Consider the following 922,746-nt stretch of genomic DNA (forward strand, 5'->3'; position numbering starts at 1 on the left):
AGAGGCAGGAAAGGCTTAGCGAATGTACAAGGTATATTTCTGCCCTTCCGTCTGTCTTCAGCCGGAGGGGCTTTTTATATCTCGAAAGGAATGATCAGATGTCTGCAACTGTCGTGATGGATGAACAGATGATGAAAAGGGCACTTACCAGAATCGCCCATGAAATCATCGAGCGGAATAAAGGCGTTGAAGATTGTGTGCTCGTAGGCATTAAAACCAGGGGCATTCATTTAGCAGAACGTCTGAAGGAAAGAATCGAGTCGATCGAACAGGTAAGCGTACCAGTCGGTGAGCTGGACATTACAATGTATCGTGATGACCTTGAAAAAAAGCACACTTCCGGAGAACCGGTTGTACACAGTAAAAATATTTCTTTAGAAATCAATAATAAAAAAGTGATTGTAATTGATGATGTGCTTTACACAGGAAGAACAGTCAGAGCTGCGATGGATGCCATTATGGACAGTGGCAGACCCACTCAGATCCAGCTTGCTGTGCTGATCGACCGGGGCCATAGAGAGCTTCCGATCAGAGCTGACTTTGTAGGGAAAAATATCCCGACATCAAGCACTGAAAAAATCAGCGTTGAGCTAAACGAGACAGATCAAAATGAACAGGTAACAATACACAAATAAATCCTTTAATGCAGTCCCGAGAGGCTGGCAAAGGAGACGACTTGGGATATGTATATCCTCATGAACCTCTTTGCCATGCTTTATGGGCACAGAGGTTTTTTTTTGAGGAGGAAATGTCGATGACAAACATACAAACAGCAAAACCGCTTCTTGATGTAGAGGAAAAACCAAAATTAAATCAATGGCTTACGCTCAGCCTGCAGCACCTATTTGCCATGTTCGGAGCAACAGTTCTTGTGCCGATGCTAGTAGGCTTAAGCCCGGGTACAGCACTTTTATCAAGCGGGCTGGGAACAATTGCTTATCTGATCATCACAAAAGGTCAAATCCCTGCATATCTTGGATCATCATTCGCTTTCATCGCCCCGATTATCGCCGCTACTGAAATAGGTGGCCCACAGGCAGCCATGCTCGGCGCATTTTTTGCGGGACTAGCTTACGGTGCAGTTGCAATGCTGATCTATAAATTCGGAGTGAACTGGTTAATGAGAATACTCCCGCCTGTTGTGGTAGGGCCGGTCATTATCGTCATCGGACTCAGCCTGGCAGGTACGGCTGTCAACATGGCAATGTATGAAAATCCATTGGCAGATCCGACTGAATTTGTCTACAGTGGAACTCATATCACAGTTGCCCTGATTACACTCGCAATTACAGTCATTGCTTCCATCTACTTTAAAGGGTTCTTCGGACTGATCCCGGTCCTTGTAGGAATCACGGGCGGTTATATTGCAGCAATGTTTGCAGGACTTGTTAATTTCCAGCAGGTGATTGATGCACCATGGTTTGCTGTACCGGAACTTTATATGCCATTTGTAGATTATACGCCAAGCTTCTCATGGACAGCTATTGCTATCATGGTTCCAGTGGCAATTGTTACACTTTCAGAGCACACGGGTCATCAGATGGTGGTTAGTAAAGTAGTAGGGAGAAATTTCTTGGAAAAACCGGGATTACACAGGTCGCTGCTTGGTGATGGTGTTGCCACAGTGATCGCATCAATGATCGGTGGACCGCCTAACACCACTTACGGTGAAAATATTGGTGTGCTAGCAATCACGAGAATCTTCAGCGTGTTTGTTATCGGAGGCGCAGCAGTCCTTGCAATTTTCTTCGGATTTGTCGGTAAAGTATCAGCGCTGATCAGCTCGATTCCGACACCAGTAATGGGCGGAGTATCCATCCTGCTGTTTGGCATCATTGCTTCAAGCGGACTCAGAATGCTGATTGAAGCAAAAGTAGACTTTTCTTACAAACGTAACCTGATCATTGCTTCAGTCATCATGATCATTGGCGTTGGAGGAGCATACGTTCAATTTACAGAGTCCTTTGTACTTCCGGGTATGGCGCTTGCAGCGATTATCGGTATTGGACTGAACCTGATTTTACCAGGACGCAAACCGGAAGAAGAATCACTATTTAATGAAAATAAAGCCGCATAATAATCCTTTTAAATGAAGTCCAGAGAGGCTTTCAAAAGGGTTTCTGACAGCATCAGTCTGTCTAAAACCGCTTTTTGAGCCTCTACTCAAAAAGCGGTTTTTTTAATAAGAATAGTATCAGGATATGGATGTAGAACAATTTTAATGAATAACGCAGCTGTTCCTTAGAGGACCGGACGGAGACTCCCGCCCCAGCAAGGGACAGCGGTTATAAATCAAATTAACAAGGAGGTTCAACCATGCATTTTCTTACACTTGATGAACTGACAGTTGATGATATTTATGAGGTGCTTCACCAGGCAGAAGCATTGACGAATCATAAGCCGCTCCCTAGGCCGGATCTGTATGCCGTTAATCTGTTTTTTGAAAACAGTACAAGAACAAAGTGCAGCTTTGAAATGGCACAGAGAAAGCTTGGCATGAATGTCCTTTCATTTGAGGCGGGCACGGCTTCAATCAGTAAGGGTGAATCACTGTATGACACAGTTAAAACGCTTGAAGCAATCGGTGTGGATGTTGCGGTGATCCGGCACAGTGAGGAAAGATACTTTGATGCATTGAAAGATAAAGTGTCAATTTCCCTTATTAATGGCGGCGATGGAATGGGCCATCATCCATCCCAGTGCATGCTTGACCTTCTTACAATCTATCAGGAGTTTGGCGATTTCAAAGGTCTGAATGTCACGATTGCGGGTGATATCAGACATAGCAGAGTGGCACGCTCAAACACATACGCACTGAAAAGGCTCGGTGCTAACGTGAGCTTTTCAGGCCCGGCAGCCTGGCGTGACCCTGATTTGGAAGATATCTCATTTATTGAAATGGATCAGGCAGTCAAAGAAAGTGATGTCCTGATGCTATTGCGCGTACAGCATGAAAGGCATGCATTCGGAGAAAACTTTACAAAGCTGGAATATCACAATCAATATGGACTGACTTTAGAAAGAGAGAAAAAGATGAAAAAAAACAGCATTATCATGCATCCTGCTCCAGTCAACAGAGGAGTGGAAATAGCGGATGAGCTGGTTGAATGTGAAAGGTCCCGCATTTTTAAACAGATGAAAAATGGTGTGATCACGAGAATGGCTATGCTTCAGTATGTACTGGCGAAAAGAGAGGAGACAAAACATGAACTTATTAATTAAAGGTGCAAAAGTATATGGATACGGTAATGCGGATGTCAGAATCTCAGAAGGCAGCATTCAGTCAATTGGTGATTTATCACCTTTACATAATGAGGAGGTCATTGAGGCTGCAGGAAAGACGCTTTCCCCAGGGTTTGTGGATGTTCACATCCATTTAAGAGAACCGGGAGGGGAACATAAAGAAACCATCAAAACAGGTACAGCGGCTGCAGCACGTGGAGGGTATACGCTGGTGTGTGCGATGCCAAACACGAGACCCGTACCGGATGACGTTGAAACACTTAAAAGTATACAAAATAAAATAACGGATGATGCGCTGGTACCCGTTTTACCTTACGCATCCATTACAAAAAACCTCGCTGGTAAAGAGATCAATGACTTAGAAGCACTTGCAGCACAAGGTGCTTTTGCATTCACAGATGACGGTGTAGGTATTCAAAGTGCTGATCAGATGCTTCAGGTAATGAAAAGAGCTGCTAAATTAGGTAAAGCAGTCGTTGCCCACTGTGAAGATAACAGTCTGATCCATGGCGGGTGTATGCATGAAGGACAACGATCAAGTGAACTTGGACTGCCGGGTATTCCGTCAGTGTGCGAATCTGTTCAGATCGCGCGTGATGTCCTGCTCGCTCAAGCAGCTGACTGCCACTACCACGTGTGCCATGTGTCAACGAAAGAATCCGTCAGAGTGATACGTGACGCTAAAAAGGCAGGTATTAAAGTAACAGCTGAAGTCACACCACACCACTTGTTACTAAATGAAGAAGCGATACCGGGTGATGATGCGAACTTTAAAATGAATCCTCCACTCCGGTCAAAAGAAGATCAGCAGGCACTGATCGATGGACTTGAAGATGGAACGATCGATTTTATTGCGACAGATCATGCGCCTCATGCGAAAGAGGAAAAAGATGAAGGGATGCTGAGAGCGCCTTTTGGTATAACAGGACTTGAAACGGCATTTCAGCTGCTGAATACAGCATTTGTAGAAACCGGACGCTGGACAATTGAACAGCTGATTGAATGGATGGCAGTAAAGCCGGCGGCAGTGTTCGGATTGGACGGGGGAAAACTGACAGAACAAGCGGTTGCGGATCTTGTATTACTTGATCTCACTGAGAAAAATAACATCAGCGCTGAAGACTTCTTTTCAAAAGGAAAAAACACACCATTTAACAGTCAGCAGGTAAGCGGAAAAGTAGTACTGACAATCAGTAAAGGGAAAATTGTATTTCAGGAGGAGATCGTATGACAAACAAACTGCTAATTTTAGAAGATGGTTCAGTATTTAAAGGTGAAGGCTTCGGCTGGATGGGGGATGCTGAGGGAGAAGTTGTATTCAACACAGGAATGACGGGCTATCAGGAAATTCTCTCAGATCCATCTTATTGTGCGCAGATGGTTGTTCTGACTTATCCACTGATTGGGAATTATGGCATTAACAGAGATGATTTCGAATCAATTCATCCCTATATTAAAGCATTGATCGTTCGTGAAGCTTGCGATCTGCCATCGAACTTCAGAAGCGAAGCGAGCATTGATGACCTGCTGAAAGAAAAGAAAATCCCGGGACTTTCAGGCATTGATACAAGAAGACTGACAAAGCTGATCAGAAGCTACGGAACAATGAAAGGAAGAATCTGTGCTGATACGGCTGATATCGCTCAGGTGGTAGCTGAACTGAAATCATCCGAACTTGCTACAGACCAGGTGAGCCGCGTATCAACAAAATCATCTTATCCGAGTCCAGGCCGGGGCAAGCGTGTTGTGGTAGTAGATTACGGGATGAAACACGGCATTTTAAGAGAATTAAACCGCAGGCAGTGTGACGTGATTGTCGTTCCATATCATACTTCAGCGAAAGAAATTCTTAGGCTCCACCCGGATGGGGTTGTTCTTTCAAATGGGCCTGGTGATCCAAAGTCAGTACCAGAATCAGTACAGGCAGTTAAAGAGCTTGTCGGTGCTGTGCCGGTCTTTGGTATCTGTCTCGGCCATCAGCTGCTCGCACTTGCAGGGGGTGCAGATACATTTAAGTTGAAATTCGGCCACCGCGGATCGAATCATCCTGTAAAAGAACTTGAATCAGGGAAAGTAGCCATCACAGCGCAGAACCACGGCTATGCAGTTGATGAAAACTCACTGCTCACAACAGATTTTATCGTGACACATAAAGCATTAAATGACGGAACAGTTGAAGGAATTGCACACAGGGAACATGCAGCATTTTCTGTACAGTATCACCCTGAAGCTTCACCGGGTCCTGAGGATGCGAATGAATTATTTGACCGTTTTATTCAACTGATGGAAGAGGAGGAAATTCAATATGCCTAAGCGTACAGATATTAAAACCATTTTAGTGATCGGGTCCGGTCCAATTATCATTGGACAGGCAGCTGAATTTGATTATGCAGGCACACAGGCCTGTCTTGCTCTGAAAGAAGAAGGCTATCGCGTCGTACTGGTTAATTCAAACCCTGCAACGATTATGACTGACACTGAAATTGCAGATAAAGTGTATATGGAGCCTCTGACAGTTGAATTCATCAGCAGAATCATCAGAATGGAAAGACCTGATGCCCTTCTGCCGACACTTGGCGGACAGACTGCGCTGAACCTGGCAGTTGAACTGTCGGAAAGCGGTATTCTTGATGAGTGTAACGTTGAAATTCTTGGAACCAAGTTAGATGCCATTCAGCAGGCGGAAGACAGAGACCTTTTCAGAAAGCTGATGAATGAACTGAATGAACCGGTACCGGATAGTGAAATTATTCATAATCTTGATGAAGCATTTACTTTCGTTCAGGAAATTGGCTACCCGGTGATCGTCCGCCCTGCTTTTACACTTGGCGGCACGGGCGGAGGGATCTGTCATAACGAAGAAGAACTGATTGAAGTTGTCACATCAGGCCTGAAATACAGCCCTGTTACACAGTGTCTGCTTGAGAAGAGCATCGCCGGATTCAAGGAAATTGAATATGAAGTAATGCGCGACAAAGATGATCACGCCATTGTGGTTTGTAACATGGAAAATATTGATCCGGTCGGCATTCATACAGGAGATTCAATCGTAGTTGCGCCTTCACAGACATTGAGCGACAGAGAATATCAGATGCTTAGAAACTGTTCTCTTAAAATCATTCGCGCACTTGGTATTGAGGGAGGCTGTAACGTTCAGCTGGCACTGGATCCTGACAGTTTTCAATACTATATTATAGAAGTAAATCCGCGTGTCAGCAGATCATCAGCGCTTGCGTCAAAAGCAACAGGTTATCCGATTGCAAAGCTTGCAGCTAAAATTGCAACAGGCCTGACGCTTGATGAAATGATTAACCCGGTGACAGGTACATCTTATGCCTGCTTTGAGCCTGCACTTGACTATGTTGTGACAAAGATTCCGAGATGGCCATTTGATAAGTTTGAATCAGCGAAACGTAATCTTGGCACACAGATGAAAGCAACAGGTGAGGTCATGGCGATCGGGCGCACACTTGAAGAATCGCTGTTAAAAGCAGTGCGATCACTTGAGAACAATGTATATCATTTAGAGATTGAACAAAATGATGCCGAATGGGTAGAGCGCCGTATCAGAAAAGCAGGTGATGAGCGTCTGTTTTATATCGGTGAAGCACTGAGAATGGGTGTATCAATAGAAGAGATCCATGAATGGAGTAAGATTGATCACTTCTTCTTAAATAAGATGAATAACATCGTCCAGTATGAAAAAACACTGCTTGGAAATCAATCATATGAGAGTTTATATAAAGCTAAAAGAATGGGATTCAGTGATAAAACAATCGCTAAACTGTGGAACGTGACAGAAGAGGACGTTTATAACAGAAGAAAATCAGAAGGCCTAATGCCTGTATATAAAATGGTGGATACGTGTGCTGCTGAATTTGAATCAGAAACACCTTACTTTTACGGAACATATGAAGATGAAAATGAGTCGATCGTAAGCAACCGTAAAAAAGTTGTTGTGCTAGGATCAGGACCGATCAGAATCGGTCAGGGTGTCGAGTTCGATTATGCAACGGTTCATTCAGTATGGGCCATTAAAGAAGCAGGTTACGAAGCAATTGTGATCAATAGTAATCCTGAAACAGTTTCTACAGACTTCTCAATCTCAGACAAGCTCTACTTTGAACCGCTCACACTTGAAGATGTCATGCATGTGATTGACCTTGAAAAACCTGAGGGCGTGGTTGTTCAATTTGGTGGTCAGACCGCAATCAACTTAGCAGATGGTCTTGCTAAAAGAGGCGTGAAGATTCTTGGGACATCACTTGAAGATGTTGACCGCGCAGAAAACAGGGATGAATTCGAAAAAGCATTAAAAAACCTTGGTATACCACAGCCTGAAGGAAAAACGGCTGTATCAGAGGAGCAGGCAGTAACTATTGCAGGTGATATCGGATACCCGGTATTAGTGAGGCCTTCATACGTACTGGGCGGACGCGCAATGGAGATCGTATATCATGAAGCAGAGCTTCGTCAGTATATGAATACAGCAGTGAAAGCGAGTCCTGAACATCCCGTATTGATCGACCGTTATCTGACTGGTAAAGAAATTGAAGTGGATGCAATCAGTGATGGTGAAACTGTGTGTATCCCTGGCATTATGGAACATATTGAACGTGCAGGGGTTCACTCTGGAGACTCAATTGCTGTGTATCCACCTCAGTCACTCACACCTGAGCAGATCGCAATGCTTGAAGACTACACTATCCGACTGGCAAAAGGGTTAAATATTAAAGGGTTAATCAATATCCAATACGTCATCTCAAAAGGTGAAATTTTTGTTCTTGAGGTAAACCCAAGGTCAAGCCGGACTGTACCATTTATGAGTAAAATCACAGGCATTCCAATGGCGAACATGGCAATGAAAGCAATTCTTGGGGAAAAAATCAGCTCCTTTGGATTCGATACAGGTCTTGCACCGCAAAAAGAAGGTGTCTATGTTAAAGTTCCGGTCTTCTCTTTTGCAAAACTGAAGCGTGTAGATATCACACTCGGACCTGAGATGAAATCCACTGGAGAAGTCATCGGTAAAGATGAGACGTTAGAGAAGGCTCTATATAAAGGCCTCACTGCAGCCGGTATGAATATTAAGCATCACGGCTCTGTTCTGTTAACTGTAGCAGATAAAGACAAAGAAGCAGGTACGATGCTTGCTGAGAGATTCCACCGTCTTGGCTATCATATTCTTGCAACTGAAGGGACTGCGCAGACATTTAAAGAAGCGGGCATTCCTGCAGAACCAATCAACAAAATCGGTGAACAGGGCAAAACGCTGATCGATGGTATTCAGTCAGGTGAAATACAGCTGGTTGTCAACACGCTTACAAAAGGCAAGCAGCCTGCAAGAGACGGCTTCAGAATCCGCCGTGAATCAGTAGAAAATGGCGTGCCGTGTCTGACATCACTTGATACTGCAGAAGCCATGCTGCGCGTACTTGAGTCAATGAACTTTACGATGGCACCTATGAGCCCGATTAAAAAGGCGGCATTCGTATGATCAGAGTCGAAAAAATGAAGATTGAAAAACAGACTGAGATCGCTAAAAACATCTATGAGCTGAAGCTGAAAGGTGAACTGGTCAATGAAATTGCGATGCCGGGACAATTTGTCCATATTAAAGTCAATACAGCGAATGATCCTTTATTAAGAAGACCAATCAGTATCTCTTCTTATGACAAACGCGAACAGACTATGACACTGATCTACAGAGCGTCAGGACTTGGGACCAGAGAATTGACAAATCAGACAGATGAAATTGATGTGATGGGACCGCTAGGAAGCGGATTCCCGGTTGAAAGCGCAGAAGGCAAAACAGCAATATTGATCGGAGGCGGGATTGGTGTCCCGCCTCTCTACGAATGTTCCAAGCAATTAAAAGCTAAAGGATTCAATGTGATTCACGTGCTCGGGTTTGAAACAAAAGAAACTGTATTCTATGAGTCTGCGTTTAAAGAACTCGGTCCGGTATATATCACAACTGCTGACGGCACATATGGAACCAAAGGATTTGTGACGGAGGCCATCAACTCATTTAACCTGCAGGCGGATCTATTTTTCGCTTGCGGCCCTGTACCCATGCTTGGTGCAGTTGAACAGCAGTTTGAACACACGCCTGGCTTTATTTCCATGGAGCAGCGAATGGGCTGCGGAATCGGTGCATGTCTTGCGTGTGTATGTCAGGTGAATGGCCCGGAAGCATACAAGAAAGTATGTACAGATGGACCAGTCTTCAGAAAGGGGGAGTTAGTGTATGGATAAGCTTAGCATCAGTCTTCCGGGGCTTGACTTGAAAAATCCAATTATGCCAGCGTCCGGCTGCTTCGGTTTCGGCAGGGAGTACAGTCAATTTTATGACTTAAGCCTGCTCGGGTCCATCATGGTAAAAGCGACAACGCTGGAGCAGAGAATGGGTAACCCGGTTCCGCGTGTGGCAGAAACATCATCAGGCATGTTAAATGCAATCGGTCTGCAAAATCCCGGTCTGGAAAAAGTGATCAGTACTGAACTCACCTGGCTGGAACAGTTTGACCTGCCGGTGATTGCAAATGTCGCGGGATCAATGACTGAAGACTATGTGGCGGTAGCTGAAAAGATTTCACAGTCAAAAAACGTAAAAGCGATAGAACTGAATATCTCATGTCCGAATGTAAAAGAAGGCGGAATTGCATTTGGTATAGACCCTCAAACGGCAAGAGAGCTGACTGAAAAAGTGAAAGCTGTCTCTGCAGTCCCGGTGTATGTAAAACTCTCACCTAATGTTGCAAATATCACAGAGATGGCACTTGCTGTTGAAAATGGCGGAGCAGATGGGCTGACTATGATTAATACACTCGTAGGTATGCGCCTTGATCATAAAACGGGTAAGCCGGTTATTGCGAATAAAACCGGAGGACTTTCAGGACCTGCGATAAAACCGGTTGCCCTCCGAATGGTTTATGAAGTGAGTCAGGTTTCATCTCTGCCTATTATTGCGATGGGGGGCATCAGTTCTGCCTGGGATGTCATTGATTTTATATCAGCTGGCGCAAGCGCTGCTGCAGTTGGAACGGCAAACTTCGTCAACCCGTTTGTCTGTAAAGAAATCATTGAAGAACTGCCGGAGATTTTAAATGAACTTGGAGCAGCACATATACATGATCTGAAAGGGAGGGCCTGGAAAATTGGAGAAACTGCCAATCATCGCGCTTGATTTCACCGGTACAGAAGCTATCCATTTTCTGAAGCAATTTGATGAACAGCTTTTTGTCAAAGTGGGTATGGAGCTGTTTTATGAAAGTGGACCATCAATTATTAAAGAAATCAAAGGAATGGGACATAAAATTTTTCTTGATCTGAAACTGCACGATATCCCCACAACCGTCCAAAAAGCAATGAAGCAGCTTGCAGTACTTGATGTAGACCTTGTAAATGTTCATGCAGCAGGCGGCCTTCAGATGATGAAGGCTGCAGTAAATGGACTGAATGAGGGATCAAATGGCAAACGCCCTGATATCATAGCAGTCACCCAGCTCACCTCCACTTCGGAAATTCAGATGCAAAAAGAACAGCAAATACAGGGAGAACTCATTCAATCAGTTCAGCATTACGCAGATCTTGCTAAAGAGGCGGGGCTTGACGGTGTTGTATGTGCAGCAACGGATTGTGCGCATTTGATCAGTCATCTGGGAACGGATTTTAAATATATAACACCAGGTATCCGTCCAAAAGGAACTGCTGCAAATGACCAGATCCGGACAGCTACACCAGCAGAAGCTGCAAAGCTTGGCGCTTATTCTATCGTAGTAGGCAGAGCCATCACAGGAAGTAAAGATCCGGTTGCAAGTTACCATCAAATTAAAAAGGAATGGAGCGGGACTGATGAATAAAAAAATGGCAGCATATCTACTGGAAATAAAAGCAGTTGAATTAAATCCGGAAAATCCATTTACCTGGGCGTCCGGCATCAAATCTCCCATATACTGTGACAACCGCTTAATCATGTCATATCCTGAAATCAGATCATTTGCTGCAGACCAGCTGACAGAGCTGATTAAAACAAACTTTCCTGAAGCAGACATCATTGCAGGAACTGCAACAGCCGGCATCCCTCATGCTGCATGGGTAAGTGAAAGATTGGATCTGCCGATGAATTACGTGCGCTCTTCAGCCAAAAAGCACGGTAAAACGAACCAGATCGAAGGTAAAGTTACTCCGGGTAAAAAAGCAGTTGTAATAGAAGATTTAATCTCAACAGGCGGAAGCAGTATCGAAGCAGTCAAAGTACTTGAGGAACAGGGGATTGAAGTATTAGGGGTTGCCGCACTATTTACATACGGCTTCAAAAAAGCAGAACAGCATTTCAAAGAAGCAGGCGTCCCATACCACACCCTTACAAACTTTGACACACTGATCGAAATAGCTGTGGAGATGAACGTCATCAGCAAAGATCAGTTAACTGCGCTGGCAAGATGGAAGAGTGAGTTTTAATAAGAAGTGAAATTAATTGTTGTTTTGAAAGAAGGATTTAGCAGTAAATAAAATGAGCTGAATCTTGTAGTGTGGGACGGATACTCCCGCCCCAGGAAGGGACAGGTGAGACCGTTCATGTGCAGCATGGAGGGGCTCACCGCCCGTGGGCAGGAAAGCGCAGTCCCACACGGAAAGATTCAGCGGTTATAAAAACTCTTACTTTTTTAAACGTCTGATCAATTCATCATCAGGCGTTACATACACTGTCTCCTGCTGTTCATAAATCACATAGCCGGGCTTGGATCCGCTCGGCTTTTTCACATGGCGGATTTTAGTAAAATCAACGGGCACTGAACCTGAAGCCCTCGCCTTACTGAAATATGCTGCAATTTTAGCTGCTTCTAAAATCGTTTCCTCATCAGGCTCCTTATCCCGTATAACAACATGAGAACCGGGAATGTCCTTCGTATGAAGCCAGATCTCATCTTTACCGGCTGCCTTATTTGTCAGATAGTCATTCTGCTTATTATTTTTCCCGACTAGAATGAGTGTACCGTTACTTGCAACGTACTCCTCTAAAACCGGCTTTTTCGGTTTTGATTTTTTCTTCTTCTGCTTTTTTGCTTTCATGTAACCTTCTTCAGCAAGTTCTTCCCTGATCTCCTCAAGGTCTGAAGGTGAGGCGGAATCAAGCTGCTGCATCAGCTGGTCAAAGTACAGAATTTCTTTTTCCGCAATGTTGATCTGCTGTTTGACAACATCCACTGCATTTTTTGCTTTCTGGTATTTAGTAAAATACCATTGTGCATTCTCAGATGGCGTTTTTCGGGGATCAAGTTTAATCGTAACTGATGGAGAGTCCTCTTCATAATAGTTAAGGACATCCACTTCAGACATCCCGCGTTCAACTGCGTAGATATTAGCAGTCAGCAGCTCACCACTCAGCTGATATTTTCCTGCTTCAGCTGCCTGATCAAGTGTTTTATTCAGTTTTTTTATTTTTAATACATTTTTATCTTTTTCATTTTTAATAAAACGTTCCAGATCATGCCCCTGCTGTCTGACGCGATCCCGCTCAGCTTTTCCGAAGTAATACCGGTCTAACAGCTGGCTGATCGAAGGGTAGGATTCAATTTGCGCATTTTTAAGCTGCTGCAGCGGATATAAATAAAAGTAATCTTTATTTTCTGCCTGCATAAATGAAGCTTCATAATCATGAGACTCCATCCGATTCAGGAGCTCACTGAAAGCCTCATACACACGTTTTTTTTCAGGTAATCCGGCGCGTTCGATCACTTCTTTCGCAAATAAGGGAGAGAAGCCGGCGAAATGCTGTACAAGCTGTTTATCAAGTTTCCCGCTGTTCCAGTCCATTGTACGCAAAAAGACTTCTTCATTCACTTCAAATGGGTCCAATTTGTTCTGTTCAGGCGGCCATTCGAAGTCTGCACCCGGAAGAATTGTTCTTGCACGGTTCACAGAAGGATTCAAATGTTTGATACTATCTAAAATCATACTGCGCTCTTTATCTACTAATATAATATTCGAGTGCCTGCCCATGATTTCTACAATTAACTGCTTATATGAAACGTCACCGATCTCATTTCGACCCTTCACTTCAAATACGATAATCCGTTCCATATCTTTTTGAGTGATGGATTCAATGATCGCACCTTCTAAATGCTTACGGAGAAGCATACAGAACATAGGTGGTTCTGAAGGGTTGTCATACTGCTCTTCAGTCAACTGGATTCTGGAGTAGGAAGGGTGGGCTGAGAGAAGCAGTTTGTGATTTTTACCCTGTGCACGGATGACCATGATCAACTCATTCTGATAGGGCTGATGGATCCTGCTGATCCGGCCGCCATCTAATTGATCAGTTAATTCTTTTGTGATGGCTCTGGTGAATAATCCATCGAATGACATACAAATCCCTCTTTCTGTCTTTCTTTATCTTCTGTCCCATCTTACCATCTTTTTGACCGGTCTGTATGCTATAATGAAGTACATTGAAAGAGATAAGCAGGTGATTTGCGAGATGACAAAAAGTATGACCGGATTTGGAAGAGGAACAGCAAGGCAGGACCTTCTGGCTGTAACGGTAGAGATCAAATCAGTTAATCACCGTTTTCATGAGTGTTCAGTCAAGATGCCAAGAATGTATGCCGAAACTGAAGACAAAATAAAAAAAATCATCTCTTCATACATAAAACGTGGTAAAGTTGACGTTTATATATCAGTAGAAAATGAAAAGCCGAACAGTCACAAACTGCTTGTTGACTGGGAGCTGCTTGATGCTTACGCACAATTTGTAAAAGATGCTTCTGACAGATACGGCATAGATGAGGATCTGCGCGTCAGAGATCTGTTAAAGCAGACAGATGCATTTACAGCGGTTGAAATTAAAGAGGAATATTCTGCAGATGATGTCATTTTATCCGCATTAAAAGAAGCATGCAGAAAGCTTTCAGATATGCGGACAAATGAAGGGAAAGAGCTTGAAAACGAGCTGCTTTATCAAGTACAATCATTAAAGCAAAATGTCGAGTATGCAATGGAGATATCTCCTGAAGTTTCAAAGAAATACAAAGATCGTCTTGAAAAAACGATTAGGGAACATACAAGCGGCATTGATGAAAGCAGACTGTTAACAGAGGTTGCGATATTTGCTGAAAAGGCAGACGTAACAGAAGAGTTCACACGTCTGCTCAGCCATATCAAGCAATTTGAGAATGCACTCAAAAAAAATGAGCCGATCGGCAGAAGACTGGATTTTCTCACACAGGAGATGCACCGCGAAGTAAATACGGTCGGATCAAAAGCTGGTGATGAGCGGGTAGCTGCAGCGGTCATTGATATGAAATCTATTCTCGAGAAAATCCGGGAACAGGTTCAAAATATTGAGTGAAATTGATTAAGGGGTGTCGGGGATGTCAATAAAGTTAATAAACATCGGATTTGGGAATATTGTGTCTGCTAACCGGATTATCACAATTATCAGTCCTGAATCTGCTCCTGTAAAAAGACTTGTACAGGATGCGCGGGAAAGAGGGACGCTGATCGATGCAACATACGGTCGCAGAACCAGAGCGGTTATGATCATGGATAGTGATCACGTGATACTTGTTGCGGTGCAGCCGGAAACTGTGGCATCCCGATTTACAGATAAAGATGATAGTCAGGAAGAAGGGTAAAAATGATAGAAAAAGGTGTACTGATTGTTCTGTCCGGACCATCAGGAGTAGGTAAAGGTACAGTTAGAAAAGAGTTGTTTTCAGCAGAAAATACAGCATATGAATATTCTGTTTCAATGACTACACGGCTTCCACGTGAAGGAGAAGTGGATGGGAAAGACTACTTCTTTAAAACGAGAGAAGAGTTTGAAGCGTTAATCGAACGAGATAAACTGCTTGAATATGCAGAATATGTTGGTAATTATTACGGAACACCGGTTGATTATGTGAGAGAAACACTTGATAATGGTAAGGATGTGTTTCTTGAAATAGAAGTAGAAGGTGCAAAACAGGTTAGAGAAAAGTTCCCTGAAGGACTTTTCATTTTCCTTGCACCACCTAGTCTTTCAGAGCTTGAAACACGACTGGTTACACGCGGAACTGAAAGCGATGATGTGATCAAAACCCGTGTGGAAGCAGCAAGAAGAGAATTGTCCATGATGAATCTGTATGACTACGTTGTTGAAAATGACCACGTAGAACATGCATGTGAGCGGATCAATGCGATCGTTATGGCAGAACACCTTAAAAGAGAGCGGGTAGAAGCCCGCTATAAAAAAATGCTGGAGGTAGAATAATATGTTATATCCATCATCTGATGCGTTAAGAAAGAATATCGACTCAAAATATTCACTTGTGAGTGTGGCTGCAAAGCGCGCCCGCAACATGCAGGAAAAAGGTGATAAAGGTTCACTTGACTCTTATTACTCAGTAAAATTCGTTGGTCAGGCACTGGAAGAAATTGCAGCCGGACAGCTTGTGATGAAGAAGCCTCAGGAAGGCATCCTTTACGAAGACGAAAAATAATATGAACAGAAAAAACAGCCGCTGCCGGTTGTTTTTTCTTTTTTGTCTACTGATAAATGTGAGTGAAATATTTACATGTCAGAGATTGAAGCCTAAGGAGGCGGCTCCACCGGGGAGGGACCGGCAGCCGGGAACCTGCAAAGCGAAACATTGGGAGAACCTGTAGAATTGGAACCCAAACGCTTCAAGTGGAAAGCAACGTGTGAAGCGGAAATCTCAGTCAAAGTACAAAACTAAACTTTATTAAAGATTCATGCATGTTGAGTGAAAAATGTTGGTTTTTCGTTCATAATGGGAGTATCTATTTAATGGGGAGATGGCTGCATTGGCGAATAAAAATATACTCCTTTGTGTATCAGGGGGAATTGCAGTATATAAAGCTGTCGCTTTGACAAGTAAATTAAGTCAGGCAGGCTTCAATGTAAAAGTAATCATGACAGAAAGCGCGATGGAATTTGTTACACCACTTACATTCCAGGCGATGTCTAGAAACGACGTGTACTACGATACATTTGATGAAAAGGATTCATCTAAAATTGCACATATTGATCTTGCAGACTGGGCGGATCTGGTCGTCATTGCACCTGCAACGGCAAACGTACTTGGTAAGCTTGCAAATGGGATTGCAGATGACATGATCACAACAACATTACTTGCCACCACTGCACCTGTATGGGCTGCGCCTGCAATGAATGTTCATATGTACAGTCATCCTGCTGTATTAAAGAATATCGATACACTGCATGAACGTGGTGTGCGTTTCATTGAACCTTCTGAAGGATTTTTGGCATGCGGATATGTCGGAAAAGGCCGCCTTGAGGAGCCTGAGAAAATTACTGAAATCATTGCACTATATTTTAATAAAAAACAGTCTCAGCCGCTAAAAGGTAAGAGATTGTTAATCACGGCGGGACCAACAAGAGAAAAAATTGATCCTGTCCGCTTCTTTACAAATCACTCTAGCGGGAAGATGGGCTATGCCATCGCTAAAGTGGCTGCTTTAGCAGGAGCGGAAGTGACACTGGTCTCAGGACCAGTGTCAATTGCTCCTCCATCAGGCGTGACAACCATTAACGTGGAAACAGCCGAAGAAATGTATAATCAGGTAATTAGACATTTTGATCAGGCAGATATTGTGATCAAAAGTGCAGCGGTGGCAGACTACCGCCCTGCTGAGACCAGTGATCAGAAGATGAAAAAGAAAGATGGCACGCTGACAATGGAATTTGAAAGAACAAAAGACATCTTAAAAACACTAGGTGAGCAGAAAAAGCACCAGATTCTGATCGGCTTTGCAGCTGAAACCGAGCTGCTTGAGACTTATGCGAAGCGAAAACTTGAAACGAAGAACGCAGATATCATTGTAGGGAATAACATTCTCACTGAAGGTGCAGGGTTCGGTAAAGATACAAATGCAGTGACCTTTTTCAGAAAAGATGGCACTGTGACTGAACTGCCGCTGCAGACAAAAGATCAGGTGGCAGAAGCGCTGTTAAATGAACTTGAAGAGTTGTTGAAGGAAAGATCTGTATGATCGCTTCAGTCATTGTGGATGTTCCTGCAAAACAGATTGACAGGACTTTTGATTACACAGTTCCAGAGCGCCTGCAGGCAGTCGTTCAAAGAGGAATCAGAGTCGTTGTGCCTTTTGGACCAAGAAAGATTCAGGGTTTTATCCTGGCAATTAAAGATGAATCATCAGTTAAAAAACTGAAACCGATTGAAGAGGTCGTAGATATAGAACCAGTCCTGAATGAAGAATTAATGTCTTTATCTGAGTGGCTGACTGAACAGACGCTCTGCTACAGGATCTCAGCATTGCAGGTCATGCTTCCGGCTGCAATGAAAGCAAAGTACAATAAATTTTTTCATTTGCTTAAAAGTGATATTCCGGATCATATCAGGAGCCTGTTTGAAAAAGAATCACCACTTTCGTGGAAAACAGCTGATGAGCACCACGCGCTTAAAGATCTGCAGGAACTGATCAAGCAGCGCAAGGTCGAAATGAAGTACGTAGTGAAACAATCCGGCAATGTAAAGAAAAAAAGGTTTGTTGAATTGAACGGACAGTATAAAAGAGATGACATTCCTTCAAATGCCAAAAAGCAGAAAGTGATTATGGAACACCTTGAACAGAATGAAGGTAAAATGTCTGTTGCAGAACTCAAAGTTGCTGCAAATACGACCAGCGCAGTGATCAAAACGATGATCGACAAGGGATATTTAATAGAAAGTTTCAGCGAGCAATATAGAGATCCTTTTGCTGAGAGAACATTTGAAAAGACAGAACACTTTACGCTGACAGCTGATCAAAAAACAGCCATTACACCAATCCTTGAAAAGGTAAATCGGTATGAGCATCAGACCTTTCTATTACACGGTGTTACAGGAAGCGGAAAAACGGAGATTTATCTTCAGACAATTGATCAGGTCCTGAAGCAAAACAGACAGGCCATCATGCTTGTTCCTGAAATCTCGCTCACACCGCAAATGGTCCAGCGCTTTAAAGGCCGCTTTGGGGATCAGGTGGCTGTGATGCACAGCGGGTTATCTGCCGGTGAGAAATATGATGAGTGGAGAAGAATTCACAGAGGTGAAGTGAATGTTGTGGTTGGCGCACGTTCTGCTATCTTCGCCCCGTTTAAAAAACTCGGTGTGATCATTATTGATGAGGAGCACGAGACGAGTTATAAACAGGAGGACTCTCCAAGGTATCATGCCAGGGACGTTGCTATTGAAAGAAGTAAAAGGCATGGATGTCCTGTTATTCTTGGGAGTGCGACACCTTCACTTGAGAGCTTTGCACGAGCAAAGAAAGGGAACTATCAGCTGCTTGAGCTTGAGTATAGAATGAACCAGCAGGATTTACCTGAAGTAAAAGTGATCGATATGCGTGAAGAACTGCGTGATGGGAACAGATCAATGTTTTCAAGGGATCTATTAGTAGAGATTGAAAAGCGTATTGAGAGAAAAGAACAAATCGTTCTCTTTTTGAACAGAAGGGGTTACTCATCCTTTATCATGTGCAGAGATTGCGGAACAGTGATGCAGTGTCCGCATTGTGAAGTTTCGCTAACGTACCACAGATCTAAAGAGAGTATGAAATGTCATTATTGCGGTCATGAAGAATATGTGCCAAATACGTGCCCTGAATGCGAAAGTGAGCATATCAGATATTTCGGAACCGGTACGCAAAAAGTAGAAGAAGAGCTGTTCAAACTGATGCCGCATGTCAGAACGATCCGCATGGACGTTGATACAACTTCGAAAAAAGGTTCGCATGAAAGACTGCTAAATGCGTTTGGACGCGGGGAGGCGGATATTTTACTTGGTACACAGATGATCGCAAAAGGTCTGGACTTCCCAAATATTACGCTTGTCGGTGTACTCAGTGCCGATACTATGCTTCATCTGCCGGACTTCAGAGCCTCGGAAAAAACGTTTCAGCTTTTAACGCAGGTAAGCGGCAGAGCCGGGAGACATGAAAAACCTGGTGAAGTGATTATTCAGACTTATACGCCTGAGCACTTTTCGATTGAACTGGCAAGAAGCCAGAATTATGAATGGTTTTATCAAAAGGAAATGATGATGCGTAAAACTGCTCAGTACCCGCCTTTTTACTATATTTCACTGATCACACTCAGCCATGAAAATGTCAATAAAGCGGCCGGCGTATGCAATGAAATTGCTGATATACTAAAAGCCAGACTGTCTGACCAGTCCATTATACTTGGTCCGGTTGCATCCCCAATTGCAAGGATTCAGGATAAATACAGGTATCAGTGTATCATTAAATATAAGCATGAGCCTGAGCTTAAGAACCTGCTCAAAAAAATACTCGATCAATACAGCGATACAGGTAAAGATGCTGTATCCATCAATATTGACGTTCAACCATATATTATGATGTAAAACGGAGGAAATCATGAAGAAACTTGAAATTTTGACTCACCCTAATGAAAGACTTGAACAAACCTGCAGTAAAGTAACAACGTTCGACAAGCACTTACATGATACATTGGACGAGCTTTTTGATCTGATGATGGAACAAGACGGTATTGGTATTGCTGCACCACAGGCAGGGATACTGAAAAGAGTTGCCATAGTCTACCTTGACGATGAAACAGGTGTCATTGAGATGATCAACCCTGAAATCAAATATATATCCGGTGAAGACACGGATGTGGAAGGATGTCTGAGCTTTCCCGGAATTTTTGGCGAAGTCACAAGAACGGATCAGATCGTTTTATCAGCACAGGACCGTAACGGAAAGACTTTTGTCATGGAAGCTGACGGATATCTTTCAAGAGCGATACAGCATGAAGCTGACCATTTAGACGGGGTATTGTTCACTTCAAAAGTATCCCGCTATGTAACAGAAGAAGAACTTAAAGCAATGGAGGAGGAAGCGGAATGACTTCAGTAATTTTTATGGGTACACCGGACTTTTCAGTTCCCGTCCTGCAAAGAGTCATTGCTGACGGCTATGAAGTAAAAGCGGTTGTTACTCAGCCGGACAGACCCGTTGGCAGAAAAAAAGTGCTGACACCTCCTCCTGTTAAAAGAGAAGCATTGAATCATAATCTGAGAGTCATTCAGCCGGAAAAACTTTCAGGATCTCCTGAGCTCAAAGAAATCATTAACCTTGAAGCTGATTTGATCATTACTGCGGCTTTTGGACAACTGCTTCCTAAAGAGTTGCTTGATGCACCAAAGCTTGGCTGTATTAATGTGCATGCATCACTGCTTCCGGAACTGAGGGGTGGTGCACCGATTCACCATGCGATTATCAGAGGCTATGACAAATCAGGCATTACCATTATGTATATGGCTGAAAAACTCGATGCAGGTGATATCATCAGTCAGAGGGAAGTAGCGATCACAGATGAAGATCATGTAGGTACACTGCACGATAAATTAAGTGAAGCAGGTGCAAATCTGCTTTCTGACACATTGCCCCTTCTAATTGACGGTAAATCAGAGCGCGCTGAACAGGATCACGAAAAGGCTACTTATGCCTGGAATATAAAAAGAGAAGAAGAAAAAATTGACTGGAACCGTCCCGGCAGAGAAGTATTCAACCAGATAAGAGGACTCTATCCGTGGCCGACAGCTTATACGGTCTTCAGAGATAAGCCGGTGAAAATCCAGCAGGTAAAGCTTACAAAAGGCAGCGGAACGCCAGGAGAAGTTATTCAGATTTCTGATGAGGGGATCGTATTTGCGACGGCTGATGCTGACGCTGTACTTGTAACTGAGCTGCAGCCTTCTGGTAAAAAGAAAATGTCTGCATCAGATTTTCTGAGAGGATCTGCTATACAGATTGGAGAGAAGGCGCAATATGAGTAAATTTTCATTAAGGGAAGCTGCACTTCATATTCTGGATCAGATTGATAAGAATCAGTCATACAGTAACCTTCTGCTGAATCATGCCATTAAGAAATTTGATATCAGTAAAAAAGATACAGGGCTGCTGACTGAGATCACTTATGGCACAATCCAGCGTAAAATGACGCTGGATTATTACCTTGAACCTTTTTTGAAGAAAAAGGTCGAAGGCTGGGTGCGGAACCTATTAAGGCTTAGCCTTTATCAGATGCTGTACCTGGACCGCGTACCTGAACGTGCGGCAATCCATGAAGCGGTGGAAATTGCTAAGAAAAAAGGTCATAAAGGTATCTCGGGTATGGTGAACGGCGTACTGCGTTCAATCCAGCGTGAAGGTGTCAGATCAACTGAAGACATACAGAACCCAATTCAGAAAATCTCAATTGAAACAAGTCACCCGGAGTGGCTGGTAAACAGATGGGCAGCGCACTTTGGACTTGAAAAAACAAAGGCAATGTGTGAAAGAAATCTGATTGCACCTGTTCAGACAGCAAGAGTCAATACAAGCAGAATCAGCCGTGAAGAAGCGCTAAAACTGCTTGAGGAAGAAGGGGTAGAAGCATCTGAAAGCCCGATTGTGCCATCAGGTATACGTGTCAAAAAAGGCAATATTGCACATACTTCAGCATATAAAGAAGGTTTTATTACTGTTCAGGATGAAAGCTCAATGCTTGTGGCATATGCGCTGGCCCCTGTACCTGGTGAAACAATTCTCGATATGTGTGCGGCACCGGGAGGAAAAACCACACATATTGCCGAATGTTTAAACAATGAAGGTGAAGTCTATGCCCTTGACCTTCATGAGCACAAAATTAAACTGATTAAAGAAAATGCAGATCGTCTGAAGCTAGAGAACGTCAGAGGCGAAGCGCTTGATGGACGAAAGCTGAAAGAACGCTTCCCTGAAACTTCATTTGACAGAATCCTTGTTGACGCCCCTTGCAGCGGCTTTGGAGTACTGCGAAGAAAGCCTGATATCAAATATGCAAAAAGAGAGCAGGACCTCGAGTCACTTTCAAGAATTCAACAGGAACTGCTAGACTCAGCTGTTCAAAGCCTTAAAAAAGGTGGCGTGCTTGTATACAGCACATGCACCGTAGATAAGGAAGAAAATGAAGGAACCGTGAAACAATTTCTGGCGGACCATGCTGACATGACATTGGTTGCACCGGATCAACTTCCTGAGAAGATTGCAGTGCTGGCAGAAAATAATCTGCTGCAGATTTTCCCGCAGGATTTTGATGGAGATGGATTCTTTATTGCAGTTTTCAAGAAAAACACGTAATTCAGATCATGAACGAGGTGGATAGATGGAAGCCGTTTTTAAAAGCGATCGTGGGAAAATACGAAAGCTGAATGAAGATGCAGGTGGCATTTTTAGAAACCATTATGCCGTTCTGGCTGTTGTAGCAGATGGCATGGGGGGCCACCGTGCAGGCGATGTAGCAAGTGAAATGACAGTAAAGCTTGTTGAAAGGAAATGGCAGGAACTGAGCATCGAACTTAGAGCCGGAGCTGCTGAAGACTGGCTCCGGCAAACAGTTGAAGAAGTGAATACTGAGCTTTATCAGTATGCTGAAAAAAATCCTGAGTGCGCTGGTATGGGAACTACACTTGTAGCGGCAATATGCACACATGATTTTGTTTCAATTGCACATATTGGTGACAGCAGAGGATACGTGATTGATCAGTCACGCGTTATTCAGATGACTGAAGATGATTCTTTCGTAAATGCACTTGTTCAATCAGGGGAAATCTCAAAAGAAGATGCAGAGCAGCATCCGAAAAAGAACCTTCTGTTAAAAGCTTTAGGGACAAAAGGTAAGGCAGACCCATCGATTAAAACGATTATTCCGGAGCATGGGACACTCCTCCTTTTATGCTCAGACGGGCTTTCCAATAAAGTATCAGAAGATGAGATTGCTGCAGCTGCAGCGCAAAAACTGCCACTTGATGAAATGGCCGCAAACCTGATTCGGCTTGCAAATGATCATGGTGGTGAAGATAATATTACCCTTGCAGCCGTGAAGGTTTTATTGCCTGATGAAGGCGGTGAAGCCTTATGATCGATAAAAGATTAAGCGGCCGGTACAAGGTTCTGAAATCAATCGGAAGCGGTGGTATGGCGAACGTTTATCTTGCGAGGGATATGATCCTTGATAGAGATGTTGCCGTAAAGGTGCTTCGAATGGATTATGTCAGCGAAGCCAATATGCTGAAGCGGTTTCAGCGGGAAGCTCAATCTGCAACCAGTCTGACGCATCCGAACATTGTCAGCATGTATGATGTCGGAGATGAAGGCGACTATTATTTTCTGGTGATGGAATACGTAGAAGGTATGACATTAAAGCAGTACATTCAGGAGCATTCACCACTCGATCTGGGTGATGCAATCAATATTATGCTTCAGCTTACATCAGCGATCGCTCATGCGCATCATAATGGAATTATTCACAGAGATATTAAACCGCAAAACATCCTGATTGATCAGGAAGGCAACATTAAAATAACAGACTTTGGTATTGCGATGGCATTAAGTGCGACTGCCATTACGCAGACTAATTCCGTGATGGGGACCGTTCATTATCTTTCGCCCGAGCAGGCAAGAGGAGGGACCGCCTCAAAGAAATCGGATATTTATTCTCTTGGAATCGTCATGTATGAACTGATTACAGGCACGCTTCCTTATGAAGGTGAATCACCAATCTCGATCGCTTTAAAGCATTTACAGAGTGATTTACCAAGACCGTCTGAAGTCATTGAAGATCTGCCGCAGAGTCTTGAAAATGTCATTTTAAAGGCTGCTGCAAAGGATCCTCATTACCGTTACGCAAGTGCCGATGAGATGACAGAAGATTTGAAAACAGTGTTGAACCCTGAGCGTGCTTCAGAACCATTGTTTGCGCCTGCTCCTGATCTCGAGGCAACAAAAGCAATTCCAATCATCAAGGACCGGATGAATGTCATGCCGTCAGAAGATACAAAAGTGCATGAGCCTGAAAAGAAAGAAGAAAAACCGATAAAAAAGAAAAAAAAGAAGTGGCCGTGGATCCTTGCACTTGTATTGGTTCTGCTTTTAAGCGGGGGCGTTATGGCTGCGATGGGCATGTTTGGGCCTACCCAGGTTCAGGTCCCGGATGTAGTCGGTGAGAACATAGAAGATGCTGAAGATATCATTACAGAAGCCGGGCTGACTGTTGGAGATATCGTCTATGAACCGAATGAACAGGTTGAAGAGGATATCGTGCTCAGAAGTTCACCGAAAGCGACCAGATCAATAGATGAGGGTGAACCTGTCAATCTTGTGGTCAGCAGTGGAAAAGAAACAATTGAAGTGGATGGGTATGTCGGGAGAAACTTTAATAACACAGAAGAGCTGATTCGTGAAGCAGGTTTCAGTGAGATCGACCTTACTGAACAATATAATGATTCAGCGGAAGGAACCATACTTGAACAGGACCCTCGCGAAGGCGAAGAAGTTGTGCCAGGCGATACAGTCATGAGACTTGTCATCAGCCAGGGGCCAGAACAGTCTGAGGTACCTGACCTGACAGGATACACTGCTGAAGAAATTGCTGCGTATGAACAGGAAACAGGGATCACGATTTCAATTACCAGAGAAGAATACTCAAATGATTACGCTGCAGGTACCGTTATTTCACAAAACCCTGAAGCAGGTACATTGGTGGAGGTAGGCGGTAATATTAATGTCGTAACATCCCTTGGCGTACCGCCTGTACCGGTTAATAACGTAGTCATTCCTGTGACCATTGAATACCTGCAGGAGGAAGAAGCGCCTGAAGAAGGAGAAGACCCTCCTGAATTACCTGAGCAGGTGATTACGATCTATATTGATGATAAAAATAATTCAATTGATGAGCCTGTTGAAGAATTTACGATTACTGAAGATATAGAACGTAATATCAGGCTGACCATTGAAGAAGGCAACAGCGGTTCATACAGAATCGAAAGAGATGGTGAAGTTTACTTAGAAGATACAATCTCTTATCAGGAAAATGAATAGAGGAGCGTGTGTATGCCCGAAGGAAAAATTATGAAAGCCCTGAGTGGTTTTTATTATGTAAAAGATCAGGATGCAGTTATCCAGTGCAGAGGACGTGGAATATTCCGTAAGAATAAAATTACACCTCTGGTAGGGGATTACGTAGAGTACCAGGCTGAAAACGCCAAGGAAGGTTATATTCTTGATATCCAATCGAGAAAAAATGAGCTGGTGCGTCCTCCGATCGCGAATGTCGATCAGGCAGTACTCGTCTTTTCAGCGCTTGAACCGGATTTCAGTACATCTTTACTGGACAGGTTTCTCGTTCTCGTTGAAAGTCACCATATCAAACCTGTTATCTGCATCTCCAAAATTGATCTCCTGAATGAAGAGCAGGAACTAAACATACGGCAATATGCTGATGATTACAGAAAGATCGGCTATGAGGTTATCTTGACTTCAGCTAAATGGGAAGAGAGTATGACTCTATTAAAGCCGGTTTTAGATGATACTGTTACCGTGTTTGCCGGTCAGTCAGGTGTTGGAAAATCATCGATTCTAAATGCGCTCAGGCCAGACCTTGAACTGAAAACTGATGCAATATCAAGCTCACTTGGCAGAGGGAAGCATACAACGCGTCACGTTGAATTAATTGCAATTGGTGAAGGTTTTGTAGCCGATACACCGGGTTTCAGTGCACTGGAATTTTCAGCGCTTGAACTTGAAGAACTGTCAGACTGCTTTCCTGAAATGGCAGCAGCTTCTGAGCAGTGTAAATTCAGAGGATGCCTCCATATGAATGAGCCTAAATGTGCGGTCAAATCAGCAGTCGAAACCGGTGATATAAAACGCTATCGTTATGATCATTATCAGCAGTTTTATGAAGAAATAAAATCCAGAAAGCCGAGGTATTAAATCTATGGTTAAAATTGCACCATCTATTTTATCAGCAGACTTTTCGAAGCTTGGCGATGAAGTGCGTGAAGTTGAAAAAGGAGGCGCTGATTATATTCATATCGATGTAATGGATGGCATGTTCGTACCAAACATTACAATGGGGGCACTGGTTGTAGAAGCAATCCGTCCTGTTACGTCTCTTACACTTGACGTTCATTTAATGATTGAACAGCCGGAACGGTATGTAGAATCATTTGCAAAAGCCGGTGCTGATATTATTTCTGTACATGTGGAGGCAACAAAACACCTTCACAGAACAATTCAGTTAATTAAAGCATCCGGTGTAAAAGCAGGCATCGTGCTTAATCCGCATACCCCTGTTGAAGCAGTTAAGCATTGTCTGAGTGAAGCTGATCTTGTACTTGTGATGACAGTTAACCCGGGATTTGGCGGTCAGACTTTCATTAAAGAAACAGTTAACAAAATAAAAGAGCTGAAAGAACTGAGAACAAATGAGCGCCACAGCTTTGAAATAGAAGTTGATGGTGGAGTGACAGATGAAACAATTGCTCTTTGTACGAATGCAGGTGCAGATGTCGCAGTGGCAGGTTCATTTGTTTATGGAAAACAGGATCGAGAAGCTGCGATTGAATCATTAAAAAAGGCAGCAAATTAGTAATAAACGTACAGGGATGATTGCATTTTCCTGTACGTTTATTATTTATCATTAAGTTTATTATATTTTTATTATGTCAACTAGATAGGGTGATGAAATGATTCATTTAGTAGGCGGAGGTCCAATCGATGAGAAATGGTTTGATAAGCTTGATAAAACTGGTCAATGGATTGGAGTGGACCGCGGCGCTGCTTTTTTACTTAAAAAAGGACTGGCCGTTTCACGCGCTTTTGGTGATTTTGATTCAGTTACAGTATCTGAATTAGAATTAATTAAGCAAAATATTGATCACATTCATGAAGAAACCCCTGAAAAAGATATGACAGACATGGAAATTGCATTAAACTGGGCTCTAAACCAGAATCAGTCTATAAAAATGATCGGTGTTACCGGTGGAAGACAGGATCATTTTTTTGGAAATATTCAACTGCTATTATCAGAATCAGCTTTAAACCACAGCTGTACAATTTCAATAGAAGATGCAAATAACATCATGACATGTCATTTGCCAAGCAGTTTTTCTGTTCCGAAAAATGAGCAGTATCCTTACCTTTCGTTTATTCCTTTCACAAGACATGTAAAAGGGCTGACGCTTTCAGGAGTTAAATATCCTCTTTCGGAGCACCAGATTACATATGGGATGACACTTACCCTCAGCAATGAAATTATTGATGGCTATGCTTCTATTTCGTTTGAAGACGGCATATTAATGATGATAAGAAGCAGAGATTAGCAGGGAGGGAGTCACATGCGCTTCTATTCAATCAAACTGCCGAGAATGCTCGGAGGAATGGTAAGAGGGGTATTAAGCCTTTTCAGAAGGAGAACAGCGTAGTATATAGATCAAAAAGACCTTAAGATCATCACGATCTTAAGGTCTTTTTACTTTAATCATTTATTACACGCGTTCTACTTTGCCTGATTTCAGAGCACGAGCAGAAACCCAAACACGCTTAGGCTTACCATCAACAAGAATACGTACTTTTTGAAGGTTAGCGCCCCATGTACGCTTGTTAGCGTTCATTGCGTGGGAACGAGCGTTACCAGAACGTGTTTTACGACCTGTTACAACACATTGTTTTGCCATTCTATTCCCCTCCTAACAAATGAAGCTGAAAACATCGTTTCAATCTTTCACTTAGTCAATCACACTTTATTTAATTTATCACAAGGATTTATATTATGCAATAAAAATAATTACTTCTATCAAGTTTTTTTGCTTTACACTGACAGGAATGCGATAAATACTGTTTATCTTTCATTCGCAGCTGTAGTATAGTAAAATATCTGTAGCCAAAACAGTATTCAAAGGGGGAGCACTACATGTCGATTGAATTAACTACCAAATATGGTCAGATCGATATTTCCAATGACGTCATTGCAATGGTTGCCGGTGGAGCAGCGATCGAATGTTACGGGATCGTCGGGATGGCATCGAAGCATCAGATCCGTGATGGGCTCACCGATATCCTAAGACGTGAAAATTTTACCCGTGGCGTTATTGTACGTCAGGATGGCGATAAAGTAACGATAGATATGTATATAATCGTGGGATACGGTACGAAAATTTCAGAAGTAGCTCACAACGTTCAGTCATCAGTGAAATATACACTTGATAAAACTGTTGGGCTTTCAGTTGAAGCAGTCAATATTTTTGTTCAGGGAGTCAGGGTGACGAACCTGTGATAGGAGGAAAGTTTTGTGATTAGAAAAGAGATAGACGGCAATGTATTTGCCGGAATGGTACTTCAGGGGGCAGCGTGTCTCTCGAATAATGCAGATACTGTAGATGCACTGAACGTGTTTCCTGTGCCGGATGGAGATACGGGCACGAACATGAACCTTTCAATGACTTCAGGTTCCAAGGAAGTAAAAAACAATACAGGAGATCATGTAGGGAAAGTTTCTATCGCATTATCAAAAGGCCTGCTGATGGGAGCCCGCGGGAACTCGGGTGTTATTCTATCCCAGCTATTCAGAGGATTTGGAAAGTCTATTGAGTCAAAAGCAGTCTTAACTGCAAAAGATTTTGCTGAAGCACTTGATGCAGGTGTTGCTTCAGCATACAAAGCTGTTATGAAACCAGTTGAAGGAACAATTTTGACAGTTGCAAAAGATGCTGCCAAAAAAGCAGTTGAAGCAGCTGAGACTGAAGAGGACATCACAAAGCTGATGGAGTTAACCCTTAAAGAAGCTAGGGCTTCACTTAAAAGAACACCGGATCTGCTTCCTGTTTTAAAAGAGGTTGGCGTTGTTGATAGCGGCGGTCAGGGACTTGTTCATGTGTACGAGGGTTTCCTTGCAGAATTGAAAGGTGAAAAGATTTCAGATGCCCCTGTAGCGCCATCAATGGACGAGCTTGTAAATGCAGAGCACCATGTCGGCGTTCAGGGCTTCATGAATACAGAAGATATCGAATTTGGATACTGTACGGAATTTATGGTGAAGTTCGAAGAGAAAAAATTAGCTGATCATCCATATGATGAGATGAAGTTTCGTGAAGATTTAAGTGAACTCGGTGACTCGCTGCTTGTCATTTCTGATGATGAGGTCGCTAAGGTACATATACACACTGAAGAGCCCGGGAAAGCACTTTCGCAGGGGCAGTTGTATGGAAGCCTCATCAAGATGAAAATTGAGAACATGCGTGAACAGCATACGGAAATCGTAGGGAAAGAACACCGTGCTGCTGCTAAGCAAACCAGGCCGGCAGAAAAACAGCCTTTTGCAATTATTACAGTAGCAATGGGTGAAGGTGTGTCAGAGCTCTTCAAAAGTATCGGTGCAACAGGTGTGATCGAAGGCGGTCAGACAATGAATCCGAGTACAGAGGATATTGTAAGAGCGATTGAAGAATCATATGCTGAACGCGTGATAATCCTCCCTAATAACAAAAACATTATTATGGCTGCTGAGCAGGCAGCTGAGGTTGTTGAGATGGAAGCGGTCGTTATACCGACAAAAACTGTGCCACAGGGAATGGCATCCATTTTAGCATTTAATCCTTCAGCAGAGCTTAGTGAAAACGCTGAAACTATGACTGAAGCACTTCAGCATGTTAAAACCGGTCAGGTAACATTTGCGGTTCGTGATACTTCTATTGACGGAATTGCAATCAAAAAAGATGACCATATGGGAATTGCTGAAAGTAAGATTGTTACTTCCGGAAGCAGCCGATTTGAAACAGTTAAAAAACTTCTAGAGCACATGATTGACGAAGAGTCTGAAATCGTGACTGTGCTTTACGGTGAAGATTCACCTGAAAAGGAAGTTTCAGAAATTGAAGCATTTATCGAAGCAAACTATCCGGACGTAGAAGTAGAAATTCATAACGGCAAACAACCGCTTTATTCATATATTCTGTCAGTCGAATAAGAACATTGAAAAATATAGCGAAACAAGAGAAAATAGAAGGGCGGTGCCCTTCTATTTTTTTGAAGTGCCGAAATAGTCTCTATGAAAGAGGGAACTAAAATGAAATACAAAAGTGTATTTGATATTATCGGTCCGGTTATGATCGGACCTTCATCTTCTCATACTGCGGGAGCAGCAAGAATCGGGAAAATGGCAAGAGAGCTTTTTGGCAGAGAACCTGAATGGGCAAACATTTCATTTTACGGATCATTTGCTAAAACATATAAAGGCCACGGTACAGATGTAGCGATAATTGGCGGCATTATGGATTTTGAAACGGATGATGAGCGGATTATTGAAGCTAAAAAAATTGCCAGAGAGAAAGGTATGCGTGTTAAGATCCGTGAAGAGGAAGCGCTGACAGACCATCCGAATACAGCGAGAATCAAGCTTGGTGATCAAGATGGCGAGATGGAACTTGTAGGCATTTCAATCGGGGGCGGAAAGATTGAGATTATAGAATTAAACGGATTCGAACTTAGTCTGACAGGCCACCACCCGGCAATCCTGGTCGTCCACGAAGACAAATTTGGTGCTGTAGCAGCAGTTTCTACTGTCTTAGCCAAACATAAAATGAACATAGGAAAGATGGATGTATCAAGGCAGGAAGTCGGTAAAATGGCTTTAATGACGATTGAGGTGGATCAGCATATAGAAGATGCATTGCTTGATGAATTAAAAGCACTGCCTGAAGTGTCACAAGTCACAAAAATAACTGATTAATAAAGTGATAGCGCTTACAATACAGGAGGGTTAACATGTTTAGAAATGTTGCAGAGCTGGTAGAAATGGCTGAGACACATAACAAAAAAATCTCGGATATTATGATTGAACAGGAAATGGAAGTACGTAATAAAACGCGTGAAGAAGTTTTCGATACAATGGATCGTAACCTGACTGTTATGGAAGAAGCAGTCGAACGCGGACTTAAAGGGGTTAAATCACATTCAGGTTTAACCGGCGGCGATGCGGTGCTGATACAGAATTATATTGCATCCGGTAAATCTCTTTCAGGAGAACTGCTTCTTGATGCAGTGAGTAAAGCGGTTGCTACAAATGAAGTGAATGCGGCGATGGGTACAATCTGTGCAACGCCGACTGCCGGATCTGCGGGAGTGGTGCCGGGGACGCTTTTTGCGGTGCAAAATAAATTGAATCCGACACGGGAAGAAAAGCTTAGATTTCTATTCACTTCAGGCGCGTTTGGTTTTGTTGTCGCGAATAATGCATCGATTTCAGGAGCAGCTGGCGGCTGTCAGGCAGAAGTTGGATCTGCAGCGGGTATGGCTGCAGCAGCGATCACTGAAATGGCTGGTGGAACCCCTGCGCAGTCCGCAGAAGCAATGGCGATCACGCTTAAAAATATGCTGGGGCTTGTATGTGACCCTGTTGCAGGACTCGTAGAGGTGCCATGCGTAAAAAGAAATGCAATGGGCGCTGCTAATGCGATGGTAGCTGCAGATATGGCACTTGCCGGCGTAACGAGCAGAATCCCGTGTGATGAAGTCATTGATGCGATGTATAAAATCGGCCAGACAATGCCGGTAGCCTTACGTGAAACAGCTCAGGGCGGATTGGCAGCAACACCTACCGGCCGGGAGCTGGAGGCGAAAATCTTTGGATTCTCTCTTGACAAAAAATCCTGATCATCCACTGTTGAAATCAGTTTCTGTCCTTCAGGGAGTAGGGGAAGAAACAGCTTCACAGCTTGGGGATATGGGTATTCATACAGTCTCTGATCTGATTAACTATCTGCCTTACAGATACGATGATTTCAGATTGAAGGACTTATCAGAAGCCGCTCACGAGGAGCGTGTAACCGTTGATGGCAGTGTTCATAGTGAACCTGCCCTTCAATTTTATGGGCGTAAAAAGTCACGGCTTACGTTCCGGTTATTAACAGGTCCCCATAGTGTAAAGGTGACTTTTTTTAATCAGCCGTATCTGAAAAAGAAGATCAGTCTGCATGATAAAGTAACAATTACAGGGAAATGGGACAGACAGCGTCAGCTGATAACAGCTCAGACTTATAAGTTTGGAGAAGGTGCTCAAGAGGAATTGTTTGCCCCTGTTTACCCTTTAAAAGGCAGTGTAACGAATAAGACACTTCGAAAGTTTATTAAACAGGCGCTCGAGCTCTATAGTGACTATCTTTCAGAAACGCTGCCACAGGCGTTAATGATGAAGTACAAATTGCTTGATCGCAAAGAAGCACTTCAGGCGATGCACTTCCCATCATCACCTGAGAGTATGAAGCAGGCCAGAAGAAGGTTTGTTTATGAAGAATTCTTGTATTTTCAGCTTAAGATGCAGGGCTTAAGAAAAATTGAAAGAGAACAGTCAGAAGGCGTACATTTTAAATATGACCCTGAGAAATTGAGGGAATTCACAGATCAGCTTCCATTCCCTTTAACGAACGCTCAAAAAAGAGTGCTGAAGGAGATTTTTGCAGACCTGTCTTCACCATTTAGAATGAATCGTCTCCTGCAGGGAGATGTTGGGTCCGGCAAAACCGTTGTTGCGGCAATCGCATTATATGCAGTTATCACAGCAAATTATCAGGGAGCGCTGATGGTTCCAACAGAAATTCTTGCTGAACAGCACGCTGAGTCATTATCAGCTTTATTTGCACACACTGACGTGAATGTAGCACTGCTCACAAGTTCAGTTAAAGGTAAAAGAAGAAAGCTTTTATTGGAGCAGTTGAAGCAGGGAGAAATTGATCTGCTCGTCGGAACACATGCACTTATTCAGGATGAAGTTGACTTCGAAAACCTCGGGCTCGTTATCACTGATGAGCAGCACCGCTTTGGCGTACAGCAAAGACGGGTACTGCGTGAAAAGGGTGAAAGTCCTGACGTGTTATTTATGACAGCCACCCCCATACCGAGAACGCTTGCTATTACCGTGTTCGGTGAAATGGACGTCTCAATCATTGATGAAATGCCCGCCGGACGAAAGCCGATTGAAACATACTGGGTCAAAGATAATATGATGAACCGGATCTTAAGCTTTATCGAAAAAGAGCTTGAACACGGCAGACAGGCTTATGTGATCTGTCCGCTAATTGAAGAATCCGACAAGCTTGACGTTCAAAATGCAATTGATGTGCACGCTCAGCTTGCCCAGTACTATGCAGGGAGATATGAAGCAGGTTTGATGCACGGCAGACTTCACCCAGAAGAAAAAGATACAATTATGAAGCAATTCGCTGAAAACAAGACGCATATACTTGTTTCTACAACGGTTGTAGAAGTCGGTGTGAACGTACCGAACGCTTCGGTCATGCTGATCTATGATGCAGAACGTTTCGGGCTGTCACAATTGCATCAGCTCAGAGGCCGAGTCGGGCGGGGCAGCGATCAGTCTTACTGTATCCTGATGGCGGACCCTAAAAATGAAGTCGGTAAAGAGCGCATGAAAATCATGACAGAAACAAACGACGGCTTTGTTCTCAGTGAAAAAGACCTTGAACTAAGGGGGCCAGGTGACTTCTTTGGCCGCAAACAAAGCGGAATGCCTGAATTCAGAGTAGCTGACATGGTGCATGATTACAGAGCACTCGAAACCGCAAGAGACGATGCACATCAGCTCATAGAAAGTGATGCATTCTGGCATAATGAAGAATACGAATCATTAAGAAGCTACCTTCAGGCAGAAGGCGTCATCAGCGGCGGGAAGCTGGATTGATTTATTATAGTTAGAGGTCTCGATGAAAAAAGACGATATTGTAAAAGTTTTTATAACGGGCATTAAAAATTTAAGATGAAGCCCAAATGAAGCGCAGTGAATTGTTTGAAGAACCTGAGACGAATTTGTCACAGGTTCTTTTTTAAAAATTGTATAAAACGCCGTCTCTCCAATATCCTTTGCAAAAAGGACTATTTATTTATATACTACTATTAGTACCAAGTGTTAGTATCGGACGGTGAGGAAATGAAGAGGACGAAAAAAGAACGTCAAACAGAGCTGACGGACAAAATTCTTGAAAATCCATTTGTAACAGATGACGAACTTGCAAGATTTTTTAATGTCAGTGTTCAGACAATCCGGCTTGACCGGATGGAGCTATCCATACCGGAGCTGAGAGAGCGTATTAAACATGTGGCTGAACAGACATTTGAGGATGAAGTAAGATCTCTTCCGATCGATGAAGTGATTGGGGAAATAATAGACGTGGAGCTAGATGATCACGCCATTTCGATTCTGGATGTTCAAGATGAGCATGTTTTCCAGCGGAACAATATCGCAAGGGGGCATCACTTATTTGCTCAGGCAAACTCGCTGGCTGTTGCGCTGATCAATGACGATCTTGCACTGACTGCTAAAGCGACAATTGAGTTTTGTAAACCTGTACGATCAGGAGAACGTGTTGTGTCAAAAGCGAGAGCTGTGAAAAATGATGGACGCAGGACGATCGTAGAAGTGAAATCATCAGTTGGGAAAGAAATTGTATTTAAAGGTGAATTTGAGATGTACCGTTCATCTGTTGAAAAGGAGGAAGATTAAATTGATTATTGCTGTAGACGCAATGGGTGGCGATCATGCACCGGGAGAAATTGTTAAAGGTGCAATAAAAGCTGCTGCTGAAAACCCTTCTTTGACAATTAAACTTTACGGAGATGAAAAAAAGATTCAACCACTGCTTAATCATGAAAAAAATATTGAAGTAATACATACAGACGAGGTTATTCTCTCAACTGATGAACCTGTCAGAGCAGTCAGAAGAAAAAAGAACGCTTCGATGGTGCTCATGGCTCAGGCTGTAAAGGACCAGGAGGCTGATGCATGCGTATCTGCAGGGAATACAGGTGCGCTGATGGCTGCAGGCCTTTTTGTAGTGGGGCGTATTAAGGGAATTGACAGACCTGCACTTTCTCCGACCCTCCCAACAATCGATGGACAGGGTTTTGTCATGCTTGACCTAGGTGCAAATGCAGACGCAAAGCCTGAACATATCCTGCAGTACGCTGTAATGGGCAGTATTTACGCGGAACAGGTGAGAGGAATTAAAAATCCGACAGTAGGTCTGCTGAATATCGGTACAGAAAAAGGTAAAGGAAATGATCTTACAAAGCAGGCATACACATTACTGGAACAATCAGGCTTAAATTTTGTCGGCAACGTTGAATCACGTGATTTGCTGAACGGTGTCAGTGATGTGGTCGTAACAGATGGCTTTACTGGGAATATGGTCTTGAAAACGATTGAAGGAACAGCGCAGGCTCTTTTTGGCATGCTAAAAGATACGTTCACTTCTTCAGTCAAAACAAAGCTTGCGGCGGGTCTTGTGAAAAGTGATCTGAGAGCGCTTAAGGGTAAGCTTGATTATACAGAGTACGGCGGTGCGGGGTTATTCGGTCTGAATGCGCCTGTTATTAAGGCGCACGGATCATCAAATGCGACTGCAGTATACAATGCGATCAAACAGGCGCATACAATGGCTGAAAATGATGTCAGTGGTAAAATATCAGCTTCACTAAATCGATAAAGAGAGGTTTTTTCAGATGGCTAAAATAGCAGTATTATTTCCGGGTCAGGGTGCCCAGTCAGTTGGAATGGGGCAGGAAATTGCGCAAAAATATGATTCGGCAAAAAAGGTTTTTACTGAATCCTCAAAAATTCTCGGGGAAGATTTTGTCACACTGATGCAGGAAGGACCGCAGGAAGAGCTGACAAAAACAATAAATGCACAGCCAGCACTACTTACTGCAAGTATTGCGATATTAAGTGTGTTAAAAGAAAAGGGTATTCATATGGATTACGTTGCAGGACACAGTCTAGGTGAATATTCGGCCCTCGTAGCTGCAGAATCATTAACTTTTACAGATGCACTGAAAACGGTTAGAAAACGAGGGGAACTGATGGAGGAGGCAGTGCCAAACGGCGAAGGTGCGATGGCGGCTGTTCTTGGAATGGACCGAGACGCGCTGAAGAGCGTGACTGATGAGGTAACTGAAGCCGGACACTCCGTTCAGCTGGCTAACCTGAACTGTCCTGGTCAGATCGTCATTTCAGGTACAGCTAAAGGTGTTGAAGATGCCGCAGCACTTGCAAAAGAACGAGGTGCAAAAAGATGTCTTCCTCTAAATGTAAGTGGTCCTTTCCATTCATCACTAATGAAGCCTGCAGCAGATAAATTCGAAAGCGAATTGAAAAACATTTCAATCTCTGATGCTTCAGTACCAGTTATCGCAAATGTAACGGCTGACGCAGTATTTGCAGCTGAGAAGATTGAAAAGCTGCTGGTAACACAGCTTTATTCTCCTGTTTTATGGGAAGATACGATTGAAAAGCTGATTGATCTTGGAGTAGATACATTTATTGAAGCCGGTCCCGGAAAAGTATTATCCGGTCTTGTAAAGAAAATCAACCGCAGAGCTAACGTGTATCCTGTATACGATCAGGACACACTTGAAAAAGCAATGCTTGAGCTTGGAGGACAATAACATGAAATTAGAAGGCAAAACTGCTATCGTTACAGGTGCGTCACGTGGTATTGGCCGCTCGATCGCAATTGAGCTGGCTAAAAACGGCGCAAATGTAGTCGTTAACTACAGCGGAAATGAAGAGAAAGCGAAAGAAACAGCTAAAGAAGTGGAAGCTTCTGGTGCGAAGGCGCTTGTATTCAGAGCGGATGTGTCGAATGCAGATGATGTTCAGGCTATGCTGAAAGAAACGATCAGTACATTTGGTGGTATAGATATTCTTGTAAATAACGCAGGCATTACAAAAGACAACCTGCTGATGAGAATGAAAGAAAATGACTGGGATCAGGTAATGGATATCAATCTGAAAAGCGTCTTCCTGACAACGAAGGCAGTTGCCCGTCCAATGATGAAACAGCGTAAGGGCAAAATTATTAATGTTTCTTCGATCGTTGGCGTAATGGGTAATGCAGGACAGGCAAATTACGTTGCTTCTAAAGCAGGCGTAATCGGTCTGACAAAAACATCTGCCAAAGAGCTTGCGCCGAGAGGGATCAATGTGAACGCAGTTGCACCTGGATTTATCGAGACAGATATGACAGGGGAATTAGGTGAAGATGTACAAACTTCAATGAAGCAGATGATTCCGTTAGAACGTTTTGGACAGCCTGAAGATATCGCAAAAGCCGTTGTCTTTTTAGCGTCGGATGACGCTGATTACATTACAGGTCAGACGATTCATATTGATGGTGGAATGGTGATGTAAAAAGCCTGTTTTAATCAGCGCTGTTTTACACTATAATACTTGAAGGGAGGTGAACGAACATGGCAGAAGTATTAGACCGCGTAACGAAAATCATCGTTGACCGTTTAGGTGTAGATGAATCTGAAGTTAAGCTTGAAGCTTCTTTCAAGGAAGACCTTGGTGCTGATTCACTTGATGTAGTAGAATTAGTAATGGAGCTTGAAGATGAATTTGATATGGAAATTTCTGATGAAGATGCAGAAAAGATTGGTACAGTTGGAGATGCAGTGAGTTACATAGAAAGTAAAATGTAATCAGCCGGCACGAACCATTCTACACGCTTGGCATGATAACTTCATGCCAAGCTTTTGTATTTAAAAAAACAAAGTGGAATGTTTTACGGACAAGACTGCTGTTTTATAAAAAGAAGAACCGAAAATGATAATGAATGGCAAGGTGAAGTCGGAGTGGGTAAATATAAAAAAGAGCAATACTCAAAGGGATTAGAACAAAAATTTAAAGAGTTTCAGGAAAAACATCAAATTCAGTTTCAAAATCAAAAGTTAATCATGACGGCATTTACTCATTCATCTTATGTGAATGAACATCGTAAAAAGCCTTATGAAGATAACGAAAGACTTGAATTCCTGGGTGACGCTGTTCTTGAATTATCAGTATCTCATTACCTGTTTAATAAATTTCCTTCTATGAGTGAAGGTGAGATGACAAAATTACGGGCAGCCATCGTATGCGAACCTTCATTGGTCATTTTTGCGAACGAAATGGACTTTGGTAATATAATTCTACTTGGTAAAGGTGAAGAACAAACCGGAGGCAGAATGCGCCCCGCATTGCTAGCAGACGTATTTGAAGCATTTATTGGTGCGTTATATCTTGATCAGGGAATGGAGCCTGTCAGGCAGATCCTTGAAAAAGTTGTCTTCCCAAAAGTAGATACCGGTGCTTTTTCGCATGTGATGGATTATAAGAGTCAGCTTCAGGAGTTTATTCAAAGGAATCACTCAGGTACACTCCAGTATGAGATTTTAAAGGAAAAAGGTCCTGCTCATAACCGTGAGTTTGTTTCAAGAGTCATGCTCGGTGATGAGGAGCTTGGTACGGGCACGGGACGTTCCAAAAAAGAGGCAGAGCAGCATGCTGCTGAGCAGGCGCTTGTCTACTTAAAAAAGTCAGGAAGCCGGGAGAATAAATAATGTATGTAAAACAGCTTGAAGTGCTCGGCTTTAAATCATTTGCCGAGAAAGTGCAAATTGACTTTGTTCCAGGTGTTACAGCGGTTGTCGGGCCCAACGGAAGCGGGAAAAGTAACATTACTGAAGCAATCAGATGGGTACTGGGTGAACAGTCTGCAAAATCTCTGCGGGGCGGAAAGATGGAAGATGTCATTTTCTCCGGCAGTGACTCAAGAAAGCAGCTGAATTTTGCTGAAGTATCACTGGTGCTTGATAACACAGATGGCGCACTGCCGCTTGATTATGCGGAAGTCAGCGTAACGCGCCGCGTCTTCCGCTCGGGGGACAGTGAATATCTTTTAAACGGTGTCGCATGCCGTTTGAAAGATATAACGGAATTGTTTATTGATTCAGGACTCGGAAAAGAAGCCTTTTCAATTATTGGACAGGGCAGGGTTGACCAGATCCTGAACAGTAAACCTGAAGAGAGACGAGTCATATTAGAAGAAGCTGCAGGTGTTTTAAAATATAAAGGCCGCAGAAAAAAAGCAGATCAGCGCCTTGATGAAACGCAGGACAATTTATACCGCGTGCAGGATATACTCCATGAATTAAGCGCGCAGGTTGAGCCGCTGAAACAGCAGGCTTCTTTGGCGCGGGAATATCTGGAGTACAAAGATGACCTGAAAAAGACAGAATCAGGACTTCTCGCATTTGAAGCGGAAGAGATGACTGCTGAATGGGAGTCTAAGAAGTCTGAACTTGAAAGAGTGAAGGACCACGAAGAAAAACTCAGGTTCCAGCTTGATCAGGATGATGAGGCACTTAATGTAAAGCAAAAAGAGCGCTCTGTCTGTGAAAAAAATATTGAAGAGCTGCAATCAGAACTGCTCACAGTGACTAAAGAGGCTGAACAGCTTCAGGGACGGCGTCAGGTATTAATTGAGAGACAGAAGAATGCTGATCAGAATGAGGATCAGCTGAAACAGAAAGTCAGTGATTTAGATCATGATCTAGTAAAATTGACTGAGAAAATCAGTCAGAAGGGTCAAGTCGCTGAAGCTGTGAAAGAAGATATCTTACTCATTAAAAATCAGATTGCTGAGACTGAGCAGGTTCTTGGAACTTCTGTTGATCAGATTGAACAGCAGCTAGAAAAAGCGAAGAACGATTATTTCGAAACGCTGAATCAAAAAACCACTGTACAAAATGAGTTGAACTATCTGAAGCAGCAGCGTGACCAGGAGCATAAAAGAGCTGAGAAGCTGACTGGTACAAATGCCAGATACATTGAAGAGCGTGAAAAATGGAATGTAAAGCACCAGGAACTTCATACGTCAGCTGCTGAAATTACTGCTGAGCTTAATGTGACTGCTGAGGCATATAAAACTGCGGTTAAAGAAAGAGACGGGATCCGGGCAGAACTTTCTGATCTGGAGAATAAACTTTATAAAGCCTACCAGTTCGTCAGTGAAGCAAAGTCCAGAAAATCAATGCTTGAGTCAATGGAAGAAGAATTTTCAGGGTTTTATCAGGGCGTAAAAGAAGTACTGAAAAACCGTGGGGATAAGCTAAACGGAATTGAAGGTGCTGTAGCTGAACTGATTGATGTACGTAAAGAGTATGAAACTGCAGTCGAAACAGCGCTCGGTGCATCTATGCAAAGTATTGTGACAGGAAATGAAGCTGACGCCAGACAAGCCATTCAGTTTTTAAAGCAAAGCCGTGCAGGACGTGCTACCTTCCTCCCAATGTCAGTCATTAAGTCAAGAACTTTACCGGACTCACTTCTTTCAAGAGCGGGAGAACATGAAGATTTCATCAGTGCTGCATCTGAACTCGTTCAATTTGACAGTCAGTACAGACAGGTGATTGAAAATCTTCTCGGATCGGTTGTAGTTGTGAAGTCGTTAAAAGGAGCGAACGAGCTCGCGAAAATTTTACAATACAGATACCGTATTGTGACGCTTGATGGAGATATCGTGAATCCGGGAGGTTCCATGAGCGGGGGATCACAGGCGAAAAAGTCTTCTTCTATCTTTTCCAGAAAAAATGAACTTGATCAACTCAGCAGCCAGATCCCGACCTATGAAGAAACAGCAGTAAAGCTTGAGCAAAAGGTTCAAAGTCTGAAAAATCAGGCTGCTGAATTTGAGCGGGAGATGGATATGCATAGAGCAAAAGGTGAGCAGCTCAGGGTGAAGGAAGCTGAGCTGAAAGCTGACCTTCGTGAAGTGGAAACGGCGATCAGGCAGGCTGACGAGCAATTGAAGCTGTACGATCTGGAAATGGCTGAGTTCACTCATTCAAAAGGGTCATTTGAAGATAAGGCAATCAGTCTTCAGGACCAGGCGTTAAAAGCTGAAAAACAGCTGTCCGAATTGGACTTGATGATAAAAAATCTCGCGCTGCAAAAAGAAACGCAGCAATCTTCAAGAGATGAAATGGTAGAGGTCAAATCAGGTCTTCAGGCCAAGCTTGCTGTAGCAGAAGAAAAAGCTTCTCAAATCAGACGGGAGTTAAAGGAATCTGAACAATTAAAAGTTGAGCTCAGGGAAAAACATGACCTGGCTGTTGAAGACCTCAGGTGGCTAACCGAAGAGATGTCATCAGGAGAGGGTCAGGCAGATCAGCTGGATAGTCAGATTCAGCTGAAACAAAATGAAAGTATCCGTCTGTCCAAAGATCTCAGTGAAATGAAACTTCAGCGTGAATCACTTGAGGATGCCCTGCAGCAATTAACGGCCTCGTATAAAGAGTCAAGCAGGATTCATCACGGACTTCTGGAGCAGATCAATGAGTTGAAGCTGACAGTAGGTAAGTTATCATCTGATATAGACTACAGACTGAATAAGCTGCAGGAAGAGTATGAACTGTCATTTCAGGCTGCAAAAGAAGAGTATCCTCTTCAGATGGATCCGGCAGATGCAAGATCAAAAGTAAAATTGATCAAATTGTCAATATCAGAGCTGGGTCATGTTAATATTGGCGCGATTGAAGAATATGACCGTGTATCTGAAAGGTATGAATTTCTCCTTGATCAGCAAAATGACCTGCAGGAAGCGAAAGATAATCTGCTTTCAGTGATCAAGGAGATGGATGCTGAAATGTCGCGAAGATTCAGTGAAACCTTCTATCAGGTAAAAGATCATTTCTCAAGTGTGTTTCAGAAGCTGTTTGGCGGCGGGCATGCTGAGCTGAAGTTAACAAATCCTGATGATATGCTTACAACAGGAATTGATATTGTTGCTCAGCCTCCTGGTAAAAAGCTTCAAAACCTGAGTCTCTTATCAGGTGGAGAGCGCGCGTTAACTGCAATTGCGCTATTATTCTCAATTCTTCATGTCAGACCTGTTCCTTTTTGTATTCTTGATGAAGTGGAAGCTGCACTCGATGAAGCAAATGTCCAGCGTTTCAGTGATTATCTTCATCAATTCAGTGAGCAGTCACAGTTTATTGTGATTACTCACCGTAAGGGAACGATGGAAGGCGCTGATGTACTTTATGGCGTTACAATGCAGGAGTCGGGTGTATCAAAACTTGTTTCTGTTAAGCTTGAAGAACAAATAAAACTGAATTAAAGGGGACTTGGTATGAGTTTTTTTAAGAAATTAAAAGAAAAATTTACAACGCAGGATACTGCGACAGATAAATATAAAGACGGGCTTTCAAAGACGCGTAACACTTTCACATCACGACTGAATGACCTGGTAGCCAGCTACAGAACGGTTGATGAGGATTTTTTTGAAGAGCTCGAAGAAATTATGATTCAGGCTGATGTCGGCTTTGATACTGTGATGGAGCTTGTTGAAGAGTTAAAAATGGAAGTGAAACGCCAGAACATTAAAGACACTGAGGGAATCCGCAGTGTCATCTCACAAAAACTTGTTGAGATTTATAATAACGGAGAAGAGCCGGATGAGCTGCTGAATATGCAGGAGGACGAGCTGACTGTTATTTTATTTGTCGGTGTAAATGGTGTTGGAAAAACGACAACGATCGGTAAGCTTGCACATCAGTTTAAGTCTGAGGATAAGAAAGTTGTACTTGCTGCCGGAGATACCTTCCGTGCAGGTGCGATTGAGCAGCTTGAAGTCTGGGGCGAGCGTGTTGGAGTCGATGTCATCAAGCACAGCGAAGGATCTGATCCCGCTGCAGTCATGTATGATGCAGTTCATTCAGCACGTGCAAAGAAGGCAGATGTATTGATCTGTGATACAGCTGGCCGACTGCAAAACAAAGTAAATCTGATGAAAGAGCTTGAAAAGGTTAAGCGTGTCATTGAGCGGGAGATTCCAGGGGCACCACACGAGGTTCTTCTGGCACTTGATGCAACAACAGGGCAGAATGCGATGACTCAGGCAAAGATCTTTAAAGAAGCGACAAATGTATCCGGTATTGTTTTAACAAAGCTTGATGGAACAGCTAAGGGCGGGATTGTTCTTGCGATTAAGAAGGAACTGGGCATCCCAGTGAAATTTGTGGGTCTTGGAGAAAAGATGGATGATCTTCAGCCATTCAATGCTGAAAAATATGTTTATGGACTTTTTTCAGATCTGGTTGATAAAGAAGAATTGATTGATGAAGAGGTAGAGTAAGAGCCTTACGGGTTGACACAATTCAGCTAAATCTGTATGATTTCTGTGTAAAGGCTTTTCACTTAACAAAGGGGGATATGTGATGCTCGAAAAAACAACGAGAGTGAACTTTCTCTATGATTTTTATCAGATGTTGTTGACGCCTAAACAGCGGAGCTACATGTCTCTATATTATCTCGATGATTACTCACTCGGTGAAATTGCTGAAGAGTATGATGTCAGCCGCCAGGCGGTATATGACAATATCAGAAGAACTGAAGCAATGCTTGAAGAGTATGAATCCAAACTATTGTTATTTCAAAAGTTCCAGGAGCGCACTAAAGTAATAGGAGAGCTTAAGACGGCATCGGGTCACCAGCCGGAACTTCTTGCTATTATTAAATCGCTCGAGGAATTGGAATAGGAGGCTTTGCATTTATGGCATTTGAAGGATTAGCAGAACGTCTGCAGGGTTCCATCCAGAAGATCCGCGGAAAAGGCAAGGTTAGCGAAGCTGATGTAAAGGAAATGATGCGTGAGGTGCGTCTTGCGCTTTTAGAGGCCGACGTTAACTTTAAAGTAGTAAAAAGCTTTGTAAAACAGGTTAGCGAGCGTGCTGTCGGTCAGGAAGTTATGCAGAGTCTGACACCCGGTCAGCAGGTTATAAAGGTTGTTAAAGAAGAACTTACTGAACTGATGGGCGGGGAACAAAGTCAGATCGCAGTGGCTAAAAAGCCGCCAACCGTTATTATGATGGTTGGTTTGCAGGGTGCCGGTAAAACGACAACTGCAGGTAAGCTCGCAAGTCTGCTGCGTAAAAAGCATAATCGTAAGCCGCTTTTAGTCGCCGCGGATATTTATCGTCCGGCTGCAATTAAACAGCTTGAAACAATCGGAAAGCAGCTGAGTCTGCCTGTCTTCTCTATGGGGGACCAGGTAAGTCCTGTTGAGATTGCAAAGGCTGGTATTGAAAAAGCGAAAGAAGAACACCATGATTATGTGCTGATCGATACAGCAGGACGTCTGCATGTGGACGAAGAGCTGATGGATGAACTGAAGCAGATCAAAGAGCTCTCAACGCCTGATGAAATCTTCCTGGTTGTCGACTCAATGACTGGTCAGGATGCTGTAACAGTCGCACAAAACTTTGATGACGCATTAGGTGTCACAGGGGTCGTGCTAACAAAGCTTGATGGCGATACACGAGGCGGGGCGGCACTATCAATCCGTTCAGTCACAGGTAAGCCGATTAAATTTGCCGGCATGGGTGAAAAAATGGATGCACTTGAACCGTTTCATCCTGAAAGAATGGCATCAAGAATTCTAGGTATGGGAGATATGTTATCCCTGATCGAAAAAGCTCAGACGAATGTAGATGAAGATAAAGCAAAAGAAATGGAGCAAAAGCTTCGTACAGCTTCATTTACACTTGATGATTTCCTTGAACAGCTCGGTCAGGTGAAACAAATGGGTCCACTCGATGAATTACTGAAAATGATTCCTGGTGCCAATAAAATGAAGGGGCTTGATAACATCGATGTAGATGGTAAACAGCTCAGTCATGTTGAGGCAATTATTCAGTCGATGACGGCTAAAGAAAAAGAACAGCCTGAAATTATTAATGCCAGCAGAAGAAAAAGAATTGCACGGGGAAGCGGCAGACCGATCCAGGAAATAAACCGTCTGCTGAAGCAATTTGAAGAAATGAAAAAAATGATGAAGCAGATGACAAATGCTCAGGGTAAAGGTAAAAAACGCGGTGGATTCAACTTCCCGTTTATGCAATAACAGCATTTTTTAAGAAAAAATTAGTGTGTTAAGAAAAAAGACTTTACAAAGGCATAATCACTTGGTAATATACTATCTTGTGTGAAACTATTCGGAGGTGCAATAACATGGCAGTAAAAATTCGTTTAAAGCGTATGGGAGCTAACAAGTCTCCTTTCTATCGTATTGTAGTAGCAGATTCTCGTTCACCACGTGATGGACGTTTCATCGAAACAGTAGGAACTTACAACCCGGTTGCAAACCCTGCTGTTGTAGATATCAATGAAGAAGCAGTCCTTAAGTGGATGGGCAATGGCGCAAAGCCATCTGATACAGTACGTAACCTTCTTTCAAACGAAGGTATTATGGAGAAATTCCATAACTCAAAGAGCGGTAAATAAGAATCGTGAAAGAGCTTATCGAAACGATTGTCAAGCCTCTCGTTGATCACCCTGAAGCTGTAAGTATCGAAACGCAGGAAACTGACAGAACGATCACTTTTAAGCTCTCCGTCCACCAGGACGATATGGGTAAAGTCATTGGCAAACAAGGCAGAGTTGCGAAAGCTATACGAACTGTTTCTTTTGCAGGCGAAAGCCAGCAGAAGAAAAAGACCGTAATTGAAATAGTTGATAAGTAAAAGGGAGGCCAATGTCCTCCCTTTTGCTGTATCATGAAATTAAAAAGGGGTGCAGATCATGCAAGTAACTCAAAAGGTCGTTGTGAAAGAAATTATGACGAATTCTTCTAAGAAACGTCTGAAGGATTCTCTTACACAAAAATCTGAGCGTGCGCAAAAAGAAGTTGAACAGCTGATCTTTCAGCAGAAGAAGCTGGAAAAACAGTTTGAACAATCTTCAGATGCTGTAAAAAACCGGATTAATCAGGAAATCAACAAAAGAAAACAATTAATGGCCCAGACAGAAGCTCAGCAGAAAACAATTGATGAGATGCCTATGGGTACTGAATATACATTAAGAGAAACTGACATGCTTGTTGAGCTGGACCAGGGAAGCATCTGGCACCCGGATCAGAAGCCTGTTATCGTGCTGGAAGACGGTATGGTCAAAGAGATCCGTCAGGGGTGGTAAAAATGGAATGGTTTGACGTGGGAAAGATCGTAAACACCCATGGTATTAAAGGGGAAGTCAGAGTGATCTCAAGCACAGATTTCCCTGAACAAAGATATCAAAAAGGCAGCATTCTTTATCTTTTTCAATCAGGCAAAGAACCGATTAAATTAACTGTTTCCGGTTATAGAAGACACAAGAACTTTGACCTGCTGATGTTTGAAGGCTATGACAACGTAAACCTTGTAGAAGCTTTCAGAGACGCTCAGCTCAAGGTTTCAGCTGATCAGCAGAATGAGCTGGATGAGGATGAGTTCTACTACCATGAAATCATCGGCTGCGAGGTCTTTTTGGAAGAAGGAGAACATATCGGGCGTATTACTGAGATTCTTTCGCCAGGTGCAAATGATGTCTGGGTAATCAAGCCTGGAAGTGGAAAAGACGTACTGATACCGTATATTGAATCCGTTGTAAAAGAAGTAAATGTAAGAGATAAAAAAGTCATTATTCATGCGATGGAAGGTTTGCTGTAATGAAAATTGATATTCTATCATTATTCCCAGCAATGTTTGATGGGGTTTTTGGAGAGTCAATCTTAAAAAAAGCAGCTGAAAAAGGGGCGGTAGAGTACACCGTCACAGATTTCCGTCAGTTCTCAAATAACAAGCATAACTCAGTTGATGATTACCCTTATGGCGGCGGTGCAGGTATGGTACTTAAGGCAGAGCCGATTTTCCGGGCTGTTCAGCATCTGACTGAAAAAACAGCTTCACCACCGAGGGTCATCCTCATGTGTCCGCAGGGGGAACGATATACTCAGAAAAAAGCTGAAGAGCTTTCAAAGGAAGAGCATCTGATATTCATTTGTGGACATTATGAAGGTTATGATGAGCGGATCAGAGAGCACCTCGTAACGGATGAGATTTCTATTGGAGACTTTGTTCTGACAGGTGGAGAGCTTGGTGCAATGGTTGTGACTGACAGTGTTGTAAGGCTGCTTCCTGAAGTACTGGGCAATGATGAGTCGGCAGTAAAGGATTCTTTTTCAAGTGGTCTGCTAGAACATCCCCATTATACAAGGCCTGCAGATTATGAAGGAATGAAAGTTCCTGAGGTTCTCTTGTCAGGTAATCATGCTAAAATTGAAAACTGGAGAATGAAAGAATCTCTCCGCAGAACTTATATAAGGCGACCTGATTTGCTGGATGAAATTGAAATCAGTGATCAGCAGCTTAAATGGCTGAAAGAATTTAAAAATAACATTGAATAGCGTGTTTCTATGTGGTATTATAGTTTTTGTGCTTAGTTCACATAAGTGGATAAGCCTTGAACACAATGTTCCGCTGCAAATGAAGCAAGAGCATTTGTTGGAAGGAGTTGAAAATGATGCATAACCTGATTCAGGAAATTACTAAAGAACAGCTTCGTTCTGATCTTCCTACATTCAAGCCTGGTGATACTGTAAAAGTACACGTTAAGGTTGTTGAGGGAACTCGCGAACGTGTTCAGGTGTTTGAAGGTGTTGTAATTAAGCGCCGCGGTGGTGGTGTAAGTGAAACTTTCACAGTTCGTAAGATTTCTTACGGCGTTGGAGTTGAGCGTACATTCCCTGTAAACACACCTAAAATTGCGAAACTTGAAGTTGTGCGTCGCGGTAAAGTTCGTCGTGCGAAACTTTACTACCTGCGTAACCTACGCGGTAAAGCGGCTAGAATTAAAGAAATTCGCTAATTGTAAAAAAAGAGCCTGCGGGCTCTTTTTTTATGTTCAGATGTCTGAATAGGCGGGGCTCTTCTATGTTACAATATGTTCATCTGAGCCGGATTGGGGGCATTGGGATGGAGATTAGAAATGAATGGTGGGAATGGGCAAAAACGCTTCTTGCAGCGGTCGTTATTGCAGGTGCAGTACGTTTGTTTTTCTTTTCACCGGTTGTCGTTGACGGCAGTTCAATGGTGCCGACACTGCAGGATGGGGACCGTATGATCGTCAATAAATTTCAATACAAAGTAACCACCCCTGACCGATTTGATATTGTTGTTTTTCATGTTTCTGATAAAGAAGATTATATAAAAAGAGTCATCGGTCTTCCGGGAGAATCGGTAGCTTTTACGGATGACCAGCTATACATAGATGGTGAACCGGTTGATGAAGAATTCCGGGGAATTGATACCTTTACAGAGGATTTTAATCTGTATGATCTGACAGGCTATGAACAGGTTCCTGAAGGACATCTGTTTGTGATGGGTGATAATCGACAGTTCAGTAAGGATAGCCGTCATATAGGCCCTGTCCCGATTGAAGAGGTAGTTGGAGAGACACCTCTGATCTATTGGCCGTTCGAAGATATAAAACTGTTTAATAAGGAGTGATAAGATGAGTATCCAATGGTTTCCGGGGCATATGGCGAAAGCAAGGAGACAGGTTACAGAAAAACTGAAGCTTGTAGACATTGTATTTGAACTTGTAGATGCAAGGATTCCTCTTTCGTCAAGAAACCCGATGATTGAAGAAATTATCGGACAAAAGCCGAGACTGATTTTAATTAATAAGTCAGATATGGCAGATCCGAATAAAACAAAAGAATGGATTCGGTATTTTGAAAATAAAGGGGTACGTGCTGTAGCAATCAACTCAGACAAGGGTTCAGGTCTGCAGCAGATCCAAAAAGAGACGATGAACATTTTAAGTGAAAAATGGGATCGGATGAGGTCGCGGGGTATCAGACCAAGAGCTGTAAGAGCCATGATTGTAGGTATTCCGAACGTAGGGAAATCTACACTCATTAACCGTCTGGCAAAGAAAAATATTGCCCAGACCGGTAACCGTCCCGGTGTGACAAAAGCCCAGCAGTGGATCAAAGCAGGTAAAGAAATGGAACTGCTTGATACACCTGGTATTCTTTGGCCAAAGTTTGAAGATCCTGAAGTAGGTTTCAGGCTGGCGCTTACAGGAGCGATTAAAGATAATATCTTAAACCTCCAGGATATTGCATTGTATGCATTGCGTTTCCTTGAAACGTATTATCCTGAGCGTTTGAAAGAAAGATACGGTATGGACGAAATTCCGCAGGACCCTGCAGCCCTTTTTGATCATATTGGGCGTAAACGCGGCTGTCTGATGGCAGGCGGGGTGATTGATTATGATAAAACAGCTGATCTGATTGTAAGAGATGTCAGAAACGTGCAATTCGGGCCTCTTACATTTGATCTTGAACATTTAGAAGAATAACAATTAGACTTCCGCTTAAGTGGAAGTCTTTAATTTTCTTAAATTTTACCGATATAAAGGACAGGTGAACGTATGCTAACGATTAATCAGATTAAAGAAATCCTTTCAGGTTCACCGGATGGAAATCTTGTGAATCAGCTAAAAGCGGATAAACGAAAAGGTGTGCAGAAGCTTCTTCAGGCCTATGATAAAAAAGCAAAAAGAGATAAGAAATTGTCTGACCAGTTTTATGACATGCAGTCTTTCGAAAGAGCTGCAGTAACAAGAGGATACCGGTTTATTGCAGGTACTGATGAAGCCGGCAGAGGGCCGCTTGCAGGTCCTGTCGTGGCAGCTGCGGTTATTCTGCCTGAAGGGTTTTACCTGCCGGGACTGAATGATTCCAAAAAATTGAGTGAACAGAAAAGAGAAAGCTTCTTTGAAAAAATAATGAATGCTGCAGATGTAGGTGTAGGCATCATTGAGGCAGAGGAAATTGACAGGATTAATATATTAAATGCATCCAAAAAAGCAATGATACATGCAATCCGGCAATTAAACAGGGAGCCTGATTACGTGCTCGCAGATGCGGTCACACTTGATATACAAATTTCTCAGGAATCGATTATTAAAGGTGATGCAAAAAGTGTCAGTATTGCAGCTGCTTCAGTCATTGCAAAGGTAACCCGCGACAGACTGATGAAGCAGGCCGGGGGAAAATATCCAGGCTACGGGCTTGAGAAAAACGCCGGATACGGAACGAAAGAACATATAGAAGCCATTAAAGCACTTGGTGTAACGAGTGAACACAGGCTGTCATTTGAACCTGTGAAATCAATGATTCAGCCATAACTGGAGGTGGTAAGGGTGTCATCATACATATCAGGACAGCATCGCCCGGCAGGCTCATCACAGCCCGACCGTCAGCTCACACTGAAAGCAGGCCAGATGCTTCATGGAAAAGTGATAAAAAATCTGGGGAATCAGCAGATGGAACTGCAGATTGGCGGGAGGACCCTTACAGCCATCGTTGCCGGTGGATTAACAGAAGGTGAATCAAGATGGTTTCAGGTAGAAAGCACAGGGCACCCACCGGTCATCAAGCCCGTTAAAAGTGACGGATCAGGTAAGCCTGATGTACAGCAGCTTTTGCAAACCATGGGACTGAGCGGAAATCGGGAAATGAGAGAGTTACTTACTTCTATGATCCGTCAGCAGCAGCCTGTTTCAGCTGAGAAATTAACTGCAGCAGCAGCTCTGCTAAGCGGAGCTGCTGATAAAAATGAAGGGCTGTCTGTGGTCAAATGGATGATTTCAAAAGATCTGCCGCTGAAAGAAGCACTTTTTCAGCCTATTCTTTCTGCGAATAAGAGCATGTCAGATCCACTATCCGGGCTGTTAAATCAGCTGCAAAGTCAGTTAAATGCAGCAGGAGAAGTTCCGCTCAAACAAATGATGCAGTCTTTGCAGGATCCTTACACGAAAGTCACGCAGGATCAAGCCGTTCAGCGACTATTTGAAAAACTGACTTCTGGTACGCCTGCCGAAAAGAATCAGGCACTCGAAGCACTTAAAACGATGCAGCTGCTACCGAAAGAAGCAACTTTGTCGAACTGGACTCAGGGAATGAACGCAGTAAATGCAGTTAAAGGAATTGAAAATCTGATCAAATCACTCGGAACGCTGCCTCAAAATCAGGGTGTACAGACTCAGATCCTTGAACTGCAGCAATCCTTAAAATCCATCCAGCAGCCGGGCGGCTTACAGCAGGCTGCTGAAACTGTAATAAGAGGACAGCAAATGCTTCTGCAGGTAAAACCCCAGTCTCAGCTGAACAGCCTGCAGACATTGCAAATCCCATCACCTAACACGATGCAGCCGCAATTTTTTATTCAGACGTTAAATGAAGTGCAGCAAATGACCGGTCAGAAGAACAGTCCGACATCACTGCAGCTGATCCTAAAGGAAATTATTAACAAAATAGGAGCTGACTACGAGGCGCGAATATTGAATACGGCCAGTCCCGTTGCTCAAGCCCAGACCATTAAAGCCCAGCTTGTATCACTGATTGAAACAACAGGTCTGAATCCTCAGACAAGGGACACAGCTGAACAGCTCTTGAACCGGCTGAATGGCTTGCAGCTTTTATCAGCAGACAATGGACCCCAGCAGCAATTACTCTTGCAATTTCCTCTTCAGCTTGGAACAGATCAGGCAGACGTTATGATGAAGATGAATGGAAGAAAGAAAAGTGATGGCACGATTGATCCTGATCACGTAAGAGTATTATTTTATATTACGCTTTCATCATTAAATGAAAGTATTATAGATATGAACGTACAAAACCGTATCGTCTCACTTGATATATATAATGAAAATAATCAGCTGGATCAGCTGGCAAAGCCTTTTGTCCCTGCTTTACAAACTGCACTTGAACAGGCTGGCTATAGCTTTTCAGCGGTTAAATTTCACAGCACGAAAGAAGTAGACCCTCCGATACTCAATCCTGCAGAGGATGCGCTGTCATCTGCTTATCATAAGGTGGATTTTAAAATATGAAACAGCATAAAAGGCTTGAAGCAGTAGCATTGACTTATAAATCAGAGACTGAACACGCACCGGTTGTCTCAGCAAAAGGAAAAGGGAAGATAGCAGAATCGATTATTGAAAAAGCAAATGCGCATAATGTACCGATTCAGCAGGATGAATCTCTTTTAGAACTTCTTAGTCAACTGGAATTAAACGAAACGATTCCGGATGAATTGTATCAGGCTGTAGCGGAAGTGTTTGCATTTTTATACAGGGTTGATCAGCATAAAAAATAAGAGTATTCAGACAATGATCGTTTTTTCACAATATCGCCTTAAATAGTAGACAGCACCACTTTCATTCTATACAATGAAAGCGCAGTCTATTTTCAAAAGAGTTTGATAGGAGGATGGAACATGAATATCCATGAGTATCAGGGAAAAGAACTCCTTAGAAAATATGGAGTAAGTGTACCCCGCGGTTATGTGGCTTTCACGCCAAAAGAAGCTGTAGAAGCAGCAAAAGAACTCGGATCAGCAGTAACAGTTGTTAAAGCGCAGATCCATGCGGGTGGCCGCGGTAAAGCGGGCGGTGTAAAAATTGCAAAAAGTCTTGATGAAGTCCGTACATATGCAAAAGAATTACTTGGAAAAACACTTGTGACACATCAAACGGGCCCGGAAGGTAAGGAGATTAAGCGCTTACTTATCGAAGAGGGCTGTGACATCAAAAAAGAATATTACATCGGGCTTGTACTGGACCGTGCAACTTCACGTATTACTTTGATGGCATCTGAAGAAGGCGGAACAGAAATTGAAGAGGTTGCAGAAGCAACTCCTGAAAAGATATTCCGTGAAACAATTGATCCGGTTGTCGGTCTGACAGCATTCCAGGCCCGCCGAATTGCATTTAACATTAACATTCCTAAAGAAATGGTAAATAAAGCTGTACGCTTTATGCTTGGACTTTACAAAATGTTTGTTGAAAAAGATTGTTCAATTGCTGAGATCAACCCGCTTGTTACGACTGGAGACGGTAATGTAATGGCGCTTGATGCGAAATTGAACTTTGATGCAAATGCATTGTACCGCCAGAAAGATGTAATGGAATTCCGTGACCTTGATGAAGAGGATCAAAAGGAAATCGAAGCATCTAAATATGACCTGAGCTATATTTCACTTGATGGAAATATCGGCTGTATGGTTAATGGTGCCGGTCTTGCGATGGCGACAATGGATATTATCAAACATTACGGCGGAGATCCCGCTAACTTCCTTGATGTTGGGGGCGGCGCGACAGCTGAAAAAGTAACGGAAGCATTCAAAATCATTCTTTCAGATGAAAATGTAAAAGGAATTTTCGTTAACATTTTCGGTGGAATTATGAAGTGCGATATCATTGCTGAAGGTGTTGTGGAAGCTGCGAAACAGGTTGGTCTGAAAGTACCGCTTGTCGTTCGCCTTGAAGGAACAAACGTAGAACTTGGTAAGAAAATTCTAAATGAGTCAGATCTTGATATCGTGGCAGCCGGCACAATGGCTGACGGTGCTCAAAAGATCGTCGAACTTGTAGGCTGAGAAAGGCAGGGAGCATAAATGAGTGTTTTTATTGATAAGAATACAAAAGTATTAGTTCAGGGAATCACAGGCTCTACGGCCCTATTCCATACGAAGCAGATGCTTGAATACGGTACACAGATCGTAGCCGGGGTTACACCTGGTAAGGGTGGTACTGAAGCTGAAGGCGTTCCTGTATTTAATACTGTTGAAGAAGCAGTTAAAGCAACTGGAGCAAACGTATCAGTTATTTACGTACCGGCGCCGTTTGCTGCTGATGCAATTCTTGAATGTGTAGATGCAGATCTTGATATGGCAATCTGTATTACTGAGCACATTCCAGTTATTGATATGGTAAAGGTTAAGCGTTACATGGAAGGCAAAAAGACGCGTTTAGTTGGCCCTAACTGCCCTGGTGTCATTACGCCTGATGAGTGTAAAATCGGGATCATGCCAGGATATATCCATACAAAAGGACATGTCGGCGTTGTATCACGTTCAGGTACACTGACTTATGAGGCGGTGCACCAGCTTTCTCAGGAAGGTGTTGGCCAGTCGACTGCGGTTGGTATCGGTGGAGATCCGGTTAACGGCACAAACTTCATTGATGCACTTGAAGCGTTCAATAACGACCCGGATACTGAAGCTGTCATCATGATTGGTGAAATCGGTGGTACTGCTGAAGAAGAAGCTGCAGAATGGGTTAAAGCTAACATGACAAAACCTGTTGTCGGTTTCATTGGGGGAGCTACTGCACCACCAGGAAAACGTATGGGTCATGCCGGTGCGATCATCTCAGGTGGTAAAGGTACTGCTGAAGAGAAGATCCGCGTTATGAACGAGTGTGGAATCGCTGTAGCAGAAACACCATCTGTAATGGGTGAAACACTGATTAAAGTGCTTAAAGAAAAAGGTTTATACGATAAGTGTAAAACTCATTAATAAAAATATGGGGCTGTCTGTATACAGGCAGCTCTTTTTCTCATTTAAAATAGAAGGAGATAAAAGATGACAGATAAACCGTTAACCCATAAACTGCTTTATTTACACTATATGAACGTTTTAACGAATAAACAGCTTCTACTATGGATTCAATCAGACCCTGGTCTTGAAAGGCCTCTCGGTAGCCCTCCGCCAGCAGTTAAACTCTCAACTCATCAAACTCACAAGCTGAACTCATATGCTGCTTCAGCTACATTAAAAGAAATTACTTCCCACATGAAAGCCTCGCAAACCTCTTTTATCACTATCTACGATGAACTTTACCCATCACAATTACTCGAAATATATGATCCGCCAGCTGTTCTTTATACCAAGGGGAAATCTGAATACCTACATGATACTCACCAGCTTGCTGTTATCGGTTCAAGAAAAGCTGACCATTATACTAAAACCGTTCTGCAGTCTATGATTCCCGACCTGATAGAGGCAGGTATAGGAATTATCAGTGGAATGGCGCGCGGTGCAGACGGGTTGGCGCATGAACTCGCTCTTCATGGCAGAACGATCGGTGTGACAGGGAGCGGCTTTCAGCATCATTATCCTTCATCTAATCACCGGCTGTACAGACAGATGGAAAACTCGCAGCTTCTCTTGTCAGAGTATCCCCCTTATGTAAAACCCCAAAAGCATCATTTCCCTATGCGAAACAGAATTATTGCAGGTTGTTCGAAAGGACTTTTAATTACCCAGGCAGAAGCGAAAAGTGGAACAATGATTACAGTCGACAGAGCACTCGAAGAAGGTAGAGATGTATTTGCTGTACCAGGCCCTGTAGGTCACCGGCTCAGTGAGGGTACTAATACCCTGATTGCTCAGGGTGCTAAATGTACAGTATGTGCGAGTGATATATTGAATGAGTGGAATCTGACAAAAACGTGATGTTTCTGATCATGGCAAAAAGGTGAAAATTCTTTTCAGGAAACGTGAAAATCATATCCTGCTGGGTAACATGTGAAAATAAAAAAGTTGCATTTTAAAAAAATATGGTTTACATTGTGTCTCAGACCGTAAAATGCACATAAGAAGAGATTTTTTCAATTTTTAAAGCTGAAACCGTTAACAAAACGAGTGCAGCGCGCATTTCAGCAAATTAGCTTTAAAACCTTTTTCACACAAATTTTACTTTATGAATAAGCAGTCGTATGAAGTTAAATTGATTTATAAAGTAATTGACAAATGGAAAAACTTACACATATAGTTACGCATAAGAAGGTTAAGTAGACCTCCAGGGAGGATTAAGAATGGCAGATTTTTTAGTAATTGTTGAATCACCCGCCAAAGCAAAAACAATTGAGCGGTATTTAGGAAAAAAATATAAAGTAAAAGCATCTATGGGACATGTAAGAGACCTCCCGAAAAGCCAAATGGGTGTAGATGTTGAGAAAGAATTTGAACCGAAATATATTACGATCAGAGGTAAAGGCCCTGTTTTAAAAGAGCTGAAAACCGCAGCTAAAAAAGCAAAACGCGTATTTCTCGCAGCTGACCCCGACAGAGAAGGGGAGGCGATTGCATGGCATTTAGCGCACAGTCTCGACCTTGACCTGGATTCGGAATGCCGCGTTGTATTTAATGAAATTACCAAAGATGCGATCAAAGAATCCTTTAAGCATCCTCGTAAGATTGATATGGACAGAGTAGACGCACAGCAGGCAAGAAGAATACTGGACCGTCTGGTAGGCTACAACATCAGCCCGATTTTATGGAAAAAAGTTAAAAAAGGTCTGAGTGCCGGCCGTGTTCAATCCGTTGCAGTACGCCTTATTATTGATCGCGAAAATGAAATCAAAAACTTTCAGCCTGAAGAATACTGGACGATTGATGGACAATTCAAAAAAGGCAGTAAAGATTTCCAGGCTTCATTCTACGGATTGAATGGTAAAAAGAAAAAGCTCGAAAATGAAGAGGATGTAAAAGAAGTATTAAATCAGATGAAGGGTAAAAAGTTTGAAGTTCAAAATATAACTAAAAAAGAACGGAAACGTAATCCTGCTCCATCATTCATTACTTCATCCCTGCAGCAGGAAGCTGCCAGAAAACTGAATTTCAGAGCCCGCAAAACAATGATGCTTGCTCAGCAGCTTTATGAAGGAATCGACCTTGGTAAAAAAGAAGGTACGGTTGGTTTGATTACGTATATGAGAACAGACTCAACGCGCGTATCTGATGTAGCGAAAACTGAAGCAGCTGGTGTGATTGAAGAGCAGTATGGGAAGGAATTCCTGACATCTGAAAAACCAAAAGCTCCGAAAAAAAATAAGGCGCAGGATGCACACGAAGCAATCCGTCCAACAAGTGCACTTAGAACACCACTTTCAGTTAAACAGTATTTGAGTAGAGATCAGTACAGACTGTACAAATTAATTTGGGAAAGATTTGTAGCAAGCCTCATGGCGCCTGCAGTTATGGATACGATGAGTGTGGATCTGATGAATGGTGATGTTCAGTTCAGAGCAAGCGGTTCAAAAGTAAAGTTTGCAGGGTTTATGAAAGTTTACATTGAAGGCAGCGATGATAGCTCTGATGATAAAGAAAACTATTTACCTGACCTGAAAGAAGGCGAAATCGTTTCCTCGGATGAAATCGAACCAAAACAGCACTTTACACAGCCGCCTCCGAGATATACAGAGGCAAGGCTGGTTAAAACGCTTGAAGAGCTTGGCATAGGGAGACCTTCCACATACGCGCCAACACTAGATACAATCCAGAAAAGAGGTTATGTATCATTAGATAACAAACGATTTGTGCCGACTGAGCTTGGTGAAATCGTACTCGAACTGATCGTAGAGTTCTTCCCTGAAATCATTGATGTAGAATTTACAGCAAAAATGGAGAAAGAACTTGATGATGTAGAAGAAGGTCAGATACAATGGGTAAAGATTATTGATGAGTTCTATAAAGACTTTGAAGGACACCTTGAAAAAGCCGAACAGGAAATGGAAAAGGTTGAGATCAAAGATGAATATGCCGGTGAGGATTGTGAAGAGTGCGGAAATGCAATGGTCATTAAAATGGGAAGATACGGCCGTTTTATGGCGTGCAGCAATTTCCCGGACTGCAGAAACACAAAGCCGATCGTAAAAGAAATCGGCGTTAAGTGCCCAACCTGTAAAGAAGGTAATGTCATCGAGCGAAAAAGTAAGAAAAACCGTATATTCTACGGATGTGACCGTTATCCTGAATGTGAGTACCTCTCATGGGATAAACCAGTCGACAGACAATGCCCGAAATGTGATACAACACTAATTGAAAAGAAACTTAAAAAGGGCAATCAGATTCAATGTCCGAATTGTGACTATAAAGAAGAACAGCAGGTATAAAAAGGTCCTGGCGGTTTATCCGCCAGGCTCTTTCTTGTGATTTTCAGAATGGAGGAAATAAAATGACACAAAGCGTTAATGTAATTGGAGCTGGACTTGCCGGCAGTGAAGCTGCCTGGCAGATTGCTGAAAGAGGGATACCGGTTAACCTTTATGAAATGAGGCCGGTCAGACAGACACCGGCCCACCATACGGATAAATTTGCTGAGCTTGTATGCAGTAACTCTCTTCGTGCCAACAGCTTGACTAATGCAGTAGGTGTATTAAAAGAAGAGATGCGTACACTAGATTCAGTTATCATCTCTGCAGCAGATGCAAGCTCAGTCCCCGCAGGTGGTGCACTGGCTGTTGACCGTCATGAATTTGCAGGATACGTAACAGAAAAAGTGAAAAATCACCCAAATGTAACAGTATATTCGGAAGAGATCACTGAGATTCCGGAAGGCCCTACGATTATTGCAACAGGTCCACTAACGACTGAAGGGCTGGCTGAAAGCATTAAAAAACTGACAGGTGAAGAATATCTTTATTTCTACGATGCTGCTGCACCGATTTTAGAAAAAGACAGCATTGATATGGATAAAGTGTATCTGAAATCCCGTTATGATAAAGGGGAAGCGGCTTACCTGAATTGCCCAATGACTGAAGAGGAATTCAATCGTTTTTATGATGCTCTTATTGAAGCTGAAGTCGTTCCGCTGAAAGAATTTGAAAAAGAAATTTACTTTGAAGGCTGTATGCCGGTTGAAGTAATGGCTGCGCGTGGAAGAAAAACGCTTCTCTTCGGTCCAATGAAGCCAGTGGGATTGGATGATCCTAAAACAGGAAAGCGCCCTTATGCCGTCGTTCAATTAAGACAGGATGACGCGGCAGGTACGCTCTATAATATTGTAGGATTTCAGACTCACCTGAAGTGGGGGCCGCAAAAAGAAGTTGTCAGAATGATTCCCGGTCTTGAAAACGCTGAGATTGTCAGATATGGTGTCATGCACCGGAATACATTTATCAATTCACCTAGCGTGCTTAAATCAACTTATCAGCTGAAAGCTAGAGAGGATCTATTCTTTGCCGGACAAATGACTGGTGTTGAAGGTTACGTTGAATCAGCTGCGAGCGGTTTAGTTGCCGGTATTAACGCCGCACGTCTTGTAAAGGGTGAAGAGCCATTGTTATTCCCTGCAGAAACTGCAATGGGAAGTATGGCTCGTTATATTACGCAGGCAGACACAAAAAATTTCCAGCCGATGAATGCTAATTTTGGTTTATTCCCAGACCTTGGAGAAAGAATCAAAAATAAGAAGGAACGTGCTGAGAAACACGCTGAACGCGCAATCGGAACAATTCAGAACTTTGTGAAAAAAGTGTAATATTAATTGCAAAAGCCTCTAAATCATGATAAGATTTAGAGGCTTTTGTGAGGTGAAAAAATGATTCAATATTCTGATGAAGCAAAACATTCTTTTATTCAATTTTTACAAACTGAGAAGAATTACTCTTCATTAACTGTGGAACATTATATACATGATCTGGATCATTTTTTTGAATTCCTGAACCGGGAAGGTGTGGGACATCTTAATGAAACGGATGATCTGCTCGCAAGGGGTTACCTTGTCAGTCTTCATGAGCAATCTTATGCGCGTGCATCTGTATCGCGAAAGATTTCGAGCCTGAAATCTTTTTTCAGCTATTTAAATAGAGAGAACCCGGAATTTATTAATCCTATGTCTTATGTGATCCATCCGAAAAAAGAAGGCAGGCTGCCTCATTTTTTTTATGAGAATGAAATGGAGCAGCTTTTTTTAGCGTGCAATGGAGATCAACCGTTGTCGAAAAGGAATAAAGCTTTGCTTGAATTACTGTATGGCACTGGTATTCGTGTGTCAGAATGTACAGGTATTCAATTGAAGGATCTCGATCTTTCAATCGGTACCGTACTGATAAAAGGTAAAGGCAGTAAAGAAAGATATGTTCCTTTTGGTCATTTTGCTGAAAAAGCACTGCGGGATTACATTGATCATGCAAGGAATGAGCTTATCAAAGATCAGCACAACTTTTTGTTTGTAAATCATAGAGGGAGTCCGCTTACGCCAAGAGGGGTCCGGCATATTTTAACTAAACTTGTGGAGCAGACTGCCTTAACACATTCTATTCATCCGCATATGCTCAGGCACACATTTGCTACACATATGTTAAACAGCGGAGCGGATCTAAGAACTGTACAGGAGCTGCTTGGACATGCGCATTTATCATCAACACAATTATATACGCATGTCACAAAAGAACATTTAAAAAATACTTATCAATCATTTCATCCAAGAGCCTAAATAAGAGAGAAGGGTGTTTATGGAACAATTTCACGCAACAACGATCTTTGCGATTAAACATAAAGATGGTGCAGCAATGGCTGGTGACGGTCAAGTGACAGTTGGAAATGCAGTAATTATGAAGAATACTGCGAGAAAGGTAAGGAAAATTTTCAATGGTCAGGTAGTTGCCGGGTTCGCCGGTTCAGTGGCAGATGCATTTACATTGTTTGAAATGTTTGAAGGAAAACTTCAGGAATATAACGGTAACCTGCAAAGAGCAGCAGTTGAAGTAGCTAAGCAGTGGAGAAGTGATAAAGTACTCAGGAGGCTTGAGGCCTTATTGATTGTAATGAATAAAGATGGTTTGCTGCTGATTTCAGGAACAGGTGAAGTAATCGAACCTGATGATGGGATTCTTGCAATCGGATCAGGCGGTAACTATGCACTTTCAGCAGGCAGAGCACTTAAACAGCATGCCGGAGATCATATGACAGCACGGGAAATTGCGAGTGCTTCACTCCAGACAGCAGCTGACATTTGTGTATACACGAATCATAATATCATTGTGGAAGAGCTTTAAGGAGGCGGTCAAATGAGACAGTCAACAGAGTTAACACCAAAGCAGATTGTTGAGAAGCTTGACCAGTATATCGTAGGTCAGCGTGAGGCGAAAAGAGCGGTTGCTGTAGCACTCAGAAACCGCTATAGAAGAAACCTGCTTGATGACTCAATGAGAAATGAAGTCATCCCTAAAAACATTCTGATGATGGGTCCTACAGGTGTAGGTAAAACTGAGATTGCAAGAAGAATTGCAAAGCTTGTCGGCGCACCTTTCATTAAAGTCGAAGCAACAAAGTTTACAGAGGTCGGTTATGTTGGACGGGACGTTGAATCCATGGTGCGTGACCTGATGGAAACTGCAGTCAGAATCGTTAAAGAAGAAAAGATGGAATCAGTTCAGGCTAAAGCGGAAGAAAATGCAAATAAAAGGCTTGTGAAGCTGATTGTTCCTTCTGCTAAGAAGACTCAGAACTTTAAAAATCCATTTGAAATGATGTTTGGAGGAAGTGAGCAGAACCAGGATACTCAGCCTGATGCTCAGGAGGATGAGTCCTCTCTCAAAGAAAAGCGTAAAGAAATTGCCCGTAAGCTCGAGGCGGGAGAGCTTGAGGACCGCATTGTGACAGTTGAAGTGGATGAGAATCAGTCATCTTCAATGTATGACATGCTTCAGGGGTCCGGTATGGAACAGATGGGTATGAACTTTCAGGATGCCCTAAGCAACATGATGCCTAAAAAAAAGAAAAAGCGTAAGCTGTCAGTAAAAGATGCCCGGAATGTACTCACTCATGATGAAGCACAGAAGCTCATTGATATGGATGAAGTAGCCCAGGAAGCCCTTTACCGCGCAGAGCAGACAGGGATTATTTTTATAGATGAAATTGATAAGATCGCATCAAAATCTTCAGGCTCCAGTTCTCAGGATGTTTCAAGAGAAGGAGTTCAGCGTGATATCCTGCCGATCGTTGAAGGTTCCACTGTCAATACGAAGTACGGACCAGTTAAAACAGATCACGTGTTATTTGTAGCAGCTGGTGCTTTTCATACTGCGAAGCCATCAGATTTAATTCCTGAGCTTCAGGGACGATTCCCGATCCGTGTAGAATTACAAAAGCTTGCAGTTGAAGATTTCGTAAGAATTCTAGTTGAACCGGATCATGCACTGCTAAAGCAATATACAGCATTGATGGCAACTGAAGGAATTGAAGTTGACTTCACTGAGAATGCTGTAAGAAGGCTTGCAGAGATTGCTTACCAGGTAAATCAGGAAACTGATAATATTGGTGCGAGAAGACTTCATACAATCATGGAAAAGCTGCTCGAGGATTTATCCTTTGAGGCTTCTGACATTGCGCAGGGCACAATTTCAATCACGCCTGCATATGTCGATGAAAAGCTCGGTAAAATTGCCGGTAACAGAGATTTAAGCGAGTTCATTTTATAAATGTTTTGAGATTTTTGATTCAGGGAAAGATGATAAGAAAAAATAGATAATCGCAGGAGGAATTCAGGATATGAATTTACTAGGAAAAACAAGAGAAATTAACTCAATGCTGCAACAATCGGCCGGTAAGCCGGTAAACTTTAAAGAAATGGCAGAAACATTGAGCAGTGTCATTGAAGCAAACGTATTTATCTTAAGCAGAAAAGGTAAACTGTTAGGGTTTGCTGTTAATCAGCAGATTGAAAATGAGCGTATGAAACAAATGCTTGAGGATCGTCAATTCCCTGAGCAGTATACAAAAAATCTATTCAATGTTACTGAAACATCACCAAACCTTGATATCGAAAGCGAGTACACAGCTTTTCCTGTTGAAAATAAAGACCTATTTGCTAAAGGACTTACAACGATCGTGCCGATTATTGGTGGTGGAGACCGTCTTGGTACATTAATTCTTGCCCGAGTTGAGCAGACATTTGAAGATGATGACCTGATTCTTGGAGAATACGGTGCAACAGTTGTAGGTATGGAAATTCTTCGTGAGAAAGCGGATGAAATCGAAGAGGAAGCAAGAAGTAAAGCAGTCGTTCAGATGGCGATCAGCTCACTTTCCTACAGCGAACTTGAAGCGATTGAACATATCTTCGAAGAGCTTGACGGTAAAGAAGGCTTACTTGTAGCCTCTAAGATTGCAGACCGAGTGGGCATTACACGTTCGGTTATCGTAAACGCACTCAGAAAGCTTGAAAGCGCCGGAGTAATTGAATCACGTTCACTTGGGATGAAGGGTACTTATATTAAAGTACTGAACGATAAGTTCCTGTTAGAACTTGAAAACCTGAAAAAATAGCAATTAATGAGCCGGTGTAAAAACCGGCTTTTTTAATTGTTTTCAGCTTTAGGGCATATTTTGTTACTTTTTGTCACATAATATAAAATTTACATGATTTTTACGCAGATACGTTAGATAAGTTTACATTTATATGACGAAAAAAGACAGCGAATTCCGCTGTCTTTTTTTGTTGAATTATAAACCGATAAAAAGTGTCTGAATTGTGAACAAATGAATATTTGTTCATTTGCGGGAACTGGATGATGATGGATGTAACGTTTCAGAAAAGTGACGACAAAAAGCGCTTTGTAATAGTCATTCCATTATTTGTAGAGATATTTTATAAAATATGTGTTATTAACAATAAACTGATATAAAAGTATCAATTTTATAAAATATATCTTTAGACCCATAAAACTTTACTCGGAAAGTATAGACTATAAATGGTCCTACCATTAAAATGATGTATAAGTGATTTTTTATATCGGCTTATTTTAGTATATTTAGTCGATATATAAGGAAATGGGGTGTTTTGATGAATTTATTTTCAGGCACAATTACTTCCCTTGAAAGAGGACTTGATTATTCAGCAGTTAAGCAAAAAGTCATTGCAAATAATGTAGCCAACGTGGATACACCAGGTTATAAGTCTAAAGATGTGAGCTTTAAAGGAATGTTACAAGATGAAATAAAATTGTCATCAACTAGCTCTGACTCCAGACATTTCGACCTTTCTTCTGAGGGCGAAGGTGCTCCTGCTATTACCCGACGACCGTATAGTATAAGGGGAAATGGAAATGGTGTTGACATGGATAAGGAAATGGCGGATCTTGCGACGAACCAAATTTACTATAACTCTCTTATTGCAAGAATCAGCGGGAAGTTTGGTTCTCTTAATAGTGTGATTAAAGGAGGAGGACAGTAATGACAATGTTCCACTCTATGAATACGACTGCCTCAGCATTAACTACACAACGTCTGCGAATGGATGTTATTTCGTCTAATATGGCGAATATTGACACAACAAGGGCAACGTTAGAAAACGGCGAATGGCAGCCTTATAAAAGAAAATCAGTGGTTTTGAAACCTCAGGGTGAAAACTTTTCATCTTTTTTGAACACAGCGATGAATAAACCTTCAAGCGCAGGTCAGGGAGTAACGGTTTCGCGCATAATTGAAGACAATGATACGCCTGGCGAACTGCTCTATGACCCTGAACATCCGGATGCAAATGCTGAAGGATATGTAGAGATGCCAAATGTTGACCCGCTAAGGGAGATGGTGGATCTTATGTCTGCCACAAGGTCCTATGAAGGTAACGTGACAGTTTTTAATGCAAATAAATCAATGATGATGCAGGCCCTGCAAATTGGGCGATCTTAATATCCGAAGGGAAGATAGCTAAGTGGCCATACAACAAATTAATACGGCAGGCTTAAATCTTTTAAGTCCGTCAACTCAACAACATTCAAATAAAATTTCACCATATAATGCACAGCAGAATTTCGCAGCGATGTTGAAAGACTCTATTAATGAAGTAAACGCTGCCCAAATTGACAGTGACAAAATGACAACCCGTATGATCAATGGTGAAAACGTAGAACTTCATGACGTGATGATCGCTTCCCAGAAGGCATCTGTGTCCCTAAACCTGACAATGGAAATGAGAAATAAAGCTGTCGAAGCTTATCAGGAAATTATGAGGATGCCTGTATAACAACATTTTTAAATGTGAGACCGGAGGATTGTCATGAACGAAAGATTTAATCAGATGTTTACCAGCGTAAAGACATTCGCCGGCAGAAGATCTAAAAAACAGTGGGGTTTAATTGGCGGCATCGGGGTGTTAGCTCTATTTCTAATTTTACTTATAACTTTTTTTTCAACCAGACAGACAATGGTGCCGTTATACAGCAATTTAACGCCTTCAGAAACAGGAATGATTAAAGAAACACTTGATGGCAGAGGGATACCTTCTGAAATCACAGAAGGTGGAACTGCGATCCTGGTGCCTGATATGCAGGCTGAAACTTTAATGGTGGAGCTTGCTGCTGAAGGGATTCCTAACACTGGTAATATTGATTACTCGTTTTTTAGTGAAAATGCCGGTTTTGGTATGACCGATAATGAATTTAAAGTCATGCATGTAGATGCGATGCAAACGGAGATCGCGACATTACTACAAGGGATCGATGGGGTTCAGGACGCCAGAGTGATGATCACGATTCCAGAGCAGGGCGTATTCTTAAACGATAATCCAGAACAGTCTTCAGCATCTGTCGTGCTGAACACAAAACCGGGTTATCAATTTGATGAGGGACAGGTGCAATCACTTTATCACCTTGTTTCAAAAAGTGTCCCTGATCTTCCTACTGAGAATATCGTCATTATGAATCAGTTCTTTGAGTACTTTGATATGCAAGATCAGAATTCTTCTCTTGCGGGAGTGAATCTGACAGACCAGATGGCCCTTAAACAGACGGTTGAAAGAGATCTGCAGCGTCAGGTTCAAATGCTTCTTGGCACACTGGTAGGACAGGAGAAAGTCGTTGTCAGTGTGACGACAGATATTGATTTTGATCAGGAAAACCGTGAAGTGAATGAAGTGACTCCTGTTGATGAAGAAAATATGGAAGGGATTGAAGTCAGCGCCAGAAGAATTACAGAAACGTTCGAAGGTACTGATGAAGCGGGAGGCGTGCCTGAAGGCCAGGACCCTGCTGATAACCTTACAGGGTTTGTAGAAGGTGCAAATGGATCAGGTGATTATGAACGTGAAGAAGAAACGGTTAATTATGAAGTAAATCGGATCAGAAGAGAGATTGTTGAGAGTCCCTACCGGATCCGCGATATTGGGTTCCAGGTAATGGTTGAACCACCTGACCCTGATAATCCTGCTTCACTGCCGGCTCAAAGTATTGCTGACATAGAAAATATGCTCGAAACCATTATTAGTACCTCAATTGATGCCGATGTTGCAGCTGAAATGACACCTGAAGAAATCGCGGATAAAGTGGTTGTTTCTGCACAGGTATTTAATGGTAGAACTGACTTTGAAGAGGCTCAAGCAACACCTGCTATTCCACTTTGGGGGTATATCGTTGGAGGTATATTATTACTTGTCATTATTGGTTTAGTATTCTTCATTGTCCGCTCACGCAAAAAAGTTGAAGAGGAAGAAGAATTCTTTATTGAAACTGAAGAACCAATAGATGTACCTGATGTTAATAATGAAAAAGAAACAGAAAGTACCCTTAAGAGGAAGCAGCTTGAAAAAATGGCGAAAGAAAAACCGGAAGAATTCGCGAAGCTTCTAAGGTCCTGGATTGCTGATGAATAGGAGTGTTATAGGTGGCTAGAAGAGAAAAAGAATTAAGCGGGAAGCAAAAGGCAGCAATATTGCTCATCTCACTTGGACCTGATGTAGCATCTTCTGTTTATAAGCATTTGGATGAGGAAGAGATCGAGCGTCTGACACTTGAAATATCAGGTGTGAAAAAAGTTGAATCTGAAGTGAAAGAAGAGATTCTTGAGGAATTTCATCATATTGCACTTGCTCAAGACTACATTTCACAGGGCGGTATCGGTTACGCGAAATCTGTCCTTGAGAAAGCTTTAGGAGCTGAGCAGGCAAGCGCGGTCATTAACAGGCTGACATCTTCACTCCAGGTGAGACCTTTTGACTTTGCAAAGCGTGCTGATCCGATGCAGATTTTTAACTTTATTCAAAATGAACACCCGCAGACAATTGCATTGATACTTTCATATTTGAATCCCCAGCAGGCTGGCCAGATTTTATCGAGCCTCCCGCAGGATGTACAGGCTGATATTGCGAAGAGAATCGCTGTCATGGACAGTACCAGCCCTGAAGTAATTAGTGAAATTGAATCGGTACTTGAACGAAAACTTTCAAGTACTGTACAGCAGGATCATACAGAAACCGGCGGAATTGAATCTGTAGTTGAAGTGTTAAATGGTGTAGACAGGGCGACTGAAAAGACAATACTGGATTCACTCGAAATACAGGATCCGGAACTTGCTGAAGAGATTAAAAAGAGAATGTTTGTATTTGAAGATATTGTCACACTTGATAACCGCTCAATACAACGTGTAATCAGAGATTGTGAAAACGAAGACCTGCTCCTTTCAATGAAAGTCTCAGCTGATGATGTGAAAAATGTATTGTTTAAAAATATGTCACAGCGTATGGCTGAAAACTTTAAAGAGGAAATGGAATATATGGGTCCTGTCAGATTGCGTGATGTAGAAGAGGCACAAAGCAGAATTGTGGCTGTGATCCGAAGACTCGAAGAAGCAGGAGAAATTATTGTGGCGCGTGGCGGAGGAGATGATGTAATTGTCTAGGGTGATTAAATCAGGCTTTGTAGGTCATACTGAATCCGCCGGCAAATCCATTCCATTCAGACAAATCACACATGGTGCAGATCATTCAGATAACAGTCTGTCCTGGACTGTTGAACAGGCAAGAAGAGAATCTAACAAGCTTGTCCTTGATGCGAATGAGCAGGCACAAAAGCTGCTCGAGGATGCACAGCGTGAGACTGAACAGCTGCTCTTACAAATTGATGATAAGAAAAGTCAATGGCTGAGCGAAAAAGAAGAGCTGCAAAAACAGGCATATGAGGAAGCTTTTGCCCAAGGGTATGAAGAAGGGCGTAACAAAGGCTATCAGGACGTCTCGCATCTGGTTACAGAAGCTCAGGAGATCGTTGCTGCTTCAAAAGCAACACTGCAGGCGCATATTGAGGAAAATGAAATGGTCATTCTTGATCTTGCAATGAAGTCAGCAGAGAAAATCATGTCACAGCAGCTTGAAAATTCGCCTGAAAAATATCTTCCTATCGTAAAGAAGGGGATAAAAGAAGCCAGAGAGATGAAGGAAGTTAAAATCTATATAGCTGTACAGCAATTTACTCTTCTGCAAAGTGAAAGAGAAGAGCTCCTTGCGATCTTTCCTACAGATGTCAGACTTTATATTTATCCTGAAGAGGAATTAGAGCCTTACAAATGCTTTATTGAAACGGCTAATGGAAGAATCGATATCAGCATTGACACACAGTTAACAGAATTAAAAGCGGGTCTTGCTGAAATCCTGAGGAGTTCAACATGAAGGCAGCAGAATTAATTCAGCATATCCAATCAATTAAGACAGTTCGTCACTACGGGAAAGTAAAAAGAGTGATCGGTCTGATGATTGAATCTCAGGGTCCGGAGAGCTCGATTGGAGAAGTATGTTACATACATGTACATTCCAGTTCAAGAAAACGAACGGTTCAGATTAAAGCTGAGGTAGTCGGTTTTAAGGATGAGATGGTTGTGTTAATGCCGTTTACACATGTACAGGATATTGCACCAGGCAGTATTGTCGAAGCCAGCGGTTCACCTCTTGAAATTCGTGTGGGTGAAGCACTCATCGGAAAAATCGTGGATCCGCTTGGACATCCGATTGATGACAGCGTTCTTCCGGCAGGTATGAAGCATGTCACTACTGAACAGGAGCCACCTAACCCTTTAACAAGGCCGCCCATCAATGAAGTGATGGAGGTTGGCGTTAAGGCAATTGATGGAATGCTCACAGTCGGTAAAGGACAGCGTATCGGTATTTTTGCCGGAAGCGGTGTCGGAAAGAGTACACTGCTTGGCATGATCGCGAGGAACACTGAAGCCGATTTAAACATCATAGCTCTGATTGGTGAACGGGGACGGGAAGTCCGGGAGTTTATCGAACGTGACCTGGGACCTGAAGGGGTTAAAAAAAGCATTATTATCGCGGCTACCTCTGACCAGCCTGCTCTTATGAGAATCAAGGGTGCACTGACTGCTACAGCTATCGCAGAATATTTCAGAGACCGCGGTTTAAACGTCATGCTTATGATGGATTCAGTCACTCGTGTTGCAATGGCACAGCGTGAGATTGGTCTGGCTGTAGGTGAACCCCCCGCCACTAAAGGATATACACCGTCAGTATTCGGGTTATTACCAAAGCTTCTTGAACGCACAGGAACAAATGAAAATGGAAGTATTACCGCATTTTATACCGTTTTAGTAGATGGTGATGATATGAATGAACCGATTGCTGATACTGTGAGGGGAATTCTTGACGGACACATTGTTTTAGATCGCTCTATAGCAAATAAAGGACATTATCCAGCCATAAACGTGTTAAAAAGTGTCAGCCGTCTGATGAACCACCTGGTTGATAAAGGACACTTGAGGGCTGCCGAAAAAATGAGAGAAATGATGAGTACATATGATCAGGCAGAGGATCTGATCAATATAGGTGCTTATAAAAAAGGATCATCAAAAGAAATTGATCAGGCGATTCAATATCAGCCGATGATCAAACAGTTTTTAAAGCAGTCCACTGATATGAAAGTGCCTTTAGCTGAAAGTGCAAGACAGCTGGTTCAGTTATCTGAAAAGGGTGAGGGATAATAAATGACTTATCAATATCGATTTGACCGTGTGCTGACAGTAAGAGAGCGGGAACAAAAAGAAGCGGAAGACCGTTACAGGGATTCTGTCGATTCTTTTGAAAAAATGGCTCAGAAATTATATGAGCTATTAAAAAAGAAAGAACTGATGGAGGATTCCCAGGCGAATCAGATGGAAACCGGTATTCCGGTACAGCTGCTCCGCCACGGTCAGCAGTTTTTAACCAATATTGAGAAAAGCATATCTTATCAGCAGAAGCTGGTAATGGACGCCAGAACTAATATGCAGCGTCACGAGCATCGGCTGATGGAACGTAATATCGAAGTCAGGAAATATGAAAAAATACGTGAACATGATAAAAAGCGGTATGTTGCAGAGCAGGAACAGGCTGACAGAGAGCAGATGAATGAGTTGTCAATTGCGCAGTTTATGAACCGCAGAAACAGGTGATACAGATGAAACAAAAACAGCAAAAGCAATCAATCCGGACCGAGGCTGAAGAAGAAAAGTCTCCGGGGAAATTACAGGTGTTTTTCCTCCTGATTTTTGTACCGGTGCTCTTTTTGATTTTTATTGTGCTGATTGTAACAACCATTCTTGATATCAATGTGATCGAAAAAGCTGAGGAAATCGGCATTGATGTTCCATTCCTGGGTGAAGAAGCAGAACCGGAAAACGTACCTGTGAACCCTGAAGATCGGATTGTCAGCCTGCAGGCTCAGATTGAAGAAAGAGATGTATACATTAGTCAGATGGAACAGGAAATGACCAGCCTTGAAGACGAGAATGACCTGTTAATAGAAGAGCAGGAAGCATTACAGGCTGATATAGAGAGGTTGCAAACTGAGCAGGATGCTGTAGGAAGAGAATTTGCTGAAATCGTTTCCGTTTATGAGGACATGAAAGGGAAAGAAGCAGCACCGATCATCATGGATCTGAATGATGAGGATGCGATTCGTCTACTCTCAAATCTTTCAGCTGAAATGGTGGCAGAGATCTTTTCTGCAATGCCTCCTGCAGATGCAGCTCGTTATACTGAGCTTATCTCCACACGTTCACAATAAAATATAGCATTTGAAAGGAGGTGAAAAAGAATTGATCGGACACATTACAATGCAGATCACGCAGCACTCGCAACAGCTGGGTAGTGTGAAGGAAGGTATGACCGGCCCGAATGAGTTATTTGGTGCGATGCTTTTAAATGCAGGTAGAGAATCCATTCAAACTGAGGAAGCAGTGCTTTCTGAATTAGAAATTTTATTTGAAAAGCTTATGTTGGCAGTTGAATCTGAAGACATGACTTCATTCTTAAAAGCTGCTGGTGAATCAGACCCGGCAATTAAGCAAATGTTTATGCTGTTTGATGAAACAGAAATTAAAGGTCTGACGATGCCTGAACTTTTACTTGCCGCTGGTGTGAATGAAGAGCTTGTTGAAAAAGCACTAAATGAGGAAATAACTGTGCCTGAAGTGTTGTTAAGAGAGGTTTTAAAGCTAGAAGAAGAACTGCCTGAAAATAAGGAGTTCGCGCTACTTAATCTTGCTGTATTACAGCAGACCATTATGCATCAGGATGCTAAAATTGACCATCACCATTCCAAGCAGCTTACAGTGCATGAAGACCTTGCAAAATTGATCTTACTCACAAAAGGTCTATCCCTAATAGATCAAAAAAACTCACTGGGTCCGGAAAAGAATAATCAGATGCAAAAAATGTCTGAGGTGATGGAAGCCATTCAAACGGTATTTAAAAATACCATGCAGGAACTGAATGTCCCCAAACAACATGATGGGCTGAAGCAGACAGTATCGCCTGAGATCCTGAAAAACGATCATGGAATGTTGAATTTACACACCATGCAGCTTCAATCAGGTCCAATGAAATGGTCGTTAGCCCAGCCATTAAGACAGCCTGACACAGCAAATCAGCTAATGGAACAGTTTAAGCAGGTTATGCAAAAAGCAGGCTTTGGAAAAGTAAATGGAACCGAAAAACTGATGATCCGTCTTCAACCGGAACATCTGGGAACATTGAAGATTGAGCTTCTTCAAAAAGATGGGATGATGACAGCAAGAATTATCGCATCATCAGCGGTCGCCAAAGAAATGATTGACTCTCAGTTAAATCAATTACGACAGTCATTTACAGCACAAAATCTACAGGTGGAAAAAATAGAAATTGTTCATTCAGAAACTGCTGAAAACAGACTGAATAAAGATAGTGATAATCAGCAGCATCAGGGACAGGATCGACAAGAACATGAGCAGGAAGACGATGAACAGGTTTCATTTCACGACATATTCCTGAATATTGAGGTGTAAAAATTGAACCCAACAAGTATCAATGAAAGTTTATATTTATCTTCACTCGATAAGAAAAAGCTTGAACCAAAAGACCAGGCAATGGGAAAAGATCAATTTTTAAAACTGCTGATTGCCCAGCTGCAAAATCAGGATCCAACACAGCCTATGGAAGATAAAGAATTCATCTCACAGATGGCTAACTTCTCAAGCCTTGAGCAAATGACCAATATGGCTAATTCATTTGAAAAATTTGCGACGATGCAGGAGCAGACATCACTCATTCAATATAACGAGTTTGTCGGTAAAGAAGTGAAGTGGGATAAGATGGAAATGATTGATGGTGAACAGATCGCAACTGACGGTAAGGGAGTTGTTGAAACTGTTAAGTTTAAAGGCGGTTCTGTTGAATTCACATTAGAAGATGGAACAACGCTGACACCTGGTAATATTTCAGAGGTAAATAAAGGTGAACTGCAGGATTCCCTTCAACAGGCGAGTATGATGATTGGAAAGAAAGTCAGCTGGATGAAGGATGACGAAGAACTTGAAAGCACAGTCGTTTCTGTATCAAGAAAAGATGGCGCAATCTGGCTGCATACAGCAGATAAACAAAAGATTAAAGCCGACGAGCTGTTGACAATTACACAGTAAAGGAATTGAAAGAGATGGAGCATATCCGATTTAACCCGATTCACACACCACCGGCTGCTCCAGTAAAGAAACAGACGAAGCAAACCGGTTTTGCTGACAAACTTCAGCAGGTGCTCGGAGAAGAGTTGAAGTTCAGCAGACATGCGAATGAAAGACTCTCATCAAGAAATATCAATATTACTCCTGACCAGTGGCAAAGAGTGTCAGATAAAGTGAATGAAGCTGATAGTAAAGGTGTAAAAGATTCGCTTGTCCTGCTCGATCAGGCAGCGTTGATTGTCAGCATTCAAAACCGAACAGTTGTAACTGCCATGGACAAAAAAGACTTAAATGACCAGATATTCACAGGTATAGATGGAACGATTATTTTAGAATAGGTGGACCTGAAAAAGGAGCCTAAGAGCCAGCTGACCGACAGAAGCGGCTCACGAAAGGGGAAAACATAATGATTCGTTCAATGTATTCAGGTATTGCAGGACTTAAAAACTTTCAGACAAAGCTTGATGTAATTGGTAATAACATCGCAAACGTTAACACATTCGGCTTCAAAAAAGGCCGTGTAACATTTCAGGAGGCAATGAACCAGACAATCCAGGGCGCTTCTGCAGCACAGGAAGGACGCGGAGGAAGAAACGCACTTCAGGTCGGACTTGGATCTGTGACTGCAACCATTGACAGCGTACAGACGCAAGCTTCACTTCAGACAACAGGACGCTCACTTGACCTTGCGATTAATGGAGATGGATTCTTTGTTGTATCAGCGCCTGGCGGACAGGACCTTTACACACGTGGAGGAAACTTCTACCTGGATGAGAGCGGGCTGCTTGTAACTGGTGAAGGATACAGAGTTCAGCAGTTTGAAAATGGCGTGCAGCAGGATATCGTTGTGAACAGCAGCGGAGTAATCCCGGCGCAGAGTACAGATGAAATTGCGCTCTCAGGAAACCTTGCTTCAAACGTTGTGGTCAGTGATGCTAATCCTTTTGTAAGAACACAGCAGATGAAAGTTGTGGATAATGAGGGGACTCAGCATACGATTGAAGTGAAAATGGAGAAGACAGTAGGAAATGATGATTGGGATATCACATTTACAAATCATGCACTTGAAGATATCGACGGTGTTAATAAATTTGTAAACAGTACTTTATCTTTTGGTGCAGATGGTGAGCCTACATTAACACCTGCAGGGCTTAACCTCCCTGTTAGCCTTAATGGAGCAGGTACCGGATACAATCAATTTAACTTTGGAAACCTTAACTTAGACGGTCTTACAAACAACCCTGGAGAAGTCTCAGCACAAATGGCTTCTAACGGTAACCTCGAAGGTACACTCGAAAGCTTCAGTGTATCAGCAGGCGGTGAGATTAATGCAGTATACTCAAACGGCCAGGTCCGCGAAATGGCAACATTATCAGTTGCAAGATTCAATAACCCATCCGGTCTTGTAAAGGTAGGAAATAATGTATTCCAGGAATCGGTTAACTCAGGCGTTGCAAATATCGGTACTACAGCTGATTCAGGCGGTACAATTTCTTCTGGTACGCTTGAAATGTCCAACGTTGATCTGTCAGAAGAATTCACTGAAATGATCACAGCACAGCGTGGATTCCAGGCGAATACGCGAATTATTACAACATCTGATCAAATTTTAGAAGAGCTAGTTAATCTGAAGCGATAATCCGGTGAGGGGGTGACGGCGTCTTCAGACAGATGAAGGCGCCGGCTTTTATGATCCAATTGAAGAGATTGAATGGAAAAGAGTTTATGATTAACGCAATTTATATAGAAACAGTAGAAGCGTTTCCTGATACGACTATTACACTGACAAATGGAAAAAAATATATAGTGAAAGATTCCATGAGTGATGTGAGATGGAAAATTACTGACTTTTATCGTGCGATCCATGTGTTGAACATGACGCATCTGAAGGAGGAAACAGATGAAGAGTAAAAATAAATTACTGGTCACGATGCTCGTCATTCTCGTATCCATTACGCTTGTCGGTGTGATCGTGCTGGTTGTATCTGATCAGCTTGCTGAAGGCGGGGAAAAAGAAGAAGAAGAAGTTAGGCTTTCTGCCGCAGAAATTGTCGAGGCAACGGTTGAAGTGCCGGAAGTAACCACAAACATTGGAAGTAATAATTTTGCCAGAGTCTCTATGTCCATCCAAACGGACAGCAAAGAAGCTGCAGAGGAGTTAACACAGCTTGAGTTTCAGGTGAAAGACATCCTGATAGATGAGTTGCTTGAAATGGATAAATCAGATCTTGAAGGAAGTGCGGGGAAAGACGCACTTGAAGAGATTGTTGCAAACCGGGTGAATGATTTACTTCAGGAAGGTGAAGTCATTCAGGTATATACGACATCAATTGTTGTTCAATAATGAAAGAAGCAGATGGACGGAGGTGAACTTAAGTGGCTGGAGATATTCTCTCGCAAAATGAAATTGATGCACTATTATCAGCCATATCAACTGGTGAAATGTCAGCGGAAGAGATTAAAAAGGAAGAGCAGGAAAAGAAGGTTAAAGTTTATGACTTCAAAAGGGCGCTCAGGTTTTCAAAGGATCAGATCAGAAGTATTTCAAGAATCCATGAGAACTTTGCCAGACTGCTCACGACATTTTTCTCTGCCCAGCTCCGGACATATGTTCAAATAAATGTAGCATCTGTAGATCAGATTCCGTATGAGGAATTTATACGATCTGTTCCTAAAATGACGATTTTGAATGTTTATGAGGTTCCGCCGCTTGATGGGAAAATACTGATGGAGATTAATCCGAATGTAGCTTATGCAATGATGGACAGAGTCCTCGGAGGCCATGGCTCAAGCGTCAGTAAGATTGATAACTTAACAGAAATTGAAACAAAAATTATGTCTACGCTTTTTGAACGGGCATTTGATAATTTGCGTGAAGCATGGGGTAACGTTGCTGATATTGATCCGATATTGACTGATTTTGAGGTGAATCCGCAGTTTCTCCAGGTGATTTCACCTAACGAAACGGTTGTGGTGATCTCACTCAATACGGTAGTCGGAGAGACAACAGGGATGATCAATATCTGTCTTCCTCACGTAGTGCTTGAACCGATTATGCCGAACCTTTCAATCAAGCACTGGATGCAGTCTCAGAAAAAAGAATTGAAGCCGGAAGAACAGCTTCAGCTTGAAAAGAGAGTAAAAAAAGCTGATTTGCAAATTTCAGCTGAGCTGGGTTCTTCTATGCTTGCGATCGAGGAATTTTTAATGCTTGAAGTCGGTGACGTGCTTGAATTAAATCACCGCTACGACGAACCGGTTGTGCTGAAGATTGGTGATATACCGAAATTTATTGCACAGCCTGGACAGCTGGGTAAAAAAATCGGCGTTCAGATTATTGAAGATGTGAAAGGAGGAGAGGACGATGATGAGTGATGACATGCTCTCCCAGGATGAAATTGATGCTTTGTTAAAGGGTACTGCAGATGAAGAACCTGAAGAAAAGAAACCGGAGCCGTCCGAAGAGCTGGATGAGGTGGCAATCGACGCTTTAGGTGAGATTGGAAATATTTCATTTGGCAGTTCGGCTACTGCACTGTCAACATTGCTAAATCAAAAGGTGGATATTACAACACCTACAGTTAAATTAGTTAAGACAAAAGAAATATCTAACTCATTCCCTCACCCTTCAGTAGCGATTAATGTGAATTATACTGAAGGCTTGAAAGGGAATAATCTGCTTGTGATTAAGCAGTCTGACGCTGCAGTCATTGCAGATCTGATGCTTGGAGGAGACGGAACGAATCCTTCTGGTGATCTGGGTGAAATACAGTTGAGCGCTGTTCAGGAAGCAATGAATCAGATGATGGGTTCGGCATCTACCTCAATGTCTACAATCTTTGGGGTGAAGGTGGATATTTCACCTCCGACTATTGATTTAATGGATTTGGAAAGTGAAGATGGAATGGGTAATCTGCCAGAGGAAGATGAAGTCATTCAGAGCTCATTTAACTTAAAAATTGGCTCACTGATTGATTCAGATATTATGCAACTGATCCCACTTGAATTTGGCAAGTCGCTTGTCAATCAGTTAATGGGTGGAGCACATGTGGAAGCGTACAGTGAAACTGCAGCAGCTGCACCGGTAGCTGAAAGACCAGCACCTGTTGAAGAAAGAGAAGTGCAGCCGGAGGTTGAGACTGCACCTCAGTACACTGAAGATGTTCAATCACAAGGTGTTCAGCTGAACAGAGAACGTGCAGTTGCTAAAGCAGTAGACGTTCAGTCAGCCCAGTTTTCACAATTTGAAAGCCCTGGCCTGAGTGCGGGAGAATCGAGGAATCTTAACCTGCTCCTTGATATTCCACTGCAGGTCACAGTGGAACTTGGCAGAACAAAACGGTCTGTTCAGGAGATTCTGGAATTGACTTCAGGGTCAATTATTGAACTTGATAAGCTTGCTGGTGAACCGGTTGATATATTGGTGAATAACCGCCTGATTGCAAAAGGTGAAGTTGTAGTAATCGAAGAAAACTTCGGAGTAAGACTGACAGATATCATCAGTAAGTCGGACCGATTAAATAAATTACGCTAATAATAGCTGGGGGTTTTTGAACATGGCGAAGAAAATACTAATTGTTGACGATGCTGCATTTATGCGCATGATGATTAAGGATATCTTAACGAAAAACGGCTTTGAGGTTGTAGGAGAAGCTGCAGACGGTGCTCAGGCAGTAGAAAAATATAAAGAAACATCACCTGACCTTGTAACAATGGATATTACAATGCCCGAGATGGATGGGATTACTGCTTTAAAAGAGATCAAGAAAATTGATGGCTCTGCGAAAATTATTATGTGCTCAGCGATGGGTCAGCAGGCAATGGTAATCGATGCGATTCAGGCTGGCGCTAAAGACTTTATCGTCAAGCCATTTCAGGCTGACCGCGTAATTGAGGCAATCTCTAAAGCGATAGGTTGATGGGTATGATTTATAAGTTGTTCTTTGTTCTCTTTCTTTTGACATCTGTCACAGAGGGAGAACAGGTTTTGTTTGCGAGTCCCGGTAATGTTTCTGACTGTATGGGAGATAATCCTTCAGAAGAATGTTCAGAGCAGAACGTACCTGCGATTAGTGATTCAGGTGAGCCATCAGGCATTAACTTCTGGACATTTGTCAGATTGGTTGGTGCGCTGGCATTTGTCATCATCCTTTTATATGCACTATTAAAATTTGTAAATAGTAAAACGAAAAACTTTCAGCAAAGCAGGCTGATCAAAAATATGGGCGGAACCACTCTTGGGGGAAACCGTTCTGTACAAATTGTGAAGATTGCAGACAGCTATTATATTCTGGGGGTTGGTGAAGATGTCAACTTGATTAAAGAGATTCACACACCGGAAGAAATGGAAGAACTTGAAGAGTATTTTGATCAAAATGAAAGCATTCAGCAGAGTCCTGTATCAGGCTGGCTTGAAAAGCTGAAAGAACGTAAAGCTGCAAACGTGCAACAGGAAGGTCAGTCATTCAGCAATCTTTTTAAGGACCAGCTGAAAGAGCATCAGGCACAGCGTATTAAAATGTTCGAAAAAGCAAAAGGCAAGGAGCGTAATAAAGATGGATGAGTTCATACAGTTTTTTAATGACAGTCCTCCGGATGATGTAGCAACCTCAGTCAGGCTACTGCTGCTGTTAACGGTACTGTCACTTGCACCGGGAATCTTAATCCTGATGACTTCATTTACGCGAATTGTCATTGTCTTGTCATTTGTAAGAACTTCACTAGCAACGCAGCAGATGCCCCCTAATCAGGTCATCGTTGGTTTAGCATTATTTTTAACATTTTTTATTATGGCCCCTGTACTCAGTGAAGTGAATGAGAGAGCGTTAACCCCGCTATTTAATGAGGAAATAGATTTAGAAACGGCGTATGAAGAAGCTTCTGTGCCATTTAAAGAATTTATGAGTCAGCATACAAGACAAAAAGATCTTGAATTGTTTTTAAGCTATACGGAAGCGGAGCGGCCTGAATCAATTCAGGATATTCCTTTAACCGTAATGGTTCCTGCTTTTGCTTTAAGTGAAATCAAGACAGCTTTTCAAATGGGATTCATGGTATTCATCCCGTTTCTGGTAATCGACATGGTTGTAGCTTCTGTACTGATGTCTATGGGTATGATGATGCTTCCACCGGTTATGATCTCGTTACCGTTTAAAATCCTGCTGTTTATTTTAGTAGACGGCTGGTATCTCGTCATGCAGTCTCTGCTGCAGAGCTTTTAGGTGGGTGAATTGAAATGAATGGAGAAATGGTCATTGCCATAGCAGAACGCGGCGTCTGGATCACACTGATTATCAGTCTGCCATTAATGCTGGTGGCATTAATCGTTGGTTTACTGGTCAGTATTTTTCAGGCAACAACGCAGATTCAGGAACAGACACTTGCTTTTATTCCGAAAATCATTGCTGTCATGGTTGCACTGATCTTTTTTGGACCATGGATGCTGACTCAGCTAGTCAGCTATGCATCGGATATTTTTACTAATCTTACAAGGTATATCGGTTAGTTATGGAGGAATTGTACCCCAGACTGACAATTTTATTGCTGATTATCGTCAGGATCTCAGCATTCTTTGTGACAATGCCCTTGTTTTCTCACAGAACGATTCCTGCCACGCACAGGATCGGCATTGCAATCATGCTGTCCTGGATGATGTATTATACGCTTGATGCTGAACCTTTTGAGATCAATGGTGAGTATATCTTATTAATTATTAAAGAAGCAGCTGTAGGCTTATTTCTTGGACTTATTGCTTATATTATTCTATCTGCTATTCAGATCGGTGGTAACTTTATAGATTTCCAGATGGGTTTTGCAATGGCAAATGTCATTGACCCTCAGACAGGTGCACAGAGTCCGCTGATCGGTCAGTATCTTTACACACTTGCGATCCTGCTGCTGCTTGCGACGAATGGTCACCATTTAATTTTAGATGGTATCTTCTTCAGCTATCAATATATACCGCTTGATCAGGTTACGCTCGGATTTGGAGATCCCATGACTGCTGAATTAATTGTTAAAGCTTTTGCTGCTACTTTTGTCATCGCTTTCCAGATGGCAGCGCCAGTTGTGGCAGTGTTATTTCTGGTTGATGTCGCACTTGGAATTGTTGCAAGAACATCACCGCAGTTCAATATTTTTGTCATCGGATTTCCGATCAAGATCACTGTCGCTTTTATCGTATTAATCGTTCTGATGGGTGTGACATTTCAGGTGATTCAAAGACTTTTTGATTTAATATTTGTTGTAATGCGGGATTTAATGATCACGCTTGGGGGCGGTTAAATGAAGCTGAGATTAGACCTTCAGTATTTTGCCGGTGAGAAAACTGAGAAAGCAACTCCTAAAAAAAGGCTTGATTCACGTAAAAAAGGTGAAGTTGCAAAAAGTCAGGATATCAATACGGCATTTATCCTTTTCAGTGTGTTTCTATTTTTATTTTTTGCAGGCGGCTGGTTCGAAGAAAGAATGCTAAATCTTGTCGCTGTTCCATTAATGGATTATATTAAGCGCCCTGTCACATCTGATACTTTGATCCTTGTATACGGTGAAATGCTTACACAGGTTGCCTGGATTGTGCTACCGATCATGGCAGTTGCTGCGCTTGGAGGAATTGTCGGGAATTATCTGCAGATTGGTTTTTTAATCTCAGCTGATCCACTGAAGCCGAAGCTCTCAAAACTTGATCCAATTAAAGGGTTAAAGAGAATTTTTTCTGCCAGAGCGCTTGTTGAACTGGCAAAATCAGTGCTGAAAATTTCACTGGTTGGAATGACGACGTTCCTGGTTTTATGGTTCAGCATTGAAGACGTTTTGGAACTATCATTATTACCTGTAACATCCACTCTGCAGGTGGCAGGAAGCCTCACTGTTCAGATGGGTTTATTTGCTTCAGGACTGCTGATTATTCTAGCGGTACTTGATTATCTTTACCAGAAATATGATTTTGAAAAAAACATCCGGATGTCAAAGCAGGATCTTAAAGATGAATATAAGAACACGGAAGGTGATCCGCTGATCAAATCAAAAATTAAACAGCGGCAAAGGGAAATGGCAATGAAGCGGATGATGTCTGAAGTACCTGATGCAGATGTTGTCATTACCAACCCTACTCACTATGCCATCGTTCTCAAATATAAAGATGGGGAATTTGATGCGCCGGTTGTGGTTGCTAAAGGCGTTGACTTTCTGGCACAGAAGATTAAAACGATTGCTAAAGAAAATGATGTAATCGCTGTAGAAAACAGGCCATTAGCCCGGGCATTATATGACCAGGCAGAGATCGGTGACCCGATACCTGAAGAATTTTTTAAAGCGGTTGCTGAAATTCTTGCCTACGTATACAGAATAAAAAACAAAGTGTGACGCTTGAAAGGGGACCAGCATGAAAGGAAAAGATTTAGCCATACTCGCCAGTGTAATCCTGATTATCGCCATGTTGGTTATCCCACTTCCATCATGGATGCTGAGTGTATTAATTATTATTAACATCACACTCGGACTAATCGTGTTACTGACATCAATGAATATGAAAGAACCGCTGGAATTTGCTATTTTCCCATCGTTAATTCTGCTGTTAACCTTATTCAGGCTTGGTCTGAACATCTCAACAACAAGAGCTATTTTAAGCAGAGGTGAAGCCGGGGGCGTTGTTGAAACGTTCGGTACGTTCGTTACCGGAGGCAATATTCTAGTCGGAATAGTTGTCTTTATCATATTAATTATCATTCAATTTATTGTTATTACAAAAGGTGCAGAAAGAGTATCTGAAGTAGCTGCGCGCTTCACACTTGATGCGATGCCGGGTAAGCAGATGAGTATTGATGCTGATTTGAATGCAGGTATGATCTCTGAAGTGGAAGCGAGAGAACGACGTGAAAAAGTAGGCAGAGAAGCAGACTTTTATGGTGCGATGGATGGAGCGACTAAATTTGTAAAAGGTGACGCGATTGCCGGTATCATTATTGTTTTAATTAACTTAACGTTTGGTATGATTATCGGAATCGTACAAATGGGTATGTCACTTGGTGATTCAGCTAATCAATTCTCACTATTAACAGTTGGTGATGGAATTGTGTCACAAATTCCTGCTCTTTTAATTTCAACAGCTACTGGAATCGTTGTAACGAGAGCCGCCTCAGATGGCAATCTTGGACAGGATATTACGTCTCAGCTGTTTTCATTTGGACCGATTATGTACGTGGCAGGAACTACAATTGCCTTGCTTGGATTTTTCACACCGATTAATAATCTGCTGACATTGCCGATTGCATTGATTCTGGTGATAGGCGGGTACACCCTGTCTAAAGCGAAAAAACTTGAAACAGAAGAGTTTACTGATACAGAAGAGGATACTGCAACGGATGAAATGAAAAGTCCGGAAAGTGTTGTTAGTCTGTTAAATGTCGATCAGATTGAATTTGAATTTGGTTATGGTCTGATTCCACTTGCTGATGCGAATCAGGGTGGAGATCTGCTTGATAGAATCGTCATGATCAGAAGACAGCTGGCACTTGAGCTTGGATTAGTTATCCCTGTTGTAAGAATCCGTGACAATATTCAGCTTCAGCCAAATGAATACCGTCTGAAAATTAAAGGGAATGAGGTAGCAAAAGGTGAACTGCTTCTTGATCATTACCTGGCGATGAGTCCAGGCGATGATGACTCAATTGATGGAATCGATACAATTGAACCTTCTTTTGGACTGCCTGCGAAATGGATTGATGAATCCGTAAAGGATCAGGCGGAAATGCTCGGATATACAGTTGTCGATCCGCCTTCAGTCGTTTCTACTCATATAACTGAAATGATAAAAGGGCACGCACACGAATTACTTGGTCGACAGGAGACAAAACAGCTCATCGATCACCTCCAGGAATCATATCCAATTCTTGTGGAAGAAGTGACACCTTCACCACTCAGTGTGGGAGATGTCCAAAAGGTATTATCAAAACTGCTGCGTGAAAATGTATCAATCCGTAACCTTCCGATCATTTTTGAGACACTTGCAGATTATGCACGGATGACTTCAGATACTGATGTCCTTGCAGAATACGTAAGACAGTCTCTTGCAAAGCAGATTACAAGTCAATTTGCTGAGCCTGGTGACATACTGAGAGTGATTACACTGTCAGGAAGAGTTGAGAAGATGACAGCAGATAATGTACAGCAGACAGAGCACGGGAATTATTTATCGCTTGACCCTAATGATTCCCAGCGTATTTTAGAAGCAATGGCACAGCAAATTGAACAGCTTTCCATGACTGAGCAGACACCGATTGTATTATGCTCTCCTGCAGTAAGAATGTATATCCGACAATTAACAGAAAGATATTTCCCGCAAATACCGATTTTATCATATAACGAATTAGAAGCTAATGTGGAAGTTCAAAGTGTTGGGGTGGTGAATGTAGATTGAAAATGAAAAAAATTACGGCACCTACAATGCCAGAGGCGATGAAAAAAGTGCGTAAAGAGCTGGGTAATGATGCTGTCATAATGAATTCAAAAGTCATTTACACCGGCGGGTTTCTTGGTTTATTTAAAACAAAGCAAATCGAAGTAGTAGCGGGTATTGATTCAGCGGAGCCGCCATCTGAACAACTGACAGCGGCTGCGCTGGACAAGCCTGACATTAAAGCACCGGAAGAGAAAAATAATCATAAACTCGAGCATGAAATCAGAGAATTGAAGCAAATGGTTCATGAACTTTCAGCCAGACAAACCAGCTACATGGATTTCCCCTCACCAATCCGAATAATGCTGAAGAACCTTCAGGAACAGGATTTTAAAGAAAGCTGGATCCTGGAAACAGGCAGGATGCTGCATCAAAAGTGGGAGAATCAATCTGATGATTCAGAAATACTGAACTGGACAAAAGAGCATATACATACTTCTTTACAGCCGCTGGCTCACGGAGGTATTGACGCTTCAAAGAAATATATCTGTTTTATCGGACCAACCGGTGTTGGTAAAACAACAACACTTGCAAAAGTAGCAGCAAAGCTCGTAATGGAAGACAAGAAAAAAATCGGTTTTATTACTTCTGACACATACAGAATCGGTGCTATCGAGCAGCTGAAAACATACGCCGAGCTTCTAAATGTACCTGTAGAAGTTATTTACAACGATAAAGATTTTCAGACTGCAGCTGATAAATTCATTGATTATGACCACATCTTGATCGATACAGCAGGAAGAAATTACCGGGAGCTTCAATATGTTGAAGACTTAATGAATACGATTGACTTTCAATCGGATATGCAGACATTTCTTGTATTATCCATGACTTCAAAGTTTAAAGAAATGAAGGCCATTTATGACAGATTTAGTGATATGAAGTTGAATGGGCTGATTTTTACGAAGTGCGATGAGAGTATAACAGTTGGTCCTGCATTTCATATGATGATTGAGAGTCAAACAGGTATTGCCTATTTCACCAACGGCCAGGCGGTTCCGGAGGATATCAGAGAAGGTTCATTGAAAGAAATAAATGAAATGATGATCAGAGGTGTGAAAAGCTAATGGACCAGGCTGAAACATTGAGGCAGAAAATGCTCCATATGAATAAACCACTGGCAAAAGCGATTGCTGTAGTAAGCGGAAAAGGTGGCGTCGGAAAGTCCAACTTTTCGATCAATTTTGCTTCAGAACTTGCGGCAAAAGGTAAAAGGGTATTGCTGATGGACATGGATATCGGCATGGGCAATGTTCATATTCTCCTTGGTGCATCTTCTGATCAAAATATACTGCATTACCTTGAGGGGGATGGATCGATAGAAGATGTCATTGTCGAAATTGAAGGAGGTTTTTCATATATTTCAGGAGGCTCAGGGTTGAATAAAATGGTTGAGTGGAAAGACCTTGAAATTACCAGGCTTATGGATGGATTCAACTTGCTCCAGCAAGACTATGATTATCTGATTTTTGATATGGGAGCTGGCGCATCAGAAAATGGGCTCGAGCTCATTATGGCAGCTGATGAAGTCATCGTCATTACAACAGGTGAGCCCACTTCAATTATGGATGCTTATTCAATGATGAAATTTATTCATATGAAGGATCACGAGAAATCCTTCGCTTTGCTTTGTAATCGAGTGATGAATCCGGAAGAAGGAAAAGTCGCGTTAAGCAGACTATCTTCTGCTATGAATAAGTTTTTAAATAAAGATGTGCGTATTCTCGGAAGTCTTCCTGAAGATCCTTATGTAAGAAGGTCTGTCATCAGCCAGACCCCGTTTACAAAGCTGTATCCGGACTCGCCGGCATCTAAGACATTAAAAAATATGGTACATGCATATGTAGCGCATAACAATGAAGAAATTCACTCAGTGAACCCCCGCTTTACAGAGCGGCTGTCTGCATTTTTCCGAAGAAAGTGAGGAGAGGTCATGCATCGTAAAATAATTAAGGTGCTGGTAGTAGATGATTCTGCTTTTATGAGGAAGCTGATTCAGGAGTTTTTATCAGAAGATGAAAAAATTGCTGTTATCGGTACTGCCCGTAACGGCAAGGATGCATTAGCGAAAATACGTTTGTTAAAGCCGGATGTCATTACAATGGATGTGGAAATGCCAATCATGACCGGTCTTGAGGCGCTCAAATTAATTATGGAAGAAGATCCACTGCCAGTTATTATGTTATCCAGTACGACAAGAGAGGGCGCTGAAAATGCTCTTTTAGCCATGGATTACGGGGCAGTGGATTTTATCGCTAAACCATCCGGGACTATCTCACTAGATTTACATTTAATTAAAGAAGAACTGATTGAAAAAGTATTGAATGCAGCAGAAGCTACTCTCCACCCTCAGAAATTTCAACCTGCTAAAGAAAAACAAATTGATATTAGTAAAAAAGAACCTTTCTTAACCGATAGTAGATATGACAAGTCTAATCAGACGATCGTATTAATCGGCACATCAACCGGCGGTCCGCGTGCATTGCAAAAAGTACTTTCGGGCCTTCCGGGTAACCTGAAGGCGCCTGTATTGATCGTTCAGCATATGCCACCCGGTTTTACAAAATCATTGGCTCAGAGGCTGGATCAGTTATCAGAGCTGAGTGTGAAAGAAGCTGAAGAAGGTGATGTCTGCTTAAATGGTCACGCATATGTAGCGCCTGGAGATTATCATTTAAACATCATTCAGGGAGCTAAGCTGACATTATCTTTGAGTAAAGAGCCTCCTGTCAGTGGACACAGACCATCTGTTGATTTTATGTTCGGATCTGCTTCAGAATTAAAAGATGTGAAAAAAATTGCGGTCATTATGACTGGAATGGGTGCTGATGGGTCTAAAGGTCTGGTACAATTAGTTCATAACGGACAGACAGTATCCATTGCAGAGTCTAAAGATACATGTGTGGTTTACGGAATGCCAAAGGCTGCTACTGCGACAGGTCTCGTTACATATACAGCGCCACTACATGAGATTGCGAATAGAATTGTTAAATTAGCAGAAGGGTGAGTTCAATATGGAGATGAACCAATACTTAGAAGTTTTCATAGAAGAAAGTAAAGACCACTTACAAAATTGTAATACACAAATGCTTGAACTTGAAAAAAACCCGTCAGATCTAAGCATTGTAAATGAAATTTTCAGATCAGCACATACACTAAAAGGGATGTCTGCAACGATGGGTTATGAAGATTTAGCGAGCCTGACCCACCATATGGAAAATGTACTTGATGATATCAGGAATGAAAAATTAAGTGTATCGACCTCAGTCATGGATGCTCTATTCTCAGCAGTGGACGACCTTGAAGAAATGATTGCTTCAATCGCCTCAGGTGGCGATGGCAAGAAAGATGTAAGCCGGTCAGTATCGCTTCTTGAAGAGATTTTATCAGGTGAACCATTAAAACCTGCTTCAAAAGAAAGTCAGTCAAGTGTTCAATATGATGAGTTTGAGAGAACGGTCATTCTTCAGTCATTAGAACAGGGTTATCATGCCCTTGAGCTGACAGTCAGTCTGAGAGAGGACTGTCTTTTAAAGGCTGCGAGAGTATTTATGGTCTTTGAAGTACTTGAGAAATCAGCAGAAGTCATCAAATCATCTCCGACAGTTGATCAGCTTGAAGAAGAAAACTTTGATCAGCAATTCTGCGTGACAATTGCTACGAAAGAAAATGCGGATTTTATTGAAAAAAGTGTAATGAAAGTTTCAGAGGTGGAATCAGCTGTTGCCAAAGAGATTACACTTGATCATGATGAAATGCCTTTATCTGACAAAGCTGCAGAAGAAGCAGCAGTTACGTTAGAAACAGCCGCAGAAGCACCCGAAGAGCAAAAAGAAAACCAGAAAGCTGTATCTAATAAAACAATACGTGTAAATATTGACAGACTGGATGTGTTGATGAATCTTTTCGAAGAGCTGGTCATTGACAGAGGACGTCTCGAACAGATTTCAAAAGAGCTGAATCACGGAGAACTCAATGAAACGGTTGAACGGATGTCCCGTATTTCAGGGGATCTGCAATCTATTATTTTAACAATGAGAATGGTTCCTGTAGAGACGGTTTTTAACCGTTTCCCGAGAATGATCCGTCAGCTTGCAAGGGATCTGAATAAACAAATTAACCTTGAAATCAGCGGACAGAATACTGAACTTGATCGTACAGTGATCGATGAAATTGGCGACCCGCTTGTACACCTTCTTAGAAATGCGATTGATCATGGCGTTGAATCCCCATCTGTGAGAAAAGAAAAAGGTAAGTCTGAGACGGGGACCATTCAGCTGAGAGCTTATCACAGTGGAAATCATGTTTTCATTGAGATTGAAGATGACGGGGCAGGTATCAGTAAAGATAAGGTTTTGTCTAAAGCTTTATCTAAAGGGATTGTGACGCAGGAAGAGTCAAAAACGATGACTGATTCTCAAATCTATGAGCTGATCATGGCATCCGGTTTCTCTACAGCCGAAACAATTTCAGATATATCCGGAAGAGGTGTAGGACTCGATGTAGTGAAAACGACCATTGAATCTCTCGGAGGTTCAATTACCATACAGTCTGCAGCTGGTCAGGGCTCGATGTTCTCAGTACAGCTTCCACTGACGCTGTCCATTATTTCAGTCATGCTCGTAGAAGTAGAAGCTGAAAAATTCGCCATCCCTTTATCTTCAATTATCGAAACTGCTATTGTGAAAAATGATGATATTCTTCATGCACACAACCAGCGAGTTATTGATTTCAGAGGGAAAGTTGTACCTCTTGTCTTTCTAAATGAAGTTTTTGAAGTGGAAAAAGGAAGTGAAGACGATATTCACTCAGTTATTATCGTCCGTAAAGGTGAAAAAATGGCAGGTCTGGTTGTTGATTCATTTATTGGTCAGCAGGAAGTTGTCTTAAAATCGCTTGGTGACTACCTTGGTGACGTGTTTGCCATTTCAGGTGCGACAATTCTTGGAGACGGTCAAGTGGCGCTTATTGTAGATTGCAATGCACTGATTCAATAATGAATAACTGTGAATCTTTATCTTAAAGTAGTAAGGAGTGCAACGATATGTCAAATCAGGAACACGATTTAAAGGTAATTGTATTTCAGCTGGTTAATAAAGAGTATGCAGTGCCAGTACAAAATGTCCAGTCCATTGAGAAGGTAATGCATATTACCAGAGTGCCGGGGGTGCCAGCTTATGTAAGAGGTGTCATTAATCTTCGTGGTGTCGTCACACCGATCATAGATCTGAGAAAACGCTTTTCGCTTGAAGAATCTGTTGAAAGCGAACACACAAGAATTATCATCATTACGATTAACGGCCTTGATGTCGGATTGATTGTAGATTCGGCCAATGACGTGCTGGATCTGTCTAAAGATTCAATTGAGCCGCAGCCTCAGGTAGTAGGCAGCATTGAAACTGATTTTATCAGTGGGGTAGCTAAAATCGACCGAAGATTATTAATTCTGCTTCAGCTCGAAAAAGTACTGGAGAATGCTGCATGAGCTATGACGAGGAAATAACTGACTACCAGCTTGATATTTTAAAAGAGATAGGCAATATTGGGGCAGGTAACGCTGCTACTGCTCTTTCCTCTCTACTGGGTAACAAGGTTGATATGGCTGTACCTCATGTGAAAGTAGTATCCTTTGATGAAATGATGGATATCGCTGGAGGACCTGAAAATGTTGTTGTCAGTGTATTTCTAAGGATTGAAGGAGAAATGACAGGGAGTATGTTTTTTATCCTTTCAATCAATCAGGCAGAAAGTTTTATCAGAACGCTGACTAAAGATCCTGAATTTAACTTTGAAAATATAAGTGAATCTGAAATAGGCCTGTCGGCTCTTCAGGAAATGGGTAATATTTTATCAGGATCCTATTTATCTTCGTTATCAGATTTTACCCATTTAAATCTATACCCTACCGTACCGGCAATTGCTATTGATATGGCAGGGGCAATCATCAGCTTTGGACTGGTCGAACTGTCCCAGGCGGGAGATAAAGTAATTGTTATTGATACAGAACTGAAGGATGAAGGTAAACGTCGGGAAAACGGGCAGTTTTTTCTTCTTCCGGATCCTGAGTCTTTTAAAGTACTGTTTCGATCTTTAGGAGTAGATTGATGTGATAAAAACAGGAAATACTATTAAAGTAGGTATTGCTGATGCGAATATTGTATCCGGACAGGATACGATCAGAACATCAGGTCTTGGTTCCTGTGTAGGGGTTGTTCTGTACGATGAGCGTAGTAAAATAGCCGGACTCGTCCATATTATGCTGCCGGACTCTGCACTGGCAAGATCCGGGGAAATTAATCCTGCAAAATTTGCCGACACAGGGATACCCTATTTAATCAGTCTGTTAAAAAGTCCGCCCTACAGGTTAAAGGCTAAGATCGCCGGCGGAGCGCAAATGTTCCAGTTCGCCGGTCAGAAAGACACCATGAGAATCGGACCGCGTAATGTGGAAGCTGTCAAAAAGGTGTTGAGCAGCTATCAGATTAAAGTGATAAGTGAAGATACCGGAGGAAGCAGCGGAAGGACGATTGAATTTGATCCCTCCAGCAGTTTACTGTCCATCAGAACAGTAAACATCGGTGAAAAAGTAATTTAATCTATTTATTTTATAACTAAGCATTATGTGAGAGGTCTAAATATCAGTTTTAAGAGCCCTGGATATCAGCGGCTCTTTTTTAATTGCAAAACACAAAAGCCCCTCCTTTTGATATAATAGGAAATATATATAATCAGTCTAAAAGTTCATGCAATCTTTTAGTTGACACAGAGCTGACAAGAAAGGAGGCACCATGCCATGGATGAATCAAAAGATCAGGAAAAATACTACTGGCAGATGTGGACTGCCTCCAGAGATTCTCATGCAGGGGACATGCTCGTGCAGCGGTATATGCCGCTTGTACAATACCATGTCCATAGAATCAGTGCCGGATTGCCAAAGAATGTCTCGCGTGATGATATTAAAAGTCTGGGATTAATGGGACTGCTCGATGCTTTGCAGAAGTTTGACCCTGAAAGGGATTTGAAATTTGATACATATGCTTCTTTCAGAGTACGCGGCGCCATTATTGATGGACTGAGAAAAGAAGATTGGATGCCCCGGTCAGCCAGGGAAAAAGCCAAAAAAGTCGATGCTGCTATAGAAGAACTTGAACAAAAGTCCCTGAGACACGTGGAAGCACATGAAGTAGCAGACGCTTTGGAGATGCCGGTTGAGGAAGTGTACCAGATTACACAGGAACATTTATTTGCAAATGTTCTTTCAATGGATGACCAGGCAAATGATCACGACAATGATGATGGTGCGGCTTTTACACTGAGAGATCATCGCGCAAAAATGCCTGAGGATCAACTCGTTAAAGATGAGCTTTATCAGGACCTAGCATCAGTTATTTCCCAGCTGAACGAGAAAGAGCAGCTAGTGCTCAGTCTGTTTTACTCAGAAGAATTAACGCTCACTGAAATTGGAGAGGTTATGAGTTTATCAACCTCCCGTATTTCCCAGATTCATTCAAAATGTCTGTTTAAGCTTCGTAAACTGCTGGCCTCAGAATATAGCCAGACTTAAAGGAGAAGATCAGATGAGCCTGAAACTTGTAGAATTGCAGGTAGCGATCCCTAAAACAGTCGATGCAGGAAAGATGGCAGATCAACTTCAGCAGCAAAATGCAATTAATCAGAGTCAAATGGCGGCACTTGCAGAAAAAGAGCGTCTGAAAAAACTCGAATCAGTCAACCGTTTTGGAGAAAGTGAGAAGGCAAATAACAAACGTCAAAGGGAACATGGTAAAAATTCTGAAAAAAATAACGCTGATGAGGTTCAGTCATCTTTAGCCGGGGAGAAACACCCTTTTAAAGGTAGAAGAGTGGATTATTCAGGTTAATAAGGAGTCAACATGATATTATTTTTACTTATCTTATCCATCATTTTTAATATTGCTGCCTTTTTATCGATCTACCTGTTGTTCCTCAGACAGAACAGATTGATCAGCAAAGAAGTCCAGCATGAAAAAACACTGAATGAAATTGAACAGACATTTACCGGCTACCTGCTTGAAATGAAAGAAGAAAATGAACAGTTTTTAAATCAGTTCGAAAAAATAAGTAAATCTAAACCGGCAGAAGAGATGTCCGGAAAACCATCACAGGAGCCTGTTGTATCATTAAATACTGCCAGAAACCTTGCTTCAGCAGCCTATAAAAAACCTCAGAAGTCCAGACGGCAGTCTGACAATGACCAGGCTAAAAGCATGATTGACCAGGGCTATTCAATTGAAGAGGTTGCTAAAGAGCTCAAAAAAGGGAAAACTGAAGTCGAACTGATGCTGAAGTTTAATCAATCATAAACCGCTTAAAAGAGTCATCAATAACTACTTGATGACTTTTTTTTTATATGGTATAGTAGTTAACGGTGTTAATACACACGCTTCGTGATTGGGCGGATGGTGCTGCTTACAAGATAAGCAGTTTCCGACCTGTAAATGACCGGAGCGGAGGAGAATAACCACAAGGAGGAAATAACACTATGTCAGTAATTTCAATGAAACAATTGCTAGAAGCAGGTGTTCACTTCGGCCACCAGACACGCCGCTGGAACCCAAAAATGAAGAAGTATATTTTCACGGAGCGTAACGGAATCTACATCATTGACCTTCAAAAGACGGTTAAAAAAGTAGAAGAAGCTTACAAGTTCGTGAAAGAAGTTGCAGCTGACGGAGGAGAAGTTCTTTTCGTTGGTACTAAAAAGCAGGCTCAGGAGTCTGTGAAAGACGAAGCAGAACGTGCAGGTATGCACTTCATCAACCAGCGCTGGTTAGGTGGAACGCTAACAAACTTTGACACAATCCAGCTTCGCATCAACCGTCTTAAGAAAATCGAAAAGATGGAAGAAGACGGTACATTTGAAGTGCTTCCAAAGAAAGAAGTAGTTCAACTAAGAAAAGAATATGAGCGTCTTGTTAAATTCCTAGGCGGAATCAGAGACATGAAGAAGCTTCCGGATGCTTTATTCATCATCGATCCTCGTAAAGAGCGTATCGCTGTTGCTGAAGCAATCAAGCTGAATATTCCAATCGTAGGAATCGTTGACACAAACTGTGATCCTGACGAAATCGACTACGTAATCCCTGCAAATGATGACGCAATCCGCGCCGTTAAACTTCTGACTTCAAAAATGGCTGACGCTATTCTTGAATCTAAGCAGGTTGAAGAAGAGGAAGAAGAAGCAGTAGCTGCTGAGTAATAATTTTAAAAGGTGATAAGCGGGAAAATCCCTTATCACCTTTTTTAAAGGATAAAAATGAAATTTTAACAGATATGAGGAGGAATTTTCATGGCTATTACAGCTCAAATGGTTAAAGAACTTCGTGAAAAAACTGGTGCAGGTATGATGGACTGCAAAAAAGCACTTCAGGAAACAAATGGAGATATGGATCAGGCAATTGACTTCCTTCGTGAAAAAGGGATTGCTAAAGCAGCTAAAAAAGCTGACCGTATCGCAGCTGAAGGTCTTACATTCATCAAGAGCAATGGAAATGACGCAGTCATTCTTGAGCTTAACTCAGAAACTGACTTCGTTGCGAAAAACGAAGGTTTCCAAAACCTTGGTAATGAATTAGCAGATCATCTTCTTGCAACAAAGCCTGAGTCTGTTGATGCAGCACTTGAAACAGAAATGAGCAACGGCCAGAAAGTAGGAGACTACATTACGGGTAACGTTGGTAAGATCGGTGAAAAGATCAGCCTTCGCCGTTTTGCTGTCCGCACAAAAGAAGATAACGCTGCATTTGGCGAATACCTTCACATGGGCGGAAGAATCGGTGTTCTTTCAGTAGTTGAAGGTACAACTGAGGAGCAGGTAGCAAAAGATGTAGCAATGCACGCTGCTGCACTTAACCCTAAGTTCATCTCTCGTGACCAGGTTTCTCAGGAAGAAGCTGACAGAGAGCGTGAAATTCTTACAAAACAGGCATTAGAAGAAGGAAAGCCTGAAAATATCGTTGCTAAAATGGTAGAAGGACGCCTGAACAAATACTTTGAGGAAATCTGCATTGTTGATCAGCCATTCGTAAAGAATCCTGATCAAAAAGTAAAAGAATTCCTTGCTTCTAACAGCGCCCAGCTGACTGACTTCGTTCGTTATGAAGTTGGAGAAGGTATTGAAAAGCGCCAGGACAACTTTGCTGATGAAGTAATGAGCCAGGTGAAAAAATAATCGTTGATTAAAACGACTAGCGGGGACACTTTGTGTTCCCTCTTTTTTGGAAAAAATGAACCATACGGGAGGACTCTATGAGTAAATCAAGGTACAATCGAGTGGTATTGAAACTAAGTGGTGAAGCACTTGCAGGAGAAGCAGGATTTGGCATTCATCCTCCGATTATAAAATCAGTAGCTGAACAGATTAAAGAACTTTCTGACCTTGGTGTTGAAGTAGCTGTTGTTGTAGGCGGCGGTAACATCTGGCGCGGAAAGATTGGCAGCGAAATGGGAATGGACCGGGCTTCTGCTGATTACATGGGCATGCTTGCAACAGTAATGAATTCCCTTGCACTGCAGGACAGTCTTGAAAATGCCGGGGTACAAACCCGCGTGCAGACTTCAATTGAAATGCGTCAGGTTGCGGAACCTTATATCAGAAGAAAAGCCATTCGACATCTTGAAAAGAAGCGCGTTGTCATTTTTGCAGCAGGAACAGGGAATCCTTACTTCTCTACAGATACAACTGCTGCACTGAGAGCTGCTGAAATTGAAGCTGAAGTCATTTTAATGGCTAAAAACAATGTGGATGGCGTTTATTCTGCAGATCCTAAAATTGATACGGATGCAGTAAAATATGATGAACTGTCATTTTTAGACGTACTAAAAGATGGTTTGGCTGTAATGGATTCAACAGCTTCATCCTTATGTATGGACAATGATATCCCGCTCATAGTATTCTCAATTATGGAGAATGGAAATATTAAACGTGCCGCTCTTGGTGAACCAATCGGTACAGTTGTCAGGGGGAAAAAATAATGGCTCAACAGACAATGAACGAAACAAAAGACAAAATGTCTAAAGCAATTCAATCTTTCTCACGTGATCTTGCAAGCATTAGAGCAGGTCGTGCGAGCGCTTCTTTACTTGATAAAATTCAGGTGGAGTACTATGGTGCGCCGACACCGCTTAACCAGGTAGCATCAATTTCTGTACCGGAAGCAAGACTGCTCCAGATCACACCTTATGATAAGACTGCGCTTGGAGATATTGAAAAAGCGATTCAGAAATCAGATCTTGGATTAAATCCTTCTAATGATGGTTCGCTGATCCGTATCACAATCCCGGCACTTACTGAAGAGCGCCGCCGTGATCTTGCAAAGCAGGTGAAAAAAGAAGCTGAAGAAGCGAAGGTAGGTATTCGTAACATCCGCCGTGATGCAAACGACGACCTGAAAAAGCAGGAAAAATCAGGAGACATCACTGAAGATGATCTGCGAGGCTACAGCGATGATGTTCAGAAGATGACTGACGAGCATATTGCAAAGATTGATGAGCTGGCAAAAGCTAAAGAACAGGAAATCCTTGAGGTTTAATCACATCTTATTAGAAAACCCTCTACAGTGTAGGGGGTTTTCTTTGTTAATACCCCTTTTCAAAACAAGGCAACATTTTCAAGTATATATTTGATATGATAGGACTAGCATAAAATATGCAATTACCTGATGGGGGAAGTACAATGCTCGAAAAAATGAAAAGATGGACATCCCTTAAAGAACCGGAGTCCTTTTCACAACGAATTAATGATTGTAAAAACTATAAAATACCTGATCATATTGCCATCATTATGGATGGTAATGGCCGATGGGCAAATAAAAGAGCGTTGCCGCGGGTTGCAGGACATCATGAAGGGATGAAAACTGTAAAGCCGATTACCAGACTTGCTAATGACCTGGGTGTAAAAGCACTGACACTTTACGCATTTTCAACTGAAAACTGGGTCAGACCAAAAATGGAAGTTGAGTTTCTTATGAAGCTGCCAGAAGAGTTTCTTGGTACATTTCTGCCCGAATTGATTGAAGAAAACGTACAAGTACAAATGATGGGGGACAGAGAACAGGTCCCTGCACATACGCTCCGAGCCGTCGATCAGGCAATAGCAAAAACGGCACATAACGACGGACTAGTTTTAAACTTTGCTTTAAATTATGGCAGTAGAAATGAAATTATTCAGGCAGTTAAAGACTTCGCGACAGATGTGAAAACCGGGAAAGCAGATCCGGAGTCATTAACAGATGATCTGTTCAGCTCTTATCTGATGACGCCTCATCTTGGTGACCCTGACCTGCTGATCAGAACAAGCGGTGAGATCAGATTAAGTAACTTTATGCTGTGGCAGCTCGCTTATACTGAGTTCTGGTTTACAGATGTGTTATGGCCTGATTTTAAGGAAGAACATTTAATTGAAGCAATTGAAGGCTTTCAAAAGCGTTCGAGAAGATATGGCGGTTTAAAAAGCGAGGATCTGACATGAAACAACGAATTATAACAGGTGTGCTCGCAGCAGCACTATTTATACCGGTTGTCCTGGTGGGAGGATTACTGTTTGTAATCGGGACTTATTTTATTGCAACAGTCGCATTATATGAAGTGCTCAGAATGCGCTCCATCCAGTTCCGTTCCATTCCTGGTGCGATCTCAATGATTACACTCTGGATATTTCTTCTGCCAAATGAATATTATGAATTGCTTAATCAGCTGAATTATACAAAAATAGAAACTGCACTATTATCGGTATTATTGCTACTTGTTTATACGGTTTTGAAAAAGAACCGTTTCACATTTGATGACGCAGCATTTGCTGTATTTGCAATGCTGTATGTAGGGATTGGTTTTTTCTATTTTATCGAAACTAGAGATGCAGATATTTTATGGGTTGTCTATGCTTTAATTATTATCTGGACGACTGATTCCGGTGCATATTTCATCGGAAAATCAATGGGGAAAAGAAAACTGTGGCCTGATATCAGTCCTAATAAGACAGTTGAAGGATTTATTGGCGGAATTGTAAGTGCTCTGGTTGCAGTTGTTATTTTTTATTTTATTGCACCTCTGGATGCAATGCTATGGTATCTGCTCCCGGCAACGGTTGTACTTTCAGCCTTCGGGCAGATTGGAGACCTGGTTGAATCTGCACTGAAGAGACATTACGGTGTGAAGGATTCAGGTAATATCCTTCCTGGACATGGCGGATTATTAGACCGTTTTGACAGTCTGCTATTTGTATTACCGCTTATGCACATTCTACAATTAATCTGATAAAGGAGCTAAGGGATTTATGAAAAAGATTTCATTACTGGGAGCTTCGGGATCAATTGGACTCCAAACGCTTGATGTATTACGTGCCCATAAGGATTCATTTGAACTTGTCGCTTTTTCAGTGGGGCGCAATATTAATCAGGCCAGAAAAATTATTGAAGAATTCAATCCATCTCTTGTATCTGTTCAATCAAAAGAGGATGCAGACATTCTGACAGGAGAATACATAGGGAAAACGTCGATCATGCATGGCGCTGAAGGACTGATTGAAACAGCGATTCATCCTGAAGCGGACCTGCTTGTAAATGCGGTGCTTGGAAGTGTGGGGCTTGAGCCGACATTACAGGCGATTCATGCAGGTAAAACCATCGCAATTGCCAATAAAGAAACGCTCGTCACTGCCGGACACCTTGTAATGGAGGCGGCTCATAATCATAACGTCACCATCCTGCCTGTCGATAGTGAACATTCAGCTATTTTCCAGGCACTTCAGGGAGAAAACCAAAAAAATATCGAAAGATTAATTATTACAGCTTCAGGCGGCAGCTTCAGAGATCTGTCCCGCTCAGAGCTTGAAGGAGTAACAGTAAAAGATGCGCTTAACCATCCGAACTGGTCAATGGGCGCAAAAATTACGATTGATTCAGCCAGTATGATGAATAAAGGTCTCGAGGTAATCGAGGCGAAGTGGCTATTTGATTTACCATACGACAAAATAGATGTACTTCAGCACAGGGAGAGTATCATACATTCTATGGTAGAGTTTCATGACAGTTCAGTGATGGCCCAACTCGGCACACCTGACATGAGAGTCCCGATTCAGTATGCGCTAAGTTACCCGGATCGATTTGTCCATAAAACTGACCGCAGACTGCGACTTGAGGAGATAGGAAAGCTACATTTTGAAAAGATGGACCTTGAACGCTTCAGGTGTCTCGATTTTGCTTATCAGGCAGGACGGACAGGCGGTACGATGCCAACTGTTTTAAATGCAGCAAATGAGGCAGCAGTTGCATTGTTTTTAAAAGAGAAAATCAGCTTCCTTGATATTGAACACGTAATAGAACAAGCGATGTCATCTCATCATCCGGTACCGAATCCTGATCTTGAAACCATTACATCAGTTGATCAGGAAACACGTTCAAAAATTCTTGCGGAATTTAAACGCTGATTGTACACCCGTCATTTTGGAACGTGCTACAATAGGTTAAAGTCTGTGCATTCAGACACAACTATGTTAAAGGTGGTATGACGATGAACTCAGTCATCGCATTTATAGTCATTTTCGGTGCGCTCGTATTTTTTCATGAGCTGGGACACTTTGTCTTTGCTAAAAGAGCGGGTATCCTATGCCGTGAGTTTGCAATCGGAATGGGTCCGAAAGTGCTTGCTTTCAAGAAAAATGAAACACAGTATACCCTTCGCCTGCTGCCGATTGGCGGATACGTCAGGATGGCCGGAGAAGATGCTGAACTGATGGAATTAAAGCCGGGCTTCAGAGCCGGTTTAATATTGGGTCAGGATGAAAAGGTTGAAAAGGTCGTACTGAATAATAAAGACCGTTACCCTGATCTTCGTGTCATCGAAGTAGCTGAAGCAGAACTTGAAAAAGAACTGTATATTAAAGGCTACGAAGAAGGTGAAGAGACACTGCAGCGATTCGATCTTTCTGAAAAAGCTGTTTTTATTGAGGACGGCGTGGAAACGCAGCTTGCTCCGTGGAACAGACAGTTTAATTCAAAAAAGCTGCACCAGCGCTTTTTAACGATCTTTGCAGGCCCTGCCATGAATTTCGTACTTGCATTTATTGTTTTATCAATCATCGGGATGTCTGCAGGAATTCCTGTTGATCGCGCAGTGCTTGGAGATCTTGTGCCCGGTGACCCTGCTGATGAGGCAGGACTTGAAAAAGGTGATGAGGTTACCTCAATTTCAGGAGAAGAAATTTCTACCTGGGCAGATCTGACAGGCATTGTGAGTCAATCACCTGGTGAAGAAATCACAATTGATGTTCAAAGAGGAGAAGAATCTCTTTCATTTAATGTAACACCTGAAGAGAGAACATTTGAACAGGGTGATCAAACCATTTCACAGGGCATTATCGGCGTTTATAACCCCAGAATAGAATCTCCAAGTATTTTCCAAAGTGTCCAATATGGTGCGGAACAGACTTATTTCTGGACAGTGACAATTTTTGATTTATTGGGAGATTTAATTACAGGCCAGTTTTCAATTGATGCATTAGCTGGGCCGGTTGGTATATATAAGAGCACTGAAGAAGTTGCAAAAGCAGGGATTTATCAGCTGATGCAGTGGGGTGCAATTTTAAGTATAAACCTTGGTATTATGAACCTTCTGCCACTTCCGGCATTAGATGGCGGCAGACTGCTGTTCTTCGGTTTTGAAGCTTTGCGTGGAAAACCGATCGACAGGCAAAAGGAAGGTATGGTTCATTTTGTAGGATTCGCATTATTAATGCTGCTCATGATCGTTGTTACCTGGAACGACATCCAGCGATATTTCTTATAAGCAGAGAGAAAATAGAGGTGCTATAGATGAAACAGAGTCAAACGCTAATTCCAACATTAAAAGAAACCCCTTCAGAAGCTGATGTAAAAAGTCATCAGCTTCTGCTAAGAGCGGGATATATCAGACAAAATGCAAGCGGCATTTATTCATTTCTGCCACTTGGCCTGAAAGTGCTTCAGAAAGTAGAAAAAATTATACGTGAAGAAATGAATGCTGCAGGTGGAGTGGAAATGCTGATGCCTGCACTTCAGCCTGCCGAACTTTGGGAAGAATCAGGGAGATGGTTCACTTACGGGCCTGAATTGATGAGAATGAAGGACCGTCACGAGCGTGAATTCGCTCTTGGTGCAACACATGAAGAAATGATTACAAGTCTGCTTCGCGATGAAGTAAAGTCTTATAAGCGCCTGCCGCTGACAGTTTATCAGATTCAGACAAAATACCGGGATGAGAAGCGTCCGAGATTTGGCTTACTCAGAGGCCGTGAATTCTTAATGAAGGATGCTTATTCATTTCATGCCTCCACTGAAAGTCTTGATGAAGCTTATGACAGACTTTTCGAAGCTTATCAGAACATCTTCCGCAGATGCGGTTTAAATTTCCGGGCTGTACTGGCTGATTCAGGTGCAATTGGCGGGAAAGACAATCATGAATTTATGGTTCTTTCTGAGATCGGTGAAGACACAATTGCATATTCTGATTCATCTGATTATGCTGCGAACCTTGAAATGGCAGCAGTAAATAAGCAGTATGACAAGAAAAACCACAGTGGAAAAGAAAAAGAAGAAGTATCTACTCCGGATCAGAAATCAATTGACGCTGTAGCGGATTTCCTGGGTGCAGATAAAGAAGATACAGTTAAGTCAATGCTGTTCATTGTAGACGAAAAGCCGGTGCTTGTATTAGTGCGCGGAGATCATGAAGTGAATGATGTGAAAGTAAAAAATGCAGTGAATGGCCGTGTGGCTGAACTGGCAACTGAAGAAGAGACCGTTCAGTATACTGGTGTGAAGCCGGGTTCTGTCGGACCTGTTGGACTTTCAGAAGAAGTGACGATTATCGCAGACAATGCAGTAGAGGCAATGGGAGATATGATCGCCGGAGCTAATGAGGAGGGTGTTCACTTCAAGCACCTTCAGGCCGGAAGAGATTTCGAAGTATCCCAGTACGCAGATATCCGGGTTGTTGTTGAGGGAGACCCTTCACCGGATGGAAATGGAACGATTCAATTTGCACGCGGGATTGAAGTTGGTCACGTATTTAAGCTTGGTACTGTATACAGTGAGCCGATGAATGCAAATATTCTGGATGAAAACGGACGCTCCAATCCTATGATTATGGGTTGCTACGGCATTGGTGTGTCACGTACACTTGCAGCAATGGCTGAGCAGTTTAATGATGAAAATGGATTGATCTGGCCAACAAATATTGCTCCATATGATATTCATCTGCTCGCTGTAAATATGAAAGATGAAACGCAGGCTCAGACAGCAGAAGAACTGTACAAACTGTTAACTGATTATCGTTATGAAGTTTTACTTGATGATAGAAAAGAGCGCGCAGGTGTTAAGTTTGCAGATTCAGACTTAATGGGACTGCCAGTCAGAATCACGGTTGGTAAACGCGCATCAGAAGGCATTGTTGAAGTTAAAATCAGAAAAAATGGCGAATCTTATGAAGTTCAAAAAGAAGAATTAACTGACAAACTCCAGGAGATTTTTCGCCAGGCTAACGCTTAACCATTTAAAAACCTGAGGCTGGTGCTTGCACCAGCCTTTGCTGTCTGAATAAGGAGGAACTATGAGCACAGATTTGTCAAAAAGAGAAAAGTTCCGGCTGTTATTGACTCAATTGAATATGACTGGAGATTTGTATGCTGATCATTTTGAGGAAGCAGAAATTGAAAGGCTTGCAGTCCATAAAAAAGAAAAAAAGTGGCACTTTGTTTTCAATCTGAGATCGGTTGTTCCCTGTCAGATTATGAAGGAATTTACTGCAAGGCTTAATCAGTCATTTCAGCATATCGCACAGGTTTCTTTTTCTATAAAACTCGCGGATGCAGATATATCAGCAGATACAGTGCTTGATTACTGGGAAACATGTCTTGAGGAGCTACAGGGAATAGCCCCGCCATTACTTAAGCTGTTATCTGTCCAAAAGCCTGAGGTTAATGGAAATAAGATTACTATTAAAGTCTCAAATGAAACTGAAGGCATGCAGATCAAAAATAAATATACTGAAGTTCTGAACAGTGCATTTGAAAAATGGGGTTTTGGTCCATTTGTTCTTCATACAGAAGTATCAACGGAAGGTTCAAATGAAGAATACGAAGCTTTTGTTGAATCCAAGAAAAAAGAAGAGGAAGAATGGGCAAAACAGGCACTTGTTGAAATGCAAAAGCTTGAAGATCAGAAAAATGCAGCTGATACACATACAGGGCCTGTAGCAATCGGTTACTCTATTAAACCGGATGAGCCAGTAGCAATTAAAACGATTCAGGAAGAAGAGCGGAAAATTGCGATTCAGGGTCTTGTATTTGATGCTGAAGTGAAAGAACTAAGAAGCGGAAGATCACTATTGACATTCAAAGTGACTGACTATACTGATTCAATTCTTGTGAAAATGTTTTCGCGTGACAAAGAAGATGCGGCGGTTATGCAGCAGCTTAAAAAAGGTATGTGGGTCAGAGCTAAGGGATCAATACAAAATGATACATTTGTAAGAGACCTTGTGATGATTGCGCAGGATGTAATGGAAATACAGCCATTACTCAGACAGGATACATCTGATGAAAAGCGCGTGGAGCTTCATCTGCATACACCAATGAGCCAGATGGATGCTGTATCATCTGTTTCTTCATTGGTATCGCAGGCAAAAAAATGGGGACATAAAGCCGTGGCAATTACTGATCACGCAGTCGCTCAATCCTATCCGGAAGCACATGCGGCAGGAGCCAAAAATGATATTAAAATCTTATACGGATTAGAAGCAAATCTTGTGGATGATGGTGTGCCTATTGCCTACAATACTGCTGACAGAGAGCTTGAAACGGAATCATACATTGTCTTTGACGTTGAAACGACCGGCTTATCAGCTGTTTACGATAAAATCATCGAGCTTGCTGCAGTGAAGGTCAAAGAAGGGGAGATCATCGATCGCTTTGAGCGTTTCGCGAACCCTCATCACCCGCTTTCAGCAACAACAATTAACCTGACAGGCATCACTGATGATATGGTCAGGGATGCACCTGAAATAGAAGATGTGCTGGCGGATTTTAAAGAGTGGTGTGGAAACGATACCCTCGTTGCGCACAACGCATCCTTCGATATGGGCTTTTTAAATGTGGGTTATAAGCGTGCAGGCATGGATAAAGCTGCAAACCCTGTCATAGATACGCTTGAACTTGCGAGATTTCTGCATCCTGAATTTAAAAACCACCGTTTAAATACGCTGGCGAAGAAATTTGATGTTGAACTGACACAGCATCACCGGGCAATTTTTGATGCTGAGGCTACCGGATATATACTTGCAAGGCTGCTGAAAGAAGCGAAGGAAAAAGGAATTACTAACCATAATCAACTGAATGATTATATGGGTGAAGGTGATGCGTTTAAACGGGCGAGACCAAATCATATAACAATTCTTGCTCAGACTCAGGCCGGGCTGAAAAACCTGTTTAAGCTTGTATCTATTTCTCACCTTGAGTACTTTTACCGGGTGCCGCGTATTCCAAGATCACTGCTCAATAAACACCGCGAAGGTCTTTTAATCGGGTCAGCATGTGATAAGGGTGAGATCTTTGAAGGAATGATGCAAAAATCCCCTGAAGAAGTTGAAGAGCTTGCGGACTTTTATGATTATATCGAAGTTCAGCCGCCTGCTGCTTATCAGCATTTAATAGATTTAGAGTTAGTAAAAGATGAAGATAACCTGAAAGAGATTATTACAAAAGTTGTAGACTTTGCAGACAAAATGAATATTCCGCCTGTTGCAACAGGCAATGTTCACTATGTAAATGAAGAAGATAAAATTTATCGTGAGATCCTCATTGCCTCTCAGGGTGGTGCTAATCCCTTAAACAGACACAAGCTGCCGGATGTGCATTTTAGAACAACAAACGAAATGCTCGATGCATTTTCATTTATTGGTAAAGAAAAGGCGAAAGAGATCGTGATTGAAAATACGAATAAAATCGCTGATATGATTGAAGATGTGACGCCAATCAAAGATGAACTATATACACCTAAAATTGATGGTGCCGATGAAGAAATGCGTGAAATGAGTTACGGGATGGCAAGAAGCATATATGGTGATGAGCTTCCTGAGATTGTAGAAGCACGACTCGAAAAAGAACTGAAGAGTATTATCGGGCACGGCTTTGCGGTTATCTACCTCATCTCACATAAGCTTGTAAAAAAATCACTAATTGATGGCTATCTGGTGGGATCACGTGGTTCTGTAGGTTCATCCTTTGTTGCGACTATGACAGAAATTACGGAGGTTAATCCGTTGCCGCCGCATTATGTGTGCCCAAACTGTAAGCAGTCCGAGTTCTTTAATGACGGGTCAGTCGGTTCAGGGTTTGACCTTGATGATAGGGATTGTCCACAATGTGAGGTTCCATACATTAAAGATGGTCAGGATATTCCGTTTGAAACCTTCCTTGGATTTAAGGGGGATAAAGTACCGGATATCGATTTGAACTTCAGTGGTGAATATCAGCCGGTTGCACATAACTACACAAAAGAATTGTTCGGTGAAGACTATGTGTATCGTGCAGGAACAATTGGTACGGTAGCAGATAAAACAGCCTTTGGCTATGTTAAAGGGTATGCAGGTGATCATAATCTGCACTTTAGAGGTGCAGAGATTGAAAGACTCGCAGGCGGATGTACAGGAGTGAAGCGTACAACCGGACAGCACCCGGGTGGTATCATTGTAGTTCCTGATTATATGGATATTTATGATTTCACGCCGATCCAGTTCCCGGCTAATGCAAGCGAGTCTGAATGGAAAACAACGCATTTTGATTTCCATTCCATACATGATAACCTGCTTAAGCTTGATATACTCGGGCACGATGATCCGACTGTAATCAGAATGCTTCAGGATTTATCCGGTATAGACCCTAAAACGATTCCGACAGATGACCCTGAAGTGATGAAAATTTTCAGCGGAACAGAATCTCTCGGAGTCACTCAGGAGCAGATCATGTGTAAAACCGGAACACTTGGAATACCGGAGTTTGGAACCAGATTCGTCAGACAAATGCTTGAAGATACTAAACCGACAACATTTTCTGAATTGGTTCAGATATCTGGTCTGTCCCATGGAACAGATGTATGGCTTGGTAACGCACAGGAGCTGATTCATAACGGTATTTGTGAGTTGTCAGATGTAATCGGATGCCGTGATGATATTATGGTTTATCTGATCTATCAGGGGCTTGAGCCTTCACTTGCATTTAAAATTATGGAGTTTGTCCGTAAAGGGAAAGGTCTCTCACCTGAATGGGAAGACGAAATGAAAAATAATGGTGTGCCAGACTGGTATATTGACTCATGTAAAAAGATCAAATATATGTTCCCGAAAGCACACGCTGCAGCTTACGTTCTCATGGCTGTCAGAATCGCTTATTTCAAAGTTCATCATCCGATTCTCTACTATGCTGCATACTTTACAGTTCGTGCAGAAGACTTTGACCTTGAAGCAATGGCTGCCGGCTCCCAGGCAATTAAAGCTAAGATTGAAGGCATTAATGCGAAAGGGCTCGATGCAGCACCGAAGGAGAAAAGTTTACTGACAGTACTTGAACTTTGTCTTGAAATGGTGGAAAGAGGTTATACTTTTAAGCAGGTGGACCTTTATAAGTCGGATGCTAAAGAGTTTAAGATTGAAGGAGACTCTCTAATACCGCCATTTAACGCAATTCCGGGGCTTGGTACAAATGCAGCAATCAATATCGTTGAAGCCAGAAAGAATGGAGAATTTCTTTCTAAAGAAGACCTTCAGAAGCGGGGGAAGGTTTCAAAGACAATTATTGAGTATCTTGATTCACAGGGATGTCTTGCCGGACTGCCTGATCAGAACCAGCTATCCCTGTTTTAGGCGATTTGCACGGGTTCGCAATATATGGTATTATATTCACGGAAATGTTTTAGATAACTCTGACGTCAAAAGAGTGGGTGCCGCCCGCTCTTTTGTGTTGTTTCAGGCATTTTTCAGAGAATGATGGAGGAAACAGATGAGTAAAATTACAGAACTAACTGAAGAACTTGTAAACCCAATTCTAGATGATATGAATCTTGAACTAGTAGATGTGGAGTTTGTGAAGGAAGGATCTAATTGGTTTCTTCGCGTGTTTATTGATAAAGATGCCGGCGTTGATATTGAAGAGTGCGGAATTGTCAGTGAACGTCTGAGCGAAAAACTTGATGAGCTTGATCCAATTCAGCAGAACTATTTTCTTGAAGTCTCGTCTCCAGGTGCTGAGCGCCCTCTGAAAAAGGAAAAAGACTTTCACAATGCAATTGGCAAACAGGTATATGTAAAGACATATGAGCCAATCGATGGCATGAAAGAAATAGAAGGCGTACTGGACAAGTATGATGGGGAAACACTGAATATAACGGTTACCATCAAAACGAGAAAAAAAGAAATGGCAATTCCAAAAGAAAAAGTAGCGAAAGCAAGGTTAGCTGTTACATTCTAACCGGTGAAAGGAGAGAAAAGAATGAGTACTGAATTACTCGATGCGCTCACATACCTTGAAAAGGAAAAGGGTATTGACCGTGATGTTCTGATTGATGCGATTGAAGCAGCACTTGTCTCTGCTTATAAGCGCAACTTCAACCAGGCACAAAATGTACGAGTGGATTTGAATCTTGATACCGGATCAATGCGTGTATTTGCCAGAAAAGAAGTTGTTGATGAAGTTTTTGATTCACGTCTTGAGATTTCAATTGCAGATGCCCAGGAAATCGATCCGGCTTATGAAGTGGGCGATATTGTTGAACTTGAAGTAACGCCCCGCGACTTTGGCCGTATTGCAGCTCAAACTGCAAAGCAGGTCGTTACTCAGCGTGTAAGAGAAGCTGAAAGAGGCATTATTTATACTGAATTTGTTGATCGTGAAGATGACATTATGACTGGGATTGTCCAGCGTCAGGATCACCGTTTTATATACGTCGCTCTAGGTAAAATCGAAGCACTGCTTCCTTTAAATGAGCAAATGCCCAATGAATCTTATAAGCCGCACGACCGAATCAAGGTCTATATTACAAAGGTTGAAAGAACAACAAAAGGTCCACAGATTTTTGTTTCACGAACGCATCCTGGACTGCTGAAGCGTTTGTTTGAAATCGAAGTACCTGAAATCTTTGATGGCACTGTAGAAATTAAATCAGTGTCCCGTGAAGCTGGCGACCGCTCTAAAATTTCAGTTCACTCTGATAATGAAGAGGTGGATGCAGTTGGTGCTTGTGTTGGTGCCAAGGGTGGTCGTGTGCAGGCAATTGTAAATGAACTGAAGGGTGAAAAAATTGACATCGTTGAGTGGTCAGAAGATCCTACTGTATTTGTTGCAAATGCTCTCAGCCCATCAAAAGTTGTTGATGTGCAGGTGAACGAAGAGGACAAAGCAACAACTGTAGTCGTACCGGATTACCAGCTGTCACTGGCGATTGGTAAGCGCGGGCAGAATGCAAGACTTGCTGCAAAGCTTACCGGCTGGAAAATCGATATCAAGAGTGAAACGGATGCACGTGACATGGGTATATTCCCACGTGATGATCAGCCGCTTTTCTCAGATGAAGATATGGAAAATTCATTCTCATATCCTGAAGATGACATCGAGTAAAGGAGTTTAATCCAGTGACGAAAAAACGCAAAATACCTTTACGCAAATGTGTTGCAACACATGAAATGAAAGAAAAGAAAGATATGATCCGTATCGTCCGTTCCAAAGAGGGTGTTGTTTCTATTGATCCTACTGGAAAGAAATCAGGACGTGGTGCATATCTATCTAAAGATAAAGATGCAATATTGAAAGCAAAAAAGAAAAATGTATTAGCAAGCCACTTAGAAGCTGAAGTACCGGAAACACTGTATGATGAGCTTCTTGAATATGTGGAAGCAGGGCGCAAATGAAACAGCCGAAATGGATGTCATTATTGGGTCTTGCGACTCGGGCAGGAAAAGTTATATCAGGCGAAGAATTAGTCGTAAAAGAGATCAGAAACAGTAAAGCAAAATTAGTTTTACTGTCAGAGGATGCTTCAGCCAACACGAGGAAAAAAGTGACGGACAAAGCATCATATTATCAGGTTCCGGTCAGAACGGTAAAAGACCGGTATATACTTGGACAATTGATCGGCAAGGACGCAAGAGTTACAGTTGCTGTCCTTGACAAAGGATTCGCTGATAAACTGATCTCACTGCTCGACGAATCTTAACGGGGGTGAACGAATGAGTAAGGTACGTGTATATGAATACGCAAAAAAGCAAAATGTCACCAGTAAAGAAGTAATTGATAAATTAAAAACGTTTAATATTGAAGTGAAGAACCACATGGCAACACTAGAAGGTGATGCTGTAACTAAGCTCGATAAAGCTTACACAAAAGGGCAGGATCAATCAGCCAAACCTCAAGCACAGAATAAGCCACAAAATCAAAACCGCGGCGGCGGTCAGCAAAATCGTGGTGGCCAGGGTGGCGGACCACAAAACCGCGGCAAAGGCGGTCAGGGTGCTCAAGGCGGCCAGGGCGGCAAAGGACGCGGCGGTCAGCAGCGCCCGGGAATAAACAGAGGCGGTAAAAATAACCGCAATCAAAAAAACAAGCAGCCGTTTACACCTACTCCAATGAAGCAAAGAGAGCTTCCGGAAAAAATTACGTTTACAGAATCTCTGACAGTAGCAGAGCTTGCTAAAAAGCTGCACAGAGAGCCATCTGAAGTGGTTAAAAAGCTGTTTATGGTCGGCGTAATGGCGACAGTTAACCAGGAACTTGATAAAGATGCTATTGAGTTGATCTGTGAAGATTATGGTGTTCAAGTTGAGGAAGAAATCCTTGTGGATTCAACTGACCTTGAAACATATTTCGATGAAGAATCAGACGAGGACAAGCTTGTTGAACGTCCATCAGTTGTGACAATCATGGGGCACGTTGACCATGGTAAAACAACGCTGCTTGATTCAATCCGGAAAACAAAGGTAACAGAAGGTGAAGCAGGCGGTATCACTCAGCATATCGGTGCTTACCAGATTGATCATGAAGATAAAAAAATTACATTCCTTGATACACCTGGACACGCAGCTTTCACTACAATGCGTGCACGTGGTGCGAAAGTAACTGATATTACAATCCTAGTTGTGGCAGCAGATGACGGTGTAATGCCTCAGACAGTAGAAGCAATTAATCATGCTAAAGCTGCTGAAGTTCCAATTATTATTGCAGTGAATAAAATGGACAAACCTTCAGCTAATCCTGACCGTGTGATGCAGGAGCTTACTGAACATGCCCTTGTACCTGAAGCATGGGGCGGAGACACGATTTTTGTTCCAGTATCAGCGCTCACTGGTGAAGGCATTGATAATCTGCTTGAAATGATTGGTCTTGTATCTGAAGTTGAAGAACTAAAAGCAGACCCTACGCGCCGTGCGATGGGAACTGTAATTGAAGCCGAGCTTGATAAGGGCCGTGGCTCAGTGGCTACGCTTCTTGTTCAGGATGGTACACTGCGAGTAGGTGACCCGATTGTTGTAGGTACAACTTTTGGCCGTGTTCGTGCAATGGTAAATGACGTTGGCCGCCGTGTGAAAGAAGCTGGTCCGTCAACGCCTGTAGAAATTACAGGGCTGAACGATGTGCCGCTTGCAGGTGACCGTTTCGTTGTCTTTGAAGATGAAAAAACGGCACGTTCAATTGGTGAGACACGTGCTCAGCAGGCACTTCAGGCTCAGCGTGGTGAAAAGACCCGCGTATCGCTTGATAACCTGTTTGAACAAATGAAGCAGGGTGAAATGAAAGACCTGAATGTAATTGTTAAAGGTGATGTTCAGGGTTCTGTAGAAGCTGTGGCTGCTTCTCTTCTTAAAATTGAAGTTGAAGGTGTAAACGTAAAAATCATTCACACTGCAGTAGGTGCAATTACTGAATCTGACATTACACTTGCTGCTGCATCTAATGCAATTGTAATCGGATTTAACGTACGCCCTGATGCAAATGCAAAACGTGCAGCAGATGCAGAACAGGTTGATGTGAGACTTCATAGAATTATCTATAAGGTAATTGAAGAAATTGAATCAGCAATGACTGGACTTCTTGATCCTGAATTCGAAGAAAAAGTGATTGGTCAGGCAGAAGTACGTCAGACGTTTAAAGTATCTAAAGTCGGAACAATTGCGGGAAGCTATGTAACGGAAGGCAAGATTACACGCGATAGCGGTGTAAGATTAATCCGTGATGGTATTGTTGTATTTGAAGGCGAACTTGATACGTTAAAGCGTTATAAAGATGATGCCAAGGAAGTGGCAAAAGGCTACGAATGTGGTATTACTTTAAAGAACTATAATGATGTTAGAGAAGGGGACATTTTTGAAGCGTTTGTAATGGAAGAAATCAAACGCAAATGATTGTCCGTGCTGAATGTGAATTTCACTTACCTCTTTCACACTCATTAAAAGATAAGAGATCTGTGTTAAAACGGGTCCTTACAAGGGTAAAGCAAAAGTATAATGTTTCCGCTGCTGAGACAGACTATCAGGATAAGTGGCAGCGTACCGTCATTGAACTCGTTTCTGCTGCTGCGGATTATGGAGCAGCAGAAACTGAAATCAAACGGGCAATCTCGCTGATGGAGTCATTTCCTGAATGGGAACCTGTAGCTGCCGAGATAGAAAGACTTTAACGGAAACAAATCTTCTTGATAAGAGGTGGCATATTATGTCATTGCGCTCAAACAGAGTCGGAGAACAAATGAAAAAAGAGCTTGGCGATATCATCGGCCGGAAGATTAAAGATCCAAGAATCGGTTTTGTTACAGTAACGGATGTTGATGTAACAGGTGATCTTCAGCAGGCGACTGTGTATATCACAGTCCTTGGAGATGAAGAACAGCGTGAAAATACACTTCGAGGCCTCGCTAAAGCAAAAGGATTTATCCGTTCTGAAATCGGACAGAGAATCAGGCTGAGAAAAACACCTGAGCTGTTATTTGAATTTGATGAATCAATTGAAACGGGTAACCGTATTGAATCATTAATTCGGGACTTAAAGGAACGTGAATAAAACGGAGGCAGGCAGAATTTATTCTGCCTGTTTTTTTAGGTTTATTGCTATGAATAAGTCAGTTTAATGTATCTTTACAGCTGATGATTTAAGCGGATATCATCAGTCATCTTTCAAAAAAGCCAAATATTTAAACCGGACAGGAGTTATGAAAATGAACGGTATACTACCACTCTGGAAAGAACCGGGGATGACCTCCCACGATTGTGTATTTAAAGTCAGAAAAATACTGAAAACAAAAAAGGTTGGGCATACCGGTACATTAGATCCTGATGTTGATGGTGTACTGCCGATCTGTATTGGAAGAGCCACAAAAATTGCTGAGTACATAACAGAAGCAGGGAAATCATATAAAGCGCGGTTTGTTATAGGAGAATCCACCGAAACAGAAGACGCGTCAGGGCAGATCGTTGAGAAAAAAGATGTTGAAGAGCCTTTTACAATAGAGCAGCTGCTTGAGAAGGCAGAAAAACTTACTGGCAGCATCGAACAGACTCCACCCATGTATTCAGCAGTAAAAGTGGACGGTAAAAGACTTTATGAATACGCAAGAGAAGGTAAAACTGTTGAACGTCCATCACGTGTAGTAAAGATCCATCATATTGAGATAGATGAATCCTCTTTAAATTATGATGAAGAAAGTCATACTTTCACATTTGAAGCAGATATTGCATGTGGGAAAGGGACCTATATTCGAACGCTTGCTGTTATGTTTGCTGCAGAACTCGGGTTTCCCGGTCATATGGCAAGTCTGACACGAACATCATCTGCCCGTTTCACAGCAGAAGATTGTATCACACTTGAAGAACTCTCAGCTCTTGAGGATTTTCAGTCTGTGTTAAGACCTCTTGAACTCGGTTTATCCGGATTGAAGAACATCACAGTTAGTGATACAGTTGCTAGTAAAGTGAAGCATGGTGCTGTAATGCCGGTACCTTCCGACTGGACAGGAGAAATTGGAGAGCCGGTCGCTGTATATTATGAACAGAACGTTTTGGCTATTTATCACCTACATCCGGAAAAAGCTGGAATGATAAAGCCAGTTAAAGTGATTTGGACAGGATGAGAAAGGATTTGTCATGAAAGTATATACGCTTCGTCACCCGCATGAATTGAATCAGAAAGATTTTCCTCCGCTTTCTATTGCACTTGGTTTTTTTGACGGTGTACACTTGGGCCATCAAAAAGTGATCGGTGCTGCACTCGATTATGCCAGAGAGAACGAGATTAAAAGTGCAGTGATGACTTTTGATCCTCATCCCTCCGTTGTACTGAGTGCGAAGAAAAGCAATGTGCAATATTTATCAACGCTTGAACAAAAAATTAAAAAGATCGAAGCATTAGGCATAGATTATGTTCTAGTTGTGCGGTTCACTTCAGCGTTTGCATCTTTGGAACCACAGGAATTTGTTGACCAATATTTAATCGGGCTGAATGCCGTGCATATCACAGCAGGCTTTGATTATTCATACGGAAAATTCGGACGGGGTAAAATGGAAACACTTCCATTTCATGCGCGCGGTAAGTTTACATCGACTACAGTTGAAAAACAGACAGACGATAATGAAAAAATCAGTTCTACAAGAATCCGTGAACTCTTATCTGCTGGTGACACTAAAAAAGCTGCAGCATTACTCGGCTCGCGTTACGAGACAGAAGGGCTGGTTGTTCATGGTGAGAAAAGAGGCCGCAAAATCGGATTTCCAACAGCAAATATCGAAATGCTGAACGGTTTATTAATTCCATCACCTGGCGTGTATGCCGTGAAATTAAAGGTGAATAATACATGGCATGATGGAATTTGTAACGTCGGTTATAAACCAACGTTTAACGATCCTGATCATGCACAGCTGAGCGTAGAAGTGCATCTTTTTGAATTCGATGAAAGCATATACGGGGAGAATGTACTCGTTCAGTGGCTTGACCGAATCAGAAGTGAAAAGAGATTTAACGGTGTAAATGAGCTGATTGCCCAAATTGAAAAGGATAAACAAAAGGCGATTGATATCCATCAAAGATAGGCCTGGGTGTTAGCAACTCCAGGTTGCAACAGCATTTAGCTTATGATAGTATATTCATGTACGAATGAACCTTTGCTTGGCATCGCGGTTTCTCCGCCGTCTGCTCGGTGACAGGGGATTTTAATAAAAATAATAGGAGGCTATTTACTATGGCTATTACTCAAGAACGCAAGAACGAAATTATTCAGGAATTCCGTACACACGAAGGAGATACAGGATCTGTAGAAGTACAGGTTGCGATTCTTACTGAAGATATCAACAACCTGAACCAGCACCTTCGTACTCATAAGAAAGACCACCACTCACGTCGCGGACTATTCAAAATGGTAGGACGTCGCCGTAACCTGTTATCATACCTTCGTAATAACGACGTAGCTCGTTACCGCGAACTGATTAACAAGCTTGGTCTTCGTCGATAAGAATGCAATGATGAAAAGCGGGCCTCGTCCCGCTTTTTTATTAGGATAAAAATGATACATTTTGTACATAGTGAAAAGAACAGTAAATTGATTTACTATGTTTAATACAGAAAGGGGTTTTTAGATGGACCAGAACAAACAGGTTTTTACAACCAACTGGGCAGGAAGAGAGCTTACAGTTGAGGTTGGCCAGCTTGCAAAGCAGGCGAGCGGAGCTGCTCTTATCAGATATGGTGATACAGTTGTCCTAAGTACAGCTACAGGTTCTAAAGAGCCTAAGCCGCTCGACTTTTTCCCGCTGACGGTTAACTATGAAGAGAGAATGTATTCAGTAGGTAAAATCCCTGGTGGATTTATTAAACGTGAAGGCCGTCCGAGTGAGCGTGCTGTTTTAACTAGCCGTCTGATTGACCGACCGATTCGTCCATTGTTTCCTGATGGTTTCCGTAATGATGTACAGATCATGAGTATGGTCATGAGTGTAGACCAGGACTGTTCATCAGAAATGGCAGCTATGCTTGGATCTTCACTTTCACTTTCAGTATCTGATATTCCATTCGGTGGACCGATTGCCGGAGTTATGGTTGGTTTAATTGACGGGGAATTTATTATTAATCCTACAATTGAGCAGCAGAATAAGAGTGAAATGGAATTAATTGTTGCAGGAACAAAAGATGCAATTAACATGGTTGAAGCAGGAGCTTTTGAAGTGTCTGAAGAAAAGATGCTTGAAGCGATTATGTTCGGCCATGAAGAGATCAAGAAACTTGTTGCATTCCAGGAAGAAATTGTTGCTGCATGCGGTAAAGAAAAAAGAGAAATCGTTTTAGCAGAGTTGAATACTGATGTTGTCAGCAGAATGCAGGAAATGGTTGGAGAAAAACTTATTTCAGCTGTTCAGACACATGAAAAGCACGCTCGTGATGAAGCAATTTCAACAGTGAAAAAAGAAGTGCTCGCTGTTCTTGAAGAAGAAGAGGCAGACGAGGACTATAAAAAAGATGCGAAAAAAGCACTTGATCAGATGGTCAAAGCAGAAGTTCGCCGACAGATCACTCAGGACAAGCTTCGTCCGGATGGCCGTAAACCAGATGAAATCAGACCGCTTTCTTCAGAAGTTGGCACACTTCCAAGAACACACGGTTCAGGTCTGTTTACACGTGGACAAACGCAGGCTTTAAGCATTGCAACACTTGGACCTCTTGGTGATGTTCAGATTATTGATGGACTTGGTCTTGAAGAGTCTAAGCGTTTCATGCATCATTATAATTTCCCGTTATTCAGCGTCGGGGAAACAGGACCGATCCGTGGACCGGGCCGTCGTGAAATCGGTCACGGTGCACTTGGAGAGCGTGCGCTTGAAAAAGTGCTTCCTGATGAAAAAGACTTCCCTTACACAATCCGTCTGGTATCAGAAGTACTTGAATCAAACGGATCTACATCTCAGGCAAGTATCTGTGCAAGTACGCTTGCAATGATGGATGCCGGGGTTCCATTAAAAGCGCCAGTAGCTGGTATTGCTATGGGTCTTGTGAAATCAGGGGAAGATTATACCATCCTGACAGATATTCAGGGTATGGAAGATTTCCTTGGCGACATGGATTTTAAAGTAGCAGGTACAGCTAAGGGTGTAACAGCACTTCAAATGGATATTAAGATTGAAGGTCTGACAAAAGAAATTCTTGAAGAGGCACTGATGCAGGCGAAGGAAGGCAGAATGCATATTCTTGATTCGATGCTTTCGACAATCAGTGAACCGAGAAAAGAACTTTCTGAATACGCACCTAAGATCATCCAGCTGAAAATTAATCCGGATAAGATCCGTGACGTAATCGGGCCAAGCGGCAAAACGATTAATAAAATCATTGAAGAAACCGGCGTTAAAATTGATATCGAGCAGGATGGTACAGTTTTCATTGCGTCAGCTGATTCTGAAATGAATGCGAAAGCGAAGCAGATTATCGAAGATATGGTTAGAGAAGCAAAAGTTGGCCAGAATTATCTCGGTAAGGTAAAGCGGATTGAAAAATTCGGTGCTTTTGTTGAAATCTTTAACGGAAAAGATGGTCTTGTGCATATTTCTGAACTTCAGGAAGAGCGTACAAATAAAGTGGAGGATGTCCTTTCACTTGGAGATCAGATTGAAGTAAAGGTGACAGAGATTGATAATCAGGGACGCGTTAACTTATCGCGTAAAGCAGTTATCAAAGAGCAGAAGGAAAAAGAGGAACAAAAATAGAGTTAAAAACCGGCTGAATAGCCGGTTTTTCTATGTAATAAACCTTTCCTTAAGACATTGAAAAGCTTTTTTAGATGAAAAAATCCATCAACCATAGTAAAATGTTTCATTAAGTGCAATAAGTTTAGGAGATGTTTTAAATGATTACACGTCACACTTGCAATAATGGTTTACGAATTGTCTATGAATACATTCCTTCAGTCAGATCGGCTGCAGTTGGCATCTGGATTGGAACAGGCTCAAGGGATGAAGATCAGGATAATAATGGGATCTCTCATTTCATTGAACATATGCTGTTTAAAGGAACAAAAGAACGTTCAGCACGAAGAATTGCAGAGGAATTTGACAGAATCGGCGGACATGTAAACGCATTTACGTCAAAAGAGTATACCTGCTATTACGCAAAAGTACTTGATAATCATGCGAAACATGCGTTAGAAGTGCTTGCTGATATGTTCTTTCATTCAGTGTATGACCCTGAAGAGCTAGAAAAAGAAAAAAATGTAGTGCTTGAAGAAATTAAAATGTATGAAGACACACCTGATGATATTGTTCATGACCTATTGGGAGAAGCTGTTTATGGCAATCATTCTCTCGGCTATCCGATCCTTGGTACCGAATCAACTTTAAAATCTTTTACAAGTAATGATTTGAAAAAATATGTTTTTGAGATGTATCGTCCTGAGGATGTAGTTGTTTCAGTGGCCGGTAATATTAGTGAAGAATTCATCAAAGAAGTTGAAGATTTGTTTGGGAATTATACTGCTTCTAAGAAAGAAAAAAGAAGTGATGAGTTACCTGAATTTAATTATACTCACCTTTCAAAAAGGAAAGAAACTGAACAGGCGCATCTCTGTCTCGGCTATGACGGACTTCCGATTGGTCATGAAGATACTTATAGTCTGATCGTCATGAATAATGTGTTAGGCGGCAGTATGTCTTCAAGACTGTTTCAGGATGTAAGAGAGGATAAGGGACTTGCTTACTCAGTATTTTCATATCATTTAGCTCACCGTGACAGCGGTTTATTAACAATTTATGCGGGAACGGGTGCTGACCAGTTGGATGCGCTGTATGAAACCATTCAGTCAACAACAGCAAAATTAAAAGCCAGTGGCTTAACAGATGATGAGCTGCATTCCTCAAAAGAGCAATTAAAAGGAAATTTGGTGCTGGGTCTTGAAAGTACGAATGCAAGAATGAGCAGAAATGGTAAAAATGAATTAATGCTCAAAAGACACAGGTCAATGGATGAAATGATCAAAAAAATTGATCAGGTATCACAAAACTCCGTAAAAAGGGTGGCTGATCAGATACTTGGAGGCAGATTTGCTTCTTCAGTTATCTCACCCCAGGGGGAAAAGGTATCAATTTAATCATGGTTAAAAGGATGAGACCTCAGCGTCTCATCCTTTTATTTATATATTTTTTTCTTTCATCATATAGTTAACGATCACATGATTTAGCTTAGAGGAGGAAAAATAATGAGAATGAGTGAATTGTACAGAAAAGAAATGATTGATATAGACCAGGCTGAGAGAATGGGCATTCTTGGTAATGCGGATATTGAGTTTAACGATGAAACAGGTGAAATTATCAACATATTAGTACCAGCCGGTAAAATCAGTCCCTTTAAAAGCGCTAAAGAGGAATATGCGATTTCCTGGAAAAGTGTTCATGCAGTAGGAAAAGAACTGATCCTGATTAAGGGTAAACGGTCACAATCAGAACTGCAGTTACATAGTATACCGGAGAATAAAGAAGAATGAAGTGAGTGAATGCTGAGTGAAAAACGAAGAATTGAGGGGTAGAAAAACCGCTGTAATCGGTGGGGATGCAAGGCAGCTTGTAATCGCTGAAGCATTATGTAAAAAAGGAGCAGAAGTTTTTCTCTGCGGCTTTGATCAGCTCAATCTTTCTGAGCCTGGCTATCGAAAGACATCCTTGGATCAGATTCCTTTAGAAGAACTTGACGCACTGATTTTTCCGGTAAGCGGAATAGGGGTTAATGGGGATATAAAATCTTCATTCAGTGCCAGTAATCTTTATATACATGAACAATTATTAAATCGAATACCGGAAAAATGCTTATTATTCACAGGAATTGAGACATCGTGGTCGACAGCCAGTAAAAGAAACTTCGTGTATTTGTTTGAAGAAGATGAGATTGCAATTTTAAATTCAATCCCGACAGTTGAGGGAATCCTGTGGCTGATCATACAGCATACGGAGTATACAATTCACGGCGCTCAGATCGTCATTACAGGATGTGGAAGAGTCGGACTGACAGCAGCCAGGGTACTTCATGCGCTTGGTGCAAAAGTGACAGCCTTGTCAGAAGTGAAAGCTGAAGTTGCACGAATGAATGAAATAGGTGTAAAAACAAAAGCTCTGAAAGAGTTACAAACCTGTCTGAATCATGCAAATATCTGGATTAATACAATCCCATCAGTAGAAATCATTAATCAGCAAACTTTAGCAGCTTGCAATCCAAATATGTTTATCTTGGAACTTGCATCCCATCCGCCGCCAGCCCAAAAAGAATCAGCCCGGGAGAAAAATATTAACTACCTTGAAGCACCGAGTCTCCCGGGTCTTGTGGCACCAAAAACTGCAGGTGAAATTCTGGCGATGTCCATTCTTGATCAGATCATTGAAAAAGGGGAATAAACAGATGCTAAAAGGAAAGAGAATTGGCTTTGGATTTACGGGTTCTCATTGTACCTATCACTTGGCATTACCTGAATTAATCAGACTGAAAGAGCTTGGAGCGGAGATCATACCGGTTGTAAGTTATACAATGCAAACGACGAATACCCGATTTGGTGAGGGTGAAGAATGGGTCGAAAAAATTGAAAAGGCAGCAGGACAGCAATGTATCAGATCGATAGCAGATGCAGAACCGCTGGGGCCTGTAAAGCCGCTCGACTGCATGGTAATTGCACCTTTAACAGGAAATTCTCTCGCTAAGCTTGCGAACGCATTAACCGATTCACCGGTTCTAATGGCTGCAAAAGCAACGATGAGAAACCATAAACCGGTTGTAATTGCCATCTCGACAAATGACGGGCTGGGATTGAACGGAATAAACCTGATGAAGCTGATGGGAGCAAAAAACATCTATTTTGCACCGTTCAGTCAGGATGATCCTTTTAATAAACCGAACTCTTTAGTAGCCCATATGGACGAAATTCCGGAGACGGTCATACAGGCTTTGAAAGGAAAACAGCATCAACCTGTCATAACATTAAGCTCTTTAAGTAAAAGAGATTGAGAAAATCAAAGAATAAATGATACAATGTGTTGTATGAATACACATTAGTGCTTTACCTGTCTAACGCATTGCAGGGGAAGAGTGGAAGGGAGTTTTTTATATGAAGGGTACAGGATATAACGTAGCAGTAGTAGGTGCAACAGGAGCAGTCGGAACTCAAATGCTCTCAATGCTTGAGCAGAGAGATTTTCCAGTCGGAACAATTAAACTCCTTTCATCGGCACGGTCAGCGGGTCAGACAATACAATTTAATGGTGCGCCAGTCACAGTAGAAGAGGCAACTCCCGACAGCTTTGAGGGAATTGATATTGCATTGTTTTCAGCAGGAGGCAGTATTTCAAAAGAACTCGCGCCTGAGGCAGCAAAGCGCGGTGCGATCGTAATAGATAATACAAGTGCATTCAGAATGGATCCGGATGTACCTCTGGTCGTTCCTGAAGTAAATGAATTAGACCTGCAGCAGCATAAAGGAATCATTGCGAATCCAAACTGCTCAACAATTCAGATGGTCGCAGCTTTGGAGCCGATCAGAAAAGAACTTGGTCTGTCAAAAGTAATTGTTTCCACTTATCAGGCTGTGTCAGGAGCCGGCGTACAGGCAATTGATGAGATGAAAGCACAATCCCAGGCTATCCTTAACGGAGAAGAACCTGAAGCGAACGTTTTGCCTGTTAAAGGAGATAAAAAGCACTATCAGATTGCCTTTAATGCAGTGCCGCAGATTGATGTATTTGATACGAATGGCTATACGTTCGAAGAAATGAAAATGATTAATGAGACTAAGAAGATTATGCATATGCCTGAACTTAAAGTATCAGCGACATGTGTAAGGTTGCCTGTGGAAACAGGTCATGCAGAGTCTGTCTATATCGAAGTTTCTGAAAAAGGGAAAAATACTGCTGATATTCACAGAATTCTTTCCGGGGCACCGGGCGTGACCCTTCAGGATAATCCTGACCAGCAGGAATACCCGATGCCAAGCACGGCTGCGGGAAAAACAGATGTGTTTGTAGGCAGAGTCAGAAAAGATCCGGATGAAGATCATGGATTCCATATGTGGATCGTGTCAGATAACCTATTAAAAGGAGCTGCGTGGAACTCAGTACAAATCGCAGAAAGCCTGATTAAACTAAAACTTGTATAATACGCACTCAAAGAGAGGAGTGTAACATTGCCAATTTCAGTATTGAAATTCGGTGGAACTTCGTTATCTGAGGCATTTAAAAGAGATGCGGCAGTAAGGAATGTAAAACGTGAACTGGATCAACAACATCAGGTGATTGCAGTCGTTTCAGCGATGGGCAGACTGGGAGACCCTTATGCCACTGATACATTGCTATCACTAACGGATTCCGAATGTCTTCCTGCCCATCAGCAATCTCTTTTACTTTCATGCGGAGAGCTTATTTCAGCTGCTGTATTTTCGTCTGCTCTTCACAGGGAAGGGATAAAGAGTGAGATCCTGACGGGGAAGCAGGCGGGTATTAAAACAGACAAAACGTATAATGCCGACATTTGTTCAGTAGATACCGGTGTGCTGTTAGAGACTCTAAAGCATGCTGAAGTAATCATTGTGCCCGGCTTTCAGGGAGAAGATGATAAGGGTAGAATTTCTACTCTTGGCAGAGGTGGAAGTGATACATCAGCGTGTGCGATCGCTGCAAGTTTAAAAGCATCTTCATGTAAGCTCTACACAGATGTAGCGGGGATTATGAGTGGGGATCCTCGAATTGTCGATCATGCATCAGTCGTCAAGCGGCTCCATTATGACGAGGCCTTCCATGTTGCACATCAGGGTGCAAAGATTATTCACCCTAAAGCAGTCGAGTGGGCTAGAAAAGGAAATGTTCCGGTCTGGACAGGAGATTTATCCGGTGATGGTGGAACGTGGATCCGATCAGAAGCTCATTCTGAATCCATCCATTCTGTCACGGCGGTAGAAGAACTTGTACAGATATCCGTTCAGGCTCAGGATTGTGATTATATATTCAGAATACTGGCTGAAAAAGGGATCAGTATTGATCTGATCTCCATTCAGCCGGTCGAAGTGAAATTTACAATTCAATACGAAGATTTTCAGGATTTAAACAATACTTTAAAACAGCATCAGGTCTATTTTAAATTCAGAGAGAATGTGTCAAAAATTGCGCTAATTGGCAGCAGTATTGCTGGACGTCCTGGAGTTGCATCAGCAATTGTCACACTGCTCACAGAAAATAAAATCAGCATATGGCAGACAGCTGACAGCCATATGACTTTTTGGATACTGCTCGACAGTGACAAATCAGTCATCGCCCAGCAGCTGCTGCACCAATACTTTATTAATCATGAACTAGTAACTATACAGGAGTGAAGAAGATGAACTTTGGCAGAGTTTCCACTGCAATGGCGACTCCTTTTAATCAGGATAATCGCATTGATTACAGCAGACTGGAAAATCTTATCAATCACTTAATCGAAAACGGCACCGATTCACTTGTCGTAGCAGGTACAACTGGAGAATCACCAACACTATCGTCAGAAGAGAAAGTGGAACTTTTTAAAGAGACAGTAAAAATTACAAATGGCAGAGTACCGGTGGTAGCAGGAACGGGAACAAATAATACTGAATCGAGTATCAGTCTTTCCCTTGCTGCAAAAGAAGCTGGGGTGGATGCTATTATGCTGGTTGCTCCATATTACAGCAAGCCGAGTCAGGCCGGTCTGAAGAAACACTTTACGACAATTGCAGAGCAGGTTGGTCTGCCTGTAATGATTTATAATATCCCTGGTCGTTCAGCTGTCAATATTGAACCGAAAACAATCATTGAACTGTCTGAAGTGCCCAACATTGTTGCTGTGAAGGAAGCAAGTGGAAGTCTGGATCAGATGACTGAAATCATTGCGGGTACAGATGAACAATTTCTCATATACAGCGGTGATGACGGTTTAACATTACCACTTCTTTCAATTGGTGGAGCAGGTGTTGTATCTGTCACTTCACACGTTGCGGGAAATGAAATGCAAACCATGATCAGCTGCTTCCAAAACGGAGAGCTTTCAAAAGCTGCGTCTATTCATCAGCTGCTTTTACCACTTACAAGAGCGCTGTTTGCACAGCCAAGTCCATCACCGGTGAAGTCAGCTCTGAATCACCAGGGAGTATTGTGCGGAGGTGTCAGACTTCCATTAGTTGAACTGGATCAGGATGAAGAGAGCAGTCTGTTAGAGGCTGTCAGTCATTTTCGATCAGAAATGTCCCGTATTTCATAAAGATCAGCAGAAGGTCTTTTTCCAATCCGGAAAAAGACCTTTCTGATTTCCGCCCCTGGCGGTTCACAAATACATGTACAGTTTTCCAATCTTACAGTATAATGAACACAGCTGTTTTAAAAGGTCGGATAACATTTTTGTAGGAGGAAATTAGTTTGTCTAAAGATAAAAACGAAAAAGTAAAAATCATTCCTCTCGGCGGCGTAGGCGAGATAGGAAAAAACATGTACGTCATTGAAGTGGACGAAGATTTATTTATTATTGATTCCGGATTAATGTTTCCTGAAGATGAAATGTTTGGAATTGATATTGTCATCCCGGATTTTCAATATATTGAAGCAAATAAAGAGCGAGTGAAAGCGATCTTTCTGACTCACGGTCATGACGATTCAATTGGTTCACTGCCTTATTTACTTGAAAAAGTAAAGGTGCCAGTATATGGCTCAAAGCTGACTGTGGCACTTGCTAAAGCGCTGCTAAAAGAATATGGATTTAAAGAACGTGTAAAATTCTATACAGTGCATGAGAAAAGCAATATGAAATTTGATTCTGTGAATGTCACATTCTTCAACACAACTCACAGCATCCCGGATTCACTCGGCATTGCGATTCACACATCTGAAGGTGCAATTGTACATACTGGTGAATTTAAATTTGATCAGGCTTCTAAGGGTGGTTATGCATCCAATATTGGAAAAATGGCTAAACTTGGTGATAAAGGTGTCTTTGCGTTGCTGTCGGATAGTACTGAAGCAGAAAAGCCGGGACACACTACATCTGAAGCTGTCATTGAGAAGCACGTTTCTAACAGCATTAATCAGGCAAGCGGAAGAGTGATTGTCACATGTTATGCATCAAACCTGATCCGTATTCAGCAGATTTTTGATGCTGCTCAAGCTTCAGGCAGAAAAGTCGCTGTTATTGGAGAGGCTGCTGAACGTGTAGTCAATGTTGCCTCAAGACTTGAACATTTAACGTATGATGAAGATACACGCATTAAGCCCAACGAAATTGATCAATACCGTAATGATGAAATTGTTATTATTTTATCAGGTACACATGATGAGCCTTTTAAAGTAATGGAGAGTATGGCTAATCAGACACATCCGATTGTTAACATTCAGCAGGGTGATACCGTATTAATTACGTTTACACCGTCACCTGGTATGGAAGTATATCTGTACCGGTCTGTAAATGAAATGACGAAAGCAGGGGCAAACGTCCTTACATCAAGCAAAAATGTCCATGTTTCCGGACATGGCAGTCAGGAAGACCTGAAAATGATGATGAACCTGATGAAACCTAAATACTTTATTCCAATTCAGGGAGAATACCGTCATTTAATTACGCATGGCCGTCTTGCTGAGGAAATGGGTATACCACGCACTAACATTTTCATTGCCGACAAAGGTGATATTGTTGAATATCAGGCAGGTAAAATGAAAATGAGCGGCAGAGTTCAGACAGGTAATGTTCTGATTGATGGTAAAGGTGTAGGGGATGTCGGTAATATTGTTCTGCGCGACAGAAGGTTACTGTCCCAGGATGGAGTGCTGCTGGTTGTCGTTACATTAAACCGCAGGACAAAGACAATTGCTGCAGGTCCTGAAGTGATTTCAAGAGGCTTTGTTTATGTAAGAGAATCAGAAAAGCTGATGGAAGAGTCAGTTACTGCAGTACGCAATATTGTGGAGAAAAACGTTGAAAACCGTACATTTGACTGGTCTGGTATTAAACAGGAGATCAGGGACTCACTTAATCATCTCCTCTACACACGTACAAAGCGTCGTCCGATGATTTTACCAATCATCATGGAGGTATAAATTCAGCAGAGACTGAATGTTGTAATCAAAAACAGACAGAATTTTTCTGTCTGTTTTTTTCAGCCCGAAAAGGAGGTTGTTCACATGGCTGAAGCCAAAAGAAAGCCAATAAAAAGAAAAACGCAAGCACGCAAAAAAACTAAAAGATCACGTAAGAACACACCACTTACATATGAGTTAACAGGGATTGTGATGATTGCACTGGCACTGATTGCTGCTTTTCAGCTTGGGGCAGCCGGCCGTATACTAACTCTGGTTTTTACTTATTTAATTGGTAACTTTCAGCTTCTGTTTCCGATTATGATCATTTTACTTTCTGTCTACGCTATTCTTTACAGAGGTCTACCATCACTTAAAGGCTCCAGGATGATTGGAACGCTGTTGGTATTAATCAGTTTGTTTCTTTTAAGTCATGTATTATTATTTGATCAGCTTGTGCGCGATCAACTGATTACGAGCAGCAGTGTACTGGTTCAGACACATACGATTCTTACAGATGAGTTTACAGAAAACGCCGGGGCGGGCATGATAGGTGCACTTATTTATGCCATATTTGACTTGCTGTTTGGTTCAACCGGTTCAAAGGTTGCTTCAGCCACACTGATGATTATTGGTCTCATTATGTTGTCAGGTAAATCAATTGGGGAAACCGGGAGAAGTATAATAGGTTGGTTTAGCGAAAAACTGAAGGAGTTAATTTCCCTGTTTACTGATTGGTTAACTGAAAAGCGCCAGACTAAAAAAGCGAAAAGAAAGCAGACTCAGATTACTAGACGATCTGCATCAAAACAAAAAGCTGCACCAGAAGAAATACCAGAAGCGCCTGATGAAGAACCGGAGGGCTTTGAGCCGCTGATCTCCAGTTTCGCTGAAAAAACAGTCCCTGTGCATGAAGATCATTCAGCAGAAATATCAGCTGACGAAAAAACGAAGACGGAAGAAGCTATTCAGGATCCTGCACTTGAAGAGTTTACATCATCTCCAGGCGTAGAAGAAGTCGAAAATAAAGAATATAAAGTACCATCGCTTGAACTGCTGGCAGTACCTCCGCAAGCAGATCAGAGTAGTGAATATAAGGCGATTCAAAAGAATGCATCCAAGCTTGAGAAAACTTTTCAAAGCTTCGGGGTCAGAGCTAAAGTTACTCAGGTTCACCTGGGACCGGCTGTCACAAAATACGAAGTACATCCGGATGTTGGCGTGAAAGTCAGTAAAATTGTGAATCTGAATGATGACCTCGCTTTGGCACTTGCAGCAAAGGATATCCGAATAGAAGCGCCAATTCCGGGTAAATCTGCAATCGGGATTGAAGTACCGAATACAGAGGTTGCAATGGTCTCACTCAGAGAAGTGCTTGAATCAAATAAAAACAAGCGTGATGAAGCGAAGCTGCTGATTGGACTTGGAAGAGATATTACCGGTGAAGCTGTAGCAGCTGAGCTGAATAAAATGCCGCACATGCTTGTAGCGGGTGCAACAGGTAGCGGTAAATCCGTTTGTATTAATGGCATTATCGTTTCTATTCTGATGCGTGCTAAACCGCATGAAGTAAAATTGATGATGATCGACCCTAAAATGGTTGAACTAAACGTTTATAATGGGATCCCTCATTTGCTGGCGCCGGTAGTTACAGACGCTAGAAAAGCATCCCAGGCACTTAAAAAAGTAGTCAGTGAAATGGAAAGAAGATATGATCTTTTTTCACACACGGGTACTAGAAATATAGAAGGCTACAATGAATATGTGAGAAAGCATAATGAGAATAATGAAGAAAAGCAGCCTCAGCTTCCATTTATCGTTGTTATTGTAGATGAGCTTGCGGATCTGATGATGGTTGCATCCAATGACGTAGAGGATTCTATCACAAGACTTGCCCAGATGGCACGAGCAGCAGGCATCCATTTAATTATTGCAACGCAGAGACCGTCTGTTGATGTCATTACAGGCGTCATTAAAGCGAATATTCCTTCAAGAATTGCATTTGCTGTTTCTTCCCAGATTGATTCGAGAACAATACTTGATACCGGTGGTGCTGAAAAGCTGCTCGGCAGGGGGGACATGCTGTTTATGCCGGTCGGTGCAAATAAGCCTGTTCGTGTGCAGGGGGCATTCCTGAGTGATGAGGAAGTTGAGAAAGTAGTAAATGCAGTCATTGAGCAGCAAAAAGCACAATATCAGGAAGAAATGATTCCTGATGAAGTGGATGAATCAAAGCCTGAAGAGTCTGATGATGAATTATACGGAGATGCGGTAGATCTGGTGACTGATATGCAGACTGCTTCAGTTTCAATGCTTCAGAGAAGATTCAGAATTGGTTACACACGTGCAGCAAGATTAATTGATGCAATGGAAGAACAGGGAATTGTAGGTCCATATGAAGGCAGTAAGCCGAGGACAGTATTAAAAGGTAAAATCGAAGATGAATAGATTAAATAGCGGGACATTGGTGTCCCGCTATTTTTTGAAAGAAAGCTATCTTAATAATTAATGTTGTTACCGCAAAGCTGGTGATTGGAGAGAAAGGAGGCGTCTCCTGCGAAAAAACGATCGATAGTGGCAGTGCATTCCTGACCCGGAGGTTGCAGTTTTTGCCTGTCCCGAGCGTTCGTCCCCGGGAAGCGTCCTGCTGAGCAGAAATCAACAGCCCTCTTTCATAAAAACCTAGCAGCTAAATTTACTGAATAATCAATTTAACGATTGATATGAAAAAAAATCAGACCTTTGATGTCAGACCTATATACAAAGAATAGATGAATAAGTTATACTATTGTTACCGCTTTCAAAAATACTATAACGTTATAAAGAAATATTTATTTTCCTTTAATTTACAATTTTAAGGGTTTCATTTCACTTATCTTTATATTATTGTAACAAATGTAATTATTATGTAACTAAATAGAAAGAATTTTTGTGAAAACCACACAATTGTATTCCTTTTAGAAAAGAAAAGTGTTATAGTATTTTCGATTAGTAGGAATGAAATACATCAGATGTCTGATGTCAAAAGAGTTGGTGGTGTCTTTATATGACTATTAAATCAGATAATCGGCATCTGTATCTTCAGGTAATTGACCGACTGAAGAAAGATATCGACAAAGGCGTTTATAAAGAAAAGGAACGCCTGCCTTCAGAGTTTGAACTTTCAAGGCAGCTGGGTATCAGCAGGGCTACATTGAGAGAAGCGTTGAGAATTCTCGAAGAAGAAAACAGAATTGTCAGGCGACACGGTGTAGGAACGTTTGTTAATGCAAAACCATTATTTTCGTCAGGAATTGAACAGTTATACAGCGTAACTGATATGATTCGCATGGCAGGTATGGAGCCTGGGACAGTATTTTTAAGTTCCTCTGTTCATCAGCCGACTGATGAAGATATAAACCGATTTAACTGTACACCTGATGATGATATGACGATCATAGAGCGTGTCAGAACAGCAAACGGTGATCCGGTGGTCTATTGTGTTGATAAAATCCCGTCAGATTTGATGCCTACTTCATTTACACATCAGGACCGGTCGATTTTCTCACTGCTGGAGGAAAATGGGGGTATGTACATATCTTATGCTGTGACCCACATTGAACCTGCCGGCTATCATGAGAAGGTATCTCCAATCCTCGGATGTGAACCTGAAACTGCTTTACTCGTTTTAAAGCAGCTTCATTATGATGATAAGGATCAGCCTATTTTGTATTCTCTGAATTATTTTAAAGCTGATCGATTCAGTTTTCATGTTGTACGTAAGCGTGTTTAATGCATTTATGCATTCCTACTAATACACGAAAAAATTTAGGGGGTAACAAAATGAAAAAGCGTAAGTACGGAGTAGCACTTTCAATGATCCTTGCAGCAGGTACTGTCCTTGCAGCATGTGGAAGCGATGAAGCTGACACAGGTACTGATGAAGGTAATGGCGGCGGAGAAGGCACTGAAGAAACTAGTGACTTTAAAGTAGCAATGGTAACAGATACTGGTGGTGTTGATGATAAGTCATTTAACCAGTCAGCGTGGGAAGGTCTTCAGCAGTTCGGTGCTGATAACGGTCTTGAAGAAGGTACAGACGGTTTCACTTACTTCCAGTCAAATAATGATGCAGATTATGTGACAAACATGAACACTGCAGTACGTAATGATTTCAACCTTGTTTTCGGTGTTGGTTTCCTTTTAAATCAGGCACTAACTGAGGTTGCAAGCCAAAACACTGATACAAACTTTGCTCTAATTGATGATGTATCTGAAGGCGAAAATGTAGCTTCAATTACTTTTAAAGAGCATGAAGGTTCATTCCTTGTTGGTGTGGCAGCAGGTCTTGCTACTGAATCTGATCAGATCGGTTTCGTTGGCGGAGTTGAATCTGACCTGATTAACAAATTCGCAGCAGGTTTCCAGGCTGGTGTTGAAGCAGTTAACCCTGATGCAGATGTTCAAATTGAATTCGCTGGTGACTTCAATGATGCAGCGCGCGGTCAGCAGATTGCAGCATCAATGTACGGATCAGGCGTTGACGTTATTTATCACGCAGCAGGCGGAACAGGTAATGGTGTATTCACAGAAGCTAAAAACCTTAAGCAGCAGGACCCTGATCGTCAGGTTTGGGTAATCGGAGTTGACCGTGACCAGTGGGAAGAAGGTCAGGTTGGAGAAGACAATGTAACACTTACTTCAATGGTTAAGCGTGTTGATGTTGCTGTTCAGGATATTTCAACTCGTGCTATGGAAGGCGACTTCCCAGGCGGAGAAGTAATTGAATACGGTATCCAGGAAGAAGGTATTGCAATCGCTGAGAGCCAGGACAACCTTTCACAGGAAATCCTTGATGAGATTGCTAACTACCAGCAGCAAATCGTTGATGGAGAAATCGAAGTACCATCTACACTTGAGTAATAACAAATGCATAGGGAATGGAGGGGCTGCTACAGTCCTGAAATTCCCTTTTTTTTTGCAAGAATGTTAACTGAATAAGGGAAAAATTCTTCCTTCTTCATTTAGCATTTTTCTGAAAAGGTCTGGTAAAAGAAGTCAGACCTCATTCAACCTACCACCGTACGATAAATAAAGGAGTGATAACGGATGGATTATGTAATAGAAATGCTCGACATCCGAAAAGAGTTTCCGGGAATTGTAGCGAATGACAATATTACACTTCAATTAAAGAAGGGTGAAATTCATGCGCTGCTCGGGGAAAACGGAGCAGGAAAATCTACATTAATGAATGTTCTTTTCGGACTGTATCAGCCTGAAAAGGGAGAAATAAAAGTACGTGGGGAAAAAGTAAATATAACGAGTCCAAACGTTGCAAATGAACTGGGAATTGGAATGGTACACCAGCACTTTATGCTTGTGGACACTTTCACTGTGACAGAAAACATTGTTTTAGGCCTTGAACCTAAAAAAGGTTTGAATATTGATATGAAAAAGGCTGAGCGTGAAGTTCAGGAGATTTCCGACCGCTATGGCTTGAAGGTTGATCCTAAAGCAAAAATTGCTGATATCTCAGTCGGGATGCAGCAACGCGTTGAAATTCTGAAAACCCTATACCGTGGTGCTGAAATACTGATATTTGATGAGCCAACCGCAGTACTGACGCCTCAGGAAATTAAAGAATTAATACAGATTTTCAGAACATTGATTGCAGAAGGCAAATCAATCATCCTGATTACTCATAAGCTGAAGGAAATTATTGAGGTGTGTGATCGCGTAACCGTTATCCGTAAAGGAGTAGGGATTGATACGCTCGATGTTGAAGGTGCTACACCAACACAGCTTGCCAGTCTGATGGTAGGACGCGAAGTTACTTTTAAAACAGATAAAACAGAAGCAAATCCTAAGCATAATGTACTTGAAATTTCAAAACTGAATGTGAAGGATTCACGCGGAGTAAATGCAGTAAAAGACCTTGATCTGAATGTCAGAGCAGGAGAAATTGTTGGAATTGCCGGCGTTGATGGTAATGGACAATCTGAACTCATCGAAGCAATTACGGGGCTCAGAAAGATTACTTCAGGGAAAATTAAGCTGAATGATAAAGACCTGTCTTCTTATAAAACAAGAAAAATCACGGAAGCAGGTGTTGGACATATTCCGCAGGACAGACATAAACACGGTCTCGTGCTTGACTTCCCGATCGGGGACAATATGGTGCTGCAGACTTACTACCACAAACCATATTCAAAATACAGTCTCCTAAATAATAAAGAGATTAATAAACAGGCTAAAAAACTGATTCAGGAGTTTGATGTGCGTACGCCGTCAGAAACAACGCCTGCACGTGCGCTTTCTGGAGGTAACCAGCAAAAAGCAATTATCGGGCGTGAAGTTGACCGCGATCCTGATCTTCTCATTGCTGCACAGCCTACGCGGGGACTTGATGTAGGGGCAATTGAATTTATTCATAAGCGTTTGATTGAACAGCGTGATAACGGCAAGGCAGTTCTGCTTATTTCATTTGAACTCGAAGAAATTATTAATGTCAGTGACCGGATTGCAGTGATTTATGATGGGAACATCATAGAAATCGTTGATCCTAAAACAACTACAGAGCAGGAGCTGGGATTACTCATGGCAGGCTCTAAGAAAAAGGCAGGTGAAACAGAGAATGTTTAATCAATTCAGCAGATGGCAGAAGATCCTGATTCCTGTTATCTCAGTCATTCTCGGTTTACTGGTTGGAGCCATTGTTATGCTGGTTTCAGGCTATAATCCGATTGAGGGATATTCCGCATTAATAGCGGGCTCACTGGGTGAAGGATTTTACATCGGTGAAACAATCAGACAGATTACACCATATATTTTTGCAGGACTAGCAGTAGCTTTTGCTTTCCGTACAGGGTTATTCAATATCGGTGTTGAAGGTCAGCTCTTAGTCGGTTGGGTAGCATCAGTTTGGGTAGGTCTTGCATTTGACCTCCCGAAGATCATCCACCTGCCAATGGCGATTTTAGCCGGGGCTGTAGCGGGGGCGCTTTGGGCGTTTGTGCCAGGGCTTTTAAAGGCAAAGCTTCGTGTACATGAAGTAATTGTTACCATTATGATGAACTATATTGCGCTTCATTTATGTAACTATCTTATCCGGTATGTGATTTCTGATCAGCAGAATACAACGGACCGCGTACCAGAGTCAGCGTCATTAAAATCACCATTCTTTGAAACACTGACTGAATTTTCAACGATGCACTATGGTATTTTCCTGGCACTAGCAGCAGCAATTATCTACTTTGTCGTGCTTGAGAAAACCACTACTGGTTTTGAGCTTCGTTCAGTAGGGTTTAACCAGCATGCTTCTGAGTATGCCGGAATGAACGTTAATCGTAATATCATTTTATCAATGGTGATCTCAGGAGCTTTTGCCGGGCTTGGCGGAGCGATGGAGGGACTTGGAACATTTGGATATGGATTTATCCATGGCGCTTTCTCAGGCGTAGGATTTGACGGGATCGCAGTTGCCCTTTTAGGTGGTAACGTTGCGATTGGTGTTATTTTAGCAGCAGCTCTATTTGGAATTCTGAAGCAGGGTGCATTAATTATGCCGCTTCAGTCAGGCGTTCCAACCGAGTTAGTTGAAATTGTTATTGCCATTATTATTTTCTTTGTTGCATCCAGCTACATTATCGCGTACCTGCTGCAGCGTCTCAAAAAGGGGGCAAAATAAATGGATGTTTTATCAGCATTTGAAATTTTAGTTAAATCCATGCTATTTGCATCAGCCCCGCTAATTTTCACAGCAATAGGCGGTGTCTTCTCCGAGCGGTCTGGTGTTGTTAATATTGGTCTGGAAGGTTTAATGGTAATCGGTGCATTTGCAGCAGTTGTGTTCAATATTACATTTGCTTCAGCACTTGGAGGCTGGACACCATGGATGGCTCTTGTTGTGGCAATGGTGATCGGTGGACTCTTTTCACTGCTTCACGCGGTTGCATCAATCTCATTCCGTGCAGATCAGGTTGTCAGTGGTGTTGCCATCAACTTCCTTGCTCTCGGTCTTGGTGTGTATCTAATCAAAGACTGGTACGGAGCTGGACAAACACCAAAAATTCCTGAGCCTTTATACTATGAAAGAATTCCATTATTGTTTGATATTCCAGTCATTGGCCCAATTTTCTTTAATAACTATGTGACCTCTTACCTTGCAATCATTTTTGCAATCGGTGCATGGTTTGTGTTATTCAAAACACCGTTTGGTCTGCGCCTGCGTTCAGTAGGTGAACATCCGATGGCTGCTGATACAATGGGGATCAATGTTTACAGAATGCGTTACATCGCCGTTTTCCTTTCCGGGATATTCGGAGGTCTTGGTGGTGGTGTGTACGCACAGACAATTACTCAGGATTTCAGCGCAGGTACTATTACAGGGCAGGGCTTTATCGCACTTGCTGCTGTTATCTTCGGTAAGTGGCATCCGCTTGGTGCGATGGGGGCAGCGATGTTCTTCGGTCTTGCACAATCACTTGCAATTATCGGTTCAAGCTTCCCGCTGCTTGCAGACGTGCCGAACTGGATTTTACTATCAGCACCATACATTCTGACGATTCTTGCTCTAGCAGGATTTATCGGACGTGCTGATGCACCAAAATCGATTGGTAAACCTTATATTAAGGGAAGCCGCTAACATGTTTAAACCGTCTGATTCTCAGTCAGGCGGTTTTTTTATAGCTGCAAATGCTTGTTGTACAAGTATCAAGAAATGTATAGTGAAGTATGAGAATATAAATACTATAAAGCAATTACGAATCCGGGAGGAACCTGTATGCATTTAGATGAACATAAAATTCAACAGAACGGCCTGAACATAAGAGTGATTAAAACAGAAAAATTCAAAACAAATCAGTTTGTATTTAAATTTAAGTCTCTTTTATCCAAAGATAATGTAACAGCAAGAGCTCTATTACCTTATGTCCTCCAAAGCAGTACAGCAAAGTGGCCGACGACTGCATTATTCAGAAGTCACCTTGATGACCTTTACGGTGCCAGTGCATCAGTCGATGTGAATAAAAAGGGTGAATACCACATTTTGACTTTTGCAGTTGACGTACCTAATGAAAAGTATCTTCAGGATAAAACACCACTTACAGAGAAAGCGATGGAAGTTTTATATGAAATGATTTTTAAACCGCTGCTTGAAAATGGCGCATTCAGTGAAAAGGTGACAGAGGCTGAAAAACGAACACTGAAGCAGAAGCTGAAGGCTGTGAAAGACGATAAAATGCGTTATGCATCCCAGAGGCTTGTAGAAGAAATGTGTGGTGATGAAGCATATGCGCTGCACCCGAATGGAATTGAATCTGAACTTGAGAGTGTAACACCACAAAATCTTTTAGAAACATATCAGCAAATGCTCCAAAAAGATGAAGTGGATTTATATGTTGTTGGAGATGTTGAGGTTGATCAGATTGAAACGCTTTGCAGAGAAAAGTTTGCATTGAATAAGCGAGAAAACGTTTATGCAGATCACCAGAAAGTTCACATTGATCAATCGAAAAAAGTTGTTGAAAAACAGCAGATCAAGCAAGGAAAATTAAATATCGGATACAGATCGCAGACTGTGTATGGCGATGCAGATTACCTTCCGATGGCAGTAATGAATGGAATTCTGGGCGGTTTCCCGCATTCGAAATTATTCATTAATGTCCGTGAAAAAGAAAGCCTGGCATACTATGCAGCAAGCCGACTTGAAAGTCATAAAGGGCTGATTGTCATCATGTCAGGTGTCGATCCGGGTAAAATTGATAAAGCTGAAGAAATTATCGAACAGCAGCTTGAAGCAATTAAAAAAGGTGATATTTCTGAGCAGGAACTCAGTCAGACAAAAGCTGTTATGACAAACCAGATGCTAGAAACGCTTGATTCTCCGAGAGGGATTGTGGAAGTGTTGTATCAGGGGGAGACAGCAGGCATTCCTGTTCATATTAATGAGTGGTTCAAAGGAATAGAAGGAGTTACAAAAGAGCATGTGGTCAATGCGGCTAATAAACTCGTGAAAGATACGACATATGTATTAACTGCTAAGGAGGTGGCTGAAAGTGCGTAAAAAGGAATTTTCTCAGCTTAATGAAGAATTATATTTGGAAACAATGGATAACGGCTTACAAGTATGTATTTTACCTAAAAAGGATTTTAATAAAACTTTTGCTACTTTCACAACAAAATACGGCTCTATAGATAATCAATTTATTCCGCTTGGTGAAGAAAGCTTTGTCCGTGTTCCGGACGGAGTTGCACATTTTCTAGAGCATAAAATGTTTGAAAAGGAAGAAGGAGACGTATTCCAGAAATTCAGTATGAATGGAGCTTCTGCTAATGCATTTACCTCTTTCACCCGGACAGCTTATTTATTCTCAAGTACTTCTCACTTTGAGAAAAATCTTGATGTCCTGATTGACTTTGTTCAGTCTCCTTATTTTACTGAGGAAACCGTTGAAAAGGAAAAAGGCATTATTGGTCAGGAAATTACGATGTACGATGACAACGCAGATTGGCGTCTTTATTTTGGTGCAATTGAAAACATGTTCAAGCACCATCCGGTAAAGGTCGATATTGCAGGGACAATAGATTCTATTTCTTCAATTACAAAAGACCACCTTTATCAGTGTTATCATACTTTCTATCATCCATCTAATATGATGTTATTTATTGTCGGCTCAGTAGACCCGGAAGAAGTAATGAACTTCATCAGGGAGAATCAGGAGAAAAAGCATTTTGATTCTAAAGAGGCGATTGACCGTAAGTTCGAAGAAGAGCCTGACGAGGTCAATAGAGCCCACCACGAGCTTCATATGGACGTTCAGGTGGCAAAGTGTATGGTAGGGATAAAATCCAATGAGAAAGAAATCAGCGGAATGCAGCTGATGAAAAAAGAGCTGTCGATCAATACAGCGCTTGATGTATTGTTCGGAAAAACATCTGATCATTATACTGCTCTTTACGAAGAAGGGCTGATTGATGACCATTTTTCCTATGATTTTACGCAGGAAAGTAACTTTGGCTTTGCCTTAGTCGGCAGTAACTCTGCAAACCCTGAGAAACTGTCAGAGCGGATCAAAAACATTCTGCTCGAAGAAGTACATTCTCCTTCTATCACAGAAGAGCAGCTGCAATCAGTGAAGAAGAAAAATATCGGTGGATTCTTAAGGTCATTAAATTCACCGGAATTTATTGCGAATCAGTTCACAAGATATGCTTTTAATGATATGGACCTTTTTGAAGCAGTACCGGTTCTTGAAACATTAACGTTAGAAGATGTGCATGAAGCATTCTCTGATCTTGTAAAAGAAGACAGGATCACCAGCTTTTATATCCTGCCGAAAGTAAATGGGTAAAATTGCTTTAGTGCTTGGCAGCAGTGGCGGTATCGGTTTAGAGATTTGTAAAAAACTCTTACAGACAAATCATACTGTTCTTGCTCAATATAATTCCAATGAGAATGCGATCAATGACTTATCACAGTTTGCCCGTCAGGAGGATCAACTGATCCCGCTTAAACTGGATCTGACTGATGGGCCAGCTGTTGATCAGGTCACAACAAACCTTTTGCAGCCGGACATAATTATTCATGCCGGCGGTCAACATTTCGAAGGGTTATTTGAAGATACCCCTGATCATGTGATTGAAAGTATGTGGAATGTCCACTTGTATCAGCCTGCGAGAATGATCCGGAGGCTGATCCCGGGGATGCGCCATAAAGATGGTTCCTCCATAGTGTTTGTCAGTTCTGTATGGGGAGAAACCGGTGCTGCATATGAAGTGATGTATTCTGCTGTAAAAGGTGCTCAAATCTCTTTTGTTAAAGCGCTTGGCAAAGAGCTTGCACCAAATGGCATACGTGTAAATGCGGTAGCGCCCGGTGCAGTCACTACAACGATGACGGCACATTATGATGATGAAGTTAAGCGGCATCTAGAAGAAGAGATCCCGGCCGGCCGGTTCGCGCGTCCCGATGAAATAGCGGATGCAGTCATGTTCCTGACCGGAAAACAATCCACTTACATCAATGGCCACGTACTGTCAGTTAATGGTGGATGGTATAGCTGAATCGCATAATTTCATCTCCCGTGACCATACTATTGATGAGACCTACACGGTTCATGAATAAAGGAGGAGAATAATATGTCGATTCTGGATAACTGGCAACAGTGGAAAGATTTTCTCGGAGATAAAGTCATTGCAGCCCAGAAGCAGGGAATGGATAAAGAAAAAATGTCAGAAGTAGCTTTTCAGATTGGAGACTACCTGGCGAAGAACGTTGACCCTAAAAACGAACAGGAACGGGTCTTAGCAGACTTGTGGAGAGCCGCAGATGAGAATGAACAGCATGTACTTGCTAACCTTATGATCCGTCTGTCAGGCGGTTCTGTCAGTCATTAATGTCGAAGTTGCCTTCTCAATCAGATGAGGAGGCAATTTTCTACTTATTTCGATGCAATTTCTGTTTTTCCTTTTCTAATCCATTCAAATGATTTATTATTAACCTTATAGATAGGAAAGTTTTTATATTAAGGAGCTGACACCATGGAGAAGAAGGAATGGTATCTCGAATATGAAATTCAAAAAAACCGTCCCGGTCTGCTTGGTGACATTTCATCTTTGCTTGGTATGCTTTCAATTAATATTGTAACGATAAATGGTGTTGACGAAGGTCGGAGAGGCATGCTTTTGCTTGCCAGAAGTGATGAGCAGATTGTCAGACTTGAACTGATTTTGCGTACTATGGATACCATTCAGATGACAAAGCTGAGAGAACCTAAGCTTCGCGACAGGATGGCGGTCCGCCATGGCCGGTATATTCAAAGAGATGCAGACGATAAAAAAACATTCAGATTTATAAGAGACGAGCTTGGTCTTCTTGTTGATTTTATGGCGGAGCTGTATAAACAGGATGGTCATAAGCTGATTGGCATACGTGGATTACCGCGTGTCGGGAAAACAGAATCAATCGTGGCAGCGAGCGTCTGTGCGAATAAAAAATGGCTGTTTATGTCTTCAACGTTATTAAAACAGACAGTCCGTGATAAATTAATTCCGGATGAATATAATGAAAACAATTTATTTATTATAGATGGCGTCGTTTCAACACAGCGTGCCTCAGATAAGCATTGGCAGCTTGTACGGGAAATTATGAGAATGCCATCCATCAAAGTCATTGAGCATCCGGACATTTTTGTAGAAAATTCCGAATACTCGATTGATGATTTTGATTATATTATTGAGCTTCGACACGACCCGGATGAAGAAATTACATATGAATTAATGCATAAAAACGCAATGTTCAGTGGATCGGATTTTGGGGAATTTGACTTTTAAGTATTGGCAGGTGTAAACATTGACAGAACTAGGCAGCCGCCTGAAAGAAGCCAGAGAAGCCAAGGGCTACTCACTTGAAGAGCTTCAGGGATTAACTAAAATTCAAAAAAGGTATCTCCAGGGAATTGAAGAGGGAGATTATTCAATGATGCCCGGTGCATTTTATATTCGGGCATTTATTAAGCAATATGCTGAAGCGGTGGATTTGAATGTAGAGGAATTGTTTGAAACTTATTCTTCAGATATTCCTAAAAACCAGGATGATCATATTCCATCACAGCTTTCGAGAGTAAAAACGAGGGGAAGTAAGAATACATCTACAGCATTCAGGTTTATTCCAACAGCAGTTATGGCTGTATTCGTAGTCGGAATCGTTGCGCTGGCGTATATTCTGGTTCAGTCATTTATGTCAGCTGACAGTGATGAACCACAGGGGGATGAAGAGGTTCAGCAGGAGGAATCTGTGTCGCTTGATCAATCAGATGATACTGAACAAGCGGCTGAAGAGGAAGAGGTTGAGGATTCTGCTGAAGAACCTGCCGAAGAGGAGCCTGCAGATAATGAAGAGGAGCAGTCAGAGCCTCAGGAAGATGAATTAGCGATTGAAAATACAGGAACTGAAGGCGATACAACGAACTATCAGATTACGTCGTCTGAAGAGCTCACTGTAACGATCAATTCTGAATCTACCTGGGTTGGCATTACAGATCAGTCAGGTAATCAGCTCATTGATCAGATGCTGTCAGGCAGTGAGGAACTCACATTTGACGCATCAGAGCTTGAATGGTTCCGGATCCGTGTTGGAAGTGCGCCTGGTACAACTGTTTCTATAAATGGTGAGCAGGTGGATTTTGGTGCTTCAGATATCATTACTCAAAATATGATTTTTGAAGTGCGAAACCCATCATAAATTTTAAAAATAGTCATCATGCGTGATGACTATTTTTTTGATTAGGGTTTACATAGATGTGTGGTAAGGCTATTAATTAATAATGGTGAAAAATATTAGATTTAAAGGAGCAATTATATGAATGTACCTAATAAGATTACGATTTCGAGAATTTTTCTGATCCCTTTATTTATGCTAATCATGCTTGTTGATTTCGGATGGGGTGAGATGACACTTTTAGGAGCTGAGATGCCGGTCGCTCATTTTGTTGCCGCACTGATCTTTATCTTTGCCGCAACAACTGACTGGGTTGATGGGTATTATGCGAGAAAATATAACCAGGTAACAAACCTTGGGAAGTTTCTTGATCCACTGGCAGATAAACTGCTCGTATCAGCTGCACTGATAATTTTAGTAGAGCTGCAAATGGCACCGTCATGGATTGTGATTATCATCATTTCAAGAGAGTTCGCAATTACCGGGCTCAGACTGGTCCTCGCCGGGTCTGGTGAAGTGCATGCTGCCGCTATGCTTGGGAAAATTAAAATGTGGATGCAGATTGTAGCCATTTCAGCACTGCTGCTTCATAATATATTCTTTGCTATGTTTAACATTCCTTTTGACATCATAGCTCTATACATTGCAGCATTTTTTACTGTGTGGTCAGGTGTAGATTACTTTATCAAAAACTGGGGTGCTTTCAAAGATTCCAAATAAGGAGATGTTCGTATGAATGCAGAAATTATTGCGGTAGGATCGGAATTACTGCTTGGTCAGATTGCAAATACCAACGCTCAGTTTATTTCAGCGAGACTTGCTGAATCGGGAATCAATGTATATCATCACAGCGTAGTGGGAGATAATGAAGATCGGCTTTTACAAACACTCTCAAATGCTGATAAGAGATCAGATTTGATTATAGTTACAGGTGGTCTCGGACCTACTAAAGACGATTTGACAAAAGAAGCTGCAGCCAGACATCTTGGCTGCAGTCTTTCGTATGATCAGGAATCCTTAAAGGCAATTGAACAGTATTTTATACAGACGGGAAGTATCATGACTGAGAATAATAAAAAACAGGCGCTTGTTCTGGAAGACAGTACTGTGTTTTTTAATTTTCATGGTATGGCTCCGGGTATGCTGAAATCACTTAACGGCAAGAGTTATCTTTTACTTCCTGGTCCTCCGCGGGAAATGAAACCAATGCTTGTTGATCAGGTCTTGCCTTACCTGAGGGATCAGAAAACTGAAAACAGCTCGCTACACTCCAGGGTTATGCGTTTCTTTGGTATTGGTGAGGCGGATCTGGAATCGCGGATTGAAGACATTCTCAGTGAACAGACTAATCCGACCATTGCACCGCTGGCTGAAGAGGGGGAAGTGACACTCAGAATTACCGCAAGAAGCAGTGATTTGAAGGAAGCTGAATCACTTGTGAATCAAATGGTGACGGTCATTGAAGACAGGGTGGGCGATTATTGCTATGGTTATGATCAAAACAACCTTCTTCAAAAAATGACGTTACTTCTTGATCAGAAGAATCTAACCATTGCCTCTGCTGAGAGTCTGACAGGCGGGCTTTTTTCTTCAGAAATTTCTTCAATCCCTGGAGCCAGCAGTTATCTTTCAGGCGGCATAACGGCATACTCCAATCATGTAAAACAGAGTGTTCTTGGAGTGCCCGGGGATCTGCTTGATCAGTATGGTGCAGTGAGCCGTGAATGTGCAGAAAGCATGGCGGATCAGGTCCGTAAGAAATTTGCGAGTGATATTGGAATCAGTTTTACCGGTGTTGCAGGGCCGGGTGATGATAACGGGATTCCCGAGGGAACAGTCTGGATAGGTGTATCTCTCAAAAACGGGATGATCTCCTCCTTTATATTAACACTTAAGGGTGATCGTAACTTTAAAAGAATCAGAACGGTTAAGCACGGAATATATGCGTTGATTCAGCTCCTTGAAAAGAATGCGGGGCCATTTATCAAGAAGGGATTATAAACTGCACTATTCTATAAACGTATTTTAAAAAGTCATTTCATCTTAAGAATTAGCGTTTTTTTAATTCTATATTGCTTAAAATGACCTTTTTAAAAAATACGAATAAATGTTCGGTTTTTGCTTGTTATCTGATCTGGAAAAGAGTATAGTAGAGTTAGGTTATGAGACGTCACTAAGACGTCTATATCAAAGGAGGAATTAATGTGAGTGATCGTCAGGCAGCGCTGGATATGGCGCTTAAACAAATAGAAAAACAGTTCGGAAAAGGTTCAATTATGAAGCTTGGAGAACAGACTGACAGAAGAGTAAATACAGTATCGAGCGGGTCTGTCTCATTAGATGCAGCACTTGGGGTAGGTGGATATCCGAGAGGCCGTGTAATCGAGATCTATGGCCCTGAAAGCTCAGGTAAAACAACTGTAGCGCTTCATGCAATTGCTGAGGTCCAGGCAAATGGCGGCCAGGCTGCTTTTATCGATGCTGAGCACGCACTTGATCCTGTATATGCTCAAAAGCTGGGTGTTAATATAGATGAACTTCTTTTATCACAGCCGGACACAGGAGAACAGGCACTCGAAATTGCAGAGGCTCTTGTGCGGAGTGGAGCGGTTGAAATTGTCATCATTGACTCAGTAGCAGCCCTTGTACCGAAAGCGGAAATCGAGGGTGAAATGGGTGATTCACACGTTGGTCTTCAGGCGCGTTTGATGTCACAGGCGCTTAGAAAACTATCAGGTGCAATCAGTAAGTCTAACACAATCGCAATCTTTATTAACCAGATTCGTGAAAAAGTTGGTGTTATGTTCGGAAGCCCGGAAACAACGCCAGGTGGTCGCGCACTGAAGTTCTATTCTTCGGTCCGTCTTGATGTGCGCCGTGCTGAAACGCTTAAGCAGGGTAACGATATGGTCGGAAACAAAACGCGTATTAAGGTCGTTAAAAATAAAGTGGCACCGCCATTCCGTATTGCAGAAGTTGATATCATGTATGGTGAAGGAATCTCTAAAGAAGGAGAGATCATTGACCTTGGTGCTGAAGCGGATATCGTTCAAAAGAGCGGATCATGGTATTCCTATGAAGGAGAGCGTCTTGGACAGGGACGTGAAAATGCAAAGCAGTTTCTAAAAGAGAATACTGACCTCCGTCAGCAGATTCTCCTGAAGATCCGTGAGCATCACGGTATGGATCAGCCGCATGCTGTGCCAGAAAGTGAAAAGGAAAAAGCAGAGGAATTTGATCTGCTAGAAGATAAGTAATATGACTTTTAAGAGGCAGGAAATGGATTCCTGTCTCTTTTTTTATTGAAATGTTATGAGGTAGATTATTCTAGGTTACTTGACAATGAAATTTTGCAGACTTAAAATTAAGATTGTATATTTTTCAATTTTTCTAATTGATAAGTAAATGTCATGAAGTCTTCCGGAAGCATTCGGAAGATCCTGAAAAGACAAAGTATGAAGAGATTAAGCAAGAGGAGGTGAATACGATGGGAGCACTCGAAATCACCTTCATTTTGGTTGGCATTATCGTAGGTGTGTTTGTTGGTTATTTGATACACAAATTCATGATGGACGCGAAAGTCGGCGGTGCGAAAGGTACTGTTGAACAAATCCTGACAAACGGGAAGCGTGAAGCAGAAGCACTGAAGAAAGAAGCGCTGCTAGAAGCGAAAGATGAAAATCATAAGCTTCGTTCAGAAATTGAAGCAGAACTCCGTGAACGCAGAAATGAACTGCAAAAGCAGGAAAACCGCCTGATGCAGCGGGAAGAAAACCTGGATCGCAAAGATGACTCGCTGAATAAGCGGGAATCAATGCAGGAACGAAAAGATCAATCACTGCATGAAAGACAACAACATATTGAAGAGATGGAAAGCAAAGTGGAGGAGATGGTTCAAAAGCAAGAGCTCGAACTTGAACGTGTATCTGGACTGACGCGGGAAGAAGCGAAAGCAATTATACTTGATCAGGTAGAGAAAGAACTGTCACAGGACATTGCAATTATGGTGAAAGAACAGGAAAACCGTGCAAAAGAAGAATCAGAGAAGAAAGCAAGAGAATTGTTATCTCTGGCAATTCAAAGGTGTGCGGCTGACCATGTGGCTGAAACCACTGTTTCTGTCGTAAACTTGCCGAATGATGAAATGAAAGGGCGCATCATCGGAAGAGAAGGACGAAATATCAGAACGTTAGAAACGCTGACAGGAATCGATCTGATTATTGATGATACACCTGAAGCGGTAATCCTCTCAGGGTTTGACCCGATCAGACGAGAAACAGCAAGAATTGCGCTTGAAAAACTCGTACAGGATGGGCGCATTCACCCTGCAAGAATTGAGGAAATGGTTGATAAAGCACGTCGTGAAGTAGACGAGCATATTCGTGAAATCGGTGAACAGACAACATTTGATGTTGGTGTACACGGACTTCATCCGGATCTCATCAAAATCCTTGGCAGGCTGAAATACCGTACAAGCTACGGACAAAATGTACTCAAGCATTCTACAGAGGTTGCTTACCTCTCAGGTCTGCTTGCAGCTGAGCTTGGTGAAGACGTTGCGCTTGCCAGAAGAGCAGGGCTGCTTCATGATATCGGGAAAGCAATTGACCATGAAGTGGAAGGCAGTCACGTTGAAATTGGCGTGGAGCTTGCAACCAAGTATAAAGAACACCCTGTAGTCATTAACAGTATTGCTTCCCACCACGGTGATTATGAAGCAACATCAGTCATCGCGGTACTGGTTGCAGCAGCTGATGCACTTTCTGCAGCAAGACCAGGTGCTAGAAGTGAAACGCTTGAAAACTACATCAGAAGACTTGAACGTCTTGAGGAAATTTCTGAAGGATATGAAGGCGTAGAGAAATCATTTGCTATTCAGGCGGGCAGAGAAATTCGAATTATGGTTCGTCCTGAGCAGATTGATGATCTTACCGCTCACAGACTCGCACGCGATATACGTAAGCAGATCGAAGAAGAGTTGAATTATCCGGGTCACATTAAAGTAACAGTGATCAGAGAAACCCGAGCAGTAGAATACGCAAAATAATCAAAGCGATGTGCCTTGGCACATCGCTTTTAAATTGAACAAAACATACTCAATCAGCCACAGGTAAAGTTGAAACAGTGGTATTTTCATGCTAAAGTTTGAACAAAGTACATAATTAGAAAGAGGAATATGATGAAAATACTTTTTATTGGAGACGTTGTAGGCTCTCCTGGAAGAGAAATGATAGATGAGTACCTTCCGAAATTAAAAGAAAGACATGAACCGGATATTGTTATAGTAAATGGAGAAAACGCTGCATCCGGAAGAGGGATTACACAGAAAATATATGAACAGTTGCTCCAGGCTGGTGCCGATATGATTACACTCGGGAATCACACGTGGGATAATAAAGATCTATTTAATTTTATCGATAAAGCTGATCAGTTAGTAAGACCACTGAATTATCCAAAAGGAACACCTGGAAAGGGCATCCGATTTTTTCAGGCCGGCAGTGCGGAAGTCGCGATAGTTAATGCGCTTGGCAGAACATTTATGAACCCGGTAGACGATCCTTTTCCGGCAGTCAGACAGGCGGTCACGGAAGCAAAGAGACAGACACCATTTGTCTTTGTTGATTTTCATGCAGAGGCTACGAGTGAAAAGCAGGCTATGAGCTGGTACCTGGATGGTAAAGCTTCAGCTGTAGTGGGAACTCACACCCATGTGCAGACTGCTGATAACAGAATTCTTCCTGAGGGAACGGCTTATTTGTCAGATGTTGGGATGACCGGTCCTTATGATGCCATTTTAGGTATGGAAAAAGAAGCAGTATTAAAACGGTTCGTTACAGGCTTACCTTCAAGGTTTGAAGTACCTAAGACGGGCAGAGCGATTTTAAGCGGCTGTCTGATTAAACTGGATCGTAAATCAGGTAGTGCCTTGTCTATAGATCGTATCTTAATTAATGAAGATCATCCCTTTTAAAGACTGTAATATTGCTTCCTCCTGCATAACTTCACGCTAAAAGGAATATAGTGAATGGACACTAGCACATGTTAGCGGTTGAAGAAGGGGGATCTGCAGTTGAATGTATTAAAAGTATCGTCAAAATCTAATCCAAATTCAGTAGCAGGCGCATTAGCAGGTGTATTAAGAGAAAAAGGGTTTGTGGAAGTGCAGGCAATTGGCGCAGGCGCACTTAACCAGGCAGTAAAAGCAGTTGCGATTTCAAGGGGATTTGTTGCACCATCAGGAATAGATCTGATTTGTATTCCTGCATTTACAGATATTCAGATTGAAGGAGAAGAAAGAACTGCTATTAAGCTGATTATTGAACCAAGGTAAGATAAGGCCGTTGCGGAAGCAGCGGCCTTTGTTTTTTATAAACAATAATATTATTATGTTAACTTATTATTTGATCAAAGGGTTGAATTTCACTGGTTTACCTTTAAAAAGATGTGTCACATTAGTAAACGTGATAAAATGAACAATGATGAATTTATACATATTGCGCAGTTGAAGGAGAGGTTAGAATGAAACAGCAGCTTTCCTGGAAAGTGGGCGGTCAGCAGGGAGAAGGGATCGAAAGCACCGGCGAAATCTTTTCCATGGCAATGAACCGTCTGGGTTATTTTTTATATGGCTATAGGCATTTTTCTTCAAGAATAAAAGGCGGACATACAAACAATAAAATCAGAGTGAGCACAACACGCATAAGAGCGGTAGAAGACCGTTTAGATATTTTAGTTGCATTTGATCAGGAAACAATTGATGTGAATTATCATGAAATGGGTGCAGACGGTATTATCATTGCTGATGCGAAATTTAAACCTGCAAACCCGGAGGACTGTCAGGCAGAACTGATTATTGTACCCTTTACTGAAATTGCTTCTGAACTAGGCACCTCTTTAATGAAAAACATGGTTGCAATTGGTGCAACATGTGCCATTATGGATCTTCCGACTGAGGTTTTCACAAAAGTACTCCAGGAGACATTCAGCCGCAAAGGTGAAGTCGTTGTTCAAAAAAATATGGAAGCGATCGAAGCAGGTTTTAAAGCAGCTTCAGACCTGCTTGCCGATAAAAAAGGTTCGCATCAGCTTGCTGAAGCAGACGGTATTCAGAGAATGTTTATGATCGGCAATGATGCAATTGCACTCGGCGCAATTTCAGCCGGTGTCAGATTTATGGCAGCATATCCGATTACTCCGGCTTCTGAGATTATGGAATACTTAATCAAAAAACTCCCTGCACTCGGTGGTGCTGTCATTCAAACGGAGGATGAAATTGCTGCAGCTACAATGGCAATTGGGTCAAACTATGCTGGTGTACGTGCTTTTACAGCATCAGCGGGTCCGGGACTGTCTCTCATGATGGAATCAATCGGACTCTCCGGCATGACTGAGCAGCCGCTTGTCATAGTGGATACTCAGCGAGGGGGACCATCAACCGGATTGCCAACGAAGCAGGAACAGTCGGATCTGATGCAGATGATATATGGCACTCATGGAGATATCCCCAAAATAGTTTTAGCACCGAGTACAGCTGAAGAAGCGTTTTATGACACGATTGATGCTTTTAATCTTGCTGAAACTTATCAGTGTCCGGTTATTGTACTGTCAGATTTGCAGCTTTCACTTGGGAAGCAGTCTGTAGATCCTTTAGACTATTCAAAAGTTTCAGTTGGCAGAGGGAAGCTCGTGACAGATGAATCAGAGCTTGAGGAACTTGAGCCGAAGCAGTATTTTAAGAGGTATGAAGTAACTGAAGACGGGGTTTCCAAACGCGTTCTGCCCGGGATGAAAAACGGTATACACCATGTAACCGGAGTTGAACATGATGAGACTGGAAAACCTTCTGAATCCTCATTGAATCGTCAAATGCAGATGGATAAACGTATGAGAAAGCTGGATCATGTATCGCTTTACAAAGCGGTTGATATAGATAATGCAAAGCATGGTGAATCAGATGTCTTGCTTATTGGATTTAATTCAACACGCGGCGCATTGGAAGAAGCGCAGGAAAGACTTGAAGCCCAGGGATTAAAGGTTAATCATGCGCATATCAGATTACTTCACCCTTTCCCTGCTGATAAGCTTGCACCATTGATGGAAAGTACGAAAAAAGTTGTAGTAGCTGAACATAACGCAACGGGGCAGCTGGCATCATTAATTAAAATGAATGTTGGAATGGCTTCAAAGATTCATAGTCTGAAAAAGTACGACGGGACTCCGTTTTTACCATCGGAGGTTGAGTTGCTGACAAAGGAGCTGATTTAATTGGTTACATTTAAAGATTTCAGAAATAATGTAAAACCTAACTGGTGTCCGGGATGTGGAGACTTTTCAGTACAGGCTGCGATCCAGCGTGCCTCAGCTAATATTGGCTTAACGCCTGAAAGTCTTGCAGTCGTATCAGGGATTGGTTGTTCCGGCAGAATCTCAGGATATATTAATTCCTACGGCTTTCACAGTATCCACGGCCGTGCGCTACCCCTCGCGCAAGGTGTGAAAATGGCTAACAGAGATCTGACAGTCATCGCATCAGGAGGAGATGGAGACGGATTTGCAATTGGTCTTGGTCATACTATTCATGCAATCAGAAGAAATATTGATATGACTTATATCGTGATGGATAACCAGATCTATGGATTAACAAAAGGGCAAACTTCTCCAAGGTCTTCAGCAGGATTTAAAACGAAATCAACGCCCAAGGGTGCGATTGAGCCATCTATTAATCCTATGGAAATGGCTTTGACCTCCGGTGCTACTTTTGTAGCCCAGGGCTTCTCGTCAGATTTAAAAGAACTGACAAGCCTGATTGAACAGGGGTTAAGTCACAAAGGATTTTCTCTTATTAATGTATTCAGCCCTTGTGTAACATACAACAAAGTGAACACTTATGACTGGTTTAAAGAAAACCTGGTCAAGCTTTCAGAGATTGAAGGGTATGATGCCTACAGTAAAGAAGCTGCCATGCAGACATTGATGAAGCATGATGGGCTAGTTACAGGATTGATATATCAGGACACAGAACAGCCTTCTTACCAGGAGCTGATTGACGGTTATGATGAGAAACCTCTTAGCAATCAGAATCTGCAACTGGAAGAAGATTACTTTAATAAACTAGTAAAAGAATTTATGTAATAATTAAGGCGCACGTGAATCAAGCGTGTGCTTTTCTGCTGAGTTGTATAATTGAGTCAATTTATCGACATCATCGTTAGTTATGTTGTCAGTATGTAAATTAACATTTATACTTGTATAACATGGGGTTTTTTAACTCTGTTAATGAATTTGACAGTAAGAAAGGGGACATCAGGATGAATGAAGAGCAGCGCATTGCAAGCCAGGATGCCACTCAGACATCTCAGGGACAGAAGAAAGAAAAAGACTATAGTCAATACTTTCAGACTGTTTACAGCCCGCCATCATTAAAAGATGCTAAAAGACGCGGTAAAGAAGATGTAAATTACCATGAAGATTTTAAAATAGATCAGACATTAGAGGGTTTGGGTAAGGGGCGTAAATTCTATATCCGCACTTATGGCTGTCAGATGAATGAGCACGACACAGAAGTGATGGCTGGAATCTTCCTGCAGCTTGGGTATGAGCCGACAGATACGACCGAAGATGCTGATGTGATTTTATTAAATACATGCGCAATCCGTGAAAATGCTGAAAATAAAGTATTTGGTGAGATCGGTCACCTTAAGCCATTAAAGCTTGAAAAACCCGATTTACTAATTGGTGTGTGTGGATGTATGTCTCAGGAAGAATCAGTTGTTAACAAAATTCTTAAAACACATCCTCATATTGATATGATCTTTGGTACACATAACATTCACAGGCTTCCAAACATTCTGAACGAAGCCTATATGAGTAAGGAAATGGTCGTTGAAGTATGGTCAAAAGAAGGAGACGTCATTGAAAATCTCCCTAAAGTGAGAAAGGGTGCAATCAAAGGCTGGGTTAACATTATGTACGGCTGTGATAAATTCTGTACATATTGTATTGTCCCTTATACAAGAGGTAAGGAACGCAGCAGACGTCCTGAAGATATTATCAGGGAAGTCAGACACCTTGCCGCACAGGGCTATCAGGAGATCACACTTCTTGGACAGAATGTAAATGCTTATGGTAAGGATTTAAAGGATACGGACTTTGGACTCGGTCAATTAATGGATGAGCTGCGAAAAATCGATATACCAAGAATCCGCTTTACCACAAGTCATCCAAGAGACTTCGATGATTATTTAATTGAGGTACTTGCTAAGGGTGGGAATCTTGTTGAGCATATACATCTGCCTGTACAGCATGGTTCTTCTGATGTACTTAAGCTCATGGCCAGGAAGTATACGAGAGAGCAGTTTCTGACGCTTGTCGGTAAAATTAGAAAAACAATACCAAACGCAGTACTGACAACTGATATTATTGTAGGTTTTCCGAATGAAACTGAAGAACAATTTGAAGAAACGCTTACATTATATAAAGAAGTAGGATTTGAGACAGCATTCACTTATATCTATTCTCCGCGGGATGGTACTCCGGCAGCAAAAATGCAGGATAATGTACCGATGGAGGTTAAAAAAGAGCGTTTGCAGCGTCTGAATAACCTTGTGAATGAAATGTCACTTGCAGCAATGAAAAAACTTGAAGGTCAGACGATGGAAGTGTTAGTGGAAGGCGAAAGCCGTAAGAATGCTGAAGTTTTGTCAGGCTATACAAGAACGAGCAAACTCGTAAACTTTAAAGGACCAAAGAACATTGTCGGAAAAAGAGTGATGGTCAAAATTACTGATGCTAGAACCTGGAGCCTGAATGGTGAATTGGTTGAAGCGGAAGAACCAGCAGGAGTGAATGGATAATGGAAAAGAGATATACGAAAAAAGAAATAATTGCACGTGCAAAAGAACTCGCACAGATGATTACTGAAACAGAAGAAGTGGACTTTTTTAAACGAGCTGAGGCGCAGATTCAGGAAAATCAAAAAATCAGAGAAAAAATTGCCAGCCTGAGAAGTCTTCAGAAGCAGGCAGTTAATTTCCAGCATTATGGTAAACATGAAGCGCTGAAAATGATTGAAGCCAAAATCGAAAAAGTAGAAAATGAAATTGATGAAATTCCAATTGTTCAGGAATTTAAGCAGTCACAGACTGAAGTGAATGATCTTCTTCAAATGGTCGCCAACACGGTTTCTAACACTGTAACTGATGAAATTATCCGTCAGACTGGCGGAGATATTATGAAGGGTGAAACCGGTGCACAGGTTAATAATGCACCAGGCGGCAGCTGCTCATAATGAATCGAAAAAGGATCCGGAATAAAAACCGGATCCTTTTTTTGATTCATATTGTTCTGAAAATTGACAATGCTCGTAATATTTGATAAAAATAACATACAGCTCAATTTCAGAGCTTAATATATTCAGTAAAAATGAAAGCGATTACATAAAGGGGGATAGGGATAAATTCAGTACGATTATTACAAACAATAGGGGGCAAAGTGATGACTTACTCAAATCCAAATACTGATGGATCTCTAGTGAATTTTAAAGATAAATATGATAACTACATAGGGGGAGAATGGGTAGCGCCTGCAAAAGGGCAATATTTTGATAATCCTTCTCCGGTAGATGGCAAGGTGTTTTGCCAGATTGCACGCTCTACAGAAGAAGATGTTGAAAAAGCACTAGATGCAGCACATGCAGCAAAGGATGCATGGGGGAAAACTTCTGTAACGGAAAGATCAATCATATTAAATAAGATTGCTGACCGTATGGAGCAAAATCATGAAATGCTTGCAGTAGCTGAAACATGGGAGAATGGTAAGGCGGTCCGTGAAACACTTAATGCAGATCTGCCGCTTGCGATTGATCATTTCAGATATTTCGCTGGCGTCATCCGGGCACAGGAGGGAACGCTTGGTGAGATTGACCATGATACAGTAGCTTATCACTTCCATGAGCCGCTCGGGGTTGTGGGACAGATTATCCCATGGAACTTCCCGCTGTTAATGGCTGTATGGAAGCTTGCGCCTGCGCTCGCTGCGGGTAACTGTATTGTTTTAAAACCGGCAGAACAAACGCCTTCGTCAATTTTGGTATTAATGGAGCTGGTTGGTGATCTTCTGCCAAAGGGTGTGTTAAATATTGTGAATGGTTTCGGCCTTGAAGCAGGTAAGCCGCTTGCGTCAAGTAAGCGTATTGCAAAAGTCGCATTTACAGGTGAAACAACCACCGGCCGAATGATCATGGAATATGCATCCCAAAATCTGATTCCGGTTACTTTAGAGCTTGGTGGTAAATCACCAAATATTTTCTTTAAAGATATTATGGATCAGGATGATGAATTTGTGGACAAGGCAGTTGAAGGTCTGTTGATGTTTGCGCTTAATCAAGGTGAAGTATGTACTTGTCCTTCAAGAGCACTTATTCATGAAGACATCTATGAAGAATTCATGGCACGTGTAGTGAAGAGGGTAAAAGAGATTAATACAGGCAATCCGCTGGACCCTAATACAATGATGGGTGCACAGGCATCAACTGAGCAGATGGAAAAAATTCAATCATACCTTCAGATCGGTAAAGAAGAAGGAGCGGAGCTTGTAACTGGTGGAGATATTAATAAAAAAGAGGGTGAATTTGCTGAAGGTTACTATATTCAGCCTACCATCTTTAAAGGAACAAATGATATGAGAATCTTCCAGGAAGAGATTTTTGGACCGGTTCTTTCTGTTACTACATTTAAAACAGATGAAGAAGCAATGGAAATCGCAAATGATACACTATATGGACTTGGTGCAGGTATCTGGACAAGAAATGTAAATACTGCATACCGATTCGGAAGAGGTATTCAGGCTGGTCGTGTATGGACAAACTGCTACCACCAATATCCTGCACACGCAGCATTTGGAGGTTATAAAATGTCAGGTATCGGACGTGAAAATCATAAGATGATGCTTAATCATTATCAGCAGACTAAAAACATGCTGGTCAGCTACAGCCCTAAGAAATTAGGATTCTTTTAAAAAACAGATGGCTCCGGTATTTAACCGGAGCTGTTTTATTTTGCAGAGGTATTTGAATACGTGAACAGTCCGAATGGTTTAAAGGGTTTAATTAAGGGTAAAATTCTGTAAATCGCACTGCTGAGGAGGATCATTATGGAACATCATTTACAAGCATATTTTAAAAATGAAAGCGATGCAGAAACTGCATTAGCTAAACTGCAGAGGTGTCCGATCAGAGATGCAAGGATTGATTCAATCCCTGATACTGACAGCAATCCATTTCTGCTTCCTGCATTGAGCTTTACTTCAAACTCGACTCCAAATACAGGTATTATTACAGATCGTGATGTGATCAGCCGTGCTGACTCATCAGATACGTTTCATTATTTGCTTGAGTTTTATGTTAAGGAAGAAGATAGAAAAGAAGCTGTATCAATTTTAAGCAAGACTGATGCACACCTTGATAAAGAAGCATATGAAAAAATAAATCATAATTAAGTAAAGCTCTAATAATAACAACGTTATTATTAGAGCTTTACTGTGTAATTAAGCATGATTTCAGGTTTTTGGTTTGCATCATTATATTCCTGTTCATTAATTTTTGCGAAAATGTAATCAGAGGTCACTTCTGCCAGCCTGCTGGTTGAGTATCCGAATAAAGAAACAGGGGAGTCGGCATCAACGTCTTCAGCGTAAGCGATCAGTGAACTGTCTTCAGGGATATTGAGGCCTAAACTTTTACTGATCAGCAGTGTAAGCTCTGCCAGGTTGCGGCTGGAGCACATAATCGCATCCGGCATCGTCTGATCAAGCGTCGATTTTATAATAGTAAAGAATCGTTCGAGGTCCCCTGTGCTGACATAAGTATGTTTAACCGCATCAAAGCGGGTTTCTTTTTTTAGCGCTTCATTCATCCAGTTTTCATCATACTCACTTACTGTCAGGATTGATCTGTGACCGGAGTGGGTCAGAAGAGATGCTGCTTTTAAAGCTGCATCTTTTTTTAATGTTTGCTGAGTAATCGCTGGCGTATCAGAAGATTCAATATAGGGATTATATGTGAAATCGGCATTAGGAAAATTGAATTCATTTTGATCAATAACAATTACACATGCAGCTTTTAAGCGTGAGAACATCTCCTTTGCATCCTGAAAACCAGCAGCAGACAAAGCAGGTAAAAACCCGCGGCGTTTCAATTGTTTGCTTAATTCGTGTACGGTAGCTGCGTAACCTGGAGTCGCCATAGCAGGGCAGAAGATGCCAACCGCATTGGACTTCCCGGTTGCGAGAATTTTAGCAGAAGTATCAATTTCATAACCCATTTCTTTCGCAAGCGCTAAAATCCGCTGTTTAGTCGGCTCTTTTACTAATGGACTGTCATTCAGCGCTTTAGAAACGGTGGAAAAACTGACGTTTGCCTCTTTGGCTATATCCTTGATCGTAACAGACATTGTATCACCCCTATAAATAATAACGTTATTATTATATTTAGTATAAATAACAAATTTAATAATGACAATAAATAAATGCCAACTATAAAATAACAACGTTATTATTTTAACTAAACCAGGTTATTTGCACATGTTTTAAATATGGTGCATAAGATAAGGGAGAAATGAAAGGAGGCCGCTTTAATGACGGAATACCGTGAGATTATTACGAAGTCAGTGGTAGCAAAGGGACGAAAGTACGTTAAGTCTAAACATACTGTTCAGCCACCACATAAACCGTCAAGCATACTCGGCTGCTGGATTATCAATCATAAATACGCTGCAAAAAAGTCCGGTCACAAAATTGAGGTAAACGGTTCTTATGAGTTAAATGTATGGTACTCTCACCATCACAACACGAAGACATCTGTGATCATTGAAAATGTTTCCTACAAAGATGAAATTACTCTCAGGTACCGGGATAAGGATGCAAGAAATGATCACGAAGTCATTGCGAGAGTGCTGCAGCAGCCAAATTGCATTGAGGCCGAAATTTCTGATAAGGGTCAGCATATCGTTGTCCATGCGGAGAGAGAAATTGCTGCTGAATGTGTGGGTGAAACAAAAGTATGTGTAGCTTTTACAAATGAGCACCCCGGTGATGACGACTGGGAAGATTATGATTTAGATGAAGAGCTTGAACATATTAATCAGAATGTATTTGATCATGAGTAAACACTGTCCTAGGACAGTGTTTTTTATTGTGCAGACAAGTAATCGGTTAAGTGATTGATGACCATTTATGCTATACTTTTCACATATATAATGTAGATGAACGGGGAGAATTGTTTTGACGAAATATACACCTATGATGCAGCAATACCTAAGAATAAAAGCTGAAGTACCAGATGCATTTCTGTTTTTCAGGCTCGGAGATTTTTATGAAATGTTTTTTGATGATGCACTTAAGGCATCTAAGGAACTTGAGATTACGCTTACAGCGCGTGGTGGTAATAAGGAAGATAAAATTCCGATGTGCGGAGTACCATATCATTCTGCAGCTTCATACATAGAGAAACTGGTCGACAGGGGATTTAAAGTGGCACTTTGCGAACAGACTGAGGATCCGAAACAGGCAAAGGGCGTTGTCAGAAGAGAAATCGTACAGATGATCACCCCTGGTACGGCAGTTAGTGCTGTTAATGAACGGGAAAACCACTTTCTGGGTTCAGCAGTTCAGCTATCCGGTGAGCGCTATAGTATTGCTTACCTAGACCTGTCAACTGGGGAATCAAAAGCATCTGTTGTTGATAATGAAGAACTGCTTCTGCAGGAAATTACAATGATTAAAGCAAAAGAATTGATTCTGCCGGCTTCTGTTAGTGATGAGCTGATCAGTAAATTTAAGGATAGAGGCATTACTGCAATATCAAAAGTAGAGCAGGGGCAGCTGTCATTTGATGAATCATTACTTTCCCTGCTTGAGGACGATGAAGTAAAAGAGGGGATCAGTCTGCTTTTGCACTACACAACTGATACCCAGAAGAGGTCACTTGATCATTTGCAGAAAACTGAACACTACGAAGTGAGTGCATATTTACAAATTGACCCCAACTCAAAAAGAAATCTTGAGCTCACTGAAAATAACCGCAGCGGCTCGAAAAAAGGGTCTCTCGTCTGGCTGCTTGATGAAACGGTGACTGCAATGGGCAGCAGACAGTTAAAATCATGGGTTGAACGACCGTTAATCAATCAATCGCTGATTAATGAGCGACTTAACCTTGTTGAAAGTTTAAAAAATCATTTCTTTGAACGTGAATCACTAAGAGAGCTTTTACAAAATGTTTATGATCTTGAACGGCTTGCTGGTCGGGTTGCATTTGGTTCGATCAGCCCAAGGGATCTTGTGCAATTAAAAAGATCACTGCAGCAGGTGCCATTTATCAAAGAACAACTGAAAGAAATTCCTGATAAAAGCTTAATAAAAAGAGCTGAGGCGATGGATGCCTGTGCTGATGTAGCAGATTTGCTTGACCTCTCGATTGATGAGCAGGCGCCGATTACAATTAAGGATGGTAACTTTATTAAAGACGGTTATTCACCTGAGCTTGACCAGTACAAAGATGCAAGCCGTAACGGTAAAAAGTGGATTGCTGAACTTGAACAAAAAGAAAGATCAATGACAGGAATTAAATCGCTTAAAATCGGATACAATCGCATTTTTGGCTATTATATTGAAATCACAAAAGCAAACCTTTCTTCGTTAAATGATGAGCGATATGAAAGACGCCAGACGCTTGCAAACGCAGAGCGCTATATTACACCGGAACTAAAAGAAAAAGAGACGCTAATATTAGAAGCACAGGAAAAATCAATTGAACTTGAAAATGAGATTTTTCAGGTTGTCAGAGAACAGGTGAAAAAAGAAATTCCCCGTATTCAGCAGCTTGCAAAAGAAATCAGTGAAATTGATGTCCTGCAATCATTCGCATATATCAGTGAAAAAAGACATTATGTAAAACCTGTGTTTTCAGAACATCAGCAATTAAATATTCAAGAAGGCAGACACCCGGTCATTGAAAAGGTAATGAATATGAATGAGTATGTGCCTAATTCTTGTGAAATGGATAACAGCCGTTCAATGCTTTTAATTACCGGTCCGAATATGTCAGGTAAGAGTACGTATATGCGACAGGTTGCATTAATTTCTGTTATGGCACAAATGGGCTGCTTTGTTCCTGCAGATCATGCGGAGCTTCCAGTGTTTGATAGGATTTTTACAAGAATTGGTGCAGCTGATGACCTTGTAAGTGGTCAGAGTACTTTCATGGTGGAAATGCTTGAGGCAAAACATGCGCTCGAGCATGCAACTGAAAACAGTTTAATCCTGTTTGATGAAATCGGCCGCGGAACGTCCACATATGACGGGATGTCACTTGCTCAGGCAATCATTGAGTATGTTCATGATTCCATACAGGCAAAAACTTTATTTTCAACCCATTATCATGAACTGGTTGAACTATCTTCAAAGTTGAAACGTTTGAAAAATATACATGTAGCAGCTGCTGAACAGGATGGGAAGGTCGTATTTCTTCATAAGGTGAAAGAAGGTCCGGCTGATAAAAGTTATGGTATTCATGTAGCTGAACTTGCAGAGTTACCGCCTTCACTTATTAGCCGGGCGAATGAACTGCTGTCTTTTTTTGAAGCGGAAAAAGAATCGAGCGAATCAAAGCAGCAGATGACGCTGTTTGATCTGCCTGAAAAAACAAACCAGTCTGAAAGTAAAGTTTTAAAAGAGATTCAAAAAATCAATGTACTTGAAATGACACCGATGGAAGCGATGAATGAACTATATAAACTGCAGAAAAAAGCAGGTAAATTACTATCTAAATCTTAATGCGGGGAGGGGATCGTCATGGGACATATTCAGCAGCTGGATGAATTTTTATCAAATAAAATTGCTGCAGGAGAAGTGGTGGAGCGGCCCGCCTCAGTTGTTAAAGAACTGATGGAGAATGCCATTGATGCCCATTCTACAATTATAGAGATTGATATCGTTGAAGCGGGGCTCTCAAGCATCAGAATCAAAGATAATGGTGACGGTATATTAGAAGAAGACCTGCTTACCGCTTTTTCAAGACACGCTACAAGTAAAATAAAAAATGAACATGACTTATTCAGGATTAAAACGCTCGGTTTCAGAGGAGAAGCGCTGCCGAGTATCGCGTCAGTTTCGAAAGTTGAAATCACTTCTTCTACAGGTGAGCAAGGTACGAAAGCTATCATTCACGGTGGGAAATTGATCAGTCAGTCTGCAGCTTCAGCGAGAAAAGGAACTGATATCAGGGTGGAAGAACTTTTTTACAATACACCTGCAAGGCTTAAATATATGAAGACAATCAATACGGAACTTGGAAATATTACAGATATTGTGAACAGGCTCGCGCTCTCTCACCCTGAAATATCAATCAGGCTGATTCACAACGGCAGAACCCTGCTACATACTAACGGGCAGGGTGATATCAGACAGGTACTCTCTGAAATTTATGGTATGCAGACCGTGAAGAAGATGGTACCTTTTGAAGGAGAATCGCTTGATTTTAATATTTCAGGCTGGGCAGCACTGCCTGAAGTCACACGGGCATCAAAGAGTTACGTTTCCGTTCTGGTAAATGGCCGTTACATTAAAAATTACGGGATTACACAGGCCGTTCTTGAAGGGTACCGTACGATGCTTCCGATCGGCAGGTTTCCTGTTATTCTTTTATCGATTGAAATGGATCCGATCCTTGTGGATGTAAATGTTCATCCATCCAAACAGGAGGTCAGGTTCAGTAAAGAAAAAGAATTGCAGCACGTGATTTCAGAAACAATCAGAAGGACTTTCAGAAAAGAAACGCTGATTCCAAGCGGTGTAACTGAAAAGAAAGAGCCGAAAAAGTACAGTGAGCAAACCTCTTTTCAGTGGGGCACGGCAAATGAACAGCCTGCACATCCTGAACGCACGATTCCAAAAGAACCGCAGCAGATAGAAGAATCACCTCCTGAAAAGGAAGAGGTGACTGCTGGAGCTGTTGAATCGGAAGTAAATAAATTGGACGTACAGGACCAGCCTGAAGCGGAAGATCGTTATCGTGTGCGTAAGAGAATGCCTGAACTTTCAGTGATTGGACAGGCTCACGGTACCTATATTATCTGTCAGAGTGAAGCAGGGTTATATATGATTGATCAGCATGCTGCCCAGGAAAGAATTAAATATGAGTATTTTAGAGAAAAGCTTGCGCGTGATACAGGTGACATTCAGGATCTGCTCGTGCCTATGACATTTGATTTCTCCAGTGATCAATTTATAAAAATAAAAGATAACATTCATTTGCTTGAGAAATCAGGTGTTAATGCTGAAGAGTTTGGACACAACAGCTTGATTATAAGGTCACATCCGGTCTGGTTTCCTGAAGGTGAAGAGAGTGAAATCATTGAAGAAATGGTTGAGCAGCTATTGAAAGATAAAACCATTGACCGCTATAAGCTGAGAGAAGAAGTAGCTATTCTTATGAGCTGTAAAAAATCAATTAAAGCTAATCATTATCTGAAAAAAGAGGATATGCAATCCCTGATCAGTCAACTATCTGAATGTGTCGATCCGTTTACATGTCCTCATGGAAGACCGGTCGTTATACACTTTTCAACTTTTGAGATGGAGAAAATGTTTAAAAGAGTAATGTAAACAAAAGAGAAGGTGACATATGGAATTTGATAACCAGAAAATTCTGCCTGCAGTTCATTCAATGAAGGATTTTGATAAAATGCTTAAATATTCATTTGAATACGGTGTATTTTTAGATCTTCACATAGGCATGGTGAAAAGCGTATTTGATTATGCGAACAGTAAAAACAGGAAAATGTTTCTTCATATGGATTTGATTCAGGGGCTTGCAAACGACGAATATGCCTGTGAATACATTTGTCAGACAGTAAAGCCGTATGGCATTATCTCAACTAGAAAAAATGTTGTTAAAAGAGCCCGTGAATTAAATGTAAAAGCAATACAGCGGACTTTTGTCATTGATTCAAATGCATATAAAAGAAGTGTGGAACTGATCAGGCAGTCGGATCCGGATTACATTGAACTGCTGCCTGGTGTAGTTCCGAAGGTGATTGAGAGAATAAAGACTGAAACCGGTAAACCGATCATTGCGGGGGGACTAATCGATGATCCGGAAGAGGTAAATGCTGCACTAACTGCCGGTGCAAGTGCAATCTCAACTTCATCAAAAGAACTTTGGACATATTTCGGGAAATAGTTTGACAGCGTTTTCAGAAGCTGATAACATAGTTTTCAAGTTAATAACACGTGAAGAGACCAAGAGACTCACAGATCCTAATACCTAACAAAGGGAGGAATCTGTGAGCCTTTTTCTTTTCACAAAAGAGGGGGATTAGAAATGAATGAATACATCGCAGAATTGATTGGAACAGCCATTCTAATCTTATTTGGAGGAGGCGTTGTAGCAAACGTCAGTCTGAAGAAATCACTCGCTGAAGGAGCGGGCTGGGTAGCGATTGCGTTTGGCTGGGGTCTTGGTGTGGCCATGGGCGTATATGCGGTAGGGCAGTTTAGTGGTGCGCATCTAAATCCAGCGGTAACACTAGGTCTGGCATTTAATGCAGATTTTGAATGGGTGAAAGTGCCGGGTTATATATTAGCGCAGGTTGCAGGTGCATTTATTGGAGCGACACTTGTCTGGCTTCATTTCCTGCCACACTGGAAAGTGACGGAAGATCAGGGGACCAAGCTTGGCGTTTTTTCTACAGGTCCTGCAATTCCGCACAATTTCTCCAATTTACTAAGTGAAATCATCGGTACATTTATTCTTGTAGTCGGTATCTTATTTATTGGAGCGAATGATTTCACGGAAGGATTAAATCCTTTCATTGTTGGTATGCTGATTGTAGCCATAGGGTTTTCACTAGGCGGAACAACGGGATATGCAATCAACCCTGCCCGTGACCTTGGGCCGAGAATTGCACATTTTGTTTTACCGATCAGTGGGAAGGGTAATTCTAACTGGGGGTACAGTTGGATCCCAATCCTTGGACCGGTTCTTGGCGGTTCATTCGGCGGCTTATTTTACCGTTATATTTTTTCGGGAGAATTTCATATTATGTTCTTTATCGTTGCAGCGGTAACGTTATTATGTCTGCTGGCTGCGTACTTAGTTGACAAAAAACAAACTTCATTAATCCAATAATCTATCAGGGAGGAATTTCAAATGGAAAAATTTATTTTATCACTGGATCAGGGGACGACTAGTTCAAGAGCCATCCTGTTTAATAAAAAAGGGGAAATCGTTAAACTTGCACAAAAGGAGTTTGAGCAGATTTTTCCTAAACCGGGATGGGTTGAACATAATGCCAACGAAATCTGGGGTTCAATTCTGTCAGTTATTGCTTCAGTACTATCTGAAGCTGAAGTAAAGCCTGATCAGATTGAAGGAATCGGTATTACAAATCAGCGTGAGACGGCCGTTGTCTGGGATAAACATACGGGCATACCGGTTTATAACGCAATTGTATGGCAGTCGAGACAGACTGCTGATATCTGTAATGAGCTGAAAGATAAAGGTTTAAATGATACATTCAGAGACAAAACCGGTCTATTAATAGACGCTTACTTCTCCGGAACAAAAGTAAAATGGATTTTAGATAACGTTGACGGAGCAAGGGAGAAAGCTGAAAAAGGAGATCTGCTTTTCGGTACAATTGATACATGGCTGATCTGGAAATTATCAGGTGGTGAAGCGCATGTAACAGATTATTCGAATGCTTCAAGAACACTGATGTACAACATATACGATTTGAAATGGGATCACGAGCTGTTAGAGCATTTAACGGTACCTGAATCGATGCTTCCGGAAGTTAAAGCTTCTTCAGAGGTTTACGCGAAAACAGCGCCTCATCACTTTTTTGGAAAGCAGATTCCGATTGCCGGTGCTGCAGGGGATCAGCAGGCCGCACTATTCGGTCAGGCGTGCTACAAAAAAGGAATGGCTAAAAATACGTATGGTACCGGCTGCTTTATGCTGATGAATACAGGAGAAAAATCTGTAAAATCTGATAGTGGCCTGTTAACCACTCTGGCATGGGGAATTGATGGGAAAGTTGAATACGCGCTTGAAGGCAGTATATTTGTTGCCGGCAGCGCAATTCAGTGGCTCCGTGACGGCATGCGTATGTTAAAGACTGCTTCTGCTAGTGAAGACTATGCCAAGAGGGTTGATTCGACTGATGGTGTATATGTAGTACCGGCGTTTGTTGGGCTTGGAACCCCTTACTGGGACAGCGATGTCAGAGGAGCTGTATTTGGCCTGACACGTGGTACTTCAAAAGAGCACTTTGTCCGTGCGGTATTGGAGAGTCTTGCCTATCAGACAAAAGATGTGCTGGATGCAATGGAGAAGGACTCTGGAATCGAATTGAAAAAACTCCGTGTTGACGGAGGAGCAGTTCAGAATGATTTTCTTATGCAATTTCAGAGCGACCTTTTAAATGTTCCTGTGGAACGTCCGGTCGTCAGTGAAACAACAGCACTTGGTGCAGCTTATCTTGCAGGACTTGCTGTTGGCTTCTGGCAAAGCAAAGATGAAATAGCAGAGATGTGGAAAACTGATAAAGAATTCGATCCTGTTATGGATACAGAAAACAGTGATCAGCTTTACAGCGGATGGCAAAAAGCAGTGAAAGCAGCTCAGGCTTTTAAGTAAACCTCATATATGGTATTATAGAGTCAAGTTAATAAACGGGGTAGAGAGCAGAGAGGCCTGGATTCATTATGAGTTTTTTCATATATGGATTCGGCCTCTCTTTTTCTACTTTTTACAAAAAATCTCATTTTCAAATGGTTACAGATTAAAGGAGGATATTTATGAATTTTTCAAGTGCGAACAGATCAGAAAAGCTTAAAAAAATGTCAGAGGAAGTCTATGACTTAGTTATTATTGGCGGCGGTATCACAGGTGCGGGGATCGCGCTTGACGCAGTAACACGCGGTATGAAAGTAGCTGTTATTGAAATGCAGGATTTCGCCGGTGGAACATCAAGCCGATCAACAAAGCTTGTGCATGGCGGCCTGCGCTATCTGAAACAGTTTGAAGTAAAGCTTGTGGCAGAAGTTGGTAAAGAGAGAGCGATCGTATTTGAAAATGCGCCGCATGTAACATCTCCTGAGTGGATGATGCTTCCGATTCATAAAGGCGGTACATTTGGTAAGTTCTCAACGTCTGTTGGGCTTCGTGTATATGATTATCTTGCAGGTGTTAAAAAGCAGGAGCGCAGAAAAATGCTGAGTGCTTCTGAAGCGACAGAAAAAGAGCCGTTAGTCAAACAGGATGGACTGAAGGGTGCAGGGTACTACGTTGAATACCGGACAGATGATGCCAGACTCACGCTTGAGATCATTAAAAAAGCGGTAGAAAACGGCGCAGATTTTATCAACTATGTAAAAGCTGAAAGATTCACTTATGATAAAAAGAAAGTGTCAGGAGTAGAAGTAAAAGACCAGATCAATGGTGATACGCAAACAATACTTGGCAGAAAAGTTATCAATGCTGCAGGACCTTGGGTGGATAAAGTCAGAAATAAAGATTATTCAACCAATGATAAAGAGCTGCAACTGACAAAAGGTGTACATCTAGTACTTGATCAATCTGTCTTCCCTTTAAATCAGGCACTCTACTTCGATACGCCGGATGGCAGAATGATGTTCGCGATTCCGCGTGATGGAAAAGCTTATATTGGAACAACAGATACTTTCTATGGAACTGACAAAGATACAGCCAATCCTAAAATGACAGCTGAAGACCAGCGCTACATTCTGGATTCAATCAACTATATGTTTCCTGGCGTTGATGTCACTGAAGATCAAGTGGAGTCCAGCTGGGCAGGTGTTCGCCCGCTGATTTTTGAAAAAGGAAAAGACCCTTCTGAAATCTCCAGAAAAGACGAAGTGTGGGAGCATGACAGTGGACTCATCACTATTGCTGGAGGAAAGCTGACCGGATACCGCAAAATGGCAGAGCATGTTGTAGACCTTTCAGCGGAGCGACTTAAAAAAGAAGCGAAAAAATCTTTCTCAAAGTGCAAAACAGTTCATCTTCCACTGTCGGGTGCTGACTTTGGCGGTTCAAAAAATTACCAGCATTTTGTTGAATCCAAAGCAAAAGAAGCTGTACAATATGGTTTAACTGAACAGGAAGGGAAAAGAATTGCGGCATTTTATGGATCAAATGCAGACAAGTTGTTTACACTTGCGCATGCTGCTAAGGGTATGCAGCTCGAATCACCGATGACGCCTGCTTTATATGCTGAAGTGGTATATGCAATTCAGGAAGAAATGACAGTGAAACCTGTAGACTTTTTCATCCGAAGAACAGGCCGGTTATTCTTTGATATTCATGCAGTTCACGCTCAGAAGGAAGCTGTGTTAAAATTAATGCAAAACCTGCTTGGGTGGGATGAAGCAACTTATCAGTCATATCAGATTGAGCTTGAAAATGAGCTGCACGATGCAGTTGAACCGGTAAAATAAATTTCTTTGGGGTGGTTAAATGAAAGAGTCATTTTTCACCAGAACATCAGACGGTCAGGATCTCCATACAGTGATATGGAGATCCGGCCAGCCTCATATAAAAGGATCAATTCAGCTCTGTCATGGAATGGCAGAGCATATTGGTCGTTATGAAAATTTAGCTAAGCATTTAAATCAAGCTGGTTATCACGTATTCGGACATGACTGCAGGGGCCATGGGCTGACAGCTGAAAACAAAGGACCATTTGGTGATTACGGCATAGAAGCAGACTTCAACAGGCTGGCAAAAGATGTAATTCAAATAAAAAAACGCTGCCTGATCAGCGGGAAGATTTATCTTCTTGGTCACAGCATGGGCTCTTTTATTTCCAGAAGAGTCATTCAGACTTACTCGTCAGCGTATGATGGCGTTATTTTATCAGGTTCCAATGGTCCGCTTGGTGGAATTGGTCTACCTGCAACTGTACTTGCTTCAGTGTTGAGTATGTTTCAGCCGACAGAAAAAGCAACATTATTAAACCGTTTGTCATTTGGCAGTTATAATCAGTCATTTCCTGATTCAAAAACTCCTTTTGACTGGCTTTCCTCAGATGAAAACGAAGTTCAAAAGTATATTGATGACCCAATGTGCGGATTTGTAATGACAAACAGATTTTACAAAGTACTATTTAATGGAATTAGAATGATTTATAATAAAACGGAAATTGCACAGATTCGTAAAGATCTTCCGATGCTTTTTGTGAGCGGAGAAGATGATCCTGTCGGTGATTTTGGTAAAGGTGTTTTTAAATCAGCTCAAATCTATACAAACTCCGGCATTGAATCAGTGGAAGTTCATATGTATGAAAATGGACGGCATGAAATGCTGAATGAACTTAATTCAGAAGAGGTAATCAGTGATATTTTGAATTGGATTGGAAAAGTAGAGGGATTAAATGAGAAATAAAGTTATTGTTATTGCAGGACCTACAGCAGTAGGTAAAACTGAACTCAGCATCAGGCTTTCGAAAGCAATAAATGGTGAAGTAATTAATGGGGATGCTATGCAGGTATACAAAGGACTTGATATCGGAACAGCTAAAATCAAACCTGAAGAAATGCAGGGAGTACCCCACCATCTGTTTGATATTATTCGACCTGATCGGTCTTTTTCAGCTGCTGAGTATCAGCGCGCTGTCAGAGAAAAAATTCATGAGGTACACACCCGTGGTGCCATACCGGTATTAACCGGAGGGACAGGGTTGTATATTCAGTCGGTATTATATGATTACAACTTCTCTGACAAAGGAAAAGATGATGCAATCAGGTTACAACTGGAGAAAGCGCATCTGGAGGGAGTTGATCTACATAAGAAGCTGACGGAGCGGGATTCCCTAACCGCATCAGCAATTCATCCGAATAATGTAAGACGTGTCATAAGAGCACTTGAAATAATTGAATCAACCGGCATGACACCAGCAGATTTAAAAGCATCTCAAACTCCTGAACCGCTTTACCACCATGAATTAATTGGTCTTGATATGGATAGGGACCTTTTATATCAAAGAATCAATAAGAGAGTAGACATGATGATTGAAGAAGGGCTTATCGACGAAGTAAGAGGGCTCTATGAAAGTGGTATTCGTGATGTAACATCAGTCCAGGCGATCGGTTATAAGGAACTGTACGCTTATTTTGAAGGGGAAATTACTTATGAAGTCGCACTGGATCGGATCAAACAGAATTCCAGACGGTACGCTAAAAGACAACTAACCTGGTTTCGCAACAAAATGGACTTCAAGTGGTTTAACATGTCAGAAAACAGAGAAAAAAAGATTAAGGAAATAATTGATTTTTTGCAGGAATTTGGTCGTTAAAGGCGAACAAGTTAAAGACAGTCAATTTTAGGAGGCGCTCAGATGAAACAAGCTGTTAATATTCAGGATCAGGTATTAAATCAATTAAGAAAAGAAAGTACGTTTGTAACGGTCTTCCTGCTAAATGGATTTCAAATCCGTGGGCAGATTAAAGCGTTTGACAGTTTTACAGTCATGCTGGAATCAGAAGGGAAGCAGCAATTAGTATATAAGCATGCCATTTCAACATTTGTTCCTTCTAAAAATGTTGTCATTCAAACAGAAGCCTAATAAAAAGTGCGCCTAAAAGGCGTGCTTTTTTCATTTATCATGTACTTTTTAAAATTTCATATAATGAGTTATGAAATTTTCCGAGGGGTGAATCATGAACGGGCAGGTTAAATTCATTATCAGCCAGAAACATTCATCTCAACAGATTGAAAGTCAGGAATGGCAAAAAATTGAGAGTGCCTTTAAACATTTTGTTGGCCTGGATCATATCAAAGAGACGTTGAAAACAATAGCCGCCTGGGCTGTCATAAATGAGAAGCGAGAAGAATTTGGCTTGAAAATAGAACGGCATTCACACCACATGCTATTTTACGGAAATCCGGGCACCGGAAAAACAACGGCTGCAAGAATCATGGCGGAACTGCTTAAGGAATTGAATATACTTGAAAAAGGTCATCTTGTTGAAGCTGAGCGAGCGGATCTGGTGGGAGAATATATCGGACATACTGCAGTAAGAACGAGGGAACTTCTTAAAAAAGCTGAGGGAGGTATTCTCTTTATCGATGAAGCTTATTCACTGTCGCGAGGGGGAGAAAAGGATTTTGGAAGAGAAGCGATTGATACGTTAGTTAAGCATATGGAAGACAAAAGTGGAAGTTTCGTATGTATCCTTGCTGGATATAAAAGGGAAATGAACAGCTTTTTAGGCATGAATACCGGTTTGAAAAGCCGGTTTGCACATATTCTTTATTTTCCTGATTACGCATTGAAGGATCTGAATAAAATTGCACTTAACATGTTCTATATGAAAGATTATTCTATATCAAAACCAGCAGCCAACATGCTGTTACGGAATATGAGGGAAATGGAGGATGTCTCGGGAAATGGCCGTTTTGTCCGAAATCTTGTTGAGTTTATTATCAGGTCTCAGGCCGTTCGTCTTTTGAAATATGATGGGTTGACCAGAAAAGATTGTATGGACATTACTGAAGAAGATGTGATGAAAGGAATTGAAGTATATAAAAAAGAAAAGCAGAATCATTAGGCTGATTCTGCTTAAGAGTGTGCTGTATGAATTGATTTAAAAGGTAATCTCCATTTATAAATATATGATAAAATACGAAGCGCTGTTGTTATGATGAATAAAAGGTATAGCTGCCAAGGCTCAGATGCGATGCCCAGTCCGACCGCAAAACCTGCTAAAATAGCCCACGCAGCATAAATTTCAGATCTAAGTACGAGCGGCTTTCTGCCTGCGAGCAAATCACGGATTATACCGCCGCCACTTCCTGTCAGCACTGCTGCGACAATGACTGCGCTTAAGGGGTGATTCATTTCTACGGCATAAATCGCACCCTGGATAGCAAAAGCTGCAAGACCCATTGCATCGAAAATGTTACCCCACCGTTTCCAGTGTTTCAGTAAATTATGCGGAAACAGAAATACCGCAGTGATTGACAGAAGTGCAACCTGAAAAAACATGCCCTGTTCCCATAAAGCCGAGACAGGCACGCCGATTAACAAATTTCTGATTGCACCGCCGCCGAAGGCTGTGACAATTCCGAGTATATAAACGCCTAAAATGTCGTATTCTTCTTCCATTGCGATAATCGCGCCGGATATTGCAAAAGCGATGGTGCCAATCATACTTAATACTTCCCAGGTCAACGATTATCCTCCTGCCTTCCGCTTGAATTGAACCAAAGTTGATTGTATCATGAATCGAACGCAATTCAATCTTAAGAATCCATATTTTTATCAATGTACTGATAACGGGATAAAGGGGTGTGTTTTTGAATGAAAATGGAAAGAGCAATTTTAGTCGGGGTTAATACTGACAGAACAGATCAGGACTTTAGTGAATCAATGAATGAATTACATGCTTTAACCGAAACAGCGGGTGCTGAACCGGTGCTGGACTTAGTTCAAAACATGGAAAAAGTTCATCCTGCAACTTATATTGGTAAAGGAAAACTGGAGGAACTTACAAATGCCTCAGAAGAATATGAACCGGAACTGATTATTTTTAATAGTGAATTATCTCCGAGTCAAAACAGAAATTTATCTGAGGTACTTGATGCAAGAGTTATCGACAGAACACAGCTGATTCTTGATATCTTCGCGCAGAGGGCGCGGTCTAAAGAGGGTAAGCTGCAGGTGCAGCTCGCCCAGCTTGAATATATGCTGCCTAGACTTGGTGGACAGGGTGTTGAACTGTCAAGGCTCGGAGGGGGAATCGGTACAAGAGGTCCTGGGGAAACAAAGTTGGAAACTGATCGTAGACATATTAGAAGAGAGATTAGGGAGATCAAAAAGAAGCTTGATCAGGTTGTCAGACACCGTTCGATTTATAGAGATAGAAGAAAGCAGAATCAGGCATTTCAAATTGCGTTGATCGGTTATACTAACGCTGGGAAATCCACGATTTTTAACTTACTGACTCATGCAGATTCAGTTGAAGAAAATCAACTTTTCGCTACACTCGATCCTCTTTCAAGAAAATGTATACTGCCCAGTGGCTTCGAAACGATTATGACAGACACTGTGGGGTTTATTAAGGACCTGCCGACATCGTTGATCGCCTCATTCAGGTCTACGCTTGAAGAAGTAAAAGAAGCTGATTTTCTGCTGCACGTTGTAGATGCGTCTCATCCTAATCACGCGGGTCATGAAAAAACTGTAAAAAAGCTTCTAAATGAACTTGAAATGGACCAGATTCCAAGGATGACCGTATATAATAAAGAAGACCTGCTCAGCAGCGATTTTGTAGCTGACCGGAGCGACCCTTTCGTACTAATAAGTGCGGCAAAAAAAGAAAGTAAAAAAGTACTGACTGAAATTGAAAAAGAGGCTAAACAAATACTAAAGCCATATACAATGACGATTTCTTCAGATGATGGAAAAGTTTTAGCACAGCTGAAGAAAGAAAGTATGCTGTTAAAATTATCATTTGTTGAAGAAGAAGAACATTACCTTGCTGAAGGTTATATCAGTAAAGATCACCCGTTAGCAAGTAAAATATAGTTCAGGAGCGTTTACATGATTGGTCAATATTACACAGAAGAAATATTTGCATTAAGTAATAAAATTGAAGAAAAAATTGCCTGGCGCCATAAAGAAATCGAAAAAATTGCTGAATTTAATCAACTGAAGGTGCTTCAGGCTTTTAAGAATAAGAAAATAAGTGACAGTCATTTTCACCCTAGCACAGGTTATGGATATGATGATCATGGTCGTGACGCGCTAGAAGCTGTCTATGCTGACACTTTTAAAGCTGATGCAGCACTAGTAAGGCCACAGATTATTTCAGGGACCCACGCAATTAATATTGCACTGTTTGGTATTTTAAGACCCGGAGACGAACTGCATTATATTACCGGGAAACCTTATGATACGTTAGAAGAGATTATCGGTCTGAGAGGGTCTGATAACGGTTCTTTAAAAGACTTCGGTATTCATTATCAGCAGACAGATCTGAAAAATGGGAAGATTGATATTGAAAGCGTACTTTCAAATATGAAAGAAAATACTAAAGTAATTGGTATTCAGCGCTCAAAAGGATATGCGATGAGGCCATCCTGTACAATTGATGACATTAAAAATGCAGTACAGTCAATTAAAGAATATTTTCCGGATGTCATTGTATTTGTGGACAATTGCTATGGGGAATTTGTGGAATCAGAGGAGCCGATTGAAGCTGGAGCTGATTTAATTGCCGGTTCATTAATAAAAAATCCTGGTGGAGGTCTTGCGAAAACAGGTGGCTATCTTGCCGGAAAACAGCAACTGATTGATCTTTGTGCGTACCGTATGACATCTCCGGGGATTGGTGCAGAAGCAGGCGCTAGTCTGAATGCGTTACAGGAAATGTATCAGGGCTTTTTCCTTGCTCCTCATGTAGTCAGTCAGGCGCTAAAGGGAGCGGTATACACATCTGCCCTGTTAGAAGAATCAGGGATGATTACTACACCCGCCTGGGACGAGTTTAGAACGGACCTTATCCAAGCTGTTGAATTTCAGGACAGAGAAAAAATGATCGCTTTCTGTCAGGGAGTTCAGGAGTTTTCGCCTGTAAATGCTCACTTTACTCCTTATCCTGATTACATGCCGGGCTATGAGGATGATGTGATTATGGCAGCAGGAACTTTTGTTCAGGGATCGAGTATAGAATTATCAGCCGATGGACCCCTCAGACCTCCTTATGCAGCGTATATTCAGGGCGGGCTTACTTATGAGCATATTAAATTAGCGATAAGTGCTGCGCTGCAAAAAATGAAATCCATATAATTTATGCTTACAAATATACGGTAGAAAAAGCTGAGGCAGAAAATTGTCTCAGCTTTTTTGAATGAAAGTTGAATAAAAATTATTTATTTTTAACATTTATGCATAAATCCCATGAAATAAGGGAACAAAAAAATAGTCAGGTAAATATCATGTAATAAAACCTAACATGCAGTTGACAGAAAATTTAACATGTTATATAGTTAGATTGTCGACAGGCAAGAAAGGGGTTATATGATGGGCAGTGATATTAGACGGAGCATGCCGCTTTTTCCTATTGGGACAGTCATGCAGCTGGCCGATTTAACCGCCCGTCAGATTCGCTACTATGAAGAGCATGGATTAGTAACTCCGGCAAGAACGGAAGGGAACCGCCGTCTCTTTTCATTGAACGATATTGATAAACTGCTTGAAATCAAGGATTTACTAGAGCAGGGAGTCAATATGGCTGGAATTAAGCGGATCCTGGGGGATGGCACAGAAGCCGAATCAGATCGACCTGCTAAAAAGCCGGACTTATCAGAGAGTGATTTAAGAAAACTGTTAAAACAGGAAATGATGGGTAATGGCAAGTACAGCAAAAACAGTTTGAGAGCGGGAGATCTTTCAAGATTCTTTCGTTAAAAAATTACATAAAAACAGGAGGAATTACAAATGAGTACGTATTCAAGAGAAGACATTATGAAAATGGCTAAGGAGCAAAACGTAAACTTTATCAGACTTCAATTTACTGATATCCTTGGTACAATCAAAAACGTTGAGATTCCTGTAAGTCAATTAGAGAAAGCATTAGATAATAAAATGATGTTTGATGGTTCATCAATCGAAGGTTTTGTTCGTATTGAAGAGTCAGATATGTATTTATTCCCGGATCTTGATACTTGGGTAGTATTCCCATGGACAGCTGGAGACGGTAAAGTAGCACGCTTGATCTGTGATATTTATAATCCGGATGGAACACCGTTCGATGGTGATCCGCGTAATAACTTAAAGCGTGTATTAACTGAAATGGAAGAGCTTGGATTTACTGATTTTAACCTTGGGCCAGAGCCGGAGTTCTTTCTGTTCAAGCTTGATGTTAATGGAGAGCCAACACTTGAGTTAAATGACAAAGGCGGATATTTTGACCTTGCTCCTACCGACCTTGGGGAAAACTGCCGACGTGATATTGTAATTGAACTTGAAAAAATGGGCTTTGAAATTGAAGCGTCTCACCACGAAGTAGCACCTGGTCAGCATGAAATTGATTTTAAGTATGCTGATGCAGTATCTGCTTGTGATGATATCCAGACGTTTAAACTTGTTGTTAAAACGATTGCAAGAAAACACGGATTACATGCAACCTTTATGCCTAAACCATTATTTGGTGTTAACGGCTCAGGAATGCACTTCAACATGTCTTTATTTACAGAAGGCAAAAACTCATTCTTTGATGAAAATGCTGATAAGCAGCTGAGTGAAACAATGAAGCAGTTCATGGCTGGTATTCTTAAGCACGCTTCAGGGTTTACAGCAGTTACGAACCCTACTGTTAACTCATACAAGCGCCTTGTGCCAGGTTATGAAGCACCTTGTTATATCGCATGGTCTGCAAGAAATCGTAGTCCGTTAGTGAGAATTCCTGCTTCCCGCGGAATGAGTACACGTGTCGAAGTACGTTCAGTTGACCCTTCTGCTAACCCGTATCTTGCTATGGCAGTTATGCTTAAAGCAGGTCTTGATGGGATCAAAAACGGTCTGACTCCACCTGAATCTATTGACAGAAACATTTATGTAATGGATAAAGAAGAGCGTGAAGCAGCAGGTATTAAAGATCTGCCTGGTACACTATTTGCAGCACTTGAAGAGCTTAAGAAGGATCAGGTCATTATCGATGGACTTGGCGACCATATCTTTGAGCACTTCGTTGAAGCAAAAGAAATCGAATGGGATATGTTCCGCACACAGGTTCACCCATGGGAGAGAGAACAGTATTTAGAAATGTATTAATCATTCAGAAACCGGAAGCTGTTCAGCTTCCGGTTTTTTTATGTATAAGGACACTTTTTAAAAAAAATGGGTATATCAAATAGAGGGGGGGATTTTCATGGCAGACACATATAGAGGTTTTAAATCAAAAGAAGGATATAAGAAATATTCGAACGCACAAGATAAAGTAATGGAATTATGGGATATCCCTTATGAAGAAAACACTATTGACACCTCATTTGGAGATGTATCAGTCTTAACTTGTGGTGACCAGGATAAAGAACCGATTATATTTTTTCATGCTTTTGGTTTTAGTTCAGCTGAATGGTATGCAGTAGCCAACAACCTTATAGGCGATTACAGATTATATTTTGTTAATGTACTCGGAGAATTTAATCATAGCAACACGAAAGAACATCTAAATGAACGTGAAGATTACAGTACATGGATTACTGAGCTGTTTGATGCCTTAAATCTTGCAAGTGTTACAATCGTAGGGCATTCAAACGGCGGGTGGCATGCACTGAATTATGCCATTCTAAAACCTGATCGTGTTAAATCACTGATTGTTTTGTCGCCTGCTGCTTCAATCAAAAGAATGAACTTATCTTTCTATTCAAGACTTATGCTGACTAATCTGATTCCCCGGGAGTCAGTGATTGTTAATCATTTTTGCAGGTGGCTGACTGTGAGAAGGCGAGACGAACATGAAAAGCTTTTTAAGCTTTACTATATTGGTCAAAAATATGTCAGCTGGGAATATGTCATGACACCGCCGAAAATGTTTAAAAAAGAAGAACTTGCATCGCTGATGATGCCAGTAAATATTGCAGTCGGCCGCGAAGAAGTGATATATGATCCTTTTAAACTGCTGGAAAAAGCAGAGGATAAGATCAGAACCTGTAAAACTCATATGTTTGAAAGCGGCGGGCATATGCTACCTATAGAATGTCCAGAGGAAGTTGCAATTTATATAAAGAAAGTGTTATCAAACCGGTAATATATCTGGGGAAAATTAAAAAAGCTGAACGCTTTGACGATTATGTCAAAGCGTTCAGCTTTTTTAATGAACCTGTCTGTATACCCCTACAACTTTTCCGAGTATGGATACATTATTAAGAATAATTGGTGCCATAGAGGAATTTTCCGGCTGTAGTCTGACAAAGTCTTTTTCTTTAAAGAAACGTTTAACAGTTGCTTCATCTTCATCAGTCATTGCAACAACAATATCACCATTGTTAGCAGTGTTTTGTTGTTTAACAATTACAAGATCCCCGTCTAAAATTCCTGCTTCAATCATAGAATCTCCCATGATCTCCAACATGAACACGGCGTCATCTGAAGATGCAAGCCTTTCAGGAAGAGGAAAATATTCTTCTACATTTTCAATTGCAGTAATAGGTGAGCCTGCTGTTACTTTACCAACGAGTGGTACATTGACTACGCGTTGAGTTGGAATTTTTTCCTCTTCTAGAGAAATAACTTCAATTGCTCTTGGTTTTGTAGGATCTCTTCTGATTAATCCTTTACTCTCAAGTCTTGCAAGATGTCCGTGCACCGTAGAGCTTGAAGCTAAACCAACAGCAAGTCCGATTTCACGGACGGAAGGCGGATAACCTTTATCCTGAACTTCACGTTTTATAAAGTTTAATATATCAAGCTGGCGTTTTGATAATTTCTTCATATTGCAGCACCTCTTTTCAGTTAAAAACTTTTCTAAATTATAGCATATGGTTTTTAAAAATACAAACATAAGTTCGATTTTTATGTTGACCAAAACAAATGTTCGTATTATACTCGAATTAACAAAAGCGAACACATATTCGATGGAGGCGATCAATAATGACTGCATTGTGGAGAAAATATTCATTTGTTATTCTATTCGTGGTGACTGCACTTTTTTTCAGCTTATTTCTTGTTTTTACTAATACAGCTAATAGTGATGCAACGTATGCAGAAATTACAGTGCAAAAAGGGGACACGCTTTGGGCGTATGCTGAAGAATACGCCAGCCATACTTCTATGACGCCTGAGGGGTTTATAGAATGGGTAACCGAACATAACGGGCTGTCCTCACATCTGATCGTGGCAGGAGAACAGCTGGAGCTCCCTGTACCCGAGGAGGCGTTTAAATTCAGTGATGACGCGATTCACCTGGCATCTGATCGGAAATAAGGAGTGATCGTGTTGAAAGTAATTATTTACTGCAGAGTCAGTACTGAAAAAGAAACTCAGGAAACTTCACTTTCCCGGCAGGAAGATGAATTGAAAATTCTTGCTGATAAAATGAACTATCAGGTCGTTTCGATTATCAGTAAAAAAGAAAGTGGATATGACCTGGATCGTGAAGGTGTTTTTGAACTGCTTGATCATGTACGTTTATATGAAGCAGAAGGTCTTTTGATTCAGGATGAAACCCGGATAGGACGCGGAAATGCAAAGATCGCATTGTTACACACGCTCCAAAAAGAAGGAATAAAGATATATACAATCGCTCATGATGGTGAATTGCAGCTGTCTGAATCAGATTCAATGATCCTGCAGATTGTCAGTATGGTTGAGGAGCATCAGAGAAAACTTCATAACCTGAAGATAAAAAGAGGGATGAAGCGGGCAGTTGAAAAGGGGTTCAAACCTCACAAGAATCTGAAAAATCGCGGGAATAAAGAAGGAAGAGAAAAGATAGAAATCCCTGTAGATGAAATTGTAAGACTGCGCGGTAACGGTCTAACATTCCAGGAGATTTCATCTGTTTTACGCGGGCTGGGTCATCCGGTTTCCAAAGCGACTGTTCATAGAAGGTATACTGAATATATGGATTCAGAAGCGAAGTAAACATATTACTTGTCAAACTTTCCCCTTTCTTTTAACATACATAGAAGCTTACCTGAAAGAAAGGGTGAAAGACATGTTATCTAATGAGAAAATTAAAAGAATTAATGAACTGTCAAAAAAATCAAAAGAAGATACGCTAACAAAGATTGAAGCTGAGGAACAAAGGGCTTTGAGACAGGAATATTTACAGGCATTCAGAGGTTCAATGAAACAGACCATTGAAAATGTGACTGTTGTTGACCCGGAAGGTAAAGATGTAACGCCACAAAAGCTCAAGGATGCAAAAAGCAGGAATAAAATGAACTAATTATCTCCCTATATAGCCCACGGATCTAGAGAATTATGATTAAAAGAAGAGATGTTTGTACATCTCTTCTTTTTTTTTGTACAATAAGACGTATCACGTGAGTTTAGAGAGGATGTAGATGATGTTTAACAAGACAGACGACTTAGCAATTAACACAATCAGAACTTTATCAATTGATGCAATTGATAAAGCGAACTCCGGTCATCCGGGACTGCCAATGGGGGCTGCTCCATTTGCATATACCCTATGGACTCAATTTATGAATCACAACCCGAAAAATCCAGACTGGTTTGACCGTGATCGTTTTGTACTTTCAGCAGGACACGGCTCTATGCTTCTTTACAGCCTGCTGCATCTTTCCGGATATGATTTATCACTTGATGAAATTAAGAACTTCAGACAATGGGGATCTAAAACGCCAGGTCACCCTGAATACAAACATACGAAAGGCGTAGAGGCAACTACTGGACCGCTTGGACAGGGAATTGGTATGGCTGTAGGAATGGCAATGGCTGAAAAGCATTTAAGTGCCAAGTACAACCGTGAAAACCATAATGTAGTTGACCATTATACTTATACATTATGTGGTGATGGTGACCTGATGGAAGGTGTTTCTTCTGAAGCGGCTTCTCTTGCAGGACATCTTCAGCTTGATAAATTGATCGTTCTTTATGATTCAAACGATATCTCCCTTGACGGCGATCTTGACCGCTCGTTTTCGGAGAGTGTTAAAAAGAGATTTGAATCATATAACTGGCAGTATATCCGCGTAGAAGATGGTAATGATGTAGCTGAAGTTGCAGATGCAATTAAAGAAGCCAAAGCTGATACAAGCCGTCCTACGATGATTGAAATTAAAACTGTGATCGGTTTCGGTTCACCTAACAGAGCTGGTACTTCAAAAGCACACGGTGCTCCACTAGGTACAGACGAAGCGACACTTGCTAAAGAAGCTTACCAATGGGAAGCAGAAGAGGCATTTTATGTGCCAGATGAAGTCTATAAGCGTTTTGAAGAGCTTGTTGTTCAAAATGGCAGTGAGAAAGAGAAAGATTGGAATGAAAAGTTTCAAAGCTACAAATCTGCTTATCCTGAATTAGCGCAGGAGCTTGAAGATGCGATTAACGGAAAACTGGCTGACAATTGGGATCAGGATCTTCCTGTATATGAGGAAGGTAAATCACTTGCAAGCCGTGCATCTTCAGGAGAGGTATTAAATGCGATCTCTAAAACTGTGCCAACATTGTTCGGAGGTTCAGCAGACCTTGCTGGATCTAATAACACGATGATGAAAGATGAAGCTGACTTTACTCCGGAAACGCCAGATGGCAGAAATATCTGGTTTGGTGTACGCGAATTCGCAATGGGCACTGCTTTAAACGGTATGGCGCTTCATGGGGGACTACGTGTGTATGGTGGTACATTCTTCGTGTTTAGTGACTATGTCAGACCTGCCATCAGATTATCTGCATTAATGGGTGTACCGGTTACTTATGTGTTTACGCACGATAGTATTGCAGTCGGTGAAGATGGTCCGACACACGAGCCTGTTGAGCAATTACCATCACTTAGAGCAATGCCTGGATTGTCAGTAGTCCGACCAGCTGATGGCAATGAAGTTGCTGCTGCATGGAAGCTGTCAATGGAAGCAACGGATCACCCTACAACGCTTGTATTAACACGTCAGGGTCTTCCGACGTTGCCTGGTACTGCTAAGAGCGCTTATGAAGGTGTTAAAAAAGGTGCATATGTAGTTTCTCCATCCGGCAAGGATGAAGCAGATGTTCTTCTGCTGGCAAGTGGATCTGAAGTGGGTCTTGCTTATGAAGCTCAACAATCACTTCGTGAGAAAAATATTGATGCTGCAGTGGTTTCTATGCCATCCTGGGACCGTTTCGAAAAGCAGTCAGCTGATTATAAGCAGTCTGTTCTGCCGAAAAACGTGAAAAAGCGTTTTGCACTAGAGATGGCTTCACCGCTTGGCTGGGAACGTTATACTGGTGACGAAGGAGACGTACTAGGTATCGATACATTTGGTGCTTCGGCTCCAGGTGGAAAAGTACTGGAAGAGTACGGATTTTCAGTTGAAAACGTTGTAAGAAGAGTGGAAGCTCTGTTACAATCTTAAACAGGTTTTTAAAGCCGGTGAGCATGAAAACTGCTCACCGGCTTTATTTGTGAAAAGTACCTTTAGCTGTTAAAATAAATTTAATATAACTACTCGAATTCTGTAATAAATGATTGTATAATGCGCAGTGTTCTTGTACACTTTTATATGAAAGTAACAAATAGGAGGCAATATGAAATGGAATTATGGCTTGCAATTGTATTAATTGTTGTTGCTTTGCTGGCCGGAGTCGCACTTGGATTCTTCATCGCGCGTAAATATATGATGACTTATCTTAAAAAGAACCCGCCAATCAATGAGCAAATGCTTCGCATGATGATGATGCAGATGGGTATGAAACCGTCGCAGAAAAAAATCAATCAGATGATGAGTGCTATGAATAAGCAACAGGGTAAATAATAAATTAACAGGTACTTCTATCCAATAGAGGTACCTTTTATTATGATCCAAACAAAACCTGCGACATCATTTAGCAGCATCCAAAGGAAATAAAAGAGACCTCCGGCTGACGGAAGTCTCTTTTATTTTGTCTGCACTTCTAGCGCAGCGGGACTGTAAGTGTGTGTTTTCTCAAATTCATTAAGCAAATCGTCAAGCTCCTGTGAGTAACGGACAGCTGAAGGGGATGATAATCCTTCTTGTGCAGCAGTACGTATTAATACCTGACGCTTGTTTTCAATTGCTTCAAGTAGCTTCTTTTGTTGATCCCCCATTCAAAGTCTACCCTTTCATCAGGATCCTCTGTAGCAGGAACCTATACATTATTTGTCATTCAATTAACTTAGGATCTAGTATACAGAAAAAAGGGGAAATTGAAAAGAAATTAATCCCTAATTCCATTATTTTTACAAGCTGATTTGTGACAAAACTATAACGTCTTTAAAATAGTTTTGTACATATTATATTCGGGACAATGAGAACTGGCAGTATATTTGCTAAAATGAAGCTAGCGAATATGGATCGGAGTGTTTTTATGGAGGATTTAAATATCTTATGGGCGTTTGGGGCAGGATTTTTAAGCTTTATATCGCCCTGTGTGTTACCGCTTTATCCGGCATTTTTATCATACATTACTGGAATGTCAGTTGACGATTTGTCTAAGGGTAAAGGGATGAGACAGAAATCCAGTCTTCTGCATACATTATTCTTCCTGCTTGGGTTTCTGCTTGTTTTTATAGGTTTGGCTTTTACTTCAACATGGATCTCTGATGTGTTTATTCAATACCAGGACTCCATCAGACAGGTCGGTGCAATTTTAATTGTGGTGTTCGGTTTGGTCATTATTGGCGTATTTTCTCCGGAGTTTTTGATGAAAGAAAGAAGGCTGAGTTTTAAATCCCGTCCTTCAGGCTACTTCGGCTCACTTTTAATCGGTTTAGCTTTTGCAGCCGGCTGGACACCATGTATGGGCCCGATCTTAGGTGCAGTTTTCACACTGTCAGCATCCAATCCGGGATCAGGCTTCCCATATATGATGTCATACTTCTTTGGCTTTGCGCTACCGTTTTTTATTCTTTCATTTTTCTTAGGTAAGACCAGCTGGATCAAAAAGAAAAGTGTAGCAATCATGAAAACAGGTGGATGGGTTATGATTGGAATGGGGATTATCTTATTTTTTGACGGTCTGACCTGGATTATTGAGCTGATGCTGCCGATTTTTGGAGATTTTACTGGTTTTTGATCGTGCTATAAGAACAACAGTAAAGACTGAGGCTCATGTCTCAGTCTTTTGTTTTGCCTAAAAATGAAAATTCATTAAGCAAATAAAGTTTTAAGAAATGAAAAGGACTATTGAAGGTATTTCCATTTAGTTGTATAGTTAATATTAACTATATATGTAAGGGTGATTTTAATGACAAAAGTTCTTGTTGTTGACGACGCTAAGTTTATGAGAATGACGTTAAAAAATGTATTGGAAAGCTCTTCATTTCAGGTAATTGGCGAGGCTGAAAACGGCGAAGAAGCGTTGGAAAAGTACAAATCCCTTAACCCGGATCTTGTAACAATGGATATCACAATGCCAGTGTTGGATGGCATATCAGCAGCTAAAGAAATTTTAAGAGAAGACCCTAAGGCAAATATTATCATGTGTTCAGCAATGGGACAGCAAAAAATGGTGATTGAAGCGATTGAAGCAGGGGCGAAGGATTTTATCGTTAAGCCTTTTGACGGTACCCGCGTAGTCGAATCATTGAATAGGGTGATCAATAAATAATGTTCATAGCGCCTTTTACAAACTGAGAAATCTCTATTATACTTAATTGAGGTTTTACATACGTAAGAAATTAAGGATGGGTGCTAATGCTTGTTTATCTTTCAACAATTGCCGCTGTCATCATGGGAACGGCAGTATTTATAATCAGGTTAAAGGCTGCTAAGAAGCCTGTAACAGCAAAGAAAATCTTTTTGCCTCCGGTCTTTATGAGTACCGGCGCTTTAATGTTTATTTTTCCATACTTCCGGGTCACGCCTTTAGAGGCACTCGAAGCGCTTGTTGTGGGGGCTTTATTTTCCATTGTTCTCATAAAAACTTCTAAGTTTGAGCAAAAGCATGATGGTATTTATCTAAAAACCTCTAAAGCATTTCCATTTATCCTGATTGGTCTGCTTGTAATCAGAATTATCATGAAGCTGGCATTAAGTACGACAATTGAACTCGGTACGTTAAGCGGAATGTTCTGGATTTTAGCTTTTGGTATGATCGTACCTTGGAGAAGTGCAATGTTAATACAATATAAAAAGATAGAAAAAGGGACTCACCCTCAGCCGGCTCAAATGGCCTAAGTGAACATAAAAAAACATCACAATCATTGTGATGTTTTTTTATAAGGCAAATAGATCTTCATATTCAGTGATGTCTATATTCAGTTCATTTAATTTTTTTCTTAAAAACTTATGATCCCTTTTTGGAGTCGCTACAATATAACCTCTTACAATCAAATCCAGCGTTATTTTATCAGCTTTTTCTTTCACTGCAAGCTTGCCTATATTGCCTGCGATTTTTTGCTTGGCGACATCACGGAATAATTCCGGGACAGGGCTGACAAGCTCATTTAAGAGGGCTTTTTCTTCGGTACCCCATAAATGAATTGTCTGATTAACATAATGTTCTTCCCAATCCAAGTCTGATTTTCCATCTTCTTTAGGCATTCTTTTAAGAAATTTCCTGAACATAAAGAATCCGCCGATGCCAAACAAAGAGACAAGTACTACGACCCAGAAAAGTATAAACCATAAAAACCAGCCTTCAAGCACATTCGTCACTCCGTTCACTTAATCTATGATTATTATAAAGGAGTTTATAGATGGCTTCAAGAACTGGTTCAAAAAGACATGTATGAAGTTTGTCATCTGTGTGAATAAGGAAGGTGGCAGGAATCATTTTACCTGTCGATAGCCAAGAGAGAGTAGCTGGTGTAGGTTTTCACGGCGGACTTCATAAATATTTTCGTTGTCAGCAGTAACGCGGATATAGTCTTCTGATTCCAAATCATGATGTTCAACGTATTCTGATTCGATTTTTCTCATACTGGTCCCTCCTTTCGGTTGTATATACAATAATATCTGAAAATTCGAATTAATAAATCAGTCAAAAGTATGAATTTTTATACGTTTTTGGTATTGCATAAACAGGACATGCTTTACAAACGCGTGTTCTGATATAATTTAACCAATATGCTTTAAAGGGGAATAAAATGATGAAATTTTTACATACAGCGGATTGGCACCTTGGTAAGCTTGTCCATGGTGTTTATATGACAGAAGATCAAGCTGATATACTTAATCAATTTATAAAGTTGGCGGAACAGGAAGAGCCTGATGCGATTATCATTGCTGGTGATCTATATGACCGGTCAGTACCGCCTGCTGAAGCCGTTAATCTATTAAATGAAACTTTATACAAATTGAATGTTGAAATGAAAATTCCGATTGTGGCAATTTCGGGGAATCATGATAGTGCAGATCGTATCGCCTTTGGCTCAGCCTGGTATAAGCATTCAAACCTTCATGTTACTGGAAAGTGGCACCCGGAATTAACAGGAGTTGAAATTAAAGGCGTCAGATTTCATTCTGTACCTTATGCTGAACCCTCCGTCATTAAAGAAATCTTTCAGGATGATTCAATTACGAACCACCACGATGCAATGAGACGGATCGTGTCATCAATCTCAACAAAAAGTGATTTTGGTCAAAAACCTGAAGTAATTGTTGGCCATTCGTTTGTAACCGGAGGAACAACGACTGACTCTGAACGTACACTTACTGTTGGTGGAGCAGGAACCGTTGGAAAAGAGTTATTTGATCCATTTACCTATACTGCTCTTGGGCATTTGCATAGTCCGCATGCAATAAAAGATGAAAAAGTTCATTATTCAGGGTCACTGTTAAAGTATTCATTTTCAGAAGCAAATCATAAGAAAATGGTGAAATGTGTAACGATTGAAAATAACAGCGCGTCAGTAAAAGAGATTCTGCTGAAGCCAAAAAAAGACCTGGTGATTTTACGCGGATCTATGGATCAATTGATGGATCAGAACTTTTATGAGAATAAAGAAGATTATATTAAAGCAGTGCTTACTGACGAGGGCGCACTGATCGACCCGATTAACAGACTTAGATCTATCTATCCAAATGTACTTCACCTTGAAAGAGAAACGTCAGAACGGGATAAAAAAATGGAACGTCAAGTGCGTAAGAAATATGAAAACCTCTCAGATACTCAACTTTTTAAAAGATTTTTTGAGTACGTAACTGAAGCTGAATGGACAGAAGAAATTGAGAGAGAAATAGAGAATAATATGAATGTCAGCCTTAAAGGAAGTGATCAGTCATGAGACCAAAAAAATTAATTATGCATGCGTTCGGTCCTTATGCCAAAACCGAGGCAATTGACTTTGAAGAACTCGGCTCAAGAACGATGTTCGTTATTTCAGGTAAAACAGGTGCAGGAAAAACAACAATTTTTGATGCGATCTCATTTGCTCTATACGGAAAAACAAGTGGTGAAGAGCGGTCTGGCCAGGATTTAAGGAGTGACTTTGCAGAAGAAGCTAATCTGACAAGCGTTGATTTTACTTTCTCCTTAAAAAATAAAACTTTTCGTATTTTCCGGTCGCCGATCCAGACACGAAAAAAAACCAGAGGAGAAGGGTTTACAACTGTCAGTGCCAAGGCTGAGATCTATGAACAAATTGATGGTGAAGACAAACTGCTCGGTGCAACGTTGAGTGAATCTGATGACCAGATAAATAAGCTGCTGCAACTGGATTTTCATCAATTTAAACAAATTCTGATGATACCTCAGGGAGAATTTAGACAGCTGCTTACATCTGACAGTACTGATAAAGAAAAAATTCTCCAAAAATTATTTCACACTGAATCATACCGGTACTTCCAGGAATATTTAAAGGGAAGATCCAAAGTATTAAAAGATGAAGCGACAGGGTACCTCAAAGATCGGGAAAGATACTATCAGGCAATTGACCCTCTTGATCATCATGAATTAACAGAAGCGCTGAGTCAGGATCTGAAAAATGAACAACAAATACTATCACTAGCTAAAAACTTAGTAGCAACTCAGAGTGAGAAATTCAATAAACTAAAGAAATATATTATTAACCAAAAAGAAAGTTATAAAGAGATTTTAAAGAAAATAGAAAATGCCCGCTATATAGAACAGGCTTTTAACGAATTGCACAAAACGAATGAGGATTTAACCAACTTAAAAAAGAAACAGCAGGAGATATTTTTCCTGAAAGATCAATTACAAATTTCAAAAGAAGCTGAAGTGATCTGGCCTTTATATCAAGAGGTGCAAACAAAGGAAAAAGAAAGTGATAAAAGAAAAGACTATAAAGCCGGTACTGAACGTCAATTAGCAGCAGCCCATCAACTATATGATCAGTCAAAGCAGGAACTGGAAGAACTCAAAAAACAAAAAGAAGAGGTCAGGTCAGACGAAAATAAACATAACGAATTAAATGGACTAAGAGAAAAGCTAGAAAAATACTTAAAGAAGTCTGAACAATTGAATCATTACGCTGAGTCAGGAAAATTAGAGAAAAATAAACTGGATCTCCTGAAAGAGCAGCTTAGTGAAAATGAAAAAATAAAAGCCAACCTATCTGCTGCCATTCAAAATAGATATGATCAGCAGACAAGATCTGCAGACTTAAAAGTTGAGTTAAATCAGCTGAATGATTTTATAAAATTATTTAAAGAAATTGAACAGAAAAACGCTATTAAACAACAATTGACAGCTGAATTAAATGAAAATAAGAAAAATCTTGATGAAATCAGTCAACTTCTAACAAAAGAGCAGTCTCTTTTAGAGCATGCATTAAAAGAACAGTCGGTTCAGCAGGCTTTTGACTTATCCCGTGAGTTAAAAGAGGGAGAAGCTTGTCCTGTGTGCGGGTCAACTCATCATCCCAGCCCGGCGTTACGAGAAGGTAAAAATATCGAAACTGAAGGCTTCAAACGAAATATTCAATCATATCAATCAGAGATAATAAGAACTGAATCAGCAATAGAGTACGTTAGTCAAAGAATAGAAGAAATAACCGGTGAAATAAAAAATCTGGATCATACCAAAAAGACATCAGTCTACTATAAAGAAATGAGCAGCCTGAATGACTATGAGACTGTTTTAAAGAAATTGCAGCAGGAAAACCAATTGCTAATGAATCAATTAAAAACAAACAACCCTGCACTTGAAATGAAGCAAAATGACCAGCGGATCAATGAACTGAATCAGCAAATCAAAGAGCTTGAACACATTGTTCAGCAAAAACGTGATGAATACATCTCGATTCGCAGTTTAGTTAATCAGTTGGCAGAAGAGATTCCTGAGAGTTATATGAATAAAGATGACCTGCTTCATGAAATAAAAAATCTTGAGAAAAAAATTCAAGATCACCATCAGCTATTTGAACAGGTCGAAGCCAGATTTCTGCACACCGACAAAGAAGTCAACCGTTTATCAGACAGGTTAAAACAGGCTGATAAAGAAGTAAAAAATACGGAAAATTCGCTGGAGGATGCTAGGACCAGTTTCCAGGAAAATTTAGCAAACTCTCCTTTTGAAGATACAGATAAATTGGCTCAGGCAAAGCTAAATGAGGCAGAAAGAACAGAATTAGAACAGAAAATTTCATCATACGAAAAAAAAATATACGCTTTAAAAGAATATGCCGATAAGCTGGAAAAAGATTTAAAACATTTATCTAAACCTGATATCAAAAAATTAGAGGAAGAGCAAGAATTTGCTGAATCAGAGTTATTGCAGTCAGAAGAGCAACATTCAGTGCTCGCAGCTTATATTAAACATCACGAACAGATTCTTAGAAGTCTGGATGAAAATATTGCTGCTTCAGATGAAGTTGAAAAGCGGTATCTGCTAACAGGTCATCTGTCAGAAATTGCTAATGGGCAAAACGAGTTGAAACTTACGTTTGAAAGATTTGTTTTGGCTTATTATCTTGAGGATATATTACTTGTGGCAAATGACAGACTGCTTAAAATGACTTCCGGCAGATATGAGCTGCATAGAAAAGAAGATCGTTCAAAAGGGAATAAGCAGGGTGGGCTGGAGTTATTGGTAATGGATCATTATACAGGACAGCAGCGGCATGTAAAAACGCTCTCTGGTGGAGAAGCCTTTAAGGCATCTCTTGCACTGGCTTTAGGGCTTGCTGATGTCGTTCAATCTTATGCAGGCGGTGTATCTCTCGAGACAATGTTTATTGATGAAGGGTTTGGAACACTGGATCCTGAATCGCTGGATCAGGCAATCGAGTCTTTAATGGATATTCAATCCAGCGGCAGACTCGTGGGCGTGATTTCACATGTGCCTGAATTAAAAGAACGTATTGATGCAAGGCTTGAAGTTTTCTCAACCAAGGGTGGCAGCTCAACTAGATTTATATTTGAAACGCTTTAAGTGTAACAATTTCTTCAACATAACAGCTCTCACTATGTTGTAGAGGTTTCCCCATTTATGTACGATTAGTTGCAGATACGTAACCAGATGAAGGAGCTTTTTATGAACAAAAAATTTATGACTGCGGGATTAACCTCAGTAATACTGATGTCTGCATGCTCGGGCGGATTTGAAGGTAATATGGAAAGAGATTTAAAAGCTTTTAATTTTATTAATCAACTCAGTGAGCAGGTGTCGAGTGAAGATTTGCAGGGTACTCCGGTTGTGGCCAACTTTATTTTTACAAACTGTGATACAGTCTGTCCACCGATGACGTATAATATGACTGGATTACAGAAAGCCATAGAAGGTGAAGGGGTAGAAAATTATCATATGGTTTCATTCAGTGTCGATCCTGAGAAAGATACCCCTGAGGCATTACAGGAATTCATGGCGCGATATGACTTAAATGAAGATAAATGGGATTTCTTAACAGGTTATGAGTTTGATGGAATCAGTTCACTAGCTCTTGAATCTTTTCAAGGTCTTGTTGTAGATGACCCGGATTCAAACCAGATGAGTCACCCTACAAGTATTTATCTGATTAGTCCGGAAGGCACCGTAGTCAAAAGCTATGATGGATATGAGTCAGTGCCGGAAGATGAAATTATTGCTGACCTGAAAGCACTTGGAGACAGCTGATTCGGAGGAAAAAAGTGAAAAAGAAGTGGTATAAGAAAAAAAGATGGTATTTACTGGCGTTTGCATTCATTTACATTTGCATGATGATTTATCATCAATATAAACCACTTCCTGAGGGAATTGCATACAGAAGTGAAATAAGAAAAGCTGAAAATGTGACATTTTATCGTGATCTGACAACTACTGCTGATGGTGAAAGAACACTCGATCATCAGATTTTTTCCAGAGTGTATGAAATGATTGAAGAAGCAGAAGATTTTATTGTAATTGATATGTTCATGATGGATGGCAGAGTCAGTGAAAACAAAGGATACCCGGATCTGAGTGGAGAATTAATGGACCGCCTGATCCGGAAGAAACAAATGCACAATGATCTGCCGATTATTTTTATTACCGACCCTTTTAACACCGGCTACGGATCATATGATGGAGCATGGCTTGAGCCAATGAAAGACGCAGGTATTGATGTTGTGATGACGAATCTTGAACCATTGAGGGACCCGACACCGCTTTATTCTTCAGCATGGCGAATGGGACCTATGTATTTAGGTCAAAGCGGGACCGGATGGATAATGAATCCATTTGTTGATGGAGGACCCAAAATGACTGTCAGGTCATATCTTGCTTTAGCGAATGTAAAAGCGAACCATCGTAAAGCAGTGATTACTGAGCAGAATGCTATGGTACTGTCAGCAAATGCACATAATGAATCAGGCTTTCACAATAATGTAGCTTATGAAGTGTCGGGGTCTATTATTGGCGACATGTTAAAGGCTGAAGAGGCTGTTGCTAAAATGTCCGGATATCAAGAAGATTTTCCAGTTTTTGATTCTGAGAATATAGCTTCTGAAAATGGTTTAAATGTCACTTATACGACAGAAGGAGAAACCTTGTCACAGGTACTGAACGCCATTGATGAAGCGGAATCCGGAGATGAGATTTGGCTGGCAATGTTTTATCTTTCTGAACCAAATATTGTAGATGCTTTGACTGATGCAGCAAATAAAGGTGTAAATGTATCAATGATTCTTGATCCGAATGAAACAGCATTCGGTAATAAAAAGACAGGTTTACCAAACAGGCCGGTTATCAATGAGATAAATGAAAATACAGAAGAGTCTATCAACGTACGCTGGTACAATGTTAATATAGAGCAATATCACCCTAAAATGATGTTTGTTAAAACATCTGATAAGGGGATCATTGTTTCAGGCTCTGCAAATTTTACAATGAGAAATATGAAAAATTATAACCTCGAAAACAATTTAACGATTACTGGCCCTCACTCTGAAGAAGTAATGATTGATACAGAGGAGTATTTTAACCAGTTGTGGAATAATGAGGGAGCTGAGTATACAGTACCTCTTGAAAATTTTCAGGATACACTTTCTTTTTGGCAACGAGGTATTTACTGGATTCAAAAAACGTTAAAGCTGACTACTTATTAATTAAGGAGGACCCGTTTGAATCATAAGCAATGGACTTTATTAATTATTATGTCAACGATGCTGATTTTAAGTGCTGTAACAATCATCATGCTTTTACTATCAGACACTAATATAACTGAATCTGAGCCGCCTCCAATCGAACAAAAAATAATGGAATTTGAAGACTCCGGGAATTCAGACCCTGAAGGTGGTTATTTACCTGAAAATAACCCTGAAGATCAAGGTAACAGGGAGAGCAGTACTCCTGCTGATTCAAGCGGTACAGTCAATGAATGGTTCGAACAAGAGCATGAGATTCAGGCTGAACAAGAAAAAAATTTAGATGATCATATTGATAAAGGCAGGACTCAGGAAAAAAGCGATGTGAATTCTGAAATACAAATGCCTGAGGATCCTGAGGAACCAGAAATACAATTTGAAGATCAAAATTAGATAATTTATCCTAAATTACCTATTCTTTATAAGTGTTTGTTTTTTTAACCGGTTATCCCTTGTAAGCCTCCATGACAGTATGATACGATCATGAACGTGTTTTTAATTTCAGGTTAAGGGTATAGAAATGTAGTCCCTAATGACCAGAAGGCTATTTTACCATTTTTTGTATAGTCAAGTAAGACGGACACAATAAATTTAATGGAAGGAGAGCAAAATGAAAAAAATATCAAGTGTTTTTTGGATTACATTAGCAATCGTACTTGCAGCAGTTATTTATTCGATCGCTGCACCAACCAGCTTTGAAGAAGGTACAGCAAGTCTTCAGGCATTCATTTCCTCTACTTTTGGCTGGTATTACTTAATTATTGTTACTGGCATGGTTATCTTTTGTGCTGTGCTCGCTATAACACCTATTGGACAAATCAGACTTGGAAAGCCTGATGAACGTCCGGAATATTCTACCAGCACATGGTTTGCAATGCTGTTTAGTGCCGGTATGGGTATCGGTCTTGTATTCTGGGGGGCAGCGGAGCCGATGCTTCACTTTGCAAGTAACCCACCGCTCGCTGAAGCAGGAAGTGATCAGGCTTTAAAAGATTCAATGCAATATACATTCTTTCACTGGGGGCTTCATGCCTGGGCGATTTACGCAGTAGTTGCACTTGCCCTCGCATACTTTAAATTCCGTAAAGACGAACCTGGACTAATCTCTGCAACGCTTATCCCGCTATTTGGAGAAAGAATGCGTGGGGGATGGGGTACTGTAGTTGATGTACTTGCAGTATTTGCAACTGTGGTTGGTGTTGCGACAACACTAGGTTTTGGCGCAATTCAGATCAATGGTGGTCTTTCTTACTTAACAGGGATTGGAATTAATTTTACAACTCAGGTGATTATTATCGCAGTTGTAACAGTATTGTTTTTACTTTCAGCTTGGACAGGAATCAGCAAAGGGATCAGATATTTATCAAATACAAATATGATACTTGCTGTTATTTTAATGGTTGTCATGCTTGTGATTGGACCTACAATGCTGATTCTGAATCTCTTTACAAATTCTCTGGGTGCTTATGCACAGAATTTACTTGAAATGAGCTTTAGAATTGCACCACTTGATGAAGGCAACCGTGACTGGATAAATGCCTGGACAATCTTTTACTGGGCATGGTGGATCTCTTGGTCACCATTCGTTGGTATCTTTATTGCCCGCGTTTCACGTGGACGAACAATCAGAGAATTTATGGCAGGCGTGCTTTTACTGCCGTCTTTAGTCAGCTTTTTCTGGTTTGCAGTATTCGGATCAAGTTCAATCAATGTACAGCAGGAAGGCAATGTTGATCTGACAAGCCTGCTTACAGAAGAAGTGCTTTTCGCTGTATTCAATGAATATCAGCTTGGTGCCATTTTATCTGTAATTGCCATTCTGCTGATCAGTACTTTCTTTATTACATCGGCCGACTCAGCAACATTTGTTTTGGGGATGCAGACAACATACGGCTCTTTAACACCTCCAAACACTGTCAAGCTTACTTGGGGTCTCGCACAGTCAACAGTAGCAGTGATTCTGCTATCTGCAAATGGTCTGCAGGCGTTACAAAACGCACTGATTGTCGCAGCGTTTCCATTCTCCTTTATCATGATACTAATGATGATTTCGACATATAAAGCACTTAACCAGGAGCGTAAAGATCTTGGATTGATGCTTATACCTAAAAAACGGACAGGCAAAGAAAAGTCTGAACAAGATAAGAACTGGACAAGTAAATATTAAAGGTTAGTTATTTCAATTAAATCACGCTGTATATCAGATCAATCTGATATACAGCGTGATTTTTTGTTGAAATTAGGCACATCTATAAACCAATTGTCTAAATACAGAGATGCATGGTAAAATAGTTAAGTTAACTTAACTTAACTAAAAAGGAGGAATTTGATGAGAACGCTCGATTCTTATGTCAGAGAGCTTCATGAAACATTTGATGAAACAAGCAGACTATTAACTGATGATCTACATACACTCAGTCAATTTAATTTGACCCCCCAGCAGGAGAGTTATCTGATGTTTTGCGTGAAGTTTGCACCCTTGACCGCAAAGGAGCTTGTAAAAGAGTTCCAGGTGTCAAAAAGCGCAATTAGTCAGGTCATCTCCAGGCTTGAAAAAGACCGTTTTATTGAAAGGGAGCAAAACCCGGAAAATAAAAGAGAAACGCTCATTTATCTGGGGCCAAAAGGGAGGATGTTTGCGAGAAGGATAAAAGATTTCAATGAAAAGGTAAGAGAAGAATACTACACACACCTTTCAATACAGGAAATCGAATCAGTTATCACTTCTTTAAAAAAATTAAATACAGTCATTCTGGACAAACAGACTGAAAGTCAAAAAGAGCAACAGCTCTAACTTCTGTTCACTTTACGTTTATTCCGTTACAATATAAAGGTAAGTGAATACGAGAGAAAAAAGAGGGGCATTTAGTGGCTAAAAAACAAAAGAGAAAGCTTAGAAAACGCGGGATAGCAGCATTATTGCTGACCTTTATCTCAGTGCTGACATTTTCCGCGCTATTTGTTGTATTTAGTGATGATGGTTTTAGAGGTAAGACGCTTGATGTGTTAGAGCAGAATGGGGCACCAGTGGAACTTGAAATTCCCGAAGAGTTCATATCTGTTTATAAAAGTGCAGCTGAAGAATATAATATAGACTGGCAATTGCTGGCAGCTCATCACCGTGTGGAAACACGATTTTCCACAATGGACACTCTTGTCTCACCGGTTGGAGCAGAAGGTCACATGCAGTTTATGCCTTGTACGTTTATAGGCTGGGCTCATCCAAGCTGTGAGGGTCTTGGTGAAGGTGATATACCTGAAGAGGAATTAAAGGATCCTTCAGCGATTGAAGAGTTTGGCGGTTATGGTATTGATGCCAATGATGATGGAATAGCAGATCCGTATGATATTGAAGATGCAGTATATAGTGCAGCGAACTATCTATCTCAAAACGGTGCAGCTGATGGAGATCTTGAGAGAGCAATCTTTCTTTATAACCGAAGTGATCAATATGTAGAAGATGTACTTGGATTTTATCATGACTATATTGAAAAACATCCGTAAAGCGGTGAATAAATGCTAAGAATAGTGATCTTGCTTATAACAATCATACTAACTGGCTGCAACGGCAGCGGATTAACTGGAGATGTAACTTATGTTGTTGATGGGGACACGCTGGACGTGAAACTGGACGACGGATCAGTAGAAAGAGTTCGTCTTCTTTTAATTGATACTCCAGAGACAAAGCATCCAACGATCGGAGTGGAACCATTTGGACCTGAAGCATCGGAATTCACTTTGCAGCTTGAAGGAGAAACTGTAGAGCTTGAGCTTGATGCAGCGGAAAGAGATCGATATGGCAGATTGCTTGCTTACGTCTGGCATGAGGGGGAGATGTTTAATGAAAAGCTCCTTGAAGAGGGTCTCGCGCGCGTTGCAGTATACCCGCCTAACACAAGATATGTAGATGAATTCAGAGAGATAGAAGATGAAGCAAAAACTAATGAAATCGGTATTTGGTCAAAAGAAAATTATCAAACTGCCGAGAAGAATAATGAGCCACTGGAAGGATGTACAATTAAAGGTAATATCAATTCAAGGGGAGATAAAATATATCATACAGAAGGCTCCTCTTTCTATGATCAAACAATCCCTGAAGAGTGGTTCTGTTCTGAAATAGAAGCTCAAGAGGCAGGGTTCAGAGCACCTAAATAGGAGGCATATCAAATGAATGCTGATGAATTTAAAAGGTTTGATGCTACCGGAATAGCTGGCTTAATTAAATCTAAGGATATCACTTCGAGAGAAGCTGTTGAAGCTTCATTGAACATCATTAACAGAGAAAACCCTCTCATAAATGCAGTGACTCACCTGAGAATAGAAAAAGCACTAAAGGAAGCAGAACATATAAATCCTGATGCGCCATTTGGTGGCGTACCTATTTTACTAAAGGATATGTCACAAAATGTGCAGGGTTCTCCAGCAACTGCGGGAGCCAGATTACTTAAAAATAATCTGGCAGAGAAAAACAGTTACTTTGTAGATAAACTGATAAAGGCAGGATTTATTGTACTTGGTCACACGAATGCACCGGAGTTCGGATTGAAAAATATTACTGAACCAAAGCTTCACGGTGCTTCAAAAAATCCGCTTAACTATAACCACTCACCGGGAGGATCAAGCGGCGGGGCAGCTTCTGCTATTGGAAGCGGGATGGTCCCTGCAGCAGGTGCAAGTGATGGAGGCGGGTCCATCCGGATCCCTGCATCATTTTCAGGATTAATTGGCTTGAAACCAACAAGAGGGCGGATGCCTGTTGGTCCTGGCACCGGCAGACAGTGGCAGGGAGCGGCCATCGATTTTTTCCTGACAAAGTCTTTACGTGATACAGCAGGCCTGCTGGATGCGATGCAGACTTATCAGGAAGAAGCAGCTTTTCATACCCCGTTATATACGGAAGAGTACAAGTCTTCTATAAATGAAAAGATGAATTTTAAAATTGCTTATTCAATCGATTCACCAGTTGGTACACCTGTAAGTAGCGGAGCACAGCAGGCAGTGTTAAACACCGTTGAAACACTAAGAGCATCAGGTTATATATGCGAAGAGGTAACCCCATCTATAGATGGTAAAGAACTAATGAGGCAGTATTACATGATGAATGGCGGAGAAATGGCAGCCTTGATACAACAATTAGAAAAATCTCTTAATAGAAAGCTGACAGTTAATGATGTTGAAATTGAAACATGGGCATTGTATCAGGCGGGGTTGAAATGTTCAGCCGGTGATTTCAGTAAAAGTCTGTCTGCATGGGATCAGGCGTCAGCGGTCATGCATGATTTTCACAGGGATTATGACTTGTATATCACACCTGCTGCTGCCCATACCGCACCTCTTATTGGGCAGTTGGACCATTCCGGTACAATGCAAAAGGCACTGGAGCAGATTGATACACTCTCAGCGTGTAAACAGCAGCAACTCATCTATGACATGTTTGAGCCCAGCTTAACGTTAACCCCTTACACACAGCTTGCGAATTTGACCGGTCAGCCTGCAATCAGCCTGCCTTTATTTACTGCTGAAAATCAAATGCCGATCGGCGTTCAAATTATGGCGCCAAAAGGAAAAGAACACTGGCTGTTAAGTATCAGCAATGTTTTATTGGATGCAAATTAATATTATGTTGAAAAAGCACTACATAAAACAAAATTGTTAATTCACCATGTTAAAATCCTTTAAGGTTGATTTTATTAGGGAGTTATTAATCGAAAATCGCTTTTTTGATAAGTTCTGCTTATCAAATAACATAACTTTATTGATATTTACTTATGAAGTTAATTGTATTAAGATTGAATTGTGCGAAAAAAGTTACATAACGTCGCTTTACAAAATATTGAGGGGGAAAAAAGATGGCTAATCAGGATATTTTCCAATCGAAAAAATCTTTTGAGCTAGAAGGTAAACGCTATCATTACTACGAGCTGAAAACGCTTGAAGAAAAGGGCTTTACAAACATTTCTAAATTGCCATACTCGATTCGTGTTCTGCTCGAATCTGTATTACGTCAATATGACGGAAGAGTGATTAAAGAAGATCACATTAAAAACCTTGCAAACTGGGGTTCTGAAGAAGTAAAGGATTCAGAAGTGCCATTTAAGCCTTCTCGTGTTATTCTTCAGGACTTTACAGGTGTACCGGCAGTTGTTGACCTTGCTTCATTACGTGATGCAATGTCTAAAATGGGCGGATCACCTGACAAAATCAATCCTGAAATCCCGGTTGACCTTGTTATTGACCATTCAGTACAGGTAGATAAGTACGGAACACCGGATGCACTTCAGGTCAATATGGACCTTGAATTCGAACGTAATGCAGAGCGTTACCAGTTCCTTTCATGGGCTCAAAAAGCATTTGACAATTATCGTGCAGTTCCACCTGCTACAGGTATCGTACACCAGGTAAACCTGGAGTATCTTGCGAACGTTGTTCATGCAATTGAGAATGCTGAAGGCGAAACAATTGCTTTCCCTGACACGCTTGTGGGAACTGATTCTCATACAACAATGATCAATGGTATTGGTGTATTAGGCTGGGGTGTTGGTGGTATTGAAGCTGAAGCAGGTATGCTTGGACAGCCTTCATATTTCCCGATTCCTGAAGTAATCGGTGTACGCCTTAAGAACCAGCTGCCTCAGGGGGCAACTGCAACTGACCTAGCACTGAAGGTAACACAGGTACTCCGTCAAAAGGGCGTAGTAGGCAAGTTTGTTGAATTCTTCGGTGACGGTGTTGCGAATCTGCCACTTGCAGACCGTGCAACAATCGCAAACATGGCACCTGAATATGGTGCTACATGCGGATTTTTCCCTGTAGATGAAGAATCACTTAACTACATGCGCTTAACTGGCCGTGAAGACAGCGACATTGCAGTAGTAAAAGAATATTTGCAGCGTAATGATATGTTCTTTACAACTGATAAGGAAGATCCAACATATACGGATGTTGTTGAGCTTGACCTGTCAGTCGTTGAGCCGAACCTTTCAGGACCAAAACGTCCTCAGGATCTGATCCCGTTATCAGCAATGCAAAAAGAATTCCATAAAGCACTTACTGCAAAAGAAGGTGTTCAGGGATTCGGACTTGAAAAACAGGAAATCGATAAGGAAGCAGTTGTTGAATTCAGTAATGGTGATGTAGCACCTATGAAGACTGGTGCAATTGCAATTGCTGCGATTACAAGCTGTACAAATACGTCTAACCCTTACGTAATGCTTGGTGCCGGCTTAGTAGCTCAAAAAGCAGTAGAGCTTGGAATGGAAGTACCAAAGTACGTAAAAACATCACTTGCACCAGGTTCAAAAGTTGTTTCAGGTTATCTTCGTGATGCTAATCTGCTTGATCCACTTGCAAATCTGGGCTTTGACCTGGTTGGTTATGGCTGTACAACGTGTATTGGTAACTCAGGCCCGCTTCTTCCTGAAATTGAAAAAACGATTTCAGAAAGTGACCTGCTTGTATCATCAGTGCTATCTGGAAACCGTAACTTTGAAGGACGTATCCATCCATTAGTACGTGCAAACTACCTGGCATCTCCACCATTGGTTGTTGCTTATGCACTTGCAGGTACTGTGGACATTGATCTTCAAAACGACCCGATCGGTAAAGGGAAAGATGGACAGGATATCTTCCTTAAAGACATCTGGCCGACTACAGAAGAAGTCAATGAAATCGTTAAATCAACTGTAACGCCTGAACTTTTCCGTGAAGAGTATGAGCGCGTATTTGACAACAACGAAAGATGGAATGAAATTGAAACAAATGATGATGCACTTTATGCATTTTCAAATGATTCAACATACATTCAGAACCCGCCATTCTTTGAAGGACTTACAGAACACCCATCTGCGATCGAAACGCTTAGCGGAATGCGTGTTGTAGGTAAGTTTGGAGATTCTGTTACAACTGACCATATTTCTCCGGCTGGTGCGATTGGTAAAGATACACCTGCAGGAAAATACCTGCGTGAAAACGGTGTTGAGATCCGTGATTTCAACTCATATGGTTCCCGCCGTGGTAACCATGAAGTAATGATGCGTGGTACATTTGCAAATATCCGTATCCGTAACCAGATTGCTCCTGGTACTGAAGGTGGATATACAACTTACTGGCCAACTGGTGATGTGATGGCAATTTATGATGCTTGTATGAAGTATCAGGAAAACAATACAGGTCTGGTTGTACTTGCAGGTAAAGATTACGGAATGGGCTCTTCACGTGACTGGGCTGCAAAAGGAACTAACCTTTTAGGCATTAAGACAGTCATTGCAGAAAGCTATGAGCGTATTCACCGTTCAAACCTTGTATTCATGGGTGTACTGCCGCTTCAATTCAAAAAAGGCGACAGTGCAGAAACGTTAGGATTAACAGGTAAGGAAACAATCGCTGTAAACATTACAGATGATGTGAAGCCTCGTGATATCCTGACAGTTACAGCAACTGATGAAGACGGGAAAGTAACTGAATTTGAAGTGCTTGCACGTTTCGATTCAGATGTAGAAGTAGACTACTACCGTCACGGCGGGATTTTAAGAATGGTTCTGCGTGATAAATTAACTGTATAATTGATTAAATCCGGCAGTTTGATGACTGCCGGATTTTTTGTGTTTAATAATTGAAAAATTCTAACTATTTTAGTTTAAAGTGTCTTCATCTGTGACATACTGTAATAGGAGGTGTTAAGAGAATGAGAGTGAAAGGTAAATCTTTTCAGGAATTGCTGGCAGAGAATCGATCTGACATCAAAAAAGATCCTGTGAAAATGGATCGCATTGAAGAGCGTCTGGAAAAACGATGGGCTACTTGGAGTGAAAAAAACTAATCAGATCGCATTCTGTCCCGACGGATAGGGTGCTTTTATTTTTTTTATTAAAGATTTCAGATATAATGAGGCTACATTGTAATGAAATGAGGGTTTTTCATGCTCACAGCTAAGAAAGAGATTGAAGTACGCTATGCTGAAACGGATCAAATGGGTGTTGTTTATCATGCGAATTATTTAGTATGGATGGAGATCGGGCGGACATCATTAATTGAGACGATGGGATTCAAATATTCTGATATGGAAGACGAAGGGATTCTGGCCCCTGTAATGGATATCAATATATCCTATAAAAGCCCTGCGAAGTATGGAGATAAGGTAACAATACATACATGGATGGAACACTATGACGGCTTAAGAACTCATTATGGATATGAAATTTTGCTGAATGACGGCACATTGGCAGCTTCAGGGCTTTCAAAGCATGTATGTGTAAAAAAAGATAATTTCAGACCCGTGTCAGTTAAAAAATTTTTTCCGGCATGGCATGAGGCCTGTGAACAAAACAAAAAGCAGCTCGATATGCAGGAGAGTAAGCGTTAATGGCATTTGGGATAAAGAGGGCTGAACTCGTAAAGTGGAAGCAGGATATTGATAACGGTAAAATTGCTTTTTTAACCCATTTTTGGGTCGATGACCGCTTCAGTCAGATGAAAACTGTCACAAAGGTTGGAGCACTTAGCATTGACCAGCTTTATAAGTGGGGCAGTCAATATGGACTAAAAAAAGAGTGGATTCATATCAGGGAAGACGGATACTCACACTATGATTTAATCGGGCATACACAGCTCGAAATCCTAGAAGCAGAAGGATTAACAGAGCATATTAAACGTTTTCGATTAAATTAAAAAAACCGCATTTCTGCGGTTTAAGCTTTTTTATACTCATATTCAGGACCTTCAAGTTTTGTATCATATGCTACATGAAGGTCATGTCCATCAAAATACCAGACGTCACTTTCTTCTACAAAGAAGTGTATGCCTGACATTTCAGTTTCTGCTGCAGGTTCGATAGGTTCATCTTTGGAAACCCCTAAAGAAAACCCATCCTGTACAGCACTGGAACCTCCATATTTAGCAAAGAACCTTACGTGGGAGCCCTTTTCAATTTGCATTTCGCTTTTAAACCATTCAAGTGCGTCATCAGACAAAGTAATATTCAATTGAAAAACTCCTTTCATGAATACAGCTGAATGCTGCTTAATTAATCTACATTATAAAGTAAGTTATATATTGTGACAAAGAAAGGGTGTTACAGATGGAAAAAAATCTGTTTTGGATCATTGGAGCATTTATTTTTGGAGGGCTGGCGATTCAGGTATTCATTCAGCTTGAGCCAGATTATTACGTTGAAGCACTTCTATCAATTTTAGTTGGTGCTATTATTTATTTTGGACTCGTTGTAGTAAGCAAGAAAAATCGTCGTTCATTTCTGACCGCTACCGGCATTTTAGCTGCTGCAGCGATTGTGATGATATTTGTTTCTCCATATTTAGCGCATTAAAAAACCGTGCTGTCACCTGACAGCACGGTTTTTTACATCCACTTAATCTTTGGCTCGGTTTTGTTTTTTATTCTTGTGATATTATCTTTATGTCTCACTACAATAAAAATTGCCATTACACCGACTATAATCGTTAAAAACAGATCACTTGTAAAGAACAGGCAATAGATAATACCAAATGCGGCTGCTGCCATAGAGGAAAGTGATACATATTTAGACAGCTTTAAGGCAATAAGGAATGCAAGTACAACCAGCACAAAAAGAATCGGTTCATATCCGAGTACCACTCCGGCAGAAGTGGCTACGGCCTTCCCGCCCTTAAAGCCGGCAAACACAGGGAAAATGTGACCAATAACTGCCACTACACCAGCAACAAGCATCAGTTCAGGCTGACCAAATAGAACAGGTGTCAGCGTAGCTGCTGTTCCTTTTAAAATATCAATCATCGTCACAACGATGCCTGCTTTTTTCCCGAGTGTCCTGAAGGTATTTGTAGCGCCAAGGTTTCCGCTGCCGAAATTTCTGATATCTTTTTTATAAAACGCTTTACCCACCCAGAGTCCTGACGGTATTGAACCGAGAATATAGGCGATAATAAAAATGATTGCAAATTCCATTTTTAATCTCCTTAAAAAATGTATAATGAATATTCTTATCTTATCATGAAAATTGACTTAAAAAATAAGTTTTTCATCACGCCTAAAAAACTTTAGTGTAATAAAAATGTCGAATTATACAAAAATGAAGTTTATGAGGATTGTACTAGGGGAAATAATTGAAAGATATAGGGAAGGGGTAGATCTATGATCAAGTTTAATAATGTTTCCAAAACCTTTGACGACGGGACGGAAGCAATCAAAGACATGAACTTACATATAAAAGAGGGGCAGCTTGTCGCACTGATCGGTCCCAGTGGCTGCGGTAAAACAACAACCATGAAAATGATCAATCGTCTGATCAGTATCACATCGGGAACAATCGAAATTGATGGTAAAGACACAAGTAACATTAAAGAAGTAGAGCTGAGAAGAAATATCGGTTATGTTATACAGCGAATCGGTCTTTTTCCGCATATGACGATTGAAGAGAATGTTGGACTGATCCCTAAGCTCAAAGGTAAAAAGAAAGCTGAATATGAAAACAGAGTGGATGAACTGCTGAATCTTGTAGGATTAAATCCGGAAATTTATAAAAAGCGATATCCGCTTGAATTGAGCGGTGGACAGCAGCAGCGTGTAGGTGTTGTGCGTGCCCTTGCAGGGGAACCTCCGATCATCTTAATGGATGAACCTTTCAGTGCACTTGATCCCATCAGCCGAGAACAGTTGCAGGATGAACTTAAACAGCTCCAGACAACGATCAAGAAAACCATCGTTTTTGTTACACATGACATGGATGAAGCATTGAAAGTAGCTGATGAAATTGTTGTGATGAAAGACGGTGTGATTCAGCAGATCGCAGCACCAAATGACCTCCTTAAAAATCCTGCTAATGACTTTGTCCGATCATTTATAGGGGAAGAACGGATCCAGACCTATCTGAATGATCACTCCAGACAGAGTATTAAGCCATTTATACACACCATGAATGATCGTCCACAAAGCGAACATGTTTTAGAGAGTTCCTCAACAATTAAAGAAGCAGTCAGGTATTTTGTGAAGTACAAGGTTGATACAGCTGCAGTTCAGGAAAATGGTCAGGTAATCGGCGTGCTAAAAAAGGATCGTCTTTTAACAGCTTTAGCTGGAATCGATGAAGAGGAGGCGATCGGATGAATATATTTCAATCTTTTATAGATACTGTTACATCCCGTCAGGACCTGATCGTTGAAGCTACGCTTGAGCATCTTTACTTATCTTTTACTGCTATTTTTATTGCCATTCTTATCAGTCTGCCACTCGGTATTTTCATTTCACGAAATCAAAAAGTGGCAGAGTTTTATATTGGTGTTACTGCCGTTTTTCAAACGATCCCAAGTCTTGCTTTATTCGGATTTCTAGTACCGGTTATGGGTATTGGATTTGAAACAGCTCTGATTGCGCTGATTATATACGCGTTGCTGCCGATTTTAAGAAATACATATACAGGGATCACCGGGGTCGATCAGGCAGTAATTGAAGCAGGGCGCGGAATGGGTATGACGAACAGCCAGATATTATTTAAAATTGAACTGCCATTATCCCTGCCTTTTTTAATGGCCGGAATCAGAACAGCAACTGTTTTAACAGTAGGAGTTGCCACACTGGCTACATTCGTAGGAGCCGGAGGGCTTGGTGACGTAATTTGGAGAGGCCTGCAGTCTTATAATAATAATCTCGTTTTGGCAGGCGCTATACCGGTGGCACTCTTAGCACTGATGTTTGACTTTATATTAAAAATGCTAGAAAAGAAAACAACACCAAAAGGGTTAAAATCATAATGAGGAGTGATCGAATGAAACATTCAAAAAAAATTGCAGGCGCATCGTTAATTGCTTTATCAGGAATCATTGCAGGATGTGGAAGTGACAGTGGCTCCGGGGGTGCCAGTGATCCAATTATCGTAGCAGGAAAACCTTGGACAGAACAATACATTCTCCCGCATATCCTTGAGCTTTACATTGAAGCGAATTCAGACTATGATGTAGAACTTGAGGAAGGGCTTGGAGAGGTATCTATCCTTACGCCGTCACTTGAAAATGGGGATATTGATATGTATGTTGAGTACACAGGGACTGGACTTGAGGCTGTTTTAAATGAAAAAGCTGATCAGGGTGAATCCAGCGATTCTGTTCTGGAACGTGTAAGAGAAGGATATGAAGAGCGTTTCGAAGTAACATGGCTAGAGCCGCTTGGTTTTGAAAATGGTTATACAATGGCGTACAGAAGCGGGGAAGATTTAGAAGCTTCAACATACAGCGAACTTGCAGAAGTGAGCAGTGATCTCGTCTTTGGTGCACCTCACTCATTTTATGAGCGGGAAGCAGATGGGTATGACGCGCTTGTAGAAGCTTATGGATTTGAATTTACATCAGCTGAAAGCTTTGATGCGAGTATTATGTATGATGCTGTCAGAACAGGTGAAGTTGATGTGATTCCAGCCTTTACTACAGACGGACGAATAGAAAGATTTGAACTTGCAACAACTGAAGATGATCAGGGCTTCTTCCCTAAATATGACGCAGTGCCGCTTGTCCGTCAGGAAATTCTGGACAATTACCCTGAACTTGAAGAAGTGATGAGCGGTCTTGCAGGCCAGATCTCAGAAGAAGAGATGCAGGAAATGAATGCGAAAGTTGATATCGACGGAGAAGATTACAGAGCTGTCGCAGAGGAATTTTTGCTGGGTAAAGGACTTATTGAAGAATAAGGAGATGTGTTAAATGCAAAATCCTGAACGTAATGAAATCAGATCAATTTTACAGGACGCTAAAACAATTGCGGTTGTCGGCTTAAGTGATAATCCTGCCAGGACTTCACACAGTGTTTCTAAAGCGATGCAGGATGCCGGATATAAAATTATTCCGGTGAACCCGATGATTGATGAAGCTTTAGGTGAAAAATCTTTAAAAAGTCTGAAAGACATTCCTGATCACGTGGATATAGTAAATGTATTCAGGCGGTCAGAATTTTTAAAAGACCTTGCAGCGGATTATCTTGAAACCACTGCACCTGTTTTCTGGACACAGCTTGACGTGGTGGATAAAGAAGTATTTAATCAGTTAACTTCAGAAGGCAGAAAAGTCATTATGGACCGCTGCATTAAAGTCGAACACAGTATTACACAGCCATAAAAATTGAGCACTGCAATCTGCAGTGCTTTTTTATTGTTTTAATTTCAGTAAAATAAAAAATATTACGGGTTGACACAAGTATTTTATCTAATTGCATTTGAAATGCCTGATAAAATAAGTATAGAATATGATGGGTACAGCATTTATATGCTATAATGAAGAAAAACGAACACCTGTTTGTATAGCTGGAAGGGGAATTTTGAGTGACTAAAAAATCAATGATGGAATATAACGATGATGCAATCCAGGTGCTTGAAGGTCTGGAAGCCGTCCGAAAAAGGCCTGGTATGTATATAGGCTCTACTGATGCAAGAGGATTACATCACCTTGTTTATGAAATCGTAGATAATTCCGTGGATGAAGCACTTGGTGGCTACGGAAATCGTATAGATGTAAAAATTCATAAGGATGACAGTATATCTGTCAGGGATTATGGAAGAGGTATGCCTACAGGAATGCACCGCTCTGGAAAGCCAACCCCGGAAGTCATTTTTACAGTTCTTCATGCGGGAGGAAAATTCGGTCAGGGCGGATATAAAACAAGTGGTGGTCTGCACGGTGTTGGTGCATCTGTTGTGAATGCACTATCTGAATGGCTCGAAGTAACAATTTACCGGGATGGCTCTGTTTTTAAACAGCGTTTTGAAAATGGAGGCAAACCGGTAACGACACTTGAGAAAAAAGGATCAACGAAAGAATCAGGCACACTGATACACTTTAAGCCGGACCCGACAATTTTCAACACAACACATTATAATTATGAAACGCTCAGTGAAAGACTCCGTGAAAGTGCGTTTCTTTTAAAGGGCTTTACAATTGAAATAGCTGATCTCAGAGCGGATCAAAAAGAACTGTTTAAGTTCGATACTGGTATTCAGGCCTTTGTTTCTTACTTGAATGAAGAAAAGGATACATTACACCCTGTCGTTTCATTTGAAGGCGTACAGAGTGAGATTGAAGTTGAATTCGCGTTTCAGTTTAATGACGGATTTTCTGAGACGATTTTATCCTTTGTTAATAATGTCAGAACAAAAGATGGCGGTACTCATGAAGCAGGTGCCAAAACTGCAGTAACACGGGTATTTAATGAGTACGCCAGAAAAGTAAGTCTTCTGAAAGATAAGGATAAAAACCTTGAGGGTAGTGATATTAGAGAAGGGTTTGCAAGTATCATTTCAATCAGGGTTCCTGAACAGATCCTGCAGTTCGAGGGTCAGACAAAAGGTAAATTGGGTACTTCCGAGGCACGATCTGCGGTTGATGCAGTTGTAGCAGGTAAACTGCTGTATTTCCTTGAAGAAAATCCTGATATCAGCTCTATGCTGATTAAAAAGGCGATCAGGGCTCAACAGGCTAGAGAAGCTGCGAGAAAAGCAAGAGAAGACGCCAGAAATGGTAAAAAGAGAAAAAGGTCAGATACAATACTTTCAGGTAAACTGACGCCCGCGCAGTCTAAAAATGCGGCGAAAAATGAATTATACCTGGTGGAGGGTGACTCAGCCGGTGGTTCTGCTAAGCAGGGACGTGACCGGAAATTTCAGGCAGTACTTCCGCTGCGGGGTAAAGTCATTAATACTGAAAAGGCTAAATTAGCTGATATATTTAAGAATGAAGAAATTAATACAATTATTCATGCGATCGGTGCAGGAGTTGGACCGGATTTTAATCTCGATGATGTTCAATACGATAAAGTAGTTATTATGACCGACGCTGATACGGATGGAGCACATATTCAGGTACTGTTACTGACATTCTTTTACCGCTATATGAAGCCGCTTGTAGAAGCCGGTAAAGTGTATATTGCATTACCGCCGCTTTATAAAGTCAGTAAGGGCGCAGGGAAAAAAGAAGTCATTGAATACGCCTGGACAGACGATGAATTAGGCAAAGTCCAAAAGAAAGTCGGCAAAGGCTATATGCTGCAGCGCTATAAAGGTCTTGGTGAGATGAATGCCTCACAGCTTTGGGAAACAACAATGGATCCTTCAACCAGAACTTTAATCCGTGTCAGAATTGATGATGGTGCCAGAGCTGAAAGACGCATCACCACATTGATGGGAGACAAGGTTGAACCAAGAAGAAAATGGATCGAGACACACGTAGCCTTCGGGTTGGAAGATAACGAAAATATTCTCGAAAATGAACAGATCATGACATCAGAGGAGGAATAATGAAATGACAGCAACAGAACGTTTTCAGGATCTTCCTCTAGAAGAAGTTTTAGGGGACAGATTCGGCCGATACAGTAAATATATTATTCAGGAAAGAGCACTGCCGGATGCACGGGACGGACTGAAACCTGTACAGCGCAGAATTTTGTATGCCATGCATATGGAAGGCAACACTCATTTAAAAGGCTTCAGGAAATCCGCTAAAACGGTGGGTAATGTAATCGGTAATTATCACCCGCACGGCGACTCTTCTGTGTATGAAGCAATGGTCAGAATGAGCCAAAGCTGGAAAGTGCGTAACCGGCTAGTTGAAATGCATGGGAATAACGGGAGTATCGATGGAGATCCTGCTGCAGCCATGCGTTACACTGAGGCGAGACTTTCTGCCATTTCAGGAGAACTGCTAAGGGATATTGAATCTGAAACCGTGGATCATATCCCTAACTTTGATGATACTTCAGAAGAGCCGGTTGTTCTTCCTGCACGTTACCCTAATTTACTCGTCAATGGTTCAACCGGAATCTCTGCAGGATATGCCACTGAAATTCCGCCGCATCATATTGGTGAAGTCATTGATGCAGCAGTAATGAAGATTGAGAAACCTGATGTAACGGTAGAAGATCTTATGACAGTGATTAAAGGTCCTGATTTTCCTACAGGTGGAATTATTCAGGGTGTAGAAGGAATTGAGAATGCTTACCGTACAGGTAAAGGAAAAATTGTCATCCGGGGTAAAGTGGATGTGGAAGACATCCGTGGTGCAAAACAACAGCTTGTGATCACTGAAATACCTTACGAAGTAAATAAATCTGTACTCGTAAAGAAAATGGATGAATACCGTGCAGATAAAAAAGTTGAAGGGATCGCGGAAGTCCGAGATGAGACTGACCGAACAGGGCTTAGAATTGTCGTTGAACTAAAAAAAGAAGCAGATGCAAACGGCGTGCTGAATTTCCTGTATAAAAACACTGATCTTCAGGTACATTACAATTTTAATATGGTGGCAATTCATAAAAAGCGGCCAATGCTGATGGGACTTAATGATTTACTGGAAGCCTATATTGATCATCAGAAAGAAGTTGTAACAAGAAGAACTAAATATGATTATGATAAAGCAATTAAACGAAAGCATATCGTTGAAGGCTTAATTAAAGCATTATCAATACTGGATGAGGTTATTGAAACAATCCGTGCTTCTAAAGACAAAAAAGATGCGAAAAATAATCTGGAGCAGCAATTTGAATTCACTGAAGCACAGGCAGAAGCAATTGTTTCGCTTCAATTATACCGTTTGACGAATACAGATGTGACTGCCCTGCAAAAAGAGGCTGCTGAGCTTGACGCTAAGGTCACACAGCTTGAGGCGATCTTAACAAGTGACACAAAACTTCTTTCAGTGATCAAAAAAGAATTGAAAGCAATTAAAAAGCAATATGAAAACAGTAGACTTTCAGTAATTGAGCGTGAGATTGAAGAAATCAAAATTAATATGGAAGTACTTGTAGCAAGTGAAGACGTCTATGTATCTGTGACTAAAGACGGCTATATCAAACGTACCTCCCAAAGGTCTTATGCTGCCTCAAACGGAAATGACCTTGCCATGAAAGACACCGACAGATTGCTAACACTGCAGCATATTAATACAACTGATTCGCTTCTGCTCTTTACAAACAAGGGTAATTACATTCATTTCCCTGTTCATATGCTGCCTGAGATCAGGTGGAAGGACCTTGGCCAGCATTTCTCATCAATCGTTTCGGCTGACAGGGATGAAGAAATCATTCACGCAGAAGGAGTCAGAAGTTTTGAGCATGATTCACTCATTTTTGTAACAAAAAATGGTATGGTCAAAAAATCGGAGTTAAGTCTTTATCAAGCACAGCGTACTGCACGGGCTCTTGTCGCTTTAAATGTTAAAAAAGGTGATGAAGTCATTGAAGTACACAGAACTGACGGCACTAAGACGTTAATGCTTGCTACACACTTCGGATACGGTCTCAGGTTTTCAGAAGAAGAGGTTAGTATTGTTGGTCAGCGGGCAGCTGGTGTAAAAGGAATAAACCTCAAAGATGGGGATTTTGTTGTTTCAGCGATGATTGCTGAAGATAATGATAGTCTGATCGCTGTCACACACAGAGGTGCTGTTAAAAAAATGGCAGTATCTGAGTTTGAAAAAGGATCAAGGGCTAAACGTGGTCTGATCATGCTGAGGGAACTAAAGAAAAATCCACACCGCCTTGTGAAGCTTTTCAAATCAGGGCCTGGTGATCACTTTACACTTGAAACAAATAATGGTCACCGTACCGTGATTCAGTCTAAACAGCTTCGAAATAATGATCGTTATTCGAATGGATCCTTTATTATTGATGAAAATGAAAAAGGAAATGTCACTCAGGCCTGGAGAAATATGATAGCTGAAGAGGTTTAAAAAAACCACTCTCCGGGGAATGGAAGGAGGTGCCGCTTTCTTCCATTTTCCAATAAAACTAAAAAAGGGGGATTTGTTTTGATTACGTTACAATTTGTATCATTTATTAATGATGCAGCCACAACAATAAACGGATTTTTGTGGGATTACATATTAATTGTTGTGTTAATTGGCTGCGGTTTATATTTTACAATCAGAGGTCGTTTCCTTCAGTTCACTTCATTTGGAGATATGCTTAAGCTTTTAACTGAAAAAACAACGATTTCCTCTAAAGGCCGAAGAGGGATTTCTTCCTTTAAGGCTTTTACGATTTCAACTGCATCACGTGTTGGGACAGGTAACCTTGCAGGTGTGGCTACAGCAATTGCGTTAGGGGGACCGGGAGCGGTCTTCTGGATGTGGGTTATTGCACTTGTCGGTTCTGCTACAGCATTTGTGGAGTCAACCCTTGCGCAGGTGTATAAAGTTGATGACGATAAGGACGGGTTCCGCGGGGGACCGGCTTATTATATGGAAAAAGGATTGAATGCAAGATGGCTTGGCATTATTTTTGCTATTATTATTTCAATTACATTCGGTCTAGTTTTTAACTCAGTTCAATCCAATACAATTTCTCTTGCTCTCGAAGGCTCATTTGGATGGGATCGTCAAATTGTCGGAATGGTGCTTGTTGTATTAACAGCAATTGTAATCTTTGGTGGAGTTAAGCGAATTGCAGCTGTTACAAGTATTGTTGTACCGATTATGGCCATTTTGTACCTCCTGCTTGCTTTGTTCGTGTTATTTACAAACCTTGACCTTGTTTTCCCAATGTTCCAGATTATTTTCAGTAACGCGTTTGGTTTTACTGAAGTCGTATCAGGAGGTATTGGTGCAGCAATTTTAAACGGGGTTAAAAGAGGACTCTTCTCAAATGAAGCCGGTATGGGTAGTGCACCGAACGCGGCAGCAACTGCCGGTGTAACACATCCGGCTAAACAGGGACTTATTCAGGCACTGGGTGTATTTGTAGATACAATCATTATTTGTACAGCCACAGCCCTTATTATCATTATGTCTAATGAGTACCTAAATGGCAGTGACGGCATTCAGCTGACTCAGGATGCATTGACATATCATGTGGGAGAGTGGGCTGCTGCCTTTATTAGTGTAGCGATCTTCCTGTTTGCTTTCAGTTCAATTGTTGGTAACTACTACTATGGTGAAACGAATATAGAATTTATAAAAAATAATATGCTTTATGTAAACATCTACAGGTTTATTGTTGTCGGAATGGTGTATTTTGGAGCGGTTCAGGAGTTTGGCGTTGTATGGAACCTGGCAGACGTATCAATGGGTACTATGGCGCTGATTAACCTGATTGCCATTTCACTGATGGCACCACTCGCATTCAAAGTGCTTCAGGATTATAAGCGTCAGAAAAAGCAGGGAATCGATCCTGTGTTCTACACGAGCAATATCCCGAACCTTAAAAATACGGATTGCTGGGATGAAGGACCTGAAAAAGAATAATAAAAAGCGTGCCTGCGGGCACGCTTTTTTAGTTGCTGCACTTGCAATTTTATTTGTGATTCTTTATCGTAAACTCATCAGCAAGTGCTTCATTCACTGATTTTTCGATTGAAATAAGATCTTCTTTATTGACTACTGTATCGAGATGACTCCAGTCGACAAACCGGACAAAATACTTTTTACGGATTCTGGACAAGTGCACAACTGAATGTGGAAATTCTTTAAAATAAGCTCTTACTCTTCCACGACCTGCATAACTCCATCTGATCAGATTCATTTTTATCACCAAAAACAGTTTATCACGAACAAGTGTACGAATAAAGATAAAGTTAAGGAGAAGATGATATGAGTGAATTATTTTTTGTATATGGAACATTAAGAAAACACGGGAGCAGGGATTCAATCCTTGATCAGGAGAAGCTTATTGCTTCTCAGGCATGGGTTAACGGCAAACTTTATCTAGCAGACCATCTGGACCCGATACTAAAGACTGACGAAAATGATAGAGCTTATGGTGAGCTATATGAGGTGTCTGCTGATCGAAGTGAGGAATTAAAGGAAATGCTGTCTTTAAACGGAAAACTTGCAAGGGTCACATTATATACAGATCACCTTGGTGAGCAGGAGGCATTTACTCAAACATCAAGCCCTGGAGCTGAGTTAGTTGAACATATAAGATTTAATGACTGGTTGATTCATATGGAAATGGATCGTCCTATTCAATATTATTTCGCCTATGGGTCCTGTATGGATGATGAGCGCTTTAAACTTGCAAAAGTGGATCATCTCTTTTTAAATAAAATCGGTGGCGGGACACTGGACCGTATGGAAATGAATTATTCGTTAAGTGTACATGATGGTGGAAGGGCGAATATTGTAGAAACAGGCGGCCGTGGAGAAGGTGTGCTTTATAAGGTAAATCAAAAAGGCGTAGAATACCTGTTTGAACGTGAAGGTGTTGATAGCGGGATGTATAGACCAGCTATGGTGGATGTAACAGTAGATGGTATTCATTACACCAAATGTATCACTTTTATTGTGATTGATCCGAAAGAGGAATTGGCACCTCCAGTTCATTACGCTACTGAAATTATCAGAGGATCCCGTGGTGTCGTGAGTGATGAATATCACCAGAAGCTTGTTAAAGACCTGATGGATAAATTCAATTTGGAAGTTAAATTTGATTAAATGAAATTATTGCCCTGACAGATCATCCTGTCAGGGCTTTTTTGATTATTTAAATAGGATATAAGTTTTTACTCGAACATAAATATCCCGATATATTGTGATCTGATACGCTGAGAAGCCGTAATACGGAATCAGGTGAAATCTCACCCCTTTGATAGCGCTTTCACTCCACTTAACTGTCTCTAACTCATTACTTTCAGTTTTTCCCTTGCGTGTGTATCCCTACGTGTTACGATAATACTCGTGATTAAAACAGCGAACAAAAAAGCGAACAATACATTTGAAAATAGCAATGAAAACAAAGGAGATGGGCAATATGGCTAATGATTTAAGAGTTGCATTTATTGGAGCAGGAAATATGGCAGAGGCAATGATTTCAGGGATTGTAAAAACTGGAACGCTTGAGCCCCGTCAAGTCACTGTGACAAACAGAAGCAATGCTGACAGATTACTTGAACTTCATAATGAATATGGCATACAGGGAATCATGAGAGATAAATTACAGCTGTCTTCTTATGATGTCATCTTCCTGGCTATGAAACCGAAAGATGCTGAAACCTCATTATTATCAATTAAAGATCATATCAGACCGGATCAGGTGGTTATGAGCGTATTAGCAGGTATTTCTACAGAGTTTATGGAAGAACATCTGAATGAAGGTCAACAGGTAATCCGCGTTATGCCTAACACGTCTAGTATGCTGAGAGAATCCGCTACAGCGATCTCACCAGGACAGAACGTAACTATGAAGAACGTAAAGCTTGCTAAAAGCCTTCTTTCTTCCATTGGAGAGGTATACGTGATTGAAGAAAATCAAATGGATCTATTCACCGGGATCGCCGGAAGCGGACCTGCATACTTCTATTATCTGATGGAGCATATTGAAAAAACTGCTCAGGAAAATGGAATGGACGTTCAGCAGGCACGTGAAATTGGCGCACAGACAATTCTTGGTGCTGCAAAAATGATGATTGAACGAGAAGAAACACCTACTGAACTGAGACAAAATGTAACATCGCCAAACGGTACAACAGCTGCAGGACTTGACGCACTGAATGAAAATGGTGGCGGAACAGCGATTAAAGCAGCAATCGAAGGCGCAATGAACAGATCGAAAGAAATTACTGAGCAAATGGCTAAAGTAACAGTACAGTAAATATAGATATAAAACTTTAAATCAGGAGTGATAGCATGACATCGGATAATCAAAAAAGAGTCGTAATTAAAATTGGAAGCAGTTCTTTAACAAGTTCATCAGGAGATATCAGCCGGAGAAAGATTCAGCGTATTACAGATCAGGTAGCAGAGTTAAAGGATGACGGACATGAAGTCGTATTAGTATCTTCTGGAGCAGTTGCTGCAGGGTATAGAACACTGGGCTTTGTCAATCGTCCATCATCACTGCCGGAAAAACAGGCAGCAGCAGCTATTGGTCAGGGGCGTTTAATTGAAACTTACTCTGAATTATTTACTTCTCATGGATATGCTGCTTCTCAGATTCTGATTACACGCAGCGATTTCTCCGATGAAACACGCTATAACAATGTAAGGAATACAATTAATGTTCTACTCGAACGCGGAATTGTCCCAATCGTTAATGAAAATGACACAGTAACAACAGACCGCTTAAGATTTGGTGATAACGATACATTATCTGCAAAAGTAGCGGGTCTCGTTGACTCTGATCAGTTAGTCATTCTATCAGATATCGATGGACTTTATAATGATGATCCTAGAAAGAATCCTGATGCTGAATTGCTGAAAGAGGTAACTGAGATCACACCGCAGATAGAGGATATGGCCGGAGAACCTGGTTCTGCAGTCGGTACTGGCGGTATGAGATCTAAAATTGATGCATTCAAAATTTCAATGGCATCAGGTATCCCATCATTCTTAGGAAAAGCCGGTGTGAAAAATATTATAGTCGAAGCTGTAAATGAAACTGCGCGAGGCACTTACTTTGATATTGAGAAAATCGATTTGAACCTTGACCGTAAACGCCAATGGATCGCATTTAACTCCGGTCCTGAAGGAGAGATTCTGATTGATCAGAATGCGAAGAATGTGATCGTAAACGATAAAGGTAACTTGCAGCCAAGTCATATTTATCAGATTAACGGCTACTTTAAAAAAGGCAGTGTCGTACGTATTCTTGACACTGACAACAATAAACTGGGTCTTGGAGTAGTGAATTATTCTTCTAAAGACCTTGAAGAGTTCCAGTTAAATCAGCAGGATCAGCATGACGAGGTCGCTATGAACAGTGATTCTTTTGTATGTGAACTTGATATAGCAATCCCGCTTGGCGTCTAATGAACAAGTAAAATGAAAGATCATTTGACAAAAAACCAAAATCTCACAAGGAGTGGTTTGATGACTACAATGACAAAAGTAAACGTAAAAGAGCAGGCAAAATTAGCACAGAAAGCTTCAAAGGAACTTGGACTGCTATCAACAGAAGTTAAAAATAAAGCATTAATGACTATTGCTGATCATTTAGAGGAAAATACAGCACTTATTCTTGAAGCAAATGAAATAGATCTTTCAAATGGACGTGAAGCCGGATATGATGCAGCCTATATGGATCGTCTTGCACTGGATATTGATCGTGTAAAGGACTTTGCAGACGGACTGCGCCAGGTAGCCGGGCTTGAAGATCCTTCAGGAGAAGTGACTGATGAGTGGACGCTTGATAATGGACTTAACGTTCAGACAATTCGAGTACCGCTTGGCGTGATTGGTATGATCTATGAAGCACGTCCTAATGTAACAGCAGACGCAACAGGTCTTGCACTCAAGTCAGGTAATGCGATTGTACTAAAAGGCGGATCTTCTGCGATTAACTCAAACAGACAGATCGTCAGTGTAATGAAAAAAGCACTTGAAGAAACAGAAATTTCTTCAGACGCAGTTCAGTTTATTGACAGTACAGACCGTCAGGCGACTGAAGAATTATTTACAATGAAAGATCATATTGATGTATTAATACCACGTGGCGGAGGTAAATTGATCTCTGCTGTTGTCAATAACGCAACTGTACCGGTTCTGGAAACAGGAGTAGGGAACTGCCACATCTATATCGATAAAGATGCAGATGCCAAAAAAGCATTCGCCATTCTTGTAAATGCAAAAACAGATCGTCCTGCAGTATGTAATGCAGCAGAGACTGTTATTGTTCATGAAGCATTCCTGAATGCGCATAAAGATGAATTAATCCAGACATTAAAAGAAAATCAGATTAGTGTATACGGTGACGATGCAGCATGTGACGTAGTACCAGGTGCACAAAAAGCTGAAGAAGATCATTGGGCTAATGAATTTTTGAGCCTTGATATCGCAATGAAGGTAGTATCTGATGTTGATGAAGCAATTACTCATATCGATAATTATGGAACAAAGCATTCAGAAGCAATCGTGACTCAAAATGAAGAAACTGCAAAACGGTTTAAAGGTATGGTAGATGCAGCAGCTATTTACCAGAATGCTTCAACTCGCTTTACTGATGGCAGTGCGTTAGGTTTTGGTGCTGAAATCGGTATTTCAACACAGAAACTGCATGCTCGTGGACCAATGGGGCTGCCTGCACTGACTACAATTAAATATGTAATGACTGGAGACGGTCAGATCCGATAAAAAAAAGCAGCCATATGGCTGCTTTTTTTATGATTCAGGCTGTTCTTCAGGTGGTGTCTGACCACCGGACAGTCTAAATTTCAGATCAAAGAATTTCTTAGTCAGCTTTGGAAGAGGACCATCAAACAGTTTTTCTCTCCAGAACATATCTGCAGCTTTTTGAACTGCACCAGCTTTTACAGGGTAAGTATAAACCATTCTGGATAAAGTACCGATCTTCATTTTATTTTTCTTGGCATAAACCGCTAGCTGCATCCATTCGCCTGCATCTGCACCCGCAGCGTGAGCACCGAGTATATAGCCTTTTTTATCAGTAATAAATTTCACGAAGCCTCTCGTTTCATGAGCTGTTATAAAACGGTCCACTTCATTGAGATGAGCTCTGAAAACTTTGAAATCAACCTTTTTCTCTTCCGCTTCCTGTTCAGTCATACCCAGGTGAAATACTTCTGGTACAGTGAATGTAACCCATGGTGTATTGCTATGGTCAAGAGAGTTACGAAGACCAAACAATACATTAGATACAATTGTTTTTGCCTCTTCACCTGCAGCGTGAGTAAAAGGCAGTGTATTGACTGTATCACCAACTGCAAATATATGAGGTCTGGAGGTTCTGAAGGTTGAATCTGTGTGAATAAATCCTTTTACTTTTTCAACACCGGCTTGTTCAAGCTTCAAGGAGTCAATTGCGGGCTTTCTGCCGGCAGCAACTAAGATTACGTCAAATTCTTCAGTTGTCTGCTGACCTTTTTGCTCGACTGTTAATGTAGATTTTTCATTTTCATAAGCTGCCTTAACAACTTTCGCGTTTAATCTGATATTTAATTCCTTACTGATCTCATTTTCCATAAATCGAGTAATATCACGGTCTTCTTTAGAGAAAAGCTGATTCGCACCTTCAAAGACTGTCACATCAGATCCAAGTCTTGAAAAAGCCTGTGCCATCTCAAGTCCAACTGTTCCGCCACCAATTACGCCCAGTTTAGCGGGAAGGGAAGGGAGGTCGAAAATGGATTCATTCGTCACATAAGGAATTGTTTCAATCCCGTCAATTGGTGGGATAACCGGCTTGGAACCTGTAGCAATCACAACTTTTTCAGCATAGATTGAAGTGCCGTCAGCAACTTTTATGATGTGATCTGATTCAAATGAAGCTTCACCAAAATATACGTCTGCTCCGAGATCAGTGAATCTGTCAGTGCTGTCATGAGACTGAATGGTGTTTCTTGCTTCGTTAATTCTTTCTTTAACTTTTTCAAAGCTCATTTCACCATTAATCGTTAACCCAAGAAATTCTGCAGCTTTATGCATATCATGTGACATGTTTGCTGTCTTAATCAGTGCTTTGGATGGAACACAGCCAAAGTGAAGACAATCACCTCCGAGTGAATCCCTTTTTTCTATTAATGCAACTTTTGCGCCAAGCGATGCCATGCCTGAAGCGGCTGTCATGCCAGCTGAACCTCCGCCGATAATTACTACCTGATAACGTTCCATTAAATCTCCTCCATATATAATTCACGAATCGTTTCCATCCGTTTTTTATTTACACCAAAATCTGAGTGTCCAACGCGTGATGCTGATCTGTAATGGATGACCTGTTCCTCATCTGAAAATAGAAAGTCGATGTCATCTTTAAATTTAAAGAAAGAAGAAGTCTCAATTGCATAAATCATCGATTCATTTTCATTTTTAATGACAACTTTATCCCTGGATTCCAATATGGACTTTAGCCGCTTTTTTGACTCTTCTTTAGACCCTCTGTAAGGAAGGGGATCAAGCTTCTTTTTCGGATCATCCGTCTGTGTGGATACATTGTTAGGTTTGTCTTCAAGCGGCAGCAGTTTGCCATTTTTTAAACGGTCATTTAAATTCATTGTGGTCACTCCTTCAAAAATTGGGTTCTCCCAGAAAGAAATATCCTCTCTGGTGTACGATAGGCAGATCATATAATGAAAAGGCTGCACCTGTCAGCTGCTTCGGGATAAAAAAGTGAAGAGTTTCTTTTTTACCTTCACTGGTTATCGTAAATGAATAAGTCAGATCCCCGATAAAGCCTCGTTTAGGTACATGCTCTATTTCCACAACATAGTGGGGCTTTAACTCACCAAGCTCTCTTGTTTCTTCAGCTGAGACTGGGTGGTGATAGGCTTTAATGTGCCCCGAAACTGTATAAGTAAGCTGATCAATTACAGTATCAGACTGGTTTATAAAGCATACGCTGTAATGATAGCCTTCAAATTCGTTAGGCCTTGTATCAAGTACAGCCAAAAACCATGGTTGATCGATCATATTTGCTCCTCCTATACTCGTTACTATCTAACCTGCTATACCCTATTGAGAATAAACAAAAACAGCACATAAAGATATGTGCTGTTTTTGTCATGATAAATATTCATAATACGTGACAAAAATTGCTGCCAGTGAAAAAGCGGTGTATGCAATACTCGTGCCTTCGATCAGTCTTGGATAGAGGATAGTTTTCCTCTCTCCATACTGTACGGTGGTCAGAGAAGATTCAACAGGCTGGCGATTCGCTTTCGCATAGTTACTTGGGGAAGTAAAAAAGCGTATTGCGACAACACTTGCAATACCTGCGAAAAATGACACTTCAATAAATCCGGCATTTAAGATCAGCATTAACAGCACATTTAATAAAATAATTGCAAATGCTGTACCTGCTAAATTTAATAATTTTATCAACACTTTCACTCCTAGAAGAATCTATTATCAGTTTCTCACAATTTGAGGGTCCCTTCCACAGAAAAATAGTAGAAGATTTCATTTGTAAGCGTTTGCTTTCTGAATTTGTGAAAAACTTCTTATGAATGGGTTGTCACGCTGTATTCACAGGGCTATAATTGTCCGTATATCAAAAACATATGTATGCTCAAAAAGAACAAAGTAGTGAAAGCAGGTGCGTATGATGGAAAAGCAAATAAATGTAGGAATGTTAGGGTTTGGAACAGTCGGCAGTGGTGTGGCAACCATTATCAGGGAAAATGAAAAACAGCTTTCCCAAAAACTTGGTGCCAATGTAAAAATAAAAAAGATCGCTGTGAGAAATATTGAAAAAGCCCGCAGTGCAGATATTAATGGCAGTGAACTAACAACTGATATAAATGAAGTAATTCAGGATGATTCCATTCAGGTGATCGTCGAAGTCATGGGCGGAATTGACGAAGCCCACCAGGCAATTGAAAAAGCACTTAAAGCAAGTAAAGCAGTCATAACTGCCAATAAAGACTTAATGGCTTTACACGGTCATACGTTACTAAAGCTTGCTGAAGAACACCAGGCGGATCTTTACTACGAGGCAAGTGTAGCGGGTGGTATCCCGATTATCAGAACGCTTGAAGACGGGTTGGCATCCGACCGGATTTCAACGATTATGGGGATTGTGAACGGAACGACAAACTATATACTTACGAAAATGAAAGAAGAAGGCTGGAGCTATGAGTACGCATTAAAAGAAGCTCAGGCATTAGGCTTTGCTGAAAGTGATCCGACATCTGATGTTGAAGGACTCGATGCAGCCAGAAAAATGGCGATTCTAGCAACACTAGCTTTTTCAATGGAAGTTTATCTCGATGATGTGGAAGTAACGGGCATGACAAAGATCACAGCTGAAGATATGGCGCTCGCTGAACAGTTTGGTTACAGTGTTAAAATGCTCGGCTTTGCTGAAAAGGATGAGGATGGGGTAGATGTTGCTGTCGAACCTGTGTTCTTGAAGTCTTCACATCCGCTTGCAGCTGTAAGAAACGAATATAATGCAGTTTATGTGTATGGCGATGCAGTAGGTGAGACAATGTTTTACGGTCCTGGAGCGGGTTCAATGCCTACAGCAACTTCAGTAGTATCAGACGTCATCGCAGCTTGCAGAAACCTGCTGCTGGGTGTTGCAGGAGCAAGACACATCGATTATGTGAACGATCGTCAAATCAAGAAAGAAGATCAGCAGCATGCCCAGTTTTTCCACAGACTGCTTGTGAAGGATAAGATCGGCGTATTTTCTGCGTTGACTGATATCTATGGAAAATATGAAGCAAGCTTAAGCTCTATTATTCAGCGCCCTGGTGATAAGGAAGGAGAAGCTGAAGTCATCCTAATCACTCACCCAGTATCGAGAAAAAATCACCATAAAATCATTGAGGACTTAAATCATTCTGAAGTTGTAAAATCAATCATTAGTCAGTATAGAGTCGAAGGGGGCAGCCGCTAATGCGATGGAAGGGTTTAGTCGAACAGTATAAAGAATGGCTCCCGGTTACAGAAGAGACGCCTTTACTCAGTTTAAATGAAGGCAATACACCCTTGATTCATTTAGAAAATCTTTCTGAGGAATGGGGCATATCCCTTTACGTTAAAACTGAAGGCGCTAATCCAACAGGTTCATTTAAAGACCGGGGAATGGTCATGGCTGTAGCAAAAGCAAAGGAAGAAGGAAGTAAAGCCATTATCTGCGCGTCTACAGGTAATACGTCAGCTGCAGCAGCAGCTTATGGAGCAAGAGCAGGCTTACGTACAATTGTCGTGATCCCCGAAGGTAAAATCGCGTTGGGTAAGCTTGCGCAGGCCAGGATGTACGGTGCAGAGATCATTTCAATTGAAGGTAATTTTGATGAGGCATTAAACCTGGTTAGAAAAATCAGTGAGGAAGAGGATATTACACTCGTGAACTCTGTAAATCCCTATCGTCTCGAAGGACAGAAAACAGCTGCACTTGAAGTGATTGATCAGCTTGGACAGGCACCTGATATTCTCGCTCTGCCGGTAGGAAATGCAGGGAATATTTCAGCTTACTGGAAAGGTTTTACTGAATATCATCAAAAGCATGGTGGAAAATTACCTAAGCTGCTTGGGGCTCAAGCCTCTGGAGCAGCACCGATCGTACATGGCAGAGTATTTGATCAGCCTGAAACAGTAGCTACAGCAATCCGTATTGGTCACCCGGCAAGCTGGGACCTTGCGCTCAATGCACTGAAGGAATCAAACGGTCACATCCTCGAAGTAACTGATGAGGAGATCCTTGAAGCTTATCAGCTGATTGCAAAGCGTGAAGGCGTATTTGCAGAGCCTGCTTCATGTGCACCGATTGCAGCAATTAAAAAACGCCTCGCTGCAGGTGAAATTGAAAAAGGTTCAACTGTCACTGCTGTATTAACAGGTAACGGGTTAAAGGATCCTGAAACAGCCATTAACGTTTCTGTTCTTGAGCCACTTATTATTAAGGCAGATATTGAAGCATTGAGAAGTGAATTAAAGGGGGAGGTGAAGCTGTGAGTTTCTCTCCTTTTACAGTAAAAACGCCTGCGTCCACAGCTAACCTTGGACCAGGCTTTGATTCAATCGGACTTGCACTCCCAATCTTTCAGACGATTTTTGTAGAGTCTGCTGAGTTATTAAACGTATCATATACTCAAAATGATTTTCAGCATTTACCGACAGATGAATCCAACCTGATCTTAAATACAATCGTGAAGATTGCAAGAGATGCTGGTAAGGAGTGTCCCGGTGCTTCGTTAACTGTCAGTTCGGATATCCCTTTATCCAAAGGTCTAGGCAGCAGTGCAGCGGCTATCGCGGCGGGCATTGTCATTGCAGACCGGCTGATGAACCTGCAATTAAGCACTGAGGAGCAGATTAAGGCAGCTTCAGCTATTGAAGGGCATCCTGATAACGTTTCAGCTTCTCTAGCGGGCGGCTTGACTGTTTCAAGATATGATGAAGAACTTACGAGTGTGTCACTACCTGCTGAAGGGTTCTCAGTTATTATCCTGGCGCCGGAGTCAGAACTTGAGACCAAGGAATCAAGAGGAGTGCTGCCAGATAAACTTGCTCATGCGGACGCTGTGCTGGCCAGTGCGGCAGCTAATGTCATGGTGGCTTCACTGATTACTGGTGATTTTAAAAAGGCTGGAAAGGTCATGATGAAGGATACTTTTCATGAGCCGTATAGAAAAGATTTTTTCCCGCAGCTTGAGGAGATCAAGAGGCAAGCATGTGAGTCTGGTGCTTTTGCTGTAACAATAAGCGGGGCAGGCCCGTGTATCTCTATTTTTGCTGAAGATGCAAAAGTATCATTTGTTTATGACCAGTTGAAAAATAAGTATACAGGTTACCAGTCAATAAAATTAAAACCTGTAAATCAGGGTACGTTATGTATAGAGCATCATTTAAACCGTCTGTCCGTCTGACAGGCGGTTTAATTTGTGTTTGCGGTTGGAGTGAATTGGATAATACATGTACTAGAGGTCAAAAACGTTTTTAAGGAGTGGGAAAAATGGAGTTTTCTAACGTGCAGAAAAATGGACAGCCCGGACAACATCAGGACAAGCAACCCGGAGAGTTGACAGCGATGAACCCTGAACCAATCCATGATGATAAAAGTTATAAAGGGAGCGGGAAGCTAAAAGGTAAGACCGCTCTCATTACAGGAGGCGACAGCGGAATTGGCAAGGCTGCAGCAATTGCTTATGCTAAAGAGGGAGCAAACCTTTCAATTGTTTATCTTGATGAACATGATGATGCCAAAAAGACGAAAGAAGAGGTACAGGCTTACGGGGCAAAGTGCCTGATTTTAAGTGGAGATGTTGGCAACGAAGAATTTTGCAAGCTTGCTGTCTCCAGTACTGTTAAAGAATTCGGCGGTCTTGATATTTTAGTCAATAATGCAGCTGAACAGCACCCGCAGGCATCAATTGAAGATATCACTGCCGTTCAGTTGGAAAAAACATTTAAAACGAATATTTTCTCGATGTTTCACCTTGTTAAAGCGTCCCTAAAGCACTTAAAAGAAGGAAGTGCGATCATTAATACAAGTTCAGTTACTGCTTATGCAGGAAATGAACAGTTAATCGATTACTCTTCAACAAAAGGAGCAATCACGAGTTTTACCAGGTCACTTGCTAAATCACTTACAGCTAAAAAAATAAGAGTGAATGCTGTTGCACCGGGGCCAATCTGGACGCCGTTAATACCTGCTACTTTTGACAGCGATCAGGTAGCTGAATTCGGAGCAGAAAACCCGCAGGAAAGACCTGGGCAACCTGCAGAGCTTGCACCAGCCTATGTGATGCTGGCTTCAAATGACAGTTCTTATATGACTGGGCAAACGATCCATATTAATGGTGGCACATTTGTATCAAATTAATCCATATAAAAATGAACAAATCCCCGGGCTGTAAAAGCCCGGGGATTTTTGAATATTAATATTCTTCGTCTACGAACTGCCAGCCATCTTCCCGATACTCAGATATCTCCTGAACTTCATCTTCACGCAATCCAGTGGAAAGCAGCTGTTCTGTTGGTACATCTGTTGCTTCCTCCGGCTGATAGTCCCTTAACAGTTCATCTCGGTTTCGCTTCATTGCTGAGCCACCTCCATGAAAAATGTAATTGGCAATTGGCTAGAGGAATTCTACACTTATAGTTTATCATATCTGAACAATTTCATACATCCGTCATTTTTCAGTGTCTAAAAGTCCTTCTGAAGAGGAATCAGATTGAGTCTGGCGCTTTTTCTTTTCATTTTTCTGATCAATCTTTTGATCCTCAACCGGTACCGGATCAGTATGCATCTCATCTTCATGACGATCCAGGATATTTTTTTTATCACTTTTAATACGGTCAGGTTGATCATGCTTTTTTTCGTTACCCATATTATCCCTCCTAACAGTTCTTACTATACCATTCCCTTGTTTTTACCATATGAATCATACTTAGTAGCAACTCCGAGTCAAATAAAAATGTTTTAAAAAAAGAGATAAAGGAAATAAGGATAATATGAATGAAAGAGGAGGGCTTTATAATGGGATTAAAGAGATTAGCAATATTAGGACTTGGTGCAGCTGGTGCTGCGTATTTTAAGAAAAAAGAAAACAGAGATAAGGCAAAGGTAGCTTTCGAAGATTCGAAAGCTAAGGTTAGCCAGATGGTTGATGATGCGAAAAAATCGTATGACAACTACAAAACTGGTGAGAAGACCACTGATTACTCACATGAAGATGACAAAATGATGTCAGAAGGTGCTCAGACATCTGTTCAATATTATAATGAGCTACAGGAAGACCAGGAGGGGAAACCACCCCGTCCGGGCACGCCGGAATAATGAATTGATCAAACAGCCGTATTTTCGGCTGTTTTTTCTTTTGCTTCAGTTCAAGCAAAAGATTTTAAAATAGTGTATAATAGTAAATGTATAATGATATACTGTAAGATAAAACATTACAAGATCCCTTTTTATCTCAAGCAGATAAAACCTGATTTTGTAACTTAAGGGGGACAATCAGTGATGTTTCAAAGAAAACCAACTGAAGAAATTCAAAAGGAACAGACAGACGTTTGGGAATGCTCAGCTGATGGATGTAATGTCTGGATGCGAGATAACTTCTCTGTAAAAGGACAGGAAAATCAGCAGTGTCCGATCTGTGGAAGCGATATGGTTAAAGGCAGCAGAAATATTGAAGTCGTACCTAACCCTCAAAATTTCTAAACATAATAGCCGCAGGCTCGCTTGCGGCTTCTAAGAGGTACGGACATGTGTTATAATAACAGGAAATGAATAGGTAAAGAGGTTCGCGACCATCCCTCTATAAAAAACTAGGCCAAAATGCAGGAAATACCTGCTTTTTTTAGTGAACTCGTGAACACTCTTACTTCTTTCATGGAGCTTATCATGAATAGGAGAGGAGCTTTTTTTATGGATAAAAATAAAGCAATTGTTGTGTTTAGCGGTGGTCAGGATAGCACAACATGTTTATTCTGGGCACTTGAAAAATTTGATTCCGTCGAAGCAGTAACATTTGCTTACGGACAAAGACATGCTTCTGAAATTGCGGCTGCTAAAGAGATTGCTAACGATTTAGGCGTCAAACATCATGTACTTGATATGAGTCTGCTGAATCAGCTGGCACCATCAGCACTAACCAGAGATGAAGAAATTACTGAAAATGAAGGGGAGCTTCCGTCTACGTTTGTTCCGGGGCGTAATTTGATGTTTTTATCATTTGCGTCAGTACTCGCTCATCAGGTAGATGCAAAGCATATCGTTACAGGTGTTTGCGAAACTGATTTCAGTGGCTATCCCGATTGTCGTGATGCGTTTGTTAAATCATTAAATGTGTCAGTCAATTTATCAATGGATAAAGATTTCGTTTTTCAAACACCATTGATGTGGCTTGATAAAAAAGAAACCTGGGAACTTGCAGATCAGCTTAACCGGTTTGATTATGTAAGAAATCAGACCATTACCTGCTATAACGGCGTTAAAGGTGATGGCTGTGGTGAATGCCCCTCTTGTAAATTACGCCTGAGAGGTATGAATGAATATCTGGCTGAGAAGGAGGAACTCAAATGATGCAGCAAATCTATCCCGCTCCAATGCATTCGTATTCATATGAGTTAAATAAAGACTTCCACTTCTCAGCTGCACACGCTATTCCTTCAGATGATGCTGGTAAGTGCCGCTTTGTACATGGTCATACGTATTATGTAAATATTACAGTAGCAGGTGATGACCTGGACCATTCAGGATTTCTGATAAACTTCAAAAAAATTAAACAGCTTGTACATGACCGTTTTGATCATACGCTGTTAAATGATGATCAGCTCTTTTCTGAAGATGACTCAGACCGTTTTCCTACAACAGAAGTTGTTGCAAGATCGATTTGGGAGATCATTGAAAGTCATTTGAAGGAGACTGAGAATAGCCCGACATGTTTGCAGGTATTTCTTCGTGAAACACCTACAAGCTATGTGCTTTACCGTCCGAAGAAAGAAGGGAACTTTTAAATGGAAAAAACAAAAAAGAAATTTCCTGTTCTTGAAATATTCGGACCGACTGTCCAGGGTGAAGGAATGGTAATTGGTCAAAAAACCATGTTTGTAAGAACAGCAGGTTGTGATTATAGCTGCTCATGGTGTGACTCTGCGTTCACCTGGGATGGCAGTGCAAAAGACGAAATTAAACGAATGACTGCAGAAGAGATTTATGATGAGCTCAAAGAAACTGGCAGGGATTTATTTAATCATGTGACGATTTCAGGGGGGAATCCCGCTTTACTTAAAAATCTCTCTGAACTTGTAGACCTGTTACATGAAAATGACATACAGGTAGCACTCGAGACACAGGGCAGCATCTGGCAGGACTGGTTCTTAAATATAGATGACCTCACATTATCTCCAAAGCCGCTAAGCTCTAAAATGAAACCAAATATGGGGATTCTTGATGATATTATTGCCAAACTGCGTGAGGGCAGCATTGATTATTCTTTAAAAGTGGTTATTTTTGATGAGGTGGATCTTGCGTTTGCTGAAGATCTTCACCAGCGTTTCCCTGGTGTGCCATTTTATCTTCAGGTAGGAAATGACCAGGTTCATGAAGAAAAAGATGAGCAATTGATACCAAATCTGATTTCCCGCTATGAGTGGCTGATTGATCAGGTGATGGAAAACAGCAGGCTGAACCAGGTCCGTGTACTGCCTCAACTTCACACATATGTGTGGGGTAACAAAAGAGGGGTGTAGACAGCCTTGGTGACAGGAATAACATTATGCTTAATATGTAGTCTTGTTTATATCTATCAGATGAAGAAAGATCATATTAACCGTAACGTGATTATTTTATTCTTCGCACTTGCCGGGATTATTGCCGGTGCGTGGTTTATATTTGATGCCATTATCATTGGTATGACATAAAAAAGTGAAGGCCTCATTTTACAGGCCTTCACTTTTTTACTTTTCCCAGTGCTCGTCAATAAATTCATCTCTGCCTGACTGCTCACGATCTTTCTTATAAGCTTCAGGATCTTTTTTGTAAAAATCCTGATGGTAGTCTTCAGCAGGATAAAATACTGAAGCCGGTTCAACAGGTGTTAGTACAGGTTTTTTGAAGCGTCCTGAATCTGCGAGTACCTGTTTTGACTGCTCTGCTTTATTTTTTTGCTCTTCATTATGATAAAAAATGGTTGCCCGGTATGAAGGACCCCGGTCCTGGAATTGCCCTTCGTCATCTGTTGGGTCTACCTGTTGCCAATAGATCTCCAATAGCTGTTCATAAGGAAATACTTGAGGATCAAATGTGATTTCAACAGCCTCACGGTGACCTGATTCTCCTGATTTCACATCTTCATAAGTTGGATCCTCAACGTGTCCACCGGTGTAGCCGGAGACAACCTTTTCAATCCCATCAAACTGATCAAACGGCTTAACCATACACCAAAAACAGCCGCCTGCGAATGTCGCTTTTTCAAACTTCATCTTAAAACCTCCAATGCTGAATAATTTATTCTATCATCTCATTCTCAAATTTTCCCGGATAAAGGTTTGATTTTTATAAAAAGAGGGTTTAAAGTGTAACGAATAGATGATTAAAAGCGTCTATATGAATATCACAAATCTATTAAGTGTGAATTCACTTAGGAGGAACTATGGAAACAAGAGTAAAAAGAAGAAAAAAGAAATTGAGAAAAGGCAGAACGTTTTTTACGTTATTCATTCTACTGATCATGGTGACTGCAGGGTATGCAGGCAGTCAATACTGGATAGGCTATCAATCTACTAAAGGTTCCGCACCTGACCTCGGACAGGGAGAAACGTTTCAGCGCTCAAATCCTGAAAACGGTAAAAGAAATGTATTGCTGATTGGTGTCGACAGCAGAGGTGAAGAGAAGTCAAGATCAGATACGATGATGATTGCTCAATGGGACGATGAGTCTGACACTGTTAAGCTTGTCTCACTAATGAGAGATATTTACGTTGAGATTCCGGAATACGGTCCATATAAATTAAATACAGCTTTTTATCTGGATGGTCCGGAACTGCTTAGAAAAACGATTGATCATAATTTTGATATTCCGATTCATGATTACATGATTGTCGATTTCAAAGCGTTTGAGACAGCTGTTGATACGATTGCGCCAGACGGGGTAGATATCAATGTTGAAAAAGCAATGTCTGAAAAAATTGGCGTGTCACTCGAAGCAGGACAACAAAAATTAAACGGACAGGAACTGCTCGGTTATGCGAGATTCAGAGCCGACAGTGAAGGTGATTTTGGCCGTGTAGATAGACAACAGCAGGTGATCGAGGCATTAATTGATCACACAGTCAGTGTATCTTCAATTGCACGTGCGCCAAAAACCATCGGTGCCGTACAGCCTTATCTGCAGACAAGCTTATCTGAATCCGCAAAGCTGAGTATGTTTTCAAGTGTATTATTCAGTGGGGGCGGAGAGGTTGAAAGGCTGACTGTTCCGATAGAAGGGTCTTATACGACACCTAGATATGAAGGTGCAGGTTCTGTTCTTGAACTGGACTGGGCAGCAAACCAGGCAGCAATAAAAGAATTTCTTGAATAATAAATAATAAAAACGCAGCGCTTAAATCTCAGCGCTGCGTTTTTATCTATAATTTTTTCCTGCCTGTTATCAGGTTGTAGATGATTAAGATGACTGCAATAATTATTAATACATGAATAATGCCACCTGCGATATCTAATAATAGTCCAACTAGCCATACTACAATTAAAATAACAATAACCCACCATAAAATTCTCATCATATGCTGTCACCCCTTTCCAAATAAATTTGATCACAATCATTATTTACCCTAACAACTGCTTGTTAACCCAAAACATGAAAATTTTATTAGAATATGCCCTTTTGTGGATGTTCGATCATATGTTCGCTATAATAGTCTTATCTACATATAGTAAAGGATGAAGCAATATGAAAGGTGCGTCTCATGCACTGGCAGGTACAGCAATTGGTTTAAGTACCGCTGTATATTATAATTTAGAGCCTGCAGCAACCGGACTAGTCATGCTGCTTGGTTCAACTGCAGCACTTGCTCCGGATCTTGATACAAACGGCAGACTGTCTAACAGGATCTCATTGCACAGAAAATGGCTGTGGTATACATTATCAGCATTTGGTGTATTAATCGGTATATACAGCCTGGTTTCTTTAAGTGGATTATTTAAAGCCGTAGGAATCATTGCAGCAGTTACAATGATTATAGCTCCGCGATTTCTGATCAAACAGCGATTTATGGTCATGTTAACAGGGCTTGCCATCATCGGGATCGGATGGTTTTATACAGAATACTGGTTGATTTACTTTGGTGTTTTTACAACAATCAGTTCATTTTTACCGCATAGGGGACTGACACACTCAGTACTGGGGCTGGTAATCTTTACTTATATTGCTTACAGCCTTGAGCTCAGATTAAGTATTGAAGGCATCACAGCTGTATGTTTCTTTGCGTATCTGAGTCATCTTGTACTGGATATGAAAGCTCTTCCTTTTAATAAGAAAGGTGTAAAATGGTTTTTGCCGTTTTACACTAGGGAGTTTTAAGGTTTTATAAATGTGGAAAGCAGTGGTAAACTACAAACATGAGAAAAATCGTTTCATGTTCGCCAGTCGGGGGTATGAAAATAACTACTCGCATGTTTAAAGGAGTTTGATTATGACATTATCACACGAAAAAAGAATTCAACTGCATGAATTTAACAATTTAACCAAGTCGCTGAGTTTTAATATGTATGATGTGTGCTACACAAAGTCGAAGCAGGAGAGAGAGGCTTATATTGCTTATATTGACGAGCAGTATAATGCTGACAGACTCACAAAGATTTTGACGCATGTAGCTGATATTATAGGTGCCCATGTCCTGAATGTAGCAAAACAGGATTATGTGCCACAGGGTGCAAGTGTAACCATTCTGGTTTCTGAAGGTCCGATTGTAGAAGTACCTACTGAAAACTATGAGGAATCGCCAGGGCCGCTGCCGTCAACCGCAGCACTGCACCTCGATAAAAGTCATATCACAGTGCATACGTATCCTGAATATCATCCTCATGAAGGAATCAGTACATTTAGAGCAGATATCGATGTATCAACGTGCGGTGAAATTTCTCCACTAAAAGCATTGAACTATCTGATTCATTCGTTTGATACAGATATCATGACAATGGATTACAGAGTGCGTGGATTTACACGTGATGTAGACGGTCATAAGTTATTTATTGACCATGATATTAATTCAATTCAAAACTTTATACCAAAAGAGATTAAAAAAGATTACGACATGATTGATGTAAATGTGTATCCGGAGAATATTTTTCATACAAAATGCAAGCTTAAGGATTTTGATTTAAATAATTATTTGTTCGGTTATAGAAAAGATTCACTGACTGGTGATGAAGCAACAGAAATTACAGATAAGCTTAAAATTGAAATGGATGAGATCTTTTATGGAAAGAATATGCGTGCACATCCAAGAGATCCGTCTAGAAATGAATAACCCGTGATTTGCGGGTTATTTTTTTATGGGAAGGGATGTTAAAATAAGCAGTCAATATTTTTATTTTCTAGTTTACATAATATATATTATAGGAAGTTGAATAAAAATCATATATATTGTCTCATATCATAAGTTTACTATTAATAGTGAGACGAAACAGAAAAAATAAAAAGTGCAACGGCACTTTTTATTTTGTTTCTTCGTGGAATTTGGCGATTTTATACCTTCTGATTGCGATAAAAACATTTACAGCGCTGATCAGTATTAAAAACACGCCAAGCGCAGCATCATTATCAAGAAATCTTCTTATGCTCCAGACGCCAAAAAACACAGCAAATATAAGATTTAACGCAATCATTGCTGGCTGTACTCTCATCAAGCGCATCCACTCCTTTATTTTACAGTAAGCGCAGATAACCCTTTTTCAGAAATTAGCTGGTGGTACTTTTCTTCCAATTGGATCAATACTTCAATTGCATTATCTTCAGTGGCTTTACCAGATCTTATCTCTATTTCAAGTTCATTTCTTGCAAGTACTGCTGCAATCTGATCTTCAAGGATCGCATTTTCATAATTTCTCAGGTGATTGGATTCTTCAGACTCCATTATAAGTGACGGCATAAAAACCTGATTATTTTCTTCAATCAAGTCTTCGCTATCAAATTCTTTATAAAGTGCGTACAGCTTCTGTTCCATATCAATAAAAGCCTGGTCATGGTCTACAGTTTCCTTCATGGAGTGTTTTACCATATCTGACAGATAAACCGCTCTCATCAGCTCCCGGTATTCCTGCTTTGACAGATCAATTTTCATTTGAATCCCCGCCAAGCTGTACTAAATGAGTTTCACCATTTTCCTGGACGATTTTCTTTTCCTTATACAATCTTCCGAGTGCACGCTTAAATGATGCTTTACTCATATTAAAGATCATCTTAATTTCTTCAGGGTTACTTTTATCGCCAAATGGCATGCTGCCGCCGCGGCTTAAAAGGTAATTAAAGATCACTTCAGAATCCTCATCCATTTTATCCTGTTTTCGCGGAAGTAATGATCCGTTTAGTGTACCATCGTCCTTCACGCCAATGATACGCACCGTAACATCCTGACCGAGACGTGGTTCACTTTTGCGCTCACTTTCGTGGATAAAACAACGGTAGCCTTCTTCAGTTAATACAAACGTACCAACCCTCAGCAATCTGTATGGTCGTCCTTTTAACTCTTTGTTATGAACATCGTCATCTGCACGCTCTGAAAGCACCTGGACGACTTCCTCAGTAGCAAGCCTGCCGAACATCTGTCCTGCAAGGTCTGTTCGGAGTGTGATGTATAAATAATCGCCTGCTTCCGGCCATACATGTTCTACTGCAGGCAAGTCTTCCGGTACAACCGTTACTTCTCTTGAAATACCAATATCCAGCGCCGCTCCATCACGGTCATTTACTTTAATGACTCTTGCCCATCCGTAAACCCCTTTTCTGATTTCCGGGATGATCGTAGATGCTGTCAGTCTGCCTCTTCTATCAGGATACACAAAAAACTCTCTTGTATCTCCTTCATTAATTTCCTCATGAATTTCTGAGTCGTTAATCGGAATTTCTTCATCGCCTCTCAATAAATAAAAACCAAATGACGTCTTACTCCCGACTGTCAGTTTCTGAACGGTACCGCCAATAGATGTTTGTTCACTCATTTTATATGCCTCCTGAAATCTTAAATAACTGATTAACTGTAACACAAAATGTGATGCTATTACAGGTAAGTATAGCGTTCTTGTTTTATTTTTAACAGGAAGAATAAAAAAACACCGGCAATTTTACCGGTGTCACTTAAAAACTGTATTCAGGATATTCTGGATAATCCGCTTTTGTTCTTCAAATAACGGCAGAAACTGTTTTTTCATGACTTCAAAAGCATCTTTCCCCTTATCGGTTAGCGTATACCAGTAAACCTTCTGCCTTTTACGTTCATGGGATTTGTAATCTTCTTTACGGTGAAGCAGGCCTTCTTCAGTCATATCATGAAGCGCATCAAGTAACGTGCTTGGTGCCGGCTCCCAGTTACCGCCTATTTTTCTGAATTCACCCTTAAAATGCTCACTGATCATACCTGAGTGCCTGATGGAGAGCAAATGAAGTATGTAAAACTTGGTGAATTGTGAAGCACTCATATTTAATGCAAATTTTTTTGGATTATGCTTACTCATCTAAGTAATCCTCCCTTTTAACGATAAAAGTGCTGTTTTGACACGTGGCGATCATATGTTTGCTTTTATTATACAACAAAAGCCTGCGAGTTTGCAGGCTTTTCCAGTCTTTATAGTGCGTTATACCATTGTTTAGCGTCATTAACTTCTTCTTCAATTAGTTGGTGCCCTCTGTTATACCATTTAACTGTTATATCTGCACCTGCGTTTGTTAACAATTCGTTTAGATCCGTTGTTTCACTTGCAGGACAGATCGGATCATTTTCACCCGCTCCAATAAAGACCTTTGTACCTGAGAGTTCAGGTAATTCATGGTCTCTTAAAGGAACCATCGGATGATGCAGGATCGCTGCTTTTAGTGAGTCATGATAATGAAATAGCAGACTTCCTGCGATGTTGGCTCCATTGGAATATCCGATTGCAATTACGTTAGTGCGGTCAAACTGATATTTATGAGCAGCGTCATCCAGGAATTCATTCAGTTCCTGTGTCCGGAATTTTAGATCTTCTATATCAAATACACCTTCTCCCAGGCGTTTAAAGAATCTCGGCATACCATTTTCACTCACGTTGCCTCGTACACTTAATACGCTTGCTTCCGGATCAATCATATCAGCGATCGGGAGCAGATCCTGTTCTGTTCCTCCTGTTCCGTGCAAAAGTAATAAAACAGGTTTACCTTCCTTACCTTCATGATAAATATGATGCATCATTGACCTCCGCCTTTCACAATATGTCTTATCGTTCATTCTATCTCAGTTGAAAAGATTATTTCAAATATAAGACTCTCGATTTAAAAGTATATTCTTTTGCATTTCAATGAACTATAAGAAGTGATATAATGTATTGATATGTTTTTTTGGAGGGATTATTAAATGATACAAGTATCAGATGTCAGTCTTCGCTTTGGAGACCGCAAGCTGTTTGAAGATGTAAATATTAAATTCAACCCGGGTAACTGTTATGGTTTAATCGGAGCAAACGGTGCAGGTAAATCTACTTTCCTGAAGATTCTGTCCGGAGAAATAGAAGCGCAGACCGGTAACGTCTCAATGGGACCGAATGAGCGTCTGGCTATTTTGAAACAGAATCACTTTGAATTTGAAGAAGAAGAAGTGATTAATGTCGTATTAATGGGCCACACCCGTTTATACGAAGTGATGCAGGAGAAAAATGCAATCTACATGAAAGAAGACTTCTCTGATGAAGATGGCATTAAAGCTGCTGAACTCGAAGGTGAATTTGGTGAGATGAACGGTTGGGAAGCTGAATCAGATGCTGCGATCCTGCTTCAGGGACTGGGCATCAGCGAAGATCATTTCAACAAGAAGATGGCTGAACTGACTGGATCTGAAAAAGTGAAAGTCCTGCTTGCACAGGCACTTTTTGGTAAGCCGGATGTTCTTTTACTGGATGAGCCGACAAACGGCCTTGATATTCATGCGATTCAATGGCTCGAAGACTTCCTGATTAATTTTGAGAATACAGTGGTTGTTGTATCCCATGACCGTCACTTCCTGAATACAGTATGTACACACATTGCTGACCTTGATTTCAGCAAGATTCAGATCTACATGGGTAACTATGATTTCTGGTATGAGTCAAGCCAGCTTGCTCAAAGACTTGTGTCTGACCAGAATCGTAAGAAAGAAGAAAAAATTAAAGAGCTTCAGGCATTCGTTGCTCGTTTCAGCGCCAATGCTTCTAAGTCAAAACAGGCAACTTCACGTAAGAAGCTTCTTGATAAAATCACACTCGATGACATTAAGCCGTCTTCCCGTAAATATCCTTTCGTTCAATTTGAAATGGAGCGTGAAATTGGTAATGATGTGCTTCAGGTGAAAGATCTGTCTAAAACGATTGACGGCGTAAAAGTGCTTGATAATATCAGCTTTACGATGAATAAAGACGATAAAATTGCACTTGCCGGAACTGATGAAATCGCTAAAACGACACTTATGCGTATTCTGATGGGAGAAGTTGAGCCGGATAGCGGAAGCTTTAAATGGGGTGTAACGACTTCTCAGTCATACTTCCCGCACGATAACTCTTCATACTTTGAAGGTCAGGAATCAGATCTTGTGGACTGGCTGAGACAATACAGCCCTGAAGATGAGAGTGAAACGTTTCTTCGTGGCTTCCTTGGCAGAATGCTGTTCTCCGGGGAAGAAGTAAGAAAGAAGCCTTCTGTATTATCAGGAGGAGAAAAAGTGCGTTGTATGCTATCACGTATGATGCTCAAAAAGGCAAACGTACTATTACTTGATGAGCCGACTAATCACCTTGATCTGGAGTCAATCACAGCCCTTAATAATGGTTTGATTAACTACAAAGGTGCGATGATCTTTACGTCTCATGACCATCAGTTTGTTCAGACGATTGCAAATCGTATTATTGATATCACAGATGGACAAATTACTGATAAACAGCTTAGTTATGATGAGTTTCTTGAGTGGAATAAAGAACGCGTATCTTCATAATAAAAATCCTGCCGGATAACCGGCAGGATTTTTTTACTTCTGGAACTTTTTCAGTAATCCAGGCAATGTGCCTTTCTTTAATACTTTATCAGAAAGCGCAGCAATTTTATAAATCACTTCAAGTCCATCCTCATCACCTGCCCAGTGGTCCCTGATGATAGCTGGAGACAGGTTGTTTACGACAGTCTGTAATACAAATGAAGCGACGACCAGATCATCTATGTATCCTCCAGGTCCGACAATCCCTTCTGGTATTAGATCAAAAGGTAAAATAAAATAACTGATCGCACCTGCAACCATTGCTTTATCCTTTCCGGATACTCTTTTGTCTCTTACGACCTGAATCAACAAATAAAAAATATCAGGTGCAAACAGCAGGTATTTAGCGTACTTATGATTTCTACCTGTTTTGTTTTTCAGAAAGTGATCAATTTTGTTCCTCAAACGGAAATAAAAGTTTTCCTGTTCCTCGCGTGAGTGCTGTTCCATTGCTGCTTCCTCCCCATTAATAGCTTCCCGGATACTATGTATACCGGCATTGCCTTAATCATAAGGCAGCCGGCCTGTAAATTACCACCAATAAGGTTTTGTATGCTGATTTTCTTTTATTTTTTCATTCCGTTCAGCTTTTTTCTTCTGAAATTCCCAGAATGCATCAAACGGGTGCGGCTTTGAGGACTTAACCGGTTCTTTTTCTTTCATCTTAACCCCTCCTTATAACTACAATATGCGATAGGTGCACAGGGGTATAGGTCATACATATGTAATAGATGTTTTTAAACGAAAAAAACCGCTCTCTGTTAAGAGAACGGTTTTATATCAACAATTACAGTTTTACAACGTTAGCTGCTTGTGGTCCGCGGTTACCTTCAACCACTTCGAATTCTACCTGCTGGCCTTCGTCAAGAGACTTGAAGCCTTCGCCTGTGATAGCTGAGAAGTGTACGAATACGTCGTTTTCTCCTTCAACTTCGATAAATCCGAAACCTTTTTCTGCGTTAAACCATTTTACTGTACCAGTTTTCATAATGAAAAACCTCCAAAAATAAATTGACAATATGCAAACTTACCGAAATAGAAAAATTCACATATTACAAAAAGTACCGTGCTTTCCGATCACTCTTTGTAATATGTGAATCATGTCATGCAGGTATCATTGCTTATTGACTTGTTACTCTTATTATACAGCGTTTAGAGAGAATGTCAAATTAATTAATCAATTTTTGTTAAATTTATTTGATGTGCAACTGGTGCCTCTCTGCAAGTTCAGGTGGTGCCATCTTTACTGCAAGCTGCAGCATCAATGTAGTAAAGGCAATATCATCAGTAATGCCCACTAAAAACAGGTAGTCCGGAATCATATCAGCAGGCATTACTGCATATGTAATGATCAGTCCTGCTGTGAACAGTTTTTTTAACGGGTGCACAGAAGATGAGCTAAAAAAATCCTTAATAAACGGAAATGACCTCCTGAAATGAAAAACAAATTGTACTCTTTTTAGAAATTTCATTAATCCTATCCTTCTCTTGTATATTTTGTTAGCATAATACACCCTCGTAGGTTATGATAATGTCATTATACATACAGATGGAGGGAAAAGTATTGAGTGAATTAGCAAAGTCAAAATGGTTTCGTTTTGGTTTTGGCTTGATTACCATTTTAATTATTATTTATTTACTATCATTAGTAGAATTTATTTTTACCCCAATCGTAATTATTGTAACGACTCTTTTTGCGCCAATTGCGATTGCAGGTGTACTGTACTATTTATTAAGGCCGATTGTCAATTTTGCTGCAAAATACTTACCCCGGGGCATTTCAATTTTATTGATCTATCTTGCGGGTATCGGGTTAATTGTCGGATTGTTCTTTTTGATCGGACCTCCACTTTCAGGACAGTTCAACTCCCTGGTGGATAATATTCCTTCCATCTTTAACGAACTGTCAGCAATGGCGATGAACCTTGTCCAGTCCGACTGGTTTAAAAATCTCCAGGAACAGCAGGATTTTTCTATCCAGGATGTTACTGACCGCGTAGCAAGCACGCTACAAGGCTCTCTGGATTCAATTGGATCCAACCTGATGTCGATCATTGGTGTCATTACGAATATTGCAATTGTACTTGTTACGATTCCGTTTGTTCTTTTCTATATGTTAAAGGACGGCCAGAAGCTTCCGGAACAATTTCTGCGCTTTACACCGGAAGAATTTCGTCCTGAAGGAAGAAAAGTACTGCAGGATATGGATATTGCACTGAGTTCTTACATACAGGGGCAATTGATCGTCAGCTTTTGTGTAGGTGTGCTGCTTTACATCGGTTACCTGATTATTGGACTTGAATACACAATCGTCCTTGCATTGGTTGCCATGTTAACGAATGTAATTCCGTTTGTTGGTCCTTTTATCGGAACGATTCCTGCAGTGATCGTAGGATTTATCGAATCACCTCTTACAGCGTTATTAGTCATTGCTGTAGTGATTGCCGCGCAACAGATTGAAAGTAACCTGATCTCACCTCAGGTAATGGGTAAAAAACTCCAGGTCCACCCGCTAACGATTATTTTCCTGCTACTGGTAGCGGGAAGCTTCGGCGGACTTTTAGGATTAATTATGGCTGTACCAACATATGCTGTAGGTAAAGCAATTGTCGTAAATGCATACAGATTTATCACAATCAGAAAACGTTATGACGATCAGCGAATTAAGAAGAGTAAAATGGTATAAAAAAAGAGGCCTTTATCAGGCCTCTTTTTATATTGCGAATATAGTGTCAAAAAACTGCTTTTCTGTATCGCTCATTTTTTCTTTAATATATGGCTCATGCTGTAAAAAAAGAATATATCCGTGAAAGACTTGTAGATCCTCATCACAGTCGTCACAAAAGAAATACTCATCTTTATTCCAGAATGCAGCCTGAGTGCCCCTTTTTACACGTACATGCTCGTACTTAACGAGGTTTTCTTGCATCTTTTCTCTGTAATAGTCAAACGCTTCTTGCTTTGAGTCAAATGTCCATTCGTTTACGATGTCAGACTCCCAGCCTTCGAGAAACCACCAGGGTTCTGCATCACTCTTTAATTGTACGATCCTCCACAAAAGCAGCACCGCCTTTCTTTCTTGTGCTACCCCAAGTGTACTGAACCTTGAAAAGAAATGAAACGTATCTGCTCACTGTTTACACGTTGACCGCCTGTATATCCGCCGGCTGTGAATTTTCCTGCTCAATCAGCGGATCAATAATTCTTAGCACTAATGGATATTGTTCAGCATTCTGATTCAGCTTATAAAGAATTCTCTTACCGTGTCTTTGCTCTGTGATGAGCTTTGCAGTTTTAAGTTTTTTTATGTGCTGGCTGACAAGAGGCTGGCTAATACCAAACAATTGTACAAACTCAGACACCGTCCACTCTTCTTTTGCCATTTTCTTCGCCATTATTAACCTTGTACGATCCCCGAATAAGCGATAAATATCAGCTAACTCGTGTGAGTAATCAACTTCTTGACTCATAATCTGCCCCTCGCTTCCAAAAAAATAAACCAAATGACTCATATTATAGTACCTTCGTATTACATTATACCCGGATTAAATTAAAAAAACTACTCTTCTTGGAATTTATTTCGTTTTAAATAGTCTTTAAGTCTATCTGAAAATTCATCAATTGCATTGCTTGCTTCCTTTTCCTGAATGATAGACAATATAAATAAGCATATTTGAAACTTGTAGCAGGGTATGACCGTATAAGATACTATAAGTTCTAATAAGGAGAAGATGGATATGAAACAAATATTAAATTTTCTGACCCGTCTTGGCGTTGCGCTGCCGATTGCCAGTATAACCTGGATCACCGCTATTTTTTTGATAAATGTGCCATTTTGGCCTTCACTTGCAGCAGGTATCATCGGAGGCGTTATTCCATTTTATTCAATCAAATGGTTTCAAAAGCGCTCTCTTTTAAAATCGTATGGATTAACAAAAAGAGAATACGAATACATTCAGTCAAATTTAAAAGAAGCACAGAAAAAAATATCCCGCCTTCAGGGAAAGCAGTTTCAAATCCGCTCTATCTCTGCAATGAGACAGCTGAATGATATGATCAAGTTCTCAAGAAGAATTTTTACGATAGTTAAAAAAGACCCTAAACGATTTTATACTTCAGAGCGATTCTTTTTTTATCATTTAGACAGCGCGGTTGAATTAACAGAGAAATATACGATGCTTGTCACACAGCCGGTAAAAAATAAAGAAGTGCTTGTCTCACTCGAAGATACGAGGCAGACACTCCATGAATTAAACCGCTCCCTTGAAGAGGATTTAATGAAAGTACTGTCGAATGATCTGGATACATTACGAATTGAATTGGACATGGCGAAAAATACAATAGAGCATAAATAGCAGGAGGTTGTATTAATGGAAGAAAAACAACAGATAAAAGTAGGAGAAAGATCATCCAAGCTTGATGATCTGCTGGCAAACCCTTTTGGCGAGAATGAAATTACAGCCGCAGATACTCAATCAGGACAACCTGCTCCTAAAAGGTTAGCAGATGTTTTGTCTGAAGAAGACCGTAAACAGGCGGAAACGCTTTCCAGACAGATAGATCCTGCAGATCATCAGTCTATTTTACAGTACGGTACGGCTGCACAATCCAAGCTGTCCAACTTCTCTCATGCAATGCTTGATCACGTTCAGAGAAAAGACGTTGGTCCGATCGGTGACATTTTAAAAGAATTAATGAACAGACTTGAACAAATTGATCCTGATGAGCTTTCTGACCAAAAGAAAAATGTAATCTCAAAACTATTCAGCCGGGTTAATCGCTCAGTCAATGAAATTCTGTCCAAATACCAAAAGGTTGGCGCACAGGTGGACAGAATCAGTGTAAGGCTCGATCACTCAAAAAAGTCACTTCTTGATGATATCCAAATGCTTGACCAGCTTTATAATGAAAATAAAGAGTATTTTCAGGCGCTCAATATTTATATTGCAGCAGCTGAACTAAAGCGTGAAGATCTTGAACAGAATGTGATCCCTGCACTCCGTACAAAAGCTGAAAAAAGCAGTGATCAAATGGCTTATCAGGAAGTAAACGATATGATGCAATTTTTAGACAGACTGGATAAACGAATTCATGACTTGCAATTAAGCAGACAAATTACAATACAAAGCGCACCACAGATCAGGTTAATTCAAAATATTAACCAGGCACTTGCTGAGAAAATTCAGGCTTCCATTCTGACAGCTATTCCGCTTTGGAAAAATCAGATTGCGATTGCGCTCACTCTTTTCAGACAGCAACGAGCAGTAGAAGCTCAAAAGCAGGTTACTAAAACAACAAATGAATTATTACTGAAAAATTCTGAGATGCTAAAAACAAACAGTATTGAAACTGCCAAAGAAAATGAAAGAGGCATTGTTGATATTGAAACACTGAAAACAACGCAGTCCAACCTTGTTACGACATTGGAAGAAACGCTCCGTATTCAGGAAGAAGGCCGCGTGAAACGCAGACAGGCTGAAGGGGAAATTCAGGCAATGGAAGCTGAATTGAAACAGCAGCTGTTACAACTGAAAAATAATCGTTCATAACAAAAAACCGCTGTGTATCAGTTATACACAGCGGTTTTAAATTTTCTTCAGCCAGTCTGATGTTTTTCTTTTAGCATTTTTCCATTGATTCATGTTTACCTTTTCGTTGTGCCGGCTGTATTCTTCGAGCCGGGCTAAATTGCTTGAATTCATGTTCGCTCATCTCCTCTTTTTTTGATACTTTTATTGTAGTCAAAAAAAGAAGTTCAGAAACGAATACGCAGCATGATTTTAACTCCGTCCAGGGGATGGAATCTTATATGCTCTTATAAAGAAGTCTCTTCAATAAAGGAAACAATACATCAGGCAGTTCATCTATATTTTGTACAAATAAGCTGAAACGTCCATATATATTCTGAATGACTTCCTTCTGGCTCTCTGGAATTTCAGAGGTTGATAAAAACACGTTCATCACTTCAATCCCCCGTTTTCTGGCTGCCAGCACTGCATCATGTGTATCTACAATGCCATTTTGCTCGTAGTCCGCTGCAGCCGGTTCCCCATCTGAGAACACGAGGAGAAATTTCTGTTTTTCTGTTCTTTTCTCAAGCCGTTCTGTCATGTGTCTAATGGCATATCCGTCACGGTTATCTTCTTCCGGTTCAAGCTGCATAATGGCAGCTCCGTCCTGATAAATACTGTCATTAAAAGAGATAACGGTCTTAAAATGATTAGGCTGCCCTTTTTGCCCAGCTTTCTGAGCATTTTCCCAAAATCCTGTAATCTCATGTGGTACCTGCACTGACTTCAGTGCCTCGTGGAATAAAACAAGCCCTTTTTTTGTTTCATCCATCTTATCAAACATGGATGCAGAACAATCGAGCAATAATTCAAATGCTGCATCTATTTTTGGAGACTCTTCATCTTTTTTATAGAACACCCTCGGTTTTTCATCTGTGAAATAAGGCATCAGGTTTTTGCTGAGCCGCCCTTTTACCAGATGTGTACGGGGGCTGGTCTTTTTATGATCGAGCGTCTTTTCAATTACTTTTTTAAGTTTCTTCTGGTAGAGTGAAATCTCTTTTTTGTACTGTTGATAAAGTGTTTTCTCATGATCTTTTACCGGCTCAGGTAATTCAAATACAGGAAAAGCATATTCATTTTCTTTTCCGTACTTTGCACCTCCTGTATCTGCATCTTCTGATTTTCGATCCACATCATTTTGATCAAAATCCTGACGTCTGGATTGTTTGGAACTGCCCTGTACACTAGCAAGTGCCTGTTCCTGATCATCACCTTCTCTTGCCGCTTCAGTGTCAATAGATGTTTTGGTACCGGCTTCTAAGTCAAATTGCAGGAACGATTCCCCTTTTTCCTCAGATTCTCTGTGCCATGCTTTAAATTCTTCATCTTCAACCTCTTCATCACCACTGGGTTTTTCTTTTTCTGTATCATCATTAATTAATTCATCTTTTCGTTTTAAATCGTCAAAGGTTAAGCCGTCTGCCCATTGCTGAATCGTTTTTTCAGGAAGGTGAAAGTATTCATTCAGCATATCCTTTTTCAAGAGCTCATCTACTACTTCACATAAGCTTGTACAAATCTTTACAGAATCTGCTGTTGATTTTGTTTCATGCACTTTCTCAATCTGTTGCGTAATAAACGGTTTAGCACGATTCAGGTCTGTTTGTATATATGGCCACCCATCGATCGGAGACTCAGCAAAAACCAGCAAATAGATCAGGTTGAAAAAAGCATCAGTCGTCATTCCTTTCACCTGATGAACATTTAACTGTGACTCGAAATATTTGGCATAGACTGAGCGTCTTGTAGCAAAAGCATTTTTAGTACCCGGTCTTTTTCTTTTTGTGATTTCTTCTAATCTGGCATCTTCGATCAGCATAAAGAGCTGTTTTGCAAAAGATGGATGTTCAAGCGTATGGGTATATTTTAAAAACTTCTGTATTACTTTCGGGTCTGAATGCTTATAAGCACCTTCTGCCCTCAAAAAGATATCTGTAATCAGTCCGTGCCATTCTTCAGTTTCTGAGCGGTGATCCCAAAAGTGGCTGACAAACACGGTATGACCTGCGACATCAATATAATTCATCGGACTGTACTCAACATTCATCTCTTTTTCACGTGTGAGTGTTTTTGCCAGGTCAATTAACTGCATCAGGCGAAATGAATTGACCTGCTCATCGTTGAATTGAATAAACCGCTGCATCTGCTCACCTCATTCAAAGATTGTGTCAGCGATATTTCTAACTGCTGATTTTTCTCTTTCATCCTCAAGCTTGTCAATAATTCCACGTTGGATTGCCCTTTTAGGCGGCATATAGATGGAAAGATCACACGTATCGAGAAGTGCTCTAATTGAAGCCGCTTCTTCAGAAACCTGGCCGTTTTGAACCTGGGTAAATAAGTCAGCGGAAAGTTCAACAAACTGATCGATCAAGCGTTCATCCTCTAACTCGCTCTGGTCCACTAAAACAGATTTTAATGTTTCGCCTTTTATGTAAGGCACATCTACAACGATAAATCTGTTTTTTAAAGCTTCATTTAATGGTACTGTCCCGATATATCCTTCATTAATTGCAGCAACCACTTTGAATCCTTCAGCTGCAGTAATGACCTCATTGGTAAAGGGATTTGTGATCGTCCGGCGGTAGTCAAGTACTCCATTAAGTATAGGAAGTGTTTCAGGCTTTGCCATATTAATTTCATCAATATATAAAATATGACCTTTCTTCATCGCCTGTATAACCGGTCCTTCAACAAATGTAATAGTAGATTTCCCATTGATCTGTTCGATGGTTTTAAAGCCAAGCATCGCCTCAGTATCAAGGTCTACAGAGCAGTTAATACTGTACATTGGCTGATTAAATGTGTGACTGACACTTTCTGCGAGCTTGGTCTTACCGGAGCCCGTTGGCCCCTTGAGTAAAATGTTTTTTCTGAGTGATAATCCGATTAAAACATCGTGAAAGACTGATGGGTCCTCAGCAGTATATCCACCGGATCCGATTCTGCCATTTGAATCTATATCCCCTTTTGAACTGTTTTTTACTAAATCTCTAATTTTTTCAGGTAGTTTATCTACATTCATTTCAATCATCCTTTACTTGTACGTCAATGTCTCATTGTACCGTTCTTTTATGAAATTGATCAACTCATGAGGTTAGACAGCGCGTCTGAATATGGGTAAAATAGTGTTTGGAGTGAAAGGAGTTATACATAAATGAATCAAATGAAAACTCGGCTTACCTTTATAGCTGAGCACCGTCTTTTTAACGCGGTGATTATCGGATTAATTTTAATAAATGCAGTACTGATTGGACTTGAGACCTACCCCTCATTATATAACAGCTATAGTGAATTCTTTATAGGTGCCGACAGGATACTTCTATGGCTGTTCACAATTGAGATCATCATCAGGCTTATTGCAGCTACCTCAATTAAACAATTCTTTAAAGAACCCTGGAATGTATTTGATTTTATTATTGTGTTAAGTGGTCATTTGATTACAGGTGGACACTATGTGACCGTTTTGCGTATTTTAAGAGTATTACGTGTGCTGAGAACGATATCTGTGATTCCATCACTTAGAAAAATGGTAAATGCACTGCTAATGACTATTCCTTCAATGGGAACGATCCTGCTGTTACTGGGTATATTCTTTTATATTTATGGTGTAATCGGTACAATGCTATATGCCTCAATTGCACCTGAGTATTTCGGAAGTCTTCACAGTTCACTTTTAACACTGTTTCAGGTTGTCACACTTGAGTCATGGGCAAGTGGCGTGATGAGGCCGATACTTGAAGATGATCCGACTTCCTGGTGGTATTTTGTTACATTTGTATTGATCGGGACGTTTGTTATTTTTAATCTCTTTGTAGGGGTTGTTGTAAATAACGTTGAAGAGGCTGACAAAGAAAACAGACCTTCACCTGAGGAAGTGAAATTAGCTCAGGTCCAAAAAGAGCTGGAAGAAATCAAAGCACTGCTAAAAACCAAAAAAGAGTAGGGGCATTTAGCCCTTACTCTTTTTCGTATATATACAATCCTCTATCTAGCTTTCTTACTTCAGGAAACTTACGCTGAATTGTATTCATAAAGGTTGTTATATTAGCAACTTTAAAGCCGGTTTCTTTCTCAACAAAAGATTGTATATCTGTACCTTTTACCGGTTCAAGCTTTTGCCTAAGAACATTAAGAGCTGCAGCATGCATCTTTTTGGATTTACCTACATTAACCGGTTTAGGAGCAGCTTTTGACATCTCCTGGTCAGAGGATTCATCCAGCTCTCTCAGCCTCTGCATAATTTTATCACGTTCGTTTCTGAATTCCTGGAGGATCCTGATCTCTGAATCTGCCAGTTGTTCAAGTCTTATTTTTAACGCTGTTCTTTCATCGAACATGTGTCAGATCCCCTTAAGCCTCTTCAAAGTAGTCTTTGTAAAATCCGCCTACTTTTCCAGTGTTATCAACAATAAAAATAAATTCTTCAGTTTCATTTTTTACATCATATGTCTTTCCGACTGTCAGTACGTTGTTGACAACATATTTCGCAGCGTTATCATGCACACATTTTACCTGTTTAATTGTTTCCCGCTTTTCCCAGTCTAAGTGAATCATGGATCAAACCCCTTTCATTATTGTCTACGGTTAGTATATCGTTAAATCAGAGGATTGTTAAGAACTTCTGTTTACATGACTGAAGCGCTCATTGGTATCGACCTGTCCGAATATTTTAGTGACAGGATATCTCTCCCCTGCAAGCCAGTCCTTGAAATTGATGATCAGCGGTACTGCATTCTCACCTGCGCCAAATATCGCTTTCATATGAACTGGATCATAAACGACTGTATGAATTGTTCCTGACCAGCTGCCGTAATTCTTTTTAAAGATCCCGTGTGATGGATCATTAAACCGGTAAAAGGCTTCAAGCGGATTGTCAGTTGTATTGGACTGTTCATATATGTTTTGGAGCCTCGTTTTTGACTCTGTCAGCTGATAACGGTTTTCCTGTAATTTTTCGTCGGTCTCAAAATGATTTGTGCACGCATAATCATTTGTCTGTTCTCTAACCGCCACTCCAAGTGCTGATGCCTCCACAATCGCCCGGTCTCCATCAGCATCGTACAGCGTATAGTTAAAAGCATGTCTATGTGGAATGTCTTTTAGCATACGGACAGCTTCTGCAGTTGTAGCACAACTATCGAGTAAAAACCTAGCAATCACAGAGCAGGTAAATCCTTCTCCCGGATTTTTACGGTTTACAAAATGAAAGCCTACACATAAACCTTTTTCATTCATGCCATCAATCCGTCCAATCATTCTGCCGGCAACCCCAATTGAAGCATAGCCGCTTTCAGGCTGCCAGATCATCAGTCTTCCTTCATATGTCTTAGGATGGTAATCGTAATTTCTTGCAAAAAATCCACTTTTCATTAGTACAGAACAGCCGGATTTTACCCAGTCCTGCTGCCATCCGGAATACTCATGTACTACATCTTCGAACGTCCAGTCGAGCTTGCTGCTCAACCCTTTCAATTCATCCCATAATCCCGGCGCAAGGGACTTAATATGCTGTTCTGCTTTTTGAAAATTTATCTGGTAGGATTTTTTAGATTTTTCTCTTCTTTTCATGTGAGTCTGATAAAGAGGGGTATCGCGGAACAAACTTCCTGCTGTCTGTCCAAGCTGATAGTAAGAACCTTTCCCCTTAATTACATCTATATGAAACTTCTGCATTTGAGATCATATCCTTTCAGATCTATTATGTAGGAGGAGCAGGAGTCTTTCCAGTTTGGATACACGAATATAACAATTAGATAACATCTCGGGGTAGTGGTTGAAGAGTCATGGGCAACATCGTATAATGACGTTAATGGAAAGTTTAGAATATTCCATTAACACAATCACTAAGGAGGTTCTATCCATTGAAAATCTTAAGTAATGAACAGTTGCTTTCTGCGTACAGGGATGCTGAGAAACATGGAGAACACGATACACAAGTGATTTTAAAGAAAGAAATTCAAAAAAGAGGTATACATGCCGGCAGACATCGTAAATAATTCAAAAAGAACACGCATCGAACGTTGCGTGTTCTTTTTTTGATGTAATTTAAAATGAAAAAAACGGCCGGTCCCATTTAATGAATGGAACCGGCCGTTTAATATTAGCCTTCGAGTAACAGATCTTCCGGATTCTCGAGAAGCTCTTTTACCATCTTGAGGAATCCAACTGCTTCTTTACCATCGATAATACGGTGGTCATAAGACATCGCAATGTACATCATCGGACGGTTTTCGCTTCTTTCAGCATCAATCGCTACAGGACGAAGCTGGATTGTATGCATACCCAGGATTCCAACCTGCGGGCCATTCAGGATCGGCGTAGAAAGCAATGAACCAAATACACCGCCATTCGTGATTGTGAATGAACCTCCCTGAAGGTCACTAAGCTGCAGCTTTTTATTCTTAGCTTTTTCGGCAAGATGAACAATCTCCTGCTCGATCTCAGCAAAGTTTTTACGGTCACAGTCTCTTACGATTGGTACAACAAGTCCATCGTCAGTAGAAACTGCTACACCTACATCATAGTAATGCTTCAGGATTACTTCATCCCCATCAATTTCAGCATTTACATATGGATACTTCTTAAGTGCTGCGACAACAGCCTTTGCAAAGAATGACATAAAGCCAAGGCGTACATCATGTGTTTCATGGAACTTATCCTTTTTACGCTTTCTAAGGTCCATCACATTCGTCATATCAATTTCATTAAATGTTGTCAGCATTGCTGCAGTCTGCTGTACTTCAACTAGGCGGTTAGCGATTGTCTGACGGCGGCGGGACATTTTTTCTCTTGTAACCGGTTTGCCGTCATCCTTTTTCGCTGCAGGTTTCTCCTGCTTCTTAGGAGCTGCTTCCTGTTTCTTCTCCTGTCGAGATGATCCATGTGCTTCTACATCCTGTTTTCTCACACGGCCCATTGGGTCCTGTGTTGAAATTGAAGAGAGGTCAATGCCTTTTTCTCTAGCAAGCTTCCGTGCAGCTGGTGATGCAATTGTACGCTCTTTCTTCTCTGTAGACTCCTGTTTGTCAGAAGACTGATCTGAAGTTTTTTCTTCAGATTTTTCATCTTCTTTCGCTTCTTCAGGCTCATCTGATGTTTTTTCTTCTGTCTGCTCATCAGAAGAACTACTGCCTCCGCCTTCACCGGCTTCAACAATCGCAATAACCTGACCAACTTCTACTGTATCGCCTTCCTCAGCTTTCAGCTCTTTGATCACGCCTGCTTCCTCTGAGATGACTTCAACATTTACTTTATCTGTTTCAAGTTCTACGATATATTCGCCTTTTTCTACTTCGTCACCAGGCTGTTTTAGCCATTGAGCAATGGTACCTTCTGTAATTGATTCTGCTAATTCTGGAACTTTAATTTCTGCCACTGTGTCTTCCTCCTCTATTCTTACCCTTTAACTACTGAATTTTCTAAAATACGCTGCTGTTCTTTTTTGTGTACTGTCGGGTCGCCCTCAGCCGGACTGCTTCGACGGCGTCTGCCAATATAAGATACTTCAGATCCCTCTGGTGAAAGCTTTTTGAGGCGTGGTTCTACAAAAGTCCATGCACCCATATTCTTCGGCTCTTCCTGTACCCAGACAATTTCTTTTAAGTTCTTATAACGGCCGAACACTTCTTTTAGCTGCTCCATTGGGAATGGATAGAGTTCTTCGACACGAATCAAATGTAACCAGTCGTTATTTTCTTCTTTTTCAGCTCTTTCAATCAGGTCAATACCAACTTTACCTGATGAGAGAACAATTCTTTCAACAGCATCCTCATTTTTTCCGAGTGAAGGGTGTTCAAGAATCGGTGAGAATCCGCCTTCTGCCAGTTCATCTACGCTGCGTGATACAACTGGATGTCTAAGCAGACTCTTTGGCGTCATAATGACAAGCGGACGAACTTCCTCTTTCTTCAAAATTGCTGCCTGCCTTCTTAAGATGTGGAAGTACTGCGCCGAACTCGTCAGGTTCGCTACTGTCCAGTTATTCTCAGCTGCAAGTGTCAGGAATCTTTCCATTCTGCCTGATGAATGCTCCGGCCCCTGGCCTTCATATCCATGTGGAAGCAGCATGACAAGCCCTGATTTCTGTCCCCATTTTGCACGGCTTGATGAAACAAACTGATCAAACATCACCTGTGCCATATTAGCAAAGTCTCCGTATTGCGCTTCCCATAATACAAGTGTTTCTTTTGAGAATACGTTATAACCATATTCGAATCCGACGACAGCCGCTTCAGTCAGTGGGCTGTTATAAACGCAGAATGAAGCGTTTGCGTCAGAAATATGATGTAGTGGTGTGTATTCTTCACCTGACTTCTCATCATGCAGCACAAGGTGTCTATGCGCGAATGTTCCACGCTGTGAATCCTGTCCGCTTAGACGGATTGGAGTTCCATCCTGGATAATACTGCCGAATGCCAATGTTTCAGCATGTGCCCAGTCTACCTTTCCATCCTTTTCGAAAGGATCATTTCTTCTCTGAAGAATCTTTTCAAGCTTTTTAAAAACATTAAAGCTCTCAGGGAAGTTCAATAAATCCTCATTCAGCTTTTTCAATCTGCCATAGTCCACTGATGTGGAGATGTCATACAACATAGACTGAACGTCTTCAGGCGGATTCATATCAGTATCCGGATCTTTTTCAGATTTAGGAACTGTGTCATAAGCTTTTTGAAGCTTAGACGTGTTTTCTTCAATCAGCTGATCAGCTTCACTATCAGAAAGCGTCTCGTTTGAAATCAGCTTGTCCTGATAAAGTTTACGCACATTATCATGCTTTTTAATATAGTTATATAAATCAGGATTCGTTACCATAGGCTCATCCATTTCGTTATGACCAAAACGTCTGTAACCAATAAGGTCAATCACAAAATCTTTGCCGAATTCCGCTCTGTATTCGCTTGCCATAATAGCAGCTGCGAGACACGCCTCAGGATCATCTGCATTGACGTGCAGAATCGGCACTTCAAATCCTTTAGCTGTGTCTGAAGCATATTTAGTTGAGCGTGAATCAAATGATTCAGTTGTAAATCCAATCATATTGTTTGCAATAATATGAATCGATCCGCCTGTATGATAGCCTCTCAGCTGACTCATATTTAATGTCTCGGCAACCACTCCCTGACCCGGGAATGCTGCATCACCATGAATCATGATTGCTAATGATGACGCTTTCTCAAGTTCAGGAATACCCGCGCTGGTTCTTGTTTCCTGAGCAGCTCTTGTGTAGCCCGCTACAATCGGACTGACTACTTCAAGGTGACTCGGATTGTTTGCAAGTGTTACACGCGTTTTTGCTTTGTCCTTACTGACATTACGGTCAGCGCCGAGGTGATATTTCACATCTCCTGTCCAGCCATATGTAATACCGGTTGAACCCTCTGAAGGAATCAGGTCTTTACTTGGCGCATGCTGGAATTCAGCGAAAATCATTTCATAAGGCTTTTCAAGTACGTGCGCCAGAACATTCAGGCGTCCACGGTGAGCCATTCCGATATTAATGGAAGATGCACCCTTTTCAACTGTTGATTGAATGATTTCATCAAGCAGAGGAACCATGGTGTCAAGACCTTCGATTGAAAAACGTTTTTGTCCGACAAATGTTTTATGGACAAAATTTTCAAAACCTTCAACCTGTACCAGGCGCTTTAAAATGCTCTTTTTCTTTTCATCTTCAATTTTAGCATCGAGTGAACCCGATTCAATGTAGTTCTTCAGCCATTTCTTTTCTTTTCTGTCATGGACATGTGAATATTCAAACGCGATTGTTTTCGTGTACATCTTTCGCAAATATTCAATGGCCTCATATCCATTTGTTACTTCATCAGTCGAATTTTCAATCAGAACATCAACTGGAATTTTTTCCAAATCTTCTTTTGTCAGATTGTAAGTTTCCAGTTCGATTCTTTCAGTGTCTTTTTCTTTGTCATGAAGCGGATTAATATCAGCTGCAAGGTGTCCGTACGAGCGAATACCTTCAGCCAGCTGAACTGCAGCAATGACTTTGCTGTAGTCAGTCCCTTCAATCGCTACTTCTGTTTGCTTTGACCTCTCTTTGTACGGAGAGCCATTCTCTTTGAAAAATTGCTGTAACTCTTCATCAACAAGTGATGGATCTTCCCGATAAAGATCGTACATCTCCATCATATAGCCCAGGTTAGGACCGGAAAAAGTTAACGATGATGGATCCTGTTGCTCCGACTGTTTTCTCATTTTGAAAACCTCCAACGTATTGGACAAATCACCTTAAATATCGTAAGGGAATTTGCTATGTAAATATAGTAATAATAGAGATCTAAAACGCTTACAGAGCCATTTTATCACTGTAAAGGAACGAGATAAAGCGTTTCGATCGATTTTTTCAAAATTTTATAAGATAAAATAATGAATATAAATTCAATATCGAACCGCTTTCATCTCTATTCCGCTGATTTTAAATTGATGGTGATCACCGTGTGACCCGGCTGACTTTGTATATGAATCTTTGCACCATATAAGTTAAGCAGCCTTTTGGCAATGGATAAGCCAAGCCCGTTTCCACCCATTTCCCTGCTTCTGGACTTTTCAATCCGGTAGAAACGGTCAAAAATCAACGGAATATTTTCCTCAGGGATTCCTTCTCCAAAATCCTCCACCTTAACTTCATAGGTGGCTTCTTTATTTTTTCCTGATATCATCACTTTTTGATCATCCGGTGAATATTTAACTGCATTTTCTATAAAAATAATCAGAATTTGTTCAAGGTGATCTGCCGCTATTTGCGCAGAACCTTCTTCAGCTTTAATTTCCAGATAACGTTTGCTGTATACGGATTGCATTTTCTGACCGGTATTCAGCAGAATCTTTTTGCAATCTGCAGGGTGAACATCTTCTATATGCATGTCACGGTCAGCTCTCGATAACATTAGCAGATCTGACACAAGTTTTTTCATCCTGTTAATTTCCTGCAGGGAGATAGCAAGAGATTCTTCTAGCACTTCAGGATCTTTTTTGCCCCACCGCTTGATCAGGTTCAGATGACCTTCCATAATCTGAAGAGGTGTTCTCATCTCATGAGATGCATCTTCTGTAAACTGCTTCTGTTTTGCGAAGTTTTTCTCAAGTTCAGTCATCAGGTCATTAAAAATTTCAATTAATCCTCCTACCTCGTCCTGATGGTCAGGCTCGGGAAGCTGATGCTGAAAGCCCTCCTGCTGTGTCTTTTTCATCGTTTTTCCTAGCTGGATCACCGGCTTAATAAATGTGCCTGATAAGACATAAGCAGCATAGGAGCTGAATATCAATGCAGCGATCAACAGGATCAGCGAAAGGAAGATCATATAATTCAGCTGAGCCGTGTAAGCGTTCAACGGATGGATAATTTCAACAAAACCGTTGAAACCGTTTGAATTAACCGGTGTGCGTCCAACAAGAACGGATGTGCCGTTCACCCGGGTTCTTTCAATTTCAGTTTCTTCAACCCTTTTGAACGGGATAGATAAATTACTTTGACTTCGTTGGATCTGATAGATTTCATAACCATCCTCATTATAAAAATGAATGATCTGTCCTCTTTCATATACCTGTTCTGCAAGTTCTCTTCCTTCGTTTATATCATTAATGGTGACAAGCGGGTTACGGTTTTCATAGAAATCTTCAAGGTCAGTTAATACGTCAGTAAGTGTGTTTCTTTCTTCCTGCATCATCCATTGGCTCATTGCAACGATCAAAATAATGCTGAATGCCGTAAAAGCTAAAAAAATTGTAGCAGAAGCAGACAGCATCCACTTCCATCTGATTGATAATGCATTCCATTTGTTTTTCAACTGATTCATGACCTGATCACATACCCTGTTCCGCGAACGGTTTCAATATAATCTGATGGATTGTCGGGATCAATTTTATTCCGTAAATGCCTGATATAAACGTCAACAACGTTCGTCTCAGCATCAGCATCATACCCCCATACTTTTTCAATTATACGGTCCCGTGTGAGCACAATATCTTTGTTCTCAAGGAGCATTCTTAATAAATCAAATTCTTTTTTCGTAAAGAGAATTTCTGCTCCATTTTTCTCTACCTTATAGGATTTAGTTTTTAGGGTGATGTCTTTATGTGTTAGTGTATCCTGTGCATCATGACCTGCTCTTCTCATCAGTGCACGCATTCTTGCAAGCAGCTCTTCAATCGCAAAAGGTTTTACAATATAATCATCTGCTCCGCTATCAAGACCTGATACGCGGTCCATTACACCATCTTTAGCAGTAATCATAATAATTGGTAAATCCTTAGACTGGCGAATTCTTCTGCATATTTCCATACCGCTGAGGGATGGGAGCATTAAATCAAGTAAAATCAGATTAAAAGGTTCACTCAATGCTCTGTTCAGTCCATCTCTGCCGTCAAATTCAGTTACTACTTCATATCCCTCATATTTCAATTCAAGCTCAATAAATCTCGCAAGGTTTTTCTCATCTTCTATGACCAATATTCGATTTTCCATATGGCAGCCACCTTTGAGGAGTAGATATATTTTATTCTATAACAAAAACCGGTTTCCTCACAGGAAACCGGTTTTTTCACTATTTCACAGCTGCATGAATCAGATGCTCTATTTCAGTCTGCTGTTTTTTATATTGAAGATCAACAATTTTGCTGCCTACAATCACGCCATCCCCGTAAGATGACACTTCCTTTACCTGTTCAGGTGTTGAAATACCAAAGCCTGCAAGGACGGGCACTGAACTATAGGTTTTTAATCTGCTGATAAAGTTTTCAAGCTTATCACTGATATTTGCGCGCTCGCCAGTGATCCCTGTTACAGAGACTGCATATAAGAAGCCCTCGGATGCTTCAGCAAGTCTTTTAATTCTTTCTTCAGGACTCGTTAGTGTCACCAACTGGATCAGTGCGAGATCCGTTTTAGATATAAAGGGCTGGATCAGTGCGTTTTGCTCATAAGGCAGATCTGGTATAATCAGCCCTGAAACGCCTGCGTTCTCAATATCCTGAAATACACCAGATAATCCATACTTGTATAAAGGGTTAATATAGGTCATCAGTACAATTGGGACCGTTAATATTTCTTTTATCGCTGAGAGCGCATCAAGAATTTTTGATAATGAAGCCCCGTTTTTTAATGCCCGCTTCCCCGCCTCCTGAATCACCGGACCATCAGCTGCCGGATCTGAGAAAGGAATACCAAGTTCAATCACTGTAGCACCACTTTCCTGTAGAAAGAGCAGCTGATCTTTTAGTTCTTCAACTGAAGGATCTCCAGCCATAATATAAGGAACAAATGCTTTAGCTCCCTGACCGTTTACTTCTTCAATTGCCTTTTTGATTGCTAATTTCCCCATTACTTCTCATCCTCCAGCGCTGCTTTAACTGTATTCACATCTTTATCTCCCCGTCCTGACAGACAGATTACAATCACCTCTTCAGGACTTCCCTTTTCAGCTATTTTTACTGCCTCTGCTACAGCATGCGCACTTTCTAATGCAGGGATAATCCCTTCAGTTTTTGACAGCAGCTGAAGTGCATCCAGCGCTTCTTTATCTGTAATGGACTGATACTGCACTCTTTTTATTTCGTGGAGATAGCTGTGCTCAGGACCTACTCCAGGGTAATCAAGGCCTGCTGATATCGAGTGTGCTTCCTGAATCTGACCATCTTCATTTTGAAGCAGATACATAAGAGAACCATGCAGAATGCCGACTTCTCCGGCAGTGAGTGTTGCTGCGTGTTTATTTGTATGGATGCCGGATCCGGCTGCTTCCACGCCAGTCAGCTTCACATCTTTTTCATTGATAAACGGATAGAACATACCGATCGCGTTACTGCCTCCGCCAATACAGGCAATGATTTCGTCCGGAAGACGCCCTTCTTTTTCAAGAATTTGTTTTTTCGTTTCATGCCCAATTACACTCTGGAAGTCACGTACCATCTCAGGGAAAGGATGTGGTCCGAGTACTGATCCGATAATGTAATGCGTATCCTCTACATTTGCGACCCAGTATCTCATTGCCTCATTCACTGCATCCTTCAGTGTACCGCTGCCCTGTGAAACTGATTCAACTCTGGCTCCAAGAAGCTCCATTCTAAAAACATTTAATTCCTGTCTTCTGATATCTTCTTCTCCCATAAAAATAACGCAGTCCAGGTTGAGTAGTGCACATACTGTCGCAGTTGCTACACCATGCTGGCCCGCTCCGGTTTCTGCAACAATTTTCCGTTTGCCCATCTTTACAGCGAGCAGCGCTTGGCCGATCGTATTATTAATTTTGTGCGCACCTGTATGGTTCAGGTCCTCTCTCTTTAGATAGATCTTTGAACCGCCTACTTTTCTGGTCAGGTTTTCAGCATAATAAAGTGGTGTTTCACGCCCTACGTAGTCACTGAGGTAATGATTTAGCTCACGCTGAAATTCAGGATCTTCCTTTGTTTCTTTGTATGCTTTTTCAAGGTCGATAACAGATTGCATCAGTGTTTCAGGAACAAAACGTCCACCGAATTGACCAAACTGTCCGTTAAGATCCGGTTGTGTATATAAAGTCATATTAACAGCTCCCTTTTGCTTGTTTAATAAAAGCAGTGATTTTTTCATGATCTTTTTGACTATCTGTTTCTACTCCGGATGATACATCTACACCAAGCGGAGCGGTTTCGGTGATTGCCGTGCGTACATTTTCAGAAGTTAATCCTCCTGCAAGTATCACTTTCTGTCCGCTGTCTTTGAGGATGGACCAGTCAAATGTGTGTCCGCTCCCGCCACGGTAATCCGCTCCTGGAGCATCTGCCAGGATATGTGCGACATCAAACTGATTCATCCTATCAATATCAGATTCATCTGATACACTAAAAGCCTTAATCACAGGCTTTGGCATCATGCTGCAAAATTCTGGGGACTCATCACCGTGAAGTTGAATCATATCCAGCTTTACAGCAGCAACTGCTTCCATTACTTCTTCAACTGAAGGATTTACAAACACGCCAACCTTCTTCACGGAATCCGGCACTGCGGCACTAATTTCTGCTGCATGACTGTATGTGATCCGTCTGCTGCTGTCTGCAAATACAAAGCCGATATAGTCAGCTCCGCTATCAACCGCTGCCTTTACATCTTCCTGATTCATTAATCCGCAGATTTTAACGAGCATGTGAATCACTCTTTAACGGAACTTGTAACGATCTTAATAACTGACCGGTATCTGCAGCCTTCATCAGAGATTCACCTACGAGTACTGCTGAAGCACCTGTGCTGGCAGCAGTTTTAGCATCATCTGATGTGAAAATGCCACTTTCACTCACAAAAGGTAATCCTCTGGACGTAATGATTTTGCCGAGTTCCTCACTAACTTTGAGATCGACTTCAAATGTTTTCAGGTTACGGTTATTCACACCGATGATGTCCGCCTTTGCTAAAAGTGCACGCTGAAGCTCCTCTTCATTGTGCACTTCTGTCAATACAGAAAGGTTTAGCTTTTTTGCATGAAGGTTCAGCTCATGAAGCTGTTTATCTGACAGGGCAGCGACAATCAGCAGAATAATAGATGCACCCGAATTCGCGGCTCTGTCAATTTGTTTTATATCTATCATAAAATCTTTACATAATACAGGAATATTTACTGCTTCAGCTACTGCTTTAAGATCATCAAAAGATCCCTGGAAAAATGATTCGTCTGTCAGAACTGAAATCGCTGAAGCACCATTTTCTTCATAAAGCTTTGCCTGCTTAACCGGATCCATATCAGGATTTATTATCCCTTTCGAAGGAGAAGCTCTTTTAATTTCGGCAATCACATTCATATGCTTACTTTTTTGAATATTAAATGGCAGCGGCTTAATACGATCCGTCGCATATTCAGCTTTATAATGAACTAATTCTTCCTTTTTCTTATCAATGATTTTATCAAGAATTGTCACTCAGACCACCGCTTTCTTCTTACTGAAATCAATCAGCTGGTTCAGTTTATTTAAGGCCGATTTTGAATCAATACTTTCTTCAGCTTTCGCTATACCTTCTTGAATAGATGAAACCTGACCCGCAGCAAACAATGCAATTCCTGCATTGAGGATAACCGTCTGACGGTATACTGAGTTTTCCCCTGAAAGAACAGAAAGAAGGATTTTTGCATTTTGTTTTGAATCTCCGCCTTTAATCTTTTCATTCGGAACGACTGATAAACCTAGCTCTTCAGGATGAAAGGTAAATTCCGTAATCCGGTCATCTTCAAGTAGTGCAAGATAATTAGTACCTGCTAATGATGCTTCGTCCATGTGACCGGCACCATTCAGTACAACGCCTCTTTTTCTCCCAGTCTTCTTCATTGCCAGTGCCATTGTATGAATCATGTCCCGCCGATAAATGCCAATAAGCTGGGATGAAAGATTCACCGGATTGGTCAGCGGTCCTATCAGATTAAAAATGGTTGGAACACCAAGAGCTTTTCTGGCCTTCATCACATTTTTGATCCCACTGTGAACGTGAGGTGCAAATAGAAATGTAATCTGATGCTTCTCAAGCATTTCTTTCATTTCATTTTTATTAAAGTCCAGCCTTACTCCGAGATGCTCAAGCACATCCGCACTTCCGGTTTTACTTGAGATGCTTCTATTCCCGTGCTTTGCAACCGGTATCCCTGCTCCAGCAATCACAAATGCGGCACAGGTGCTGATATTAAAGCTCTGGGAACCATCCCCGCCAGTTCCACAATTATCAATGACATTTTCTGCAGTTGTTTCATAAGTCCCTGCAATTTCTTTTACAGCAGTAACCAGTCCGCTGATCTCATCAGATGTTTCACCTTTTTCTTTAAGTGACAAAAGAAAACGCTGGATGTCTTCCTGCGGTGTCTTTAGATCAAACATTTCTCTTCCTGCTTCTGTCATTTCACTTTCTGTTAAGTGAATGCTCTGCTCAACTAGCTCAATATACTTTCTCATCTAGACTCTCTCCTTCGCTGTTATAAACTCAGTACATAACTTTAGCAGCTCTTTACCTTCATCGGTGCCGATTGATTCGGGATGAAACTGAAGTCCGAGTACAGGGTGAGATTCATGAAGCACTGCCATAATTTCATTGTCATCAGCTGAATAAGCAATCGGCTCCAGACAATCCGGCAGATTTTCCTGATCGATCACAAGCGAATGGTATCTCATCACCTTTTTACTGCCTTCTCCAAAAATATCCGGTCTTGTTTGTTTAATCACTGATTCTTTGGCGTGCATAATATTTTTTGCTCTGATGACTTTTCCGCCATATGCAGCACCAATTGCCTGGTGACCGAGGCAGATACCGATCATCGGTATCGATGCCCCGAGTTCCTGAATCGTTTCAATACATTTCCCTGCCTGATCCGGATGTCCGGGACCGGGTGAAAGTACAATCAAATCAGGCTCAAGCTTTCTCAACTCATCTATTGTAAATACGTCATTTCTGATGACTTTCACTTCATCGTATTCACTCAAATACTGATAGAGGTTATAGGTAAATGAATCATAGTTGTCAATTAACAAGATCATCGTCCCACCTCCAGCAGCGATTTTGCTTTATTTAATGTTTCTTCATATTCACTCTCAGGTACTGAATCGTATACAATTCCTGCACCAGCCTGTACGTGTGCCACCTGATCTTTGATGACCATTGTCCGGATCGCAAGGGCAAAATCAAGTGCCCCATTAAATCCGGCATATCCGACGGCACCGGCATACACGCCTCGTTTTACAGGTTCAAATTGATTAATCAGCTGCATCGCCCTGATTTTCGGGGCACCTGATACTGTTCCAGCCGGTAATGCAGCAATGAGTGCGTCAAGTCCGTCTATTTCAGGCTTTAAAATGCCTTTTACTTCTGAAACGATATGCATTACATGCTGATATCTTTCAATGACCATGAATTTAGATAAGGAAATCGATCCGGTTTCGCATACTCTTCCAAGATCGTTTCTGCCGAGGTCCACAAGCATTTTATGCTCTGCACATTCTTTTTCATCATTTAATAACTCCTCAGCAAGCTGCTGATCGTGAAGGTCTGTTTTACCTCTTTTTCGTGTCCCGGCGATTGGGTTTGTCGTTACTTCTTTGCCGTCGACCTTAATCAGACTCTCAGGTGAAGCGCCAAGAACGATATAATCTTCAAAGTCAATATAGAACATGTAGGGTGAAGGATTATCTTTTCTCAGGTTCCGGTAGAAAGAAAACGGTGATCCGCTGAATGGTGCACTTAAACGCTGAGACAGTACCACCTGAAAGATATCTCCTGAGCGGATATACTTCTTCGCTTCTTCTACATGTTTTTCATATTCTGCTTTTTCCATATTTGATTTGTAGTGCAATACTTCAGTTTTTTCAGGCTGTACAGCTACACCGCTGAAGTCAAAGATCTGACTGATCAGCCTGTCTATTTGATGTTCAAGCTCTGTATCTGATTTTTTCTCTTCAGGATCAAAAGTAAAAACCGTAACTTCATGCCTTTTATGGTCATAGCTGATAATCGTACTGTAAAACATTAAATGGGTATCAGGCATCTGAAGTTTATCATCTGGCGTTGTGCCGATGTTTTCATAAGACGCTGCTTCATCATATCCGATATATCCGATTGCGCCGCCGGCTACCGGACTTTGATCAGTTTCTATCTGATAATGTTCAAGTATTTTTTTCAGTTTAGCGATTGGTTTTTCCGGGTCTGTATTTACATAATCCAATGCTGAAGATATGACCGCTTCGCCCCGGATTCCTTTTAATTCAGCAAAAGGATCTGCTGCAATAAATGAATACCTGCCTGACTCCTCATGCTTCAGGGAACTTTCGAGCAGGCATTTCTTATTTCCGCTGATACTTTGAAAAATTGAAATTGGTGTCAGTGCATCCCCGACAACTGTTCTGACTGCATAGCTCTTCTCTTCTGGACTCATCTCTCTCACCTCATTAAAATTAAAAAACTCCGCACAGGAATATCCTGTACGGAGGACGGTTTGAACCGCGGTGCCACCTCTGTTGAAGCAAATGCTTCCACTCGACATGCTGTAACGTGCATGAATCGATTTCACTCACAGGTCCATTCTGTCAGCGCTACAGTCCTGCTTTCACCAGCCGCAGGCTCTCTAAACTGTGCTTACTGCATACTCTTCCTGATCATCGTTTTTAGATATAAAAAAGCTTCCTGTCCTGTAAAAAAGGACGGGAAGCCCGTGGTACCACCTTCATTGATTTCGTTAAGAAACCCACTCGTTGCGGGACATATCGTCTCCGCCGTCATATATCGTTGACGAATCGCCTGTACCTACTTCATTCAGACAGGTGCTCAGGAGTCCATTCATACTTATGCTTTACTGGTTCTCACCAACCACCAGCTCTCTTGAAAAGATATAAGCACTACTACTCTCCGTCATTGCGTTAAATTAATATTGTAAATGATCATAAAACGGATTCGAATAAAAGTCAACACTTTAAGCTTAATTATTACACAATTCTGATTCTATCAGTTTTGTCTGAGTTGTAATTCAGGCTGTACATGTCGTAGATACTCTTTTGATGCTTCTGCCATTTTATTATATGCTTCATCTTCGTTAGTACTGAAACTTTTCAAGATAGCAGCAACACCATCTTCTGCAAGTGATAATTCCATTTTGTGTGTGAAAGTCGCATTACCAATCAGATCTATATGATCATATTCTCCATTTTCACCGTGAACCACGCACTTTACCCGGCCACCGTCATTAAAAATATTGATCGGTTCGAAAGGCTGCCATTTCCCTGCAAGGACCTGAACCAGGCTCGATGATGACATCGCAGTTCCACACGCATTTGTAAAGCCTACTCCACGTTCGAACGTCCTTACAAAAAACTCACCTTCAGCAAGCTCCACAACATAACTGACGTTTACTCCGTCAGAAAACCATGGATTATCACTGTTAAAAGCAGTGGCCAGTTTTTCCTGGCTGTCTGAATTGATCAGCTCTGGTGTCACATTCGTTATGATATGCGGATTAGGTACAGCAAGTGCAGTGAACAGAATGTCTTTTTCCCATTCAGGTACCGGTCTTAAAATTAATTCCTTTTTATTTTCGAGCTTTAAAGGAAGTGTTGGCAAATCAAATAATACCGGAGAAATTTCTACAGAATATGTTGGAATATCGCCGTACAATTCATCAACCTGCTCTACTTTTAAAACGGCTTTCATTGTTTCCACCTGAAAAGATGCTAACTGATCTCTTTCGGCAATATATCTGGCTGCGCATCTGAGCCCATTCCCACACATCGAAGCTTCTGAACCATCAGAATTAAACACTCTCATTTTCGCCTGTGCTTTATGGCTATCTGAAATGAATAAAACCCCGTCTGTCTGTGTTTCAACACAGAGCTTTACAGTCCATGCAGCTCTTGTCTGATCAGAGGGTGTAAATTGGATATCTTTTTCATCTATTATGATAAAATTATTTTTAGAACCATGTGACTGAATTGCTGGAATCATGCGGTACAGCTCCTTATCATAAACATTGTTTTTAAATACAATGCCACAAATTATGAAAAGGTGCAATTAAACAGGAGGAATTTCATGAATCAGGATGATGTAAAATTCCGCTTTCATGTGATTGAAGTAAAAGAAATAGAAGGCGGTTACAGGATAGCAGTAGATGTAGAAGTTAAATGGCTAAAAGAGTCTGTCTTTAAGGGACCTGTTCATGTGGATATGAACCCGATCGGTATTTTCCCCTCACCTGCAGATATTGCATCAGCTTCCCCGTACAAAGGTGTCAGGGGAAAGCTCGGTGCTGAGATCAAACGCTATATAAGGATTCAGAGGAAATTTATTCCTGAACTCGTCAATTAAAAACAGGGACCCGTAAAATGCGGATCCCTGTTTTTTAATATCTTTAAATTCCCGGAAGAAAATGCAAAATAAAATAAACCAGGAATAGAATTGAAATAATGAGTAATGGTGCAGTAACTTCTTTCGATTTTCCAGTAACAAACTTTAATAACGGATAGAGGATAAATCCGATCGCGATCCCATCGGCGATACTGTATGTGAATGGAATCATCACAATCAGCATGATAGCTGGAATTGACTCTGTGAAATCTTCCATATTCATATGCCTCATCTGCTGAATCATTAAAATACCGATGATTATTAAAATCGGCGCAATCGCATGATCAGGTATATAGCTCATAAACGGAATAAATGCTGCTGATGCGATAAATAATACACCAACAGTAAGTGATGTCAGGCCGGTTCGTCCGCCTGCTGCCATTGAGGCAGTTGATTCAACTGTTGAGACAGTTGGGCTTGAACCGAGTATGCCGGAACTGAATGCAGACAGTGCATTCGCTTTCAGTGCACCTGGATATTTTTCAGGCCTTTTAATAAAGCTTGTATGACCATGGACAAGACCAATGTTTTCAAATACAAGAACCATTGTCATTGAAAAAACAGCGATCCAGAATGGGATCTGAAGCCAGCTGTCAAAAGAAAGTTGGAACCACACGACTGACTCTGATGACAATTCTGAGCTACCTGCACTATCAGGTGTAATCCCCATGATGAATGCCAGTCCGGTACCAAATAGTATTGTCCATAAAAAGTGACCGGGTACATTTTTTATAAACAGAACCAACGCTACTAGTAATGTAATAATCGTAGCCAGTGCCTGAGGTTCATTAAAATGACCAATCGCAAGGATTGAATTTTCTCCCTGAATGACGAGTGACCCTTTTTCAAGACCGATCAGCAATAAAAAGAATCCAAGACCAACCGTTATAGCATCCTTCAGCGACTGAGGTATGGCCTCACTCAGCACACCTGACAGTTTCGTAAATGCAACAATTACAAATAATAAACCTGAAAAAGTCACGATTGTTAACGCTTCCTGCCATGTGAAACCCATTGACTGAACCAATGTATAGGTGAACATTGCGTTAATCCCCATACCCGGAACCAGAATAATCGGTGCCTTTCCTATGAATGCCATTAGAATACAGCCTAATGCACTCACAGCAATTGTCGCAATCACTGCACCTTCAAATGGCATACCGGATTCTGATAAAATCAGTGCATTGACTGCCACAATATACACGATAGTAAAAAATCCGATGAAGCCAGCGGTCACTTCTTTTTTAACTGAAGTGCCATGTTGTTCTAACTCAAAAAATCCTCCTGATTTCATTATATAGCCTGCCTTTGCAAGCGCCCTCTCCCTACCCGCTCAAACCGTCAGACGGCGAGCCACAAGAGTTTATTATACGATGTAAAGATGTTGCTGTCATCCTTTTCACATAAAAAACCGGCTATCAGCATGATAACCGGTAAAAATTCTTATACATCCATTCTTTTAAACAGACTAGCCATTTCGATTGCAGCAGTAGCAGCCTCCCAGCCTTTGTTTCCTGCTTTCGTTCCGGCCCGCTCAATCGCCTGTTCAATAGTATCAGTTGTAAGTACACCGAAAATAACCGGCATACCTTCATCAAGCGCTACCTTTGCTACACCCTTTGAGACTTCATTACTCACATATTCAAAGTGAGGTGTAGCGCCTCTGATGACCGTGCCAAGTGTAATGACAGCATCATATTTTCCTGACTTTGCGAGTCGCTGTGTCACGACCGGGATTTCGAATACACCAGGTACCCATGCAACGGATACGTCAGCTTCTTCTACACCATGTCTTTTAAGCGCATCCTCTGCCCCGCTTAATAACTTACCTGTAATAAATTCATTAAACCTGCTTACTACGATTGCTACTTTTAATCCTGATCCTGATAAATGACCTTCATAGACTTTTTTCATTGAAAATTCCTCCTATAGATTCAGCATGTGTCCCAATTTGGATTTTTTTGTTTCAAGATACTTTGCGTTTTGTTCTTTTGTTGGCATCTGAATGGCAACACGATCAGTTACCTCCAGCCCATAGCCTCTGACTCCAGCAATTTTTCTTGGGTTATTTGTTAATAATCTCATTTTTGTTACGCCAAGATCTTTTAAGATCTGAGCACCAATTCCATAATCTCTCAGGTCGGCTGCAAATCCGAGTTTGTGATTCGCTTCAACAGTATCGAGTCCTTCTTCCTGCAGTTTATAAGCCTTCAGTTTATTAACGAGACCGATCCCCCGGCCTTCCTGGCGCATATAAAGCAGAATACCGTTCCCTTCACGCTCGATCTGTGACAGCGCTGCATACAGTTGAGGACCGCAATCGCAGCGGTTAGAACCGAATACATCCCCTGTCAGACATTCTGAATGAACCCTTACCAGCACTGGTTCTCCTGCTTTAATATCACCTTTAACTAATGCAACATGCTCCTGACCTGTCAGAATCTCAGTATAAGCAACTGCCTGAAATTCACCAAATTCAGTTGGCATAAAAGTTTCAACTTCACGTTTTACCAGCTTCTCTTTATTTCTTCTGAAGGCGATTAAATCTTCAATTGTAATCAGCTTCAGGTCAAACTTTTTTGCGATTTGTTGTAATTCAGGTACCCGCGCCATTGTGCCATCCTCATTAATGATTTCACAAATGACACCTGACGGCTTAGAGCCGCTTAAAATGGCCAGATCTACAGCTGCTTCAGTATGGCCGGCTCTTTTCAGCACGCCACCCTTTTTGGCAACGAGTGGAAAAATATGCCCCGGCCGCTTAAATTCGGCCGCTTTCGCCTCATCATCAATCAATGCTCTGACCGTTAATGCTCTCTCCGGCGCACTGATGCCGGTTGTCGTATTTTTGTGATCAACACTGACTGTAAAAGCTGTGCCGTGCGAGTCGGTATTTGTGTCAGTCATAGGTTTCAGCTGAAGTTCTTCGGCACGTTCTTCAGTAATCGGGGTGCAGACCAGTCCGCGCCCTTCCGTAATCATAAAGTTAATCATTTCAGGTGTTGCTTTTTCTGACAATCCGATAAAATCGCCTTCGTTTTCACGGTCTTCATCATCAACTACTATGACCGGCTTACCGTTTCTAAGATCTTCTAAAGCTTCTTCGATTGTATTGAACATATCATCATGCCTCCTGTGTCTTTACATAAACCCATTCTCTCTCAGATAAGATTCATCTATTCCGGTTGATTGTGGGTGCATTAAATTCTGAACATACTTTGCGATCATGTCACATTCTATATTTACTTTACTGCCAGGCGTTTTTGAGGCGATGATTGTGTCGTCAGCTGTCTGCGGAATTAATGAGATCATAAACGCATTTTTTTTAACATCAAATACGGTTAACGAAGTTCCATCTACTGCAACTGAACCCTTCATCATAAAATATTTGATTAGCTCATCAGGTACCTGAATATAAATATATATCGCATTTTCTTCTCTTTTCATCGATTGAATAACGCCTGTACCGTCTACGTGTCCACTGACAAAGTGACCCCCAAACCTTCCACCGGCCGCCATTGCACGTTCAAGGTTCACCTTCGATCCTTTTTTTAATTCATGCAGCGTTGTTGACTTCATCGTCTCAGGCATTACATCCACTGAAAATTGATGCTCTGAGAGGTCTGTGACAGTCAGACATACGCCATTAATAGAAATACTGTCGCCGATTTTAGCATCATCCAGAATTTTATGGCACTCAATTGTCAGGATCATAGAGTTTTTGCCTTTTTGCAGGTTGTGAACCATTCCAACCTCTTCAATTAAACCGGTAAACATTTATTCATCTCCTTTTGGAATAGCAGTGATCTTAAGGTCAGTTCCAACCATCTCAGTGTGTTCGATCTTCATGTTGAATGCTTCATTCATGTGCTCAATACCAGTACCACCGATCACTCCTTTAGCATTCTGACCAGTAATCATTTTTGGTGCTATATAAGTGATGAATCTGTTAACTGTTTGCGAGTGTATAAACGATGCGTGGATTTCACTTCCGCCTTCAACATAAACAGAATGAATTCCCAGTTCGAAAAGGTAGGTTAATACTGACTCGATCTGAATGGGATCTTGTTCTAATCTGTAAACAGATACATTTTTAAGTTGATTTAAATCAAATTCTTTATTCCGGTCTGCATTACCCCCGCATATCACATGAACCGCGGATTCCCCGTCATGCAAAAGTTTTGAGTGAATTGGAATTGAGAGCTGAGTATCAAGAACAACTCTGTACGGCGATACCCCGCCTTCCGGAAGCCTGACGGTTAATGATGGATCATCATACTTAACTGTATTTACTCCCACCAGAATAGCATCATGCAGATGTCTGTCTCGATGAACATCTTCTCTTGCTTCCGGTCCGGTCACCCATTTACTGTGACCGGCATTAGTCGCTGTTTTTCCATCAAGGGACATCGCTGTTTTCAGGGTGACAAAAGGCTTTTTATGCTTCATTGCATAAAAGAAATATTCATTCAACGCATCAGTTTCTGTCTGGCAGACACCGGTCACTACTTCTATTCCGGCATCGATTAATTTTTGGATCCCGCGGCCTGATACTTTTGGATTCGGATCTGTACTGCCGATCACGACTTTCCTGATCTTCTTTTCAATGATCAGATTCGCGCATGGTGGTGTTCTGCCATAATGTGAACATGGCTCAAGCGTTACATAGATTGTAGCGTCTTCTGCCAGATGTCCAGCCATCTGCAGTGCAAGAACCTCTGCATGTGCCTCACCCGGCTTAAAGTGAGCGCCAATTCCAACCACTCTTCCATCTTTGACGACTACACTTCCAACTGCAGGATTTGGAGAAGTCTGTCCCTGCGCAGCCTCAGCGAGACTAATTGCTGTTTTCATCCATTTTTCATACAAATGCACCATCTCCCGGTAACGTCCATACGTATATTGTGGGATAAATACAAAAAACTCCCGCACTTGACGGGAGTTTGATCATGACGAAATAAGCGTTCAACACATGTGTTGAAACGCAATTCCTTTCTCCCATCCAGACTATAACTGTCGGCTTTGGAATTTCACCAAATCCACCGGTAACACCGGGTCACGGACTAAGAGCAGATGCTCATCACCGCCGGTAGGGAATTTCACCCTGCCCCGAAAGGTACGTTATTTTATTGTCTTACTATTATGTCGGATATCTCTTATATTTGTAAAGGAAACAGTACTCAATTTAGTATTCTTTCTGAAAATTCTTTTCTCTTTAAATTGGTTAAAGTAAAATTAAGTTATAAATCGATTACTCAGGAGGGCTGTCACATGAAGATTTTACTTAAGGATGCGGTTGTTTACCCAATTACTTCTTCAATGATTCAGTATGGTGATGTTTTAATTGAGAACGGCATAATAAAAGAAGTTAATGACACAATATCAGGACATCCGGATGCAAGAGTGATAGATTGTCAGGGACAGCATTTAACACCGGGTCTGATTGATGTCCATACCCATTTAGGTCTCTATGATGAAGGTACCGGATGGGCAGGAAATGATGCCAATGAATCAATTGAGCCAATGACCCCTCATATTCGTGCAATCGATGGCGTTTATCCGCTCGATGAAGGATTTTTAAATGCACGTTCACATGGGGTTACAACAGTGAATATACTGCCAGGGAGTGCAAATGTCATTGGTGGTATTACTGCGATTATTAAAACGAATGGAAAAACAGTTCAATCCATGATTGTTAACCCGGAATCCGGCCTGAAAATGGCGCTCGGAGAGAATCCGAAACGGATGCATTCAAACGGCTCTAATGATTCGATCACACGCATGGGAATTATGGGGATGCTAAGAGAGCAGCTCTACCTGGCAAAAAACTTTGACGGCACAAATGACCTCAGGTTGAGCGCACTTCAAAAAGCTTTGAGCAGGGAAATCCCGGTTAGAATTCACGCTCACCGCGCAGATGATATTGTTACTGCAATCAGGCTTGCTGAGGAATTTAATCTGGACCTGAGGATCGAACATTGTACTGAAGGACATCTGATCACAGAAGAAGTGAAACGCTCAGGAGCGAAAGTATGTGTAGGTCCTACTTTCACCAGAAAATCAAAAGTGGAACTCAGAAACAAATCATGGAAAACGTATCAGGTACTCCATGATGCAGGAATTGAAGTATCAATTACAACAGACCACCCCTACACTCCTATTCAATACTTAAATGTTTGTGCAGCGATCGCAGTACGCGAGGGATTATCCATCCAGGCTGCACTTGAAGCCATTACCATTAATCCTGCAAAAAATCTTGGAATTGGTGATAGAATCGGCAGTATTGAGTCTGGAAAAGAAGCTGATCTGGTCCTCTGGAGTGAGCATCCACTGCATTTTATGTCTTCACCAGTATTCACGATGATCAAAGGAGATTTTGTCTATCAGGATCAGAAAAAATAATTTTTAAATAAGGCAAAAAAACTATTCTCAAATGCACAATTTTTTTGTATGATTTAGATGCAAATATGTAGAAGAAACTGAATAAGTTTACGATACAAAGATGCCATAAGACTGTCATTTGAGTCTGTTATGGAGGGAAGGCAAATGGTGCGCCACCAGCTGATCAGCTGGTTCTAGTGGGTTCGATTCCCACCCCGAAATTTTTTATGAACGCAATGAAAAATTTCGAGGGTGGTGTTCTACAGGTCCTGTCAGGATACTGCCCTTTTATGGAGGGCAAAAACCATGATAAAAAAACGTGACGTACACGAAAGCCAGGCGCTGTTTGAGTTAATGACGCATCCCGACGTATACCCTTATGTCAGACAAAAAGCATCTTCTTCTGATGAATTACTGTTTATGATCAAACAGATGATAGAAGCGGAAGACCGTGGTGAGGTTATTTCAAGAACGATTATAGATGAATGGGGAAATCCCGCAGGTACGATCAGTTTATTTGATGTGCAAAATAATAGCGGTTTTCTCGGCACCTGGCTTGGAAAGCCTTATCACGGTCTCGGATACAACCAGGCTGCTAAAGAAGCTTTTTTCAATGAATTATTCTACGAGCTTGGCATTGAAAATGTATACCTCAGAATCAGAAAAACAAATCTCAGATCACAAAAAGCAGCAGAAAAACTGCCTTATGTTGTATCGGCGAATGAAACGAATAAAGCACTATATGAAGAGATTAATAGAGAAGAAAATCTGTTTAATCTTTATGTGATCTCTAAAGATTTATATACATTCGTTCATATGCGTACGCAGAATGAAACTGAAAACGCACTTGAAGCATAAAATCACCGGACACTGGTCCGGTGATTTTTTTATGCTCTATTCAGTGCTGTAATCATATCTTCTTCATCATTTAATATCTCCACTGCTTTGTTGTTCAGGTTATCGTGTTCAAGCGCTAAAACAAGTACTGCTGCAACATCAGCCCTCGTAATTTCCCCCGAACGGTCAGTTAGAATCTCTGCAGCTCTGATCTTTCCTGTTTCTTTGTGGTCTGTCAGCAGTCCGGGTCGAATGATTGAATAGTTTAAACCGCTTTTTTCAAGATGCTTATCTGCACTATGTTTCGCATCATAATACGCCTTCATGCCATCACTGATCTCCATCGACGTCAGATCACCTGCACCGATTGCACTGAGCATCACAAATTTTTTAATTCCTTTTTTTACGGAGAGATCAATCGCTTTGATTGCTCCTTCTTCGTCTACAGCTTTCGTTTTATCGTCACCTGTATGACCTCCGGAGCCTGCTGCGAATATTACCGCATCAACTTCATTAAATGCCTCTTCAAAATCACCTTCAAGGTCACCAAGCACCGGAAGGCCGCCCAGCTTTTCAATTTCTTCAAACTGCGATTCTTTTCTGACCATCCCTCTTGCATAATATTTATTTCTTTTAGCAAGCTTATCGATTGTAAGTTTTCCTGTTGTTCCGGCCGCCCCGATTACTAATACGTCCATATATTAAAACCTCCCTATGATTCAATGTTTTTCTTTTCCCTATCTGATCAGGGGTAAACGGATTTAGCATTCAAAAAAAACAGCGGACTAATGTCCGCTGTTTTTTGATAGCTGCTTAATTTCCTGTGCCATTTGACTGATCGTGTATGAAGGAGGTGCTTCATCCATCTTTTCAATCATTGTCCACTGCTGATCCCTTAACTGTCTGACAGCAGTGAGCAGCGTTTCAGTTGTTAATTCTTCTTCCTCAAGCTTTAGTGCAAAGCCCTGCTGAACAAAAGAATTAGCGTTTAATATCTGGTCTCCTCTGCTTGCTTCTCTTGAAAGAGGGATTAGAATCATCGGCTTTTTTAATGCCAGAAATTCAAAAATGGAATTCGATCCTGCTCTTGAAATAATTAAGTCTGATGCTGCGATCAGATCCGGTAATTCACCGGAAACAAATTCGTACTGAATATAATCGGGGTTCTGATTTTCAACGACATTTCCTTTACCACACAAATGAATAATAGAATAGTGCTCTGTTAATTCAGGAAGTGCATTTCTCACAGTTGAATTAATCCCCTTGGCACCAAGACTGCCGCCCATGATTAAAATGACAGGCTTAGTCTGGTCCAACCCTGCAAATGTCATGCCTTTTTCTCTTGATCCGTTGAAAAGCTCCTCACGGATAATTGCACCTGCGCAGGTGGATTTTTCTGCAGGGACATATTGCAGCGTTTCTCTGAAAGTCGTATAAATCTTCGTCGCAAAAGGCATTGCTAATTTATTTGCAAGGCCGGGTGTTACATCAGATTCATGGATGGCCACTGGTACTCCAGCCATTTTTGCAGCCAGTAAAACCGGTACAGATACAAATCCGCCTTTAGAAAAAATGACATCAGGCTTTATTTTTTTGATTTTCATTAAAGCCTCTACGGTACCAGCGAGAACACGGAAAGGATCTGTGAAGTTTTTCATTGAGAAATACCTTCTTAACTTTCCGCTTGAAATACCGTGGTATGGAACATCAGGAAATTTTTCTGTGATAATGTCTTTTTCAATTCCATCTCTCGAACCAATATAAGAGACATGCCATTTATTTTTCACAAATTCAGGAATGAGTGCAGTGTTCACTGAAACGTGACCTGCCGAACCTCCGCCTGTAAATAATATTTTCTTCATGTGATACTCCAATCTAAAAATTCATTACCCGTCTATTATACCTGAATCAATTCAAACGAAAAGAGCCGTTTTCCTTTATAATTGAATCTGCTACATTCAACCCACTCATCACGACCATTGGAGATCCGCCTCCAGGATGTGTGGAACCCCCTGTATAATAAAGATTATGAATAAATCTGCTCTTATTACCCGGCCTTAGAAATGCATCCTTCATTGAGTTTGAAGAAATTCCGTAAATCGACCCTTTATAAGCTTTAAACAAATGTTTTAAAGAGTCAGGCGTAAATACCTTTTCGTATTCAAGCTGTTCACTGATCGGAATCCCTTTTTCCTCCAGTTTACGGTAGATCTTCTCTTTATATGATTGAACATCGGGTATTTCTGCTGCAGGCGCGTTCACAAGTATAAACAGATTGCTGCCTTTTGTTATGCTCCTGTCTGTATAAGCACTGTGGCTGATATAGATTGTCGGATCATTTGGCATTTTTTTATGTTTAAAAATATCTTCAAACTCCTGATCGTAATGTTCAGGAAAATATACCTGATGATGATGGATATCCGGCTGAAATTCTTTCAGTCCTGCTAAAATGACAAAAGCTGAAATGGAGGGCTCATACAGATCAAGCTTCCGGTCTGTCAGGCCTGGACGATCAGACTCTTTTATCAGATTTTTTGTTGATGTTACAAAATCTCCATTTATAATGATCTGATCGAATTGAAAAGTACGTCCGCTTTCAGTCACTAAAGCCTGTGCATATTTCTGCTCAACTGTCAGTTCCCGGACTGTTTCGTTAAAAACGATTTTTCCGCCAAGTTTTAAAAATACGTCTTCAAAAGCTTCTGCAATTTTTGTATTTCCACCCTTAACAGTAAATACACCCGAAACCATTTCAAGATAGCCAATCATCGCAAAAGTGGCAGGACTCTGATAAGGAGAGGAACCTATATAAGTCGCATATCGATTAAAAACTTTTTGGATATTTGGATTCGAGAAATATTTCTGGTTGAATTTATACAGTTTCTCAAACGGTCTGACACGCATAAAAGCCTTTGCCATGGCAGGATCAAGAAAATTGCGCAGTGATGTAATGGCTTTTGGGAAAAATGCTTTTTCAGAAATGCTGTACAGCCGTTCAATTTCTTTCAGGTAATCCCAGTATAAAGAAGCAGCCTCAGGGTCAATTTCATTAAGCTGTTTAATCATTTCATCCGGATGGACTGATTGAGTAAAAACTGTACCATCTGAAAAAATATTTTTAGTATGACGTTCGAGCCGGATAAACGACAGGTAGTCATTTAAATCGAACCCCGTTTCCCTTAAAACATTTTCAAAAACCCACGGCATTGTAATCGTATTTGGTCCAAAGTCAAAGTGATACCCACCTGATTTTACCGGCATCATTTTCCCGCCGGCATGGCCGTTTTTTTCTATGATTGTAACCTGATACCCGCTTGACTGGAGCCTAATGGCTGCAGAAAGTCCGCCAAGACCGGCTCCGACGATACATATCTCCTTCATTGGTAGATCCTTCCCTTCCATTTATACCCGCTGCCGTTCAATCCTTTTATTGCAGCAGCACACAGCAATATAACTAAAGCAATTGCAGAGAATGGTATCAGTAAAAAATGAAGCTTCGACTGACCGGTGGCAGCATCAATTAAAAATGTTTGTAGAAAAATAATGAAGAGTGGAACAGTCAGCAGCCATTCACCGTTGAATACACCTATAAAAAATAGAGGAAGCGGAATAAAATAAAAGCTGATATAAAATAATGCGACAAGAAACGCTGCAGGTACAGATCTTCCAATCCCTGTAAAGATGTTTTTTGTGAAGCCTTCCCATACTTCCGCATTTGTCTCATACATGTCACATGTGACTGATTTCGTTACATTGCTCAAAATGCACCTGAAGCCATTTTTCTTTAAAGTTCTCGTTATATGTATGTCCTCTACCAGCGAATGCCTGACTGCATAATGCCCACCTGATGCTACATAAGCATTTTTATCAAATAACATAAATGCGCCATGAGCGGCTGTAAAAGCAGGTTTCGTTGTATGATTTGCAATGATATTTGGCAAATGAAAAAACACAAAAAAATGCTGAAGCGGTACAAGTAACTTCGCAAGAAATGTTTTTGCCGGAAATTGAGGGAAACCGGTAATTAAACCCGCCTGATTTTTCTTCATCAAATAAAGTGCTTTTGAAATGGCATCCGGCTCAAGTCTGACGTCCGCATCTATAAAACAATAGAAATCTCCTGTCGCCTGTCTGCTCAGCTGATGACAGGCAAATACTTTTCCCACCCAATGTTTTGGAAGTTTCTCTCCCTGAATGACTCTGATCTTACCCTTATATGTATCAAGAATATCTTCAGTCCGATCCTCAGAGTGATCATTTAAAACGATAATTTCTTTATAATGGTGAGTAGTGTTTAAAACAGATTCAATGACGCCTGCAACATTTGATTCTTCATTTCTCATTGGAATCAGTATGGAGACCTTTGAAGACTCATCATCTGATTGATCTTTCAGGCGTGGCATTGTGATTATATTCAGGATTGTGAGCAGCAAAAATACCATGAGAACAACTATATATATAACCACGCTTCAATCCCCTTTACGATCATTTTTCTTTACTTTCTCTTTAATACTTCAAGCCATTCACTGGATGTCTTAAAACCATTAACGAATCCCTTATAGCGATGTAGATCCTCATTTATAATATCTGCTTTCACCTGATTGAGAGACTTCTCAAGTGACTGCAGAAAAAAATCACTCATATCATTTCTATGCATATTATTCATTTCTTCAATTGTGATGGACTTTCCGATCGAGATAAAAAGTTCAGGACGCTGGTCATGACGGAAAGTATAATAAGCAGTAACAGGAATAATATCGACATCTTTATTTTTTTCTGCCAGATATGCAGGACCGTTCATAAACGATAACGGGCGTTTTTCGAGATGCTCTTCTTTTCCCTGAGGAAAAATCCAGATTGATTTCTTCTCTTTTAATTTCTCATCAGCAAATTTGAGACTTTTGATCAGAGATTTCGGTGAAGCCGGATCTACAGGGAATGCCCCGATCTTAGAGAAAAATGAGAATTTCTCAATCCCATCTTTACTCATCATGGCATAAGCATCTTCCTTTAGTAAATATCTGTTTAAATAAAAAACAATTAAACCATCCCACCAGCTCGAATGGTTCATAATATATAATTTTGCTCTATCTGATGGTTCATGTTCACTTTTTACATATACTTTATAAAAATGCTTTTTTAATTGCCAGGTCAAGTATTTACCGAGGACAAATTCTGTTCTTGATGATTTTGTATTCATTTAATCCTCCTCTTTAATAGCAGGTAAATCAGATAAGTGATTAAAAGACCAGATCCTGTAACCAGGATTGCAAAATACAACTGATAAGCGAATGCTGTAATGACAAACATAATAATCATTAAGATATAGAGCCAATTAATCCGCTTAGTCCACGTCTTTTCAGTTGGCGCAACTGCCATGAAGTACACAATAAACTGAATAATAAATGATACATAAAACCACGCGATGAAGTTTTGTGTAGGAATGTCATAGTAAGGTCCGGTATCATCCCATACCCAATACTGTTTAGCCTGATAAGCAACCGGGTCGATAATAAGATCCATACACACCGCCAGAAGTGAAGTAATAAACGCAAAACCCAAACCTTTGAGAATGCTTTTAGGTTTATTCAAAAATCGGGTCATTAAACTAAGTGAAGTGAAAATGACCATTACCCAGGCAAATCCGATTGTCAGGGGAACACCAAATACCTGTATCCCAAAATCCTGTTCATAGTGATAAGCGCCAAAGATGATCCCATATTCAACACCTAATGACTCAGCCCACATCGTAAAGGCCATAATTAGTATACTAATTGCTAACCCTCTTATATTTCCAAGCACTTTCATCCCGTAGTAAATTGCAAGAATTCCTGATAAATATAAAAATACTGCATTGGCCCATTCTAAGAATGGAGGCAGCAAATCAAATGCCACCAAAATGACGCCAATTCCATACCATACTAAAAAAACTTTCCACACGACATTCATCCAATCACCTTCCAGACCTATATAATAGTTTGTTATGTTATAATGCTCTGAGGTTTAAAAACTAGTCACTTCATGTGTAACAGAAAGCGAGCCGGATTTTAATGGAGCAAACATTTACTCTGAAACAAAAGCTGAAACAGTTTTCAATTATTTTAATACCGATTTTAGTTACTCAACTCGGCTTATTTGCAATGAATTTCTTTGATACAATTATGTCCGGACAGTATTCAACCGCAGACCTTGCAGGTGTCGCAATCGGTTCATCGCTATGGATGCCGGTCTTTACAGGTCTATCCGGTATTTTACTTGCAGTAACACCGATTGTTGCACAGCTCATCGGCGGTAAAAAAGAAATGTATGTAAAAAACACAGTGATTCAGGGTATTTATCTGGCTGTGATTATGGCTGTTATTATACTGATCGCAGGTTTTATTGTTGTAAATCCGATTCTGTCTGCGATGAACATTGATAGCGAAGTAAGGAGAGTTGCAGGTCTATATCTTGCCGCACTTGCTGCAGGTATCATCCCGCTTTTTGTCTATAATGTTTTGCGCTCCTTTATTGATGCACTGGGATTTACCAGAGTAACGATGTATGTAACGTTAATGTCATTACCGCTGAATGTTGTATTTAACTATATTCTGATATTTGGAAAGCTAGGTTTACCTGCACTGGGTGGGGTTGGTGCAGGAGTTGCTTCTGCGATTACATACTGGCTGATCTGTCTCATTTCGATCGCCATTGTACATCGTAATCGTCCTTTCAGTGAGTATAATGTTTTTCGTATTAAAGCAAAAGCAGATTTCACTAAATGGAAAGAGATTTTGTTAATCGGAATTCCAATCGGTTTCTCTATCTTCTTTGAGACGAGTATATTCTCTGCTGTTACATTATTTATGAGTGTATATACCACTGAAGTAATTGCTGCTCACCAGGCAGCCATTAATTTCTCTTCATTTTTATATATGATCCCTCTCAGTATATCAATGGCACTTACAATTGTCGTTGGATTTGAAGCAGGTGCAGGCAGAATGAAAGATGCCAGAACTTACAGTTATATGGGTGTATCCATTGCGGTTTTAATTGCTGCTACAGGTGGCATACTGACATTTTTATTCAGAGATGCAGTTGCAGGTATCTATGTGACTGATCAGGAAGTCATTAGTCTTGCGGCACAATTCCTGATATTTGCAGTACTATTCCAGTTATCAGATGCCATACAGGCCCCGGTACAAGGGGTATTAAGAGGTTACAAGGATGTAAATATCACACTGATTATGACCATGATCTCATACTGGGTGATCGGATTACCGGTTGGATATCTCCTTGCTAACTATACCGACTGGGCTTATTTTGGTTACTGGATTGGTCTGATCGCTGGACTTACAGCAGGCGCGATCACATTGACGATACGCATGATTATTATACAGCGTCATAAAATGAATGCAGCTCCCGGAATTTAACCGGGAGCTTTTATTTTCTGTAAATTTTACCTAAAACATCTTTTCCACCAGTAACTGGAATAATGGCACCTGTGATAAATCCGGAATCTTCATGAACTAAAAATGAAAGCACTCTGGCAATATCTTCACCGCTACCCGGTCTACCTACAGGGTTTTCATGATCATCAGAACCTGTTGCATCATCAATACCAAGTTCTTTCCAATCTCCTTCAATATCACCTGGACAAATCATATTTGCAGTAATTCCGTTTTCAGCTTCTTCCATCGCAATTGTTTTGGTCAAGGAAGCCAGTCCGCTTTTTGCAGAAGCAAAAGCTGAACGATAGAGCCATCCCGGGGCACTGTCAACTCGGTCATAACCAAACATAATCAATCTGCCCCACGCCTGGTCACGCATCATAGGAATAATATTTTTTGATAAATAAAATACCGCATTTAAATTACCATTGATCATCTGATCCCATTCTTCATAAGAATAATCCGTCATTTTTTTTCTTTCGGCAATATATGGACCTGCATTATGAACCAGAATATCTATTTTATCAATTTTGTGATCTTTAATTTGTTTTACTAAAGACAAACTGCCTTCCTTCGATGCAATATCGGCTTTAAGCGCAATGCATGGCTTCTTACTCAGCCGACTGAGCTCAGATGCCAAATGAATTGCATGTTCATCATTTGACCTGTAATTAATGATAAGCCGGTAACCAAGAGAGGCAAGATAGCCTGCTGTAAACTTTCCAATTCCTTTGGAACCGCCCGTTATTAACACTGTTTTATCCATTGACTTCAACTCCATACAAGATTCTTACTATCATTGTATGGATAAACGTTTAATGAAAGCAAATATTAACACGTTTAATCAATAATACCTGTACTTGACAAAGTCATTTCCACATCAACCTGAACCGGTATTTTGGCAAATTTATTATGCCACTCCTTTTCATCCCACTCTTCAGGCATTAAAGCAGCAGTCATTCTGCCGATTCCTAATATATCTGACTGATTTTCCTGAATTATTTTAAAAAAGTCTTCAGTATCTTCTTTAAGAGTCTGCTCCCACCATTTTTCAATTGAAGATAACTTTTCTATTCCAATCAAATGATCTGGACCATATTCAGTTACAGCCCCTGTCAATTTTATCTCAACTGATAAACCGAATGGCTCTTTAGTAAATTCAAGCTTTGTTTTAGTGTCTCTAAATTCCAATGTCATAAAGTTCGAAACTTCAGGGTCCTTGCCCTCTGTATATTCTTTTGTCATGCGAACAATTCTGTTTGTTTTATTTCTAAGTATATTGAATATCGTACTCTGATCATGATCGAGAAATACACCTGTATACTTATCTTTACTGAAAAGTGAAGTCCCCATTGCTTCTGTTCTTTGTAATTCTTCCTGATACATCACCATTGGTAAAAACAAATCGATACCCGGGTCAAGAAGAATTGTGCAGGCTTGCTGCAAAGTCATTTTCGGTATAACGTTAATGATTTCTGAACTTTCAAGAAGACCGGCATAGTATTCTGATTTGTTTTTTTGAGAGTCTACGGGCTTATTTAGCAACTCGTTAGCAGACGTATTTGTCATGGCGATCCTGGCATTCAGGTGATGTTTTGGATCACGGTAAACCACATCTATATATGGATAAATTGCATCCTTTGCTAACTCGCTACCGATAATCACAACCTGTAATTTTGAAAAGTCTATATGCTCTGCAACTATTGTATCTAAATGATACCTGCTATCCCTCACTGTAGCCTGATTAGTGGTTATAATGTTTACATGCTCAGTTACTTCATCTACAGGTGGTGCAACTGAGGTAGTCTGTTCCGATCCATCTTCTAAAACATCATAGCCGACAGTATACACAAGCTGGACATCTTTAAGTAAATTCTGATCCCAGCATCCTGAAAGAAGCAAAATACATACTATCAGCAGAATATATTTATTCAATAATCTCCCACCTTTCTTCTCAATAAACTGATCAGAAGAGTCAGAACCGGAATAATGACTGCAAAAATAAACAGCATGAAAAATACCTGGTCTTGAAGCATTCTTATTTCGGATTTTGTATCTAAAGAAAACGATATAATAAAAACGATAAATGTAATCGCCATAACTGAGTATTTATGTGTACTGAGATGGAATAGCGTCTGAATCCCTATACCTGCAACAAATAAATAATTAATACAAACAGCTGTTGAAATAACAATCCAAAATGTTAAAAATACAATATCTATTCTGTCTATCACCATAAAACTTAAAGCCTTCATTATATATAAAACAGGATACGGTACAATTTTAATTTCATCGATATAAAAAAACACCTGGACAGAAACAATGAGAAATATATAAAACAAGGTGACTAACCCAGTGCCAAGCATTCCTTTTTTTAAACCTCTTAATTTATCTTCCTTTAAATAATGAGATATAAATACGAGCATTTCAAATCCTGATAAAGCTGCAATTGCTGGTACAACTCCCTGGATGATTGCGTTCACCCCTGAAGAACCAACCGGCAATAAATAAAAAAACTGAGGAGCTGCATAGACAAACAGCACAACAATAAAAAGTACAGGTATTACAAATGTAATCAACATAGAAAATCTTGCAATCAGTGCAATTTTTTCTATAGCTAAATACAGAGATGGAATAAGAAGCATTAATATAATGACCCAAGTTGGTGTATATATATTTAGCCAATCTGAAATTAATTGCTGGTAGGAAGCAGTCACTACAGTCAAAATGAATACAACATATAAAACTGTTAATAAAAGCAGTAACTTTCCAAAGAATCTTCCGAAAACGAGTGCTAAAAATTCAAAATATGAATAAGATCCGGATCTTACAGAAAGCCAGATATAGATCATAATGATCAATTGTACAATCACACCACCCAAAATCATTGAAATCCAGGCATCCTGTCCTGCCTTAGATGCAATTGTGGTGGGCATGGATAAAGCAGAGATTCCCATTTGAGTCTGTAATGTAAAAAAGCATAATTGCCATCCGGTTAATTTATCTTTTTGCATATTTCCACCACCGGTTTTTCCCAAATCTTTTTCGATTTAAAGGCTTAGCATCCGCAGAACGTGTATTCAATTTAGGTGCAGGAAGTCTAATCAAGGTGTCTTTTATTCCCGACATATGAAACGGCGCAATTGGAGATAGATAAGGCGACGTAAGTGATTCAAGCTTTATTAAATGCACTGTTAAAATAACCAGTCCGGCAGCTACACCTAAAAAACCGAATAATGAAGCAAGGATCATAAAAGGAAATCTTAAAATTCTGACTGTTGTATTCATTTCTACAGAAGGAACCACAAAAGATGAAATAGCAGTAAGAGCAACTACGATTACCATCAAGTTAGAAATAAAGCCTGCATTTACTACAGCATCTCCAATCACAAGTCCTCCCACAATACCAATTGTCTGGCCGATCGGATTCGGAAGCCTGACACCCGCTTCCCGAATCAGCTCGATCGTAAGCTCAAGTATCAATGCTTCAAAAAGAGGTGGATACGGAATATTTTCAACTGCTCTTTTAGCTGGTAAAGTGAGATCTTCAGGAATAATTTCAAAATGGTAACTGATAGTCGCTATATAGATCGCGGGAAGCAGTAATGCAATCAAAAAACTGGCAATCCTTATTAATCGATAAAAGGTTCCTACTAAAAATCTTCCATTGTAGTCATCCGGAGATTGATAAAACGTAAAAAAATTTACAGGACCAATTAATGCCGTTGGAGATCCATCCATCATAAACGCAATTCTGCCTTCCATTAAATTAGCTACAACACGTTCAGGTTTCTCAGTATTTAAAAATTGCGGAAAGGGTGAGTAGTTACTGTCTTCAATAAACTCTTCGATAAGCCCGACGCTGAACGCGAGGTCAACATCTACTGCATTGATTCTCATTATATATTCTTCAACCAGCATAGGATCTGCAAGATCATTCACATAGATTAAAGCCGTTTTTCTATGAGAGTGGGAACCCAATGAAAAATATTTAATAATCAGATGAGAACTCTTTAATCGACTTCTAATTAAATTTAAGTTCACTATCAGCGTTTCATTAAAACCAGTGTGGGAACCTCTGACAATTTGCTCATTTTTAGGTTCCTGTATAGACCTTTGAAAAACTTTTAAAGACTTAATGCTTGTGATTGTCCACATACCTGAATGATTAGTGACCATTACTGTATCACCATTAATCAGTAGTTCAACCATGTCACTAAAAGAAATATCTGATGGCTGATTTTTAACATCGATTGTGTCTGGAAATTCTTCAGTTTGCCAGAACATTTCACTGATCCATTCAAGTAAATTACTTTGCTTATTGGTGTCTACAAGAGATTCATAATAAAGTACTATGGTTTTTTTATCCAGGTAGTCTAAAATTATCGTTGTCAAATCATCAGTGTTACCTGAATTAAATTCCATCTGTTCAATCAACTCATCAAATGTTTTGCACTGTTTAATGTAATTTAGCACCTTAAATCCTTTTTGCTCTTTTTTCATATAGACACATCCTTAGCAATAGTATGGCTGTGAAAAAAGAAAATAAACAAAAAACCCTCTAAAATAGAGAGTTTTTTGTTTATTAAAGGTCACTTATTATTTACCAATAAACATTTGAGTCCAGTAATTTCCGTTTTCCACATACCCAACACCAATATGCGTGTATGAAGTGCTCAGGATATTCTGGCGGTGCCCTTCACTATTCATCCAGGCATTTACAACCTGCTCCGGCGTCTGTTGTCCCATTGCAATATTCTCACCTGCTGAACGGTAATCAACACCATAAGATTTCATCATGTCAAATGGTGATCCGTATGTCGGACTTGTATGAGAAAAATATTGATTTCTTGCCATATCCGCAGACTTTTCTTCAGCTACTGCTGAGAGCTCAGAATCAGCCTGTAATGCAGGTAACCCATATTTGCTTCTTTCCTGATTAGTTAATTCTATGACCTGAGCTTCAAAGCTTCCGAGTTCATCAGTTGAAGTTTCATTCTGTGGTGTTTGGTCTTCAGTTTCAATTTGCGGTTCAGGAGTTTCTTCTGCTGGTTCTGCCGGGGCTTCAGCTTGTTCTTCAGGCGCCTCAGCCTCTTCTAGCGGCTTCTCAGCTTGAGTATTAGTTTCAGGTGCAGGGGCTGCTGGTTGTTCGGCAGCAGGCTCTTGCTCCACCGGGGCTGCAGTTTCTGTTTCAGACGCTTTCTCTGCATTAACCGGAGCTGCTTCTTTCCACGTGATTTTTTCAGAAGTCTCATAATGTACCTTTATATCATACTTCTCAAGAATATGTTGAATGTAATTTTGATAGAAATCTCTATCCCAATGCGCACTTGCTGTACCTGATGGCGCTAACAATGCGATCGCTAATGCTGAAGATGCAATTACTTTTCCTAACATGTAAATCCCTCCAAATATGTTTTGTCTTTCGACAAACTCATATTAACACTCATTTTAATGTAATAATGAAGGGAGAATTTGGAGAGATCCAATGATAGGAACATTCTTCTAAAATATAATTTTACGTTTATTATTTTCGTACTTTCTTTGTGAATATATATAGGGTTTCTAAAATCTTGTCTGTATAGTATACATTACCATTTATACTAGCAATCTTCTTACCGCGGTAAACATTACAAATAACTAACGATTGACAACTTTTACTTTCCTGTCATTTTTAACGTTTATGACAACTATTTTTCATTTATTAAAGTTTTGTTTGTATAGGAAGTTTACATAATCAATCATAATCTTTTGCTGTTTGAAATCCAGCTTTGACTGTCTAATCATCTGTAAAGTGATTTGCAGTTTTGTTTCTGGTGATCTTCTCAGCCTCGGATGTGTATTCTCATCAGCCAGTTCACTTAAAATAGACTGTTCCATCTGTTCAAATGAGTCATATGATCTGTTATTCCATAATGAAGAATACAGTTTTAAGATCAAATGATGATCAGTCATTTCTCAAGCTCCATAAGATCATTCTTCACTTGTTCTTCATCTAAATTCTCACCAATAATAACAAGATTAGGTGTCATTTTCATATCATGCTCAAAAAATAAAGGCATCCCATAAGAATATTGAAACAATGCAGGATACTTTTCATCCTGGAATGGAATAAACCCTTTCATCCGGTAGATAGAAGATGATTGTTCTCTTAGCCAGGTGTCAAATGCCCCTCTTTCAATCTCATGATTAAATGTATGGACGATCACATTTAGTTGAAGTTCATTATCTAGTCGCACCTTTGATGACCCATCATAATCTTTCAGACTGATGTCCTCAAGATTTTTAAAATTAATTTTTGCTTGTTCAGTCAGATAGATCTTTGAAGATGTCAGTGATTGGATCTCATTTAAAATAACAGGGATTTTACCTTCAGAAACAAGGTCGGTTTTATTAAGGAGGACAATACTCGCAAATTTAATTTGTTCCCTCATGAGCTGAAGCGCCTGTACTGACAGTTCATCTCTCTTTTCCCACTGAAGTGCATCCACAGTAGTGACGATCCCTTTAAAATTGAATTGTTCTGCAAAAAGTGGTGATAAGACAGAATCCACTACTTCTACAGGATGCGCTACGCCTGTTGTCTCGATAATTAACGTATCAAACCCTCCGTCAATTAACAGCTGTTGAAGCTGACTTTCGAGTTTATCCTGAATCGTACAGCATATACATCCATCGAGTAATTCAGCTAACGGAATATCCTGATCTACTTCTTCAGAATCAATTGAAACTATTCCTGCTTCGTTCATTAATACTGCAGGCATTCGCCCCTGCTTCTTTTCAAAAAGGATCAGATTTTTTAATAATGTTGTCTTTCCGCTTCCAAGAAATCCTGATAATAGATATACTTGTTTTTTGTTATTCATCGTATCATCCTTTCAAAAAACCCGGCCTTGAAATTGGCCGGGTTTAGACATGTTACTTAAGAAGCTTCTTCAGCTTCGATATTTGCTTCCTCAATTAAATAATCAATTGCACGATTTACCTGAGGATCATCTTCTTCAAGCTGTTCTCTCAGACTGAGCATAATTGATGAAGCCGTTTCAGGGTCAATGATACCTGTGATTTCAAGGTCATTTTCTTCCTGATAGGATTCAACTGCAGTCACAGTATCTTCATCAAATAAACCATCGATGTTTCCTGGATTTAAACCAAGTGCATTCAACATTTGTTCAGCAATTCTCACATCTTCTGACAGCATTGATTCTTCGAGATCTGAATCAATATTCAAGTAAGGTAAAGTTGCATATTCAGGCATATCCACCTCAGTTGTAGGTGCGACACCTTCTTCATGAACCCAATTATCATTAGGTGTCAGCCATCTGGCAGTTGTAATTTTCATATTAGATGAATCACTGAAGTCCTCAGCTGTCTGAACAGTTCCTTTACCGAAAGTGTTTTTTCCGAATAAAGGAATTTCTGCAGTCTCGTTAACCGCAGCTGCAACGATTTCAGATGCACTCGCGCTTCCTTCATCGATAATAACAGCAGTTGGAACCTCGACTTTATCACCTTCCTGGGCAGCGATTACTTGTTTATCCCCATTGCTTTCCTCAATTTGAACAATCGTTTCACCGGCTGGTACAAACAGATTTGAGATTGAGATTGCCTGAGGCAACAGGCCACCAGGATTTTGTCTCAGATCGAGCACAAGTGCTTCCATCCCTTGTGATTCAAGATCCTGAAGCGCTTCAGTCAACTCGTCAAAAGTTGTCTCAGAAAAACTGGTAAGTTGCACTGTGGCTACATTCTGATCGTTGATATCATAATAGACAGTTTCTAAAGGAATATCGTCTCTGGTAATTGTAACTTCAAGCGTATCCTGAGCACCAGGGCGCTGAATCGTTAATGTAACATCAGTTCCTTTTTCTCCTCTGATCAGCATGACTGCTTCAGAGGCGCTCATCCCCTGGATATTTTCACCGTCTACAGCTAGAATCTGATCATTTGGCAAAATTCCTGCTCTTTCAGCCGGTGAGCCTTTAATAGGAGAAACGACTGTAATCAAATCATTCATTGACTGAATCTCAGCTCCAATTCCCTGGAAGCTGGAAGTTATATTTTCATTAAACTGTGCAGTTTCTTCCTGATTCATGTAATCAGAATATGGATCACCAAGCGAATCCACCATTCCGTTAATTGCACCATTGATCAGGTCTTCTTCTTCGTATTCAAGAAAGTAATTTTCCTGGATCGTATCGTACGCTTCGTAAAGTTTGTTAAATTCGGTCCGCTCCTGAACCCCTACTGTAACCGCCTTTTCATCGCCGAACGATAAAGCAAAAATTGAAATTCCGGCAGTTGCTAATACAGTAAAGAATAAAAGCATCACGAAATGAAATTTTTTAATATTGACGTAGTTTGATAAAGTTTCTTTGGCCTCTTCCTTTGTTACGTCTTGATGCTCGTTATCCATTTTTTCACCACTTTCTACTCTTACGCATATGACAATCTATTTTATCTTAACAGCTTTAGGTATATAGGAAAAGCAAAATCTGATCATTCATCAATATGTCGAAATTCAGCAGTGATAAGCAGCTGTAATCAAAAATAAAACCGGCTGCAAAATTGCAGCCGGTAAAATGTTATTCTGCGATTGCAGCATCAAGTGCAACAACAATCATGTCGTTGAAGGTAACCTGACGCTCTTCAGAAGAAGTTGCTTCGCCAGTAAGGATATGGTCACTTACAGTTAAAACTGAAAGTGCTCTTCTGCCATGTTTAGCAGCTAATGTATAAAGTGCAGATGTCTCCATCTCAACAGCCAGAATACCGTATTGAGCCCACTTTTCATGTTCAGCATTATCATCATAGAAAATGTCAGCTGTAAATACGTTGCCTACCTGAAGATTAAGGCCTTTTTCAAGACCAGCATCGTATGCATTCTTCAGAAGACCAAAGTCAGCTGCAGGTGCATAATCAACACCTTTAAAAGTTCTCTGGTTCATGTTGTTATCAGTAGAAGCAGTCATCGCCAGGATCACGTCACGTACTTTAACATCCTTTTGAATCGCTCCACAAGTTCCAACACGGATCAGATTTTTAACACCATACTCTTCAATTAATTCATTCGCATAAATTGAAATTGATGGTACACCCATTCCAGTACCCTGTACTGAAATTCTCTGGCCTTTATATGTACCAGTGTAACCGAACATATTTCTAACTTCGTTATAGCACGTTACATCCTCTAAGAATGTTTCTGCGATATATTTTGCACGCAATGGATCTCCTGGTAGAAGAACCGTTTCAGCGATATCACCTTTTTTTGCACCAATATGAATACTCATCATATTTCCTCCCTTACCTTTATGAAGCCTTATTGTAGCTCTTTTCTTTTAAAATTTCAACTGATATATAGATTCGGAGTTGCTACTAAGTTTCTTGCTAGTTGATAACGGTTTCATACTCTTCCCAGAGCTCGTCAAAAACAACTGCCAGCGAAAAATACCGTTCAGTCGTTTCAATATACTGGCTGATTTCATTGTAATTTTTAGACCTCCTGGGAAAATCACCATCTTCATATATTTTATTGGCCAATTTTTCTTTATTGTCTCGCGGCACTGGTTCTCTATACTTTAATACGAAATGATAAAACGTCTTCAATGTGCTCCCCCCTGTAAATTAAAAATCGATCAGGATCCTGTCATCGCTTTTATTACCTTATTCAATTTAGCATAAAAAAAACTGTTCCCCAAGTTTCAGGGAACAGCCGTCATTATTTAGATGATACATCCATAACTGTATCTTGTCCTGCCTGGACAGATGATCCCGATTTCTTTTCAATACCGGCAAGATCATCACCATTTGTAATAATAATAGGTGTAATGATGCTTTTAGCTTCAGTTCTCACAAGTTCAAGGTCGAAAGTTACAAGTGGATCTCCAACGCTGACTTTAGAACCTTCGGAAACGTGTGCTTCAAAACCGTTTCCTTCCATTGATACTGTTTCAAGTCCAATATGGATCAGAACTTCAGCCCCGTTTTTTGCTTTTAGCCCGATCGCGTGTTTAGTTGGAAATACCTGAACAACCTCACCGTCAATAGGAGATACTACTTTTCCTTCAGTCGGTTCAATTGCAACACCGTCCCCCATCATTTTTTGTGAGAATACCGGATCCGGCACTTCTTCAAGCGTTAACAGATTACCCGTTAATGGAGATTTAATTTCAACATTTTTTGGTGCTTCTTCTTTTTTACCAAATAATTTTTTTAACATCTAATCACGCTCCTCTTGTATATATAGACTTAAATCCATCCCTTTAAACTTTCGCACAATGCAGTTTATCAGATTGTTCATCTATTCACAAGTATTATTCACTGAATAGCTTTTTATATTCCCCGTACCCCTCTTTTTCCAATTCTTCTTTCAGTACGAAACGCATCGCAGCTGAGTTAATACAGTATCTTAAGCCATCAGGTCCCGGTCCATCATCGAACACATGACCTAAGTGGGAATCTGCCTCATTAGATCTCACTTCAGTTCTAATCATGAAATGGCTTGTATCCTTTTTTTCAATAATTTCTTCCTGATCAATCGGTTTTGTAAAGCTTGGCCATCCGCACCCAGCGTCATATTTATCTTTCGAGCTGAATAATGGTTTTCCTGAAATGATATCCACGTAAATACCATCGCCAAACTCATCCCAGTATTCATTTTTAAATGGTGGTTCAGTACCGTTTTTTTGAGTGACTTCATACTGCATCTTATTCAATTCAGTTACATTCTTTTTCATCGTCTCAGCCTTTCTGTGTTTTGTTCAACCATTCTTTTTCTACCGGACCCTGTATAATATGCCTGATAATGTGTAGGGTTCTTTTGATAATAATTTTGATGGCCTTCTTCAGCAGGGTAAAATACAGATGCATCGATAATGTCAGTTACAATTGGCTGGCTGAACTTACCACTTTCATCAAGTGCTTTTTTCGATGCTTCAGCAAGCGTTCTCTGTTTTTGATTATGAACATAAATCCCTGTTTTGTATGATTCTCCACGGTCAAAAAACTGTCCGCCCGGATCGGTTGGATCGATTTGTATCCAGAAGAGTTCAAGCAGTTTTTCATATGTGAACAATTCAGGATCAAACACAATCTGAACTGCTTCACGGTGTCCTGTTGTCTCACTGCATACTTCTTGATATGTCGGATTTTCCGTATGTCCTCCTGTGTAACCAGAAATAACTGACTTAATCCCCGGCTCCTGATCAAATGGTTTTACCATACACCAAAAGCACCCACCTGCGAAAGTTGCTTTTTCATAATTAGACAATTTACTTCACTCCTATTATTGTGGGACGTAAATTGAAAATGAAATTTCGTCCTCTTCCAGATTAAATTGATTGGTCTTAACTCCAAGCCCCTGTGCAACATCAATTTCAGTAACCTGCACAACAATCTGCTGATTTTGAGGTTCCATGACAACCCATTCCGGAAACTCATATGAATCATCTATAAATTTCAATACGCTAGATACAGGCAGATCAATTGCACCAAGCGATAAGCTTTCCTGTGTGAGTAATAAATTTCCGTTTTCAAGTGCATTGGCCTCAAATGACATTTGAAAATCGATATTAGTGCTGAAGATTGGTATTTCCCCATTCAGCTTTACCCGATCGTCAAACAGCACTGAGTAGTCGATAGAACCCCCGAGTTCTTCCTCAATAAATCTGTTTGTTACAATCGTCAGATCCTCCCGATTAGTGATCACTTCAAATTCCGCTCTGGAATCAGGAGGTGATCCGGGTGATGCATTTGCCTGTTCACCATCAACAGGACGCAATAATAAATAACCAATGATCGCTGTACAAATTAAAATGACCGATAACAATGTAAAAAACATAACTTTCCATAAATTCTTCATTTTATTCATCTCCCTGACTGCCGACATCTAATACTTCTGCCACACCTGATTCAATTCTTTCAGCAATTAAAGAATAACCTTCATCATTTGGATGGAAATAGTCAGTATGCAGTAAATTCTGATCAGGATGTCTGAACAGGTCTGCGATATCGACATATGAAGTGTTATCATAATCGCTTATGATACTTTCACCGCTGGCATTCCATGTATCAACAATCATTTTCATCTCTTTTACATCTGCTGAAAACATAAAGAAAGGATTATAAATTCCCATGAGCACAACTGAAATATCAGGGTTAATCGTTCTGATTTCTGATAAAATATCAGTCAAATTTTCCGCATAGTTCAGTCTCGCTCCTTCAAAGCTTTCAAAGGTTAAAGATGGAAATGTGCTTCTGACAACCTTCATTACATCATTGCCACCAATTGTTATGATTGCGATGTCAGAAGAAGCAATAGTGTTCTTTATGTCGGATTCTTCATTAATTCGTTTCAACAATTGATCCGAACGATTACCTCTTTTGCCAAAATTCAGAATCTCTACCTCACCGATTCCGCTTCTCTCTTCAAGCCTTTCTTCAAGTAGCGGAACATATCCGCCAAGGTCTTTACTATCTCCAACCCCCTGTGTCAGAGAGTCTCCTAACGAAACGATTTTAAGCGGCTCCGGGAAAAACCCTTCTTCAGGCAAATTTTTTTCCGGAAGCTCAACCTCTCTCAGCTGCTGTTCAGACGATACGTCCGTACAGGCTGAAAGCATTAAGATCATGACCATCAATAGTATTAGTCCTGTTTTAGTCTTAAACATATATGATATCCACCTGCCTAACTCCTCTATTCACATTATAACACCTGGAAATTAGGTTCAAACAATTCGATGCCTGCTTAATCTGTAAAAAAACTGTGTCCATCTAGCAGACACAGTTTTTAAAGAAGGATTATTAAATTTTAATGATAAAAGTTACAATTATTCATAATAAAACATAAATCCAATTGCACCTTTACCCGTATGAGTAGAAATAACCGGCGTAGTTTCACTTAAAAAAACATCTTCACTGATTTTACTGATTACTTTCTCAGCCAGCGGCATACCATCAGCATGCACTACGCTTACTTCTTTTACTTTCCTGCCTTTGGTTTCCTGCTCGTACTGTGATACGAGATATTTTGCAACCTGCGTGTAATTTCTGGCTTTGGAAACCGGCGTGTATTCACCACCTGCTAAAGAAGCAATTGGTTTAATATTCAGCAGCGACCCGAGAAATGCTCTGCCCTTACCAATTCTGCCACCCTTAACGAGATTTTCAAGCGTATCTACAACTACATAAAGCGACGACCGTTCTTTAACATCTTTGATTATTTTCACGATCTCTTCGGAAGTTTTTCCGTTTTCAGCTGCCTGAGCGGCCTCCAGCACCTGATAAGTTAGAGCACGGGATATAAAACCGGAATCAATTACTGTCACTTTAGTATCTGTTATTTCTGCAGCACTCTCAGCAGATCTTACAGTTCCGCTCATCTTACCCGTCATATGAATCGATATAACTTCTGCCCCATCCTTACCGAGCTCATCATATACTTCTTTAAATGCTCCAGCAGAAGGCTGGGAACTTTTAGGCAAATCTTTAGATGAAGCCATTTTTTTCATAAATTCTGATGGAGAAATTTCAACCCTGTCCAGATAGGATTCACCATCGATAACAAGTGTTAATGGTACAACGGTAATTCCATACTTTTTAATTTCATCATTTGTTAAATCTGAAGTTGAGTCAGTCACAATTTTAATCATTAAACTACCCCTCATCCAATAGGTTATTATTTTATATTATACTAATGATCCCCTGAATCTCCTAATACTTCAGTATATTTTTTAAAATAAGTGACAGATGTCATATTAAGCTGATATGACAGCTTTTAAAACGCTTTTTTAATGTAATAATCTTAATTGAAGGTTTCAGGTGGCTCTTTAGTCATTGCCTGAATAATATGATAGCAGTACAATAACAGAAACAGATTACAGAGGTGATATTCAGCTTGGACACTTTTGACTTTAAAGATCAGAAAGAAGAATTCTGGAATGCGATTACACACGGTGCTGGATTTTTACTATCCATACCGGCACTGGTCATGATTATTCTGGCCGCAGTTGAAAAGGGAACAGCCTGGCATGTCGTCAGCTTTACGATTTTTGGCTCGACAATGCTGATACTTTATTTATGCTCAACTTTACTTCACAGTGTAAAGACTGAAAAATTGAAGCGTTTCTTTGCAATACTTGACCACTCAGCGATCTATCTATTAATTGCAGGTACTTATACTCCTTTTGTACTCGTAACAATCAGAGATCCTCTGGGGTGGACGATTTTCGGTCTTGTTTGGGGACTTGCAGTAGCAGGTATCGTTTTTAAGTGTTACTTTGTCGATAGGTATCAGATTATTTCTACACTATTTTACGTGTTAATGGGCTGGCTGATCATCATAGCAGCTGTGCCATTATATAACGAACTGTCAGCAGCAGGCTTTGGTTTATTACTCACAGGCGGATTATTTTATTCTGTTGGCGCGATCTTCTATGTCTGGAGAAAGCTGCCGTATAACCACGCAATCTGGCATTTATTTGTGATTGCAGGAAGTGCTTTTATGTATTTCACAGTATATTTTTATGCCTGAAAAAGAACCTTCAGAAAAACTGAAGGTTCTTTTTTTATATCCTGTCATAGACCAGATATTCAAAATCATATGGGTTCTTGTCATTCTTCTCACCTTTTACTCGGGAACTAAGCTTCCAGTCCTCTTCTGAATAAGCCGGAAAGTGAGTGTCCCCGTCAAATTCTTCATGAATTAATGTAATATACAATCGGTCTGCTTTCTCAAGTGCCATCTTGTATATTTCACCGCCGCCAATCACAAATCCTTCTCCGGATTCATTTAGAAGCTTTAGCCCTTCTTCAAGATCACTTACAGTAATGGCACCTTCATGCTGCCAATCCTGATCTCTCGTAAGTACAATATTCTTTCTATTTTTAAGCGGGCCATTCATGGATTCAAAAGTCTTTCGGCCCATCAGAATGCTGTGACCTGAAGTGACTTTCTGAAAATACTTCAGATCGTCAGGTAAATGCCATGGCATGTCGCCATTTTTCCCGATTACTCTGTTCAGATCATGTGCACTAATCATTGATATCATACTTTCTCCTCCTATACTGCTACCGGCGCTTTAATGGCAGGATGCGGCTCATAGTTTTCAATCGTAATATCTGAAGGTTCAAGGTCAAAAACAGATTTTTGACCACTAATTCGAAGTGCGGGCAGAGATTTGAATTCTCTTTTCAGTTGAGTATTAACCTGTTCAGTATGATTAGAATAAATATGAGCGTCACCAATCGTGTGGATAAATTCACCGACTTGCAGTCCACATTCATTGGCGATCAGGTGAGTAAGCAGAGCATAACTTGCAATGTTGAATGGAATGCCTAAAAACAGGTCTCCACTTCTCTGGTAAAGCTGGCAGGAAAGTTTCCCATCAGCAACATAAAATTGAAACAGCGTGTGACAGGGAGGAAGAGCCATTGATGGAACATCTTCAGGATTCCATGCACTGACAATGTGTCTTCTTGAATCGGGATTAGTCTTAATCGATTCAATCACTTCTTTCAGCTGATCAATGGTTCCTCCGCTAGACTTCGACCACTCCCTCCACTGTTTTCCATACACAGCGCCCAGGTCACCGAACTTTTCCGCGAATTGATCATCTGATAAAATCTTTTGCTGAAAATGCTGGATCTGTTTTTGATATTCAATGTTAAAGTCTTCGTCACTTAAAGATTTCAAACCAAAATCGCTCATATCAGGTCCTGTGTAATCATCTGATTCAACCCAGTTTTTAAATGCCCATTCATCCCATATATGATTATTATGTTCAAGCAGATAACGGATATTTGTGTCACCTTTTATAAACCATAATAACTCACTCACGATTAGTTTGAAGGGCACTCTTTTAGTCGTTACCAGAGGAAAACCTTCTTCAAGATCAAATCTCATCTGATGACCGAAGGAGCTGATCGTCCCTGTACCTGTTCTATCACCTTTACTGATTCCATGGTTCAGAACTTGTTCTAATAGATCGTGATACTGTTTCATTAAGCAGCGCTCCTTTATGGTTTATGTAAATAAAAAGCTGGCGGGCGCCAGCTTTTTATTATTCAGCAAATTGTAAGTATACAAAGTAAGCAAGCATTAATAGAAACCCGATACTGATCATAATTTCTTCCAACACATTTACCCCCTATTCAAGGAACAATATTTAAAAAACTAGCGCTTTTCTTTTCGTATTCTAGTATAATTGATTTAACAAAATGAGTCCATTCCAGATTTTAATTATTTGAATTCTTATTGAAGGGAATAATAAGTTATGCCTAACTGGTTAAAAAAATCATTTGTTGTATTAGTCTCGATCCTGACATTCGGAATGATATCACCACAGGATTTATTAGCCTGGAATAATCAAAAGTCTGACGATCATGAAGTCATACCGGATCACATAGAAGTTTCGGCTCTGCCTGCTCTAAGCAGGGAACAATCTGCTGAGCAATTAATATCACAGGCCAGAGAAATTACAGCTTCCAAGCTCGGTGACAGAATTCTGCCGAGAATTGAGTCTGATTTTGAATCCGAAGTATTACCTAAAATTGAGGAAATCATTCACGATCTTCTTGATACATACTCTGAAGAAGAATTGCATGATATCGCGATTTCACCTATCCTTGGAAAAGGTGATGGCGAAAGAATATTTCATATCATGGATACTAAATCCAATGATGAGATTCTATATTTTCATGTAAGAAAAGACCGCCCGCCACTTGAAGGCTACAGCTTTAATTTTCACTATCATACTGCTGAAGACGGCTTTGAAACACATCATGAATTAGCAGAAGTTTACTGGGGTAAAGATACACCCGCAAAATTCGGATCAGAACAAATTCACTAAAAAACCAGTCTATCTAGACTGGTTTTTCTAATGATATGACACCATAATGCTGCTTTGTAGATGGTCTGATAATTTGTTCGAATCCAAGTTGACTAAATCTTTTTGACCGGAAATGATCTTTCAAGATGATTCTTTTACGCGCAACTCTTTTTGCTTCCCTGACCGCTTCTAAAAGATAATCATCCTGATACTCCGCAATATGTTTCAGTCCTGCAATCCCTTCAGACTTGATCGTTTCAGAAAACATTGGATCGAAATAAATCACATCATATTCATCTGCTCCACATTTCTTAAGAAAATCAAACGCATCAGAATAGATGAGATTAATTTTTCTCATTGCATCTGTTATCGCGGCATGATTGTGCTGAAAGCTTTTCAGTCCCTCAGCGGTGATAAATGCGACTTCTTTACTCCGTTCAACTGCGGTTACTGTCTGAGTGCAATACCAGGATGCGACCAGTGCATCGGAAGCGATACCTGCAGTGCAATCCAGCAAACGATCCGAAGGCAAAAGACCCGCTGCTGATATGAGCGGGTCCTGCTCTCCTTTAATCAGTCTTTTAATTCTAAAGGATGCAGAATTCGGATGATAAAAGAAAGGTTCATCTGAATCGCTGGAATAAAGCTCAAACCTGTTTTCACCTGCCACCAGAACATCAGAATGAGATTGTTCAATTAAATGTCTGATAGACTTTTTATTTCTCTCTACAGATATTGCTTCGGGAAAATGCGCTTTTGCCTTATTTAGATTCATTAAAGCATTTTTTCCGGGCCTGCCGGAAGTTGTAATGATCACGACCGTCAGCAGTATTGATCCATCGCATTTTTTAAGTTAGTCACAATATCTTCTACGTCATGGTCCTCAATTTCTTCTCTCGGGATAAAGTGAGCCACTTCATTATCCTTTAATAATACAATGGATGGTGAAGACGGTTCAAAATCAGGAAAATGAGCACGCATTTTCGCAGTTGCTTCTTTATCCTGACCTGCAAACACCGTCACAAGGTGGTCAGGTTCTTTATCATGAGTAATTAAAGCCTGTGTTACTGCAGGCCTTGCAAGTCCTGCTGCACACCCACATACTGAATTAATAACGATGAGTGAAGTACCTTTAGACTCTTCAAGAAAAGATTCGACCTCTTCAGCTGTTCTCAGCTCTTGAAAACCAGCCTGTGTAAGTTCCTGTCTCATTGGCTTTACCAATTGTCTCATATACTCTTCATATGCCATTGACATAATATTATTCCTCCATTCTCTGTTTTCTTGCTTCAGTCATCTGTTTCCACACTGACCCTTTGGCTTCCTGACCCTCAGCAATTCTTTCTATTGCCATTTTAATTTGAAGTTTAACTTCAAACTCAGGATCCTCTTCAGCAGCTCTTAAGGCACCTAATGACCTTTCAGTACCTGCTTCATATAAGAACATTGCTGCTCTCCAGCGAACAAGTTTATTTTTATCTGATAGTGCATGAATCATTTCTTCTTCTGCAGACGGAAACCCGAGATCTGAGAGGCAGTCCCCCGCTGTACGTCTGACTGAAGCGTTTTTGTCGCGAAGTCCTTTATATAATGATGGCAGCACATCTTCATCTTCAATCATGCCGAGATAAACAACTGCAAGCCTTCTGACCGAGACTTTTTCATCTTCTAATGCAACGTTCAGCATTGGAATGTCATCAACTTCAGGTTCCGGGATTTGTTCAAGCAACTGATATCTTTCCTGCCATGTGTCACAGGCTTTTAGCATTTCTACAGTTACTTTTTTCAGTTCTCTGCTTTGTATAGGCGTATCTCCAGCTTCTTTAGCCGCTTCAACAATTGCCTGAACTCTGCTTGAAGGATAAGAAGCCAGGATTTCATCTGTTACTTCCTGAGCTATTTTATCCAGATCACCATATCTGATCCCGAAATCTTTCCACTTTCTCTGAAGAACAACGTTATCACCTTCAAGCTGAGCTTCGCTCATCGCTCCCGCAAAGTAATCAGGTAATCCGAATCTTTTTTCTTCTTCACCATTTAACAGCTTGATCTGCAATGGTATTCCTTTAAATTGAAGCACTTGAACATTTACTTCACCGTAGTGTTCGTCTGTTTTTTCTTCCTGTTGTCCAGTCTCGTTTTCTTCACCGAATACAGACCTCACTTCAGGCAGGACAGCTTCCCAATCCGCTTTGGGATGTCTCTCCACAGCAAGAAAATCTGCTACATGATAGATTCCTTTTACGCCGTCGATCTGTAAAAGCTGTTTAATTTTATCCGGTGCTTTATCTGCATCATCTTTTTTATAGTTATTACTCTTTCCGCCTGCTAAAGCCTCATCTACAATTACTTTCATTGTATTAGGACTAGGCGTTGGTTCTATAGAAAGTATTTTCACTTTTACCCCTCCGATTATTCCCAAATCTAGTTGCATTGTATCATAATTGAATTTTCTGTTGAAGAAATGGGCTTACTCTGCGTATTCAGATAAATAACTCCAGCGCTCAATCAGCTGTTCAAGCCTGTTATTCAATTCCTTCAGCACTTCGTTTATTTCTTCAGCTCTCATATAATCACTGCCAGTTTGAACTAATTCTTCCTCGAGTTCATTGATCTTATTTTCAACATCTTCAATATCTGCAGTGATCGTTTCCCATTCTAATTTTTCCTTGTATGATAACCTTGTTTTTTCTTTCTCATCTGGCTGTTTGTGTTCTTTAACAACCGGCTGATCCTCCACACCGTTTTTATGTTCAATTTCCTTTTCAAGGTAGACTGAATAATCATCCAGGGTAATTTCAGGTGTAGTGGAATGATTCAGGATAATTAATTTGTCAGCTACTTTATCTAAAAAGTAACGGTCGTGAGATACAGTAATCACTACACCACTGAAATCTTCGAGAAAGTTTTCAAGTACAGTGAGTGTCTGTGTATCGAGATCATTGGTAGGTTCATCGAGCATTAATACATTTGGCTGTTTCATTAAAAGCTTTAGTAAATACAGTCTCCGTTTTTCACCACCGGAAAGTTTATAAATAGGTGTACCATGAACTTCAGGTGGAAATAGAAACTGTTCAAGCATTTGTGACGCTGAAACAGTGCCGTCACGGGTTTCAACTACTTCAGCAGCTTCTCTTATATATTCAATCATTCGCAACTTTTGATCCATCTCTTCAATTTCCTGAGAAAAGTAAGCAATTTTAACTGTTTGACCTATTTCAACACTACCACTGTCAGGCTCTATTTTACCTGCAATGATATTCATTAATGTAGATTTACCACTTCCATTCGAACCGGCTATTCCTATTCTGTCTCCGGGGATAATTAGCAGATTGAAGTCAGTAAATAATTCTCGTTCATATTTTTTTGACGCATTTTTTAATTCAACTACCTGCTTCCCAAGCCTGCTGCCTAATGCACCAATACTCAGCTCCTGGTCCTGACTTTTATCAAGTGATTTCTCAAGACTGTCAAACCGCTGAATTCTTGCTTTTTGCTTAGTCGTACGAGCTTTTGCACCTCTTCGCATCCAGGCAAGTTCATTTTTATATAAATTACCTTTTTTCTTTTCTGCAGATGCTTCCAGATCTTCCCTTTCAGCTTTTGCTTCGATAAACTGCTGGTAATTTCCTTTATATTTAAAAGCTCTTCCTTTATCAATTTCAAGCATCGCATTTGACACCTGGTCAATAAAATATCTGTCGTGCGATACAAATAGTAATGAGCCTTTATATTTCTGCAGGTACTGGCCAAGCCATAGAATTGCCTCATAATCCAGATGGTTCGTAGGTTCATCAAGTAATAAAAGATCAGGTTCTTCCAAAAGAACTTGAGCGAGGGCAACTCTTTTTTTCTGTCCGCCTGAGAGCTCAGAAATCTTTTTCTCTGTATCATTTATTCCAAGCTTAGATAGAATCGATTTGGCTTTTGACGCTGCGTCCCATGCGTCTGCTTCATCCATTTTTTGTTGAATCACAAGCATCCTTGATTGGACCTCTTCTGAATCAGCATTTTCTTCATAATCCATCATTACCTGCTGATACTCTGTCATAAGCTTTGTGACTTTTGCATCACTCTCAAAAATGGTTTCCATAACAGTAAATTCACTCTTCAGTTCCGGCTCCTGTTCCAGGAGTTTCACTGTATAATGTTTAGGTTTATCAACTTCACCAGTATCTGGATATTCAAGACCAGCAATCAGTTTCATTAATGTAGACTTCCCTGTTCCATTCACGCCAATCAGACCAATTCTGTCAGAGTCAGTAATTGTGAAAGATAAATCTTTAAAGAGCGTTTTTTCACCGTATGATTTATATATATTTAATAGCTTACACTGCTTCATTTTTTACCATTCCATTCATTCAAAAATTGATCTTTAAACAATGTTAAAAAGCGATCTCTCTCAACTGCGATTTTATAGGCAGTTTTTGTATGCATCTGATCCTTAAGCTGTAATAATTTATCGTCAAAGTGTGAAATTATTGTCGATTCATCTCTTTTTTGACTGTGCAATTTAATTTCATTGGCCCCTCCATATGTAAATGCTCTCGCTATGCCTATTGCACCAATTGCATCGAGTCTGTCGGCATCTGAAACAATTTTGCTCTCGATCGTCCCTTGATATATATGCCTGTTTCTGAAACTTATAGATTTAATTTCATTAAAAAGCCAACTCTGTTCAGCTTTATCCAAACCTAGTTCACTGATAATATTCTGCAAAAAAGATTCAGCACCCTGCCTGGATTTATGGAGTTTATCATCGCCGGCATCGTGTAAGAGGCTGAGCAATTCAATGAAATGAAGGTTTGCTATCCCTTCTATATGGGCTATCTTTAATGCAAGATTTCTCACCCTGATAATATGATCCCATCCGTGACCGGAATGATCATTTACATGAAAGCTTTTCACTGCCGACTCTGCATTCTTTATTTGCTCCCTGGAAATCAGCATTACTTCTTTTTACCTTCAAGAAAATCCAGCGTTTCAATTACGAAATAGACCATATCCTCTATATCTCTAAGCATATCCTCTGTAATTGTTCTTTCAAAACGGACAACTGCTTCACAATAACTCTCATTTCTTGTAGAGGAGATCTTTCTAATGTCATAGCACCTGTTTTCCCCCCATTGCTCTGAAAGAATTGATAGTTCTTCATCGGCCCATTCAGTTCCGTACTTTCTAAAGACAATTGAAATAGCTGCTCCTGCTTCGTTTTCCTGATTGTCAGGCAGCAATTCTGCAGTCAATTTTTTCAGGTCAGCATACAGGTTCATATCTGCTTCAACTGATTTTTCCCGCACATGAAAAGTAAGTGTAAAACTGCGGCAGAGTGTAGCAATATCTATTTGGTCAGATCTTGTTGTAATTTTTATTGTTCCATCAATATCTCTGTCATAGACAGTACCCTCAAGAACTGTTTTTAAGTTGTCAAAAGCAGTTGGATCAAACATATTATCCCCACATTCTTTTTTCGTTATCATATCAGGCTTTACACGCTATTTGCACTTAAAAAGCAAAAGCATCCATTTAAAGGATGCTTCGCTTTTTAAGGATTAGATTAAAATAATCCAATTCCTTTGCCATCGTCTGTTACGTCCATATTTTTTGCAGCGGGGTTTTTAGGTAGACCTGGCATTGTCATGACATCACCGGTTATTGCAACCAGAAAACCTGCTCCAAGCTTTGGTACAATTTCCCTGATCGTTACTTTAAAACCTTCAGGCCGACCAAATTGAGACGGATCATCAGATAACGAATATTGAGTTTTAGCCATACATATCGGTAAGGCTCCCCATCCATAAGATTCAAACTGTTGAATTTGAGCTTCAGCTTTTTTAGAAAAAACCGCTTCGGACCCTCCGTAAACCTTTGTCACAATCGTATTAATCTTTTCCTTAATCGGCAAATCAAGATTGTAGAGGTAAGAAAACTTCCCAGGGTTTTCTATCGCTTCAATGACTTTTGCAGCAAGATCTATACCGCCGGCTCCACCCTTTTCCCAGACCTCAGTTAGTGAAAAAGGTACCTGCTCACTTTTGCAGAAGTCTTCAAGTATACTGATCTCCGCCGCACTGTCGGTATGGAATTTATTAATTGCGACCACAGCCGGCAGTCCGAACTGCTGAATGGTTTCAATATGTTTTTTCAGGTTTGTTAGACCTGCTTTCAAGGCTTGTGTGTCTTCATGTATTAATTCTTTTTTAGATTTCCCTCCATGCATTTTAAGCGCTCTTACTGTAGCTACAATAACGACTGCATCAGGGTGTTTTTCAGTTGTTCTTGTTTTAATATTTAAAAACTTTTCAGCACCTAGGTCAGCACCAAACCCTGATTCTGTCACTACATAATCCGCAAGCTTTAAAGCAGTTTTAGTAGCAAGAACTGAATTACAACCATGAGCGATGTTAGCAAACGGTCCTCCATGAATAAGTGCAGGTGTCTGTTCAAGTGTCTGTACAAGATTTGGTTTGAGGGCATCTCTGAGAAGGAGTGTTAATGCCCCCTGGACATCAAGGTCAGCTACCGTGACAGGTTCTCCTTGATATGTATAGGCGATAACGATGTTGGATAAACGATTCTTAAGATCCTGTAAATCAGAAGATAGACATAATACAGCCATGATTTCTGATGCAACTGTAATATCAAAGCCATCTTCTCTCGGGACACCTCTTGCGGGTCCACCGAGGCCAATAACTATTTGTCTCAGTGCACGGTCATTCATATCCATTACACGTTTCCATATAATTTTTCTTGAATCTATTTGAAGTTCATTCCCCTGATGTATATGATTATCTATAAATGCTGCCAACGCATTGTTCGCAGTCGTTATGGCATGTATATCACCTGTAAAGTGAAGGTTGATATCCTCCATTGGAAGTACCTGAGCATATCCTCCGCCCGTAGCACCGCCTTTTACACCCATTACCGGCCCAAGAGACGGTTCTCTTAAAGCAACCATTGAATTTTTGCCTGATGCTTTCAATGCATCAGCAAGTCCAACTGTAACTGTGGATTTCCCCTCACCGGCTGGTGTTGGGTTAATGGATGTAACCAGAATCAGTTTTCCATCTTGTGCAGTCTTTAAGCGGTTTATTGTTTCAAATTTTACCTTGGCTTTATGTTGTCCATACATTTCAATGTCTTCAACAGTCAGTCCGGCCCCGGCAGCAATTTCAATAATTGGCGCCATTGAAGCAGCCTGTGCAATTTCAATATCAGAAGGTACAGTTTTATTAGTCGTCATAACAAGCCTCCGCAACATGTAGTGGTTTAATTATAACATGTGACAACTATATATAAACATACAAAAACCGCCTTGAAGGCGGTTTATTGGTCTTCTTTTTCCTGTAATTTCCTAAGCTTTTCTACTAATTCAGGCTCATTTTCGAATAATTGAACTAAATCACCGATCCGATCTATTGAATTCCAGCTTAGGTGATGTTCGATCCCTTCGACATCATTATAAATGTTCTCGTCTTTAACCCCAATAACAGTCAAAAACTGTTCTAATAGTTCATGCCTGAAGACAAGTCTTTTACCAATTTTATTACCCTTTTTTGTTAAAACCAGCCCTCTGTATTTTTCATAGATCAGGTATTCATCCTTATCCAGTTTTTGTACCATTTTCGTTACTGAGGATGGATGAACTGACAGTGCTTCAGCAATATCTGAAACTCTCGCATACCCTTTTTGATCTATCAGTAAGTATATTTGTTCTATATAATCCTCCATGCTGGGCGTTGGCACGCGGGGACCCCTCCTCCGGAAACCATGATTTGACTACTTGTAAAGTGTACTATAACGGTCTTTATGAAACAACTGTCGTGAGAAAAGGGGGAAATTGAAATTAAAAACCCGGTAAATTTTTTTGAAAATTCTCTCTAGTTATTGACGCATTTTTTAATGATGTGTATAGTAAACATATCATTTATCGGCGAAATGCTGAGAATGGAAATCTCTTTAGGGAAATAGCAGGGAGGAAATCAGATGCATAATGGCAAAGTAAAATGGTTCAATAACGAAAAAGGCTACGGATTTTTGGAAGTAGAAGGTGGCGATGATGTATTTGTGCATTTTACGGCCGTGCAGGGTGATGGCTACAAATCCCTAGAGGAAGGTCAGGAAGTTTCATTTGAAATTATAGAAGGTAATCGTGGGCCCCAGGCCGCGAATGTTGTTAAGAAAGAATAATTAAGCCGGCGTCTTCGCCGGCTTTTTTTATGGACATTTGATATTCACGTTAATAAACGGCCAATTTCTTTAATTTTCAGACCAATTGAACACTCAGAGATACAGAATTTATGAGCGTGCAATTTCCCTTTTTCTGCTCTCAGTTGTTTTTTTATCGGGCACCCTTTGCAATAAGTGCTCATCAAATCATCTACAGCTGAAATTGCGGTTTGTTTTTCCATTTTATTCATCCTTATCATTCCTGTTCAAGCTTTTGATGTCAGTTTGATCCATTGCCTGCTGTGCTAATTTGTGAGCAGGTTTATTTTGAGTTCTTCCGATATGAAGGTACTCTGCTGCCATTTTACGATTGTTTAATAACAAATCAATTCTGTCTGCCCATTTTGATAACTCCTTGTCATAACATGGCCACTCTCCTGACATTTGATTCGTTACTGTCAGTGCGTCACCGTAGCACCTGATGACCTGCTGAAACCCGTCAGCAATCTCCAAGGCATGCTCTAAGGCATAATATAACGCTGCATATTCCGCCTCATTATTTGATTGTATCTGACTTATGATTTTGTTCCTTTTTTCAATAAATGATTTTCCGTCCCGAAGATACTCTATCGTCCATCCAAGGCCTGAAGTTGTGCCCGCTTTAGAATAGGCTGCATCGAAGTGTACAGAAATATCTTTTGCAGCACCTGATGTTTTCACCATCAGTTTTTTAAATTCTTTAATATTCCATTGCTGACCGAGATCATCATGAATAGAAATCATGGCAAACCTTCCTGTCCTTTCAAAATCTGCAATAAATGACAGGGCATGAAGGTCATCAATCCAATCACTTTGGAAAGCAATGCGCTTGCCTGAAGGGTGCTCGTATTGAGCAGCAAAGTAAATTTTCAAATTTAATCCCTCCTTCATTCATACTATTGTACATTTGATTTGTTCACGTATGCAACTGCTGATACACTTCTGTTAGAGGTGATATGAATGATTGAACTTTTTATAGATGGCGCAAGCGCCGGCAATCCCGGAGTAAGCGGAGCAGGTATTTTTGTAAAAAACGGAAAAGACAGTCTTCAATACTCTATTGAATTAGATGAAATGACAAATCATGAAGCAGAATATGAGGCACTTCTAATTGGGCTCGAGAAATGTCTTCCATATAAAGATCATATTGTCTCATGTAAAACTGATTCACAGGCAGTTTTTGCGGCAGTTGAAAAAAGATATATTAAAAATCAGAAATACGCACATTATCTTCCGAAAATCATTTCACTGCTGGATCAATTTGATCTTTTTTTCATAAAATGGATACCCGGTAAAGATAATGCAGTTGCCGATAAACTCGCCAGACAGGCAATCTATTCACAAAAAAAGAAGAGCTGATTGGCTCTTCTTTAAAGTGGCATACCTTTAAGTTTTAAATGCATGGTCATTTCATTTTTATTTTTCCATTCTTTACCTGACAATTCTTCTAAAACAGACATATAGAAACTGGAATCAAAACGTTTTTGGCATTTTAAAGTAGCCTCAATCGCCATCTTAATCAGCTGATCATCTGCACCGGTAAATTTTTTTCCAAAGTATATAAACCCGATTGCCTCATCATCAAGCTTAAAGCCTCTTGCAAGCAGATCTGCCACAAAATCATCTAGTGATTTGTTCATTTCATCCCCTGCTCCATAAACCTTCTGACAGATCTTAAACCAAATTCATCAGCCACGTCCATCGCATGGTCGGGCAGACCACTCCAGTCCTTGATAACCGGCGTTTCAAGTGGAACATCACAATAAATTTCTGCAAGCTTTCGTGATAGATGAAGCATTTCCTGATCCTGAGTGATTTTGTTTCTTTGGCCCGGGGTTAGCTTTTCCATGTTCTGCAGGATCCCATCTATTGAACCAAACTCTTTAATTAATTTGAATGCAGTCTTTTCTCCGATTCCTTTTACACCAGGGTAGCCGTCACTTGTATCACCCATTAATCCTTTAACATCTATAAACTGTTGAGGGGTAATGTCATATTCCCGGATAAATCTGTCCAGGTTGTATGTTTCATATGTGCCGAAACCTTTTTTAACAAGCCACACATCCACATTAGGTCTCAGCAGCTGAAGCAGATCTTTATCTCCACTTACGATGCTGATTTTACTATCCGTTTCTTTTGTTGCGATCGTGCCAATACAGTCATCTGCTTCATATCCCTTAACACCCACATTGTGAAAACTTAATTTCTCAGAAATTTCTTTAACGAGATCAAATTGCGGAATTAATTCTTCCGGCGGTGCATTGCGGTTTGCTTTGTATAAAGAAAACTCTTCATTACGAAATGTTTCTTTCCCCATATCCCAGCAGATGGCTACATGTGTAGGTTGTATTAATTCTGCAGCTGTCACAGTATGTTTAATAAATCCCTGTATCCCATTCGTTGGCAGGCCATTTTGGTTGTACATAAATTGATTTGATATTGCAGTTGCAAAGAATGATCTGAATAAAAGAGCCATTCCGTCTATTAAAAGTACGTGTTTCATTTTGTTCTCCTTTTTATTAAACCTTAGTCATCGTTGTTTAATGATTTTCATCTTTCTTTCTGATATGGGTTGCATCCCCAAGTTCAATGTCATGATGGTCGTAAGACACCCAATCACTGTAACTGCCAGGATACAGCTTGACATTAGTAAAACCTGCCAGTTTTAGTGCAATATAGTTGGGACAGGCTGTGACCCCGCTGCCGCAATAGACGATCAACGGCTGTTTTTTATCCCATTCAGAAAACCTCTTCGACTGTTCCTCAGCATTGAGCAGTCTTCCTTCTTTAAAGCTGTTCACCCATTCATTGTTAATAGCTCCAGGAATGTGACCCGGGACACGGTCAATCGGTTCATGATCACCAATATATCTCGAATAATCCCGTGAATCAACCAGACATGCACTCTGATTTCCTGAAACCACATTTTCAACCTCTGCGCTCTCAGCTATAATATCGTCCTTTACATAAAGATTAAACTTTGTACCCTGGGTTTCAGGCACAACTTCGGTTATAGGATACTGCTTTTCTGACCATTCACTATAACCACCGTTCAGTAAGTACACCTCTTCATGTCCGGCATAGTGCAGCAGCCACCAGGCTCTCGCAGCCATCGCACCTTCCCCTCCATCATAAACAACAACAGGAATATGATTTGCTACACCTGATTGCTCCATTTTCCGCCTGAAAACATCTATATCCGGAAGTGGATGTCTGCCCCCATGATCTTGAACTTCTCCTGATAAATCGCGATTAAGATGCAGGTAATGCGCACCTGGAATATGCGCATGCTGATATTTCTCCTGTCCGGCATCCGGATTTTTTAAATCGAATCTGCAATCCAGAATTGTCACCGGGTTATTTAATTCTATCTGTTCAAGTAACCATTCTGCTGATACTGATGCGTGCATACTTATCCCCGCCTTTTTTTCATTAGGTCGATCACATGTTGTTTTGGTGTCCAGCAATTGAACTGATAATGAGGTTTAGTTTCGTAACCTAACCTTTTACAATTATAGCTCATAACCCCTTCATTTCTCTCTGCTTTAAAGTAAATACAGGTAGCACATACATGATACTCACTCCCCATCTGATGTTAACCTTTTGAGCGCAGTCTCGAGTTTTAAAGCATATGCCTCAGAATATAGGTTCTCTACTGCCCCGTCAATTTGTGCTGAAAGATCAGACTGCCAGCTGCTGTATAATACGCTTTCAATTCTAGACATTTCTCTATCGATCCACTCATTTATCTGACTGCTCACTTCTTCTGTCTCTATCAGAGCTCTATCCTTTAACTTATCTTCAAGTGCATGCATCATAAATTTCTTTTCATTTTTTTCAAAGAAAGATTTACTGTTTTTAAACATAGATTTTTCCTGACTGAAATCAGATTCTTTCACCTGGTCAAAAATATGATTAAATGTTAATAATTCACCTGTTTCAACAGCCGCTTCCGGTTTGACGCCTTCAGGAAACAGTAGTTTAATCTGATCCCAAATGCGGTTCATTTCAGATTTATAAAGTTTCAATATCATCTGTTCAACTCTGTAGTTAACTACTTTAAATTCCTGCGAGAGATCAAAAGCCACCATGTTAATACACTCTGATAATGCCTCCGAGAGTGCTATTTTATTAGACTTGCCATTAAAGCCTGCAGGATTGAAAGATTCCTTGAAGAAATCTGAAAATCTGTAAAAAACGCGCTGATTAACATAATGGAGTAGTTCTTTTAATTCCTGTTCAGTTTGTGCTCTTGCACTTTCTTTGAATGAAGAATTGAAATAGTTGTTAAGACTTTCTGACAGCACTGTAAGATCAGATTTTCTCTGTGCTTTTTCTTTTTCATCCGACCTCATTTGCTTTAAAAGAACCTGCATTCTCTGCAGTGTCTGTTCATAATATTCAGCTGTGTTATTTTTAACAATTGAATCAAGCTCCTGGTCAATAAATGATGAAAATTCATTCTGAAACTGCTCCAGACCGGAATTCTCCTCATTTTTTAATGCCTGCAGACTTGATACACCAAAGATTTTTGGTTCTGTAACACCAAAAGCTTGAAGCTGCTTATTCACATACTGAATGACATCCTTTTTTTCTTCTTCGCTTTCAGCAAGGTCTACTGCGTTGACGATAAAAAACATTTTATCATGCTCAAAGCTATCTTTAACTCTTCCCATCTGTATCAGAAACTCACGATCAGCTCTTGCAAAAGCATGATTATAGTAAGTAACGAATAAAATTGCATCTGAATTCCTTATATAGTCAAAAGAAACATCAGTATGTCTTGCATTTACTGAATCGGCTCCAGGGGTATCAACTAATGTAATGCCTTTATCAGATACTGTTGAAGATGTATACAAATCAATCGCTTCTACAAAACATGACTGGTGTTCATTAGATACAAAGCCTTGAAATTCTTTATACTCTACCTCTCTTTTCTGACCAAGCATGCTTTTATATTCGTTCCATCCCTTCAGAAATGCACGAATAAAACTCTTTTTGGATTCTGACAAGACGGAATCTTTTTCTATCACATCAGGTAAACTCTCTGCCATTTCTTCAAGTGTTTTTATTTTGTTTAATTTTGAGGCTTCTTTCAGGTCTTCAAATAGTTCATGTGACTGTTTAAAGTGAACAATAACAGTTTTGTCAGGATGCTGCTGATCAGGCGGAAATATTTTGTTAATCGATGCAGTAGTGGGATTTGGAGAAACCGGAAGTACCTTATCGCCAAGCATCGCATTTGCAAAGCTTGATTTGCCGGCACTGAACGCCCCGAATAACGCAACTGTATATTGCTTGTCTTTCAACCGGTCCGCCTGCTCAAAAAGCATTCGGGATTGTTGCTCAAAGCCTTCGATGCTACTCGTTTCAGTAGCAAGCTGCAGTGTCTTTTGCAGCAGCACCTCTTCGTCGATATCGGTGGATGGAACTGATTTGGAAATAGCCTGTTCATGTTCTGGCATTTCACCATCAGAAACCATCTGATCGAGGCTTGACAACTTAACAATTGTTTTATCAAGATTCCAGTTAAGTGCCCATTCATTCTTTAAAGATTGATTGGCTTTCATATGATCCAGTGAGGCGATCATACTTTCTAATTCTTCAATTTGCTTCAATATATTTACCTTTTTTGATATTTCCTTGTGGTCCGCTGATTTTCTTATTGTAAATTCTTCTATCTGATCATCAAGCGTCTCAAGAATCTCATCTTTGATAAACAGCATTTGAGATTTGATTTCACTTCTGCAGTTTTCAGCCACTGCCTCACAATAATTAAGTAACGCTTCGCCTGTATACCCGGCACCTGATTTAATATTTTTCTCAGCTATGATCACCGGTTCTTCAATTGAAATATTTTCTATCTTTTCAGACCAGCCATTGCGTGATATGCCTGCATGCTCGAGAAACTGATACATAATTGATTTCGCATGCCAGATTAGCTGTTCATCAATGACTAATTTTAAACTCCGGTTAAACTCGGCTTCTCTTGATTCTTTTTCCTGTTTCGTTTTTTTCCCTGAAAATAGACCGCCTGTTTTAAAATTAGGCTGTCTGGATTCAAGATATTTCCCAGCAATAATTCTCACATCTGAAGGCATGAGGTAACTCGATTTAAGCATTTTATTCATTTCCTGATCAAAATTGCCTGACCAGTCTTCAAATGAATGTATCGTTCCCTCAAGCTCTTTAGCCTGTTCATAGATCTTTTCTTTATTGTTTAAATCTTCATCAGTCACAATCGTGGAATACGCTTCAATAATTTCCGCCTTTTCTTCTTCCAGGAAGCTTAACAATTCTGATTTCAAGACATTTAAAGAGCTCTCCACAGATTCAATTAAAAGTGAGTACCTATTTTGCGTCATTTTAGAGATTTCATTTTTAAGCTCTCTGCTTTGGTTCTTTAAGTGATCAGGTCGTTTAAGTGACGTATAGAAAAACTTTTCCGGCATTGCACCCCATTCAAAAAATGCTCTTTCAACAGCGTTTTTATAGGTATTGAATGAAAGCTCTTCTTCTCTATGTTTATCCACCTGATTAATTACAGCATAGATTTTCCGGTTATGCTGTGACATATTTTTTATGTATTCAAAGTTCATTTCTGACTGCACATGATTATAATCCATGACATAAAACAACAGATCGGCAAGGTGTACTGCAGATTCAGTTGATCTTTTATGCGCATCATCCACGGAATCAATCCCCGGCGTGTCAAGCAATGTTACGCCATCAGGCAGATTAGTCGAGTTTTTCCAAAGATCAATTCTTTTTACCGTTAGACCCTCTTTACCTAAATAGATAATAGACCTTTCATCGAGTGGGGGTTCCAATTCATATATTGTCTGATCAGCAGCAGTGACCCTCACTGGTTTTTCTGCGCCTGTATGTAAAGCAATCAGGTTAGCACTGGTTGGAATCGGGCTTGATGGAAGTAAGCTCTCTCCGGCAAGGTGGTTGATCATTGCAGATTTCCCTGCAGAGAAATGTCCACAAAAGGCTATTACAATTTGTTCCCGGTAAAGCTTCTCTGCCAGATTTTTTGATTTTTCAGCTCTTTCCGTATCTCCATATTCAAGTGCTTTTATATGAAATGCGATACAATCATTAATTAATTCTTCTTTCCGGATATCAAAATCCGCTTTATTCACATAGACCATTCCTTTTTGTTCGATTATATCTATTATTGTAACGAAAAAAAGATTTTATCGTTTAAAATTTAGGCATTTTTAAAAAAGAAATTCACAATCGCCTTCAATAAGCACAAAGTAATGGTATAATAGAATCATTATTCAGGCTGGAGGTTATCATGAATACTTCTAAAGTAATATCAAATCTTTTAAATGGGATGGTCCACTCTATTAGCAACGTCGTGCCGGTGTCTATTCAACATAGCCGTCCTTCTGTACTAACTGTTCCTTATCAGCAGGATCAGATCGCAGTTTTGATTGGAATGACAGGAGAACTAAAAGGAAATATCCTGATAGATGGAGATAAACAGCAATTCAGCAGCCTTGGTGAATCTATGTATGGAATGTACCTTGAAGATGATATGCTGATTTCATTTATCGGTGAAATTGGCAATATGATAGCTGGTAACCTCACAACTTATATTTCATCTGAAGGAGTAGAGATGGATATTACACCCCCTTCAGTTATGACTGGTGAGACGACTTTGCATAACTTTAAACAGGCCATTCATTTACCTTTTGAAGCAGCGGGAATAGGTCATTTTTCAATTCTTGTTTCTATACAGCAGTAAAAAACAGAATTCTGCCTGCAGAATTCTGTTTTTTTATCATTTTCAATTCATTAAAACCCGTTGATGGTCATACCACCGTCCACAAAGAGCGTTTGACCAGTTACATAGCTTCCGGCCTCCGATGATAAGAATAATGCCGGACCAATCAGCTCTTCTACCTGTCCTACCCTTTTAAGCGGCGTTACTGCAAGAATTTCATTTAAATAATTCTCGTCTTCAAGCAAGTGTTTTGTAAGTGGCGTTTCAAAATACCAGGGGCCGATTGAATTCACCCTTACCCCTTCATCTCCCCACTCATAAGCAAGAACTTTTGTCATCTGGATCATAGCGGCTTTTGAAGCTGCATATACGACGCCCGTTTTAAGCGCGACATGCCCTGCTACTGAAGACACTGATAAGATGCTGCCGCCACTTTCCTGCTGCTGCATTCTAGCACCGACTGCCTGTGACATCATAAATGCTGATTTCACATTTGTGTCCATGATTCTAATCCATTCGTCCTCTGTTACATCATTTGCTTTAGACCGAATATTCATCCCAGCATTATTTACAAGAATATCGATCACCTGATAATCATTGAATATCATTTCAACCGTTTTTCTCAATTCAATCGTGTCAGTTACATCCACAGGATAGACAGACGCTTTTCCTCCAAGTGCTTCAATTTCACTTTTCACCTGTTCAAGCTCCGCTTTTGTCCGGGAACATAAAATCACTTCTGCCCCTGCTTGTGAAAATCCGATTGCAAGTGCCCGTCCAATGCCTCTTCCGGCGCCAGTGATAATGGCTTTTTTACCTTCTACTCTGAATGAAGGAAGAATCATGCTTTCACTCCTTACTTTGCAGGCTCAAGATCATATAGTGCTGCATATTTATCCTGGAGATACTTAATCAGATAGTCTGCGTTAAGTCCTTCACCGGTTGCTTCATGTAAAATCTCAAGCGGCTTCTTTGTTTTACCAAAGCGATGTACTTTTTCAGTCATCCAGTTTTTAATCGGTGCAATATCACCGGTTGCAATACACTGATCAAATTCAGGAATATCTTTCAGCATTGCATTTTTAAACTGGGCTGCATACATATACCCAAGTGCATAAGATGGGAAATAACCGAATGCTCCCCCGGACCAGTGAACGTCCTGCAGGATCCCCTCTGCATCATTTGATGGTACTACCCCTAAATACTCTTTATATTTACTGTTCCAGACCTCAGGCAGTTCATTCACTTCATACTCACCATTAAACAGACCTTTTTCTATTTCATATCTGATCATAATGTGTAGAGCATAAGTCAGTTCATCTGCATCCACTCTGATCAGTGATGGCTTTGACTCATTGATACCTGATAGAAACTCTCCCACTGAAACATCATTGAACTGTTCAGGTGAATACTCTTTTAAAGATGGCAGGTGACGCTTCCAGAATTCAGGGTGTCTACCTACGAAGTTTTCCATGAATAATGACTGTGATTCATGAATCCCCATTGACGTTCCTCCGCTGAGAGGGGTTCCCGTTAGTTCCGGATCAATATTCTGCTCATATAATGCATGTCCACATTCATGGATTGTTCCGAAAATTGCTCCCCGGAAATCATTTTCATCATAACGAGTTGTAATCCGCACATCACCAGTGTTCAGACCTGTCGCAAATGGATGTACTGTCTCATCAAGTCTTCCTGCATCAAAGTCGTAACCCAGCTCTTTCAACACATGAATACTGAATTCCCGCTGTGCCGATTTTGGAAAATGTTTATAGATAAAAGATGTTTCCGGTTTAACAGCAGATTGCTCAATCCCTTTTACAAGCGGAACAATTGCTTCACGGACTTTACCAAACACTTCATCCAGCACCTCAACTGTCACTCCAGGCTCAAACATATCCAGCAACGTGTTATAAGGGTTACCTTCATAGCCCCAATACCCAACAAATCGTCTAGTGGTCTCAACAAGCTCCTTCAGGTACGGTTCAAACATCGCGAAATCTGATTGTTCACGTGCTTCTTCCCAGACACTTTCAGCTTTTGATTTTAATACAACGTACTTCTTAAACTCGTCTTCTGGAATTTTGCGGTTACGGTCAAATTCTTTCTCACATTCCTCGACCATTTTAACTGTCAGCTCATCCAGCTCACTTTTATGTTTATTCAGTTCTTTTATGTAGTCTGCCATCTGGTCAGAGGTAGACAGATTAAATACTTCTGATGACAATATACCAATTACTTCAGAGCGCTGTTCGATTGCTTTTTTCGGTGCTCCAGTACGTAAATCCCAAAAAATCAGTCCCAATGCCTCCTGATGGGCTGAAATTTTATTCAGGTGGCTGATAAAATCTGTTTTTACTGTTTCTAAAGTCAACTTAATCCCTCCAGTCAATTTCAATACTTATCTTATCATACTTTTCTGAAAAAATAATGAATTTGCTTCGGAACTTGAAATAAATAGCGAGGAGCCCGGGACTGTGTCCCGGGCTCCTAAAGGTAATAAAGAGGGATACCCCCCTTAGCATATAAGTCTTATCTAATAATCTCCGGTTCAACAGGAAGGATTTTTTTAATCGCCGGAATCCACTTTTCTTCCTCTTTTGAAAGGAAGATGGTAATTTTTCCTTTATCAGATGAAGAACGGATCAGCCTGCCTGCTCCCTGCTGTAATCTTAAGAGCATATATGGGAGATCCACTTCGTTTACCGGATCTTCCGAATGATTACGTTTTGCTTCGAACACCGGATCATCAGGCGGGAATGGAAGAGAATCAATGATGACCTGATTCAGACTTAACCCTGGGACATCAAGACCTTCCCATAAATTGATTGAAGCGAGTACTGAAGAAGTATCTTCCTGGAATTTTTCAACCAGTGTACTGATTTCTTCATCACCTTCAAATAAACACTGCTTGTCATCTATCAGGTTAGTAAACCTGAATAAATCCTGATCATCATGATTATTAAATAAAATCAGTGATCCGCCATCATTGTGATTGACGATGTCAGAAATAGCGGTCGCACGATCTGTCTCACCTAGCACTCTCACCTGTATACTCATGACTTCATCGTATTCGTAAGGTGATTCTACTGTGAATGATGAGTAGTCATCAATTCCGAGACTTGATGCTAAATATGAAAAGTCCTGATCAACAGAAAGGGTTGCTGATGAGAAAATGAAAGGCAGTTTTTTTGAGAAGACTTCTTCTCTTAAAATTTCTTCGACCATCCTTGGCATAATGACAAGTCTTTCATCATCAAAATTTTCTTCAAGCCAGATAATTGCATTGTCATCTTCAACAAGTAATTTTAATGAAAAAAGCACCGTTTCAAGATATTCTTCTGAAATTTTCAGATCATATTCATCTATTACGTACATTTCAGATTCAAATACCAGTTCCTCGAGCAGTTCATCTATCGATTTTTTCAGTTTGGCAGAAGCTTGAATCAATTCATCAGACTTTTTAATTTTCATTCTCTCTGAACTATGATCAGCACTGCTTGAAATTAATGCAAACCAGTCATCATGCAACTCAAGTATTGAGTCAATCAGATATAAAGTCTTTTCTCTTATATCATTACCTGAGAGTTTTGAAAGAACTTTTTCCATCGACTGCAGTGACGTTTTATATGTCAGTGCTTTTTGAGCAGCATATTCGAGCAGATGTCCTTCATCAAAAATAACAGAGCTTGCTTCAGGAAGCAACGGAAGCTGACCTTCTCTTACTCTGGCATCCTTTGTCCAGATATGCTCCATATAAAAGTCATGTGAGCAGACAATCAGATCACCGGCCTGCCTGTAATATTCACGATGAAGCGTCTGACCGCAGCGATGTCTCACATCACAGCTCAGACAATCCTGTAGAGAATCATAATTTACAGCCTGCCACTGTTCATCATCTAAATATGGATACTCTTTTCTATCACCATAAGGATAAAAGGATGACATTGATCCTGCTCCATAGACAAACTCGGGCAGCTGCAAATAAACATCCTCAATTGCTTCATCTTCAGTCCGTTTATCGGCTTCATCAAGCTTTTTCAAACATAAATACTGTTCTCTGGATTTCGCAAGCCTGACATCAATCTCCATATCCAGCATCTTTTCAATTTTCTTAATATCCCCGGTTGGTTTCACTAATTGTTCAATCAGGGTTTCGTCAGCACACGCGATAATTGCCGGTCTGCCCGTATACCTTGCATAAGCAACTGCATATAGCAGATAGGCAATTGTTTTACCAGTGCCAACTCCTGCTTCTGCAAAAATAACTGATTTGTTTTTGTAGGCCTGTTCAAGCTGAAAAGCCATAAATATCTGCTCATCACGCATTTCTAACCCTTTTTCAGGTAAAATGTCATAGAAGACATCACCAATCCAGTCTCCCAGAGCTTCATAGAATGACTGGTCGCTTGTTACAGGAAAAGGAAGGCTCTTTGTGTTCATTCAATCATTCCCTTAATCATTTTTACGTTTAGGACGCTGACCAAAATACTGATAATAATCTGTACGGATAAACCCGTTGAATAATTTACGTTTTTTAGTTGCCTTTTTACCATATAAGTCTTCAAAGTGAGGGTGTGAGGTAATAATATACTTTGACCATGTCGGATACTGTTCGAAAACCTCACCCATGTCACGGTACATTTCTTCCACTTCTTCCTCTTCCCCGATCCGTTCACCGTAAGGCGGGTTTCCTACAATGACGCCGGAATCATTAAAAGCAGTAAAGTCTTTTACCTGCATCTGTTTAAATTGTATTAAATCCCCGAGCCCCGCTTCTATTGCATTTTCCTTAGCCACTTCAATCATCTTATGATCTACATCCGTCCCGTAGATCTCAAGGGGCTGATCGTAATTTGCTGCAGATTCTGCTTCTTCTCTCACTTGATCCCATAAAGCTTCAGGAATGATCGGCCATTCTTCTGATATAAATTCACGGTTAAACCCGGGAGCAATATTCTGTCCGATTAAAGCAGCTTCAATTGGAATCGTACCTGATCCGCAGAAAGGGTCATGAAAGGGGCGGTCCGGACGCCAGTTTGTTAATTTAATCAGTGCAGCAGCCATGGTTTCTTTTAATGGAGCTTCACCCTGCCCGGTACGGTAGCCTCTTTTGTGTAAGCCTGCGCCACTGGTATCAACAGTAAGCGTCACTTTATCATTTCTGATTGCCACTTCAATTTTGTAAGTTGGACCGGTTTCTTCGAGAAAGCTCATTCTTTTATACGCTGCTTTCATTCGCTCCACAATTGCTTTTTTAACGATTGATTGACAGTCAGGCACACTGTAAAGCTTAGATTTAACAGACTTTCCCGATACAGGAAATGCTGCATCTACCGGCATAAGGGTTTCCCATGGAAGTGCTTTTGTCCCTTCGAATAGCTGATCAAACGAATAAGCATTAAATTCACCCATCACTAGCTTCACCCGATCTGCGGTTCTCAGCCACATATTCGCTTTTACAATTGCGAGTTCATCCCCTTCAAAAAACACCTTGCCGTTCTCCACTGTTGTTTCATAACCAAGATCTTTTACTTCTCTTGCAACAATTGATTCGAGTCCCATCGCTGCTGTGGCGATCAGTTTGTACGTAGCCATATTTCACCTCGTGTAATATTTATGATTAGTTCATCTATTTTCATCATACCCTGTTTCGAAAGAAAAAAGGCAGACCTCCTGATAATGGTCATGCCTTCTGGTGATATCATTATAAAATTGGTCAACCAGCTAATGGTCTGTAAGCCATGTTTTGTTCATGCGTACTGTAACGCTTATTAGGCTTGTACAACATGCGGCAATCATCTATCTGCCGGCATAAATGCCGACCTTTCCCTCGGTTCATTTCCCCCGGGAAAGTGCCTCTACCATTGTTTGAGTTTCTCACTCGTGGGGTTTACCTCGTTCCACTTTTGCCATTTCTGGCAAAACTACGTCACTGTGGCACTTTCAAGAGATGCATACCATATCTGCAAAGACTTAGGTATCTTCTCTGCCGTCAGCCTGATGAATCAGGCTGCCTCCGCTTATTGTTTCGCGAAGCACGAACACTACGGGCATCTCAGCACCGTGCGAGCATGGACTTTCCTCTGCATTAAGCAGCAATTGCCCAACCATATAGCCGGTTTCGCCAAAATCAAATTATACAGTGAACATTGGCAATAAGCAAGAAGCTTTTATTACCTGTCCTCGTATAATTTTCTGCCAAACACTTCTTTTTCCAGATTAGACAGCCTCTTCAAAATATCAAAATTAGTAGTGCCGCTTGCAGTTGTCTGCGGCTGAGTCTGTTGTACAGTCGATCTCCGCTGTGGCTCCGCAGTGCTTTTCTGTACTTTTTTCAATTCATTTTCAAGCGTTTCAATTCTTTCACTAAAAGCTTCATAATCTTTAATAATCTGATCAAGAAATGCATCAACTTCTTCAGGCTTATAGCCTCTCATTGCTGTTTTAAACTCACGTTCAAGTATTTCTTTGGCAGTTAATTGTGCAACTTCGTTTTTCATTATTATTCACCTCGGCATTCGTATCCAGTATATTTATTTTTCCAAAAAGCAGGTCGCTTGTCAATCAGGTTCAATTTCATTTAATGCCTCTTCATCTGCAATCCACTGTAAATCCTGAAAATTAATGTACATAATTTCCAAATTATTATTTTCAGCATAGTTTTTCGCTTTCTTCACAAGAAAACCGGGCGATCCGTCTTTTTCCTCATCATAAACAATTAGTAATCCATCAGCTTTCCGGAGTAGCAAATCATCCCTATTTTTAAACTGTGACGGATCTGTGTAAGATTTATTAGAAACAGATGCTGTAAAGTCAGCACTTTTAAGGATATTTTGATACCTGTTCAGATTCTCTTCATTCCATTTCTCTTCCTGGTTCAAAAAAGGTGTGATAACAGCCAGCTGGACTTGAGCGTCCTCTCGTTTCATTTGTATGACCTCTTCTGCAGCCCACTGTTCAATACCCAGCCCTCCGGATACAATGACCCATTCAAGACCTTCTTCCAAAAGAGGTTCCACACGCAGTCTGATTGCTTTTTTAATTATCCTAACCGCAGGATCATCAGATTTGAAAATGCCGATCTCATGTGCCCGATATCCGGAAATAACGATTGTTTTCATATATATCACCACATTTATAAAGACGTTTATCAAAAAAAGCGGCGGGACTTTTTTATCCTGCCGCTTCCAGATGCTTATACTCAGCCAACATATCCGGTTCATCATTTACTACAATATAGAAAGCTGATCTCCAATTGCTGAGAACACGTAAGCAGTAGCTCCAATCACGAAGAAAAACAACAATAACAGTAATTTTCTCATACTTTCAACCCCAAATATAATCAATAATTTAATAGTACAATGGTTTCGCACATGAAACAACCATCTAATAAACATTGATTCTTGTCTATTTTGTGACAACTTTGCAATTCTATAAGGAAACCGGTCGAAATGAAGGATTGAAATAGCTGTTAAAAAGTCGGTTTATGCGCTTGCCCGGGAAATATTTTAATGATTTCCACGTAATTTTCGGGAAATACGATTTAACCTGTGCTTTATTTCTTCGAGCTTTTTAAGTTTATACTCTTCTTTTACTACGTCACGATCCAGTGCTTTTATCGCCTTCATTGCAAATAAATAGGCCTGTTGATAATCTTTTATGTGGTGCTCAAACATTTTTGAGATCTCAATTGCGGAGATCCTTTGCTCTTTATATTCACTTTCCTTCAGGGAAATTTCAAAAAGCTTAATTGCCTGATCATATTTTTTCTGCTTTTTATATTCATATGCAAGATGAAAAGCAGCAGAAGGGTTTTCATCCATTTCATAAGCATCTTTCAGGTATTTTTCTGAAATCAGCTGTTCCCCTTCTTTCTTAAACCATTTTCCAGTTTCAAGCTTTTCCATGCTGTTTTGATTCATATCAGTCCCTAACAGTTGAAGACTGATATGAGTATAGAGCGTAATCAATGATAAAATGTCCTTTTCATTATGTTCAAGCACCTTCAGCATGCCTTCAGGATGCTTTCTATCCACAAAATCGAAATAAATTGCCGGTGCCAGATAGCCCGGCACATCATCCGTTCTGACAAATCCAAGTTTCTCTTCTTCAAGACTTTTTAATTTCAATGATTTCAGGCTGCTCTTCCATAGCCTCTTAGCTGCATGATATAAATCAAAATGACCCGTTTCAGGAAGTTTTGGCACATGATTCCGGATTAAGGTATGACGTGATTGCACCTGAGGCCAGTCAAAGGACTTCCCGTTAAAAGTAACAAGTGTTTCGTAGTTAACATTTTCTAAGAAGCTCAGATACAACGCAATTTCATTTGATGGATCAGTTAAAATGTGCTGTTTTAATATGACTTTATCTTCCTGAAATGTCGCATAACCCAGTAAAAATATCGTAGTACCTGTCCCGCTCAGTCCTGTTGTCTCAGTATCGAAAAAAAATAAGTCTTCAGGTTTAAATGCTCTGGCTGACAGCGAGTGATGAAAGCTGGTCTGATTCCATGCATTCACGACATCTGTAAAATCTGAAAGCCGGTAGTTTCCATGCTGATGAGCTACAGGATAATGAACTTCTCGGATCAGACAATGCTGATCTTCATAGACATAAACATCAGTCTGATGGTTTTGCCAGATATCCATATAGGGCAGTTTTTCAGTTACAGCTTCACGCTTCACTTCACCTGGCTGTAAATGGGGTTTCATTCGCGCAAGTTTCTTTTTAAAGTCCATGTTAAGCATTCTCCATTGCTTCAGCAAATAAAGTTAATAACGCATATGCATCTTTTTTGCCGCCCGAGAATGAAATTTCAGTGCCGACACATGACGGACACCCTTCCTCACAGCTGCATCCTCTTACAAGTGAAGCTGCTTCATGGATCAGGCTGCTCCCGGTTTCATATACTTTTTCACTTAAACCAATCCCCCCCGGGTAACGGTCGTAAATAAAAATTGTAGGCAGCTGATTATGAACCGCTTTAACCTGCGGCGTAATCTGAATATCCTGTGGATCGCACATAACGTATACCGGTACGATTGCTTTTAATGCATGAGCTGCACCAATCAGCCCCTGCTCTATTCTTTCCTCCGTCATATCATGAAGATTTTCATTTAATGCAAACCATGCTGCGCTTGTGTGTAATTCTGCTTCAGGTAAATCAATCGGTCCTGAACCAATATTTTCATGTGTATCAAATTTAATTTTTTTAAAAATTGTTGCCATTGCTCTGACTGATACATCCCCAAATGATACTCTGGCCTGATCGGTCTGCTTACATTTATCTTCTTCAAGAACAGAAAGCTGAACTGCAAGGTTTGCGTCTGTATAGTAGTCAACTTCCACTTCTCTGACAAATGCCTTTTTCTCTTCCCAGTCGAGAAATTCAACCTGATACTGGATTCCCTGGTGAAGGTAAATTGCTTCATCATGTAAAAGTGTCATGGCACTGAAGCGGTCCATTTCACCAAGCACTTTATGATTTGCAGTCTCTGTCTGATCAATGATGACTACATTTTCCTGAGAGGCAGATCTCAAACTGATATTGTGAGCCGGAAATGCATCATTCATCCAATGCCATTTATTTCCTGAAAAATGCAACACACGTTCTTCTGTTAAATATTCAAGCAGATCAGACGGATCAATATCACCAAATAGCTCGTCCCTTTCAAAAGGAAGTTCAAACGCAGCACACTTTAGATGATCGAGCATAATAATAATATTTTCGGGATTAATTCTGGCTGTCTCAGGGCTGGCTTCAAGAAAGTAGTCAGGATGCTGGATAACAAACTGATCCAGCGGACTTGAGCTTGCCACCATAATGATTAAAGCTTCTCCCTGCCTTCTTCCGGCACGGCCTGCCTGCTGCCAGGCACTTGCGATCGTTCCTGGATATCCCGTCATGACACAGGCCTGGAGCTGTCCGATATCCACTCCTAGCTCAAGAGCATTGGTACTGACTACGCCATACACATCCCCTGTACGCAGCCCCTTTTCAATCTCTCTTCGCTGCGTGGGCAGATAGCCTCCGCGGTAACCTCTGATTGATTTCGGTCCAAGTTCATTCTTAACAAGTTCCTGAAGGTAGGTCAGAATGATTTCCACTCTTACGCGGCTTCTTGCAAATACAATTGTCTGGATTTTTTCTTTTAATAGCAGCCCTGCAATTCTTCTGACTTCTAATGTAGCACTCCGCCTGATATTCATCTGATGATTGACTACAGGTGGATTATAAAAAACAAAATGTTTTTTAGCTGAAGGTGCACCATTCCGATCGATCAGCTTCATCTCATTACCTGTCAGATTTTCTGCCAGTTCTTTTGGATTTGCAATCGTTGCAGATGTGCAGATAAAAATCGGATTACTGCCATAAAACCGGCAGATCCTTTTTAATCTTTTTATTACATTTGCGACATGACTGCCAAATACACCACGGTAAATGTGGAGCTCATCAATCACAACATATTTTAAGTTCTCAAAAAGTGATACCCATTTTGTATGATGTGGCAGGATCGCTGAATGGAGCATATCCGGATTTGTAATGACAATATGGCCCGCTTTTCGGACTTTTTGTCTGATTCCTGCTGGCGTATCCCCATCATAGGTATATGAATTAATAGAAGCCTCCGCTAGCTCAAGCAGTTCATTTAACTCCGTTTTCTGATCCTGTGCTAGTGCCTTGGTAGGGAATATATATAACGCCCTGCTATGCTGTTCTTTCATAATCTGATGAATAACAGGAAGGTTATAACATAATGTTTTACCTGAAGCTGTCGGTGTAACAGCAGTAATAGAATGACCATTACTGACAGCTTCAAATGCCTCAGCCTGGTGTGAATAAAGCTGACCGATGCCCCTGCGCTCCAAAGCTTTAACCAGGTCCGGGTGAACGTGATCAGGAAGCGGTGCATACACCGCTTCCTTAGGTTCTATCGTATGCCATTTTATAATCTGATCTGAAATTTCACGATTTTGTTTGAAACTTTCTGCGATTTCACTTAGCGTCTTCTTACGCATGCGATCACCTCTGTATCCCAATTATACGAACATATATTCCATCATGCAAATAGGGTTAAGTTTTTATTACCTTGGTAATAGATAGAATGAGTTGATTCGCCTGACTGCATGTATTTACGAATTGATTGCAGGTTGACATAATATGATTCAAGTCAACTTTCTGCCTCTTTTCCTCTTTTTTCACTCCTGGTTCTTCGGCAGCATATTGATATAAAGGTCGACAGCAATATGGACAGAAATACACGGCCATTCTCCTTTTTAGATAGCTTATGCCTACCAGTGCTTTAATGATCCTCCAGTATTGCGCTTAATTGTTCTAATACATATAGACTTGATTGAATATAGCTTTTAAATCGCTTATAGCTTGTTTCCGGGAAAAAGCACTGAACAACAATTAATTCAATATTTTCAGCAGTTGCAGCAATTTGATTCTGGTGAATATTTTTTTTTGGCTGATTGATCAGATAATCTGATGCAGCGTCTTTCCACTCGGATAAAATAGAATGTGCGTGATCTGCAAATGGTTTCACTTCTGTGTAAAAATCACCCTTAACTTTTGAATCTCTTCTATTGTTATATTCCTGGTCTGCCTGTCTGGTTATTTCAATTAATTCATTGGTTTGTTTTAATATCATTTCCGGTTTCAAATCTAACACCTCAATTTTGTTATACAGTTAGTTTAACAAACGAATGCCGGACTGTAACTTTAATTGATGTATGTACGTCTAATTTTAAGACCAATCAGTTTGATCAAACCACGCATGTGGTATGATGTTCAGGTGAGGTGTTACACATGGAATTTCATTATCCAAATGGAAAAAAATTCAGCGCTAAACCTACTTTAAAGAGTGCTGTTAAAAAAGAAAAGTCATATTCTCATGGAAAAAGAGGAATGACCCTCGAAGAAGATCTGAATGAAACGAATGACTATTATGTTCATTCCGGTATTGCAGTTATTCATAAAAAACCTGTACCTGTTCAAATCGTAAATGTAGATTATCCAAAGCGGAGTGCTGCTGTGATTAAAGAAGCTTATTTTAAGCAGGCTTCCACCACCGACTATAATGGTGTTTACAAAGGTCGTTACATTGATTTTGAGGCGAAAGAAACTAGAAACCGCACTTCTTTTCCGCTGCAGAATTTCCATCAGCATCAGCTTGATCACATGAAACAGGTCACTGCTCAAAAAGGAATCGCATTTGTTATTATAAGATTTTCATCAACTGAGGAAATATTCCTGATGCCTTACGAGCAGTTAAATCAATTTTGGGAGAGGATGTTAAAAGGCGGGAGAAAATCTATGACAAAAATAGAAATAGAGGAAACTTCCTATTCTATCCCTTTAGGCTTGCACCCCAGGATAGATTACCTTAAAATTATAGATCATTTGCTTAAATGAGCTTTTGAAAGAGAGGAAATGTTAAATGGCTGATTATACATCACGCGAAGAAAAAAGAAATGCGCAAAAGAATTCCAAAACTAAAAATAAAAAAAAGAAAAAAGGGTCTATATTTAAAAAGATCTTGATAACAGTCCTGATCGTTGGACTGGCCGGTTTGTTATTTGGAGGCGGCTTGTTTGCCTATTATGCTTCAAAGGCTCCAGACCTGAATGAAGAGGATTTTGTTGACCCGATTACAACAGAAATCAAAGATGTTAACGGGGACGTTTTCGCAAGGATTGGCGCAGAAAACAGAGAGTTTGTATCCTATGATGAAATCCCTCCGGTAGTTGAAAATGCAGTACTTGCAATTGAAGATAATCGCTTTTATGAACATCAGGGAGTAGACTTTTTCCGTCTCGTTGGAGCAGTCCTTGCAAATATAACTGAAGGATTTGGTGCTGAAGGTGCCAGTACATTAACACAGCAGGTGATTAAACAATCTGTACTGACGCCTGAAAAGTCACTTGAACGTAAAGCCCAGGAAGCGTGGCTAGCATATCAGCTTGAACAGGATTACAGCAAAGAAGAAATTTTTGAAATGTATGTAAATAAAATTTATTACTCAGACAGCATTTATGGCATCAGAACAGCGTCTCAATATTATTACGGCGTTGACCTTTCTGATCTTCAGGTGCATCAGGCAGCCCTCCTGGCAGGACTACCGCAGCGCCCTAATGCTTATAACCCGTACGAAAATCCCGACCTTGCAAAAGAACGTCGTGATATTGTACTGAGACAAATGAATAATCATGGCAAGATCTCTGAGGAAGAAATGAATCAGGCAATTGAAACAGATATCACAGATGGTCTTGTAGACCGCAGTGAAGGTTCTGAAAATCCTAGACAACAGCTTGCAGCAGAAGAATCAAAATATGACGCATTTGTTGATGTTGTACTGGATGAAATTGATGATCTTGAAGATGTAAACCCGTATGAAGATGGTTTAACCATTAATACGACACTTGACCCGAACGCACAGACAATCGTTGAAAACACGCTGAATGATGGAAATATCCAGTTTCCTGCAGATATGAATGATGTGATGGCTCAGGCTGGTGTGACATTACTTGATACTGAAAGCGGTGCAATCAGAGCAATCGGCGGTGGCCGCGGGTATGGTGATGAAGTGCAGCGAGGTTTTAATTACGCAACTGATCAGACCCGTCAGCCTGGTTCAGCAATCAAGCCACTGCTTGATTATGCCCCTGCAATTGAATATCTGGACTGGTCTACTGCACAGACAATTGTTGATGAGCCTTATGAATATTCAAATGGGTTTGCACCAAATAACTACGACGGCCAGTTCAAAGGACCAATGACAATGAGAGATGCTTTAGCAGACTCTCGAAATATTACTGCAATTAAAGCGTATTTGGAAGTTGGACAGGAGCAGGGAACTGAATTTCTTAGAGATCTTGGCTGGAACTTTAATACTGAAAATTGTGGTGAAGTACTTTGTGAAAGTGCAGCAATTGGCGGTGAGCCTGAAACAAATACCTTAGAAATGGCTGGTGCCTATGCAGCTTTTGGTAACAAAGGCGTTTATAACGAGCCGCATTCAGTTACAAGCATTGAGTTCAGAGACGGCTCTTCAATGGAGCTTGAGGCCGAATCAGAAGTTGTCATGAAGGATTCTACAGCATATATGATGTCAGATATGCTGAAAGATGTTTTAAATGATGGCTCAACCGGAGAATTGGCTCAGGTTGGTGGTCTGCCGCTTGCAGGTAAATCAGGTACAACCAACTATCCTGAAGACATCCGTAATGCTAACAACATCCCTTCTAATGGTGCACCGGATTCATGGTTTGCAGGTTATACAACGCAATACACTGCAGCAGTCTGGCTTGGATATGCATCAAATGTAAATCAGAACTATCTCTCTCCTCAGGACCGCTGGGTATCCCAGTATATCTTTAGAGATATTATGAGAGGCGTTCATGAAGGAATCGAAACACCCGATTTTGAAAAGCCGGATAGTGTGGTAGAAGTGGAAATCGAAAAAGGCACTTCTCCGGTACAGCTGGCGAGTGAATATACGCCAACCGACCAGAAATCGGTTGAATTATTTATCAGAGGTACAGAGCCGACTGCTGTGTCTGAAGAATATGTCGTTCCTGACTTGCAGGCCCCTTCTAACCTGTCAGCTGAGTACAATGAGGAAAATGGTACAATCCAGCTGACGTGGGATCACAGTCAGGATGAAAGTGATGATCGTGATGTGGAATTTGAAGTCCTTGTCAGCATCGACGGCGATGAAGAACGTGAGCTTGCTGTTACTTCTCAGAACGGTTTGAATATTGAACAGGTTCAGGAAGGCTCTACTTATACGTTCACAGTTACAGCAATCGCTGATGATGAACGAAGCAGTTCAGCTAACACTAATATCGAAATCGTTCGTTCTGAAGAGGAAAATCAGGATGAAGAAGAAGAAAATCCTGAAGAAGAACAAAATGAAGAAGAAAATCCTGAAGAAACACCAGAAGATAATCAGGATGAACAGACGCCAGGTGAAGGCGACGGCAACGGAGAAGGTCAAGGCAACAATGATGGCGAAAACTCCGGAAATAACGGTGAAGAAAACCCTGATCAGGGAACTGGTGAGGAAGAAGGAGACACCGGTAATGAAGAAACACCAGAAGAGCCTGCTGAAGGTGCTTCAGACGGAACAACTGATTCCGAAGAATAATAAAGAAAGCGCGGATGTCAATTTCCGCGCTTTCTTTTTTTTATGGCTGCAAATTTTGCAGATGTTTTAGTCAGCTCCCTGAACATTTCGTCCAGCTGAATATAAGAAAAGTAAACAGCAGGTCTTTTCATTACAAATGAAATTCGTTCATGAGGGTTCATGATGGATACTTCAAATTGTTTAATATCCTCTTCCCATGTTGAAACTGATACATGCATTTCATTTGTCCAGTATATAAGTGTAAAGAAAAGCGAAATTCCCTTCACCATAGGATCAAAAGTCTGTTCAGCATGGCCTTCAAAAAGCGGCCTCATTTCATCTGAAAGACCCTTCCATTCTTCATTTATGGAAACGATCCAGGATTCAATATCCTCCCATGGCTTTTTCTGGTGTTTTAAAGCCTGCAGATCTGCTGCAAAATAAGGGTCAAAACTTCTATTAGCATCTATTTCCACTTCAATATGATCATCCTGATAAAATAATGGATGCTTATACTGATCCGGCAGTATATATTTCATCATGATATCTCCTGATTCAGTTTCTTTTGTCTTTTCTTTCCTTCACGGCATAAGTGCAGCAAAGGACAATTAGCGCAGTCTGGCCTCTGGGCTTTACAGTGATAGCGGCCAAAGAAAATCATTCTGTGATGAGTGACAGACCACTCTTCCTTCGGCACTTTTTTCATCAGCGTCTGTTCCACTTCTAAAACTGAGTCCTTCCATCTGCAAATACCCAGCCTTTTGGATATCCGCTCTACATGTGTATCAACAGCGATGGCAGGCCAGTCAAATGCAACGGACATGACAACATTCGCAGTTTTTCTGCCAACCCCTGGTAAAGTAGTCAGTTCTTTGTGATCTGCAGGGACCTCACCGTTATAATGCTCTATTAATCTTTCACATAAATTACGTATATGCTTCGCCTTATTCCTGTACAGACCTATAGACCTAATATCCTGCTGCAGTTCTTCAAGCGTTACACTCAGGTAGTCTTCAGGCGTTTTATATTTCTTAAAGAGGTCCTTTGTCACTTTATTAACCAGCGCATCTGTACATTGAGCTGATAATAATACAGCGATCGTTAATTCAAATGCATTATCGTGAATTAACTCACAGTGAGCATCCGGAAACATTCTTTCCATTTCATCTAGACACTCTCTAATTTGAGGTTTAGTCAGCATATCATCACTTCCAGTCAATTCTCCAGCCAATTATAAAATGGCGCAGGCTCATGAGGTTTCTCTGTCTGATTTTTAGGTTTTCTGAATTGCTCCCCCTGTTTTTTTGCGTCTTCAGGGGATTTGATGCCTTTTTTCTTCCATTCAAATAAAATACGGTCAATATATCTGAAATTCAGCTTTTCAGATATAACGGCCTCTCTTAATGCAGATTTAACGATCTCCGGACTGTGATCATCCTGATCTATCCACATCGCAAGTGTTTCACATTCAAGGGGTGATAAAGGACGGCCGAATTCCTGTTCGAACATTGTATAAAGATCCGTCTGCATTGCCATCGTCTGTTCAACCGTTTCCTGAAACTGTTCCTGGCCTGCAATATTCAAAATGCAATCCCATAAGGGGTCGAGTGAATAGTGCTCGGTTTTAATTTCTTCTTCACGATTATTTATTTCAAGAAGATTTTTTTTAATTAGCTTTTGAATGATTTTCAGACATTCTGATGAAGTTAAAGTCATTCTTTCAGCGATCTCATCTGGTGTCGGAAAATGATTTCCCTTATCTATAAATGAATGAAGCTGAATGAGCAGCATGCTTTCAGTTTCGGTGAGATTCAGTTTTTTGTAATACTTCAGAAGCATTACAGGAATCGCAGTGTATCCTTCTTTAATCCATTTTTGCAGTGGAAGCTGTGCCACTCTGTCCCCTCCTTTCAGCTTGAAAAATGACCGAAAAAGCAATTGTGCTTATTCGGTCACTTGTCATTAAGGATATAGTCTGTTTAATAGTCTTGGGAATGGAATTGATTCTCTTACATGCTCCACCCCACTGATCCATGCAACGGTTCTCTCAAGTCCCAGTCCAAAACCTGAGTGAGGTACTGAACCGTATTTCCTAAGCTCAGAGTACCACTTGTAAGCTTCGGGCTCGAGGTTATGTTCTCTGATTCGCTGTTCCAGCAATTCCAGGTCATGAATCCGTTCAGATCCCCCAATGATTTCCCCGTAACCTTCAGGGGCAATCAGATCTGCACAAAGCACGACGTCCTCATTGTTTGCATCAGGCTGCATATAAAATGGTTTCAGGCTTGTTGGATAGTGTGTAATAAATACAGGCTTATCATAGCTCTCAGCAATGGCTGTTTCATGAGGCGCTCCGAGGTCGTCACCCCATTTAATATCATCAAAGCCTTTTTCATGAAGAAACTTCAGCGCATCATCATATGTGATTCGCGGGAAAGGCGCTTGAATTTTCTCTAATACTGATGTATCTCTTCCCAGTCTCGTCAGTTCAAGCTGGCAGTTCTTAAGCACAGATTGCACGACATAGGAAACATACTGTTCCTGCACTTCTAGATTATCTTCGAATTCGTAAAACGCCATCTCAGGTTCGATCATCCAGAATTCAATCAGATGACGGCGTGTTTTTGATTTTTCAGCACGGAAAGTCGGACCGAAAGAAAATACTTTTCCAAGTGCCATTGCAGCAGCTTCCATATACAATTGACCACTTTGTGAAAGGTAAGCATCTTCTTCAAAGTATTTAGTATGAAAAAGCTCTGAAGTGCCTTCAGGTGCACTGCCTGTCAGGATAGGCGGATCCACCTTTACGAAACCTTCTTTATTGAAGAATTCATAAGTAGCCCGGATGATTTCATTTCTGATTTTCATGACAGCATGCTGACGGTTAGAACGCAGCCATAAATGACGGTGGTCCATCAGGAATTCAGTACCGTGTTCTTTCGGCGTAATTGGATAATCAGTCGATTCGTGAATCACTGTCAGATCTGTAACATCCATTTCATAGCCAAAAGGCGAGCGTGTATCTTCTTTGATTACACCTGTTACATAAATTGAAGATTCCTGTGTCAGTGATTTTGCTTTTTGAAAAATTTCTTCTCCAACTTCGCTTTTAACAACGACTCCTTGAATAAATCCTGTACCATCTCGTAACTGTAAAAAAGCGATCTTTCCGCTTGAACGTTTATTTGCAAGCCACGCGCCAATTGTCACTTCTTCCCCAACATGGCTGCCGGCTTGAATAATTGATGTTTTCACTTGATTTCCCTCCAGGACAATTAATATCTATCGTTTCATCACTAACGTATTATACCTTTGTTGCGTATATGGTTCAATCAGCGTTTTTTATTTTCAACGTAGTCACCGATTCTTTTCAGCGCCGTTTCAAGTGAATTCAGATCCGTTGCATAAGATAAACGGATGTTATCAGGAGAACCGAATCCTGACCCCGGAATCACTGCAACATTTGCTTCGCTTAAAAGATCTTTTGCAAATTCATCCACTGAATCAAATCCGCATATCCCAGCTGCTTCTTTTACATTTGGAAACAGATAAAATGCTCCCTGCGGTTTAATACAGCGAAACCCGGGGATATTATTAACCTGATCATATACCTTGTTCAGACGGCTTTCGAATGCCGTTCTCATTTCTTCAACAGCATCCTGAGGTCCTTCATAAGCCGCAAGCGCACCGAATTGAGCGGTAGTTGTAGGATTAGATGTTGAATGACTAGCCAGGTTCGTCATCGCTTTGATGAGGTCCTTTCTGCCTGCAGCATAGCCAATTCTCCATCCGGTCATTGAGTGGGACTTGGAAACCCCATTCACAATCATTGTCTGTTCTTTTAAAGCAGGTGAAACTTCTGCTATTGATGTATGTGTCGTACCGTCATAAAGAAGTTTTTCATAAATTTCATCTGATACGATCAAAAGATCTTTTTCGATACATGCCGCTCCAATCGCTTCAAGTTCCTCTCTAGTATAGACCATACCGGTCGGATTACTTGGCGAGTTAATAATAACAGCTTTTGTATTAGGTCCTGCAGCTTGACGTATCTGCTCAGCAGTTACTTTATATTGATTTGCCTCTTTTCCTTCCACAATCTTCGGCGTACCTCCTGCAAGTTTAACCTGCTCAGGGTAGCTTACCCAATAAGGAGTCGGAATGATCACTTCATCACCGTCATTAAGGATTGCCTGAAATAGACAATAGAGTACGTGCTTGGCTCCGCTGCCTACAAAAACTTCAGAAAGATCATATGTAATGTGCTGGTCTCTCTTGAATTTATCAGCGATCGCCTGCTTTAACGCGACTGTGCCGGCTGCTGGCGTATATTTTGTTTCACCGCTTTTCATTGACTGGTAAGCCGCTTCAATAATATGATCAGGCGTGTTAAAATCCGGTTCTCCTGCGCCGAGCCCGATTACATCTTTTCCGGCTGCTTTCAGCTCTTTTGCCTTAGCAGTGATCGCTAAAGTAGTTGATGGTGTTAATGATTTCACTCTGTCAGCAAGTAATTCTCTCATGTTCTTTCCACTCCTCATAAGTTACGGATTGTTCTCCACCAATCGCCGCTTTCAAATTTAACATAATAATAATTCAGAAGCTCATCCTGATCTTCATACACAATTTCCCATACTGGACCAACTGATTCCATGCCGATCTTGGAAGATAAAATTTTGCTTGGTTCATCAGCAGCGTAAAGCATCTCAATGGCCTGTTCTTCTGAGATCCCTGCATCAAATGAAACAGTGACAGAATCCAGCTCATTATTTTCTGGATAAAAGAATAATTGTTCTGTACCCTCAATGCTTCCTGATACGATAAAATAAGCTTCACTGCCATGATAATGGTAGCTGTCTGATACTTCCATCCCTTCTGACTTTGCAGCTTCTTCAGCTATTTCAAGCTCTGCGTTAACCTGCTTGTTCGCAGTAAAATAAATCAGTGCAAAACAGATGATAAACACTGAAACAACAGCAGATAACAAGAGTATCCATTTTTTCATATTAAACCTCACTTATGTTCTATATATCGTAAAAACAGCTTTTGACTGGTCATTTTGATCAAGTGCCAGACCAAACATCAGGTCATCTCTCTTCAGTGAACGATTCAATGCATCTACAATTTTATAAAGATCTTTTGAATGATCCACTGTCACTGTTGAAATGATTTCAATCTTTTCACCCATCAGCTTCACTTCTTTCATCAGATTTATCATAAACAGTATAACAGGTTTATTCCTTCTACAGCCATTCTTCAATGTCAAAGATACATTCATCCAGACTTTTTTCTTCCACCTTCAATCTTGGTATTGAATCTGTAAATGCTTTCCCGTAAGATGCACTAATCAGTCTCCTGTCAAATACCATAAAAATACCGCGATCATTTTCGTGCCTGATCAATCTCCCAAAGCCCTGTCTGAATCTGAGTACTGCTTTTGGAAGGGAGACTTCCTGAAACGGATTTCTGTTTTCACTTCTTGCACGCTCCCACTGAGCTTTTATTAATGGTTCATCCGGTGGTGAAAAAGGCAGCCTGACCATGACAAGACAGGATAAGTCCTCCCCTGGTATATCAAGACCTTCCCAAAAGCTGCTTGTACCAAATAAAACAGCTTTATCAAATTTACGGAAGTTTTTTGAAAGCTTTGTTCTGCTTCCTGCTGATATCCCCTGAGCGATCAGTACAAAATCCTCCATCTGCTGGCTTTCTTTAATCAATTCATAGGTGTTGCGCAGCATTTCATGAGATGTGAAGAGTACTAACATTCTTCCCTGGGTTGCTTCTGCAATAACAGCTAAATGCCCCGTGATCCATTCAACGTATTCCTCAGGAGACACTGACTTAATATCCGGAAGATCATTAGGCACCATCAGCCTGACATGGTTCTGATAATCAAACGGGGATTCGTATTTTTTCGTGATCAGTTTTTTCCCTTCCAGGCCTGATGATTGAATAAAATAATTAAATGAGTCATTAACAGCGAGCGTAGCACTTACTGCTGCAGAAGGGATCTTATCATCAAAAAAGGCCTGCTGTATTTTTGCTTTAAGATCGAGTTCGTTCGCCACAATTGTCAAACTGCCCGGAACTGACCTTAAATCACCTTCGATCCACTTCACATGATGATCATTCTTTCTGATAAAAATCATTCTGATCATGTCTATCAGACGTTCCCATTCCTGAACCAGTGCACCAGCATCTTCAGCTGCAGCTTTTTCAGTTACAGTCAATTTTGTTTTCTTTTTCCCGATTGCATCAAGCTGAACAGATAGAACTTTTAGACAGCTCTTCAATTCAAAGAAAAGTCTTTCAAAACTGTATTTTACATATTTCCAGTCATCTTGCGTTTCCGCACATAAAAGCAGCTTTTGCCTTTGAAGTCCCTTTTGCCGCTTTACATGCTGTTTAAAAAATTGACCCAATTGATTAAACGATGCATCTGTTTCCTGATTTAATTTCTCAAAGCAGTCAGTATTTAATCTCTCACTTTTGATGTCATATTTATTTAAAATCAAATGGATCTTTTCTGATATGCCTTCATCCTGAGACCCTGTCAGACGAGTGATAGCAAACTTTATTTTCATATAATCGAGCCTGATTCCCCATTGATTTCTGCAAGTGTCTTCTAGATGGTGTGCTTCATCAATCATTAAATAATCATAGCGCGGAAACATCTGAACCTCTTTATGCTTATCAGCAGCAAGCATTGAATGATTTGTAATCACAATATCAGAGTGTTCAGCCTTCGTAAGAGAATAGCTGTAGAAATCTCTTTCTGCCCATGGGTCCTGATTTTTATCTAAATACCAGCCGCTATGTCTGATTCTGTTCCAGTATAAGAGGCTCCCGCCTGAAAGATTTAATTCATCAATATCACCGGTTTCGGTTTCTGTCAGCCAGGTTAAAAGCTGCATTTTTGCAAGCACTGTATCGTACTGGCGATCTGCTTCTTTCAATGACTGTTCAAATTTCAACATGTGAATATAATTGCTTCTTCCTTTTAAAACGGTAGCTGAGATTGAATCATTCAGCAGCTGGTTCATTTTTTCCGCAGTTAACATCAGCTGATCCTGCTGCTGAAGTGTTTGAGTTGTTATTAATATTTTTTTACCTCTGCTCACTTTAATTATGGCAGGGATCAATAAGCCGAGCGTTTTTCCTACTCCGGTTCCCGCTTCAATGACTGCGTGCATTTGCTGGTCAAATGCAGTTAAAAGGTCACTGATCATATTCAGCTGAGCTTCTCTTTTTTGATATCCCGGCACGAGCTGTCTGATAAAAGGTTCAATGCTAAAGTCAGCTGGCTGGCTCTGCTTTATTGTGAATTTTTTCTTCTTAACTGCGATGCCCCTGAAGACCTCAAGCTCTTCAGGGAGATCGGTTAAATTCTTCTTTTTTTCATGTATACATGCTTCAAAAAAAAGAGTCAGATCACTTTTCAGGAAAGCAGACTGAACAGAAAGCTGTTCGACAGTGATTAACGGCAAAGACATTACTTTATTATGTAAAGAGATCAATAATTCAGCTGTTGCCAGCGCATCGCTGTCTGCCTGGTGGGGGCGATCATGATCCAGTGACAGATTATCAGTCAGATCACCGAGTTTAAAGCTTGCTGCTTCAGGCATCAATGCCCGTGACAGCTCAACTGTATCCCATGTTTCACCTGAAAACTCATGATAACCTGCATCGGATAATTCACCATTTAAAAAAGGCAGATCAAACTGAACATTATGTGCAACAAAAACAGCCCCGTTCAGCATCTCATTGATTCGGGGAGCAATCACTTCAAAATCAGGTGCACCTTCAATATCCTGATCTGTAATGCCGGTAAGTTCGGTGATAAAAGCAGGAATCGGCTGCTTCGGGTTTACAAATGATGAATAGGCTTCTGTAATTTGCATGTCTTCAATCAGAACGACCGCAATCTGAATCATGCGGTCGCCTCTTTTATATGAATTTCCTGTTGTTTCTATATCCACCACTGCAATTTTTTCTGATTTCATACCTGTCACAGCCTTTATCTGATTTCTAGCCCATTACTGTTGCTTCAGGCTCATGATGAATCATCTCTGTAATTTCGTTATGCTCATTCATAATTGCCACTTTTGGCTGGTGGTGTTTCGCAGCTTCGTTTTCAACCAGCATGTATGAGATAACGATAATCACATCGCCTTCCTGGACCAGTCTGGCTGCTGCACCATTTACACACATAACACCGCTGCCACGCTTACCTTTAATAATATACGTTTCAAAACGCGCACCGTTATTGTTGTTTACAATCTGTACTTTTTCGTTAGGATACATGCCCACAGCATCTAAAATATCCTCATCTATTGTGATACTTCCTACATAATTCAGGTTAGCTTCTGTAACCCTTGCTCTATGGATTTTACCGCTCATCATTGTTCTGAACATGCTGATTCCTCCTCAGTCGTAAATATAATATTGTCGATTAACCTTGCCCGCTCAAACCTCACCGCAGCAGCTATAATCAGACGGGTATCTGACTCAGAAGGCGCCTTTAATTCCGGGTAGGTGAGGATCTCAATATAATCAATCTCCCCGCTGACAGCTGAGAGCTCCTGTTTAAAATGTTTGATAGCAGCTTTTCTGCTGTCATTGATGTAAATTTCAGAACTTGATTTTAACGCTTTATAAATAACAGGTGCTACTTTTCGTTCATCATCACTCAGATATACATTTCTAGAGCTCTTTGCAAGCCCATCATCTTCCCTGATCGTTTTTACAGTAATAATTTCAGTTGGAAAATGCAGGCTCCCTGCAAGTCCTTCTACGACTGCAACCTGCTGTGCATCTTTCTGGCCGAAGAAACTTTTGTCCGGATCAACTATATTAAATAAAATCGATAAAACCGTTACAACCCCGTCAAAATGTCCAGGTCTGGACGCTCCACAGAGAACATCAGTCCGGTCAACCGCTTTTACTGTCACAGAAGGGTCTTTAGGATACAGTTCTGTCACGTCAGGGTTAAAAAGTATATCTACACCTGATTTTTCTGCAAGTGATATATCTCTTTCAATATCTCTCGGATATCTGTCAAAATCTTCTCCAGGTCCAAATTGAAGCGGATTAACAAATATGCTCATGACAGTTATATCACACTGATTGACTGACTTGTCCACCAGGGATAAATGACCTTCATGTAAAAAACCCATTGTCGGAACAAAGCCAATCGTTTTGCCTTGTTTTTTATAGGCGTTGATATATTTTTTCATTTCACGGGCAGTGCTGATAATATTCACGACTTCGTTCCTCCGTAAAGTGAAATTCTTTCTTCTTCTTTGAGATTAAAGGAATGTGATTCAGCAGGAAACTCCTGCTTTTTAACTTCATCATTATACTGTTTAATTGCGCCGGTTATATCCGGATAGATATCAGTATATTTTTTTACAAACTTCGGCACGCGGTGATCACCATATCCGATCAGGTCATGGAATACCAGGACCTGGCCGTCTGCCTGCACACCCGCTCCGATTCCTACTGTAGGTATCGTACATTCAGCTGAGACTTTTTCTGTTATCTGCTGAGGAATACATTCCAGTACAACTGAAAATGCACCGGCTTTTTCACAGGCTATGGCGTCGTTGATCAGCTGTAGTCCCTGCTCTGCAGTTTTCGCCTGCACTTTAAAACCGCCAAGTACTCCGGCACTTTGTGGCGTCAGCCCCAGATGAGCCATAACCGGAATACCACTTTCCACAAGTGCTTCGATCATTGGCAGCACATTACCAGCACCCTCGACTTTCACTGCATCAGCACCTGATTCCTGCATGATTCTAGCAGCGGATTTCAGCGTTTGTTCTCGTGATAAATGATAAGTCATAAAAGGCATATCCACTACAATAAAAGTGTTTCTCGCACCTCGTCTGACCGCTTTTGCATGATGTATCATATCTTCTAGTGTGACGGGAACCGTTGAATCATACCCAAGCACAACCATCCCGAGAGAATCCCCCACCAGGATCATATCTGTTTGTGCCTGTTCTGCTGCTTTAGCAGACGGGTAATCATAGGCTGTCACCATTGTTATTTTTTCACCGTTTTGTTTCATGTTTAAAAAATCAGCAGTTGTTTTCATATTTTCTCCTCCTCTATTTCAGAGGGAAACGAAATCCCTGCAGACATAAATAAAACCTTCTGATAGACAGAAGGATGCCGCAGATTATTCCGGTCCTCTGTCCCTGTCACATAATGGATCAAGGCAGATCATTACAGTTTTTGATAGAAAGGTGCAGTTCTTTAAGATACTGCCCAACCACAGTATAACAGATCACTCCTGATCCCAGCTATAAAAACTACTCAATATCGGCTGAGTAGATCAGGTGCGTTTCTCCGCTTTCGTCAATCAGTTTTAAAACCCCATCATTTGTAATCCCGGAAGCAAATCCTTTAATTTCGTTATTCAATGTTCTTGCAGTAATCTGTTTACCTATCGTGACAGCATATTTTTCCCAGACCTCTTTGATCGGTTCAAAACCTTCACTGATATACATAGCATAATATTTCTCAAGGTTAAACATAATTTCCTGAACAATACTCGCTCTTGAAAATGTTTTACCACTTTCTATATGAAGTGAAGTGGCAATGTCACGGATTTCTTCCGAAAAATCATCAGTTGACTGATTCACATTAATCCCCATCCCGATAATAAGTGAATGGATCTGCTCACTGTCTGCCTGCAACTCCGTTAAAATACCTGTAACCTTTTTGCTATTGATCAGCAGGTCATTAGGCCATTTAATATCAACCGAGAGGAAACATGTGCTTTCTATTGCTTCTACAATGGCTACTGCGGCTATTAATGTGAATTGCGGAGCTTTTTGCGGAGGGAGAGAGGGTCTGAGTAATAAACTCATCCATATTCCCGTTCCTTTTGGTGAATACCATGAACGCGCCATCCGCCCTCTTCCTGATATCTGTTCCTCTGCAATGACAAGAGTGCCTTCAGGTGCATTCTCCTGAGCAAGACGATGTGTGATTTTTTGTGTACTTTCTACTGATTCATAGAAGTGAACAGTTCTGCCGAGCTTGTCAGTTTTTAAGCCGACCAGGAGATTATTTTCATTTAATTCATCCGCCTTTCCAAGCAGCCTGTATCCTTTCTTCCGCTTAGACTCAATCATAAATCCCGATGATCGTAAATCTTCTATGTGCTTCCATATAGCCGTTCTCGAACATCCTGCCTGGTCTGCCAGTTCCTGACCGGAAAAATAACTGTTATCAGAAGAAGACAGAGCAGTCAGTATTGATTCTCTTATTTTTGAAGCCATTCTGATTCCACCCACTCTTTTATATCACATAAGTTATTTTCAAGCTCTTCATCTAAAATCAGTTGTTCTATTGCTGATGTGCAGTCTTTCACCCATGCTCCGCCTTTATTACCCGTCCATTTAATTAAATGTGTCCCTTTGAAAGCTAAGTCTGATCTGGATTTAATTCTCATTGAATGATACAGGTCTATCATATAATGCGGGTTATATGGCCTCTGTTCAAGCACTGCTGCTATCTTCTCAGCAGCTGTAACAGACTCTATACCCATATGATAAATATCCGCTCTGGTAAATGCTCTCTCAGCCCTGATCGCCAGAAGATCAAATAGTAACAGCTGATTTTTGATTGTTTTATTAGACATTTTCCACTGCTTCAGCAAATTTCTCACATCGTCAAATTCTCCGACTGAAATGATCAGCGCAAGACGTTCTTCAGTATTTAACAACTTCCAGTCTAACTTTCCTAGTGACTTCACAACTTTTTCTGTTATGAGTTTAGGCATATAGGTATGAATATTTGCTTTTATTACACAGTGCAGTGCTCTCTCCATCGCAGGACCACTGATCAGTTTTTCAAGTTCTGCTGCAATCCGTTCCGTCGCAACTTTTGAGAGTCTCTGGGCATATACGCCGATCGCTTCAAACGTGTGATATTCAATTGAAAAATCCAGCTGTGATACAAATCTGACTGCCCTTAGCATCCTAAGTGCATCTTCTTCAAACCTCTCCATGGGAAGACCTACAGTTTTGATTTCTTTCTTTTGGAGGTCATCTCTCCCGCCAAAAAGATCTGTTAATTCATATGAAGAAGAGAGCGCCATTGCATTTATCGTGAAATCTCTTCTTTTCAAATCCTCTTCAAGAGACCTGACAAATGTAACTTCATCAGGTCTTCTGCTGTCGGAATAAGTGCTTTCAGTTCTGAAAGTGGTCATCTCAAACTGACCTCTTTCATGGAGTACCAGAATCGTTCCATGATCGATGCCAACATCTATCGTCTTTTTAAAAATCTGTTTAATTTCTTCCGGCGTTGCAGATACAGCAATATCAATGTCATTGATTTCCCTGTTCAGGTAATAATCACGTACACAGCCTCCAACAAAATAAGCCTCATAGCCATTAGCTTCTATTTCTTTTAAAACAGGCAGTGCCTGACTGAACAATTCATTCATTGTACATGTCTCCATTTAGCAATTCATCATACATTGCTTCATACTGTCTGATAATTTTACTTGAGTGAAAATCATTCTGAACCGTGACGACAGCCTGACGCGAAAAAGATGAATGCAGCTCTTCGTTTTTTAGAAGGTTTACAGCTGCTTTGGCCATAGAATCAGTATCACCAACAGGGAAAATATAACCGTTCTTCTGGTCCATAATCACCTCAGGTATACCGCCTGCATCGGTTCCGATACACGGTACACCACAGGCCATTGCCTCTAAAGCAACAAGACCAAAGCTTTCTTTTTCAGATAATAGTAACATCAGATCACTGATGGAATACAGTTCTTCGAGGTTATCCTGTTTACCAAGGAAGAGCACGTGTTCTTTAATGCCCAGTTCATCCACTTTTTTCAGGACTGCTGACATTTCAGGGCCATCACCGGCAAGAATTAACTTTGAAGGCAGTTCTTTATGAATGTCTGCAAATACTGTTACGACGTCGAGTACTCTTTTCACCTTTCTGAAGTTAGAAACATGAATAATAATTTTTTCCTGCTCTGTTATGCCGTAATCCTTTTTCAAATAATCTGACTGTACTTTCCTGTAGATTCTTTCATCAAGAAAGTTATATAGTACATCAATCTCTTTATCAGGCGCTATCAAATCTTTTGTCTGTTTTACCAGCGCTTGCGAAACAGCAGTTACTCGATCAGATTTTTCAATTCCGAATTTAATCGCTTTAGTCAGACTGTCATCCACACCAAGTACTGTAATATCTGTCCCGTGAAGTGTGGTAACGATTTTTACATTACTATTTGCCATCTGCTTACCCATAATCGCACAGACTGCATGAGGAATAGCATAATGGACATGCAATATATCAAGCTCTTCCCTTTCAATGACATCTGCCATTTTATTAGCAAGAGCAATGTCATAGGGCGGGTATTGAAATACAGAGTAGTGATTTACCTCCACCTGATGAAAATAAATATTTGAATACATTTTGTTCAGTCTAAATGGGATACTCGATGTAATGAAGTGAATCTGATGTCCTTTTTCAGCAAGCAATTTACCAAGTTCAGTCGCAATTACACCAGATCCGCCAACGGTCGGGTAACATGTAATACCTATTTTCATTTTTTTCATAATACACCTGCAATATTTCTATTAATGAGTAAAGGTTTATCACTTATAAACCCTTCTGCCATTTTCACTTCAACTTCTTTACCGAAAACCTTATCTCTTGAAATGACTGTTTCTATGTAATCATCAGTCAAGGGTGTCTGTACACCATCCACAGGTGTGAACTGACTTTTGTATGAAGAAAGAGCACTTACTTTCTGTTCACTGAAATCTGTTATGTCTACGACAAAATCAGGCTTATGTATGCCATTGATCATATAATGATAAAGGATAGTTTTATGTGGTTCCTGTCCGGTTTTAAATTTTCGGATTCTCGCTGAAAATACAGCTTCAATCACTAGCTTCGCAGCATGGATATGATCGGGGTGCCTGTCTTCATAATATGGACAGAATACAATTTTTGGCCTGACATCTCTTATTACCTTTACAACCCGCTCAATTGTGTGAATGTCGGCAGTTATATTTCGGTCACCAAGATCAAGATTGATTCTTTCATTGACACCGAGAATTCCTGCTGCGTTTTCAGCTTCGATCAGTCTGTTTTCAGGCGTACCGTTTGATGACAATTCAGCTTTTGTCAGGTCACAGATCACTGCAGTCATTCCCTCATCTATCCACTTGGCAAGCGTGCCACCCATCCCGATCTCAACATCATCCGAATGAGCGCCGATTGCCAATATATCAGCTTTTGACATCTCTAAGGTCCCCTCTTATAATTCCTCTGATCAAAATATCAGCAGATCCGATATTGGTAGCCATCGGAATATTATAAACATCCCCAAGCCTTACGAGTGCAGATACATCCGGCTCATGTGGCTGCGCTGTCAATGGATCCCGGAAAAAGAAAACTGCATCCAGCTCCTGATTTGCAATTTTTGCGCCAATTTCCTGATCACCGCCAAGAGGACCGGATTTGAACCTGTGGATCGGCAGATTAGTCAGTTCAATAATTTTTTTCCCTGTTGTCCCGGTTGCGAATAACTGATGCTTCGCAAACTCATCTTTAAATTCATCAACAAATTTTAATAGCGCTTCTTTTTTCTCATCATGTGCGATTAATGCGATATTCATTTAACCATCTCCTTAATCAATAATGTTTTCCACCCCATAGATCAATTCTTCCAGATCCATAATTGTATGAATACACAGCTTTACACCTGACATAAAGGACCCTCTATCGTGTGAATCATGCTTAATGGTGAGGAGCTGACCTTCTCCGCCAAACATGACCTGCTGATGAGCTACAAGACCGGGTAGTCTGACGCTGTGAATCCGGATGCCTTCAACATCACCGCCACGGGCACCTTCGACTGTTTCTTTTTCATCAGGATGGCCCTGCTGCTTTGCTGCACGCTGCTCTTGAATCATTTCGGCAGTTTTTAGTCCTGTGCCTGATGGTGCATCAAGTTTCTGGTCATGATGCATTTCAATGATTTCTACATCTTCAAAGTATTTTGCTGCCATTTGTGAAAATTTCATCATTAAAATCGCACCGATTGCAAAATTTGGTGCAATGATTGTACCTAACTGATTTTCTTTTGACAGCTCTTTCAGCTCTGCTAGTTCCTCTTTGGTAAAACCGGTCGTTCCAATAACCGGTCTGACTCCATTTTGCAGGGCTGTTTTAGCATGTAGGTACCCTGTTTCAGGTGTTGTGAGATCTACAAGCACGTCGGGTTTCACAGTGCTGAAGCATTCCTCGGGACTTGTAAATATGACAGCATCCGAACTGAAGCCCTCCAGATCAGACAGCTTTTGCTGATTAAACTGTCTGTCAATAACAGCGGAAAGGTTCATCCCTTCAGTCTGTTCTACTAATTTCACCGCTTCTTTTCCCATTTTACCGCGTGGTCCTGCAATGACTACTGAAATTTCATTTGTCATATTACTGATCCTCCTTCTTTGTCCATCTGTCTTTATCTCTCGTTCTGAATTTATTCATTACTTTATGGTGCGCATCTTCGAGGCTGATTCCCTGCTCGTTCGCAAAGCAGATTATGACAAACAGTAAATCACCCAGTTCTTCTTCAATTGTGCTTGCATCTTCAGTACTTTTTTTTGGCTTCTCACCGTAATGATGGTTGATTTCTCTTGAAAGTTCTCCTAATTCTTCAGTCATACGGGCAAGCATCGTTAAAGGTTTAAAATACCCTTCTTTAAACTGGCCAATATACTGATCTACATCGTCCTGCATATCTTTTACTGTAAAATATTTATCTTTCATCTGGCACCTCCATAATATTGCTAATAGATCGTCAATTAGCATATAATGTTGAACGTATGTATAAAGGGGGAATTGTATTGTTTGGTCTAAAATTTAAGAATATACTCTTTATTATTCTGGGTGCTGCTATATTCAGTTTCGGTATTGTTCATTTTAACATTCAGAATAACCTGGCTGAAGGCGGTTTTACAGGGATCACGCTATTATTATACTTTATATTTGATCTGAAGCCTTCAATAACGAATTTGCTATTAAATATTCCGGTGTTTATCGTCGGTTGGAAACTGCTTGGATTAAAGTCTTTTTTGTATACACTGCTTGGAACATTAAGTGTATCACTTTTTCTTGAATTATTTTATATTTATCAATTCTCGATCCCACTTTCAAATGATTTGTTTTTGGCGGCACTGTTTGCAGGCGCCTCTATTGGAGTGGGGCTCGGGATTATTTTCAGATATGGAGGTACCACAGGAGGCGTGGATATTATTGCGCGACTTGTAAAAAAATATGCCGGATGGAGCATGGGGCGGACAATGTTTATTTTTGACGCTGCTGTGATTATTTTGTCTCTGGCCACTTATCTGAACTATAGAGAAGGCATGTATACTTTAGTCGCTGTTTTTGTCGGTGCAAGAGTCATTGATTTCATGCAGGAGGGCGCATACACTGCAAGAGGCGCCATGATCATCTCGCCAAAACAAAAACAGATTGCCGACCTGATCTCAGCAGAAATGGATCGTGGTGTCACAGTTCTTACAGGTTATGGACATTATTCCAAGGAAAAACGTGAAGTGTTATATTGTGTAGTCGGAAGAAATGAACTTGTCAGATTGAAAAACCTGATTACTTCAGTAGATCCTCATGCTTTTGTATCTGTTACTGATGTTCACGATGTGTTAGGAGAAGGTTTTACTTTGGATGAAAACAAAAAACCGATAGAAACTTAAAAAAGCCGTAAGCTTCTTTATCGAAGCTTACGGCTTTACTTTTTAATCGTCTCCATTCATTCCAATAAACATCAGAATAAATCTTAGCAATTCAAGCAATGCAACTAATGCAGCTGCGACATACGTGAGCGCTGCAGCGTTTAGTACTTTCTTAGCGTGAGGTTCTTCTTCATTTCTAATCAGTCCAATGCCGACCATCTGATTCATTGCACGGGATGAAGCATTAAACTCAACCGGCAATGTAACGAATTGGAACAAAACTGCTGCAGCAAAGAAAATAATCCCGCCAAGCATGAATTCCATTGAACCAAGAAGCATACCTGCAATAATCAGAATAAAGGAAAAGTTTGAACCTAGATTCGCCACAGGAACTAGCTTATGGCGCAATCTTAAAAATGCATAACTTTCTGCATCCTGAATAGCATGTCCCACTTCGTGGGCTGCTACAGCTGCTCCGGCAACTGACATTCCATGATAATTGTCAGGTGAAAGGACAATTTCTTTCGTTCTCGGGTTATAATGATCACTTAAAAATCCCTTACCAGGTTTGACAGACACATCATAAATCCCGTTTTCATGAAGGATTCTCTGCGCAACTTCAGCACCAGTCAAATTTGCTGTTGTCTGAACTTTTGAATATTTTTTATACGTCTTTTTCACACGGCTGCTCGCCCATAAAGGCAAAATTAAAATCAGCGCAAAATAAATCAGGATTTCCATTCAGACCCTCCATTTTATTTGTTTGATTAAATTTTACCTTTGAATTAAATTTACTGTCAATTATTACGTTCACGGTCCGGCATATTCTTTTTCTGTCCGACATATTTTCGCCATGAAACATAGGATAGAATTGATATGATGGAACTCAGTGTAAATATACTTAATACAATAAACGGAATATTGAACACTGCAAGCATAAGTCATTCCTCCTTGACCTATGCTATGCCCGCAATTAATTTCTATGTAAAGTCCTCTGCCAGTCTTTTCGATATAACCCTACATACCATGCGATAAAGACTGAACATACACTTAACCAGAATGTGAAATAACCGATGTGGTCAATCATTTCAGATAATCTTGAATACACAGGATACTGCATATACACATAATCAATCACATCATTATGAAACGTCCATCCAGCAGCAAGAACGATGTGCCAGACTTTCATTCTGTAAAAAGGAGCATATAAAAGACCCTGTAGAGCCATCGCAGCATGAGAGAGTACGAGCATCCATGCAACTGCAGACATTTCACCTGTCACACCCCAGGTCAAAAGATTCATAACAACTGCCCAGATCCCATATTTAAAAAGCGTGATCATCGCCAGTGCTTCTATAAGTGGCCACTGCCTGTTAATTAAATAGCCGAATAGGACAATGGTAAAGAAAAGACTGGCAGTTGGACTGTCAGGAACAAAGACCAAAAAGATGGGTTCTGTATCGGCCAGCTGAAACCTGTACCAGTAATATCCATAAATTGTTCCGAGCAGATTAACGATAAATAATATGACAAGAAAATATTTGTTTGTCAGCCATGAAAAAATGTATTCCTTCATTTGTTCACCTCCTGCCCAAAAGATCAATTCCATCATCAATTCACAAATTCTGATTAAAAAAAGAGCCGGAACATCCGGCTCTTTTCATATTATTCGGCTGCTGGATCAGTCAGATACTCAGCTAACTGCTGAAGTTCTTCATCAGAACCTTCAAACAGACCAGCCGGCATATTCCCCTGTCCATTAACAGCAATGTCAGCAATTTCTTCAGCTGTTAATTCTAATTCACCAAGTGCAGGACCTGCTCCACCTTCAAGGTTTTCACCATGACAGTTTATACAGCCCTGTTGTTCATAGATCGCATAACCTTCAGCTTCTGTATTAATATCAACTTCAGCTACGATTTCACCCTGACTGCGCTGTGTTTCCCAGTCGTGGTAAGCAACTGATTCCCACGTCAGGAAGATCGTTGCAGCGGTACCAAGCAGCATAAATCCAGTTGCTAGAGGTCGTTTACCAGGCCGGCGCGCCGGTCCGCGGTCTATAAATGGTGCAAGCAGTAAAGCGCCAAACGCAATACCAGGAATAACGAAAGCACCAATTACATTGTAAGGACCAGAAGCGAAATCATATTTCAGCAGCTGGTATAAGAATAAGAAGTACCAATCAGGAAGAGGAATATATCCTGCATCCGTCGGGTCAGCTATTTTCTCGAGCGGTGGTTCATGCGCTACAGTTAAAGCTAAGAAGCCAATTAAGAACACAGAACCTACCAACCATTCTTTTAATAGAAAGTTTGGCCAGAAAGCTTCCGTTTTTCCAGGAAACTCTGAGTAATCTTTAGGAATATTCGGTTTACGATTCGCCGGAACACGTGAGTCTCCGACAAACTTCATCCCTTTTCCACGATGCATAGTTTTCCCTCCTTTTCAATCCAGATGTTTTTACAGTGGTCCTGAGATACCCTGCTTACGAATCATGATAAAGTGGGCTGCCATCAGACCAAGTAGTGCACCTGGCAGGAAGAATACGTGAATTGCAAAGAATCTGGTAAGTGTCTGAGCACCCAGTATGCTTGTATCCCCTGCTAATAGAACACGGATCTGCTCACCGATAAATGGTGTTGCAGCAGCAATTTCAATACCTACCTTAGTTGCGAATAGTGCTTTCATATCCCAAGGCAGAAGATAACCTGTGAAACCTAGTCCAAGCATAACGAAGAAAATAAGTACGCCTACTACCCAGTTAAGCTCACGCGGTTTTTTGTAGGCACCTGTGAAGAATACCCGTAAAGTATGAAGAAACATCATGACAATAACAAGACTGGCTCCCCAGTGGTGCATTCCACGGACAATGACGCCGAAGGCAACTTCATTTTGTAAGTAATAAACTGAACGCCACGCATTTTCAATATCTGGTACATAATACATGGTCAAAAACATTCCGGATAAGATCTGTATAACGGTTACAAAGAATGTCAGTCCGCCGAAGCAGTATACGAAAGCTGAGAAGTGGTGAGCGGGGTTAACGTGCTCAGGAACTTCGTGATCAGCAATGTCACGCCACATTGGGGTGATATCCAACCGTTCATCTACCCAATCATAAATCTTATTAAGCACCCATTACGCCTCCTTTACTATGCAATTGTGTTTGGAACAACTTTTCCAAGCTGCAAAATGCCATCGTCTGATACTCTCGTCTCGAACATGTCAAGAGGAGCAGTCGGCGGCGTTCCCGGTACGTTCTTACCGGATTTCTCATACAGTCCATTGTGGCAAGGGCAGAAGAATCTGTTAGGATCACTTTCTCTTCCTTCCCAATTGACTGTACAGCCTAAGTGTTTACATGTTGGATTCAGTGCTACAACTTCCTGATTTTCATCAAGATAAACCCAAGCAGTCTGAGTGACCTCGGACGTATACCATGCGTCTACCTGTTCGTAAGAAAAGTCTACGCGGGCTGGTACGTCACTCAATTCATCAATTGAAGTACCAGTAGAGATAAAATCTCCTCCGGCTTCAGCAGTTAATACAGGATCAATTGCAAATCGCACCATTGGCATAAGCATACCTGCAGCCATGAAACCGCCTACACCAGTTAATGTATAGTTTAAAAATTGACGACGTGAAACACGCTGATTACTCATTAATTTCCCCCCTCTACCGTCAGGTCAGTCCCTCGGACATTTTTCGCACAAATATATAACTAGGACATATTCATGATATATCAATATATTATCAAGGTCAATAATCCATTAAACCTTTTCATTTCAACTATGTGAAGTTTTTTTGAACGTTAGTTCGCCTGCCATTTTCCCACAACAATTTTCAACAGCTGACTGACCTGATCTTCTATGATTTTCTGCTTATACTTTCCTTCCATATGTTCCATCGGAATTGATGGAAGCCAGATTAAATCTGCTTGTAAATCACCTTCAGCCTCTCTCCAAAAAGAATCAGACGTTACAAGAAAAATGTGGTCAAATCCGTTATCTTTCAAAGTCTCTGCCCATTCACTCATTCTTAATTTTCTCTGTTCTTTTTTCTCTGATGAAAAATAAGTAAAAGGCGGCAACAGCATCATACGCCCCTTAAACTGCTTTTCAAGCATCGCTGTAACGAGTGGAATAAACTCCGCCTGGTCAGCTTCCTGCTTCGCCTGTTCTCCAAAACTCACCGGCAGCAGCGGTACAACTGCTGTATCTATGTATTTTTGTTCCTGGAAAAATAATTCGATATCTTTGGTATTCCAAATCATGAATAACACTCCTTTAAATGGTTCTGTAATTAAATTGTAGCATAAAAAAATATAGACAGCTCTCACTGCCTATATGTTACGTCAGAGTTTTCAGCCGCTCTGTCAGCTGTCTGAATTTGTTCTTATCATGTGTGTCGAGTGCTTCATCAATTTCTTTCATCAGCTGATGTCTCAGATTTTCATTGATACTGTCTGTAAGGAATTGTTCAGCCATTTCTCTTTCTTTTTTTGATAAATGAACTTCTTTCGGTGTATACGGATTGTCTTCAAGAACTGCTGCATATTGATAAGATGAATACGCTGATTCGAAATTCAGCTGTACATAAAGATCATCTTCTCGGTGAAGCCTGATATCGTGAAAAGACTTTTCCGCATCCGTTGTCATTACCTGTTCCTTATAAAATCTAAATGGCACTTCATCACTGCAGGCAGTTGACATGACAATGCCCCGGGGACAAAATCTTGCATCTTCTACGAAATGTAAGTGCTCGATTAACTGGTCATGGCTCAGCAAATAATTCATAATCCAAACTGATTCTCTTTTCTTCAACTGATAGTGCTGCAAAAACCATTTAATAAAGTCCTTTTTTTCATCTGCTGAAATGGATGGGGCCAAGCCAATCCCTCCTTTATTCTTGTCTCAAATGTTCAATGTTCATCTGCCACTCTTCATTTGCAGGGTCCTTTTCCGAAAGCTTCACATAAATTTCGAGCGCTTCCTGATGTCTGCCTTCTTCTAAGAGAAAGTTTCCGTAATCTTCAAGGAAATCACTATGATCATTATATACCATATAAGCTTTTTTATATTCTTCTGCTGCTTCAGAAAAACTTTCTTTCAGTTCAAAAGCTTTGGCAGCATCCCACAAGAATTGCGGATCATCTTCTCCTGACTCTCTCACAATACTGATAATATCAAGACACTCTTCAGGTTTTTCCTGTCTCAGTAAGATTTTATTTAAAATTAAAGCAGCTTCTAAATAATCAGGATCAATTGCAATTGCCTGGCGCAAATACGCTTCTGCTGTTACTTCATCTGAAGACTTTAATGACAATTTGGCTGCAGTTAAAAATAGTTCTTTATTAAAAGGATCGTGTTTTACACCTTTCTCTGCAGCTTCAAGTGCTCTGCTGATCTCTTCTTCGTGTTCGTATGAATGAGCAAGCAATTTATAAGCACTGTGATAATCAGGATCTAGTTCTATCAGTTCTTCAAAAACTTCTGCTGCCGTAATATGATGACCCGCCTGATAAGCAGTAAATCCATATTGGAACAATGTTTCTGCATCTCTTTCGTTTTCCAGGGCTTCCTCATAATAAGGCAATGCTTCTTCAAATGATCCTCCAGCGCTGTAGCATTCTCCGAGGCGTTTACTAATGACTACTCCTGCAATTTCACTCTCAGTCAGCATTTTATAAAATCTGATCGCTTCAAGAAATCTACCCTGCTGAATGTAGAACTCTGCAAGTGCAAACTGAATAATCTCTTCGGATTTATCGACCTCATATGCTTTTAGCAGCTTTTGTTCACTGACTTCGTGAAGCCCCTGCATATGGTAAAGGTCAGCTGAAAGTAGCATCGCACGCGAATAAAATTCACTGGTTTCAGTAATAGTTTCAAGACACTCCATGGCTTCTTCAATCTGATCAAGTTCTGCATGGGCTTCAGCCTTTAATATCACGAGCTCTGTTTCTTCAGGGTAAAGCTCAATTAAATCTTCATACAATTCTATACTTTTTTCCTGAAAACCGAGGCTGTAAAGTGCTTCAGCCGCTTCATACTTTTCCTCGTCTGCACCGGCTCTCTTTACTTCCTGAAATATTTGCATTGCCTCTTCAAGACTACCTGAATGAAGATAGTCAATCATCTGCTCTATATTATTCATTATAAAACCTCTTTTCGTTCATATCTCATAAAAGAATAAGAGAACTTGAGCTCAGATTCAACCATAACCTCTTATCTCTTTACATTCGCTCTATTTTTCTGAAAACCTTTTTTACAAATTAAAAAGAGCAGAAAATTCTGCTCTGCTCATGTTTATTATTTTACAACTTTTGAGAAATCTTCGAAGAACACAGGATAAGAAACGCTGATGCATTCAGCATTCTCAATTCTCACTGCTCCTTCAGAAATAAGGGAGGCTACTGCAAGCATCATACCGATTCTATGGTCTCCTCTTGAGTCAGCATGACCGCCTTTTAGCTTGACTGGTCCGTTAATGACCATTCCATCTGAAGTCGCCTGGATATCTGCCCCGAGCTTTTGCAGCTCTTCGACTACAGCATCTATACGGTTTGTTTCTTTCACCTTCAGTTCCTCAGCGTCTCTGATTACAGTTTTTCCACTCGCCTGGGTAGCAAGAAGTGCAATGATTGGAATTTCATCAATCAGTCTTGGAATTAAATCTCCACCGATTTCACAGCCTTTAAGCACACTGCTCTTTATTAAGATCTCACCCAGAGGCTCTTCATCATGATTTGATTGGGTTACTTCAAAATCTGCACCCATAAACTCTAAAACATCAAGAATACCAGTCCTGGTTTCATTCAAACCCACATTTTTAAGGCTCAGAATACTATTGGAAGTGATGGCTGCAGCGGTCAGGAAAAAAGCAGCTGAAGAGATATCACCCGGCACCTCTACATCTCTTGCTTTAAACGGCTGATTCCCCCGGACTTTAATCGTATTACCTTCGCGAAGAATGTCACCGCCAAAATGTCTGATCATCTTCTCAGTGTGGTCTCTTGTTCTTTCAGGTTCTACAATTGTTGTTTCCTCATCAGACTGGAGACCCGCCAGAATAAGCGCGGATTTAAGCTGTGCACTCGCAACAGGAAGCTGATAATGAAAAGCCTTCAGTCTTCCACCTCTGACAGATAATGGTGTCAGATTTCCATTATCTCTCCCGTCGATTGTTGCACCCATTTCTCTAAGTGGAAAGGTTACACGGTTCATCGGACGCTTTGCGATAGATTCATCTCCTGTAATAACAGAGTGAAATGGCTGACCTGCAAGAATTCCCAGAAGAAGTCTGGTAGTTGTTCCTGAGTTCCCTGTGTCTAATATCTCCTGTGGTTCTTTCAGACCCTTAAAGCCCTGGCCTTCGATGAGAATCTCATCCTCTTTTTCAGTAATGTTCACACCCATTTTCCTGAAGCAGTCAATTGTGCTGAGACAGTCATCTCCTTTAAGAAAACCAGTTACCCTTGTAACCCCTTCTGAGATTGCACCAAACATAATAGATCTGTGTGAGATTGATTTATCTCCAGGCACTTTTATTTCTCCCTGGACAGAAGGGCTTTCAAATTGAAGGATCTTCATCAAAAAAACTCCTCTTTATGTTTTTAGACTGTAAATACATCATAGTCTGTAACAGAAGAAATACAGGCAGCACCACGTTTACGATCATCTTCAGTCTGAAAACTGATCGTAAGGACACCATATATGTCTTCTCTCGTTTCCATGATTCTTAAATTGACGATACTGATTTCTTCTTTTGCAAGAAGACCGGTAATTTCAGAGATCACACCTGGATAGTCGGGTACATCCACAAATAGATCGTAAAAAGAGGGTATTGCCCCTTTTTGCAGAATTGGCATTGCATCTCTGAACTTCTTAGCTTCAGAAAAATATTGATAAATATTATCAGCATCGTTTTCTTCAAGCATATTAATGACGTTATCCATTTCCTGCTGCCATTCTTTCAGTAATTCTTTTAAAGTATCAATGTTGTGCAGCGTAATATCTCTCCACATTGACGGATTTGAAGAAGCGATCCTTGAAATATCCCTGAATCCTCCAGCTGCCAGACTGGATACTAACGGCTGCTTTTTATAATTTTGTTTAACCTGATGTACGAGTGAGGATGCAATGATATGTGGAAAATGGCTAACCATTCCGGTAATATGATCATGCTCTTCAGGTTTAACTTCAAGAAATTTTGCCTTGCTGCCTCTGAGCCAGTTTTTTAGTGTCTCAACTGACTGTTCATCTGCAGCATCACCTGGCGTTAAAAGGTAAAATGCATTTTCAAATAAAAAGGCTTTCGCAGCAGATACGCCACTTTTATGTGAGCCCGCCATCGGATGACCACCGATAAACGTGATTCCTTTTTCAGTCAGAACGCTGCTGGCTGACATAATATTCTTCTTAGTACTGCCAACATCTGTGACAATGACATCCGGTTTCAGGTTAAAATCAGCGAGTGACCTCATCAGATTTTCAGTTTCATTAACCGGTGTACAGATGATAATCAGATCAGCCTGCTCAGCATCCTCTCTTAATGACGAAGAAGTTCGATTAATCGCATTCAGTGCTTTAGCGAGTTTAACCTCTTCTGCTTTAAGGTCGAAGCCTGTCACCTGCGCCTCAGGGTACTCTTTAAGGATAGACAATCCAATCGATCCACCAATCAGTCCGAGACCAATAATAAATACATTTCCATTCATAGCTTCACAACCTTTATTGCGAAATGATCTCCTCTATTGCTTTAAGGGTTTTATCTACCTGTTCATCTGTTCCGATTGTAATTCTTAAACTTTCAGGATATCCAAGTGCATGTCCGCTTCTGGCGATAATTCCTTTTTTCATCAATGCCTCAAACATCTCATTTGCATCTTTATTAAAATGCACAAGAATAAAGTTCCCCTGCGTCGGGAAGAAGTTCAGTTTATGTTCATGACAGAAACGTTCAAACTTTTCAATACCACTTCTGTTTTGTTCTTTACAATATTGAATAAATGCCTGGTCTTTCATTGCTGCTGCTGCTGCCTGCTGAGCCAGTGAATTCGTATTAAATGGCTCTCTGACCGGTTCGAGCGCCTGAATTAATTCAGGCTGCGCAATCCCGTAACCTACCCTGAATCCTGCAAGCCCATATGCTTTAGAAAAGGTTCTCGTCACAATGAGATTAGGATAGTGATTAATTAATTCGAGTGCATCATAATAATCATCAGCAGTAACATACTCAAAGTATGCCTCATCAAGGACAATGACCACATCGGATGGAATGCTGTCTAAAAACCTTTTAAGTTCCTGATCACTGATACTTACCCCGGTCGGATTATTTGGACTGCACACCCATATAACCGCTGTGTCACTGTTAACAGCCTGAGCCATCTTATCAAGGTCATGTCTGCCATCTACGAGTGGAACTTCAGTGACTTCAGCGCCTTCGATCACTGCATTGTGCTTATATTGAGGGAAAGTAGGAGTTGCCATTACTGTGTTTTTCGAAGCGTCGAGCATTGCTCTTGATATAATCTGGATGATCTCATCCGATCCATTCCCTAAAATAAACTGATCTCCCGGCAGCTGATAAAATTCAGTCAGCGCATTCCTGAGTACAGAACCACCGCCATCCGGATAAATCGCATAATTCATGGCATTTGCTGTAAGCTCTTCTCCAACCTTAGCGGAGCAGCCAAAAGGATTTTCGTTTGAAGCCAGCTTGATAATCTCACTGAGACCGAGTTCTTTTTTCACTTCATCTACAGTTTTACCCGGTTTATATGGCGTAAGTTTTTTCACTTGATCTTTAATATACATCATGAATCCGCCTTTCTCTGCGCAACCACCAGATCCGGTCGAAGCTTAACAGCCTGTTGGTGGTAAATATGCTGTATGTCTTTTTGTTTCTTTTGAGTATTTACATGGACCATTACTCTGACGCAATAAGGGAGTGCATCTTTAACAGGAATTTCTCTCATACACATAACCGGTACGTATTCCCATCCGTCAATTTTTCTTAAAGCTTTTGCAGGAAACACTGAACGGATATCCTCTGTCGTAGAGATAAAAACTGAAGCAGTTTCTTCAGGATCAATACTATTCTTTTCAATCATATCCTTTAACAGCATAAGTGTCGCTTCTACAATTGCTTCCTGCTGATCGCTTTCCACCGTCGTTGCCCCTCTGATACCACGGATCACTGTATTTCCCCCTTTCGCTTCAGTAACTGATGAATGTTTTCAAGTTCAGACGATTGAACACTTACTAATTCAGGTTGTCCAACCGCACTGAGTAATACGAAACGTATATTTCGATTAAGGTTTTTCTTATCTTTTTTCATCAGGTGGTGCAGTTCTTCAAATGGGGCTTCAACAGAAATTTCATACCCCAAAGATTTGACCCACTTAATAAACTGTTCAATCTGAAAATCGAATCCTGTTTTTTCTATACTTAACAGTGAAGCATAAATCATCCCGATCATCACGCATTCACCATGAAGTTTCTTACCAAAACCTGACCAGGCCTCAACAGCATGTCCATACGTATGCCCGAAGTTGAGAAATGCTCTGATGTTCTGTTCACGCTCATCCCGGCTGACAATTTCGCCTTTAATCTGAATGCCTTTTTTTAATGCATATTGTAAAAAAAATGGCTGAAGGTTTTCAAGGCTTGATACATTAGTCATCAGCTCTTTCAGGAATGCTGGATCCGCAATTAATGCATGCTTAATGACTTCTGCAAATCCGGATCTGATTTCTCTTAAAGGTAAAGTCTTAAGAAACAGGCTGTCATAAATAACCGCAGAGGGCTGATGGAATGCACCGGTCATGTTTTTACCCAGTGGATGGTTAATCGCTGTTTTACCCCCTACAGCACTGTCATGAGCAAGGATTGTAGTAGGTACCTGAATATACCTGATCCCTCTCATATAGGTGGCTGCAGTGAATCCTGCAAGGTCTCCTGTTGCGCCACCTCCGCAGGCTATAATCAGCGAATGTCTATCAAGACCCGCCTCAAGAGCTGCTCCCATCGCCTGTTCGTATACTGAAAACGTTTTTGCTTTCTCACCCTGTGGAAGAATATATAGTGAATCATACTGAATATGCTTTTCAATTGTCTGTTGGTGCAGCTGATAAACTTTTTCATCAATTAACAGTAAAACAGATGTGACCGCAGGCTTTAGATTCATCACAGTCTTAGTGATCTCAGATAAAGCCTTTTCTCCTATTATGACCGGATATGACTCTCCCGCATGTATCGTTAAATATTCCATTTTAATAGTCCTTAGCGTATGCTCTATGTTCTTCAACAGACTTTTTTAAATGGTCAAATCGATCACTGTCAAATTGCTCACAGATCGCTTTTGCAACCTCCCATGCCACAACAGCCTCTGCCACAACAGCTGCTGCAGGAACAGCACAGCTATCTGAACGCTCAATGCTGGCACTAAATGCCTCTTTAGTGTCAATATCTACACTCTCAAGCGGTTTATATAACGTAGGGATCGGTTTCATAACCCCTCTTACAATAATCGGCATACCTGTGGTCATTCCGCCTTCAAAACCACCGAGACGATTTGACTTTCTGTAGTAGCCTTTATCTTCAGACCAGGCAATTTCATCATGAACCTGGCTGCCTGGAAGTCTGGCCATATCAAACCCAAGCCCAAACTCAACCCCTTTAAACGCATTAATACTCATAACCGCTGCTGCAATTTTCGAATCCAGCTTTTTATCATAATGAACGTAACTGCCTAAACCTGCAGGGACATTTTCAATGACTACTTCAACGACCCCTCCGATAGAGTCACCATTCTTCTTAGCCTGATCAATCGCATCTTTCATTTTTTCAGAAGCTTCAGGATCTACACATCTGACTTCACTCTGCTCAGATCTATCTCTGATCTCCTGTGCCATCAATTGCTGCTCGTTCGCAACTACACCGCCTATTTCTTTCACATGACAGGCTACATTAATACCTAAGTCTTTCAATAATTTCTGTGCAAGTGCACCAGCTGCAACCCTGACGGTGGTTTCTCTGGCAGAAGAACGTTCGAGCACATTACGCATATCTCTGTGTCCATATTTAATGCCACCGTTTAAGTCAGCGTGACCCGGTCTTGGTCTTGTGATTTTACGTCTGACTTCTTTTTCCTCATCATCTGTAATCGGTTCTGCACCCATAATTTTAGTCCAGTGAGTCCAGTCTTTATTTTCAACAACAAGCGCGATTGGAGAACCAAGTGTTTTACCGTGTCTGACACCACTCAGAATTTGTGCCTGATCGGTTTCGATCTGCATTCTTCTTCCACGGCCGTACCCTTTTTGTCTTCTTGCAAGATGCTCATTTATATCAGATGCTTCCAGATTAAGTCCTGCAGGAAGACCTTCAATGATTGTTGTCAATTGCGGTCCATGTGATTCACCCGCTGTTAAGTATCTCATCATAACGCTTTCCCCCTTCAACTCGCTAAAGTGATATTTGTACAGTCTAACATATTTTTTATTTTGTATGTAGTGAAATTATCCGGCAAATTTAAATTTTCCGGTAAAAAAATGTATCCGCTGATTCAAAGCCATATTTGGCAGGATTAAAAATTTGTTCAGTGCTTCCAACAAACAAGACACCACCAGGCCTCAAAGCGCTGCTGAATTTATGATATAGCACCTCTTTAGCTTCTTCTGTGAAATAAATCATGACATTTCTGCAGACAATTAAATCATAGCCGCTTTCAAATCGATCATTAAGAAGATTCTGCTGTTTAAAAATAACCTGATTCTTTATATGATCGGTTACCTGATAAAAAGCACCCTGTCTTGTAAAATGTTTATGCTTTACTTCAATAGGCACCTCAGCCAGAGCTCTCTCAACGTAAAGTCCAATTTTAGCTTTTTCCAATGCAACTCTGTCTAAATCAGTTGCCAATATTTTAGCGTAACTGCCTTTCGGAAAATTGTTAAGCACCATTGCAAGAGAATACGGTTCTTCACCAGTTGAACAAGCAGCGCTCCAGACTTTGAGAGGCTTATGATTTTTTAACAGAACAGGCAATATTTTATCCTCGAGTACTGACCACCGCTTTTGATTCCTGTAAAATTCCGAAACATTAATTGTCATACGGTCCAGAAATTCATCAAGAAGCTTGTTTTCTGATGATAAAGCGGATGAAAAGTCGTTGAAAGATCTATATCCTTTTTTTTCATAAAGAGAAGTGAGGCGCCTTTTCATTTGCGCTTCCTTATAAAGACCAAGATCAATTCCTGTTCTAATCTTTATATATGATACAAAATCTGCATAATCATTTAACATCAGATACACCTCTTTTTAGTTATAGCTATTATAAGCTACTATAGTAAAACATCAAAAAAATTGCTATAAAAAAAAGCACCTGCTAAGGTGCTTTTAAACATTAATATACCCACTCATCACTTGATTTTTTATATGCCAATGCCGCACTTTCACCGAAGAAAAGATTCATTTCACGTTCAGCACTATCTAAAGAGTCAGAACCATGAATAATATTCTTACCTACAGTCAGTCCAAAGTCTCCCCGGATTGTTCCGAGATCGGCTTCACTTGGTTTTGTTGCGCCCATCATATGACGGGCAGTTTTTACAACATCTTCCCCTTCCCAGATCATTGCAAAAACAGGACCCGAAGTAATAAAATCTACCAATTCACCAAAGAAAGGCTTGTCCGCATGCTCACCGTAATGTTTCTTGGCAAGATCGTCTGAAATAACCATCAGTTTTCCAGCTGCCAACTTAAAGCCTTTTCTCTCAAACCGGCTGATCACTTCACCGATTAACCCTCTTTGTACACCGTCTGGTTTAACCATTAAAAATGTCTTTTCCATCTCATATTCCCCCAACTATGTATGTCGGCCTAAAGAAGACCCCTTAAAAGATTATCACTCATTTCATTTATTGGCAACGTTTTCATTACATATTAATACTTTCTTTTACCAATAAAAATCGCAATATCTCTTAGGGACTTTTTAGCTCTGGAAGCTGGGAGGGCATCGAGCTGCTCAAGCGCTTTGACAAGATAGCGCTGGCTGATAACAGAAGATCTTTTAACCGCATCCGTTTTCAGAATACTGTCTATAATCTCTTGAAGATCTTCTTTTGGCATGTCCTCATGGATTTTTCTGATTCTATGTCCAAGTTCCTGATTTTCCATTGCGAAAAACACAGGGAGTGTAATATTTCCCTGTAGCAAATCACCACCGGCAGGTTTTCCAAGTTCCTTCTCTGTACCGGTAAAGTCGAGAATATCATCAGTAATCTGATAAGCCATCCCTACATAATAACCAAACCGGTATAATCTTCTCTGGGATTCAGGACTTGCTTCTCCAGCTACAGCACCAAGCTGACAGCTGACTGCAATCAAAAGAGCGGTTTTTCTTTTAATTCTTCTGAAGTAATCTTTTATGCTCTGATTAAATCTGTATTTATCCTCAATCTGAGCGATTTCGCCAAGACAAAGCTCTACAATTGCATCAGATAAAATCCGGTGTGCAGTGGTATCCTCAATCACTGTCATATAATTTAAAGCTCTGGCAAACATATAATCCCCTGTATACATTGCCACCTGATTATTCCACTCAGCCTGAATCGTTGTTCTTCCTCTGCGCATTTCAGAGTTGTCAATGACATCATCATGAACTAATGAGGCCATATGAATTAGCTCCAGCGCTACTGCAGCGTTTTTAACTCTGTGAATATCATAATGTCCTGTTTTGGCGGATAACAGTACAAAAACAGGTCGGATACGCTTTCCTCCGGCCTGAAGTAGATGAAGTGATGCATTTTTTAATAATGCAGTTTCTGAATCAATTGCTTTACCCAGCTCTTTTTCTATTTCTTCGATATCCGCTTTTAGAAACGAATACAGCATTGTTAATTTCATTTAACTTCCACCTAATCTACATGTTGAGCTTTTTTATAGCCGATATGCATGGCAGCCGCTCCACCACTGAAAGGTTTGTAATGTACGCTGGTAAAACCGGCTTCTTCAAACATTCCTGCTAATTCTTTTGCACCGGGAAAATCCTTTGCGGATTCCTGCAGCCATGAATATTCATTATAGCTCTTAGCAAGAAACTTTCCGAATACCGGCATTACATATTTGAAATATGCATAATAAATCTGTCTAAATCCCGGAAGTGTCGGCTGGGATGTTTCAAGACATACAGCCATTCCACCTGGCTTCAGGACCCGATTTATTTCTTTCAATACCTGTAAGTAGTCAGGTACATTCCTGAGACCAAAACCAATGGTGACATAATCAAATGAATGATCTGCATAAGGCAAAGACATTGCATTCCCATGTACCAGTTGAATCTGAGGGTAGTTCTTTACTTTCTCATGACCTGTTTTAAGCATGTTTTTACTGAAGTCAAGACCAATTACCTCTCCTTCAGCCCCTGTTGCCTCAGCTAAAGCAATAGTCCAGTCCGCAGTGCCGCAGCAGACATCTAGTGCTTTAGTTCCGGGTGCCACCTGCATTTTATCCATCGTATATTTTCTCCAGCGAACATGCTGCTGAAAGCTGATGATTGAGTTCATTTGATCATAGCGCCCATGAATTTTTTCAAATACGCCATGAACTTTCTGTTCTTTTTCAGTCTGCATAATTACCCTTCCTCTGCATACATAATCAATCTTTCATAAAAAGAGCTGAAGATCGGCAGGTTCTTTGCTGATATAGGAAGGTTCAATTCCTTTACCTGTAATTCAATCTCTTCAGAAATCTTTTTAACAATACTTTTATATGCCCGTGTATAATCTGATGTTTTTATATGATGTTTACCATGTTTAAAAAAATAAAATAAACTTGAAAAATGTCCTTCTGAAAAAGCTGTTTTTTCTCTTTTCAGACGCTGAATCAGCAGTAATTTTTCTGCAAGCGGCACCATTTCATGAAAGCCCAAATGCTTAAAGAGGCCCGTAATAATGGATGATTCAATCTTTGTAAGACTATGCAGGAACTCACTTTCCGTTAATGAATGCCCCGGGGAAATTTCGATTTTATGCTCGTTAATCTCCTCGATCGCGTGTGCAATTTTTCTGATCAGCTCTATATCGGGAATATCTGAGAGGATTTTATAGTAAAGACCGCTATAGTAATCCCCTGCGAGAACTGTCAGCTGTTTAATTCGATGGGATTCATTGTTTGACGACACTTTTTCATGAGTGTCTAATGCCTGTTGAATCAGTATCGCTGTAGCCACATAGGACTGGTCAAGCTTTGTATATTTATTTTTCAGGTAAAAGGGGAGTAAAAGCAGTGACAACCTTTCCAGGTCAATCTCAGGCTGTCCGATTGCTGCATGAAGATAGGGGTGATGAATTTGGTCGGATATGTGTTGCACTGTATCATTCATCCAGCGCTCAGAATGTTTAAAGCTCATCGTTTTCTCCCCGTTTCATTAGTTCATATGTAACAAGACTTATCCATCCATTAGTGAACCTGATATTCAGTGTTGAATGTGGGCCATTTAAATTGAGCCGAGTCTATAAATCCCTACCATTATAACATATCAATTGCAGGTATAGTGAAGTCAAAAGAAGCCAGCACTTGCTGGCTTCCATCATTCACTTTATTTTTTTATTTTTTCATCACTCAGCACTTCTCCATGTGCAGTCAAAACTGATGCTTTTCCCCGTACTTTAACGGCTGATGTATGTTCAGTAAACTGGGCGATCATGACTTCACCCTTGTCCAGCTTTTCGGAGTGATGGAACTTTGTATCTGTTCCACGTGTCAGTCCAATCACATTCACGCCATCTTCCAGCGCTTTAATACTAATAAAATTACTCTGGTCACTCAAAGAAACTCGCTCCTTTTTTAATCCATCTTAAGAAGAGTCATCACTTCATTTCTGAGTACAGAATCTTCTTCGTATACACCCCGTGCAGCTGTTGTAACGGTTTTTGCACCAGGCTTTTTAACACCGCGCATTGTCATACACATATGCTCAGCTTCAACTATTACATATGCTCCATGTGGTGCGAGCATTTCCATAATCGCATCAGCAACTGTAGATGTAATTCTTTCCTGAAGCTGAGGTCTTCTTGCAGTAGTCTCAACTGCTCTAGCTAATTTGCTCAGCCCGGTAACCTTACCGTTTTTAGGAAGATAAGCCACATGGGCTTTTCCGTAAAAGGGAACCAGATGATGTTCACACATAGAATGAAAAGGAATATCCTTTACAAACACTAGCTCTTCATGGTCTTCGTTAAAAACTGTTTTAAAATACTCTTTAGGGTCACTATGAAGACCTGAGAACATTTCCTCATACATTTTCGCAACTCTTTTTGGTGTATCAAGAAGGCCTTCTCTTGAAGGATCTTCACCTACTGCTTCTAATAGCATCGTAATTGCTTTTTGTATTTTCTCCCGGTCTACACGACCGTTCTTCTCTTCCGTTAAAGTTGTCAACTGTTCAGTTGTATGGTCCATTGTCCAATCCTCCTACACTGCTATATTTCACTTCATATTAGCATAATGGACGAAAAAGGCGCAAAGCCAACTACTCAGTTAATGTGCGATCATTTTTACGTCATATAAAAAACCGCACGAATTGTGCGGTTTTCTCGCTAAAGATATGTATTATTTAACAGCATCTTTTAGCGCTTTACCTGGTTTGAAAGCAGGCACCTTGCTTGCTGAGATTTCGATTTCTTCTCCGGTCTGCGGATTACGGCCTTTACGGGCAGCACGCTCGCGTACTTCGAAGTTACCAAAACCAATCAGTTGTACCTTATCACCTTTAGCAAGTGCATCTTGTACTGTATCGAATACTGCATCAACTGCTTTAGTTGCGTCTTTCTTAGAAAGCTCAGCAGACTCAGCAACTGCATTGATTAGTTCAGTCTTGTTCACGTCATTCACCTCCTCCCAAAAAAGTATGGGCAAGTCTCTGTTACATTGTGAACATTGAAAAGCATCTTCACGATTTAAATAATCGTTAAAAAGCCTATAGAATCAATGTTTTAGATCAATTCTGTTAAAAGATTATCACATTAAAAATACATTAGCAAGAATAATACGATAATTATTGGCAATCTCTTCTTATTATCTCCTTATATAGGAAAAATAAACCTCTTTTCACTACTAAATCGCATCATATAAAGGTTTTTAATGTTGTCTGCACTTATAATTAAAATGATATTCGATTCATTTTCATTGAATATGCATCATAGCATACTAAATCATGTTTGACGAATCACAGCAAGAAATAAAATAAAAAAAGCAGCCTTTAAAGCAGGCTGCCTGGAGCGAGTATGTTTAAAGAATAATTGCAATCATTCCACCTGATCCTTCGTTGATCACTCTTTCTAGCGTTTCTTTAAGCTTGTATCTGGCGTTCTCAGGCATGATTGCAAGCTTTGCCTGTATACCTTCTCTGACAATTGAACTCAGACTCCGGCCGAATATATCAGAGCTCCAGATTGATAACGGGTCATCCTCAAAGTCCTGCATTAAGTAATGGACCAGCTCTTCACTTTGTTTCTCTGTACCAATAATTGGTGAGAATTCTGATTCAACATCAACTTTAATCATATGGATTGATGGAGCAACTGCTTTCAATCTGACGCCATACCTTGCACCCTGCCGGATGATTTCCGGCTCATCAAGGCTCATATCTGATAATACAGGTGCAGCAATACCATAACCTGTCTGCCTCACCATTTTTAGAGCATCCGAGAATTGATCATATTCTTTTTTAGCTTCTGTATATTCTTTAATTAATGATAAAAAATGATCTTTGCCAGTAACCCTTTCCCCAATAAGTTCTTCAATTACCTGATCGTATAATTCTTCAGGTGCATGAAGATCAATGTTGGCAACACCACCGCCCATATCCATTCCTGCAAGCTGAGCCGTGTCTACATGATCAAATTCTTCAAACTGTCTGACCACCCTGTCTACATCCCGTATTCTCCGTATATCATGAATCACATCACCGATAGCTGTTTCAAAATGGGATCTGAGCCAATGATCCTGATCGAGCACCATGACCCACCCCGGCAGCTGTACATTAACCTCAAGGACAGGAAACTCGTATAAAGCTTCTTTCAGCACCATCATGACGTCTGCTTCCCTCATGCTTTCAACACTCATTGCAACAACGGGTACGTCGTATTTAAGCTGTAGTTCTTTTCTTAACATTTCAGTCTGTTCCTGATGCGGTCTCGCGCTGTTCAGCACCATAATGAAAGGTTTTCCAACTTCCTTTAACTCTGCAATAATTTTTTCTTCCGTTTCTTCATAGCTCTCTCTTGGTATTTCACCAATTGTACCATCGGTTGACATCATTACACCGATCGTTGAGTGATCCTGTATGACTTTTCTGGTTCCTGCCTCTGCAGCTTCATCAAACGGGATTGGTTCATCGTACCATGGCGTATGAACCATTCTGGGACCATATTCATCTTCATGCCCTTTCGCTCCAGGTATCGTATAACCTACACAATCCACCATTCTGACATTGACTTCAAGGCCTTCTGACACAGCAATTTTTACTGCCTGATTGGGTACAAATTTAGGTTCTGTCGTCATAATTGTCCGACCGGCTGCACTTTGTGGAAGTTCGTCCTGAGCACGTTCTTTTTCTGCAGGATTTTTCATATGGGGTATGACAGCAAGCTCCATCATTTTTTTTATAAAAGTTGATTTTCCGGTTCTGACCGGACCAACTACACCAATGTAAATATCCCCTCCCGTTCTCTCTGCAATATGTTCGAATACGTTTTGTTTTTCCATCTGCAAGCCCCCCTGTTTCAGCATCACGCAATTATATTCTATGAGGACATGCTGCAAAAAGAACAAAAAAAACCGGCTCTTTTAAGAACCGGTTTCTTCTCTTCCGTATTCAATTTCCCCATCTTCACCTACAAAATACGGAACGCTGTATGCAGGTACTACTCTTGAATCCTCGAGCAGAATCGAACGCAGATCTTCTTCATTTTCATAAGAAGAGAGGTCGCGCTCCTGTGTTAGCTGATACAGATCAGTCACATAGTCAAGATAGATTGTCCCGTCACCACCTGCTACAAACGGCAGTTCGTTTCCTGTATAAGGGCTGACAGCAGTCGGATCTTCATCAAACCCAAGCTTTGCGTAATCAATTGAATACATATTGTCTCCAACCTGTTCCTTAAAAGGAATACCTCGATTTGCCTGAACTCTGATCTGGATTGTTCTGATTGTTTCTGCCACCCTCAGGTCAAATACATATACAGTCGGATCCTCTTCTACATTTAAAAGCGTATATTGAAAGACTCCGCCGTTTTCAAACGCATTTCCCGGGAGCTCAGCCATATATCTTGGCTTTAGCATTGAAAAGTCAATCTGATACTTTCTGTAAATCGGTGTATCATTATCAACTGTCTTTATTGGTAGCAGCCCACCAGTGCTTTCCTGGTACTGGTCCACAGCAGACTGCACACTCTCAATCTGCTCTTCATAAGCAATTTCATTTCCTGCTCTTTCCTGTGAAGGGAACATGCATCCACTCAGGATAACTGAAAACGCTGCAGCTAGGACAATCAGGCGTTTATTCATATCATTCTCCCCCTGATCAGGCTTCCATCGTCGGACCGCTCAATACGACCCAAAGCATGATTAAACCTGCTAATATCATAAAAATATAGGCTGCAAATGCAGTGATAAACTTTAAAACTTTATTTGATATTTTATATCGGCTGAAATAAATAATAATAATTGCTAAAAACATAAACCCCATCGAACCGAATGAAATCCACATCTTCGTTAATGCATCCACTAAAGCTCACCCTTTCACAAAACGTGCTGTTATATTATAGCATATTAACTAGATAAACTTGATTTATGGTCTGGAAGAGTCAGAAAAAGTTCATTCTTTCTGTCAGAGTGATTTTTCACAATGAAAAAACCGGGATCAATTCCCGGTTTTTTCGTCCTGATCTTCAAGTATGTTAACCAGATCTTCCATTTCATGCGTTTTTACACGTGCCATGAGCTGGTCAACCGCTTCTTTAGGGTGCACACCTTCAAATAATACATGGTAAAGAGCAGTTGTGATCGGCATAGAGACCTCATATTTATCAGCTAGCTGGTAAGCCGCCTTTGTCGTTCTGACGCCTTCTACAACCATGCCCATACTATCAAGCACTTCATCAAGCTTATGTCCCTTGCCAAGCATATTACCTGCTCTCCAGTTTCTTGAATGAACGCTTGTACAGGTTACAATCAGGTCGCCTACACCGGTCAGTCCTGAAAAAGTGAGTGGATTAGCACCCATTTTTGTACCAAGTCTCGCAATTTCAGCAAGTCCACGTGTAATCAGAGCAGCTTTCGCATTATCTCCATAACCAAGTCCATCTGTTATACCTGCAGCGAGCGCAATAATATTTTTTAATGCACCACCGACTTCAACACCGATCACATCATTGTTTGTATAGACCCTGAAATGCTGATTCATAAATGCATCCTGGACTTTTTCAGCCGCTTCGATCTGATGTGATGCTGCTGTTACAGTTGTAGGGTGCCTTTTGACGACTTCTTCAGCATGACTTGGTCCGGACAGAACAACAAGATCTGACATTGTTTCAGGAGTGAGTGTCTCTTCCAGTATTTCAGATATTCTCAAATGCGAATCAGGTTCGATCCCTTTACTGACGTGTACAACAACTGCAGGTTTACCAGCTACACGGTTCACTTTTTCTGCTACTTCACGTGTAGCTTTTGCAGGAACTGCAAAAACAATCATATCTGCAGCTGAAACAGCTTCCTTTATATCTGAATAGGCTCTGATAAGTTCCGGCAGTTCAGTGTCAGGAAGATACTTATCATTCATGTGCGTCTGATTGATTTTCTCAGCCTGAGCTTCTGTATGAGTCCAGAGTTTTACCTGGTGGTGATTATCTGCTAATACAAGTGCCAAAGCAGTTCCCCAGCTTCCGGCTCCAAGTACTGCGATTTGAAGATTTGCCAAATTAAACCCTCCTTTGTCTTACTTTCTTGCTCTTGCAATCAGTCTGATCGGTGTACCTTCAAAACCGAATGCCTCTCTGATACGATTTTCAAGAAATCTCTCATATGAGAAGTGCATCAGTTCAGGTTCATTAACAAATATTACAAAAGTTGGTGGTTTAACAGCCACCTGTGTCGCATAAAAAATCTTTAATCTTCTGCCGTTTTCGGTCGGAGTTGGATTCATTGCGACAGCATCCATTACAACTTCATTCAGAATACTTGACTGTACTCTCATCGAATGATTTTCACTAGCCATATTAATAACAGGAAGCAGTGTATGGATTCGTTTCTTCGTTAATGCTGAAACGAAAACTACCGGTGCATAATCAAGAAATTGGAAATGTGCTCTAATCGTTTTTTCAAACTTATCCATTGTCTTTTCGTCTTTTTCTACAGCATCCCACTTATTCACAACAATAATGACCGCTCTGCCTGCCTGGTGAGCGTAACCTGCGATTTTTTTATCCTGATCAATAATACCTTCTTCTCCATCAATCAGAACAAGCACAACGTCTGAACGTTCAATTGCCCGCAGTGCACGGAGTACGCTGTATTTTTCAGTGGACTCATAGACTTTTCCTTTTTTACGCATCCCTGCAGTATCAATAATGACATATTCCTGACCATCATATTTATAAGGGGTATCAACAGCGTCTCTGGTCGTACCGGCTACATTACTGACAATAACCCGTTCTTCTCCAAGAAGCGCATTGACCAATGAGGATTTCCCTACATTCGGTCTGCCGATTAAAGAGAATTTCACGACTTCTTCTCCATAATCTGCTATTTCACGCTTATCAAAATGTTCAGCTGCAGCATCAAGAAGATCACCAAGACCCAGTCCATGTGAACCTGAGATTGGATACGGCTCACCAAAACCAAGTGAATAAAAATCATAAATCTGATCTCTCATCTCAGGGTTGTCCACTTTATTAACAGCAAGGACTACGGGTTTATTTGATTTATATAAAATTTTCGCAACATGTTCATCAGCTGAAGTGACACCTTCACGACCATTCGTCATAAAAATAATAACATCAGCTTCATCAATGGCGATTTCAGCCTGTTGTCTAATCTGCTCTAAAAACGGCTCATCACCGATATCAATACCGCCTGTATCAATAATATTAAAATCATGGTTCAGCCATTCAGCTGAACTGTAAATACGATCTCTTGTTACACCAGGAGTATCTTCCACAATTGATACTCTCTCTCCAACAACTCTGTTAAAAATAGTGGATTTCCCTACATTTGGGCGACCAACTATCGCAACGACCGGCTTTGCTTTTGCCATGACGTTCACCCTTTCTACACACTTCATTTAAAGTGTACTATCAATTTATTCGTTCTATACAGCCAAATCATTGTATCAGTAATTAATTTAATGCACAATGACTGACCATACAAGTAAAAGCTGATTTCTTTTTAAGGAAATCAGCTTTTATTGTAAAGTACATAAGAAAAACAATTCAGGATCTTCTGCTCATTAGTTCCGGAGAAAAGCCTCTGACGCTCAGCCAGTGGTACAAATCACCTCTTAGAATTACAGGTACCCTGTGGAGATCTTCAGTGTTTTTACAACCTAGTGCAGTCATCATCATGATCAGATCATCCTGAAAATATTTTATTTCTTCGATTAACTGTCCCTCACCCTGTTCAGTTAATATTCTTAAGAATGACCCTGCAATGCCAGCTGCAGATGCACCGAGAATCAGACTTTTTAGTACATCTGAACTTTTATGTATGCCTCCTGAAGCAAGTACATCTTTTGACGTGGCATGGACAGTCTCTACAATCGAGGCGGCAGTTGGAATTCCCCACTCATTAAAAAATAGTTTTTTTCTTTCCTGCCTATTATTTTCAATACTTGAAAAATTCGTTCCGCCATATCCCCCTGCATCAATTGCAGCAATGGCTGTCTGATCAAGCTTTGCTGCAGCTTCACTGCTGATGCCAAAACCAGTTTCTTTCACAATGACTGGAATTGTTAATTCATCAGCGATCCGGGCAATCCTCTCAAGGGCACCGTTAAACGCACGATCACCTTCAGGCATTGCCAGCTCCTGAATTACATTTAAATGGATTTGAAGGGCATCGGCTTCGATCATTTCAGCTGCCTCGAGTGCCTGTGATACGGTTGCCTCACTGCCTATGTTACCGAATATCAGCCCTTCAGGATTTTCTTTTCTTACCACCTCATAGGTGTGCCGTTCCTGTTTATCTTTAATCGCTGACATTTGAGAACCCACAGATAATGCGATTCCTGTTTCTTTTGCAGCTCTTGCCAGTGAAGCATTGATTTCTGAAGTTTTATTTCCACCTCCGCCAGTCATCGCGTTGATGAAAAAAGGCGAACTTAGTATAAGTCCGCCTACTTCAGAGTGAAGAGAAACATCATCGACTGAGCTGTCCGGAAGGCTCTGATGAATAATGACAACATCATCGAAACCGGTTTTTCCGGATTGCCTGTCAGATAAAGCATATTCAATATGGTCCAGTTTTCTTTTCGCTCTACTCACATTCATTCACCTAATTACTTATCATTATTTAAATCTTTTAGTTTGTCCCCTATCATTTCACCAAGCTGGAAACCTGAAGATTCTTCAGGCATTTCATAGCCTTGTGATGAAGAGCCTTTATCTTCTTTCAGCTCTTTGATCGAAAGTGATAGTCTTTGATCATTAACATTCACATCCAGTACTTTTACCTGAACCTGTTCACCTTCATTTAATACTTCATGCGGAGTCCCGATATGCTGATGTGAAATTTGTGAAATGTGAACCAGACCTTCAACGCCCGGGAATACCTCCACAAAAGCTCCATAAGATACGAGGCGTCTCACTTTACCATCGAGAACAGCTCCTCTTGGGGCTTTTTCTTCTATGCCTGTCCAAGGCCCTGGTAAAGTTTCTTTAATTGACAGTGAAATTCTTTCGTTATCACGATCAACAGAAAGTACTTTGACCTGTACTTTTTGACCTTCTTCTACAACATCGGACGGTTTTTCAACATGTTGATGAGACAACTGTGAAATATGAACCAGTCCGTCTACACCGCCAATATCTACAAAGGCTCCAAAGTCAGTAATGCGCTGAACTGTCCCGTCCAGAACATCATTAGCCTGGATATTTTCAAGCAGTTCCTTCTTTTTCTCAGCCTTTTCTCCTTCAATTACAGCACGGTGAGAAAGAATCAGTCTGTTTTTCTCTTCGTCAAGTTCTACAATTTTAAAAGTAAGAGATCTACCTCTGTAATCTTCAAAATCTTCTACATAGTAATCCTCAACAAGAGAAGCAGGTACGAAGCCTCTTACACCTAGATCAACAACAAGTCCGCCTTTCACAACGTCTTTGACCTCAGCTTCAAACACTTCTTCTGTTTCATATCTGCGCTTCATTTCTTCCCACGCTTTTTCCGCTTCAACTTTACGTTTAGAGAGCACGAGCAGTTCTTCTTCAACCTTAGTGACGACCAGGTCCAGCTCGTCCCCTTCATTCACAACGTCAGAGGCTTTTTCTACATGGAGGCTCGAAAGTTCTGAGATCGGAATAATACCGTCTATCTTGCTGTCTTTTATATCCACAAGAACCTGTTTTTCCTCCACCTTGGTTACAGTACCGGTAACCCGATCTCCTACCTCTAATGAGTTTACTTCGATGTTGTTCATATCCTCTGTCATATGTACTCCTCCTTAATCCAAGACTGCTGAAATTGTATTAAATGTGAAAAAATTCACAGTTTAATGTTAAATTCAGAATATACTACTAACTTCTAATAAATAGCCCTGTTTGTCAAGCGAGAACTTTTATCGATGATTGTCGGAAAGTGTTTTAATCTCATTCATAATGATTTCGGTTACTTCAGTAGCAGATGCTTTTCTTTCTTTTAATTCAGCCATATCAATCGGTTTACCATAAACTACCTTAAGGCGTCTTGAGAATTTATACGGCCCAATTATTGCACAAGGAACAACTGCAGCATCAGATCTCAATGCAAAAAATCCTGCACCTGCAAGTCCTTTTCCAATCTGACCATCCTTACTCCTGGTGCCCTCTGGAAATAAACCGACAACATGACCATCTTTTAATTGTTTCAGACCTTTACGCAGAGCTTCACGGTCACTCATCCCTCTTTTTACCGGAAATGCATTCAGATTAGGCAGCAGCTTTTTCAGAATTGGCATATTAAAAAGTTCTTCTTTTGCCATAAATGAAACCGGACGTGGCGAAGTAATGCCTACAACAGGAGGGTCAAGTACATTAATGTGATTTGCACAAATTAATACGCCTCCATGTTCCGGTATATGTTCTTTACCCACTGTACGTATTCTGTAAGCGGGCGTAAGTACAGATTTTACTAATCCTTTTGCAAAAGAGTATAAATTCATAATGATGCCCCCCGATCAGCAGCTAACTCAGTCACTTTGTTTACTACTTCTGAAATTGACATATGCGTTGTATCAAGCTCTATTGCATCTTCTGCTTTTACTAGCGGGGATACAGCTCTTGTTGAATCAATATGATCACGCTTTTCTATTTCAGCTTTAAGCTCTTGCAGATCCGATATGATTCCCTGTTTCTGGTGTTCTTCGAAGCGTCGTCTTGCACGCTCCTCAGCTGTAGCTGACATAAATATTTTCAGTTCAGCATCTGGAATAACAGCTGTCCCGATATCACGTCCATCCATCACGATGCCGCCATTTTTCACAAGCTCCTGCTGTCTTCTGACCATTTCACTTCTGACAAGTTTATGGAGCGCAACATCAGAAACATTCTGAGTGACAATTTGCTGCCTGATTTCTGGAGTGACTTCTTTTTCATCTAAATAAACAAGCTGCCCATCTTTACCTGGCTTTAGCTCTATTACTGTATTCAATAAAAGGTTATATAATTCCTGCTCATTTTTAGGATCAATCTGACTTTTTAATGCTTTGTAAGTAAGCGTGCGATACATTGCACCTGTGTCTATATAGATAAAACCTAATTTTTCAGCTATTTTTTTTGCTGCTGTACTTTTGCCGGCAGCGGCCGGTCCGTCTAGTGCAATTCGAATGTTCTTAGTATTATTCACTGGCGATTCTCCTCAATCTAATATAATCTCAATTATTGTATCATAACATGGTCCTTAAAATAGGTATCAAAAACGCGCCTGCTTAAGTAAAAGCAGACGCGTTACGTTTATTTTTCCTTCATTTTCAGCTGGCATTCAAACGTATACCGGAGTAAAAGCTGTCTTTCGAGTGCGGTCAGATTGTTAAACTTAAGCATACCGATCTGAACACGATTTACAACTTTGGTGCGCGTAATTTCACCAGCAGCTTTTAAATATTGGTTATCACCATTCCGCATAGGAAGCACCATAAACAACCCGACCGTATCTCCAGAATGAAAATCCATACCATCTTTTAAAATAAAAGATAGCCCTCCGGCACTGACATCTTCAGTTACGGTATTGAAATTAGCCATTTCAGTTTTCACTGATAAATCTATTGAAGTATTTACCCGGACAAATTGCCTGCGCTGCACTTTAATTAAGTCCTTTTCATCGGGCTGATCCAGTAATATCATAGGAATGTTTACATTTTTACGACCTTTCACTTCCGTTTCAAATGAAAAGGCATCATTATTCTCGGATGTATAGCTAATCCTTAATTGCATTCCATCAATTAAAAATACAGTTTTGTTTGTAGTCATATTAATTGGATAATCAATAAACAGCTTACCGTCACTGATTTCAACCAGTCTGCTTTTATATTTATCATGGCTTGAAGCATGCATTGGTTCAATCGTTAGAACTGTTCCTATTTTCATCTGATACACCCACCTATACTCGGATATATAGGTATTATCGCACAGAAAAAAACTTTTTCAATTCCTTTTTCAGTAAATCCTCTATAGCTTTTCTACTTTTTCTTCCTGTCCGTTTTCTGCATTGATATAGATCCGGAATGTTTCTTCCTTCGTTATACCCGTGAATTCGTAACACAGCACATGCTCATCAACCTCATTTCTGATCAAAGTCATTCTTGTCTCGCCATTTTCGAATTCTGAATGCAACAAGGAAAGTGCTTCATTCTCTGTCAATTTTATCTGCGGAATTTCAATCTCCCCGTGACCTGCCCAGTAATCATAACCGGTAAACCCGAGAATTTCTCCATTATCAAGTGCAACCTTAATATAGACTGAATCATCAAGCACCCAAATGTCACTGTCTTTCAGGTACCTTGAGAATGTGAGGGAAGCACTGTGATCAGTTTGTTGTCCTTTTTCAAGCTTAAGATCATTCAGATCATTTTGATTAAGAAACTTTTCAGCTTCAGTAACAGATTCATTCAGGCTGAGATTCGCCTCAGTGACTTCTCTATCCTTAATCATATAAAGCGGATATCCCCCCTTAACCGAGAGGTCCATCGAAAACGATTCTTCGGTGTCTGTAACGGATATAAATGGATAAGTCGATCCTTTAAGGCTTTTCGAAACATTAGCATTTTCCAGCTGCATACCGGAAAACTTTTCAGCAATACTTAATGCATCATCTGGTTGTATCTCATTTCCTGTCAGATGCTGAAGCTGTTTTCTGCGCTGTGAAGCAGTTTCCTGATCTGTTGGTGCAAAGGTTTCAGATGCATACCCTTTTACAACTCCATCAACTTTGGCAAATCCATCAACAACCGGCTGTGCTTTCGCATCACCAGTGGCCATGAGCTGCTCCAGATCAAGCCAGCTGAGTTCTTCTTCCAGAATTCTGCTCTGGATTGTTCTCAGCTCATTCTGTATCTCTGCTGACTGATCATACAATTGTTCAAGTTTTTTGTATTCATCGACTGTGAGTGGCTCTGAAGAAAGGTCCCTCACTGAAGTTAAATAGCTGAACTCGCCAATCTTCATCAGAAACTTTTCCATTTCACTGAAAGGCAAGACACCTAATGGCAGTTGACCAATATCTGAGTGAATCATCGAAGTTAATCTCCAGACTTCTGTGAGTGCGGGGGATAATGTTCTCCCCCCATTCATCGCTAAAGTTGATCCGATTTCATCATGCAGTAGATCCATTTGAAAAGTCATTTCATGAAAGGCACGCTGGTACTGGTTTTCCATATGATTTTGCAGTGCATTTGCCTGACCCTTCTGATAAGCTGCGAAGGCAGCAGCTGAAAAGGCACATAAAAATAACACAATTAAAATTATTTTTTTCCAGTTCATTTTTCATTCTCCTTATTTATAGGCAGAAAATATGTTCACCAATCTTTTTGATTTGCGGTCTGGACCAGATCCATTTGCTGGTTGCAGTTACCGGGTTAAAATAATATAATGCGTTCTCAGACGGGTCCCACCCGTTTATTGCATCCATTACAGCCCTTCTTGCCTGATCATCCGGCGTCAGCCAGATTTGACCATCAGCCACAGCAGTGAATGCTAGAGGTTCAAAAATAACAGCTGATGCGGTATTAGGAAATGCTTCATCTTCAATTCTGTTCAAAATAACTGCAGCTACAGCAACCTGCCCTTCGTATGGCTCTCCTCTTGCTTCACCGTAAACTGCATTAGCCATTAGTTTAATATCATTTTCTGAATAACCGTTTGGTAGTTTCAGCTTTTTGGATACCGTTTCTGTTTTAACCTGATTCTTTAAAGGGGTTCCTCCATAATGAGTAAATTTAACTCCCTTATTGAGGTTTTCCCTTACGAAGGACTCATTGTAGTCACTTGCATTAATTAATTTCTGTCTCGTTTCCGGACCTGCAAGCCCGTCAATGTCCATACCATAATCAGACTGAAAATTTCTCAATGCCCAGTAAGTGCCCCAACCAAAATCTCCATCAATTTGCCCTTTGTAATAGCCGATATACTGAAGTCTTGACTGCAGTTCAATGACATCATCCCCAAAAGCGCCTTTTTGAATCACCTGCCCACTGAAGGCATCAGTTACTGATACATTGCTGAAAAAAATTGAAAAAGCCAATAAACACATACAAAAGTTTTTCTGCATACAGATTCCTCCTGTCAAACTGATACTAATAATCTGAACCAATTCAGCTATTCTATACAATTCAATTATTGAATATGGAACATCAGACTTTTCATAAATTACAAAAAAAGCATGCAGGCGCATGCTTTTCAGGTCAGTTTTGTTTTATGATGATGATCTGTCAGGATATGAGCTTTTTTCACTTTCCACAAACCCAGCCACCAGAGAAATAACATGAAAGGAACCATATAATAGATCCAGTTCCTGCTGCTAATCAGAATAAAGTCATATGTAGTATGAAGCAATATGGGCAATATAAGAGAAATAAATATAAATAAATTTTTATTCATGTGAAATTTTGCTTTTCCTATGTAATAACCCATTACGACACCGAAAAGTGCGTGACTTGATACAGGAAGGAGTGCTCTCCCGACCGCTGCATCAAGTCCGTATACTGCGAGATATAATACGTTTTCAAGAGTGGCAAACCCAAGTGATACAGCTGCACCGTAAACAATACCATCATAAGGTTCATCGAATTCTACAAGATGAAAAATAAAAAAGTATAAAATAAACCACTTGAAAAATTCTTCTAATAATCCATAAGCCAGGAAAGATTGTATGAGTGTATTGGAAAAATCAGTCTCAACCTCAATCACATATTGTAAAAACATTACCGGGAATGTTACTGCAACACCTAATATAAACGCTCTGAATACGACTCTAACAGGCTCTGAGTCATATTGATCTCTTAAATAGAAGTAACTTAGAAGAGCAAGTCCCGGTGCTATCGCAGCTGAAATTAGAGCGATCATGCTGTTGCCTCTTTTCAATCCGTTTTTCTCATCGTATCATGGAAAAGAATTCATTTACACATATAACTTTTCGGGAGGCATAAAATGTCGAAAAAAACATTATTACTCATACATACCGGCGGCACAATCTCAATGTCTGAAGACGAATCAGGCGCTGTTAAAACAGAAGGTAACAATCCCCTGTTAAGACAAACACAGAATCTGAATGATTATGCTGACTTTATAGTGGAAGCACCATTTACACTGCCTTCACCTCATATCACACCGGATCATATGCTTGAATTGAAAAAACTGATTGAAAAGTATTATCTTGAACACGGCATCCATGGTGCTGTAATTACGCACGGAACAGATACTTTAGAAGAGACAGCATACTTTTTGGACCTTACACTCAGATTATCTATACCAATCGTTGTGACAGGTGCTATGAGATCTTCAAATGAGATCGGTTCGGATGGTCTTTACAATCTGATTAGCGCGGTCAGAGTTGCTACAAGTGATGAAGCCTTTGGCAAGGGTGTTCTAGTCGTTTTAAATGATGAAATCCATACTGCCGTTAATGTTACTAAAACTCACTCTAGTAACGTTTCTACCTTTCAGAGTCCGCAGTATGGTCCAATCGGAATTGTTACGAAGGCCGGTGTGCTGTTTCACCATACACCGAAATTAGATGTAAAGTACTCAATTTCTGCGCTCAGTAAAAATGTAGCAATCATCAAAGCCTATGCCGGAATGGATTCAAGGTTGCTCAGTGCACTGGCAGATCTGAATTTTGATGGCGTCATTATAGAAGCACTTGGTCAGGGGAATCTGCCGCCGGGGACAGTCTCCGGCATTGAGGACCTGATTAACAAAAATATCCCTGTCGTACTCGTATCCAGATGTTTTAATGGAATTACACAGGACGTGTATGGTTATGAGGGCGGAGGCAGGCAGCTGAAGCAAAAAGGTGTTATATTTTCTAATGGCCTGAACGGGCAAAAGGCAAGACTGAAACTGATGATTGGACTATCACAGTCTGATGATCCGGATTATATCGTATCCATGTTTAAATAATGATATTACATCAAAAAAGGAAGCTGCTTAGCTTCCTTTTTTGATAATTGCATCTGCTATTTGATTTCCGTGAAACCTGCCATTTTCAATAAAGATTTCATTAGCATTGTTACCGGCTGCGATAACACCTGCTATATAGATCCCTTCTACGTTTGTTTCCATCGTTTCAGGGTTAAACAACGGCCTGCCTGTATCATAATCAATATCCACACCCATCGCTTCAATAAATGAATGATCAGGGTGATAGCCGATCATAGCAAATACAATATCATTTTTTATTGTAATGTCCTTGAAGCCATCTGAATAAATTAATTCCTGATGTGAAATGTCCTTTATTTCTGTATTGAAGACCATCTTAACAGTGCCGTTTTTCACCAGCGCTTCAAATTCAGGAAGAATCCACGGTTTAATACTTTGTGAATATTCACTGCCTCTATAAAGTACTGTTACTCTTGCGCCAGCTTTTTGAAGTTCAATCGCTGCATCAACTGCTGAGTTTTTACCCCCAATGACAGCCACATCCAGATCGAAATAAGGGTGCGCTTCTTTAAAATAATGATGAACTTTTCCAAGCTCCGCTCCCGGACAGGTTAACTTATTCGGATGATCATAATAACCGGTCGCAACGATTACCTGTTCTGCTGAATAAAGATCTTTATCTGTCTGAATTAAAAACGAGCCGTCCTGCTTCGTTACATTCTCCACTTTCTCAAAACGGTTAATTCTTAAGTCGTGCCTTGAGGCCACTTCTCTATAATAAACTAACGCCTGATTCCTCTTAGGCTTATGCTGTTCAATGATAAATGGCACATTGCCTATTTCCAGTTTCTCACTAGAAGAAAAAAAAGTCTGGTGAGTAGGATAGTGATAAATGGCATTCACTATATTTCCTTTCTCAATAATCAGAGGATTAATTCCTTTATGTTTAAGTTCGATCGCTGCTGACAGTCCACATGGACCTCCGCCGATAACGATTACCTGTTCTTTATTCACTTCATTCACTCCTCGATGCAACGCGATGTATGCCGATTATTTAAAAAACTCCTATCTTATCATAATAGGAGTTTTTGCATTCTGATACAATTAATTTGCTGACATATTTAATGATTTACTGATCCAGTCTTCCCAATCTTCCTTATTCAGCCCGACGAGATTTTTTTCATAACCTTTTTTTTCGTCATCATTCATCATATTGACTGCATGTCCGCCAAGACCGATTGCCAGATCCTTATACTCACCTTCAAGCTCAGTAATCAGATCCTTTGCACGGGATAAATTGGCTTTTAACGTGCATGACATAAAAAGCAACCTCGGTTCAACTGTATCTAGAACAGTTTGAATATCTCCTTCTTTTATGCTGGATCCAAGATAAATCACATTAAAACCTTTTCTTCGAATGTATAGTGTGAATATCAGCAGACCCAGTTCATGCCACTCTCCCGGAGAACATACCGCTACCACTTTTGGTAAGAAGTTATTCTGAGGAAAAGAATGCATCAGAATGCCGATTCTCGATCTTAATATTGATGTTGCAAAATGCTCATGAGCCGTGGTAATCCTGCCTTCTTCCCATAGTAGACCGATTTTGATTAATATACTGCCTAGTATATCAATCAGGACTTTATCGACTGTGTATAAAGAAAAAGCCTCATTGATCAGATCATGCGCTCTGCTCTCATCAAATTTCATTAAAGCATTCAATAACTCTTCTTTAAGTACTGTCAGCTGATTTTCATTTTGATTATCTGACATGATATGGTCATGTTCCTGTTCAGAAAGTGCAACTGCCTGACTGATTGTAAAGCCTGCATTTACTTTTGAAACCAGCCATTTAAGTTTTCTGATATGTTCATCGGTATATAATCTATGCCCGGAATGATTTCGTACTGGGGCAATCATCTGGTATCTTCTTTCCCATGCTCTGAGCGTACCCGGTTGAATCCCAAGCATATTAGAGACAGCTTTTATATTATATTTTCCTTCATCAGCTTTCATGGCCGACCTCCTGCTTAAGACTGTTTGATACTTAATTATATATTCATTATACAAAGATGTAAAATTTGTATAGGTTTTATATAACTTTTTAGGAGATCGTAAGCAGGTGAACTTCAGACTTTGCTCCAAGTCTCATAGGGATCAGCGTCGTTCCATATCCGTTACTAATTAATTGTGTATACTGTTGATGTTGAATAAGATTCCCTTTTTGATAAGGACCACACCCCATCACCCTGATTTGACCTCCATGGGTATGACCGCTAAGGATGATCCGGACCTGATCTGCATACTGTACGTCATGTAACTTTCTCGTTACTCTCGGGTCGTGACTCAGGAGGATCACATCCTTCTCACCAACATCACTTAACGCCTTTATAAGATCATCTTTTTGATAATTGATATCTCCTATTCCTGCTATGGCGATTTGATCGTTAATCATATCGGAATCATTTTCTAGGACCTTTATTCCTTCAGCTTCGAGAATGTCAGTCAGCTTTCTTTTATTTACTTCCTCATCATTATTACCATATACAAAATAGGCTTTCCCTGCTTTTGCAATGAGTGATGCATTATACTGAACCCTCTCGAAAGGTACACCTTTTTCTGTCATATCCCCTCCAATTAGAATCAAATCCGCTGCAGGCAGCGAACGAAACCATTTTTCAGGAATTTTACGCCGGTGTATATCTGAAATAAAGAGCACTTTTAATGGTTTAAAAGTAGATGCGTCTTTTAATTTAATGTGGTGTGTGATCAGATTGTTTTCAAATGCTCTCTTTATCATCCATGATCCTAAAGAAAGGCAAAAAATAATGCCTGCATATATATATTTCATTTTATCCTCCCGGGTAAGCCGCTATAATCATTAAACAATGTTTCATTATATACGATTAAGGCTCAACTGAATACAACTTAACCTGAAAACCTTCTAATCAAAAAAATCATTTCCCCGCGATCCGGAGAAATGATTTGAGTTTTAATCCTCTTTTATATCCAGTATTCTGAACCCGGATTTTTCAAGTTGCTTGAGAAATTTATCAAGATTATCTTTCTTTTCAATTTTCAATACGATTCTTCTGACAAGTTTATCAGTTTCATCAAAAGTAACAAGAGAGATAACAGATTCATGAAATTGTTGAATAATTTCTGCCAGACGGGAAATTCTGCCCTCGGTTTCTACAGAAGTGAATGCAATCCGAACACCTTCTTTATGCATACCAAACGCACTCCGGAATTGATTGAACACGTCATACCTTGTCACAATCCCCTTAAACCTTCTTTCAGTATCTACGACTGACATCAGAGGAAAATCATTTAATTGGTACAGTGTCGTCTCAAAGATTTCATCACCCTGCAAAAAGTTACCCTGATGTGTAAGGATATCCCCCGCCTTCCTGGATGCATAGAAATCTTCTTTGGAAAGACCGGATTTAAAGAAATCCTGATAAATGTGATATCTTGTCGTTACACCTTCATATGTATCGCCCTTTAAAACAGGCAGCGCATCCACTTCTTTTTCTTCGAGCAGGCTTATTACGTTATGAATAGATTCATCAGATTGAACTGTATAACATTTTACTGCCGGAACCATCGCACTTTTAACGAACATTTTATTCACCCCAATTGATTAATTACAGCAAAGCTGTTTGTATAATCATTCTATAAAGAATGACTAAATCCCTTTATCCTTTTATGGCAGTTGTAAAACCTGTCCAACATAAATTTCATTGTCACCAAGATTATTCAGCTGTCTAAGCTGTTCAACCCCATTAGGTCCAAGCCCGTAATTAACTGAAATTCTATACAGTGTTTCATTAGCCTGCACGGTATGAGTTGAACCTGATGGCTCAGATGGCTGCTCTGTTTCCGCTGGCGTTTCTTCAGCTGGCTGTTCTGCCGGTTCTTCTGCTGGCTCTTCTGGTGCTTCAACCGTTTCTTCGGCAGGTGCTTCTTCCTGAACTTCCTCAGCAGGCTCCTCTTCGGGAACTTCTTCTGATTCTTCTTCATCATTTGTAACACCCGCTAAAACAGGTTCAGCTTTGTCACTTAAAGCTGTTTCTCTATTTTTTTCAATTTGAAATTCATTGGAATTTTCAAGCGTTGCATTCGTGATGCCTGAATCATTGTTTGAAAAGAAAAAGATCGAAACTAAAACAACTGTTAAAGGCAGGAGTACAAACGATGCCAGCAGTAACCCGATTAGAGGAAAAGGTTTTTTGCTGGATTTTTTTTCTTCTCTCTTTTTCCCATGCAGTTCAAGTCTGGATTTTACATCATCCTGATTTTCCTTCTCGCTGCTGGCAGCTAATAATTCTTTTCGGTCTTTTTCAGCGCGGTCTCTGTAAGGATCTCTTTTCATATTAAACCCCTTCTTTATTGGAATAATGAATATAAATACCTAATATATAGTCTATTATAAAGTGAATAATGAAAACTGACCATAGACTTTCGCTAGATTCATACACATATCCCAAAAGAAAACTTAAAATAGTAACATTTATCAGCAGATAAAAGTTTTTCAGGTATCTGAAATGTACTGCGATGAAGAGAATACTTGCCGGAATAAAACCAATGTGAGTTTGTAAAACCCCACGAAATAACAGCTCTTCACTGAAAGCAATAAGTATTGTGATGAATAAAATTTGTATAGGGTTAAGACACGTAAAAAGTTGTTCATTGATCCCGCCGTCATCAAACGCTCTTTTTGGCAAAAGCCTCATCAGCAGCAGGTCTGCTAGTACACAGATCAACCCAATAAATACACCTACCAATAACACCTGTACACTTATATTAAATATATCAGTAAATTGACTGAAACGATCAAACAATAATAAAGCCAGTATAAATGCAACAGATAAAATTAAAATCTGTGTATAAATCACAGCCTGTTTAAGTACATGACACGGGTAAACTTTAGAACTGTTCATTCATTCTCCTATCAAAAGAAGGTTTAATTGATCTTTCCAGTGAATGATTTTTGGTTTTTCACATCTGCTGATTATCTTAATATCTTCCAGCCCGCACCGGTCACAGCACTGCTTCTGCTTTACTTCCAGTTCCTCACCGAAGAAGTGGAGCAAAGTTTCCCTTCTGCATCCTTTTGTATCAATATAATTTTTTAGATCAAGCACCTGCCTGCGTTTTTTCTGCAGTCTGGTTTCCAGCAGTTGATCCACTTCCTCTGCCCAGGAGTGAGCGCTCATATGCTCAATGTAATAAAGCAAAACTCTCAGTTGTGTATCCGATAACATCAGCTCCTGCTGAATTGCCTCAGCCTGTTTCCCGGCAGTATAAAATTGATAAAAATTTTTGATTTGAATAAATGCCGGTTTTTCAAACTCTGCAAGCTGTAAAGGAATGGCTGCATCATGGCTGCTGTATAACAAAACAGCATGCGCCTGCTCACCATCTCTGCCAGCTCGTCCAATTTCCTGAAGAAAATTCTCGATGGATGAAGGCATGTGGTAATGAATAACAGTCCTGATGTTTTCTTTATTAATACCCATTCCAAATGCATTCGTAGCAAAAATCCAGTCCAGCTGACCTGTTATGAACTGCTGTTGTATTAAAATTCTCTGATCGGTTTCAATGTCACCATGATATACTGCAGACCTTACGCCATTAGATGCCGCTTTGGCCTGCAGTTCCTCCGCTTTCTTTTTACTCGAAAAAAAGACAATACCCGGCGCCTGATTAAATGACATCTCATCAATCAGCTTTTGTTCCTTTTCAAATGAATCCTCAAGGTGTTTCACTTCAAGTGCTATGTTCGGACGATTAACTGAAAAAACCCATTCTTTCCAATCGTTTAGTTGCAGTTTCACAGCGATATCACGTCTGATTTCTTCGGTAGCTGTTGCGGTTAATGCGAGTGTACAGGGGTTACCAAGTGCTTTTTTAAATGAACCGAGCTTCAGATAATCCGGCCTGAAATCAGGTCCCCACTGAGAAATACAATGTGCTTCATCAACTACCAGCAGACCGATTCCGATTTCTTTCAGCTTGGTCAGCACTTCAGCTGATGATAGCATTTCCGGAGATAAAAAAATAAATCTGTAAGACGCAAGATGACGGATTAAATGCTTCTTTTCTTTAAAGTTTAGAAATGAATTGATCGCCGCTGCTCTTTTTTCTCCCCTTAATTTAATCTGATCAACCTGGTCCTGCATTAAAGATAATAAAGGGGAAATAATCAAAATCCTTTCATTGTTTACATAAGAAGGATACTGATAACAAAGACTTTTCCCTGTACCTGTGGGAAGCATCGCGATCGTATCCTGTTTATTTAATATCGTTCTGATGATCTCTTTTTGTCCTGTTCTGAACTTGTCATACCCAAACTTTTCTTTAAGTAATTCTTCCAACGGAGTTCACCTCTTTCTGCTTTTGCCAGCACCAGTCTAATTTGAAAATAATCAGCCTCAGGGACATGTTCTTTTATGTACTTCAAACGGTTACTTTTCCCCTGAAATGTTCGGATTTCCTCTGCCAATTGTTCTGTAATAAACGAAAGGATAGGAAAATGCTGATCTAGCAATGCAATTTCAAGTATATGATCCTCTATTGTACTTCTTTTTAACCTTCTGACTGAGGCAATCTGATCGATTGATAGGTTTCTCTTCACATATTGATATGTTTCTTCAGTAGATTTTGTAAAGGGGATAGATTTTAGCTCCTGTGTCTCCATCATTTCAGATAAAAGCGGAAAACAGGTTTTGTCACCCTCAATCACTGTAAAAATATAGTGGAGTACATTTATCCAACGTGTTAATATTTCATCCTGTCCGCAGTTAAATTGATCTGCAAGCTGAAAGTTTGTTTGTCCAATCTGATTGTATCCGGATAGCTGCTGAACAATCAGATCCGGAGAGTCAGGAAAGTCATCCCTCTCAAAAAGTACTGTTAATTCTCTGTTTAGCTGTAAAGTATAGTCATTTAACTGGTCCCGGTTTTTGCTGATCAACTTTTTAACCCACTGCTGTACATAGAAATCCCTGGTGACAGGAATAAACTGATGCTGTGAATAAATCAGATTTGACCCGGTCTGAACGGTAAGTGTGAGTCTTTTCCAAAACAGGTGTGTGATCTGGTGGTATTTCCATCCGTTCAAATAAACAGGAAAAGGATGAATAGTGAAGAACTCAGCCAGTTCTTTTCGTCCTTTAGCAGTGAGCCTGAACTTTAATTCTTCTTGCTCATCGACCATGCCATTATGCTTTAAAAACTCAATTCTCTGATTATAATATGATCTTTTCATAGACCGGTATAATTGAAATAGTGGAGAGATGCCATACAACTGTGCGTCCTGTATAGTTTGTGAGGTTTTTTTGCCCTTTAGAAGATGATAAATTGAGGATTGTGTTCTTTCACCATTAATAATATCAAGACCTGTTAGCACAATTGCATCCAGATAATTCATAAGAATACTCCTTCATATTAGTAGTAAATATATTTTAACACTCCCCGGGAAGGTTCAACAGTTTTCTTTCTTTTGTAGATGGGTATTATGAAATTAAGTACCCTTCAGTATTGAAAATCCATACACGTACGAGTAAAATAAGGAATGGACATTTTCACTATATTTAAATGCTTGAACAAGGAGGTAATCTAATTGGCTAAATATACGATCGTAGATAAAGATACATGTATTGCTTGCGGTGCCTGTGGTGCTGCAGCTCCTGACATTTATGATTATGACGATGAGGGCATCGCATTTGTTGTTCTTGATGACAATGAAGGAACAGTAGAGGTGCCGGAAGTTCTTTACGATGATATGCTTGATGCATTTGAAGGCTGCCCGACAGATTCAATTAAAGTAGCGGATGAGCCATTTAATGGTGATGCATTAAAATACGAATAAAAAAAGCTCCCGAGGGAGCTTTTTTTATTGCAGAAATGCTGTGTTTCCACCGATAGGAACACGTACCGGCTCATTGAAGTTATATCCTGCGATAAAATCATCTTCAAGACCATTAAACCGCACTGAATTGATAGCGAAAGATTCTGCAGTCAGCAAAATCGATTCAATCAGCTGCCTCTTTTCGATTTCATTAGTTTCAGTAAAATCCCCTTCGAATGATACCGTCATATCTGAGCCATTCACCTCGTAATTGATATCCACGTTTTCTGGAACCGGGGATTCATATTGATCATTCGGCACGTTTTCTTCTATTGCATTCAACGCTTCCTGAACAGAGCTGAATTGATCATCGCTTTTTGCATAAAAGTAACTGCCATCTTCATTCTCGTAAATGTAGAACCCTTTGTTATCATGATTTAAATCATATGTTTCTACACGTCCGAATTCACCAATTTCTGCAATTTCATTGTTTTCATCAATGATTCTGAATTGATCATAAAATGACCCGAAAGTTTCCTTTAACACATCAATTAATAAGACAGCGGATGCGCCCTGTGTTTTCTCATCGAGGTTATCGATTAAACCTGACACAGTATCCCCTTCTACACTTAAGTTTTGGCTGACCGGATGGTAATCCATAAATCCGAAAGATGCTTCATCTATTTTGTCTGCCCACTCCTGATACAGTGAAAGTGCTGATTGATCCGCAGCACCATGTGGAACTACAAATGTAAAAGGAATAACAAATGCATCTCTAGTCACAAGACCTGCTTCGAAATACATGTTATTACCTAGGTCTTCCTCAAACAGTATTCCTTTTTCACTTTCTTCTTCAATTGTTACTGTATCTAATTCTTCTTCTGCAGCAGGCTCCTCTGTAGATTCTTCAATACTTTCCGCCACTTCATCAGCATCAGACGACTCATAAATTTCAATATTTTGTTCTTCAGGTGAATCCTGAGTTGCTTCTTCACTCATCTCTTCTTCAGCAGGTTCTTCTGCGACAGGAAGTGCTATGTCTGAAGACTGCTGATCAGAGGAGGGGTCTTCATTAAAAAAAACGGGAGCGAGAATTGCCATTAAAGCGACAGCAGCGGTTCCGGCTGCAACGGGCATCCAGTGAAACGTTTTATTTTTTCTATTACGCAGTTTCACATGCTGATACACATCTTCCGGATTGATCCGGTTATTAATTACAGGAAATTTTTTCAGTTCATTTTCGATTTCCTGTTCAGTCCACTTACGTTTACTCATTGCACTCCCTCCTCCTCATCTGACATCAGTTCCTTCAGCTTTTTAATTGCCCTGTGCTGAGTCGTTTTTACTTTTCCTTCTGTCCATCCCAGAACCTCTGCAGTTTCACTAATATTCAAATCCTGTATATACCGTGTAATGATCACCATTTTCTGATCGGTTGTACAATTGTCAAGACAGGCATAAAGCTTCTTTACCTGCTCACTTTGCTCAGCAATTTCATCAGGCAGCGGCCCGCCTCCTGATAATTCACGCTCTCCCCAGTCAAAGTGTTCCATTACTCTCTTTCTGATTGTTTTTTGCTTTCTGAAATAATCAACTGTAACATTTTTAGCAATAGAGAATAACCAGGTTTTTTCCGAGCTCTTCCCTTCAAAACGGTGATAGGAATTCATCACTTTAATAAATACTTCCTGAAGTAAATCTTCAGCAGTGTCTCTGTTTCTGACCATGTATATTAAGAATTGAAAAACATCCTGCTGATACTCTGTATACAGTCTTTTAAAAACGGAGTCCATCAACCGTCTCCTCCCCGTTCATACCATTAGTCGTATAGCATGAAAAAAAGTTTCTTTCTTCAGCACATTTTCAAACTTCATACTTCGTGTTGTTTTTCACATACTCATTTTACATGACCTGACATTTGATATAAACATAGAATTAAAAAAAGTAACACAAAAAGCAGACGCATACACCTATAAATGAGTAAACATAGAATGGATAACTCATTTGCAGGCATAGCAGTCTGCCTTTTAGTACTTATAAAAAAGTTAGCAGGGAAGATAAAAAGAGAATATTGTCCCTTCCTCCACTTTACTTTCAGCTTTAATCTTACCTTTATGGGCATGTATCAGATTTTTAACAATCGCAAGCCCCAAACCGGTACCAGCTCTTCCTCTGGTTCTTGCTTTATCGGCTTTATAAAACCGCTCAAAAATAAACGGAAGGTCATCTTCAGGAATGCCAACGCCATTATCGATCACATCAAAACGGATAAATTGATGTTCTTTTTGCGTTTTAATGGTTATCTTACCATCCGCTCTCGTATGTCTGATTGCGTTATCTAAAAGATTTGTCAGTACCTGCTCTATTCTGTCAGGATCAATACTAATCGCAGCATCATCATCAAGTCCAGTCTGATAGGACATCGTAATATCTTCGTTACTCAGCCCAAGCTTAAACTTTGATAAGACCCTTGAGGAGAATTCGTTCACGAGTACTTCCTCTTTGTTCAGGACAATATGCCCCGCTTCCATTCTTGCAAGGTCAAGCAGTTCATTGACGAGTCTGCCCATTCTTAAAGATTCATCATAGATGACTTTTGCAATCTCTTTTCTTTCCTCGTCACTTTGAGGTATATCATCGATAATAGCTTCACTGTATCCTTGCAGCATTGAAATCGGCGTTCGTAATTCATGGGACACATTTGCGATAAAATCTTTTCTGAGTGTTTCAAGCTTTCTTTCCTCTGTCATATCTCTAAGGACCGCTACTGCTCCCCTAACCGTCTGACCGCTATAAAGCGGGCTGATAATCGCTGCATAGGAACGTCCGTTTACTTCAAGCTCACCTACTTGTTCCTCATTCGTTTTCATCACTCTTGTAATCAGAGATTCAAGCGTTGGCGGCAGTGCGAGCTTTGTGTATCCTTCCTGCTCATCATACCAGTTCTGCAGAAAACGCTCAGCTGGTGGATTAGAGACGAGAACTGTACAATCTTTATTGAAAGTTATGACACCGTCTGCCATTGAGCTGAGTACGCTTGAGAGCTGTTCTTTCTCCTGGCTGAGCGCATCAAGATGATGTTTCAGCTGCCTGCCCATCTGATTAAAAGCAGTCGCCAATTCACCGATTTCATCATTGGAGAGGATTGGCACTTTAGTGTCAAACTTACCTCTTGCAACTTCGAAAGCACCTTCTCTCATTTTCCTGAGGGGAGCTGTGATTCTTGTAGACAGGAAAAATGCAAAAATCGTTGTTAGGATAATGGCGATAGCGGCTGCAAGAATGATCAGTCTCGTTGTTTGTTCAGTTGTTTGCTGAATTGCTTCTAAAGACTGATAAACATATACGGCACCGGTCGTTTCCCCATTTTCACTGCTGACAGGTGCACCGACAACCATGATATTGTTATACCGGTTATCAAAGTCGTCTCCTGATGGAAATTCATCCTGCACTACTGTTCCATCTAAATATATTCTTTCCATGGATTTACTGCGGTTAATTGCCTGCATTGTATCCTCAAAAGATAACTCATCGGAATAAAAAACCACTTCATCATTGATCTCGACAAATGAGTGAACGGGATCATCCAGTATTTCAGCTACAATTTGAATACTCATATCAAGATCATCATGTTCTTCTAAAATACTGGCTGATTTTTGTGCTTCATATCTTAAAGACTCTTCCACTTCTTCTACATGATAGTTCTGAAAAAACTCCAGCAGCAGAATTGTAAGGATGAATAAAACAAAGGAGACAAGCAGCAGAATTGTCATCCACAGCTTGCCTACTACGCTTCTCCAGATTCTCATTCGTCAACCTCAAACTTATATCCTACTCCCCATACAGTTACAATCATTTTTCCTGCTTTTTCAGATACTCTGTTCAGCTTCTCACGCAATCTTTTCACGTGTGTATCAACTGTCCTGAGATCACCGAAGAATTCATAGTGCCATACTTCTTTTAACAGCTGTTCTCTGTCATATACTTTATCCGGACTTTTAGCTAAAAATAACAGCAGCTCATATTCTTTCGGTGTTAATGTTACCTCGTGGCCGTCTGCAGTAACACGGTGCGCATCATTATCTATTACCAGATGATTATAGGCGATCATATCTTTTGCTTTCGTATCTGTATTAACAAAACTGCTTGTTGCAGTTCTTCTTAAAAGTGCTTTAACACGAAGAACAACCTCACGCGGACTGAATGGTTTGACGATATAATCATCTGTTCCCACTTCAAATCCCTGTACGCGGTTTGCTTCTTCCCCTTTAGCAGTAAGCATGATGACAGGCGTGGTTTTTGTTTCACGAAGCTCCTTGCATACTTCAATCCCGTCTTTTCCAGGCATCATTAAATCAAGTAAAATGCAGTCAAAATCCTCTTCAAGGGCTTTCTTGAGTGCTTTTTCACCGTCTTCAGCCTCTTCTATAGTGTATCCTTCACGCTCGAGATACATTTTTAACAGCCTGCGGATTCTTTCTTCATCATCAACTACAAGAATATGACCAAGTTCATTCATTGAAGATCCCCCTCGTCGGATATGTATTTAAAAGAAGCCCTCACTTACACGTGAGGGCATTAATTAAGCGTAAGAGTGTAGTCCTGCAATAATCAGATTAACTGCTACCAGGTTAAACATAATAATAGCAAATCCAATTACTGCAAGCCAGGCTGAACGGTTTCCTTCCCAACCTCTTGACAATCTGAGGTGAAGGAATGCTGCATAAAATAGAAAAGTGATAAGCGCCCAAACTTCTTTCGGGTCCCATCCCCAAAAGCGTGTCCAGGCAATCTGTGCCCAGATCATTGCGAATATAAGTCCGCCAAGTGTAAATACCGGGAAACCGATTAATACTGAACGATAGCCGATTTCATCCAGCATATCCAGATTGGCTTTTCTGACAAGCGGCTGAAACAGTGCTGCCACTTTCTTTCTTGTAATTAATCTGATTAATAAGTATAAAATTGCACCAATTCCAACTGACCAGATTACTGTATTCAGTCTCGGTGCATTCACCAATGGATGCATTTCAAGTCCAGTTGAAAATGCTCCATCTGTCAGCAGTTCACCTTCATTAGGCGTCACTAATGCAGGCATCGTATATTGTACAACGGTTTCTTCTTCATCTGCATTAACAAACGTAAATTCAGATTCATAACCTGCAATTGAAAAAGTTGTTGCACTGATAACGAATCCCACAACGAGAATTATACTGAACATAATCGCTTCGAGCCAGAATGCCTGTTTACCTCCTTTTGAAAGATCTACGTCTTTTAATAGGAAGATCAGTCCCGCAACAAAGCTGATTGACAGAATCGCTTCTCCTGCTGCAACGGTAGATACGTGAATGGCTAACCAGTCACTCTGCAGAGCAGGAATAAGCGGTGATATGTCTCTTGGAAACATACTTGAATACGCAATGATCAGCAATGCGATCGGCAGTGCAAATACACCAAGTATATGAAGTCTGTAAATAAAATAAATAATGATAAATGACGCAACAAGCATCATTGCAAAAAATGTAATAAACTCAAACAGATTACTAACCGGCGCATGTCCTGAAGCAATCCATCTTGTAATAAAATATCCTAACTGTGCTGCAAAACCAATGATTGTAATTGTAATACCAATCGTGGCCCATCTGTTTTTTCCAGTCTGATTTGTATGTTTTTTTGATTTAATGGATCCTGCAAAAAATACAGTAGCTACAAGGTATAATAGAAATGCTGTATAAAGCAGGGTACTACTTATGCTGGCGAGTTGTGCCACTTTCTTTTTCCTCCTTCGCATTGCTGTTGGATTCTTTCAGTTCCTGATGATCTTCAGGCTGATCGAGTCCCGCATATTCGAATGCCGGAGCAATGTCTTTTTTCAATCCGTACCAGTTTTTATTCGTGTGTCCTGCTGCGTATAAGGTTCCATCAGGCCCCTGCTTGATCCAGATTCTTCTATGATTCCAGTATGCACCCACTACTACGCCGAACATAAAAATAGCGCCGCCAAGGGCCAATATCCACAAGGTTAAATCCTTTCTTACAGTTAAGCCGGAAAGATCTCTTGTTTCAATTCCGTTAAAGCTGATCTCATATTCATTTTCACCCAGTGGTTCAAGGTTTTGCTGAATGGCTACAAATGCCACTTCACCATCAGGGTGATCAGGCGAGATCATATTAAAAAGAAACGCAGGATTATTTGGCAGTGGTGATGCAGATTGCGGTTCACCGTCTTCAAAACCACTGAAATCAGGGAAATAGTCTGTTAATTCTACAGCATAACCATCACCAAGTTCGTACACACCGGATGTTTCAGGATCAAACAGGTTGACAGTAAACTCTCCAGCTGACTCACCAGTCTCTTTATTATCCATAGTAAAAGTCATTTTATAAAGTTCATCTTCGATATAATCGGTCTGATACAGCGCAAACTGATCAAACTTCATTGGTATATTAACTTGTATGGCATGATGCTGTATTTCAGTCAGTTCATCCTGTGAACCGGCTACTGCATCTTCATCTCTTTTGTATAAAATTGCATCAGTTTGGAAATTCTTTGCAATCGCGCCAGTACGCTGAATCGTCTGATCAAAGACTTCAGAATCTCCCTCCTGATATGTTTCAAGCATAAAGCCTTCGTTTTTCAGAAAGTATTCCTGATCAGTACCCGGGATCGATCTGGTTTCTCCTTCACGGATCCATAAAATTTCATCTACGTACATACCGGGAACAAATCTGAGCATTGCACCAATTAAAAAGATAATCAGCCCTGTATGGTTTATATAGGGACCCCATCTTGAGAATTGATTTTTTTCTGCAAGAAGATGACCGTTTTCCTGCCTTACTTTATAGCGCCTTTTTTTCAGACCCTGATTTAACTTATCGAGAACTTCAGAAGAAGCTTTCCCCTCATATGCTGAATATACACGCTGTCTTTTCAGAAAAGAGTCATGTCTTTCCACTCTTTGTTTCTTTAGTGCCTTGTATAGCGGTATTCCACGGTCCAGACTGGCAATAATAATTGACGTACCGATCGCCGCCACTAACAGCATGAACCACCATGAACCATACAGATCATGGAAACCAAGCACGTAATAGATTTTACCAGGAAGTCCATACCTGCTTTCATAATATTCCACCGCAGGAACATTTTGAGGAATAAAGAACTCCTGAGGGAAAATCGTACCGATTGCTGAAGCAATCAGTGTAATGATAATTAATGAGACACCGACTTTAACTGAAGAAAAGAAATTCCAGATCTTATCAATGATTGAAGCTTGATAAGTCTGGGATCTTCTGGCCATTCCCTCATAACGCATGACATCATGTGTTTTTCTTTTCGCAGCCGCCTCAGTCAGTGTACGCCCGCATGCCTGACATAATTCTGAGCCTTCGGGATTTTCGTGACCGCATTGACAAATAATTTTACTCATTCAGAAGACTCCTGACTATCAGGTTTAATCATTTCCATGTAGGACTTAACGTCTTCTTCAGTCATTTCACCTTTAATTACTTTTACAATTTCTCCTTCCGGACTCACCAATAGTGTAGTTGGAAGCGGTCCGATTGAGTATGCATCCATGACATCCTTGTTAACGTCTCTTACTACAGGAAAAGTCAGACCATATTCATTTGAGAAATTAGAGACTTTATAATGAGACTCACCTACGTTAACAGCAAGAACTTCAATCCCCTGGTCCTGATAAACCTCATATTGATTTTGCATATATGGGAACTCTCTTTCGCATGGCTTACACCAGGTTCCCCAGAAATTTAAAAATATACCCTGACCTTTATAATCAGAAAGCTGATGTGTTTCCCCATTCAGATCTTCAAGCTTGAAGTCAGGTGCCTGATCACCAGCTCCCACTAGCAGCCTTTCATCTCCTGCCACACTGGAGTAGATAGTGTATGATATTGCTGCCAGCAGCACCGCAAGAATAGAGACGCGCACAATCAGCCTCTGTTTTTTCTTCTTACTCACTTTTGCTACCCCCTTTTAATGCGTAAATCCATAAAGTTTCATTGTCATTATAGCATTCACAGGAATAGGACTAGCGTACAGTATTTGAATGAACTGTGAAACTTATCAGTTGTTCTGGCCATTTTCAGCGAGTGCTCTAAGCTGCTTTACTTCATGTGGAGAGAGCTCTCTGGATTCACCTGCATTTAATCCCGATAAATGAAGAAAACCGTATCGTTCTCTTTTCAGCTTCTGCACCGGATGACCGGCAGCCTCGAGCATTCTTCTTACCTGTCTGTTACGTCCCTCGTGAATCGTGATTTCAATAATCGTTTTATCCTTTTGCTTATCAGCTGAAACGACTTTAGCTCTTGCAGGAGCAGTCATCCCATCTTCAAGCTTAATCCCTTTTTCAAGCTTCTTAATTGTTTCTCTTTTAACAAGTCCTTTTACTCTGGCGATATAGGTTTTTGGCACTTCATATTTCGGATGGGTAAGCAGGTTAGCAAACTCCCCATCATTTGTTAACAGTAATACTCCCGACGTATCATAATCAAGTCGCCCGACAGGATAAATTCTTTCCTGAACGAATTCGAAATAATCGGTTACGACTTTCCGGTTTTTATCATCACTAACGGCAGAAATGACACCTGTTGGCTTATAAAATAAATAATACACCTTGTTTTCCCGCTCAATCTTGACACCTTCAACCTCAATTTTGTCTGAAGGCGTTACTTTTGTGCCTAGTTCTGTGACGGTTTTACCGTTCACTTTTACTTTTCCTGCTGCAATCAGTTCTTCTGCTTTTCTGCGTGAGGCTACACCAGCGTGCGCAATCACTTTTTGTAATCTTTCCATCTTTTACACCTCTTCATTTGTTCTGCTTCTTACAGCATTATGTCACATCTACCCTTAAAAGCAAATCAGGACATAATAAAACCTTGTTTTACTGTTGGAACAAACGTTTTATTCAGATATAATTAGCACTATTGAGGAATCTCAGCAAGAATGCTGTAAGAAAATGGTGAGGGTATGGAATACACAGTTAAAGTCGATGCTTTTGAAGGACCTCTGGATCTGCTGCTGCATCTGATACAAGGTCTTGAAATTGATATTTATGATATCCCTATGGCTGAAATATCTGAACAGTACACGCTTTACATCAAAGCAATGAGTGTACTGGAACTGAATACAGCCAGTGAATATCTTGTGATGGCAGCCACATTGATGTCAATTAAAAGCCGAATGCTCCTTCCTAAACAGGAAGAATATTGGGAAGAGGATCAGCAATTAGAAGAAGATCCGCGTGAAGAGCTTGTCGAAAAGTTAATTGAATATAGAAAATATAAAAAAGCTGCCAGTGAGTTAAAAGAGAAAGAAAATGAAAGAAATATGCATTATACTAAACCACCTGAAGACCTCAGCAGCTATTCTCAGCCAGTCGAGTCAGGTGAGAAAACGCAGATTGACCTTGCAGATCTGATCGGGGCGTTCAATAAACTGATGAGGCGGAAAAAAATTAAAAAACCAATGTCTACAAGAATTACAAGGCAGGAAATTTCAATTGAAACAAGGATGACTGAAATCCTTAAAACAATACGTGCTCACACTGAACCCAGACCTTTTTCGGCCCTTTTTCCTGTTGCTGAAAAGCCGCATATGGTTGTATCGTTTTTAGCAGTACTCGAACTTGTAAAAAGACAGGAAATTCATATTAATCAGGATCATAATTTTTCGGAAATTATGGTTGAAAGCACTGAAGGAGTGTCATTAGTTGGCCAGTCATAATTACAAAGCAATTACAGAATCACTTTTATTTACAGCAGGAGATGCCGGGTTATCTAATGACCAGATCGCAAACGCACTTCACATTTCCCATTCTGAAGTAGAAGAGCTGATGCAGGAAATGCAGGATTTTTATGAGCAGGATAAATCAAGAGGAATCGAGATCGCTATCTATGCAGATAAATATCAATTCGTTACAAAAAAAAAGTTCACAGATTATATCAAGCTGTTAGCTGATTCCCCATCACCTTCTTCTCTCACTCAGGCAGGGCTAGAAACCCTTGCAATTATTGCATATAAGCAGCCTGTTACACGCGTGCAGATTGAAGAAGTCAGAGGGGTTAAAACGGATGGACCCGTTCACACACTGCTTGCCAGAGGATTAATTAAAGAAGTTGGAAGAAATGAAGGTGCAGGAAGGGCAATTCTGTATGGCACCACAGAAGAGTTTTTAGATTATCTTGGTTTAAAAGACCTGTCAGAACTTCCCCCTCTTCCGGAAAATATCGAAGAAGATGAGAATGAAGATAGTGATCTGTTTTTTGAATCATTAAAAAATGGACTCTCAGCGAACGAATAACACATGCCTACGCATGTGTTTTTTCTTTTTCGAAGGTCTATTTTTTCGTAACTTCTCATAAAGATACATGTGAAAGGTGGTGTATCTGATTAAAAAAATCCTTATTGTTTCTTTACTCTTTTTTTTATTATATAAACCTGCTTATGCGATTGATGTTTCTGCTCATTCCTCCATTATGATTGAAGCAGAAAGTGGAAGGGTCATATTTAATAAAAATGAACATGATCAAAAGAAAATAGCAAGTATTACAAAAATCATGACCGCTCATTTAGCAATTAAGTATGGTGACTTAACTGACAAAGTCAAAATATCCAATGAAGCTTCTTCTACTGAGGGGTCCAGCTTATATTTAAAGGCTGGACAAACGGTCATATTAGAAGACCTGGTCTACGGACTGATGCTCAGGTCAGGTAATGATGCTGCAGTAGCTATCGCTGAGCATATCAGTGGTTCAGTTAAAGAGTTTTCTGACCTGATGAATAAAGAGGCTAAAGAATTTAAAATGAAAAACAGTCACTTTACGAACCCTCATGGTCTGGATACAGATGACCAGCACCTCTCAACAGCTTTTGATATGGCACTTCTGACACGGCAGGCAATTCAGGATCAAACATTTAAAAAAATTTTTTCGACTGCAAAGTATACCCCTTCCTTTAAAGATGCCTATCCCTGGACCAATAAACACAGACTTGTGTCCGGACTTTATCCATATGCAAATGGAGGGAAAACCGGATTTACAAAAAAAGCTGGCAGAACACTTGTGACGACTGCGAAGAAAGAAGACCTCACTTTTATCGTTGTCACCATTAATGGACCTGACGACTGGAATGACCATATGTCACTTTTTGAGCACGGATTCAGTCAATACGAAATGACTGAACTGATTACCCGTGGCGCTCTTCCTGTTCTGCCGGGAATGCCTGAGAATATTCAATACATATCTAACGTAGAACAGAAAATTCCTTTAACAAAAAATGAACAAAAACGGATTGTTTATCAAATGGTCCCGGGTAAGAATGCGAAACTTAATGTTTTTGTAAATGGAGAAAAAATCAGCAGTATTTCAATTGAAGAAAAAAAGGTTGATCCACCTGCACTTTATGAAAACCTGTTCAGGAAAATGAAGGAGCTTTTTAAATGGTAAATTTAATCTGGATCTTCATGCTAGCCTCAGGACTGATTTATAGTATTTTTAACGGAACGATTGACGAAGTGAATAAAGGTTTATTCGATTCAGCAGGTCAGGCGGTTGAACTGGTTATAGGATTTGCTGCAGTTTTTACGCTCTGGCTTGGGATGATGGAAATTGCTAAGCGAGCGGGGCTGCTAGATGTGATCACAAGACTGTGCTATCCATTCATCAGGAAGCTGTTTCCTGATTTACCAAAGAATCATCCTGCTGCCGGATACATCATGACAAACTTCTCAGCTAATTTTTTCGGTCTTGGAAATGCAGCCACTCCATTTGGTGTAAAGGCCATGAAAGAATTGCAGACGATGAACCCCACCCCTGAAAAAGCGAGTAGATCCATGGTCACTTTTTTATGTCTGAATACAGCTGCAGTAACATTCTTCCCCGCTACAATTGTGTCAATGCGTCTATCTGAAGGTGCGGCTGATCCAATGGACATCGTGATTCCGGCGTTTTTAGCAACAATCTGTTCTTGTTCTGCTGCAATGATGTATGACAGAATCAGCTGGAAGATTGCTTCAGGGAAGCATCATGATTGAGTTTATTTTTTTAACAAAACTGATCCTGCCTTTATTAATTCTGACGATTCTGCTGGCTGCTCTGATTACCAGAACAGATGCTTACAGTGCTTTTGTCAGTGGCGGAAAAGAAGGATTACATATGGCTGCTGAACTACTGCCTTTTCTGGTCGGGATGATGGCGGCTATCAGTGTTTTAAGATCCTCCGGCTTATTACTCTTTATTACGGACTTAATTGCACCGTTATTTGTTTATTTTAATGTGCCAGCAGAGCTGTTCCCACTGTTTTTGACACGTCCAATATCAGGGACGGCTGCTCTAAGTATTACAGCAGACCTGACTCATACTTTTGGTCCCGAGCACATGATTTCAAGGCTTGCTGCAGTAATCCAGGGCAGCACTGATACGACTTTATATATTTTAACAGTTTATTTTGGCGCTATAGGTATCAAGAAAATGGGCCGGGCGCTTGCAGTTGGCTTACTCGCAGATGTAACTGGTATGATTCTTGCTGTCATTATTACTGTGTGGTATTTTCAAAACATTTGGAGCTGAGTGAACGTTATGATAGACTGAATCAAAAATTGGAGGTGGCTGTCGTCCATTATCCTGAAGCATATATTCAGTTTTTAGTTCACTTTCATGGAGACCGTGATTATTTCGAATGTCATGAAATCCTTGAAGATTATTGGAAGGAACATACTGATAGAGAAAAAAATTCAGTATGGGTCGGGCTGATCCAGCTTGCAGTTGCGCTGTATCATCACCGCCGCGGAAATTATAAAGGTGCTGCAACAATGATTAAGCAATCTAAACAAAAAATAACTGCGTTCACACCTGAGTGCAGGGATCTGGCACTTGATACCGAAAACTTAATGGAATTAATTAGTGAGATCGAAAGTGCTGTTTTGGTTGGGTCACCCTACCAGAGCGTTATCCTCCCTTTGACTGATCCTTCTATAATTAATCTCTGTCAGGAGGAATGCAGGCGAAAAGGATTTATCTGGGGAAATGAAAGCAACCTTGCAGATGCAGATTTAATAGACCGTCATAAATTACGGGATCGTTCTGAGGTTATATCATTAAGAAATCGCGCCCTGCTAAACCGGTCAAAGCTGAATGCGACATTAAAAGATCCTGAATAAAAATGAAACCGCAGCTTTTATTCGGCTGCGGTTTCATTATCTTCACATTTCTGAAGAAATCCTTCTGTATAAGAAGTACTTACCAATTCTTTTTCTGTATACATATCCTTAAGTGATGCAACAATACGTTGTCCTACTCCCTCGTTTCGGTGAGACGGATTCACTGAAATATGGCGGAGCGTAATCTGATTTTCTCCAATTACTACCCCTGCCAGGCCAATGATATCTTCTTCCTTCCACAAAAACAACTGATAGTTCTTTTCTTCCTCATACTGCTTCATCGACTGTTGCAACTGCTTAATGTCTTTTTCTGTCGGCATAAAGGACATCAGCCCCATCGCAATTTTCTCAAAGGACTTTTTATAACGAATTAACATACAGTACTCCTCACCAAGCGTAATCGTAATCTGCTGAAGTATTAACAGCAGTTGATCCGGTTAAATCTGCACAGCTCTTACACCGTACCATATCATACTAAATGTATCAGAACTTTTCAATTTTGTCCTTATACAATAAAAATCCAGTAAATAATACCCCAGATCACAGCCAGTATCAGTAAGACGATAAAAGTAATTGCATTCTGTTTTTTCATTATTTTAAATCCGCTCCTGAAAATTTCAGCGGCAGGTCGTGTCTAATGAGATCCTCAAAATTCTCTCTTTCTATCACTAATTCTGCATGACCATTTTCAACAAATACAACTGCCGGTCTTGGAATCCGGTTATAATTGTTTGCCATTGCATACCCATAAGCACCAGTACAGAATACTGCAAGAATATCTCCCGGCTGATGTGTGGTGATCGGCAGGTCCCAAATAAGCATATCCCCTGACTCACAGCACTTTCCAGCTATAGAGACGACTGAATCTGCTTCATCTTCAGGACGGTTTGCGATAACCGCTTCATATCTTGCATTATATAAAGCAGGTCTTATGTTATCACTCATCCCACCATCCACTGCAAGATAGTTTCTTACTTCAGGAACATGCTTAGATGAACCAGTTTTATATAAAGTAGTACCTGCGTCCCCTGTTAAGGATCTGCCTGGTTCAATCCAGATTTCAGGCATTGAAAGCTGATGTTCTGCCATCAGTGATTTTACTTTTGTGATAATGTCTTCTACATATTTACCTGGTGCCAGCGGTTCGTCTTCTTTTGTATATCTTATGCCAAAACCGCCTCCGAGGTTTAATACTTCAGCTTTGAAATTTAAAGATGCGCTCCAGTCTGCCATCTTTTCAATCATCTTTTCAGCTGCCATGATAAAACCGGTCGTTTCAAAAATTTGAGAACCGATATGACAATGTAAACCAAGCACATTAAAATGATGATCTTTGAGAACAATTTTTAGAGCTTCTTCAGCTTGTCCATTTTGAAGGTCAAAACCAAATTTCGAATCTTCCTGTCCTGTCAGAATATAATCATGTGTATGCGCTTCAATACCAGGCGTTACACGAAGTAAAATGGAAGCATTTTTATCTTTTTCTTCACAAATAGCGGATAAAAGCTCAATCTCATAGAAATTATCCACAACAAAGCAGCCAATATTGGCGTCAAGTGCCATAGAAATTTCTTCAGGGCTCTTATTGTTCCCGTGAAAATGAATTTTTTCCGGATCAAATCCTGCTTTTAGCGCTGTGTATAATTCTCCGCCTGAAACGACATCAAGACTTAAGCCTTCCTGAGCAATCAGCTGAATCATAGCGATTGATGAAAAAGCTTTACTCGCGTATGCTACCTGGGATGAAACACCAAGTTTTTCAAAAGTGTCTTTAAAGCCGCGGGCACGTTCCCTTATCAGCTGAGTATCATAAACATATAGCGGAGTCCCAAAGTTATTAGCAAGTTCAATTGTATCTACCCCGCCAATCGTTAGATGACCTTTTTCATTAATTGATGATGTGCCATAATAATGCATGTTACGATCCCTTCTTTACTGCAGAATATCATTAATAGATAGTAAGTACATTACCACAGTAAAGCGTTTTAATGCAATTGATTAATGAGCGCGCTTTTGTCTGACACGATCCTCTGTCTTAACGATCATTGGTCTAATCAGAGTACCTGTAACCGGAACCCTTGCGACGACCTGTAAAAGCGCGAGTGGCCTGAAGGGTAGTAATGGCCATAAATAAGGCACAGTAAAGACACGCATTTGCGCCAGAAAAACTATCAATACCGTAATGCCAATGATAAAACCTGTTGTATGGAAAAATGCGGTAAGTATCAAAAGATATATACGTGCAAATTTATTTGCAATACTAAGCTCATAGCTTGGCGTTGCAAAAGTTCCAATCGATGCGACTGCTACATACAAAATAACTTCCGGCACGAACAATCCAACGTCAATCGCAATTTGCCCAATCAGTACAGCTGCAATTAAACCCATCGCTGTAGAAAGCGGTGTAGGTGTATGAATAGCAGCCATCCTCAAAAACTCTATTCCGATATCGGCTAGTAATAGCTGAAGGATCAATGGAACGGCTGCATCTTCCTTCACACCAATAAATGACAATGAATCCGGCTTTAAAGAAGGGTCAATTGCCATCAGATACCAGAGCGGCAGCAATATGATTGAAGCAGCAATGCCTGAAAATCTGATAAATCTGAGCAATGTTCCGGCTGCAGGTGACTGCCTGTATTCCTCAGCATGCTGTACATGATGAAAAAATGTCGAAGGAGCAATGATCACACTCGGGGATGTATCGATATAAATACAAATATGTCCTTCTAGCAGGTGTTCAGCAGCAATATCTGCTCTTTCTGTGAACCTGACAAGAGGATATGGATTAAAGCCCTGTTTCACGATATATTCTTCAAGGGATTTATCTGTCATAATCAGGCCATCTGTATGAATCTGATTAATTTCCTGTCTAATAATATCAACGAGCTCTTTATTCGCAATTCCTTCTATATAACCAATCGCAACATCCATTTTCGAGCGTTCACCAAGTTCGAGCATTTCAAACCTGACTCCTTTATCCCTGATCCTTCTTCTGGTCAAAGCAGTGTTCACAATAATATTTTCCACAAACCCATCCCTTGAACCGCGTACTACTTTCTCATTATCGGGTTCTTCAGGCTGGCGGCCCGGGTACGATCTGACATCAACGAGAAAGCAATCATCCTCGCCGTCTACCTTAAGTGCAATTAAACCTGAAAACACCTGTCTGATCAGTTCATCTTCCAAATCGGTTTTTTCAACAGCGTGATGAATGATTCTCTGGTCGACAAGCGCTTTAAAATTCTTTCTCCGATCGATTTCATGCAACGCACTTAATTCATCAAGTATTTCCATGATAAAACGCGTTTCGCAAAGACCATTTACGGCATAAAGATGAATGTTCTGATCACCAAAGTCTATTCTTCTAACGATAAAATCAAAACTTAAGCCTAGACCGGCTTCTTTTAACCGACTGTCTAATTCCCGATTTTTTTTAGGGAGTTTTTTCATTATATTCAACCCTTCCATACCGGTAAAAAGATCAGCCAGTAAAAAAGTGAACCGGCTACTTTTCCCGCAATGATTGCTGTGATAATCAATTCAAGACTTCCTGCTATTTTGAGTCTCCTTGTAATTAGCGGAATCACATTCAAAACTTCCGTTAATGCTGCTGCCATCATACCGACAAATACACCGGATAGTAATCCCAGTATAGGAACCGCCATTGACATATTTAAACTGATTGGCAGGTACATCGCAATTGTTCCTGAGAGTGCCCCGATAATCAGTGACCATTCCAGGCTTGTCAGATTTGCTCGCAGGGAAGTCATAATGACCACTCTCGGAAGTACACCCAGTACAGAAATAAATGCGACAAACCCTCCACCAACGGCAAATCCTCCTGCAATTCCGGTGAATGCAGTAATCAGGTTAGTAAGTAAAGTCATTTCTTTTGCTCAGTCGTTCTGACATAATCCTCTACTGATTTTTCATAGTTATAGATTTCTATATCCAGGGGACTCGGTTCATCATTGAACTGCTTTTTTATTAGGCGATTAAAAAATAAAAGCATCCCAATACCAATACCGGCTGAATAAGGAATATGAAACCAGTTCGGATGGGTACTCCCAAGCATATTTACGATAACGAGCTGCGTCTCTGCCATACTGACATCTTCATGAAAATACATAATTGTGAGCGCTGATCCTGTAAATAAGAAAAGCCATACCGTAAACAACAAAATTGATGAAGAGCGTGTTGACTCAAGGCGTTCGATTACAGTATGAGTGCTGCCTGTAACAGCGATATCCGAATGTCCTATTATACGAAGAATCTCCATACTTGAGATAATTGAATATCTGCCATCGATCTTATCGAGGACCACTCGTTCATTTAAATCACTTTTTGTTCCTGAAGGTGTCCAGATATCAGCAATATCCCTCAGGCGGACCGGACCACCTTCAAGGGTTACTTTTGATTTCATCTCAATATAAGTCTTCACGCTCTTCACCCCCCTTACACAATCTGTTCTTCTTCAAGCCACTCTTTGATTGAGGATAATACTTTTTTTTCAATACGTGATACCTGCACCTGGGAAATACCAAGCTCTTTTGCTACCTCTGATTGTGTCCAATCCTTAAAATACCTGAAGAAAATAATCATGCGGTCTCTGTGATCTAATGTCATCAGTGCCTCTTTAAGTGCTATATGGTTAAACCACTGATCATCCTGTCCTGCAAGCTGATCTAAAAGTGTAATTGGATCTCCTTCACTTTCATATACTGTTTCATGAATAGATGAAGGAGCTTTTGAAGCTTCCTGGGCAAGAATAATGTCATCTACCGGCACTTCAAGATAAGTGGCGATTTCAGAAAGTGAAGGGACTTTATTAAGAACTGCCGATAAGTGTTCCCTGGCTTTTCTAACCTTATAGCCAAGCTCTTTAATTGATCTGCTCACCTTAACCGTGCCGTCATCCCTTAAAAACCTCTGTATTTCTCCGATGATCATTGGAACAGCATAAGTAGAAAACTTTACGTTATAGGACAGATCAAATTTATCTACTGCTTTTAGAAGTCCAATTGATCCAATTTGAAATAAATCATCGAGTTCATAGCCCCGATGTTGAAATCGCTGAACGACCGACCAGACCAGCCGGACATTCTGTTCGACCATTTTATCCCGTGCCTGCTGGTCACCATTCTGACTTTGCCTGATCCACTCACGAACCTCTTCATGATTAATCGAATTTACACTCATCTGATGATCCTCTACATACAATTGGCTTTAACAGCGGTTAACTGCTTCACCATTTTGACAATCGTCCCCTGATCTTCAGATGAGTTTACTTCTACCTGATCCATAAAATGCTCCATAATTGTAAAACCCATTCCTGATCTTTCCATATCAGGCCTTGATGTATAAAGAGGCTGCATAGCTTCTGTCAGTTCACTGATCCCTTTGCCGTGGTCCTCTATTTCGATTGTCAGGATTCTGTTTTCCATTGATAATTTCATGCAGACTTCATGAAAACCTTCTTCGTTATAACCATGTATAATCGCATTAGTCACAGCTTCAGAAACAACTGTTTTAATATCGCTCAATTCACCTAATGTCGGGTCATATGGCACAACAAATGATGCAGCAATCATTCTTGCCAGTGCTTCATTTTCACTGACTGAAGTAAAGTAGCAGACCAGTTTATTTTTCATTGGACAGCCTCCAATCTCGAAAGCGCTCTCTCTTCAGATATTTCAACCATAAGAATTTTATACATACCGGACATTTCAAACAGCCTTTTGACAGCCGGTGTGGCTGCACATAACACCATGTTGCCTCCGATTTTCTGCAGATACTTATATCTCCCAAGTATCAGACCAAGCCCTGAGCTGTCCATAAATTCCAGGTTTTTGAGGTTCAAAATAATGTGTCTGATCGAATCGCTTTCCATTAAATCTGCAAGCTCTTTACGAATAGGCCCTACTTCGTGATGGTCAAGCTCTCCACTCATTCTAAGCAGCAGTACACTTCCTTTGACTTCAGCTTCCACTTTACACGCCATACCTACTCCTCCTTCTTCAGCTGGTGTTTTTGCAGCTGTAATCCGGTGTATTCACGATTGAAACCAGCTAATCCTGCAAGGTGACAATACTAGAAAAAAGAAGTAGTTTTTCGACTTAATTAGCAAAAAAGGATTTTTTCCATGTTCGTGTGAATAATGCTGACCATTTTGCTCGTTTGATGTCTTCTTTTGAGACCAACGCTCCTCTTGAGATCTCTTTTCCATTTTTATATACGCTTACATAACCGACCATTTCGCCTTTCTTAAGCGGTGCATTTATATTTTTTTTAATTGTAATTTTTCTTTTATACTCAGCACTCTCATTCTTTTTCTCAATAACTTTTAAGTCCTGGCTTAAAACAATGTCAATTTTTTCTGGGGACCCTTTATCTGCAGCAGCTTCAGCAATTGTTTCTCCCTGCTGATTAAATGATTTCGTCACGTAATTTGTGAAGCCGTAATTCAGCATTTCAGCTGAAAGCTGATTTCTTTCCTTAGAAGACTCTGCACCAAAAATAACACTGATCAGTCGCATATCTCCTCTTTTGGCAGTCGCGGTCAGGCAATATTTTGCTTCACTTGTGTATCCGGTTTTTAATCCGTCAGCACCCGGATATGATTTGATCATTTTATTTGTATTAACGAGCCAAAAAGGATCTGTATCCTGTCTTAAATAATCATCATATGTGCCTGTAAATCCGGTGATTTCTTCATATTTTAGCAATTCTCTTGCAAGCATACCCATATCATATGCAGAGCTTAAGTGTCCGTTTTCCGGAAGACCGGTTACGTTTTTAAAATGGGTATTCTTTAGACCGAGAAGATCGATTCTATCATTTAACTTTTTCACAAAAGCTTCTTCTGAACCTGAAATGTGTTCTGCCATGGCTACAGAAGCATCATTTGCTGAAGCAATTGAGATTGCCTTTACCATCTCTTTCACTGTCATCTTCTCACCCTGCTTCAGATAAATTTGAGAACCACCCATACCTGCTGCAGAATCACTCGTAGTCACTTCGTCTTCCCACGTGAGCCTGCCCTGATCGATCTCTTCCATAATCAGCAGCAGTGTACCGATCTTTGTCATTGAAGCTGGTGGAAGCTGATCTTTACTGTTCTGTTCATAAAGCACCATTCCTGAATCTGCATCTACTAAAATGCCTGATTTAACTTTATCTAAATTCAGTTCAGCTGCACCGGCTTGTGAAAAAATACAGAAAAACAAACTGAAGCAAAATAAATGTAATAGCTTCTTCAACTCACACACGCCCTTTAGAGGTTTTTATTATGATTGCTGATTAATGCTATTTTTATACATAAAAAAACCGCAGCTATTAAGCTGCGGTTCTCATGATTATGCTCCTGTCACCTGATCAACAATTAATGCAGGTGCGTGACCTTCTGCTGAGATTTCGATACTCTCATACAGTTTTGCTTTTACTTTCTCAACTTCCGTTAAATCATTTGCATAGATGGTAACGAGAGATTCTCCTTCTTTTACATCATCCCCAACCTTCTTTTGAAGAAGAAGTCCAACTGCAAGGTCAATTTCACTCTCTTTAGTTGCTCTTCCTGCACCAAGCCACATCGCAGCTGTTCCAACATTATCAGCAATAATGCGACTGACTTTTCCGCTTTCTTTTGCAGGGAGTTCAATTTTATGTTCAGCCTGAGGAAGTCTTGAAGGATCATCTACGACTGATGCATCCCCGCCCTGTCCGGCAAGAAAAGCCTTAAAGCGGTTAAGTGCCTCTCCGCTAGCAATTGCATCTTCAAGCATCTTTCTAGCTTCTTCGTGCGTTTCTGCTTTTTTCGAAAGGACAACCATGTGGCTGCCAAGTACTAAGCACAGCTCGGTCAGATCTTCCGGTCCTTCTCCTTTAAGTGTATCAATTGCTTCTTTCACTTCAAGTGCATTTCCAATTGCAAAACCGAGTGGCTGGCTCATATCGGAGATAACAGCCATTGTTTGTCTGCCAACATTATTCCCGATCTTCACCATTGCTTCAGCAAGCTCACGAGCCTGTGCTTCATCTTTCATAAATGCCCCCGCGCCGGTTTTTACATCAAGCACAATCGCATCTGCCCCTGCAGCAATTTTTTTACTCATGATTGACGATGCAATCAGTGGAATACTGTTCACAGTTGCAGTAACATCACGCAGCGCATAAAGCTTTTTATCCGCAGGTGTAAGATTTCCGCTCTGTCCAATTACTGCTAGCTTTTCTTCATTCACAAGGCGGGTGAACTCATCACTCGACAACTCTACATGGAAGCCCGGTACTGCTTCAAGCTTATCAATCGTACCGCCTGTGTGGCCGAGTCCACGTCCGCTCATTTTCGCAACAGGTACGCCTGCAGCCGCAACCAGTGGTCCAAGAATTAATGTTGTCGTATCACCGACACCACCTGTTGAGTGCTTGTCTACTTTAATTCCTTCAATTGCTGACAAATCGATCTGATCCCCTGATTCCACCATTGCCATCGTAAGGTCAGCACGTTCTGACTGTGACATTCCTTCAAAGTAAATCGCCATTAATAAAGCGCTTACCTGATAATCAGGAATTGTTTCATTTGTGTATCCTTCGATAACAAAATTAATTTCTTCAGTCGTCAGCTCTTTACCATTTCTTTTCTTTTCTATTACATCTACCATTCTCATATAATGATGCCTCTTTTCAATATTTATTGTATTGATTCAGGGCAGTTAAACTGCCCTGAATCAGTAAAAATTATTTCAGCAGTTCTTTCAAAAAGCTTTTACCAAATGCAGGTGCCTTCACATTAAAGTTTTCTGCCACGGTTGCGCCAATATCTGCAAATGTTTCTCTTAAAGGAATTTCTCCACCTTTATGAATTGCCGGCGAATAGGCTAGAAGCGGAACATATTCACGCGTATGATCTGTTCCGTGGTGAACAGGGTCATTACCGTGGTCAGCTGTAATAATCAGCAGATCATCATCTGTCATTTTTTCAAATACTTCAGTCAATCTTTCATCATATTCTTCAAGTGCTTTACCATACCCTTCAGGATCACGTCTGTGTCCATACAGCGCATCAAAATCTACAAGATTTAAAAAGCTCAGACCTGTAAAATCTTTATCAAATGTCTGTATGAATTTATCCATTCCATCCATATTATCTGATGTACGAATTGATTCAGTTACACCTTCACCATTATAAATATCTGAAATTTTCCCAATCGCAATCACATCAAGCTGGTCATCTTTTAATTCATTCATAACTGTCCGGTCAAATGGCGTTAACGCATAGTCATGTCTGTTAGATGTACGTTTGAAAGAACCCGGTTCTCCAACAAATGGTCTTGCAATAATGCGTCCTACAAGGTATTTCTCATCTAATGTAAGTTCTCTTGCAATTTCACAGATTTTATACTGCTCTTCAATCGGAATAATATCTTCATGAGCAGCGATCTGCAGCACCGGATCAGCGGAAGTATAGACAATTAATGCACCAGTCTGCATATGCTCTTCACCTAGTTCATCTAAAATAGCCGTACCGCTTGCAGGCTTATTCCCAATCACTTTACGTCCTGTCTTTTCTTCAAGGGCCTGAATCAGCTCCGCTGGAAAACCCTCAGGATAGACTTTAAAAGGTGTATCGATATTAAGGCCCATAATCTCCCAGTGACCTGTCATTGTATCCTTACCAACTGAGGCTTCCTGCATCTTAGTATATTTAGCAAGAGGATTTAAAGCCGGTGAAATGCCTTTAATTTCTTCTATATTGGACAATCCAAGATTCCCCATATTCGGCATGTTCAGACCACCCATATGATCTGCAATGTGCCCAAGAGTGTGCGCGCCTTTATCATTAAATGCTTCTGCATCAGGTGCTTCTCCGATTCCTACAGAATCCATAACTACGAGATGAATACGTTTAAATTTCTTATCACTCATTAGATCTTCCTCCTTAATCAACTGATTTTATTGTACCTATTTATTGACCGCTCTTACAAGAGAAACGTCTGAAGTCTGACAACTTATTTTTCCGGGAGTTACGCTCTCGGATGAAACTTGGAATAAACTTCTCTGATTCGTTTTGTGGAAACATGTGTATAGATTTGTGTCGTTGAGATATCAGCATGTCCGAGCATCTCCTGAACCGCTCTCAAATCAGCACCATTTTCAAGCAGGTGAGTAGCAAATGAATGCCTAAGCGTGTGTGGCGTCAATTCCTTTTCAATCCTTGCTTTATCAGTGAGCGCTTTTAAAATCTTCCAAAAACCCTGCCTGCTGAGTCTTCGCCCATGGTGATTGAGAAATAAAGCCTGTTCCCCAGGCTTTCGTCCTTTACTATTTCTTAAATATTGAGAAATAACAGCTGTGGCCGCTTGACCAATGGGTATAATTCTTTCTTTATTTCCCTTTCCACGACACTTAATAAACCCCATATCAATGTTGATATCATCCATATTTAAGTTGATTAATTCGCTGACCCGCATGCCTGTGCCATATAGTACTTCAAGCATCGCTTTATCTCTCAGTCCGGTTTTCTTTGTCATATCAGGGCTTTCAAGTAATGCTTCAACCTCTTCTATACTCAAGACCTTCGGCAATGTCTTTTCAGCTTTAGGTGTATTCAGATGTTCAGTCGGATCCTGATCACACAATCTGTTTCTCATTAAATAATGGTGAAAAGATCTGATTGAAGAGGTATGCCTCGCAATTGTTTTAGCTGACTTTCCCTGCTGTTTTAAGTATTGGAAAAACTGAAGTATATGAAGTCGCTGTACATCACACACCTGACTGATTGTTTCAACTTTAATTAAATATTCAGTGTAACTCCTCAGATCTCTTTCATACGACTGAATCGTGTTTTTTGAGAGCCCTTTTTCAATGATCATGTATTGTATAAAGTCCTGTAACTGGTCTTTCATCAGCTCACCCCGCTTCTTCTATATTTTAATGTTTAAAAAGAAGAAAGTCATCTTTCTGTTGGAAAATCAGGGTTTTATAAAATAAAAAACCATGCACTTATATGCATGGTTAAGTATTTATTACTGGCATCGATGGCATACACCATGAAATGTCAAACGGTGGTCTTTTATTTTAAATTTCCAGTCGCGTTCCACAATCTCTTCAACATCTTCAAGCAAATCATCCTGTATTTCATCAACAGCTCCACACTCTAGACAAATCAAATGGTGATGGAAATGGGCTGCACCTTCTTGACGCAAATCATATCTTGAGACACCGTCTCCAAAATTGATTTTATCGACTACCTTTAGTTCTGATAGAAGCTCCAATGTGCGATAAACAGTTGCTAAACCGATTTCAGGCGCTTTTTCTTTCACTAATAAGTAGACATCTTCTGCGCTGAGGTGGTCCGCTTCGTTCTCAAGTAATACCCTGACTGTTGCTTCACGCTGAGGGGTTAATTTATAGCTTGCTGAATGAAGCTGCTTTTTAATTCTGTCAATACGATTCTCCACAAATACCCCTCCCTCACAATATCATCAATATTATAACAAACGGTATACTATTTGCAAACAATAATCATTATTAATTAAGAGTATTAAATGTTATTATATAAAACTAATTTTTATGTAATAAAAATTCTAATCAAGAAGCCTGGCACATAATATTCAACCACTCCCGCAAAGCATGTAACAACCGCGGCAGCTGCAAATAACATCATATACGCAGCACCAATACTTTTAATAGTATATATAAAAGGCTGCCTTGCGCCAATGCCTTTCCAGATCTGCCCTGCAAGGATTAAGGATTCAGCACCTAAAATAACATAGACAGTGATGATAATCAGATTATGCGGTAAGAGCACAATCGCTGCTTCGATAAGTCCTCTAAGGCCCTCATCATATAACATCAGTCCTGCCGCAAAACCAAAAAGGCAGCCTTTCATGTAGATTAAAAACCAGGCAACCGGCAACCCGGCTAAGGTAAATCCGGAAGTCCAGATGAATAACAATATGAGTAAATCGATCATCATTGCACTTAAGATTTTACCATTTCCACCAAATTGGATATCAGGCATGATATGCAGAGGTGCATAAATGTTCACTAATAGTGCCCCCGCAGCTGTGCCTCCTGCCAGTAGGATTAAAATAAAAATATAATAGGCCAGGTGGTTTGACAGGTAATGTAAAATATTACTACTAATATTCGGCTTCAAAAGTATCCTCCTCCCTGCACAACCATTCTATGCAGGAAGCTGAACTCTATGTAAGGTTTCTCAGCTGCTCCAGGCGGAGGTATTGAACTGCATATGCTGTTTTAGCATCATAAATGCGCTGATTCAATACCATCTCCTCTGCTTCTTCAAGGGTAACCTCCATCAATTCAACAAATTCATCTTCATCGGTATCATGTGCATCTTCAATTTTATATAAGCCTTCTGCTTTGTAGACATGCACCAATTCATCAGCAAATCCGGGTGACGTATAAAATGAGATTAAATGAGTCAACGTTCTGCACCCATATCCTGTTTCTTCTTCAAGTTCTCTCTCTGCAGTCACCTCGGGTAATTCTCCGGGCTCAAGCTTTCCAGCTGGAATTTCTACGATGGACCTTTCAAGCGCTTTACGATACTGTTCAACCATAATCAGTTTATCGTCATCTGTTTTTGCAATCACACAGACCGCACCTGGATGTTTAATAATTTCTCTTTTTGATGTTTTACCGTTCGGCAATTCAACATCCTCAACCTGCAGGCTGATAATTTTGCCTTTGAACAGCTCATTTTTCGTGATCGTTTTTTCTTCAAATTTCTTCATTTCGTTCACTCCTTTATAGTTGTATTGTATCAATGTTTTCCGGCGATTGCCTCACGCATTGTTTGAATGGGCATAAATAAGAGAATATGATGATTAAAGAGAGGAGAATGAATATGGAAAAAAGAAGAATTGGTTCATCACCACTTGAAAGCTCAGTGCTCGGTTTAGGCTGTATGTCACTCGGAACAGATTCAAAAAAAGCTGAGAATATTATCAGAACTGCCTATGAGAATGGGATAAACTATTTTGATACAGCTGATTTATATGATTATGGTACAAACGAAGAAATTGTCGGACAGGCATTAAAGCCAATCAGAAGTGAAGTGCTCATTGCCACTAAAGTCGGGAACCGTGCAAAGGATGATCTGAGCGGCTGGAACTGGGACCCCTCAAAACCCTACATAAAGGAACAGGTCAAAAATAGTCTTAAACGCCTCCAGGTTGATTACATTGACCTCTATCAGCTTCACGGCGGGACACTTGATGATCCAATTGACGAAACGATTGAAGCATTTGATGAACTGAAAAAAGAAGGGCTGATCAGATCTTACGGGTTTTCTTCGATCCGGCCGAATGTGATCCGTGAGTATGCGCCCAGATCTTCTGCGGATTCTAATATGATGCAATACAGCCTGCTCGATCGCAGACCTGAAGAACAGGCTTTTGAAGTCCTGAAAGAAAACGACGTTTCCGTCATTACAAGAGGTCCGCTTGCTAAAGGTTTATTGTCTGCAAAATATAAAGAGAAGCTGGCTAAGCACGAGGGCTTTGTCCATTATACTGAATCAGAACTTAAAGACTTATTGCCAAAGCTTGAACAACTCTTTGAAGGCAGATCATTAACTGAAATTGCACTTTTATTTAATGCCGCCCACCCTGAAGTATCCACAATCATTGCTGGCGCAAGTTCACCTGAACAGGTAACTGAGAATATTAAAGCGATCAATCAGCCGCCTTTAACGAGAGAAGAAATTGAAGTGCTGAAATCCTTAACAAAGAAAGATGGCTATAAAGAACACCGGTAATACAAAAACTGAGGGTGCTCCCCTCAGTTTTTGTATTTTTTCCAGTCGAGGCTGCTTTCATTCAGCAATTCCTCAAAAGATTTATTTTTTTCGCGCAGCTTTTTTTCTTCTTCTTTTTTTGCAAGTGCAGCTTTTCTGCTTTTTTCTTCCGCTTCAACCGCATCCTTTTTTAACATTTTCAGTTTCTCAAGTGTCTGATCGTTCAGTGCGTCTTTTAAAACAGCTTCGTTATTGTCTTTTCTTTTCATTTGTTTCCCTCCCTGCTTAGAAGGCCTCCATCTTTATATTGTCACTGATAAGAAGCTCGGGCTCAGTGGAGTTGATAATATCATTCACAGTAAAGCCTTTTGCAACTTCAGTCAGTTGCAGGCCGGCTGATGTCACCTCGATGACGGCACGCTCAGTAATCACACGGTGCACAACTCCCTTTCCTGTCAGTGGCAACGAACACTGTTTCAGAATTTTCGGGCTTCCGCTTCTGTTTACATGTTCCATAATAATGATGATTTTCCTTGCACCATGAACAAGGTCCATCGCGCCTCCCATACCTTTAATCATTTTACCGGGGATCATCCAGTTTGCCAAATCACCCTTTTCTGAGACTTCCATCCCACCAAGGATAGCAACATCGACATGCCCTCCTCTGATCATTCCAAAAGACTCGGCACTGTCAAAAAAAGCAGCTCCTTTTATCGCTGTAACGGTTTCTTTACCAGCATTGATCAAATCGGGATCCAATTCACTTTCCTCCGGGTATTTCCCAATTCCAAGTAATCCGTTCTCAGATTGAAGAATCACTTCTTTACCTTCAGTGATATGATTTGCTACTAATGTAGGCATGCCTATTCCCAAATTGACGTAGTCACCGTTTTTAATTTCTTTTTCAGCTCTTTTAGCAATGGTTTCCCTCACCTGTTGTTTATCCATTTGAATGACCTCCGGCAGAAACTGTTTTCCTTTCAATCCTCTTTTCCTGATCAGCCTGTAATAACCCCTGAACATAAATACTCGGCGTATGTATATGATCAGGATCGAGTGAACCTGTTTCAGTTAGCTCTTCTACTTCAGCGATGGTAATTTTACCGGCAGCGGCGATCATAGGATTAAAGTTTCTCGCAGTTTTCCGGTAAATCAAGTTCCCCATCTGATCACCCCTCCATGCTCTGACAATACTGATATCAGCTTTCAATGCCCGCTCCATCACGTATTCTTTACCTTCGAAAGTCCGGGTTTCTTTTCCTTCTGCAATTTGAGTCCCTACGCCGGCCGGTGTAAAAAATGCCGGAATTCCCGCTCCGCCGGCTCTGATTCTTTCAGCAAGTGTTCCCTGTGGTACCAACTCTACTTCGAGCTCCCCGGAAAGCACCTGTCTCTCAAACTCTTTATTTTCTCCTACATAAGAGCCAATCATTTTATTGATTTGATGGTTATGCAGCAGCAGACCTAATCCCCAGTCATCAATCCCGCAATTATTCGAAATCACAGTAAGGTTTTTGACACCGCTGTCTCTAATCGCGAGAATCAGTTTTTCCGGGATCCCGCATAATCCAAACCCTCCTGCCATTAATGTATCTCCGTCTTTTATTACAGCGGCTGCTTCAGATGCAGACTGATAAATCTTTTTCATTTTTCCATACCCCTTTCACCAAAAAAAATAGTGATCTCCTACCTCTTCTATGTAAGCGCTTCAATTCCTTCTTTTTTACAATGTTTTTTTCTGCTAAAGTTGAATTATGACTGATAAAGGAGATGGAAGATTTGAAATTGCCGCGTTCTGTCGAAATTATAGAAGTAGGACCACGTGACGGATTACAAAATGAAACAAACTTTGTACCGACTGAGGTTAAAAGTGAATTTATAGATGCACTGTGGCGAGCAGGATTTAAGGAGATGGAGATCACTTCATTTGTCTCTCCAAAATGGGTTCCTCAAATGGGAGATGCAGCAGATGTATTGAGGTTATCCGGAAATCGATCCGGGACAATCGTGCTGACCCCGAACAAACAGGGGATTGATGCTGCTTTAGCTTCCGGCTCAAAAGCTGTTGCTGTATTTATAGGAGTGAGTTCTTCATTCAATCAAAAGAATATTAATAAAACAACAGAAGAAGCACTAAATGGTTTACTGCCTCATATACAGGATTTAAAAAAGAACGGCATTTTTGTCAGAGCGTGCATATCAACTGCTTTTCATTGTCCTTATGAAGGCGAAATCGCTCCTGCTGATACACTTGCATTATGCAAGGTGCTGGCTGATGCCGGAGTAGATGAGCTGAGTGTTGCCGATACGATCGGTAAAGCGACGCCTGTGGAATCATATTCATTGTTCACTTTATTAAAAAAAGAGCTGCCAGAAGTCATAATGACTGCTCATTTTCATGACACGCGTAAAATGGCACTGGCCAATATTTATGCTTCTCTTCAGGCAGGTATTACAAGGTTTGATAGTTCTGCAGGCGGTCTGGGCGGCTGCCCATTCGCTCCTGGCGCCAGCGGAAATGCTGCTACTGAGGAAGTTGTCTACATGCTTCACCGTATGGGTATTAAAACCGGTGTTGATCTTAACCTGCTCAATCAGGCGATCAGTGTAGTTGAGCCCCACCTTTCCCGGGAGCTCACAAGCTGGTATTATCAATCTTATAAGAAGGAACAGCACTCTTAGAAAGCAGGGATCCCACTTGAGAAAAAGGAGCATTGCAGCCATTACAGCTGCGGGCATCAGTGCATTCGGCGTATATTTATCAAACAGAATTATGTTTATGAAGCTGAAAGACCCTAAAGAAATTGAGACAAGAGAACGTGAAGCCGGATTTTATGAACCTGATCTATATCTGCAGATGATTAAAAAGGAAGTTCGCATTCCGTCTCCGGCAGGGTATGACATTCATACAGTGTTTCTTGAACAGAAGCCTGGTGCTCCTTATATCATTTTTTGCCACGGTGTTACTGAAACAAAAATTAATTCACTTAAATATGTAAGTCTGTTCATGGAAAAAGGATTCAATGCAGTCATCTACGACCACAGGCGGCACGGGGACTCCGGCGGCAAAAGTACCAGCTACGGACATTTTGAAAAGAATGATTTGAAGGCTGTTGTGGACTGTCTGATCAAAGAAGAAGGAGAAAGTACGATTTTTGGTATTCACGGTGAATCAATGGGAGCTGTTACCATGCTGTTATATGCAGGAGCTATAGAAGACCGGGCAGCCTTCTATATTGCAGACTGTCCGTTTTCTGACCTGACTGAACAGCTGTCATTTCTCATGACTAAATCACCTCGTTCTGCACTGCTTTCAAAAATGGCTTTATCACTTGCAGGCTCATTTATTTTTCTGAGGGACCGCTATCAGATCAGAGGGGTTTCACCTAAAAAGGCAGTCGGACAAATTGAAAAGCCGGTTTTATTTATTCACAGCAGGCATGACAACTTTATCCCTTCCCACATGACGGAAACCCTTTTTAAATTGAAGAAAGGTCCTAAAAGACTGTTTTTACCTGAAGAAGGTGGTCACGCTCAGTCATATGTCACTAATCCTGAAGCTTACAGTAAGGAAGTTGACCTTTTTCTCAATGAGTATTTTTATATCAAATAACAAAACAGCGCCTGTGGCAGGCGCTGTTTTGTTATTTGATCATATTTTTAAAGCTCATTCTACCATTGATCGTCTGTCCAGGACTCTTCAGCTGGAACATACGAGCCGACTCAGAGTAATCAATTTTCAGCGTCTTATCATAAAACACCGTTTTAGATGCTTCAACAAGAATCGGTCTGTCATTTGTTTCAATCAGTTGATCTTCTTCTTCTTTTTCTTCAACGTACCAAAGGATCGGTACACCGTTCAGCACACATCCTGTCCCTTCTGTGTCATACTTCAGCTTTAGATAACCAGCATCAGATGGAATTTTTTCAGCAATCTTTTCTGAAGCCGCCTTTGTGATTTCAATATTCATCTAATCGCCTCCTGTGTATGTAGTATATCACTTCACCCCCTGCCCTTCCGCTATCTTGCTTTACACAGACTTTTCAAGTAGCATCAAATACGAAATACATAAATGGAGGGGTTTATATGGATAAAAAAGTGCAGATTAAAGTGATGGATAACGGTTCACTGAAAGTAACCGGTGATGTTGAACTGGTTGATATGGATGGGAATCAGTTCCCTGTCAAACCGGTGTTTTCTTTATGCAGATGCGGCCAGTCTAAAAGAATGCCATTTTGTGATGCATCTCATAAAGGTGTATTTGAATCATGCGTGCGCGCTGAAAAAGTGCTGGATGAATAAGAAATGAAAATACTTCCCGGCGCAAGTTTCAAATATGCGCCGGGAAGTATTATTTCTGGTTAAATCCTTTTTTTCCGAGCCGTTCGACCATACCCGGAGCCAGAGAGTAAGCCTTTGAAGCAGCATTCATCCAGCCAGGAAGGTTAATCTCTCTTTTTTCAGAGAAAAATATGTCTACAGTTTTTTTTGCAACAACCTTGGGTGAAAGCATAAATCTTTTTACACTAGTTGCATAACGCCCGGTTGTATCAGCAGTGTCAAAAAAATCCGTCTCGATCGGACCCGGATTAACAGCGGTGACAAATATATTGTCTGCTGATATTTCCATCCTGAGACTGTTCGAAAAACCGAGTACTGCATGCTTTGCCGCAGAATATATTGAAGACTTCGGTGTGGCAAGCTTTCCTGCCTGAGAAGCAATGTTCACAATATGACCCCCGTTATTCATATGAGGCAATACTGCCTTGCTGAGCAGCATCAGGGCAATCACATTCACATTGATCATTGAAATGATTTTTTCGTCAGGTGTGTCTTTAAGCTTTTCAAAGAGACCAAATCCTGCATTGTTAACCAGAATATCCACGCCGTTAGATTCATCAAGAACTTCTTTAGCAAAACCGGGAATCTGAGTGATTTCATTTAAGTCATATGGACGGATCAGCACAGAAGCAGCACCGAACTGGCGGCATCTTTCACTTGTCTGGATCAGTTTCCGTTCATCTCTTGCTGTTAGAATCAGGTCAGCTCCGCGTCTTGCAGCTTCTTCAGCAATTGCTCTGCCGAGACCCCCGGATGAGCCGGTGATCCAGATCTTTTTTCCTGATAAATCCTTCATAGCTTTACCCCGCTCTCTGTCTGGTAAATGATTGCCTCACCGTTCATATCAGCTGCGCTGATCTCTCCGTGATAAATAAGATAATCAAGCTGTCCCACGGTTTCTGACAGTGTAAGGCCCAGCTGTTTTTTATATATTTTAGGAAAGAGCTGCTTGCAAACTTCAAACGCTGTCGTTTCCTCGTGCTGCAATAATGATTTTACATACATTGCCCTTTCATGCTGTTTTATCAGGCGGTCTTTAACCAAGGATGAAGCATTGTATATCAGCTTGCCATGACCCGGATAGACAATAGACGGCTCAAGGGAAGCCAGCTTATTAAGGGATTGATTATATTGAAGCTGCGGTAGCGGACGCGGCTCATTGATCCCAAATGGTGGTTCAATCAGGGGATTTGAAGAGATATGCTGTATCAGCAGATCCCCCCCGATGACTGCTCCTTCTTCGTGAACCAGTGAAATATGTCCCTGAGAATGACCATGTGTATCCATTACCCTCCATCCTTCAAGACCCGGAACAGTATCATGTTCTGATAAATAGGCATCAACGGGTCTTCTTCCCATGGCATGTAATGGCTCTTTCATCTTTTCAACCAGAATCAAATAGTGCTCGGGAAGTCCGGCCTGCTTAAAAAACGCTGTATAAAAAAAATCATGTAAATTCATAAATGAATCATTTCTGGTAAGAAAACGTTCACTGTTACGGTGAGCATATAGCCTGGCACCACTGAAAAATTCTGTCAGGCCTGCATGGTCCGGATGATGATGAGTCAGAACAACCTGATCAATATCTTCCGGTTCAAATCCAGCTTCCTTCAGTCTAGCAGTTAGTACCTCTTTTCCCTCTGCCGTATCGGGGCCGGTATCGACAAGTGTAACTGAATCACCGATCAATAAATAAGTATGCACATCTCCTACTGCGAATGGAGTAGGGATTGTGAGCTGATGGATAACCGGATCTTTCATTCTTTTACCTCCTGAAATGAATAACTATTCACTTTTCTAATAGTGTAGCCTTTTTCTTACGTTTTGTTAAGTGTATTAAAAAATCTCTTGACAAACATTTATAAACTCAGCATAATCTCAATAATATCTAAAATCGATGACAGGGAATAGTAAGCTGAACAGGGAACAAAAGAGAGCAGAATTCAAAGGCTGAAAGATTCTGCAGCAATCCCTTCCGCCGAACCTGCCCCCGGAGTGACATAAAACTGTCCGTGAAGCCTGCGTTAACGGCTTAATGAGTGTGCGGAGCAGTCTGCAAATTAAGGTGGTACCACGGAAGAACCCTTTCGTCCTTTTACAGGAGGAAGGGTTCTTTTATTTTTCTAAAGGAGGAATGCTCAATGAAAATAGTGTTTATCGGTGCAGGATCTATGGCAGAAGCAATGATTAAAGGAATTAAAAATGTTAAAGCCTTTCATCAGGATGATCTTTGGGTAACAAATAAAAATGATAAAGAGAGACTCGTTCTTCTAACGGAAACATATGAAATTAAAAGCAGCTATGACACGCGTAATTTACTGACAGATGCAGATGTCATTATTTTAGCTGTCAAACCAAAAGATGCAAGTGATGCACTTCATGCAATTCAGCCGTATATGAATGGTCAGTTGCTGATATCGGTGCTGGCCGGCCTCTCTATTGGTTTTATTGAGCGTATCATTGGTCAGGCACCGATCGCCCGTGCAATGCCAAATACATCAGCAATGATAGGTGAATCTGCAACAGGACTGTCATTTAATGATCACATACTTGATTCACAGCGCAGTCTGGCAACTTCAATTTTTTCAGCGATCGGTTCAGTGACTCAGGTCGAAGAGTCGCGCCTCGATCTCGTTACAGGACTTTCAGGTAGTGGCCCTGCTTATATTTATTATATTGTAGAAGCGATGGAAAAAGCGGCAGCTGAACTCGGGGAGGATGCAATGCCATTTATTATCCAGACGTTAAAAGGAGCTGCTCATATGCTAGAAACTTCTGACCAGACACCAGAGCAACTCAGAAAAGCCATAACAAGTGAAGGCGGCACTACAGAAGCAGGGATTGCACAGCTTGATACACATCATGTGAAGGATGCATTTGCAGAATGCATCAAAGAAGCAACTGGCCATTCAGAGAGACTCCGCAGACAATTTGAGCAGGCACATAACATTTAAAAGTTGCAGTTGTTGCATGCGGTTATGTACGATGATCAAAAAGGAGCTGTAGATGATGCTCTTTATACTGCTAACCTTTACGGCTCTCTTCTGGATGATCGTTGCAATTGACACGTATCGAGGTCTCTCTTTACTGCATGCCCTTGAAAAGGAAGCGCCCGTCAGACAGGTCGGTAAAATCAGTATCATTGTCCCTGCAAGAAACGAGGAAAATCATATTGTAAAAAGTATCAGCTCACAGCTTAACCAGACATACCGTCAAGTCGAATGGATACTGATTAATGACCGGTCAACCGATCAGACAGGTGAGCAGATGGAAAAGCTTGCTGAAAAGGATCAGAGAGTTCGTGTCATTCATATCACTAAACTGCCTCAGGGGTGGCTCGGAAAAAATTATGCACTCTATAGAGGCGCCAAAGCAGCTTCTGGAAACGTCTATTTATTCACTGATGCTGATGTGATCTATGAGCCAGACCTTTTGGCAAAAGCAGCAGGTTATATGAAGCGAATGAAAATTGATCACCTGACTGTCTCCCCTGACCTTCAGTCAAAAAGCTTTTTATTAAAAGGGTTTGTCTCGTTTTTTTTATTTGGGTTTTCTTATTATAAACGACCATGGTCTGCTAACCGTGACCGCTCTAAAAGCGGGATGGGAATTGGGGCATTTAATATGATCACTAAAACCGCCTATCAAAAAATCGGGGGTCATGAAGCCATCAGACTTCGCCCGGATGATGACCTGCAGTTAGGGATGCAGGTAAAAAAATACGGCTTGCGTCAGAGAATGGCGACTGCAAAATCCATGCTGAAGGTGGAGTGGTATCCAAGTATAAAAGAGGCTTTGAAAGGGCTTGAGAAAAACGCTTTTGCAGGACTCCATTACAGTTATTTGTTTACAATCACTGCAATGACAGGTGTATTTGTTTCTCAAGTACTTCCCTTTATTGCGATATTCAGTTCTGATCCAAATACTTCAGCAATGGCCTGGGTATCAATCGGGGCCATTATGGCTGTATATATCCCGATTACAAGAAGGCTTACAACTTATTCTTCTTTTCACGCCTTATTATTTCCCATATCAGCTCTTTTGTTTATCACTGCAGTTTTAAGAGCTGCTGTACTGACGATGATACGTGGCGGAGTAAAGTGGCGCGGAACTATTTATCCTATAAAAGAATTGAAAAAAAAGAGCTGAAAATTCAGCTCTTTTTATTGTGGTGTTATACTGAAATGGAATGTAAATACAGGAGGTTATCATATGAGTACAGCATTATTTTCACCTTATACCGTAAAAAACGTGACGCTAAAAAACCGAATTGTCATGGCACCGATGTGCATGTATTCCTGCTACAGTCAGGATGGTATTGTGACGAATTTTCATAAAGTACATTATGCTTCAAGGGCAGCCGGACAAACCGGTCTGATCATGCTTGAAGCTACAGCTGTTACACCTCAGGGAAGAATTTCGAACGAAGACCTTGGGATCTGGAGCGATGAACATATTTCAGGATTAAAAGAATTATCAGATCTGATCAGAGAAAATGGTGCGAAATCAGCGATTCAGCTGGCACACGCAGGCAGGAAATCAATGACTGACGATTCTATCATTGCCCCTTCAGCTATTGCATTTAATGACAAAATGAAACAGCCTGATGAAATGACTCAAGAACAGATACTTGAAACCATTCATGCCTTTAAAGAAGCTGCAAGAAGATCCAGGGAAGCAGGCTTTGATATTATCGAGCTTCACGGAGCTCACGGATATTTAATCAATGAATTCCTATCACCGCTTTCTAATCACCGCACAGATGATTACGGGGGAACAGACAAAAACCGGTACAGATTCTTAAGCGAGATCATTGATGCAGTGGGTGAAGTATGGGATGGCCCAATATTCGTGAGAGTATCTGCAAGTGACTGGCACGAAGAAGGATTAACGCCGGAAGATTATGCTACATATGCAACATGGATGAAAAACCAGGGTGTGGATCTAATAGATGTCAGCTCAGGAGCTGTGGTACCGGCTGCAATACATGCTTATCCGGGCTATCAGGTTCCGATGGCTGAGACGATTAAACATAAAGGAAACATTGATACCGGGGCTGTCGGATTAATTACAAACGGTTTACAGGCTGAAGAAATCCTGCAGAATAAGCGTGCAGATCTGATTTTTATTGCGCGTGAGCTGTTAAGAGACCCTTACTGGGCAAGAAGTGCTGCACTAGAGTTACAGACGTCTATTGAATCGCTCGAGCAATATAAGCGCGGCTGGGTATTTTAATCAGCAGCACACTGATGTACTTTCATCAGTGTGCTGTTTTTAAATGTCTTCTTCAAGCAGATCATGGGCCATAAAACTATTGGGCATGATTTCCCTGGCCTGATTCAGGAGTTCCTTTTCTTTCCCTTCCGCATATCTGGCACTGATATGTGTCAGCCAGAGTTTCTTTACACCGGCAGCCACTGCAACTTCTGCAGCCTGGACTGCTGTTGAGTGAAAATAGTCATAAGCCATTTCTTCATTTTCAGAACCGAACGTCGCTTCATGGATGAATATATCTGCCTCTTTTGCAAGTTCTACTGTAGCATCACATTTCCTTGTATCCCCTGCTACTGCAATGACTTTTCCTTTTGAAGGCGCTTCAATAAAGTCATTACCATCGATCACTTGTCCTTCCCATTCAATGATCTCACCTTTTTTCAGTTTTTTATAAACAGGACCCGGACGAATTCCCATCTGCTGAAGTTTCTCTGAATTCAGTCTGCCTGGTCTGTCTTTCTCCTGAATTCTGTATCCGTATGAGGGAATAACATGTTCAAGCTTCTTGACTGATATGATAAAATCCTCTTCATCAAAAACCGCACCGTCATAAATTTCTATGATCTTCAGGTCATATTTTAAATGAGTTCTGCTTATTTTCAATGAAGTATTGATATATTCTTTAATACCTTCCGGGCCATAAACCGTGAGCGGTTCCGTCCCCCCCTGGAAAGAACGGCTTCCAAGAAACCCCGGCAGACCAAAAATATGATCCCCGTGTAAATGGGTCACAAAGATTTTTTTTACTCTTCTCGGTTTAATTGTTGTATGAAGAATTTGATGCTGGGTTGCTTCCCCGCAGTCAAACAGCCAGATATCACCGTGCTTATTGATCTGTTTTAAAGCAAATGCAGAAACATTCCGTTCTTTACCGGGCACACCTGCTCCGGTACCTAGAAAATGCATGCGCATAATATTCCTCCTTGTATGTAACAGGTAAAAAAGTAAAAGCTTATCTGTTGCAGGCTTAAAAATCGAACCGCCTGTATGTTCAAGTACTGCGTAAAGGTTGCATCTCTTACAAACCCGCTATACAATTTAGATATTGTATTTCCGGCTAATGGCCGAATTGAATAGTAAAGTGAGGTCCTGAAAGTGAAACAGACATCTACACCACCAACATTAATTATGATTTTTGGCGCAACCGGAGACCTTGCTAAACGCAAATTGTACCCTTCATTATATCAGCTTTATCTGAAAGGGAGTTTAGAAAAACAATTTGCTGTGCTTGGTATCGGGCGACGTGAATGGTCTAATGAGCAATTTATACAGCACATTCGCGATTCGTTAACGCAGGCTTCTAGTAACCATGACCATATAGAGTCATTTATTGAGCACTGCGTATATGAATCACATGATGTGGAAGACTCCTCATCATACATAAAACTGAAGAATAAAGCCAATGAATTAGATGAAAAGTTTGATTTGAATGGAAACAGAATCTTTTACCTGGCAATGGCACCCGAATTTTTCGGCACCATTACAGACCACTTAAAATCAGATGGATTGACTGATAACGACGGGTTCTGCAGGCTGGTTATCGAAAAACCATTCGGACATAATCTGCCATCAGCTAATGCACTAAATGATCAAATCAGACAATCATTCCCTGAAGAATCCATCTACCGGATTGATCATTACCTTGGTAAAGAGATGGTACAAAACATTGAAGTCATCCGATTTGCCAACGCTTTATTTGAACCGCTCTGGAACAGCCGATTTATCTCTAATATCCAGATTACCTCATCTGAAGTGCTCGGTGTTGAAGAACGCGGCAGATACTATGAGAAAAGTGGCGCATTAAGAGACATGGTTCAAAACCATATGCTCCAGATGGTTGCGCTGCTTGCAATGGAGCCGCCAATCAGCCTGAGTACAGATGAGATCAGAAGTGAAAAAGTCCGTGTGTTGCGTGCGCTCCGCCCGGTAGAAGGTGAAGAAGTAGACGATTATTTCGTCAGAGGCCAGTATGGACCTGATCACAATGGTGAACAAAAAGGCTATCGTGAAAATGCAAATGTGGATACTGCGTCAAATACTGAAACATATGTTGCCGGAAAAGTCATGATCGACAACTTCCGCTGGGCAGGTGTACCTTTTTATATCCGTACAGGAAAAAGTATGGCTGTAAAGTCTACAAAAATCGTTGTTCAATTTAAAGATATTCCAATGAATCTTTATTACAATAAAGAACATTCCCTGGATCCAAACCTGCTTGTCATTCATATTCAGCCTGATGAAGGCATTACACTGCATCTGAATGCGAAGAAAACTGCTCAGGGTATAGATACAGACAGCGTAAAGCTAAGCTATTCAGCAAGCAGTATTGACGGTATTAATACGCCTGAAGCATACGAAAAGCTTCTTCTGGACTGTATCCTTGGTGATGCAACTAACTTCACTCACTGGGATGAAGTCAGACATTCCTGGAGCTTTGTAGATAAAATCTCTGATCACTGGGAAAAAACAAAAGATAAAACGTTCCCTAACTACTTTGCAGGTTCAATGGGACCTGAAAGAAGCGACTCACTTCTTGAAAAAGATGGCTTTCAGTGGTGGCCGATTGGAGAGCTTGATGTAGAAGAATAAATCATGATGATTCCCGTCCGGATGGTTATTTGGGCGGGAGTTTTTTTGTGGGATTTATTTTTGAAGCTGTGAAAGAAAAATGTAGCTTGAGTTGAATTACTTCATTTCACGAGATTATTAATCAATCTGAATTTTATTACATCAATATTGGGTTCAATTCGATCAAATCTGGAATTATTTACTTCGTAGTGATATAGAGAGTCATATTTAATTCATTTTGCGGGATATTTACTTCAGCAGATTTAATATTCCATTCACTTATAACATCGATTCCTTCATACACCCTTCCCGCATCCCCCAAAAAACTGCCGGCTCTTTCACATAAAAAAAAGTAAGACGGATCACACCGTCTTACTTTTTTGATATATTCCATGCCCACTTGATCAGCGGGATTTGAAACAGTACCCTTCCCCATAGTGCAGCTGGCATCCTTTTACCCGCTATCTTGAAGTTTTTCTGAGCCATATAAATATTAGCAGGCCATACTGCCACTAAAAACAGAGCGAGTCCTTTTCCTGCAAACTTAGCTCCCTTATTAAAAACTAGCATAGCTCCAAGGACAACTTCAATGACGCCGGTAATGTAAACGATTGCTTTCTTAAAAGGAAAAATGGGAGGAACGATCTTTCTGAAATTCCTCTCTTTAAAGAAATGCATCATTCCTGCATATAAAACAATTGCACCATAAACTCTTCTCATATCAAGCTCTCCATTCAGGAATACCCGCCTCTCAGGTGATGAGAGGCGGGTAGAGATTAGTCTTCCATCCACTCAGTATGGAATGTGCCTTCTTTATCAACACGTTCATACGTATGAGCTCCGAAGTAGTCACGCTGCGCCTGAATCAGGTTAGCTGGAAGGACTGCTGTACGGTAGCTGTCATAGTATGACAGTGCTGTAGAGAATCCTGGTACCGGGATACCATTTTTAACAGCCAGTGCGATCACATCACGGAGTGCACTCTGATAATTCTCAACGATATCTTTAAAATAATCATCAAGCATCAGATTTGTCAGCTGAGGGTCTCTGTCATAGGCTTCTTTAATCTTTTGAAGGAACTGCGCACGGATAATACATCCCCCGCGGAAAATCATCGCAATTTCGCCAAACTTCAGATCCCAGTTATACTCATCAGAAGCGGCTCTCATCTGTGCAAAGCCCTGAGCGTATGATGCAATTTTAGACATATACAGTGCACGTCTGATTGCTTCCACCCATTCTTTTTTATCTTCTTCAGGTAATTTTGGTTCCGGTCCATTTAAGATTCCGCTTGCTTTGACACGCTCATCTTTAAGTGAAGAGATAAATCTTGCAAATACAGACTCTGTAATGATCGGAAGCGGCGTTCCAAGGTCCAGTGCGCTCTGGCTTGTCCATTTACCAGTCCCTTTTTGTCCTGCTTTATCAAGGATGACATCGACCATCGGCTGTCCTGTTTCTTCATCATACTTTTTAAAGATATCAGCTGTAATTTCGATCAGGTAGCTGTCAAGCTCTCCCTTATTCCACTCAGAGAATACTTCATGCAGTGCTTCTGCATCCAGTCCCAACACCTGTTTCATCAGGAAGTAAGACTCTGCAATCAGCTGCATATCCGCATATTCAATCCCATTATGCACCATTTTCACATAATGTCCCGCACCATCAGGACCGATATAAGTACTGCATGCTTCTCCATTTACTTTTGCAGAGATTTCGTTAAAAATCGGTGCTACAAGGTCATACGCTTCCTTTTGACCGCCAGGCATGATTGAAGGACCTGTTAGTGCACCTTCTTCTCCGCCAGATACACCTGTGCCGATAAAATGTACGCCATACTCGCTTAATTCTTTGTTACGGCGGATTGTATCACGATAGAATGTGTTTCCTCCGTCTATCAGAATATCACCTTTATCAAGCAGTGGCAGCAACCCTGAAATGGTTGCATCAGTTGCTGGGCCGGCTTTCACCATCAGCATGATTTTTCTTGGTGTTTCTAAAGAATCCACGAACTCTTCAAGACTATATGTACCGTGGATCTGCTTCCCTTCAGACTCTTTTAACATATCATCAACTTTTTCAGAAGATCGGTTATACACAGCAACTGAAAAGCCTCTGCTTTCAATATTCCACGCAAGGTTTTTACCCATTACCGCTAAACCAACAACGCCAAACTGGTGTTTTGACATAATCAACTTCCTTTCTTTAATTCGTTCTCCCTTTGATCCTAAACTATTGTATCATTAAACGCGAAAAAATCTAATCAAGACCTTTTAATCATGGTCGTCCAAAAAATCTTTACTAAAACTGGTTTCACTATTCTGATGATTCTTTGAGCTTTTCAGTCCACGGGTCAGGATGCCTTTCCCGTGCTTTTCTTCAAGCTCTCTCATCACCTTTTCTACAGGCTCGTATTTCACATCATCCTCGTAGGAAAACAGGTTAATCTGCTTATAAGCATGACTTTTATCAGCAAGATCCTGAACAGTAACACCAAGAAGCCTCACCGGGGTGCCATTCCAATGTTTAAGAAATAGCGATCTAGCATGTTCTGCTATATGCCCCTGTTCATATAAAGGATGACTGAGTGTCAGACTGCGTGTAATCGTATTTCTGTTTTTAAAACGGATCATTACCTGAAGACCATACCCAAGCATCTGTTTTGATCTCAATCGCTCACTGACTTTTATCGAAAGCTGATCTATTATTTTCAGCAATTCCTTTTGATTCGTTAAGTCTTTCGGTAAGGTTGTAGAGTTTCCTACACTTTTAAAATCGTATACGCTTTCCGGATCTACTTTTCTCTGATCTTCACCGCAAGCTCTGTTTTTCAGCTTTATACCATTGATGCCTAAAAGTGATTTCAAATGAATCTCTTCGGTTTTTGCCAGATCCCCGATTGTGGTGATAGACAAGGATGCAAGCTTTTCCGCTGTTTTCTCTCCAACGCCGTGCATATCCCTGATCGGAAGTGGCCATAGCTTCTGCGGTATTTCTCTTTTACGAAGCACTGTAATGCCCATCGGCTTTTTCATATCTGAAGCCATTTTGGAAAGAAATTTGTTCGGTGATACCCCTATACTGCATGGGAGGTCCAGCTCTCTAAGGATACGGTCCTGTATTTCTTTTATCAGTTCAACCGGGTTACTCTCGAGATCAGTTATATCCATATATCCTTCATCAATCGATACAGGCTCCACAAGTTCTGTGTAGCTTCTCAAAATATCAAACATTGCTTTTGAAGCTTGACGATATTTTGTAAAATCCGGCCTTAATACAGTTAATTCAGGACATAGTTTCAATGCTTCATGGACCTGCATGGTCGTTTTTACACCCTTACTGCGGGCTTCATAGCTGCATGTAACTACGATCCCTCTCCGTTCTTCCGGGTTTCCGGCAATGGCAATCGGTTTTCCCTTTAGTTCGGGCTGATGAGCAGCTTCCACAGAAGCATAAAAACTGTTCATATCAATATGAAGAATGATTTTGCCTTTACTCATCAACTCAGTCCTTTCATTAGCTCTCTTCCGATTTTACATGAAAAAAGTGCAAAAAAAAATGTTCCTATATAAGGAACATGAAGACTGTACATGTTATACCGGCTCTGACGTTTTCAACTGGATCATATACTCTCTGATTTCTTTCATACCCTCGAGGTTTTTTGTCAGTGTTTCAGGATCAATGATCGTAATTAAACGGTTTTCAAGCTGTGCAACACCTGTAAAATATTCAGTATGTTTGTATGCTGCAAGACCAATTTCTTTAAGCTGTTCAGAAGGGATATCGATAATTTCTTTTGCTTCCTTTACCCTGATTGCGATGGAAAGCTGCTCTGTTTGTACTACAAGCATTTTAGCGTCTGCTGAAGTGAATGGCTGATGATATAAGATCTGCTCAAAGTCAAGCACCGGAACAAGTTCTCCTCTGACTTCTGTAATACCAGGCATAAATGCAGGTAAATGCGGAACAGCGGTTACCTTCTCTTGTTTCTCAATCGACACGATTGTTTGTATTGATATAGCGTACTCTTCGTTACCACAGGAAAAAACTACGGCTTTGAATTCTTCAGACATAACCTTTTACCCCCTTTATCAATTGATACTAATGTACCATACCCTAATAACTTGTTCCAGCACGCTTTAGTTTACATAATAAAATTATAATAACTTATAATAAGAAGCGGGATAAACCCGCTCTTTTATTTATTACTTTCAATGACAATCTGAGTCAGTAGTTCACTCAATTTCACCAGTTCATCCACCGGCATACGTTCATTGGTAGTGTGGATTTCTTCGTATCCTACAGCAAGATTTACAGTCGGCACACCCATTCCGGCGATTACATTGGCATCACTGCCCCCACCGCTCGTCAGTAATTCTGATGTTCTGCCAATTGCCTGTGCAGCTCGTCTAGCAAGCTGTACTACATGATCATTTTGATTAAACTTAAATCCTGGATACATGATCTGAATATCAACTTCCGCTCTGCCGCCCATTTCATTTGCAGCATCTTCAAAAGCTTTTTTCATTGCGGCTGCCTGTTTTTCCATTTTTTCAGGTACCAGTGATCTTGCTTCAGCCAGAACATCTACCCGGTCACAGACAATATTTGTTGCACTTCCACCTTCAAAGCGGCCGATGTTTGCAGTTGTTTCTTCATCAAGACGGCCAAGCTCCATATTGGCAATCGCTTTTGATGCGATCGTGATTGCAGATACACCTTTTTCAGGTGCCACACCTGCATGAGCTGTTCTACCGTGTATAACGGCTTTAATTTTTGCCTGTGTTGGTGCTGCAACAATAATATTTCCTACCTGTCCATCGCTGTCTACTGCATACCCGTACTTCGCTTTTACATATGATGAATCAAGTGCTTTAGCCCCTACAAGACCTGATTCCTCTCCTGCTGTAATGATAAACTGGATATCACCGTGCTGAATGTTCTGCTCTTTCAGCTGATGAATCATTTCAATCATTGCTGCAATTCCTGCTTTATCATCTGCACCAAGGATTGTAGTACCGTCAGAATAAATGTAACCATCCTCTTTAATAACCGGATTGATTCCTTTACCTGGTGTCACCGTATCCATGTGAGAAGTGAAATATATCGTATCCGCCGACTGATCTCCACCTTTTAATGTGATAATCAGGTTATTCGCACCATGTCCTGTTTCCTTCATGCTGTCATCTTCCTGAATATCACAGCCGAGTTCTTTAAAAATATTTTTTAGTACTTCAGAGATCTCTGCTTCATATTTCGTTTCTGAATCCACTTTTACCAACTCAAGAAATTGATTTACAACACGTTCTTTATTCATCATAAAACCTCCACTATTACATGCTAAGTGTTTAGTATATCGAAGAATGGCGCTTAATTACAGCGGTATGTTACCGTGCTTCTTCTTCGGGCGGTCCTCATGCTTATTTCTCATCATCTCAAGCCCCTGGATCAGCTTGATTCTTGTTTCTCTTGGATCAATAACATCATCAACCATTCCTCTTGATGCTGCTACAAAAGGATTGGCGAACTTTTCGCGGTATTCTTCAATTTTTTGTGCACGCATGGCTTCAGGGTCATCACTATTTGCAATTTCTTTTGCAAAGATGATATTTGCTGCTCCCTGAGGACCCATTACTGCAATCTCAGCATTCGGCCATGCAAACACCAGATCAGCTCCGATCGATTTACTATTAAGCGCAACGTATGCTCCGCCATATGCTTTGCGCAGAATCACAGTCATTTTCGGTACAGTTGCTTCAGAATATGCATATAAAATTTTAGCGCCGTGTCTGATGATTCCACCATGCTCCTGTTTAATACCCGGGAAAAACCCTGTAACATCTTCAAATGTAATAATCGGGATATTGAATGAATCACAAAAACGGATAAACCTTGAAGCTTTATCACTTGAATCAATATCAAGTCCGCCTGCCATTACTTTAGGCTGATTGCACACCAGACCGACCGTTTCCCCTTTAATTCTTGCAAAGCCGACTACAATATTACGTGCGAATTCTTTTTGAACCTCCATAAAGGAATCTTTATCCACAACGTGATCAAGCACAATACGCACATCATATGGACGAAGCGGATCAAATGGAATGGCGTCAGCAAGGTCAGGCCTGTCATCAGATTCACTGGAGATATCTCCTGCCGGAGGCTGCTCTTCATTGGACTGGGGTAAATAACTGAGCAGCTGTCTGACCTGTTCAAGCGTTTCCTGCTCAGTTTCAGCACGAAAATGAGCATTCCCGCTGATCGCATTATGTATTTTTGATCCACCTAGATCTTCTGATGATATTTTCTCACCTGTCACCGTTTCAATTACTTTTGGACCTGTGATAAACATTTGGCTCGTTTTATCTACCATGAAGACAAAGTCAGTGATTGCCGGCGAGTAAACAGCTCCACCTGCACACGGTCCCATGATCACTGAAATCTGCGGCATGACACCTGAGTAAATTGAATTACGGTAAAAGATCTGACCATAACCATCTAATGATACGACGCCTTCCTGAATACGCGCACCGCCGGAATCATTCAATCCGATAAACGGTGCCCTGTTTTTTGCCGCAAGGTCCATGACATTTGCAATTTTTGCTGCATGCATTTCTCCTAGTGCGCCGCCAAAAACAGTAAAATCCTGTGAAAACAGATAAATCGGACGACCATTCACTTTCCCATAGCCAGTTACAACTCCGTCTCCAGGTCCTTTTTGAGATTCCATTCCAAAATCGCCACATCTGTGTTCAATAAATGGATTTAATTCCACAAATGATCCTTCATCAACCAGTAAATCAATTCTTTCACGGGCAGTCAGCTTTCCTTTTTCATGCTGCTTCTCAATTCGCTCATCCCCGCCCCCAAGCTCTATTTCTCTTCTTCTGTCATATAACTCATTAATTTTTTCAAACATATCACTCATGATGATCGCCTCCGTCATAAGAATGGTCACATAGCTCATATAATACTCCGTGTGCCTGCTTAGGATGTAAGAAAGCAACCTGGGCACCACCAGCACCGGATTTTGAGGTTTCTGAAGTAAATATCAGGCCCTTTGTTTTTAATTCTTCCATTCTTTTATCTATGTTTTCTACGCCAAACGCGACATGATGGATCCCTTCGCCTTTTTTCTCAATAAATTTAGCAATTGGAGATTCAGGGTTTAACGGCTCAAGCAATTCAATTTTAATATTACCTGCATCTAAAAATGCTACTTTGACTCCTTGTGATTCAACTATTTCCTGCTTTATTAAAGTAAGCGCTAACATTTCAGTGTAAAATGGAAGTGTCTTCTCAATTGATTTAACTGCAACGCCAATATGATCTGTTTTTTTCATATAAATCCTCCTTTCAAACAACTACTTTTCTATTGTACCGATATCAGCTGAAGTTGACCACTACTTGCGTCAGGTTAGGGTTCGGTGTACAATTAAACCACTATGCTGTAAAAGGAGCGAATCATTTTGCGCAACCGCAAATTCAGAACTTTTATTGTTTACCTGATGATTTTTGCAATGCTTGCATCAACGCTTGCAATCGGATTATCAATGGTTGTTTTTTAAATTTGAATATTTGAATTAAAAGCAGTCCCTCACTAGCTGAGGGACTGCTTTTTAAGTTACTGCCTGCCGTTTTGATGAAGGGATTCCTCTGAATGACTGCTTGATTTGAAGGTATTCCTCCATTTCCCGGATGAATTGAAATAAGGCAGCTCTCGTTTCAAACTCTTCTCTTTCTTTAGGCATTGGCATATTTTCAATAATGAGTTTCATGTCGTACAGCTTTTTCAGATACAAAACAGCTGTGTTTCCTGGGTGAATATGTGTACTTAAATCCTCTACAAACTCAGCAATCATTTCTCTTTGCTCAACTTCTGAATTTAGGCTTCTAAGCAGCGGAAGCATTCTTTTAATCAGGACAAATTGTTTTTCACGCATTGTAAAATATAAATAATAGATATTTTCATTTCGAAGGAAATGATTTTCTACATCCTGAAAGGCAATGGTTTTTCCTTCTTTTATCAAGCTTTCTGTATCGTTTAAAAGATCTTCATTCCCTTCTGTATGGGTGTCTCTGAGATAAGATGACATATGCTCAAAAATTTCTTTGAACTGTTCTTCAAGCTGATTTTGCATCTGTGCCATTTTGCTTTCCACACTCGGCATGTACAAATTCATGATCAGTGCGGTTATCACACCAATTGTCAGCAGCATTAATTCGTTCCCGATTAAAGATAATGTAATGCTGTTGCTTGTGTAAAGATGAAGAATAATAACACTGCTTGTCACAATTCCTTCTTTTATCTTCAGGGCAACTGCTGTCGGAATAAAGAATAAAATTAAAAGTCCAATCATGACAGGGTGAAAAGCAACCCCTTCAAAGAATAGGTAAGAAAATACCATGGCAACAAGACAAGCCAAAACCCTGCTCCATGAAGCTTTTACTGATTTTCTTTTTGTATTTTGAATACATAAAATTGTAATAATACCTGCTGATGCAAAGTTTTCGAGACCAAGCATACTGGCAATCCCAATCGCTGCTGCGGTTCCTGCAGCAGTTTTAATCGTGCGATACCCTATACGGAACATTGATTTTTCCTTTCTCTATCAAAATGAATGTTGGTATGTAATAAACCCAAAGTAAATAGATACTTTGGGTGAAATGATATAGGGTATTATAACACTTTTTGAAGAAAGTTTTGGGCTCTTTCGGTCGCAGGTGCGTTGAAAAATTCCTTCGGATCAGCCTGTTCCACAAGCATTCCTTCATCCATAAAAATGACACGGTCTGCTACTTCACGTGCAAATCCCATTTCATGTGTCACAATCATCATTGTCATTCCTGTAACTGCAAGTGATTTCATTACATCAAGCACTTCTTTGACCATTTCCGGATCAAGTGCTGAAGTCGGTTCATCAAACAGCATGACTTTTGGCTCCATAGCGAGCGCTCTTGCAATGGCAACCCGCTGTTTTTGACCGCCTGAAAGTCTGTTTGGGTATTCATTTGCCTTATCAGACAGACCCACTTTTGCAAGTAGTTCCTGACCCAGCTTTTCTGCTTCAGTCTTGTTAACGCCTTTAACTTTTAAAGGAGCGTATGTGACATTTTCAAGAACAGTCATATGTGGGAATAGATGAAAATGCTGAAACACCATGCCAACTTCTGATCTCAGCTTTTGCGGATTAAATTTCTTACTCGTCACTTCATCCTGACCGATGACTATTTTACCCGCAGTCGGCTCTTCAAGCAGGTTCAGACACCTAAGAAAGGTGGACTTCCCAGATCCTGAGGGTCCGATGACGACAACAACTTCACCTTCTTTTATTTCTGCATCTATATTTTTTAACACTTCTAGATCACCAAACGATTTAAATAATCCTTCAACTTTAATCACTTCTTCTCATTCTCCCTTCAACCCATTTACCGGCAAACGTCAGAACAAGTACCATTAAGTAATAAATGAGCCCGGCAAATAACAGCGGCTCGAGGAACGAAAACTTGTCACTTCCAACGATATAAGCTCTTCTCATAATATCAGTTACACCAATGACTGTCACAATTGCTGATTCTTTTGTCAGGGTGATGAATTCATTCATTAGTGCAGGAAGAATATTTTTCATCGCCTGCGGTAAAATGACATCTTTCATCATTTTATTATAGGGGACACCGAGTGCCATCGCAGCTTCACGTTGTCCTTTATCCACCGCCTGAATCCCTGCACGGATAATTTCAGAAATGTAGGCAGCTGAGTTTAGACCAAATGCCAAAATAGCAGCAGTATATGCTTCGATTTGAACGCCAAACAGCTGGGGTGATGCATAATAAATAATCATCAGCTGTAATACGAGAGGTGTTCCTCTGAATATTGAGGTATAGCCATCTGCAAACCATCTTAGAAAAGGAACTCTTCCGATTTTAAATAATGATAGTATAATTCCTATTGCAAAACCAAGTAACCCCGCAATCAGCACAATCTGAAGTGTAACCCAGATTCCCTGAAGGATATATGGCATTGAAGGAATGATTTGTTCAAAATTCATTTCTATTCCTCCTGAATAACATTTAATAAAAACAATGAAAAACAAAAGAGTGCTTTTTTTGAGCAGCACTCTTTCTGATCAGTTTATTCAGATGCTTCCCCACCGAACCATTTTTCAGCAAGTTTCTCTAGTTCACCTGACTCTTCCAGTTCAGCCAGTACTTCATTGAACTGGTCTGTCCATTCACTTTCAAGCGGCAATGCGATTGCAGAACCTGCTTCCTGTTCTTCTACTTCAATTGTTTCCCCTGTAAGCTCTTCGCTGTTATTCAGATACCCTTCAGCGACTGTATTTTCTACAATGATTGCATCGAAGCGTTCATTAATGACATCCTGCATTAATTCCGGGATACGGTTTCTTGATTCCACTGTAATATCCATTTCCTCAGCTAATCCATCCGCGTATTCCTGCTGGATTGATCCAAGCTGTACGCCTACTGTTTTTCCGTCAAGATCTTCAGGCGTTGAGATATTACTGCCATCAAGTGAAATAATCATATCCTGTGCAACATAATAAATATCCGTAAATTCCACGTTCTCTTTTCTTTCCTCTGTCGGAGTCATTGCAGCAAGTACAAAATCAACCTGCTCATTTTGCAGTGCAGTAATCAGGCCGCTGAATTCCATATCCTGAATCGTAAATTCAAATCCAAGTTCGTCAGCAATCAGATTTGCAAGATCAACGTCATACCCGATAATTTCATCGCCGTTTGCAGTATCAACATATTCAAAAGGTCTATAATCAGCCGAAGTTCCCATGACCAGCTGAGGTGTATCCTCAGAAGCCCCTGACTGTTCTTCTTCAGCGCCGCATGCTGATAATAGTAGAGCGCCTGTTAATGTTGAAATAAATAGTGTTTTTTTCATTGTAATTCCTCCATAAATGAATTTTAATACATACTTTTGTATATTTATTATGTTTTTATTCTATCAATATTTTATTAACATGCAATACTTTTTTCTAAAATGAATAAATATAAAATAATTCAGATTTTTCAAATAATGTTTTAGTTCATAAAAAAGAGCCTGAGACATGTGTCTCAGACTCTGTAAATCACGATTAAACTTCTTTACAATGTACTTCAAATAGACTTTGAAGATTTGCAATGACAGACATTGGATCGTGGCCTTCTATTTCGTGTCTTTCCACCATTGAAATGATTTTCCCATCTTTAAGAAGTGCAAATGATGGCGATGAAGGTGGATAACCTTCGAAATAACTTCTGGCTTTTGCTGTTGCATCTTTATCCTGACCTGCAAAAACCGTTACTAGGCGGTCAGGACGCTTATCATAATGGATCGCATGAGCTGCTGCCGGACGTGCAATACCGCCTGCACAGCCGCAAACCGAATTAACCATCACAAGAGTCGTACCTTCTTTTTCAAGTGTTTCTTCCACTGCCTCAGGTGTAGTCAGCTGCTCATATCCTGCAGTTTCAATTTCTTCTCTAGCCTGACGGACAACGTCATTCATAAAAATATTAAAATCCATGCTCATATTCCGACTCTCCTTTAAAGGTGATTACAAATTTATCATAGATGACCGGGACATCTTTATCAACTATATGCAATTCAAAATAAAATGAAAAAATGTATTAATTATGGTTTACTTTTTTAAAACGGTGGAATAATAGCTACTAGGATCTAGATTTAACCCCTAAACTCCCTAGATTTCTTTGGCGGCAGAACCCTCTGTCGTCCTTTTTTAATGCTTTGGATTAAATAAGAAATCTACAGCCTCAGAAGGTGACAACTCATTTTGTCTGACCTTTCCTTCAAGATTTTTCATCAGGTTTTTCTTTTCCTGATCAAAAAAAGTTTCATTCAGCCGGATCTGTACGAGCTGACTCATCCAATCTACAGCTTGTCTGCTCCGTCTCTGATCAAATTCTCCACTTTCTTTTGTTTCATCAATAAATTGATGAATGATGTCCCATATTTCTTCAATTCCCTCATTGTATAACGCCGAACACGTATGTGCTCTTGGATTCCACCCTTTTGTTGCCGGAGAAAGGAAACGTAATATCTGATTATAATCGTGCATTGTCTGTACAGCCTGATCTTTATTTAAGCCATCCGCTTTGTTAATAACGATCGCATCCACTAATTCCATGATTCCTTTTTTCAATCCCTGCAGTTCATCCCCGGCCCCGGTTAAAGACAGCAGCAAAAAGAAATCAGTCATGCCTCTGACAATTCCTTCGCTTTGCCCTACTCCCACTGTTTCAACCAAAATCAGATCGTACCCTGCCGCCTCACATAATAAAATGGTTTCCCTTGTCATTCTTGCTACACCACCAAGTGTGCCTGATGAAGGTGAGGGTCTAATAAAAACATCAGGATGATGCGCCAAAAACTCCATACGTGTTTTGTCACCTAGTATACTGCCGCCAGAAAGCGATGAGCTTGGATCGACTGCTAAGACGGCAATTTTTTTCCCATTGTTGACTGCTTTTTTACCGAATGCTTCAATCCACGTACTTTTCCCGGCACCAGGCACACCTGTGATACCTACGCGAATACTATCTCCGGAATAAGGAAGTAACTTTTGTACAAGTTCATTCGCATTCTTTCTATGATGGATAGCACTGCTCTCAATGAGTGTGATCCCTTTTGATAGGTACCCTCTGTCTCCGGAAGTGATTTTTTCAGCAAGGTTATGAATGTTAATTTCTTCTTGCGTCTTTTTCTTAAAGACTCTTTTTTTATTAGGATTATTCATCCTCAGTAACTTCCTCGTAGCCGAGCCGCTCGTATATTTCTTCAATTACTTTTTCTGCCGCCGCAGGAATGACAGTCCCAGGTCCGAAAATTGCGGATGCTCCATTATTTAACAGGTAAGCATAATCCTGTGCAGGAATAACTCCGCCAATCACGACCATAATGTCTTCTCTTTCCCATTTTTTAAGTTCTTTGACCAATGCCGGTACAAGTGTTTTGTGTCCTGCAGCAAGTGAGCTTACACCGATCACATGAACATCATTTTCAACAGCCTGAGCTGCCGTTTCTTCCGGGGTCTGGAATAAAGGTCCGATATCTACATCAAAACCAAGGTCAGCAAATGCAGTGGAAATGACTTTCGCTCCGCGGTCATGTCCGTCCTGTCCCATTTTTGCAATAAGTATACGTGGACGTCTGCCTTCCTGATCCATAAAGGTGGCTGTCATTTCACGGACATGTTCAATAGCAGCAGAATCAGTATATGCATCACTATATACACCACTGACAGATCGGATGACTGCCTGATGCCTGCCGCTTACATTTTCAATTGCGTCAGAAATTTCACCTAGAGTTGCTCTTAACCTGGCAGCGTCAATCGCTTTTTCAAGAAGGTTCTCATTATTTTCTGCAGCTTCAGTAATTGCCTGAAGTGCATTGTTAACAGCAGTCTCGTCTCTGCTTTCTCTCATCTGATTAATTCTTTCAATTTGTCCCTGCCTTACTTTTTCATTGTCGATCGAAAGAATGTCCATCTCATCTTCCTGATCCAGCCTGTGACGATTCACACCGATAATGACCTCTTTACCTGAATCGATTTTAGCCTGTCTTTTGGCAGCAGCTTCTTCAATTCGCATTTTAGGCAGTCCTGTTTCAATTGCTTTAGTCATCCCGCCAAGAGATTCGATTTCTTCAATGTGCACCCACGCTTTATCCATAATCTGCTGGGTTAAATGCTCAACATAATACGACCCTCCCCATGGATCAATCACATTAGTAATACCTGTTTCTTCCTGCAAATAGAGCTGGGTATTCCTCGCAATTCTTGCTGAGAAATCCGTTGGCAGTGCAATGGCCTCATCCAGTGCATTTGTATGAAGCGACTGGGTATGCCCCATCGCTGCAGCGTGGGCTTCCATCAGTGTCCTCATTACATTGTTATAGGGATCCTGCTCTGTGAGTGACCAGCCGGATGTCTGTGAATGTGTACGCAGCATTAATGATTTAGGATTTTCCGGATTAAACGGTTGAATCAAAGATGCCCACATTTTTCTTGCAGCTCTCATTTTTGCCACTTCCATAAAGTAGTTCATACCGATTCCCCAGAAAAATGATAACCTCGGTGCAAAACGGTCGATATCAATACCCGCCTTTAAACCGGTTCTTACATACTCCAGGCCGTCTGCAAGTGTATAAGCAAGCTCTACATCAGCAGGCGCTCCAGCCTCCTGAATATGATAGCCCGAAATTGAGATGGAATTAAATTTCGGCATTTTTTGAGCAGTGTATGAGAATATATCCGCGATGATTCTCATCGACATGTCCGGTGGGTAAATATATGTGTTTCTTACCATATATTCCTTTAAAATATCATTTTGAATTGTTCCGGACAGCTGCTCAGGTGTGACACCCTGTTCTTCAGCAGCTACAATATAAAAAGCCATAATCGGAAGGACTGCTCCGTTCATTGTCATGGAAACTGACATCTGATCGAGCGGAATACCGGCAAATAATATTTTCATATCCTCAACAGAATCAATTGCAACTCCGGCTTTTCCTACATCCCCAGTCACCCTCTCATGATCTGAGTCATATCCCCGGTGAGTAGCAAGATCAAATGCGACTGACAACCCTTTTTGTCCCATTTCAAGGTTTCTCCTGTAAAAAGCATTGCTCTCCTCGGCCGTGGAAAAACCGGCATACTGCCTGATCGTCCAGGGTCTTGTCGTATACATGGTAGGATAAGGTCCGCGTGTAAAAGGTGCAGTACCAGGGAACTCCTGGAGACTATCTGATTTTTTTAGATCACTCTCAGTATAAAATGATTGTATTTCAATTTCTTCATTTGTCATCAGCTGCTCTTTTTGGATGTTAGCAGTATAATTATAATCAGACCATACAAATGATTCTTTTTTGAATTCAGGCTTCATCGTGAGCTCCTCCAATCCCGGCAAATAATACATCCTCTAAAAACGCCACCATATCCATCCCATTATAGAGGCTTCCGTCAAGACCTTCTTTTTCCCTTTTACCGGCGATAAATAATTTCTGACCCTTCTTTTTAGACTGAATGGCTTCACCTAAATACTCATCATATGCTTCATCAGAACCACACACAATTAACACATCTGCTTTCTCCTGATCATAGTGAGGGACAACGCCAGCACCTGAAAAAACACCTTTGACAAAGTCAGCCCGTGGTTTGTAATCTTTCAATTCCCCTACTGTCAGCAGTCCAATTTTATTAACTGGATTGTTTTGGACTTTTTGAATTAAAATATCCCAGGCATACCCCGCAGTTTCAGGAATGTTTTCGATACGGTTTTTATCAGCAGGTGCATATTTGTTCATTCCAACGAGCGTATGTTTTCTTGTTCTTACGCCCTGGTCACGCTGATCCCGTATTTTTTGAACATCACTCATAAGCTGTTGATAAGCAGAAGTTAACCCTCCACGTTCTTCTATTTCACAGAGTTCACTCCATGATTTTTCAGCAAGTTCTTTTGTCAGGTTTTCTATATAATAAGATCCCCCTGAAGGATCAATCAGGTTTTGTAAAAACATTTCCTCTTTTAAGATCAGTCCGATATTCCGTGCAGCACGGACTGCCTGATCTGATGACACGTTTTTATAGATATCATAAGGTCTGACATATAAGTAATCTGTTCCGCCTAACACAGCAGCAAATGATTCATTCCCGCTTCTAAGCATATTTGTATGCTCATCCTGCGTCAGCTTTGTAAATGGAGATGTTTCAGTACTGATTGTAATGGTCGAATCGACCTGATACTGTTTAGTGAAATGACGCCAGATGGCACGGAATGCTCTAAGCTTTGAAATTTCCAGAAAAAAGTTTGACCCTATTGCAAACTCCGCATGCATTTTAGAAATAACTTTTTCAGCCTGCCAGCCGGATTTTGCAGCAAGCTGAATCACTCTGTTTGCCTGTGCCAGAATAAAAGCAAGCTCCTGAACAACATTCCCGCCTTTACGGTGAACCGGTAAACTGGAAAGAATAATGGTTTTTAACTCAGGTTGAATCTTATCTATTTTAATGATGTCGTTAAACCAGTCTTCACTCAGTTCCGGACCACCGCAGGATTTGCCCAGAATTCCGCTTATATCAGCTGTTTGTATAGCGTTCAGCCACGGTTTTAAGTCTGTGCATGTGATATATATATGTATTTGGTCTTTCAGCCTGAGAAAGTCTGATGCCTGTTTCTCATTAAATAAAGAAGATGTATGTTCGGTCAGAGCGGCGACTTCTGATCCTCTTATTAATTCTTCCTTTGCAGAACGAATGAGTTCTTCTGCAGACTCACCGTTTGCCTGTTGTGCAATCATCCATTGTGCTTTTGATTTCCACCCTCTTGAAATATGTGTATCAGTCATATCAGGGCGGTCAGTGTAAAGCGGGTTGACCGTTAAACCTTCCAGCAGTTCTATATTCAGGGAATCAACAGGTTTCCCTTTCAACACTTTTTTCACCTGATCCGTCCATTCACCAAATGATGTAGCCGGAAAGTCTGTATCTTTTAAAGTCATAAGTGTGCTGCTAGGCAGCTCCCTCCCTTTTGTAATCGTTTTCAATTCTTTCATTTACAGTATAAAGAAAAGTTGTACAGATGAAAAGAGAGCCGCCAGCTTTACACTGGCGGCTGTTTATATTTAATAAACTGACGTATTTTCAGATGTATTTTCCAGAATTTCTTTCACACGCTGTAGGAATCTTCCGCATACAAGTCCGTCAAGCACACGGTGGTCAAGTGACAGACAGAGATTGACCATATCACGTACTGCAATCATTCCGTTGTTCATGACAACAGGACGCTTTACAATTGACTCAACCTGTAATATTGCTGCCTGAGGATGATTAATAATGCCCATCGACTGAACAGAACCGAAAGAACCGGTATTGTTTACTGTAAATGTTCCACCCTGCATTTCCTCAGATTTCAATTTACCTGCACGGACTTTACCGGCAAGCTCGTTGATTTCACGGCCGATACCTTTGATCGTCTTTTCATCCGCGTGCTTAATGACAGGAACGAAAAGCGCATCGTCTGTGGCTACAGCAATTGAAATGTTAATATCTTTCTTTTGAATAATTTTATCTCCAGCCCACATAGAGTTCATTTGAGGGAATTCTTTCAGTGCCTGAGCTACTGCTTTTACAAAGAAAGCAAAATAAGTAATATTGAAACCTTCTTTTTGTTTGAAGTCACCTTTAATAGAATCACGATACTGAACGAGATTCGTCACATCCACTTCCATCATTGTCCATGCGTGAGGCGCTTCGTGCTTACTCTTTAACATGTTACTCGCAATTGCTTTTCTAACACCAGTTACCGGGATTTCAATGTCTCCAGGGGCAGACTGGATATTTTGTGCCGGTGCAGGAGCAGAAGGTTTTGCAGCAGGTGCCGTTTTAACTTCTTCAGCTGCTGTCTCACGCACCTCTTCTTTAGCTGTTGGCATTTCACCGGAATCAATGATCTTTTGAAGATCTTTTCTCGTAATTCTGCCTTCTTTTCCCGATCCTTCAAATAATGACAAGTCAATTCCATGCTCCTGGGACATTTTCATGACAGCAGGAGAGTATCTAGCATTTGACTTCTTAGGTTCTGATTTTTTGTTTTCAGCAGAAGGCTTTTTTTGTTCCGGTGTCTCTGAAGTTTTTTCTTCAGGCTGAGAAGACGTTTCTTCAGCTGATCCAGCGCCTTCAACTTCGATTGAGCAGATCACTTCACCAACTTCTAACGTGTCCCCCTCATTTGCAATCAGTTCTTTGATTACACCAGTAAAGGAAGATGGCACTTCTGCGTTTACTTTATCTGTATTCACTTCAGCAATTGGGTCATACTTGTTTACAGTGTCTCCCGGCCGTACAAGCCACTTTTCGATTGTACCCTCTGTAACAGACTCACCAAGCTGAGGCATCGTCATTTTTTCAATACCCAAGGAAATTGCCTCCTTTAATGTTTAGTATTCAGCAAGTTCTTTCATTGCTTTTTCAACTTTATCCGGATTCACCATAAAGAATTTTTCCATTGTTGGCGCGTATGGCATTGCCGGTATATCAGGTCCTGCAAGGCGCATAATTGGTGCATCAAGATCGAACAGGCAATTTTCTGCGATAATAGCAGAAACCTCTCCCATAATGCTGCCTTCTTTAGTATCTTCAGTTAAGAGGAGTACTTTTCCTGTCTTTGAAGCAGCCTCTATGATTGCTTCTTTATCAAGCGGATAAATCGTACGTAGATCAAGTACGTGCACGCTGTAACCATCTTCAGCCAGCCTTTCAGCAGCCTGCAGTGCGAAGTGTACACACAGTCCATAAGTAATCACTGTAATGTCTTCACCTTCACGTTTCACATCTGCTTTACCGATTTCAATTGTGTAATCCTCATCAGGTACTTCACCCTTAATGAGACGGTAAGCGCGCTTATGCTCAAAAAACATGACAGGATCATCATCACGAATCGCTGCTTTCAGAAGACCTTTAACGTCATAAGGAGTAGATGGCATGACAATTTTGAGACCAGGCTGATTTGCAAATATAGCTTCAACTGACTGCGAATGATACAATGCACCGTGCACTCCGCCGCCATACGGCGCACGGATCACCATCGGACAGCTCCAATCATTGTTAGAACGATAGCGGATTTTTGCCGCTTCAGAAATAATCTGGTTAACAGCCGGCATGATAAAGTCTGCAAATTGCATTTCAGCGATTGGACGCATTCCGTACATTGCAGCACCAATCCCCACTCCGGCGATTGCAGATTCAGCAAGCGGTGTATCAATGACGCGATCCTCTCCGAACTGGTCATATAATCCGTTGGTCGCTTTGAATACGCCACCTTTTTTACCTACGTCTTCACCAAGGACAAACACGCGCTCGTCCCGTTCCATTTCTTCTTTCATTGCTAATGTAACAGCGTCAATATATGACATTACCGGCATCGGTTTATCCTCCCTTATTCTTGTTCTGCGTATACGTATTTTAATGCAGATTCCGCATCAGCGTAAGGCGCCTGTTCTGCATAATCTGTTGCTTCATTAACTTCCTTCATGATTCGGTCGTTGATTTCTTTTTCAAGCGCATCATCCATGACACCATTCTCCTTCAGGTAAGCACCAAAAGTAATAATCGGGTCAAGTGACTTTGCTTTCGCCACTTCATCCGGCGAGCGGTAAGCACGGTCATCATCATCTGATGAGTGAGCAGTTAAACGGTAGGACACAGTTTCAACAAGTGTCGGTCCCTCACCGCGGCGCCCTCTGTCTGCAGCTTCCTTCACAGCTTTATAGACTTCAAGTGGATCATTTCCATCTACTGTAATACCAGGCATTCCGTAGCCGATTGCACGGTCTGATACATTTTCACATGCAAGCTGCTTTTCGATCGGTACTGAGATTGCATACTTATTATTTTCGCACATGAAAATAACCGGCAATTTATGTACCCCTGCAAAGTTAGCACCTTCATGAAAGTCACCCTGGTTGGATGAACCTTCACCAAACGTAACGAATGTCACAAGATCTTTTTTCTCCATCTTTCCTGCAAGTGCAAGACCTACAGCGTGAGGAACTTGAGTTGTAACAGGTGAAGAACCTGTTACAATGCGCTTTGCTTTATGACCAAAGTGTCCTGGCATCTGACGGCCGCCTGAGTTTGGGTCTTCAGCTTTTGCAAAGCCTGAAAGCATTAATTCACGGGCAGTCATACCAAAATGCAATACTACACCCATATCTCTGTAGTAAGGCAGTGCAAAGTCTTTTTCCGTATCAAGTGCATATGCAGCACCAACCTGAGCTGCTTCCTGTCCCTGACAAGAGATAACAAAAGGAATTTTACCTGATCGGTTTAATAACCACATACGCTCATCAATACGTCTAGCCATTAACATCGTTTCATAGATATTCAGTACATCTTCATTAGATAAACCTAATTCTTCATGACGTGATTTTGTCATTGCGTTTTTCGCCTCCTGCATTTAAGAATGAATTGCCTTTCCATCAACTGCTAATGCTGCTTCACCAATTGCTTCACTCAGTGTCGGGTGAGGGTGAATCGTCTGACCGACTTCCCAAGGTGTCGCATCAAGTACTTTCGCAAGCCCCGCTTCAGATATCATATCCGTAACGTGAGGGCCGATCATATGAACACCAAGAATATCATTTGAAGCTTGATCAGCAATAATTTTCACAAAGCCGTCTGACTTACCGAAAACGAGCGCTTTTCCAATTGCTTTAAATGGAAACTTCCCGATTTTCACATCGTATCCTTCGTCTTTAGCCTGCTGTTCAGTAAGTCCGACACTTGCAGCTTCAGGACTTGAATAAATACATTTTGATACAAGGCTGTAGTCGATCGGATCAACTTCCATATTCGCAATATGTTCAACTGCATGAATCCCTTCATGTGAAGCAACATGAGCAAGCTGCAATCCGCCAATCACATCACCAATCGCATAAATATGAGACTCCTTAGTCTGAAGCTTATTGTTTACTTTGATAAATCCTTTTTCAACCTGAATATCAGTATTCTCAAGTCCAATACCTTCAGTATTTGCACTTCTGCCTACTGAAACCAGGATTTTTTCTGCTGTATATTCAACCATCTCGCCTTTTACTTCAGCGGAAATAGAAGTTTCTTCACCTGTTTTGGCACTTTCAGCATCTACTTTAGCGTTTGTTACGATCGTAATCCCTTTTTTCTTAAGGAGCTTTTCCATTTCCTTTGAAACGTCAGCATCTTCAGTAGGAATAATACGATCTGCATATTCAAGGACTGTTACTTCAACGCCGAAGTCATTTAGCATCGAAGCCCACTCAATGCCGATTACGCCACCGCCAACAATAATCATAGACTTTGGCAATTCCTCAAGCTCAAGCAATTCATCTGAGCTCAATACAAATGTACCGTCAATCTTGAGACCCGGTAGCGAACGTGGTCTTGACCCTGTAGCGATGATCACGTTTTTAGGAATCAGCATTTCGTTTTCAGTGCCGTCAGTCATTTCAACAGAGACTGTCCCAGGCATTGGGGAGAAAATTGAAGGTCCGAGAATTCTTCCGAAGCCATCAAAAACATCAATCTTACCCTGCTTCATCAGATGCTGTACACCTTTATGCAGCTGATCTACTATTGACTGCTTACGTTCCTGGACTTTTGTGAAATTCAGGACTGCTTCACTGATCTCCACTCCGAATTCATCTGCATTTTTAGCTGTCGCATATACTTCTGCACTTCTTAAAAGTGCTTTACTCGGAATACACCCGCGATGCAGACATGTTCCACCAATCTTTCCTTTTTCAACAATCGCTGTTTTCAACCCGAGCTGAGAAGCTCTGATCGCTGCTACGTAACCGCCAGTGCCTCCGCCAAGTATGACGAGATCGTATTCTTCTGCCATGTTAAAGCCTCCTAATCTGCTGAATAAACTTTCGCAGTTTCTTCGTTTCTGAGTACTCTGAGGGCACCTTCTGCAAGTGCCTGAAGCTCATTTTCTCCAGGCTGGACAATTACATCAGCAATCCAGTCCACCCGTTCACTGATCAGACCTACAAATTCCTTACCGTAAGCAAGACCACCGGTTAAGATGATCGCATCTGCTTTACCTTTTACAACTGCAGATGCCGCACCGATTTCTTTTGCGACCTGATAAGCCATTGCATCATAAACCTGTTTAGCTTTTGTATCTCCATTTTGAATCATCTGTTCGACTTTAACAGCATCATTGGTGCCAAGGTATCCTACAAGGCCACCCTGTCCAACAAGCATTTTCATAATTTCATCTCTGTAATAATCACCTGAAAAACATAGTTCCACCAGGTCTCCAGCCGGAACAGTCCCTGCCCGCTCCGGACTAAATGGTCCATCCCCGTGCAGTCCGTTATTTACATCAATAACCCTGCCATTTTGGTGTACTCCGACAGTAATACCACCGCCCATGTGCGTTACGATGAAAGTTGATTCACTGTAAGGCTTGCCGAGCTCTTTGGCAACACGGCGTGCAACTGCTTTTTGATTTAGCGCATGAAAAATACTTTTACGTTCGATTAAAGAAAAACCTGAAACCCTAGCAGTGTCAGAAAGCTCGTCCACTACTACAGGGTCTACAATAAATGAAGGAATATTAAGCCCCTGCGCAATTTCAAATGCAATAATGCCCCCAAGGTTTGAAGCATGCTGACCTGAGTACCCCTGTCTCAAGTCCTTCAGCATTGCATCATTCACACTATATGTTCCACCTTCGATCGGTCTCAAAAGTCCGCCTCTGCCGCAGACCGCATCCAGTCTGGATACATTCATTCCTTCTTCATCAAGCGCTTCAAGAATTGTTTTCTTTCTAAACTGATACTGATCAATAATTTTTTCAAACTGATCAATTTCAGCGGTTTCATGGCGAATCGTTTTCTCCAAAATCGCAGTTTCACTGTCAAAGACTCCAATTTTCGTTGAAGTTGATCCAGGATTAATGACTAAAATTCTGTATTGTTGCTCCTGCACGATATTCCCTCCATACTTACAAACCAGTGCACCTGATTGTCAGGTGCACCGGTATATTCAATTATGATCTTCTGCTTAAAATGTTGTGTTCACTGCGTAAAAACTGGCTTCTTGATTTCGCCATGCTGGCAATACGCTCCTCTGCCATACGGTCAGCAGCAAGGTAGCTTGGTACACCATCTCGTTTTGCAATTTCAAATACACGCGCTAAGTTATCATATACCTTTTCCACGTTTTTCATCGCACGCTCACGGTTATATCCATATAACTCGTCAGCTACGTTGATTACGCCTCCAGCGTTGATCACATAGTCAGGTGCATAAACGATCCCGCGCTCATGCAAAATATCACCATGTCTTGTTTCTTTGAGCTGGTTATTAGCAGCACCCGCAATCACATCCGCCTTCAGTACCTCTAGCGTATTGTCATTGATAATCGCCCCAAGAGCACATGGTGCAAAGATATCACATTCAACACCATAAATTTCATTTGGCTCAACAGCTGTCGCACCAAATTCATCTACTGCACGTTGAACTGATTCTTTATTGATATCTGTTACGATCAGATTTGCCCCTTCTTCATGCAAGTGACGGCAAAGAGTGAATGCTACGTTACCAACTCCCTGAACTGCAATTGTTTTACCTTCAAGAGAGTCACTTCCGTAGGCTTCTTTAGCCGCAGCTTTAATTCCGCGATATACGCCATAAGCAGTTACCGGTGATGGATTACCTGATGAACCGAATGCAGGTGAAATACCTGTTACATAGTCAGTTTCTTCATGAATCAGATCCATATCCTTTACAGTCGTTCCGACATCCTCAGCTGTGATATAACGGCCTGCAAGACCCTGAATATAGCGGCCGAACGCGCGGAACATTTCATCGTTTTTGTCCTTTAGCGGATCTCCGATAATCACTGTTTTCCCGCCTCCGAGGTTAAGTCCAGCTGCAGCATTTTTATACGTCATCCCTTTTGCAAGGCGAAGTGCATCTTCAATCGCATCTTCCTCTGAATCATATGTCCACATTCTTGTTCCGCCCAGTGCCGGTCCAAGTGTCGTATCATGAATTGCAATAATTGCTTTTAGCCCTGAATTTTTGTCCTGGCAAAATACCAGCTGTTCATAATCATATTTCTCCATATAAGTAAATAGTTCCATCGTTAATGCCCCCTAATTAATATGATGTGCAAATTGCCAGTGCCAGTGAGTACAATTTACTTTCTGCTGAGTCAGCTCTTGAAGTTAAGACAATCGGTGCTTTTGCACCCGAGATGACTGCACCCACTTTACTATTACCAAAATACATGAGTGATTTATATAAAATGTTTCCCGCTTCGATTGATGGTACGAGCAGAATATCCGCTTTCCCAGCTGCGGGACCTGTAATCCCTTTATGTCCTGCGGCAGTTTCTGATACTGCATTATCGAGTGCCAGCGGTCCATCTACAATGCAGCCTGTGATCTGACCCCTGCGGTTCATCTGTGTTAACGCAGCTGCATCGAGCGTTGCCTGCATGGCAGGATTAACGGTTTCAACCGCTGCGAGCGGAGCAACAGCAGGGTTTTCAACACCTGCTCCATTTGCAATCCTGACTGCATTTTGGATAATTTGAACCTTTTGATTCAAATCAGGCGCAATGTTCATCGCAGCATCTGTCACGAAAATACTTCTTTCTATAGATGGAACTTCAAACAGTGCCACATGGGATAATACATTACCTGTTCTAAGACCGACTTCTTTGTTCAAAACAGCTTTCAGTAAAACAGCTGTTTCGACATGCCCTTTCATCAACACGCCAGCAGCTCCTGAGCTGACAAGTTTAACTGCCTCAAGTGAAGCAGACTGCGGACTACTTGCATGAAGGATCCTTACATTACTCTGATCCAGTGCAGGAAAGGATTCATCAATCAGCTTTCTGATTTTTTCCTCGTCACCTACAAGAATAAAGTCTGCCAGCTTTTTTTCAACAGCCATACCAACTGCTTTTAATACTTCATAATCTTCAGCTGATGCTACAGCAACTGTAGCGCCTGTTGTTGATTCTGCTTTTCTGATGATGTCATCAAAAAATACCAAACTACCCACTCCTTTCAGTCTCCACCTGATACTTCTCAATTTTGTAGTACAGATTTCTAATTGAAATATCAAGCTCTTTTGCAGTAGCAGTTTTATTACCGTTATGCTTTCTCAGCATTTGTTCTATGATTTCTTTTTCAACGTTCTCCAGCTGTTCAGCTAAAGGACCATTCATTTCACGTTTAAATGTCTGTTTACTCTGCAGAGGGATCAGGTGCTTTTGTTCAATAAGCTCTTCTTTCTGATCCATAAAGATCATCGCTCTGCTCAGCACATTCTCTAGCTCTCTTACGTTCCCCGGCCACTCATAGTCTGTTAACTGTTCCAGTGCAGATTTTGAAATACCTTTTACTGTTCTTCCAAACGATTGATTCAGCTTCATTATTAACCGGTCACAGATAACAGGTATATCCTGTTTATGCGTTCTGAGAGGCGGCAGCTGTAAAGTTAATCGTGATAAGTAATAATACAGCTCTTCTGAAAATTGACCTTTTGCAATGGCTCTTTCAAGATTGATGTGAGATGCAGTAATCACTCTCGCCTTGAACGAGAGCATTTCATCAACACCCTGCTTACTAACCTGTTTGGACCTTAATGCTTCTAGCAGTTTGTTTTGCGCTTCAAGACTCAGCTCACCGATTTCATCAAGAAATACAGTCCCTTCACCTGCTTGTGTTAACAAACCTTCAGTTGAATCAGTACCAAAAAGGGTATTCAGCAAAAATGCAGCCGGCATACTTCCGCAGTTCACTCTGTGAAAAGAATTATACTTACGGTCGCTGCCATTATGGATCGCATTTGCAAATAACTCTTTTCCGCTTCCCTGTTCACCGCGCAGCAGAACAGTCGTACTGGTCTTTGAAGCAACCTTTGCCTGCTCGGTCACAAGTAAAATCTCATCTGAATTGCCGAGTATATCTTCAAAAGTATATTTTGCTTCAAGTGACCGGATAATTCTTCTTGCGCGATCTAGCTCTGAAGTAAGTTGTTGGATTTCAGACAAATCATGTATGACACCCACACTTCCTTTCAGATGACCATTCACTATAATCGGCGCAACATTTACCGCAACTTCTTTTCTGTTAGGGCCGACCACCATCTTCACTCCACGCACAGCGCGCCTCGTTTTCAGAACTTGCATATGCATACTTTCACCCTCGAAAATATCCGCTTCTGCAGGCTGGCTGATGACTTCAGACTCTGTAAGTCCGGTCAATCGCGTATATGCGGGGTTGATCATCAATCCACGGCCCTGTTCATCCACAACTGAGATGGCGTCATCACTCGATTGAATAATAGCTTCAAGCATGGTTTGAATTTCTTTCAGGTTCGTCATTTCCTCAGCCAGATTAACGACTTCAGTAATGTCTTTGAAAACGGCGAATGCTCCGATCACTTTTCCTGCTTCATTTACCATCGGAATTCTTGTTGTAACGACTTTCATGCCATTATCGAGCATGAGTTCCTGATTATTTTCAGCACGCCCGGTCTCGATAATTCTCGGCAGCCCACTTAGCGGCACAACCTGGTAGATCGACTGATGCAACGCTTTATCTTTATTAATTCCAATCATTTCTGCGGCTCTGTCATTAAACAAAATAATTCTGTGATCACAATCAATTCCGATCATGCCATCATGAGTCGAATTCATTGCCAGTTCTCTTATGTAAGAATCATGTTCAAGGTGAGAAATGAGCGATTCTTTTTCAGTTAGCAGCTGATAAACCAGAGAAGCGACACTTCCGGGAATTAAAACCGTCTTTCGTGACCTGGCCTCCCTCAGCTGATTAAAAGTTTCCTGATCACCTGTAACATCGATAATAATATCCGTCTGATCAGTTAAATACTTTCTCCAGTCCTGTCCGGTTTCAATATCCATTGACTGTGCCAAAGTAAGACCCGGTGCCTGCGGATCGTGATCGACTACTGCATACACCTGAAAAGCATCACTTTCGGCCATCACTTGCAGCAAGGCGACACCTCCGCGCCCAGCTCCGACAATCAGCACTTTTTGCAATATATTTCATCCTTCCTTTAATATCACGCAATATCTTGCAACCTCCTACATTGTACATGAAAGCCCTTTCCTTGACAATGTTTTTTATACATAGCATAGTTTGTACATAATGATTGTATTAAGGAGTTAGAATATGGCACGTATGATCGCTTTAATTATCCTTTTAATCCCTGGTGTAATAGCTGCTTACGGGATTAAATTAATGAGGGATATGTTTTTTGGGCTTCAGGTTTCATGGCTTCCTTCATTAGCACTTCAATTCTTTTTAGGATTAATTATGTTTTTTGCAGGATTAAGCTTTATCGGAGGATTTTTGTTGCACAGGGACCGTAAGAAAAATAAAGTTCAGCAGCGTTTCGTCAAAAAAAAGCAGTGACTGCCGCTTGAGGCAGTCACTGCTTTTCTTTTAGTATTTTTTCCGCAAGTTCCGGATCGTCTGTAATAATTCCTGCAAGGTCGGCACGTATCCATTTACTGATGATCGAGGGTTTGTTTAGCGTATACAACCTAACAGGTATTCCATGCTGCTGACAATCCTTCATCAAACTTTCAGTCATCACACGATGATTCGCATGGATCGCATCAGCTCCTGTGGACCTGACAAGCAGAAGAGGATTAGTTCCTTTTTTTGAATATAATGCTGCTACTTCAGATGCAGTAACTTGTTTGAGCTTTTTAACACTCACATGATTAAATGTGGAATATATCACTCTATTCTCAAGACCATATTCTGCAACTTTTTGCACAACTGCCTCTTCCTGACCCTCATAATAAATTTTATCATTTTTAAGTTCGATATTTATGATCAGGTCCGTTTTCGATGCCCACTCGAGCACCTCATCTAGGATCGGTATTTTTTCATTTTTAAACCATTTTCTTTTTATCGAAAGTTTTTTTAGTTCTTTCTTTGTTAAATCTTTTACATACCCTCTTCCGTTAGTCGTCCTATTAACGGTTTCATCATGAATCACGACAAGGTAGCCGTCCTTCGACATGTGAAGATCCAATTCAATTCCATAGCAGCCTGTTTTCTCAGCTTTCTTAAAAGCAAGCATTGTATTCTCAGGATAATTCAGCGAGCTTCCTCTATGGGCAAATACCTTTGACACGTTTATCACATCCAGACAAATCATTTATTTGATAAAAAAAACGCCAGTTTGAATACTGGCGTCCCGAATGATTATTTCAGCTTGCTTTATGCTCAAGTCTCAGCTTATCAGCGACCATTGCAATAAATTCACTGTTCGTCGGCTTCGACTTAGCTGCGGAGACCGTATATCCGAACATATTTGTAATGGCATCGACATTTCCGCGATTCCACGCAACTTCAATCGCATGCCTGATGGCTCTTTCGACGCGGGATGAAGTTGTATTAAATTTCTTTGCAATATCAGGATACAGTATTTTTGTAATTGATCCGAGAAGCTCAATATCGTGGTACACCATTGAAATCGCCTCTCTCAGGTACATGTACCCTTTTATGTGAGCAGGTACACCTATCTCATGAATCACACTCGTAATACTGGCGTCGAGATTCGGTTTTTTATTTTTCTCCCGCTTTGTACTACTGAATACAGGGCGGTCTTTTTTACCCATCACCTGGCGGATGACCTGAAGCAGATTGTCCATGTCGAACGGTTTCAGAATAAAATATGAAGCGCCAAGCTCAAGCGCTTTGCTTGTAACATCTTCCTGACCAAAAGCAGTAAGCATGATCACGTGGGGGTTTTTCTCAAGATCCAGTTCTTTCATTTTTTCAAGCGCATTCAGCCCATCAATATGAGGCATAATGATATCGAGCAGACACACATCCACAGCTGTCTCTTCAATCATATCCAGAAATTCCTGTCCATTAAATGCAGTACCTGTAACTTCCATATCTGGCTGACTGTTAATAAATGTTTCTAAAGTTGATACCAACTCCCGATTATCATCAATAATACAAACCTTCATCTTATCCACTAAAATTCCTCCCCATCATGATTTCTCACTCAATATATTCGACATGCGGAATCAATTCCCTTTTCATTGTAAGACTTTTTTTATAAATTAACAAGTTTTCTTTTAAATACTCACGAATGCTCTTTTTTTCGATATATTTCAACAATAACTGACATATTGTCGAATGTATGTATAGTGTATCACGGAACCCCCGCCTCACCAACTACTCCTCCATTTTACACAAAGAAGAAACAGGCTATGAGGCCTGTTCCTTTAACATATCTTCTATATAAAGCGCGTAACCTTCATTGGGCTGATGAATTAATACGTGTGAAACTGCACCGATGATTTGTTTGTTCTGGATAATCGGACTTCCACTCATCCCCTGAATAATCCCGCCAGTCTTCTCAATTAATTTTGTGTCTGTGAGACGGATCTTCATTCCTTTTTCTCCACTTGGGAGCGTAACGCCTGTTTCAAGAATTTCGATTTGAAATGATTCCACTTTCTGCCCATGTAACACCGTCAGTATTTCAGCTTTACCTTCACGTACTTCTTGCTTTTCGGCAGTACTCAATGCCTGTTGGTACTTTTCATTATTTACCCGTTCAAATAATTCGCCAAATATACCTGTTGATGCATTCTTTTTTATCTCACCGAGCATGCTAGTCTTGTCGTCAAAAAATGCAATTTTACCACCCGGGTTACCCGCCCTGCTTTTTTGTATATCTCTGATGTCGGCTGATTTAATATGCCCTGATTTCATTTCAACAGGCAGCTTTGTATGCTGTTCAGATACAACATGACCGAGCGCACCAAAACGAAGTGTCTCAGGATGTATATAAGTCAGCGTTCCGACCCCGAATATTTCATGTTTTGCAAAGAAACCCAATTGCGACTGACCCTTTTCGTTTTTAATCAGCTTTACATTTTTAGTCATAATACTCTCATTTCTGATGACTTCAAGCCTGATGGTTTTTTCCGGTTCAGCCTGATTAACTGCGCTGTTTAATTCTTCTACTGTGTGGATTTTTGTACCATCTACACTGCTGATTCTGTCTCCAATTTTAATTCCAGCACGCTCTGACGGAGATATTTCATTTGCAGGTGCATAAAAGCCTGTCACTAATACGCCATTTGTTTCAAGAACAATTCCAATCGACTGACCGCCTGGTATCAATTCGACCGCTGCACAATATTGCGATGTAACAGAACTGATCATTAAAACGGCAAGAATCAGCTTTTTGATCATTTACTTCCCTCCTCTCCACTAGTTATAATTTGAGCGAAAAGAGGAAAAATATCAGTCAATCGTACGAAAAAAGCTATCCGTTAATGGATAGCTTTTACACAGCAGATTTTTTAATTGTATGCGCTAAATTTATGAGTTCTTCTGCATGGCTGATTGTTAAATCAGTAATCTCAACGCCGGAAATCATTCTGCTGATTTCTTTTACTCTGTCCTCTTTGGCAAGCGAACTGACACTGGTATGAGTCCGGTCATTTTTAACTTCTTTAGAAATAAATAAATGACGATCACTGATCGCAGCTACCTGTGGCAGATGGGAAATACACAGCACCTGAGAATGAGCGGAGATGGAATAGATTTTCTCAGCGATTGCCTGAGCAACCCTACCACTTACGCCGGTATCGACTTCGTCAAAAATAATAGAAGTAATTCCCTGATGCTGCGAAAAAATCGTTTTAAGTGCCAGCATCATTCTCGAAATTTCTCCACCGGAAGCTACTTTAATTAGTGGTTTAAGCGGTTCACCAGGGTTGGTTGAGATGTAAAATTCGATCTCATCAGTACCGTTGGGTTTATAAGCTTCAGGCTTTTGTTCAGCGAAATGCACATTAAATACAGCTTTATCCATATATAGTGCTTTTAATTCACCATGGATTGCATCTGTTAAAATTTCTGCCCATTTTCTTCTGAGAGCAGATAAATGTTCCGCTTCAACAGATAAATCCTTCTTTATGGATTCAAGTTTCATTTTCAACTCTTCAAGAGACGAATCTTTATTGGTAATTGCTTCAATTTCTTCCTCGATCCCTGAGAAGTATTCCATGATCTCTTCAATAGAAGAGCCATATTTGCGTTTCAACTGGTTGATTTCATTCAGCCTGTCTTCTATCATCTGGAGTCTTTCAGGATCAAATTCCAGACTGTCGAGATGCTGTCTGATCTCTCTTGCTGAATCCTCGAGTAAATAAAACTGACTGCTGATTGTATCACTGATCTGCTTTAAATCCTGATCAATATCTGCAGCATGCTCCATATTGGACATTGCAAGACCGGTCCAATCAAGACCGCGCTGCTCTCCCTGAAGCGCTTCATAGGCTGTCTGAAGTGACTCATAAAGCTTTTCAAAGTTCGAGAGCCTGATTCTTTCTTCCATCAATTCTTCATCTTCATTAAGTGATAAGTCAGCATCCTGAATTTCCTTATACTGAAACTGGATCAAATCAAGTCTATGAGCCATTTGCTGATCATTTTCAGATAGTGACCTGATTTGCTTTTTCAGATCAGCATACACAGTGTACACTTCCTGATAATTCTTTTTAGCTTCACTGATTTCTTCTGCACCAAACTGGTCGAGTAAATGAATATGTGCTGATTCATCCATCAGCTCCTGACTTTCATGCTGTCCATGAATATCAATCAGAGCTCCGCCAACTTCTCTTAAAATAGAAATTGTAACAAGCTTTCCGTTAATCCGGCAGGAGCTTTTACCTGAAGAGGAAATATCTCTTTTTAAAAGAACCATCTCATCTTCTATTTCGATTCCGAATTCCTGACACTTATTGAATACCGGGTGTCCTGCAGGTGCAGAAAACACACCTTCGATTTCAGCTTTTTTTTCACCGTGCCTGACAAATTCAGCTGATCCCCTTGCACCGACAAGCAGCTGGACAGCATCAATAATAATTGATTTTCCCGCACCGGTTTCCCCGGTCAATACAGTGAGGCCATCTTCTAATGATAAAGAAAGTTCATCTATAATCGCAAAATTTCGTATCGATAAGTCCTGTAACAAACAATATCACCCCTGTTTAAAGCATATCAATAAAACGCTTTGAAATTACTCCGGCTTCATCTTCAGATCTGCATATAATTAAACATGTATCATCACCACAGATTGTGCCGAGTATCTCATCCCAGTCCAGATTATCAATTAATGCACCGATGGCATTTGCATTACCAGGTAAAGTTTTCATTACAAGTAAATGACCGGCACCATCAATTCTGACAAAAGCATCTGTCAATGTTCTTTTTAATTTCTGAAGTGGATTAAACCGCTGGTCAGCAGGCAGTGAATATTTGTATCTGCCATCATGTAAAGGCACTTTCACTAAGTGTAATTCTTTTATATCCCTTGAGATTGTAGCCTGCGTTACAGGAAATCCTGCATTTTTCAACTCATCTACAAGCTCATCTTGAGTTTCAATGTCATTATTTACGATGATTTCCCTGATTTTAATATGTCTTTGTCCTTTATTTATCATGTTTTCACTCCGTCTATATGAATATTTATGCTCAAATATACAGTTATCTTAACGTACATTTTCCATTTTGTACACTAAGGTGAGTGGTACAGGCTCCTTAATTCTTGTGTATTAGACAAAAAATAAAGGACAGCCTACAGGCTATCCTCCACTTTTACATTCTTTAAACTCATGTGAGCTTCTGACACAACATCTTCCATTACAACACGTTCAGCAACCTTTCCGGTATCAGATTCAGTTGTGCGGAGATGAAAAAGAAATTCGATGTTCCCATCCCCGCCTGTGATCGGCGAATAGGAAGCTGCGAGTACATCATATCCAGACTCTAATGCGAATACAGAAATTTTATTGACTACTTCAAGATGTACTTTTTTATCTCTAACGATTCCCTTTTTCCCTACCTGCTCACGGCCAGCTTCAAATTGAGGCTTCACAAGCGCAAGTACATCACTTCCAGGCTTTAATAATGTTCTTAAAACAGGCAGGATAATTCTCAATGAAATAAACGATACATCAATAGATGCAAAATCAGGCAACCCTTCTTTTAGATCTTCAGGAGTCAAATACCTGAAATTCGTTCTTTCCATTACAATGACACGAGGATCCTGCCTTAGCTTCCAGGCAAGCTGATTATAACCGACGTCTACTGCGTAAGACTGTCTCGCACCATTTTGCAGTGCACAATCAGTAAATCCTCCCGTAGAAGATCCAACATCTATCATACATTTTCCCTGTACGTCTATATCAAATTCCTTCAGGGCTTTTTCAAGCTTTAATCCACCGCGGCTAACATAAGGCATTACTTTACCCTTTACAGTCAGCACTGCATCCTCAGGAATTTTTTCCCCAGGCTTATCAAGTCTGGTCTCATTGTGAAAAACAAGTCCCGCCATCACGGATCTTTTTGCTTTTTCACGCGTTTCTGCCAGTCCCTGATCTACAAGCAGAATGTCGACTCTCTGTTTTTTAATTTTCATGCTCAGGCTCTTTTCTCCTTCATTGGAACGATTGATCTGATGACCTTGACAGCCTGTTCGGATGTAAGATCTATTTCCTCTAACAGCTGATCAACATTTCCATGCTCGATAAATTGATCCGGAATGCCCATACGCTCAATTTTAGCGTGTGAAATCTGCTGATCATGAGCAAACTCAAGTACTGCACTGCCGAATCCACCCTGCAGCACTGCTTCTTCAATTGTCAGGATTGGAATGTTCAGTGCAAGTAAATCTTTCAGCATAGCTTCATCAAGAGGCTTAATGAATCTTGCATTGATCACCCGCACCGAGATCCCTTCTTCTTCCAACTGCTCTGCTGCTGCAAGCGCCATTGATATTGTAGTACCAAACGTCAGAATTGCTGCATCATTTCCTTCTCTCAGTACTTCCCAGCTGCCAATCGGAATTTGCTGCAGTGTCTCATCCATCGGTACACCAAGGCCGTTCCCTCTCGGATATCTCATCGCAATCGGTCCATCATCATATGCTAATGCTGTATGAACCATATGCTGGCCTTCGTTTTCATCCTTCGGCATCATCACAACCATATTCGGAAGGCTTCTGAGGAAAGCAATATCAAAGACTCCCTGGTGCGTTTCTCCATCAGCGCCAACGAGCCCTGCACGGTCTACACCAATAAATACGTTCAGGTTCTGACGGCAGATGTCATGCACGACCTGATCATAAGCCCGCTGCAGGAACGTTGAGTAAATTGCAAGAAACGGCTTCATATTCTGCGTTGCAAGTCCTGCTGACAACGTTGTAGCGTGCTGCTCAGCAATTCCGACATCAAACATTCTGTCAGGGAACTCACTTGCAAAACCTTCTAGCTTTGAGCCAACCGGCATGGCAGGAGTTACAGCCACAATCCGCTGATCAGTTCTTGCTTCTTTTCGCACTGTTTCTGCAACAAGTGCACTCCAGCCCGGAGCTTTAGCAGATGATTTGATTAAATCTCCTGTATCAATTTTATAAGGGCCTGTCCCGTGCCAGGTTCCGATTGTATCGTTTTCTGCAGGGTGAAAGCCTTTACCTTTTTTAGTGATAACATGCAGGATTACAGGGCCTTGTGTTTTCTTGGCGTATCTGATATTTTCATCAAGCTCATCAAAATTATGTCCATCAACCGGACCCAGGTAAGTAAAGCCCAGCTCTTCAAAGAACATACCTGACACGAGCAGATATTTCAGACTGTCTTTTACCCGCTCAGCAGCCGAAGCAAGTCTGCCGCCAACCGCCGGAACCTTTTTAATCAGGTATTCCAGATCATCTTTTGCTTTATTGTATTTCCCCGCTGTTCTCATCCGGCCAAGTACACTATGCAGTGCACCAACGTTAGGCGCAATAGACATCTCATTGTCATTTAAGACAACGATCATATCCTTTTTTTCATGTCCAATATGGTTTAGTGCTTCAAGTGCCATTCCACCTGTTAATGCCCCGTCACCAATGATCGGTACTACAAAATTGCTGTCTCCTTTAATATCACGTGCAATCGCCATACCCATTGCAGCTGATAGTGAGGTAGAACTGTGTCCTGTTTCCCAGACATCATGCTCACTTTCAATCATCTTTGGAAATCCGCACAGCCCTTTATATTGTCTGAGCGTATCAAACTGGTCAGCACGGCCTGTAAGAATTTTGTGAACATAAGACTGGTGCCCAACATCCCATAGAAACTTGTCAGCAGGACTGTCAAAGTGTTTATGAAGAGCCAGTGTTAATTCGACAACACCAAGATTTGGACCAATATGACCCCCTGTTGCTGATAATTTACCGATCAGAAATGTACGGATTTCTTCACTTAATTCAATTAACTGTTCTTTGTTCAGGTCTTTTAGAAAACCAGGGTCTTTAATTTGATTTATCTCCACCCGGATCACTCACTTTCTCCAAGGGGATGAGAGACTTTAAACTATCAAGTCCGCTGATCCCCAGATTAAATTCTATTTCGTTTTCTTTGTATCTTTAATTATAACAATGTGTAGTTTTTCCTCAAGAAATTGTAGGGTTTTTCCTACCCTGAATATGATATCTCTGGAAAAAGTGATCGCAAGGGACTTCCCCATTGCCTTACCACCAACCGTCAGCGCTGCAATCAGACCTGTCAGACCAATATTGATTGAACTCTCTATCAGGGACCCCTGACCAAGCTGAAGCTCATTTGCCAGCTGTATAATTACAATGGCTGCTGCCGCTCCACTGATTATACCTGCTATATCCCCTATTACATCGTTACAGAAACTTGCAAAACGGTCTGCGTTTCTGACGATTCTGATAGCGTGCTTTGCGCCATAGACTTTTTTAGCAGCCATTGCGTGAAAAGGCTTTTCTTCACCTGCAGCAGCTGCGATTCCAAGCATGTCAAAGAAGACTCCAATTATTACAATCATTAATACGACAATGAGTCCTATAGTCCAGTTTACCTGATTAAGTATACTTGTCGAAAGAAGTGAAAAAATAGCCGCTAACACTCCTGTGATAACGGCTATCGTAACACTCCACTTTATTGTTTTATGTAAGAAGCTTTTCACTTTATATCACACCTAACAAAAATAAAGGGGGTGGTCATGATCAGAGTTAACATTACGGCTTAGGTCCAGTAGGTTTTCCCAATTCGACACCAGCTGTTGCCATACTGGCGGTTTCCCATTATACCGAATTCAGCAGGGTTTCCCGCTGCCGGACTGGATTACCACTTAGTCCGCACTCTAATCCTCTGAACACGTATGCGAACAGTCTAGGGGATTTCCCCGGCAGCCCTGATCCTGATTCCTTATCCTCTTTTGCAGAAGGGATTTCATACGGACTGAAAAGAACATATTAATGGCCAACTAATGTGTTCTCTGTAACCATAATCCCCTCACCTTCCACTCAAGGCAGGCTACGCTGCGGCTGATTGTCATCACTTCCACAGGGTTATACAATCATTCACCTGCATATGCTTTATGCCAGCTGTGAATGAAAGCCTCCGCGATAAGCGGGTCATCGCCCACATGCCATTGTGGATCGCCCGCAAACCTTACTCCCAGAAAAAGCCCAAAGCTGGGCGCCTCAAGCCTAAACCAGGAACTTCATCGATATGCCCTTTAGTGGATTTTTAGGCCCACCTTCGGAAACGGCGGACTGACTAGAATACTGCACCACCCATTGAGGGAAGTATAACATATTCATTTTTCTCATGTCTTGTGAGAAACTCAGTTTTTCCGGCTGCCGATTAAATCAGTTAACTCGAGAAGCAGTGCAGGTTCATGATGAAGTTCAAAAAGCAATTCTCTTGCCTGTATAAGGTGATCATTTAACTTCTGCTTCGCTTTCTCCATACCTAGTATTGCCGGGTAAGTACTCTTATGTCTTTCTTCATCACTCCCGACAGGCTTGCCTATTTCTATTTCGTTACCTTCAATATCTAATATATCGTCTCTAATCTGAAACGCGAGTCCGATGTGCTCAGCAAAAAGACGCAGTTTATTCAGTTCGGCTTCATCAAGTCCACTGATTACACCACCTGCTACTGCCGCGAATTCAAGCAGTCTGCCAGTTTTTCTTCTGTGTACAGATTCAAGCTGTTCAAGTGATAAAGCTGTATTTTCACCTTCAATATCAGCAATCTGGCCGCCTACCATCCCTTCAGCACCTGCTGCTTTTGCAAGCATTGAAATAATCCTGATCTTAGATTGGTTATCAAAGGTAGAATCAGCTATCAGTTCAAAGCTTTTTGTCAGCAATGCATCCCCTGAAAGAATCGCAACTGCTTCTCCAAACACCTTGTGATTTGTCGGCATTCCTCTTCTCAGATCATCGTCATCCATACTCGGAAGATCGTCATGAATCAGTGAATACGTGTGAATCATTTCAAGTGCTGCGGCAGTTTTAAGCCCTTCATCCGTACTCTCTCCGAACGTTTCCATTACAGCAAGCAGCAACAGCGGGCGGATTCTTTTCCCACCAGCTTTTAAAGAATACAGCATTGATTCCTTCAATGATTCAGGGGCTTCAAGAGAATGAACGGCAATGAACAATTCCTCCTCGACCCTGCTTTTTTGAAGGCTTGTAAAATGTCCCAGTGCATTCATTCAGACAACTCCTCCGGATCAATTGGAGTTTCGCCATCTTCAGTCATCATCACTGCAAGCTGTTTTTCTGCACTTTGCAGTTTTTCATGACACAGTTTTGAGAGTTCTACACCTTTTTTATAGTAATCAATTGCTTCTTCTAGAGGTACATCTCCCTCTTCCAGTTTTGCTACGATTTCTTCCAGACCTTCCATTGCTTCTTCAAATGAATATTTTTCATTTTTTGCCATCTTGATCACGCTCCACTTTTTTGTCCACTGAACAGATTAAATCTGCTGTTTGAAGTGATACCTTGATTTTATCTCCAGTCTCAACCTGACTGCTACTTTTAATAAGCTCATTCGACTCATTAAAAACTAAGGAATAGCCTCTATTCATAATTTTCAATGGGCTGAGTGCTTCAAGTGATGCTGTAGACTGGATAAACCTCGTTCTGCCTGAATTCACCTTTTTTGCTGTAGAGTTTTCAAGCCTGTCCATTAAACGGTCAAGATTATTTTTCTTGCGTTCGATTTGATTGACCGGATTAAGCCTGATCAGTTTTTCGTGTATTCTTTCCCGTTTTATTTCAGCCTTTTGAATTATCATTGCACTTTCTCTGTACAGTCTTTCATTCAGTCTGTCCAAATGCTGGGCATGTGGTTCAATCATCTTCTCCGGCTTTCTGAAAACGATTGAATCTGTCTGCTTTTTCAGTTGCTGCTTTTTATAATGAAGCTGTTGAGTAACTGCTCTGTGAGCCCTTACCTCCATACTCATGATACGCTCTCTTACTTCTTCTATATGGGGCACTGCGATCTCAGCTGCAGCAGTTGGCGTTGGTGCACGCAAATCCGCAGCGAAGTCAGCAATTGTAACATCTGTTTCATGTCCTACAGCTGAGATAACCGGCACAGGAAATGAAACAATTTCTCTCGCAACCTGTTCATCATTAAAAGCCCACAATTCTTCAATTGATCCTCCCCCCCGACCGATGATCAAAAGGTCTAAGGAAGAATCAGCTGCTGCTGTTTTGAGCGCCTTTAAGATAGAGGGTACAGCGTTTTCACCCTGAACGGAGCATGGATACAAACGGATAGAGGCAATCGGATATCTCCTTTGAGCTGTTGTCATGATATCTTTAATAACTGCACCTGAAGGAGAAGTAATAACACCGATATTTTCGGGGTAGGGAGGCAGTGATCTTTTTCTACTTTGATCAAATAGACCTTCCTTTTGGAGTTTTTCTTTTAGCTGCTCATATGCGAGGTATAGGGCCCCGACGCCGTCAGGCTCCATTTTTTTCACATAGAGCTGATATTGTCCGCTTGATTCAAATACTGATACGTCCGACTGAAGCATAACTTCCATGCCGTTTTCAGGCTTAAACTTAAGTGATCCTGCAGCAGATGAAAACATAACTGCACTGATTCTGGTTTTCTGATCTTTTAATGTGAAATAGATGTGGCCACTTGAAGGCTGTTTGAGGTTTGAAATTTCACCTTTAATCAATACACCAGACAAATGCGGATCAGCATCAAACTTTCTTTTTATGTATTTAGTCAGTGCACTGACCGTTAAGTATCTTGACGTGGACATTTTAACACTCCTAAATGTGCAAAAGCGGCTCCGAAATACTTTTTCGGAACCGCCAAGCTGATACTTTATGTTATCTTGAAAAACGCTCAGCTGATTCAACTGTATTAAATAGCAGCATTGTAATGGTCATAGGACCTACGCCTCCCGGAACCGGTGTGATCGCTGAAGATTTGCCCCTGCATTGCTCAAAATCAACATCTCCACACAATTTCCCGTTATCATCACGATTCATACCAACATCTATGACAACTCCGCCTTTTTTAATATGATCAGCGGTTATTATATTACGAATACCAACTGCAGCAATTAAAATATCCGCCTGTTTTGTATATGTTTTCAGATCTGATGTTTTGGAATGGCAATAGGTTACCGTTGCGCTCTCATTAAGTAAAAGCTGTCCCATAGGCTTTCCGACGATATTGCTTCTGCCAACCACGACTGCATGTTTTCCTTTAGGATCAATCCCATGGAATTCAAGCATTTTCATAATGCCATTTGGTGTGCACGGATAAAATGCTTCCCCGCCTGTCTGCAGTCTTCCAATATTGATCGGATGGAAACCATCGACATCCTTTGAGGGGTGAATCGCTTCAATTACTGATGTTTCACTGATATGGTCTGGAAGCGGCAATTGAACCAAAATTCCGTGAATCGCCTGATCTTCATTCAGCTCCTGAATAATATCAAGAAGTTCTGATTCCTTCACTGTGTCAGCCAATTTAATCAGCTTAGAGTAAATACCGAGATTTTCACACGCTTTCTGCTTCATGGAGACATATGTTTTTGACGCCTGATTGTCCCCGATTAAAACAACTGCTAGTCCGGGCTTTACATGCTTCAATTGTTCAATTCTTTGTTTCAGCTGCTCTCTCATCTCTTGAGCAATTTTTTTACCATCAATTATTTCAGCTGACATTCAAATTTCCTCCCGTGATTCAATCACGTGAATGTAAGTTAGATACTACCTTCGACAGAAGTCCATTCACGAATTTACTTGATTTTTCATCACCGAAACGCTTTGAAATTTCAACCGCTTCATTCAGAACTACATTATGAGGCACATCATCTTTTTTGTATAAAAGCTCATACAGCGCAACTCTTAAAATGTTGCGGTCTACTCTTGCAAGGCGCTCGATCTTCCATTTTTCAAGGTGGTTCTGTATGACCTGATCAATTTCAGAAAGGTGGCCGCTTACACCTTCTACCAGGTCAGTTAAATAATCATCGTGCTTTTCATCTTCCAGAATATTGTCAATCGCTGTCTCCGGCGTCATTTCATTCATTTCCATCTGGAACAACGCCTGCAGCGCTTTCTCTCTGGCCGTTCTTCTTTTCATTTCAGGTTTAACTCCTTCTCTATTTGCATAAATTCCATGTCATAAAAAGATCATAGCATAAAACGAAGCTTCCTACTAACTCTTCATAACAGGAATTATGAAAAATTGATCAACGTATACGCTTACATGATGTACATAGAAAAAGACAACAGCTTTTAAGCTGTTGCCCACTGTTATTCTTTATCGTCTTCTTCAGCCTTTGCTGATTCAAATTGGATGCCCACAACGTGAATATTCACTTCATCTGCTTCAAGCGCTGTCATATTAAGGAGCGTCTGGCGAATATTATCCTGAAGCTTCTGTGCAACTTCCGGAATCGCTGCACCGAATTTCACAGTGCAGTATACATCGAGTACAATTCCTTCGTCGGCAAGTTCAACTTTAATCCCTTTACCATGATTTTTCTTTCCGAGTCTCTCTGCAACACCTGATGCAAAATTCCCTCTCATCTGAGCGATGCCATCTACTTCTGATGCAGCAATACCAGCAATAACTTCGATTACTTCAGGAGCAATTTCGACTTTTCCAAGCTGGTTTTGTGCAATGCTGCTCATTTGCAATAGATTATTTTCGTTTTCAGCAGTCATATGATCCCCCTCTTAATCAGCCTTTTTTGTCATGATATCATACTTCTCAAGAAATTTCGTATTGAAGTCTCCACCTGTAAATACATCATGGCTTAACAGCTTTAAATGGAATGGAATGGTTGTATGAACGCCCTCAACTACAAACTCAGATAATGCACGTTTCATTTTCGCGATTGCCTCTTCACGGGTAGCTCCGTACGTAATGACTTTCGCGATCATCGAATCATAATAAGGTGGAATTTCATAACCAGTATATGCAGCTGAATCAACTCTTACACCTGGTCCTCCCGGTGGCAGATACATGGTGATCTTTCCTGCAGAAGGCATAAAATTCTTTTCAGGATTTTCCGCGTTAATTCTGCATTCCATTGACCAGCCTGTAAATGTAACCTCTTCTTGTGAAATGCTGAGTTTTTCACCAGAAGCAACGTTAATCTGTTCTTTGATCAGATCAACACCTGTCACCATTTCTGTTACAGGGTGTTCAACCTGGATTCGTGTATTCATCTCCATAAAATAAAACGATTGATCATTATGATCATAAATGAATTCAACCGTTCCGGCACCTGTGTAACCGACCGCTTCTGCAGCTTTTACAGCTGCATCGCCCATTTTTTCACGGACTTTCTGATCCAGTGCAGGAGATGGCGTTTCTTCGAGCAGCTTCTGCAGCCTTCTCTGGATTGTACAGTCACGCTCACCAAGGTGAATGGTCTGTCCGTGAGTATCAGCCATTACCTGAATCTCAACATGACGGAAGTCTTCAATGAACTTTTCTATGTAGACACCTGGGTTACCGAATGCTGCTTCAGCTTCTCTCTGAGTAGCTTTTATGCCTTTTTCAAGATCTTCTTTACTTTTTGCAACGCGGATTCCTTTACCGCCTCCACCGGCAGTTGCTTTAATAATGACCGGATAGCCCATTTCTTCAGCGAGGGCCAGACCATCTTCAACTGAAGCAATAATGCCTTTTGAACCTGGAACAACCGGTACTCCTGCTGCACGCATTGTTTCTCGGGCTACATCTTTTGTGCCCATTTTAGAAATCGCTTCTGGACTTGGTCCGATAAAAATGACATTGCAATCTCTGCACAGCTCGGCGAAATCTACATTTTCAGCGAGGAATCCATACCCCGGGTGAATTGCATCAGCACCTGTCAGCTTTGCTGCAGAAATAACGTTAGTGAAGTTCAGATAGCTGTCTTTGGATAATTTAGGACCGATACACACGGCTTCATCTGCAAGCTGAACATGCAAGGCCTCTTTATCCGCTTCAGAATATACAGCAACCGTTTCAATATTCATTTCTTTACATGCGCGAATGACACGTACTGCAATTTCTCCTCTATTAGCAATCAACACTTTTTTTATCATACGTATTCTCTCCTAACTACTTTTTAACAAAAAATAGAGGCTGTCCGTATTCTACAAGCTGTCCATTTTCAACGAGGATCTTGACAATTTCCCCTTCAGTTTCAGCTTCAATTTCATTAAATAATTTCATTGCCTCAACGATACATACTGTAGAATCCGCTGTAACTTTTGAACCTACTTTAACAAATGGCTCTTCGTCAGGTGAAGAAGCTTCGTAAAATGTACCAACCATAGGTGATTTAATCTCAGTTGTATTTTCAAGGTCAGCCTCAGGCGCTGCAGTTTCTTCTTTTACCGGTTCAGGCTGCTTTTCAGCTTTTACTGGTGCTTCAACTTCTTCAGTATGCTTCACAGGCACTTCTTGTTTCACCGGTTCAGGCTGGACTTCTGCTGATCGCTTTGATTGTTTTCTTAGTTTAAGCTTTTCGCCATCCTGTTCATATGTAAATTCATCAATTGAGGATTGGTCGATTAATTTGATAAGTTCTCTGATCTCTTGTACTTTTAACATATTTTACACTCCCTGGTCATTAATTAATTAGCAGCAGCTGCTATTATCATACGCTAATACTTGACCAAAATTCAAGACAGCCAAGAAAAGAGCAGATAAAACGCTTTCATAAATTTGATTGTATCACAGATTTATTCGTCCAAAATTAATTTTCACGCACAAAAAATGCTCTTAAAGCCTCAAATGAGTGGCTTTAAGAGCATTTTTTTATTCAGCGGGTTCAAACATCACTGATACGAAAGTATTTTCGCCCATTTCTCTGCGTCCTAGCTGAACGAGTTCATTAGCTGCTTCTTTTGAGTGCTCATGATCGATTGATTTTACCGTGATCAATACTCTTTCTTCATCTGTTCTGACCAGTGCATCCTCATAACCCATTGCCCGGATCATTGTTTCGATCAATTTCTCTTTGGACTCGAGTCTGTTAAGCTCTTCCATCGCTTCATAGGCTTCGTCTTTTTCCGCTGCAGAAAAGTCAGCTGAAGCGACCTTTGATGTCAGTTGCTCTTTCAGTGCACTTCTTTCATCCTGAACTTCCATTCTCAGTACGTTAAACAGATCCTCCGGTGAAGACTCAGTTGACACTTCTACTTCATCTTCGAATACCCACTCTTCCCCATCTTCGCTGCTGACAACTTCAGCATCATCATATGTAACCGCAGTCTGGGAGGTCGGCGACATGACATAATATACTGACAGTACCACTACAAGACCGATCATTGTCAGCAACCAGACAGTTTGTTTTTTCAACATTTGTTCATCCCCTTATTCGTATGGTATGACAGCCACCCTGTGTGTAGACACATCGAGCGCTTTAGAAACCGCTTCAATTATTCTTTTTTTAACCCCCGCTGACTCTGAACCTTCAGCCGCGATCAAAACGCCTGAAACCGGGGGTTTTTCAACATACTTTAATACCGGCTCTGCACCCGGTGACGCTTGTCCGAATACGACTTCTGATGTTGTGGATTTTCTTCCGGATACAGACTGCTGGTTGTCCCTTTGCTCTTCACCATTATCCTGTTGAATGGATTCATTACGCTCATAAATCAATCGTTCCCCACTGCTGAGCGTAATCATGACATCGACTTTTGAAGTACCCAGTGATTTTTTTAAAAGGGATGTGATCTTCTTTTCAAGCTGTCGTTCGAGATCTGTTATCTCAGCTGCCTGATCTGGTGAATCCAGCTCGACGATATCAGGCTCATCAGGCGCTTTCCCCTGAGTCAGGATCATTACTCCAATAAAAAGCAGTAAAATGATAATCGGGATTTTTTTTTGAAATGTTGGATCTCTCGATGAAAAAACAGCTTCTTTAATTTTATTCATCCTGACCTCCCATGTTAATCAGTGATCACAATATCTTCTTCATGGACTTCAAGCAGTGTTGCTATCTCCGATAAGAGTTCTCCGCTGTCCCCCTTATACTCGTCCTTCATTGATATAACCACCTCATATTCTTCACCCTGACTGATGATCTGAATAGACTGGATCTCACATTTGCACGCTTGTTCAATTAACGGGTGAAGACTTTGTTCACTTTGTTCTAATATGTATGCAGTCTGATCAGCTGACATGCGTTCAATTACTGCTTCACCATTGATTTTTTCTTCTGAAACCCATTTCTCAATTTTGTCAGGAAATGAAATCGTGAATGATTCAGCATCATTGATCAGATGTTTAACAGGGTTAAGGAACCAAAATAAAAAGATCAGACCTGCCGTAAATTTGATAAAAGGCTTCCAGACGTCAGTCGGCGTCAATATTTCAGCAACCAGAACCAGCAGGATCAACACTGCCAGTCCTGTTGCCCACTCTGTAAGGAATTGTATACGCCTCACCTCAGCGAATCATGATTGGGATATTACTGATAAACATGACGACAATGATAGAAATAAAGAAAATGCAGCTCGTAAGCAGCAGTGCAGCAGCAAGATGAAACATCCCTTTACTCGCAGCATCCACAGCTTCTGTCAATCTGCTGCCTGCTACAGGTTCCATCATGACAGCAGCCAGACGGTACATGATCGCAATGACAAGCATTTTGATTGCAGGAAATAGTACGATAAGAATCAAAATAAATCCGCCTGCAGCTCCGATCATGTTCTTTGCAAGCATAGAGGATGTCATGACAAGATCAGCTGTATCAGAAACCACTTTCCCAACAAATGGCAGCATTGTACCTGCAAGTGTTTTGACTGACTTTGCTGCCACTCCATCAGCAGCAGCGGCGGCAGAAGTCTGAATGGACAAAATTGAAACTGACGTCACAGCAGTTACACCGAGTATCCAGAGTCCTGCCTGTCTGCAAAGCGCAGCTACTTTCCCCATGCTGTAACGATCGGATAAACAATTCAGCTGATCGAAGAAAATTGAAAAAATAAATAAGGGTATAATCACAGATTTCATTAAAAAAGTGATGACATAAACCATGGCAAGAAGAATTGGAAAAGATGCAGCTGAGGTAGCAGGTCCTCCTGAGAGTGTAATGGACGCGATATATAATGGCAGCAGACCGTTTAAGAAAGAAGCTGTGGTCTGAAGCGATTCAAATATGACTTCTAGCATCAGCTGAATGCTTGAAGTGATTGTAATTAACACCAGCCCCATCAAAATGAGCGGACTGACTGATGCTACTTGACTGCTATTGAATGACTGCTCAATTACATGTATAAAAGAGCTTAACAGTAATAATAATATTAACCAGAAAATCAAATGAAGATGATCAGTGATCTGCACCATTGAGTAGGCGATCAGCCCCTGAACCCATCCCCATATTCCTTCATCAAAAGAAAACATAACGTCCCATATCGAGATGTCGCTTGAAGCGGGAAGATAATCTCCATAGGAATCACGTATTTCATCCCAGTAACCTGTCCATTCAGCATGATCCTGCTGTTCAAGCTGATTTTTTAACAGTTTCTCTGCTTCCTGATGCTCATTCATTTAGCGCCTTCCTTGCAGCATATTATCGGGCAACAACTGAAATATTTGTTCGAGCAGCTCAATAAAAACTGGAAAAGCAATTGTTAATATTAACAGTTTGCCTGTCCATTCTATAATCATTGCTAAAAGGGGCTGTTCGAGCTGTTTGACAAGATGAATGCAAATCTCTGATACAAACGCGATCACAAGTACTTTTAATAAAACAATTGAATACTGATGCAGTCCTGGTACATATCCCGTTAGTTGCGTCAGCAGATAAGAGGCTTCTCTGATTTTTGTAATGAGTTCATTAACCAGATAAACACTTCCGCAAAATGCAAGCAGCATCGCGATAAGAGGTGATCGCTCCTTTAAAAGAAGTGCCAAAAAACCGATTAAAAAGCAAATACCGGCTGTAACCAGCAGCTCCTGCATGTTTAATCCTTAATCGTAAAACATAAGGATTGATCTGACAGCTTCAAAAAAGTCACCAAGCGCCTGTATAACAATATAAAGCACATACATTGCTCCAAAAAAAGCAAGCCACTGCGCATAGTCTTTTTTTCCGGCCTGTTCAAGTACTGTATATAAAAATGCAACAGCAAGGCCGATGCCGGCAATTTTAAAAAGCGTTTCTCCATCTATATACACCCGCGATCTCTCCTGGTTTCAAATAAGCAGCAGTACTGCAATACATCCGGTCATAAAACCAATCGTTCTGTAGATCTTCACAAACTTCTGTTCCATGTCAAGTGCTTCTTCATACCTCGCCTGAATACCGGCAATTGTAAAGGAGAGCTCTTTCTCCACTGAATCAATATGAATATTTTTAAATGCATCACTCACTTTTACAAGCCAGTTCAGATCTTCTTTTTTTAAGCAGGTAAAATACCTGGAGACGTTCTGTTTCCAGACGAGATGAAATGGTGCAGTAGCCATATCCTTTTGAACCAGCCTTAAAAAGTCACTCAGCGTTGATCCTGTTTCACATTGTGCATCAATCATTTCAGAAATAGATGTTCTGCGATCTGAGACTTCCCTTTCCATCCATTTGCAGAGCCTCAGACACTCAAGCAGCAGCTGTCTTCTCCTTATTAATAATGAAGCCCTTCTCATACCCTCGAGTGTAAAACCTAATATGACACAGACTGTCCCGATTGAAAAAATCATCCGCTATCAATTTGATAATTCAGTTTACTGCATTTGACTAAAATAAGGTCTGTCAGATTCATCAAAGAGGACAACTCTTTTTTCTGCTTTAACTCCTGTGATGATTCTGCATGTGCAGTCACCATCATTTTCACCCCCGCAGAGATAACTTCCTCTACCGCTAACGCATCTGCAACTCCACCAATTTCATCGACCGCAATTGTGTCAGGGGACATTGCTCTCAGCATCATTTTCATCCCCCGTGTTTTCGGACACTTGTCCAATACATCAATATTCTCACCGAAAGTAAGCTGGGGCACCCCTTGATAACAGGCGGCAATTTCTGATCGTTCATCTATCAGGGAAACCGTTTTAGCCGGTATAAACTTATACCCCTGTGAGACAAACCTTACAGCATCCCTGATAAAGGTGGTTTTCCCACTTCCTGGTGGTCCAAAGATAAGAATGTGGGGCCACTGATCGTTATTTGAACGCCAGATCTCACTCATAATTTCGTTTGAACTGCCTACAAATTCACGCGCTATACGGATTGAGAATGAAGAAATATACTTAAACGTGGGAACATGATTCAAGCTTTCCGTCATTTCTCCAGCAACGCCGATCCGGTGACCGCCTTTTACAGTTATAAACCCTTCTGAAAGTTCTTTAGCGATTGAATAAACAGAGTGATCAGATACTTTTTCAAGGAGCCTGTGACAGTCTTCCTCAGTTGTCATGTAAGAGATCGTCTGATAACCATCTTTCAACTTCAATACGATCTGCCTGTCTTTTCTGATTCTGATCTCATTTACAGATTCGAGACATGGACCTGCTGATGCCATCACTTTTTGAGCTATATGATCCGGAAGGAACGAGAATATCTGGTGCATGAGGGTCTCCTTCGTGTTTTACGACTATCTTATTGAAGCGGAGGTTATATTATGCGGAATAAAAAAAACTGCCCGGTTTAAAGGGCAGTTTCAATAGGATTATTGAGTGCGCGATACATAAGACCCGTCAGTTGTGTTAATGACCAGTTTGTCGCCTTCATTTACAAAGAAAGGTACGTTGACAGTCAGTCCTGTTTCAACTGTCGCCGGCTTGGAACCGCCGCTTGACGTATCACCTTTAATTCCAGGCTCAGTTTCTGTTACAACAAGTTCTACAGTGTTTGGAAGCTCCAGACCTAACGTTTCAGCCTGATACATCATAATCTGTACATCCATGTTTTCTTTAAGGAATTTCAACTCATATTCAATTTGCGGAGCAGGAAGTTCAATCTGCTCATATGATTCGTTATCCATGAATACATGCATATCTCCATTTGCATACAAATACTGCATACGTTTGTTATCAATCTGAGCTTTGGCAACCTTTTCACCGGCTCTGAACGTTTTTTCCTGTACTGCTCCAGTACGAAGGTTACGCAGTTTGGAACGAACAAATGCTGCACCCTTACCAGGCTTCACATGCTGGAAGTCCATTACGCGCCAGATTCCGCCATCTACTTCTATTGTTAAGCCTGTTTTAAAATCATTAACTGAAATCATTTTTATTCCTCCGTTTTCTTCGAAAATGTCTCTGTTTACCGCTAGTAATTGTATAGACTTTCAGATGAAAAGTAAACGTCCATTTTCATTGATCTCATTTATTTTATAAGATAATCAGATCTTTTGTCGAGTGAGTCAGGGTTTCGTTTCCGTTTTCAGTGATGACGGTGTCATCCTCAATTCTGACTCCACCAATTCCAGGAAGGTAAATACCCGGTTCTACTGTAACGACCATATTTGGTTCAAGTTTCGTTTCAGATCTTGAAGACAGCCCCGGCCCTTCATGTACTTCCATCCCGAGACCGTGACCAAGTGAATGACCAAAATATTCACCATAACCTTTAGAAGTTATATAATCACGTGCGATTGCATCAGCTTCTTTTCCAGTGAGTCCAGGTTTGATTTCTTCCATTGCTTTAAGCTGAGCATCCAATGTTACCTGATAGATCTCCTTCAGCTTTTCGTCAGGTTCACCAACGGCAAGCGTTCTGGTCATGTCAGATGCATAACCTTTATGAAGGGCACCATAATCCAGTGTAACAAAGTCCCCTTTTTCGATTGTTTTGTTGCTCGCTACTCCGTGCGGAAGTGCTGAACGTTTACCGCTGGCAACGATAATATCAAATGATGATGATACAGCACCCGCATTTCTCATAAAGAATTCAAGTTCGTTTGATACTTCAATTTCAGTTCTGCCAGGTTGAATAAAATCAAGGATATGCTTAAATGCTGCATCTGCAATATCAGCTGCTTCTTTAATAATTTTAATTTCACTTGCTGATTTGATTAAGCGCAGCTTTTCGATCGTCCCTGAAAGAGGGATCAGCTCTGCATGAATGTGTTCCTCATATTGCTTATATGTACTTAAGACAAGGTGGTCTGATTCAATTCCAAGCTTATTAATGCCAAGCTTTTTGCACTGATCAGCAATCTCTTTAATGATTGGTTGTTTATGAGTTACTACTTCATAACCCTCAGCCTGTTTTTCAGCCTGCTCGGTATAACGAAAGTCTGTGATAAAGACTGCTTTCTCAGCTGAGATCAATACAGCCCCTGCGGATCCGGTAAAATTCGTCATGTACCTGCGGTTATAAGAGCTTGTAATTAAAATGCCGTCAGCTGTGTCCGCTATTTCACTTCTTAGTTTTTCAATTTTGTTCATGATGATTCTCCTTTACATGTTTAATTAAGGCGTTTAAAGCCATTTCGTACCCATACACGCCAAAACCGGCAATTTGTCCAATTGCTTCAGCTGCGATCATAGACTGATGACGAAACGGTTCCCTTGCATGGATGTTGGATAAGTGTACTTCTGTAACGGGAGTTGTAATCGCTGCTACCGCGTCTCTTAGTGCAATACTTGTGTGCGTGTAAGCAGCCGGATTAAAAATAATTCCTTGGTAATGGTGATCCTCTGCATGATGCAACGCATCAATTAATTCACCTTCGTGATTAGACTGCTTTGCATCTATGATAAAACCATGCTTTTTTGCGACTGAAGCCAGATGAAGCTCAATCGATTCAAGTGTGTCTATACCATAAATTTCAGGCTCTCTTTTTCCAAGCCTGTTGAGATTTGGACCGTTAAGCAGTAAAATTCGATTCACGGCAGTTCGCTCCTTTGCCCTTTACTTCGTCTCACAAACAAATTGTAACATAATCGCAGGTCAATGTTTCGAATCTTTATCTCTGTAAGGTTCCTGATAGGAAATCGAATAGCCGGTAAACAAACCGTATAAGATAAATAATGAATGAAGAGAAACGATCGTCCTCACTTCAAGTGCAACCGGGTTAATACGCCATTCATACAACCACCCAAGAAGCAGCAGCACACCCAATATAAACAGTCCGAAAATAATACCAGTGTAAACTGTATGACTGTTTTTAAAAAACACATAATAAATTAGTGCCCAGATAAATGAAGAAATCAGTAATATACTCAAAAACAGGAGCTCAGTGATCCAGCCGCTTTTAAAATCTTCAGCAATATAAGAAAAGCCGGGTTTTAGCAGCTCCTTCTCAATAAAATGAAAGAACACATAACTTCTATAGATACTGTAAAATATCAGCGCTCCTGCAATTGACGTATAGATGGCGAGTGTAAATCTTTTTATTGTGGGAAACTCCATATCGATCTCTCCTTTTTATCAACCATTATGCCACTGAATTAAATACGTTATTCCGAGCGTCGGACAGTAGAAGAATGACAGATTTTTTAGTAAACTATAATTACCTTATTTATTATCAGCTTTAGCTGATTGATTGAATATTGGAATGTAAGGAATAGGCTGGTGTAAAAATGAAAAATCAAAAACCCGCTTACGGCGGACAGGCAGTAATGGAAGGTGTTATGTTTGGCGGTAAACGTCATACAGTTACTGCAATCAGAAGGAAAGATGATTCAATAGAATACTTCGACCTTCCGAGAAAGCAAAATCCTACTTTTCAGAAGCTTAAAAAAGTACCTTTTTTAAGAGGGATTATTGCGCTGATTGAAGCAAGTGCAAACGGTACTCAGCACCTGAACTTCTCTAGTGAAAGGTATGACGTACTGCCTGAAGAGGATGAAAAGGTTCAGCAGGAACAGAAATCATCAAAGCTTGAAATGGTCTTTGGTATTGCTGCTATTGGTGTTCTTTCATTTTTATTCGGAAAATTTGTCTTTACGTTAATACCCGTTTTTTTAGCAGAGCTATTCCGATTTGCAGTCCCAGGTGATGTTGGACAGGTCTTACTAGAGAGTCTATTTAAGGTGATCCTGCTGTTAACTTATATTTACTTTATTTCACTGACGCCATTGATCAAACGTGTTTTTCAATATCACGGGGCAGAGCATAAAGTGATTAACGCTTATGAAAATAACCTGCCACTATCGGTTGAAAATGTTCAGTCACAATCAAGACTTCATTACAGATGCGGATCTAGCTTTATTCTTTTTACTGTCATTGTCGGCATGTTTGTCTATTTACTTGTCCCGACTGAGCCTTTAACTGCACGGATTCTAAACCGGATTGCACTGATCCCTGTCGTACTTGGGATTTCTTTTGAGGTATTGCAGATCACAAACAGAGTGCGTGACATTCCAGTGCTTAAATTCCTGGGTTATCCAGGGCTTTGGCTGCAGTTACTAACGACTAAAGAGCCTAAGGATGATCAGGTTGAAGTTGCTATTGCTTCATTCAATAAAATGCTTGAAATGGAGGAAGAGGCTGAAAAAGGTTTAAAAAAAGCTGCACTTGTCTAAACTAATAAAAAGGTTTGCTGCGGGAGGTGGCTGCATTGAATGTTAAAAGTATCGTTTTCTATGCCGTTATTGGTCTGGGAGCGTTTGGATTAATTTCAATGATTTTATTTGAACCGGGTTCTCTACTTAGAATGATCCTGATTTACGCACTGATTGCTGCTATTATCTTTGGGATTTACCGTTTCGTAATGTCACGCAGAGGTAACAGCCAGGAAAATAGTGCTTATAAAAAAGCTGTCCGTCAGTCAAAAAAGAAATATCAGCCTGCGAAGCCTTCTAAATCTTCAAAGGTCAGAAAAATTCAGCCTGCACAAAGGAAACAGGCTCAAAGAAAGCCTGCTAAAAAAGCTGGTGCTGCAAGACTGAATGGACCGAAGCTGACTGTAATTGAAGGTAAAAAAGGCAAAAAGAAAAAGAGAATGACACTTTAGCACCTGAGCGATCAGGTGTTTTTGTTTTGATAAAAATGAGGCCTGGACTTTTGTCCAGGCCTCTTAGCAATATTTATAATCCACACTTTAACTGCGCATTACAGTTTGTACATGTGTTACAGCCGCCGATTTCTTTCACTGTTCCTTTGCGGCAGACCGGACACGTGTTACCTATTTCAGATCCGATCGTTACGTTAGTTGATCTTAAATCCTGAATGGTATCAATTAATACCACATTCTGTTTTTCTCTAGGCTTTTGCTCTGTATTTTCTTCAGCCTTTAACGTCAGCACCTGGCTGTCACGGCTGCCGTCCACATATACCGTTCCACCCTTAGCGCCACCACGATATAATCGCTCATACACACTTTCAACCTGTTCAACCGAGTAGCCTTTAGGGGCATTCACGGTTTTAGAGATAGAACTGTCAATCCATCGCTGGATTACACACTGTGTATCAGCGTGCGCTTCTGGCGCAAGCTCCATTGCCGTTACGAAGAATGAAGGCAGCTCTTCACCTTCAGGCTTATTATTCATATCAAGATATTCTTTTACGATATCTGCTTTTACTTCTATAAACTTACCAAGCCGGCCACTTCTGTAATACGTGTAAGAGAAGTAAGGCTCAAGGCCTGTTGCAACCCCTACCATTGTCCCTGTGCTGCCTGTAGGTGCAACTGTCAGCAGGTGTGAGTTACGGATCCCGTTCTCAACAATACCCTGCCTAACCTGCTCAGGCATCTTCTTCATGTAGCCGGTATTGATAAATGCTTCTCTGAGATGTTTCGTTTCTTCTTCTGTTTCGCCTTCAAGGAACGGAAATGACCCGCGTTCTTTAGAAAGTTCAACAGATGTTTCGTAAGCTGTTACAGCGATTGTTTCAAAGATTTTATCTACTAATTGATTTCCCTCTTCTGAACCGTATTCTTTTTCACAGTAAATCAGAAGATCTGCAAGACCCATGACCCCAAGGCCTACACGACGCTCCCCAAGCGCCTGTTTCTTATTCTCTTCAAGAAAATAAGGTGTAGCATCAATCACGTTGTCCTGCATTCTTACGCCTGTTGCGACAGTTTCTTTCAGTTTGTCAAAAAGCACTGTTTTGTTTTTCTTATCTGCAAACTCTGCAAGGTTAACAGCAGCAAGGTTACAAACGGAAAATGGCGCAAGTGGCTGTTCCCCGCAAGGATTCGTAGCGACAACCTGCTGGCCGTATGCTTTTGCATTTGTCATATCGTTCGCGTTATCAATGAAGAAAATACCAGGCTCAGCTGAATAAGTTGCACAAATATTAATCAGATTCCAAAGCTCTTTTGCCTTGATTGTGCGATAAGTTCTGACTTTATTTCCCTGCGCTTCCCACTTACGTACATCTCCAACTTCATGCCACTCTTTGTTATAACGTGCCATTTCTTCTTTAGAGTATGCCTCTACATGAGGAAATCTCAGCGCATAGTCCTGATCCTCATCTACAGCTTTCATAAAATCATCAGTCAGACAGACAGAAATATTTGCACCGGTCAGGAAGTCAGGATTGTGAACTGAGTAATTGCCGCCTTCAGCAAGCCTCTGCTTCGCATCATCAATAATTTCCTGATTAAATCCACCAAACCCTTCAATGGTTTCGTAGTTGACAATGCTCTGATACATTGCCGACTCCTGCTCAGTAAGTGGTGTGAATTTAAGCTTTTCCTGAGCAATTTTCTTAATGAATTCATCGTTTGTTGTTTCAAGAAGGAATCTCAGAATTCTTGGGTTCTGCATTTTAGAAATAATGAATTCAATAATATCCGGGTGCCAGTCTGAGAGCATAATCATTTGTGCGCCACGTCTTGATCCACCTTGTTCTACAAGATGAGTCAGCTTCGCGATATCATCAAGCCATGATACAGAGCCAGATGATTTGCCGTTTACACCTCGGGCAAGTGTATTTCTTGGTCTGAGTGTAGAACCGTTCGTACCAACACCACCACCACGGCTCATAATCTCCATTACCTGCTTACGGTGATCTGAAATGCCTTCTCTTGAATCCTGAATAAACGGCATGACGTAACAGTTAAAGAAGGTTACATCTGTTTTTGCCCCTGCACCGTATAACACACGGCCAGCCGGAACAAATTTCATGCTTGAAAGTTCCTGGTAAAACTTCTCTGTCCATTCCTTCTGCAATTCCTCAGTCTTCTCAACAGATGCAAGGCCTGTAGCATTTCTGAGTGCAATCTGCTCATAGTAAACTTCAAGAGGCTTTTCAATCACATCAAGTGACCGGATAATTATACCTGATTCAACTTCTTTCGGTGTATCCAGTGAATTTTTAAACTCATCCTCCACCTGAACTGAAGCGATACCTTTTTCCCAGTCAATTTCTTTAATGAAGCCGAGGCCGCGTGCCGGAAATTTCGGATCTTCTCTGACAGTCAGTACGACGAAATCTCCCTCGCTTAACGTTTTCTTCTCAGTGTCCTTGAACGCATAACGGTCTAACATAACGAGCCTTGAAACACCCTTATGTGTCAGCGTCATGTCTTCTGTGATCGGGTGAACCACCTCGAACAACTGAATATCCTCATTTAATTTTTCTTTATTTAACATTGGTGCTGATGCTGATATCTGGGCCACTGCCATTTCCCCTTTCGACATATATCTTTATTAAACAGCATGTTAAGTATTTAACTACTGTATGTATTACCAATAATATAAACCCTCAAACCAAAAAACACAACATATTGTGTTTAGGTTTTTATCACCTATACAATATATAGATTTTTGTGTCAATTACAAAATTCTTGTCAAATCCAATAAACAGAGAAAAACTGATGAATACTGAGAGAAATTAAGAAAACATATTGGATATTTGTCATTTTGAAATGATTTCATACTTGTTCTTTTTCATCAAGTGATGTCCATGAACTTGTCAAAAACTGATCAAAAAACTGATTATTTTCTTTGAACTTATGACACCCGGCTACTATAATAAAGAATAGTGTGAGATAGAAAGGGGTTAAAAACTTGGAGTCATTATATGTACTGATCATTGTGCTAGCAGCCATTATTCTTTATTCAGTTTTTACTTACTTCAGACAGAAAAAAATTCTGAAGTCATTAACTGAGGAAGAGTTTAAAGCTGGCTACCGTAAAGCACAGCTGATCGATGTCCGTGAGCAAAAAGAATATGACGGGGGTCATATTTTAGGAGCAAGAAATATTCCATTATCACAACTGAAAATGCGACTTGGTGAAATCCGCGCTGATAAGCCGGTTTATATCTATTGCCAGAATGGAATGAGAAGTGGCCGTGCAGCACAACTGTTACACAAAAAAGGCGTAAAAGACCTTTATCAGCTGCAGGGCGGATTTAAAAAGTGGACAGGTAAAATCAAACGTAAATAGTTTTAGACATAAGCAAGGCCTCCTGAACTGATCAGGAGGCTCTTCTTATTTTAGACTTCTACAGCTTCTTTTTTCATGTATCTTAAAACCGGCTTTCGTGCTGCCTGTGTTTCATCGAGGCGGCTGATCACAGTCGTATGCGGTGCTTCCTGAACGATTTCAGGATTTTCTTCCGCTTCTTTTGCAATCTGGATCATGGCTTCAATAAATGAATCAAGTGTTTCTTTTGATTCAGTCTCAGTTGGCTCAATCATCATACATTCCTCAACATTGATCGGGAAATAGATGGTTGGCGGATGGAAACCAAAGTCAAGCAGTCTCTTTGCAATATCCAGCGTACGGACACCAAGCTTTTTCTGTCGTTTACCACTGATAACGAATTCGTGCTTACAATGTCTGTCGTATGGCAGATCAAAATATTCAGCCAGTCTTCGCATCATATAGTTCGCATTGATTACTGCATTCTCACTTACTGCCTTTAAGCCATCAGGACCCATTGTTCTGATATAAGTGTATGCACGGACATTGATTCCGAAGTTACCATAATAAGGCTTCACACGACCGATAGAGTCCGGACGGTTATAGTCAAACGTATAGCCTGCTTCTGTTTTAACAAGAACCGGCTTAGGCAGGTAAGGAATCAGATCCTTCTTCACGCCAACTGGACCTGAACCGGGACCACCCCCACCATGAGGACCAGTGAATGTTTTATGAAGATTTAAATGCACAACATCAAAGCCCATGTCACCAGGACGTGCTTTAGCCAGTACAGCATTCAGATTCGCTCCATCATAGTACAACTTTCCTCCAGCATCATGGATAATTGAAGCCATCTCAAGAATATCCTCTTCAAACAGTCCAAGCGTATTTGGATTTGTGAGCATCAGCGCAGCAGTCTGATCGTTTACTACTCTCTTCAGATCCTCAAGGTCTACTAAGCCGTTTTCGTTTGATTTAACAGTTACCGTTTCAAAGCCTGCAACAGTTGCAGAAGCAGGATTCGTTCCATGGGCTGAGTCAGGTACGATCACTTTTGTACGGTTGAAGTCTCCATTTGCTTCATGGAAGGCTCTGATCATCATCAGCCCCGTCCACTCACCATGTGCGCCTGCAGCCGGCTGCAGTGTTACTTCATCCATACCTGTAATTTCAATTAAGTGTTCCTGAAGATCATACATCATTTCCATCGCACCCTGGACAGTGCTTTCATCCTGAAGCGGGTGAATGTTAGCAAATCCGGCATAGCGTGCAACAGCTTCATTTACTTTCGGATTGTATTTCATCGTACAGCTGCCAAGCGGGTAAAAACCGGAGTCTACTCCATGGTTTCTCTTAGACAGAGCTGTGTAGTGTCTCATAATATCAAGCTCTGATACTTCAGGCAGCTCAGGAGATTCCTTACGTACAAAACCTTCAGGAAGCAGATCCTCAACATTCGATTCCGGCACATCGAGATCAGGGAGACTATAACCGATTCTTCCTTCACGTGACATTTCAAAAATTAACGGCTGGTTCTCATTACGCATATTGTTTCAGCTCCTCTGCAAGTAAGTCAATCTCTTCTTTTGTCCGCTGCTCTGTCACTGCAATCAGCATCTGATGTTGACGTGTATCAAAGTCTCTGCCAAGATCATATCCGCCAATGATGTTTTTCTTCATCAGGGCCTTATTCACTTCAGAAACAGGCTGGTTAAGCTCTACCACAAATTCGTTAAACGTATACCCGCCATTTATTACAGGTAATCCCGCTGCCTGCAGCTGTTTCTTAGCGTATGCTGCTTTTTGAAGGTTCTGATGGGCAATTTCCTTAATACCCTGTTTACCAAGCGCTGTCATTGTTACTGAAGACGCAAGTGCATTAAGGGCTTGATTTGAACAGATATTAGAGGTTGCTTTGTCTCTTCTGATATGCTGCTCTCGCGCCTGAAGTGTTAATACATATCCACGCTGTCCTTCTTCATCATTTGTTTCCCCAACCAGACGGCCAGGTACTTTTCTCATGAGCTTCTTTGTTACGGCAAAATATCCGCAATGCGGCCCACCAAAGGATTGTGGAAGACCAAACGGCTGTGCATCACCCACAACGATATCTGCTCCAAATTCGCCCGGAGGTGTAAGTGCACCGAGTGATAAAGGATTTGAAGATACAACAAACATGGCCTTACTGCTGTGAGCAAGCTGTTCAATCTGATCCAGCCTTTCAATCTGACCAAAGAAATTTGGATATTGCACCATCACTGCAGCGATCTCATCTGACATAAGTGCTTCAAGTTCATTAAGATCTGTCACACCATCTTTTTCAGGTACCGTGATGACTTCAATATGCTGTCCGGCTGCATACGTTTCAAGTACCGCTTTTGATTCGGGATGAACCGCACCTGAGACAAGCACTTTCTTACGCTTCGTCTGACCTGCAGATAACATGGCTGCTTCCGCAAAAGAGGTGCCTCCGTCATACATTGATGAGTTGGCTACGTCCATCCCGGTCAATTCAGCAATCATTGTCTGAAATTCAAAGATTGCCTGAAGTTCGCCCTGTGAGATTTCAGGCTGGTAAGGTGTATAGGCTGTATAAAATTCTGACCTTGAAATGACGTGGTCCATGATAACCGGTGAATAATGATCGTATACACCTGCTCCAAGGAAAGATGTATTCTTCTGAGTATCAGCATTTTTTCCTGCAAGCTGTGCCAGTTCCTTCATTAAAGCTGATTCAGTCTTCGCAGGCTTGATCTTTAATTCTCCTTTAAAACGTACTTTTTCAGGAATGTCCTCAAAAAGTTCTTCCACTGATGAGACACCAATAGTCTTGAGCATTTCCTTCTGATCCTGTTCAGTCATTGGTAAGTAACGATGCTTCATATTTGCTGCTCCCTTCTTATTTACCTTTTATAAAATGGAGATTTTACAACTTCGGCTTTTAATTTCTTTTTTCTGACTTCCACTAAAACTTCCTGACCGAGTGAAGCAAATGCTTTATCAACTAGTATATAACCTATATTTTTGCCAAGTGATGGAGACTGCGTTCCAGTCGTTACAAATCCGATTTCAGTATCGTCTGCAAACACTTTGTATCCATGACGCGGAATTCCTTTATCAATCATTTCAATCCCCACTAACTTACGTGGCGCGCCATTTGCTTTTTGTGCTTTTAATATATCCTGTCCGATAAAAGCTGTCTCTTTATCAGGCTTAACAGCAAACCCAATGCCAGCCTCAATTGGAGAAATGTCAGCAGTGAGCTCCTGCCCGTACAATGCAAGTTTTGCTTCGAATCTAAGTGTGTCACGCGCACCAAGTCCACATGGCAGCAAACCATCTTCTTTACCTGCCTCAAGCAGCTCTTTCCACAGCTTTTCTGCATCTTCAGGATTGCAGTATAGTTCAAATCCATCTTCACCTGTGTAACCTGTTCTTGAAACAAGCACTGATGCACCGTTTACATTCACGTCAGTTTTGAATTTAAAAAATGTAATCGCACTCAAATCTTCTTCAGTCAGCTTTTGAAGAATACTTTCAGCCTTAGGTCCCTGCAGGGCAAGCTGAGCAACGTGATCTGAAATGTTTTCTACTGTTACATTGTCAATTTTATGCTGCTGGAGCCATTCCACATCTTTCTCGATGTTAGACGCGTTGATCACAAGCAGATAATCATCTTCACCTTTTTTATAAACAAGCAGGTCATCAACCGTGCCGCCATTCTCGTAACACATAGCTGTGTACTGTGCCTGTCCGTCTTTAATTTTACTAATATCGTTTGTCATCATTTTCTGAAGGTAAGCAAGACTGTCTGATCCGGTCACTTTCACTTCTCCCATGTGGGAAACATCGAATAAACCTGCATTCTTTCTTACGGCATGGTGCTCTTCTTTGATACTTGAAAACTGTACCGGCAGCGCCCATCCTCCAAAATCAATTACTTTTCCGCCAAACTCTTTGTAAGTGTTAAAGAGCGGGGTTTTTTTCAAAGTGTCATTCATCAGGCTTTCCTCCTTATATTGGTCCAGTTACAAATACATACAAAAAAGGACAGGGATACCCCTTTTAAAAACGGGTCCCTGTCCTTTTCACCTGAAAGTTTTACCTTGCGGCTTTCCTCTTTGGTGGTTTCATCTAATGAGAAACACTCTCCAGAGTTGCGTCCGGCAGAAGTCTTTTTGCCTGAGAGATTCACGGATCAGTTTGCTCCTTCGGCGCTCTTTATAAAAGAGTCTCTCCCTCTGCTTTCATTCGCTTATATTTGTTTAATAAATGGACACAATAACAAATAGTTTATTCATTTCTTTCTGATTACGCTTAAAATCATCTTTATCGTACCATCATCTTTCAGTTACAACAATCATTAATTGCAATGAAGGGAGATTTATTATGTCTATTTCAATTGTTTCTGATGAAGAAAACTGGAAAGAAAGTTTTCTGTCATATTTATATTCACCTAAATCTCCAAACTTCCATTTAAATCATATGGTACGACAGCTTCACCAGGAGATGACTGTAGGAGAAGGCGAATTGAAATCGATGGGTGCAATGATCTCATTTAGACCACTTCCCCATCAGGTTGATGCAGTTAAAAAAGTTGTTTTTGATATGAATGGACAGGCGATTCTTGCAGATGAAGTCGGTCTTGGGAAAACAGCTGAAGCAGCGATGATCTTAAAGGAATTACAATTGAGATATCTCGTTTCTTCTGTCCTGATACTTGTTCCTTCATCATTAGCCGGACAATGGCAGACTGAATTAAGCAGCCTTGGCATCTCTTCAATGATTCATAAAGGAAAGGCTATGTTAAATTTTAATGTTGATTTTATGAACACAAAAAAGATTCCTTTTTTTAGGAATCTTTTATATCTATTTTTTAGAAATTGTTTTATTCAAGGTTGCCTGAGATAGTATTAAAAGCTGTTTCATCACCATTATTAAACAATTTAATGGTATCGTACTCTTTATCTAAACTTACTTCATAATACAATTGATTTTCGATTTCTGAGTCATAATTAGTTGTTGTATCTGTATCGTAAGAAAGATGGAGATTATTCCCTTCTGCTACTACGTTAAAATTATTGAAACTATTTGCCGAGTCTCCTTGTTCAACGTTATAACCGTTTAAATAAACCAATACAGAATTGCTCTGTTCATCGTTGTATAAATGCACTCCGTTCTCTTTATCAACACTATTAAAGAAGTTTCGTACTTCTTTTGGCAATTCATCCACCTTTTTCTCAGAAGACGATAATGTTTCGCTATGTTGGCAAGCGTACAACAAACTTGTACTCATAAGTAAGAAAAATAATGACTTTTTCATAATGCTCCCCCTGTTATTTTATTATATTTATACTGAAAATTTGGATAATCTCAGTTTATCATATGTTTCGACAATTGGAATTAAATTCCCTTTAATTATCATATCATTGACTGTCACTTCGTTCAGTTGGTGCTGTATGCTTTCAAGCACCTGGAACCACGTAAGGTAATTATCAAGATATTTGGTTGCTACACCGTTAAAACGCTGTATCCATCCTTTTAGTCTGCTGTGATAACTGTTGACGTTTTGGATATGATAAAGACCCTTTGTGCGGACCTTCCCGTCTGATTTAAACTGATAAATGGTCATACCTTTGTCAGTAGCGTAGGTTCTGAACGCTCGCCAAGAGTCTGTACATAAAATATTTTGAGATGACAGTTTTTGACCAATGGCTTTTTCCAACTGCTCTTTTTTTATTCTACCTACACCAAGGGTTGTCGAAACTGTATTTTTGTCACGGTCTCTTGCTACTAAAACACAGACCTGTTCCTTGCTGATACCACGTTTCTTTGCTGTTCCGCCACGTTTACGAGATTTTCTGCCTACAATTTTCTTTTGCCCTTTTTCAGAGTACAGGAAATAGGTCTCGTCCATTTCAACGATACCCTGAAAATCCGCTATTTCAATTTGCTTTAGCGCTGATAATAATTTATGTCTCCAGTAAAACAATGTGACGTGGGTTACACCTTTAACCATTTCAGCTGACTTACGGAGGGAATACCCATCAATCATACATTCAATGAACTTTACCCATTTATTCAGACGGCGGGTTCTATAAAGTGCGGTGTTGGTTAAATCGGTGAAGGTGGTAGCGCAGGATTTACAGCGATAACGTTGTTTCTTTACTTCGTCACCATCTACAAGAGTAGTGTATTTGCCAAATCTGACAACTTGTTTGGATTGGCAACGAGGGCAGGTGTACCCTTGCTTGTTTTTGCGTTCAGAAATCTCTTGTAAAACGTTTCCTGTTGAAGAGGAGGCAGTGAGAGCATCTATAAGAAATGCTCGAAGTCTTTGTTTTTCTGCGGGATTTAATTTTTGTATTTCCTTAATAATATCTGTCGCTCTCACTGCCATCACCAGCCTTTAGTTGATACTTTCATTATAGAACAAACGTTCGTAAAATTCAAATATCAACATTAGCCTTTAACATAGCCAAAGGAAAAAAAGAATGGAGAACTTTTCCTGTAACGATCGCTTCGATCGACCTTTTAAAAAGAGAGCCTTTTAAAACCATATTTACCGACCTTTCATTTGATCTTGTGATTGTGGATGAAGCACATAAACTTTCTAATCCCAAGACAATGAATTATCAGTTTGTCGCTTCTTTAAAAAGAAAGTATCTGCTTTTGTTAACAGCAACACCTGTACAGAACAAATCTGATGAGCTTTATACACTCTCTACGCTGGTCAAACCGGGATTGTTTGAGGATAAGAAACAATTTAACAGATTGGCAAGGGAGAATACTGATGATTTCCATGACCGGATCAGTCAAATGATGATCAGAACAAGAAAGAAAGATACCGATATTAAATGGACCAGCCGAAAAATCGAAGTGAAATGGCTGGAACAAAAAGGATATGAAAAAGAACTTTACGCGGCATTGGAAAAAGCATTTAGAGAACTGAGAAGATTAAACACCCACCAGTTCACTCACCTGACTTTACTCAAACAGGGTTGCAGTTCAAGTATTGCGTTGTTAAAAGCACTTAGAAGAGAGCAACACAAAGATATATGTCACATTCTCGGACCCATCTTAAACGTAACTCCCGATCAGCTGGAAACAATTAAGGGAAAAGAGATTTTGAATATTATTAAAAAGCGACAGGATAAAGTGCTGATTTTTACTCAATACCGGGCAACGCAGCTTTATTTGCAATGGTATTTAAAACAGCACGGGGTATCTTCAGTCATGTTCAGGGGAGGTTTTAAAAAAGGGAAAAAGAAATGGATGACCGACCTTTTCAGGGATCATGCGGATGTTATGATCGCCACCGAAGCCGGGTCGGAAGGGCTGAATCTGCAATTTTGCAGCTGCGTGATACATGCGGATCTTCCCTGGAACCCGATGAAGCTTGAGCAAAGAATCGGAAGGGTTCATAGGCTGGGGCAAAAGAAGGATGTTGAAATCATTTATCTATTAAACCGGCATACGATTGAGGAGCGGATCTGGACGCTACTCAATAACAAAGTTCATTTGTTTGAAACGATTATAGGCAAACACGAACAAATTCTTTCACCATATAAAACCGAGGCAGAAAAATACCTGGAGGATGCTTTGATGAATTCAAGGTCTGAAAATGAAATAAAATACAAGTTAAATTTACTTGAAGATTATTTAGCAAATGAGGGCATAAATAATGACAGAAAAATACAGACTGGTGATTGAATACTTAAAATCACTTGGAGCAATCGTGACAGAATCCTCCGGCAAAGCGGCTGTCCAGCTGACTGAACAGCTGGACAGACAGTTTATGAACAGGCCGTTTTACTGGCATTACAGGGATGCAGTGCAGAAGCCGGGGGATCCGCTCCATATTATCATGACAAATTTTCACTATGCTGAGATGCATAAAGATGTTATTCAAATATATCCTGACCACCCGATTTTCCAATCAATGTTTCATGCAGCGCAAATTGAAAACAGATTCTATACAGCTTATGAAAATACAGAAGCTTTAAGAGAATTATTTCCATGGATCACGATTGACCTGACTGCAGAGGCGGTGCCCCCTGGCTCAGCAAGTATAAGGTTTAATGGACGTATGTCACTAATAACCGGACGTGTAGTAATGACCGAACCAAATAGCCTTGAAGGTCTACTGACAGCTGACCGTCCAAACGGGAGCATACTCCGGCCGAATAAAGTCCCTTATGAAACTGCATTAAATAGATTAAATCATCAACTTGAAAAGTATATTGAAAAACAATTTAACCTAACAATAAAAGAAATTGAAAATTCTGATTTTATTCATACTTATCATATTTCTGCAGGGCTGGTTTATCTACGCTCACCTTAATAGTGAAATCATTTCTGAAACAGTCTCCCGGGGTGAACAATTTGATACTGAAACCTGATAATTGGCTACGCTCCTGTATTCCCTGTCTCTCTTATGATAAAGATTTTTTAACTCTTCATAGGGTTTTGCTGCAACCGGTCTTGAAGTATCACCCTGTATTCTTGCATATAACTCTTCAAAAGGTGCATGAAGATAAATGATTGTCCCTTTATTCAGCATCCACCGGCCGGTTTCTTCCAAATAAAGTATTCCGCCACCAGTGGCAATGATCTCTGCATCAGTTTTTTTTAATGAATCAGCTTCAATTTTCCTGAATGCCATTTCTCCATCTTCTTTAAAGATTTCACTGATCTTTTTATCAGCCTGCTGTTCGATTTCATGATCCAGATCGATAAAAGAGAGATTTAACTCCTTACTCAACATACGACCTACTGTTGATTTACCGGCACCCATAAAACCGACTAAATAAATTTTCATGTGAGATCTCCTTTTTATTTTTGCTTCATCATACACGAAATCTATGAAGATGCCTATTGATGACTCCATAATTCCTCTGCAGCATCCCGGTAATACTCACTCATCATCTCTGCGTGGCGCACCCGATCAACAGTTATCTGGGCAATGACAGTTGAGGCGGACAGCAAAAGAATAAAAAACAGCAGAACCGGCAGTAAAACTGATCCTTTTTCATTGGACAGGTGCACTATAGAACAAACTCTTTTTATCCTCATCATTTACAAAACGAACTCCCATCGTGACGATTTCTCCATTTGTACTGAAGTTAAGGTCATTTATACCGGTTAAGTGGATTTCATGACCGTTTCCGTTAACCGTTTTCCTGAGCACTGAGCCGTACTTTGAAAAAACTATTTTATCATTGCCTTTATAAAGCGTAAGAGACTGTGCAGTATTCGAAGCCACCACCACTCCACTGAGTTCATTTTGAAACTGGATGGAAAACAGATCCCACTCCTTTGAATGGTTCTGCATACTGATCAGATGACTATAGCTGAATATCAGCATGGCAAAAAGTGGTGCAACTAAAGTTAATATCATTACACTGATCATTACTTCAAGCATGGTAAAGCCATGATGATTACTGATTAATGCAAACTTCTTTTTCTTCCTTGTTTCGAATGCAAAGCGCTGATGTATTAAGTTCAATCGTGTATTCTCTCCCATTCTTGTATGAGCGAGTCTGAACATGATGATTGGAGTGAATCAGCTTTACCTGCTCATAAGCCACTTCATACATTCTATAGCGTTCTTCCGCTTCACCCGCTTTCACAGTCAGTAAAACAATAGACGGTATCATAAACAGACAGAATAACATACAGATACATAACGACAGTATACTTTCAATCATTGTAAATCCATTATGGTTTTTCCACATAAAATCGTCCTTTAGCTAAATGAAAATGAATGTTAACCGGAGAGCCATCCACCCTGAACCGGACAACACCAAATGTTGTGGTGTTTCCGGTAGGGTTATATCTGAAATGTTTCAGCGTGCTTGTCTCCAGAAGTTCAATGTGATCTGGCAGCTTTACTTCTATCAGTAAAGTTTCATTGGGGGGATATCCGACAATGACTTTGTAAGATTGCTGTGACACATCGAACCTTACATTCAAATATTGTTTTTCTTTAATTGCATACAGCTGAGCGTAATGAAGATCATTTGTGATTTGAGTTTCAAATGAGGTTGAAACTGTCCTTACTGAGGAATAGATTGAAGTTGAAATGATGATCAATGTACTCAACAAGAGCATTACAATAACGATTTCAATCATCGTAAAACCTTTTTGCTGTTTAAGGCTCATTTATTATGGTTACATTGCCTTCTGCGCCGATTGCTAACTCTCTTCCATCAGGACAGGTTGTTTCTTCCTGATTTAAATATCCCGCAATCTGAAGATCTTCAATGGATGCAGGTAAGGATTTTTCAGACATTCTATAGGATTCCACCTGCGCCTGGACCATCTGTTGAAAAGCTTCGCACCCCTTGCCATTAATCTCTTTACTCTGTGAAGAGATATTCGGAAGACTGACAATTAGCAGCACGGAAATGACCAGCAATACGATGACCATCTCAATTAGCGTGAATGCTTTATTATTTTTAAGCAGATTTATTATTTTTTTCATTTTAATTCCTCCATAAATCAGATTGTTTGAAGTAAATTAAAGACTGGAAGCAGGATCACAAGATAAGCACCGACCACCGCAAGACCGAGACATGTGAAAATAATCGGCTGTAATACATTAAAATATATACCTGACCTCTCCTCTAGTGCGCTCAGACAATATTGACTGTAAAACCCCCACTCTTTTTCAAGATTCCCGTTCATCTCACCGTGCTCCGTAATTCGAAGCAGTTCTTCAGTAAAATACGGAAGCTGCAGCATCGTATGGTACATACTTTGCCCCCTCTCCAGCTCATCAGTCATAAACTGCGCTATCTCTTTAAATAAGGGTCGGTAGGGCTGCTCAATAAATGTTTTCAGCATTTTTTGAAAGGACAGTCCGCTTTTGAGTAAAGTGGAGGCTTCTCTCGAAAACAGATAGCTGTGATAGTGCTTAAAATAAAACCCCGCAAATGGAAGAAGTGATATGGTTTTCCACCTCTCAAGAGTCGTTTTTTTATAAAGGATCACTCCACACGCTGTAAAAATAAACAATCCACATATGATGGCTCCTGTCATCAGCATAGGTAACGCCTGAAAGATCAATTCAGCTGTCTGAAGTACGCTTGACTGCGTATTGCCAACTGACTGATATAGCTGTGTCATTCTCGGTAACAAATACATATTTAAGACTGCTGACACAAAAACAAATAACAGGATTAAAAACAGTGGATACTGCAAAATAGAAAAAAGTTTTTTCTTTTGAGCCTCTCGGTGTTTCATAAGATCTGCAGTGTCTGATAATGAGCTTCCTACATCTCCGTATTGTTCAGCAAAATATACGTGCATACAAACATAAGATGGATAGCCTAATATTTTTAATGTTTCACTGATTGAGGAACCGTTCATCAACAGCTTAAGCAGCTGATCTTTTTGAGTAACTGATGGAAATTGCAGAAATAAAAAGCTGAGGGATTGATCAAGGGGATAGCCATTACGTCGAAGTTCACTTAATCGGTGAAGGAAAACGGGCTGATCTTTTTTGGGAATATAAGTCCGGCGGGGTGATCCAGCGGTGATACTCCTGAAGGGATACATAACCAAGAGCTGCTCCTTTCCTGAAAAGCTGTTCAAGTGTCACATATTCACCCTGTACAGGCAGTTCATCTAAATAATCACAAACAGCACCTGTTGTCATGATTTCATAAATTGAAGACCTTGTCTTTGACAGGCCATTCACACTGATTTTAACTAGCCGCTGACCCGTTGCACCGATCAGTGACTGCTTTAGATCCTCTTTCCGGATACCAAGGTCAACCATTCTTCTGATCGCCCCTTTTGTATCCTTTGCATGAATAGTTGATAACACCAAGTGTCCGCTCAAAGCAGCTTTCACTGCAATATCTGCGGTTTCCTCATCTCTAATCTCCCCAATAATAATCATATCCGGGTCATGTCTGAGCACAGCTTTAAGACCTGAAGCATAGGTCACCCCTGCTCTTTCATTGATCTGGACCTGCAGCACATGTTCTTCATTTCTTTCAACCGGGTCTTCAAGTGTAATAATACTTCTATTCAGTTCAGTGGAGCAGTAATGGATGAGCGAGTATAATGTGGTTGACTTCCCGCTTCCAGTTGGACCTGAAAACAGAATCAGCCCCTGAGGTTGTCTGACAAGTGAAGTTAAAATTTTTGCAGAGTTTGAAAATAAGGAAAGTTTTTCGATGGGAACTGCAAATGATTGGGGTAAGAGCCTGATGACCATGCTTTCTTTTCCTTCCGCAGCGGGAAGTGTGGAGATTCTGAGGGAAACTTTCTCGTCATCAATCGTGATCAGTGTAGCGCCACTTTGAGGTTTGCGCTTCTCACCAATATCGAGTGATGCTTTAAACTTAAAGTGGGAAATCAGCCGTTCACCCTGATTCACAGAAATCTGCTTAAGGATCATCAGATCACCAAGAGCCCTTAGTTGAACAGTCATCTGTTTTTCATCAGGATAAAAGTGGAGATCAGACCCTCTTTTTTTAAAAGCTTCTGTAATTAAATTCTGCGCTAACAGCTCAGTGCCATATGGCATTTTTTCACATCCTTTCATAAGATAATTTTCACTATACACGATATTGAAGAATTTGTCTTTAATTTTTTAAATTTTTTGATATTTTTAAAAAAATGTCGGTTCACCTATCTGTACACAATTTGTACAGATAGGTGAACCGACATTAAGCTGGATTGTTTGTTCAGCCTGATAGTTTATAAGATTGCTTTTTATTTGATAAACTCCTAAGACCTTCAGGATTATATCCTACGATAAGAGATTTACCATCTGTCAGGATTGGTCGCTTTAACAGTTTCGGGTCTTCAATAATCAATTTAACAACTTCAGACAGCGGCAAATCTTCTACATCCTGATCAAGCGCTTTAAAAGACTGGCTGCGTGTGGCAAGAAGCTCATCAAGTCCTTCAGTTGTAAGTGAAAGAAGATTCATTAACTCATCATAATCCGGAGTTTCTCTGAAGATATGACGTTCAGTTACATTGACTTCATTTTCTTTTAACCACTTTTTAGTTTTCCGGCAAGATGTACAGCTTGGGTAAGTAAAGAACGTAATTTGATTCATGTTGTTACCTCCGTCTGTTTAGTTTTTGTATCACCTTTGAACAAGTATTATTTATGTTATAATTATTGTATACCCATGTACAATTAATGTACACCTTTTTTATATGAAATATATAATTATTTTTAAATTGTTCACAATTTCGTTTAATAAAGAAGCTTCAAATCCCTATCAGCCGGCACTTGGATGAAACAATGCATACAAGCTATTCTTTTCATGGGGTTGTTAAATGAGCTTGTACAAACTTGTACAACCCTGATCCGCTATAATAACTTATACATGAAAAATCACTCAATCGTCACATTTAATATTATGGGTTATTTACTTTATAATATGGTATCCTATATAATAGGTTCGATGGATTGTTTGCGTAAAGGAGGGATTCGGATGGATAAAATGTATCGTGTTATGGGGTTTTGGACTGGAATTTTCTCTGTATTATTTTATTTAGGACATATGCCAAAAACTTCATTGCTTTTCCTGGCCCAGACTGGCTTTTTCATCCTTTTAGGGTACATGAAATTATCTGAGCGCATGTACGTGTATGTATTCTTTGTATACTTAACAATTTTCTTTGCAGGATTTACTTACTGGACAACATTTATGATGCCGCTTCAGGGTCCGCTTTAAATCTCTTCTTAATTATCGAAGAAATTTAAGCTGATTCAGATAAAAAGAGACGATTCCTTTACATGGAATCGTCTCTTTTTCATTATGCACGAAGAAAAGGATTGTGCTCTTTTTCAACACCGATTGTTGTTGTCGGTCCATGTCCTGGTAACACGTAAGTCTGATCATCAAGTGTTAAAAGCTTATTCCTGATACTGCCAATCAGTTCATTCATGTTTCCTCCAGGGAGATCAGTTCTTCCAATACTCCCACTAAATAAAGCATCACCTGCAATCACAATAGCGCTGTCTTTAAAATAAAAACTCACACTTCCGGGAGAATGGCCGGGTGTATGTAATAATTCAAATTTGAAATGTCCAATCTGAATTGCAGCTTCTCTCTCCCAGATTTGTTCAGCAGGTGCAGCAATAATAGGCTGAATACCCTGAAATAAAGCGGAACCATTTTTTTCAGGTCTCCCAAGCCAGCTTTTCTCCTGAATATGCATATACACTTCTATTTTATATTCTTTTCTTATCTCTTCGACTGCGCCTATATGATCAAAGTGCGCATGTGTTAACAAGACACCTAGAGGATGCAGTTCTTTCTGTTTAATAAACCTTTTGATCTTATCCGCTTCTTCACCCGGATCTATAATTAAACATTCCTGATGCTCGTTATATACAATGTAAGCATTTGTCTGCATCGGGCCTAATGGCAGCTGAAACCATTCCATATCAATCACCTCCTGAAAAGTGTAGCATGATTCATAAAAAAAGACGAATACTCACGAAAGTGTCACGAATTATGCTCGACAATACAAACAATTAACTATAAAATATATTATGAGTACGCTTATATGATGCACTAATCTTGTTTATTCATGAACCAACGTATGGAAAGGGGTGCTTTTAATGAACGGATTAACAATTATCCTTGCGCTGGTAACCATTTTATCAGTAATCGGTACAATCACATCTTTTAAAGAGAAAAACATTATGGGTATTTTCTTTGCAGTGGCTACACTTGGTGTATTTGGCTGGTTCACTGTCATGACAATCGTATTTGACGGTTATCCTGTATAATTAAAAAAAGCTGACCACGGTCAGCTTTTTTTAATTTGATAAATGCTTCTTGACTGAAGCGAGCTTATTCTGCATAGAATGGTCGTTTCTGTCTCTTCTTTCATCAATACGGATATTCGTAGCCACTCTCTTGATCTCGTCAGAAAAGACCGACTCATGCAGTTCCTGTATCACTTTAAATAAATCAGTGAGCTCACCTTCGATTAAAGTACTCATTGGTGTTAACTCATATGTAATGAAGCCCTTCTGCGCATTTTTTTCCAGTACACGCTGCAAATCTGCAACATATTTGCTGACACTTGGTGTATCAGTGCCAATTGGTACGATTGTAATATCTGCGATTGCCATGATCACTCAACTCCTATTTTTACTTTCATTATAATATAAAAAGCTCCCGAGGGAGCTTTTTATATTTATTCTTCAATTACAGTTGTATCTTCAAGCAGACGTCCTGACTCGTTGTCATAAAATCTTAGCAGGTCACCGTAAATAATTTCATCATTAAACGCCAGTTCTTCAGTAGCTTTGTCAATCAGAGGCTGACAATCTTCTTTTTCTACCGGCTCACCTGATTCCTTATCCCAGCATGTTTCTCCTGCATAAACCAGGTTTTCTGAAATGACACGGCCATCTCTTAAAATAACTGTATTATCGTTTTCTTCAGAGAAAATATCCTGACCAAACTGAATACTGTTGCTGCCTTCAATCCCCATAATAGACTGGATTGTCGGCTTAAGGTCAATTTGTCCTGCCAGCTTGCTGTTTGTCTCACCGATGTCTTCACCAGGAATATGAATAAACATAGGGACTCTTTGCAGCTGAGCTGAATCAAATGCTGTAATTTCTTCCTGCTCAAGGTATTGAGCCATTGCAACATTATGATTTTCAGAAATACCATAGTGGTCACCATACATAACGATGACAGAGTCTTCATATAATCCGGCTTCTTTCAGGTATGTGAAAAATTCTTTAATTGCTTCATCCTGATATCTCACTGTCTGGAAATAACGGTTCAATGTACCTGAATTTGAATCATATTCATTAATAAACTTATCCTCTTCATCCAGATAGAAAGGATGGTGGTTTGTCAGTGTAATCATTTTAGAATAAAACGGCTGTTCCATTTCTTTCATATGCTCAACTGACTGTTCAAAGAATGGAATATCCTTCATTCCCCAGTTAACCGCTTGACCTTCTTCCACCGTATAGTCGGTAAGTGAATAATAACGGTCATAGCCAAAGTTATCATAGACAATGTCACGGTTCCAGAAGCTCTTATTATTCGCATGCATTGCATTTGTATAATAACCTGCTTCATTCAGGCTGTCAGTAAGTGTGTTGAACTCGTTACCACTGTGAGTAAAAAATACTGCTCCACGGCTTAATGGATATAGTGAGTTATCGAGCAGGAATTCAGAGTCTGAAGTTTTCCCCTGTTCCGTCTGGTGATAGAAGTTATCCATATAAACTGTGCTTTCATCTTCTGTCAAAGAGTTAAGGAATGGCGAAATCACTTCACCATTCATTTCTTTATTGATTACAAAATTCTGCATTGATTCAAGCTTTACGACAATCAGGTTTTTCCCTTCGCCGATACCATGCATTTCATTGTTCACATCTGCTTTGTTTGCCTGCACGTAATTGTTCACGTCAACCAGTGCATCGCTGTCTGCAAGCGCGCGCTGCGCAGACTGCTTTGATTGAAGGTAAACATCGTAAATATGATAGTTGTAGGTTCCGATGTTTTTAACGAGCATTTCACGGTCAAATGTACGTGTCAGTAGCTGTGGACGTTCAGTTTCAGCTAAACCGAGATTTAAGAAGAATGTAGCAATTGCTACAAGAAAATACGCTCTTCTATTAACCTTTGTCGGTTCTTTAAATACCATAAATGTCGGTTTGTATTTTGCAAGTGCGATCAAGATCAGCACATCTACAAAATAAAGTGCGTCAGTCATATAAATGTTTTCCATTGCACTGCCGCCAAGATCTCCAAAGTTACTTGTCTGGAATAATACCGGTAATGTAATAAAGTCATTAAAGAATCGGTAAAAAACCATATTCGCAAATAAAATGGTTGTTAGTACAAAACTTGTAATGATCACGTAGTTGTTTCTGGTTTTCTCTTTTTTAAACAGCAGCCCTACACCGAAAATCAGTAATAAAAAGCTGAGCGGGTTAATAAACAGGATCAGATCCTGCATAAAATTATCTGTGCTGATATTAAAGCTTGCGTGATAGGCAATAAATGTCTTAATCCAAAGGAACGCAATGGCAATAATGACAAGCGACAGCTTTGGCATTGACCATCTTTTGTTCATATAATTTCCTCCTACACTTTCAATTACAATTTGTGGATATAATATCTATCCCATAATCATACTCCTGATTGTAAATAAAATCAATCGTGATATTTACATACTTAAAATCTTATTTACAATTCCACCTTAATAGACGTTTCAAACATTAAAAAAGTTCCGTTTTTCTCAGTTTTAATTAAAATCATTCAATAGTCACACACAACGTTTTGACCAGAAATCAAATCATTAAAGCTGACCTAATCCTTAATTTTACCTGATTCATTTAAAATGTAAAGTAAATACACTGATATTGTAAAAGCCTGATAATTCACAAGTATTCTATCAAAAAAAGACCTTCTGCTCTACAGAAGGTCAATAAAATATTTAATGTTTATACTTAATCAGCCAGGCAGCCCCGATAACTCCTGCGTCGTTACCAAGTGTGGCAATTTTAATTTCTGTTGATTCAGCCACAGTCGGGAAGGCATATAATTTAAATTTCTCAGAAATACCATCTAGTAATATACTGCCTGCTTTTGAAACACCACCGCCAATTACGATTCTTTCAGGATTCAGGGCACTGCCGAGATTCGCAAGTGCAAGACCCAGGTAAAACGTCAGGCGCTCTACAGCAGCAGAAGCAGCAGCATCACCATTTTTAGCTTCATCGAATACATTTTTAGCAGTAATTGCATTATGTTCGTCCATGATTTTATGAAGCGCTGAGACACCTTCAGACTTTTCCATTTCCTCTTTTGCAAGTCTCACTACACCTGTTGCAGAAGCTACGGTTTCAAGACATCCTTTTTTACCACAGTTACACTGATAGCCTCCCTCAGGTACGGCTGTAATATGACCGATTTCTCCAGCCGCCCCTTTAATACCATGCGCAATATCACCATTAACAATTACACCGCCGCCAACGCCTGTTCCAAGCGTGACACAGACAACATCTCTTGCACCACCACCTGCACCTTTCCACATTTCGCCTAGCGCGGCTGCATTGGCATCGTTTTCAATGACAACAGGTAATTCGGTTTGCTGTGATAATTCATCTCTTAATGCAACAGGCTTGTGCCATCCGATATTAACACCTGTATACAGGATCCCTGTCTGCATGTTTACAGGACCTGGAGCCCCTACCCCGATACCGATGACAGCATCTTTACTCAGGTTCATCTGCACCATTTTCAACTTAACTGCCGCTGCAATATCAGGTATGATACTCACACCATTATGAGATGTATTTGTAGGAATTTCCCACTTCTCAATGATTGTACCTTCATCTGTAATAACTGCGAGTTTTGTTGTTGTTCCCCCGATATCTACACCAAAAATATATTCTGCTTTCATTTTAAAGACCACCCTGACTTTCTTTTCTGATTTCAGCTTTCAGTACCATCAATGCTTTTAAATAGTCATCCCGTTCGATCATGCCTGCCTCATAAAGATCTTTTACTTCTAATTCCATTAATTCAAGCGTAGCAAGTCTCCCCGGGCCATAAACATATTGTCCAAATCTTTTCAGCAGCATCTGCACATCATGCATCGTATTAAAATTCATTCTTGTGCAACTCCCTGTATCAATTTCTTACTAAATTGCCTGTGTCATTGCTCTGTTACAATCTGCCTGACCGGTATGTCGAAGCTTTCAGCAAAACCTTCATTGATCAGCTGAAAACTGTATGCCATCGATAAACTGTTGCCATAGTAATCTTTGAGGAAGCGGTCATAATAGCCTCCGCCAAAGCCGATTCTATAGCCTGATGCTGAAAACGCCAGACCGGGCACAATCACAAGGTCAATGTCACTCTTTTTTGCTAGCGGAAGGTGAGGTTCCGGTTCAAGCAAACCATAAAACGACGGCTTTGCATCATCTAAAGAAGTTATGTAGTGAAAATCTAAAATTCTTGCAGAAGGCTGACACCTCGGCACACAGACTCTTTTCCCCTGATCCAATGCAGAAGTGATGAGTAATGTTGTGTCAATTTCAGTACCTCTTGATATTGTTAATGCAATGACTTCTGCCTGCTGCCATTCAGGTGACGACAGAACTTTTTTCTGTATGTTGTCAGTATATAATATTTTTTTATCTTCAGGAAGATTCTTCAGTTGATCCTGCATCTTTAGCCTCATCATTTTTTTATCCATACCTACCCCTCCCAGATATGATAAAAAAACCGAAAATGCACAACACATTTTCGGCTCTCATTCATTATTTCGTCTCGCGGTGAAGCGTCACTTTCTTCAGGCGCGGACTGTATTTTTTAAGTTCAATACGATCTGGATTGTTACGCTTGTTCTTAGTAGTGATGTAGTTACGATCACCAGTTTCAGTGCAAGCAAGAGTAATGTTTACACGCATCTTTATCCCTCCAAACATTCAAATGCTGTTTGTTACATACTTCGATTCATACGACTTATTTATAATATCATTGTTCAGAAAAAAAATCTACTATCTTTTTATAAGCTTTTACAAATCATTTACACGGAACGTGATACAATGAAATCCGAATCCTACGGAGGTGAGTATATGGAATGGATCATGCTGGCTGCAGGCGGCCTGGGCCTTATTCTATTTATTATATCTTTCTTTTTAAAAGACAGATCTAAAGAAACTGAAGAAGAATTACATGAACTTTCGATGAGTCTTTACCAGGAGCTCTATCAGCTGAAGAAAAGAACAAAGCTGCTTGAGGAGGAACTGATGATTGAGCCCGTCTCAGGCCCTAAAAAGACGAAACCGAAGCAAATCAATGAAATTCTTGTTAATCAAGTGCTTTCACTTCATAAACAGGGAATGAAGCCTGATCAGATTTCTGCTCTATCATCACTTCATCTGAGTGATGTCAAACGTATTATTAATCAGTAAAATAAGGAGTGTACATAAGTGGATCGAAAAATTATCCGCTCGACCGGTATCGGGATGATGACAAGTGCGCTTATCATTTTCAGTGCAAATGCACTGATTGATGAATCACCCGAGACACAAGCTTCGCTAGAGGAAAATGAAATGATCATCACTACCGATGAATATGAGTCTCTGCAGAATGAAATTGCAGAGTGGGAAGATAGAATGAACCAGATTGAATCTGCTGAAGAAACGCCAAATGAGGAAATTGCACGCATGATTTTATCTGTTGAATCAGGGATGACCTCTCCTGATATCAGTTCCGCTTTGTATCAAAATGGACTGATTACGGATGAAAGTGCTTTTAATGAGTATTTGTCTGATCAGGGGCTAACTGACAGAATTCAGATCGGTGACTATGATTTGAATTCCACCATGTCTATTGAGCAGATGGCAAAGCTGATTACTCAGTGATAGGACGAAATTCATTGAACAAATAAAAAAAGAAGCCGCAGGGCTTCTTTTTTTATTTGTTCAAATCGTATCTTTTTCCTTTAACAAGATAAAAGATATTTTCAGAGATATTCGTTACGTGGTCAGCTGCGCGTTCAAGGTAACGGCAAACAAATGTTAATTGAGTGATTTGTGCAAGCTTTTCAGGCTGAGCTGCACTTGAGGATAACAAATCTTTTATTGTTTCTCCGTACAGCTGATCTACTCCATCATCCAGTTCTGCAATTCTTTTAGCTTTTACTACATCCTCATCCGTATAAGCTTCGAGTACGAGTTCAATCATTTCTTCAGTGATTTTATACATCTCATGTACATTATCAATTGAGTTAACAAAGCTGTCATTACCTATACGGATCGTTGACTTTGCAATATTAACGGCAAAATCAGCTATCCTCTCAAGGTCTGCTGCAATCTTGATTGCGACAATAATTCTTCTGAGATCAGTTGCAACCGGCTGCTGCTTAGCAATGAGTAAAATCGCCAGGTCATTAATTTCTTCTTCAATTCTATTCGCATTAATGTCCTCGTCTATAATGATTAATGCCTTTTCAATGTCTCTAGTATCAAGCGCTGAGAGCGAATCTTTCAGTGCTGCCTGCGCAAAATGTCCAAGTTCAACAATTTTATTATTCAATACTTCTAATTCTGTATCATACCGTTCTCTGACTGACAATGTCTTCACTCCTTATCCGAATCTGCCTGAAATATAATCTTCTGTTCTTTCATCTGAAGGGTTGGAGAATATCTTGTCCGTATCATCATATTCCACCACTTCTCCATGCAGGAAAAATGCTGTTTTATCAGAAATACGTGCAGCCTGCTGCATATTGTGAGTAACAATGATAATGCTGTAATCCTTCTTCAGATCCTGAACAAGCTCTTCCACTTTTAAAGTAGAAATTGGGTCAAGCGCTGATGTTGGCTCATCCATTAAAATAACGTCAGGCTCAATGGCAAGACACCTTGCAATACAAATACGCTGCTGCTGACCACCAGAGAGCCCATAAGCATTTTCACTAAGGCGGTCCTTTACTTCATCCCATATTGCTGCTCCACGGAGACTCTTTTCAACAATTTGATCAAGGATTTTTTTATTCTTAATTCCATGAATTCTTGGACCATAAGCAATATTATCGTAGATTGACTTCGGGAACGGATTAGGTTTCTGAAAGACCATACCTACTTTTGTCCGCAATTCCTCTACCTGGTAGTCTTTATCGAAAATGTTTTTATCCCGATAATTGATGACACCGGATGTTTTTACAGATGGGATCGTTTCAATCATTCTATTTAATGTTTTAATATAAGTTGACTTACCACATCCTGATGGACCGATAATCGCTGTTACTTCGTTTTCTTTAATATCCAGATCAATATTCTTCAACGCATGATTTGATCCATACCATAAATTTAACTGCTCAGTTTTATATACTGATGATTTGTTTTTCTTCACCGGATTTCCTTCAGTTTTTTTCACTTCAGGCTTTACAATCGTTGTCATGTCGAAAAATCTCCCTTCATCCTTTGAATTAATAGCGATTTTGATATTTGTTTCTGATAAATACTGCAATTGAATTCATGATAATCAGCAGCCCCATCAGTACGATGATCCCCGCAGCCGCAACATCATGGAATTCAACCTGTGGACGTTTTGTCCAGTCAAAGATCTGCATTGGCAGTGCTGTGAAAGTACTCATAATGCTGTCAGGTGTAAACATTAAAATCGTTGGAATGCCGATTACAACAAGTGGAGCTGTTTCACCGATCGCACGTGAAAGTGCCAAGATTGATCCGGTCAGAATACCAGGGATCGATGCAGGCAAAACCACTCTTAAAATCGTCTGCCACCTTGTAGCTCCCATCGCAAATGAAGCTTCTCTAAGCTCATTCGGCACCGCTCTGATTGCCTCCTGAGAAGCTACGATGATGATTGGCAGAATGAGAAGACTCATTGTAAGACCTGCCGCTAAAATAGAAATACCAAGGTCAAAAAATCTTACGAAAATTGTCAGGCCCAAAAGACCAAATACAACTGAAGGAACACCTGCCAGATTAGAAATGTTTACTTTAATAAAATTGGTAAACTTGTTTTTCTTCGCGTATTCCTCAAGGTAAATTGCCGTTCCAACACCTAAAAACATTGAAACCGGTGCTACGACAAGCATCAGATAGATGGAACCCTGAATAGCTGCCCTGATTCCTGAATTCTCAGGAATACGCGATGCAAAGCTTGTGAAGAAATCAAAGCTTAAATACTCACTTCCTTGAGTCACGATACGATATAGTAAAATCGCAAGAACGATCAGTCCAAAGCTTGTAGCTGCTGCAAAAACACCTTTTAATAGTTTGTTTTTTGTCAGACGGGTTTTAGTTTTTGCTGCAACTTCTTCATGATTAACGTACTTCATATCAATATTCCTCCCTGAAACGCTTGGAGATAAATTGTGCAAGCATATTCATTGCTAGAGTAAACAGGAATAAAGTGAATCCTACAGCGTAAATACTGTAATAGATTGTCGTGCCATATCCTGCATCACCTGTTGTTACTTGTACAATATAAGCTGTCATAGTCTGAATTGATCCTGTTACATCCCAATTAAAACCTGGTGTTGATCCCGCTGCTACTGCTACGATCATCGTCTCACCAATTGCTCTAGAAATTGCAAGAACGGTCGATGCGACAATTCCGGAAAGTGCGGCCGGCAAAACAATTTTAAGGGCCACTTCAAGTTTTGTTGCACCAAGTGCATACGCACCGTCACGCATTGCATTTGGAACGGATGACATTGCATCTTCTGATAAAGATGCAATCATTGGAATGATCATGATCCCGACTACAATACCAGGGCTGATCGCATTAAATATTGCGATTTCCGGAAATACTGATCGTAAGATTGGTGTAACAAATGTTAATGCAAAAAACCCATAAACAATTGTCGGTACACCAGCTAACACTTCAAGTATCGGTTTAATAAACCTTCTTACTCTGTCACTCGCATATTCACTCAAGAAAATGGCTGTTGCAATACCAATTGGTACTGCCACCAATGTTGCAATTGCAGTAATTTTCAAAGTACCAACTACTAAAGGAAGTATGCCATAAGTTGGTGTGGTATTAGCAAATGGATACCATTCTGTACCTGTCAGGAAACTTAAAACATTTACTTCAGTAAAAAATGTAACTGTTTCGAAGATCAGTGTAAAAACAATACCAATCGTCGTCAGAACTGAAACTGTTGCAATTAATAATAAGATTTTTGGAATTAACTTTTCAGTGAACGCCAGAAGACCCCTGTTACTTTTCTTAGCGATCAATTCCTGAACCGAAATTTGCGGCTCATTCATAGCCATAATGAAAACCTCCTCATTTATCCAAAGAACAAAATGATACGGAAAGCGTGTATAAACACGCTTTCCGGGTTGTGTTTACTTATTCACCTGCAAGTTCTTCAATTGTTGCCATATCTTCGTCATACACTTCTTGTGGTGCTCTTACATAACCGACTGCTTCAGAAAGATCGCCGGCATTTTCAATTGCAAACTTAATGAAATCTGCTGTTGCAGGATCTTCAGCTACTGCATCATTGCTTACATAAGTGAATAGCGGTCGAGAAAGAGGTGCATATTCACCTGATTCGATTGTTTCATTATTTGGTTCAACAGGTCCTTCACCGTTATCGATTGGAACAACCTTTAACGTATCCTGGTTTTCTAGATAATACGCATAACCGAAGTATCCAATTGCATTTGGAGAACCAAGTACCCCCTGCACAAGTACGTTGTCATCTTCTGAAAGTGTAGCTGCTCTCACGATATCATCTTCTTCAAGTACTACTTCGTTAAAATAATCGAACGTTCCTGAATCAATTCCCGGGGAATAATATTCAATCGGCTCTTCAGGCCAGCCTTCACGAATATCAGCCCATGTTTTTTCTTCTCCATCTTCAATCCACATTTTCTTTAATTCTTCCATAGTCAGATAATCTACCCAGTCATTTTCCTGGTTTACGACTACTGATAAACCGTCATATCCAAGTTCAACTTCTGTGTATTCAATTCCGGCTTCTTCAAGACCAGCTGCTTCTTCTTCTTTTATCGGGCGGGATGCATTTGAGAATGAAGTTTCTCCAGCAATAAACTTTTCAAAGCCGCCACCAGTACCAGATACGCCTGATGAAACCTGAACGCCTGGCTGTACAGCTGCATATTCTTCAACAATGGCCTCCATAATAGGGGCTACAGTTGATGAACCGTCACCCTGAACCTGACCGCTTAGCTCTTCTGATGAACCTTCAGAGGCAGTGCCTGATCCAGTTGCTTCATCGTCTCCTCCGCAGGCAGCCAAAAATACTGCTGATCCTAAAATAGTAGACATTGCTAGAAATTTTGCGCTTTTCATTCTGTAATTCCCCCTGTGATATGTGTGATTTGTCCTACAGCTAATACAATACACCCCTTCTATTAATCTCATATAAATCTAATGTAAAGGTTTTGTAAATGCATAAAAAAACTGAGCACCGCAATTAGCGATACTCAGTTTAATAGTTGATTTATTGTCCTTCTTCAGCCTGTTCTGCTGTTACTTCTACCTGCTGACCTTCATCAGCTCCGCCTTCGTTCATTCTTTGTTCTCTCATATCAAAATAAACTTCAAGCGCAGCTGTTCCTATATTTTCGTTTACATCTTCACGTAATGCAGTGCTGCCATCATTAGGGTATACCCATGGTGCTAGTACTGAAAAAGCGACTTCAGGTTTGTCAAACGGTGCGAAGCCTACAATCGTTGAGTTTGTTGTCTCTGGCGGTGGCAGATCTCTCGAACGGTAGAGATCTTCATATTTTGGTCCAAAGTATACAACCTCTGCAGTACCAGTTTTACCTCCTGCTACATAACCATTGCCTGTAAAGTCTCTACCAGTCCCCTGAGGGCCATTAAATGATCGATAGAAACCCTGCTTTACATGATCCAGCTCCGCTTGCGTGTTATCAAGTTTATTTAATACACGTGGTTTCATTGCTTTTACTAAAGGACCAAGTGTATCGTTATCTGAACTAGGCTCACGAATCTCTTTAACGATTGTAGGAGCTACTCTGTTACCTCCATTGACCACTGTAGAGACATATTGAACCATCTGCATTGGAGTATACGTGTCAAACTGTCCAATTGATAAATCTAGCAATTTACCCGGTGTTAAATCCAGTGGATTATTTGTCTGATAACCAACACTTTCTCCTGGTAAATCTATACCTGTTTCACTGCCCAGACCAAACTGACCAAAGTAGTTTCTCATTTTAGTAAAAGCATTGGCTCCTATGTCAATCGGTTCATTCGCTACATAATTTGCGCCAGCCATGTTTATTGCAATCTTAAACATATAACCATTGGATGATCGCTCTAATGCATAAAGGTCACTAATTGAGATATTCCCTTCACTGGAGTAATACCAGGATGCCTTCGGTTCAGTTCCTTTAATTCTAATCACTTCATCATATAAGTACGAACCTGGCTGGATTATATTATCCTGATAACCGGATAGCACAGTAGCCCCCTTAATAGAAGATCCCGCCTCATAAGCACTTGTAAATGTTCCGATATTATAATCCTGAATTTCGGGACCCTCATCAGTTTCTACATACTGTTTACCTGCCATCGCGAGCAGCTCACCTGTATTTGGATCCATCATAACAAGGAACAACCTATCCATCAGATTACGGCCCGGGTCCTGCTTCAGCCGTCTCAACTCATCTTCAACGACCTGCTCAAGAGCCTGCTGAAGTTCAATATCAATAGATAGCACAAGGTCTTTTCCGCGCTCACCCTGCTGAATTAACTGTGAATCGATCACATTTCCAGCTTTGTCTGTGATAGTACGTACTTTTGACTTTTGTCCCTGAAGCACTTCTTCATATTCAAGCTCCAGATAACTGGTTCCGACTCTGTCATTTCGTGCATAGTCTCTTGCAAGGTAATATTCGATCTGGTCTTCAGGAATTGACCTGACACTTCCAAGTACAGACCTTAAAACATCACCGTAAGGATATTCTCGTTGCCAATCCACTGTAGAATTAACACCCGGGAGAGAACCTAAATGTTCACTTACAGTAGCAAACTCTTCATCTGTTACACCTTCATTTTTAATAATTTGAGGTGACAGGTTGTAACCGGTCTGCATCTGACGGTAGATAGCGAGTATCTCCATTTGCTGATCTGAGATTTCAGCAAGCTCCTCTTCGGTAATTCTGTCACGGATCAGCTTATCGTAATCATTTTGCGATAGCTCACCTTCATCGTACAGTGCCCGCTCTTCATCTGTAATTTTTTCTTCGGCCCGATCCTGGTTTTCGCGGATCCAGAAATCCTGTATATCCCGGTCCTGTACACCTTTTGTATCCAGCTCAATCATATCAGCAAGCTTTGTTGCAACTTCCATCATCTCGTCCTGAGAAGTCTGCTGGGTTTTAGTATAAGTAATTGCATTTACAGGTCGATTGTCTACAATCACATTCCCGTTCCTGTCAAAAATCTTACCGCGCGGCACACTAGCGTTTACAACAACTTCTTCAGTACGCTCGAGCTGCCTTGTAAAATCTTCTCCGTTTACAATCTGCAGCACACCCAGCCTTAAAATAAGTGCTGAAAACAATAAAAATACTGCAAAGAATAGAATATTCATTCTTGCAGCAAGAAAATTCTTTTTAATTTTCTTAGCATTCTTCGTACGGGACTGATTCTTTTTCAATAAGAGTCTCCCTTTCTTTTATAAATTCATATAGCCTAATTTTAAAGGAATCTATCAAATATTACTAGAGGATGACGTGTTATTTCATTAAAAGGTCAAATACTCATATGATTCCTACATTTGGCTTATCAACCATTTACACACAAAAAAAGACTGACGAAATGAACTCGTCAGCCTTTAAAAACCAATTATTTTGCAGAAGTATAAAGCTTTTCAACAGCATTCCAGTCTACAACACTCCAGAAAGCGTTAATGTAGTCAGGACGCTTATTCTGATACTTCAGGTAATATGCATGCTCCCACACATCCAGGCCAAGAACAGGTGTCTTACCATCTGTTAATGCTGAATCCTGATTAGGTGTGCTTGTAATTTCAAGCTCGCCATTGTTTACGACTAGCCAAGCCCAGCCTGAACCGAAACGGCCTGCGCCAGCTGCAGCGAATTCCTCTTTGAACTTTTCAAAGCTTCCAAACTTACTGTTGATTGCTGAAGCAAGATCACCTGAAGGTTCGCCGCCACCGTTTGGAGATAGAATCTTCCAGAAGAATGAGTGGTTAGCGTGTCCGCCGCCATTATTACGAACTGCTGTGCGGATTGATTCCGGTACGCTGTTCAGATCTGCTACAAGCTCATCAATTGATTTCGCCTGAAGGTTATCGTGACCTTCTAGTGCGTCATTTAATTTTGTAACGTAAGTGTTGTGGTGCTTTGTGTGGTGGATATTCATTGTTTCCTTGTCAAAATGCGGTTCTAATGCATCATAAGAATAAGGTAGTTCTGGTAAAGTATAAGCCATGATTGAATTCCTCCTTGTATGTAGTGTATTTTTCCGCTTGATGCGGAATCAACTGTTTTCAGATTATCAGAATAGATCATTCTATTCAATTAATAAGCATTGCAAACGCTTTTTTCAGTCTTAAGACCGAAATTACACATACAAAAAGAAAATGACAATCATAATTGCCTGGATTGTTCCCTTCGTGACCACTGATGTTATAAATCCGATCAGTGAGCCGAAGCCAATTCTAATCGCCTGTTTAAACGGCGTTCTGTTAACTAACAATTCACCAATGACTGCACCTGCAAGCGGTCCAATCAGAATCCCGATAATCGGGATGATAAACGGTCCGATCAAAAGACCGATTGTACTTCCCCAGATACCGGCTTTAGAGCCCCCGAACCTTTTAACACCGAACAAATTCGCAGCGTAATCAGCACCAAAAAGTAAAATAATAAACAGAATCTGTACAGTCCAGAAAAACCAGGTGAAATCTGAAAAAGTAAAAAACAAACCATACAATATAAATCCAAGCAATATAAACAATACACTTGGAATAATTGGATAAATCAATCCGATAAATGCGATCGCAAAACTCAAAACAATAAAGATCCAAAAAATCGCTTCTATATCTCTCATCCTCCTTCTTAACAATATACTTTAAATTATTATAACAAAAAATGCCGGCTGAAGTGTCAGCCGGCATAATCGATTATTTTCTGATTCCAAGTACTGCTTCAGCAATATTCACTGAATGATCTCCAATACGTTCAAGGTTGGAAATAATATCTACAAACACGATTCCAGCCTGACCGCTGCAAACACCCTCGTTCAGCCGGAGAATATGCTTTTTACGGAATTTCCGCTCCATCTTATCGATCAGATCTTCTTTTTCAGCTACACTGCGCGCCTTATCGTGATCATTCGTATCAAGAGAATCGATCGATTGAGAGACTGCTTCAATCGTCAATGTGAACATTTCATTCAGATCTGCCATCGCTTCATCGGTCATTTTCACTTTGTTTGCCTGCTGATAATCCACAAGCTCAATCACATTTTCAAAATGATCTCCGATACGTTCAATGTCCCGTACTGTGTCCATCAACACAGAATGGCGTTCAGACTCCTGAGCAGATAAAGAACTTCCTGATAGTTGAATCAGATAATCTGTAATTTTTGCATCTAAATTATTAATTGCATCCTCAACCTGATAGCCGAGTTCTGCATTTTTCTTATTTTTAGTCTTCAGATATTCATATGATTCACTCAGACCCTGAACCGCAAACTGTCCCATACGAAGCACTTCTTCTTTTGCCTGTCCAAGTGCAATAGATGGCGACTGCTCAATGAAATGAGGATCAAGATGCTTCGGTTTGAATTCTACTACCACATCTTTACCTGGCACAATTCGAGTTACTATCCATGCAAGAGCAGCAATAAACGGGAACTGAACAATTGTGTTAGTTACATTAAACGTACCGTGAGCGAATGCAATCTGCATCGCCGGCTCAAGATTTAAGAACTGATCGATCCACGTAATAAACGCTGTGAATGGAATCAGTAAAATCATAAATATAGCTGTACCAATGATGTTGAACATTACGTGTACTGCAGCAGCACGCTTTGCTGCTACTGAAGCACCAATTGCAGCCAAAACAGCAGTAATTGTTGTTCCAATGTTGTCACCAAACAATACCGGGATAGCTGCATTCAGTGAGATCAAGTCTTCAGAATATAACCCCTGAAGTACACCAATCGTTGCACTTGAACTCTGAACAATCATTGTAAATACAGTACCTACTACAACACCGAGAATCGGAACATCACTCATACTCTGTGTCAGGTCGATGAATGCCTGCAACTCTCTCAGCGGCTTCATCCCGCCACTCATTAATTCTAAACCATAGAAAAGCGTACCAAAACCAAATACAATCTGACCGAAATTATTAACTTTATGATTTTTAACGAAAAACAGAAGTATCGCACCAACTGCGATGATAGGAAGTGCATAAGCACCAATATCGATCCCGATAATAAATGCTGTAACGGTTGTACCGATATTTGCTCCCATGATAACACCGATTGCCTGACGTAACGTCATAAAACCGGCGCTGACAAGTCCAATTGTGATAACAGTTGTACCTGTACTGGTTTGCAATAAAACAGTTACAAATATACCTGCTAAAACACCCATAAACGGGTTAGTCGTGAAACGATCCAGGATTTCACGAAGACGGTCACCTGCAGACTTTTGCAGTCCATCTCCCATATACTTTAATCCAAAGAGAAAGATCCCCAGTCCTCCAATAAATTGAAAGAAGACTTCTTGCCAATTCACTTCCATGATTTCAACCCCTGTTAAACAAATTTAGTCATACTTCTTGAAAACCCTCCACAATTATTAATTCTTTGCATGATATAAGTAAAGGGGTTAGGTGAAATCTTTACAATCGGTTAATATTAGCGCACTAATATTACAATTATATTACAAAAAACAAACGCTTACTTTCTTATTTTTCTTACATTTGCCCTTTTCTATGTGATAAAAGTACAATATAAAAGTGTCTAACTAATATCGGAGGGTTTGTGATTGAACATATTTACACAACTAATTAAAAGCCTGTATTCACCGAGCGATATTGCCAAATTCCGCTTTCAGGGAATAGGTAAAACGATTTTATTTGTATTTCTCCTTGGATTCCTCTCGATTATACCTGCCATTATTCAGGTTGCTACGATTGGAGAAGGACTATTTTCTGAGGGTGAAGAGCTTCTGTTAAACGATCTTCCTTCATTTGAAGTTCAAAATGGCCAGTTACAGACTGATGTTGCTTCCATAACTGAAGCAAGCAGCAACGGAATTACTTTTTATGTAGACGGATCCAATGAAATGACATCTGAAGAATTGTCGAATGAGGATGCAGCTGTAGCTTTCTTATCTGACCGTCTCGCTGTTGTTACAGGGGGAAGCGTTCAGGAATATCAGTATGATACGTTTGAAGGCTTTGACTTAAGTAGCGAAGGAATAGCTTCTTTGCTTAATTCACTTGAAGGAGCTAAATTTATCATTTACTTTTTCATTTTGACGTTTATTTTTGTTCTGGTAGCAGCAATGCTGTTTATTAAAGCAACTATATTCGGGTGGATCGGAACTAAGCTTGCGTCATCTACAGGCAGGAAGTTGACTTATCGCCACAGCTTCAGAATGGCCGCCTACAGTTCTGCCCTGCCAGCTGTGTTCTTACTGATAGCAGATCTTATTGGATCCATTATTCCATTTGGAACACTTATCAACTGGTTTGTTACAGGCTTAATTCTTTATCTGTCGATTAAAGAAATTCCTATTCCTAAAAAGAAAGCTGATCGTGCATAAATGATTAGCGTATTCACCGTTCATTTAGTTGTCAATGTGATTTCAACACTGTTAGAATAAGTAGGAATAGAAAATTGAGTAAATCAAAAAGGAGCGAATGACTGGTGGGAGACATTACACATCGTTCGAATACGCGCCCTGTAAAAGTCGGGGATTTAACTATAGGTGGAAACAATGAACTTGTAATTCAAAGTATGACGACTACGAAAACACATGATGTAGAAGCAACAGTTGCAGAAATCATGCGACTTGAAGAAGCAGGATGCCAGATTGTCCGTGTAGCATGCCCTGATGAAAGAGCAGCTGATGCAATCCCTGAAATTAAAAAAAGAATTAATATTCCTTTAGTCGTAGATATTCACTTTGACTATAAACTTGCATTAAAAGCAATTGAAGGCGGAGCAGATAAGATCAGAATCAATCCTGGTAATATCGGACGCCGTGAAAAAGTTGAAGCTGTTGTAAAAGCGGCTAAAGAGAAAAACATTCCGATCCGTATTGGTGTTAACGCAGGAAGTCTTGAAAGAAAGATTGTTGAAAAGTATGGCTATCCGACAGCTGACGGAATGGTTGAAAGTGCGCTTCATCATATCAAAATCCTTGAAGACCTCGACTTTCACGATATTATCGTATCGATGAAAGCGTCAGATGTGAACCTTGCGATTGAAGCATATGAAAAAGCCGCAAAAGCTTTCGATTACCCACTTCATCTTGGTATCACAGAGTCAGGTACTCTTTTTGCTGGAACAGTTAAAAGTGCTGCAGGTCTTGGTGCGATCTTAAGTAAAGGCATTGGGAACACACTAAGAATTTCACTTAGTGCAGACCCTGTTGAAGAAGTAAAGGTTGCAAGAGAGCTGTTGAAATCATTCGGGCTTGCATCCAATGCAGCTACGCTGATTTCATGCCCGACCTGCGGCAGAATCGAGATTGACCTGATTTCTATTGCGAATGAAGTCGAGGAATACATCTCAACGATCAAAGCACCATTGAAGGTTGCAGTTCTTGGCTGTGCTGTTAATGGTCCCGGTGAAGCCCGTGAAGCGGATATCGGTATTGCAGGTGCCAGAGGAGAAGGTCTTCTCTTTATGAAAGGGAAAACTGTACGCAAAGTACCTGAGGAAACAATGGTTGAAGAACTTAAAGTCGAAATTGATAAGCTTGCTGAAGAGCATTACCGCAAGCAGGCTGAAGAAGCAGCTATGCAGAATTAACGCGAAAATCCCGGCTTTTACGAGCCGGGATTTTTTTATAACAATGGATAAATGATAAGCCCGAGCAGCATTGCAATCAGCCCGATTGCAATGCCGATGCCCCCCGCTTTAGCCTCTTTGGATCGTCTCGCAAGAAAACCTAAAATAATAGCTGCTGCTCCAAAAATAACAGGGGCAGTAAAAAATGCCAGGATTCCCAATATAATCGACGCATATGCGAGCCAGATTCCCTTATTTGTATTTCTGATTACACCGTCTCTTTTTCTTTCCGTATCTGCATACCATGATGGGCTGAATTGAGACAATTCATTTCCTACCTCCGTATCATATTCCGTTTTAATAACTTCTTTATTTTTTTCTTCATTTTTCTCATCATTCAATCATGTTCCCTCCTCCGGTTTCTTTCTTTAGCTTTTGCAAAGGACATGAATCTATGTATGGAAAATGGTTTTTCTGTGTTATTGTATTGATAAAGAATGTATAAAGGAGTCAGTATAACATGCGTTTAGGAATTGACATAGATGGCACAGTAACATGCCCCTCATCACTGATACCACATATTAACAGGGCTTTTGACAGCCGTTTAACACTGGATGATATTAAAGAGTATGATTTGACTAAAGCTTTACCGGATGTCCCCCCACAGACATTTTCAAGCTGGTTCGAATCATCTGAGGCGGAAATTTATGAAGCCTCTCCAATGAACGAACAGGCTGATACTGTTCTGAAGGATTTACAATCATCTCATGAGCTTATATATATCAGCGCAAGAGGCACAGAACATCATCATTTGACCAAAGAATGGTTTTATCGCCATGACATTCATTTTGATAAAATTGTTTTAACCGGTTCTCATAACAAACTGACTGCAGTGAAGGATCATCAAATTGATTTGTTTCTTGAGGATAAACATGATAACGCTGTAGATATCCATGAAGATACAGGCATTCCCGTACTTCTTTTTGATGCTCCTTATAACAGACAGCCGCATCCAGAAGGCGTTATTCGAATTTCTTCGTGGTATGAAGCTAAAATGTATATCCAGCAATTCGAAAAAAAGCTCAGTTCGCATAGATAAGCGAACTGAGCTTTTCTGTTATTGGCATTCAGGACAGGTGCCGTAAATCTCAAATTTATGTCCCGACACGTCATAGCCGCTCAAATTTTCACTTAAAGCCGCCATGGGACATGTGTGAATCTGTTTAGTCTTACCACAGTCCAGACAAATAAAATGATGGTGATGATGTCCACTGTCACATACAAAACGAAAATGCTTTTCCCCTGATAATTCAGTTTCCTCAAGTATATTCAATGAGACAAACGTAGAAAGATTCCTGTAGATTGTATCAAAGCTTAAGCCCTTATGATACAGACTCATTTCTTCAAGGACTTCTTTAGCAGTCATATAACGGTCATGCTGATCAAACAACTCTAGCATCATTTTTCTTTTGCCGGTTTGCTTGTATCCCTCTTGCTTTAATAACTCGATTGCTTCCTGAAGGTTCACATCTATCACCCCATTGTTATTTCTTTACAGCGAACCAATTACGATAACCAATTGCAGCGAGCAGGATCAATATAGAGGACACGACAATCGTTCCACCTGGTGCAAGATCAAGGTAAAATGCACTGATTAAACCAACGATTACTGCAATTTCACCAAATAATATAGACAGTCCGATTGTTTGTTTAAATCCTTTAGATATTCTCATTGCTGCTGCTACAGGCAGTGTCATCAATGATGATACCAGCAGTATGCCGACAATTCTCATTGACGCTGCAATCACCAGCGCAGTCATCACCATGAAGATTAAATGAAGGGCTTTTGTAGATAACCCTGATGCTTTACCGAATTCTTCATCAAATGATAACAAAAAAAGTTCTTTATATAACAATGATACTATAATCAGCACGATGATTGCGATTCCTGTGATCAGATACAGATCGCTTCTGCCGACTGCACTGACACTTCCGAATAAATAACTGAATAGATCAGTATTAAACCCATCAGCAAGTGAAATGAAAATAACCCCTACTCCGATCCCTCCTGATAACAGAATAGGAATCGCAAGCTCCTGATAATGCTTATATACAGCTCTAAGTCTTTCGATTAACAGTGAACCTGCCACAGAGAAGCCCATTCCAAGCCATAACGGATTTAATCCGTTGAATGCCACAACCGTTTTACTTAAAAACAGGCTGGCCGCAATGCCAGATAAGGTTACGTGACTCAGCGCATCAGCAATTAATGACAGCCTTCTGACAACAATAAATGCCCCAAGTAAAGGTGCAATCAGACCAATTAAAATGCCTGCTGCAAATGCATTCTGTAAAAATTCATATCTTAAGATCGCTTCTAACATTTAATGCACCCCGTGACTGTGATCATGGTGAATCGTCTGAACATCATGCCCGTAAAATGCAGACAGCTCATAATCTTTAACCTGTTCAAAATCCTCTGCACTCCCGTGAAAATGCAATGTATTATTCAAACATGCTACATGTGTAATTTTATTTGAAACTGTACCAGTATCGTGTGTAACCAGCACAAGCGTAATAGCAAGTTCAACATTCAGACGTTCGAGCATATCATAAAATGTCTGAACGTTTTTTGCATCTACACCAACTGTCGGCTCATCCAGTATCAATACCTCCGGCTGGCTGACGATCGCCCTTGCGATGAAAATCCGCTGCTGTTGACCGCCTGAGAGTTCACCGATATTTCTATACACATAATCCTGCATATCCACAGCTTTGATTGCTTCCATAATTTCAGCTTTATATTTTCGCTCTACTCTTTTAAACAATCCTGCTTTTTTTGTCAATCCGCTTGCTACTACCTCATATACTGTGGCAGGAAATCCGGTATTAAAGGCGTTCGCTTTTTGGGAGACATAACCGATTTTTTCCCACTCTTTGAATTTATGAAGCGGCTGACCAAACAGCTTTACTTCACCTTCTCTTGCTTTAAGTAGTCCCAGAATTAATTTCAGCATTGTTGATTTACCAGATCCATTTGGTCCGACGACAGCAAGAAAAGATCCTTTCGGGACAGCAAGGTTTATATCTGTCAGCACCTGCTCCTGATCATACCTGTAATAAACGTGCTTAAGCTCTATGACATGATGACTCATCTTGCCACCTCTTTCAAACTAGAATCGTTCCGATTTAACAATTCATTAGTATACACCTCTGAAACTGTGATGTAAATGAATTTAATCTCATTTTTTCCTGATCTCATAAAACTGTGGGGAATAAAATTAAAACACGGAGGCGTTATGAAAAAATATCCGATTAATCTTGAGTATCTTTTAACTGTTTCACCGGCAAAAATGCAGCTTTATCTGATCGCTGCTGGCATTTCTTTATCTGTACAGGAATGTACACAAATGCAGGACCTCTTAAAAAGCAATATCCGCTGTATCCAGTCGCTGCCCCAGATTTTACATGATGCTGAACAGATATTAGGTAAAAAAAGAACAAAAGAATTAATTAATAAAGCAACGTCTTTTCTATAACTATCTAAAAAGGACTGTCCGCAGACAGCCCTTTTTTAAGCATTCTTTTTAATTTCATCAATTAATTGTTCGTTAAATGCTCTATTTTGAAGCATTTGAATTTCGTATTTATAAGGCGGTTTCTTATCCTTCTTATCTTCACCGACATATGGTGTTTCAAGAATTTTTGGAATCTGTGAAAAAACCTCATGGTGAACAATCCGGTCCAGCGCATCATATCCAATATGACCAAATCCGATATTTTCATGACGGTCTTTGGATGCACCTTTTGGATTTTTACTATCGTTTACGTGAACAACTTTAATCCGGTCCAGGCCTACAATTCTATCAAACTGCTCTAATACACCGTCAAAATCATTCACAATATCATAACCTGCATCATGCACGTGACATGTATCAAAGCACACAGATAGCCTTTCGTTATGCGTGACGCCATCGATGATCTTTGCAAGTTCATCAAATGAACGGCCGCATTCAGAACCTTTTCCGGCCATTGTTTCCAGTGCAACCTGTACAGTCTGATCTTTTGTCAGAACTTCATTCAGTCCCTCGATAATTCGTTCAATTCCCCTGTCTGCGCCTGCACCTACATGAGCACCAGGATGCAAAACAATCTGTTTCGCACCAAGCGCAGCGGTTCTTTCTGTTTCAGACCTCAGGAAATTTATACCCAATTCAAACGTTTCCGGTTTCGTTGTATTAGCAATATTGATAATGTATGGTGCATGTACAACTATATCTTCAATGCCATGCTCTTTCATATGCGCAAGGCCTGCTTCGATATTTAAATCTTCGATTGGCTTTCTTCTTGTATTCTGAGGGGCGCCTGTATAAATCATAAAAGTAGTTGATCCGTATGACACCGCTTCTTCACTTGCTCCGAGAAGCATTTTCTTGCCGCCCATTGACACATGTGATCCGATTTTCAACATACTGGTTTCCCCCAATTAACTATTATTTCTTCTGTTTTTTCTGCGTTCTTTTTTCTTAATCTGCTCCATCTTATAATTCATCTTTTTCTTATAGCCAGGTTTAACCTTTTTCGGTTTACGAACAAGAGATTTTGCTTTTTTATCTATTTCATTTTCACCTTTTGGACGACTTGTCCGTTTATGGCGATCATTCAGGGTAACCCACTCACCGGCTTTTACTTCCTGGTGACTGAACTTAATACCCTTCTTTTCGATTTGTGCAAGTGCATCTTCATCAGAAGTCTCATAAATTGTAATGGCTGTACCTGAGTGTCCCGCACGTGCTGTTCTTCCTACACGGTGGATAAAGAAATCCAGATCCTGTGGAAGTTCAAAGTTAATGATATGGCTGACGCCCGGAATATCAATGCCCCGTGCAGCAAGGTCCGTTGCAACAATGTACTGATACTCAAGGTCTCTGATCTGCTTCATCATTTTATTTCGCTCACGCGGTGAAAGCCCACCGTGAACACGACCCGTTTTAAGACCTTTATTAAGCAGGTAATCCGCCACTTCATCCGCTTTGGATTTTGTATTGGTAAATACAATTGCCAGGTAAGGGTTAATCGCATTTAAAGTATCAAGCAACACAATTTCTCGTGAGCGGCTCTTTTGGGGCACAAGAATAAACTCAATATTCTCAGCCTGAATCTGCTTTGGTTCAATATGGGCGTATTGAGGGTTTTCCATATATTTTTTAAGGAAAGGCTTAAGTTTTTCAGGAATTGTCGCTGAGAAAACATAAATGTTAAGGTCCTCTTTCATACGTGCAGCAATCTGATCCACATCTTCAATAAAGCCCATCTCAAGCATCAGATCCGCTTCATCTATTACAATCGCTTTGGCAGTATACACCTGAAGCGCCTGTTCAGACACAAGATCATTAATTCTTCCTGGCGTCCCCACTACAATATGGGGCTGCTGCTTCAGCTTTTCAATCGCTCTCTGCTTATCAGTTCCACCTACAAATACTTTTGCCGTTAAAGCAGTATTCTCAATTAAAATCTTGACTTCATGATGTATTTGCTTTGCGAGTTCTCTAGTCGGCGCAGTAATCACGACCTGCACTTCCTGTCGGTCAGGATTAATCTGATTAATCAGTGGAAGCAGATAAGAATGTGTTTTCCCGGTACCAGTCTGAGACTGTCCGATCGCACTCTGTCCACGGTTAATCATTGGAATCATCTTCTCCTGGATCGCAGTCGGGGCATGAAATCCAAGTTTCTCAATTGCATCTATCAAAAATGGCTGGAAATTATATTGTTTAAATGATGACATATACGTCACTCCTTCTATTCGCATCAAAACTTAATTATAGTCTTTTTTAAATAAAAAAGCTATGTATATCTGAACTTCCCTTGATTACGTTTCCCCATTCAGTGAAAATTTGCATATGATATCACTGTACAGGAGGTGTCATTTAATGTATCCCTATCGCCAGTATCCCATTCCTTATCAGTTTGTACAGCCCACACCGAAAGCAACCGCTTTTTCTCTTGCATCTATCCAAAAATGGACCGGTACTGCCCAGCAATTCATTAAAACTGCTAACCGCTACATGCCTTATGTCCAACAATACGGACCAATGGTCAAGAATTTCCCGGCAATGTGGAAATTGTATAAAGCATTTAATGAGTTAGATTCAAGTGATGAAAAAGAACAAAAGTCACCTGATAAACCTAAACAGGCTGCAGTCGCTGATAAGGAAATTAAAAAAACATCTGAATCCTTACCAAAGCTTTATATATAGCTTTTAATTGTTCCTGTACGTCATCTGCTTTATACTGATGATATAAAGTCTTACGTGCAGGAGGATTCTGATGAAGACACTTAAAATAACACCCCGCGGATACTGCTACGGTGTGGTCGACGCAATGGTGATCGCAAGAAATGCTGCAATGGATAAATCACTTCCCCGTCCCATTTATATTCTGGGTATGATTGTTCATAATAAACATGTGACGGATGCATTCGAAGAAGAAGGTATTATTACGCTCGACGGTGAAAATCGTAAAGACATTCTTGAAAAAGTAACTGAAGGAACTGTTATTTTTACAGCACATGGTGTATCGCCTGAAGTCAGAGAAATTGCCCGGCAAAAAGGGCTGATCTCAATTGATGCCACCTGTCCTGATGTAACAAGAACGCATGATCTGATCCGTCAGAAGAAAGCTGAAGGGTATCATATTGTTTATATCGGTAAAAAAGGTCATCCCGAGCCTGAAGGGGCTGTAGGTGTTGCACCTGATGTCGTACATCTGCTTGAAAAACCTGAAGATGTAGAAGATCTAGTAATAGATAACGATAAAATCATTGTCACCAATCAGACAACAATGAGTCAATGGGACGTAGCTGATGTCATGGTGAAAGTAAAGGAAAAATATCCACAGACTGAAGAGCACAAAGAAATTTGCATGGCAACACAAGTTCGACAGGAAGCAGTGGCTGAACAAGCTGGTGAAGCTGACCTGTTAATCGTGGTCGGGGACCCGATGAGTAATAATTCAAACAGACTTGCGCAGGTATCAGAAGAGATCGCAGGTACACCTGCCCACAGAGTAGCTGACGTATCAGAAATTAAGCATGAATGGCTTTTCGGGTGTGAAACGGTAGCTGTAACTGCCGGTGCTTCAACGCCAACGCCAATCGTTAAAGAAGTAATGAATTATATTAATCAGTTTGATCCGGATAATCCGGACACCTGGCTTGGCGAGAAAAATGTACCACTCGCAAAAATTCTGCCAAAAATTAAAACACCAACAAAACCTGAAACAATTCTGCCTTATACAAAATAAAAAAGAGCTGCTGCGGCAGCTCTTTTTTATTTGAATCTAAATGGTTCTGTTGAAAGCTCTGAAGGGATAAATTCAACGTTCAATCCTTCTTTTTGCGCTCGATTATTCAACTCTCCTGCTAAACCTGACTTCATGATCTCTTCCACATGATGACCGGGATCAATAATTGAAATACCTGCAGCTTCTGCATCCTGTGCAGTATGGAAATCAACATCACCAGTAATATACACATCCGCGCCTGCAAATTTTGCAGTCTGATAATACTTACTACCCATGCCACCTAAGACAGCTGCTTTTTTAATTTTCTTTTTTGGATCCCCAGTTACTCTTAAGGCAGCGACATTTAACTGCTTTTTAACGTATTTTGTAAAATCCCCAAGTGTTACAGGCTCTTTCAGCTTACCTACACGACCAAGACCGTAAACTTCTCCCTCAATTGACTGAGTGAAAATATCATAAGCAGGCTCTTCGTATGGGTGCGAAGACCTTAACGCTTTTAAAATCGCTTGCTCATCTGAACTCAGAAAAATACTTTCTATTTTAACTTCTTTGACCTCTTCCACTGTTCCGCGCTCTCCGATAAATGGATCTGTATCAGTGCCTGGTTTAAATCGTCCAATCCCTTCAGATGTAAATGTGCAGTCAGAATAGTCACCTATATTTCCCACTCCAGCTGCCGTTAAAGCCTCACGCACTGCTGTTGCATGCGATTCAGGCACAAAAACAATGATCTTTTTATATGCATCTTCATATGTTTTTACCAGCACCTGTGAATCCTGCAATTCAAGCGCTTCAGCAAGCATGTCATTTACGCCGCCTTTTACAACATCAAGGTTTGTATGTGCTGCAAATATGGTGATATCATTTTTAATACATTTTTCAATGAGTGTGCCGGCGTTTGTTTCCAGATTGATTGATTTTAAAGGTCTGAAAATGAGCGGATGGTGAGCAATGATAAAGCCTGCCCCCTTGTTAATTGCTTCATCAACCACCTCATGTGTTACATCAAGTGTTGTTAACACCTTGGATACTTTCCGGTTTAACGCACCCATCTGCAAGCCGACAGGGTCCCCCTCCATTGCAAGTGCTTTGGGAGAAAACTGTTCGAGTAATTGTACCACCTGGTGTCCATTTACCTGTTTCACATAATCGCCTCCTCAATCATTAGAATTTTCTGTTCCAGCTGGTTTTTCTTTTCAGAAAGTGAAGGGCTTTTTTCAGCTTTCTCCATCTGATTTTGAATATTTTTCAGCTGGATTAACTCATGTTTCCATTTTTCTTTAAAAACAGCGGATTTTTCTTTTAACAATACAGGACCCAGCAAAAGCTCCTGTTGAGATAGCGTTGGACGGTGACTAGATCGCCCGGCAAGAATCACCTCATAGATTTTACGGTCTTCTTCTAATATTTTTTCGTCTTTTATTTCCCAGCCATTATCAAGCAGCCACTGCCTGATTGTTATTGCGCTGATATTCGGCTGTAAAATCAGCTTTTGTACACCTTCGAGCCTGTCTTTACCGTTTTCAAGTATTTCACTGATTAAAGGACCACCCATACCGGCAATTGTGACGGTTGTAACTTCCCGTGGTGAGAGGACCGTTAATCCATTCCCTTTTCTTACTTCAACTTGCTCAGTTAATTCATCTTCTTTCACTTGTTTTAAAGCTGATTGATAAGGTCCTTCAACAACTTCCCCTGCAATGGCCTTGTTGATTTTATTCATCTTCACAAGATAACAGGGAAGATATGCATGATCCGAGCCAATATCAGCGACTGTTTCACCCTCACTGACGAAATCTGCCACTGTTTTTAATCTTTGTGATAATTGATTGCTATTCATTTTTACACTTCCTTTAATATTCCATACGGTTTTAAATCATTGATTTTGTGGTACCCGTCAGGAATGCTGATGTAACGTCTTTATTTCACAATCTATTTTACTCATGTCGAAAAAAAGAGGCAACCGTTATCGGCCGCCTCTTTTATCTTTAAGTATAAAAAAACTTATGCTGCATCTTCTTCAGAAGATTCTTCTGATCCTTCTTCAGCGTCTCCGCCTTCTTCAGACTCTTCTTCTGATCCTTCTTCAGAACCTTCCTCAGCGCCTTCTTCACCGCCGCCTTCAGCTCCTATTTCTGCTACCCATTCAGCCATCGCCTGTGCATTGTCCTGTTCAACAAGACCACCAGGCATTGAGCCCTGTCCGTTAACAAGGATATCTGCGATTTCATCTGTAGATAATCTCTCACCTACACCAGTAAGTGCAGGTCCGGCACCACCCTCATAGTTTTCACCGTGACAGCTGATGCATGCGTTTTGATAATGTGCTTCAGGATCGAAGTCACCGCCTGATGCTTCTTCTCCTTCACCGCCGCCTTCTTCTTCTCCTGCCATCTCTTCTGAGTCATCAAGACCCTGAACTGACATAAAGAAAACGACACCAAAACCTAATACCATAATTAGTAAAAATGGAATAATCGGATTCTTATTCAATGGTTTACCCTCCCTTTTGACAAAAAATATGTAATTATCAACCCTATAATTGCAGGTATGAACAATTCATATTTTACTTTACTTTATGGGAATCGGAAAGACCCAATACTCAACTTTTCCCTTTTTGTCGCATTTTAGACACAAACAATAAATATTTTTTAATATGCGCCTATTTCTCTTGATATCACCATTCTTTGAATTTCCGAAGTTCCTTCACCGATTTCGAGCAGTTTTGCATCACGCAGATATCTTTCAACATGGTATTCTTTCATATAACCATACCCGCCGTGTATCTGGATTGCTTCATCACATACTTCCATACAAATCTCAGAAGCATATAATTTTGCCATTGAAGCCTCTTTCGTAAACTTCTTACCCTGATCTTTTAACCACGCTGCTTTATAAGTCATTGTTCTTGCGAGTTCAATTTTCATTGCCATGTCAGCAAGCTTGAACTGAGTGGCCTGAAATGATGAGATGCTTTTACCAAACTGTTTACGTTCTTTTGAGTAACTGAGCGCTCGCTCGTATGCTGCCTGAGCAATTCCGACAGCCATGGCAGCTATTCCGATTCTTCCTCCGTCAAGCGTCATTAAGAACTGTCTGAATCCTTCACCCTTTTTACCAAGGAGGTTTTCAGTTGGTACTGATACTTCATCAAGTACAAGCTCAGTCGTGTTAGACGAGTGAAGACCCATCTTTTCGTAATTATCAATCACTGTAAATCCTTCAGCATCTGTCGGGACAATAATCGCACTGATCTCTTTTTTACCGTCTGTATTTCCTGTCACTGCAGTTAAAGCAAGGAATTTTGCATAGCTAGCATTTGTAATATAGCTTTTATTTCCGCTGATGATATAATTTCCATCCTCTTCTTTAGCGGCCGTCTGTGTGCCTCCTGCATCAGATCCTGCATTAGGTTCAGTCAGTCCAAATGAACCGAATGATTCCCCAGAACAGATCTTAGTAAGATACTTTTCTTTTTGTTCATGCGTTCCGAACATATTAATAGGCGCACCACCGAGAGATATGTGCGCTGAGTAAGTAATGCCGGTAGATCCGCAGGCTCTGCTTAATTCTTCAGTAACGATCGCAAAGCTCGTTGTGTCTCCGCCTGCACCACCATATTCTTCCGGAAACGGTAACCCCATCATCCCCAATGAAGACAGTTCCTTAAAAATTTCTTTAGGGAATTCCTTATGGCGGTCACGGTCCAGTGCACCCGGTGCCACTTTCTCCTGTGAAAATTCCCTGATTGTCCGCTGAATCATCTGCTGTTCCTGTGTTAAATCAAAATTCATGTTGATCCCCCTTGTTTGAATGCGCTTACATTTCTATTATAAAAGAAAAGACTGAAAAGTCCCAGTCTTATATTTTTTCAGTGTATTTAAAGATACAAAAAAAGTAATACACTGGCTCCTAAAGCACCTGAAATCGTAAAATAATGCTGCCTGGAAAAAAAACCGCCAACCGCCCATACTATGCACTGAATACCAATAATCAGATACAAAATTTGCAGCTGACCTGAAAAATATGTACGCCATAATTCTACTGAAAACAATAGAATGAGAAATGCAGCTGTAATTCTGCTGAGTATTTTTATTACTGGAGATGTTCCAGGGTTAAAGCTTACAATCATAATCCCCACACTGATCAAAATGGAAATCAGCGCCTGAACTACAAGCGCCAGTTCACCGAAAATTAGTGCAATCACAGTAAATATACCCACAGCGAGTGAAACTCCGGACACAATCCCATTTCTTTTCCTGTCAACACTTTTTATTTCGTCCTGCTTTTCAAACTCACCTTCACCACTCGTATACAGGTTCATCAAAAAGTCACAATAAGCATCCGGCAGGAGTTTATTCTGTTTCCAATAGTTAATTTCCTGTACGATTATTTCTTTTCTGTTTTTATCCATCGCTTAACCTCCGCCACTTACTATCTATGACTATACTGGAATAGATCAAGAAAAAAAAGGTAAAAAAAAGCTGGCAGCTGCCAGCTTTTTTTCTACTCTAAAAAGTCTTTAAGACGTTTGCTTCTGCTTGGGTGACGCAGTTTTCTTAAAGCTTTTGCTTCAATTTGACGAATACGTTCTCTCGTTACACCGAACACTTTACCTACTTCTTCAAGCGTGCGTGTACGACCGTCATCAAGTCCAAAACGGAGTCTTAGTACATTTTCTTCACGATCAGTCAGCGTATCTAAAACATCTTCAAGCTGTTCTTTCAACAGCTCATAAGCTGCATGGTCTGACGGTGACTGAGCTTCTGAATCCTCAATAAAGTCTCCCAGATGCGAATCGTCTTCTTCACCAATCGGCGTTTCAAGCGAAACCGGTTCCTGTGCGATCTTCAGAATTTCTCTGACCTTTTCAGGTGTAAGGTCCATTTCCTCTGAGATTTCCTCTGGAGATGGCTCTCTGCCCAGATCCTGAAGCAGCTGACGCTGCACTCGGATTAACTTATTAATTGTCTCGACCATGTGTACCGGTATACGGATTGTACGTGCCTGATCGGCAATTGCACGAGTGATCGCCTGTCTGATCCACCATGTAGCGTACGTACTGAACTTAAATCCTTTTCTGTGATCAAACTTTTCTACAGCTTTAATCAGACCCATGTTACCTTCCTGAATTAAATCAAGAAATAACATACCTCTCCCAACATAACGCTTGGCGATACTGACTACCAGTCGCAGGTTGGCTTCAGCAAGGCGTCTTTTTGCTTCTTCATCGCCTTCTTCAATTCTTGTAGCAAGGTTAATTTCCTCCTGAGCAGAAAGCAGGTCTACACGACCGATTTCCTTCAGGTACATTCTAACCGGGTCATTGATCTTAACGCCTGGTGGTACACTCAGGTCATTCAGGTCAAATTCCTCTTCAGCTTCCTTGCCAAGCTCAGTTACAGATGGGTCCGCATCGGCATTTTCTTTCATCACTTCGACACCCTGTTCACCAATCTGTTCATAAAATTCTTCAATTTGTTCTGTATCTAATTCAAACCCTGCAAGTTTCTCTGCAATATCCTCATAGGTAATCTCACCATTTTTCTTTGCTGCTTCGAGTAATTGCGCTTTTACCGATTCGAGTGTTGCTGTTTCAGGTTCTGTCTGCTTGGAACGTGTTGACTTCTCAGCCATTAGTCCCCCTCCTTCCAACTTCCTAACGATGTTGCCCCTTTAGAGCTTTCCACAGTTGAAAAATTTCCATTCCAAGAGCTGTGGCTGTTTTTATATCATTCATTTGTTCAGCTTGTTTTAATTCAGCCTCTTTTTGTCTGATTACATTTACTTGCCTGTATTTATTCAGTTCATTTATATAATCTGCTAATTCAGCTTTAGTTACTTCAGCATTTAATTCCAGCATTGTTAATTCAGTCGCTGCAGAACGTAAATGTCTGTCTGGAAGATATTCAATAAAAGCCCCGGGTTCAAGTGATCCGCCCTGCTCCATATAAGCCAGAAGATACGTATAAATCGCCTGATAATCATCAGTTGGAAATGTCAGATCTTCCATTAGATCCTGCACTGAATAAGCTGTGTCATTTCCGGTCATCATATAGGAAAGAAGATATCTTTCCGCCCGTTGATATGCTTTTAATATTGAAGCCTTTTTGGGAGTAGGAATAACTGGTTCCTGACTCACTTGATGATCTTTTTTTACAGGTAAATAAGTTTTGAGCTGCTCTTCAAGCGATGAAAAAGAAACACCCGTATCATCTGACAGCTGCTTTAGATAAAGTTCTTTCTCAACTGCACTGCTTAAAGTGGAAACTTCAGGCAACACAGCATTAATGTAAGAGAGCCTCCCATCTTCTGATTGAAGATTCTTACCGGTCCGCAGATACCACATTTTGAAAGCCATCAGGGAAGATGCAAGCTGTATGATTTCTTCTCTGAATTTTTTGGTCCCGAACTTCTGAATATAATCATCCGGGTCCATACCGTTAGGCAGCCTTGCTACCTTAACAGTCATACCATTCCCTTTCAACTCACCGGCAGCTTTAAATGCGGCTTCCGTCCCTGCATTGTCACCATCGTAGCAGATTACAACCGTATCAGTGAGCCTTTTGATTTGCTGAATGTGTTGTTTCGTTAATGAAGTTCCCATTGTTGCCACACCATTTGAGACGGTTTCTGATGCTGCAATGACATCTGCGAATCCTTCAAATAATACAGCAAATTTCTCTTTGCGAATCGGGCCTCTGGCTCTATGAAAATTAAAAAGCAGGCTGTTCTTTTGAAATAACGGTGATTCAGGACTGTTGAGGTATTTCGGTTCATTTTTTTCAGGTGTTATGATTCTTCCCGAAAAGCCTACCGTTCTGCCTTTGGCATCTTCAATCGGAAACATCACACGGTTTCTAAAACGGTCGAAATAAGTTCCATCATCACGCTTGATCAGAAGTCCTGCTTCTTCCATTAGTGAAAGGTCAAATCCTTTTTTTTCAAGGAGCTTGGATGCTGTTTCCCAGCCGGGTAATGACCAGCCGACTTTATAATGGTTCAGCTGTGATTCATTAAACCCCCGATCCAAAAGGTATTCAAGTGCTTCATGCCCTTCTTCTGTATTCATGAGTAAGTGGTGAAACAGCTTTTCTAGAAGACTGATACCTTCAAGCTGGGCTTTTTCATTTGTGCCCGCTGGACCTGCATCAGCTTCTTCATGCGAGCTGAATTCGAACTTCACATCAGTTTTATCTCCAAGCGATGCAACTGCCTCATGAAAAGACATGCCGTTTTGATCCATTAAGAATGTAAATACATTCCCACCTGCACCGCAGCCAAAGCAGTGAAAGATCTGTTTTTCAGGTGACACAGAAAAAGACGGGGAATTTTCACCATGAAATGGACATAGCCCAAAATAGTTACGGCCCTGCTTTTTCAATTGAACGTATTCACTGATCACATCGACAATATCGGTGTTTAATCTGATTTGATCCACAACTTCTTCCGGTATTCTTTCAGGCACTTATTCACCACCAACTTAACTTGTGATACTGTATTGTTCGTCAAAAATCATTTTTTTCCTGCATTTTCAGTCAAAAAACTTTTTAAGACAAGCTGTAAATGTGTCCAGGTCAATTTTTGAAACTTTTTTTGGACCAGAATGAAATCTGCCTTTTTTTCTTTCTTCCTGATACAAATATCTAAATGACAAGCTGGTCTCGATCGTGTCTTGATTGTACTCTTTTCCCCGGGGAGAAATAGCATAAACCCTTTTTGGCAGTACAAGTGAAGCAAGACCAATATCCTGCGTAACAACTATATCTCCCTCTTTAACGCGATTAAGAATATACAAATCCACTGCTTCACTGCCTGCATCAATATAGGTCCATAAAGAGGGATCTTCATTTGCGCTGTAGTGATTATACGTTGCTACAAACCGGATATCCGCTTTAGATAAATACTCCAGAATTTTATTCTTGACTTCAGCGGGACACGCATCTGCATCGACATAAATACATACGTTTTTATTATGTTCCATATAGGTACCATTCTGCGCTTTTACGCAAAAACCCTTTTTTAGCGTTTCTTTTATCACAATTTTTTATTATAGTATATTTACTTGTTTGCCGCCATTATTTTCGACAAATTGTTTTCTATTATTTCGCTTCTGTTACTTTTAGTCATTACTTCTATTTTTCAGCTAAATAAAGTTGGCTTTTAATTTTTGCTTCAGGATGGAGCTTTCCACTGCCGGCCGGTGAGTGTCCGGACTTTAAACGCCCCTTCCTGCGAGCCATCTACTTACGTTAAGATCACCGGTTGAGCAGTAACAACAATTGCCCTAAATTATTTTTTAATCCAATGTAAAAACAGATGTCAAGTAGACATCTGTTTTTATCAATTGTTCATTAAATCATTTAAGATTACATTTGCTGTTTCCTCTACTGCTTTATTCGTCACATCAATAACCGGACATTTCATCCTGCTGATAATCCGGTCAAAATGCTCAAGCTCTTCTTGAATCCGCTCCATTTTAGCGTAAGTTGCATCATCTTTCAGTCCAAGTGCAATCAGCCGCTCTTTTCTGATATGGTTCAGCTTATCTGAACTGATTTTTAACCCGTAACATTTATTAGGATTAACCATAAACAGTTCTTCCGGCGGTTCAATTTCAGGGACAAGCGGTACATTGGCTACTTTTAGCCTCTTATGTGCCAGATATTGAGACAGCGGAGTTTTTGATGTTCTTGAAACACCAACGAGTACGATATCGGCCTTTAAAATACCCCTTGGATCCCGTCCATCATCGTATTTAACAGCGAATTCAATGGCTTCGATTTTTCTAAAGTAATCTTCATCAAGATCATGTACCATGCCAGGTTCATTAATCGGAGACTCCTCGCACACTTCCTGCAGTGAAGTAACAATCGGTCCCATCACATCATGCGCTGTCAGCTGATGTAATTTCACCTGCTCTTCGATGTATGAGCGCACGTGCGGTTTTACAAGCGTGTAGACGATAATTGCCTGGTTATCTTTTGCGAGTGATATCACTTCATCTACATGCCCCTTATCTTCTATATAAGGAAAACGCTTGATTGTAATTGACTTTCTAGACTGCCGGAACTGACTGACGCTGGCTTTTGCAACGAGCTCAGCAGTTTCACCAACAGAGTCTGATACGACATATACGTGCACTTCGTTCATGACTCCACCATCCTATCCTTCATCCTTTGACAAGCTGACAAATGCTTTTGTAATATTGGTCTTTGTGATTCTGCCTGAAACCTCGTATCCTGCATCGGTCTTTTTCACAACCGGAAGAGAATCAATCTGTTTGCTGATTAACTTTGAAGCAACTGTTACTAAAAGGTCACCGGCTACACAGTAAGTTACATTTGGCATCCTAGTCATAATAACATTAACAGGCAGGCTCGTTAAGTCCTGCTGTCCGATGCTTGCTCTCAGCAAATCCTTCCGGGATACTACACCGGCTAGATAGCCCTTTTGATCAAGTACAAATAATGTACCTACATCCTCTAAAAACATATGACAGATTGCATCATAGACCGAGACATTATCCTGAACAGCCACCGGCATGGACTGATAATCCTTTACATAAAGCTTTTTCAGGTTTTCAGTTAATAATTGCGTGCCTGATTTTCCTGTATAAAAATAACCGACTCTGGGCCTTGCATCCAGAAAGCCGGCCATCGTTAAAATGGCTAAATCCGGTCTCAGTGTCGCCCTTGTCAGGTGAAGTCTGTCTGCAATTTGCTCCCCAGTAATTGGTCCGTCTGCTTTTACAATCTTAAGAATTTCAGATTGTCTTTTATTCAGTTCGATATTGTTCACCACCCGAAATTCAATAGTGTTATACTGTTTACCAATATTATATACTAAATGAATACACCATCATAGTAAATGATTTGAGATATATTTTTATTGTCTATTCAATTAAAGCGTGTTAGGATTGTTTAAAGATAAATGATGTGCGCAATGAAAGAGCGATAAGTACCTTTTTAAAAGCGACCGGGGATAGTGAAAGCCCGGATCAAAGGGAAACGGCACTCTGGAGCAATGCAGCGAATCAAGGTGGATGCAAATGGCATCAATCAGGGTGGAACCGCGGTCAAAAAGCACCGTCCCTGGACTAGACAGATCTAGTCCAGGGACGGTGCTTTTTTCATGCACAGCAACATTAAAAAGGAGTGAAGGTACATGGCTAAAAACATGGATGATATTGTACACATTGCCAAGCACAGAGGATTTGTATTTCCGGGATCTGAGATTTATGGCGGTCTGGCAAACACATGGGACTACGGTCCTCTTGGAATTGAATTAAAAAACAACATTAAAAAAGCATGGTGGAAGAAATTTATTCAGGAATCTCCACATAACGTCGGCCTTGACGCAGCGATTCTGATGAACCCGAAAACATGGGAAGCTTCCGGTCATATCGGAAACTTTAATGATCCTATGGTCGACTGTAAGAGCTGTAAAGCGAGGCACCGCGCCGATAAGCTGATTGAAGCGGCAATTGAGGAAAAAGGTGAAGAGATTATTGTAGACGGCCTCCCATTCAGCAGGATGGCAGAGCTGATCGAAGAATATGATGTAGCATGCCCTACCTGCGGCGCTAAAGATTTTACCGATATCAGACAGTTTAACCTGATGTTCAAAACGCACCAGGGTGTAACTGAAGGCTCTACAAACGAAATCTTCCTGCGTCCGGAAACTGCTCAGGGAATCTTTGTTAACTTTAAAAATGTTCAACGTACAATGAGAAAACGTGTGCCATTTGGAATTGGCCAGATCGGTAAGAGTTTCAGAAATGAAATCACACCTGGTAACTTTACATTCAGAACACGTGAATTTGAACAGATGGAGCTAGAGTTTTTCTGCAAACCTGGTGAAGACCTTGAATGGTTCGGCTACTGGAGAGAATTCTGCAAGAACTGGCTGTTAAATCTTGGAATGAAAGAAGACAGCATGCGTCTGCGTGATCATGATGAGGATGAACTTTCCCACTACAGTAACGCAACAACTGACATCGAATTCAAATTCCCATTCGGCTGGGGAGAGCTGTGGGGAATTGCTGACCGTACAGACTTTGACCTGAAACAGCATATGGAACACTCAAATGAGGATTTCACTTATCTTGATCAGCAGACAAATGAAAAGTATGTGCCGTATTGTATTGAGCCTTCACTTGGCGCTGACCGCGTGACACTTGCCTTCCTATGTGATGCCTATGAAGAGGAAGCGCTCGAAAATGACAGCAGAACCGTTCTTCGCTTCCACCCGGCATTGGCTCCATATAAAGCAGCAGTACTCCCGCTTTCAAAGAAGCTTGGTGGCGAAGCAATTAAAGTGTTTGAAGAGCTTTCACAGCACTTTATGGTTGATTATGATGAGTCTCAGTCAATTGGTAAGCGTTACAGAAGACAGGACGAAATTGGTACACCTTATTGTATTACCTTTGATTTTGATTCTTTAGAGGATCAGCAGGTAACAGTGCGTAACCGTGACACAATGGAACAGATCCGTATGCCGATTGCTGAAGTACAGTCGTTTATTGAGGATAAAATTAAATTTTAATTAAACGTAAAAAGCGTGCAGCTCTTGAGCTGCACGCTTTTTATTGATCTTTAGGACCTTCCATCGTCTTTTTCATGCGGTCCATCTGATCAAGAAATGATCTGGACCTGGCATAGACGCCTACATACTCATCATAATAGGTTCTGATGACTTTTTTTAATTCCTGCTTCGTGCTTTCCTGCAGTGATACTTTTCCGAGCCTTCCAAGGTCGATAAAGTAAAAAAGTCTGATGATTCGTACAGCCTTTGCTGAAAGTGGAAGCTTATAATCATCAAGATGTCCGCAGCGGTGACATAGAAATCCATTCATCCGGAAAGAAAATGAAAAATCCCCTTCACCTGAAGCACAATTTACACACTGGTTTAAGACCGGCTGTACCCCGTATAGAGGCAATAGTTTTAATTCGAAAATGTAGGAAATGACTTCTTCATCGTAACCTTCATTAATTAATGCATATGATTGCTGAAGCAGCTCAAATAAGAAAGGGTTTGGCTTGCGATCTTCCACTGCTTTATCAAGAAGCTCTGCCATATAGGAGGCGTAAGCTGCCTTATAAAGGTCCTCTTTCATCGTTCTTGAAGAGCTGATCATATCTCCCTGCTGCAGCGAACCCATACCGCTGCCGCCATGATAAAGGTAAATGCCGTGTGTGAACATTTGTGAAACAGATGACAGGCGGCTATTGGTTTTCTTCGCACCGCGAGCCATCAGCGCAACCTTTCCAAGCTCCCGGGTGAACAGAATAACAATTTTATTCGTTTCACCATAATCCCTTGTCCGGATGACGATTCCCTCACATTTTTGAAGCATTCATAAAGTCTCCTTTAGACCGGCTTAATACTCCTTATCGTTAAAACCAAAGTCTCTTAAGCTGTTGGCTTTATTCCGCCAGTCTTTTTGTACTTTCACCCATAGTTCAAGATACACTTTAGATCCTAGCAGGTTTTCGATATCCTCACGTGCACGCTGACCAATTTCCTTCAGCATCGCACCTCTTTTACCGATGACAATTCCTTTTTGTGAATCTCTCTCCACCACAATCGTCGCCATAATATCAACAACTTCTCTGCCTTTTTCTTTTTTGATCTGCTCTATTGAAACGGCGATTGAATGCGGAATTTCCTCACGTGTTAGGTGTAGCGCTTTTTCACGGATGAGCTCTGAAATAATAAATCGTTCCGGGTGATCTGTCACCTGATCAGCCGGATAATACTGAGGACCTTCAGGAAGGTACTCAGAGATCTGATTTAACAACACTTCTACGTTATTTCCTTCGAGCGCTGAAATTGGTACGGTTTCTGTAAATTCGAATTTCGAGCGGTACTGATCAATGACTGGCAGCAGCTCATCCGGGTGTACTGTATCTATTTTGTTTAATACGAGGAATACAGGCGTTTTGACTCCCTGCAACAGCTCCATAATATACTCGTCACCACGGCCGTATCCTTCATCTACATTGATCATAAATAGAATCAGGTCAACTTCCCGAAAAGTATTTGTCGCCATTTTAATCATAAAATCACCAAGCTTATGCTTAGGTTTATGAATGCCCGGCGTATCAATGAAAACCATCTGACTGTCATTTGTCGTTAATACACCCTGAATTTTATTTCTTGTTGTTTGAGGCTTATCACTCATAATCGCAATTTTCTGCCCGATCACACGATTCAAAAAAGTTGATTTCCCTACATTTGGTCTACCGACAATTGAGATAAATCCTGATTTATGTTTATTATCCATTTAGATCCTCCGGCATAAATGCACCAGGAAGCAGTTCAGCTACAGTTAATTCCTGAATGTCACCTGATAAATTAGTTAAGTATACAACCATGTCCTGAGGGCACAGTTCTGCGATGACCTGACGGCAGGCTCCGCATGGAGGAACCGGACGCTTCGTATCCGCTACAACCGCAATTGCTTTGAATTGACGGTCTCCTTCTGCAAACGCTTTAAACAGTGCTGTTCGTTCTGCACAGTTACACATACTGTAAGCAGCGTTTTCAATATTACATCCGTGATGCACTTTCCCATCCTCAGTCAGAAGGGCTGCACCAACTTTAAATTTAGAATAAGGCACGTATGCTTTTTCACGTGCTTTTTTTGCTTCTTTAATCAATAGATTAGAATCCATGTATTTACTCCTTTAATAAATTATCGTTTCGTTTTAGGGTTAAAAAAAGGAGAAGACTCACCGAAACGGTTAAGTAATTCTCCTTATACCTTATTATACTATAAATGCGGTCTAAATTAATGTAAAAACTCTGCATTACAAAAATGAGAGTATTTTCGGGACAAATATGATCGCGCCTGCAATTGCTGCAGTAATCGAAAAGATTAATACTGACGCAGCTCCCGCATCTTTTGCTTTCTTTGCAAGCGGGTGATTGTCAGGAGAAATCAGATCCACTGTACGTTCGACCGCAGTGTTAATCAATTCTAGTGCCATCACGTTACCAATGGCAATGAGTATAATCAGCCATTCTGTCACTGAGATTCGAAAAAAGAAGCCGGCAGCTACTGTTAATACAGCTGCTACCGTATGAAACCTGAAATTCTGCTCCTGTTTAAAAACATCTTTCATTCCATGTCCAGCGTATTTAAAAGAAAGCATAAATTTCCTGAGCTTCATCATCAGTTCCTCGAAAGTCCGAAGCCTTTTAATAATTCATCCTGTCTTCCAAACATTGCTTTTTCATCCTGTTCGGTCATGTGATCATATCCAAGCAGGTGTAGAAAGCCGTGAAGTGCGAGAAAACCCAATTCTCTTGAAAATGTATGCCCGTATTCCTCAGCCTGTTCTTTCGCTTTTTCAACTGAAATGATAATATCTCCAAGCATTCTAGGCATATCACCTGAAGCGATCACTTCAATTTCATCTTCAGTCATTTCTTCAAGCGCAAAAGAGATTACGTCTGTCGGCTTATCTTTTCCTCTGTATTCTTTATTTATTACGCTGATCTCTTCATTTGATACAAACGAAATTGAACACTCCGCTTCATCTATCATTTCTTCTTTCGCAGCATATGAAAGAAGGTCGCTAATTAAATCTGTGTCTTCATCTGACAGTAAGTCTGTTTCATCTATAAAATCAATGTGTAAAGTTGTCATGCTTCCTTTTTCCTCTCTTCGTTTTTAAAATCAGGATATTCGATTCGCGAGTGAAAAATCCCGTTTAACGTTTCACAAAATACAGTCTTTATTGTTTCCAGCTGTTTTATTGTAATATCACATTCATTAAATTGTCCATCCTGCAGCCGGTCCTGAATAATGGATTCTACAAGCTTTTTAATTTTTTCAGGTGTCGGCTCCTTCATGGATCTGACAGCCGCCTCCACACTATCTGCTACAGAAATTACAGCAGTTTCTTTCGTCATCGGTATTGGACCGGGGTATCTGTACTCTGCTTCATCCGGATCAAGCCCTTTTTCTTTCGCTTTGTAGTAGAAAAATTTTAATATTGTTGTACCATGGTGCTGCTCAGCTATATCAACAAACTCATTAGGAAGCTTATATTTACGGAGCATGTCCGCCCCCTCTTTCGCATGTGCGATGATAATATCACGTGACGTCTGAGGGTCTAAATGATCATGTGGATTATGTCCCGACATCTGATTCTCAATAAAGTAATGAGGTCTTTTCGTTTTTCCGATATCGTGATAATAACAGCCTACTCTCGCAAGCAGACCATTCGCACCAATTGCTTCACATGCAGCTTCAGCGAGGTTGGCAACCATTACACTATGGTGATAGGTCCCGGGCGCTTCAGTCAGAATTTTCTTCAACAGCGGGTGATTTGGATTTGACAGTTCAACCAGCTTCATCGTTGAAAGAATGCCAAAACCTGACTCGAATAATGGAAGCAGCCCAATCGTAAGAATTGACGACAATACGCCTGATATAATCGCAAACACAGCAAACAGCGTATAGTCAATCGCAGACAACTGCCCGCTTTCGATCAGGGTAAGTGAGAACAAAAAGATCAGGTTGGCAGCTGACACAAAAAGTCCCGCTCTAAGCAAATGTGTTCTTCTTTTGCTGTCGGATAGAAACAAAATTCCTGCAAGTCCACTGAATAAAAAGTAAAGCGACACTTCTACATTGACCGCACCAGTCATCATATCATTAAAGATAATACTCGCACATAACGCCTGGATGATTGTAATAATTAAAGCCACTCTCGTATTAATCATGCTTTTTAAGAGCATTGGCGCCATCGCGGCAGGAAAAATATAACCAACCTGGAGGATTTCAAGCTCTCTGATTAACTCTGCAGCTTTCATTAATGACAGTGAAAGAACAAGAATAATACTGATCAGTACAAGATATAGCCCTTTGGTTTCTTCACTTATTTTCCAAGATGAAAAATGAAAATGAATAATCAGCATAATCAGCAGTGAGAATAGCGCTAACCCAATATAGGGTTCAGGACTCGCTTCATTAGTTGTCAGACCCAGCGCATCAAGCTGACGGTATACATCTCTGTCAATTAAATATCCTTTTTGAACGATGACCTGCCCTTCAAGGATCTGCACAGGTTCAACAGCTTCCACAGCCTGTACAATTCTTGCTTCTGTCTGCTCCGGGTCATAGATATTATTTTCAACTACAGCAAACCTTGCAAGATCCATCGCAGCGTTCATCAGATTATTATTGAGTGAAAACTGGGCAATATAATCTGCAGCTTCATTTTTTTTCGCAAGAGCCTCTTCCTGTTTAAAAGGCTCTTGCATCACTCTTTCAACCTGATCAATTGTGATACTTTTCGCATTATCAAGCCCTTCATCAGTTGCAGCTAACAGCTGTCTGAATGTCTGGTCATTGATTGATTCAGTGACATTTTCTGAAACGTCTTCAGATAAAGCATTTTTCAGACTATCCAGCATGTCATTTGACACTGTTTGCTCTGTGGGAGGTTCCCCTTCTTCAGGTAACTGATTAAAATCTTTAGCAAATTCATAGATTGAACTAATCAGGGAGGTCCGGTTTTCTGTAATTTCCGGTCTATACTGATAAACCGGCTCAACTTCAGCAGCAGCTCTTTCCCGTTCGGCTTCAGAAAGCCGTTCATCCACAATCGTTTTTGGTGACCTGATTGTTTCATCAGCTACAGAAAACAGACGGGTGTTATAAGTATCAGGGCTCACATGAGAAAAAAGCAGCAAAAAAGAAACCAGCCCCACGATTGTTAAGAGAATCCATTTAAAGAAAGTATAATGTAAAAGATCCTTCATGCTTCGGACCCATTTCTGCATAAAATCCTCTCCCGGAATACTAGTATGTAAGAAAATTGAATCATCTTGATTTATAGTATAGCAAATAATGTATAGATCCGATATTAGACATTTGCAAACAAAAAAGCTAAGACATTTTGTCTTAGCTTTTAGGCATCGTTTCGATATGCTTCACTGATACTGTTTTTAAAGGTAAATTTTATACATTTTAACTTCTGTCTGTTAAAAACAATTTTTTTAGATGCTGCCTTTTTGATCATAGGCGCCGATTATTTTTGCGACAAGGGGGTGTCTGACAACGTCAGCCTGATCGAGATAATTAAATCCGATTCCTGGAACACCTTTTAATATTTTCTGGGCAGCAACCAGGCCTGACTCCATTCCTTTTGGAAGGTCTACCTGACTCTGGTCCCCTGTGATCACCATTTTAGAACCAAATCCAAGACGTGTTAAAAACATCTTCATTTGTGCGTAAGTTGTGTTCTGCGCTTCGTCAAGAATGACAAATGCATCATCAAGTGTACGTCCTCTCATATAAGCAAGAGGAGCAATTTCAATGACACCTCTCTCTATAAACCGCTGCGTCTGTTCCGTACCTAATACATCATGCAGGGCATCGTAAAGTGGTCTTAAATACGGATCAACTTTTTCTTTCAGGTCGCCTGGTAAAAAACCAAGGCTTTCACCAGCTTCAACTGCAGGTCTGGTTAAAATAATTTTTTTCACTTTATTATTTTTTAATGCATGAACCGCGAGCACAACTGCTAGATATGTCTTTCCGGTACCTGCAGGACCAATCCCAAATACCAGATCCCTCTTCCGGATTTCATTAATATATTGACGCTGCCCCATCGTTTTTGCTCTGATCGATTTACCTTTGGCATTTTTCGTGATCTCTTCATCATACAGTTCATCAAAGTATTCAATTGTACCTCTATGTGACATCTGAACAGCATAAATGACGTCTCTCTGACTGATCTGGATGCCTTTTCTGATCACACTAAGCAGCTGGCTGATCACATTTTTTGCTTTTTCAATGTCTTCATTTTTCCCGGTAATCCGCAGTGATTCTCCCCGGGAAATGATTGATATATCAAGGTCTTCTTCAATCGTTTTAAGATGTGAATCAGAATTACCAAACAGCTGAACTGCTTCATTCGGATCTTCCAATTTAATATCTACAGTAATCCGTTCTTCAATCATTCGCGTGTCTCCTCGGTAAAAGGTTTAGTTGCTGCAATATTTTCTAATACTTCATAGAAAATTGTTAATTTAACTTTACCATTCTCAATATCTTCATGCAAAATTTTCTCCTCCAGAATCTGCCCGCTCCCCTCAGTAAATGATAGTACATCTTCTTCAGCGATTTTTTTTAATACATTCCTATAGTCTTCTTTGGAAAAATCCGTTTCTGATTCGGATATTTCCTTATATTCCTGTTTCACCAGTTTAAATGGCAGAGAAAAGCCTAAGACAGAAAGTGATTGATCACTGATTTGTCTGATCTGGTTTTTAAATGGACTTTTTTTATAGGAGATAAATGGTGTTGTAAAAGATCTGAATTGCAGTGCATATTTACTGTGAGTCTGTCCTGTAATCTTTTTTATATTATTTTTCACGGGCATACTGACACTAACTGTATACCACGTTAATGCTTTTACTGACCCATCAGCTCTGATTCCCTTTTCATACCCCTCTCTGCCAATATAGCCAGAGACCAGAATTTCTCCCTTTTTTACTACATCTCCCCTTTTTACCAGCGGGGTACCCGAACTGACTGATAAGGTATGTATTGTGCCTGTTTTTGAAGCTACAAGGTGTGCACGATGATCAGAATTTTTATTGTGAATAGAATCCTTCTCTCTTAACGTCACCATCAGCTTGGACCCCGTTCTCTCATATCCGATCCATGACAGCTGATCTATTTCTTTATATAGAATAGAAGCACTTTGCTGATTCAATGAAAGGTTGGAATGGTGGACACCTGGTTTAATACCTTTTTTCTCCATAATCTCTAATGCTTCATCCCTGATTTCAGGGTTCGCGCCTGTCAGTTCAATTGACCATATGTATTGAAACGCCTGAAAGAATATGAATACTGATAACAAAAATGCTGCAATTGAGGGAATATTAAATTTGGTGAATTCAAGTATTTTATGATTTCTGCCCTGATTACTCAGCGAAACTTTTGTACCTGACTTCCTAACTGCTTTTCTAAGTGCTGCAAGATCAGCATACCTGATCATAAATGTAGTTTCTTTCTTACATACAATTTGTTTAAGTGTAACATTATTCATTAATAGCCTGCTGATTACTAGACTGCTGTTTCCCCCACGCAGAAAAACTTTTACACGAAGCTTTCTTTTAAGTCCTTTAACCATTTGGTTGACCTTTAAAATGCATTTGAACAATATCCCCATGAACAGACGCATACTCATTTGAAAGGCTGCTCGTAACCAAATCTTTTCCTGTAATCGTAAGCGTTCCATAACTGACAGCAAACACGATCAACGTATTTGAATAATGGATCAGACCTTTATGGTTTTCTATTTTTACAGTTTTCAGGGCAATCCATTCGATCTTCGGTAAATCGGTTATCAAGTCTTCAGGCAGGTCCAGCCAGTCAGCAGCCCGGCTTAACCAATGTTTTTTAACCATGTAAAAAACCCCCTTCAGTTAAGAATATGTCTTAACTGAAGAGGGCATGACATTCACTGTCTGTGTTTACGCTTAGATCTTGGCGGACCAAGCACTTCGGCGAAGATAATACCGTTTACAACATCGCTTGGTTTTAATTCATTGGTGATTGTTATATCAGATTCTTTAATTGGATCTGATTTTACAGCAGGTTTCCCTCTGGTTCCAACTGCAATTTCCTGGGAAACCACTGGATCTGCCTGTTTTTTTAACTGGCTTTGTTCACGGGTTTCACGCCTCGGCCTCTGAGATTCCTCAAAGGTTTTACGTTGTTTGTCGTATTCCTCTGCCAGCTGTTTTGCATGCTTATCAAACGTTTCCTTCAGATTTCTCGGTTTAGATACTGTAGGTTTTTGTACCGGCGGTTTTTCTGCTGCAGGTGCTTCCTTCTTCTGTCTATTTAGAAGACTGATGACACCCGCGATGACCGCCATAATGAGAATCTCCACGGAGTCAGCCTCCTAACTTAATTTTTGCTGCCACCTTTATCGTCTTTATTGCCGGTAATCTTACCAATAGAATCTCTCATATCAGTGTCCGCATCAATGTTTTTAATGTTCATATAATCCATTACACCGATATTACCTTCACGTAATGCTTCAGCCATCGCAAGCGGAACCTCTGCTTCAGCTTCAACAACTTTCGCACGCATTTCTTCAACGCGCGCTTTCATTTCCTGCTCCTGCGCTACAGCCATTGCACGACGCTCTTCAGCTTTCGCCTGAGCAATGTTCTTATCTGCCTCAGCCTGTTCTGTCTGAAGTTCTGCACCAATGTTTTTACCGATATCAACATCAGCAATATCAATCGAGAGAATTTCAAACGCTGTACCTGAATCTAGTCCTTTACCTAATACAGTTTGTGAAATAAGATCCGGGTTTTCAAGTACTTTTTTATGGTTATCACTTGAACCGATTGTGCTGACAATCCCTTCACCTACACGGGCTACAATTGTATCTTCACCTGCACCACCGACCAGTCGGTCAATGTTGGCACGTACTGTAATTCTCGCTTTCGCTTTCACTTCAATTCCATCCATTGCTACACCAGCAATAAACGGTGTTTCAATTACTTTAGGGTTTACACTCATTTGAACTGCCTGCAGTACGTCACGGCCTGCAAGATCAATTGCTGCGCATCGCTCGAAAGCAAGTTCGATATTTGCACGCTGTGCTGCGATCAGTGCGTTGACAACGCGGTCTACGTTACCACCTGCAAGATAGTGACTCTCAAGCTGGTTGATCGTTACATCAACACCTGCTTTATGTGCTTTAATCATCGGGTTAATCACTCTGCTTGGAATTACCCGTCTTAATCTCATCCCTACTAAAGTAAAGATACTAACTTTAACACCTGCTGCTAGTGCTGAAATCCAAAGTGCCACTGGTACAAATGTAAAAATAACACTTAGCAAAATCACTGCAGCAACAACAATAATAATTAACGTAATTGCTTCTGTTCCCATTCAATTCACTCCTTAAAATTATTCAACTTCTCTCACTACGATACGTGAGCCTTCCACTTTCACGACTAACACTTTCTGATCTTTATTGATATATCCGCCTTCACTCACTGCATCAATTCTTTCATTTTCTATAATGATCGTGCCTGAAGGTCTTAAAGCAGTTCTGGTTACGCCAGTCTGTCCAATCAGCTCATGGCGGTTCACATTAGAAACATAACCACTTTCAGTATTGGTTGAATCACTCAATATAATTTTCTTCAGCATGTGAAGATTTTTACCAAGGAATTTCACCATTATCACCATCCCGATCACTGCAGCTAAAAGCGCTACAGATAATGCAATACCCATAAATGCAATACTCTCTCCTGCGAGCAGGATACTGACAACAATTGCAACAAGCCCTGCAATACCAAAAATACCACCCGGTATAAAGAACTCTGCAATTACAAGGCCCAGGCCAATGAGGAATAAGATTATTACTTCCATTCCTGCAAGTCCTGCAATTAAGTGGCCGAAAAAGAACAGCAGTAGCGCACCAAGTCCCAGCGAACCCGCTATACCAAATCCCGGTGAATACAATTCAAGTATAAGACCAAGACTCGCCATTGAGAGGAGAATCGGCACTACAATTGGATTGGTGACAAAACGCGCAAGGTTTTCAGTAAAAGTTGGTTCTACAGAAACCACTTCAGCATCACCAAATCCGAGTGCAGCTACCAATTCATCCAGACTGGCATAAGTCCCTTCAGAGTACCCGTTTTCTTCCGCTGTTGAAGGCGTAAAGGTTAACAGTTCGCCTTCATCAACAACTCCTTCAATCTCAATGGACTGGTCAACCATTGCTTCAGCGAATATAGGATCTCTGTTTTTATCAGAAGACTCTGCCGCATTGATCATCGCAGCAAGCCATGCGCTTTGAGCTTTTCTATCAGCATCTCCACCTGCACTTGTAATCACTGCAGAAGCGCCCATCTTACCTGAAGGCGACATATAAATTTCATCTGCATACAGTGCAATATAAGAACCCGCTGACAAAGCATTCGGATTAATATATGCAATCAGATCAATTTCACTGTTCAGCATAATCTCTCCGATTTCCTCAGCAGCGTTTACAGCTCCTCCTGGCGTATTAATATCCAGTATTAATGCTTCAGCATCATTTTCTTCAGCTTCATCAATCGACCTTTCAAGGAATGCTGCCAATCCTCGTTCAACCTCTTTTTTAACCGGAGCCACATATACCTTCTGACCATTTGCATCTGCCGGCTGTATAAATGAAAACACTGACAATAAAACTACAAAGGCAGCTAACAGTTTTACTCCGATAAGTTTCATTGTACTCCCCCCTTCTATCTGCCAGTGACTGGGTAGCATATTAATGACTTAGCTACTATACGTATGTATCAAAGAAAGGTTTCACTTTTTCCCTTACTTTTATTCTGAATGTTCAACAAAAAAAAATCAAGCCGCGTTGCACATTGCAAACACGGCTTGATTGGTCTGAACCTGAATAAACAAATTCAGTTTTATGATAAGTGTTGGAGAACCATTTTATTAATACGGGCTCCATCAGCCTTGCCTTTAACCTTAGGCATGATACTGCTCATCACTTTGCCCATATCAGCTTTAGAGGAAGCATTTGTTTCATTGATCGTTTCGATTACAATGACTTCAAGCTCTTCTTCAGTCAATTGACGGGGCATATAGGTTTCAATTAAGGCGATTTCATCAAGAAGCTTATCAGAAAGATCATCTCTTCCTGCAGATTTAAATTCAGCATAAGAATCTTTGCGCTGTTTTAACTCACGCGAAAGCACAGTCAATTCTTCATCTTCAGTTAAATCACTGTGACCTACTTTGTATCCTTCATTTTGCAACGAAGACTTAAGCATCCGGATCACTGAAAGACGTTCCTTTTCCTTATTTCTCATTGCTGTTTTCATATCTTCATTCAGACGATCTAACATACTCACTTCATGCACCTGCTCCTATATTAGAATTTGCGCTTTCTTGCAGCTTCAGACTTTTTCTTACGCTTAACGCTTGGCTTTTCATAGAATTCACGCTTTCTGAACTCCTGAAGAGTACCAGCCTTTGATGTAGTCTTTTTAAAGCGGCGAAGAGCATCTTCGAGTGATTCGTTTTTACGAACGACCGTTTTTGACATCTCTAATTCCCTCCCTCCGAACACTACGCTTACATATTCAAGCAAAGAGAAACACGAATGTGTATTCTTCATTGCATGCAGTAAGATAGGGATACTTACTGACATTCATGGGTAATCCCATGTACTTATACAGTATAAACCAAGTATAAGTGCTGGTCAACAGGTATTCGAAAGAATAAGAAGCCTTTTCAACGCTGATTTAAGAGTTGAAAAGACTTCGAGATTCATCAGATCATCATTTGCTGAATTAAACCTTAATAATCGCTGTCAGCCGTTTGTCCCTGAATGATCTTAATGCCGGCACTTGCACCTAAGCGTGTAGCTCCTGCATCGATCATTGCCTGCGCATCTTCTGCAGAGCGCACTCCACCAGATGCCTTTACACCAAGGTCCGGACCAACAGTTTTTCTCATCAGTGCAATATCCTCAGGTGTTGCTCCGCCTCCGGAGAAACCTGTAGAAGTTTTTACATAATCAGCACCTGCTTCAACTGCAAGCTCACAAGCCTTCACTTTTTCTTCTTCAGTGATAAGTGAAGTTTCAATAATTACTTTTGTCAGTGCTTTCCCTTTAGCAGCAGCTGTTACAGCCTGGATATCCTGCCTCACTGTATCAAAATCACCGCTTTTCAGTGCGCCGATGTTGATCACCATATCCACTTCAGTCGCGCCATCTTCAATTGCCTGCTTCGTTTCAAAAGCTTTTGTTTCAGTTGCAGATGCGCCGAGCGGGAAACCGATTACTGTGCAAACCTTTACATCAGTAGTCTGCAGTAGTTCTGACGAAAGCTTAACCCAGTAAGGGTTCACACATACAGACATAAATCCGTGTTCAGCTGCTTCTTCACACAGGTTAGTGATCTGTTCTTTTGTTGCTTCAGGTTTTAATAGTGTATGGTCGATCATTTTTGCGATTTGTGTCATGCTAATACCCCTTTTCATTTAGATGTACGTACCTATTTTAACACTAAGCGGTTGAAATGCCTAATAAAAAAAACTTAGACAAAATAATTGTCTAAGTCTTTTAAAATCGTTACATCGAATGAAGCTTTTGTTATATAAACGACCTATTACTCAAGGTTTATACCGTTAATTCTTCTTCAAGCACTCTTACAAATTCACCTTTGTTGTAAGGGTATCCTGATTCTGTTATTTTAACTTTCACAAGCTTGCCTACCATTTCTTCATTCGCAGGGAATACGACTTTCAGATAGTTACTTGTATAACCGACATATAAAGATCCGGTTGCGTCTTCTTTAAATGGTTCTTCAGGGATCACTTCAAGTACTTCATTCTGATAATTAGAAGCGTATTCTTTTGCCAGCTGATCAGAAAGCGAAATCAGCCTGTGTACACGCTCATTTTTAATCTCTTCATCTACCTGTTCATCCATTCTCGCTGCAGGTGTACCGGTACGTTTTGAATAAGGGAACACGTGGAGCTCTGAGAACTTCTGCTCACGGATAAAGTTATAGGTTTCCATAAACTCTTCTTCTGTTTCACCAGGGAAACCAACGATCACATCTGAGGTAACCGCAAGTCCTGGAAGTGCTTTTTTGAGCTTTTGCAGTCTTTCAGCGAAAAACTCCATAGTATACTTACGTCTCATTCTCTTCAGGACTGTATTTGAACCTGACTGAAGAGGAACATGGAGGTGATTGACAACCATTTTTGAGCGGTCAATGACTTCGATTACTTCATCAGTCAGCTGACTCGCTTCAATTGAGGAAATACGAATCCGCTTAAGTCCTGTTACTTTTTCTTCAAGGTCTGTGAGAAGCATTGCCAGGTTATAATCCTTCATGTCTTCTCCATACCCACCAGTGTGAATACCGGTCAGAACGATTTCTTTATAGCCTGCTTCCACAAGCTGCTTAGCCTGTCTGATCACCTCTTCAGGATCTCTTGAACGCATAAGCCCCCGAGCCCACGGAATAATACAGAATGTGCAGAAATTATTGCACCCTTCCTGAATTTTCAGCGAGGCCCGTGTACGGTCAGTAAAGGCTGGAACATCCAGCTCTTCATAGACGCGGTTTTTCATAATGTTCGTCACGCCATTAATCGGCTGTCTTTCCTGTCTGTATTGCTCAATATAATCAAGCATCTTTGTACGGTCCTGCGTACCAACGACAATATCTACGCCAGGAATCGCCATAATTTCTGCAGGAGAAGTTTGTGCATAGCACCCTGTTACACAAATAACAGCATCAGGATTTTTGCGGATCGCACGCCTGATTACCTGGCGGCTCTTCTTATCTCCTGTATTTGTTACTGTACAGGTGTTAATCACATATACATCAGATGATGCTTCATACTCTACTCTGTCATATCCGTTTGCTTTAAACAGCTGCCAGATTGCCTCTGTTTCATAATGGTTCACTTTACATCCCAGCGTATGAAATGCGACTGTTCCCATTTTTTCACCTCATTAATTCAAAATGATAGGAAATCGCAGCCAATATGTATAATGGTGCGGTTTCAGTTCTTAATATTCTCGGTCCCAAACCACAGCTGACTGCCCCGGCATGCGTAAACACGTTCACTTCATTTTCAGAGAAACCGCCTTCAGGTCCAATAATGACTAGCACTTTGGCGTTTGACTCCAACTGATTCAGGAATTGATAAAAGTTCGTTGCTTCTCCGGATTTGGCATCTTCTTCATATGCCATCATAATAGCATCAAATTCGTGAAAAGACGAACGTAATTGTTTTAAAGTGACCGGCTCTTCTACCGCAGGAATAACTGAACGGTGTGACTGCTCAGCAGCCTCTTTAGCAATTTTATTCCAGCGCTCAGCCTTTTTCTTACCTTTTTTCTGATCCCACTTTACAATTGATCTTTCAGCACTGAACGGCTTCAGTGATGTCATGCCCAGTTCAGTTGCTTTTTGAATCACATAGTCGAGCTTATCGCCTTTAGGCAGTCCATGAGCAATTGTTACATTAACAGGCAGCTCAGAATGATGTTCAATTTTACTGACCTGTTTGAGGGAAAGCTGAGTCTCTTCAATTTTTACAATTTCCGCTTCATAAACGGTATGCTGATCAAGAACCGCTATGACCCTGTCACCTTCAGTCATCCTCATAACACGGACAATATGTTTATAATCTTCACCTTCGATTAAAAGAACTCCGTCATCACCCGGTTTATGTTGAATAAAATAACGCTGCATCCCTGGTCACGCTTCCGGCTTAGTAGCGATAATCGCTACCCAGTCTTCCATTGTCATCACTTCATCAATTTCAAAACCTGACGCTCTAAGTGCATCTTTTACGGTATCTTTTTTCTGTTTAATGATGCCTGAAGTGATAAATGTGCCACCCGGCTTTGTCATCGCATAAGCATCGTTAGTAAAAGTAAGAATAACTTCAGCAAGTATATTCGCTACAATCACATCAACCGGCTCTGTAGTTCCGCTTAACAGGTTCCCCTGCGACACTGAAACAGTTTCTTCCACACCATTAAGTGTGATATTTTCAGTTGCTGATTTGACTGCAACCTCATCAAGATCAAGCGCATGGACTGATGAAGCTTCAAGCAAAGCTGCTGCAATACTTAACACACCAGAGCCAGTTCCTACATCAATCACCGTATCGCCTTTAATCACTGTGCGTTCAAGCGCCTGAATACACATTACAGTAGTAGGATGAGTTCCTGTCCCAAAAGCCATGCCAGGGTCAAGTTCGATGATCAGTTCATCACTTGAAACTCTTTCATAATCCTCCCATGTAGGTACGATTGTAAAGGTTGAAGAGATTTTCACAGGGTTATAATATTTTTTCCATGCAGTAGCCCAGTCCTCTTCATTCACTTCACTGACGGCAACTGTATTCTCACCAATATCAATATTAAATGAAACCAGATTACTGATTTCCTGTTTAATCCCATCGACCGTTTCAGCAAGAAAGCTGTTAACAGGAAGGTAGGCTTTCACCATAACGCCTGTATCAGGATAATCTTCAGGATTCAGGTCATAAATTTCACCGAACTGATCTTCCCTGTCTTTTAATAGCTCACCCGGGTCCTCAATGACAACTCCACTGGCACCAGCTTCATGCAGGATATTGGAAATTGGCTCGATTGCCTCATTTGTTGTATGAATACTTATTTCTGACCACTTCATCAGACCAGCTCCATTTCACTTCAGGCTGTCAGGGCATATGCCCCGACAGTTCATATTTTATTATTCACCTTTGAATGCGCGCTTTACTTTTTCAAAGAAGTTATCGTGCTGCTCATCAGGTACATCTCCACTGATTTCTGCAAATTCTCGGAGCAGCGTTTTTTGTCTGTCTGTTAGCTTCTTCGGTGTAATGACTTTCACGCGGATCTGCTGATCTCCCTGTCCATAACCATGAACATTTTTAACACCTTTACCCTTCATCCGGAAAGTTGTTCCTGACTGAGTACCTGCTGGCAGCTTCCATTTTACTTTGCCATGTACAGTAGGTACTTCAAGCTCATCTCCGAGTGTCGCCTGTACAAATGTAATCGGCATATCAAGGAAAATATCGTCGCCTTCACGCTCAAAGATTTCGTGCGCTCTAACGCGGAAAACAACATACAGATCCCCTGGAGGTCCGCCATTAAAACCTGGTTCACCCTGACCTGCGACTCTCATTTGCTGACCATCATCAACACCGGCAGGGATTTTTACATGAATCTTCTTGCGCTTCTTCACTTTTCCATTACCAGCACATGTTGTGCACTTATCTTTCACAAGCTTGCCGGAACCTTCACAATGGTGACAGACTCTGCGGTTTACAATACGGCCAAACGGTGTCTGCTGTTCTACATTCAGCTGACCCGAGCCGTTACAGTAATGACAAGTTTCAGGCGTTGTACCTGGCTTTGCACCATCTCCGCCACATGTCTCACATTGTTCTTCTTTTGGAATTTCAATATCCGTTTCTTTTCCGAACACTGCTTCTTCAAACTGGATTGCCATTGTGTATTGAAGATCATTCCCCTGTCTTGGTGCATTCGGGTCACGTCTTCTGCCTCCGCCGCCAAAAAACGAGCTGAATATATCTTCGAATCCGCCGAAGCCGTCGAATCCTGCACCGCCGCCAAAGCCCTGGTTCGGGTCAGTATGACCGAATTGATCATAGTGCGCACGCTTTTGTTCATCACTTAATACTTCATAAGCTTCTTTTACTTCTTTAAACTTGTCGCCTGCATCTTCATCTTTATTAATATCCGGATGATATTTTTTTGAAAGCTTACGATAAGCTTTTTTGATTTCTTCTTTAGAAGCACCTTCTGAAAGTCCAAGCACTTCGTAGTAATCTCGTTTACTCATATTTCCACTCCCCGGTCCTTTTGCATAAAGGTTATTTTAGCATTTTTCCTGCTGCCCTTGCAATGGCAAAGAAAAAGCCAAAGTACCGTGACTTTGACTTTTTCCGCTTCTGCTATTATTTCTTCTCGTCGTCAACTTCTTCAAAGTCTGCGTCAACAACATCATCTTCCGGCTTTCCGCCTTCTGCCTGCTGTTCTGCTTCAGCCTGTTGTGCAGCTTCTTCATAAAGCTTCATTGAAAGTGCCTGTAGAATTTCCTGAAGAGTATCTTTCTTCGTCTTAATTTCTTCAAGTTCATTCTTTTCAATTGCTTCCTTCAGCTCGTCACGCGCTGCTTCAGCTTTTTTCTTTTCTTCTTCATCAACTTTTTCTCCAAGATCAGATAATGTTTTATCTGTCTGGAATACCAGCTGGTCAGCTTCATTACGAACTTCCGCTTCTTCTTTACGCTGCTTATCCGCTTCAGCATTTTCCTCAGCTTCTTTTACCATACGGTCGATATCTTCATCTGATAGAGAAGTAGAAGATTTAATTGTGATCTTCTGCTCTTTACCAGTACCTAGATCTTTTGCACTTACATTCACAATACCGTTTTTATCGATATCAAATGTTACTTCGATCTGTGGTACGCCGCGTGGTGCAGGCGGGATATCTCCAAGCTGGAAACGGCCGAGTGTTTTATTATCCGCTGCCATTGGGCGTTCACCCTGAAGCACGTGGATATCAACAGCGTTCTGGTTATCAGCTGCAGTAGAGAAAGTCTGTGATTTAGATGTCGGGATTGTCGTATTACGTTCAATCAGAACTGTAGATACGCCACCCATTGTTTCGATACCAAGTGATAATGGTGTCACATCAAGAAGGACAACGTCTTTAACGTCACCAGTCAGTACACCACCCTGGATTGCTGCACCCATAGCAACTACTTCATCAGGGTTAACGCCTTTTGAAGGCTCTTTTCCTGTTTCTTTCTTAATTGCTTCCTGTACAGCAGGGATACGTGTAGATCCACCTACCAGAATTACTTTATCAATTTCAGAAGCAGACATACCTGCATCTTTAATTGCTTGACGAGTTGGTCCCATTGTACGCTCGATTAATGAAGAAGCAAGATCTTCAAACTTCGCACGTGACAGATTCATTTCCAGGTGAAGCGGTCCTGCTTCCCCAGCTGTGATAAATGGAAGTGAAATCTGCGTTGAAGTAACACCTGAAAGATCTTTCTTTGCCTTTTCAGCTGCATCCTTTAGACGCTGAAGTGCCATTTTATCCTTTGAAAGGTCAATGCCATTTTCTTTTTTAAACTCTGCTACAAGGTGATCAATGATGACCTGGTCAAAGTCGTCACCGCCAAGACGGTTATCACCGGCAGTTGAACGCACTTCAAATACGCCATCGCCAAGCTCAAGGATTGATACGTCAAATGTACCGCCACCAAGGTCATATACAAGAATCGTCTGATCTTCATCCATCTTGTCAAGACCATATGCAAGTGCTGCTGCAGTTGGCTCGTTAATAATACGCTCTACTTCAAGACCTGCAATTTTACCAGCGTCTTTCGTTGCCTGGCGCTCAGCATCATTGAAATATGCCGGAACAGTAACGACTGCTTTTTTTACTTCTTCACCAAGGTAGCTTTCAGCATATCCTTTTAAGTATTGTAGAATCATTGCAGAAATTTCCTGAGGTGAATACTCTTTTCCTTCTGCTTCTACTTTGTGGTCTGTACCCATATGTCTTTTAACAGACATGATTGTGTTAGGGTTCGTAATTGCCTGACGCTTAGCTACTTCCCCGACCTGCATTTCACCATTTTTAAATGATACAACCGATGGAGATGTACGGTTACCTTCAGGGTTAGCGATTACTTTTGCTTCTCCGCCTTCAAGTACAGACACACACGAGTTTGTTGTACCTAAATCAATACCAATAATTTTACTCATTTCAACATCATCCTCCCAAATACAATTATTCGTTTACTTTTACCATTGAAGGACGGATTACACGGTCCTTCAGCTTATAGCCTTTTTGCAGTTCTTCAATGACGGTATTTGATTCATACTCTTCTTCATTAACCTGCATCACTGCCTGATGAAGGTTCGGGTCAAATTGCTGACCTGTTGATTCAATGACTTCAACACCTTCAGCTTTCAGTGCTTCTAAAAGGCTTGAATGCACCATTTGCATGCCTTTTAATAATGAAGCAGATTCATCATTTGAAGTCTCTATATTAAGCGCGCGTTCAAAATTATCAAGTGCAGGTAAAATGCCTGTCACGATATTTTGAGCACGATACTTTTGTAAAGTTTCATTCTCTTTTTGAATACGGCGTCTGTAGTTATTGAATTCAGCGTGAAGACGCAGGTATTTATCTTCAGCCTCTTCAGCTTTTTGCTGCCAGTTTACTTCTTCAGTAGCTACTGAATCCTCCTGATCAACTGCATGATCTGAAGTCTCCTCAGTTTCTTCAACCGCTTCATTTTTTACTTCTTCTGTTGTTTCCTGTTGTACATCTTTTTCTGACACGATCTTTCACCTCCTTGAAATGCTTTCCCTTTTTAACCTTCGCTAAACGCCCGGATCAAAGAACGATACAGACCCGCTCAGTAAAATGCACTGCCAGGGTTAAGATCCCGGCAGGCATCATTTTTCATCTGAATCATAAAAGTGTGATAATGCTTTAGACAGGTCCATACTGATGACATTCAACAGGCTGATTACACGGGAATATTCCATCCTTGTAGGACCAAGGATGGCGAGTGAGCCACTTTGTCCTCCAATAACGGGAAAAGATGCCGTGATCAGGGAAACATCTTTTAGTGCCTCATTATTATTTTCCTTGCCAATCCTGATCTGAATGCCAGAGCCACTGCTGTCTTTAATCAGCGGATATAAATAATCTTCCTTATCAATAACATCCATTAGCATTCTGAGCTTATCAATATCATTAAATTCAGGCTGATTCAGCATATTCATCTTTCCACCGAAAAACAGCTTATCGTGGACCGGTATGTTCATAATTTGCGCAAAAGCTTCAATCATTAAGTCATAGTTCGCTATATGACGCTTCAGAAATAATGCGACTTCTTTATACATTTTGTCATGAAGCTCTGCAAGCGGTGTGCCGGTCAGCTTATCATTCAGTATCTTGACCATCCGTTCAATATCCTCAGGATTCAAACCGGGTGGAATGGTAAATCGTTTGTTTTCAACATGTCCGGTATCTGTCACGATAATGGCAATTGCGCTTTCTTGATTCAGTGGAATAATCTGAACGCTTTTTACTTTATTATCATGATGATCAGGACCGAGCACAATTGAAGTATAGTTTGTCATTTGTGAAAGTATTTCAGCTGAACGCTGAACGACATTTTCAATTTCAAGAATTCTGTCTGCAAAGATCGACTGTATTTGAGACATATCTTTTTTCTTTAGAGCCTGTGGTGAGAGCAAATGATCCACATAAAAACGATATCCTTTCTCTGAAGGAATACGCCCTGATGACGTATGGGTTTTTTCTAACAGTCCCATTTCTTCAAGATCGTACATTTCATTACGGATCGTAGCAGAGCTGAAAGGAATCTCCACTTTTTTGGACAGGCTTCTCGAACCTACCGGCTGGGCAGAGCGAATAAAATCATCAATAATCACTTGAAGAATAAGTAATTGCCGATCTGTTAGCATCTTTTATCACCCCTGTTAGCACTCACTTATCACGAGTGCTAAATCTAATTCTTAAGTTATCAAATGATGATTTTACTGTCAACGACTATGCATTAATTTATTCCAAGAAATGATTGAAACACTTCGTTACCGAGAAAACGGCCTTCCCGGGTTAATCTGATGCGGTCATTTTCAACAACTAAAAGTTTTCTTTCAGTCATACTTTTAACCGGCGCTTCGAATGTATCCATCAGCTCAACATCAAACTTCTGTTTAAAGTGCGGAATTGATACACCCCCTGTTTTCCTTAAACCGAGAAACATCTCTTCTTCCATTTTTTCATAAAGTGTAACCTCTGCTTCATGAAAAACGGGTAATTTGCCGTCTTTAAGAGATTGAATGTACTTGGATACGGGGCCGATATTAGAATATCTGATACTATTCACATATCCATGTGCACCTGCACCAAAACCGTAGTAGCTTTCATTCTCCCAGTAGGTTAGGTTATGAAGACTTTCGTAACCGGGTTTAGCAAAGTTACTAATTTCATACTGATGAAGCCCTTTTGCTGACATTTTTTCCATGAGCAGCTCATACATGGCTGCTTCAGCGTCTTCCCCGGGTAGCGGCAGACGCCCTTTTCTCATCAGATTATAAAAAACAGTTTTAGGTTCTACAATCAGTGAGTAGCCTGAGTAATGAGGCAAATCGAGTTCAAGCGCACGATCAATCGTATCCTCAAAATCTTCAAGTGTTTGTTCCGGCAGCGCATAAATCAGATCAATACTGATATTGCTGAAGCCTTCCTCCTGCGCTTCTCTCACCGAGCGATATACATCATCAGAACGATGGTTCCGCCCGATTTTCTCGAGCAGCCGGTCGTTAAATGACTGTACGCCAAAGCTGAGTCTGTTCACCCCTGAGGCTTTCAGGACACTGATTTTGTCTTTACTGAGATCGCCGGGGTTCGCTTCAAACGTATATTCAGTTTCATCAGTAATCCGGAAGGTTGACTGAATGCCTTCACACAGTTTTTTTAGCTGGACAGCGCTTAATGCAGTAGGGGTCCCGCCTCCGACAAAAATACTTTTCATCGGTTCAGAGCCTTTATAAACGGTTTTCATTTCCTGTATCAGCATATCAATATATTCATCAACAGGCTGATTTTTCATAAATACTTTATTAAAATCACAGTAGTGACATATGTGGTGACAAAATGGAATGTGTATATAAACTGCAGATGTCATGTCTTTCCTCATTCCTTTAACATAGAAAAAGGGACGTTTCCTGCCGTAAGCAGAACCCGCTCCCCTTTCTCATGTATCAAAATTATTTTTCGCCTTCATCCATCTGAAGGACAGCCATAAACGCTTCCTGAGGGACTTCAACAGAGCCGACCATCTTCATACGCTTCTTACCGGCTTTCTGTTTTTCAAGCAGCTTACGCTTACGTGAAATATCTCCGCCATAACATTTAGCAAGTACGTTTTTACGAATTGCTTTAATAGATGATCTGGCAATGATTTTATTTCCAACAGCCGCCTGTACAGGTACCTCGAACTGCTGGCGCGGAATTAATTTCTTCAGCTTTTCAACAATCAGCTTACCGCGTTCATAGGCGAAATCCTTATGAACAATAAAGCTCAGTGCATCAACTTTCTCAGCATTAAGAAGAATATCCATTTTCACCAGCTTAGATTCGTGATATCCAATTAATTCATAATCAAATGAAGCATATCCCTTTGTACTTGATTTCAGCTGATCGAAGAAATCGTACACAATTTCAGCAAGCGGAATTTCATAAACGACGTTTACACGGGATTCGTCCATGTACTGCATATCGATAAAATTACCACGCTTTGATTGTGCCAGCTCCATCACAGGACCAACATAATCGTTAGGCACCATGATTGTTGCTTTAACATACGGTTCTTCTACGTGATGAACAGATTGAGCATCCGGCATCGCTGCAGGGTTGTCCACTTTTACGTAGCTGCCGTCTTCAAGATAAACATCATATATAACACTCGGTGCAGTTGTAATCAGATCAATATTAAATTCACGTTCAATTCGCTCCTGAATGATCTCCATGTGCAGGAGTCCGAGGAATCCGCAGCGGAAGCCGAAGCCGAGCGCCTGTGAAGTTTCGGCTTCATATTGCAGGGCCGAATCATTCAGTTCAAGCTTTTCCAGTGCTTCACGAAGATCAACATATTTTGCAGTGTCGATCGGGTAAAGACCGCAATATACCATCGGGTTCATTTTGCGGTAACCGGGCAGTGCTTCTTCAGTCGGAGTGACTGCGCTTGTAATCGTATCCCCTACACGCGTGTCACTGACATTTTTAATTGCTGCTGTCAGGTAACCTACATCACCTACAGTTAATTCATCCTGTGCCGTTGCTTTTGGTGTAAATACACCAATCTCATTCACTTCAAATTCTTTACCTGTCGCCATCATACGGATTTTATCCCCAGGCTTCACACGGCCTTCAACAATTCTGATATACGCGACTACACCTCTGTAAGGGTCATAAAGCGAGTCGAAAATCAGTGCTTTTAAAGGTGCATCCGGGTCACCCTGAGGTGCTGGTACTTTTTCAACAATCTGTTCTAAGATATCTTCAATACCGATACCGGCTTTAGCTGAAGCAAGCACTGCTTCTGATGCATCAAGACCAATCACATCCTCAACTTCCTGGCGAACACGCTCGGGATCTGCTGCAGGCAGGTCAATTTTGTTGATAACCGGCAGAATTTCAAGGTCGTTATCAAGCGCCAGATAGACATTGGCTAGTGTCTGTGCCTCAATTCCCTGAGCGGCATCCACGACAAGGATTGCTCCTTCACAGGCAGCAAGACTTCTTGATACTTCATATGTGAAATCGACATGTCCAGGTGTGTCAATCAGATGAAACGTATATTCTTCACCGTCTTTTGCCTGGTATTTAAGCTGTACTGCATTTAGTTTAATTGTAATGCCGCGCTCTCTTTCAAGATCCATCGAATCAAGCAGCTGAGCTTTCATTTCACGGGCCGTCAGTGCTTTCGTCTGCTCCAAAATCCGGTCAGCAAGCGTTGACTTCCCGTGATCAATGTGGGCAATAATTGAAAAGTTTCTAATATTTTTTTGTCTATTAAGACGCTGTTCCTGGTTCATTTCGTGTCCACTCCTGTTTTTAAGACGCAATTGTACTAGCGTAAAGTATAACAGTTTAACAGGCGTGTTTCAATCGCACACTTTACGGGACACTGACCGGCTCAGCATCGAGCATATATTCAGCCATTACCTGTGTAAAAATTTCCGTTGTTGCTTCGAGTTCTTCAAACTTATTATCCACTCCGCCAAGCTCCAGTAAAATGGACCTTGGAGACAAATCCTGATTAAATTTTCCGTTTGTGTGTTCCCCTTTTTTAATATACACCCCACGTGAAATGCCCGGAACAAGCTCATTCAGCCTTTTGTGAATTTCCTCTGCAAGTATTTCATTTTCTTTACTGCCCTCATGCTCTCCCCCTACAACGAAAGCGACTTTAGCATAGGTCTGATCACCGGATTGAAGCGTGGTTGCTTCACGTCTGACAGAATCTCTGTGAACATCAATAAAATAGTCCAATGTGTCATTCGAACTCATTGCTTCCTGTACGATTTTTTTTGATGCATCGTAAGCCTGCCAGTAATCTTTTCCACTTTCCTTTAACTTTGCCATTACATCAGTCGAATCAACTTTCACCGGTATCCCTTTCTGATGAAATGACTGTTTAAAATATTGCCCGATCTGCGTGATATTCACTTTCGAATGATGAGCGAGGTTAGGGTCTTTTGTATCTGGTAAATAAGGTAAGAAAGACTCTCTTGAGTGGGTAAAGTATATAAACACACGCGGGTTCGCGGAGTCATCTGCTGTAATTGGTTCCTGGTTTACCTCAACGGCTTCTTCTTCTTCACCGCTGAAAAACCATTCTGTCGGGGGGACAGATTCAGAAGGTGCAGGAAATTCATTCGCAGCAACTTCATGACTGAACCCCTCCATTGCAAGCCAGTTCACAGGATCAAATACAGTCTCCGATAGCGCATCCCATATTGCTTTTAGTTCATCCTGTGGTGTCAGATAGGCATATTCAGTTTGTAACATCAGATATGTAGCACTTAGCGGCAGCTCTTCCGGTAATGCAAATGAAAAATCATAGATTCCCTGTTTTACATTTGGAAGGTAAAGCCCTGCCGCCATAACAGAAATAAGCAGGAGAAATGTTTTTAGGAATAAATTGACTGAATGCATTGTCTGCGTCTTTTTCAACAGGCCACCTCCTGATTGAAATCTTTATGCAGTATATGCACACAATTTTTATTCAGAACGTTTCTTCAGGATGGTGCAATGCATGATCAATGGCCGAAGCCAGCATGTCTGACGCTTGTTTAATATAAAGATCTGTTTCTTTTGGGGTAACAATCAGGTTCTGCCCGATCGGGGACAGGATTTCTTTAAAGAGCTGCTGTTTTTCCTCATCAGATAATTCACCGATTACTCCAAGGTATGCACTTTTCTCCCTGGGACCCGCTATATTCTTATCCAGCTCTTCAATTGACGGCTTTGTCATTAGAAGGGCTGCCGGCTTCTGTTTCTGACTCTTCATTTTCATTGTTTTTTCGAAATACCCCAGCGCGTCATTGGTAATTGATGCAGCATCAACGACTGTTGGTATGCCGATCGCAATAACTGGAACCCCGAAAAGCTCACTGCTGATCTCCTGACGATTGTTCCCAACGCCAGCACCGGGATGTATGCCGGCTGATGATAACTGAACTGTTGTGTGAAGTCTTGAAGCGGATCTGGCTGCGAGCGCATCTATGATGATCACTGCTCCCGGCTTATACTGCTCAATCACACCTTTCAGGGTTGCGGCGGTTTCCATTCCTGTAAGCCCCATAACACCTGGCGCAAGGGCTGCAGTTCTTCTGAATCCTTCAACTGCATTTGGTTCAACTTCAAATAAATGATTGGTGACAAAAACCTTTCGGCAAACTTCCGGACCAAGCGCATCGGGAGTAATCTGCCAATTTCCGAGCCCTGCAATGAGTACCGGTGCTTCTTCACTGATTTGCTGTTTCAGTAGAAAAGATCTGATAACATGTGATAAAGCTGTAGATGCTTTTTCCACCCACTCCTCATTTTGCGTTCTCAACTGTGGAGCTTCAAAAGTCCAGTAATCTCCTGCTTTTTTTCCGGTAAAAGTTGATGCAGTCTGATCAACTTTTATTTTTTTTAACTTAAATTCATTGACCTCTTCCTCTTCAACAATCAGCTCATATTCCTTCTCAGCAGAAAGGGCTTCATAAGCCTCAAGCGCAAGATCTGTTCGAAAAGCCATCATGTCAACTCCCATCAGCATTTTTATTTAGGGTGTTTCAATGCTCATGTTCTATACGTTTATTCAAATATTTATTTTCGCTACTATTGCATTCTCTTTGCCTGTTTGATAAAATATCCCTTGTTCTTATGTAATTGAATCTAACCGGTTCCTTACGAGAAACCGTATGCCGTAAATGGCGTGAATCATGTTAATCGAGTTTTTAATAGTCCTCGATTCAGTTCGGGAGGTGACATAAATGCCAAACATTAAATCTGCTATCAAACGCACAAAGACAAATGCTGCTCGCAACGAAGCGAACATTCAGCAAAAATCATCTATGCGTACAGCGATCAAGCGTTTCGAAACTGCTGTTCAGAACGATTCTGACAACAAAACAGAATTGCTTTCAACTGCTGTAAAACAGCTTGACAAAGCTGCACAAAAAGGGCTTATTCACAAAAACAACGCAGACCGTCAAAAGTCTCGTCTAACGAAAAAGCTTAACGCATAATTTTTAAGCCGATGCTGCATGCATCGGCTTTTTTTATCGGCTTAGCGCCGGAAGCTTTGTCAGAAACATTTCAATAATCATATCTTTTCTTCCTGAAGAAGATTTCAGTGAAAGGTCACATTCAGCAAGCTCAAGCATAATTGTCTTTAGATGATCAGCTGAAAGCTTTGCGGCATGCTGACCGGCAAGCTTTACTCTGAATGGGTGAACTTTCAGCCTTGAAGCGATCTGCTGCTGACTGAACCCTTTTCCACTCATGTTTTTCACCTGATAGATCAGCCTGAACTGACCGCTTAAGAGCGCCAGCAGCTTCAGAGGCTCCTCTTTTTGCCTGATCAGGTCATGGTACAGTTCAATTGCATGCCCAGTGCGTCCATTCAATGTAAACTCAATCAAATCAAACACATTATTCTCAACAGACTTAGGTGTAAGCAGCACCACATCCTCATGCCTGATCACATCTGATCCACCGGCATATAAAGCTAACTTTTCGATTTCCCCTGCAAGCATAAAGAGATTGGTTCCCGCGAGCACTGTAAGTTTTTCAACCGCTTCATCTTCAATCTGAAGTCGGTGGTCAGCAACCTTACTTTTAATCCACCCCTTAATATCATTTACCGTTAATTTTTTGGCTTCAATGACAGCGGCATTTTTTTTCGTCAGCTTTGTAATTTTCTTCCGTTCGTCGAGTTTTTCTGAAGGCACATGAATAACAAGCACTGTATAAGGTGCAGGGGATGCAAGGTAAGCTTCAAGTACCTCAGTCGACTGTTTGATATCTTTTTTCTTTTCAGCAGTAAAAAACATTGCGCCCTCAATAAAAACCAGACGTTTTTCACCCATAAAAGGAAAAGATTCAGCATCTTCTATTGCAGCTTCAAGATTGGCATCGTCAGCCAGATCATGTAGAGAGAAATTAAAATCCATTTCTTCTTCTGAAATCACATGCTGAATTAACAGCTGTTTCGTCTCATGAAGCAGGTATTCTTCTTCACCGTACAATAAATAAACAGGCGCAAGCTGCCCTTTTTTTATTGCGTTCCATTCTTTGATTATCAAATAAATCCGCCTCACTTTTATATGTATCACCACCATTGTATAGGAAATCTCACTCCCTATACAACAGTGGAAAGGGCAGAGTGAATCTGCCTTATATAAACACTGAGAAGCCGGGCCCGGGTCACCGCCTTTTCAGTTGTTTGTGCGTAGTATTTGTATCAATTTATGAATTATTTGTGATAAGCTGTTTAATGTAAAAGATTTTAAATGGTAACTATGGATTTTTCTAAAACGATGCACTATACTGAAAATGTATATAGGAGGGGTAACCATGAATGAATTCGAACAAAATGTTCAATCGAAACGAAACGACCTGATTGATTCCGGCGTAGCATTTATTGTATCATTTGGATTTTTCGCTGCATTATTCACAGTTGGAACAATCATCTCAGTCGTGGGATCCTAACTTTTTTGAAGAGCCTTTATGGCTCTTTTTATTTTTCAATATTATATGGTGCTGCAACATCAAAAGTGCCATCATCCCCTGTAAAAGTATACCTGACAGCACCATTTACCGAAGTCACGTATACTTCAGCCCCCTCAAGTCTTTTTATTACAGCAGGATGCGGATGGCCATACATGTTATTCTTACCTGCTGAAATGATGGCATATTCAGGTTTTGCAATATCTAAAAATGCTTGCGTGGAAGAAGAGTTACTTCCGTGATGCGCTACCTTCAAAACGTCGATATCTTCAAATTCATCTGACATCTCTATTTCAGTTTCCTTTTCGATATCTCCAGTAAAAAGCCACTTCTTCCCACCTATATCTGCCTGCAACACTAAGGATGCATTATTCCCTTCATGATGATCACCCGGTGTGATCAATTTAAATTTATTTCCCCCGACCTCCCAGCTTGCAGTCTCTTTTATTTCTTTAACGGGTGTTCCATCCCGTACGAAAGCTTCAAGTAAAGTCCTCATTTCTTCTTTATCAGCAGAGCCGTCACTTGTCCACACTTCTTTTATTGACAGTTCTTTTAATAAGTCCTGTGCCCCGCCAATATGATCCCAGTCATGATGTGTCAATATCAGCAGGTCAATTGTGGAGATGCCCATACTTTTCAAATAAGGCAGTACAATTTTTTCACCAACAGAAAAACGATCATCAGCTTCTCCGAAATGAACCTGGCCACCTGTGTCAATCAGATAATTCCCCTGATTAAACGGGAGCTGAATTAGGATACTATCTCCTTGACCTACGCTGATAAACGTAATGCTTCCTTTGGGATTTACATAAATCGAACCGATCATATACACTATCACAACAATCAGACAGCAGCCTGCCAGTTTGAACTTATTTTTTTCAAATAAGCTTAGCATCCCGATTAATCCGGTACTCAATATGATCAATTTGAGGATAGATGGCTTACCTGAAATCAGTACTGAACGTTTAATATCTGAAATGAGTGCTGAGAGATGTTCCACAGGAGAAATCAGAGCCGCAGGGACCATTGCTGCAAAAATCGCGGTGTCCATCGAAAGAAATGACAGGAGATAAATAAAAATAAATGAAGGAAGAATAATCAGCGTATACAGAGGCACATAAATCAGATTCATGAAAAAGGAGGATAGAGATAGTTCATAGAAATGCCACAGAATGATTGGTAAAGCACCAAGCTGGGCCACTGTAGTAACCATCAGAAGACTTACTATTTTATTTTGAAATTTTAAGATCCTGCCAGAAGAAAGCGCAAGTGTGAAACTGACTGCATAACTCAGCTGAAACCCTGCATTGACAAGCTCTAGAGGAAACAAAAATAAATGGAGCACAAACACAGTGCTCAGAATATGTAGCAGTGGCAGCCTTACAAATAAGTACTGAAGGCTCAACCCCAAAAGAACCATTCCAACAGCTCTTAAAACAGGCGGTGCAGCACCAGCCATTACTGCGTAAAAAGGCAAAATAATAAATAGACTCATTCGGATCGTTTCTTTCGTCAGGCCTGCTCTTAACAGGACTTTCCAAAGAAAGAAAGTAATCATTCCAACATGCATGCCTGAAATAGCGAGGAGATGAATGACACCTAAGCGCTGATACATTCTAATCTGTTCTTCTTCCATCAGATTGCGGTCTCCAAACAGCAACGCGCCTGCAATTCCTTTTATATGATCCGGAAAAATCTCTTCTGTCCTTGCAGTCCCCTGATAGCGCAAGTCCATTAATAATGAGTAGAAAGACTTTTTTACAGGGATACAATTTGTAACATTATGTACTCTGAATATCCAATGTATGTTTTCATAGTACAGATATCGTTTATAATCAAATGCATTAAAATTTTCGGCGGGATTCGGTGACAGGAGTTCGCCCTCCCAGCTACATGTACTGTTAGCCGGGGCTATATTGATCAGACCCTGGTGCACCTCAGGTATAGTGATCATCAGTTTTTCTGTACCATGCAGCGCTACAGCACGTTTGTTCTCGTCTCCGGTAAATGGGGTTAACATATAGAGAGTTAAAGTAGATTGATCGGGAGAAATTGAAGTTTGAAGGGTTTGAAGCTGGTGGTCTGTCTGAAAATAAAACAGCATACTGATCATAGCTGATACAAAGAGAATTAAGATGCTTGAAGACTTTAGAAAATAAAAGAGAAACAGAAGAATGATAAAGGGGATCGTATCCGGATGAAATGCCCCCGCTGCACCTGCGAGGGCTGCGGGGACACTGTAGAGTATCAGCTTCAATTCACTCTTCCCTGTGTGGCGGGAGAAATAAGCTGTTCGATTGATGACGGGTCAAAAGGGACACACTCGGTTTGTACACCTGACTGCTCAAGAAGCTCGATCGCATATGGATGATTTTTATAATCACTCGCATAATAGATTTTTGAAATCCCCGCCTGAATGATGGCTTTTGTACACTGCAGACATGGGAAATGTGTGACATACATACTGGCACCCTCAGTTGCTGCACCAAACTTTGCACATTGCAATAAAGCATTCATTTCAGCGTGAATTGTACGCACACAGTGGTTATCAATCACGTAGCAACCTTCGTCAATACAATGTGTGCCTCCTTTAATTGAACCATTATATCCCCCTGCAATGATGCGTTGTTCCCGCACAATCGTCGCTCCTACTGTCAGCCTCGTACAGGTACTTCTAAGGGCTAGCAAATGACTTTGTGCCATAAAATACTGATTCCAGGAAATTCTGTTCATCGTTAACGCCTCCTGACAGCTGCTGCTGTTAATTTTGCTCGGTTTCAGTTTGAAATCAATAAGTACTGATCGACTCTTTCAATTTTTCAAACGTTTTTTCGCCTATCCCTGAAATATTCATGATTTCCTCAATCGATTGAAATTGACCATGCTCTTCCCTGTACTGGATAATAGCCGTTGCTTTTGCCGGTCCGATACCAGGAATAGTTTCAAGCTCTGATTGGGTGGCAATGTTAATATTTATTGTATCAGATTGCACGAGCTGGTTTCCTGTTAATTCAGAAGAAATTGCAGGGACCATAATGACCATTTCATCCTGCAGTTTTTGCGCCATATTTACTGCAGCCATGTCAGCCTCCGGAAGTTCCCCACCGGCTTTTTGAATGAGATCAATGACCCTGTCTCCAATTTTCATTTTATAGACGCCTTCATGTTTCACTTCTCCTTTCACATCTACAAAAATATCAGGATCAGCTACCAAAGCTGAATCATCGTCATTTTCATTGATCAGGATTGTCTCCTCATGGAGCGGACTTTCAACAGGAACAGAACTTTGAGTGGTCTGATGAAACAGGAAAAAACAGAAGAGTATGAGGAGAGGGATAAAAATAAAGAGGGGTTTTTGATGCGTTTTGACCCAAATTAACATAAAACAGTCCTCCATAATCCAGCAGATAACTGTCAGAAGATTACATTCATTATATTATGACGGGACAAAAAGTCAATAAAAAACACGAAGAGTTATCTCTTCGTGCATGTAAAAAATATTCGCTCGCTTAATTCATCAGGTTGTGTCTCATTAAAATCAGCAGTAACAGTCTCCACTTTAAAACCTGCTTCAACAAGCCATTTTTTATATTGTTCTACCGGGAATGTCCGCTGTTTATGAAATTCATCAAATCTTGAATAAAGATTTTCTTCTTCTTTAATAAAGAAAGTCAGCTCATGCTCAGCGCTATTCTCATATTCTCCTTCAAATGAATTCCAGATATAAGCTGCTTCACCATCATCATATGAATAAGTCTGCCCTGCAAAAAGTTCGTTTACTTTATACAAAGAATGAACGTCAAACATAAAAACGCCATCGTTTGATAGCAGGTCATACATTCTTTTAAATGTCTGCTGAACCACCTCTTCAGTTTCGAGGTAATTCACTGAATCACAAAAAATTGTAATCAGATCAAATTCACCAAGATCCCGGGCCTCAGACATGTCCATCTTGAAAAATCTGATTGCCTGTCCTGCTTCCATTGCTTTTTGCTGTGCCATTGAAAGCATAGATTCTGAGAGATCGATCCCGACCGTTTCAAAACCGGCGATTGAAGCTTTTACAGTCCATTCACCAGTCCCACAGCCCACATCAAGCAGTTTCATGCCTTCAACCTTAAATACTTCTTTCTGACGAATCAAAAAGCTCATCCACTCATCATAAGGAACGTCGCTCATTAGCCTGTCGTAGACATAAGCAAACTGATCGTAAGCCATTAGCTGATGTTGCTCGTCATATCTTCAATCTGAGCGTCTCCCCAAAGCTTTTCAAGTTTGTAATAATCTCTTTCATCACGATGGAATACATGTACAATGACACTGCCAAGGTCAACTAAAACCCATCTCGCCTCATCGTAACCTTCCAGACGTTTTACATTAAAGCCTTCTTCTTCAGCGCGATCCTTAACTTCTTTAGCGATCGCCTGAACCTGCTTATCAGAGTTACCATGACAGATTACAAAATAATCTGCAATGAGTGAAATCCCCCGCATATTTAAAGCGACAATATCTTCTGCTCTCTTGTCATCAGCCGCATTATATGCAAGTGATAATAATTCGTTTTCTTTTGTCATGCTCACTTCTCCTTTTGAACGTATTCATTGTAGCTTGCTAGTGTATCAGGAAATACCGGCTGGCTTTTACTGATTAAAAATTCAATGGATTGTTTTAATGCGATTTTCATTGCTTTATCCAAATCCTTTGCCGCAACTTCACGCACATTCTCTACACCGTTGAACGTTCTGCCCGGTTCTATATAATCGGCAATATAAATAATTTTTTCTAATTTACTCATATTTGTTCTGCCAGTCGTGTGATACCTGATGGCATTGAGAACATCTTCGTTTGAAATACGAAGCTTTTCCCTGGCAAAAACCGCGCCAACAGGTGCATGCCAGAGCTCATGATGAAAGTCCAGCAGCACGGGATCAAGCTGATGATCAATAATGACATCTCTCATTTCATTTTTATCATGAAATTTAGCCATGTCATGAAGCGCAGCAGCGATACCTGCATCCTCTATACTTGCATCATGTTTTTCAGCAAGTGAACAAGCAGCTTCTATCACACCGAGTGTATGAATATATCTTTTTTCAGGGAGTATATCTTTGACAATCTGCTTAGCCTGTTCAAGATTCATAGAGCCCCTCCTCTAAAATATACGTATAGGCTTTTTCAGGAATTAAAAATCTGCAATCCTGTTTTTCCGCCAGCCGTTTTCTTAGCATTGTAGAAGAAAGCTCTACTACCGGGCCTTTAATCATCATGACTTCCTCTTGATGGTCGCTTGTGTAACCAGGTCTTTCAAACCCTACAAATGTGATGATTTTTTTCAGTTCTTCTATACGATGCCAGGTTGATAGTGATTTAATCATATCACCGCCGATGATAAAGAAGAAATCTGTATCCGGCTCCTGATGTGTAAACTGAGACATTGTATCAAAGCTGTATGATTTTCCTTCTCTTAATACCTCAGCCAGCTCCAGCTTGAAATAAGGAACACCAGCTATACATTTTTCAATCAGTCTGCACCTCTCTTCGGCACTTGTCTGACCGGAAATATCTTTATGCGGTGGCATGGCGTTTGGCATAAACCTCACTTCATCCAGGTTAAGGGCATGGTAAGCTTCGTTCGCCATGATTAAATGAGCGATATGGACAGGGTCAAAGGTTCCACCCATGATTCCAACGCGCTTTTTCATTACTTTCGCGCTTTCGGCAATTCGATTTTTTTGTTTTCACGTGATTCTTTATATAAAACGATTGTATGCCCGATTAATTGAACAAGTTCAGCTTTCGCACCTTTAGAAAGTGCTTTCGCTACGTCGTCTTTATCCTGTTCACAATTTTGAAGGATGCTGACTTTAATTAATTCCCTGACCTCCAAAGCCTCAGATATCTGTTTAATCATATTATCATTTACGCCGCCTTTCCCTACCTGAAAAATCGGCGATAAGTGATGTGCTTCTGCTCGTAAAAACCTTTTTTGTTTACCTGTTAACATATTTTCACTCCTGATTCATTTTATCTGTCATTTTTATGATCATTTCAGCTGCATCCGGCTCTCTTAACGTCCACATTTTAAAAGCAAGAGCACCCTGAAAGACAAACATGCCGATCCCGTTTAACGAATCGGCCCCGGCTGATTCAGCCTTTAGTAAAAATTGTGTCCTTAAAGGATTATAGATGATATCTGCTGCGAGTGCCCCTTTTTTCATAAAAGAGGTATCAATTGGCAGCTGATGAATGTCGGGGAACATGCCTACGGATGTTGTATTAATTACAATGTCATAATCCCCGAGCTGTTTTTGTGCTTCATTCAGGTCTATACCATCACCTGTAAGCCCAAGCGTATTAACAAGCGATAGAGCTTTTGCTGATGTGCGGTTAGCAATCGAGACCTGGTTTGCTCCAAAAGATTTAAGTGAGCCTGTGATTCCTTTGGCAGCTCCGCCAGCTCCTAAGATTAAAATACGCGCTTGTCTGATTTCAGCCCCGGAGCGTTTTGTTAGTAGGGATTGTAAAAACCCGTCCCCATCCGTGTTATAGCCTGTACATTTTCCGTTCTTGATTAGTACAGTGTTTACAGCGCCCAGCTCATTTGCTGCATCATCAATGTCATCCAGGTACTGAATGACATTTTCCTTATGCGGGATCGTGACATTAAACCCTGTATAATTATTTTCCTTAAAGAAATTAATCTTCTGTTCAAGCTGATCAGGAGAAACTTCTATTGCTTCATAATGCCCGTCAATATTTAACTCATTCAGCCACATGTTATGCATGAATGGCGATTTTGAGTGGCGAATTGGATAGCCAATCACTGCAAGCTTCATAAAAGGTTCCTCCTGCTGTTTATATTAACGATTTTCTGATAATCGCGCTGACGCCTTCTGGTACATATGCTGCAATTTTTGCTCCAGGCTCATTAATCGTAATCCAGCCAAGTCCCGAGAAGACAATATCAGTTTTACTTTCTCTGATCGTAAATTCCTGCCTTTTTAATGGAGGAAATGATTCAAGGTCTTCCGCTCTCGGTGGTGATAGCATATCACCTGCATGACGCTCATACAGCTCATCTGCTTTCTCAAGCTTAGTCCGGTGGATTTCAAGATCATTGGAGAAGTAACATGTAAAAGAGTTCCTTCCGCCACTGATGAAGTCAAAACGCGCGAGCCCGGCGATGAATAATGTCTGTTCCTGATTCAATTGAAATACTTTGGGTTTTAATTCCTTTTTAGGCAGGACTTTTTTCAAATCCTTTTTGTTGATGACATGGGCCATTTGATCCCTGTTAATAATACCTGGAGTGTCAATAATTGCCTTACCATCATCAAGTGGTATTTCAATCATATCCAGCGTAGTCCCCGGAAATTGGGAAGTCGTAATAATATCCTGCTCTCCGGTTACCTCTTTAATAATACGATTGATCAATGTTGATTTGCCCACATTGGTACAACCGACCACATAAACATCACGCCCGTTTCGTTCGCGGTCAATCGCCTGAAGGACGTCCTGAATATGATGCCCTTTATCAGCACTGCATAAAAGCACATCAACCGGCTTCAATCCCATTTGACTTGCCTCATATTTCATCCAGTTAATGAGTTTGTTTGTTTTAACCGATTTAGGGAGAACATCCGCTTTATTACCGATCAGCAATACCGGATTTTTTCCTACGAACCGGTGAAGGCCTGTCAGAAAACTCCCGTTAAAATCTGAAATATCCACAACTTTTACTATGAGCGCATCAGCCTGTCCAAGCCCATTCAGGATCTTAAGAAAGTCATCATCAGTTAAAGACACATCCTGCACTTCGTTATAATGTTTCAGCTTAAAGCAGCGCTGGCATATGATTTGTTCTCTTTCCAGACTTGAAGGCGGTGCATATCCAAGGCCTTCTTTATCGGTCGTTTGTATTTCAACTCCACATCCGATACACGTTAACTTTTCTTCGCTCACTTTTTATCCTCCCACTGGATCATGTTTTTTCTTTTGAAGAAATTCAGCAGTCTTCTCTCGATGATGCGATTGAATTTAGTAAAGAAACCGTCAGTTTTTGCTACTGGCACGACCAGAATGGTATATAGCTTATTTAAATTACCGCCCAGTACATCTGTCATTAACTGATCACCAATGACTACAGTTTCATCTTTCTTCACATTCATATCTCTAATTGCCCGTCTGAATGCACGGCCCATTGGCTTTCTTGCATGATAAATAAATGGCACCCCGATTGGATCAGAAAAGGCCTCTACTCTTAATTGGTTGTTATTTGAAACGATCGTGACAAGAATGCCTTCTTTTTGCATGCCTTCGAGCCATTCGATCAGCTTCGGTGTTGCGTTTTTACGATCCCACTCTACTAAAGTGTTATCCAAATCAGTAATAATTGCTTTTATCCCCTGCTCTTTTAATTTTGCAGGTGTTATCTCAAACACGCTATCAACGTATTCATTAGGCAAAAATAGTTTTATCATTGTTCCCCACCTCTTCACTTCAAGTCTATATCATACATCATCTGACAGGTTAGTTCAAAATGAATCTTTAACAGATTTCATTACTATATTCGTTCGACAAATATCGTGCCACAGATTTTCTGTGGATAACTATATAAACATAAAGATTACTGCTGTTATTAAGTATGTAACCTTTATTCACAACTTTTACACAGGTTATTCACTATAGCCTGTGGATAACAGAACACTTGTTCTTTCCCGCTTCCTCTGATATCTTTTTATTATGGAACTTTGAAAGGGGTACGATCATGGACAAGTTATCACTTGAAGCATTAATTAAGGCATATGAAGCTGCAAAAGAAAAAAAGCTTTCTGAAGACTTTCTTCAGTTACTTGAAATGGAAATTTTTAAAAAAGGGCATTAAATTTTCACAGTAGCTAAATTCCATGCTTAAGGGTAAAATAAAATAAAGAGTTCTGAAAATTCGAAAACAGGAGGACTTATCATGAGAGTAACTGTGATCTGTCCAGGCTGTCATGGAATCGGCTCTGTGAAAAAAGTCCGGGTATTGAAGCGGAAATGCAGTGAATGCCAAGGGTCAGGAAAAATCAGCAAAACAATTACTGAATATAAGATGAATTAATGGGACTGGCAAGTTTTCTGTTTTTTTTCATACGGTGTAATAACCGGTGAAAGGAGGAGAAAGCTTGTCAATTTTTTTATTATTATCAGCTCTGGTTGACCTACCTGCTCTAACAGGCTACTTTAAGCAGAATGCCTTCCCTGAACCTTTGAGTAAAGAGGATGAAAAAAAAGCGATTCTTGCACTTCAAAACGGCAGTGATGATGCTAAAAGATTGTTAATTGAACATAACCTGAGATTAGTAGCACATATTATTAAAAAATTTGAGAATACCGGCGAAACGACTGAAGATTTAATATCAATCGGCACAATCGGCTTAATTAAAGCGATTGACAGTTACTCATATGATAAAGGGACAAAGCTGGCAACATATGCTGCCAGATGTATTGAAAATGAAGTACTGATGTTTCTCAGATCTCTTAAAAAGACAAAAAAAGATATCTCACTCCATGACCCAATCGGAGAGGATAAGGATGGAAATGCCATCAGTCTGATCGACGTGCTGCAGAGCGAGGAGGAAGAGCTAGACGAGGTAATTGCACAGAAAATGAATGGCGAAAAAATCAGGCGCTTTGTCACAAAGCTCGATGAACGTGAACGTGAAGTGATCAGTGCAAGGTTTGGCATTAATGGAGAAGAAGAAAAAACGCAGCGGGAGATTGCCAAAGAGCTCGGCATCTCGAGAAGCTACGTTTCGCGAATTGAAAAAAGAGCGCTGATGAAGCTCTTTCATCATTTTGACGAGGAGGCTTAAAGTTCCTCTGTGATTTTAATGATCAGGTTAGCCGAGTTAACGGCAGCTGTTTTTAAATACTGATCAAAGGATAGGTGAGACTCTTTTCCTGCAATATCAGAAAGCGAACGTATAATGACAAATGGCACTTCGTATTGATGAGCTACCTGAGCAATTGCAGCGGCTTCCATCTCAAGCGCCTGCAGATTTTCGAATCTTCCCTGCAGTGCCTCAACCCGTTTTGGGTCGTTCATAAATGAATCTCCTGTCGCAATCAGACCGGAGACAGATTTAATCTCTCGAATGGATTCTGCACATTTCAAAGCTGTTTCTCTAAGCTTATCATCAGCTTCAAAGGCTGCCGGCATACCCGGTACCTGTCCATACTCATAATTAAAAGCCGTCACATCTACGTCATGATGACGTACATCTTTTGAAATCACAACATCACCAACATTCAGTGCAGGATCAAAACCGCCTGCAGATCCTGTATTAATGATGACATCGGGCTGATAGCGTTCCATTAAAATGGTTGTAGTCATAGCAGCGTTCACTTTCCCAATTCCGCTTTTAACGAGTACGACCTCTTTTTGTTTTAATTGTCCAGTTGTGAATTCACTATTTGCAATTGTTTCTGTCTGAACATTTTCCATGCCTGATCGAAGTGACTCTACTTCTTCTTCCATCGCACCGATAATACCAATTTTCATCAAAATCCCTGCCTTCTGTATTCAATCTCAAAACTGATTTGAACTTACCATAGTGGCTATAAAAGATCAATGAAGGCGTGATATAATGGATAGACTTTGTTAAGGGTGGCTATTGTCTTCTGATACAGGATGGACGCTTTCCGCTGCCGGTTGGTGGAGTCTACCTCTTCCGCTCCATTCATCAGCTGTGCAGAAACAACAATCATCTTTAAGATAGTCTAATTGCTAAAACTGGAGGATTAAAATGGGTTTTGAACTGGATTTAATTAAAGACAAAATAGAGTTTTTTGATGCACAATCACTGCAGGAGCTCGAAAAAAAAATTCAAAGACAGATCGAAAACAACCAGGCAATTATGCTGCGTGTTCACGCTGTCAGTCATCAGGCTGTATTCACCCCGGAAGGCAAACCGTATTATACAGCTATCGTACATTTCAGATCATAAAAAAGGTGCTGCGTTTTTACATCGCAGCACCTTTTTTCTATCTGATTATAACTCAACCACTTTTACCGGCTTCCAGCCCTTCTGATCGACCCATTCCATATGGACCTGATATTCAGCCGCTCCTGCACCCGGAGAGGCTACTTTTACTTTAGCTTTCTGTGGGCCACCGTCATTACCTACCCACCAGACTGTCATCGTATTCATATCAAGTCCTGTGGCATAAGCAGCTGCCTTTAATTTCTCGTTCCAATCTACGCTTCCTTCTTCATATGACGATACGTGTTCTCCTGTTTGTTCAGTCCCGACAGGCTTAAATTCTCCATCTGCTGGACGCTCGGAGTCTTCATTTGTATCTGACTCTTCTTTTTTCTCATCCTCTTTCTCTTCTTCTTTCTTCTCTTCTTCTAATTCTTTCTTTCTCTCAGCAGCTTCTTGCTCTTTCTTCTTCTCTTCCTCAGCTGCGGCTTCCTCTGCTTCAGCCGCCTCATCAGAATTGCCTTCGCTGTCATCAGAGTCGATTTCGCTTGCAGTCAGCTCATTTGAGTCATTGCTTTTTTGGTCCTGAGCTCCGGCATTTTCCTGCACCTGTTCTGCAATTGTTTTTTCTTCTGTCTCTGCAGCCTGATTTTCATTATCTCCAAGGAAAATAAATGCTGAAACCCCTGCAATTAAAAGGAATACAACTGCAATGGATGTATTCAGAAATATATTTTGTTTCCTCTTTTTACTTTGGATATCTGATCTCGAATTATTCATCATATCACTCCTCGTTCAACTCTTCCCTCATGAATGAAATCTAAACCAGCATATCATGATCAATAGTACTGGTTACAAGAGCCGCTTTTCCTTATATTAAAACAGGACCTCTGTACTGTACTGAATTTGACGGGGTTACAAGATAAAAGTTACATTCAGAAACAAAAAAACATTCCGGCATTGTAACCGGAATGTCTTAAGTATTAGTTAATTGAAGTGATTCTTACATCCATGTCCCCGCCAGGTGTCTGAACCTTCACTTCATCTCCGACCACTTTGCCAATCAGGCTTTTCGCAATTGGAGAATCATTTGAAATTTTCCCTTCAAACGGATCAGCTTCTGCACTGCCGACAATTGTATAAGACTCTTCATCCCCATCAGGAAGTTCAACAAATGTAACTTTTTTACCGAGCGAAACAACTCCGTCTAAAGTCTGATCATCTTCAATAATTTTTGCATTTCTGATCATCGATTCAAGTGTTGAAATACGTCCTTCTACAAATGCCTGTTCTTCTTTAGCTGAATCATATTCTGAGTTCTCAGACAGGTCACCGAAGCTTCTTGCAATTTTAATTCTCTCTACGACTTCTTTTCTCTTTACGGATTTAAGCTGTTCCAGTTCCTGCTCAAGCTTCTGTTTACCTTCTTCTGTCATTGGAAATACTTTTTCGTTTGCCAAATCCCTTCACTCCTTTAAAAAATGCATGAGCTATTTCATGCTATGTGATTGAAACCCCTTTTATGAAGTATGCTAAAAAGAGGATAAATTATCCTCTCAGCCTTTGCTATCATATTACACAATAGACTTTTGTTCAAGAATTGTTTGAATTTTCGTTACCATCAGGTCAATGGCAACATGATTTTGTCCACCTTCAGGAATAATGATATCCGCATAACGCTTTGTCGGTTCAGTGAACTGATTATGCATTGGACGTACCACATTGATGTACTGGTCAACAACTGAATCAATCGTACGGCCACGTTCATTAATATCACGCAGCATACGTCTGATAATCCGGAGATCTGAATCTGTGTCTACATACAGCTTAATATCCATCAGATTGCGCAGCCGCTCATCTTCAAGGACGAGAATTCCTTCCACAATAATAACATCCTTCGGTTCTACCGGAATCGTCTTTTCAGATCTTGTATGAACAGTGTAATCATACACAGGTTTTTCAATCGCTTCTCTGCTTAAAAGCTGACTGATATGCTTAATTAGCAAATCATTGTCAAAGGCCAGCGGATGGTCATAATTCGTTTTAAGACGCTCTTCATACGGGATGTTGCTCTGATCTTTATAATAGTAGTCCTGTTCAATAATCGCGATTGACTGATCCTGAAAAACATCATAAATCGCTTTGGTTACAGAGGTTTTCCCTGAACCTGATCCTCCTGTAACACCAATAATAACGGGTTTGTTGTTCATTTTGCCGTTAGCTCCTTTCTCATACCTACCGAGTGGACGCAGCGGCTTATTCGCTTGTTCTTTTAAGCGGATCTCTTGCAGCGTCTGTTTTACTTTGTATTATCATAAAGATTATTTTCTTTTACTGATCGACAGGCCGTCACCTACAGGTAAAATAACTGTATGGTAATTCTCATGACTTGCGATCCACTGATTAAAACGATCCAGTTTTCTTAGCATTTGTCTAACGTTCCTGCTCTCTGTTCCATTTTGCTCTGCAACGAGCCCCTTAAATAGAACATTGTCAGTATATACACAGACATCTTCAGAAAAGAAAGGTTCGTATAATTCAAAAAAACGGATATTCTGGCTTTTCGCTGCATCTATAAATACCGCGTCAAACTTTCCGAATTCAGCAACAGCTTCAGACATTTCAAGTGCATCCCCTTCTAGCAGTTGAATGCGGTCTTTATAGCCCGACTTTTGAAGAAACTGCTTTGCCATCTGTGCTCTGAAATCATCTCTTTCAATTGATACAATTTTAACTTCAGGTAATGCCTCAGCTATGCGGATGGCAGAATAACCGATGGCAGTGCCTATTTCAAGCACCCTGACAGGCTGCTGGATACGCATTAACTGGAGTAATGTTTCAATTCCGGACGACTCCATGATCGGTACATCATTTTCCTCAGCAAACCTGGTCAATTCTTCTGCGATATTTGAACGCGGAGGAAAAAACTGTTCAATATATTGATGGACTTTATCCACTGCTTCTCACCTTTTCTGATCTAAGGTTCCATAAAAAAGAGCGTTCACATACATTTCCTTTAGACCGAAATCCGGAAAGTAGTGATAAACGCTAAAATACTTTTTCTATTCTAACATAAAAGCAGAAGGAAAGTGAATGTTCTTTCCTTCTGCCAGTCAATTATTCTTCTTCATTTACACTGTAAATAAATTCTTCTGCTTTTTGTTCGTGTTCTTCAAGCGTTTCAGAATAATACATGGCACCGTCTTCAGCTGAAGTCAGGAAGTAGTAATAATCTGATCTTTCAGGAGAGATCGCTGCTTCAAGAGAAGTAGCACCAGGTGCCGCAATTGGTCCGGGTGGTAACCCCTGTACCTGATACGTGTTATAAGGATCATCAATTTCCAGGTCTTCAAATAATACTCTGTCCTGCCATTCGCCTTTTGCATAGAGAACGGTTGGGTCTGTCTGCAGGGGCATTCCATCTTCTAATCGATTATAGAAGATGCCTGCGATCATCGCTCTGTCAGTGGTGGCTGTTGCTTCTTCTTCAAGAAGAGAAGCCATTGTGATCAATTCATGAACAGACATGACTTTACCGTCTTCCGCGTCTGCCCCTGTATAATCTCCCTCTGTAAATCCTGCCAATAAATCTAAATATGGCGCAACATTATTATTCATCGCATCAACCATCTGGGTAATAATTGTCTCAAGCGATGGGTTTTCTTCATAATACGGATAGGTTGCAGGATAGAGATAGCCTTCAAGTGAACGCTTGATATTCTCACCTTTAACTTCCTCCGTTATTAATGAAGGATATTGTTCCATTAGTGAATTAATAAATGTTTCATCTGTTACTTTTTCCATAAACTCTTCCTGCGTATAATCTGTGTTTTCAGCTATAATTTCACCAATCTCCTCAAGTATAAGACCTTCCGGAATCGTTACATTGAATAGAGGTTCATTATAAATTTTACCCGTTTTCAGGCTTTCTGTTATTTCGCTCAGTGTCATCGCCGGAGTCATATTGTAAGTGCCTGCCTGAAAATCTGTTTCATTATTAAATTTCAAATAGTATTTATATACCTGCGCATTTTTAATAATTCCATTATCTTCAAGCGCCTGAGTAATTCCATCAACAGAAGAACCAATCGGTATTTCAACTGCTACAGCATTCTCATCTGTTTCATCCACCGGTTCAAGCGCTGAACTGATATAGGAATACGCGCCAAGCAGCGCACCTGCTGTGAGGAATACAAACACAATCAACAGGATAAATACAATTTTCCTGACCTGCTTTGCTTCTTTTTTTCTTTCCTGTAAATTCAGCTTCCATTGATCTATTAATCTTGATTTTTCATTCAATCAATTTCCCCCCAAAAACGTCTGCTCATTTTTCCCAATGGTCTCATTATACAATAAAAAGAAGCGGGGGCAAATAGCTGCCCCCGCTTCGTCATTTTATTCGTTTTCTTCTTCGTCAAGGAATGTGTTAAGCATTTCCTCAATCAGGTCCCACTCTTCTTCTGACTCAACAGGCTTTAACTCGCCTTCTGAATTTTCGTCATTTGGCTCAAAAGAAGATGCATGAATTTCAATTTCCTCTTCATCCGTATCCCCAATTGGATAGTATAAGACATATGATTTTTGGAACTGATCAGAATCAAATGTGAATAAAACCTCACATAATACTTCATTTCCCTGTTCATCAATTACTGTAATTTGCTTTTCTCCATGTTCCATTTCAGTCACCTCATCTAGTATTACTGTCCAGATAACCCTGAAGGATCATCACTGCAGCCATTTTATCAATTACTTTTTTTCTTTTGCCTCTGCTGACATCAGCTTCAAGCAACACACGCTCAGCAGCCATTGTACTGAGGCGCTCGTCCCAGAAAACAATTTCGGCATCTACTCTTCTGCTGAGCATATCTGCGTATCTCTGACTGGCTTCAGCACGCGGCCCAATAGAATTATTCATGTTTTTTGGCAGTCCAATCACGATTTTTGACACTTCGTGTTCTTTTACCAGCTCCTGAATCCGCTTGAAGCCGAAAAGCCCTGCTGCTTCATCAATTTTAACTGTTTCAATGCCCTGGGCTGTCCAGCCAAGGGCATCACTGATGGCTACTCCAATTGTTTTGGAGCCTACATCAAGTCCCATAGTTCTCATATTTAGCCCTCTTTATGCTGCTGAAGATAAAACTTCACCAATTCCTCAATAATTTCATCCCGTTCTAATTTACGGATAACATTTCTCGCATCCTGATGACGCGGAATATAGGCAGGGTCACCGGATAAAAGATACCCTACTATTTGATTAATCGGATTGTAGCCTTTTTCTTCAAGAGCCTCAAACACCTGATTCAGGACCCGCTTCACTTCCTGATCGGCTGAATCGTCCCCAAAGTCAAACCGCATCGTTTTATCAAATGAGCTCATCAACAACACCTCACTACGGAATCGCATTCCTATTATCCAACTATTGCTATTGTACACCAGTTGGGGTAAGAATCAAATTGATTTTACCCATTCAGGTACAAATTGCAGCGCTTCTTCTACTTTGGCAGGATCTTTACCACCGGCCTGAGCCATATCAGGGCGGCCGCCTCCCCCACCGCCACAAATTGTAGCGACTTCTTTAATCAGCTTACCTGCATGATATCCCTGATCAATCAGATCCTTTGTGACACCTGCAATGATCTGAACTTTATCGCCATTAACTGCGATTAACACAAGCACGCCGGAACCAATTTTATTCTTTACATCATCAGCCATTGTTCTGAGCGTATTCATATCAGATGCCTGGACTTTTTCAGCTAATACGCTTACGCCATCCACTGTCTGAACGCGGTCCATAATATTTTTCGCTTCAATATTTGAAAGCTTAGCATGCAGTGACTCGTTTTCTCTTTGAACAGACTTAAGATCTGCCTGAAGTCCTTCAATTCGAGTTTCAAGGTCTTTAGGATTTGCTTTTAACAAGACCGCTGAACGATTCAGGACATCAATCTGTTCGTTCATTAAGCGGTAAGCGGATTCGCCTGTAACAGCTTCAATTCGTCTCGTTCCTGCACCGATTCCTGCTTCAGTTGCAATTCTGAACAGGCCAATCTCAGCAGTATTGCCAACGTGACAGCCTCCGCATAGTTCAAGACTGTAATCACCGATTGATACGACGCGTACCTCAGAGCCGTATTTCTCTCCAAACAGCGCCATCGCACCCATTGCTTTTGCTTCATCAATTGATTTAATCGCTGTGCCTACTGAATAGCTTGTCCAGATTTTCTCATTTACAATCTCTTCAATTTTACTCAGTTCCTCTTTTGTAACCTGTCCGAAGTGAGAAAAGTCAAAGCGCAAACGGTCCGGCTCAACCAGTGAACCTGCCTGATTAACATGATCACCAAGGACATCTTTCAGTGCCTGATGAAGCAGGTGTGTTGCAGTGTGGTTTTTAGTGATTTTGTTTCTTACAGAATCGCTGACACTCGCCTTTACACTATCGCCTTTTTTTATTGTACCGTTCCTAACAATACCAGTATGCAGGTTTTGTCCATTAGGTGCTTTCTTAACGTCCTGGACTTCAATGACACAGCTTTCATGTGTAACTGTTCCTTTATCACCAATCTGTCCACCGCTCTCAGCGTAAAAAGGTGTTTCTGCCAGGACAAACTGAATTTGTGTTCCGTTACCAGCTAGATCTGAAAACTCACCGTCTACGACTAGATCTTCAAGTGTAGTAGAATGCTCCAAGCTGTTATATCCTACAAATTCACTCTTTGTATGAATATCTCCCAGAACGCCACCCTGAACCTGCATTGATCCGCTTTCCTGGCGGGCAGCTCTCGCGCGGCTTCTCTGACCTTCCATCTCCTGCTCAAAGCCCTGCTGGTCAACTGTCAGTCCATTTTCCTCAGCATATTCCTGAGTGAGCTCAACAGGGAAACCAAACGTATCATACAATCTGAAGACGTCTTTACCGCTGATTTCTTTTGAGCTATCCGCCTGTGCTTTTTTCATCAGCTCAGTCAGAATCGAAAGACCTTCATTCAGCGTCTCATGGAAACGTTCCTCTTCATTTTTGATAACCTTCTGGATAAAGTCCTGCTTATCTTTTACTTCAGGATAGAAGTCGATCATAATATCCGCAACAACAGGAACAAGCTCATACATAAACGGACGATTAATCCCGATTTGCTTTGCATAACGTACAGCTCTTCTCAGCAGCCTGCGCAGTACATATCCTCTTCCCTCATTTGAAGGCAATGCACCATCACCAACAGCGAATGCTACTGTTCTAATATGGTCAGCAATTACTTTAAAAGCAGTATCTTCTTCATTGTTTTTTCCGTACCGTCTTTTAGCTACAAGCTCAGTTGCTTCAATGATCGGCATGAAAAGGTCTGTTTCAAAGTTTGTCGGTACGTCCTGAACAACACATGCCATTCTTTCAAGACCCATTCCTGTATCGATGTTTTTCTTAGGAAGTGGTGTATACGTATCATCAGCGTTATGGTTGAACTGTGAGAAAACCAGGTTCCAGATCTCAAGGTAGCGCTCATTTTCCCCGCCTGCATAAAGTTCTGGGTCTGTTGGATCATTTCCATATTCCTCACCACGGTCATAGAAAATTTCAGAGTTTGGACCACTCGGACCCTCTCCAATATCCCAGAAGTTACCCTCAAGACGGATAATTCTCTCTTCAGGGACACCTACTTTTTTGTGCCAGATGTCATATGCTTCATCATCTTCAGGATGAATCGTCACTGACAGTTTTTCAGGGTCAAACCCTACCCATTTTTCTGAAGTGAGGAATTCCCATGCCCATTCAATCGCTTCAACTTTAAAATACTCTCCGATTGAAAAGTTCCCCAGCATTTCAAAAAATGTGTGGTGTCTGGCTGTTTTACCCACGTTTTCGATATCATTCGTTCTGATTGATTTCTGTGCATTTACAATTCTCGGATTTGCCGGGATGACCCGTCCGTCAAAATATTTTTTAAGTGTAGCGACTCCGCTGTTGATCCATAATAGCGATGGATCTTCATGCGGTACAAGTGAAGCACTTGGTTCTACATCATGATTTTTTTCCTTGAAGAAATCTAAATACATTTGTCTAAGCTGAGCACCAGACCATTTTTCCATTGTTACTTCCTCCTTTGATCTCCCGAAACGTCTCTGAAAACAGAAAAGGGTCCTCAATCCTACACAGGGACGAGACTATACTCGCGGTACCACCCTGGTTATGGATTGACAACCCATCACTCTAAAGTCGCTTTAACGCAGCAGACGGCAGCTTTTAACTGCACTCCGGACCAGCTTTCGGCAGATGCTTCAGTGAATTCCTTTCAGCCTGGGGGAATTCTCTCTTTAAATGAGCTGATCTGCGTACTTGTTCCTTCTTCGAGATTCATTATTCTATCTGAAATTATATGAAAGATGATCACCGTTTGTCAATTTAACCTTATGAAGTTTCAAGAAAATCGTATGGTGTGACACCTTCCATTCCAATCATCGGGTCTGCTCCACCTTCAAAAGGATCAGCGTCTTCTGACGCAGCTTCACCAGCGAGTCTTTCTTTCAGGGACGTCAGACGCGTCAGGTCATCTTTTCTTTCAACACCGTATCTGAATGCATCTTCTTCACCGCACATAATCAAAAACTTACTGCTTCTTGTGATTGCTGTATAAAGCAGGTTTCTTCTGAGCATCCTTGAATAACTTTTCACAACTGGCAGCACGACAATCGGGAATTCGCTCCCCTGAGATTTATGGATCGAACAACAGAATGCATGGGTGATCTGGTTGAGGTCCTGTCTTGTATAGGTGACCTCGACACCATCAAAAGAAACAAGGATCATATCCTGTTTCTCAGTATTTTCTTTCGCGTAAAAGATCGAAATCACTTCGCCCATATCACCGTTAAACACGTTGCTTTCGGGCTGATTGACGAGCTGGAGGACTTTATCGCCTATCCGGTAGACAATATCCCCCCATTTCAGCTCTTTTCTTGACCCGTCGTCATTCGGGTTCATCAGCTGCTGTAAAAGTGAATTCAATTTGTCAATTCCAGCAGGTCCCCTGTACATTGGGGCTAGCACCTGAATATCCTTTGCAGTATAACCTTTATTCATCGCATTTTTTACGATTTTACCGACAACCTCATCCATCTGGTTGGCTCTGCAGGGGATAAATGAACGGTCAGGATAAGGCTGCCTGATCGTTGCAGGTACTTCCCCTTTTTTCATATGATGGGCAAGCTCAATAATGGAGGAACCTTCTTCCTGGCGGTAAATATCAGTCAGCTCAACTGCAGGCACTTTTTTAGCATCGAGCAGATCCTGCAGCACCTGACCAGGTCCGACTGATGGAAGCTGATCCTGATCTCCTACCAGGATGACTTGCATAGATTCAGGAACTGCCTGCAGCAGCTTATTGGCAAGCCATGTATCGACCATCGACATTTCATCAATGATTAACAGGCGCCCCGCAACCATTCTGTCATCATCCTCTTCATCCATATCCTCCTGGCCGTTGAATCCAAGCAGCCTGTGTATTGTCATCGCCTTTAACCCTGTAGATTCAGTCATCCTTTTTGCCGCTCTTCCCGTTGGTGCTGCAAGCACAATTGGAAACGGTTCATCCTTTGAGTAATTGTCCGGATCGAGCGATAGCCCATGAAGTTCTGCATAAAGCTCTACGATTCCTTTGATGACGGTTGTCTTTCCGGTACCAGGTCCGCCGGTTAAAATCATGATCGGTGAAGACAGGGCCGTCTGTATGGCTTCTTTTTGAGAAGGTGCATATGTGACACCTATCCGCTCTTCAAGATCACCAAGTGCGAGCAGGAATTCTGCTTCGGGAAACTGATCATGCACTTCTGTATTGGAGGTCAGGCTCTCAACACTGGATGCAATACCAACCTCGGAATAATAGAGAGAAGGTAAATAAACTTTTTTGTTCTCACCGACGATCTTTCCTTCTTCATGCAGTTCAACAAGGCTCTTTGAAATTTCACTGTAATCCACTTTTTCCGGCTGATGCTTTTCAAGCAGCTCCTTTACTCTCATGAGCAGCTGCTTTGAATCGGCGTATACGTGCCCTTCCTGCATCGATAACTGGGTGATTGTATATAAACATGCAGCTTTAATCCGGTCCGGGTGGTTGCCTGATAATCCAAGATGTCTTCCGAGTTCATCCGCTTTCCCGAAGCCGACCCCTTCAATATCGTTAACGAGCTGATAAGGGTTTTCTTCAATGACCTCCAACGTTTTTTCCTGATAAAACTGATAGATTTTCATCGACAGCTGCGGGCCGAAACCCCAGTCATTCAACAAAACCATGATCCGCTCAAGACCCTGGTGTTCAATCAGCACTTCATGAATATGATGAGCCTTTTCTTCAGAAAGCTTCGGCACCTCGAATAAGACAGACTCATTTTCCATGATTTTAGAGATCGCATTTTCACCAAGTGTATCTACAATTTTTTCCGCTGTTTTTCTGCCGATGCCGTTAAAAAGATCACTTGAAAGGTAATGGATAATGCCCTGCTTCGTTTGAGGTAATTCCTTTTTAAAGCGTTCAGTAATGAACTGAGGACCAAAACGCGGGTGCTCTTTTACTTTCCCGAAAAAGATATATGTATCCTCTTCCTGCATGGAAGGGAAATGACCAGTAACGACCATTTCCTTCTCAGCATTTGCGATATTAGTGTCAGATACACGGATCCTTACTACTGAATACATGTTATCTTCATTATAAAAAATAGAAACGATCAGCGTTCCTTTAACATATAATTCTTCTTCAGTAAACAGATCCGTCTGCTGACGTTTCATGAAAGACTCCTCCTATTCGTTGCCGAGTGACTGCTGAATAATTTTACGACCATTTAAAGCAAGATAATGATCCGGCTGTACTTCGATCGCCTGTTCAAAACATTTAAGTGCTGCTTCGGCATCTTCTTCAAAACCTGCATACGCAACTCCCAGATTGTACAGGGCATCTGCATGTTCAGGGTCAAGCTCCACCGCACACTTTAACTGATTTACTGCTTCAGTTCCGTGCTCCAGCTTTGCAAGCGCGAGTCCATACTGGAAATGAACCTCAGCGTCTTCAGGAGAAAGCTCTGAAGCTCTCTGCAGGTAAGGGACTGCCAGCTTCGTCTGTTCATTATTCATCATTGACATACCGAGCATAAAATAAGCATCGTGGTCTTCAAGACCTGCATTGATTGCTTTTTCATAGAGCACTGCCGCTTCATTAAATCTTTCTTCAGTGTAATACAGGTTAGCAAGTGCATAATACGCTGCGCCGGCTTTTTCATCGAGCGTAATGGCTTTTTGATAAAAGCGCTCAGCTTTTTCCACTTCATTAAATCTTGCGAGTACATTACCGAAATTAATATAGGCTGCCGGGTCTTCCGGATTTTTTTCTATCTGTTCGTTCAATTTTTTAAGCGCTTCTTCAAGTTCACCTTTTTGGATGAGTTCAATTGCCTGTTCATTTAAAGATTTCATAACGGTCTCCTTCGTATTGATTTGGGCTTAGTATATCATAAGGCACAAAAAATGACCTGATGTGAAGGCATTTCACAAAAGGTCATTTTTATTTTATTAACTCTGCCAACACTGGCTGATGATTTCCGCTTCAGGGGGACGCTTTCCGCGGCCGGGCGGTGAGCCCGCAGGCTTCGCCATAAGCCTCACACGCCCCTTCCTGCCAGCCGTCCCCTTCCGCTTCAATCATCAGCTGTGCAGACAGGTATATGGTATTACCAATCAATTTGTCAACTTATTAACCTACATACATCAACTGTTTTGAGCTTTTGAATATTTTATCGATTGTGCCGCCGCCAAGGCATTCGTCATCGTTGTAGAGAACGACTGCCTGTCCCGGTGTTACTGCACGGACCGGCTCGTCAAAAATGATTTCTGCGGTGCCATCTTCCTTCATATGAACCGTTACGCCCTGATCCGGCTGACGGTAACGGAATTTCGCAGTGCAGTGGAAGGATTCCTGTGGTACTCGATCTGAAGTGAAGCCCATATCCACTGCAGTCATAGAATCTGAATACAGTGCTTCGTGATCAAAGCCCTGACCGACATAAAGCTGGTTTGTTTCAAGGTTTTTACCAAGCACAAACCACGGCTCACCTGACCCGCCGATACCAAGACCGTGTCTCTGACCGATTGTATAATACATTAAACCGTCATGACTGCCGACTTTTTCTCCGTCCATTGTCACCATATCACCCGGCTGTGCGGGCAGGTACTGACCTAAAAACTCTTTAAAGTTTCTTTCTCCTATGAAGCAGATACCTGTGCTGTCTTTTTTTGCAGCTGTTGCAAGACCTGCATCAGCGGCGATTTTTCTTACTTCTTTTTTATCAATGTCACCGATCGGGAACATGACTTTTGAAAGCTGTTCCTGTGACAGCTGGTTCAGAAAATAAGTCTGATCTTTATTCTGATCCAGCCCGCGGAGCATTTTTACTTCATCCCCTGAGCGGTCAACCTGTGCATAGTGCCCGGTTGCAAGATAATCTGCACCGAGTTTCATGGCATGGTCAAGAAATGCTTTAAACTTGATTTCTTTATTACACATCACGTCAGGATTCGGTGTTCTGCCAGCTTTATATTCTTCAAGGAAATAAGTGAATACTTTATCCCAATACTGTTTTTCAAAGTTTACTGCATAATAGGGAATACCGATCTGGTTACATACACGGATTACATCATTGTAATCTTCAGTAGCTGTACATACACCAAACTCATCTGTATCATCCCAGTTTTTCATAAAAATCCCGATTACGTCATATCCCTGCTGCTTTAGAAGATAGGCAGCAACAGATGAATCAACGCCACCGGACATCCCGACCACGACTCTGGTTTCAGCGGGTGTTTTTGTCATTTGAATCACCTTTACTTTTCAGTCGCTAAAAGCGATCTGTAATTTTCTTAAGACTTTGTGCGATATAGACTGCATCTTCAGCCGTATTTTGATAACCAAAGCTGAAGCGCACTGAATTAAACAATTTCTCGCTCTCCGGTCCGAACATTGCAGCCAGCACATGCGAAGGTTCAACTGACCCTGCTGTACAGGCTGAACCGCTTGATGCAGCGATTCCTGCCAGATCCAGATTAATCAGCAGCGACTCTATTTCGGCTCCCGGAATGCTCAAGTTTACCACGTGAGGAAGTGAATGTTCAAGAGAGCCGTTTAGTTCAAATTGAACGCCTGACTGTTTCAAGTCATCCAGCAGCGTTTCCTTGATTTTAACGAGATTCGCTGTCTTTTCTTCTTTATGCTCAAAGGTATACTTCACTGCTTTAGCAAAACCGGCGATCGCAGCTAAATTCTCAGTTCCTGCTCTTTTCTTACGCTCCTGCTCACCGCCGAAAACCGTTGCATGATGCTTGGTACCATTTTTAATATATAAAAAACCTGCACCTTTTGGACCGTTAATTTTGTGAGAGGAAACAGATAGCAGGTCTATTCCTTCTTCTGTAACATCAATGTCTGAAAGTCCAAACGCCTGCACTGCATCTGTATGAAAGACTGCCTTGTGGTCTTTTAATATAGCGCCAATTTCTTTGATTGGCTGAAGTGTGCCCGCTTCATTATTGCCATACATCACCGTTACTAAAATCGTGTCCTCACGCAGCGCTGAGGAAAATTCATCCATACTGATCCGTCCGGTTTCATCCACATTCAGATAAGTGACTTCAAACCCGCGTCTTTCAAGCTCCTGACAGGGATGTAAAACAGCATGATGTTCAACTGCCGTTGTAATAATATGCTTTCCCTTATGCAGCATCGCTTCAGCTGTGCCAAAAATAGCAAGGTTATCAGCTTCTGTTCCGCCGCTTGTAAAATGAATTTCATTAAAATGAACGCCAAGCTTAGAAGCAATTAGCGTTCTCGCGTCATCCAGTATTTTTCTAGCTGCTCTTCCTGTCTGGTGAATACTTGATGGGTTTCCGTAAGTATTCTCCATGACATCCACCATGACTGCTGTCACTTCAGGAAGCATCGGGGTTGTTGCAGCATGATCTGCATAAATTCTGTTCAAACCAAAACCCTCCTGTTAAATATAGAACATATAGGCGTCTGATTCGCCTTCTTCTGTATGATTAGCTAAATCTTCAATTGTTGTATGATCAAGAACATCTCTGACTGCATCTCTGATCCGGATCCACAGTTCTCTTTGAGGAGGCGCTTCATTTTCAAGCCCTTCAACAGGACTGATCGGACCTTCAAGCGTTCTGATAATATCACCTGCAGTAATCTTTGAAGGCTCATCAGCTAAAATATATCCGCCGTATGCTCCTCTGACACTTTTAACGAAGCCGGAATTACGAAGTGGTGCGACCAGCTGCTCGAGATAGTGTTCTGATAAATTATGGGTTGTTGCAATTGATTTTAATGAAATTGGTCCTTCTCCATAGTTCTTTGCCAATTCAATCATGATTGTCAGACCATAACGGCCTTTCGTTGAGACTTTCATGTGTCATCCACCTTTGCGACTATTTGCTTTTGCCATTATAGCATATAACCTTTAGCATTGGCATTTGTGCAGATTATATGGGTATGATGCTGTTAGAGAAATGGAGGGGATTTTATGGCTGTTAAACCACTTGCATTCAGAATGCGTCCGGCTGAAATAGATGAGATCATTGGTCAATCCCATTTAGTTGGAGAAGGAAAGATTATCAGAAGAATGGTTGAAGCCAATCAGCTCTCTTCTATGATTCTTTATGGTCCACCCGGGATCGGGAAAACTTCAATCGCTTCTGCCATTGCCGGGAGCACTAAATATGCTTTCAGGACGTTAAATGCTGTATCCAATAATAAAAAGGATATGGAAGTCGTTGTTCAGGAAGGTAAAATGTCCGGCAGAGTGATTCTTTTACTGGATGAAGTGCACAGGCTCGATAAAGCAAAACAGGATTTTCTGCTTCCACATTTAGAAAACGGTACTGTTATTTTGATTGGGGCAACTACAAGCAATCCCTATCATGCAATTAACCCGGCGATCAGAAGCAGAGTACAGATTTTCGAACTGAAACCGCTGGATGAAGAAGATATGAAAGCAGCTGTTAATAGAGCGATCATTGACCAGAGAGGTTTTGGCGATAAGCAGGTGGAAGTGACCGAAGAGGCCATCGCTCATTTTGCCACAGCAAGCGGCGGTGATGTAAGGAGTGCTTTAAACGCTTTAGAGCTGGCTGTTTTATCAACAAAGGAAAATAATAAAGGTAAAATTGTCGTCACGCTAGAAGCAGCTGAAGAATGTCTGCAGAAGAAATACTTTTCTCACGATAAAGATGGGGACGCGCATTATGATGTAATGAGCGCATTCCAAAAGTCAATCAGAGGCAGTGACGCAAATGCCGCACTTCACTACCTTGGCAGGCTGATCGAAGCCGGTGATCTGCCGACAATCGCACGAAGGTTACTGGTCATTGCATACGAGGATATTGGTCTTGCAAGCCCACAGGCAGGTCAGCGCACACTTGCAGCAATTGAATCTGCCGAGAGACTCGGTTTTCCTGAGGCCCGTATCCCGCTCGCAAACGCTGTCATTGAACTTTGTCTGTCACCCAAGTCGAATTCCGCAATTTCAGCGATCGACAGCGCACTGGCAGATATCAGAAAAGGTAAAGCCGGTACAGTTCCTGATCATTTAAAGGATGCGCATTACATGGGTGCTGAAAAGCTTGGACGCGGAACTGAATATAAATACCCTCACAATTATCCGGGCGGCTGGGTTGCCCAGCAGTACCTGCCTGATTCACTTAAGCGCGCAGCTTATTATGAACCGAAAGAAACAGGTAAGTTTGAACAGGCTTTAAAACAGATTTATGAAAAATTAAAATAAGGCTGAGACAAATGTCTCAGCCTTATTTAATTGTTTTACTATTATTTGAAATGGATGATCTATGAAGCAATATCCCTTTTTGTAAAGGTGGTAAATGCAAGTACCATAAAGATCGTGAAGTAAATCAGGATCATCACAATTGAGAATTGCATGGTCATCCCTTCCACGATTGGCATGTTCATTTCATATTGTGAAAGGTTTGTGTTTGCAAACAGACTGTATTTTGCCCAGTCATAGTACATGGCAATAAAGCTTGTGGCTGTTCCGCCTACAAATAGCAGGAATAAGCTGATGCCGATTGCAAGTGAGCTGTTACGGAATACTGCAGATATCATAAATGCCATGGTTGTGAGCATGATGACATCAAGTGAATTAAAAAGGTACACGCGTGCAATATAAGCTGCCATACTCTTTTCAACAACCTGACCGTCTTCAAAGACAAGTCTGATTGACGAGCCCGGATCAAATAATATTAACCCGAGAATAATTGAAAGTACTGCTGTAATTGCTACAAGGAAAAGTCCAAATGCACCAACCGTAATGAATTTTGATAAGAGAATTTTCCATCTTGCAATCGGTCTGATCATCAGCAGTTTGATCGTTCCCCATGAGAATTCACCGGCCACAATACCTGAAGCAACAATAATCGCAAAAAGTCCGATCAGTGAAATTAAGAATGTGCTGGATTCAACATAAGACCAGAAAGTCCCCGCATTATTCGGTGCAATATCATTGTCAATTGCATACTCATTGATTGCAATCTGTTCAGCAGGATCCTGCATCATAAATCCGGCTTCACCGTTCGCTGCCTGTTCTTCTAGCTGGGCATTCTGCGTCTGAAGCTCCTCCTGCCAGCTTCCGCTATAATCGTCTCCAAGTGAGTTGATAAAAATGGTAATTGCTGTTGAAGCAATGACAGCAATTACAATCAGCCCTACCATCACCCAAGTGGCTGGTCTTGAAAAAAGCTTCATCCATTCATTTCTGATTAAGTTAAACATGCACAGGCTCCCCCTTTTTCTCAGATGTTACTTCAAGGAATCTGTCTTCAAGCGTTTTGGCAGCGACGGCTGCACCAAAGACCGATACGCCTTCTTCGACACACCATTTAATAATTGACGGGATATCTTCTTTTTTACAATCAATTAGCAGGTCACCGCCGACAACCTGAATTTCCCACTCTGAAAATGCCTGTCTCATTCGTTTTACGATTTGTTCAGCATCTCCAACTTCAATTTTAAACACTTGCGCCTGTGCACCAACAAAATCTTCAATCAGCTGAACATCTTTCAGCTTACCGTTTTGAATAATACCAATACGGTCACACATCATCTCCATTTCTGAGAGAAGATGACTAGAGACAATGACTGCCATATCTCTTTCTTTTGCTAGTCTTCTTATGTAATCTCTGATCTCACGTATCCCGGCCGGATCAAGTCCGTTTGTGGGTTCATCCAGTATCAATACCTTTGGATCATGAAGCAGACTCTGGGCAATCCCAAGTCTTTGTCTCATGCCGAGAGAATATGTTTTTACTTTTTCATGAATTCTGCCTTCAAGCCCTACAAGCTTAACCACTTCATCAATTTTTTCTTTGGAAATCCCTTTATACATTCTCGAATAGTGGATCAGATTTTTATATCCAGTCATGAATTTATACATCTCCGGATTTTCGACAATTGCACCAACCTCGCTTACTGCCCCCTCAAAATCTGATTTGACACTTTTCCCATTGACAATAATGTCACCTGAAGACATTTTCATCAGTCCAACGATCATCCTGATTGTAGTCGTTTTACCAGCGCCATTTGGCCCCAGAAAGCCGAAAACTTCCCCACTGTAAACATTAAATGAAATGTTATCAATGATCGTTTTACTGCGGATGTTCTTAGTTACATTTTTCAGTTCAACAACCTGCCTGTTCATTTTACACTCCCCTTTTTCTTATTAATCTTAAGTACGCAGCAGCTAGTAAAAAGTTTCAGAAAAAAAGAAAAAAACGGCAAAATTGCCGTTTTTATCTGACCGTTTTAATTTCTATATCTTTCAGAAACTCTCTCATCACATAGCTCGCTGCAATTAAACCGGCAGCTGACGGTACAAATGCATTTGAAGATGGCGGCATTTTTGCTTTTCTGATTGGCGCATTTTCTTTACCGACCGTCTTATTAACTTCCTCACGGGTTACAATCGGACTTTCATCAGAAAAGATTACCGGAATCCCTTTTTTAACCCCGTCTTTACGAAGGTGCTTTCTAATGATTTTAGCGATTGGGTCTGTATGTGTTTTTGAAATATCCGCGATCTGGAAACGTGTAGGATCCATTTTATTCGCTGCTCCCATACTTGAAATAATAGGAATATTTCGATTCAGACATTCTTTCATCAAATGGATCTTATAAGAAATCGTATCAGAAGCATCAACCACAAAATCCAGCCCGTAGCTGAAAAACTCTTCATACGTTTCTTCTGTGTAAAACATTTTCAGTGAATGCACTTCACACTCAGGGTTGATATCAGCAATTCTTTCTTTCATCAGATCAGCTTTAGGCTGTCCGACAGTAGAGAGCAATGCAATAATCTGACGGTTTACATTGGTAATATCAACATCATCTTTATCCACAAGGATCAGACGGCCCACTCCACTTCGGGCAAGCGCTTCAGCTGCAAATGAGCCTACACCGCCAATGCCAAGTACCGCTACTGTTTTACCTTTTAAGAGATCTAAACCTTCCTGGCCGATCGCTAGTTCGTTTCTTGAAAATTGGTGTAGCATATGATCAACTCCGTTAATTGGATTAGCGGCTTTTAGAATAGCGTAAAATGAGCCCGGTTGCAACTTATATCCGACAGATGCAGTTGCCATTAAAATAAAAAAAGACCCGGAGCAGATGTCCAGAGTCTGTTTTTGTATGTAAGATGTGGTAAATCCCAATTGTGCCGTTCGATGTAGGAATCTATCGTTTTGAACCCGCTCTCAGCAGGTGGGTGTCCTATTTTCAGCTTTATGCTTCCCCGCAAAGGGCGTGCAAGCGGCTGAAAAACGTGAACTCCCGGATATTGAAGTGTTCGGTCAAAACTGATGGATATTAAAACGTACACATCAGGACTTACCTTGTGAAATCATCATAGCATACGGTTTATCAAAAAACAATTATTAAGATGAAAAATTATAGATTTTTCTGAAGATTCAGTGAGAGCTTTAATTCATCAAGCTGGGCTTCACTAACTTCACCCGGCGCATCTGTCAGGACACAGCTTGCGCTCGCTGTTTTAGGGAATGCAATTGTATCACGCAGATTTGTTCTGCCGGCTAGCAGCATTACCAGACGGTCAAGACCAAGGGCAATTCCACCATGTGGAGGCGTGCCGTATTCAAACGCTTCAAGCAGGAATCCAAACTGATCAACAGCCTCTTCTTTTGAAAAGCCCAGAATTTCAAACATCTTTTCCTGGATCTCGCGTTCAAATATACGGATTGATCCTCCGCCAAGCTCATAACCGTTCAGTACAATATCATAAGCCTGTGCTCTAACTGCACCCGGGTCAGAGTCAAGCAGGTGTAAGTCTTCTCTGAATGGCATTGTAAATGGGTGGTGCGCAGCATAATAGCGGCCTTCCTCCTCATCATACTCAAGTAGCGGCCAGTCAGTTACCCATAGGAAATTAAATGCTGACTCATCAATCAGGTCAAGATCTTTACCAAGTTTTGAACGAAGTGCGCCAAGAGCATCTGCGACGACTGACTTTTTATCTGCTACGAATAAAAGCAAGTCTCCAGATTCTGCGCCGGCTGTCTCGCTGAGTGTTGTTTGTTCCTCTTCGCTGAAGAATTTTGCGATCGGGCCTGAGAATCCTTCTTCTGTAACCTTAAGCCACGCAAGACCTTTTGCCCCGTAACGTCCTGCAAATTCTCCAAGAGCGTCAATATCTTTACGCGAATACTTTTCTGCAGCCTGCTTTGCATTAATCAGTTTGACCTGACCTCCGTTTGCAACAGCTCCACTGAACACTTTGAATCCAGAGTTTTCAACAATTGCCGATACGTCTGTCAGTTCCATACCAAAGCGAGTATCCGGCTTATCTGAACCAAATCGTTCCATTGCATCTGTATAAGTCATCCGTGGAATCGGCAGTTGGATTTCAAGACCTTTAACATCCTTCATCATTTGAAAAAGCATGTTTTCGTTCATTGACATGATGTCTTCCTGACTCATAAAGCTTGTTTCAATATCAATTTGTGTAAATTCAGGCTGTCTGTCAGCGCGAAGATCCTCATCACGGAAGCATCTTGCAATCTGATAATAACGGTCAAATCCGCCAACCATTAACAGCTGCTTAAATAGCTGTGGCGATTGTGGAAGAGCATAAAACTCACCTTCATGAACACGGCTTGGGACAAGGTAGTCACGCGCCCCTTCCGGTGTACTCTTTGTCAGCATTGGTGTTTCAACTTCAATAAATGCTTCATCGTCCAGGAAGCGGCGGACTGATTTTGTAATACTGTGACGCATTTTGAATGTTTCAGCCATAACCGGACGGCGAAGGTCAAGGTAACGGTGCTTCAGACGGATGTCTTCAGCTGTCTCAGCTTTATCTTCGATTGCAAACGGAGGTGTTTTCGCGCTGCTGAGGACAGTCACTCCCTCTGCCTGAATTTCAATTGAGCCTGTAGCAAGGTTCGGGTTAACCGTCCCTTCTCCCCGTGCCTGAACTGTTCCTTCGATACTTAACACATACTCACTGCGAATATCTTCAGCAGTTTCTAGTGCTTCTTTTGACGTTTCAGGGTTGAAAACAACCTGTACAATACCTGATCTGTCACGGAGATCAATGAAAATCAGTCCACCCAGGTCACGTCTTTTCTGTACCCAGCCTTTTAAAGTAATTTTTTCTCCGATTGCGGCTTCAGGAACTTCTCCGCAGTAAAATGAACGTCCAAACATATTATTTTCCTCCCTGTGCTTTCTCTATATAGTGAATAATTTCTACAAATGAGACATCATCCTGTGTACCGCTCTCCATATTTTTAACAGCGGCTTTACCTGCTGAAAGTTCGTCTTCACCGATAATGACTACATTAGCAGCATTGATCCGGTCAGCGGCTTTAAACTGACCCTTCATTTTACGGTTGAGGTAATCAAGCTCTACACTCAATCCTTTTTTACGTGCATCAAATGCCAGAGCAACTGCTTTTTCCTTCGCAGCCTCTCCCATTGCGACAAAATAACAGTCAACCTGGTCATTGATTGGAAGTGAAACATTTTCAGCTTCAAGTGCAGCCATCAACCTTTCGATACTGAGCGCAAAACCGATTCCAGGCGCGCTCGGTCCGCCGATTTCTTCTGTGAGTCCATTGTACCTGCCACCGCCGCAAAGCGTGGTAATTGCGCCAAACCCTTCAGCGTTACTCATAATTTCAAAAGCAGTGTGGTTATAATAATCCAGGCCGCGGACCAGATTTGGATCCAGCTCATATTCAATGCCCATAACATCCAGGTAACGTTTCACTTTTTCAAAATAGCTTTGTGATTCTTCGTTCAGATAATCTTTAAGTGATGGTGCACTTTCAATCAGCTCATGTCCTCTATCTTTTTTGCAGTCCAGAATGCGAAGCGGGTTTTTATTCAGGCGTACCTGACAGTCAGAACAGAACTCATCTATTCTCGGACTGAAGTGGCTGATCAGCGCATTTTTATGTGCAATACGGCTTTCAGTATCACCAAGGCTGTTTAATACAAGCTTTACTTTTTTCAAACCGAGTCTGCTGTAAAGCTCCATCGCAAGTGAGATCACTTCTGCATCAATTGCAGGGTCATCACTGCCGATTGCTTCTACACCGAACTGAACAAACTGACGAAATCTGCCGGCCTGTGGTCTTTCATATCTGAACATTGGTCCAGTATAAAATAATTTAACCGGCTGCACTGCCTGACCGTGCATCTTGTGCTGAACGTAAGAACGCACGACACTTGCTGTTCCTTCAGGGCGAAGTGTCAGATTACGGTCACCGCGGTCTTTAAATGTATACATTTCTTTTTGAACGATGTCTGTCGTATCCCCTACGCCTCTTTCAAACAGCTCTGTATGCTCGAAAACAGGTGTCCGGATTTCTTTATACTGATACTGCCTGCACAGCTCTGCAGCAGTCTGTTCAATATATTGCCAGTGTTCTGAAACACCCGGTAAAATATCCTGCGTTCCTCTTGGTATGTTAATTGCCACTGATAATTCCTCCTTAAATCTGTGCTTTTACATAAAATCCCGGACAAATAAAAAAATCCCGTCCCTTGTTCGAAAACAAGGGACGGGAAATTCCGCGGTGCCACCCTAATTGAAGCCTGAGCTTCCACTTAAAGCAGTTAACGCCTGCTGACGTCTTTCCCTACTCAAAGTTCAGGAAAAAGCCTACGGAGTGTTCATTCAACAGGGCGCAATGTAAGTCTGCTTTCAGCCGGGTGGCAGACTCTCTCTTTACATACGTGATCCTGTTTACTATTCTCCATCATCGGGATTCGTTCATATGTTTTAATAATGTAATCAATCATAATCACCAGCGCCCGCATTGTCAAGAGGGTATCATTGTCCTAAATTTTCAAAATTCTAATGACGCCTATTTTATTTTTCTATATGATATAGATAAGAGAATATTGAGGTGATGTGATTGAAACTGCTGTCAGTATTATTATCAACTGTATTACTGGTCTCACTGTTTCCGGGTTTGGAAGCCCATGCAGATGAAAATAAAATTGAGGCTGCATATGACGGAATATTAATTCGTGAAGGTCCCGGTTTATCTTACCCTGCTATAGCATCAGGACAGTCAGGGGATCAATTTAAAGAGCTTCAAAGAGATAATGGTTGGGTTGAGGTTGCTGTAAATGAAGGGACAGGCTGGATCGCTGAATGGCTTCTGGTATCGCCTGGTCAAACTGAACCCGAAGATGTTTCATCCGGGTTAGAACCTTCATCTGAATCAGAGGACAGCCATGCAACAATTCTCGTTGACAGATTAAATATCCGGGATGATTTTTCGTCCGACGGGCTGGTGATTGGTACACTTAATACCGGTGATCAGGTAAATGTCAGCGATGAGAAGTATGGATGGCTATACATAAGTTCAGGCGCTGTAAATGGATGGGTCAGTTCTGATTATGTAGAGTACAATTCTTTATCTGTTAATCAAACCGCAGAAGCAGCGACTGATGACATACATATTACTGTCAATACTTTAAATGTGCGCGCAGAGCCGGATAGAAATGCAGATGTAGTTGGTTCTGTAAGTCTGTATGATTCTTTTACAGTCAAAGAGCAGACAGGCGAATGGTTACAAATTGATTTCGGTGATGGCCAGAGTGGATGGATTGCAAGCTGGTTCACTGAACGCGGGGTGCATCAAGGGGGCAGCACGGAAGAAACAGCCGATGACGATGAGACAGTGACGATTTTGTATAACGGTTCAAATATCAGACAGGACCCGTCAACAGATGCTGCCGTCGTCTATAAAGCAAGCGCTGGTGAAGCGATGACCATCGTTAGCCGGAGTGGTGACTGGTATGAGATTACTCTGCCGGGAGGCGCTACAGGCTATATCGCCAACTGGATTGTGTCAACCGATCAGGAAGCAGCTGTTGCACCTGAGCCTGATGAAGAGGATAATCCACAAGAGCCTGTTACATCAATTTCTGAGGCAACAATTGTCATTGATGCAGGTCACGGCGGGCGTGACGGTGGAGCGGTAGGTGCTGCCGGTACGCTTGAGAAGTCTTTAACGATCAGAACGGCTGAAGTGCTTTATCACATGCTGTCCAGTACAGGCGCAAATGTCATTATGACTCGGGAAGATGACCGTTATGTAGATCTGTACAGCCGAGTGACGACTTCTCGAGATCATCAGGCTGATGCTTTTATCTCCATACACTATGATGCAATTAATGACCGCAGTGTAAAAGGTTTTACAACTTACTTTTACGGCGGACCGGATGAAGCACTTGCTGATGCTGTCCACGCGGGACTCAGTGACAATATGACTGTGAAAAACCGCGGTATTCATCACGGTAATTTTTTAGTACTAAGGGACAACAGTGCGCCTTCAGTCCTTCTTGAGCTTGGATTTATCAGTAATCCATCCGAAGAGGCATCGATCAATAATGACCGGTTCAGAGAAATTGCCGCAACCGGTATTTATAACGGTTTGACAGCGTATTTTTCACAATAGAAAAAAGGCTTCTCCGCTAAATGGAGAAGCCTTTTTTAACTTTCAACGATCAGCGTGACCGGACCGTCATTGACAAGTGATACATCCATCATCGCACCAAAAATGCCCGTTTCAACAGTTAATCCTTTTTCAGTCAGGAAATCGTTGAACTTTTTATATAATGGTTCTGCGTCATCAGGTTTCGCCGCATTCATAAAATTCGGCCGTCTCCCTTTTTTCGTATCACCGTATAATGTAAACTGTGAAATCGACAGAATTTCCCCACCCTGGTCTAACACAGAATGGTTCATTTTGCCTTCTTCATCTTCAAAAATGCGGAGATTTGCTATTTTGTCTGCAGCATATCTGCAGTCTGCTTCTGTATCATTCTGGCTGATCCCTACAAGAAGAACCAGCCCTGAACGGATTTCACCTTCGACTTTTCCTGCTATTTTTACGTGTGCTTCTTTACTTCGCTGAACAACTACTCTCAAAACAAACTGCCTCCAGTGCTAATTAACGATTCTCTGAACAGCGTAAATATCCGGAATCTGTTTAATCCGGTCTACGACTCTCTGCAGATGCGTCACGTTTTGAATCATAATTGACATATTAATCGCGGCCATTTTATTCCGGTCGCTTCTACCGCTGACGGCTGAAATATTAGTTTTTGTTTCATTTACCGCCTGCAGCACTTCATTCAGCAGACCTCTTCTGTCATAGCCGGATATTTCAATATCAACGTTATATTCTTTTCTGTTATCCGTCGTGCCTTCCCATTCAACCGGGATCAGTCTCGCTTCTGAATCTCCCTGAATGTTCGGACAGTCACTTCTGTGAACAGATACGCCGCGGCCGCGTGTAATAAAGCCGATAATCTCATCACCTGGAACCGGACTGCAGCATTTCGACAGTCTGACCAGCAGATTATCAATCCCTTTTACCGTAACGCCTGCGTCTTTTTTCTTTTTAACAGAAGGTGGCTTAATATCAGCCATCGCTTTTTCAAGCGTATCTTCTTCATCGCGCAGCTTTCTGAGTCTGTCTGTTAAGCGGTTGGCAATCTGTGCACCTGTAATACCGCCATAACCGACTGCTGCATATAAGTCTTCTTCACTTGCAAAATTATATTTCTCATATACGCGCTTCATGTTTTCCTCAGTCAGCACTTCTTTTGGAGAGAAATCAAGCGCACGTATTTCACGGTCAACAAACTCACGGCCTTTTTCAACATTTTCTTCACGCCTCTGCTTTTTGAAAAACGCTTTGATTTTGTTTTTTGCCTGAGATGTCTGGGCAAGCTTCAGCCAGTCCTGACTTGGACCGTAAGAATGTTTGGATGTCATGATTTCAATGATGTCACCGGTTTTTAAAGCTGAATCAAGCGGAACCATTTTACCGTTAATTTTAGCGCCAATTGTTTTATTCCCTATTTCAGAATGGACTCTATAGGCAAAATCTATCGGAACTGAACCTGCAGGAAGCTCCATTACGTCTCCTTTAGGTGTAAAAACGTAAACCATATCTGAAAACAGATCAAATTTTAAGGCATCCATAAACTCTTCAGCATCGGATGAATCCTGTTGAAACTCAAGAATTTCCCTGAACCATGTCAGTTTCTTTTCGATTGTCTGCTTGCTGTCTTCATTAACTACCGCACCTTCTTTGTAAGCCCAGTGAGCTGCTACCCCGTATTCTGCGATACGATGCATATCATCGGTTCTGATCTGGACTTCAAGCGGGTCACCTTTAGGTCCAATCACTGTTGTGTGAAGAGACTGATACATATTTGGTTTTGGCATTGCAATATAATCTTTGAATCTGCCTGGCATCGGCTTCCAGCACGTGTGGATAATACCGAGTACTGCATAGCAGTCTTTTATACTGTCCACGATGACGCGCACAGCAAGAAGATCATAAATTTCGTTGAACTGTTTATTCTGAACAGCCATTTTTTTATAAATTGAATAAATGTGCTTTGGTCTGCCGACAATATCTACATCAATCCCGACATCTTTTACCTGCTGTTTGATCTCGGTAATGACTTCATCTACATATTCCTCTCGCTCATTACGCTTTTTCTTCATCAGGTTAACAATGCGGTAGTACTGCTGAGGATTGAGATATCTGAGTGATGTATCTTCTAGCTCCCACTTGATTGTCGAAATTCCAAGTCTGTGTGCTAATGGTGCAAATATTTCCAGCGTTTCATTTGAAATACGGATCTGCTTTTCAACAGGCATATGTTTCAATGTCCGCATATTATGAAGACGGTCAGCCAGCTTGATCAGTATGACTCTGATATCCTGTGCCATCGCAATAAACATTTTACGATGGTTCTCAGCCTGCTGTGCCTCTTTGGATTTATATTTAATCTTTCCAAGTTTTGTTACACCATCCACCAGCATGGCAACTTCTTCATTGAACTTTTCAGTCAGATCTTCATAAGTGAAAATGGTATCTTCTATTACATCATGAAGAAAACCGGCTGCAACAGTAGATGGATCCATCTGAAGTTCTGCAAGAATACCCGCAACCTGCACAGGGTGGATGATATAAGGCTCACCTGATTTTCGGAACTGCTCTTTATGTGCTTCTTCAGCCAGATGATAAGCTTTTTTAACAAATTCAACCTGGCTTTCATTCATATAACTTGAGGTAATCTCGAACACTTCTTCAACGGTAAGCACCCGATCATTTGCCATACAATTTATCACCTTTATCATGTTTAGTAGTTTTGAGTATTGTTTCTATTATTAATAAAAAATCAATTTATGTAAAGCCATTACTGATAATTCCTATAATAAAGCTTCAATATACTAAAAAGAGCCCCTAAAGTAGGGCTCTTTTAACAGGTATTCATTAATATTCCATCAGACGCAGCATGTCGTAGCCATTCAGCTTTTCACGGCCATCAAGGTAAGACAGTTCAATCAGGAATGCACATCCTGCTACAACGCCGCCCAGTTCTTCAACAAGCTTAATTGTTGCTTCAATTGTGCCGCCAGTCGCTAACAGGTCATCTGTAATCAGTACGCGCTGACCAGGCTTGATTGCATCTTTGTGAATTGTCAGTACATCTTTACCATATTCTAACCCGTAGTCTACTTTAACTGTCTCTCTCGGCAGCTTGCCTTCTTTTCTTACAGGGGCGAAGCCTACCTTCAGTGCATAAGCAACCGGACAACCGATGATGAATCCACGTGCTTCAGGACCAACTACAAGGTCAATTTGTTTTTCTTTCGCATACTCAACAATTTGATCAGTTGCATAGCTGTATGCTTCTCCATTATCCATTAACGTTGTAATATCCTTAAAACGCACGCCTTCTTTCGGCCAGTCTTCTACTATTGTCACGAATTGCTTTAAATCCATACCTTTTCCTCCTCAGGTTGCCGCGACCATCCGCAGCGCTCTTCAAACCATTTTTTCAAATCATGAAATGATGAATATAATAATTCCTGCTCTAATTTTGCAAGCCTTGTCTTTGCCTGATAAGCAGGGGATTCTAATAAATCACGTTTACTGATATCTTCATTAAGCGAAATGAATCCATCGTTTATTGTAACAAAATCCAGTTCAAAAAACACCTTCGTCATAAAATTAATTGTGTCTATTGACCAATTTTTATGGGAGGCAAGCGCCTTTCCATGCTGATGAAGATGAAAAGTTTTCTTTTTCTTCAAAAATGCAAAGAACCATGCGAAGTCTTCACGTTTTGGAATTGAGCTGAAGAACTGTGGATCTTCAAGATAAAAATGCGCATAAATTCTTGCAGGTTTATTCTCATGAAGAACTGCTTCAAGCAGATTCGCATCATCCGGGAGATCCAGAAATACAATCGTCTGCTGGTCTGCATTTAACTCTTTCGCATGCTCGAGAGAATCGATCAGCTTCACATGTTGAGGAAGAATCGGGTTAAACCGGTCATACGTATGCTGTTTATAGGCAATCACAACTGAATCATCAGGAATCGTCGGTGCCCATCTTGCTGCCTGGGCAATCCCGCGAATATCAAAGAGCTGCCACTCCCTCACTCTGATATCACTGACAAACAGCTGAGGCTTTTTAATGTTGTTCCATTCGTTGATTGTAAGTTCCCCGATCAGATCAAGATTCGCAATCGGTGAGATCTGATCTGCAACTTCACCCATGCCGAATGCAATAGCGTCAAGGGACTGATCATCATGCTTAATTGATAACTTCAGATGATTCTGACCTGCACCGATTTTTCTGATCGAAACAATCTCAGTGTGTTCAATCAACACTTTAGGCTTAGGATTTTTCATCCCGAACGGAGACAGCATTTGAAGCTGGCTGATCGATTCGAGGTCAATTTCAGAAATCGAAGCTTCAACGTCAATGTTTGAAACGGGAATGAAGTCTTCATCACTCATCTCTTCAGCCTGACGATTAAGGTTTATACGTAATTCGTCAATATGCTGTAACTCAAGCGTCATACCTGCTGCCATCGGATGCCCGCCAAAGTGTGGAAGTATGGAACGGTTTTCCGAGAGCTCACGGAACATGTTAAAACCTTCAATACTTCTTGCTGACCCTTTGGCCGTTCCCTTTTCTTTATCCTCACAAAGTATAATGACAGGACGGTAGAATTTCTCCACGAGCTTCGAAGCAACGATCCCGACGACTCCAGGATTCCACCCTTCTTTAGAGATAATCAGGACCCGGTCATCTTTATACTGTGCTTCAGCCATTTCCATCGCTTCTTTGGCAATTTCAGCTACAATTGACTGTCGCTCTTTATTCATCGCATCAATTTCACTTGCGAGTGCTTCAGCTATTTCAGCATCTTCAGTCATAAGCAGTTCTACTGCAGGATCTGCATCAGATAATCTGCCTACTGCATTCAGACGCGGTCCAATCGCAAAGCCGACTGTCTCTTCATTTGCTTCATGAATTTTCGCACTGGACTTATTTAAAAGTGCATGAAGGCCTTTTCGTTCAGAAGCACGTAACTGTTTTAAACCTTTTTTGACGAGCAGACGGTTTTCACCCGTAAGTGGCACAAGGTCTGCAATGGTCCCGATCGCTGCCAGATCCAGCAGTTCTGTCGGAGGTTCTTTGAGCAGCGCATGGGCAAGCTTAAAAGCAACACCAACGCCCGCAAGTTCCCTGAAAGGATAGGAACCGCCTTCAAGGTTTGGATGGATAATCGCAAATGCTTGAGGCAGTTCAGGACCCGCTTCATGGTGGTCTGTGATAATCAGATCAACACCAAGCTCTTTTAAAACCTTTGCTTCAGCAACTCCTGAGATCCCGTTATCAACTGTTATGATTAAAGTGTAACCCTGTTCTGCTGCATAGCGAAAAGCGCCTTCATTCGGACCATAGCCCTCTGTAAAGCGATTAGGAATATAAAAATCGGGCTCTGCCCCGAGAAGCTTTAATGCACTGAGCATAACTGACGTACTCGTCACACCATCAGCGTCATAATCACCATAAATTAAAATGGACTCTCCGTCGTTAACTGCCCGCTCAATGCGCTCTACTGCTTTTTTCATATCATCAAAAAGGTATGGATCATGGAATTCTTTTTTATCAATATGTAAAAATTCAGCGGCTGTTTCAGGGGTGGTCATCCCTCTTTGTACCAATAATTTTGCAATAAAAAGTGGAATGTCTAGAGCTGCTGCAAGCTTTTCAGTCTCAGCTGTGCTGCTTTCCCTAACATTCCATCTCGTTTTAGATGTTAGCATCATTTCACCTCTTCAGATGATTTCATTATACATGAGGGGTGCCCATGATTCAATGAACTGAAGAGGTGATGTTGCGCGCAAACATATTATTCAGCAGCGGAATCCCCAGCGGAATCCGGTGCGGTCTTACGGTACTCCTGACGGCTCGGTAATTCTCCGTTCTGCACCTTTTCAGCTTCCACCAGTTTTTCATTCAGCTGTTTATTTTCTGCTTCAAGCTGTTTGACCTTCCGCTGTGCAATAAACAGTCTGAACAGTCCGACTGAGCCCATGATGATACCACCCATCAAAACTGACCCTAAAATAACTAGAATCAGTGGCAGCTCAGCTTCTGAGAAGCCAAAGTTTACTGTAACGGGATCGACATTAATAACAGCAAAAATAGCAACAATAAGAGCAAAAACGATCCCCAGAATTAATGTCCATTGAAATTTCATAATATAACCTCCTTTTTATCATCATAGCAATTTTTTTCATGCACTACTTGCTTTTACCCTTTTCTAATAGAATTTATTCCTCATGTATAGTCAGACAGGCTTTTAGGACGCAGGTTAAAGGATTATTTCATGGCCATTTAACCTCCGTCCTCAACATGCACATAAAAGAGCTGAGACAAATGATTATTTGTCTCAGCTCTGATTCTTTCCTTATACGACCGGTTCGTCGGTCCATTCTTTCTTTTCTTTAAAAGTGACGAGCACGCCTTTCTTTTTCAGCTGGCGTTTTTTCAGTACGTACCATAACTGTGCTGCGATAAATACTGAAGAATAGGTTCCTGCAATCAGACCGATCAATAGTGCAATTGAGAAGTTTAAAATTGATGTTGCACCAAAGATGATCAGTGCTGCGACTACTAAGACGACTGTCAGTACAGTGTTCACCGAACGTCCAAGTGTTTGTCTGAGCGATTTATTGACGATCATTGCAAGTTCTTCTTTCTTCTCAATACGCTTCATCTTACGCATATTTTCCCTGATCCGGTCAAATGTAACGATCGTATCGTTTATCGAATAACCGATAACGGTGAGAACAGCTGCGATGAAGGTAATATCGACTTCTAGCCTAGTTAAGCTGAAAATGGCAATGATAAAGAATGCATCATGGACCAGAGCAACGATTGATGCAGTAGCCATTTGCCATTCAAATCGCAATGTAACATAAAGGATAATTCCGATTGAGGCAATCGCAACAGCAAGAAGTGCATTTCTCGCAAGCTCTTCCCCAATAATCGGATTGACAGTTGAAATATTTGGATCTGAACCGTATTCTTCAGTGAAATAGGATCTCAGTTCAGCGATTTCATTTTGACTTAATTCTTCTGAAAACCTGGCTACACCAATTTCCTGGTTATTACCAGAGATGACAATGTTGGAAGCTTCATATCCAGCATCTTCAATATCATCAGCGAAAGATTCGTTGGTCAGTGGCGTTTCAGATAAAACTTCCATTCGAGAGCCTTCTGTAAACTCAATACCAAGATTCAATCTGAAGGTTAGCAGAACAGCAAGCCCTGCAATAAGAAGTGCCGCAGAAAGGATAAAGAATCTCTTTCTGATTTTCACAAAATCAAAGCGGTCAAATTTCGTCGGAAGATCGAGTGAATCAGGTTCTTCCTCTTCATTGTATTCAAGGATTTCTGATTTCTTCACACCAAACCAGCCTTTACGCTGATCAAGGAACTTACTTCTCACCCACAGACTCATAAATAAGCGTGTACCAAAAACAGCCGTGATAAAGCTTGTCACAATACTGATCAATAGCATTGTCGCAAAGCCTTTAACAGAACTTGTACCAAATGTGAAAAGTACAATACCCGCTAACATTGTTGTTACATTCGCATCGACAATTGTCAATAGCGATGAGCTGCTTCCTTTTTTCCATGCATCACGGACAGATCTTCCTATACGAAGCTCTTCTTTCATCCGCTCATAGGTAATAATATTGGCATCAATCGCCATACCTACCCCGAGGATCAAGGCTGCAATACCCGGCAGTGTTAACACACCATTCAGCCAGTCAAAGATCAACAGGATTAAATAAATGTATACAGATAAAGTCACGATCCCGATAAAACCAGGGAAACGGTAGAATGCGATCATAAACAGGAAGATCAGTGCAACGCCGACAATACCCGCAAGAATTGTCTGTTCCATTGCCATCAGACCAAATGATGCACCTACTGAAGTTGAATACACTTCTTCAAGTTCAACAGGCAGTGAACCTGCACTTAAAAGATCCGCCAGGTTATTCGCTTCTTCAAGCGTAAAGTTACCTGTAATTGTTACGGTATCAGTATTCAGAACCTGACTGACATTTGGTGCTGAAATAAATTTTGGGTCTTCTTTTGTTCTTTCTTCTTCGTATGAATCGCCCTCTTCATAATCAAGCCAGATAACCAGCTGGTTCTGAGGCGCCATTGCAAGTATTTCCTGTGTAATCTGACCGAATTGATCCGCATTCTTTAACTGAACCTGAACAATCGGCTGATTTGTGTCGGGATCGAACGTCTGAGACGCTCCACCTTCAACAAGGTCTGCACCAGTCATTTTCACTTCATCATTCACGTCACGGAATGTCAGATTTGCTTCAGTCGAAAGGATTTCTCTCGCCTGATTCTGATCTTCAACACCTGCAAGCTGAACCCGTATTCTATTGCCGTCTTCAACTTGAATAATAGGCTCATTAACACCCAATACATTTACTCGACGGTCTAATGCTTCCGCGGTGTCTGAGACGACATCCTGCGTGATTTCCTGACCTTCCTGAGCTGGATTCACTTCATAAAGCACTTCAAATCCACCCTGAAGGTCGAGGCCAAGTTTAATGTTATTTAAAATTGTATTGGAGGTAAGTCCAATTGTGCCGCCAAGCAATATGACCAGTAAAAAGAAGGCGACGATCCTGCTACGCTTAATCATTATGTAAAAATCCTCCCTGTGTATATAGCCGAAACTATATGAAAAATGACCGTTTGTAACAGGTCTGTAAAGTGTCTGAAATTTCAGCAACAGACTTATTATGTATTACTTACCTGAAGGTGTCAACGCACCAGATGAGATTGTCAGTCAATGTTCATTCTTTATGCTGACCGTGAAGAAGCATTTGCAGCTCTTCATCCTCCAGCCCGCTTCTGCCTGCAGTTTGCTTATATTCTTCATTTGTCATGAAGTTCATAAAATCGCCTGCTTTCACCTGCAGAATTTCCTGAACTACTCTATGAAGTCTAAAGCTTTCATTTTCACGCTTCCATTTCTTTTGGGTCAGGTACTGCCAAATAGTCTCAGGTGTAGCTGTATCATATCCATAAATTCTTAACTCCTGAGCTTTACTGATCAATGCAGGACCAATTACAGGAAAAGCATCTTTATAGCTTGTATGTTGATTCACATTTTTTCTCCTTTCTATATTTAATGCATAGCCCCGATTCTAAACGGCATATGATTTATTGTATCTAAAATATATGCTTTTGAGAAGATGGAGGATAAAGTGTCTAAACTGATTAAAGGAACACTGTTACTCATGGCTGCAGCATTAGTGACAAAAGTACTGGGATTTGTACATAGAATTGTTCTGGCTGATATGGCCGGTGCTGAAGGTGTCGGTCTATATATGATGACATTTCCCGCTCTCATGCTTGCCATTACTGTTACGCAGTTGGGACTTCCGATCGCGATTTCAAAATATGTATCTGAAGCAGCTGCGAATAGAAATGAGCAGGAGATCAGAAAGATTCTATCCGTCTCTCTCTGGATCACAGGATCACTCGCGGTTCTATTAACTCCCTGTCTATTTTTTGCAGCACCTTTTATTTCAACTACACTTCTAAATGATGAGAGGACGCTGATTCCTTTTATCGCTGTATTGCCCATTATTCCAATCGCTGCTTTTTCAGCTGTTGTCCGCGGCTATTTTATGGGCAGACAGCAAATGGGGGTTACAGCTGTTGGATCCGTGCTCGAACAAACCATCCGGATTTTATTATTAGTGGCAGCAGTTGGTCTGTTGAGTTCAAAAGGTGCCGCATATGCTGCCGGTGGTGCAATGCTCGCTGCTGTGATTGGAGAATTATGCTCACTCTTATTCTTACTCATCATGTTTAAGCTGAAAAAAAAGAAATTAACCGGCCGCTCGGTGAGATCCTTCAGCGAAACAGCCCGTCAATTATTAACAATCGCCCTGCCAAGTGCAGGAAGCAGGTTTGTTGGTTCTGCCGCTTGGTTTTTAGAGCCGATCATTGTCATGAAATGTCTTGTATTTACTGGCATGGCTGCCACCGCAGTAACTGCAGAATATGGATTATTAACCGGTTTTGTCCTGCCGGTTTTACTGCTCCCATCTTTTATTACTGTTTCACTCAGTATGGCACTGGTTCCTTCCATCAGTGAAGCGAGGGCACTATCCCAGGACAGTGTCGTGATGTACAGAATTACTCAGGCACTAAGGCTTTCCGCGGTTACCGGAACACTTTGCTGCCTGCTATTGTTTCTTGAAGGAGAACTCATCTTAACACTTTTATACGGATCTGCTGAAGGGCTCAATTTATTAAAAGTGATGGCTTTGTTTTTTATCTTTTATTACTACCAGGGACCTTTACATGCTGTATTGCAGGCATTCGAAGCTGCAGGAAAAGCAATGATTAACAGTATTACGGGATCTGTCATAAAGCTTTTATCTATGGCCGGACTGATGATTTATTTAGAGGATATAACAGGTGCAGCAATCGGTCTTGCAATCGGCACGGCAGCTGTGACGTTTTTACACTTTCACACTGCCAGAAAAATGAGCGGACTTGCAATCCCTTTCGGACAATATGCTGCAATTCTTCTAGTTTCTGTCTGCTGCTGGCTGATACATACAGGTATTTTATCCATGAATGCACCTATCCGGATCGTATCTGTGATTGTGATATTCTGCTTTCTGGCTTCCAGGGTTCAGCTGATACAGCGCGAGGACTGGGCTTTTCTGAAAAGCTTTAGGAAGAACTGATAAACCATTGACCATCTTCATAGGTGCAAAAGAATATGTTCTTCATATTGTCATGTCCCTGGACTTTCAATTCATCTCTTAACCAGCTTTCATTTTTACCGATCAGGTCCAGGTGTCTGCTTTGAATCCTTCCATCCATCACAAGTGGAAGTGACAATTGCCCTGCACTTCTCTCTTTCCTCAGGACAGACAGCGTGCCTGACGGTTCTAAAATCGCAAAAGATACTTCCTGGAGGTCAAATACTTCTTTTTCCCTCAGCTGCTGCATAAGATCATCTATGTTATAACGGTTCTTTCTCATCTCATTTTTTACAAGCTCACCGTTATGAATTAATATTGAAGGTCTGCCATCCATCAGATCCCGGAATTTCTTTGATTTTAACGAAAACCATGATAATAGAATTTGCAGCAGCATCAATAAAATCATTGGAAAAGCTGCCTGCATAAAGCTCATATACGGATCTTCGATAGCAAAAGCTGCCATCTCAGCAATCATCATAAATACAATCAGATCCAAAAGACTTAATTCACCGATTTCACGTTTTCCCATCAGTCTGAAGATCAATAGAATTAATAAATACAGCGTTACAGCTTTTATTCCGATTAACATATACATTTCAAACAAAGTCTGCACCACCTTCACTCATGTAGTGTGTCCGAAAAGCGGAAATTTATTTAATTTATGGAGGAGTGTGAAGATATGGTTGCCTGGAGAAAAACTGCTGGAGGTCTGGGAATTGCGGTTGGTTTTGTATTGGTCATCATCACTTTATATGCTGCTATCGTATCCGGTTTATTGCACTTCACTTCGATCACTGAGCTGACTATGGAAAAATGGCACGGACTTGCAGGAGCTGCTGCTGTTTTAATCGGCAGTCTGATTGGAAGTGCCTCAGCGGGACAGAAAGGAATTCATATCGGAATATGTACAGCACTTACAGTCATTGGAACCGGCCTGTTTTTTAAAGAAACACTATTTGAGTGGTCACATTTTATTCATTACGGTCTGCTGCTCGTTTCAGGTATGGCTGGAGGAATAGCGGGAGTTAACTTATTCGGGCGTTCTGAGGCAAAATAAAAAAGCTGCGGCTGCAGCTTTTTTTATCTTGTCTTACATTGCTGAATCTTTTTCCACCACTTCACGTACCGCATTGCGGTCGTATGTTAAGCGGCTTCCATCTCCACACTTGATGACTACCTGACCTTCGTCAAGTGCATCGATAATACCGTGTAAACCGCCAATCGTGACGATTTTATCACCCTTGCTTAAGCTGTTTTGCATTTCCATTACTTTTTTCTGGCGCTTCTGCTGAGGACGGATTAAGAAAAGGTACATTAAACCGAACATCAGAATAAGCGGAAGTAAAGTTACGATCATATCCATTACGCTAAACTCCCCCTTTCTTTCATATATCTATTAAAAGTTTTTTGCATTCGGCTGATTAAAACCGTATTGTTCAAAAAACTCCTCACGAAAGTCTCCCAGTCTGTCTTCTTTTATCGCCTGGCGGACATTCCCCATTAAGTTTATCAGAAAATGAAGGTTATGATAAGTCGTAAGTCTAATTCCGAACGTTTCTTCACATTTTATTAGGTGTCTGATATACGCTCTTGAATAATTCTTACAAACATGGCAATCACAGTTAGGATCAATCGGTGAGAAATCACGCGCATATTTTGCATTTTTAACAACCAGTCTGCCTTCACTTGTCATCAGCGTGCCGTTTCTTGCAATTCGTGTGGGCAATACGCAGTCAAACATATCGATCCCTCTGATTGCGCCATCGATCAGAGAGTCAGGTGAACCGACACCCATCAGATATCTCGGCTTATCTTCAGGCATCCATGGCGTTGTGAATTCCAGTACGCGATTCATGACATCTTTAGGTTCCCCTACAGAAAGGCCGCCTATTGCATAACCCGGGAAGTCCATAGACACAAGGTCACGTGCACTTTGACGTCGCAGGTGCTCATATTCTCCACCCTGAATAATTCCGAATAGCCCCTGATCTTCAGGTCGTGCATGAGCTTCAAGACAGCGCTCTGCCCATCTTGACGTACGCTCAACTGAATCCTTCATATACTTCTCTTCTGCAGGATATGGCGGACATTCATCAAACGCCATCATAATATCAGATCCAAGCGCATTTTGGATCTCCATCGCTTTTTCAGGGCTTAGGAAAAGTTTGTCTCCATTAATATGGTTTCTGAAATGGACACCTTCTTCCTGGATATTACGGAATTTACTTAATGAAAAGACCTGAAAACCGCCTGAATCAGTTAAAATTGGACGATCCCAGTTCATAAATTTATGAAGACCGCCTGCTTCTTTAATAATATCGTGTCCAGGGCGTAGCCAAAGGTGATACGTATTACTCAGAATAATACCTGCGTTTAATTCCTTCAGATCTTCAGGCGACATCGTTTTAACCGTAGCCATTGTTCCTACCGGCATAAATGTCGGTGTTTCAAAAGAACCGTGCGGCGTGTGAACAATTCCGAGCCGTGCACCTGTCTGCTTACATGTTTTTATATGTTCATATCTGATTGCACTCAAAAGACAATCCCCTCTCTATTTAATCAGCATGGCGTCGCCAAAACTGAAAAATCTATATCTTTCCTGTACAGCTGCTTTATATGCAGCGAGCGTATGCTCTCTTCCAGCCATTGCACTTACAAGCATGATCAGCGTGGACTTTGGCAGATGAAAATTTGTGAGAAGCACATCTGATGCTTTAAACTCATAGCCTGGAAAAATGAAAATATCCGTCCAGCCGGATTGCGCTTTAAAATGACCTTCATCATCAGCGATGGTTTCTAAAGTTCTTGTAGATGTAGTTCCAACAGTAATTAAGCGGCCACCGTTTGCACGGGCCTCATTTAAAACCTGCGCATTTTCTTCTGACAGCAGATAATACTCACTGTGCATATCATGCTCTTCAATTGAATCAACCGACACGGGTCTGAAGGTGCCTAAACCGACGTGAAGCGTAATAAAAGCGACCTTGATACCCTTTGATCTGATTTCTTCAAGAATCTCTTCAGTGAAATGCAGACCTGCAGTTGGGGCAGCAGCGGAACCACGCTCTTTAGCGAAAACGGTCTGATAACGGTCCTTATCATCAAGCTTTTCTTTTATATAAGGGGGTAGCGGCATATCTCCAAGCTGATCGAGCAGTTCATAAAAAATACCGTCGTAGCTGAATTCAAGTATCCTTGCACCCTGCTCACCTGTTTCGATACATTCAGCTGTTAAAAGGCCATCACCAAATGTAATGATTGTACCTGGCTTAACTCTCTTAGCAGGCTTCACCAGTGTTTCCCACGTGTCACCTTCAACCTGCTTCAGCAGCAATACTTCAATCGCTGCACCGGTCTCTTTTTTTTCACCAATCAGCCTTGCCGGCAGTACTTTTGTATCGTTTAATACAAGGCAGTCGCCCGCGTGTAAATAGTCCAGTATTTGTCTAAATGACTGGTGTTCAACTTTTCCTGTAGCTTTATCCAGCACCATCAGTCTGCTTGATGTACGGTCTTCAAGCGGTACCTGTGCGATTAACTCTTCAGGAAGTTCAAAATCAAAATCATTGATATTCATCTTTCGCAGCTCCTTACCTGAACCTTCCGATTAAAAAGAAGATTCCAGTCAAAATTAAACTGATTAAAATTGAAGTGACAATCGGAAAATAGAATGTCATATTTTCTTTTTTAATCACAATATCACCCGGCAATCTGCCAGCTTTTATAAACTGCAGTAAAAATCCGGCTATTAAAAGTGCAGCACCTGCAATCATCAGCATTTTAGGCAGCGTCATTCAGGCACCTCCAGATTAAAATGTTCGTAAACAAGCGGTGTTGCAATCCTTCCCCTGGGTGTGCGCTGAAGGAAACCGATCTGCAGTAGGTAAGGTTCGTAGACATCTTCAATCGTTGAAGACTCCTCTCCAATACTCGCTGCAATCGTATCCAGACCAACAGGACCACCTCTGAAGCGTTCAACAATGCCTCTTAATAATTTGTGATCGATATGATCAAGCCCAAGCTGGTCGACCTGCAATAATTCAAGGGAAGCTTTTGCAATCGGAAGTGTTATATCCCCTTCACCTTTTACCTGCGCATAATCCCTGACTCTTCTCAGCAATCGATTGGCAATACGCGGTGTTCCTCTTGACCGTCTGGCAATTTCATCTGCTCCGGAATCATCAATTTCAGTGTTAAAAATATCAGCAGAACGGTTTACAATCTCTTTTAACTGGTCAACGTTATAATACTCAAGTCTGCTCAGTACGCCGAATCTGTCACGCAATGGTGCTGAGATTGCACCTGCACGTGTTGTTGCACCGACTAGTGTAAATGGCGGAAGGTCCAGCCTGACAGACCTTGCGCTTGGGCCGGTACCAATCACAATATCCAGACAGAAATCTTCCATCGCAGGATACAGTACTTCTTCTATCGCTCTTGGCAGCCTGTGAATTTCATCAATAAATAATACATCACCAGGCTCTAATGCTGTCAATATAGCAGCAAGATCTCCCGCCCGTTCAACAGCAGGGCCTGCAGTCGTCCGGAGGTTAACGCCCATTTCATTTGCAATCACAGCAGCAAGTGTTGTTTTCCCTAATCCAGGGGGACCATATAGAAGAACATGGTCAAGGGTTTCCTGCCTGTTTTTCGCTGCTTCTATATAAATAGCCAGATTTTTCTTTACCTGATCCTGACCAATATACGTCTCAAGCAGCTGAGGCCTGATTGATTGCTCAATCGTTTCTTCTTCAATATTTGCCTCCCCTGATACAATCCGTTCTTCCATCTAATCCCCTCCTTTATTTAAGCTTCAGCATCAGCTGAAGACCTTTTTTAATATATTGGTCGGTTGTCAGTGATTCCTTTTGCAGCAAAGGCTTGATTTTATTAACTTCACGCTCTGAGTAACCAAGTGCCTGAAGCGCCAATACTGCTTCATCGAGTGCTGAATCATCCTGTCCTTTTACTTCTGCTGATTCATTAAACAGGTTAGGGAAGTAATCCGGAACTACGTCTTGAAGTTTGCCTTTCAGATCGAGGATGATCTGTCTGGCAGTCTTTTTACCGACTCCCGGGAATTTGACGAGCAGTGTCTCATTTTCTTCTTCAATTGCCTGAATCACTTGTTCCGGTGCTCCGGAAGCAAGAATGGCAAGCGCCCCTTTTGGCCCGATACCTGAAACATTTAAGAGCTTTGTAAATAACAGCTTCTCTTCCATCGTCGGGAATCCGAACAGTGTCAGCTGATCTTCTCTGACGTGCTGATAGGTAAATACCTGCACGGTTTCTCCCTGTTTAGAAGACATCACAAAAGGATTAGGCATATAGATTTTGTAGCCTAACCCGTGATGATCAGAAACAATATACTCTGTTGAGATATATGTAATTTCACCTTTTATATATTCATACATAATAGACTCTTCCTTTCAATGCAAACTTCATTGTAACACAACTCAGCCTCTTCTATGTGTCAGACTTTTTAAGTTTACTGATCTGTGGTTTATAACAGCAAAAACGAAACATCTGTTCTATTTTATCACGTTCACTCCTTTATTACAGCAAAAGAAAAAGGCTGAGACAAATGCGTCTCAAACCTTTATCAATTCTTACTATCTAATCGTTAATAAAATACCCGCTCCACTTCACAAGCGGGGATACTGTCTCTTCTGTTGTTCTTAGGGTAATCATTTCCTGATTCATATCAATAATCTGCCAGTCTTTATAATCTGCAAAGAAATCCTCCATTGCCTCATAAGCCTCAGTTCTTTGTTCAATGCTTTTTTCCCCATCCAGATAAATGGTTTCGATTGATAAGTTCAGCGTCGCAGCATGCATTGGATGGTCCATGAATACAGAGGCTGTGATACAAAGCAATAATGTAAATAGTGTTCTCATAGAATCCTCTCCTAAAAAGCTTGTTAGGTTAGGATTTGTAAATGATCACATTTTATTCATTAAACCTTTGTTAAAGTTGGCTGATGATTTCCGCTTCAGGGGGACGCTTTCCGCGGACGAACGCTCAAGCCTCCTCAGGCAGAAGAGCACTGCCCTCCGGGGTCTTTCCCGATCGTTTTTCCGCAGGAGTCGCCCCCTTACACTCCAATCACCAGCTGTGCAGAAACAACAATTATCTATAACATAGCTTTTATTAAAATGGTCCTCTATATGGATGGTGACACGGACAGCAGCAATGATATGGCATCGGATGACAATTTGGTTCCATCATCATATGATGCTCAGGCATAGGCATGCCGCATGGCGGCATCATATGCGGCATTTGTTGAGGCATCATGTGTGGCATTTGCTGGGGCATCATTTGCGGCATCTGGTGGGGCATCATGTGAATTGGCTTTACTGCGGATTTTTCTTTACATGTACATGGTGGCTTTTCAGGCATTTTGGTCCATTCTTTTATTTCTTCAGCCTTGGGCATTTGCTCCATTTTTGGCACCTTCGGTATTTCTTTCATGTTAGGCATTTCCGGCATTTTTGGCACTGCCTGCATCATAAAACCAGCATAAGGCATGACGGGTATATCAGGTATTTCTTCAGGCAAGGTCTGGTAAACAGGTTTATTATTCGCATAGGGGTGCATATAGTCAGCTTTTTTTCCTGCGGCTTTATCTGCTGCTGCTTTTGCGGCAGGTATTTTGATTTTCATTCCCGGCATGATCATATCCGGGTCTGCCAAGTAGGCATTTGCTGCTTTTAATTCTTCAAAAGATACCTGGTAATTCTTTGCAATCGTCCAGAGCGTATCCCCTTTTTGAACAACATGAATTTTCATCTTGCCACCTCCATCATTCATTCCATATATCCTATGAATAAAATGGATTTATGATACAATACTTTCAGAACGTTCAAAGAAAGAAGGGTCTCAAATGCCAAGCGATCGCCAGAAATCAGGAGAAGCGAGACGGGAAAAAATATTACAGACGCTCAACCAATCCGTCGGACCAATTACCGGCCGCTCTCTAGCCAGCGAGATGAATGTGAGCAGGCAGGTCATTGTCAGTGATATTAACTTATTAAAGGCAAGAAACGAGCCAATCCTTGCAACAAGCCAGGGTTATTTATATATGCCTGCACATCCGACCAGCCGGGTATCCAGACTCATTGTATGCAAACATACGCCTTCACAGACTGAAGAGGAATTAATGATGATCGTACGTAACGGAGGCGTTGTTAAAAATGTCGTGATTGAGCATCCTGTATACGGGGAAATGACTGCTTCACTGATGCTTCATAATCAGACAGAAGTTAAGCGATTCACTGATCAGCTTGCATCTTCTGAGTCAGCACTGTTATCAGTATTAACAAACGGTATACATATGCATGAAATAGAAGCAGAGCACACAGCTGTACTGGACCGGATTGAGCACGAGCTCGATCAGGCAGGCATCCTATATAAGGAATAAAAAAAGTTCTCTCAATCTGATGAGAGAACTTTTTTTATTTTTGCGGCTCGAGCAGATGTTTTTTATAACTACCGAGGATCTTCACTTTACAGCCGAGCGCTTCAAGTTCTTCAATTGCCCCCTGCATCAGTACACCATCGACAGGTTTTTCAACATCAATGATAAAGAAGTAATTGCCAAGCCCGGTTTTAAGCGGTCTTGATTCAATTTTACTCAAGGAGAGCTGACGCCACGAAAAAGCAGATAGAACCTGGTGGAGCGCACCCGGTCTGTCATCAGATGGAAGTGTCACCATGAGTGTGGATTTTTCAGCATCCCGTTCAAACGGAAGAAGTTCCGTCTCTTTTTCACTTGTCAGCACAACAAAACGTGTGTGGTTGAAATGAAAATCATGAATATTCTTTTCCACGATCTTCAGCCCATATGTATCAGCAGCCAGCGAATTACCGATTGCGGCTACATTTTCCTCTTGATGTTCACTTACATATTTCGCAGCCGCTGATGTAGATGTTGATGGCTCAAGATCTATTCCCCTGAAGCGGTAGTAAAGATACTTGTGGCATTGTGCAAGTGCATGGGAATGAGACATAATCTTCGTAACATCCTGCCATATGTTCTCGTTGGCCGGATGCACCATTAAATGCTGTTCAATTGGTGAAATTAATTCAGCCGTTATATGTAGATCAACATCATGGAACAGATAATCAATTGTAATAGGCACAGAGCCTTCCAATGCATTTTCAAGCGGCACCACTGCACGGTCCACTTTCCCTTCAACAAGTGCCTCAAGACAGTCGGGAATGGTAGGAAAAGCAATGTCTTCTTCATTCGTAAATACACTTTTTACCGCATGATGGGTAAAAGAAGCTTCAGGTCCTAAATAACCAATTTTCATGTACTCACCTTCTTTATAAAATCAGGCCCCGGAGCCCAGTACTTCCACTTTTTCAACAAATTCAAGTTTTTTAAGTCTGTTCAGCATTTCATCTAGCGAAACGTTCATATCAGTTACATTTAATGACAGCGTGACGTTTGCCCTTCCCTGTAGAGGGATGGTCTGGTGTATCGTCAGAATATTTCCGCCGCAGGTTGCGACCAGCTCAAGCAGCTGAGATAAGGTGCCTGAGCGGTCTTCAAGATGAAAAAAGAGCGTGATGATTTTTTCTTTCACAACTGTGTGAAAAGGGAAAACAGTATCTCTGTATTTATAAAATGCACTTCGGCTTAAATCAACTGAGCGCACTGCTTCCCATACAGATCCTGCATGCCCTCTTTCAAGCAGCTGCTTTGCTTCGAGCGTTTTTTGCATCGCTTCCGGAAGCACATCTTCTCTGACAAGATAAAATTTTTCATTCAGTTCCTTTTTTGGCACCTTATTACCCCCTGCTTCTATCTACTCAACGAAATCAAATTCAAATTCAATGATTTTAACAGTGTCGCCATTCTTCGCACCTTTTTCACGCAGTGCATCATCAATGCCCATTGCACGCATTTGTCTGGCGAATCGTCTGATTGATTCTTCACGGCTGAAATCTGTCATCTTGAATAGTCTCTCTAGTGAATCTCCTGAGATTACAAAGCTTCCGTCTGATTCACGTGTGATCTCAAACTTAGACCCTGCATCTTCATGTTTGTATAGGACACGGTTAATTGTTTCGTCTTTCTCTGCTTCCTGTAACGGGAATTCAGGTGTTGACTCAACAAGATCGGCCACTGTGTAAAGCAATTCCTTCAGACCCTGTCTAGAAATGGCAGATGCAGGGAATACTTTCACATCGTCTCCAACCTGTTCCATGAACTTCTTCAGGTTTTCCTCAGAATCAGGCATATCCATTTTGTTAGCCACAACAACCTGTGGACGCTCTGTTAAACGCAGGTTATATTCCTTCAATTCGTTATTGATTGTCACGTAGTCCTCATAAGGATCACGCCCTTCAAGAGCAGACATATCAACTACGTGCACAATGACACGTGTTCTCTCGATATGACGCAGGAACTGATGACCAAGTCCGACACCTTCATGGGCGCCTTCAATCAGACCAGGCAGATCAGCCATTACAAACGTTCTGTTATCTTCGGTTTCGACCATACCGAGATTCGGCGCAATTGTCGTGAAGTGATATTCAGCGATCTTTGGCTTGGCAGCTGATACGACAGATAACAATGTTGATTTTCCTACACTCGGGAATCCAACAAGACCGACATCTGCAAGCAGCTTAAGTTCCATAATGATATTCTTTTCCTGACCCGGCTCGCCTTTTTCAGACAGTTCAGGTGCAGGATTGGAAGGGGTAGCAAAGCGTGAGTTTCCTCTGCCGCCGCGTCCGCCTTTTGCAATCACAGCCTGCTGTCCATGCTCAGTCAGGTCAGCAATAACTTCACCAGTTGCCTCATCTTTGACTACTGTACCAGGCGGCACTTTTACGATCATATCTGATGCGCCTCTGCCGTGCTGGTTTTTAGACATTCCGTTTTCGCCTTTAGGTGCTTTAAAGTGACGCTGATAACGGAAATCCATCAGCGTTCTTAAGCCCTCTTCAACTAAAAAGATGACATTGGCTCCCTGTCCGCCGTCTCCGCCGGCAGGTCCACCTTTTGGTACGTATTTTTCTCTTCGGAAAGCGACCATTCCATCTCCGCCGTCTCCGCCTTTTACATATATTTTTACCTGATCGACAAACATAATTGTGGATCCTCCTATTGTTAAACTTTTACTCTTGACACAGGATAATCAAATGTCAGCTTTAATGAAAAGGATGTGCTTGAATCCTGAATCCATTCCACCTTGGCTTCTTCTGGTTCCTGTATAATATCTTCCGGAGTAGATTGGAGAGGCTCCCCTTCGTATTCCACAACAATAGAAAAGCTGTTTTCCTGCTGTTCAAATAAAAAGTAAAGCTCCTGATCTGATGGTGTATTTAATGCTTTATCCACCGCTGCTGCAGTTTTTTTAGCCCATTGAAGGAGTAAACTGTCATATGATTCGGGAATCTTCATCCGTTCTGTGAATTCATACCCCAGCTTCAGCGGCCCCGGACGATACCAGTTGTAAGTCAGCAGCCATTCTGAAAAGCGGGGTGTGCCAAGACCGGTTAATAAAGCTTCCTGTCTGGATTCAATGACTAATTCATCTATAATTTGTGTAGCCCGTTCTATATTTGATAACTCGAGATTACCTTTAATCATCTGCAGTTTATTCATCCAGTCATGCCGGCAATGCTGCAGCAGCTCGAGCTTTAGCTTTGATTCTATCATTAGCCCCCTCCTACCTAGTGTCACTTACACTAGTATAGCAAAGAGCGTGCAAATGCTGAACATAAAAAGAAACTCTGGCTGTTTATAACCAGAGTTTCTTAAGAAATTAAGCTTCTTGTGCAGCTGGATATACGCTGACCTTTTTCTTGTCACGGCCCATACGCTCAAAGCGTACAACGCCGTCAGCTTTTGCGAATAGAGTGTCATCTCCTCCGCGGCCTACGTTTTCTCCAGGATAAATCTTAGTTCCACGCTGACGGTAAAGGATTGATCCGCCTGTAACGAACTGGCCATCCGCACGCTTAGCGCCTAGGCGCTTAGAGATTGAATCACGACCGTTCTTAGTTGAACCTACTCCCTTTTTCGAAGCGAAAAATTGAAGATCTAATCTTAGCATGGTTTTCCACCTCCTACTGTTTGAAGGTTATTTTAATGTATTGCCCGTATTCCTGTTCAATTGTCTGCAAAGAGACAATCATACTTTCCATAATCAGCTGGGTACTGCTGTTTGCTTCATCCGGAAACTCAACTCTGAGATAACCTCCATCGTCTCCCTGGTGTATCAGCGGTTCAGTCTCTGTAAGAGAAAGAACGGCGTTTACTGCGCCAAAGGAAACTGCAGATGCACCTGCACAGACCAAGTCTTTACCGTGTTCAGCATAATCAGCATGCCCTTCCATCTGAAAAGCTCTAATCAGACCGTTCGGATCTTTTTCGATGATCACCTGTATCATGAAATAATCCTATTAAGCGTTGATCTTGCCGATTACAACTTTAGTGTAAGGCTGACGGTGACCAAGCTTACGGTGTTGATTCTTCTTCGGCTTGTATTTGAATACAGTGATCTTTTTAGCGCGACCCTGTTTTTCAACTTTACCTGTAACTGTAGCGCCGTCAACTAACGGGCTGCCTACTTTTACATTATCTCCGCCTACGAAAAGAACTTTGTCAAACGTAATTTCTTCGCCTGCTTCGACGTTAAGCTTTTCGATGTAGACCTCCTGGCCTTCAACTACTTTCATCTGCTTTCCGCCTGTTTCTATAATTGCGTACATTCCAATGCACCTCCTCAATTTCACTCAGACTCGCCATATACCAGGTGACTTTACAGTGCTTAATAACCTGTTATGAGCGGTTGTAGCACGGGTGCTACAATCAGTAACATATGAATGTTATCACAATCAGAATCAGGGTGTCAATGACAATATAAGATTTATAGAATTTTGTAGATAGGATGAATATGTTCGATCTCCGTTAATTTGACCGGAATGTTCAGGTCACTTTCAATCCATTTAATAAATGAAGGGTCATCTTTGATCAGCTGATGAATGTCTTTTGTCAGCTCAATTTCTGCATTGTCGAGCTCTCTTCTTTTTGTCAGCAGATCTTTTTCAAGTTCCAGAAGACAGCTTTCAGGTGAAAGAACGCTGCCTTTTCCTGAGCAAACAGGACACTGAATCATATATAAAGACTGATAAGAACCTTTCGTTTTCTTTCTCGTAAGCTGATAAAGACCAAGCTCTGTAAAACCTGCAGAATGAACGTGCTTGTGATCTGACTTCGCTTTGTCCCTGATCAGCCGATCAACTTCTTCCTGATCTTTTTTTGAATCCATATTGATAAAGTCGATCAGTATAATCCCATGCAAATCTCTCAGCTTCATTTGCCTGAGCGATTCAAGTGCAGCTTTTTGATTGATCTCTTTAACAGCTGCCCCCTGCTGCTTTGCACCTGTCTGACGCGAGGAGTTCACATCAATGACTGTGAGGGCTTCGAGAGAATCAATGATAATAGAGCTGCCGCCATCAAGCCAGACTGTCTGTCGCGTCATGATGTGGTTCAGATCTTCTTTTAGCATACTGCGGAAGAGATCTTCATCTTTCATATAGTATGTCAGATCTGTTTTAGGCTGATTGTCTGGTATATAGGATTTCAGCATATTTGACACGGCTGAAGAATCCATTATGATTTCGTCAGGTTTTATTTTTGTTATTGCAGCTTTCACATCTTCAATGAATTTTTCAGGCTTGTCTGCCAGGAAGAACCCCTTTTTTTGTTTAAAGAGACGGTCTATCTGGTCATAATGCTGCTTTAATGCTGTAAGCTCTGACATTAATTCAGATTCATGTGCTTCACCTGCTTCTGTTCTGATCAGTAGACCACCGTCAGAGTGGAGGGCATTCTCAGCCCAATCTTTCAAACGTTTATGGTGATGAGCTTTTATTTTTTTAGATAATCTGACCATCTTTGTAAAAGGGAAATAAACCATATGTTGCCCGGATAGTTCAATGTCTCCTGTCAGTACAGGGCCCTTTGATGCTTCTTCATCTTTTTTCACCTGCACGAGCAGTCTCATCCCCTGATGCACCTGTCCATATAGATCAGGAATCGTTTTTAACGGCAGATAGCCTTTCGGACCATGATCAAACATGACAAAAGCTGCCTGCAGTGACGGCTTAATACTAGCAATTGTTCCACTATAAATATTGCCAACCTTTGTTTCTGAGAATGGAGGATAAAGTTCAATTCTTTCAGGTTTTCCGTTTTCTAATACTGCCCATTTCTTTTCTCTCGTTCTGCTGCTGATGAGTAATTGCTTCAATGATTGCACCTTCTATTCTTACCGCGATCATTTTTCTGCGGAAAAGTATCGTTTTATTATCATATCATCACTTAGATTCCCAATCATCTTCCCGTTTCTCATGAGAATAAAATACTGTTTCCTTCCTTTATATAATTTATTCACTAAGATGTGTATGTTCACGCTATGTTTAATGACTGTAGTCTTTACTTTATGATCAGAAGCATGATCCCCCCATTTTTCAAGCAAAAATTGTTTATGTAAGAGGTGCCTGTTCAGATAAAGCTGCCAGGTACACACGGCTGAATAGATATATAAAAGCGCCCACTGAAATTGAAGTCCATTTAACAGGATAAGAAGTATAGCCAAAAGGCTGATTGAACTAACCGTTATTGTAAGATAAACACTTTTTTTAAAAGGGAATAAGTGATTAGCGACTGAATAAACCACCCTTCCCCCGTCAAGCGGCCAAACCGGAAGAAGATTAAAAAGAAGAAGTTGAAGGTTAAGGTGATAAAGCTCATCAGCCAGTGGAAACGGAGGTTGAAAGCAAATCATAAGCAAATGAACGAGGATGTGAAATAAAGGTCCACTGCATGCTACTGCCAGCTCTTCACAAACCGGCTTATTTAGTATACTTTTCACTTCCAGCTGACCGCCAAACGGTAATAACGTCAGCTTAACCACCTTCCATTTAAAGCATGCAGCTGTCATTGCGTGAGCCGCTTCATGAAACAAAATGAGGATAAACAGCATAAAAAAAGATAAAAACTGTCCTGATAAAAAAGAGGCTAAGGCCATCACCCAAAGTACCGGGTGGAATGAAATGGGAAATTTACTCACTTTTATTGATCTCATTTATAAAATGCTGCAGGTTAAATGGTGTTTCTGACGGTTTAAGCATAAACTGATATGTACGGCCATCAGTGTAGCCGATCCGTTCACCCGCATTCACTAAGTCGAATGTTTTTATGCCTTTAGGTACGACTGAAAGGTACACTGTTTTTTTCCTGTCAGGGTGCTGCATAACTACTACACTCTCCCCTTCAGCTTCACCTGCAAATAAGATCAGACCACTCCTTGGTGCAAAAATCGCTTCACCTGCAGCAGATTCGATGACCGAACTTTTCCCACTTAACGCCTCGTGGTAAAAAGAGGCTGATACAGGTATCACTGTCTGGTCATCCGTTTCAACTTCACTCATAAACCCCAGGTGTCTACCCCATGTATCATAATGAGCTGCAAATTCAAATGATGAATAAAGCACATCCTGCGCTTCAATCAGTTGTTCAATTGACCACAGATCATCTTCACTTGCTGTAAAAACGACTGCAATCAATCCGGCAAGTATCGTTTTGATCAGAAATTTCTCAGGAAACCTGCGATTGATCTCACGTTTTTTACCTAATGGATCTGCATACTTTTTTTCAGGGGACATGATTACACTCTCCCTTTTCAAGGCTTGTAATCCATTGTATGAAAAAAACCGGCAGCACATTCGCTGCCGGCTGTTTTACTTTTTGCCGAGTAACTTGAAAACTTTCTGGAAAAACGAAGGCTTTTCATCAGTCAGTGACATCAGTGGAATAGACTCGCCAAGAATCCTTTTTGCAATATTACGGTATGCAATGGAAGCTTTACTGTCAGGATTCATGGTAATCGGCTCACCTTTGTTTGATGCTGTAATCACCTGATCGTCATCTAACACGATGCCAAGCAGATCAATTGAAAGGTGAGTTGTCACTTCGTCAATATCCAGCATGTCTCCGGATTCCATCAAATGATTTCTGATTCTGTTAATAATGAGTACAGGCGCTTCTTTGGTTTCCTGTTCGAGCAGCCCGACAATTCTGTCTGCATCACGTACAGCAGATCTCTCAGGCGTTGTAACGACAATTGCACGATCAGCACCTGCAACCGCATTTTTATATCCCTGCTCGATTCCGGCCGGGCAGTCAATTAATATGTAGTCATAATCCTGCTTCAGCTGATCAACAAGCTCCTTCATCTGTTCAGGGTTCACTGCTGATTTGTCACTCGTCTGAGCTGCCGGCAGAAGGTATAGTAATCCATCAAAACGCTTATCTTTTACGAGCGCCTGATTCGGTTTACAGCGCCCTTCAACTACATCTACGAGATCATAAATAATTCTGTTATCCAAACCAAGAATAACATCCAGGTTACGCAGTCCGATATCAGTATCAATTAAGCATACTTTTTTCCCCTGCATTGCGATTGCTGTACCCAGATTGGCAGTCGTAGTCGTTTTACCGACGCCGCCTTTACCTGATGTAATGACGATTGCTTCGCCCACTGCTATCTTCCTCCTTCAAACTTTGTAATACTCGGACGGATCCTTCTCAAAATCTGCAAACGGTCAACAACGATCTGGTTGCTGTCATCTATGTATGCACATTCCATCTCATGTGAATCATCATCATGATCGGGTGCACGGTTTAATTTTGATGCGATACGCAGCTGTGCGGGAATCATCCGGGAAGCTACGATGACCGCTTCCTTTTTCCCGTAACAGCCTGCATGCGCGATCCCTCTCAGTGTACCTAATATATAGATGTTTCCTCCGGCCATGATCATACCGCCGGGATTTACATCACCTACCAGCAGAAAGTCACCTTCTACTTCAATCACCTGACCTGATCTGACAATACCGGTCATAGAAGACATTTCTTTTTCCCTGACCCGCTGCTCTGATTCAGTTTTCGTTATCACATCACTGTGAATTTCTTCTACAAGCAGGCTTTTCTGCTGATGTACAATCTGTCTGATTTCTTCCTGCTGCGTTTCTGTTAAATAGCGGTATCCCACTTCAATCCTGGCTTTAACCGCCTGACCATCAGCAGGCGCTTTATACTGAACAGAAAGCTTTTCGATCAGTTCTTCTTTCAAAACGTCATAACCGCACTGGTCATTCAGCTTTAAAATAAAACCGTCCTTCGTGCCTTTAATCATTACATTTTGTGCACCCACATGATTCACCCCAAACCGTAGCGTATTAATCCTCCAGGTGCCTGAATTTCATCGCTGACATCCAGACCTTGAACGGATAAGCTGCAATCAAAATAAAGATTGCATTAAAAAGCAGTGTCGAGTATAACCTTTGATTCAAAAACGTCTGCACATTCATATCTGTTATACCGATCAGCAGGTTAAACTGGTAAACAAGCCATTCGAGTAAAGCGATCATCAGCAATGTAAGCAGACTGCTGATTGCGACGTTCTGAAAAATCAATCTCAGGATCAACGCAGAAATATAGATTAACAGCGGGAATAAGAACATATAAATTCCCATAATACCTGTAAAAAACACGTCGTATAAAAACCCTAATATAAACGCATAAATGTAAGCTGAATTTCTGCTGTAATAAAAGCTTAAGAATAATAAAAACACGACCAGAAAGCGGGGCACTAACAGTCTTGCGTCGCCTGCCACTTCCACAGGTGAAAATGTCGCGAAGATGCTTTCACTGTAGAAGATCACAATGCCAAGAAGCGGAAGAAGGAACCGGTTCATTCCTCTTCCTCCTCTGTTTCAATTTCATCGGCACCAGTAGCAAGACGTTCAAGTACCAGTACATGCTCTATATCAGAAAGCTTGGCAGCAGGCTTTACATAAGCTGTCTGAGTCAGACCGTATTCATCAGGTGATACTTCTGTTACTTCCCCAATCAGAAGGCCACGCGGGAATACGCCGCCAAGACCTGAAGTGATGACACTCGAACCTTCTTCTACTTCAACATCAAAAGGTATTTTCCTTACCATCAATTCTTCTCTTTCAGGATCAAATCCTTCTACTAATCCATAAACATTTGACTCTTCCGTCTGGATTAAAGCAGAAACGCGGCTATTTGAATTTCTGGCGCTGAGTAATTCCACCGTTGATGTAAACTGCCCGGTATCTTTTACTCTGCCGATCATACCGCCTGCTGTCTGAACTGCCATGTTCGCTTCAATACCATTTACCTGCCCTTTATCAATAATGATCGTATCCTGCCACTGATCAGGGTTTCTCGCGATCACTGTCGCATTAGTCGTGTTGTAATCACGAATATTGCCTTCAATATTTGTCTGTGCTCTCAACTCTTCATTATCACGTTCAAGATCAGTTACCTGTGTCTGAAGTAAAGCAAGCTCTTCCAGTCTCGATTTTAACTTTTTATTTTCACTGTAAGTATTCAGCAGATCCTGCACACTTTCAATGCCGCCACCAAGGAATCCGGCAGGCTTTGAGGCAATATTCTGTCCAAATCCTACAATATCTTTTACAAACTGCTCAGGAAGAGAGATGTTTTCCCTTTCCCTCAGTGAAAAACCAATTAATGCAACAAGCAGTATAATACTGACGAGCAGCACAATCAGCCTTTTATTTCTAAAAAAAGAAGGCATTTTCTGCACACCCCAATTAGCTGTTTTCCTTGTTACTTCTGCTTCTTAAAGTAGTCGATGTTATCCAGTGCTTTTCCTGTGCCGATTGCGACACAATCCAGCGGCTCTTCAGCAATATGAACAGGCATTGACGTTTCCTGAGTCATCAGCTGATCAAGTCCCTGAAGTAATGCACCTCCACCTGTCAGGACAATCCCCCGGTCCATAATGTCAGCTGAAAGCTCAGGCGGTGTATGTTCAAGCGTGCTCTTTACTGATTCAATAATCGTTGAAATTGTGTCAGCTAAAGCCTTCTGGATCTCCTGCTGAGTAATTTCAATTGTTTTCGGAAGTCCTGTAAGCAGATCACGGCCTCGAATTTCCATTGTTACATCATTCTCAGCTGCAATTGCTGATCCGATCTCCATTTTAATCGCTTCAGCCGTACGTTCACCTATCATCAGGTTATATTGTTTTCTAATATATGAAACGATCGCATCATCCATTTCATCGCCTGCTACACGAATAGACTCACTCGTCACGATTCCGCCAAGTGAAATGACAGCTACTTCTGTTGTACCTCCACCTATATCTACGACCATGCTTCCAGTTGGTTCCCAAACCGGAAGTCCGGCACCGATTGCAGCTGCAAACGGCTCTTCGATTGGAAATGCGTCTTTAGCACCTGCCTGTCTTGCTGCATCAATGACTGCTCTTTTTTCAACAGATGTAATACCTGATGGCACACATACCATCACGTATGGTTTTCTAGTAAATGAACCGCTTTTCAGTGCCTGATTCATATAATATTTCATCATGGTTGATGTTGTTTCAAAATCAGCAATGACACCATCTTTCATAGGACGCAGCGCTACGATGTTACCAGGTGTTCTGCCGATCATGTTTCTAGCTTCATTTCCTACTGCTACAATATCTCTAGTATCTTGTCTTAGCGCTACCACTGAAGGTTCTCTCACAACGATCCCCTTACCTTTTATGTAAACAAGTGTGTTCGCTGTACCTAAATCAATTCCTATATCTTTCGTTCCAAACATGGAGTATCTCCCTTTCTCATTCCGCTAATAGCCCTTTATAGGCCGGTCAAAAACCATAGCCTTAATTATAGCTCACACACATACCATTTAACAACGTTACATATACCCTTTTTCCTTCAAACTTACATACTTCTTCTCACCAATGATTAAATGATCCAGCACTTCGATCCCTATCATTTTCCCACATTCTACTAATCTCCTGGTTACATCAATGTCTTCTTTTGAAGGGGAAGGGTCTCCACTCGGGTGGTTGTGCGCGCAGATGATGGATGCTGCAGATCGCTTGAAAGCTTCCTTAAAAACCTCTCTGGGATGCACGATTGAGGAATTTAGCGATCCAATAAAAATAGTCTGCTGATGGATGATCTGATTTTTCGTATTGAGGTATAGTGCAACAAAATGCTCCTGAGTCAAAAAGCGCATTTCATTCATGAGAAAAGTTGCACCATCTTCCGGTGAACGAATTGTGAACCTGTCTTCAAAAGTAATGTTGGCAATCCTTCTGCCGACTTCAACAGCAGCCAGTACCTGAACAGCTTTTGCATGTCCAATTCCTTTAATAGCTGTCAATTCATCGAAAGAAGCTTCTTTTAAAGACCTCAATCCATTAAATTCCTGAAGCAATTTATTTGAGAGGTTAATGACGGACTCTTCTTTAGAGCCCGTGCGAAGTAATATTGCGATCAGCTCCTGATTGGATAAGCTCTGAGGTCCCTGATTAATAAAGCGTTCGCGTGGCTTATCCTCATCATGGTAGTCTCTGATCATTAATGTTTTCTGTGGAATCAGCATTGTTTTCCTCCTTAGGGCTGAAAACAGCTGAGAAAGCTTTGGAGCTCTCTTTTCAGGCGGGCTACCGGGAGACCGACAACAGCATAATAATCACCTTTGATCTCTTTGACAAAGAGTGCACCTCCGGACTGAATACCATAAGCTCCTGCTTTATCATAAGGATCATCAGTTGAAATATAACTGCTGATTTCTTTTTCTGAAAGCGGCCAGAAAGTTACATCTGTTTTCTCAACAAATGAAATTACCTTTTCACCTTTTATCAGTGTGACGCCTGTATATACTGTGTGGGTCCTGCCGGATAAACTCCGGAGCATCTCTTCTGCTTCCTCAGCTGATTTAGGTTTGCCGAGTATTTTGTTTTGATAAACAATTGTGTCACTGCCAATAACAATCGATTCAGGAAATTCAGCAGCTACTTCAGCAGCTTTCCCCTCAGCAATTTTTATAACGGCTGTTTCAGGATCCGGATCTGTAATGGTGGATTCATCAAATGTTGAAGGGTGGATTTTGAAAGGGTACGGGAGTAAAGACATTAATTCTTTTCGACGTGGAGATTGTGAAGCTAAAATGATTTCCATGTTTTTCACCTCAAAGCAAAATGATAATAGGGAGACATGAACAGTATAGCATATCTTCCTATTATCATTCTAAGGATTTCATTTAATGATCCCGGTTAATCCTGCACTTCCCCTTCCAGCTGCAAAATGGCACTCAGACTCTGAAGAAAAGCTGTTTCACTCTCATCACTTTTTATTGACTGATATAAATTCTGCAGGGTGCTATTTTCTAATTTGTCGCCTGGCGCATGCCTGAATGTTGTATCAGGTGCAGCAAGCTTCTGATTGATGGCATTCATCATTGCTGTAAGCCATTCCTTGTCCGGTTCAGTGATATCGAGCTGAAAGCTGTTAACACTGATCTGCTTGACATAAACATCACCTGACTGTCTGGCTGCCAGTGCTTTCGCCACATCTTCAGTTGCTGCAGCCCCGACCCATAAAAGAACCATATCACCCTGCTTCGTAAGCACGTGCGGCGCCTCAGGGGTCATGCCCGAAATGAAATCTTTGGCTGCTTCTTCACTGCTGAATGCCCCTGCCTGAAGCACCCAAAAAGAAAATGCTTCAGATTGAAATAAGCTTGTCTCTTCAGGCGGTTCAGCAAGCAGTGGCTGCTGGTCTGGTTTTTCCAGCAGTATATTCAGAATCAGTCCAAAAACAGCAGCGCATAAAATACCTGATAAAACAGGAAATAAGATTAACCCTTTCGTTTTTTTCCTGTTATCAAATGAAGGAAAATGAATAATCGTTCCGTCTTTATTTTTCGAGGCCGGTTCCTGTTTCATTTAAGCAGCTCCTTCTCTGTTTCATATATTGAGACTAGCACGTGAGATAAAAAAAAGAACAAGACAATTGTCGTCTTGTTCACGTGAGATTCCGACATGAATTTCACTGTCAGAAGAAGAAACCTGTATAGCTGGAGATGATTTTCTCTCCCCAGAAATAAGCAATCAGTGTGCCGGCTGCGATTGAAGGACCAAATGGAACAGGATCTTTTCTGGATTTCTTTTTAACATAGATTGCATAAACTCCAGCAGCCGTTCCGATAAACGTCGCAATGAAAAATGACAGCAGCGTCAGCTTAACGCCAAGCACAAGTCCAATCACTGCGTACAGCTTAATATCGCCACCTCCCATGCCACCTCTTGATACAATTGCGATCAGAAGCAAAAGGGTAAAGCCGGCTGCAGCTCCAAGTGGCGCGTCCCACCAGGGTGTCAGCGGTTCAATTACTCTTAATGGAATAAACAAAACGCCAAAAAACAATAAAATTTTGTCAGGGATCAGCATATATTCAATATCTGAGACTGTAATAATCATCAATAATGAGACGAACATGATGCTCACAACTAACTCTCCTGTGAATCCGAAGTGTAAAAAGCTGTATGCAAATAAAAACCCTGTTAAAAATTCAATGGCAGGATATTTAAATGGTATACTGAGCCCGCAGTTTTTACATTTCCCCCTCAATAAAAAAAATGACAGAACGGGAATTAATTCATACCACCCGAGCCTGTGATCACATTCCGGACATGCAGACCCAGGATAAGCAATCGATTGTTTTTTAGGCACACGCAGTCCTACCACATTAAAAAACGAGCCGAATATCGTACCATATATGAAAATTAGTACAGTTAGAAACACCAACATGAGGATTGACTCCTTATTTCAAATTTGAGGGTCTAGTTCGGGGAAATACGTTCTCGCGAAATTTCACTGAATGGTATTGCAAGACGATCATTATCGCATAATTTGTGTGCTTCAGCATAAAGACAGATTCCTTCAGGCTGAGCTTTAGAAAATGTTACATAGCTTTCATTTTCCGCTGTCAAAAGATCACCAGTGAATGGATCAACCATTTGTTCGATCAGACCTTCAGCTAATAACTGCTGATATGTAACCCGATCCACCGGTGATTCGTCAATACGGTGAAAAAGCGCATATTTTCTGGCTGCTTCTTTGAATGTAAATGCGCTAGAAATAAATGCATCCTGTTTCGCGATCGATACTGTAGTCTGCATCATCAACGTCCCAATCATCAGGAGAATCCCAGTGATGACAATGACAGCAAGCATTTCAATCAGCGTAAACCCACGCTCATTTTTGAGTTCCTTCACTCATCATCCCCACTTTCAAGGTCAGGAAACTGTGGAAGTGGATTACTTTTATCTGCCGGTGGCGGTGCAACAATCAGCGGTAACTCACCAATCAGCTCTTCAAGCTCAGGATAATAATAAGCAGCTACACCGAGCGTATAGACGAGCGGTTCTGAGATATCATTGACAGAAATCTTTTCACTGTCATCTGTAAAGCTGATTTGTTCTATTTCCATAATTCTTTTTGAATCTTCCAGCACACTTAAGAATTGCTGCAGTTCAAAATAACTGTCAGAGGTTACTGAAAGATTCATTAACACTTTGTAAAGACCTGTTGGCGCCTGAATATCGGCAGGTACCGGTTCAGTGACAACCTCTACTTTTTCTGCAGATGTTTCATTTGCAGCATTTCCATCAGCGCCGGATTCTAAAGGATTTTCCATCTGTTCCGGTGATTCCTCTACTTCTGTTAAGGAAGTGATTTCCGCTTCTGTGATCGCTACTGAAGCGACAAGACTCCCTGATACAAGCTCTGCTTTTTCAACCTCCAAAATCAGCTGGTCAACGAGTGGCTTTACCGGAATCTGTTTTTGGAGCTCAGCGCTGCTCTCAAGCGAAACAGAAGTCTCACTATGTTTATTTGACAGCAATGCATCGATCAGCTGCTCTTCTGATTGAAGCTGCTGTTCTGTTAAATTAATTTCTGCGTTTAAAGGGTAAATCAGTGAAAAATACAGGATAACAGGAACCAGAATGGCAGCGGCACCAAATGTCATTGTCAGAATCGATGTTCTGTTTAATCTGTTATTCAATGCCACTCTCCTCCCTTACTGAATCCTGATCGAGCATAATTGTATACTGCGCTGTATATCGCGGCAGTAGATCTTCGTTCAATGAATCAAGCGAATCAATTTCTTCTGCTACTATGCTTTGAAGCGATGCCTGCACAACCTGTTCTGACTGTACAAGCTGATTAAGATAAAACGCTGCTTCCCTGCTCGTGTCAAACTGAACAGCCAATGTTATCAGGCCTGTGTCTGTATATTGAAATGATTCAAAGAATCCTCTCTCTGGCAGTAAAGAAGTAAAATGATCTAAAACATCAACTGTCGGGATTGGATAATTTTCCATAAAATTAATTGCTGTTTCCAGTCGTTCAATCCCTCCCGCTGACTGATCATTGAAAGTCTGCTGTTCAAGAAGGACTTTCTCCTGCTCAGCCTGTTCAAGCTGCGAGGCAATTCTTTCAAGCTCCTGACCTTTAGACCAGTGAATTACAAAGATTGCTGCAGTTGCCAACACAAATGCTGTAACAATCGGGATGATGAAGACCATCTGAAACCGCTGCTTTTTTTGTTTTTTGGGCAATAAGTTAATTGAAATCTGATTCATCGCAGTCCCTCTTTAAGCGCCAGCCCTATCACTACTTCAAAGCCTGCAGTGCCTGCATCAAACATGTGTTCAATCTCTCTTGTTTTAACTGACTTCTCTATCGTGACTGAAATTTCTTGAGACAGGCCCTGTTTGAAAGTGTCGATCTGCGGATGATTCCCACTCAGATATAATCTGCTGATCTGTCCATCATCCTTTAGTACAGAGTACCTATAAAAGCGCATAATTTTTTCTATTTCACTAAAAAGTTCATCAAATGCCATATCATCAAGTGCAATCGGTCTCATAAATAATGGATAGCCTCCATGAAATACTGAGATCGTCAGCTGCTGAGGTTCCATATGAATAAACATTAAATGCTCACTTTTACTGAGAGAACTGACGTAATCGTAATATCTAAATAAAGCAAGCGGAGTAATATCAGCTGTAACCGGATCAAGGTGAACTTTTTCGAGCACGTCTCTGTAACTGCTGACGATGTCAACCGGTGAAGCAAAAATCACAATTTGATTGTCATTTCTATCAGGCAACTTAACAAAATCGAATACAGGATCATCAAACGGAATCTGGATCCTGCTGCCAAGCTCCATATATAAATACCCGTGTATTTCCTGTTCTGATAAGTTTTCTTTCAGTTCGACCTGCCTGACAATTACGTAAGGGTCAGGTACTGTGAACTGAACTTTTTTCCGGTTAATTTTCCAGTCACGCATACACTGTTCCAAAATGGCTTCAAGTGTATCAGGGTCTTCTATTTTACCTTTAACAATAATACCTTTTGGCAGCTCATAAAATCTCACCTGCTTAACATCAAGAGGCTCAAGTGATTTCAACTCCACCATCCGGATTGCTTCTTCTGAAAAGACAATATGTACAAATTGAGTGGAACGGTTAAGTAAAGACTGTATCATTCATATAATCCTTTCCTGGCTGGAATTAGCTGTTAGTGACAATAGACCTATATGTATATAGTATAATCTAATTATACCGCATTTAGATCTTTTGGATAGTAAAAAAACAAGCCCGGGGGCTTGTTTTTTAATCTTCACTTGCGGCTGTATCAAACACACCACGATTTAGATTACTTTCAGTAATAGGGGTAGTTGTTGTTCCAATATCTCTTTTTGATCCATCTAAAAATACAGAATAGCTTAATTGACTACCTGATCGTGAGATAAACACTTTAGAGGCTTCAGAATTATACGTTGTGCCATCTGGATCCTCCATTGTTTCGATGTACCCGTTATCTTCAAGAGTCTTTAGAGTAATAGCCGGGATAGCTCCTGTTGCAGGTAAAAGCTTGTTATCACCCGCAATTGCTATCTTCGCAGAACTAATCATCTGCTGTGCATTCGCTACGTGTGCATCCTTCCGCGTATTATCAATAATTCCGCCAATCGCCGGAATTGCAATCGCTGCAATAATACCAAGGATTACGACGACTGCAAGTAGCTCGATCAATGTAAGACCGCGCTCATTTTTAATGATTGATTTTAATTTAGTAAACATGTTTTTACCCCCAATAAATGTTTTAATTACTTCAAAAACTATCATACTACATACCTGCATAAAAAATACAGTATAAAATAACTAATTAAAAGTTAATATTGCTGAACATCGTTAAATATCTCAAACATAGGGACCATGATGGAAGTCACGATTGTTCCGACAATTGCTGCCAGGAATACGATCATAAGAGGCTCAATCAATGATTTCATCTGCTCTGTAGCATGATCAACTTCTTTTTCATAAAAATCTGCAACTTTCCCAAGCATAGCATCTAAAGAACCAGTCTGTTCACCAATTTGTATCATTTGTGAGATTAAGGGAGGAAATGCCCAGTGATTTTTCATCGGGTCTGTCAGGGAATTCCCCCGCTCAAGAGATTCTCTGGATTCTCTGATCACTTTTGCGATCACTTCATTTTCTACAATGGTTTCAGATATTGCTAATGCCTGCAGAATTGGCACTGAGCTTGAAAAAAGTGAGCTCAGTGTTCTGGTGAGTCTTGCTAAAACTGCTTTTTGAATTAACTTTCCAAAAAGCGGAATTTTCAAGATAAAATAATCAAACTGATATCTGGTTTTTGGGTGTTTTTTCAGCACTGTGATCACTCCTGCTGCACCTGCAACCATCAGGATCACAACAAACCACCACTTAACCATGAAGTTACTGGCATTCAGGACGAATTGAGTGATCAGCGGCAGCTCACCGCCAAAGTCAGCAAACATGTTAACGAATGTCGGTACAACGGATGTAAGCAGAAACACAACTACTCCGAAAGCAACGATTGCTACGACAATTGGATACGATAGCGCAGAGCGTATTTTCTGACGGGTGTTGTATTGTTTTTCGTAGTGATCGCCTAAACGCTCAAGTGTTTCATCAAGGTTACCGGTCGCTTCACCGGATCTCAGCATATTGATAAAAAACGGCTCAAATATTCTGTTGAATTTCGCAAGGGAATCAGAGAGGGTATTCCCTTCCCGCAGATCTGCTTCAACTGACTGCAATGCTTTTTTCAACGCTTTGCTTTCTGTCTGTTTGGCAAGTACTGCTGTTGAATCTACGACTGTTACACCGGCTTTCAGTAATGTTGAAAACTGCCTTACAAAAATCACAAGATGCTGAAGTTTCACAGGATTGCCAATCGCAATATCTTTTGTTAAGAGCGTTTCCTGCTGCTCTTCAATGTCCGTCACACGAATACCGTCTGCTGCCAGCTGCTGAATGGCTTCTTTCCTCGTAACTGCAGAAATTAACCCTTTTTTTAAGCCGCTTTTTGTTCTGCCTTCATATTTAAAACGAGCCATGACAGATTCCCCTTACATATAAGGTTTCGCCGTTTCCTGCGAAATCATATTTTTATCATACAGTTCTCTGACAGCCGTCTGGATCAGCTGCATCCCCTGTGCCATTGAAGTCTGAATGACTGATGGCAGCTGGTGAACTTTTTCTGTGCGGATCAGGTTGCCAACTGCTGCATTATGAGTCATGATCTCCACAGCAGCAACCCTGCCTTTTTTGTCTTTTAACGGCAGTAGCCGCTGGGAAATCACACCTCTCAAAACACTCGCAAGCTGCAGTCTGATCTGAGGCTGCTGCTCTGGAGGAAATACATCAATGATTCTTTCTACGGTTGAAGCAGCACTTGATGTATGGAGAGTAGCGAATACAAGGTGACCGGTTTCAGCTGCAGTAATTGCTGTGCGGATTGTTTCAAGGTCTCTCATTTCCCCAACAAGAATAATGTCGGGATCCTGCCTGAGCGCACTCCTCAAACCATTTGCAAAAGTCTTAGTATCATATCCGACTTCACGTTGATCAATGATACAGCCGTTGTGACTGTGAAGGTATTCAATCGGGTCTTCAAGTGTGATAATATGCTTTTTCTCAGTCTGATTAATGTGCTGAATGATTGACGCGAGTGTAGTTGATTTCCCACTTCCTGTAGGACCGGTAACAAGAACAAGGCCCTGATGGTAATGCGCAATTTCTTCAATGACAGGCGGAAGATTGAGGCTTTTTAAGGTCGGGATTGATGTTGGGATAACCCTGATAGCGAGTGACATGCAGTTTCGCTGATGATAGACATTTATCCGGAACCTCGAAATACCCGGAAGCCCGTATGAAAAGTCGATTTCTCCCCGTTCCATAAAACTCTCCCATTTTCCCTCAGGAAAAATTGCTTCTGCCATTTTTTGCGTATGCTCACCGTTCAGTTTATCCTTACCAAGTCTTTTAAGGCTGCCATCAATTCTTAAAACCGGCGGAGATCCGACTGACAGATGCATATCTGATGCGCCAAGTTCAAAAGCGGTTTTGAGTAAATAATGTATCTCCTCTTTCATTTGTACATCTCCTATTCTATTGCCACGCGCATAATTTCTTCAGTCGTTGTGATCCCTTGCTTTACTTTTAACAGTCCGTCATCAATCAGAAAGATTGTTTTATTTTTAATGGCTACTTCTCTGAGCTTGGCAAAGGATTCACGATTTAAAATAATATTTCTCATTTCTTCATCTATCATCAGTACTTCATGAATGGCAATACGTCCTTTGTAGCCGGTCATATTACAAGAAGTACAGCCTCTGCCTTTATAGACCGTTTCAATCTGAATACCGCGCTTTGCAAAAATCTCTTTTTCGCTGACTGATGCATCATGTTTTTCAGCACAGTCACGGCATACTTTTCTGACAAGACGCTGAGCAACCACGCCGCTCAGTGAAGAGGCAATTAAAAACGGTTCTACGCCCATGTCGAAAAGTCTCGTCACTGTACTGAGCGAATCATTCGTATGGATCGTGCTTAGCACAAGGTGACCGGTCAGTGAGGCTCTGATTGCAACCTCTGCAGTTTCCTGGTCACGAATTTCCCCGACCATAATAATATTGGGATCCTGCCGCAAGATCGCACGAAGGCCTTTAGCAAAGGTAAGGCCGACATTTGAATTCACCTGAATCTGATTAATGCCTTCAAGCTGATATTCAACGGGATCTTCAACTGTAATAATATTCACATCTTCACTGTTCAGCTTATTTAGCGCTGCATAGAGAGTAGACGATTTCCCTGAACCTGTCGGACCTGTAATCAAAACGATCCCGGTTGGTTTTTCAATCATTGATTGAAAACGTTTCAGGTTCAGCCGGTTGAAGCCGAGCGTCTGAATATCGTTCAGCGAACTGCTCAGATCAAGTATACGTAAAACGATCTTTTCACCGTATACAGTTGGCAATGTTGATACCCGGAGATCAATCGGTTTATAATCGACATTAATTTTAATTCGTCCGTCCTGCGGAATTCGCTGTTCAGTAATATCAATGTTAGCGAGTATTTTAATCCGGGCAGTCAGCATTGCCTGAATATGCTTTGGCAGTATTCGCTCAGTCCGAAGTACACCATCTACACGGATTCTGACAAGCACTTTTGTTTCCTGGGGATCTATATGTATATCACTTGCCCGCTGGGAAGATGCTGCTGATAAAAGCTGATTCACCAGCCTGATGATCGGTGACTCCATATCTGTCAGTTCGTGAGCAGACACATCATTATTTTCTTCGATTTTCAGTTCCTCAAAGCCCTCTTCGGTTTCGTAATATTTATTAACCGAACGGATAATATCATCTTTAGTAGAAATAACCGGCCTTATATCAAAGCCGGTAGACAGTCTCAAATCTTCAATTGTATAAAAGTCCATTGGATCATTCATAGCCACGTAAAGTTTATCTCCCTCTTTTTTCAAAGGGATAATCAGCTTCCGCTGGGCATCATCTTTTGGGATCAGTGTAAACAGATTGGTATCAAAAGGATATCTGTAGAGGCTGACCCGCTCAATTCCCAACTGTACTTCGAGCACTTCAATTAACTGCTGCTCCGTGATGTAACCTTTTTCTAAAAGTGCATCTCCAAGCTTTAAGTGCTGCTGCTTATCAGCAAGTGCTTTTTCAAGCTGCTCCGGTGAAAGCACACCTGCTTCAATCAGCATATCCCCGAGACGTTTTTTTGGTTGAACTGTCATCAGCCTTCCTCCTGTCTGTTACTTTGGTTTTGTTTCCTGTTTCACTGAGTCATTCAGATGATTCTCTTTTCTTGCAGGCTGATCGTTACTGCTATCACCATTCTGATCTGATGAACTGTTCCCTGGAGCAGCGTCAGGCCCGCCATTTTCTGATCCTGAGGAATTGTCAGATGGGTTACTTCTATCTGAACGCTCTTCTGTACTTTCATCTGAATCGTTTGACGTAGTGTTGTCACCATTCCGCTGTTCGCCTTCTTTTTCAGGGTCGTCTGCCTGTTCTTCAGGTCCGTCCTCGGCAAGCTGCTCCGGCGTCTCCAGACTGCTGACTTCAACGCGGTGTACCGGCGGATAAAAGTCTTCATATAAAAATTCTCTGTTTATTTCATAGGAATCAACATCAAGTGTGATCCGTTCAACAGGAATGATTTGACCGTCCAGTCCTGGTTCAGTCACCTCAACCACTCCATCGGCAACAAATGCGCTGTATTGACGGATCGTTCTGAATGGCAGCATGTCTGTTCCGCCGATTTCAGTCTGATAGGTAAACGGCTGCTCCGGACCAGTAATCCGGACGTAAAGCGTTCCCTGAATTGACTCAGCATTGATGGTAAAATCTGATTGTGTGGCATTCAGTATTTTATAGTCATTATTATTAGATGATGTTACCCTTGCCTCTTTACCTGCTGCTGCAAAAACAGGAAGCCGGGTACTAATGTGCCGCTCCGCAATCGTCAGAGGTGTTTCAAGCACAGCTGAATGAATCACAGTTGCGATTTTAGAAAGCTCTTCATCTGTAACCTCATAATCTTCTATTGATTCCAACACCTGATTTGAGAGATTCAGTACAGAATAGTATTCACCAGGTAATAGTGTGACGGATTCATTTTTAAAAATATAGTTCTGCTGTCCTGCCGTTACAGTGAAGTCCCCGGCTGCTTCAGCAATTAACGTTTCACCCGAACCGGATGCCAGCAGTAAAGACAGCTCGATAGGACTTTCAGCAGCTGTATCTAAAAAGGAAATTCTGTTCTCAATTTCACTTTGCACTTTTACCGGATCCAGCACAGCTGACTCCAACAAACCGAAATCCTTGCTGAGCAATGTAATGACGTCACTCATATTCACATTCAACGGAATTGGATTAGATACCCCGTCCTGAGCTGTGTTGACAGCTTCTGCCGGAAAGAAATCAACTAATTCCGGTTGTAATACAGCTGATTGCTCCCCATATGTAACGACCAGACCTGATTGCTGTTTCCAGTTTAAAACATCTTCTGTTACAGCACTTTCAGCTTCTTCATTAGAGAGACCCGCTACATTCGTTCTGCCGATCATTGTACCTTCACTGAATGCTTCCTCACTTGCCGTTACTCCAGGAAGTAATGCAGGCCCTGTCTGAGTTGCTCCTGCAATGATCAGAAAAGAAAGCAGCATAGCCGCAAGCATTTTTAACGCTTCGTTCTGACTCATGAACCGCACCAACTTTCATTATTCAACAGATGTTGCAAGCTTCGCAAAAGTAGAAGGCCCTTTTTGCTTCGTCATTTCTATTTGAGCCTCAGTCAATACTTCACCTGCCAGGAGGATTTTTTCACCGCTGTAATCAGTCACATCATTTCTCAATTTCTTCCCAATCAGCATCGTCATTTGTTTTTCTTTCAGCTGGTCCGCTTTTGAAAATTCTTCTGCAGGCTCTTCCATCAATGTTTCCAGTCCTTCTCTGATTGAACTTAAAGCTTCTTCCTCAAGTACGATAATGTCTTTACCATATGTGATGACGAATTCAGCATCGATAAATCCATTTTTATCCTGCCCTTTAATGTTTAATGTTTCAATTGAACCTGTATCTTCGTTAAAATAATATTCTGTAATTTCACCGGCGAATTGCCCTTTTTTTGTAATTGCTTTTGTATCAGCTACAGATATCTTTCTGTTTAGGAGCTGATTAGCAATCGGGATTTCATTCAGGTCCAGCACAGCACCACTGTTCTCAACCGTAATCGCATATCCTCCGAGCCCAATAATTTTCTTGAATGGGATCGCTCTTACACTTGTCTGCCAGTCTTCATGTTCAATTGCAATAAAGTCTACTGATCTCTTTTCAGGATTTACTACAATCGATTTAACTGTTCCAATCTCAATCCCATCTGTAATTGAAATAACCGGAAGGCCAATAAGTTCTGTACTGTTTTTCATCATTTCCACACCTATTCTTTTTGTATTTTTCTAACTTTAAAGTATACTTCGCAACACATTCATTTCGTTTCTTATAAAATCATGATCAAATTTCAATATCACTTCTTCACTTAAGGACAACACCTCAGGAATATGCTCCTGTTTGATCAGTTGTTCAATCAATATTCTGTAGAGTACATACTGCTGAGAGGGATCTGTTGTCAGTTTTATCGTTTCACGTATTTCGTTTTCAAGCATAGAAATATCAGGATGTTGATAAGCTTCAAATTCCGACGTGATGAGGTGAAAGATCTGTTCATCAATAATCTGTGACTCGATAGGTGCTTCATTTAAACCAATATCCGTCTCAACCTCAGCTGATTGTGGTGCGGGTTGATCCGTTGCTAGGTCTTCCGTCATGACAGGATTCTCCTCTATATCTGTCGCTAGCAGATGCGCTGTGTCTTCACTTATTTCTGTATGAGTTTCTACTACCTGAATGACTCCAGCATCTGCTTCACGGTTTTCCTGTAAGGAAAGATCTTCTGATATTTCCGCTACTTCCACTGAATGTTGATCAGACGGTTCAGAATTCTGATCGTCCTCTTCCAATGCCAAGTTGTTAAAAAACAACTTTTCATCACGGCTGAGAAAAAGTTCACTTTGCTCTTCAGTATTTTCTTCAGGAGATTCAGTTTTTTTACCTTCGTCAGCTGCTTCATCACGATCATAGGCAGCTGCACTTTCAAGCCATGAACGGTCTGTATCGTTTAAATTGAATGTTTCAGAGACCTCAGTAGTTCTTTCAGGTTCCTGTTCTATAGGTTCTTCAGGTGCAACAGCAATATCTTCTTGTTCTCCAAGCAATATTTCCTGCCGCGAATTAAGCATTTCATCCATTTCATTCAGCTCAGATTTTTCGGAATGATTAAATTCTTCCGGCTCTATAGCAGACTCAGTGCTATTTAATGGTTCACCCTCCGGAAATGACTCATTCAGCTCTTCCGGTTCTGTCTCAGGTTCTTCCTGTATCCATGGTTCTTTATGTAAGACAATATCGGAGTCTTCTAAAATGTTATGATCATCAGAGTGGTCTGTTATATCATGCTGTTCTTTAATTTCTGATTCTTTATCTGCGGGATCTCCCTCATCTAGAGCAGGTTCCAGCATAAAAGATTCACCTTTTCTTTGCAGTACTATCGAACTAATTAAAATCATACCGATCCCTGCAAGCAGCGCTGTCCAAATATCGAGCACGCTTTGAAGCAAAATAAAGAGCAATGCTGCTATGAATGCAACTCCCGCTATCATGATCGTTCCCCTGTTAGAGAAATTCAGCGGAAGAAAAGATAAAATTGGAATCACAATCAGCATTCCAACGATGGCAAAAATATATGCTGCCATTACTTCACTCCTAATCTCCTGAAATAGTACATATGATATATACAAACAATATTGTATAATAAAACTAATCAAATTGAAAGAAGTGAAAAGGCATGTCTTTTGACATATTTAAAAATATAAAAGCTTTCACTCTGATTGAGGTATTAGCCTCTATTACATTACTAAACATCATTATATTCTCACTTTTAACCTTCTTCTTGAATTCCTATAATTATACTTTTGCAAATCAGGATCAGACAGTCGGCAGTAATGTAGCACGAAATGCTGTAACTTATATAGAAAGTCAGGACTTTATACTATTTCATGATTATTTAAGTATTGCCGGAAGTGAAAGGATGATAACGTCCGACGATTGTACGGCGACTGTCTCAGGAAGAACCCTTTTTGAAAATGCCGCTGTATGTCAAGCGGTTTTTGAACCGGTCATTAATAATCAGTTCTATACTGCTGAAGTAGAGCTATCCTTTTATCTGGCAGACACTGTTGAGCAGACGGATGCACTTAAAAGTGAAATGATACAAATTGAAGCTACAGTGATGTGGGAACGCAAAAGAAGTGATGAATCAACAGTCAGAGGGGTGCTTCGCCGTGATTAAATTGAATGAAAACGGAATGACGCTCATTGAAGTGCTGGCTGGCGTAACGGTTGCTGCAATTTTCAGTGCCTCTATATATGGCGTTTTTATTTCAGGGCTTTCACTTTATGAAAAAACCTCTTCCCTCGGACAGGCACGGGATGAAACAGATTATATTGCAACGATGGTTATGAATGAACTTTATACGCAAAAGCCCGATTTTGTCAGACCTTTTGAAGAAGAAAACAGGTCAGGAGTCGTTTTAACAAGGTTTTCTGATAAAAAAGTTGAAAGTTATCTGATTGAGCAACCGGATACTTCTGATGAGACATACATTTATTTTGAAGAGAGCAGAATTGTTTTTGATACGATCACTGCAGAAGAAAAAGCGATGTCCAACTTGTCTGTAGGTGAGTCTCCTGACCTGATATTGACGGGAGAGTCGATTGTTTTACAGCAGGCAGAAAGCAGTATCAGTATGAAATGTCCTGCCGGCTGCACTGATGGGCTTCCGACCGGAGTGATTCAGCTGAACCTTTCAATACTTCCTGCAAATTCACGCGTGGCCGAAGAAATGAATCCCATTCAATTAACCTCAGATTTCGGGTACTAAGGAGTGAAGAACTTGAAAAATGAATCAGGATATACATTGCTGACAGTCATGCTAATCGTATTAGTATTTACCACCCTTGGAGCTGTTTTGCTGACAGTGACCATCGGCGGTGCTCAGCGGACTGAACTCAGGGAAAATACAATCGTAGAAGATTCAGATGCAATCAGGGCGATCGAACAAGGAACCGCGATTTTAAAAAATCAGATACATAATAACAAATTTTCTTCTCCGGGATCACTATACCAGGGGGAACTCGACCAAGTGATTACTGCTCTCAGGTCTGAGGATTTGAACATTGTTATTACGGACCTCTCAGCAGAATATGATATAGAACTGGATCATGATTATACGAGAGTATATGAGATAAGAAGCAATGGTTATCATGATGATTATGCAAAGCTGGTCTACATTACAGCAATGCCAAGCTTCTTAAAATATGCTGCAGGAGCCAGAGACGAATTAAGTTTGCACGGCGGCATGTATATTGATGGAGACATTTATGCAAATAATCAGCTGAATATATCAAATGAAGCAAAGTACATTTACCAAAGCAATCTTAATACAGTAAAAAATGACTTCCCTACCGTGTCAGAGCGATCAAGACTTGTGATTGAAGAAACTGGTGTAGCCAGCAGCTGTGACCATAGTGTGGCCCCGGGATGTTTTGAGGTTGCCGGTGGCGCTTTTTCAAAGTCCATTCACTGGCAGCGGCGCTCAATAGAGGATTTAATTTCTGACTCTTTCAGTTACCAGGCCCCTGTTCAGGGGGATGCAGCCGAGTATATTGATATCCGTCTTCTGCCCACCGTAACCTCTAAAATGAAGATGCTGGATCCATCCTTCGAAGATGCTGATACTCAGGCAATTGCAGATGGGGCTTCATTACTCACAGCAAGGGGCTACGCTGATACAGCATCTTATGAGCGTGTACTTTCAGCAGATACTGTATTGCATGAAGAAAATGTGATTACTTCTATACAGCCTGATCGAAATCACCTGTATATATCTGATGCATATCTTAACACTGATACATTGACTCTGGATTCTGACAAGTGGCTGGTTGTCACGGGAGATCTTATACTCGAGAGTGCTGCTGGAGAATCAGCGGATATTAGTAGTAACATCATTGTGTTCGGGGATGTTATCCTGCGCGGTGACCTTTCGATGGATTCTGTTATTTATGCTTTAGGAAGTACTACCGTTTTCAATGCAAACATTGAACGTCCTGCAGGTGGTGGCGAGCTGATTCTCATGAGCAGAGGACAGCTTGATATTGCATTGCTCAACTCATTTAACAACCCCGCTGATTTTACAGAGTTCCCAAATCAGCTAAATGCATTTTTATATACCGATCAAAATGCAGAAATTTATTCGGTTGGATCCTATGTATATATTGATGGAGGCGTATTCAGCCGGGGATCACTTGAATTCAACAGCTTCCGTGGTGACACTGCCGAAGGAGAAAATGATATTATTTTCACTGCATTTGAAGAAAATGCAAACGAGTATGAGAAGTCACGCTTATACATTCGAAATAACCAGAGACTGTTCCTCGATAAACTTCAGGCTTTACCGGCAGTTGAAAAACTGGACGTAATTGAAGACACATACAGAAAAGTCAGTCGCAACAAATAGAAAAAGCAGCGGAGTTCAGCTCTAACCCGTTCCGTTGAGAGGTCCTTTTTGCGAATTAAAACCCTAAATAAACCGCTAATTCACACACAAATTAGCGGTTTTTGAATGCTGTTATACAGGGAATTCACACGTTTTTAGAGGTTAAAAGTAAAAGATTAGTATACTGCATTAACACATATTACATTTATAACTGTAATATGTGTTTTTTATTGGAATTTATGTGTGAATTACGATGTTGAAAGTGGTGTAAATTACTGTTTGTAAAGTATGTAATTTCTCAATTTATATCATAAAGGATTGAAGAATGAACTAATGAAATTTATTCAACTAAAAGGCTAAATGATAGGTTTTGCTAGTATAGTTATAAAAAAATTCCCACAAGAAAAGAAGTGATGAACGCTTCAACTAAAGCAGCGAGTATAAACAAAGGAATGATAATCATTATGTAACTCGTAAGCCCCTGGCTTAACAATTTAGTAACCTTTTCAGATTTCCTCTTCTTCAAAAATACTATTTTTACCATATTTTTATTAATGTACATACTGACTGCTACACTATAAAGAATAGGCATTATTTCAATTACTGCGTGGGGTATAAAAGCTATAAACATCGTTTGTATAACATTGTATTTCATAATCATCCCATAACCAGCAATTATTCCTACAGCGGCAAAAGAAAGTAAACCATAAATAAATGGAAGCCCATATATGGGAATGAGTCCGCATAAAATGATGATTCCTCCAACAAACAAATTATTTAATAGTATCGAAAAAAAAGTTTGTACATTTGTAGGGTTATCATTGTCTTCATTTAACATTTGTTCTGCAATACCATTAGTTTGTTGGATGATAAAATCTTCAAAGTAAAATGAGGAGAAAAACAAAGCGAAAGCGGTTAATATCCCTACAATAATTACGATGAGAATATTTTTACTATAATATTCTTTATAAAATCTATATTCTAATATGTATAATTCTTTTAATTTAGCAACATTCATTATTAGTAAATACCTCCCATTTAAATTCATTTATAAAACTTTGATCTTATCGTTAATTCTTTTTGAATAAAGGTTGTTTGAAACTCAAAATTCTTTTCAAGAGTGATACGTTCTTAGTGAGTGGTAAGTTTCACTAATTTGATATAAGATCCGTTTTAATGAAAAATAGCATTATAATATATGGTTTAATTTAACATTTTAACATTATCCACTTTCTAATTTTTAAATACAGACAAAACGGAGTTTTTTTCAATGAAAAAACCTTTAAAAGCCCAACAAATTCAATGAGTGAACTTGTGTTTTTTTAAAGGTTAAAAGTTATACAATTATCTTTTAAAAGTAACTTTAATGTTGTGCTAATATATCTGCTTTTTAGACTGTTATTTTTGTTGTGAGTACCTCTCAACAGAACGGGTTAAGTTCAGCTCTCGCTGCTTTTTAATTTTGTGATAAAAGTGAAATGATACCTCTATTATAATACTTTCCCGCTATATCTTCAGCTGTTTCACCGCTGCTATTTTCACTCTGAATATCAGCACCTAATTGTATCAGCATCTCTGCAGACTCAACAAAACCATAATCCACTGCAAACATCAATGGTGTCCAACCATTTTCATTCTGCCAGTTAATGTCATCAGTTTTTGCAAACTCTCTGATCCAGTCAGGTTGATTCGCCTTAACAGCAATCATCATCGGGGTATCACTGTTGCCATTTACTTTACCACCTGAATAAGTGATAGATTCAACGATAAATGATACTGAATTAAATGGAAATCTGGCAGCTGTATGATAAAGTGTATCTCCGGATGAGTTAATTGCACCAGAATCAACTTTCTTTTCGGTCAGCCAATTAAAAAGTTCACTGTCCTGCATTCTCAGTGCTTCAAATAAGAGCGTCTCTTCCTGATCATTTACTTCATGGACTAAATCGGCATCTTGATTATGAATAATTTGTAGTAGTTCACGTATCCTGGCATTCACATCATGTTCATCAATTGTGGGATCTATCATAGCGCCTGCAGCCAGCCATGCATCACCATCTGAAAGATTGGCTCCTTCTGCAAGTAAGAGGCTTGCGATTTCAGGCTGCACATAAATAACTGCTGACTGAAATGCACTCATCCCTTCTTCATTCATTACATTTACGTCTTGTCCCTGTCCTATCATGGCTGAGACTGACGCAAGATCGCCTTCAGCAATTGCGCTAAATAACATATCATTATCTATCTCTTTTGGCCTGTTTATCAGAAACACGGTTAGAAGAATACTTATCAGGAGTACGCCAGTCAATATCATTATCCATTTCTTTTTCACACAAAAACCCCCAGCTATACTTGAACTAAAAAGAAAAGGCTGATTGCTCAGCCTTTAATATCTGTCCCCATTATCAGCATCTTCAACATCTTCATTTTCTCTTACATGCACAGTAATCGTATCTGTATAAGTGTTTCCACCCTCTGTCGTTACGACAACCTGGACAATGTTATTTTCTCCTATACGCACACCACTGACATCTCCATTGTTATTCAGGTTAATAAATGGATTATCACCAGTGCCCGTTATATCTGTATACACAATACTTTCAATATCAGTGGCATCGGCAGGTGTGATTTGAAGCTCTGATGAGAGCGGGAAGGTATCACCTTTACCGATCACAATCACTTCTTTTTTAAACCCTGCATCAACTAATGGAGATAAGACGTTGATGATCACTTCATCTCTCACTCCATTCGGTGCCTGAACATAAACTTTAGCTGTCCCAGCACCTGTTCCCCTGATCACACCAGGAGATAGTACTTCAGCAACTGATAGATCACTTGAAGTCCATTCTAGACTTTCAGTATCTGCATATTCAGGTTCAACTGATACCGTAAATGAATTAAATACGTCAAATTTATTAATCGTGACTTCACCAGGTTCGACATTAAGTGAAGAAATTTCTCTCGTTTTTACAGTGATAATTGTTTCAGCAACCACTTCAGTTCCATTTGCATTGATTCCCCGCGCCACAGCTTTCGTCGTTCCCGGCTGTAGTCCGGTTACAGTACGTGCAGCTGCATTGACAGATGCAATTGAACGATTCTCAAGTGAAATTTCAATACTGCCGGATGCATCAGAAGGATTGACCGTCATTGGCAGTTCAGCAGTTTCACCAACAAATACTTCAACACGCTCAAGCACGATTGATTCAATTGGTATTCTCACAGCAACATTCGACTTTTTAGTCATCTTGTTTCCAAACACGTCTGTAACTGTGACTGTGACAATGGCATTTCCATTACCAACCGCTTTAATAATTCCATTTTGCGTTACAGTAATGACATTGGAATCTGAAGAAGACCATTCAATCTTTTCAATTTTCGCCTCCTGAGGGCTATAACTGAAATCCCCTGAAGCAGTCAGGTTTCTTTCAATTCCTTTATCAAGTGCGATTGATTCCGTCAGCCGGACTTCAGTCAGTGGATTTCCAGCTACGAAATCGATTCTATTAAAATATTCTGTAAAGGTTCCTGCATAATTCTCTTTATTATTATTACCATTATTCTCTTTACCATAGACCTGATCATAGGTTAAAGATGAATCTGCAAGAGAATAAAGTCCACTTTGCATTGAAGTGATACCGATTGAAAATTTCACAGGGTCGGCACCCCGGGACCCACCGTTTTGACTGCCATTAAAATCTCTTGAATATTCAATTCGGGGAATTGTCCCTGATACTGTGTACCCAATATCAATACTTCCTGTTTTCGTCAAATAATCAGGCAGTTCAACTACTTCAATATTCGGAGGGAACACTTCTTTAAACTGTATACTTTCCAGACTGATTGATTGATTACCTGCAAGGTCACTTCGATGCACCGGTTTAGGTTTCAGTTCATAATTCAGCTGCATCAAATCATTTCTGACTTCATAGACAGGTTTTACCGGCAAGATAGTCCTGGATAGTTCAAGCAGGTTTTCAGTTTCAAATACATTCACAGTTCTTTCATCAACTGTTTCGGCACCTTTTTCATCCGTAGCAACAATTCTGATTCTTACCTTTCCTTCTGCTGGCATCCCATGTGCTAACTGAAGGTTGATTGTCTCACCGTTTCTGGAACTTTCTTTATGGTGAATAAGCGAATCATTCATATATACCTTTACGTCATTTGTCTTAGCTGAAAGATCGTAATCCTCTACTGTAAAACTTAGCGGGATTGTCTGATTAATCGGAAAAGCCGCTTCGTTTTCAGGAGTGTGCACAGTAATTTCAGGTGCATGATTCGCTCCAAAGAATGCACGATACATCGTGTTTACAAATAACCTCTGTTCAGGATCTGGAAAGTTCGTCGACGTATGCCCTGTGCCTGAGTAGGTAATATTTCCTTTTGAATATGTGTAATAGTGATTCCAGCTGTCATTTTCATCACGGCTACTACCAATAATGTTGTACCACGGAATGACATTTTCATCCTCAAGGTCCAACGTGTAATACTGGTTATGTGTAGTCGCAATCCTGACGTTTTCAGGAAGATCAAAAGGAAATGATGTCATCAAACCTTCATTTACTTTTTTAGTATTCTGTGAGGTATTGGGTGCACCATTCCCCAGATTTGTTTCCGGCGCCTTCTGACCTGTTGCTTCCATAAAATTATTTACCCATACATTGTTATTATTGAAAATCGTATCATGGGTAAACATGACACTTTGCTGTGAATCTATATATTTTTTCAGTGAACCAACCGCACCCTGACTTAGATTCGCGTAATTATACGTGTCTGAGAATCCGAAAATCACCATATCATATTTCCCATTAATGACCTCATGCGAATAAAGCGCTGACTGAGACGATGCATTTTTGCTATTATTAAAGACGTCAAAACCAGTAACATCAATATTAATTTTATATTGGTTATTTTGTGTTAAATAATCCTGATTCATATTATTTGGTCTTTGCAGAGAACTATTGCTATTTCGATAGACCTGTAAAACATTGATTTCAACCGGCTTATCTTCAAACAAAAATTGTCCGGTCTCATAATCACTGAGGATAACATTATCATGAGGCTGCACAAGCTCCAGTTTCCACATCCTTGGACCTGAGAATCCAAAGGGCAATTCGTAGTTAAGACTCGTGTCCAGGCTTCTCACATCAACTTCCCTAACAACTTCTTCAGCATCAAACCGGTCATTAAAATCCTGATCGATATAAAGACGCAGCTTCATTCGGCTGGTTGATTGATTGTGGATATTTACTCTAAAGCTGATCGTGTCACCTGCTTTATATCCGTTCGTGTAAGATGAGTTCCAGCCGGCAGGTGCGGAGGTTATATTGAATGAAGGTTTTTTTGTAAAATCATTTTGCATAAAAGAATTAAATACTTTATTAAAGCTGTTATTACCGCTATTTTCGAAATACATTACAGAGCTGCCTGTTAGGTTTGAAAATTTCTGCTGCAAAATCCCACCATTATTTATACTGCTTTTATGAAGGAACACAGGCTGTTTCTTGTCTATGAAACGTTCGATAACCTCATTCGCTTTTAAGTTTGTAATATCATTTTGTACTGCTGACGTATTGTGATTACGTCCATTTACACCTTGCCCGGAATAAGTTCCTTCTCCAATGATGATCCCATCATATTTTCCGTCTAGTGCTTCTCTGCCTGCTACAAATCTTTTCATTGAAATCGTGTCAACACTTATGTTGTATTGATTGACTCCGCTAAAATCCGGATTCTGACTTTTTCCATCTACTGTTATTTCAAGAAAAAGTACATCTTTTGAGGAAATCCCCTCCGCTGAAGCTGTAATAAAAGTGTGGGCGCTGAAAGATACCCATATTAACAACAGAATTAATGGAAAACATATGATTCTCCTCAAAACAACCCACTCCTTTATAACCAATAGTATAAGATTATATTACCACAAAATTAATAAACTCATACTTTTAACACATATAAAATTATACTACTATTAGCCGATCATTATTTAACATAAGCAGCCACTTTATTTCTTCCTTTTTGCTTGGCACCAATGTAAAGCGCTCTATCGGCATTTCTTAACAGATTCTTTGAGGAATCGGTATCCTGAGGGGATGAAGCGACTCCGATACTGACAGTCATACTGATTTGCGACATTTCCCTGTTTTTACTCAGGTCATGCTGGATTTCGAAGATACAATTCTCAACTGCACACCTGATTTTTTCCCCGATGATTTGTGCTTCTTCTTTTGTTTTCCCACTGAGAAGAAGGACAAATTCCTCTCCGCCATACCTTGCTATTAAAGCATCTCGGCCTGCCGTTTCAATTAATAACCCTGCGAGTTCTTTTAATAGATCGTTTCCACTTTCGTGACCGTATGTGTCATTTACCTTCTTGAAGTGGTCGATATCGAGCAGAATGAGTGAGAGTGCATTCATATGGCCTTTTTGCAGCCTGTCAAACTCTTTTTCGAGGTGCTCATTGAAGTATCTAAAATTATATAGTCCGGTCAATGCGCAGCGCTCGCTTCTTTTTACATTACGCTGATAGTTTCTCGCATTTTGCATAGCAATAGCCAGATAGGAACATAGAATCTCAAGAATCGCGATCAGATGGGTTCCAAATGCATTTTTCTTTTTAGATGCAGCGAGGAGAACTGCAACCGTCCTTTTATTTCGCTGGATTGGTACACAGATAATGCTTTCAATATCTGCCGGTATGTATCCCTCAACCTTTTCCATCCATTCTGATTTTTTATTAAATAATAAGGCTTCACCGGTTTCCCACACTTTACCTGAAATACCTTCCCCTTTTCTGACAGGGGCCAGGTTATTCGGTTCAATCTGACCATTTTCAATTCTGCGCAGCAATACCAGTTCATCTCTGCCCGAATGTACATCTAATACATACGTATAATCAAGTGGCATCAGATCCGCAAGTTTGTTTGTAAAAAGGTCCAACACTTCACTGACATTTAGACGCTCTGCAAGCTGGTGACCGATCTTAGCCGACTTTGCAAGGTCAGTATTCACCCGCTCAGATGTATTATAAAGTCTTAAGATCATCGTAACTGCAAGAAACGGGATGCCAAGCAGCAATGTAGCTGAGGGGCCTAATAGTTGCAGCAGATAATAGAGTGCAAGACCAAAAGGCATACTGAGCATAGTAGCAGCGTAATCCAGCTTTGTGTCACTGCTGAAAAATGCATATCGGTTTCTGATCAGCCAATTAAATGTGTACAGATAAATATGGTTAGCAAAAATATGAATAAAGATATATACAGCAGAAGCGGCAACAAGCGGTCCGAAGCCTGCTGCTATATTGATATTCATTTGATAAAAGACGAAGCCTGCCAATAAGCTGATTAACATAAACATTGCAGAATTAAGAGGAAAACGATATAACGTTTTCAGCGTCATTTTTGCTCTGATTAATAAAGGAATCAGTACAATCTGCATGAGGAGCATTTCAAAAAATAGTCCGTACGTTAAAAAGGCAGCAAGATTGATCCAGTGAATAATAAAAATCGTTGTATGATCCACTTTAAATGGGAGATAAGCTGAAATTACCGCCAGCCCGATCAGGCTAATCGCAATTCTCCAATCGATCTCAGTGATGGGACTAACCTGATAGGCAATGTATAATCCCGTCGGAAATACAATTAGCCACATAAGCCACAATACCCACTTTACGGATTTGTTCACTTCTTTCATCTTATCTCACCACACTTTTTTATGATAATAGTCACATTTAACTTTTATCATAACAAATAATCTGCTGGTCGTCACAAAGTTTTTAACAAATGAAAATTTTCTATTAATTGAGGTGATTTTTCAGATGTCTGTAAATTCCTGATAAAAAGTACAATGACCCAGTGATCATATATACTGTATGCTCATCCGGCGTTAAGCTCCCGAACCACTCAGTTCCTTCAACTGCCTGTTTATGAGGATGACGGCTGATTTTGAAAAGGTCATCTGCAGCTGCTGCCCTTGGAAAATCAAATGATGTAAACGTGATTTGATCAGCGTGCTGATCCAACTGACTGATCATTTGCGTCAGATCTTTATCAGAAACAGCTGCAAAGACAAAATGAATTCTCCTCGCACTGTATTTCTGATGTACCGTTTTCACCATCATTTCAATCCCCTCAGGGTTATGTGCACCATCCATGATGACCAGTGGATTTTGACTGATTGTTTCAAACCTTCCAGGCCAGAAGGTTTTTTCAAGTCCTGATATGATAGAATTTCTGGAAATTTCATGATCAATAGTTTTAACCATCGTGACTGCAAGTGAAGCATTTTCGACTTGATGTAATCCACTCATAGAGGTCTTCAGATGCAGATCTCCGTTATAAATAAACTGCTCCCTTGCCTCTTCAGATGCAATTTGCTCAATTTGAAATTGCTGTCCAAATTCATATACAGGAGCATTCATTTTTTCAGCCTGCGATAAAATGACTTGTCTGGCACCTGCATGTTTTACATTTAAAACGAGTGGTGTGCCTTTTTTGATAATCCCTGCTTTTTCATATGCAATCTCTTCATATGAATCTCCAAGAATACTGACATGATCCAGGCCGATTGATGTAATGCAGCTGCAGACCGGTTCAATGATGTTTGTAGAATCAAACCTTCCTCCGAGTCCTACCTCTATCAGTACAAAGTCTACCTTTTTCATTTCACCGAAATAATAAAACATCATCGCAGTGATCACTTCAAATTCCGTTGGACCTCCGAGCTCATGCTGTTCGAGTTCATCTGCGAGCGGCTTAATTTTATTCACTAATGCTGTCCATTCTTCTTCAGGTGCGGGTTTCCCATTTACAGAAATTCTCTCATTAAAGACTTCAAAATAAGGAGAGGTAAAACTGCCGACTGAATAACCTTCCTCCTGCAGCACATTTCTTAGAAAACTGAGCGTTGAACCCTTGCCATTGGTTCCGCCAATATGTACCGCTGTTATGTTCTGATGAGGGTTCCCAAGCCGGTCCATCATCCATTCCATACGCTCAAGCCCCGGCTTAATACCAAGTCTTAACCTGCCATGAATCCAGTCTACTGCTTCTTCAAAATTCTTTATCAATGTGATCACTCCTTAAAAAAGCGGACAGACAGTAATGTCTATCCGCTCAACCTTTTTATACTGTGCGCAGTTCTTCGATTCTTGTCTTAACAGCTTCCTGTTTTGATAGATAATCTTTCTGCTTCGCACGTTCTTCTTCTACGACTGCTTCAGGCGCTTTACTGACAAAACGCTCGTTGCCAAGCTTTTTCTCTACACGGTCAACTTCTTTCGTCCATTTATCCAGCTCTTTTTCAAGACGGGCAATTTCTTCATCTACATTGATCAGTCCTTCTAAAGGCAGGAACAGTTCTGCATTGGTCACAACAGCAGACATGGCTTTTTCAGGCGCTTTCACGTCTGTACCAATTTCAAGCCTTTCAGGGTTACAGAACTTTTCAATATACGCTTCGTTTTTCGTTAAGCGCTCTGCTGTCTGATCATTGGCTGCACGGATCATCAGGTTTACTTTTTTGCTCATTGGCGTGTTCACTTCAGCACGGATGTTTCTTACTGAACGGATTATTTCGATTAAGAGCTTCATTTCTTCATCTGCTTCACGATCAATGTGATTTTCATTCACAGTCGGCCATGAAGCTTCTGTAATTGATTTTCCTTCATGTGGAAGGTTCTGCCAGATCTCTTCAGTGATAAATGGCATAAACGGATGAAGCAGACGCATTGTCTGATCCAGCACGTGTGCAAGAATTGAACGAGTTGTCTTTTTCGCTTCCTCGTCTTCACCGTTCAATGGCAGCTTCGCCATTTCAATATACCAGCTGCAGAAATCATCCCAGATAAAGTTATAAAGTGTACGGCCGACTTCACCGAATTCATAGCGGTCAGCAAGGCTCGTTACGTTTTCAATTGTGTCATTCAGACGCGTCAGAATCCACTTGTCAGCGACTGACTTTTTACCGGTCAGGTCAATCTCGTCAAATGTAAGACCATCCATATTCATCAGTGCAAATCTTGATGCATTCCAGATCTTGTTGGCAAAGTTCCAGATTGATTCAACTCTTTCCATTGAGAAACGGAGGTCCTGACCAGGAGATGAACCGGTTGTCAGTACGTAACGCAGTGAGTCTGCACCGTATTGCTCAATCACATCCATCGGATCAATGCCGTTACCGAGGGATTTTGACATTTTACGTCCTTCAGCATCACGCACGAGTCCGTGGATTAGTACATCTTTGAATGGACGCTGGCCCGTAAATTCAACTCCCTGGAAAATCATACGGGATACCCAGAATGCGATGATGTCATAACCGGTTACAAGCGCTGATGTCGGATAGTAGCGCTGAAGATCTGCTGATTCTTCGTCCGGCCAGCCCATTGTTGAAAACGGCCAAAGTGCAGATGAGAACCATGTATCAAGCACGTCGTCATCCTGACTCCAGTTTTCAATATCTTCAGGCGCCTCTTCACCTACATAAAGCTCACCTGTCTCCTTGTGATACCATGCAGGAATCCTGTGTCCCCACCAGAGCTGTCGTGAAATACACCAGTCTCTAATATTCTCCATCCATCTCATATACGTATTTTCAAAACGGTTCGGTACAAAATTAACTTTTCCTTCAGTCTCCTGGATATCCATGGCCTGTTTCGCAAGCGGCTCCATTTTAACAAACCACTGTGTTGAAAGGTAAGGCTCAACAACAGCTCCGCTTCTCTCAGAGTGTCCAACTGAGTGCAGGTGCTCTTCAATTTCAAACAGTATACCGTCTTCCTGGAGGTCTTTTACGATCTGCTTGCGGCACTCGAAACGGTCCATACCTTTATATTTTCCTGCATTGTCATTCATTGAGCCGTCCTCATTCATGACAAGTACACGTTCGAGGTTATGACGGTTACCGATTTCAAAGTCGTTCGGGTCGTGCGCAGGCGTTATTTTTACAGCGCCCGAACCGAATCCCATATCCACGTAATCATCAGCAACAATTTCAATTTCACGCCCTACGATCGGAAGCTTTACAGTTTTGCCGATCAGGTGCTTGTAGCGGTCATCTTCAGGATGCACAGCTACTGCAGTATCACCAAGCATCGTTTCAGGACGCGTAGTCGCAATCTCAATATGACCGCTGCCATCAGTCAGCGGATATCTCATATGATAGAAGGCACCCTGCACATCTTTATGAATTACTTCAATATCTGAAAGGGCAGTTTTTGTTGCCGGATCCCAGTTGATAATATATTCACCGCGGTAAATTAAGCCTTTATTATAAAGGTCAATAAATACCTTTTGAACTGCTTTAGAAAGTCCATCATCAAGTGTAAACCGTTCTCTGCTGTAATCAAGCCCAAGACCGAGCTTAGACCATTGCGCACGGATATGCTGAGCATACTCTTCCTTCCACTTCCATGACTCTTCTAAGAAAGCTTCACGACCAAGCTCATAGCGGGATTTCCCCTGCTCACGGAGCTTTTGATCAACTTTTGCCTGTGTTGCGATTCCTGCATGGTCCATACCAGGGAGCCATAGGACATCATAGCCCTGCATCCGCTTCATTCTTGTCAGAATATCCTGAAGCGCTGTATCCCAGGCATGTCCCAGGTGCAGTTTACCTGTTACGTTTGGAGGCGGGATCACAATTGTATAGGGATCCTTACTTTCATCACTTCTTGCTTCAAATACTTTCTCCTTCAACCACCACTCATAGCGGCCCTCTTCAATCGCCTTCGGATCATACTTTGTAGGCATCGATGTTTCATTCATAGTAAAACCTCCATATTTAAAGTAATAGTCAGCAGCTTTTTCACAACAAAAAAATCCCGTTCGCCATAAAAGGACGAAGGGATTTGATTCGCGGTACCACCTTTTTACACAGACTGATCTCTGTGCACTCAATTAAGATAACGGCTTCTAACCGGCACCGGCTACTTAAATGTTCACCGGTACTGCTCACAGGCGACTTCTGCAGGATCAATTCTGGAAATTCTCTCACCAAATGAATTTCTTCTCTGAAGAACGAAAATCTGCATACTACTCCTGTTCAAGGCATCATATATATGCTCTATCATAATCAAAACGCTGCTGTTTCGTCAATAAAAATCGCAAAAAACCTCTTCCTGCATAAGATAACTAATAAAGTTTCAGGAGAGGAGTCAATGATGGGGAAGAAAATGTTTCCAAAGCCCAAACCGCCATGGTGGAGAAAATGCCGTTGTACACTTCAAAAAATCATCGTCCCGCTCTGTATCTTTCAAACAATCCGTTTACTGTTACTCCCTTCAACGATTGATGTACTGATACTCGGCTTTTTGGTTGGTGTGGCCTGTGTCCTTTATTTTGAATGGATTTGAGTTCCGGGAATACGGATCAGTTCGCCTCTATTAAATGGACGCCTCGATTCGAACTGGTTCACTTTCATCAGTTGGAGCATCGGAATTCCATATCGCTCTGCGACCGTTTCTGGTGTTTCATCCTGTTGAGCGATATGTATTTTTATTACTGTTCGCTCTTCTTCTAAGGATTTAACAAAACGCGTAAAAGTATCTTCACCTTTTTTCTCATTCTGATCTTCTTCAACAAATTCTTCTTCATCATCTACTTCTATTTCTTCTTCAACTTCAACCCTTACTTCTTCATTGAAATCTTTAATAACAGGTTCAGCTGTTATTTCAGGAATCGCCTCAAGTGTTTCAGGTGTGTCTTCAGGAGCTTCCTGAGCTGCCGGCTCTGGTACTTCAGTTTTTTCTGTTATCAACTGTTCAGTTTTCGTTTCTGTCTCCGGTTCAGCAATCCCTTCCCACTCTTCTAATGGATTAGGCAGCACCCTCGGCTCTTCTTCAGCTCTTTCAGGCTTCGGCTCTATTATACCTTCGATCATAATATCAGCAGTCACATTCAGCCTTCCGCTCTCCGGTATCTCATAGTCCACATGATCAATGTACACTTCAACATCCTGCTTTCTCTCCACTCTTGCAGATGAAATGGAGATAGAAAGCGGGAAGTGATGTTCAAAATAAATGAGATCCTCCATTACTACAGATTCCTGTACCTCTGTGTCCTGCAGTGCACGCAGTTGATCAGTCACCGGCTCATAACTGCCTTCTCCCGCTAAATGGAGCGTACCTTCCACTACTACCTGATCAGCATGTTCAGTAATGGATACACTCGGTTCAAACGATAGAGAACGTAATTCACTCAGTACCTGATCCCCTTTAAACACGATATTTTCCTGTAATTGATAAATCGTATTTTTCGTCATCACGGCCTCCTCATAATCAGTCTTTTATAATTTATGATCATCAGGAACCCGTTATGATAAAAAACCAGCCGGAATTTACTCCAGGCTGGTTAAGATTTATCTTTTTGATGAAATTTCTTTAAAGGAAGCCTCAACAGCATTCAGTGTTTTTTCAAGATCCTCATCACTGTGAACAGTTGAGAGGAACCAGCCTTCAAATTGTGATGGCGGAAGGAATACACCATTTTCAGCCATTAGTCTATAAAACTCACCGAACATATTAAGATCTGACGTTTTGGCTTTCTCAAAATCAGTTACTTTTTCATTCGTGAAGAAGAAACCAAGCATTGATCCTGCACGATTAACTGAATGAGGAATATTGTACTTCTCAGCGAGCTCAGTGAAGCCTGCCTGTAATTTGTCACCAGCCTGAATAAAGTGATCATAGCTTTCTTCAGTCAGCTGAGATAGTGTTGCGTATCCCGCTGCCATCGCAAGCGGATTTCCTGATAAAGTTCCAGCCTGATAAATCGGCCCGGCTGGCGCAATGAATTCCATAATATCTTTACGGCCGCCAAAAGCACCTACCGGAAGACCTCCACCGATTACTTTACCAAGGCAGGTAAGATCAGGTGTTACACCAAGGTGACCCTGTGCACAGTTATATCCGACACGGAAACCTGTCATGACTTCATCAAAGATCAGCAGTGCACCGTGGTCTGAAGTTAACGTTTTCAGCTCTTCAAGGAAGCCTTCAACCGGAGGCACGACACCCATGTTACCTGCAACCGGCTCAACAATGACCCCGGCGATTTCACTTCCGTATTCTTTAAATACATACTGAATTGATTCGAAATCATTATAAGGAACTGTAATCGTGTTTTGCGCAACGCTTGCCGGTACTCCTGGAGAATCAGGCAGACCGAGCGTCGCAACACCGGAACCCGCTTTGATCAGCAGACTGTCACCGTGCCCGTGATAACAGCCTTCAAATTTCACGATTTTATCTCGGCCTGTAAACCCTCTGGCAAGTCTGAGTGCACTCATCGTAGCTTCTGTTCCTGAAGAAACCATTCTTACTTTTTCAATAGATGGTACACGCTCAATCACAAGCTCAGCCAGCTTGTTTTCAGCTAGGCTTGGTGCCCCGAAGCTTGTACCGCTCTCTGCAGTTTTTTTGATTTCTTCAATCACGTGATCATCGGCATGACCAAGAATTAATGGTCCCCATGAGAGCACATAGTCGATATATTCATTTCCATCAATATCATAGATTTTTGACCCTTTACCTTTTTCCATAAAGATCGGATCCATGTTAACGGATTTAAATGCGCGGACGGGGCTGTTTACTCCGCCTGGCATTAGTTCTGATGCTGTTTTAAATGCTTCCTGAGACTTTTCATATGAACGCATGCTACCGCTCCTTTTAAAAATTTATTGATCTTTCAGCCAGCGTGATGCTTCTTTTGCGTGATACGTAATGATCAGGTCTGCACCGGCACGTTTCATGCTTGTCAGCTTTTCAAGGATGACTTCCTGCTCGTTGATCCAGCCGTTTGCTGCAGCTGCCTTAATCATTGAATACTCACCGCTTACGTTATAAGCAACAACAGGAAGCGTGTGACGGTCTTTTACTTCCCTCATAATATCAAGATAAGATAGAGCAGGTTTCACAATCAGAAAGTCTGCACCTTCATTTACGTCAGAATCTGCTTCTCTTAATGCTTCCATCCGGTTAGCCGGATCCATCTGATAGGTTTTACGGTCCCCAAACTGTGGTGAACTGTGAGCTGCGTCTCTGAAAGGTCCGTAAAAGCTTGAAGAATACTTCACTGCATAACTCATAATCGGTACATCATGATATCCTGCTTCATCAAGACCATAACGGATCGCAGCGACAAATCCATCCATCATGTTGGATGGCGCAATAATATCAGCGCCCGCTCTTGCCTGGCTGACTGCAGTTTTAGCAAGCAGGTCCAGTGTAGGGTCATTCAGAACTTTACCGCCTTCAATTACACCACAATGACCATGATCAGTGTATTGACATAGACAGGTATCCGCTACGATCACCATCTCAGGTACTGCTTTTTTGATTAGTCTAGTTGCCTGCTGGACAATGCCTTCTTCAGCATAGGCCTGAGAGCCGACAGCATCCTTCTCTTTCGGGACACCAAACAAAATGACAGACTGAATACCGAGAGACTGACATTCTTTAATTTCATCCATCACACCATCTAATGAGACATGAAAAACGCCCGGCATTGAAGGAACTTCCTTCCGGATATTTTCACCTTCAACGACAAACAGCGGATAAATAAAGTCTTCCGGTCGAAGCCATGTTTCACGCACCATCGAACGCAGCGCATCAGATCCTCTCAATCTGCGGTGACGGTCAAATTGTAATTCATTCATTTAAAACCCTCCTGAATACGATTAAAAACACTCATGTTTACTTCAGAGACGAAGCAATCTCTTCAATCATCGCTTCCATTGTATATTCTGAAGGTTCGATATGTACAGGCAAAGCGATCTTCTTTAACGCATCTGTTGTCGTAGGTCCTACACTTGCAACTTTAATCAGACCTTGTCTGATATTTGAAAGCAGTAGTGGATCAGCTTCAATTGCTTTATCAAACCGCTCTGCAGCAGATGGGGAAAAGAATGTAATGATATCAGCTGTCCTGAGTTCATTCAAAAGATCTGCCGACATGTCTGGAACTGTATTTTTGTATACCGTCCAGCTAATGCATTCATATCCTTTTTCGATAAGAAACTTTGCAATTTCACCCCGTGAAAGATTTCCCTGTGGAAAAAGAACAGAACCTGCGACCGGCTCTGTAAAATCTTCCTTAAAACTAGCAGCAGAATAGAGCGGCGGAATGTAGTGAACGGGTAGTCCTTCCTGTTTTAATGCGTCAGCTGTTTTTGATCCAACAGCACCGATTTTCTTTGAGGCCACCAGATCTTTTAATCCCGCTTCTTCTATTAATCTGCAAAAGTAATGAGCGCCGTGCTTACTCGTAAAAATAATCCAGTCTGAGTTGTTGAGTTCACGCTTTTTCTGTTCATCCAGGGTAACTGATTCAGGCTCAATCCGGATCATAGGTGTAATAACCGGAATTCCCCCGCTATGTTCAATCAGTAAGCGATCCTGTTCTGATGAGCGTAAATCTCTGGTCAGGACAACCTTCACCCCGTTCAGGGAAGCCATCTCACTGACCTTCCTGTTCGATCTTAACCTGATCAATTAACGCTTTAGCGCCCTGCTCTGTCAGGATTTCAGCAGCTTTTAAGCCAACTTCAATCGGATCATTTCCACTGATCACTTCTTTATACACTTTCGTTCCATCCGGAGATGCAACCAGCGCTGTCAAGGAAACGCCATCTTCAATCTGTGTTGCATATCCGGCAATTGGCACCTGGCACCCACCTTCCATTTTATGGAGGAATGTGCGCTCAGCCGTAACAGTCAAAGCGGTTTCCTGGTCACTGAAACGATTTAGTAATTCTCTCAGTTCAGTGTCACTTTCTCTGCATTCAATTGATAATGCACCCTGTCCAATCGCTGGCAGACAATCTTCAGGAGATAGAAATTCTGAGACTACATCTTTTGACCAGCCCATTCTGGAAAGTCCTGCAGCGGCTAGAATAATCGCATCAAAGTTTTCAGTTTCAAGCTTTTTCAGTCGAGTATCAATATTTCCACGGATCCACTGAACTTTCAAATCGGGACGTACTGCAAGAATTTGTGCACCGCGTCTCAGGCTGCTCGTGCCAATAATTGATCCTGCCGGCAGTTCCTCAAGTGTTTCATTATTTTTGGAAATCAATGCATCTCTAGGGTCCTCACGCTCCGGAATACTGCCGATAATCAAACCCTCAGGCAGCTCAGCAGGCATATCTTTCATACTGTGAACAGCCATATCGATTTCACCATCGATCATTGCCTGTTCAATTTCCTTTACAAAAAGCCCTTTGCCTCCTACTTTAGAAAGCTTTACATTTTGAATCTGGTCGCCCTTCGTGACGATCTCTTTAATCTCAAACTCTGTACCTGGTTCAAGCGACTTTAATTGTTCAATTACCCATTTTGTCTGTGTAATCGCAAGCTTACTCCTGCGTGACCCTACAATGATTCTTCTCATAAATAAATGCCTCCAATGAATAGTTATCGTGATTTAGACTGACCAGAAATGGAATGATGATAACCTGCTGCCAAGTAAGAAGTTGATCAGCAGGCAGCCAAAAGCGGCTGTGTTTAACAGTGCCAGCGACTTACCTGACTGTCCTTTTCCAAACCTTCTGTATAAGAATACGCCATAGATTGTTAACAGCAGGAACGAACCTGAAATTTTAATATCGTACCAGAGGACTGTCGGCAGTGATACAACTGCCCACTGAACACCCAGAATCAGACTCAATAACAGCAGCGGAAAACCAATGCTGTTTAATATCACGGACCCCTTTTCAAGCTTTGCAAGATCAGTGATCCGCTGAATTTTCTGCCCCCACTTTTTCTTTTTTAACAGTCTGTATTGAAGTAAGTATAAAATGGAAAAGACGACTGAAATCGAAAAAGCTGCATAAGAGACAATGGCCATTGTAATATGAATCAGAAGCAGTTCAGACATCAGGCGTTCTGCAGCTGCTTCTGTACTTGCCTGAACGGGGGCGAATGTATGTATCGCCATGAAAGTAAATCCGATCAGGTTAACAAAAAAGACAGTAAAATCAATTTTTAATAATCGGTTGAGTACTAGCGAAAGCGTTAGTAATACCCAGGCATAAAAATAAATACCTTCAAATAATGTTAAAACCGGAAACCTGCCTGTTCTAAACATATACAGAAATAAAAAAATTGTTTGGAGAACCCAGACAATTGACAAAAGCCAGAAGGCAACGCGATTCGCCTTCTGGTCTCTTTGTACATAATCCATAAAATATAATAGCACGCTGATTGCATAGAGGATGATCATGACTTCATGCAGCCGTGTCATTGACAGTTCAAACATGTGTGATCCTCCCCGTTAACTTTGCAGTGAAAGCTGAGGCTGAAGTTTTACTGATTCAGCCGACTTTGCTTCAACACGTTCAGTTTGCTGCGTCAAATTAAAAATCTGTTTGAACAGCTCAAGCTTTTCATCACCATCAGGTAATGCTGCCAGCTCTTTTGCCTGCAAAATCGGATCTTTCAACAATTGATTAATAATACTTTTTGTATGCTTATTAAGAACTTTTCGTTCACGGTCTGTCAGGCTCGGCATTTTACGCTCAATACTCACCATCGTTTCAGCCTGAATTGCAAGTGCTTTGTCGCGCAGCTCTGAAATAACCGGAACCACACCAAGCATGTTTAACCATTCTTTAAACGCAACAATTGCTTCTTCAACCATCAGACCGATCTGTTCAGCAGCTACTTTGCGCTCCTCAAGATTTGCTTGTACGATTCCTTCAAGATCATCAATATCATAGAGAAATACGTTATCAAGCTCATTGATCGCAGGATCAAGATCTCTCGGGACTGCAATATCCACCATAAAGAACGGACGGCCTTTACGCATTCTTTCAACGTCTGTCATCATTTCTTTACTGATCAATGCTTCCTGTGCCCCTGTTGAAGTAATCAGAATATCTGCTTCAATTAACGCACACTGAAGCTCTCTCAGCTCTTTTGCACTTCCTGAGAACTTGTCTGCAAGTGCAGCGGCTTTCTCAAATGTGCGATTAATGACAGTCACTTTAGTTGCGCCACTCCCCTGCAGGTTCTGAATCGCAAGCTCACCCATTTTACCCGCGCCGAGAATAAGCACATGTTTTTTATTTAAATCTCCGAATATCTTTTTAGCAAGTTCAACTGCAGCATAAGAAACAGAGACAGCATTCGATGCAATATCAGTTTCTGAATGTGCTTTTTTAGCAAGCGTTACAGCTTGTTTAAATAGTTCATTGAAAACCGTACCCGTTGTACCATTTTCCTGTCCTGTAAAGAAGCTTTTTCGTACCTGTCCAAGAATTTGAGTCTCGCCTACGATCATCGAATCAAGTCCGCAGCTTACCTTGAACAAGTGCTCCATTGCACCATCTTTCTCGTAAATAAACAAATAAGGACTAAACTCATCCTTGTCCAGGTTAAACCAGTCAGCTAAAAATTGCTTTATATAATAACGACCTGTGTGAAGCTGATCGACTACTGCATATATCTCAGTACGATTACATGTCGAAACGATGACGTTCTCCAGTATACTCTTTCGGGACTGAAGCTCCGTCATTGCTTTACTAAGATCCGCTTCCTGGAAAGAAAGACGCTCTCTCATCTCTACAGGGGCCGTTTTGTAATTCAAACCTACCACTAAAATGTGCATGTGCTGAATGACACCCCCACGAATTAATCATTACTCCCATTATAACATGATTAAGATCATGTCCTAATGGTAAATGTGAACAACCATTGAACCGTACAGATACAGCGTCCGGATTGTGCCGGTTCGCACTGCTGTATCAAGATTTCATCTGAACTAAGGGTACCAAAGCAACCGTTCGTTTTCAATAGTTCTGCTCAATATCAGAATCTTCGATGAAAACGTTTTAATAATCTATTCATTCACTACTTTTGTGTTTTATAAACATAGACTTTGTTAAAGTTGGCTGATGCTTTCCGCTTCAGGGGGACGCTTTCCGTGGCCGGGCGGTGAGCCCGCAGGCTTCGCCATGCCAGGTCTCACACGTCCCTTCCTGCCACAGGAGTCGCCCCCCTTCCGCTACAATCATCATCTGTGCAAATACAACTATGGGTTTTATTAAGGCTTAAACATAAAAAGAGAAACGCACTGATCATCAGGCGTTCCTCTTTCGGTCATTTAGACTATTACTCTTTCATTTTTCTTTCAATAAAATGCCAGGCATTATCTTTACCAAGTCCTGTTTCAGAAGAGAACATGATAAGCTCGTCGCCTTCTGCAATTTCAAGGGCTTTTCGGGTAACACTAAGATGCTTTTGCCACTTACCTTTAGGTATTTTGTCTGCTTTCGTAGCAACGATCAGACATGGGATATCAAAGTGTTTTAAAAAGTCATACATCAAAATGTCATCCTTGGTTGGAGGATGTCTGAGGTCAACGATCATTATGACGGCTTTGAGCGGCGCCCTGTCTGTCATATAGGTTTCAATCATTTTACCCCATGCTGCACGTTCTGTTTTCGATACTTTTGCGTAACCGTATCCAGGCACGTCTACGAAGTAAAGTGCTTCATTTAAAAGGTAAAAGTTCAGCGTCTGAGTTTTTCCCGGTTTAGAGGAGATACGTGCGAGCGCCTTACGGTTAATCATTTTGTTAATAAAGGATGATTTCCCGACATTCGATCTGCCCGCTAATGCAAACTCGGGCAGACCTCCTTCAGGATATTGTTCAGGCTTTACAGCACTGATGACGATTTCTGATTGTGTTATTTTCATTGTTTTTCACCTGCCAGCGCAATATCAAGGACTTCATCTACATGAGATACCGGGATAAATGTAAGTTCTGACCGTACACTTTCCGGAATGTCATCTATGTCGCGCTCATTATCTTTTGGAATAATTATTGTCGTAAGACCTGCTCTGTGAGCGCTAAGGGATTTTTCTTTCAACCCGCCGATTGGCAGCACTCTTCCTCTAAGCGTTACTTCACCGGTCATACCGATTTCTTTTTTAATTGGACGTTCAGTCAATGCCGAAACGAGCGCAGTAACGATCGTAATGCCGGCTGAAGGTCCGTCTTTTGGTACTGCTCCCTCAGGAACATGTATATGAATGTCATGCTTTTCATGGAAGTTTTCTTCAAGTTTTAATTGTTCAGCTCTCGATCTCACAAATGAAAATGCAGTCTGTGCAGATTCCTTCATCACATCACCAAGCTTACCAGTCAGTACGAGCTTTCCTTTACCAGGTGACAGTGATACTTCAATTTGAAGTGTATCCCCACCTACTGTCGTATAGGCAAGACCGGTCGCAACGCCAATTTGGTCTTCTTCTTCAGCCTGACCGTAACGGAATTTTTTCTTGCCCAGGAATTCAGAAAGACTCTTGGATGTGACAACCACTTTTTTCTTTTCTTCTCCAACAATCATTTTAGCTGCTTTTCTGCATACAGTAGCTAATTGTCGTTCCAAACTTCTTACCCCGGCTTCACGTGTATGATAGCGGACGATGTCTTTAATCGCTTCATCTCTGATCTGAAGCTGTGACTTTGACAGTCCGTTTTCTTTAATCTGTTTTGGCAGAAGGTGGTTTTTAGCGATATTGATCTTTTCAATCTCAGTATAACCAGCGATCGTGATAATCTCCATACGATCACGAAGCGGACCCGGAATTGTCGAAAGATTATTTGCAGTTGCAATAAACATGACCTTAGACAGATCATAAGGCTCTTCAATGAAATGGTCACTGAAAGAGTTGTTCTGCTCAGGATCAAGTACTTCAAGCATTGCGGACGATGGGTCTCCTCTGAAATCATTAGACATCTTATCGATTTCATCAAGAAGAAATACAGGGTTTACTGTTCCTGCTTTTTTCATCCCCTGGATGATCCGGCCCGGCATAGCGCCAACATACGTCCTTCTATGTCCGCGTATTTCAGATTCATCTCTTACACCACCCAGTGATGCCCGAACAAATTTACGGCCTACCGATTCAGCGATTGAACGCGCAAGGCTTGTTTTCCCTACTCCCGGAGGACCTGCAAGGCAGAGAATTGGTCCTTTTAAAGACTTGGTCAGCTGCTGCACTGCAAGATATTCAAGCACGCGCTCTTTTACTTTTTCCAATCCGTAATGATCACGGTCAAGAATTTTTTCCGCCTTCTTAATATTAAGGTCGTCTTTAGTAGACTGTGACCATGGCACTGTAATCAGCCATTCAATGTAATTACGGATGACTGAGCTTTCAGCTGATGTTGCAGGAACTTTTTCATAGCGGTCCAGTTCTTTTCTGGCGATTTTTTCAATGGATTCAGGCATCTGCGCCTGCCGGATTCTTTTTGCAAGATCAGAAATTTCACCAGTTTTTCCGTCTTTATCTCCAAGCTCTTTCTGAATCGCTTTCATTTGCTCACGAAGGTAATATTCTTTTTGAGTGCGTTCCATCGACTTTTTCACGCGCTGACCGATTTTCTTTTCAAGGCTTAACACTTCTTTTTCATTGTTAATCGTCTCGATCAATGCAGTGATTCTTTTTTTGATATCCGTTGTATCCAGGATTTCCTGCTTCATTTTAAGCTTCAGTGGTAAATGAGAAGCAACAATATCCGCAAGGCGTCCCGGCTCTTCTATATCAAGTACCGTATTAAGCGTTTCTTTTGATACTTTTTTAGAAAGGGCAATATACTGCTCGAAATAGTCAGTCAGCGTCCGCATAAGCGCCTCATACTCAGCAGACTTTTCAGGATCGTCCGGATAGGATTCAACTTCGACTGTGAAGAACGGTTCACTTTCAACAAAAGAAGTGATTTTCCCCCGCTCAATTCCCTCAACGAGTACTCTGATCGTACCGTTTGGCAATTTAAGCATTTGTTTTACTTTTGTCAGCGTACCCATTACAGCAAGATCGTCCTGCTCCGGCTGATCGATTGCCATATCTTTTTGTGTCGATAAGAAAATCATATGATCATCCATCATTGCTTTTTCCAATGCCTGAATCGACCGTTCACGACCAACATCTATATGCAGAACCATTGTTGGGTATACGAGCAGGCCTCGCAGCGGTAAAAGCGGCAAAGTCTGTGTATTGTTATTCGCCATATGTAACACCTCCATGTTAATTCAAAAAACCGATTAAAAACGTTTAGTATTACTTTACCCTTTAGATTAGAAAAACATCCAGCGAAGCGAAAAGTTTTAGATACTTATTCAGCTTGCGGCTGTATCTTTTGAGAGATAAAAAAAGCTGACTCGATATGATGAGCCAGCTTTTGTCTTAGACATTAAGCAGATGTTTTTTCTTCATCATCCAGATCGATCTGAGAACCATCTTCACGAAGAAGAATCGGTCTTTCAGTCTGCTCTACAGCACCTGGTGTAATGATACACTTCTTGATCTCTTCTTTCGATGGAAGGTCAAACATCACATCAAGCATCAGATTCTCAATGATTGAGCGAAGTCCACGAGCTCCGGTTTTACGCTCAATTGCTTTACGTGAAATTTCACGGAGAGCTTCTTCTTCAAATTCGAGTTCAACATCATCAAGTTCAAGCATTTTCTGGTATTGTTTTACGAGCGCATTTTTAGGTTTTGTTAAAATTGAAATCAGCGCTTCTTCATCTAGCGTTTCAAGCGTAGCAGTTACAGGCAGACGCCCGATAAATTCAGGAATCAGACCAAACTTGAGAAGGTCTTCCGGGACAAGTTTTGAAAGCAGTTCACGTTCTGTCAGGTCACCCTTTGACTCACCTGAGCCGAACCCGATTACTTTTTGTCCAAGACGGCGCTTGATGATTTGATCTACCCCATCAAAAGCACCACCGACAATGAATAAGATATTCGTTGTATCAATCTGGATAAATTCCTGATGCGGATGCTTTCTTCCACCTTGTGGAGGCACACTTGCTGTCGTACCTTCCAGAATTTTCAGCAATGCCTGCTGAACACCCTCACCTGATACATCACGTGTAATAGAAGGGTTTTCTGATTTACGCGCGACTTTATCGATCTCATCAATATAGATGATTCCTTTTTCAGCACGTTCAACATCGTAATCTGCAGCCTGGATCAGTTTGAGAAGAATGTTCTCTACATCTTCACCAACATAACCAGCTTCAGTAAGTGAAGTAGCATCTGCAATCGCAAACGGTACGTTCAGAATTCTGGCTAATGTTTGAGCCAGTAGTGTCTTACCTGAACCAGTCGGTCCAATCAGACAAATGTTACTCTTTGAAAGCTCAACATCGTCGACTTTACTATTGGATTTGATTCGCTTGTAATGGTTATAAACGGCTACTGAAAGTGACTTCTTCGCACGTTCCTGACCAATTACATAATCACCGAGGATCGAAAGGATTTCTTTCGGCTTCGGTACATCTTTAAATTCAACTTCTTCTTCAGTTCCAAGCTCTTCTTCCACAATTTCAGTACAAAGTTCTATACATTCGTCACAAATATATACACCCGGACCGGCAACAAGCTTACGAACCTGTTCCTGGGTTTTTCCGCAGAAAGAACACTTCAATTGTCCTTTTTCGTCGTTAAATTTAAACATTACTTTCACCCCTTTATCAGTATTGCCCATAATAGAGCATCTCTTTTACTCTGTAGGAAAAATTGTACCATACAGATCCACTAGACGGAACTAACTCGATTTTCCCGATATGTTTTGCCATTAAACCTTTATGTATGTACTGATTTGAACCTATTACCATGAAGAAACTGTGCTTATGTTATAAAACAAGGCACGATCTGATCGCGCCTTGCTTCAGTCTTACTTATTATTATGCAACAGTTTTGCTGTTATCTACAAGAAAATCGATTGCTTTTTGAACACGAAGATCGTTTTCAAGAATTTCTGTAGATCCGCCAAGTGCTGCTTTGATCTGATCTACTGACATGTTGAACTGTTCAGTCATGCTGCTTAGCTCAGACTCAACATCTTCTTCAGTGACAGTAATATTTTCAGCTTCAGCAACTGCTTCAAGTACAAGGTTAGTACGTACGCGCTTAGCCGCATCTTCCTGCATCTGTCCGCGAAGTGCTTCTTCATCCTGCCCGCTGAACTGGAAGTACAGTTCAAGGTTCATTCCCTGTGCGCTCAGGCGCTGTTCGAATTCCTGCATCATGCGGTCAACTTCTGTGTTAATCATTGATTCAGGGATATCAATTTCAGCGTTTTCAGAAGCTTTTTCAACTACTGAATCACGAAGTGCCATTTCAGCAGCATTTTTCTTTTCTTCAGTTAGACGATTTTTTGTCTTTTCTTTCAGTTCAGAAAATGTTTCCACTTCCTCGTCTGCATCTTTAGCGAATTCATCGTCAAGCTCAGGAAGTTCTTTCGCTTTGATTTCATGAATTTTCACTTTAAATGTAGCAGGCTTACCAGCTAGCTCTTCAGCGTGGTACTCCTCAGGGAAATTAACTTCTACGTCTTTTTCATCTCCTGTTGCAAGACCAACTAATTGCTCTTCAAAACCTGGAATGAAAGATCCTGAACCGATTTCAAGAGAGTAGTTGTCAGCTTGTCCGCCTTCAAATGCTTCTCCTTCAACAAATCCTTCAAAGTCAAGAACGACTGTATCACCGTCTTCTACTTTACCGTCTTCTTTCACAACAAGTTCTGCCTGGCGTTCCTGCAGCTGCTTAAGCTCAGCGTCTACATCTTCGTCAGTTACTTCAGCATCAAGCTTTTCCACTTCAAGTCCTTTATATTCACCAAGTTTAACTTCAGGCTTTACAGTTACTTTAGCAGTGAAAATCAGCTCTTTACCTTTTTCCATTTGCTCTACGTCAATTTCAGGACGATCAACCGGTACGATACCAGCTTCGTCTACTGCGTTAGCGTAAGCTTCAGGAAGGATCTCATCAAGAGCGTCCTGATAAAGTGATTCCACTCCGAAACGCTTTTCAAACATTTGACGAGGCATTTTACCCTTACGGAATCCTGGTACGTTAATTTGCTTAACAACCTTTTTAAATGCACTGTCAAGACCCTTGTTAACTGTTTCAGCGTCTACCTGTATTGTGAGTACGCCTTCGTTTCCTTCTTGCTTTTCCCAATTTACTGACATAAATAATTCCCTCCAAAACATCTATTAAGTTAATGGTTTCATGAACGACATGAAATCAATGATTCTTTCATTCTTCTATTAAGAATCCCATTATGCAACCATTTTATTATAACATACGCGGTTTGTCTTTCAACTGCAAACCATTAGACCATTTCCACTTTTTCAAGTCTGCTGATTTCTGTAAGAAGTTCAATGTGACCAAAATCACTGAACGGGTCTTTTTCACCCATATATTCCCTGGCCAGCCTTTGATATGCGTCTGAAATTGTCTCCGGAGAATCGATTCTCCAGGTGAAAGGATATAGTAAAAACGCATGTTTTTGCAAGAGCTCCGCTGCGATTTCTGCTAATTGCGGCTGATCACTCATATCAGAAAGCAATGCTGCAGCCTTCTGATACAACTCCTGATCAAATGGTTCAACCAGCTCTGCCGGTGAAACAGATATTTCTTTTCCCCATTTGCAAACAACCGTCTCATCTGAGATCCCCTGCTCTCTTAATATGTTTAAAAGAAGCGTTTTTATAAAGGGGTGGGTCTCATCTTTTTCAATTTCTCTGATTACATCACTTTTCATCGGTCGAATATTCTGTTTTGCAAGTGCTGCTGTCTGAATCATCTGTTGCTCAAGATCTCTTTGTAATTGGAATGACTGAAAGGATTCATCCTCTGCTTCTCTCGCGTTCTTTTGCTCCTGACCTAGGTTGATCAGACTTTGCAGTCTTGCAGCTTTTTCAGGCTGCAATTCATTTTCTTCTAGAAGAGGCTGTATAAATGAAGCAATCTCATCAAACTTTCTCAATTGAATCAGATTCATCACATAAAGCTCAACCAGTTCTTCATACTCACCGGCGCCGTTACGGAGCATCTTTTTACAAAGGTCCGCGGACTCCAGCCACTGGTTATTTTCATAATAAGCAACTGCAAGTGAAGTACCTGCCGCTGCGTCATCTTCATCAATCTCGAGTGCCTGCTCCAAAAGGCTGATGGCTTCAACATTTTCCTGATTCTGCAGCATGTCCAATCCCCGCTCTATAAGCCGGTCTTTTAGTCCCGGAAACGGTATAACACGCCTGCCCTGCTGCTCAGCCATATATGATGAACCACCTTCCGTAATCTTTTTGAATGTAGTGTAGCATTGTATTTTATAAAATGCCAAGAAAAGCACTATCACAGCATAGAAAAGAACCGCCTATTACGGCTGTAACAGGCAGTTTCACAAAGCATTCCATATATCGCTGATGCTTCCAGATCATCATTTGTTTTATAGATCATATTATTATAACAGGAGATTCATCACATATATGAATTTTAATCTTTCACAGACTTTGTCAGCAAACCAACTTCCCCATTATAAATAAAGATTGTATACCATCCACAGTTAACCACTGAAAGTCCACCAGCAGAAATTGCATAACTGGTGCAGGCACGTCTTATCGGGTATCTCTGACTTGATCGTCTTTATAAGCTGCTGCAACCTGTTTAATAATTGACTGCTCTGGATGGTGTTGTTTCTTTTCATCAACATGACTCATTATATTTTCAGCTGAAATTGAAGGTGAAAATACGCCGGCAGCTAATTCGTGCATGCTTATATATTTATACTCTCCTGCATAATTTCTGATATAAATCATCAGATCTGATTTTGAATCAGCTACTTCTTGCAGACTAAGTTTTTCTCCTTTATTTGATGAAAAGAATAATTTCTCATGGTCCAAACCACTTATATGACATTCCGTATGTTCCTTCAATACTCCTGGTGTCAGATCTTTGTTTTTTCTCTTTCTCGCTGTGCGCGAAATATCATTATCCTTCCACCAGACCCAGAGAGAAGCACCAATCGTGAAGAACATAGTGAAAAGTTGCTCAATTTCTTCATTCTCAATCGGAAGTGGAGAGTAGCCGGCAAGAACCAGTGATAGATTCAGCAGTGCAATGATCAATGTGATTGTTCTGATAATCATAGTCGTTTCCATTGTTCACCCTCCTTAAGAAAATAGTTTTCCAATAATCATTAAAATGAATGGGGCCATCAGGCCGAAGAACCATTTACAGCGAACCTCAAGTGCCTGTATATCACGAGCATTTACTTCGCATGCTTTATACGCTTCCTCCGATTTATCCTCTGCGCGGTCTGCCAAATAGTAAGCTTCATCTGCTCTTTTTTCTATCTTAGGGTAACCGATTATCTTTTCATCAAATCGCACCACCCAGCGGTCAAGCTTATGGATTTCTGCTGCAAGACTATTAATTTCTTCATGTAATTTCCCGTTCATCTCGCTACCTCCAGTTTGTTTTTTAATGATATTGTTCTTACGTAAAGAAAAATTGGCTGCTGTTAATAGCTTTTCTCCTTTCACTTGGCTTTTTTATACTATCTACCCATTACTGTATTTATACGAATATATGTTTGTAAGTAAAAAGCTGGTTTTTAATGTTTTATTTTTCAAGCAGTTTAAAAATGATTTTGTCCGTGTATAATAAAATATGGGATACGCTTCAATTAATTTGAGCGATCCTAGAGAGCATGTAATATGCTCATGATTAGGCGGTGAAATAGTCGTCTAGTAAAATATGGCGGCGGGCAGCTGCTATTTTTTCTATTCGATTTTTAACCGTTTTATCAGACGTTCCGAGTTGCTTGGCGGCTTTTCGGAATGAGTAGGACTTTGCGAATGCTATCAGAGCTTGTCGGCTTGGTACGGTAGCATTCGCAGTCAGTTCAATGAGCAGTTGGCGCTGCTCTTTTTTTATTGCAATCATTTCCGGTTCATTGCCCGTTGATGTTCTTACACTATGGGAATAGCGCTCAATATAGCTTTGATAGGTCAGTGATTTACTGCCAACATTTGCGATGTGCCGGCGCAGCATGAGGAACAAGAAAGGCTCAAATTCGCCAATTCTCTCATCGTACGAAACAACTGCATTATAAAATACCTGATTTGCCTCAGACTCCACATCCTGCCATATCAGCCGGCGTTGGCGCGTCTGCTTGCGGGCGAAATTGAAAACCTTTCCGGCGAACATTTCATAAATTTCGTTAAAGTATAATTCGCAACCAGTTTTTTGATATTGCGTTATTAAGTTTTTAATGTGACACATGATCAGAACGCCTCCTTTTATTTTTAGCTTTGTTAAAGTTGGCTGTTGCTTTCTGCGGATAGACGCTGAGTTAGCAGTCCTCGCCATAAGCCTCACCTGCGAGCTGCCCCTGCAGCGGAAATCACCAGCTGTAAAGAAACAATAATCTTTAACATAGCTCAATTCTTATGTATTTATTTCACGGCTCAACGGAAAGTGCGGAATCATTTTCAAATTTTATATTATAAATCTGTGTTAAAAAATGCGTTTACCAGCAATTAAACTGCGTTAATTTGGTTACAGAAAAACGACGCCCTTCTGGTTAGAAGAACGCCGCTATTTTAACTCAGTTTGACCGGTGAAGTGACCGCACTTTCACCCATCGCCTTCATGGCTATGTGAAGCTTCATCAGGTTCATGCGGTTTTTATACAGGCTCTGAATATTTATTAAAATTTATTTTCATGTTTAAAAACAGCATCATAACAGAGAAATACCTTTACCGAACGTACATTTGTTCTTTTCAATATAGCGCAACTTATATAGCAGCCCGGTCGAACGCTGTCGCCTGTAAGTTGGGAAAATTCCATGGATTTATTATGAAATTTTTACCTTCTATGCTATAAGAATGTAAAAACATTTATATTGAGTCCATGTTGACTTGGGAAAAGAACAGGTACTATAATCAGACCAGAAATAAATCCAAGTAATTTTTTGGTAAACGATCATTTGTACAGAGACAGATCGATTTCGCAGGCTGTGGAACCCTTTTTACCAGCAGACACTTTTATGAAATAAAGGAGTAATTGAAAAAATCTTTACGCTACTGAAACTTTGATTCCTTTTAGCATATTCTTTTGACATAAACAAAAAACTTCCTGCATTTTGCAATGCAGGAAGTTTTTTTGATAGCGATTGTTAAAAAGAATTTCATTAAGGTTTGCTTTCTTTTAGAAATCTCTACAATCGTCAAACCATTGTTTTAATGATTTTTTGAATCATGCGGTAGCGTCCCAGGAGAGATTCGAACTCCCGTTCGCTATTACCTTCGTTTATGTAATCCGCTTAGATTGCGGAAAGTTGATACGTTCATTGAACGGTCATTAGACCGCTAAGATGATAGTACACGGAAAACAGACCGTAGTCAAGACGAGTTTCTTCCTTATTAAATCTCCACGTCCATATAAACGTCTGCCACGTCTTCAGCTTCAATTCCGATATAGCGTAAAGTCTCACGCGGGCTACTATGATTCAACGCTCGCATAATCAACGTTATATCATGGCCGGCAGTATACACCGCATAGCCCCAGGTCTTCCGCAATGTGTGAGCACCGACAGACGTATACTTACGCTCAAGCCCTGCGTTAGTTACCGCTCGCTGAAGGATATTCCATACTTGTACGCGACTGATCGGCTTGTCTGCACGCGGCGTCTTGAACGCATATTCTCCGTCTGCCACTGACGCCGGTACTAACTGTTTGACCGCGAGCTTAATCGCTTTGTTCAGCGTAATCACTCGGGCCTTCTTCGTCTTACCTTCTTTGATACGGATTTCGTCGTTTCGTAAGTCGCCTACTTTCAACGTTAGCAGATCGGAAACACGCAGCGCCGTATTTGTTCCGACGATGAATAATAGTAGATCACGGCCGCTCAGCTGCGCCTTAATTTTACGTATATCCGCCTTTGATTTGAACGCTTGTACTTCATTCATACGGTTAACACCTCCGCAATAATTCTGATTGAGTTAAACGTATTGTATACCCGAGTGAATAATTACGCAAGTCCAAAGTGAAAAATTAATATCCGCGTATTAAGTTCAGCAGGCTCCGGGTGCGTCAGGTAGGCGGTTGGGGTCGTGCCTTTCGCGGGAAATTTCCGTGGATCAACGTGTATGAATTATACAACGTTATGCATTTCCGACTTAACAGAATCGCATCGAGTTAAACGAAGAATCCTTTAATGACAACGTTTCATTGACTACGAACTTGCTTAACGTTTTATGCAGCGAAACAAACCGCGTCAATTCAACGTTTGTTAATTTCTACCGGACAACCTAACGTGTATAGAATACTGCATACTCGATATACCTCCATAGGTATTAGCGCCAAAGCGTTCGGGGTGTCGCGCGTCCGGTCCGTGTTGCTGGTATGTAGAGGCGGAAAGCCTACGTAACATGACACCACGTAAGCCCTCCGTATCGTGTTCCTTCATTATATAGCGCAATTAATGGCGCATGTCACCCAGGTAAACCGCGTAAACGTTTGATCTCAGCACGCAGGTCAGCCGCATCTAGCCCGCTACCGCTAGTAGTCTCTACGGATACCTGCTCGGTAAGCATACCGTGTAGCTGGATATACGTCCGGAACCCGGCGGCGTTGCCCGTCTCAATGATATTGTCCGCCATAGACTCCATTACCTCCGGCAGCCGCTCGATTGATTCCCGGATAATCTGATGCTTCCATTCCGCTACAAACGCATGGTCTTTCTTCCAGCGGTAGAGTGTACGTACAGTTACGCCAACCTTTTCCGCGATTTGCTCATGCGTTAAACCGTGGTCATTCCGTGCTAGATAGTCGATAGCTGCGATTTGTTGTTCGTTTAGTTGTTTCATAATCATCTACCCCTTCGCGTAATTGTTTGTGTGCTTCCGTATGGTCGTATTGTTGCTTCCGGTATGCAGATACGTTGCCGATCCTAGATAAAACGTGCATCTCAAAGTCCGCTGATATTTCCGCCGGGTGATTGTACGACATTACCCCGTGAGCCAGCGTTAAGCCGTTCTTCGTATGTTCGAATATAGCAGCAATCAGTTCATCATCTTTTACGTCGCTAGTGTCGGGATATACGTACGGCTGCGAAAGAATATCCTTCTCAGCTTCGGAAAACTCTTTAAACGGTGCGATTTGGTGATACTGAACAAGGTTTTTATACGTATGCTCAACTTCTTTTGCTACGGTGCTGTCGCCAGAACGAAAAGACACCATTCCGGTAGATCCATCGCGATAAAACCCGTTGAGAATTATCGTTGCAGTACCTTTAATGTCTAAGAATTGCAGATAGTCCGGCTTGTTTTCGTCGGCCCTTTCTCTCGCTATGATCTCATTAAGAATTCGCTTACAGTCCGCCAAGTCATGTTCGGGCTTAGTTTCACTTCTGAGAATGTCCATAATATGAACGGTCGCATCTGAAAAGCCCCCGGCGCCTGTAAGTACGTAGTCACTTAGCTTGTACGTCTTGGTGTCGCGTGCATCCTGCGGTACGACCTTTCCGCCTTTAACCGGCACGTAGTCGCCTTCTTCGTTGAAATCATATTCAATAGTGACCAGGCGCGTGTCTGACGTCATGATCGAGCATCCACTGAAATTAGCACTCAAAATTAAAGTCAACGTTAAACACCTCCGAACCTTTAAACTCTATAATCATACGAATTGTCTCGTCGGCATCTTCGGTATGCAGCCCGATTGGATTAGCTGCCAGTTCCCAGGGCATACCGCCTTTATGGAGTTTCGGCAAAGGCATTTTATTAAGCGAAGGTTTACCGACGACGCCCCCGCCATGATACGCCACACGTTGAGGACCGCTAAGCAAGTCCGCCCTGCCTGACGTTCTAATTTCAATGTTTTTAATAATACTTCTGCCGAGTACGTCATTCATTGATACGGCCTGCCCCGTAATTTCAGCGATCTCACCAAGTACGATCTGCAAGTTAGCGATCTGACCGTCAATAGCGGAAATTCCCTCCTGATATTCCTGTGTTGTCTTTGCGGCAGCCGGCGTGTTCTTTTCAAGTTCGCTACGTTTCGCTTTAAGTTGACCGATTGACTCTTCGATCACTGCTACTTCCTCGCCCGCTTCCGCTGTTAAGTCGGTCTGAGCGAGCCAGTTATTTACGAGTGCCTGTCGCGTTTCCTCTAGCGTAGATAGCTTTTCGTTTACTTTGTCGAGTTCTTCCTGAAGCTCCGTGTTATTGTTGACGCGTGCTTCTCGTTGGTCTTCTAGCGTGCTTAAATTCGCCTGCTCGTCCGCTAGTTCTTGCGCGAGTCTGAACGCCTTATCAAAGTCAGACGCTTCTTCCGCCGCAGTGAGTTCTTCTTGCAAGCGCCCGACTTCGCCTCGTTTCTCACGTTCTTCAGCGACAAGCTGGTTTTGTATTTCCTGACCTTCGTTTAACTCTTCGCGAAGCCTTTTCTGCTCTTTTAGGTTCTCGCGTTGGTCGGCCTCGGCTTCCGCAAGCGCCCCTTCTAAAGTTAAGCGTATACCTTCTAGCTTCTCAGCGTTTAGTTCCTTCGCAGCCGCGGTTGTATCAAGAAAAGCATTTCCTTCGTCCGTAATAGTCGCAGAAGACTCCGGCACAACTTCTAATATTTCGTTATTCAAACTGATAAATTCCGCGAGTTCATCGTTCGTTAAATTCGATTTCTCTTGAAGCAACGCCTGCTCATCTTTAAGACGCGCAATTTTCTCAGTATCAGTAGTCCGAGAAAGTTCGTCCGCAATATCAATAAAGCGTTTCAGCTCGTCATTAGTAAGGAAAGTTGACGCCTTCAGTTCGTCATAACGTGTGATAGCCGCGTCTAACGTGTCATATTCCGCCTGCATAGCTGAAGCCTGGTCGATACTCTTTTGGATCGTGTCTTCCTTTGCAACGTTAAGAGCCGCGATACCGCCCGCCAGTAAAGACACACCAATGATGGCAGCCCCTACTGGACTAAGAGCGAAAAGGGACAGGGCAGCCGATAGTTTAGCAACCGTCGTAATAACACCGGCAACTGCGGCGGCTACTCCTGTGAAAGTAGCAACTGAAGCGATCATTTTGCCGTCTAGCTCACCGACCCACCTAACAACGTCAGCCCCGACGTCAATCATGTCGCGGAACATCGGTAAGAATTGTTGACCGACCTCAATGCCGACTTCTTCAAGCGCAGATTGGAAGGCTTTAAAACTTCCCTGAAGTGTATCATTCTGAATGTCCGCCATTTCCTGCGCGGCTCCGGCGCTATTTTCAAGTTCAGACGTATAATTCGCTAGTCCGTCTTCCCCTACTTCTAGCAACGAGATCAGTCCGGCCGCGGCCTCAGTGCCGACCAATTGTGCTGCTGTCGCTGTTTTTTGAGCGTCCCCCATTCCAGCGAGTTTTTCACCAATATGACCGACTAGCTCCGGTAATGGCTTCATTGATCCGTCTGCGGTTTGCACTTCAATGCCTAACTCCTCGATGGCGGTAGCTGCTGCGCCAACCGGATTTGCTAAACTCAACATCGCTGCTCTTAAAATCGTTCCAGATTGCGAGCCTTGCAGACCATTTGAGCCGAGGATTCCAATCGCAGCGGCAGTTTCCTCAATAGAGAAGCCTAGGGACTTAGCAACAGGCGCAACCATTTTCATCGATTCACCCATCATAGGTATGTCAACGTTAGCAGTCGCGGCAGTTTTTACGAGGACATCTACAGCTTTCTCAGCGTCCTCTGCCTCTATGCCGAAAGAACTCATGACGTTACTCACAATGTCCGCAGCTTGTCCGAGTTCAATCTGTCCGGCTGCTGCTGCGTTAAGTACTGCCGGGAGGGCGGAAATCTGCTGTTCAACAGAAAAGCCACTTTGCGCTAAGAATGCAAGAGCTTCACTCGCTTGAGTTGCGCTGAACTGAGTTTCTGCGCCCATGCGACGCGCTACTTCTTCCAGACGTACCATTTCTTCCGCTGACGCTTGCGAGACGGCTTTTACTTTCGCCATGCCCTGTTCAAACTCGCCTGCTTTCATAACAGATGTACCAATTGCAGCAACGATAGAAGTGGCGACGATTGCAGACGCTTTCTGAATGCCATCTAGTTCCTTCTTCAGATTAGCCGACTTCGATTTCATTTCGTCCGTTTTACGCTTAGCGTCATCCATGCCTTTAGTGAAACCAGAATTATCCAAAATGATTTTCGCGCGTATAGAACCCACCTCAGCCATGACTTACCGCCTCCTTTAATAGCGAAGCAACGTAGTCAGTTTCATACTGCGAAAGTACCGCCGCTGATTCTCCGATTTTTTGCGCGTATTCTATGCTGAAGTTAGTATCTTTCTTTGATAGGCATTCTAAAAAGTGCGCCATAAAGCCGAGCGCTTTCGATAGCTCTATTTCTTTATCTGTAAGTTCTCTATTTTTATCTGTCATTGTATAAACCCCCTATAAAAAATTGCGGCATTAATTAGCTCCCGTCGCCAGCCTGCCGCGGACTGACGGTTCATCGCGTGGAGGAAACTTGCTCCCACTAACCCGCGGAATGTCAGCCGCGTCGTGGTTCCAGCGCAATATAAAAAAGCACCCTAGCCGTTTAGCCCTGAGTGCTTTCGTTTAACGTTCTTTTTACTTGCGTGTACAATGCGATGTTCTCATTCGTTGAATTCATGGTCGCCATTTTCTTCGCCGTACCTAAGTCTGATTTTTTAAGCTCACCGCTTTGCAGCCGTTGCCGCAGTCCGCTTTTTACTACGTTTAAGTTTTTCCAGTCTGCGCTTTCCGTTTCGTTCTCTTGTAATAACGCCTCATGATAGGCCAGGCGCTCGGATGCGAATTCATGCGTACCTGCTTCAACGTCAGCCTTTAATTGCTCAATGTGTTCCGCCGTCGGGCGTTCATATATTGGCATTTCTTCACTGGAAATTCTGCCGACTAGCTCCGTATGGTTGTCCTTTATTTCTTTAAATGCGGCGATCTTACGTGTGTCTCCCCGTGCGTCTCTGCGTATGCTTTCTAACTGCTTTGGCGTAATAACTTTTTCCATTCGTAACAGCTCCTTTTAAAGTTTTTCGTATTCTCCGACTTCACTTCCGTTAAACGTATAAGGTCGGCGATCAAAAGGCGGCCTGCCGAATTTATTATCGTAGCCTCGTCCGCATGAAGCTGCTACTTCTTTTACGAAGTCATCATATTCATTTACTAGCGTCCGGTGGCTCTCAAGTTCTTTTAAATACGCTTCTTTCGCTTTCTTCAGACGGTCAAGCGACGGCTGATGTTCGTTCTTTTGAAACGCCGGCACAAATTCCGTCTTCCATGCTTCTACTAATTCGTCTTTGCTGATCTGGTCCGGCGCTTCAATCACGGAAGCCTGCAAGCGTTCAAGTTTCTTTTTTGCTGCGGTTACACGCTCGTCCGCTGCGTCCAGGTCTTTGTCTAGCGATAAGTCGGTCACATAGCGCTTTACTAATGCTGAATGCTCGTTGTGTGCCGCCGCTAGTTCCGCCTGTGCTTCTTCAATATGGCGTTGTCTTTCCGTCTGCTGCTTGCTTAATTCGGCCTGCTGCTTTTCTCGTTGCTCGTATAATTTAAATGTCGTCTTCATAATGAATAACCCTCCGTTAATTTTCGTAGTAGTTTAATCGCCCATTTACGCCAACCCGTCGCTTTTAACGTCATACCGCGCGTTTTCATTTCCACGCTATATATCTCACGTAGTTCAGTTTCATACGTTTTGATAGCCGCCTTTGTGACGCTTGTCTCCGCGCTCGGTAACATTTCGACGATATATCCAGGCGTTTGTATGAACGCTGAAAAGAGCGCCCTTGTAGACGTTTGAAAGCTCGTTACTTTGTGGAAGTCGAGTATGTCTATTAACTCGGTTACTGCGCTCGCTTCGTCTACCACCGGTTTAATAACGCTGTCTGACTGCTCGCCGTGCTTATCAAAAAGGATCACCGTTAAAAATGCAGCTGCCTCGATGTACTCAACGTTAACGACCGCCGCGGAAATATTACTCATACTGCTCCACAACTTGCGCTCTTAACTTCGCGTATATTTTTAAGTTTTCTATACGGTCGTCGCCCATGCCTAGCGAGTTCGCACGCTCGTAAGCCGTCGCCAGGTTGTCCAACGTTGGCCGTTTAATGTCCGCCGGAATTTCAACGTTATCCAGGTTCATGCCGTCTACTTCCGCCAGTAGATCCGCGTCATTTTTAATAATTAGTTGATTCTTTTCATTAATGTAACTTTTCATTCTTCTTTTCCCCCTTTAGTTTTTCGAATACTGCGTCTGTCCAATCGCGTGAGTCCTTGCGCCCATTAGTCCGCTTTTTCTTCTTCAGACGGAACTTTCTATCATCGGACATCCCTTCAAAAATCACGTCTTTATTTCGTTTGCGTCCCATTAATCGCCAACTCCTAATCTCTCGTAATCATCCGCAGTAAAGTCCGCTTGTTCTACCGTCAACTTAACGCCTGTTTCACGTAGATTCCCGCTAATACGTGCGCCAATAAGACGCTTACTATTGAACGCTGGACCCTCACCGCAGAATATAACTTCAGCCGCGTCATTAAGACCCGCATGACTGACAACGTATTCAGCCGCCAGACTATAAGCTGCATTTAACTTTTTCGCCTCTATGACCTTTTCAGCCGTTGCGCTGTAAGTTTTATGATCCTTCGTTGTAAAGTACACTACGTTATAAAGTCCGTCCTTTTCATGCGGTTTAACGTGTAGATAAACGTAAACTTGTCCGTCTTCTGCCGCCTTCTGGCGTTTAATGTTCTTCAGCGTGTGTTCAGCCGGCTTGCCGTTATAGTAGGCGGTCACTTCACGGCTGATATGACCGATATAACTCACGATATGATCTAAGCCATCACTGAATGGAACGTCATAAAGTGTGCGGCGAGCAATTTCTTCGCCCTGGCTATTGCAGACGCTGAACGTGTTAAATCGTTTGTGCCGTGTGACCTCAATTTTTGCGGTACGGTCAGGAAATAAAATGTAATATTTCCCGGACTGGTCTTTGCCTTCGAGATAATTTGTCGTACCTTCGTATGCTGTGTATACGCATTTCAAGTAATCGCCCCCGTTACGTTTTAGAAGTGCATAAATCGTCTTTACTTAACTGCACTATTAAAATGCCTTATTCTGCATTCAGAAAGCCTATTAAATCAATGTTTCTAAGCCCCTAAACCGTCATTCTCTTTCCGTTGCTTATCACGGTATTTCCGATTACGCTCACGGCTCTTGGCACGTTCTCTTTCAGCCGAGCATTTATCGCAGAATTTATGGCGGTTATTCCGCTTTTCAATTTCAACGTTGCAACCTTCGCAGCGATCCGCCTCTTTTAGCTTTTTACGCAACGGATAGTCACGCGGAAAGTAGTCCAGGTAATCAGCGTTCAACGTTGGATCAGACGGCAGTACCGAGCGCATAAAGTACGGGCAGACGTTGCCAATCATCGAGTCCGTTCTAATCTCGACGACACACTGGCCGCATTGCTGAGCCGGGCAGCCGCCGTTTTGATTCAGCGAGCATTCATTCCGGGCAAGCCTGGCAAGTTTAGCGCGAATTGATCTGACTTCACGTTGATTCATTCGGAATATCCCCGGCAATGTAATTCATGTTAAAACGGACTAGCTCGCGCACTTCATCCTTAGTTAGCCCGTAACGTCTTTTCGGTGCGTATTGTAAGCAATAAGTGATTGTAGACTTTTCTATTAACTTTCTTTTAGATTCTTCGTTCATTTTGCTGTAAGTATTAAAATTTACGTTATCTAAAACATGTTGAAAAACCTCGTTGTTTACGTCTTCAATATAAATTTCGTACTCTTTTTCACTCATTTCCAGCCTCCTATTGACTTGTTTTATCTGATTTGTTATAATAATATTGGGATAATTTGTCCATATCTTTTAATTGAATAAAAAAATCAATTACTTCTTGCGTCATAGGAAAGTTTGCAAGTATTCTAGCTTTTACTTCTCTTGAAACCTGACGTCTGCCAGTTTCCAGGTGAGCTACTTGCGATGGACTTATGCGCAGAACTTCAGCAAATTCTTCACGTGACAAGCCTGCTTTATGTCTAAAGGCCTCTACCATTTCTTTTTCCATTCCTTTTCCCTCCCTTTTTGTACATAGCATTTAAATAAGAGAACGAACCTCTGCGCAACAGGCTCGTTTCCTCACTTAATAGCATAAACCTCCGAGTTAAAACGTTGATTTGGTGCGGTTTCTTGGCGTTTTGATAGTATTTGAGACGCTTCTACAAAATGGTCCGATTCGTCTACTTCGCTAATGTGTCGGACGACCACCGGAAAGACCGTTTCAGCCTCTTTTTTCTCACGACCACGCGGGCGATAATCAAAAGGCGTAGGGTCTTGTTCGCTTCTGCCCGTAAATGACGGCTTTTTCCGCCCATTCAAGCGCGTACCGTCGTATTCTTCATTGTCGCGGTAACTCCTGGCGTCAATTTTGCGATCCTCATACGCTCTCTCGCTCCGAGTAGCCAGTACGTTAAGCTCATGCGGTGAATAGAACGGATATTCATGCTGCTGTCTTTCACGGTATCGCTTGATCTGTCCGCCATTACGCTGTCTGAGTGCGTCTTTGCGGCGGCGGCACTTCTCGCTACATACACGGGCGTTATTCCGCAGGCTCCAGTCAATGAACGTACATTCGCACATTTCGCAAGTCTTAGTCCGATCAGCGTGGCGTTCCTTTACCTTATCGCTAAATTCCAAATAATCACGCGCACCTTGACCGAGCGACGGGAATTCTTCGTTTTCAGCGACCTGGCCGACTGCTTCACGACGTAGCATTAAGCCACGCAGATGATCCTCCGCTAGTAAATAGTCAGCGAGAAGCTCAAGGGCTTTAGCGTTGCCCTCTATTTCAAGTTCGCGCATACGGTGAAGTTTAACGCGACTGATGTATTTTCTTAGGCGGTAATTGTCTTCTGAGTGTGCTTCATAATGGCGCGAATAGTAGTTAGGGAATCTAGCGCTCATATACTTTAGATACTTTTGTCCGTTCATTTAATCGCTTCCCTTCCGGTGGTTTTTTAGCTGTTGCAGTTATTTCCCGATTATTTCCGAAAATGCTTTACGTAGTTCAGCGCTGTCTTCAAAGCTGAAAACTAAACGCTCACGCTGTCGGGTAGACTTCTTTACTTCCTTTACGACGAACCCTCGTTTTATTAACGCCTGGGCTACTGCGAGCGAAACAATCTGCTTATATCTCATAACGTGACCACTCCTTTAATAAACGCCTCATGCGGCTCGACGGTAAATACAGATTGATCGCTTTTCCGTTACGGATTCTTGAGCGCCAAATCCACTGAAGCAAATCTGCGACTGCCAGTAATTCTTCGTCAACTGACACCCCATTGTCATTAAAGAACGAGCTGACGTGCGGATTGTTGTAACGGTTAAATAAGTAGGCAATAGCGAATTTATCTGCGTAATCGTTCGTAGCTCTCGCATTTACCGCAATAGCCGTTTGTTTGTATCCACGCGGTGCTATTGATTTCTCGACTTCCTGCAACGTCGAATAGTAGACGTCGTTTTTCTTAGCTTTTGCGATATTGTAGAAGAAGTTATACGTGTTGTTCTTTAACGGCTTCAGCACGTCAATATCAGCGTTTCTCAAATACGTAGCGCTTAGAGCATTCTTCCGGTGGCCGACGTCATTCAATTTCCCTTCGTAAATATCTATCAACGCCATAAGGTCCTCACGCTTCTCGCTGAGCCGATCATATGGGGCAAGTACATATTTACCGGCTTCCATTGAAACGGAATGATATTCAAATTGAAACGCGAATAAATCGAAGTAGCTCTTTAGAATACTGCCGTTAAACAAATACGTCATAACCATTACTTGATCTAGCGCCTTGAATACAGAACTCGGAAAAGCCCATACGAGAAATTTGCCGTGATAATAAAACAAGTTGCCAGCCTGCGCCAATAACCGAATGTCTACGTAACGGCTGTCGTCTTTAAAATCACCCGTCCAGATAACCTTATTGTCCCGGACTTCAATATCTCCGCAGCTTTCCAGTTTACGTATATCGCTAGGCTTTACGTTTACCGGCTCGATTACTTCCAGCACTTCGTCCAGGATCAGTGTATATCCTGAATCCGTAAGCAGTTCAATTAATTCGTCGTCGGCGGTCTGAAATAACGAATGAGTCGAAGTAATGTCAGCGCCTTGTACGATCAAGTCCTTTAGACTGCGCAGCTTCGTACGTTCTTCATTTGCGTTGTTAGGCTGAATAAAACTCCGCCCCCTTACGCTCGTTTTCACACGCTCAACTTCCTTCAAGAATGGCGTAATGTAGATAAACTTTTCCGTCGGCTCAGCGCTGCTCATATACTCTATCGCCCATGACGTCTTACCCGAACCCATAATACTGTCGACTACTTTAATGTTTGTCATCGTGATTCCTCCTGAGTTTCCGCTACATGATAACGGTTATTTTACGGAATAAACGTAGTAAAAATTTTCTCGAGCCTTACTCTCCCAACGGTTACAGCGTTTCATCCTTAAAGGAAAATAGGGCGTTTTTTACGATATTCACGAGGCGGTCTTTGCCGAAGTGACGGGCCGGTCTTGCCCGATATACTTAAGACCTGTTGCTCACTAGCGTTCGCAAAGCAACGTAGAAGCGTCTCTTTTCTAACGCTAAATACTAACTAATCGTATAGAACGTATTGGTGCTGACATTAACGGGGAATGTGCTAGCGCCTGACATTCCTACGCTAATAGGTATTTGGCGTATGGTTTACCTTTTATAAGGCGGAATAGATAGGCGTTGTCATGTAGCGCCATATGCAAACATTTTTTTTATATTTCTTCGTAGGCAAGAAACCAATCGTTTACCATTTTCAGAATATTCTCGCGTGATATTGCCGGATACCCTTTTGTATAAAACTGGTCACGCCGTGGGCTATAAGAATAAGTTCCTACGTCAAGACCGATAGATACTTCACGTATTTTTATTTCCAGTGGATTTCCGGAATCTTCTTCCTCAAACGTATACAACGTAGGATCAAAACTCGTTAACTCTTTAATATCCTCAATAAGCTCTGCGATTTTTTGATGTTTCATATAAATCTCCTCCTAAAATAATTTATTATATTTAATGCTTGCCGGCTTCTATCGGAAGTGTACAACGAAAAATCTAATAACCTTGAAAAATTGCAGAAATAGTAATTTTAGAAAACTTGCAATTTGAGCATATAGTAGAAACTCGTCATTTCCGGAAAAGTTGACGAAATTTTATTTTTGCGTATTTTGTCAACTCTGCAAAAATGTTTTATAAAATAGTATCGTCTGCCGATCGGAAATGGTCCGTTTTCTAATAATCGAAGCTGAACAGCGTTTTGGTCCGAAATACTTTCATATACTAATAACCGCTCGACCCCGTTTTGGCCGATTTTTCGATAAAAAAATACGCAGCAATTGGAAAATCACTGCGAAAGACCTAATTTTATCGTTACTTTTTCGTCGCCCACGCTCGCAGTAACTCACCCGCGCTCATTCCGGTTACGTCCGCAGGCAGTCCTGGCAGCTCAACAAACGCAATGCGCTCAGTCTGCGGCTGTATCGTCAGCACGCCGTCTACTGGCGCCCGATTTAAGCTGAATAGAAACGTCTCGTTGCCCTGCGTAAATACATAAGCGTTATCGCCGAGTGAATAGCCGCGGTGGTGGTCAGGTAGCTCACCGTCTGAATACGTGTATTTAATGATGATCGACCGCATTATTCCGCACCTCCTAACCTCTTACGCGTTCTGTCGATTAGTTTCTCGTCTCCAAGCGAAGTAATCTGCGCTAGTAGCGTATAGGTGATGCTTAGCGGATGCTCGCCGGCTTCCAGGCGTTCTTTAATCAACGCTGACAGCTCGTCATATGCGCTTTCTGCTTCGTTAAATCCTAACGGCATTATTCAACACTCCAATCTCGTTTTTTCACTGCGTCGACTAAACGCGGCGAACCATTGTAGGAAATCAGCGCCAGTAATTCAAATACTAGCGCCTCCGGATCATCGTCCCGTTTTGCTTCAGTCAATTCGACTAACTCGTAGTAATTGGCCGTGGATTTATTCAACGGCACAACCTCGCAAAGTCTCATAGCTCAACGCCGCCGTATTTTTCAATTAGCGAAAACAGTTCGATTGCGTCAATAACGTCCAGGTTGTCAACGATATGGCGAGTTTCATTGTTCAGCTTCAGCATAAGTAACTTGCGATCCTCGTCACCCTCAATCGCCTCGAAAGACAGGACGCCTGCATCGTGATATTCTACCGCGTGAATGTTGCCGAATAGGTGCGTCGTCTTGTAGTTGTCGCCCCAAGTAGTTCCGTCGTGTTCCTTGAACGTATATACCTTCTGGCCGTGAATAGCATCTGACATGATAACCTCTACCTTTACATCTTCGAAAAATGTGTTTTGCATTTTCATCGTCTCCTTTTAATATAATTACATGTACGTAATTCGTAATGTAAGCCCATTATTACACATGCGTAATTTGTAAGTCAACACTTATTGACAAAAAAATTCCGAATAGGTAATATGTAATTATAAAAAGTACGGGAGGTTGTACGTGTGAAGCTGATCGTTAGGAATAAAATCCCACAACTTATTAAGGATCGGGATATGACTCAGAAGCAATTCGCTGAAAAAGCCGGTCTTACTGAAGCAACGGTCAGCAGACTAAAACGCCAAGATCGTTTTGACATTGCTACACTGTTTTTAGCGTCGCGAGCATTGGACGTTTCAATAGAGGATATGTTCGAAGTAGAAGAAGAAAAACGCCCCGACTCTGCGGATTAGTCCACGGAATCGAGGCGTTATTTTTATGCGTCGTTCTCTATCATATGATCGTAAATATTAGCGAAAGCCAGGGCGATTGCTCCCGCAGTAATACCGCCGAGCATCGTCAGCCAGCCAGCCGAGTTAGCATTCGGTAGCTCTTCGTTCATCCACGTCCCAAAGCCGAGAAATACTCCGGTAATAATAAGCAGCCAACCACAAGCCTTTAACGTTGTATATAGCATAATTACGCCTCCCTAATAGTAATTTAATACTATATTATCATCTTTATTGAATAAATGTCAGAAAATTAAAAAATATCATCCGACAACCTACCGACTTGTACTCATATAAATTTTATCGCAGTAAATTCTCCACGGGTGAAAACTTTTTGTGCGCTTCACTTACTTCATTGCTAAACAGATTAACGTATATACGAACCATATCAAGAGACTGATGGCCGAGTATTTTTTGTAAGTGAAAGACGTTCGCTCCGTTTTTGACGCTCATCTTAGCAAAAGTGTGCCGGAATGTATGCGGACTACATCTTACGTTATCAATCATAGCCATTCGACCGTATTTCGCTATGCGGTCTTGAACAGCTTTGCGGCTCATTTGCCCGTCGTCTTGAGTAATAAATAGGTGATTGACGTCTGATTTACCGCGGGCTTGTATATAGCTTTTAAGAACTCTGCGACATTTTGCTTGAAATGGGACCCGGCGATCTTGACCGTTTTTTCCATGAATAAGTATCTGAGAATCCTGCCACAAAATATCTTTCTTTTCGATATCTACAAGTTCCCTCAAGCGCACTCCGGTATCTAACAGAACGACCATTATCGTATAGTCTCTAAGTCCAACAAAGGTATCTAAATTTGGCTGCATTAGAATATCCTGAATTTGTGTTCTCGAGAAGGTTTCTATCCTACCATCTTTCGGTTTTTTTATTTTTATTCCATCCATCGGAGACGTTTCAATAACTCCTCTTGTAACTGACCAGTTGAAGAAAGCCCTAAGTGCGCGAAGAGTTGTAGCAACAGTTGAGTATTTGTGGCCTTTCACTAAACTTGGTTCAATGTAATATTTTAATATCATGTCGGAAGTTATTCTGTTCAAACGAGTCGCACAACCGACTTCCTCCAAAGCACGCATGAATTTCAGTAAATGCTGCTCATAATAAACTATCGTATATTTACTTAAGTCAGCAGCCCTGGCATAACGAATAAACGCTTCTACATTAGATTCATAGTCATCATCGAGCAGTTCATTGAAAACATTTATATCAGTTTTACTTACATAAGTCCTTCGCTTCATCCTGAGTCACATCCAATCGTTAGAATATTCGTTCTTCTAAAACTTAACATACTTCTAACAATTCGGGTAAACTTTTTACGACTCAAACCCTTGATATGACTGCGTTTGTTCGCGTTTTAACTTCGTTTGGTTTACGTCTGTTTTTACGCCTATTTACGTTAGCCAATCGAACTTCCCTTCGCGTACTACTTGCCGACGAATAGTTGTAGTTGTAGCACTTTGCATCGCTGAATATAGCAAAGCATCGAATGATTTTCTGATCTTCCCACGCTTCCATTCATAAACAACACGGTGCCAGGAATTTACAAACGGTTCCGGATCGTTTTCAATTAGCACCGTTCGATCAACTGAAGACTTCGCCCGCAAAATAATACCGTAATATTTATAGACTTCCTTTGCGTTAGAAAAATAAAGCGTGATCGCTTCGTATATGTTAGCCGGAATAGAATCAGCAAATGCAGACGTTGGCACCTCGGCAGTATCTAATATAGTGCTTTTTTGATTAAAAGGTATAGCGGATTCTTTTACGGATTTATGTAGTTTAACGCTTGACTCCGTAGGCTTGTCGTCTTGCTCACGGCTAGACACATGCGGCTGGACACTGTATATAGTTGCTCCTTGACCGCCGGACTTTGGACGGTATTGAACGTGCTTAATAAGCGCACCTGCGTCCACTAATGCCGACAATGCACGATATACCGTTTTAGTAGATACACCTAAGGCTTCTGCGATTGTAGCCGCCTTTAAGTGCGCTGCGCCCGGATATTTGACCGCATAATTAGATACGAGCCACAAGACGCGGAATTGCGTAGCATTTAGCTCATTGCGATACATATTGACGTGATGATCCATTTCCTGAACGCTATCGAACGTCTGGTAATCGGATAGATAGTACGTCATGTTAGAGGACTCCTTCCCTGGAGCCACCGGTTACAAACGTATGTTCCGTCAAAAAGGCAGACGGGCAGAATTTGCGCTATGCCGTATTTTTTGGTACGATAATCATGTCTAGTGGTCATCGTTGTTTCGGCAGCGGTGGCTTTTTTGTGTTTTATAAGTAATTTCTTAAACTGTCTGCGACTTCCTCTTTATCTAAATGCAGATACCTCGTTGTTACTTCAATATTGCTGTGACCTAACGCCTTTGAAATTACAGCGATGTTCGCCTTCTGATTTAATAACCTCTTAGCAAATCCGCGTCGTAATGCGTGAGGACTAATATTCTTCAAACCAAACTCATCAGAATACTTTTTCAATCGTTTTTGAATGTTATTGTTTGTAGGCGTACTGGAAACAGAACGTCCATTTTGCGTTATAAATAGGAGATCATTATTTACGTATTTTCTTTGACGTATTAATTCATTTTGATTCATCAGCACCTTAATAAGACGCTTCAGCCGATCATCGAACGGTAAGTACAGAGACTCGTGATTCTTCATAAGGTCGCCGCCGATCTTTAATAGTTGATCGTCTAAATCTACGTGACGGCTTTCGAGCTGAGTTAACGTTCCGATCCTAATACCGGTTTGATACATCATAAGCGCAGCCGTAGCGTCTCTTAGTTCAACGAATCGACTCAAATCGAGTAAACGCAGCAATAAATATAGATCCTTTTCCGTTGCGCCCTCTTTAACGGGGCTGTCTACCTTCACATTGACGCCTATCCAAAACTTCGAGTCAATCCACCCGAAATTGAAGCAACGGCTTAGAAACGCCTTCAGACACTTCAACCGCGTTAGCTTAGTCTGATTACTTACGTTCATACTCGATAACCATTCGTAAATATGATCGACCTTAATTTCGTCAATCGTATTAAGACCGGTAATTTTAACGAAATGACTTACGTGAATGTTATAATCGCTTATCGTTCTGTCGCGAAGTCCAGCGGCTTTCATCTGCCGGGTAATTTTGTCCAACGAACTCAATATCGTCGGAGAATGGGCGTCGGACATCGTTTTAGGCGATGGAGTTTCGAGGAATAAATCGGACAAGTCTTCTGCGACGCTGTATGCGGGACTTTTTTTCGGCACAAAAAAAAACCTCCTGACGCGTTAATGTCGGAATGATTACGGAAAAGTTGACCGTATCATTGACCGTTCATTAAACGTATCAGAAGGCTTTAGTAGCGCGGTTTCAGCGCCATATGGTAGCGTCCCAGGAGAGATTCGAACTCCCGACCGACGCCTTAGAAGGGCGTTGCTCTATCCAGCTGAGCTACTGGGACATTATGTAGTCCTTCGTGTTAAGGACAATTATTATTATATTAGTACATTGATTAAAAGTCAACGCTTTTTCAAATATTACTTTAAAATATTTTAAATCCCTCTTTGATTAATTGAATTGTGCCGTTCCCATCCAACTTAAATGAGAACGGCACACAAATATTTTAGCCGTTAAATGTACCATTCCATGATAACAGTTTATCATGATCATTCGTATAAAACACCACTTCTACCTGCTCGTTATTGATTTCAACAATTGCATAGGTGGGTTCGTTCCGGTCGCGGGGAAGTCTGATGCTGCCCGGATTAAGAAACAACTTTTGATCAACGATTTCTGCACCAAGCTGATGTGAATGCCCAAAAATAATAATATCAGCATTGTTTTCCTCAGCTTTATAACGGACACGGTCCAATGTTGATTTTATTCCATAGAGATGTCCATGCGTTATAAAAACTGTTTTATCACCGCATTCAATAACTTCATCTTCTGGATAAGACGAATCAAAATCGCAGTTCCCTCTGACTTTTACAAAAGGCTTCATTGCATCCGAATGAAACTGAAGCTCTGAGTCACCTGCATGGAACATATAGTCAACCTTATTATTCCAATGCTGTCTGACCTCTGTAATGATATGCTCATCACCATGATTATCACTTACAACTAGTAATTTCATCAACTCACCTCACTGAAACTGTAATTGTAACTTCTTAAGTGCATTTGCCCTGTGACTGATCTGATTTTTTTCATCAGAAGAAAGTTCAGCAAATGTTTTATGAAATACTTCAGTATAAAAGATAGGATCGTATCCAAAACCGTTTTCACCTGAAGGATTTTTGGTAATATACCCTTCTGCTTCACCGGTAAACAATCGTGTTTCTTCATCCGGCACCGCCATCGCAAGCGTACAGTGAAAACGGGCAGTCCTTTTTTCCTCCGGTACATCCTGCATCTTTAATAATACTTTTTCTATATTATTCTGATCATTTTTTTCAGGTCCCGCGTATCTCGCTGAATAAACACCAGGCTCCCCGCCCAGCGCATCAATGATTAATCCGCTGTCATCAGCAATGACAATTTCATTTAACTGTTGTGAAATCGTTTCTGCTTTTAACGCTGCATTTTCTGCAAAAGTCGTGCCTGTTTCTTCGACTTCAGCAAGTGCCGGGTAATCTGCCAGCGTCTTTACTTCATATCCGAAAGGACGAAGCAGGTTGTCAAAGTCTTTAGCTTTTCCTTTATTGTTTGTGGCAATAATAATTGTTTTCATGATTTAACGTCACTCACAATCCTAGCGGTCAGCTCTTCTCCAAGAATTGATTTTTGTTCCTGAATGATGTTTTCAATTCCTGCCCGCCCGATACTGAGCATATCGAGCAGTTCCTGATGAGTAAACGCTGCTTCTTCACCGGTTCCCTGAAGTTCTACAAACTCACCCTTGCCTGTCATAACGATATTCATATCGACATCAGCTGTACTGTCTTCAGCATAATTCAGGTCAAGAATCGGTTCTCCGTCAGCACTGATTCCTGCAGATACGGCTGCAAGAAAGTCTTTCACCGGAAATACAGGCAGCTCTTTTTCAGCAGTTATTTTACTAACAGCCAGCGTCATTGCCACAAAGGCTCCGGAAATAGATGCTGTACGCGTACCACCGTCTGCCTGAATCACATCACAGTCGATCCAGACTGTTCTTTCTCCGAGTGCATCCAGATCTACGACTGCGCGTAATGCCCGTCCAATTAATCGCTGAATCTCCATTGTCCGTCCGCTGACTTTTCCTTTTGAGGATTCACGGATTGTCCGCTGACCGGTTGCTCTTGGCAGCATCGCATATTCAGCAGTGATCCAGCCTTTACCCTGGCCTCTCATAAAGGGTGGTACTCTTTCATCAATACTTGCTGTACAAATGACTTTCGTATCTCCGAAGGAAACGAGTACAGATCCTTCAGGGTGCATCAAGTAATTTTTCTCTATCGTAATTTGCCTCATCTCAGAAGGCGCTCTTCCATCAGGTCTCACATTGATTCACTCCATCTTTTGTATTCGCTTTGTTAAAAACGATAAAAGCCGTGATAAGCTCACGGCAATTTCACGGATTCTACCACCAGGGAATCGTCGTTCATCCATTCCCTTGCAACTTGTCCAAATATCACAGGAGATCCTGTTGTGTAATAAAGGTGCTTTTGTCTTTCATGACGGGCATTTAATTCCCCCCGGTATGAAAGAATTGCACTGACTTCTCTTGCGGTTTCATCTCCGGAGCTGATGACTTTAACTGACGGTCCCATATATTGTTCAACTAAAGGCTGCAGCAAAGGATAATGTGTACACCCGAGAATCAGCGTATCAATTGGGTGATGCCTCATATCACTCAGTGTTTCTGCAACGATTTTTTTTGCAAATGAACTGTTATGTTCCCCACTCTCTACAAGTGGAACAAACTTTGGACATGCTTTAGGGTATGTCTGAATACTTTCTTTTAAACTGCACAGCACTTTTTCATATGCAGCGCTTTTAATCGTCCCGGCAGTACCGAGAATGCCTACATGATTATTTTTTGTATACTTAATCGCTGAGCGCGCGCCCGGGGAAATAACACCGATCACCGGTATATCAAATGCGGTTTTGATTTCTTCAAGCGCAGCTGCTGTTGCTGTGTTACAGGCAATCACCAGCATTTTGATGTCCTGTCTGTAAAGAAACTCAGCCATTTCCCATGTAAACCTTCTAACCTCTTCTTCAGGTCTCGGGCCGTATGGGCAGCGTGCTGTGTCACCTAAATAGATGATTTGTTCGTTTGGAAGCTGGTAGATGATTTCTCTGGCAACTGTCAGGCCGCCTACACCAGAATCCATTACACCGATTGCTCTGCTCAAAAAAAACGCCTCACTCTTATTTCATTTCTCCGTGTAATTTACTCAGCACTTTTGCAAGAGAAGAGACTTCATCTTCAGTAAATCCTGAAAGAACATCGCTTAAATCCTGCTGACGCTTTTTAATTACTTCTTCAATAATTCTTTCGCCTTCTTCTAACAGATGAATTCTCACTACCCGGCGGTCATGTTCATCTTTCACTCTGACAACCAGACTGCTTCTTTCCATCCGATCAATTAAATCTGTTGTTGTACTGCAGGCGAGATACATTTTATTTGATAGTTCTCCAATTGTCATATCCCCTGCCTCAAACAGCCACTGCAGTGCCACAAATTGTGGCGGCGTGATTGTATACTGGCTAAGGATTTCTCTGCCTTTTTGTTTGATCAGTCCGGAAATATAGCGGAGGTCCTTTTCGATATCTGCTACAACCTCTTTTGAATGAAGCTCCTGTACTTCTTTAGTTTCCATCGTTTCATACACTCCCTATGTTTCGTTCTGTTAATATTGTCGCCTTTTTATTGACAATAATCAAGAAAATTTAAATATACACCTGCTAATAAAAAACTGCCTCCCGGTTAGAGAGACAGTTCTTCAAGCCTTAATAATTCAACAATCGCCTGGGATCTTCCTTTCACCCCAAGCTTTTGTATGACATTGGAAATATGATTCCGTACTGTTTTTTCACTTATAAACAACTCAGAAGCAATTTCTTTTGTTGTTTTATCTTTAAGTAAAAGTGTAAAAACTTCCTTTTCCCTTTTTGTTAATATAGATGTTCTCCGCGCCACATTCTTTCCCCCTTATTCAATAACACCGTTTGTTCAGTGTATGAATTCAGTGGTTGAGAAGTGAGGAATCAACCGTCTATTTTTACTGCTGGATGAAGGAACAACTCTTTTTGATCATCAGTCCAAGGTTTTCCTTTACCGTTTGCCTTCGCAATCTGTACCATTGTTCCTCTGCCACAGAACACAGGCTGCCCATCAGTGTTTAACCCCATGTAGTGAATATCAACTGAAGAATTCCCTACAGATTCTACTTTCACATAAACTTTTAACTCCTGATCAAAGAACACCTGCTTTAAAAAGTCGCACTGCAGATTTGCTACAACCGGAATGTATTCGTTAGATGTATTCAGCCAGTTTTGCATAAATCCAAGTTTTTTTAGAAATTCAATTCTTGCCTGTTCAAAATAAATAAATGGCACTGTATTGTTCAAGTGTCCAAATAAATCAGTTTCTGAAAATCGTACTTTAACCGGATAATAAAATTCAAAACCCGCTCTCCACTCTTCAAAATTATTTATGTATGGTATTTTCATTTTCAAGCATCCCCTTTACAAAATGAATGAACATTCATTTCAATTTTACATGAATGAAATCCTTTTGAACAGAAAAATCCAGATGCTGTTAAAGCACCTGGATCTGACGTTTTATACTTATTTGTCACTTCCAAAGAAGTTTCTGAACATCTGTAGATTTGTATCACGGTTAAGTGCTGCAATAGAAGTGGTAAGTGGGATACCTTTAGGACATGCCTGTACACAGTTTTGTGAATTCCCGCAGTTCGAAAGGCCTCCATCACCCATAATTGCTTCTAGACGCTCATTTTTATTCATTGAGCCGGTTGGATGCGCGTTGAAAAGGCGAACCTGTGATAATGGAGCTGGTCCAATAAAGTCTGACTTACTATTTACATTCGGACAAGCTTCAAGACACACACCACAAGTCATGCACTTAGAAAGTTCATATGCCCACTGACGCTTTTTCTCAGGCATACGCGGCCCGGGACCAAGGTCATAAGTTCCATCAATGGGGATCCATGCTTTTACTTTCTTAAGTGAATCAAACATACGGCTGCGGTCAACCTGAAGGTCACGTACAACCGGGAATGTTTTCATCGGCTCAAGTTTGATCGGCTGTTCAAGCTGATCAACAAGCGCTGTACAAGACTGGCGCGGCTTCCCGTTGATCACCATCGAGCAGGCACCGCAAACTTCTTCCAGACAACCCATATCCCATGAAACCGGGGTCGTTTTATCACCTTTTTTGTTAAAAGGGTTTCGTCTGATTTCCATTAGTGCAGATATCACGTTCATATTAGCACGGTATGGAATCTCAAACTCTTCGAAATAAGGTGCAGAATTCTCATCGTCCTGGCGGTGTATTTCAAATCTGATGACTTTTTCTTCAGCTGCTGTTGCCATGATTATTTTGCTCCTTTCTTCTTAGAGTAATCACGCTTACGCGGTTCAATCAAAGATACATCCACTTCTTCAAAGTGGAATTCCGGCGAATTTGTTGACGGGTTAAACTTAGCCATCGTCGTCTTAAGGAACTTCTCGTCGTTACGCTCAGGGAAGTCCGGCTTATAGTGAGCACCGCGGCTCTCATCACGATTCAGAGCACCAATTGTAACAACGCGCGCTAAGTGAAGCATACCTTTCAGCTGACGTGTAAATACCGCACCCTGGTTGCTCCATTTAGCAGTATCATTGATGTTGATGCGCTTAAAGCGATCCTGAAGCTCCTGAATTTTAGCATCAGTTTCACGCAGCTTGTCATTGTGACGAACAACCGTTACGTTATCAGTCATCCATTCACCAAGCTCTTTATGAATCACATAGGCATTTTCATCGCCATCCATCGCCATGATTTCTTCCCACTCCTGCTTCTTTTCATTCTCAAAGCGAGTGTAAATATCCTCAGGCATGTCTTCAGCTGTTTTCTCAAGACCTTCGATATATTTTACAGCATTAGGTCCTGCGACCATTCCGCCGTAAATAGAAGAAAGCAGTGAGTTCGCTCCGAGGCGGTTAGCACCGTGAATAGAGTAATCACATTCCCCTGCTGCAAACAGTCCAGGGATGTTTGTCATCTGGTCAAAGTCTACCCAAAGCCCACCCATTGAATAGTGAACTGCCGGGAAGATTTTCATTGGAACTTTACGCGGGTCATCACCCATGAACTTTTCATAGATTTCGATGATTCCGCCAAGCTTGATATCCAGCTCTTTAGGATCTTTATGAGAAAGATCAAGGTATACCATGTTTTCTCCATTAATACCTAGTTTTTGACGAACACAAACGTCGAAGATTTCACGTGTAGCGATATCACGCGGAACCAGGTTACCATAAGCCGGGTATTTTTCTTCAAGGAAGTACCACGGCTTACCGTCTTTATATGTCCATACACGTCCGCCTTCACCACGCGCTGACTCACTCATCAGACGAAGCTTATCATCTCCAGGAATGGCTGTCGGGTGAATCTGGATAAACTCACCGTTTGAATAATATACCCCCTGCTGATAAGCAACTGATGCTGCTGCACCAGTGTTAATCACAGAGTTAGTAGATTTTCCAAAGATAATACCAGGTCCACCAGTTGCAAGGATCACTGCATCTGCTTTAAATGACTGGATTTCCATTGTTTTCAGATCCTGGGATACAACACCACGGCAAACGCCGTCATCATCAAGTACTGATCCAAGGAATTCCCAGCCTTCATATTTCGTTACAAGCCCTGCAACTTCATGTCTGCGCACCTGCTCATCTAATGCATAAAGCAGCTGCTGGCCTGTAGTAGCGCCTGCAAAAGCTGTACGGTGGTGCTGTGTACCACCAAAACGGCGGAAATCAAGCAGACCTTCAGGTGTTCTGTTAAACATTACACCCATACGGTCTAGAAGGTGAATAATTCCCGGTGCTGCATCGCACATTGCTTTTACCGGAGGCTGGTTAGCAAGGAAGTCTCCACCATATACTGTGTCATCAAAGTGTTCCCAGGGAGAATCTCCTTCTCCTTTAGTATTAACCGCTCCGTTTATACCGCCCTGTGCACAAACAGAGTGTGATCTTTTTACAGGTACAAGCGAGAAGAGGTCTACTGACATTCCTGCTTCAGCTGCTTTAATCGTTGCCATAAGGCCGGCAAGTCCGCCACCTACAACGATAATTCTACCTTTACTCATTTTGTCACTCTCCTTACTGATATCAAAAGCTGCTCACTGCAGCTGAAAAGTCGGTTTTATTAAACAAATGCGAAGATTGCACGGATCCCAATGATTGTTAGTACAACAAATACGCCTAATGTAGCGTATGTGGAGATTTTTTGTGAACGAGCGCTCACTGTAATACCCCAGCTCACCATGAACGACCATAAACCGTTAGCAAAGTGGAATGTTGTAGAAACAACACCGAGTACATAAAATGCAACCATCCACGGGTTAGATAAAATATCTGCCATCATGTTAAAGTTTACATCTGCACCCAACGCTGCCTGAATACGTGTTTCCCATACGTGCCAGGTAACAAATATCAGTGTAATCACACCTGTAATACGCTGCCAGAAGAACATGTAGTTACGAAGCGTTCCGTAACGTCTTGTGTTATTTTTCGCTGTGAATGCAATATATACTCCATAGATTGCGTGGAAGTATAAAGGAATAAAAATGATAAATAGCTCTAAGAAAATTCTGAATGGTAAACTTTCCAAAAAGTGTGCTGCATCGTTGAAAGCCTGTTCGCCTCTAGTAGCAAAATGGTTAACAACTAAATGTTGAACTAGGAAGATCCCTACTGGTATTACCCCAAGTAAAGAGTGCAGCCTCCTCCAATAAAACTCTCGATTTTCCGCCATCGAATGTAACCCCCTCTAAAATAAATACAGCTGCTGAAAGCTATTCCCTAGAATGATAGATTCAGCAAATTTTTCGCACAGTATAACATTTATGTGACAAATTTATTGTACTCCTCTACTAATGGAGCGTCAAGAAAACGTATACATAAAAAAGATTCTAAATATTTTTTATAAGGCGAGCTCAATTATTGGGCATTCCCCTGAATATTTCTGTAGTATTTCACAAAAAATTCACAAAATCATTTTTCACAATTTATTATTTTAAAAAACTGCTTGTCTATATGACAATATGCCGATTTCATCTTTAAATTGCTTTTTGACCTTACACTTTAGTACTCAACACTTTATAATGAAGAGATTGAAAGTGAGGTTCGGTTAAGCAATGAGCGACAATGACAATATGACACAAAACTTATTCGGTTACAGATTAATACGAGATGAACTAATACCCGACCTTTTAGGGAATCATACAAAAGATATTCTTTATTGGGCCGGCAAAAAACTCGCAAGAAACTATGCATGCAGTAACGAAGGCGAAATTATTTCTTTTTTTGAACGTGCAGAGTGGGGTGTTCTCTCTATCATAAAACAAAAAAATGATGAAATACATTTTGAACTTTCCGGAAATGTGGTTGAAGAAAGAATTGCGCATAACGATCCTGTTTTCACTCTTGAAGCAGGTTTTATTGCCGAGCAGATCGCCATGATCAAGCAATACCACACTGAAGCAGTCTATACCCGTAACAAAAAGAGCTGCGTTCAAATCGAACTAAAATGGGATCAGAAAGACCCCTATTCATTACCTTCAAGAAAAGCTTCATCATAAAAAATCAGCAGGCACCTGTTAGCCGGGCCTGCTGATTTTTTATGCGTCCACTGTGTTTTTGCTTAATCCAAAGCTTTCATGAATGGCATTTGCCGCATTAATCATCTCTTTTGAATCCACAACCACTGAGACTTTAATCTCTGAGGTGCTGACCATTTTCACCTGGATTTTCTGTTCTGCCAGTACGCTGAACATCTGGGCTGCAACACCAGGGTTTGACACCATCCCTGAACCTACAATCGATACTTTCGACAGGTTTGTTTCATGTTCAATTTCCTGATACCCAATCTCTTCTTTTTGACGGGCGAGAATCTGAAGGGTTTCTTCGAGTGATGACTCTTTAATGGAAAAAGACAGATTTACTTTTCCAGTGTCAAGCTTACTTTGAATAATAATATCAACATCAATGTGATTTTCAGCCAAAATCGAAAATACTTTAGGGAAACCGGTCAGTTCATTCTCAAGACCTACTACTGTCATTCTGACAATATCCTTATCAAACGCTACGCCTCTTACAACTAAATGCTCTTCCATTGGTGCATCCTCCTCAATTAACGTTCCTTCTGTTTCTTCCATACTTGATCTTACAGTCAATTTGATTCCGTAGTTTTTTGCAAATTCCACAGCTCTCGGATGCAGGACACCCGCTCCAAGGTTAGCAAGCTCAAGCATTTCATCATATGAAATGCCATTTAACTTTCTTGCACCCTTTACATATCGAGGGTCAGTAGAATAAACACCATCAACATCCGTATAAATATCACAGCGGTCAGCATTCAGTGCTGCTGCGAGTGCAACTGCAGTCGTATCTGAGCCTCCACGTCCAAGCGTAGTAATTTCTCCGTTTTCATCCATACCCTGGAACCCTGCTACAACAATGACACGCCCTTCATCGAGCAGACTTTTCACACGGTTTGTCTTTACCTCGGTAATTCTGGCGTTGCTGAATACCGCTTCTGTACGGATCCCTGCCTGCCAGCCGGTAAGAGAAGTACTTTTATATCCTCTGTTTTGAAGCGCCATCGCAAGAAGTGACATGGACATTTGCTCACCGGTTGTCAGCAGCATATCCATTTCTCTTTTTTCAGGACGTGACGTCATTTCTCCGGCCAGTCTAACCAGTTCATCTGTCGTTTTCCCCATAGCGGATACGACTACGATGACATCATTGCCTTTTTCCTTTTCAAGAATGACTCTATTTGCTACGTGATGTATTTTTTCAACTGACCCTACTGATGTACCGCCAAATTTCTGTACAATGATTCCCACTCTATTTCCTCTTCCCTTACATTATTTCTCAACTGTTTACGACAATAAAAAAAGCAACGGGGAGAAAGTCTCCCCATTGCTTTTGAACAGATTACATCATCTGAATCGCACAGGTGAGATAGCTCTCCAGAACATTACAGTTCTGACAGCCCTGCATTTTTTAAATACAGAACCAGCAAAAAAATCTGATGAATGATTTTATGCTTCGGCGGTCCGCACCTTTCACACTGCTTCTCAGGGTTTCATCACCCTCTGCAGCGGTACTCTTTGCGCCCGCACCTCTATCACCACTTTAAAATAAAGTGTTTAATTGTGAATTATTATAGCACGGGACTATCGAGTCTACAATGCTATTCATTTAATTTTTCAATAACTTTTTCAGCAGTTTTTGCCGGTACCCCTGCTTTCACGATTTCCTCAAGTGACGCTTCTCTCAGTTTTTTAACAGATCCGAAATACTTGAGCAGCTGCTTCTTTCGCTGCGGTCCGACGCCTTCAATCTCATCAAGTACTGACTGAATGGAGTTTTTTGCGCGCAACTGTCTGTGAAATGTAATCGCAAAGCGGTGGACTTCATCCTGAATCCGCTGCATAAAGTAAAACTCCTGACTGCGCCTGTTCAATGGTACCACCTCAAGGGGATCGCCATATAAAAGCTGTGATGTATTATGCCGGTCATCCTTCGCAAGACCTGCTACAGGAATATCAAGGCCAAGCTCATGACGCAAAATTTCCTTTGCTGCTTCAATCTGTCCTTTACCCCCATCGATCACAATCAGGTCAGGCATTGGCAGTTCGTCCTTCAGCACTCTTGAATATCTTCTTCTGATTACTTCTCTCATAGACTCGTAATCATCAGGTCCCTGTACCGTTTTGATTTTATATTTACGATAATCTTTTCTGGCAGGCTTACCGTCTACAAAAACAACCATCGCAGATACAGGGTCAGACCCCTGTATATTTGAGTTATCGAAAGCTTCAATTCTGTAGGGCGTATAGATGTTCATTGCCTGACCGAGGTTCTCTGCCGCTTTAATTGTTCTTTCTTCGTCACGCTCTATCAGTGCAAACTTTTCAGTTAATGCAATGGAAGCGTTTTTGGCTGCCAGATTAACGAGGTCTTTCTTTTGGCCTCTGACCGGCTGCCTGACATTTGTCTCAAGTAACTCTTCTGCCATTTGCTGATCAATTGTCTGCGGAATTAAGACTTCTTTTGGTTTAAAATGATTCGCCTTCATATAAAATTGGCCGAGAAAGGAAAGGAATTCCCCTTCAGCTTCATCATAGATCGGAAACATTGATACATCCCGTTCAATCAGCTTGCCCTGCCTGATAAAGAAGACCTGCACACACATCCATCCTTTATCCACTGCATAACCGAATATATCACGGTTTGTAAAGTCATTCATCGTCATTTTCTGCTTTTCCATTGTTGCTTCTATATGAGCGATTTGATCCCGGAATTCTTTTGCCCGTTCGAATTCAAGGTTTTCTGCAGCGTGTTCCATTTTTACTTTCAGGTCTTTTTTAACTTCTTTAAATCCGCCGTTCAAAAACCTCGAGATATCTTCAGTCATCTGACGGTATGTGCTTTGTTCCACTTTAAATTCACACGGCGCCAGACATTGTCCCATGTGATAATAAAGGCAGACTTTATCCGGCATTGTTCTGCATTTTCTAAGCGGATACATTCTGTCGAGCAGCTTCTTTGTTTCGTTCGCTGCCTGCGCGTTAGGGTAAGGTCCGAAATACTTTCCTTTATCTTTCTTCACTTTACGGGTAATGAGCAGTCTCGGATGACGCTCTGCTGTTACTTTGATAAATGGATAATGCTTATCATCTTTTAACATGACGTTATATTTAGGGTCATGTTTTTTGATCAGATTTAATTCAAGTACGAGTGCCTCCATGTTCGATGAAGTCACGATATATTCAAAGTCCTCTATTTCTGAAACCAGCCGCTGAGTTTTCCCATCATGCGATCCGGTAAAGTAGGACCTTACTCTGTTTTTAAGCACCTTCGCTTTCCCTACGTAAATAATCGTGCCCTGTCTGTCCTTCATCAGATAACAGCCGGGCTGGTCAGGAAGGACTGCAAGTTTATGTTTGAGTTGGTCTTTCATCGCTTTAGCCTCCTGCACGCTTGTTACCTTTATTTTACTCAATTAAAAGTCATAAGCAAAATAAAAGCCGGGCACATGGCCCGGCTCAGTAATTACGCATGCTTATTTAGTAATTCTTCCAATGCTTCTTTCGGCTGGAAGCCTACTACTTTGTCAACAATCTCTCCGTCTTTGAATACGACAAGAGTTGGGATACTCATTACACCGTATTTGCTTGCTGTTTCCTGATTTTCATCAACATCAAGCTTTACGATTTTAACTTTATCACCCATATCAGTATCAAGCTCTTCAAGAACCGGTGCAATCATTTTACAAGGTCCGCACCAAGTTGCCCAGAAGTCTGCCAGTACTAAACCGTCTTTTGTTTCATTAGCGAATGTTTGATCTGTTGCATGTGCAATTGCCATTTAAAATTCCTCCTTGTTGAATCCGAATATATCCAAAGTATAGCAGGGAGACTATTGCATTTCCACGTTTTTGCCTGAGAATTGAAAAGAGCCAGCAACAATATGCCAGGCTCTTTAAATCGTTTCGCTCCATCACAGTCAAACGCTTTCCGGACGGAGGTTACTGAGCCTCCTCGGCGCAAGCGCCTGCGGGGTCTCAGCTTCCCTCTATTCGTCCCGGAGCCGTCGCCTTACGTTCCGCTTCACTTAGATGACTATTCACAATTCATTTTATATCCACATTTCTAAGCCAATTAAGATACTTTCACTTTTTTGAATTCTTCGATCAGCAGCGGTAATACATCAAAAAGGTCTCCGACGATTCCATAATCGGCCACTTTGAAGATGTTTGCTTCAGGGTCTTTGTTGATTGCAACAATAACTTTCGAGTTAGACATTCCAGCCATGTGCTGGATGGCACCTGAGATACCACATGCAATATACAGGTCAGGTGTTACGACTTTACCCGTCTGACCAATCTGCAGTGAGTAATCGCAATAGTCTGCATCACAGGCTCCGCGGGACGCACCTACTGCACCACCAAGAAGGTCTGCAAGTTCTTTAAGCGGTTCAAAGCCATCCTCACTCTTTACACCACGTCCACCCGCAACGATTACTTTCGCTTCTGAAAGGTCAACGCCATCAGTTGCTTTTCTCACGACCTCTTTAATAATCGTACGCAGATCTGTAATGTCAACACTTACGGATGATACGTCCCCTGAACGTCCCTCTTCTTTATCAAGTGCAGGGATGTTATTTGGACGGATTGTAATGAATGTAAGACCTTCTTTGATCACTTTTTTCTCAAACGCTTTACCGCTGTAAATCGGACGGATGAACTTCGGTGAATCGCCATCAGCTTCAATTGCCGTAACATCTGATACAAGTCCGCTGTTCAGTCTGCTTGCAAGCTTAGGTGACAGATCCTTACCTAAAGAAGTATGTCCCATAACAATCCCTTCAGGACTTTCCTGCTCGATCACTGCAAGCAGCGCCTGAGAGAAGCCATCTGAAGAATATTGTTCAAGCTTTGCATCCTCGACTGTAATCACACGGTCTGCGCCATAGGCTACTAGTTCATTTGCTACGTCAGCGATTCCGTTTCCGATCAGTACGCTGATCACTTCTCCGCCGTCAGCAATCATCTTACCTGCTGCAATCGCCTCGAATGATACATTTCTAAGTGAACCTTCTCTTGTTTCTGCTAATACAAGTACTTTTTTGCTCATCGGTTAAACCTCCTGAATAGTTATAGAGTTAGACTACTTTTGCTTCAGTACGAAGAAGTTGAACAAGTTCTTTTACCTGATCGTCAACTTCACCTTCTAGAATGCGGCCCGCTTCTTTTGCAGGTGGCAGATAAATTTCAACCGTTTCTGTCTTAGGTTCTACATCGTCTTCTTCAAGATCAAGATCATCAAGTTCGATTTCATCAAGTGGTTTTTTCTTCGCTTTCATAATACCCGGTAGTGATGGATATCTCGGATCATTCAGCCCCTGTTGAGCTGTCACTAATAGCGGAAGTGTTGTTTCAATAGTTTCTGAGTCTCCCTCAACGTCACGCACAATCTCAACTTTCTCTCCATCAACTTTGATACTCGTGATTGTTGTTACATAAGGAATATCCAGGTAATCCGCTACACGTGGTGCAACCTGTCCTGATCCACCGTCAATTGCAACATTCCCACCGATGATCAGATCTGCCTCTTTATCTTTCAGATATTCAGAAAGGATTTTTGCAACTGAAAATTCATCTGTCATATCTACATCATCTTCAATATTAATCAGCACTGCTTTATCAGCACCCATTGCAAGTGCAGTACGAAGCTGCTTTTCAGTTTCCTCGTCACCAACTGACACCACTGTTACTTCTCCGCCATGTGCGTCTTTCAGCTGAATCGCTTCTTCAATCGCATACTCATCGTATGGATTAATAATGAATTCTGCACCATCCTCAGCGATTTGACCGCCTTGAACAGAAATTTTTTCCTCAGTATCAAACGTTCTTTTCATTAGCACAAAAATGTTCATGTATATTCCCTCCTGTTAATTATTGACCTTTAAACTCAGGTTTTCTTTTTTCAATAAATGCACTGATGCCTTCTTTTGCATCTTCAGAAACAAATACATCTCCAAAGATCTCAGCTTCTCTTGCCACTCCTTCGTGAAAATCAGCTGTTTTTGCATATTGGAGCAACTCAAGTGCAGCCTTTACTGAAACCGGGCTTTTAGCGGCAAGCTTTTTTGCAAGCGCTTTCGATTTTTCGTGCACTTCATCTTCAGGAAATGCTTTATTAGCAAGTCCATACTCCACAGCTTCAACACCTGATATTGGATCACTTGAAAGAAGCATTTCTGCTGCTCTAGCAAACCCAACGAAGCGTGGCAGCCGCTGTGAGCCGGCGAAACCGGGCACCAGCCCCAATTGAAGCTCCGGCAATCCAAGCTTGGCTGATTCACTTACGTAACGGATATGGCATCCCATCGCAAGCTCAAGTCCGCCTCCAAGTGCAGCACCGTGAATAGAAGCAATAATCGGTTTTGAGAACGCTTCCATTCTTTCGAAAACTTTTTGCCCTTTTTCAGCCAGTTTGGAGAACTCAGCTCCGGATTCGACCTGAGTGAATTCTTTAATATCCGCTCCGGCCGAGAAGAAGCGACCTTCACCATGAATCAGCAGTACACGGACGTTCTCATCATGCTCTACTGCGTCAAGCCACCCGTCAACTTCGCGGATCAGGTCACTTGCCAGCGCGTTAGCCGGCGGACGGTTGATTACAGCAGTCGAAATATACTGATCATTCTCCCATTTTAAGAAACTCATCCTGTTCTCCCCTTCACTTGCATAATCCTTTTACCAAAAGCCTATGTACACCTGGTGACAGGTCAGTGATTGAATACTTCTGGTCATTAATCACCCAGCTTGTCGCCACCTCATCAATCGTACCAAATACCATCTGCCTTGCCAATCGAATATCTAAATCCTCTGATAAGACGCCGGTATCAACACCGTTTTGCAGGACATCATCCACGAGCACCAGATATTCTTTTAGAACTTTATTTATTCTCATTCTGATATCTTTATTGGACTGCCTCAGTTCAAGCTGTGTTACAATAGCTAAATGGTGATCGTCAGCAAGCATTTGAAAATGACTTTCTACAAGTACTTTCAGCTGCTCTACAGCATCCTCAGTACCAGCCATTTTGTTTCTGATTTTCTGAACAAACTGTCCCATTTTCTCTTCAAAAAGAGAGATTAGAATATCTTCTTTATTTTTAAAATATAAATAGATCGTTCCATCTGCTACGCCTGCCTGCTTGGCAATCTTTGAAACCTGTGCATGATGGTAGCCGTTTTCAGCAATGACCACTACGGCAGCATCAATAATTAATTTATATTTTGGTTTATCTTTCTTCATCCGGTCATCACCCTTCAATCACATATAAAAAAGACGAAAATATGAATGACTATTCATTCATATTTTCATCTTACTAATAAAATTTCTCTTCGTCAAGAAAAAACATTGTTACGACGGGTGCTTCTGCTGCTGTTGCTTTTCTTTCTCTTCTTCAACCAGCTGCCTTCTGAGGATCTTACCGACTGCTGTCTTAGGAAGCTCTTCACGGAACTCATAAATTCTAGGCACCTTGTAAGAGGCCATATGTTTTCTTGCAAATTCATCAAGCTCTTCTTCAGTTACTTTCTGGTTCTGCTTAAGAACAACAAAGAGTTTCACTGTTTCTCCACGATATGCATCAGGTACTCCCACAGCAACAACTTCCTGAACTGCTGGATGCTCATACATCACTTCTTCAATTTCACGAGGATAAATATTAAAACCGCCGGCAATGATCATGTCTTTTTTACGGTCGACCACATAAAAGTAACCTTCTTCATCCATATATCCGAGATCTCCGGTATACAGCCATCCATCACGTAAAACTGCTGCTGTTTCTTCAGGCTGATGCCAATAACCCTTCATGATCTGTGGACCTTTCACAAGAATTTCCCCTACTTCACCAGGTGGCAGCTGTTCACCGTTTTCCATCGAAACAACTTTAGATTCGGTATCCGGCCAAGGTACACCTACACTGCCTTTCACACGCTTTGCATCCCAGATAAAGTTTGAATGTGTAACCGGTGAAGATTCAGTCAATCCGTATCCTTCCACCAGCTTACCACCAGTCACCTTCTCAAATTCCTCCTGCACTTCAACCGGAAGTGGTGCTGAGCCGCTCAGGCAGGATTCTACTGAAGTAAGATCATACTTCTTCAGATCAGGGTGATTCAAAATACCAATATAAATTGTTGGTGCGCCAGGAAAGATCGTCGGCTTTTGCTTATGAATCGTTTTTAATGCCGTTTCAACATCAAACTTCGGAAGGAGGATCATCTTATAGCCCTGCATAATAGAAAGAATCATAACAGTCGTCATACCGTACACATGAAAGAACGGTAAAATACCCAGAATACTTTCCTCACCTTTTTTATTCTTATACAACCATGCATCACACATAGAAGCATTCGCAATCAGGTTTTTATGCGTCAGCATCACACCTTTTGGAAACCCGGTTGTTCCGCCTGTATATTGCAAAATTGCAATATCTTCTTCAAAATCAAGCGGCGGGATACTCGGATCAGGCGTAGATGTTTTTAAAATCTCAGTCAGCAGGTGATTACTGCCTGCGTGCTCTACTTTTACTGTAAGGCCGTATTGCTTTTTCTGGATAAATGGATAGATTAAGTTCTTTGGAAATGGAAGAAAGTCTTTAATCGCTGAGATAATAATGTGTTCAAGGTCCGTGTCATTATAAACCTTAGAAATCCTAGGAAATAAAATATCCATCGAAATGATTGCTTTAGCGCCTGAATCTTTCATCTGGTATTCAAGTTCGCGTTCTGTGTAGAGCGGATTTGTCTGAACGACTACTCCACCTGCGTATAGGATTCCGTAATATGCAATGACAGATGCCGGCATATTCGGCAGCATAATCGCTACACGATCACCTTTTTGAATCCCGATGTCCTGCAGATACTTTGCCATTTTCAGAGATGATTCGTACATTTCCTTAAACGTAAATTCTTTTCCCATGAAATGTACGGCGATTTTTTCCGGCCACTGTTTTGCTGCTTCCGTTAAGTAAGCGTGCACCGGTTTTGGTTCGTATTCCAGGTGGGTAGGGATTGTTTCGGGGTAAAGCTTCAGCCAAGGCTGTGATGACATCATAAAACCTCCTTCTTTTTAGTAAAATAATTAGAAAATTCTCATTTCTGATTTTATTATAAGCTAAAAAGAAAACGGTTACAATTTTATTATGAGAAAAAAGACACATAGTGCCTTTTTACAATTGCCCTGCTATTTATCCTCTGCTGATCCTTTCCGTGCTGTAGCCCGGGATCAGCAGGATAATAGCATGAATGTTTATTCTGAAATAAAATGAATGAAGATAAAAACCTACAGCGTAATTAAATAAATAATCCCGATCACCATAAAGACTGCGCAGCAGACGATGAGGATTTTGATTAAGTTTTCCATTTTCTATTCTCTCCTAGTTTATACTTGCTCCGATGACATATGACAGTCCGATTGAAATGAGCATTGAAATGAGTCCTACTGCTCTATTATCTTTCTTTATTTCTTCATCGACTTTAAATCCCGGGGTGAGAAATTCAAAAATAAAATAAGCGATCAGCAGCAGGACAAAACCGTAGAGTCCCCAGCCCATCATTGTCAATAACGTATCATGCTGGCTGATAGAATTGCCGAAGATATTCGCAATACCAAACACTTTCCCCCCGGTTGCCATTGCTACTGAGATATTACCGTTTTTTATTTCTTCCCAGTTCTTATATTTTGTGACCAGTTCGAAAATTGATAGAAACACGATCATACAGACGACTACTACACTGAAGTATCCGGCTGTTTCAATCAGAGGATGCTGCCAGAAACCTTCCATACCGCTCACCTTCTGTTCCATTATTTGAACTCGACAACGGTTACCCCGCTGCCGCCTTCACCATCTTCACCAAGGCGGACCTTTTTCACTGAGCGGTGATTTTTTAATTTTTCCTGTACACCAGATCTGAGTGCACCTGTGCCTTTTCCGTGAATAATGGAAACACGTGGATAGCCGGCTAGAAGTGCATCATCAATGTACTTATCAACTCTCAGCAGTGCATTTTCAAATCTCTCTCCGCGCAGATCAAGCTCAAGGCTGACGTGAAAGTCTTTTCCTTTAACAGTTGCCAGCGGTTTTGGATCAGGTTTTTTCTCACCCTTAATAAATTCAAGGTCGGTCTCATTTACTTTCATTTTCAGAATTCCGATTTGAACAGCCCACTCTTTGTCAGCTGTCTTTTTAATCAGAGTTCCTTTCTGACCAAAGCTGAGAACATTCACTTCGTCTCCCGCCTGGAGCTTCCGTTCGGATTGTACTTTTGGCTGTTTCTTTTTAGCTGATGATTTCGGTGCAGCTTCATCCAGACGCTTTCTTGCATCAATGAGCTCATGCTCCTTTACATCTGCCTGCTTTTCAAATCTTAGCTGTCTGAGATCTGACATGACTTCTTCTGCCTCAGCTTTTGATTTTTCAACAATTTCCTGGGCTTTTAACTTTGCTTTTTCCATCATGTCATCTTTTTTCGAGTAGTATTCAGCCATCTGCTTTTGCAGATCCCGGTGGATGTTTTCTGCATCTTTTAACAGCTCGTGTGCTTCTTCATAATCTGTCTCAGCACTTCTTCTGCTCGTCTCAAGTGAAGCGATCATTGCTTCAACCGCTTTGCTATCTGTTCCGACAAAGGATTTTGCATGTTCAATAACATGATCACTTAACCCGAGCCTTTTTGAAATATCGAATGCGTTACTTCGGCCTGGTACGCCGATCAGCAACCGGTAAGTTGGGCTTAATGTTTCAACGTCAAATTCTACGCTTGCATTAATGACCCCATCACGGTTATAACCATAGGCTTTTAATTCAGGATAGTGAGTGGTTGCTACGACTCTTGCACCAATTCCATGTACCTCATCAAGAATAGAAATCGCAAGTGCAGCACCTTCCTGAGGATCGGTACCTGCTCCAAGCTCGTCAAATAGGACCAGACTTTCACTATCTGCCTGCTTTAAGATCTCCACAATATTCACCATATGAGATGAGAAGGTACTTAAACTTTGTTCAATAGACTGCTCGTCCCCAATATCTGCATGGACAGATTGAAATACAGCAATCTTAGAGCCATCCAGTACCGGAATCGGCAGACCCGCCTGAGCCATTAATGTGCATAACCCAATTGTTTTTAACGTAACCGTCTTACCGCCTGTATTGGGTCCTGTAATCACAATGGTTGAGAATTCTTCTCCCAGATAAATATCATTGGCAACTGCTTCATCAATCGGTAATAGCGGATGACGTGCTTTATTCAGTTTAATAATCCCCTGATCATTTACTTCAGGTTTTGTGGCTTTAATGGTACGCCCGTATTTAGCTTTTGAAAACATAAAGTCGAGATCTGCAAGTATATCAACGGTTAGCAGCAGACTGTCTGCTTCCACCTGTACTTCAAGTGAAAGTGCAATCAGAATTTTTTCAATCTCCTCCTGCTCTTTCAGTCGCTGTTCCCTCAGCTGGTTATTGAACTGTACAATGGATGCAGGTTCAATAAACAGTGTTTGTCCTGAAGATGACTGATCATGAACAATACCGCCGTAATGACTTCTGTATTCCTGCTTTACAGGGATTACGTATCGGTCGTTACGAATTGTAATAACTGCATCTGAAAGCATTGTGGCTGCGTTTTTAGAACGGATTGCACTTTCAAGCTTCTCTCTCACTCTGCTTTCACTCGTTCTGATTCTCTGACGGATTGCACGTAACTCAGTGCTGGCTGAGTCTAGTACTTCCCCGCTCTCATCAATGGAGTCAAAAATCTGATGTTCAAGCGGCGTTAAAATAGCCAGCATTTCTTTCTTCTCAGTAATGATCGGTATAGAGATTTCACGCTCTTCATGCAGGTCTTCTACAAAATTTCTGATGTTTTTACCTGCTCTGATTGTACTCGCTACCTGAATCAGTTCTGCAGCGCTTAACATACCACCAATCTGCGAGCGTTTGATATGTGGTCTGATATCAAAAATACCGCCGAGTGGCATACCGCCTTTTACTCTTAAAATGGAAGCCGCTTCATCCGTTTCATCCTGCAGCCGCTGGACCTCTTCAAGTGAAAATGAAGGCTCCATTTTTTCGATTCTCATTGAACCGAGTGATGAAGCTGCATGCTCCAGCACCCGTTTTTTAATTTTATTAAATTCAAGTGTTTTAATTGATTTTTTCAAAAGCTTTCTCTCCTTAATCGTGGCGTTTCAGGAATTTCATCAGTTCTTCAAACGTTAAGGCGTTGATGACTGATTCTTTTTTCAGCCATCCTTTACGTCCAACTTTCACACCGAGATCCATGAAATCCAGATGTGTCCGGTCATGGGCATCAGTGTTTATGAAAATTGGAACACCCATTTCCTGTGCCTTCGATATGTTCTCATGATTCAGGTCAAATCGGTAAGGGTTCGCATTTAATTCAAGTGCCGTTTTTGTTTCTGCAGCTCTTTGAATCAGCTGATCCATATCCGGCTCATAACCTTTCCGTTCTCCGACAATTCTGCCGGTTGGATGCGCGATAAAATCCACATGCGGGTTTTGAAGCGCGGTTTCAAGTCTCGCCATAATTTTTTCCTGTGACTGCGAAAATGAGGAATGAATTGAAGCGATGACGATATCAAGCTCTGCCAGCAGATCATCTTCATAGTCAAGTGAGCCATCTGGCAGAATATCCATTTCAATCCCTGCGAGCACTTCAATTTCATCATATTTTTTATTCAGTTCTTTAATCTCTTCTATTTGTTTTCTCAAACGTTCAGCAGACAGACCATTGGCTACTTTTAAATAAGCTGAGTGATCAGTAATTGCCATGTAATCGTATCCTTTTTCAATACATGCTTCAATCATTTCCTCCAAAGAATAAGCCCCATCACTCCAGGTCGTGTGCATATGGAGGTCACCTTTAATGTCGTCAAGGGTGATCAGCCCTGCAGCCTCCTCATGTCTTTCCACTTCCCTGCCGTTTTCACGCAGTTCAGGTGAAAGATATTGAAGGTCAAAGTAATTGAAAAATTCCTCTTCTGTTTCAAACGTTCTCACTTCACCTGTCTCGTTATTTTCAACACCGTACTCACTGATTTTTTCACCGCGTTCTTTTGCGATCTGTCTCAGTTTTACGTTGTGATCTTTAGACCCTGTAAAATGGTGAAGCGTTGAGGGGAATGCTTCATCTTCAATCAACCGGATATCAATCGAGATATCAACACCACGCTCAAGTACAATAGAGACTTTTGTATCGCCATTTGCAATCACTTCTTTCAGCCCTTCAACCTGTAAAATCTGTTCTCTTACTATTTCCGGGTGATCAGTTGAGGCAATAAAATCAAGGTCCTTTACAGTTTCAGCTGTTCTGCGGAGGCTCCCTGCTCTTGAATAGCGCTTAATCTCTTTAATCCCGCTGAGCAGCAGATCAATTTCTTCTGCAATGGGCAGCACTGTTGCGATTGGCAGGCGCTCAGGCCTGCTGCCGGCATTTTGTGCAGCAGCAAGAATTTTTTCTTCTGTCTTGGCACCAAATCCTGAAAGCGCCTGTACTTTACCTTCTTCACAGACTTTTATTAAATCTTCAACTGACTCAACACCGAGCTCCTGATAGAGTCTGGCAATCTTTTTGCCGCCAAGTCCCGGAAGTTTAAGTAATGGAATCAACCCTTCAGGCACTTCTTTTTTGAGTGATTCAAGCGTTTCGGATTCACCAGTTTCAACGTACTCTTTGATCACAGCAGCTGTCCCTTTTCCGACTCCTTTAAGCGCAGTAAAATCATCAATCTGAGAAAGGCTCCTCTGATCAGTTTCAAGTGCCTGTGCAGCTTTTCTGAATGCACTGATTTTAAATGGGTTTTCTCCTTTTAATTCCATATAAACTGCAATCTTTTCAAGTAATTTAATGATATCTTTTTTATTCAATCTGACCTCTTCCTTTCGTTAAAAAGCCCGGAATCCACAACGGGGAATTCCGGGCTTTCTTCATGTTTAAGATGATGACGATCGCGTTTCCAGCCACCAGTCTTTCACTTGTTCTGAAAACACGGGTGTATGTTCTAGAATAAACGCTGCAATCCAGGAATCAGATAATGTATTTTGAATCATTCCCATAGGGATCATTGCAGCAATATAAATCAGTACAAATAACACAAGATACATTTCAATAAAGCCCATCAGTCCCCCACCTGCCACATTTAATGGACGGAGCATCGGAAACTGTGCAACTGAATCAAACATTGACCCGATCAGCTGCATGATAATTTTAGCAGCAAAGAAGATAATTGCAAAAGCAATGATCCGGTAATAAGAGTCCTCAAGGTTGACTGATTCCGCAATAAAGCTGAGGCGTGAATCGGTATCAAAAGCAGGATATGGCACCCATAGTACGAGGTTAGGCGCTAATCTTTCATAGTATGTGTAGGCGAGGAAAAATGAAATGATAAATCCCACCATATGAATCAGTTGTAAAATAAAACCGCGGCGGAGTCCGATCAGGAAACCGGCCAAAAGCAAAATGAATAACAGCAAATCCAGCATCCAGCATTCAATCCCTTAATTTTTTTAATTCTTTCTCGAGTTCTTCCATTTCTTCTTTTAACTTCAGATAATCATGTACTGCATTAACGGCTGTCAGAACAGCCAGCTTCGATGTATCGAGCGTCGGATTAACCGAGCTGATCTCTCTCATTTTATCATCAACCATTGAGGCAACAAGTCTGATATGAGACGTGGACTCACTGCCTACGATGGAGTAAGATTGTCCATAGATGTCAACACTTGTGCGATTTTTACGATTGTTCGACAACGCAGCTGCCCCCATTCTCAAGAATCCTAATCACTATCATAACACGTAGAATTTGGAGTTGAAAAGAAAAGTTGATTATATTTACATATCGCGCTGGTATGGTACGCTGACAAAACAAATCTTGTCTATATAAAGGAGAAATAAATGGCGAATGCAGTCTTAACTTTACCAATTTCAAAGATTAAAGAAATGAAGGTATACTATCAGTCTTTTTTAAAGCCAAGCCCTCCGGCAGGTGCACTCTTTGCTGCTAAGGGACCTACTTATTCAATTACAGCCTATAAGTCCGGAAAAGTGCTGTTTCAGGGACAAAGCGGTGAGCAGGAAGCTGCCAAATGGGGAACTGCAGAACAGAAGACAAAGAAGGTCTCTGCTCCATCTAATCATAGTCTGCCGCACAATATTGCTGAGATGTCCATTATTGGCACTGATGAAGTAGGGACAGGAGATTATTTTGGACCTATTACAGTGGTTGCTGCTTATGTTTCAAAAGATCAGCTTAACCTGCTAAAGGAGCTTGGCGTCAAAGATTCCAAACATCTCACAGATGAAACCATTGTGAAAATCGCCAAAGACCTGATCCACACCATTCCATACAGCCTGCTTACGTTACCGAACGAAAAGTATAATGCTAAGCAGCAGCAAGGGTGGACACAAGGGAAAATTAAATCAGTACTGCATAATCAGGCAATATTGCATTTAAGAAAAAAAATCGCACCTGTTACTCCTGAATGCACCCTGATTGATCAATTTGCAGAAGAAAAGGTCTATTACCGTCATATCAGCGGGGAAAAAGCGATCTATAGAGAGAATGTCTATTTCAGCACGAAAGCAGAGGGAATTCACCTTGCTGTTGCTGCAGCTTCCATCATCGCAAGGTATGCCTTTATCAAAGCAATGGACGAGCTGAGCAAGGAAGCAGGATTCACATTACCAAAAGGAGCAGGCGCGAAAGTCGACCAGGCAGCAGCCAGGCTGATTCGCTCACAGGGTGAGAGCAGTCTGGATCACTTTACTAAAGTGCACTTTGCGAATACACAAAAAGCAAAGAAGCTTGTGTGAGATGAGCGGCACAGCGGGGATAGAGTTAAGTGCGCCACTTTTAAAATCATTCTAAAAATAAATCACTTAACTTCACCTCTGTTGAATCGCCCGATAAAAGTAAAAAAGCTGAGACAAAACGTCTCAGCTTTTTTTCTATTACGAACGCAGTTCTGCACCAGTTTTTTCTTTTACTGCATCAAGCACCTGATTATGTGCTTTTACGACTTCTTCATCAGTCAGCGTACGTTCAGGGTCCATATAAGTCAGTGAGAATGCAAGGGACTTTTTGCCCTCTTCCATTTTATTACCCTGATACAGATCAAATAATTGTACGTTTTTCAGCAGCTTTCCACCGGCCTCTTTAATAATTGCTTCTAGTGTACCTGCTGCAACGGATCTGTCAGTTACAAGTGCGATATCCCGTGAAATTGAAGGATATCTAGGGATCGCGCTGTATTTCAGTGGTGCAGTTTCATCGCCGTAGATCTCTTCAAGCTTGACTTCAAAAACGTATGTTTCTTTCAGATCAAGCTCTTTTGCTTTTACAGGGTGAACCTGGCCTACAATACCAATCTGCTGATCTTTATAGAAAACAGCAGCTGTTCTGCCCGGATGCATGTGGTCCATTTTAGCCGCTTCGTAATGGATCTCATCGCTGATCCCAAGCTTTTCCCACAGCGCATCAAGAATACCTTTTGCCACATAAAAATCAACCGGCTTCTTTTCGCCCTGCCATGGGTGCAGTTGCCAAAGGCCTGTCAGTGCACCTGCAAGATGTTCTTCCTCATTTGGAAGTTCTGAGCCTTCAGCCAGGAATACTGATCCTGTCTCATAAAACGCTGAAGATTCTTTTTGTCTTGCACTGTTATATGAAACACTTTCAAGCAGCTGAGGAATGATACTCTGTCTGAGCTGACTTCTTTCTTCACTCATCGGCATCATCAGTTCAACAGGTGTTTTCACATCAAGTGCAAATTCAGTGACCTTCTGCTGATTCGTTAATGAATACGTAACAGCCTGCACAAGTCCTGCACCCTCCATTGTCTGACGGATCAGACGGCGCTTTTGCTGACGCGGGGATAAGCCGCCCGGATTCGTTTCATGCACAGGAAGTGTCATTGGAATGTTGTCATACCCATAGAGTCGTGCAACTTCTTCGATCAGATCCTCTTCAATTTCAAGATCTCCCCGTCTTGTTGGAGCAGAAACTGTAATTAAGCCTTCGTTTACTGATGCTTCAATTTGCAATCTGCGGAAAATATCCAGTACTGCTTGTTCCGTGAGTTCAGTACCTGTCACACGGTTAATTTTTTCAAGTGTGATTGAAATTTTCTTTTCCTGAATATCCATATGATCCGCTGCTGAAGTACCTGCAAGCACTTTCCCGTCAGCATATAGTGCTAACAGCTGCGCTGCACGCTCTGCTGCAAGTGCCGCCCGTTTCGGGTCTACACCTTTTTCAAAGCGGGAACTTGCTTCACTGCGAAGGCCGATTTCTTTAGACGTCTGACGGACTGATGATGGCGCGAAATAAGCTGATTCAATCACGACGTTCACTGTCTGATCTGTTACTTCGCTATCAAATCCACCCATCACACCGGCAATCGCCATTGGCACTTCGCCATTTGTAATGACAAGGTGATTTGCGTTCAGCTCTCTCTCAGCTTCATCAAGTGTTTTGATCTTTTCACCCTGCTTTGCCAGGCGTACAACAATTTCACCTGTTTTGATCTGATCAAGGTCAAACGCGTGTAGCGGCTGACCGTATTCAATCAAAATGTAGTTCGTAATATCGACTACATTATTATGAGGTCTGATCCCTGCTGCCACAAGACGATTCTTCATCCACTGAGGAGATTCGCCAACTTTTACATCCTTCACAACTTTCGCAAGATAGATCGGATTTTCATCCACTGCCTCAACCTTAACTTTAATCGCATCTGCTGCAAGCTCATCGACTGTCTCAAAGCTGAGATCAGGAAGCTTTACTGGACGGTCTAGAATTGCACCTGTTTCGTAAGCTACACCGATCATGCTCATTGCATCGGCACGGTTTGGTGTCAGTCCGAGCTCAAGCACTGCATCGTCAAGCATTAATGCTTCAAGTGCATCTGCGCCAACTTCTGCATTTTGAGGGAAATTAAAAATGCCTTCCGCATATTTTTTCTCTACAAGTTTCGCTTCAACGCCGAGCTCCTGCAATGAACAGATCATACCGTGAGATGCTTCTCCGCGCAGCTTTGCTTTTTTGATTTTAAAGTTACCAGGCAGCACTGCACCAACCTTTGCTACAGCTACCTTCTGACCTGCTGCAACATTCGGTGCACCACAGATAATCTGAACGTTTTCTTCTTCACCAACATCCACCTGGCAAATATTTAATTTGTCAGCTTCCGGGTGCTTTTCACATGATACAACGTGTCCGATCACAACATTTTTAATGCCTTCTGCAGGAATCTCAACACCTTCCACTTCGATTCCTGAACGCGTAATTTTTTCAGCGAGTTCATCAGGCGTCACGCCGGATAAATCGATATATTCTTCAAGCCATTTATAAGATACAAACATGGTTCATCCTCCTTAGCGAATTTCTTTACGGGCGAATTGTTTTAAGAAACGGTCATCATTTGTATAGAAATGACGGATATCATCAATTCCATATTTCAGCATCGCAATCCGCTCAGGTCCCATTCCAAATGCGAACCCTGTGTATTTTTCAGGATCAAATCCAGCCATTTTGAGTACATTCGGATGTACCATTCCGGCACCAAGAATCTCAATCCAGCCAGTCCCTTTACAGACACTGCATCCTTTTCCTCCACAGATCTTACAAGAAATATCCATCTCAACTGACGGCTCTGTAAATGGGAAGAAGCTTGGGCGTAATCTGATTTCACGGTCTTCACCGAACATTTTTTTAGCGAATACGTTAAGCGTTCCTTTCAGATCACTCATACGGATATTTTCATCCACTACGAGTCCTTCAATCTGCATAAACTGGTGTGAGTGCGTCGCATCATCGTTATCGCGGCGATACACTTTACCAGGGCAGATGATCTTCACAGGACCTTTACCTGCATGCCGTTCCATTGTTCTTGCCTGCACCGGTGATGTATGTGTTCTGAGCAGAACGTCTTCTGTGATATAGAATGAATCCTGCATATCTCTCGCAGGGTGACCTTTTGGCAGGTTAAGTGCTTCAAAGTTGTAGTAATCTTTTTCAACTTCAGGACCTTCTTCTACTGTATAGCCCATTGAGATAAACAGATCTTCAATTTCTTCAATCACAGTTGTCAGCGGGTGTGCATGACCTGCAGGCACAGGACGGCCCGGAAGCGTTACGTCAATTGACTCTTCAGCCAGCTGCTTTTCAACTGCCTCTTTTTCAAGACCTTCCTGCTTTTCTTCAATTGAATTTGTAATGCTGTCACGCACTTCATTTGCCAGCGCACCCATTTTCGGGCGTTCTTCAGCTGAAAGTTTCCCCATCCCTTTCAGGACTTCTGTGATCGGTCCTTTTTTACCGAGATAAGCGACTCTGACATCATTTAATTCTTTTAAATCACCGGCATGCTGAACTTTTTCAAGTGCTTCCTGCTTTAATTCCTGTAGACGTTGTTCCATGTATGCGTTCCTCCTTTATTTCAATACAAAAAAGCACTCCATCCCTGGTAAAAGGGACGAAGTGCTTAGATTCCGTGGTACCACCCTGATTGATCTGTTCATAACAGATCCGCTCATAAGACTGATAACGGCGTTTAGCCGGTACACCTTTACGCATAAAGCGGTCCCGGTGACAACTCTGGAGGTGAACTTCATCAATAGTCTCTGCAGGCAGATTTTCAGTCCAGGATCCGCCTTCCCTTTTCAACAGATTGACTTGATTACTCTTCTCCGTCAACGTTTTTCATTTCATTCCTCAACAAGTATATACTACTTTTTGAAAAAATTAAAGACAATCATTCACCTTTCAACTGATAAAGCAAAATCCCCGCTGCAATCGCAACGTTGAGCGATTCGCTTTTCCCATAGATCGGTATATAAAGGTTCTGATCAGTCAGCGCAAGCAGTTCATTATGAACGCCCGCTCCTTCATTCCCCATGATCAGAGCAAACTTTTCACCCTCTTGAGCTTCCTTATAAGTTACAGCTTCCTGTAGTGATGTCCCGTATACAGGAATTCCATTCTCTTTACAGTGGTCAATAACTGAGAACAAATCCTGCTTTAGTATTGGCAGGTGAAAATGACTGCCTTGTGCTGAACGTAAAACTTTTGCATTGTAGGGATCAGCTGTACCTTTGCCCAGGATCACTGCATCAATTCCTGCAGCATCAGCCGTCCTGATCATCGTTCCGATATTCCCCGGATCCTGAATCGCATCAAGCATCAAAATGTTTGAGGCATTCAATGTCTCAAAATCAGCTTCCGGCTGTCTGCATACTGCAAACACACCTTGTGTATGCTCTGTTTCAGCCAGCGCTAAGGATATCTCCTCAGTCACAAAGTGAATTTCTACTGATTCCATATAAGAAGGCAGTTCAACCCCCTCTTTTACAATCACTTCTATCACTGCATCCGCTTTTATTGCTTCTTCAGTCAGATGCCATCCCTCTACAAGGAACAAGCCGCTTTTATCCCGCCCTTTTTTCGTCGTCAGCTTTTTCCATTCTTTTACCTTTGTATTTTGCAGTGATTGAATCACATATATGCACTCCTCTTTTATCGATTTCACTATTATAGCGGATTTTCATGTATAGACATAGTGAATGCGGAGAAAATAATGGTATCAAAGAATGGAGGGTACGAAATGAATTTAAATATCAGACAGACAGTGATGCATAATGTGAAAGACAATAATACTGAGCAATTACAGGATACGATTGTGGATTCAATTCAAAGAGAAGAAGAGCAATTACTTCCGGGTCTCGGTGTATTATTTGAAATCATCTGGAAAGAAAGCGCTGCTGAAGAACAGCAGCGCATGCTTCAAACCCTTGAAACCGGCTTAAAACATTAAGTGTTCAGCAGGAAATCGATTCCAAATATCGCTGCATAACCAAATGCCAGTGTCCAAACGGCAATACTGACAACCTGCCAGACCAGCACACGTGTTTTATCAGCTCCTAATGATAAAGCAATAAAAGCTGCAATATGTGTACCAATCAGAATCGGGCCTAACAAAGAAAGGCCCGGAAGACCATATTTGTTCCATATATTCCGGGCCCGTGTCTGGCGTTTATTTTCTTTATTCGATTGCTTTTTTTCATTTCTTTTCGCTAAGTATTCTTTCACTTTCTGAAATAATACAATGAGCAAAAATACAGTCAGCAGATTACCTGCAAATCCGGTGATCATCACCCAGAACGGTGACAATCCTCTAAGGATCCCGAGCGGCACAACAAGCGCAATCTCAAGCCAGGGTGTTGCAGCAGCCAGGAATAAAAGTGCATATTCAACAAGTAGCATATGGTGACTCCTTTACATTCAATTTATTTCATTCAGTATATCATTAAAAAAGATGCCCCTGCTAAGGAGGCATCTTTTTCATTTAGTCAAATGTAATTGCATTTACTGCATCGCGGTCAAGCTTTTTAACGACTTCCACAATCAGCTTTACTGCATTTTCATAATCGTCTTTATGGATCATCGCTGCATGTGAGTGAATATAGCGTGATGCAACTGTGATCGCAATTGAAGGTGCACCCGTTGCAGATAAATGGATTGAACCTGCATCCGTTCCTCCACCGGCAATCGCATCAAACTGATAAGGGATTCCATGCTCATCCGCAATATTCGTGATGAAGTCTCTCAGACCTTTATGGCCAACCATAGATGCATCATAAAGGATAATCTGTGGACCTTTACCCATTTTCGAGCTTGCTTCTTTAGCTGTTATGCCCGGTGTATCACCTGCAATCCCAACATCAACTGCAATTCCGATATCAGGATTAACAGCGGCTGCAGCTGTACGTGCACCGCGCAGCCCAACTTCCTCCTGAACAGTACCGACACCGAACACTTCATTCGGGTGCTGCTGACCTTTCAGCTGTCTTAACACGTCAATCGCAATCGCACAGCCGATTCGGTTATCCCAGGCTTTTGCTAAAAGCATCTTATCATTGTTCATCACAGTGAATTCAAAATACGGTACAGCCATATCACCAGGTGTTACTCCCCACTCAACTGCTTCTTCTCTTGACGATGCGCCGATATCAATGAACATATCTTTAATATCTACCGGCTTTTTACGCGCTTCAGGAGGCAGAATGTGCGGTGGTTTTGAACCGATGACACCTGTGATATCCCCTTTTTTCGTCACGATTGTCACACGTTGCGCAAGCATCACCTGCGACCACCAGCCACCAACCGTCTGGAACTTAAGAAAACCTTTATCATCAATTTGAGTGATCATAAAGCCAACTTCATCAAGGTGACCTGCCACCATCACACGCGGACCACCTGCTTCACCTGATTTCTTAGCAATTAAACTGCCAATACCGTCTGTTGTTACTTCATCAGCAAACGGTGATATGTATTTTTTCATAACCTCTCTTGGTTCACGCTCGTTACCCGGAATCCCTTTAGCATCTGTTAAATCTTTCAGCATTGTTAACTGCTCATCATACTTTGTCATTTCTTCGCCTCCCTAACTTATTACCAAGCAATATTATACCACTTCGCCAGAGTATTCACAAAATTAGTATTTATTTTTCTGACGTTGTACGTTTACTTCATTTTTTTCTTTATATGCACGGATCGTATCCTCGGCTGAGAAGTCGAGTTTTTCACCTATTAATAAATAAGTCAGCCACATTTGATCATAGCGCTCTTGTGTATGAGCCTGTGTAAATTCACTGATATGGCGATTGAACTGAAGAAATAATTCCGTCAGAGAATCATCCGTTTTAAAAATCGTTTTCTGGTCATACCGGAGATCTGTTTCAAGACCGATTGATAATAAAAAGTGAATACCATCCACATACTCTTCAAGAATGACACTTTTATCAGATGGGCCCTTCAGACTCCAGAACTTGAAGCATCTTGTTTCATTCGCAAGCTCTCCCGCTTCAACAGACAATGCAAGCAGCTTATCTTTTAATAAATGTTGATCTGTCAGTCCATGCTCTTTTTCGATAAATGAATCAAGTTCATATTGCATTTGATAAAGTTCGTTCCAATTCATCAGATTCACTCCTTCATTCACAGTGTAACAAAATTTTAGTTCAAAACTGAAACTTTCAGCTGAACCAAACCGTATGTGTATTATCTAGATTACAGGGGGTCCCGCATGATTTTAATTTTATTACGGGTAGCGATTACCTTATTGATACTATTTTTATTATATAAAGGGATAAAATATTTATTTGATCCGAAAAGAAAGCTCGAATTGGCTCATGAAAAGGAAGAATATTTTTTTCATGATGATGCACGGAATCCGCGAAAAAACTTTTTTATTACGTATAAAGGTGTCATGTTTCAGGGAGAGAAATATCTCGGTGAAGCTGACAGATCATTTGACGTTATCAACATTTTTGTCTGGCCGGATGATCCATCCAATCTTCAGGGGTTCAGGGTGGAAGACTTTCGTTTTTTGGAGACTGAAATTAAAAGCAACTATCCACATGCCAAAATCGACTGGAAGAGCCCGATTAGAGAATTATTAGGTAAAGAAAACTAAAAAAGCTGCCATAGGGCAGCTTTTTTCAAATATTAACGAATTGCCCAGATAATCAATGCACTATGCAAAATGACAATGATTGGCATGCCCACTCTGAACGACAGATGCTTGGTTTTATGTCTGAACACATTCATACCGGCCCAAGATCCAAGCGCACCACCTAACAGCGCAATCGTCCACAGCGTCTTCTCGGAAATCCTGTATTCATTATTCCGAGCCCGCTTCTTATCCACTTTCATTGATATAAATCCGATCACAGACATAATAAAATAATAAACCGTAAGTACCGTTTCCAAAAAGACACCTCTTTTATGTTTAAATCATACTTTTCAGCTTCAGTTTCAGACTTTAATATATAAAAATTTTATTCATTACCCAGCAGTTAGTCATAAAAAACTTTGTATGAAGAACGACTGAACGATTTACCTCCGGCAAATCGTGGTTCGAGAAAGACTACTAAATAAAAAGACTGCCCATAAAGGACAGCCTGATTGATATTACTTGTTAAGTTCAGCTTTTGCAGCGTCTGCAAGCTGTGCGAATGCTTTTTCATCAGCAACAGCAAGATCAGCAAGCATCTTACGGTTTACTTCGATACCTGCAAGCTTAAGTCCGTGCATTAGACGGCTGTAAGAAAGACCGTTTGTACGAGCAGCTGCGTTGATACGTGTGATCCATAGCTTACGGAAGTCACGCTTTTTCTGACGACGGTCACGGAAAGCATAGTTTCCTGACTTCATTACCTGCTGATTTGCTACTTTGTATAGCGTGTGTTTTGAACCATAATAACCTTTAGCGAGTTTAAGAACTCTTTTTCTACGTTTACGAGAAACGATTCCACCTTTAACACGTGGCATAGTAAATTACCTCCTAATAAATCATGTTCATTATTTTTAGATTAGATCATATCTTTGATGCGTTTGTAATCGCCTGAAGACACAAGTGAGCCTTTACGCAGTTTACGCTTAGCTTTTGTTGACTTGTTAGCGAAAAGGTGACTAGTGAATGCACGTGAACGCTTAAGCTTCCCTTTACCTGTCTTCTTGAAACGCTTAGCTGATCCACGGTGAGTTTTCATTTTTGGCATGAGTAGTATCCTCCTTAAATCATTACTTTTCGTTCGTTGGTGCAAGCATGAGGAACATGCTACGGCCGTCCATCTTAGGCTTCGTTTCTACTGTAGAGAGATCTTTACACTCTTCAGCAAAACGCTCAAGCACTCTCTGGCCGATTTCTTTATGTGTAATGGCACGTCCGCGGAAACGGATAGAAGCTTTTACTTTATCGCCTTTTTCAAGGAACTTCCGTGCATTACGAAGCTTTGTATTGAAATCATGTTCTTCAATTCCAGGGCTCAGACGAACCTCTTTTAAATTGATCACTTTTTGATTTTTACGTGCTTCTTTTTCTTTTTTCTGCTGTTCGAATTTGAACTTACCATAGTCCATAATTCTTGCAACAGGCGGTTTAGCTGTTGGTGCAACGAGAACGAGGTCAAGATTGACGCGCGCTGCGATCTCTAATGCTTCATTCTTTGATTTAACACCTAGCTGTTCACCGTTTTGATCAATCAGACGCACCTCGCGTGAACGGATGCTTTCATTAATCTGCGTGTTATCCTTGCTAATAGTAATCCACCTCCGGATTGATTTTGAATACTTTTGCGACTCGTTTTCGGCAATAAAAAAAGCCGGAAACTTCTTCAGTCTCCCGCTGCCATGCACATACTACCCTATTCAGGGAAATAAAATGCGTGTTACCATCCAGCTTTATCTGCCGGGAAGGTGAGAAGCGGGTGCCTCTTCTTGTACACAAATACGTATTCGATTCACTCTTGCTATTGTAGCAACTTCCGAGTGGAATGTCAATCCAAGTTCTTAATCAACAAAATTGATAATATCAGATTAATGGATGTGAAGCAACACCTTTTCGACAAGTTTCTGATTTATTCACTCTTTTTTCATGTAAATACGTTTGAATTTCACCGGAAAGGCTATACCTAATGTAATTCTAATTTATTTATATGGAGGCGTTCAATGATGAAAGCACGTACAATCTTAACAGCTGCCAGCTTAAGTTTAATACTCGTTGCATGCGGCGAAGAGGACGAAACAGTCGAAGAGCCGGCTTCAGCAGATGACACTGGACAGACAGAAGACCAGCCTGAATCTGAGTCCGAGATCCAGGAGGATACCGGAATCTCACTTCTTACATTTGAGATGGATGCAAAATATGAGGGAAATAATAATGACTTTGAAGTTTCATTTGACAATGAAGCAAGCCAGGTAGAAGCATCATATGAAAATGAAAAAGATATGCTGACCATGTCAGGCGATGATGCTTTCAAGGAAATTCAGCCTGTGCTGAGCGAATTTGATTTCACTATTGAAACCCCTGACGATGAAGTGATCGACAGCGTGATTAAAGGTTTTGAAGTAGAAGAAGGATTCCAGTCCATCGAAATAGAAATTACGTTTGAAGATGGCACTGAAAAAGAATATCAGCGTGGAGAATAAAAAAATCTGCCGGGTTAACCCGGCAGATTTTTTCTATCTTCTGATTTCGTTTTTCAGCTGCTGCGCAAAATCATTCAGTGACGCAGTGTCTGTATCCTGCTCACCGTATTTACGGATATTGACTTCATGATTTTCCATTTCTTTATCCCCTACTACAAGCATATAAGGGATTTTCTTCATTTGTGCTTCACGGATCTTATACCCCATCTTCTCGTCACGCGTATCTACTTCTACACGTGCACCTGCAAGCTGAAGCTCATCCTGCACTTTTTTCGCAAAATCAAGGTGGATCGATGGTGACACTGGAATGACCTGTACCTGAACCGGCGCTAACCATGCAGGCAGTGCACCCTTGTGCTCTTCAATCAGGAAGGCTACAAAACGTTCCATTGTTGATACAACACCACGGTGAATGACGACTGGGCGGTGCTGCTTGCCATCTTCACCAATATAATTCAGGTCAAAGCGTTCAGGAAGAAGGAAGTCAAGCTGGACAGTAGACAATGTTTCTTCTTTTCCAATCGCAGTTTTCACCTGAACGTCAAGCTTCGGTCCGTAGAACGCCGCTTCGCCTTCTGCTTCAAAGTAGTCATGGCCCATATCATCCATCGCTTCTTTCAGCATTGCCTGAGCCTTTTCCCACATTTCATTATCGTCAAAGTACTTTTCAGTATCCTCAGGATCACGGTATGAAAGTCGGAATTTATATTCGTGCAAACCGAAATCTTTATAGACTTCTTCAATCAGACGCACAACGCGCTGGAATTCTTCTTTAATTTGATCAGGACGTGCGAAGATATGTGCATCATTCAGTGTCATCGCACGAACACGCTGAAGTCCTGACAGTGCACCTGACATTTCATAGCGGTGCATCAGACCAAGTTCTGCAATTCTGATCGGCAGTTCACGGTAGCTGTGAATATCCTGTTTGTACACCATCATATGGTGAGGGCAGTTCATCGGGCGAAGGACAAGTGTTTCATTATCCATTTCCATCGGTGGGAACATTCCTTCTTCGTAGTGATCCCAGTGTCCGCTTGTTTTGTACAGCTCTGCGCTACCAAGTGCAGGTGTATAAACATGATCGTAGCCTAAAGAAATTTCTTTATCTACAATATAGCGTTCGATTGTCCGGCGGATTGTTGCGCCTTTTGGCAGCCAGATCGGGAGTCCCTGGCCAACGAGCTGAGAGCTTGTAAACAGATCAAGTTCTTTACCGATTTTACGGTGGTCACGCTGCTTCGCTTCCTCAAGCATTTCCAGGTGATGATCCAGGTCTTCTTTTTTGAAGAATGCTGTTCCATAAATACGCTGAAGCATTTTATTATCACTGTCGCCTCTCCAGTATGCGCCGGCAACGCTTAACAGCTTGAATTCTTTAATATGCTTTGTAGACGGAACGTGAATCCCGCGGCAAAGATCAAAGAATTCACCCTGCTTATAGATTGTAACGTCTTCATCTGAAGGAATGGCTTCGATCAGTTCAAGCTTATAAGGGTCATTGATCTCCTTGAACCTCTTGACTGCTTCATCACGGCTGACAACTTCACGTTCAACGTTAATATTGTCTCCAGTGATTTTTTTCATTTCCTTTTCAATACGCGGAAGATCTTCAGTGGAAATTGATGATTCAGTATCAATATCATAGTAAAATCCACCTTCAATGACAGGACCAACACCAAATTTCGCATCAGGGTATAGACGCTTTACTGCCTGTGCCATCAGGTGAGCTGAACTGTGGCGCATAATTTCAAGTGATTCCGCGTCGTCCGGTGTGAGGATGGCTACCTCAGCATCCTGTTCAAGCGGTGTACGAAGGTCCAGAAGCTGACCGTTTACTTTACCGGCAACTGCTTTCTTTTTCAGACCTGAAGAAATGGATGATGCAATTTTTTCAACTGTGATCCCTTTTGGATACTCCTTGCTATTTCCATCAGGAAAAGTCACTTTAATCTGTTCTTCCATGGGTAACACTCCTTCAATTAAATTTTTGCATATAAAAAACCCCATCCCTGGTAAAGGGACGGAGTTATATTAACCCGCGGTTCCACCCTTCTTTCTGAACAAACGTCCAGAATCTCTGGTTCAGCTAACGGGCTGCATCCGGTACAAATTACTTAAGTGTTCACTCGTACGGCTCAAGGGTGGTAAATGCATTTTGCTTCATAAGAGGATTTCAGCCGGTGTCCTCTCTCTCTTGTAATCAGCTTCAAATGATTCGTGTCCCTGTCAGTGCCTTTAATTATAAATTGTTTTGATAAGAGTCATTTTAGATGAGGTTGGATACAAAAGCAAGTTTATTTCTGAAATATCGGCGTTAAATCTCCATTTCAGGCAAACGCCTTCCGCGACTTGCAGGTGAGCCCGCAGGAGTCCCCACCTTCCATTCCAATTACGCTGTTTAACTCCTATTAAATTGCAGCCTGAAAAATAAAAGTCTTCTTAAAATAAATTAAGTATGCCGCTTATTTTTACCCTTCATTTCAACCGGAATAGAAAGGAATTTAATTCTTTCCATGATTCTGGCTGCTTTGACGGGTTCTTCTTCGCCGCGCTGGGAATAGGTCAGATGATGTTCGAGTTCATTGTAGTCAAAGTTCGAACTGAAAAATGTCGGAAGTCCCTCTGCCATTCTATACTGTAATATCGTGCCAAGTACTTCATCACGCGCCCAGCTGGAGAGTGATTCTGCACCAATATCATCTAGCATCAGAATTGAAGACCGTTTAACCGCATCAATTTTCCCTGCGAAAGACTGGTCTCCTAATGACTGCTTCATTTCTTTTAGAAATTCAGGAAAATACAAAATAAAGCTTGCCTTGTTCTGCTTTTTCAATTCATTGGCAACTGCACCCAGCAGATAACTTTTACCAACGCCGAATTTGCCATAGAGATAAAGACCTTTATAATGTTCAGGATCTGCAACGAGCTGATTGACTGTATCTTCTGCTACCTGCAAAGCCTTCATCCTCGTCGGGTTATCCACATCCACCTGATCAAAAGAGGCATTCAGCACATCTTTAGGGACATACATGCTTTGAACCAGCTTTTCAGTATTTCGCTGCTCCTGGGCCGCGATCTGTCTCGGGCATTGCGCATACTGCATATCAATGTAGCCGTTTTGAATCATCAGCTTCGGCTCATATCCCTTCATTGTGTTTTTACATTCCCCAAGACTCGGGCAATCTCCACATTTTCTGGATCTGGTCATAAACTCGTATAATTTGATCATTCCCTGATCAGCTGCGTTTGGTGCGAGCTCATTTTTATGGATTTGTAAAAAATGTTGAATTTCCGGGTCAGCTGCGATTTCCTTTTTCATCATTTCATATCTGCGCTGAAATTCATTTGATCCTGAAATCCGTTTGATCGTTCTGTTAATCGGATCCATTATTCTTCACCTGCTTTGCGCTTTTTCAGTTCGCGTTCTTTTAAATAGCGTTCCCTCTCCTTCAGGAATTCAGGATCCGCTTCATCTTCTGATTCCTCAGAGGTAAACCAGTCAGGAAGCTTTTCTTTTCGAATGGTTTTCTCTTTTCTTGCCGGCTTACTTCCACCTGACTTTTTCCATGTCAGATAGTTTTTATGCTCTTTTTTCGCTTCAGCCATGGCTTCTTCGGCAGTTTGAATACCGATTCTGACCCACTGTGAAGCAATCTGTTCAGTAAAGCCTTTCGTCAGCTTCATGTTTGTCCGCAAAAGAACAAATTGAATTAACACATTGATCACTTCATCAGGCAGCTTCTTTTCATGAATCAGATGATCAATCAGTTCAAGCTCAGTATTCGAGGGTTTTACACCTTTAGAAGCATCAATTAATACCTGTACAGGTGAACTCTTCTTTAAATACTGCAGTGTCTGATCTTCAGAATCAGGCAGCTTTTGGCCCTTAGCCTGCTCAGCAAAATGCTTTAGCGCAGGAAGTGCCGAATTCGTTTTCAGCTGAAAAGAATCCCTGCACGCTTTTCTGAGGGCTTCTGTATCAATTTTGTCTTCGTCTGTTATGGAAGATAGAATTGGACTTTTCATCTCCTGTTCAGATAACCCATACAAAATAGAGAGCTTCACGATCAGATGTTTTACATCATACGTCAAACTTTTCCTAGGCACCATCGCTTCTGAAAGACCTGCATATAAAGCATGAAAGTCAAACGCCTGAAAGTCAGCTGCGATTCCGCTATTTCCAGCTTCGAATGTCAGGGTTTTACCGTCCTCCACCTTTTCAGGCATATGTGGTGAAATCTTGGCGTCGGAATAAAAAACGTCCTGAAATGAACGCGTTACTTCCTCATAAGTCTGCAGGCTGTCAAAGGTAACAATAAACCTGTTTTTCAATCGCTGAAACTGACTGGCACCGATCTGTCTGTACAAAAAGACACTCAGCATCGGATCTTCAAAAAAAGCCTTTGCACTTAGTGGTGGCTGAATCTGATAAGCATACGATTTCGTTTCTCCAGCCTTAAGGAAGGTTTTGAGCAGCCCCATTCCCTCAAGCCGGAGTCTGGCCTGAAAAATTCTCTCAATCGAAACAGACATCAGATCCATCAGTGTTTTGTGTGTCCGTGTTTCACTCTCAAGATGATGGCGTTCCACTTCGAGCCATAATATATTGTACAGACTGATGGCGTCGGCCCCGAGCAGCGGCTGATACAAAAATGACACCAGCTCTCTGTCATGTTCGTTTAATTGGCCATTCAGCTGAATTTTATATTCATCTGACGGCTGTATTTCTTTCCATAAACTCGTCATAAGCTCAGACCTTTCATCTATCCGAATCTACAAAAAAAGAGCAGCTGACTGCTCTTTATTTTCTTTCTTTATTCAACAGTTCTTTCATTTCCTCTATGAACACATTTAAATCTTTAAATTCACGATATACAGACGCAAATCTTACATATGCAACTTCATCAACTGTTGAAAGTCTATCCATGACCATTTCTCCAATGTCGACAGATGGAATCTCTGAAATTCCCTGACTGCGGAGTTCACGTTCAATATCAGATGCAATCTGTTCAAGGTTTTCAAATGGTACTGGCCGTTTTTCACAGGCTTTAATCAGACCGCGCAGGATTTTGTCTCTGCTGAATTGTTCTCTGATACCGTCTCTTTTTACAACAATCAGTGGAATCTCCTCCACTTTTTCAAAGGTTGTAAACCGGTACTGACAATCCTCACATTCCCTTCTGCGCCGGATCGACTTACCATCGTCGACTTGTCTTGAATCAATCACCCTTGTTGCGTTTTCATGGCAGGATGGACATTTCATTTCACCAGCTCCACATCGAATCTATTTCCTTTAATGATACTGAAAAAATCCTTAAATCACAAGGGTTCCTCTTACTTTTCAGCTTCTCTCATCTCTTTTGCAAGTGCCTGGTAGCAGGTAGAAATTTCTTCCTTCAGCTTTGGATAAGCCCCGCCAACAACCATCTGGTCAGTCGACGCTTTCAAATCAAGTGCTGTGTGCATTGGTCTTGTACTGACAACGGTTGCAATTAAAAACATTTTAGGACTCTTTGTACGGGTGATCATAATTTCCCCATGATCTTTGGATTCTGATGAAATCTCATACCCATCACCTGAAAAATAGCGTTTCACTTCATCGTATACTTTGTCGAATGATACTTTATAATAACGTGTTTCGAGCTCTTTTTCCTGATGCTTGTCTGCTGTCTCGCATTCCTGACTGAACCTTTTAAAAACTCCTTTTAGCTTGGCCAACGTGATTCCTCCTCAAGTGTCTATATCTTTAGTTTATCAGTTTTATGTAGAAAATAAAAAAGAGATGCGAAAATGCATCTCTTTTGTCATATTAACCTGCGTGCACAGTTGATTGTGGTACTTTGACAGGTCCCATACCACGCGGCACTTCAATTGTTTCACGAGTCTCAGCACCAAGTGATTCAGCGATGTGATTCGCTGCGACATTTGGATCAAGATCTCCACAAGTGTATACATCTATACTCGCATAGCCGTGTTCAGGAAAGCTGTGAATCGTTAAGTGTGATTCTGAAATGATCACGACTCCACTTACACCCTGCGGCGCAAATTTATGAAATGCAACTTCTCTTACCTCAGCACCTGATTTCAGTGCAGCATCTACGAATGTTTGTTCAATTAATTCCATGCTGTTTAACTTTTCAAAGTCACAGCCCCATAGTTCCGCTATTACATGACGACCCATTGTTTCCATTGATCGTTCCCCCTTACTGAAAATTTGAACTTACCCGGTTGATCAGACCCTGCTGCCACGGGGGAAAGTTAGTCCAATGAGGTCCTAACCCTTTAAGCAGAAGTTATGTTGTGTGAACCGGAATAAGATCACGAAAATCAGTATAAGGTTTTTTGAATGATTTTGCAATGATTTGTTTTTATTTAAAGATATTTCAGCTTTTATAAAGTATCCGGGCAAGCCGCCGCCTTCTGCTCCGGTCACCCTAAGCGCAAAAAAGAAGAAATACATCTAAAATGCATTTCTTCTAAAGTCATATCTAAATTCATTTAATTATGATGCCGTTACTTCTCTCTGGGATTGTTCCATCTGGTTAGCAAGGTGCTGAACAAGATCTACGACGCGGCATGAGTAGCCCCATTCGTTGTCGTACCATGCAAGTACTTTGACTTTTGTTGCGCCCATAACCATTGTTGATAGTCCGTCAACGATTGCTGAGCTTGGATTTGTGTTGAAGTCAATTGAGACAAGCGGTTCAGTTGTGTATGACACAATACCATTCATTTCGCTTTCAGCAGCTTTTCTAAACGCATTGTTTACTTCTTCAACTGTTACTTCACGTTTCACATCTACGACAAGGTCGACGAGTGATACGTTTGGTGTTGGCACACGCAGTGCCATCCCGTGCAACTTACCCTGCAGGTTAGGCAGAACCTTGCCCAGCGCTTTAGCTGCACCAGTTGAAGTCGGGATGATAGATTGTCCGCATGAACGCGCGCGGCGCAGATCTTTGTGCGGGTTATCAATATTTTTCTGGTCATTCGTATATGCGTGCACTGTTGTCATTAATCCATTTTCAATGCCAAATTCCCGGTCTAGAATTTTAGCAACCGGAGCCAGGCAGTTTGTTGTACATGAGGCGTTTGAGATCACATCATGCTTTTCAACATTCAGATCTTCTTCGTTTACGCCCATTACAATCATCACATCTTCCTGTTTACCAGGTGCTGTTAGTACGACTTTTTTCGCCCCGGCTTCAAGATGCAGTGCTGCTTTGTCGCGTGCGTTAAATTTACCAGTAGCTTCAATGACAATATCAATATTCATTGATGCCCACGGAAGATTTGCAGGATCTCTGTCACTGACAAGCTTAATTTCTTTTCCATTGACAATTAATGCATCCTCTTTCGCAATCACTTCAGCAGCGAATATGCCATGAGTCGAGTCATATTTAATCAGGTGAGCCAGTGTTTCCGGCGGGTAGCTCGCATTGATGGCTACTATATTAAGTGTATCTTCCATTACCGCTTTTCTAAACACCATACGGCCGATTCGGCCAAACCCGTTGATTGCAATGTTCGTCTTGTTCATGAGGATCCCCCTAATAATGTTATACTTAATTTCAAATTAACTAGCATTAGTATAACATATTAAAAGCGCTTGCAAATACATAATGACATTTTTTTAATAAAAAAACTCACCCTTTTAAAGGATGAGTTTTTTTCGTTCATTCAAGGTGTCAGCTTCCAGTCTTCAATCAGCTTATGAAGCTGTTGAATAGATTGTTCGATTGATCCACTGTTATCAATTACTGCATCAGCCTCTTCACGCTTTTGATCAACCGGTATTTGGGAAGCAATTCGTGAAGCTGCTTCTTCCCCACTGTAATCATTACGCTTCATCAGTCGCTTTTTCTGCAGTTCTGCAGGCGCATATACGACGAGCACTTTTTCCACCATCCACTGGAGCTCACTTTCAAATAACAGCGGAATATCAAGAAATACAGTGTGCCTGCCTGCTGCAAAAGCCTGATCTTTTTGCGCGAGCATGTCAGCTCGGACAGCAGGATGAACAATTCCATTAAGCAGTTTACGTTTCTCTTCATCATTAAAAATGATTTCACCAAGCTTCGGTCTGTCGAGATAACCATCTTCAGTGAATACTTCATCTCCGAAGACTTCTCTGATCTTCACACTCGCCTCTTCACCCGGTTCAACGACCTTGCGCGCTGACTGATCGGCGTCGATTACTGTGTATCCTAAATTGATAAGTTCTTTAGCAATTGTACTTTTTCCTGTGGCAATACTGCCGGTTAACCCGATAATCATATATGTCCCCTTACTTTTGACATGTTGTGCAGTAATGTGAGGTCCTTCCTCCGACAACTGCTTTTTTAACCGCTGAACCGCAGACTGGGCAGGTAGATTTCGCGTACATTTGAAGGCGCTCCTGCATACCTCCCGCTTCGCCGTTTACATTTCTGTAATCAGAGATACTGCTTCCGCCTGCTGCAATCCCTTCTTTAAGAACGTCAACAATATGGTGAAACAACTCTCTTTTCTTCTTCAAACTGAGTCTGTCAGTTCTTCTCTTCGGACTGACACCGGCTCTGAATAGTGCTTCTGTTGCGTAAATGTTCCCGCACCCAGCAACCACACTATGATGCATAATTGATTCCTTCACAGGTTTCCGTGAAAATTTCGGCAGCATTAAAGCTGCCAGGAATCTGATCTCAGCATCCTCATCAAAAGGTTCCGGTCCGATTTCAGCTAAAGGCGGGTGGGCATCTTCTGACGGCAGAAATCTCATCTCACCAAATCTGCGTATATCTGAATATACCAGTTTTTGTCCGTTGGATAGATTAAATATGACATGCACATGGTTGCGGAATCTGTCTTCAAGAATTTCTCCAAGTTCATTTACGACGAACCATGCGCCTGTCATTCCGAGGTGCGATAAGATCAGCATTTCATCTTCCAGCCGCCCCAGACGAAAAAGCAGATACTTGCTGCGACGGTCAATGGCAGAGATCTCTTTTTGAGTCACTGCAAATCTAAAGGCATCCAGCCCTTCACCTTTCACAACTGCTTTTCTTCCCGCTTCATGGGCTTGTATAACTGTATCGGAAAAAGTCACTTCCTCAATGATCAGCCCTTCAACCTTTGGAGAGAGACCCCTTTTCACATGTTCTACTTCCGGTAATTCAGGCATGTCTCTCGTCTCCCTTCTTACTTTGCATCGTACCAGGTGTTACCGTATGAATAATCAACCTTCAGCGGTACTGACAGTTCCACCGCAGATTCCATCACTTCCGGTACGATCTTTTCAAGTTTTTCAATTTCATCCTTTGGACATTCAAAAATCAGTTCATCGTGCACCTGAAGCAGCATACGCGTTTGAAGCTTTTCAGCTTTCAGACGGTCAGCCATCTCTATCATTGCTTTTTTAATAATATCTGCAGCAGTACCCTGAATCGGCGTGTTCATTGCGGTCCGTTCTGCAAAGCCTCTCAGGTTAAAGTTTCTGCTGGTGATCTCAGGAATATATCTGCGGCGGTGCAGCAATGTTTCTACATAACCTTTTTGTTTAGCCTCATGAATGATATCATCCATATATTCTTTGACTTTCGGATAGCTATCCAGGTATTTTTTAATAAATTCAGCTGCTTCTTTTCTTGTAATATCAAGACTCTGCGATAACCCGTAATCACTGATACCGTAGACAATTCCAAAGTTAACTGCTTTTGCGTGTCTTCTCATTCCTGAAGTCACATCTTCCTTCTCTACACCAAAAACGTCCATCGCCGTTTTTGTGTGAACGTCCATTCCCTGATGAAATGCTTCCTTCAATCCTTCATCATCTGAAATGTGAGCAAGGACTCTCAGCTCGATTTGGGAATAGTCAGCTGCAAACATGACCCAGTCTTTTTCAGATGGTATGAACGCCTGGCGGATTTTACGTCCTTCCTCAAGTCTGATCGGAATGTTTTGCAGGTTAGGATCAGTTGAGCTTAAGCGCCCAGTCTGCGTAAGTACCTGATTGTATCTGGTATGGATTTTATTCGAGTCATCATGAATCACTTTTAACAGCCCTTCAATATAGGTGGACTGTAGTTTACCGAGCTGTCTGAAATGGAGGATATGCTCAATAATTTCATGCTCCGGCTTTAACTTTTCTAAAATGTCAGCTGATGTTGAGTAACCTGTTTTTGTTTTTTTCAATACAGGCAGCTGCAGATTTTCAAATAAAATGACACCGAGCTGCTTAGGGGAATTAATGTTAAATTCCTCACCGGCAATTCTATATATATCAGACTGAATTTCTTCAAGCCTTTTCTTCAGTTCGATCCCCATATCCTTCAGACGGTCAATATCTACCCGCACACCCTTACGTTCCATTTCAGCAAGAACTGTGGCAAGCGGCAGTTCAAGCTTTTCAAAAAGCTCAAGCTGCTCATTCTTCTCAAGGGAAGCAATGCAGGTTTCTTTAATCGCATGGATCGTTGCAGCTTTTCTGGCTGTGTGCTGCGCAAGATCGTTATGCTCAGGAACCTTTTTCTTAGCGCCTTTTCCGTAAACAGACTCATCTGTCGGCACCGCGTCCGCCCCGTGCCTTTTTGCAATTGAAGCAAAATCATCCGCTGCTTCAGAAGCATCAATCACGTAGGAAGCAATCAGCAGGTCGAAATCTATGCCTTTTAAATCCATACCGAGGCGGTCAAAGGCAACAATTGACGCTTTTGCGTCATAGACAGATTTCGTATTAGCTTTGTCTTCGATCCACTGTTTAAATGTCTCCGACTTTGCTGCATTGTCAGGTGAAATAAAATAGGTTTTCTGATCAGCGTGCACAGCAACACCTAAAATATCAGCTGTATGATAGTTCACATCATACAATTCTACATAAAGTTCAGCATGTGATGGAAGCTGCTCCTGTGTAAAGTCAGACACTTCTTCCCACTCAATGTCTTTTAATTCGATCTCTTCTTCTTCACCATCCAGCTTATCAAGCAGTGAGTTGAACCCGAGTTCTTTATAAAGCTTTGTCAGTTTATCGTAATCTGCTTCCTGTTTTTCAAGCTCGTCCAGTTTAACAGTCACAGGAGCCGTTCTTGTTATCGTCGCAAGCTTCTTACTCATCTCAGCCAGCTGCTTATTTTCTTCAAGCTTTTCCTTCAGCTTTTTACCGCTCACTTGCTCGATGGAATCCAGGACATTTTCAAGTGTGCCGAACTCCTTCAGCAGTTTAATCGCCGTTTTCTCCCCAACGCCCGGCACACCCGGTATGTTATCTGAAGAATCTCCCATCAGACCCTTCATATCAATAATCTGATCAGGTGTCAGGCCATACTTTTCTTCTATATGGGCAGGCGTATACTTTTCAAGATCAGTGATCCCTTTTTTAGTGATGTCTACCCTGATTTTTTCTGAAGCGAGCTGGGTTAAATCTTTATCACCTGAAATCACGACTGTCTCAAAGCCGTCTTTTTCAGCCTGTGTGCTTAGCGTGCCGATAATATCGTCCGCTTCATACTGATCAAGCTCATAGTATTTAATGTTGTGTGCACTCAATAAATCCCGGATAAACGGGAACTGTTCAGATAACTCGGGCGGGGTTTTCTGTCTTCCACCCTTATAGTCTTCAAAAGTTTTATGACGAAAAGTTGTTTTCCCAGCGTCAAAGGCGACCATCAGATGCGTCGGCTTCTCCTCATCAAGCAGTTTCATCAGCATAGTGGTAAATCCATATATCGCATTTGTATGTATGCCTTTATCGTTGTTCAGTAATGGCAGTGCAAAAAAAGCACGGTAGGCAATACTGTTCCCATCGATCAGCATTAATTTTTTCGACAAACCGTTCATCTCCTCTATATTAAATTAACTTAGCTGCATTTTGATCGCTAAATTTTTCATGACACCGCATTGTTAAGGACTATTGTTTGCTCAGCTGGTGATTGGAGCTGCAGGGGGCGACTCCTATGTCAGGAAGGGACAGGTGGGGCTTATGGAGAAGCCTGCTGGCTCACCGCCCGGCCGTGAAGTCCCCCTGAAGCGGAAATCACCAGCCATCTTTAACAAAGCCTAATAAATAAAAAAGCTGTTTTCCCTCTTCATTTTAGCATGTCCAAAATGAAAGGGAAAACAGCGGGCATTATTCTGTTATACCTTGAAGAAGTGAGGCGTAAGGAGAGTCAGATGGCAGAATAATCATCGTTTCATCATTTACCGTTTTCTTATACGATTCAAGTGTTCTGTAAAGCTCATAAAACTCAGGGTCCGCGGAGAATGCGTTATTATACATTCTGGCCGCTTCCGCTTCACCTTCCGCACGGATCACATCTGCATCAGCATTCGCTTTAGAAAGAAGCTCTCTAACTTCACGATCAGTATTGGCTTCTATTCTGTTTTTATTGGCATCACCGGTAGAAAGGTAATCCTGCGCAGTCGCCTGACGCTCAGAGATCATATTCGTGTAAACGGCCTGTTCGTTCTCAGCAGGCAGGTTTGTCTGCTTCATACGAACATCTACTACTTCAATGCCGAATTGCTCCTGGCTGAGAAGTTCATTTACCCGTTCTGTAATACGGTCATTGAGACTCCCCCGGGATGATTTCTCATCATTAATGATCTGATCATAATCAAATTGACCAAGTTCAGATCTGACAACTGAGTAGATATACTCTTCCATCCGGGATTCGGCATTGATCATTGTACCAGCGTTTGAAATCATTTTGACTGGATCAGTAATGCGCCAGACTGAATAGTTATCAATAATCAGTCTCTTTTTATCCTTTGTGTTAATTTCCGCTTCTGATACGTCATATGTCATTTGATATTTAGGGAGTGTTGTCACTGACTGCACAAAAGGTATTTTTGCATTCAAGCCGGGTTCATCAATGATCTTAACCACTTCACCAAACTGTCTGACAACCCGGTATTCGCCTTCTTTGACAATAAACACATTTAAAAGTGCCGTAATTAAGAGGAACAGCAGCAAACCGATGAGGATAAATGCTTTTGTGAATTTTCTCCACTCAATATCTGCTTTTGGTTTAGTCGTTTTAGGTTTTTTATTAAACTCAAAAATTTTATTCTGATCATTGTCCATTTGCAGATTCCTCACTTTCCTCAGTCACTGGCGGCGGCTGCTGACGTTCGGGTTGCAAAGGAAGATATTTCATCGTATCTCCGTCATCATTCATGATATAAAGCTTCGTGCCAGGCAGGACTTCTTCTAGTGTTTCAAGGATTAAACGTTCGCGTGTAATTTCAGGGTTACTCTGGTATTCAGTTAAAATTTCATTGAACACAGCAATATCTCCCCGTGCCTGTTCAATTCTTGAAGCTTTTTCTCCTTGAGCTCTTGATTCGATTGCGTCTACTTCACCTTCTGCTTCATTTACCTTCTGACTTCTATATTTCTGTGCTTCATTTTCTTTTGTAATAGCGCCTTCACGTGCATCTGTGACAGCAGTAAACGCCTGACGCACTTCTGCGTTCGGAAGTTCAACATCCTGCAGCTGAACTGCCTGCACTGAAATTCCTATCTCATATTTTTCAATTAAAGTTGCAAGTAATTCTCTTGTATCAGCTTCAATTTCCGCCTTACCAGAAGTCAGAGCATCATCAATTGTAGAGCTTCCGATAATGCTTCTGATAGACGCAGATGTAGCATCATACAAAACTTCCTGAGGATCCTCAGCATTAAATAAATAATCTTTTGGTTCAGTAATTTTCCACTGGACGACAAGGTCTGCTAATACTATGTATTCATCTCCTGTGATCATCACTGTTTCTTCCGGAAATGACTTTATTTCTCCGTCTTCCTCTTCATAACCAAACTGTAAACTGAATGTTTCTTTTGATAAAATTTCTACCTGCTGTATTGGCCAGGGCAGCTTGAACTTCAGCCCGGATTCAGTAATGGTTTCATTAGCTTCACCGAAAGTAAGAACAAGTGCCTGTTCTGATTCGTCCACTGTGTACCACGATGTAAATAGAACAACTAATAAGATTGCTGAACCAGCGACGATCCCAATACCAGCCATGATACGCCTGATACTCATATCTATCTTCCTTTCTGTATGTATTAACTCTAATACGTTAAATATTACAAAAAGGTTTCAAGATCTTTTAAATTCAATAGAAAAAGCGTGAACGGGGTCTGTTCACGCTTTTTCTTGGGGTTCCCTGGATGAAGGGGTTTTCACTTAGTATCTTACCAATAAAATATTAAGTCACTGTCATGCCAGTGTAAATTCCATGTAAAGATTCACATTCCTGCTACTTATTCACTTTTAAAGGCAGTGTAAGTGTGAAAACCGTTCCTTTTTCAGGCTCACTTTCAACAGTGATCTCCCCGTTGTGCACTTCAATAATATGTTTGACGATGGCTAGTCCCAATCCGGTGCCACCTGAGTTTCTGCTCCGGGCTTTATCGACTCTGTAAAAACGCTCAAATATCCGGGACAGTTCCTCTTGCTCCATACCAATTCCATGGTCAATAAACTGCAGCTGTACTCTATTTTTCAGCTTTTTAGATTTTACAACAATGTCCTGATCAGCATAGGAGTATGTCAGAGCATTAGTAAGCAGGTTAATAAATACCTGCTTCAGCCGGTCAGCATCTCCTTCTATTATGAGTGGCAATTCCATATCCAGCTTAATCGAAGCATTTTTCTGATCTGCTTTTTGCTCAAGCATCAACGATACGTCTTTTAAAGTTTCAGCAATATCAACCTGACTAAGATTCAGCTTAAAGCCATGCTGCTCCACTCTGGAAAGCTCCAGCAGATCCTGGATCAGCATTTGAAGCCTGTCGCTTTCCTTTGCAATGATTTGGAGGAAAGATTCAAGCGCTCCTTTATCATTCATTGCACCATCAAGAAGCGTTTCAGTGAAACCTTTGATTGAGGTAATCGGTGTTTTCACTTCGTGTGACACATTTGCGACAAAATCTTTACGCATCTGTTCAAGCTTCTTCAGCTCTGATATATCATGGAAAACCAGTACAATTCCCTGCCATGCACTTCGTTCACCGATAATTGGCGCCCCGTAAACTTCGAGATGCTTATGAGGAAAAGTTTCTTCAATCAATATTTGCTTTCTGACACGCTGCTCAGTTAGAAATACTTCCTCAGCGAGTGCGTTTACCTGCTGATTTTTAAAAACGGACACATAGCTCTCGTTCAGCACTTCCTCAATATCTGAATGAAAGAAATTCAGAAACGGCCGATTGACCAGCACGATATACCCCTGCTTATCAATCATAATCAGTCCGCTTCCCATGTTTTCAATGAGTGTTTTCAGCCTGTCCTGCTGAACTGATTGCTCGCTGACCATTTCCTGCAGGTTTCTCGCAAGAATGTTGATCGCATTGCTTAACATACCCGTCTCATCGGCTCTATCTTCAAATGTACGGGCCTTATAATTCCCTTTTGCAAGCTGAATTGCTACTTCAGTTGCTGATTCAATCGGCTTTGTATACTGGTTAGTGATGCGCGCACCGATATAAATAATCATACCAAGTGCTGCCCCCAGCGTAATCGCCAGAATCAGCCAGATCTGACGGTAGACATTCTCCAGGTTTTCAAAGGCAGCTGCGAGCACGACATATCCGCTTTCAGATCCCGTTTCAATACTGCTGATATAATAAAAGCTGCTATCATCAGTATCGGCGGGGAATCTGACAATCCCGTTTGAAGGCCCGGGCAATGAGTTATCAATTTCATCCAGCATTAATTCATGATTAATATCTGAGATCGCCTGACCGGAGTCATATACAATCTCGGTATCATCATTTAATATCGTAATCCTCGTTTCCAGCACTTCACTCAGTTCATCGAACAATTCAGATCTCAATTCACTGAACGAAGGTTCACGTTCAGTCTGGTTGATTACAATATTCATTTCTTTTTCAATCCTTGAGTGCAGCGCGTTCAGGTAATATGATTTTACCAATTCTCCAATAATAATACCCAAGCCTACCAGCACTAATACAATGAGTGTAATTAATGCAAACAGCAGCCGGCCTTTAAATGACGTGAGTCTCACGTTACTTTCGGCTTCTCCATTTTGTAGCCAAGACCCCTGATGGTTTTAATGTACACCGGTTTTTTCGTGTTTTCTTCAATTTTTTCTCGTAAATGGCTGATATGCACATCCACAATACGGGTATCGCCTGCAAAATCATAATTCCAGACCGTCTGCAACAGCTGGTCTCTTGTTAAGACACGTCCTTTATTTTCAATCAAATAGACAAGAAGTTCAAATTCCTTCGGTGTAAGATCGATTGGTTCCCCTTTATAAAAAGCTTCATATTGTTCAGGATATACCTTCACTTCCCCAAGCTCGATAAAATCCTCTTCCACTTCAGGTTCCTTCAATTCCACACGGCCTGATCGACGCAGTATGGCCTTTACTCTGGCAACAACTTCACGCGGACTGAAAGGCTTTGTCATATAATCATCTGCGCCAAGTTCAAGCCCGAGTACCTTATCAAATTCTTCATCTTTTGCAGTGAGCATAATAATTGGAATATGAATCTGCTTTTGACGAAGCTGCTTACACACTTCGATTCCATCCATTACTGGAAGCATTAAGTCGAGCACCAGTAAATCAGGATGTTCATTTTCTACAAGTGCAATTCCTTCTGCACCGTCATATGCTGTTAATACGTCATAGCCTGACTGTTCTAAATTATACTTTAACAGTGTTACAATTGACTGTTCGTCATCTACAACCAGTACTTTTTTCTTCATTATAACCCTCCAGAAGCTAGTATTAACCCCAGATCATCCGATTCCATTATAGTACATATTCATCAGGGATGGCGATTTTATTATGTGAATAGTAAAGTTTGAATGGACCGCTGCTGATCTCCGCTTCAGGCGGACGCTTTCCGGACGGTGGTTGCTGAGCCTCCTCAAGCTTCGCCTTGCGGGGTCTCAGCTTCCCACTAATCGTCCCGGAGTCGCCGCCTTACGCTACAATCATCAGCTAAGTGAAAATGAATTTAAACTGAATTTCTCCAAAATAAAAAGACCATAAAGGCCTTTTTAAAAGTTATCCAGTGCTGAGCTGTTGAATTTTTGGAGTTTGTCAGGTGGACATACGACGACTGTGCCTTCGATGACAGTGTCTCCGCTTTCGTCTGTACCTCTTACGCTGATTTCAACTTCTGATTTTGGGCGGTCGATTGATTTGATTTCAAATACATAATCAACCGTCGCGTAGTGGTATAGTGGTTTCGGGAAGCTTAGATTGTGACTTTTAATATGAGATCCCGGACCAGGCATATATTTTGAAACTGCTGAAGTCACAAAGCCTGTCAGCATAATGGTTGGTACAATCGGTTTTTTATAGGATGTCTGCGACGCATAATCATGCTGAATATAGAGTGGATTTGAATCATTTGTTAAGCCTAGGAATAATAACAGATCTTTGTCTTCGATTTTTTCAGTCAGTGTTAATTTTTCCCCAATCGACATATCTTCTATCTGACGTCCGATTTTTCTTTTCTTTCCGAGTAACATGTTTTCTCCCCCTTGATGACTTTAATCATAACCCCTGTGTTTTCATTTTTTCTGATTTACCTTATATCTTTATTATAAGGTAAGACTCTTTAAATAAAGAAGCGTTTTATATCACTTTGCAAAAAAGGAACTGCCTGAATCAGCAGTTCCTCTCCACAATTACGTCGATGATAATGCACTCATCACACTGCGCACTGAATCTGCAGATTTTTGAAGCTGTGATTTTTCCTCATCTGTCAGATCGAGTTCCATGATTTTTTCAATCCCTTTGCCACCTAAAACTGTAGGTACGCCAAGGTAAATACCATCAAAACCATACTCCCCTTCAAGATAGGCAACTGATGGTAATACCCTCTTCTGATCTTTTAAGATCGCTTCAGTCATTTCCATCAGTGCAGCAGCAGGGGCGTAATAAGCTGAACCATTGCCAAGAAGTGCTACGATTTCACCGCCGCCTTTTCTTGTACGTTCAATGATTTCATTGAGGCGGTCTTTGGGAATCAGGTTTTCAAGCGGAACGCCGCCTGCACTTGAATAACGCGTAAGAGGTACCATGTCGTCCCCGTGACCTCCGAGAACAAATCCCTTAATATCCTTGACAGATAACCCAAGCTCCTCAGCTACAAATGTATTAAATCTTGCTGTATCAAGTACTCCGGATTGTCCAATTACACGCTCTTTTGGAAAACCCGACTCCTTGAAAACAGTATATGTCATTGCATCTACCGGATTAGATAAAACCAGAATCGTTGTTTCAGGCGAATGCTTCACAATTTCAGCTGTAACTGACTTCATGATTTTTTCATTCGTCTGAACAAGATCATCGCGGCTCATACCTGGTTTTCTTGGCAGACCTGCTGTAATAATCACAACATCAGAGTTCGCAGTGTCTGCATAGTCAGATGTGCCTTTGATCGTTACGTCATAGCCAAAAACAGGACCCGCTTCTAGCATATCGAGCGCTTTACCTTTGGTCGGCCCTTCATTTTGAGGAATGTCTACAAGCACAATATCTCCGAGTTCTTTTTGAGCTAAAAACAATGCCGTTGTTGCACCGGTAAAGCCTGCTCCAACGACTGAGATTTTTTTACGTGTGAATGCCATTTCTAATTCCTCCCGGTGTTAAAGTATGTAGTTAAAGGCCGGCAAATGCCGGCCTGACTGTCTTACATATTTTCGATCAGTGCAGTTCCGAATTCAGAGCACTTCACTTCTGTAGCGCCATCCATCAGACGTGCAAAGTCATATGTTACAACTTTAGAAGCAATTGTTTTCTCCATTGATTTAGAAATCAGGTCAGCAGCTTCGTTCCAGCCAAGGTGCTCAAGAAGAAGTACACCTGAAAGAATCACTGAAGATGGGTTTACTTTATCAAGACCAGCGTATTTTGGAGCAGTTCCGTGTGTTGCTTCAAAGATCGCATGTCCAGTGTCGTAGTTAATGTTAGCACCAGGTGCGATTCCGATACCGCCAACCTGTGCTGCAAGTGCGTCAGAGATATAGTCTCCGTTAAGGTTCATTGTTGCAACTACGTCAAACTCAGCAGGACGAGTAAGGATCTGCTGAAGGAAGATATCTGCAATTGAATCCTTCACGATGATTTTTCCAGCTGCTTCAGCGTCACTCTGTGCTTTATTCGCTGCATCTGTTCCCTGCTCATCTTTGATCTGATCATACTGATTCCATGTGAAAACTTTATCTCCGAATTCACGCTCAGCAAGATCATAACCCCAACGCTTAAAAGCACCTTCAGTAAATTTCATGATGTTACCTTTATGAACAAGTGTTACTGATTTACGGCCTTCAGTCAGTGCATAGTTGATTGCTGAACGCACAAGACGCTCAGTACCTTCTTTAGAAACAGGCTTTACACCGATACCAGCAGTGTCTGGGAAACGGATATTTGTTGCACCCATTTCATCCTGAAGGAAGTTGATCAGCTTTTTCACTTCATCTGATCCTTCAGCAAACTCAATACCAGCATAAATATCTTCAGTATTTTCACGGAAGATCACCATGTCAGTGTCTTCAGGACGTTTAACCGGTGAAGGTACACCTTCAAAGTAACGTACAGGGCGCAGGCAAGTGAACAGGTCAAGCTGCTGACGAAGCGCTACGTTTAATGAACGGATCCCTCCACCGATTGGTGTTGTAAGAGGTCCTTTAATTGCAATGAAATACTCGTTGATTGCATCAAGTGTAGCCTGTGGAAGCCATTCACCTGTCTGGTCGAATGCTTTCTGACCCGCAAGTACTTCTTTCCATTCGATTTTCTTTTCTCCGTTATAAGCTTTTTCAACAGCTGCATCTAATACGCGCTGTGCAGAAGCCCAGATATCCGGACCTGTACCATCACCTTCAATAAAAGGTACGATCGGATTGTTCGGCACCTGAAGATTGCCGTTAGATACTGAAATTTTTTCACCTTGTGTCATAAGTCTTTCCCTCCAAATATCATTGGCCGGGGACTGACAGAGTAAGTCAGTCCCCCAGCTTTAATTACTATTACATCAGTTATGTGTCAGTTTGTAAAATGTTCCGTGAAATTATCGCTTCTCCACCGGTACATATTCCTGCATGCCAGGACCAGTATATTCAGCTCTTGGTCGGATCAGGCGGTTATTTGAATACTGCTCGAGAATATGAGCCAGCCAGCCTGATACACGGCTTACAGCAAAAATTGGCGTGAAGAGGTCGTGGTCAATACCAAGGCTGTGGTAGACAGATGCTGAATAGAAGTCCACATTTGGTGGAAGTTTCTTTTCAGATGTCACGATTTCTTCAATCTTAATAGACATCTCATACCATTTTGACTCTCCGCGAAGCTCAGTCAGTTTCTTAGACATTTCACGAAGGTGCTTTGCACGAGGGTCTCCCTGCTGGTATACACGGTGACCAAAGCCCATGATTTTTTCTTTGTTTTCAAGCTTCTTACGAATCACAGACTCAACGTTTTCAACTGAACCAATTTCAGTTAACGTCTTCATTACCTGCTCATTTGCTCCACCATGCAGCGGGCCTTTAAGCGCGCCGATTGCAGCAGTTACACCTGAATAAACATCAGAAAGTGTAGCTACACATACTCGTGCTGTAAAAGTAGAAGCGTTCAGCTCGTGATCAGCATGAAGCACAAGTGCTTTATTCATCGCTTCAACTTCGATGTCTTCGGGCATTTCACCATTCATCATATAAAGGAAGTTAGCTGCAAAACTCAGGTCAGCTTTAGGTTCAACCGGCTCCTGGCCTTTTCGGATACGTGCAAACGCAGTAACGATTGTTGCAATCTTCGCCTGAAGACGCACTGCTTTGCGGTAGTTTGCTTCTTCTTCCATAACATCTGCCTCTTCATCAAAAAGTCCAAGCGCAGAAACTGCTGTGCGAACAGCTGCCATTGGATGCACTTTATCTACAGGCATCGCTTTAATTTGTGCAATGACTTCATCAGGAACTGCCATATTATCAGCAAGCTGCTGTTTAAGTTCTGCAAGCTCATTTTCTTTTGGCAAACGCAAGTGCCAAAGCAGGTAAATGATTTCTTCAAAGCTCGCGTTTTCAGTCAGATCGTCGATATTGTAACCAACGTATGTAAGAGTGTCATCAATAATTGAACTGATCGATGAAGTAGTTGCTACAACGTTTTCTAAACCTCTCGTTGCTGTCATAAACAAATCTCTCCTTTTAATCTTAGTCTTGTATTTAAAGCCAGACCGGCGTTTAAAATACGAAATCGTCATCACATAAAAACTGAGCGATTGCTCAGTCAGCTGACAGAATGGAATTCGTCATTTCGGATGCGCTTACATTGTCCATTATAATCAATAATCAGAACTTTGTGAATGAAAACGCATTAATTTGCCGGGATTAATTTAATTTGCCGAAATTTGACAGCTTTAAAATACCCTTGAAACCCATTCAAATATTTTCATTGCACTATAGGCTATACCTGCTCCAATTAAAGGTCCGACAGCAATTCCGTTAAACAGAGCTACCGCAAGAATGGTCCCGAAGACAAGTGCCACTGTAATGTGAGGATCCTCCTGAAGCAGAGAAATACCGCCTTTTGCGATCAGTGCTACGGCAATACCGGAAGCAAGTGCAACCCACGCATACGGTGACTTTACCGCATCTGTCAGCTCTTTAAACCCAATTGCGCCGCTTGCGATCGGAGCAAGGACAGCAATTGTAATAATGGTGACCCCCCAATTGATTCCTTTACCCTGGATAAATGTAAAAATCTTTTCATCAGCACCCGCCACTTTTAATAAGATAAGAAATAGGACTGCAATCATCAGCGAATTGTTTTTGGCCAAGAAGCCGATTGCCAGTAATAAAAGTAAAAAGATCATTGCCGGATTAATCATTTTTTTATCCCTCCATTTTCATGTTTGACTTCATACAGGAGGACAAGCCCGTGATAAAGCGATGTTTTCATATTTTAGTTATTATGTTATTCATTCTGATTACTGTACGTATTGTCTTGATTTACTTCTGGCCATTTACAGCAGGGGCGCTGCTTGCCACTCTTTTATACCCTTTCATCAAACTGCTATTTGAATATGTAAAACTTCCATATAAACTCAGTGTGCTGTTCGGGTTGATTATATTGCTGATAACCGGCCCTCTCATTCTTACAGGGTGCTATGTACTTTTAAATAATGAAATTCTTTATTTATTGTCGCAGTTACCAGCCTATACTTCATCACTGCTGACTGTAATTCAGGACACGGTACAAACACTTCCTGGTTTTCTGCATGATTTGACTCATCCTTATCTCACTCACAGCCATTTATCAATGTTAATAAAAGAAATTGAGCATCTTCTCCTGGATGCAGGGAAACAGCTGATTAGTGAGATATCAAAATCCGCCGGCAACCTTCCTTCAGTTTTATTTTCAATGGGAATGATGTATATCGCAGCATATTATATACTAGCTGACTTTAAATCCTGGAAAAATAAACTGCCGGCTGAATTAGTTAAACAGCTTGAACAGGTCCGTTCATTAGGTTTTCGTGAAGCAGGCGCTTACTTTCTGTCTCAGCTATTACTTTCATTGTTTACTTTTATTATTACCTTATCCGGGCTGCTGATGCTTGGTACACCCCATCCATTTTTATTTGCACTGTTGTCTGCTGCACTTGATTTTGTGCCCCTTGCCGGCTCTTTGCTTCTATTTCTGCCGCTTGCCATTTTTTATCTGATTCATATTGGTCCAGCTCATGCAGCTGGGGCTTTCATCATCTATCTGGTGATTATTGGTGTCAGGCAAATAACTGAACCTAAGGTGATCGGTGACAGAATGGGACTGCACCCTTTAGTTGCACTGATTTTCCTATATATTTCTGTTAGCCTGCTTGGAGTAAAGGGGCTTTTGTTGACGCCTCTATTTATGATTATTTTTGCTGTATTGATTAAAATCCGTCTGCTTCATGTGGTCTGGCGTTATATTTCCACTGGGGAAAACCCTTTTGATCAACAATGATGTAAAAAACACACAGCGGCTGCTGTGTGTTATGGTCTGTGAATGATTACGTTGCCATTTCTCATTTTTCTCTGAACCCATTTATAGATAACCGGCTTCATTAAATTCCTTGTAGCAGGAATTAACAGGAAGAACCCAATCGCATCTGTAATAAAACCTGGTGTTAACAGGACAACACCACCAATTAAAATACATAATCCATCAATAACAGCATCACCCGGTCCACCGTCAAGTACAGTCATATTCTGCACTTTTTTGAGAGCCTGAAGTCCTTGAGATTTCGCCAGATAAGCACCTAAAACACCGGTTAATATGATTAACAGAACTGTCGGTATAACACCAATCAGATTTCCAGCACTGATCAGAATTGCGATTTCAAGTGCAGGAACAATAATAATTAATAGCATGAGCCATCTCACAAGGAATATCTCCTTTCAACATTACGCGCTACACTTATTTTATCATAATTCAAATGAAATGAAAAAAACCTGAGCGGAAATCCGCTCAGGTTTTCAATGTTTCTTACAGTACGCTTGCGTGTCCGTTATAGACGACACCGCGCTCTGCATCAACTGTTACTTCCTGTTCATCAGTGAATGTTGCGATTGCGTTATCCACTCCTACGATCACAGGTAAGCCAAGGTTCAGACCAACAACTGCAGCATGGCTTGTCAATCCGCCTTCTTCAACGATCAGTGCAGAGCACTTTTCAATTGCAGGCATCATTTCTTTGTCAGTGCCGATTGTAACCAGAACTGAGCCTTCTGTTACTTTCTCAAGCGCTTCTTTTGCATTTGAAGCTGTTACTACTTTACCGAATCCCGATTTACGTCCGATACCCTGACCTTTTGCAAGTACGTCACCTACAATATGGATCTTCATCAGATTCGTTGTACCTGATTCACCAACAGGAACACCAGCAGTAATGACAACAAGGTCACCATGCTTTACGCAGCCGCTGCTTAGGCTTTCTGTAACGGCCATATCAAGCATTTCATCTGTCGTTTCAGTCTTAGCTCCGACCTGAGGGTATACGCCCCATACAAGTGCAAGACGTCTTGATACAGACGTGTCAGCTGTAACAGCAACAATTGTAGCTTCAGGACGGTATTTAGAAATCATTTTAGCCGTGTGACCACTTTCAGTTGGCGCAATAATTGCGTTCACTTCAAGGTTTAATGCTGTGTGTGCTACTGCCTGGCCGATTGCATCCGTCATATTACGCTCAAAACGCTTACTGCGCTTAGAAAGAATCGCTTTGTAATCAAGTGCTTCTTCAGCTCTTGAAGCAATGTTATTCATTGTCTGAACTGATTCCACAGGGTAATCCCCTGCAGCTGTTTCACCTGAAAGCATGATCGCATCTGTGCCATCGAAAATTGCGTTTGCCACATCAGATGCTTCAGCACGTGTCGGACGTGGGTTGCGCTGCATTGAATCCAGCATTTGAGTTGCAGTGATAACAGGCTTTCCTACAGCATTACACTTACGGATCAGCTGTTTTTGAACAAGCGGTACTTCTTCAGCAGGAATTTCAACACCAAGGTCGCCACGGGCAACCATCAATCCGTCAGATACCTGAAGGATTTCATCAATGTTATCTACACCTTCCTGGTTTTCAATCTTAGGAATGATGTTGATTTTTGGAGAACCGTTCTTTTCAAGAAGTTCACGGATATCCATTACATCAGATGCACGGCGGACGAATGAAGCAGCGATAAAGTCTACACCCTGCTCAATTCCAAAAAGAATGTCCTGTGCATCTTTATCAGTGATACCAGGCAGATTAACAGAGACGCCAGGTACATTAACACCTTTTTTGTTTTTCAGCGTGCCTGTGTTCATGATCTTCGTTCTGATTTCACCAGCGTTCTTATCAATTGAAATGACTTCAAGTCCGATCAGACCATCATCCAGAAGGATTTTTGACCCTTCGTGCACATCATTTACAAGGTCGCTGTAAGTGATAGAAAACTTTTCAGTCGTTCCAACTACTTCTTTCATTGATACGATGATCTCATTACCTGCAACAAGCTCAATCGCACCGTTTTCCATTGTGTTTGTGCGGATCTCCGGACCTTTTGTATCTAAAAGGATTCCGATATTCTTACCCAGTTTCGCTGCAGCTTCACGGATATTTTTAATTCTTGCACCGTGTTCTTCAAAATCTCCATGGGAGAAGTTCAGACGCGCAACATTCATTCCAGCTTCCATCAGCTGTGTCAGCTTTTCAATACTCTCACTTGCAGGGCCAATCGTACATACAATCTTAGTTTTTCTCATTTGTTTACCTCCTGGAATCAATTAAATAGATAGTTCCTGTGATAAGCGGTACAGATCAACATCTGCCTGATGCTCCATCTTTAATGCTTCAATAATATCATAGTCGACGAGTTCATTCTTCTGAATACCTACAGCACGTCCACCCTTATCTTCCATTAACAGTTCAACTGCACGCGCACCAAGTCGGCTTGCAAGAACCCGGTCTGAAGCTGTCGGTGATCCACCGCGCTGCATATGTCCAAGGACAGATACTCTTGTATCCACACCTGTTTTTTCCTTCATCAGGGCAGCAAATTCCCCGCCTGACATGACGCCTTCAGCGACAATAATAATACTGTGCTTTTTACCGCGTGCATGACCTTTTTTAATCTTATCTACAACCTTCTCGAGGTTATATGGATCTTCAGGAATCAGGATGGATTCAGCACCGCCTGATAGTCCTGACCAAAGCGCGATATCACCGGCATTCCGGCCCATTACTTCAATGATAAATGTGCGTTCATGTGAAGTTGCTGTGTCCCGGATTTTATCAATCGCATCAATCACTGTATTAAGAGCTGTGTCAAATCCGATTGTGAAATCAGTTCCCGGGATATCATTATCGATTGTACCAGGCACGCCTACACATGGGAAACCATGTTCAGTCAGTGCTTTTGCTCCCATATAAGAACCGTCTCCCCCAATAACAACGAGACCTTCAATACCGAATTTCTTCAGCTGTTCAATTCCTTTTTTCTGGCCTTCAAGCGTCTTAAATTCTTCGCATCGCGCAGAATAAAGCTTCGTTCCCCCGCGGTGAATAATATCACCAACAGAACCAAGCTCAAGCTTTTCAATATTACCGGAGATTAATCCCTGATAACCCTGATAAATTCCGTATACTTCAAGCCCGTGATAGATGGCTTTTCTTACGACAGCTCTGATCGCAGGGTTCATACCCGGAGCATCTCCGCCACTGGTCAGTACGCCAATTTTTTTCATTTTGATGTTCCCACCTTTAATTGAAAAATTATGTTAACTATTTCACAGAAATAGTGTTCCGAAGTTGGATGTACAAGTTCGTTTTCATCCTTTTAAAAATAACACGAAGATGTTTTGTTCTCAATCATTAGCTTAAAGTCTCACACATTCTTCTAAAGGGAATATTCATGTAAACGCTTAAACATTCATAATTGTACACATTTTTGACACATAATAACCTGAATGTTCCTTTCTTTTATTGTTTACACATCTGACACAAGAAAAAACCTCTTCAGATAAGATCTGAAAAGGTTTACCGGTTAAACAGTTTCTTTTGTAAACTCACCGATTGACTGGAACTTATCATAGCGTTGCGCCACTAATGCTTCTTCATCCAGCTGGGATAATTCCTTTAACGACTGAAGCAGTACCTGATCAATAGATGATGCCTGTTGTTTAATATCTCTGTGTGCCCCGCCTTTTACTTCCGGAATAATCTCATCAATAATGCCCATTCCCTTCAGGTCAGGTGCAGTAATCTTCATTGATTCAGCAGCTTGCTTCGCAAGACTTGCATCCTTCCAGAGAATCGATGCAGCACCTTCAGGAGAGATCACAGAGTAAGTGGAATTCTCAAGCATATGAAGATGGTTCCCAACACCAAGTGCAAGTGCACCACCGCTCCCACCTTCACCGATCACAATACATACGACCGGTACAGTGAGGCCTGCCATTTCAAACAGGTTGCGGGCAATGGCTTCACTCTGACCGCGTTCTTCTGCCGCTTTACCAGGGTATGCACCCTTGGTATCAATAAAGCAAATGATCGGGCGGTTAAACTTCTCAGCCTGCTTCATGAGTCGCAGCGCTTTACGATATCCCTCAGGATGCGGCATACCAAAATTCCGCTTAATATTTTCTTTCGTATCCTTACCTCTTTGATGACCAATCACAGTCACGGGGTTCCCTTTATAGCTTGCAATGCCACCTACAATTGCGTGATCATCCCCATACAAACGATCTCCGTGCATTTCCATGAAGTCTTCGAAAAGCTCTTCTATGTACTCAAGTGCTGTCGGACGTTCAGGATGGCGCGCAAGCTGTACGCGGTCCCATGGTTTGATAGAAGAATAAACATCAGTCTCAAGACGCGCAAGCCGGTCTTCGAGTTTTGCGATCTCCTCACTCAAATCAACTTCAGAATCCGCTGTGAATGCTTTTAATTCATTGATTTTTTCACGCAGCTGATTAAGGGGTTTTTCAAACTCCAGTTCATTTACCATGATGCTCCTCCTTTATTGTGCAGAGAAAGAAGCACACTTAATTTTTCTTTCATTTCTATACGGGAGATGACCTGATCAAGCTGACCGTGCTCCATCAGGAATTCTGCAGTCTGAAAATCTTCAGGCAGCTTTTCTCTGATCGTCTGCTCAATGATTCTTCTTCCGGCAAATCCAATAAGCGCACCCGGTTCTGCAAAATTATAATCACCAAGAGAAGCAAAACTTGCGGAAACGCCTCCTGTAGTCGGATGAGTCATCACCGAAACAGTCAGTCCTCCTTTATCGCTAAAACGCTTAAGAGCTGTGCTCGTTTTTGCCATTTGCATTAACGATAAAACGCCCTCCTGCATTCTTGCACCACCACTTGCTGTGAAAATAATAAATGGAAGATTCTGATCCTCAGCCACTCTGACAGCTTCAGCAATTTTTTCACCAACCACAGAACCCATACTGCCCATTCTGAAAGTCGAATCCATAATCGTCAGTACTGCCTGATTGCCGTTGATTGAGCACGTTCCTGTTACAACCGCTTCATTTAAACCTGTCTTTTTCTTATCCTTCTCAAGCTTTTCAAGGTAGTCAGGGAACCCAAGCGGATTCTCAGAAGACAACTGCTGGTTAAACTCTTTGAAAGAACCTTCATCAGCCAGACATTCAATTCTTTCAGCCGCGTTCATTGGGTGATGGTAACCACACTGCAGACAAACCTTTTGATTCTTGTAAATTTCTTTCGTATAAATGATCTTTTTACATTTAGGACACTTAGTCAATATTCCTTCCGGGACATCATTTTTATCATGTTCAGATGGAATCGTTGCGTATTTTTTCTTTTTAGCAAATATATCCTTCAGCAACCTGTCTTCCTCCCTAGTCATTATCTATATTTGTGATCAGCTTCAGCGACTGCTCAGTATCTTCTGAAAGTAAGTTTTGATATAAATCAGCCATCATATCATCTGTCAGTGAGACATGCGTCTGCATGTCAGCATGATAAAAGTCATTCAGGATCAGCCAGATTTTTGTATAGAGCTGATTTCCCCCAGCCTCTACCAGTTCTCTTTTTAAATGGGTTAATGATGTTAGCTCTGAGTTTTTATATTTAGATGAAATATGTTCATACAGGTGCAGTCTGTCATCTTTGGATAAGGATGAGACTCTTCTTAATGCATCTTCTTCAAGCCATGTTTTCACTTCAGCCACATCACTTACGGCACGGCTCTCCTGTAGAATGAACATGCCTAACAGATCAATCAGGTGATGGTCTCTGAAGTCTCTGAGAAAAGTACCTTCTCCTCTTCTCGTCTCGATCAGCCCGAGCAGCTCAAGTGCTCTTAACGCTTCTCGCACAGAAGAGCGTGCAACGCCGAATCGCTCCGACAGTTCACGCTCTGATGGGATCCTGTTACCGGCTGTCAGACGGTCTTCCCTGATCATGTCCCTGATCTGGTGGACAACAGATACATATCTTTTATGCTCATTCAAATGTCTGTCACTCGCTTTTTCCAATTTGAGATAAACGGGCAGTTTTCTCTCTTACTTCTTCAGGGTCCACCTTAATTCTGGCTACGCCTGTTTCCATTGCAGCGTTCGCAACACGAGAAGCGACAGCTGGTGCCACTCTCGGATCAAACGGAGCAGGAATCACATAGTCTGCATTTAGTTCATCCTCAGAAATGAGTGATGCGATCGCCTCTACAGCAGCAATCTTCATTTTCTCATTAATATGCGTTGCTCTCACATCCAACGCGCCTCTGAAGATCCCAGGAAAGGCAAGCACATTGTTTACCTGGTTAGGAAAATCTGATCGTCCGGTTCCGACTACTTTTGCACCGTTTGCTTTTGCCAGTGCCGGCATAATTTCAGGTACAGGGTTTGCCATCGCAAAAATAATCGAATCCTGGTTCATTTTCTGAACCATTTCCTCTGTCAGCGCACCAGCTACAGATACACCGATAAAGACGTCTGCACCTTCAATGACATCATCAAGTGAGCCGTCCAGGCGCTCTCTGTTTGTGATCTTCGCTACATTATGCTTCACTTCATTCATACCATAAGGGCGTCCTTCATAGATCGCACCCTTAGAATCACACATAATGATATCTCTTACACCATAGCTGTATAACAGTTTAATAATCGCAATTCCTGCCGCTCCTGCTCCGTTCATGACGACTCTGATTGAAGAGAATTCTTTATTTGTTATCTTAAGGGCATTGACAAGTCCCGCAACGGTTACAATTGCTGTACCATGCTGGTCATCGTGAAAGATCGGAATGTTAGTTTCTTTTTTCAAACGTTCTTCAATCTCAAAACATCTAGGTGCTGCGATGTCTTCAAGATTGACGCCTCCAAATGTAGGCTCCATCAGTTTAACTGTTTCTACAATTTTATCAATCTCTGTTGTATTCAGGCAGATTGGAAAAGCATCTACGCCTGCGAAGCTTTTAAAAAGTACTGCTTTCCCTTCCATTACAGGCAGTGAAGCTTCCGGTCCGATATTGCCAAGACCGAGTACTGCTGTACCATCCGATACAACCGCAACCATGTTCCCCTTCATTGTATAATCATATACCGTCTCCGGCTTATCATAGATTTCTTTACATGGTTCTGCTACACCAGGTGAATATGCCAGGCTGAGCTCCTCGGCATTTCTTACTAACACTTTTGATTTCGACTCCAGTTTCCCCTGATTCACTCTGTGCATATGCAGTGCTTCATCTCGTAATGACAACGAACTTCACTCCTATTTTTTGGGTTACCCCTTTATTTAACAATTGGTCAGACCACATTCTTATTCACTATAACAAAAACAATTCAACATTTGCAATTTATTGTTCGACGACATTTTCATTTCCCAGCAGCTGAATCAGCCGGTCTATCAGGGCATCAACGGGGGTTACTCCGTCAATGTCAAGCTTCTGTTTATTTCCTGATTCTGCATCGTATACAATAACCGGAATCCGGCCTTCGAATTGTCTGCAATATTTATTAATCATGTCGAAAGTATCTTTTGAATCCATCGGTTCCGGAATTCTCAAAAAGAGCGTTTTCTCACTCTTCACTCCATTATACTGATCAGCAGGTATTACATGCTGTACAACAAACTGATTTTTGCCGTTCCGCTCCTCTGTTTTGCCAGTCAATACAAGTGTCATTCCTTTTTGAATAAGTGATGACTGCTTTCTGAAGATGTCAGGAAAAACCACACCATCCATATCCCCTGTTTCATCGCTTAATAGAATAAAGCACATATTTTCGCCTTTTTTAGTTCGGATCACACGTACTTCATTGATTAAAGCACCGATCATACTTTTTGTACCCGGCTTCACCTCATCAATTCTGGCAGCGCCTGAACCGCTGAGCCTTTCACGGTAGACAGATACAGGATGGGAGGATAAATAAATACCAAGCACTTCTTTTTCATGTGCAAGCTTCTGGTCATCCGGCATTGGAGACGCCTTAGCATGTTTCGGTTTAATATCAAGCCCTTCAAACAGGCTACCCTCTCCCTGCATCAGACCGGCGTGACTGATGGCAATTTCAATTGAAGCAAGCAGGACGGATCGATCCTGACCAAAACTGTCAAGCGCACCTGAAAAGATGAGCGGTTCAAGCAGTTTTCTGGTCACAAGCTTGGGATTTAATCTGCTGCACAGGTCAAAAAAGTCCCGAAAAGGCTTTTCCTTCCTGATGTTCATAATCTCTTCAGAAGCCGCTTTATTAACCCCTTTGATTGCACTCAGGCTGTAAATAATCTCATTGTGCTGACCTTTGAAGTAGCGCATGCTTTTATTAATATCCGGAGGTGTTACGCTAATGGAGAGATTTCTGCATTCTTTAATATACTGAGCAGTCTTATCCTCATTACCGGTAGCACTGGTCATGAGTGCTGCCATGAACGCAACAGGATAATGTGCTTTCAGGTAAGCAAGCTGATAGCCGATTTTACTGTATGCTACTGCGTGGCTTCTATTAAATCCATAATCAGCAAATCTGACAATCAGATCATACAATTCATTTGCCGCTTCGCTCGTATATCCTTTTTTGACAGCACCATCAGTAAATCTTTTTCTTTCACGGTCAAGGTCCTGCTTTTTCTTTTTACTGACTGCTCTTCTTAACACGTCCGCCTGACCAAGAGAGAACCCGGCAAACTTCGAGGCAATCTCCATGATCTGCTCCTGATAAACGATAATCCCGTAAGTGGAAGATAAAACCGGTTCAAGATCCTGATGTATATAAGGAACTTTCTCGTGCCCATACTTTCTTTTAATATACTGCGGAATAAATTCCATCGGTCCCGGACGGTTTAATGCATTTACAGCAACAAGGTCTTCAAACTCTGATGGTTTCAGTGTCATTAAAACCTTTGTCACACCTTCAGCTTCAAATTGGAAGATACCGCTCGTCAACCCTTTTCCAAGAAGCTCAAAAGCAGCCTGATCGTTCTCAGGAATTTTTTCGATTTCAAATTCCGGTTCAGCCTGACGCACCGACTGAATGACCCTGTGTAAAATTGTCAGGTTCCTGAGCCCGAGATAATCCATTTTTAAAAGTCCGATTTCTTCTAGAGCACCCATTGGCCACTGGGTAATATGAGCATATTCAGTGCCCTTTTGAAGCGGGACAACCTCTGCAAGCGGCACATCGCTGATAATAACACCAGCCGCATGCACTGAAGTATGTCTTGGAAGACCTTCAAGCTTCATCGCTGTTTTAAACCACTCTTTGTAACGATCTGACTGGTTCACAAACCGTTGGAGTGATTGTGACTGCTGATACGCATCTTTTAAAGTGATACCGTGAAGAGATGGAATTGATTTTGAGATCACTTCCATTTCTCCGGTGCTCATGCCATATACCCTGGCCATATCGCGCGCAACAGCTTTTGCTGAAAGCGTACCGAATGTGGCGATCTGCGCTACTTTCCTTCTGCCATACTTTTCAGCTGTGTATTGAATCACCTCATCGCGCCGGTCATCCGGAAAATCCAGATCGATATCCGGAAGCGTCACACGTTCAGGGTTTAAAAAACGCTCAAATAACAGCTTATGTTTAATCGGGTCCACATGCGTAATAAATAGCGCATAGGCTGTCAGTGAACCTGCAGCTGACCCACGGCCGGGTCCGGCGAGAATGTGCTGTTCACGCGCAAATTTCATTACATCCCATATAATCAGGAAATAATCATTAAAGCCCATCTGATCGATGACTTCCAGTTCGTATTCAAGCCGTTTAAGATATTCTTCGGTGACTTGTCCCACCCGTTTTTTTAACCCTTCCTCACAAAGATATGCAAGCACTTCTTTTTGAGTCACGTCATCCGGAACAGGATAAACAGGCAGATGTGAGACTGAAAAATCAATCGTCACTACGCAACGCTCAGTGATACGGTACGTATTCTCAAGTGCTTCAGGATCATCTGACAGCTGCTTTTCAACTTCTTCAGCTGACCTGAAATGGTAACTTCCCTCAATATTCACTTCTTCTACCGTGAGACCATCGCGGAGTGCGCTCAGTGCTTCAAAAGCCGCCTTATCTGCAGGCTCACCGTACCTCACTTCAGCTGCAGCTGCCCGCGGAATCGCTGTTTCTAAAGAGAGAGCACGGATGAGTGCGTTCAGTTCCGCATCCTCCCTGCGGTCAAGATTGGAGAGTCCAAGGTAAAATTGTTCCTGACCCATCATTTTTTGAAGCTGTAATGCGCGTGCTGCAGCTTCTTCAGTCCGGCCGTTCAATAATAAGCTTTCAATCTCTCCATCAATACCTGGCGTAATGACGATCAGCCCTGTTGAATATGCCTTCAGCCACTTCTCCGGCAACGGCTTTCCTGTGGTGGATATTGCACTGGATATTTTAATCAGGTTTTTATAGCCTTCATTCGTTTCTGCAAGTAAAACAAGCGGAAATGACTGTTCATCACTCCCGCTGATATCTGCAGTTAATCCGATAATCGGCTTCATCCCTTCTTTTTGACAAGCCTTATAAAAGGGGATCACGCCATACATTGTATTGTGATCTGTCAGCGCCAGCGCTGTCTGCTTTTCACGCTTCGCCAGTGCGACCAGTTCCGATATTGAGATCGTGCTGCTGAGCAGACTATAGGCACTTGTAACCTGCAAATGAGTAAAAGCCATTCTGGATCCCCTTTCATCACGTTAAATTTTTATGCTTTACAGATCGCTTCGAGCTTTTCGATCACTTCTTCTGCTTCAGTCCATTCATAAATCGAAGCACCGGCTGCAACAGGATGGCCACCACCGTTATACTGCTTAGCGAGCTCATTTACAATAGGTCCCTTCGATCTCAGACGTACTCGGATCTCTTTCTCCTCTTCGATGAAAAACACCCATGCGCGGATCCCTTTCACACTGCCGAGCGTGCTGACAAGAAGAGAGGCTTCAGATGGAGCTGCATTAAATTCAGCAAGTTTTTCTTTCGTTAACTTTATATGAGCTGCACCATTCTCTGACATGTGGAAGTTTTGAAGTACATATCCCTGAAGCTTTAACACATTCGCATCCATTTCATATAGCGTATTGTAGAGTGCTGATCTGTCAAAGTTATATTTAATCAATTCACCTGCATAGTCAAAAGTTTTCTGGGTTGTGCTCGGATATAAAAAGCGGCCCGTATCTCCGACAATGCCTGCGTAGATCAATCTCGCAGCAGCGTCAGACATGTTTAATCCATTATCTTTTCCGCTCAGGTACAATTCATAAATCATCTCACTGGCTGAGCTTGCTGAAGTATCAACCCATAACAGATCTCCATAAGCATCTTCATTAGGATGGTGGTCAATTTTAATCACTTTTGCACCGTTTTTATAGCGTTGATCATCAATTCTGTCTGTATTCGCAGTGTCACAAACAATGATTAATGCATCTTCAAAGTCTTCATCCTTCACTTCATCAAGATCATGCAAAAAGCTGAGTGTTGGCTCAGGTGTTCCTGTTGTATAGACTTTCTTTTCAGGAAAAGATGCCTTAATTACTTCTGCAAGTCCTGCCTGGGAACCATATGCATCAGGATCCGGTCTTACATGTCTATGTAGGATAATTTTGTCATATTGCTTAATTTGTTCAATGATTTGCTCTTTCAATGTCTATCACTCCCTGAATTAGTGGAATTTACTCTGATAAGCCTTTACAATAATAGTAGTTTATTATTGGAGGAATCAAAATGGCAATATTAGTGTTTCTGATCATTATGTCCGGAGTTGCTTATCTGTATTTCAAGACAAAGCAGATCCGCTCACCCCGCCCTGTAGAAAAAGCCTGGCAGAAAAGCCGTGCAGGAATGGCACTCGGTACAGGAATGGGCTTAATCGGGCTGAATACTTTTTTTCTGTTTAACTTTGAGCTTGCTACTGATCTGATCTTTACTTATATCATCGCACTTATTTTCATCATCATTGGTTTTGCAAGTGCATGGGCTAGATATAAAACCTATAAACATTATACGCCTTTATTGGCGGAAGAAGAAAACAACTGGAATAACTAATCTAAATAACAGCTTATTAGTAAAAATGATCCACTTCGTTTGAGTTGAATTTCACTATTACATTTTAATGCAGCGGAACGGGAGGCGGAAAAGTGCCAGGTGAGACCTTACGGTGAAGCCTTATGAGGCTCAATACCCGGCTGCACAAAGCATCATCCTGAAGCACAGCGAAAAGATTAAGAGGATGGGACTTTTTGGTCCCATCCTCTTAATTATTTTTCAAGCAGCTGACACATCATCATGGCTTTGCCCACGAGCGTTCCATCGCTGAACACTTCCACATCAACCTTACCGAACTTTCGTCCGACATCAAGCAGCTTCGGAACAATTTCAAGCGTACTTTCCATCTGAACCGGCTTAATAAAATAAATCGTGATATTCTCCACAACCAGATCACTGCGTTTATATTCCTTAAGCAGCTGGTTGGCTGACTCAGTGACTAGTGTAGTGAATACGCCATATGAGATCGCGCCAAGATGGTTCGTCATTTGTGGTGTCACCTGAAAAATCTGACGTTTATTTTCATTTTTTTCAACCTGCAGTTCTTTTAAAATCAGGTCGTCAATGGTTTCTCCCATCTGAGGCTGACGCTGAATCATCTGTAATGCTTTTAGCACATCCTGTCTGCTGATCACCCCCTGCAGCTGGTGTGATTCATTCACTACAGGCAACAGTTCAATTCCTTCCCATATCATAATATGAGCCGCTGAGGCTACACTTGTTTTTGTATTCACAGTCAATGGATACTTCGTCATGACCTTCTCTAAAAGCTCATTTTTCTCACGGCCAATAATGTCTTTTGCAGTAACCATCCCTGTTACTTTCAGAGATGATGCATCAACGACAGGAAAACGGCTATGGTGCGTTTCTTTATTTAAGTTCTCCCATTCTTTGATGGTGGACTTTGCATTTAGATAGTAAGATTGTTCAAGTGGAATCAGTATATCGTCAACGAGGACAATTTCCTTTTTAATCATCTGGTCATAGATTGCCCGGTTGATCATGGCAGCTACTGTGAACGTATCATAGCTTGTTGAGATCACTGGAAGCTCTAATTCATCCGCGAGTTTTTTGACAGACTCTTCTGCGTCAAATCCTCCAGTTATTAATACAGCTGCTCCTGCATTTAACGCGTATTCATGTGCTTTTGTTCTATTACCAACAATCAGCAGGTTCCCGGCTTCTGTGTATCGCATCATCGCCTCAAGCTTCATGGCGCCAATCACAAATTTATTCAGTGTTTTATGAAGACCTGTTCTTCCGCCGACCACGTGTCCGTCTACTATATTTACGACTTCAGCAAAAGTAAGCCGCTCAATGTTTTCACGGATCTTTTTTTCAATTCTGATCGTGCCGACCCGTTCAATTGTACTGACTAACCCTTTATTTTCTGCTTCTTTTATCGCCCGGTAGGCTGTGCCTTCGCTGACGGCCATATGTTTTGCTACTTGTCGTACGGAAATCTTGTTTCCGACAGGCAAGGATTCTATGTGTTGTAGTATTTGTTCATGTTTTGTAGCCAATCGCTAATCCCCGCTTTCTCGTTCCTGCATTCGTTCCTTTATTATAACCGCAGTGGTAAGAAAGGTTCAAATCGAGATTAACCTGCAAAAAAAAGAGACAGTGACATAATGTCTCTGTCTCAACAACCGGTTTACTGCATTTCAGGCGGAAGCTTTCCGCGGCCGGGCGATGAGCCCCTCCGGCTTCGCCGTAAGGTCTCACCTGTCCTTTTCCGCTGCTGGAGCCCCCGCCTTCCACTCGGTAGAACAATACAAATCAGTCTTTCATTTATGTTAATTCAAGTTTAATTTATTTTATAAATCCACGCTATCCCCGGCATGCATCATCTTACCCTGTCCGTCTTTGAGCATGTTGATGAATTTCTCAGGGTCCTGCTTGATCGGCGGGAATGTGTTGTAGTGAATCGGGACAACGTGTGTTGCCTGAAGAAGTTCTGCTGCATAGGCTGCGTCTTCAGGTCCCATTGTGAAGTTGTCACCGATTGGCAGAAATGCAATATCGATCGGATGTCTGTCTCCGATCAGCTTCATGTCGCTGAATAGTGCTGTATCTCCTGCATGATAGACGGTCTTACCTTCTGCCATAAATAAAATTCCTGCAGGCATGCCTGTGTAGATGATCTGATTATCCTCAGTTGTATAAGACGAGCCGTGGAAAGCCTGTGTGAATTTCACTTTTCCAAAATCAAATTCATACGCGCCGCCAATATGCATCGGGTGTGTGTTCAGTCCCTGCATCTCCATATAGTTAGCCAGCTCGAATGGTGCCACGACCAGCGCATTACTCCGTTTAGCAATTTCAACGGTGTCGCCAACATGGTCATTATGTCCGTGTGTCAGCAGAATGACATCAGGATTTTGATCATCTGCGTTCAGGTCTGTCAGTTCATTTCCATTAATAAAAGGATCAACCAGAATTGTTTTGCCGTTTGTTTCAATTTTAATAATTGAATGTCCATGGTAAGAAATTTTCATTTTCATTCCTCCTAGGGTACGGTATCTCTCACAACTTTTCCCTTCCTGCAGGTCATGAAACATTTACATGCGCAAAATATAGTGATAATTTTGAACTGACTGAACTTGAGAGGATGACGATCATGATCGGAAAAATTCAGACTTATTTAAAAGAAGAACAAATTGATGGAGCTTTGCTGACTTCTGTAGAAAATGTTACATATACAACCGGGTTCAGAAGTGACCCGCACGAAAGATGGCTTGCCGTATGGATACCAGCTGAAGGTGAGTCCATATTAATTTGTCCCGGCATGGAAACAGAGGATGCAAAAGCTGCCGGCTGGAACGGCCGCATCATCGGTTATAGTGATACACAAAGTCCTCTTCATCTGTTAAAAGATGAAATTAACAATGTGAACAGTCTTGCGGTAGAAAAAAATCACTTAACAGTAGACAGAATGGAATTGTTTCAGCGCGTGTTTGGGGATTGTCGTATTACTTCAGCTGAGCATCTATTAAATGATCTGCGTGTAATTAAAACTGCATCGGAAATTAAACTGCTGGAAAAAGCCGCATCGTTTGCGGACTTTGCAATTGAGACCGCATGCAGTGAACTCGCAGAAGGAAAAACAGAGCTTGAAGTGCTGGCAAAAGTAGAATTTGAACTAAAGAAAAAAGGGATCACTGAAATGTCATTTTCGACAATGGTGCTAACAGGCGAAAATGCTTCTTCTCCTCATGGCACCCCTGGTGATTCTAAAATCAAAAAAGGCGATCTCGTTCTTTTCGACCTTGGTGTAGTTTATCAGGGCTATTGTTCTGATATTACACGCACCGTGGCTTTTGGTGAGATTTCAGATAAGCAGCGGGAAATTTATGAAACTGTTTTGAAAGCTGAAATGACGGCACTTGAAATGGTGAAACCGGGCGTTAAAACAAGCGAGCTTGACCTGGCAGCCAGAAAAGTAATTGAGGATGCGGGCTACGGTGATTACTTCCCCCACAGGCTCGGTCACGGACTTGGCCTGAATGTACACGAATATCCATCTATTACTTCTGAGAGTGATATTGTTCTGAAAGCAGGTATGACCTTTACAATTGAGCCTGGTATATATGTACCTGGTGTTGCCGGTGTGAGAATTGAAGATGATGTACTTGTGACTGAGAGCGGATACGAAACACTGACGAAGTTCCCTAAAACTCTCCAGACGTTTTAAGTACTGCACCTGTTATGGGACAAATTAAACAGCGCCCGGTCACTTTATGTGACCGGGCGCTTATGTTTTAAGGAATCAGCAGTTCTCTTACATTTGCATATTCCAAACCGTGTGCTTCTGCTACTGCATTGTAAGTAACAAAACCATCCAGCGTGTTAATACCGCTCATTAATGCATCATTATCAATACATGCCTGGCGGTACCCTTTATTTGCAATCTGAATACCGTATGGCACTGTTACGTTTGTCAGGGCAATTGTTGATGTACGTGGCACTGCACCCGGCATATTCGCTACAGCATAATGCACAACACCATGTTTTGTATAAGTTGGATTATCATGCGTTGTGATTTTATCAGTTGTTTCAAAAATACCGCCCTGATCAATCGCAATATCAACAACTACAGCTCCAGGCTTCATTGCTTTAATCATTTCTTCGCTCACTAACTTAGGCGCTTTGGCGCCTGGAATAAGTACTGCCCCAATGACAAGGTCAGAGGTAGCAACGCTCTCAGCAATATTTAAGGGATTTGACATTAATGTTGTTACATCTTTCCCGAAAAGGTCATCGAGCTGACGGAGTCTTTCAGGATTCAGATCAAGGATCGTTACATCAGCCCCAAGTCCAATAGCCATTTTAGCTGCATTTGTACCCGCTACTCCTCCGCCGATCACTGTTACTTTACCTCTGGCTACACCCGGTACACCCGCAAGCAGAATGCCCATACCGCCATGAATTTTTTCAAGGAATTGCGCGCCGATCTGCGTAGACATTCTTCCAGCCACTTCACTCATAGGTGTTAAAAGTGGCAATGAACCATTAGGAAGCTGCACTGTTTCATATGCAATTGAAACAACCTTATGATCAATCAGTGCTTTTGTCAGCTCCGGCTCCGGTGCAAGGTGCAGGTAAGTAAATAGAATTAATCCTTCGTGAAAGTACCCATACTCGCTTGCAATTGGCTCTTTAACTTTCATCACCATTTCGCAAGCCCATGCATCAGCAGCTGTAGATGCGATCTGTGCACCGGCAGCAGTATAATCTTCATTCGTAAACCCTGAACCAAGACCCGCTCCATCCTCTACAAGGACTTCATGCCCCTGATTAATAAAATGGTAAACGCCTGATGGTGTAATTGCTACCCGATTCTCATTATTCTTTATCTCTCTTGGAATCCCGACACGCATGTTTATTCCTCCTAAATCCAGAAAATTTTAAACCTTCCTTTATGCAGTTCCATTTTAACAAATCGCCCAACCCTTGTCCGCACTTATTTTTCACTTCTGAATTGATTAAAAATTCACACATTTTGAAACCGTTTTCGCTATTACGCTAATGTGTTAAAATGACGGTATTCAATGGATGGGAGTTACCTCATGACTAATGCAATCAATAAAAAAAGAATTCAAATAGAAACAATCGGTCTCTCTGAAGTACCCGAATCTGAAAAGAAAACACGCTGGTTTGATTATGCCTTTATACAAATGGCGTTTTCCGTTAACACGGGAAATGTACTTGTTCCGGCACTTGCAGTAACTGCCGGTGGTCTCTCAGCCGGTGCTGCTATCAGCTCAACGCTGATCGGTGCAGTCCTGGCATTTATTCTGGTGTCAATCCTCTCACTCCCGGGTGCCCGCTACGGATTGCCTGCACAATATGTGATCAGGACCATGATCGGAAGTAAGCTTTCTATGTATTTTGCTTCACCAGTAAGATCCCTCACATCTTTATACTGGTTCGCTGTTCAGACAATCGGCGGGTCCATTGTTGTGCAGTTTTTACTGAATGAGTTTGCAGGAATTCTTATTCCATTATATGTGCTTGCTCCACTTTTCTCAGTCATTATGAGTGTACTTGCTTTAATCGGTTTTGAAGCTGTTAAACAAACAATTAAATGGTTTATCCCCTTATTGTTTCTCAGTCAGCTGCTGATGCTTTATCTGATCATTGATCTGGTTGCTTCAGATACAACCGTACTAAATCAGGGTGAATTCTCGATCGGCACCTGTTTCTTTTATGGCAGCCTCGCCTTTATGCAATATGTATCAGGTGTTAGTGCATCTTCTGATATTACACGTTATGCAAAGTCGCCTAAAGAAGGCTTTATCGGTGTACTGACTGGCAATATTGCAGGATTTGCAGTTGTAGCTGTACTAGGGTCTTTATTTGCTTCTGTACTGCAATCTGTTAATCCATTCGTATCAGCCAGCACGCTGACGAATTCCAGCACTGCAATTGTACTAATTGCTGCCGGCGCGATTATTTCAATGATTTCTATTAATCTCAGCAATGCTTATACAGGCGGATACAGCCTTTTAAATGCGCTGCCGTCTCTCGGTCGCGTTAAAAGTGCCGTAGTGTTTGGAATTGCAGCAACTGCTCTCAGTCTTTTTCCAAGGATTGTTGAAGAAGCAGAAACCTATATTTCTTTGCTGGGAGCTGCAATTGTTCCTTTATCTGCAGTCATTATCGCTGACTATGTAATCGTTAAAAAGATGAATATCACAAAAGATCACTTATTACGTCTGACTTCAGGAAATCATTCAGCTAATTTATCTGCGCTGGTTACCGTTTTATTATTTGTTCCAGTTTACTTTTTAGTTCCTGATGCATTATCGCCTGGCTTAATCGTGTTTATCGCCGCCTGTGCCTTTTATACTGTTTTGCAAAAAATAGTCACAAATCGGTCAGAAATTTCTCATAATTAGCAGGAATATTGACATGATTCGGTGTAATATATAAGTAAAGGAGGCGATCAAAATGACATTAAGCTATGACCACATTCTAGTTGCCGTAGACGGCTCTAAGGAAGCGGAGTGGGCTTTTAAAAAGTCAATTGATATCGCGAAAAGAAATGATGCAACACTGAACCTGCTTCATGTAATCGATACCAGATCTTTTGCGGTTGTTGAAGCGTACGACAGAAGTGTTGCGAAAAGAGCAGAAACTTTTGCTGAAGAAATGCTGAATGATTACAAGAAAGAAGCAGAAAGCAAAGGTGTTGGAAAGGTTAATGTATTTGTAGAATACGGTTCTCCAAAAGTGCTTGTACCTAAGGAATTTGCCAAAAAGGTAGAAGCAGACCTCATCATTTGTGGCGCGACTGGTCTCAATGCGATGGAGCGTTTCCTGATCGGAAGTATCTCTGAACATATCGTACGGGCAGCGAAGTGCGATGTACTTGTTGTACGTACTGACCAGCCTCCGGAAAAAGAAGCGAAAAATTTAGATATTTAATGATTAAAAGAGAGAACCAATTGGTTCTCTCTTTTTTGATTATGCTTTTACATGATCTTTTATAATGGCTTCAGCTTTTTTCAGCTGATTCTTCACCTGTTCAAAGCCTGTACCACCTTCAGATTCACGGCGTTTTACGGCCTGAGCAGGTTCAAGGACATGATAGATATCTTCTTCAATCAGAGACGATGCAGCTGTCATTTCACCCAGCGGTAAGTCCTTCAGATAAATGCCCTGGTTAATACACGTCAGGACAAGTTTTCCTACGACTTCATGCGCCTCACGGAATGGCATCCCTTTAGATGCAAGATAATCTGCAAGCTCCGTTGCATTAGAAAAATCCTCGTTGACCGCTTTTGCCAGCTGGTCTGTCTTAACTTTCATTGTATTGATCATACCTGCAAAGATTTTTAAAGATCCCATCAGCGTATGAACTGTATCAAACATACCCTCTTTATCTTCCTGCATATCTTTATTATAAGCGAGCGGAAGGCCTTTCAGAACGGTCAGCATAGAAACTAAGTGTCCAAATACTCTTCCCGTCTTCCCTCTCACAAGCTCTGCCATGTCAGGATTCTTTTTCTGTGGCATAATGCTGCTGCCTGTTGAAAAAGCATCTGCCAGCTCAATAAACTGGAACTCCTGGCTGGACCAGATGATCATTTCTTCAGAAAATCTCGAAAGGTGCATAATTGTCATGGAAGCATTCGATAGAAATTCAACGATGAAGTCACGATCACTCACCGCATCCATACTGTTTTCGTAAATATCTGAGAATCCAAGTAACTCTGCTGAACGTTTTCTGTTAATCGGAAAAGTTGTTCCCGCCAGTGCACCCGCTCCAAGTGGTGAAACATCAATTCTTTTGAGTGAATCCTGAAAACGCTGAACATCTCTTTCAAGCATCCAGAAATATGCCATCAGGTGATGAGCAAAAGAAACAGGCTGTGCGCGCTGAAGGTGCGTATACCCCGGCGCAATTGTTTCTACATGCTGATCAGCCTGCTTCACAATTGCCTCCTGGACAGCACGAAGCAGTTCAACAATCTCAATCACTCTGTTTTTAAGATACAGGTGCATATCTGTTGCGACCTGGTCATTTCTGCTTCTTCCGGTGTGCAGCTTTCCTCCAACCTGACCAATCTCCTGAATCAGGAAGTGCTCAAGGTTTAAATGAATATCTTCGTTCTGAACCGAATAAGGAAGTTCACCCTTTTGTGCTTTTCCCTTCAGTACAGAAAGACCTGAGAGGATCTGCTTCACTTCAGAAGATTCTAAAATACCGCACTCTCCAAGCATCGTGACATGAGCAACTGACCCTTCAAGGTCTTCCATTACTAAATTCTGATCAAACCCGATGGAGGCGTTGAACTCGTCAACCCACTCCTCGGGTGATTGTGAAAAACGTCCTCCCCAAAGTTTACTCATGAAGTCGTCACACCTTTTGATTCCTTCTGTACCATGGAATGAACTTTCGTCGGCAGACCCCATAGCTTAATGAAGCCTACAGCTGCACCGTGGTCAAATTCATCATCAGAAGTATAAGTTGCAAGCTTTTCGTTATAAAGTGAATTCGGTGAAGTTCTTCCTTCAACAATGGCATGTCCTTTGAAAAGCTTCACTCTTGCTACGCCATTTACATACTGCTGCGTTTCTTCTAAGAATGCTTTCAGTGCATCAGTCAGTGGAGAGAACCACAGACCTTCATAGATCACTTCAGTCAGCTTCTTTTCAATGACCGGTTTGAAATGAGCCATTTCTTTTACAAGCGTCAGATCTTCAAGCTCTTTATGAGCCTTCATAAGTGTGATAGCCCCAGGGCACTCATACACTTCTCTTGACTTGATTCCGACAAGTCTGTTTTCAACATGATCGATTCTTCCGACACCATGTTTTCCTGCAATGTCATTTAACTTAAGAATCATGTCAGACAGCTTCATTCCCTGACCATTTAATGCAACAGGAACCCCTTTTTCAAATGTAATTTCAATTGTTTCAGGTGCATTTGGTGTTGTTTCAAGAGATGCAGTCAGATCATAGGCACCTTCTGGCGGAGCAGCCCATGGGTCTTCTAAAATCCCACACTCATTGCTTCTGCCCCATAGATTCTGGTCAATTGAATATGGGCTGTCAAGATTGACCGGAATCGGAATATTATGCTGTTTTGCATAATTAATTTCTTCTTCTCTTGACCAGCCCCACTCACGTACCGGAGCAAGCACTTCAAGTTGAGGATTCAGGCCGTTAATTGCCACTTCGAAACGAACCTGGTCATTTCCTTTACCTGTACAGCCATGTGCTACTGCAGTAGCACCGGCTTTTTCTGCTACTTCAACTAGCTTCTTTGCAATCAGCGGTCTTGATAATGCTGATACTAGTGGATATTTCCCTTCATACATTGTATGAGCCTGAAGCGCAATTAAAGCAAAGTCCTGTGCGAATTCTTCTTTTGCATCAATGACATAGCTGTCAACTGCACCAACTGTCAGTGCTTTCTCTTTCACAAAATCAAGGTCTTTACCTTCGCCAACGTCTAAGCAGCAGGCTACAACTGCGTATCCCTGATCTTTTAACCACTGAATCGCTACTGAAGTATCAAGTCCTCCTGAATATGCTAAAACCACTTTTTTGTTTTTTGTCATGTCAATCAACCTCTTTCGTATTTTTATAAATTGTTTTGTATATTTATTCTTTATATGATGAATGTATCATAACAGTCTATTTATAAAGATGCAACACTTGTTGCTGAAAAAAATAAAGATTAAATATTCTGATATTATTCATTTTTAATGATTTAATTATAGTGTTTGGAAGGCTTTAGTATTGAGCTGTTCAATAAGAGAACGCTTACACAAATCTTCGTATTCATGTAGAAAATCACTAATCTATTTCGTCGTCATCGTAAAAGTTGGCTGATGATTTGTGCATCAGGGAACGCTTTCCGCCGGTGATTGAATCGCCCCGACGCTTCAATCACCAGCTGTGCATAAATAAAATTGAGTTTTACAAACCCAATCAATAAAAAAAGAACAGCATTAACTGTTCTTTTCGGTTAGATAGCGATACTGGTAAAATCGCTCTGCATATTCAGTTACATTTCTCGTGAGCTGATAATTAGCAGCTGCACCGATCGCCATTGAAATGACCGGGTATCCTCCTGCACGCTTGTTTTTAAACATTCTGATTGCGAGTGTTTTAAACAGCTGAAGTCCCGGACCCTCAAGCCAGCGTTCATTGGTCAGCTTATCACTTCCATTGAAGAAATAGTCGCTTTGCACACTGCTTAATGTATTTTCAAGCTCATCCCATGCCTCTCCCTGAAATTTTCTTGGCAGAGTAGCTGCATGGAACAACTTTAAGGCAATTGTCATCTCATAGGGTGTGTGCACGTCACGCCCATATGCAGCTGCTGTAAATTGAATGGCTCTGATGTTGATCAGCAGTAATGCAAGCAGGTCACTGATAAAGGCCGCCGCCCCGCCTGATCCCGCTATACCACCTTGTATAAATGAATAAAGTCTATGTCTGCCGCTCTGCTGCAATGACATGTAGTTGAGCTGATCAATACTTAACTTTCGTATATCTTCTATTTGCATAACTGAATCATCAAATGCTTTTGCTGTTCTCAAAATGCTCTCACGTTCGTCCTGCTGGAGCTGAAAGCCCTGCATTGTGCTATGTATATGAAAAAGGGATGTATCAATGTGTGAAAAGATTTCTTTTTTTAATTCTTCCGGCAGAAGTGAGAAAGAATGTTCAATCCATTTGGAGTATACGTTTGTCAGGTCGTTCCCTGATACTTCATTCAGTGATTGCTTCCATAAAAGGATTTCATTGTATACTTCCTCGTCTCTTGCAGACCAATTCATTTAACCACCTCACCTTTCTTTCCTATATTATACTATTGTTGTATACAGGATTGCATAAGTAATTAAAAAAGCACTGCTTCTCCCGGATCAGGGAGTAAGCAGTGCTCTTGTATAGTTAAAGTTAAGTTAAACGTGTAACGTCACGTGCAATCATGACCTCTTCATCTGTCGGGATCACGATTACCTTAACTAGTGAGTTTTCTCTTCAATTTATCAACATTTTCTTTACTATTTGTCACAACCTTTGCACTTTGTTCATTGTTAGGTCCACTAAAAATTTATAAAGTAATTTTAGCAATTCACAATTCGGCTTCATATTCTTAGTTTCTAAGCGGTCTACTTAATCTTGAATATCATTTATCACAGATCACTTAAAACACGTAGAAATTAAAAATAAGATACCTCAAACACATGCAATTTCATTTATTGATTTAAATAATAGTTGAAAACGGTGAAAGTTTGATTTTATTGCTATTTTATCTTATACAAAGGGGTTTAGTTTAAATGGAAATGAGTGAAATTTAATGAAAGGTTAATTTGGTGCAGAAGTTGAGAGCCAGAAGATGTTATTGGATATGCAAAAGAGTTTTTATAATAGTGAGGATGAGACAACAACGATCACCTTTACACTGAATAGCAGGGACTATTTTGAAAATGACTTGATTAAGAAGTGGATTGAAGAGTTTATGAAACAGAGGTATGCTAAGTTAATAATTGAGTGAACCATCTATTTAAACTTAAATTGAGTCATCATTTCTTAACGTATTCCATTTTTCATTATCAAAATAGTGGCCATTCTTTCCAGCTTTATTAACTATATTTTCACGAATATTTTTTAAGATTTCTAATTGTATCATTTTTAATTTAGATTTAGCAATGTCATTTCTTATTCCTCCTCACAAAACAAAAAAACACTCACCAATCAATTCAGTGAGTGTTTTTTATCAATAGCTATAGTACACAATGCAATTAATGCTATATTTTAATAAAACTGATGTTTAAGTCATTTTCATTTCTTTGCAGATATTTAAAGCCATTCTCATCATAAAACTCTCTTAGTGCTGGCTCATCAACATACTCTACACATACCACTTTTGTAGCTGTCATATCCTTTATCTGAGAACAACTATAAAGTGCAGCGTCTAGTATTTCTCGACCACTTACTATTCCTTTGTACTTATCACTTCTACCAATTTTGGCAATAAGGATACAGTTAAAGTAATCAGCATCTTTATTGCCAGCTAATTTCTCTTTATTTTTCTTACTTGCTTCTGTGAAGATAAAGCTTTCGATCTTTAAAGTATAGTATCCTACAACATCCCCGGAGTTGTCGTCTACAATTAGAGTGGTTCTTGCCCTATGTTCAATATCTTGCAGAATGGCTTTCTTATGTAAGAAGCTTTCGATGCTCTCATTGACATCACAAGAAAAAGAGCCGAGCATTTTGCTTAGCTCTTCCTCACTTAAACCTTCTGCACTTAACTCTTCTCCATTCTCTAGAATTAAATCTAGTAATGGATATGGACTTAAATTTACTTCCATTTTTTTAGTGTTTCAAACGCACGTTTTTTTCTTTCTTCTTTGGAAAGATGAAATTTGTTTGCGTAAGAAGGGGAATTAATAACTGTTTTAGGCGTATTTGCAATCAAGTTTGCTTCTTGTTCGTTAATTTGATAGAAATTGTTCATAACTGGAGTAGCCATGTCTTTTTCCTCCTCATCACACAACCCACACACCTCCTCATTTTATTATATGAGTTTGGGCTGTGATTTATTCTCTAAATTATAGCATAAAACGAGAAAAAAAGTGTAGACAAAACTTTGAGCGTTCAACGTTTTAAAAAACATCTAACTATAGTATCCAAAAGCCATGCCATTTTGTTTTATAACTTCCCTAAAATTAGAGACAAAAAACACTCTAACTTTCGAGATAAAACACACTTCAAAAGTCAGAGTTAAATCTAATCTAAACATGTCTCCAAAACTCAAAATAAAACGGGCATTTTAAACGAAGAATAAGGCTAATTTTTTTCCCAGCCTCAATGTTATATTTGTTTTTCTATAAAGTAAGTTAAAAACTATGGAAATCACTTACAACCCTTTTTAATACTTTTTTATATTGCCCTTCTTTGGTTTCAATAATAAATACACTGTTTTCTTTTTGGCGCTCACTCCATCAACTTTCTCATAAATAACCAATTTCTATCTAATTGTTTCTTCTTATTTTCAATAAATTTAACATTTAAACTGAAGTTAAAATTCCCATCTGAAGTTGATTCAGCATATTGTTTTTTATAAAATTTTCCATTATTCCTCTATTCTCTATCCTGTTTCGTATCAATCATCATTTTCATACCACTTAAAATTGACATTAATTTTATTAATATAATACATCCTGAATAGTTTCAAATTTTCTTCAAATCTTGTCACATAAGTAAGAGATATATTCTAGAATTTGGTATAATATTATCAATAGAATTTACATTAGGAAGGTGAGAACATGGAACTTGCTGAATTTTTAACACCCGAAAATATATTAAAAATTATTGGAATAATAGCCGGTTTAGCTGCTACCGGATTTATAATTAAAAAAATTATTTATAAAATTAATTTGAATAAAAAATCAATCACTAAAAGTTCTTCAATTAAAAATAAATCAAACGTTATAGGACTTTTTAACAAATCTCATAATGGTGATATAACCAACAATTATAACTCTGGGAGTGAGAGAAATGAAAAAGAACGTGACTAAACATATAGGGTTAGGAAGTACGATACATACTGGCGATATTATTCATCAAAACTTTTCAGTACATGATACTATAAATAATTTATCTGAAACTGGTGACATTAAAGCTGCAATGAAACTTATGGAGGACATCAAAGCCTCAGTTTCAAGAGCTCATCCTTTCGCCCCTCACTATCAATATAAAACAGAAGAATATAAAGGTAAAACTATGTTAACTCATCAAGCAATCACTCCCGAAATAGCAAATAAGTTACCATTAGTACACAAGGGTAAAGCCATTATTAATGTAGATGATGTGAAAAGTTTCGCCGAACTTGAAAGCAGATTAAGGTTTGGTGGCGAAAAAATTCCAGTTAAGGTAACAGAACTTCAATCTTATATAGGAAATACCAAGATAGATGATGAGCTAGCATCAGCATTTTTCAAACCAGATAATAAAATTTTTTTAGGTTCTAGTGAACATAATAAAAACGAGCCCTTTAAAATTCTTGCTTCAGATAAATATAAATCTAATGAAAATAAAATTACTGTCATAGACTACATAGAACTTGATGTAACTGAGTATTATAATGATAACAATACTATGCATTTAACACTAACTACCAGTGGTTCAAACAATTTATATATAGATTTATCTTTTGTATTGAGATGGCCCATAACTGCAGCTAGCAAAGAGAACTTCCCTTTAGAGTTAAAAGGAAAATATAGCATTAATGTAAAACATGAGAACGCTCAAAGTTTTCAGGCTAATGCAGAAATGCATAACATATTAAATAAGATGAATAATAGATTTGTAACTCTTGTGCACTTGAGAAAAAATCTTTCGATTCCAATCGGCATTTCTCCAAGAAGCATATACGGCAAAGATGAAGAATACTGGAACTGGGAAAGAGATTTAATTCCTCGAGTGCTTAAGATTGAAAAATTTTATAATGTGGATTTTAAATTTCCAAATGAGTTTACAAATGATGATCTTTTAAACATACAAGATCTTGAATTAGCTATGAACAAGAAATCTTATTCAACAATTATGGAACAACCTTTGGAGTTAGAAGCGCACAGTAAAGAAGGTATATTAGAACTGTTTTTTGATAAAGACAAGCCAACACCTCTAGGTAAGGTAGCTACGAATGACCCTCATGAGATTGAATTATTTGGAGTGGTATTTAATAATATTGAAAGAGTTGTAGAATTTCCACCTTTAATCTTAAAAGATGCGAATCTAATTAAAAAAAGAGCTGAATTGATGGGCGAAGGTGATTCAATTAAACTCATCCTATTACCTTTAAAGAATAAAAAATTAGATATTTCTTTTAATATTATTAAACATACATAGACAATGCAGCAGCTATTTATTTGGGGGCAAATAAGAAACCCCATAGTTTTTCTAAAGGCACTCAAATGAGTGCCTTTTAAAAAGATAGTCTGTTTTTATATTATTGAATAAGAACATATGTACTGAAGAAAATAAATTAATCAGTTAATTTTCACATCATAGGACACTAAACAAAGCGAGACTCATACCTTAAATCATATTTTGGATTCTATTATCTAAGTCTTCAATTTCTCCTTTTATCTCACGAATTGATTTTTCTAACAAGGATATATGTTGAGGCACTTTTTTATAATATACATTGTCCATAACTGCTTTTCTTTTAGCCGAAGTTTCTATTTTCCTTAGATAATCATCATCTAACTCATCCAGCATACTTCTTGTTTTTTCTTTAATCCTAATACAAACTTTAAGAGTTTTAGAGCCTGCTCTTATAGAAAGTGTTAAAACATCTTTTTAATTTCTTTATCAAACTGATGTAGTTGTCTTTTGATTTCCTCTTTACCATAACCATTAGATTGCAGTACTTGCTCAAGTTCAATAAATTTCTCTTTATACTTGAAAAGTGTATAAGAAATTTCATCACAACTGCTTCTCTTTTCAGGGTATAATTCAATAAATTTTCTATTAGATTCAACTTTTATAGTTAAAAACACTCCTAATAAAGTTAAACTACCAGAAATAATACCCCCCACTATTGCGCCAATTAGACCCATATTCGCATCATTTGGACTAAATAAATTAACCACAGCAACTACAATGGCAATTAACAATCCTAAGTATGCAATTAATATTAAAATTGCACCTGTTAATTTTATCTGACTTAAAAAATTTTTCATTTTGCATGCATCTCTCCTTTACATCAATTGTAAAGTAAAAGATACTAAATGACTATATAGACAAAATTAAAGACACCGAGAAGGTACTCACATTCAATACATGTGTTTTGTAATTTCGCTCAACAACCCTTTAATAATTTCAAAAAACACTCCTTCATCTTCATTCCTTGTTTGCTAACTTCAGTTTTAGTTTTATTCCGAACATTATCATTTCTCATTGAATCAATGAAGTCATGTCCAAACCATGTTATTTCATCTATATTGAAGCCGTATTTATCATCACCATAAGATAAAGCCGCCATTACGCAATAACTTGACGTAATAGAGCATTTCTTCCTCGGTGAAGCTGCCCTCTTCGTTAACTTTAATCATATAACCTCTGTCTATTTCTCTTTCAATTTTAAATAGTAATTCTTGAATTATATCCATATTCTCAATTAAACTTTTAAACAAGCCTTCAATCTTTTTCACTTTTATTACATACTCTCTAGCGTCATCAATCGTAAAAATTTTTTCTTAATAACGTTGAGAATATTTTTTAGTTTCCTTCTTACTGGATTTCCAGACAACTAAAAAACCCCCTTCATGCTAAATTGAAATAGCATAAAGAGAGGTTGATAAAAATTTAGGTAATCGTCATTTCAAGGTCAAAACTACACCGTTTAAAGATGAATAAACGCTGTCATATCAACGTTTGTCAAGTTAAACGCGTAACGTCACGTGCGATCATGACTTCTTCATCAGTAGGGATGACGATTACCTTAACCGGTGAGTGAGGGTAGTTGATAAATGCTTCCTCACCGCGTGTCTGGTTCAGTGCAGGATCCCAGTATACGCCCATGAACTCAAGGCCTTTCAGTACTTCTGCACGGATCACATCACTGTTTTCACCGATACCGGCAGTGAAAATAATTGCGTCGACACCGTTCATTCGTGCTGCATATGAACCGATGTATTTGTGAATACGATTTGAGAAGACATCCAGCGCAAGACGCGCACGCTCATTACCTTCTGCTGATTGAACTTCAATATCACGAAGGTCACTTGAGAATCCTGATACACCGAGCATACCTGATTCTTTATTTAAAACGTTCAGTACGCCTTCTGCTGTCAGATTTGTTTTCTCCATAATAAACGGAATCAGTGCAGGGTCAATATTACCGCTTCGCGTACCCATTGTTACACCCGCAAGCGGTGTGAAGCCCATTGAAGTATCAATCGAATTACCGCCTTCGATTGCAGCAATACTTGCACCGTTACCCAAGTGACATGAGATCAGACGAAGCTGTTCAAGCGGACGTCCGAGCATTTCTGATGCACGCTGTGATACATACTTATGCGATGTACCGTGGAAACCGTACTTACGGATGCCGAAGTCTTTATAGTAATCATATGGAAGACTGTATAGGAATGAACTTTCAGGCATTGTCTGGTGGAACGCAGTGTCAAATACCGCAACTGCAGGTACATTCGGTAATACGTTCTGGAATGCTTTAATCCCTGTAATGTTAGCAGGATTGTGCAATGGTGCAAGCTCAGACAGTTCTTCAAACTTAGCAATTGCTTCATCAGTAATAACGACTGAATCGCTGAATACTTCCCCACCATGAACAACACGGTGACCTACACCGTTGATTTCATCTAGAGAATTGATAATGCCAGCTGATGTCAGTTTATCAAGAAGCAGTTTAACCGCAACATCATGGTTTGGAATATCAGTTACTTCCTTCTGCTTTTCTCCGTTTACAGAAATCGTGAATACACTGTTATCTAATCCAATTCTTTCGATTAAACCTTTTGTGATGACTTCCTCTTCCGGCATTTCGAAAAGCTGAAACTTCAATGAAGAGCTTCCTGCGTTAATTGCAATGACTTTAGTCATAAATTTATTCGCTCCTTTTATATGAAAAACATAAGTATTACCTTTATACCCTGTTAAACAAATTACTATCCATGTTCATTTAATCACTCTCTATGAATGTCTTCAAGGAAAAGCTTGCTGTGGCAACGTTTACATATAAAAGTGTTTATTTTCAGAATACGGTATAAGAAAAAGACTGAAACAATTTGTCTCAGTCTGGATAATCGTTTCGCTGCGCTCCAGGCGGACGCTTTCCGCGGCCGGGCGTTGAGCCTCTTACATGCTACGCATTCCAGAGTCTCACCTGTCCCTTTTTCCGCGAGCCGCCGCCTTACGCTCCGCTGCACTCAATTACATTTAACACATTTTTTTATTTTCTATATTTCAAAACTGAAGTTATTTATTCTCTTTCATCCACTGCTGAATCTTTGCCATCATGTTTTGCACAGCCGGGCCATTAGAGAGCTTCGGCATTTCTGCAAGGAGTACCTGCTTTGGCGGTTTTGTATTCTCGCCCTGCTTCTGAAGGATCAGAATACTTTTTGCAGATTGTTCGTTTTTAAATAATGACTGAGGCAGTTTGATGAGCCCCTGGATATGGGCTTCCTCTTTTAGAAATGCATGAAGCTGCCCTGAAAGCGGCGATTCAAATATTCCGTTTGGCACAAGGAAAAACAGGTAGCCACTCTTCTTTACATGCTTAAGTGACTGCTCAATAAATAAATGATGGGCATAAGAATGACCTTCCTTTGCCTGGAGCTGATAGTCAGCTGCCCTTGTATCATTCGGATAGTATCCGACAGGCAGATCACTTACAACAGCATCTGCCGGATCAATGAATAAAGGTTCAAGCGAATCCTGTGTATATAGATGAATTGGCTGTTCTGAAAGATTTGCGCCTGTGTATGCCAGTCTGATCAGCACTTCATCGATCTCTACACCGTGAGAGACTTCAACTTTTCCATTCAGCTGATTCATGATAGAAAGAACCAGGTTACCGGTTCCGAGTGCCGGATCAAGCAAAGTGATTTTTTCCTGACCCTGGGTAAACTTCTCAAGCAGGTATCCAATGACCATTGCGATCGAATCAGGCGTCATCTGATGATTAGGCTGAGTATGTTCTTTCATGCCTTTCAAAACGGCCAGCTGAAATGCTTTTCTTCTGTCATCCTGTGAGAAGGATTCAAGCTGAAGTGCTGCATACCGGTCTTCAAGCTTTTTTTTAAGTTCAGGATCAGTTTCTTCCACCGTCTCTGTAAACCAGTGTTCTCCTGATTCTGCAAGTGCTTCTAAATATGAAATTGAATGTACACGCTGAATCTCTTCAGCTGTTTCATTCAATAGTGTAAAAATGGATTCTACAGGTGATATGCTCATAATTTCGTGCCTCCTGTTTAACTTTTGACGCTTCATTTTAACATGTATATAAAAAAAAGAAAGCCATGACGGCTTTCTCGTTGATTACTCTGCTTTCTTCGCAGCTTCAATTGCCGCGTCGTAGTCAGGGTGATTCGTTGCTTCTGATACATATTCAACATATGCTACTTTGTCATTTGTATCAATTACAAATACAGCACGTGCAAGGAGTCTCATTTCTTCGATCGCAACACCGTATGCCTTACCGAAAGACAGGTCGCGGTGGTCAGATAATGTAATGACATGCTCAAGACCGTTGTCCCCGCACCAGCGTCTTTGTGCAAATGGAAGATCAACTGAAATCGTCAGCACTTCTGTATTAGTCAGCTTTGAAGCTTCCTCATTAAATTTACGTGTCTGCGCATCACAAACTCCTGTATCAAGTGAAGGAACGACGCTGATAATTTTTACTTTTTCAGCAGAATCTTTCAGGTGAAAAGGTGAAAGATCGTTTTTAAGCACTGTAAATTCAGGTGCCTGATCTCCAGCTTTCACTTCATCACCAAGTAGTGTAACCGGGTTGTTTTTAAATGTTATAGAAGCCATGAAAATCCTCCTTCAGTATATGTATTCCTGTTCATCATACTGAAAGACGGAATGCGCAATCAACTAATATGATTCATCCTGCCTGAATACATCTGTGATTCTGCTGACTGCTTCTGGCGCCATATCCATTAATTTCTCAAGCAGATGGGCACCTTCATTCATATGATGAAGACGAATGCCATCTTTTCCTACAATTAAAAAAGCCACAGGTGTAATCGAAACACCACCACCGCTTCCACCGCCGAAAGGAAGCTCAGCCGCTGCTTCGTATGATGTCTGATAATCACTGCCACCTGCTGCATAGCCGAACCGTACACGTGAAACAGTCATAATTGTACTGCCATCAGCCGTCTCCACCGGATCACCGATGATCGTATTCACATCTACCATTTCCTTCAACTGTTCCATCGCTGTCGTCATTACACCTTCAATTGGATGTTCCAATTAAGCCACTCCCCATTCTTTTATGATGGCCATTCTTCTGACCATAAGCAATAAACCCGCTTTTATAAGGTGTGCAATCGTGACTGAAATTATACAGTGACAGACAACAGAAAATGGTGACTGGCTGAACACCGGTCTGATCGTGAGCCGTGGTGGAGCTGTCAGTTTGATATATCTTGATAACTGCTGAACGAATAATGCCTGAGCCATGCCAATTCCGCCATTCAGCCATGCACTCAGATCAGGTCTGTTTGTTCCAACTCCAGCTGTTACATGCAGTGATTCTATTGAAAAGTCTTTCAATGTTCCTTTCAGCCAGCTATTTAAGCTGACAATTTTTTCTCTCAACTGAACAATCTGTGATTTTATATTATATAAATCACTTTTTGTTAATTTCTTTGGTTTACGATTTATTTTATATTCAGGCTCAGAAGCCAGTTCAATCGGTATCTTAAAACGCTTAACGCTGATTCCAGCTATTTTCACGAGAATCATGAATTGAATGTTTTTACCCTTCCATTCGATATCAATCAGACATTTACATTTTAAAAACAGCAGCAGCGGTAAACATAATAAAAAGAGCAGTTTAATCATTGAATCCACCTCAATGATAAACTGCCCTTTACCTGTTTATTTATACTTTTACAGATTCTGCTCTGACAACTGTCCGCTCATGAATGACTGTTGTGTCAGCGAACAGATCGTGAATCGCCTGCTTTTTCGGGGTGAACGCAGTAACCACATACAGGATCGCCAGAAAAGGCAGACCGAAAAATGTGATTGATGTGTAAATATACCGGCCGGCAAGCTCTCTGATCAGTACCGCAATCCATCCCGGACGTTCACCGTCTTTTGATATCACTCTCAATCCAAATATCATTTTTCCAAGCGTCTGTCCGAAAAACTTTGTCATTAAAACAAAGTAAGCAAAGAAGACGATCGCTGTTGCAATATTCACACCGCTGAACATGCCGCTTCCCATTTCAAGTCCGCTCAGTCTGAATACAGGATAGATCAGCAATCCATTCAGTGCAGCAATGACTAACAGATCAAGTAAAAACGCACAGGCCCTGATCCAAAAACCACCAAAGTGAGGCAGGAAAGCCGGATTTTGGTTATAATTTGTTTCATTGGTCTCCATACAGCTTCCTCCTTTTATTCAGCGTATAAGTACATTGGGCGTGGCCCGCCTGTGTGACTCATGACCTCTGACAGAATCTGACCTTCAAGTCCGCCAAACGTTTTTTGTACCTGAAGTGACAGCAGTGAACTTAAATCATTCGGCATTCCATAATGGATGACTGATGCATTTTCGAGTTCAAGGTCCGATTTGATTGCACTGATGACATCTTCCTCATAACCAAATTCATCAATTAAATCAAGCTCAAGTGCCTGAATACCATTATAAATACGCCCGTCTGCAATCTCTCTCACACGGTCTTCAGGAAGATCCCGTCCATTTGCAATGACATCTACAAACCCATCATAAGAGTCATTTAAAATACTGCGTACAATTTCTAAATCTTCTTCACGCACTTCTTCTGCAGGATTCAGCATATCCTTAAATTCTCCGGAAGTAACCGTAACAAATTCCACACCGTAATTATCAGCGAGCTCTCCAAAATTGATGCTTTGAAGAATAACACCAAGTGAGCCCGTCATTGTTTCTCTGCTTGCATAAATTTTATCAGCAGGTGCTGCTACGTAATACCCGCCTGATGTTGCCTGGGCACCCATTGATACATAAACGGTCTTACCCGCTTCCTGAATTTCAAGAATTTTATCATGGATTTGGGCACTCTCTACAACCCCGCCCCCTGGTGTATTTACACTGAGAACAACGCCTTTGATTGTGCCATCATCTTTCACCTGATTCAGCTGGTCCATAAAGTGAGAATGGTTATAGCCGGCTGCACCGAGCAAACCGCCTGTATCACCAGTGTCCTGAATCGTACCATTTAAATCAATCACAGCAATTCTGTCTGTTGTACTGCCCGTTTCAATCACTTCTTCAGACAAACCTGATGTTGTTTCAAAAGAAGAAAACATTTCATCAAAATTAGTTGAAAGTGCTGCAGTTGCAAAGTTAATACCGGCTGATACGACAAATAAAACACCCGCAATGCCGATTGCAATCCACCTTTTAGTATTCATTTTTAAAAAACCTCCTCGTATTGTCTCTCTTGTCTATACGTTCTACTTTCAGATATGTTTCATTTCATGATACACTTTAATCAATCTTTTATTATGTTGTATTTTCAAAATTTTCGTGAAAGACCTGGAGGGATTCATATGACTGAAAGAAGAAATATTTATTTTTATGCACGTAAAACTGAACAGGCGAAAGAACATTTGCGTATGCTTGAAGAGCTTGCAGAGCGCTATCAGTTCAACGTCGTACAGGATTTTAAGCAAGCGAATATCATTGTCAGTCTTGGTGGTGATGGTGCATTTCTTCAAGCTGTCAGAAAAACCGGATTCAGACAGGACTGCCTGTATGCCGGCGTGTCAGACTCAGGAAGAAAAAGTCTATACTGTGACTTCCATGTAGATGATGTCTCTTCGATGATTGACGCAATGACGCAGGATCAGATTGAGATTAGAAAATACCCTACGATTCAAGTGACTGTTGATGATGAGACAAGCTTTCTTTGCCTGAATGAATTCAGCATCCGATCAGGGATCATTAAAACATTCGTAATGGATGTACATATTGACGACCTTCATTTTGAAACATTCCGCGGTGATGGGATGATTATCTCAACACCAACCGGCAGCTCTGCATACAATAAATCAGTTGGCGGTGCAGTAGTGGATCCAATGCTTCCATGTATGCAGGTGAGCGAGCTTGCTTCAGTCAACAGCAACCGTTTCCGGACACTCGGTTCTTCATTTATCCTGAGCGGCCAGCGAAAGCTTCGTCTGACTGTGGCTCAGGATGGCAATGACTATCCCGTGATGGGACTTGATAATGAAGCACTTGGTATCAGTCACGTACAGCACGTAGACCTTGCACTGAGCGAAAAAATCGTGAAAACCGTCAAATTAAAAGACAATTCCTTCTGGGAAAAAGTTAAAAGGACATTTCTTTAATTGAGAAGCTGCGGGTCATCCGCAGCTTTTTTATTTTAGCCTGACCTGTCTCGCCATTCTCATTCTTGAGTACGTAAAAACTGTAAGGCTGAGCCATATAAAGATAAATGAAATCAGATCAATCGCATTAAACGGTTCTCCGTATAAAAACACACCGAGAATCAGTGTAAGTGTAGGCGCAATATATTGTAAAAAGCCGACCATAAAGAGCGGAATCCTCTGAGCACCGTTTGCAAATAAAAGAAGTGGTATAGCAGTAGCTGCCCCTGCTCCGACCAGGAAGAGATCAGTGGACAGGGATTCATCAATTAATGCAAGGTTTCCGGTGCCCTGCAAATAACCAAGATAAATCAGTGCAATCGGCATAATCGTCATCGTTTCAAGCGTAAGCCCAATTGCCGCATTCACGCGCAGCATTTTTTTCACAAGTCCATAAAATCCGAATGAAAAAGCCAGTGCAAAAGCAATCCAGGGAAAGCTACCGTAGGAAATCGTTAAAATCAATACCCCGATCAGCGCTAATATAAATGATAATACCTGCGCTTTTGATAACACTTCCTTTAACACAAAAACACCCAACAGGACTGAAACGAGCGGATTTATGTAGTATCCAAGACTCGCTTCAACCATCTGCTCGGAATTCACTGCCCATATGTAGACAAACCAGTTAATACTGATCAGTACAGATGCTGCGATCAGTGCTGCAAAAAGCTTAGGACGCTTAAAGAGTGACAGTGCTTCTTTTTTAAAATGACCAAATTGGCGCATGGCAATGAGTAACACGAGCATAAACCAGAATGACCAGAAGACACGGTTTGCTAAAATCTCATCTGCCGGCACGTGTTGCACAAACTTCCAGTAAACCGGGAGCAGTCCCCAGAGTGTGTAGGCAAGCGCAGTATAAATCATACCCAATCTTTCTTCGTTTTCCATCTCACCGCCCCGTTCTATTCCATAGAAATGCTGATGGTTTCTTCAGAGACAGAAAACCATCAGCTGATTAAAAATAGGCTTATCTTCGAGTATAAACTGTCTTTCCGTCAACAATTGTCCGCTCAACTTTCATCGTGAGCAGCTCATCCGGATCTTTTTTAAATGGATCTGCTTCCAATACGGTAAAGTCAGCTGCAAATCCCGCCTTGATAACGCCGCGATCATGTTCATGGTGACACGCATAAGCGCTGCATTTAGTAAATAATGAAATCCCTTCATACATACTCAGCTTTTCACTTTCACCATATACTGTTTTTTCAGGATCATCAGGCTTTGTTCTTGTGACAGCAGCATGGATACCTAGAAGTGGATCAACCGGTTCAATTGGTGCATCAGAACCACCGGCACACGCTATCCCTCTATCCATCAGCGTTTTCCAGGCATAGTTCCATTTCATACGGTCTTTTCCAATCCGGTCCTGCACCCACGGAAAATCAGACGGTACGAATCTCGGCTGGATATCAAGTACGATCGGAAGCTTCTCAGCACGCTGAATCAGCTCTTCATCCAGAATCTGAGCGTGAATTAACCGGTCCCGCTCCCCGTTTGAGGGAAATGCTTCGATCGCATCAAGCATATATTCAAATGCCTGATCCCCGATCGTATGCACGGCGACAGCCATATCGTACTGTCTCGCTTTCCATACAAGCTGCTTTAATTTTTGAGGTGAATGGATCGCTACTCCTTTTTCACCCGGCATATCAGCATAACCATTTTTAAGCAGCGCAGTCCGGCCTCCAAGTGCTCCATCAGCAAATATCTTCATTGCACCAAATTCAACATAACGGGACCCTGATAAGAATGAATGTCCCTGTCTATGCCAGTCTTCAATTACATGATGGTGAACCAGCAAGTGGGCTCTAAAAGGACGGCCGTCTTCTTCAATGACCTTCTGAAAAGCACGGTAGGTCCTTGTAAAATCACCATAGTAACTCAAGTCTTCAGTATGTCCCCCGGTTAATCCAAGAGACCATGCATGCTCAAGCGCAGTTTTTAAAGATTTTTGGATATATTCATCCTCAATTGGCGGAAGAGCCGGAATCATAAGATCTTGCGCCGTATCCTTCAGCTGCCCTGAGAGCTTCCCGTCAAACTTCTCAATGACCCCGCCTTCCGGATCCGGTGTCTGTTCATCAATTCGTGCTAAAAACAGCGCAAATGAGTTAACCACTACAGCATGTCTGCAAATTCTTTTCAAAATCACCGGATGATCAGGTGCAACTGCGTCAAGCTCTGCAGCAGTCGGAACAGATGCGTCCTCCCACTGATTCTCATTCCATCCGTCACCCTGAATCCACTCACCCTTTGGTAATTCAGCCGCTTTCTTTGCAACTGCATCAATGACTTCCTGCTTTGATTTCATTTCTGATAAATCCAGTCTGAGCAGCGTTTCTCCCACCCCGACAATATGTAAATGGCTATCAACAAAGCCCGGGAACATGGTTTTGCCTTCAAGGTCAACCGTTGTAACCTCTTCATTCCCTGCAGATGCTAATAAGTCAGCTGCAGAGCCAACTGCTTTAATTTTCCCGTTGCTCGTTAAAACAGCTTCAACTGTCGATCCTTCCTCTTCCATTGTATAGATTGTTCCATTCTTAAATAGCTGCAGCATATCAAAACCCTCTTTCTTTCGACGCATTTATACTCAGTGTACAAAAAATATTTCGAAAGATGAAGTGGTTTGACCTAGAAAAGTGGAAGCAGGCGTTTAGGTCCGACAAGCATAAGACGACTTGAGACAAATGGGTGACCTTTCCCATTTTCTCAAGATGGCTTATGACTCGAGGACCTGCCTGCTGGAACTGGACATCATAGAAAAGTGGAAGGCGCTTGGTCAGCTCCGACAGACATAAGACGCGAAGCGAAAAATGGGTGACCTTCCCGTTTATCGCTTTGTGGCTTATGATCCGAGGAGTTAGCGCCTGGAACTGGACATCACGAAAAGTGGAAAGCGCAAGTCAGGCTTCACGAAAGAATAAAGAAAAAGGTGCCTGAATAATGATGATAGGTGATGGAAAAAATCACAAAGGTGACGTAAATAAGTTTCAGAAGCTGAATCAGTTACAAAGCCCATAGAATTATGATAAAAGGTGATAGATATAAACTTAAAGCCCATACAATTCCTATAAAAGGTGAAAGAATTCTCCGGCACAATAAGCACCCCCCTCCACTTTTAGACCTGCCCGCAAATTTCACCTGCACGCAAAAACAGCAGGCGCTCAATTAAGCACCTGCTGTTCTTTCATTATTATTTCTGGTATCCGCTAAGCTGTTGTTCAGCCATCTGAACTAGACGCTTAGTGATTTCTCCACCTACTGAACCGTTTGCGCGTGATGTAGAGTCAGCTCCAAGCTGTACGCCGAATTCAGTAGCAATTTCGTATTTCATCTGATCAAGAGCTTGTTCTACACCTGGAACAACAAGCTGATTTGAGCTTCTGTTTGCCATGTGCTATCACCTCCTTGTGAATATAGAATGTGCAATAACACACGGCTTATTAATGGTAAATGTTCCTAACAAATCAGAACCATAAAAATCAGAAGCTGATATTTAAAACAAGTCTGGTTCTTCAACCTCATTTGACTTGTATCCAGGCTTCAATACAATGGTTTCAGTCTCTTCAACTGACTGAAGGATCATCTCTTCAAAATCGATAAAGCTTTCATAAAAAGCAACTTTTTCTGTTTTTGGTCTTGTTTTAGGTGCTGCCGGCGTGAAGATCGTGCAGCAGTCTTCGTAAGGTAGAATAGACGTTTCATACGTGCCGATCTCTTTTGCAATTTCAATAATGTCCGTTTTGTCTGATGCAATGAGCGGTCTCAGTACCGGGGTATTTGTTACCGCATTGATTGCTTCCATACTCTCTAATGTCTGACTGGCAACCTGACCAAGGCTTTCACCCGTCACAATTGCTTTTGCACCGGTTTTCTTTTTAAGTTCATCTGAGATACGCAGCATCATTCTTCTTGTTGATGTCATCGTATAATTCTCAGGCACCTGCTGCTGAATGGTTTGTTGAATGTTAGTAAAAGGGACAATATGAAGCTTTACAGATCCTGAGAATCCAGCAAGTTCAGAAGCAAGCTGCTTTACCTTTTCTTTTGATTTTTCACTTGTAAACGGAGGGCTGAAAAAGTGAACAGCTTCGAGTTCTACGCCTCTTTTCATCATCTGATATCCGGCAACCGGACTGTCCAGCCCACCTGAGAGCATGAGTATCGCTTTGTTGCCTGAACCGATCGGCATACCGCCTGCTCCCTGAATCGTCTGAGCTGATAGGTATACAGCTTCAGTTCTCACCTCAACAGTCAGTTCGACTTCAGGCTTCCTCATTTCTACTTTCAAGCCAGGTACCTGTCTTAACACATGTGAGCCGATTTCGTAATTTAATTCATTTGTATCGAGAGGATAATTTTTGTCAGCTCTTCTCGCTTTCACTTTAAACAATGTTCCGTCTGACGCAAGTGAATGGACCAGTTCTGCTGCATGTCGTTTTACTTCTTCAAGTTCTCTGTCAGATTTTACAACCGGACTAAACGACTGAATGCCAAATATCAACTTAAGTCTGTCCATTACCTGATCAGCCTCATCAGTGTTTTTCAATTCGAGATGCATTCTGTCCCTGCCTGATTCAATATGAAAAGCACTGAGATCTGCACAGGCATCCGTAATATTTTGCTTAAGACGCTTGATAAATTTATTCCGGTTTCGTCCTTTAGTTGAAATTTCGCCGTAGCGGATTAAAATTCGATCTATCTTCATATAACTTATACCCCTTTCAGTAATGGCGGAATGACTTCCTGCCAGATCCTGATAAATTCTTTAATATCTTCTGTCTGCTGATCTGCTCCGAGACTGATTCTAACTGCACCCCTGATATCACGGTCGCTGAAGGCGCAGGCAGTCAGTACATGGCTTCTTTTATTCGTTTTTGATGAGCATGCGCTTGAAGTGGTAATAAAGATCTCTCTCTCAGCCAGTGCATGCACAATGACTTCTCCTGTCAGCTTTGGAACAGTTACAGAAAAAATATGTGGTGCGCCATTTTTCGGCGAAAGGACTTTTACTTCCTCCCTATTCTCAAAGAAAGACCTGAGCATCTGCTGACAGGTTTGAAGTGTTTGATCAGCCTGATACTGGTGCTCTGAAGCGAGTCGCATTGCTTTGGCGAGTGATACGGCTCCTGCAGTGTTGACTGTGCCGCTTCTAAAACCTTCCTGCTGTCCGCCACCATCCATTTCAGGAATAAGCTTCATGCCTCTTTTTACTGCCAGCAGGCCTGAACCTTTTAGTCCGTTAAACTTATGGGCTGATAATGTGATCATGTCAAGCGTTTCAAAATCTGCTTTCAGTTTTCCATAAGCCTGCACAGCATCTGAATGAAATCGGGCATTTGAATTCGTCTTGATGATTCTCCCGGCTTCATTAATGGGCTGAATACTGCCGAATTCGTTATTCACATACATGATTGATACCAGCGTTGTATCTTTTCTGAGTGCTGCTTTCAAATCATCCAGAGAAATGACACCAGCTTGGTCGACAGGCAAATAAGTGACTTCAAACCCTTCATTTTCAAGCTTCTTGAACACTTCCAGTACAGATGGATGCTCAATTACCGTTGTAATTAAATGATTACCTTTACCATGCAAAAAATAAGCGGATCCTTTAATTGCCAGATTGTTTGACTCTGTCCCGCCGGAAGTGAAAATCACTTTGCTGTCTGGCAATCCTGAAAGCTCACTGCACTGCTGCTGTGCTTTTTGAAAAAGTGATGAAGCTTTCTCTCCAAATGTGTGAATAGAGGAAGGATTACCATAAAACTGTTCATTTACCTTTATATATGAAGAAACAACTTCAGGATGCGGTTTTGTCGTTGCGCTGTTATCCAGATAAATCATGGTGATCACTCTTTCTTTTATAGTGAATCTCTTATATAAATGCTAATGAATTTCGAGGAGGACTAAGTGTTGCTGCTTCAGGAGGATGAGCTTCCTCAGACTTCGTCCTGCGGACATGTCCTTACCTGGGGCGGAAGTCATTGTCTACCTCTCCAATCACCTGTTTTAAGTTTGATCTAACATTTCATAATGTATTGATTTCATTAAACCTTATTAATCCTAACATATCTCACTTCGGAATGTGATTTAAGTTCATTTAAACGATGAGTAGACACAATTTTCTTTTTATTTAGACTTTTGCTATTTTCGACAAATTTCAACTTTTCTATGATATGATGTTGCGGTAAAACTTAGAACATCGGTGGAGGGTATTATGAATAGCAATAAAATAACATTTGGTAGCGTTTTCACGGTTGGGCTTATGCTCTTTGCACTTTTCCTCGGTGCTGGGAATATGATCTTTCCGCCTCTGCTCGGACAGCAGTCAGGCGATAGCAGCTGGGTTGCGATCGCAGGATTCCTTCTGACCGGGGTAGGTCTTCCTCTATTAGGTGTCATTGCCATTGCGAAGTCTGGTGGAAGCCCGATGGACCTGGCAAGTCGTGTACACCCAATTTTCGGAATAATCTTTACAATCATCCTGTACCTGGCAATCGGACCTTTCTTTGGTATTCCGAGAACAGCAACTGTTTCCTATGAAATCGGCGTTTTACCATTTCTGACTCAGGATACAGCAGGTGGATGGACGTTACTTTTATTTTCTATATTGTTTTTTGCAGCAACGGCATGGTTATCGTTGAATCCGGCAAAATTGGTTGACCGGATCGGTAAAATATTAACCCCAGTATTAGTCATTATTTTAGCAGTCTTAGTAGGAGGTGCCTTTATTAATCCGATGGGCGAACCTGGTCAGGCTGTAGCCGGCTATGCAGATTCTCCATTTATTACAGGATTTTTAGAAGGTTATCTGACACTTGATGCGATTGCAGCACTTGTCTTTGCGATTGTCATTATCTCTGCGATTCAGAATAAAGGCGTGACAGAGCGTAAACAGGTAGTAAGAGCAGCTATTTTCGCAGGATTAATCGCAGCATCCGGCCTTGCAGCTGTATATATTTCACTCAGCTACCTCGGCGCTACAAGTTTGAATGCAATTGGCATTCAGGATAACGGTGGTGCACTGCTTTCTGCAGCCGCTAATTACCTTTACGGTTCAGCAGGTGCTCTCATTTTAGGTATTGCAATCGGCGCTGCATGCCTGACAACTTCAATTGGCCTTGTCTCTGCAACGTCATCATACTTTGCACGAACGTTTCCGAATATTTCTTACAATAAGTTTGTCATCATTTTCTCTGTTTTCAGTATGATGATTGCAAATATCGGACTGGCTCAATTGATCGCTGTATCTGTTCCTGTTCTTGTGATGATCTATCCGATGACGATTGTTCTGATTATGCTGTCATTCCTTGATAAAAAGATTAAAGGAAAAAGGGCTGTATACGTCGGTGCGATCATTCCTACATTTATACTAGGTGTGAGCGATGGACTTGCAGCTGCCGGCTTTACTGCACTTGCGTCAGCATTTTCATTCCTGCCGCTGATGGATCAGAGTCTCGGGTGGATCTTACCGGCTATTGCAGGTGGATTGATCGGCTTGTTTATTCCTTCAGAATCAGGCTCTACAGCACCGGCAAAACCTACAAATTAATAGAAGTAAAAAAGAAGCAGTACTTCTCATCCTGAGAAAGTGCTGCTTCTTTTAATCAAGTAAAACTTATAATGCATCAATTTTTTTGAGTACACCAGGCTCAATCTTTTCGATTGATTCAGCTGCCTGCTCAAGTGCATTCTGGTAATCACCGTTTCTGAATAACAGCTCTGCTTCGTTTAGCCCGATAAACACTGTTTCATGCCGGCTTCGATAGCGGTTACCGTACTGAATCACTTTTTCAGCCTGCTTTGCAGCCTGAATCATTTCCTCTGTATTTTCAGTAAAGGTTTCAATCATTTTTTCAGTCGTCATCGTGTGCTGATTAATTGCCTTCATATTCATCGGACGTTCCGCAAGATAAGAATCAAGTGCTTCGATCTGTCTGATAATATCCTTTCGTTCTAAGAACCAGAACTCAGGTATTTTAGGAAGGTTCGCACTGTCAACGATTTTTTCCTGATCTCTTACAGCTTTAATCTGATACTCCTGCTGGTCTCTCGCAGCTAATTCATCACTTCTGAGTTGTTCAAGTTCACCAGCATACTTTTTGTGTTCCTCATCGATCTGCATCAGTTCAGTTTCAATTTTCTCTGTTTCTTTTAATACAGATGAATAAGGTTCAAGCTGTTTTTCAACCTGCTTGTTCTGATGATCAAATGCATCAGCCAGTTTTTCAAGCTGAGTTTCTTTTTCTTTTGGCAGGTCCAGGTCCTGCTGATCGAGCTGATACCCCTGACGCACATAATCCATTTCACGTATCAATTCATCATTTCTGATTTTTAACGTTTCGAGAAGCTTACTAACGTTTGCAGCTTTAGCAGGAAGGTGAGTTCTTGCATTCACTTCATCTTCAAGTGCAATGAACGCTTCATCAATTTCTTTTTTCGTGTTCACTCTCAGTTCTTCAGCTTCAGTAAATTCCAGTCTGATCAGATGCTTTTCAGCTTCTTTCAGGTTGTTCTCAAGTGCAAGACACCTTTCTTCAAGGTTTAAATGATGGATTGGATACTGCTGCTCGTCCATTTCTTTGCAGGCATCCTTTAACTCATGCAAATCTTTCGGCAGTTCATCAAGCAGGTCATCTGCAAGGCCTGGCGCACTTTCGATCATCATGCTGATCTCATCAATCTCTGAAGTCAGATAGATCACGATTTCTCTTGCCTGAAGATAATTCCCCTCAGATGTTAAATGATGATATTCATCAAGTTTCGGTTCTAAAGCCATAATTTTGCGCTCAATCGGCTCAGCGGTCTTGCTGAACTGTGAACGCCTATTGCGGATCAGTGAAGCTGCTTCTTTGTAATCGGCTTCTACCAGCTGGATTTCTTCACGGTTCTTCTCATCACTGCCCATTAATTCTTCCAGTTCAGAGAGAATTTCATTCATATGTTCTTCAGCTTTATTCAGCTCAATCACAATTTCTTCACGTACTTTTCGCGATTTTTTAAAACGAAACTTATCAATATATTCCTCAGCATCAAACAGCATACTATCTACTTCAGCTAATTGTTTATCAACAATATTGTTCCATGAGTCTCTCCATTTTTCAAAGAGCTCCTCTGTCTGACCATTCATATTCAGTTGTTTTACTTTTGTCATTTCTTCAAGAACAGGTCTGTGCTGAATGTCGAGCTTCTGTTCTTCAAGTTTATCTACTTCTTTATACTGCTTTTTCCTTATTACGAAAGCAGTGATGATCGATATGATGATTAAAATGACGGATCCTATTATGTACTCCATCTTATGCCTCCTGTTCAAGCAGCCCGTGTCTATGTCAATATGAAAAATGTATTGACTTTATGATACCATGTAACAAATGAGATTTCTTGTTTTTTCTTGAATTTTTGACACGACTTTTTTCGTGTGCGAAAGGACTGGACTTGATGATTACCAGAGATGGACATATTCATACACCATATTGCCCTCACGGCTCTCAGGATGCTTTAGCATTATATGCTGAAAAAGCGATTGAAGCAGGCCTTGAGGAAATTACTTTTACTGAGCATGCCCCACTGCCGGAAAACTTTGATGACACAGTTCCTGATAAGGATAGTGCCATGAGGCCTGCGGAGCTTGAAAATTACTTAAAAGATATTGAGGCCATTAAAAAATCGTATAAAAAAGACCTGCGCATTTACACAGGCCTTGAAGTTGATTATATTGAAGGTTTTGAACACGAGACGCGTGCTTTTCTGAATCAGTACGGTCCTTCACTTGATGATGCGATTCTTTCTGTTCATTTTCTGAAAGCTGCTGACCGTTATGTCTGTCTCGACTTCAGTCAGGATGCTTTTAAAGAGTTAATTTCACTGACAGGGTCTGCTGATGCTGTTCATTCACTTTATTATCATACAGTGATCCAATCCGTACTTGCTGATCTGGGTGAATATAAACCGAAAAGAATTGGGCATATCACGCTCGCCAGAAAGTTTCAGCGTCTCTTCCCGGCGCTGGAGTCTCATGAAGCTGAGATTCAACAGCTGCTAAATGTAATAAAATCCCAGAATCTTGAGATTGATTACAATGGAGCCGGAACTGTGAAACCACTTTGTCAGGAAACCTACCCTTCTCCTGCGATTGCATCAGCTGCTCACAAGATGGGCATTAAACTTGTCTATGGCTCTGATGCACATACCGCATCCGGCCTTATGCAGGGAGCCGATCAGCTGATTGCACTTAATCCGTAACAGGAGGTTACACTATTGAACCATGTTTCAACTGTTTCAATATATTGCCTTGTAAAATAAGGGTCTGCAGTATTCATATGCCACAGCTCTCTGACAGTCTGACTTTGTAAAAAGGGTGTTGTGATCATGGAAGTCAGCTGAATCAGAAAAAAAGAAGGGGACAGCTTAAAGCTGTGTCCTTTTTCAATGTCCTCAGCCATCAGCATCTTCCATAAATACTGTTCTTTTCGCAAGTAACAGGCAGTCATCTCCCTGATCAGCTGGTGATCGAGTGTAATCTCCCGCCAGGCAAACCTGGCAAACCGGTGATGCTGCTGTTGGAACCTGATTACATCACGGGCAGCGCTCATCACAGCACTTTTATGTTGCTTCCCTTCATTCAATGACTTTTCCAGCACATTCAGATACGGTTCAAAAAATGCAATCAGACATTCTTCCAGTAACCCTTTTTTTCCTGCAAAATAATATGATACTGTTCCGACATTTACGCCTGCTGATGCTGAAATATCTCTGATACTCGTACCGTGAAACCCTTTCGTATAAAACAGATCCACTGCTGTTGTCATGACTTCGGATTTAGTTTCGCGCTGCCCATTCATTTGTTTTCACCCTTTCAAATGATTGCTTCAAGTCCCATGCTGTGTTATACCTGTATTATTCTAATGAATATATTCGGGGTGTCATGGCAGCCCTCCTTTAAAAAGCGTTCTTCAAATTACGCACCTAAAAGGAAAAATCAAATCAATTAAGCGGGTGATATGATGTTTAATGTCGAAACGTATAAAGGCAGTAAGGAAAAGCAATATGAGATGTTGCACAAACAGCTTAAGGCTTTACTCGAAGATGAACCGAACCGGATTGCCAATCTAAGCAATGCTTCAGCATTACTGAATCAATTTCTGAATGAAACGAACTGGGTAGGCTTTTATCTGATGGAGGATGTCGAGCTTGTGCTTGGACCATTTCAGGGGCTTCCCGCATGTGTAAGAATCCCACTTGGAAAAGGGGTATGCGGAACAGCTGCAGGTGAGAATAAAACAATGCGCGTTGAGGATGTTCATGCATTCCCGGGACATATCGCATGTGACGCTGCTTCTCAGTCAGAGATTGTGATCCCACTCGTAAAAGACGGCGTCGTAATTGGTGTACTCGATATAGACAGCCCGGTAAAGAGCCGCTTTGATGAGGAAGATCAAAAAGGACTTGAAACATTTGCAGAGGTTTTAACTAAATATATTTAATGACTTCTAAAAAGCCGCATGCGAATCGTCGCATGCGGCTTTTCTAAGGTCAGCTTTCCTGCTTCATCACTGCACTTTCCTCAATTTTTGTAAATGCCTGGTCAAGATCCTCTTTAATATCCTCCCAAGATTCCAGTCCGACTGAGAGTCTCAGCAGCGTGTCGCTAATGCCCATTTCCTGTCTTGTCGCCTCAGGTATGACTGAATGTGTCATTGTTGCAGGATGCTGAATCAGTGTTTCTGCATCTCCAAGACTCACTGCTATCTTAATCAGTTTTAATTCATCCATAAAAGCCTGCGCCATTTCCTTTGTGCCATTAAAATCAAATGAAATGAGACCTCCCCATCTGCTCATCTGCTTCGCAGCGATGTGGTGTGATGGATGGTCGTTGTCGCCAGGGAAATAAATATTTCTGACAAACGGGTGCTGTTTGAGATAGCCTGAAATTTTCTCAGCATTATCACAATGACGGTCCAGCCTGACAGCGAGTGTTTTTAAGCCTCTCAGTAATAGCCACGCATCAAAGGGCGACATGATCCCGCCAATATCTTTTTGGGTTGTCATCCGGATATCTGCAATCGATTCAGCAGATTTTGCGACCAGCAGTCCGCCAATCACATCCCCGTGTCCGCCAATATATTTTGTCGCACTATGAAGTACAAAGTCCGCTCCGAATTTTAACGGGTTCTGCAGGTAAGGTGAACTGAATGTATTATCAACTACAACTGGAATCCTCTGCTCATTTGCAACGCGGCAAACCAGTTCAAGGTCAATGATCTCCATTGTCGGATTAATTGGTGTTTCTACGTATATGCAGGCTGTGTTCGGTGAAATCGATTGTCTGATCGCTTCTTCTGTAGAAAGATTTGCAAAATCATGTGTGATCCGGAACTTTTCTGACATCATTTCAAGCAAACCGAATGTACAGCCATACACTCCTTTTGAACAGACAACATGATCCCCTGATTTTAACAAATGAAACAGGATCGCCGAAACAGCAGCCATACCGGAACCAAACGCTAAAGCGGCTTTTCCGCCTTCAATGGTTGTCATTCTGTCTTCAAGTATTTTCACTGTCGGATTCCCTAGACGTGAATAAATGTAACCTTCCTCATCTCCTGCAAATCGCTTTTCCCCTTCAGCAGCATGAGTAAATGTATAAGTTGATGTCTGGAAAAGCGGAGGCGTGAGTGAACCTTCGTATTTCCCTGAATCATATCCACTATGAATAACCTCTGTTTCAAATCTTTTTTTCTCTCTTGACATTGCAAGCTCCCCTTGTTTTGTAATCGCTTTCATAACCTATTTTACTTGATTTTGTAATAATTTCAATGGATCTTTCCAATATAAAAAGGACTGCATATATACAGCCCTTTCATAATCGCATAATCTGATCTGACTCTCTTTTTAAGCAGACAACCCGGTTTTTACCGGTGTTCTTCGCTTTATATAACGCAATATCTGCACGTCTGACTACACTGATCATCTGGTCAGGTACATCCCTCGTCCAACTGGAGACACCGCATGAAACCGTTACTTCCGGATCTGTTACATGCAGGATCGTTTCTCTCAGATTTTCTGTTAATATTCCCCCATCATGAAGTGACATATTACTGAAGTAGATGGCCAGTTCCTCTCCACCCCACCTTGCAGCAACACTGTGATCGTTTTGATACGACATCAAGTGTTTTGCAACCTGAATAATCACCTGATCACCTACCTGATGGCCATGAGTGTCATTTACCTGTTTAAAATCGTCTATATCAATCAGGATAAATACACCGTGATGATCCCTGGTCATCGAGTGCTCCACAAACTGGTCCAGATAGTGCCTTGCGTAAAGACCTGTCATGTGATCACGGTTGATCATTTCTTCCATTTCCATTCGCAGCATGGCATTTACAAGGGCCAGAGCTGAGTGATGGACAATCGATTTAAAAAGCTTGTACATTTCAAAAGAGAACGCATAGGAATCCCTGTGCAGTACGATACAAAAGCCTTTTACCTGGTCATGATGAATCATTGGCACTGCAATTAATGAACGGTATCCCGCCTCTAACTCACAGTCAGACATGTATACACCATCTGTACCCTCTAAAAGCTGCTGTTTCACGTTTTCAATGTAAACCCGGCCCGCTTCCGTCTCAAAAAATGCTGTACTACCTTCAACAACTCTCCATTGTTCATCATCAACCCAGATAAAACCAGTTTCATCCGGGTTTAATGCTTTTTGAATCTGCACTGTCAACACACTCATCATGTCTTTCATCTTAAGATTTGCATTCAACTCATGTGACAGGTCATTAATTAGTTTTAAATCATTAATCAGCTGCCTCGATTGCATATAAAGCTTTGCATTCTCAAGCGCATGACCTGCAGTGGTTGAAAGCACTTTGATAAATTCGACTTCGTGTTTTTTTAGTGGTTTTTCAGTTTTCCCCTCCGTTTTCAGTAAACCGTATACACCCTGTTTACCTTTTAACGGAGAATACATAATGGTTCGATTCCCCTGATCATCAATGGTTACTTCAGAAGAAACAAATGCATGTATAAGCGCCTCGTTATCAGATTGATAATCCAGATATTCAATTGGTAGACCCTTTTCCACACCCTGATCATCTGAAAGAATTAATGTGAATTTATAATGATAAAACGTGTTCTTTAATGAATGAATGATTTTTGCAAGCACCTGGGACACATTCATATGCGAATTAAATGCCTTTGTGACATCAAAAAGTTCATGATATCTTTTTCTCTCTTCAGCTGTAATCAACATTCTTCTGACATTCTGATAGAGAACTGCAGTATCACAGGCTAAAAAGGAAACCATTACAGTATCTTTTGTCCATACAGCTTCAGGCTTGGGTCTGATTGCAATAACGCCCATCAGATCGGATTTTTCATAACACGGGATTAAAATATCCCCCTGCTTTAAAAATGCCTGATTATCTTTTAAAATATGGTACGGCTGATCCTTAAGATGGCTCATAATGCTTTTATCTAATGGTTCCTCTTTTGTCAGCGTTTCATCATATTTATATAATTGTGTGCCGTCCTTATATAGATAAAAGGTTTCTTCTACGTCAAAATGTTCTTTTAAAAGGTCCGATAACTGACGATACCAGTGTCTGATGGAACTCTCACTCGACATTGAATGTGCCAGAATATCAAATACCCCAGCCTTATAACGGTCCATAAACGGTTTCAGCGAATCCATTTTTTCACCTTCGTCTCTTATGTATTAAATATAACTGCTTCATTATATATTTTTCAGATATTTACAAATATTAATTATAGCATAATGCAACTTATTTACTACACTCACAACTCTCTTTTCGTAACAGACTTTTCAGCAATTATTTCCGCAGAAAATGCCATTGTCCTTATATAAACCCTGCTTAGGTATGTCTTGTTTTGTCTTTTGATCTTGTTATAATCTGATCATGTATTTCACCAGTAGTGGTTGACAGAAAGCTTTATAAATTGTATGATGTTCTTTGTGTAAAATAATGCAGCCTTTTGTGAACACATGAATGTCTCATTTTGTTCCTATTGTTTGTAGGTGCATCGCGTAACCCCTGCTGCAGGGCGATGGTGCAAGATAACAAAATGGGTATTGATGGTTTATCACATGGTTTTTATTTTACAACAAAATAAAAACACAAGGAGGAGTCAAATTATGGCTCGTTATACAGGTCCATCTTGGAAACTGTCTCGTCGTCTTGGTGTTTCACTAAGCGGCACTGGTAAAGAATTAGAAAAGCGTCCTTACGCTCCGGGTCCTCACGGTCCTACTCAGCGTAAAAAACTATCTGAATATGGTCTTCAGCTTCAAGAGAAGCAGAAGCTTCGTCACACTTACGGCGTAACTGAGCGTCAGTTCCGTAACCTATTCGACAAAGCAGGTAAACTACCTGGCCGTCATGGTGATAACTTCATGATCCTTCTTGAAGCTCGTCTTGACAACCTAGTATACCGTCTTGGTCTTGCTCGTACTCGTCGTCAGGCGCGTCAGCTTGTAAACCACGGTCACATTCTAGTTGATGGTTCACGCGTTGACATTCCGTCATACAGCGTTAAGCCAGGACAATCAATCAGCCTTCGTGAAAAGTCACAGAAGCTGAATATCGTTCAGGAAGCAATTGAGCTTAACAGCTTCACTCCTGAATATGTATCTTTCGATGCTGATAAGCTTGAAGGTTCATTCACTCGCTTCCCAGAGCGTAACGAATTAGCTGCTGATATCAACGAAGCACTAATCGTAGAATTCTACTCTCGTTAATTCTGAAAGACCGGGATTAACAAACATAAAGCCCCTGAAATGTGTAACAGCATTTCAGGGGCTTTTCTGATTGTCTAAACCGGGCGGGCTGGTGGACTCCGGATACTGCTGCGAAATAATAATGAGCCATCAAACATTTCCAGGCTACTTATGTTAATATGATGTAGCGTAAAATATCACCCTTAGGAGTGAACATAGTGGATAAGAAAGATGTAGCAAATATTCGTAAACAATTAAAAACAGATAATGACCTGCTCAGGATTTCAGATATATTTAATGTGTATATTATGAAGGAATCGACAGATATTTATCACTATCAAAGGCAGCCTTTTGAAATGCTGGACAGTGATCAGCAGGAACTGTTTATGAATAATTTTAAAAAAGTACTCACCGGTCAAATGAATGAGAAGCTATTCGAACTAAAGTTCAAGCGTGATGCTGAAAACAGCAGTCAGCTGATTTTACATAAAGGGTTACTGGGTGAAGGAGAAGACTGGCAGGAACAGATGCTTCAGATGACAGAAAAAATGATTCAGAACCCTTTCGAAAAGGATATCGTCATTACCTTTATCCGCGGTGAATATATGAAGCCGACAAAAAAGCGGAGTGAAGAATCTGAAGAAAGCAGCCGCGATACCGTATACTCCCATCCGTTTACTCTATGTACTATTAATAAAACAGAAGAGCCGAAAAAAGAAATTCAGTTTGATTATATCGAAAAAGAATTTAAATATAAGGTCGAAGTCGATCCTGTTATAGATTTGAAAAATCCAATGACCGGCTTTTTATTCCCGTGTATTACAAACCACGCTTCTGACGTGAATCATGTATTATACGCAGCGCCAAAAGCAAATGAACCGGATTTTCATTTTATAGAAGAGGTATTGAACGGAGAAGAAATCATGACTGCGCAGGAAGATAAAGCAGTATTTGAAGAAGTAATTAAAAGCGTCGTCGGTGACCGTCTTTCCCCTTCTACGCTTGCAAAAGTATATAGTGAAATCAACACAACAATTGAAGAGAACGAAGAAGACGAGCCGCCAAAGCTTGATTATAAGGATGTTGAACGCGTACTGACAAACAGCGGTGAAAAGGTTGAAGGAGATAAGGTAAAAGAAGCCTTCCAGCTGATCACTGATAATGAAGGATATGAATTAAAAGCCGGCAGTATTGTGCCGAAATACAAAACAAAGTCGATTAAAATCCAGACCATGATCGCAAATATTTCCATCAGCCCGCAGGATCTTCAATATGTCAGACAGGTCAATTATAAAGGAAAGCGATGTATTATGATTGAGATTGAGGAAGATGCAGAGATTGACGGGTTTAAGATGCTGCCTGAAGCGTTTGGAGAAGAATAATAGAGAATTGAAAAATCCCGCAAAAATGCGGGATTTCTTTATTTTTTCTTTAAAGGTGTGACAGCAGGACCTTCCAGTACAGCACCGTCAAATGAGAATCTCGACCCGTGGCACGGGCAGTCCCATGAACGTTCATCCTGATTCCACGCACATTCACAGCCCATATGCGTACATGTAATATCCACTTTATGAAGCTTACCTTCTTCATCCCGATAGGCTCCGGTTTTGCCGCTGTTGTCTTTAATAATTCCGCCTTCCCCGCTTAGGATATCTTCCTCTGTTTTGCCAGGGCTTTTCAGCTTTCCTTTAACAAGCTCTGCTCCTACATTGGCATTCTCACTGACAAAGGTACCGATAGATGAGGATACATCGTGATCAGCAGGGTTGAACAGTTCCTGAAAACGATTATGTTTATGGGTAATTAAATCTTTAATCACATGTGCAGCCGCTGTTCCACCTGTCATGCCCCATTTCCTAAAACCTGTTGCAATGTATATGTGGTCATGATGACCTGTCACAAGCCCCGCGTATGGAATCCCGCTCACTGTATATAAATCCTGTGAAGACCATCTGTATTTAAAGTCCGTTACACCGAATTTTGCTTTGGCAAATGACTCCAATCGCTGATATCTGCTGCCTTCAATATCATTTTGACCGGTCTTATGACCTTCCCCTCCTATGATTAATAGCTTCTGTCCATCCTTATAAGGAGTCGTTCTGATCGATTTCGTCGGATGTTCAGCGCTGATATACATGCCTTCTGCAAAGGAATCATCCACGATCGCGGCTGAGGTATAAGAGCGTTCAGGTTTGAGCCTGGAAAAATAGAGACCTTTAAAATCAACAAAAGGAAAGTGAGTCGCTGCAATCAATTTTTTTGCTTTAATTACGTACCCATCTTCAGTTGTAGCTTCTACCCCATTACTGTGTTCATCAGCATCGAGTAATCTGGTTTTTTCATAAATTTTTCCTCCGAGCTTGATATATTCACCCAACAGCGCTTTTAAATATTTGACCGGGTGAAATTGAAACTGATTCGGCATTTTTAAAACTGCTGCTGCACCGATATCATAAGGCATTTCATCTGTGAATTCCCCATCGATGCCAAGTGTCTGATAAGCTTTCCATTCCTTTTCAAGCTGTTCCGGCTGATCAATCGTGTAGATACCTGCTTCCTGGATACTGAAATCACAGTCAATCCCGTGCTCACTGATCTGCTGCTTCATCCAGTTCATTGCTTCTGTATTTGCATCGTAATACAGCTTTGCTTTTTCCTTTCCATGTTGAGAAAGAAATTGATCATATACCATTCCATGCTGAGCTGTTACTTTTGCCGTTGTATAGCCTGTTGTGCCCTGCAATACCCGGTTTGCATCTGCAATTGTTACTTTAAATCCTTCTTTCACCAGCAGCAGCCCTGCTGTGATACCGGCCATTCCGGCTCCTGCAATCAGAATATCTGTCTCATGGTTGTCAGTAAGCTTTTCTGCATCAGGTACGCCGTCTTCGAGCCAGTATGACTGATTGATAATATATTGATCGATAAATGATTCTCCCATTTAAAACCCTCCTTTATTCAATAGTACTAACATTTCCTTCCACTTGGTTTTTTAAACAATGGTCCTATCAAATACTGGCTGCTGATTTCCGCTTCAGGGGTACGCTTTCTGTCGCCGGGCGGTGAGCCCGCAGGCTTCGCCATGCCTGGTCTCACACGTCCCTTCCTGCCAATGGAGCCGCCCCCTGCAGCGAGAATCAGCAGCTGTGCGAATATTAAATTTTCAATTCATATTTATATTAATCAAAAATAAAAAGCACCCGATTTTTAATCGGATGCTTTTAAGGGTTATGCGTATTGAATCATAAAGTATTTTTTCTTACCACGGCGGATGATGGTGAATGCGTTGTCGAGTCTGACTGAGGCGTCAAGATCAAAACCTAGGTCCTGTACTCTTTCACCATTAATGTATACTGCACCATTTGTGACGTCTTCACGTGCCTGACGTTTTGAAGATGAGATTTTGGCATCTACCAGTACGTCAACCAGGTTAATGGATTTTCCTTCTTCTATCTGATGAGTCGGTACATCTTTGAATCCTTCTCGGATCTCAGCACTGCTCAGTGATTTCAGATCTCCGCTGAATAGCGCTGCTGTAATTCTTTTTGCCTGATCGAGTGCATCTTCACCGTGGATCATTTTTGTCATTTCTTCAGCAAGTGCTTTTTGAGCGGCACGCAGATGCGGTTCTTCCTGTACTGCTTTTTCAAGTCCTTCAATCGTTTCTTTATCAAGGAACGTGAAGAACTTCAGGTATTTTACGACATCAGCATCAGTTGTGTTGATCCAGAACTGGTAAAACTCATAAGGTGACGTCTTCTCAGCATCAAGCCATACCGCTCCACCTTCTGTTTTACCGAACTTGGTACCGTCAGCTTTAGTTACGAGCGGAATTGTCATACCAAAAGCTTTTGCATCTTCATCATTCATTTTACGGATCATCTCTAGACCCGTTGTAATATTCCCCCACTGATCACTGCCGCCGATCTGCAGCTTACAGTTAAACTCTTTGTATAAATGGTTAAAATCCATTGCCTGAAGGATTGTGTAAGTGAATTCCGTGTATGAAATACCTGTTTCAAGACGTGATGAAATCGTATCTTTTGCAAGCATGTAGTTCACACCAATATGTTTTCCGTAATCACGCAGGAATGTAATCATGTCAATTTGACCGATCCAGTCCATGTTGTTTACCATAATTGCTTTATTGTCACCTTCAGCAGTATAGAGTTTTTCAAGCTGCTTCTTAATGGCTTCAACATTATACTCAACCTGCTCACGTGTCTGAAGCTGACGTTCTTCTTTCTTTCCGCTTGGATCTCCGATTTGGCCGGTCGCTCCGCCTACCAGTACGACCGGACGGTGACCGTACTCCTGAAATCTTTTCATCGTTAAGAATGGCAGCAGGTGACCGATATGCAGACTGTCTGCTGTCGGGTCGGCTCCACAGTATAGTGATACTGATTCCTTTTCAAGCAGTTCCTTCATACCTGCTTCATCCGTCTGCTGATAAATAATACCGCGCCACTGTAAATCCTGTAATAAGTCCATGTTGTTTCCTCCTTCAGTCAATTCGATCAAACAAAAAACGCATAAAAAATCCCTTGCAATTTATGCAGGGACGCTTCTATGCGTGGTACCACCCAGCTTAAGAAGAGATGTTCTCTTCCTCACTTCATTGATATAACGGATCACTCCGGTTTCCCAGCTAAGGGAGAACTGCTCCAAGAATGTAATTCGATCACCTGTCGTAGCGGTTTGCAGCAACCACCGCTTCTCTGAATGTACGGATCAGGATCTCTACTTCGTTCTTTTCGAGGCATTTACATATGTGCTTTAATAAAGATAGTTTTAGCACAAATAAATTTCATCTGTCAAGTAGTTGTTTGACTCTCTCAATCTCTTTAAATTTACATTTCAGCTTTATAAAATATGTTATAATCGTAAGGATGCTGCAAGGAGGATGATCTATATTGTCAGACCAAAATAAATCATTTCGTGAGCGGATTGCCGGACTGAGCGAAGCCTCGAACCGGATCGGATTGCCACGGAAGCTGCATACGTCGTACCAGGTTTTCTGGAACTTATTATTATTACTTTTAATTTTCATTGTAATAGGTGCCGCATTTGCCGGTGGCGTGGGTGCAGGATACTTTGCTTCTCTTGTAAAAGATGAAGAGGTCCAGTCACAAGAGTCACTAGAACAAAATATTTATAATTATACCGAAACATCAGATCTGTATTTTGCAAATGATGTCTATCTCGGAAAGATCAGAACCGACCTTGAGAGAGATGAAGTTGCACTTGAAGATGTTTCCCCAATGCTGATTGATGCAGTGATCGCAACTGAGGATGAGTACTTTATGGAGCATGATGGCGTTGTGCCAAAAGCAATCATGCGTGCGATTTTTCAGGAAGTGACAAATGCTGCCAACCAGACTGGTGGTAGTACATTAACACAGCAGCTGATTAAAAATCAGGTGCTGACAAATGAAGTTTCTTTTGATCGTAAAGCAAAAGAAATTCTGCTCGCACTCAGAGTTGAAAGATTCTTTGAAAAAGACGAGATTCTGGAAGCTTACCTGAATGTTGCTGATATGGGTAGAAATGCTTCCGGTCGTAATATTGCCGGCGTTCAGACGGCTGCACAGGGACTGTTTGGTGTTAACGCAAGCGAATTAACATTACCGCAGGCTGCATTTATTGCTGGACTCCCGCAGGCACCCTTTGGTTATACACCATTTACAAATGGTGGTGAATTAAAGGAAGATGCCGGCTTGCAGCCTGGACGCGAACGTAAGAATGAAGTACTTTCACGTATGCTCAGAGACGGAGCGATTACACAGGAAGAGCACGATGAGGCCGTAGCATATGATTTAACACAGGATTTTGTGGAACCAAGGTCAGGTGCACTTGAACGTTATCCATATGTGACAGAAGAACTTGAGCGCCGTGCACAGGATATCCTGATGTATATGCTCGCTGAAAAAGACGGTTATTCTGAAGCGCAGGTTGACGCAAGTCAGACGCTTTTCGAGAAGTATTCTGTATTAGCCGCAAGAGACATGCGTCAGAACGGTTACCAGATACACTCAACGATTGATAAAGAAGTCTATGACAAGATGGAAGAAGTCAAAAATAATTACACACGTTTCGATGTTGAAAGAGAAGGCGAAGAATGGGACGCTGAAGAAGGACGCTTTGTACCTGTCATGGAACAGGAACAGGTCGGAACGGTTCTGATGGAGAATGCGACTGGAAAGATCATCAGCTTTACAGGTGGCCGTGATCATGAGAGAAACAGCCTTAATCATGCCACACAGTCATTCAGATCAAGTGGATCAACGATTAAGCCTTTAGCTGTATATGCTCCAGCGATTGAATATGGATTGATTGGTGCCGGGTCTCCATTAGCGGACGTTGCATTTACAGGTCCTGGCGGATGGTCACCGAATAACTTCGTTGTTGGGAGAGAATACGGATTAATTCCTGCAAGAACAGCTCTTGCTGCATCGCATAACTTATCTGCTGCAAGATTATACGGAAGAATGCTGCAGACTGGTTATAATCCGGGAGAATTTCTTGAAGTTGTAGATCCACAGGGAATCGATGACGTAGAATACAGCTATCCCGCATTTTCACTTGGTGGTATGGAAAGAGGAATCACAGTTGAAGAAAACGTTTCTGCCTATGCTGCAATCGCAAACTATGGTCAGTACAATGAACCATATATGATCGAAAGAATCGTTGACAGAGATGGAAATGTTGTATTCGAACATGAATCTGAATCTAAAGAAATGTTCTCAGCTGCAACTTCGTATGTGACCCTCGATATGATGAGAGACACTTTAACGTCGATCGGATCCGGACGAACTGCACCGGGATATCTGAATTTTTCTACTGACTGGGCCGGTAAATCCGGAACGTCTCAGGACACGAAAGACAACTGGTTTATCGCTGCTAATCCTGAAGTAACATTTGGATTATGGCTTGGGTATGATACTCCAAAAACGTTAAGAGATCAAAGCTCAGTCCGCGCAATAAACCTTTGGGCATTCATGATGAATAGCGTAAACGAAGTCAGAACAGAAATGATTGATCCGGAATACAGCTTCCAGCAGCCTGAAGGCGTTGTAAGCCGGTCATTCTGTACGTTTACAGGATTACCAGCAGGCCAGGCATGTTCTGCTGCTGGATTAGTCACATCCGACTTGTTTACAACGGCATGGAGTCCTTCCGGGGAAGAAGCCGGACTTGAGACTTCTAAATATGTTACAAGAAATGGTCAGCGTTATATTGCGCTTGATTCAACACCGGATGAGTTTTCATCTACCGGTGCGATCTTAAGCCCTGACTTTGCTGATGAAATGTTATTCCCTTATGGTGGAGATGCTTCTAAATTATTCCCTGAGAATAACAGTTTCTTCGATAACATGCTTGTCGCTGATAACACATTAAATGATGATGGGTCAAATCCATCACCAGTTACTGCAAGCACATCAGGCACTACACTCAGCTGGACAAATTCCGGCAGTGGAGATGTAATTGGGTATCGGATTTATTCAGGATCAAGAGTCGTCACCATCAGTCAGTATGATGATAACAATTCTAAGACACTTCCTGCCGGAACTTATGAAGTTGTGGCAGTTGATGTAGCAGGCAAAGAATCTGCAAGATCAAATGAAGTGAGAATTGGTGCTGAACCGGATCCAGAACCTGCCGAACCTGCTGAACCGGAAGATAACAGTAATGAAAACAGTGGCAATACAAACAGCAATGGTAACGGAAACGGTAATAGTAATGGTAACAGCGGTGGCAATGGGGGTGGAAGTACTCCTCCGGCTGAGGAAGAAGAACCTCCTGCTGAAGAGGAACCTCCTGCTGAAGAAGAGCCTCCGGCTGAGGAAGAACCTCCGGCTGAGGAAGAAGAACCTCCTGCCGATGAAGAACCTCCGGCTGAAGAGGATCCTGAAGAAGAGGATCCTGAAGAAGGAAACTAAGGTAAACAATACGTGAACCAGGATTGCACCAGCAATCCTGGTTTTTTCATATAAAAGATCCGTCCTGTTAACAGAACGGATCTTTTACTCTATTAATCTTCCATTGTTGATAAATCGCCAGTTGGCAGATCAAGTTCCCATGCTTTTAATACGCGACGCATAATCTTACCGCTCCGTGTCTTAGGCAACTTATCTTTAAACTCAATTTCTCTCGGCGCTGCATGCGCAGAAAGACCTTTTTTAACGTGTTGTCTGATTTCTTCCTTCAATTCATCACTAGCTTCATAGCCTTCACGAAGCGCAATGAACGCTTTAATAATTTCACCACGTACCGGGTCAGGTTTTCCGATCACGCCTGCTTCAGCGATCGCTGGGTGTTCTACAAGCTTACTTTCTACTTCGAACGGCCCCACACGTTCACCTGAAGTCATAATCACATCGTCAATTCTGCCCTGGAACCAGAAGTATCCATCTTCGTCCTGATAAGCAGAATCCCCTGATACATACCAGTCACCCGGCATGAAATAAGATTCATACTTTTCTTTATTGTTCCAGATGGTATTCATCATGGATGGCCAGCCTTTTTTAAGCGCCAGGTTCCCCATGCGATTAGGTGGCAGCTTGTTACCCTGGTCATCTACAATTGCTGCTTCTACGCCTGGTACAGGTCTACCCATCGATCCCGGGCGGATTTCCATTGCCGGATAATTACAGATCATCTGTCCACCGGTTTCAGTCATCCACCATGTGTCATGAATACGATGATTAAATACCTTCATACCCCATCTGATTACTTCCGGATTAAGCGGCTCTCCAACGCTCAGTACGTGACGGAGGTTAGAAAAGTCATATTTTTTAACCAGCTCATCCCCTGCTCCCATCAACATACGGAATGCTGTCGGAGCACTGTACCACACTGTAACTTCATAGTCTTCAAGTGTCTGATACCACGCCTCAGGGCTGAAGCGGCCCCCCACGATCACAGAGGTTGTTCCAGTGAGCCACGGTCCAAAGATACCGTAAGATGTTCCTGTTACCCAGCCCGGGTCAGCAGTACACCAGTAAATGTCATTGTCTTTTAAATCAAGCACCCATCTTGCAGTCTGATAATGCTGCAGCATCGCACGCTGTACGTGCAGCACCCCTTTTGGTTTACCTGTTGAACCTGATGTATAATGCAGAATCAATCCATCATCATGTTCAAGCCACTCAATATCAAATGAACGGGGAGCCTCACTGAAATGTTGATTGAAATCGATGTATTTACCTTCTTCATTCACGTCATCGCCAACAACGACCACATGCTTCAGGTCAGGCAGTTCGTCCACCGGAATTCTATCAAGCAGTTCAGGTGTTGTAATAATTGCTTTTGCCCCGCTATCTTCAAGACGGTCTCTGACTGCTCCTTCCATAAACGCTTCAAAGAGCGGGCCGACAATGGCACCGATTTTAAGTGCGCCGAGCAGTGCAAAATACAGTTCAGGAGATCTTGGCATAAAGATAAATACTCTGTCTCCTTTTTCGATATCCGCCTGGCTTTTCAGTACATTTGCTGCCTTATTCGTCATTTCTTTCATTTCTCTGAACGTATATTTTTCATTTCGATTAGCATCGCGATAATACAATGCGATTTTGTTCTTTTTATCCCCTTCAGCATGACGGTCGATTGCTTCATACGCCATATTGATCTTGCCTGTATGATGCCATGAAAATTCCTTTTCTACCTCACTCCAGTCGAATGTCTCAACTGCAGATTCATAGTTTTGAAGATTGTAATCTCCTTTAACTGCTGGTAGCGCTTCCAATTTCATATTATCTTCCCCCTATGTACAAGTTCTTTTACAGTATAGTACACTTCCAATATTATCTCAATTTTTTTAATATTCACTTTTACAAATTCTTCTTTCACAATACTACGGTAAAGCTGGCTGATGCTTCCCGCTCCAGAGAGACGCTTTCCGCGGACGAATAGTCAAGCCTCCTTGAGCATAAAACTATTGCTCTGCGTGGTATTTCGCGATCGTTTTTTCACACGATTCGCCCTTCTCCGCTCTAATTATCAGCTGAGAAAAAACAAAAGCAGGCACGCTCGAAAAAGCAATAACCAATTCTCTTCTCCTTTTTGTTGAAAGCGCTTTTATAATTAGGGTATGCTGTATAGTAGGACTACTATGAAATGTAGGTGACAGCAAATGGACCATCCGAAAATTTACAATGCAAAAGAACTGAAAACAGCAAAAGGTGCGATTATGATTGAAGGACCAGTTTCAAAGGATCAACTCGCATCAATGGAATTTCACGAAGACCTCGTTGCGTTCAGGGTACCTGAGCAGCAGCATAAAGCACTGATTGAAATTGCAGGATTACCTGAAGGCAGAATTATCATTGCAAGGGATCATAATACAATTGTTGGTTATGTAACTTACCTCTATCCTGACCCGCTCGAAAGATGGTCTCAGGGAAAAATGGATGATCTGATTGAACTCGGTGCGATTGAAGTGATTCCAAAATACCGTGGGGCTTCTGTAGGTAAAAATCTGCTCAGGGTTTCAATGATGGATGATGCAATGGAAGATTATATCGTGATTACAACTGAATATTACTGGCACTGGGATTTAAAAGGAACCGGTCTTAATGTATGGGACTACCGAAAAATAATGGAAAAAATGATGAATGCCGGCGGGCTTGAATATTATGCCACGGATGATCCTGAAATCAGCTCTCACCCTGCAAACTGTCTGATGGCCCGGATTGGCAAACGTGTGGATCCTGAATCTATACAAAAGTTTGATCAGCTCAGATTCATGAATCGATTTATGTACTAGGAGGAATGACCAGTGATCATTGAAGATATGATGGTGCGTGATGTACATACACTTGCGCCGGACGCTACCTTAAGTGAAGCGATTGAATTGATGAGCAATGAAAAAGTCCGGCATCTTCCTGTAACGGATGTGACCGGAAAAGTTGTAGGCATCATCACCGACAGAGATATTAAAGAATTCTCACCCTCTCCTTTTCAGACAGCAGACAGTAAAGCACTTTATGAGACTAAGCTGCTTGATATTATGACAACACCAGTCATAACAGGGCATCCACTTGATTTTGTTGAAGAAGTAGCGGTTACATTTATGGAGGAAAAAATCGGCTGTCTGCCGATCGTCAGTGAAGATAAATTGGTCGGAATGATTACTGAAACAGATATCCTTCATACGCTTGTTCAATTAACCGGAGCAACACAGCCCGGCTCTCAGATTGAGGTGAAAGTCCCGAATAAACAGGGCATGCTGTATGAGGTTGCAGGTATTATCCGTAAAAATCATTCCAATATTCATTCAGTGCTGGTCTATCCGGACCGGCAAGATGAAAAGTATAAAGTGTTAGTATTCCGCGTACAAACAATGAATCCAATGTCCGTCATTGAAGATTTACGCGAAGAAGGGCATGAAGTTTTATGGCCAAACCTTCCAAGTTCTCCACTGTAGAAAAAGATGCAGTTTTTATCTATTCTGATGATCTATTAAACTATCGTTTTTCTGAAGATCATCCATTTAATCAGAAAAGACTGCAGCTGACACTTGATTTGTTAAAATTTTCAGGGGCTATTTCTGATTCGGACATTATCCCGCCCCGATTAGCAACCGATGAAGAGCTGGCACTGGTTCATGATTCATCTTATATTGAAGCGGTCAAACTGGCTGGTAAAGGTGAATTACCGAGAGAAAAAGCAGAGAATTTCGGACTTGGTACGGAAGATACACCTGTTTTTAAGGATATGCATGAGGCAAGTGCCAGACTGGTCGGTGGTACGCTAACTGCCGTTGATATGGTCATGGAAGGAAAAGCGCTGCATGCACTAAACCTTGGCGGCGGATTGCATCATGGATTCAGAGGAAAAGCTTCAGGATTTTGCATTTACAATGACAGCTCAGTGGCAATCCGTTATATGCAGGAAAAATACAATGCCAGAGTTCTCTATGTTGATACTGATGCCCACCATGGGGACGGTGTACAGTGGTCTTTCTACGATGACCCTACCTCCTGTACGTTATCTTTGCATGAGACCGGGCGATATCTGTTCCCTGGCACAGGTGCTGTAAATGAGCGTGGACACGGAAAAGGTTATGGATGTGCGTTTAATATTCCATTGGATGCTTTTACTGAAGATGATTCTTTCCTTGCAGCATATGAGCGTTCTTTCAGGGAAGTCATTGAGTTCTTTAAGCCTGATGTGATCCTGACGCAGAACGGTGCAGATGCACATTGCCTTGACCCTCTGACTCATTTGTCTTCCACGATGAGAATATACGAAGAAATACCTAAGCTTGCTCATGAATTGGCACATGAGTATTGCGATGGAAAATGGATTGCTGTAGGTGGTGGCGGGTATGACATCTGGCGTGTTGTGCCAAGGGCATGGTCACGGGTTTGGATGGAAATGAGCGGAAATTATCCTGATTCAGGAACGCTCCCCGAAGAATGGATTGAAAAGTGGCAAGGTGCTTCACCTGTTCCATTAATCAAAACATGGCGTGATCCTGAAGGCGTTTATAAAGCCATACCACGTAAAAAAGAAATTAGTGAAAAGAATGCCCAGACAGTAGAAAAGGCATTATATCCGCTTCAGAAATCGAAAAACCAGGGATAAGCTTCCCTGGTTTTTTTTATTGTGATTCATTTTCATTCAGGTATTGATTTAAAATGACAATTTCCACTCTTCTGTTCATTGCCCAGCCTTCAGGACCATCGTTCTCAGCGACAGGTCTTGTATCACCGTATCCGACCGCTGCAAAACGCTCTGAGCTGATCTCATATCTCTCCTGCAAGTATCTCACCATGCTGCTCGCTCTGGCACCTGAGAGTTCCCAGTTCGAAGGATAAACAGCTGTCTGAATCGGACGGTTATCTGTATGCCCCTCTATCCGGACAAAGTTAGGAATGTCTTCAAGAAGATTTCCTACCTTCTGAAGCACCGGCTCTGCTTCAGCAAGCAGTTCAGCACGGCCTGAGTCAAATAGAACCTGCTCCTGCAGGGTAATCACAACGCCACGATCCGTCTGGGACGCTGTAACCTGATCAGTCAGGTCATTCTCAAGCAGGAATGAATTGATATCCTGATAGAGTGTCTGCAGCTCCTGATCTTCTCTGATCTCGTCTTCAAGCCACTCCTCATCAAACGGAATGACTGAATCTGACTGATCAAATACCCCCTGGTTTTTAAAAGCCTGGGAAATGGAATCGAACTTCGCACTATCTACCTGTGAGATTGAAAATAATAAAATAAAGAATACGAGAATCAGCATCATAAAATCTGCAAAAGTAACTATCCATTTAGGCGTATTATTTTCCGGAGAATTGACTGAAACAAAACGTTTACGCCTTGCCATTTGACTGTGCCTCTTTTAAATAAGGGATGACCCTGTCAGATTCAGAAAGGTAAACAGATAGCTGCTCCTCAAGTACTCTGGGGTTCTGACCATGGTGAACACCAATGACACCGTCGATCATTGCCTGCTTCATAAAGATTTCTTTTTCTGTTTTCTGTGCAAGTTTACTTGCAATTGGATGAAACACCAGGTTAGCGAGAAGCACGCCATAAAAAGTTGTCAGTAATGCAATCGCCATATTCGGTCCGATTGCTGAAGGATCATTTAACTCCTGCAGCATCAGTACAAGACCAATCAGCGTACCAAGCATTCCCCAGGCCGGTGCATAATCTCCGGCTTTTTCAATCATTCTTCTATTGCGCTTATGCCTTTCTTCGAGTGATTGAATTTCAGCTTCAAGGATCTCAGTAATCGTGTCACTTTCCACTCCATCAATCGCAAGGTATACCCCTTTTTTCATAAATGGATCTTTAATATCCTCAAGCTCTCTTTCGAGTGAAAGCAACCCTTCTCTTCTGGCGATTTCAGCAAGTCTGATAAAGAGACTCACAACTTCTTTGACGTCAGCTGGCTGCTGTTTAAACGCCTGGAACATGACAATCAGGATTCTCTTTAATTCGCTTACAGGGAATGTGACTGTTAGTGCAGCCATTACGCCCCCAACCACAATCAAGAGAGACGGCAGGTGAAAGAAGAATGAAAATCCATCTGACCCGCTGTTCCATAAAATCGCTCCGGCAATTAATAGTATCCCCGCTATAACGCCAACAGGTGTTAAAGCATCAAAACGTTTCATTGTCTAAACTCCCCATCATTTTAATAAAAGCCAGCCGGAAAACCCCGACCGGCTCGAATGTACATATTCTCTATTAGATATATCGACTGTAGGTAATAAAATGTTAAGGAGTAATCACAATTATTTCGTAGACTGTCTCTCTTCAATTCTGTGAGGAAGGACGACAGTCTGATCGTCAATGGATTCTTTATTCATCAGCTTTGTTAAGAGACGCATTGCTACAGCTCCAATATCATAAAGCGGCTGTACAACAGATGTCAGCTGCGGGCGTACCATTAATGCGAGCTTCGTATTATCAAAGCTCATTACTTCAACGTCATCAGGAATGTTCAGTCCTTCATCCTGCGCACCGTGTACGACGCCCAGTGCCATTTCATCATTTCCGACAAAAATCGCTGTCGGCTTCTGATCAAGTTCACGAAGCTTCGCCCAAGCATCAAGCCCACTGTCGTAAGTATAGTCACCTTCAAATACGAAATCCTCATTATAAGTAAGACCATTGTTTTCGAGCGCAGCTTTGTATCCTTCAAGTTTCATTGAACGGTTAATGGTATCGTGGAACGGACCGCTGACAAAAGCAACATGCTTGTGGCCTTTTTCGATCAGTGATGACACTGCATCCACGGAAGCCTGATAATAATCAATATTAACTGAAGGTGTCTGATTTGTTTCCTCTACAGAACCTGCAATAACGATTGGCACTGGTGAGCGCTGGAATTCAGCTACGTGCTCTTCCGTAATACGGCCACCCATAAATACAATACCATCCACCTGCTTACCAAGCATTGTATTCAAAAGGTGAAGTTCTTTTTCTTCGTTCTGATCTGAGTTGCTCAGAATGATATTGTACTTATACATTGTCGCAATGTCTTCAATTCCGCGTGCAAGTTCAGCGAAAAAGATATTTGAAATATCAGGAATGATTACGCCGACGGTTGTTGTCTTTTTACTTGCAAGACCTCGCGCTACAGCGTTTGGACGGTATCCAAGTCGTTCGATTACTTCAAGTACCTTTTTTCTTGTTGCGGGTTTTACATTCGGGTTTCCATTTACTACACGGGAAACAGTTGCCATAGAGACGTTAGCTTCACGCGCTACATCATAAATTGTTATGTTCATTGACAGCACTCCTTTGATCCATTTTCACTTATTTTCATTTTACACGAAAAATCCTTTAAAACGAACTAATAACTTAGTATTGCTCAATTACCCTATCATACTCGACTGATAAGGCGCTTTCAACAAAATCAAAAAAAATCTGAAGCTTTGTGACAAAGCTTCAGATTTTGTTCAATTATTTAGCATGTACACCCAGGTATTCCTGAATCGCATTCCAGAAATGATCAAATTGCTCGAAGTTCATCTGCTGGGCAGAATCTGATAGCGCAACCGCTGGATCAGGATGCACTTCAGCCATCACGCCGTCAGCTCCTACAGCAAGTGCTGCTTTTGCAGTCGGCAGTAACAGGTCACGGCGACCGGTAGAATGCGTTACATCTACGAATACAGGTAAATGCGTTTCCTGCTTCAGAATCGGTACTGCAGAAATATCAAGCGTGTTTCGTGTCGCTTTTTCATACGTACGGATTCCACGCTCACACAGGATAATCTTATCGTTACCCTGCGCCATGATGTATTCAGCAGCATTGACGAATTCATCAATTGTAGCTGACAGACCGCGCTTAAGCAGTACAGGCTTTTTAGATGCACCTGCAGCTTTTAACAGTTCAAAGTTCTGCATGTTACGGGCACCGATCTGGATCACGTCAATGTAATCCGCTGCTTCTTCAATGTGTGCAGGGTTTACAATTTCACTGATCACTGCCAGGTCATGCTTATCTGCTACCTGCTTAAGAATCTGAAGGCCTTCAAGTCCAAGCCCCTGGAAGTCATAAGGTGATGTTCTAGGCTTATATGCGCCGCCACGAAGCAGTTTAAGACCCTTCGCTTTCATTTGCTCAGCTACAGCATCAACCTGCTCAAATGATTCTACCGCACATGGTCCGAAGATAAATTGAGGCGTACCATTACCAATGCTTTCACCTTTCAGCGTTACGACTGTATCTTCATTTTTCTTCTTACGGGATACAAGCAGCGCTTTACGGTGATCATCTTTTTGTAATTCAAGTCCTGCCTTAAAGATCTCTTTAAAAATATGCTCAATGGTAGAATTCAAAAACGGACCTTTGTTATGCTCCTTCAGGAGATCAAGCATTGCTCGTTCACGAACAGGCTCAAAACGGTTCATTCCCTGCTTCTCTTTCACACGTCCAATTTCCTGTACCGTCTCTGCGCGCTGATTAATCAGTTCAAGCAGCTGAAGGTTCATCTCATCTACTTTCTTTCTAAGCTGGTCTAATTCAACATTCGTCATAACAAAACATTCCTTTCATTTGAAAATACCATTGATTGTCTAGCTGTCTTTTCCATCTTTCAGAATTGTGTTACATTTTGATAGAAGGTTTCAGCTGATCAATTGTAGATCATTATATATGATGTTTTTTAAAAAGTCACGTAAAATATTTTATTAATTAAACGCTTTTAAGCGGTAAAGCGTAAAAGGACAGGTGTACAGTTGTGAAAAAACTCTTTGCTTTGGATATCGGAACCCGTTCAATTGTTGGTCTGATCATGGCTGTGGACTCCTCAGGTTATGAGCTGATTGATTATATCCAAAAGGAACATAAGGAACGCGCAATGCTTGACGGTCAGATCCATCACGTCCCGGCAGTCGCTTCACTGATTATAGAAATCAAACAGGAACTTGAAGAAACCCATGGCCCATTAAAAGAGGTCTCTGTAGCAGCAGCCGGAAGGGCATTGAAAACGCAGAGAGCTTCTTATTCAAAAGAAATGCACGCTGATCAAGCAATGACTAGGCAGGATATCTTACATATGGAATTAAGCGCCGTCCAATCTGCTCAGGAAGCTGCTGCAGCGAGTGAAGACAGTCTGCACTATCATTGTGTCGGATATTCAGTGATCCGCTATCAGCTCGATCATCAGGAGATTGGCAGCCTTGAAGACCAGCTTGGAGATCACTCAGGCGTTGAAATCATCGCAACCTTTCTCCCGCGTGTTGTAGTAGAATCACTGCTTGCCTCTCTTCACAGAGCAGGTCTGAAAATGAATGCACTCACGCTTGAGCCGATCGCTGCGATTAATGTACTGATTCCCCCATCTATGCGCAGACTGAATGTAGCACTTGTCGATATTGGTGCAGGCACCTCAGACATTGCCATTACAAATGAAGGTACAGTTACCGCATACGGGATGGTACCATTAGCAGGTGATGAAATTTCAGAAGCACTGAGCGATCACTTTCTTCTAGATTTTAATGCTGCTGAAAAGCTGAAGAAGAATTTGACCGGCTTAGATGAGGAGATTGAGTTTACAGATATACTCGGGTTTACTCAAAAGCTTTCTAAGGAAGAGATTATTAAACAAATTCTCCCGGCAGTTGACCAGCTGGCTGACACTATTTCCAGGGAAATTTTCACCCTGAACCATGAATCATCCCCTAAAGCAGTCATGCTTGTTGGAGGAGGCAGTCTTACACCTGAGCTGACTGAAAAGCTGGCTGAGAAGTTAAACCTTCCGGCAAATAGAGTAGCAATTCGCGGTATTGAAGCAATCCAGGGGCTGAAGCTGAGTCAAAAAACGGCTGTTGGACCTGAACTCGTTACACCTGCCGGCATCGCAATTGCAGCGAATCAAATGCCAATCAACTATATGCCTGTTAAAGTAAATGGACATGATGTCAGGCTGTTTGAAATCAGAGAGCTTACAGCTGGCGATGCAATCCTTTCGGCCGGATTAAGTGTACCAAGACTTTATGGAAAGCCCGGCCTCGCTAAAATGGTAAAAATTAATGGCAGCACCGTCACCCTTCCCGGCACATATGGACTCCCCCCTGTCTTGATGATTAACGGGAAGATCAGCGAATTTAATTCTCCGATACAGGCAAACGATGAGATGATTGTTGAAGCAGGTAAAGACGGGGCAGAATCTACTGTCCGGATAAAAGATTTACTTGAAGAATCCCTGACTCTGGATGTGACAATTAACAGCAGACTTTATCAGATGAAAAGAAAAGCTTTTGTAAATGGCATAGAACGAGATGTTATAACATTGGTTCAGGACCGAGACGACATTACGATTGAACAGAAAATCACTGCAGCTGAAGCATTCTCAAAAGCTGGTATCATCCTTCCCGAATCTGAGAATACATTTTATTTGCGAATCGATGGAAAAGGCATCTATTTTCCTCAGTGGGATGCTGCGTTTTCCCATAACGGTCAGTCCTATCCGCTAAAACAGCTTAATCGTCAGGTCCATCATGGGGATCAGCTATCCTTCTCTCCAGCTCCACTCAGGACTGTTGGAGAATTAAAGAAAACCTTGAATAAAACTGAGAGTACAAGCACCATATATTTTAATAATCAGGAAATTAAGATCTCATCTGCCTCAACTTGTGTGGTGAAAGACGGTGTTATATTGGAGAACCACGAAAAGCTTACATGTGGAGATTCCATAGACATAAAAACAAGTTCAGAAGGCATGATTTTTCAAGACATATTTAACTATGTAGATTGGAGCCCTCCGGCGTCCGCTACAAAGATTGAGATTAAAAAAAATGGGGAAGATTGTGCATTGTCATCTCCAATTATGCCTGGCGACGCACTCGAAATAACGATACATTCATGACAAAATAAAAAGCTGGCCGCAAGGGCCAGCTTTTATTTTGTGAATGCTTCATTCAGCGCTTTTTCAGTGATACGGGAATGAGAAGTATTCCAAACCGGCTGACCATTCTTCACGTGAAAGACCTGTGGTGATTCATGGCGGGTATTGAAAGCTTCTGCAATGTGCGTTGAAGTTTCGCGTGTTTCCTGAATCGGCACGAAAACAACTGTTGCTGTCCCTTTATCCGAAAATGCTTTGCACGCCTGGTAAGCAGCCGTTGAAATCGGGCATGTCAGACTATGCTTTAAAATGAAAAAGTCTTTTTCATTTTGCAGAACTTTATTGAATTGTTCTACACTTGAGATCTTTTCCATCAGGCTCACTCCTTTACTTTAAACCTATCGATTTGTACTGAGTGGCTCATTTGAAGTTGGTGGTGTCAATGGATCTACAGGGTGTACAGTAGGAAGTGATGGATCCTTCGCTGTAACAAGCATTGGAGCCTGCTCCTGAGACTTATCCTTAGAGCGGAATGACTTCACTTTTTCAACTACGCCACTTGACTGATCCTGAACATTTTTTGAAAGTTCTGCTGACTTTTCTTTTGCCAGAGCAGCCATTTCCGAGCTCTTTGTAACAGCCTGGTCTTTCCATTCATATGAACGGTCCTTCAGTCTGCCGGCCTGTGTGTTTAAATCCTGGCGGAGCTCTCCTCCGGATTTAGGTGCCAGAACCAGGGCAGTCACTGCTCCTGCAATACTTCCGATTAATGCGCCAAGTAAAAAGTCTCTTGAGTTCGTGTTTTTTTCCATAACTGATCCTCCTGCATTGTTTTATTTTTGATTTTCATCAACTGGGGGCAATGCGCGCTGAGGTTCAGGGTATTGCTGTTCGCGTGATGTATATTCTTTCTTACGCGTTTTCCACTTATTACGGACTTCCATTGCCACATTGCTCCATTGAACGACCTGAGCAATTTTGTCTTCATTCTGTTCAGCAGTCTGCGTGACAGAATGAGTGATTTTGCCAATTGAGTTATTCAACTGCTGTACATTCGTTCCTACACCTTTAACTGCATCAACAACAGAGTTCAGCTTAGCTGATTTACCCTGGATATCTTCAGCCAGTCCATTTGTTTTATGTAGAAGTTCAGTCGTTTCTGTTGTAATCCCGTCAAGCTGCTTTTGAAGTGCAGCAACTGTGTCTGCCAGACTGTTCAATGTTTTCTTAACTGCATTAAGTGTGACTGCCAGACTAATACATAAAATTAAAAAGCCTCCTGCTGCAAGCAGCGCACTAATATAAAGTAACATTTCCATAATCATTTTCAGCTCCTTTCTATTTATAATTTGGTATTACCCTTACCCCCGGTTACCTAAACGCTCACAGTCCCTATTCTCTAAAGTTCTCCTGATTTCCTTCATAAAATTCAAATTAATCATAAAAAAGAGGCCTGATTAATTCAGACCTCTTTACAATTATCACGATTGATCTTTAATCCAGGCTTCAAAAGCTTCCTGGAATTTCTGTACGTCACCTGCACCCATGAAAAGAAATACGCCGTCTTCATGTTTCCCGAGAACGGATGGATCTTCTACAGCCAGGATCTCTGCACCCTCGATTTTATTCTGAAGGTCTGAAATTGACAGTTTGCCGTGATTTTCACGTGCAGAACCGAAAATTTCGCATAAATAGACATGGTCTGCGCCTTTCAGACAGTCTGCAAACTCTTCAAGAAACGTTTGTGTTCTTGTGAAAGTATGAGGCTGGAAGATTGCAATGATTTCTCGATCAGGATATTTCTTTGAAGCAGAGTCAAGCGTTGCTCTGATTTCAGTTGGGTGGTGCGCATAATCATCGATCAGCGTTCTGCCACCAATATGCTTTTCAGTGAAACGTCTCTTAACGCCGCCAAATGTTTTCAGCTGTTCCTGTACTGCTTCAGTAGAAATGCCTTCATAATGGCACAGTGCAATGACTGATAGCGCATTTAGAATCGTATGATCTCCATACATCGGAATCTCAAATGATGAAAAGTATTCATTTCTAACAAAAACATCAAATGAAGTACCAGTCGGTGAAGTTTCTACATTACGCGCCTGGAAATCATTTTCTTCATTGAATCCATAGAATAAGACAGGCACATTTGCTACAAGGCTCTGAAGATGATCATCATCACCGCAGGCAATAATGCCTTTATTCACCTGTTTTGCCATATCCTGAAACGCTGAAAAGACATCATCAATATCAGCAAAGTAGTCAGGATGATCAAAGTCAATGTTTGTCATAATCATATAATCCGGTGAATAGGAAAGGAAGTGTCTGCGGTACTCGCAGGCCTCGAATACAAAGTATTTGCTGTCTTCATAGCCCTGTCCGGAACCGTCTCCAATCAGATACGAAGTTTTGTCAGCTCCCTGCATCACATGTGCTAATAACCCGGTAGTCGATGTTTTACCGTGAGCACCTGAGACACCTACAGAAATATATTTATTCATAAAATCACCAAGGAATTTATGATACCTGATCAATTCAACTCCCTGGTCATTTGCTGCCTGAATTTCTTCATGATCATCAGGGAAAGCGTTACCGGCAATTACAGTCATATCCGGTTTGATATTTTCCTTGTTAAAAGGCAATATTTCAATGCCTCTCTCTTCCAGAGGCTTTTGTGTAAAAAAGCGCTTTTCAATATCCGATCCCTGTACCTCATGATTCATATCGTGAAGAATTTGAGCAAGGGGACTCATCCCCGATCCTTTAATTCCTACAAAGTGAAAACTTGTCATGGTTGAACCTCCAACAGTCAGCTGCACAAGCAGACTGACAGTATATAATTATCTTTATGATTGGCACATATTTTGTTATTATAACATGTTTTAAAATGCGCACAAATAAACAGTTTATTTTCCTGATCTCGCCATATCCTGCAGCTCTGACAGATCATCATAAGCCATCAGCACATCGCGCGGTTTACTGCCTTTTGATTCTGAAATCCATCCGTTTTTCTCCATCATATCAATGAGTCGCGCAGCACGATTGTATCCGATTCTGAACTGCCTTTGCAGAAGTGACGTTGAAGCGCCTCCCTGTTCAATGACAAATTCACATGCTTCTGTCAGCAGCTCATCTTCATCTTCCTGAAAATCAACTTTAGCAAGTAACTCTTCCTGCTCAAACAAGTAAGAAGCTTTCCGCTCATTTCTGACATGGTTGGCTACTTCATCAATTTCATCATCAGATACGAATGTTCCCTGCAGTCTGACGGGCTTAGACGCACCATTTTCAAGGAACAGCATGTCTCCCCTGCCCAGCAGGCGCTCAGCACCGGAACTGTCAATGATTGTTCTCGAATCCACCTGAGAGCTCACTGAAAAAGCAATTCTCGTTGGAACGTTGGCTTTGATCAGACCTGTAATGACATCTACAGAAGGCCGCTGCGTTGCGATCAGCAAGTGAATACCGCATGCTCTTGCTTTTTGCGCTATCCGGCAAATCGCTTCCTCTACATCTGCAGGTGCCATCATCATCAGGTCAGCAAGCTCATCAATAACTACAACCAGGTAAGGCAGCTTTTGTGAGTAGTTACCTTCATTTTTAACCTTTTGATTATAACGTTTAATATCTCGTACACCCGCATGTGCAAAGAGCTGATAGCGTCTTTCCATCTCTTCAACGGCCCATTTAAGCGCAGCAGTTGCTGCTTTTACATCAGTAATGACAGGGCTGACAAGATGTGGAATATGATTATAAGGTGCAAGTTCAACCACTTTAGGATCAATCAGCAGCATTTTCACATCGTCTGGTGAAGAATGGTACATCAGACTAATCAAAATAGAGTTAATGCAGACACTTTTACCTGATCCCGTCGCACCTGCGATTAAACCGTGAGGCATCTTACTGATGTCTGTGACAACAGGCTTCCCTTCAATATCCAGTCCAAGGGCAACAGGCAGTGTAGCATCACTGTTTTGGAATGCTTCGTCTGCAAGAATTTCCTTAATCGCAACAGGTCTGCTGTGTGGATTTGGAATTTCAATCCCTACAGCCATTTTGCCTGGTATAGGCGCTTCCATTCTGATATCTCTTGCTGCAAGACCAAGTTTTATATCATCTGTCAGGCTTGTAATTTTACTTACTTTAACTCCTTTTTCCGGGAATAATTCAAAACGCGTGACAGATGGTCCCTGCGTTACATTTTTCACCGTTGCACTCACATTGAAATGAAACAGTGTTTCGTTCAACAGTTCAGCCTGATAATCCAGCCAGTCCTGATCAGGTTCAGCATGCACTGGCGGTGCCAGCAGGTCGAGTGAAGGCTTCATAAAATGTGGCAGATCATCATCAGCGGTTAGCTGTCCTTCCGGCTGATCTTTTATAGCTGGTTCTGATTCTTTTCGATAATCATTATTATATGCTTCATCTGGACGTTTGCGTCTATCCTGCTTCAGCATCATTACGTTGAACGGTACTCTTGCACCTCTTGGCTTTTCCTGAACTGAACGTTCATTTTCAAATGCCGGCTTAACTTCGGGCGCCTCTTCTTCACTTTTTGCATCCGGTGCCTGAACTTCTTCTACATTTGCTTCAACCGGTTCTGTGTAAGCCTCAGCTTGTTCAGCTTGTTCATCTTCTTTTACTATTTCTATTTTAAAGTCCTGCTCTTCTGCTTCAGTTGGCTCTTCACTGTTACCAGCTTTGTGGTCAGGTTCTGCCGCTTTTGCAAATGGCTCAACCTGTATTTCTTCAGTTGTAACAGAGAAATCTTCTTCAGTTTTTTCAGCAATTGGAGAAGAAATGATTTCTTCTGTTTTAGTCGTATCCTGCTCACGTTTTCCAGTTTCCTGATCCTTTTGCTGATCAGCTGCTTTCTCATTTTCAATTGTAGATATTTCAGCTTGCTTTTTTTCTTTTGCAATTTTTCTTTTCAGCTCACTGAAAGATGAGATTTCATATTCTACAGGCTCGGGGTTATGTACAGGCTGTGATTTCTTAGGGCGATCTCTTGGCGACGGAATATCAGTCGGTTTAAAGGGTCCTGCATGAGGGCTCTTTTCAATAATTCTTGATCTTTCTTTTTCAGGATGGACTTCTTTTTTCGGTTCACGTTCTTTTTTATGGGATGATTCATCCGGAATCAGCGGAAATCTGAATTCTCCTTTGGGATATTGATATGACACCTTAGTCTGGAGATCTTTTCTGCCCTCCCGTTTTCTGGGTGAATCTTCTTCTATATAGTCATCCTCCTGCCTTTGAACGAAGGACAAGAGTTTCTGAATCCAGTTCATATACATCACTCTTTCTATTATGTTCTCATTCATTCTAGCAGGTTTTATCCATTTTTCGCTTAGATTAAGCAAAATTGGTCATTTTGGTTTACAGCGTGGAAAAAATCCGCTCTGTTATTTAAACAGAGCGGATTTCTATTACAGGCTGAATGGTGCTCCTGCATGTCCATCTTCTAATACCAGGATTCCTTTTTTCTCAGGTGCGTCTGGCAGACCGAGCTCTTTCGCTGAACAGATCATACCACTCGATGGTACGCCTCTCAGTTCAGCGTCCTTAATCACCATACCACTTGGCATAACAGCGCCAACCTTAGCCACAACAACCTTTTGTCCGGCATCCACATTCGGTGCACCACATACAATCTGCAGGTGTTCTTCCCCAACATTTACCTGACAGATATTCAGCTTATCTGCATTTGGGTGCTTATCCATTTCTTCTACATACCCAATCACAAACTTCGGTGAAAAGTCTGCATCGATCTGATGATCAAAACCGCTTTCCTGAATCATTTGATTCACTTTCCGAAGCTTGTTTTCATCCATTTCTACCGGTCCTTCTGAACGAAATTCCTGCTCCGGCTGACCAAAAACGTTATAGCCGGTTACTTCATTACTTTCACTATTTTTAATCTGCACCACGTTACCCTTTTTCTCAAAAACCTTCTCATGTCGTGGTGTATCCTTTAATTTAACAATCAGTACTTCCCCAACGCCGCTTTCATTGTAAAATACGTTCATTCTTTTGAATCTCCTTTATTTTTACTTTTATTTTTACCTAAGATAAAGACCGGTTCAAGCTCCCCTTCTTCATAAAGGAATGAGAGTGCAGTAATCGGGACATGACCTGCAGCAAAAAATGACATGGCCATCTGTGCAAGCACATCGTACCCCGTTTCGTTTCTCATGTCTCCAATAATCAGTACATCCTGATGCGGGACAGCGATTGTCATCTCACCTTCCATTTTAGCAGATATGTCTTTTAAGAAAGACTCATTCAGGATCCGGCTCGCATCATATCCATCATTAGAGTTCAGAAAATAAAATACATTTCCGGCTACTTCATCTCTCTTCATTTCTGTATCCAGTGAACGCACATTAAACATCGCAATTTCTTTTACCTGTTCTCTTGTCCAGGATTGTTTTTCTAAAAACTGCTCATCAATCATCCGGTACGTATTACCGAGGTCGACCGCATAATATATACGTGTTTCTGCTGTATGCTCATCAAAAACAAATGGAACACCTTCAGAAGATTCACCGGGAAAAGATGTAGAGCGGATCACAGGAAAAATCTGTTTTTCAGCTTCTTCAACAACGGTTTCTTTCCCCATCACAGCTAATGCCTCGTTTATATAATACACAGTTTCTGCGATTGCTTCATCCTTCTTTTCATTCCATTTTCCGACAACACTTGGCAAAGAGACTTCTATCCCTTTTTTTGTGTCAGCATTTTCTACGCGAAGCTGATCTTTTTCACGGTTATAGCGGATATTGCGACCGGGTTGTTCGAGCTTCTCTGTCAAAATCTTTTTCATTTTAATTGAGTCCATTTTCTCAGCCATGGTACCCCTCCTAAATTTTAATTGGCTTTGTTAAAAATGGCTGTGATTTCCGCTCCAGGGGGACGCTTTCCGCGGCCGGGCGGTGAGCCCGCAGGCTTCGCCATGCTCGGTCTCACACGTCCCTTCCTGCCGCAGGAGTCGCCCCCTTACGCTACAATCCCTGCTGTGCAGAAACTAAAATAACCTTTAACAAAGCTTATGAATTAAAAGTAGTTAATGAATATGCCAGATGATTTATCCTTCAGTCATCTGTTATTCAAACTTAATTAATCAAGTTTTATAGTAAATTTTATTGTAGAAATCCTTTATTTTTTCTCCGCATATCATTGTACACGAAAACAACCCGGTCCTAAAGCAATTCACTTTAGAAGCCGGGTTGTGAGAATGGATTATGAGGCTTTCAATCCGTCGATGAACTGTTCGATTTCTTCCTGTGTCTTGCGGTCTTTGCTGACAAATCTTCCTGTTTCCGTTCCATTTTCAAATGCAACAAAGCTTGGAATACCAAATATGCTTAGATCAGCACAGATATCAATAAACTCATCGCGATCAACATAAATGAACTGATAATCAGGATACTTACTTTCAACTTCCGGTAAAATTGGTTCAATCACTCTGCAATCCGGACACCAGTCTGCTGAAAACATAAAGATGTGCTTTCCACTGTTTTTCATTTCGTTAAACTGTTCAATTGATTCAAGCTTTTTCATTTTTAATTCCTCCTGTAGCAATTCTCATCTGGCCGGGCTTAATCATCCCTGCCTTTAGCATGTAATGAGATAGTAACAGGCTGATCACTGCCGGTCCAATAATATGCAACAATCCGACTTTTAATAATACATCCATTGTAAAGCCCATTGTATCAAATGTCATAATCTGTCCGACAAAACCGCTGGTTCCCATACCTGCCCCTGATGCGTTATTCTCCATTTGAAACCAGATGGTCCCGATCGGTGCAAGGAGAACCCCTGCTACTGTTGGCGGAATCAGGATAAGTGGATTTCTGACGATATTAGGAACCTGAAGCATTGATGTTCCAATTGCCTGCGCAAGTGACCCTCCCAACTTATTATCCCGATAACTTGCCACTGCGAACCCAATCATCTGTGCACTGCATCCGATTGCTGCTGCTCCAGCTGCCAGCCCGTCCAGCTCAAGCATAAGTGCAATCGCTGCACTTGAAATCGGGGCAGTAAGCGCAAGTCCCATTAGTCCTGCTACAAGCATACCCATCACAAGCGGACGCTGTTCAGTTGCCCAACCGATTGTTTCTCCGGTTGCCTGCATGAATGATTGTATCTCAGGGCCAACCAGTGCGGAAATACCGTACCCTGCTGCAATTGTGACAAATGGTGTCACAATAATATCAATTTTAGTGGACCCACTGACCAGTTTCCCGATTTCAGTTGAGAATACTGCTGCAACATAAGCCCCCGCAGGACCTCCAAGCGCATAACCTGCTGCTCCGGTGATGACCCCGGCAAACAAGACAAGCGGCGGTGCTTTTAAACCGTATGCTACTGCTGCTCCAATTGCCGGTCCGGCAAGTCCCATTGCCAGCACACCCATTTCTGTTAAAAATGAGACACCAAGTTCATTGCCTGCAGTCTGCATAATCAGACCAATAATTAATGAGCTGAATAAACCAAGGGCCATAAAGCTTAATCCATCAATTAAGTAAGTTTTAAAAGAAATATGTATGCCTTTTTTCTTCAAAAATCCCATGCTGTCCTCTCCTTCCTATAACAGTGTAATGACAAGTGTAAATGTTGTAAAGTTTATTCAGCTCATTAATTGGTGAATTTAAGAAACACAATATAAGCTGAATTCCATAAAAAAAACCCGAAAGATTACTCTTCCGGGTTTTCCTGGGTCCATTCTGTTGATCTGACTGTCTCCATCATCCATTTTGCATTACTGCTGATGTCCTCAAGATTAGTGACTGTAGTCATTTTTGCATAATCCATGCCTGTCGTCAGCTCATAGCTTTCTTCATCAACCTGTCTAAGCAGTACATAGCCGAATCGGTCTTTTTCTTCAAACGTCTCATTGACGAGCCACTCTTCTCCAGCAGCTTCAGTCATTGTATAAATGACATCATTACCTGCTTCTTCATTTAAATGATGAAAAAGCACAAATGTCTCATTGCTTTTTTCGATTACTGCGTTGTGATCAGACGTTTCAGCGATTTCGGCGTTATAAGGAAGGTGAACTTCCAGGTCATCTAATTCAGTATTCGGTCTTTCTGCTTCATCAAGGAAAATCTCTTCGACTTCCTCTAATGATTTTTCTCTTTCCTGCTCTATAGTTGTATTACAAGCTGTAAGTACAGCGGACGTGAAAATAATAAATAAAACAAATAGATGTTTCTTCAATGTTTTTCCTCCTTTTGAACACGTTCGCTACCCATCATACTAATTGACTGACATTTTGACAACCCTTTGAAGCGGCAAATTATTTCCAGCCGGATTTCAGCCATGTTATACTCTATCTATTACATATTACAGAGGAGCGATTTGATGGAACTGACAATTTACCTTGCAGGAGAAATTCACAGCGACTGGCGAGCACAGTTAAAGGACCAGGCTGAATCACTTCCATATAAGCTTCATTTTACCGGACCAATGGAAAACCACAGCCGATCTGACGATATCGGAGAAGAAATTCTGGGTGAGCAGCCAAATGCCATTTTCAAGGATGATGCTGCATCTGCTTTTAATAATTTGCGTACGCAGGTACTTCTCCAGAAATCAGATTTGGTCATTGCTTTATTCGGCGAACAGTATAAGCAGTGGAATACAGCGATGGATGCTTCTGCAGCACTGACAATGAATAAACCGCTCATTCTGGTCAGACCTGAAAAACTGCATCACGCACTAAAAGAACTTTCAAGAAAAGCAACGGTTACAGTTGAAACGCCGGACCAGGCGTTGAAAGCAGTATCATATATTTTTGAAACTGAGTAAGAAAAAAGGGATCGCCTGAACGATCCCTTTTTCTATTTATTCTTTTTGTATTCCCACTGACCAATCAGGAGTTCAACAATATGCTCAAACATTTGTGCCCTCGTGATCCTGCCGTTTGTAAAAAAACCGACTGCACCATCGTTCTGTCTGATGTTTTTCTGTCTGCTGAACGCTTCCATCAGAGGTCCAAGTTCATGACCTTCACGAAGCCGCTCTGCAAGCTCTTCAGGCAGCCTGAAACTCGCTCCGGATGCTGTAAATGGTTCTTTAAAACCAGGGACGACTAATGCACCCCAGTTACATATATACAGCCCATCAGACATCTCAGCTACGCCACCCTCCAGACCAATACCGGCTGCTTCCGGAAAAAAGGAAGCGGCATTGACCGCACGATTGATCGCACCCTGCTTTGTTTCTTCATGACCAAAAGGCTGATCATTCACACCTGATACTGTTTTAAACCCTTTTACTTCACCAAAGGTCCAGCAGTTTTCAGCCGCTTGGACCTTTGCCTGATTTTTTGTACCTACTGCCAGATTCACGATTATGACCCCTGTCTGATTGTCTCAACAGTGGATTTATCACATGATTTAACGAGCTTCACGAGCAATTCTTTTGCTGCTGCATAGTCATCAATATGAATCATTGAAGCAGATGTATGAATGTATCTTGAGCAGATCCCGACAACCGCACTCGGCACACCTTCATTGGAAATATGAACGCGTCCTGCATCTGTACCGCCTGCTGACACAAAATACTGATATGGAATGTTATTTGTCTCAGCTGTATCGAGCACAAATTCTCTCATACCCCGGTGAGTAACCATGCTACGGTCAAGAATACGCAGAAGGGTCCCTTTACCTAGCTGACCAAATTCATTTTTATCACCTGTCATGTCGTTTGCAGGACTCGCATCCATTGCAAAGAAAATATCAGGTTTGATCAGATTAGCGGCAGTCTGAGCGCCTCTTAAACCAACTTCCTCCTGAACCGTCGCCCCACTGTAAAGCGTATTTGGCAGTGAATCGTTTTGAAGCTCTTTAAGCAGTTCGATTGAAATTCCGCAGCCATAGCGGTTATCCCATGCTTTTGCAAGAATCTTTTTCTTGTTTTCCATTGGCGTAAATGGGCAAACAGGAACGATTTGCTGACCAGGAACAATGCCCATTGATTCAGCATCTGCTTTATCATCCGCACCAACATCAATTAGCATATTTTTAATATCCATCGGCTTCGCACGCTTTTCTTCACTTAAAAGGTGAGGCGGAATTGACCCGATCACACCTGTAATCTTTTTATTGTTCGTTATGATGTCAACACGCTGTGCAAGCAGCACCTGGCTCCACCATCCGCCCAGTGTCTGAAAACGGATCATGCCGTTATCCGTAATACCTGTTACCATAAAGCCGACTTCATCCATGTGGCCTGCTGCCATCACTACAGGACCATCTTCGGGACCCTTTTTCAAACCGAATATACTGCCAAGTCCATCCTGTACAATTTCATCTGAGTATTTTGAGAGCTCCTGCTTCATTAATTTTCTGATCGCATGTTCATTACCCGGTGCCCCAGGCAGTTCTGTTAATTGCTTAAATAATGCAAGTGTATCCTGATTCATTATGTATACTTCCTTTCGTAATTGCATTCCATTCTATTTTACAGAACTTTCTTTCAGCTTTCCACTTGGAGTGATGAAATTGGAAGAACCTGCTCTTTTTTTAAGTGCATAGAAGGTGTGAATCCGCTATACTGAATGTTAGTTGAATATCCGGAGGTGAAACATATGAATTGGAAAGATGCAGCACTTGGTGCAGCAGTAGGCTTAGCAGCCGGGGTTGCCATTAGCCAGAGTGCAAATGCAGTACAATCAAATCAGGTTTCTGCTGAAAAGGTGCTTCAGAACGTGAAAGATCAGTTTAAGCAGGATGGACCGATTGATGGTTCATGGATCCAGATGAATCCAGAAGAGCATCAGGTACTGGCAGTGAAAAACAAAGTATATCGTGGAGGCATTTCGCGCCACCACGGCAGTGAACTTGAACAATTCGAATTTATTGCTGATGCGAAAACCGGCACAGTGATGGATGTGTATAAGATATAATAGTAAAGGCTGAGCTGATCACAGGAATGTGGTTGTGCTCAGCTTTTTTTAAAATCGTTCCGCTACGCTTCAGGCGGACGCTTTCCGGACGGTTGTTGCTGAGCCTCCTCGGCGCAAGCGCCTGTGGGGTCTCAGCTTCCAACTATTCGTCCTGGAGTCACCGCCTTTAACTCCGCTGCACTGAGATTTAATTCTTGATTTGAATTGGTTCCTTAAACTTCACAATCAATCCGTAAAAGGCGTTCTTTTCAGTTCACCGGTTACTTCTTTGCCCGTTTCGTTCCATTTAATCATGCGGACCTGTGCGTCGTGGTAGAAGCTGAACCACCAGCCGTTATTGAGTCCGTCTTTCACCCATTTTTCTTTCGCAAATACAGATGTCATCGGGTAATCATCGTAAGCGAGCACCCAGAGCGGATTCTGATGGGCATGTGTCGGCATCAGGTCTGCCATGTGCAGAACCACTTCACCATTCTGCTCCATTTTTACAATACAGTGTCCATTACTATGACCGCCGGTATGAATCATCGTTAAACCGGGCAATACTTCCAGTTCCTCTGAAAAAGTTTTTACTTGATCCTGCACAGCTATCCAGTTTTCTTTCCAGTATGTATTTTTCGATCTGATATTCGGATTTCTGATTTCATTCCATTCTGTTTCACTCGCATAGATCGTTGCATTCGGAAACACGGATTTCATTTCTTCCCCATCTGGAGCCGTTAAACCGCCGATATGATCAAAATGCATGTGGGTCATGACGACTGTATCAATATCTTCAACTGTCAGGTTCAGTTCGCTGAGCGAGCGTTCGATCGATGCTTCGCGTGTGATACCGTAATTCCGCTTCTTTTTCTCATCATATTTCCCGGCTCCTACACCGGCATCAATCAGAATATTTCTATCTTCTGTTCTGACAAGCAGTGGTTCTGTGACCAGTTCAATCTGATTTTTTTCATTCACAGGGTATTTTTTTGACCAGAGCGGTTTTGGCACGACTCCGAACATTGCGCCGCCATCCATATTTGTGATGCCGCCGTCAAGCCAGTAAAGTTCCCAATCACCAAATTTAAATGAATCCATTTCAATCGCCTCCTTATGTATACGCTTACATATTATCACAGAAGGAATTGATTTGCTAAAGAAGGATTGAGGGCTAGAGTTATTTTAGTGGCAGATGTATGTGTTTGTGCTGGAGTTGTATGTATTTTTACCGGAGTTGTCGCGATACACCCGGCAGCTTTCTGCTATCTCCTGCGGACATGTATCTCTTCTCCCTCAGACTTGTTCTGATCAATCCCTAACTCATTCTGGAATCAAAAAATCCATTCTCCCTGTTATACAGAAAGAATGGATTCGACATTATTGATAACGCACTTCGCAGCGATAAATCGGCTGTCCCATTGAAGAAAACTTTTCCTCATATTCAGTCATGATATTTCCTTCGTAGTCGCTTTTGTGAAGGTCAAGACTCACATAGGTTAACAGCAGTCCATAAGCTGAGAAACTTTGGAGTGAATACTCAAACAGTCCTCTGTTATCTGTTTTGAAATGGATCTCACCATTTGCAGGTAGCACGGTTTTATAGAGATCCAAAAACTTTTTAAATGTCAGGCGGCGCTTTTCATGTCTGTTTTTTGGCCAGGGATCTGAGAAGTTAAGATAGACGCGGTCCACTTCCCCTTTTTCAAATACATCACCTAGAATTTCAGCATTAATCGTCAGCAGCCTAACGTTTGGAAGTTCTGCTTCAATCATCAGGTCCAGCGCTGAAATTGCAATACTTTCAGACAGCTCAATCGCGATGTAATTCACATCAGGATGCATTTTCGCCATTTCAGTAATGAATCTGCCTTTACCTGAACCTACTTCAATGTGCAGTTCGTTGTTGTTGCCGAATACTTCAGGTTTCCAGTTACCTTTATGCGATGCGGGTTCTGCAGGTACGTATTGTGGATGGTCTTTCAAATGATCTTCAGCCCACGGTTTATTTCTTGCTCTCATTTCAGTAAGCTCCTTTATTCAGTTATGTCCTTTTACAATCGTTTTTTAATATACACATACCTATTAATCTAGCTTTAAAACTTCTGGGTATAACTAATATTTCAAAGCAAAAATAGCCTGTACTCTTCTGTTGTTGCCAGAAAAGAATCAGGCTACTTCGGGTTTTGTTTCTTTTGGGTGCGCTGGAGGAAGTTCATCCACTTTGTCACATCATGCAGGCGGCCTTTGTCTTTTTGCCACTGCAGCATCACGAGTGCCTGACAGACGACATACCATTTCATACGCAGCCTGAAATCGTCATTCAGCTCTTCACCGTAGTGAGACATCCAGCTGCTCCATTCCTGCTCAGGCACGTACCAATATAAAAGCATACCTACATCAACTGCAGGATCTGCGAGCATTGCGCCGTCCCAGTCTATTAAAAATAATTCATTCACATCTGATAAAAGCCAGTTATTATGATTCACATCTCCGTGGCAGACGACATAGCTTTCCGCCGAAATGTCATCAAGATGATAACGTAAAAAAGAGAGTGCTTCTCTTACAGGCGGCAGATACTTGAGGTCAGTATCGAGCGTATCGGCTACTTCTTCATACATAAGAGAAGGGTCGTATGGTTCTTTTCCCAGTCTTTGCAGCATAGAAGTTAATGGCCTGGAGCTATGAATTTTTTTCAGCATTTTCGCGATTCGGGGACCGTTCATTTCATCGGCATGAAGCTCACGACCATTCAGCCAGTGCTGTGCTGTAATGACATCACCGTTTTCAAGCCGTTTCGTCCACTTTAACCTTGGCACAATCCCTTCTGCTGACAGTACAGCTAAAAAAGGTGATGAGTTGCGCTTAAGAAAAAGCTTCTGTTCATGATATCTTGCAAAAAAGGCTTCACCTGAAGCGCCTCCTGCAGATATGATCTCCCAGTCCTGGTCATCAAATAAATGTTCCAATTCATTCACCTTCTATAGCGGAGTGGTTTAAGATCTATATTCATAGAATAGAAAAAGATAGCAGCTAGACAAAGCGCTATCCTTTTAAAATATTATCGTTTTTCCCTATGATTCGTCAAGAGCCAACTTAGATACAGTCCGGATTGCACGGGGTGTAACGGACGCTTTTGCCATATGACCGGCTTGCAGCAGCCCATTGTCTTCGCCGTCAGCATGCACTCTGACATCCCTTGCTGCCCGAAAAGTGACTTCATTTGTCCTAATCAGACTGACTTCTTTAAATCTTGTATGGGTCCCTCTGAACACGCTGACAAATACAAGCAGGAATTTGATACGGGACAGCCCGTGCACAACTGTAATATCAAGTTTTCCATCTTTTCTGTCTGCCAATGGTGCAATGATCATGCCTCCGCCAAAATATGGCTGGTTTGAAATAGTCATAAACCATACCCGGTCGAATCTGTATGACTGTTCATTCGCTGTCAGTTCAAGAGTGTAAGGTTTGAAGGTCATCAGCTGACGCACCAGAAAAACAACATAGACAATTTTCCCGATTGATAGTTTATTTAAGAATTTTTTTATTTTTGACTGATTGGCAGAGAAGGCGACTTCAGCATCAAATCCCATTCCCATATTGCTGACAGCAGTTCTGATTGCATTCATTTCATAGCTGATCACATCATGCTCCTCAATGAGTGCGTGATCCAATGATTCAGGAAGCTGCTCATCCAGCCTAAAGCCTCCAAAATACCTTGCAAAATCATTCCCTGATCCTGTAGGAACTGATACAAATACAGCGTACGGGTGACCGGCAGCACCGTTTATCGCCTCATGCATTGTGCCGTCACCGCCTGATATGATAAAGTACACTTTCTCTAAGGGGTTACATTCGCACCATTCTCTAATTCTATTTTCAGCATCATGCTTTGAAGTTGTGATCCACACTTCAATACCGGCTTTTTTTAATACAGGAAGGACAGCTGATAATTGCAGCTGATCAATCCCTTTTCCTGCATTTGGGTTAAAGACTGCAATTTTTTTCATTCTTCTATGTTCTGGACGTCTTCATTCCACTGCATGCGCCCAACTGAAGTCGTTTGTGAATAGTCAATCACTGCACGCGCTGCTTTCATCTGCATATGTTTGAATGGTGAGGACATATTCCGCTGCTGCTGATGCCACTTTTCAATATTTCTTTTGTCAATGACTTTATAACCATATGGGATATCAGGAAAATCCACATAACCGGTTCTTGTCAATACAGCTTTATGAATCGTAAAATTTACATCATTCTTATCAAAAATCTGCTGAACAATAGATGCTGTCCGGTCAAGAGATATGAGCGGATTCAACAGCGTATGCTCGTTCTCTCCCTGTTTTACCCTCCAGAAGCGTTCAGTAGAACCGACAAAAACAGTCCCTTCCCCTTCTTCAAGCAAGGAAATACACCATAATCCTGTCGGTGTAAAAAGAAGGACCTCAAGTTCTACAGGTGCTTTCTTTAGCAGCAGGATCGGCTCATACATTAATAAAAAGGTATCCGGAAAGCGCTGAAGGAAAAACTTTAAATGGTCATCGCGCTGATACTTCGGATCCACATATGACTTTTCTGTCAGCGTTGAGCTTGCCCATTTCAGCTGGAACTGCAGCAGCTGATCAAGATAAAGATGCTTCAGATCATCAAGGGTTTCAGGCTTATAATAGACAGACGGCTCAAACGATAATTCATCCGTTTCCTCTTCTCCAGACCGCTCTTCAGGCTCTTCAGGCTCCTCATGCTGCTTCACCAGTATTTTTTTAAAACGCTTCAGAAGACCATCTTTTCCTTCGACCTCTTCTTTAAAACGCTCAATTTCCTCTTCATTTAAAAAAATGCCGCCATCTTCCCATTGCTGTCTGATTTTCGTCCACTGCTGTTTTTTCAGCCTGACGTATTGTGATGGGTAGCGGATCATGTCTTTCTCATAACGTGACACATAATCCTGCAGCTTAATCAGCTGTGCCATATTTTTCACCGCTTTCTTTTAACTTAAAGGATTGATAGACCTTGTACATCGGCGCTTCGCCGGGATAAATCTCATATATTGTAACCTCTTGTATCGTATCAGTAATTGGATTAATCCGACCTTTATAAACCGGGTCCAGGTGCTGCCCGCTCTTCCACTTCTTTGCAAGCGTGGCGTGAGGGCGGAATGGTCTGTTTTCAGCCTGATTGATCAGCCTGACTGCATCCTGCACCTGACTATATAAAACCGTCAGTTCATCTGAATCATCAGGCCCCGCCCACCAGACTCTTGGTGACGCATCAGGTCCGAATGTATCGACCCGACTGAATGTTAATGGAAACGTGCTGCACGCTTTTATTTTTTTATCGAGCGCTTCAGAGACAATGTGAAGCTGACCTTCAGATACAGCACCCAGAAATGACAGCGTTACGTGCAGATCAGCCTGGTGTGGTATTTTCTTAAACCAGTTTTCATTTAAATATGACTGGCGAACGTTATGTAATGCTTCTTTTGCCTGATCAGATAATGCACATGCAATGAAATAATGGTTCTCCATGACAGACCTCCATCATTTGGTATTGGCTTCATTATAACGTTTTTTAACCGTCTGGACAGTCTAAATTGAATCCTTGCGGGTGAAAAGGTAGAATGAAAACACGTAACTGTCTTGAAAGGATGATAATCATGAAAGTTGTTAATAACATTGCAGAACTGATTGGAGATACACCCTTTGTTAAATTAAACCGTCTGCAGCCTGAAAAAGGTGCTGCAGTTTACGCAAAGCTTGAATATTATAATCCGAGTAAAAGTGTTAAAGACCGTGCAGCATATAATATGATTATAGAAGCTGAAAAAGCAGGTTACCTTAAAGCAGGCTCAACGATCATTGAGCCCACGAGCGGAAATACAGGGATTGGCATTGCAATGAATGCATCAGCAAGAGGATACCGTTCAATTCTCGTCATGCCTGATACGATGACAGCAGAGAGAATTAATCTTCTAAAAGCATATGGCGCTGAAGTTGTCTTAACACCGGGTGATGAAAAAATGCCAGGCGCTATAAAGAAGGCAAATGAACTGTCAAAAGAAATTGAAGGCAGCTTTGTACCGATGCAGTTTGAAAACTTTGCAAATCCTGATGCGCATAGAAAATCAACTGCACTTGAAATTATTCAGGCAGCTGATCAGCTTGGCATGCCGCTGAGTGCATTTGTTGCTACAGCAGGGACTGGCGGCACGATAACAGGCACCGGTGAAGTATTAAAAGAAAAGTATAAAGATCTTCAGGTGCATGTCGTTGAGCCTGCAGGGTCTCCTGTACTGTCAGGCGGCAAACCAGGCAAGCATAAGCTTGTAGGGACAAGCCCGGGCTTTATTCCTGATATATTAAATCAGGATGTGTATGACAAAATTCATAAAATTGAAGATGAGCAGGCGTACGATATCACAAGACGTCTGGCGCGCGAGGAAGGTATTCTTGTAGGACCATCTTCTGGTGCGGCCTGCTATGCAGCGATAGAAGTGGCAAAGACGCTGCCTGAGGATTCATTTGTGGTATTTATTGCGTGTGATACAGGTGAGAGATATCTGTCGAGCGATGTTTTCAGGTACGACTAAGTTTTGTTTTAATAACGCTGATCAAAAAGACTTCCGGCTACCCGGAAGTCTTTTTTGCTGTTTATGTATAATCAGTAAGTCAGGAGAAATTCGCTCCAAACCAGAGAAAGAACGCAATGATCACCGTGTTGATGACAGTTAAAATCAAGGCGATCACCGCAATACCCTTTCTTTCACTTCTGCGGGTAAAAGTTATAAAGGCAAAACCAATGGAAGCAATGGCTGTAATGATAAGAAATACAATGATAAATAAACCAACCCGCTCTGAAGTAGCGATTGCAATGGGGTCCAGAAGAAACATAGCCAGCGAAGTCAGTAAACTTAATAGTAAAAAAGTAAAACTTCTCCATGAATAAGTTTTTTGCAATTCATTCCCTCCTTTATCATGAAAGTGAATCGTCACTATCAAGTTAACTACTACAGCTTACCATAAACTTTTATCATTGGAATTAATTACCTTGAATCATTAAAAAAACAGCTTCAATTTCAACATGTGAAATTGAAGCTGTTTAATCTTAGACGTGTGAACACACTAATCAAGATGGTTGAGCTTATAAAGTAATCGTCTCTGCCAATGTACCGCACTGATTTTCAACTGCTTCTTCGAATGCTTCCTGCAGCTTGCGCGTCCAGGTGCCTGGTGTGCCGCCAGCGATTTGCTGATCGTTCACTAATGTCAGCGGCATAACCTCTGCAGTCGTACTTGCCATAAATACTTCTTCAGCATTGTATAACTCTTCAAGTGTGAATGCTTTTTCTTCTACATTCAAACCAATATTTGCACAATGCTTAATAATTTCACGGCGTGTGATGCCGTTTAGGATCAGGTTCGTTGCCGGATGTGTGTACATTGTATCGTTAGAAATAATAAAAACGTTTGATGAAGACCCTTCTGTTACTGTCTCATCCCTGTGCAGAATTGCTTCAAAGCCGCCTTTAGAGACTGCTTCCTGTTTTGCAAGCAGGTTCCCGAGTAAGTTCAGGCTTTTAATATCACATCGAAGCCATCTCACATCCGGTGTAGTGATCGCTTTTACCCCTGCGCTCATGTCATTAACAGGACGTGCTACTTCTTTTGTATAAGCAGTCAATACTGCATTTTGTTCTTCAGGGAAATGATGCTGTCTTGATGATGCGCCTCTTGTTACCTGCAGATAAATAATACCTGTATCGAGGTTGTTGTCAGTCATCAGCTTTTCAAGTCGTGCTGTTAATTCCTCCAGTGTGAAAGGCAGCGTAAGAAAGATTTTTTCAGCTGATTCGAACAGTCTTGTCAGGTGCTCTTCAGCTGTAAACATTTTACCCCCGTATACTCTGACTACTTCATATACACCATCACCAAACTGGTATCCGCGATCCTCGATATCCACTGTACCGTTCACACGGTCTAAAAACTGATCATTTACAAGAATAGTACCCATACTGATCTCCCCCTCTATGATTGCTTCTCACAAGCAAGCTGATAAATAGCTTCTGCATAGATTGCAGTCGCTTTTAATAGGTCTTCTATTTCAATATATTCATCTTTCTGGTGTGCAACATCTTCTCTCCCCGGGAACAGAGCACCAAATGCGACTCCCTTTTCAAGTGACCGCGCATAAGTGCCTCCACCGATCGCGAGCAGTTCACCTTTATCACCCGTCTGCTTTTCATATACAGATAAAAGTGTCTGGACAAATGGATCATTTCCATCTACATGATGAGGCTTTGAGTTATCTTTTACGTCTACGCTGATGTGATGGTGTTTCATTTCACTGATCAGCCACCCGAGCTTTTCATCCATCTCATAGGTTACAGGATAACGGATGTTAATGCCGAAATACGCATTCTTTTCATCGAAACGGATAAGACCTGTATTCAGCGTCAGATCACCGCTGATATCGTCTTTTCCGGCGATACCTAATGCGATCCCTCTTGACCCGTTAAACAAATATTTATCTGCAAATGCTGCAAATGTTCTGGCTCTCGCATCAAGTTCAAAGCGTTTTAAAAATCTGAGCAGCAGAATCCCGGCATTAAGTCCATTGTCCGGTTCCATTGCATGAGCTGATTTTCCGTGCAGCTCCATCGTGAGGAGACCGCTTTTTACATAAAAGTCACCTTTAAGTTCATGTTCTTTCAGAAATTCCTCATACTCCTGAAGGAGGTAAGTCTGTTCAGCATGTACGGTCAGCTCTGTCTTAGCATAGTCAGGAACCATATTATAACGTTCACCGGAGTGGAATGTATGCATTTCAATTTTAGGTGCATGCTCATCAGGTTCAAATTCAGTCAGATGAAAATCAGCGTCCATGATCCCTTTTTCAGCGTGAATCACAGGGAAATCAGCATCTGGCGCAAAGCCGATGGTCGGCATTTCCTCTTCTTTAAAATAGCGATCTACGCAGCGCCAGTCACTTTCTTCATCTGTTCCGATAATCATCCGGACTCTTTTATTCAGCTTAAGACCGAGTTCATCTATGATTTTCATTGCATAATAGGCGGCGATGGTCGGGCCTTTATCATCAATGGCTCCGCGTCCATAAAGCCTGCCATTTTCAATAGCCCCTTCAAATGGAGAATGTGTCCATCCATTCCCGGGCGGCACAACGTCTACGTGACATAAAATACCGAGCAGGTCATCTCCCTCGCCCATTTCAAGGTGACCGGCAATATGTCCAACACTCTTACTGCTGAATCCGGACGCAGCTCCTGCATCCAGTAAGTACTTAAGTGCCCGCTTAACCTCTTTGCCAAGAGGTGCCTCTTCGTCTGCGCCTGATTCATCCAGTACGCTTGGAATCGCAATAAGCTGCTGCAGTTCTTTTAATATGTCGTCTTTTCTTTTATCAACTTCATCCATCCAGCTGATCGTCACGGCATTCACCCCGTTCTTCGATAATGGTCCTATTATAGAACATTTCCACGGTGGAATCACCATGAAATTTGATTCAGATGAAATAGAGGACGAGAAACACAGTATAGGGAATGACTGTGATCAGGTCCGTTTTACGCTTGACTTTAAAATATGCGTCCCTGGATTTATATTTTACTCCGATCGCATGCTGATCGATTAATTGTGCCCACATTTGCTGACTGACAGATATCGTACCAAAAGCAAGAAACGCCACGATGATTAAATAAGCCCATCCGGATGGAACAAAAATAGCTGAAGCACCAGCTGCTCCAATCAGTCTTAAAACGATATAAGTATACTCTCTATCCCTTGCATAATTCTTGATAAAAAGCTCAGCCATCGCTTTTTGCGGTCCGGGTTCCTTAAAAATCCGGCCTGATTTTCTGAAGAACCATGGTTTTGAGCGGTGTTTGGCTTTTGGCGGAGTCTCTACTTCATAAGACATGGTAAACATCTTTTTGATCATTCTTGTTTTATACCCGCGTTCTTTTATCCCATGATCAAGAATTCTGTTGGGAGACAGCAGACTGTTTTTCAGTAAAGCAGGCAACATCAGCATGAACGCAATGAGTGGAACTATTGCTGCTAAAGGGAACGTCAGACTGAGCCAGGTAATGAAAAAAGTACCTAGAATGATCACAATTCCAGTAGATATTACAGCGCCCTTTAACCGCCACCCTTTTAATCTTAACCATGCAAAGTAAAACATTGACTTTCCACTGACTTTTATTGCAGTGACTGATATCCAGAAAGCAAGAATTGCAACCCAGTCTGCATAAAGAAAGTTGATCAGAAACGGTAACAACAGGAAGGTAACCATTCCTGTCTCTAAAAATGAAAATAAAAGATTGTAGATGAAGCTCTTTTTTAGGAGTGATTCGATTTGTTCTCTTCTTTTTATTAGGCTATGTTAAAGTTTAATGTTGATATTTGATTTTAACGAACATTTGTTCTATAATAAAAGTATCAACTAAGGTCTGGTGATGACAGTGAGAGCGACTGATATTCTTAAAGAAATACAAAAATTAAATCCAGCAGAGAAACAAAGACTGCGAGCATTTCTTATCGATGCACTCACTGCATCATCCTCCACAGGAAACGCTCTTCAAGAGATTTCAGAACGAAAAAATAAACAGGGATACATTTGTCCTCACTGCCAATCTAAGCAAGTAGTGAGATTTGGAAAATACACTACCCTTGTAAATGACGACGAAGTAAAGAAACAGCGTTATCGCTGTAAATCCTGTACTGTTACTTTCACCGATTTAACCAACACCGCACTCTATAGAACCCGCCGCCTGAATAAATGGATAAAATTCATTGAATGTATGATTGATGGATATTCCCTCCGTAAGTCATCCGAGATGGTTAAAGGTGTAACACACGTCACGTTGTTTTACTGGAGGCATAAATTATTATCAGCGCTAAAGCAAATTGAGGTAGCGGATTTTCAAGGTGTCGTTGAAATGGATGAGACCTATTTCCTGTACTCTGAAAAAGGGCAGAAGAAAATTGTAGGAAGAAAACCTCGTAAACGTGGTGGAACAGCAAAGAAGCGTGGCATCAGCAAGGAACAAGTCTGTGTATTAGTGGCAAGAGACCGTGACAAAAATACAGTCTCGACCACTCTTGGTGTAGGCAGAATAAAAAAAGAGCAGTTAGACAAAGCAATTGGTCAAAAACTGTCACCTGAAAATGTATTATGTACAGACTCTTGGCGAGCGTTTAGAACCTATGCTACTGACAAAGGAATGACCATTTATCAGTTCAAATCAGACGGAAAAGTCCGCACAAAGGGTCTTTATCATATCCAAAACGTCAACAGTTATCACAGCAGACTCAAAGGATGGATACAGCGCTTTAATGGTGTAGCGACCAAGTATCTTGATAATTACTTAGCGTGGTTTCAAATGCTTGAGAGCATTCAGCACCAACTGAACGAAATAACAGTCAATGATATGATAATTAAAGGGAATTTAATTCCAATTGTAGAAACATATGATAAACTAAGGTTTTCTAAGTTCACGAAATAATCATATTTCTTATTCAACTAACGGGACAGGTAGTGTAAAAGAGTGAAGGGTTATTATAGTGCTGAAGAGCAATAAATATGGAGTCACTTTGCGGAGGTGAGACTGATATGATAATGATTAATAAAAATGTAAAAGGCAAACGTTATAAGCGACTAATAGACTTACTCTCAAGGAATTGCAATCGCTTTGCTTTTGTCGAAAATAGACAACTAATGGAGATTGAAGAAGAGCGTCTTGCATATGTTGATGATATTATATCCGATATAAGATGGCACTTAATTGAAAGACGAATACAAAAAGAATGGGAAACCACAAAACTTCTTGAAGAGACAGCTTACGTTTTCTATTTTCAATTGAATAATGTTACGACTCAATTTTTAAAAGTACGTAGTAATTCTCTTTTTGATTGGATTGGTGAACTACCAGAAGATTTAATGTTTTATCATAATGAGAAATGTGTATTAGCAGTATGTTCTCACGAAGAATTTTTTTTAGTGGAAGAAACGATTTGGGATAACTTTTTAACGAACTAACGGGTGCGTTAGTTTAAGGAGCCAGTAATAACAAAGAAAAGGACTTCTAAATATATGGAAGTCCTTTCATCATAGTAAAAAACCACATTAAACTTTAACAAAGCCTTTTATTAAAAAGACGCTGTCTGCCTCATACAAAAAGGTTCGCCATTTTGATGAAAGCATTGTCACCGCCATTACAAGCGCAGCCAGTCGCCAGTCAAACCAGCTGAACCAGAGAGGCGGCTCAGTCCAGAGTGATCTGTAGAAAAGACCGCTGAAAAAGATCGCAGGTAAAATCAGATAGACAATGACCGTCCAGTCAATTGCAGTTTTAATAATGCCGTACTGATAATTGAAATCTCTATGTATTCTTGTTCTCAGAAGCTGTTTCATCTTTATTCTGCCTCCGGAATACAGCCGTAAAGATCCTCGGCACCGCAGCCTTCAAGTACTTCCTGCAGTGTGCCGTATGCTGAACGAGTTCCCTCAGATATAATAATGAATCTGTCCCCGATCTTTTCAGCCGTATCAAGGATATGTGTGCACATTAATATCCCGGCACCCCTCTCCCGCTCCTCTTTGATCAGTTTCATAAAAAGTTTCACCGCTGACGGATCAAGACCCATGAAAGGTTCATCAATAATCCAAAGGGACGGCTTCGTCAATAGCGCGAGCAGCAGCATTGCCTTTTGCTGCATACCTTTTGAAAAGGTTCCCGGTAATTCATGAAGCACTTTGGTTAATTGAAACTTTTCGAGCCATTCATCTGCCCTCGGTTTCCATTCAGACTCAGTCATCTCTTCGATATCAGCAATAAACTGCAAATGCTCCTGAAGCGTTAATTCATCATAAAAGACAGGCCTTTCCGGTATAAATGAATATCGGATAGTTTTTTGAAATACCACTTCCCCTTCTAAAAATGGAAGCTGACCCATAATGGCTTTTAATGTCGTGCTTTTTCCTGCACCGTTAGATCCGATCATTACTAATAGTTCTCCTGTTTTCAAATGGAAATTGACATCCTGAATGATCGGCTGATTCGGCTGATAACTGCCTGACTGAATACGTACATTAAGCATCTCTTCACACCCTTTTATAAGATTACGAATAACTATGAGAAAAGTTTCCATACATCTTAATCACGAACGATATCTGATTAAATATGTTAATAGTTTGTAAATGGGTGCAAAAGGGTAGAAATTTATTTAAATCGGGTGTACAATAAAATTGTCAGACAATCATAATTGTCGAAAAAGAATGAAAAGGGGCTGTCGTCAGGCATCCAATTTTACTTCTCTTCATAATTGAACTGTCAACCGTCGTCAATGCCATGGAAAAAAGATGAGGGAGTGGTTTTTTGAAACCAACTACGAACAGAATGCTGACGCGTATCAAATCTGTCTATATGTTCATTAAAGAAAACGGAACAGTGACTACAAATGATTTGGTAGATGAATTCGGCATTACACCTCGCACCATTCAAAGGGATTTGAATGTGTTAGCCTATAACGATTTAGTGACAAGTCCTAGTCGGGGCAAATGGACAACGACAGAAAAGAAGGTCAAAATTTCATAATTTGAAAGTATAAAAGAGCAGCGTATCTACGCTGCTCTTGTTTTGTGTTTATATGGCTTTTAAAACCGCTGACCCTCTCCGCAGAGGACTGCGCTTTCCGCGGCCGCGCGGTGAGCCTCATTGAGCTGCGCTCTGCTAAGTCTCACCTGTCGCTTCTCTGCCGCAGGAGTCTCCGTCCTCTGCTCCGAGGGTCAGCTGAATGATAGTAATCACCATGTTATTTTCTATTTTTTAAACTGAACAACTCTTCCTCTGTCAGTTCGCGGTATTCGCCCGGCTCTAGGGTTTGATCGAGTTCAAGCGACCCCATGGAAAGTCTTTTAAGGAAAGTGACTTCCTTGCCGACTGACTGGAACATTCTTTTGACCTGATGGAATTTACCTTCTGTGATCGTCAGCTCGATTTCTGAGGTTGCGCCATCTGATAAGATAACAAGTTCACCAGGTTTGGTTTCATAGCCGTCGTCGAGGGTGACTCCCTGCTTGAAAGCCTCGATATCATCTTGTGTTACTTTCCCCTCTATCCGGGCAAAATAAGTTTTGGCAACGTGCTTTTTTGGTGAAAGCAGGTCATGTGCGAGTCCACCGTCATTGGTCAGAAGCAAAAAGCCTTCTGTGTCTTTATCCAGACGGCCAACTGGAAACGGCTCAAACAAATGATAGTCCGGGTCAATGAGGTCAATGACGGTTTCATGCATACCGTCTTCAGTTGATGAAATCACACCCTGCGGCTTATTCATCATGAGATAAATAAATTCGCGGTAATGAACCTCTTCCCCGTTTACACTGACAGTCTGCTTTTCAGGATCCACCTGATGCTTACCGTCTTTCACAGGCTTGCCGTCTACTGTCACTGTGCCTGACTTCAGCCATTTCTTCATTTCTTTTCTGCTGCCATACCCCATGTTCGAAAGCAGTTTGTCGAGTCTCATCAGAAACATCCTTTTTTAAGAAAATTTATTTCGTAAACGCGTCACGCGGTCACCGAATAGGCGGTCAGCAAGACGGGATTTCATACTTAATACTGCATAGACAAATGCACCGATCAGTCCGCAGATTGCAAGAATGATGATCGCATGCAGCCTGTTTTCAGGGTTCAGTACAAGATCAAGTCCAAAATACACGATCAGTACCGGAACTGCCATCACCACATTAAAGATCAGCATCAGGAAGGTTCTTTTAACGACCATTCTGTATTTGTAAGCTGCAAAATATTTAATGACAAGCAGATTGATGACGATGGCTGAAATATAGCCAATACTTGTTGCCAAGACAGCTCCCTGCACTTCCATCATCTGAACGAGCGGAATGTTCAGTGCCAGTTTCACAAGCAGGCCGACAAGTAAGCTCAGCACACTCCAGCGCTGTTCGTTAATCCCCTGCATCATAGCAGCCGTTACTGTGTAAATCGCAAATAAAATCGCGACAGGCGCATAGGTTCTGAGCACCTCAGTACCAAGCTGATCAGCACCATAAAACACGGTATAAGCAGGCTCTGCAAGCAGTGAAAGACCGATTGCTGCAGGCATGGTTAAAAACAGCAGGATCTGAAACGTCTGGTCCATCTGTCTGTTTAGATTATTCCAGTTTCCTTTAGAAAAGCTCGATGTAATCACCGGAATCAGTGTCATGGCAAAAGCTGTTGCAAGCGACACCGGAATGATCACCAGTTTATGAGTCGTAAAGTTCAGTACTTCAAGCTGAATATCCGTTACAGCAGCCAGCCCGATTGATACCATTGCTTTATTAAATGTAAGTGTGTCAATAACCTGGAACAGTGGATTTGCAACACCGACAAGTACAAAAGGAATTGAATAAAGAATAATTTCCTTATACATGTCTTTAATAGAAACATTTAATTCATTTTTACCTGTAGCACTCATTTTATCTAAATGAGGTTTACGTTTCAGGTAATAAACAACGAGTAATGCAAAACTTGCAACTCCACCAACGAATGCTGCAAATGTAGCCACACCGATCGCCTCAGTCATTGATCCTTCCATCACAAACAGGACAACATACACACCTGCTAACAGGAAGACGATCCGGACAATCTGCTCAACTACATTTGAGACAGCTGTCGGTCCCATTGATTCATACCCCTGAAAGAATCCTCTGATCAAGCTCATGACAGGGATAATAATCAATGCAAAACTGACTGCCCTGATAACTGATATGACCTGATCTACACTCACCTGCTGTTCATTTGATTCAATGACCATGTCAGCAAAAACAGGAGCGAATAAGTACATCATCAGAAAAGAGAAAATCCCTGTAAGTGACATGAGAATCAGGCCGGAGCGAAACAGTTTCCTTCCTACTTCATATTCACCTATGGCATTATATTTGGATATAAACTTTGATACAGCAAGCGGAACTCCCGCTGTCGCAATTGAAAGAAAAATGGTGTATGGAATATAACCATATTGATAAAGTGCAAGCGCACCAGGCTCGTCACTTACGAGTTCATTAAATGGAATGACATAAAAAAGTCCGAGAAACTTGGAAATAAAAGTACCTAACGTCAGAATAAAAGTACCTCTGACAAGTGTGGATGTAGACATCTATTCGTTTTCACTTCCTAATCATCTGACAAGAATTTTGACACTATATTAGAGTGTACTACCCGAATGGACGAATGACAATGATAACTGCATTGAATTGTCTAGTTTCACACGTTAAAATGAATGCATATTGCAGAAAAGAGTTGAAATCAAATGAAATATGATGTAATTATCGTTGGCGGTGGTCCATCCGGTCTGATGGCCGCGATTGCAGCCGGCGAAAAAAAAGAACGCGTTCTTTTAATAGATAAAGGTACAAAGCTCGGACGTAAGCTTGCGATCTCAGGCGGCGGGCGCTGTAACGTAACAAACCGCCTCCCTGTGGATGAAATTATCAAACATATTCCCGGTAATGGCCGATTTTTATACAGTGCATTTTCTGTCTTTAATAATGAAGACATCATTGCTTTTTTTGAAGGGCTTGGCGTTGCGTTAAAAGAAGAGGATCACGGCAGAATGTTCCCTGTGTCGAATAAAGCACAATCTGTTGTAGATGCACTTCTTAGAAGATTGGGCGAGCTGAATGTAGAGATCAGAACGAACGCACCGGTGAAGGAATTGCTGATCGAAGACGGTAAAGTAACGGGGATCGAGACGAGAAACGGCGAAGAAATCCTGGCTGATTCAGTTGTGCTCGCAGTTGGCGGGAAATCCGTTCCCCAGACAGGTTCAGAAGGTGACGGCTATCCATGGGTGACAAAAGCGGGGCATACGGTTACTGACCTGTTCCCTACTGAAGTACCACTGCTTTCAAGTGAACCATTTATTAAAAATAAATCACTTCAGGGTCTTGCCCTGCGTGATGCAGCAGTGAGTGTATTGAAGAAAAACGGTAAACCAGTCGTGACCCATCAGATGGATATGCTGTTTACCCATTTCGGGTTATCAGGTCCGGCGATTTTACGCTGCAGTCAATATGCAGTGAAAGAAATGAAAAAGCAAAAAGGCGCGCCGGTTACAGTGCGGATTAATGTGATGCCAGATCAAAATGCTGAAAGTGTATTCCAGCAGCTGAACCAGATGGCAAAGGATGATGCGAAAAAAGCAGTCAAAAATGTCTGGAAAGGCTTTGCACCTGAGCGTTACATTCATTTTCTAATGGAGCTGAACGAAATCGATCCGGATCAGCAGGCAGGAACAATTTCTTCAGAAAAGATCCGTGGAATGGCCGGGCTGCTGACGGCATTTGACATGAAAGTGAACGGCACACAGTCGATTGAAAAGGCGTTTGTTACAGGGGGCGGCGTTTCTATTAAGGAAATTGAGCCTAAAACGATGAAGTCAAAGAAATGTGAAGGGTTATTCCTGTGCGGCGAGTTATTGGATATTCATGGATATACAGGTGGATATAATATTACTTCTGCATTAGTTACAGGGAGACTGGCCGGGAGTAATGCGGCTGGTGAGCCGGTTTAGGATTTAGTTTTGCGGGCTGTGATCGTGCAGTGCCGAAGCCAGGGTGAAGGAATAACAGTTTACATGATAGATATCACTTGGCTTATTGAAGGAAATACCTCTTATTATGATGGAAATATTGTGCTCTCAAACGAATTTATCGAATAAAAATTCAAATTGAAAGAATACATTTCATATTGATGGAATCATTTGTTAATTCGAAGCAATAACTCCTGAAATGAAGGAATATCGCAAGCCACCACTCGAGCTCATATCTGCTCTTCAAGTTTGCTTAAAAATATAAACTCAAATAAAACCCGGCGTATCCACTTAATAATGGTCATACGCCGGGTTTTTTATACTTACGCTTTCGGCTTCGTCTCGCCCTCATACTCGAGCATTCCGCCAGTCATATTTGTCACCTTATATCCATGGTCATGCAGGAACCAGCCTACGTTTTCGCTTCGGCGGCCGGAGCGGCAGATCACGATGTATTCTTTATCCTGATCAAGCTCATCCATGTGCATTGAAATATCACCCATTGGAATGTGCGTTGCCTGCGGGATCATCCCTTCAGCGACTTCATCATTTTCACGTACATCAATCAGGTTCAGTTCTTCACCTGATTCAAGCTTCTTTTGTACTTCACTTGCAGTAATTGTGTTTAATTCAGACATGTTCTCCACCCTTTCCATTTTAAGCATAATTAGATTATAACAGTCCGGACGGTCAGTTTGCTACGATATTAACCAGTTTCCCTGGAACAGCGATCACTTTGCGGACTGTTTTTCCTTCAATCGCAGACGTTACTTCTTCCTGCTCCATTGCAAGTGATTCCATTTCTTCGCGTGTTGCTTCACGCGGAACCATCAGCTTTTTCTTCAGCTTACCGTTGATTTGAACAACGATTTCAACTTCATTGCTGACAAGCTTGGACTCATCGAATGTTGGCCACTCAGAATAGCTGAGCTCACCTTCTCCAACTTTCTCCCACAGCTCTTCAGCAATATGTGGTGCAATTGGTGAAAGCATTTGAACAAAGCCTTTGATGTATTCTGAAGGAATAACATCAACTTTGTAGGCTTCATTCACAAATACCATCAGCTGCGAAATTGCCGTGTTGAAGCGGATGCCTTCAATGTCTTCTGTCACTTTTTTCACCGTCTGATGATACACTTTTTCAAGTGCTTCATTCGGCTGATCTTTTACTTTGTCTGTCAGTGTGCCCTGATCTGTTACAAGTAGACGCCAGATGCGCTCTAGGAATCTTCTTGCACCGTCAAGACCGTTTTCAGACCATGCTACAGATGCTTCAAGTGGTCCCATGAACATTTCATAGACGCGAAGTGTATCTGCACCGTGTGTGCGGATAATCTCATCAGGGTTTACGACGTTCCCTTTAGATTTACTCATCTTTTCATTATTTTCACCAAGAATCATTCCCTGGTTAAATAGCTTCTGGAACGGCTCTTTCGTTGGTACCACACCGATATCATAAAGCACTTTATGCCAGAAACGTGCGTACAGCAGGTGAAGAACAGCATGCTCTGCTCCGCCTACATAAATATCTACAGGCAGCCAGTGCTTAATTTTCTCCGGATCAGCGAGTGCTTCACTGTTTGTCGGATCGATATAGCGCAGGTAGTACCAGCAGCTTCCTGCCCACTGAGGCATTGTATTTGTCTCACGGCGGCCCTTCATGCCTGTTTCAGGATGTGTAACATTTACCCACTCTTCGATATTTGCAAGTGGTGATTCCCCTGTGCCTGAAGGCTTAATATTTTCTGTTTTTGGCAGTTCAAGCGGCAGATCTGATTCAGGTACGCCTGACATCGTGCCGTCTTCCCAGTGGATGATCGGAATCGGTTCACCCCAGTAACGCTGACGGCTGAACAACCAGTCACGCAGACGGTAAGTGATTTTCTTCGTACCAAGATTCTTTTCTTCAAGCCATTCAATCGATTTTGCAATCGCTTCTTCTTTACCAAGACCGTCAAGGAAGCCTGAGTTCACATGCTTACCTTCACCTGTGTAAGCCTCTTTGGAAACATCTCCGCCTTCAACGACTTCGCGGATCGGCAGGTTGAATTCCTGTGCGAACTCATAGTCTCTTTCATCGTGAGCCGGCACAGCCATGATTGCACCGCTTCCATAGCTCATCAGGACGTAATCTGCAATCCAGATTGGCATTTTTTCATCATTTACAGGGTTGATGGCATAAGCACCAGTGAATACGCCTGTTTTTTCTTTTGCAAGATCTGTACGCTCAAGATCACTCTTTGACTTAATTTCATTGATATAAGCGTCAACAGCACCTTTTTGATCAGCTGTTGTAATTTTTTCAACGAACGGATGCTCAGGTGCAAGCACTGCATAAGTAGCGCCGAAAAGTGTATCAGGACGTGTTGTAAATACGCCAAAGTTCTCGTCAGTGTTTTCGATGTTAAATGTGATTTCAGCACCTTCAGAACGGCCGACCCAGTTGCGCTGCATATCTTTAATGCTCTCAGGCCAGTCCAATTCATCAAGGTCATCGATCAGACGGTCAGCGTATGCAGTAATTTTAAGTACCCACTGCTTCATTGGACGACGCTCTACCGGGTGTCCGCCGCGCTCACTTTTGCCATCGATGACTTCTTCATTTGCAAGAACGGTTCCAAGTGCCGGGCACCAGTTCACCGCTACCTCGTCCACATAAGCAAGTCCCTGTTCATAAAGCTTCAGGAAGATCCACTGTGTCCACTTGTAGTATTCAGGATCAGTTGTGCTGACTTCACGATCCCAGTCATAAGAGAAACCAAGCTCCTGAATCTGACGGCGGAATGTATCGATATTTTTCTTTGTAAATTCAGCCGGGCTGTTCCCTGTATCAAGTGCATACTGCTCTGCAGGCAGTCCGAATGCGTCCCATCCCATCGGATGAAGTACGTTATAACCCTGCATACGCTTAAAGCGCGAAAGAATATCAGTTGCTGTATAACCTTCCGGGTGTCCTACATGAAGACCTGCTCCGGATGGATACGGGAACATATCAAGTGCGTAAAATTTCTTTTTTGAAAAATCTTCTTCTGTCTTGAATGTTTTTTCTTCAAGCCAGTGCTTTTGCCATTTCTTTTCGATCACCTTATGATCAAAGCTCATACCAGTTCCTCCTAATGTAAAAAATTACCTGTAATAAACAAAAAACTCCCGCCCCAATCATGGGACGGGAGGTGCTTATACACTCCCGCGGTACCACCCAAATTCGTGTACACGCGCTCAAGTCCTTATCGCGGAAAACGGATCATGCTACTCTGTTTCGCATAATCGACTCAAAGGTGAGTTCACAGTGCTGCCGGTCTGCTTTCACCAAATGCAGACTCTCTTTTATCAGCGGCGATCTGTTACTAATCCTTCTCAACGTCTTAGTTATGATGACTATTTTCTATTGTATGCAATTGACTCCGGGCTTGCAAGTATTTTTAAGCCGCTGCTTCCACTTCTTTTTTCTTTAATGGAAGGTCATAAACAAATGTAATTCCGATCGAAATGACGAGTAAACCAATCAATAAGAAGAAGAGTGGTGTCATCCCGTAAAGGTCCACCATAATCCCGCCAAGTAGCGGTCCGATCATCCGGCCACCGGTTGCTGTACTATTGACAACCCCCTGATAAAAACCTTCACGTCCTTTTGGCGCAAGTCTGCTCGCAATGGTTGGTACTGCCGGCCAGATCAGCATTTCCCCGATTGTTAATATAATCATTGCTGCAAGAAAGCCCTGAAAGCTGCCCGCATAAGCAGTGACGGCAAATGATACCATAAAGATCACTGTGCCGATCGCCATCTGGATTTTCAGATTATGCTCAAACCGTTTTACAATCGGCTTGATTAACGGCTGCCCTGCAACGATCAGCAGTCCGTTGACTGTCCAGAGCACACTGTACAATTCAAGCGGGATGTTGATTCGCTGGGTGTAGTCAGCAATTGTCGACTGCCACTGCACATATCCAACCCAGCACAAAAGATAAGCACCACATAATATCAGCAAGGATGTAAACGCAGCCTTACTTTGAATCCGTCCCCGCTCCTGCAGCACACTCGTCTGGATATTCGGCTCCAGTTCAATATTTTTATAAGTGAACAGCGCAATCAGAAAGAAAATCACATACATCACAAAATTCGCAATGAATATATAGTTAAATGAAAATGATGCAACAAAACCACCCATGGCAGCACCAGTTGCAACACCGATATTTGTTGCAAGATAGATGGCATTAAAAGCCTTCCTTCCACCCTCCGGCCAGACAGATCCGGCCATTGCATACATTGATGGAAAAACAATCCCTGATCCAAAACCAATAAAGATCATAAAGAATACATATTGCGGCCATTCATGCCAGATCATCAGTCCGCCGACTGCAGTCAGCGTAATCAAAATCCCTGACATAATGGACCTGTAGCCGCCGATTTTATCAAACAGCACGCCGCCAAGCAGATTGCCTAGCACACTCGCACCGGCGTTCGCCATCAGCACCAGTCCTGCAGTCGTCAGGGATTTTCCCAGCTCACCGCTGATATAAATTGTATTTAACGGCCATAAAAAAGAAGCCCCCGTCACATTGATTGCCATCCCAATTACTAAAAACCATAACGCACGCGGCACGATTGTCCCTCATTTCATATGTATTTCGTGTACCAAATTATTTTACCGGGTAATGTGAGTGAATACAAGATGCTGGAAAGTAGATGGAGGATTCTTAATATTTGGTTTACGGGGTGAAGAATATTGAAGTTGGGGACTGGCTTAACTTTCGATTCTGAAGTTAACGCAGTCAATTGGACTGATACAACGCTCAACCCGGGTGTATCACTACCTCAATGAGTGAATTACGTCGTTCAATGGGACTGACAGATACCTCAGCTTCAAAAACACGACGTTCAAACGTTCACTCGCACTCTTCATGCTTTTCTGAAACAGGCTTTTTGTTTGTCAAAAACATCAAGAGGAAAGTGCTGCGACATCATTTCGTTTTTCGACCGTCGATTGGCGAGAGCTGTCCCTATCGTCAACCCGGGTATATGCTGCAGTCAGCATCAAACAGACTGTATTAAATCATCTCATATCTAGCGCTTTTTGATCAATCCGCCTTCATTCAGTAGTCCCCTTCTGCAAATCATGGTAGAATGCCTAGAGTACGCTAATAGCAATGAAGGAGGTTCACACCTTTGGCAATAGAAAACCCTTTTCAATATGCGGCTGACAATAAGCGCTATCATACATGGAACTATCATTTAAGAAATCATTTTGGACATAAAGTATTTAAAGTCGCATTAGACGGCGGCTTTGACTGCCCCAACCGTGACGGTACTGTCGCGCATGGCGGCTGTACATTCTGCAGCGCTGCCGGGTCAGGTGACTTTGCAGGAAACCGGGTTGACCCGCTTGAAGTGCAGTTTAACGAGATCAAGACACGTATGCACCGCAAGTGGAAGGAAGGTAAGTATATGGCTTACTTCCAGGCATTTACGAATACGCATGCACCGGTTGAAGTACTGCGTGAAAAATACGAGAAAGTACTAGGCTTTGAAGATGTCGTCGGTCTGTCGATTGCGACACGACCTGACTGTCTGCCGGATGATGTGGTTGACTATCTGGCTGAGCTGAACGAAAGAACATACCTGTGGGTTGAGCTCGGACTTCAGACTGTCCATGAATCAACAGCTGATATGATTAACCGTGCACACGATTTTGAATGTTATAAAGAAGGCGTGAAAAAGCTTCGCGACCGCGGCATCAGAGTCTGCTCACATATTATTAACGGCCTTCCGGGTGAAGACCGGGATATGATGATGGAGACGGCTAAAGCAGTTGCTGAACTCGACGTGCAGGGAATTAAGATCCACCTGCTTCACCTGTTAAAAGGAACACCGATGGTTAAGCAGTACGAAAAAGGCCAGCTTGAATTTATGACACAGGAGGAATATGTAGAGCTTGTATGTGACCAGCTTGAAATTCTTCCACCTGAAATGATTATCCACAGAATCACGGGAGACGGCCCGATTGAATTAATGGTTGGACCAATGTGGAGTGTGAATAAGTGGGAGGTGCTCACTGGCATTGACCGTGCGTTGATTGAAAGAGGCTCATGTCAGGGCAGCAAATATGTAAGTGGGGTGCGATCATGAATCTGGACAGAATCCTTCCATATACAAGAACACTTTTAGAAAGAGCGGTAAAACCGGGGGAAGTGGTCATTGATGCCACAGTAGGAAATGGCAATGACACATTGTTTCTCGCACGTCTCGTTGGCGAGCATGGCAGGGTTTACGGATTTGATGTACAACAGGAAGCCATTGCAGAAACGACTTCCAAGCTTGAAGAGCATGAACTGAAAAACCGCGTCCTGTTATTTAACCAGGGACACGAAACGATAGAGGATACGTTGCCGCCGGTACACTACGGTGCAGTTGCCGGTGCGATCTTTAACCTTGGCTATCTGCCGGGCAGTGATGAGACCATTGTAACCAGACCGCGCACGACAATCGCGGCGGTTGAACAATGCCTGCGTGTCATGCGTTCTGGCGGTATGATGATTCTCGTAATCTATCACGGACACCCTGAAGGTGCAGTTGAACGCGACTATCTTTTACGCTACTGCGAAAAAATTGATGGCCTTGATGCACAGGTACTCCGCTATCAGTTTATCAATACACAGACACCATCGCCTTTTATTCTGGCGATAGAAAAGAAATAGAAAATAGCCGTGTGAAGCTAATCACACGGCTATTTTTATAGTCATTTTCTGAGAATGAAAACATCCATGTTAAGAAACTGAATGTTTTTTATCCCATTTAACTGCCTCTTTCCATGGAGAGAGGCAGCGGTATTAAAAAGTATTCATCGTAAACCTACAGCATTCTCTCAGCAATCCGTTTAAATGAATTCAGCTTATCGTCAAAATCATAAGCAATCGTGGTCAGCATAATCTCATCTGTCTCATATTCTTCGGCAAGTCTGTTCAGTTCTTTTTCAACATGATCAACATCACCGATCACCATACGCTTTCTGTTCTCAAGGACACGGAGTCTTTCGAAATGACTGTAATCATAAGCCATCGCCTTTTCTGGACTTGGCGTTCCTTTAGATGGTATGCCCTGTTCAAGCATCACCATAGACAGGTCAAGACTTGAAGCGATTCGTTCAGCATCTTCCATTGTTTCACCACAGATGGTAAATACGGCAACGGAGTGCTTCGGTTCACTGTAATATTTTGATGGCTTAAAACGTCTCAGGTATTGCTGTGTATAAGATGGGCCACCCTGCCCGTTAATAAATAGCGCAAATGTATATGGAACACCGAGTTCAGCTGCTAGTGCTGCAGAAGAAGGGCTTGAGCCGAGCATCCATAGATCCGGAACTGTCTGAGTGACAGGTGTTGCTTTGATGTTGCCATATGGATGATCTTCAGGCACATCATCATGCAGATATTGAAGTAATTCATTAACCTGTTCAGGGTAACGGTTCACATCACGCGGTTTTCCGTCAGATAGAGCATATGATGCCCTTGGCATTCCCCCTGGCGCACGGCCAATCCCCACATCAATCCGACCAGGTGTCAGGCCTTCAAGTACTTTAAAATTTTCAGCAACTTTATATGAACTGTAATGCGGCAGCATCACACCGCCCGAGCCTACTTTAATCCGCTCTGTTTTTGCTGCTAAATGGGCAATCAATACTTCAGGGGAAGAACCTGCAAGCGTTGGTGTATCATGGTGCTCAGAGACCCAGAAACGCTCAAAGCCGAGGCTGTCTGCAAGCTGTGCAAGTTCGACAGTCTGCTTGAGACCCTGTTCTGCAGTTCCTCCTTCTGAAATCGAAGATTGATCTAATATACTTAATGTCAGTGACATGATTTCACTCCTCTCATCCATCATTATTGTAAAAACCATTAAAAAAGTCGAATATTCCGCTCAGCGAAATATCCGACTCGTTTTTACAACTGGTTTTTCAAATAAATGTTGCCTGACAGAACCTTCATGACATTTCTGTATGCACGCCCGTTGATATAAAAGAAGAAGCTGACCGCTCCGCTCGAACGGATCATCTTTCTCGCAAGATTTCTGACTTTCTTCTGATTGTTTACTTTATCATCAGACAAATAGACGCCAAGAAGTCCTCTGTTAATCAGCATATGAAACCTGCAGTGCGGAAGTTTTTTTGTATGTCTATCTGCTTCCTTAACGAAATGCCGGAGTCTGTTAAAGAGCTTCTCAGGATTTTTATAATAGAAACAGAAGTTCAAATCCCCTTCTTCCTGATCCTCTTCCTGGTCGATAAAATAATCAAGCAGAATGTGAAGTCCCTGTATGTAAGGAAAGTACCCTTCTCTGATCACGGCTGCATATTCCGGTTTAAAGTCCGGTCTGAGTGCATAAGACACAAGGCAGAAAATGCCAAGTGTTGATCCTGTACATGCTGAAAACTCGAACCATTCCATTTCAGGAAATTCACTGCGGTGAGCTTCAAACCATTGCTGAAGACGCTCCTCGCGTTCCTCTTCTGCAACGTGCTTGTGAATCTGAAGTTCACAGTAAATATGTGACAGATAAAGGAGCTCGTCTTTAATCAGCGGATAGTTTGGAATTCTTGATAACACTTCCTGACAGCGCAGTACAAGACCAGATAAATAGTGGTCCTCACTGTCTTCTCTCAAGTGATAATAATGACCGGGGACCGCCCCGACAGTCAGTGCATCTTCCATTGCCTGGTGAAGCGCTGCAAAGTCTTCAGGATCAAGCGAGGTACTGCGATCACACAAATTATCCAGATAATCACTGATTGTCTGGTAAGCAACGATAAATTCAATCGCATCGCGTTTTCCTTTTAAAGCTAAAAGGGACATAATCCCCCCGCCTTCGCAGTGAAATGCCTTATCCGTTATACTGTCCACAGCCTGCTTTTTTAACTCTTCATTCTCAATCTGAAGTGCTTTTTGCTTCCAGTGAAAGAGCTCCCTGTGAACAATCGGAAACACTCTACGGTATACCTGATTCATTAGAAATAACGGTTCATTCGGAACTGCCATGTCATTCCACCTCATTTATAAGTCATAGCCGATTGATCTCAAGCGGTTTTTAACAAATGATTCTGCGTAGTGAAAAACTTCATCCCGTTCTGGTTCGTTAAATAATTCATGATAACATTGTGACCATTCTTTATATTGAAATTCATCAAGGTTATGTGACAGCAGCCACTTTTTGCCCACAGCTGTATCCACAAGCTTATTCTGACCGCTTTGCATTAAGAGAAGCGGGATCGCAGGAAAGTCACTGTCTTCAGCCAGTGTCTGCTTCATTGCATACAGCATTTCCCTGTACCATCTGACAGATACCCTTGATACATAAATCGGATCCTCTAAATCAAGATCAATAATTTCTTCATTACGTGTTGCATCCTGTACCGTGAATCCAAATGTAAAACGGTGCTCAGGCGATAATCTGTTCAGACTGCCTGACAGCAGATGACTGAACTTTGATGGTGTATGTTTATAGGCGAAGCTTGGATTAGACAGCATCAACCCTGCAATTTCATATTTCTTCTTATACATCATACGGACAGCAATCAGTCCGCCAAGACCTTGTCCAAGCAAAAAGATTGGCAGATTAAATAACATGGCTGCTTCAATCCATTGGCCAACGGCTGTTTCATATTCTTTAAATGAATCAATGTGCCCTCTTTCAGTACGCTTGACCATCCCCTGGCCAGGCAGGTCACCCATGACAACGTGATAACCTCTCTCACGCCACATTTCAATTAACCAGCCATATCTGGCATGATGCTCAAGCTCCCCATGAATCATCACAATCACGCCGCGGGCAATCCCATCTGTTTCCCATTTCCACATAGCATGAACACCTGCCTTTCAAATTCTTAGAAGTCTGTATTATGAAGTATTTGCTATGCCTGTGTTAAAATAAACTATATCATATTTCATATTGGACACAGGAGTGATTTAATGATTCTTTCTTATAAAGGTCACAACCCTATAATTGATAAAAGTGTTTACATATCAAAAATGGCTACTGTATCAGGTGATGTCAACATCGGACCTGAATCAAGCGTCTGGCCTGGCGCTGTCATAAGAGGTGACGTTTCACCAACTGTCATTGGACAGAAAGTGAACATTCAGGACTTGTCTATGCTGCACCAGAGCCCGAACCTGCCGCTTGTGATTGAAGACGAGGTGACGATTGGACATCAAGTCACACTCCACAGCTGCACAATCAGAAAACAAGCATTGATCGGTATGGGTTCAATAATCCTTGATGGTGCTGAAATAGGAGAAGGTGCTTTTGTCGGAGCAGGAAGTCTCGTCCCACCCGGTAAAAAGATTCCTGCAGGGATGATGGCATTCGGCCGCCCTGCAAAAGTGATACGCGAGGTAACTGATGAGGACCGGGCTGATATGCAAAGAATTGTGAGAGAATATGCTGAAAAAGCCCAGGAATATAAACACGCTGAGCAAAATCATTTCGATGGAGATGATGCTTAATGAGTGACAGATATGCTGTTTGAATCCTTTGGAAATGATTCATTCATTCTTCTAACCGGACTATTACTCATTACGGGTATTCTTGTTGCAAAATTCTCAAATAAATGGGGTCTTCCCGCACTCGTTCTGTTTATTGTTATTGGAATGATTGTCGGCAGTGACGGTCTGGGCATTGTATATTTTGATGACGCAAGAGCTGCTCAGTTAATCGGAATCTTCTCTCTTGTCATCATATTATTTGAAGGTGGTATGCAGACAAAATGGCAAACCGTTCGTGCTGTTGCCCTGCCATCTCTCTCACTTGCCACGCTTGGGGTTATCTTAACTTCAGGTATTGTCGGGTACGCTGCTTACTTGATCTTTGATGTAACGCTCCTTGAAGGTTTGCTGTTTGGGGCAATTGTCGGCTCTACAGATGCTGCAGCTGTTTTCTCCGTGTTAAAGGAACGGAATATCAAAGCGAAAATGGGGGCCACACTCGAAGCCGAATCGGGGACCAACGACCCGATGGCTGTCTTCCTTACGCTGTCGTTCATTGAATTAATCTCAAATGATGATTCATCTATATGGGGTCTGATTCCTTCATTCATACTTCAGATGGGTGCCGGTCTTGCACTCGGGCTTATTCTCGGGAGGATTGCATCTTTTTCCCTTAACAGGATCAAGCTTGATTCAAGTGGACTTTATCCTATCTTTTCTGTTGCATTTGCATTACTCACCTACAGTATTACTGCCATTGTTGGCGGCAGCGGATTTCTGGCTGTATACGTTGCAGCTCTTATTATCGGCAACAATGAATTAACTTACCGCTACTCTATTTTTCAGTTTAATGAAGGTTTCGCCTGGATGTCTCAGATCCTCATGTTTATTATTTTAGGACTTTTAGTTTTCCCGGGTCAGTTATTTTCAATCGATATTGTCATCAGCGGTCTGATTCTTTCAGTCATTTTGATTTTTATTGCACGGCCAATTGCCGTTTTCTTATCCGTTGCAGGAATGAAATACAAAATGAAAGAACGAATCTTTATTTCCTGGGCCGGTTTAAGGGGAGCGGTGCCAATTGTGCTTGCGACCTTCCCGGTTGTGGCAGGTCTTGAAAATGGACAGCTGTTTTTTAATGTTGTGTTCTTTATTGTCCTGACATCCACACTGCTTCAAGGTTCTACGATCTCCTATGTAGCAAAGAAGCTGAACCTTGTCGGCCCGAAGAAAGATACGCCTCACCATTCGCTGGAGCTTATTTCGATCGGTAAAGCCAATGCCGAGATGATTCAGTTCCATACGAACAGAGATGTAGCAATTGTCGGTAAAAAACTTAAAGATCTCAAATTCCCGCATCAGGCTACAATCAGTGCAATCGTCCGTAACGACCAGCTGATCAGCCCTTACGGTGAAACACAGATCAAAGCAGGAGACTTTCTTTATATACTTGTGAATACAAAGCATAAGGATGAAGTGAAGAGACTGCTTGAAGAAAAGAAAAAGCCGCAGGAAACTGCCGGCAATTAACAGAAAGCGGATGAGGTGATGCCCTCATCCGCTTTTCTTATTTAAACGCCATCTCTATCTTACCGTCCTTCAACACTAGCCGGGCGCTGAACGTTTTTCCTGCTTTACTTTTAAACCCCTTTATCATCCCTGTTTGTCCTTTTTCACATAAAGCTTTGATCTGCACATCTGAAATCTTCTTCTTCAGGAGCATTTTTGGTAGTGTTTGTCTACAGCCCTGCTTATAGTCACTGCATCCAAAAAATCCACCCTTATCGACCATAACTCCTTTTTTACATTTTGGACAGACTGGCATGACTGATGATTTCTTTTGAGTGTTACCGCCAGTGGCTTTCACATTCCCCATCTGTTTAGGTGCCTCAGTGATCATATGCTGAATAAATTTTGCAATGTTATTGAGGAAAGCCTCCTGACTGCCTTCTTTTCTGCCGATTTTCTTTAAATAGGTTTCCCATCTCGCTGTCATTTCAGGACTGCTGAGCAGGGTGCCGCCAATTACCTGGCAAAGCGTCACACCTTTATCGGTCACGGTAACCGTGTTTTTTGTAACTGAAATATACTGTTGTTTTTTCAGAGTGTCTATAATTGAAGCACGCGTTGCTTCTGTACCGATTCCTTCAACTTCTTTCAGCATCGCCTGATCCTGTTCATCCTCAAGCATTTTTCCTGCCGTTTTCATCATGGTAATCAACTGACCTTCAGTATACGGTTTAGGGGGTTTGGTCATATCATCTTTTATATTCACAACAGATGCGATCACATCCCCTGTTTTCAGCGGAGGAAGAATCGTATCTTTTTTTGCGGTCTCACTGAAAAGCTCTTTCCACCCGCGTTTTTTCTCAACCGTTCCTTTTACACTGAAAATCAGCCCCTGAATATCCACATCCACCTGCGTTTCTTCATAATGGTAATCCTCATGAAACATCGCAAGCGTACTGCCGAGAATTTCGTTATAAATATTTTTTTCCATCGGCTTCAGTTTTTCAATCCGGTCTTTTGTCAATACTTTCTTTGTTGGAATGATTGCGTAGTGCTCCTGCACCTTACTATCCTGTACATATTTTGGCCGCGGCTTCGGGTGAGCTGTCTCAAATGAAGTTCCTGCAGCAGCTTTCATCGATTCAAGCTGACCTGATAAATACCTGAATTCACTCATCGTAATGAACTGACAGTCCGTTCTCGGGTAGGATACGAGTTTCTTTTCATATAAATCCTGTACAGTTTTCAGCACATTTGATGGACTGTATTTGTAACGTCTATTCATTTTTGCCTGAAGTGAAGACAGACTGTGAAGACTCGGCGCCTGCATTTTCTTGAGTTTTTTCTCAGCATTTACAACTGTTCCTTTTGATTCGGCTGCATGTTCAATTCCATGCTGCTTAAGTAGTCCTTCTGCTTCTTCTTTCTTTTTAAATGTAGTCTTATGCTTTGTCTGAAATGCTTTTCCGCTTTCTTTATGATCAGCCAGCAGCTGGAAAAACGGTTCAGGTTTAAAGTTTTCAATCTCATGCTGTCGCTGCCAGATCATATATAGGGTTGGTGTCTGAACACGCCCGAGGCTGAATGGACCATCAACGCCTCTTTCCTGTAAAAGTAGGGTATAGAGCCTTGAGATATTCATGCCTACGAGCCAGTCACTCACCTGTCTTGTCTGCGCTTCATCATACAGTGAGAGATAATCATCTCCATTACGCAGCTCCTGAAACCCTTTTCTGATCACATCTTTTTCAAGCGAGTTAATCCATAAACGCTTTGTCGGCTTATGCATCATGCCTGCCTGCTCGATAATGGAGCGTGCGATATTCTCCCCTTCTCTGTCACTGTCAGTGGCAACTACAATCTGATCGGCTTTTCTGAGAAGGCCTTTGACAATATTAAACTGTGCACGCTTAGCATAAGGTACGGTGAATTTAAATTCTTCCGGAATCATCGGCAGCGTATCAAGCTTCCACCGCTTCCATTCCGGCTTATATTTCTGAGGTTCCTCTAATGAAACTAAATGTCCGAAGCCCCACGTAATCGCCGCTCCTCCCGGGAACAGTGAATCTTCTATATGAAAATAACCATCTGTTTTTCTGGATGTCTGAAAAGCATCTGCATAGCTTTTCGCCTGTGAAGGTTTTTCTGCGAGAATGACTGTAAACAAAGGAATTCCTCCTAGTATTGGTCCGAAGCATCAATCGGGGATTTGTGACCTTATCATATCATGGTGCGGATGAGATGGCGAACACTTATTCTGGGTGTGGCGACTCGGCAACAGTGGTTCGGAGAATAGTGGTCGATGTTCTTAGCATACACGTCTTTGTTCAAAGAATAGCAGGTGGTGTTTGGAGAAAAAACGGTGTGATTCGTAAGCGTCAAAGCAAACACACATTGATTATTTTGATGATGATATTTGAGGCAACAGAAAAGCCGTACCCTTCGGGACGGCTTTTACTTAATGCTTGTTTACTTTTTCAATTCGACAGTGATCAGGTATTTGTTTAGACCACGGCAGAAACTGATCCAGATTCTGCTGATCAGACAGATTTGTGTTTGGCATTTTTTCAAATAAATAAGTGAGATATTCAAACGGTTTTAGATCATTTTCTTTAGCTGATTCGATCACACTGTAAATAAGTGCGCTGGTATCTGCGCCTTTCATCGAATTCGAAAACAACCAGTTTTTTCGGCCGATCACAAAAGGTTTGATACTACGTTCAGCTAAATTATTATCAATTTCAAGTCGACCATCTGAAAAGGGGGTAAGCAAAGCATCTTTTTGATTGAGTGAGTATACAATGGCTTCGCCCAAAGGGCTTTTCGGCAACACAGTTGGACGAATTTTTTTCAGCCACTCGAAGTAAGCCTCCGCAATTGGCAGGCTTTTTCTTTTTTCGAAGCTGGTGACGTTTATCGCTATTTAAGTTCAGCTCTCGTATTTCTTTTTCAATCTTATACAGCTGCCCAATTTTTTGAACTGCCTGTTCAGGGAGGTTTAACAGTTCCCCTTTTTTCTTCGGGGCACTCTTGGCAGCTTTAACAAAGTATCTTCGCGCATGCGCCCAACAACCTGACAGTTTCACGTTCGCAACTTTGTGATAGCCTGCATAGCCATCCACATGAAGAAATCCTTTGAAGTCTTTAAGAAACTCCTTCGGATTTTTTCCGGCACGAGTGGTTTTATAATCGTAAACCACGCACGGAAAAGAAGTCTGACCAGTCCGATAGAGCCACATATAAGAAGTTGATGAAGCTGCACGACCTTCTTCGTTCAGCACTTGAACAGACGTTTCATCTGCATGTAAGACAGCTTCCTTCATCATTTTAGCCTTCATCTGTGTCACTAATGGTGATAACCATTGATCAGCCCCATAAACTGCCCAGTTCGCCATTGTCTGTCTCGAAAGAGGAATCCCCTGTTGTTTAAAGAGCTGTTCCTGACGGTACAGAGGGAGACCAGATTGATATTTTTGGGTCAGCACGTAAGCCATCGATGAGGCAGATGCCATGCTTTTAGGGTAGACTGATGCCGGTTTTGGCGCTTTGATAATAGGTGTTTCAATCCCAGATTCCTGACACTGACGGCAAGCATATACTTCTTGCGCGTGTTCAGTGACTTTGACACTGGCCGGAATAATTTCAAGTGTGCGGTTTGTTTCTGTCGTCATAACGTGTAGGTCATGCCCGCAGCTTTCGCAATTTCGTTCAGCTTCAGGTAAATGATAAGTGACTTTTTCAACCGGAAGGTTCAGTTCATGTGATGAACGCTTTCGCTTGTTTTTTTGAGTGCTTGAAACGAGATCGCTTTCGTTTAACTGTGGTTCTTCATGTGCTGAATCTTGAGTGATCTCTACTTCATTAAAAAAGTGGAAGTTCAATCTGACCATCGGAGGTATTCGTCTTTTCACTGGAACGGCCGAATTTCTCGGTTTGAAGCTGTTTGAATTGGCCTTCATACCAAGAGACAAGAGCTTCGAGCTCTTCGTTACGCTTTTCCAGTTCATGAATGCGGTCTTTATTTGAAGTTTTAGGATGAGAAGGTGTCGTTTGTTTTTTCATACCCCTAGGGTACGACACCTTCTGTCTGAGGTCTACCCCTTATATAACTTTCATGCCGGAAAGTTTCGGATGAACTTTTCCATCTTCAATCGTCAGTCCTTCTAACAACCACTTTAACTGTTTAGGGTTCAGAGAAGTGGTTTCATCTTCACGCCCTTCGGGCCAACGGAATCGGCCATTTTCAAGTCTGCGATAATACAGCCAAAAACCATTGTGCTCCCAGTGTAGAATCTTCACTTTATCCCGTTCACGGTTACAAAACAAAAGATATCTGAAGAACACGGATCTAATTCAAACGTTTCCTGTACGATGGCCGCAAGACCATCAATGGATAATCGCATATCTGTCACGCCTTGAGCGAGGTATATATTGCGTATAGATTCCGGTTGAAGAATCATGGCGTGATCACCTCCAGCAGTTCAGTTAATAATTCTTTATCAAATCCCGGAGGGATCACAACTTTATATGGCCCTACGTGCAGGTCGAGCTTCGTAGTAGGGGATTGCATATTGATTTTTGCCCATCCAGTTGGACGTTCCTGTTGGATATCCTCTGGCCGGTAAGTCATTCTAAAATAATGAAGCTGACTGTACGTGACTTCATCCCGAGTCTCGCAAAATGCTTTTAATGATAAGTCACTTTCACGCCACTCTTCATAGATACGCGACATCTTTTCTACGTATCCACTTGGCACGTGATTTGAGCTTTCTTTTACATCCATTCAATAACCACACCTTCCATATAACCAATGTGTTCATAGGATAAGAGGCAGTCGGTGTACCTTTCGAAGAAAGGAGCATTTCATCTGGCTTAAGATCCGTTTGAAATGTCTATGTGAAGAGAAAGTAGAAAAAATCGTAGCTTGATTGAACACGTTCGTTACATATTTGATTTCCTTCATTTTGTCACGGAAGGTTACACAACAGAAGGTGTGGTTCGTTTGACGCTTACTGTGATTCAAAGAAACTCACACCATGTTCTTAGAATAGTGAAATTTGATCTATGCCCATTCAACAAAAAATCCGGAATATATCATAACAGATATATTCCGGACGGATTGTATTCTTATTATGCGTTAGCATCCTTCTTCAACGCATCTGCTTTATCTGTTCTTTCCCATGGAAGGTCAAGATCATTACGGCCGAAGTGTCCGTAAGCAGCTGTCTGCTTGTAGATCGGACGGCGAAGGTCAAGCATTTTAATAATGCCTGCAGGACGAAGGTCAAAGTGATTACGGATCAGATCCACAAGTGTATCCTCTTCCACTTTACCAGTGTCAAATGTATTAACAGAAATTGATACAGGCTGCGCTACGCCGATTGCGTATGCAAGCTGTACTTCACATTTATCAGCAAGACCTGCAGCAACGATGTTTTTCGCTACGTAACGTGCAGCGTAAGCACCTGAGCGGTCAACTTTCGTTGCATCCTTACCAGAGAATGCACCGCCGCCGTGACGCGCATATCCACCGTAAGTATCAACGATGATTTTACGGCCAGTCAGACCGGCATCTCCCTGAGGTCCGCCAATAACGAAGCGCCCAGTCGGGTTAATGAAGTATTTAGTATCTTCATCAATTAGCTCTGCAGGAACGACATGGTTAATTACGTGTTCCTTCAGGTTACGCTGAATACGCTCAAGGCTGACTTCCGGATGGTGCTGCGTTGAGATAACGATTGTGTCTACGCGCACCGGCTTGTCATTTTCATCATATTCAACTGTCACCTGCGTCTTACCATCAGGACGAAGGTATGGAAGAATATCTTCTTTACGCACTTCAGTCAGACGGCGTGACAGTTTGTGAGCAAGTGAGATTGGCAGTGGCATCAGTTCAGCTGTTTCGTTATTTGCATAACCGAACATAAGCCCCTGGTCGCCTGCACCAATTGATTCGATTTCCGCGTCAGTCATCTGGCTTTCACGGTCTTCTAGCGCACGGTCAACTCCTGCTGCAATGTCAGGTGACTGCTCATCAATAGAAGTTAGTACTGCACAAGTATCCGCATCAAAACCATATTTAGCACGTGTATAACCGATTTCTTTGATCGTTTCACGTACGATCTTAGGGATATCTACATACGTAGAAGTTGAGATTTCTCCAGCTACCAGAACAAGTCCGGTTGTAACAGAAGTTTCGCATGCCACGCGGGCATTCGGATCATCTTTCAGAATTGCATCAAGAATTGAATCAGAAATCTGATCACAGATTTTATCCGGATGTCCCTCAGTTACGGACTCGGATGTAAATAAACGACGTTTTACAGACATATAAGTCTCCTCCTTGTGAAGCAAATAGTCGACGGTACTCATTACCCTTAGAGATCGAACGTTAACCTACAAGATCATCCAAGTTTCGGCATAAATAAAAGAAACCTCTCCTCAAATCACGTTCATGAGGAAAGGTTCATAATCAGTTCGCCTTTCACTCTTATCGTTCAAGACACACGTCTTGCTCCAGGTTAGCACCTTCGCTCCAAATGTTTGGACCGCAAAAGCATCATGCTTTTTTGCAGAGCAGGTTGCTGGGTTTCATAGGGCCTGTCCCTCCACCAGCTCGGGATAAGAGTATCCGTTCAAAAAACTATCTTACGGAAATGAATGTGTAATGTCAATCATAATATTCTATGATAATAAGAACTTTTATTAAGCTTTCATTTTTTAAAATCCATTATCTTACTTGCACAGCTGTTGATTGGAGTGGATGGGGGCGACTCCTGCGGCAGGAAGGGACAGGTGAGGCTTATGGCGAAGCCTGCGGGCTCACCGCCCGGCCGCGGAAAGCGTCCCCCTGAAGCGGAAATCATCAGCCAACCTTTAAAAAACAAACAATTTAAGAATTTTTAACGAAATCACCAATTAGTATAGACTATTCAATTGAATGTGTTATACTAATTTCGAACAAAGGTGAATGACTTACTGAAAAGGTGGGAGATAACATGACAACAATCCGAAACACTTCAGAATTAAAAGAACTATTAATGAGCGAACGCGTGAATAAGAACCTTTCTGTACCTCAGCTTGTAGAGAAGGTATTAATGAGAGAAGAAGGCACATTAACTTCTACAGGCGCTGTAAAAGCGGAAACTGGCAAATACACCGGCCGCTCTCCAAAAGATAAATTTATTGTGGATGAAGCTTCTGTACGTGACAAGATTGACTGGGGTAAAGTCAATCAGCCGATCTCTGAGGATTCATTTGACCGTTTATATACGAAAGTACTAAACCACCTTGGTGAAAAAGAAGAAGTATTTATGTTTGAAGGATTTGCAGGCGCTGATGCTGATTCCCGCCTCCCAATCCGTGTGGTCAACGAGCGCGCATGGCATAATCTTTTTGCCCACCAGCTATTTATCAGACCTGAAAAAGGTGAAGCATGGACCAGCCGGAATGAAGCGCCGTTTACAATTTTGTCTGCTCCATCATTGAAAGCTGACCCTGAAACAGATGGTACAAATTCTGAAACATTTATCATTGTATCATTTGAACAACGCACAATTTTAATCGGTGGCACAGAATATGCAGGCGAAATGAAAAAGTCTATTTTCTCTGTGATGAATTATCTGCTACCGCAAAATGATATTTTACCGATGCACTGCTCAGCAAACGTTGGTGCTGAAGGGGATGTGGCATTATTCTTCGGACTTTCAGGAACTGGTAAAACAACGCTATCAGCAGATGCTGACCGTAAGCTCATTGGGGATGATGAGCACGGCTGGTCTGATAATGGCGTGTTTAATATCGAGGGTGGATGCTACGCGAAATGCATTAACCTGTCAGAGGAAAAAGAGCCGCAGATTTTCGATGCGATCCGATTTGGTTCAGTCCTTGAAAATGTCGTGCTTGACCCTGAGTCACATGAAGCAGACTATGATGACTCTTCATTAACTGAAAATACGCGTGCTGCATATCCGCTGCAGGCGATGAGAAATATCGTGGATCCAAGCAGAGCCGGTCACCCGAATACAATTGTATTCCTGACTGCTGATGCATTTGGTGTACTGCCTCCGATCGCAAAGCTGACAAAAGAACAGGCAATGTACCACTTCCTGAGCGGCTACACATCAAAGCTTGCCGGCACTGAAAGAGGCATTACTGAGCCGGAAGCAACGTTCTCAACCTGCTTTGGATCTCCTTTCCTTCCACTTGAACCGACTGTATACGCTGAAATGCTTGGTAAAAAGCTTGAAGAGCATGATGCAGAAGTATACCTGGTCAATACCGGCTGGACTGGCGGTGCTTACGGGACGGGATCACGTATGAAACTTACTTACACAAGAGCAATGGTTAGGGCTGCTCTCCACGGTGAGCTTGCAAATACGGAGACTGCAAGTAATGGACTATTCGGACTTGAGACACCGCTTCACATTCCAGGTGTACCTGATGATGTGCTGCAGCCGCGTTTTGCATGGAAGAATGAAAGTGAATACGAGGAAAAAGCGATGGAGCTTGCATTAAAGTTTAAAGAGAACTTTAAGAAGTTCACTAGCGTAGATGAGCGGATCGCCAGACTTGGCGGACCAATCGTCTAAATAGATAAAGCGTATCGGCTAAGCCGATACGCTTTTTAATTTGTAGACTCGAGCGATTTCATTTCAAAATAGATGACCGTTTTCTGACCGCTCCATTCAAGCTTATAAATCTCTGCGATCCCTCGCACTTCACCTGCAATTGAGTTTTTCACTTCAAGCGGTATATGCATTGGATACAGCCTGTACTCATCTTTCTCAAGCTTGAAAAAGTTCTTTTCGATTCTCTCTTCTCTTCCTTTTGTCACAATCATTGTATTTAACTCTAACGGCATCCCCATCTCGTTCAGCTCCTTTGTTTTTTCATCCAGTCTGTCAGTTTCCTGACCGTTGCAATATTTTCAAGCGGTGGAAATGCATGATGAAAATCAGCATAATACCAGCTCTCTACTGATTTGTTGTACTCCTTCAGCTTCTCTTCCAGCTGATATGCGTGCTCAGGTGACACATTGTCATCCAGCTCACCGTGTATAATGAGCACCGGACAGTTGAGTTTCTCTATTTCATTCAACGGTGTTCGCCACTTATATGCTTCAGGCACCTTTGATGGTGAACCGCCAATGACGCGCTTCATCATTCTTCTCATATCCTTTCGCTCCTGATAAGTCAGCACCATATCAGAAACGCCATTCCATGTGACAACCGAGGAAATCTCAGGATCCTCAATACCTGCAATTAATGCCATAACGCCACCTCGCGAAAAGCCGAACACATGCAAGTGACCTGAAAAAGATGGATGATTCCTTAATACGACATTACCATTCACTGCATCCATCCTGTCTTCACCTGCAAAATCCTCGTTCCCTTCTCCCCCTCTGTTCCCACGGTAATAAGGGGCAAACACGATAAATCCCTGAGAGGCGAACTGGGCAATTCTTGATGGCCGGACCATTCCAATTCCCTTAATTCCACCACGCAAATATAAAAAGCCGTCATACGTCCCTTCCTCAACTGGCTCTGCCAGCAAGCCTTTTACTTTCAGCCCTTCAGACCAGTAAAGCACTTCATGCATCACAATACGTGGGTTTGGTGATGGATAAAGCTGCTTGCGAATAATCTCACCATTTTTACCCAAGGCTTCTCCCCCCGTCCAGTTCATGCTGAATATATTCAATTGATAGTCTGACAGTCTCATCTTTCATGATAAAACTGAATTTTTCTTTGAAGCGTTCATTTAATAGATCGCCTGTCACCATAATCGGTCCGTCTGTTTCGTGATAGTCAGGCTTTGGTTTCAGAGAAGTCAGCTCAGTGTAATAAACTGATTTGATGATTTCAGGGTCCACATCCACCTTATATTGACCGATATAGATCAGCTCACCAACTTTTCCCCCTAGCTCCTCCATCACTTCCCGGCCTGCTGCTTCAACTGTTGATTCACCCTCTTCAACCTTGCCGCCCGGGAATTCAATCCCTCTCTTTTTGTGCTGCGTTAACACCCACTGTCCGTTATAGCGTGTTAAAATAAAGACATGTGCAGGCGATGCCGAAAATGGGTTTTCTTCGTAAGAATATGTAACTTTGTAACCATTATCGTCTGTAAATTGATACATAAAAGCCACCTGCTTTCAACATAATTGAAACTTTTTGAATATCAGTCCGTATATTTGGTAAGGACCTACAAATTAGGAGATGATTGAATGAAAAAATCAATTCTATTTACAACCGCTGCTTTAACTTTAACACTAACCGCCTGCACTGAAACCGCTGAACCGGCTGATGGAAGTAAAGACACATCATCAATGACGATTGAAGAGGTATACAGCAAAGCGCTTGAAAAAAATAATGAAGTTGAAAGCGTGAAATCAACTGCTATACTGAACCAGGCTGTAACAATGGGCACTGAGGCAACTATCAATACAGAATCTCAAATCGACATGTCCATGATCAACAGCCCGCTGACCGTTCACCAGGTCAACACGACAAAAATGACAGGTGAAGAAGCTGCTGAAGAACAGAGCTTTACCGTGGAATCTTACATGACTGAAGAAGGATTCTTCATGCAGGACCCTTCTACAGAGGGCTGGGTTAAGCTTCCATCTGAAATGTCAGAGCAGCTGCTTCAGATGAATGAATCACAATCCAACCCTGCGAGCGAGCTTGAAAACCTTGAAGCCTATATTGAAGATTTTACATTTGAACAGGATGATGACAGCTTTATTTTAACGCTGAATGCTTCCGGTGAAAAGTTTAGCGATATGCTGATTGAACAGACCGGCGAATTAATGCCCGATCTAGGCCTTGGTATCCCGGCAGAAGCATTATTCCAGAACACTACTTTTGAAGATGTGCTGTATGTGATTACAATTGATAAAGAAAGCTTCCTGATTGAATCACTGGATCTTGATCTTGATATGACGATGAATATGAAGTTTGCCGAGGAATCCATGATGATGGAGCAGAAGCTTGAGTCTGAGTACACTGATTATAATGAGGTTGAAAATATTGAAGTACCTGAGCAGGTTATTGAGTCCGCAGAGGAGATTGAGCTTTAAAATGATGAAGGGCTGGGACTTGATGTCTCAGCCTTTCAATTCATGCTCAACCATAAGTAAGAAGTTTATTATGCATTAAACTTTTTCTAGCTTTCCCGATCAATAAACGGATGTTCTTCTGTAGGTGGTTTGATCCCCATTGTCACAATGTGGTTCCTTGCCTCTTCATCGCCAATTTCTCCGATCAGTCTGTAGATTTTAATCAACAGATTATCTGATTGCTGATTGGTGCTATCCAAATGATAAGGTACAGAAGGCATTTGGCCGGTTAGAAATCCTTCCATCTCGCTTTCCTCATTCCGGTCGAACATAATCCTCAACTTTGTAATTTCATCGTCCGTCGCGTTTACAACAAATTCATATGGTGAATCTGTTCCGCTTCTTAAGATTTCACGCCTTGCAACTGAAACATAGTAAGTGTTTTTCTGCTCCATTTACATCACTCCTTTCCATTCAGTATGTCCATTACCAGTAATCTTCATGATTAGAAAAAGACTTCCCGGGTATAGTAGTAGTGAGACATACGAACTACGGATTTCCTGGACATCTTGAAAGGAGGACGGGAACATGAAACTCGTAGATGAAATTTTTGAAATGTATAAAGGTAAAATCCGCGGCAGTCAGGAAGATCTTGATATGATCGCCTTCACAATACTTGAGCAGTTAGACCACACTGAACTTCTAGAAATGGTAAAAGAGCTGTCAGAAGATGAGCTCGCTTATTTTATTCGCCTATACATAGTAGAATCACTCAAAGGCCGACTTGAAAAACTAGATGACACCAAAACTTTTTATCATTAGCGTAATTTAAAAGGATGGGACACCGGGTCCCATCCTTTTAAATTACCCCTTCAGATCAATCATCTGACCTTTGTGAGGGTGCGGGGCAGGTGTACCGCCCTGATTATTCATTGCTTCTAGCATTGCAACAGCGCCCGCTGCCTGTTGGGTCATTGCGCTGTTCATAATACTCAAGCTTGCTGTCTGTTGAATCTGTGCTGTCTGCTTAGCCATGATTGAAGAGATTTCCATATCATCACTCCTTAGACACATTTTATCATTTACGATTAAGAAAAGCACCGCTGATGATGATCAGCAGTGCTTACTTTTTATTTTCCAAGGAATGAACGAAGCATCCACGCATGTTTTTCAAGACTCTGGTGAACTGAAAGTAACATATCGCTTGTCATCTCATCGTCATCCTTCTGCGCAAGATCCATCCCTGTTTTTAAATCCTTCATTAGTATTTCAAAGTCCTGATTCAATACTTCGACCATCTGATCGGCTGATTCGCCGCCATTCGCTTCTTTCACAAGAGACATCTCAAGAGACTCTTTAAGCGTCGCTACCGGCTCGCCTTTTAGCGCAAGCAGCCTTTCAGCAAGCTCATCAATATGAATCGCAGCTTCATTGTAAAGCTCTTCAAACTTTTCATGCAGGGTAAAGAACTGATGTCCTTTTACATACCAGTGATAGTTATGTAGCTTTGTGTAAAGCACCGTCCAGCTCGCAATCTGTGTATTCACGCTTTTTACTAATTCGGGATTTGTACTCATGATTGATCATCCTTTCAAATAATGTTTACTACTTATTCTGTACCACTCATTACTGATTTTAAACGTCCTGAGCATGTATGGCTTAATGTGGGCAATCTCGTGCTACACTATAATTAATGTAATGATCGAGGTGAAAGTATGAAAAAAATGATGCTTGCAGTGATCCGTTTTTATCAAAAAGGTATTTCGCCATTAACTCCCCCCAGCTGCCGCTTTTACCCGACGTGTTCACAGTATGGACTTGAAGCCATTCAGAAACACGGTGCATTCAAAGGCGGACTTATGACGATAATCAGAATTTTAAAATGTCAGCCGCTGCATCCGGGCGGCGTTGACCATGTTCCGGATAAATGGCCGTCAGGAAGAAAAAATTCCTGACGGTTTTCTCTTGCAATCTTTTTGTTTTCATAGTAAAGTAACGGTTGTTGAGTTACAAATCGGAACTATTACTATTTAGAACGAGGTGCACTATGAAGAAAAAATCATTACTTATGTTAGCCGCTGTAGCCCCGTGGATACTTGCCGGCTGTAATACAGGATCAAACGAGACTGAAAGCAATGAAGATGCGCTTGAAGTTTATACGACTGTATATCCACTTCAATATTTCGCTGAGGAGATAGGTGGAGAATACGTATCAGTTGAAACAATCTATCCGCCAGGAGCAGACGAACATACATTTGAACCTTCCCAAAGAGATATGATTGACCTTGCTGAGGGAGATGTATTCTTTTACATTGGACTTGGACTTGAAGGCTTTGTTGAGAATGCAACTGACGTATTAGCGAGTGAAAATCTGAATATGGTAGCTACAGCTGATGGTATTAGTGATGCCGAGCTCGAAGAAGGACATGCTGAACATGAAGAAGAACATTCGGACGAGCACGCTCACGAAGAAGATGAGCACGCTCACGAAGAAGACGAGCACGCTCATGAAGAAGACGAGCACGCTCATGAAGAAGACGAGCATGCTCATGAAGAAGACGAGCACGCTCATGAAGAAGACGAGCACGCTCACGAAGAAGACGAGCACGCTCACGAAGAAGACGAGCACGCTCACGAAGAAGACGAGCACGCTCACGAAGAAGATGAGCACGCTCACGAAGAAGGACACGAAGGACATGATCATGGCGATACAGACCCTCACGTATGGCTCGATCCAGTCCTGTCAAAATCATTAGCTGAATCAGTAAAAGAAACATTAATTGAAGAAATGCCGGATCAGGAAGCGTATTTTACTGAAAACTACGAAAACCTGGTTGAACGCTTTGATGAGCTTGACCATCAGTTTGAAGAGCTTGCAAGTGAAGCTGAAATTAATCAATTTTTTGTATCACATGCAGCTTTTGGCTATTGGGAAAGCCGATACGGTATAGAGCAGCAGGCAATTGCCGGCATATCAACCACTGACGAGCCTTCACAACGCGAGCTTACTGAACTGATTGAATCCGCTTCATCTCAAAATGTAGAATATATCTTAGTTGAACAGAATGTTTCTACAAAACTAACGGATGTCATTCAGGAAGAAATTGGTGCAGAAGCGCTTACTGTGCATAACTTATCTACGCTGACTGAAGATAATATCGAGAACGAAGAAACTTATTTCTCGTTGATGGAGAACAATATTGAATCTCTTAGAACAGCGATGAAAGCGGAATAACGAAAAAATAGACATTGGCATGTGCCGATGTCTATTTTTTATATTCAAATCGCTCAACTGTTACTTCATCAAGCCGTCTTTTATTTAGCTCAATCCCAATACCATTACCCTCAAACGGTTCAACAAACCCTTTATCAACTAACAGATCAGGCACTGTGATATCTTCTACCCAGTATCTGTTTGAAGCCGACAGATCACCTGGTATTGTAAACCCTGGCAGCAGTGACAGTGAAACGTTGTGGGCTCTTGAAATACCAAACTCCAGCATACCACCGCACCAGACCTGGATATCATTTTTCATACACAGATCATGAATTTTCTTTGCAGCTGTGACTCCTCCAACACGGCCAATTTTAAGGTTGATCACTTTACAGCTTTTAAATGTAATGGCATTGAGTGCTGCAGCATATGAATTAATACTTTCATCCAGGCAAATTGGCGTGTTCATTTCACGCTGAATGGCAGCATGCAGAGCAAGGTCCTCCGGTGAAAAAGGCTGCTCAATCATTTGAAGGCCGAGGTCATCAAGTGCTAAAAGGTCTTCTGTATAGCCGCTGTAAGCTGAATTTGCATCTGCAAGAATCTGAATATCAGGGAACCGGTCCCTCAGCTCCTTGAGTGGCACGAGATCATATCCGGGACGTATCTTGACTTTAATCCGCTGATATCCCTCTTTCTGTGCCTGTTCAGCCTGATTCATTAAATCATCCAGATTCTTTGATCCGATTGCAACTCCGGCAAGCGCAAGCGATCTTGTTCCTCCGAGGCAGTCTGACAAAGGCTTCCCCTGCTGCCTTGCATATAAATCCCAGGCAGCCATATCAACTGCAGCTTTTGCCATCGGGTTTCCTCTCACTGAAGAGAACCTTTTTTCAAGATCTTCAGGATGTGTAACGGGTTCTTGAAATAATAACGGCAGTAGATGCTTCTGAATCATCTCAAGGCTAGTTTCCACGGTTTCTTCTGTATACCAGGGTGATGAAAAGGCAACTCCTTCTCCTAGACCACACGCCCCGTTTTCATCATATAATTCCAGCACAAGCCCTTCCCGCTCCGTTACCGTACCAAGACTTGTATGAAAAGGTGTTTTTAACGTCATATTGATTTTACTGATGACGGCGTTAGAAAGATTCATGGTTAATCTCCTCTTTTAACTTTCTCCGGAGCAGCTTTCCTGCTGCATTTCTAGGTAATTCATCTGTAAAACAATAGATTTTCGGACGCTTATAGGCTGCTAGTCGTTCTTTAACAAAAGTGTGCAGGTCGTCTTCTTCAATTTGTTCAACTAAAACGACAAAGGCAGCAGGCACCTCTCCCCACTCCTCATCTTTTTTACCAACGACACCAGCTTCTTTGACAGATGGATGACTCGCAATCGCAGATTCTACTTCCGCAGGGTATATATTTTCACCACCTGAAATAATCAGGTCTGAACGGCGGTCAGAAACAAAGAGGAACCCTTCATCATCCAGATATCCTACGTCACCGGTTTTCAGCCATCCTTCAGCAAATGCCTCTTTCGTAGCTTGTTCGTTGCGCAGATACCCTTTTGTAACAGAAGGACCTTTCACAAGAATCTCACCAATTACATTTACAGCACATTCCTTATCCTGATCGTCCACAATTTTTATTTCACCCGGAAAAAGCGGTTTTCCCGAAGCCCCTGTTTTACGTGTAGCATCAGCAGGTGAAAGCGTTGTGAACTGTGAAGCAGTTTCCGTCATTCCATACGATTGAAACACAGGAATATTCTCATGATGACATCGTTCCACCATATGTAAAGGAGCTGGTCCGCCTCCTAGAATCATACATCTGAAAAAAGGATGGTAACTTTCATTCTTCACATCAAGCAACCGCTGAAGCATCGTTGTGACCACTGAAAGTACAGAACCTTTTCCACTTATAAGATCAGCATGTATGCTACGCTCGTCAAACTTCTCATACAGCCTTACAGCAATGCCGTAAATCACACTTCTCATCAGAATCGAATAACCGCTGATATGAAATAATGGAACAGCACACATCCAGATATCATTCGGCTGGTGACCGATATTAAATGCTGAGCCGGTTGCACTTGCAAAATGATTGTCGTAAGTCTGCATCACACCTTTGGGATTTCCGGTGGTACCTGACGTATACATAATTGAACATACGTCTTCTTTTTCAAATACCCGGATTTCCTGACGCTCACTATTTCTTAGTTCATCGACTGAAACAGCTCTGTCCATATCAAGTACAAACTGATCTTCATGAATCACAAGTTGAGCCTGGCTGTTTTTAAGCTGATACTGCCATTCTTTTTGTGAAAGGCGATTATTCAGCATTAGCACAGGCACACGGATTTTTTGAAGAGCATGGATCAGTAAAACAGCTTGAGGCTGATTCGTAATGAGCAGTGCGACTGGTCCCTGATTGCTTATATGCGGCATGATTCGTTCAGCCAGGTCAGCCACTTCTTCATTCATCTCACGGAATGTCCATGTATGTTTATCACCTGCATAAAGTCCGATCTGATCCGGCGATAAAGCCGCTCTCTTCTCAAGCCAGCTTTTCATATATGTATCCTCCTTTCACAAAATTGAAGCTTAGTTAAAGATCATTATTGTTTCTGCACAGCTGATGATTCTCGCTGCAGGGGGCGACTCCTGTGGCAGGAAGGGACGTGTGAGGCCATGGCGTAGCCTGCGGGCTCACCGCCCGGCCGCGAAGTCCCCCTGAAGCGGAAATCAGCAGCCAACTTTAACAAAGCTAAAATTGAAAAAACGCCCTGCAGGCCGGAGCTCACAGGGCAGATTCATCGATTTAAGGGAAACGAGGGAACTGACCAAAGTCAGGCTTACGCTTCTCTTTAAAGGCATCGCGGCCTTCTTTTGCTTCATCAGTTGTGTAATAAAGAAGTGTTGCGTCTCCTGCAAACTGCTGAAGACCTGCAAGACCGTCTGTGTCTGCATTCATTGCAGCCTTTACAAAGCGCAGTGCAGTCGGGCTCTTCTCAAGCATTTCCTCACACCATTTAACCGTCTCATCCTCAAGCTGATCAAGTGGTACAACTGTGTTCACTAAGCCCATATCAAGCGCTTCTTTTGCATCATACTGACGGCAAAGGAACCAGATCTCACGTGCTTTCTTGTGTCCGATTATACGTGCAAGGTAGCCTGAGCCGTAACCTGCGTCGAATGAACCGACTTTAGGTCCGGTCTGGCCGAAGATTGCATTATCAGCAGCAATTGTCAGATCACATACAACGTGCAGGACATGTCCCCCACCAATAGCGTAGCCTGATACCATAGCAACAACAGGCTTTGGAATTACACGGATCAGACGCTGAAGGTCAAGTACGTTCAGGCGTGGAATCTCATCCTCACCTACATAACCGCCGTGTCCGCGGACACTCTGGTCTCCGCCTGAACAGAATGCTTTATCGCCGACACCTGCAAGTACGATCACACCGATTTTAGAGTCATCGCGTGCAAAAGCAAAAGCATTGATCAGTTCCATTACTGTTTTTGGACGGAAAGCATTACGCACTTCCGGACGATTAATCGAGATCTTCGCAATCCCATTATACGTTTCATATAAAATATCTTCATAGTTTCGTTCCTGTACCCATTCACGAGTCATGAAAGAAACCTCCTTATTATGTAGTCGAGTTTTTGTTTAAAAACTCCCTTACCATTGTATCAAATTTTTCCGGCTGTTCCACCTGTATTGCATGCCCAGCCTGCAAAATGTTCTGATGAACGGCATTTGGAAGGAGTTTTTCCATTTCATTTGCGATATTAATAAACTTCCGGTCCCATTCTCCTGTCAACAATAAAACAGGAATATGAAGCGTTTTGAGATGTTCCCAATAAGATGTCTGGATGCCTGTACCCATATAACGCAAACTTTCAGCAAGACCTTCTTGTTTATTTTCCAGTCTGGATGCGCGGATCTCCTGACGCTTTTCAGCACTTAAATGCTTTTGTGATTCAAAGAGCGGCACCTGCTCCCACCTGTCAGTAAAGCGTTCAATCCCTGCGCTTTCAATAAAAGCTGCAAGTTCATCATCACGATTCTGTCTTGCTAATCGTTCGTCAGCGGTTTTAAGACCTGGAGATGCACTCTCCAAGACGAGACAGCTGACACGCTCAGAATACAGATTCGCAAAAGCGAGCGCTGTTCTGCCGCCCATTGAATAACCAATAAAAGCCGCCTTCTTAATTTCTAACTGATCAAGAATGGCTTTAATTGACCCACAGGTCTGTTCCATTCTATATTTTTCACCACTTGAAACTTTTGTCCGGCCATGACCAGGCAGATCGATTGCGATCATCTGAAACTCATTTTTAAAAGACTGAATCAGCCTTGACCAGCTTTTTGTACTACCGGTAAAACCGTGCAGCAACACAACCGGCGTGCCGCTGCCTTCAATCTCAATGTGATAAGCTTCTCCGTTTACAATCATTTACTCACCCCGCATTGCACGAGCGACAGTGTTCCATAGCTGGCGGTGTGAAGCTGTATTTTCTTCACGGTCTGTGATGACTTCCATCATTTTAAGCTGAGGACTGCCGGATGCAAGTGACTCCTTCAGCGCTTCTTTCGTTTCGCACCTGTCATAATCCAGACCATAAAGAGCAGCTGCATGTTTAAAATCCAGTGATGGCGGCGTGCCAAAAAGTGTTTCAAAATGCTCAGGCTCTGCTGCCTGTGGAAGAAATGAGAAGATTCCCCCGCCATTGTTATTCATAATAACAATCTGTAATTGACTCTCATGCTGTTTCGTGACAAGAAGCCCATTTAAATCATGGAACATCGATAAGTCACCAATTAATAAGTAAACAGGTTCATTCTTCACTTCAGCAATACCGAGCGCAGTTGAAACAACCCCATCAATACCATTTGCCCCGCGATTTGCCCAGACGTGGAATGGCATCATTCCACGAATCCAGAACGTATCCACATCACGCACGGGCATACTGTTACCAACCAGCAGATGCGCCCCTTCAGGCAGAGACTGCAATAAAGTGCCTACAGCCGCTCCTTCATCCTTTTCATTGTCAATGTAAGAGCGGATTTCACGTTCTGCTTTTTCATTGAGCGTCATCCACTGATCAAGCCACAAATCATCATTGTTCTGATCTGTTTCTTTCGCCAGCTGATGTGCAAAAAGTCCGTCATTTACTTCAAGATAATGCGTAGCTGATGAAGTCGGATCACGCCAGTCAGCACCTTCATCAATTAGCCACTGACTGCACGGGCTCCCTTTAACGTATTGTGTCAGCGCCTTTGAAACCGGCATGCCCCCAAATCGGATGATCAGGTCTGCCGAAAGTTGCTTTTTAATTTCGTCGTCTCTTAGAAATGCGTCATAGCATTCAATGACAGAAGGATGATCTGCCATCAGTGTACGCAGTCCACTTAGTGGATCAGCCAGTACCGGGAAGCCTGTTGATTCAGCTAAATGAATAATTGCCTCCGCAGCTGCCTGGTCCTCTGAAGGTCCTGCAATGATGAGCCCTTTGACAGATTGATTTAATTCCGTGGTAAGGTCTGATAAATGTTTTTCACTTAACTGTTTTTCAGCTAAATAGATCGCAGATAAAGGCATGCTGCCGGGTTTAAAAGATAGATCCGGGGACAGCGGCTCTCTGAAAGGAAAATTCAGATGAACCGGGCCTTTGGGTGCAGCAGCTGCTTTTGCTGCAGCCTTTGCAGCAATTCTTCCTGTGTATTGCAGCATATTGGTTTCAGACTCAGGAAGCGGCATATCAAAAAACCACTTAGCGTGTTTGCCAAACAGGTTGATCTGATCAATTGCCTGAGGTGCACCATTATCACGCAGCTCGTGTGGACGATCTGCTGTCAGTACAATCAGGGGCACCCTTGCATATCGCGCTTCTACAACAGCCGGAAAATAATTCGCAGCAGCCGTTCCTGAAGTACAGACAATGACAACCGGTTCCTGAGAAGCTTTTGCCATCCCGAGCGCATAAAAAGCAGCAGAGCGTTCATCCACGTTTACATATGTATGAATATGCGGATGGTTCTCCAATAAATAAGCAAGCGGCGTAGAGCGTGATCCAGGACTGATCACTGCTCTTTTGACGCCGCTTTGATAAAGCTGTTCTATAAAAGATGATACGTAAACCGTTAAATTTTTCTTATGACTCATGAAATCGTTCCTCCTACAGCTCTCACCATCGGACGCAGCTTAATCAAAGTTTCCTGATACTCGCTTTCAGCATCAGAATCCTTCACTACTCCGCAGCCCGCATACAAATAAGCATGCTCACCTGATAGCAGACCTGAACGGATGGCAACCGCAAACTCCCCGTCACCCTCTGCATTCAGCCAGCCAACCGGTGCTGCATAAAAACCCCGGTCCATCTCTTCTTCTACACGGATAATTCGCATGGCCTCATCTGTAGGTGTACCGCCGAGTGCTGGTGTAGGATGAAGTTCCTTTACAAACTCCAGAATAGATGTCCGGTCTGTGATTCCTTCAACCGGTGTATACAGGTGCTGAATGTCTCTCATTTTCATCAGTACCGGCTGTTCCGGCACAGATAATTCAGTACATAGATCCTCAAGGCTCTTTGAGATCATGCGCACAACAATTTCGTGCTCCCCTAAGTTTTTCTCATCATGCAGCAATTCATTCCCGAACTGATGATCTTCTTTCACGGACTTGCCACGGGCTATAGACCCTGCTAGACACGTCGAGAGCACTTTATTCTGATGCTTTTTAATTAACCGCTCCGGTGTTGCCCCGATAAAACAACTGTCACCTGACTCAAAAGAGAATATAAAACTCTCACTCTGATCATCTCTTAACTTTTCAAGTACAGAGTCAGAACGCTTTTTATCATCAAAAGTAACCTTCACTTTTCTTGCCAGCACTACCTTTTCAATCTCACCGCGGTTGATCTGCTTAACAACCGATGTCAGGGAGGATTTCCATTCTGCCGGGTCAAATTCTTTTATTGATAAAACATTTACATCCTTTATACTGCTCACTGATTTATTCAGCAATGCAGTTTTCTGCTTTTGCATCTGATTCCATACCTGAACAGCACTGTCACCTTTTTTGCATTCAACATTTACTGTTAAAAAGGTTTTGCCATACTGATCAACAGTCAGCATAAACGCAGGGAGCTGGAAATAACCCTGCTCATAAGCAGACCACTCTTTACTCCTTGTTTTCTGCGGATCAAATGAGAAACCGCCCAAAATAACCGGTCCTGTCCAAGCGTCTCCTTTTTCAATTACTGCATTTTTAAGGAATGCTTTCCACTGATCACTCAGTGAATCAAAACGGTCACGCTCTTTTATATAAAATGTTTTTGCAGAACCGGCACCTGCAAAGACAAGCTCTGACTTTGGATCCTGCCAGAAAGAACGGCTGCCGTTAAAGATAGAATAACCCGCTTCATAAAATTGAAGAGGGTCTATTGATTCGACTTCCATCGTTTTACTATATAAGACAGGTCGATTTGACTTTTCTGCCATTTCATAAGCCTGTTCAAAAGTTGTAAATCCTTGTGATTGATGTAGGATTCTCACTGTGCTTCCCTCCAAAAAAACGCACATTTGTCCATGGTTTGCTCTCTTAAAGATACACTTCTTTTGACAGGACTGTCAACGAATCGTCATTTATGAATGCTTTTTTTGTAACGGTTTACACTTGAATATTTTACAGGCTTTTCTAAACAATCTGTTTCTTTTTTTAACGACATAAAAACGATATAATAGAATAAGATATTTTGTCATAATTCGCCCATGCGAACTTTAATAGACATGTTAGGAGAGAATAATATGAGTGAAAGACCTGAACGCGATCAAGGGTGGCGAATCTGGTGGCAGCTGACACGCCCGCACACACTGACCGCAGCATTTGTACCTGTTCTGCTTGGTACAGTACTCGCACTAAACTATACTGAAATGGACTGGCTGCTGTTTCTGGCCATGTTGACAGCCAGCATCCTGATTCAGGCAGCAGCAAATATGATCAATGAATACTTTGATTACGTACGCGGTCTTGATAATGAAAACTCTGTCGGAATCGGAGGAGCCATTGTTCGTAACGGGGTGAAACCTAAAACGGTGATTAACCTCGCATATTCATTGTTCGGCATTGCACTGCTGCTTGGTATTTACATCTGTATTAACAGTTCTTGGTGGATTGCGGTGATTGGACTAATCTGTATGGCAGCAGCCTACTTTTACACTGGCGGACCTGTACCGATTGCATACACACCATTTGGAGAACTGGCTGCAGGCTTCTTTATGGGATTTGTCATTATTCTGATCTCATTTTACATTCAGACCGGCATGATTAATACAATTGCCATGTTTGTCTCCATTCCTGTATCAATCCTGGTCGGGGCGATCCTGCTGGCAAATAACATACGTGACCTGGACGGCGACAGGGAAAACGGTCGAAAAACAATTGCGATTCTGTTAGGCCGTAAATACGCTATTTATTTCCTTGCTTCAATGTTTGCTACTGCCTATGGTTTTGTCATAGTTCTCGTCATCACAGGAGCGGTGACACCGTGGATGCTGATCAGCTTTTTGAGTATCCCTAAAGCAGTTAAAGCAACAAAAGGGTTTATCGGCAAAACAAAACCGATACAAATGATGCCAGCAATGAAAGCAACTGCACAGACCAATACGATATTCGGATTTCTTTTATCAATCGGCTTATTAATCGGATACTTTTCATAAGGCAGAACCCCGCTCATATCAGGCGGGGTTTTTATTTTTGAGCTTTACAGACCATTTAAAAGGTTTTAATTCCTGTGAGAAGGATAAACTGTAATATGCAGCAGATTAGAAGGAAGGATGAATCATGATGATTACTAAAGAGCAGCAAAATACTTTAAAAAATGAATTATATACACGTAAAAAGCAGATTATTGAACAAAATGAAAATACAGAGGATTACGAGAGTACTGAACTCTCGAATTATGATAATCACCCCGCTGATAATGCAACGGATCTGTTCGAACGTGAAAAAGAGCTTGCACTCGAAGAACACATTCAAAAAGAACTTGACGACATTAATGCAGCATTAAAAGCTATGGATGAAGGAACATATGGCACTTGCGCTGTCAGTGGTGAGGATATCCCATTTGAACGCCTTGAGGCCATGCCAACAGCACTTACTTGTGTTGAGCATGCTGAAGATTATAACAATCAAAATCAGCGTCCAAGTGAGGAATCAGTGATCAGCCCATCCTCTGATCATCCTTACCGGGGTGAGGACGAAGGCGTAAGAGATTACGAAAACAGTTTTGATGAGGCAGCCAGATATGGCACTTCAGAAACACCTTCAGATATGGCAGGCGGCGAAAAAAGCTATGATGATCTTTATGAAGAAGATTATGAGGATGAAGATGTAGCAAATGAGATGGATGGCAAACACCGTAAGATTATGCCTGATGACGAATAATCATTAATCCGGTTCCCCTTCTTTAGGTTGAAGGGGAACTTTTTTGATTGTGAAACAACGTGGTCAAAGTATTTACTATCTATGCTGTTCAGAAAAACCTGAAGGATGTAACGTTTAGTATATGTATCGTGTTAAGTCTCTACGTTCCCCACGGGTCTCCTGATTAATTGAAAAGAAGTTTATAAGATGACAAAAAAGCAGCATGCCAATCAATTTGATTGGCATGCTGCTTTTAATGATGACCCGTACGGGATTCGAACCCGTGTTACCGCCGTGAAAGGGCGGTGTCTTAACCGCTTGACCAACGGGCCTAAAACTGGCGGAGAAGGAGGGATTTGAACCCTCGCGCCGCTTACGCGACCTACACCCTTAGCAGGGGCGCCTCTTCAGCCACTTGAGTACTTCCCCGTAAAAATGGCTCCACAGGTAGGACTCGAACCTACGACCGATCGGTTAACAGCCGATAGCTCTACCACTGAGCTACTGTGGAACAAATATGGTGGGCCTAAGTGGACTCGAACCACCGACCTCACGCTTATCAGGCGTGCGCTCTAACCAGCTGAGCTATAGGCCCAAATATAATGGAGCGGGTGATGAGAATCGAACTCACGACATCAGCTTGGAAGGCTGAGGTTTTACCACTAAACTACACCCGCATACTCAAATGGGGCGACTGATGGGAATCGAACCCACGAATGCCGGAACCACAATCCGGTGCGTTAACCACTTCGCCACAATCGCCATGACAACAAAAAAGATGGCTTTGGACGGAATCGAACCGCCGACACATGGATTTTCAGTCCATTGCTCTACCAACTGAGCTACAAAGCCGTAAAATGGCGGTCCCGACCGGGATCGAACCGGCGATCTCCTGCGTGACAGGCAGGCATGTTAACCGCTACACCACGGGACCAGATAATTGCGGGGGCAGGATTTGAACCTGCGACCTTCGGGTTATGAGCCCGACGAGCTACCGAACTGCTCCACCCCGCGACGATATTAAGTTAAAAAAATGGAGGAGGTAGAGGGATTCGAACCCCCGCGGGCTGTTACACCCCTGTCGGTTTTCAAGACCGATCCCTTCAGCCGGACTTGGGTATACCTCCGTATGGATAAGACTATGGTGGACCTTGCAGGACTCGAACCTGCGACCGGACGGTTATGAGCCGTCTGCTCTAACCAGCTGAGCTAAAGGTCCTTTATTATATTGGTGGCGGCAGAGGGGATCGAACCCCCGACCTCACGGGTATGAACCGTACGCTCTAGCCAGCTGAGCTACGCCGCCCAATAAATAAAGTAACTTCATAAAATACATATGGTGGAGCCTAGCGGGATCGAACCGCTGACCTCCTGCGTGCAAGGCAGGCGCTCTCCCAGCTGAGCTAAGGCCCCATAATGATTATAAAAGATGGTCGGGAAGACAGGATTTGAACCTGCGACCCCTTGGTCCCAAACCAAGTGCTCTACCAAGCTGAGCTACTCCCCGTCGATTATGTGTTATTCTATGTATTCTTATGGCGCGCCCGAGAGGAGTCGAACCCCTAACCTTTTGATCCGTAGTCAAACGCTCTATCCAATTGAGCTACGGGCGCTGAATAGAGTAAGCGGAAGACGAGATTCGAACTCGCGACCCCCACCTTGGCAAGGTGGTGTTCTACCACTGAACTACTCCCGCATGGTAACTATTAAAATGGTGCGGGTGGAGGGACTTGAACCCCCACGCCTTGCGGCACTAGATCCTAAGTCTAGCGTGTCTGCCAATTCCACCACACCCGCATAAAAACATGGTGAGCCATGAAGGACTCGAACCTTCGACCCTCTGATTAAAAGTCAGATGCTCTACCAACTGAGCTAATGGCTCGAAAAAACTGGTGCCGGCAAGAGGACTTGAACCCCCAACCTACTGATTACAAGTCAGTTGCTCTACCAGTTGAGCTACACCGGCATAATGGTGGAGAATGACGGGCTCGAACCGCCGACCCTCTGCTTGTAAGGCAGATGCTCTCCCAGCTGAGCTAATTCTCCACGGTATTATGTAATACCGCCTAGCGACGTCCTACTCTCACAGGGGGAAACCCCCAACTACCATCGGCGCTGAAGAGCTTAACTTCCGTGTTCGGCATGGGAACGGGTGTGACCTCTTCGCTGTCATCACTAGACTATAAAGGCTCGCGCCTTCAAAACTGGATACGTTCATCAAAGTAAGGGATTTTCCGAGAATCAACCGATTTGGTTAAGTCCTCGATCGATTAGTATTCGTCAGCTGCACATGTCACCATGCTTCCACCTCGAACCTATCTACCTGATCATCTTTCAGGGATCTTACCACTTGCGTGTGGGAAATCTCATCTTGAGGGGGGCTTCATGCTTAGATGCTTTCAGCACTTATCCCGTCCGCACATAGCTACCCAGCGATGCCATTGGCATGACAACTGGTACACCAGCGGTGCGTCCATCCCGGTCCTCTCGTACTAAGGACAGCTCCTCTCAAATTTCCTGCGCCCACGACGGATAGGGACCGAACTGTCTCACGACGTTCTGAACCCAGCTCGCGTACCGCTTTAATGGGCGAACAGCCCAACCCTTGGGACCGACTACAGCCCCAGGATGCGATGAGCCGACATCGAGGTGCCAAACCTCCCCGTCGATGTGGACTCTTGGGGGAGATAAGCCTGTTATCCCCGGGGTAGCTTTTATCCGTTGAGCGATGGCCCTTCCATGCGGAACCACCGGATCACTAAGCCCGTCTTTCGACCCTGCTCGACTTGTAGGTCTCGCAGTCAAGCTCCCTTATGCCTTTACACTCTTCGAATGATTTCCAACCATTCTGAGGGAACCTTTGGGCGCCTCCGTTACTCTTTAGGAGGCGACCGCCCCAGTCAAACTGCCTGCCTGACACTGTCTCCCGGCCCGATAAGGGCCGCGGGTTAGAAGTTCAACACAGCGGGGTAGTATCCCACCAATGCCTCCACCGAAGCTGGCGCTCCGGTTTCTAAGGCTCCTACCTATCCTGTACAAGCTGTGCCAAAATTCAATATCAGGCTGCAGTAAAGCTCCACGGGGTCTTTCCGTCCTGTCGCGGGTAACCTGCATCTTCACAGGTACTATAATTTCACCGAGTCTCTCGTTGAGACAGTGCCCAGATCGTTGCACCTTTCGTGCGGGTCGGAACTTACCCGACAAGGAATTTCGCTACCTTAGGACCGTTATAGTTACGGCCGCCGTTTACTGGGGCTTCAATTCGCACCTTCGCTTGCGCTAAGCACTCCTCTTAACCTTCCAGCACCGGGCAGGTGTCAGCCCCTATACTTCACCTTACGGTTTCGCAGAGACCTGTGTTTTTGCTAAACAGTCGCCTGGGCCTATTCACTGCGGCTCTCTCGGGCTTGCACCCTAATAGAGCACCCCTTCTCCCGAAGTTACGGGGTCATTTTGCCGAGTTCCTTAACGAGAGTTCACTCGCTCACCTTAGGATTCTCTCCTCGCCTACCTGTGTCGGTTTGCGGTACGGGCACCTTGCATCTCGCTAGAGGCTTTTCTTGGCAGTGTGGAATCAAAGACTTCGGTACTAATTTCCCTCGTCATCACAGCTCAGCTTACGCGGAAACGGGATTTACCTCATTTCCTGCCTAACTGCTTAAACACGCGCAACCAACGGCGTGCTCTCCTATCCTCCTGCGTCCCCCCCATTGCTCAAACGATGTGTTGGTGGTACAGGAATATCAACCTGTTGTCCATCGCCTACGCCTATCGGCCTCGGCTTAGGTCCCGACTAACCCTGAGCGGACGAGCCTTCCTCAGGAAACCTTAGGCATTCGGTGGAAGAGATTCTCACTCTTCTTTCGCTACTCATACCGGCATTCTCACTTCTAAGTACTCCACCAGTCCTTCCGGTCTGACTTCACAGCGCTTAGAACGCTCTCCTACCACGAATCTCATAGAGATTCATCCACAGCTTCGGTGAATCGTTTAGCCCCGGTACATTTTCGGCGCAGGGTCACTCGACCAGTGAGCTATTACGCACTCTTTAAATGATGGCTGCTTCTAAGCCAACATCCTGGTTGTCTAAGCAACCCCACATCCTTTTCCACTTAACGATTACTTGGGGACCTTAGCTGGTGGTCTGGGCTGTTTCCCTTTCGACTACGGATCTTATCACTCGCAGTCTGACTCCCATGGATAAGTCTTTGGCATTCGGAGTTTGTCTGAATTCGGTAACCCGTTGGGGGCCCCTAGTCCAAACAGTGCTCTACCTCCAAGACTCTTACTACATGAGGCTAGCCCTAAAGCTATTTCGGAGAGAACCAGCTATCTCCAGGTTCGATTGGAATTTCTCCGCTACCCACACCTCATCCCCGCACTTTTCAACGTGCGTGGGTTCGGGCCTCAATGAGTGTTACCTCATCTTCACCCTGGACATGGGTAGATCACCTGGTTTCGGGTCTACAACCTGATACTATGTCGCCCTATTCAGACTCGCTTTCGCTGCGGCTCCGCTTTCGCTTAACCTTGCATCAAATCGTAACTCGCCGGTTCATTCTACAAAAGGCACGCCATCACCCGTTAACGGGCTCTGACTACTTGTAGGCACACGGTTTCAGGATCTATTTCACTCCCCTTCCGGGGTGCTTTTCACCTTTCCCTCACGGTACTGGTTCACTATCGGTCACTAGGGAGTATTTAGCCTTGGGAGATGGTCCTCCCGGATTCCGACGGAATTTCACGTGTTCCGCCGTACTCAGGATCCACTCTGGAGAGAAACAGCTTTCGACTACAGGATTGTTACCTTCTGTGATGGGCCTTTCCAGACCGCTTCGTCTAACTGCTTCCTTTGTAACTCCGCATAGAGTGTCCTACAACCCCGAAAGGCAAGCCTTTCGGTTTGGGCTGATCCCGTTTCGCTCGCCGCTACTCAGGGAATCGCATTTGCTTTCTCTTCCTCCAGGTACTTAGATGTTTCAGTTCCCTGGGTCTGCCTTCAACCGCCTATGTATTCAGCGGAAGATCATATCCCATTACGGATAAGGGGTTCCCCCATTCGGAAATCTCCGGATCACAGCTTACTTACAGCTCCCCGAAGCATATCGGTGTTCGTACCGTCCTTCATCGGCTCCTAGTGCCAAGGCATCCACCGTGCGCCCTTATTAACTTAACCTAGTTAAAAAGGTACTTCTTAATTAGTTTTCATATAGAAAACCCTAAGATGGCGATTCTCGGTTATCTTTCTTACTTTGATGTCGTTATCCAGTTTTCAAGGAACGAGCTGCTTTCTTCTCATAACGCTCTTACAATAGAAGAGACAAGAAAAAAGTCAGTGTTTTGAAGGTTTGACCCTTCAAAACTAAACAACCAAACAGTCAACAATCGTTTATGATCTGACCCAAAGAGCCAGTCATATTTCCTTAGAAAGGAGGTGATCCAGCCGCACCTTCCGATACGGCTACCTTGTTACGACTTCACCCCAATCATCTGTCCCACCTTAGGCGGCTGGCTCCAAAAGGTTACCTCACCGACTTCGGGTGTTACAAACTCTCGTGGTGTGACGGGCGGTGTGTACAAGGCCCGGGAACGTATTCACCGCGGCATGCTGATCCGCGATTACTAGCGATTCCAGCTTCATGTAGGCGAGTTGCAGCCTACAATCCGAACTGAGAACGATTTTATGGGATTGGCTAAACCTCGCGGTCTCGCAGCCCTTTGTATCGTCCATTGTAGCACGTGTGTAGCCCAGGTCATAAGGGGCATGATGATTTGACGTCATCCCCACCTTCCTCCGGTTTGTCACCGGCAGTCACCTTAGAGTGCCCAACTGAATGCTGGCAACTAAGATCAAGGGTTGCGCTCGTTGCGGGACTTAACCCAACATCTCACGACACGAGCTGACGACAACCATGCACCACCTGTCACCGTTGTCCCCGAAGGGAAAACACTGTCTCCAGTGTGGTCACCGGGATGTCAAGACCTGGTAAGGTTCTTCGCGTTGCTTCGAATTAAACCACATGCTCCACCGCTTGTGCGGGCCCCCGTCAATTCCTTTGAGTTTCAGCCTTGCGGCCGTACTCCCCAGGCGGAGTGCTTAATGCGTTAGCTGCAGCACTGAGGGCGGAAACCCCCAACACTTAGCACTCATCGTTTACGGCGTGGACTACCAGGGTATCTAATCCTGTTTGCTCCCCACGCTCGCGCCTCAGTGTCAGTTACAGGCCAGAAAGTCGCCTTCGCCACTGGTGTTCCTCCACATATCTACGCATTTCACCGCTACACGTGGAATTCCACTTTCCTCTCCTGCACTCAAGTTCCCCAGTTTCCAATGACCCTCCCCGGTTGAGCCGGGGCTTTCACATCAGACTTTTGGAACCACCTGCGCGCGCTTTACGCCCAATAATTCCGGACAACGCTTGCCACCTACGTATTACCGCGGCTGCTGGCACGTAGTTAGCCGTGGCTTTCTGGTCAGGTACCGTCAAGGTACCATCAGTTACTATGGTACTTGTTCTTCCCTGACAACAGAGCTTTACGATCCGAAAACCTTCTTCACTCACGCGGCGTTGCTCCGTCAGACTTTCGTCCATTGCGGAAGATTCCCTACTGCTGCCTCCCGTAGGAGTCTGGGCCGTGTCTCAGTCCCAGTGTGGCCGATCACCCTCTCAGGTCGGCTACGCATCGTTGCCTTGGTGAGCCGTTACCTCACCAACTAGCTAATGCGCCGCGGGCCCATCCTTAAGTGACAGCCGAAGCCGCCTTTCATAAAAGAACCAGGAGGTTCTTTCAATTATCCGGTATTAGCCCCGGTTTCCCGGAGTTATCCCAGTCTTAAGGGCAGGTTGCCCACGTGTTACTCACCCGTCCGCCGCTAACATCTGAGGAGCAAGCTCCTCAGATGTCCGCTCGACTTGCATGTATTAGGCACGCCGCCAGCGTTCGTCCTGAGCCAGGATCAAACTCTCCGTAAAGTGTTTGAAAAGCTCATTGTCTTTTTTGTTCGAAAAAGACTTAAAATCTTAAAACGTTGACGTTTGGTTGTTTAGTTTTCAAGGTTCAAATGTTTCCTTCGCATCAAGTGGTTTCTCACTCGAGCGACTTAGTCATCATATCTCTTTTCCCTTGTTGAGTCAACACTTTTTTCAAGAATTTCAATTCTCAGTGCTGCGCGAATCACTCTCGCGTCTCTTAAGGACAGATAATAATATATCACGGCATTTTGTATTACGCAACACCTTTTCGAAAAAACTTTCATTTTTCTTTAAGAAACTTTTATTCTTTTAATCGTAAGCACAAAGAAACCTAAGCTCAAGAGGATAATCATACCTCCTGTTAATTGTGCAGCACCGAGCGTTTCCTCCAAAATAAAATAAGCAAAGATTGCCGCTCCAACCGGTTCGAAAAGAATGGCCATTGAGATCACTGTGGTACTTACCCATTTAATCGCCCAGTTGAAAAGTGAATGACCAAATAAAGTTGGAAGGATCGCCAGACTCAGGAAGATGAGCCACTCATTTGATTCGAACGGTCCAAATGATTCTCCTTTTATCAATGCATATAGAAATAAAACGATCGCACTGATTGAGTAAACAATGAATGTATATGTAGTCAGAGACAGATGCTTACGTACACTTTGTCCAAACAGAAGATAGCCTGTAACAAATGCACAGGAGATGAGCGCAAGTATATCTCCAAATAACGCCATGCCACTCACCTGAAGATCACCGATGCCGATCATGACACTACCTGATATTGCAGCGATTGCGGCAATGACTGCACGCGATGAAATTTTTTCGTTAAATAAAAAGTATGCGCCCGCAAATGCAAATAATGGCTGCATGGTAACGAGTACGGTTGAACTTGCAACAGAAGTATACTGAAGAGATTCAAACCATAAGATGAAATGAAAGGCTAAGAGTGTGCCAGCTGCAGAGGTAATCAGCCAGTCTTTTTTCTTTAACATTTTCACTTCCTTCAAATGACCTCTCAAAAAGAATGGTAATAAAATGAGGGCACTGAAAAACATCCTGTAAAAAGCGATGACGCCCGGCTCACCTGATGAGAGCTTTACAAGAATCGCCGAAAATGAAACGGTTATCACACCAACCACAATTGCCAGTGGTGCTAGCTTTTCTCCGTATTGCATAGTTTAATCTCCTCTACCGCTGTATAATAAAAATAAGCACTGCCATATCCTTACTTTGATCGATTGATTCAATTTATTCAAGGGGGTGTGCTACAAATGATTAATGAAGAATTGTTAATAAAATTGGGGATTACTGCAGTTCTCGGTCTCGTAATCGGAATTGAGCGGGAACTGAAAAAAAAGCCTGTTGGCCTTAAAACGAGTTTAGTCATATCGATCGCAAGCTGCTTGTTAACCATTGTATCAATTGAGTCTGCTTATTCATTCAGTGGAGATAATGAAGTAAACATCACGATGGACCCTCTCAGACTTGCAGCACAAATTGTATCTGGAATCGGATTCCTTGGTGCAGGCGTTATTTTACACAGAGGGAATGATACCATATCCGGCCTGACAACCGCAGCAATTATTTGGGGAGCCGCCGGTGTGGGCATTGCTGTAGGTGCAGGATTTTATATTGAAGCGACGATGTGTGTCATTTTAATTATTGTCAGCGTGGAGCTTCTTCCTTTTATCTTAAAATGGACAGGACCTTCTCATTTCAGGCAAAAGGAAATCTATATTAAGGTGACCCTTGCAACACCAGCCACCAGTAAAAAACTGCTTAAAGATTTGAAGGCTGAAGGGGTGATCATTGAACAAATGAGGTTGAAGGATACAAAAGAAAAGCTTCATATGGTAGAGTTGAGAGCCTCCATTCCAATCAAACAGAGTGTGACGGACTTATACAGTTTGTTATCAGTCATGGAGAGCGTTGAAGGTGTAGAGATTGAATCCAGGTAATTGAATAGCTCCATATTTAAAAACCCTTGAAGCAAAATGCCTCAAGGGTTTTTAAATATGGAGCTAAGGGGAATCGAACCCCTGACTCCGCACTGCCAGTGCGACGTATTCCCGCTATACTATAGCCCCGCGCAAAAACTATTATACATCTAATTTTCATTCGTGCAATAGATGTCAGAATAAATTCCCCCTTAAAAAGGCAATAATGAAACTGAGGTGAAATTTAATGATGGTTCAGCATATAAGCAGGCTGCCTAAATGGATGTTTTTAATTTCCGCTGTGATTGCTTTAATTTTTTCAGGTGGTGTCCTGGCTTTCTTAATTGAGCCCGAAACTTTTCAAACAGTGGGAGACGGCTGGTGGTGGGCACTGGTGACAATCTCAACGCTTGGTTATGGAGACCTTGTTCCTGTCACAACAGAAGGAAGACTTTTATCAGCAGGTCTATTAGTGATTGGCGCAGGTTTACTTTCGAGTTATTTTTTAATGTTCGCTTCTTTTATCCTTCAGTCACAGCAATCTTTTAGAGAAGGTGCTGCGACCACTTCGAAAAAGAATCACGTAATCGTTGTTGGGTGGAATGCGAGAGCAAGCTATATTCTTTCCCGCATAAATGAAGACGTCATTATTATTGATCACACTTTAACGACTCATCCACTGTATGACCAGAGGCGGATTGATTTTATCAAAGGCGTGGCGTATCAGTCAGCTGTATTGCATAAAGCCTGTATTGAAACAGCAACAGAGCTGATTATTACTGCTGATCAACACCTTAATGAAGAAGCTGCTGATACTCATACAGTTTTAACAATCTTGACAGCAAAGCAGATGAATCCCTCTATCCATTGTGTAGCGGAATTGATCTCTACTCAATTAAAGGAACAGGCAATTTCAGCAGGGGCTGATGCAATTATCCAGACAAAACACGTGATCGGAGATGCTCTTCTCAGTAAGCACCGGACTAACTGAGAAGTCTCTCCGCTCTTTCAAGTGCAGCCTGCCCCTGATCAATTTGTTCAGAAGAAAGCTCCGCATCCTTATCTTCAGGCGATTGAAACTGGTTGAACGCAGCTGATACAGCACCGGATGAAGCATCCTGATCACGGTCCGGATCATATTGATGACACAATAAAAACGGCTGCAGCATTCTCACAGTACTGTCATCTTTATCAAGCTCTCCCCCTTCTGCTTCAAAAGGTAGTCTTAGAAAAAGGTATTCCCCCTCCTGACTCAATAGCAAATCAAAATATCCATGGTCATATTCCCAGCCACCACCTATGACATAACCTTCCTTTTTCAAACGATCCTCCAACAGTACAAGCGGATATTCTTTTCCTTCTATAGATGATTGAAACGTATACATCTCCCACACTCCTTTTGTCTGTAGGTTATCCACCAGTGATAAATGTATACAAAAAGGCTGCCCGTAACAGGCAGCCTTTTAAAAATTATTTCAGACGTTTTTCAAGCTCAGCTTTCTTTTCTTCAAAGCCAGGCTTTCCAAGTAACGCGAACATATTTACTTTGTATGCTTCAACACCAGGCTGGTCAAACGGATTCACACCAAGCAGGTACCCGCTCACTGCGCATGCCTTCTCGAAGAAATACACCATATAACCGAATGTGTAAGCATCCATTTCAGGAATTTCAAGAATCAGGTTCGGTACACCGCCATCAGTGTGTGCAAGCAGTGTTCCTTCAAATGCTTTGTTATTAACAAAGTCTACTGTTTCTCCAGCGAGGTAGTTCAGTCCGTCAAGATCGCTTTCAGCTTCTTCGATTGTCAGTTCATGGCGTGAATTTTTAACTTTCACAACTGTTTCAAAGATATCACGGCGTCCTTCCTGAACATACTGACCTAGTGAGTGAAGATCTGTAGAGAAGTTTGCTGACGCAGGGAAAATTCCTTTGAGATCCTTCCCTTCACTTTCACCGAATAGCTGCTTCCACCATTCATTGAAATATTGAAGCCCCGGCTCATAGTTGATCAGCATTTCAACTGTTTTTCCTTTGTTATAAAGGACGTTGCGGATTGCAGCATACTGATAAGCACCGTTCTCTGAAAGGTCAGAAGAACTGTATGCTTCACGTGCATCAGCAGCACCCTTCATCATCGCTTCAATATCTATACCTGCTGCTGCGATCGGCAGTAGTCCTACTGCTGTAAGCACAGAGTAACGGCCGCCAACATCATCAGGCACGACAAATGTTTCAAAGCCTTCTTCAGATGCAAGTGTCTTCAGTGCACCTTTTTCTTTATCAGTTGTTGCATAAATACGTGACTTCGCTTCTTCTTTACCATACTTCTCTTCAAGCATCTTTCTAAAGATACGGAAAGCAATCGCAGGTTCAGTTGTTGTACCTGATTTGGAAATGACATTAATTGAGAAGTCTTTTCCTTCAAGCAGATCCATCAGGTCTCTCATATATGTAGAGCTGATGTTGTTCCCAACGAATAAAACCTGTGGTGATTTTCTCTGATCTTTAGATAGCGCATTGTAAAAGCTGTGGTTCAGCATTTCAAGTGCAGCACGTGCTCCTAGATAAGAGCCACCGATTCCGATAACTAATAGCACATCAGAATCTTTGCGGATTTTTTCTGCTGACTGCTGAATACGTGAGAATTCTTCTTTGTCATAATTAACCGGAAGATCTACCCATCCTAAAAAGTCGCTACCTGCACCTGTTCCATTATGAAGCGCATCATGAGCCTGAGTGACAGCACCCTGAAGGTATGTCAGTTCATGTTCACCAAAAAATTCAAGTGCGTTTGAATAATCAAAACGAATTGATGTCATATCGTTTTATCCTCCTTCGTTTTCTCTTTCTTCACTTTATATGATGTCTATTAGAGAATCAAGAAAGGTCCTGATTGTAAACGGATTCATTTAGAAAAAAGTTTGCTCTTCCTTATTCCGGCCGGTGATCTCCGTTTCAGGGGGACGCTTTCCGCGGCCGGGCGGTGAGCCAGCGGTCTTCACTATAAGCCTCACACGTCCCTTCCTGCGAGCCGCCCCCTTCCACTCCAATCACTGGCTGTGCAATCAAAAAGATGAATTTTACTAAGTAAACATAAAAAAGAAGTACCACACCGATGATTCAGTATGGTACTCCCTTATTAAATGTGTAATTTAAAGTGACGCAGTCAGGATCTTCACAACATCATCTTTATTTAATTTCTTGAAGTTACCGAACTCACCGTTGATCATTGCTTTATCTGCCATCAGATCGACTTTTTCGTCGTTGATGTCATAGTCGGCAAGTGTTGATGGTGCGCCGATTTCTGTCCAGAATTCGCGCAGACGCTGAATGCCTTCTTCTCCGATTTCACGGTCAGATTTGCCTTCAGGATCTACATCAAATACGCGGACTGCCATTTGTGCAAAGCGCGCTTCGTTGACTTCAAGGTTGTGCTTCATCCAGTTCGGGAACAGGATCGCAAGACCACCGGCATGAGGGATATCGTAAACAGCTGATACAGCGTGCTCGATATTGTGAGATGCCCAGTCACCTCTGTAACCCATCTGTAGCATGCCATTCAGTGCAAGTGTTCCACTATAAAGAATCGTTTCGCGCAGCTCGTAATTTTCAAGGTCATTTACAAGTTTTGGCGCCGTTTCAATCACTGTACGAAGAACACTTTCAATTAAGCGGTCCTGTACCGGTGTATTTGATACATTGTGATAATACTGCTCAAATAAGTGACTCATCATATCTACCATACCGTAGATTGTCTGATCCTTCGGCACTGTAAATGTATTTTGAGGATCAAGAATTGAGAACTGAGGGAATGTTGCAGGGCTTCCCCAGCCGTACTTTTCCTGCGTTTCTTCATTTGTGATAACAGATCCTGCATTCATTTCAGAGCCTGTCGCTGCAAGTGTCAGTACTGTACCAAATGGAAGTGCTTCGCTTGCGAATGCTTTCTTTGTTACAAGATCCCATGCTGCGCCGTCATACTTGGCACCGGCTGCGATCAGCTTCGTGCAGTCAATGACACTTCCGCCGCCAACAGCAAGGATGAAGTCGATGTTTTCTTTCTTTGCGATTTCAATTCCTTTTTCAGCTGTGGTCAGACGCGGGTTAGGTTCAACACCTGAAAGTTCAAAAACTTCAGCATCGATTTCTTTCAGCAAACCTGTAACCTGATCGTAAAGGCCGTTCTTTTTGATACTGCCCCCACCATATACCACTAATACTTTATTTCCGTATTTAGGAACTTCTTCTTTTAATTGCTCTACCTGGTCTTTTCCGAATATCAGTTTCACGGGATTATAAAAAGTAAATGTATCCATTGTGAAGCCTCCTTTTGTTGTTCTGTCCACTATTCATTATCTTTGATGAACGATTCGAATGCAATTGAGATGCTTGAGTGGAATAGAGAAGGTCCGGATCGCAAATAATAAAACGATTCCACAGTAAAGGAGGGATATCATGCATACAGTCCAGAGAATCGCATTAGTATTAACGGTAATTGGCGCGCTCAACTGGGGATTAGTTGGATTTTTTCAATTCGATGCTGTAGCTGCACTATTTGGGGGAGTTGAATCAGCAGGCGCACGACTGGTTTATGGATTGGTCGGGATCGCGGGATTGATCAACTTAGGGCTATTGTTTAAATCATGGGAGCCGGCTACCTATGAAGAAAGAGATCCGGCTACGGTTCCACATGTCTGATTAAAACGGAATGCTTCTATGACATAAACAAAGGGTTGCCTGATAGTCAGGCAACCCTTTGTAAAATGATGATTTTATACCCAGCCTCTGAAGCGGCTTGCTTCAGCAGATTTACGCACGCCTACCATGTAAGCTGCAAGACGCATATTTACGCGTCTGCTTTGTGATAAATCGTAGACCTGATTAAATGCATCAACAATTTTTTTTTCAAGCTTTTCATTGACTTCATCTTCTGTCCAGTAGTAACCCTGGTTGTTTTGTACCCACTCAAAGTACGATACAGTTACACCACCGGCACTTGCAAGAACGTCCGGTACAAGCAGAACGCCTCGTTCGTTCAGACGGTTTGTTGCTTCAAGAGTTGTCGGACCGTTAGCCGCCTCAACAACAATAGAAGCTTTAATGTTATCTACATTTTTAGCAGTAATCTGATTAGAAACAGCAGCCGGAACGAGAATGTCGCACTCGATCTCAAGCAGGTCTTCATTTGATAGTGTATTTTCAAACAGCGTCGTTACAGTACCAAAACTGTCTCTGCGGTCAAGAAGATAATCAATATCAAGCCCGTCCGGATCATGGATCGCACCATGTGCATCAGAGATCGCAATGACTTTTGCGCCGGCATCGTGCATGAATTTCGCAAGGAAACTTCCCGCATTACCAAACCCCTGAACCACGACACGTGCGCCTTTAATATCAATGCCGCGTTTTTTTGCAGCCTGGTCAATACAAATTGTTACCCCTTGTGCAGTTGCTTTTTCACGCCCCTGTGAACCACCGAGAACGATTGGCTTCCCAGTAATAAAACCAGGGTTGTTGAATTCATCAATTCGGCTATACTCATCCATCATCCACGCCATAATCTGAGAGTTTGTGTAGACGTCAGGTGCAGGAATATCCTTAGTTGGTCCTACGATCTGACTGATTGCACGTACATATGCACGGCTCAATCTTTCAAGCTCCCCCATTGACATTGTTCTAGGATCACAAATGATTCCGCCTTTTCCTCCGCCGTATGGAAGATCTACAATTCCACATTTCAGCGTCATCCACATCGAAAGTGCCTTTACTTCTTCTTCATCCACATCCGGGTGGAAGCGAACGCCGCCTTTTGTCGGACCAACAGAATCGTTGTGCTGTGCGCGGTATCCTGTGTATACGCGCGTGCTGCCATCGTCCATGCGGACAGGCATACGCACAGTCAGAAGGCGCATTGGTTCTTTCATCAGTTCAAAAACTGCATCATCGTACCCCATTTTTGTCAGTGCTTCGTGAATAACCTCTTGTGTAGACGTAAAGAGATTCAAATTTTCTGCCATGATTATTGTTCGCCTCTTTTATTTCAATAGTATGAATCGGCATTATTGTAACATAACCAGCGTATGAAGACGACGGTTTTGTTAACAAAACTTTAAGAAAGAACACGCGTGATTTTTTCGATTGCCCAGTCCAGTTCTTCTTTAGAAATGACAAGTGGCGGCGCGAAACGGATCACTGTTTCATGCGTTTCTTTACAAAGGAGTCCTTCTTGCTTCAGCTCCTCACAGTACTTTCTCGCAGGCTCTGTCAGTTCCATTCCGATAAACAGGCCGCTCCCGCGAATTTCTTTAATAATCGGGTTGTCAATTTTTCTGAGTGCATCCATAAAATAGTTACCCATTTCAAGTGAACGCTCTGCAAGTTTTTCTTCTTTCAGCACTTCAAGAGATGCGATCGAGACCGCACATGCCATCGGATTTCCTCCGAATGTTGATCCGTGTGAACCCGGGTTGAATACGCCAAGCACATCTTTATCAGCAACCACACATGAAATCGGGAATACGCCTCCGCCAAGTGCTTTACCTAAGATGTACATATCAGGATTCACATCTTCCCATTCACATGCAAACATTTTCCCTGAGCGGCAAAGCCCTGCCTGAATTTCGTCAGCAATAAACAGGACGTTATGCTTTTCACACAATTCCTTAGCAGCCTTTAAAAATCCTTTAGGCGGGAACACGATACCAGCTTCTCCCTGGATTGGTTCAATCAGAAATGCAGCTGTGTTTTTCGTAATCGCTTGCTCAAGTGCTTTAAGATCACCATATGGAATCAGGTTGATGCCCGGCAGCATTGGTCCGAATCCGCGCTTGTACTCTTCTTCAGATGAAAGGGAAACAGCTGTCATTGTACGACCGTGGAAATTACCGTGACACGCAATGATTTCAGCCTGATCCTTTTCAACACCTTTTACCTCATAAGCCCAGCGGCGAGCCGTTTTCACTGCTGTTTCAACCGCTTCAGCACCAGTATTCATCGGCAGCGCCATATCTTTACCTGAGAGTTCGCAGATTAATTCATACCACGGCGCAAGCTGATCGTTGTGGAAAGCACGTGAAGTCAGTGTGACGCGGTCTGCCTGGTCCTTGAGTGCCTGAATGATTTTCGGATGACGGTGCCCCTGGTTGACTGCTGAATATGCGCTTAACATATCCATATATTTATTGCCTTCAGGGTCCTTTACCCATACTCCTTCTGCTTCTGAAATAACGATTGGCAGTGGATGATAGTTGTTTGCACCGTAGCGCTCTGTTTTTTCGATAATTGTTGTAGAGTTAACCATTTTCATTTCCTCCTAATAAAAAAGGCAGGAAGAGACTGGCAAATACTGCCCACTTTACAGACGCATCTGTTCAATCTCTTACCTGCTGGCTTAATGTTTAAAGCTTAAAGCATTTCTGAAGTTGTTTTTGCCTGCATGTGAAGTGTCAGGTAATCCGGTCCACCGGCTTTTGAATCTGTACCGGACATGTCGAATCCGCCAAATGGCTGGTAGCCGACAATCGCACCAGTACAGCCGCGGTTGAAGTACAGGTTACCAACATGGAAATCTTCACGTGCCTGCTCCTGGTGCATGCGGTTATTTGTAATGACAGCACCAGTCAGCCCGTATTCAGTATCGTTTGCAATGTCAATTGCTTCATCAAACGTTTTTGCTTTTGTCATTGCAACAACCGGTCCGAAAATCTCTTCCTGCATGATACGCGCTTTCGGATCAACGTCAGCGAATACCGTTGGCTTAATGAAGAAGCCTTTGCTGCTGTCGCCTTCTCCACCTGCTACAAGACGTCCTTCTTCCTTACCAATATCAATATACCCCATAATCTTATCAAATGCAGCCTGATCAATGACAGGTCCCATGAAAGTATCTGGAGATTTTGTTTCACCAAGAGATAGTTCTTTCGTCAATTCAACAACGCGGTCAAGTACCTGGTCGTAAACATCTTCAAGCACGACTGCTCTTGAACATGCAGAACATTTTTGGCCACTGAAGCCGAATGCTGACTTTACAATTGATTGTGCTGCCAGTTCAAGATCTGCTTCACTGTCAACAACGATTGTATCCTTACCGCCCATTTCAACAATAACGCGCTTCAGCCAAACCTGGCCGTCCTGCACTTTTGCGGCTCTTTCATAAATGCGTGTACCTACGTCGCGCGATCCAGTGAAAGAGATGAAACGTGTTCTCGGGTGGTCTACAAGGTAGTCGCCCACTTCTTTACCGCTGCCCGGGATATAGTTAACGACCCCTTTAGGCATACCTGCTTCTTCAAGCACTTCTACAAATTTCGCTGCTACAACAGGTGTTGTTGATGCAGGCTTCAGAAGAACTGTGTTCCCAGTTACCATTGCTGCAACTGCAGTTCCTGCCATGATTGCAAATGCGAAGTTCCATGGTGAGATGACTACGCCCACACCAAGTGGAATGTAATGATACTGGTTGAATTCGCCAGGACGGCTTTCTACTTTCTTGCCTTCCTTCATTGCGCGCATTTCGCGGCCATAATACTCCATGAAATCTATTGCTTCAGCTGTATCAGCGTCCGCTTCATTCCAAGGCTTACCTGCTTCCTTTACAAGCAGTGCAGAGAACTCATGCTTGCGGCGTCTGACGATTGCTGCTGCACGGAAAAGAATGTCAGCACGTACTTCAGGCTTCACTTTTCTCCACGTTTTGAACGCTTCATCTGCAGCCTGCATTGCTTTTTCTGCAAGCTCCTGGTTCGCTTTTGATACACGGCCTACAACTTCATCCTTCTTTGCAGGGTTATAAGATACAATTTTGTCTTCTGTCACAACACGCTGCCCATCAATGATCAGCGGATAATCCTGCCCTAAATATCCTTCAACGGTTTTCATACCGTCTTCGAATGCTTTTTTGTTTTCTTTTACTGAAAAGTCAGTAAACGGCTCATGCTTGTAAGGAATCATAATAAACCTCCTAATTAGTTAAGTATTGGGGTCTAACGCAAAAAATATTTGCAGTTAGAAAACCCTTACATATATAATAATGCAAAAGATGATTGCATTTTTCAAGTATTTTCTCTTTTCAAATAATTAAAAAACCAATCTATGTTGCAGAGCTGCATCATGAAAGGAGCGAAAAGATCTTGCACTCAATTCAGCATTCAGCTTTTATCTCATCAATGATTGATGTGATTGACCGTGGTATCCACGTTGTAGATGCGAATGGCAGAACCGTTTTTTATAATCAGAAAATGCGGGAAATGGAAGGCACAGGTGACATTGACCTGCTTGACAAACGCCTGCTTGACGTCTTTCAATTTCATCCTGACGAGCAGAGCACGCTGCTCCAGGCGCTGACATTAAAAGAACCGATTCTGAATGTCCAGCAGTCCTACTTTAATATAAAAGGTCATGAAATTACTGCGATCAATGATACGTATCCACTCATTATAGACGGCTCAGTTCTAGGCGCAATAGAAATAGCAAGGGAAGTAACAGCTGTAGAACATGACATCAGCCCACATAAAAAGCTCTCATCATTTGATCACTGGGCAGGCACTTCCCCTCTGATCCAGCAGATGATTGCTGAAGGAAAACGCGCTGCAGAGAGCGATGACTTTTTACTGCTTTGCGGGGAAGCTGGTACCGGAAAAGAACTGCTTGCACAAAGTATTCATTTGGAGCGTGGGCTGCATGAAAGCAGCTTTATCGGAATTGATTTCAGAAGTTCTTCTGAAGTACGGAGTGAGCGGTTTATCGAGGACCTGCATAGCAGCGGGAAAAAGACATTTTTCATGGGGCATGCAGAATATTTACCACTACAACTGCAAAAGAGCCTTGCAGAAAGATTAATGGTTGAAAAGCGGAAACTGCGTGAAGAACGGGAACATGTGATTTTGACGCTGAGTGAGGACCCGATTGATGCGATTCAATCGGGTAAGCTATTAAAAGAGCTTTACTATGTCATCAGTGAACGGACTGTTTTTGTACCGGCTTTACGGGAGCGAAAGGAAGATATCAGCGAGCTCGTTCAATATTTTATTGAACAATTCAATATCCGTTTTCAAACAGCGGTTTCAGGAACCGGGGATGAAGTGCTGAAGCTTTTCAGGGAGTATGACTGGCCCGGAAATGTCAGAGAGCTTGAGCATGTCATGGAAGCATCTATGCTCGCACTCGGCAGTGAAGATCAGGTTTCCTATTCCCACCTGCCCCATTATTTCAGATTGAAGTTTGATGATCCTGCAAGCAGTATGCCTGCACTGGATGGGTCAGCTTTCATGGTGAAAGAAGGAAAGGCATCCCAGACACTCGACAGCTTTTTACATGAAGCGGAATCATATTATATTCAAAAGTCGCTTCAGTATCATGATTTTAATATTACGAAAACAGCAGATGCACTCGGGATGAGCAGACAGAATCTGCAGTACCGGATGAAGAAGCATGGGTTGAAGATAAAGGGGTAGAGGGTAGAGAGTTTGTGGGTTTTGGGGGCGGCGTTGGGCGGCGAATCAATGCAAAAGGTGATGGAATAAATAGATTGCTGATCGAATTACCGGCATTGATGATAGAATTATTCCCTCCCGCTACGCCGGAAGCTGAAATCCACCAAAAGCTGATGGAATAACTTCCAAAGATGATTGAATTATCTAAAAGGTGATCGAATTAACGCCACGACAGCACTCAACGCACGACGACACCACCAGCGCACCAGCCATTCAACAAAAAAAGACTCACGCGGCAACTCCGCATGAGTCTTTTGTACATTCTATTATCGCTTCATGTCAGACTGATCGATCCACTCCTGAAGCTTGTCCTTCAGGCTGTTGAAACCTGTAGTATCTTCAGTGTGTGATACAGACTTAGAAGGCTGAGCACGGCGCTCTTTGCGCTGTGGCTTTTCAGGCGCTTCTTCAGTTGCACGGATTGAAAGGCTGTATTTACCAGCATTTTCATCAACAGAAAGAACTTTTACGTTAACTTCCTGACCTACTGTAAGGTGATCGTTAATGTCGTTAACGAAACCGTGTGTTACTTCTGAAATGTGTACTAGACCTTGTGTATTTTCATCAAGTGCAACGAACGCACCGTATGGCTGAATTCCTGTAACTTTACCTTTTAGTTCTTGACCTGCTTCGAATTTTGTAGACATAGAAATCTCTCCTATAACCGATTATTTTTTTATCGTTTTCACGCAATTATTGATTATATCACAAGTCGAATACAAAATCAAAACCACGTTAAATGTTCAGGAGAAAATTCGGCCTTCCATACACCATTTATTTCCTGCATCACAATCTGACGTTCTGTGAAATTGTCACCTGATAATGTGACGATCGCTTTATTGTTTTCATATTCTGTCTGTATGCTTGTAATGTCATTCGCCTGCATCGTAATTCCGCTCCACGTTCCTTCATCTGCGTTTTCAAATGTTTCAGGAACGGTCATCATCGCTGCGACCTCCTGATTGTATAGGACAAGTGAGTTGATATAGAGCTGAACTGCTTCTCTTGGAAGGAAAAAGCTGATGTCCTGATCTTCTCCAAATGCATTCAGCATATTATATCTTTCCTGAAGCGTGTCGTTTAGCGGAAAATAGGAATCTGCTTTTCTGATCCGGTATGAGACCGGAACAATTGTATATAGATCCCTTACTGCCGTAACTTCATCAGAAATCATAAAATCATTTTGATCAAAAGCCTCATACACACTCGCAACGTAGCGGGCTACAGTATAATTTTCCTGATTTTCAAACGTAATCATCTGCTGCCAGACATCCTTTACTTCTGACCTCAGCTGACCGGATTCATCTGTGATGTCTCTCAAAAAATATTGAAATAGCTGCGTGTGATGAAACAGCAGTTCACTTGATAGGGTTTCAGTGCCTGCTGAACGTGCAAGCAGCCTTTCTGTCTGAAGCAGCTTATCTGCAGCCTGTGCGTACGTATAAGCCGTTTCGTTATCTTCAACATACGGCTGTGCTTTCTGCTCCTGAATCATATCGAGATATTCATCTGTCAGCAGTCCATTCATTACCCGGTTGATGGCTTCTTCCCCGTAGTTCACATCAAAAGACTGCTGATCAGGGAGAACAGTGACTTCAAATCCGTTCGCATTGATTTTATCAATCAGCGTCTGTGCATCATTTGAAAATTTAAAGTCTGAAAGCTGTATATCCAGGTCACTCAACTCATCCTCATAAGCAGCAAGCGCATTTTCATAAAGATCAATCATTCCGGCAGAATCGTAAGTAAATCTGGATAAAAGGTTGTCATTGGCTTCCAATATCCCAAAAGAAGTATTTGCCGATACGCGTGAAGCAGCATCACTGAGCTTTCCAATCGGCGAAACGAGACGGGAGGAAACCAGCTGCTCTGTCCGTCTAATCTCACTCAGCGTAGATGTTTTCTCTTCAGTTGTTTCTGCGTATTCTGTCAGTTCCTGCAGGCTGTTGACCTGGCCTAACACACTACTCACGAACTCCAGCTGCCACACAGCTTCTGTACTAAGTCCCAGTTCTTCAGAAAGTGACTGCACTTCATCATCCACAGTCTGATTCAGCACCTCAAGTTCTTCTTCCAGCAGCCCGTCAGATTCCATCGGCGCAAAAGTAGTCTCGCCAGCCTGCTGGTCCGGATTTTGAAACAGCAGCACGCCTGATATCAAAACAAAAATCCCTGCAGTAATCAAAAGCCATTTATTAATAGGCGTCCGTTTCCGAGCAGGCTCACTCTTAGTTTCCTGCTCAGGTTTTGAAACCGGTAAGGCCTCAGGAGGACGTTTCTTCACTTCACCGACCATGATCTGAATCATCCGCTCCAACTGTGGAGTTGTGAGCTCATAGCCAACCTGAGCTTCCATATTAACCCGGAGCTTTTCCAGCGCCATTTCAGAACTCGAATACTCCGTGCTGAAATAAGGAAGCAGTAAAGCGGCCCGGTCGTTAAAATCCAGCTTCTTCACTTCATGCCAAAGCTCTTCATCTTCTTCGTGTTGAAAATAATCACTAACGGCTGCCGTTTCAGCGTCGCCAGCTTTCCTGATCACAAAACTCAGCCGGTCTTCTTCAGTTACCAAACGTACTTCCTGCATGAGATCCGCTCTCTCTTCTTTTGTCATTCCTGCCGCAAATAAAAAATCATTGATTTCCTTTTCAGTCCGGAGCATCAGTATCACCCTCAGTTGCCAGCTTTTCAAATTGATCAGCTGATTCAAACTTAATATCGTACCAGTCTTCAGATTCAATGACTGTTATGTTTAACGTATTGTTGCGCTGCTGGACCTGAAACTCCATTCCCTGATCGGATGAAGAAGTCGGCATAACATCGCTTAGACGTTTAAAATCATATTCATGCTCGCTGACCATCTGAGCGAAGGTGTCATAGTCAGGAAGATCTTCCCCGCCCATTAATGAATAGGCCGTTTCTATATCTCCTGTCTCAAGCGCCTGCAGGTAAAATAGAACGACCACCTGCGGGTGAAGAAATTCAATGCTTTCATAGCCTTCATTGACATAAATCTTATACAGCTCTTCTAGATATCCGCTAAGCGGCATAATCATAGAAGTTGAATAACTGAAATAATGCATCGGATCGATATAGTCACTAAATGGAGAAATAGAGATTTCCCCGAAATCATTTAACAACTCATAATTATTATCTTCAGCAATCCGCTGATTCAGTGAAACCACTTTTCTCAGCATTGAACCTTCAAATTTTTCCTCACTTAAAATATAGCGCCAGATCTCCCTGTATTCTTCCGGAATGTTAGTTCCTTCTGAGAGCGAAAGCCCTCCTAAAGAAACGATCGATCTGATCTGTTCAATATATTGAAAACTCAAAGAAAATGGCACATGGAGTTCATGTTTCATCTCGTGATCTTCCAAATCGTCATTGACCGAATCCTGAAGATTGAAAAACATGGCGATCTCATCTTCAATCTCAAGCAGCTTTTCGGAAATTTCAGTTAAAGTTTCAGGCTGATTGTTCGTGTGAAGTCCCATCCTTGACCCAATCTCATGAAGTGAAGTAAGGAACTGCTGGTAATCCGGATGGAGATAGTCTGTCTGGGAAATAAATTCGGCTCCGCCATAGTAAACCGTTGATGCCAGCTGCTCGTCTGTCTTATCAAACGATACTTCCATACCATTTGCTGAGATCGTGTTAAATAAATCACTGTGATTTTCTCTTAGTTCCGCTTCAGAATAGTTGTTTTCATGAATCAGATGATTTAACTTTCTTTCATAAGCAATTAAAAAGTCCGGGCCCGCATGAAGGAACATGCTGACTGCCTGATCACTTCTAATCAGATGGCTATCAGAATTCACACCATCCGCCTTTTCATAGAAATCCTGCAGAATGATCATTGGTGGCTGCATCTGCGAAAGAATATCGGCTGTCATTTGTTTCATCTGATTAGCATCAGGTCCTGAAATACCCGCGTCCCTCTTCATCATGCCTCTGATATAACTGATGTGTGATTCAGCCTGCTGTGTAACCATCAGAAAATCAAGCTCTTCATCCGTAAGACTTAGTGCTTCCTTCAGACGTTCTCTGCTTTCTGATAGCTTAGTTTCGAACTCCTCTATCTCTTCGTCTGTAAACGCCTTTTCATTGTCAGACTCATCTTCTGCAGTTTCTTCTTCTCCGGCACTCTGACCATCATCCGGAACAGGTGGATCATTTAGCAAAAACACTGAGACTGAAAGCAGTCCAGTCACCAGAACGGCAGATGTAATCATTTTTACTGTTTTCTGCTTTCCTGCAGGCTTCTCTTCGGCTGGAACATTGTTCTCCGGAACTGCTTTTCTCGATTCAGGCATTTCTATTTTGTCGTATGCTGGTTTTATGAAATTGAGAAGCTTTAAAGTCTGTTGTTTGTCTGTATGAAGATCATCAGAAAGCCTGGAGAGACCTTCTTCATAATCATCTGTACTGATCATTTTCTGGAGGTTATCTGTATGATGAAAAACAGTCAGCACGACAGCTGCTTTTAATGCAAACGGCAGCTTTTGCAGCGCTTCATGAATGTCCTGGTCATCTGCGTGTGGAGACACCGATTCGATTTCCGTCTGAATCGGTTCAGCTTCATTTAAAATGAATTTTATCCACTCGGATTTGTTTTCAGGATCAACTGCAAAGATTTCACCACTGATTCTTTGACGTTCAGATTCGGGCAGACCAAGCTGGATCATGAGCTGCTCCGTTTTATTTTTCCAGTAAGGATCTTCCATTGAAAAACGCATCATTTCACCCCTATTAATTACCATTATACAGAACTTCACAGGGCGTTTGGTCCAATTGAGCGAATTCACTGAACATTTACAAACACTTTTTTAGTCAGTTAATTCTTTGTTTTATACAAATAAAAGAGCTGTCATAAAAACGGCAGCTCTTTCATCCACACAAAACTTTAACATGCAATCCTAATTAGAAACCTCTTCCTCACTCTTCATGTCGATCATATTAAACATTCCGTCACTCGTATATTTCACTTTATACATTTCATCTTCGACAACCATGCTGACTTCAACCTGATAGCCATGCATATGGATGCTGAAGTTAGCTTCTGTCACTTCGTTGTTCTGTGTACCACCTGTATAAGATAAGTCGTTAACTGGTTCAAATTCAAAAGTATGTGCCCTCACAATTTCTTCAAAGCGGGCATATTCAGGAAGGTCCTCCCCGCCCATTAACGAATAGGCAATCTCATAATCTTCCTGTTGAAGTGCATGAAAGTAAAACAGAATTAAGTGCTTCGGGTGAAGGAGTTTAAGCGCATCGACATCTTCTTCAGCAACGTATGTGTCGTAAATATCCTTCAGATAACCTTCAAGCGGCATTTCAACTGCGCTAAAGATCCCTGCATCATGTATCGCTCCCTGAAATTGATAAAACGGAGAAAAGTCAATTTCTGACCAGCCATCCGGCATGACGAACCCATATTGTTCACCTATCGTATAGTGAAACGCTGCCATTTCCCGGATATAAGAGTTTTCAAAGGTACGATCCTCAAGGATATTCTCCCAGGCCGTCAGCTGATCTTCATTTAACTCAACGTCCATTCTGTTACCACTTATGTCTGCGCCTAAAATCAGCCTTTTAACCAGTTCACTATATTGAAAGCCAAGCCTGTCAGGCAGCCCTTGGTAGTAATGATCATTTTCTTCGTCAGATCTTACCTCTTCATTAAGCTCATAAAGCCTTTTTATCTGTTCCTCAAGATTAAGTGCTTCAGCTGCATATAATGTAAAATCAGGATCTGGTTGAACTGAATTTTGTGGAAACACCCTTTCATGAGGTAAAGGCATATTTTTCAGGAATTCCTGATGGACAGGATGTATAAATGCCGTCCTGTCTTCAAACGCATCTCCGCCCATCGTCACAGCGAATTCCGCATTTTCAGCGTCATAGTCATAAGTAAAGCCATTTGCTTTGATTTTTTCTCTCAACACACGTTCTTTTTCAGGTAATTCATCATCCTTATAATACGATCTGTTCCACGGTGCGATCGAATCGATATTTTCATTGAGCTTTTGTTCATAAACGTGTATCAGATTCTGACCTGTATCCATAAACATATTGACTGCCACATCTGACCGCATGATTTCATGATGCATGTCATACTCTTCTGCCCACTCATAGCCTGCCTCAAGCATCTCCATTGGAGGAAGCATCGTAGTCTCGATTTCCTGACTCAGTAACGTCAGCATCCGTTCATGATCACTGTGGGTATTTTCGTAATACCCCTCATTGACATCTCTCAAAAATTGCAGCTGGCTCTCTACATTCTGAACCATCACCAGTCGATTAACTTCATCCTCACTGAGACCTAGCGATTCAGAAAGCTCAATTTTGCGGTTTTTAATCAGCTCATCAAGCTCGGCTATTTTACTTTCTTCATAGACCTGTTCTTCAGCACTTCCTGAAGCTTCTTCTGCGACTTCAGGAATCGGATCATTCAGTAAAAAGATAACGCCTGCTGCAGCTGTGAGAATACCTCCTGCTGCTAGTGTCGGCAATTTCGACTTCTTCTTCTGAACCTGAGCGACTTCCTCTTCGACCTCCTCAGGTTCCGGTAAATGCTCAAGATCAGGTTCCTGTTTTTTGTAGGCTTCATCCAATAACATTAGAAACCGGCTGATCTGTCCCTTGTCCGTATGCCACCTTGCAGCCAGGTTACTGACTGCAGCCTGCTCATGTGTTAAAAATTCCTGATATGAAAGAGAAGTAATGAGTTCGATTTCACTCTCTGAGAATGTATGGTAGTGATATAAGGACAGGCTTGTTTTCTGAGTAAATGGAAGTGTTTGAATCGCTTCATGGAGCTCCTGATCATCAGCATGGGGTGATACTTTTTCGATTTCATCATGATCTGATGACTGTGCGAAATCGTAAGCTTCTTTTAAAACTGCAGTTCTCGAGTCAAATTGGTCCTGATTTAGTATAGCCAGGCAGGTCTGACGATGTTCAGACGTGACGCCTGACTGCAGTAACAGCTGATTGGCTTCAATCAGCCACTGTTTCTTTAACTGGTCCATCTTTCTCCCCCTGTTCTTTCTACTATTATACAGAAATTACCGGGACGTTTAAGTTGTTTGAAAGAATTTACAGAACATTTTAAATCATATTTTTAAAAAAATCCTTTTCAGCTCTTGTATACTTGTAGTAGCATATACAAATCAATGAAAGATGAGGTGGAACTGATGAAATCACAGCAATGGTCGTCAAAGATCGGTTTTATACTGGCAGCCGCCGGTTCAGCAATTGGTCTCGGTGCGATCTGGAAGTTTCCGTATATGGCGGGATCAAATGGCGGGAGTATTTTTCTGCTGTTTTTTATATTATTTACCGTATTAATTGCAGGACCGATCCTGCTGGCTGAGTTCGTGATCGGGAGACGCGGGAAGTCTGATGCGATCTCCACATACAGAAAACTCGCTCCTTCAAGCGCATGGCCATTTGTCGGGTATCTGGGTACAGTAGTGGCAATTATTATCCTTTCATTTTACAGTGTTGCGGGCGGATGGATCCTATCCTATCTGTTCCGAAGTGTAACCGGCAGTCTGATGGGGCTCTCCCAGGAGGAATACGGCGGATTATTTGAAACGATTATCTCCAATCCAGTTGAAGTACTGCTCGCACAGGCGATCTTTATGATCTTAACAATCGCAGTCGTTCAGACCGGCATTCAAAATGGGATTGAACGTGCAAGTAAGATCATGATGCCGGCACTATTGATTATGTTTATTATTCTTGCGATCAGATCACTGACGCTTGATGGTGCTTCTGAAGGACTTGCTTACTTATTCATTCCTGACTGGAGCTATATGACAAGCGAAACGATGCTCCTTGCACTAGGGCAGTCGTTTTTCGCACTGAGTGTCGGGGTTTCAGTAATGGTTACTTACGCTTCTTATCTGAAGGATGATGAAAATTTAGGCAGATCAATGGGATCAGTTGCGATTTTAAATATCGTGATTTCACTCCTTGCAGGTATTGTAATTTTCCCTGCAGTATTCGCATTTGGATTTGAGCCTGGAGAAGGTCCCGGACTTGTGTTTGTTGTACTGCCGGCAGTATTTAACGAGCTGGCATTCGGCGGACTGTTTATGCTGGTGTTCCTGGTCCTACTGCTGTTTGCAACATTAACATCAGCATTTTCGATTCTCGAAATCGTGACCGCCTCCCTATCAAAAGGACGTCCTGAAAAACGCAGAAAGTATGCCTGGATCTCAGGTATCCTGATTTTCATTATCGGACTTCCAAGTGCATTGTCGTTCGGTGTTCTGACTGATGTTACCATTAACGGGCTGTTGATTTTTGATTTTGCAGATTATGTAGCCAATAACTTCGGGTTACCACTCGGAGCATTGTTAATCAGCTTGTTTGTTGGATTCAGACTGAAAAAAGAAGATGTATTTGCAGAACTTGAAAAGGGTGCAAACGGTCATGCGAAATGGATGCACGTCTGGTACTTCCTGATTAAAGTAGTTGCACCACTGGCGATTATCGCAATCTTTTTGCAGTCGCTTGAGATTATTTAAAAGTTGGAAAAAGACAGGCTAAACAATCTGTTAATTAAACATTAAGTGTAGCGGAGCGTAAGGCGGCGACTCCGGGACGATTAGCGGGATAGCTGAGACCCTCTTGGCGAAGCCGAAGGGGCTCAGCGACCGCCGTCCGGAAAGCGTCCGCCTGAAGCGCAGCGGAACGATTAAGGAGGATGAGACAATTATTTGTCTCATCCTCCTTTTATGATTCACCATTATTCATCTTAACTGCAAGCAGCTTATATGACACTTTCGTACACTCCTGAAGCGGAATCCACTTCTCAAATGTACGCTCATAAATCGCCTGTATCCTTTTCGCAAGATCACTTGGATGATGAAGTTCATGTACAGCACCAACTACCTCTGCAATTTCCCCATCATAACCTTCTTCCCCTATGTCAAAAGGGTCCCACTCCTGCAGGATCATGACCAGCTTTAAATTCATCTCATTCATTTCTATATTCATATGCCCCACCTAATTGTTTTGAAAAATGCTCAATCTATCATACCATAGAATAGAGAGATGGAAAGGATGTGTTTCTGATGAGTATTTTTGACACAGATTTAAAACGAAAAGGAACGTATTCTGTAAAGTGGGATATGATGAAGGATGTCTTCGGAACTGATGACCTGCTGCCGATGTGGGTAGCTGACATGGATTTCCTGCCGCCTGATGCTGTCATGAAAGCAATGAAAAAGCGGATGGAAGAACCGCCATTCGGCTATACATTCGTACCGCCTGAAACAGCAAGAATCATTTCGAAGTGGCTTGAGAAACGACACGGCTGGAAGACAAGCCCTGCCTGGTATCTATATTCACCCGGTGTTGTTCCTTCGATCGCAACTGCAGTGAGAGCCCTGACTGAAAAAGGTGATCAGGTGCTGACGATGACACCTGCCTACCCTCCATTTTTCAGTATGGTTGAACAGAACGATCGGGAACTCGTACTGACGCAGCTGATCGAGAAAAATACCCGCTATGAAATCGACTGGGAGGATCTGGCTGAGAAACTGAAAGACGTGAAGATGTTTTTACTTTGCAGCCCTCATAATCCCTCAGGCAGAATCTGGACTGAAGAAGAACTGAAGAGAATTTCTGATATGTGTAAGCAGGAAAACGTATATCTTGTATCTGATGAAATTCATTCAGACCTTGTGTATCGTCACGCAAAGCATGTACCGGCAGCACTTGCAGCTGAGGATGACGCGCACATTATCACATTTGTCGCACCTTCAAAAACATTTAACTTAGCCGGGATGCAGGCTTCAGCTGTCATTGCTTCAGATGAAGAAGTCCGTAAAAAATTGCAGGAAGATCAGGGGAAACAGGGATTCTTTACACTTTCCACATTTGGCATTACGGCAATGGAATCCGCTTATTCAGAAGGTGAAGAATGGCTCGAGCAGCTCATTGATTACCTTGAAGGAAACCTTGAAATTGTCAGAAAAGGCATTCAGGAAATTGACGGCCTGTATCTGATGGAGCCTGACAGCACCTACCTCTTATGGATCGATGCACGTGAAAAAGGCTTAAGTGAGGATGAAATGAAAGAAGCACTTTACCAGAAAGCGAAGCTCGGTGTAGATACGGGTGAAAAGTATGGTAAAGGTGGAGAAGGGTTTATCCGTATGAATATTGCTTCCCCGCGCGCGATGGTAGAGGAAGGTATGGAGAGATTGAAGAAGGCTTTTGAATAAGTTTTTGATCATAACGGTTGAGAATGAATCTGTTGAAGTTGGTATATTTTCGGTTGAGGTAGGTATATGTGCTGTTTGAGTGCTGTATTTGCGCGATCGAGTGCGCGATACACCCGGCTTGAGTGCTCTATCATCAAATTTGAGTGCACAATAAACCCATGCTGAGTGCACGATACTGCCTCTCTACTGACATAAAAGCAGCCTCAATCCCTCTTTTACAAACAAAAAACGGCCGGATCTCACACATGTGTGATCCGGCCGTTACGATTTATGAATGTGTATCTTTACGATTCATCAGCTTTTCTTCAAGCTTTTTCGCTTCATCTGCCTGTCTTTTTGATACGCGTACAATCCACTTATACGTTACGTATGTCAGTAATACGAATAACAGCAGCCATAATCCAGCCGGCAGGTATTCGGATTTATCCTCAGGGAAATATAGGAAAAGCTGTAACACAAACCATTCAGCAACCATTGGCCGCCCTCCTCACATCTGTCTGATACAACTATTATAACAGCGGGTAAATCAGACTTCACGTGAACAATTCGTGTACACTATTCTTCAATTGTAATCGATTCAATCACAATATCCTCTTCAGGAGCATCGTTGACTGTTTCAGTTGCAGCAATCTGGTCAACAACATCCATTCCTTCAATTACCTGTCCGAATACTGTGTGACGGTTATCAAGCCACGGTGTGCCGCCGCGCTCTGCGTAAATATCAATGATTTCCTGCGGGAATTCAGCATCCTCCATCTGACCAATCATTTCTTCAGCAACAGAGTCTGCATGTACGATGAAAAATTGACTGCCGTTTGTATTCGGACCTGAATTCGCCATCGACAATGCACCTTTCATATTGATCAGTGACTCATCAAACTCATCTTCAAAAGGCTCTCCATAAATACTTTCCCCGCCTGCACCAGTGCCATCAGGGTCTCCACCCTGAATCATAAAGTCCTGGATGACGCGGTGAAAAGTGAGTCCGTCATAATAACCGTTTTCAGCATGTGTCATAAAGTTTTCTACTGCTTTAGGTGCCTGGTCAGGGAACAGTTTCAGTGTTATGGTTCCTTCTGACGTCTCCATCTTTGCGACCGGCTCATTTTCAGCAGGTTCAGGATTTGTCTGAGGATATCCTTCTACTACTGTATATTCCGGTTCAGTACTTTCAGTTTCAGTTGCGCTTTCCTCCTCTGCCCCGCCGCAAGCTGACAGAATGAGTAATAAAGATAATAGTAATAGTGCTTTTAAATTCATAATTATCGCCTCCATTTAATACTTTAGACGAACGAAAAGAAAAAATCATCATTTTAAGGTAAACTAATGTTAAAGGAGTGGAGATTTTATGAACCTGGTGAAAGCATTTTATAAAACCGGTGCTTATATTGGTGAGGTTGACCAAGTACATACAGAGCATCAGGTGATCCGTATTAAAAGTGTGATCAAGCATCCTGAACAGGGAGATCTGCATAATCCCAAACAGGTAGACGTACCATTTTTCCATGAGCGCAAGGCGCTTGCCTTCAATGAGCGGGCAAATATCCCGTCATCTATGGTTAAACCGTTCGATGGGGAACTGACAGACTACAATGAAAGTCTGATCCAGTCAGTCAGCAGCCTTGAAGAAAAGCTGAAGACTGAAGATTCACCCTATAACAACAAAAGCCTTGAAGCGCTTCAGGGTGTGAAGCGTGAGTACGAATTAATGTATAACCTGAAATTTTAGCCATAAAAAAGAACCCATGCACGGGTTCTTTTTTATTGGGCGAGAAACTGCCTCAGCGCAGAGAAATCCACGCGGTCGCCAATTGTCGTTGCCTCTGAGCTGTTCAGATACTTTTTATCTTTTTCGACAAGCTGATAGATATGATAGGTGGTCATGGCATCATCCAGGGCTTTGTGATGTTTACCGGTTCCATCTTTTCCATACTCCTGCACCGCTTTCCAAAGGCCGGTCTGGTTCCGGTCACCAAAAAAACGTTTATACTCCATAGACAGGTCTACAAATTCCCCTGTAAAAGGAAATTGCAGCTTGGCAATCTGACAATTCTGCTTCAATACCTTCATATCCATATTGCCCCATGTGACGACTTTGCACGGGCCGGCCTGATTATATTCAGCAAGCTTATCAACCAGACTATATAGTGAAATACCACGGTCAACCTGCTGCTGGCTGATATTTAAAAAGTTCTTACACCTGCGCGACAGCCTTTTAAAAACACGGGGTTTTACATAGCTTGAAAACTGTTCCTGCTTGCCTCCCTGCACTGCGAGAAGGCCCACCTCAATAATTTCAGGAAAAAAACCTTTATGTCCTCTCCCCTCCGGCATGGAAAATTCAAAATCAATAAAAATGGTTACTTCATTCATACTACCCCCCCTTATACTGTGGGATGATCCACAAAAATGTTGGGTTTATTATAACACGTGACGGATCAATGTTTATATAAATGTCTGAATTTTCATACGACAATTTCCGTGATGCTTTGTTGCAGGTTGTATTCAAAGGTGTATAATTACTACGGTACACGAAATAATGAATGACATGATGATGAGAAGGTGTTTGCAATTACTGTTGAAAAGAAGAATCTGACGATTATGTGGATAGCGAACTTTTTAGTCGCTGCGAGTGCTACAATGGTTTTACCATTTTTATCTCTTTATATAGAAACAATGGGGAATTTTTCTCCCGAATATGTTCAGAAGTGGTCAGGCCTTGTATTCGGGATCACTTTTCTGACTGCTTTTTTTGTATCGCCAATCTGGGGCAGATTTGGTGACCGCTTCGGGTACAAGCCCATTTTAATGATTACAGGTTACGGAATTGCCTTCAGTATTTTTATGATGGGCTTTATTGATTCAGTTCTTGGTCTGTTTATTTTAAGAATGTTTATGGGCGTTGTAACCGGCTTTATTCCAACCTCTCTTGCTTTAATTTCTTCACAGACACCAAAGCATATTGCAGGCCGAACGCTTGGCACCCTTCAGATGGGTACAGTAACCGGTGGTTTATTCGGACCGATCCTTGGCGGATTAATGGCGGATGCTTTCGGATTCAGCTATACCTTTATTATTACTGCCATTGTGATTTCAATTGCGGCCACTGTTGTTCTATTCGGGATTACAGAAAAGAAGAAATCTGCCGATAAAAAGAATGAGAAAACATATACGAGAAAAGAAGTTTTTAAACATATTACAAGTCAGCGTATGCTTTTGACTGTGATGGTACTGTCATTCCTTGTTCAGATGGCAAACTTCAGCATTCAGCCGCTTCTTGCACTTTATGTAGACGGTCTGACAAGTGCTGCAAATATTGCTTTTTTATCAGGTCTCGCCTTTTCTGCCACAGGATTTGGGAATCTGATTGCAACAAGGGGCTGGGGCAGGCTTGGTGACGCGATCGGTTATACGAAAGTGCTGACCATCCTGCTTATGCTTTCTGCTGCATTTATTATTCCGCAGGCACTCGTAACAGAGCTGTGGCAGCTGGTTATTTTAAGATTCTTATTCGGGATTGCAATTGGCGGCATCATTCCGAGCGTGACCGCATTTATCAGACACGCCGCTCCTGTCTCCATGCAGGGTGAAGTGCTTGGTTACAATCAGAGTTTCAGATTCCTGGGTAACGTTGCAGGTCCCGCATTTGGCGGATTATTGTCCGGTTATATCGGAATCTCCTCTGTGTTTTATGTGACGGGATTTTTATTCCTGAGCGCATTCGGACTGCTTTGGTGGAGCAGGCAGCAGGTAACAATTGAAGATCATTAAGTAGAAACGGAGAATTGCGCTATGCGAATGGCACTGGGTTTTACAGGTGTATTATTTTTAATTCCGCTTTGCATATTGCTATGGGTTGGAATGGATAAAGAAATAAAAACGCAGGCTGCTTTTCAGCAGGCGGTATCCGAAAAAGTTGATGTGGATCAGATTCAATCCAATGAGACAAGCTTTCTTCTCGATAAAGATGGAAACCGTTTTGCCCAGGGCAATTCAGGTGTAAGACTATATGCTACGGATGAAGAAATTCCTCAGTTTTTAAAGGATGTAACTGTGTATTCAGAAGATCAGAATTTTTATGATCATATCGGCTTTGATGCAGGAGCAATTATCCGCGCTGTTGTAAAAAACCTGGTCTTTACTCATATTCAGCAGGGCGGAAGTACCATCACACAACAGCTCGCCAGAAACCTTTATTTAACACAGGATAAAACCTATAACCGTAAAATGACTGAATTATTTTATGCAAATGAACTGGAAAAGAAACTGTCTAAAGATGAAATCCTCTCAGCCTATCTGAATATTATTTATTACAGTAACGGAGTTTACGGAATCAAGGGTGCATCAATGTATTATTTTGATAAGGACCTTCATGAGCTGTCAAAAGCAGAAATGGCTTTCTTAGCAGCAATTCCTAATAATCCTTCAAAATATGATCCAATTAACAACTTCGATGAGGCAAAGGTACGTCAGGAAAGACTACTTGATATTTTGGTACTTGAAGACATGATGGACAGTGAAGAGGCTGAATCCCTTAAAGCAGAGCCCATCATTATGCAGCAATATGAAAACACCGATCTGTATCCTGATTATGCAGTCTATATTGAGTATGAATTAAAGCAGTTGATTGCTGAAAAAGAAGGGTTCAAAGAAAGGCTCGACCGTGCTGATAAGTCTTCTGTCAGAGAACAGATCAGTCAGGAGCTGAACCAGCGGACAAATGAGGTGCTCGGTTCCGGCATTATGGTCCATACCGCACTCGATCCAGCTCTACAGCAGAAAACGGTCGCTGCTGTTAACGAAAACCTTCCATATGAAGGGGTCGAAGGAGCAGCGGTTCTGATCAATAATGTTTCCCGGGAAATAGTAGGCATCGCAGGCGGTAAAAACTATCAGAAATATAATTTCAACCGCGCTTATCAGGCAGTGCGGCAGCCGGGATCAGCGATTAAGCCACTTCTTGTGTATGCCCCTTATATCGAAACATACCAGCCATTTTTAAGTCAGACTGTTAATGGCAATAGCTTTTGTGTCGATAACTACTGCCCTGAAAATTATGGTGGGGTTGAATATGGAAATGTATCACTATCAAGAGCATTCCTGTTGTCCCTTAATACACCTGCAGCTAGATTAATGAATGAAACCGGGGTTGATTTGTCATTTGATTACTTGAATGCATTTGATTTTGATTTAATTCAGCCCGGTGACCGGACGTTGGCTGCTGCATCAGGTGGCTTCACTTACGGCATGTCACCGCTTGAACTGACAGACGCCTATACGAGTTTCATAGACGGAAGCTATACACCCGCTCATGCGATACGCATGGTTACAGATACTGCCGGAAATGTACTCTATGAGTGGGAAGACAAAAAGATCCCAGTCTGGACCGCCCAGACCACCTCTAAAATGAGGGAGCTGCTGAACACTGCAGCAGTATCCGGGACAGGAAGCCCAGCCTACTTGAATAAACCGTATATTGGAATTAAAACCGGAACGACAAATGAATGGGCTGACTACTGGACAGTCGGCTTAACAGACCAGTACACAGGCGGTGTATGGGTTGGACACGACCTGCCAGAGAGTATGAGAAGCATCGAGACTGACCGGCCGGCGCATTTAATCTGGAAGGATATGATGAGGTAGCAAAACACCCCTTACGTCAGGTGCTGGCTAAGGGGTGTTTTTATTTAGGGTTGTGGAGCCGCTAGTGGGGTGAGCACAGCGGCTTGAAGGAAATTGAGCTGAAAATGATGAGATGGATCTTGCAATTGAAGGAATACTGAGACAAGATGGTGCAATTAACCCGTTGCAAATCGAAATGAAGGAATAAAATCTAATATCAATAGAATCATTTTGGCAATGAGGGAATCATTTTTCAAATTGAGGGAAATACTGCTGAATTGAAGGGATTAGCAAAAGCGAGCATCAGTGAAGCCACCTCACCGCCCTTTACCAGCTCCAAAACAAAAACACCCCTGACCAAAAACATCAGAGGTGTTCAAATATTTATGCAGGCAGCTGCTCCAAAATCGGCAGACTTGCAAGCAGACCATTATAAAGCCTGATCACAACGTACAATACAGCCGAAATCATGGCAGACCACACCGTAATTTCAAACAAAATCACACCGATCGTACCACCCGCAGACAGCGTGGTACTCACTTTCATGACAAAATAAATAAAATACACAAACGACGTGACAGCAAATATAATCAGCAGCCCTCCAATAGAAGAAAGACTGACAATCGTGATCAGTGAGCCAAAGAAATAAATCAGCGATCCGGATCGGACTCGGGTCAGCGCCTCTCCCTCTTTATCTCTTGAGAAAAACAGCAGGGCCACTTCATTCACTGTTTCAGCAATCAGCTTTAAAGCTGCAAAAATCATAAAGCAGACAATCATGAGTACAATCAAAATAAAGATTTTTAATTCAAGATCAGATAAAAATTCTCTCATTCCAGCATAAATGCCAATTCCTCTGAATAATTCAGTCAACACACCTGTACCATACACTGAAAATGATAAGCTGAACATTAAAATTGAAAATAAAGGAAGATATCCTGTTAAGTATGTATTTTTCATTTATGACGCTCCCAGTAATTCATCTACTCACATGATAATCGTTTCTCTCGTTTTTTAAAAGGAAATTCCAAAAGATTCTAGCATCCGCCGTCATTTTTCGACACGAAGATGTAAAAATTTTATGTCCTCTGATCTATTTCTTCCTATATATAAGCACAGGACGAAGCCTATGATACGAGTGATTCCATTATGCATATACACGTCTTTTACGTTATACTTACCTTTATACGAGATATAAAAGATCACATCACTAAGGACTTCCGTGTAAGGCGAGAGTCCTTATTTAAATGTGTGACAGAATTTTTAAGGAGGGATCTTCATTGTCGCTGCTTCACTTAGCCATCTTACTGCCATTTATTGCGGCGGTATTTGTCCCTTTTTTATTTAAGGGCTTCCGTTCAATTCATACGGGATGGTTCGTCTTGCTCGTTCCGCTGGCACTGTTTATTTACTTTATCCAGTACATGCCGGTAACAAGCAGCGGACAGACAGTTTCACAAACATTCGAATGGATTCCATCACTGGGCATCAATTTCACTGCTTACGTAGATGGACTCGGGCTGTTATTCGCCCTTCTGATCACAGGTATTGGATCACTTGTTGTGCTTTATTCGATCTATTATCTGGCTAAAGAAAAAGAAGCACTTGGTAACTTTTATGTGTACTTATTAATGTTTATGGGTGCAATGCTTGGTGTTGTTCTTTCAGATAACCTTATTGTGATGTATATGTTCTGGGAGTTCACATCGATTTCATCATTCCTGTTAATTGGTTACTGGCATGATAAAGAGCGATCACGATATGGTGCTCAAAAATCTATGCTGATCACCGTATTTGGCGGTCTTTCAATGCTTGGTGGTATCGTACTACTCTATATCATGGGTGGTACATTCAGTATCCGCGAGCTGATCGGAATGTCAGGAGACCTTATGGCAGAGCCATTATTCCTGTTTGCGATGATTCTGATCTTACTTGGTGCATTTACGAAATCCGCACAATTTCCTTTCCATGTCTGGCTTCCGGATGCAATGGAAGCTCCGACGCCGGTATCAGCTTACCTTCACTCAGCAACTATGGTAAAAGCGGGTATCTACCTTGTGGCCCGCATGAGTCCTGTTTTTGCTGAATCGGGTGTCTGGTTATGGCTGGTTGCAGGCTTTGGTATCTTCACTTTATTCTGGGGATCCTTTAATGCAGTAAAACAGACTGACCTGAAGGGAATACTTGCCTTTTCAACCATCAGTCAGCTCGGTCTGATCATGTCATTACTCGGACTTGGTGCAGCTGCACTGCATTTTGACACGCTTGATGAAAATATGTATATGACAGCAACAATTGCAGCTGTCTTCCACCTGATTAACCACGCAACCTTTAAGGGAGCGCTGTTTATGATGGCGGGTATCGTGGATCATGAAACCGGGACACGTGATATCAGAAAGCTTGGCGGCCTTGTTAATCTGATGCCGATTACCTTTACGATTGCCATTATCGGTTCATTTTCAATGGCAGGTCTGCCGCCATTTAACGGATTCCTGAGTAAGGAAATGTTCCTGACGGGTATGATTTCAGTATTTGAACTGGATCTGTTCAATTTAAACACGTGGGGCATTTTATTCCCTGTTATTGCATGGATCGCAAGTGTATTTACATTTATCTACAGTATTATGCTTGTTTTTAAAACGTTCCTTGGGAAGCCTCAATTTGATAAGCTTCCAAAAAAGCCGCATGAAGCACCAATCGGGATGTTAATCTCCCCTCTTGTGCTTGTTACACTGGTTGTTATTTTCGGTTTCTTCCCGAACCTGCTGTCTAACAGTATGATTAAGCCGGCAGTTGAATCGATACTGCCAAGCCTGACGGATGCAGGGCAGGAAGTTTATGTAGATATTTATTTCTGGCACGGATTCACACCTGAGCTATTCATGACACTCGGTATTATTCTGACAGGGACACTGATGTATGCCACGCTTGCAAAATGGCAGGGCATTTACAACCGGATTCCTGAGAGATTTACAATTAACGGTGTTTATGATCGCGGCCTTGAAAGAAGCGAGTCAGGAAGCTTTAAGCTGAATGAATTTGTGATTACCGGGTATATGAGATCCTATCTGATCTATATCTTTGGATTCTTTGTAGCGATTCTGCTGTCCACGCTTAGTATTCGTGATGCATTCTTAGTGGATACCTCAAATCTGGCAGAGATCAGAATCTATGAAGTTGCGCTTGCGCTTGTCCTTGTTGCAGGTGCGATCACTATTCTGTTTGCTAAATCAAGATTGACGTCGATTGTATTACTTGGTGTTGTCGGCTATTCAGTTGCCCTGTTCTTCGTATTCTTCAGAGCGCCTGACCTGGCACTGACACAACTTGTAATTGAAACAGTATCAACCGCATTATTCCTGCTGTGCTTCTATCATCTGCCTGAGATCAGCAGAAAAGAAGAGCGCATGAAGTTCAAGTTTGGTAATGCGATTATCTCAATTTTGGTTGGTGTGACTGTGACACTGATTGGGATTGCTTCATTCAGCAATCAGTCATTTGAATCGATCTCTCAGTACCATATTGATAATGTATATGAGCTGGCAGCGGGCGGTAACATGGTTAACGTTATACTTGTTGACTTCCGTGGCTTTGATACATTCTTCGAAATTTGCGTGCTTGCCATTGCAGCATTGGGAATTTATGCAATGGTGAACTTCCGCGGAGTTAGGAGGCAAAAACGATGAAGAAACAACCGAATGATTTGATCCTTCAGACTGTAACGACAGTCATCTCTTTTATCATTCTTTTATTCTCCATCCATTTGTTCTTTGCCGGCCACTATACTCCCGGCGGAGGATTTATCGGAGGTTTGATGACTGCAGCTGCGCTTGTTTTACTGTTACTTGCTTACGATATAAAAACATTAAACACAATTTTGCCATTTGATTATCGGCTGATGACAGCTGTTGGTCTGATGATCGCCCTTTTAACAGGGGCTGGTGCACTATTGTTTAACGTACCTTTTCTTACACACGCATACGACTATTTTGATTTGCCACTTTTAGGTGAGACATCTCTTCATACAGCTGTGTTATTTGATATTGGCGTGTATATGGTCGTAATCGGTATAACGATGACCATTATTCAGACGATTGGGGAGAGTGAATAATGGAGATTTTAATGACAATTGTTGTAGGTATTCTGTTCACTTCTGCCGTGTATCTGATGCTATCGAAGAGCCTGTTACGCGTGATCATTGGAACAGCACTACTCAGTCACGGGGCCCACTTGCTTCTTTTAACAATGAGCGGTCTTAAAAGAGGTGATGCGCCTGTTCTGATGGATGGCGTTACTTCATACGCTGACCCATTACCTCAGGCACTTGTTCTGACGGCTATTGTAATCAGTTTCGGGGTAACGGCTTTCTTCCTGGTACTTGCCTACCGTGCGTATCAGGAACTTGGAACAGATAATATGGAAGAAATGAAAGGGAATGAGTCAAATGATTAACTTACCATTACTACCGATACTCGTTCCGCTTTTCGCTGCTGTCACCTTAATGTTCTTCCCGAAACGCATTAAAGCACAGCGGATCATTTCATTGATAGCAATCGCCGGGACAATTATTGTTACGATTGTGCTGGCAGCAGAAGTTAAAGCGAATGGTATCCAGACGGTTAACCTTGGAAGCTGGCCTGCACCATATGGAATTCCACTGGTGTCAGATATGCTTTCAGTGCTACTAGTCCTGACATCGAGTATCCTGACATTCTTTGTTGTCTGGTATGCGATGATCTACATGGATGAATCTTATGAAAGATACTTTTTCTATATTGGCGTGATGTTCCTTTTAACAGGAATCAATGGTGCCTTTACGACAGGTGATATTTTTAACCTGTTTGTATTCTTTGAAGTATTTCTAATCGCATCTTATATGCTGATCGCCTTAGGCGGTAAAAGCGGACAGCTGCGTGAATCGATTAAATATGTACTGATTAATGTCATATCGTCCGCATTATTTGTAGCAGGTGTTGCTTATCTGTATTCAGTTGTCGGCACTTTAAATATGGCAGATATATCCCGTCGTATTGATGAACTCGGCAGCCCGGGGATCATTACAGTGATTGCAATCTTTTTCCTGATTATCTTTGGATTAAAAGGTGCAATCTTTCCGCTGTACTTCTGGTTACCCGGCTCATACAGTGCACCACCGATTCCGATTCTTGCACTGTTTGGTGCATTGCTGACTAAAGTTGGTGTCTACTCGATCATGAGAACGTACACATTGTTCTTTTATCATGATCAGGGCTTTACACATCAGATCCTTGCCGTTCTTGCACTGCTCAGCATTGTTGTTGGTGTCATTGGTGCAATTGCCTACAGAGATGTTAAAACAATTATTATTTACAATATCGTCATTGCAGTCGGTGTTATTCTATACGGTGTATCAGCAATGACACCCGCAGCACTCGAAGGAGCCGTCTTCTATCTTCTTCATGACATGGTGATTAAAGCAGCGCTATTCCTGCTCGTTGGTATTATGATGGCCATTGCAGGGGCAAGCCATCTGAATCAGATGGGCGGCATGATCAGGGATTATCCGCGTATTGGCTGGACTTTCCTGATTGCAGCGTTCGCGCTTGCCGGGATTCCGCCACTCAGCGGATTTATTGGAAAGCTGCTGATTGTTCAGGGTGGCTTTGAAACAGGAGATATGGTTGGTCCATTGATCATCCTGCTTTCAAGCTTACTAGTTCTGTATTCTGCAATGAAGATCTTTATGAATGGCTTCTGGGGAACGCCAAAAGAGTATCACGGAGCAAAAGCTCACCTTGCAAACCGCCTGTGGGTGCCGGCTGCAGGATTAGTGCTGATCGCCATTGCTTATGGCGTTGGCTCTGAAGCAGTCTATCCATTTATTCAAATGGCGGTAGAACCACTCATCGATCCTGCAATCTATATTGAAGCAGTGTTAAAGGAGTAATGTGATATGCCATTTCAAATTTTATTAAATTTCTTTTTAGCGTTCCTGTGGATGTTTTTAACCGGTAACTTTAACTTAGCCACGTTTCTGATTGGTTATCTGCTCGGAACATTTGTTATTTTTGCTATGCGCAGGTTCTTTCAGACAAGAATATATTTATTAAGAGTATGGGCAGTCATTAAACTGACCCTGCTCTTCACCTTTGAACTGATAAAAGCAAATATTGAAGTATTAGTGATTGTGCTGCGTCCAAATATGGACTTAAAGCCAGGTATTTTCAAATACGATACCAAGCTTGATCAGGGATGGGAAGTCACACTGTTATCGTTATTAATCACACTTACACCAGGTACACTTGTCGTTGATGTGAGTGATGACAATGGTACACTTTATATTCATGCACTGAATGCTTCAGATATTAAGTCAAATGTAGAATCGATACGTGAAGGCTTTGAAAAAGCAATTATGGAGGTGAGCCGATAATGCTGAATATCACTGTATATATCGCACTTGTCGCATTTGCGATTGCCATGATCGGTATCGTCTTTCGTGCAATTAAAGGCCCTTCAGTTGCAGACCGCGTTATTGCGCTTGATTCACTTGGCATCAGCCTGATTGCAGTCACTGCACTGTTTTCTATCCTGCTGCGTACGAGCGTATTTCTTGAAGTAATCTTATTGCTCGGGATTCTGGCCTTTATCGGTACAGTTGCCTTCTCAAAATATATCGAGAAAGGAGCGATTGTAGACCGTGATCGACGTAAGTGAGTATTTCGTAGTCGCATTTATCCTGATTGGTGCCTTCTTTGGTCTAGTTACAGCGATCGGGCTGATTCGTTTACCCGATCTCTACACAAGAACGCATGCTGCTTCTAAAAGTGCAACACTTGGTGTCATGAGTGTCTTACTTGGTGCGCTCCTCTTCTTTTTAACAGAGGAAGTCATGTTTAATTCACGGATTGTGCTCGGTATCTTTTTTGTACTGATTACAGCCCCTGTGGGTGGACACCTGATCGCCCGTGCCGCATATAATACAGGTGTAGAGCTCGCACCTGAAACCGTTCACGACGACCTTGCTAAAAAAGAACAGTTTGAAGCGAAGAAAAAGAAAAACTCATCCAGGGATTAATTCCCGGATGAGTTTTTTGATTCATATAAAGTCTGATCAAATGAACCATCTTCCTGATAAACTTCAAGCTGTCCTCCATGGTCGGTTACATAGGATTTCGCTTTTTCCTCAAGGTTACCTTTTGTTTCTTCCACATAAATCGCTTTGTCAGAGCCCTTCTTTACAAGCTGCCAGCCATCATCATGCTTTTTAAGCTGGTATGTGTCCTGGTCATCTTTTTGAACCGCCTGCTTTGCTTTGTCTGTTGCAATCGCAATGACTCTGCTCTCATCGTAATTCTGTTCCCGTAAAAGTGCATTCCCGATGTCAATCGCTTTATTTCTGACATCAGGGTCAAGGTTATTCCAGGAATCAGGATAATCTGTTTTACTCCAGGGCATACATAATCTCCTCCTCATTTGCTCATACTTTTCCACGTGAGAAGGAAATTAAACCCTATTTACGTTTCGGTACAACCGCTACCGTACAGCGTGAAATACAAAGCAGCTCCTGCTCTTCATCCACAATTTTAATTTCCCACACCAAAGTGGTTTTCCCTTTATGTATAATCTCAGCAATTCCCGTTACCACACCATCTCTCTTAGCCTTGATGTGATTTGCGTTAATTTCAAGACCGAAACAGCTGTATTCATTCAAATCAACCATCGCTGCTGATCCTACACTTGCGACTGTCTCAGCGAGTGCGACTGATGCACCGCCGTGCAGAAAACCAAACGGCTGATGTGTCCGCCCGTCTACCGGCATTTCAGCAACTGCTTTCCCCTTTTCAACGCTGATCATTTTGATCCCCAATGAATCCATCAGTGTATCTCTATTCCAATCCATCTTGTCTCCCCCTTTTTTTCTATCATCTCTCAGTAGGGATTTGTTAGCAAGGGTTTTGGATATGGTTCGTCGTTTGGATGTGGGCATTCAGCATACAAGTCGTCCTGTTCGCCACTTGAATGTTTTTGTTCGACGTTGAACCACAACTGTTCGACGCTCACTCTGCAACCTTCGCCACTTAGTGACTTTTGCCCCTTAAAAAAAGCTCTGACCACATAGTCAGAGCTTTTAACACTATTATAAAACGAGCGCTGCTATCCATCCGAATAAGATCAGTGGAATATTATAGTGCAGGAATGTCGGCACGCAAGTATCCCAAATGTGATTGTGCTGACCATCCGCATTCAGGCCGGCTGTGGGTCCGAGTGTACTGTCTGATGCAGGAGACCCGGCGTCACCGAGTGCACCTGCAGTACCGATCAGCGCAACTGTTGCCAGTGGACTAAAACCAAGCTCAAGCGCCAGTGGAACAAACAGTACTGCTATGATAGGAATTGTTGCAAATGAAGAACCGATTCCCATTGTGACAACCAGACCAACGATCAGCATGAGCAATGCACCGACTGCTTTATTATCCCCAACCAGGTTTGCCGCTGCGTTTACAAGGCTTTCAACAGCCCCTGTCTCAGTCATCACTGCAGCAAAACCATTAGCTGAAATCATCACAAAACCGATAAATGCCATCATTTTCATTCCATCAGTCATCAGCTGATCCTGATCACGCAGTTTTACAGTTCCACTGACGAATAAGACAGCAAGACCAATGACCGCACTGAAGACCATCGATTGGAATAAGGACTGGATTACAAGTGCCGCAATAATCGCTACACTCGTTACAATCAGATCTTTTGTTGTAATGGTTTTTGCATCCCCGTCCTGAAGTGATACCTTCCTGTTCTGATATTCTCTCGGCTTACGGTAACTGATGAAAATCGCCACCATCAGTCCAAGAATCATACCGGCAGTTGGAATCAGCATCGCTGTTGGAATGACATCCATATTAATTTCTAGTCCGCTCAGTTCCATATTCGTCGCAATCGTATCATGGAAAATCTGACCGAAGCCGTATGGCAGTAAAATATAAGGGGCGGTTAATCCAAATGTAATCACTGTCGCAATCAGCCTTCTGTCAATCCCCAGCTCATTCATCACAAGCAGTAAAGGCGGGATTAAAAGAGGGATAAAGGCAATGTGTACAGGTACAATATTTTGAGACATGATTGAAATTGATAAAATAGCAAGAATCACAAGTACCTTCGGAAGTGCTTTCGTTCTCGGCTCCCCTTCCTTACTGACTGCAGCTACAATTTTATCCACCATCAGCTTTGGCAGACCAGTGTATGAGATCGCTACTGCAAATCCACCTAACAATGCATAACTGAGTGCTATATTTGCACCGCCGCCTACACCCTCAGAAAATACACTAACCAATTCATCTACAGACAGACCACCAATCAGTCCGCCCGCTGCAGCACCAATAATCAGGGCCGCCACGACATTCACTCTGATCAGACTTAAAACCAGCATAATTAAAACCGCAATGACAACTGCATTCATCTATATGAACTCCTTTTTTTGAAAATTCTTTACTCTGCTAAACAGGTAACGTGTTAAAACACCTTTCATACATTAACAGAGTAAAAGCAGGCTTGTCAATGGGTTAGATTCAGCAGCTCAGTGGCGATAAGCGAGACATTTAGAAATGATTATAAAAATGGCACGGCCGTTAGCGTGATTAAGTGAATCCCGTATAGAATCATTTCAAAAATGACCAGCAAACCTCTTCCCTACTCATCCGCACAAAAAAAGAAATGCCCTAAAAGGACATTTCCAAACAAACTTATTTTTCTGCTCTCTCAAGCACAAACTGCTCTGTCAGCAATGCAAGAGTTCTTGCCATTGCGCCTGTTCCGCCTGCAGGGCCTAACAGGTTAGCTGACTTCGTTGTTGCTGTGCCTGCAATATCAAGGTGAACCCATGGTGTGCCTTCTGTAAATTCTCCAATGAATGCTCCGGCGAATAATGCGTGGCCGTCTCGTCCAGGTGAGTTATTCAGATCGGCTACAGGGCTATTGCGTACACGCTTTCTGTCGCCTTCTGTATAAGGCAGCTGCCAGATAAACTCTCCTGCTTCCACAGAAGCCTCCAGGACCTTTTCAAATAACGTTTCATTATTTGTCAGTGCACCTGTTTTATCAAGGCCGAGTGCTACAATCACACCGCCTGTGAGCGTCGCTACATCGACAAGGTAATTAGCGCCATGCTGTTTTGCATACGTTACAGCATCAGCGAGTACGAGCCTGCCTTCTGCGTCAGTGTTCAAGATTTCAATTGTTTTGCCGCTCATTGATGTGATGACATCATCCGGTTTAAATGCAGTATGGCTGATCATATTGTCCGTTGCTGCAATAACGGCCATTACGTTCTGCTCAGGCTTCAGGCGGCCGATGATTTCCATTGCACCAAGTACGGCTGCTGCGCCCCCCATATCGGCTTTCATACCAACAATTCCGTCTTTTGGCTTGATCGAATAGCCGCCCGTATCAAATGTGATACCTTTACCGACAAGTGCAAGCACGTCTTCCCACTTTTCAGTCGCCTGGTGCTTCATGACGATCATACGGGGTGGAATTTCTGAGCCCTGATTGACTGCAAGAAGTGCACCCATTCCCATTTCTTCGATTTCTTCTTTTCCAAGAACCTCGATCTCAAAGTCATGTCGCTCAGCCATTTCTATTGCATATTCAGCCATTTTCACTGAAGTCAGCAGGTTTGATGGCATATTAACAAGCGTTCTCGCTTCATTCGTTCCTTCTGCAAGGGCAAGTCCGACTTCAAGTGCTGCCTCAACTTCCTGTGCATCATGCGACGTGTAGATATGCAGTTCTTCAAGTGCTGTATCAGGTATATTTGATTTCTTTTTATACCCTTCAAACTCATACATTGAAAGTGTCATGCCTTCAATCAGCGCCTGCGCAATGTCTGTCGCTTCGAATTCATTTCCTTTAAACGAATCAAGTGCTACCGCAAGTGATGACACTTTCTTCTTTTTCAGCACCTTTCCAAGGGCACCAAAGCTCTCTCTCAAATCCTCAAATGTGAGATCTGCCTCTTTGCCAAGTCCTGAAAAGATTACTCTTTTCGCATCAAGTGCACCAAGCGTCGGTAATACCGTTACCTGTTTTGCTTTCGTTTCGATGTCACCTTCTTTAATCAGATCTGTCAGACCACCATTCATCTGGTCATCGATTTCTTTTGAAAAGCCTGAGACGACTGGCTGGTTCCAGACCCCTGCTGCTAAATAGCCGTGCTGCTCTTTCAGTACATTTTCAGTTGTATGTATAGTCCATTTCATATCAAACACCTCCAATTAGTAAGTATACTGTAAATGTTATGATAATTCGATTACCGTACATTCGAACCTGCTTATAACTATGGTATACTTGCTTAAAACTCCTGCCATTTGAAAGGATGACAAACGTCTATGGAACTCTTCAGCAATTTTCCTCTATGGGCTTCATTATTTGCGATTTTATTTGCCCAGGTTGTAAAAGTACCGATTCAATTTATAGCAACACGCAAAGTGGACTGGTCACTCGTTACATCCACCGGTGGAATGCCAAGTTCTCACTCTGCCGCTGTCACTGCTCTTGCAACCGGAATTGCACTTGAAAATGGACTGGCTTCACCAGTATTTGCACTTGCGACCGTTTTTGCCATTATTACAATGTTCGATGCGACAGGCGTACGCTTTCAGGCTGGAGAACAGGCTGCTGTGATTAACCAGCTGATGCGTGACTTTAATAAATTTGTCTCTGATGCAAGAGGCTGGCAGGATAAGGATGAGGAAGAAAAGCGTAAGGAGCTGAAAACACTTCTTGGTCATAAGCCGATTGAAGTATTTTTCGGCGGACTGACAGGGATCTTCCTGACATTACTTGTTCATTATCTGATTACACTGTAACTGGAGGGTACATCATGAGAATTGTATCACTTTGTCCAAGTAATACAGAGCTCGCCGCATACCTCGGACTGACCGGATCGCTGGTCGGTGTGGATGATTTTTCAGACTGGCCGGCAGCAGTAAAAGAACTCGAACAGCTCGGTCCCGATCTGTCTATTGATATCGATAAGGTAGAAGCACTGAAACCGGATTTGATTTTGTCTTCATTAAGTGTGCCGGGTATGGAAAAGAATATCGAAGAACTTGATAAAAGAGGGCTGCCTCATATATGTCTGAACCCTCAGTCTCTTGATGATATTGTGCAGGATCTGCAGACACTCGGGGAGGCTGCGGATATACCTGAACAGGCTGACAGGATTGCAGGTGCCTTTAAAACGGTTATTGAGCAGTGTAAAAAAGCTGCTTCAGCAGTTGACTCTAATCCATCACTCTACTGGGAATGGTGGCCAAAACCGGTCTTTACTCCAGGCGGCGTGAACTGGCTGACTGAAATCAGCCGTCTTGCAGGTGGGGTGAACCTTTTTGAATCAGTCGAGCTAGCAAGTATTCAAACGGACTGGGCAGATGTTTTAGAACGAAACCCTGATGTAATCTGTATGGCGTGGGTTGGTGTTCAGCCGAGAAAAGTAAATCCTGCCATCTTACATAAACGGCCGGACTGGACTGACATGGATGCCATTAAAAACGGGCATGTTCATGTGCTTGAAGAAGCGCTATACTGCCGTCCTTCTCCACGGCTGCTTGAAGGTCTGATCAAACTCGGAAATATCTTACACCCGGAACAATACCATGACATCAGGTTGCCTGAAGAATTGATGATAAAATAAAAAGTGTCACGCTCAGCGTGACACTTTTTTGTTATTGATTATTCATTGCAGCAAACTCTTCCTCAGTCAGTGTGCCATCGCCTTCTTTCAGCACGTACACTTCAACCTTCTGCTTGCCCCACTCGTTAAACACTTCATCGACAGTATCAAAATACAAGTCGATAATATTTCCTTTAATTGCGCTTCCTGTATCAGCCACTACGCCATAACCGTAGCCAGGGATAAACATCACTGTGCCGATTGGAAACACTTTCGGATCAGCTGCGATCGTTGAGTAAAGATCTCTCTTTACCTCAATACCGGAAAACGTAATTCCATACAGCTCATGACCAGGCTCTTTACCAGTAGATTCAATTCCGGCAGTATAGCCTGTCGCTGTGACAGTCTTTGATGGATTATCACTCACATGTCTAGGCACAGCCTTATTTTCATTACCTTTAACCTTAGAAGCAATCAACTTATAGGCGGTATCTTCACTCGATAGTGCTTTAGATGTTAATGACATCTCTCTATCCTGCAGCATTCTCATATCTTCAACAACCGGCACCATTTCTTCAGATGGCAGAGCAATCGACCATCCTTCTGCTGCAGCTTTGTTTTCCTGCGTAAAAAATAACGAAGCAAGCCCTGCAAGAATAATCCCTGCAGATACTTTTACAAATTTAGACATTACATCTACTCCTTCCAGAATTACATATTCCCTATATGACAAAGATTAATCATTTATGACGATAGACCTAATCCTTTGAATTGCCTGACAACTAAAAAAGCTCCACGTCATCCGGGGAGCTTTTAGAACATTCGGTAACCCTGCTTACGGAGCCATATCATTACAAGTCCTGCAATGATCGCGCCTGCCATACCGCTTGTTAATATTAAAATATCTGCTGGTGCCAGCGAAACAAATCGGGTTCCGAGTGCAGAAAAAGATGATCCCGGTTCACGAAAATATTCGATGAATCTGACTTCATCGACAATCAATATCGTAATGACTGGATAAATTACAGCCATGATCCACGTCATACGTAACAGCATATTTAATAGAAAGCCGATTCCAAAAAATAAAATCAGAAACAGCATCATTGAAATTAAAAGTTCAGCCAATCCAAACGAAGCCAAATGATACACCTCCATGTTCACTAGAACAGTGTACATCACTTCGGAATACAGTGCAATGCTCCTGTATGAACGTTCATTTTGATGACACAAAGTAAGGGTTTTGGGGAGGCTGGCGCGCTGAGTTGTCGGTGTTTCTGGTCAGGATGTATCAACCTTGGCTCAGGTTGTCGCGATACACCCGGTTGCTTGTAGCAATCGCTGCCGGACTTGCATGTATCCGTCGTTGAATTGTCGCTATCCGCCTCAACCATGCACGTCCATCTAAAAAAGAAAATAAAAAACCGGATGCTTCCGGGGCATCCGGCTGGTACATTTATTTTTTACCTTCCCCTCCACAATTAGGGCAAGTTTCTGATCCGCCTAGTCTTAATTGAAAATATCCTTTACCAGCGCAGTAGCTGCAATTTGATTGTTTCTTCATATGAAGCACCCTCTCTTCTGATGTATTGAGAGTACTATAGCACGGACGCTTTAAAGCTGAAAAGCGTCATATTTGGTGAAAAAAGGTCATGAAAGCGAATACATACGCCCATTTCTTCCGTTTTCTTTAATTATCAGAAAATTTAGAACTGTGGGTAAATTTCGTAATTTGTTCACAATTGGCTTTAATATACCAGCTTCCTCATTGTGCATGATCATTACTACACAAATTACTAGGGGCTGCGTTATAAGATACAAAATCATCAAAAAAACAAATGATACTTCGTATACCCGAACTGATCTCCCGGGTTTGAATGACGGTTAATTTCTAAAGTTGCGGCTTCCTCATGATCAAGCATCACAGGAATCATGGATGATACATCTGCATGATTTCTGAGGTCAGTCTTTTCAATCCAGGCAGCTTCTGCGATTTCCTCTTCAGGAACCCTCAGTGCCTCCGATTCATCCACTGCCTTCATTACAAAGATAATCATATTATCACTAATCGTATCTTTCAGTACACCGCTTCTGAATCCGGCTACTCTCACCACTTCTGCCGTGATACCTGTTTCTTCTTTCACTTCCCTCACCGCTGCCTGATCTGCTGTTTCCCCTTCTTCCACAAATCCTGCAGGTATGGACCATTTTCCTTTCAGGCCTCCGTATTTCTTCTTTACGACAAGCCATTCACCTTTAGTGTTTTCAATGACGCCGGCAGCGCCTAACCAGACTTTTCCTCTCTTCATGACGACACCCCTTTTATATGTAGAAAAAAGAGCAGCCGCAGCCGCTCTTTTTATTAAAACATGTTCAGCTTACCTTTTTTGAAGACAAGTCCAGGACCACCAAGAACGTATAATGCACGGTTGTCGATGACTTTCTTCATCATAGCAGCTTTTTTACCTGTAATTTTACGGCCGAATACTTCACCGATTGCTTCATTTTCACCAAGTGAACAAACTGTACCTTTAAGGTCAGGTGTGAATGGCTCAAGCTCTTCACCCTTGAACAGTGCAACCAGATTGTGTGCAGTGTGTGCACCCTGCTGCATTGCGATCTGAGCAGTTGGTGGGTATGGACGTTCTGTCTGAGCATTGATCATTAATGCGCAGTCTCCAACGATGAATACGTTGTTGTGTCCAGGTGCGCGAAGGTCCGGATCAACTTTGATACGGGCACGCATGTTATCAAAGCCTGCTTTTTCGATGATTGAGTTACCGCGAACGCCGGCAGCCCATACAACTGTTTTAGCAGGGATTTCTTCGAATACGTCTTCACCTTTTTTAATCTTAACGCCCTCTGGTGTTGCTTCTGTCAGAGGTGTTCCGATTGAGAATTCAATTCCTTTACTCTTCAGGTAGTTCACTGCGTATTCAACAAGCTCTTCATCAAATCCTGGAAGAACCATTGGTGCAGCTTCAACACAAAGAATACGAACTGCTTTAGGATCTACATCATATTCCTCGCAAAGTTCAGGAAGACGGTCTGCAAGTTCTCCAAGGAATTCAATTCCTGTGAAGCCTGCGCCACCAACGATAATTGTCAGTCTTGAAGGGTCTTTTACTTCTTCAAGGCTGTAAGTTGCGAATTGATATTCAATATGGTCACGGATCTGGCGTGCTGCTTTCACGTTAGCAATTGAGAATGCGTGTTCTTTTAAGCCAGGGATTCCAAATGTTTCACCTTCGAAACCAAGGCCGACTACAAGGTAGTCATATGCGATTTCAGAACGGTCAGTAATGACCTTCTGAGCTTTTGTATCAATATTTTCAACTGTTGCCTGTACAAAGTTTACTTTTCCTTTATCAAGTACGCCGCCGATATCAAAGCGTACTGCATCTGGAGACATTGTACCTGCTGCTGCTTCGTGAAGCCACGTAGATTCGTAATGGTAATCATTCTTGTTTACAAGAATAATATCTGCATCATCTGCATTCACAAGCTTCTGAAGTTTCGTAATTAAGGATAATCCACCGTACCCTGCTCCTAAAACAACCACTGTTGGTCTTTTCAATTGGATCACTTCCACCTTTTTAATATTAGATTACGCTGCTTTTAAGGCAGCAACGCCAGCCATTATAAAAGATTGTGAAATTGTTCACGAGAATGAACATCATACTTCTTCTATTGATTCTTTATCTTAAACCATCATATTCTTTTTTTCTTCTTATTTCAAGGTTTTATGCTAAAATCCGAAAATTCGGCTTCATCCTAAAGTCTGAAAAATGTATTTGTGGAACCTCAGAAAAGGCTACGAGGCCCGTTCGTGTGTTACACTACATGCAAAATAGGTTTTGTGGAGGGATCTCGTGATGAAAGAGGATACTTCGATTTATGATATTACAGTGATAGGCGGCGGTCCAGTCGGATTATTTACAGCTTTTTACGGCGGTATGCGCCAGGCAAGTGTAAAGCTGATTGAAAGCCTGCCTCACCTTGGTGGACAGTTGACTGCTTTATATCCTGACAAATATATATATGACGTAGCAGGTTTTCCAAAAGTAAAAGCACAGGAGCTGGTTGATAATTTAACCGCTCAAATGTCACGGTTTGATACTGAAATCCGTCTCGGTCAGGAAGTCACACACGTTGAAAAGCGTGAAGATGGTGTTTTTGTTCTGACTACGCCGGAGGAAGTTCATTATACAAGAACGATCATTATAACTGCCGGTAATGGTGCATTCCAACCAAGAAAGCTAAACCTGGATGGACTGAATGATTTTGAAGAGAAAAATCTTCACTACTTTATAGAAGAGCTTTCAAACTTTAAGGATCAGGATGTCGTGCTTTTAGGCGGCGGGGATTCAGCGGTTGACTGGGCATTGATGCTTGAACCGGTTGCAAAATCCGTTACACTCGTGCACAGACGTGATTCTTTCCGCGCCCATGAAGCAAGTGTAGAGCAATTAAAGCAGTCATCAGTGAATGTAATGACGCCATACACACCAGTCAGCTACCAGACAATGAATGATATCATTCAGTCACTGACGCTTCAAAAAGCGAAGTCAGAGGAAACAACGGTACTGAACTTTGACCATTTAATCGTCAATTATGGATTTGTTTCATCTCTTGGGCCGATTAAAGAGTGGACGCTTGAGATCGAGAAAAACTCAATTGTTGTCAATTCACGGATGGAAACGAATATTCCAGGTATCTATGCAGCAGGTGATGTGTGTACGTATGATGGAAAAGTAAAACTGATCGCTTCAGGGTTCGGTGAGGCACCGACTGCTGTGAATAATGCAAAAGCGTCAATTGATCCAAAAGCACGCGTTCAGCCAATGCACAGTACGTCTATGTTCAGCTGATCGTCCGTTTAGTAAAGATAAGCCCGGGTATGATATAAAGTATCAACTAATTATTGGAGAGTGATACCATGCATGTACTCGTAATTGGCGCGAATGGAACGACTGGACGAATGGCAGTAAAAAAGCTTGCAGAAAATGAGCAGCATATCGTCAGAGCAATGATCCGTAAATCCGAGCAGTCCAAGGAAATGGAGGATCTCGGGGCACGACCAATTATTGCTGACCTTGAACAGGCTTTCAAATATGCATTTGAGGATGTGAATGCAGTCATTTTCGCTGCAGGATCCGGTCCTGATACGGGAATGGATAAAACAACATCTGTTGACCGTGACGGAGCGATCAAAGCGATTGATTTTGCCAAAGAAAAAGGCATTGAACGGTTTATTATGCTGAGTTCAATGGGTGCTGATGATCCATCGATTGCCGGAGACAGTGAAACATTCCATCATTATCTTCAGGCAAAACATGATGCAGATGTTCACCTTAAACAAAGCGGACTCAATTATACAATCGTGCGTCCAGGCGCATTAACGGATGATGAACCAACAGGTAAAATTGATGTATCTGAGGAAATGAAGCATCGCGAGGGTGAAATCACACGTGAGGATGTCGCAACAATTCTTGTTGAATCAATTCTCTGTACGAACCTTCATCATAAGACGATTGAAATGGTCAATGGCGATGAGCCAATTAAAGATGCATTAAAAAGTATATAAAAAAATCGCCGGCGATGACGCCGGCGATTTTTTTATTAACAATTCTCAGGTGTACCTGTCTTCGTCGCTGTTCTGAATGAAGATCCGCAGCCGCATGAAGCGATCGCATTTGGATTTTCAATTGTAAAACCGCCACCCATGAGTGACTGCTTATAATCAATTTCAGTTCCATTCAAAATATCAGCATCTTCTTTTTTCAGAAGTACCTGAATTCCGTGATGTTCTTCGATCTGGTCAGTTTCGCCAAGTTCGTGCTCAAAGCCCATCCCGTAAGATAAACCACTGCACCCTCCGCCTTTAATTGCTACACGAAGATATGCATTTTCCTCTTCAGCCTGCTTCATCATATCTTTCACCTGAAGCGCTGCAGCTTCTGATAATTTGATTACGTTTGCCATTTCAGCACCTCCAACGTTATTAACTGATTTTAGTATATCGCTAAATCAGGCTGCACTCAACCAATTGAAATTGAGTTGTTTCATTATATTGTCTCCATGCCCAGCCTCATCAATCTCATAACAGTTATTTTTTATAAATTGTACTAAAAGACCTATTTTCAGGGTATAATAAAAACATAAACAATGACTTTTAGCGTATACCGA

949 protein-coding genes, 22 tRNA genes, 3 rRNA genes, 2 other RNA genes, 3 pseudogenes, 6 riboswitches and 9 other annotated features are annotated in these 922,746 nt (G+C 41.4%); of the genes and pseudogenes, 341 read left to right on the plus strand and 638 right to left on the minus strand.

The features are described 5' to 3' along the window. Positions 1-98 precede the first annotated feature (98 nt). From pyrR to pyrE, 10 genes are all read left to right on the plus strand, one after another. Positions 99-635, plus strand: coding sequence for a bifunctional pyr operon transcriptional regulator/uracil phosphoribosyltransferase PyrR (gene pyrR, locus DH10bf12_RS11655; RefSeq protein ID WP_471735453.1), 537 nt, complete (start codon positions 99-101; stop codon positions 633-635). Between the two features lie 119 nt (positions 636-754). Further along, positions 755-2,077, plus strand: a complete 1,323-nt coding sequence (gene uraA, locus DH10bf12_RS11660) for a uracil permease (RefSeq protein WP_471735454.1) — start codon at positions 755-757, stop codon at positions 2,075-2,077. A 239-nt stretch (positions 2,078-2,316) separates the two neighbouring features. Continuing rightward, the gene (locus DH10bf12_RS11665) at positions 2,317-3,222 is read left to right on the plus strand and encodes an aspartate carbamoyltransferase catalytic subunit (RefSeq protein ID WP_471735455.1); all 906 of its coding nucleotides are present in this window, start codon (positions 2,317-2,319) and stop codon (positions 3,220-3,222) included. Continuing rightward, on the plus strand, positions 3,206-4,474 hold the full coding sequence (locus DH10bf12_RS11670) for a dihydroorotase (RefSeq protein ID WP_471735456.1): 1,269 nt from the start codon (positions 3,206-3,208) through the stop codon (positions 4,472-4,474). Before DH10bf12_RS11665 ends, DH10bf12_RS11670 begins: the two co-directional genes overlap by 17 nt. Beyond that, positions 4,471-5,556 carry a carbamoyl phosphate synthase small subunit gene (locus DH10bf12_RS11675; protein WP_471735457.1) on the plus strand — a complete coding sequence of 362 codons (1,086 nt, stop codon included), beginning with the start codon at positions 4,471-4,473 and terminating at the stop codon, positions 5,554-5,556. The genes DH10bf12_RS11670 and DH10bf12_RS11675 overlap by 4 nt, the downstream gene beginning before the upstream one ends. After that, positions 5,549-8,740 (plus strand): carbamoyl-phosphate synthase large subunit, encoded by a 3,192-nt coding sequence (gene carB / locus DH10bf12_RS11680; RefSeq protein WP_471735458.1) that lies wholly within the window; start codon positions 5,549-5,551, stop codon positions 8,738-8,740. Before DH10bf12_RS11675 ends, carB begins: the two co-directional genes overlap by 8 nt. Next, positions 8,740-9,501 (plus strand): dihydroorotate dehydrogenase electron transfer subunit, encoded by a 762-nt coding sequence (locus tag DH10bf12_RS11685; protein WP_471738232.1) that lies wholly within the window; start codon positions 8,740-8,742, stop codon positions 9,499-9,501. The genes carB and DH10bf12_RS11685 overlap by 1 nt, the downstream gene beginning before the upstream one ends. After that, positions 9,494-10,432 carry a dihydroorotate dehydrogenase gene (locus DH10bf12_RS11690; RefSeq protein WP_471735459.1) on the plus strand — a complete coding sequence of 313 codons (939 nt, stop codon included), beginning with the start codon at positions 9,494-9,496 and terminating at the stop codon, positions 10,430-10,432. Before DH10bf12_RS11685 ends, DH10bf12_RS11690 begins: the two co-directional genes overlap by 8 nt. Beyond that, the gene (gene pyrF / locus DH10bf12_RS11695) at positions 10,404-11,108 is read left to right on the plus strand and encodes an orotidine-5'-phosphate decarboxylase (RefSeq protein WP_471735460.1); all 705 of its coding nucleotides are present in this window, start codon (positions 10,404-10,406) and stop codon (positions 11,106-11,108) included. Before DH10bf12_RS11690 ends, pyrF begins: the two co-directional genes overlap by 29 nt. After that, entirely contained in the window at positions 11,101-11,709 is a 609-nt protein-coding gene (gene pyrE / locus DH10bf12_RS11700) for an orotate phosphoribosyltransferase (protein WP_471735461.1), read from the plus strand. Before pyrF ends, pyrE begins: the two co-directional genes overlap by 8 nt. Before the next feature lie 198 nt (positions 11,710-11,907). Here pyrE and DH10bf12_RS11705 read toward each other — a convergent pair whose 3' ends face one another. After that, the gene (locus tag DH10bf12_RS11705) at positions 11,908-13,617 is read right to left on the minus strand and encodes an Rqc2 family fibronectin-binding protein (RefSeq protein WP_471735462.1); all 1,710 of its coding nucleotides are present in this window, start codon (positions 13,615-13,617) and stop codon (positions 11,908-11,910) included. 112 nt (positions 13,618-13,729) lie between these two features. Here DH10bf12_RS11705 and DH10bf12_RS11710 point away from each other — a divergent pair, with 112 nt between their 5' ends. The 15 genes from DH10bf12_RS11710 (at position 13,730) to spoVM (ending at position 27,530) form a co-directional block, all read left to right on the plus strand. Beyond that, on the plus strand, positions 13,730-14,599 hold the full coding sequence (locus DH10bf12_RS11710; protein WP_471735463.1) for a YicC/YloC family endoribonuclease: 870 nt from the start codon (positions 13,730-13,732) through the stop codon (positions 14,597-14,599). A gap of 22 nt (positions 14,600-14,621) precedes the next feature. Next, positions 14,622-14,885 (plus strand): extracellular matrix/biofilm regulator RemA, encoded by a 264-nt coding sequence (remA, locus tag DH10bf12_RS11715; protein ID WP_039808784.1) that lies wholly within the window; start codon positions 14,622-14,624, stop codon positions 14,883-14,885. Between the two features lie 2 nt (positions 14,886-14,887). After that, complete coding sequence (gene gmk / locus DH10bf12_RS11720; protein WP_471735464.1) at positions 14,888-15,502, plus strand: guanylate kinase; 615 nt, start codon at positions 14,888-14,890, stop codon at positions 15,500-15,502. Between the two features lies 1 nt (position 15,503). Next, positions 15,504-15,731 carry a DNA-directed RNA polymerase subunit omega gene (gene rpoZ, locus DH10bf12_RS11725; RefSeq protein WP_471735465.1) on the plus strand — a complete coding sequence of 76 codons (228 nt, stop codon included), beginning with the start codon at positions 15,504-15,506 and terminating at the stop codon, positions 15,729-15,731. Between the two features lie 325 nt (positions 15,732-16,056). Beyond that, entirely contained in the window at positions 16,057-17,265 is a 1,209-nt protein-coding gene (coaBC, locus tag DH10bf12_RS11730) for a bifunctional phosphopantothenoylcysteine decarboxylase/phosphopantothenate--cysteine ligase CoaBC (protein ID WP_471735466.1), read from the plus strand. Continuing rightward, positions 17,262-19,643 carry a primosomal protein N' gene (gene priA, locus DH10bf12_RS11735; RefSeq protein WP_471735467.1) on the plus strand — a complete coding sequence of 794 codons (2,382 nt, stop codon included), beginning with the start codon at positions 17,262-17,264 and terminating at the stop codon, positions 19,641-19,643. Before coaBC ends, priA begins: the two co-directional genes overlap by 4 nt. A gap of 13 nt (positions 19,644-19,656) precedes the next feature. Next, a complete protein-coding gene (gene def / locus DH10bf12_RS11740) occupies positions 19,657-20,148 on the plus strand; it encodes a peptide deformylase (protein WP_471735468.1) in 492 nt (163 codons plus the stop codon). After that, positions 20,145-21,080, plus strand: coding sequence for a methionyl-tRNA formyltransferase (gene fmt, locus DH10bf12_RS11745; RefSeq protein WP_471735469.1), 936 nt, complete (start codon positions 20,145-20,147; stop codon positions 21,078-21,080). Before def ends, fmt begins: the two co-directional genes overlap by 4 nt. Then, positions 21,073-22,404 carry a 16S rRNA (cytosine(967)-C(5))-methyltransferase RsmB gene (gene rsmB / locus DH10bf12_RS11750; RefSeq protein ID WP_471735470.1) on the plus strand — a complete coding sequence of 444 codons (1,332 nt, stop codon included), beginning with the start codon at positions 21,073-21,075 and terminating at the stop codon, positions 22,402-22,404. The genes fmt and rsmB overlap by 8 nt, the downstream gene beginning before the upstream one ends. Before the next feature lie 25 nt (positions 22,405-22,429). Beyond that, positions 22,430-23,185: a Stp1/IreP family PP2C-type Ser/Thr phosphatase gene (locus tag DH10bf12_RS11755; protein WP_471735471.1), complete on the plus strand. Its 756-nt coding sequence runs from the start codon at positions 22,430-22,432 to the stop codon at positions 23,183-23,185. Continuing rightward, positions 23,182-25,143: a Stk1 family PASTA domain-containing Ser/Thr kinase gene (gene pknB, locus DH10bf12_RS11760; protein WP_471735472.1), complete on the plus strand. Its 1,962-nt coding sequence runs from the start codon at positions 23,182-23,184 to the stop codon at positions 25,141-25,143. The genes DH10bf12_RS11755 and pknB overlap by 4 nt, the downstream gene beginning before the upstream one ends. Positions 25,144-25,155: 12 nt before the next feature. Continuing rightward, positions 25,156-26,037 (plus strand): ribosome small subunit-dependent GTPase A, encoded by an 882-nt coding sequence (gene rsgA / locus DH10bf12_RS11765; protein ID WP_471735473.1) that lies wholly within the window; start codon positions 25,156-25,158, stop codon positions 26,035-26,037. A 4-nt stretch (positions 26,038-26,041) separates the two neighbouring features. Then, positions 26,042-26,695, plus strand: coding sequence for a ribulose-phosphate 3-epimerase (gene rpe, locus DH10bf12_RS11770; RefSeq protein WP_471735474.1), 654 nt, complete (start codon positions 26,042-26,044; stop codon positions 26,693-26,695). A 97-nt stretch (positions 26,696-26,792) separates the two neighbouring features. Beyond that, on the plus strand, positions 26,793-27,428 hold the full coding sequence (locus tag DH10bf12_RS11775) for a thiamine diphosphokinase (protein WP_471735475.1): 636 nt from the start codon (positions 26,793-26,795) through the stop codon (positions 27,426-27,428). A gap of 15 nt (positions 27,429-27,443) precedes the next feature. After that, the gene (gene spoVM / locus DH10bf12_RS11780; RefSeq protein ID WP_039808808.1) at positions 27,444-27,530 is read left to right on the plus strand and encodes a stage V sporulation protein SpoVM; all 87 of its coding nucleotides are present in this window, start codon (positions 27,444-27,446) and stop codon (positions 27,528-27,530) included. A gap of 63 nt (positions 27,531-27,593) precedes the next feature. Here the strand turns inward: spoVM and rpmB are convergent, their stop codons facing one another. Further along, complete coding sequence (rpmB, locus tag DH10bf12_RS11785) at positions 27,594-27,782, minus strand: 50S ribosomal protein L28 (protein WP_039808810.1); 189 nt, start codon at positions 27,780-27,782, stop codon at positions 27,594-27,596. Between the two features lie 236 nt (positions 27,783-28,018). Between rpmB and DH10bf12_RS11790 the strand changes: the two genes are divergently transcribed. The 122 genes from DH10bf12_RS11790 (at position 28,019) to DH10bf12_RS12395 (ending at position 150,362) form a co-directional block, all read left to right on the plus strand. Next, positions 28,019-28,381 (plus strand): Asp23/Gls24 family envelope stress response protein, encoded by a 363-nt coding sequence (locus DH10bf12_RS11790; RefSeq protein ID WP_039808812.1) that lies wholly within the window; start codon positions 28,019-28,021, stop codon positions 28,379-28,381. Positions 28,382-28,435: 54 nt separating this feature from the next. Continuing rightward, on the plus strand, positions 28,436-30,070 hold the full coding sequence (locus DH10bf12_RS11795; RefSeq protein ID WP_471738233.1) for a DAK2 domain-containing protein: 1,635 nt from the start codon (positions 28,436-28,438) through the stop codon (positions 30,068-30,070). Between the two features lie 99 nt (positions 30,071-30,169). Beyond that, positions 30,170-30,832 (plus strand): L-serine ammonia-lyase, iron-sulfur-dependent subunit beta, encoded by a 663-nt coding sequence (gene sdaAB, locus DH10bf12_RS11800; RefSeq protein WP_471735476.1) that lies wholly within the window; start codon positions 30,170-30,172, stop codon positions 30,830-30,832. Positions 30,833-30,867: 35 nt separating this feature from the next. Beyond that, positions 30,868-31,755, plus strand: a complete 888-nt coding sequence (gene sdaAA / locus DH10bf12_RS11805; RefSeq protein ID WP_471735477.1) for an L-serine ammonia-lyase, iron-sulfur-dependent, subunit alpha — start codon at positions 30,868-30,870, stop codon at positions 31,753-31,755. After that, positions 31,727-33,799 (plus strand): ATP-dependent DNA helicase RecG, encoded by a 2,073-nt coding sequence (gene recG, locus DH10bf12_RS11810; protein ID WP_471735478.1) that lies wholly within the window; start codon positions 31,727-31,729, stop codon positions 33,797-33,799. The genes sdaAA and recG overlap by 29 nt, the downstream gene beginning before the upstream one ends. Before the next feature lie 246 nt (positions 33,800-34,045). Beyond that, a complete protein-coding gene (gene fapR / locus DH10bf12_RS11815; RefSeq protein ID WP_471735479.1) occupies positions 34,046-34,618 on the plus strand; it encodes a transcription factor FapR in 573 nt (190 codons plus the stop codon). Position 34,619: 1 nt separating this feature from the next. Continuing rightward, a complete protein-coding gene (gene plsX / locus DH10bf12_RS11820; RefSeq protein WP_471735480.1) occupies positions 34,620-35,600 on the plus strand; it encodes a phosphate acyltransferase PlsX in 981 nt (326 codons plus the stop codon). A 16-nt stretch (positions 35,601-35,616) separates the two neighbouring features. Then, the gene (fabD, locus tag DH10bf12_RS11825) at positions 35,617-36,558 is read left to right on the plus strand and encodes an ACP S-malonyltransferase (RefSeq protein WP_471735481.1); all 942 of its coding nucleotides are present in this window, start codon (positions 35,617-35,619) and stop codon (positions 36,556-36,558) included. Position 36,559: 1 nt separating this feature from the next. Beyond that, complete coding sequence (gene fabG / locus DH10bf12_RS11830) at positions 36,560-37,303, plus strand: 3-oxoacyl-[acyl-carrier-protein] reductase (protein WP_471735482.1); 744 nt, start codon at positions 36,560-36,562, stop codon at positions 37,301-37,303. A gap of 59 nt (positions 37,304-37,362) precedes the next feature. After that, on the plus strand, positions 37,363-37,596 hold the full coding sequence (acpP, locus tag DH10bf12_RS11835; RefSeq protein ID WP_039808828.1) for an acyl carrier protein: 234 nt from the start codon (positions 37,363-37,365) through the stop codon (positions 37,594-37,596). 153 nt (positions 37,597-37,749) lie between these two features. After that, entirely contained in the window at positions 37,750-38,496 is a 747-nt protein-coding gene (gene rnc / locus DH10bf12_RS11840; RefSeq protein ID WP_471735483.1) for a ribonuclease III, read from the plus strand. Further along, entirely contained in the window at positions 38,496-42,056 is a 3,561-nt protein-coding gene (gene smc, locus DH10bf12_RS11845) for a chromosome segregation protein SMC (RefSeq protein ID WP_471735484.1), read from the plus strand. The genes rnc and smc overlap by 1 nt, the downstream gene beginning before the upstream one ends. Before the next feature lie 12 nt (positions 42,057-42,068). Beyond that, positions 42,069-43,073 carry a signal recognition particle-docking protein FtsY gene (gene ftsY, locus DH10bf12_RS11850; protein ID WP_471735485.1) on the plus strand — a complete coding sequence of 335 codons (1,005 nt, stop codon included), beginning with the start codon at positions 42,069-42,071 and terminating at the stop codon, positions 43,071-43,073. An 82-nt stretch (positions 43,074-43,155) separates the two neighbouring features. Beyond that, positions 43,156-43,476, plus strand: a complete 321-nt coding sequence (locus tag DH10bf12_RS11855) for a putative DNA-binding protein (RefSeq protein WP_471735486.1) — start codon at positions 43,156-43,158, stop codon at positions 43,474-43,476. Between the two features lie 14 nt (positions 43,477-43,490). Continuing rightward, positions 43,491-44,840: a signal recognition particle protein gene (gene ffh, locus DH10bf12_RS11860; RefSeq protein ID WP_471735487.1), complete on the plus strand. Its 1,350-nt coding sequence runs from the start codon at positions 43,491-43,493 to the stop codon at positions 44,838-44,840. Between the two features lie 107 nt (positions 44,841-44,947). Further along, entirely contained in the window at positions 44,948-45,220 is a 273-nt protein-coding gene (gene rpsP / locus DH10bf12_RS11865; protein ID WP_039808841.1) for a 30S ribosomal protein S16, read from the plus strand. Positions 45,221-45,225: 5 nt separating this feature from the next. Continuing rightward, entirely contained in the window at positions 45,226-45,459 is a 234-nt protein-coding gene (locus DH10bf12_RS11870) for a KH domain-containing protein (RefSeq protein ID WP_471735488.1), read from the plus strand. Positions 45,460-45,517: 58 nt separating this feature from the next. Continuing rightward, positions 45,518-45,910 (plus strand): YlqD family protein, encoded by a 393-nt coding sequence (locus DH10bf12_RS11875; protein WP_471735489.1) that lies wholly within the window; start codon positions 45,518-45,520, stop codon positions 45,908-45,910. 2 nt (positions 45,911-45,912) lie between these two features. Further along, positions 45,913-46,422, plus strand: coding sequence for a ribosome maturation factor RimM (gene rimM, locus DH10bf12_RS11880; protein ID WP_471735490.1), 510 nt, complete (start codon positions 45,913-45,915; stop codon positions 46,420-46,422). After that, positions 46,422-47,159: a tRNA (guanosine(37)-N1)-methyltransferase TrmD gene (trmD, locus tag DH10bf12_RS11885; RefSeq protein ID WP_471735491.1), complete on the plus strand. Its 738-nt coding sequence runs from the start codon at positions 46,422-46,424 to the stop codon at positions 47,157-47,159. The genes rimM and trmD overlap by 1 nt, the downstream gene beginning before the upstream one ends. A gap of 116 nt (positions 47,160-47,275) precedes the next feature. Continuing rightward, positions 47,276-47,620 carry a 50S ribosomal protein L19 gene (gene rplS / locus DH10bf12_RS11890; protein WP_471735492.1) on the plus strand — a complete coding sequence of 115 codons (345 nt, stop codon included), beginning with the start codon at positions 47,276-47,278 and terminating at the stop codon, positions 47,618-47,620. A gap of 65 nt (positions 47,621-47,685) precedes the next feature. Further along, complete coding sequence (lepB, locus tag DH10bf12_RS11895; protein WP_471735493.1) at positions 47,686-48,261, plus strand: signal peptidase I; 576 nt, start codon at positions 47,686-47,688, stop codon at positions 48,259-48,261. Positions 48,262-48,265: 4 nt separating this feature from the next. Continuing rightward, positions 48,266-49,120, plus strand: coding sequence for a ribosome biogenesis GTPase YlqF (gene ylqF / locus DH10bf12_RS11900; protein ID WP_471735494.1), 855 nt, complete (start codon positions 48,266-48,268; stop codon positions 49,118-49,120). A 72-nt stretch (positions 49,121-49,192) separates the two neighbouring features. After that, positions 49,193-49,951 carry a ribonuclease HII gene (locus tag DH10bf12_RS11905; protein WP_471735495.1) on the plus strand — a complete coding sequence of 253 codons (759 nt, stop codon included), beginning with the start codon at positions 49,193-49,195 and terminating at the stop codon, positions 49,949-49,951. A gap of 15 nt (positions 49,952-49,966) precedes the next feature. Then, entirely contained in the window at positions 49,967-51,658 is a 1,692-nt protein-coding gene (locus DH10bf12_RS11910; protein WP_471735496.1) for a hypothetical protein, read from the plus strand. After that, the gene (locus DH10bf12_RS11915) at positions 51,655-51,924 is read left to right on the plus strand and encodes an EscU/YscU/HrcU family type III secretion system export apparatus switch protein (protein WP_471735497.1); all 270 of its coding nucleotides are present in this window, start codon (positions 51,655-51,657) and stop codon (positions 51,922-51,924) included. The genes DH10bf12_RS11910 and DH10bf12_RS11915 overlap by 4 nt, the downstream gene beginning before the upstream one ends. Before the next feature lie 120 nt (positions 51,925-52,044). Beyond that, positions 52,045-53,205, plus strand: a complete 1,161-nt coding sequence (sucC, locus tag DH10bf12_RS11920; RefSeq protein ID WP_471735498.1) for an ADP-forming succinate--CoA ligase subunit beta — start codon at positions 52,045-52,047, stop codon at positions 53,203-53,205. An 18-nt stretch (positions 53,206-53,223) separates the two neighbouring features. After that, positions 53,224-54,126 (plus strand): succinate--CoA ligase subunit alpha, encoded by a 903-nt coding sequence (gene sucD, locus DH10bf12_RS11925; RefSeq protein ID WP_471735499.1) that lies wholly within the window; start codon positions 53,224-53,226, stop codon positions 54,124-54,126. 66 nt (positions 54,127-54,192) lie between these two features. Continuing rightward, on the plus strand, positions 54,193-55,065 hold the full coding sequence (gene dprA, locus DH10bf12_RS11930; protein WP_471735500.1) for a DNA-processing protein DprA: 873 nt from the start codon (positions 54,193-54,195) through the stop codon (positions 55,063-55,065). Positions 55,066-55,427: 362 nt separating this feature from the next. Beyond that, the gene (topA, locus tag DH10bf12_RS11935; protein ID WP_471735501.1) at positions 55,428-57,506 is read left to right on the plus strand and encodes a type I DNA topoisomerase; all 2,079 of its coding nucleotides are present in this window, start codon (positions 55,428-55,430) and stop codon (positions 57,504-57,506) included. 62 nt (positions 57,507-57,568) lie between these two features. Then, a complete protein-coding gene (gene trmFO / locus DH10bf12_RS11940) occupies positions 57,569-58,873 on the plus strand; it encodes an FADH(2)-oxidizing methylenetetrahydrofolate--tRNA-(uracil(54)-C(5))-methyltransferase TrmFO (RefSeq protein WP_471735502.1) in 1,305 nt (434 codons plus the stop codon). 60 nt (positions 58,874-58,933) lie between these two features. Next, positions 58,934-59,830: a tyrosine recombinase XerC gene (xerC, locus tag DH10bf12_RS11945; protein ID WP_471735503.1), complete on the plus strand. Its 897-nt coding sequence runs from the start codon at positions 58,934-58,936 to the stop codon at positions 59,828-59,830. Positions 59,831-59,849: 19 nt separating this feature from the next. Further along, positions 59,850-60,392 (plus strand): ATP-dependent protease subunit HslV, encoded by a 543-nt coding sequence (gene hslV / locus DH10bf12_RS11950; RefSeq protein ID WP_471735504.1) that lies wholly within the window; start codon positions 59,850-59,852, stop codon positions 60,390-60,392. Between the two features lie 12 nt (positions 60,393-60,404). Beyond that, positions 60,405-61,817, plus strand: a complete 1,413-nt coding sequence (hslU, locus tag DH10bf12_RS11955) for an HslU--HslV peptidase ATPase subunit (RefSeq protein ID WP_471735505.1) — start codon at positions 60,405-60,407, stop codon at positions 61,815-61,817. A gap of 70 nt (positions 61,818-61,887) precedes the next feature. Beyond that, positions 61,888-62,664, plus strand: coding sequence for a GTP-sensing pleiotropic transcriptional regulator CodY (gene codY, locus DH10bf12_RS11960; RefSeq protein ID WP_471735506.1), 777 nt, complete (start codon positions 61,888-61,890; stop codon positions 62,662-62,664). A 517-nt stretch (positions 62,665-63,181) separates the two neighbouring features. Next, positions 63,182-63,571, plus strand: coding sequence for a flagellar basal body rod protein FlgB (flgB, locus tag DH10bf12_RS11965; RefSeq protein ID WP_471735507.1), 390 nt, complete (start codon positions 63,182-63,184; stop codon positions 63,569-63,571). After that, entirely contained in the window at positions 63,571-64,029 is a 459-nt protein-coding gene (gene flgC, locus DH10bf12_RS11970) for a flagellar basal body rod protein FlgC (RefSeq protein ID WP_471735508.1), read from the plus strand. The genes flgB and flgC overlap by 1 nt, the downstream gene beginning before the upstream one ends. Positions 64,030-64,051: 22 nt before the next feature. Then, the gene (fliE, locus tag DH10bf12_RS11975) at positions 64,052-64,363 is read left to right on the plus strand and encodes a flagellar hook-basal body complex protein FliE (RefSeq protein WP_471735509.1); all 312 of its coding nucleotides are present in this window, start codon (positions 64,052-64,054) and stop codon (positions 64,361-64,363) included. A 33-nt stretch (positions 64,364-64,396) separates the two neighbouring features. Further along, positions 64,397-65,986 (plus strand): flagellar basal-body MS-ring/collar protein FliF, encoded by a 1,590-nt coding sequence (fliF, locus tag DH10bf12_RS11980; RefSeq protein WP_471735510.1) that lies wholly within the window; start codon positions 64,397-64,399, stop codon positions 65,984-65,986. 11 nt (positions 65,987-65,997) lie between these two features. Then, positions 65,998-67,011, plus strand: a complete 1,014-nt coding sequence (fliG, locus tag DH10bf12_RS11985; RefSeq protein WP_404409161.1) for a flagellar motor switch protein FliG — start codon at positions 65,998-66,000, stop codon at positions 67,009-67,011. Position 67,012: 1 nt separating this feature from the next. Continuing rightward, complete coding sequence (gene fliH, locus DH10bf12_RS11990) at positions 67,013-67,777, plus strand: flagellar assembly protein FliH (RefSeq protein WP_471738234.1); 765 nt, start codon at positions 67,013-67,015, stop codon at positions 67,775-67,777. Next, positions 67,774-69,102, plus strand: coding sequence for a flagellar protein export ATPase FliI (fliI, locus tag DH10bf12_RS11995; RefSeq protein WP_471735511.1), 1,329 nt, complete (start codon positions 67,774-67,776; stop codon positions 69,100-69,102). Before fliH ends, fliI begins: the two co-directional genes overlap by 4 nt. Positions 69,103-69,105: 3 nt before the next feature. Next, positions 69,106-69,552, plus strand: a complete 447-nt coding sequence (gene fliJ / locus DH10bf12_RS12000; protein ID WP_471735512.1) for a flagellar export protein FliJ — start codon at positions 69,106-69,108, stop codon at positions 69,550-69,552. Positions 69,553-69,557: 5 nt separating this feature from the next. Continuing rightward, the gene (locus DH10bf12_RS12005; RefSeq protein WP_471735513.1) at positions 69,558-70,166 is read left to right on the plus strand and encodes a MotE family protein; all 609 of its coding nucleotides are present in this window, start codon (positions 69,558-69,560) and stop codon (positions 70,164-70,166) included. A 31-nt stretch (positions 70,167-70,197) separates the two neighbouring features. Continuing rightward, positions 70,198-71,424, plus strand: a complete 1,227-nt coding sequence (locus tag DH10bf12_RS12010) for a flagellar hook-length control protein FliK (protein ID WP_471735514.1) — start codon at positions 70,198-70,200, stop codon at positions 71,422-71,424. Between the two features lie 3 nt (positions 71,425-71,427). Then, complete coding sequence (gene flgD / locus DH10bf12_RS12015; RefSeq protein WP_471735515.1) at positions 71,428-72,057, plus strand: flagellar hook assembly protein FlgD; 630 nt, start codon at positions 71,428-71,430, stop codon at positions 72,055-72,057. Between the two features lie 14 nt (positions 72,058-72,071). After that, positions 72,072-72,434 (plus strand): TIGR02530 family flagellar biosynthesis protein, encoded by a 363-nt coding sequence (locus DH10bf12_RS12020; protein WP_471735516.1) that lies wholly within the window; start codon positions 72,072-72,074, stop codon positions 72,432-72,434. Between the two features lie 68 nt (positions 72,435-72,502). Beyond that, on the plus strand, positions 72,503-73,735 hold the full coding sequence (gene flgF / locus DH10bf12_RS12025; protein WP_471735517.1) for a flagellar basal-body rod protein FlgF: 1,233 nt from the start codon (positions 72,503-72,505) through the stop codon (positions 73,733-73,735). Between the two features lie 50 nt (positions 73,736-73,785). Then, a complete protein-coding gene (locus DH10bf12_RS12030; RefSeq protein ID WP_471735518.1) occupies positions 73,786-74,007 on the plus strand; it encodes a flagellar FlbD family protein in 222 nt (73 codons plus the stop codon). Continuing rightward, the gene (fliL, locus tag DH10bf12_RS12035) at positions 73,997-74,440 is read left to right on the plus strand and encodes a flagellar basal body-associated protein FliL (protein WP_471735519.1); all 444 of its coding nucleotides are present in this window, start codon (positions 73,997-73,999) and stop codon (positions 74,438-74,440) included. Before DH10bf12_RS12030 ends, fliL begins: the two co-directional genes overlap by 11 nt. Before the next feature lie 32 nt (positions 74,441-74,472). Then, the gene (fliM, locus tag DH10bf12_RS12040) at positions 74,473-75,471 is read left to right on the plus strand and encodes a flagellar motor switch protein FliM (protein ID WP_471735520.1); all 999 of its coding nucleotides are present in this window, start codon (positions 74,473-74,475) and stop codon (positions 75,469-75,471) included. After that, on the plus strand, positions 75,461-76,630 hold the full coding sequence (gene fliY, locus DH10bf12_RS12045; protein ID WP_471735521.1) for a flagellar motor switch phosphatase FliY: 1,170 nt from the start codon (positions 75,461-75,463) through the stop codon (positions 76,628-76,630). The genes fliM and fliY overlap by 11 nt, the downstream gene beginning before the upstream one ends. A 22-nt stretch (positions 76,631-76,652) precedes the next feature. Further along, entirely contained in the window at positions 76,653-77,015 is a 363-nt protein-coding gene (locus DH10bf12_RS12050) for a response regulator (RefSeq protein WP_134379496.1), read from the plus strand. Between the two features lie 5 nt (positions 77,016-77,020). After that, complete coding sequence (locus DH10bf12_RS12055; RefSeq protein WP_471735522.1) at positions 77,021-77,659, plus strand: flagellar biosynthetic protein FliO; 639 nt, start codon at positions 77,021-77,023, stop codon at positions 77,657-77,659. Then, on the plus strand, positions 77,652-78,317 hold the full coding sequence (fliP, locus tag DH10bf12_RS12060) for a flagellar type III secretion system pore protein FliP (RefSeq protein ID WP_404409185.1): 666 nt from the start codon (positions 77,652-77,654) through the stop codon (positions 78,315-78,317). Before DH10bf12_RS12055 ends, fliP begins: the two co-directional genes overlap by 8 nt. 14 nt (positions 78,318-78,331) lie before the next feature. Beyond that, positions 78,332-78,601 (plus strand): flagellar biosynthesis protein FliQ, encoded by a 270-nt coding sequence (gene fliQ, locus DH10bf12_RS12065; RefSeq protein ID WP_039808906.1) that lies wholly within the window; start codon positions 78,332-78,334, stop codon positions 78,599-78,601. A 2-nt stretch (positions 78,602-78,603) separates the two neighbouring features. Further along, entirely contained in the window at positions 78,604-79,380 is a 777-nt protein-coding gene (gene fliR, locus DH10bf12_RS12070; protein WP_471735523.1) for a flagellar biosynthetic protein FliR, read from the plus strand. Then, positions 79,381-80,460, plus strand: coding sequence for a flagellar biosynthesis protein FlhB (flhB, locus tag DH10bf12_RS12075; RefSeq protein WP_471735524.1), 1,080 nt, complete (start codon positions 79,381-79,383; stop codon positions 80,458-80,460). Positions 80,461-80,479: 19 nt separating this feature from the next. Further along, positions 80,480-82,513, plus strand: a complete 2,034-nt coding sequence (gene flhA / locus DH10bf12_RS12080) for a flagellar biosynthesis protein FlhA (RefSeq protein WP_471735525.1) — start codon at positions 80,480-80,482, stop codon at positions 82,511-82,513. A gap of 2 nt (positions 82,514-82,515) precedes the next feature. Then, on the plus strand, positions 82,516-83,619 hold the full coding sequence (gene flhF, locus DH10bf12_RS12085) for a flagellar biosynthesis protein FlhF (RefSeq protein ID WP_471735526.1): 1,104 nt from the start codon (positions 82,516-82,518) through the stop codon (positions 83,617-83,619). Continuing rightward, the gene (locus tag DH10bf12_RS12090) at positions 83,619-84,476 is read left to right on the plus strand and encodes a MinD/ParA family protein (protein ID WP_471735527.1); all 858 of its coding nucleotides are present in this window, start codon (positions 83,619-83,621) and stop codon (positions 84,474-84,476) included. The genes flhF and DH10bf12_RS12090 overlap by 1 nt, the downstream gene beginning before the upstream one ends. 9 nt (positions 84,477-84,485) lie before the next feature. After that, complete coding sequence (locus DH10bf12_RS12095) at positions 84,486-85,559, plus strand: protein-glutamate methylesterase/protein-glutamine glutaminase (RefSeq protein ID WP_471735528.1); 1,074 nt, start codon at positions 84,486-84,488, stop codon at positions 85,557-85,559. A gap of 7 nt (positions 85,560-85,566) precedes the next feature. Then, on the plus strand, positions 85,567-87,549 hold the full coding sequence (locus DH10bf12_RS12100) for a chemotaxis protein CheA (protein WP_471735529.1): 1,983 nt from the start codon (positions 85,567-85,569) through the stop codon (positions 87,547-87,549). A gap of 47 nt (positions 87,550-87,596) precedes the next feature. After that, positions 87,597-88,037, plus strand: coding sequence for a chemotaxis protein CheW (locus DH10bf12_RS12105; RefSeq protein WP_471735530.1), 441 nt, complete (start codon positions 87,597-87,599; stop codon positions 88,035-88,037). Further along, positions 88,034-88,657, plus strand: coding sequence for a chemotaxis protein CheC (locus tag DH10bf12_RS12110; protein ID WP_471735531.1), 624 nt, complete (start codon positions 88,034-88,036; stop codon positions 88,655-88,657). Before DH10bf12_RS12105 ends, DH10bf12_RS12110 begins: the two co-directional genes overlap by 4 nt. Before the next feature lies 1 nt (position 88,658). Then, positions 88,659-89,147, plus strand: a complete 489-nt coding sequence (locus tag DH10bf12_RS12115; protein ID WP_471735532.1) for a chemotaxis protein CheD — start codon at positions 88,659-88,661, stop codon at positions 89,145-89,147. Between the two features lie 198 nt (positions 89,148-89,345). Beyond that, complete coding sequence (locus DH10bf12_RS12120) at positions 89,346-90,116, plus strand: FliA/WhiG family RNA polymerase sigma factor (protein ID WP_471735533.1); 771 nt, start codon at positions 89,346-89,348, stop codon at positions 90,114-90,116. A gap of 13 nt (positions 90,117-90,129) precedes the next feature. Continuing rightward, on the plus strand, positions 90,130-90,432 hold the full coding sequence (locus DH10bf12_RS12125) for a hypothetical protein (RefSeq protein WP_471735534.1): 303 nt from the start codon (positions 90,130-90,132) through the stop codon (positions 90,430-90,432). A 12-nt stretch (positions 90,433-90,444) separates the two neighbouring features. After that, on the plus strand, positions 90,445-90,894 hold the full coding sequence (locus DH10bf12_RS12130) for a DUF6115 domain-containing protein (protein WP_471735535.1): 450 nt from the start codon (positions 90,445-90,447) through the stop codon (positions 90,892-90,894). A gap of 179 nt (positions 90,895-91,073) precedes the next feature. Then, positions 91,074-91,790 carry a 30S ribosomal protein S2 gene (gene rpsB / locus DH10bf12_RS12135; RefSeq protein WP_404409210.1) on the plus strand — a complete coding sequence of 239 codons (717 nt, stop codon included), beginning with the start codon at positions 91,074-91,076 and terminating at the stop codon, positions 91,788-91,790. 90 nt (positions 91,791-91,880) lie between these two features. Next, entirely contained in the window at positions 91,881-92,762 is an 882-nt protein-coding gene (gene tsf / locus DH10bf12_RS12140) for a translation elongation factor Ts (RefSeq protein ID WP_471735536.1), read from the plus strand. Positions 92,763-92,839: 77 nt separating this feature from the next. Then, on the plus strand, positions 92,840-93,565 hold the full coding sequence (gene pyrH, locus DH10bf12_RS12145) for a UMP kinase (protein ID WP_404409214.1): 726 nt from the start codon (positions 92,840-92,842) through the stop codon (positions 93,563-93,565). Next, a complete protein-coding gene (frr, locus tag DH10bf12_RS12150; RefSeq protein ID WP_471735537.1) occupies positions 93,565-94,122 on the plus strand; it encodes a ribosome recycling factor in 558 nt (185 codons plus the stop codon). Before pyrH ends, frr begins: the two co-directional genes overlap by 1 nt. Positions 94,123-94,265: 143 nt before the next feature. Next, positions 94,266-95,060, plus strand: coding sequence for an isoprenyl transferase (locus tag DH10bf12_RS12155; RefSeq protein WP_471735538.1), 795 nt, complete (start codon positions 94,266-94,268; stop codon positions 95,058-95,060). Beyond that, positions 95,057-95,845, plus strand: coding sequence for a phosphatidate cytidylyltransferase (locus tag DH10bf12_RS12160; protein WP_471735539.1), 789 nt, complete (start codon positions 95,057-95,059; stop codon positions 95,843-95,845). The genes DH10bf12_RS12155 and DH10bf12_RS12160 overlap by 4 nt, the downstream gene beginning before the upstream one ends. A 19-nt stretch (positions 95,846-95,864) precedes the next feature. Then, positions 95,865-97,016, plus strand: coding sequence for a 1-deoxy-D-xylulose-5-phosphate reductoisomerase (locus tag DH10bf12_RS12165; RefSeq protein WP_471735540.1), 1,152 nt, complete (start codon positions 95,865-95,867; stop codon positions 97,014-97,016). 83 nt (positions 97,017-97,099) lie between these two features. Then, positions 97,100-98,374, plus strand: coding sequence for an RIP metalloprotease RseP (rseP, locus tag DH10bf12_RS12170; protein WP_471735541.1), 1,275 nt, complete (start codon positions 97,100-97,102; stop codon positions 98,372-98,374). 26 nt (positions 98,375-98,400) lie between these two features. Further along, on the plus strand, positions 98,401-100,113 hold the full coding sequence (locus DH10bf12_RS12175; protein ID WP_471735542.1) for a proline--tRNA ligase: 1,713 nt from the start codon (positions 98,401-98,403) through the stop codon (positions 100,111-100,113). 61 nt (positions 100,114-100,174) lie between these two features. Continuing rightward, complete coding sequence (locus DH10bf12_RS12180) at positions 100,175-104,482, plus strand: PolC-type DNA polymerase III (RefSeq protein ID WP_471735543.1); 4,308 nt, start codon at positions 100,175-100,177, stop codon at positions 104,480-104,482. A gap of 136 nt (positions 104,483-104,618) precedes the next feature. Next, positions 104,619-105,086 carry a ribosome maturation factor RimP gene (rimP, locus tag DH10bf12_RS12185; RefSeq protein ID WP_471735544.1) on the plus strand — a complete coding sequence of 156 codons (468 nt, stop codon included), beginning with the start codon at positions 104,619-104,621 and terminating at the stop codon, positions 105,084-105,086. Positions 105,087-105,107: 21 nt separating this feature from the next. Then, positions 105,108-106,232 (plus strand): transcription termination factor NusA, encoded by a 1,125-nt coding sequence (gene nusA, locus DH10bf12_RS12190; RefSeq protein ID WP_471735545.1) that lies wholly within the window; start codon positions 105,108-105,110, stop codon positions 106,230-106,232. 14 nt (positions 106,233-106,246) lie between these two features. Continuing rightward, positions 106,247-106,522 carry an RNase P modulator RnpM gene (gene rnpM / locus DH10bf12_RS12195; RefSeq protein WP_471735546.1) on the plus strand — a complete coding sequence of 92 codons (276 nt, stop codon included), beginning with the start codon at positions 106,247-106,249 and terminating at the stop codon, positions 106,520-106,522. After that, a complete protein-coding gene (locus DH10bf12_RS12200; protein WP_471735547.1) occupies positions 106,519-106,827 on the plus strand; it encodes a YlxQ family RNA-binding protein in 309 nt (102 codons plus the stop codon). Before rnpM ends, DH10bf12_RS12200 begins: the two co-directional genes overlap by 4 nt. Positions 106,828-106,840: 13 nt before the next feature. Then, the gene (gene infB / locus DH10bf12_RS12205; protein WP_471735548.1) at positions 106,841-109,009 is read left to right on the plus strand and encodes a translation initiation factor IF-2; all 2,169 of its coding nucleotides are present in this window, start codon (positions 106,841-106,843) and stop codon (positions 109,007-109,009) included. Positions 109,010-109,071: 62 nt separating this feature from the next. Further along, positions 109,072-109,284: a DUF503 domain-containing protein gene (locus DH10bf12_RS12210; protein WP_471735549.1), complete on the plus strand. Its 213-nt coding sequence runs from the start codon at positions 109,072-109,074 to the stop codon at positions 109,282-109,284. A 35-nt stretch (positions 109,285-109,319) separates the two neighbouring features. Beyond that, complete coding sequence (rbfA, locus tag DH10bf12_RS12215) at positions 109,320-109,664, plus strand: 30S ribosome-binding factor RbfA (RefSeq protein ID WP_404409241.1); 345 nt, start codon at positions 109,320-109,322, stop codon at positions 109,662-109,664. A 154-nt stretch (positions 109,665-109,818) separates the two neighbouring features. Next, entirely contained in the window at positions 109,819-110,730 is a 912-nt protein-coding gene (gene truB / locus DH10bf12_RS12220) for a tRNA pseudouridine(55) synthase TruB (RefSeq protein ID WP_471735550.1), read from the plus strand. Positions 110,731-110,743: 13 nt separating this feature from the next. After that, positions 110,744-111,685, plus strand: coding sequence for a riboflavin biosynthesis protein RibF (gene ribF / locus DH10bf12_RS12225; RefSeq protein WP_471735551.1), 942 nt, complete (start codon positions 110,744-110,746; stop codon positions 111,683-111,685). Between the two features lie 149 nt (positions 111,686-111,834). Further along, positions 111,835-112,104, plus strand: coding sequence for a 30S ribosomal protein S15 (gene rpsO, locus DH10bf12_RS12230; protein WP_134371748.1), 270 nt, complete (start codon positions 111,835-111,837; stop codon positions 112,102-112,104). A 124-nt stretch (positions 112,105-112,228) separates the two neighbouring features. Further along, positions 112,229-114,343, plus strand: coding sequence for a polyribonucleotide nucleotidyltransferase (pnp, locus tag DH10bf12_RS12235; protein WP_471735552.1), 2,115 nt, complete (start codon positions 112,229-112,231; stop codon positions 114,341-114,343). Positions 114,344-114,483: 140 nt separating this feature from the next. Then, positions 114,484-115,719 carry a M16 family metallopeptidase gene (locus DH10bf12_RS12240; protein WP_471735553.1) on the plus strand — a complete coding sequence of 412 codons (1,236 nt, stop codon included), beginning with the start codon at positions 114,484-114,486 and terminating at the stop codon, positions 115,717-115,719. Between the two features lie 108 nt (positions 115,720-115,827). Next, positions 115,828-116,112, plus strand: coding sequence for a YlmC/YmxH family sporulation protein (locus tag DH10bf12_RS12245; RefSeq protein WP_471735554.1), 285 nt, complete (start codon positions 115,828-115,830; stop codon positions 116,110-116,112). Positions 116,113-116,128: 16 nt separating this feature from the next. Next, positions 116,129-117,013, plus strand: a complete 885-nt coding sequence (gene dpsA, locus DH10bf12_RS12250; protein WP_471735555.1) for a dipicolinate synthase subunit DpsA — start codon at positions 116,129-116,131, stop codon at positions 117,011-117,013. Between the two features lie 4 nt (positions 117,014-117,017). Continuing rightward, entirely contained in the window at positions 117,018-117,617 is a 600-nt protein-coding gene (locus DH10bf12_RS12255) for a dipicolinate synthase subunit B (protein ID WP_471735556.1), read from the plus strand. Between the two features lie 100 nt (positions 117,618-117,717). Then, a complete protein-coding gene (locus tag DH10bf12_RS12260) occupies positions 117,718-118,761 on the plus strand; it encodes an aspartate-semialdehyde dehydrogenase (RefSeq protein WP_471735557.1) in 1,044 nt (347 codons plus the stop codon). A gap of 27 nt (positions 118,762-118,788) precedes the next feature. Beyond that, positions 118,789-119,970, plus strand: coding sequence for an aspartate kinase (locus DH10bf12_RS12265; protein WP_471735558.1), 1,182 nt, complete (start codon positions 118,789-118,791; stop codon positions 119,968-119,970). Positions 119,971-119,975: 5 nt separating this feature from the next. Beyond that, positions 119,976-120,869 (plus strand): 4-hydroxy-tetrahydrodipicolinate synthase, encoded by an 894-nt coding sequence (dapA, locus tag DH10bf12_RS12270; RefSeq protein ID WP_471735559.1) that lies wholly within the window; start codon positions 119,976-119,978, stop codon positions 120,867-120,869. Between the two features lie 155 nt (positions 120,870-121,024). Then, positions 121,025-122,692 carry a ribonuclease J gene (locus DH10bf12_RS12275; protein WP_471735560.1) on the plus strand — a complete coding sequence of 556 codons (1,668 nt, stop codon included), beginning with the start codon at positions 121,025-121,027 and terminating at the stop codon, positions 122,690-122,692. An 84-nt stretch (positions 122,693-122,776) separates the two neighbouring features. Continuing rightward, positions 122,777-125,119 (plus strand): FtsK/SpoIIIE family DNA translocase, encoded by a 2,343-nt coding sequence (locus tag DH10bf12_RS12280; RefSeq protein ID WP_471735561.1) that lies wholly within the window; start codon positions 122,777-122,779, stop codon positions 125,117-125,119. Positions 125,120-125,717: 598 nt separating this feature from the next. Then, positions 125,718-126,443 (plus strand): GntR family transcriptional regulator, encoded by a 726-nt coding sequence (locus DH10bf12_RS12285; protein WP_471735562.1) that lies wholly within the window; start codon positions 125,718-125,720, stop codon positions 126,441-126,443. A 50-nt stretch (positions 126,444-126,493) separates the two neighbouring features. Beyond that, a complete protein-coding gene (locus DH10bf12_RS12290; protein WP_471735563.1) occupies positions 126,494-127,573 on the plus strand; it encodes a BMP family lipoprotein in 1,080 nt (359 codons plus the stop codon). A gap of 186 nt (positions 127,574-127,759) precedes the next feature. Then, complete coding sequence (locus DH10bf12_RS12295) at positions 127,760-129,292, plus strand: ABC transporter ATP-binding protein (protein ID WP_471735564.1); 1,533 nt, start codon at positions 127,760-127,762, stop codon at positions 129,290-129,292. Then, positions 129,285-130,337: an ABC transporter permease gene (locus DH10bf12_RS12300; RefSeq protein WP_471735565.1), complete on the plus strand. Its 1,053-nt coding sequence runs from the start codon at positions 129,285-129,287 to the stop codon at positions 130,335-130,337. Before DH10bf12_RS12295 ends, DH10bf12_RS12300 begins: the two co-directional genes overlap by 8 nt. Continuing rightward, positions 130,338-131,294: an ABC transporter permease gene (locus tag DH10bf12_RS12305; RefSeq protein ID WP_471735566.1), complete on the plus strand. Its 957-nt coding sequence runs from the start codon at positions 130,338-130,340 to the stop codon at positions 131,292-131,294. Positions 131,295-131,432: 138 nt separating this feature from the next. Further along, positions 131,433-132,713, plus strand: coding sequence for an EF-P 5-aminopentanol modification-associated protein YfmF (gene yfmF, locus DH10bf12_RS12310; RefSeq protein WP_471735567.1), 1,281 nt, complete (start codon positions 131,433-131,435; stop codon positions 132,711-132,713). Continuing rightward, positions 132,706-134,001 carry an EF-P 5-aminopentanol modification-associated protein YfmH gene (yfmH, locus tag DH10bf12_RS12315; protein ID WP_471735568.1) on the plus strand — a complete coding sequence of 432 codons (1,296 nt, stop codon included), beginning with the start codon at positions 132,706-132,708 and terminating at the stop codon, positions 133,999-134,001. Before yfmF ends, yfmH begins: the two co-directional genes overlap by 8 nt. Then, entirely contained in the window at positions 133,994-134,713 is a 720-nt protein-coding gene (gene ymfI / locus DH10bf12_RS12320; protein ID WP_471735569.1) for an elongation factor P 5-aminopentanone reductase, read from the plus strand. The genes yfmH and ymfI overlap by 8 nt, the downstream gene beginning before the upstream one ends. Positions 134,714-134,788: 75 nt before the next feature. After that, positions 134,789-135,046: a DUF3243 family protein gene (locus DH10bf12_RS12325; RefSeq protein WP_471735570.1), complete on the plus strand. Its 258-nt coding sequence runs from the start codon at positions 134,789-134,791 to the stop codon at positions 135,044-135,046. Positions 135,047-135,190: 144 nt separating this feature from the next. Beyond that, complete coding sequence (locus DH10bf12_RS12330) at positions 135,191-135,982, plus strand: YmfK family protein (protein ID WP_404409281.1); 792 nt, start codon at positions 135,191-135,193, stop codon at positions 135,980-135,982. A gap of 19 nt (positions 135,983-136,001) precedes the next feature. After that, complete coding sequence (locus DH10bf12_RS12335; protein WP_471735571.1) at positions 136,002-136,892, plus strand: helix-turn-helix domain-containing protein; 891 nt, start codon at positions 136,002-136,004, stop codon at positions 136,890-136,892. A gap of 117 nt (positions 136,893-137,009) precedes the next feature. Continuing rightward, positions 137,010-137,588, plus strand: coding sequence for a CDP-diacylglycerol--glycerol-3-phosphate 3-phosphatidyltransferase (gene pgsA, locus DH10bf12_RS12340; RefSeq protein ID WP_471735572.1), 579 nt, complete (start codon positions 137,010-137,012; stop codon positions 137,586-137,588). A gap of 12 nt (positions 137,589-137,600) precedes the next feature. After that, the gene (locus DH10bf12_RS12345; protein WP_471735573.1) at positions 137,601-138,869 is read left to right on the plus strand and encodes a competence/damage-inducible protein A; all 1,269 of its coding nucleotides are present in this window, start codon (positions 137,601-137,603) and stop codon (positions 138,867-138,869) included. A 203-nt stretch (positions 138,870-139,072) separates the two neighbouring features. Continuing rightward, positions 139,073-140,125 (plus strand): recombinase RecA, encoded by a 1,053-nt coding sequence (gene recA / locus DH10bf12_RS12350; RefSeq protein WP_471735574.1) that lies wholly within the window; start codon positions 139,073-139,075, stop codon positions 140,123-140,125. A 230-nt stretch (positions 140,126-140,355) separates the two neighbouring features. Further along, the gene (gene rny, locus DH10bf12_RS12355) at positions 140,356-141,915 is read left to right on the plus strand and encodes a ribonuclease Y (protein WP_471735575.1); all 1,560 of its coding nucleotides are present in this window, start codon (positions 140,356-140,358) and stop codon (positions 141,913-141,915) included. A gap of 132 nt (positions 141,916-142,047) precedes the next feature. Next, entirely contained in the window at positions 142,048-142,839 is a 792-nt protein-coding gene (locus DH10bf12_RS12360) for a TIGR00282 family metallophosphoesterase (RefSeq protein ID WP_471735576.1), read from the plus strand. A 99-nt stretch (positions 142,840-142,938) separates the two neighbouring features. After that, positions 142,939-143,199 (plus strand): stage V sporulation protein S, encoded by a 261-nt coding sequence (locus tag DH10bf12_RS12365; protein ID WP_041122465.1) that lies wholly within the window; start codon positions 142,939-142,941, stop codon positions 143,197-143,199. A gap of 188 nt (positions 143,200-143,387) precedes the next feature. Continuing rightward, on the plus strand, positions 143,388-145,133 hold the full coding sequence (locus DH10bf12_RS12370; protein WP_471735577.1) for a 2-oxoacid:acceptor oxidoreductase subunit alpha: 1,746 nt from the start codon (positions 143,388-143,390) through the stop codon (positions 145,131-145,133). Further along, a complete protein-coding gene (locus DH10bf12_RS12375; RefSeq protein ID WP_471735578.1) occupies positions 145,134-146,000 on the plus strand; it encodes a 2-oxoacid:ferredoxin oxidoreductase subunit beta in 867 nt (288 codons plus the stop codon). 176 nt (positions 146,001-146,176) lie between these two features. Continuing rightward, positions 146,177-147,721 carry a tRNA (N6-isopentenyl adenosine(37)-C2)-methylthiotransferase MiaB gene (gene miaB, locus DH10bf12_RS12380; RefSeq protein ID WP_471735579.1) on the plus strand — a complete coding sequence of 515 codons (1,545 nt, stop codon included), beginning with the start codon at positions 146,177-146,179 and terminating at the stop codon, positions 147,719-147,721. Continuing rightward, positions 147,721-148,155, plus strand: coding sequence for a YlbF/YmcA family competence regulator (locus DH10bf12_RS12385; RefSeq protein WP_471735580.1), 435 nt, complete (start codon positions 147,721-147,723; stop codon positions 148,153-148,155). Before miaB ends, DH10bf12_RS12385 begins: the two co-directional genes overlap by 1 nt. 206 nt (positions 148,156-148,361) lie before the next feature. Beyond that, positions 148,362-149,882 (plus strand): acetaldehyde dehydrogenase ExaC, encoded by a 1,521-nt coding sequence (gene exaC, locus DH10bf12_RS12390; protein WP_471735581.1) that lies wholly within the window; start codon positions 148,362-148,364, stop codon positions 149,880-149,882. Positions 149,883-150,017: 135 nt separating this feature from the next. After that, entirely contained in the window at positions 150,018-150,362 is a 345-nt protein-coding gene (locus DH10bf12_RS12395) for a hypothetical protein (protein WP_471735582.1), read from the plus strand. Positions 150,363-150,391: 29 nt separating this feature from the next. Here the strand turns inward: DH10bf12_RS12395 and DH10bf12_RS12400 are convergent, their stop codons facing one another. Beyond that, a complete protein-coding gene (locus DH10bf12_RS12400) occupies positions 150,392-151,315 on the minus strand; it encodes a LacI family DNA-binding transcriptional regulator (protein ID WP_471735583.1) in 924 nt (307 codons plus the stop codon). Positions 151,316-151,498: 183 nt separating this feature from the next. Between DH10bf12_RS12400 and cotE the strand changes: the two genes are divergently transcribed. The 11 genes from cotE to DH10bf12_RS12455 all read left to right on the plus strand — a co-directional run bounded on the left by cotE (position 151,499) and on the right by DH10bf12_RS12455 (position 164,495). Next, positions 151,499-152,029: an outer spore coat protein CotE gene (gene cotE, locus DH10bf12_RS12405; RefSeq protein WP_471735584.1), complete on the plus strand. Its 531-nt coding sequence runs from the start codon at positions 151,499-151,501 to the stop codon at positions 152,027-152,029. 115 nt (positions 152,030-152,144) lie between these two features. Beyond that, complete coding sequence (gene mutS, locus DH10bf12_RS12410; RefSeq protein WP_471735585.1) at positions 152,145-154,694, plus strand: DNA mismatch repair protein MutS; 2,550 nt, start codon at positions 152,145-152,147, stop codon at positions 154,692-154,694. An 18-nt stretch (positions 154,695-154,712) separates the two neighbouring features. Further along, on the plus strand, positions 154,713-156,524 hold the full coding sequence (gene mutL, locus DH10bf12_RS12415; RefSeq protein WP_471735586.1) for a DNA mismatch repair endonuclease MutL: 1,812 nt from the start codon (positions 154,713-154,715) through the stop codon (positions 156,522-156,524). Positions 156,525-156,543: 19 nt separating this feature from the next. Beyond that, positions 156,544-157,101: a glycerol-3-phosphate responsive antiterminator gene (locus DH10bf12_RS12420; RefSeq protein ID WP_471735587.1), complete on the plus strand. Its 558-nt coding sequence runs from the start codon at positions 156,544-156,546 to the stop codon at positions 157,099-157,101. A 141-nt stretch (positions 157,102-157,242) separates the two neighbouring features. After that, positions 157,243-158,049, plus strand: coding sequence for an MIP/aquaporin family protein (locus DH10bf12_RS12425; protein WP_471735588.1), 807 nt, complete (start codon positions 157,243-157,245; stop codon positions 158,047-158,049). A gap of 21 nt (positions 158,050-158,070) precedes the next feature. Continuing rightward, positions 158,071-159,561, plus strand: coding sequence for a glycerol kinase GlpK (gene glpK / locus DH10bf12_RS12430; protein WP_471735589.1), 1,491 nt, complete (start codon positions 158,071-158,073; stop codon positions 159,559-159,561). 161 nt (positions 159,562-159,722) lie between these two features. Beyond that, complete coding sequence (locus tag DH10bf12_RS12435) at positions 159,723-161,384, plus strand: glycerol-3-phosphate dehydrogenase/oxidase (protein ID WP_471735590.1); 1,662 nt, start codon at positions 159,723-159,725, stop codon at positions 161,382-161,384. Between the two features lie 19 nt (positions 161,385-161,403). Further along, a complete protein-coding gene (locus DH10bf12_RS12440) occupies positions 161,404-162,330 on the plus strand; it encodes an alpha/beta fold hydrolase (protein ID WP_471735591.1) in 927 nt (308 codons plus the stop codon). After that, on the plus strand, positions 162,320-163,240 hold the full coding sequence (miaA, locus tag DH10bf12_RS12445) for a tRNA (adenosine(37)-N6)-dimethylallyltransferase MiaA (protein ID WP_471735592.1): 921 nt from the start codon (positions 162,320-162,322) through the stop codon (positions 163,238-163,240). The genes DH10bf12_RS12440 and miaA overlap by 11 nt, the downstream gene beginning before the upstream one ends. Before the next feature lie 42 nt (positions 163,241-163,282). Further along, positions 163,283-163,510 carry an RNA chaperone Hfq gene (hfq, locus tag DH10bf12_RS12450; protein WP_471735593.1) on the plus strand — a complete coding sequence of 76 codons (228 nt, stop codon included), beginning with the start codon at positions 163,283-163,285 and terminating at the stop codon, positions 163,508-163,510. A 94-nt stretch (positions 163,511-163,604) separates the two neighbouring features. Next, a complete protein-coding gene (locus tag DH10bf12_RS12455; protein ID WP_471735594.1) occupies positions 163,605-164,495 on the plus strand; it encodes an AAA family ATPase in 891 nt (296 codons plus the stop codon). 11 nt (positions 164,496-164,506) lie between these two features. Here DH10bf12_RS12455 and DH10bf12_RS12460 read toward each other — a convergent pair whose 3' ends face one another. Further along, on the minus strand, positions 164,507-165,118 hold the full coding sequence (locus DH10bf12_RS12460) for a trimeric intracellular cation channel family protein (RefSeq protein ID WP_471735595.1): 612 nt from the start codon (positions 165,116-165,118) through the stop codon (positions 164,507-164,509). 129 nt (positions 165,119-165,247) lie between these two features. On the opposite strand from DH10bf12_RS12460, the gene hflX reads away from it, so the two are divergent. The 5 genes from hflX to DH10bf12_RS12485 all read left to right on the plus strand — a co-directional run bounded on the left by hflX (position 165,248) and on the right by DH10bf12_RS12485 (position 170,702). Next, positions 165,248-166,474: a GTPase HflX gene (gene hflX, locus DH10bf12_RS12465; protein WP_471735596.1), complete on the plus strand. Its 1,227-nt coding sequence runs from the start codon at positions 165,248-165,250 to the stop codon at positions 166,472-166,474. Positions 166,475-166,492: 18 nt separating this feature from the next. Beyond that, positions 166,493-167,737: a methionine gamma-lyase family protein gene (locus tag DH10bf12_RS12470; protein ID WP_471738235.1), complete on the plus strand. Its 1,245-nt coding sequence runs from the start codon at positions 166,493-166,495 to the stop codon at positions 167,735-167,737. Positions 167,738-167,971: 234 nt separating this feature from the next. Next, positions 167,972-168,358, plus strand: a complete 387-nt coding sequence (locus tag DH10bf12_RS12475; protein ID WP_471735597.1) for a MerR family transcriptional regulator — start codon at positions 167,972-167,974, stop codon at positions 168,356-168,358. 30 nt (positions 168,359-168,388) lie between these two features. Then, complete coding sequence (glnA, locus tag DH10bf12_RS12480; RefSeq protein ID WP_471735598.1) at positions 168,389-169,723, plus strand: type I glutamate--ammonia ligase; 1,335 nt, start codon at positions 168,389-168,391, stop codon at positions 169,721-169,723. A gap of 97 nt (positions 169,724-169,820) precedes the next feature. After that, entirely contained in the window at positions 169,821-170,702 is an 882-nt protein-coding gene (locus tag DH10bf12_RS12485) for an alpha/beta fold hydrolase (protein ID WP_471735599.1), read from the plus strand. A 63-nt stretch (positions 170,703-170,765) separates the two neighbouring features. On the opposite strand, the gene lexA is transcribed toward DH10bf12_RS12485, so the two are convergent. Then, on the minus strand, positions 170,766-171,386 hold the full coding sequence (gene lexA / locus DH10bf12_RS12490) for a transcriptional repressor LexA (protein ID WP_404409336.1): 621 nt from the start codon (positions 171,384-171,386) through the stop codon (positions 170,766-170,768). 158 nt (positions 171,387-171,544) lie between these two features. Between lexA and yneA the strand changes: the two genes are divergently transcribed. The 5 genes from yneA (at position 171,545) to DH10bf12_RS12515 (ending at position 175,371) form a co-directional block, all read left to right on the plus strand. Next, entirely contained in the window at positions 171,545-171,877 is a 333-nt protein-coding gene (yneA, locus tag DH10bf12_RS12495) for a cell division suppressor protein YneA (protein ID WP_471735600.1), read from the plus strand. 12 nt (positions 171,878-171,889) lie between these two features. Next, positions 171,890-172,537 carry a YneB family resolvase-like protein gene (locus DH10bf12_RS12500; RefSeq protein WP_471735601.1) on the plus strand — a complete coding sequence of 216 codons (648 nt, stop codon included), beginning with the start codon at positions 171,890-171,892 and terminating at the stop codon, positions 172,535-172,537. 73 nt (positions 172,538-172,610) lie between these two features. Then, positions 172,611-172,844: a DUF896 domain-containing protein gene (locus tag DH10bf12_RS12505; protein WP_471735602.1), complete on the plus strand. Its 234-nt coding sequence runs from the start codon at positions 172,611-172,613 to the stop codon at positions 172,842-172,844. Between the two features lie 121 nt (positions 172,845-172,965). Continuing rightward, positions 172,966-174,972, plus strand: a complete 2,007-nt coding sequence (tkt, locus tag DH10bf12_RS12510; protein WP_471735604.1) for a transketolase — start codon at positions 172,966-172,968, stop codon at positions 174,970-174,972. Between the two features lie 177 nt (positions 174,973-175,149). Continuing rightward, positions 175,150-175,371: a YneF family protein gene (locus DH10bf12_RS12515; protein WP_039809078.1), complete on the plus strand. Its 222-nt coding sequence runs from the start codon at positions 175,150-175,152 to the stop codon at positions 175,369-175,371. Positions 175,372-175,493: 122 nt separating this feature from the next. On the opposite strand, the gene DH10bf12_RS12520 is transcribed toward DH10bf12_RS12515, so the two are convergent. Continuing rightward, on the minus strand, positions 175,494-175,685 hold the full coding sequence (locus DH10bf12_RS12520) for a Spo0E family sporulation regulatory protein-aspartic acid phosphatase (protein ID WP_471735605.1): 192 nt from the start codon (positions 175,683-175,685) through the stop codon (positions 175,494-175,496). Between the two features lie 260 nt (positions 175,686-175,945). On the opposite strand from DH10bf12_RS12520, the gene DH10bf12_RS12525 reads away from it, so the two are divergent. The 3 genes from DH10bf12_RS12525 to DH10bf12_RS12535 all read left to right on the plus strand — a co-directional run bounded on the left by DH10bf12_RS12525 (position 175,946) and on the right by DH10bf12_RS12535 (position 177,756). After that, positions 175,946-176,653, plus strand: coding sequence for a cytochrome c biogenesis protein CcdA (locus DH10bf12_RS12525; protein WP_471735606.1), 708 nt, complete (start codon positions 175,946-175,948; stop codon positions 176,651-176,653). Positions 176,654-176,824: 171 nt separating this feature from the next. Then, complete coding sequence (locus tag DH10bf12_RS12530) at positions 176,825-177,187, plus strand: response regulator (protein WP_471735607.1); 363 nt, start codon at positions 176,825-176,827, stop codon at positions 177,185-177,187. Between the two features lie 86 nt (positions 177,188-177,273). Continuing rightward, positions 177,274-177,756: a CcdC family protein gene (locus tag DH10bf12_RS12535; protein WP_471735608.1), complete on the plus strand. Its 483-nt coding sequence runs from the start codon at positions 177,274-177,276 to the stop codon at positions 177,754-177,756. Positions 177,757-177,795: 39 nt separating this feature from the next. Here the strand turns inward: DH10bf12_RS12535 and DH10bf12_RS12540 are convergent, their stop codons facing one another. Together DH10bf12_RS12540 and DH10bf12_RS12545 are read right to left on the minus strand one after the other, a co-directional pair. Continuing rightward, a complete protein-coding gene (locus tag DH10bf12_RS12540; RefSeq protein WP_404409351.1) occupies positions 177,796-178,227 on the minus strand; it encodes a DUF2621 domain-containing protein in 432 nt (143 codons plus the stop codon). Between the two features lie 123 nt (positions 178,228-178,350). Further along, positions 178,351-178,500, minus strand: coding sequence for a hypothetical protein (locus tag DH10bf12_RS12545; RefSeq protein ID WP_471735609.1), 150 nt, complete (start codon positions 178,498-178,500; stop codon positions 178,351-178,353). Positions 178,501-178,670: 170 nt separating this feature from the next. Here DH10bf12_RS12545 and DH10bf12_RS12550 point away from each other — a divergent pair, with 170 nt between their 5' ends. The 14 genes from DH10bf12_RS12550 to DH10bf12_RS12615 all read left to right on the plus strand — a co-directional run bounded on the left by DH10bf12_RS12550 (position 178,671) and on the right by DH10bf12_RS12615 (position 194,748). Further along, positions 178,671-179,807: an exonuclease SbcCD subunit D gene (locus DH10bf12_RS12550; RefSeq protein WP_471735610.1), complete on the plus strand. Its 1,137-nt coding sequence runs from the start codon at positions 178,671-178,673 to the stop codon at positions 179,805-179,807. Then, positions 179,804-182,914 (plus strand): AAA family ATPase, encoded by a 3,111-nt coding sequence (locus DH10bf12_RS12555; protein WP_471735611.1) that lies wholly within the window; start codon positions 179,804-179,806, stop codon positions 182,912-182,914. Before DH10bf12_RS12550 ends, DH10bf12_RS12555 begins: the two co-directional genes overlap by 4 nt. A gap of 102 nt (positions 182,915-183,016) precedes the next feature. Continuing rightward, positions 183,017-183,595: an SCO family protein gene (locus DH10bf12_RS12560; protein ID WP_471735612.1), complete on the plus strand. Its 579-nt coding sequence runs from the start codon at positions 183,017-183,019 to the stop codon at positions 183,593-183,595. A 14-nt stretch (positions 183,596-183,609) separates the two neighbouring features. Further along, the gene (locus DH10bf12_RS12565) at positions 183,610-185,043 is read left to right on the plus strand and encodes a phospholipase D family protein (RefSeq protein ID WP_471735613.1); all 1,434 of its coding nucleotides are present in this window, start codon (positions 183,610-183,612) and stop codon (positions 185,041-185,043) included. Positions 185,044-185,058: 15 nt separating this feature from the next. Then, positions 185,059-185,475: a hypothetical protein gene (locus DH10bf12_RS12570; protein WP_471735614.1), complete on the plus strand. Its 417-nt coding sequence runs from the start codon at positions 185,059-185,061 to the stop codon at positions 185,473-185,475. Between the two features lie 217 nt (positions 185,476-185,692). Continuing rightward, positions 185,693-187,249, plus strand: a complete 1,557-nt coding sequence (locus tag DH10bf12_RS12575) for a glycine betaine uptake BCCT transporter (RefSeq protein ID WP_471735615.1) — start codon at positions 185,693-185,695, stop codon at positions 187,247-187,249. 162 nt (positions 187,250-187,411) lie between these two features. Beyond that, complete coding sequence (locus tag DH10bf12_RS12580; protein WP_471735616.1) at positions 187,412-187,876, plus strand: MarR family winged helix-turn-helix transcriptional regulator; 465 nt, start codon at positions 187,412-187,414, stop codon at positions 187,874-187,876. 74 nt (positions 187,877-187,950) lie between these two features. Continuing rightward, positions 187,951-188,586, plus strand: coding sequence for a lytic transglycosylase domain-containing protein (locus tag DH10bf12_RS12585; protein WP_471735617.1), 636 nt, complete (start codon positions 187,951-187,953; stop codon positions 188,584-188,586). Positions 188,587-188,598: 12 nt separating this feature from the next. Then, positions 188,599-189,237, plus strand: coding sequence for a thermonuclease family protein (locus DH10bf12_RS12590; protein ID WP_471735618.1), 639 nt, complete (start codon positions 188,599-188,601; stop codon positions 189,235-189,237). 12 nt (positions 189,238-189,249) lie between these two features. Then, positions 189,250-190,698: an amidase gene (locus DH10bf12_RS12595; RefSeq protein WP_471735619.1), complete on the plus strand. Its 1,449-nt coding sequence runs from the start codon at positions 189,250-189,252 to the stop codon at positions 190,696-190,698. Positions 190,699-190,931: 233 nt separating this feature from the next. After that, positions 190,932-193,643 (plus strand): aconitate hydratase AcnA, encoded by a 2,712-nt coding sequence (gene acnA / locus DH10bf12_RS12600; RefSeq protein ID WP_471735620.1) that lies wholly within the window; start codon positions 190,932-190,934, stop codon positions 193,641-193,643. A 122-nt stretch (positions 193,644-193,765) separates the two neighbouring features. Further along, positions 193,766-193,900, plus strand: a complete 135-nt coding sequence (locus tag DH10bf12_RS12605) for an FbpB family small basic protein (protein ID WP_471735621.1) — start codon at positions 193,766-193,768, stop codon at positions 193,898-193,900. 99 nt (positions 193,901-193,999) lie between these two features. Then, the gene (locus tag DH10bf12_RS12610; protein ID WP_471735622.1) at positions 194,000-194,443 is read left to right on the plus strand and encodes an acyl-CoA thioesterase; all 444 of its coding nucleotides are present in this window, start codon (positions 194,000-194,002) and stop codon (positions 194,441-194,443) included. After that, positions 194,443-194,748, plus strand: coding sequence for a hypothetical protein (locus DH10bf12_RS12615; protein ID WP_471735623.1), 306 nt, complete (start codon positions 194,443-194,445; stop codon positions 194,746-194,748). The genes DH10bf12_RS12610 and DH10bf12_RS12615 overlap by 1 nt, the downstream gene beginning before the upstream one ends. Before the next feature lie 20 nt (positions 194,749-194,768). Here DH10bf12_RS12615 and DH10bf12_RS12620 read toward each other — a convergent pair whose 3' ends face one another. Further along, positions 194,769-195,062: a HesB/YadR/YfhF family protein gene (locus DH10bf12_RS12620; protein WP_471735624.1), complete on the minus strand. Its 294-nt coding sequence runs from the start codon at positions 195,060-195,062 to the stop codon at positions 194,769-194,771. Positions 195,063-195,157: 95 nt separating this feature from the next. Between DH10bf12_RS12620 and DH10bf12_RS12625 the strand changes: the two genes are divergently transcribed. Then, the gene (locus DH10bf12_RS12625) at positions 195,158-195,403 is read left to right on the plus strand and encodes a twin-arginine translocation signal domain-containing protein (RefSeq protein WP_471735625.1); all 246 of its coding nucleotides are present in this window, start codon (positions 195,158-195,160) and stop codon (positions 195,401-195,403) included. Between the two features lie 32 nt (positions 195,404-195,435). Here DH10bf12_RS12625 and plsY read toward each other — a convergent pair whose 3' ends face one another. Then, positions 195,436-196,020, minus strand: coding sequence for a glycerol-3-phosphate 1-O-acyltransferase PlsY (gene plsY, locus DH10bf12_RS12630; RefSeq protein WP_471735626.1), 585 nt, complete (start codon positions 196,018-196,020; stop codon positions 195,436-195,438). Between the two features lie 186 nt (positions 196,021-196,206). Here plsY and DH10bf12_RS12635 point away from each other — a divergent pair, with 186 nt between their 5' ends. The 7 genes from DH10bf12_RS12635 to DH10bf12_RS12665 all read left to right on the plus strand — a co-directional run bounded on the left by DH10bf12_RS12635 (position 196,207) and on the right by DH10bf12_RS12665 (position 205,286). Continuing rightward, positions 196,207-197,178: an ABC transporter ATP-binding protein gene (locus tag DH10bf12_RS12635; protein ID WP_471735627.1), complete on the plus strand. Its 972-nt coding sequence runs from the start codon at positions 196,207-196,209 to the stop codon at positions 197,176-197,178. Next, positions 197,175-197,822, plus strand: a complete 648-nt coding sequence (locus tag DH10bf12_RS12640; RefSeq protein ID WP_471735628.1) for an ABC transporter permease — start codon at positions 197,175-197,177, stop codon at positions 197,820-197,822. The genes DH10bf12_RS12635 and DH10bf12_RS12640 overlap by 4 nt, the downstream gene beginning before the upstream one ends. 14 nt (positions 197,823-197,836) lie before the next feature. Further along, positions 197,837-198,751: a glycine betaine ABC transporter substrate-binding protein gene (locus DH10bf12_RS12645; protein ID WP_471735629.1), complete on the plus strand. Its 915-nt coding sequence runs from the start codon at positions 197,837-197,839 to the stop codon at positions 198,749-198,751. Between the two features lie 13 nt (positions 198,752-198,764). Next, a complete protein-coding gene (locus DH10bf12_RS12650; protein ID WP_471735630.1) occupies positions 198,765-199,175 on the plus strand; it encodes a CoA-binding protein in 411 nt (136 codons plus the stop codon). Positions 199,176-199,393: 218 nt separating this feature from the next. Then, a complete protein-coding gene (gene parE / locus DH10bf12_RS12655; protein ID WP_471738236.1) occupies positions 199,394-201,346 on the plus strand; it encodes a DNA topoisomerase IV subunit B in 1,953 nt (650 codons plus the stop codon). Positions 201,347-201,350: 4 nt separating this feature from the next. Beyond that, on the plus strand, positions 201,351-203,774 hold the full coding sequence (gene parC, locus DH10bf12_RS12660; RefSeq protein ID WP_471735631.1) for a DNA topoisomerase IV subunit A: 2,424 nt from the start codon (positions 201,351-201,353) through the stop codon (positions 203,772-203,774). 78 nt (positions 203,775-203,852) lie between these two features. After that, positions 203,853-205,286, plus strand: coding sequence for an alanine/glycine:cation symporter family protein (locus tag DH10bf12_RS12665; RefSeq protein WP_471735632.1), 1,434 nt, complete (start codon positions 203,853-203,855; stop codon positions 205,284-205,286). Between the two features lie 49 nt (positions 205,287-205,335). Here the strand turns inward: DH10bf12_RS12665 and DH10bf12_RS12670 are convergent, their stop codons facing one another. Beyond that, positions 205,336-205,563 carry a hypothetical protein gene (locus DH10bf12_RS12670; protein WP_471735633.1) on the minus strand — a complete coding sequence of 76 codons (228 nt, stop codon included), beginning with the start codon at positions 205,561-205,563 and terminating at the stop codon, positions 205,336-205,338. A gap of 68 nt (positions 205,564-205,631) precedes the next feature. Between DH10bf12_RS12670 and DH10bf12_RS12675 the strand changes: the two genes are divergently transcribed. The 4 genes from DH10bf12_RS12675 (at position 205,632) to DH10bf12_RS12690 (ending at position 210,107) form a co-directional block, all read left to right on the plus strand. Beyond that, positions 205,632-206,474 (plus strand): gamma-glutamylcyclotransferase, encoded by an 843-nt coding sequence (locus DH10bf12_RS12675; protein ID WP_471735634.1) that lies wholly within the window; start codon positions 205,632-205,634, stop codon positions 206,472-206,474. 316 nt (positions 206,475-206,790) lie between these two features. After that, on the plus strand, positions 206,791-207,630 hold the full coding sequence (gene proC, locus DH10bf12_RS12680) for a pyrroline-5-carboxylate reductase (RefSeq protein WP_471735635.1): 840 nt from the start codon (positions 206,791-206,793) through the stop codon (positions 207,628-207,630). Between the two features lie 35 nt (positions 207,631-207,665). Beyond that, the gene (proB, locus tag DH10bf12_RS12685; protein WP_471735636.1) at positions 207,666-208,787 is read left to right on the plus strand and encodes a glutamate 5-kinase; all 1,122 of its coding nucleotides are present in this window, start codon (positions 207,666-207,668) and stop codon (positions 208,785-208,787) included. Positions 208,788-208,847: 60 nt separating this feature from the next. Next, complete coding sequence (locus tag DH10bf12_RS12690; RefSeq protein ID WP_471735637.1) at positions 208,848-210,107, plus strand: glutamate-5-semialdehyde dehydrogenase; 1,260 nt, start codon at positions 208,848-208,850, stop codon at positions 210,105-210,107. A gap of 27 nt (positions 210,108-210,134) precedes the next feature. On the opposite strand, the gene DH10bf12_RS12695 is transcribed toward DH10bf12_RS12690, so the two are convergent. From DH10bf12_RS12695 to DH10bf12_RS12710, 4 genes are all read right to left on the minus strand, one after another. After that, positions 210,135-211,604 carry a dihydrolipoyl dehydrogenase family protein gene (locus DH10bf12_RS12695; protein WP_471735638.1) on the minus strand — a complete coding sequence of 490 codons (1,470 nt, stop codon included), beginning with the start codon at positions 211,602-211,604 and terminating at the stop codon, positions 210,135-210,137. Beyond that, the gene (locus tag DH10bf12_RS12700) at positions 211,604-211,984 is read right to left on the minus strand and encodes a DUF1499 domain-containing protein (RefSeq protein ID WP_471735639.1); all 381 of its coding nucleotides are present in this window, start codon (positions 211,982-211,984) and stop codon (positions 211,604-211,606) included. Before DH10bf12_RS12700 ends, DH10bf12_RS12695 begins: the two co-directional genes overlap by 1 nt. A gap of 13 nt (positions 211,985-211,997) precedes the next feature. Continuing rightward, a complete protein-coding gene (locus tag DH10bf12_RS12705) occupies positions 211,998-212,399 on the minus strand; it encodes a hypothetical protein (protein WP_471735640.1) in 402 nt (133 codons plus the stop codon). A 90-nt stretch (positions 212,400-212,489) separates the two neighbouring features. Continuing rightward, positions 212,490-212,810 (minus strand): hypothetical protein, encoded by a 321-nt coding sequence (locus DH10bf12_RS12710; RefSeq protein WP_471735641.1) that lies wholly within the window; start codon positions 212,808-212,810, stop codon positions 212,490-212,492. Between the two features lie 223 nt (positions 212,811-213,033). On the opposite strand from DH10bf12_RS12710, the gene DH10bf12_RS12715 reads away from it, so the two are divergent. The 4 genes from DH10bf12_RS12715 (at position 213,034) to DH10bf12_RS12730 (ending at position 217,263) form a co-directional block, all read left to right on the plus strand. Beyond that, the gene (locus tag DH10bf12_RS12715; protein ID WP_471735642.1) at positions 213,034-214,332 is read left to right on the plus strand and encodes a homoserine dehydrogenase; all 1,299 of its coding nucleotides are present in this window, start codon (positions 213,034-213,036) and stop codon (positions 214,330-214,332) included. Then, positions 214,332-215,393 (plus strand): threonine synthase, encoded by a 1,062-nt coding sequence (gene thrC / locus DH10bf12_RS12720; protein ID WP_471735643.1) that lies wholly within the window; start codon positions 214,332-214,334, stop codon positions 215,391-215,393. Before DH10bf12_RS12715 ends, thrC begins: the two co-directional genes overlap by 1 nt. After that, positions 215,390-216,307 (plus strand): homoserine kinase, encoded by a 918-nt coding sequence (gene thrB / locus DH10bf12_RS12725; protein ID WP_471735644.1) that lies wholly within the window; start codon positions 215,390-215,392, stop codon positions 216,305-216,307. The genes thrC and thrB overlap by 4 nt, the downstream gene beginning before the upstream one ends. 86 nt (positions 216,308-216,393) lie before the next feature. Further along, complete coding sequence (locus tag DH10bf12_RS12730) at positions 216,394-217,263, plus strand: SDR family oxidoreductase (RefSeq protein ID WP_471735645.1); 870 nt, start codon at positions 216,394-216,396, stop codon at positions 217,261-217,263. Between the two features lie 55 nt (positions 217,264-217,318). Here DH10bf12_RS12730 and DH10bf12_RS12735 read toward each other — a convergent pair whose 3' ends face one another. Together DH10bf12_RS12735 and DH10bf12_RS12740 are read right to left on the minus strand one after the other, a co-directional pair. Then, positions 217,319-217,480: a hypothetical protein gene (locus DH10bf12_RS12735; protein WP_471735646.1), complete on the minus strand. Its 162-nt coding sequence runs from the start codon at positions 217,478-217,480 to the stop codon at positions 217,319-217,321. Positions 217,481-217,573: 93 nt separating this feature from the next. Then, entirely contained in the window at positions 217,574-217,771 is a 198-nt protein-coding gene (locus DH10bf12_RS12740) for a hypothetical protein (RefSeq protein ID WP_471735647.1), read from the minus strand. A gap of 149 nt (positions 217,772-217,920) precedes the next feature. Here DH10bf12_RS12740 and DH10bf12_RS12745 point away from each other — a divergent pair, with 149 nt between their 5' ends. The 6 genes from DH10bf12_RS12745 (at position 217,921) to DH10bf12_RS12770 (ending at position 220,808) form a co-directional block, all read left to right on the plus strand. After that, positions 217,921-218,220, plus strand: coding sequence for a hypothetical protein (locus DH10bf12_RS12745; protein WP_471735648.1), 300 nt, complete (start codon positions 217,921-217,923; stop codon positions 218,218-218,220). A gap of 183 nt (positions 218,221-218,403) precedes the next feature. After that, entirely contained in the window at positions 218,404-218,604 is a 201-nt protein-coding gene (locus tag DH10bf12_RS12750) for a cold-inducible protein YdjO-related protein (RefSeq protein WP_039813488.1), read from the plus strand. 72 nt (positions 218,605-218,676) lie between these two features. Continuing rightward, positions 218,677-218,721, plus strand: a riboswitch (PreQ1 riboswitch). A gap of 90 nt (positions 218,722-218,811) precedes the next feature. Beyond that, positions 218,812-219,468 (plus strand): 7-cyano-7-deazaguanine synthase QueC, encoded by a 657-nt coding sequence (gene queC / locus DH10bf12_RS12755; RefSeq protein ID WP_471735649.1) that lies wholly within the window; start codon positions 218,812-218,814, stop codon positions 219,466-219,468. After that, a complete protein-coding gene (gene queD, locus DH10bf12_RS12760) occupies positions 219,465-219,902 on the plus strand; it encodes a 6-carboxytetrahydropterin synthase QueD (RefSeq protein ID WP_471735650.1) in 438 nt (145 codons plus the stop codon). Before queC ends, queD begins: the two co-directional genes overlap by 4 nt. Further along, positions 219,903-220,637 carry a 7-carboxy-7-deazaguanine synthase QueE gene (queE, locus tag DH10bf12_RS12765; RefSeq protein WP_471735651.1) on the plus strand — a complete coding sequence of 245 codons (735 nt, stop codon included), beginning with the start codon at positions 219,903-219,905 and terminating at the stop codon, positions 220,635-220,637. Positions 220,638-220,643: 6 nt separating this feature from the next. Beyond that, positions 220,644-220,808: a hypothetical protein gene (locus tag DH10bf12_RS12770; RefSeq protein ID WP_471735652.1), complete on the plus strand. Its 165-nt coding sequence runs from the start codon at positions 220,644-220,646 to the stop codon at positions 220,806-220,808. A gap of 36 nt (positions 220,809-220,844) precedes the next feature. Here DH10bf12_RS12770 and msrA (DH10bf12_RS12775) read toward each other — a convergent pair whose 3' ends face one another. Continuing rightward, positions 220,845-221,369, minus strand: a complete 525-nt coding sequence (gene msrA, locus DH10bf12_RS12775; RefSeq protein WP_471735653.1) for a peptide-methionine (S)-S-oxide reductase MsrA — start codon at positions 221,367-221,369, stop codon at positions 220,845-220,847. Positions 221,370-221,539: 170 nt separating this feature from the next. On the opposite strand from msrA (DH10bf12_RS12775), the gene DH10bf12_RS12780 reads away from it, so the two are divergent. Beyond that, positions 221,540-222,469, plus strand: coding sequence for an LCP family protein (locus tag DH10bf12_RS12780; RefSeq protein ID WP_471735654.1), 930 nt, complete (start codon positions 221,540-221,542; stop codon positions 222,467-222,469). A gap of 46 nt (positions 222,470-222,515) precedes the next feature. On the opposite strand, the gene DH10bf12_RS12785 is transcribed toward DH10bf12_RS12780, so the two are convergent. Beyond that, positions 222,516-222,671, minus strand: a complete 156-nt coding sequence (locus tag DH10bf12_RS12785; protein ID WP_471735655.1) for a lmo0937 family membrane protein — start codon at positions 222,669-222,671, stop codon at positions 222,516-222,518. 167 nt (positions 222,672-222,838) lie between these two features. Between DH10bf12_RS12785 and DH10bf12_RS12790 the strand changes: the two genes are divergently transcribed. Together DH10bf12_RS12790 and speD (DH10bf12_RS12795) are read left to right on the plus strand one after the other, a co-directional pair. Continuing rightward, positions 222,839-223,468: a metal-dependent hydrolase gene (locus DH10bf12_RS12790; protein ID WP_471735656.1), complete on the plus strand. Its 630-nt coding sequence runs from the start codon at positions 222,839-222,841 to the stop codon at positions 223,466-223,468. Between the two features lie 112 nt (positions 223,469-223,580). Then, a complete protein-coding gene (gene speD, locus DH10bf12_RS12795; protein WP_471735657.1) occupies positions 223,581-224,417 on the plus strand; it encodes an adenosylmethionine decarboxylase in 837 nt (278 codons plus the stop codon). Between the two features lie 187 nt (positions 224,418-224,604). Here speD (DH10bf12_RS12795) and DH10bf12_RS12800 read toward each other — a convergent pair whose 3' ends face one another. The 5 genes from DH10bf12_RS12800 to DH10bf12_RS12820 form a co-directional block, all read right to left on the minus strand. Continuing rightward, on the minus strand, positions 224,605-224,796 hold the full coding sequence (locus DH10bf12_RS12800; protein ID WP_471735658.1) for a hypothetical protein: 192 nt from the start codon (positions 224,794-224,796) through the stop codon (positions 224,605-224,607). Between the two features lie 14 nt (positions 224,797-224,810). Continuing rightward, a complete protein-coding gene (locus DH10bf12_RS12805) occupies positions 224,811-225,230 on the minus strand; it encodes a hypothetical protein (RefSeq protein WP_471735659.1) in 420 nt (139 codons plus the stop codon). Then, complete coding sequence (locus tag DH10bf12_RS12810) at positions 225,220-226,107, minus strand: CvfB family protein (RefSeq protein WP_471735660.1); 888 nt, start codon at positions 226,105-226,107, stop codon at positions 225,220-225,222. The genes DH10bf12_RS12805 and DH10bf12_RS12810 overlap by 11 nt, the downstream gene beginning before the upstream one ends. A gap of 132 nt (positions 226,108-226,239) precedes the next feature. Continuing rightward, entirely contained in the window at positions 226,240-226,620 is a 381-nt protein-coding gene (locus DH10bf12_RS12815; protein ID WP_471735661.1) for a PadR family transcriptional regulator, read from the minus strand. Positions 226,621-226,730: 110 nt separating this feature from the next. Then, positions 226,731-227,333: an alpha/beta hydrolase gene (locus tag DH10bf12_RS12820; protein WP_471735662.1), complete on the minus strand. Its 603-nt coding sequence runs from the start codon at positions 227,331-227,333 to the stop codon at positions 226,731-226,733. A gap of 162 nt (positions 227,334-227,495) precedes the next feature. On the opposite strand from DH10bf12_RS12820, the gene DH10bf12_RS12825 reads away from it, so the two are divergent. After that, entirely contained in the window at positions 227,496-229,100 is a 1,605-nt protein-coding gene (locus DH10bf12_RS12825) for an ABC-F family ATP-binding cassette domain-containing protein (protein ID WP_471735663.1), read from the plus strand. Positions 229,101-229,133: 33 nt separating this feature from the next. On the opposite strand, the gene DH10bf12_RS12830 is transcribed toward DH10bf12_RS12825, so the two are convergent. The 4 genes from DH10bf12_RS12830 to DH10bf12_RS12845 form a co-directional block, all read right to left on the minus strand. Next, positions 229,134-229,589: a YkvA family protein gene (locus DH10bf12_RS12830; protein WP_471735664.1), complete on the minus strand. Its 456-nt coding sequence runs from the start codon at positions 229,587-229,589 to the stop codon at positions 229,134-229,136. A gap of 81 nt (positions 229,590-229,670) precedes the next feature. Beyond that, positions 229,671-229,802: a hypothetical protein gene (locus DH10bf12_RS12835; protein ID WP_404409455.1), complete on the minus strand. Its 132-nt coding sequence runs from the start codon at positions 229,800-229,802 to the stop codon at positions 229,671-229,673. Positions 229,803-229,926: 124 nt separating this feature from the next. Beyond that, complete coding sequence (locus DH10bf12_RS12840) at positions 229,927-230,127, minus strand: cold-shock protein (protein ID WP_039809180.1); 201 nt, start codon at positions 230,125-230,127, stop codon at positions 229,927-229,929. A gap of 205 nt (positions 230,128-230,332) precedes the next feature. Then, positions 230,333-230,611: a YkvA family protein gene (locus tag DH10bf12_RS12845; protein ID WP_471735665.1), complete on the minus strand. Its 279-nt coding sequence runs from the start codon at positions 230,609-230,611 to the stop codon at positions 230,333-230,335. Between the two features lie 92 nt (positions 230,612-230,703). Between DH10bf12_RS12845 and DH10bf12_RS12850 the strand changes: the two genes are divergently transcribed. After that, entirely contained in the window at positions 230,704-231,825 is a 1,122-nt protein-coding gene (locus DH10bf12_RS12850; RefSeq protein WP_471735666.1) for an AI-2E family transporter, read from the plus strand. A gap of 27 nt (positions 231,826-231,852) precedes the next feature. On the opposite strand, the gene DH10bf12_RS12855 is transcribed toward DH10bf12_RS12850, so the two are convergent. Both DH10bf12_RS12855 and DH10bf12_RS12860 read right to left on the minus strand, forming a co-directional pair. Then, positions 231,853-232,197, minus strand: coding sequence for a DUF1033 family protein (locus DH10bf12_RS12855; protein WP_471735667.1), 345 nt, complete (start codon positions 232,195-232,197; stop codon positions 231,853-231,855). Between the two features lie 79 nt (positions 232,198-232,276). Further along, positions 232,277-232,609, minus strand: a complete 333-nt coding sequence (locus tag DH10bf12_RS12860) for an ArsR/SmtB family transcription factor (RefSeq protein WP_471735668.1) — start codon at positions 232,607-232,609, stop codon at positions 232,277-232,279. A gap of 267 nt (positions 232,610-232,876) precedes the next feature. Between DH10bf12_RS12860 and DH10bf12_RS12865 the strand changes: the two genes are divergently transcribed. Both DH10bf12_RS12865 and DH10bf12_RS12870 read left to right on the plus strand, forming a co-directional pair. Continuing rightward, the gene (locus DH10bf12_RS12865; RefSeq protein ID WP_471735669.1) at positions 232,877-233,494 is read left to right on the plus strand and encodes a 5-bromo-4-chloroindolyl phosphate hydrolysis family protein; all 618 of its coding nucleotides are present in this window, start codon (positions 232,877-232,879) and stop codon (positions 233,492-233,494) included. A 15-nt stretch (positions 233,495-233,509) separates the two neighbouring features. After that, complete coding sequence (locus DH10bf12_RS12870; RefSeq protein WP_471735670.1) at positions 233,510-234,688, plus strand: toxic anion resistance protein; 1,179 nt, start codon at positions 233,510-233,512, stop codon at positions 234,686-234,688. 256 nt (positions 234,689-234,944) lie between these two features. Here the strand turns inward: DH10bf12_RS12870 and DH10bf12_RS12875 are convergent, their stop codons facing one another. Next, positions 234,945-236,855: a vWA domain-containing protein gene (locus tag DH10bf12_RS12875; protein ID WP_471735671.1), complete on the minus strand. Its 1,911-nt coding sequence runs from the start codon at positions 236,853-236,855 to the stop codon at positions 234,945-234,947. Positions 236,856-236,864: 9 nt separating this feature from the next. After that, positions 236,865-237,737, minus strand: a complete 873-nt coding sequence (locus DH10bf12_RS12880; RefSeq protein ID WP_471735672.1) for an ATP-binding protein — start codon at positions 237,735-237,737, stop codon at positions 236,865-236,867. A gap of 132 nt (positions 237,738-237,869) precedes the next feature. Between DH10bf12_RS12880 and DH10bf12_RS12885 the strand changes: the two genes are divergently transcribed. Then, positions 237,870-238,658 carry an ion transporter gene (locus tag DH10bf12_RS12885; protein ID WP_471735673.1) on the plus strand — a complete coding sequence of 263 codons (789 nt, stop codon included), beginning with the start codon at positions 237,870-237,872 and terminating at the stop codon, positions 238,656-238,658. A 13-nt stretch (positions 238,659-238,671) separates the two neighbouring features. Here the strand turns inward: DH10bf12_RS12885 and DH10bf12_RS12890 are convergent, their stop codons facing one another. From DH10bf12_RS12890 to DH10bf12_RS12900, 3 genes are read right to left on the minus strand one after another with little or no spacing between them, the layout of a single operon-like run. Continuing rightward, positions 238,672-239,052 carry a Rok-like winged helix domain-containing protein gene (locus DH10bf12_RS12890; protein WP_471735674.1) on the minus strand — a complete coding sequence of 127 codons (381 nt, stop codon included), beginning with the start codon at positions 239,050-239,052 and terminating at the stop codon, positions 238,672-238,674. Between the two features lie 13 nt (positions 239,053-239,065). Further along, entirely contained in the window at positions 239,066-239,269 is a 204-nt protein-coding gene (locus tag DH10bf12_RS12895) for a DUF6501 family protein (protein WP_471735675.1), read from the minus strand. A gap of 57 nt (positions 239,270-239,326) precedes the next feature. Next, positions 239,327-240,388 (minus strand): C45 family autoproteolytic acyltransferase/hydolase, encoded by a 1,062-nt coding sequence (locus DH10bf12_RS12900; RefSeq protein ID WP_471735676.1) that lies wholly within the window; start codon positions 240,386-240,388, stop codon positions 239,327-239,329. Between the two features lie 188 nt (positions 240,389-240,576). On the opposite strand from DH10bf12_RS12900, the gene DH10bf12_RS12905 reads away from it, so the two are divergent. After that, positions 240,577-240,711, plus strand: coding sequence for a sporulation histidine kinase inhibitor Sda (locus DH10bf12_RS12905; RefSeq protein WP_152614714.1), 135 nt, complete (start codon positions 240,577-240,579; stop codon positions 240,709-240,711). A gap of 104 nt (positions 240,712-240,815) precedes the next feature. On the opposite strand, the gene odhB is transcribed toward DH10bf12_RS12905, so the two are convergent. From odhB to dapF, 12 genes are all read right to left on the minus strand, one after another. After that, positions 240,816-242,090 (minus strand): 2-oxoglutarate dehydrogenase complex dihydrolipoyllysine-residue succinyltransferase, encoded by a 1,275-nt coding sequence (gene odhB / locus DH10bf12_RS12910; protein ID WP_471735677.1) that lies wholly within the window; start codon positions 242,088-242,090, stop codon positions 240,816-240,818. Between the two features lie 20 nt (positions 242,091-242,110). Continuing rightward, positions 242,111-244,924: a 2-oxoglutarate dehydrogenase E1 component gene (locus tag DH10bf12_RS12915; protein WP_471735678.1), complete on the minus strand. Its 2,814-nt coding sequence runs from the start codon at positions 244,922-244,924 to the stop codon at positions 242,111-242,113. 206 nt (positions 244,925-245,130) lie between these two features. Beyond that, positions 245,131-246,525: a HAMP domain-containing sensor histidine kinase gene (locus DH10bf12_RS12920; protein ID WP_471735679.1), complete on the minus strand. Its 1,395-nt coding sequence runs from the start codon at positions 246,523-246,525 to the stop codon at positions 245,131-245,133. Continuing rightward, the gene (locus DH10bf12_RS12925; protein ID WP_471735680.1) at positions 246,522-247,193 is read right to left on the minus strand and encodes a response regulator transcription factor; all 672 of its coding nucleotides are present in this window, start codon (positions 247,191-247,193) and stop codon (positions 246,522-246,524) included. The genes DH10bf12_RS12920 and DH10bf12_RS12925 overlap by 4 nt, the downstream gene beginning before the upstream one ends. A 79-nt stretch (positions 247,194-247,272) precedes the next feature. Continuing rightward, a complete protein-coding gene (gene trpA / locus DH10bf12_RS12930) occupies positions 247,273-248,049 on the minus strand; it encodes a tryptophan synthase subunit alpha (RefSeq protein ID WP_471735681.1) in 777 nt (258 codons plus the stop codon). Beyond that, on the minus strand, positions 248,049-249,248 hold the full coding sequence (trpB, locus tag DH10bf12_RS12935; RefSeq protein WP_471735682.1) for a tryptophan synthase subunit beta: 1,200 nt from the start codon (positions 249,246-249,248) through the stop codon (positions 248,049-248,051). The genes trpA and trpB overlap by 1 nt, the downstream gene beginning before the upstream one ends. Before the next feature lies 1 nt (position 249,249). Continuing rightward, positions 249,250-249,849 (minus strand): phosphoribosylanthranilate isomerase, encoded by a 600-nt coding sequence (locus DH10bf12_RS12940; protein WP_471735683.1) that lies wholly within the window; start codon positions 249,847-249,849, stop codon positions 249,250-249,252. Then, the gene (gene trpC / locus DH10bf12_RS12945; protein WP_471735684.1) at positions 249,839-250,615 is read right to left on the minus strand and encodes an indole-3-glycerol phosphate synthase TrpC; all 777 of its coding nucleotides are present in this window, start codon (positions 250,613-250,615) and stop codon (positions 249,839-249,841) included. The genes DH10bf12_RS12940 and trpC overlap by 11 nt, the downstream gene beginning before the upstream one ends. Continuing rightward, a complete protein-coding gene (gene trpD / locus DH10bf12_RS12950) occupies positions 250,616-251,635 on the minus strand; it encodes an anthranilate phosphoribosyltransferase (RefSeq protein WP_471735685.1) in 1,020 nt (339 codons plus the stop codon). After that, entirely contained in the window at positions 251,636-252,214 is a 579-nt protein-coding gene (locus tag DH10bf12_RS12955; RefSeq protein ID WP_471735686.1) for an aminodeoxychorismate/anthranilate synthase component II, read from the minus strand. Next, positions 252,211-253,605: an anthranilate synthase component I gene (gene trpE / locus DH10bf12_RS12960; RefSeq protein ID WP_471735687.1), complete on the minus strand. Its 1,395-nt coding sequence runs from the start codon at positions 253,603-253,605 to the stop codon at positions 252,211-252,213. The genes DH10bf12_RS12955 and trpE overlap by 4 nt, the downstream gene beginning before the upstream one ends. Before the next feature lie 48 nt (positions 253,606-253,653). Continuing rightward, positions 253,654-253,838, minus strand: a binding site (T-box leader). Positions 253,839-253,863: 25 nt separating this feature from the next. Continuing rightward, positions 253,864-254,091 (minus strand) — a binding site (T-box leader). Between the two features lie 80 nt (positions 254,092-254,171). After that, positions 254,172-255,164, minus strand: a complete 993-nt coding sequence (gene dapF, locus DH10bf12_RS12965; protein ID WP_471735688.1) for a diaminopimelate epimerase — start codon at positions 255,162-255,164, stop codon at positions 254,172-254,174. Positions 255,165-255,248: 84 nt separating this feature from the next. On the opposite strand from dapF, the gene DH10bf12_RS12970 reads away from it, so the two are divergent. Then, complete coding sequence (locus DH10bf12_RS12970) at positions 255,249-255,524, plus strand: hypothetical protein (protein ID WP_471735689.1); 276 nt, start codon at positions 255,249-255,251, stop codon at positions 255,522-255,524. A 43-nt stretch (positions 255,525-255,567) separates the two neighbouring features. On the opposite strand, the gene DH10bf12_RS12975 is transcribed toward DH10bf12_RS12970, so the two are convergent. From DH10bf12_RS12975 to ribD, 5 genes are all read right to left on the minus strand, one after another. Beyond that, on the minus strand, positions 255,568-256,857 hold the full coding sequence (locus DH10bf12_RS12975) for an NCS2 family permease (protein ID WP_471735690.1): 1,290 nt from the start codon (positions 256,855-256,857) through the stop codon (positions 255,568-255,570). Positions 256,858-257,006: 149 nt separating this feature from the next. Next, positions 257,007-257,477: a 6,7-dimethyl-8-ribityllumazine synthase gene (ribH, locus tag DH10bf12_RS12980; protein WP_039809230.1), complete on the minus strand. Its 471-nt coding sequence runs from the start codon at positions 257,475-257,477 to the stop codon at positions 257,007-257,009. A gap of 12 nt (positions 257,478-257,489) precedes the next feature. Beyond that, positions 257,490-258,683: a bifunctional 3,4-dihydroxy-2-butanone-4-phosphate synthase/GTP cyclohydrolase II gene (locus DH10bf12_RS12985; protein ID WP_471735691.1), complete on the minus strand. Its 1,194-nt coding sequence runs from the start codon at positions 258,681-258,683 to the stop codon at positions 257,490-257,492. Positions 258,684-258,704: 21 nt separating this feature from the next. Then, positions 258,705-259,340 (minus strand): riboflavin synthase, encoded by a 636-nt coding sequence (gene ribE, locus DH10bf12_RS12990; protein WP_471735692.1) that lies wholly within the window; start codon positions 259,338-259,340, stop codon positions 258,705-258,707. Then, positions 259,341-260,441 carry a bifunctional diaminohydroxyphosphoribosylaminopyrimidine deaminase/5-amino-6-(5-phosphoribosylamino)uracil reductase RibD gene (ribD, locus tag DH10bf12_RS12995; protein ID WP_471735693.1) on the minus strand — a complete coding sequence of 367 codons (1,101 nt, stop codon included), beginning with the start codon at positions 260,439-260,441 and terminating at the stop codon, positions 259,341-259,343. Between the two features lie 108 nt (positions 260,442-260,549). Then, a riboswitch (FMN riboswitch) is annotated at positions 260,550-260,684 on the minus strand. A 150-nt stretch (positions 260,685-260,834) separates the two neighbouring features. Between ribD and DH10bf12_RS13000 the strand changes: the two genes are divergently transcribed. After that, positions 260,835-261,965 (plus strand): amidohydrolase, encoded by a 1,131-nt coding sequence (locus DH10bf12_RS13000; protein ID WP_471735694.1) that lies wholly within the window; start codon positions 260,835-260,837, stop codon positions 261,963-261,965. A 285-nt stretch (positions 261,966-262,250) separates the two neighbouring features. Further along, positions 262,251-262,802 (plus strand): GNAT family N-acetyltransferase, encoded by a 552-nt coding sequence (locus DH10bf12_RS13005; RefSeq protein WP_471735695.1) that lies wholly within the window; start codon positions 262,251-262,253, stop codon positions 262,800-262,802. Positions 262,803-262,831: 29 nt separating this feature from the next. On the opposite strand, the gene DH10bf12_RS13010 is transcribed toward DH10bf12_RS13005, so the two are convergent. The 6 genes from DH10bf12_RS13010 to DH10bf12_RS13035 form a co-directional block, all read right to left on the minus strand. Then, positions 262,832-263,479 (minus strand): SDR family oxidoreductase, encoded by a 648-nt coding sequence (locus tag DH10bf12_RS13010; RefSeq protein ID WP_471735696.1) that lies wholly within the window; start codon positions 263,477-263,479, stop codon positions 262,832-262,834. An 87-nt stretch (positions 263,480-263,566) separates the two neighbouring features. Next, positions 263,567-264,643 (minus strand): undecaprenyldiphospho-muramoylpentapeptide beta-N-acetylglucosaminyltransferase, encoded by a 1,077-nt coding sequence (locus DH10bf12_RS13015; RefSeq protein WP_471735697.1) that lies wholly within the window; start codon positions 264,641-264,643, stop codon positions 263,567-263,569. Positions 264,644-264,689: 46 nt separating this feature from the next. Further along, the gene (locus DH10bf12_RS13020) at positions 264,690-266,162 is read right to left on the minus strand and encodes a phytoene desaturase family protein (protein WP_471735698.1); all 1,473 of its coding nucleotides are present in this window, start codon (positions 266,160-266,162) and stop codon (positions 264,690-264,692) included. After that, positions 266,159-267,247 (minus strand): glycosyltransferase family 2 protein, encoded by a 1,089-nt coding sequence (locus tag DH10bf12_RS13025; RefSeq protein WP_471735699.1) that lies wholly within the window; start codon positions 267,245-267,247, stop codon positions 266,159-266,161. Before DH10bf12_RS13025 ends, DH10bf12_RS13020 begins: the two co-directional genes overlap by 4 nt. 29 nt (positions 267,248-267,276) lie before the next feature. Beyond that, on the minus strand, positions 267,277-267,981 hold the full coding sequence (locus DH10bf12_RS13030; RefSeq protein ID WP_471735700.1) for a lysophospholipid acyltransferase family protein: 705 nt from the start codon (positions 267,979-267,981) through the stop codon (positions 267,277-267,279). Beyond that, entirely contained in the window at positions 267,978-268,730 is a 753-nt protein-coding gene (locus DH10bf12_RS13035) for a carotenoid biosynthesis protein (protein WP_471735701.1), read from the minus strand. Before DH10bf12_RS13035 ends, DH10bf12_RS13030 begins: the two co-directional genes overlap by 4 nt. A gap of 101 nt (positions 268,731-268,831) precedes the next feature. Between DH10bf12_RS13035 and DH10bf12_RS13040 the strand changes: the two genes are divergently transcribed. Beyond that, entirely contained in the window at positions 268,832-270,193 is a 1,362-nt protein-coding gene (locus DH10bf12_RS13040; protein ID WP_471735702.1) for an MATE family efflux transporter, read from the plus strand. Positions 270,194-270,203: 10 nt separating this feature from the next. Here DH10bf12_RS13040 and DH10bf12_RS13045 read toward each other — a convergent pair whose 3' ends face one another. The 16 genes from DH10bf12_RS13045 to DH10bf12_RS13120 form a co-directional block, all read right to left on the minus strand. Beyond that, positions 270,204-270,977, minus strand: coding sequence for an SDR family oxidoreductase (locus DH10bf12_RS13045; protein ID WP_471735703.1), 774 nt, complete (start codon positions 270,975-270,977; stop codon positions 270,204-270,206). 74 nt (positions 270,978-271,051) lie between these two features. Further along, positions 271,052-272,146 (minus strand): Ger(x)C family spore germination protein, encoded by a 1,095-nt coding sequence (locus DH10bf12_RS13050; protein ID WP_471735704.1) that lies wholly within the window; start codon positions 272,144-272,146, stop codon positions 271,052-271,054. After that, a complete protein-coding gene (locus DH10bf12_RS13055; protein ID WP_471735705.1) occupies positions 272,143-273,225 on the minus strand; it encodes a GerAB/ArcD/ProY family transporter in 1,083 nt (360 codons plus the stop codon). The genes DH10bf12_RS13050 and DH10bf12_RS13055 overlap by 4 nt, the downstream gene beginning before the upstream one ends. Further along, positions 273,212-274,714 carry a spore germination protein gene (locus DH10bf12_RS13060; protein WP_471735706.1) on the minus strand — a complete coding sequence of 501 codons (1,503 nt, stop codon included), beginning with the start codon at positions 274,712-274,714 and terminating at the stop codon, positions 273,212-273,214. The genes DH10bf12_RS13055 and DH10bf12_RS13060 overlap by 14 nt, the downstream gene beginning before the upstream one ends. A 96-nt stretch (positions 274,715-274,810) precedes the next feature. Then, positions 274,811-275,608, minus strand: coding sequence for a CAP domain-containing protein (locus DH10bf12_RS13065; RefSeq protein ID WP_471735707.1), 798 nt, complete (start codon positions 275,606-275,608; stop codon positions 274,811-274,813). A gap of 300 nt (positions 275,609-275,908) precedes the next feature. After that, a complete protein-coding gene (locus tag DH10bf12_RS13070) occupies positions 275,909-276,166 on the minus strand; it encodes a hypothetical protein (protein ID WP_471735708.1) in 258 nt (85 codons plus the stop codon). Then, positions 276,163-277,077, minus strand: coding sequence for a CobW family GTP-binding protein (locus tag DH10bf12_RS13075; protein ID WP_471735709.1), 915 nt, complete (start codon positions 277,075-277,077; stop codon positions 276,163-276,165). Before DH10bf12_RS13075 ends, DH10bf12_RS13070 begins: the two co-directional genes overlap by 4 nt. Before the next feature lie 56 nt (positions 277,078-277,133). Next, positions 277,134-278,627 (minus strand): S41 family peptidase, encoded by a 1,494-nt coding sequence (locus DH10bf12_RS13080; protein WP_471735710.1) that lies wholly within the window; start codon positions 278,625-278,627, stop codon positions 277,134-277,136. Positions 278,628-278,796: 169 nt separating this feature from the next. Continuing rightward, positions 278,797-279,501 (minus strand): purine-nucleoside phosphorylase, encoded by a 705-nt coding sequence (gene deoD / locus DH10bf12_RS13085; protein ID WP_471735711.1) that lies wholly within the window; start codon positions 279,499-279,501, stop codon positions 278,797-278,799. Between the two features lie 97 nt (positions 279,502-279,598). After that, on the minus strand, positions 279,599-279,817 hold the full coding sequence (locus DH10bf12_RS13090) for a YozE family protein (RefSeq protein ID WP_471735712.1): 219 nt from the start codon (positions 279,815-279,817) through the stop codon (positions 279,599-279,601). A 112-nt stretch (positions 279,818-279,929) separates the two neighbouring features. Continuing rightward, positions 279,930-280,430, minus strand: coding sequence for a PTS sugar transporter subunit IIA (locus DH10bf12_RS13095; RefSeq protein WP_471735713.1), 501 nt, complete (start codon positions 280,428-280,430; stop codon positions 279,930-279,932). A 94-nt stretch (positions 280,431-280,524) separates the two neighbouring features. After that, on the minus strand, positions 280,525-280,947 hold the full coding sequence (gene msrB / locus DH10bf12_RS13100) for a peptide-methionine (R)-S-oxide reductase MsrB (protein WP_471735714.1): 423 nt from the start codon (positions 280,945-280,947) through the stop codon (positions 280,525-280,527). Then, positions 280,944-281,432, minus strand: coding sequence for a peptide-methionine (S)-S-oxide reductase MsrA (gene msrA, locus DH10bf12_RS13105; protein WP_471738237.1), 489 nt, complete (start codon positions 281,430-281,432; stop codon positions 280,944-280,946). Before msrA (DH10bf12_RS13105) ends, msrB begins: the two co-directional genes overlap by 4 nt. Before the next feature lie 63 nt (positions 281,433-281,495). Continuing rightward, complete coding sequence (locus tag DH10bf12_RS13110; protein ID WP_471735715.1) at positions 281,496-282,071, minus strand: YpmS family protein; 576 nt, start codon at positions 282,069-282,071, stop codon at positions 281,496-281,498. Between the two features lies 1 nt (position 282,072). Beyond that, positions 282,073-282,879: an SGNH/GDSL hydrolase family protein gene (locus tag DH10bf12_RS13115; protein WP_471735716.1), complete on the minus strand. Its 807-nt coding sequence runs from the start codon at positions 282,877-282,879 to the stop codon at positions 282,073-282,075. 159 nt (positions 282,880-283,038) lie between these two features. Continuing rightward, positions 283,039-283,860, minus strand: coding sequence for a DegV family protein (locus tag DH10bf12_RS13120; protein ID WP_471735717.1), 822 nt, complete (start codon positions 283,858-283,860; stop codon positions 283,039-283,041). A gap of 245 nt (positions 283,861-284,105) precedes the next feature. On the opposite strand from DH10bf12_RS13120, the gene trhA reads away from it, so the two are divergent. After that, positions 284,106-284,741, plus strand: coding sequence for a PAQR family membrane homeostasis protein TrhA (gene trhA / locus DH10bf12_RS13125; RefSeq protein ID WP_471735718.1), 636 nt, complete (start codon positions 284,106-284,108; stop codon positions 284,739-284,741). Positions 284,742-284,775: 34 nt separating this feature from the next. On the opposite strand, the gene DH10bf12_RS13130 is transcribed toward trhA, so the two are convergent. Then, positions 284,776-285,258 carry a dihydrofolate reductase gene (locus DH10bf12_RS13130; protein WP_471735719.1) on the minus strand — a complete coding sequence of 161 codons (483 nt, stop codon included), beginning with the start codon at positions 285,256-285,258 and terminating at the stop codon, positions 284,776-284,778. Positions 285,259-285,269: 11 nt separating this feature from the next. Then, positions 285,270-286,211, minus strand: a complete 942-nt coding sequence (locus DH10bf12_RS13135; protein ID WP_471735720.1) for a thymidylate synthase — start codon at positions 286,209-286,211, stop codon at positions 285,270-285,272. Between the two features lie 271 nt (positions 286,212-286,482). Between DH10bf12_RS13135 and DH10bf12_RS13140 the strand changes: the two genes are divergently transcribed. After that, entirely contained in the window at positions 286,483-287,058 is a 576-nt protein-coding gene (locus DH10bf12_RS13140; RefSeq protein WP_471735721.1) for a YpjP family protein, read from the plus strand. 13 nt (positions 287,059-287,071) lie between these two features. Here the strand turns inward: DH10bf12_RS13140 and DH10bf12_RS13145 are convergent, their stop codons facing one another. From DH10bf12_RS13145 to mntR, 8 genes are all read right to left on the minus strand, one after another. After that, complete coding sequence (locus tag DH10bf12_RS13145; RefSeq protein ID WP_471735722.1) at positions 287,072-287,812, minus strand: class I SAM-dependent methyltransferase; 741 nt, start codon at positions 287,810-287,812, stop codon at positions 287,072-287,074. Positions 287,813-287,859: 47 nt separating this feature from the next. Then, entirely contained in the window at positions 287,860-288,294 is a 435-nt protein-coding gene (locus DH10bf12_RS13150) for a BrxA/BrxB family bacilliredoxin (protein ID WP_471735723.1), read from the minus strand. A 4-nt stretch (positions 288,295-288,298) separates the two neighbouring features. Continuing rightward, positions 288,299-289,435: a conserved virulence factor C family protein gene (locus tag DH10bf12_RS13155; protein WP_471735724.1), complete on the minus strand. Its 1,137-nt coding sequence runs from the start codon at positions 289,433-289,435 to the stop codon at positions 288,299-288,301. Positions 289,436-289,507: 72 nt separating this feature from the next. Further along, on the minus strand, positions 289,508-291,379 hold the full coding sequence (locus DH10bf12_RS13160; RefSeq protein ID WP_471735725.1) for an ABC-F family ATP-binding cassette domain-containing protein: 1,872 nt from the start codon (positions 291,377-291,379) through the stop codon (positions 289,508-289,510). After that, a complete protein-coding gene (locus tag DH10bf12_RS13165; protein ID WP_471735726.1) occupies positions 291,376-291,987 on the minus strand; it encodes an HD domain-containing protein in 612 nt (203 codons plus the stop codon). The genes DH10bf12_RS13160 and DH10bf12_RS13165 overlap by 4 nt, the downstream gene beginning before the upstream one ends. Further along, positions 291,987-292,487 carry a hypothetical protein gene (locus DH10bf12_RS13170; RefSeq protein ID WP_471735727.1) on the minus strand — a complete coding sequence of 167 codons (501 nt, stop codon included), beginning with the start codon at positions 292,485-292,487 and terminating at the stop codon, positions 291,987-291,989. Before DH10bf12_RS13170 ends, DH10bf12_RS13165 begins: the two co-directional genes overlap by 1 nt. 107 nt (positions 292,488-292,594) lie before the next feature. Further along, positions 292,595-294,280 carry a formate--tetrahydrofolate ligase gene (locus DH10bf12_RS13175; RefSeq protein WP_471735728.1) on the minus strand — a complete coding sequence of 562 codons (1,686 nt, stop codon included), beginning with the start codon at positions 294,278-294,280 and terminating at the stop codon, positions 292,595-292,597. Positions 294,281-294,363: 83 nt separating this feature from the next. Continuing rightward, positions 294,364-294,783 carry a transcriptional regulator MntR gene (gene mntR, locus DH10bf12_RS13180; protein ID WP_471735729.1) on the minus strand — a complete coding sequence of 140 codons (420 nt, stop codon included), beginning with the start codon at positions 294,781-294,783 and terminating at the stop codon, positions 294,364-294,366. Positions 294,784-295,023: 240 nt separating this feature from the next. Here mntR and cspD point away from each other — a divergent pair, with 240 nt between their 5' ends. After that, positions 295,024-295,227, plus strand: a complete 204-nt coding sequence (gene cspD, locus DH10bf12_RS13185) for a cold-shock protein CspD (RefSeq protein ID WP_204727647.1) — start codon at positions 295,024-295,026, stop codon at positions 295,225-295,227. Positions 295,228-295,271: 44 nt separating this feature from the next. On the opposite strand, the gene DH10bf12_RS13190 is transcribed toward cspD, so the two are convergent. After that, complete coding sequence (locus tag DH10bf12_RS13190) at positions 295,272-295,448, minus strand: zinc-finger domain-containing protein (RefSeq protein ID WP_471735730.1); 177 nt, start codon at positions 295,446-295,448, stop codon at positions 295,272-295,274. A 1-nt stretch (position 295,449) separates the two neighbouring features. Continuing rightward, positions 295,450-296,118 (minus strand): reverse transcriptase-like protein, encoded by a 669-nt coding sequence (locus DH10bf12_RS13195; RefSeq protein ID WP_471735731.1) that lies wholly within the window; start codon positions 296,116-296,118, stop codon positions 295,450-295,452. Positions 296,119-296,205: 87 nt separating this feature from the next. Between DH10bf12_RS13195 and DH10bf12_RS13200 the strand changes: the two genes are divergently transcribed. Beyond that, positions 296,206-296,604, plus strand: a complete 399-nt coding sequence (locus DH10bf12_RS13200) for a reverse transcriptase-like protein (protein WP_471735732.1) — start codon at positions 296,206-296,208, stop codon at positions 296,602-296,604. Between the two features lie 11 nt (positions 296,605-296,615). Here DH10bf12_RS13200 and DH10bf12_RS13205 read toward each other — a convergent pair whose 3' ends face one another. The 4 genes from DH10bf12_RS13205 to DH10bf12_RS13220 form a co-directional block, all read right to left on the minus strand. Continuing rightward, the gene (locus tag DH10bf12_RS13205) at positions 296,616-296,885 is read right to left on the minus strand and encodes a DUF6123 family protein (protein WP_404403422.1); all 270 of its coding nucleotides are present in this window, start codon (positions 296,883-296,885) and stop codon (positions 296,616-296,618) included. After that, positions 296,882-297,748 carry a 5'-3' exonuclease gene (locus DH10bf12_RS13210; RefSeq protein WP_471735733.1) on the minus strand — a complete coding sequence of 289 codons (867 nt, stop codon included), beginning with the start codon at positions 297,746-297,748 and terminating at the stop codon, positions 296,882-296,884. Before DH10bf12_RS13210 ends, DH10bf12_RS13205 begins: the two co-directional genes overlap by 4 nt. Positions 297,749-297,785: 37 nt before the next feature. Next, complete coding sequence (locus tag DH10bf12_RS13215) at positions 297,786-298,655, minus strand: sulfurtransferase (RefSeq protein WP_471735734.1); 870 nt, start codon at positions 298,653-298,655, stop codon at positions 297,786-297,788. 168 nt (positions 298,656-298,823) lie between these two features. Further along, a complete protein-coding gene (locus DH10bf12_RS13220) occupies positions 298,824-302,393 on the minus strand; it encodes a dynamin family protein (RefSeq protein WP_471735735.1) in 3,570 nt (1,189 codons plus the stop codon). Positions 302,394-302,551: 158 nt separating this feature from the next. On the opposite strand from DH10bf12_RS13220, the gene DH10bf12_RS13225 reads away from it, so the two are divergent. Continuing rightward, positions 302,552-303,004, plus strand: coding sequence for a chemotaxis protein CheX (locus tag DH10bf12_RS13225; RefSeq protein WP_471735736.1), 453 nt, complete (start codon positions 302,552-302,554; stop codon positions 303,002-303,004). Positions 303,005-303,054: 50 nt separating this feature from the next. On the opposite strand, the gene DH10bf12_RS13230 is transcribed toward DH10bf12_RS13225, so the two are convergent. The 10 genes from DH10bf12_RS13230 to DH10bf12_RS13275 all read right to left on the minus strand — a co-directional run bounded on the left by DH10bf12_RS13230 (position 303,055) and on the right by DH10bf12_RS13275 (position 314,655). After that, positions 303,055-303,828, minus strand: a complete 774-nt coding sequence (locus DH10bf12_RS13230; RefSeq protein WP_471735737.1) for an SDR family NAD(P)-dependent oxidoreductase — start codon at positions 303,826-303,828, stop codon at positions 303,055-303,057. Positions 303,829-303,839: 11 nt separating this feature from the next. Then, a complete protein-coding gene (locus DH10bf12_RS13235; RefSeq protein WP_471738238.1) occupies positions 303,840-305,363 on the minus strand; it encodes a carboxypeptidase M32 in 1,524 nt (507 codons plus the stop codon). 152 nt (positions 305,364-305,515) lie between these two features. Then, positions 305,516-307,426: an ATP-dependent DNA helicase gene (locus DH10bf12_RS13240; RefSeq protein WP_471735738.1), complete on the minus strand. Its 1,911-nt coding sequence runs from the start codon at positions 307,424-307,426 to the stop codon at positions 305,516-305,518. A gap of 12 nt (positions 307,427-307,438) precedes the next feature. Then, positions 307,439-308,581: a THUMP domain-containing class I SAM-dependent RNA methyltransferase gene (locus DH10bf12_RS13245; protein ID WP_471735739.1), complete on the minus strand. Its 1,143-nt coding sequence runs from the start codon at positions 308,579-308,581 to the stop codon at positions 307,439-307,441. 135 nt (positions 308,582-308,716) lie between these two features. Continuing rightward, positions 308,717-309,097: RNase P RNA component class B (rnpB, locus tag DH10bf12_RS13250), an RNA gene on the minus strand. A 62-nt stretch (positions 309,098-309,159) separates the two neighbouring features. Next, on the minus strand, positions 309,160-309,486 hold the full coding sequence (gpsB, locus tag DH10bf12_RS13255) for a cell division regulator GpsB (RefSeq protein ID WP_471735740.1): 327 nt from the start codon (positions 309,484-309,486) through the stop codon (positions 309,160-309,162). A gap of 60 nt (positions 309,487-309,546) precedes the next feature. Then, the gene (locus tag DH10bf12_RS13260) at positions 309,547-310,107 is read right to left on the minus strand and encodes an SLOG family protein (RefSeq protein WP_471735741.1); all 561 of its coding nucleotides are present in this window, start codon (positions 310,105-310,107) and stop codon (positions 309,547-309,549) included. 387 nt (positions 310,108-310,494) lie between these two features. Beyond that, the gene (locus tag DH10bf12_RS13265) at positions 310,495-311,727 is read right to left on the minus strand and encodes a ribonuclease H-like domain-containing protein (protein WP_471735742.1); all 1,233 of its coding nucleotides are present in this window, start codon (positions 311,725-311,727) and stop codon (positions 310,495-310,497) included. Between the two features lies 1 nt (position 311,728). Beyond that, entirely contained in the window at positions 311,729-314,008 is a 2,280-nt protein-coding gene (locus tag DH10bf12_RS13270; protein WP_471735743.1) for a DEAD/DEAH box helicase, read from the minus strand. A gap of 284 nt (positions 314,009-314,292) precedes the next feature. Then, a complete protein-coding gene (locus DH10bf12_RS13275) occupies positions 314,293-314,655 on the minus strand; it encodes a YppE family protein (RefSeq protein WP_471735744.1) in 363 nt (120 codons plus the stop codon). A gap of 146 nt (positions 314,656-314,801) precedes the next feature. Here DH10bf12_RS13275 and recU point away from each other — a divergent pair, with 146 nt between their 5' ends. Next, a complete protein-coding gene (recU, locus tag DH10bf12_RS13280; protein ID WP_471735745.1) occupies positions 314,802-315,407 on the plus strand; it encodes a Holliday junction resolvase RecU in 606 nt (201 codons plus the stop codon). Positions 315,408-315,432: 25 nt separating this feature from the next. Then, positions 315,433-318,141 carry a PBP1A family penicillin-binding protein gene (locus tag DH10bf12_RS13285; RefSeq protein WP_471735746.1) on the plus strand — a complete coding sequence of 903 codons (2,709 nt, stop codon included), beginning with the start codon at positions 315,433-315,435 and terminating at the stop codon, positions 318,139-318,141. 17 nt (positions 318,142-318,158) lie between these two features. Here the strand turns inward: DH10bf12_RS13285 and DH10bf12_RS13290 are convergent, their stop codons facing one another. The 18 genes from DH10bf12_RS13290 to DH10bf12_RS13375 form a co-directional block, all read right to left on the minus strand. Continuing rightward, positions 318,159-318,659, minus strand: a complete 501-nt coding sequence (locus tag DH10bf12_RS13290) for a YpoC family protein (protein ID WP_471735747.1) — start codon at positions 318,657-318,659, stop codon at positions 318,159-318,161. Further along, positions 318,659-319,321, minus strand: a complete 663-nt coding sequence (gene nth / locus DH10bf12_RS13295) for an endonuclease III (RefSeq protein WP_471735748.1) — start codon at positions 319,319-319,321, stop codon at positions 318,659-318,661. Before nth ends, DH10bf12_RS13290 begins: the two co-directional genes overlap by 1 nt. 14 nt (positions 319,322-319,335) lie before the next feature. Continuing rightward, positions 319,336-320,016 (minus strand): DnaD domain-containing protein, encoded by a 681-nt coding sequence (locus tag DH10bf12_RS13300; RefSeq protein ID WP_471735749.1) that lies wholly within the window; start codon positions 320,014-320,016, stop codon positions 319,336-319,338. Positions 320,017-320,082: 66 nt separating this feature from the next. Next, the gene (gene asnS / locus DH10bf12_RS13305) at positions 320,083-321,375 is read right to left on the minus strand and encodes an asparagine--tRNA ligase (protein WP_471735750.1); all 1,293 of its coding nucleotides are present in this window, start codon (positions 321,373-321,375) and stop codon (positions 320,083-320,085) included. A 77-nt stretch (positions 321,376-321,452) separates the two neighbouring features. Next, positions 321,453-322,643: a pyridoxal phosphate-dependent aminotransferase gene (locus DH10bf12_RS13310; protein ID WP_471735751.1), complete on the minus strand. Its 1,191-nt coding sequence runs from the start codon at positions 322,641-322,643 to the stop codon at positions 321,453-321,455. A gap of 14 nt (positions 322,644-322,657) precedes the next feature. After that, the gene (locus DH10bf12_RS13315) at positions 322,658-323,125 is read right to left on the minus strand and encodes a hypothetical protein (RefSeq protein WP_471735752.1); all 468 of its coding nucleotides are present in this window, start codon (positions 323,123-323,125) and stop codon (positions 322,658-322,660) included. Positions 323,126-323,137: 12 nt separating this feature from the next. Continuing rightward, complete coding sequence (locus tag DH10bf12_RS13320) at positions 323,138-323,308, minus strand: YpmA family protein (protein WP_082029163.1); 171 nt, start codon at positions 323,306-323,308, stop codon at positions 323,138-323,140. 55 nt (positions 323,309-323,363) lie between these two features. Continuing rightward, the gene (gene dinG / locus DH10bf12_RS13325) at positions 323,364-326,126 is read right to left on the minus strand and encodes an ATP-dependent DNA helicase DinG (protein ID WP_471735753.1); all 2,763 of its coding nucleotides are present in this window, start codon (positions 326,124-326,126) and stop codon (positions 323,364-323,366) included. A gap of 25 nt (positions 326,127-326,151) precedes the next feature. After that, positions 326,152-326,538 (minus strand): aspartate 1-decarboxylase, encoded by a 387-nt coding sequence (gene panD / locus DH10bf12_RS13330; RefSeq protein ID WP_471735754.1) that lies wholly within the window; start codon positions 326,536-326,538, stop codon positions 326,152-326,154. Then, positions 326,523-327,386: a pantoate--beta-alanine ligase gene (panC, locus tag DH10bf12_RS13335; RefSeq protein ID WP_471735755.1), complete on the minus strand. Its 864-nt coding sequence runs from the start codon at positions 327,384-327,386 to the stop codon at positions 326,523-326,525. Before panC ends, panD begins: the two co-directional genes overlap by 16 nt. Next, positions 327,383-328,222, minus strand: a complete 840-nt coding sequence (gene panB / locus DH10bf12_RS13340; protein ID WP_471735756.1) for a 3-methyl-2-oxobutanoate hydroxymethyltransferase — start codon at positions 328,220-328,222, stop codon at positions 327,383-327,385. The genes panC and panB overlap by 4 nt, the downstream gene beginning before the upstream one ends. Positions 328,223-328,439: 217 nt before the next feature. After that, complete coding sequence (locus DH10bf12_RS13345; RefSeq protein ID WP_471735757.1) at positions 328,440-329,414, minus strand: biotin--[acetyl-CoA-carboxylase] ligase; 975 nt, start codon at positions 329,412-329,414, stop codon at positions 328,440-328,442. Continuing rightward, positions 329,399-330,586, minus strand: a complete 1,188-nt coding sequence (locus DH10bf12_RS13350; protein WP_471735758.1) for a CCA tRNA nucleotidyltransferase — start codon at positions 330,584-330,586, stop codon at positions 329,399-329,401. The genes DH10bf12_RS13345 and DH10bf12_RS13350 overlap by 16 nt, the downstream gene beginning before the upstream one ends. Next, positions 330,579-331,724, minus strand: coding sequence for an N-acetyl-alpha-D-glucosaminyl L-malate synthase BshA (bshA, locus tag DH10bf12_RS13355; RefSeq protein ID WP_471735759.1), 1,146 nt, complete (start codon positions 331,722-331,724; stop codon positions 330,579-330,581). The genes DH10bf12_RS13350 and bshA overlap by 8 nt, the downstream gene beginning before the upstream one ends. Continuing rightward, positions 331,721-332,416, minus strand: coding sequence for a bacillithiol biosynthesis deacetylase BshB1 (gene bshB1 / locus DH10bf12_RS13360; RefSeq protein ID WP_471735760.1), 696 nt, complete (start codon positions 332,414-332,416; stop codon positions 331,721-331,723). The genes bshA and bshB1 overlap by 4 nt, the downstream gene beginning before the upstream one ends. After that, the gene (mgsA, locus tag DH10bf12_RS13365; RefSeq protein WP_471735761.1) at positions 332,403-332,792 is read right to left on the minus strand and encodes a methylglyoxal synthase; all 390 of its coding nucleotides are present in this window, start codon (positions 332,790-332,792) and stop codon (positions 332,403-332,405) included. The genes bshB1 and mgsA overlap by 14 nt, the downstream gene beginning before the upstream one ends. A gap of 12 nt (positions 332,793-332,804) precedes the next feature. Next, entirely contained in the window at positions 332,805-333,605 is an 801-nt protein-coding gene (dapB, locus tag DH10bf12_RS13370; protein WP_471735762.1) for a 4-hydroxy-tetrahydrodipicolinate reductase, read from the minus strand. Between the two features lies 1 nt (position 333,606). Next, positions 333,607-333,945 carry a nucleotide pyrophosphohydrolase gene (locus DH10bf12_RS13375; protein WP_471735763.1) on the minus strand — a complete coding sequence of 113 codons (339 nt, stop codon included), beginning with the start codon at positions 333,943-333,945 and terminating at the stop codon, positions 333,607-333,609. Between the two features lie 56 nt (positions 333,946-334,001). Here DH10bf12_RS13375 and DH10bf12_RS13380 point away from each other — a divergent pair, with 56 nt between their 5' ends. Beyond that, the gene (locus DH10bf12_RS13380; protein WP_471735764.1) at positions 334,002-334,892 is read left to right on the plus strand and encodes a YitT family protein; all 891 of its coding nucleotides are present in this window, start codon (positions 334,002-334,004) and stop codon (positions 334,890-334,892) included. Between the two features lie 42 nt (positions 334,893-334,934). Here the strand turns inward: DH10bf12_RS13380 and DH10bf12_RS13385 are convergent, their stop codons facing one another. From DH10bf12_RS13385 to prsW, 36 genes are all read right to left on the minus strand, one after another. Further along, positions 334,935-335,612 (minus strand): zinc metallopeptidase, encoded by a 678-nt coding sequence (locus tag DH10bf12_RS13385; protein ID WP_471735765.1) that lies wholly within the window; start codon positions 335,610-335,612, stop codon positions 334,935-334,937. Between the two features lie 56 nt (positions 335,613-335,668). Further along, positions 335,669-335,809 carry a hypothetical protein gene (locus DH10bf12_RS13390; RefSeq protein ID WP_471735766.1) on the minus strand — a complete coding sequence of 47 codons (141 nt, stop codon included), beginning with the start codon at positions 335,807-335,809 and terminating at the stop codon, positions 335,669-335,671. Between the two features lie 35 nt (positions 335,810-335,844). After that, complete coding sequence (gene lhaT / locus DH10bf12_RS13395; RefSeq protein WP_471735767.1) at positions 335,845-336,447, minus strand: lipoprotein heptaprenylglyceryl N-acetyltransferase LhaT; 603 nt, start codon at positions 336,445-336,447, stop codon at positions 335,845-335,847. 89 nt (positions 336,448-336,536) lie between these two features. Further along, positions 336,537-337,301, minus strand: a complete 765-nt coding sequence (locus tag DH10bf12_RS13400; RefSeq protein ID WP_471735768.1) for a c-type cytochrome — start codon at positions 337,299-337,301, stop codon at positions 336,537-336,539. Between the two features lie 30 nt (positions 337,302-337,331). After that, a complete protein-coding gene (gene qcrB, locus DH10bf12_RS13405) occupies positions 337,332-338,006 on the minus strand; it encodes a menaquinol-cytochrome c reductase cytochrome b subunit (protein ID WP_471735769.1) in 675 nt (224 codons plus the stop codon). Positions 338,007-338,023: 17 nt separating this feature from the next. Further along, a complete protein-coding gene (locus DH10bf12_RS13410) occupies positions 338,024-338,533 on the minus strand; it encodes a Rieske 2Fe-2S domain-containing protein (RefSeq protein ID WP_471735770.1) in 510 nt (169 codons plus the stop codon). Between the two features lie 149 nt (positions 338,534-338,682). Continuing rightward, positions 338,683-339,144, minus strand: a complete 462-nt coding sequence (locus tag DH10bf12_RS13415; protein WP_471735771.1) for a YpiF family protein — start codon at positions 339,142-339,144, stop codon at positions 338,683-338,685. Positions 339,145-339,220: 76 nt separating this feature from the next. Next, positions 339,221-339,760: a ReoY family proteolytic degradation factor gene (locus tag DH10bf12_RS13420; RefSeq protein WP_471735772.1), complete on the minus strand. Its 540-nt coding sequence runs from the start codon at positions 339,758-339,760 to the stop codon at positions 339,221-339,223. Between the two features lie 13 nt (positions 339,761-339,773). Next, entirely contained in the window at positions 339,774-341,027 is a 1,254-nt protein-coding gene (locus DH10bf12_RS13425; protein ID WP_471735773.1) for a tetratricopeptide repeat protein, read from the minus strand. A gap of 155 nt (positions 341,028-341,182) precedes the next feature. Continuing rightward, positions 341,183-342,463, minus strand: coding sequence for a 3-phosphoshikimate 1-carboxyvinyltransferase (gene aroA / locus DH10bf12_RS13430; protein ID WP_471735774.1), 1,281 nt, complete (start codon positions 342,461-342,463; stop codon positions 341,183-341,185). Positions 342,464-342,486: 23 nt separating this feature from the next. Next, positions 342,487-343,590, minus strand: coding sequence for a prephenate dehydrogenase (locus DH10bf12_RS13435; RefSeq protein WP_471735775.1), 1,104 nt, complete (start codon positions 343,588-343,590; stop codon positions 342,487-342,489). Positions 343,591-343,603: 13 nt separating this feature from the next. Continuing rightward, the gene (gene hisC / locus DH10bf12_RS13440; RefSeq protein ID WP_471735776.1) at positions 343,604-344,689 is read right to left on the minus strand and encodes a histidinol-phosphate transaminase; all 1,086 of its coding nucleotides are present in this window, start codon (positions 344,687-344,689) and stop codon (positions 343,604-343,606) included. Continuing rightward, positions 344,689-345,072: a chorismate mutase gene (gene aroH / locus DH10bf12_RS13445; protein WP_471735777.1), complete on the minus strand. Its 384-nt coding sequence runs from the start codon at positions 345,070-345,072 to the stop codon at positions 344,689-344,691. Before aroH ends, hisC begins: the two co-directional genes overlap by 1 nt. Then, complete coding sequence (aroB, locus tag DH10bf12_RS13450; RefSeq protein WP_471735778.1) at positions 345,069-346,145, minus strand: 3-dehydroquinate synthase; 1,077 nt, start codon at positions 346,143-346,145, stop codon at positions 345,069-345,071. The genes aroH and aroB overlap by 4 nt, the downstream gene beginning before the upstream one ends. 1 nt (position 346,146) lies before the next feature. Then, positions 346,147-347,316, minus strand: a complete 1,170-nt coding sequence (gene aroC, locus DH10bf12_RS13455) for a chorismate synthase (protein WP_471738239.1) — start codon at positions 347,314-347,316, stop codon at positions 346,147-346,149. A gap of 91 nt (positions 347,317-347,407) precedes the next feature. Next, a complete protein-coding gene (locus tag DH10bf12_RS13460) occupies positions 347,408-348,181 on the minus strand; it encodes a CheR family methyltransferase (protein ID WP_471735779.1) in 774 nt (257 codons plus the stop codon). A 100-nt stretch (positions 348,182-348,281) separates the two neighbouring features. Beyond that, positions 348,282-348,728: a nucleoside-diphosphate kinase gene (gene ndk, locus DH10bf12_RS13465; protein ID WP_471735780.1), complete on the minus strand. Its 447-nt coding sequence runs from the start codon at positions 348,726-348,728 to the stop codon at positions 348,282-348,284. 92 nt (positions 348,729-348,820) lie between these two features. Continuing rightward, complete coding sequence (gene hepT, locus DH10bf12_RS13470) at positions 348,821-349,783, minus strand: heptaprenyl diphosphate synthase component II (protein WP_471735781.1); 963 nt, start codon at positions 349,781-349,783, stop codon at positions 348,821-348,823. Positions 349,784-349,794: 11 nt separating this feature from the next. After that, complete coding sequence (locus DH10bf12_RS13475) at positions 349,795-350,508, minus strand: demethylmenaquinone methyltransferase (protein ID WP_471735782.1); 714 nt, start codon at positions 350,506-350,508, stop codon at positions 349,795-349,797. A 2-nt stretch (positions 350,509-350,510) separates the two neighbouring features. Next, positions 350,511-351,287 carry a heptaprenyl diphosphate synthase component 1 gene (locus tag DH10bf12_RS13480; RefSeq protein ID WP_471735783.1) on the minus strand — a complete coding sequence of 259 codons (777 nt, stop codon included), beginning with the start codon at positions 351,285-351,287 and terminating at the stop codon, positions 350,511-350,513. Between the two features lie 189 nt (positions 351,288-351,476). After that, positions 351,477-351,707 (minus strand): trp RNA-binding attenuation protein MtrB, encoded by a 231-nt coding sequence (gene mtrB / locus DH10bf12_RS13485; RefSeq protein WP_471735784.1) that lies wholly within the window; start codon positions 351,705-351,707, stop codon positions 351,477-351,479. A 17-nt stretch (positions 351,708-351,724) separates the two neighbouring features. Beyond that, a complete protein-coding gene (gene folE, locus DH10bf12_RS13490; protein ID WP_471735785.1) occupies positions 351,725-352,339 on the minus strand; it encodes a GTP cyclohydrolase I FolE in 615 nt (204 codons plus the stop codon). A 150-nt stretch (positions 352,340-352,489) separates the two neighbouring features. Beyond that, the gene (locus DH10bf12_RS13495; RefSeq protein WP_039809415.1) at positions 352,490-352,762 is read right to left on the minus strand and encodes an HU family DNA-binding protein; all 273 of its coding nucleotides are present in this window, start codon (positions 352,760-352,762) and stop codon (positions 352,490-352,492) included. 405 nt (positions 352,763-353,167) lie between these two features. Beyond that, positions 353,168-354,646: a stage IV sporulation protein A gene (spoIVA, locus tag DH10bf12_RS13500; protein WP_471735786.1), complete on the minus strand. Its 1,479-nt coding sequence runs from the start codon at positions 354,644-354,646 to the stop codon at positions 353,168-353,170. A gap of 81 nt (positions 354,647-354,727) precedes the next feature. Next, positions 354,728-355,447, minus strand: a complete 720-nt coding sequence (locus DH10bf12_RS13505; protein ID WP_471735787.1) for a hypothetical protein — start codon at positions 355,445-355,447, stop codon at positions 354,728-354,730. A 16-nt stretch (positions 355,448-355,463) separates the two neighbouring features. Beyond that, on the minus strand, positions 355,464-355,649 hold the full coding sequence (locus DH10bf12_RS13510; RefSeq protein WP_404409566.1) for a DUF2768 domain-containing protein: 186 nt from the start codon (positions 355,647-355,649) through the stop codon (positions 355,464-355,466). A gap of 153 nt (positions 355,650-355,802) precedes the next feature. Further along, positions 355,803-356,858, minus strand: a complete 1,056-nt coding sequence (locus DH10bf12_RS13515) for an NAD(P)H-dependent glycerol-3-phosphate dehydrogenase (RefSeq protein WP_471735788.1) — start codon at positions 356,856-356,858, stop codon at positions 355,803-355,805. 18 nt (positions 356,859-356,876) lie between these two features. Beyond that, a complete protein-coding gene (gene der / locus DH10bf12_RS13520; protein WP_471735789.1) occupies positions 356,877-358,193 on the minus strand; it encodes a ribosome biogenesis GTPase Der in 1,317 nt (438 codons plus the stop codon). Between the two features lie 175 nt (positions 358,194-358,368). Then, positions 358,369-359,418 (minus strand): type 2 isopentenyl-diphosphate Delta-isomerase, encoded by a 1,050-nt coding sequence (fni, locus tag DH10bf12_RS13525; protein ID WP_471735790.1) that lies wholly within the window; start codon positions 359,416-359,418, stop codon positions 358,369-358,371. A gap of 14 nt (positions 359,419-359,432) precedes the next feature. Then, entirely contained in the window at positions 359,433-360,578 is a 1,146-nt protein-coding gene (gene rpsA, locus DH10bf12_RS13530; RefSeq protein ID WP_471735791.1) for a 30S ribosomal protein S1, read from the minus strand. Positions 360,579-360,704: 126 nt separating this feature from the next. Next, positions 360,705-361,286: a lysophospholipid acyltransferase family protein gene (locus tag DH10bf12_RS13535; protein WP_471735792.1), complete on the minus strand. Its 582-nt coding sequence runs from the start codon at positions 361,284-361,286 to the stop codon at positions 360,705-360,707. Beyond that, complete coding sequence (gene cmk / locus DH10bf12_RS13540; protein WP_471735793.1) at positions 361,283-361,969, minus strand: (d)CMP kinase; 687 nt, start codon at positions 361,967-361,969, stop codon at positions 361,283-361,285. Before cmk ends, DH10bf12_RS13535 begins: the two co-directional genes overlap by 4 nt. Before the next feature lie 107 nt (positions 361,970-362,076). Beyond that, positions 362,077-362,709, minus strand: a complete 633-nt coding sequence (locus DH10bf12_RS13545; RefSeq protein ID WP_471735794.1) for a flagellar brake protein — start codon at positions 362,707-362,709, stop codon at positions 362,077-362,079. A gap of 81 nt (positions 362,710-362,790) precedes the next feature. Further along, complete coding sequence (gene ypeB / locus DH10bf12_RS13550) at positions 362,791-364,101, minus strand: germination protein YpeB (RefSeq protein ID WP_471735795.1); 1,311 nt, start codon at positions 364,099-364,101, stop codon at positions 362,791-362,793. Between the two features lie 16 nt (positions 364,102-364,117). Further along, a complete protein-coding gene (gene sleB / locus DH10bf12_RS13555) occupies positions 364,118-364,888 on the minus strand; it encodes a spore cortex-lytic enzyme (protein WP_471735796.1) in 771 nt (256 codons plus the stop codon). A gap of 128 nt (positions 364,889-365,016) precedes the next feature. Then, positions 365,017-365,682, minus strand: a complete 666-nt coding sequence (gene prsW, locus DH10bf12_RS13560) for a glutamic-type intramembrane protease PrsW (protein WP_471735797.1) — start codon at positions 365,680-365,682, stop codon at positions 365,017-365,019. 84 nt (positions 365,683-365,766) lie between these two features. On the opposite strand from prsW, the gene DH10bf12_RS13565 reads away from it, so the two are divergent. Continuing rightward, a complete protein-coding gene (locus DH10bf12_RS13565; protein WP_471735798.1) occupies positions 365,767-366,738 on the plus strand; it encodes an asparaginase in 972 nt (323 codons plus the stop codon). A gap of 27 nt (positions 366,739-366,765) precedes the next feature. On the opposite strand, the gene DH10bf12_RS13570 is transcribed toward DH10bf12_RS13565, so the two are convergent. From DH10bf12_RS13570 to DH10bf12_RS13605, 8 genes are all read right to left on the minus strand, one after another. Continuing rightward, on the minus strand, positions 366,766-367,731 hold the full coding sequence (locus tag DH10bf12_RS13570) for a YpdA family putative bacillithiol disulfide reductase (RefSeq protein WP_471735799.1): 966 nt from the start codon (positions 367,729-367,731) through the stop codon (positions 366,766-366,768). Positions 367,732-367,821: 90 nt separating this feature from the next. Continuing rightward, entirely contained in the window at positions 367,822-368,733 is a 912-nt protein-coding gene (locus tag DH10bf12_RS13575) for a MerR family transcriptional regulator (protein ID WP_471735800.1), read from the minus strand. Between the two features lie 88 nt (positions 368,734-368,821). Then, positions 368,822-369,568, minus strand: a complete 747-nt coding sequence (locus DH10bf12_RS13580; RefSeq protein ID WP_471735801.1) for a metallophosphoesterase — start codon at positions 369,566-369,568, stop codon at positions 368,822-368,824. A 141-nt stretch (positions 369,569-369,709) separates the two neighbouring features. Then, positions 369,710-370,342 carry a CBS domain-containing protein gene (locus tag DH10bf12_RS13585; protein WP_471735802.1) on the minus strand — a complete coding sequence of 211 codons (633 nt, stop codon included), beginning with the start codon at positions 370,340-370,342 and terminating at the stop codon, positions 369,710-369,712. Positions 370,343-370,423: 81 nt separating this feature from the next. Further along, positions 370,424-371,092, minus strand: a complete 669-nt coding sequence (locus DH10bf12_RS13590; protein ID WP_471735803.1) for a LysM peptidoglycan-binding domain-containing protein — start codon at positions 371,090-371,092, stop codon at positions 370,424-370,426. Between the two features lies 1 nt (position 371,093). Beyond that, the gene (locus DH10bf12_RS13595) at positions 371,094-371,660 is read right to left on the minus strand and encodes a CPBP family intramembrane glutamic endopeptidase (protein ID WP_471735804.1); all 567 of its coding nucleotides are present in this window, start codon (positions 371,658-371,660) and stop codon (positions 371,094-371,096) included. Beyond that, positions 371,661-373,097 (minus strand): RecQ family ATP-dependent DNA helicase, encoded by a 1,437-nt coding sequence (locus DH10bf12_RS13600; protein WP_471735805.1) that lies wholly within the window; start codon positions 373,095-373,097, stop codon positions 371,661-371,663. Next, positions 373,019-374,152, minus strand: a complete 1,134-nt coding sequence (locus DH10bf12_RS13605) for a YpbB family protein (RefSeq protein ID WP_471735806.1) — start codon at positions 374,150-374,152, stop codon at positions 373,019-373,021. The genes DH10bf12_RS13600 and DH10bf12_RS13605 overlap by 79 nt, the downstream gene beginning before the upstream one ends. A gap of 192 nt (positions 374,153-374,344) precedes the next feature. On the opposite strand from DH10bf12_RS13605, the gene DH10bf12_RS13610 reads away from it, so the two are divergent. Next, positions 374,345-374,593 carry a ferredoxin gene (locus tag DH10bf12_RS13610; RefSeq protein WP_471735807.1) on the plus strand — a complete coding sequence of 83 codons (249 nt, stop codon included), beginning with the start codon at positions 374,345-374,347 and terminating at the stop codon, positions 374,591-374,593. Positions 374,594-374,617: 24 nt separating this feature from the next. Here DH10bf12_RS13610 and DH10bf12_RS13615 read toward each other — a convergent pair whose 3' ends face one another. The 8 genes from DH10bf12_RS13615 to DH10bf12_RS13650 all read right to left on the minus strand — a co-directional run bounded on the left by DH10bf12_RS13615 (position 374,618) and on the right by DH10bf12_RS13650 (position 383,387). After that, positions 374,618-375,847: a hypothetical protein gene (locus tag DH10bf12_RS13615; protein ID WP_471735808.1), complete on the minus strand. Its 1,230-nt coding sequence runs from the start codon at positions 375,845-375,847 to the stop codon at positions 374,618-374,620. After that, entirely contained in the window at positions 375,844-376,365 is a 522-nt protein-coding gene (gene sigX / locus DH10bf12_RS13620) for an RNA polymerase sigma factor SigX (RefSeq protein WP_471735809.1), read from the minus strand. Before sigX ends, DH10bf12_RS13615 begins: the two co-directional genes overlap by 4 nt. Before the next feature lie 252 nt (positions 376,366-376,617). Continuing rightward, entirely contained in the window at positions 376,618-378,381 is a 1,764-nt protein-coding gene (locus tag DH10bf12_RS13625) for an ATP-binding protein (RefSeq protein ID WP_471735810.1), read from the minus strand. Next, the gene (locus DH10bf12_RS13630; RefSeq protein WP_322421039.1) at positions 378,378-379,091 is read right to left on the minus strand and encodes a response regulator transcription factor; all 714 of its coding nucleotides are present in this window, start codon (positions 379,089-379,091) and stop codon (positions 378,378-378,380) included. Before DH10bf12_RS13630 ends, DH10bf12_RS13625 begins: the two co-directional genes overlap by 4 nt. 63 nt (positions 379,092-379,154) lie before the next feature. Continuing rightward, complete coding sequence (gene ccsB, locus DH10bf12_RS13635; protein WP_471735811.1) at positions 379,155-380,363, minus strand: c-type cytochrome biogenesis protein CcsB; 1,209 nt, start codon at positions 380,361-380,363, stop codon at positions 379,155-379,157. Further along, complete coding sequence (locus DH10bf12_RS13640; protein ID WP_471735812.1) at positions 380,317-381,999, minus strand: cytochrome c biogenesis ResB family protein; 1,683 nt, start codon at positions 381,997-381,999, stop codon at positions 380,317-380,319. Before DH10bf12_RS13640 ends, ccsB begins: the two co-directional genes overlap by 47 nt. Beyond that, complete coding sequence (gene resA / locus DH10bf12_RS13645) at positions 381,996-382,550, minus strand: thiol-disulfide oxidoreductase ResA (protein ID WP_471735813.1); 555 nt, start codon at positions 382,548-382,550, stop codon at positions 381,996-381,998. Before resA ends, DH10bf12_RS13640 begins: the two co-directional genes overlap by 4 nt. Before the next feature lie 105 nt (positions 382,551-382,655). Further along, positions 382,656-383,387 (minus strand): pseudouridine synthase, encoded by a 732-nt coding sequence (locus DH10bf12_RS13650; protein WP_471735814.1) that lies wholly within the window; start codon positions 383,385-383,387, stop codon positions 382,656-382,658. 174 nt (positions 383,388-383,561) lie between these two features. Here DH10bf12_RS13650 and DH10bf12_RS13655 point away from each other — a divergent pair, with 174 nt between their 5' ends. The 6 genes from DH10bf12_RS13655 (at position 383,562) to DH10bf12_RS13680 (ending at position 387,750) form a co-directional block, all read left to right on the plus strand. Further along, positions 383,562-384,317, plus strand: a complete 756-nt coding sequence (locus DH10bf12_RS13655) for a segregation/condensation protein A (protein WP_471735815.1) — start codon at positions 383,562-383,564, stop codon at positions 384,315-384,317. Next, positions 384,304-384,894, plus strand: coding sequence for an SMC-Scp complex subunit ScpB (gene scpB, locus DH10bf12_RS13660; RefSeq protein ID WP_471735816.1), 591 nt, complete (start codon positions 384,304-384,306; stop codon positions 384,892-384,894). Before DH10bf12_RS13655 ends, scpB begins: the two co-directional genes overlap by 14 nt. 79 nt (positions 384,895-384,973) lie before the next feature. After that, a complete protein-coding gene (locus tag DH10bf12_RS13665; RefSeq protein ID WP_471735817.1) occupies positions 384,974-386,038 on the plus strand; it encodes a D-alanyl-D-alanine carboxypeptidase family protein in 1,065 nt (354 codons plus the stop codon). Further along, complete coding sequence (locus DH10bf12_RS13670) at positions 386,032-386,625, plus strand: nucleoside recognition domain-containing protein (RefSeq protein ID WP_471735818.1); 594 nt, start codon at positions 386,032-386,034, stop codon at positions 386,623-386,625. Before DH10bf12_RS13665 ends, DH10bf12_RS13670 begins: the two co-directional genes overlap by 7 nt. After that, complete coding sequence (locus tag DH10bf12_RS13675) at positions 386,621-387,160, plus strand: spore maturation protein (RefSeq protein WP_471738240.1); 540 nt, start codon at positions 386,621-386,623, stop codon at positions 387,158-387,160. Before DH10bf12_RS13670 ends, DH10bf12_RS13675 begins: the two co-directional genes overlap by 5 nt. Then, the gene (locus tag DH10bf12_RS13680; protein WP_471735819.1) at positions 387,133-387,750 is read left to right on the plus strand and encodes a DUF309 domain-containing protein; all 618 of its coding nucleotides are present in this window, start codon (positions 387,133-387,135) and stop codon (positions 387,748-387,750) included. Before DH10bf12_RS13675 ends, DH10bf12_RS13680 begins: the two co-directional genes overlap by 28 nt. A 17-nt stretch (positions 387,751-387,767) precedes the next feature. Here the strand turns inward: DH10bf12_RS13680 and DH10bf12_RS13685 are convergent, their stop codons facing one another. The 15 genes from DH10bf12_RS13685 to DH10bf12_RS13755 all read right to left on the minus strand — a co-directional run bounded on the left by DH10bf12_RS13685 (position 387,768) and on the right by DH10bf12_RS13755 (position 400,511). Then, positions 387,768-388,127, minus strand: a complete 360-nt coding sequence (locus DH10bf12_RS13685; protein WP_471735820.1) for a GNAT family N-acetyltransferase — start codon at positions 388,125-388,127, stop codon at positions 387,768-387,770. Between the two features lie 214 nt (positions 388,128-388,341). Then, positions 388,342-389,667, minus strand: a complete 1,326-nt coding sequence (lysA, locus tag DH10bf12_RS13690) for a diaminopimelate decarboxylase (RefSeq protein ID WP_471735821.1) — start codon at positions 389,665-389,667, stop codon at positions 388,342-388,344. Positions 389,668-389,748: 81 nt separating this feature from the next. Then, positions 389,749-391,203 carry a spore germination protein gene (locus DH10bf12_RS13695; protein ID WP_471735822.1) on the minus strand — a complete coding sequence of 485 codons (1,455 nt, stop codon included), beginning with the start codon at positions 391,201-391,203 and terminating at the stop codon, positions 389,749-389,751. A 5-nt stretch (positions 391,204-391,208) separates the two neighbouring features. Beyond that, on the minus strand, positions 391,209-391,640 hold the full coding sequence (locus tag DH10bf12_RS13700; RefSeq protein WP_471735823.1) for a stage V sporulation protein AB: 432 nt from the start codon (positions 391,638-391,640) through the stop codon (positions 391,209-391,211). Then, positions 391,637-392,194, minus strand: a complete 558-nt coding sequence (locus DH10bf12_RS13705) for a stage V sporulation protein AA (RefSeq protein WP_471735824.1) — start codon at positions 392,192-392,194, stop codon at positions 391,637-391,639. Before DH10bf12_RS13705 ends, DH10bf12_RS13700 begins: the two co-directional genes overlap by 4 nt. A gap of 14 nt (positions 392,195-392,208) precedes the next feature. Beyond that, positions 392,209-392,952 (minus strand): RNA polymerase sporulation sigma factor SigF, encoded by a 744-nt coding sequence (gene sigF, locus DH10bf12_RS13710; RefSeq protein WP_471735825.1) that lies wholly within the window; start codon positions 392,950-392,952, stop codon positions 392,209-392,211. A gap of 11 nt (positions 392,953-392,963) precedes the next feature. Then, positions 392,964-393,404 carry an anti-sigma F factor gene (spoIIAB, locus tag DH10bf12_RS13715; RefSeq protein ID WP_471735826.1) on the minus strand — a complete coding sequence of 147 codons (441 nt, stop codon included), beginning with the start codon at positions 393,402-393,404 and terminating at the stop codon, positions 392,964-392,966. Next, the gene (spoIIAA, locus tag DH10bf12_RS13720; RefSeq protein WP_404403614.1) at positions 393,401-393,754 is read right to left on the minus strand and encodes an anti-sigma F factor antagonist; all 354 of its coding nucleotides are present in this window, start codon (positions 393,752-393,754) and stop codon (positions 393,401-393,403) included. Before spoIIAA ends, spoIIAB begins: the two co-directional genes overlap by 4 nt. Before the next feature lie 115 nt (positions 393,755-393,869). Further along, the gene (locus DH10bf12_RS13725) at positions 393,870-395,021 is read right to left on the minus strand and encodes a D-alanyl-D-alanine carboxypeptidase family protein (protein ID WP_471735827.1); all 1,152 of its coding nucleotides are present in this window, start codon (positions 395,019-395,021) and stop codon (positions 393,870-393,872) included. A gap of 87 nt (positions 395,022-395,108) precedes the next feature. Further along, entirely contained in the window at positions 395,109-396,416 is a 1,308-nt protein-coding gene (locus DH10bf12_RS13730) for a pyrimidine-nucleoside phosphorylase (protein ID WP_471735828.1), read from the minus strand. Between the two features lie 70 nt (positions 396,417-396,486). Continuing rightward, entirely contained in the window at positions 396,487-397,674 is a 1,188-nt protein-coding gene (deoB, locus tag DH10bf12_RS13735; RefSeq protein WP_471735829.1) for a phosphopentomutase, read from the minus strand. Between the two features lie 98 nt (positions 397,675-397,772). Next, the gene (gene xerD / locus DH10bf12_RS13740) at positions 397,773-398,654 is read right to left on the minus strand and encodes a site-specific tyrosine recombinase XerD (RefSeq protein ID WP_471735830.1); all 882 of its coding nucleotides are present in this window, start codon (positions 398,652-398,654) and stop codon (positions 397,773-397,775) included. A 120-nt stretch (positions 398,655-398,774) separates the two neighbouring features. Further along, a complete protein-coding gene (gene fur / locus DH10bf12_RS13745; protein ID WP_471735831.1) occupies positions 398,775-399,209 on the minus strand; it encodes a ferric iron uptake transcriptional regulator in 435 nt (144 codons plus the stop codon). Between the two features lie 110 nt (positions 399,210-399,319). After that, positions 399,320-399,910, minus strand: coding sequence for a stage II sporulation protein M (locus DH10bf12_RS13750; RefSeq protein ID WP_471735832.1), 591 nt, complete (start codon positions 399,908-399,910; stop codon positions 399,320-399,322). Positions 399,911-399,956: 46 nt separating this feature from the next. After that, positions 399,957-400,511, minus strand: a complete 555-nt coding sequence (locus tag DH10bf12_RS13755) for an NUDIX hydrolase (protein WP_471735833.1) — start codon at positions 400,509-400,511, stop codon at positions 399,957-399,959. 113 nt (positions 400,512-400,624) lie between these two features. Between DH10bf12_RS13755 and DH10bf12_RS13760 the strand changes: the two genes are divergently transcribed. Next, on the plus strand, positions 400,625-401,536 hold the full coding sequence (locus tag DH10bf12_RS13760) for an aldo/keto reductase (protein ID WP_471735834.1): 912 nt from the start codon (positions 400,625-400,627) through the stop codon (positions 401,534-401,536). 23 nt (positions 401,537-401,559) lie between these two features. On the opposite strand, the gene DH10bf12_RS13765 is transcribed toward DH10bf12_RS13760, so the two are convergent. From DH10bf12_RS13765 to DH10bf12_RS13775, 3 genes are read right to left on the minus strand one after another with little or no spacing between them, the layout of a single operon-like run. Continuing rightward, positions 401,560-401,784: a YqkE family protein gene (locus tag DH10bf12_RS13765; protein ID WP_471735835.1), complete on the minus strand. Its 225-nt coding sequence runs from the start codon at positions 401,782-401,784 to the stop codon at positions 401,560-401,562. A gap of 16 nt (positions 401,785-401,800) precedes the next feature. Beyond that, on the minus strand, positions 401,801-402,463 hold the full coding sequence (locus DH10bf12_RS13770) for a 3-oxoacid CoA-transferase subunit B (RefSeq protein WP_471735836.1): 663 nt from the start codon (positions 402,461-402,463) through the stop codon (positions 401,801-401,803). Further along, the gene (locus DH10bf12_RS13775; RefSeq protein ID WP_471735837.1) at positions 402,456-403,163 is read right to left on the minus strand and encodes a CoA transferase subunit A; all 708 of its coding nucleotides are present in this window, start codon (positions 403,161-403,163) and stop codon (positions 402,456-402,458) included. The genes DH10bf12_RS13770 and DH10bf12_RS13775 overlap by 8 nt, the downstream gene beginning before the upstream one ends. Before the next feature lie 131 nt (positions 403,164-403,294). Here DH10bf12_RS13775 and DH10bf12_RS13780 point away from each other — a divergent pair, with 131 nt between their 5' ends. Together DH10bf12_RS13780 and DH10bf12_RS13785 are read left to right on the plus strand one after the other, a co-directional pair. After that, entirely contained in the window at positions 403,295-404,197 is a 903-nt protein-coding gene (locus DH10bf12_RS13780) for a hydroxymethylglutaryl-CoA lyase (protein ID WP_471735838.1), read from the plus strand. Between the two features lie 16 nt (positions 404,198-404,213). Continuing rightward, positions 404,214-405,128: an alpha/beta hydrolase gene (locus DH10bf12_RS13785; protein ID WP_471735839.1), complete on the plus strand. Its 915-nt coding sequence runs from the start codon at positions 404,214-404,216 to the stop codon at positions 405,126-405,128. A gap of 31 nt (positions 405,129-405,159) precedes the next feature. Here the strand turns inward: DH10bf12_RS13785 and DH10bf12_RS13790 are convergent, their stop codons facing one another. Beyond that, positions 405,160-405,486: an iron-sulfur cluster biosynthesis family protein gene (locus DH10bf12_RS13790; protein ID WP_471735840.1), complete on the minus strand. Its 327-nt coding sequence runs from the start codon at positions 405,484-405,486 to the stop codon at positions 405,160-405,162. 116 nt (positions 405,487-405,602) lie between these two features. Between DH10bf12_RS13790 and DH10bf12_RS13795 the strand changes: the two genes are divergently transcribed. Continuing rightward, complete coding sequence (locus tag DH10bf12_RS13795) at positions 405,603-405,818, plus strand: CDGSH iron-sulfur domain-containing protein (RefSeq protein ID WP_471735841.1); 216 nt, start codon at positions 405,603-405,605, stop codon at positions 405,816-405,818. A gap of 49 nt (positions 405,819-405,867) precedes the next feature. Here the strand turns inward: DH10bf12_RS13795 and DH10bf12_RS13800 are convergent, their stop codons facing one another. After that, positions 405,868-406,653, minus strand: coding sequence for an SDR family NAD(P)-dependent oxidoreductase (locus DH10bf12_RS13800; RefSeq protein ID WP_471735842.1), 786 nt, complete (start codon positions 406,651-406,653; stop codon positions 405,868-405,870). Further along, positions 406,650-407,618, minus strand: coding sequence for an MBL fold metallo-hydrolase (locus DH10bf12_RS13805; RefSeq protein ID WP_471735843.1), 969 nt, complete (start codon positions 407,616-407,618; stop codon positions 406,650-406,652). Before DH10bf12_RS13805 ends, DH10bf12_RS13800 begins: the two co-directional genes overlap by 4 nt. A 380-nt stretch (positions 407,619-407,998) precedes the next feature. Here DH10bf12_RS13805 and proC (DH10bf12_RS13810) point away from each other — a divergent pair, with 380 nt between their 5' ends. From proC (DH10bf12_RS13810) to namA, 3 genes are all read left to right on the plus strand, one after another. Continuing rightward, a complete protein-coding gene (gene proC, locus DH10bf12_RS13810) occupies positions 407,999-408,811 on the plus strand; it encodes a pyrroline-5-carboxylate reductase (protein WP_471735844.1) in 813 nt (270 codons plus the stop codon). 55 nt (positions 408,812-408,866) lie between these two features. After that, positions 408,867-410,006 (plus strand): glycosyltransferase family 2 protein, encoded by a 1,140-nt coding sequence (locus DH10bf12_RS13815; protein ID WP_471735845.1) that lies wholly within the window; start codon positions 408,867-408,869, stop codon positions 410,004-410,006. A 63-nt stretch (positions 410,007-410,069) separates the two neighbouring features. After that, positions 410,070-411,092 (plus strand): NADPH dehydrogenase NamA, encoded by a 1,023-nt coding sequence (namA, locus tag DH10bf12_RS13820; protein ID WP_471735846.1) that lies wholly within the window; start codon positions 410,070-410,072, stop codon positions 411,090-411,092. A 39-nt stretch (positions 411,093-411,131) separates the two neighbouring features. Here namA and rnz read toward each other — a convergent pair whose 3' ends face one another. Beyond that, entirely contained in the window at positions 411,132-412,043 is a 912-nt protein-coding gene (gene rnz, locus DH10bf12_RS13825) for a ribonuclease Z (RefSeq protein ID WP_471735847.1), read from the minus strand. A gap of 183 nt (positions 412,044-412,226) precedes the next feature. Here rnz and zwf point away from each other — a divergent pair, with 183 nt between their 5' ends. Then, positions 412,227-413,720 carry a glucose-6-phosphate dehydrogenase gene (gene zwf / locus DH10bf12_RS13830; protein ID WP_471735848.1) on the plus strand — a complete coding sequence of 498 codons (1,494 nt, stop codon included), beginning with the start codon at positions 412,227-412,229 and terminating at the stop codon, positions 413,718-413,720. Positions 413,721-414,071: 351 nt separating this feature from the next. Here the strand turns inward: zwf and DH10bf12_RS13835 are convergent, their stop codons facing one another. The 7 genes from DH10bf12_RS13835 to mce all read right to left on the minus strand — a co-directional run bounded on the left by DH10bf12_RS13835 (position 414,072) and on the right by mce (position 421,039). Further along, positions 414,072-414,419 (minus strand): DoxX family protein, encoded by a 348-nt coding sequence (locus tag DH10bf12_RS13835; protein ID WP_471735849.1) that lies wholly within the window; start codon positions 414,417-414,419, stop codon positions 414,072-414,074. Positions 414,420-414,475: 56 nt separating this feature from the next. After that, a complete protein-coding gene (gene gndA, locus DH10bf12_RS13840; RefSeq protein WP_471735850.1) occupies positions 414,476-415,888 on the minus strand; it encodes an NADP-dependent phosphogluconate dehydrogenase in 1,413 nt (470 codons plus the stop codon). 84 nt (positions 415,889-415,972) lie between these two features. Then, entirely contained in the window at positions 415,973-417,199 is a 1,227-nt protein-coding gene (locus tag DH10bf12_RS13845; protein ID WP_471735851.1) for a DNA polymerase IV, read from the minus strand. 93 nt (positions 417,200-417,292) lie between these two features. Next, positions 417,293-417,772 (minus strand): chemotaxis protein CheW, encoded by a 480-nt coding sequence (locus DH10bf12_RS13850; RefSeq protein WP_471735852.1) that lies wholly within the window; start codon positions 417,770-417,772, stop codon positions 417,293-417,295. Positions 417,773-417,897: 125 nt separating this feature from the next. Continuing rightward, positions 417,898-419,019, minus strand: coding sequence for a M20/M25/M40 family metallo-hydrolase (locus tag DH10bf12_RS13855; RefSeq protein ID WP_471735853.1), 1,122 nt, complete (start codon positions 419,017-419,019; stop codon positions 417,898-417,900). Positions 419,020-419,073: 54 nt separating this feature from the next. Further along, complete coding sequence (locus DH10bf12_RS13860) at positions 419,074-420,624, minus strand: acyl-CoA carboxylase subunit beta (RefSeq protein ID WP_471735854.1); 1,551 nt, start codon at positions 420,622-420,624, stop codon at positions 419,074-419,076. Then, positions 420,617-421,039 (minus strand): methylmalonyl-CoA epimerase, encoded by a 423-nt coding sequence (mce, locus tag DH10bf12_RS13865; protein ID WP_471735855.1) that lies wholly within the window; start codon positions 421,037-421,039, stop codon positions 420,617-420,619. The genes DH10bf12_RS13860 and mce overlap by 8 nt, the downstream gene beginning before the upstream one ends. A gap of 126 nt (positions 421,040-421,165) precedes the next feature. On the opposite strand from mce, the gene prli42 reads away from it, so the two are divergent. Beyond that, positions 421,166-421,264 carry a stressosome-associated protein Prli42 gene (gene prli42 / locus DH10bf12_RS13870; RefSeq protein ID WP_152614722.1) on the plus strand — a complete coding sequence of 33 codons (99 nt, stop codon included), beginning with the start codon at positions 421,166-421,168 and terminating at the stop codon, positions 421,262-421,264. Between the two features lie 51 nt (positions 421,265-421,315). On the opposite strand, the gene DH10bf12_RS13875 is transcribed toward prli42, so the two are convergent. The 16 genes from DH10bf12_RS13875 to DH10bf12_RS13950 all read right to left on the minus strand — a co-directional run bounded on the left by DH10bf12_RS13875 (position 421,316) and on the right by DH10bf12_RS13950 (position 440,296). Further along, on the minus strand, positions 421,316-422,290 hold the full coding sequence (locus DH10bf12_RS13875; RefSeq protein ID WP_471735856.1) for an aromatic acid exporter family protein: 975 nt from the start codon (positions 422,288-422,290) through the stop codon (positions 421,316-421,318). 86 nt (positions 422,291-422,376) lie between these two features. Next, complete coding sequence (locus DH10bf12_RS13880) at positions 422,377-423,099, minus strand: amino acid ABC transporter ATP-binding protein (RefSeq protein WP_471735857.1); 723 nt, start codon at positions 423,097-423,099, stop codon at positions 422,377-422,379. Further along, the gene (locus DH10bf12_RS13885; protein WP_471735858.1) at positions 423,092-423,745 is read right to left on the minus strand and encodes an amino acid ABC transporter permease; all 654 of its coding nucleotides are present in this window, start codon (positions 423,743-423,745) and stop codon (positions 423,092-423,094) included. The genes DH10bf12_RS13880 and DH10bf12_RS13885 overlap by 8 nt, the downstream gene beginning before the upstream one ends. An 83-nt stretch (positions 423,746-423,828) precedes the next feature. Beyond that, positions 423,829-424,611, minus strand: a complete 783-nt coding sequence (locus DH10bf12_RS13890; protein WP_471735859.1) for a transporter substrate-binding domain-containing protein — start codon at positions 424,609-424,611, stop codon at positions 423,829-423,831. A 193-nt stretch (positions 424,612-424,804) separates the two neighbouring features. Then, positions 424,805-425,242, minus strand: coding sequence for a BrxA/BrxB family bacilliredoxin (locus DH10bf12_RS13895; protein WP_404403678.1), 438 nt, complete (start codon positions 425,240-425,242; stop codon positions 424,805-424,807). 207 nt (positions 425,243-425,449) lie between these two features. Beyond that, positions 425,450-426,466, minus strand: a complete 1,017-nt coding sequence (gene meaB / locus DH10bf12_RS13900; RefSeq protein WP_471735860.1) for a methylmalonyl Co-A mutase-associated GTPase MeaB — start codon at positions 426,464-426,466, stop codon at positions 425,450-425,452. After that, entirely contained in the window at positions 426,459-428,612 is a 2,154-nt protein-coding gene (gene scpA, locus DH10bf12_RS13905; protein ID WP_471735861.1) for a methylmalonyl-CoA mutase, read from the minus strand. The genes meaB and scpA overlap by 8 nt, the downstream gene beginning before the upstream one ends. Beyond that, positions 428,602-430,227: a methylmalonyl-CoA mutase family protein gene (locus DH10bf12_RS13910; RefSeq protein WP_471735862.1), complete on the minus strand. Its 1,626-nt coding sequence runs from the start codon at positions 430,225-430,227 to the stop codon at positions 428,602-428,604. The genes scpA and DH10bf12_RS13910 overlap by 11 nt, the downstream gene beginning before the upstream one ends. A gap of 123 nt (positions 430,228-430,350) precedes the next feature. Beyond that, positions 430,351-431,628: a dihydrolipoamide acetyltransferase family protein gene (locus DH10bf12_RS13915; protein ID WP_471738241.1), complete on the minus strand. Its 1,278-nt coding sequence runs from the start codon at positions 431,626-431,628 to the stop codon at positions 430,351-430,353. A gap of 36 nt (positions 431,629-431,664) precedes the next feature. Then, entirely contained in the window at positions 431,665-432,648 is a 984-nt protein-coding gene (locus DH10bf12_RS13920) for an alpha-ketoacid dehydrogenase subunit beta (RefSeq protein ID WP_471735863.1), read from the minus strand. A 14-nt stretch (positions 432,649-432,662) separates the two neighbouring features. Continuing rightward, positions 432,663-433,661 (minus strand): thiamine pyrophosphate-dependent dehydrogenase E1 component subunit alpha, encoded by a 999-nt coding sequence (locus DH10bf12_RS13925; RefSeq protein ID WP_471735864.1) that lies wholly within the window; start codon positions 433,659-433,661, stop codon positions 432,663-432,665. Positions 433,662-433,682: 21 nt separating this feature from the next. After that, positions 433,683-435,104 carry a dihydrolipoyl dehydrogenase gene (gene lpdA, locus DH10bf12_RS13930; RefSeq protein ID WP_471735865.1) on the minus strand — a complete coding sequence of 474 codons (1,422 nt, stop codon included), beginning with the start codon at positions 435,102-435,104 and terminating at the stop codon, positions 433,683-433,685. Positions 435,105-435,115: 11 nt separating this feature from the next. Next, on the minus strand, positions 435,116-436,201 hold the full coding sequence (buk, locus tag DH10bf12_RS13935) for a butyrate kinase (RefSeq protein WP_471735866.1): 1,086 nt from the start codon (positions 436,199-436,201) through the stop codon (positions 435,116-435,118). 61 nt (positions 436,202-436,262) lie between these two features. Beyond that, positions 436,263-437,360, minus strand: a complete 1,098-nt coding sequence (gene bcd / locus DH10bf12_RS13940) for a branched-chain amino acid dehydrogenase (RefSeq protein ID WP_471735867.1) — start codon at positions 437,358-437,360, stop codon at positions 436,263-436,265. Between the two features lie 16 nt (positions 437,361-437,376). Further along, positions 437,377-438,279, minus strand: a complete 903-nt coding sequence (gene yqiS / locus DH10bf12_RS13945; protein WP_471735868.1) for a phosphate butyryltransferase — start codon at positions 438,277-438,279, stop codon at positions 437,377-437,379. Between the two features lies 1 nt (position 438,280). Then, a complete protein-coding gene (locus tag DH10bf12_RS13950) occupies positions 438,281-440,296 on the minus strand; it encodes a sigma-54 interaction domain-containing protein (protein WP_471735869.1) in 2,016 nt (671 codons plus the stop codon). 133 nt (positions 440,297-440,429) lie between these two features. Here DH10bf12_RS13950 and DH10bf12_RS13955 point away from each other — a divergent pair, with 133 nt between their 5' ends. Next, on the plus strand, positions 440,430-440,672 hold the full coding sequence (locus DH10bf12_RS13955; RefSeq protein WP_471735870.1) for a DUF2627 domain-containing protein: 243 nt from the start codon (positions 440,430-440,432) through the stop codon (positions 440,670-440,672). 16 nt (positions 440,673-440,688) lie between these two features. Here DH10bf12_RS13955 and DH10bf12_RS13960 read toward each other — a convergent pair whose 3' ends face one another. The 28 genes from DH10bf12_RS13960 to DH10bf12_RS14095 form a co-directional block, all read right to left on the minus strand. After that, the gene (locus tag DH10bf12_RS13960) at positions 440,689-441,405 is read right to left on the minus strand and encodes a glycerophosphodiester phosphodiesterase (RefSeq protein WP_471735871.1); all 717 of its coding nucleotides are present in this window, start codon (positions 441,403-441,405) and stop codon (positions 440,689-440,691) included. Positions 441,406-441,481: 76 nt separating this feature from the next. Then, positions 441,482-442,249, minus strand: a complete 768-nt coding sequence (spo0A, locus tag DH10bf12_RS13965) for a sporulation transcription factor Spo0A (protein WP_471738242.1) — start codon at positions 442,247-442,249, stop codon at positions 441,482-441,484. A gap of 244 nt (positions 442,250-442,493) precedes the next feature. Continuing rightward, entirely contained in the window at positions 442,494-443,489 is a 996-nt protein-coding gene (gene spoIVB, locus DH10bf12_RS13970) for a SpoIVB peptidase (protein WP_471735872.1), read from the minus strand. A gap of 94 nt (positions 443,490-443,583) precedes the next feature. After that, positions 443,584-445,278: a DNA repair protein RecN gene (recN, locus tag DH10bf12_RS13975; RefSeq protein WP_471735873.1), complete on the minus strand. Its 1,695-nt coding sequence runs from the start codon at positions 445,276-445,278 to the stop codon at positions 443,584-443,586. A gap of 16 nt (positions 445,279-445,294) precedes the next feature. Then, positions 445,295-445,744, minus strand: a complete 450-nt coding sequence (gene ahrC / locus DH10bf12_RS13980) for a transcriptional regulator AhrC/ArgR (protein ID WP_471738243.1) — start codon at positions 445,742-445,744, stop codon at positions 445,295-445,297. A gap of 137 nt (positions 445,745-445,881) precedes the next feature. Next, positions 445,882-446,724, minus strand: coding sequence for a TlyA family RNA methyltransferase (locus tag DH10bf12_RS13985; RefSeq protein WP_471735874.1), 843 nt, complete (start codon positions 446,722-446,724; stop codon positions 445,882-445,884). Between the two features lie 2 nt (positions 446,725-446,726). Then, the gene (gene dxs / locus DH10bf12_RS13990) at positions 446,727-448,619 is read right to left on the minus strand and encodes a 1-deoxy-D-xylulose-5-phosphate synthase (protein WP_471735875.1); all 1,893 of its coding nucleotides are present in this window, start codon (positions 448,617-448,619) and stop codon (positions 446,727-446,729) included. A gap of 72 nt (positions 448,620-448,691) precedes the next feature. Continuing rightward, a complete protein-coding gene (locus DH10bf12_RS13995) occupies positions 448,692-449,279 on the minus strand; it encodes a hypothetical protein (RefSeq protein ID WP_471735876.1) in 588 nt (195 codons plus the stop codon). 663 nt (positions 449,280-449,942) lie between these two features. Next, positions 449,943-450,821 carry a polyprenyl synthetase family protein gene (locus DH10bf12_RS14000; protein WP_471735877.1) on the minus strand — a complete coding sequence of 293 codons (879 nt, stop codon included), beginning with the start codon at positions 450,819-450,821 and terminating at the stop codon, positions 449,943-449,945. Continuing rightward, positions 450,818-451,060, minus strand: a complete 243-nt coding sequence (xseB, locus tag DH10bf12_RS14005; RefSeq protein ID WP_471735878.1) for an exodeoxyribonuclease VII small subunit — start codon at positions 451,058-451,060, stop codon at positions 450,818-450,820. Before xseB ends, DH10bf12_RS14000 begins: the two co-directional genes overlap by 4 nt. After that, positions 451,038-452,399, minus strand: a complete 1,362-nt coding sequence (gene xseA / locus DH10bf12_RS14010; protein ID WP_471735879.1) for an exodeoxyribonuclease VII large subunit — start codon at positions 452,397-452,399, stop codon at positions 451,038-451,040. The genes xseB and xseA overlap by 23 nt, the downstream gene beginning before the upstream one ends. A gap of 70 nt (positions 452,400-452,469) precedes the next feature. After that, the gene (gene folD / locus DH10bf12_RS14015; RefSeq protein ID WP_471735880.1) at positions 452,470-453,315 is read right to left on the minus strand and encodes a bifunctional methylenetetrahydrofolate dehydrogenase/methenyltetrahydrofolate cyclohydrolase FolD; all 846 of its coding nucleotides are present in this window, start codon (positions 453,313-453,315) and stop codon (positions 452,470-452,472) included. Between the two features lie 19 nt (positions 453,316-453,334). Continuing rightward, a complete protein-coding gene (nusB, locus tag DH10bf12_RS14020) occupies positions 453,335-453,736 on the minus strand; it encodes a transcription antitermination factor NusB (protein ID WP_134380336.1) in 402 nt (133 codons plus the stop codon). A 173-nt stretch (positions 453,737-453,909) separates the two neighbouring features. Next, a complete protein-coding gene (locus DH10bf12_RS14025; RefSeq protein WP_404403724.1) occupies positions 453,910-454,323 on the minus strand; it encodes an Asp23/Gls24 family envelope stress response protein in 414 nt (137 codons plus the stop codon). 12 nt (positions 454,324-454,335) lie between these two features. Further along, positions 454,336-455,697: an acetyl-CoA carboxylase biotin carboxylase subunit gene (accC, locus tag DH10bf12_RS14030; RefSeq protein ID WP_471735881.1), complete on the minus strand. Its 1,362-nt coding sequence runs from the start codon at positions 455,695-455,697 to the stop codon at positions 454,336-454,338. A 16-nt stretch (positions 455,698-455,713) separates the two neighbouring features. Then, a complete protein-coding gene (accB, locus tag DH10bf12_RS14035) occupies positions 455,714-456,208 on the minus strand; it encodes an acetyl-CoA carboxylase biotin carboxyl carrier protein (protein WP_471735882.1) in 495 nt (164 codons plus the stop codon). A 207-nt stretch (positions 456,209-456,415) separates the two neighbouring features. Then, on the minus strand, positions 456,416-456,961 hold the full coding sequence (locus DH10bf12_RS14040; protein WP_471735884.1) for a SpoIIIAH-like family protein: 546 nt from the start codon (positions 456,959-456,961) through the stop codon (positions 456,416-456,418). 12 nt (positions 456,962-456,973) lie between these two features. Further along, entirely contained in the window at positions 456,974-457,537 is a 564-nt protein-coding gene (locus tag DH10bf12_RS14045; RefSeq protein WP_471735885.1) for a hypothetical protein, read from the minus strand. A gap of 14 nt (positions 457,538-457,551) precedes the next feature. After that, the gene (locus tag DH10bf12_RS14050; RefSeq protein WP_471735886.1) at positions 457,552-458,049 is read right to left on the minus strand and encodes a stage III sporulation protein AF; all 498 of its coding nucleotides are present in this window, start codon (positions 458,047-458,049) and stop codon (positions 457,552-457,554) included. A 1-nt stretch (position 458,050) separates the two neighbouring features. Further along, on the minus strand, positions 458,051-459,154 hold the full coding sequence (locus DH10bf12_RS14055) for a stage III sporulation protein AE (RefSeq protein ID WP_471735887.1): 1,104 nt from the start codon (positions 459,152-459,154) through the stop codon (positions 458,051-458,053). Next, positions 459,155-459,568: a stage III sporulation AC/AD family protein gene (locus DH10bf12_RS14060; protein WP_471735888.1), complete on the minus strand. Its 414-nt coding sequence runs from the start codon at positions 459,566-459,568 to the stop codon at positions 459,155-459,157. A gap of 9 nt (positions 459,569-459,577) precedes the next feature. Then, positions 459,578-459,784 carry a stage III sporulation protein AC gene (gene spoIIIAC, locus DH10bf12_RS14065; RefSeq protein WP_404403740.1) on the minus strand — a complete coding sequence of 69 codons (207 nt, stop codon included), beginning with the start codon at positions 459,782-459,784 and terminating at the stop codon, positions 459,578-459,580. A gap of 18 nt (positions 459,785-459,802) precedes the next feature. Continuing rightward, a complete protein-coding gene (locus tag DH10bf12_RS14070) occupies positions 459,803-460,303 on the minus strand; it encodes a stage III sporulation protein AB (protein ID WP_471735889.1) in 501 nt (166 codons plus the stop codon). Further along, positions 460,300-461,172 (minus strand): stage III sporulation protein AA, encoded by an 873-nt coding sequence (locus tag DH10bf12_RS14075; protein WP_471735890.1) that lies wholly within the window; start codon positions 461,170-461,172, stop codon positions 460,300-460,302. The genes DH10bf12_RS14070 and DH10bf12_RS14075 overlap by 4 nt, the downstream gene beginning before the upstream one ends. Positions 461,173-461,271: 99 nt before the next feature. Continuing rightward, the gene (gene efp, locus DH10bf12_RS14080) at positions 461,272-461,832 is read right to left on the minus strand and encodes an elongation factor P (protein WP_471735891.1); all 561 of its coding nucleotides are present in this window, start codon (positions 461,830-461,832) and stop codon (positions 461,272-461,274) included. Between the two features lie 103 nt (positions 461,833-461,935). Then, complete coding sequence (locus tag DH10bf12_RS14085; protein WP_471735892.1) at positions 461,936-462,994, minus strand: M24 family metallopeptidase; 1,059 nt, start codon at positions 462,992-462,994, stop codon at positions 461,936-461,938. After that, positions 462,981-463,439 (minus strand): type II 3-dehydroquinate dehydratase, encoded by a 459-nt coding sequence (gene aroQ / locus DH10bf12_RS14090; RefSeq protein WP_471735893.1) that lies wholly within the window; start codon positions 463,437-463,439, stop codon positions 462,981-462,983. The genes DH10bf12_RS14085 and aroQ overlap by 14 nt, the downstream gene beginning before the upstream one ends. Positions 463,440-463,499: 60 nt before the next feature. Then, positions 463,500-463,961: a YqhR family membrane protein gene (locus DH10bf12_RS14095; RefSeq protein ID WP_471735894.1), complete on the minus strand. Its 462-nt coding sequence runs from the start codon at positions 463,959-463,961 to the stop codon at positions 463,500-463,502. Between the two features lie 170 nt (positions 463,962-464,131). Between DH10bf12_RS14095 and DH10bf12_RS14100 the strand changes: the two genes are divergently transcribed. After that, entirely contained in the window at positions 464,132-465,076 is a 945-nt protein-coding gene (locus tag DH10bf12_RS14100; RefSeq protein ID WP_471735895.1) for a DUF1385 domain-containing protein, read from the plus strand. Positions 465,077-465,111: 35 nt separating this feature from the next. Beyond that, positions 465,112-465,507, plus strand: a complete 396-nt coding sequence (locus DH10bf12_RS14105; protein WP_471735896.1) for an SA1362 family protein — start codon at positions 465,112-465,114, stop codon at positions 465,505-465,507. Between the two features lie 73 nt (positions 465,508-465,580). On the opposite strand, the gene DH10bf12_RS14110 is transcribed toward DH10bf12_RS14105, so the two are convergent. After that, positions 465,581-468,097, minus strand: a complete 2,517-nt coding sequence (locus DH10bf12_RS14110; protein ID WP_471738244.1) for a vitamin B12-dependent ribonucleotide reductase — start codon at positions 468,095-468,097, stop codon at positions 465,581-465,583. A 417-nt stretch (positions 468,098-468,514) separates the two neighbouring features. On the opposite strand from DH10bf12_RS14110, the gene DH10bf12_RS14115 reads away from it, so the two are divergent. Further along, positions 468,515-468,895 carry a rhodanese-like domain-containing protein gene (locus DH10bf12_RS14115; protein WP_471735897.1) on the plus strand — a complete coding sequence of 127 codons (381 nt, stop codon included), beginning with the start codon at positions 468,515-468,517 and terminating at the stop codon, positions 468,893-468,895. Between the two features lie 50 nt (positions 468,896-468,945). On the opposite strand, the gene gcvPB is transcribed toward DH10bf12_RS14115, so the two are convergent. The 3 genes from gcvPB to gcvT are packed head-to-tail and all read right to left on the minus strand — an operon-like array spanning position 468,946 to position 472,875. Beyond that, positions 468,946-470,421, minus strand: coding sequence for an aminomethyl-transferring glycine dehydrogenase subunit GcvPB (gene gcvPB / locus DH10bf12_RS14120; protein WP_471735898.1), 1,476 nt, complete (start codon positions 470,419-470,421; stop codon positions 468,946-468,948). Next, positions 470,414-471,757, minus strand: a complete 1,344-nt coding sequence (gene gcvPA, locus DH10bf12_RS14125) for an aminomethyl-transferring glycine dehydrogenase subunit GcvPA (RefSeq protein ID WP_471735899.1) — start codon at positions 471,755-471,757, stop codon at positions 470,414-470,416. Before gcvPA ends, gcvPB begins: the two co-directional genes overlap by 8 nt. A 20-nt stretch (positions 471,758-471,777) precedes the next feature. Then, positions 471,778-472,875 (minus strand): glycine cleavage system aminomethyltransferase GcvT, encoded by a 1,098-nt coding sequence (gcvT, locus tag DH10bf12_RS14130; RefSeq protein ID WP_471735900.1) that lies wholly within the window; start codon positions 472,873-472,875, stop codon positions 471,778-471,780. 76 nt (positions 472,876-472,951) lie between these two features. Next, a riboswitch (glycine riboswitch) is annotated at positions 472,952-473,031 on the minus strand. A 3-nt stretch (positions 473,032-473,034) separates the two neighbouring features. Further along, positions 473,035-473,125: riboswitch (glycine riboswitch) on the minus strand. Between the two features lie 138 nt (positions 473,126-473,263). On the opposite strand from gcvT, the gene DH10bf12_RS14135 reads away from it, so the two are divergent. After that, the gene (locus DH10bf12_RS14135) at positions 473,264-473,785 is read left to right on the plus strand and encodes an SNF2-related protein (protein ID WP_471735901.1); all 522 of its coding nucleotides are present in this window, start codon (positions 473,264-473,266) and stop codon (positions 473,783-473,785) included. Here DH10bf12_RS14135 and DH10bf12_RS14140 read toward each other — a convergent pair. Together DH10bf12_RS14140 and DH10bf12_RS14145 are read right to left on the minus strand one after the other, a co-directional pair. Continuing rightward, positions 473,763-474,197, minus strand: a complete 435-nt coding sequence (locus DH10bf12_RS14140) for a hypothetical protein (protein ID WP_471735902.1) — start codon at positions 474,195-474,197, stop codon at positions 473,763-473,765. The genes DH10bf12_RS14135 and DH10bf12_RS14140 overlap by 23 nt on opposite strands. Before the next feature lie 27 nt (positions 474,198-474,224). After that, complete coding sequence (locus DH10bf12_RS14145; protein WP_471735903.1) at positions 474,225-475,274, minus strand: IS1595 family transposase; 1,050 nt, start codon at positions 475,272-475,274, stop codon at positions 474,225-474,227. A 74-nt stretch (positions 475,275-475,348) separates the two neighbouring features. Here DH10bf12_RS14145 and DH10bf12_RS14150 point away from each other — a divergent pair. The 3 genes and pseudogenes from DH10bf12_RS14150 to DH10bf12_RS14160 form a co-directional block, all read left to right on the plus strand. Beyond that, positions 475,349-475,879 (plus strand): annotated as a pseudogene (locus DH10bf12_RS14150) (SNF2-related protein); the annotation flags it as partial. Between the two features lie 123 nt (positions 475,880-476,002). After that, a pseudogene (locus DH10bf12_RS14155) lies at positions 476,003-476,392 on the plus strand (helicase-related protein); the annotation flags it as partial. A gap of 166 nt (positions 476,393-476,558) precedes the next feature. Beyond that, the gene (locus tag DH10bf12_RS14160; RefSeq protein ID WP_471735904.1) at positions 476,559-477,218 is read left to right on the plus strand and encodes a YqhG family protein; all 660 of its coding nucleotides are present in this window, start codon (positions 476,559-476,561) and stop codon (positions 477,216-477,218) included. Here DH10bf12_RS14160 and DH10bf12_RS14165 read toward each other — a convergent pair. The 8 genes from DH10bf12_RS14165 to DH10bf12_RS14200 form a co-directional block, all read right to left on the minus strand. Further along, complete coding sequence (locus DH10bf12_RS14165) at positions 477,210-477,695, minus strand: shikimate kinase (RefSeq protein ID WP_471735905.1); 486 nt, start codon at positions 477,693-477,695, stop codon at positions 477,210-477,212. The genes DH10bf12_RS14160 and DH10bf12_RS14165 overlap by 9 nt on opposite strands. 210 nt (positions 477,696-477,905) lie before the next feature. Beyond that, positions 477,906-478,382: a competence type IV pilus minor pilin ComGF gene (gene comGF / locus DH10bf12_RS14170; RefSeq protein WP_471735906.1), complete on the minus strand. Its 477-nt coding sequence runs from the start codon at positions 478,380-478,382 to the stop codon at positions 477,906-477,908. Continuing rightward, entirely contained in the window at positions 478,315-478,611 is a 297-nt protein-coding gene (locus DH10bf12_RS14175; protein WP_471735907.1) for a hypothetical protein, read from the minus strand. The genes comGF and DH10bf12_RS14175 overlap by 68 nt, the downstream gene beginning before the upstream one ends. Beyond that, a complete protein-coding gene (gene comGD / locus DH10bf12_RS14180) occupies positions 478,595-479,038 on the minus strand; it encodes a competence type IV pilus minor pilin ComGD (RefSeq protein WP_471735908.1) in 444 nt (147 codons plus the stop codon). The genes DH10bf12_RS14175 and comGD overlap by 17 nt, the downstream gene beginning before the upstream one ends. After that, a complete protein-coding gene (comGC, locus tag DH10bf12_RS14185; RefSeq protein ID WP_471735909.1) occupies positions 479,028-479,360 on the minus strand; it encodes a competence type IV pilus major pilin ComGC in 333 nt (110 codons plus the stop codon). Before comGC ends, comGD begins: the two co-directional genes overlap by 11 nt. A gap of 17 nt (positions 479,361-479,377) precedes the next feature. Beyond that, positions 479,378-480,436: a competence type IV pilus assembly protein ComGB gene (gene comGB / locus DH10bf12_RS14190; protein ID WP_471735910.1), complete on the minus strand. Its 1,059-nt coding sequence runs from the start codon at positions 480,434-480,436 to the stop codon at positions 479,378-479,380. Continuing rightward, positions 480,345-481,415 carry a competence type IV pilus ATPase ComGA gene (comGA, locus tag DH10bf12_RS14195; RefSeq protein ID WP_471735911.1) on the minus strand — a complete coding sequence of 357 codons (1,071 nt, stop codon included), beginning with the start codon at positions 481,413-481,415 and terminating at the stop codon, positions 480,345-480,347. Before comGA ends, comGB begins: the two co-directional genes overlap by 92 nt. 160 nt (positions 481,416-481,575) lie before the next feature. Beyond that, positions 481,576-481,956 carry a Spx/MgsR family RNA polymerase-binding regulatory protein gene (locus DH10bf12_RS14200; RefSeq protein ID WP_471735912.1) on the minus strand — a complete coding sequence of 127 codons (381 nt, stop codon included), beginning with the start codon at positions 481,954-481,956 and terminating at the stop codon, positions 481,576-481,578. 384 nt (positions 481,957-482,340) lie between these two features. On the opposite strand from DH10bf12_RS14200, the gene DH10bf12_RS14205 reads away from it, so the two are divergent. Beyond that, entirely contained in the window at positions 482,341-482,583 is a 243-nt protein-coding gene (locus DH10bf12_RS14205) for a DUF2626 domain-containing protein (RefSeq protein ID WP_404403863.1), read from the plus strand. Positions 482,584-482,665: 82 nt separating this feature from the next. Here DH10bf12_RS14205 and DH10bf12_RS14210 read toward each other — a convergent pair whose 3' ends face one another. Further along, positions 482,666-483,298 (minus strand): MBL fold metallo-hydrolase, encoded by a 633-nt coding sequence (locus DH10bf12_RS14210; RefSeq protein WP_471735913.1) that lies wholly within the window; start codon positions 483,296-483,298, stop codon positions 482,666-482,668. A 178-nt stretch (positions 483,299-483,476) separates the two neighbouring features. Between DH10bf12_RS14210 and DH10bf12_RS14215 the strand changes: the two genes are divergently transcribed. Then, positions 483,477-483,647: a DUF2759 domain-containing protein gene (locus tag DH10bf12_RS14215; RefSeq protein WP_404403867.1), complete on the plus strand. Its 171-nt coding sequence runs from the start codon at positions 483,477-483,479 to the stop codon at positions 483,645-483,647. Between the two features lie 30 nt (positions 483,648-483,677). On the opposite strand, the gene DH10bf12_RS14220 is transcribed toward DH10bf12_RS14215, so the two are convergent. From DH10bf12_RS14220 to rpmG, 6 genes are all read right to left on the minus strand, one after another. Then, positions 483,678-483,995, minus strand: a complete 318-nt coding sequence (locus DH10bf12_RS14220) for an MTH1187 family thiamine-binding protein (protein ID WP_471735914.1) — start codon at positions 483,993-483,995, stop codon at positions 483,678-483,680. Between the two features lie 65 nt (positions 483,996-484,060). Further along, complete coding sequence (locus DH10bf12_RS14225) at positions 484,061-485,968, minus strand: LTA synthase family protein (protein WP_471735915.1); 1,908 nt, start codon at positions 485,966-485,968, stop codon at positions 484,061-484,063. 363 nt (positions 485,969-486,331) lie between these two features. Beyond that, on the minus strand, positions 486,332-487,300 hold the full coding sequence (locus DH10bf12_RS14230; protein ID WP_471735916.1) for an ROK family glucokinase: 969 nt from the start codon (positions 487,298-487,300) through the stop codon (positions 486,332-486,334). Between the two features lies 1 nt (position 487,301). Continuing rightward, complete coding sequence (locus DH10bf12_RS14235; protein WP_471735917.1) at positions 487,302-487,511, minus strand: YqgQ family protein; 210 nt, start codon at positions 487,509-487,511, stop codon at positions 487,302-487,304. Between the two features lie 44 nt (positions 487,512-487,555). Beyond that, positions 487,556-488,098: a 5-formyltetrahydrofolate cyclo-ligase gene (locus tag DH10bf12_RS14240; protein WP_471735918.1), complete on the minus strand. Its 543-nt coding sequence runs from the start codon at positions 488,096-488,098 to the stop codon at positions 487,556-487,558. Positions 488,099-488,162: 64 nt separating this feature from the next. Continuing rightward, positions 488,163-488,312: a 50S ribosomal protein L33 gene (rpmG, locus tag DH10bf12_RS14245; protein ID WP_039809691.1), complete on the minus strand. Its 150-nt coding sequence runs from the start codon at positions 488,310-488,312 to the stop codon at positions 488,163-488,165. Positions 488,313-488,480: 168 nt separating this feature from the next. Between rpmG and DH10bf12_RS14250 the strand changes: the two genes are divergently transcribed. Both DH10bf12_RS14250 and DH10bf12_RS14255 read left to right on the plus strand, forming a co-directional pair. Beyond that, on the plus strand, positions 488,481-488,819 hold the full coding sequence (locus DH10bf12_RS14250) for a hypothetical protein (RefSeq protein WP_471735919.1): 339 nt from the start codon (positions 488,481-488,483) through the stop codon (positions 488,817-488,819). 18 nt (positions 488,820-488,837) lie between these two features. Next, positions 488,838-489,272, plus strand: coding sequence for a hypothetical protein (locus DH10bf12_RS14255; RefSeq protein WP_471735920.1), 435 nt, complete (start codon positions 488,838-488,840; stop codon positions 489,270-489,272). Between the two features lie 52 nt (positions 489,273-489,324). On the opposite strand, the gene phoU is transcribed toward DH10bf12_RS14255, so the two are convergent. The 9 genes from phoU to DH10bf12_RS14300 all read right to left on the minus strand — a co-directional run bounded on the left by phoU (position 489,325) and on the right by DH10bf12_RS14300 (position 499,174). Beyond that, a complete protein-coding gene (gene phoU, locus DH10bf12_RS14260; protein WP_471735921.1) occupies positions 489,325-489,984 on the minus strand; it encodes a phosphate signaling complex protein PhoU in 660 nt (219 codons plus the stop codon). A gap of 12 nt (positions 489,985-489,996) precedes the next feature. After that, positions 489,997-490,812: a phosphate ABC transporter ATP-binding protein PstB gene (gene pstB / locus DH10bf12_RS14265; RefSeq protein ID WP_471735922.1), complete on the minus strand. Its 816-nt coding sequence runs from the start codon at positions 490,810-490,812 to the stop codon at positions 489,997-489,999. A 28-nt stretch (positions 490,813-490,840) separates the two neighbouring features. Continuing rightward, positions 490,841-491,719 carry a phosphate ABC transporter permease PstA gene (gene pstA, locus DH10bf12_RS14270; RefSeq protein WP_471735923.1) on the minus strand — a complete coding sequence of 293 codons (879 nt, stop codon included), beginning with the start codon at positions 491,717-491,719 and terminating at the stop codon, positions 490,841-490,843. Between the two features lies 1 nt (position 491,720). Next, positions 491,721-492,662, minus strand: a complete 942-nt coding sequence (pstC, locus tag DH10bf12_RS14275) for a phosphate ABC transporter permease subunit PstC (protein ID WP_471735924.1) — start codon at positions 492,660-492,662, stop codon at positions 491,721-491,723. Positions 492,663-492,741: 79 nt separating this feature from the next. After that, positions 492,742-493,710 carry a PstS family phosphate ABC transporter substrate-binding protein gene (locus DH10bf12_RS14280; protein WP_471735925.1) on the minus strand — a complete coding sequence of 323 codons (969 nt, stop codon included), beginning with the start codon at positions 493,708-493,710 and terminating at the stop codon, positions 492,742-492,744. Positions 493,711-493,861: 151 nt separating this feature from the next. Next, a complete protein-coding gene (locus DH10bf12_RS14285) occupies positions 493,862-496,051 on the minus strand; it encodes a penicillin-binding transpeptidase domain-containing protein (RefSeq protein ID WP_471735926.1) in 2,190 nt (729 codons plus the stop codon). 188 nt (positions 496,052-496,239) lie between these two features. Then, entirely contained in the window at positions 496,240-496,848 is a 609-nt protein-coding gene (locus DH10bf12_RS14290) for a superoxide dismutase (RefSeq protein ID WP_471735927.1), read from the minus strand. A 132-nt stretch (positions 496,849-496,980) separates the two neighbouring features. Then, the gene (locus DH10bf12_RS14295; RefSeq protein ID WP_471738246.1) at positions 496,981-497,460 is read right to left on the minus strand and encodes a DUF456 domain-containing protein; all 480 of its coding nucleotides are present in this window, start codon (positions 497,458-497,460) and stop codon (positions 496,981-496,983) included. Between the two features lie 82 nt (positions 497,461-497,542). Further along, positions 497,543-499,174, minus strand: a complete 1,632-nt coding sequence (locus DH10bf12_RS14300; RefSeq protein ID WP_471735928.1) for a Na/Pi cotransporter family protein — start codon at positions 499,172-499,174, stop codon at positions 497,543-497,545. 246 nt (positions 499,175-499,420) lie between these two features. On the opposite strand from DH10bf12_RS14300, the gene DH10bf12_RS14305 reads away from it, so the two are divergent. Further along, positions 499,421-500,203, plus strand: coding sequence for a DUF1189 domain-containing protein (locus DH10bf12_RS14305; protein ID WP_471735929.1), 783 nt, complete (start codon positions 499,421-499,423; stop codon positions 500,201-500,203). Between the two features lie 104 nt (positions 500,204-500,307). After that, entirely contained in the window at positions 500,308-501,417 is a 1,110-nt protein-coding gene (gene ispG, locus DH10bf12_RS14310) for a flavodoxin-dependent (E)-4-hydroxy-3-methylbut-2-enyl-diphosphate synthase (RefSeq protein WP_471735930.1), read from the plus strand. A gap of 35 nt (positions 501,418-501,452) precedes the next feature. Here the strand turns inward: ispG and DH10bf12_RS14315 are convergent, their stop codons facing one another. Continuing rightward, positions 501,453-501,797 carry a hypothetical protein gene (locus tag DH10bf12_RS14315; RefSeq protein ID WP_471735931.1) on the minus strand — a complete coding sequence of 115 codons (345 nt, stop codon included), beginning with the start codon at positions 501,795-501,797 and terminating at the stop codon, positions 501,453-501,455. 119 nt (positions 501,798-501,916) lie between these two features. On the opposite strand from DH10bf12_RS14315, the gene DH10bf12_RS14320 reads away from it, so the two are divergent. Then, on the plus strand, positions 501,917-502,495 hold the full coding sequence (locus tag DH10bf12_RS14320; RefSeq protein ID WP_471735932.1) for a 5' nucleotidase, NT5C type: 579 nt from the start codon (positions 501,917-501,919) through the stop codon (positions 502,493-502,495). An 18-nt stretch (positions 502,496-502,513) separates the two neighbouring features. Here the strand turns inward: DH10bf12_RS14320 and DH10bf12_RS14325 are convergent, their stop codons facing one another. The 3 genes from DH10bf12_RS14325 to DH10bf12_RS14335 are packed head-to-tail and all read right to left on the minus strand — an operon-like array spanning position 502,514 to position 504,551. Continuing rightward, positions 502,514-502,924, minus strand: coding sequence for a Fur family transcriptional regulator (locus tag DH10bf12_RS14325; RefSeq protein ID WP_471735933.1), 411 nt, complete (start codon positions 502,922-502,924; stop codon positions 502,514-502,516). A gap of 16 nt (positions 502,925-502,940) precedes the next feature. After that, the gene (locus tag DH10bf12_RS14330; RefSeq protein ID WP_471735934.1) at positions 502,941-503,780 is read right to left on the minus strand and encodes a metal ABC transporter permease; all 840 of its coding nucleotides are present in this window, start codon (positions 503,778-503,780) and stop codon (positions 502,941-502,943) included. Next, entirely contained in the window at positions 503,781-504,551 is a 771-nt protein-coding gene (locus DH10bf12_RS14335; RefSeq protein WP_471735935.1) for a metal ABC transporter ATP-binding protein, read from the minus strand. Between the two features lie 144 nt (positions 504,552-504,695). Here DH10bf12_RS14335 and DH10bf12_RS14340 point away from each other — a divergent pair, with 144 nt between their 5' ends. Further along, entirely contained in the window at positions 504,696-504,935 is a 240-nt protein-coding gene (locus DH10bf12_RS14340; RefSeq protein ID WP_471735936.1) for a hypothetical protein, read from the plus strand. A gap of 35 nt (positions 504,936-504,970) precedes the next feature. On the opposite strand, the gene DH10bf12_RS14345 is transcribed toward DH10bf12_RS14340, so the two are convergent. Together DH10bf12_RS14345 and DH10bf12_RS14350 are read right to left on the minus strand one after the other, a co-directional pair. After that, complete coding sequence (locus DH10bf12_RS14345; protein WP_471735937.1) at positions 504,971-505,867, minus strand: deoxyribonuclease IV; 897 nt, start codon at positions 505,865-505,867, stop codon at positions 504,971-504,973. 15 nt (positions 505,868-505,882) lie between these two features. Next, positions 505,883-507,184 carry a DEAD/DEAH box helicase gene (locus DH10bf12_RS14350; RefSeq protein ID WP_471735938.1) on the minus strand — a complete coding sequence of 434 codons (1,302 nt, stop codon included), beginning with the start codon at positions 507,182-507,184 and terminating at the stop codon, positions 505,883-505,885. A gap of 145 nt (positions 507,185-507,329) precedes the next feature. Here DH10bf12_RS14350 and vrrA point away from each other — a divergent pair, with 145 nt between their 5' ends. Beyond that, positions 507,330-507,656, plus strand: a complete 327-nt coding sequence (gene vrrA, locus DH10bf12_RS14355) for a VrrA/YqfQ family protein (RefSeq protein ID WP_471735939.1) — start codon at positions 507,330-507,332, stop codon at positions 507,654-507,656. A 70-nt stretch (positions 507,657-507,726) separates the two neighbouring features. After that, positions 507,727-508,701, plus strand: coding sequence for a 4-hydroxy-3-methylbut-2-enyl diphosphate reductase (locus DH10bf12_RS14360; RefSeq protein ID WP_471735940.1), 975 nt, complete (start codon positions 507,727-507,729; stop codon positions 508,699-508,701). Between the two features lie 26 nt (positions 508,702-508,727). Here the strand turns inward: DH10bf12_RS14360 and DH10bf12_RS14365 are convergent, their stop codons facing one another. The 10 genes and pseudogenes from DH10bf12_RS14365 to DH10bf12_RS14410 all read right to left on the minus strand — a co-directional run bounded on the left by DH10bf12_RS14365 (position 508,728) and on the right by DH10bf12_RS14410 (position 518,505). Next, a complete protein-coding gene (locus DH10bf12_RS14365; RefSeq protein WP_471735941.1) occupies positions 508,728-509,846 on the minus strand; it encodes a Nif3-like dinuclear metal center hexameric protein in 1,119 nt (372 codons plus the stop codon). Continuing rightward, positions 509,843-510,541: a tRNA (adenine(22)-N(1))-methyltransferase gene (locus DH10bf12_RS14370; protein ID WP_471735942.1), complete on the minus strand. Its 699-nt coding sequence runs from the start codon at positions 510,539-510,541 to the stop codon at positions 509,843-509,845. Before DH10bf12_RS14370 ends, DH10bf12_RS14365 begins: the two co-directional genes overlap by 4 nt. A 290-nt stretch (positions 510,542-510,831) precedes the next feature. Then, positions 510,832-511,194: pseudogene (cccA, locus tag DH10bf12_RS14375) on the minus strand (cytochrome c550); the annotation flags it as partial. A 158-nt stretch (positions 511,195-511,352) separates the two neighbouring features. Then, the gene (locus DH10bf12_RS14380; RefSeq protein ID WP_471735943.1) at positions 511,353-512,495 is read right to left on the minus strand and encodes an acyl-CoA dehydrogenase family protein; all 1,143 of its coding nucleotides are present in this window, start codon (positions 512,493-512,495) and stop codon (positions 511,353-511,355) included. 86 nt (positions 512,496-512,581) lie between these two features. Beyond that, positions 512,582-513,115 (minus strand): hypothetical protein, encoded by a 534-nt coding sequence (locus DH10bf12_RS14385; protein ID WP_471735944.1) that lies wholly within the window; start codon positions 513,113-513,115, stop codon positions 512,582-512,584. A 92-nt stretch (positions 513,116-513,207) separates the two neighbouring features. Further along, positions 513,208-514,338 (minus strand): RNA polymerase sigma factor RpoD, encoded by a 1,131-nt coding sequence (rpoD, locus tag DH10bf12_RS14390; RefSeq protein ID WP_404403931.1) that lies wholly within the window; start codon positions 514,336-514,338, stop codon positions 513,208-513,210. Between the two features lie 22 nt (positions 514,339-514,360). Further along, entirely contained in the window at positions 514,361-516,169 is a 1,809-nt protein-coding gene (gene dnaG / locus DH10bf12_RS14395; protein WP_471735945.1) for a DNA primase, read from the minus strand. Between the two features lie 66 nt (positions 516,170-516,235). Continuing rightward, the gene (locus tag DH10bf12_RS14400) at positions 516,236-516,685 is read right to left on the minus strand and encodes a YaiI/YqxD family protein (RefSeq protein ID WP_471735946.1); all 450 of its coding nucleotides are present in this window, start codon (positions 516,683-516,685) and stop codon (positions 516,236-516,238) included. Positions 516,686-517,044: 359 nt separating this feature from the next. Further along, positions 517,045-517,854 (minus strand): pyruvate, water dikinase regulatory protein, encoded by an 810-nt coding sequence (locus DH10bf12_RS14405; protein WP_471735947.1) that lies wholly within the window; start codon positions 517,852-517,854, stop codon positions 517,045-517,047. Positions 517,855-517,866: 12 nt separating this feature from the next. Continuing rightward, on the minus strand, positions 517,867-518,505 hold the full coding sequence (locus DH10bf12_RS14410) for a helix-turn-helix transcriptional regulator (protein ID WP_471735948.1): 639 nt from the start codon (positions 518,503-518,505) through the stop codon (positions 517,867-517,869). A 363-nt stretch (positions 518,506-518,868) separates the two neighbouring features. Between DH10bf12_RS14410 and DH10bf12_RS14415 the strand changes: the two genes are divergently transcribed. Further along, positions 518,869-520,248 carry a glycine--tRNA ligase gene (locus DH10bf12_RS14415; protein ID WP_471735950.1) on the plus strand — a complete coding sequence of 460 codons (1,380 nt, stop codon included), beginning with the start codon at positions 518,869-518,871 and terminating at the stop codon, positions 520,246-520,248. A gap of 40 nt (positions 520,249-520,288) precedes the next feature. Here the strand turns inward: DH10bf12_RS14415 and recO are convergent, their stop codons facing one another. The 26 genes from recO to gpr form a co-directional block, all read right to left on the minus strand. Continuing rightward, complete coding sequence (gene recO, locus DH10bf12_RS14420) at positions 520,289-521,059, minus strand: DNA repair protein RecO (RefSeq protein ID WP_471735951.1); 771 nt, start codon at positions 521,057-521,059, stop codon at positions 520,289-520,291. Between the two features lie 24 nt (positions 521,060-521,083). After that, a complete protein-coding gene (gene era, locus DH10bf12_RS14425) occupies positions 521,084-521,989 on the minus strand; it encodes a GTPase Era (RefSeq protein ID WP_471735952.1) in 906 nt (301 codons plus the stop codon). Further along, entirely contained in the window at positions 521,982-522,380 is a 399-nt protein-coding gene (locus DH10bf12_RS14430; protein WP_471735953.1) for a cytidine deaminase, read from the minus strand. Before DH10bf12_RS14430 ends, era begins: the two co-directional genes overlap by 8 nt. A 135-nt stretch (positions 522,381-522,515) precedes the next feature. Continuing rightward, positions 522,516-522,878, minus strand: coding sequence for a diacylglycerol kinase family protein (locus tag DH10bf12_RS14435; protein WP_471735954.1), 363 nt, complete (start codon positions 522,876-522,878; stop codon positions 522,516-522,518). A 2-nt stretch (positions 522,879-522,880) separates the two neighbouring features. Then, positions 522,881-523,357 (minus strand): rRNA maturation RNase YbeY, encoded by a 477-nt coding sequence (gene ybeY, locus DH10bf12_RS14440; RefSeq protein WP_471735955.1) that lies wholly within the window; start codon positions 523,355-523,357, stop codon positions 522,881-522,883. Next, a complete protein-coding gene (locus DH10bf12_RS14445) occupies positions 523,354-525,501 on the minus strand; it encodes an HD family phosphohydrolase (RefSeq protein ID WP_471735956.1) in 2,148 nt (715 codons plus the stop codon). The genes ybeY and DH10bf12_RS14445 overlap by 4 nt, the downstream gene beginning before the upstream one ends. Positions 525,502-525,717: 216 nt before the next feature. Then, on the minus strand, positions 525,718-526,683 hold the full coding sequence (locus DH10bf12_RS14450; RefSeq protein WP_471735957.1) for a PhoH family protein: 966 nt from the start codon (positions 526,681-526,683) through the stop codon (positions 525,718-525,720). Continuing rightward, on the minus strand, positions 526,680-527,969 hold the full coding sequence (locus DH10bf12_RS14455) for a sporulation protein YqfD (RefSeq protein WP_471735958.1): 1,290 nt from the start codon (positions 527,967-527,969) through the stop codon (positions 526,680-526,682). The genes DH10bf12_RS14450 and DH10bf12_RS14455 overlap by 4 nt, the downstream gene beginning before the upstream one ends. Further along, positions 527,854-528,138, minus strand: coding sequence for a YabP/YqfC family sporulation protein (locus DH10bf12_RS14460; protein WP_471735959.1), 285 nt, complete (start codon positions 528,136-528,138; stop codon positions 527,854-527,856). The genes DH10bf12_RS14455 and DH10bf12_RS14460 overlap by 116 nt, the downstream gene beginning before the upstream one ends. Positions 528,139-528,191: 53 nt before the next feature. Continuing rightward, positions 528,192-528,626, minus strand: a complete 435-nt coding sequence (locus tag DH10bf12_RS14465; protein ID WP_471735960.1) for a hypothetical protein — start codon at positions 528,624-528,626, stop codon at positions 528,192-528,194. A 17-nt stretch (positions 528,627-528,643) separates the two neighbouring features. Further along, on the minus strand, positions 528,644-529,642 hold the full coding sequence (gene floA, locus DH10bf12_RS14470; RefSeq protein WP_404403961.1) for a flotillin-like protein FloA: 999 nt from the start codon (positions 529,640-529,642) through the stop codon (positions 528,644-528,646). Positions 529,643-529,660: 18 nt separating this feature from the next. After that, the gene (locus DH10bf12_RS14475) at positions 529,661-530,977 is read right to left on the minus strand and encodes an NfeD family protein (RefSeq protein WP_471735961.1); all 1,317 of its coding nucleotides are present in this window, start codon (positions 530,975-530,977) and stop codon (positions 529,661-529,663) included. Positions 530,978-531,168: 191 nt separating this feature from the next. Then, positions 531,169-531,615 carry a GatB/YqeY domain-containing protein gene (locus tag DH10bf12_RS14480; RefSeq protein WP_404403965.1) on the minus strand — a complete coding sequence of 149 codons (447 nt, stop codon included), beginning with the start codon at positions 531,613-531,615 and terminating at the stop codon, positions 531,169-531,171. 20 nt (positions 531,616-531,635) lie between these two features. Next, a complete protein-coding gene (gene rpsU, locus DH10bf12_RS14485) occupies positions 531,636-531,809 on the minus strand; it encodes a 30S ribosomal protein S21 (protein ID WP_039809800.1) in 174 nt (57 codons plus the stop codon). Positions 531,810-532,063: 254 nt separating this feature from the next. Continuing rightward, positions 532,064-532,732, minus strand: coding sequence for a deoxyribose-phosphate aldolase (deoC, locus tag DH10bf12_RS14490; RefSeq protein WP_471735962.1), 669 nt, complete (start codon positions 532,730-532,732; stop codon positions 532,064-532,066). 157 nt (positions 532,733-532,889) lie between these two features. Continuing rightward, positions 532,890-534,227 carry a tRNA (N(6)-L-threonylcarbamoyladenosine(37)-C(2))-methylthiotransferase MtaB gene (mtaB, locus tag DH10bf12_RS14495; RefSeq protein WP_471735963.1) on the minus strand — a complete coding sequence of 446 codons (1,338 nt, stop codon included), beginning with the start codon at positions 534,225-534,227 and terminating at the stop codon, positions 532,890-532,892. A gap of 4 nt (positions 534,228-534,231) precedes the next feature. Continuing rightward, a complete protein-coding gene (locus DH10bf12_RS14500) occupies positions 534,232-534,984 on the minus strand; it encodes a 16S rRNA (uracil(1498)-N(3))-methyltransferase (RefSeq protein ID WP_471735964.1) in 753 nt (250 codons plus the stop codon). Between the two features lie 6 nt (positions 534,985-534,990). After that, entirely contained in the window at positions 534,991-535,935 is a 945-nt protein-coding gene (gene prmA / locus DH10bf12_RS14505; protein ID WP_471735965.1) for a 50S ribosomal protein L11 methyltransferase, read from the minus strand. A gap of 60 nt (positions 535,936-535,995) precedes the next feature. After that, a complete protein-coding gene (gene dnaJ / locus DH10bf12_RS14510) occupies positions 535,996-537,114 on the minus strand; it encodes a molecular chaperone DnaJ (protein WP_471735966.1) in 1,119 nt (372 codons plus the stop codon). Between the two features lie 115 nt (positions 537,115-537,229). Continuing rightward, entirely contained in the window at positions 537,230-539,056 is a 1,827-nt protein-coding gene (gene dnaK, locus DH10bf12_RS14515; RefSeq protein ID WP_471735967.1) for a molecular chaperone DnaK, read from the minus strand. A 25-nt stretch (positions 539,057-539,081) separates the two neighbouring features. Continuing rightward, positions 539,082-539,642 (minus strand): nucleotide exchange factor GrpE, encoded by a 561-nt coding sequence (gene grpE, locus DH10bf12_RS14520; protein ID WP_471738247.1) that lies wholly within the window; start codon positions 539,640-539,642, stop codon positions 539,082-539,084. 114 nt (positions 539,643-539,756) lie between these two features. Then, on the minus strand, positions 539,757-540,797 hold the full coding sequence (gene hrcA, locus DH10bf12_RS14525) for a heat-inducible transcriptional repressor HrcA (protein WP_471735968.1): 1,041 nt from the start codon (positions 540,795-540,797) through the stop codon (positions 539,757-539,759). 92 nt (positions 540,798-540,889) lie between these two features. Continuing rightward, positions 540,890-542,023 carry a radical SAM family heme chaperone HemW gene (gene hemW / locus DH10bf12_RS14530; RefSeq protein WP_471735969.1) on the minus strand — a complete coding sequence of 378 codons (1,134 nt, stop codon included), beginning with the start codon at positions 542,021-542,023 and terminating at the stop codon, positions 540,890-540,892. 82 nt (positions 542,024-542,105) lie between these two features. Beyond that, entirely contained in the window at positions 542,106-543,935 is a 1,830-nt protein-coding gene (gene lepA, locus DH10bf12_RS14535) for a translation elongation factor 4 (RefSeq protein ID WP_471735970.1), read from the minus strand. An 82-nt stretch (positions 543,936-544,017) separates the two neighbouring features. Next, positions 544,018-545,076 carry a stage II sporulation protein P gene (gene spoIIP, locus DH10bf12_RS14540; RefSeq protein ID WP_471735971.1) on the minus strand — a complete coding sequence of 353 codons (1,059 nt, stop codon included), beginning with the start codon at positions 545,074-545,076 and terminating at the stop codon, positions 544,018-544,020. Positions 545,077-545,128: 52 nt separating this feature from the next. Continuing rightward, positions 545,129-546,148 carry a GPR endopeptidase gene (gene gpr / locus DH10bf12_RS14545; protein WP_471735972.1) on the minus strand — a complete coding sequence of 340 codons (1,020 nt, stop codon included), beginning with the start codon at positions 546,146-546,148 and terminating at the stop codon, positions 545,129-545,131. Positions 546,149-546,386: 238 nt separating this feature from the next. Between gpr and rpsT the strand changes: the two genes are divergently transcribed. Next, entirely contained in the window at positions 546,387-546,641 is a 255-nt protein-coding gene (gene rpsT, locus DH10bf12_RS14550) for a 30S ribosomal protein S20 (RefSeq protein ID WP_471735973.1), read from the plus strand. Between the two features lie 33 nt (positions 546,642-546,674). On the opposite strand, the gene holA is transcribed toward rpsT, so the two are convergent. Then, positions 546,675-547,700 (minus strand): DNA polymerase III subunit delta, encoded by a 1,026-nt coding sequence (gene holA, locus DH10bf12_RS14555; protein WP_471735974.1) that lies wholly within the window; start codon positions 547,698-547,700, stop codon positions 546,675-546,677. Positions 547,701-547,971: 271 nt separating this feature from the next. Here holA and DH10bf12_RS14560 point away from each other — a divergent pair, with 271 nt between their 5' ends. Beyond that, positions 547,972-548,106, plus strand: coding sequence for a YqzM family protein (locus DH10bf12_RS14560; RefSeq protein ID WP_404403994.1), 135 nt, complete (start codon positions 547,972-547,974; stop codon positions 548,104-548,106). A 28-nt stretch (positions 548,107-548,134) separates the two neighbouring features. On the opposite strand, the gene DH10bf12_RS14565 is transcribed toward DH10bf12_RS14560, so the two are convergent. The 11 genes from DH10bf12_RS14565 to DH10bf12_RS14615 form a co-directional block, all read right to left on the minus strand. Beyond that, a complete protein-coding gene (locus DH10bf12_RS14565; RefSeq protein ID WP_471735975.1) occupies positions 548,135-550,384 on the minus strand; it encodes a DNA internalization-related competence protein ComEC/Rec2 in 2,250 nt (749 codons plus the stop codon). Further along, positions 550,381-550,860: a ComE operon protein 2 gene (locus DH10bf12_RS14570; protein WP_471735976.1), complete on the minus strand. Its 480-nt coding sequence runs from the start codon at positions 550,858-550,860 to the stop codon at positions 550,381-550,383. The genes DH10bf12_RS14565 and DH10bf12_RS14570 overlap by 4 nt, the downstream gene beginning before the upstream one ends. 55 nt (positions 550,861-550,915) lie before the next feature. Continuing rightward, on the minus strand, positions 550,916-551,509 hold the full coding sequence (locus DH10bf12_RS14575; RefSeq protein WP_471735978.1) for a helix-hairpin-helix domain-containing protein: 594 nt from the start codon (positions 551,507-551,509) through the stop codon (positions 550,916-550,918). Between the two features lie 92 nt (positions 551,510-551,601). After that, the gene (locus DH10bf12_RS14580; RefSeq protein WP_471735979.1) at positions 551,602-552,345 is read right to left on the minus strand and encodes a class I SAM-dependent DNA methyltransferase; all 744 of its coding nucleotides are present in this window, start codon (positions 552,343-552,345) and stop codon (positions 551,602-551,604) included. Beyond that, the gene (gene rsfS, locus DH10bf12_RS14585) at positions 552,345-552,701 is read right to left on the minus strand and encodes a ribosome silencing factor (RefSeq protein WP_471735980.1); all 357 of its coding nucleotides are present in this window, start codon (positions 552,699-552,701) and stop codon (positions 552,345-552,347) included. The genes DH10bf12_RS14580 and rsfS overlap by 1 nt, the downstream gene beginning before the upstream one ends. A 2-nt stretch (positions 552,702-552,703) precedes the next feature. Then, positions 552,704-553,267 (minus strand): bis(5'-nucleosyl)-tetraphosphatase (symmetrical) YqeK, encoded by a 564-nt coding sequence (gene yqeK, locus DH10bf12_RS14590; protein WP_471735981.1) that lies wholly within the window; start codon positions 553,265-553,267, stop codon positions 552,704-552,706. Continuing rightward, a complete protein-coding gene (locus tag DH10bf12_RS14595; RefSeq protein ID WP_471735982.1) occupies positions 553,257-553,829 on the minus strand; it encodes a nicotinate-nucleotide adenylyltransferase in 573 nt (190 codons plus the stop codon). The genes yqeK and DH10bf12_RS14595 overlap by 11 nt, the downstream gene beginning before the upstream one ends. Beyond that, positions 553,829-554,131 (minus strand): ribosome assembly RNA-binding protein YhbY, encoded by a 303-nt coding sequence (gene yhbY / locus DH10bf12_RS14600; RefSeq protein WP_471735983.1) that lies wholly within the window; start codon positions 554,129-554,131, stop codon positions 553,829-553,831. The genes DH10bf12_RS14595 and yhbY overlap by 1 nt, the downstream gene beginning before the upstream one ends. A gap of 4 nt (positions 554,132-554,135) precedes the next feature. Further along, positions 554,136-554,963 (minus strand): shikimate dehydrogenase, encoded by an 828-nt coding sequence (aroE, locus tag DH10bf12_RS14605; protein WP_471735984.1) that lies wholly within the window; start codon positions 554,961-554,963, stop codon positions 554,136-554,138. Between the two features lie 19 nt (positions 554,964-554,982). Then, entirely contained in the window at positions 554,983-556,089 is a 1,107-nt protein-coding gene (gene yqeH / locus DH10bf12_RS14610; RefSeq protein ID WP_471735985.1) for a ribosome biogenesis GTPase YqeH, read from the minus strand. Beyond that, positions 556,086-556,607 (minus strand): YqeG family HAD IIIA-type phosphatase, encoded by a 522-nt coding sequence (locus tag DH10bf12_RS14615; protein ID WP_471735986.1) that lies wholly within the window; start codon positions 556,605-556,607, stop codon positions 556,086-556,088. Before DH10bf12_RS14615 ends, yqeH begins: the two co-directional genes overlap by 4 nt. A gap of 287 nt (positions 556,608-556,894) precedes the next feature. Here DH10bf12_RS14615 and sda point away from each other — a divergent pair, with 287 nt between their 5' ends. From sda to sigK, 3 genes are all read left to right on the plus strand, one after another. Next, complete coding sequence (sda, locus tag DH10bf12_RS14620; protein ID WP_471735987.1) at positions 556,895-557,011, plus strand: sporulation histidine kinase inhibitor Sda; 117 nt, start codon at positions 556,895-556,897, stop codon at positions 557,009-557,011. 81 nt (positions 557,012-557,092) lie between these two features. Continuing rightward, on the plus strand, positions 557,093-557,230 hold the full coding sequence (locus DH10bf12_RS14625; protein WP_471735988.1) for a hypothetical protein: 138 nt from the start codon (positions 557,093-557,095) through the stop codon (positions 557,228-557,230). Positions 557,231-557,294: 64 nt separating this feature from the next. Then, entirely contained in the window at positions 557,295-557,984 is a 690-nt protein-coding gene (gene sigK, locus DH10bf12_RS14630; RefSeq protein WP_471735989.1) for an RNA polymerase sporulation sigma factor SigK, read from the plus strand. On the opposite strand, the gene mtnN is transcribed toward sigK, so the two are convergent. Next, the gene (gene mtnN, locus DH10bf12_RS14635; protein WP_471735990.1) at positions 557,981-558,673 is read right to left on the minus strand and encodes a 5'-methylthioadenosine/S-adenosylhomocysteine nucleosidase; all 693 of its coding nucleotides are present in this window, start codon (positions 558,671-558,673) and stop codon (positions 557,981-557,983) included. The two genes, sigK and mtnN, sit on opposite strands and share 4 nt — an antisense overlap. A gap of 244 nt (positions 558,674-558,917) precedes the next feature. Between mtnN and DH10bf12_RS14640 the strand changes: the two genes are divergently transcribed. Then, positions 558,918-559,118 (plus strand): YrzA family protein, encoded by a 201-nt coding sequence (locus tag DH10bf12_RS14640; RefSeq protein WP_471735991.1) that lies wholly within the window; start codon positions 558,918-558,920, stop codon positions 559,116-559,118. A gap of 45 nt (positions 559,119-559,163) precedes the next feature. Here the strand turns inward: DH10bf12_RS14640 and DH10bf12_RS14645 are convergent, their stop codons facing one another. The 14 genes from DH10bf12_RS14645 to cymR form a co-directional block, all read right to left on the minus strand. Then, on the minus strand, positions 559,164-559,874 hold the full coding sequence (locus DH10bf12_RS14645; protein WP_471735992.1) for a YrrS family protein: 711 nt from the start codon (positions 559,872-559,874) through the stop codon (positions 559,164-559,166). A gap of 203 nt (positions 559,875-560,077) precedes the next feature. Next, complete coding sequence (gene greA / locus DH10bf12_RS14650; protein WP_471735993.1) at positions 560,078-560,554, minus strand: transcription elongation factor GreA; 477 nt, start codon at positions 560,552-560,554, stop codon at positions 560,078-560,080. 114 nt (positions 560,555-560,668) lie between these two features. Further along, entirely contained in the window at positions 560,669-561,304 is a 636-nt protein-coding gene (gene udk, locus DH10bf12_RS14655; protein WP_471735994.1) for a uridine kinase, read from the minus strand. A gap of 111 nt (positions 561,305-561,415) precedes the next feature. Beyond that, complete coding sequence (locus tag DH10bf12_RS14660) at positions 561,416-562,051, minus strand: O-methyltransferase (RefSeq protein ID WP_471735995.1); 636 nt, start codon at positions 562,049-562,051, stop codon at positions 561,416-561,418. A 160-nt stretch (positions 562,052-562,211) separates the two neighbouring features. Further along, complete coding sequence (mltG, locus tag DH10bf12_RS14665) at positions 562,212-563,396, minus strand: endolytic transglycosylase MltG (protein WP_471735996.1); 1,185 nt, start codon at positions 563,394-563,396, stop codon at positions 562,212-562,214. A 96-nt stretch (positions 563,397-563,492) separates the two neighbouring features. After that, positions 563,493-563,774, minus strand: a complete 282-nt coding sequence (locus tag DH10bf12_RS14670; RefSeq protein ID WP_404404034.1) for a DUF1292 domain-containing protein — start codon at positions 563,772-563,774, stop codon at positions 563,493-563,495. 10 nt (positions 563,775-563,784) lie between these two features. Then, positions 563,785-564,204, minus strand: coding sequence for a Holliday junction resolvase RuvX (gene ruvX, locus DH10bf12_RS14675; RefSeq protein WP_471735997.1), 420 nt, complete (start codon positions 564,202-564,204; stop codon positions 563,785-563,787). Between the two features lie 2 nt (positions 564,205-564,206). Next, positions 564,207-564,473, minus strand: a complete 267-nt coding sequence (locus tag DH10bf12_RS14680; RefSeq protein ID WP_039810001.1) for an IreB family regulatory phosphoprotein — start codon at positions 564,471-564,473, stop codon at positions 564,207-564,209. A gap of 72 nt (positions 564,474-564,545) precedes the next feature. Continuing rightward, positions 564,546-567,179, minus strand: a complete 2,634-nt coding sequence (gene alaS / locus DH10bf12_RS14685; protein WP_471735998.1) for an alanine--tRNA ligase — start codon at positions 567,177-567,179, stop codon at positions 564,546-564,548. A gap of 319 nt (positions 567,180-567,498) precedes the next feature. Further along, complete coding sequence (gene recD2, locus DH10bf12_RS14690; RefSeq protein ID WP_471735999.1) at positions 567,499-569,868, minus strand: SF1B family DNA helicase RecD2; 2,370 nt, start codon at positions 569,866-569,868, stop codon at positions 567,499-567,501. 12 nt (positions 569,869-569,880) lie between these two features. Then, the gene (locus DH10bf12_RS14695; protein ID WP_471736000.1) at positions 569,881-570,549 is read right to left on the minus strand and encodes a tetratricopeptide repeat protein; all 669 of its coding nucleotides are present in this window, start codon (positions 570,547-570,549) and stop codon (positions 569,881-569,883) included. Positions 570,550-570,826: 277 nt separating this feature from the next. Beyond that, positions 570,827-571,942: a tRNA 2-thiouridine(34) synthase MnmA gene (mnmA, locus tag DH10bf12_RS14700; RefSeq protein ID WP_471736001.1), complete on the minus strand. Its 1,116-nt coding sequence runs from the start codon at positions 571,940-571,942 to the stop codon at positions 570,827-570,829. A gap of 25 nt (positions 571,943-571,967) precedes the next feature. Then, positions 571,968-573,104, minus strand: a complete 1,137-nt coding sequence (locus DH10bf12_RS14705; RefSeq protein ID WP_471736002.1) for a cysteine desulfurase family protein — start codon at positions 573,102-573,104, stop codon at positions 571,968-571,970. 15 nt (positions 573,105-573,119) lie between these two features. Next, positions 573,120-573,539 (minus strand): cysteine metabolism transcriptional regulator CymR, encoded by a 420-nt coding sequence (gene cymR / locus DH10bf12_RS14710; protein WP_471736003.1) that lies wholly within the window; start codon positions 573,537-573,539, stop codon positions 573,120-573,122. Between the two features lie 114 nt (positions 573,540-573,653). Here cymR and DH10bf12_RS14715 point away from each other — a divergent pair, with 114 nt between their 5' ends. Continuing rightward, positions 573,654-574,913, plus strand: a complete 1,260-nt coding sequence (locus DH10bf12_RS14715) for a replication-associated recombination protein A (RefSeq protein WP_471736004.1) — start codon at positions 573,654-573,656, stop codon at positions 574,911-574,913. Positions 574,914-574,972: 59 nt separating this feature from the next. Here DH10bf12_RS14715 and DH10bf12_RS14720 read toward each other — a convergent pair whose 3' ends face one another. The 6 genes from DH10bf12_RS14720 to hisS all read right to left on the minus strand — a co-directional run bounded on the left by DH10bf12_RS14720 (position 574,973) and on the right by hisS (position 581,138). Next, positions 574,973-575,914 (minus strand): ABC transporter permease, encoded by a 942-nt coding sequence (locus DH10bf12_RS14720; RefSeq protein WP_471736005.1) that lies wholly within the window; start codon positions 575,912-575,914, stop codon positions 574,973-574,975. Further along, positions 575,907-576,839 carry an ABC transporter ATP-binding protein gene (locus DH10bf12_RS14725; protein WP_471736006.1) on the minus strand — a complete coding sequence of 311 codons (933 nt, stop codon included), beginning with the start codon at positions 576,837-576,839 and terminating at the stop codon, positions 575,907-575,909. The genes DH10bf12_RS14720 and DH10bf12_RS14725 overlap by 8 nt, the downstream gene beginning before the upstream one ends. A 91-nt stretch (positions 576,840-576,930) precedes the next feature. Beyond that, positions 576,931-577,689, minus strand: a complete 759-nt coding sequence (locus tag DH10bf12_RS14730) for a tRNA threonylcarbamoyladenosine dehydratase (protein ID WP_471736007.1) — start codon at positions 577,687-577,689, stop codon at positions 576,931-576,933. A gap of 148 nt (positions 577,690-577,837) precedes the next feature. Beyond that, positions 577,838-578,026: non-coding RNA, 6S RNA (gene ssrS, locus DH10bf12_RS14735), on the minus strand. 57 nt (positions 578,027-578,083) lie between these two features. Continuing rightward, positions 578,084-579,859: an aspartate--tRNA ligase gene (gene aspS, locus DH10bf12_RS14740; RefSeq protein ID WP_471736008.1), complete on the minus strand. Its 1,776-nt coding sequence runs from the start codon at positions 579,857-579,859 to the stop codon at positions 578,084-578,086. 1 nt (position 579,860) lies between these two features. After that, positions 579,861-581,138, minus strand: coding sequence for a histidine--tRNA ligase (gene hisS / locus DH10bf12_RS14745; RefSeq protein ID WP_471736009.1), 1,278 nt, complete (start codon positions 581,136-581,138; stop codon positions 579,861-579,863). Positions 581,139-581,213: 75 nt separating this feature from the next. Further along, positions 581,214-581,431, minus strand: a binding site (T-box leader). 146 nt (positions 581,432-581,577) lie between these two features. Between hisS and DH10bf12_RS14750 the strand changes: the two genes are divergently transcribed. Further along, entirely contained in the window at positions 581,578-583,131 is a 1,554-nt protein-coding gene (locus tag DH10bf12_RS14750; RefSeq protein WP_471736010.1) for an N-acetylmuramoyl-L-alanine amidase, read from the plus strand. A 35-nt stretch (positions 583,132-583,166) separates the two neighbouring features. On the opposite strand, the gene dtd is transcribed toward DH10bf12_RS14750, so the two are convergent. The 7 genes from dtd to DH10bf12_RS14785 all read right to left on the minus strand — a co-directional run bounded on the left by dtd (position 583,167) and on the right by DH10bf12_RS14785 (position 592,214). After that, positions 583,167-583,604, minus strand: a complete 438-nt coding sequence (gene dtd / locus DH10bf12_RS14755) for a D-aminoacyl-tRNA deacylase (protein WP_471736011.1) — start codon at positions 583,602-583,604, stop codon at positions 583,167-583,169. Positions 583,605-583,622: 18 nt separating this feature from the next. Next, positions 583,623-585,815 (minus strand): RelA/SpoT family protein, encoded by a 2,193-nt coding sequence (locus tag DH10bf12_RS14760; RefSeq protein ID WP_471736012.1) that lies wholly within the window; start codon positions 585,813-585,815, stop codon positions 583,623-583,625. 157 nt (positions 585,816-585,972) lie between these two features. Then, positions 585,973-586,485, minus strand: a complete 513-nt coding sequence (locus tag DH10bf12_RS14765) for an adenine phosphoribosyltransferase (protein WP_471736013.1) — start codon at positions 586,483-586,485, stop codon at positions 585,973-585,975. Then, positions 586,476-588,827 (minus strand): single-stranded-DNA-specific exonuclease RecJ, encoded by a 2,352-nt coding sequence (gene recJ / locus DH10bf12_RS14770; protein ID WP_471736014.1) that lies wholly within the window; start codon positions 588,825-588,827, stop codon positions 586,476-586,478. Before recJ ends, DH10bf12_RS14765 begins: the two co-directional genes overlap by 10 nt. 86 nt (positions 588,828-588,913) lie before the next feature. After that, positions 588,914-589,264, minus strand: coding sequence for a LapA family protein (locus tag DH10bf12_RS14775; RefSeq protein ID WP_471736015.1), 351 nt, complete (start codon positions 589,262-589,264; stop codon positions 588,914-588,916). A gap of 210 nt (positions 589,265-589,474) precedes the next feature. Further along, positions 589,475-591,745: a protein translocase subunit SecDF gene (gene secDF / locus DH10bf12_RS14780; RefSeq protein WP_471736016.1), complete on the minus strand. Its 2,271-nt coding sequence runs from the start codon at positions 591,743-591,745 to the stop codon at positions 589,475-589,477. Between the two features lie 154 nt (positions 591,746-591,899). After that, complete coding sequence (locus DH10bf12_RS14785) at positions 591,900-592,214, minus strand: post-transcriptional regulator (protein WP_471736017.1); 315 nt, start codon at positions 592,212-592,214, stop codon at positions 591,900-591,902. A gap of 99 nt (positions 592,215-592,313) precedes the next feature. Here DH10bf12_RS14785 and spoVB point away from each other — a divergent pair, with 99 nt between their 5' ends. After that, complete coding sequence (gene spoVB / locus DH10bf12_RS14790) at positions 592,314-593,813, plus strand: stage V sporulation protein B (protein WP_471736018.1); 1,500 nt, start codon at positions 592,314-592,316, stop codon at positions 593,811-593,813. On the opposite strand, the gene DH10bf12_RS14795 is transcribed toward spoVB, so the two are convergent. Continuing rightward, a complete protein-coding gene (locus DH10bf12_RS14795; RefSeq protein ID WP_471738248.1) occupies positions 593,800-594,429 on the minus strand; it encodes a DUF421 domain-containing protein in 630 nt (209 codons plus the stop codon). The two genes, spoVB and DH10bf12_RS14795, sit on opposite strands and share 14 nt — an antisense overlap. An 84-nt stretch (positions 594,430-594,513) precedes the next feature. Between DH10bf12_RS14795 and DH10bf12_RS14800 the strand changes: the two genes are divergently transcribed. Further along, positions 594,514-594,891 (plus strand): TIGR04086 family membrane protein, encoded by a 378-nt coding sequence (locus DH10bf12_RS14800; RefSeq protein ID WP_471736019.1) that lies wholly within the window; start codon positions 594,514-594,516, stop codon positions 594,889-594,891. Positions 594,892-594,924: 33 nt separating this feature from the next. On the opposite strand, the gene yajC is transcribed toward DH10bf12_RS14800, so the two are convergent. The 8 genes from yajC to safA form a co-directional block, all read right to left on the minus strand. Continuing rightward, positions 594,925-595,197, minus strand: coding sequence for a preprotein translocase subunit YajC (gene yajC / locus DH10bf12_RS14805; protein ID WP_039810055.1), 273 nt, complete (start codon positions 595,195-595,197; stop codon positions 594,925-594,927). 33 nt (positions 595,198-595,230) lie between these two features. Continuing rightward, positions 595,231-596,370 (minus strand): tRNA guanosine(34) transglycosylase Tgt, encoded by a 1,140-nt coding sequence (gene tgt / locus DH10bf12_RS14810; protein ID WP_471736020.1) that lies wholly within the window; start codon positions 596,368-596,370, stop codon positions 595,231-595,233. Positions 596,371-596,385: 15 nt separating this feature from the next. After that, positions 596,386-597,411: a tRNA preQ1(34) S-adenosylmethionine ribosyltransferase-isomerase QueA gene (gene queA / locus DH10bf12_RS14815; protein WP_471736021.1), complete on the minus strand. Its 1,026-nt coding sequence runs from the start codon at positions 597,409-597,411 to the stop codon at positions 596,386-596,388. Positions 597,412-597,424: 13 nt separating this feature from the next. Further along, the gene (locus DH10bf12_RS14820) at positions 597,425-597,628 is read right to left on the minus strand and encodes a DUF2905 domain-containing protein (RefSeq protein ID WP_471736022.1); all 204 of its coding nucleotides are present in this window, start codon (positions 597,626-597,628) and stop codon (positions 597,425-597,427) included. After that, positions 597,625-598,623 carry a Holliday junction branch migration DNA helicase RuvB gene (gene ruvB, locus DH10bf12_RS14825; protein WP_471736023.1) on the minus strand — a complete coding sequence of 333 codons (999 nt, stop codon included), beginning with the start codon at positions 598,621-598,623 and terminating at the stop codon, positions 597,625-597,627. Before ruvB ends, DH10bf12_RS14820 begins: the two co-directional genes overlap by 4 nt. Before the next feature lie 13 nt (positions 598,624-598,636). Then, a complete protein-coding gene (gene ruvA, locus DH10bf12_RS14830) occupies positions 598,637-599,248 on the minus strand; it encodes a Holliday junction branch migration protein RuvA (RefSeq protein ID WP_471736024.1) in 612 nt (203 codons plus the stop codon). Between the two features lie 202 nt (positions 599,249-599,450). Beyond that, positions 599,451-599,732, minus strand: a complete 282-nt coding sequence (locus DH10bf12_RS14835; protein WP_471736025.1) for a BofC N-terminal domain-containing protein — start codon at positions 599,730-599,732, stop codon at positions 599,451-599,453. Between the two features lie 253 nt (positions 599,733-599,985). After that, on the minus strand, positions 599,986-600,624 hold the full coding sequence (gene safA, locus DH10bf12_RS14840; protein ID WP_471736026.1) for a SafA/ExsA family spore coat assembly protein: 639 nt from the start codon (positions 600,622-600,624) through the stop codon (positions 599,986-599,988). Positions 600,625-600,718: 94 nt separating this feature from the next. Here safA and DH10bf12_RS14845 point away from each other — a divergent pair, with 94 nt between their 5' ends. Continuing rightward, on the plus strand, positions 600,719-601,255 hold the full coding sequence (locus DH10bf12_RS14845; protein ID WP_471736027.1) for a 3H domain-containing protein: 537 nt from the start codon (positions 600,719-600,721) through the stop codon (positions 601,253-601,255). Positions 601,256-601,289: 34 nt separating this feature from the next. Here the strand turns inward: DH10bf12_RS14845 and pheA are convergent, their stop codons facing one another. The 30 genes from pheA to DH10bf12_RS14995 form a co-directional block, all read right to left on the minus strand. Beyond that, positions 601,290-602,150: a prephenate dehydratase gene (gene pheA, locus DH10bf12_RS14850; RefSeq protein ID WP_471736028.1), complete on the minus strand. Its 861-nt coding sequence runs from the start codon at positions 602,148-602,150 to the stop codon at positions 601,290-601,292. 21 nt (positions 602,151-602,171) lie between these two features. After that, positions 602,172-602,627 (minus strand): ACT domain-containing protein, encoded by a 456-nt coding sequence (locus DH10bf12_RS14855; RefSeq protein WP_471736029.1) that lies wholly within the window; start codon positions 602,625-602,627, stop codon positions 602,172-602,174. A gap of 21 nt (positions 602,628-602,648) precedes the next feature. Further along, positions 602,649-603,938, minus strand: a complete 1,290-nt coding sequence (obgE, locus tag DH10bf12_RS14860; RefSeq protein WP_471736030.1) for a GTPase ObgE — start codon at positions 603,936-603,938, stop codon at positions 602,649-602,651. 20 nt (positions 603,939-603,958) lie between these two features. Continuing rightward, positions 603,959-604,510 carry a Spo0B domain-containing protein gene (locus DH10bf12_RS14865; RefSeq protein ID WP_471736031.1) on the minus strand — a complete coding sequence of 184 codons (552 nt, stop codon included), beginning with the start codon at positions 604,508-604,510 and terminating at the stop codon, positions 603,959-603,961. A 106-nt stretch (positions 604,511-604,616) separates the two neighbouring features. Then, the gene (rpmA, locus tag DH10bf12_RS14870) at positions 604,617-604,907 is read right to left on the minus strand and encodes a 50S ribosomal protein L27 (protein ID WP_039810086.1); all 291 of its coding nucleotides are present in this window, start codon (positions 604,905-604,907) and stop codon (positions 604,617-604,619) included. A gap of 13 nt (positions 604,908-604,920) precedes the next feature. After that, positions 604,921-605,244, minus strand: coding sequence for a ribosomal-processing cysteine protease Prp (locus tag DH10bf12_RS14875; protein ID WP_039810089.1), 324 nt, complete (start codon positions 605,242-605,244; stop codon positions 604,921-604,923). 12 nt (positions 605,245-605,256) lie between these two features. After that, positions 605,257-605,565: a 50S ribosomal protein L21 gene (gene rplU / locus DH10bf12_RS14880; protein WP_471736032.1), complete on the minus strand. Its 309-nt coding sequence runs from the start codon at positions 605,563-605,565 to the stop codon at positions 605,257-605,259. Between the two features lie 16 nt (positions 605,566-605,581). Continuing rightward, positions 605,582-605,657 (minus strand) — a sequence feature (ribosomal protein L21 leader region). A gap of 66 nt (positions 605,658-605,723) precedes the next feature. After that, a complete protein-coding gene (locus DH10bf12_RS14885; protein ID WP_471736033.1) occupies positions 605,724-607,112 on the minus strand; it encodes a ribonuclease E/G in 1,389 nt (462 codons plus the stop codon). 27 nt (positions 607,113-607,139) lie between these two features. After that, complete coding sequence (locus DH10bf12_RS14890; protein WP_471736034.1) at positions 607,140-607,949, minus strand: site-2 protease family protein; 810 nt, start codon at positions 607,947-607,949, stop codon at positions 607,140-607,142. After that, positions 607,927-608,529: a peptidoglycan DD-metalloendopeptidase family protein gene (locus DH10bf12_RS14895; protein ID WP_471736035.1), complete on the minus strand. Its 603-nt coding sequence runs from the start codon at positions 608,527-608,529 to the stop codon at positions 607,927-607,929. The genes DH10bf12_RS14890 and DH10bf12_RS14895 overlap by 23 nt, the downstream gene beginning before the upstream one ends. A 75-nt stretch (positions 608,530-608,604) precedes the next feature. Further along, positions 608,605-609,405, minus strand: a complete 801-nt coding sequence (minD, locus tag DH10bf12_RS14900) for a septum site-determining protein MinD (protein ID WP_404404111.1) — start codon at positions 609,403-609,405, stop codon at positions 608,605-608,607. A 2-nt stretch (positions 609,406-609,407) separates the two neighbouring features. After that, on the minus strand, positions 609,408-610,061 hold the full coding sequence (gene minC / locus DH10bf12_RS14905; protein WP_471738249.1) for a septum site-determining protein MinC: 654 nt from the start codon (positions 610,059-610,061) through the stop codon (positions 609,408-609,410). 43 nt (positions 610,062-610,104) lie between these two features. Then, positions 610,105-610,623 (minus strand): rod shape-determining protein MreD, encoded by a 519-nt coding sequence (mreD, locus tag DH10bf12_RS14910; RefSeq protein ID WP_471736036.1) that lies wholly within the window; start codon positions 610,621-610,623, stop codon positions 610,105-610,107. After that, the gene (gene mreC, locus DH10bf12_RS14915) at positions 610,620-611,495 is read right to left on the minus strand and encodes a rod shape-determining protein MreC (protein WP_471736037.1); all 876 of its coding nucleotides are present in this window, start codon (positions 611,493-611,495) and stop codon (positions 610,620-610,622) included. Before mreC ends, mreD begins: the two co-directional genes overlap by 4 nt. 32 nt (positions 611,496-611,527) lie before the next feature. Then, a complete protein-coding gene (locus DH10bf12_RS14920) occupies positions 611,528-612,529 on the minus strand; it encodes a rod shape-determining protein (protein ID WP_471736038.1) in 1,002 nt (333 codons plus the stop codon). Between the two features lie 96 nt (positions 612,530-612,625). Next, the gene (gene radC / locus DH10bf12_RS14925; protein ID WP_404404119.1) at positions 612,626-613,321 is read right to left on the minus strand and encodes a RadC family protein; all 696 of its coding nucleotides are present in this window, start codon (positions 613,319-613,321) and stop codon (positions 612,626-612,628) included. A gap of 11 nt (positions 613,322-613,332) precedes the next feature. After that, entirely contained in the window at positions 613,333-613,899 is a 567-nt protein-coding gene (locus DH10bf12_RS14930; RefSeq protein WP_471736039.1) for a Maf family protein, read from the minus strand. 95 nt (positions 613,900-613,994) lie between these two features. Then, entirely contained in the window at positions 613,995-614,666 is a 672-nt protein-coding gene (locus DH10bf12_RS14935) for an SPOR domain-containing protein (RefSeq protein WP_471736040.1), read from the minus strand. Between the two features lie 109 nt (positions 614,667-614,775). After that, complete coding sequence (locus DH10bf12_RS14940; protein ID WP_471736041.1) at positions 614,776-615,531, minus strand: prepilin peptidase; 756 nt, start codon at positions 615,529-615,531, stop codon at positions 614,776-614,778. A 32-nt stretch (positions 615,532-615,563) separates the two neighbouring features. Then, the gene (locus DH10bf12_RS14945; RefSeq protein WP_471736042.1) at positions 615,564-615,998 is read right to left on the minus strand and encodes a type II secretion system protein; all 435 of its coding nucleotides are present in this window, start codon (positions 615,996-615,998) and stop codon (positions 615,564-615,566) included. Continuing rightward, positions 615,995-616,789 carry a hypothetical protein gene (locus DH10bf12_RS14950; protein WP_471736043.1) on the minus strand — a complete coding sequence of 265 codons (795 nt, stop codon included), beginning with the start codon at positions 616,787-616,789 and terminating at the stop codon, positions 615,995-615,997. Before DH10bf12_RS14950 ends, DH10bf12_RS14945 begins: the two co-directional genes overlap by 4 nt. Beyond that, on the minus strand, positions 616,782-617,369 hold the full coding sequence (locus tag DH10bf12_RS14955; RefSeq protein WP_471736044.1) for a PilN domain-containing protein: 588 nt from the start codon (positions 617,367-617,369) through the stop codon (positions 616,782-616,784). Before DH10bf12_RS14955 ends, DH10bf12_RS14950 begins: the two co-directional genes overlap by 8 nt. Then, complete coding sequence (gene pilM / locus DH10bf12_RS14960; RefSeq protein ID WP_471736045.1) at positions 617,366-618,280, minus strand: type IV pilus biogenesis protein PilM; 915 nt, start codon at positions 618,278-618,280, stop codon at positions 617,366-617,368. The genes DH10bf12_RS14955 and pilM overlap by 4 nt, the downstream gene beginning before the upstream one ends. 127 nt (positions 618,281-618,407) lie before the next feature. Beyond that, entirely contained in the window at positions 618,408-618,878 is a 471-nt protein-coding gene (locus tag DH10bf12_RS14965) for a prepilin-type N-terminal cleavage/methylation domain-containing protein (RefSeq protein WP_471736046.1), read from the minus strand. A gap of 92 nt (positions 618,879-618,970) precedes the next feature. Continuing rightward, positions 618,971-620,182 (minus strand): type II secretion system F family protein, encoded by a 1,212-nt coding sequence (locus tag DH10bf12_RS14970; protein ID WP_471736047.1) that lies wholly within the window; start codon positions 620,180-620,182, stop codon positions 618,971-618,973. A gap of 12 nt (positions 620,183-620,194) precedes the next feature. Continuing rightward, positions 620,195-621,220 carry a type IV pilus twitching motility protein PilT gene (locus tag DH10bf12_RS14975; protein ID WP_471736048.1) on the minus strand — a complete coding sequence of 342 codons (1,026 nt, stop codon included), beginning with the start codon at positions 621,218-621,220 and terminating at the stop codon, positions 620,195-620,197. 11 nt (positions 621,221-621,231) lie between these two features. Further along, on the minus strand, positions 621,232-622,887 hold the full coding sequence (locus DH10bf12_RS14980) for a GspE/PulE family protein (RefSeq protein WP_471736049.1): 1,656 nt from the start codon (positions 622,885-622,887) through the stop codon (positions 621,232-621,234). 18 nt (positions 622,888-622,905) lie between these two features. Next, positions 622,906-624,357 (minus strand): VanW family protein, encoded by a 1,452-nt coding sequence (locus DH10bf12_RS14985; protein ID WP_471736050.1) that lies wholly within the window; start codon positions 624,355-624,357, stop codon positions 622,906-622,908. Positions 624,358-624,375: 18 nt separating this feature from the next. Beyond that, a complete protein-coding gene (locus DH10bf12_RS14990) occupies positions 624,376-625,083 on the minus strand; it encodes a PRC-barrel domain-containing protein (protein ID WP_471736051.1) in 708 nt (235 codons plus the stop codon). Between the two features lie 36 nt (positions 625,084-625,119). Next, positions 625,120-626,466, minus strand: coding sequence for a phage holin family protein (locus DH10bf12_RS14995; protein WP_471736052.1), 1,347 nt, complete (start codon positions 626,464-626,466; stop codon positions 625,120-625,122). 92 nt (positions 626,467-626,558) lie between these two features. Here DH10bf12_RS14995 and DH10bf12_RS15000 point away from each other — a divergent pair, with 92 nt between their 5' ends. From DH10bf12_RS15000 to DH10bf12_RS15010, 3 genes are read left to right on the plus strand one after another with little or no spacing between them, the layout of a single operon-like run. Beyond that, positions 626,559-627,062, plus strand: a complete 504-nt coding sequence (locus DH10bf12_RS15000; RefSeq protein ID WP_471736053.1) for a type IV pilus modification PilV family protein — start codon at positions 626,559-626,561, stop codon at positions 627,060-627,062. Next, the gene (locus tag DH10bf12_RS15005) at positions 627,055-627,654 is read left to right on the plus strand and encodes a PilW family protein (protein ID WP_471736054.1); all 600 of its coding nucleotides are present in this window, start codon (positions 627,055-627,057) and stop codon (positions 627,652-627,654) included. Before DH10bf12_RS15000 ends, DH10bf12_RS15005 begins: the two co-directional genes overlap by 8 nt. A gap of 12 nt (positions 627,655-627,666) precedes the next feature. Beyond that, on the plus strand, positions 627,667-629,289 hold the full coding sequence (locus tag DH10bf12_RS15010; RefSeq protein WP_471736055.1) for a hypothetical protein: 1,623 nt from the start codon (positions 627,667-627,669) through the stop codon (positions 629,287-629,289). Between the two features lie 361 nt (positions 629,290-629,650). Here DH10bf12_RS15010 and DH10bf12_RS15015 read toward each other — a convergent pair whose 3' ends face one another. The 6 genes from DH10bf12_RS15015 to DH10bf12_RS15040 form a co-directional block, all read right to left on the minus strand. After that, positions 629,651-630,286, minus strand: a complete 636-nt coding sequence (locus DH10bf12_RS15015; RefSeq protein ID WP_471736056.1) for a stage II sporulation protein M — start codon at positions 630,284-630,286, stop codon at positions 629,651-629,653. A 438-nt stretch (positions 630,287-630,724) separates the two neighbouring features. Then, complete coding sequence (locus tag DH10bf12_RS15020; protein ID WP_471736057.1) at positions 630,725-631,600, minus strand: ankyrin repeat domain-containing protein; 876 nt, start codon at positions 631,598-631,600, stop codon at positions 630,725-630,727. A 54-nt stretch (positions 631,601-631,654) separates the two neighbouring features. Beyond that, positions 631,655-635,149 (minus strand): Ig-like domain-containing protein, encoded by a 3,495-nt coding sequence (locus DH10bf12_RS15025; RefSeq protein WP_471736058.1) that lies wholly within the window; start codon positions 635,147-635,149, stop codon positions 631,655-631,657. Between the two features lie 104 nt (positions 635,150-635,253). Then, the gene (locus tag DH10bf12_RS15030; protein WP_471736059.1) at positions 635,254-636,963 is read right to left on the minus strand and encodes a sensor domain-containing diguanylate cyclase; all 1,710 of its coding nucleotides are present in this window, start codon (positions 636,961-636,963) and stop codon (positions 635,254-635,256) included. Between the two features lie 103 nt (positions 636,964-637,066). Next, complete coding sequence (locus DH10bf12_RS15035) at positions 637,067-638,338, minus strand: bifunctional folylpolyglutamate synthase/dihydrofolate synthase (RefSeq protein WP_471736060.1); 1,272 nt, start codon at positions 638,336-638,338, stop codon at positions 637,067-637,069. A gap of 55 nt (positions 638,339-638,393) precedes the next feature. Continuing rightward, positions 638,394-641,033 carry a valine--tRNA ligase gene (locus DH10bf12_RS15040; protein ID WP_471736061.1) on the minus strand — a complete coding sequence of 880 codons (2,640 nt, stop codon included), beginning with the start codon at positions 641,031-641,033 and terminating at the stop codon, positions 638,394-638,396. A gap of 66 nt (positions 641,034-641,099) precedes the next feature. After that, positions 641,100-641,323: a binding site (T-box leader), on the minus strand. 105 nt (positions 641,324-641,428) lie between these two features. Between DH10bf12_RS15040 and DH10bf12_RS15045 the strand changes: the two genes are divergently transcribed. Next, the gene (locus tag DH10bf12_RS15045; protein ID WP_471736062.1) at positions 641,429-641,620 is read left to right on the plus strand and encodes a hypothetical protein; all 192 of its coding nucleotides are present in this window, start codon (positions 641,429-641,431) and stop codon (positions 641,618-641,620) included. Here DH10bf12_RS15045 and DH10bf12_RS15050 read toward each other — a convergent pair. The 37 genes from DH10bf12_RS15050 to DH10bf12_RS15230 all read right to left on the minus strand — a co-directional run bounded on the left by DH10bf12_RS15050 (position 641,602) and on the right by DH10bf12_RS15230 (position 672,517). Further along, the gene (locus DH10bf12_RS15050; RefSeq protein ID WP_471736063.1) at positions 641,602-642,528 is read right to left on the minus strand and encodes a hypothetical protein; all 927 of its coding nucleotides are present in this window, start codon (positions 642,526-642,528) and stop codon (positions 641,602-641,604) included. The two genes, DH10bf12_RS15045 and DH10bf12_RS15050, sit on opposite strands and share 19 nt — an antisense overlap. A 96-nt stretch (positions 642,529-642,624) precedes the next feature. Then, positions 642,625-643,920, minus strand: a complete 1,296-nt coding sequence (gene hemL, locus DH10bf12_RS15055; protein WP_471736064.1) for a glutamate-1-semialdehyde 2,1-aminomutase — start codon at positions 643,918-643,920, stop codon at positions 642,625-642,627. Between the two features lie 21 nt (positions 643,921-643,941). Beyond that, entirely contained in the window at positions 643,942-644,922 is a 981-nt protein-coding gene (hemB, locus tag DH10bf12_RS15060; protein ID WP_471736065.1) for a porphobilinogen synthase, read from the minus strand. A gap of 37 nt (positions 644,923-644,959) precedes the next feature. After that, positions 644,960-645,721: a uroporphyrinogen-III synthase gene (locus tag DH10bf12_RS15065; RefSeq protein ID WP_471736066.1), complete on the minus strand. Its 762-nt coding sequence runs from the start codon at positions 645,719-645,721 to the stop codon at positions 644,960-644,962. A gap of 1 nt (position 645,722) precedes the next feature. Beyond that, positions 645,723-646,655, minus strand: a complete 933-nt coding sequence (gene hemC / locus DH10bf12_RS15070; RefSeq protein ID WP_471736067.1) for a hydroxymethylbilane synthase — start codon at positions 646,653-646,655, stop codon at positions 645,723-645,725. A gap of 33 nt (positions 646,656-646,688) precedes the next feature. After that, positions 646,689-647,522 carry a cytochrome c biogenesis protein gene (locus tag DH10bf12_RS15075; protein ID WP_471736068.1) on the minus strand — a complete coding sequence of 278 codons (834 nt, stop codon included), beginning with the start codon at positions 647,520-647,522 and terminating at the stop codon, positions 646,689-646,691. Between the two features lie 15 nt (positions 647,523-647,537). Then, positions 647,538-648,872, minus strand: a complete 1,335-nt coding sequence (hemA, locus tag DH10bf12_RS15080; protein ID WP_471736069.1) for a glutamyl-tRNA reductase — start codon at positions 648,870-648,872, stop codon at positions 647,538-647,540. Positions 648,873-649,375: 503 nt separating this feature from the next. Continuing rightward, positions 649,376-649,963: a ribosome biogenesis GTP-binding protein YihA/YsxC gene (gene yihA / locus DH10bf12_RS15085; RefSeq protein WP_471736070.1), complete on the minus strand. Its 588-nt coding sequence runs from the start codon at positions 649,961-649,963 to the stop codon at positions 649,376-649,378. Then, positions 649,960-652,284, minus strand: a complete 2,325-nt coding sequence (lon, locus tag DH10bf12_RS15090) for an endopeptidase La (RefSeq protein WP_471736071.1) — start codon at positions 652,282-652,284, stop codon at positions 649,960-649,962. The genes yihA and lon overlap by 4 nt, the downstream gene beginning before the upstream one ends. Positions 652,285-652,466: 182 nt before the next feature. Next, complete coding sequence (clpX, locus tag DH10bf12_RS15095) at positions 652,467-653,738, minus strand: ATP-dependent protease ATP-binding subunit ClpX (protein WP_471736072.1); 1,272 nt, start codon at positions 653,736-653,738, stop codon at positions 652,467-652,469. Between the two features lie 229 nt (positions 653,739-653,967). Continuing rightward, positions 653,968-655,257 carry a trigger factor gene (tig, locus tag DH10bf12_RS15100; protein WP_471736073.1) on the minus strand — a complete coding sequence of 430 codons (1,290 nt, stop codon included), beginning with the start codon at positions 655,255-655,257 and terminating at the stop codon, positions 653,968-653,970. A gap of 143 nt (positions 655,258-655,400) precedes the next feature. Beyond that, on the minus strand, positions 655,401-656,348 hold the full coding sequence (locus DH10bf12_RS15105; protein WP_471736074.1) for a tetratricopeptide repeat protein: 948 nt from the start codon (positions 656,346-656,348) through the stop codon (positions 655,401-655,403). A 340-nt stretch (positions 656,349-656,688) separates the two neighbouring features. Next, a complete protein-coding gene (locus DH10bf12_RS15110; protein WP_471736075.1) occupies positions 656,689-657,231 on the minus strand; it encodes a phage holin in 543 nt (180 codons plus the stop codon). 12 nt (positions 657,232-657,243) lie between these two features. After that, complete coding sequence (locus DH10bf12_RS15115) at positions 657,244-657,531, minus strand: hypothetical protein (RefSeq protein WP_471736076.1); 288 nt, start codon at positions 657,529-657,531, stop codon at positions 657,244-657,246. Between the two features lie 268 nt (positions 657,532-657,799). Next, a complete protein-coding gene (locus DH10bf12_RS15120; protein WP_471736077.1) occupies positions 657,800-658,357 on the minus strand; it encodes an RNA polymerase sigma factor in 558 nt (185 codons plus the stop codon). A gap of 1,143 nt (positions 658,358-659,500) precedes the next feature. Further along, positions 659,501-660,046, minus strand: coding sequence for a tyrosine-type recombinase/integrase (locus DH10bf12_RS15125; RefSeq protein WP_471736078.1), 546 nt, complete (start codon positions 660,044-660,046; stop codon positions 659,501-659,503). Between the two features lie 525 nt (positions 660,047-660,571). Then, a complete protein-coding gene (locus tag DH10bf12_RS15130; RefSeq protein WP_471736079.1) occupies positions 660,572-660,946 on the minus strand; it encodes a phBC6A51 family helix-turn-helix protein in 375 nt (124 codons plus the stop codon). Beyond that, entirely contained in the window at positions 660,891-661,679 is a 789-nt protein-coding gene (locus DH10bf12_RS15135; protein ID WP_471736080.1) for a hypothetical protein, read from the minus strand. The genes DH10bf12_RS15130 and DH10bf12_RS15135 overlap by 56 nt, the downstream gene beginning before the upstream one ends. Before the next feature lie 19 nt (positions 661,680-661,698). Next, positions 661,699-664,290: a phage tail tape measure protein gene (locus DH10bf12_RS15140; RefSeq protein WP_471736081.1), complete on the minus strand. Its 2,592-nt coding sequence runs from the start codon at positions 664,288-664,290 to the stop codon at positions 661,699-661,701. Further along, entirely contained in the window at positions 664,283-664,495 is a 213-nt protein-coding gene (locus tag DH10bf12_RS15145; RefSeq protein WP_471736082.1) for a hypothetical protein, read from the minus strand. The genes DH10bf12_RS15140 and DH10bf12_RS15145 overlap by 8 nt, the downstream gene beginning before the upstream one ends. A 160-nt stretch (positions 664,496-664,655) precedes the next feature. Next, the gene (locus DH10bf12_RS15150; RefSeq protein ID WP_471736083.1) at positions 664,656-665,105 is read right to left on the minus strand and encodes a hypothetical protein; all 450 of its coding nucleotides are present in this window, start codon (positions 665,103-665,105) and stop codon (positions 664,656-664,658) included. 15 nt (positions 665,106-665,120) lie between these two features. Further along, complete coding sequence (locus DH10bf12_RS15155; RefSeq protein WP_471736084.1) at positions 665,121-665,663, minus strand: hypothetical protein; 543 nt, start codon at positions 665,661-665,663, stop codon at positions 665,121-665,123. Next, a complete protein-coding gene (locus DH10bf12_RS15160) occupies positions 665,660-666,079 on the minus strand; it encodes a hypothetical protein (protein ID WP_471736085.1) in 420 nt (139 codons plus the stop codon). Before DH10bf12_RS15160 ends, DH10bf12_RS15155 begins: the two co-directional genes overlap by 4 nt. Further along, on the minus strand, positions 666,072-666,314 hold the full coding sequence (locus DH10bf12_RS15165; RefSeq protein WP_471736086.1) for a hypothetical protein: 243 nt from the start codon (positions 666,312-666,314) through the stop codon (positions 666,072-666,074). Before DH10bf12_RS15165 ends, DH10bf12_RS15160 begins: the two co-directional genes overlap by 8 nt. Then, a complete protein-coding gene (locus tag DH10bf12_RS15170) occupies positions 666,298-666,465 on the minus strand; it encodes a hypothetical protein (RefSeq protein WP_471736087.1) in 168 nt (55 codons plus the stop codon). The genes DH10bf12_RS15165 and DH10bf12_RS15170 overlap by 17 nt, the downstream gene beginning before the upstream one ends. Then, entirely contained in the window at positions 666,465-667,139 is a 675-nt protein-coding gene (locus tag DH10bf12_RS15175) for a hypothetical protein (RefSeq protein WP_471736088.1), read from the minus strand. The genes DH10bf12_RS15170 and DH10bf12_RS15175 overlap by 1 nt, the downstream gene beginning before the upstream one ends. 104 nt (positions 667,140-667,243) lie before the next feature. After that, entirely contained in the window at positions 667,244-667,660 is a 417-nt protein-coding gene (locus DH10bf12_RS15180) for a hypothetical protein (RefSeq protein WP_471736089.1), read from the minus strand. Further along, on the minus strand, positions 667,647-667,907 hold the full coding sequence (locus DH10bf12_RS15185) for a hypothetical protein (RefSeq protein WP_471736090.1): 261 nt from the start codon (positions 667,905-667,907) through the stop codon (positions 667,647-667,649). The genes DH10bf12_RS15180 and DH10bf12_RS15185 overlap by 14 nt, the downstream gene beginning before the upstream one ends. 10 nt (positions 667,908-667,917) lie before the next feature. Continuing rightward, on the minus strand, positions 667,918-668,175 hold the full coding sequence (locus DH10bf12_RS15190; protein ID WP_471736091.1) for a helix-turn-helix domain-containing protein: 258 nt from the start codon (positions 668,173-668,175) through the stop codon (positions 667,918-667,920). A 71-nt stretch (positions 668,176-668,246) separates the two neighbouring features. Further along, positions 668,247-669,098 carry a hypothetical protein gene (locus DH10bf12_RS15195; RefSeq protein ID WP_471736092.1) on the minus strand — a complete coding sequence of 284 codons (852 nt, stop codon included), beginning with the start codon at positions 669,096-669,098 and terminating at the stop codon, positions 668,247-668,249. A 39-nt stretch (positions 669,099-669,137) separates the two neighbouring features. Next, positions 669,138-669,305: a DUF5659 domain-containing protein gene (locus DH10bf12_RS15200; RefSeq protein ID WP_471736093.1), complete on the minus strand. Its 168-nt coding sequence runs from the start codon at positions 669,303-669,305 to the stop codon at positions 669,138-669,140. Next, positions 669,295-670,497, minus strand: a complete 1,203-nt coding sequence (locus DH10bf12_RS15205; RefSeq protein WP_471736094.1) for a hypothetical protein — start codon at positions 670,495-670,497, stop codon at positions 669,295-669,297. The genes DH10bf12_RS15200 and DH10bf12_RS15205 overlap by 11 nt, the downstream gene beginning before the upstream one ends. Positions 670,498-670,905: 408 nt before the next feature. Continuing rightward, complete coding sequence (locus DH10bf12_RS15210) at positions 670,906-671,169, minus strand: hypothetical protein (RefSeq protein WP_471736095.1); 264 nt, start codon at positions 671,167-671,169, stop codon at positions 670,906-670,908. A gap of 388 nt (positions 671,170-671,557) precedes the next feature. Then, positions 671,558-671,824: a hypothetical protein gene (locus tag DH10bf12_RS15215; protein ID WP_471736096.1), complete on the minus strand. Its 267-nt coding sequence runs from the start codon at positions 671,822-671,824 to the stop codon at positions 671,558-671,560. Next, positions 671,824-672,006 (minus strand): hypothetical protein, encoded by a 183-nt coding sequence (locus tag DH10bf12_RS15220; protein WP_471736097.1) that lies wholly within the window; start codon positions 672,004-672,006, stop codon positions 671,824-671,826. The genes DH10bf12_RS15215 and DH10bf12_RS15220 overlap by 1 nt, the downstream gene beginning before the upstream one ends. Next, the gene (locus DH10bf12_RS15225) at positions 672,006-672,170 is read right to left on the minus strand and encodes a hypothetical protein (protein ID WP_471736098.1); all 165 of its coding nucleotides are present in this window, start codon (positions 672,168-672,170) and stop codon (positions 672,006-672,008) included. The genes DH10bf12_RS15220 and DH10bf12_RS15225 overlap by 1 nt, the downstream gene beginning before the upstream one ends. Positions 672,171-672,190: 20 nt before the next feature. Continuing rightward, the gene (locus tag DH10bf12_RS15230; protein ID WP_471736099.1) at positions 672,191-672,517 is read right to left on the minus strand and encodes a hypothetical protein; all 327 of its coding nucleotides are present in this window, start codon (positions 672,515-672,517) and stop codon (positions 672,191-672,193) included. A 150-nt stretch (positions 672,518-672,667) separates the two neighbouring features. Between DH10bf12_RS15230 and DH10bf12_RS15235 the strand changes: the two genes are divergently transcribed. Further along, positions 672,668-672,895 (plus strand): helix-turn-helix transcriptional regulator, encoded by a 228-nt coding sequence (locus DH10bf12_RS15235; protein ID WP_471736100.1) that lies wholly within the window; start codon positions 672,668-672,670, stop codon positions 672,893-672,895. Between the two features lie 23 nt (positions 672,896-672,918). Here the strand turns inward: DH10bf12_RS15235 and DH10bf12_RS15240 are convergent, their stop codons facing one another. The 15 genes from DH10bf12_RS15240 to DH10bf12_RS15310 form a co-directional block, all read right to left on the minus strand. Beyond that, a complete protein-coding gene (locus DH10bf12_RS15240; RefSeq protein WP_471736101.1) occupies positions 672,919-673,119 on the minus strand; it encodes a hypothetical protein in 201 nt (66 codons plus the stop codon). A 112-nt stretch (positions 673,120-673,231) separates the two neighbouring features. Beyond that, positions 673,232-674,188 carry a tyrosine-type recombinase/integrase gene (locus tag DH10bf12_RS15245; protein WP_471736102.1) on the minus strand — a complete coding sequence of 319 codons (957 nt, stop codon included), beginning with the start codon at positions 674,186-674,188 and terminating at the stop codon, positions 673,232-673,234. A 153-nt stretch (positions 674,189-674,341) separates the two neighbouring features. Then, on the minus strand, positions 674,342-675,088 hold the full coding sequence (locus DH10bf12_RS15250; protein WP_471736103.1) for a helix-turn-helix domain-containing protein: 747 nt from the start codon (positions 675,086-675,088) through the stop codon (positions 674,342-674,344). Positions 675,089-675,239: 151 nt separating this feature from the next. Beyond that, the gene (locus DH10bf12_RS15255) at positions 675,240-676,217 is read right to left on the minus strand and encodes a tyrosine-type recombinase/integrase (RefSeq protein WP_471736104.1); all 978 of its coding nucleotides are present in this window, start codon (positions 676,215-676,217) and stop codon (positions 675,240-675,242) included. Between the two features lie 120 nt (positions 676,218-676,337). Beyond that, a tRNA-Arg gene (locus DH10bf12_RS15260) sits at positions 676,338-676,411 on the minus strand. A gap of 162 nt (positions 676,412-676,573) precedes the next feature. Continuing rightward, the gene (locus tag DH10bf12_RS15265) at positions 676,574-677,083 is read right to left on the minus strand and encodes a metallophosphoesterase (protein ID WP_471736105.1); all 510 of its coding nucleotides are present in this window, start codon (positions 677,081-677,083) and stop codon (positions 676,574-676,576) included. Between the two features lie 9 nt (positions 677,084-677,092). Then, entirely contained in the window at positions 677,093-677,677 is a 585-nt protein-coding gene (locus tag DH10bf12_RS15270; RefSeq protein ID WP_471736106.1) for an XTP/dITP diphosphatase, read from the minus strand. Further along, a complete protein-coding gene (gene rph, locus DH10bf12_RS15275) occupies positions 677,674-678,429 on the minus strand; it encodes a ribonuclease PH (RefSeq protein WP_471736107.1) in 756 nt (251 codons plus the stop codon). Before rph ends, DH10bf12_RS15270 begins: the two co-directional genes overlap by 4 nt. A 59-nt stretch (positions 678,430-678,488) precedes the next feature. Further along, positions 678,489-679,286 carry a glutamate racemase gene (gene racE / locus DH10bf12_RS15280; RefSeq protein ID WP_471736108.1) on the minus strand — a complete coding sequence of 266 codons (798 nt, stop codon included), beginning with the start codon at positions 679,284-679,286 and terminating at the stop codon, positions 678,489-678,491. 16 nt (positions 679,287-679,302) lie between these two features. Then, the gene (locus tag DH10bf12_RS15285; RefSeq protein ID WP_471736109.1) at positions 679,303-679,755 is read right to left on the minus strand and encodes a MarR family winged helix-turn-helix transcriptional regulator; all 453 of its coding nucleotides are present in this window, start codon (positions 679,753-679,755) and stop codon (positions 679,303-679,305) included. A gap of 107 nt (positions 679,756-679,862) precedes the next feature. Beyond that, entirely contained in the window at positions 679,863-680,075 is a 213-nt protein-coding gene (locus tag DH10bf12_RS15290) for a helix-turn-helix domain-containing protein (RefSeq protein WP_404404183.1), read from the minus strand. A 68-nt stretch (positions 680,076-680,143) separates the two neighbouring features. Next, complete coding sequence (locus tag DH10bf12_RS15295; RefSeq protein WP_471736110.1) at positions 680,144-680,608, minus strand: acyl-CoA thioesterase; 465 nt, start codon at positions 680,606-680,608, stop codon at positions 680,144-680,146. Between the two features lie 117 nt (positions 680,609-680,725). Then, positions 680,726-681,493: a succinate dehydrogenase iron-sulfur subunit gene (gene sdhB / locus DH10bf12_RS15300; protein ID WP_471736111.1), complete on the minus strand. Its 768-nt coding sequence runs from the start codon at positions 681,491-681,493 to the stop codon at positions 680,726-680,728. Positions 681,494-681,495: 2 nt separating this feature from the next. Beyond that, positions 681,496-683,256, minus strand: coding sequence for a succinate dehydrogenase flavoprotein subunit (gene sdhA / locus DH10bf12_RS15305; RefSeq protein WP_471736112.1), 1,761 nt, complete (start codon positions 683,254-683,256; stop codon positions 681,496-681,498). A 59-nt stretch (positions 683,257-683,315) separates the two neighbouring features. Next, complete coding sequence (locus tag DH10bf12_RS15310) at positions 683,316-683,924, minus strand: succinate dehydrogenase cytochrome b558 subunit (protein WP_471736113.1); 609 nt, start codon at positions 683,922-683,924, stop codon at positions 683,316-683,318. A gap of 382 nt (positions 683,925-684,306) precedes the next feature. Here DH10bf12_RS15310 and DH10bf12_RS15315 point away from each other — a divergent pair, with 382 nt between their 5' ends. Then, entirely contained in the window at positions 684,307-684,750 is a 444-nt protein-coding gene (locus DH10bf12_RS15315) for a YslB family protein (protein WP_471736114.1), read from the plus strand. Positions 684,751-684,789: 39 nt separating this feature from the next. Here the strand turns inward: DH10bf12_RS15315 and DH10bf12_RS15320 are convergent, their stop codons facing one another. The 13 genes from DH10bf12_RS15320 to zapA all read right to left on the minus strand — a co-directional run bounded on the left by DH10bf12_RS15320 (position 684,790) and on the right by zapA (position 699,545). Continuing rightward, on the minus strand, positions 684,790-686,019 hold the full coding sequence (locus tag DH10bf12_RS15320; RefSeq protein WP_471736116.1) for an aspartate kinase: 1,230 nt from the start codon (positions 686,017-686,019) through the stop codon (positions 684,790-684,792). Between the two features lie 111 nt (positions 686,020-686,130). Continuing rightward, positions 686,131-686,311: riboswitch (Lysine riboswitch) on the minus strand. 58 nt (positions 686,312-686,369) lie between these two features. Beyond that, positions 686,370-688,142 carry an excinuclease ABC subunit UvrC gene (gene uvrC / locus DH10bf12_RS15325; protein WP_471736117.1) on the minus strand — a complete coding sequence of 591 codons (1,773 nt, stop codon included), beginning with the start codon at positions 688,140-688,142 and terminating at the stop codon, positions 686,370-686,372. A 92-nt stretch (positions 688,143-688,234) separates the two neighbouring features. Beyond that, on the minus strand, positions 688,235-688,549 hold the full coding sequence (gene trxA / locus DH10bf12_RS15330; RefSeq protein WP_039810207.1) for a thioredoxin: 315 nt from the start codon (positions 688,547-688,549) through the stop codon (positions 688,235-688,237). 293 nt (positions 688,550-688,842) lie between these two features. Beyond that, complete coding sequence (locus DH10bf12_RS15335) at positions 688,843-689,817, minus strand: electron transfer flavoprotein subunit alpha/FixB family protein (protein WP_471736118.1); 975 nt, start codon at positions 689,815-689,817, stop codon at positions 688,843-688,845. Positions 689,818-689,845: 28 nt separating this feature from the next. Next, complete coding sequence (locus tag DH10bf12_RS15340; RefSeq protein ID WP_471736119.1) at positions 689,846-690,619, minus strand: electron transfer flavoprotein subunit beta/FixA family protein; 774 nt, start codon at positions 690,617-690,619, stop codon at positions 689,846-689,848. A 19-nt stretch (positions 690,620-690,638) separates the two neighbouring features. Next, positions 690,639-691,412 carry an enoyl-CoA hydratase gene (locus DH10bf12_RS15345; protein WP_471736120.1) on the minus strand — a complete coding sequence of 258 codons (774 nt, stop codon included), beginning with the start codon at positions 691,410-691,412 and terminating at the stop codon, positions 690,639-690,641. A 13-nt stretch (positions 691,413-691,425) separates the two neighbouring features. After that, on the minus strand, positions 691,426-692,007 hold the full coding sequence (locus DH10bf12_RS15350; protein WP_471736121.1) for a TetR/AcrR family transcriptional regulator: 582 nt from the start codon (positions 692,005-692,007) through the stop codon (positions 691,426-691,428). 108 nt (positions 692,008-692,115) lie between these two features. Beyond that, on the minus strand, positions 692,116-693,816 hold the full coding sequence (locus DH10bf12_RS15355; RefSeq protein ID WP_471736122.1) for a long-chain-fatty-acid--CoA ligase: 1,701 nt from the start codon (positions 693,814-693,816) through the stop codon (positions 692,116-692,118). A 322-nt stretch (positions 693,817-694,138) separates the two neighbouring features. Beyond that, entirely contained in the window at positions 694,139-694,546 is a 408-nt protein-coding gene (locus DH10bf12_RS15360) for a DUF350 domain-containing protein (protein ID WP_471738250.1), read from the minus strand. A gap of 20 nt (positions 694,547-694,566) precedes the next feature. Beyond that, complete coding sequence (locus DH10bf12_RS15365) at positions 694,567-696,921, minus strand: endonuclease MutS2 (RefSeq protein WP_471736123.1); 2,355 nt, start codon at positions 696,919-696,921, stop codon at positions 694,567-694,569. A gap of 13 nt (positions 696,922-696,934) precedes the next feature. After that, positions 696,935-698,647: a DNA polymerase/3'-5' exonuclease PolX gene (gene polX, locus DH10bf12_RS15370; protein ID WP_471736124.1), complete on the minus strand. Its 1,713-nt coding sequence runs from the start codon at positions 698,645-698,647 to the stop codon at positions 696,935-696,937. A 66-nt stretch (positions 698,648-698,713) separates the two neighbouring features. Then, positions 698,714-699,262, minus strand: a complete 549-nt coding sequence (locus DH10bf12_RS15375; protein ID WP_471736125.1) for a CvpA family protein — start codon at positions 699,260-699,262, stop codon at positions 698,714-698,716. Positions 699,263-699,269: 7 nt separating this feature from the next. Beyond that, on the minus strand, positions 699,270-699,545 hold the full coding sequence (gene zapA / locus DH10bf12_RS15380; protein ID WP_471736126.1) for a cell division protein ZapA: 276 nt from the start codon (positions 699,543-699,545) through the stop codon (positions 699,270-699,272). 129 nt (positions 699,546-699,674) lie between these two features. Here zapA and rnhC point away from each other — a divergent pair, with 129 nt between their 5' ends. Continuing rightward, positions 699,675-700,592, plus strand: coding sequence for a ribonuclease HIII (gene rnhC / locus DH10bf12_RS15385; protein WP_471736127.1), 918 nt, complete (start codon positions 699,675-699,677; stop codon positions 700,590-700,592). Between the two features lie 138 nt (positions 700,593-700,730). Here rnhC and pheT read toward each other — a convergent pair whose 3' ends face one another. The 3 genes from pheT to DH10bf12_RS15400 all read right to left on the minus strand — a co-directional run bounded on the left by pheT (position 700,731) and on the right by DH10bf12_RS15400 (position 705,283). Further along, a complete protein-coding gene (gene pheT / locus DH10bf12_RS15390; protein WP_471736128.1) occupies positions 700,731-703,142 on the minus strand; it encodes a phenylalanine--tRNA ligase subunit beta in 2,412 nt (803 codons plus the stop codon). 12 nt (positions 703,143-703,154) lie between these two features. Further along, entirely contained in the window at positions 703,155-704,198 is a 1,044-nt protein-coding gene (gene pheS, locus DH10bf12_RS15395; protein WP_471736129.1) for a phenylalanine--tRNA ligase subunit alpha, read from the minus strand. A gap of 49 nt (positions 704,199-704,247) precedes the next feature. Then, positions 704,248-704,484: a binding site (T-box leader), on the minus strand. Positions 704,485-704,533: 49 nt separating this feature from the next. Continuing rightward, entirely contained in the window at positions 704,534-705,283 is a 750-nt protein-coding gene (locus DH10bf12_RS15400; protein WP_471738251.1) for a TrmH family RNA methyltransferase, read from the minus strand. 99 nt (positions 705,284-705,382) lie between these two features. On the opposite strand from DH10bf12_RS15400, the gene sspI reads away from it, so the two are divergent. Further along, complete coding sequence (sspI, locus tag DH10bf12_RS15405; RefSeq protein ID WP_471736130.1) at positions 705,383-705,592, plus strand: small acid-soluble spore protein SspI; 210 nt, start codon at positions 705,383-705,385, stop codon at positions 705,590-705,592. Here the strand turns inward: sspI and DH10bf12_RS15410 are convergent. The 3 genes from DH10bf12_RS15410 to DH10bf12_RS15420 all read right to left on the minus strand — a co-directional run bounded on the left by DH10bf12_RS15410 (position 705,589) and on the right by DH10bf12_RS15420 (position 707,758). Continuing rightward, complete coding sequence (locus DH10bf12_RS15410; RefSeq protein ID WP_471736131.1) at positions 705,589-706,041, minus strand: small multi-drug export protein; 453 nt, start codon at positions 706,039-706,041, stop codon at positions 705,589-705,591. The genes sspI and DH10bf12_RS15410 overlap by 4 nt on opposite strands. Before the next feature lie 82 nt (positions 706,042-706,123). After that, positions 706,124-707,209, minus strand: a complete 1,086-nt coding sequence (locus DH10bf12_RS15415; protein WP_471736132.1) for a M42 family metallopeptidase — start codon at positions 707,207-707,209, stop codon at positions 706,124-706,126. A gap of 63 nt (positions 707,210-707,272) precedes the next feature. Next, positions 707,273-707,758 (minus strand): dUTP diphosphatase, encoded by a 486-nt coding sequence (locus DH10bf12_RS15420; RefSeq protein WP_471736134.1) that lies wholly within the window; start codon positions 707,756-707,758, stop codon positions 707,273-707,275. A 105-nt stretch (positions 707,759-707,863) separates the two neighbouring features. Here DH10bf12_RS15420 and DH10bf12_RS15425 point away from each other — a divergent pair, with 105 nt between their 5' ends. Next, a complete protein-coding gene (locus DH10bf12_RS15425) occupies positions 707,864-708,253 on the plus strand; it encodes a sigma-w pathway protein ysdB (RefSeq protein WP_471736135.1) in 390 nt (129 codons plus the stop codon). A 32-nt stretch (positions 708,254-708,285) separates the two neighbouring features. On the opposite strand, the gene DH10bf12_RS15430 is transcribed toward DH10bf12_RS15425, so the two are convergent. The 4 genes from DH10bf12_RS15430 to infC form a co-directional block, all read right to left on the minus strand. Continuing rightward, the gene (locus DH10bf12_RS15430; RefSeq protein ID WP_471736136.1) at positions 708,286-708,549 is read right to left on the minus strand and encodes a DUF1294 domain-containing protein; all 264 of its coding nucleotides are present in this window, start codon (positions 708,547-708,549) and stop codon (positions 708,286-708,288) included. A gap of 201 nt (positions 708,550-708,750) precedes the next feature. Then, on the minus strand, positions 708,751-709,110 hold the full coding sequence (rplT, locus tag DH10bf12_RS15435) for a 50S ribosomal protein L20 (protein ID WP_041120948.1): 360 nt from the start codon (positions 709,108-709,110) through the stop codon (positions 708,751-708,753). 41 nt (positions 709,111-709,151) lie between these two features. Further along, a complete protein-coding gene (gene rpmI, locus DH10bf12_RS15440) occupies positions 709,152-709,340 on the minus strand; it encodes a 50S ribosomal protein L35 (protein WP_039810275.1) in 189 nt (62 codons plus the stop codon). A gap of 22 nt (positions 709,341-709,362) precedes the next feature. Beyond that, the gene (gene infC, locus DH10bf12_RS15445; RefSeq protein WP_471738252.1) at positions 709,363-709,899 is read right to left on the minus strand and encodes a translation initiation factor IF-3; all 537 of its coding nucleotides are present in this window, start codon (positions 709,897-709,899) and stop codon (positions 709,363-709,365) included. A gap of 393 nt (positions 709,900-710,292) precedes the next feature. Between infC and DH10bf12_RS15450 the strand changes: the two genes are divergently transcribed. Next, entirely contained in the window at positions 710,293-710,769 is a 477-nt protein-coding gene (locus DH10bf12_RS15450) for a YusW family protein (protein ID WP_471736137.1), read from the plus strand. Between the two features lie 33 nt (positions 710,770-710,802). Here the strand turns inward: DH10bf12_RS15450 and thrS are convergent, their stop codons facing one another. The 19 genes from thrS to DH10bf12_RS15545 form a co-directional block, all read right to left on the minus strand. Further along, the gene (gene thrS, locus DH10bf12_RS15455; RefSeq protein ID WP_471736138.1) at positions 710,803-712,734 is read right to left on the minus strand and encodes a threonine--tRNA ligase; all 1,932 of its coding nucleotides are present in this window, start codon (positions 712,732-712,734) and stop codon (positions 710,803-710,805) included. A gap of 51 nt (positions 712,735-712,785) precedes the next feature. Beyond that, positions 712,786-713,011, minus strand: a binding site (T-box leader). A gap of 210 nt (positions 713,012-713,221) precedes the next feature. Continuing rightward, on the minus strand, positions 713,222-714,160 hold the full coding sequence (dnaI, locus tag DH10bf12_RS15460) for a primosomal protein DnaI (protein WP_471736139.1): 939 nt from the start codon (positions 714,158-714,160) through the stop codon (positions 713,222-713,224). After that, complete coding sequence (locus DH10bf12_RS15465; RefSeq protein WP_471736140.1) at positions 714,160-715,518, minus strand: replication initiation and membrane attachment family protein; 1,359 nt, start codon at positions 715,516-715,518, stop codon at positions 714,160-714,162. Before DH10bf12_RS15465 ends, dnaI begins: the two co-directional genes overlap by 1 nt. 55 nt (positions 715,519-715,573) lie before the next feature. Continuing rightward, positions 715,574-716,035, minus strand: coding sequence for a transcriptional regulator NrdR (gene nrdR, locus DH10bf12_RS15470; RefSeq protein WP_471736141.1), 462 nt, complete (start codon positions 716,033-716,035; stop codon positions 715,574-715,576). 71 nt (positions 716,036-716,106) lie between these two features. Further along, positions 716,107-716,490 carry a hypothetical protein gene (locus tag DH10bf12_RS15475; protein WP_471736142.1) on the minus strand — a complete coding sequence of 128 codons (384 nt, stop codon included), beginning with the start codon at positions 716,488-716,490 and terminating at the stop codon, positions 716,107-716,109. Positions 716,491-716,581: 91 nt separating this feature from the next. Then, on the minus strand, positions 716,582-716,962 hold the full coding sequence (gene speD, locus DH10bf12_RS15480) for an adenosylmethionine decarboxylase (protein WP_039810295.1): 381 nt from the start codon (positions 716,960-716,962) through the stop codon (positions 716,582-716,584). 312 nt (positions 716,963-717,274) lie between these two features. Beyond that, a complete protein-coding gene (locus DH10bf12_RS15485) occupies positions 717,275-718,312 on the minus strand; it encodes a glyceraldehyde-3-phosphate dehydrogenase (RefSeq protein ID WP_471736143.1) in 1,038 nt (345 codons plus the stop codon). Between the two features lie 140 nt (positions 718,313-718,452). Then, positions 718,453-719,049 (minus strand): dephospho-CoA kinase, encoded by a 597-nt coding sequence (coaE, locus tag DH10bf12_RS15490; protein WP_471736144.1) that lies wholly within the window; start codon positions 719,047-719,049, stop codon positions 718,453-718,455. A gap of 10 nt (positions 719,050-719,059) precedes the next feature. Next, a complete protein-coding gene (gene mutM, locus DH10bf12_RS15495) occupies positions 719,060-719,932 on the minus strand; it encodes a bifunctional DNA-formamidopyrimidine glycosylase/DNA-(apurinic or apyrimidinic site) lyase (protein WP_471736145.1) in 873 nt (290 codons plus the stop codon). Between the two features lie 17 nt (positions 719,933-719,949). Next, complete coding sequence (gene polA, locus DH10bf12_RS15500) at positions 719,950-722,583, minus strand: DNA polymerase I (protein WP_471736146.1); 2,634 nt, start codon at positions 722,581-722,583, stop codon at positions 719,950-719,952. 289 nt (positions 722,584-722,872) lie between these two features. Beyond that, entirely contained in the window at positions 722,873-723,829 is a 957-nt protein-coding gene (gene hflC / locus DH10bf12_RS15505; RefSeq protein ID WP_471736148.1) for a protease modulator HflC, read from the minus strand. Beyond that, on the minus strand, positions 723,819-724,787 hold the full coding sequence (gene hflK / locus DH10bf12_RS15510; protein WP_471736149.1) for an FtsH protease activity modulator HflK: 969 nt from the start codon (positions 724,785-724,787) through the stop codon (positions 723,819-723,821). Before hflK ends, hflC begins: the two co-directional genes overlap by 11 nt. A gap of 217 nt (positions 724,788-725,004) precedes the next feature. Continuing rightward, positions 725,005-726,774, minus strand: coding sequence for a two-component system histidine kinase PnpS (gene pnpS / locus DH10bf12_RS15515; protein ID WP_471736150.1), 1,770 nt, complete (start codon positions 726,772-726,774; stop codon positions 725,005-725,007). Then, a complete protein-coding gene (locus tag DH10bf12_RS15520) occupies positions 726,771-727,481 on the minus strand; it encodes a response regulator transcription factor (protein WP_471736151.1) in 711 nt (236 codons plus the stop codon). The genes pnpS and DH10bf12_RS15520 overlap by 4 nt, the downstream gene beginning before the upstream one ends. 297 nt (positions 727,482-727,778) lie before the next feature. Further along, positions 727,779-728,255, minus strand: coding sequence for a MaoC/PaaZ C-terminal domain-containing protein (locus DH10bf12_RS15525; protein WP_471736152.1), 477 nt, complete (start codon positions 728,253-728,255; stop codon positions 727,779-727,781). Positions 728,256-728,414: 159 nt separating this feature from the next. Beyond that, on the minus strand, positions 728,415-729,359 hold the full coding sequence (mdh, locus tag DH10bf12_RS15530; RefSeq protein WP_471736153.1) for a malate dehydrogenase: 945 nt from the start codon (positions 729,357-729,359) through the stop codon (positions 728,415-728,417). 62 nt (positions 729,360-729,421) lie between these two features. Then, on the minus strand, positions 729,422-730,690 hold the full coding sequence (gene icd / locus DH10bf12_RS15535; protein ID WP_471736154.1) for an NADP-dependent isocitrate dehydrogenase: 1,269 nt from the start codon (positions 730,688-730,690) through the stop codon (positions 729,422-729,424). Positions 730,691-730,801: 111 nt separating this feature from the next. After that, on the minus strand, positions 730,802-731,917 hold the full coding sequence (gene citZ, locus DH10bf12_RS15540; RefSeq protein ID WP_471736155.1) for a citrate synthase: 1,116 nt from the start codon (positions 731,915-731,917) through the stop codon (positions 730,802-730,804). A gap of 228 nt (positions 731,918-732,145) precedes the next feature. Further along, positions 732,146-732,616 carry a DUF441 domain-containing protein gene (locus tag DH10bf12_RS15545; protein WP_471736156.1) on the minus strand — a complete coding sequence of 157 codons (471 nt, stop codon included), beginning with the start codon at positions 732,614-732,616 and terminating at the stop codon, positions 732,146-732,148. 50 nt (positions 732,617-732,666) lie between these two features. Here DH10bf12_RS15545 and DH10bf12_RS15550 point away from each other — a divergent pair, with 50 nt between their 5' ends. Next, the gene (locus DH10bf12_RS15550; RefSeq protein WP_471736157.1) at positions 732,667-733,734 is read left to right on the plus strand and encodes an AI-2E family transporter; all 1,068 of its coding nucleotides are present in this window, start codon (positions 732,667-732,669) and stop codon (positions 733,732-733,734) included. Positions 733,735-733,763: 29 nt separating this feature from the next. Here the strand turns inward: DH10bf12_RS15550 and DH10bf12_RS15555 are convergent, their stop codons facing one another. The 9 genes from DH10bf12_RS15555 to DH10bf12_RS15595 all read right to left on the minus strand — a co-directional run bounded on the left by DH10bf12_RS15555 (position 733,764) and on the right by DH10bf12_RS15595 (position 745,359). Beyond that, complete coding sequence (locus DH10bf12_RS15555; RefSeq protein WP_471736158.1) at positions 733,764-734,153, minus strand: FxsA family protein; 390 nt, start codon at positions 734,151-734,153, stop codon at positions 733,764-733,766. Positions 734,154-734,256: 103 nt separating this feature from the next. Further along, on the minus strand, positions 734,257-736,017 hold the full coding sequence (pyk, locus tag DH10bf12_RS15560) for a pyruvate kinase (protein ID WP_471736159.1): 1,761 nt from the start codon (positions 736,015-736,017) through the stop codon (positions 734,257-734,259). 21 nt (positions 736,018-736,038) lie between these two features. Further along, positions 736,039-736,998 (minus strand): 6-phosphofructokinase, encoded by a 960-nt coding sequence (gene pfkA / locus DH10bf12_RS15565; RefSeq protein WP_471736160.1) that lies wholly within the window; start codon positions 736,996-736,998, stop codon positions 736,039-736,041. A 299-nt stretch (positions 736,999-737,297) separates the two neighbouring features. Next, a complete protein-coding gene (accA, locus tag DH10bf12_RS15570) occupies positions 737,298-738,260 on the minus strand; it encodes an acetyl-CoA carboxylase carboxyl transferase subunit alpha (RefSeq protein ID WP_471736161.1) in 963 nt (320 codons plus the stop codon). Further along, entirely contained in the window at positions 738,254-739,114 is an 861-nt protein-coding gene (gene accD, locus DH10bf12_RS15575) for an acetyl-CoA carboxylase, carboxyltransferase subunit beta (protein ID WP_471736162.1), read from the minus strand. The genes accA and accD overlap by 7 nt, the downstream gene beginning before the upstream one ends. Positions 739,115-739,127: 13 nt before the next feature. Further along, positions 739,128-739,742 carry a FadR/GntR family transcriptional regulator gene (locus tag DH10bf12_RS15580; protein ID WP_471736163.1) on the minus strand — a complete coding sequence of 205 codons (615 nt, stop codon included), beginning with the start codon at positions 739,740-739,742 and terminating at the stop codon, positions 739,128-739,130. Positions 739,743-739,749: 7 nt separating this feature from the next. After that, a complete protein-coding gene (gene ystJ, locus DH10bf12_RS15585) occupies positions 739,750-740,988 on the minus strand; it encodes an NADP-dependent malic enzyme (protein WP_471736164.1) in 1,239 nt (412 codons plus the stop codon). A gap of 97 nt (positions 740,989-741,085) precedes the next feature. After that, the gene (gene dnaE, locus DH10bf12_RS15590) at positions 741,086-744,394 is read right to left on the minus strand and encodes a DNA polymerase III subunit alpha (protein ID WP_471736165.1); all 3,309 of its coding nucleotides are present in this window, start codon (positions 744,392-744,394) and stop codon (positions 741,086-741,088) included. Between the two features lie 29 nt (positions 744,395-744,423). After that, positions 744,424-745,359, minus strand: coding sequence for a DHH family phosphoesterase (locus DH10bf12_RS15595; protein WP_471736166.1), 936 nt, complete (start codon positions 745,357-745,359; stop codon positions 744,424-744,426). Positions 745,360-745,439: 80 nt separating this feature from the next. Between DH10bf12_RS15595 and DH10bf12_RS15600 the strand changes: the two genes are divergently transcribed. Further along, on the plus strand, positions 745,440-745,760 hold the full coding sequence (locus tag DH10bf12_RS15600) for a YtpI family protein (RefSeq protein ID WP_471736167.1): 321 nt from the start codon (positions 745,440-745,442) through the stop codon (positions 745,758-745,760). Between the two features lie 212 nt (positions 745,761-745,972). Here DH10bf12_RS15600 and DH10bf12_RS15605 read toward each other — a convergent pair whose 3' ends face one another. Next, a complete protein-coding gene (locus DH10bf12_RS15605) occupies positions 745,973-747,283 on the minus strand; it encodes a DRTGG domain-containing protein (protein WP_471736168.1) in 1,311 nt (436 codons plus the stop codon). 294 nt (positions 747,284-747,577) lie between these two features. Continuing rightward, positions 747,578-748,258, minus strand: a complete 681-nt coding sequence (locus DH10bf12_RS15610) for a metal-dependent hydrolase (RefSeq protein ID WP_471736169.1) — start codon at positions 748,256-748,258, stop codon at positions 747,578-747,580. A 113-nt stretch (positions 748,259-748,371) separates the two neighbouring features. Between DH10bf12_RS15610 and DH10bf12_RS15615 the strand changes: the two genes are divergently transcribed. Beyond that, positions 748,372-749,454: a M24 family metallopeptidase gene (locus DH10bf12_RS15615; protein ID WP_471736170.1), complete on the plus strand. Its 1,083-nt coding sequence runs from the start codon at positions 748,372-748,374 to the stop codon at positions 749,452-749,454. Between the two features lie 67 nt (positions 749,455-749,521). Here the strand turns inward: DH10bf12_RS15615 and ald are convergent, their stop codons facing one another. Next, positions 749,522-750,640: an alanine dehydrogenase gene (ald, locus tag DH10bf12_RS15620; RefSeq protein WP_471736171.1), complete on the minus strand. Its 1,119-nt coding sequence runs from the start codon at positions 750,638-750,640 to the stop codon at positions 749,522-749,524. A gap of 189 nt (positions 750,641-750,829) precedes the next feature. On the opposite strand from ald, the gene DH10bf12_RS15625 reads away from it, so the two are divergent. Beyond that, the gene (locus tag DH10bf12_RS15625) at positions 750,830-752,161 is read left to right on the plus strand and encodes a purine-cytosine permease family protein (RefSeq protein WP_471736172.1); all 1,332 of its coding nucleotides are present in this window, start codon (positions 750,830-750,832) and stop codon (positions 752,159-752,161) included. Positions 752,162-752,213: 52 nt separating this feature from the next. Continuing rightward, the gene (locus tag DH10bf12_RS15630; protein ID WP_471736173.1) at positions 752,214-752,690 is read left to right on the plus strand and encodes a universal stress protein; all 477 of its coding nucleotides are present in this window, start codon (positions 752,214-752,216) and stop codon (positions 752,688-752,690) included. Positions 752,691-752,729: 39 nt separating this feature from the next. On the opposite strand, the gene argH is transcribed toward DH10bf12_RS15630, so the two are convergent. The 5 genes from argH to DH10bf12_RS15655 all read right to left on the minus strand — a co-directional run bounded on the left by argH (position 752,730) and on the right by DH10bf12_RS15655 (position 758,262). Next, on the minus strand, positions 752,730-754,118 hold the full coding sequence (gene argH, locus DH10bf12_RS15635) for an argininosuccinate lyase (protein WP_471736174.1): 1,389 nt from the start codon (positions 754,116-754,118) through the stop codon (positions 752,730-752,732). Continuing rightward, entirely contained in the window at positions 754,115-755,332 is a 1,218-nt protein-coding gene (locus DH10bf12_RS15640) for an argininosuccinate synthase (protein ID WP_471736175.1), read from the minus strand. Before DH10bf12_RS15640 ends, argH begins: the two co-directional genes overlap by 4 nt. 393 nt (positions 755,333-755,725) lie before the next feature. Next, a complete protein-coding gene (locus tag DH10bf12_RS15645) occupies positions 755,726-756,559 on the minus strand; it encodes an EcsC family protein (protein ID WP_471736176.1) in 834 nt (277 codons plus the stop codon). Positions 756,560-757,534: 975 nt separating this feature from the next. Continuing rightward, the gene (locus DH10bf12_RS15650) at positions 757,535-758,101 is read right to left on the minus strand and encodes a hypothetical protein (protein ID WP_471736177.1); all 567 of its coding nucleotides are present in this window, start codon (positions 758,099-758,101) and stop codon (positions 757,535-757,537) included. Next, complete coding sequence (locus DH10bf12_RS15655; RefSeq protein ID WP_471736178.1) at positions 758,092-758,262, minus strand: hypothetical protein; 171 nt, start codon at positions 758,260-758,262, stop codon at positions 758,092-758,094. Before DH10bf12_RS15655 ends, DH10bf12_RS15650 begins: the two co-directional genes overlap by 10 nt. A gap of 796 nt (positions 758,263-759,058) precedes the next feature. Between DH10bf12_RS15655 and DH10bf12_RS15660 the strand changes: the two genes are divergently transcribed. Together DH10bf12_RS15660 and DH10bf12_RS15665 are read left to right on the plus strand one after the other, a co-directional pair. After that, positions 759,059-759,310 (plus strand): hypothetical protein, encoded by a 252-nt coding sequence (locus DH10bf12_RS15660; protein WP_471736179.1) that lies wholly within the window; start codon positions 759,059-759,061, stop codon positions 759,308-759,310. Beyond that, positions 759,291-760,643, plus strand: a complete 1,353-nt coding sequence (locus DH10bf12_RS15665; RefSeq protein WP_471736180.1) for a hypothetical protein — start codon at positions 759,291-759,293, stop codon at positions 760,641-760,643. Before DH10bf12_RS15660 ends, DH10bf12_RS15665 begins: the two co-directional genes overlap by 20 nt. 189 nt (positions 760,644-760,832) lie before the next feature. Here DH10bf12_RS15665 and DH10bf12_RS15670 read toward each other — a convergent pair whose 3' ends face one another. The 10 genes from DH10bf12_RS15670 to sppA all read right to left on the minus strand — a co-directional run bounded on the left by DH10bf12_RS15670 (position 760,833) and on the right by sppA (position 767,900). Beyond that, positions 760,833-761,015 (minus strand): hypothetical protein, encoded by a 183-nt coding sequence (locus DH10bf12_RS15670; protein ID WP_471736181.1) that lies wholly within the window; start codon positions 761,013-761,015, stop codon positions 760,833-760,835. 68 nt (positions 761,016-761,083) lie between these two features. Beyond that, positions 761,084-761,479: a hypothetical protein gene (locus tag DH10bf12_RS15675; protein ID WP_471736182.1), complete on the minus strand. Its 396-nt coding sequence runs from the start codon at positions 761,477-761,479 to the stop codon at positions 761,084-761,086. 119 nt (positions 761,480-761,598) lie between these two features. Next, complete coding sequence (locus DH10bf12_RS15680; RefSeq protein ID WP_471736183.1) at positions 761,599-761,781, minus strand: DUF2513 domain-containing protein; 183 nt, start codon at positions 761,779-761,781, stop codon at positions 761,599-761,601. 395 nt (positions 761,782-762,176) lie between these two features. After that, positions 762,177-763,361 carry an acetate kinase gene (locus DH10bf12_RS15685; protein WP_471736184.1) on the minus strand — a complete coding sequence of 395 codons (1,185 nt, stop codon included), beginning with the start codon at positions 763,359-763,361 and terminating at the stop codon, positions 762,177-762,179. Positions 763,362-763,736: 375 nt separating this feature from the next. After that, positions 763,737-764,717, minus strand: a complete 981-nt coding sequence (locus DH10bf12_RS15690) for a class I SAM-dependent methyltransferase (protein WP_471736185.1) — start codon at positions 764,715-764,717, stop codon at positions 763,737-763,739. 84 nt (positions 764,718-764,801) lie between these two features. Next, positions 764,802-765,302, minus strand: a complete 501-nt coding sequence (gene tpx, locus DH10bf12_RS15695) for a thiol peroxidase (RefSeq protein WP_471736186.1) — start codon at positions 765,300-765,302, stop codon at positions 764,802-764,804. A gap of 63 nt (positions 765,303-765,365) precedes the next feature. Further along, entirely contained in the window at positions 765,366-765,746 is a 381-nt protein-coding gene (ytfJ, locus tag DH10bf12_RS15700; RefSeq protein ID WP_471736187.1) for a GerW family sporulation protein, read from the minus strand. Continuing rightward, positions 765,747-766,340, minus strand: a complete 594-nt coding sequence (locus DH10bf12_RS15705; protein ID WP_471736188.1) for a hypothetical protein — start codon at positions 766,338-766,340, stop codon at positions 765,747-765,749. Positions 766,341-766,380: 40 nt separating this feature from the next. Continuing rightward, positions 766,381-766,887: an RDD family protein gene (locus DH10bf12_RS15710; protein ID WP_471736189.1), complete on the minus strand. Its 507-nt coding sequence runs from the start codon at positions 766,885-766,887 to the stop codon at positions 766,381-766,383. Positions 766,888-766,901: 14 nt separating this feature from the next. Further along, positions 766,902-767,900 (minus strand): signal peptide peptidase SppA, encoded by a 999-nt coding sequence (gene sppA, locus DH10bf12_RS15715; RefSeq protein WP_471736190.1) that lies wholly within the window; start codon positions 767,898-767,900, stop codon positions 766,902-766,904. Positions 767,901-768,038: 138 nt separating this feature from the next. On the opposite strand from sppA, the gene DH10bf12_RS15720 reads away from it, so the two are divergent. Then, positions 768,039-768,839: an NAD kinase gene (locus tag DH10bf12_RS15720; RefSeq protein ID WP_471736191.1), complete on the plus strand. Its 801-nt coding sequence runs from the start codon at positions 768,039-768,041 to the stop codon at positions 768,837-768,839. 30 nt (positions 768,840-768,869) lie between these two features. Here DH10bf12_RS15720 and rarD read toward each other — a convergent pair whose 3' ends face one another. The 5 genes from rarD to DH10bf12_RS15745 form a co-directional block, all read right to left on the minus strand. Further along, entirely contained in the window at positions 768,870-769,772 is a 903-nt protein-coding gene (gene rarD, locus DH10bf12_RS15725) for an EamA family transporter RarD (protein ID WP_471736192.1), read from the minus strand. Positions 769,773-769,851: 79 nt separating this feature from the next. Then, entirely contained in the window at positions 769,852-771,444 is a 1,593-nt protein-coding gene (locus DH10bf12_RS15730; RefSeq protein ID WP_471736193.1) for an amidohydrolase, read from the minus strand. A 636-nt stretch (positions 771,445-772,080) separates the two neighbouring features. After that, positions 772,081-772,281 carry an alpha/beta-type small acid-soluble spore protein gene (locus DH10bf12_RS15735; RefSeq protein WP_041120899.1) on the minus strand — a complete coding sequence of 67 codons (201 nt, stop codon included), beginning with the start codon at positions 772,279-772,281 and terminating at the stop codon, positions 772,081-772,083. 102 nt (positions 772,282-772,383) lie between these two features. Next, positions 772,384-773,595, minus strand: a complete 1,212-nt coding sequence (gene thiI, locus DH10bf12_RS15740) for a tRNA uracil 4-sulfurtransferase ThiI (protein WP_471736194.1) — start codon at positions 773,593-773,595, stop codon at positions 772,384-772,386. Positions 773,596-773,600: 5 nt separating this feature from the next. Continuing rightward, a complete protein-coding gene (locus DH10bf12_RS15745; protein WP_471736195.1) occupies positions 773,601-774,731 on the minus strand; it encodes a cysteine desulfurase family protein in 1,131 nt (376 codons plus the stop codon). 373 nt (positions 774,732-775,104) lie between these two features. Between DH10bf12_RS15745 and brnQ the strand changes: the two genes are divergently transcribed. Further along, positions 775,105-776,439 carry a branched-chain amino acid transport system II carrier protein gene (gene brnQ, locus DH10bf12_RS15750; protein ID WP_471736196.1) on the plus strand — a complete coding sequence of 445 codons (1,335 nt, stop codon included), beginning with the start codon at positions 775,105-775,107 and terminating at the stop codon, positions 776,437-776,439. A gap of 66 nt (positions 776,440-776,505) precedes the next feature. Here the strand turns inward: brnQ and DH10bf12_RS15755 are convergent, their stop codons facing one another. Next, positions 776,506-778,182 carry a septation ring formation regulator EzrA gene (locus tag DH10bf12_RS15755; RefSeq protein WP_471736197.1) on the minus strand — a complete coding sequence of 559 codons (1,677 nt, stop codon included), beginning with the start codon at positions 778,180-778,182 and terminating at the stop codon, positions 776,506-776,508. A 143-nt stretch (positions 778,183-778,325) separates the two neighbouring features. Here DH10bf12_RS15755 and hisJ point away from each other — a divergent pair, with 143 nt between their 5' ends. Beyond that, the gene (gene hisJ, locus DH10bf12_RS15760) at positions 778,326-779,129 is read left to right on the plus strand and encodes a histidinol-phosphatase HisJ (protein WP_471736198.1); all 804 of its coding nucleotides are present in this window, start codon (positions 778,326-778,328) and stop codon (positions 779,127-779,129) included. Here hisJ and refZ read toward each other — a convergent pair. Further along, complete coding sequence (refZ, locus tag DH10bf12_RS15765; protein ID WP_471736199.1) at positions 779,105-779,728, minus strand: forespore capture DNA-binding protein RefZ; 624 nt, start codon at positions 779,726-779,728, stop codon at positions 779,105-779,107. The two genes, hisJ and refZ, sit on opposite strands and share 25 nt — an antisense overlap. A gap of 162 nt (positions 779,729-779,890) precedes the next feature. Between refZ and DH10bf12_RS15770 the strand changes: the two genes are divergently transcribed. Then, entirely contained in the window at positions 779,891-780,370 is a 480-nt protein-coding gene (locus tag DH10bf12_RS15770) for a GAF domain-containing protein (protein WP_471736200.1), read from the plus strand. Between the two features lie 49 nt (positions 780,371-780,419). Here the strand turns inward: DH10bf12_RS15770 and megL are convergent, their stop codons facing one another. Further along, positions 780,420-781,637: a methionine gamma-lyase gene (gene megL, locus DH10bf12_RS15775; RefSeq protein ID WP_471736201.1), complete on the minus strand. Its 1,218-nt coding sequence runs from the start codon at positions 781,635-781,637 to the stop codon at positions 780,420-780,422. A gap of 109 nt (positions 781,638-781,746) precedes the next feature. Continuing rightward, complete coding sequence (locus DH10bf12_RS15780) at positions 781,747-783,588, minus strand: sensor domain-containing diguanylate cyclase (RefSeq protein WP_471736202.1); 1,842 nt, start codon at positions 783,586-783,588, stop codon at positions 781,747-781,749. Positions 783,589-784,050: 462 nt separating this feature from the next. Here DH10bf12_RS15780 and rpsD point away from each other — a divergent pair, with 462 nt between their 5' ends. Further along, the gene (gene rpsD, locus DH10bf12_RS15785) at positions 784,051-784,653 is read left to right on the plus strand and encodes a 30S ribosomal protein S4 (RefSeq protein WP_471736203.1); all 603 of its coding nucleotides are present in this window, start codon (positions 784,051-784,053) and stop codon (positions 784,651-784,653) included. A gap of 197 nt (positions 784,654-784,850) precedes the next feature. After that, a complete protein-coding gene (locus DH10bf12_RS15790) occupies positions 784,851-786,014 on the plus strand; it encodes a DUF4317 domain-containing protein (protein ID WP_471736204.1) in 1,164 nt (387 codons plus the stop codon). Positions 786,015-786,052: 38 nt separating this feature from the next. Here the strand turns inward: DH10bf12_RS15790 and DH10bf12_RS15795 are convergent, their stop codons facing one another. Both DH10bf12_RS15795 and tyrS read right to left on the minus strand, forming a co-directional pair. Further along, positions 786,053-787,573: an FAD-dependent oxidoreductase gene (locus DH10bf12_RS15795; RefSeq protein WP_471736205.1), complete on the minus strand. Its 1,521-nt coding sequence runs from the start codon at positions 787,571-787,573 to the stop codon at positions 786,053-786,055. Between the two features lie 287 nt (positions 787,574-787,860). After that, positions 787,861-789,123, minus strand: coding sequence for a tyrosine--tRNA ligase (tyrS, locus tag DH10bf12_RS15800; protein WP_471736206.1), 1,263 nt, complete (start codon positions 789,121-789,123; stop codon positions 787,861-787,863). Between the two features lie 63 nt (positions 789,124-789,186). Next, positions 789,187-789,399, minus strand: a binding site (T-box leader). 188 nt (positions 789,400-789,587) lie between these two features. Between tyrS and DH10bf12_RS15805 the strand changes: the two genes are divergently transcribed. Continuing rightward, complete coding sequence (locus DH10bf12_RS15805; RefSeq protein WP_471738253.1) at positions 789,588-792,572, plus strand: transglycosylase domain-containing protein; 2,985 nt, start codon at positions 789,588-789,590, stop codon at positions 792,570-792,572. A 92-nt stretch (positions 792,573-792,664) separates the two neighbouring features. On the opposite strand, the gene acsA is transcribed toward DH10bf12_RS15805, so the two are convergent. Then, on the minus strand, positions 792,665-794,383 hold the full coding sequence (acsA, locus tag DH10bf12_RS15810; protein ID WP_471736207.1) for an acetate--CoA ligase: 1,719 nt from the start codon (positions 794,381-794,383) through the stop codon (positions 792,665-792,667). Positions 794,384-794,764: 381 nt separating this feature from the next. Here acsA and DH10bf12_RS15815 point away from each other — a divergent pair, with 381 nt between their 5' ends. The 3 genes from DH10bf12_RS15815 to DH10bf12_RS15825 are packed head-to-tail and all read left to right on the plus strand — an operon-like array spanning position 794,765 to position 797,220. After that, positions 794,765-795,397, plus strand: coding sequence for a GNAT family N-acetyltransferase (locus tag DH10bf12_RS15815; RefSeq protein ID WP_471736208.1), 633 nt, complete (start codon positions 794,765-794,767; stop codon positions 795,395-795,397). A 12-nt stretch (positions 795,398-795,409) separates the two neighbouring features. Next, entirely contained in the window at positions 795,410-796,057 is a 648-nt protein-coding gene (locus tag DH10bf12_RS15820) for an acetoin utilization AcuB family protein (protein ID WP_471736209.1), read from the plus strand. Next, positions 796,027-797,220, plus strand: coding sequence for an acetoin utilization protein AcuC (locus DH10bf12_RS15825; protein WP_471736210.1), 1,194 nt, complete (start codon positions 796,027-796,029; stop codon positions 797,218-797,220). Before DH10bf12_RS15820 ends, DH10bf12_RS15825 begins: the two co-directional genes overlap by 31 nt. A 16-nt stretch (positions 797,221-797,236) precedes the next feature. Here DH10bf12_RS15825 and motS read toward each other — a convergent pair whose 3' ends face one another. The 4 genes from motS to DH10bf12_RS15845 all read right to left on the minus strand — a co-directional run bounded on the left by motS (position 797,237) and on the right by DH10bf12_RS15845 (position 801,129). After that, positions 797,237-797,959 (minus strand): flagellar motor protein MotS, encoded by a 723-nt coding sequence (gene motS / locus DH10bf12_RS15830; protein ID WP_471736211.1) that lies wholly within the window; start codon positions 797,957-797,959, stop codon positions 797,237-797,239. Beyond that, positions 797,946-798,755: a MotA/TolQ/ExbB proton channel family protein gene (locus tag DH10bf12_RS15835; protein WP_471736212.1), complete on the minus strand. Its 810-nt coding sequence runs from the start codon at positions 798,753-798,755 to the stop codon at positions 797,946-797,948. The genes motS and DH10bf12_RS15835 overlap by 14 nt, the downstream gene beginning before the upstream one ends. A gap of 120 nt (positions 798,756-798,875) precedes the next feature. Then, on the minus strand, positions 798,876-799,874 hold the full coding sequence (gene ccpA, locus DH10bf12_RS15840; protein ID WP_471736213.1) for a catabolite control protein A: 999 nt from the start codon (positions 799,872-799,874) through the stop codon (positions 798,876-798,878). A gap of 175 nt (positions 799,875-800,049) precedes the next feature. Next, positions 800,050-801,129 carry a bifunctional 3-deoxy-7-phosphoheptulonate synthase/chorismate mutase gene (locus tag DH10bf12_RS15845; RefSeq protein ID WP_471736214.1) on the minus strand — a complete coding sequence of 360 codons (1,080 nt, stop codon included), beginning with the start codon at positions 801,127-801,129 and terminating at the stop codon, positions 800,050-800,052. Between the two features lie 203 nt (positions 801,130-801,332). Here DH10bf12_RS15845 and DH10bf12_RS15850 point away from each other — a divergent pair, with 203 nt between their 5' ends. Beyond that, entirely contained in the window at positions 801,333-803,462 is a 2,130-nt protein-coding gene (locus DH10bf12_RS15850; protein WP_471736215.1) for a cell division FtsA domain-containing protein, read from the plus strand. Positions 803,463-803,494: 32 nt separating this feature from the next. Here DH10bf12_RS15850 and ytxJ read toward each other — a convergent pair whose 3' ends face one another. The 10 genes from ytxJ to DH10bf12_RS15900 form a co-directional block, all read right to left on the minus strand. After that, positions 803,495-803,815 carry a bacillithiol system redox-active protein YtxJ gene (gene ytxJ, locus DH10bf12_RS15855; protein ID WP_471736216.1) on the minus strand — a complete coding sequence of 107 codons (321 nt, stop codon included), beginning with the start codon at positions 803,813-803,815 and terminating at the stop codon, positions 803,495-803,497. A 24-nt stretch (positions 803,816-803,839) separates the two neighbouring features. After that, positions 803,840-804,253 carry a YtxH domain-containing protein gene (locus DH10bf12_RS15860; protein ID WP_471736217.1) on the minus strand — a complete coding sequence of 138 codons (414 nt, stop codon included), beginning with the start codon at positions 804,251-804,253 and terminating at the stop codon, positions 803,840-803,842. A 21-nt stretch (positions 804,254-804,274) separates the two neighbouring features. Then, entirely contained in the window at positions 804,275-804,760 is a 486-nt protein-coding gene (locus DH10bf12_RS15865; RefSeq protein WP_471738254.1) for a DUF948 domain-containing protein, read from the minus strand. Between the two features lie 162 nt (positions 804,761-804,922). Continuing rightward, the gene (gene murC / locus DH10bf12_RS15870; protein WP_471736218.1) at positions 804,923-806,230 is read right to left on the minus strand and encodes a UDP-N-acetylmuramate--L-alanine ligase; all 1,308 of its coding nucleotides are present in this window, start codon (positions 806,228-806,230) and stop codon (positions 804,923-804,925) included. A 114-nt stretch (positions 806,231-806,344) separates the two neighbouring features. Beyond that, positions 806,345-808,729, minus strand: coding sequence for a DNA translocase FtsK (locus DH10bf12_RS15875; RefSeq protein WP_471736219.1), 2,385 nt, complete (start codon positions 808,727-808,729; stop codon positions 806,345-806,347). A 138-nt stretch (positions 808,730-808,867) separates the two neighbouring features. After that, positions 808,868-809,467: a YtpR family tRNA-binding protein gene (ytpR, locus tag DH10bf12_RS15880; RefSeq protein ID WP_471736220.1), complete on the minus strand. Its 600-nt coding sequence runs from the start codon at positions 809,465-809,467 to the stop codon at positions 808,868-808,870. After that, positions 809,464-810,279 carry a DUF1444 domain-containing protein gene (locus DH10bf12_RS15885; RefSeq protein ID WP_471738255.1) on the minus strand — a complete coding sequence of 272 codons (816 nt, stop codon included), beginning with the start codon at positions 810,277-810,279 and terminating at the stop codon, positions 809,464-809,466. The genes ytpR and DH10bf12_RS15885 overlap by 4 nt, the downstream gene beginning before the upstream one ends. A 401-nt stretch (positions 810,280-810,680) precedes the next feature. After that, positions 810,681-811,001, minus strand: coding sequence for a thioredoxin family protein (locus tag DH10bf12_RS15890; protein WP_471736221.1), 321 nt, complete (start codon positions 810,999-811,001; stop codon positions 810,681-810,683). Continuing rightward, complete coding sequence (locus tag DH10bf12_RS15895) at positions 810,988-812,016, minus strand: PTS sugar transporter subunit IIC (RefSeq protein WP_471736222.1); 1,029 nt, start codon at positions 812,014-812,016, stop codon at positions 810,988-810,990. Before DH10bf12_RS15895 ends, DH10bf12_RS15890 begins: the two co-directional genes overlap by 14 nt. A 125-nt stretch (positions 812,017-812,141) precedes the next feature. Further along, positions 812,142-812,666 (minus strand): hypothetical protein, encoded by a 525-nt coding sequence (locus DH10bf12_RS15900; RefSeq protein WP_471736223.1) that lies wholly within the window; start codon positions 812,664-812,666, stop codon positions 812,142-812,144. A 144-nt stretch (positions 812,667-812,810) separates the two neighbouring features. Between DH10bf12_RS15900 and DH10bf12_RS15905 the strand changes: the two genes are divergently transcribed. Continuing rightward, the gene (locus DH10bf12_RS15905; protein ID WP_471736224.1) at positions 812,811-813,257 is read left to right on the plus strand and encodes a YtoQ family protein; all 447 of its coding nucleotides are present in this window, start codon (positions 812,811-812,813) and stop codon (positions 813,255-813,257) included. A 32-nt stretch (positions 813,258-813,289) separates the two neighbouring features. Here DH10bf12_RS15905 and DH10bf12_RS15910 read toward each other — a convergent pair whose 3' ends face one another. Both DH10bf12_RS15910 and DH10bf12_RS15915 read right to left on the minus strand, forming a co-directional pair. Beyond that, on the minus strand, positions 813,290-813,799 hold the full coding sequence (locus tag DH10bf12_RS15910; RefSeq protein ID WP_471736225.1) for a DUF84 family protein: 510 nt from the start codon (positions 813,797-813,799) through the stop codon (positions 813,290-813,292). A 2-nt stretch (positions 813,800-813,801) separates the two neighbouring features. Then, entirely contained in the window at positions 813,802-814,875 is a 1,074-nt protein-coding gene (locus DH10bf12_RS15915; RefSeq protein WP_471736226.1) for a M42 family metallopeptidase, read from the minus strand. Between the two features lie 165 nt (positions 814,876-815,040). Between DH10bf12_RS15915 and DH10bf12_RS15920 the strand changes: the two genes are divergently transcribed. Further along, on the plus strand, positions 815,041-815,358 hold the full coding sequence (locus tag DH10bf12_RS15920) for a hypothetical protein (RefSeq protein ID WP_471736227.1): 318 nt from the start codon (positions 815,041-815,043) through the stop codon (positions 815,356-815,358). Positions 815,359-815,583: 225 nt separating this feature from the next. Here the strand turns inward: DH10bf12_RS15920 and DH10bf12_RS15925 are convergent, their stop codons facing one another. The 6 genes from DH10bf12_RS15925 to thpR all read right to left on the minus strand — a co-directional run bounded on the left by DH10bf12_RS15925 (position 815,584) and on the right by thpR (position 820,868). Next, the gene (locus DH10bf12_RS15925; RefSeq protein ID WP_471736228.1) at positions 815,584-816,438 is read right to left on the minus strand and encodes a YtnP family quorum-quenching lactonase; all 855 of its coding nucleotides are present in this window, start codon (positions 816,436-816,438) and stop codon (positions 815,584-815,586) included. A gap of 279 nt (positions 816,439-816,717) precedes the next feature. Continuing rightward, on the minus strand, positions 816,718-817,359 hold the full coding sequence (trmB, locus tag DH10bf12_RS15930) for a tRNA (guanosine(46)-N7)-methyltransferase TrmB (protein ID WP_471736229.1): 642 nt from the start codon (positions 817,357-817,359) through the stop codon (positions 816,718-816,720). Between the two features lie 152 nt (positions 817,360-817,511). After that, positions 817,512-818,306, minus strand: a complete 795-nt coding sequence (locus tag DH10bf12_RS15935; protein ID WP_471736230.1) for a phosphotransferase — start codon at positions 818,304-818,306, stop codon at positions 817,512-817,514. Between the two features lie 105 nt (positions 818,307-818,411). Continuing rightward, positions 818,412-819,350, minus strand: coding sequence for a diacylglycerol/lipid kinase family protein (locus tag DH10bf12_RS15940; protein ID WP_471736231.1), 939 nt, complete (start codon positions 819,348-819,350; stop codon positions 818,412-818,414). Further along, a complete protein-coding gene (locus DH10bf12_RS15945) occupies positions 819,347-820,312 on the minus strand; it encodes an NERD domain-containing protein (protein ID WP_471736232.1) in 966 nt (321 codons plus the stop codon). The genes DH10bf12_RS15940 and DH10bf12_RS15945 overlap by 4 nt, the downstream gene beginning before the upstream one ends. Next, positions 820,296-820,868 carry an RNA 2',3'-cyclic phosphodiesterase gene (gene thpR / locus DH10bf12_RS15950; protein ID WP_471736233.1) on the minus strand — a complete coding sequence of 191 codons (573 nt, stop codon included), beginning with the start codon at positions 820,866-820,868 and terminating at the stop codon, positions 820,296-820,298. The genes DH10bf12_RS15945 and thpR overlap by 17 nt, the downstream gene beginning before the upstream one ends. 128 nt (positions 820,869-820,996) lie before the next feature. Between thpR and cysK the strand changes: the two genes are divergently transcribed. Then, positions 820,997-821,929 carry a cysteine synthase A gene (cysK, locus tag DH10bf12_RS15955; protein WP_471736234.1) on the plus strand — a complete coding sequence of 311 codons (933 nt, stop codon included), beginning with the start codon at positions 820,997-820,999 and terminating at the stop codon, positions 821,927-821,929. Positions 821,930-822,008: 79 nt separating this feature from the next. On the opposite strand, the gene DH10bf12_RS15960 is transcribed toward cysK, so the two are convergent. The 4 genes from DH10bf12_RS15960 to DH10bf12_RS15975 form a co-directional block, all read right to left on the minus strand. Beyond that, on the minus strand, positions 822,009-822,296 hold the full coding sequence (locus DH10bf12_RS15960; RefSeq protein WP_471736235.1) for a hypothetical protein: 288 nt from the start codon (positions 822,294-822,296) through the stop codon (positions 822,009-822,011). Positions 822,297-822,480: 184 nt separating this feature from the next. Beyond that, a complete protein-coding gene (gene dat / locus DH10bf12_RS15965) occupies positions 822,481-823,350 on the minus strand; it encodes a D-amino-acid transaminase (RefSeq protein WP_471736236.1) in 870 nt (289 codons plus the stop codon). 14 nt (positions 823,351-823,364) lie between these two features. Continuing rightward, complete coding sequence (gene pepV / locus DH10bf12_RS15970) at positions 823,365-824,786, minus strand: dipeptidase PepV (protein ID WP_471736237.1); 1,422 nt, start codon at positions 824,784-824,786, stop codon at positions 823,365-823,367. A gap of 73 nt (positions 824,787-824,859) precedes the next feature. Beyond that, complete coding sequence (locus DH10bf12_RS15975; RefSeq protein WP_471738256.1) at positions 824,860-825,726, minus strand: ABC transporter permease; 867 nt, start codon at positions 825,724-825,726, stop codon at positions 824,860-824,862. 82 nt (positions 825,727-825,808) lie between these two features. Here DH10bf12_RS15975 and DH10bf12_RS15980 point away from each other — a divergent pair, with 82 nt between their 5' ends. Together DH10bf12_RS15980 and DH10bf12_RS15985 are read left to right on the plus strand one after the other, a co-directional pair. Next, complete coding sequence (locus tag DH10bf12_RS15980; RefSeq protein WP_471736238.1) at positions 825,809-826,858, plus strand: IS1595 family transposase; 1,050 nt, start codon at positions 825,809-825,811, stop codon at positions 826,856-826,858. A gap of 107 nt (positions 826,859-826,965) precedes the next feature. After that, the gene (locus DH10bf12_RS15985) at positions 826,966-827,391 is read left to right on the plus strand and encodes a stage III sporulation protein AH (RefSeq protein ID WP_471736239.1); all 426 of its coding nucleotides are present in this window, start codon (positions 826,966-826,968) and stop codon (positions 827,389-827,391) included. An 87-nt stretch (positions 827,392-827,478) separates the two neighbouring features. On the opposite strand, the gene DH10bf12_RS15990 is transcribed toward DH10bf12_RS15985, so the two are convergent. Then, the gene (locus DH10bf12_RS15990) at positions 827,479-827,766 is read right to left on the minus strand and encodes an ABC transporter permease (RefSeq protein WP_471736240.1); all 288 of its coding nucleotides are present in this window, start codon (positions 827,764-827,766) and stop codon (positions 827,479-827,481) included. Between the two features lie 2 nt (positions 827,767-827,768). Continuing rightward, positions 827,769-828,452: an ABC transporter ATP-binding protein gene (locus DH10bf12_RS15995; protein WP_471736241.1), complete on the minus strand. Its 684-nt coding sequence runs from the start codon at positions 828,450-828,452 to the stop codon at positions 827,769-827,771. A gap of 278 nt (positions 828,453-828,730) precedes the next feature. Here DH10bf12_RS15995 and DH10bf12_RS16000 point away from each other — a divergent pair, with 278 nt between their 5' ends. Beyond that, positions 828,731-828,949, plus strand: coding sequence for a DeoR family transcriptional regulator (locus DH10bf12_RS16000; RefSeq protein ID WP_039810515.1), 219 nt, complete (start codon positions 828,731-828,733; stop codon positions 828,947-828,949). A gap of 217 nt (positions 828,950-829,166) precedes the next feature. On the opposite strand, the gene DH10bf12_RS16005 is transcribed toward DH10bf12_RS16000, so the two are convergent. Beyond that, a complete protein-coding gene (locus tag DH10bf12_RS16005) occupies positions 829,167-829,880 on the minus strand; it encodes a pseudouridine synthase (RefSeq protein WP_471736242.1) in 714 nt (237 codons plus the stop codon). Between the two features lie 15 nt (positions 829,881-829,895). After that, entirely contained in the window at positions 829,896-831,512 is a 1,617-nt protein-coding gene (locus DH10bf12_RS16010; RefSeq protein ID WP_471736243.1) for a putative polysaccharide biosynthesis protein, read from the minus strand. A gap of 153 nt (positions 831,513-831,665) precedes the next feature. On the opposite strand from DH10bf12_RS16010, the gene DH10bf12_RS16015 reads away from it, so the two are divergent. Next, positions 831,666-832,928: a BaiN/RdsA family NAD(P)/FAD-dependent oxidoreductase gene (locus DH10bf12_RS16015; RefSeq protein ID WP_471736244.1), complete on the plus strand. Its 1,263-nt coding sequence runs from the start codon at positions 831,666-831,668 to the stop codon at positions 832,926-832,928. A 341-nt stretch (positions 832,929-833,269) separates the two neighbouring features. Here the strand turns inward: DH10bf12_RS16015 and DH10bf12_RS16020 are convergent, their stop codons facing one another. The 3 genes from DH10bf12_RS16020 to DH10bf12_RS16030 all read right to left on the minus strand — a co-directional run bounded on the left by DH10bf12_RS16020 (position 833,270) and on the right by DH10bf12_RS16030 (position 837,550). Beyond that, on the minus strand, positions 833,270-833,584 hold the full coding sequence (locus DH10bf12_RS16020; RefSeq protein WP_471736245.1) for a rhodanese-like domain-containing protein: 315 nt from the start codon (positions 833,582-833,584) through the stop codon (positions 833,270-833,272). A gap of 52 nt (positions 833,585-833,636) precedes the next feature. Further along, positions 833,637-836,048: a leucine--tRNA ligase gene (gene leuS, locus DH10bf12_RS16025; RefSeq protein WP_471736246.1), complete on the minus strand. Its 2,412-nt coding sequence runs from the start codon at positions 836,046-836,048 to the stop codon at positions 833,637-833,639. 57 nt (positions 836,049-836,105) lie between these two features. Then, positions 836,106-836,316: a binding site (T-box leader), on the minus strand. 52 nt (positions 836,317-836,368) lie between these two features. After that, positions 836,369-837,550, minus strand: a complete 1,182-nt coding sequence (locus DH10bf12_RS16030; protein WP_471736247.1) for an MDR family MFS transporter — start codon at positions 837,548-837,550, stop codon at positions 836,369-836,371. 563 nt (positions 837,551-838,113) lie between these two features. Here DH10bf12_RS16030 and mnmL point away from each other — a divergent pair. Next, entirely contained in the window at positions 838,114-839,073 is a 960-nt protein-coding gene (gene mnmL, locus DH10bf12_RS16035) for a tRNA modification radical SAM protein MnmL/YtqA (protein WP_471736248.1), read from the plus strand. Continuing rightward, a complete protein-coding gene (gene mnmM, locus DH10bf12_RS16040; protein ID WP_471736249.1) occupies positions 839,070-839,642 on the plus strand; it encodes a tRNA 5-(aminomethyl)-2-thiouridylate-methyltransferase MnmM in 573 nt (190 codons plus the stop codon). Before mnmL ends, mnmM begins: the two co-directional genes overlap by 4 nt. Before the next feature lie 154 nt (positions 839,643-839,796). Here mnmM and DH10bf12_RS16045 read toward each other — a convergent pair whose 3' ends face one another. The 3 genes from DH10bf12_RS16045 to DH10bf12_RS16055 all read right to left on the minus strand — a co-directional run bounded on the left by DH10bf12_RS16045 (position 839,797) and on the right by DH10bf12_RS16055 (position 842,792). Then, positions 839,797-840,798 carry an LLM class flavin-dependent oxidoreductase gene (locus DH10bf12_RS16045; RefSeq protein ID WP_471736250.1) on the minus strand — a complete coding sequence of 334 codons (1,002 nt, stop codon included), beginning with the start codon at positions 840,796-840,798 and terminating at the stop codon, positions 839,797-839,799. 83 nt (positions 840,799-840,881) lie between these two features. Next, the gene (locus tag DH10bf12_RS16050; RefSeq protein ID WP_471736251.1) at positions 840,882-841,973 is read right to left on the minus strand and encodes a tetraprenyl-beta-curcumene synthase family protein; all 1,092 of its coding nucleotides are present in this window, start codon (positions 841,971-841,973) and stop codon (positions 840,882-840,884) included. Between the two features lie 15 nt (positions 841,974-841,988). Continuing rightward, positions 841,989-842,792, minus strand: a complete 804-nt coding sequence (locus tag DH10bf12_RS16055; RefSeq protein WP_471736252.1) for a serine aminopeptidase domain-containing protein — start codon at positions 842,790-842,792, stop codon at positions 841,989-841,991. A gap of 111 nt (positions 842,793-842,903) precedes the next feature. Between DH10bf12_RS16055 and DH10bf12_RS16060 the strand changes: the two genes are divergently transcribed. Together DH10bf12_RS16060 and DH10bf12_RS16065 are read left to right on the plus strand one after the other, a co-directional pair. Further along, entirely contained in the window at positions 842,904-843,440 is a 537-nt protein-coding gene (locus tag DH10bf12_RS16060; RefSeq protein WP_471736253.1) for a gamma carbonic anhydrase, read from the plus strand. Positions 843,441-843,452: 12 nt separating this feature from the next. Next, positions 843,453-844,949: a potassium/proton antiporter gene (locus DH10bf12_RS16065; protein ID WP_471736254.1), complete on the plus strand. Its 1,497-nt coding sequence runs from the start codon at positions 843,453-843,455 to the stop codon at positions 844,947-844,949. 37 nt (positions 844,950-844,986) lie between these two features. On the opposite strand, the gene DH10bf12_RS16070 is transcribed toward DH10bf12_RS16065, so the two are convergent. The 7 genes from DH10bf12_RS16070 to metK form a co-directional block, all read right to left on the minus strand. Then, the gene (locus tag DH10bf12_RS16070; protein WP_471736255.1) at positions 844,987-847,095 is read right to left on the minus strand and encodes a type IA DNA topoisomerase; all 2,109 of its coding nucleotides are present in this window, start codon (positions 847,093-847,095) and stop codon (positions 844,987-844,989) included. Positions 847,096-847,386: 291 nt separating this feature from the next. Continuing rightward, positions 847,387-847,761, minus strand: a complete 375-nt coding sequence (locus DH10bf12_RS16075) for an IS66 family transposase (RefSeq protein ID WP_471736256.1) — start codon at positions 847,759-847,761, stop codon at positions 847,387-847,389. After that, on the minus strand, positions 847,670-848,818 hold the full coding sequence (gene tnpC / locus DH10bf12_RS16080; protein WP_471736257.1) for an IS66 family transposase: 1,149 nt from the start codon (positions 848,816-848,818) through the stop codon (positions 847,670-847,672). Before tnpC ends, DH10bf12_RS16075 begins: the two co-directional genes overlap by 92 nt. Further along, the gene (locus DH10bf12_RS16085) at positions 848,790-848,990 is read right to left on the minus strand and encodes an IS66 family transposase (RefSeq protein WP_471736258.1); all 201 of its coding nucleotides are present in this window, start codon (positions 848,988-848,990) and stop codon (positions 848,790-848,792) included. The genes tnpC and DH10bf12_RS16085 overlap by 29 nt, the downstream gene beginning before the upstream one ends. A gap of 39 nt (positions 848,991-849,029) precedes the next feature. Next, positions 849,030-849,272, minus strand: coding sequence for an IS66 family insertion sequence element accessory protein TnpB (tnpB, locus tag DH10bf12_RS16090; RefSeq protein WP_471736259.1), 243 nt, complete (start codon positions 849,270-849,272; stop codon positions 849,030-849,032). Between the two features lie 112 nt (positions 849,273-849,384). Beyond that, positions 849,385-849,711, minus strand: coding sequence for an IS66 family insertion sequence element accessory protein TnpA (gene tnpA / locus DH10bf12_RS16095; RefSeq protein ID WP_471736260.1), 327 nt, complete (start codon positions 849,709-849,711; stop codon positions 849,385-849,387). A 347-nt stretch (positions 849,712-850,058) separates the two neighbouring features. After that, the gene (gene metK / locus DH10bf12_RS16100) at positions 850,059-851,258 is read right to left on the minus strand and encodes a methionine adenosyltransferase (protein WP_471736261.1); all 1,200 of its coding nucleotides are present in this window, start codon (positions 851,256-851,258) and stop codon (positions 850,059-850,061) included. Positions 851,259-851,415: 157 nt separating this feature from the next. Further along, positions 851,416-851,556, minus strand: a riboswitch (SAM riboswitch). A 370-nt stretch (positions 851,557-851,926) separates the two neighbouring features. On the opposite strand from metK, the gene pckA reads away from it, so the two are divergent. Continuing rightward, the gene (gene pckA, locus DH10bf12_RS16105) at positions 851,927-853,519 is read left to right on the plus strand and encodes a phosphoenolpyruvate carboxykinase (ATP) (protein ID WP_471736262.1); all 1,593 of its coding nucleotides are present in this window, start codon (positions 851,927-851,929) and stop codon (positions 853,517-853,519) included. Positions 853,520-853,554: 35 nt separating this feature from the next. Here pckA and DH10bf12_RS16110 read toward each other — a convergent pair whose 3' ends face one another. The 3 genes from DH10bf12_RS16110 to ytkD are packed head-to-tail and all read right to left on the minus strand — an operon-like array spanning position 853,555 to position 855,069. After that, positions 853,555-853,797, minus strand: a complete 243-nt coding sequence (locus DH10bf12_RS16110; RefSeq protein WP_471736263.1) for a DUF2584 family protein — start codon at positions 853,795-853,797, stop codon at positions 853,555-853,557. A gap of 5 nt (positions 853,798-853,802) precedes the next feature. Next, positions 853,803-854,528 carry an alpha/beta hydrolase family protein gene (locus DH10bf12_RS16115; RefSeq protein ID WP_471738257.1) on the minus strand — a complete coding sequence of 242 codons (726 nt, stop codon included), beginning with the start codon at positions 854,526-854,528 and terminating at the stop codon, positions 853,803-853,805. 55 nt (positions 854,529-854,583) lie between these two features. Continuing rightward, complete coding sequence (gene ytkD / locus DH10bf12_RS16120) at positions 854,584-855,069, minus strand: RNA deprotection pyrophosphohydrolase (RefSeq protein ID WP_471736264.1); 486 nt, start codon at positions 855,067-855,069, stop codon at positions 854,584-854,586. A gap of 87 nt (positions 855,070-855,156) precedes the next feature. Between ytkD and DH10bf12_RS16125 the strand changes: the two genes are divergently transcribed. Continuing rightward, positions 855,157-856,011 carry a DUF6612 family protein gene (locus DH10bf12_RS16125; protein ID WP_471736265.1) on the plus strand — a complete coding sequence of 285 codons (855 nt, stop codon included), beginning with the start codon at positions 855,157-855,159 and terminating at the stop codon, positions 856,009-856,011. Positions 856,012-856,097: 86 nt separating this feature from the next. Here the strand turns inward: DH10bf12_RS16125 and DH10bf12_RS16130 are convergent, their stop codons facing one another. Next, a complete protein-coding gene (locus tag DH10bf12_RS16130) occupies positions 856,098-856,445 on the minus strand; it encodes a hydrolase (RefSeq protein WP_471736266.1) in 348 nt (115 codons plus the stop codon). 133 nt (positions 856,446-856,578) lie between these two features. Here DH10bf12_RS16130 and DH10bf12_RS16135 point away from each other — a divergent pair, with 133 nt between their 5' ends. Then, positions 856,579-856,812: a DUF6154 family protein gene (locus DH10bf12_RS16135; RefSeq protein ID WP_471736267.1), complete on the plus strand. Its 234-nt coding sequence runs from the start codon at positions 856,579-856,581 to the stop codon at positions 856,810-856,812. Positions 856,813-856,854: 42 nt separating this feature from the next. Here DH10bf12_RS16135 and DH10bf12_RS16140 read toward each other — a convergent pair whose 3' ends face one another. Beyond that, a complete protein-coding gene (locus DH10bf12_RS16140; RefSeq protein ID WP_471736268.1) occupies positions 856,855-857,043 on the minus strand; it encodes a putative motility protein in 189 nt (62 codons plus the stop codon). A 77-nt stretch (positions 857,044-857,120) separates the two neighbouring features. Beyond that, positions 857,121-857,567, minus strand: a complete 447-nt coding sequence (locus DH10bf12_RS16145) for a Dps family protein (protein WP_471736269.1) — start codon at positions 857,565-857,567, stop codon at positions 857,121-857,123. Between the two features lie 138 nt (positions 857,568-857,705). On the opposite strand from DH10bf12_RS16145, the gene yidD reads away from it, so the two are divergent. Together yidD and DH10bf12_RS16155 are read left to right on the plus strand one after the other, a co-directional pair. Then, on the plus strand, positions 857,706-857,945 hold the full coding sequence (yidD, locus tag DH10bf12_RS16150) for a membrane protein insertion efficiency factor YidD (RefSeq protein WP_471736270.1): 240 nt from the start codon (positions 857,706-857,708) through the stop codon (positions 857,943-857,945). Between the two features lie 92 nt (positions 857,946-858,037). Further along, entirely contained in the window at positions 858,038-859,225 is a 1,188-nt protein-coding gene (locus tag DH10bf12_RS16155; protein ID WP_471736271.1) for a metal ABC transporter solute-binding protein, Zn/Mn family, read from the plus strand. Positions 859,226-859,256: 31 nt separating this feature from the next. On the opposite strand, the gene menC is transcribed toward DH10bf12_RS16155, so the two are convergent. The 6 genes from menC to DH10bf12_RS16185 form a co-directional block, all read right to left on the minus strand. After that, a complete protein-coding gene (gene menC, locus DH10bf12_RS16160; RefSeq protein ID WP_471736272.1) occupies positions 859,257-860,360 on the minus strand; it encodes an o-succinylbenzoate synthase in 1,104 nt (367 codons plus the stop codon). Next, the gene (locus DH10bf12_RS16165) at positions 860,347-861,780 is read right to left on the minus strand and encodes an o-succinylbenzoate--CoA ligase (RefSeq protein ID WP_471736273.1); all 1,434 of its coding nucleotides are present in this window, start codon (positions 861,778-861,780) and stop codon (positions 860,347-860,349) included. Before DH10bf12_RS16165 ends, menC begins: the two co-directional genes overlap by 14 nt. Positions 861,781-862,027: 247 nt before the next feature. Beyond that, the gene (menB, locus tag DH10bf12_RS16170) at positions 862,028-862,846 is read right to left on the minus strand and encodes a 1,4-dihydroxy-2-naphthoyl-CoA synthase (RefSeq protein WP_471736274.1); all 819 of its coding nucleotides are present in this window, start codon (positions 862,844-862,846) and stop codon (positions 862,028-862,030) included. Between the two features lie 16 nt (positions 862,847-862,862). Next, a complete protein-coding gene (menH, locus tag DH10bf12_RS16175; RefSeq protein ID WP_471736275.1) occupies positions 862,863-863,672 on the minus strand; it encodes a 2-succinyl-6-hydroxy-2,4-cyclohexadiene-1-carboxylate synthase in 810 nt (269 codons plus the stop codon). Further along, entirely contained in the window at positions 863,673-865,382 is a 1,710-nt protein-coding gene (menD, locus tag DH10bf12_RS16180) for a 2-succinyl-5-enolpyruvyl-6-hydroxy-3-cyclohexene-1-carboxylic-acid synthase (protein WP_471736276.1), read from the minus strand. It lies immediately after the preceding gene. After that, a complete protein-coding gene (locus DH10bf12_RS16185; protein ID WP_471736277.1) occupies positions 865,379-866,773 on the minus strand; it encodes an isochorismate synthase in 1,395 nt (464 codons plus the stop codon). Before DH10bf12_RS16185 ends, menD begins: the two co-directional genes overlap by 4 nt. Before the next feature lie 234 nt (positions 866,774-867,007). Between DH10bf12_RS16185 and DH10bf12_RS16190 the strand changes: the two genes are divergently transcribed. Together DH10bf12_RS16190 and DH10bf12_RS16195 are read left to right on the plus strand one after the other, a co-directional pair. Beyond that, positions 867,008-867,937, plus strand: coding sequence for a 1,4-dihydroxy-2-naphthoate polyprenyltransferase (locus DH10bf12_RS16190; protein WP_471736278.1), 930 nt, complete (start codon positions 867,008-867,010; stop codon positions 867,935-867,937). A 124-nt stretch (positions 867,938-868,061) separates the two neighbouring features. Further along, complete coding sequence (locus tag DH10bf12_RS16195) at positions 868,062-868,664, plus strand: TraR/DksA C4-type zinc finger protein (RefSeq protein ID WP_471736279.1); 603 nt, start codon at positions 868,062-868,064, stop codon at positions 868,662-868,664. A 239-nt stretch (positions 868,665-868,903) separates the two neighbouring features. Here DH10bf12_RS16195 and DH10bf12_RS16200 read toward each other — a convergent pair. From DH10bf12_RS16200 to DH10bf12_RS16315, 24 genes are all read right to left on the minus strand, one after another. Beyond that, positions 868,904-868,975, minus strand: a tRNA-Glu gene (locus DH10bf12_RS16200). A gap of 6 nt (positions 868,976-868,981) precedes the next feature. Continuing rightward, positions 868,982-869,072 (minus strand) — tRNA-Ser (locus DH10bf12_RS16205). Positions 869,073-869,079: 7 nt separating this feature from the next. Then, positions 869,080-869,154: transfer RNA gene (locus tag DH10bf12_RS16210), tRNA-Asn, on the minus strand. Positions 869,155-869,161: 7 nt separating this feature from the next. Further along, a tRNA-Ile gene (locus tag DH10bf12_RS16215) sits at positions 869,162-869,238 on the minus strand. 8 nt (positions 869,239-869,246) lie between these two features. After that, positions 869,247-869,320 (minus strand) — tRNA-Gly (locus DH10bf12_RS16220). Positions 869,321-869,329: 9 nt separating this feature from the next. Beyond that, positions 869,330-869,405, minus strand: a tRNA-His gene (locus DH10bf12_RS16225). 17 nt (positions 869,406-869,422) lie between these two features. Further along, positions 869,423-869,495 (minus strand) — tRNA-Phe (locus tag DH10bf12_RS16230). A 6-nt stretch (positions 869,496-869,501) separates the two neighbouring features. Beyond that, positions 869,502-869,577, minus strand: a tRNA-Asp gene (locus tag DH10bf12_RS16235). Positions 869,578-869,583: 6 nt separating this feature from the next. Further along, positions 869,584-869,657: transfer RNA gene (locus tag DH10bf12_RS16240), tRNA-Met, on the minus strand. A 20-nt stretch (positions 869,658-869,677) separates the two neighbouring features. Next, positions 869,678-869,770 (minus strand) — tRNA-Ser (locus DH10bf12_RS16245). A gap of 15 nt (positions 869,771-869,785) precedes the next feature. After that, positions 869,786-869,862 (minus strand) — tRNA-Ile (locus DH10bf12_RS16250). 10 nt (positions 869,863-869,872) lie between these two features. Then, a tRNA-Met gene (locus DH10bf12_RS16255) sits at positions 869,873-869,949 on the minus strand. Between the two features lie 31 nt (positions 869,950-869,980). Continuing rightward, positions 869,981-870,056, minus strand: a tRNA-Ala gene (locus tag DH10bf12_RS16260). A 17-nt stretch (positions 870,057-870,073) separates the two neighbouring features. Then, positions 870,074-870,150 (minus strand) — tRNA-Pro (locus tag DH10bf12_RS16265). Between the two features lie 29 nt (positions 870,151-870,179). Next, a tRNA-Arg gene (locus DH10bf12_RS16270) sits at positions 870,180-870,256 on the minus strand. Positions 870,257-870,267: 11 nt separating this feature from the next. Continuing rightward, positions 870,268-870,339, minus strand: a tRNA-Gly gene (locus tag DH10bf12_RS16275). Between the two features lie 16 nt (positions 870,340-870,355). Next, positions 870,356-870,440 (minus strand) — tRNA-Leu (locus tag DH10bf12_RS16280). Between the two features lie 9 nt (positions 870,441-870,449). Beyond that, a tRNA-Lys gene (locus DH10bf12_RS16285) sits at positions 870,450-870,525 on the minus strand. Positions 870,526-870,533: 8 nt separating this feature from the next. Further along, positions 870,534-870,609, minus strand: a tRNA-Thr gene (locus DH10bf12_RS16290). Positions 870,610-870,613: 4 nt separating this feature from the next. Continuing rightward, a tRNA-Val gene (locus tag DH10bf12_RS16295) sits at positions 870,614-870,689 on the minus strand. Positions 870,690-870,707: 18 nt separating this feature from the next. After that, positions 870,708-870,823, minus strand: a 5S ribosomal RNA gene (gene rrf, locus DH10bf12_RS16300). 70 nt (positions 870,824-870,893) lie between these two features. Continuing rightward, a 23S ribosomal RNA gene (locus DH10bf12_RS16305) occupies positions 870,894-873,819 on the minus strand. Positions 873,820-874,070: 251 nt separating this feature from the next. Next, positions 874,071-875,617 (minus strand): 16S ribosomal RNA (locus DH10bf12_RS16310). The 16S, 23S and 5S rRNA genes sit together here with 20 tRNA genes alongside, the layout of an rRNA operon. Positions 875,618-875,907: 290 nt before the next feature. Beyond that, complete coding sequence (locus DH10bf12_RS16315; RefSeq protein ID WP_471736280.1) at positions 875,908-876,792, minus strand: DMT family transporter; 885 nt, start codon at positions 876,790-876,792, stop codon at positions 875,908-875,910. Between the two features lie 96 nt (positions 876,793-876,888). On the opposite strand from DH10bf12_RS16315, the gene DH10bf12_RS16320 reads away from it, so the two are divergent. Continuing rightward, a complete protein-coding gene (locus DH10bf12_RS16320) occupies positions 876,889-877,575 on the plus strand; it encodes an MgtC/SapB family protein (protein WP_471736281.1) in 687 nt (228 codons plus the stop codon). A 58-nt stretch (positions 877,576-877,633) separates the two neighbouring features. Here DH10bf12_RS16320 and DH10bf12_RS16325 read toward each other — a convergent pair. Then, positions 877,634-877,704: transfer RNA gene (locus DH10bf12_RS16325), tRNA-Ala, on the minus strand. A 100-nt stretch (positions 877,705-877,804) separates the two neighbouring features. On the opposite strand from DH10bf12_RS16325, the gene DH10bf12_RS16330 reads away from it, so the two are divergent. Further along, the gene (locus DH10bf12_RS16330) at positions 877,805-878,545 is read left to right on the plus strand and encodes an ion channel (protein ID WP_471736282.1); all 741 of its coding nucleotides are present in this window, start codon (positions 877,805-877,807) and stop codon (positions 878,543-878,545) included. Here DH10bf12_RS16330 and DH10bf12_RS16335 read toward each other — a convergent pair. The 3 genes from DH10bf12_RS16335 to DH10bf12_RS16345 form a co-directional block, all read right to left on the minus strand. Next, positions 878,538-878,939 carry a YugN family protein gene (locus tag DH10bf12_RS16335; protein ID WP_471736283.1) on the minus strand — a complete coding sequence of 134 codons (402 nt, stop codon included), beginning with the start codon at positions 878,937-878,939 and terminating at the stop codon, positions 878,538-878,540. The genes DH10bf12_RS16330 and DH10bf12_RS16335 overlap by 8 nt on opposite strands. An 85-nt stretch (positions 878,940-879,024) precedes the next feature. Beyond that, complete coding sequence (locus DH10bf12_RS16340) at positions 879,025-880,374, minus strand: glucose-6-phosphate isomerase (protein ID WP_471736284.1); 1,350 nt, start codon at positions 880,372-880,374, stop codon at positions 879,025-879,027. Between the two features lie 333 nt (positions 880,375-880,707). After that, the gene (locus DH10bf12_RS16345; RefSeq protein ID WP_471736285.1) at positions 880,708-881,871 is read right to left on the minus strand and encodes an iron-containing alcohol dehydrogenase; all 1,164 of its coding nucleotides are present in this window, start codon (positions 881,869-881,871) and stop codon (positions 880,708-880,710) included. 139 nt (positions 881,872-882,010) lie between these two features. Here DH10bf12_RS16345 and DH10bf12_RS16350 point away from each other — a divergent pair, with 139 nt between their 5' ends. Further along, positions 882,011-882,253 (plus strand): DUF378 domain-containing protein, encoded by a 243-nt coding sequence (locus DH10bf12_RS16350; RefSeq protein ID WP_471736286.1) that lies wholly within the window; start codon positions 882,011-882,013, stop codon positions 882,251-882,253. A 74-nt stretch (positions 882,254-882,327) separates the two neighbouring features. Here DH10bf12_RS16350 and DH10bf12_RS16355 read toward each other — a convergent pair whose 3' ends face one another. The 3 genes from DH10bf12_RS16355 to pruA all read right to left on the minus strand — a co-directional run bounded on the left by DH10bf12_RS16355 (position 882,328) and on the right by pruA (position 886,507). Further along, entirely contained in the window at positions 882,328-883,572 is a 1,245-nt protein-coding gene (locus DH10bf12_RS16355; RefSeq protein WP_471736287.1) for a Glu/Leu/Phe/Val family dehydrogenase, read from the minus strand. A gap of 92 nt (positions 883,573-883,664) precedes the next feature. Further along, positions 883,665-884,855 carry an ornithine--oxo-acid transaminase gene (locus DH10bf12_RS16360; protein ID WP_471736288.1) on the minus strand — a complete coding sequence of 397 codons (1,191 nt, stop codon included), beginning with the start codon at positions 884,853-884,855 and terminating at the stop codon, positions 883,665-883,667. 104 nt (positions 884,856-884,959) lie between these two features. Continuing rightward, the gene (pruA, locus tag DH10bf12_RS16365; RefSeq protein ID WP_404409601.1) at positions 884,960-886,507 is read right to left on the minus strand and encodes an L-glutamate gamma-semialdehyde dehydrogenase; all 1,548 of its coding nucleotides are present in this window, start codon (positions 886,505-886,507) and stop codon (positions 884,960-884,962) included. A gap of 176 nt (positions 886,508-886,683) precedes the next feature. On the opposite strand from pruA, the gene DH10bf12_RS16370 reads away from it, so the two are divergent. Further along, positions 886,684-888,006, plus strand: coding sequence for an AAA-type ATPase lid domain-containing protein (locus tag DH10bf12_RS16370; protein ID WP_471736289.1), 1,323 nt, complete (start codon positions 886,684-886,686; stop codon positions 888,004-888,006). A gap of 305 nt (positions 888,007-888,311) precedes the next feature. Here DH10bf12_RS16370 and yugI read toward each other — a convergent pair whose 3' ends face one another. The 4 genes from yugI to DH10bf12_RS16390 all read right to left on the minus strand — a co-directional run bounded on the left by yugI (position 888,312) and on the right by DH10bf12_RS16390 (position 895,079). Continuing rightward, the gene (yugI, locus tag DH10bf12_RS16375) at positions 888,312-888,692 is read right to left on the minus strand and encodes a S1 domain-containing post-transcriptional regulator GSP13 (RefSeq protein WP_404404516.1); all 381 of its coding nucleotides are present in this window, start codon (positions 888,690-888,692) and stop codon (positions 888,312-888,314) included. Positions 888,693-888,769: 77 nt separating this feature from the next. Further along, complete coding sequence (locus DH10bf12_RS16380; RefSeq protein ID WP_471736290.1) at positions 888,770-890,707, minus strand: hypothetical protein; 1,938 nt, start codon at positions 890,705-890,707, stop codon at positions 888,770-888,772. Further along, positions 890,694-892,784: a hypothetical protein gene (locus tag DH10bf12_RS16385; protein ID WP_471736291.1), complete on the minus strand. Its 2,091-nt coding sequence runs from the start codon at positions 892,782-892,784 to the stop codon at positions 890,694-890,696. The genes DH10bf12_RS16380 and DH10bf12_RS16385 overlap by 14 nt, the downstream gene beginning before the upstream one ends. 180 nt (positions 892,785-892,964) lie before the next feature. Continuing rightward, positions 892,965-895,079: a hypothetical protein gene (locus DH10bf12_RS16390; protein ID WP_471736292.1), complete on the minus strand. Its 2,115-nt coding sequence runs from the start codon at positions 895,077-895,079 to the stop codon at positions 892,965-892,967. 162 nt (positions 895,080-895,241) lie between these two features. Between DH10bf12_RS16390 and DH10bf12_RS16395 the strand changes: the two genes are divergently transcribed. Then, complete coding sequence (locus DH10bf12_RS16395) at positions 895,242-896,585, plus strand: sodium-dependent transporter (RefSeq protein ID WP_471738258.1); 1,344 nt, start codon at positions 895,242-895,244, stop codon at positions 896,583-896,585. A gap of 208 nt (positions 896,586-896,793) precedes the next feature. Here the strand turns inward: DH10bf12_RS16395 and DH10bf12_RS16400 are convergent, their stop codons facing one another. Next, the gene (locus DH10bf12_RS16400) at positions 896,794-897,057 is read right to left on the minus strand and encodes a DUF1871 family protein (protein ID WP_471736293.1); all 264 of its coding nucleotides are present in this window, start codon (positions 897,055-897,057) and stop codon (positions 896,794-896,796) included. A gap of 77 nt (positions 897,058-897,134) precedes the next feature. Between DH10bf12_RS16400 and DH10bf12_RS16405 the strand changes: the two genes are divergently transcribed. Continuing rightward, a complete protein-coding gene (locus tag DH10bf12_RS16405; protein WP_471736294.1) occupies positions 897,135-898,289 on the plus strand; it encodes a MalY/PatB family protein in 1,155 nt (384 codons plus the stop codon). A gap of 268 nt (positions 898,290-898,557) precedes the next feature. On the opposite strand, the gene DH10bf12_RS16410 is transcribed toward DH10bf12_RS16405, so the two are convergent. Both DH10bf12_RS16410 and DH10bf12_RS16415 read right to left on the minus strand, forming a co-directional pair. Continuing rightward, on the minus strand, positions 898,558-898,764 hold the full coding sequence (locus DH10bf12_RS16410; protein ID WP_471736295.1) for a hypothetical protein: 207 nt from the start codon (positions 898,762-898,764) through the stop codon (positions 898,558-898,560). Between the two features lie 80 nt (positions 898,765-898,844). Further along, a complete protein-coding gene (locus tag DH10bf12_RS16415) occupies positions 898,845-899,549 on the minus strand; it encodes a peptidylprolyl isomerase (protein WP_471736296.1) in 705 nt (234 codons plus the stop codon). An 88-nt stretch (positions 899,550-899,637) separates the two neighbouring features. Here DH10bf12_RS16415 and kapB point away from each other — a divergent pair, with 88 nt between their 5' ends. Then, positions 899,638-900,018, plus strand: coding sequence for a kinase-associated lipoprotein KapB (gene kapB / locus DH10bf12_RS16420; protein ID WP_471736297.1), 381 nt, complete (start codon positions 899,638-899,640; stop codon positions 900,016-900,018). Between the two features lie 32 nt (positions 900,019-900,050). Here the strand turns inward: kapB and kapD are convergent, their stop codons facing one another. Continuing rightward, a complete protein-coding gene (gene kapD / locus DH10bf12_RS16425; RefSeq protein ID WP_471736298.1) occupies positions 900,051-900,662 on the minus strand; it encodes a 3'-5' exonuclease KapD in 612 nt (203 codons plus the stop codon). Between the two features lie 198 nt (positions 900,663-900,860). Between kapD and DH10bf12_RS16430 the strand changes: the two genes are divergently transcribed. Together DH10bf12_RS16430 and DH10bf12_RS16435 are read left to right on the plus strand one after the other, a co-directional pair. Further along, positions 900,861-902,060 carry an MFS transporter gene (locus DH10bf12_RS16430; RefSeq protein ID WP_471738259.1) on the plus strand — a complete coding sequence of 400 codons (1,200 nt, stop codon included), beginning with the start codon at positions 900,861-900,863 and terminating at the stop codon, positions 902,058-902,060. 21 nt (positions 902,061-902,081) lie between these two features. Beyond that, positions 902,082-903,932 carry a transglycosylase domain-containing protein gene (locus tag DH10bf12_RS16435; protein WP_471736299.1) on the plus strand — a complete coding sequence of 617 codons (1,851 nt, stop codon included), beginning with the start codon at positions 902,082-902,084 and terminating at the stop codon, positions 903,930-903,932. A 363-nt stretch (positions 903,933-904,295) separates the two neighbouring features. Here the strand turns inward: DH10bf12_RS16435 and DH10bf12_RS16440 are convergent, their stop codons facing one another. Next, positions 904,296-904,871 (minus strand): DUF5366 family protein, encoded by a 576-nt coding sequence (locus tag DH10bf12_RS16440; protein WP_471736300.1) that lies wholly within the window; start codon positions 904,869-904,871, stop codon positions 904,296-904,298. A gap of 320 nt (positions 904,872-905,191) precedes the next feature. Between DH10bf12_RS16440 and DH10bf12_RS16445 the strand changes: the two genes are divergently transcribed. Genes DH10bf12_RS16445 through mnhG form a run of 7 tightly spaced genes read left to right on the plus strand, consistent with a single transcriptional unit; the run spans position 905,192 to position 910,965 of the window. Next, complete coding sequence (locus DH10bf12_RS16445; protein ID WP_471736301.1) at positions 905,192-907,597, plus strand: Na+/H+ antiporter subunit A; 2,406 nt, start codon at positions 905,192-905,194, stop codon at positions 907,595-907,597. After that, complete coding sequence (locus DH10bf12_RS16450) at positions 907,594-908,022, plus strand: Na(+)/H(+) antiporter subunit B (RefSeq protein ID WP_471736302.1); 429 nt, start codon at positions 907,594-907,596, stop codon at positions 908,020-908,022. The genes DH10bf12_RS16445 and DH10bf12_RS16450 overlap by 4 nt, the downstream gene beginning before the upstream one ends. Then, positions 908,022-908,363, plus strand: coding sequence for a Na(+)/H(+) antiporter subunit C (locus tag DH10bf12_RS16455; RefSeq protein WP_471736303.1), 342 nt, complete (start codon positions 908,022-908,024; stop codon positions 908,361-908,363). Before DH10bf12_RS16450 ends, DH10bf12_RS16455 begins: the two co-directional genes overlap by 1 nt. Then, positions 908,356-909,837 (plus strand): Na+/H+ antiporter subunit D, encoded by a 1,482-nt coding sequence (locus DH10bf12_RS16460; RefSeq protein ID WP_471736304.1) that lies wholly within the window; start codon positions 908,356-908,358, stop codon positions 909,835-909,837. The genes DH10bf12_RS16455 and DH10bf12_RS16460 overlap by 8 nt, the downstream gene beginning before the upstream one ends. A 6-nt stretch (positions 909,838-909,843) precedes the next feature. Beyond that, positions 909,844-910,320 carry a Na+/H+ antiporter subunit E gene (locus DH10bf12_RS16465; RefSeq protein ID WP_471736305.1) on the plus strand — a complete coding sequence of 159 codons (477 nt, stop codon included), beginning with the start codon at positions 909,844-909,846 and terminating at the stop codon, positions 910,318-910,320. Further along, positions 910,320-910,604, plus strand: a complete 285-nt coding sequence (locus DH10bf12_RS16470) for a Na(+)/H(+) antiporter subunit F1 (RefSeq protein WP_471736306.1) — start codon at positions 910,320-910,322, stop codon at positions 910,602-910,604. Before DH10bf12_RS16465 ends, DH10bf12_RS16470 begins: the two co-directional genes overlap by 1 nt. Beyond that, positions 910,588-910,965: a monovalent cation/H(+) antiporter subunit G gene (mnhG, locus tag DH10bf12_RS16475; RefSeq protein ID WP_471736307.1), complete on the plus strand. Its 378-nt coding sequence runs from the start codon at positions 910,588-910,590 to the stop codon at positions 910,963-910,965. The genes DH10bf12_RS16470 and mnhG overlap by 17 nt, the downstream gene beginning before the upstream one ends. Here the strand turns inward: mnhG and DH10bf12_RS16480 are convergent. The 4 genes from DH10bf12_RS16480 to DH10bf12_RS16495 all read right to left on the minus strand — a co-directional run bounded on the left by DH10bf12_RS16480 (position 910,962) and on the right by DH10bf12_RS16495 (position 915,145). Further along, positions 910,962-911,345 (minus strand): DUF2188 domain-containing protein, encoded by a 384-nt coding sequence (locus DH10bf12_RS16480; protein ID WP_471736308.1) that lies wholly within the window; start codon positions 911,343-911,345, stop codon positions 910,962-910,964. The two genes, mnhG and DH10bf12_RS16480, sit on opposite strands and share 4 nt — an antisense overlap. A 55-nt stretch (positions 911,346-911,400) precedes the next feature. Beyond that, positions 911,401-911,790, minus strand: a complete 390-nt coding sequence (locus DH10bf12_RS16485) for a hotdog fold thioesterase (protein ID WP_471736309.1) — start codon at positions 911,788-911,790, stop codon at positions 911,401-911,403. Positions 911,791-912,027: 237 nt separating this feature from the next. Continuing rightward, the gene (locus tag DH10bf12_RS16490; protein ID WP_471736310.1) at positions 912,028-913,347 is read right to left on the minus strand and encodes a Na+/H+ antiporter family protein; all 1,320 of its coding nucleotides are present in this window, start codon (positions 913,345-913,347) and stop codon (positions 912,028-912,030) included. A 283-nt stretch (positions 913,348-913,630) separates the two neighbouring features. Then, entirely contained in the window at positions 913,631-915,145 is a 1,515-nt protein-coding gene (locus DH10bf12_RS16495; RefSeq protein WP_471736311.1) for a leucyl aminopeptidase, read from the minus strand. Between the two features lie 129 nt (positions 915,146-915,274). Between DH10bf12_RS16495 and DH10bf12_RS16500 the strand changes: the two genes are divergently transcribed. Next, positions 915,275-915,754 carry a divergent PAP2 family protein gene (locus tag DH10bf12_RS16500; RefSeq protein WP_471736312.1) on the plus strand — a complete coding sequence of 160 codons (480 nt, stop codon included), beginning with the start codon at positions 915,275-915,277 and terminating at the stop codon, positions 915,752-915,754. Between the two features lie 14 nt (positions 915,755-915,768). Then, the gene (locus DH10bf12_RS16505) at positions 915,769-916,581 is read left to right on the plus strand and encodes a cobalamin-binding protein (protein WP_471736313.1); all 813 of its coding nucleotides are present in this window, start codon (positions 915,769-915,771) and stop codon (positions 916,579-916,581) included. Positions 916,582-916,612: 31 nt separating this feature from the next. Here the strand turns inward: DH10bf12_RS16505 and DH10bf12_RS16510 are convergent, their stop codons facing one another. From DH10bf12_RS16510 to DH10bf12_RS16530, 5 genes are all read right to left on the minus strand, one after another. Then, on the minus strand, positions 916,613-917,251 hold the full coding sequence (locus DH10bf12_RS16510; RefSeq protein ID WP_471736314.1) for a 3D domain-containing protein: 639 nt from the start codon (positions 917,249-917,251) through the stop codon (positions 916,613-916,615). 122 nt (positions 917,252-917,373) lie between these two features. After that, positions 917,374-917,664 carry a YuiB family protein gene (locus tag DH10bf12_RS16515; protein ID WP_471738260.1) on the minus strand — a complete coding sequence of 97 codons (291 nt, stop codon included), beginning with the start codon at positions 917,662-917,664 and terminating at the stop codon, positions 917,374-917,376. A gap of 349 nt (positions 917,665-918,013) precedes the next feature. Further along, complete coding sequence (locus DH10bf12_RS16520; protein ID WP_471736315.1) at positions 918,014-918,121, minus strand: YuiA family protein; 108 nt, start codon at positions 918,119-918,121, stop codon at positions 918,014-918,016. 262 nt (positions 918,122-918,383) lie between these two features. Beyond that, positions 918,384-918,866 (minus strand): NUDIX domain-containing protein, encoded by a 483-nt coding sequence (locus DH10bf12_RS16525; protein ID WP_471736316.1) that lies wholly within the window; start codon positions 918,864-918,866, stop codon positions 918,384-918,386. Positions 918,867-918,919: 53 nt separating this feature from the next. Further along, the gene (locus DH10bf12_RS16530; RefSeq protein WP_471736317.1) at positions 918,920-920,134 is read right to left on the minus strand and encodes an NAD(P)/FAD-dependent oxidoreductase; all 1,215 of its coding nucleotides are present in this window, start codon (positions 920,132-920,134) and stop codon (positions 918,920-918,922) included. 298 nt (positions 920,135-920,432) lie between these two features. On the opposite strand from DH10bf12_RS16530, the gene DH10bf12_RS16535 reads away from it, so the two are divergent. Both DH10bf12_RS16535 and DH10bf12_RS16540 read left to right on the plus strand, forming a co-directional pair. Further along, positions 920,433-921,428, plus strand: a complete 996-nt coding sequence (locus DH10bf12_RS16535; RefSeq protein ID WP_471736318.1) for an NAD(P)/FAD-dependent oxidoreductase — start codon at positions 920,433-920,435, stop codon at positions 921,426-921,428. Between the two features lie 68 nt (positions 921,429-921,496). Then, positions 921,497-922,144, plus strand: coding sequence for an SDR family oxidoreductase (locus DH10bf12_RS16540; protein WP_471736319.1), 648 nt, complete (start codon positions 921,497-921,499; stop codon positions 922,142-922,144). A 35-nt stretch (positions 922,145-922,179) separates the two neighbouring features. On the opposite strand, the gene DH10bf12_RS16545 is transcribed toward DH10bf12_RS16540, so the two are convergent. After that, positions 922,180-922,542: a HesB/IscA family protein gene (locus DH10bf12_RS16545; protein ID WP_471736320.1), complete on the minus strand. Its 363-nt coding sequence runs from the start codon at positions 922,540-922,542 to the stop codon at positions 922,180-922,182. Between the last annotated feature and the right edge of the window lie 204 nt (positions 922,543-922,746).

This window comes from Jeotgalibacillus sp. 10bf12, from assembly GCF_055597105.1.

What these genes read in the sequence shown, in the direction of transcription:
- pyrR (WP_471735453.1), top strand. Translation starts at nt 99, where the DNA reads ATGTCTGCAACTGTCGTGATGGATGAACAGATGATGAAAAGGGCACTT.
- uraA (WP_471735454.1), top strand. Translation starts at nt 755, where the DNA reads ATGACAAACATACAAACAGCAAAACCGCTTCTTGATGTAGAGGAAAAA.
- DH10bf12_RS11665 (WP_471735455.1), top strand. Translation starts at nt 2,317, where the DNA reads ATGCATTTTCTTACACTTGATGAACTGACAGTTGATGATATTTATGAG.
- DH10bf12_RS11670 (WP_471735456.1), top strand. Translation starts at nt 3,206, where the DNA reads ATGAACTTATTAATTAAAGGTGCAAAAGTATATGGATACGGTAATGCG.
- DH10bf12_RS11675 (WP_471735457.1), top strand. Translation starts at nt 4,471, where the DNA reads ATGACAAACAAACTGCTAATTTTAGAAGATGGTTCAGTATTTAAAGGT.
- carB (WP_471735458.1), top strand. Translation starts at nt 5,549, where the DNA reads ATGCCTAAGCGTACAGATATTAAAACCATTTTAGTGATCGGGTCCGGT.
- DH10bf12_RS11690 (WP_471735459.1), top strand. Translation starts at nt 9,494, where the DNA reads ATGGATAAGCTTAGCATCAGTCTTCCGGGGCTTGACTTGAAAAATCCA.
- pyrE (WP_471735461.1), top strand. Translation starts at nt 11,101, where the DNA reads ATGAATAAAAAAATGGCAGCATATCTACTGGAAATAAAAGCAGTTGAA.
- DH10bf12_RS11705 (WP_471735462.1), bottom strand. Translation starts at nt 13,617, where the DNA reads ATGTCATTCGATGGATTATTCACCAGAGCCATCACAAAAGAATTAACT.
- DH10bf12_RS11710 (WP_471735463.1), top strand. Translation starts at nt 13,730, where the DNA reads ATGACAAAAAGTATGACCGGATTTGGAAGAGGAACAGCAAGGCAGGAC.
- remA (WP_039808784.1), top strand. Translation starts at nt 14,622, where the DNA reads ATGTCAATAAAGTTAATAAACATCGGATTTGGGAATATTGTGTCTGCT.
- gmk (WP_471735464.1), top strand. Translation starts at nt 14,888, where the DNA reads ATGATAGAAAAAGGTGTACTGATTGTTCTGTCCGGACCATCAGGAGTA.
- rpoZ (WP_471735465.1), top strand. Translation starts at nt 15,504, where the DNA reads ATGTTATATCCATCATCTGATGCGTTAAGAAAGAATATCGACTCAAAA.
- priA (WP_471735467.1), top strand. Translation starts at nt 17,262, where the DNA reads ATGATCGCTTCAGTCATTGTGGATGTTCCTGCAAAACAGATTGACAGG.
- def (WP_471735468.1), top strand. Translation starts at nt 19,657, where the DNA reads ATGAAGAAACTTGAAATTTTGACTCACCCTAATGAAAGACTTGAACAA.
- fmt (WP_471735469.1), top strand. Translation starts at nt 20,145, where the DNA reads ATGACTTCAGTAATTTTTATGGGTACACCGGACTTTTCAGTTCCCGTC.
- rsmB (WP_471735470.1), top strand. Translation starts at nt 21,073, where the DNA reads ATGAGTAAATTTTCATTAAGGGAAGCTGCACTTCATATTCTGGATCAG.
- DH10bf12_RS11755 (WP_471735471.1), top strand. Translation starts at nt 22,430, where the DNA reads ATGGAAGCCGTTTTTAAAAGCGATCGTGGGAAAATACGAAAGCTGAAT.
- pknB (WP_471735472.1), top strand. Translation starts at nt 23,182, where the DNA reads ATGATCGATAAAAGATTAAGCGGCCGGTACAAGGTTCTGAAATCAATC.
- rsgA (WP_471735473.1), top strand. Translation starts at nt 25,156, where the DNA reads ATGCCCGAAGGAAAAATTATGAAAGCCCTGAGTGGTTTTTATTATGTA.
- rpe (WP_471735474.1), top strand. Translation starts at nt 26,042, where the DNA reads ATGGTTAAAATTGCACCATCTATTTTATCAGCAGACTTTTCGAAGCTT.
- DH10bf12_RS11775 (WP_471735475.1), top strand. Translation starts at nt 26,793, where the DNA reads ATGATTCATTTAGTAGGCGGAGGTCCAATCGATGAGAAATGGTTTGAT.
- spoVM (WP_039808808.1), top strand. Translation starts at nt 27,444, where the DNA reads ATGCGCTTCTATTCAATCAAACTGCCGAGAATGCTCGGAGGAATGGTA.
- rpmB (WP_039808810.1), bottom strand. Translation starts at nt 27,782, where the DNA reads ATGGCAAAACAATGTGTTGTAACAGGTCGTAAAACACGTTCTGGTAAC.
- DH10bf12_RS11790 (WP_039808812.1), top strand. Translation starts at nt 28,019, where the DNA reads ATGTCGATTGAATTAACTACCAAATATGGTCAGATCGATATTTCCAAT.
- DH10bf12_RS11795 (WP_471738233.1), top strand. Translation starts at nt 28,436, where the DNA reads ATGGTACTTCAGGGGGCAGCGTGTCTCTCGAATAATGCAGATACTGTA.
- sdaAB (WP_471735476.1), top strand. Translation starts at nt 30,170, where the DNA reads ATGAAATACAAAAGTGTATTTGATATTATCGGTCCGGTTATGATCGGA.
- sdaAA (WP_471735477.1), top strand. Translation starts at nt 30,868, where the DNA reads ATGTTTAGAAATGTTGCAGAGCTGGTAGAAATGGCTGAGACACATAAC.
- fapR (WP_471735479.1), top strand. Translation starts at nt 34,046, where the DNA reads ATGAAGAGGACGAAAAAAGAACGTCAAACAGAGCTGACGGACAAAATT.
- fabD (WP_471735481.1), top strand. Translation starts at nt 35,617, where the DNA reads ATGGCTAAAATAGCAGTATTATTTCCGGGTCAGGGTGCCCAGTCAGTT.
- fabG (WP_471735482.1), top strand. Translation starts at nt 36,560, where the DNA reads ATGAAATTAGAAGGCAAAACTGCTATCGTTACAGGTGCGTCACGTGGT.
- acpP (WP_039808828.1), top strand. Translation starts at nt 37,363, where the DNA reads ATGGCAGAAGTATTAGACCGCGTAACGAAAATCATCGTTGACCGTTTA.
- smc (WP_471735484.1), top strand. Translation starts at nt 38,496, where the DNA reads ATGTATGTAAAACAGCTTGAAGTGCTCGGCTTTAAATCATTTGCCGAG.
- ftsY (WP_471735485.1), top strand. Translation starts at nt 42,069, where the DNA reads ATGAGTTTTTTTAAGAAATTAAAAGAAAAATTTACAACGCAGGATACT.
- DH10bf12_RS11855 (WP_471735486.1), top strand. Translation starts at nt 43,156, where the DNA reads ATGCTCGAAAAAACAACGAGAGTGAACTTTCTCTATGATTTTTATCAG.
- ffh (WP_471735487.1), top strand. Translation starts at nt 43,491, where the DNA reads ATGGCATTTGAAGGATTAGCAGAACGTCTGCAGGGTTCCATCCAGAAG.
- rpsP (WP_039808841.1), top strand. Translation starts at nt 44,948, where the DNA reads ATGGCAGTAAAAATTCGTTTAAAGCGTATGGGAGCTAACAAGTCTCCT.
- DH10bf12_RS11875 (WP_471735489.1), top strand. Translation starts at nt 45,518, where the DNA reads ATGCAAGTAACTCAAAAGGTCGTTGTGAAAGAAATTATGACGAATTCT.
- rimM (WP_471735490.1), top strand. Translation starts at nt 45,913, where the DNA reads ATGGAATGGTTTGACGTGGGAAAGATCGTAAACACCCATGGTATTAAA.
- trmD (WP_471735491.1), top strand. Translation starts at nt 46,422, where the DNA reads ATGAAAATTGATATTCTATCATTATTCCCAGCAATGTTTGATGGGGTT.
- rplS (WP_471735492.1), top strand. Translation starts at nt 47,276, where the DNA reads ATGCATAACCTGATTCAGGAAATTACTAAAGAACAGCTTCGTTCTGAT.
- lepB (WP_471735493.1), top strand. Translation starts at nt 47,686, where the DNA reads ATGTTACAATATGTTCATCTGAGCCGGATTGGGGGCATTGGGATGGAG.
- ylqF (WP_471735494.1), top strand. Translation starts at nt 48,266, where the DNA reads ATGAGTATCCAATGGTTTCCGGGGCATATGGCGAAAGCAAGGAGACAG.
- DH10bf12_RS11905 (WP_471735495.1), top strand. Translation starts at nt 49,193, where the DNA reads ATGCTAACGATTAATCAGATTAAAGAAATCCTTTCAGGTTCACCGGAT.
- DH10bf12_RS11915 (WP_471735497.1), top strand. Translation starts at nt 51,655, where the DNA reads ATGAAACAGCATAAAAGGCTTGAAGCAGTAGCATTGACTTATAAATCA.
- sucC (WP_471735498.1), top strand. Translation starts at nt 52,045, where the DNA reads ATGAATATCCATGAGTATCAGGGAAAAGAACTCCTTAGAAAATATGGA.
- sucD (WP_471735499.1), top strand. Translation starts at nt 53,224, where the DNA reads ATGAGTGTTTTTATTGATAAGAATACAAAAGTATTAGTTCAGGGAATC.
- dprA (WP_471735500.1), top strand. Translation starts at nt 54,193, where the DNA reads ATGACAGATAAACCGTTAACCCATAAACTGCTTTATTTACACTATATG.
- topA (WP_471735501.1), top strand. Translation starts at nt 55,428, where the DNA reads ATGGCAGATTTTTTAGTAATTGTTGAATCACCCGCCAAAGCAAAAACA.
- trmFO (WP_471735502.1), top strand. Translation starts at nt 57,569, where the DNA reads ATGACACAAAGCGTTAATGTAATTGGAGCTGGACTTGCCGGCAGTGAA.
- xerC (WP_471735503.1), top strand. Translation starts at nt 58,934, where the DNA reads ATGATTCAATATTCTGATGAAGCAAAACATTCTTTTATTCAATTTTTA.
- hslV (WP_471735504.1), top strand. Translation starts at nt 59,850, where the DNA reads ATGGAACAATTTCACGCAACAACGATCTTTGCGATTAAACATAAAGAT.
- hslU (WP_471735505.1), top strand. Translation starts at nt 60,405, where the DNA reads ATGAGACAGTCAACAGAGTTAACACCAAAGCAGATTGTTGAGAAGCTT.
- codY (WP_471735506.1), top strand. Translation starts at nt 61,888, where the DNA reads ATGAATTTACTAGGAAAAACAAGAGAAATTAACTCAATGCTGCAACAA.
- flgB (WP_471735507.1), top strand. Translation starts at nt 63,182, where the DNA reads ATGAATTTATTTTCAGGCACAATTACTTCCCTTGAAAGAGGACTTGAT.
- flgC (WP_471735508.1), top strand. Translation starts at nt 63,571, where the DNA reads ATGACAATGTTCCACTCTATGAATACGACTGCCTCAGCATTAACTACA.
- fliF (WP_471735510.1), top strand. Translation starts at nt 64,397, where the DNA reads ATGAACGAAAGATTTAATCAGATGTTTACCAGCGTAAAGACATTCGCC.
- fliI (WP_471735511.1), top strand. Translation starts at nt 67,774, where the DNA reads ATGAAGGCAGCAGAATTAATTCAGCATATCCAATCAATTAAGACAGTT.
- fliJ (WP_471735512.1), top strand. Translation starts at nt 69,106, where the DNA reads ATGACTTATCAATATCGATTTGACCGTGTGCTGACAGTAAGAGAGCGG.
- DH10bf12_RS12005 (WP_471735513.1), top strand. Translation starts at nt 69,558, where the DNA reads ATGAAACAAAAACAGCAAAAGCAATCAATCCGGACCGAGGCTGAAGAA.
- DH10bf12_RS12020 (WP_471735516.1), top strand. Translation starts at nt 72,072, where the DNA reads ATGGAGCATATCCGATTTAACCCGATTCACACACCACCGGCTGCTCCA.
- flgF (WP_471735517.1), top strand. Translation starts at nt 72,503, where the DNA reads ATGATTCGTTCAATGTATTCAGGTATTGCAGGACTTAAAAACTTTCAG.
- DH10bf12_RS12030 (WP_471735518.1), top strand. Translation starts at nt 73,786, where the DNA reads ATGATCCAATTGAAGAGATTGAATGGAAAAGAGTTTATGATTAACGCA.
- fliL (WP_471735519.1), top strand. Translation starts at nt 73,997, where the DNA reads ATGAAGAGTAAAAATAAATTACTGGTCACGATGCTCGTCATTCTCGTA.
- fliY (WP_471735521.1), top strand. Translation starts at nt 75,461, where the DNA reads ATGATGAGTGATGACATGCTCTCCCAGGATGAAATTGATGCTTTGTTA.
- DH10bf12_RS12050 (WP_134379496.1), top strand. Translation starts at nt 76,653, where the DNA reads ATGGCGAAGAAAATACTAATTGTTGACGATGCTGCATTTATGCGCATG.
- DH10bf12_RS12055 (WP_471735522.1), top strand. Translation starts at nt 77,021, where the DNA reads ATGATTTATAAGTTGTTCTTTGTTCTCTTTCTTTTGACATCTGTCACA.
- fliP (WP_404409185.1), top strand. Translation starts at nt 77,652, where the DNA reads ATGGATGAGTTCATACAGTTTTTTAATGACAGTCCTCCGGATGATGTA.
- fliQ (WP_039808906.1), top strand. Translation starts at nt 78,332, where the DNA reads ATGAATGGAGAAATGGTCATTGCCATAGCAGAACGCGGCGTCTGGATC.
- fliR (WP_471735523.1), top strand. Translation starts at nt 78,604, where the DNA reads ATGGAGGAATTGTACCCCAGACTGACAATTTTATTGCTGATTATCGTC.
- flhB (WP_471735524.1), top strand. Translation starts at nt 79,381, where the DNA reads ATGAAGCTGAGATTAGACCTTCAGTATTTTGCCGGTGAGAAAACTGAG.
- flhA (WP_471735525.1), top strand. Translation starts at nt 80,480, where the DNA reads ATGAAAGGAAAAGATTTAGCCATACTCGCCAGTGTAATCCTGATTATC.
- flhF (WP_471735526.1), top strand. Translation starts at nt 82,516, where the DNA reads ATGAAAAAAATTACGGCACCTACAATGCCAGAGGCGATGAAAAAAGTG.
- DH10bf12_RS12090 (WP_471735527.1), top strand. Translation starts at nt 83,619, where the DNA reads ATGGACCAGGCTGAAACATTGAGGCAGAAAATGCTCCATATGAATAAA.
- DH10bf12_RS12095 (WP_471735528.1), top strand. Translation starts at nt 84,486, where the DNA reads ATGCATCGTAAAATAATTAAGGTGCTGGTAGTAGATGATTCTGCTTTT.
- DH10bf12_RS12100 (WP_471735529.1), top strand. Translation starts at nt 85,567, where the DNA reads ATGGAGATGAACCAATACTTAGAAGTTTTCATAGAAGAAAGTAAAGAC.
- DH10bf12_RS12105 (WP_471735530.1), top strand. Translation starts at nt 87,597, where the DNA reads ATGTCAAATCAGGAACACGATTTAAAGGTAATTGTATTTCAGCTGGTT.
- DH10bf12_RS12110 (WP_471735531.1), top strand. Translation starts at nt 88,034, where the DNA reads ATGAGCTATGACGAGGAAATAACTGACTACCAGCTTGATATTTTAAAA.
- DH10bf12_RS12120 (WP_471735533.1), top strand. Translation starts at nt 89,346, where the DNA reads ATGGATGAATCAAAAGATCAGGAAAAATACTACTGGCAGATGTGGACT.
- DH10bf12_RS12125 (WP_471735534.1), top strand. Translation starts at nt 90,130, where the DNA reads ATGAGCCTGAAACTTGTAGAATTGCAGGTAGCGATCCCTAAAACAGTC.
- DH10bf12_RS12130 (WP_471735535.1), top strand. Translation starts at nt 90,445, where the DNA reads ATGATATTATTTTTACTTATCTTATCCATCATTTTTAATATTGCTGCC.
- rpsB (WP_404409210.1), top strand. Translation starts at nt 91,074, where the DNA reads ATGTCAGTAATTTCAATGAAACAATTGCTAGAAGCAGGTGTTCACTTC.
- tsf (WP_471735536.1), top strand. Translation starts at nt 91,881, where the DNA reads ATGGCTATTACAGCTCAAATGGTTAAAGAACTTCGTGAAAAAACTGGT.
- pyrH (WP_404409214.1), top strand. Translation starts at nt 92,840, where the DNA reads ATGAGTAAATCAAGGTACAATCGAGTGGTATTGAAACTAAGTGGTGAA.
- frr (WP_471735537.1), top strand. Translation starts at nt 93,565, where the DNA reads ATGGCTCAACAGACAATGAACGAAACAAAAGACAAAATGTCTAAAGCA.
- DH10bf12_RS12155 (WP_471735538.1), top strand. Translation starts at nt 94,266, where the DNA reads ATGCTCGAAAAAATGAAAAGATGGACATCCCTTAAAGAACCGGAGTCC.
- DH10bf12_RS12160 (WP_471735539.1), top strand. Translation starts at nt 95,057, where the DNA reads ATGAAACAACGAATTATAACAGGTGTGCTCGCAGCAGCACTATTTATA.
- DH10bf12_RS12165 (WP_471735540.1), top strand. Translation starts at nt 95,865, where the DNA reads ATGAAAAAGATTTCATTACTGGGAGCTTCGGGATCAATTGGACTCCAA.
- rseP (WP_471735541.1), top strand. Translation starts at nt 97,100, where the DNA reads ATGAACTCAGTCATCGCATTTATAGTCATTTTCGGTGCGCTCGTATTT.
- DH10bf12_RS12175 (WP_471735542.1), top strand. Translation starts at nt 98,401, where the DNA reads ATGAAACAGAGTCAAACGCTAATTCCAACATTAAAAGAAACCCCTTCA.
- DH10bf12_RS12180 (WP_471735543.1), top strand. Translation starts at nt 100,175, where the DNA reads ATGAGCACAGATTTGTCAAAAAGAGAAAAGTTCCGGCTGTTATTGACT.
- rimP (WP_471735544.1), top strand. Translation starts at nt 104,619, where the DNA reads ATGAGTAAAATTACAGAACTAACTGAAGAACTTGTAAACCCAATTCTA.
- nusA (WP_471735545.1), top strand. Translation starts at nt 105,108, where the DNA reads ATGAGTACTGAATTACTCGATGCGCTCACATACCTTGAAAAGGAAAAG.
- DH10bf12_RS12200 (WP_471735547.1), top strand. Translation starts at nt 106,519, where the DNA reads ATGAAACAGCCGAAATGGATGTCATTATTGGGTCTTGCGACTCGGGCA.
- infB (WP_471735548.1), top strand. Translation starts at nt 106,841, where the DNA reads ATGAGTAAGGTACGTGTATATGAATACGCAAAAAAGCAAAATGTCACC.
- rbfA (WP_404409241.1), top strand. Translation starts at nt 109,320, where the DNA reads ATGTCATTGCGCTCAAACAGAGTCGGAGAACAAATGAAAAAAGAGCTT.
- truB (WP_471735550.1), top strand. Translation starts at nt 109,819, where the DNA reads ATGAACGGTATACTACCACTCTGGAAAGAACCGGGGATGACCTCCCAC.
- ribF (WP_471735551.1), top strand. Translation starts at nt 110,744, where the DNA reads ATGAAAGTATATACGCTTCGTCACCCGCATGAATTGAATCAGAAAGAT.
- rpsO (WP_134371748.1), top strand. Translation starts at nt 111,835, where the DNA reads ATGGCTATTACTCAAGAACGCAAGAACGAAATTATTCAGGAATTCCGT.
- pnp (WP_471735552.1), top strand. Translation starts at nt 112,229, where the DNA reads ATGGACCAGAACAAACAGGTTTTTACAACCAACTGGGCAGGAAGAGAG.
- DH10bf12_RS12240 (WP_471735553.1), top strand. Translation starts at nt 114,484, where the DNA reads ATGATTACACGTCACACTTGCAATAATGGTTTACGAATTGTCTATGAA.
- DH10bf12_RS12245 (WP_471735554.1), top strand. Translation starts at nt 115,828, where the DNA reads ATGAGAATGAGTGAATTGTACAGAAAAGAAATGATTGATATAGACCAG.
- DH10bf12_RS12255 (WP_471735556.1), top strand. Translation starts at nt 117,018, where the DNA reads ATGCTAAAAGGAAAGAGAATTGGCTTTGGATTTACGGGTTCTCATTGT.
- DH10bf12_RS12260 (WP_471735557.1), top strand. Translation starts at nt 117,718, where the DNA reads ATGAAGGGTACAGGATATAACGTAGCAGTAGTAGGTGCAACAGGAGCA.
- dapA (WP_471735559.1), top strand. Translation starts at nt 119,976, where the DNA reads ATGAACTTTGGCAGAGTTTCCACTGCAATGGCGACTCCTTTTAATCAG.
- DH10bf12_RS12280 (WP_471735561.1), top strand. Translation starts at nt 122,777, where the DNA reads ATGGCTGAAGCCAAAAGAAAGCCAATAAAAAGAAAAACGCAAGCACGC.
- DH10bf12_RS12285 (WP_471735562.1), top strand. Translation starts at nt 125,718, where the DNA reads ATGACTATTAAATCAGATAATCGGCATCTGTATCTTCAGGTAATTGAC.
- DH10bf12_RS12290 (WP_471735563.1), top strand. Translation starts at nt 126,494, where the DNA reads ATGAAAAAGCGTAAGTACGGAGTAGCACTTTCAATGATCCTTGCAGCA.
- DH10bf12_RS12295 (WP_471735564.1), top strand. Translation starts at nt 127,760, where the DNA reads ATGGATTATGTAATAGAAATGCTCGACATCCGAAAAGAGTTTCCGGGA.
- DH10bf12_RS12300 (WP_471735565.1), top strand. Translation starts at nt 129,285, where the DNA reads ATGTTTAATCAATTCAGCAGATGGCAGAAGATCCTGATTCCTGTTATC.
- DH10bf12_RS12305 (WP_471735566.1), top strand. Translation starts at nt 130,338, where the DNA reads ATGGATGTTTTATCAGCATTTGAAATTTTAGTTAAATCCATGCTATTT.
- yfmF (WP_471735567.1), top strand. Translation starts at nt 131,433, where the DNA reads ATGCATTTAGATGAACATAAAATTCAACAGAACGGCCTGAACATAAGA.
- ymfI (WP_471735569.1), top strand. Translation starts at nt 133,994, where the DNA reads ATGGGTAAAATTGCTTTAGTGCTTGGCAGCAGTGGCGGTATCGGTTTA.
- DH10bf12_RS12325 (WP_471735570.1), top strand. Translation starts at nt 134,789, where the DNA reads ATGTCGATTCTGGATAACTGGCAACAGTGGAAAGATTTTCTCGGAGAT.
- DH10bf12_RS12330 (WP_404409281.1), top strand. Translation starts at nt 135,191, where the DNA reads ATGGAGAAGAAGGAATGGTATCTCGAATATGAAATTCAAAAAAACCGT.
- pgsA (WP_471735572.1), top strand. Translation starts at nt 137,010, where the DNA reads ATGAATGTACCTAATAAGATTACGATTTCGAGAATTTTTCTGATCCCT.
- DH10bf12_RS12345 (WP_471735573.1), top strand. Translation starts at nt 137,601, where the DNA reads ATGAATGCAGAAATTATTGCGGTAGGATCGGAATTACTGCTTGGTCAG.
- rny (WP_471735575.1), top strand. Translation starts at nt 140,356, where the DNA reads ATGGGAGCACTCGAAATCACCTTCATTTTGGTTGGCATTATCGTAGGT.
- DH10bf12_RS12360 (WP_471735576.1), top strand. Translation starts at nt 142,048, where the DNA reads ATGAAAATACTTTTTATTGGAGACGTTGTAGGCTCTCCTGGAAGAGAA.
- DH10bf12_RS12370 (WP_471735577.1), top strand. Translation starts at nt 143,388, where the DNA reads ATGAAACAGCAGCTTTCCTGGAAAGTGGGCGGTCAGCAGGGAGAAGGG.
- miaB (WP_471735579.1), top strand. Translation starts at nt 146,177, where the DNA reads ATGAATGAAGAGCAGCGCATTGCAAGCCAGGATGCCACTCAGACATCT.
- DH10bf12_RS12385 (WP_471735580.1), top strand. Translation starts at nt 147,721, where the DNA reads ATGGAAAAGAGATATACGAAAAAAGAAATAATTGCACGTGCAAAAGAA.
- exaC (WP_471735581.1), top strand. Translation starts at nt 148,362, where the DNA reads ATGACTTACTCAAATCCAAATACTGATGGATCTCTAGTGAATTTTAAA.
- DH10bf12_RS12395 (WP_471735582.1), top strand. Translation starts at nt 150,018, where the DNA reads ATGGAACATCATTTACAAGCATATTTTAAAAATGAAAGCGATGCAGAA.
- DH10bf12_RS12400 (WP_471735583.1), bottom strand. Translation starts at nt 151,315, where the DNA reads ATGTCTGTTACGATCAAGGATATAGCCAAAGAGGCAAACGTCAGTTTT.
- cotE (WP_471735584.1), top strand. Translation starts at nt 151,499, where the DNA reads ATGACGGAATACCGTGAGATTATTACGAAGTCAGTGGTAGCAAAGGGA.
- mutL (WP_471735586.1), top strand. Translation starts at nt 154,713, where the DNA reads ATGGGACATATTCAGCAGCTGGATGAATTTTTATCAAATAAAATTGCT.
- DH10bf12_RS12420 (WP_471735587.1), top strand. Translation starts at nt 156,544, where the DNA reads ATGGAATTTGATAACCAGAAAATTCTGCCTGCAGTTCATTCAATGAAG.
- DH10bf12_RS12425 (WP_471735588.1), top strand. Translation starts at nt 157,243, where the DNA reads ATGAATGAATACATCGCAGAATTGATTGGAACAGCCATTCTAATCTTA.
- glpK (WP_471735589.1), top strand. Translation starts at nt 158,071, where the DNA reads ATGGAAAAATTTATTTTATCACTGGATCAGGGGACGACTAGTTCAAGA.
- DH10bf12_RS12435 (WP_471735590.1), top strand. Translation starts at nt 159,723, where the DNA reads ATGAATTTTTCAAGTGCGAACAGATCAGAAAAGCTTAAAAAAATGTCA.
- DH10bf12_RS12440 (WP_471735591.1), top strand. Translation starts at nt 161,404, where the DNA reads ATGAAAGAGTCATTTTTCACCAGAACATCAGACGGTCAGGATCTCCAT.
- miaA (WP_471735592.1), top strand. Translation starts at nt 162,320, where the DNA reads ATGAGAAATAAAGTTATTGTTATTGCAGGACCTACAGCAGTAGGTAAA.
- hfq (WP_471735593.1), top strand. Translation starts at nt 163,283, where the DNA reads ATGAAACAAGCTGTTAATATTCAGGATCAGGTATTAAATCAATTAAGA.
- DH10bf12_RS12455 (WP_471735594.1), top strand. Translation starts at nt 163,605, where the DNA reads ATGAACGGGCAGGTTAAATTCATTATCAGCCAGAAACATTCATCTCAA.
- hflX (WP_471735596.1), top strand. Translation starts at nt 165,248, where the DNA reads ATGAAAATGGAAAGAGCAATTTTAGTCGGGGTTAATACTGACAGAACA.
- DH10bf12_RS12475 (WP_471735597.1), top strand. Translation starts at nt 167,972, where the DNA reads ATGGGCAGTGATATTAGACGGAGCATGCCGCTTTTTCCTATTGGGACA.
- glnA (WP_471735598.1), top strand. Translation starts at nt 168,389, where the DNA reads ATGAGTACGTATTCAAGAGAAGACATTATGAAAATGGCTAAGGAGCAA.
- DH10bf12_RS12485 (WP_471735599.1), top strand. Translation starts at nt 169,821, where the DNA reads ATGGCAGACACATATAGAGGTTTTAAATCAAAAGAAGGATATAAGAAA.
- lexA (WP_404409336.1), bottom strand. Translation starts at nt 171,386, where the DNA reads ATGAAGAAATTATCAAAACGCCAGCTTGATATATTAAACTTTATAAAA.
- yneA (WP_471735600.1), top strand. Translation starts at nt 171,545, where the DNA reads ATGACTGCATTGTGGAGAAAATATTCATTTGTTATTCTATTCGTGGTG.
- DH10bf12_RS12505 (WP_471735602.1), top strand. Translation starts at nt 172,611, where the DNA reads ATGTTATCTAATGAGAAAATTAAAAGAATTAATGAACTGTCAAAAAAA.
- tkt (WP_471735604.1), top strand. Translation starts at nt 172,966, where the DNA reads ATGTTTAACAAGACAGACGACTTAGCAATTAACACAATCAGAACTTTA.
- DH10bf12_RS12515 (WP_039809078.1), top strand. Translation starts at nt 175,150, where the DNA reads ATGGAATTATGGCTTGCAATTGTATTAATTGTTGTTGCTTTGCTGGCC.
- DH10bf12_RS12520 (WP_471735605.1), bottom strand. Translation starts at nt 175,685, where the DNA reads ATGGGGGATCAACAAAAGAAGCTACTTGAAGCAATTGAAAACAAGCGT.
- DH10bf12_RS12525 (WP_471735606.1), top strand. Translation starts at nt 175,946, where the DNA reads ATGGAGGATTTAAATATCTTATGGGCGTTTGGGGCAGGATTTTTAAGC.
- DH10bf12_RS12530 (WP_471735607.1), top strand. Translation starts at nt 176,825, where the DNA reads ATGACAAAAGTTCTTGTTGTTGACGACGCTAAGTTTATGAGAATGACG.
- DH10bf12_RS12535 (WP_471735608.1), top strand. Translation starts at nt 177,274, where the DNA reads ATGCTTGTTTATCTTTCAACAATTGCCGCTGTCATCATGGGAACGGCA.
- DH10bf12_RS12545 (WP_471735609.1), bottom strand. Translation starts at nt 178,500, where the DNA reads ATGAGAAAAATCGAATCAGAATACGTTGAACATCATGATTTGGAATCA.
- DH10bf12_RS12550 (WP_471735610.1), top strand. Translation starts at nt 178,671, where the DNA reads ATGAAATTTTTACATACAGCGGATTGGCACCTTGGTAAGCTTGTCCAT.
- DH10bf12_RS12555 (WP_471735611.1), top strand. Translation starts at nt 179,804, where the DNA reads ATGAGACCAAAAAAATTAATTATGCATGCGTTCGGTCCTTATGCCAAA.
- DH10bf12_RS12560 (WP_471735612.1), top strand. Translation starts at nt 183,017, where the DNA reads ATGAACAAAAAATTTATGACTGCGGGATTAACCTCAGTAATACTGATG.
- DH10bf12_RS12575 (WP_471735615.1), top strand. Translation starts at nt 185,693, where the DNA reads ATGAAAAAAATATCAAGTGTTTTTTGGATTACATTAGCAATCGTACTT.
- DH10bf12_RS12580 (WP_471735616.1), top strand. Translation starts at nt 187,412, where the DNA reads ATGAGAACGCTCGATTCTTATGTCAGAGAGCTTCATGAAACATTTGAT.
- DH10bf12_RS12590 (WP_471735618.1), top strand. Translation starts at nt 188,599, where the DNA reads ATGCTAAGAATAGTGATCTTGCTTATAACAATCATACTAACTGGCTGC.
- DH10bf12_RS12595 (WP_471735619.1), top strand. Translation starts at nt 189,250, where the DNA reads ATGAATGCTGATGAATTTAAAAGGTTTGATGCTACCGGAATAGCTGGC.
- acnA (WP_471735620.1), top strand. Translation starts at nt 190,932, where the DNA reads ATGGCTAATCAGGATATTTTCCAATCGAAAAAATCTTTTGAGCTAGAA.
- DH10bf12_RS12605 (WP_471735621.1), top strand. Translation starts at nt 193,766, where the DNA reads ATGAGAGTGAAAGGTAAATCTTTTCAGGAATTGCTGGCAGAGAATCGA.
- DH10bf12_RS12610 (WP_471735622.1), top strand. Translation starts at nt 194,000, where the DNA reads ATGCTCACAGCTAAGAAAGAGATTGAAGTACGCTATGCTGAAACGGAT.
- DH10bf12_RS12615 (WP_471735623.1), top strand. Translation starts at nt 194,443, where the DNA reads ATGGCATTTGGGATAAAGAGGGCTGAACTCGTAAAGTGGAAGCAGGAT.
- DH10bf12_RS12625 (WP_471735625.1), top strand. Translation starts at nt 195,158, where the DNA reads ATGGAAAAAAATCTGTTTTGGATCATTGGAGCATTTATTTTTGGAGGG.
- plsY (WP_471735626.1), bottom strand. Translation starts at nt 196,020, where the DNA reads ATGGAATTTGCAATCATTTTTATTATCGCCTATATTCTCGGTTCAATA.
- DH10bf12_RS12635 (WP_471735627.1), top strand. Translation starts at nt 196,207, where the DNA reads ATGATCAAGTTTAATAATGTTTCCAAAACCTTTGACGACGGGACGGAA.
- DH10bf12_RS12640 (WP_471735628.1), top strand. Translation starts at nt 197,175, where the DNA reads ATGAATATATTTCAATCTTTTATAGATACTGTTACATCCCGTCAGGAC.
- DH10bf12_RS12645 (WP_471735629.1), top strand. Translation starts at nt 197,837, where the DNA reads ATGAAACATTCAAAAAAAATTGCAGGCGCATCGTTAATTGCTTTATCA.
- DH10bf12_RS12650 (WP_471735630.1), top strand. Translation starts at nt 198,765, where the DNA reads ATGCAAAATCCTGAACGTAATGAAATCAGATCAATTTTACAGGACGCT.
- parE (WP_471738236.1), top strand. Translation starts at nt 199,394, where the DNA reads ATGATGGAATATAACGATGATGCAATCCAGGTGCTTGAAGGTCTGGAA.
- parC (WP_471735631.1), top strand. Translation starts at nt 201,351, where the DNA reads ATGACAGCAACAGAACGTTTTCAGGATCTTCCTCTAGAAGAAGTTTTA.
- DH10bf12_RS12670 (WP_471735633.1), bottom strand. Translation starts at nt 205,563, where the DNA reads ATGAATCTGATCAGATGGAGTTATGCAGGTCGTGGAAGAGTAAGAGCT.
- DH10bf12_RS12675 (WP_471735634.1), top strand. Translation starts at nt 205,632, where the DNA reads ATGAGTGAATTATTTTTTGTATATGGAACATTAAGAAAACACGGGAGC.
- proC (WP_471735635.1), top strand. Translation starts at nt 206,791, where the DNA reads ATGGCTAATGATTTAAGAGTTGCATTTATTGGAGCAGGAAATATGGCA.
- proB (WP_471735636.1), top strand. Translation starts at nt 207,666, where the DNA reads ATGACATCGGATAATCAAAAAAGAGTCGTAATTAAAATTGGAAGCAGT.
- DH10bf12_RS12690 (WP_471735637.1), top strand. Translation starts at nt 208,848, where the DNA reads ATGACTACAATGACAAAAGTAAACGTAAAAGAGCAGGCAAAATTAGCA.
- DH10bf12_RS12695 (WP_471735638.1), bottom strand. Translation starts at nt 211,604, where the DNA reads ATGGAACGTTATCAGGTAGTAATTATCGGCGGAGGTTCAGCTGGCATG.
- DH10bf12_RS12700 (WP_471735639.1), bottom strand. Translation starts at nt 211,984, where the DNA reads ATGAATTTAAATGACCGTTTAAAAAATGGCAAACTGCTGCCGCTTGAA.
- DH10bf12_RS12705 (WP_471735640.1), bottom strand. Translation starts at nt 212,399, where the DNA reads ATGATCGATCAACCATGGTTTTTGGCTGTACTTGATACAAGGCCTAAC.
- DH10bf12_RS12715 (WP_471735642.1), top strand. Translation starts at nt 213,034, where the DNA reads ATGGAAAAGCAAATAAATGTAGGAATGTTAGGGTTTGGAACAGTCGGC.
- thrC (WP_471735643.1), top strand. Translation starts at nt 214,332, where the DNA reads ATGCGATGGAAGGGTTTAGTCGAACAGTATAAAGAATGGCTCCCGGTT.
- DH10bf12_RS12730 (WP_471735645.1), top strand. Translation starts at nt 216,394, where the DNA reads ATGGAGTTTTCTAACGTGCAGAAAAATGGACAGCCCGGACAACATCAG.
- DH10bf12_RS12735 (WP_471735646.1), bottom strand. Translation starts at nt 217,480, where the DNA reads ATGAAGCGAAACCGAGATGAACTGTTAAGGGACTATCAGCCGGAGGAA.
- DH10bf12_RS12740 (WP_471735647.1), bottom strand. Translation starts at nt 217,771, where the DNA reads ATGGGTAACGAAAAAAAGCATGATCAACCTGACCGTATTAAAAGTGAT.
- DH10bf12_RS12745 (WP_471735648.1), top strand. Translation starts at nt 217,921, where the DNA reads ATGGGATTAAAGAGATTAGCAATATTAGGACTTGGTGCAGCTGGTGCT.
- DH10bf12_RS12750 (WP_039813488.1), top strand. Translation starts at nt 218,404, where the DNA reads ATGTTTCAAAGAAAACCAACTGAAGAAATTCAAAAGGAACAGACAGAC.
- queC (WP_471735649.1), top strand. Translation starts at nt 218,812, where the DNA reads ATGGATAAAAATAAAGCAATTGTTGTGTTTAGCGGTGGTCAGGATAGC.
- queD (WP_471735650.1), top strand. Translation starts at nt 219,465, where the DNA reads ATGATGCAGCAAATCTATCCCGCTCCAATGCATTCGTATTCATATGAG.
- queE (WP_471735651.1), top strand. Translation starts at nt 219,903, where the DNA reads ATGGAAAAAACAAAAAAGAAATTTCCTGTTCTTGAAATATTCGGACCG.
- msrA (WP_471735653.1), bottom strand. Translation starts at nt 221,369, where the DNA reads ATGAAGTTTGAAAAAGCGACATTCGCAGGCGGCTGTTTTTGGTGTATG.
- DH10bf12_RS12780 (WP_471735654.1), top strand. Translation starts at nt 221,540, where the DNA reads ATGGAAACAAGAGTAAAAAGAAGAAAAAAGAAATTGAGAAAAGGCAGA.
- DH10bf12_RS12785 (WP_471735655.1), bottom strand. Translation starts at nt 222,671, where the DNA reads ATGATGAGAATTTTATGGTGGGTTATTGTTATTTTAATTGTAGTATGG.
- DH10bf12_RS12790 (WP_471735656.1), top strand. Translation starts at nt 222,839, where the DNA reads ATGAAAGGTGCGTCTCATGCACTGGCAGGTACAGCAATTGGTTTAAGT.
- speD (WP_471735657.1), top strand. Translation starts at nt 223,581, where the DNA reads ATGACATTATCACACGAAAAAAGAATTCAACTGCATGAATTTAACAAT.
- DH10bf12_RS12805 (WP_471735659.1), bottom strand. Translation starts at nt 225,230, where the DNA reads ATGAAAATTGATCTGTCAAAGCAGGAATACCGGGAGCTGATGAGAGCG.
- DH10bf12_RS12810 (WP_471735660.1), bottom strand. Translation starts at nt 226,107, where the DNA reads ATGAGTGAACAAACATCTATTGGCGGTACCGTTCAGAAACTGACAGTC.
- DH10bf12_RS12815 (WP_471735661.1), bottom strand. Translation starts at nt 226,620, where the DNA reads ATGAGTAAGCATAATCCAAAAAAATTTGCATTAAATATGAGTGCTTCA.
- DH10bf12_RS12820 (WP_471735662.1), bottom strand. Translation starts at nt 227,333, where the DNA reads ATGATGCATCATATTTATCATGAAGGTAAGGAAGGTAAACCTGTTTTA.
- DH10bf12_RS12825 (WP_471735663.1), top strand. Translation starts at nt 227,496, where the DNA reads ATGATACAAGTATCAGATGTCAGTCTTCGCTTTGGAGACCGCAAGCTG.
- DH10bf12_RS12830 (WP_471735664.1), bottom strand. Translation starts at nt 229,589, where the DNA reads ATGGAACAGCACTCACGCGAGGAACAGGAAAACTTTTATTTCCGTTTG.
- DH10bf12_RS12835 (WP_404409455.1), bottom strand. Translation starts at nt 229,802, where the DNA reads ATGAAAGAAAAAGAACCGGTTAAGTCCTCAAAGCCGCACCCGTTTGAT.
- DH10bf12_RS12840 (WP_039809180.1), bottom strand. Translation starts at nt 230,127, where the DNA reads ATGAAAACTGGTACAGTAAAATGGTTTAACGCAGAAAAAGGTTTCGGA.
- DH10bf12_RS12845 (WP_471735665.1), bottom strand. Translation starts at nt 230,611, where the DNA reads ATGAAATTTCTAAAAAGAGTACAATTTGTTTTTCATTTCAGGAGGTCA.
- DH10bf12_RS12860 (WP_471735668.1), bottom strand. Translation starts at nt 232,609, where the DNA reads ATGAGTCAAGAAGTTGATTACTCACACGAGTTAGCTGATATTTATCGC.
- DH10bf12_RS12865 (WP_471735669.1), top strand. Translation starts at nt 232,877, where the DNA reads ATGAAACAAATATTAAATTTTCTGACCCGTCTTGGCGTTGCGCTGCCG.
- DH10bf12_RS12870 (WP_471735670.1), top strand. Translation starts at nt 233,510, where the DNA reads ATGGAAGAAAAACAACAGATAAAAGTAGGAGAAAGATCATCCAAGCTT.
- DH10bf12_RS12875 (WP_471735671.1), bottom strand. Translation starts at nt 236,855, where the DNA reads ATGCAGCGGTTTATTCAATTCAACGATGAGCAGGTCAATTCATTTCGC.
- DH10bf12_RS12880 (WP_471735672.1), bottom strand. Translation starts at nt 237,737, where the DNA reads ATGAATGTAGATAAACTACCTGAAAAAATTAGAGATTTAGTAAAAAAC.
- DH10bf12_RS12885 (WP_471735673.1), top strand. Translation starts at nt 237,870, where the DNA reads ATGAATCAAATGAAAACTCGGCTTACCTTTATAGCTGAGCACCGTCTT.
- DH10bf12_RS12890 (WP_471735674.1), bottom strand. Translation starts at nt 239,052, where the DNA reads ATGTTCGATGAAAGAACAGCGTTAAAAATAAGACTTGAACAACTGGCA.
- DH10bf12_RS12895 (WP_471735675.1), bottom strand. Translation starts at nt 239,269, where the DNA reads ATGATTCACTTAGACTGGGAAAAGCGGGAAACAATTAAACAGGTAAAA.
- DH10bf12_RS12900 (WP_471735676.1), bottom strand. Translation starts at nt 240,388, where the DNA reads ATGCAGAAGTTTCATATAGATGTAATTAAGGGGAAAGGTTCTTACTAT.
- DH10bf12_RS12915 (WP_471735678.1), bottom strand. Translation starts at nt 244,924, where the DNA reads ATGAGAAAACAGTCGGAGCAACAGGATCCATCATCGTTAACTTTTTCC.
- DH10bf12_RS12920 (WP_471735679.1), bottom strand. Translation starts at nt 246,525, where the DNA reads ATGAATCAGTTGAAAAACAAATGGAATGCATTATCAATCAGATGGAAG.
- DH10bf12_RS12925 (WP_471735680.1), bottom strand. Translation starts at nt 247,193, where the DNA reads ATGGAAAATCGAATATTGGTCATAGAAGATGAGAAAAACCTTGCGAGA.
- trpA (WP_471735681.1), bottom strand. Translation starts at nt 248,049, where the DNA reads ATGGGGAAATTAGCAATCAAAAAGGCAATTGAAGAAGTAAACGGTCAG.
- trpB (WP_471735682.1), bottom strand. Translation starts at nt 249,248, where the DNA reads ATGACTTTATATACACAACCGGATCTTAACGGACAGTTTGGTCAATTC.
- DH10bf12_RS12940 (WP_471735683.1), bottom strand. Translation starts at nt 249,849, where the DNA reads ATGCTCGTTAAAATCTGCGGATTAATGAATCAGGAAGATGTAAAGGCA.
- trpD (WP_471735685.1), bottom strand. Translation starts at nt 251,635, where the DNA reads ATGAGAAAGTATATTGAGCTAGTTGAGCAGAGCATTCACTTAACAGAA.
- DH10bf12_RS12955 (WP_471735686.1), bottom strand. Translation starts at nt 252,214, where the DNA reads ATGATCTTGTTAATTGACAACTATGATTCATTTACCTATAACCTCTAT.
- trpE (WP_471735687.1), bottom strand. Translation starts at nt 253,605, where the DNA reads ATGAGTCCAGAAGAGAAGAGCTATGCAGTCAGAACAGTTGTCGGGGAT.
- dapF (WP_471735688.1), bottom strand. Translation starts at nt 255,164, where the DNA reads ATGATTCCAGCAATTCAGTCACATGGTTCTAAAAATAATTTTATCATA.
- DH10bf12_RS12970 (WP_471735689.1), top strand. Translation starts at nt 255,249, where the DNA reads ATGAATCAGGATGATGTAAAATTCCGCTTTCATGTGATTGAAGTAAAA.
- DH10bf12_RS12975 (WP_471735690.1), bottom strand. Translation starts at nt 256,857, where the DNA reads ATGAAATCAGGAGGATTTTTTGAGTTAGAACAACATGGCACTTCAGTT.
- ribH (WP_039809230.1), bottom strand. Translation starts at nt 257,477, where the DNA reads ATGAAAAAAGTCTATGAAGGTCATTTATCAGGATCAGGATTAAAAGTA.
- DH10bf12_RS12985 (WP_471735691.1), bottom strand. Translation starts at nt 258,683, where the DNA reads ATGTTCAATACAATCGAAGAAGCTTTAGAAGATCTTAGAAACGGTAAG.
- ribE (WP_471735692.1), bottom strand. Translation starts at nt 259,340, where the DNA reads ATGTTTACCGGTTTAATTGAAGAGGTTGGAATGGTTCACAACCTGCAA.
- ribD (WP_471735693.1), bottom strand. Translation starts at nt 260,441, where the DNA reads ATGGTGCATTTGTATGAAAAATGGATGAAAACAGCAATTAGTCTCGCT.
- DH10bf12_RS13000 (WP_471735694.1), top strand. Translation starts at nt 260,835, where the DNA reads ATGAAGATTTTACTTAAGGATGCGGTTGTTTACCCAATTACTTCTTCA.
- DH10bf12_RS13005 (WP_471735695.1), top strand. Translation starts at nt 262,251, where the DNA reads ATGATAAAAAAACGTGACGTACACGAAAGCCAGGCGCTGTTTGAGTTA.
- DH10bf12_RS13010 (WP_471735696.1), bottom strand. Translation starts at nt 263,479, where the DNA reads ATGGACGTATTAGTAATCGGGGCGGCCGGAACAACAGGAAAACTTACA.
- DH10bf12_RS13015 (WP_471735697.1), bottom strand. Translation starts at nt 264,643, where the DNA reads ATGAAGAAAATATTATTTACAGGCGGAGGTTCGGCAGGTCACGTTTCA.
- DH10bf12_RS13020 (WP_471735698.1), bottom strand. Translation starts at nt 266,162, where the DNA reads ATGAAGGAGATATGTATCGTCGGAGCCGGTCTTGGCGGACTTTCTGCA.
- DH10bf12_RS13030 (WP_471735700.1), bottom strand. Translation starts at nt 267,981, where the DNA reads ATGAATACAAAATCATCAAGAACAGAATTTGTCCTCGGTAAATACTTG.
- DH10bf12_RS13035 (WP_471735701.1), bottom strand. Translation starts at nt 268,730, where the DNA reads ATGAATGTCGTGTGGAAAGTTTTTTTAGTATGGTATGGAATTGGCGTC.
- DH10bf12_RS13040 (WP_471735702.1), top strand. Translation starts at nt 268,832, where the DNA reads ATGGAGCAAACATTTACTCTGAAACAAAAGCTGAAACAGTTTTCAATT.
- DH10bf12_RS13045 (WP_471735703.1), bottom strand. Translation starts at nt 270,977, where the DNA reads ATGGATAAAACAGTGTTAATAACGGGCGGTTCCAAAGGAATTGGAAAG.
- DH10bf12_RS13055 (WP_471735705.1), bottom strand. Translation starts at nt 273,225, where the DNA reads ATGCAAAAAGATAAATTAACCGGATGGCAATTATGCTTTTTTACATTA.
- DH10bf12_RS13060 (WP_471735706.1), bottom strand. Translation starts at nt 274,714, where the DNA reads ATGAAAAAAGAGCAAAAAGGATTTAAGGTGCTAAATTACATTAAACAG.
- DH10bf12_RS13065 (WP_471735707.1), bottom strand. Translation starts at nt 275,608, where the DNA reads ATGTTAGGAAAAGTAATTGCATCTTCAGCATTAGCGATCGCATTGTTA.
- DH10bf12_RS13070 (WP_471735708.1), bottom strand. Translation starts at nt 276,166, where the DNA reads ATGACTGATCATCATTTGATCTTAAAACTGTATTCTTCATTATGGAAT.
- DH10bf12_RS13075 (WP_471735709.1), bottom strand. Translation starts at nt 277,077, where the DNA reads ATGAATAACAAAAAACAAGTATATCTATTATCAGGATTTCTTGGAAGC.
- DH10bf12_RS13080 (WP_471735710.1), bottom strand. Translation starts at nt 278,627, where the DNA reads ATGGATAACGAGCATCAAGACGTAACAAAGGAAGAGGCCAAAGAAACT.
- deoD (WP_471735711.1), bottom strand. Translation starts at nt 279,501, where the DNA reads ATGAGTATTCATATTGGTGCAAAAAAAGGTGATATCGCTGAAACGGTT.
- DH10bf12_RS13095 (WP_471735713.1), bottom strand. Translation starts at nt 280,430, where the DNA reads ATGTTAAAAAAATTATTTGGTAAAAAAGAAGAAGCACCAAAAAATGTT.
- msrB (WP_471735714.1), bottom strand. Translation starts at nt 280,947, where the DNA reads ATGAAAAAGAATGTAACTGAATTGAATAAGATGCAGTATGAAGTCACT.
- msrA (WP_471738237.1), bottom strand. Translation starts at nt 281,432, where the DNA reads ATGGTAAAACCATTTGATCAGGAGCCGGGGATTAAGTCAGTTATTTCT.
- DH10bf12_RS13110 (WP_471735715.1), bottom strand. Translation starts at nt 282,071, where the DNA reads ATGAAGAATTTATGGAAAGTTATGTTTTTTACATTGTTATCGGTCATT.
- DH10bf12_RS13115 (WP_471735716.1), bottom strand. Translation starts at nt 282,879, where the DNA reads ATGTTTAAGACTAAAACAGGACTAATACTATTGATGGTCATGATCTTA.
- DH10bf12_RS13120 (WP_471735717.1), bottom strand. Translation starts at nt 283,860, where the DNA reads ATGATTAAAATTGTGACTGACTCAACTTCAGATTTAACAAATGATGAA.
- DH10bf12_RS13130 (WP_471735719.1), bottom strand. Translation starts at nt 285,258, where the DNA reads ATGATATCAATGATTAGTGCACATGATCTGAACAGAGTAATCGGGAAA.
- DH10bf12_RS13135 (WP_471735720.1), bottom strand. Translation starts at nt 286,211, where the DNA reads ATGAAACAGTATCACGATCTATTAGAACAAGTTCTGAACCATGGAATC.
- DH10bf12_RS13140 (WP_471735721.1), top strand. Translation starts at nt 286,483, where the DNA reads ATGCCTAACTGGTTAAAAAAATCATTTGTTGTATTAGTCTCGATCCTG.
- DH10bf12_RS13145 (WP_471735722.1), bottom strand. Translation starts at nt 287,812, where the DNA reads ATGAATCTAAATAAGGCAAAAGCGCATTTTCCCGAAGCAATATCTGTA.
- DH10bf12_RS13150 (WP_471735723.1), bottom strand. Translation starts at nt 288,294, where the DNA reads ATGTCAATGGCATATGAAGAGTATATGAGACAATTGGTAAAGCCAATG.
- DH10bf12_RS13160 (WP_471735725.1), bottom strand. Translation starts at nt 291,379, where the DNA reads ATGAAGCAGTGTAAGCTATTAAATATATATAAATCATACGGTGAAAAA.
- DH10bf12_RS13165 (WP_471735726.1), bottom strand. Translation starts at nt 291,987, where the DNA reads ATGCTGATTTCCAGGGAGCAAATAAAGAATGCAGAGTCGGCAGTGAAA.
- DH10bf12_RS13170 (WP_471735727.1), bottom strand. Translation starts at nt 292,487, where the DNA reads ATGTTTGATCCAACTGCTTTTGACAACTTAAAAACAGTTCTTGAGGGT.
- DH10bf12_RS13175 (WP_471735728.1), bottom strand. Translation starts at nt 294,280, where the DNA reads ATGACGACTAATAAAACTGTACCTTCTGATATTGAAATTGCACAGGCT.
- cspD (WP_204727647.1), top strand. Translation starts at nt 295,024, where the DNA reads ATGCATAATGGCAAAGTAAAATGGTTCAATAACGAAAAAGGCTACGGA.
- DH10bf12_RS13190 (WP_471735730.1), bottom strand. Translation starts at nt 295,448, where the DNA reads ATGGAAAAACAAACCGCAATTTCAGCTGTAGATGATTTGATGAGCACT.
- DH10bf12_RS13200 (WP_471735732.1), top strand. Translation starts at nt 296,206, where the DNA reads ATGATTGAACTTTTTATAGATGGCGCAAGCGCCGGCAATCCCGGAGTA.
- DH10bf12_RS13205 (WP_404403422.1), bottom strand. Translation starts at nt 296,885, where the DNA reads ATGAACAAATCACTAGATGATTTTGTGGCAGATCTGCTTGCAAGAGGC.
- DH10bf12_RS13210 (WP_471735733.1), bottom strand. Translation starts at nt 297,748, where the DNA reads ATGAAACACGTACTTTTAATAGACGGAATGGCTCTTTTATTCAGATCA.
- DH10bf12_RS13215 (WP_471735734.1), bottom strand. Translation starts at nt 298,655, where the DNA reads ATGCACGCATCAGTATCAGCAGAATGGTTACTTGAACAGATAGAATTA.
- DH10bf12_RS13225 (WP_471735736.1), top strand. Translation starts at nt 302,552, where the DNA reads ATGAATACTTCTAAAGTAATATCAAATCTTTTAAATGGGATGGTCCAC.
- DH10bf12_RS13230 (WP_471735737.1), bottom strand. Translation starts at nt 303,828, where the DNA reads ATGATTCTTCCTTCATTCAGAGTAGAAGGTAAAAAAGCCATTATCACT.
- DH10bf12_RS13240 (WP_471735738.1), bottom strand. Translation starts at nt 307,426, where the DNA reads ATGAACACAAAGAGCCTTCCTTTTCCTGTAACAAGCGACCAGTCATTC.
- DH10bf12_RS13245 (WP_471735739.1), bottom strand. Translation starts at nt 308,581, where the DNA reads ATGGCTACGTACAAACTGATCGCCACAGCAGCGATGGGACTCGAATCA.
- gpsB (WP_471735740.1), bottom strand. Translation starts at nt 309,486, where the DNA reads ATGAAAAACGAAGTTGCACAATTAACTGCCAAAGAAATACTTGAACGT.
- DH10bf12_RS13260 (WP_471735741.1), bottom strand. Translation starts at nt 310,107, where the DNA reads ATGAAAACAATCGTTATTTCCGGATATCGGGCACATGAGATCGGCATT.
- DH10bf12_RS13265 (WP_471735742.1), bottom strand. Translation starts at nt 311,727, where the DNA reads ATGGACTTTAAAAAGAAACTTGCGCGAATGAAACCCCATTTACAGCCA.
- DH10bf12_RS13270 (WP_471735743.1), bottom strand. Translation starts at nt 314,008, where the DNA reads ATGCGTAAGAAGACGCTAAGTGAAATCGCAGAAAGTTTCAAACAAAAT.
- recU (WP_471735745.1), top strand. Translation starts at nt 314,802, where the DNA reads ATGGAATTTCATTATCCAAATGGAAAAAAATTCAGCGCTAAACCTACT.
- DH10bf12_RS13285 (WP_471735746.1), top strand. Translation starts at nt 315,433, where the DNA reads ATGGCTGATTATACATCACGCGAAGAAAAAAGAAATGCGCAAAAGAAT.
- DH10bf12_RS13290 (WP_471735747.1), bottom strand. Translation starts at nt 318,659, where the DNA reads ATGAAATATATACTGCCGGATCAGTATAAGCATCCATTATTTTATCAG.
- nth (WP_471735748.1), bottom strand. Translation starts at nt 319,321, where the DNA reads ATGCTGACTAAACCTCAAATTAGAGAGTGTCTAGATGAAATGGAAAGA.
- DH10bf12_RS13310 (WP_471735751.1), bottom strand. Translation starts at nt 322,643, where the DNA reads ATGAGAGAATTACTTGCTGACAGAGTGAAATCATTAACACCATCAACT.
- DH10bf12_RS13315 (WP_471735752.1), bottom strand. Translation starts at nt 323,125, where the DNA reads ATGAAAAAATGGATACTCTTGTTATCTGCTGTTGTTTCAGTGTTTATC.
- DH10bf12_RS13320 (WP_082029163.1), bottom strand. Translation starts at nt 323,308, where the DNA reads ATGGGTGAAAAGATTGAAATCATTTCAACAGTGACAGTGGATCATTCA.
- dinG (WP_471735753.1), bottom strand. Translation starts at nt 326,126, where the DNA reads ATGAAATCAGAAAAAATTGCAGTGGTGGATATAGAAACAACAGGAAAT.
- panD (WP_471735754.1), bottom strand. Translation starts at nt 326,538, where the DNA reads ATGTTCAGAACAATGATGAGCGGTAAAATCCATAGAGCAAGGGTTACA.
- panB (WP_471735756.1), bottom strand. Translation starts at nt 328,222, where the DNA reads ATGAAAACAACTGCTGATTTTTTAAACATGAAACAAAACGGTGAAAAA.
- DH10bf12_RS13345 (WP_471735757.1), bottom strand. Translation starts at nt 329,414, where the DNA reads ATGGCTTCAAAAATAAGAGAATCAATACTGACTGCTCTGTCTTCTTCT.
- DH10bf12_RS13350 (WP_471735758.1), bottom strand. Translation starts at nt 330,586, where the DNA reads ATGAATGAATTGTTCAGTCAGGCACTGCCTGTTTTAAAAGAAATAGAA.
- bshA (WP_471735759.1), bottom strand. Translation starts at nt 331,724, where the DNA reads ATGAAAAAAATGAAAATAGGTATTACATGTTACCCGACCGTTGGCGGA.
- bshB1 (WP_471735760.1), bottom strand. Translation starts at nt 332,416, where the DNA reads ATGTCAAAAGCTGATATATTGGCAATCGGCGCTCATTCGGATGATGTT.
- mgsA (WP_471735761.1), bottom strand. Translation starts at nt 332,792, where the DNA reads ATGAATATCGCATTAATCGCACATGATGAGAAAAAAGAAGCGCTATTA.
- dapB (WP_471735762.1), bottom strand. Translation starts at nt 333,605, where the DNA reads ATGACAAATGAAATTTCAGTAGTCATTGCAGGACCACGCGGTAAAATG.
- DH10bf12_RS13375 (WP_471735763.1), bottom strand. Translation starts at nt 333,945, where the DNA reads ATGAAAGATAAATATTTTACAGTAAAAGATATGCAGGACGATGTAGAT.
- DH10bf12_RS13380 (WP_471735764.1), top strand. Translation starts at nt 334,002, where the DNA reads ATGTATAAAGGGGGAATTGTATTGTTTGGTCTAAAATTTAAGAATATA.
- DH10bf12_RS13385 (WP_471735765.1), bottom strand. Translation starts at nt 335,612, where the DNA reads ATGGAAATCCTGATTTATTTTGCGCTGATTTTAATTTTGCCTTTATGG.
- DH10bf12_RS13390 (WP_471735766.1), bottom strand. Translation starts at nt 335,809, where the DNA reads ATGCTTGCAGTGTTCAATATTCCGTTTATTGTATTAAGTATATTTACA.
- lhaT (WP_471735767.1), bottom strand. Translation starts at nt 336,447, where the DNA reads ATGAAGGAATACATTTTTTCATGGCTGACAAACAAATATTTTCTTGTC.
- DH10bf12_RS13400 (WP_471735768.1), bottom strand. Translation starts at nt 337,301, where the DNA reads ATGCATCGTGGAAAAGGGATGAAGTTTGTCGGAGACTCACGTGTTCCG.
- DH10bf12_RS13410 (WP_471735770.1), bottom strand. Translation starts at nt 338,533, where the DNA reads ATGAGTAATCAGCGTGTTTCACGTCGTCAATTTTTAAACTATACATTA.
- DH10bf12_RS13415 (WP_471735771.1), bottom strand. Translation starts at nt 339,144, where the DNA reads ATGATTTGGAATACCAAAGATATCGAATTATTTTTCCAGGAACAAAAA.
- DH10bf12_RS13425 (WP_471735773.1), bottom strand. Translation starts at nt 341,027, where the DNA reads ATGAATAATATAGAGCAGATGATTGACTATCTTCATTCAGGTAGTCTT.
- aroA (WP_471735774.1), bottom strand. Translation starts at nt 342,463, where the DNA reads ATGAAGATCCTTCAATTTGAAAGCCCTTCTGTCCAGGGAGAAATAAAA.
- DH10bf12_RS13435 (WP_471735775.1), bottom strand. Translation starts at nt 343,590, where the DNA reads ATGAATGGAAATGTATTTATTATTGGTCTCGGACTGATTGGTGGATCG.
- hisC (WP_471735776.1), bottom strand. Translation starts at nt 344,689, where the DNA reads ATGTATATTAAAGATCAAGTGAAAAAACTTACGCCATATAAACCGGGT.
- aroB (WP_471735778.1), bottom strand. Translation starts at nt 346,145, where the DNA reads ATGGAATATTTAACGATACATGCGGGAGAGTCATATCCGGTCATAATA.
- aroC (WP_471738239.1), bottom strand. Translation starts at nt 347,316, where the DNA reads ATGAGATACTTAACAGCGGGTGAATCACATGGACCGCAATTGACAACA.
- DH10bf12_RS13460 (WP_471735779.1), bottom strand. Translation starts at nt 348,181, where the DNA reads ATGTTAAATGATTATGCAGATTTTGTATCATATATAAAGATTAGAACA.
- ndk (WP_471735780.1), bottom strand. Translation starts at nt 348,728, where the DNA reads ATGGAAAAGACATTTTTAATGGTTAAACCAGACGGTGTACAAAGAGGG.
- hepT (WP_471735781.1), bottom strand. Translation starts at nt 349,783, where the DNA reads ATGAAATTAACAATGCTGTATTCGTTTCTAAAAGCGGATATCGAAGAA.
- DH10bf12_RS13475 (WP_471735782.1), bottom strand. Translation starts at nt 350,508, where the DNA reads ATGCAGACTGAAAAAGAACAGAAAGTTCATGGCGTATTTGAAAAAATT.
- DH10bf12_RS13480 (WP_471735783.1), bottom strand. Translation starts at nt 351,287, where the DNA reads ATGAGCTTTAAACATTCTGAGCGCTGGATGAATGATACAGTGCAACAC.
- folE (WP_471735785.1), bottom strand. Translation starts at nt 352,339, where the DNA reads ATGGACCATACAACTGAACAGTTGACAACTTTAACGGAAGAGAAGAAC.
- spoIVA (WP_471735786.1), bottom strand. Translation starts at nt 354,646, where the DNA reads ATGGAAAAACAAAACGTATTCGAACATATTGCAGAGAGAACGGGAGGG.
- DH10bf12_RS13505 (WP_471735787.1), bottom strand. Translation starts at nt 355,447, where the DNA reads ATGAATAAACGCCTGATTGTCCTAGCTGCAGCGTTTTCAGTTATCCTG.
- DH10bf12_RS13510 (WP_404409566.1), bottom strand. Translation starts at nt 355,649, where the DNA reads ATGTGGATTTCATTCGGTTCGATGGGGTTTATGTTTTTAGCAATTATT.
- der (WP_471735789.1), bottom strand. Translation starts at nt 358,193, where the DNA reads ATGGCAAAAGCAAAGCCGGTCGTTGCGATAGTTGGTCGCCCAAATGTA.
- rpsA (WP_471735791.1), bottom strand. Translation starts at nt 360,578, where the DNA reads ATGACAGAGGATATGAACAACATCGAAGTAAACTCATTAGAGGTAGGA.
- DH10bf12_RS13535 (WP_471735792.1), bottom strand. Translation starts at nt 361,286, where the DNA reads ATGAATTTATACTCTTTTGCAAAAGGATTAGTAAAATCTGTACTTACG.
- DH10bf12_RS13545 (WP_471735794.1), bottom strand. Translation starts at nt 362,709, where the DNA reads ATGAAAATAGGAACAGTTCTAACGATTGAACCAATGCATGCTTCAAGC.
- ypeB (WP_471735795.1), bottom strand. Translation starts at nt 364,101, where the DNA reads ATGAACTGGAAAAAAATAATTTTAATTGTGTTATTTTTATGTGCCTTT.
- sleB (WP_471735796.1), bottom strand. Translation starts at nt 364,888, where the DNA reads ATGCAGAAAAACTTTTGTATGTGTTTATTGGCTTTTTCAATTTTTTTC.
- prsW (WP_471735797.1), bottom strand. Translation starts at nt 365,682, where the DNA reads ATGATCGCTCTAATTTCAGCTGCGATAGCACCGGGACTTGCTCTTCTA.
- DH10bf12_RS13565 (WP_471735798.1), top strand. Translation starts at nt 365,767, where the DNA reads ATGTCGAAAAAAACATTATTACTCATACATACCGGCGGCACAATCTCA.
- DH10bf12_RS13575 (WP_471735800.1), bottom strand. Translation starts at nt 368,733, where the DNA reads ATGAAAGCTGATGAAGGAAAATATAATATAAAAGCTGTCTCTAATATG.
- DH10bf12_RS13580 (WP_471735801.1), bottom strand. Translation starts at nt 369,568, where the DNA reads ATGAAATATATATATGCAGGCATTATTTTTTGCCTTTCTTTAGGATCA.
- DH10bf12_RS13585 (WP_471735802.1), bottom strand. Translation starts at nt 370,342, where the DNA reads ATGTTCGTTAAAAGTGCGATGGTTCCGGCAGTAAAATGTTATACAGTT.
- DH10bf12_RS13590 (WP_471735803.1), bottom strand. Translation starts at nt 371,092, where the DNA reads ATGAAAAGAGATCCTTACAGAGACCGCGCTGAAAAAGACCGAAAAGAA.
- DH10bf12_RS13595 (WP_471735804.1), bottom strand. Translation starts at nt 371,660, where the DNA reads ATGAACAGTTCTAAAGTTTACCCGTGTCATGTACTTAAACAGGCTGTG.
- DH10bf12_RS13605 (WP_471735806.1), bottom strand. Translation starts at nt 374,152, where the DNA reads ATGAATTATCTGGATGCAATTGTGCTAACAGGTCTTGATATTATTAAT.
- DH10bf12_RS13615 (WP_471735808.1), bottom strand. Translation starts at nt 375,847, where the DNA reads ATGAGTAAACGTAAGTGGACTGAACAGGAAATCGAAAATGAACTGAAA.
- sigX (WP_471735809.1), bottom strand. Translation starts at nt 376,365, where the DNA reads ATGGACTCCGTTTTTAAAAGACTGTATACAGAGTATCAGCAGGATGTT.
- DH10bf12_RS13625 (WP_471735810.1), bottom strand. Translation starts at nt 378,381, where the DNA reads ATGAGAATCTGGAGAAGCGTAGTAGGCAAGCTGTGGATGACAATTCTG.
- DH10bf12_RS13630 (WP_322421039.1), bottom strand. Translation starts at nt 379,091, where the DNA reads ATGAATGAACTTGGTCATATTCTTGTAGTTGATGATGAAGAAAGAATC.
- ccsB (WP_471735811.1), bottom strand. Translation starts at nt 380,363, where the DNA reads ATGCGAAGGAGGAAAAAGAAAGTGGCACAACTCGCCAGCATAAGTAGT.
- DH10bf12_RS13640 (WP_471735812.1), bottom strand. Translation starts at nt 381,999, where the DNA reads ATGAGTAAAATTATTTGTCAATGCGGTCACGAAAATCCCGAAGGCTCA.
- DH10bf12_RS13650 (WP_471735814.1), bottom strand. Translation starts at nt 383,387, where the DNA reads ATGGAAAGATTACAAAAAGTGATTGCGCACGCTGGTGTAGCCTCACGC.
- DH10bf12_RS13655 (WP_471735815.1), top strand. Translation starts at nt 383,562, where the DNA reads ATGGAATACACAGTTAAAGTCGATGCTTTTGAAGGACCTCTGGATCTG.
- DH10bf12_RS13670 (WP_471735818.1), top strand. Translation starts at nt 386,032, where the DNA reads ATGGTAAATTTAATCTGGATCTTCATGCTAGCCTCAGGACTGATTTAT.
- DH10bf12_RS13685 (WP_471735820.1), bottom strand. Translation starts at nt 388,127, where the DNA reads ATGTTAATTCGTTATAAAAAGTCCTTTGAGAAAATTGCGATGGGGCTG.
- lysA (WP_471735821.1), bottom strand. Translation starts at nt 389,667, where the DNA reads ATGCATTATTATGGCACATCATCAATTAATGAAAAAGGTCATCTAACG.
- DH10bf12_RS13695 (WP_471735822.1), bottom strand. Translation starts at nt 391,203, where the DNA reads ATGAAAAAACTCCCTAAAAAAAATCGGGAATTAGACAGTCGGTTAAAA.
- DH10bf12_RS13700 (WP_471735823.1), bottom strand. Translation starts at nt 391,640, where the DNA reads ATGACTTTACTTACTAACCTGATTACTGCATTCACCGGAATTGCAGGA.
- sigF (WP_471735825.1), bottom strand. Translation starts at nt 392,952, where the DNA reads ATGAGTGTAAATTCGATTAATCATGAAGAGGTTCGTGAGTGGATCAGG.
- spoIIAB (WP_471735826.1), bottom strand. Translation starts at nt 393,404, where the DNA reads ATGAAAAATAAACTGGTCTGCTACTTTACTTCAGTCAGTGAAAATGAA.
- spoIIAA (WP_404403614.1), bottom strand. Translation starts at nt 393,754, where the DNA reads ATGGCGTGTAAAGTGGAAGCTGAAGTCAAAGGAAGTGTACTGCTGCTT.
- DH10bf12_RS13730 (WP_471735828.1), bottom strand. Translation starts at nt 396,416, where the DNA reads ATGAGAATGGTAGATGTAATAGAAAAGAAAAGAAATGGTAAAGAGCTG.
- deoB (WP_471735829.1), bottom strand. Translation starts at nt 397,674, where the DNA reads ATGAGTGATAAGAAATTTAAACGTATTCATCTCGTAGTTATGGATTCT.
- xerD (WP_471735830.1), bottom strand. Translation starts at nt 398,654, where the DNA reads ATGAAAGACCAGTTACAGGACTTTATACAATACATGATCATTGAAAAA.
- DH10bf12_RS13755 (WP_471735833.1), bottom strand. Translation starts at nt 400,511, where the DNA reads ATGAAGAAATTTGAAGAAAAAACGATCACGAAAAATGAGCTGTTCAAA.
- DH10bf12_RS13760 (WP_471735834.1), top strand. Translation starts at nt 400,625, where the DNA reads ATGGAAAAAAGAAGAATTGGTTCATCACCACTTGAAAGCTCAGTGCTC.
- DH10bf12_RS13765 (WP_471735835.1), bottom strand. Translation starts at nt 401,784, where the DNA reads ATGAAAAGAAAAGACAATAACGAAGCTGTTTTAAAAGACGCACTGAAC.
- DH10bf12_RS13770 (WP_471735836.1), bottom strand. Translation starts at nt 402,463, where the DNA reads ATGGATAAACAACAGGTGAGGGAAACCATTGCTAAAAGAGCTGAAAAA.
- DH10bf12_RS13775 (WP_471735837.1), bottom strand. Translation starts at nt 403,163, where the DNA reads ATGAAAAAGATTTATCAGTCTGCATCTGAAGCAGCCGCTGTAATAAAA.
- DH10bf12_RS13790 (WP_471735840.1), bottom strand. Translation starts at nt 405,486, where the DNA reads ATGAATATTGAAATCACAAAGGCGGCTTCAGAAAAGATTGCTGAAAAA.
- DH10bf12_RS13795 (WP_471735841.1), top strand. Translation starts at nt 405,603, where the DNA reads ATGGATAAAAAAGTGCAGATTAAAGTGATGGATAACGGTTCACTGAAA.
- DH10bf12_RS13800 (WP_471735842.1), bottom strand. Translation starts at nt 406,653, where the DNA reads ATGAAGGATTTATCAGGAAAAAAGATCTGGATCACCGGCTCATCCGGG.
- DH10bf12_RS13805 (WP_471735843.1), bottom strand. Translation starts at nt 407,618, where the DNA reads ATGAAAGATCCGGTTATCCATCAGCTCACAATCCCTACTCCATTCGCA.
- proC (WP_471735844.1), top strand. Translation starts at nt 407,999, where the DNA reads ATGAAAATAGTGTTTATCGGTGCAGGATCTATGGCAGAAGCAATGATT.
- DH10bf12_RS13815 (WP_471735845.1), top strand. Translation starts at nt 408,867, where the DNA reads ATGCTCTTTATACTGCTAACCTTTACGGCTCTCTTCTGGATGATCGTT.
- namA (WP_471735846.1), top strand. Translation starts at nt 410,070, where the DNA reads ATGAGTACAGCATTATTTTCACCTTATACCGTAAAAAACGTGACGCTA.
- rnz (WP_471735847.1), bottom strand. Translation starts at nt 412,043, where the DNA reads ATGCGCATGCATTTTCTAGGTACCGGAGCAGGTGTGCCCGGTAAAGAA.
- DH10bf12_RS13835 (WP_471735849.1), bottom strand. Translation starts at nt 414,419, where the DNA reads ATGAGAAGAGTTTATGGTGCAATTGTTTTATATGCAGGAATGATGCAT.
- gndA (WP_471735850.1), bottom strand. Translation starts at nt 415,888, where the DNA reads ATGTCAAAACACCAGTTTGGCGTTGTTGGTTTAGCGGTAATGGGTAAA.
- DH10bf12_RS13845 (WP_471735851.1), bottom strand. Translation starts at nt 417,199, where the DNA reads ATGAGTAAAGGCAAAATCATTCTTCATATTGATATGAACAGTTTTTAT.
- DH10bf12_RS13850 (WP_471735852.1), bottom strand. Translation starts at nt 417,772, where the DNA reads ATGTCTGAAGAATTCAAAGCCGTAGTTTTTTCCTGTGGTAACGAAGAG.
- DH10bf12_RS13855 (WP_471735853.1), bottom strand. Translation starts at nt 419,019, where the DNA reads ATGATGAATAAAGAACGTGTTGTAAATCAATTTCTTGAGTTGGTAAAA.
- DH10bf12_RS13860 (WP_471735854.1), bottom strand. Translation starts at nt 420,624, where the DNA reads ATGAGTGATATGTTTGAAAAAATTAATGAGTTATATGACAGAAGAAGA.
- mce (WP_471735855.1), bottom strand. Translation starts at nt 421,039, where the DNA reads ATGAAAAAAACAGATCATATTGGCGTTGCAGTTAAATCAATTGAGAAG.
- DH10bf12_RS13875 (WP_471735856.1), bottom strand. Translation starts at nt 422,290, where the DNA reads ATGTTCCGTATAGGGTATCGCACGATTAAAACTGCTGCAGGAACCGCA.
- DH10bf12_RS13885 (WP_471735858.1), bottom strand. Translation starts at nt 423,745, where the DNA reads ATGAATTTTGAACAAATCATTCCTTCAATGCCATATATCCTTCAGGGA.
- DH10bf12_RS13890 (WP_471735859.1), bottom strand. Translation starts at nt 424,611, where the DNA reads ATGAAAAAAACACTATTTATTTCAACATTAACAGGCGCTCTACTATTA.
- DH10bf12_RS13895 (WP_404403678.1), bottom strand. Translation starts at nt 425,242, where the DNA reads ATGAGCATGGATTTTAATATTTTTATGAATGACGTTGTCCGTCAGGCT.
- meaB (WP_471735860.1), bottom strand. Translation starts at nt 426,466, where the DNA reads ATGAATAATCCTAATAAAAAAAGAGTCTTTAAGAAAAAGACGCAAGAA.
- scpA (WP_471735861.1), bottom strand. Translation starts at nt 428,612, where the DNA reads ATGAAGCCTGAATTCAAAAAAGAATCATTTGTATGGTCTGATTATAAT.
- DH10bf12_RS13910 (WP_471735862.1), bottom strand. Translation starts at nt 430,227, where the DNA reads ATGACTTTAAAAGATACAGACTTTCCGGCTACATCATTTGGTGAATGG.
- DH10bf12_RS13915 (WP_471738241.1), bottom strand. Translation starts at nt 431,628, where the DNA reads ATGACGATGCCTCAGCTTGGTGAGTCTGTTACAGAGGGTACAATCGAA.
- DH10bf12_RS13920 (WP_471735863.1), bottom strand. Translation starts at nt 432,648, where the DNA reads ATGCCGGTAATGTCATATATTGACGCTGTTACATTAGCAATGAAAGAA.
- DH10bf12_RS13925 (WP_471735864.1), bottom strand. Translation starts at nt 433,661, where the DNA reads ATGACAAAATCACGTCATGAAGAATTAGGTTTATCTAATGAAGATGTA.
- lpdA (WP_471735865.1), bottom strand. Translation starts at nt 435,104, where the DNA reads ATGGCAGAAGAATACGATCTCGTCATACTTGGCGGAGGCACTGGCGGT.
- bcd (WP_471735867.1), bottom strand. Translation starts at nt 437,360, where the DNA reads ATGGAACTATTTACTTATATGGAGAAATATGATTATGAACAGCTGGTA.
- DH10bf12_RS13955 (WP_471735870.1), top strand. Translation starts at nt 440,430, where the DNA reads ATGGCACGTATGATCGCTTTAATTATCCTTTTAATCCCTGGTGTAATA.
- spo0A (WP_471738242.1), bottom strand. Translation starts at nt 442,249, where the DNA reads ATGAAGGTTTGTATTATTGATGATAATCGGGAGTTGGTATCAACTTTA.
- spoIVB (WP_471735872.1), bottom strand. Translation starts at nt 443,489, where the DNA reads ATGATCAAAAAGCTGATTCTTGCCGTTTTAATGATCAGTTCTGTTACA.
- DH10bf12_RS13985 (WP_471735874.1), bottom strand. Translation starts at nt 446,724, where the DNA reads ATGAAAATTAAAAAACAGAGAGTCGACATTCTGCTTGTAGATCAGGGA.
- DH10bf12_RS14000 (WP_471735877.1), bottom strand. Translation starts at nt 450,821, where the DNA reads ATGAATGCACTGGGACATTTTACAAGCCTTCAAAAAAGCAGGGTCGAG.
- xseA (WP_471735879.1), bottom strand. Translation starts at nt 452,399, where the DNA reads ATGTCCACGTCAAGATACTTAACGGTCAGTGCACTGACTAAATACATA.
- folD (WP_471735880.1), bottom strand. Translation starts at nt 453,315, where the DNA reads ATGTCAGCTGAAATAATTGATGGTAAAAAAATTGCTCAAGAGATGAGA.
- nusB (WP_134380336.1), bottom strand. Translation starts at nt 453,736, where the DNA reads ATGAAAAGAAGAACGGCCAGAGAGAAAGCGCTGCAGGCGTTGTTCCAG.
- DH10bf12_RS14025 (WP_404403724.1), bottom strand. Translation starts at nt 454,323, where the DNA reads ATGACTGCTGAAAACGAAAATAATCTATTGCAAATGAGCAGCATTGCA.
- accC (WP_471735881.1), bottom strand. Translation starts at nt 455,697, where the DNA reads ATGATAAAAAAAGTGTTGATTGCTAATAGAGGAGAAATTGCAGTACGT.
- accB (WP_471735882.1), bottom strand. Translation starts at nt 456,208, where the DNA reads ATGTTAAAAGTACAAGAGATCAGAGAACTTATCAAATTAATCGACCAA.
- DH10bf12_RS14040 (WP_471735884.1), bottom strand. Translation starts at nt 456,961, where the DNA reads ATGTTGAAAAAACAAACTGTCTGGTTGCTGACAATGATCGGTCTTGTA.
- DH10bf12_RS14045 (WP_471735885.1), bottom strand. Translation starts at nt 457,537, where the DNA reads ATGAATAAAATTAAAGAAGCTGTTTTTTCATCGAGAGATCCAACATTT.
- DH10bf12_RS14055 (WP_471735887.1), bottom strand. Translation starts at nt 459,154, where the DNA reads ATGAATGAGCATCAGGAAGCAGAGAAACTGTTAAAAAATCAGCTTGAA.
- DH10bf12_RS14060 (WP_471735888.1), bottom strand. Translation starts at nt 459,568, where the DNA reads ATGCAGGAGCTGCTGGTTACAGCCGGTATTTGCTTTTTAATCGGTTTT.
- DH10bf12_RS14070 (WP_471735889.1), bottom strand. Translation starts at nt 460,303, where the DNA reads ATGATTTTTTCAATCGGGACAGTCTGTGTCATATTAGGTTTTACACTC.
- DH10bf12_RS14075 (WP_471735890.1), bottom strand. Translation starts at nt 461,172, where the DNA reads ATGCACCAGATATTCTCGTTCCTTCCGGATCATATAGCTCAAAAAGTG.
- efp (WP_471735891.1), bottom strand. Translation starts at nt 461,832, where the DNA reads ATGATTTCAGTTAATGATTTTAAAACAGGCTTAACAATAGAAGTAGAT.
- DH10bf12_RS14085 (WP_471735892.1), bottom strand. Translation starts at nt 462,994, where the DNA reads ATGAACAAAATTGAAAAACTAAGAAGTGAAATAGCGGACACAGCTGAC.
- DH10bf12_RS14095 (WP_471735894.1), bottom strand. Translation starts at nt 463,961, where the DNA reads ATGGAGTTTCCCACAATAAAAAGATTTACACTCGCCATCTATACGTCA.
- DH10bf12_RS14100 (WP_471735895.1), top strand. Translation starts at nt 464,132, where the DNA reads ATGAAAAATCAAAAACCCGCTTACGGCGGACAGGCAGTAATGGAAGGT.
- DH10bf12_RS14110 (WP_471738244.1), bottom strand. Translation starts at nt 468,097, where the DNA reads ATGTTAAATAAAGAAAAATTAAATGAGGATATTCAGTTGTTCGAGGTG.
- gcvPB (WP_471735898.1), bottom strand. Translation starts at nt 470,421, where the DNA reads ATGCGTAATGAGAACCAGCCGTTAATTTTTGAAATGTCACGTGAAGGA.
- gcvPA (WP_471735899.1), bottom strand. Translation starts at nt 471,757, where the DNA reads ATGAAGCATCGTTACTTACCAATGACTGAACAGGATCAGAAGGAAATG.
- gcvT (WP_471735900.1), bottom strand. Translation starts at nt 472,875, where the DNA reads ATGAATGACACTTTGAAAAAAACCCCGCTCTTTAACACTTACAAAGAG.
- DH10bf12_RS14135 (WP_471735901.1), top strand. Translation starts at nt 473,264, where the DNA reads ATGTCTATTTCAATTGTTTCTGATGAAGAAAACTGGAAAGAAAGTTTT.
- DH10bf12_RS14140 (WP_471735902.1), bottom strand. Translation starts at nt 474,197, where the DNA reads ATGAAAAAGTCATTATTTTTCTTACTTATGAGTACAAGTTTGTTGTAC.
- DH10bf12_RS14145 (WP_471735903.1), bottom strand. Translation starts at nt 475,274, where the DNA reads ATGGCAGTGAGAGCGACAGATATTATTAAGGAAATACAAAAATTAAAT.
- DH10bf12_RS14160 (WP_471735904.1), top strand. Translation starts at nt 476,559, where the DNA reads ATGACAGAAAAATACAGACTGGTGATTGAATACTTAAAATCACTTGGA.
- DH10bf12_RS14165 (WP_471735905.1), bottom strand. Translation starts at nt 477,695, where the DNA reads ATGAAAATTTATTTAGTCGGTTTTATGGGTGCCGGTAAATCAACAGTA.
- DH10bf12_RS14175 (WP_471735907.1), bottom strand. Translation starts at nt 478,611, where the DNA reads ATGTGGAAAAACCATAATGGATTTACAATGATTGAAAGTATACTGTCG.
- comGD (WP_471735908.1), bottom strand. Translation starts at nt 479,038, where the DNA reads ATGAGCCTTAAACAGCAAAAAGGTTTTACGATGATTGAAATCGTTATT.
- comGC (WP_471735909.1), bottom strand. Translation starts at nt 479,360, where the DNA reads ATGAAAAAAATAATAAATCTGCTTAAAAATAATAAAGCATTCACGCTA.
- comGB (WP_471735910.1), bottom strand. Translation starts at nt 480,436, where the DNA reads ATGTATCCCTTCAGGAGTATCACCGCTGGATCACCCCGCCGGACTTAT.
- comGA (WP_471735911.1), bottom strand. Translation starts at nt 481,415, where the DNA reads ATGCCATATGGCACTGAGCTGTTAGCGCAGAATTTAATTACAGAAGCT.
- DH10bf12_RS14200 (WP_471735912.1), bottom strand. Translation starts at nt 481,956, where the DNA reads ATGAATCAAATTACGTTCTTTACTTACCCAAGCTGTACATCTTGCCGG.
- DH10bf12_RS14205 (WP_404403863.1), top strand. Translation starts at nt 482,341, where the DNA reads ATGGATAAAATGTATCGTGTTATGGGGTTTTGGACTGGAATTTTCTCT.
- DH10bf12_RS14210 (WP_471735913.1), bottom strand. Translation starts at nt 483,298, where the DNA reads ATGGAATGGTTTCAGCTGCCATTAGGCCCGATGCAGACAAATGCTTAC.
- DH10bf12_RS14215 (WP_404403867.1), top strand. Translation starts at nt 483,477, where the DNA reads ATGAACGGATTAACAATTATCCTTGCGCTGGTAACCATTTTATCAGTA.
- DH10bf12_RS14220 (WP_471735914.1), bottom strand. Translation starts at nt 483,995, where the DNA reads ATGGCAATCGCAGATATTACAATCGTACCAATTGGCACTGATACACCA.
- DH10bf12_RS14225 (WP_471735915.1), bottom strand. Translation starts at nt 485,968, where the DNA reads ATGAACAAAAGATGGTCAATGCCAAAGCTGTCGCTTGTCATTATTGCC.
- DH10bf12_RS14230 (WP_471735916.1), bottom strand. Translation starts at nt 487,300, where the DNA reads ATGAAAGCAGAATATATTTTTGGTGTAGATATCGGGGGAACAACAACA.
- DH10bf12_RS14235 (WP_471735917.1), bottom strand. Translation starts at nt 487,511, where the DNA reads ATGAATTTTAATACGATGCATGATGTGCAGATGCTGCTGAAAAGATTT.
- DH10bf12_RS14240 (WP_471735918.1), bottom strand. Translation starts at nt 488,098, where the DNA reads ATGGATAAAAAAATGATGAGGCTAAAGATGCAGGATCAACTGAAGAAT.
- rpmG (WP_039809691.1), bottom strand. Translation starts at nt 488,312, where the DNA reads ATGCGTGTAAACATTACTCTTGCTTGCACTGAAACTGGTGATCGTAAC.
- DH10bf12_RS14250 (WP_471735919.1), top strand. Translation starts at nt 488,481, where the DNA reads ATGGAATGGATCATGCTGGCTGCAGGCGGCCTGGGCCTTATTCTATTT.
- pstB (WP_471735922.1), bottom strand. Translation starts at nt 490,812, where the DNA reads ATGACAACGATTGTAAAGCCTGAAGTGAAAAAAACTGAAGGAAATCCG.
- pstA (WP_471735923.1), bottom strand. Translation starts at nt 491,719, where the DNA reads ATGAAGTACGTTAATCATGAAGAAGTTGCAGCAAAAACTAAAACCCGT.
- pstC (WP_471735924.1), bottom strand. Translation starts at nt 492,662, where the DNA reads ATGGCTATGAATGAGCCGCAAATTTCGGTTCAGGAATTGATCGCTAAG.
- DH10bf12_RS14280 (WP_471735925.1), bottom strand. Translation starts at nt 493,710, where the DNA reads ATGAAAAGCGCAAAATTTCTAGCAATGTCTACTATTTTAGGATCAGCA.
- DH10bf12_RS14290 (WP_471735927.1), bottom strand. Translation starts at nt 496,848, where the DNA reads ATGGCTTATACTTTACCAGAACTACCTTATTCTTATGATGCATTAGAA.
- DH10bf12_RS14300 (WP_471735928.1), bottom strand. Translation starts at nt 499,174, where the DNA reads ATGGAAGTGAATTGGCAAGAAGTCTTCTTTCAATTTATTGGAGGACTG.
- DH10bf12_RS14320 (WP_471735932.1), top strand. Translation starts at nt 501,917, where the DNA reads ATGCGTTTAGGAATTGACATAGATGGCACAGTAACATGCCCCTCATCA.
- DH10bf12_RS14330 (WP_471735934.1), bottom strand. Translation starts at nt 503,780, where the DNA reads ATGTTAGAAGCGATCTTAAGATATGAATTTTTACAGAATGCATTTGCA.
- DH10bf12_RS14335 (WP_471735935.1), bottom strand. Translation starts at nt 504,551, where the DNA reads ATGAGTCATCATGTCATAGAGCTTAAGCACGTTTATTACAGGTATGAT.
- DH10bf12_RS14340 (WP_471735936.1), top strand. Translation starts at nt 504,696, where the DNA reads ATGAAAAAATATCCGATTAATCTTGAGTATCTTTTAACTGTTTCACCG.
- DH10bf12_RS14345 (WP_471735937.1), bottom strand. Translation starts at nt 505,867, where the DNA reads ATGTTGAAAATCGGATCACATGTGTCAATGGGCGGCAAGAAAATGCTT.
- DH10bf12_RS14350 (WP_471735938.1), bottom strand. Translation starts at nt 507,184, where the DNA reads ATGTCATCATTTAAACAATATAATTTCCAGCCATTTTTGATAGATGCA.
- vrrA (WP_471735939.1), top strand. Translation starts at nt 507,330, where the DNA reads ATGTATCCCTATCGCCAGTATCCCATTCCTTATCAGTTTGTACAGCCC.
- DH10bf12_RS14360 (WP_471735940.1), top strand. Translation starts at nt 507,727, where the DNA reads ATGAAGACACTTAAAATAACACCCCGCGGATACTGCTACGGTGTGGTC.
- DH10bf12_RS14370 (WP_471735942.1), bottom strand. Translation starts at nt 510,541, where the DNA reads ATGAATAGCAATCAATTATCACAAAGATTAAAAACAGTGGCAGATTTC.
- DH10bf12_RS14380 (WP_471735943.1), bottom strand. Translation starts at nt 512,495, where the DNA reads ATGAATTTTGATTTAACACAGGAACAGCAGATGATTCAGCGGACAATC.
- DH10bf12_RS14385 (WP_471735944.1), bottom strand. Translation starts at nt 513,115, where the DNA reads ATGGATAAAAACAGAAAAGAAATAATCGTACAGGAAATTAACTATTGG.
- rpoD (WP_404403931.1), bottom strand. Translation starts at nt 514,338, where the DNA reads ATGGCTGAGAAGTCAACACGTTCCAAGCAGACAGAACCTGAAACAGCA.
- DH10bf12_RS14400 (WP_471735946.1), bottom strand. Translation starts at nt 516,685, where the DNA reads ATGGAACATAATAAAAACGTATGTATTTATGTCGATGCAGATGCGTGT.
- DH10bf12_RS14405 (WP_471735947.1), bottom strand. Translation starts at nt 517,854, where the DNA reads ATGAACGAAGTGCACGTATATGTCGTATCAGACTCTGTTGGTGAAACT.
- DH10bf12_RS14415 (WP_471735950.1), top strand. Translation starts at nt 518,869, where the DNA reads ATGGCTAAAAACATGGATGATATTGTACACATTGCCAAGCACAGAGGA.
- recO (WP_471735951.1), bottom strand. Translation starts at nt 521,059, where the DNA reads ATGCTTCAAAAATGTGAGGGAATCGTCATCCGGACAAGGGATTATGGT.
- era (WP_471735952.1), bottom strand. Translation starts at nt 521,989, where the DNA reads ATGGATAATAAACATAAATCAGGATTTATCTCAATTGTCGGTAGACCA.
- DH10bf12_RS14430 (WP_471735953.1), bottom strand. Translation starts at nt 522,380, where the DNA reads ATGGATTCTAATCTATTGATTAAAGAAGCAAAAAAAGCACGTGAAAAA.
- DH10bf12_RS14435 (WP_471735954.1), bottom strand. Translation starts at nt 522,878, where the DNA reads ATGAAGCTCAGGAAATTTATGCTTTCTTTTAAATACGCTGGACATGGA.
- ybeY (WP_471735955.1), bottom strand. Translation starts at nt 523,357, where the DNA reads ATGACAACTTTACACATTGATTTTATAGATGAAACAGACTTACTGTCA.
- DH10bf12_RS14445 (WP_471735956.1), bottom strand. Translation starts at nt 525,501, where the DNA reads ATGCAGAAATGGGTCCGAAGCATGAAGGATCTTTTACATTATACTTTC.
- DH10bf12_RS14450 (WP_471735957.1), bottom strand. Translation starts at nt 526,683, where the DNA reads ATGATTGAAGAACGGATTACTGTAGATATTAAATTGGAAGATCCGAAT.
- DH10bf12_RS14455 (WP_471735958.1), bottom strand. Translation starts at nt 527,969, where the DNA reads ATGGAACGCTTACGATTACAGGAAAAGATTTGGTTACGAGCAGCCTTT.
- DH10bf12_RS14460 (WP_471735959.1), bottom strand. Translation starts at nt 528,138, where the DNA reads ATGGTTAAAAAACATTGGTTAAGCCGGGCTGCTGACTGGCTGGACCTG.
- floA (WP_404403961.1), bottom strand. Translation starts at nt 529,642, where the DNA reads ATGGGAACAGAAGCAATTACGTTAATTATTATTGTTGTTGCTGCAGTG.
- DH10bf12_RS14475 (WP_471735961.1), bottom strand. Translation starts at nt 530,977, where the DNA reads ATGAAACTTATCGGAGTAAAACTGTTAGCTGCCTTTGTAGTTTTATTG.
- rpsU (WP_039809800.1), bottom strand. Translation starts at nt 531,809, where the DNA reads ATGTCAAAAACGGTCGTTCGTAAAAACGAATCACTCGAAGATGCTCTT.
- deoC (WP_471735962.1), bottom strand. Translation starts at nt 532,732, where the DNA reads ATGACACAAATCGCAAAAATGATCGACCATACACTATTAAAACCTGAA.
- mtaB (WP_471735963.1), bottom strand. Translation starts at nt 534,227, where the DNA reads ATGGGAACAGTCGCATTTCATACGCTGGGATGTAAAGTGAACCATTAT.
- DH10bf12_RS14500 (WP_471735964.1), bottom strand. Translation starts at nt 534,984, where the DNA reads ATGCAGCGTTATTTTATTCAACATAAACCGGGTGATGACGGAGTTCTT.
- prmA (WP_471735965.1), bottom strand. Translation starts at nt 535,935, where the DNA reads ATGAAGTGGTCAGAAATAAGTATTCATACAACAAATGAGGCAATCGAG.
- dnaJ (WP_471735966.1), bottom strand. Translation starts at nt 537,114, where the DNA reads ATGAGTAAACGAGATTACTACGAAGTGCTTGGACTTTCAGAAGGTGCT.
- dnaK (WP_471735967.1), bottom strand. Translation starts at nt 539,056, where the DNA reads ATGAGTAAAATTATTGGTATTGATTTAGGTACAACAAACTCGTGTGTG.
- hrcA (WP_471735968.1), bottom strand. Translation starts at nt 540,797, where the DNA reads ATGCTAACAGATCGGCAATTACTTATTCTTCAAGTGATTATTGATGAT.
- hemW (WP_471735969.1), bottom strand. Translation starts at nt 542,023, where the DNA reads ATGACATCTGCAGTTTATATACACATTCCATTTTGTCACCACATATGT.
- lepA (WP_471735970.1), bottom strand. Translation starts at nt 543,935, where the DNA reads ATGAACCAGGAACAGCGTCTTAATAGACAAAAAAATATTAGAAACTTT.
- gpr (WP_471735972.1), bottom strand. Translation starts at nt 546,148, where the DNA reads ATGGCTTTTCGAACAGATCTTGCGCTTGAGGCTTATGAAGCCCTTTCT.
- rpsT (WP_471735973.1), top strand. Translation starts at nt 546,387, where the DNA reads ATGCCAAACATTAAATCTGCTATCAAACGCACAAAGACAAATGCTGCT.
- DH10bf12_RS14560 (WP_404403994.1), top strand. Translation starts at nt 547,972, where the DNA reads ATGAATGAATTCGAACAAAATGTTCAATCGAAACGAAACGACCTGATT.
- DH10bf12_RS14570 (WP_471735976.1), bottom strand. Translation starts at nt 550,860, where the DNA reads ATGAACAGAATTTCCTGGAATCAGTATTTTATGGCACAAAGTCATTTG.
- DH10bf12_RS14575 (WP_471735978.1), bottom strand. Translation starts at nt 551,509, where the DNA reads ATGTTAATTTGGGTCAAAACGCATCAAAAACCCCTCTTTATTTTTATC.
- DH10bf12_RS14580 (WP_471735979.1), bottom strand. Translation starts at nt 552,345, where the DNA reads ATGGCTTACGATCAGTTTGCTTATGTCTACGACAGGCTAATGAGCGAC.
- rsfS (WP_471735980.1), bottom strand. Translation starts at nt 552,701, where the DNA reads ATGACAAAAGAAAACGAATTATTATCACTTGCATATAATGCGGCTGAT.
- yqeK (WP_471735981.1), bottom strand. Translation starts at nt 553,267, where the DNA reads ATGAATCTTGAACAGGCTAAGCAGATTGTCAAAGATATACTCCCTGAA.
- DH10bf12_RS14595 (WP_471735982.1), bottom strand. Translation starts at nt 553,829, where the DNA reads ATGAAAAAGCGCGTTGGAATCATGGGTGGAACCTTTGACCCTGTCCAT.
- yhbY (WP_471735983.1), bottom strand. Translation starts at nt 554,131, where the DNA reads ATGTTAACAGGTAAACAAAAAAGGTTTTTACGAGCAGAAGCACATCAC.
- aroE (WP_471735984.1), bottom strand. Translation starts at nt 554,963, where the DNA reads ATGAAGCTTGCAGTGATTGGCTATCCAATTCGCCACTCAAAATCGCCA.
- DH10bf12_RS14615 (WP_471735986.1), bottom strand. Translation starts at nt 556,607, where the DNA reads ATGATAAAACTATTTTTGCCTAATGAATACGTTGATAGCGTGTTTGAG.
- sda (WP_471735987.1), top strand. Translation starts at nt 556,895, where the DNA reads ATGGACAAGTTATCACTTGAAGCATTAATTAAGGCATATGAAGCTGCA.
- DH10bf12_RS14625 (WP_471735988.1), top strand. Translation starts at nt 557,093, where the DNA reads ATGAGAGTAACTGTGATCTGTCCAGGCTGTCATGGAATCGGCTCTGTG.
- mtnN (WP_471735990.1), bottom strand. Translation starts at nt 558,673, where the DNA reads ATGAAAATTGGTATTATCGGTGCGATGGAAGAAGAAGTAGAGTCACTT.
- DH10bf12_RS14640 (WP_471735991.1), top strand. Translation starts at nt 558,918, where the DNA reads ATGGGTTTTGAACTGGATTTAATTAAAGACAAAATAGAGTTTTTTGAT.
- DH10bf12_RS14645 (WP_471735992.1), bottom strand. Translation starts at nt 559,874, where the DNA reads ATGAATAATTCGAGATCAGATATCCAAAGTAAAAAGAGGAAACAAAAT.
- udk (WP_471735994.1), bottom strand. Translation starts at nt 561,304, where the DNA reads ATGAACAACAAACCCGTTATTATTGGTGTTACAGGAGGATCAGGTTCA.
- DH10bf12_RS14670 (WP_404404034.1), bottom strand. Translation starts at nt 563,774, where the DNA reads ATGGAACATGGAGAAAAGCAAATTACAGTAATTGATGAACAGGGAAAT.
- ruvX (WP_471735997.1), bottom strand. Translation starts at nt 564,204, where the DNA reads ATGAGAACTATGGGACTTGATGTAGGCTCCAAAACAATTGGAGTAGCC.
- DH10bf12_RS14680 (WP_039810001.1), bottom strand. Translation starts at nt 564,473, where the DNA reads ATGAGCTCATTTGATAAAACGATGCGGTTTGACTTTGGGGACGATTCA.
- alaS (WP_471735998.1), bottom strand. Translation starts at nt 567,179, where the DNA reads ATGGAAAAATGGTCTGGTGCTCAGCTTAGACAAATGTATTTAGATTTC.
- recD2 (WP_471735999.1), bottom strand. Translation starts at nt 569,868, where the DNA reads ATGAAACGTCAGCAGACGGATCTGTTTACTGAAGAAGAATTATATGTT.
- DH10bf12_RS14695 (WP_471736000.1), bottom strand. Translation starts at nt 570,549, where the DNA reads ATGAAATCTTTAAATGAACAGGCAATTGAACTCATCCAAAAAGGTGAA.
- mnmA (WP_471736001.1), bottom strand. Translation starts at nt 571,942, where the DNA reads ATGACAAAAACACCCGCTGAAACCAGAGTCGTGGTCGGGATGTCCGGT.
- cymR (WP_471736003.1), bottom strand. Translation starts at nt 573,539, where the DNA reads ATGAAAGTCTCAACGAAAGGCCGTTATGGTCTGACAATCATGATTGAA.
- DH10bf12_RS14715 (WP_471736004.1), top strand. Translation starts at nt 573,654, where the DNA reads ATGGCTGTTAAACCACTTGCATTCAGAATGCGTCCGGCTGAAATAGAT.
- DH10bf12_RS14720 (WP_471736005.1), bottom strand. Translation starts at nt 575,914, where the DNA reads ATGTTTAACTTAATCAGAAATGAATGGATGAAGCTTTTTTCAAGACCA.
- DH10bf12_RS14725 (WP_471736006.1), bottom strand. Translation starts at nt 576,839, where the DNA reads ATGAACAGGCAGGTTGTTGAACTGAAAAATGTAACTAAGAACATCCGC.
- DH10bf12_RS14730 (WP_471736007.1), bottom strand. Translation starts at nt 577,689, where the DNA reads ATGCTACACCAATTTTCAAGAAACGAACTAGCGATCGGCCAGGAAGGT.
- aspS (WP_471736008.1), bottom strand. Translation starts at nt 579,859, where the DNA reads ATGTTTGGACGTTCATTTTACTGCGGAGAAGTTCCTGAAGCCGCAATC.
- DH10bf12_RS14760 (WP_471736012.1), bottom strand. Translation starts at nt 585,815, where the DNA reads ATGGCAAATGATCGGGTGCTTACCGTTGAAGAAGTGTTCGAGATTACC.
- DH10bf12_RS14765 (WP_471736013.1), bottom strand. Translation starts at nt 586,485, where the DNA reads ATGGATTTAAAGCAATTCGTGACAATAGTAGAAGACTGGCCGAAAGAA.
- recJ (WP_471736014.1), bottom strand. Translation starts at nt 588,827, where the DNA reads ATGCTAACATCTAAAACGAGATGGAATGTTAGGGAAAGCAGCACAGCT.
- DH10bf12_RS14775 (WP_471736015.1), bottom strand. Translation starts at nt 589,264, where the DNA reads ATGAAATTTCAATGGACATTAATTCTGGGGATCGTTTTTGCTCTTATT.
- secDF (WP_471736016.1), bottom strand. Translation starts at nt 591,745, where the DNA reads ATGATTAAGCGTAGCAGGATCGTCGCCTTCTTTTTACTGGTCATATTG.
- DH10bf12_RS14795 (WP_471738248.1), bottom strand. Translation starts at nt 594,429, where the DNA reads ATGTATATGTTAATCGGAATAAAAGCTGTAACGCTGTATTTATTAATT.
- DH10bf12_RS14800 (WP_471736019.1), top strand. Translation starts at nt 594,514, where the DNA reads ATGGTTGCCTGGAGAAAAACTGCTGGAGGTCTGGGAATTGCGGTTGGT.
- yajC (WP_039810055.1), bottom strand. Translation starts at nt 595,197, where the DNA reads ATGGATATGATCGTAACTTTACTTCCGCTTATTCTGATGTTCGGTTTA.
- queA (WP_471736021.1), bottom strand. Translation starts at nt 597,411, where the DNA reads ATGAATATCAATGATTTTGATTTTGAACTTCCTGAAGAGTTAATCGCA.
- DH10bf12_RS14820 (WP_471736022.1), bottom strand. Translation starts at nt 597,628, where the DNA reads ATGACGCTGCCTAAAATGCTGATGATTGCAGGTGCTGCACTTTTAATA.
- ruvB (WP_471736023.1), bottom strand. Translation starts at nt 598,623, where the DNA reads ATGGAAGAACGGATTGTATCAGGGGAGGCAAATATTGAAGAAGAAACG.
- ruvA (WP_471736024.1), bottom strand. Translation starts at nt 599,248, where the DNA reads ATGTATGAATATATAAAAGGTGAAATTACATATATCTCAACAGAGTAT.
- DH10bf12_RS14835 (WP_471736025.1), bottom strand. Translation starts at nt 599,732, where the DNA reads ATGAGAACACTATTTACATTATTGCTTTGTATCACAGCCTCTGTATTC.
- safA (WP_471736026.1), bottom strand. Translation starts at nt 600,624, where the DNA reads ATGAAAATTCATGTTGTTCAAAAAGGGGATACGCTCTGGACGATTGCA.
- DH10bf12_RS14845 (WP_471736027.1), top strand. Translation starts at nt 600,719, where the DNA reads ATGCCAAGCGATCGCCAGAAATCAGGAGAAGCGAGACGGGAAAAAATA.
- pheA (WP_471736028.1), bottom strand. Translation starts at nt 602,150, where the DNA reads ATGAAAATTGGTTATTTAGGACCTGAAGCTTCTTTTACCCATCATGCG.
- obgE (WP_471736030.1), bottom strand. Translation starts at nt 603,938, where the DNA reads ATGTTTGTCGATCAGGTAAAAATATATGTAAAAGGCGGAGACGGCGGA.
- DH10bf12_RS14865 (WP_471736031.1), bottom strand. Translation starts at nt 604,510, where the DNA reads ATGATAGAATCAAAGCTAAAGCTCGAGCTGCTGCAGCATTGCCGGCAT.
- rpmA (WP_039810086.1), bottom strand. Translation starts at nt 604,907, where the DNA reads ATGCTAAGATTAGATCTTCAATTTTTCGCTTCGAAAAAGGGAGTAGGT.
- DH10bf12_RS14875 (WP_039810089.1), bottom strand. Translation starts at nt 605,244, where the DNA reads ATGATACAGGTGATCATCGAAAAAGATCCGAACGGTCTGATTAGAGCT.
- rplU (WP_471736032.1), bottom strand. Translation starts at nt 605,565, where the DNA reads ATGTACGCAATTATAGAAACAGGCGGAAAGCAGATGAAAGTAGTTGAA.
- DH10bf12_RS14890 (WP_471736034.1), bottom strand. Translation starts at nt 607,949, where the DNA reads ATGAGATCAATAAAAGTGAGTAAATTTCCCATTTCATTCCACCCGGTA.
- DH10bf12_RS14895 (WP_471736035.1), bottom strand. Translation starts at nt 608,529, where the DNA reads ATGTCCCCTGAAAAAAAGTATGCAGATCCATTAGGTAAAAAACGTGAG.
- minC (WP_471738249.1), bottom strand. Translation starts at nt 610,061, where the DNA reads ATGATTAAAGGCACGAAGGACGGTTTTATTTTAAAGCTGAATGACCAG.
- mreD (WP_471736036.1), bottom strand. Translation starts at nt 610,623, where the DNA reads ATGAACCGGTTCCTTCTTCCGCTTCTTGGCATTGTGATCTTCTACAGT.
- mreC (WP_471736037.1), bottom strand. Translation starts at nt 611,495, where the DNA reads ATGCCTTCTTTTTTTAGAAATAAAAGGCTGATTGTGCTGCTCGTCAGT.
- DH10bf12_RS14920 (WP_471736038.1), bottom strand. Translation starts at nt 612,529, where the DNA reads ATGTTTGGAACGAAAGATATAGGAATTGATTTAGGTACAGCGAACACA.
- radC (WP_404404119.1), bottom strand. Translation starts at nt 613,321, where the DNA reads ATGCTGATTCCACAGAAAACATTAATGATCAGAGACTACCATGATGAG.
- DH10bf12_RS14930 (WP_471736039.1), bottom strand. Translation starts at nt 613,899, where the DNA reads ATGGAAATCATTTTAGCTTCACAATCTCCACGTCGAAAAGAATTAATG.
- DH10bf12_RS14935 (WP_471736040.1), bottom strand. Translation starts at nt 614,666, where the DNA reads ATGAAACAGGAACCGGCCTCGAAAAATAAAGACGGAACGATTATTCAT.
- DH10bf12_RS14940 (WP_471736041.1), bottom strand. Translation starts at nt 615,531, where the DNA reads ATGTTGGTGTTTCTAACTGTACTAATTTTCATATATGGTACGATATTC.
- DH10bf12_RS14955 (WP_471736044.1), bottom strand. Translation starts at nt 617,369, where the DNA reads ATGAATCAGATTTCAATTAACTTATTGCCCAAAAAACAAAAAAAGCAG.
- pilM (WP_471736045.1), bottom strand. Translation starts at nt 618,280, where the DNA reads ATGATACAGTCTTTACTTAACCGTTCCACTCAATTTGTACATATTGTC.
- DH10bf12_RS14965 (WP_471736046.1), bottom strand. Translation starts at nt 618,878, where the DNA reads ATGTTTACTAAATTAAAATCAATCATTAAAAATGAGCGCGGTCTTACA.
- DH10bf12_RS14970 (WP_471736047.1), bottom strand. Translation starts at nt 620,182, where the DNA reads ATGGCTCGTTTTAAATATGAAGGCAGAACAAAAAGCGGCTTAAAAAAA.
- DH10bf12_RS14975 (WP_471736048.1), bottom strand. Translation starts at nt 621,220, where the DNA reads ATGAAAGAGGAGATACATTATTTACTCAAAACCGCTTTTGAACTTGGC.
- DH10bf12_RS14980 (WP_471736049.1), bottom strand. Translation starts at nt 622,887, where the DNA reads ATGACAGTTCAACCAAAAAAACGTCTCGGGGATATGCTGATTGAAGCA.
- DH10bf12_RS14985 (WP_471736050.1), bottom strand. Translation starts at nt 624,357, where the DNA reads ATGAGTCAGAACGAAGCGTTAAAAATGCTTGCGGCTATGCTGCTTTCT.
- DH10bf12_RS14990 (WP_471736051.1), bottom strand. Translation starts at nt 625,083, where the DNA reads ATGAAAAACAGTACAGAACTTATTGGCCTTCCGGTTATTTCAATTACA.
- DH10bf12_RS14995 (WP_471736052.1), bottom strand. Translation starts at nt 626,466, where the DNA reads ATGGCAGCATATATTTTTGCCATCGTTGGAATGCTGATTGTGATTCCA.
- DH10bf12_RS15000 (WP_471736053.1), top strand. Translation starts at nt 626,559, where the DNA reads ATGTCTTTTGACATATTTAAAAATATAAAAGCTTTCACTCTGATTGAG.
- DH10bf12_RS15015 (WP_471736056.1), bottom strand. Translation starts at nt 630,286, where the DNA reads ATGAATGTTGCTAAATTAAAAGAATTATACATATTAGAATATAGATTT.
- DH10bf12_RS15030 (WP_471736059.1), bottom strand. Translation starts at nt 636,963, where the DNA reads ATGAAAGAAGTGAACAAATCCGTAAAGTGGGTATTGTGGCTTATGTGG.
- DH10bf12_RS15040 (WP_471736061.1), bottom strand. Translation starts at nt 641,033, where the DNA reads ATGAATGAAACATCGATGCCTACAAAGTATGATCCGAAGGCGATTGAA.
- DH10bf12_RS15045 (WP_471736062.1), top strand. Translation starts at nt 641,429, where the DNA reads ATGGGGAAGAAAATGTTTCCAAAGCCCAAACCGCCATGGTGGAGAAAA.
- DH10bf12_RS15050 (WP_471736063.1), bottom strand. Translation starts at nt 642,528, where the DNA reads ATGACGAAAAATACGATTTATCAATTACAGGAAAATATCGTGTTTAAA.
- hemL (WP_471736064.1), bottom strand. Translation starts at nt 643,920, where the DNA reads ATGCGTTCATATGAAAAGTCTCAGGAAGCATTTAAAACAGCATCAGAA.
- hemB (WP_471736065.1), bottom strand. Translation starts at nt 644,922, where the DNA reads ATGAATGAATTACAATTTGACCGTCACCGCAGATTGAGAGGATCTGAT.
- DH10bf12_RS15065 (WP_471736066.1), bottom strand. Translation starts at nt 645,721, where the DNA reads ATGGCTTCCCTGAACGGGGTGAAGGTTGTCCTGACCAGAGATTTACGC.
- hemC (WP_471736067.1), bottom strand. Translation starts at nt 646,655, where the DNA reads ATGAGAAGAATCATTGTAGGGTCACGCAGGAGTAAGCTTGCGATTACA.
- DH10bf12_RS15075 (WP_471736068.1), bottom strand. Translation starts at nt 647,522, where the DNA reads ATGTTTGAACTGTCAATGACACGGCTGCATGAAGTCATGATCATCCTC.
- hemA (WP_471736069.1), bottom strand. Translation starts at nt 648,872, where the DNA reads ATGCACATTTTAGTGGTAGGTTTGAATTACAAAACGGCCCCTGTAGAG.
- yihA (WP_471736070.1), bottom strand. Translation starts at nt 649,963, where the DNA reads ATGAAAATAACACAATCAGAAATCGTCATCAGTGCTGTAAAGCCTGAA.
- lon (WP_471736071.1), bottom strand. Translation starts at nt 652,284, where the DNA reads ATGGCGAATAACAATACACAGACTTTGCCGCTTTTACCGCTGCGAGGC.
- clpX (WP_471736072.1), bottom strand. Translation starts at nt 653,738, where the DNA reads ATGTTTAAATTTAACGACGAAAAAGGACAATTGAAGTGTTCTTTCTGC.
- tig (WP_471736073.1), bottom strand. Translation starts at nt 655,257, where the DNA reads ATGTCAGTAAATTGGGAAAAGCAAGAAGGAAACGAAGGCGTACTCACA.
- DH10bf12_RS15105 (WP_471736074.1), bottom strand. Translation starts at nt 656,348, where the DNA reads ATGGCTGAGCAGCAGGGCAGGCGTGTTATACCGTTTCCGGGACTAAAA.
- DH10bf12_RS15110 (WP_471736075.1), bottom strand. Translation starts at nt 657,231, where the DNA reads ATGGAAACGACTATGATTATCAGAACAATCACATTGATCATTGCACTG.
- DH10bf12_RS15115 (WP_471736076.1), bottom strand. Translation starts at nt 657,531, where the DNA reads ATGAACGGGAAATTACATGAAGAAATTAATAGTCTTGCAGCAGAAATC.
- DH10bf12_RS15120 (WP_471736077.1), bottom strand. Translation starts at nt 658,357, where the DNA reads ATGTGTCACATTAAAAACTTAATAACGCAATATCAAAAAACTGGTTGC.
- DH10bf12_RS15125 (WP_471736078.1), bottom strand. Translation starts at nt 660,046, where the DNA reads ATGAATGAAGTACAAGCGTTCAAATCAAAGGCGGATATACGTAAAATT.
- DH10bf12_RS15130 (WP_471736079.1), bottom strand. Translation starts at nt 660,946, where the DNA reads ATGAAACAACTAAACGAACAACAAATCGCAGCTATCGACTATCTAGCA.
- DH10bf12_RS15135 (WP_471736080.1), bottom strand. Translation starts at nt 661,679, where the DNA reads ATGACGTCAGACACGCGCCTGGTCACTATTGAATATGATTTCAACGAA.
- DH10bf12_RS15140 (WP_471736081.1), bottom strand. Translation starts at nt 664,290, where the DNA reads ATGGCTGAGGTGGGTTCTATACGCGCGAAAATCATTTTGGATAATTCT.
- DH10bf12_RS15145 (WP_471736082.1), bottom strand. Translation starts at nt 664,495, where the DNA reads ATGACAGATAAAAATAGAGAACTTACAGATAAAGAAATAGAGCTATCG.
- DH10bf12_RS15150 (WP_471736083.1), bottom strand. Translation starts at nt 665,105, where the DNA reads ATGGAAAAAGTTATTACGCCAAAGCAGTTAGAAAGCATACGCAGAGAC.
- DH10bf12_RS15155 (WP_471736084.1), bottom strand. Translation starts at nt 665,663, where the DNA reads ATGAAGACGACATTTAAATTATACGAGCAACGAGAAAAGCAGCAGGCC.
- DH10bf12_RS15160 (WP_471736085.1), bottom strand. Translation starts at nt 666,079, where the DNA reads ATGAGTAATATTTCCGCGGCGGTCGTTAACGTTGAGTACATCGAGGCA.
- DH10bf12_RS15165 (WP_471736086.1), bottom strand. Translation starts at nt 666,314, where the DNA reads ATGAAAAGTTACATTAATGAAAAGAATCAACTAATTATTAAAAATGAC.
- DH10bf12_RS15170 (WP_471736087.1), bottom strand. Translation starts at nt 666,465, where the DNA reads ATGGGACGCAAACGAAATAAAGACGTGATTTTTGAAGGGATGTCCGAT.
- DH10bf12_RS15180 (WP_471736089.1), bottom strand. Translation starts at nt 667,660, where the DNA reads ATGAATCAACGTGAAGTCAGATCAATTCGCGCTAAACTTGCCAGGCTT.
- DH10bf12_RS15185 (WP_471736090.1), bottom strand. Translation starts at nt 667,907, where the DNA reads ATGAGTGAAAAAGAGTACGAAATTTATATTGAAGACGTAAACAACGAG.
- DH10bf12_RS15190 (WP_471736091.1), bottom strand. Translation starts at nt 668,175, where the DNA reads ATGGAAAAAGAAATGGTAGAGGCCTTTAGACATAAAGCAGGCTTGTCA.
- DH10bf12_RS15195 (WP_471736092.1), bottom strand. Translation starts at nt 669,098, where the DNA reads ATGAACGGACAAAAGTATCTAAAGTATATGAGCGCTAGATTCCCTAAC.
- DH10bf12_RS15200 (WP_471736093.1), bottom strand. Translation starts at nt 669,305, where the DNA reads ATGAGATATAAGCAGATTGTTTCGCTCGCAGTAGCCCAGGCGTTAATA.
- DH10bf12_RS15205 (WP_471736094.1), bottom strand. Translation starts at nt 670,497, where the DNA reads ATGACAAACATTAAAGTAGTCGACAGTATTATGGGTTCGGGTAAGACG.
- DH10bf12_RS15210 (WP_471736095.1), bottom strand. Translation starts at nt 671,169, where the DNA reads ATGAAACATCAAAAAATCGCAGAGCTTATTGAGGATATTAAAGAGTTA.
- DH10bf12_RS15215 (WP_471736096.1), bottom strand. Translation starts at nt 671,824, where the DNA reads ATGCGGTCGATCATCATTAAATACACGTATTCAGACGGTGAGCTACCT.
- DH10bf12_RS15220 (WP_471736097.1), bottom strand. Translation starts at nt 672,006, where the DNA reads ATGCCGTTAGGATTTAACGAAGCAGAAAGCGCATATGACGAGCTGTCA.
- DH10bf12_RS15230 (WP_471736099.1), bottom strand. Translation starts at nt 672,517, where the DNA reads ATGCAAAACACATTTTTCGAAGATGTAAAGGTAGAGGTTATCATGTCA.
- DH10bf12_RS15240 (WP_471736101.1), bottom strand. Translation starts at nt 673,119, where the DNA reads ATGCTATATACAACGTTAAAGGCTTGTGGTTGGCTGCTTATTATTACC.
- DH10bf12_RS15245 (WP_471736102.1), bottom strand. Translation starts at nt 674,188, where the DNA reads ATGAAGCGAAGGACTTATGTAAGTAAAACTGATATAAATGTTTTCAAT.
- DH10bf12_RS15250 (WP_471736103.1), bottom strand. Translation starts at nt 675,088, where the DNA reads ATGACGTACTATCTATCCGATTACCAGACGTTCGATAGCGTTCAGGAA.
- DH10bf12_RS15265 (WP_471736105.1), bottom strand. Translation starts at nt 677,083, where the DNA reads ATGAAATTACTAGTTGTAAGTGATAATCATGGTGATGAGCATATCATT.
- DH10bf12_RS15270 (WP_471736106.1), bottom strand. Translation starts at nt 677,677, where the DNA reads ATGAAAACAATTATTATTGCCACAAACAATAAAGGAAAAGCTAAAGAC.
- DH10bf12_RS15285 (WP_471736109.1), bottom strand. Translation starts at nt 679,755, where the DNA reads ATGGAAACTAAAGAAGTACAGGAGCTTCATTCAAAAGAGGTTGTAGCA.
- DH10bf12_RS15295 (WP_471736110.1), bottom strand. Translation starts at nt 680,608, where the DNA reads ATGAAAATACCATACATAAATAATTTTGAAGAGTGGAGAGCGGGTTTT.
- sdhB (WP_471736111.1), bottom strand. Translation starts at nt 681,493, where the DNA reads ATGGCAACAGCAGCTGAAGAAAAAGTCATCAGATTTGAAATACACCGC.
- sdhA (WP_471736112.1), bottom strand. Translation starts at nt 683,256, where the DNA reads ATGAGTAAAGGTAGAATTATCGTTGTAGGTGGCGGACTTGCCGGCCTT.
- DH10bf12_RS15310 (WP_471736113.1), bottom strand. Translation starts at nt 683,924, where the DNA reads ATGGCGGAAAATCGAGAGTTTTATTGGAGGAGGCTGCACTCTTTACTT.
- DH10bf12_RS15315 (WP_471736114.1), top strand. Translation starts at nt 684,307, where the DNA reads ATGAGCGACAATGACAATATGACACAAAACTTATTCGGTTACAGATTA.
- uvrC (WP_471736117.1), bottom strand. Translation starts at nt 688,142, where the DNA reads ATGAAAGACCAACTCAAACATAAACTTGCAGTCCTTCCTGACCAGCCC.
- trxA (WP_039810207.1), bottom strand. Translation starts at nt 688,549, where the DNA reads ATGGCAATTGCACATGCAACAGATCAAACATTCGCTAATGAAACAAAA.
- DH10bf12_RS15335 (WP_471736118.1), bottom strand. Translation starts at nt 689,817, where the DNA reads ATGAGCAAAAAAGTACTTGTATTAGCAGAAACAAGAGAAGGTTCACTT.
- DH10bf12_RS15340 (WP_471736119.1), bottom strand. Translation starts at nt 690,619, where the DNA reads ATGAACATTTTTGTGCTAATGAAAAGAACGTTTGATACTGAGGAAAAA.
- DH10bf12_RS15345 (WP_471736120.1), bottom strand. Translation starts at nt 691,412, where the DNA reads ATGAGTTTCTTAAAATGGGAGAATGATCAGTATATTTCGACTGCTGTA.
- DH10bf12_RS15350 (WP_471736121.1), bottom strand. Translation starts at nt 692,007, where the DNA reads ATGAAGAAAGATAAACCAAAATATAAATTAATTATTGATGCTGCCGTA.
- DH10bf12_RS15355 (WP_471736122.1), bottom strand. Translation starts at nt 693,816, where the DNA reads ATGATGTCATCACAGCCTTGGCTGAAGCTTTACCCCGAAACAATCCCT.
- DH10bf12_RS15360 (WP_471738250.1), bottom strand. Translation starts at nt 694,546, where the DNA reads ATGGAAGGTTTCTGGCAGCATCCTCTGATTGAAACAGCCGGATACTTC.
- DH10bf12_RS15375 (WP_471736125.1), bottom strand. Translation starts at nt 699,262, where the DNA reads ATGCTGGATTTGCTGTTATTCATTTTGCTTTTGGCCGGTTTCCTGATC.
- zapA (WP_471736126.1), bottom strand. Translation starts at nt 699,545, where the DNA reads ATGGGGGCAGCTGCGTTGTCGAACAATCGTAAAAATCGCACAAGTGTT.
- rnhC (WP_471736127.1), top strand. Translation starts at nt 699,675, where the DNA reads ATGGCGAATGCAGTCTTAACTTTACCAATTTCAAAGATTAAAGAAATG.
- pheT (WP_471736128.1), bottom strand. Translation starts at nt 703,142, where the DNA reads ATGTTTGTATCTTATAAATGGCTTGAAGAATATATCGATTTATCCGGC.
- pheS (WP_471736129.1), bottom strand. Translation starts at nt 704,198, where the DNA reads ATGGAACAACGTCTACAGGAATTAAAGCAGGAAGCACTTGAAAAAGTT.
- sspI (WP_471736130.1), top strand. Translation starts at nt 705,383, where the DNA reads ATGAATTTAAATATCAGACAGACAGTGATGCATAATGTGAAAGACAAT.
- DH10bf12_RS15410 (WP_471736131.1), bottom strand. Translation starts at nt 706,041, where the DNA reads ATGCTACTTGTTGAATATGCACTTTTATTCCTGGCTGCTGCAACACCC.
- DH10bf12_RS15415 (WP_471736132.1), bottom strand. Translation starts at nt 707,209, where the DNA reads ATGACAAAGTATGATGAGCAGTTAACAATGCTGAAAGATTTAACAGAT.
- DH10bf12_RS15420 (WP_471736134.1), bottom strand. Translation starts at nt 707,758, where the DNA reads ATGAATTGGAACGAACTTTATCAAATGCAATATGAACTTGATTCATTT.
- DH10bf12_RS15425 (WP_471736135.1), top strand. Translation starts at nt 707,864, where the DNA reads ATGATTTTAATTTTATTACGGGTAGCGATTACCTTATTGATACTATTT.
- rplT (WP_041120948.1), bottom strand. Translation starts at nt 709,110, where the DNA reads ATGCCACGTGTTAAAGGTGGAATCGTTTCTCGTAAACGTAGAAAAAGA.
- rpmI (WP_039810275.1), bottom strand. Translation starts at nt 709,340, where the DNA reads ATGCCAAAAATGAAAACTCACCGTGGATCAGCTAAGCGTTTCAAGAAG.
- DH10bf12_RS15450 (WP_471736137.1), top strand. Translation starts at nt 710,293, where the DNA reads ATGAAAGCACGTACAATCTTAACAGCTGCCAGCTTAAGTTTAATACTC.
- thrS (WP_471736138.1), bottom strand. Translation starts at nt 712,734, where the DNA reads ATGGAAGAACAGATTAAAGTGACTTTTCCTGATGGAAATAGCAAGGAG.
- dnaI (WP_471736139.1), bottom strand. Translation starts at nt 714,160, where the DNA reads ATGGATCCGATTAACAGAACGATCAAACGGATTTCAGGATCAAATGAA.
- DH10bf12_RS15465 (WP_471736140.1), bottom strand. Translation starts at nt 715,518, where the DNA reads ATGACGAGTTTATGGAAAGAAATACAGCCGTCAGATGAATATAAAATT.
- nrdR (WP_471736141.1), bottom strand. Translation starts at nt 716,035, where the DNA reads ATGAAATGTCCATCCTGCCATGAAAACGCAACAAGGGTGATTGATTCA.
- speD (WP_039810295.1), bottom strand. Translation starts at nt 716,962, where the DNA reads ATGGAAACAATGGGTCGTCATGTAATAGCGGAACTATGGGGCTGTGAC.
- DH10bf12_RS15485 (WP_471736143.1), bottom strand. Translation starts at nt 718,312, where the DNA reads ATGAACAAGACGAACATTGCAATCAACGGGTTTGGCCGAATCGGCCGT.
- coaE (WP_471736144.1), bottom strand. Translation starts at nt 719,049, where the DNA reads ATGATTATCGGGTTAACCGGCAGTATTGCCACAGGAAAAAGTACAATT.
- mutM (WP_471736145.1), bottom strand. Translation starts at nt 719,932, where the DNA reads ATGCCTGAATTACCGGAAGTAGAACATGTGAAAAGGGGTCTCTCTCCA.
- polA (WP_471736146.1), bottom strand. Translation starts at nt 722,583, where the DNA reads ATGAACGGTTTGTCGAAAAAATTAATGCTGATCGATGGGAACAGTATT.
- hflC (WP_471736148.1), bottom strand. Translation starts at nt 723,829, where the DNA reads ATGGACAATGATCAGAATAAAATTTTTGAGTTTAATAAAAAACCTAAA.
- hflK (WP_471736149.1), bottom strand. Translation starts at nt 724,787, where the DNA reads ATGAGTATCAGGCGTATCATGGCTGGTATTGGGATCGTCGCTGGTTCA.
- DH10bf12_RS15520 (WP_471736151.1), bottom strand. Translation starts at nt 727,481, where the DNA reads ATGAAGAAAAAAGTACTGGTTGTAGATGACGAACAGTCAATTGTAACA.
- DH10bf12_RS15525 (WP_471736152.1), bottom strand. Translation starts at nt 728,255, where the DNA reads ATGTTACTCGGAAAGAAAAGAAAAATCGGACGTCAGATAGAAGATATG.
- mdh (WP_471736153.1), bottom strand. Translation starts at nt 729,359, where the DNA reads ATGGCATTCACACGTAAAAAAATCTCAGTCGTTGGAGCAGGCTTTACC.
- icd (WP_471736154.1), bottom strand. Translation starts at nt 730,690, where the DNA reads ATGACACAAGGTGAAAAAATTTCAGTATCTAACGGCAATCTTCAGGTG.
- citZ (WP_471736155.1), bottom strand. Translation starts at nt 731,917, where the DNA reads ATGACAGCAACGAGAGGTTTAGAAAACGTTGTAGCAACTACTTCATCG.
- DH10bf12_RS15545 (WP_471736156.1), bottom strand. Translation starts at nt 732,616, where the DNA reads ATGATTAATCCGGCAATGATCTTTTTACTTTTATTACTGGCAATCGGC.
- pyk (WP_471736159.1), bottom strand. Translation starts at nt 736,017, where the DNA reads ATGAGAAAAACTAAGATTGTATGTACGATTGGCCCTGCAAGTGAGAGT.
- pfkA (WP_471736160.1), bottom strand. Translation starts at nt 736,998, where the DNA reads ATGAAAAAAATTGGCGTACTGACCAGTGGCGGAGATGCTCCGGGTATG.
- accA (WP_471736161.1), bottom strand. Translation starts at nt 738,260, where the DNA reads ATGGTAAATGAACTGGAGTTTGAAAAACCCCTTAATCAGCTGCGTGAA.
- dnaE (WP_471736165.1), bottom strand. Translation starts at nt 744,394, where the DNA reads ATGGCTTTTACTCATTTGCAGGTTACAAGTGCCTATAGTCTGCTCAGC.
- DH10bf12_RS15600 (WP_471736167.1), top strand. Translation starts at nt 745,440, where the DNA reads ATGGCAATATTAGTGTTTCTGATCATTATGTCCGGAGTTGCTTATCTG.
- DH10bf12_RS15610 (WP_471736169.1), bottom strand. Translation starts at nt 748,258, where the DNA reads ATGAAAATTTCTTACCATGGACATTCAATTATTAAAATTGAAACAAAC.
- DH10bf12_RS15615 (WP_471736170.1), top strand. Translation starts at nt 748,372, where the DNA reads ATGACGATCATGATCGGAAAAATTCAGACTTATTTAAAAGAAGAACAA.
- ald (WP_471736171.1), bottom strand. Translation starts at nt 750,640, where the DNA reads ATGCGTGTCGGGATTCCAAGAGAGATAAAGAATAATGAGAATCGGGTA.
- DH10bf12_RS15625 (WP_471736172.1), top strand. Translation starts at nt 750,830, where the DNA reads ATGACTAATGCAATCAATAAAAAAAGAATTCAAATAGAAACAATCGGT.
- DH10bf12_RS15630 (WP_471736173.1), top strand. Translation starts at nt 752,214, where the DNA reads ATGACATTAAGCTATGACCACATTCTAGTTGCCGTAGACGGCTCTAAG.
- argH (WP_471736174.1), bottom strand. Translation starts at nt 754,118, where the DNA reads ATGAGTAAACTTTGGGGAGGACGTTTTTCACAATCACCCGAGGAGTGG.
- DH10bf12_RS15640 (WP_471736175.1), bottom strand. Translation starts at nt 755,332, where the DNA reads ATGACAAAAAACAAAAAAGTGGTTTTAGCATATTCAGGAGGACTTGAT.
- DH10bf12_RS15645 (WP_471736176.1), bottom strand. Translation starts at nt 756,559, where the DNA reads ATGAATTGGTCTGCAAGAGACGAGGAAGTATACAATGAAATCCTTTTA.
- DH10bf12_RS15650 (WP_471736177.1), bottom strand. Translation starts at nt 758,101, where the DNA reads ATGGAAGTAAATTTAAGTCCATATCCATTACTAGATTTAATTCTAGAG.
- DH10bf12_RS15655 (WP_471736178.1), bottom strand. Translation starts at nt 758,262, where the DNA reads ATGGCTACTCCAGTTATGAACAATTTCTATCAAATTAACGAACAAGAA.
- DH10bf12_RS15660 (WP_471736179.1), top strand. Translation starts at nt 759,059, where the DNA reads ATGGAACTTGCTGAATTTTTAACACCCGAAAATATATTAAAAATTATT.
- DH10bf12_RS15665 (WP_471736180.1), top strand. Translation starts at nt 759,291, where the DNA reads ATGAAAAAGAACGTGACTAAACATATAGGGTTAGGAAGTACGATACAT.
- DH10bf12_RS15670 (WP_471736181.1), bottom strand. Translation starts at nt 761,015, where the DNA reads ATGCTGGATGAGTTAGATGATGATTATCTAAGGAAAATAGAAACTTCG.
- DH10bf12_RS15675 (WP_471736182.1), bottom strand. Translation starts at nt 761,479, where the DNA reads ATGAAAAATTTTTTAAGTCAGATAAAATTAACAGGTGCAATTTTAATA.
- DH10bf12_RS15680 (WP_471736183.1), bottom strand. Translation starts at nt 761,781, where the DNA reads ATGGCGGCTTTATCTTATGGTGATGATAAATACGGCTTCAATATAGAT.
- DH10bf12_RS15685 (WP_471736184.1), bottom strand. Translation starts at nt 763,361, where the DNA reads ATGACTAAAGTCATTGCAATTAACGCAGGAAGCTCTTCATTGAAGTTT.
- DH10bf12_RS15690 (WP_471736185.1), bottom strand. Translation starts at nt 764,717, where the DNA reads ATGAGCATATCACCTGTAGAATCCATTTTTACACTATTGAATGAAACA.
- tpx (WP_471736186.1), bottom strand. Translation starts at nt 765,302, where the DNA reads ATGGCTTCTATAACATTTAAAAACAACCCGGTTACACTACTTGGTGAT.
- DH10bf12_RS15705 (WP_471736188.1), bottom strand. Translation starts at nt 766,340, where the DNA reads ATGATTAAACTGCTCTTTTTATTATGTTTACCGCTGCTGCTGTTTTTA.
- DH10bf12_RS15710 (WP_471736189.1), bottom strand. Translation starts at nt 766,887, where the DNA reads ATGGAGACCAATGAAACAAATTATAACCAAAATCCGGCTTTCCTGCCT.
- sppA (WP_471736190.1), bottom strand. Translation starts at nt 767,900, where the DNA reads ATGAATACTAAAAGGTGGATTGCAATCGGCATTGCGGGTGTTTTATTT.
- DH10bf12_RS15720 (WP_471736191.1), top strand. Translation starts at nt 768,039, where the DNA reads ATGACTGAAAGAAGAAATATTTATTTTTATGCACGTAAAACTGAACAG.
- rarD (WP_471736192.1), bottom strand. Translation starts at nt 769,772, where the DNA reads ATGGAAAACGAAGAAAGATTGGGTATGATTTATACTGCGCTTGCCTAC.
- DH10bf12_RS15730 (WP_471736193.1), bottom strand. Translation starts at nt 771,444, where the DNA reads ATGCTGCAGCTATTTAAGAATGGAACAATCTATACAATGGAAGAGGAA.
- DH10bf12_RS15735 (WP_041120899.1), bottom strand. Translation starts at nt 772,281, where the DNA reads ATGGCAAACAGAAGCTCAAATCAGCTTGTTGTTCCAGGTGTAGAACAA.
- thiI (WP_471736194.1), bottom strand. Translation starts at nt 773,595, where the DNA reads ATGAAGATAGATCGAATTTTAATCCGCTACGGCGAAATTTCAACTAAA.
- DH10bf12_RS15745 (WP_471736195.1), bottom strand. Translation starts at nt 774,731, where the DNA reads ATGATTTATCTGGATAACAGCGCAACGACAAAACCGCATCCTGAAGTT.
- brnQ (WP_471736196.1), top strand. Translation starts at nt 775,105, where the DNA reads ATGAATAGCAATAAAATAACATTTGGTAGCGTTTTCACGGTTGGGCTT.
- DH10bf12_RS15755 (WP_471736197.1), bottom strand. Translation starts at nt 778,182, where the DNA reads ATGGAGTACATAATAGGATCCGTCATTTTAATCATCATATCGATCATC.
- hisJ (WP_471736198.1), top strand. Translation starts at nt 778,326, where the DNA reads ATGATTACCAGAGATGGACATATTCATACACCATATTGCCCTCACGGC.
- refZ (WP_471736199.1), bottom strand. Translation starts at nt 779,728, where the DNA reads ATGAATGGGCAGCGCGAAACTAAATCCGAAGTCATGACAACAGCAGTG.
- DH10bf12_RS15770 (WP_471736200.1), top strand. Translation starts at nt 779,891, where the DNA reads ATGTTTAATGTCGAAACGTATAAAGGCAGTAAGGAAAAGCAATATGAG.
- megL (WP_471736201.1), bottom strand. Translation starts at nt 781,637, where the DNA reads ATGTCAAGAGAGAAAAAAAGATTTGAAACAGAGGTTATTCATAGTGGA.
- DH10bf12_RS15780 (WP_471736202.1), bottom strand. Translation starts at nt 783,588, where the DNA reads ATGGATTCGCTGAAACCGTTTATGGACCGTTATAAGGCTGGGGTATTT.
- rpsD (WP_471736203.1), top strand. Translation starts at nt 784,051, where the DNA reads ATGGCTCGTTATACAGGTCCATCTTGGAAACTGTCTCGTCGTCTTGGT.
- DH10bf12_RS15795 (WP_471736205.1), bottom strand. Translation starts at nt 787,573, where the DNA reads ATGGGAGAATCATTTATCGATCAATATATTATCAATCAGTCATACTGG.
- tyrS (WP_471736206.1), bottom strand. Translation starts at nt 789,123, where the DNA reads ATGGACTTATTACAGGATTTACAGTGGCGCGGTATTATTTATCAGCAG.
- acsA (WP_471736207.1), bottom strand. Translation starts at nt 794,383, where the DNA reads ATGAAATTGGAAGCGCTACCAGCAGTTAAAGGAGATTACAATCTTCAA.
- DH10bf12_RS15815 (WP_471736208.1), top strand. Translation starts at nt 794,765, where the DNA reads ATGGACCATCCGAAAATTTACAATGCAAAAGAACTGAAAACAGCAAAA.
- DH10bf12_RS15825 (WP_471736210.1), top strand. Translation starts at nt 796,027, where the DNA reads ATGGCCAAACCTTCCAAGTTCTCCACTGTAGAAAAAGATGCAGTTTTT.
- motS (WP_471736211.1), bottom strand. Translation starts at nt 797,959, where the DNA reads ATGGCAAGGCGTAAACGTTTTGTTTCAGTCAATTCTCCGGAAAATAAT.
- DH10bf12_RS15835 (WP_471736212.1), bottom strand. Translation starts at nt 798,755, where the DNA reads ATGAAACGTTTTGATGCTTTAACACCTGTTGGCGTTATAGCGGGGATA.
- ccpA (WP_471736213.1), bottom strand. Translation starts at nt 799,874, where the DNA reads ATGAACATAACAATTTATGATGTAGCGCGTGAAGCTAACGTCTCTATG.
- DH10bf12_RS15845 (WP_471736214.1), bottom strand. Translation starts at nt 801,129, where the DNA reads ATGACGAATGTTGAATTAGACCAGCTTAGAAAGAAAGTAGATGAGATG.
- ytxJ (WP_471736216.1), bottom strand. Translation starts at nt 803,815, where the DNA reads ATGGAAAAGATCTCAAGTGTAGAACAATTCAATAAAGTTCTGCAAAAT.
- DH10bf12_RS15860 (WP_471736217.1), bottom strand. Translation starts at nt 804,253, where the DNA reads ATGGAAAAAAACACGAACTCAAGAGACTTTTTACTTGGCGCATTAATC.
- DH10bf12_RS15865 (WP_471738254.1), bottom strand. Translation starts at nt 804,760, where the DNA reads ATGGAAATGTTACTTTATATTAGTGCGCTGCTTGCAGCAGGAGGCTTT.
- murC (WP_471736218.1), bottom strand. Translation starts at nt 806,230, where the DNA reads ATGACAAGTTTTCACTTTGTAGGAATTAAAGGATCGGGGATGAGTCCC.
- DH10bf12_RS15875 (WP_471736219.1), bottom strand. Translation starts at nt 808,729, where the DNA reads ATGAACTGGATTCAGAAACTCTTGTCCTTCGTTCAAAGGCAGGAGGAT.
- ytpR (WP_471736220.1), bottom strand. Translation starts at nt 809,467, where the DNA reads ATGAACGTATTTTACAATGAAAGCGGCGTTGGGGAAGTACTGATTGTT.
- DH10bf12_RS15885 (WP_471738255.1), bottom strand. Translation starts at nt 810,279, where the DNA reads ATGGACTCAATTAAAATGAAAAAGATTTTGACAGAGAAGCTCGAACAA.
- DH10bf12_RS15890 (WP_471736221.1), bottom strand. Translation starts at nt 811,001, where the DNA reads ATGAAAAAGCTTGAATCAATTGAACAGTTTAACGAAATGAAAAACAGT.
- DH10bf12_RS15895 (WP_471736222.1), bottom strand. Translation starts at nt 812,016, where the DNA reads ATGGGATTTTTGAAGAAAAAAGGCATACATATTTCTTTTAAAACTTAC.
- DH10bf12_RS15905 (WP_471736224.1), top strand. Translation starts at nt 812,811, where the DNA reads ATGGAACTGACAATTTACCTTGCAGGAGAAATTCACAGCGACTGGCGA.
- DH10bf12_RS15915 (WP_471736226.1), bottom strand. Translation starts at nt 814,875, where the DNA reads ATGAATCAGGATACACTTGCATTATTTAAGCAATTAACAGAACTGCCT.
- DH10bf12_RS15920 (WP_471736227.1), top strand. Translation starts at nt 815,041, where the DNA reads ATGAATTGGAAAGATGCAGCACTTGGTGCAGCAGTAGGCTTAGCAGCC.
- DH10bf12_RS15925 (WP_471736228.1), bottom strand. Translation starts at nt 816,438, where the DNA reads ATGGATTCATTTAAATTTGGTGATTGGGAACTTTACTGGCTTGACGGC.
- trmB (WP_471736229.1), bottom strand. Translation starts at nt 817,359, where the DNA reads ATGAGAGCAAGAAATAAACCGTGGGCTGAAGATCATTTGAAAGACCAT.
- DH10bf12_RS15940 (WP_471736231.1), bottom strand. Translation starts at nt 819,350, where the DNA reads ATGAAAAAAATTGCAGTCTTTAACCCAAATGCAGGAAAAGGGATTGAT.
- DH10bf12_RS15945 (WP_471736232.1), bottom strand. Translation starts at nt 820,312, where the DNA reads ATGGCACAGCTGATTAAGCTGCAGGATTATGTGTCACGTTATGAGAAA.
- thpR (WP_471736233.1), bottom strand. Translation starts at nt 820,868, where the DNA reads ATGGAGAACCATTATTTCATTGCATGTGCATTATCTGATCAGGCAAAA.
- cysK (WP_471736234.1), top strand. Translation starts at nt 820,997, where the DNA reads ATGAAAGTTGTTAATAACATTGCAGAACTGATTGGAGATACACCCTTT.
- dat (WP_471736236.1), bottom strand. Translation starts at nt 823,350, where the DNA reads ATGGGTACTATTCTTGTAAATGATCAGTTTTTAGACCGTGTGAACGGT.
- DH10bf12_RS15980 (WP_471736238.1), top strand. Translation starts at nt 825,809, where the DNA reads ATGACAGTGAGAGCGACTGATATTCTTAAAGAAATACAAAAATTAAAT.
- DH10bf12_RS15985 (WP_471736239.1), top strand. Translation starts at nt 826,966, where the DNA reads ATGATAATGATTAATAAAAATGTAAAAGGCAAACGTTATAAGCGACTA.
- DH10bf12_RS15990 (WP_471736240.1), bottom strand. Translation starts at nt 827,766, where the DNA reads ATGAAACAGCTTCTGAGAACAAGAATACATAGAGATTTCAATTATCAG.
- DH10bf12_RS15995 (WP_471736241.1), bottom strand. Translation starts at nt 828,452, where the DNA reads ATGCTTAATGTACGTATTCAGTCAGGCAGTTATCAGCCGAATCAGCCG.
- DH10bf12_RS16005 (WP_471736242.1), bottom strand. Translation starts at nt 829,880, where the DNA reads ATGAGACTCGACAAACTGCTTTCGAACATGGGGTATGGCAGCAGAAAA.
- DH10bf12_RS16010 (WP_471736243.1), bottom strand. Translation starts at nt 831,512, where the DNA reads ATGTCTACATCCACACTTGTCAGAGGTACTTTTATTCTGACGTTAGGT.
- DH10bf12_RS16015 (WP_471736244.1), top strand. Translation starts at nt 831,666, where the DNA reads ATGAAATATGATGTAATTATCGTTGGCGGTGGTCCATCCGGTCTGATG.
- DH10bf12_RS16020 (WP_471736245.1), bottom strand. Translation starts at nt 833,584, where the DNA reads ATGTCTGAATTAAACACAATTACTGCAAGTGAAGTACAAAAGAAGCTT.
- leuS (WP_471736246.1), bottom strand. Translation starts at nt 836,048, where the DNA reads ATGAGCTTTGATCATAAGGTGATCGAAAAGAAATGGCAAAAGCACTGG.
- mnmM (WP_471736249.1), top strand. Translation starts at nt 839,070, where the DNA reads ATGAATCTGGACAGAATCCTTCCATATACAAGAACACTTTTAGAAAGA.
- DH10bf12_RS16045 (WP_471736250.1), bottom strand. Translation starts at nt 840,798, where the DNA reads ATGTCACTGACATTAAGTATATTAGATCAATCTTCGATTTCAGAAGGA.
- DH10bf12_RS16050 (WP_471736251.1), bottom strand. Translation starts at nt 841,973, where the DNA reads ATGGCAGTTCCGAATGAACCGTTATTTCTAATGAATCAGGTATACCGT.
- DH10bf12_RS16055 (WP_471736252.1), bottom strand. Translation starts at nt 842,792, where the DNA reads ATGTGGAAATGGGAAACAGATGGGATTGCCCGCGGCGTGATTGTGATG.
- DH10bf12_RS16060 (WP_471736253.1), top strand. Translation starts at nt 842,904, where the DNA reads ATGATTCTTTCTTATAAAGGTCACAACCCTATAATTGATAAAAGTGTT.
- DH10bf12_RS16065 (WP_471736254.1), top strand. Translation starts at nt 843,453, where the DNA reads ATGCTGTTTGAATCCTTTGGAAATGATTCATTCATTCTTCTAACCGGA.
- tnpC (WP_471736257.1), bottom strand. Translation starts at nt 848,818, where the DNA reads ATGGTCAGATTGAACTTCCACTTTTTTAATGAAGTAGAGATCACTCAA.
- DH10bf12_RS16085 (WP_471736258.1), bottom strand. Translation starts at nt 848,990, where the DNA reads ATGAAAAAACAAACGACACCTTCTCATCCTAAAACTTCAAATAAAGAC.
- tnpA (WP_471736260.1), bottom strand. Translation starts at nt 849,711, where the DNA reads ATGGATGTAAAAGAAAGCTCAAATCACGTGCCAAGTGGATACGTAGAA.
- metK (WP_471736261.1), bottom strand. Translation starts at nt 851,258, where the DNA reads ATGTCTGTAAAACGTCGTTTATTTACATCCGAGTCCGTAACTGAGGGA.
- pckA (WP_471736262.1), top strand. Translation starts at nt 851,927, where the DNA reads ATGACAACAATCCGAAACACTTCAGAATTAAAAGAACTATTAATGAGC.
- DH10bf12_RS16110 (WP_471736263.1), bottom strand. Translation starts at nt 853,797, where the DNA reads ATGGGGATGCCGTTAGAGTTAAATACAATGATTGTGACAAAAGGAAGA.
- DH10bf12_RS16115 (WP_471738257.1), bottom strand. Translation starts at nt 854,528, where the DNA reads ATGCATGAAGTGCTTTACTGGTCTGAAGGGCTGAAAGTAAAAGGCTTG.
- ytkD (WP_471736264.1), bottom strand. Translation starts at nt 855,069, where the DNA reads ATGTATCAATTTACAGACGATAATGGTTACAAAGTTACATATTCTTAC.
- DH10bf12_RS16125 (WP_471736265.1), top strand. Translation starts at nt 855,157, where the DNA reads ATGAAAAAATCAATTCTATTTACAACCGCTGCTTTAACTTTAACACTA.
- DH10bf12_RS16130 (WP_471736266.1), bottom strand. Translation starts at nt 856,445, where the DNA reads ATGGAGCAGAAAAACACTTACTATGTTTCAGTTGCAAGGCGTGAAATC.
- DH10bf12_RS16135 (WP_471736267.1), top strand. Translation starts at nt 856,579, where the DNA reads ATGAAACTCGTAGATGAAATTTTTGAAATGTATAAAGGTAAAATCCGC.
- DH10bf12_RS16140 (WP_471736268.1), bottom strand. Translation starts at nt 857,043, where the DNA reads ATGGAAATCTCTTCAATCATGGCTAAGCAGACAGCACAGATTCAACAG.
- DH10bf12_RS16145 (WP_471736269.1), bottom strand. Translation starts at nt 857,567, where the DNA reads ATGAGTACAAATCCCGAATTAGTAAAAAGCGTGAATACACAGATTGCG.
- yidD (WP_471736270.1), top strand. Translation starts at nt 857,706, where the DNA reads ATGAAAAAAATGATGCTTGCAGTGATCCGTTTTTATCAAAAAGGTATT.
- DH10bf12_RS16155 (WP_471736271.1), top strand. Translation starts at nt 858,038, where the DNA reads ATGAAGAAAAAATCATTACTTATGTTAGCCGCTGTAGCCCCGTGGATA.
- menC (WP_471736272.1), bottom strand. Translation starts at nt 860,360, where the DNA reads ATGAATCTTTCTAACGCCGTCATCAGTAAAATCAATATGACGTTAAAA.
- DH10bf12_RS16165 (WP_471736273.1), bottom strand. Translation starts at nt 861,780, where the DNA reads ATGAAAAGCTGGCTTGAGAAGAGAGCGGCTTTATCGCCGGATCAGATC.
- menB (WP_471736274.1), bottom strand. Translation starts at nt 862,846, where the DNA reads ATGACTCGTGAATGGGTACAGGAACGAAACTATGAAGATATTTTATAT.
- menH (WP_471736275.1), bottom strand. Translation starts at nt 863,672, where the DNA reads ATGATTGTAAACGGAGAAGCTTATCACATTGAGATTGAAGGCAGCGGC.
- menD (WP_471736276.1), bottom strand. Translation starts at nt 865,382, where the DNA reads ATGAGTCATAAGAAAAATTTAACGGTTTACGTATCATCTTTTATAGAA.
- DH10bf12_RS16190 (WP_471736278.1), top strand. Translation starts at nt 867,008, where the DNA reads ATGTTAGGAGAGAATAATATGAGTGAAAGACCTGAACGCGATCAAGGG.
- DH10bf12_RS16195 (WP_471736279.1), top strand. Translation starts at nt 868,062, where the DNA reads ATGATGATTACTAAAGAGCAGCAAAATACTTTAAAAAATGAATTATAT.
- DH10bf12_RS16315 (WP_471736280.1), bottom strand. Translation starts at nt 876,792, where the DNA reads ATGCAATACGGAGAAAAGCTAGCACCACTGGCAATTGTGGTTGGTGTG.
- DH10bf12_RS16320 (WP_471736281.1), top strand. Translation starts at nt 876,889, where the DNA reads ATGATTAATGAAGAATTGTTAATAAAATTGGGGATTACTGCAGTTCTC.
- DH10bf12_RS16330 (WP_471736282.1), top strand. Translation starts at nt 877,805, where the DNA reads ATGGTTCAGCATATAAGCAGGCTGCCTAAATGGATGTTTTTAATTTCC.
- DH10bf12_RS16335 (WP_471736283.1), bottom strand. Translation starts at nt 878,939, where the DNA reads ATGTATACGTTTCAATCATCTATAGAAGGAAAAGAATATCCGCTTGTA.
- DH10bf12_RS16340 (WP_471736284.1), bottom strand. Translation starts at nt 880,374, where the DNA reads ATGACATCAATTCGTTTTGATTATTCAAACGCACTTGAATTTTTTGGT.
- DH10bf12_RS16345 (WP_471736285.1), bottom strand. Translation starts at nt 881,871, where the DNA reads ATGGATACATTTACTTTTTATAATCCCGTGAAACTGATATTCGGAAAA.
- DH10bf12_RS16350 (WP_471736286.1), top strand. Translation starts at nt 882,011, where the DNA reads ATGCATACAGTCCAGAGAATCGCATTAGTATTAACGGTAATTGGCGCG.
- DH10bf12_RS16355 (WP_471736287.1), bottom strand. Translation starts at nt 883,572, where the DNA reads ATGGCAGAAAATTTGAATCTCTTTACGTCTACACAAGAGGTTATTCAC.
- DH10bf12_RS16360 (WP_471736288.1), bottom strand. Translation starts at nt 884,855, where the DNA reads ATGGTTAACTCTACAACAATTATCGAAAAAACAGAGCGCTACGGTGCA.
- yugI (WP_404404516.1), bottom strand. Translation starts at nt 888,692, where the DNA reads ATGTCTACAAAATTCGAAGCAGGTCAAGAACTAAAAGGTAAAGTTACA.
- DH10bf12_RS16380 (WP_471736290.1), bottom strand. Translation starts at nt 890,707, where the DNA reads ATGCTCCGGACTGAAAAGGAAATCAATGATTTTTTATTTGCGGCAGGA.
- DH10bf12_RS16385 (WP_471736291.1), bottom strand. Translation starts at nt 892,784, where the DNA reads ATGCGTTTTTCAATGGAAGATCCTTACTGGAAAAATAAAACGGAGCAG.
- DH10bf12_RS16390 (WP_471736292.1), bottom strand. Translation starts at nt 895,079, where the DNA reads ATGGACCAGTTAAAGAAACAGTGGCTGATTGAAGCCAATCAGCTGTTA.
- DH10bf12_RS16400 (WP_471736293.1), bottom strand. Translation starts at nt 897,057, where the DNA reads ATGAATATAGAAATGAATGAGATGAATTTAAAGCTGGTCATGATCCTG.
- DH10bf12_RS16405 (WP_471736294.1), top strand. Translation starts at nt 897,135, where the DNA reads ATGAGTATTTTTGACACAGATTTAAAACGAAAAGGAACGTATTCTGTA.
- DH10bf12_RS16410 (WP_471736295.1), bottom strand. Translation starts at nt 898,764, where the DNA reads ATGGTTGCTGAATGGTTTGTGTTACAGCTTTTCCTATATTTCCCTGAG.
- DH10bf12_RS16415 (WP_471736296.1), bottom strand. Translation starts at nt 899,549, where the DNA reads ATGAATTTAAAAGCACTATTACTATTATCTTTATTACTCATTCTGTCA.
- kapB (WP_471736297.1), top strand. Translation starts at nt 899,638, where the DNA reads ATGAACCTGGTGAAAGCATTTTATAAAACCGGTGCTTATATTGGTGAG.
- kapD (WP_471736298.1), bottom strand. Translation starts at nt 900,662, where the DNA reads ATGAATGAAGTAACCATTTTTATTGATTTTGAATTTTCCATGCCGGAG.
- DH10bf12_RS16435 (WP_471736299.1), top strand. Translation starts at nt 902,082, where the DNA reads ATGCGAATGGCACTGGGTTTTACAGGTGTATTATTTTTAATTCCGCTT.
- DH10bf12_RS16440 (WP_471736300.1), bottom strand. Translation starts at nt 904,871, where the DNA reads ATGAAAAATACATACTTAACAGGATATCTTCCTTTATTTTCAATTTTA.
- DH10bf12_RS16450 (WP_471736302.1), top strand. Translation starts at nt 907,594, where the DNA reads ATGAAGAAACAACCGAATGATTTGATCCTTCAGACTGTAACGACAGTC.
- DH10bf12_RS16455 (WP_471736303.1), top strand. Translation starts at nt 908,022, where the DNA reads ATGGAGATTTTAATGACAATTGTTGTAGGTATTCTGTTCACTTCTGCC.
- DH10bf12_RS16460 (WP_471736304.1), top strand. Translation starts at nt 908,356, where the DNA reads ATGATTAACTTACCATTACTACCGATACTCGTTCCGCTTTTCGCTGCT.
- DH10bf12_RS16465 (WP_471736305.1), top strand. Translation starts at nt 909,844, where the DNA reads ATGCCATTTCAAATTTTATTAAATTTCTTTTTAGCGTTCCTGTGGATG.
- DH10bf12_RS16470 (WP_471736306.1), top strand. Translation starts at nt 910,320, where the DNA reads ATGCTGAATATCACTGTATATATCGCACTTGTCGCATTTGCGATTGCC.
- DH10bf12_RS16480 (WP_471736308.1), bottom strand. Translation starts at nt 911,345, where the DNA reads ATGCCCTGGAGTAAAACAGATTATCCTGATTCCTGGAATAACCTTGAC.
- DH10bf12_RS16485 (WP_471736309.1), bottom strand. Translation starts at nt 911,790, where the DNA reads ATGGATTGGAATAGAGATACACTGATGGATTCATTGGGGATCAAAATG.
- DH10bf12_RS16490 (WP_471736310.1), bottom strand. Translation starts at nt 913,347, where the DNA reads ATGAATGCAGTTGTCATTGCGGTTTTAATTATGCTGGTTTTAAGTCTG.
- DH10bf12_RS16495 (WP_471736311.1), bottom strand. Translation starts at nt 915,145, where the DNA reads ATGAAATGGACTATACATACAACTGAAAATGTACTGAAAGAGCAGCAC.
- DH10bf12_RS16500 (WP_471736312.1), top strand. Translation starts at nt 915,275, where the DNA reads ATGGAACTCTTCAGCAATTTTCCTCTATGGGCTTCATTATTTGCGATT.
- DH10bf12_RS16505 (WP_471736313.1), top strand. Translation starts at nt 915,769, where the DNA reads ATGAGAATTGTATCACTTTGTCCAAGTAATACAGAGCTCGCCGCATAC.
- DH10bf12_RS16510 (WP_471736314.1), bottom strand. Translation starts at nt 917,251, where the DNA reads ATGTCTAAATTTGTAAAAGTATCTGCAGGGATTATTCTTGCAGGGCTT.
- DH10bf12_RS16515 (WP_471738260.1), bottom strand. Translation starts at nt 917,664, where the DNA reads ATGATGCTGTTTCTGATTTTATTTTTTGGAATCGGCTTTCTATTAAAT.
- DH10bf12_RS16520 (WP_471736315.1), bottom strand. Translation starts at nt 918,121, where the DNA reads ATGAAGAAACAATCAAATTGCAGCTACTGCGCTGGTAAAGGATATTTT.
- DH10bf12_RS16525 (WP_471736316.1), bottom strand. Translation starts at nt 918,866, where the DNA reads ATGAAGAGAGGAAAAGTCTGGTTAGGCGCTGCCGGCGTCATTGAAAAC.
- DH10bf12_RS16535 (WP_471736318.1), top strand. Translation starts at nt 920,433, where the DNA reads ATGAAAGAGGATACTTCGATTTATGATATTACAGTGATAGGCGGCGGT.
- DH10bf12_RS16540 (WP_471736319.1), top strand. Translation starts at nt 921,497, where the DNA reads ATGCATGTACTCGTAATTGGCGCGAATGGAACGACTGGACGAATGGCA.
- DH10bf12_RS16545 (WP_471736320.1), bottom strand. Translation starts at nt 922,542, where the DNA reads ATGGCAAACGTAATCAAATTATCAGAAGCTGCAGCGCTTCAGGTGAAA.